This is a genomic window from Bradyrhizobium sp. AZCC 2230 (assembly GCF_036924495.1).
GTDB classification, from domain to species: domain Bacteria; phylum Pseudomonadota; class Alphaproteobacteria; order Rhizobiales; family Xanthobacteraceae; genus Bradyrhizobium; species Bradyrhizobium rifense.
The window spans coordinates 918,790-1,824,733 of the sequence record NZ_JAZHRS010000001.1 but is presented as its reverse complement, the minus strand read 5'-3'; the positions used below and the strand labels follow the sequence as shown (position 1 = coordinate 1,824,733).

At 63.6% G+C, this 905,944-nt stretch carries 872 protein-coding genes, 10 tRNA genes and 17 pseudogenes (1 of these 899 cut by a window edge); 488 read left to right on the top strand and 411 right to left on the bottom strand.

The window, feature by feature from the left end:
- The 3 genes in view from V1280_RS08825 to V1280_RS08815 are tightly spaced (at most 12 nt apart) and all read left to right on the top strand, a layout consistent with a single transcriptional unit that may run on beyond the window.
- A protein-coding gene (locus V1280_RS08825; protein ID WP_334521837.1) for an LPD38 domain-containing protein crosses the window boundary here: on the top strand, window positions 1-4,023 show its 3' portion. 3,165 nt of this gene lie to the left of the window's left edge; only the last 4,023 of its 7,188 coding nucleotides appear in the window; its start codon lies off the left edge, out of view; the stop codon is at window positions 4,021-4,023.
- A complete protein-coding gene (locus tag V1280_RS08820; RefSeq protein WP_334521834.1) occupies window positions 4,023-4,550 on the top strand; it encodes a hypothetical protein in 528 nt (175 codons plus the stop codon). The genes V1280_RS08825 and V1280_RS08820 overlap by 1 nt, the downstream gene beginning before the upstream one ends.
- A 12-nt stretch (window positions 4,551-4,562) precedes the next feature.
- The gene (locus tag V1280_RS08815; RefSeq protein WP_334521831.1) at window positions 4,563-5,105 is read left to right on the top strand and encodes a hypothetical protein; all 543 of its coding nucleotides are present in this window, start codon (window positions 4,563-4,565) and stop codon (window positions 5,103-5,105) included.
- A gap of 1,056 nt (window positions 5,106-6,161) precedes the next feature.
- Here V1280_RS08815 and V1280_RS08810 read toward each other — a convergent pair.
- The 13 genes and pseudogenes from V1280_RS08810 to V1280_RS08755 form a co-directional block, all read right to left on the bottom strand.
- A complete protein-coding gene (locus V1280_RS08810) occupies window positions 6,162-6,452 on the bottom strand; it encodes a hypothetical protein (protein ID WP_334521828.1) in 291 nt (96 codons plus the stop codon).
- 68 nt (window positions 6,453-6,520) lie between these two features.
- Window positions 6,521-7,366 (bottom strand): hypothetical protein, encoded by an 846-nt coding sequence (locus tag V1280_RS08805; protein ID WP_334521825.1) that lies wholly within the window; start codon window positions 7,364-7,366, stop codon window positions 6,521-6,523.
- 9 nt (window positions 7,367-7,375) lie between these two features.
- On the bottom strand, window positions 7,376-8,002 hold the full coding sequence (locus V1280_RS08800; protein WP_334521822.1) for a hypothetical protein: 627 nt from the start codon (window positions 8,000-8,002) through the stop codon (window positions 7,376-7,378).
- Between the two features lie 120 nt (window positions 8,003-8,122).
- Window positions 8,123-8,227: pseudogene (locus tag V1280_RS46735) on the bottom strand (PEPxxWA-CTERM sorting domain-containing protein); the annotation flags it as partial.
- A 284-nt stretch (window positions 8,228-8,511) separates the two neighbouring features.
- On the bottom strand, window positions 8,512-9,540 hold the full coding sequence (locus V1280_RS08795) for an acyltransferase family protein (RefSeq protein ID WP_334521819.1): 1,029 nt from the start codon (window positions 9,538-9,540) through the stop codon (window positions 8,512-8,514).
- Window positions 9,541-10,389: 849 nt separating this feature from the next.
- Window positions 10,390-10,584, bottom strand: a complete 195-nt coding sequence (locus tag V1280_RS08790; protein WP_334521816.1) for a hypothetical protein — start codon at window positions 10,582-10,584, stop codon at window positions 10,390-10,392.
- Between the two features lie 406 nt (window positions 10,585-10,990).
- A pseudogene (locus V1280_RS46730) lies at window positions 10,991-11,107 on the bottom strand (PEPxxWA-CTERM sorting domain-containing protein); the annotation flags it as partial.
- Between the two features lie 1,418 nt (window positions 11,108-12,525).
- The gene (ligD, locus tag V1280_RS08780; RefSeq protein ID WP_334521810.1) at window positions 12,526-13,446 is read right to left on the bottom strand and encodes a non-homologous end-joining DNA ligase; all 921 of its coding nucleotides are present in this window, start codon (window positions 13,444-13,446) and stop codon (window positions 12,526-12,528) included.
- Window positions 13,447-13,449: 3 nt separating this feature from the next.
- The gene (locus V1280_RS08775; protein WP_334521807.1) at window positions 13,450-13,803 is read right to left on the bottom strand and encodes a hypothetical protein; all 354 of its coding nucleotides are present in this window, start codon (window positions 13,801-13,803) and stop codon (window positions 13,450-13,452) included.
- A 69-nt stretch (window positions 13,804-13,872) separates the two neighbouring features.
- Window positions 13,873-14,070, bottom strand: coding sequence for a hypothetical protein (locus V1280_RS08770; RefSeq protein WP_334521804.1), 198 nt, complete (start codon window positions 14,068-14,070; stop codon window positions 13,873-13,875).
- Window positions 14,071-14,359: 289 nt separating this feature from the next.
- Window positions 14,360-14,632, bottom strand: a complete 273-nt coding sequence (locus tag V1280_RS08765) for a hypothetical protein (RefSeq protein ID WP_334521801.1) — start codon at window positions 14,630-14,632, stop codon at window positions 14,360-14,362.
- A 2-nt stretch (window positions 14,633-14,634) separates the two neighbouring features.
- The gene (locus V1280_RS08760; RefSeq protein WP_334521798.1) at window positions 14,635-15,132 is read right to left on the bottom strand and encodes a hypothetical protein; all 498 of its coding nucleotides are present in this window, start codon (window positions 15,130-15,132) and stop codon (window positions 14,635-14,637) included.
- 295 nt (window positions 15,133-15,427) lie between these two features.
- The gene (locus tag V1280_RS08755) at window positions 15,428-15,574 is read right to left on the bottom strand and encodes a hypothetical protein (protein WP_334521795.1); all 147 of its coding nucleotides are present in this window, start codon (window positions 15,572-15,574) and stop codon (window positions 15,428-15,430) included.
- Window positions 15,575-16,143: 569 nt separating this feature from the next.
- Between V1280_RS08755 and V1280_RS08750 the strand changes: the two genes are divergently transcribed.
- Window positions 16,144-17,121, top strand: a complete 978-nt coding sequence (locus tag V1280_RS08750; RefSeq protein ID WP_334521792.1) for an SDH family Clp fold serine proteinase — start codon at window positions 16,144-16,146, stop codon at window positions 17,119-17,121.
- A gap of 270 nt (window positions 17,122-17,391) precedes the next feature.
- Here V1280_RS08750 and V1280_RS08745 read toward each other — a convergent pair whose 3' ends face one another.
- Window positions 17,392-17,952, bottom strand: a complete 561-nt coding sequence (locus V1280_RS08745) for a hypothetical protein (RefSeq protein WP_334521790.1) — start codon at window positions 17,950-17,952, stop codon at window positions 17,392-17,394.
- Window positions 17,953-18,993: 1,041 nt separating this feature from the next.
- The gene (locus V1280_RS08740) at window positions 18,994-19,614 is read right to left on the bottom strand and encodes a TetR/AcrR family transcriptional regulator (RefSeq protein WP_334521787.1); all 621 of its coding nucleotides are present in this window, start codon (window positions 19,612-19,614) and stop codon (window positions 18,994-18,996) included.
- A 121-nt stretch (window positions 19,615-19,735) separates the two neighbouring features.
- Between V1280_RS08740 and V1280_RS08735 the strand changes: the two genes are divergently transcribed.
- Complete coding sequence (locus V1280_RS08735; protein ID WP_334521785.1) at window positions 19,736-20,707, top strand: alpha/beta fold hydrolase; 972 nt, start codon at window positions 19,736-19,738, stop codon at window positions 20,705-20,707.
- 107 nt (window positions 20,708-20,814) lie between these two features.
- On the opposite strand, the gene V1280_RS08730 is transcribed toward V1280_RS08735, so the two are convergent.
- Window positions 20,815-21,054, bottom strand: a complete 240-nt coding sequence (locus V1280_RS08730) for a hypothetical protein (protein ID WP_027529950.1) — start codon at window positions 21,052-21,054, stop codon at window positions 20,815-20,817.
- A 327-nt stretch (window positions 21,055-21,381) separates the two neighbouring features.
- Here V1280_RS08730 and V1280_RS08725 point away from each other — a divergent pair, with 327 nt between their 5' ends.
- The 3 genes from V1280_RS08725 to V1280_RS08715 all read left to right on the top strand — a co-directional run bounded on the left by V1280_RS08725 (window position 21,382) and on the right by V1280_RS08715 (window position 24,807).
- Window positions 21,382-22,290 (top strand): dihydrodipicolinate synthase family protein, encoded by a 909-nt coding sequence (locus V1280_RS08725; RefSeq protein WP_334521781.1) that lies wholly within the window; start codon window positions 21,382-21,384, stop codon window positions 22,288-22,290.
- 144 nt (window positions 22,291-22,434) lie between these two features.
- Complete coding sequence (locus V1280_RS08720) at window positions 22,435-23,406, top strand: SDR family NAD(P)-dependent oxidoreductase (RefSeq protein ID WP_334521779.1); 972 nt, start codon at window positions 22,435-22,437, stop codon at window positions 23,404-23,406.
- Between the two features lie 285 nt (window positions 23,407-23,691).
- Window positions 23,692-24,807, top strand: a complete 1,116-nt coding sequence (locus V1280_RS08715) for an alpha/beta hydrolase family protein (protein WP_334521776.1) — start codon at window positions 23,692-23,694, stop codon at window positions 24,805-24,807.
- A gap of 32 nt (window positions 24,808-24,839) precedes the next feature.
- Here the strand turns inward: V1280_RS08715 and V1280_RS08710 are convergent, their stop codons facing one another.
- Window positions 24,840-25,346, bottom strand: coding sequence for a MarR family winged helix-turn-helix transcriptional regulator (locus V1280_RS08710; RefSeq protein WP_334521773.1), 507 nt, complete (start codon window positions 25,344-25,346; stop codon window positions 24,840-24,842).
- A gap of 408 nt (window positions 25,347-25,754) precedes the next feature.
- Between V1280_RS08710 and V1280_RS08705 the strand changes: the two genes are divergently transcribed.
- Window positions 25,755-27,299: a porin gene (locus V1280_RS08705; RefSeq protein ID WP_334521770.1), complete on the top strand. Its 1,545-nt coding sequence runs from the start codon at window positions 25,755-25,757 to the stop codon at window positions 27,297-27,299.
- A 283-nt stretch (window positions 27,300-27,582) separates the two neighbouring features.
- On the opposite strand, the gene V1280_RS08700 is transcribed toward V1280_RS08705, so the two are convergent.
- From V1280_RS08700 to V1280_RS08690, 3 genes are all read right to left on the bottom strand, one after another.
- Window positions 27,583-28,071 carry a GcrA family cell cycle regulator gene (locus tag V1280_RS08700; RefSeq protein WP_334521767.1) on the bottom strand — a complete coding sequence of 163 codons (489 nt, stop codon included), beginning with the start codon at window positions 28,069-28,071 and terminating at the stop codon, window positions 27,583-27,585.
- 72 nt (window positions 28,072-28,143) lie between these two features.
- Entirely contained in the window at window positions 28,144-28,341 is a 198-nt protein-coding gene (locus V1280_RS08695; protein WP_007603456.1) for a hypothetical protein, read from the bottom strand.
- Between the two features lie 201 nt (window positions 28,342-28,542).
- Window positions 28,543-29,484, bottom strand: a complete 942-nt coding sequence (locus V1280_RS08690; protein WP_334521764.1) for an acetamidase/formamidase family protein — start codon at window positions 29,482-29,484, stop codon at window positions 28,543-28,545.
- A gap of 186 nt (window positions 29,485-29,670) precedes the next feature.
- On the opposite strand from V1280_RS08690, the gene V1280_RS08685 reads away from it, so the two are divergent.
- The 4 genes from V1280_RS08685 to V1280_RS08670 all read left to right on the top strand — a co-directional run bounded on the left by V1280_RS08685 (window position 29,671) and on the right by V1280_RS08670 (window position 33,687).
- Window positions 29,671-30,438, top strand: coding sequence for a YdcF family protein (locus V1280_RS08685; protein ID WP_334521762.1), 768 nt, complete (start codon window positions 29,671-29,673; stop codon window positions 30,436-30,438).
- A gap of 73 nt (window positions 30,439-30,511) precedes the next feature.
- Window positions 30,512-31,294, top strand: a complete 783-nt coding sequence (locus V1280_RS08680) for a DUF169 domain-containing protein (protein ID WP_334521760.1) — start codon at window positions 30,512-30,514, stop codon at window positions 31,292-31,294.
- A 9-nt stretch (window positions 31,295-31,303) separates the two neighbouring features.
- Entirely contained in the window at window positions 31,304-32,482 is a 1,179-nt protein-coding gene (locus tag V1280_RS08675; protein WP_334521758.1) for a saccharopine dehydrogenase family protein, read from the top strand.
- Between the two features lie 29 nt (window positions 32,483-32,511).
- A complete protein-coding gene (locus tag V1280_RS08670; protein WP_334521755.1) occupies window positions 32,512-33,687 on the top strand; it encodes a saccharopine dehydrogenase family protein in 1,176 nt (391 codons plus the stop codon).
- A 111-nt stretch (window positions 33,688-33,798) separates the two neighbouring features.
- On the opposite strand, the gene V1280_RS08665 is transcribed toward V1280_RS08670, so the two are convergent.
- The gene (locus V1280_RS08665) at window positions 33,799-34,995 is read right to left on the bottom strand and encodes an FAD-dependent monooxygenase (protein ID WP_334521752.1); all 1,197 of its coding nucleotides are present in this window, start codon (window positions 34,993-34,995) and stop codon (window positions 33,799-33,801) included.
- Window positions 34,996-35,142: 147 nt separating this feature from the next.
- Here V1280_RS08665 and V1280_RS08660 point away from each other — a divergent pair, with 147 nt between their 5' ends.
- Window positions 35,143-35,619, top strand: coding sequence for a MarR family transcriptional regulator (locus V1280_RS08660; RefSeq protein WP_334521749.1), 477 nt, complete (start codon window positions 35,143-35,145; stop codon window positions 35,617-35,619).
- Here V1280_RS08660 and V1280_RS08655 read toward each other — a convergent pair.
- The 3 genes from V1280_RS08655 to V1280_RS08645 form a co-directional block, all read right to left on the bottom strand.
- Complete coding sequence (locus V1280_RS08655; RefSeq protein ID WP_334521746.1) at window positions 35,588-36,844, bottom strand: O-antigen ligase family protein; 1,257 nt, start codon at window positions 36,842-36,844, stop codon at window positions 35,588-35,590. The genes V1280_RS08660 and V1280_RS08655 overlap by 32 nt on opposite strands.
- Window positions 36,845-36,993: 149 nt before the next feature.
- Window positions 36,994-38,541: an undecaprenyl-phosphate glucose phosphotransferase gene (locus V1280_RS08650; protein ID WP_334521743.1), complete on the bottom strand. Its 1,548-nt coding sequence runs from the start codon at window positions 38,539-38,541 to the stop codon at window positions 36,994-36,996.
- A gap of 119 nt (window positions 38,542-38,660) precedes the next feature.
- Complete coding sequence (locus V1280_RS08645; protein WP_334521740.1) at window positions 38,661-39,794, bottom strand: glycosyltransferase family 4 protein; 1,134 nt, start codon at window positions 39,792-39,794, stop codon at window positions 38,661-38,663.
- Between the two features lie 202 nt (window positions 39,795-39,996).
- Here V1280_RS08645 and V1280_RS08640 point away from each other — a divergent pair, with 202 nt between their 5' ends.
- Both V1280_RS08640 and V1280_RS08635 read left to right on the top strand, forming a co-directional pair.
- Window positions 39,997-42,237 (top strand): GumC family protein, encoded by a 2,241-nt coding sequence (locus V1280_RS08640; RefSeq protein WP_334521737.1) that lies wholly within the window; start codon window positions 39,997-39,999, stop codon window positions 42,235-42,237.
- A 57-nt stretch (window positions 42,238-42,294) separates the two neighbouring features.
- Complete coding sequence (locus tag V1280_RS08635; RefSeq protein ID WP_334521734.1) at window positions 42,295-43,536, top strand: IS110 family transposase; 1,242 nt, start codon at window positions 42,295-42,297, stop codon at window positions 43,534-43,536.
- A 273-nt stretch (window positions 43,537-43,809) separates the two neighbouring features.
- Here the strand turns inward: V1280_RS08635 and V1280_RS08630 are convergent, their stop codons facing one another.
- The gene (locus tag V1280_RS08630; protein WP_334521731.1) at window positions 43,810-44,991 is read right to left on the bottom strand and encodes a GNAT family N-acetyltransferase; all 1,182 of its coding nucleotides are present in this window, start codon (window positions 44,989-44,991) and stop codon (window positions 43,810-43,812) included.
- A gap of 129 nt (window positions 44,992-45,120) precedes the next feature.
- On the opposite strand from V1280_RS08630, the gene V1280_RS08625 reads away from it, so the two are divergent.
- Window positions 45,121-46,164: a polysaccharide deacetylase family protein gene (locus tag V1280_RS08625; protein ID WP_334521728.1), complete on the top strand. Its 1,044-nt coding sequence runs from the start codon at window positions 45,121-45,123 to the stop codon at window positions 46,162-46,164.
- Here V1280_RS08625 and V1280_RS08620 read toward each other — a convergent pair.
- The gene (locus V1280_RS08620; RefSeq protein ID WP_334521725.1) at window positions 46,154-46,375 is read right to left on the bottom strand and encodes a DUF2842 domain-containing protein; all 222 of its coding nucleotides are present in this window, start codon (window positions 46,373-46,375) and stop codon (window positions 46,154-46,156) included. The two genes, V1280_RS08625 and V1280_RS08620, sit on opposite strands and share 11 nt — an antisense overlap.
- 96 nt (window positions 46,376-46,471) lie before the next feature.
- Between V1280_RS08620 and V1280_RS08615 the strand changes: the two genes are divergently transcribed.
- A complete protein-coding gene (locus V1280_RS08615; RefSeq protein ID WP_334521722.1) occupies window positions 46,472-47,554 on the top strand; it encodes a COX15/CtaA family protein in 1,083 nt (360 codons plus the stop codon).
- Here V1280_RS08615 and V1280_RS08610 read toward each other — a convergent pair whose 3' ends face one another.
- The 4 genes from V1280_RS08610 to V1280_RS08595 all read right to left on the bottom strand — a co-directional run bounded on the left by V1280_RS08610 (window position 47,555) and on the right by V1280_RS08595 (window position 50,857).
- A complete protein-coding gene (locus tag V1280_RS08610) occupies window positions 47,555-47,899 on the bottom strand; it encodes a hypothetical protein (RefSeq protein WP_334521720.1) in 345 nt (114 codons plus the stop codon).
- Window positions 47,900-48,020: 121 nt separating this feature from the next.
- The gene (locus V1280_RS08605; RefSeq protein ID WP_334521717.1) at window positions 48,021-49,301 is read right to left on the bottom strand and encodes an O-acetylhomoserine aminocarboxypropyltransferase; all 1,281 of its coding nucleotides are present in this window, start codon (window positions 49,299-49,301) and stop codon (window positions 48,021-48,023) included.
- Between the two features lie 127 nt (window positions 49,302-49,428).
- Complete coding sequence (locus V1280_RS08600) at window positions 49,429-50,013, bottom strand: CoA-binding protein (protein WP_334521714.1); 585 nt, start codon at window positions 50,011-50,013, stop codon at window positions 49,429-49,431.
- A 19-nt stretch (window positions 50,014-50,032) separates the two neighbouring features.
- Window positions 50,033-50,857: an enoyl-CoA hydratase gene (locus tag V1280_RS08595; RefSeq protein WP_334521711.1), complete on the bottom strand. Its 825-nt coding sequence runs from the start codon at window positions 50,855-50,857 to the stop codon at window positions 50,033-50,035.
- An 86-nt stretch (window positions 50,858-50,943) separates the two neighbouring features.
- Between V1280_RS08595 and V1280_RS08590 the strand changes: the two genes are divergently transcribed.
- From V1280_RS08590 to V1280_RS08565, 6 genes are all read left to right on the top strand, one after another.
- Complete coding sequence (locus tag V1280_RS08590) at window positions 50,944-51,372, top strand: PaaI family thioesterase (protein WP_148773769.1); 429 nt, start codon at window positions 50,944-50,946, stop codon at window positions 51,370-51,372.
- Window positions 51,373-51,530: 158 nt separating this feature from the next.
- Window positions 51,531-51,995, top strand: a complete 465-nt coding sequence (rplM, locus tag V1280_RS08585) for a 50S ribosomal protein L13 (RefSeq protein ID WP_008137961.1) — start codon at window positions 51,531-51,533, stop codon at window positions 51,993-51,995.
- Between the two features lie 2 nt (window positions 51,996-51,997).
- Window positions 51,998-52,477: a 30S ribosomal protein S9 gene (gene rpsI / locus V1280_RS08580; protein ID WP_007611021.1), complete on the top strand. Its 480-nt coding sequence runs from the start codon at window positions 51,998-52,000 to the stop codon at window positions 52,475-52,477.
- Window positions 52,478-52,706: 229 nt separating this feature from the next.
- Window positions 52,707-53,939 carry a GGDEF domain-containing protein gene (locus tag V1280_RS08575; protein WP_334521701.1) on the top strand — a complete coding sequence of 411 codons (1,233 nt, stop codon included), beginning with the start codon at window positions 52,707-52,709 and terminating at the stop codon, window positions 53,937-53,939.
- A 57-nt stretch (window positions 53,940-53,996) separates the two neighbouring features.
- Window positions 53,997-54,233: a hypothetical protein gene (locus tag V1280_RS08570; protein WP_334521698.1), complete on the top strand. Its 237-nt coding sequence runs from the start codon at window positions 53,997-53,999 to the stop codon at window positions 54,231-54,233.
- 98 nt (window positions 54,234-54,331) lie between these two features.
- Window positions 54,332-54,628, top strand: a complete 297-nt coding sequence (locus tag V1280_RS08565; protein WP_091893338.1) for an antibiotic biosynthesis monooxygenase family protein — start codon at window positions 54,332-54,334, stop codon at window positions 54,626-54,628.
- A 6-nt stretch (window positions 54,629-54,634) separates the two neighbouring features.
- On the opposite strand, the gene V1280_RS08560 is transcribed toward V1280_RS08565, so the two are convergent.
- A complete protein-coding gene (locus V1280_RS08560) occupies window positions 54,635-55,759 on the bottom strand; it encodes an AI-2E family transporter (RefSeq protein WP_334521692.1) in 1,125 nt (374 codons plus the stop codon).
- 247 nt (window positions 55,760-56,006) lie between these two features.
- Between V1280_RS08560 and V1280_RS08555 the strand changes: the two genes are divergently transcribed.
- The 4 genes from V1280_RS08555 (at window position 56,007) to V1280_RS08540 (ending at window position 59,953) form a co-directional block, all read left to right on the top strand.
- Window positions 56,007-56,780 carry a gamma-glutamyl-gamma-aminobutyrate hydrolase family protein gene (locus V1280_RS08555; protein ID WP_334521689.1) on the top strand — a complete coding sequence of 258 codons (774 nt, stop codon included), beginning with the start codon at window positions 56,007-56,009 and terminating at the stop codon, window positions 56,778-56,780.
- A gap of 102 nt (window positions 56,781-56,882) precedes the next feature.
- Window positions 56,883-57,494, top strand: coding sequence for a hypothetical protein (locus V1280_RS08550; protein WP_334521686.1), 612 nt, complete (start codon window positions 56,883-56,885; stop codon window positions 57,492-57,494).
- Between the two features lie 318 nt (window positions 57,495-57,812).
- Window positions 57,813-59,195: an NfeD family protein gene (locus tag V1280_RS08545; RefSeq protein WP_334521683.1), complete on the top strand. Its 1,383-nt coding sequence runs from the start codon at window positions 57,813-57,815 to the stop codon at window positions 59,193-59,195.
- Window positions 59,192-59,953 (top strand): slipin family protein, encoded by a 762-nt coding sequence (locus tag V1280_RS08540; protein WP_334538242.1) that lies wholly within the window; start codon window positions 59,192-59,194, stop codon window positions 59,951-59,953. Before V1280_RS08545 ends, V1280_RS08540 begins: the two co-directional genes overlap by 4 nt.
- A gap of 76 nt (window positions 59,954-60,029) precedes the next feature.
- Here V1280_RS08540 and glnA read toward each other — a convergent pair whose 3' ends face one another.
- On the bottom strand, window positions 60,030-61,439 hold the full coding sequence (glnA, locus tag V1280_RS08535) for a type I glutamate--ammonia ligase (RefSeq protein ID WP_334521680.1): 1,410 nt from the start codon (window positions 61,437-61,439) through the stop codon (window positions 60,030-60,032).
- A gap of 150 nt (window positions 61,440-61,589) precedes the next feature.
- Window positions 61,590-61,928, bottom strand: coding sequence for a P-II family nitrogen regulator (locus V1280_RS08530; RefSeq protein WP_007603495.1), 339 nt, complete (start codon window positions 61,926-61,928; stop codon window positions 61,590-61,592).
- A 380-nt stretch (window positions 61,929-62,308) separates the two neighbouring features.
- Here V1280_RS08530 and V1280_RS08525 point away from each other — a divergent pair, with 380 nt between their 5' ends.
- Window positions 62,309-63,808 carry an NAD(P)H-hydrate dehydratase gene (locus V1280_RS08525; protein WP_334521677.1) on the top strand — a complete coding sequence of 500 codons (1,500 nt, stop codon included), beginning with the start codon at window positions 62,309-62,311 and terminating at the stop codon, window positions 63,806-63,808.
- Window positions 63,808-64,245: a GNAT family N-acetyltransferase gene (locus V1280_RS08520; protein WP_334521674.1), complete on the top strand. Its 438-nt coding sequence runs from the start codon at window positions 63,808-63,810 to the stop codon at window positions 64,243-64,245. Before V1280_RS08525 ends, V1280_RS08520 begins: the two co-directional genes overlap by 1 nt.
- A 1-nt stretch (window position 64,246) precedes the next feature.
- Here V1280_RS08520 and V1280_RS08515 read toward each other — a convergent pair whose 3' ends face one another.
- A complete protein-coding gene (locus V1280_RS08515) occupies window positions 64,247-65,563 on the bottom strand; it encodes a multicopper oxidase family protein (protein WP_334538241.1) in 1,317 nt (438 codons plus the stop codon).
- A gap of 154 nt (window positions 65,564-65,717) precedes the next feature.
- On the opposite strand from V1280_RS08515, the gene V1280_RS08510 reads away from it, so the two are divergent.
- From V1280_RS08510 to V1280_RS08480, 7 genes are all read left to right on the top strand, one after another.
- A tRNA-Leu gene (locus V1280_RS08510) sits at window positions 65,718-65,802 on the top strand.
- A 178-nt stretch (window positions 65,803-65,980) separates the two neighbouring features.
- Complete coding sequence (gene tig, locus V1280_RS08505; protein ID WP_334521671.1) at window positions 65,981-67,339, top strand: trigger factor; 1,359 nt, start codon at window positions 65,981-65,983, stop codon at window positions 67,337-67,339.
- Between the two features lie 297 nt (window positions 67,340-67,636).
- Entirely contained in the window at window positions 67,637-68,269 is a 633-nt protein-coding gene (locus tag V1280_RS08500) for an ATP-dependent Clp protease proteolytic subunit (protein ID WP_200515574.1), read from the top strand.
- 464 nt (window positions 68,270-68,733) lie between these two features.
- Window positions 68,734-70,005, top strand: coding sequence for an ATP-dependent Clp protease ATP-binding subunit ClpX (gene clpX / locus V1280_RS08495; RefSeq protein WP_148773755.1), 1,272 nt, complete (start codon window positions 68,734-68,736; stop codon window positions 70,003-70,005).
- A gap of 325 nt (window positions 70,006-70,330) precedes the next feature.
- Complete coding sequence (lon, locus tag V1280_RS08490) at window positions 70,331-72,754, top strand: endopeptidase La (protein WP_334521660.1); 2,424 nt, start codon at window positions 70,331-70,333, stop codon at window positions 72,752-72,754.
- Between the two features lie 69 nt (window positions 72,755-72,823).
- On the top strand, window positions 72,824-73,228 hold the full coding sequence (locus V1280_RS08485; protein ID WP_334521657.1) for a GFA family protein: 405 nt from the start codon (window positions 72,824-72,826) through the stop codon (window positions 73,226-73,228).
- A gap of 64 nt (window positions 73,229-73,292) precedes the next feature.
- Window positions 73,293-73,369, top strand: a tRNA-Val gene (locus V1280_RS08480).
- Between the two features lie 349 nt (window positions 73,370-73,718).
- On the opposite strand, the gene V1280_RS08475 is transcribed toward V1280_RS08480, so the two are convergent.
- Window positions 73,719-74,081, bottom strand: a complete 363-nt coding sequence (locus tag V1280_RS08475; protein WP_334521655.1) for a hypothetical protein — start codon at window positions 74,079-74,081, stop codon at window positions 73,719-73,721.
- 213 nt (window positions 74,082-74,294) lie between these two features.
- Between V1280_RS08475 and V1280_RS08470 the strand changes: the two genes are divergently transcribed.
- Window positions 74,295-75,155: a class I SAM-dependent methyltransferase gene (locus V1280_RS08470; RefSeq protein WP_334521652.1), complete on the top strand. Its 861-nt coding sequence runs from the start codon at window positions 74,295-74,297 to the stop codon at window positions 75,153-75,155.
- Window positions 75,156-75,165: 10 nt separating this feature from the next.
- Here V1280_RS08470 and V1280_RS08465 read toward each other — a convergent pair whose 3' ends face one another.
- From V1280_RS08465 to V1280_RS08445, 5 genes are read right to left on the bottom strand one after another with little or no spacing between them, the layout of a single operon-like run.
- Window positions 75,166-76,149, bottom strand: a complete 984-nt coding sequence (locus V1280_RS08465; protein WP_334521649.1) for a cation diffusion facilitator family transporter — start codon at window positions 76,147-76,149, stop codon at window positions 75,166-75,168.
- Between the two features lie 2 nt (window positions 76,150-76,151).
- Window positions 76,152-79,364 carry an efflux RND transporter permease subunit gene (locus tag V1280_RS08460; RefSeq protein WP_334521646.1) on the bottom strand — a complete coding sequence of 1,071 codons (3,213 nt, stop codon included), beginning with the start codon at window positions 79,362-79,364 and terminating at the stop codon, window positions 76,152-76,154.
- Window positions 79,357-80,334, bottom strand: a complete 978-nt coding sequence (gene ihpB / locus V1280_RS08455; RefSeq protein WP_334521643.1) for a divalent metal ion exporter adaptor subunit IhpB — start codon at window positions 80,332-80,334, stop codon at window positions 79,357-79,359. Before ihpB ends, V1280_RS08460 begins: the two co-directional genes overlap by 8 nt.
- Window positions 80,331-81,605: a divalent metal ion exporter subunit IhpA gene (gene ihpA, locus V1280_RS08450; RefSeq protein ID WP_334521640.1), complete on the bottom strand. Its 1,275-nt coding sequence runs from the start codon at window positions 81,603-81,605 to the stop codon at window positions 80,331-80,333. Before ihpA ends, ihpB begins: the two co-directional genes overlap by 4 nt.
- 51 nt (window positions 81,606-81,656) lie before the next feature.
- Window positions 81,657-81,971 (bottom strand): hypothetical protein, encoded by a 315-nt coding sequence (locus tag V1280_RS08445; RefSeq protein ID WP_334521637.1) that lies wholly within the window; start codon window positions 81,969-81,971, stop codon window positions 81,657-81,659.
- Window positions 81,972-82,395: 424 nt separating this feature from the next.
- Between V1280_RS08445 and V1280_RS08440 the strand changes: the two genes are divergently transcribed.
- Window positions 82,396-83,286 (top strand): hypothetical protein, encoded by an 891-nt coding sequence (locus tag V1280_RS08440; protein ID WP_334521634.1) that lies wholly within the window; start codon window positions 82,396-82,398, stop codon window positions 83,284-83,286.
- A 40-nt stretch (window positions 83,287-83,326) separates the two neighbouring features.
- Here the strand turns inward: V1280_RS08440 and V1280_RS08435 are convergent, their stop codons facing one another.
- The 7 genes from V1280_RS08435 to V1280_RS08405 form a co-directional block, all read right to left on the bottom strand.
- A complete protein-coding gene (locus V1280_RS08435) occupies window positions 83,327-86,485 on the bottom strand; it encodes an efflux RND transporter permease subunit (protein WP_334521631.1) in 3,159 nt (1,052 codons plus the stop codon).
- Entirely contained in the window at window positions 86,482-87,903 is a 1,422-nt protein-coding gene (locus tag V1280_RS08430) for an efflux RND transporter periplasmic adaptor subunit (protein ID WP_334521628.1), read from the bottom strand. Before V1280_RS08430 ends, V1280_RS08435 begins: the two co-directional genes overlap by 4 nt.
- Window positions 87,900-88,298 carry a FixH family protein gene (locus tag V1280_RS08425; RefSeq protein ID WP_334521626.1) on the bottom strand — a complete coding sequence of 133 codons (399 nt, stop codon included), beginning with the start codon at window positions 88,296-88,298 and terminating at the stop codon, window positions 87,900-87,902. The genes V1280_RS08430 and V1280_RS08425 overlap by 4 nt, the downstream gene beginning before the upstream one ends.
- Window positions 88,299-88,427: 129 nt before the next feature.
- Window positions 88,428-88,787: a hypothetical protein gene (locus V1280_RS08420; RefSeq protein WP_334521623.1), complete on the bottom strand. Its 360-nt coding sequence runs from the start codon at window positions 88,785-88,787 to the stop codon at window positions 88,428-88,430.
- 98 nt (window positions 88,788-88,885) lie between these two features.
- Window positions 88,886-89,134, bottom strand: a complete 249-nt coding sequence (locus V1280_RS08415) for a hypothetical protein (protein WP_334521621.1) — start codon at window positions 89,132-89,134, stop codon at window positions 88,886-88,888.
- Between the two features lie 107 nt (window positions 89,135-89,241).
- A complete protein-coding gene (locus V1280_RS08410; protein WP_334521619.1) occupies window positions 89,242-89,883 on the bottom strand; it encodes a DUF1109 domain-containing protein in 642 nt (213 codons plus the stop codon).
- Window positions 89,880-90,437, bottom strand: a complete 558-nt coding sequence (locus V1280_RS08405; RefSeq protein ID WP_334521616.1) for a sigma-70 family RNA polymerase sigma factor — start codon at window positions 90,435-90,437, stop codon at window positions 89,880-89,882. The genes V1280_RS08410 and V1280_RS08405 overlap by 4 nt, the downstream gene beginning before the upstream one ends.
- A 121-nt stretch (window positions 90,438-90,558) precedes the next feature.
- Between V1280_RS08405 and V1280_RS08400 the strand changes: the two genes are divergently transcribed.
- The gene (locus V1280_RS08400; protein WP_334521613.1) at window positions 90,559-91,182 is read left to right on the top strand and encodes a class I SAM-dependent methyltransferase; all 624 of its coding nucleotides are present in this window, start codon (window positions 90,559-90,561) and stop codon (window positions 91,180-91,182) included.
- A gap of 96 nt (window positions 91,183-91,278) precedes the next feature.
- On the opposite strand, the gene V1280_RS08395 is transcribed toward V1280_RS08400, so the two are convergent.
- The 3 genes from V1280_RS08395 to V1280_RS08385 all read right to left on the bottom strand — a co-directional run bounded on the left by V1280_RS08395 (window position 91,279) and on the right by V1280_RS08385 (window position 93,217).
- A complete protein-coding gene (locus V1280_RS08395; protein WP_334521610.1) occupies window positions 91,279-91,479 on the bottom strand; it encodes a GDCCVxC domain-containing (seleno)protein in 201 nt (66 codons plus the stop codon).
- 74 nt (window positions 91,480-91,553) lie between these two features.
- Window positions 91,554-92,801: a peptidase T gene (gene pepT, locus V1280_RS08390; RefSeq protein WP_334521607.1), complete on the bottom strand. Its 1,248-nt coding sequence runs from the start codon at window positions 92,799-92,801 to the stop codon at window positions 91,554-91,556.
- Window positions 92,802-92,902: 101 nt separating this feature from the next.
- Window positions 92,903-93,217, bottom strand: a complete 315-nt coding sequence (locus tag V1280_RS08385; protein WP_334521604.1) for an HU family DNA-binding protein — start codon at window positions 93,215-93,217, stop codon at window positions 92,903-92,905.
- A gap of 348 nt (window positions 93,218-93,565) precedes the next feature.
- Here V1280_RS08385 and V1280_RS08380 point away from each other — a divergent pair, with 348 nt between their 5' ends.
- The 10 genes from V1280_RS08380 (at window position 93,566) to V1280_RS08335 (ending at window position 102,864) form a co-directional block, all read left to right on the top strand.
- Complete coding sequence (locus V1280_RS08380) at window positions 93,566-94,912, top strand: hypothetical protein (RefSeq protein ID WP_334521601.1); 1,347 nt, start codon at window positions 93,566-93,568, stop codon at window positions 94,910-94,912.
- Window positions 94,913-95,691: 779 nt separating this feature from the next.
- Window positions 95,692-95,823 carry a hypothetical protein gene (locus V1280_RS08375; RefSeq protein ID WP_334521598.1) on the top strand — a complete coding sequence of 44 codons (132 nt, stop codon included), beginning with the start codon at window positions 95,692-95,694 and terminating at the stop codon, window positions 95,821-95,823.
- A gap of 816 nt (window positions 95,824-96,639) precedes the next feature.
- Window positions 96,640-97,284, top strand: a complete 645-nt coding sequence (locus tag V1280_RS08370) for a hypothetical protein (protein ID WP_334521596.1) — start codon at window positions 96,640-96,642, stop codon at window positions 97,282-97,284.
- On the top strand, window positions 97,284-98,534 hold the full coding sequence (locus V1280_RS08365; RefSeq protein WP_334521593.1) for an AAA family ATPase: 1,251 nt from the start codon (window positions 97,284-97,286) through the stop codon (window positions 98,532-98,534). The genes V1280_RS08370 and V1280_RS08365 overlap by 1 nt, the downstream gene beginning before the upstream one ends.
- A 461-nt stretch (window positions 98,535-98,995) precedes the next feature.
- The gene (locus V1280_RS08360; RefSeq protein ID WP_334521590.1) at window positions 98,996-99,985 is read left to right on the top strand and encodes a hypothetical protein; all 990 of its coding nucleotides are present in this window, start codon (window positions 98,996-98,998) and stop codon (window positions 99,983-99,985) included.
- A gap of 193 nt (window positions 99,986-100,178) precedes the next feature.
- The gene (locus V1280_RS08355; protein WP_334521588.1) at window positions 100,179-100,631 is read left to right on the top strand and encodes a hypothetical protein; all 453 of its coding nucleotides are present in this window, start codon (window positions 100,179-100,181) and stop codon (window positions 100,629-100,631) included.
- Window positions 100,628-101,212, top strand: coding sequence for a hypothetical protein (locus V1280_RS08350; RefSeq protein WP_334521585.1), 585 nt, complete (start codon window positions 100,628-100,630; stop codon window positions 101,210-101,212). The genes V1280_RS08355 and V1280_RS08350 overlap by 4 nt, the downstream gene beginning before the upstream one ends.
- Window positions 101,209-101,973 carry an HK97 family phage prohead protease gene (locus V1280_RS08345; protein WP_334521582.1) on the top strand — a complete coding sequence of 255 codons (765 nt, stop codon included), beginning with the start codon at window positions 101,209-101,211 and terminating at the stop codon, window positions 101,971-101,973. Before V1280_RS08350 ends, V1280_RS08345 begins: the two co-directional genes overlap by 4 nt.
- 204 nt (window positions 101,974-102,177) lie before the next feature.
- Entirely contained in the window at window positions 102,178-102,540 is a 363-nt protein-coding gene (locus V1280_RS08340) for a hypothetical protein (protein WP_334521579.1), read from the top strand.
- Window positions 102,541-102,567: 27 nt separating this feature from the next.
- Window positions 102,568-102,864: a hypothetical protein gene (locus tag V1280_RS08335; protein WP_334521576.1), complete on the top strand. Its 297-nt coding sequence runs from the start codon at window positions 102,568-102,570 to the stop codon at window positions 102,862-102,864.
- Window positions 102,865-102,880: 16 nt separating this feature from the next.
- Here V1280_RS08335 and V1280_RS46725 read toward each other — a convergent pair whose 3' ends face one another.
- The gene (locus V1280_RS46725) at window positions 102,881-103,087 is read right to left on the bottom strand and encodes a P27 family phage terminase small subunit (protein ID WP_442895221.1); all 207 of its coding nucleotides are present in this window, start codon (window positions 103,085-103,087) and stop codon (window positions 102,881-102,883) included.
- 108 nt (window positions 103,088-103,195) lie between these two features.
- Here V1280_RS46725 and V1280_RS08330 point away from each other — a divergent pair, with 108 nt between their 5' ends.
- Both V1280_RS08330 and V1280_RS08325 read left to right on the top strand, forming a co-directional pair.
- Window positions 103,196-103,750 carry a hypothetical protein gene (locus tag V1280_RS08330; protein WP_334521573.1) on the top strand — a complete coding sequence of 185 codons (555 nt, stop codon included), beginning with the start codon at window positions 103,196-103,198 and terminating at the stop codon, window positions 103,748-103,750.
- Between the two features lie 280 nt (window positions 103,751-104,030).
- Window positions 104,031-105,470 carry a DUF1254 domain-containing protein gene (locus V1280_RS08325; RefSeq protein WP_334521570.1) on the top strand — a complete coding sequence of 480 codons (1,440 nt, stop codon included), beginning with the start codon at window positions 104,031-104,033 and terminating at the stop codon, window positions 105,468-105,470.
- 122 nt (window positions 105,471-105,592) lie between these two features.
- Here the strand turns inward: V1280_RS08325 and V1280_RS46720 are convergent.
- Window positions 105,593-105,772: pseudogene (locus V1280_RS46720) on the bottom strand (HNH endonuclease); the annotation flags it as partial.
- Between the two features lie 170 nt (window positions 105,773-105,942).
- On the opposite strand from V1280_RS46720, the gene V1280_RS08320 reads away from it, so the two are divergent.
- The 3 genes from V1280_RS08320 (at window position 105,943) to V1280_RS08310 (ending at window position 107,640) form a co-directional block, all read left to right on the top strand.
- Complete coding sequence (locus tag V1280_RS08320) at window positions 105,943-106,593, top strand: hypothetical protein (RefSeq protein WP_334521568.1); 651 nt, start codon at window positions 105,943-105,945, stop codon at window positions 106,591-106,593.
- Window positions 106,594-106,715: 122 nt separating this feature from the next.
- Window positions 106,716-106,853: a hypothetical protein gene (locus tag V1280_RS08315; protein WP_334521566.1), complete on the top strand. Its 138-nt coding sequence runs from the start codon at window positions 106,716-106,718 to the stop codon at window positions 106,851-106,853.
- A gap of 166 nt (window positions 106,854-107,019) precedes the next feature.
- Window positions 107,020-107,640, top strand: coding sequence for a hypothetical protein (locus V1280_RS08310; protein WP_334521563.1), 621 nt, complete (start codon window positions 107,020-107,022; stop codon window positions 107,638-107,640).
- A gap of 52 nt (window positions 107,641-107,692) precedes the next feature.
- Here the strand turns inward: V1280_RS08310 and V1280_RS08305 are convergent, their stop codons facing one another.
- Together V1280_RS08305 and V1280_RS08300 are read right to left on the bottom strand one after the other, a co-directional pair.
- Window positions 107,693-108,019, bottom strand: a complete 327-nt coding sequence (locus tag V1280_RS08305) for a hypothetical protein (RefSeq protein WP_334521560.1) — start codon at window positions 108,017-108,019, stop codon at window positions 107,693-107,695.
- A 55-nt stretch (window positions 108,020-108,074) separates the two neighbouring features.
- A complete protein-coding gene (locus V1280_RS08300) occupies window positions 108,075-108,287 on the bottom strand; it encodes a hypothetical protein (protein WP_334521557.1) in 213 nt (70 codons plus the stop codon).
- A 121-nt stretch (window positions 108,288-108,408) separates the two neighbouring features.
- On the opposite strand from V1280_RS08300, the gene V1280_RS08295 reads away from it, so the two are divergent.
- From V1280_RS08295 to V1280_RS08275, 5 genes are all read left to right on the top strand, one after another.
- Window positions 108,409-109,221, top strand: coding sequence for a DUF5131 family protein (locus V1280_RS08295; RefSeq protein ID WP_334521555.1), 813 nt, complete (start codon window positions 108,409-108,411; stop codon window positions 109,219-109,221).
- A 118-nt stretch (window positions 109,222-109,339) separates the two neighbouring features.
- Window positions 109,340-110,878 carry an IS21 family transposase gene (gene istA, locus V1280_RS08290; RefSeq protein ID WP_334538124.1) on the top strand — a complete coding sequence of 513 codons (1,539 nt, stop codon included), beginning with the start codon at window positions 109,340-109,342 and terminating at the stop codon, window positions 110,876-110,878.
- Window positions 110,879-110,889: 11 nt separating this feature from the next.
- Window positions 110,890-111,633, top strand: coding sequence for an IS21-like element helper ATPase IstB (istB, locus tag V1280_RS08285; RefSeq protein ID WP_334518610.1), 744 nt, complete (start codon window positions 110,890-110,892; stop codon window positions 111,631-111,633).
- Window positions 111,634-111,962: 329 nt separating this feature from the next.
- Window positions 111,963-112,610 (top strand): three-Cys-motif partner protein TcmP, encoded by a 648-nt coding sequence (tcmP, locus tag V1280_RS08280; RefSeq protein WP_334521553.1) that lies wholly within the window; start codon window positions 111,963-111,965, stop codon window positions 112,608-112,610.
- A 510-nt stretch (window positions 112,611-113,120) separates the two neighbouring features.
- Window positions 113,121-113,297: a hypothetical protein gene (locus tag V1280_RS08275; protein ID WP_334521551.1), complete on the top strand. Its 177-nt coding sequence runs from the start codon at window positions 113,121-113,123 to the stop codon at window positions 113,295-113,297.
- A 78-nt stretch (window positions 113,298-113,375) separates the two neighbouring features.
- On the opposite strand, the gene V1280_RS08270 is transcribed toward V1280_RS08275, so the two are convergent.
- Complete coding sequence (locus V1280_RS08270; RefSeq protein WP_334521549.1) at window positions 113,376-113,645, bottom strand: helix-turn-helix domain-containing protein; 270 nt, start codon at window positions 113,643-113,645, stop codon at window positions 113,376-113,378.
- Between the two features lie 78 nt (window positions 113,646-113,723).
- On the opposite strand from V1280_RS08270, the gene V1280_RS08265 reads away from it, so the two are divergent.
- Window positions 113,724-114,023 (top strand): hypothetical protein, encoded by a 300-nt coding sequence (locus tag V1280_RS08265; RefSeq protein ID WP_334521546.1) that lies wholly within the window; start codon window positions 113,724-113,726, stop codon window positions 114,021-114,023.
- Window positions 114,010-115,203, top strand: a complete 1,194-nt coding sequence (locus V1280_RS08260; protein ID WP_334521543.1) for a hypothetical protein — start codon at window positions 114,010-114,012, stop codon at window positions 115,201-115,203. Before V1280_RS08265 ends, V1280_RS08260 begins: the two co-directional genes overlap by 14 nt.
- Before the next feature lie 38 nt (window positions 115,204-115,241).
- Here V1280_RS08260 and V1280_RS08255 read toward each other — a convergent pair.
- Window positions 115,242-115,318 (bottom strand) — tRNA-Asp (locus V1280_RS08255).
- A 584-nt stretch (window positions 115,319-115,902) separates the two neighbouring features.
- Window positions 115,903-116,106, bottom strand: coding sequence for a hypothetical protein (locus V1280_RS08250; protein ID WP_334521541.1), 204 nt, complete (start codon window positions 116,104-116,106; stop codon window positions 115,903-115,905).
- 223 nt (window positions 116,107-116,329) lie between these two features.
- On the opposite strand from V1280_RS08250, the gene V1280_RS08245 reads away from it, so the two are divergent.
- Window positions 116,330-117,238: an alpha/beta fold hydrolase gene (locus V1280_RS08245; RefSeq protein ID WP_334521538.1), complete on the top strand. Its 909-nt coding sequence runs from the start codon at window positions 116,330-116,332 to the stop codon at window positions 117,236-117,238.
- Window positions 117,239-117,244: 6 nt separating this feature from the next.
- Here the strand turns inward: V1280_RS08245 and V1280_RS08240 are convergent.
- Both V1280_RS08240 and V1280_RS08235 read right to left on the bottom strand, forming a co-directional pair.
- Window positions 117,245-118,539, bottom strand: a pseudogene (locus V1280_RS08240) (spinster family MFS transporter).
- A 62-nt stretch (window positions 118,540-118,601) separates the two neighbouring features.
- Window positions 118,602-119,792 carry an aromatic ring-hydroxylating dioxygenase subunit alpha gene (locus tag V1280_RS08235; RefSeq protein ID WP_334521535.1) on the bottom strand — a complete coding sequence of 397 codons (1,191 nt, stop codon included), beginning with the start codon at window positions 119,790-119,792 and terminating at the stop codon, window positions 118,602-118,604.
- Between the two features lie 190 nt (window positions 119,793-119,982).
- Between V1280_RS08235 and V1280_RS08230 the strand changes: the two genes are divergently transcribed.
- The 31 genes from V1280_RS08230 (at window position 119,983) to V1280_RS08080 (ending at window position 151,426) form a co-directional block, all read left to right on the top strand.
- Entirely contained in the window at window positions 119,983-120,498 is a 516-nt protein-coding gene (locus tag V1280_RS08230) for a MarR family winged helix-turn-helix transcriptional regulator (protein WP_334521532.1), read from the top strand.
- Window positions 120,499-120,685: 187 nt separating this feature from the next.
- Window positions 120,686-122,947 carry a TonB-dependent siderophore receptor gene (locus V1280_RS08225; RefSeq protein WP_334521529.1) on the top strand — a complete coding sequence of 754 codons (2,262 nt, stop codon included), beginning with the start codon at window positions 120,686-120,688 and terminating at the stop codon, window positions 122,945-122,947.
- 34 nt (window positions 122,948-122,981) lie between these two features.
- Window positions 122,982-124,118: a PepSY-associated TM helix domain-containing protein gene (locus V1280_RS08220; protein ID WP_334521526.1), complete on the top strand. Its 1,137-nt coding sequence runs from the start codon at window positions 122,982-122,984 to the stop codon at window positions 124,116-124,118.
- A 53-nt stretch (window positions 124,119-124,171) separates the two neighbouring features.
- Window positions 124,172-124,348, top strand: a complete 177-nt coding sequence (locus V1280_RS08215; RefSeq protein ID WP_334521523.1) for a hypothetical protein — start codon at window positions 124,172-124,174, stop codon at window positions 124,346-124,348.
- A 248-nt stretch (window positions 124,349-124,596) separates the two neighbouring features.
- Window positions 124,597-124,962, top strand: a complete 366-nt coding sequence (locus V1280_RS08210) for an NADH-quinone oxidoreductase subunit A (protein ID WP_027529890.1) — start codon at window positions 124,597-124,599, stop codon at window positions 124,960-124,962.
- The gene (locus tag V1280_RS08205) at window positions 124,959-125,540 is read left to right on the top strand and encodes a NuoB/complex I 20 kDa subunit family protein (RefSeq protein ID WP_283053265.1); all 582 of its coding nucleotides are present in this window, start codon (window positions 124,959-124,961) and stop codon (window positions 125,538-125,540) included. Before V1280_RS08210 ends, V1280_RS08205 begins: the two co-directional genes overlap by 4 nt.
- An 11-nt stretch (window positions 125,541-125,551) precedes the next feature.
- The gene (locus tag V1280_RS08200; protein ID WP_148773706.1) at window positions 125,552-126,163 is read left to right on the top strand and encodes an NADH-quinone oxidoreductase subunit C; all 612 of its coding nucleotides are present in this window, start codon (window positions 125,552-125,554) and stop codon (window positions 126,161-126,163) included.
- A gap of 2 nt (window positions 126,164-126,165) precedes the next feature.
- Window positions 126,166-127,362 carry an NADH-quinone oxidoreductase subunit D gene (locus V1280_RS08195; RefSeq protein ID WP_334521517.1) on the top strand — a complete coding sequence of 399 codons (1,197 nt, stop codon included), beginning with the start codon at window positions 126,166-126,168 and terminating at the stop codon, window positions 127,360-127,362.
- Between the two features lie 310 nt (window positions 127,363-127,672).
- Window positions 127,673-128,635 (top strand): FkbM family methyltransferase, encoded by a 963-nt coding sequence (locus V1280_RS08190; protein WP_334521514.1) that lies wholly within the window; start codon window positions 127,673-127,675, stop codon window positions 128,633-128,635.
- Window positions 128,636-128,646: 11 nt separating this feature from the next.
- Complete coding sequence (nuoE, locus tag V1280_RS08185) at window positions 128,647-129,258, top strand: NADH-quinone oxidoreductase subunit NuoE (protein ID WP_027529885.1); 612 nt, start codon at window positions 128,647-128,649, stop codon at window positions 129,256-129,258.
- Window positions 129,258-129,461 carry a hypothetical protein gene (locus V1280_RS08180; protein WP_148773703.1) on the top strand — a complete coding sequence of 68 codons (204 nt, stop codon included), beginning with the start codon at window positions 129,258-129,260 and terminating at the stop codon, window positions 129,459-129,461. The genes nuoE and V1280_RS08180 overlap by 1 nt, the downstream gene beginning before the upstream one ends.
- A 15-nt stretch (window positions 129,462-129,476) precedes the next feature.
- Complete coding sequence (gene nuoF, locus V1280_RS08175; protein WP_148773702.1) at window positions 129,477-130,802, top strand: NADH-quinone oxidoreductase subunit NuoF; 1,326 nt, start codon at window positions 129,477-129,479, stop codon at window positions 130,800-130,802.
- A gap of 5 nt (window positions 130,803-130,807) precedes the next feature.
- The gene (gene nuoG / locus V1280_RS08170) at window positions 130,808-132,883 is read left to right on the top strand and encodes an NADH-quinone oxidoreductase subunit NuoG (RefSeq protein ID WP_334521497.1); all 2,076 of its coding nucleotides are present in this window, start codon (window positions 130,808-130,810) and stop codon (window positions 132,881-132,883) included.
- 4 nt (window positions 132,884-132,887) lie between these two features.
- A complete protein-coding gene (nuoH, locus tag V1280_RS08165; RefSeq protein ID WP_148773700.1) occupies window positions 132,888-133,955 on the top strand; it encodes an NADH-quinone oxidoreductase subunit NuoH in 1,068 nt (355 codons plus the stop codon).
- A 14-nt stretch (window positions 133,956-133,969) separates the two neighbouring features.
- Window positions 133,970-134,458, top strand: coding sequence for an NADH-quinone oxidoreductase subunit NuoI (gene nuoI / locus V1280_RS08160; protein WP_027529879.1), 489 nt, complete (start codon window positions 133,970-133,972; stop codon window positions 134,456-134,458).
- A gap of 9 nt (window positions 134,459-134,467) precedes the next feature.
- A complete protein-coding gene (locus V1280_RS08155; RefSeq protein ID WP_334521492.1) occupies window positions 134,468-135,106 on the top strand; it encodes an NADH-quinone oxidoreductase subunit J in 639 nt (212 codons plus the stop codon).
- Window positions 135,103-135,411, top strand: a complete 309-nt coding sequence (gene nuoK, locus V1280_RS08150) for an NADH-quinone oxidoreductase subunit NuoK (protein ID WP_074122220.1) — start codon at window positions 135,103-135,105, stop codon at window positions 135,409-135,411. Before V1280_RS08155 ends, nuoK begins: the two co-directional genes overlap by 4 nt.
- 63 nt (window positions 135,412-135,474) lie before the next feature.
- Window positions 135,475-137,553 (top strand): NADH-quinone oxidoreductase subunit L, encoded by a 2,079-nt coding sequence (gene nuoL / locus V1280_RS08145; protein WP_334521484.1) that lies wholly within the window; start codon window positions 135,475-135,477, stop codon window positions 137,551-137,553.
- Entirely contained in the window at window positions 137,554-139,062 is a 1,509-nt protein-coding gene (locus V1280_RS08140) for an NADH-quinone oxidoreductase subunit M (protein ID WP_334521481.1), read from the top strand.
- 22 nt (window positions 139,063-139,084) lie between these two features.
- The gene (gene nuoN, locus V1280_RS08135) at window positions 139,085-140,521 is read left to right on the top strand and encodes an NADH-quinone oxidoreductase subunit NuoN (RefSeq protein ID WP_334521479.1); all 1,437 of its coding nucleotides are present in this window, start codon (window positions 139,085-139,087) and stop codon (window positions 140,519-140,521) included.
- Between the two features lies 1 nt (window position 140,522).
- Entirely contained in the window at window positions 140,523-141,329 is an 807-nt protein-coding gene (locus tag V1280_RS08130) for a biotin--[acetyl-CoA-carboxylase] ligase (protein ID WP_334521475.1), read from the top strand.
- Entirely contained in the window at window positions 141,329-142,999 is a 1,671-nt protein-coding gene (locus V1280_RS08125; protein WP_334521472.1) for a ribonuclease J, read from the top strand. The genes V1280_RS08130 and V1280_RS08125 overlap by 1 nt, the downstream gene beginning before the upstream one ends.
- A gap of 11 nt (window positions 143,000-143,010) precedes the next feature.
- Window positions 143,011-143,415, top strand: a complete 405-nt coding sequence (gene mce, locus V1280_RS08120) for a methylmalonyl-CoA epimerase (RefSeq protein ID WP_334521470.1) — start codon at window positions 143,011-143,013, stop codon at window positions 143,413-143,415.
- A gap of 8 nt (window positions 143,416-143,423) precedes the next feature.
- Window positions 143,424-143,699 carry a DUF1467 family protein gene (locus V1280_RS08115; protein WP_148773692.1) on the top strand — a complete coding sequence of 92 codons (276 nt, stop codon included), beginning with the start codon at window positions 143,424-143,426 and terminating at the stop codon, window positions 143,697-143,699.
- Between the two features lie 215 nt (window positions 143,700-143,914).
- Window positions 143,915-144,262 (top strand): hypothetical protein, encoded by a 348-nt coding sequence (locus V1280_RS08110; RefSeq protein WP_334521465.1) that lies wholly within the window; start codon window positions 143,915-143,917, stop codon window positions 144,260-144,262.
- Between the two features lie 33 nt (window positions 144,263-144,295).
- The gene (mtnK, locus tag V1280_RS08105) at window positions 144,296-145,585 is read left to right on the top strand and encodes an S-methyl-5-thioribose kinase (protein WP_334521462.1); all 1,290 of its coding nucleotides are present in this window, start codon (window positions 144,296-144,298) and stop codon (window positions 145,583-145,585) included.
- A 428-nt stretch (window positions 145,586-146,013) separates the two neighbouring features.
- Window positions 146,014-147,603: an ABC transporter substrate-binding protein gene (locus tag V1280_RS08100; RefSeq protein ID WP_334521460.1), complete on the top strand. Its 1,590-nt coding sequence runs from the start codon at window positions 146,014-146,016 to the stop codon at window positions 147,601-147,603.
- A gap of 59 nt (window positions 147,604-147,662) precedes the next feature.
- Window positions 147,663-148,586: an ABC transporter permease gene (locus V1280_RS08095; RefSeq protein WP_334538235.1), complete on the top strand. Its 924-nt coding sequence runs from the start codon at window positions 147,663-147,665 to the stop codon at window positions 148,584-148,586.
- Window positions 148,583-149,404: an ABC transporter permease gene (locus V1280_RS08090; protein WP_334521457.1), complete on the top strand. Its 822-nt coding sequence runs from the start codon at window positions 148,583-148,585 to the stop codon at window positions 149,402-149,404. The genes V1280_RS08095 and V1280_RS08090 overlap by 4 nt, the downstream gene beginning before the upstream one ends.
- Complete coding sequence (locus V1280_RS08085; RefSeq protein ID WP_334521454.1) at window positions 149,401-150,381, top strand: ABC transporter ATP-binding protein; 981 nt, start codon at window positions 149,401-149,403, stop codon at window positions 150,379-150,381. The genes V1280_RS08090 and V1280_RS08085 overlap by 4 nt, the downstream gene beginning before the upstream one ends.
- The gene (locus tag V1280_RS08080) at window positions 150,374-151,426 is read left to right on the top strand and encodes an ABC transporter ATP-binding protein (protein ID WP_334521451.1); all 1,053 of its coding nucleotides are present in this window, start codon (window positions 150,374-150,376) and stop codon (window positions 151,424-151,426) included. Before V1280_RS08085 ends, V1280_RS08080 begins: the two co-directional genes overlap by 8 nt.
- Window positions 151,427-151,548: 122 nt before the next feature.
- Here the strand turns inward: V1280_RS08080 and V1280_RS08075 are convergent, their stop codons facing one another.
- Window positions 151,549-151,878, bottom strand: a complete 330-nt coding sequence (locus V1280_RS08075; RefSeq protein ID WP_334521448.1) for a hypothetical protein — start codon at window positions 151,876-151,878, stop codon at window positions 151,549-151,551.
- 813 nt (window positions 151,879-152,691) lie between these two features.
- Here V1280_RS08075 and V1280_RS08070 point away from each other — a divergent pair.
- The 4 genes from V1280_RS08070 (at window position 152,692) to V1280_RS08055 (ending at window position 154,056) form a co-directional block, all read left to right on the top strand.
- On the top strand, window positions 152,692-152,907 hold the full coding sequence (locus V1280_RS08070; RefSeq protein ID WP_148773683.1) for a dodecin family protein: 216 nt from the start codon (window positions 152,692-152,694) through the stop codon (window positions 152,905-152,907).
- A gap of 171 nt (window positions 152,908-153,078) precedes the next feature.
- Window positions 153,079-153,396: a hypothetical protein gene (locus tag V1280_RS08065; protein WP_334521443.1), complete on the top strand. Its 318-nt coding sequence runs from the start codon at window positions 153,079-153,081 to the stop codon at window positions 153,394-153,396.
- A gap of 144 nt (window positions 153,397-153,540) precedes the next feature.
- Entirely contained in the window at window positions 153,541-153,720 is a 180-nt protein-coding gene (locus V1280_RS08060; RefSeq protein ID WP_334521440.1) for a hypothetical protein, read from the top strand.
- Window positions 153,721-153,750: 30 nt separating this feature from the next.
- Window positions 153,751-154,056, top strand: a complete 306-nt coding sequence (locus tag V1280_RS08055) for a GcrA family cell cycle regulator (RefSeq protein ID WP_334521437.1) — start codon at window positions 153,751-153,753, stop codon at window positions 154,054-154,056.
- Window positions 154,057-154,279: 223 nt separating this feature from the next.
- On the opposite strand, the gene V1280_RS08050 is transcribed toward V1280_RS08055, so the two are convergent.
- Window positions 154,280-155,143, bottom strand: a complete 864-nt coding sequence (locus V1280_RS08050; RefSeq protein ID WP_334521434.1) for a substrate-binding domain-containing protein — start codon at window positions 155,141-155,143, stop codon at window positions 154,280-154,282.
- Window positions 155,144-155,168: 25 nt separating this feature from the next.
- Window positions 155,169-158,441: an adenylate/guanylate cyclase domain-containing protein gene (locus V1280_RS08045; protein ID WP_334521431.1), complete on the bottom strand. Its 3,273-nt coding sequence runs from the start codon at window positions 158,439-158,441 to the stop codon at window positions 155,169-155,171.
- Between the two features lie 287 nt (window positions 158,442-158,728).
- Here V1280_RS08045 and V1280_RS08040 point away from each other — a divergent pair, with 287 nt between their 5' ends.
- The 3 genes from V1280_RS08040 to V1280_RS08030 all read left to right on the top strand — a co-directional run bounded on the left by V1280_RS08040 (window position 158,729) and on the right by V1280_RS08030 (window position 160,612).
- Window positions 158,729-159,538, top strand: coding sequence for an AraC family transcriptional regulator (locus V1280_RS08040; RefSeq protein ID WP_334521428.1), 810 nt, complete (start codon window positions 158,729-158,731; stop codon window positions 159,536-159,538).
- A 93-nt stretch (window positions 159,539-159,631) separates the two neighbouring features.
- Complete coding sequence (locus V1280_RS08035; RefSeq protein WP_334521425.1) at window positions 159,632-160,039, top strand: ester cyclase; 408 nt, start codon at window positions 159,632-159,634, stop codon at window positions 160,037-160,039.
- 36 nt (window positions 160,040-160,075) lie between these two features.
- Window positions 160,076-160,612 carry a cupin domain-containing protein gene (locus tag V1280_RS08030; RefSeq protein ID WP_334521422.1) on the top strand — a complete coding sequence of 179 codons (537 nt, stop codon included), beginning with the start codon at window positions 160,076-160,078 and terminating at the stop codon, window positions 160,610-160,612.
- A gap of 129 nt (window positions 160,613-160,741) precedes the next feature.
- Here the strand turns inward: V1280_RS08030 and V1280_RS08025 are convergent, their stop codons facing one another.
- From V1280_RS08025 to V1280_RS08010, 4 genes are all read right to left on the bottom strand, one after another.
- Entirely contained in the window at window positions 160,742-161,770 is a 1,029-nt protein-coding gene (locus V1280_RS08025; RefSeq protein ID WP_334521419.1) for an ABC transporter permease, read from the bottom strand.
- A 12-nt stretch (window positions 161,771-161,782) separates the two neighbouring features.
- Window positions 161,783-163,285 (bottom strand): sugar ABC transporter ATP-binding protein, encoded by a 1,503-nt coding sequence (locus tag V1280_RS08020; RefSeq protein WP_334521416.1) that lies wholly within the window; start codon window positions 163,283-163,285, stop codon window positions 161,783-161,785.
- A 23-nt stretch (window positions 163,286-163,308) separates the two neighbouring features.
- A complete protein-coding gene (locus V1280_RS08015; RefSeq protein WP_334521413.1) occupies window positions 163,309-164,331 on the bottom strand; it encodes a sugar ABC transporter substrate-binding protein in 1,023 nt (340 codons plus the stop codon).
- A gap of 140 nt (window positions 164,332-164,471) precedes the next feature.
- The gene (locus V1280_RS08010) at window positions 164,472-164,876 is read right to left on the bottom strand and encodes a globin (RefSeq protein WP_334521410.1); all 405 of its coding nucleotides are present in this window, start codon (window positions 164,874-164,876) and stop codon (window positions 164,472-164,474) included.
- 482 nt (window positions 164,877-165,358) lie between these two features.
- On the opposite strand from V1280_RS08010, the gene V1280_RS08005 reads away from it, so the two are divergent.
- From V1280_RS08005 to V1280_RS07935, 15 genes are all read left to right on the top strand, one after another.
- Entirely contained in the window at window positions 165,359-165,730 is a 372-nt protein-coding gene (locus V1280_RS08005) for a DUF2946 domain-containing protein (RefSeq protein ID WP_334521407.1), read from the top strand.
- Between the two features lie 54 nt (window positions 165,731-165,784).
- Window positions 165,785-166,786, top strand: a complete 1,002-nt coding sequence (locus tag V1280_RS08000; RefSeq protein ID WP_334521404.1) for a hypothetical protein — start codon at window positions 165,785-165,787, stop codon at window positions 166,784-166,786.
- A gap of 3 nt (window positions 166,787-166,789) precedes the next feature.
- A complete protein-coding gene (locus V1280_RS07995) occupies window positions 166,790-167,146 on the top strand; it encodes a copper resistance CopC family protein (protein WP_334521401.1) in 357 nt (118 codons plus the stop codon).
- Window positions 167,115-168,086, top strand: a complete 972-nt coding sequence (gene copD / locus V1280_RS07990) for a copper homeostasis membrane protein CopD (protein ID WP_334521398.1) — start codon at window positions 167,115-167,117, stop codon at window positions 168,084-168,086. Before V1280_RS07995 ends, copD begins: the two co-directional genes overlap by 32 nt.
- Before the next feature lie 174 nt (window positions 168,087-168,260).
- A complete protein-coding gene (locus tag V1280_RS07985) occupies window positions 168,261-168,644 on the top strand; it encodes a DUF2946 family protein (protein WP_334521395.1) in 384 nt (127 codons plus the stop codon).
- 93 nt (window positions 168,645-168,737) lie between these two features.
- Complete coding sequence (locus tag V1280_RS07980; RefSeq protein ID WP_334521392.1) at window positions 168,738-171,137, top strand: TonB-dependent receptor family protein; 2,400 nt, start codon at window positions 168,738-168,740, stop codon at window positions 171,135-171,137.
- 26 nt (window positions 171,138-171,163) lie between these two features.
- A complete protein-coding gene (locus V1280_RS07975; protein ID WP_334538233.1) occupies window positions 171,164-172,375 on the top strand; it encodes a sialidase family protein in 1,212 nt (403 codons plus the stop codon).
- Window positions 172,372-172,869 (top strand): TlpA family protein disulfide reductase, encoded by a 498-nt coding sequence (locus V1280_RS07970; RefSeq protein ID WP_334521389.1) that lies wholly within the window; start codon window positions 172,372-172,374, stop codon window positions 172,867-172,869. The genes V1280_RS07975 and V1280_RS07970 overlap by 4 nt, the downstream gene beginning before the upstream one ends.
- 29 nt (window positions 172,870-172,898) lie before the next feature.
- A complete protein-coding gene (locus V1280_RS07965; protein WP_334521386.1) occupies window positions 172,899-173,423 on the top strand; it encodes a copper chaperone PCu(A)C in 525 nt (174 codons plus the stop codon).
- On the top strand, window positions 173,420-173,857 hold the full coding sequence (locus V1280_RS07960) for a hypothetical protein (RefSeq protein ID WP_334521380.1): 438 nt from the start codon (window positions 173,420-173,422) through the stop codon (window positions 173,855-173,857). The genes V1280_RS07965 and V1280_RS07960 overlap by 4 nt, the downstream gene beginning before the upstream one ends.
- Before the next feature lie 20 nt (window positions 173,858-173,877).
- Entirely contained in the window at window positions 173,878-174,396 is a 519-nt protein-coding gene (locus V1280_RS07955; protein ID WP_334521377.1) for a YcnI family protein, read from the top strand.
- A complete protein-coding gene (locus V1280_RS07950) occupies window positions 174,396-175,958 on the top strand; it encodes a copper resistance CopC/CopD family protein (protein WP_334521375.1) in 1,563 nt (520 codons plus the stop codon). Before V1280_RS07955 ends, V1280_RS07950 begins: the two co-directional genes overlap by 1 nt.
- 147 nt (window positions 175,959-176,105) lie before the next feature.
- Complete coding sequence (proS, locus tag V1280_RS07945) at window positions 176,106-177,425, top strand: proline--tRNA ligase (protein ID WP_334521372.1); 1,320 nt, start codon at window positions 176,106-176,108, stop codon at window positions 177,423-177,425.
- 72 nt (window positions 177,426-177,497) lie between these two features.
- Window positions 177,498-178,778 carry a lipoprotein-releasing ABC transporter permease subunit gene (locus V1280_RS07940; RefSeq protein ID WP_334521369.1) on the top strand — a complete coding sequence of 427 codons (1,281 nt, stop codon included), beginning with the start codon at window positions 177,498-177,500 and terminating at the stop codon, window positions 178,776-178,778.
- Window positions 178,779-178,785: 7 nt separating this feature from the next.
- On the top strand, window positions 178,786-179,490 hold the full coding sequence (locus tag V1280_RS07935) for an ABC transporter ATP-binding protein (RefSeq protein WP_148773668.1): 705 nt from the start codon (window positions 178,786-178,788) through the stop codon (window positions 179,488-179,490).
- Window positions 179,491-179,617: 127 nt separating this feature from the next.
- Here V1280_RS07935 and V1280_RS07930 read toward each other — a convergent pair whose 3' ends face one another.
- On the bottom strand, window positions 179,618-180,697 hold the full coding sequence (locus tag V1280_RS07930; protein WP_334521360.1) for a zinc-binding alcohol dehydrogenase family protein: 1,080 nt from the start codon (window positions 180,695-180,697) through the stop codon (window positions 179,618-179,620).
- A gap of 108 nt (window positions 180,698-180,805) precedes the next feature.
- On the opposite strand from V1280_RS07930, the gene V1280_RS07925 reads away from it, so the two are divergent.
- Window positions 180,806-181,579 carry a helix-turn-helix transcriptional regulator gene (locus V1280_RS07925; RefSeq protein ID WP_334538231.1) on the top strand — a complete coding sequence of 258 codons (774 nt, stop codon included), beginning with the start codon at window positions 180,806-180,808 and terminating at the stop codon, window positions 181,577-181,579.
- Between the two features lie 53 nt (window positions 181,580-181,632).
- Here the strand turns inward: V1280_RS07925 and V1280_RS07920 are convergent, their stop codons facing one another.
- A complete protein-coding gene (locus V1280_RS07920; RefSeq protein WP_334521357.1) occupies window positions 181,633-182,115 on the bottom strand; it encodes a 2'-5' RNA ligase family protein in 483 nt (160 codons plus the stop codon).
- Between the two features lie 231 nt (window positions 182,116-182,346).
- On the opposite strand from V1280_RS07920, the gene V1280_RS07915 reads away from it, so the two are divergent.
- The 4 genes from V1280_RS07915 (at window position 182,347) to V1280_RS07900 (ending at window position 187,309) form a co-directional block, all read left to right on the top strand.
- Entirely contained in the window at window positions 182,347-183,513 is a 1,167-nt protein-coding gene (locus tag V1280_RS07915) for a serine hydrolase domain-containing protein (RefSeq protein WP_334521355.1), read from the top strand.
- 80 nt (window positions 183,514-183,593) lie between these two features.
- On the top strand, window positions 183,594-184,652 hold the full coding sequence (locus V1280_RS07910; RefSeq protein WP_334521353.1) for a LacI family DNA-binding transcriptional regulator: 1,059 nt from the start codon (window positions 183,594-183,596) through the stop codon (window positions 184,650-184,652).
- Window positions 184,653-184,862: 210 nt separating this feature from the next.
- Complete coding sequence (locus V1280_RS07905; protein ID WP_334521350.1) at window positions 184,863-186,260, top strand: ABC transporter substrate-binding protein; 1,398 nt, start codon at window positions 184,863-184,865, stop codon at window positions 186,258-186,260.
- A 116-nt stretch (window positions 186,261-186,376) separates the two neighbouring features.
- Window positions 186,377-187,309, top strand: coding sequence for a dihydrodipicolinate synthase family protein (locus V1280_RS07900; RefSeq protein WP_334521348.1), 933 nt, complete (start codon window positions 186,377-186,379; stop codon window positions 187,307-187,309).
- Between the two features lie 19 nt (window positions 187,310-187,328).
- Here the strand turns inward: V1280_RS07900 and V1280_RS07895 are convergent, their stop codons facing one another.
- A complete protein-coding gene (locus tag V1280_RS07895) occupies window positions 187,329-188,564 on the bottom strand; it encodes a hypothetical protein (RefSeq protein ID WP_334521345.1) in 1,236 nt (411 codons plus the stop codon).
- Window positions 188,565-188,687: 123 nt separating this feature from the next.
- Window positions 188,688-188,972: a DUF3551 domain-containing protein gene (locus V1280_RS07890; RefSeq protein WP_334521342.1), complete on the bottom strand. Its 285-nt coding sequence runs from the start codon at window positions 188,970-188,972 to the stop codon at window positions 188,688-188,690.
- A gap of 256 nt (window positions 188,973-189,228) precedes the next feature.
- Here V1280_RS07890 and V1280_RS07885 point away from each other — a divergent pair, with 256 nt between their 5' ends.
- The 19 genes from V1280_RS07885 to lpxB all read left to right on the top strand — a co-directional run bounded on the left by V1280_RS07885 (window position 189,229) and on the right by lpxB (window position 213,466).
- On the top strand, window positions 189,229-189,948 hold the full coding sequence (locus tag V1280_RS07885) for an outer membrane protein (RefSeq protein ID WP_334521339.1): 720 nt from the start codon (window positions 189,229-189,231) through the stop codon (window positions 189,946-189,948).
- 462 nt (window positions 189,949-190,410) lie between these two features.
- The gene (gene dnaE, locus V1280_RS07880) at window positions 190,411-193,914 is read left to right on the top strand and encodes a DNA polymerase III subunit alpha (RefSeq protein WP_334538229.1); all 3,504 of its coding nucleotides are present in this window, start codon (window positions 190,411-190,413) and stop codon (window positions 193,912-193,914) included.
- Between the two features lie 142 nt (window positions 193,915-194,056).
- A complete protein-coding gene (locus tag V1280_RS07875) occupies window positions 194,057-194,548 on the top strand; it encodes a hypothetical protein (protein ID WP_334521336.1) in 492 nt (163 codons plus the stop codon).
- 125 nt (window positions 194,549-194,673) lie between these two features.
- Window positions 194,674-195,414, top strand: coding sequence for a carbonic anhydrase (locus V1280_RS07870; protein ID WP_334521333.1), 741 nt, complete (start codon window positions 194,674-194,676; stop codon window positions 195,412-195,414).
- 191 nt (window positions 195,415-195,605) lie between these two features.
- The gene (locus V1280_RS07865) at window positions 195,606-198,140 is read left to right on the top strand and encodes a caspase family protein (protein WP_334521330.1); all 2,535 of its coding nucleotides are present in this window, start codon (window positions 195,606-195,608) and stop codon (window positions 198,138-198,140) included.
- 310 nt (window positions 198,141-198,450) lie between these two features.
- Complete coding sequence (locus tag V1280_RS07860) at window positions 198,451-199,443, top strand: 30S ribosomal protein S2 (RefSeq protein ID WP_334521328.1); 993 nt, start codon at window positions 198,451-198,453, stop codon at window positions 199,441-199,443.
- A gap of 136 nt (window positions 199,444-199,579) precedes the next feature.
- On the top strand, window positions 199,580-200,503 hold the full coding sequence (gene tsf, locus V1280_RS07855; RefSeq protein WP_334521326.1) for a translation elongation factor Ts: 924 nt from the start codon (window positions 199,580-199,582) through the stop codon (window positions 200,501-200,503).
- Between the two features lie 60 nt (window positions 200,504-200,563).
- Window positions 200,564-201,280, top strand: coding sequence for a UMP kinase (gene pyrH, locus V1280_RS07850; protein ID WP_334521324.1), 717 nt, complete (start codon window positions 200,564-200,566; stop codon window positions 201,278-201,280).
- 66 nt (window positions 201,281-201,346) lie between these two features.
- The gene (gene frr, locus V1280_RS07845; protein ID WP_148775494.1) at window positions 201,347-201,910 is read left to right on the top strand and encodes a ribosome recycling factor; all 564 of its coding nucleotides are present in this window, start codon (window positions 201,347-201,349) and stop codon (window positions 201,908-201,910) included.
- Between the two features lie 130 nt (window positions 201,911-202,040).
- Complete coding sequence (locus V1280_RS07840; RefSeq protein WP_334521319.1) at window positions 202,041-202,799, top strand: isoprenyl transferase; 759 nt, start codon at window positions 202,041-202,043, stop codon at window positions 202,797-202,799.
- Window positions 202,796-203,638, top strand: a complete 843-nt coding sequence (locus V1280_RS07835; protein WP_334521316.1) for a phosphatidate cytidylyltransferase — start codon at window positions 202,796-202,798, stop codon at window positions 203,636-203,638. The genes V1280_RS07840 and V1280_RS07835 overlap by 4 nt, the downstream gene beginning before the upstream one ends.
- Window positions 203,639-203,642: 4 nt before the next feature.
- Window positions 203,643-204,866: a 1-deoxy-D-xylulose-5-phosphate reductoisomerase gene (gene dxr, locus V1280_RS07830; protein WP_334521313.1), complete on the top strand. Its 1,224-nt coding sequence runs from the start codon at window positions 203,643-203,645 to the stop codon at window positions 204,864-204,866.
- A gap of 44 nt (window positions 204,867-204,910) precedes the next feature.
- Entirely contained in the window at window positions 204,911-206,062 is a 1,152-nt protein-coding gene (rseP, locus tag V1280_RS07825; protein ID WP_334521310.1) for an RIP metalloprotease RseP, read from the top strand.
- A gap of 175 nt (window positions 206,063-206,237) precedes the next feature.
- Window positions 206,238-208,775 (top strand): outer membrane protein assembly factor BamA, encoded by a 2,538-nt coding sequence (gene bamA / locus V1280_RS07820; protein ID WP_334521307.1) that lies wholly within the window; start codon window positions 206,238-206,240, stop codon window positions 208,773-208,775.
- A 139-nt stretch (window positions 208,776-208,914) separates the two neighbouring features.
- Window positions 208,915-209,982 carry a UDP-3-O-(3-hydroxymyristoyl)glucosamine N-acyltransferase gene (lpxD, locus tag V1280_RS07815; RefSeq protein ID WP_334521304.1) on the top strand — a complete coding sequence of 356 codons (1,068 nt, stop codon included), beginning with the start codon at window positions 208,915-208,917 and terminating at the stop codon, window positions 209,980-209,982.
- Window positions 209,979-210,440, top strand: coding sequence for a 3-hydroxyacyl-ACP dehydratase FabZ (fabZ, locus tag V1280_RS07810; RefSeq protein ID WP_334521301.1), 462 nt, complete (start codon window positions 209,979-209,981; stop codon window positions 210,438-210,440). Before lpxD ends, fabZ begins: the two co-directional genes overlap by 4 nt.
- A 182-nt stretch (window positions 210,441-210,622) precedes the next feature.
- Complete coding sequence (gene lpxA, locus V1280_RS07805; RefSeq protein ID WP_334521299.1) at window positions 210,623-211,414, top strand: acyl-ACP--UDP-N-acetylglucosamine O-acyltransferase; 792 nt, start codon at window positions 210,623-210,625, stop codon at window positions 211,412-211,414.
- 19 nt (window positions 211,415-211,433) lie between these two features.
- Window positions 211,434-212,291, top strand: coding sequence for an LpxI family protein (locus tag V1280_RS07800; protein ID WP_334521297.1), 858 nt, complete (start codon window positions 211,434-211,436; stop codon window positions 212,289-212,291).
- Window positions 212,288-213,466 (top strand): lipid-A-disaccharide synthase, encoded by a 1,179-nt coding sequence (lpxB, locus tag V1280_RS07795; RefSeq protein WP_334521295.1) that lies wholly within the window; start codon window positions 212,288-212,290, stop codon window positions 213,464-213,466. Before V1280_RS07800 ends, lpxB begins: the two co-directional genes overlap by 4 nt.
- Before the next feature lie 16 nt (window positions 213,467-213,482).
- Here lpxB and V1280_RS07790 read toward each other — a convergent pair whose 3' ends face one another.
- The 5 genes from V1280_RS07790 to V1280_RS07770 all read right to left on the bottom strand — a co-directional run bounded on the left by V1280_RS07790 (window position 213,483) and on the right by V1280_RS07770 (window position 216,256).
- Window positions 213,483-214,256: a GntR family transcriptional regulator gene (locus tag V1280_RS07790; protein ID WP_334521292.1), complete on the bottom strand. Its 774-nt coding sequence runs from the start codon at window positions 214,254-214,256 to the stop codon at window positions 213,483-213,485.
- Window positions 214,257-214,418: 162 nt separating this feature from the next.
- Entirely contained in the window at window positions 214,419-214,763 is a 345-nt protein-coding gene (locus V1280_RS07785; protein ID WP_334521289.1) for a 2Fe-2S iron-sulfur cluster binding domain-containing protein, read from the bottom strand.
- A gap of 38 nt (window positions 214,764-214,801) precedes the next feature.
- Entirely contained in the window at window positions 214,802-215,098 is a 297-nt protein-coding gene (locus V1280_RS07780) for a ferredoxin (RefSeq protein ID WP_334521286.1), read from the bottom strand.
- A 44-nt stretch (window positions 215,099-215,142) separates the two neighbouring features.
- Window positions 215,143-215,475 carry a 2Fe-2S iron-sulfur cluster-binding protein gene (locus V1280_RS07775; RefSeq protein WP_334521283.1) on the bottom strand — a complete coding sequence of 111 codons (333 nt, stop codon included), beginning with the start codon at window positions 215,473-215,475 and terminating at the stop codon, window positions 215,143-215,145.
- A gap of 10 nt (window positions 215,476-215,485) precedes the next feature.
- A complete protein-coding gene (locus V1280_RS07770) occupies window positions 215,486-216,256 on the bottom strand; it encodes a TenA family transcriptional regulator (protein WP_334521280.1) in 771 nt (256 codons plus the stop codon).
- Window positions 216,257-216,534: 278 nt separating this feature from the next.
- Here V1280_RS07770 and V1280_RS07765 point away from each other — a divergent pair, with 278 nt between their 5' ends.
- From V1280_RS07765 to V1280_RS07755, 3 genes are read left to right on the top strand one after another with little or no spacing between them, the layout of a single operon-like run.
- The gene (locus tag V1280_RS07765; protein ID WP_334521277.1) at window positions 216,535-218,082 is read left to right on the top strand and encodes a hypothetical protein; all 1,548 of its coding nucleotides are present in this window, start codon (window positions 216,535-216,537) and stop codon (window positions 218,080-218,082) included.
- A 16-nt stretch (window positions 218,083-218,098) separates the two neighbouring features.
- Window positions 218,099-219,595, top strand: coding sequence for an aldehyde dehydrogenase family protein (locus V1280_RS07760; protein WP_334521275.1), 1,497 nt, complete (start codon window positions 218,099-218,101; stop codon window positions 219,593-219,595).
- A gap of 53 nt (window positions 219,596-219,648) precedes the next feature.
- The gene (locus tag V1280_RS07755) at window positions 219,649-220,122 is read left to right on the top strand and encodes a GlcG/HbpS family heme-binding protein (protein WP_334521272.1); all 474 of its coding nucleotides are present in this window, start codon (window positions 219,649-219,651) and stop codon (window positions 220,120-220,122) included.
- Between the two features lie 58 nt (window positions 220,123-220,180).
- On the opposite strand, the gene V1280_RS07750 is transcribed toward V1280_RS07755, so the two are convergent.
- From V1280_RS07750 to gltX, 8 genes are all read right to left on the bottom strand, one after another.
- On the bottom strand, window positions 220,181-220,948 hold the full coding sequence (locus V1280_RS07750; RefSeq protein WP_334521269.1) for an SDR family NAD(P)-dependent oxidoreductase: 768 nt from the start codon (window positions 220,946-220,948) through the stop codon (window positions 220,181-220,183).
- The gene (locus tag V1280_RS07745) at window positions 220,945-222,060 is read right to left on the bottom strand and encodes an ABC transporter ATP-binding protein (RefSeq protein ID WP_334521266.1); all 1,116 of its coding nucleotides are present in this window, start codon (window positions 222,058-222,060) and stop codon (window positions 220,945-220,947) included. The genes V1280_RS07750 and V1280_RS07745 overlap by 4 nt, the downstream gene beginning before the upstream one ends.
- Window positions 222,061-222,070: 10 nt before the next feature.
- Window positions 222,071-222,928 (bottom strand): carbohydrate ABC transporter permease, encoded by an 858-nt coding sequence (locus V1280_RS07740; protein ID WP_334521263.1) that lies wholly within the window; start codon window positions 222,926-222,928, stop codon window positions 222,071-222,073.
- Window positions 222,921-223,841, bottom strand: coding sequence for a carbohydrate ABC transporter permease (locus V1280_RS07735; protein WP_334521260.1), 921 nt, complete (start codon window positions 223,839-223,841; stop codon window positions 222,921-222,923). The genes V1280_RS07740 and V1280_RS07735 overlap by 8 nt, the downstream gene beginning before the upstream one ends.
- Window positions 223,838-225,124: an ABC transporter substrate-binding protein gene (locus V1280_RS07730; RefSeq protein ID WP_334521257.1), complete on the bottom strand. Its 1,287-nt coding sequence runs from the start codon at window positions 225,122-225,124 to the stop codon at window positions 223,838-223,840. The genes V1280_RS07735 and V1280_RS07730 overlap by 4 nt, the downstream gene beginning before the upstream one ends.
- Window positions 225,125-225,219: 95 nt before the next feature.
- Window positions 225,220-226,398 carry an ROK family transcriptional regulator gene (locus V1280_RS07725; RefSeq protein WP_334538227.1) on the bottom strand — a complete coding sequence of 393 codons (1,179 nt, stop codon included), beginning with the start codon at window positions 226,396-226,398 and terminating at the stop codon, window positions 225,220-225,222.
- Window positions 226,399-226,670: 272 nt separating this feature from the next.
- Window positions 226,671-227,975 carry a citrate synthase gene (gene gltA / locus V1280_RS07720; protein WP_148775510.1) on the bottom strand — a complete coding sequence of 435 codons (1,305 nt, stop codon included), beginning with the start codon at window positions 227,973-227,975 and terminating at the stop codon, window positions 226,671-226,673.
- Between the two features lie 145 nt (window positions 227,976-228,120).
- Entirely contained in the window at window positions 228,121-229,548 is a 1,428-nt protein-coding gene (gltX, locus tag V1280_RS07715; RefSeq protein ID WP_334521251.1) for a glutamate--tRNA ligase, read from the bottom strand.
- Window positions 229,549-229,703: 155 nt separating this feature from the next.
- On the opposite strand from gltX, the gene V1280_RS07710 reads away from it, so the two are divergent.
- From V1280_RS07710 to V1280_RS07695, 4 genes are all read left to right on the top strand, one after another.
- A complete protein-coding gene (locus tag V1280_RS07710) occupies window positions 229,704-231,380 on the top strand; it encodes a glutamine--tRNA ligase/YqeY domain fusion protein (protein ID WP_334521248.1) in 1,677 nt (558 codons plus the stop codon).
- Between the two features lie 14 nt (window positions 231,381-231,394).
- Complete coding sequence (locus V1280_RS07705; RefSeq protein ID WP_334521246.1) at window positions 231,395-231,781, top strand: YybH family protein; 387 nt, start codon at window positions 231,395-231,397, stop codon at window positions 231,779-231,781.
- An 84-nt stretch (window positions 231,782-231,865) separates the two neighbouring features.
- A complete protein-coding gene (locus V1280_RS07700) occupies window positions 231,866-232,099 on the top strand; it encodes a DUF2171 domain-containing protein (protein ID WP_074120095.1) in 234 nt (77 codons plus the stop codon).
- 107 nt (window positions 232,100-232,206) lie between these two features.
- Entirely contained in the window at window positions 232,207-233,202 is a 996-nt protein-coding gene (locus V1280_RS07695) for an IS1595 family transposase (protein WP_334521242.1), read from the top strand.
- A 344-nt stretch (window positions 233,203-233,546) separates the two neighbouring features.
- Here the strand turns inward: V1280_RS07695 and V1280_RS07690 are convergent, their stop codons facing one another.
- Both V1280_RS07690 and V1280_RS07685 read right to left on the bottom strand, forming a co-directional pair.
- On the bottom strand, window positions 233,547-233,810 hold the full coding sequence (locus V1280_RS07690; protein ID WP_334521240.1) for a hypothetical protein: 264 nt from the start codon (window positions 233,808-233,810) through the stop codon (window positions 233,547-233,549).
- 30 nt (window positions 233,811-233,840) lie between these two features.
- Window positions 233,841-234,017 carry a hypothetical protein gene (locus V1280_RS07685; RefSeq protein ID WP_334521238.1) on the bottom strand — a complete coding sequence of 59 codons (177 nt, stop codon included), beginning with the start codon at window positions 234,015-234,017 and terminating at the stop codon, window positions 233,841-233,843.
- Here V1280_RS07685 and V1280_RS07680 point away from each other — a divergent pair.
- Together V1280_RS07680 and V1280_RS07675 are read left to right on the top strand one after the other, a co-directional pair.
- On the top strand, window positions 234,016-234,723 hold the full coding sequence (locus V1280_RS07680; protein ID WP_334521236.1) for a hypothetical protein: 708 nt from the start codon (window positions 234,016-234,018) through the stop codon (window positions 234,721-234,723). The genes V1280_RS07685 and V1280_RS07680 overlap by 2 nt on opposite strands.
- A gap of 156 nt (window positions 234,724-234,879) precedes the next feature.
- Window positions 234,880-237,162, top strand: a complete 2,283-nt coding sequence (locus V1280_RS07675; RefSeq protein ID WP_334521234.1) for a ComEC/Rec2 family competence protein — start codon at window positions 234,880-234,882, stop codon at window positions 237,160-237,162.
- Window positions 237,163-237,172: 10 nt separating this feature from the next.
- Here V1280_RS07675 and V1280_RS07670 read toward each other — a convergent pair whose 3' ends face one another.
- The 7 genes from V1280_RS07670 to V1280_RS07640 all read right to left on the bottom strand — a co-directional run bounded on the left by V1280_RS07670 (window position 237,173) and on the right by V1280_RS07640 (window position 242,607).
- The gene (locus V1280_RS07670; RefSeq protein WP_334521232.1) at window positions 237,173-237,607 is read right to left on the bottom strand and encodes a hypothetical protein; all 435 of its coding nucleotides are present in this window, start codon (window positions 237,605-237,607) and stop codon (window positions 237,173-237,175) included.
- A 195-nt stretch (window positions 237,608-237,802) separates the two neighbouring features.
- Entirely contained in the window at window positions 237,803-238,009 is a 207-nt protein-coding gene (locus tag V1280_RS07665) for a hypothetical protein (protein WP_334521229.1), read from the bottom strand.
- A 167-nt stretch (window positions 238,010-238,176) separates the two neighbouring features.
- The gene (lexA, locus tag V1280_RS07660; protein ID WP_200493788.1) at window positions 238,177-238,878 is read right to left on the bottom strand and encodes a transcriptional repressor LexA; all 702 of its coding nucleotides are present in this window, start codon (window positions 238,876-238,878) and stop codon (window positions 238,177-238,179) included.
- A 176-nt stretch (window positions 238,879-239,054) separates the two neighbouring features.
- Entirely contained in the window at window positions 239,055-240,266 is a 1,212-nt protein-coding gene (locus V1280_RS07655) for a molybdopterin molybdotransferase MoeA (protein ID WP_334521225.1), read from the bottom strand.
- 236 nt (window positions 240,267-240,502) lie between these two features.
- On the bottom strand, window positions 240,503-240,685 hold the full coding sequence (locus V1280_RS07650) for a hypothetical protein (protein ID WP_334521222.1): 183 nt from the start codon (window positions 240,683-240,685) through the stop codon (window positions 240,503-240,505).
- A 159-nt stretch (window positions 240,686-240,844) separates the two neighbouring features.
- Window positions 240,845-241,471, bottom strand: coding sequence for an HAD family hydrolase (locus V1280_RS07645; protein WP_334521219.1), 627 nt, complete (start codon window positions 241,469-241,471; stop codon window positions 240,845-240,847).
- Between the two features lie 8 nt (window positions 241,472-241,479).
- The gene (locus V1280_RS07640) at window positions 241,480-242,607 is read right to left on the bottom strand and encodes an alpha-hydroxy acid oxidase (protein WP_334521217.1); all 1,128 of its coding nucleotides are present in this window, start codon (window positions 242,605-242,607) and stop codon (window positions 241,480-241,482) included.
- A 289-nt stretch (window positions 242,608-242,896) separates the two neighbouring features.
- Here V1280_RS07640 and V1280_RS07635 point away from each other — a divergent pair, with 289 nt between their 5' ends.
- Entirely contained in the window at window positions 242,897-244,234 is a 1,338-nt protein-coding gene (locus V1280_RS07635) for a S41 family peptidase (RefSeq protein ID WP_334521214.1), read from the top strand.
- Between the two features lie 254 nt (window positions 244,235-244,488).
- On the opposite strand, the gene V1280_RS07630 is transcribed toward V1280_RS07635, so the two are convergent.
- The gene (locus tag V1280_RS07630) at window positions 244,489-246,666 is read right to left on the bottom strand and encodes a hypothetical protein (protein ID WP_334521211.1); all 2,178 of its coding nucleotides are present in this window, start codon (window positions 246,664-246,666) and stop codon (window positions 244,489-244,491) included.
- 42 nt (window positions 246,667-246,708) lie between these two features.
- Window positions 246,709-249,429 (bottom strand): bifunctional diguanylate cyclase/phosphodiesterase, encoded by a 2,721-nt coding sequence (locus V1280_RS07625; protein ID WP_334521208.1) that lies wholly within the window; start codon window positions 249,427-249,429, stop codon window positions 246,709-246,711.
- Window positions 249,430-249,748: 319 nt separating this feature from the next.
- Here V1280_RS07625 and V1280_RS07620 point away from each other — a divergent pair, with 319 nt between their 5' ends.
- Window positions 249,749-249,913, top strand: coding sequence for a Flp family type IVb pilin (locus V1280_RS07620; RefSeq protein ID WP_334521206.1), 165 nt, complete (start codon window positions 249,749-249,751; stop codon window positions 249,911-249,913).
- Between the two features lie 8 nt (window positions 249,914-249,921).
- Here V1280_RS07620 and moaC read toward each other — a convergent pair whose 3' ends face one another.
- From moaC to V1280_RS07600, 4 genes are read right to left on the bottom strand one after another with little or no spacing between them, the layout of a single operon-like run.
- Complete coding sequence (moaC, locus tag V1280_RS07615; protein WP_334521204.1) at window positions 249,922-250,449, bottom strand: cyclic pyranopterin monophosphate synthase MoaC; 528 nt, start codon at window positions 250,447-250,449, stop codon at window positions 249,922-249,924.
- 1 nt (window position 250,450) lies between these two features.
- Complete coding sequence (gene trpC, locus V1280_RS07610) at window positions 250,451-251,272, bottom strand: indole-3-glycerol phosphate synthase TrpC (protein WP_334521201.1); 822 nt, start codon at window positions 251,270-251,272, stop codon at window positions 250,451-250,453.
- 7 nt (window positions 251,273-251,279) lie between these two features.
- Window positions 251,280-252,293: an anthranilate phosphoribosyltransferase gene (gene trpD, locus V1280_RS07605; protein ID WP_334521198.1), complete on the bottom strand. Its 1,014-nt coding sequence runs from the start codon at window positions 252,291-252,293 to the stop codon at window positions 251,280-251,282.
- Between the two features lie 14 nt (window positions 252,294-252,307).
- Entirely contained in the window at window positions 252,308-254,206 is a 1,899-nt protein-coding gene (locus tag V1280_RS07600) for a SurA N-terminal domain-containing protein (RefSeq protein ID WP_334521195.1), read from the bottom strand.
- Window positions 254,207-254,430: 224 nt separating this feature from the next.
- Here V1280_RS07600 and tpiA point away from each other — a divergent pair, with 224 nt between their 5' ends.
- From tpiA to V1280_RS07585, 3 genes are all read left to right on the top strand, one after another.
- Complete coding sequence (gene tpiA, locus V1280_RS07595) at window positions 254,431-255,189, top strand: triose-phosphate isomerase (RefSeq protein WP_334521192.1); 759 nt, start codon at window positions 254,431-254,433, stop codon at window positions 255,187-255,189.
- A 143-nt stretch (window positions 255,190-255,332) separates the two neighbouring features.
- Window positions 255,333-255,722 carry a preprotein translocase subunit SecG gene (gene secG / locus V1280_RS07590; RefSeq protein WP_334521189.1) on the top strand — a complete coding sequence of 130 codons (390 nt, stop codon included), beginning with the start codon at window positions 255,333-255,335 and terminating at the stop codon, window positions 255,720-255,722.
- A gap of 166 nt (window positions 255,723-255,888) precedes the next feature.
- A complete protein-coding gene (locus V1280_RS07585; protein WP_334521186.1) occupies window positions 255,889-257,520 on the top strand; it encodes a CTP synthase in 1,632 nt (543 codons plus the stop codon).
- 41 nt (window positions 257,521-257,561) lie between these two features.
- Here the strand turns inward: V1280_RS07585 and V1280_RS07580 are convergent, their stop codons facing one another.
- Window positions 257,562-259,220 carry a hypothetical protein gene (locus V1280_RS07580; protein WP_334521183.1) on the bottom strand — a complete coding sequence of 553 codons (1,659 nt, stop codon included), beginning with the start codon at window positions 259,218-259,220 and terminating at the stop codon, window positions 257,562-257,564.
- 269 nt (window positions 259,221-259,489) lie between these two features.
- Here V1280_RS07580 and V1280_RS07575 point away from each other — a divergent pair, with 269 nt between their 5' ends.
- From V1280_RS07575 to V1280_RS07555, 5 genes are all read left to right on the top strand, one after another.
- Window positions 259,490-259,816 (top strand): NIPSNAP family protein, encoded by a 327-nt coding sequence (locus V1280_RS07575; protein ID WP_334521180.1) that lies wholly within the window; start codon window positions 259,490-259,492, stop codon window positions 259,814-259,816.
- A gap of 126 nt (window positions 259,817-259,942) precedes the next feature.
- Window positions 259,943-260,794, top strand: coding sequence for a 3-deoxy-8-phosphooctulonate synthase (kdsA, locus tag V1280_RS07570; RefSeq protein ID WP_334521178.1), 852 nt, complete (start codon window positions 259,943-259,945; stop codon window positions 260,792-260,794).
- A complete protein-coding gene (locus V1280_RS07565) occupies window positions 260,794-262,005 on the top strand; it encodes an MFS transporter (RefSeq protein ID WP_334521176.1) in 1,212 nt (403 codons plus the stop codon). The genes kdsA and V1280_RS07565 overlap by 1 nt, the downstream gene beginning before the upstream one ends.
- 144 nt (window positions 262,006-262,149) lie before the next feature.
- A complete protein-coding gene (locus tag V1280_RS07560; protein ID WP_334521173.1) occupies window positions 262,150-264,243 on the top strand; it encodes a methyl-accepting chemotaxis protein in 2,094 nt (697 codons plus the stop codon).
- A gap of 143 nt (window positions 264,244-264,386) precedes the next feature.
- On the top strand, window positions 264,387-264,839 hold the full coding sequence (locus V1280_RS07555) for a universal stress protein (protein WP_334521170.1): 453 nt from the start codon (window positions 264,387-264,389) through the stop codon (window positions 264,837-264,839).
- Window positions 264,840-264,866: 27 nt separating this feature from the next.
- Here V1280_RS07555 and modA read toward each other — a convergent pair whose 3' ends face one another.
- Genes modA through V1280_RS07540 form a run of 3 tightly spaced genes read right to left on the bottom strand, consistent with a single transcriptional unit; the run spans window position 264,867 to window position 267,135 of the window.
- The gene (gene modA, locus V1280_RS07550) at window positions 264,867-265,664 is read right to left on the bottom strand and encodes a molybdate ABC transporter substrate-binding protein (RefSeq protein ID WP_334521167.1); all 798 of its coding nucleotides are present in this window, start codon (window positions 265,662-265,664) and stop codon (window positions 264,867-264,869) included.
- Between the two features lie 16 nt (window positions 265,665-265,680).
- Window positions 265,681-266,133, bottom strand: coding sequence for a preQ(1) synthase (queF, locus tag V1280_RS07545; RefSeq protein WP_334521164.1), 453 nt, complete (start codon window positions 266,131-266,133; stop codon window positions 265,681-265,683).
- A gap of 30 nt (window positions 266,134-266,163) precedes the next feature.
- Window positions 266,164-267,135, bottom strand: coding sequence for a Vgb family protein (locus V1280_RS07540; protein WP_334521161.1), 972 nt, complete (start codon window positions 267,133-267,135; stop codon window positions 266,164-266,166).
- Window positions 267,136-267,311: 176 nt separating this feature from the next.
- Here V1280_RS07540 and eno point away from each other — a divergent pair, with 176 nt between their 5' ends.
- The 14 genes from eno to V1280_RS07470 all read left to right on the top strand — a co-directional run bounded on the left by eno (window position 267,312) and on the right by V1280_RS07470 (window position 282,565).
- A complete protein-coding gene (eno, locus tag V1280_RS07535) occupies window positions 267,312-268,595 on the top strand; it encodes a phosphopyruvate hydratase (protein WP_334521158.1) in 1,284 nt (427 codons plus the stop codon).
- Window positions 268,596-268,629: 34 nt separating this feature from the next.
- Window positions 268,630-269,769: a zinc-binding dehydrogenase gene (locus V1280_RS07530; protein WP_334521156.1), complete on the top strand. Its 1,140-nt coding sequence runs from the start codon at window positions 268,630-268,632 to the stop codon at window positions 269,767-269,769.
- Window positions 269,770-269,879: 110 nt separating this feature from the next.
- Window positions 269,880-270,878 (top strand): MBL fold metallo-hydrolase, encoded by a 999-nt coding sequence (locus tag V1280_RS07525; protein ID WP_334521153.1) that lies wholly within the window; start codon window positions 269,880-269,882, stop codon window positions 270,876-270,878.
- A 370-nt stretch (window positions 270,879-271,248) separates the two neighbouring features.
- Window positions 271,249-271,800 (top strand): NADPH-dependent FMN reductase, encoded by a 552-nt coding sequence (locus V1280_RS07520; protein WP_334521150.1) that lies wholly within the window; start codon window positions 271,249-271,251, stop codon window positions 271,798-271,800.
- A 107-nt stretch (window positions 271,801-271,907) separates the two neighbouring features.
- Window positions 271,908-272,225, top strand: coding sequence for an FtsB family cell division protein (locus tag V1280_RS07515; RefSeq protein WP_027529774.1), 318 nt, complete (start codon window positions 271,908-271,910; stop codon window positions 272,223-272,225).
- A 94-nt stretch (window positions 272,226-272,319) separates the two neighbouring features.
- Complete coding sequence (locus V1280_RS07510) at window positions 272,320-273,696, top strand: glycerophosphodiester phosphodiesterase family protein (RefSeq protein ID WP_334521145.1); 1,377 nt, start codon at window positions 272,320-272,322, stop codon at window positions 273,694-273,696.
- A 255-nt stretch (window positions 273,697-273,951) separates the two neighbouring features.
- Entirely contained in the window at window positions 273,952-274,974 is a 1,023-nt protein-coding gene (gene pdhA / locus V1280_RS07505; protein WP_334521142.1) for a pyruvate dehydrogenase (acetyl-transferring) E1 component subunit alpha, read from the top strand.
- Between the two features lie 29 nt (window positions 274,975-275,003).
- Window positions 275,004-276,386 (top strand): pyruvate dehydrogenase complex E1 component subunit beta, encoded by a 1,383-nt coding sequence (locus tag V1280_RS07500; protein ID WP_334521139.1) that lies wholly within the window; start codon window positions 275,004-275,006, stop codon window positions 276,384-276,386.
- 3 nt (window positions 276,387-276,389) lie between these two features.
- Window positions 276,390-276,692 carry a DUF5076 domain-containing protein gene (locus V1280_RS07495; protein WP_148778189.1) on the top strand — a complete coding sequence of 101 codons (303 nt, stop codon included), beginning with the start codon at window positions 276,390-276,392 and terminating at the stop codon, window positions 276,690-276,692.
- 2 nt (window positions 276,693-276,694) lie between these two features.
- Window positions 276,695-277,147 (top strand): nucleoside deaminase, encoded by a 453-nt coding sequence (locus V1280_RS07490; RefSeq protein WP_334521134.1) that lies wholly within the window; start codon window positions 276,695-276,697, stop codon window positions 277,145-277,147.
- Between the two features lie 62 nt (window positions 277,148-277,209).
- The gene (locus V1280_RS07485) at window positions 277,210-278,568 is read left to right on the top strand and encodes a pyruvate dehydrogenase complex dihydrolipoamide acetyltransferase (protein ID WP_334521131.1); all 1,359 of its coding nucleotides are present in this window, start codon (window positions 277,210-277,212) and stop codon (window positions 278,566-278,568) included.
- A gap of 131 nt (window positions 278,569-278,699) precedes the next feature.
- Window positions 278,700-280,121 (top strand): dihydrolipoyl dehydrogenase, encoded by a 1,422-nt coding sequence (lpdA, locus tag V1280_RS07480; RefSeq protein ID WP_334521128.1) that lies wholly within the window; start codon window positions 278,700-278,702, stop codon window positions 280,119-280,121.
- Window positions 280,122-280,264: 143 nt separating this feature from the next.
- Window positions 280,265-281,506 (top strand): threonine synthase, encoded by a 1,242-nt coding sequence (locus V1280_RS07475; protein WP_334521125.1) that lies wholly within the window; start codon window positions 280,265-280,267, stop codon window positions 281,504-281,506.
- Between the two features lie 87 nt (window positions 281,507-281,593).
- Window positions 281,594-282,565 (top strand): tripartite tricarboxylate transporter substrate binding protein BugD, encoded by a 972-nt coding sequence (locus tag V1280_RS07470; RefSeq protein WP_334521122.1) that lies wholly within the window; start codon window positions 281,594-281,596, stop codon window positions 282,563-282,565.
- A 50-nt stretch (window positions 282,566-282,615) separates the two neighbouring features.
- On the opposite strand, the gene V1280_RS07465 is transcribed toward V1280_RS07470, so the two are convergent.
- The 5 genes from V1280_RS07465 to V1280_RS07445 all read right to left on the bottom strand — a co-directional run bounded on the left by V1280_RS07465 (window position 282,616) and on the right by V1280_RS07445 (window position 288,947).
- Window positions 282,616-283,002, bottom strand: coding sequence for a response regulator transcription factor (locus V1280_RS07465; RefSeq protein WP_334538225.1), 387 nt, complete (start codon window positions 283,000-283,002; stop codon window positions 282,616-282,618).
- A 371-nt stretch (window positions 283,003-283,373) separates the two neighbouring features.
- Window positions 283,374-284,117: an IS21-like element helper ATPase IstB gene (istB, locus tag V1280_RS07460; RefSeq protein WP_334518610.1), complete on the bottom strand. Its 744-nt coding sequence runs from the start codon at window positions 284,115-284,117 to the stop codon at window positions 283,374-283,376.
- An 11-nt stretch (window positions 284,118-284,128) separates the two neighbouring features.
- Window positions 284,129-285,667, bottom strand: coding sequence for an IS21 family transposase (istA, locus tag V1280_RS07455; RefSeq protein WP_334538124.1), 1,539 nt, complete (start codon window positions 285,665-285,667; stop codon window positions 284,129-284,131).
- Between the two features lie 197 nt (window positions 285,668-285,864).
- The gene (locus V1280_RS07450; RefSeq protein ID WP_334521119.1) at window positions 285,865-286,518 is read right to left on the bottom strand and encodes a response regulator transcription factor; all 654 of its coding nucleotides are present in this window, start codon (window positions 286,516-286,518) and stop codon (window positions 285,865-285,867) included.
- Window positions 286,515-288,947 carry a PAS domain S-box protein gene (locus V1280_RS07445; RefSeq protein WP_334521116.1) on the bottom strand — a complete coding sequence of 811 codons (2,433 nt, stop codon included), beginning with the start codon at window positions 288,945-288,947 and terminating at the stop codon, window positions 286,515-286,517. The genes V1280_RS07450 and V1280_RS07445 overlap by 4 nt, the downstream gene beginning before the upstream one ends.
- Window positions 288,948-289,643: 696 nt before the next feature.
- Between V1280_RS07445 and V1280_RS07440 the strand changes: the two genes are divergently transcribed.
- The 3 genes from V1280_RS07440 to V1280_RS07430 are packed head-to-tail and all read left to right on the top strand — an operon-like array spanning window position 289,644 to window position 290,573.
- On the top strand, window positions 289,644-290,039 hold the full coding sequence (locus tag V1280_RS07440; protein ID WP_334521113.1) for a hypothetical protein: 396 nt from the start codon (window positions 289,644-289,646) through the stop codon (window positions 290,037-290,039).
- Window positions 290,036-290,248 (top strand): hypothetical protein, encoded by a 213-nt coding sequence (locus V1280_RS07435; protein ID WP_334521110.1) that lies wholly within the window; start codon window positions 290,036-290,038, stop codon window positions 290,246-290,248. The genes V1280_RS07440 and V1280_RS07435 overlap by 4 nt, the downstream gene beginning before the upstream one ends.
- Before the next feature lie 13 nt (window positions 290,249-290,261).
- Entirely contained in the window at window positions 290,262-290,573 is a 312-nt protein-coding gene (locus V1280_RS07430; RefSeq protein ID WP_334521107.1) for a hypothetical protein, read from the top strand.
- 83 nt (window positions 290,574-290,656) lie between these two features.
- Here V1280_RS07430 and V1280_RS07425 read toward each other — a convergent pair whose 3' ends face one another.
- Window positions 290,657-292,834 carry a lytic transglycosylase domain-containing protein gene (locus tag V1280_RS07425; protein WP_334521104.1) on the bottom strand — a complete coding sequence of 726 codons (2,178 nt, stop codon included), beginning with the start codon at window positions 292,832-292,834 and terminating at the stop codon, window positions 290,657-290,659.
- A 325-nt stretch (window positions 292,835-293,159) separates the two neighbouring features.
- Between V1280_RS07425 and V1280_RS07420 the strand changes: the two genes are divergently transcribed.
- The 10 genes from V1280_RS07420 (at window position 293,160) to V1280_RS07375 (ending at window position 299,126) form a co-directional block, all read left to right on the top strand.
- Window positions 293,160-294,896, top strand: a complete 1,737-nt coding sequence (locus V1280_RS07420) for an adenylate/guanylate cyclase domain-containing protein (RefSeq protein ID WP_334521101.1) — start codon at window positions 293,160-293,162, stop codon at window positions 294,894-294,896.
- 103 nt (window positions 294,897-294,999) lie between these two features.
- Window positions 295,000-295,176 (top strand): hypothetical protein, encoded by a 177-nt coding sequence (locus tag V1280_RS07415; protein ID WP_187435144.1) that lies wholly within the window; start codon window positions 295,000-295,002, stop codon window positions 295,174-295,176.
- A gap of 215 nt (window positions 295,177-295,391) precedes the next feature.
- Window positions 295,392-295,604 carry a hypothetical protein gene (locus V1280_RS07410; protein WP_334521090.1) on the top strand — a complete coding sequence of 71 codons (213 nt, stop codon included), beginning with the start codon at window positions 295,392-295,394 and terminating at the stop codon, window positions 295,602-295,604.
- A gap of 96 nt (window positions 295,605-295,700) precedes the next feature.
- Window positions 295,701-296,549, top strand: coding sequence for a fumarylacetoacetate hydrolase family protein (locus V1280_RS07405; protein WP_334521087.1), 849 nt, complete (start codon window positions 295,701-295,703; stop codon window positions 296,547-296,549).
- A complete protein-coding gene (locus V1280_RS07400; RefSeq protein ID WP_334521084.1) occupies window positions 296,549-297,103 on the top strand; it encodes a cytochrome b in 555 nt (184 codons plus the stop codon). The genes V1280_RS07405 and V1280_RS07400 overlap by 1 nt, the downstream gene beginning before the upstream one ends.
- Window positions 297,104-297,189: 86 nt before the next feature.
- Window positions 297,190-297,447, top strand: a complete 258-nt coding sequence (locus V1280_RS07395; protein WP_334521081.1) for a hypothetical protein — start codon at window positions 297,190-297,192, stop codon at window positions 297,445-297,447.
- A gap of 76 nt (window positions 297,448-297,523) precedes the next feature.
- Window positions 297,524-297,745 carry a hypothetical protein gene (locus tag V1280_RS07390; protein WP_334521078.1) on the top strand — a complete coding sequence of 74 codons (222 nt, stop codon included), beginning with the start codon at window positions 297,524-297,526 and terminating at the stop codon, window positions 297,743-297,745.
- Window positions 297,746-297,820: 75 nt separating this feature from the next.
- A complete protein-coding gene (locus V1280_RS07385; protein ID WP_334521075.1) occupies window positions 297,821-298,111 on the top strand; it encodes a hypothetical protein in 291 nt (96 codons plus the stop codon).
- A gap of 3 nt (window positions 298,112-298,114) precedes the next feature.
- Window positions 298,115-298,324, top strand: coding sequence for a CbtB domain-containing protein (locus V1280_RS07380; protein ID WP_334521072.1), 210 nt, complete (start codon window positions 298,115-298,117; stop codon window positions 298,322-298,324).
- Window positions 298,325-298,334: 10 nt separating this feature from the next.
- Window positions 298,335-299,126 (top strand): CbtA family protein, encoded by a 792-nt coding sequence (locus V1280_RS07375; RefSeq protein WP_334521069.1) that lies wholly within the window; start codon window positions 298,335-298,337, stop codon window positions 299,124-299,126.
- Window positions 299,127-299,190: 64 nt separating this feature from the next.
- Here the strand turns inward: V1280_RS07375 and V1280_RS07370 are convergent, their stop codons facing one another.
- Window positions 299,191-300,258 carry a nickel/cobalt efflux transporter gene (locus tag V1280_RS07370; RefSeq protein ID WP_334521066.1) on the bottom strand — a complete coding sequence of 356 codons (1,068 nt, stop codon included), beginning with the start codon at window positions 300,256-300,258 and terminating at the stop codon, window positions 299,191-299,193.
- A 5-nt stretch (window positions 300,259-300,263) separates the two neighbouring features.
- Window positions 300,264-300,542, bottom strand: coding sequence for a metal/formaldehyde-sensitive transcriptional repressor (locus tag V1280_RS07365; RefSeq protein ID WP_258766793.1), 279 nt, complete (start codon window positions 300,540-300,542; stop codon window positions 300,264-300,266).
- A gap of 431 nt (window positions 300,543-300,973) precedes the next feature.
- Between V1280_RS07365 and ilvD (V1280_RS07360) the strand changes: the two genes are divergently transcribed.
- Window positions 300,974-302,698, top strand: coding sequence for a dihydroxy-acid dehydratase (gene ilvD, locus V1280_RS07360; protein ID WP_334521061.1), 1,725 nt, complete (start codon window positions 300,974-300,976; stop codon window positions 302,696-302,698).
- Window positions 302,685-303,509, top strand: a complete 825-nt coding sequence (locus V1280_RS07355; RefSeq protein ID WP_334521058.1) for a tetratricopeptide repeat protein — start codon at window positions 302,685-302,687, stop codon at window positions 303,507-303,509. Before ilvD (V1280_RS07360) ends, V1280_RS07355 begins: the two co-directional genes overlap by 14 nt.
- A gap of 13 nt (window positions 303,510-303,522) precedes the next feature.
- Here V1280_RS07355 and xth read toward each other — a convergent pair whose 3' ends face one another.
- Window positions 303,523-304,320 carry an exodeoxyribonuclease III gene (gene xth / locus V1280_RS07350; RefSeq protein WP_334521056.1) on the bottom strand — a complete coding sequence of 266 codons (798 nt, stop codon included), beginning with the start codon at window positions 304,318-304,320 and terminating at the stop codon, window positions 303,523-303,525.
- Between the two features lie 134 nt (window positions 304,321-304,454).
- Here xth and V1280_RS07345 point away from each other — a divergent pair.
- Window positions 304,455-306,786: pseudogene (locus tag V1280_RS07345) on the top strand (ATP-binding protein).
- A gap of 6 nt (window positions 306,787-306,792) precedes the next feature.
- Here V1280_RS07345 and erpA read toward each other — a convergent pair.
- Entirely contained in the window at window positions 306,793-307,122 is a 330-nt protein-coding gene (gene erpA / locus V1280_RS07340; RefSeq protein ID WP_148777955.1) for an iron-sulfur cluster insertion protein ErpA, read from the bottom strand.
- Between the two features lie 110 nt (window positions 307,123-307,232).
- On the opposite strand from erpA, the gene V1280_RS07335 reads away from it, so the two are divergent.
- The 11 genes and pseudogenes from V1280_RS07335 (at window position 307,233) to V1280_RS07285 (ending at window position 317,853) form a co-directional block, all read left to right on the top strand.
- Complete coding sequence (locus tag V1280_RS07335; protein ID WP_334521049.1) at window positions 307,233-308,441, top strand: deoxyguanosinetriphosphate triphosphohydrolase; 1,209 nt, start codon at window positions 307,233-307,235, stop codon at window positions 308,439-308,441.
- A 9-nt stretch (window positions 308,442-308,450) separates the two neighbouring features.
- Window positions 308,451-310,242: pseudogene (argS, locus tag V1280_RS07330) on the top strand (arginine--tRNA ligase).
- 143 nt (window positions 310,243-310,385) lie between these two features.
- Window positions 310,386-311,945, top strand: a complete 1,560-nt coding sequence (locus V1280_RS07325) for an SPOR domain-containing protein (RefSeq protein ID WP_334538223.1) — start codon at window positions 310,386-310,388, stop codon at window positions 311,943-311,945.
- Between the two features lie 45 nt (window positions 311,946-311,990).
- Window positions 311,991-312,434, top strand: a complete 444-nt coding sequence (locus V1280_RS07320) for a glycoside hydrolase family 3 N-terminal domain-containing protein (protein ID WP_334521047.1) — start codon at window positions 311,991-311,993, stop codon at window positions 312,432-312,434.
- Entirely contained in the window at window positions 312,431-313,270 is an 840-nt protein-coding gene (locus tag V1280_RS07315) for a segregation and condensation protein A (RefSeq protein WP_148777951.1), read from the top strand. The genes V1280_RS07320 and V1280_RS07315 overlap by 4 nt, the downstream gene beginning before the upstream one ends.
- A 21-nt stretch (window positions 313,271-313,291) precedes the next feature.
- A complete protein-coding gene (gene scpB / locus V1280_RS07310; RefSeq protein ID WP_334521043.1) occupies window positions 313,292-314,041 on the top strand; it encodes an SMC-Scp complex subunit ScpB in 750 nt (249 codons plus the stop codon).
- Between the two features lie 170 nt (window positions 314,042-314,211).
- Entirely contained in the window at window positions 314,212-314,448 is a 237-nt protein-coding gene (locus tag V1280_RS07305) for a twin-arginine translocase TatA/TatE family subunit (RefSeq protein ID WP_092028685.1), read from the top strand.
- Between the two features lie 88 nt (window positions 314,449-314,536).
- Window positions 314,537-315,061, top strand: a complete 525-nt coding sequence (tatB, locus tag V1280_RS07300; protein ID WP_334521034.1) for a Sec-independent protein translocase protein TatB — start codon at window positions 314,537-314,539, stop codon at window positions 315,059-315,061.
- Window positions 315,058-315,870, top strand: a complete 813-nt coding sequence (gene tatC / locus V1280_RS07295; protein ID WP_334521031.1) for a twin-arginine translocase subunit TatC — start codon at window positions 315,058-315,060, stop codon at window positions 315,868-315,870. The genes tatB and tatC overlap by 4 nt, the downstream gene beginning before the upstream one ends.
- Window positions 315,871-316,063: 193 nt before the next feature.
- The gene (serS, locus tag V1280_RS07290) at window positions 316,064-317,395 is read left to right on the top strand and encodes a serine--tRNA ligase (protein WP_334521029.1); all 1,332 of its coding nucleotides are present in this window, start codon (window positions 316,064-316,066) and stop codon (window positions 317,393-317,395) included.
- A 95-nt stretch (window positions 317,396-317,490) separates the two neighbouring features.
- On the top strand, window positions 317,491-317,853 hold the full coding sequence (locus tag V1280_RS07285) for a hypothetical protein (RefSeq protein WP_334521026.1): 363 nt from the start codon (window positions 317,491-317,493) through the stop codon (window positions 317,851-317,853).
- On the opposite strand, the gene V1280_RS07280 is transcribed toward V1280_RS07285, so the two are convergent.
- Complete coding sequence (locus V1280_RS07280; RefSeq protein ID WP_334521023.1) at window positions 317,850-318,608, bottom strand: hypothetical protein; 759 nt, start codon at window positions 318,606-318,608, stop codon at window positions 317,850-317,852. The genes V1280_RS07285 and V1280_RS07280 overlap by 4 nt on opposite strands.
- A gap of 182 nt (window positions 318,609-318,790) precedes the next feature.
- On the opposite strand from V1280_RS07280, the gene surE reads away from it, so the two are divergent.
- Window positions 318,791-319,558 (top strand): 5'/3'-nucleotidase SurE, encoded by a 768-nt coding sequence (gene surE / locus V1280_RS07275; RefSeq protein WP_334521020.1) that lies wholly within the window; start codon window positions 318,791-318,793, stop codon window positions 319,556-319,558.
- 20 nt (window positions 319,559-319,578) lie between these two features.
- Here surE and V1280_RS07270 read toward each other — a convergent pair whose 3' ends face one another.
- The gene (locus V1280_RS07270) at window positions 319,579-319,950 is read right to left on the bottom strand and encodes a response regulator (RefSeq protein WP_148777943.1); all 372 of its coding nucleotides are present in this window, start codon (window positions 319,948-319,950) and stop codon (window positions 319,579-319,581) included.
- A gap of 241 nt (window positions 319,951-320,191) precedes the next feature.
- Between V1280_RS07270 and V1280_RS07265 the strand changes: the two genes are divergently transcribed.
- Window positions 320,192-320,842, top strand: a complete 651-nt coding sequence (locus V1280_RS07265) for a protein-L-isoaspartate(D-aspartate) O-methyltransferase (protein ID WP_334521017.1) — start codon at window positions 320,192-320,194, stop codon at window positions 320,840-320,842.
- A gap of 109 nt (window positions 320,843-320,951) precedes the next feature.
- Window positions 320,952-322,349 (top strand): LysM peptidoglycan-binding domain-containing M23 family metallopeptidase, encoded by a 1,398-nt coding sequence (locus V1280_RS07260; protein ID WP_334521014.1) that lies wholly within the window; start codon window positions 320,952-320,954, stop codon window positions 322,347-322,349.
- A 174-nt stretch (window positions 322,350-322,523) separates the two neighbouring features.
- Here the strand turns inward: V1280_RS07260 and V1280_RS07255 are convergent, their stop codons facing one another.
- Window positions 322,524-323,528: an ATP-binding protein gene (locus V1280_RS07255; RefSeq protein ID WP_334521011.1), complete on the bottom strand. Its 1,005-nt coding sequence runs from the start codon at window positions 323,526-323,528 to the stop codon at window positions 322,524-322,526.
- A 180-nt stretch (window positions 323,529-323,708) separates the two neighbouring features.
- Between V1280_RS07255 and yajC the strand changes: the two genes are divergently transcribed.
- The 6 genes from yajC to V1280_RS07225 all read left to right on the top strand — a co-directional run bounded on the left by yajC (window position 323,709) and on the right by V1280_RS07225 (window position 329,362).
- Complete coding sequence (gene yajC / locus V1280_RS07250; RefSeq protein ID WP_148753779.1) at window positions 323,709-324,077, top strand: preprotein translocase subunit YajC; 369 nt, start codon at window positions 323,709-323,711, stop codon at window positions 324,075-324,077.
- Between the two features lie 62 nt (window positions 324,078-324,139).
- Entirely contained in the window at window positions 324,140-325,738 is a 1,599-nt protein-coding gene (gene secD / locus V1280_RS07245) for a protein translocase subunit SecD (protein ID WP_334521005.1), read from the top strand.
- A gap of 10 nt (window positions 325,739-325,748) precedes the next feature.
- A complete protein-coding gene (gene secF / locus V1280_RS07240; protein WP_334521002.1) occupies window positions 325,749-326,768 on the top strand; it encodes a protein translocase subunit SecF in 1,020 nt (339 codons plus the stop codon).
- A 60-nt stretch (window positions 326,769-326,828) separates the two neighbouring features.
- Entirely contained in the window at window positions 326,829-327,212 is a 384-nt protein-coding gene (locus tag V1280_RS07235; protein ID WP_148777937.1) for an Mth938-like domain-containing protein, read from the top strand.
- Window positions 327,209-328,072, top strand: a complete 864-nt coding sequence (locus V1280_RS07230) for a phytoene/squalene synthase family protein (RefSeq protein ID WP_334520996.1) — start codon at window positions 327,209-327,211, stop codon at window positions 328,070-328,072. Before V1280_RS07235 ends, V1280_RS07230 begins: the two co-directional genes overlap by 4 nt.
- A 45-nt stretch (window positions 328,073-328,117) precedes the next feature.
- Window positions 328,118-329,362, top strand: coding sequence for a threonine ammonia-lyase (locus V1280_RS07225; protein WP_334520993.1), 1,245 nt, complete (start codon window positions 328,118-328,120; stop codon window positions 329,360-329,362).
- 6 nt (window positions 329,363-329,368) lie between these two features.
- Here the strand turns inward: V1280_RS07225 and V1280_RS07220 are convergent, their stop codons facing one another.
- From V1280_RS07220 to V1280_RS07200, 5 genes are all read right to left on the bottom strand, one after another.
- Window positions 329,369-330,547, bottom strand: coding sequence for an aminotransferase class V-fold PLP-dependent enzyme (locus V1280_RS07220; RefSeq protein WP_334520990.1), 1,179 nt, complete (start codon window positions 330,545-330,547; stop codon window positions 329,369-329,371).
- Between the two features lie 90 nt (window positions 330,548-330,637).
- Complete coding sequence (locus V1280_RS07215; protein ID WP_334520987.1) at window positions 330,638-331,195, bottom strand: CAP domain-containing protein; 558 nt, start codon at window positions 331,193-331,195, stop codon at window positions 330,638-330,640.
- Window positions 331,196-331,290: 95 nt separating this feature from the next.
- Window positions 331,291-332,385 carry an AMP-binding enzyme gene (locus V1280_RS07210; RefSeq protein ID WP_334520985.1) on the bottom strand — a complete coding sequence of 365 codons (1,095 nt, stop codon included), beginning with the start codon at window positions 332,383-332,385 and terminating at the stop codon, window positions 331,291-331,293.
- A gap of 7 nt (window positions 332,386-332,392) precedes the next feature.
- Entirely contained in the window at window positions 332,393-333,820 is a 1,428-nt protein-coding gene (gene trmFO, locus V1280_RS07205) for a methylenetetrahydrofolate--tRNA-(uracil(54)-C(5))-methyltransferase (FADH(2)-oxidizing) TrmFO (RefSeq protein WP_334520982.1), read from the bottom strand.
- Window positions 333,821-333,946: 126 nt separating this feature from the next.
- Complete coding sequence (locus V1280_RS07200; RefSeq protein ID WP_007590701.1) at window positions 333,947-334,099, bottom strand: DUF1127 domain-containing protein; 153 nt, start codon at window positions 334,097-334,099, stop codon at window positions 333,947-333,949.
- Window positions 334,100-334,722: 623 nt separating this feature from the next.
- Between V1280_RS07200 and V1280_RS07195 the strand changes: the two genes are divergently transcribed.
- Window positions 334,723-335,049 (top strand): hypothetical protein, encoded by a 327-nt coding sequence (locus V1280_RS07195; protein ID WP_334520980.1) that lies wholly within the window; start codon window positions 334,723-334,725, stop codon window positions 335,047-335,049.
- A 78-nt stretch (window positions 335,050-335,127) separates the two neighbouring features.
- Here the strand turns inward: V1280_RS07195 and V1280_RS07190 are convergent, their stop codons facing one another.
- A complete protein-coding gene (locus tag V1280_RS07190) occupies window positions 335,128-335,952 on the bottom strand; it encodes a lytic murein transglycosylase (protein WP_334520977.1) in 825 nt (274 codons plus the stop codon).
- Window positions 335,953-336,129: 177 nt separating this feature from the next.
- Window positions 336,130-337,032: a DUF2189 domain-containing protein gene (locus V1280_RS07185; protein WP_334538221.1), complete on the bottom strand. Its 903-nt coding sequence runs from the start codon at window positions 337,030-337,032 to the stop codon at window positions 336,130-336,132.
- A 338-nt stretch (window positions 337,033-337,370) separates the two neighbouring features.
- On the opposite strand from V1280_RS07185, the gene V1280_RS07180 reads away from it, so the two are divergent.
- Window positions 337,371-337,781, top strand: coding sequence for a DUF3597 domain-containing protein (locus tag V1280_RS07180; RefSeq protein WP_334520974.1), 411 nt, complete (start codon window positions 337,371-337,373; stop codon window positions 337,779-337,781).
- A 66-nt stretch (window positions 337,782-337,847) separates the two neighbouring features.
- Here the strand turns inward: V1280_RS07180 and V1280_RS07175 are convergent, their stop codons facing one another.
- Window positions 337,848-338,123, bottom strand: a complete 276-nt coding sequence (locus V1280_RS07175; protein WP_334520971.1) for a GNAT family N-acetyltransferase — start codon at window positions 338,121-338,123, stop codon at window positions 337,848-337,850.
- 250 nt (window positions 338,124-338,373) lie between these two features.
- Between V1280_RS07175 and V1280_RS07170 the strand changes: the two genes are divergently transcribed.
- Complete coding sequence (locus V1280_RS07170; protein ID WP_334520969.1) at window positions 338,374-338,772, top strand: SPW repeat protein; 399 nt, start codon at window positions 338,374-338,376, stop codon at window positions 338,770-338,772.
- A gap of 49 nt (window positions 338,773-338,821) precedes the next feature.
- Here V1280_RS07170 and V1280_RS07165 read toward each other — a convergent pair whose 3' ends face one another.
- From V1280_RS07165 to V1280_RS07155, 3 genes and pseudogenes are all read right to left on the bottom strand, one after another.
- Window positions 338,822-339,097, bottom strand: coding sequence for a GNAT family N-acetyltransferase (locus tag V1280_RS07165; protein WP_334520966.1), 276 nt, complete (start codon window positions 339,095-339,097; stop codon window positions 338,822-338,824).
- A gap of 11 nt (window positions 339,098-339,108) precedes the next feature.
- Window positions 339,109-339,279: pseudogene (locus V1280_RS07160) on the bottom strand (DUF3828 domain-containing protein); the annotation flags it as partial.
- A 35-nt stretch (window positions 339,280-339,314) separates the two neighbouring features.
- A complete protein-coding gene (locus V1280_RS07155; RefSeq protein ID WP_334520963.1) occupies window positions 339,315-339,629 on the bottom strand; it encodes a hypothetical protein in 315 nt (104 codons plus the stop codon).
- A gap of 178 nt (window positions 339,630-339,807) precedes the next feature.
- Here V1280_RS07155 and V1280_RS07150 point away from each other — a divergent pair, with 178 nt between their 5' ends.
- From V1280_RS07150 to V1280_RS07135, 4 genes and pseudogenes are all read left to right on the top strand, one after another.
- Entirely contained in the window at window positions 339,808-341,415 is a 1,608-nt protein-coding gene (locus V1280_RS07150; protein WP_334520960.1) for an acyl-CoA synthetase, read from the top strand.
- 9 nt (window positions 341,416-341,424) lie between these two features.
- Window positions 341,425-342,285 (top strand): PCC domain-containing protein, encoded by an 861-nt coding sequence (locus tag V1280_RS07145; protein ID WP_334520957.1) that lies wholly within the window; start codon window positions 341,425-341,427, stop codon window positions 342,283-342,285.
- A gap of 91 nt (window positions 342,286-342,376) precedes the next feature.
- Window positions 342,377-343,145: pseudogene (locus V1280_RS07140) on the top strand (AAA family ATPase).
- A gap of 31 nt (window positions 343,146-343,176) precedes the next feature.
- Entirely contained in the window at window positions 343,177-343,464 is a 288-nt protein-coding gene (locus V1280_RS07135; RefSeq protein WP_028136268.1) for a HigA family addiction module antitoxin, read from the top strand.
- Window positions 343,465-343,487: 23 nt separating this feature from the next.
- Here V1280_RS07135 and V1280_RS07130 read toward each other — a convergent pair whose 3' ends face one another.
- The 3 genes from V1280_RS07130 to V1280_RS07120 form a co-directional block, all read right to left on the bottom strand.
- Window positions 343,488-345,557 carry a DUF1217 domain-containing protein gene (locus tag V1280_RS07130; RefSeq protein ID WP_334520952.1) on the bottom strand — a complete coding sequence of 690 codons (2,070 nt, stop codon included), beginning with the start codon at window positions 345,555-345,557 and terminating at the stop codon, window positions 343,488-343,490.
- Between the two features lie 927 nt (window positions 345,558-346,484).
- A complete protein-coding gene (locus tag V1280_RS07125) occupies window positions 346,485-347,411 on the bottom strand; it encodes a nucleoside hydrolase (protein ID WP_334520949.1) in 927 nt (308 codons plus the stop codon).
- A 30-nt stretch (window positions 347,412-347,441) separates the two neighbouring features.
- Entirely contained in the window at window positions 347,442-348,083 is a 642-nt protein-coding gene (locus V1280_RS07120; RefSeq protein ID WP_334520946.1) for an HAD-IA family hydrolase, read from the bottom strand.
- A gap of 78 nt (window positions 348,084-348,161) precedes the next feature.
- Here V1280_RS07120 and V1280_RS07115 point away from each other — a divergent pair, with 78 nt between their 5' ends.
- Both V1280_RS07115 and V1280_RS07110 read left to right on the top strand, forming a co-directional pair.
- Window positions 348,162-348,389 carry a DUF433 domain-containing protein gene (locus V1280_RS07115; RefSeq protein WP_334520943.1) on the top strand — a complete coding sequence of 76 codons (228 nt, stop codon included), beginning with the start codon at window positions 348,162-348,164 and terminating at the stop codon, window positions 348,387-348,389.
- A 1-nt stretch (window position 348,390) separates the two neighbouring features.
- Window positions 348,391-348,726 carry a DUF5615 family PIN-like protein gene (locus V1280_RS07110; protein ID WP_334520940.1) on the top strand — a complete coding sequence of 112 codons (336 nt, stop codon included), beginning with the start codon at window positions 348,391-348,393 and terminating at the stop codon, window positions 348,724-348,726.
- Window positions 348,727-348,732: 6 nt separating this feature from the next.
- On the opposite strand, the gene V1280_RS07105 is transcribed toward V1280_RS07110, so the two are convergent.
- The 4 genes from V1280_RS07105 to V1280_RS07090 all read right to left on the bottom strand — a co-directional run bounded on the left by V1280_RS07105 (window position 348,733) and on the right by V1280_RS07090 (window position 354,013).
- Window positions 348,733-349,056, bottom strand: coding sequence for a hypothetical protein (locus V1280_RS07105; RefSeq protein ID WP_334520938.1), 324 nt, complete (start codon window positions 349,054-349,056; stop codon window positions 348,733-348,735).
- Between the two features lie 50 nt (window positions 349,057-349,106).
- Window positions 349,107-352,088 (bottom strand): excinuclease ABC subunit UvrA, encoded by a 2,982-nt coding sequence (gene uvrA / locus V1280_RS07100; RefSeq protein ID WP_334520936.1) that lies wholly within the window; start codon window positions 352,086-352,088, stop codon window positions 349,107-349,109.
- Between the two features lie 264 nt (window positions 352,089-352,352).
- Entirely contained in the window at window positions 352,353-353,108 is a 756-nt protein-coding gene (locus V1280_RS07095) for an outer membrane protein (protein WP_334520934.1), read from the bottom strand.
- Between the two features lie 158 nt (window positions 353,109-353,266).
- Window positions 353,267-354,013: an outer membrane protein gene (locus tag V1280_RS07090; RefSeq protein WP_334520932.1), complete on the bottom strand. Its 747-nt coding sequence runs from the start codon at window positions 354,011-354,013 to the stop codon at window positions 353,267-353,269.
- A gap of 516 nt (window positions 354,014-354,529) precedes the next feature.
- Here V1280_RS07090 and V1280_RS07085 point away from each other — a divergent pair.
- On the top strand, window positions 354,530-355,027 hold the full coding sequence (locus tag V1280_RS07085; protein WP_334520930.1) for a single-stranded DNA-binding protein: 498 nt from the start codon (window positions 354,530-354,532) through the stop codon (window positions 355,025-355,027).
- 3 nt (window positions 355,028-355,030) lie between these two features.
- On the opposite strand, the gene V1280_RS07080 is transcribed toward V1280_RS07085, so the two are convergent.
- Entirely contained in the window at window positions 355,031-355,390 is a 360-nt protein-coding gene (locus tag V1280_RS07080) for a low molecular weight protein tyrosine phosphatase family protein (RefSeq protein WP_334520927.1), read from the bottom strand.
- Window positions 355,391-355,689: 299 nt separating this feature from the next.
- Here V1280_RS07080 and V1280_RS07075 point away from each other — a divergent pair, with 299 nt between their 5' ends.
- Both V1280_RS07075 and gyrA read left to right on the top strand, forming a co-directional pair.
- Window positions 355,690-356,088: a DUF2306 domain-containing protein gene (locus V1280_RS07075; RefSeq protein WP_334520924.1), complete on the top strand. Its 399-nt coding sequence runs from the start codon at window positions 355,690-355,692 to the stop codon at window positions 356,086-356,088.
- Between the two features lie 168 nt (window positions 356,089-356,256).
- The gene (gene gyrA, locus V1280_RS07070; RefSeq protein WP_334520921.1) at window positions 356,257-359,004 is read left to right on the top strand and encodes a DNA gyrase subunit A; all 2,748 of its coding nucleotides are present in this window, start codon (window positions 356,257-356,259) and stop codon (window positions 359,002-359,004) included.
- Window positions 359,005-359,063: 59 nt separating this feature from the next.
- On the opposite strand, the gene V1280_RS07065 is transcribed toward gyrA, so the two are convergent.
- Window positions 359,064-360,917 carry a potassium transporter Kup gene (locus tag V1280_RS07065; protein WP_334538219.1) on the bottom strand — a complete coding sequence of 618 codons (1,854 nt, stop codon included), beginning with the start codon at window positions 360,915-360,917 and terminating at the stop codon, window positions 359,064-359,066.
- A gap of 189 nt (window positions 360,918-361,106) precedes the next feature.
- Window positions 361,107-361,364: a hypothetical protein gene (locus V1280_RS07060; protein WP_334520918.1), complete on the bottom strand. Its 258-nt coding sequence runs from the start codon at window positions 361,362-361,364 to the stop codon at window positions 361,107-361,109.
- A gap of 260 nt (window positions 361,365-361,624) precedes the next feature.
- Between V1280_RS07060 and coaD the strand changes: the two genes are divergently transcribed.
- From coaD to V1280_RS07025, 7 genes are read left to right on the top strand one after another with little or no spacing between them, the layout of a single operon-like run.
- Window positions 361,625-362,122, top strand: coding sequence for a pantetheine-phosphate adenylyltransferase (gene coaD, locus V1280_RS07055; RefSeq protein ID WP_334520915.1), 498 nt, complete (start codon window positions 361,625-361,627; stop codon window positions 362,120-362,122).
- Between the two features lie 37 nt (window positions 362,123-362,159).
- Entirely contained in the window at window positions 362,160-362,735 is a 576-nt protein-coding gene (locus V1280_RS07050) for a peptidylprolyl isomerase (RefSeq protein ID WP_148777904.1), read from the top strand.
- Window positions 362,736-362,743: 8 nt separating this feature from the next.
- The gene (locus V1280_RS07045; protein ID WP_334538217.1) at window positions 362,744-363,154 is read left to right on the top strand and encodes a hypothetical protein; all 411 of its coding nucleotides are present in this window, start codon (window positions 362,744-362,746) and stop codon (window positions 363,152-363,154) included.
- Window positions 363,151-363,615, top strand: a complete 465-nt coding sequence (locus V1280_RS07040; protein WP_148777902.1) for a peptidylprolyl isomerase — start codon at window positions 363,151-363,153, stop codon at window positions 363,613-363,615. Before V1280_RS07045 ends, V1280_RS07040 begins: the two co-directional genes overlap by 4 nt.
- 51 nt (window positions 363,616-363,666) lie before the next feature.
- Entirely contained in the window at window positions 363,667-364,740 is a 1,074-nt protein-coding gene (gene queA, locus V1280_RS07035) for a tRNA preQ1(34) S-adenosylmethionine ribosyltransferase-isomerase QueA (protein ID WP_334520910.1), read from the top strand.
- A gap of 55 nt (window positions 364,741-364,795) precedes the next feature.
- Window positions 364,796-365,038, top strand: a complete 243-nt coding sequence (locus V1280_RS07030) for a type II toxin-antitoxin system VapB family antitoxin (protein WP_334520907.1) — start codon at window positions 364,796-364,798, stop codon at window positions 365,036-365,038.
- Entirely contained in the window at window positions 365,038-365,433 is a 396-nt protein-coding gene (locus V1280_RS07025; protein WP_334520904.1) for a type II toxin-antitoxin system VapC family toxin, read from the top strand. The genes V1280_RS07030 and V1280_RS07025 overlap by 1 nt, the downstream gene beginning before the upstream one ends.
- Before the next feature lie 123 nt (window positions 365,434-365,556).
- Here the strand turns inward: V1280_RS07025 and V1280_RS07020 are convergent, their stop codons facing one another.
- The 4 genes from V1280_RS07020 to V1280_RS07005 form a co-directional block, all read right to left on the bottom strand.
- Window positions 365,557-366,585, bottom strand: a complete 1,029-nt coding sequence (locus V1280_RS07020; protein WP_334538215.1) for an aspartate-semialdehyde dehydrogenase — start codon at window positions 366,583-366,585, stop codon at window positions 365,557-365,559.
- Between the two features lie 214 nt (window positions 366,586-366,799).
- The gene (locus tag V1280_RS07015; RefSeq protein WP_334520901.1) at window positions 366,800-367,405 is read right to left on the bottom strand and encodes a PepSY domain-containing protein; all 606 of its coding nucleotides are present in this window, start codon (window positions 367,403-367,405) and stop codon (window positions 366,800-366,802) included.
- Window positions 367,406-367,658: 253 nt separating this feature from the next.
- Complete coding sequence (locus V1280_RS07010) at window positions 367,659-368,405, bottom strand: TetR/AcrR family transcriptional regulator (RefSeq protein WP_334538213.1); 747 nt, start codon at window positions 368,403-368,405, stop codon at window positions 367,659-367,661.
- Window positions 368,406-368,553: 148 nt separating this feature from the next.
- Entirely contained in the window at window positions 368,554-369,708 is a 1,155-nt protein-coding gene (locus tag V1280_RS07005; RefSeq protein WP_334520898.1) for a patatin-like phospholipase family protein, read from the bottom strand.
- Between the two features lie 229 nt (window positions 369,709-369,937).
- On the opposite strand from V1280_RS07005, the gene tgt reads away from it, so the two are divergent.
- Window positions 369,938-371,086: a tRNA guanosine(34) transglycosylase Tgt gene (tgt, locus tag V1280_RS07000; RefSeq protein ID WP_334520895.1), complete on the top strand. Its 1,149-nt coding sequence runs from the start codon at window positions 369,938-369,940 to the stop codon at window positions 371,084-371,086.
- A gap of 60 nt (window positions 371,087-371,146) precedes the next feature.
- On the opposite strand, the gene V1280_RS06995 is transcribed toward tgt, so the two are convergent.
- Complete coding sequence (locus V1280_RS06995; RefSeq protein WP_148777896.1) at window positions 371,147-371,365, bottom strand: hypothetical protein; 219 nt, start codon at window positions 371,363-371,365, stop codon at window positions 371,147-371,149.
- A gap of 236 nt (window positions 371,366-371,601) precedes the next feature.
- On the opposite strand from V1280_RS06995, the gene cysK reads away from it, so the two are divergent.
- Window positions 371,602-372,579, top strand: coding sequence for a cysteine synthase A (gene cysK, locus V1280_RS06990; protein ID WP_334520890.1), 978 nt, complete (start codon window positions 371,602-371,604; stop codon window positions 372,577-372,579).
- Between the two features lie 3 nt (window positions 372,580-372,582).
- Entirely contained in the window at window positions 372,583-372,822 is a 240-nt protein-coding gene (locus V1280_RS06985; RefSeq protein WP_334520887.1) for a BrnA antitoxin family protein, read from the top strand.
- 46 nt (window positions 372,823-372,868) lie between these two features.
- Here V1280_RS06985 and V1280_RS06980 read toward each other — a convergent pair whose 3' ends face one another.
- From V1280_RS06980 to solA, 5 genes are all read right to left on the bottom strand, one after another.
- Window positions 372,869-373,621 carry an amino acid ABC transporter ATP-binding protein gene (locus V1280_RS06980; RefSeq protein WP_334520884.1) on the bottom strand — a complete coding sequence of 251 codons (753 nt, stop codon included), beginning with the start codon at window positions 373,619-373,621 and terminating at the stop codon, window positions 372,869-372,871.
- Between the two features lie 11 nt (window positions 373,622-373,632).
- Window positions 373,633-374,475, bottom strand: a complete 843-nt coding sequence (locus tag V1280_RS06975; RefSeq protein WP_334520881.1) for an amino acid ABC transporter permease — start codon at window positions 374,473-374,475, stop codon at window positions 373,633-373,635.
- On the bottom strand, window positions 374,472-375,215 hold the full coding sequence (locus tag V1280_RS06970; protein WP_334520878.1) for an amino acid ABC transporter permease: 744 nt from the start codon (window positions 375,213-375,215) through the stop codon (window positions 374,472-374,474). Before V1280_RS06970 ends, V1280_RS06975 begins: the two co-directional genes overlap by 4 nt.
- Before the next feature lie 95 nt (window positions 375,216-375,310).
- Window positions 375,311-376,123: a transporter substrate-binding domain-containing protein gene (locus tag V1280_RS06965; RefSeq protein WP_334520875.1), complete on the bottom strand. Its 813-nt coding sequence runs from the start codon at window positions 376,121-376,123 to the stop codon at window positions 375,311-375,313.
- A gap of 76 nt (window positions 376,124-376,199) precedes the next feature.
- Entirely contained in the window at window positions 376,200-377,369 is a 1,170-nt protein-coding gene (solA, locus tag V1280_RS06960) for an N-methyl-L-tryptophan oxidase (RefSeq protein WP_334520871.1), read from the bottom strand.
- Window positions 377,370-377,493: 124 nt separating this feature from the next.
- Here solA and V1280_RS06955 point away from each other — a divergent pair, with 124 nt between their 5' ends.
- Window positions 377,494-378,453, top strand: coding sequence for a LysR family transcriptional regulator (locus tag V1280_RS06955; protein ID WP_334520868.1), 960 nt, complete (start codon window positions 377,494-377,496; stop codon window positions 378,451-378,453).
- Between the two features lie 54 nt (window positions 378,454-378,507).
- Here the strand turns inward: V1280_RS06955 and V1280_RS06950 are convergent, their stop codons facing one another.
- Window positions 378,508-379,944 (bottom strand): caspase family protein, encoded by a 1,437-nt coding sequence (locus tag V1280_RS06950; protein ID WP_334520865.1) that lies wholly within the window; start codon window positions 379,942-379,944, stop codon window positions 378,508-378,510.
- A 212-nt stretch (window positions 379,945-380,156) separates the two neighbouring features.
- Window positions 380,157-381,032 (bottom strand): DMT family transporter, encoded by an 876-nt coding sequence (locus V1280_RS06945; protein ID WP_334520862.1) that lies wholly within the window; start codon window positions 381,030-381,032, stop codon window positions 380,157-380,159.
- Window positions 381,033-381,182: 150 nt separating this feature from the next.
- Here V1280_RS06945 and V1280_RS06940 point away from each other — a divergent pair, with 150 nt between their 5' ends.
- A complete protein-coding gene (locus V1280_RS06940; protein ID WP_334520859.1) occupies window positions 381,183-381,581 on the top strand; it encodes a RidA family protein in 399 nt (132 codons plus the stop codon).
- Between the two features lie 53 nt (window positions 381,582-381,634).
- Here the strand turns inward: V1280_RS06940 and V1280_RS06935 are convergent, their stop codons facing one another.
- The 3 genes from V1280_RS06935 to V1280_RS06925 form a co-directional block, all read right to left on the bottom strand.
- Entirely contained in the window at window positions 381,635-382,180 is a 546-nt protein-coding gene (locus V1280_RS06935) for a hypothetical protein (RefSeq protein ID WP_334520856.1), read from the bottom strand.
- Complete coding sequence (locus V1280_RS06930) at window positions 382,125-382,475, bottom strand: hypothetical protein (protein ID WP_334520854.1); 351 nt, start codon at window positions 382,473-382,475, stop codon at window positions 382,125-382,127. Before V1280_RS06930 ends, V1280_RS06935 begins: the two co-directional genes overlap by 56 nt.
- Window positions 382,476-382,657: 182 nt before the next feature.
- On the bottom strand, window positions 382,658-383,245 hold the full coding sequence (locus V1280_RS06925) for a formyltransferase family protein (RefSeq protein WP_334520852.1): 588 nt from the start codon (window positions 383,243-383,245) through the stop codon (window positions 382,658-382,660).
- Window positions 383,246-383,532: 287 nt separating this feature from the next.
- Between V1280_RS06925 and V1280_RS06920 the strand changes: the two genes are divergently transcribed.
- Both V1280_RS06920 and V1280_RS06915 read left to right on the top strand, forming a co-directional pair.
- Entirely contained in the window at window positions 383,533-383,721 is a 189-nt protein-coding gene (locus tag V1280_RS06920; RefSeq protein ID WP_334520849.1) for a hypothetical protein, read from the top strand.
- A 337-nt stretch (window positions 383,722-384,058) separates the two neighbouring features.
- Window positions 384,059-384,295, top strand: a complete 237-nt coding sequence (locus tag V1280_RS06915; protein WP_334520847.1) for a hypothetical protein — start codon at window positions 384,059-384,061, stop codon at window positions 384,293-384,295.
- A gap of 6 nt (window positions 384,296-384,301) precedes the next feature.
- Here V1280_RS06915 and V1280_RS06910 read toward each other — a convergent pair whose 3' ends face one another.
- The 5 genes from V1280_RS06910 to V1280_RS06890 all read right to left on the bottom strand — a co-directional run bounded on the left by V1280_RS06910 (window position 384,302) and on the right by V1280_RS06890 (window position 389,263).
- Entirely contained in the window at window positions 384,302-384,604 is a 303-nt protein-coding gene (locus V1280_RS06910) for a hypothetical protein (RefSeq protein WP_334520844.1), read from the bottom strand.
- 92 nt (window positions 384,605-384,696) lie between these two features.
- A complete protein-coding gene (locus V1280_RS06905; protein WP_334520841.1) occupies window positions 384,697-386,748 on the bottom strand; it encodes an acetoacetate--CoA ligase in 2,052 nt (683 codons plus the stop codon).
- Between the two features lie 486 nt (window positions 386,749-387,234).
- Entirely contained in the window at window positions 387,235-388,146 is a 912-nt protein-coding gene (locus V1280_RS06900; protein WP_334520838.1) for a DUF1259 domain-containing protein, read from the bottom strand.
- Between the two features lie 15 nt (window positions 388,147-388,161).
- On the bottom strand, window positions 388,162-388,398 hold the full coding sequence (locus V1280_RS06895; protein ID WP_334520835.1) for a hypothetical protein: 237 nt from the start codon (window positions 388,396-388,398) through the stop codon (window positions 388,162-388,164).
- Window positions 388,399-388,447: 49 nt separating this feature from the next.
- Window positions 388,448-389,263, bottom strand: a complete 816-nt coding sequence (locus V1280_RS06890; protein WP_334538211.1) for a sulfurtransferase/chromate resistance protein — start codon at window positions 389,261-389,263, stop codon at window positions 388,448-388,450.
- Window positions 389,264-389,676: 413 nt separating this feature from the next.
- Here V1280_RS06890 and V1280_RS06885 point away from each other — a divergent pair, with 413 nt between their 5' ends.
- From V1280_RS06885 to V1280_RS06870, 4 genes are all read left to right on the top strand, one after another.
- Window positions 389,677-389,937 (top strand): DUF1127 domain-containing protein, encoded by a 261-nt coding sequence (locus tag V1280_RS06885; protein WP_334520832.1) that lies wholly within the window; start codon window positions 389,677-389,679, stop codon window positions 389,935-389,937.
- Between the two features lie 206 nt (window positions 389,938-390,143).
- Entirely contained in the window at window positions 390,144-390,374 is a 231-nt protein-coding gene (locus tag V1280_RS06880) for a hypothetical protein (protein ID WP_334520829.1), read from the top strand.
- A 33-nt stretch (window positions 390,375-390,407) separates the two neighbouring features.
- Window positions 390,408-391,448 (top strand): Cj0069 family protein, encoded by a 1,041-nt coding sequence (locus V1280_RS06875; protein WP_334520826.1) that lies wholly within the window; start codon window positions 390,408-390,410, stop codon window positions 391,446-391,448.
- Between the two features lie 261 nt (window positions 391,449-391,709).
- Window positions 391,710-392,489, top strand: coding sequence for a DJ-1/PfpI family protein (locus V1280_RS06870; protein WP_334520823.1), 780 nt, complete (start codon window positions 391,710-391,712; stop codon window positions 392,487-392,489).
- A 270-nt stretch (window positions 392,490-392,759) separates the two neighbouring features.
- Here V1280_RS06870 and V1280_RS06865 read toward each other — a convergent pair whose 3' ends face one another.
- The 4 genes from V1280_RS06865 to V1280_RS06850 form a co-directional block, all read right to left on the bottom strand.
- Window positions 392,760-393,578, bottom strand: a complete 819-nt coding sequence (locus V1280_RS06865; RefSeq protein ID WP_334520820.1) for an enoyl-CoA hydratase/isomerase family protein — start codon at window positions 393,576-393,578, stop codon at window positions 392,760-392,762.
- 28 nt (window positions 393,579-393,606) lie between these two features.
- The gene (locus tag V1280_RS06860; RefSeq protein ID WP_334520817.1) at window positions 393,607-394,584 is read right to left on the bottom strand and encodes an ABC transporter substrate-binding protein; all 978 of its coding nucleotides are present in this window, start codon (window positions 394,582-394,584) and stop codon (window positions 393,607-393,609) included.
- Window positions 394,585-394,678: 94 nt separating this feature from the next.
- On the bottom strand, window positions 394,679-395,338 hold the full coding sequence (locus V1280_RS06855; RefSeq protein ID WP_334520814.1) for an isochorismatase family cysteine hydrolase: 660 nt from the start codon (window positions 395,336-395,338) through the stop codon (window positions 394,679-394,681).
- Between the two features lie 30 nt (window positions 395,339-395,368).
- Complete coding sequence (locus tag V1280_RS06850; protein ID WP_334520811.1) at window positions 395,369-395,896, bottom strand: hypothetical protein; 528 nt, start codon at window positions 395,894-395,896, stop codon at window positions 395,369-395,371.
- Window positions 395,897-396,260: 364 nt separating this feature from the next.
- Between V1280_RS06850 and V1280_RS06845 the strand changes: the two genes are divergently transcribed.
- On the top strand, window positions 396,261-399,260 hold the full coding sequence (locus V1280_RS06845) for an ATP-binding protein (protein WP_334520808.1): 3,000 nt from the start codon (window positions 396,261-396,263) through the stop codon (window positions 399,258-399,260).
- Window positions 399,261-399,439: 179 nt separating this feature from the next.
- Here V1280_RS06845 and V1280_RS06840 read toward each other — a convergent pair whose 3' ends face one another.
- Entirely contained in the window at window positions 399,440-399,667 is a 228-nt protein-coding gene (locus V1280_RS06840) for a hypothetical protein (RefSeq protein WP_334520805.1), read from the bottom strand.
- A gap of 262 nt (window positions 399,668-399,929) precedes the next feature.
- On the opposite strand from V1280_RS06840, the gene V1280_RS06835 reads away from it, so the two are divergent.
- Together V1280_RS06835 and V1280_RS06830 are read left to right on the top strand one after the other, a co-directional pair.
- Window positions 399,930-401,045, top strand: coding sequence for an AI-2E family transporter (locus tag V1280_RS06835; protein WP_442895113.1), 1,116 nt, complete (start codon window positions 399,930-399,932; stop codon window positions 401,043-401,045).
- A 155-nt stretch (window positions 401,046-401,200) separates the two neighbouring features.
- Complete coding sequence (locus tag V1280_RS06830) at window positions 401,201-401,593, top strand: NUDIX hydrolase (RefSeq protein WP_334520799.1); 393 nt, start codon at window positions 401,201-401,203, stop codon at window positions 401,591-401,593.
- A gap of 466 nt (window positions 401,594-402,059) precedes the next feature.
- On the opposite strand, the gene V1280_RS06825 is transcribed toward V1280_RS06830, so the two are convergent.
- From V1280_RS06825 to V1280_RS06775, 11 genes are all read right to left on the bottom strand, one after another.
- A complete protein-coding gene (locus V1280_RS06825; protein WP_334520797.1) occupies window positions 402,060-402,347 on the bottom strand; it encodes a YciI family protein in 288 nt (95 codons plus the stop codon).
- 70 nt (window positions 402,348-402,417) lie between these two features.
- Entirely contained in the window at window positions 402,418-403,392 is a 975-nt protein-coding gene (locus tag V1280_RS06820) for a sugar ABC transporter substrate-binding protein (protein WP_334520794.1), read from the bottom strand.
- A 47-nt stretch (window positions 403,393-403,439) separates the two neighbouring features.
- A complete protein-coding gene (locus V1280_RS06815; protein ID WP_334520791.1) occupies window positions 403,440-404,414 on the bottom strand; it encodes an ABC transporter permease in 975 nt (324 codons plus the stop codon).
- The gene (locus V1280_RS06810) at window positions 404,411-405,361 is read right to left on the bottom strand and encodes an ABC transporter permease (protein WP_334520788.1); all 951 of its coding nucleotides are present in this window, start codon (window positions 405,359-405,361) and stop codon (window positions 404,411-404,413) included. Before V1280_RS06810 ends, V1280_RS06815 begins: the two co-directional genes overlap by 4 nt.
- Complete coding sequence (locus V1280_RS06805) at window positions 405,354-406,880, bottom strand: sugar ABC transporter ATP-binding protein (protein ID WP_334520785.1); 1,527 nt, start codon at window positions 406,878-406,880, stop codon at window positions 405,354-405,356. The genes V1280_RS06810 and V1280_RS06805 overlap by 8 nt, the downstream gene beginning before the upstream one ends.
- Window positions 406,877-408,268 carry an FAD-linked oxidase C-terminal domain-containing protein gene (locus V1280_RS06800; protein WP_334520782.1) on the bottom strand — a complete coding sequence of 464 codons (1,392 nt, stop codon included), beginning with the start codon at window positions 408,266-408,268 and terminating at the stop codon, window positions 406,877-406,879. Before V1280_RS06800 ends, V1280_RS06805 begins: the two co-directional genes overlap by 4 nt.
- A 63-nt stretch (window positions 408,269-408,331) precedes the next feature.
- Complete coding sequence (locus tag V1280_RS06795; protein WP_334520779.1) at window positions 408,332-409,216, bottom strand: intradiol ring-cleavage dioxygenase; 885 nt, start codon at window positions 409,214-409,216, stop codon at window positions 408,332-408,334.
- A 15-nt stretch (window positions 409,217-409,231) separates the two neighbouring features.
- Entirely contained in the window at window positions 409,232-410,134 is a 903-nt protein-coding gene (locus V1280_RS06790) for an NAD(P)-dependent oxidoreductase (RefSeq protein ID WP_334520776.1), read from the bottom strand.
- Between the two features lie 21 nt (window positions 410,135-410,155).
- Window positions 410,156-411,517, bottom strand: coding sequence for an amidohydrolase family protein (locus tag V1280_RS06785; protein WP_334520773.1), 1,362 nt, complete (start codon window positions 411,515-411,517; stop codon window positions 410,156-410,158).
- Window positions 411,518-411,522: 5 nt separating this feature from the next.
- The gene (locus V1280_RS06780; RefSeq protein WP_334520770.1) at window positions 411,523-412,602 is read right to left on the bottom strand and encodes a maleylacetate reductase; all 1,080 of its coding nucleotides are present in this window, start codon (window positions 412,600-412,602) and stop codon (window positions 411,523-411,525) included.
- A complete protein-coding gene (locus tag V1280_RS06775; RefSeq protein ID WP_334520767.1) occupies window positions 412,599-412,922 on the bottom strand; it encodes a Dabb family protein in 324 nt (107 codons plus the stop codon). The genes V1280_RS06780 and V1280_RS06775 overlap by 4 nt, the downstream gene beginning before the upstream one ends.
- A 106-nt stretch (window positions 412,923-413,028) precedes the next feature.
- On the opposite strand from V1280_RS06775, the pseudogene V1280_RS06770 reads away from it, so the two are divergent.
- A pseudogene (locus V1280_RS06770) lies at window positions 413,029-413,948 on the top strand (LysR substrate-binding domain-containing protein).
- 467 nt (window positions 413,949-414,415) lie between these two features.
- Here V1280_RS06770 and V1280_RS06765 read toward each other — a convergent pair.
- The 3 genes from V1280_RS06765 to V1280_RS06755 form a co-directional block, all read right to left on the bottom strand.
- Window positions 414,416-414,679 carry a hypothetical protein gene (locus V1280_RS06765; protein WP_442895112.1) on the bottom strand — a complete coding sequence of 88 codons (264 nt, stop codon included), beginning with the start codon at window positions 414,677-414,679 and terminating at the stop codon, window positions 414,416-414,418.
- A gap of 144 nt (window positions 414,680-414,823) precedes the next feature.
- Window positions 414,824-415,066, bottom strand: coding sequence for a hypothetical protein (locus V1280_RS06760; RefSeq protein WP_334520764.1), 243 nt, complete (start codon window positions 415,064-415,066; stop codon window positions 414,824-414,826).
- A gap of 292 nt (window positions 415,067-415,358) precedes the next feature.
- Window positions 415,359-415,529 carry a hypothetical protein gene (locus tag V1280_RS06755; RefSeq protein WP_187436856.1) on the bottom strand — a complete coding sequence of 57 codons (171 nt, stop codon included), beginning with the start codon at window positions 415,527-415,529 and terminating at the stop codon, window positions 415,359-415,361.
- 277 nt (window positions 415,530-415,806) lie between these two features.
- Between V1280_RS06755 and V1280_RS06750 the strand changes: the two genes are divergently transcribed.
- Entirely contained in the window at window positions 415,807-416,481 is a 675-nt protein-coding gene (locus V1280_RS06750) for a hypothetical protein (protein WP_334520758.1), read from the top strand.
- A gap of 788 nt (window positions 416,482-417,269) precedes the next feature.
- On the opposite strand, the gene V1280_RS06745 is transcribed toward V1280_RS06750, so the two are convergent.
- On the bottom strand, window positions 417,270-417,530 hold the full coding sequence (locus V1280_RS06745) for a hypothetical protein (protein ID WP_334520755.1): 261 nt from the start codon (window positions 417,528-417,530) through the stop codon (window positions 417,270-417,272).
- A gap of 1,314 nt (window positions 417,531-418,844) precedes the next feature.
- Here V1280_RS06745 and V1280_RS06740 point away from each other — a divergent pair.
- Complete coding sequence (locus V1280_RS06740) at window positions 418,845-419,048, top strand: hypothetical protein (RefSeq protein WP_334520753.1); 204 nt, start codon at window positions 418,845-418,847, stop codon at window positions 419,046-419,048.
- Window positions 419,049-419,130: 82 nt separating this feature from the next.
- Here the strand turns inward: V1280_RS06740 and V1280_RS06735 are convergent, their stop codons facing one another.
- Both V1280_RS06735 and V1280_RS06730 read right to left on the bottom strand, forming a co-directional pair.
- Window positions 419,131-419,403 (bottom strand): hypothetical protein, encoded by a 273-nt coding sequence (locus tag V1280_RS06735; protein WP_334520751.1) that lies wholly within the window; start codon window positions 419,401-419,403, stop codon window positions 419,131-419,133.
- An 11-nt stretch (window positions 419,404-419,414) separates the two neighbouring features.
- The gene (locus tag V1280_RS06730; protein ID WP_442895111.1) at window positions 419,415-419,561 is read right to left on the bottom strand and encodes a hypothetical protein; all 147 of its coding nucleotides are present in this window, start codon (window positions 419,559-419,561) and stop codon (window positions 419,415-419,417) included.
- Between the two features lie 601 nt (window positions 419,562-420,162).
- Here V1280_RS06730 and ltrA point away from each other — a divergent pair.
- The 19 genes and pseudogenes from ltrA to V1280_RS06635 all read left to right on the top strand — a co-directional run bounded on the left by ltrA (window position 420,163) and on the right by V1280_RS06635 (window position 433,771).
- The gene (ltrA, locus tag V1280_RS06725; protein WP_334538206.1) at window positions 420,163-421,485 is read left to right on the top strand and encodes a group II intron reverse transcriptase/maturase; all 1,323 of its coding nucleotides are present in this window, start codon (window positions 420,163-420,165) and stop codon (window positions 421,483-421,485) included.
- Window positions 421,486-422,016: 531 nt separating this feature from the next.
- Window positions 422,017-422,274 carry a hypothetical protein gene (locus tag V1280_RS06720; protein ID WP_334520748.1) on the top strand — a complete coding sequence of 86 codons (258 nt, stop codon included), beginning with the start codon at window positions 422,017-422,019 and terminating at the stop codon, window positions 422,272-422,274.
- Between the two features lie 592 nt (window positions 422,275-422,866).
- On the top strand, window positions 422,867-424,231 hold the full coding sequence (locus tag V1280_RS06715) for a tyrosine-type recombinase/integrase (RefSeq protein ID WP_334520745.1): 1,365 nt from the start codon (window positions 422,867-422,869) through the stop codon (window positions 424,229-424,231).
- Window positions 424,228-424,788: a hypothetical protein gene (locus V1280_RS06710; RefSeq protein ID WP_334520742.1), complete on the top strand. Its 561-nt coding sequence runs from the start codon at window positions 424,228-424,230 to the stop codon at window positions 424,786-424,788. Before V1280_RS06715 ends, V1280_RS06710 begins: the two co-directional genes overlap by 4 nt.
- 121 nt (window positions 424,789-424,909) lie before the next feature.
- Window positions 424,910-425,137, top strand: a complete 228-nt coding sequence (locus V1280_RS06705; RefSeq protein WP_334520739.1) for a helix-turn-helix transcriptional regulator — start codon at window positions 424,910-424,912, stop codon at window positions 425,135-425,137.
- Between the two features lie 127 nt (window positions 425,138-425,264).
- Window positions 425,265-425,561 carry a hypothetical protein gene (locus V1280_RS06700; protein ID WP_334520736.1) on the top strand — a complete coding sequence of 99 codons (297 nt, stop codon included), beginning with the start codon at window positions 425,265-425,267 and terminating at the stop codon, window positions 425,559-425,561.
- The gene (locus tag V1280_RS06695; RefSeq protein ID WP_334520733.1) at window positions 425,558-425,842 is read left to right on the top strand and encodes a PC4/YdbC family ssDNA-binding protein; all 285 of its coding nucleotides are present in this window, start codon (window positions 425,558-425,560) and stop codon (window positions 425,840-425,842) included. The genes V1280_RS06700 and V1280_RS06695 overlap by 4 nt, the downstream gene beginning before the upstream one ends.
- Window positions 425,839-426,189 (top strand): hypothetical protein, encoded by a 351-nt coding sequence (locus tag V1280_RS06690; RefSeq protein ID WP_334520730.1) that lies wholly within the window; start codon window positions 425,839-425,841, stop codon window positions 426,187-426,189. The genes V1280_RS06695 and V1280_RS06690 overlap by 4 nt, the downstream gene beginning before the upstream one ends.
- Window positions 426,183-427,481 carry an AAA family ATPase gene (locus V1280_RS06685; protein ID WP_334520727.1) on the top strand — a complete coding sequence of 433 codons (1,299 nt, stop codon included), beginning with the start codon at window positions 426,183-426,185 and terminating at the stop codon, window positions 427,479-427,481. Before V1280_RS06690 ends, V1280_RS06685 begins: the two co-directional genes overlap by 7 nt.
- A gap of 874 nt (window positions 427,482-428,355) precedes the next feature.
- A complete protein-coding gene (locus V1280_RS06680) occupies window positions 428,356-428,748 on the top strand; it encodes a hypothetical protein (RefSeq protein WP_334520724.1) in 393 nt (130 codons plus the stop codon).
- A complete protein-coding gene (locus V1280_RS06675; RefSeq protein ID WP_334520721.1) occupies window positions 428,724-428,888 on the top strand; it encodes a hypothetical protein in 165 nt (54 codons plus the stop codon). Before V1280_RS06680 ends, V1280_RS06675 begins: the two co-directional genes overlap by 25 nt.
- 1 nt (window position 428,889) lies before the next feature.
- Window positions 428,890-429,468, top strand: coding sequence for a hypothetical protein (locus V1280_RS06670; RefSeq protein ID WP_334520718.1), 579 nt, complete (start codon window positions 428,890-428,892; stop codon window positions 429,466-429,468).
- Window positions 429,465-429,671, top strand: a complete 207-nt coding sequence (locus tag V1280_RS06665) for a hypothetical protein (protein WP_334520715.1) — start codon at window positions 429,465-429,467, stop codon at window positions 429,669-429,671. The genes V1280_RS06670 and V1280_RS06665 overlap by 4 nt, the downstream gene beginning before the upstream one ends.
- A 302-nt stretch (window positions 429,672-429,973) precedes the next feature.
- Complete coding sequence (locus V1280_RS06660) at window positions 429,974-430,552, top strand: hypothetical protein (RefSeq protein ID WP_334520713.1); 579 nt, start codon at window positions 429,974-429,976, stop codon at window positions 430,550-430,552.
- Complete coding sequence (locus tag V1280_RS06655) at window positions 430,549-430,905, top strand: hypothetical protein (protein WP_334520711.1); 357 nt, start codon at window positions 430,549-430,551, stop codon at window positions 430,903-430,905. The genes V1280_RS06660 and V1280_RS06655 overlap by 4 nt, the downstream gene beginning before the upstream one ends.
- Before the next feature lie 38 nt (window positions 430,906-430,943).
- Window positions 430,944-431,366 (top strand): IS66-like element accessory protein TnpA, encoded by a 423-nt coding sequence (gene tnpA, locus V1280_RS06650; RefSeq protein ID WP_334518652.1) that lies wholly within the window; start codon window positions 430,944-430,946, stop codon window positions 431,364-431,366.
- Window positions 431,363-431,716: an IS66 family insertion sequence element accessory protein TnpB gene (tnpB, locus tag V1280_RS06645; RefSeq protein ID WP_027545641.1), complete on the top strand. Its 354-nt coding sequence runs from the start codon at window positions 431,363-431,365 to the stop codon at window positions 431,714-431,716. The genes tnpA and tnpB overlap by 4 nt, the downstream gene beginning before the upstream one ends.
- A gap of 69 nt (window positions 431,717-431,785) precedes the next feature.
- Window positions 431,786-433,376, top strand: a pseudogene (gene tnpC / locus V1280_RS06640) (IS66 family transposase).
- Between the two features lie 227 nt (window positions 433,377-433,603).
- The gene (locus V1280_RS06635) at window positions 433,604-433,771 is read left to right on the top strand and encodes a hypothetical protein (protein ID WP_334520708.1); all 168 of its coding nucleotides are present in this window, start codon (window positions 433,604-433,606) and stop codon (window positions 433,769-433,771) included.
- A 1,099-nt stretch (window positions 433,772-434,870) separates the two neighbouring features.
- Here the strand turns inward: V1280_RS06635 and V1280_RS06630 are convergent.
- From V1280_RS06630 to V1280_RS06620, 3 genes are read right to left on the bottom strand one after another with little or no spacing between them, the layout of a single operon-like run.
- Window positions 434,871-435,134, bottom strand: coding sequence for a hypothetical protein (locus V1280_RS06630; protein WP_334520705.1), 264 nt, complete (start codon window positions 435,132-435,134; stop codon window positions 434,871-434,873).
- A gap of 30 nt (window positions 435,135-435,164) precedes the next feature.
- Window positions 435,165-436,385, bottom strand: coding sequence for a hypothetical protein (locus V1280_RS06625; protein WP_334520702.1), 1,221 nt, complete (start codon window positions 436,383-436,385; stop codon window positions 435,165-435,167).
- A 21-nt stretch (window positions 436,386-436,406) separates the two neighbouring features.
- On the bottom strand, window positions 436,407-436,535 hold the full coding sequence (locus tag V1280_RS06620; protein ID WP_334520699.1) for a hypothetical protein: 129 nt from the start codon (window positions 436,533-436,535) through the stop codon (window positions 436,407-436,409).
- A 158-nt stretch (window positions 436,536-436,693) separates the two neighbouring features.
- On the opposite strand from V1280_RS06620, the gene V1280_RS06615 reads away from it, so the two are divergent.
- The gene (locus tag V1280_RS06615; RefSeq protein WP_334520695.1) at window positions 436,694-437,524 is read left to right on the top strand and encodes a hypothetical protein; all 831 of its coding nucleotides are present in this window, start codon (window positions 436,694-436,696) and stop codon (window positions 437,522-437,524) included.
- The gene (locus tag V1280_RS06610; RefSeq protein ID WP_334520692.1) at window positions 437,521-437,736 is read left to right on the top strand and encodes a hypothetical protein; all 216 of its coding nucleotides are present in this window, start codon (window positions 437,521-437,523) and stop codon (window positions 437,734-437,736) included. The genes V1280_RS06615 and V1280_RS06610 overlap by 4 nt, the downstream gene beginning before the upstream one ends.
- A gap of 370 nt (window positions 437,737-438,106) precedes the next feature.
- On the opposite strand, the gene V1280_RS06605 is transcribed toward V1280_RS06610, so the two are convergent.
- Together V1280_RS06605 and V1280_RS06600 are read right to left on the bottom strand one after the other, a co-directional pair.
- On the bottom strand, window positions 438,107-438,400 hold the full coding sequence (locus tag V1280_RS06605; protein WP_334520689.1) for a hypothetical protein: 294 nt from the start codon (window positions 438,398-438,400) through the stop codon (window positions 438,107-438,109).
- Window positions 438,397-438,576, bottom strand: coding sequence for a hypothetical protein (locus V1280_RS06600; protein ID WP_334520686.1), 180 nt, complete (start codon window positions 438,574-438,576; stop codon window positions 438,397-438,399). Before V1280_RS06600 ends, V1280_RS06605 begins: the two co-directional genes overlap by 4 nt.
- Window positions 438,577-439,195: 619 nt before the next feature.
- Here V1280_RS06600 and V1280_RS06595 point away from each other — a divergent pair.
- From V1280_RS06595 to V1280_RS06585, 3 genes are all read left to right on the top strand, one after another.
- Window positions 439,196-439,390, top strand: a complete 195-nt coding sequence (locus V1280_RS06595) for a hypothetical protein (RefSeq protein WP_334520683.1) — start codon at window positions 439,196-439,198, stop codon at window positions 439,388-439,390.
- Between the two features lie 69 nt (window positions 439,391-439,459).
- On the top strand, window positions 439,460-439,639 hold the full coding sequence (locus tag V1280_RS06590) for a hypothetical protein (RefSeq protein WP_334520680.1): 180 nt from the start codon (window positions 439,460-439,462) through the stop codon (window positions 439,637-439,639).
- 11 nt (window positions 439,640-439,650) lie between these two features.
- Window positions 439,651-440,055: a hypothetical protein gene (locus V1280_RS06585; protein WP_334520677.1), complete on the top strand. Its 405-nt coding sequence runs from the start codon at window positions 439,651-439,653 to the stop codon at window positions 440,053-440,055.
- Between the two features lie 248 nt (window positions 440,056-440,303).
- On the opposite strand, the gene V1280_RS06580 is transcribed toward V1280_RS06585, so the two are convergent.
- On the bottom strand, window positions 440,304-440,552 hold the full coding sequence (locus V1280_RS06580) for a hypothetical protein (protein ID WP_334520674.1): 249 nt from the start codon (window positions 440,550-440,552) through the stop codon (window positions 440,304-440,306).
- A 77-nt stretch (window positions 440,553-440,629) separates the two neighbouring features.
- Here V1280_RS06580 and V1280_RS06575 point away from each other — a divergent pair, with 77 nt between their 5' ends.
- Window positions 440,630-440,830: a hypothetical protein gene (locus V1280_RS06575; protein WP_334520671.1), complete on the top strand. Its 201-nt coding sequence runs from the start codon at window positions 440,630-440,632 to the stop codon at window positions 440,828-440,830.
- A gap of 96 nt (window positions 440,831-440,926) precedes the next feature.
- On the opposite strand, the gene V1280_RS06570 is transcribed toward V1280_RS06575, so the two are convergent.
- The 3 genes from V1280_RS06570 to V1280_RS06560 all read right to left on the bottom strand — a co-directional run bounded on the left by V1280_RS06570 (window position 440,927) and on the right by V1280_RS06560 (window position 444,744).
- Window positions 440,927-441,002, bottom strand: a tRNA-Lys gene (locus V1280_RS06570).
- A 271-nt stretch (window positions 441,003-441,273) separates the two neighbouring features.
- Complete coding sequence (locus V1280_RS06565) at window positions 441,274-443,934, bottom strand: glycosyltransferase (RefSeq protein ID WP_334520669.1); 2,661 nt, start codon at window positions 443,932-443,934, stop codon at window positions 441,274-441,276.
- A 222-nt stretch (window positions 443,935-444,156) separates the two neighbouring features.
- Entirely contained in the window at window positions 444,157-444,744 is a 588-nt protein-coding gene (locus V1280_RS06560; protein ID WP_334520667.1) for a beta-1-3, beta-1-6-glucan biosynthesis protein, read from the bottom strand.
- A 329-nt stretch (window positions 444,745-445,073) separates the two neighbouring features.
- Here V1280_RS06560 and V1280_RS06555 point away from each other — a divergent pair, with 329 nt between their 5' ends.
- On the top strand, window positions 445,074-446,633 hold the full coding sequence (locus V1280_RS06555) for a glycoside hydrolase family 17 protein (RefSeq protein ID WP_334520664.1): 1,560 nt from the start codon (window positions 445,074-445,076) through the stop codon (window positions 446,631-446,633).
- On the opposite strand, the gene V1280_RS06550 is transcribed toward V1280_RS06555, so the two are convergent.
- Together V1280_RS06550 and V1280_RS06545 are read right to left on the bottom strand one after the other, a co-directional pair.
- The gene (locus V1280_RS06550; RefSeq protein WP_334520662.1) at window positions 446,593-446,973 is read right to left on the bottom strand and encodes a hypothetical protein; all 381 of its coding nucleotides are present in this window, start codon (window positions 446,971-446,973) and stop codon (window positions 446,593-446,595) included. The two genes, V1280_RS06555 and V1280_RS06550, sit on opposite strands and share 41 nt — an antisense overlap.
- Window positions 446,974-447,367: 394 nt before the next feature.
- Window positions 447,368-448,807, bottom strand: a complete 1,440-nt coding sequence (locus V1280_RS06545) for a hypothetical protein (protein ID WP_334520660.1) — start codon at window positions 448,805-448,807, stop codon at window positions 447,368-447,370.
- Between the two features lie 180 nt (window positions 448,808-448,987).
- On the opposite strand from V1280_RS06545, the gene glmU reads away from it, so the two are divergent.
- On the top strand, window positions 448,988-450,343 hold the full coding sequence (glmU, locus tag V1280_RS06540; RefSeq protein WP_334520658.1) for a bifunctional UDP-N-acetylglucosamine diphosphorylase/glucosamine-1-phosphate N-acetyltransferase GlmU: 1,356 nt from the start codon (window positions 448,988-448,990) through the stop codon (window positions 450,341-450,343).
- Window positions 450,344-450,390: 47 nt separating this feature from the next.
- Complete coding sequence (locus V1280_RS06535; RefSeq protein ID WP_334520656.1) at window positions 450,391-450,573, top strand: hypothetical protein; 183 nt, start codon at window positions 450,391-450,393, stop codon at window positions 450,571-450,573.
- An 8-nt stretch (window positions 450,574-450,581) separates the two neighbouring features.
- Here the strand turns inward: V1280_RS06535 and V1280_RS06530 are convergent, their stop codons facing one another.
- A complete protein-coding gene (locus V1280_RS06530; protein WP_334520653.1) occupies window positions 450,582-450,812 on the bottom strand; it encodes a hypothetical protein in 231 nt (76 codons plus the stop codon).
- A gap of 219 nt (window positions 450,813-451,031) precedes the next feature.
- Between V1280_RS06530 and glmS the strand changes: the two genes are divergently transcribed.
- The 5 genes from glmS (at window position 451,032) to panE (ending at window position 456,245) form a co-directional block, all read left to right on the top strand.
- Window positions 451,032-452,858 (top strand): glutamine--fructose-6-phosphate transaminase (isomerizing), encoded by a 1,827-nt coding sequence (gene glmS, locus V1280_RS06525; protein WP_334520650.1) that lies wholly within the window; start codon window positions 451,032-451,034, stop codon window positions 452,856-452,858.
- A 79-nt stretch (window positions 452,859-452,937) separates the two neighbouring features.
- Entirely contained in the window at window positions 452,938-453,708 is a 771-nt protein-coding gene (locus tag V1280_RS06520) for a DUF502 domain-containing protein (RefSeq protein WP_148772624.1), read from the top strand.
- A 108-nt stretch (window positions 453,709-453,816) separates the two neighbouring features.
- Window positions 453,817-454,686: a DUF1932 domain-containing protein gene (locus V1280_RS06515; RefSeq protein ID WP_442895110.1), complete on the top strand. Its 870-nt coding sequence runs from the start codon at window positions 453,817-453,819 to the stop codon at window positions 454,684-454,686.
- Window positions 454,687-454,907: 221 nt separating this feature from the next.
- Window positions 454,908-455,177, top strand: a complete 270-nt coding sequence (locus V1280_RS06510) for a hypothetical protein (protein ID WP_334538204.1) — start codon at window positions 454,908-454,910, stop codon at window positions 455,175-455,177.
- A gap of 138 nt (window positions 455,178-455,315) precedes the next feature.
- Window positions 455,316-456,245, top strand: coding sequence for a 2-dehydropantoate 2-reductase (gene panE, locus V1280_RS06505; RefSeq protein ID WP_334520643.1), 930 nt, complete (start codon window positions 455,316-455,318; stop codon window positions 456,243-456,245).
- Here the strand turns inward: panE and recG are convergent.
- A complete protein-coding gene (gene recG, locus V1280_RS06500) occupies window positions 456,242-458,350 on the bottom strand; it encodes an ATP-dependent DNA helicase RecG (protein ID WP_334520640.1) in 2,109 nt (702 codons plus the stop codon). The two genes, panE and recG, sit on opposite strands and share 4 nt — an antisense overlap.
- A gap of 185 nt (window positions 458,351-458,535) precedes the next feature.
- Here recG and V1280_RS06495 point away from each other — a divergent pair, with 185 nt between their 5' ends.
- Together V1280_RS06495 and mfd are read left to right on the top strand one after the other, a co-directional pair.
- The gene (locus V1280_RS06495) at window positions 458,536-458,826 is read left to right on the top strand and encodes an FAD assembly factor SdhE (protein WP_334520637.1); all 291 of its coding nucleotides are present in this window, start codon (window positions 458,536-458,538) and stop codon (window positions 458,824-458,826) included.
- Window positions 458,823-462,341 (top strand): transcription-repair coupling factor, encoded by a 3,519-nt coding sequence (gene mfd, locus V1280_RS06490; protein WP_334520634.1) that lies wholly within the window; start codon window positions 458,823-458,825, stop codon window positions 462,339-462,341. Before V1280_RS06495 ends, mfd begins: the two co-directional genes overlap by 4 nt.
- 115 nt (window positions 462,342-462,456) lie before the next feature.
- On the opposite strand, the gene V1280_RS06485 is transcribed toward mfd, so the two are convergent.
- From V1280_RS06485 to V1280_RS06475, 3 genes are all read right to left on the bottom strand, one after another.
- Window positions 462,457-463,680, bottom strand: coding sequence for a GGDEF domain-containing protein (locus V1280_RS06485; RefSeq protein WP_334520631.1), 1,224 nt, complete (start codon window positions 463,678-463,680; stop codon window positions 462,457-462,459).
- A gap of 84 nt (window positions 463,681-463,764) precedes the next feature.
- Window positions 463,765-465,267: a class I adenylate-forming enzyme family protein gene (locus tag V1280_RS06480; protein WP_334520628.1), complete on the bottom strand. Its 1,503-nt coding sequence runs from the start codon at window positions 465,265-465,267 to the stop codon at window positions 463,765-463,767.
- A 4-nt stretch (window positions 465,268-465,271) separates the two neighbouring features.
- A complete protein-coding gene (locus tag V1280_RS06475) occupies window positions 465,272-467,119 on the bottom strand; it encodes an extracellular solute-binding protein (protein ID WP_334520619.1) in 1,848 nt (615 codons plus the stop codon).
- Between the two features lie 258 nt (window positions 467,120-467,377).
- On the opposite strand from V1280_RS06475, the gene V1280_RS06470 reads away from it, so the two are divergent.
- A complete protein-coding gene (locus tag V1280_RS06470; RefSeq protein ID WP_334520616.1) occupies window positions 467,378-468,214 on the top strand; it encodes an invasion associated locus B family protein in 837 nt (278 codons plus the stop codon).
- 80 nt (window positions 468,215-468,294) lie between these two features.
- Here the strand turns inward: V1280_RS06470 and hspQ are convergent, their stop codons facing one another.
- Window positions 468,295-468,627 (bottom strand): heat shock protein HspQ, encoded by a 333-nt coding sequence (gene hspQ / locus V1280_RS06465; protein ID WP_018317973.1) that lies wholly within the window; start codon window positions 468,625-468,627, stop codon window positions 468,295-468,297.
- 106 nt (window positions 468,628-468,733) lie between these two features.
- On the opposite strand from hspQ, the gene V1280_RS06460 reads away from it, so the two are divergent.
- Window positions 468,734-469,687: an AEC family transporter gene (locus V1280_RS06460; RefSeq protein ID WP_334520597.1), complete on the top strand. Its 954-nt coding sequence runs from the start codon at window positions 468,734-468,736 to the stop codon at window positions 469,685-469,687.
- Between the two features lie 3 nt (window positions 469,688-469,690).
- On the opposite strand, the gene V1280_RS06455 is transcribed toward V1280_RS06460, so the two are convergent.
- Complete coding sequence (locus V1280_RS06455; RefSeq protein WP_334520595.1) at window positions 469,691-470,875, bottom strand: UbiH/UbiF family hydroxylase; 1,185 nt, start codon at window positions 470,873-470,875, stop codon at window positions 469,691-469,693.
- Between the two features lie 128 nt (window positions 470,876-471,003).
- Here V1280_RS06455 and pcsA point away from each other — a divergent pair, with 128 nt between their 5' ends.
- The 3 genes from pcsA (at window position 471,004) to V1280_RS06440 (ending at window position 473,511) form a co-directional block, all read left to right on the top strand.
- Window positions 471,004-471,729, top strand: coding sequence for a phosphatidylcholine synthase (pcsA, locus tag V1280_RS06450; RefSeq protein WP_334520593.1), 726 nt, complete (start codon window positions 471,004-471,006; stop codon window positions 471,727-471,729).
- Complete coding sequence (locus tag V1280_RS06445; protein WP_334520591.1) at window positions 471,726-472,460, top strand: TerC family protein; 735 nt, start codon at window positions 471,726-471,728, stop codon at window positions 472,458-472,460. The genes pcsA and V1280_RS06445 overlap by 4 nt, the downstream gene beginning before the upstream one ends.
- A gap of 76 nt (window positions 472,461-472,536) precedes the next feature.
- A complete protein-coding gene (locus V1280_RS06440; RefSeq protein ID WP_334520589.1) occupies window positions 472,537-473,511 on the top strand; it encodes a quinone oxidoreductase family protein in 975 nt (324 codons plus the stop codon).
- A gap of 150 nt (window positions 473,512-473,661) precedes the next feature.
- Here V1280_RS06440 and V1280_RS06435 read toward each other — a convergent pair whose 3' ends face one another.
- Window positions 473,662-474,858: an acetylornithine transaminase gene (locus V1280_RS06435; protein ID WP_334520586.1), complete on the bottom strand. Its 1,197-nt coding sequence runs from the start codon at window positions 474,856-474,858 to the stop codon at window positions 473,662-473,664.
- A 233-nt stretch (window positions 474,859-475,091) separates the two neighbouring features.
- On the bottom strand, window positions 475,092-476,243 hold the full coding sequence (locus V1280_RS06430; RefSeq protein ID WP_334520583.1) for a tetratricopeptide repeat protein: 1,152 nt from the start codon (window positions 476,241-476,243) through the stop codon (window positions 475,092-475,094).
- Window positions 476,244-476,368: 125 nt separating this feature from the next.
- Between V1280_RS06430 and V1280_RS06425 the strand changes: the two genes are divergently transcribed.
- The 3 genes from V1280_RS06425 (at window position 476,369) to V1280_RS06415 (ending at window position 478,255) form a co-directional block, all read left to right on the top strand.
- Window positions 476,369-477,316 (top strand): hypothetical protein, encoded by a 948-nt coding sequence (locus V1280_RS06425; RefSeq protein ID WP_334520580.1) that lies wholly within the window; start codon window positions 476,369-476,371, stop codon window positions 477,314-477,316.
- A gap of 158 nt (window positions 477,317-477,474) precedes the next feature.
- Entirely contained in the window at window positions 477,475-477,906 is a 432-nt protein-coding gene (locus tag V1280_RS06420; RefSeq protein ID WP_334520577.1) for a MerR family transcriptional regulator, read from the top strand.
- Window positions 477,839-478,255, top strand: coding sequence for a carboxymuconolactone decarboxylase family protein (locus V1280_RS06415; RefSeq protein ID WP_334520574.1), 417 nt, complete (start codon window positions 477,839-477,841; stop codon window positions 478,253-478,255). Before V1280_RS06420 ends, V1280_RS06415 begins: the two co-directional genes overlap by 68 nt.
- Window positions 478,256-478,394: 139 nt before the next feature.
- Here the strand turns inward: V1280_RS06415 and rimO are convergent, their stop codons facing one another.
- Window positions 478,395-479,720: a 30S ribosomal protein S12 methylthiotransferase RimO gene (gene rimO / locus V1280_RS06410; protein WP_334520571.1), complete on the bottom strand. Its 1,326-nt coding sequence runs from the start codon at window positions 479,718-479,720 to the stop codon at window positions 478,395-478,397.
- Window positions 479,721-479,832: 112 nt separating this feature from the next.
- On the opposite strand from rimO, the gene V1280_RS06405 reads away from it, so the two are divergent.
- From V1280_RS06405 to V1280_RS06380, 6 genes are all read left to right on the top strand, one after another.
- Window positions 479,833-480,423 carry an ANTAR domain-containing response regulator gene (locus V1280_RS06405; protein WP_334520568.1) on the top strand — a complete coding sequence of 197 codons (591 nt, stop codon included), beginning with the start codon at window positions 479,833-479,835 and terminating at the stop codon, window positions 480,421-480,423.
- Window positions 480,420-481,583 carry a CmpA/NrtA family ABC transporter substrate-binding protein gene (locus V1280_RS06400; protein WP_334520565.1) on the top strand — a complete coding sequence of 388 codons (1,164 nt, stop codon included), beginning with the start codon at window positions 480,420-480,422 and terminating at the stop codon, window positions 481,581-481,583. The genes V1280_RS06405 and V1280_RS06400 overlap by 4 nt, the downstream gene beginning before the upstream one ends.
- Window positions 481,584-481,933: 350 nt before the next feature.
- A complete protein-coding gene (locus V1280_RS06395) occupies window positions 481,934-482,770 on the top strand; it encodes a formate/nitrite transporter family protein (protein ID WP_334520563.1) in 837 nt (278 codons plus the stop codon).
- Between the two features lie 2 nt (window positions 482,771-482,772).
- A complete protein-coding gene (locus V1280_RS06390) occupies window positions 482,773-484,563 on the top strand; it encodes a NirA family protein (RefSeq protein WP_334520560.1) in 1,791 nt (596 codons plus the stop codon).
- Window positions 484,560-486,173, top strand: coding sequence for a sulfite reductase subunit alpha (locus V1280_RS06385; protein ID WP_334520558.1), 1,614 nt, complete (start codon window positions 484,560-484,562; stop codon window positions 486,171-486,173). The genes V1280_RS06390 and V1280_RS06385 overlap by 4 nt, the downstream gene beginning before the upstream one ends.
- Before the next feature lie 295 nt (window positions 486,174-486,468).
- Complete coding sequence (locus tag V1280_RS06380) at window positions 486,469-486,630, top strand: hypothetical protein (RefSeq protein ID WP_334538634.1); 162 nt, start codon at window positions 486,469-486,471, stop codon at window positions 486,628-486,630.
- Between the two features lie 126 nt (window positions 486,631-486,756).
- Here the strand turns inward: V1280_RS06380 and V1280_RS06375 are convergent, their stop codons facing one another.
- From V1280_RS06375 to pxpB, 3 genes are read right to left on the bottom strand one after another with little or no spacing between them, the layout of a single operon-like run.
- Window positions 486,757-487,527 (bottom strand): LamB/YcsF family protein, encoded by a 771-nt coding sequence (locus V1280_RS06375; RefSeq protein WP_334520555.1) that lies wholly within the window; start codon window positions 487,525-487,527, stop codon window positions 486,757-486,759.
- 28 nt (window positions 487,528-487,555) lie between these two features.
- Window positions 487,556-488,593 carry a biotin-dependent carboxyltransferase family protein gene (locus V1280_RS06370; protein WP_334520552.1) on the bottom strand — a complete coding sequence of 346 codons (1,038 nt, stop codon included), beginning with the start codon at window positions 488,591-488,593 and terminating at the stop codon, window positions 487,556-487,558.
- Window positions 488,590-489,321 (bottom strand): 5-oxoprolinase subunit PxpB, encoded by a 732-nt coding sequence (gene pxpB, locus V1280_RS06365; RefSeq protein ID WP_334520549.1) that lies wholly within the window; start codon window positions 489,319-489,321, stop codon window positions 488,590-488,592. Before pxpB ends, V1280_RS06370 begins: the two co-directional genes overlap by 4 nt.
- Before the next feature lie 258 nt (window positions 489,322-489,579).
- Here pxpB and V1280_RS06360 point away from each other — a divergent pair, with 258 nt between their 5' ends.
- Together V1280_RS06360 and V1280_RS06355 are read left to right on the top strand one after the other, a co-directional pair.
- Window positions 489,580-490,278, top strand: coding sequence for a ribonuclease activity regulator RraA (locus V1280_RS06360; protein ID WP_148772666.1), 699 nt, complete (start codon window positions 489,580-489,582; stop codon window positions 490,276-490,278).
- Window positions 490,279-490,296: 18 nt separating this feature from the next.
- Window positions 490,297-490,701, top strand: coding sequence for a (R)-mandelonitrile lyase (locus tag V1280_RS06355; RefSeq protein ID WP_334520544.1), 405 nt, complete (start codon window positions 490,297-490,299; stop codon window positions 490,699-490,701).
- 58 nt (window positions 490,702-490,759) lie between these two features.
- Here the strand turns inward: V1280_RS06355 and V1280_RS06350 are convergent, their stop codons facing one another.
- The 3 genes from V1280_RS06350 to V1280_RS06340 all read right to left on the bottom strand — a co-directional run bounded on the left by V1280_RS06350 (window position 490,760) and on the right by V1280_RS06340 (window position 493,199).
- Complete coding sequence (locus tag V1280_RS06350; protein ID WP_334520541.1) at window positions 490,760-491,116, bottom strand: hypothetical protein; 357 nt, start codon at window positions 491,114-491,116, stop codon at window positions 490,760-490,762.
- Between the two features lie 182 nt (window positions 491,117-491,298).
- Window positions 491,299-492,186: a DUF2147 domain-containing protein gene (locus tag V1280_RS06345; protein ID WP_334520538.1), complete on the bottom strand. Its 888-nt coding sequence runs from the start codon at window positions 492,184-492,186 to the stop codon at window positions 491,299-491,301.
- A 230-nt stretch (window positions 492,187-492,416) separates the two neighbouring features.
- A complete protein-coding gene (locus V1280_RS06340; protein ID WP_334520534.1) occupies window positions 492,417-493,199 on the bottom strand; it encodes a transporter substrate-binding domain-containing protein in 783 nt (260 codons plus the stop codon).
- Between the two features lie 113 nt (window positions 493,200-493,312).
- Here V1280_RS06340 and V1280_RS06335 point away from each other — a divergent pair, with 113 nt between their 5' ends.
- Window positions 493,313-493,810 carry a DUF1993 domain-containing protein gene (locus V1280_RS06335; RefSeq protein ID WP_334538203.1) on the top strand — a complete coding sequence of 166 codons (498 nt, stop codon included), beginning with the start codon at window positions 493,313-493,315 and terminating at the stop codon, window positions 493,808-493,810.
- Between the two features lie 166 nt (window positions 493,811-493,976).
- Here the strand turns inward: V1280_RS06335 and V1280_RS06330 are convergent, their stop codons facing one another.
- The 6 genes from V1280_RS06330 to V1280_RS06305 all read right to left on the bottom strand — a co-directional run bounded on the left by V1280_RS06330 (window position 493,977) and on the right by V1280_RS06305 (window position 500,220).
- Entirely contained in the window at window positions 493,977-494,480 is a 504-nt protein-coding gene (locus V1280_RS06330; protein WP_334520531.1) for a hypothetical protein, read from the bottom strand.
- A 260-nt stretch (window positions 494,481-494,740) separates the two neighbouring features.
- The gene (locus V1280_RS06325) at window positions 494,741-495,730 is read right to left on the bottom strand and encodes a hydroxyacid dehydrogenase (RefSeq protein WP_334520528.1); all 990 of its coding nucleotides are present in this window, start codon (window positions 495,728-495,730) and stop codon (window positions 494,741-494,743) included.
- 34 nt (window positions 495,731-495,764) lie between these two features.
- On the bottom strand, window positions 495,765-496,865 hold the full coding sequence (locus V1280_RS06320; protein ID WP_334520525.1) for an ABC transporter ATP-binding protein: 1,101 nt from the start codon (window positions 496,863-496,865) through the stop codon (window positions 495,765-495,767).
- A 20-nt stretch (window positions 496,866-496,885) separates the two neighbouring features.
- Window positions 496,886-497,797, bottom strand: a complete 912-nt coding sequence (locus V1280_RS06315; RefSeq protein WP_334520522.1) for a carbohydrate ABC transporter permease — start codon at window positions 497,795-497,797, stop codon at window positions 496,886-496,888.
- A complete protein-coding gene (locus V1280_RS06310; RefSeq protein ID WP_334520519.1) occupies window positions 497,797-498,735 on the bottom strand; it encodes a carbohydrate ABC transporter permease in 939 nt (312 codons plus the stop codon). The genes V1280_RS06315 and V1280_RS06310 overlap by 1 nt, the downstream gene beginning before the upstream one ends.
- A gap of 141 nt (window positions 498,736-498,876) precedes the next feature.
- Complete coding sequence (locus V1280_RS06305) at window positions 498,877-500,220, bottom strand: ABC transporter substrate-binding protein (RefSeq protein ID WP_334520517.1); 1,344 nt, start codon at window positions 500,218-500,220, stop codon at window positions 498,877-498,879.
- 498 nt (window positions 500,221-500,718) lie between these two features.
- On the opposite strand from V1280_RS06305, the gene V1280_RS06300 reads away from it, so the two are divergent.
- Together V1280_RS06300 and V1280_RS06295 are read left to right on the top strand one after the other, a co-directional pair.
- Window positions 500,719-501,549: a Spy/CpxP family protein refolding chaperone gene (locus V1280_RS06300; protein WP_334538202.1), complete on the top strand. Its 831-nt coding sequence runs from the start codon at window positions 500,719-500,721 to the stop codon at window positions 501,547-501,549.
- Between the two features lie 110 nt (window positions 501,550-501,659).
- Window positions 501,660-502,037, top strand: a complete 378-nt coding sequence (locus V1280_RS06295) for a response regulator (RefSeq protein WP_148772676.1) — start codon at window positions 501,660-501,662, stop codon at window positions 502,035-502,037.
- 130 nt (window positions 502,038-502,167) lie between these two features.
- Here V1280_RS06295 and V1280_RS06290 read toward each other — a convergent pair whose 3' ends face one another.
- From V1280_RS06290 to glk, 3 genes are all read right to left on the bottom strand, one after another.
- The gene (locus V1280_RS06290; RefSeq protein WP_334520512.1) at window positions 502,168-502,323 is read right to left on the bottom strand and encodes a hypothetical protein; all 156 of its coding nucleotides are present in this window, start codon (window positions 502,321-502,323) and stop codon (window positions 502,168-502,170) included.
- A 146-nt stretch (window positions 502,324-502,469) separates the two neighbouring features.
- Window positions 502,470-502,673, bottom strand: coding sequence for a hypothetical protein (locus V1280_RS06285; protein WP_334520509.1), 204 nt, complete (start codon window positions 502,671-502,673; stop codon window positions 502,470-502,472).
- A gap of 145 nt (window positions 502,674-502,818) precedes the next feature.
- On the bottom strand, window positions 502,819-503,787 hold the full coding sequence (gene glk / locus V1280_RS06280; RefSeq protein WP_334520506.1) for a glucokinase: 969 nt from the start codon (window positions 503,785-503,787) through the stop codon (window positions 502,819-502,821).
- 271 nt (window positions 503,788-504,058) lie between these two features.
- Between glk and pncA the strand changes: the two genes are divergently transcribed.
- The 9 genes from pncA to V1280_RS06235 all read left to right on the top strand — a co-directional run bounded on the left by pncA (window position 504,059) and on the right by V1280_RS06235 (window position 514,695).
- Window positions 504,059-504,697, top strand: a complete 639-nt coding sequence (pncA, locus tag V1280_RS06275) for a bifunctional nicotinamidase/pyrazinamidase (protein WP_334520503.1) — start codon at window positions 504,059-504,061, stop codon at window positions 504,695-504,697.
- A 16-nt stretch (window positions 504,698-504,713) separates the two neighbouring features.
- Complete coding sequence (locus V1280_RS06270; RefSeq protein ID WP_334538200.1) at window positions 504,714-505,826, top strand: alpha/beta fold hydrolase; 1,113 nt, start codon at window positions 504,714-504,716, stop codon at window positions 505,824-505,826.
- A gap of 142 nt (window positions 505,827-505,968) precedes the next feature.
- Window positions 505,969-508,002, top strand: a complete 2,034-nt coding sequence (locus tag V1280_RS06265; protein ID WP_334520500.1) for an NAD(+) synthase — start codon at window positions 505,969-505,971, stop codon at window positions 508,000-508,002.
- Between the two features lie 448 nt (window positions 508,003-508,450).
- A complete protein-coding gene (locus tag V1280_RS06260; RefSeq protein ID WP_334520496.1) occupies window positions 508,451-509,266 on the top strand; it encodes a sugar phosphate isomerase/epimerase family protein in 816 nt (271 codons plus the stop codon).
- Between the two features lie 29 nt (window positions 509,267-509,295).
- Window positions 509,296-510,933, top strand: a complete 1,638-nt coding sequence (locus V1280_RS06255) for an ABC transporter substrate-binding protein (protein WP_334520493.1) — start codon at window positions 509,296-509,298, stop codon at window positions 510,931-510,933.
- Between the two features lie 3 nt (window positions 510,934-510,936).
- Window positions 510,937-511,920: an ABC transporter ATP-binding protein gene (locus V1280_RS06250; RefSeq protein WP_334520491.1), complete on the top strand. Its 984-nt coding sequence runs from the start codon at window positions 510,937-510,939 to the stop codon at window positions 511,918-511,920.
- Window positions 511,917-512,909, top strand: coding sequence for an ABC transporter ATP-binding protein (locus V1280_RS06245; protein WP_334520488.1), 993 nt, complete (start codon window positions 511,917-511,919; stop codon window positions 512,907-512,909). Before V1280_RS06250 ends, V1280_RS06245 begins: the two co-directional genes overlap by 4 nt.
- Window positions 512,909-513,838: an ABC transporter permease gene (locus V1280_RS06240; protein ID WP_334520484.1), complete on the top strand. Its 930-nt coding sequence runs from the start codon at window positions 512,909-512,911 to the stop codon at window positions 513,836-513,838. The genes V1280_RS06245 and V1280_RS06240 overlap by 1 nt, the downstream gene beginning before the upstream one ends.
- A complete protein-coding gene (locus V1280_RS06235; protein ID WP_334520480.1) occupies window positions 513,835-514,695 on the top strand; it encodes an ABC transporter permease in 861 nt (286 codons plus the stop codon). The genes V1280_RS06240 and V1280_RS06235 overlap by 4 nt, the downstream gene beginning before the upstream one ends.
- A gap of 339 nt (window positions 514,696-515,034) precedes the next feature.
- On the opposite strand, the gene V1280_RS06230 is transcribed toward V1280_RS06235, so the two are convergent.
- A complete protein-coding gene (locus tag V1280_RS06230) occupies window positions 515,035-516,084 on the bottom strand; it encodes an IS110 family transposase (RefSeq protein ID WP_334520477.1) in 1,050 nt (349 codons plus the stop codon).
- 314 nt (window positions 516,085-516,398) lie between these two features.
- Between V1280_RS06230 and ilvD (V1280_RS06225) the strand changes: the two genes are divergently transcribed.
- From ilvD (V1280_RS06225) to V1280_RS06205, 5 genes are all read left to right on the top strand, one after another.
- Window positions 516,399-518,249 carry a dihydroxy-acid dehydratase gene (gene ilvD / locus V1280_RS06225; protein ID WP_334520474.1) on the top strand — a complete coding sequence of 617 codons (1,851 nt, stop codon included), beginning with the start codon at window positions 516,399-516,401 and terminating at the stop codon, window positions 518,247-518,249.
- A 237-nt stretch (window positions 518,250-518,486) separates the two neighbouring features.
- Complete coding sequence (locus tag V1280_RS06220; RefSeq protein WP_334538198.1) at window positions 518,487-518,813, top strand: hypothetical protein; 327 nt, start codon at window positions 518,487-518,489, stop codon at window positions 518,811-518,813.
- A gap of 311 nt (window positions 518,814-519,124) precedes the next feature.
- Window positions 519,125-519,214: transfer RNA gene (locus V1280_RS06215), tRNA-Ser, on the top strand.
- 192 nt (window positions 519,215-519,406) lie between these two features.
- Complete coding sequence (locus tag V1280_RS06210; RefSeq protein WP_334520471.1) at window positions 519,407-520,489, top strand: AI-2E family transporter; 1,083 nt, start codon at window positions 519,407-519,409, stop codon at window positions 520,487-520,489.
- Between the two features lie 22 nt (window positions 520,490-520,511).
- A complete protein-coding gene (locus V1280_RS06205; RefSeq protein WP_334520468.1) occupies window positions 520,512-520,985 on the top strand; it encodes a potassium channel family protein in 474 nt (157 codons plus the stop codon).
- Here the strand turns inward: V1280_RS06205 and V1280_RS06200 are convergent.
- Window positions 520,982-521,146 (bottom strand): hypothetical protein, encoded by a 165-nt coding sequence (locus tag V1280_RS06200; RefSeq protein ID WP_334520465.1) that lies wholly within the window; start codon window positions 521,144-521,146, stop codon window positions 520,982-520,984. The genes V1280_RS06205 and V1280_RS06200 overlap by 4 nt on opposite strands.
- Entirely contained in the window at window positions 521,143-521,826 is a 684-nt protein-coding gene (locus V1280_RS06195; protein ID WP_334520462.1) for a helix-turn-helix domain-containing protein, read from the bottom strand. Before V1280_RS06195 ends, V1280_RS06200 begins: the two co-directional genes overlap by 4 nt.
- A 302-nt stretch (window positions 521,827-522,128) precedes the next feature.
- On the opposite strand from V1280_RS06195, the gene V1280_RS06190 reads away from it, so the two are divergent.
- Window positions 522,129-522,752 carry a response regulator transcription factor gene (locus V1280_RS06190; protein ID WP_334520459.1) on the top strand — a complete coding sequence of 208 codons (624 nt, stop codon included), beginning with the start codon at window positions 522,129-522,131 and terminating at the stop codon, window positions 522,750-522,752.
- A 44-nt stretch (window positions 522,753-522,796) separates the two neighbouring features.
- Here V1280_RS06190 and V1280_RS06185 read toward each other — a convergent pair whose 3' ends face one another.
- Both V1280_RS06185 and V1280_RS06180 read right to left on the bottom strand, forming a co-directional pair.
- Window positions 522,797-523,369, bottom strand: a complete 573-nt coding sequence (locus V1280_RS06185) for an invasion associated locus B family protein (RefSeq protein WP_334520456.1) — start codon at window positions 523,367-523,369, stop codon at window positions 522,797-522,799.
- 23 nt (window positions 523,370-523,392) lie between these two features.
- Complete coding sequence (locus V1280_RS06180; protein WP_334520453.1) at window positions 523,393-524,274, bottom strand: dienelactone hydrolase family protein; 882 nt, start codon at window positions 524,272-524,274, stop codon at window positions 523,393-523,395.
- 119 nt (window positions 524,275-524,393) lie between these two features.
- Here V1280_RS06180 and V1280_RS06175 point away from each other — a divergent pair, with 119 nt between their 5' ends.
- From V1280_RS06175 to V1280_RS06165, 3 genes are all read left to right on the top strand, one after another.
- Window positions 524,394-524,555, top strand: coding sequence for a hypothetical protein (locus V1280_RS06175; RefSeq protein WP_334520450.1), 162 nt, complete (start codon window positions 524,394-524,396; stop codon window positions 524,553-524,555).
- The gene (locus tag V1280_RS06170) at window positions 524,552-526,243 is read left to right on the top strand and encodes a SulP family inorganic anion transporter (RefSeq protein ID WP_334520447.1); all 1,692 of its coding nucleotides are present in this window, start codon (window positions 524,552-524,554) and stop codon (window positions 526,241-526,243) included. The genes V1280_RS06175 and V1280_RS06170 overlap by 4 nt, the downstream gene beginning before the upstream one ends.
- Before the next feature lie 75 nt (window positions 526,244-526,318).
- Complete coding sequence (locus tag V1280_RS06165) at window positions 526,319-529,072, top strand: decarboxylase (protein ID WP_334520444.1); 2,754 nt, start codon at window positions 526,319-526,321, stop codon at window positions 529,070-529,072.
- A 1-nt stretch (window position 529,073) separates the two neighbouring features.
- Here the strand turns inward: V1280_RS06165 and aspT (V1280_RS06160) are convergent, their stop codons facing one another.
- Both aspT (V1280_RS06160) and aspT (V1280_RS06155) read right to left on the bottom strand, forming a co-directional pair.
- Window positions 529,074-530,765, bottom strand: coding sequence for an aspartate-alanine antiporter (gene aspT, locus V1280_RS06160; RefSeq protein ID WP_334520441.1), 1,692 nt, complete (start codon window positions 530,763-530,765; stop codon window positions 529,074-529,076).
- 14 nt (window positions 530,766-530,779) lie between these two features.
- Window positions 530,780-532,468 carry an aspartate-alanine antiporter gene (gene aspT / locus V1280_RS06155; protein WP_442895109.1) on the bottom strand — a complete coding sequence of 563 codons (1,689 nt, stop codon included), beginning with the start codon at window positions 532,466-532,468 and terminating at the stop codon, window positions 530,780-530,782.
- Window positions 532,469-532,776: 308 nt separating this feature from the next.
- Here aspT (V1280_RS06155) and aspD point away from each other — a divergent pair, with 308 nt between their 5' ends.
- Both aspD and V1280_RS06145 read left to right on the top strand, forming a co-directional pair.
- Window positions 532,777-534,396 (top strand): aspartate 4-decarboxylase, encoded by a 1,620-nt coding sequence (gene aspD / locus V1280_RS06150; protein WP_334520435.1) that lies wholly within the window; start codon window positions 532,777-532,779, stop codon window positions 534,394-534,396.
- 59 nt (window positions 534,397-534,455) lie between these two features.
- The gene (locus tag V1280_RS06145) at window positions 534,456-534,890 is read left to right on the top strand and encodes a hypothetical protein (RefSeq protein WP_148778086.1); all 435 of its coding nucleotides are present in this window, start codon (window positions 534,456-534,458) and stop codon (window positions 534,888-534,890) included.
- A 56-nt stretch (window positions 534,891-534,946) separates the two neighbouring features.
- Here the strand turns inward: V1280_RS06145 and ppk2 are convergent.
- Together ppk2 and V1280_RS06135 are read right to left on the bottom strand one after the other, a co-directional pair.
- A pseudogene (ppk2, locus tag V1280_RS06140) lies at window positions 534,947-535,748 on the bottom strand (polyphosphate kinase 2).
- Window positions 535,749-535,765: 17 nt separating this feature from the next.
- Complete coding sequence (locus V1280_RS06135) at window positions 535,766-536,221, bottom strand: hypothetical protein (RefSeq protein WP_334520426.1); 456 nt, start codon at window positions 536,219-536,221, stop codon at window positions 535,766-535,768.
- Window positions 536,222-536,384: 163 nt separating this feature from the next.
- On the opposite strand from V1280_RS06135, the gene V1280_RS06130 reads away from it, so the two are divergent.
- From V1280_RS06130 to V1280_RS06095, 8 genes are all read left to right on the top strand, one after another.
- Window positions 536,385-536,798 (top strand): hypothetical protein, encoded by a 414-nt coding sequence (locus V1280_RS06130; protein ID WP_334538196.1) that lies wholly within the window; start codon window positions 536,385-536,387, stop codon window positions 536,796-536,798.
- Window positions 536,791-538,023 (top strand): HlyD family secretion protein, encoded by a 1,233-nt coding sequence (locus V1280_RS06125; protein WP_334520425.1) that lies wholly within the window; start codon window positions 536,791-536,793, stop codon window positions 538,021-538,023. Before V1280_RS06130 ends, V1280_RS06125 begins: the two co-directional genes overlap by 8 nt.
- Window positions 538,024-538,049: 26 nt before the next feature.
- Window positions 538,050-538,466: a hypothetical protein gene (locus V1280_RS06120; RefSeq protein ID WP_334520423.1), complete on the top strand. Its 417-nt coding sequence runs from the start codon at window positions 538,050-538,052 to the stop codon at window positions 538,464-538,466.
- A gap of 122 nt (window positions 538,467-538,588) precedes the next feature.
- Complete coding sequence (locus V1280_RS06115; protein WP_442895108.1) at window positions 538,589-540,466, top strand: sensor histidine kinase; 1,878 nt, start codon at window positions 538,589-538,591, stop codon at window positions 540,464-540,466.
- A gap of 135 nt (window positions 540,467-540,601) precedes the next feature.
- The gene (locus V1280_RS06110; protein WP_334520417.1) at window positions 540,602-542,278 is read left to right on the top strand and encodes a DUF3300 domain-containing protein; all 1,677 of its coding nucleotides are present in this window, start codon (window positions 540,602-540,604) and stop codon (window positions 542,276-542,278) included.
- 11 nt (window positions 542,279-542,289) lie between these two features.
- Entirely contained in the window at window positions 542,290-543,207 is a 918-nt protein-coding gene (locus V1280_RS06105) for a DUF2950 domain-containing protein (protein WP_334538194.1), read from the top strand.
- Window positions 543,191-543,649, top strand: a complete 459-nt coding sequence (locus V1280_RS06100) for a hypothetical protein (RefSeq protein ID WP_334520414.1) — start codon at window positions 543,191-543,193, stop codon at window positions 543,647-543,649. The genes V1280_RS06105 and V1280_RS06100 overlap by 17 nt, the downstream gene beginning before the upstream one ends.
- A gap of 152 nt (window positions 543,650-543,801) precedes the next feature.
- Window positions 543,802-544,545, top strand: coding sequence for a DUF7168 domain-containing protein (locus V1280_RS06095; protein WP_334520411.1), 744 nt, complete (start codon window positions 543,802-543,804; stop codon window positions 544,543-544,545).
- 1,459 nt (window positions 544,546-546,004) lie between these two features.
- On the opposite strand, the gene V1280_RS06090 is transcribed toward V1280_RS06095, so the two are convergent.
- The 3 genes from V1280_RS06090 to V1280_RS06080 form a co-directional block, all read right to left on the bottom strand.
- Window positions 546,005-546,316: a hypothetical protein gene (locus tag V1280_RS06090; protein WP_334520408.1), complete on the bottom strand. Its 312-nt coding sequence runs from the start codon at window positions 546,314-546,316 to the stop codon at window positions 546,005-546,007.
- 194 nt (window positions 546,317-546,510) lie between these two features.
- Window positions 546,511-546,768, bottom strand: a complete 258-nt coding sequence (locus V1280_RS06085; protein WP_334520405.1) for a DUF3551 domain-containing protein — start codon at window positions 546,766-546,768, stop codon at window positions 546,511-546,513.
- Between the two features lie 379 nt (window positions 546,769-547,147).
- The gene (locus V1280_RS06080; RefSeq protein ID WP_334538192.1) at window positions 547,148-548,584 is read right to left on the bottom strand and encodes an NAD-dependent succinate-semialdehyde dehydrogenase; all 1,437 of its coding nucleotides are present in this window, start codon (window positions 548,582-548,584) and stop codon (window positions 547,148-547,150) included.
- Window positions 548,585-549,146: 562 nt separating this feature from the next.
- Between V1280_RS06080 and V1280_RS06075 the strand changes: the two genes are divergently transcribed.
- Both V1280_RS06075 and V1280_RS06070 read left to right on the top strand, forming a co-directional pair.
- Window positions 549,147-549,338 carry a hypothetical protein gene (locus V1280_RS06075; protein ID WP_334538190.1) on the top strand — a complete coding sequence of 64 codons (192 nt, stop codon included), beginning with the start codon at window positions 549,147-549,149 and terminating at the stop codon, window positions 549,336-549,338.
- A gap of 2 nt (window positions 549,339-549,340) precedes the next feature.
- Window positions 549,341-549,673: a DUF1476 domain-containing protein gene (locus V1280_RS06070; protein WP_334520402.1), complete on the top strand. Its 333-nt coding sequence runs from the start codon at window positions 549,341-549,343 to the stop codon at window positions 549,671-549,673.
- Window positions 549,674-549,687: 14 nt separating this feature from the next.
- Here V1280_RS06070 and V1280_RS06065 read toward each other — a convergent pair whose 3' ends face one another.
- Window positions 549,688-550,263: a TIGR00645 family protein gene (locus tag V1280_RS06065; RefSeq protein WP_334520399.1), complete on the bottom strand. Its 576-nt coding sequence runs from the start codon at window positions 550,261-550,263 to the stop codon at window positions 549,688-549,690.
- Window positions 550,264-550,368: 105 nt separating this feature from the next.
- Here V1280_RS06065 and V1280_RS06060 point away from each other — a divergent pair, with 105 nt between their 5' ends.
- Window positions 550,369-550,656: a hypothetical protein gene (locus V1280_RS06060; protein WP_334520397.1), complete on the top strand. Its 288-nt coding sequence runs from the start codon at window positions 550,369-550,371 to the stop codon at window positions 550,654-550,656.
- Between the two features lie 16 nt (window positions 550,657-550,672).
- Here the strand turns inward: V1280_RS06060 and V1280_RS06055 are convergent, their stop codons facing one another.
- Window positions 550,673-550,801: a hypothetical protein gene (locus tag V1280_RS06055; RefSeq protein WP_334520394.1), complete on the bottom strand. Its 129-nt coding sequence runs from the start codon at window positions 550,799-550,801 to the stop codon at window positions 550,673-550,675.
- 815 nt (window positions 550,802-551,616) lie between these two features.
- Here V1280_RS06055 and V1280_RS06050 point away from each other — a divergent pair.
- Window positions 551,617-552,543 carry a septal ring lytic transglycosylase RlpA family protein gene (locus V1280_RS06050; RefSeq protein ID WP_442895107.1) on the top strand — a complete coding sequence of 309 codons (927 nt, stop codon included), beginning with the start codon at window positions 551,617-551,619 and terminating at the stop codon, window positions 552,541-552,543.
- A gap of 10 nt (window positions 552,544-552,553) precedes the next feature.
- Here V1280_RS06050 and V1280_RS06045 read toward each other — a convergent pair whose 3' ends face one another.
- Complete coding sequence (locus V1280_RS06045; protein WP_334520388.1) at window positions 552,554-553,510, bottom strand: alpha/beta fold hydrolase; 957 nt, start codon at window positions 553,508-553,510, stop codon at window positions 552,554-552,556.
- Window positions 553,511-553,662: 152 nt separating this feature from the next.
- Between V1280_RS06045 and V1280_RS06040 the strand changes: the two genes are divergently transcribed.
- Genes V1280_RS06040 through V1280_RS06015 form a run of 6 tightly spaced genes read left to right on the top strand, consistent with a single transcriptional unit; the run spans window position 553,663 to window position 560,258 of the window.
- Window positions 553,663-554,925: a D-alanyl-D-alanine carboxypeptidase family protein gene (locus V1280_RS06040; RefSeq protein ID WP_334520385.1), complete on the top strand. Its 1,263-nt coding sequence runs from the start codon at window positions 553,663-553,665 to the stop codon at window positions 554,923-554,925.
- A 2-nt stretch (window positions 554,926-554,927) separates the two neighbouring features.
- A complete protein-coding gene (gene tmk, locus V1280_RS06035) occupies window positions 554,928-555,614 on the top strand; it encodes a dTMP kinase (RefSeq protein WP_334520382.1) in 687 nt (228 codons plus the stop codon).
- On the top strand, window positions 555,611-556,657 hold the full coding sequence (locus tag V1280_RS06030) for a DNA polymerase III subunit delta' (protein WP_334520379.1): 1,047 nt from the start codon (window positions 555,611-555,613) through the stop codon (window positions 556,655-556,657). The genes tmk and V1280_RS06030 overlap by 4 nt, the downstream gene beginning before the upstream one ends.
- 42 nt (window positions 556,658-556,699) lie before the next feature.
- A complete protein-coding gene (gene metG / locus V1280_RS06025) occupies window positions 556,700-558,658 on the top strand; it encodes a methionine--tRNA ligase (protein WP_334520376.1) in 1,959 nt (652 codons plus the stop codon).
- 12 nt (window positions 558,659-558,670) lie between these two features.
- A complete protein-coding gene (locus V1280_RS06020; RefSeq protein ID WP_334520373.1) occupies window positions 558,671-559,447 on the top strand; it encodes a TatD family hydrolase in 777 nt (258 codons plus the stop codon).
- Window positions 559,448-559,460: 13 nt separating this feature from the next.
- Window positions 559,461-560,258 carry an MBL fold metallo-hydrolase gene (locus tag V1280_RS06015; RefSeq protein ID WP_334520370.1) on the top strand — a complete coding sequence of 266 codons (798 nt, stop codon included), beginning with the start codon at window positions 559,461-559,463 and terminating at the stop codon, window positions 560,256-560,258.
- A gap of 3 nt (window positions 560,259-560,261) precedes the next feature.
- Here V1280_RS06015 and V1280_RS06010 read toward each other — a convergent pair whose 3' ends face one another.
- The 4 genes from V1280_RS06010 to V1280_RS05995 form a co-directional block, all read right to left on the bottom strand.
- Window positions 560,262-561,713, bottom strand: coding sequence for an autotransporter outer membrane beta-barrel domain-containing protein (locus V1280_RS06010; protein WP_334520367.1), 1,452 nt, complete (start codon window positions 561,711-561,713; stop codon window positions 560,262-560,264).
- Window positions 561,714-561,943: 230 nt separating this feature from the next.
- Window positions 561,944-563,593: an acyl-CoA synthetase gene (locus V1280_RS06005; protein WP_334520364.1), complete on the bottom strand. Its 1,650-nt coding sequence runs from the start codon at window positions 563,591-563,593 to the stop codon at window positions 561,944-561,946.
- Window positions 563,594-563,617: 24 nt separating this feature from the next.
- Window positions 563,618-565,501, bottom strand: a complete 1,884-nt coding sequence (locus V1280_RS06000) for a TRAP transporter large permease (protein WP_334520361.1) — start codon at window positions 565,499-565,501, stop codon at window positions 563,618-563,620.
- A 27-nt stretch (window positions 565,502-565,528) separates the two neighbouring features.
- Window positions 565,529-566,548 (bottom strand): TRAP transporter substrate-binding protein, encoded by a 1,020-nt coding sequence (locus V1280_RS05995; protein WP_334520358.1) that lies wholly within the window; start codon window positions 566,546-566,548, stop codon window positions 565,529-565,531.
- 616 nt (window positions 566,549-567,164) lie between these two features.
- Between V1280_RS05995 and V1280_RS05990 the strand changes: the two genes are divergently transcribed.
- Window positions 567,165-570,257: a Dyp-type peroxidase gene (locus V1280_RS05990; RefSeq protein ID WP_334520355.1), complete on the top strand. Its 3,093-nt coding sequence runs from the start codon at window positions 567,165-567,167 to the stop codon at window positions 570,255-570,257.
- 115 nt (window positions 570,258-570,372) lie between these two features.
- The gene (locus V1280_RS05985; protein WP_334520353.1) at window positions 570,373-571,941 is read left to right on the top strand and encodes a hypothetical protein; all 1,569 of its coding nucleotides are present in this window, start codon (window positions 570,373-570,375) and stop codon (window positions 571,939-571,941) included.
- A 12-nt stretch (window positions 571,942-571,953) separates the two neighbouring features.
- Here V1280_RS05985 and V1280_RS05980 read toward each other — a convergent pair whose 3' ends face one another.
- A complete protein-coding gene (locus V1280_RS05980; RefSeq protein ID WP_334520351.1) occupies window positions 571,954-575,037 on the bottom strand; it encodes an ATP-binding protein in 3,084 nt (1,027 codons plus the stop codon).
- Window positions 575,038-575,240: 203 nt separating this feature from the next.
- Window positions 575,241-576,899 (bottom strand): carboxylesterase/lipase family protein, encoded by a 1,659-nt coding sequence (locus tag V1280_RS05975; protein WP_334520348.1) that lies wholly within the window; start codon window positions 576,897-576,899, stop codon window positions 575,241-575,243.
- A 292-nt stretch (window positions 576,900-577,191) separates the two neighbouring features.
- Between V1280_RS05975 and V1280_RS05970 the strand changes: the two genes are divergently transcribed.
- On the top strand, window positions 577,192-578,385 hold the full coding sequence (locus tag V1280_RS05970; protein ID WP_334520345.1) for a M24 family metallopeptidase: 1,194 nt from the start codon (window positions 577,192-577,194) through the stop codon (window positions 578,383-578,385).
- A gap of 162 nt (window positions 578,386-578,547) precedes the next feature.
- The gene (locus V1280_RS05965) at window positions 578,548-579,729 is read left to right on the top strand and encodes a calcium-binding protein (protein ID WP_334520342.1); all 1,182 of its coding nucleotides are present in this window, start codon (window positions 578,548-578,550) and stop codon (window positions 579,727-579,729) included.
- A gap of 51 nt (window positions 579,730-579,780) precedes the next feature.
- Here V1280_RS05965 and V1280_RS05960 read toward each other — a convergent pair whose 3' ends face one another.
- Window positions 579,781-580,596: a hypothetical protein gene (locus V1280_RS05960; protein WP_334520339.1), complete on the bottom strand. Its 816-nt coding sequence runs from the start codon at window positions 580,594-580,596 to the stop codon at window positions 579,781-579,783.
- A gap of 248 nt (window positions 580,597-580,844) precedes the next feature.
- On the opposite strand from V1280_RS05960, the gene V1280_RS05955 reads away from it, so the two are divergent.
- Window positions 580,845-581,369, top strand: a complete 525-nt coding sequence (locus tag V1280_RS05955) for a helix-turn-helix domain-containing protein (RefSeq protein ID WP_334538188.1) — start codon at window positions 580,845-580,847, stop codon at window positions 581,367-581,369.
- 33 nt (window positions 581,370-581,402) lie between these two features.
- Here the strand turns inward: V1280_RS05955 and V1280_RS05950 are convergent, their stop codons facing one another.
- The 4 genes from V1280_RS05950 to V1280_RS05935 all read right to left on the bottom strand — a co-directional run bounded on the left by V1280_RS05950 (window position 581,403) and on the right by V1280_RS05935 (window position 585,823).
- Window positions 581,403-582,068, bottom strand: a complete 666-nt coding sequence (locus V1280_RS05950; RefSeq protein ID WP_334520336.1) for a methionine ABC transporter permease — start codon at window positions 582,066-582,068, stop codon at window positions 581,403-581,405.
- A complete protein-coding gene (locus tag V1280_RS05945; RefSeq protein ID WP_334520333.1) occupies window positions 582,058-583,188 on the bottom strand; it encodes a methionine ABC transporter ATP-binding protein in 1,131 nt (376 codons plus the stop codon). Before V1280_RS05945 ends, V1280_RS05950 begins: the two co-directional genes overlap by 11 nt.
- 244 nt (window positions 583,189-583,432) lie before the next feature.
- Entirely contained in the window at window positions 583,433-584,908 is a 1,476-nt protein-coding gene (locus V1280_RS05940) for a DASS family sodium-coupled anion symporter (protein WP_334520330.1), read from the bottom strand.
- Window positions 584,909-585,016: 108 nt separating this feature from the next.
- On the bottom strand, window positions 585,017-585,823 hold the full coding sequence (locus V1280_RS05935; protein ID WP_334520328.1) for an enoyl-CoA hydratase/isomerase family protein: 807 nt from the start codon (window positions 585,821-585,823) through the stop codon (window positions 585,017-585,019).
- 122 nt (window positions 585,824-585,945) lie between these two features.
- Between V1280_RS05935 and nthA the strand changes: the two genes are divergently transcribed.
- Genes nthA through V1280_RS05920 form a run of 3 tightly spaced genes read left to right on the top strand, consistent with a single transcriptional unit; the run spans window position 585,946 to window position 587,611 of the window.
- A complete protein-coding gene (nthA, locus tag V1280_RS05930; RefSeq protein WP_334520325.1) occupies window positions 585,946-586,578 on the top strand; it encodes a nitrile hydratase subunit alpha in 633 nt (210 codons plus the stop codon).
- A complete protein-coding gene (gene nthB, locus V1280_RS05925) occupies window positions 586,575-587,234 on the top strand; it encodes a nitrile hydratase subunit beta (RefSeq protein ID WP_334520322.1) in 660 nt (219 codons plus the stop codon). The genes nthA and nthB overlap by 4 nt, the downstream gene beginning before the upstream one ends.
- Window positions 587,234-587,611, top strand: a complete 378-nt coding sequence (locus V1280_RS05920) for a nitrile hydratase accessory protein (RefSeq protein WP_334520318.1) — start codon at window positions 587,234-587,236, stop codon at window positions 587,609-587,611. Before nthB ends, V1280_RS05920 begins: the two co-directional genes overlap by 1 nt.
- Before the next feature lie 169 nt (window positions 587,612-587,780).
- On the opposite strand, the gene queC is transcribed toward V1280_RS05920, so the two are convergent.
- On the bottom strand, window positions 587,781-588,494 hold the full coding sequence (queC, locus tag V1280_RS05915; protein ID WP_334520315.1) for a 7-cyano-7-deazaguanine synthase QueC: 714 nt from the start codon (window positions 588,492-588,494) through the stop codon (window positions 587,781-587,783).
- A 126-nt stretch (window positions 588,495-588,620) separates the two neighbouring features.
- Here queC and mazG point away from each other — a divergent pair, with 126 nt between their 5' ends.
- The gene (gene mazG / locus V1280_RS05910) at window positions 588,621-589,439 is read left to right on the top strand and encodes a nucleoside triphosphate pyrophosphohydrolase (RefSeq protein WP_334520312.1); all 819 of its coding nucleotides are present in this window, start codon (window positions 588,621-588,623) and stop codon (window positions 589,437-589,439) included.
- Between the two features lie 15 nt (window positions 589,440-589,454).
- On the top strand, window positions 589,455-589,922 hold the full coding sequence (locus tag V1280_RS05905; RefSeq protein ID WP_334520310.1) for a GNAT family N-acetyltransferase: 468 nt from the start codon (window positions 589,455-589,457) through the stop codon (window positions 589,920-589,922).
- An 88-nt stretch (window positions 589,923-590,010) separates the two neighbouring features.
- Here the strand turns inward: V1280_RS05905 and hflX are convergent, their stop codons facing one another.
- The 4 genes from hflX to V1280_RS05885 all read right to left on the bottom strand — a co-directional run bounded on the left by hflX (window position 590,011) and on the right by V1280_RS05885 (window position 595,709).
- The gene (hflX, locus tag V1280_RS05900; protein ID WP_334520307.1) at window positions 590,011-591,393 is read right to left on the bottom strand and encodes a GTPase HflX; all 1,383 of its coding nucleotides are present in this window, start codon (window positions 591,391-591,393) and stop codon (window positions 590,011-590,013) included.
- A gap of 11 nt (window positions 591,394-591,404) precedes the next feature.
- Entirely contained in the window at window positions 591,405-591,653 is a 249-nt protein-coding gene (hfq, locus tag V1280_RS05895) for an RNA chaperone Hfq (RefSeq protein WP_007591126.1), read from the bottom strand.
- 247 nt (window positions 591,654-591,900) lie between these two features.
- Window positions 591,901-593,271 (bottom strand): nitrogen assimilation response regulator NtrX, encoded by a 1,371-nt coding sequence (gene ntrX / locus V1280_RS05890; protein WP_334520304.1) that lies wholly within the window; start codon window positions 593,269-593,271, stop codon window positions 591,901-591,903.
- Window positions 593,272-593,288: 17 nt separating this feature from the next.
- Window positions 593,289-595,709: a sensor histidine kinase NtrY-like gene (locus V1280_RS05885; RefSeq protein ID WP_334520301.1), complete on the bottom strand. Its 2,421-nt coding sequence runs from the start codon at window positions 595,707-595,709 to the stop codon at window positions 593,289-593,291.
- A 184-nt stretch (window positions 595,710-595,893) separates the two neighbouring features.
- On the opposite strand from V1280_RS05885, the gene V1280_RS05880 reads away from it, so the two are divergent.
- The 3 genes from V1280_RS05880 (at window position 595,894) to V1280_RS05870 (ending at window position 597,503) form a co-directional block, all read left to right on the top strand.
- Window positions 595,894-596,040, top strand: coding sequence for a hypothetical protein (locus tag V1280_RS05880; protein ID WP_334520298.1), 147 nt, complete (start codon window positions 595,894-595,896; stop codon window positions 596,038-596,040).
- Between the two features lie 456 nt (window positions 596,041-596,496).
- Window positions 596,497-596,931, top strand: coding sequence for a hypothetical protein (locus tag V1280_RS05875; RefSeq protein WP_334520296.1), 435 nt, complete (start codon window positions 596,497-596,499; stop codon window positions 596,929-596,931).
- Window positions 596,932-597,191: 260 nt separating this feature from the next.
- The gene (locus V1280_RS05870; RefSeq protein ID WP_334520293.1) at window positions 597,192-597,503 is read left to right on the top strand and encodes a hypothetical protein; all 312 of its coding nucleotides are present in this window, start codon (window positions 597,192-597,194) and stop codon (window positions 597,501-597,503) included.
- 142 nt (window positions 597,504-597,645) lie between these two features.
- Here V1280_RS05870 and ntrC read toward each other — a convergent pair whose 3' ends face one another.
- Genes ntrC through dusB form a run of 3 tightly spaced genes read right to left on the bottom strand, consistent with a single transcriptional unit; the run spans window position 597,646 to window position 601,271 of the window.
- Entirely contained in the window at window positions 597,646-599,088 is a 1,443-nt protein-coding gene (gene ntrC / locus V1280_RS05865) for a nitrogen regulation protein NR(I) (protein ID WP_148770703.1), read from the bottom strand.
- Window positions 599,089-599,097: 9 nt separating this feature from the next.
- Window positions 599,098-600,273, bottom strand: coding sequence for a two-component system sensor histidine kinase NtrB (locus V1280_RS05860; protein ID WP_334520287.1), 1,176 nt, complete (start codon window positions 600,271-600,273; stop codon window positions 599,098-599,100).
- A complete protein-coding gene (gene dusB, locus V1280_RS05855) occupies window positions 600,270-601,271 on the bottom strand; it encodes a tRNA dihydrouridine synthase DusB (RefSeq protein ID WP_334520284.1) in 1,002 nt (333 codons plus the stop codon). Before dusB ends, V1280_RS05860 begins: the two co-directional genes overlap by 4 nt.
- A 281-nt stretch (window positions 601,272-601,552) precedes the next feature.
- Here dusB and V1280_RS05850 point away from each other — a divergent pair, with 281 nt between their 5' ends.
- The 3 genes and pseudogenes from V1280_RS05850 to V1280_RS05840 form a co-directional block, all read left to right on the top strand.
- A complete protein-coding gene (locus tag V1280_RS05850) occupies window positions 601,553-602,749 on the top strand; it encodes a bifunctional 2-C-methyl-D-erythritol 4-phosphate cytidylyltransferase/2-C-methyl-D-erythritol 2,4-cyclodiphosphate synthase (RefSeq protein ID WP_334520280.1) in 1,197 nt (398 codons plus the stop codon).
- Between the two features lie 3 nt (window positions 602,750-602,752).
- On the top strand, window positions 602,753-603,364 hold the full coding sequence (locus V1280_RS05845; protein WP_334520277.1) for a CinA family protein: 612 nt from the start codon (window positions 602,753-602,755) through the stop codon (window positions 603,362-603,364).
- A 405-nt stretch (window positions 603,365-603,769) separates the two neighbouring features.
- Window positions 603,770-604,023, top strand: a pseudogene (locus tag V1280_RS05840) (c-type cytochrome); the annotation flags it as partial.
- On the opposite strand, the gene V1280_RS05835 reads toward V1280_RS05840, so the two are convergent.
- Both V1280_RS05835 and lipA read right to left on the bottom strand, forming a co-directional pair.
- On the bottom strand, window positions 604,024-604,494 hold the full coding sequence (locus V1280_RS05835; RefSeq protein WP_334520274.1) for a type II toxin-antitoxin system RatA family toxin: 471 nt from the start codon (window positions 604,492-604,494) through the stop codon (window positions 604,024-604,026).
- A 6-nt stretch (window positions 604,495-604,500) separates the two neighbouring features.
- On the bottom strand, window positions 604,501-605,457 hold the full coding sequence (gene lipA, locus V1280_RS05830) for a lipoyl synthase (protein WP_334520271.1): 957 nt from the start codon (window positions 605,455-605,457) through the stop codon (window positions 604,501-604,503).
- Window positions 605,458-605,586: 129 nt separating this feature from the next.
- On the opposite strand from lipA, the gene V1280_RS05825 reads away from it, so the two are divergent.
- Window positions 605,587-606,189, top strand: a complete 603-nt coding sequence (locus tag V1280_RS05825) for a DNA-3-methyladenine glycosylase (RefSeq protein ID WP_334520268.1) — start codon at window positions 605,587-605,589, stop codon at window positions 606,187-606,189.
- Window positions 606,190-606,287: 98 nt separating this feature from the next.
- Here the strand turns inward: V1280_RS05825 and V1280_RS05820 are convergent, their stop codons facing one another.
- The 16 genes from V1280_RS05820 to V1280_RS05745 form a co-directional block, all read right to left on the bottom strand.
- On the bottom strand, window positions 606,288-609,164 hold the full coding sequence (locus tag V1280_RS05820; RefSeq protein ID WP_334520265.1) for a valine--tRNA ligase: 2,877 nt from the start codon (window positions 609,162-609,164) through the stop codon (window positions 606,288-606,290).
- Window positions 609,165-609,292: 128 nt separating this feature from the next.
- The gene (locus V1280_RS05815) at window positions 609,293-610,075 is read right to left on the bottom strand and encodes a PopZ family protein (protein WP_334520262.1); all 783 of its coding nucleotides are present in this window, start codon (window positions 610,073-610,075) and stop codon (window positions 609,293-609,295) included.
- 302 nt (window positions 610,076-610,377) lie between these two features.
- Window positions 610,378-611,763, bottom strand: a complete 1,386-nt coding sequence (locus tag V1280_RS05810) for a TolC family outer membrane protein (protein ID WP_334520259.1) — start codon at window positions 611,761-611,763, stop codon at window positions 610,378-610,380.
- Window positions 611,764-611,968: 205 nt separating this feature from the next.
- Window positions 611,969-612,631 (bottom strand): protein-L-isoaspartate O-methyltransferase family protein, encoded by a 663-nt coding sequence (locus V1280_RS05805; RefSeq protein ID WP_334520256.1) that lies wholly within the window; start codon window positions 612,629-612,631, stop codon window positions 611,969-611,971.
- A gap of 136 nt (window positions 612,632-612,767) precedes the next feature.
- Window positions 612,768-612,947: a hypothetical protein gene (locus V1280_RS05800; protein ID WP_148752283.1), complete on the bottom strand. Its 180-nt coding sequence runs from the start codon at window positions 612,945-612,947 to the stop codon at window positions 612,768-612,770.
- Between the two features lie 212 nt (window positions 612,948-613,159).
- Window positions 613,160-613,234 (bottom strand) — tRNA-Asn (locus V1280_RS05795).
- A gap of 148 nt (window positions 613,235-613,382) precedes the next feature.
- The gene (locus V1280_RS05790) at window positions 613,383-613,754 is read right to left on the bottom strand and encodes a hypothetical protein (protein ID WP_334520251.1); all 372 of its coding nucleotides are present in this window, start codon (window positions 613,752-613,754) and stop codon (window positions 613,383-613,385) included.
- Between the two features lie 213 nt (window positions 613,755-613,967).
- On the bottom strand, window positions 613,968-615,671 hold the full coding sequence (locus tag V1280_RS05785; protein ID WP_334520248.1) for a flotillin family protein: 1,704 nt from the start codon (window positions 615,669-615,671) through the stop codon (window positions 613,968-613,970).
- A 22-nt stretch (window positions 615,672-615,693) separates the two neighbouring features.
- Window positions 615,694-616,353: an OB-fold-containig protein gene (locus V1280_RS05780; protein WP_334520245.1), complete on the bottom strand. Its 660-nt coding sequence runs from the start codon at window positions 616,351-616,353 to the stop codon at window positions 615,694-615,696.
- A gap of 10 nt (window positions 616,354-616,363) precedes the next feature.
- Window positions 616,364-617,527, bottom strand: a complete 1,164-nt coding sequence (locus tag V1280_RS05775; protein ID WP_334520242.1) for a PspA/IM30 family protein — start codon at window positions 617,525-617,527, stop codon at window positions 616,364-616,366.
- A 971-nt stretch (window positions 617,528-618,498) separates the two neighbouring features.
- Window positions 618,499-618,882 carry a RidA family protein gene (locus V1280_RS05770; protein ID WP_334520239.1) on the bottom strand — a complete coding sequence of 128 codons (384 nt, stop codon included), beginning with the start codon at window positions 618,880-618,882 and terminating at the stop codon, window positions 618,499-618,501.
- Window positions 618,883-618,897: 15 nt separating this feature from the next.
- Entirely contained in the window at window positions 618,898-621,231 is a 2,334-nt protein-coding gene (locus V1280_RS05765; protein ID WP_334520236.1) for an acetamidase/formamidase family protein, read from the bottom strand.
- Window positions 621,232-621,365: 134 nt separating this feature from the next.
- Window positions 621,366-622,607, bottom strand: a complete 1,242-nt coding sequence (locus V1280_RS05760) for an acetamidase/formamidase family protein (RefSeq protein WP_334520233.1) — start codon at window positions 622,605-622,607, stop codon at window positions 621,366-621,368.
- 58 nt (window positions 622,608-622,665) lie between these two features.
- Complete coding sequence (locus V1280_RS05755) at window positions 622,666-624,288, bottom strand: amino acid ABC transporter permease/ATP-binding protein (RefSeq protein ID WP_334520230.1); 1,623 nt, start codon at window positions 624,286-624,288, stop codon at window positions 622,666-622,668.
- Window positions 624,288-625,169, bottom strand: a complete 882-nt coding sequence (locus tag V1280_RS05750) for an ABC transporter substrate-binding protein (protein ID WP_334538185.1) — start codon at window positions 625,167-625,169, stop codon at window positions 624,288-624,290. Before V1280_RS05750 ends, V1280_RS05755 begins: the two co-directional genes overlap by 1 nt.
- A 446-nt stretch (window positions 625,170-625,615) precedes the next feature.
- Window positions 625,616-625,879: a hypothetical protein gene (locus V1280_RS05745; RefSeq protein WP_283043958.1), complete on the bottom strand. Its 264-nt coding sequence runs from the start codon at window positions 625,877-625,879 to the stop codon at window positions 625,616-625,618.
- Window positions 625,880-626,137: 258 nt separating this feature from the next.
- On the opposite strand from V1280_RS05745, the gene V1280_RS05740 reads away from it, so the two are divergent.
- Complete coding sequence (locus V1280_RS05740; protein WP_334520221.1) at window positions 626,138-626,344, top strand: hypothetical protein; 207 nt, start codon at window positions 626,138-626,140, stop codon at window positions 626,342-626,344.
- A 43-nt stretch (window positions 626,345-626,387) separates the two neighbouring features.
- On the opposite strand, the gene V1280_RS05735 is transcribed toward V1280_RS05740, so the two are convergent.
- The 8 genes from V1280_RS05735 to V1280_RS05705 all read right to left on the bottom strand — a co-directional run bounded on the left by V1280_RS05735 (window position 626,388) and on the right by V1280_RS05705 (window position 637,296).
- Entirely contained in the window at window positions 626,388-626,534 is a 147-nt protein-coding gene (locus V1280_RS05735) for a hypothetical protein (RefSeq protein WP_187436614.1), read from the bottom strand.
- Window positions 626,535-626,725: 191 nt separating this feature from the next.
- A tRNA-Cys gene (locus V1280_RS05730) sits at window positions 626,726-626,799 on the bottom strand.
- A gap of 57 nt (window positions 626,800-626,856) precedes the next feature.
- Complete coding sequence (locus V1280_RS46715) at window positions 626,857-626,937, bottom strand: imidazolonepropionase-like domain-containing protein (RefSeq protein WP_442895220.1); 81 nt, start codon at window positions 626,935-626,937, stop codon at window positions 626,857-626,859.
- Between the two features lie 419 nt (window positions 626,938-627,356).
- The gene (locus tag V1280_RS05725; RefSeq protein ID WP_334520216.1) at window positions 627,357-628,097 is read right to left on the bottom strand and encodes a tRNA-uridine aminocarboxypropyltransferase; all 741 of its coding nucleotides are present in this window, start codon (window positions 628,095-628,097) and stop codon (window positions 627,357-627,359) included.
- Window positions 628,098-628,134: 37 nt separating this feature from the next.
- Window positions 628,135-631,242 carry an efflux RND transporter permease subunit gene (locus V1280_RS05720; protein WP_334520213.1) on the bottom strand — a complete coding sequence of 1,036 codons (3,108 nt, stop codon included), beginning with the start codon at window positions 631,240-631,242 and terminating at the stop codon, window positions 628,135-628,137.
- Window positions 631,242-634,394 carry an efflux RND transporter permease subunit gene (locus V1280_RS05715; RefSeq protein ID WP_334520210.1) on the bottom strand — a complete coding sequence of 1,051 codons (3,153 nt, stop codon included), beginning with the start codon at window positions 634,392-634,394 and terminating at the stop codon, window positions 631,242-631,244. The genes V1280_RS05720 and V1280_RS05715 overlap by 1 nt, the downstream gene beginning before the upstream one ends.
- A gap of 36 nt (window positions 634,395-634,430) precedes the next feature.
- The gene (locus V1280_RS05710; RefSeq protein WP_334520207.1) at window positions 634,431-635,831 is read right to left on the bottom strand and encodes an efflux RND transporter periplasmic adaptor subunit; all 1,401 of its coding nucleotides are present in this window, start codon (window positions 635,829-635,831) and stop codon (window positions 634,431-634,433) included.
- Entirely contained in the window at window positions 635,821-637,296 is a 1,476-nt protein-coding gene (locus V1280_RS05705) for an efflux transporter outer membrane subunit (protein ID WP_334520204.1), read from the bottom strand. Before V1280_RS05705 ends, V1280_RS05710 begins: the two co-directional genes overlap by 11 nt.
- Window positions 637,297-637,693: 397 nt before the next feature.
- Between V1280_RS05705 and V1280_RS05700 the strand changes: the two genes are divergently transcribed.
- From V1280_RS05700 to V1280_RS05685, 4 genes are all read left to right on the top strand, one after another.
- Entirely contained in the window at window positions 637,694-639,007 is a 1,314-nt protein-coding gene (locus tag V1280_RS05700; RefSeq protein WP_334520202.1) for an NAD(P)/FAD-dependent oxidoreductase, read from the top strand.
- A 4-nt stretch (window positions 639,008-639,011) separates the two neighbouring features.
- Window positions 639,012-639,848 carry a DUF1365 domain-containing protein gene (locus V1280_RS05695; protein WP_334520200.1) on the top strand — a complete coding sequence of 279 codons (837 nt, stop codon included), beginning with the start codon at window positions 639,012-639,014 and terminating at the stop codon, window positions 639,846-639,848.
- A gap of 93 nt (window positions 639,849-639,941) precedes the next feature.
- On the top strand, window positions 639,942-641,171 hold the full coding sequence (locus tag V1280_RS05690; protein WP_334520197.1) for a cyclopropane-fatty-acyl-phospholipid synthase family protein: 1,230 nt from the start codon (window positions 639,942-639,944) through the stop codon (window positions 641,169-641,171).
- 99 nt (window positions 641,172-641,270) lie between these two features.
- Complete coding sequence (locus V1280_RS05685; protein WP_334520194.1) at window positions 641,271-642,305, top strand: cysteine synthase A; 1,035 nt, start codon at window positions 641,271-641,273, stop codon at window positions 642,303-642,305.
- Window positions 642,306-642,330: 25 nt separating this feature from the next.
- Here V1280_RS05685 and V1280_RS05680 read toward each other — a convergent pair whose 3' ends face one another.
- The 5 genes from V1280_RS05680 to V1280_RS05660 form a co-directional block, all read right to left on the bottom strand.
- A complete protein-coding gene (locus tag V1280_RS05680; protein WP_334520191.1) occupies window positions 642,331-642,864 on the bottom strand; it encodes a hypothetical protein in 534 nt (177 codons plus the stop codon).
- 269 nt (window positions 642,865-643,133) lie between these two features.
- Entirely contained in the window at window positions 643,134-643,874 is a 741-nt protein-coding gene (locus tag V1280_RS05675; protein ID WP_334520189.1) for an amino acid ABC transporter ATP-binding protein, read from the bottom strand.
- A gap of 11 nt (window positions 643,875-643,885) precedes the next feature.
- Complete coding sequence (locus V1280_RS05670) at window positions 643,886-645,406, bottom strand: amino acid ABC transporter permease (RefSeq protein WP_334520187.1); 1,521 nt, start codon at window positions 645,404-645,406, stop codon at window positions 643,886-643,888.
- Entirely contained in the window at window positions 645,403-646,608 is a 1,206-nt protein-coding gene (locus tag V1280_RS05665; protein WP_334520182.1) for an amino acid ABC transporter permease, read from the bottom strand. Before V1280_RS05665 ends, V1280_RS05670 begins: the two co-directional genes overlap by 4 nt.
- A gap of 23 nt (window positions 646,609-646,631) precedes the next feature.
- Window positions 646,632-647,648 (bottom strand): amino acid ABC transporter substrate-binding protein, encoded by a 1,017-nt coding sequence (locus V1280_RS05660; protein WP_334520179.1) that lies wholly within the window; start codon window positions 647,646-647,648, stop codon window positions 646,632-646,634.
- A 370-nt stretch (window positions 647,649-648,018) separates the two neighbouring features.
- Here V1280_RS05660 and metC point away from each other — a divergent pair, with 370 nt between their 5' ends.
- Both metC and V1280_RS05650 read left to right on the top strand, forming a co-directional pair.
- A complete protein-coding gene (gene metC / locus V1280_RS05655) occupies window positions 648,019-649,203 on the top strand; it encodes a cystathionine beta-lyase (protein WP_334520176.1) in 1,185 nt (394 codons plus the stop codon).
- Window positions 649,204-649,336: 133 nt separating this feature from the next.
- Complete coding sequence (locus tag V1280_RS05650; RefSeq protein ID WP_334520173.1) at window positions 649,337-651,025, top strand: Na/Pi cotransporter family protein; 1,689 nt, start codon at window positions 649,337-649,339, stop codon at window positions 651,023-651,025.
- Between the two features lie 3 nt (window positions 651,026-651,028).
- Here the strand turns inward: V1280_RS05650 and V1280_RS05645 are convergent, their stop codons facing one another.
- From V1280_RS05645 to V1280_RS05610, 8 genes are all read right to left on the bottom strand, one after another.
- Window positions 651,029-651,886, bottom strand: a complete 858-nt coding sequence (locus tag V1280_RS05645; protein WP_334520170.1) for a DMT family transporter — start codon at window positions 651,884-651,886, stop codon at window positions 651,029-651,031.
- Window positions 651,887-651,958: 72 nt separating this feature from the next.
- A complete protein-coding gene (locus V1280_RS05640) occupies window positions 651,959-652,495 on the bottom strand; it encodes a TetR/AcrR family transcriptional regulator (protein WP_334520167.1) in 537 nt (178 codons plus the stop codon).
- A 172-nt stretch (window positions 652,496-652,667) separates the two neighbouring features.
- Window positions 652,668-653,006 carry a lipid-A-disaccharide synthase N-terminal domain-containing protein gene (locus V1280_RS05635; RefSeq protein WP_334520164.1) on the bottom strand — a complete coding sequence of 113 codons (339 nt, stop codon included), beginning with the start codon at window positions 653,004-653,006 and terminating at the stop codon, window positions 652,668-652,670.
- Window positions 653,003-653,737: a glycosyltransferase family 2 protein gene (locus V1280_RS05630; protein WP_334520161.1), complete on the bottom strand. Its 735-nt coding sequence runs from the start codon at window positions 653,735-653,737 to the stop codon at window positions 653,003-653,005. Before V1280_RS05630 ends, V1280_RS05635 begins: the two co-directional genes overlap by 4 nt.
- Before the next feature lie 66 nt (window positions 653,738-653,803).
- Window positions 653,804-654,649: a phosphatase PAP2 family protein gene (locus V1280_RS05625; protein ID WP_334520158.1), complete on the bottom strand. Its 846-nt coding sequence runs from the start codon at window positions 654,647-654,649 to the stop codon at window positions 653,804-653,806.
- Window position 654,650: 1 nt separating this feature from the next.
- Window positions 654,651-656,393, bottom strand: a complete 1,743-nt coding sequence (locus tag V1280_RS05620) for an ArnT family glycosyltransferase (protein ID WP_334520155.1) — start codon at window positions 656,391-656,393, stop codon at window positions 654,651-654,653.
- 50 nt (window positions 656,394-656,443) lie between these two features.
- Window positions 656,444-658,576 (bottom strand): penicillin-binding protein 1C, encoded by a 2,133-nt coding sequence (pbpC, locus tag V1280_RS05615; RefSeq protein WP_334520153.1) that lies wholly within the window; start codon window positions 658,574-658,576, stop codon window positions 656,444-656,446.
- Between the two features lie 8 nt (window positions 658,577-658,584).
- On the bottom strand, window positions 658,585-663,789 hold the full coding sequence (locus V1280_RS05610) for an alpha-2-macroglobulin family protein (RefSeq protein WP_334520151.1): 5,205 nt from the start codon (window positions 663,787-663,789) through the stop codon (window positions 658,585-658,587).
- Between the two features lie 402 nt (window positions 663,790-664,191).
- Here V1280_RS05610 and V1280_RS05605 point away from each other — a divergent pair.
- The 3 genes from V1280_RS05605 to V1280_RS05595 all read left to right on the top strand — a co-directional run bounded on the left by V1280_RS05605 (window position 664,192) and on the right by V1280_RS05595 (window position 665,623).
- Window positions 664,192-664,268 (top strand) — tRNA-Arg (locus V1280_RS05605).
- A 172-nt stretch (window positions 664,269-664,440) separates the two neighbouring features.
- Window positions 664,441-664,674, top strand: a complete 234-nt coding sequence (locus V1280_RS05600) for a hypothetical protein (RefSeq protein WP_334520149.1) — start codon at window positions 664,441-664,443, stop codon at window positions 664,672-664,674.
- Between the two features lie 772 nt (window positions 664,675-665,446).
- Complete coding sequence (locus V1280_RS05595; protein ID WP_187436630.1) at window positions 665,447-665,623, top strand: hypothetical protein; 177 nt, start codon at window positions 665,447-665,449, stop codon at window positions 665,621-665,623.
- Between the two features lie 307 nt (window positions 665,624-665,930).
- Here the strand turns inward: V1280_RS05595 and V1280_RS05590 are convergent, their stop codons facing one another.
- From V1280_RS05590 to V1280_RS05580, 3 genes are all read right to left on the bottom strand, one after another.
- A complete protein-coding gene (locus V1280_RS05590; RefSeq protein WP_334520143.1) occupies window positions 665,931-666,761 on the bottom strand; it encodes a hypothetical protein in 831 nt (276 codons plus the stop codon).
- 186 nt (window positions 666,762-666,947) lie between these two features.
- The gene (locus tag V1280_RS05585) at window positions 666,948-667,175 is read right to left on the bottom strand and encodes a hypothetical protein (RefSeq protein ID WP_334520141.1); all 228 of its coding nucleotides are present in this window, start codon (window positions 667,173-667,175) and stop codon (window positions 666,948-666,950) included.
- Window positions 667,176-667,264: 89 nt separating this feature from the next.
- A complete protein-coding gene (locus tag V1280_RS05580) occupies window positions 667,265-667,501 on the bottom strand; it encodes a hypothetical protein (RefSeq protein ID WP_334520138.1) in 237 nt (78 codons plus the stop codon).
- Between the two features lie 262 nt (window positions 667,502-667,763).
- Here V1280_RS05580 and V1280_RS05575 point away from each other — a divergent pair, with 262 nt between their 5' ends.
- The gene (locus tag V1280_RS05575) at window positions 667,764-668,111 is read left to right on the top strand and encodes a DUF6481 family protein (protein ID WP_334538183.1); all 348 of its coding nucleotides are present in this window, start codon (window positions 667,764-667,766) and stop codon (window positions 668,109-668,111) included.
- Window positions 668,112-668,232: 121 nt separating this feature from the next.
- On the opposite strand, the gene V1280_RS05570 is transcribed toward V1280_RS05575, so the two are convergent.
- Complete coding sequence (locus V1280_RS05570; RefSeq protein ID WP_045007240.1) at window positions 668,233-668,475, bottom strand: pentapeptide MXKDX repeat protein; 243 nt, start codon at window positions 668,473-668,475, stop codon at window positions 668,233-668,235.
- A 344-nt stretch (window positions 668,476-668,819) separates the two neighbouring features.
- On the opposite strand from V1280_RS05570, the gene V1280_RS05565 reads away from it, so the two are divergent.
- Genes V1280_RS05565 through V1280_RS05555 form a run of 3 tightly spaced genes read left to right on the top strand, consistent with a single transcriptional unit; the run spans window position 668,820 to window position 671,748 of the window.
- Entirely contained in the window at window positions 668,820-669,842 is a 1,023-nt protein-coding gene (locus V1280_RS05565; RefSeq protein WP_334520129.1) for a TRAP transporter substrate-binding protein, read from the top strand.
- Window positions 669,839-670,393, top strand: a complete 555-nt coding sequence (locus tag V1280_RS05560) for a TRAP transporter small permease (protein ID WP_334520125.1) — start codon at window positions 669,839-669,841, stop codon at window positions 670,391-670,393. Before V1280_RS05565 ends, V1280_RS05560 begins: the two co-directional genes overlap by 4 nt.
- Window positions 670,390-671,748 (top strand): TRAP transporter large permease, encoded by a 1,359-nt coding sequence (locus V1280_RS05555; protein ID WP_334520122.1) that lies wholly within the window; start codon window positions 670,390-670,392, stop codon window positions 671,746-671,748. The genes V1280_RS05560 and V1280_RS05555 overlap by 4 nt, the downstream gene beginning before the upstream one ends.
- Window positions 671,749-671,862: 114 nt before the next feature.
- Here V1280_RS05555 and V1280_RS05550 read toward each other — a convergent pair whose 3' ends face one another.
- Genes V1280_RS05550 through V1280_RS05535 form a run of 4 tightly spaced genes read right to left on the bottom strand, consistent with a single transcriptional unit; the run spans window position 671,863 to window position 677,567 of the window.
- Window positions 671,863-672,774, bottom strand: a complete 912-nt coding sequence (locus V1280_RS05550; RefSeq protein WP_334520119.1) for a hydroxymethylglutaryl-CoA lyase — start codon at window positions 672,772-672,774, stop codon at window positions 671,863-671,865.
- 1 nt (window position 672,775) lies between these two features.
- Window positions 672,776-674,791: an acetyl/propionyl/methylcrotonyl-CoA carboxylase subunit alpha gene (locus tag V1280_RS05545; protein ID WP_334520117.1), complete on the bottom strand. Its 2,016-nt coding sequence runs from the start codon at window positions 674,789-674,791 to the stop codon at window positions 672,776-672,778.
- Between the two features lie 4 nt (window positions 674,792-674,795).
- Window positions 674,796-676,400: a carboxyl transferase domain-containing protein gene (locus V1280_RS05540; RefSeq protein ID WP_334520114.1), complete on the bottom strand. Its 1,605-nt coding sequence runs from the start codon at window positions 676,398-676,400 to the stop codon at window positions 674,796-674,798.
- Between the two features lie 39 nt (window positions 676,401-676,439).
- Window positions 676,440-677,567 (bottom strand): isovaleryl-CoA dehydrogenase, encoded by a 1,128-nt coding sequence (locus tag V1280_RS05535; RefSeq protein WP_442895219.1) that lies wholly within the window; start codon window positions 677,565-677,567, stop codon window positions 676,440-676,442.
- A gap of 159 nt (window positions 677,568-677,726) precedes the next feature.
- Here V1280_RS05535 and V1280_RS05530 point away from each other — a divergent pair, with 159 nt between their 5' ends.
- Complete coding sequence (locus V1280_RS05530; RefSeq protein WP_334520108.1) at window positions 677,727-678,755, top strand: AraC family transcriptional regulator; 1,029 nt, start codon at window positions 677,727-677,729, stop codon at window positions 678,753-678,755.
- 17 nt (window positions 678,756-678,772) lie between these two features.
- On the opposite strand, the gene V1280_RS05525 is transcribed toward V1280_RS05530, so the two are convergent.
- Together V1280_RS05525 and V1280_RS05520 are read right to left on the bottom strand one after the other, a co-directional pair.
- Entirely contained in the window at window positions 678,773-679,273 is a 501-nt protein-coding gene (locus tag V1280_RS05525; RefSeq protein WP_334520105.1) for an Lrp/AsnC family transcriptional regulator, read from the bottom strand.
- A 95-nt stretch (window positions 679,274-679,368) separates the two neighbouring features.
- On the bottom strand, window positions 679,369-679,674 hold the full coding sequence (locus V1280_RS05520; RefSeq protein WP_194462258.1) for an ETC complex I subunit: 306 nt from the start codon (window positions 679,672-679,674) through the stop codon (window positions 679,369-679,371).
- 269 nt (window positions 679,675-679,943) lie between these two features.
- Between V1280_RS05520 and V1280_RS05515 the strand changes: the two genes are divergently transcribed.
- Window positions 679,944-681,122 (top strand): OpgC domain-containing protein, encoded by a 1,179-nt coding sequence (locus tag V1280_RS05515; RefSeq protein ID WP_334520098.1) that lies wholly within the window; start codon window positions 679,944-679,946, stop codon window positions 681,120-681,122.
- 34 nt (window positions 681,123-681,156) lie between these two features.
- On the opposite strand, the gene V1280_RS05510 is transcribed toward V1280_RS05515, so the two are convergent.
- On the bottom strand, window positions 681,157-681,351 hold the full coding sequence (locus V1280_RS05510; RefSeq protein ID WP_334520096.1) for a hypothetical protein: 195 nt from the start codon (window positions 681,349-681,351) through the stop codon (window positions 681,157-681,159).
- A 311-nt stretch (window positions 681,352-681,662) separates the two neighbouring features.
- On the opposite strand from V1280_RS05510, the gene V1280_RS05505 reads away from it, so the two are divergent.
- Window positions 681,663-681,821: a hypothetical protein gene (locus V1280_RS05505; protein WP_334520094.1), complete on the top strand. Its 159-nt coding sequence runs from the start codon at window positions 681,663-681,665 to the stop codon at window positions 681,819-681,821.
- Between the two features lie 258 nt (window positions 681,822-682,079).
- Here V1280_RS05505 and V1280_RS05500 read toward each other — a convergent pair whose 3' ends face one another.
- The gene (locus tag V1280_RS05500; RefSeq protein WP_334520091.1) at window positions 682,080-682,244 is read right to left on the bottom strand and encodes a hypothetical protein; all 165 of its coding nucleotides are present in this window, start codon (window positions 682,242-682,244) and stop codon (window positions 682,080-682,082) included.
- Between V1280_RS05500 and V1280_RS05495 the strand changes: the two genes are divergently transcribed.
- A complete protein-coding gene (locus V1280_RS05495; RefSeq protein ID WP_334520088.1) occupies window positions 682,225-682,518 on the top strand; it encodes a hypothetical protein in 294 nt (97 codons plus the stop codon). The two genes, V1280_RS05500 and V1280_RS05495, sit on opposite strands and share 20 nt — an antisense overlap.
- A 143-nt stretch (window positions 682,519-682,661) precedes the next feature.
- Here V1280_RS05495 and V1280_RS05490 read toward each other — a convergent pair whose 3' ends face one another.
- Entirely contained in the window at window positions 682,662-683,405 is a 744-nt protein-coding gene (locus V1280_RS05490) for an outer membrane protein (protein ID WP_334520085.1), read from the bottom strand.
- Window positions 683,406-683,673: 268 nt separating this feature from the next.
- Between V1280_RS05490 and V1280_RS05485 the strand changes: the two genes are divergently transcribed.
- Window positions 683,674-683,895, top strand: coding sequence for an RNA-binding protein (locus V1280_RS05485; protein WP_334520083.1), 222 nt, complete (start codon window positions 683,674-683,676; stop codon window positions 683,893-683,895).
- A gap of 42 nt (window positions 683,896-683,937) precedes the next feature.
- Here the strand turns inward: V1280_RS05485 and V1280_RS05480 are convergent, their stop codons facing one another.
- The gene (locus V1280_RS05480; RefSeq protein ID WP_334520081.1) at window positions 683,938-684,648 is read right to left on the bottom strand and encodes an outer membrane protein; all 711 of its coding nucleotides are present in this window, start codon (window positions 684,646-684,648) and stop codon (window positions 683,938-683,940) included.
- A gap of 437 nt (window positions 684,649-685,085) precedes the next feature.
- Between V1280_RS05480 and V1280_RS05475 the strand changes: the two genes are divergently transcribed.
- Window positions 685,086-685,673: an Abi-alpha family protein gene (locus V1280_RS05475; RefSeq protein ID WP_334520079.1), complete on the top strand. Its 588-nt coding sequence runs from the start codon at window positions 685,086-685,088 to the stop codon at window positions 685,671-685,673.
- A gap of 114 nt (window positions 685,674-685,787) precedes the next feature.
- Here the strand turns inward: V1280_RS05475 and V1280_RS05470 are convergent.
- The 4 genes from V1280_RS05470 to V1280_RS05455 all read right to left on the bottom strand — a co-directional run bounded on the left by V1280_RS05470 (window position 685,788) and on the right by V1280_RS05455 (window position 688,173).
- A tRNA-Pro gene (locus V1280_RS05470) sits at window positions 685,788-685,864 on the bottom strand.
- A 93-nt stretch (window positions 685,865-685,957) separates the two neighbouring features.
- On the bottom strand, window positions 685,958-686,443 hold the full coding sequence (locus V1280_RS05465; protein ID WP_334520076.1) for a DUF192 domain-containing protein: 486 nt from the start codon (window positions 686,441-686,443) through the stop codon (window positions 685,958-685,960).
- A gap of 131 nt (window positions 686,444-686,574) precedes the next feature.
- Entirely contained in the window at window positions 686,575-687,207 is a 633-nt protein-coding gene (locus tag V1280_RS05460) for a cold-shock protein (RefSeq protein ID WP_254131339.1), read from the bottom strand.
- 204 nt (window positions 687,208-687,411) lie between these two features.
- The gene (locus V1280_RS05455) at window positions 687,412-688,173 is read right to left on the bottom strand and encodes an SIR2 family NAD-dependent protein deacylase (protein WP_334520071.1); all 762 of its coding nucleotides are present in this window, start codon (window positions 688,171-688,173) and stop codon (window positions 687,412-687,414) included.
- 280 nt (window positions 688,174-688,453) lie between these two features.
- Here V1280_RS05455 and V1280_RS05450 point away from each other — a divergent pair, with 280 nt between their 5' ends.
- Window positions 688,454-688,618, top strand: a complete 165-nt coding sequence (locus V1280_RS05450) for a hypothetical protein (RefSeq protein ID WP_164988584.1) — start codon at window positions 688,454-688,456, stop codon at window positions 688,616-688,618.
- A gap of 71 nt (window positions 688,619-688,689) precedes the next feature.
- On the opposite strand, the gene V1280_RS05445 is transcribed toward V1280_RS05450, so the two are convergent.
- The gene (locus V1280_RS05445) at window positions 688,690-688,965 is read right to left on the bottom strand and encodes a hypothetical protein (protein WP_334520062.1); all 276 of its coding nucleotides are present in this window, start codon (window positions 688,963-688,965) and stop codon (window positions 688,690-688,692) included.
- Window positions 688,966-689,363: 398 nt separating this feature from the next.
- Here V1280_RS05445 and V1280_RS05440 point away from each other — a divergent pair, with 398 nt between their 5' ends.
- Complete coding sequence (locus V1280_RS05440; RefSeq protein ID WP_334520059.1) at window positions 689,364-689,489, top strand: hypothetical protein; 126 nt, start codon at window positions 689,364-689,366, stop codon at window positions 689,487-689,489.
- Window positions 689,490-689,503: 14 nt separating this feature from the next.
- Here the strand turns inward: V1280_RS05440 and V1280_RS05435 are convergent, their stop codons facing one another.
- The 3 genes from V1280_RS05435 to V1280_RS05425 form a co-directional block, all read right to left on the bottom strand.
- Complete coding sequence (locus tag V1280_RS05435) at window positions 689,504-689,707, bottom strand: hypothetical protein (protein WP_334520056.1); 204 nt, start codon at window positions 689,705-689,707, stop codon at window positions 689,504-689,506.
- A gap of 133 nt (window positions 689,708-689,840) precedes the next feature.
- Window positions 689,841-690,191: a GrlR family regulatory protein gene (locus V1280_RS05430; protein WP_334520053.1), complete on the bottom strand. Its 351-nt coding sequence runs from the start codon at window positions 690,189-690,191 to the stop codon at window positions 689,841-689,843.
- Window positions 690,192-690,412: 221 nt separating this feature from the next.
- Window positions 690,413-690,565, bottom strand: a complete 153-nt coding sequence (locus V1280_RS05425) for a hypothetical protein (protein ID WP_334520050.1) — start codon at window positions 690,563-690,565, stop codon at window positions 690,413-690,415.
- Window positions 690,566-690,801: 236 nt separating this feature from the next.
- Between V1280_RS05425 and V1280_RS05420 the strand changes: the two genes are divergently transcribed.
- The gene (locus V1280_RS05420) at window positions 690,802-690,963 is read left to right on the top strand and encodes a hypothetical protein (protein WP_334520047.1); all 162 of its coding nucleotides are present in this window, start codon (window positions 690,802-690,804) and stop codon (window positions 690,961-690,963) included.
- An 84-nt stretch (window positions 690,964-691,047) separates the two neighbouring features.
- On the opposite strand, the gene V1280_RS05415 is transcribed toward V1280_RS05420, so the two are convergent.
- Both V1280_RS05415 and V1280_RS05410 read right to left on the bottom strand, forming a co-directional pair.
- A complete protein-coding gene (locus V1280_RS05415; protein ID WP_027531020.1) occupies window positions 691,048-691,344 on the bottom strand; it encodes an HU family DNA-binding protein in 297 nt (98 codons plus the stop codon).
- Between the two features lie 273 nt (window positions 691,345-691,617).
- Window positions 691,618-691,791, bottom strand: a pseudogene (locus V1280_RS05410) (helix-turn-helix domain-containing protein); the annotation flags it as partial.
- A gap of 79 nt (window positions 691,792-691,870) precedes the next feature.
- Between V1280_RS05410 and V1280_RS05405 the strand changes: the two are divergent.
- Complete coding sequence (locus tag V1280_RS05405) at window positions 691,871-692,056, top strand: hypothetical protein (protein ID WP_148770626.1); 186 nt, start codon at window positions 691,871-691,873, stop codon at window positions 692,054-692,056.
- A 149-nt stretch (window positions 692,057-692,205) separates the two neighbouring features.
- Window positions 692,206-692,514 (top strand): hypothetical protein, encoded by a 309-nt coding sequence (locus V1280_RS05400; RefSeq protein ID WP_334520033.1) that lies wholly within the window; start codon window positions 692,206-692,208, stop codon window positions 692,512-692,514.
- A gap of 339 nt (window positions 692,515-692,853) precedes the next feature.
- Here V1280_RS05400 and V1280_RS05395 read toward each other — a convergent pair whose 3' ends face one another.
- The gene (locus tag V1280_RS05395) at window positions 692,854-693,018 is read right to left on the bottom strand and encodes a hypothetical protein (RefSeq protein ID WP_334520030.1); all 165 of its coding nucleotides are present in this window, start codon (window positions 693,016-693,018) and stop codon (window positions 692,854-692,856) included.
- A 6-nt stretch (window positions 693,019-693,024) separates the two neighbouring features.
- Window positions 693,025-693,309, bottom strand: coding sequence for a hypothetical protein (locus V1280_RS05390; protein WP_334520028.1), 285 nt, complete (start codon window positions 693,307-693,309; stop codon window positions 693,025-693,027).
- 426 nt (window positions 693,310-693,735) lie between these two features.
- Here V1280_RS05390 and V1280_RS05385 point away from each other — a divergent pair, with 426 nt between their 5' ends.
- Window positions 693,736-693,873, top strand: coding sequence for a hypothetical protein (locus tag V1280_RS05385; protein ID WP_334520025.1), 138 nt, complete (start codon window positions 693,736-693,738; stop codon window positions 693,871-693,873).
- A gap of 78 nt (window positions 693,874-693,951) precedes the next feature.
- On the opposite strand, the gene V1280_RS05380 is transcribed toward V1280_RS05385, so the two are convergent.
- Window positions 693,952-694,362, bottom strand: a complete 411-nt coding sequence (locus V1280_RS05380; RefSeq protein WP_334520022.1) for a hypothetical protein — start codon at window positions 694,360-694,362, stop codon at window positions 693,952-693,954.
- Window positions 694,363-694,745: 383 nt separating this feature from the next.
- The gene (locus V1280_RS05375) at window positions 694,746-695,753 is read right to left on the bottom strand and encodes an MBL fold metallo-hydrolase (protein WP_334520019.1); all 1,008 of its coding nucleotides are present in this window, start codon (window positions 695,751-695,753) and stop codon (window positions 694,746-694,748) included.
- Between the two features lie 528 nt (window positions 695,754-696,281).
- Here V1280_RS05375 and V1280_RS05370 point away from each other — a divergent pair.
- From V1280_RS05370 to V1280_RS05360, 3 genes are all read left to right on the top strand, one after another.
- Window positions 696,282-696,578, top strand: a complete 297-nt coding sequence (locus tag V1280_RS05370; protein WP_334520017.1) for a PilZ domain-containing protein — start codon at window positions 696,282-696,284, stop codon at window positions 696,576-696,578.
- A gap of 227 nt (window positions 696,579-696,805) precedes the next feature.
- A complete protein-coding gene (locus tag V1280_RS05365) occupies window positions 696,806-697,207 on the top strand; it encodes a helix-turn-helix domain-containing protein (protein ID WP_334520015.1) in 402 nt (133 codons plus the stop codon).
- Window positions 697,204-697,857, top strand: a complete 654-nt coding sequence (locus V1280_RS05360) for an IS3 family transposase (RefSeq protein ID WP_334520013.1) — start codon at window positions 697,204-697,206, stop codon at window positions 697,855-697,857. The genes V1280_RS05365 and V1280_RS05360 overlap by 4 nt, the downstream gene beginning before the upstream one ends.
- 321 nt (window positions 697,858-698,178) lie before the next feature.
- Here the strand turns inward: V1280_RS05360 and V1280_RS05355 are convergent, their stop codons facing one another.
- Window positions 698,179-698,607 carry a hydrogenase gene (locus V1280_RS05355; RefSeq protein ID WP_334520011.1) on the bottom strand — a complete coding sequence of 143 codons (429 nt, stop codon included), beginning with the start codon at window positions 698,605-698,607 and terminating at the stop codon, window positions 698,179-698,181.
- Window positions 698,608-698,816: 209 nt separating this feature from the next.
- Here V1280_RS05355 and V1280_RS05350 point away from each other — a divergent pair, with 209 nt between their 5' ends.
- Window positions 698,817-699,269, top strand: coding sequence for a VOC family protein (locus V1280_RS05350; RefSeq protein ID WP_148778631.1), 453 nt, complete (start codon window positions 698,817-698,819; stop codon window positions 699,267-699,269).
- Window positions 699,270-699,561: 292 nt separating this feature from the next.
- The gene (locus V1280_RS05345; protein ID WP_334520007.1) at window positions 699,562-700,200 is read left to right on the top strand and encodes a glutathione S-transferase family protein; all 639 of its coding nucleotides are present in this window, start codon (window positions 699,562-699,564) and stop codon (window positions 700,198-700,200) included.
- A gap of 116 nt (window positions 700,201-700,316) precedes the next feature.
- Here V1280_RS05345 and V1280_RS05340 read toward each other — a convergent pair whose 3' ends face one another.
- From V1280_RS05340 to V1280_RS05330, 3 genes are read right to left on the bottom strand one after another with little or no spacing between them, the layout of a single operon-like run.
- Window positions 700,317-700,484, bottom strand: coding sequence for a hypothetical protein (locus V1280_RS05340; RefSeq protein ID WP_334520005.1), 168 nt, complete (start codon window positions 700,482-700,484; stop codon window positions 700,317-700,319).
- Window positions 700,485-700,491: 7 nt separating this feature from the next.
- Window positions 700,492-700,737, bottom strand: coding sequence for a porin (locus V1280_RS05335; RefSeq protein ID WP_334520002.1), 246 nt, complete (start codon window positions 700,735-700,737; stop codon window positions 700,492-700,494).
- Window positions 700,738-700,783: 46 nt separating this feature from the next.
- Entirely contained in the window at window positions 700,784-701,038 is a 255-nt protein-coding gene (locus tag V1280_RS05330; protein ID WP_334519999.1) for a PilZ domain-containing protein, read from the bottom strand.
- 228 nt (window positions 701,039-701,266) lie between these two features.
- Between V1280_RS05330 and V1280_RS05325 the strand changes: the two genes are divergently transcribed.
- Window positions 701,267-701,341: transfer RNA gene (locus V1280_RS05325), tRNA-Glu, on the top strand.
- Between the two features lie 15 nt (window positions 701,342-701,356).
- On the opposite strand, the gene V1280_RS05320 is transcribed toward V1280_RS05325, so the two are convergent.
- Window positions 701,357-702,505 (bottom strand): hypothetical protein, encoded by a 1,149-nt coding sequence (locus V1280_RS05320; protein WP_334519996.1) that lies wholly within the window; start codon window positions 702,503-702,505, stop codon window positions 701,357-701,359.
- Here V1280_RS05320 and V1280_RS05315 point away from each other — a divergent pair.
- The gene (locus V1280_RS05315) at window positions 702,465-702,923 is read left to right on the top strand and encodes a hypothetical protein (RefSeq protein WP_334519993.1); all 459 of its coding nucleotides are present in this window, start codon (window positions 702,465-702,467) and stop codon (window positions 702,921-702,923) included. The two genes, V1280_RS05320 and V1280_RS05315, sit on opposite strands and share 41 nt — an antisense overlap.
- A gap of 104 nt (window positions 702,924-703,027) precedes the next feature.
- On the opposite strand, the gene V1280_RS05310 is transcribed toward V1280_RS05315, so the two are convergent.
- The gene (locus tag V1280_RS05310; protein WP_334538181.1) at window positions 703,028-704,473 is read right to left on the bottom strand and encodes a glycosyltransferase; all 1,446 of its coding nucleotides are present in this window, start codon (window positions 704,471-704,473) and stop codon (window positions 703,028-703,030) included.
- A 191-nt stretch (window positions 704,474-704,664) separates the two neighbouring features.
- A complete protein-coding gene (locus V1280_RS05305) occupies window positions 704,665-705,681 on the bottom strand; it encodes an acyltransferase family protein (protein ID WP_334519990.1) in 1,017 nt (338 codons plus the stop codon).
- A gap of 397 nt (window positions 705,682-706,078) precedes the next feature.
- Here V1280_RS05305 and V1280_RS05300 point away from each other — a divergent pair, with 397 nt between their 5' ends.
- The 7 genes from V1280_RS05300 to V1280_RS05270 all read left to right on the top strand — a co-directional run bounded on the left by V1280_RS05300 (window position 706,079) and on the right by V1280_RS05270 (window position 711,812).
- A complete protein-coding gene (locus tag V1280_RS05300; RefSeq protein ID WP_334519987.1) occupies window positions 706,079-706,543 on the top strand; it encodes a hypothetical protein in 465 nt (154 codons plus the stop codon).
- Between the two features lie 207 nt (window positions 706,544-706,750).
- Window positions 706,751-706,957, top strand: coding sequence for a hypothetical protein (locus V1280_RS05295; RefSeq protein WP_148778603.1), 207 nt, complete (start codon window positions 706,751-706,753; stop codon window positions 706,955-706,957).
- A gap of 210 nt (window positions 706,958-707,167) precedes the next feature.
- A complete protein-coding gene (locus V1280_RS05290) occupies window positions 707,168-707,794 on the top strand; it encodes a PilZ domain-containing protein (protein WP_334519982.1) in 627 nt (208 codons plus the stop codon).
- Window positions 707,795-707,924: 130 nt separating this feature from the next.
- Entirely contained in the window at window positions 707,925-708,182 is a 258-nt protein-coding gene (locus tag V1280_RS05285) for a hypothetical protein (RefSeq protein ID WP_334519979.1), read from the top strand.
- 622 nt (window positions 708,183-708,804) lie between these two features.
- Window positions 708,805-709,845 (top strand): PrsW family glutamic-type intramembrane protease, encoded by a 1,041-nt coding sequence (locus tag V1280_RS05280; RefSeq protein WP_334519977.1) that lies wholly within the window; start codon window positions 708,805-708,807, stop codon window positions 709,843-709,845.
- A gap of 69 nt (window positions 709,846-709,914) precedes the next feature.
- Window positions 709,915-710,493 (top strand): HdeD family acid-resistance protein, encoded by a 579-nt coding sequence (locus V1280_RS05275; protein ID WP_334519974.1) that lies wholly within the window; start codon window positions 709,915-709,917, stop codon window positions 710,491-710,493.
- A gap of 233 nt (window positions 710,494-710,726) precedes the next feature.
- Window positions 710,727-711,812, top strand: coding sequence for a 3-deoxy-7-phosphoheptulonate synthase (locus V1280_RS05270; protein ID WP_334519971.1), 1,086 nt, complete (start codon window positions 710,727-710,729; stop codon window positions 711,810-711,812).
- Window positions 711,813-711,875: 63 nt separating this feature from the next.
- On the opposite strand, the gene V1280_RS05265 is transcribed toward V1280_RS05270, so the two are convergent.
- The 3 genes from V1280_RS05265 to epmA are packed head-to-tail and all read right to left on the bottom strand — an operon-like array spanning window position 711,876 to window position 714,326.
- The gene (locus V1280_RS05265; protein ID WP_334519968.1) at window positions 711,876-712,130 is read right to left on the bottom strand and encodes a hypothetical protein; all 255 of its coding nucleotides are present in this window, start codon (window positions 712,128-712,130) and stop codon (window positions 711,876-711,878) included.
- A gap of 40 nt (window positions 712,131-712,170) precedes the next feature.
- On the bottom strand, window positions 712,171-713,265 hold the full coding sequence (locus tag V1280_RS05260) for a lysine-2,3-aminomutase-like protein (protein WP_334519965.1): 1,095 nt from the start codon (window positions 713,263-713,265) through the stop codon (window positions 712,171-712,173).
- Window positions 713,262-714,326 (bottom strand): EF-P lysine aminoacylase EpmA, encoded by a 1,065-nt coding sequence (epmA, locus tag V1280_RS05255; RefSeq protein WP_148778595.1) that lies wholly within the window; start codon window positions 714,324-714,326, stop codon window positions 713,262-713,264. The genes V1280_RS05260 and epmA overlap by 4 nt, the downstream gene beginning before the upstream one ends.
- Before the next feature lie 162 nt (window positions 714,327-714,488).
- On the opposite strand from epmA, the gene efp reads away from it, so the two are divergent.
- The 3 genes from efp to V1280_RS05240 all read left to right on the top strand — a co-directional run bounded on the left by efp (window position 714,489) and on the right by V1280_RS05240 (window position 717,776).
- Window positions 714,489-715,055, top strand: coding sequence for an elongation factor P (efp, locus tag V1280_RS05250; RefSeq protein ID WP_148753881.1), 567 nt, complete (start codon window positions 714,489-714,491; stop codon window positions 715,053-715,055).
- A 24-nt stretch (window positions 715,056-715,079) separates the two neighbouring features.
- Window positions 715,080-716,699 carry a M23 family peptidase gene (locus V1280_RS05245; protein WP_334519956.1) on the top strand — a complete coding sequence of 540 codons (1,620 nt, stop codon included), beginning with the start codon at window positions 715,080-715,082 and terminating at the stop codon, window positions 716,697-716,699.
- A 168-nt stretch (window positions 716,700-716,867) separates the two neighbouring features.
- On the top strand, window positions 716,868-717,776 hold the full coding sequence (locus V1280_RS05240) for an amino acid ABC transporter substrate-binding protein (RefSeq protein WP_334519954.1): 909 nt from the start codon (window positions 716,868-716,870) through the stop codon (window positions 717,774-717,776).
- Between the two features lie 52 nt (window positions 717,777-717,828).
- On the opposite strand, the gene V1280_RS05235 is transcribed toward V1280_RS05240, so the two are convergent.
- Both V1280_RS05235 and V1280_RS05230 read right to left on the bottom strand, forming a co-directional pair.
- On the bottom strand, window positions 717,829-718,332 hold the full coding sequence (locus V1280_RS05235; RefSeq protein WP_334519951.1) for a cupin domain-containing protein: 504 nt from the start codon (window positions 718,330-718,332) through the stop codon (window positions 717,829-717,831).
- A gap of 21 nt (window positions 718,333-718,353) precedes the next feature.
- Complete coding sequence (locus V1280_RS05230) at window positions 718,354-718,833, bottom strand: carboxymuconolactone decarboxylase family protein (RefSeq protein ID WP_334519948.1); 480 nt, start codon at window positions 718,831-718,833, stop codon at window positions 718,354-718,356.
- A gap of 57 nt (window positions 718,834-718,890) precedes the next feature.
- Here V1280_RS05230 and V1280_RS05225 point away from each other — a divergent pair, with 57 nt between their 5' ends.
- Complete coding sequence (locus V1280_RS05225; RefSeq protein WP_442895106.1) at window positions 718,891-719,415, top strand: MarR family winged helix-turn-helix transcriptional regulator; 525 nt, start codon at window positions 718,891-718,893, stop codon at window positions 719,413-719,415.
- On the opposite strand, the gene V1280_RS05220 is transcribed toward V1280_RS05225, so the two are convergent.
- The 3 genes from V1280_RS05220 to V1280_RS05210 form a co-directional block, all read right to left on the bottom strand.
- The gene (locus V1280_RS05220) at window positions 719,412-719,585 is read right to left on the bottom strand and encodes a hypothetical protein (protein ID WP_334519945.1); all 174 of its coding nucleotides are present in this window, start codon (window positions 719,583-719,585) and stop codon (window positions 719,412-719,414) included. The genes V1280_RS05225 and V1280_RS05220 overlap by 4 nt on opposite strands.
- A gap of 75 nt (window positions 719,586-719,660) precedes the next feature.
- Entirely contained in the window at window positions 719,661-719,912 is a 252-nt protein-coding gene (locus V1280_RS05215) for a hypothetical protein (protein WP_334519943.1), read from the bottom strand.
- Window positions 719,913-719,969: 57 nt separating this feature from the next.
- On the bottom strand, window positions 719,970-720,230 hold the full coding sequence (locus V1280_RS05210) for a hypothetical protein (protein ID WP_334519941.1): 261 nt from the start codon (window positions 720,228-720,230) through the stop codon (window positions 719,970-719,972).
- 135 nt (window positions 720,231-720,365) lie between these two features.
- On the opposite strand from V1280_RS05210, the gene V1280_RS05205 reads away from it, so the two are divergent.
- Window positions 720,366-721,595, top strand: a complete 1,230-nt coding sequence (locus V1280_RS05205) for a lytic murein transglycosylase (RefSeq protein WP_334519938.1) — start codon at window positions 720,366-720,368, stop codon at window positions 721,593-721,595.
- Between the two features lie 6 nt (window positions 721,596-721,601).
- Here the strand turns inward: V1280_RS05205 and V1280_RS05200 are convergent, their stop codons facing one another.
- The 3 genes from V1280_RS05200 to recJ form a co-directional block, all read right to left on the bottom strand.
- Window positions 721,602-722,393 (bottom strand): aldolase, encoded by a 792-nt coding sequence (locus tag V1280_RS05200; protein WP_334519935.1) that lies wholly within the window; start codon window positions 722,391-722,393, stop codon window positions 721,602-721,604.
- 96 nt (window positions 722,394-722,489) lie between these two features.
- Entirely contained in the window at window positions 722,490-723,299 is an 810-nt protein-coding gene (locus V1280_RS05195; RefSeq protein WP_334519932.1) for an SDR family NAD(P)-dependent oxidoreductase, read from the bottom strand.
- 48 nt (window positions 723,300-723,347) lie between these two features.
- A complete protein-coding gene (gene recJ / locus V1280_RS05190; RefSeq protein ID WP_334519929.1) occupies window positions 723,348-725,189 on the bottom strand; it encodes a single-stranded-DNA-specific exonuclease RecJ in 1,842 nt (613 codons plus the stop codon).
- A 285-nt stretch (window positions 725,190-725,474) separates the two neighbouring features.
- Here recJ and V1280_RS05185 point away from each other — a divergent pair, with 285 nt between their 5' ends.
- Entirely contained in the window at window positions 725,475-726,554 is a 1,080-nt protein-coding gene (locus V1280_RS05185) for a methyl-accepting chemotaxis protein (protein WP_334519926.1), read from the top strand.
- A gap of 196 nt (window positions 726,555-726,750) precedes the next feature.
- Here the strand turns inward: V1280_RS05185 and V1280_RS05180 are convergent, their stop codons facing one another.
- Complete coding sequence (locus V1280_RS05180) at window positions 726,751-727,737, bottom strand: helix-turn-helix domain-containing protein (RefSeq protein WP_334519922.1); 987 nt, start codon at window positions 727,735-727,737, stop codon at window positions 726,751-726,753.
- Between the two features lie 505 nt (window positions 727,738-728,242).
- On the opposite strand from V1280_RS05180, the gene V1280_RS05175 reads away from it, so the two are divergent.
- The 3 genes from V1280_RS05175 to V1280_RS05165 are packed head-to-tail and all read left to right on the top strand — an operon-like array spanning window position 728,243 to window position 732,391.
- Window positions 728,243-729,256 (top strand): formylglycine-generating enzyme family protein, encoded by a 1,014-nt coding sequence (locus tag V1280_RS05175; RefSeq protein ID WP_334519919.1) that lies wholly within the window; start codon window positions 728,243-728,245, stop codon window positions 729,254-729,256.
- A gap of 31 nt (window positions 729,257-729,287) precedes the next feature.
- Window positions 729,288-731,390: an adenylate/guanylate cyclase domain-containing protein gene (locus tag V1280_RS05170; protein WP_334519916.1), complete on the top strand. Its 2,103-nt coding sequence runs from the start codon at window positions 729,288-729,290 to the stop codon at window positions 731,388-731,390.
- Entirely contained in the window at window positions 731,387-732,391 is a 1,005-nt protein-coding gene (locus V1280_RS05165; RefSeq protein WP_334519913.1) for an ABC transporter substrate-binding protein, read from the top strand. The genes V1280_RS05170 and V1280_RS05165 overlap by 4 nt, the downstream gene beginning before the upstream one ends.
- Before the next feature lie 9 nt (window positions 732,392-732,400).
- Here V1280_RS05165 and V1280_RS05160 read toward each other — a convergent pair whose 3' ends face one another.
- A complete protein-coding gene (locus tag V1280_RS05160; RefSeq protein WP_334519911.1) occupies window positions 732,401-733,297 on the bottom strand; it encodes an NmrA family NAD(P)-binding protein in 897 nt (298 codons plus the stop codon).
- Between the two features lie 81 nt (window positions 733,298-733,378).
- Here V1280_RS05160 and V1280_RS05155 point away from each other — a divergent pair, with 81 nt between their 5' ends.
- Together V1280_RS05155 and V1280_RS05150 are read left to right on the top strand one after the other, a co-directional pair.
- Window positions 733,379-734,308, top strand: coding sequence for a LysR family transcriptional regulator (locus tag V1280_RS05155; RefSeq protein ID WP_334519909.1), 930 nt, complete (start codon window positions 733,379-733,381; stop codon window positions 734,306-734,308).
- A 233-nt stretch (window positions 734,309-734,541) separates the two neighbouring features.
- Window positions 734,542-735,285: an SDR family oxidoreductase gene (locus tag V1280_RS05150; protein ID WP_334519907.1), complete on the top strand. Its 744-nt coding sequence runs from the start codon at window positions 734,542-734,544 to the stop codon at window positions 735,283-735,285.
- A gap of 36 nt (window positions 735,286-735,321) precedes the next feature.
- Here the strand turns inward: V1280_RS05150 and V1280_RS05145 are convergent, their stop codons facing one another.
- The 7 genes from V1280_RS05145 to V1280_RS05115 form a co-directional block, all read right to left on the bottom strand.
- Entirely contained in the window at window positions 735,322-736,299 is a 978-nt protein-coding gene (locus V1280_RS05145; protein ID WP_334519904.1) for a L,D-transpeptidase family protein, read from the bottom strand.
- 122 nt (window positions 736,300-736,421) lie between these two features.
- Window positions 736,422-737,426, bottom strand: coding sequence for a 4-hydroxythreonine-4-phosphate dehydrogenase PdxA (locus V1280_RS05140; RefSeq protein ID WP_334519901.1), 1,005 nt, complete (start codon window positions 737,424-737,426; stop codon window positions 736,422-736,424).
- Window positions 737,423-738,961 carry a tripartite tricarboxylate transporter permease gene (locus tag V1280_RS05135; RefSeq protein ID WP_334519898.1) on the bottom strand — a complete coding sequence of 513 codons (1,539 nt, stop codon included), beginning with the start codon at window positions 738,959-738,961 and terminating at the stop codon, window positions 737,423-737,425. Before V1280_RS05135 ends, V1280_RS05140 begins: the two co-directional genes overlap by 4 nt.
- A gap of 12 nt (window positions 738,962-738,973) precedes the next feature.
- A complete protein-coding gene (locus tag V1280_RS05130; RefSeq protein WP_334519895.1) occupies window positions 738,974-739,456 on the bottom strand; it encodes a tripartite tricarboxylate transporter TctB family protein in 483 nt (160 codons plus the stop codon).
- A 220-nt stretch (window positions 739,457-739,676) separates the two neighbouring features.
- Window positions 739,677-740,669 carry a Bug family tripartite tricarboxylate transporter substrate binding protein gene (locus V1280_RS05125; RefSeq protein WP_334519892.1) on the bottom strand — a complete coding sequence of 331 codons (993 nt, stop codon included), beginning with the start codon at window positions 740,667-740,669 and terminating at the stop codon, window positions 739,677-739,679.
- 55 nt (window positions 740,670-740,724) lie between these two features.
- On the bottom strand, window positions 740,725-741,984 hold the full coding sequence (locus tag V1280_RS05120; RefSeq protein ID WP_334519889.1) for a CaiB/BaiF CoA transferase family protein: 1,260 nt from the start codon (window positions 741,982-741,984) through the stop codon (window positions 740,725-740,727).
- 11 nt (window positions 741,985-741,995) lie between these two features.
- Window positions 741,996-742,790, bottom strand: a complete 795-nt coding sequence (locus V1280_RS05115; RefSeq protein ID WP_334519886.1) for an enoyl-CoA hydratase/isomerase family protein — start codon at window positions 742,788-742,790, stop codon at window positions 741,996-741,998.
- A 116-nt stretch (window positions 742,791-742,906) separates the two neighbouring features.
- Between V1280_RS05115 and V1280_RS05110 the strand changes: the two genes are divergently transcribed.
- Entirely contained in the window at window positions 742,907-743,572 is a 666-nt protein-coding gene (locus V1280_RS05110) for a GntR family transcriptional regulator (RefSeq protein WP_334519883.1), read from the top strand.
- Between the two features lie 142 nt (window positions 743,573-743,714).
- On the top strand, window positions 743,715-746,183 hold the full coding sequence (locus tag V1280_RS05105) for a hypothetical protein (protein ID WP_334519880.1): 2,469 nt from the start codon (window positions 743,715-743,717) through the stop codon (window positions 746,181-746,183).
- A gap of 6 nt (window positions 746,184-746,189) precedes the next feature.
- On the opposite strand, the gene V1280_RS05100 is transcribed toward V1280_RS05105, so the two are convergent.
- The 4 genes and pseudogenes from V1280_RS05100 to V1280_RS05085 all read right to left on the bottom strand — a co-directional run bounded on the left by V1280_RS05100 (window position 746,190) and on the right by V1280_RS05085 (window position 750,283).
- Window positions 746,190-747,140: a phosphatase PAP2 family protein gene (locus tag V1280_RS05100; protein ID WP_334519877.1), complete on the bottom strand. Its 951-nt coding sequence runs from the start codon at window positions 747,138-747,140 to the stop codon at window positions 746,190-746,192.
- Between the two features lie 64 nt (window positions 747,141-747,204).
- Window positions 747,205-748,386: a tetratricopeptide repeat protein gene (locus V1280_RS05095; protein WP_334519874.1), complete on the bottom strand. Its 1,182-nt coding sequence runs from the start codon at window positions 748,384-748,386 to the stop codon at window positions 747,205-747,207.
- Window positions 748,387-748,539: 153 nt separating this feature from the next.
- A pseudogene (locus tag V1280_RS46710) lies at window positions 748,540-748,884 on the bottom strand (adenylate/guanylate cyclase domain-containing protein); the annotation flags it as partial.
- Between the two features lie 472 nt (window positions 748,885-749,356).
- Complete coding sequence (locus V1280_RS05085) at window positions 749,357-750,283, bottom strand: LysR family transcriptional regulator (RefSeq protein ID WP_334519868.1); 927 nt, start codon at window positions 750,281-750,283, stop codon at window positions 749,357-749,359.
- Between the two features lie 95 nt (window positions 750,284-750,378).
- Between V1280_RS05085 and V1280_RS05080 the strand changes: the two genes are divergently transcribed.
- Window positions 750,379-751,254: an ABC transporter substrate-binding protein gene (locus tag V1280_RS05080; RefSeq protein ID WP_334519866.1), complete on the top strand. Its 876-nt coding sequence runs from the start codon at window positions 750,379-750,381 to the stop codon at window positions 751,252-751,254.
- A gap of 141 nt (window positions 751,255-751,395) precedes the next feature.
- Here the strand turns inward: V1280_RS05080 and V1280_RS05075 are convergent, their stop codons facing one another.
- The 4 genes from V1280_RS05075 to V1280_RS05060 form a co-directional block, all read right to left on the bottom strand.
- The gene (locus V1280_RS05075; protein ID WP_334519863.1) at window positions 751,396-753,087 is read right to left on the bottom strand and encodes a hypothetical protein; all 1,692 of its coding nucleotides are present in this window, start codon (window positions 753,085-753,087) and stop codon (window positions 751,396-751,398) included.
- A gap of 230 nt (window positions 753,088-753,317) precedes the next feature.
- Window positions 753,318-754,076, bottom strand: a complete 759-nt coding sequence (locus V1280_RS05070; protein ID WP_334519860.1) for a sulfite exporter TauE/SafE family protein — start codon at window positions 754,074-754,076, stop codon at window positions 753,318-753,320.
- Between the two features lie 343 nt (window positions 754,077-754,419).
- Window positions 754,420-754,893 (bottom strand): hypothetical protein, encoded by a 474-nt coding sequence (locus tag V1280_RS05065; RefSeq protein ID WP_334519857.1) that lies wholly within the window; start codon window positions 754,891-754,893, stop codon window positions 754,420-754,422.
- 12 nt (window positions 754,894-754,905) lie between these two features.
- A complete protein-coding gene (locus tag V1280_RS05060) occupies window positions 754,906-755,226 on the bottom strand; it encodes a hypothetical protein (RefSeq protein WP_334519854.1) in 321 nt (106 codons plus the stop codon).
- Window positions 755,227-755,328: 102 nt separating this feature from the next.
- Between V1280_RS05060 and V1280_RS05055 the strand changes: the two genes are divergently transcribed.
- Window positions 755,329-756,261 (top strand): LysR family transcriptional regulator, encoded by a 933-nt coding sequence (locus V1280_RS05055; RefSeq protein ID WP_334519851.1) that lies wholly within the window; start codon window positions 755,329-755,331, stop codon window positions 756,259-756,261.
- Window positions 756,262-756,273: 12 nt separating this feature from the next.
- Here the strand turns inward: V1280_RS05055 and V1280_RS05050 are convergent, their stop codons facing one another.
- The 5 genes from V1280_RS05050 to V1280_RS05030 all read right to left on the bottom strand — a co-directional run bounded on the left by V1280_RS05050 (window position 756,274) and on the right by V1280_RS05030 (window position 761,318).
- A complete protein-coding gene (locus V1280_RS05050; protein ID WP_334519848.1) occupies window positions 756,274-756,993 on the bottom strand; it encodes a haloacid dehalogenase type II in 720 nt (239 codons plus the stop codon).
- A 137-nt stretch (window positions 756,994-757,130) separates the two neighbouring features.
- Window positions 757,131-758,132, bottom strand: coding sequence for a class II fructose-bisphosphatase (gene glpX, locus V1280_RS05045; RefSeq protein ID WP_334519845.1), 1,002 nt, complete (start codon window positions 758,130-758,132; stop codon window positions 757,131-757,133).
- Between the two features lie 85 nt (window positions 758,133-758,217).
- Entirely contained in the window at window positions 758,218-759,534 is a 1,317-nt protein-coding gene (locus V1280_RS05040) for a homoserine dehydrogenase (protein ID WP_334519842.1), read from the bottom strand.
- 28 nt (window positions 759,535-759,562) lie between these two features.
- On the bottom strand, window positions 759,563-760,783 hold the full coding sequence (locus V1280_RS05035) for an LL-diaminopimelate aminotransferase (RefSeq protein ID WP_334519839.1): 1,221 nt from the start codon (window positions 760,781-760,783) through the stop codon (window positions 759,563-759,565).
- 259 nt (window positions 760,784-761,042) lie between these two features.
- Window positions 761,043-761,318 carry a hypothetical protein gene (locus tag V1280_RS05030; protein WP_334519836.1) on the bottom strand — a complete coding sequence of 92 codons (276 nt, stop codon included), beginning with the start codon at window positions 761,316-761,318 and terminating at the stop codon, window positions 761,043-761,045.
- Between the two features lie 253 nt (window positions 761,319-761,571).
- Between V1280_RS05030 and V1280_RS05025 the strand changes: the two genes are divergently transcribed.
- From V1280_RS05025 to V1280_RS05015, 3 genes are read left to right on the top strand one after another with little or no spacing between them, the layout of a single operon-like run.
- Window positions 761,572-763,392 (top strand): PHA/PHB synthase family protein, encoded by a 1,821-nt coding sequence (locus V1280_RS05025; protein WP_334519833.1) that lies wholly within the window; start codon window positions 761,572-761,574, stop codon window positions 763,390-763,392.
- Window positions 763,393-763,448: 56 nt separating this feature from the next.
- The gene (locus V1280_RS05020; RefSeq protein WP_334519830.1) at window positions 763,449-763,847 is read left to right on the top strand and encodes an MAPEG family protein; all 399 of its coding nucleotides are present in this window, start codon (window positions 763,449-763,451) and stop codon (window positions 763,845-763,847) included.
- A gap of 24 nt (window positions 763,848-763,871) precedes the next feature.
- The gene (locus tag V1280_RS05015) at window positions 763,872-764,222 is read left to right on the top strand and encodes a hypothetical protein (protein WP_334519826.1); all 351 of its coding nucleotides are present in this window, start codon (window positions 763,872-763,874) and stop codon (window positions 764,220-764,222) included.
- A gap of 7 nt (window positions 764,223-764,229) precedes the next feature.
- Here V1280_RS05015 and V1280_RS05010 read toward each other — a convergent pair whose 3' ends face one another.
- Window positions 764,230-764,823 carry a class I SAM-dependent DNA methyltransferase gene (locus V1280_RS05010; RefSeq protein WP_334519823.1) on the bottom strand — a complete coding sequence of 198 codons (594 nt, stop codon included), beginning with the start codon at window positions 764,821-764,823 and terminating at the stop codon, window positions 764,230-764,232.
- Between the two features lie 184 nt (window positions 764,824-765,007).
- On the opposite strand from V1280_RS05010, the gene V1280_RS05005 reads away from it, so the two are divergent.
- Complete coding sequence (locus tag V1280_RS05005) at window positions 765,008-765,784, top strand: outer membrane protein (protein ID WP_334519820.1); 777 nt, start codon at window positions 765,008-765,010, stop codon at window positions 765,782-765,784.
- Between the two features lie 79 nt (window positions 765,785-765,863).
- Here the strand turns inward: V1280_RS05005 and argC are convergent, their stop codons facing one another.
- From argC to V1280_RS04990, 3 genes are all read right to left on the bottom strand, one after another.
- Entirely contained in the window at window positions 765,864-766,847 is a 984-nt protein-coding gene (argC, locus tag V1280_RS05000) for an N-acetyl-gamma-glutamyl-phosphate reductase (RefSeq protein WP_334519817.1), read from the bottom strand.
- Complete coding sequence (locus V1280_RS04995) at window positions 766,844-767,524, bottom strand: FMN-binding negative transcriptional regulator (protein ID WP_334519814.1); 681 nt, start codon at window positions 767,522-767,524, stop codon at window positions 766,844-766,846. Before V1280_RS04995 ends, argC begins: the two co-directional genes overlap by 4 nt.
- Before the next feature lie 225 nt (window positions 767,525-767,749).
- Window positions 767,750-768,280: a DedA family protein gene (locus V1280_RS04990; RefSeq protein ID WP_334519811.1), complete on the bottom strand. Its 531-nt coding sequence runs from the start codon at window positions 768,278-768,280 to the stop codon at window positions 767,750-767,752.
- A gap of 273 nt (window positions 768,281-768,553) precedes the next feature.
- Here V1280_RS04990 and parE point away from each other — a divergent pair, with 273 nt between their 5' ends.
- The 4 genes from parE to V1280_RS04970 all read left to right on the top strand — a co-directional run bounded on the left by parE (window position 768,554) and on the right by V1280_RS04970 (window position 773,118).
- Window positions 768,554-770,602 (top strand): DNA topoisomerase IV subunit B, encoded by a 2,049-nt coding sequence (parE, locus tag V1280_RS04985; protein WP_334519809.1) that lies wholly within the window; start codon window positions 768,554-768,556, stop codon window positions 770,600-770,602.
- 430 nt (window positions 770,603-771,032) lie between these two features.
- Window positions 771,033-771,818 carry an outer membrane protein gene (locus tag V1280_RS04980; RefSeq protein WP_187437141.1) on the top strand — a complete coding sequence of 262 codons (786 nt, stop codon included), beginning with the start codon at window positions 771,033-771,035 and terminating at the stop codon, window positions 771,816-771,818.
- 322 nt (window positions 771,819-772,140) lie between these two features.
- Window positions 772,141-772,326 (top strand): hypothetical protein, encoded by a 186-nt coding sequence (locus V1280_RS04975; RefSeq protein ID WP_007591540.1) that lies wholly within the window; start codon window positions 772,141-772,143, stop codon window positions 772,324-772,326.
- A 21-nt stretch (window positions 772,327-772,347) separates the two neighbouring features.
- The gene (locus tag V1280_RS04970; RefSeq protein ID WP_334519799.1) at window positions 772,348-773,118 is read left to right on the top strand and encodes an SDR family NAD(P)-dependent oxidoreductase; all 771 of its coding nucleotides are present in this window, start codon (window positions 772,348-772,350) and stop codon (window positions 773,116-773,118) included.
- A 111-nt stretch (window positions 773,119-773,229) separates the two neighbouring features.
- On the opposite strand, the gene V1280_RS04965 is transcribed toward V1280_RS04970, so the two are convergent.
- On the bottom strand, window positions 773,230-774,000 hold the full coding sequence (locus V1280_RS04965) for an outer membrane protein (protein ID WP_334519797.1): 771 nt from the start codon (window positions 773,998-774,000) through the stop codon (window positions 773,230-773,232).
- A gap of 179 nt (window positions 774,001-774,179) precedes the next feature.
- Window positions 774,180-775,439 (bottom strand): FAD-dependent oxidoreductase, encoded by a 1,260-nt coding sequence (locus tag V1280_RS04960; RefSeq protein ID WP_334519795.1) that lies wholly within the window; start codon window positions 775,437-775,439, stop codon window positions 774,180-774,182.
- 121 nt (window positions 775,440-775,560) lie between these two features.
- Here V1280_RS04960 and V1280_RS04955 point away from each other — a divergent pair, with 121 nt between their 5' ends.
- Entirely contained in the window at window positions 775,561-775,845 is a 285-nt protein-coding gene (locus tag V1280_RS04955) for a hypothetical protein (RefSeq protein WP_334519793.1), read from the top strand.
- Between the two features lie 30 nt (window positions 775,846-775,875).
- Here V1280_RS04955 and V1280_RS04950 read toward each other — a convergent pair whose 3' ends face one another.
- A complete protein-coding gene (locus V1280_RS04950; protein WP_334519790.1) occupies window positions 775,876-777,399 on the bottom strand; it encodes a caspase family protein in 1,524 nt (507 codons plus the stop codon).
- A gap of 191 nt (window positions 777,400-777,590) precedes the next feature.
- Between V1280_RS04950 and V1280_RS04945 the strand changes: the two genes are divergently transcribed.
- The 5 genes from V1280_RS04945 (at window position 777,591) to fabA (V1280_RS04925) (ending at window position 782,876) form a co-directional block, all read left to right on the top strand.
- Window positions 777,591-778,553 carry a helix-turn-helix transcriptional regulator gene (locus V1280_RS04945; RefSeq protein WP_334519786.1) on the top strand — a complete coding sequence of 321 codons (963 nt, stop codon included), beginning with the start codon at window positions 777,591-777,593 and terminating at the stop codon, window positions 778,551-778,553.
- Between the two features lie 281 nt (window positions 778,554-778,834).
- Window positions 778,835-780,379: a DEAD/DEAH box helicase gene (locus V1280_RS04940; protein ID WP_334519783.1), complete on the top strand. Its 1,545-nt coding sequence runs from the start codon at window positions 778,835-778,837 to the stop codon at window positions 780,377-780,379.
- 128 nt (window positions 780,380-780,507) lie between these two features.
- The gene (locus V1280_RS04935; RefSeq protein WP_334519780.1) at window positions 780,508-781,578 is read left to right on the top strand and encodes a GGDEF domain-containing protein; all 1,071 of its coding nucleotides are present in this window, start codon (window positions 780,508-780,510) and stop codon (window positions 781,576-781,578) included.
- Between the two features lie 117 nt (window positions 781,579-781,695).
- Window positions 781,696-782,226 carry a bifunctional 3-hydroxydecanoyl-ACP dehydratase/trans-2-decenoyl-ACP isomerase gene (gene fabA / locus V1280_RS04930; protein ID WP_148775013.1) on the top strand — a complete coding sequence of 177 codons (531 nt, stop codon included), beginning with the start codon at window positions 781,696-781,698 and terminating at the stop codon, window positions 782,224-782,226.
- A gap of 119 nt (window positions 782,227-782,345) precedes the next feature.
- Window positions 782,346-782,876, top strand: coding sequence for a bifunctional 3-hydroxydecanoyl-ACP dehydratase/trans-2-decenoyl-ACP isomerase (fabA, locus tag V1280_RS04925; RefSeq protein ID WP_334519774.1), 531 nt, complete (start codon window positions 782,346-782,348; stop codon window positions 782,874-782,876).
- 74 nt (window positions 782,877-782,950) lie between these two features.
- Here the strand turns inward: fabA (V1280_RS04925) and V1280_RS04920 are convergent.
- From V1280_RS04920 to V1280_RS04880, 9 genes and pseudogenes are all read right to left on the bottom strand, one after another.
- A pseudogene (locus V1280_RS04920) lies at window positions 782,951-783,380 on the bottom strand (TfoX/Sxy family protein); the annotation flags it as partial.
- Window positions 783,381-783,454: 74 nt separating this feature from the next.
- On the bottom strand, window positions 783,455-783,865 hold the full coding sequence (locus tag V1280_RS04915) for a HesB/IscA family protein (RefSeq protein WP_334519767.1): 411 nt from the start codon (window positions 783,863-783,865) through the stop codon (window positions 783,455-783,457).
- 65 nt (window positions 783,866-783,930) lie between these two features.
- Entirely contained in the window at window positions 783,931-784,302 is a 372-nt protein-coding gene (locus tag V1280_RS04910; RefSeq protein WP_071914314.1) for an SUF system Fe-S cluster assembly protein, read from the bottom strand.
- Window positions 784,299-785,546 (bottom strand): cysteine desulfurase, encoded by a 1,248-nt coding sequence (locus V1280_RS04905; protein ID WP_334519756.1) that lies wholly within the window; start codon window positions 785,544-785,546, stop codon window positions 784,299-784,301. The genes V1280_RS04910 and V1280_RS04905 overlap by 4 nt, the downstream gene beginning before the upstream one ends.
- Entirely contained in the window at window positions 785,543-786,847 is a 1,305-nt protein-coding gene (gene sufD, locus V1280_RS04900; RefSeq protein ID WP_334519753.1) for a Fe-S cluster assembly protein SufD, read from the bottom strand. The genes V1280_RS04905 and sufD overlap by 4 nt, the downstream gene beginning before the upstream one ends.
- Before the next feature lie 11 nt (window positions 786,848-786,858).
- Window positions 786,859-787,611, bottom strand: a complete 753-nt coding sequence (gene sufC, locus V1280_RS04895) for a Fe-S cluster assembly ATPase SufC (protein WP_334519750.1) — start codon at window positions 787,609-787,611, stop codon at window positions 786,859-786,861.
- A 62-nt stretch (window positions 787,612-787,673) separates the two neighbouring features.
- Window positions 787,674-789,170: a Fe-S cluster assembly protein SufB gene (gene sufB / locus V1280_RS04890; RefSeq protein WP_334519747.1), complete on the bottom strand. Its 1,497-nt coding sequence runs from the start codon at window positions 789,168-789,170 to the stop codon at window positions 787,674-787,676.
- A 113-nt stretch (window positions 789,171-789,283) separates the two neighbouring features.
- Complete coding sequence (locus V1280_RS04885) at window positions 789,284-790,423, bottom strand: cysteine desulfurase family protein (RefSeq protein ID WP_334519744.1); 1,140 nt, start codon at window positions 790,421-790,423, stop codon at window positions 789,284-789,286.
- Between the two features lie 51 nt (window positions 790,424-790,474).
- Window positions 790,475-791,683 (bottom strand): acyltransferase family protein, encoded by a 1,209-nt coding sequence (locus tag V1280_RS04880; protein WP_334519741.1) that lies wholly within the window; start codon window positions 791,681-791,683, stop codon window positions 790,475-790,477.
- Window positions 791,684-791,742: 59 nt separating this feature from the next.
- On the opposite strand from V1280_RS04880, the gene V1280_RS04875 reads away from it, so the two are divergent.
- The 5 genes from V1280_RS04875 (at window position 791,743) to V1280_RS04855 (ending at window position 794,542) form a co-directional block, all read left to right on the top strand.
- Window positions 791,743-792,474, top strand: a complete 732-nt coding sequence (locus V1280_RS04875; RefSeq protein ID WP_334538632.1) for a hypothetical protein — start codon at window positions 791,743-791,745, stop codon at window positions 792,472-792,474.
- Window positions 792,363-792,692, top strand: coding sequence for a LytTR family DNA-binding domain-containing protein (locus V1280_RS04870; RefSeq protein ID WP_334538178.1), 330 nt, complete (start codon window positions 792,363-792,365; stop codon window positions 792,690-792,692). Before V1280_RS04875 ends, V1280_RS04870 begins: the two co-directional genes overlap by 112 nt.
- A gap of 352 nt (window positions 792,693-793,044) precedes the next feature.
- Window positions 793,045-793,692, top strand: a complete 648-nt coding sequence (locus tag V1280_RS04865; RefSeq protein ID WP_007591562.1) for an alpha/beta hydrolase — start codon at window positions 793,045-793,047, stop codon at window positions 793,690-793,692.
- 7 nt (window positions 793,693-793,699) lie between these two features.
- Entirely contained in the window at window positions 793,700-794,212 is a 513-nt protein-coding gene (locus V1280_RS04860; RefSeq protein ID WP_334519731.1) for a DUF1697 domain-containing protein, read from the top strand.
- A 39-nt stretch (window positions 794,213-794,251) separates the two neighbouring features.
- Window positions 794,252-794,542, top strand: coding sequence for a DUF1330 domain-containing protein (locus V1280_RS04855; RefSeq protein ID WP_334519729.1), 291 nt, complete (start codon window positions 794,252-794,254; stop codon window positions 794,540-794,542).
- A gap of 14 nt (window positions 794,543-794,556) precedes the next feature.
- On the opposite strand, the gene V1280_RS04850 is transcribed toward V1280_RS04855, so the two are convergent.
- The 3 genes from V1280_RS04850 to V1280_RS04840 all read right to left on the bottom strand — a co-directional run bounded on the left by V1280_RS04850 (window position 794,557) and on the right by V1280_RS04840 (window position 796,776).
- Window positions 794,557-794,880 (bottom strand): DMT family transporter, encoded by a 324-nt coding sequence (locus V1280_RS04850; protein WP_334519726.1) that lies wholly within the window; start codon window positions 794,878-794,880, stop codon window positions 794,557-794,559.
- Window positions 794,881-794,883: 3 nt separating this feature from the next.
- Window positions 794,884-795,561 carry a glutathione S-transferase family protein gene (locus tag V1280_RS04845; protein ID WP_334519723.1) on the bottom strand — a complete coding sequence of 226 codons (678 nt, stop codon included), beginning with the start codon at window positions 795,559-795,561 and terminating at the stop codon, window positions 794,884-794,886.
- A 111-nt stretch (window positions 795,562-795,672) separates the two neighbouring features.
- Window positions 795,673-796,776, bottom strand: a complete 1,104-nt coding sequence (locus V1280_RS04840) for an anhydro-N-acetylmuramic acid kinase (protein ID WP_334519720.1) — start codon at window positions 796,774-796,776, stop codon at window positions 795,673-795,675.
- A 166-nt stretch (window positions 796,777-796,942) separates the two neighbouring features.
- On the opposite strand from V1280_RS04840, the gene tyrS reads away from it, so the two are divergent.
- The 4 genes from tyrS to V1280_RS04820 all read left to right on the top strand — a co-directional run bounded on the left by tyrS (window position 796,943) and on the right by V1280_RS04820 (window position 802,206).
- Entirely contained in the window at window positions 796,943-798,196 is a 1,254-nt protein-coding gene (gene tyrS / locus V1280_RS04835) for a tyrosine--tRNA ligase (protein ID WP_334519717.1), read from the top strand.
- A gap of 56 nt (window positions 798,197-798,252) precedes the next feature.
- Window positions 798,253-799,497 (top strand): MFS transporter, encoded by a 1,245-nt coding sequence (locus V1280_RS04830; RefSeq protein WP_334519714.1) that lies wholly within the window; start codon window positions 798,253-798,255, stop codon window positions 799,495-799,497.
- A gap of 220 nt (window positions 799,498-799,717) precedes the next feature.
- Complete coding sequence (locus V1280_RS04825; protein ID WP_334519711.1) at window positions 799,718-800,155, top strand: DoxX family protein; 438 nt, start codon at window positions 799,718-799,720, stop codon at window positions 800,153-800,155.
- Window positions 800,156-800,511: 356 nt separating this feature from the next.
- Window positions 800,512-802,206 carry a methyl-accepting chemotaxis protein gene (locus V1280_RS04820; protein WP_334519708.1) on the top strand — a complete coding sequence of 565 codons (1,695 nt, stop codon included), beginning with the start codon at window positions 800,512-800,514 and terminating at the stop codon, window positions 802,204-802,206.
- Window positions 802,207-802,316: 110 nt separating this feature from the next.
- Here the strand turns inward: V1280_RS04820 and V1280_RS04815 are convergent, their stop codons facing one another.
- The gene (locus V1280_RS04815; RefSeq protein ID WP_334538176.1) at window positions 802,317-806,114 is read right to left on the bottom strand and encodes a YhdP family protein; all 3,798 of its coding nucleotides are present in this window, start codon (window positions 806,112-806,114) and stop codon (window positions 802,317-802,319) included.
- 204 nt (window positions 806,115-806,318) lie between these two features.
- On the opposite strand from V1280_RS04815, the gene V1280_RS04810 reads away from it, so the two are divergent.
- Both V1280_RS04810 and V1280_RS04805 read left to right on the top strand, forming a co-directional pair.
- On the top strand, window positions 806,319-807,083 hold the full coding sequence (locus tag V1280_RS04810; protein ID WP_334519705.1) for a peroxiredoxin: 765 nt from the start codon (window positions 806,319-806,321) through the stop codon (window positions 807,081-807,083).
- 111 nt (window positions 807,084-807,194) lie between these two features.
- The gene (locus V1280_RS04805) at window positions 807,195-808,556 is read left to right on the top strand and encodes a M23 family metallopeptidase (RefSeq protein WP_334519702.1); all 1,362 of its coding nucleotides are present in this window, start codon (window positions 807,195-807,197) and stop codon (window positions 808,554-808,556) included.
- 39 nt (window positions 808,557-808,595) lie between these two features.
- Here V1280_RS04805 and V1280_RS04800 read toward each other — a convergent pair whose 3' ends face one another.
- Window positions 808,596-809,237, bottom strand: coding sequence for a TetR/AcrR family transcriptional regulator (locus tag V1280_RS04800; RefSeq protein WP_334519699.1), 642 nt, complete (start codon window positions 809,235-809,237; stop codon window positions 808,596-808,598).
- A 217-nt stretch (window positions 809,238-809,454) separates the two neighbouring features.
- Between V1280_RS04800 and V1280_RS04795 the strand changes: the two genes are divergently transcribed.
- Genes V1280_RS04795 through V1280_RS04785 form a run of 3 tightly spaced genes read left to right on the top strand, consistent with a single transcriptional unit; the run spans window position 809,455 to window position 815,285 of the window.
- Window positions 809,455-811,017 (top strand): efflux transporter outer membrane subunit, encoded by a 1,563-nt coding sequence (locus V1280_RS04795; protein WP_334519696.1) that lies wholly within the window; start codon window positions 809,455-809,457, stop codon window positions 811,015-811,017.
- Between the two features lie 17 nt (window positions 811,018-811,034).
- Window positions 811,035-812,159, top strand: a complete 1,125-nt coding sequence (locus tag V1280_RS04790; protein WP_334519694.1) for an efflux RND transporter periplasmic adaptor subunit — start codon at window positions 811,035-811,037, stop codon at window positions 812,157-812,159.
- A gap of 12 nt (window positions 812,160-812,171) precedes the next feature.
- On the top strand, window positions 812,172-815,285 hold the full coding sequence (locus V1280_RS04785; RefSeq protein ID WP_334519691.1) for an efflux RND transporter permease subunit: 3,114 nt from the start codon (window positions 812,172-812,174) through the stop codon (window positions 815,283-815,285).
- A gap of 54 nt (window positions 815,286-815,339) precedes the next feature.
- Here the strand turns inward: V1280_RS04785 and V1280_RS04780 are convergent, their stop codons facing one another.
- Window positions 815,340-816,530, bottom strand: coding sequence for a DUF5666 domain-containing protein (locus V1280_RS04780; protein ID WP_334519688.1), 1,191 nt, complete (start codon window positions 816,528-816,530; stop codon window positions 815,340-815,342).
- Window positions 816,530-817,417, bottom strand: coding sequence for a DUF6502 family protein (locus V1280_RS04775; RefSeq protein ID WP_334519686.1), 888 nt, complete (start codon window positions 817,415-817,417; stop codon window positions 816,530-816,532). Before V1280_RS04775 ends, V1280_RS04780 begins: the two co-directional genes overlap by 1 nt.
- A 125-nt stretch (window positions 817,418-817,542) precedes the next feature.
- Here V1280_RS04775 and V1280_RS04770 point away from each other — a divergent pair, with 125 nt between their 5' ends.
- Genes V1280_RS04770 through V1280_RS04750 form a run of 5 tightly spaced genes read left to right on the top strand, consistent with a single transcriptional unit; the run spans window position 817,543 to window position 823,025 of the window.
- Window positions 817,543-817,707, top strand: a complete 165-nt coding sequence (locus V1280_RS04770; RefSeq protein WP_334519683.1) for a hypothetical protein — start codon at window positions 817,543-817,545, stop codon at window positions 817,705-817,707.
- Window positions 817,708-817,714: 7 nt separating this feature from the next.
- Window positions 817,715-819,643 (top strand): glycosyltransferase, encoded by a 1,929-nt coding sequence (locus tag V1280_RS04765; protein WP_334519680.1) that lies wholly within the window; start codon window positions 817,715-817,717, stop codon window positions 819,641-819,643.
- Window positions 819,644-819,646: 3 nt separating this feature from the next.
- Window positions 819,647-820,387: an ABC transporter ATP-binding protein gene (locus tag V1280_RS04760; protein WP_334519677.1), complete on the top strand. Its 741-nt coding sequence runs from the start codon at window positions 819,647-819,649 to the stop codon at window positions 820,385-820,387.
- Window positions 820,384-821,769, top strand: a complete 1,386-nt coding sequence (locus V1280_RS04755; RefSeq protein ID WP_334519674.1) for a glycosyltransferase family 4 protein — start codon at window positions 820,384-820,386, stop codon at window positions 821,767-821,769. Before V1280_RS04760 ends, V1280_RS04755 begins: the two co-directional genes overlap by 4 nt.
- Window positions 821,766-823,025 (top strand): O-antigen ligase family protein, encoded by a 1,260-nt coding sequence (locus tag V1280_RS04750; protein WP_334519670.1) that lies wholly within the window; start codon window positions 821,766-821,768, stop codon window positions 823,023-823,025. The genes V1280_RS04755 and V1280_RS04750 overlap by 4 nt, the downstream gene beginning before the upstream one ends.
- Here the strand turns inward: V1280_RS04750 and V1280_RS04745 are convergent, their stop codons facing one another.
- On the bottom strand, window positions 823,026-824,273 hold the full coding sequence (locus V1280_RS04745) for an ABC transporter substrate-binding protein (protein WP_334519667.1): 1,248 nt from the start codon (window positions 824,271-824,273) through the stop codon (window positions 823,026-823,028).
- A gap of 326 nt (window positions 824,274-824,599) precedes the next feature.
- Here V1280_RS04745 and V1280_RS04740 point away from each other — a divergent pair, with 326 nt between their 5' ends.
- Window positions 824,600-825,007, top strand: coding sequence for a hypothetical protein (locus V1280_RS04740; protein ID WP_334519665.1), 408 nt, complete (start codon window positions 824,600-824,602; stop codon window positions 825,005-825,007).
- Window positions 825,008-825,026: 19 nt separating this feature from the next.
- On the opposite strand, the gene V1280_RS04735 is transcribed toward V1280_RS04740, so the two are convergent.
- The 5 genes from V1280_RS04735 to V1280_RS04715 all read right to left on the bottom strand — a co-directional run bounded on the left by V1280_RS04735 (window position 825,027) and on the right by V1280_RS04715 (window position 832,099).
- Window positions 825,027-825,932 (bottom strand): DMT family transporter, encoded by a 906-nt coding sequence (locus V1280_RS04735; RefSeq protein ID WP_334519662.1) that lies wholly within the window; start codon window positions 825,930-825,932, stop codon window positions 825,027-825,029.
- 14 nt (window positions 825,933-825,946) lie between these two features.
- Window positions 825,947-826,828, bottom strand: coding sequence for an NAD(P)-dependent oxidoreductase (locus tag V1280_RS04730; RefSeq protein WP_334519659.1), 882 nt, complete (start codon window positions 826,826-826,828; stop codon window positions 825,947-825,949).
- Window positions 826,829-826,830: 2 nt separating this feature from the next.
- Window positions 826,831-827,962 (bottom strand): peptide chain release factor 2 gene (gene prfB / locus V1280_RS04725; protein WP_334519656.1). Its coding sequence is split into 2 segments (ribosomal slippage): window positions 826,831-827,892 and window positions 827,894-827,962, totalling 1,131 coding nucleotides; the frame shifts between segments, so codons are not numbered across the junction.
- 108 nt (window positions 827,963-828,070) lie between these two features.
- Window positions 828,071-830,581, bottom strand: coding sequence for a penicillin-binding protein 1A (locus V1280_RS04720; protein WP_334519653.1), 2,511 nt, complete (start codon window positions 830,579-830,581; stop codon window positions 828,071-828,073).
- A 219-nt stretch (window positions 830,582-830,800) separates the two neighbouring features.
- Window positions 830,801-832,099, bottom strand: coding sequence for an N-acetylmuramoyl-L-alanine amidase (locus V1280_RS04715; protein ID WP_334519650.1), 1,299 nt, complete (start codon window positions 832,097-832,099; stop codon window positions 830,801-830,803).
- A 705-nt stretch (window positions 832,100-832,804) separates the two neighbouring features.
- Here V1280_RS04715 and V1280_RS04710 point away from each other — a divergent pair.
- Window positions 832,805-835,898, top strand: a pseudogene (locus V1280_RS04710) (Rne/Rng family ribonuclease).
- A 66-nt stretch (window positions 835,899-835,964) separates the two neighbouring features.
- Here V1280_RS04710 and V1280_RS04705 read toward each other — a convergent pair.
- Window positions 835,965-836,648 carry a helix-turn-helix domain-containing protein gene (locus V1280_RS04705; protein WP_334519647.1) on the bottom strand — a complete coding sequence of 228 codons (684 nt, stop codon included), beginning with the start codon at window positions 836,646-836,648 and terminating at the stop codon, window positions 835,965-835,967.
- A 209-nt stretch (window positions 836,649-836,857) separates the two neighbouring features.
- On the opposite strand from V1280_RS04705, the gene V1280_RS04700 reads away from it, so the two are divergent.
- Genes V1280_RS04700 through V1280_RS04690 form a run of 3 tightly spaced genes read left to right on the top strand, consistent with a single transcriptional unit; the run spans window position 836,858 to window position 840,868 of the window.
- Window positions 836,858-838,354, top strand: coding sequence for an amidase (locus V1280_RS04700; RefSeq protein ID WP_334519644.1), 1,497 nt, complete (start codon window positions 836,858-836,860; stop codon window positions 838,352-838,354).
- A gap of 50 nt (window positions 838,355-838,404) precedes the next feature.
- On the top strand, window positions 838,405-839,619 hold the full coding sequence (locus tag V1280_RS04695) for an MFS transporter (protein WP_334519642.1): 1,215 nt from the start codon (window positions 838,405-838,407) through the stop codon (window positions 839,617-839,619).
- 16 nt (window positions 839,620-839,635) lie between these two features.
- Window positions 839,636-840,868, top strand: a complete 1,233-nt coding sequence (locus tag V1280_RS04690; RefSeq protein WP_334519640.1) for an NAD(P)/FAD-dependent oxidoreductase — start codon at window positions 839,636-839,638, stop codon at window positions 840,866-840,868.
- Here V1280_RS04690 and V1280_RS04685 read toward each other — a convergent pair.
- Both V1280_RS04685 and V1280_RS04680 read right to left on the bottom strand, forming a co-directional pair.
- The gene (locus V1280_RS04685; RefSeq protein ID WP_334519637.1) at window positions 840,865-842,949 is read right to left on the bottom strand and encodes a tetratricopeptide repeat protein; all 2,085 of its coding nucleotides are present in this window, start codon (window positions 842,947-842,949) and stop codon (window positions 840,865-840,867) included. The genes V1280_RS04690 and V1280_RS04685 overlap by 4 nt on opposite strands.
- A 61-nt stretch (window positions 842,950-843,010) precedes the next feature.
- On the bottom strand, window positions 843,011-843,844 hold the full coding sequence (locus V1280_RS04680; RefSeq protein WP_334519634.1) for a helix-turn-helix transcriptional regulator: 834 nt from the start codon (window positions 843,842-843,844) through the stop codon (window positions 843,011-843,013).
- A gap of 91 nt (window positions 843,845-843,935) precedes the next feature.
- On the opposite strand from V1280_RS04680, the gene V1280_RS04675 reads away from it, so the two are divergent.
- Window positions 843,936-844,814 (top strand): SDR family oxidoreductase, encoded by an 879-nt coding sequence (locus V1280_RS04675; protein ID WP_334519631.1) that lies wholly within the window; start codon window positions 843,936-843,938, stop codon window positions 844,812-844,814.
- A gap of 33 nt (window positions 844,815-844,847) precedes the next feature.
- Here V1280_RS04675 and V1280_RS04670 read toward each other — a convergent pair whose 3' ends face one another.
- From V1280_RS04670 to V1280_RS04660, 3 genes are all read right to left on the bottom strand, one after another.
- A complete protein-coding gene (locus tag V1280_RS04670; RefSeq protein WP_334519628.1) occupies window positions 844,848-846,185 on the bottom strand; it encodes a dicarboxylate/amino acid:cation symporter in 1,338 nt (445 codons plus the stop codon).
- Window positions 846,186-846,269: 84 nt separating this feature from the next.
- Entirely contained in the window at window positions 846,270-846,827 is a 558-nt protein-coding gene (locus V1280_RS04665) for a biotin transporter BioY (RefSeq protein ID WP_334538174.1), read from the bottom strand.
- Between the two features lie 90 nt (window positions 846,828-846,917).
- Entirely contained in the window at window positions 846,918-848,105 is a 1,188-nt protein-coding gene (locus V1280_RS04660; protein WP_334519625.1) for a pyridoxal phosphate-dependent aminotransferase, read from the bottom strand.
- A gap of 179 nt (window positions 848,106-848,284) precedes the next feature.
- On the opposite strand from V1280_RS04660, the gene V1280_RS04655 reads away from it, so the two are divergent.
- From V1280_RS04655 to aat, 10 genes are all read left to right on the top strand, one after another.
- Window positions 848,285-849,688 carry a M48 family metalloprotease gene (locus V1280_RS04655; RefSeq protein ID WP_334519623.1) on the top strand — a complete coding sequence of 468 codons (1,404 nt, stop codon included), beginning with the start codon at window positions 848,285-848,287 and terminating at the stop codon, window positions 849,686-849,688.
- Between the two features lie 94 nt (window positions 849,689-849,782).
- A complete protein-coding gene (locus V1280_RS04650) occupies window positions 849,783-850,550 on the top strand; it encodes a DsbA family protein (RefSeq protein ID WP_148770425.1) in 768 nt (255 codons plus the stop codon).
- Window positions 850,551-850,763: 213 nt separating this feature from the next.
- Complete coding sequence (locus V1280_RS04645) at window positions 850,764-851,588, top strand: DUF1236 domain-containing protein (RefSeq protein ID WP_334519617.1); 825 nt, start codon at window positions 850,764-850,766, stop codon at window positions 851,586-851,588.
- 247 nt (window positions 851,589-851,835) lie between these two features.
- On the top strand, window positions 851,836-852,303 hold the full coding sequence (aroQ, locus tag V1280_RS04640) for a type II 3-dehydroquinate dehydratase (protein ID WP_212427781.1): 468 nt from the start codon (window positions 851,836-851,838) through the stop codon (window positions 852,301-852,303).
- Window positions 852,304-852,340: 37 nt separating this feature from the next.
- Complete coding sequence (gene accB / locus V1280_RS04635) at window positions 852,341-852,832, top strand: acetyl-CoA carboxylase biotin carboxyl carrier protein (RefSeq protein WP_334519614.1); 492 nt, start codon at window positions 852,341-852,343, stop codon at window positions 852,830-852,832.
- Between the two features lie 81 nt (window positions 852,833-852,913).
- Window positions 852,914-854,272: an acetyl-CoA carboxylase biotin carboxylase subunit gene (gene accC, locus V1280_RS04630; RefSeq protein ID WP_334519611.1), complete on the top strand. Its 1,359-nt coding sequence runs from the start codon at window positions 852,914-852,916 to the stop codon at window positions 854,270-854,272.
- Between the two features lie 105 nt (window positions 854,273-854,377).
- On the top strand, window positions 854,378-855,895 hold the full coding sequence (locus tag V1280_RS04625; RefSeq protein ID WP_334519608.1) for a sensor histidine kinase: 1,518 nt from the start codon (window positions 854,378-854,380) through the stop codon (window positions 855,893-855,895).
- Entirely contained in the window at window positions 855,892-856,332 is a 441-nt protein-coding gene (locus tag V1280_RS04620; RefSeq protein WP_334519605.1) for a response regulator, read from the top strand. Before V1280_RS04625 ends, V1280_RS04620 begins: the two co-directional genes overlap by 4 nt.
- Window positions 856,329-857,444, top strand: coding sequence for a sensor histidine kinase (locus tag V1280_RS04615; RefSeq protein WP_334519602.1), 1,116 nt, complete (start codon window positions 856,329-856,331; stop codon window positions 857,442-857,444). The genes V1280_RS04620 and V1280_RS04615 overlap by 4 nt, the downstream gene beginning before the upstream one ends.
- A gap of 60 nt (window positions 857,445-857,504) precedes the next feature.
- Window positions 857,505-858,185 carry a leucyl/phenylalanyl-tRNA--protein transferase gene (aat, locus tag V1280_RS04610; protein ID WP_334519599.1) on the top strand — a complete coding sequence of 227 codons (681 nt, stop codon included), beginning with the start codon at window positions 857,505-857,507 and terminating at the stop codon, window positions 858,183-858,185.
- Between the two features lie 7 nt (window positions 858,186-858,192).
- Here aat and V1280_RS04605 read toward each other — a convergent pair whose 3' ends face one another.
- A complete protein-coding gene (locus V1280_RS04605) occupies window positions 858,193-859,197 on the bottom strand; it encodes a DUF2155 domain-containing protein (RefSeq protein WP_334519596.1) in 1,005 nt (334 codons plus the stop codon).
- Between the two features lie 293 nt (window positions 859,198-859,490).
- Between V1280_RS04605 and V1280_RS04600 the strand changes: the two genes are divergently transcribed.
- From V1280_RS04600 to V1280_RS04560, 9 genes are all read left to right on the top strand, one after another.
- Window positions 859,491-860,834, top strand: a complete 1,344-nt coding sequence (locus tag V1280_RS04600) for a tyrosine-type recombinase/integrase (protein WP_334519593.1) — start codon at window positions 859,491-859,493, stop codon at window positions 860,832-860,834.
- Window positions 860,835-861,008: 174 nt separating this feature from the next.
- On the top strand, window positions 861,009-861,254 hold the full coding sequence (locus V1280_RS04595) for a helix-turn-helix transcriptional regulator (protein WP_334519591.1): 246 nt from the start codon (window positions 861,009-861,011) through the stop codon (window positions 861,252-861,254).
- A gap of 135 nt (window positions 861,255-861,389) precedes the next feature.
- Complete coding sequence (locus tag V1280_RS04590; protein WP_334519589.1) at window positions 861,390-863,804, top strand: phage NrS-1 polymerase family protein; 2,415 nt, start codon at window positions 861,390-861,392, stop codon at window positions 863,802-863,804.
- Between the two features lie 243 nt (window positions 863,805-864,047).
- Window positions 864,048-864,497, top strand: a complete 450-nt coding sequence (locus V1280_RS04585; RefSeq protein WP_334519586.1) for a hypothetical protein — start codon at window positions 864,048-864,050, stop codon at window positions 864,495-864,497.
- Entirely contained in the window at window positions 864,497-864,838 is a 342-nt protein-coding gene (locus V1280_RS04580; protein WP_334519583.1) for a hypothetical protein, read from the top strand. The genes V1280_RS04585 and V1280_RS04580 overlap by 1 nt, the downstream gene beginning before the upstream one ends.
- Window positions 864,835-865,341, top strand: a complete 507-nt coding sequence (locus V1280_RS04575) for a hypothetical protein (RefSeq protein WP_334519580.1) — start codon at window positions 864,835-864,837, stop codon at window positions 865,339-865,341. The genes V1280_RS04580 and V1280_RS04575 overlap by 4 nt, the downstream gene beginning before the upstream one ends.
- Before the next feature lie 58 nt (window positions 865,342-865,399).
- Entirely contained in the window at window positions 865,400-865,558 is a 159-nt protein-coding gene (locus tag V1280_RS04570; protein ID WP_334519577.1) for a hypothetical protein, read from the top strand.
- A 321-nt stretch (window positions 865,559-865,879) separates the two neighbouring features.
- A complete protein-coding gene (locus V1280_RS04565; RefSeq protein ID WP_334519574.1) occupies window positions 865,880-866,854 on the top strand; it encodes a hypothetical protein in 975 nt (324 codons plus the stop codon).
- Between the two features lie 206 nt (window positions 866,855-867,060).
- A complete protein-coding gene (locus V1280_RS04560) occupies window positions 867,061-867,885 on the top strand; it encodes a papain-like cysteine protease family protein (protein ID WP_334519571.1) in 825 nt (274 codons plus the stop codon).
- A gap of 428 nt (window positions 867,886-868,313) precedes the next feature.
- On the opposite strand, the gene V1280_RS04550 is transcribed toward V1280_RS04560, so the two are convergent.
- Window positions 868,314-869,315, bottom strand: coding sequence for a S1 family peptidase (locus V1280_RS04550; RefSeq protein ID WP_334519568.1), 1,002 nt, complete (start codon window positions 869,313-869,315; stop codon window positions 868,314-868,316).
- A 44-nt stretch (window positions 869,316-869,359) separates the two neighbouring features.
- Window positions 869,360-870,199, bottom strand: coding sequence for a DUF3800 domain-containing protein (locus V1280_RS04545; RefSeq protein WP_334519565.1), 840 nt, complete (start codon window positions 870,197-870,199; stop codon window positions 869,360-869,362).
- Between the two features lie 340 nt (window positions 870,200-870,539).
- Between V1280_RS04545 and V1280_RS04540 the strand changes: the two genes are divergently transcribed.
- The 4 genes from V1280_RS04540 to V1280_RS04525 all read left to right on the top strand — a co-directional run bounded on the left by V1280_RS04540 (window position 870,540) and on the right by V1280_RS04525 (window position 873,285).
- On the top strand, window positions 870,540-871,487 hold the full coding sequence (locus V1280_RS04540) for an alpha/beta hydrolase (RefSeq protein WP_334519562.1): 948 nt from the start codon (window positions 870,540-870,542) through the stop codon (window positions 871,485-871,487).
- An 88-nt stretch (window positions 871,488-871,575) separates the two neighbouring features.
- The gene (locus V1280_RS04535; protein ID WP_334519560.1) at window positions 871,576-871,833 is read left to right on the top strand and encodes a type II toxin-antitoxin system Phd/YefM family antitoxin; all 258 of its coding nucleotides are present in this window, start codon (window positions 871,576-871,578) and stop codon (window positions 871,831-871,833) included.
- Window positions 871,833-872,243, top strand: a complete 411-nt coding sequence (locus V1280_RS04530; protein ID WP_334519558.1) for a type II toxin-antitoxin system VapC family toxin — start codon at window positions 871,833-871,835, stop codon at window positions 872,241-872,243. Before V1280_RS04535 ends, V1280_RS04530 begins: the two co-directional genes overlap by 1 nt.
- A 40-nt stretch (window positions 872,244-872,283) precedes the next feature.
- Window positions 872,284-873,285 carry a Na+-dependent transporter gene (locus V1280_RS04525; RefSeq protein WP_334519556.1) on the top strand — a complete coding sequence of 334 codons (1,002 nt, stop codon included), beginning with the start codon at window positions 872,284-872,286 and terminating at the stop codon, window positions 873,283-873,285.
- Here V1280_RS04525 and V1280_RS04520 read toward each other — a convergent pair.
- Entirely contained in the window at window positions 873,282-874,220 is a 939-nt protein-coding gene (locus V1280_RS04520) for a GlxA family transcriptional regulator (RefSeq protein ID WP_334519553.1), read from the bottom strand. The genes V1280_RS04525 and V1280_RS04520 overlap by 4 nt on opposite strands.
- A 91-nt stretch (window positions 874,221-874,311) precedes the next feature.
- Between V1280_RS04520 and V1280_RS04515 the strand changes: the two genes are divergently transcribed.
- Window positions 874,312-874,998, top strand: a complete 687-nt coding sequence (locus tag V1280_RS04515; RefSeq protein ID WP_334519550.1) for a DJ-1/PfpI family protein — start codon at window positions 874,312-874,314, stop codon at window positions 874,996-874,998.
- A 334-nt stretch (window positions 874,999-875,332) separates the two neighbouring features.
- Here V1280_RS04515 and V1280_RS04510 read toward each other — a convergent pair whose 3' ends face one another.
- On the bottom strand, window positions 875,333-875,743 hold the full coding sequence (locus tag V1280_RS04510; RefSeq protein WP_334519547.1) for an NADH:ubiquinone oxidoreductase subunit NDUFA12: 411 nt from the start codon (window positions 875,741-875,743) through the stop codon (window positions 875,333-875,335).
- A gap of 246 nt (window positions 875,744-875,989) precedes the next feature.
- On the opposite strand from V1280_RS04510, the gene V1280_RS04505 reads away from it, so the two are divergent.
- The 4 genes from V1280_RS04505 (at window position 875,990) to V1280_RS04490 (ending at window position 880,324) form a co-directional block, all read left to right on the top strand.
- Window positions 875,990-876,619 (top strand): BA14K family protein, encoded by a 630-nt coding sequence (locus tag V1280_RS04505; protein WP_334519544.1) that lies wholly within the window; start codon window positions 875,990-875,992, stop codon window positions 876,617-876,619.
- Between the two features lie 578 nt (window positions 876,620-877,197).
- Entirely contained in the window at window positions 877,198-877,611 is a 414-nt protein-coding gene (locus V1280_RS04500) for a response regulator (RefSeq protein WP_027530880.1), read from the top strand.
- Window positions 877,608-879,866 carry a CHASE3 domain-containing protein gene (locus tag V1280_RS04495; RefSeq protein WP_334519538.1) on the top strand — a complete coding sequence of 753 codons (2,259 nt, stop codon included), beginning with the start codon at window positions 877,608-877,610 and terminating at the stop codon, window positions 879,864-879,866. Before V1280_RS04500 ends, V1280_RS04495 begins: the two co-directional genes overlap by 4 nt.
- A gap of 23 nt (window positions 879,867-879,889) precedes the next feature.
- A complete protein-coding gene (locus tag V1280_RS04490) occupies window positions 879,890-880,324 on the top strand; it encodes a hypothetical protein (RefSeq protein ID WP_334519535.1) in 435 nt (144 codons plus the stop codon).
- Between the two features lie 173 nt (window positions 880,325-880,497).
- Here V1280_RS04490 and V1280_RS04485 read toward each other — a convergent pair whose 3' ends face one another.
- Genes V1280_RS04485 through V1280_RS04470 form a run of 4 tightly spaced genes read right to left on the bottom strand, consistent with a single transcriptional unit; the run spans window position 880,498 to window position 885,545 of the window.
- Entirely contained in the window at window positions 880,498-882,498 is a 2,001-nt protein-coding gene (locus V1280_RS04485) for a 3-hydroxybutyrate oligomer hydrolase family protein (RefSeq protein ID WP_334519532.1), read from the bottom strand.
- A 3-nt stretch (window positions 882,499-882,501) separates the two neighbouring features.
- Complete coding sequence (locus V1280_RS04480; RefSeq protein ID WP_334519529.1) at window positions 882,502-882,831, bottom strand: AtuA-related protein; 330 nt, start codon at window positions 882,829-882,831, stop codon at window positions 882,502-882,504.
- Between the two features lie 57 nt (window positions 882,832-882,888).
- Window positions 882,889-884,223 (bottom strand): acyclic terpene utilization AtuA family protein, encoded by a 1,335-nt coding sequence (locus tag V1280_RS04475; RefSeq protein ID WP_334519525.1) that lies wholly within the window; start codon window positions 884,221-884,223, stop codon window positions 882,889-882,891.
- Between the two features lie 11 nt (window positions 884,224-884,234).
- Window positions 884,235-885,545, bottom strand: coding sequence for a CitMHS family transporter (locus V1280_RS04470; RefSeq protein WP_334519522.1), 1,311 nt, complete (start codon window positions 885,543-885,545; stop codon window positions 884,235-884,237).
- Window positions 885,546-885,671: 126 nt separating this feature from the next.
- Between V1280_RS04470 and V1280_RS04465 the strand changes: the two genes are divergently transcribed.
- Window positions 885,672-886,571: a LysR family transcriptional regulator gene (locus V1280_RS04465; protein WP_334519519.1), complete on the top strand. Its 900-nt coding sequence runs from the start codon at window positions 885,672-885,674 to the stop codon at window positions 886,569-886,571.
- A 45-nt stretch (window positions 886,572-886,616) separates the two neighbouring features.
- On the opposite strand, the gene V1280_RS04460 is transcribed toward V1280_RS04465, so the two are convergent.
- Window positions 886,617-887,513, bottom strand: coding sequence for a DMT family transporter (locus V1280_RS04460; RefSeq protein WP_334519516.1), 897 nt, complete (start codon window positions 887,511-887,513; stop codon window positions 886,617-886,619).
- 765 nt (window positions 887,514-888,278) lie between these two features.
- Between V1280_RS04460 and V1280_RS04455 the strand changes: the two genes are divergently transcribed.
- The 3 genes and pseudogenes from V1280_RS04455 to V1280_RS04445 all read left to right on the top strand — a co-directional run bounded on the left by V1280_RS04455 (window position 888,279) and on the right by V1280_RS04445 (window position 892,551).
- A complete protein-coding gene (locus tag V1280_RS04455) occupies window positions 888,279-892,046 on the top strand; it encodes a vitamin B12-dependent ribonucleotide reductase (protein WP_334519513.1) in 3,768 nt (1,255 codons plus the stop codon).
- A gap of 30 nt (window positions 892,047-892,076) precedes the next feature.
- Window positions 892,077-892,322 (top strand): annotated as a pseudogene (locus V1280_RS04450) (DUF4160 domain-containing protein).
- On the top strand, window positions 892,303-892,551 hold the full coding sequence (locus tag V1280_RS04445; protein WP_334519510.1) for a DUF2442 domain-containing protein: 249 nt from the start codon (window positions 892,303-892,305) through the stop codon (window positions 892,549-892,551). Before V1280_RS04450 ends, V1280_RS04445 begins: the two are co-directional and overlap by 20 nt.
- A gap of 165 nt (window positions 892,552-892,716) precedes the next feature.
- Here V1280_RS04445 and V1280_RS04440 read toward each other — a convergent pair whose 3' ends face one another.
- Window positions 892,717-893,010, bottom strand: coding sequence for a hypothetical protein (locus V1280_RS04440; protein ID WP_334519507.1), 294 nt, complete (start codon window positions 893,008-893,010; stop codon window positions 892,717-892,719).
- Window positions 893,011-893,276: 266 nt separating this feature from the next.
- A complete protein-coding gene (locus V1280_RS04435) occupies window positions 893,277-893,783 on the bottom strand; it encodes a hypothetical protein (protein ID WP_334519504.1) in 507 nt (168 codons plus the stop codon).
- Window positions 893,784-894,138: 355 nt separating this feature from the next.
- On the opposite strand from V1280_RS04435, the gene V1280_RS04430 reads away from it, so the two are divergent.
- Together V1280_RS04430 and V1280_RS04425 are read left to right on the top strand one after the other, a co-directional pair.
- Window positions 894,139-894,651 (top strand): ParB N-terminal domain-containing protein, encoded by a 513-nt coding sequence (locus tag V1280_RS04430; protein WP_334519502.1) that lies wholly within the window; start codon window positions 894,139-894,141, stop codon window positions 894,649-894,651.
- A gap of 153 nt (window positions 894,652-894,804) precedes the next feature.
- Entirely contained in the window at window positions 894,805-895,761 is a 957-nt protein-coding gene (locus V1280_RS04425; RefSeq protein WP_334519500.1) for a hypothetical protein, read from the top strand.
- A gap of 634 nt (window positions 895,762-896,395) precedes the next feature.
- On the opposite strand, the gene V1280_RS04420 is transcribed toward V1280_RS04425, so the two are convergent.
- Window positions 896,396-896,635: a hypothetical protein gene (locus V1280_RS04420; protein WP_334538631.1), complete on the bottom strand. Its 240-nt coding sequence runs from the start codon at window positions 896,633-896,635 to the stop codon at window positions 896,396-896,398.
- Here V1280_RS04420 and V1280_RS04415 point away from each other — a divergent pair.
- The gene (locus tag V1280_RS04415; protein WP_334519497.1) at window positions 896,541-897,338 is read left to right on the top strand and encodes a lytic transglycosylase domain-containing protein; all 798 of its coding nucleotides are present in this window, start codon (window positions 896,541-896,543) and stop codon (window positions 897,336-897,338) included. The genes V1280_RS04420 and V1280_RS04415 overlap by 95 nt on opposite strands.
- Window positions 897,339-897,345: 7 nt before the next feature.
- Here the strand turns inward: V1280_RS04415 and V1280_RS04410 are convergent, their stop codons facing one another.
- From V1280_RS04410 to V1280_RS04395, 4 genes are all read right to left on the bottom strand, one after another.
- Window positions 897,346-897,855, bottom strand: coding sequence for a GDSL-type esterase/lipase family protein (locus V1280_RS04410; protein ID WP_334519494.1), 510 nt, complete (start codon window positions 897,853-897,855; stop codon window positions 897,346-897,348).
- Window positions 897,856-898,174: 319 nt separating this feature from the next.
- On the bottom strand, window positions 898,175-899,185 hold the full coding sequence (locus V1280_RS04405) for an acyl-CoA desaturase (protein ID WP_334519491.1): 1,011 nt from the start codon (window positions 899,183-899,185) through the stop codon (window positions 898,175-898,177).
- Between the two features lie 243 nt (window positions 899,186-899,428).
- Window positions 899,429-899,710, bottom strand: a complete 282-nt coding sequence (locus V1280_RS04400) for a hypothetical protein (protein WP_334519488.1) — start codon at window positions 899,708-899,710, stop codon at window positions 899,429-899,431.
- Window positions 899,711-899,922: 212 nt separating this feature from the next.
- On the bottom strand, window positions 899,923-900,735 hold the full coding sequence (locus tag V1280_RS04395) for an FkbM family methyltransferase (protein ID WP_334519485.1): 813 nt from the start codon (window positions 900,733-900,735) through the stop codon (window positions 899,923-899,925).
- A 206-nt stretch (window positions 900,736-900,941) separates the two neighbouring features.
- Here V1280_RS04395 and V1280_RS04390 point away from each other — a divergent pair, with 206 nt between their 5' ends.
- From V1280_RS04390 to V1280_RS04380, 3 genes are all read left to right on the top strand, one after another.
- Window positions 900,942-901,778, top strand: a complete 837-nt coding sequence (locus V1280_RS04390; protein ID WP_334519482.1) for a PhzF family phenazine biosynthesis protein — start codon at window positions 900,942-900,944, stop codon at window positions 901,776-901,778.
- Window positions 901,779-901,899: 121 nt separating this feature from the next.
- Entirely contained in the window at window positions 901,900-902,073 is a 174-nt protein-coding gene (locus V1280_RS04385; RefSeq protein WP_018644642.1) for a hypothetical protein, read from the top strand.
- A 44-nt stretch (window positions 902,074-902,117) separates the two neighbouring features.
- A complete protein-coding gene (locus V1280_RS04380) occupies window positions 902,118-902,468 on the top strand; it encodes a zinc ribbon domain-containing protein YjdM (RefSeq protein ID WP_334519479.1) in 351 nt (116 codons plus the stop codon).
- 77 nt (window positions 902,469-902,545) lie between these two features.
- Here the strand turns inward: V1280_RS04380 and V1280_RS04375 are convergent, their stop codons facing one another.
- Window positions 902,546-902,944, bottom strand: a complete 399-nt coding sequence (locus V1280_RS04375) for a VOC family protein (RefSeq protein WP_334519476.1) — start codon at window positions 902,942-902,944, stop codon at window positions 902,546-902,548.
- A gap of 209 nt (window positions 902,945-903,153) precedes the next feature.
- Between V1280_RS04375 and V1280_RS04370 the strand changes: the two genes are divergently transcribed.
- The gene (locus V1280_RS04370) at window positions 903,154-903,426 is read left to right on the top strand and encodes a hypothetical protein (RefSeq protein ID WP_334519473.1); all 273 of its coding nucleotides are present in this window, start codon (window positions 903,154-903,156) and stop codon (window positions 903,424-903,426) included.
- A 350-nt stretch (window positions 903,427-903,776) separates the two neighbouring features.
- The gene (locus tag V1280_RS04365; protein ID WP_334519470.1) at window positions 903,777-904,070 is read left to right on the top strand and encodes a hypothetical protein; all 294 of its coding nucleotides are present in this window, start codon (window positions 903,777-903,779) and stop codon (window positions 904,068-904,070) included.
- A 12-nt stretch (window positions 904,071-904,082) separates the two neighbouring features.
- Here the strand turns inward: V1280_RS04365 and V1280_RS04360 are convergent, their stop codons facing one another.
- The 3 genes from V1280_RS04360 to V1280_RS04350 all read right to left on the bottom strand — a co-directional run bounded on the left by V1280_RS04360 (window position 904,083) and on the right by V1280_RS04350 (window position 905,897).
- Window positions 904,083-905,003 carry a DMT family transporter gene (locus V1280_RS04360; protein WP_334519467.1) on the bottom strand — a complete coding sequence of 307 codons (921 nt, stop codon included), beginning with the start codon at window positions 905,001-905,003 and terminating at the stop codon, window positions 904,083-904,085.
- 172 nt (window positions 905,004-905,175) lie between these two features.
- The gene (locus V1280_RS04355) at window positions 905,176-905,322 is read right to left on the bottom strand and encodes a hypothetical protein (protein WP_334519464.1); all 147 of its coding nucleotides are present in this window, start codon (window positions 905,320-905,322) and stop codon (window positions 905,176-905,178) included.
- 326 nt (window positions 905,323-905,648) lie between these two features.
- The gene (locus tag V1280_RS04350) at window positions 905,649-905,897 is read right to left on the bottom strand and encodes a hypothetical protein (RefSeq protein ID WP_334519462.1); all 249 of its coding nucleotides are present in this window, start codon (window positions 905,895-905,897) and stop codon (window positions 905,649-905,651) included.
- Window positions 905,898-905,944: the final 47 nt, after the last annotated feature.

Below are 905,944 nucleotides of genomic sequence, written 5' to 3'. Positions count from 1 at the left end.
ACCAGCAGCTCTGGTTATCGCGCGCACAGCACGGCGCGTGGCAGACGCATACAACGACAAGACGCTGCGATCAGCGGCCGAGGCACTGGAGCGACGCTCCCTGGAAGCAATCAAGGAGCGCCAGGCCGAGCTGCCGGCGGCCTAACCCAGCCCGGGGGCGCGGCCAGCGAGGGTGCAGCAGCTCTTCGTCTGGCCTCCGATAACAGGCAAATATCGCGAGCATCAGACGTCGGGCTCGCCGCACTCAGCAGCCGCCAAGGCGGTGGTCGGTTGCCGATGGAGAAGGCGAGGCCGACCGAAGGTGTCCCAGGTGATAGCGATGCCGGGACCGCCGTGGCGACGGTCCCCGAGCCGCCGCCGTCCGCGCAGCGACAATTGGCGGTCCAGAGCCTGCAGCAACAGGCGATGGATCTGGCCAAGCGCCTGGACTTCCCTCTCCGCGAGGGGAGGGTAAGGCCTCGATCGGCGCTGGGCGTCTTCATGCCTGGCACGGGTGTCGTCCGCGTCCGGGAAGTGCCGGACTTTGAGGTGGTGGCACACGAAGCGGGGCACGCCATCGAATACAAGGTCGGGCAGGATCTGACCGATCTGACGGAGCGGTTCGCTACCGAGCTGCGGCCGATGGTGACGAACCCGGCGGCCTATGACCCGTCGGTGCATGTGAAGGAAGGTTTTGCCGAGTTTGTCCGCCGCTACATCGGCAACCCGGCCTGGGCCGAGCAGAACGCGCCGCAGTTCACCAATGCCTTCCGCGATTTCATGCGGAAGAAGGCTCCCGACCTGTTGGCAACGCTCGATCGGGCCGGAGAGGCGTACCGGGCCTATCTCGACGCGCCCTCGGTCAACGCGATCGGCTCGGTCGTGCGGAGCGTCGACGAAGAGCCGCATGGCCTGATCGCGAAGGGCATCGCGGCCGTGCGGGAGGACGGCCTGCCCGTCGTCATCAAGTCGGTGCTCCAGAACGCCTATCGCGCGATCCTCGATGAGCGGGCGCCTGTCGCCACGGCGGTCCGCGACCTGGCCAGAGCGATCAGCGAGCAAACCGGTAAGCCAATCGATCTCAAGGCTGCGGACAATCCCGAGATCCTGATGCGCCTTGCGGGGCGGTCGCAGCAGGCTGCGGTTGGGGACATGATGGAAGGTATCCGTCCCTATCATGCCACGGTGCCCGAGGGGCCATCGCTCTCGGCCGCGCTCGAAACGGCCACAGGCGGCCGGAATTCCGGCGGCTGGGGCAAGTGGGATCCCGTCAAGAAAGAGCAGTTCAGCACGTACCTGGTCGCGCGCCGCGCCGAGGTGTTGTGGCGCAAATTCAAGGATGGGCGGCTCCTGAACCCGCCGGCGGCCTTTTCGGTTGGCGATGCCGCAACAGCGATGGCCGATCTCGAGGCGGCCAATCCCACCTTCCGGCAGGCCTCGGACATGGTGCACGCTTACACCCGCGAGCTGCTGCGCAAGGCCTATGACGGCGGCCTGATCCCGGCCGAGCTCTACGGCAAACTTGGGACCGAAGAGTTCTACGTTCCGTTCATGCGAGATATGTCGGACAAGCCATTGGCTTCCTCGGGCTTCGAGTCCTCGAGCGAGGGGCCCGGCATGACGCAGGTGGTCAAGCGGATGACGGGTTCCTCGCGCGACATCAAGGATCCGATCGAAAGCATCATGATGCAGACGTTCCTGGTGAACCGGACGCTGCAGCACAATGACGTCATCCGCTCATTTGTGCGCCTGGCCGATCAGGCCAAGCTCGCCGGCGGCAAATATGTCGAACGCGTGCCCGCTCAGGAAGCCCGGCAATACACGTTCGACCTTGCCGACGCCGTCGAGCGGCTGGCGAAAAAGCACGGGGTCGACGCCGACGACACGGCCTTCATCACAGGTGCTTTGACGGACGTCTTCGGGGAGGACCCCATCATCGGCTCTTTCTTCAAGATGGAGCCGACGGGCAAGCGTGGCGAGCCGATCGTTTTCTACAAAGAGGGCGGCGAGCTGCGCGCCGCGCGCTTCATGTCTGAGGCCGAGGGCCTGCCGCTCTATGAGCTGGTGACGGCGCTGCCGGCGAAGATGACGGACCTGTTTTCCGAGGTGATCGCCGCCTCGTCTTCGCTGGTGCGCACGGGAATTGTGACAAACCCGACGTTTGCACTGTCGAACTATATCCGCGACCAGTTTGCCACGGCGCTGCTGCGCAGCGACTACGTTCCGATCCTGAGCGGCATGAAGGGCGTCTATGGCGAGTTCACGCAGAGCGAGGCGGCGCGGCTGTACGGGGTCGGCGGTGGTGTTTCGCCCGGTTCCTCGATCACGCCCGTCGAGCGCGCGATTGAGGCGGACGTCAACGCGCTGGCCAAGAAGGGCTATCTCGTCAACCGTGTGACCTCGTTCAAGGGCGCAATGGAGCTAGCGTCTTTCACAGAAGCTGGCACCCGCAATTCTGTGTTCGGCAAGGTTTTCGAAGCCAAGAAGCTGCAGGGCATGTCGGACTACGAAGCCATGGTCGAGGCCGCTTTCCAGGCGACGGACCTCCTCGACTTCTCCCGCCACGGCTCGCGCACGGAGGCGGTCCGGCGCTACGTGCCGTTCATCAACGCGCACCTGCAGGGTCTCGACAAGGCTTACAGGACGATGGTCCAACCGGTGCTGGATCGCCTGCGTGGCGACCAGGTGCTTGCAACGGACAAGCCCGCATTCCGGAACGCCATGGCGTCGTGGGGCAAGGTCTTTGGCGCTGGCGCGGTGCTCGGCGCCGGCTGGGCCGCGCTCAATGCCGGCAGCGAGGCGTACCGAGATGCCAGCCCCCAGCTGAAGGGAACGCATCTGGTGATCCCAGTGGGCGGCAAGGTGTTACTGGTACCGAAGCCCTTCGAGCTCAGCCTGGGCTTCACGGCTGGCGAATATGCCTATCAGCGGTTTGCCCAGGATGATCCCCGCGCGGCCGCCCAGTTCGTGCAGGCGGCCTGGGACGTTCTGGCACCGCCGAATCCTCTCACCGACATTCCGATCATCAGGACGCCGATCGAGCTGGCGACGGGGAAGAGCCTCTTTACGGGCCGGGATATCGTCCCGGACACGATTGCGCGCCGGACCCCGGCCGAACAATACACGGACCGCACCAGCGCGCTCGCCAAATACATCGGCCGCACGATCGGGGTTTCGCCAATCAAGGTCGACTACGCCGTCGGAGCTGCATTCGGTACGTGGGGGCGGGATGCCATGGCACTGTCGCAAGGCGTCGACCAAGACGCGCCGGCGGCTAACTGGGATGATGCGGTCTTCTTCCGGCGCTTCATCAAGGACCCGACCCGGACATCTGACGTGACCACGAAGTTTTGGGATCTGATGGGCCAGAGCAATGGCAAATTCAATCAGGACGTCGCCAGTTACGACAACCTGGTGAAGACCTTTAACGACGCCAATGCGCAGCAATTTCTTTCGAGGTTGCCGTCGAGCGAGAAGGCCTTCGTCACACTGAAGTCGGCCGCGAATGAAGACGGCAAGCCGGCCTTTAACGCGGACCAAAAGCGCCTGCATCCCTTGGTGAGAGCTGCCGACGCAGTCGCGCTCCTCAACAGCATGCGGCGCGACCTGGTTGGCAACACGTTCAATACGTTCGAGTCGGGTCAACCTCTCAAGATAGCCCCGACCGCGCGCCGCGACCTGATCGACAACATCCGCGAGCTCGCGCAGCTCGAGATGCGAAACGCCTTCGTCATCATGAAGGAGCCGGGCTACGCCGGGCGGCCGATGATCAGCACCGAGACGGCGATGGAGAAGATCCGCGCACTGTCCCCGCTTGTCGCTGATGAGATCGCGGCACGGTATGCCACAGCCAAGATCTACACCACTGACGCGGTCGCCGCGGCGTACCCCGACCTTCAACAGGCTTTGGTCAGGGATGGATCAGAGGCTGACCTGGGGGCGCTAGCGTTCGACGCCAAGGCCGACGGTTACGAATTTGGCGGGGAGCGCGTACGGAGGCCGCAGAAGCGGCGCCTCCAGATCGTGCCTGCGGGAGGGCGTTGATGACTCGGCTGCGGAATCGTCGACATGAACTGTTCGCCCAGGCGATCGCCGAAGGGAAGTCGCGCGGGGATGCCATGGCTGCTGCCGGCTATCCCTGGCATCGGGGAAATCAGAACCGGCTGGCTCAATCGCCTGACGTGATCGCACGGGTGGAGGAGTTGAGGAAGGCCAGCGATCACATCGTCGACCTGCGGAAGCTCGATCGGGGACGGATCCTGATCGAGCTGGCGCGCATCGCGTGTGCCGATCCTCCGCTGCGAGCCGCTATAGCCACGAATGGTCCCGATGCTCTTCTGGCTGCTCAGCCGGTCCTCCTCGTCGACATTCGGCTGGAAGGCGTGTTGGCCAAGCACATCGAGATGAGGCTGCTCGATGACCGCGGCGCGCTCAGTGCGCTGCTCCAATACGACGGCGAGCACGAGAGCCCTTCAAACTTGGACCTGAGTCAGTCAATTCCCGCCGATTTCGCGGCGCTCGAGCGGGTCTTGCGTGCCGTGCTGCGCAATCGTGAACGACCCGCCGAATAGGAGATCGAACAGATGCAGAGAGACGCAATCGTCCCGGATTCCCATCGCTCGGCCGAGAGGCTGAGATCACAAGCTGGTCGTGACATCGCTCGGATCAATGAATTGAGCCCGCGATACGATGCCGCCCGCATGAGGATCCTGCAGCTGAACCCGGCGGAAGTCGTGCCGGAGTTTGGCCCAATGCCCGCAGAGAACGACCTTGTTGGCCTTATGCTGCTGGCGGACAGCGAGCCGTTCATTGCAGAGCTCGAGGCCCGCGCCGAGGCATTGGAGCAACAGCGCCTCGATAAAATGCCGGAGACGCAAAAGCTGCGCACTGAAGTGAACGAACTCAGGGGACTATTGCATGCCGCGATCGCGCGCATCTCAATACTCGAGGGGCGTTCACCAGGTCATGTCGGGACGACCCAGCCGAATTCCGCGAATCCGCGACCGGCCGCGCCGCCAATCCTAGCGCCGTCTGGAGGTGCGCCGGGTTTGGGCGGGGTCAGTGGCGCATTCGGCCAGCCATCTTCAGCCGGGGGCGGGGTCCGCCGGCTGGGTCCAAGGGGGTAGGGGGAGTTGCACGTGAAACGTCAGCCGCGCAGCGAAGCGTCGAAGGCTCGAGCGAGTGCTAGGGCAAACGCGTACTGGGCCGATCCAGCTGTAAGGACGGCGCACGGCGAAAAAACGCGAGCCCGGATGGAGGATCCTGAGGTCCGGGCCACAATCAGCGAACGGACGCGGGCCGCGCGCGGGTCGGATCCTGCATGGCGCCAGCGGGTGAGTGATCTAACAAAGGCCGGGATGGCGGATCCGGCTGTTCGTAAGCTGATTAGCGATCGGACAAAGGCCGGGATGGCGGCGCGCGCGACGGAAGAGCGAGCTGAGTTGGCCATGCTGATAGATGCCTGGAAGGCTTCCTCGGCTGCAGTCCGACGCAGGTTCCTTGCGAAATTGGCTGACGCAACCAGCATCGAGTCCGATCCGCCGTGAAACAGTTCTTCTTCACCTGTGAGTTTCGGTAAGGCGTGATTATCGAAAGCTAAAGATCAACCCCGCGCGGCTACGCGGATCAAGCGCGACTCTTCTTGGAGTCGTATCTATGTCTCATGCAGCTTCCCTACTTTCTCAAATCCATGGCGTCCGGCGATCTCTGATCCCCCTTAGCCGCGTCGGGTCTTTCCGGGCCGGGCGCCATGGAGACCTTATGCGTGGACTTCTCTCGTTGTTTCTCGTCGCTTGGTGTGCTCTTACTCCCGCGAGAGTGTGGGCCGGGTCTATGACGCTGCTGGGGGTGGGGAAGGCGGGGGCTGCGGCTCCGCCAAACTTGGCCTATATCGGCGCGACGACAGGCAGCACCGCGAGTAATATAGCCTCCGTCTCCGGAGTAAACATCGGAACGGCATCATTCGATAGGCTAGTCGTCGTTGTCTTCACGGGTATTGGCTTCAACTCTGTGACGGCATCGTGCAGCATTGCGGGTGCTGCGACCACGCTTGTCGTGCAATCGCCTGGGTTCAACGGTTCTCAGACGACGATCTGTTCAGCCACTGTAACGTCAGGAACGACTGGTAATATTTCGATCACTTATGGCTTTGTAGCTGACGGCGTCACCATCGCGTTCGACGTTTACACGATCAAGTCGCTCACGTCGATGACCGCCGCGGGGACTGGAGGAGCTTCAGGCTCGGCCAGTACGCTAACGACGGGATCAGTTTCAATATCCGGTGCGGCAGTGGCGATCATTGGCTCGGCCCAGCGAGGAAGCAACTCAACCACTGATGTCGTAAGCGGAACATCCGGTTCGTTCGTACAAGACCACCCAAACTTCGTCATCAGCGGTTTTTCGCGAAACACTGTGGCCAGTGCGACGGCCCTAGCAGGTTCATCGGGGACATTTACAGCGACATGGAATGGCACGGAGGCATCCTCCATTGCGGCTGCGGCGTGGCGGTGAGCCGGCGGCATCCGGCGCACTCGGCGATGAACTACGAGGGCGCATTGATCGTGATCCAGTCGTCGTCTTCTGCTGTCCCCCGAGGAACGGTTCCGTCGTTGGACCAACGATCAAATCTGATCATAGCGCCACCCGTTGGAGTTACTCCCCTCTGCAGCCAACGCAACGTCCGCTGCTCCTGCTCTAGTACTTCAAACTGACCGACGATTGTTCGGACGGCTTCGTCAGGGGCGTAACCATCCATAATCTTTGGGTCACCACCCATCTTGGGGTCGAGCGTCGAGTGATGATAGGTCAGACTTGCGAGGAGGGAGCTCAACCTAAGAAATGACCAGACCATTGTAAGGCGAGCATTTTGAAGATCGTAGCTGCGCGCATTGAACCGGTGGATTCCTAAACCGAGAACCGCTTCGTTCGGAACATCAAGCGTCATGTCGGGTGGGCCGACGAACAAAGCGTAGTAGAGGGTATAAAGCGTCGGATCATAGCCTCCGAGATCGACGACATTCTCGGCGGGAGACTTCGAGATGTACCGCAACTGCTCGAGGTTTGCGCACCGACGAACGTACAGTAGCGCGTAACGTTCGCCGCTCTTCAAAGCCTTGGTCAGGTGTCGCCACTCGAGTTTCTTACCTGAGACTAACACCGTCGTGGAGTGGATGGTATTGATGCCTATTTCGCTCCGAACGCTCGGATGAATAGTGTATTTCTGAGAGAAGATGCGGTCGGCTGTGTCGATCGACCAAGCGGGCCGTAAGCCATAATCGGCTTTGGGACGGACAATGACTGTGCCGTCTCGCTTTTGAACTACCGACAAAAGTGTTCGTGGAGCCCCTGCGACGTCGATTGTGAAGCGCAAATATGTTTTCTTTGCCATGAGAGCACCTCAGCGCCGGTCGGGCACCCCGGCGCAGCTGCGCAAGCGGCAAGCCATAAAGCCAACGCAACAAAAACCAATGAGCATCATCGCCCAAGTAGACGACTCGGGAATGGCGCCAATGTTACTGGGTGCCAAATACTGCGAGGGCGTTGTCCAAGCCAGTTCTATAAATCCTGTTGGCGATGTGAACAGAAGGGGCATCATAACTGGTGGCACCAAATAAGCATTACATGCTGGGTCTCCCGAGAAGCAGGTGCCGCTCCAAGGCTGATCTAGGGCAAGATACGAAGAATAGTTATAAGAAACCGCGAGGTTTCCGGGATAGAGAGCAAGCGTATATCCAAATGCATCAAACATTGGATTATACCGGACGGAACGAGCGTCACCAAATGCGAATGGAACAAGTGCGAGCGAACCGAAATTGAAAGTGTCGCCGGGCTGCGCGACAAAAGAATAAGCTGTGTTTAACCCGCCGGCACAAATGGCAGCCGAGCAAGCACTGGTGCTCGCAAGCCCGTTAGGTCCGTGAGTTACTCCTGTCGGCAACTCCCCAAAGATGTCGACATTGTAGGTAGTCGCCAATGAAGGCGAGCCAAACATAGCTAGCAAAAGCAGCACGGCAATAAGACGCATACTCAATACCCCCGACCGAAAGCGTCATTCTCCCCTCGCGCACCGGTTGAGTCAATCTGCGACGCAAACAAAAAGACCGCCCAAAGGCGGGTCTTCCTGCAGCTCTTATGGGGCTGGCTATCAGGCCGCGGTGAGCGCTGATAGTTGGTTGCGGCGCCGGTAGGCCAAGAAGCCGACGCCAGCGAAGCCGAGGATCATCATTGCCCAGGTCGGCGGTTCAGGCACCGTTAGCGCTCTGCGCGATAACGAGCCCCGACAGGACGAAGAAGATTTCGACGCCGACCCATCCGTCAAGCAGGAACGGGTTTTCTTGTTCGGGCCTCTTTCGACGCCAGGCACCGCCCAGAACGCGGTTCTGAAGTGGAAGAGCAAAACAATCGAGGCCGCAAAAAATCTGACGAGATCGAGTCCGGCAATGCGGACGGGGTGCGTATGGGATTCCCCACGCTACCCCACGTTGCCCCCTCCCGCCTAGCCCGTAAAGAGGGTTGATCGGCCGGCCCGCAACTTCAGTAGCCTCGTGTTTTCAAAACAAAAACGAACGGAACGTGTTTCCGCGAAGCATAACCGAGTGCCAGTGGAATACAGATCCCAGCAATGAGGCCCATCGCCAGATGAATCGACGGCTCTTTGATGCCGATGTGAAGCAGCAAAACTCGAGCAGCTGCAGAAACGATGCTGTGTGCCAGATAGATCTCCAGTGCGTAACGGCCCAAAAATGCAAGAGGGCGGCTAAATTCTTGCGGAAGGATCTGAACCAATGCGACTGAGAAGCAGATGCCGGCCAAGGCCGCGAGCGGCTGACAGTCTGTGCCGAATGAGACGAGCGACGTAGTGAGCGCCACGACGAGGAAGATTGGGGATTCAAAAAGACTGTCATTCTCGGCCGAAAACCGAGTCATTAAGGCGCCGATGGCAAAATAGAGTAACTCGAAGATCGCGACGTTAAGGATCAGCCAGTGCGTCGAGATTGGGAATAGCCAGACGATGACCGACAAGCACGTGATCGTCGTGGTCGAAAGGCCCAGCCTCCTTGCGAGAGCAAAGGCCACGAAAATCAAGAACAAGGCGTATAGAAACCAATACTGCTCCACTGGAGCGTAGATGATCTGGAAAATATCAGAAAGTTCTCTGGGGGTGTGGGGGATCGAGCCGAGGCAGGATTTCAGGGCTATAGTCAGGATTGACCAAACGAAGTACGGGTAAACGATCGTGGCAAACTTTCCTTGGAGGAAGGTTTCTAGCTGGCTCCATCTATCGAGGGACTTGGGAACAAAAAGCCCGGCCAAGAAGAAAAAGAGGGGCATGTGAAAGGAATAAATCCAGCGATCGGCCAACCGCAGAGCTCCCGCGTCGCTGACGATCTCCGCATGCATGAGTCCCCGCAGCTCGTGGCTCAGAACAACCAGGATGATGCCGAAGCCCTTGGCTGCATCCACCCATTCGATGCGCATTTTGCCAACAAAAGGTTGGGCAGGTTTGCCCGGCGCGTCCGCGTCGGAGCAAACACCGGCGGATGAATGCCTGGAGAGTGTCAAAAGCCCCCCGAGAAATGAAATAGTTAAAGGTCGATCAGAGTGGTTGCCCGGGCGTCCGTCAAGGCGGACGAGAGTTAAAAGTTTGAGCATCGACTGCGAATTAAATGGTCGTCAGGCGGTGTAGTCCTCTCGTTTTAAGGCACCGTGGCGCTCACTCAGCGCACCGCAAACAAAGAAGCCGCCTGAACCGGTCTTCCCGCCACAGCAAGGCAATTGGCGGCGAGGCCAGGAAGCCGACGCCAGAGAAACCAAGCAGTATCATAGCCCAGGCACGGCTGAGGCACTGGCTCCATCGAAGGGGGTTCAAACCCCACTGTTGTGACTTCGGCGAAAACGGAGGTCAGCATAAAGTCACCCGGACGGCTTGAAGTGACGCTCCCCGGCCAGATGAGTCAATACGGCCACAGCCAAGGATAGATAGAGCATTGACATCTGCGCTGTCGCTCCCTCAGGGCCGTCCCTTCACTCCCTTCAAGGGATCCAAACCTGCGACCGCTAGGAACGTTTTCTCGCTGGCCGGCCTATCCGGCAGATATCCCGTCCGGAGGTCCAGATGCCGCGCTTTACCGTTTGCCTGATGTGCCTGATGGCCGTGTCTGCTCCAGCGCTGGCACAGGTCGATCTGCGTCAACCCAACGGACCCGTCGACCTCCGTGTTGACGGGCGCCCCAACAAGCGCGTGGGTTTACCACCCAGCGCGGCGGATAGGGGCAATGGTACCCGTCAGAATCCGGTTTACGAAAGCGATTGTGCCGAGGTCGCTCAACTGAACCCGAGCGCTCGACAAGGTTATCAGTCCCGCGTACGCCGGGCTTGCGGCGAAGAATGACGAACGAGAGATGATCCCGCTCAAACCTGTGCCGGCCATTCGATCGGCTTGCAGAACAGGCCGCGCCGGTCGATTTCTTCTCTGAGCCGTTCGGCTCGCTCCCGCGCCGGTTCGCCAACCAGGCGAACGCCTGACGTCGCATCGGCAAGCACCTGATCGCGGATGCTCTCGTAAATCTGGACAATGAAGTGGTCAGAGAGCTTTTCGAACGGCATCCGTGCTCCAGTCCCCAAAAGGGGTGGGCCGCCAGACTTGTTGGCGGCCCGTACCGGACAATTGAAATCATGGTCTTGGGGTTTTGGCTTGGGGAAAGACCAGCCCCCGTCCGGCGCTGTCATAAATACCGTCGCAGCAAAGAACCTCAAGTCGATGTTCGGATTAACCTCACTTCTCAAGGTTAAGCGGGTGAGGCTTTGGGAGTCAGATTTAGCCGCTCGCTTTGGCAAGAAACCGCTGGGTCGCGATAACGTCCGATTATCGAGATCTTGAAGCGCTTCGGAGCGAAGCAGGCACCTTGTCAAAACCAACACCTGGCTGAGCGGCAAAGGCAAAGATGTCGAACAGCAGTGGGCAAAAAAAGCCGCCCTTCGGCGGCTCCTAATTGTAGAACGACCTCAGGGGTCAGGCGATCATTCGAGCTGATTTTGATTTCCGGCGATAGGTCATGAAACCAACGCCGGCGAATCCGAGCATCAGCATCGCCCATGTGCTCGGTTCGGGAACCGCGGTGATCGCAGTCATCGTGCCGGTGAACGGACCATCTGCGGTGAAAGTCACTTGGGTGACGAATGCGGTCGAATTGTTGGGATCAAGACTCAAGCTTGGATCAATTCCCAATACCTCAAACTTGCTGACACCGCCCGACGCAAAGGTGAACAAGGTGTTTGCGATGAGATCTTGCGCGAACACGAACGTGGAGCCGTTCCAGATATACAGCCCGTAAGGATGGGACATTCCGAGGTCCGGCAGCTTAACCGACGCGAAGTTCGGATTCCCGTCGCCAATCGAGAAAATGTATCCGAGAGCGACCGCCGGATCCAGGTTCACGGATTGACCATGGCTCACGTCGATGTGGAAGCTGTAGACCGTTTGCCCCACAGAGTTGAACGACGAGACAGGCACCTGCACAGGACCACTGAATTGTGAAACTGCGTTGGGATGAAAATCGAAGAAGCTTTGGGAGCTGGCGCCGGTCGTCGCATTGTTGGAAATCCGGTAATCATCCCGGATCAGAACACCGTAGTGACCGTTTGGATTCAAATTCGCCGAGGACGGAATCGTGAAGCTGGTTTGATTCGACGCAAGGTCAGCTCTGAAGATGGTCTGCTTGTTGTTGTCGAGATCAACGATAAAGATCTTGGTGTTCTGATTGTAGCCACTCGGAGGGTTGAACGTTGGCGCGTTCCACGAAAGTGTCGGGGTCGTGGTCGCGTTGGACGTGCCGCTGATCGCTATTCCCGTGATGAACGGAGGCACTCCGATCGTCGGGTCGATTGCAGCGGTGTTGACCTGGACCGTGTTCGTGTAGCCCGGATTACTGACCGAGAGATGCCAAGACCCGAGAAGGTTCGAGTTAAAGCCGATCCTGACATCGAACAAATTGGGGTCGGGAATGGAGTTGTTGTAGGGGACGTTGACCGTGACGGTCTGTCCTCCGACGACCTGCGTTGCGGTCACAGTCGTTCCGTTTCCAAAGGCCAGATTGGCATCAGACCCCGACGGGTGAAATCGTCCTCCGAACTCCAGGAATTGAGACGCAACGGGCTGACCGAATGCGACGTTGCTGGAGTTGTATCCGATGAAATTAAACGTGCCAGGGAAACCGGGGGTGCCGGTGTTCTGCACGATGGTATTGGCATGAGCGATTGCGGGCGCTAAAATTAATGTCGCAATGCAAGCTAAACGATGCATAGGTCATCTCCCCAGAAAAACCAATTAAATCGACGCGATATTATTTTTCAAAGATGCGCCATGATGCGACACTCTGTCAATTGGTGTTTCAGATTGTTTCCAGCGAGCCGATTAGCTCAAAGCAACGAATGGTTTAGAAGCGACGTTGGCAATTTTTCGTTGTCGATGTGAGAAAGCGCGCCTTCGGTAATGCCTAATTATCGAGGGTCAGGGGCACGACATGTCGGCTTCTTCCGGCGCGGTTGTCACAGGTCGTGCCGGAGGCCTTTGAAAAAGGGGTGACGTACCTTGCCCTCCGCCGATTTGGCGCGGTACTCGATTTCGGCCAGCAGCTTCGGCTCGACCCAGATGCCTTTATGCGCGATCCGCCTGGCGTAGGGTTGCGTCTTGCGGACGAGCGGCTCGAGGCGTCGCTGCAGCTCGGCGGCCGAAGTCTTGTCGAACCCGTGGTCAACCTTGCCGGCATAGACCAGGTCGGCGCCCTTGCGGCGGCCCAGATACATGCCATCCCACTTGCCCTCATCGAGTGCGAAGCCGGCGATGGTCAGCGTCTCGCGTTGCGCGCACGTCTTCTTGACCCAGTTGTTGCTGCGTCCGACCGGATAGACGCTGTCGCGCACTTTGGAAACGACGCCCTCGAGGCCGACCTTGCAGGCATGCGTAAATAGCTCCGGACCGTCGATTTCAAAGCTCTCGCTGAATTGCACGTCGGTCCCGGCAATGATCTTCTTCAATTCCGCTTTGCGCTGGATCAGAGGCAATTTTCGGATGTCCCTGCCGTTGAGGTAGAGCAGGTCGAAGGCGACCAGGACGATCTTCGTCGAGGTGCCCTTCAGCTCATTCTGCAACACGGAGAAGTCGGTGGTGCCATCGGCGGCCGGCACCACGATTTCGCCGTCGATGATGGCCGAGCTCGCCTTGATGTGCCAGGCGTCTTCGGCGACCTTCTTGAATCGGCGGGTCCAGTCGTGACCGCGTCGCGTGTACACCTTGACGGCTTCGTTGGCGAGATGAACCTGGACGCGGTAGCCGTCGAACTTGATCTCGTGGATCCACCGCTCGCCGGCCGGCACGCGGTCGATCGACGTCGCCAGTGCCGGCGCGATGAAACCGGGTAGCGGCGCCTTAACGCCGAGAGCCTCCGGCTTTTTCCGCTGGAAGGCCATCGCTCAGACCAGGCGCAGGCTGAACTGCCGCGTGTCTTGCGCGGCGTAGCGGTCAACGAATTCCTGCAAATGCGAGGGGACGTCGCTTAGTTGCAGATTGCAGCGATGCTGGATTTCGCGGGCGACATCCTCGGAAACGTCTTCGGACCAGCGCTCTGAGGTGTTGAAGGCCACGACCCTCACCGGGTCCTTATACTCGCCTGACATCAGGTCGGTGATGACGGTTTCGAGGTCGGTGGTTTCGGCGTCGGCTTCGCGCCAGACGGCGCCGTTGCGGCCAAGATCGTCCGTCACCAGGTAGACCGTCTGATCGTCGCCGCCGGGCACGATCGAGGGCGTCCAGCTGCGTCCTGGCATGCTCAAAACTCCCCGCTTACCGACGCCAGAAAGATAGGTGCGGAAGCGCAGAATTGCGAATCTGGGACTTCAGTGCCGCCAGCCGTCCTTGTCGACCTCGACCTTGAAGCCATGTGGCATCCGGGGCGTCTCGCCCTCGGCGGGGCTGTTGCAGGCCGGGCAGGGCGCGCCGGCGCCGCCGCATGTGCAGGCGCGGGGGCCATCCCACGGGCGATCGAGATGGTTCTCGCAGACCCAGCCGATGTCGTCACAGATTTCGCACTTCATCGTCGATCCCTCGGCGGAGAGAGACGGCCCCGGCCGAGGCCGGGGGGCGATAGACCGGGGCCGCTCCGCCCAGCTTGGTCGACGGTACTGGGCATCCGATCAAGCTGCCTGCTTCGACGCTGGTTCCAACTGATTGACGCAACCGTAGATTCGTGGACTTCCGCCGGCAAGGATCTAAGCTGACGCCATATTTTTGCGTTTCGGAGGGGAAGCCGATGCGCCTTGCATTGCCGTACCTGGGAATTGGTCTGTGTGCGTCGCTGGCGGCCTGGATGTCCGTGATGCTGCTTTACTGACGCGGGAATAGCCCAGCGCCTGCCGGCAGCAGCCGCACATAGGTGCCGCTCTCGTGCAGCTCGAGCCAGCCGTGCTCGATCGCGTACCCAATGCCGGCACCGAACTCCGGGCCGCTCGCGTTGCATCCGGCCTTCGAGAGGAACGGGCCGTTGATCTTCTCGATGTGGATGCGGTCGTTGACGGCCTGTACGCCAGCGGCGAGCTCGAGGAGCTTGCGCGCGGCGGCTTCGGGATCTGCGTAGGGGCGGGCTTCGGCGTGCTTCATGCTCAGGATGCTTTCTTCGTGCGCCGTGAGGGTGCGGCGGGCTGTGGATCGGGAGTGGGGCGCAAGCCGATCAAGTCCGGCCGGCGCTTCTTCCCGAGGGTGCGCTGGCAGACGCCGCAATACAGAAAGCTGCGCATCAGCGCGACCTGCCGATCGCGCGGCTGCACGACCAGAGCGAGGTCAATGATCTCGGTGTGTTTGCAGTGTTCGCAGCGCACCTCGAGCAATGAGAACCCGCCGGCGATCGCGGCCGCGATCGTGGGCGAGGCGTGGTCCAGCTCGCCGACAAACAACGCCGTGTTCCAAGCTAAGCAGTCGAGGGCGTAAGCCTTAGCGCGCGCGGCGTCAGCGGCTGCATGTGCCGTCGCGGCCTCCTCGAGCAGATGCGCGAAGCTGACTTCCGCCTTGTGGATTTCTCGGGCGAAGTATTTTCGGTCGCCACCCGACATCGGTGGCGGCTTGATGATGCGGGCCGCTGACATGGCGGAGATAAAGCGCAAGTAGGAGGCGCCGTCGAATCCGCCAGATTTTGTAGGCGCACACCGCGGAGAGCCCCTAGCGCCGGTAGCAGTCGATAAGCTGCCGGCGAATCCAAAAGGCAAACGCGAGCCATGCGTCCAGGGGAGAACGATCGATAATCCCCAATTATCGAGTGTCAGGAAACGAAAAGCGCGCTTCGATTGCGCGCCATAAATGTATGCCGTCGGGGGCCTTTGTAGACGAGGCCGCCGACCGAGGCGGCCGCGCTTGTTCACGGCTTCGATGTAACGCTGCTCGTCGGCATTGGTAGCGCGATCAACTGAGGCGGCCTAAGTTCATCTTGCGCCGCAGCTTCTCGATAAGCTCTCGCTGCTCCTTAATGTTCTCGCCGACAACCTCTCGCAGTTCTTCCGTGCGCTGCTCGTCAGTGGGTTTCTCGGGCGGTGGAGTTTCCTTACTCATCGTCTCGATCCATCGGGCGTTGGCTCGATAAGGATTGATTCACCTCAACGATCTGAGTTCCTTTTTCAAATCAGGGCACTGCAAACTAGGTCACTGTGATCGGAAACGGGCCTGACGGCTGGTGCTGTCCTAATACGGACAGTACCCTGACGGCTCGTAAGAACGAAATGTGACCCACCAGAACGAACGTTCCTGAAAGTGGGTCACTGAGGCTGAATTTATCGAAGTAATTCAGTGGGACTTTTTGCTGGTGGAGGTTCGAGCCAAGACTCGAACCTGATCCAGGAGCGAAGCGAACAAAGCCCGGTCAAAAGTGTCAGGGCGCCGGCCTTCCTGACATTTCTGTCGGGAAAGGTCCGCGTCGGTTTAATATAAGTGATTGATTTAATGACATTAAATGGCGCGAGAGACGGGGCTCGAACCCGCGACCTCCCGCGTGACGGGCCGGCGCCTGCACGCGGCACTCCATGCGAGAACGCCGCAACGGTTTGGTAGCTGATCGGACTTCGCGCCATGGTTGCGCTGATCTCCGGCGCGGTGTTACAGGTCCGCCTTGGGGAGGAGCGTTGATGGCAAAATCACCGACAAGACCGCCGGAGGCACCATCTGAGGGTCCAAAACCTCCGGATTCTGTTCCGGAGACATCAGGCACGGCGACGGGGCCGTCCGATGGAGCAGCGGCTCCAGAGCTAACATGGTCACAGGCGCTTCGTGCCGACAACCTTGAGGCCTTTAAGAAGGGCATCGCTAAGGAGCTGAATGCTATCATTTCAAGGCACAAGCACCTCGATGGTCATGAGGTGCTCTTCCTGTTCGACGACGATTCAATAACGAATTACCACTCGGACCGGCTTTACGCCGCCGCGAGGCAATGCAAATCCAACGGCAAAGATATTCTTTTGGTCATTGATAGCCCAGGCGGCTCCATTGAACCAGCTTATCTTATCAGTAAGACGCTGAAGCGACTGACCGCGAAAAAATTCATCGCGGCCGTGCCAAGGCGGGCTAAGTCGGCGGCAACTCTCATATGTTTGGGGGCCGACGAGATACACATGGGGATGATAAGCCAACTCGGGCCCATCGATCCTCAGATATCAGGGCTGCCGGCGCTGGCGCTCGGAAACGCCCTAAGACATATCGCTGATCTCGCCGAAGCTTTCCCCCGGTCTTCAAGAGTCCTGTCCGCCTATTTGATTGACCAAGCTCCTATGGGAAAGCTCGGCTACTATGAGCGTGTGAGCGAGAGTGCTGTTCAGTACGCGGAACGTTTGCTCCGAGACCGAAGCTTGCCGAACAAGAATCCGTCGGAAGTGGCGAGTCATCTTGTACACCACTACAAAGATCACGGATTCGTAATAGACAGCGAGGAAGCCACAGGACTTTTGGGCGCCGATCTTGTCAAGGAACAGACACCTGAGTACGTGGCTGCCGACGAGATCTACAGCTTTGTCAGCCGTGCGCAGCTGGTGGCGCGCTACATGAACAATAAGGAATTCTGGATCATAGGGCGGCCGGATGAGGTCGGTTGGCGTAATCTGGAGAAGTAGTCCGTTGCGTGGATCATCGCCGCGCGGTCATGCCGTCTTTTGGCAGAAGGACAACGGTTTACAATCAGAGCCAAAAAGCGTGTTCATTCAGTGGGGGCTAAACAGGGTAGTTTCCAAAATAACATAGATAGATCAGAAATCTGCCCGCGCCTGGGAGACTAGGGGTCGGAGGTTCAAATCCTCTCGCTCCGACCATTTTCTCAAAAGAATCAAATTCGCTCTTGGGCGGGCGGTTTGCAGCCCGCCGCCCGTTTGCACATAGTTTGCAATTTACGTTCGCGAGCTGTTCCGCACTGATGACCTTGCGCTGTCCATATTCGTCAGGTGCTTTGGAATTCCAGACTGGTTGGCGACCAGACGCCATTTTCTGCGGAATTCGGCTGTTGACCACGGGAATGCGGTTTGTTCGTTCAGAATGATCGGTCCCCCGGAAGGAAGATGCGCGCGAGTGATTTCCTCCACCAAGACCTCCGAATAGATCGCTAGCTCTTCCATGACCATCGGTGCGTTCTTGAGTTCGAATTGAAGATCACCTGCGCGTCGGCTGCCTGATAGCCGCAGAACGAGTGCATCATCCAACGCTGACCAGCGAAGGCCACTTACCCACTTTTCCTCTCTGCCCTCTCGTGTGTGGGTAACGTCAGATGGCTCGGATTCGCTCATTGGCACCCATTCGCCAACTACTGCTTTTTGATTGAGGTGAAGATCGAACTGAAAGGCTTGGGCGAGAGCTATGGAATCCCAACCAAACTCGCGAGCTTTGCTTCTGATCAGTTTCGCCTGTTCGGCCGAGAGTGTTTTTCGTCGTGATGCCGGCCTCGCGAATCTCATTTCGGCTAGCCCATCGACTAGCCGACGACATTCCTTGTCTTCGAGGATCGTCGCCCCGAATCGCAATACCACCCGCAACCGACTTATCAGAGAATGTGCCGCAGCTACTTTTCCTTGCCCTGACCAAAGGTCATGCCATCTAACCAGATCGCGAATTCGAACTCCGCGAAGCGATCGGTGTCCATGTTCTCGCGAGATCCGCTCCAGCAACCTCTGGTGCTTCACACGGACCCCATAGCTCAGTTTCTGAAAGGGAGATTGAGCGTCTTTCCGAAACATATCGATCAGTTGGCCTACCGTGTCCGGCATTGGATGTTCAACCTCTGATGTAAGTTATAAGGACAGCGATAATGACGATGGTAGCGATAATTCCTAATACTCCTTCGGCGCGAATTTGGGTTCCGAGAAACCGAATGTCGAGTCGCTGGGGGTGGCGCATTGCATTTTCCTTTGTGGTGAAAGCGATGCGTCGATTGATCTTGTTTACTTGCTCGCGGACAACTGTCTTGAACAGACGAAGTTGATTTGCGAATGCTTTCAATGAATTAACAAAGAGTGGCAGGGATGCGCGCTCTATGGCGAAGAGCGCTGAACCCTCTTACGTTTCGAGGCTATATGCATAACCCGTTGAAACCATCGCCGATTCTTCGCGCAAGCTAGCCTCCGTCAGTCAACTAGTTAACAGTTGGAGCGCTGATGCACGGACGCATTGAGCAAAATCAGTGACTTAAGGGGATGCGCGCTCTCTATCGCAGAGTGTGCATGTGTGCGCACGGTAGCGCCCGACGACGGGTCTTGTCTCGGTGATCCTCTAGCTTCTGGATTGCGTTTGCCTCTAGGACGCCACTCCGCGCCAAATAGGAGTCAATGACGCGCTGAGCTTTGTCGACCGGCCCGGGTCAATGCCTCGGCAATCTCCGGAGCAGTGGCGCCAACCGACGTTTTCAATCCGAAGTTTGACAGGGCTTAGCAGACGGCCGCGCCCATCCGATCTGGTGATGCGATCGATGAGCGCTCGACGGATGACGACGAGCGCTCCTTCTACCTCAAAAACCCCACCACCATCCTTGTCGTCTCGTCCACCAGCGTCCGCACCATCTTGTCCGACAGCATCTCGGCCTGGTTCAGCACCGTGTTGTGCGCGACCGCCTCGATCGTGCTGACGCAGATGAAGGTTGCGACATCGAGGTCGATCTTGCGCATTTCCTTGCGGTGGCTCTCGAAATAGGCGCGGACGAGGCTGTGGATCTCGCGGTTGAAGGCTTCGACGTCGAGCTTTCCGGCGCGGGGGATCTGCTCGGCGAGGACGCGATGCAGTTCGGGGTTGATGCGGTGCGCGTCGATCGCGACGGTGACGAGGCGGCGCACGGCATTCTCGATCGGCATGTCCATGACTTCGGTCAGCGTCGTGCGGACGATACCCATGATCTCCTCGTTGTGACGCTCGATCACGGCGGCGACGAGCGCCTCCTTGCTCGGAAAATATTGATAGAGCGAGCCGACGCTGACGCCGGCGATTTCGGCGATCCGGTTGGTGCTCGTCTTCTCAAAACCTTCGCGAACCAGAATGCGAGCAGTTGCCTCGACCAGCGCGTCGACGGTGGCGCGGGATCGCTCCTGCAGGGCATTTTTCCGGGGTTTTGTCGGTGGTTTGCGCGCCATGATCCAGCATTTCGAATGCGAGTAGGAAAAGCGAGTGAATGCTCGCATTATAGGCAGGGTCGGCAGCCGATGGATAGAACCAAGTTGGTGCCGGCCGGGCGCAGCAAATGAGGGAAGGAGCATGAGCGTTGCGAAGATGCTGTCGATCGGGCGGGTGTGCGAATGCCCTTTCGCGTGGGCCAAGCCTTCAAACGATCCCGCGCCGAGCTTGCAGAGCCGCCTCTTCAATCTGCTGCTCGGGCTGCTTCCCTACAAGCAGCAGCTCGCTTCGGCCGAGGCCGTGCAGGCGCATGTACAGAAGCTTGCGTTAGAGCCGGTCTCGTTTGAGCCTCCGAATCTAGGCCGCGGCGTCGAGGCGACGTTGACGAAGATGGGCGGATGGCCGGTCTATTACACGGCGCCGTCATCGGGGCACGAAGGCTGCAATCACGTGATGTTCCTGCATGGCGGCGGCTACATCAACGAGATCGTGCCGGCGCATTGGCGCTTTGTCGGCCAGATGACGCGCAAGGCGGGCGTGGTCTGCGTCGTGCCGATCTATCCGCTGGCGCCGCGCGCGACTGCGAAGGACGTCGTGCCGAAGACGGCCGAGCTGTTGCGGATGCTGCTGGAGGATGCGGGCTCCGCAAAGGTCACGTTGGTCGGTAACTCAGCAGGCGCGGGCCTGGCGCTCGCCGCATGCCAATGGCTGCGTGACCGCGGGCATCGGCAGCCGAGCCGGCTGATCCTGATCTCCCCCGCGGCCGATGCCTCGGTGAGCCGTCCGGAGCAGGTCGAGATCGCGGCGCGCGATCCGATTCAGGATATTCCGGGGATCATTGAGGTGGGGCGGCTCTATGCCGGCGAGCTCGATGTCGGCCATCCCCTGGTCAGCCCGCTGAACGGTGCCTTTCGTTCGCTGGCGCCGATGACGATCTTCTCGGGCACGCGCGATCTGCTCTACCCCGATAGCGTCGATCTTGCCGCGCGGGCGAGGGCGGCCGGCGTGCCGGTCGAACTGCATCTGCTCCGTGACCAGCCGCACAATTATGCGCTGATGCCGACGCCGGAAGGGCGGCAGGCGCGTGCGAACATTCTGCGTGCGGTGGCTTGAGGGGAGAGCGTCATGCGGCGCGCCGCCGCATTGGGGCTGGCGCTGCAATCTCGCGCGGGGGATGGCGGCCCCGGGCGTTTCCTCGGTATCAGTAGTTTTGCGGGGCCTTAGGCGTGGCCCTTGATCTCGTAGTGACCCGGCACGCATTTGTAGCGGTCGAGGCGCCAATTGGCGTGATAGATCGGGTGCTCGCCCATCCATTTTGCAAGCGGGGCCTGCGCGCCGACTGCACACGCCATCATCGACATATCGGGCGTCATGTTGCTGTCGGTCACGATTTCCTCGACGCAGCTGCCTGAGGCGGCAGCGCCAAGCCGGCAGAGCACGGCAACGACGGTTATGAACATTCCAGTCACCTCATCGGTAGTTTCGACCACGAGGAGGATGCAAGCCCGGTGCCACAGCCTGTGTCGTAAACGACACGCCGGCCAAGGCGACTCGCCCCAGCGTTCCCCATTTGATGATTCGGATTGTAAAAAAATTGCCCTTAAACCGAAGCCGGACAAATACGGGGAACCCACAGGGAAAAGGCGCAGGAATGACCGATTGTGGGGGCAGCGCCGCGCGATCCGCCCTTCACAAGGCCGGCGCAGCCGATAGGCTCGGCAGCCGTGCGGATCATCGTCAAAAGAGCGGGGCCGCCACAGGGGCCAAAGGAAACGGGAGGGCAGACCATGAAGGTGCGACCGACCGGCGTGATCCCGCCGATGACGACGCCGTTCCGGAAGGACGGCGAGATCGACGCCAAGCTGGTGGCGCCGCAGGTCGACTGGATGATCGGCGCCGGCGCGCATGGCGTTGCGGCCGGCGGCTCGACCGGCGAGGGCCATACGCTCGATCACGAGGAATATCGCGACCTGATGGAAGCGACGGTGGATGCGGTGAAGGGACGCATTCCCGTGATCGCCGGCATCATTGTGGACTCCACGCGCGATGCGATCCGCCGCGGCAAGCTGGTGCGCGACATGAATGTCGCCGCACTCCAGGTCACGCCGGTGCACTACCTGTTCAAGCCTGATGACGAGGCAATGGTGGCGCATTTTCGCGCCATGGCGGATGAGACCGGCATGCCCATCATCATCTACAACGTCGTGCCCTGGTCGTATCTGTCGCCGGCGTTGCTGACGCGGATCATGACCGAGGTGCCGCTGGTCGTCGGTGTCAAGCAGAGCGCGGGCGACCTCAAGCTGTTCGCAGACCTGATGATGATGGCACCGGACAAGCTGATCTACAGCGCAGTGGATGCGCTGATGTATCCGTCCTACACGTTGGGGGCGCACGGCTCGATCGCCGCGATCCTGACCGCGGCGCCGCACGCCTCCGTCGCGTTGTGGGACGCGGTGAAGGCAGGCGATCATCCGCGTGCGCTCGACCTGCACAAGAAGCTGCTGACGCTGTGGAACGCCGTCATCGCTGATAATCTGCCGGCCTGCACCCGCTACGCGCAGACCCTCCAGGGCCTGCCCAGAACCTATCCGCGTGCGCCGATGCCGGAGGCCTCGCCCGCACAGCAGGCCGCGACCCGCAAGGCGCTGGAGGCCCTCGACGCGTTGAAGGGCGTGCGCGTCGAGGCGGCCGAATAGTCCGCACCCCGAAATAAGTGTTGAAGACAGCAGCGCCGATCCGCTTTTACCTGCGGATGCGGTGCTGCTACATTTTGCGCGCGTCGCATGCGCGGCGCGCCAACGACGAAGAAACATGCCGATCAAGGGAGGGACCGAAGTCCCATGAAGGAATTTGCTGGAAAGATCGCAATCATCACCGGGGGTGGCACGGGAATGGGGCGCGAGCTCGCCCGGCAGCTTGTTGCCGAGGGCTGCAACGTCGCGATGTGCGACGTCTCGGAAGCCGCGATGGCGGAGACCAAGCGGCTCTGCGAGGTCGAGAAGCTGCCGCAGGGCCTGCGCGTCACGACCCATGTCGCCGACGTGTCGATCGAGGATCATCTCAAGCGCTTTCGCGACGAGCTCGCCGAGCAGCAAAAGACGGACAAGATCCATCTGCTGTTCAACAACGCCGGTATCGGCGGTGGCGGCAGCCTGTTCACCAACACGCGCGAGCAGTGGGAGCGCACCTTCAACATCTGCTGGGGCGGCGTCTATCTCGGTGTCCGCACCTTCCTGCCGATGCTGGTCAAGGCGGACGAAGCCCACATCATCAACACCGCCAGCGTCAACGGCTTCTGGGCCTCGATCGGCATGGGCCAGGCGCACACCGCCTACAGTTCGGCGAAGTTCGCGGTGAAGGGGTTTAGCGAGGCGCTGATCAACGACCTGCGCTTGCACGCGCCGCACGTCAAATGTTCGGTGGTGATGCCCGGCCATATCGGCACCTCGATCGTCTCCAACTCACGCAAGGTGCAGAGCGGCGACGGGTCGGAGCGCCTCAACGCCGAGGAGGTCGAGCTGACCCGCAAGCGCATGGTTGCGGCCGGCGTGCCAGATGCTGACAAAAAGTCGGACGAGGAGATCCAGGCGGCGTTCGCCGAACGCGCCCGCACCTTCCTCGAGGATGCGCCGACGACGGCGGCGCAGGCCGCCAGGATCATCCTCGACGGCGTGAAGGCGGAGCGCTGGCGCATCCTGGTCGGCGAGGATGCCAAGCTGCTCGACGAACGCGTGCGCGCGGCGCCCGAGCAGGCCTATGACCGCGCATTCTACGAGAGTTTCTCCCAGGAAGTCGGCTGGCGGCTTGGCTGACTCTGTTTGGCTGACACCGCCGACGAGCGCGCGCATGTAGGTATGACAAGCATCATCGCAAGAGGTGCGCAGGTAATTTATTCAGGTCATTTTACTCAGGTAGTTTATCTGCCTCACGCGCGCGTTCGTGCCCTTATGACGATACGGAATGTCACGCATGCGGCGTGTGACAAGCGTTCAAGCGATGGTGATCTCGAACGGGTCTCATTCGGCGCGCCGCAGCTTGGTTAGCGAACTGAAATAGTTTAATGAATCAGGGTAGCGCCACGATAAAGCGTAGCTCCGATGATACCCGCATGCCTCTCCGACGACTTCATCCTCTGCCCGGAGAGAGAGGATATCTCCGCTGAATTCACGCGGCTGCTGACGGCGGCACAGGAGGGCGGCGCCACCATCGCCGAATGCCTGATGATCGCGCGGCAGCTGAAGCGCGATGACGAGCAGTCCTGGCATCGCGAGTGGAAGAAGCTGGCACAGGCCAATCGGCATCGTGCCGAGGCCGCATTTGCGGAAGGCCATATGGCAACGGCGCAGCGCAATTGGCTGCGCGCGATGAATTACTACGGTGCGGCCGCGATGCCACTCGATCCTGCCGACGAGCGCCGCTGGGTCGCGGTGCTCGCGATGCAGGAATGCGCCCGGCGTTTCCTCACGGCGCGCGGGCCGGCCGGCGAAGTCGTGACGATCCCGTGGGTCGAGGGACATTCGTTGCAGGGCTACTTCCTGCCTGCGCCTGCGGCGAACGGTCGCGCCCCGACGGTGATCTGCATCGGTGAGCCCGGCCACCGCAAGGAAGAGTTCCTGTTCAAGCTCGCACCGCATGCGCGCGAGCGTGGCTTATCGATGCTCGCGCTGGACCTGCTCGGCGACCAGCGCGACGATTACGCCGACATGCTCATGCACCGCCGGGATCTCGAAAGCTCGGTCGGCTGCGCGATGGACTATCTGGAGCAGCGCGCGGACGTCGATTTCGATCGCGTTGCAATCGTGGCGGACGGGTGGGGCTCTTCGTTCGTGGCGCGTGCGGTGTTGCAGGAGCCGCGTCTCGCCGCGGCCGTCTGCGACGGCGGCCTCTGGGACCTGCACGAGCGGTCGTTCTTTGCCAGCCGTTTTGCGATGAGCGACCTCAGCGTCGTCCCGGTGCCGCATGCGCCGCTGATGGCCTCCGGCGCCGAATGTCCGGTGTTGATCACCCTCGGCGAGGACGGCTGGCTCAAGGCTGACCGGGCGCGTCAGATCCTGCAAAAATCCCAGCTCGGCAGCTCGGATATCGTGCTGAAAGTGTTCACCGCGGCGGAGACCGGCGCTGCACAGGCTCATGCCGACAATCCGAGTCTTGCCAACGAATACATCTTCGACTGGCTCGAATCGCGACTCGGTGCCGTCGGCAATCGGATCTGAGCGCGGCCGCTTGGCTCAAAAACGGATGCGTCTCAGAAGTCGAGGGAGATCCTGACGCAGGCCTTTTCCAGTCGGGTCTTCAGCGTCGCGAGCTTGGTGGTGAATTCGGTCAGCTCGTTTTCATCGAACTCCTGGAAGACGAATTCGCGAATCGTCTTGTACTGCTCGTTGAGGCTCGCGATGTGCTTCTGGGTCTTGTCGACCAGCGATAGCCGCACCACGCGGGCGTCGGTCGGTGAGGGGCGGCGGCGCAGCAGGCCCTTCTTCTCCAGCAGCTTGGACTGGGTGGTGACGAAGGACGGGTCGACATGAAGCAGCTTGGAGACCACGTTGACGGGGACGCCGTCGTCCTTGTCGAGGTCGGAAATCGCCATCAGGATCAGCCATTGCGGTCCGCTGATGCCGAGCGTCCTGGCCCAGAACTGACGCAGCTCCTCCAGATGCATGTTGATCGACGATATCTCCCAGGTGAATCGCCTGATGAGATCCAGATTACCGATGGAGCGGAGGCGCGCTCCTTCTTTCCTCGTCGCTGACACAGCGTCACTCCCGCAAGCTGATTTCTTTCCGGCCGGTGTTCGCGGCGGCGATACTCCACGCAAGTCTGCCCTGACGCAAGTGCAGAGCAGGGTAATTGTGTCACGCAAATTACAAATATGATCCGATCAGCCTTTCAGCTCAGGTCAGGTGTTGCGCCACGGACACAGAGTTAGCGAAACCACAAAGCTTATCTAATAAACTATTTTGATTAAGGGAACGGCGCAGGCATATTGATCCATGACGGTGGGGGGTTCTCGATCGTCCCGTTGCAGGTGGTCCGCCCACGTCCCTCGCGCCGAATGCGGGTGTGTCCGAAAGCGCGAAGCGGCCGAGCGGATTTGAAGAGACGGGGATCTGGGGGGCCTCACGGTCCGGTCTCCGCTAAATGAACAACTTGGAGGTTTTAAATGAAAATGGTGAAGAGCCTTTTGCTCGGCACTGCGGCGGGTCTGATCGCCGTCGGTGGAGCTCAGGCGGCTGATCTTCCGCTCAAGGCCAAAGCGGTCGAATACGTGAAGGTCTGCTCGCTGTACGGCGCGGGTTTCTACTACATCCCGGGCACCGACACCTGCGTCAAGCTGGGTGGTTACCTGCGCGCCGACGCAATTCTCGGCGGCGCCGGCGACTATGGTTTCAACCAGAGCTCGAGCAGTGTGAACGGTGGGTCGAACAATCGTTTGACCAACTACTATTACAGCCGCGCCCGTTTCGACCTCAACGTCGACACCCGCACGGCGACCGAGTATGGCGTCGTTCGCACCTACGCCGACATGGTTTTCACCTATGATACGTCCAACGTCACCGGCAGCAGCCCGTCGACGATCTCGCCCAGTGCGCCCGCGCTCGGCCTCTACCATGCGTTCATCCAGTTCGCTGGGTTCACCATGGGCCGCACGGTCTCCATCTTCGATGCTCCGTGGCAGAGCTATCCGTCTGGCGGTCCCGATACCATTCCGGGCGGCTCCAACCACGTCAACGGTGTGAACCAGTTCGCCTATACCGCTGACTTCGGCCAGGGCATCACCGGTTCGCTGGCGTTGGAAGAGGAAACGACGGCGTCGAACGGCCAGTCGAACCTGTGGAACGTCACCGGTTTCACGGCTTCCAGCGCTGTGAACGGCGCCGGTGCCATCGTGACGACCTCGGCTGCCGCAAACGCTGCCGCTGCCCTCATCCAGGGCAACTACGGCGTCAACGATTGGGGTGGCACGCGCGTCCCCGATATCATTGGTCAGGTCCGTGTCGACCAGGCTTGGGGTCTGGCCCAGATCTCGGTTGCCGCGAAGGATCTGCATCCTGGCTACTACGGCACGACGGAACCGACCGGTCATCCGTCGGACAAGTGGGGCTGGGCTGTGCAGGGCTCGTTGTCGATCAAGAACATCCCGACTGGTGCGGGCGACGTTGTCAACTTGCAGGCCGTCTACACGGACGGTGCAACGCGCTACAACTTCCAGAGCCTGTTCCCGCAGAGCTTCTTCATGTTCGGTGGCAGCAGCACGGCGTACCAGAGCATCGGCTTTGCCGGTCTTGCTGACGGCGTCTTCGGTGCCGGCGGCAGCATCGACACCGTCAAGACCTGGGGTATCCGTGGTGGCTATACTCACAACTGGACCCCGAACTGGGCGAGCGCCGTGTACGGCGGTTATGCCCAGCTGAAGTACGGTACCACGGGCAAGGCCCTGATCTGCGCCAACTTCGCTTCGATCGCGGTGGCCGGTTCGACCTGTAACCCGGACTTCAACTTCGGCGTCGTCGGTGTCAACACGGTCTGGACTCCGGTCAAGAACCTGGCGTTCACGGCCGACCTGAGCTGGTCGCGTCTGGACCAGAAGTACTCCGGCGCCATCACTGCCCCGGCCATTTCGACTGCCGCCAAGCCGAGCGCCGTGTACGAGCTGAAGGACCAGAACTCGGTGACCATGATGCTGCGCGCTCAGCGCAACTTCTGATCATCGATCGCAAATCGGTCAGAGAACCCCGGCGGGAAACCGCCGGGGCTTTTTTCCGGCGCGATGGGGATTTCGAAAAACCGAACTCCCCTGCACGGACGGCGAAGACGAGCTATGCGAATAGATCGCAGCCAAACTTATTTACTTACCTGAGTTGCTCAGCTATATAGCTGTCAGCCGGTTTCAAAAGATCACGGCTCTTAGCTTCACGCTAAGCCTCCAGAAACCTCCGGTAATGCCCTACCGGAGGTTTTTCGTTGTGGAGCTCAAGGGACGGCGCGCTTCAGCCGCGCATGACGCGCGCACGCGAGTTCGGCTTGTAGGCGAGGCGGCTGTGGCCGGCGCAATAGGGCTGGCCGTCATGCGCGGCGTTGCCGCAGAAGCAGAAATCCTCGGCACCGGGTGTCGAGATCGGCCAGCGGCAGCGGTTTTCGCCGAGCTCCATCAGCGAGCAGCGGTTGGCCTCGTCGATCGGCCCGGTCGCGACAGGCGCGTCCGCTTCGCCGTAGATTGTCGCGAGCATTTCGAATTGCAGCCGGGGCACCGCTCTTTGCGCGCGCGGCGCGCCAGTCCTGTCGTGATTCCTGTCTTGGAGCCTGCGCTCGTCGAGCGAGCGGCCGCGTGTGAGATTCAATCGGGACAGCTTGCCGATCACGGCGTTGCGGCTGACGCCGATGTCGGCGGCGATCTCGCGGCAGGACAGACCGGCCTCGAAATGTTGCTTCAGAAGTTCAATTCGTTCGTTGGTCCAGGTTGGTGAGAGAACAGGCATTGTAACGGTCCCAGGTTGCGACAATCGACCAACCGTCGCTCGAGATCCGTCCGCTTCACGTCCGGCATGCGCTCACGTCCTGCCATTGTCGCGAATCGACAAAAGCCCGTCCTTGATGGCGAGACGGATGCCTTCCTCGATCAAGGTACGTGCGACGCCGGGAACGCTGGTGCCGTGGGTGCCCTGTCTCACCAACTTCTCCAGGTAGGTGATGGTCGAGAGCGCCAAGGTTACGGGAATGCGGTCAGTCTCGGCTTTTTCGGTGGCCATGGCCCGAACGCTAGCCTCTTACTCAGGTACATAAAAGTAACGATTAAGACTCTATTTAGGTTCGGGGGCAGAAGTCAAATGCAAGCTGAGCCCATCGCTCAGCCTGTTGGAATCGTGGAGGAAATCAGGCGTGACTCAGTGCGCCGCCCGGAATGTCCGGGCGGTAGGGACGCGTGGAGCGGTCAGGAGGTGCCGGCGAGATCAGCCGTGCACGATCGCCTTTTCGATCATGCAATGGATGCCCTTGGAGCCGTTGACGGTCTGGGTCACCCGCAGATCGGCCGCGAGACTGCACAGGGTATAGGCGTCCTCGCGCGACAGGTTTCGCGTCTCGCCGAGCAGGACGATCATGTCGCGCAGTGCCCGCACCGCGCATTGGTCGAGGTCGGGGTCCATCGCCATGGTCATGTAGTGGGTCGGCGTTTCCGCGCGCGGATAGTCGAACCGCAAATCCTTGCGCAGCGTCAGCCGGAAGCGGCCCTGCAACGCCGTCTCGATCGCGGTGACGCAGACCTCGCCGTCGCCCTGCACGCCATGACCGTCGCCGCAGGAGAACATCGCGCCCGGGACGAACACCGGCAGATACAACGTCGCGCCGGCGCCGAGCTCCTTGTTGTCGAGATTGCCGCCCATGGCGCGCGGCACGAGCGAGGAGATGCGGCCCCAGGCCGGCGGCGGCGAAACGCCCATCACACCAAAGAACGGTTTGAGCGGCAGGTCGAGGCCCCACGGCATCCGGCCGACCATCCGCGACCGGTCCAGCGGGATGTTGAGGATCCGCGTCTCGTGGAAATCGTCGGGCAAGGTGCCGGACAGCGGCTTGATCATGTTCCAGCCCCAGTCCTGGCGGAGCTGGACGTCGAGGATTTCGACTGCGAGCACATCGCCGGGCTCGGCGCCTTCGACCGCGATCGGGCCGGTCAGGATGTGGCCGGGGAGCATGCGCTCGTTCCTGGCGTGAACCTCGTATATCTCCGGCGGAATGTGAAACTTGCTGCGGTCGGGCAGCATGTCCGGGCCGCCGCTGATGGTGTCGACGGTCACCTCATCGCCGCTGGCGACGGTGAGGACCGGCTTGAGCGCGGCTTCGAAGAACCCCCAATGGCAGGTTTCGGGACTTGAATGCAGGTGATGATGGGTCATTTGCCGCGTCCAATCGGTTTCATCAGAACTTGTCATGAGATCCTGTTATGCCCGGGCTTGACCCGGCAATCGATCCTCTCCCAAGAAGATTTCTGAAGATGGGTGGGCGGGTCAAGCCCGCGCACCCCGATTATTTCAGCGAGGTTTCTCCTGTTTTTCTTTCTTTCCAAGACGTTTGGCGCCGCAGTGGTGCCGATCAATCTTCTGGTCGAGCTCGGGATCGTCTCGGTCGTGCTGATGGCAACGCGCTTTGCCGGGCTCGGCCGGAAACTGGCCGCGACCACGCTGGTCCTGCTCGCGCTCGCCGCCTTTTCGCCGCTCGGCAATCTGCTGCTCTATCCGCTGGAGTCGCGCTTTCCCGCATGGGATCCGTCGCGCGGTGCGCCCGACGGCATCATCGTGCTGGGCGGCTCGGTCGATACCGATCTGTCGGCAGCACATCACACGCCGGTGGTCTCGCACGCGGCCGATCGCTTGCTTGCGCCCGCCGAGCTTGCGCGCCGCTATCCGAGTGCGCGTATCGTCTTCACGGGCGGCTCTGCGAACCTGCTCGCACCGGGCGCCAGGGAAGCCGACTATTCTGCACCCATCCTGGAAAATACCGGCGTACCCAGGGAACGTCTGATCCTGGAGCGGGAGTCGCGCAACACATACGAGAATGCGATCTTCACGAAGCCTTTGGTGGCACCGAAGCCGGGCGAGCGCTGGCTGCTGGTGACCTCGGCCTATCACATGCCGCGTTCGATCGGCATTTTCCGCAAGGCTGGATTTGACGTCGAAGCCTATCCCGTGGACTGGCGGATGGGCGGACGTGACGATCTGTTCTCTTTCACCAATTTCGGCGCGGACGGTCTCGGCCGAACCGACACGGCTGTGCGCGAATGGATCGGCCTCGTGACCTACCGCCTCATGGGCAGGACGGGCGAGTTGCTTCCCGGGCCGGCCAAGGACTAGAACTGGCCAAGGACTAGAACAGGCCCGAGAGGCCCAACAAGAGGCGTCGGAAACGGCGCGCCGGGAGGATGCCATGCAGCAGCCAGCCGCTGACACGATTGATCTTGCCGGCCTCGTGGCCGATCTCAACAGCCTGTTGCGGCTGAAGACCACGGTGATCGGCATGAAGCTGTTCGCGCATGCCGCGGACATGGAGGCGATCCCGAAAATCCGGCGGCCGAATGCGGTCCACACCACCGACCAGATCGTCAGCATGGCCTCGCGCTTGGGGTGGACCGTCGGCATCACCGGCGACGATCTCGTAGGCCACCAGTGCCGCGCGGTGATCGGGCTCAGTCCGCAGGACGAGAAATGGCTTGCCGGCGAAAACTATGTCGGCGTCTGGCACGGCACCGCGGAGGATGCGCGCAAGCGCCAGGAGGCGCTGGACGTGGTTCCGTTCGGGCAATATCAGGCGCTCGCGGTCAGTCCGCTTGCGAGCGGGCGGCTCGATCCGCCCGACATCTGCCTCGTCTACGCAACGCCCGGCCAGATGATCATCCTGATCAACGGGCTGCAATATACCGGCTACAAGAAGTTCGAATGGGGCGTGGTCGGCGAGACCGCTTGCGCGGATTCCTGGGGGCGGGCGCTCAAAAGCGGTGAGCCCAGCCTGTCCTTGCCATGCTATGCCGAACGGCGCTATGGCGGCGTGCCCGACGAGGAGATGCTGATGGCCTTGAAGCCTGCGCATCTCGCCAAGGCGATCGAGGGCATGAAGGCGCTGGCCAGGAACGGCCTGCGCTATCCGATTCCGCCCTACGGGATTCAAAGCGACGTCCGTGCCGGCATGGGCGTGAGTTACGCGAAGAAGTAAAGGCCAGTCATGAGCTCTGCGAAATTCGACATCGTCGTCTACGGCGCGACCGGTTTCACCGGTCAGCTCGTCGCTGAATATCTGACTCAGCATTACAAGAGCGACAAGACACTCAAATGGGCGATGGCGGGCCGCAGCCTCGGCAAGCTGAAATCGGTGCGCGATGCGATCGGCGCGCCGGGCAATACGCCGCTGATTGTCGCGGATGCATCGGACGCTGCCTCGCTGAAGGCGATGGCAGAGCAGACGATGTCGGTGATCACGACGGTCGGTCCGTATCAGCTCTACGGCGAGGAATTGTTAGCTGCCTGCGTTGCCACCGGCACGGATTATTTCGATCTCTGCGGCGAGCCGATCTGGATGCGGCAGATGATCGACAAATACGAGGCGGCTGCGAAGGAAAGCGGCGCGCGCATCGTATTCTCCTGCGGCTTCGACTCCGTGCCGTTCGAGCTCGGTGCGTTCTTCGTGCAGGAAGAGGCCAAGCGTGTGTTCGGCGCTCCGGCCTCCCGCGTGAAGGGCCGTGTGCGCGACATGCGCGGCACGCTCTCGGGCGGCACTGCGGCGAGTGCGAAGGCGACCTTCGATGCCGTTGCCAAGGACATCAGCCTCATTGCGATCCTGAACGATCCGTTCGCGCTGACGCCGGGCTTCACCGGACCGAAGCAGCCGAAGGGCAACAGGTCGCTGCTCGAGGAGGATCTGCAATCCTGGGCCGCACCCTTCATGATGGCGCTGATCAACACCCGCAACGTCCATCGCTCCAACATGCTGATGGGCTTTCCCTACGGCCAGGACTTCGTCTACGACGAGATGGTTTTGACCGGTCCCGGCGAGAAGGGCGAGGCCAACGCCAAGCGCGTGATGGCGGCCAACGCCGAGAAGACCGGCCCGAACGCGCCGAAGCCCGGCGAGGGGCCGTCGAAGGAAGAGCGCGAGAACGGGCTCTTCAATCTGCTCTATGTCGCGACCGCGCCAGATGGCCGCATGGTTCGCGCCGGTGTCACCGGCGACCGCGATCCCGGCTACGGCTCGACCTCGAAGATGATCTCCGAATGCGCCATCTGCATGCTGCGAGACGTGACCGACGTCTCAGCCGGCTTCTGGACCCCGGGCGCAGCGATGCAGCACAAGCTGATCAAGCGGCTGCAAGACAATGCAGGGCTGACGTTCGCTGTGGAAGCATAAGGGCTGCGACGCCCAAGGAAGCGTGATCCGTGTCCGCGAAGTTCGACATCGTCATCTATGGCGCAACAGGATACACCGGCCAGCTCGTCGCCGAGTATCTCGCCGCGCACTACGTCGGAGACGGAGCGCCGACATGGGCGATGGCCGGGCGCAGCAGAGACAAGCTCGAATCCGTTCGCGATGCGATCGGCGCACCTAAGGACACGCCGCTCATCGTGGCGGATGCAGCCGATCCTGCGTCGTTGCGGGCGATGGTCGATCAGGCGAAGCTGGTTGTTACCACAGTTGGTCCATATCAGCTTTACGGGGCCGATCTGCTTGCCGCCTGTGTCGCGTCGGGTACCGACTATATGGATCTCTGCGGCGAGCCGATCTGGCTGAAGCAGATGATCGACAGGCATGAGGCGGCGGCCAAGGCGAGCGGCGCACGCATCATGTTCTCCTGCGGCTTCGATTCCATCCCGTTCGAGCTTGGTGCCTTCTTCGTTCAGGAGGAAGCCAGGCGCGTATTCGGCGCGCCGGCGCCGCGCGTAAAAGGGCGCATCCGCGACCTCAGCTGGAATTTCTCCGGTGGCACCTCGGCCAGCGCAAGGGTCACGTTCGAAGCGGTTGCGCAGGATCTCAGCCTGGTCTCGATCCTCAAGAACCCCTTCGCATTCACGCCCGGCTTCGAAGGACCAAAACAGCCGCGCGGCAACAAGCCTGTTTTCGAGGAGGATTTGCAATCCTGGTCCGCCCCGTTCGCGATGGCGATCCTCAACACGCGCAACGTCCACCGCTCCAACATGCTGATGGGATTCCCCTATGGCAGGGATTTCATCTACGACGAGATGGTGCTGACGGGGGCTGGGGACGAAGGGCAGGCCAATGCCAAGCTGGTCATGGCCGCCAACAGCGAAAAGACCGGTCCTGAAGCGCTCAAGCCCGGAGAGGGGCCCTCGAAGGAGGAGCGCGAGAACGGATATTACGACCTGCTCTACATTGCCATTGCGCCCGATGGCCGTCAGGTCCGCGCGGCAGTGAAAGGCGATCTCGATCCGGGCTATGCGTCAACGGCGAAGATGATCTCCGAATGCGCGATGTGCCTGCTGCGCGACACGCCTGATGTTCCGGCCGGGCTCTGGACGCCGGGTGCAGCGATGCAGCACAAGTTGATCAGGCGGCTGGTCGATCATGCCGGGCTGACGTTCGCGGTGGAAGGCTAGGTCAGGTCTCGTAGGGTGGGCAAAGGCGCGAAGCGCCGTGCCCACCACCTCTCTGCAATCGCCACAATGGTGGGCACGCTCCGCTTTGCCCACCCTACGGCACCGTGCTTGTTACGCTGCCCGCGCATCATACGCGTACATGAAATCCATGCTCTTCGAGCCCAGCGGCAGCAGCCACTTCATCATCTGATTGCGGATGAAGGCGCCGGTGGCGCTGAATTCGCGCTTGCTGTTGCCGTTGCGCCGCGCCATCGCGACGATCTTCTCGGCGCGTGGACGCCGCTCGGTCTCGAAGGCCTGGAAGGTGGCGGTTAGCTCCTGGCCCTCCTGCATCAGACGGGCGAGCCGCATCGCATCTTCCAGCGCGAGCGAGGCACCCTGGCCGGCATGGGGGCTGGTTGCATGCGCGGCATCGCCGATCAGCAGCGAGCGCTTGCGCGACCAGGTCGGCAAGGTCGAGACGTCGAGCGTGTCGGTGACCACGATGTTTTCGGCCGCCTCGATGATGGCAGGGATCGGATCATGCCAGCCGTGATGGAAGCCGCGCAGATGCTGCTTCAGCGTCTGCTGGTCCAGCGCGCGGAACATCGCGGCATCCATGCCGCGGGCCGGTTGCGTGCTCCACCACATCACGCCGTCCTTCGGGTCCGGGCTGCAATAGCCGTAGCCGAAGAAGCCGCTCTGCCCGAACGTGGTCTCGACATGTCGGGCGATCGGCCGGTCGTCGAAGACCGCGTGAGGCACGAAACCGCCGAACCCGATCAGGCCTGTATTGAAGGGCGTTGGTCCGTCCGGCACCACCTGGCGCCGCGCGATCGAATGCACACCGTCCGCGCCGATCAGGAAATCGCCCTCGGCGGTGGTGCCGTCGGCGAAATAGGCGATGATCGGCTGGTCGCCGCGATCCTCGATCTTGATCAGGCGCTTGTCGAAATAGAGCGAGACACAGGCGCACCACGCCTTGTCGATCAGCATCTCGTTCAGCGTGGCGCGGCAGACATTGACCGCGGGCTGGCCGAAGCGCCGCGCCATGTCGCGGTTGATCGAGCCGAGCCTTCGGCCTTCCTGCGAATAGAAGTCGAAGGACTCCGCGATCGAGCCGCGGCTGATGAGTTCCGCCGCAAGTCCGATCTCGTCCATCACATGCATGCCGTTCGGTGCGATCTGGAGGCCGCCGCCGATGCCCTTGGAGTAGGGCCAGGCTTCGTAGATCGCGGATTCGATGCCGGCGCGGCGCAGCAGGATCGCGGCAACGGGCCCGGCGATGCCGGCGCCGATGATCAGGGCCTTGCGGGGACGATGGGACATGGCTTGCTCCTGACGTTTCCGTGGTGCTAGGAGGAATTACGGTCACTAATTCTCTTAGTGACTAAGATATATATCGACTAAGATATGAGGTGAGCCTTGTCAAGGACGAAGGCACGCACGGCGTTGCTGGGAGAATTGGAAGACGCGATGCGGCGATCGTCCGCGCAGGGCGTGCTCTATGGGCAAACCGTTGCGAATGTGGCCGGAATTGCCAATTCCGACCTCGAATGCATGGACATCCTCTATCTCGAGGGACGCGTGACCGCGGGCCGGCTTGCCGAGGTGACGGGTCTGACAACCGGCGCGATCACCGGCGTGGTCGACCGGCTCGAGAAGGCTGGCCTCGTGCGCCGCGAGCGGGACGAGGCCGATCGCCGCAAGGTCTACATCGCCGTCGTGCCGGAAGCGGCCATGAAGATCGGCCAGCTCTACGTTCCGATGCAGCAGGCCATGGAGAAGGTCTTCAACACTTATTCCGACGAAGAATTACGCCTGCTGTTGCGCTTCGCCACGGAGGGCTACAAGGGCGTGCTCGCGGCGACTGCTGCGCTGAAGGGTCTGCTCGACACGCCGCCAGAGAAACGGCCCGCGCTCAAGCTGAAGAAGCATCCTCGCCAGACCTGATCTTGTAGGCCTGTGCGGCCGCAATCATGCCCCACATCGTGCCCAGCATCATCCAGAAGTGCCGCCAGTGGTCGGTGTCGATCACGAAACTTTCGCCGACGGTGCCGACGAAGGCTGCGAACACCGCGAGATAAGCGCGCTGCCAGGGCACCCGGACGAAGATGTGGCGGAAGCCTGTGATGACGGTGGTGAAGACCAGCGCGGGATAGCATACGCCGGAGAGCCAGCCGCCGGACATGAAGGCGTTCAGATAGGAATTGTGGGTGTCTTCGGGGAAGAAGCGGTGGAACTGCAAGGGGCCGATGCCGAACGGCAGGTCGAGCGCCATCTCCGCACCTAAGATGTGCCGGCCGAACCGGCCGAAGCGGCCTTCGTCATAGCTCTGGTCGAAGCTCGCGCGCTGCTTGAACATCTCGGCGATGGAATCGAACGACAGCAGCACCGCGATCAGCGCGAGGCCCAGCACCATTGCGACGATGGCCATGATGATGATGCGCGAGCGCTGCGCATTGGTGCGGCTGGTCAGCACCATCAGCGCCAGCATGAAGGCCGAGGTCAGCACCAGTCCGCCCCAGGCGGCGCGGGAGAAGGCGAGCAGGATCGCCAGCGACATGATGCCGAAGGCGATGACGTTGCGGAACGCCTTGGCGAATCTGTCGGAGACGACGCTCTGGAGCGCAAACAGCGCCGGCAGGATCAGGAAGGCGCCGAGCACGTTCGGGTCCTTGAACGTGCCGCGTGCACGCTCGTAGAGCGTCAGGAGATCGTGGCCGCCTGGAACGAGGTTGAAATAGCCCGCGATCGCCGAGAGCGAGGCGATCATCGCGCCGACCACGAGGCCACGGCGCAGCATGTCGAGCCGCGCCGCCGTGTCTTCGGAGGTGACCATGGCGAAGAACATCACGGTCACCGCCATGTACCAGGAGGTCGCGATCCAGCTTGCGACCTCGGACTGGTCGAGCAGCGGGATCGCGCTGATGGTGTAGCCGACATTGAGCAGGACCAGGGCCAGCACCAGCGGCATCAACACGAGCTTGAGCCGCAGGCCGGTGGCGAAGAAAGCGACGGTGGCGAGCAGCGTCGCGATCTCATAGGGGCTCGGCTCGATGAAGACGATCGCGCCGGACGCGCCGACCAGCCACACCAGCGCGCGCTGGAGGGCCAGCACGCCGGGCGCAGCCGGTGCGGCTATTTTCATTCCACCGGCTGTCGCCGCATACGCCATCACGCGCTCATACTACTCGCACACAACTTCCGCCGTCATGCCCCGGCTTGACCGGGGCATCCAGTACTCCGTGCCGTTCGTGGCAGCCTTTACTGCCGGCGATTACTGGATCGCCCGGTCAAGCCGGGCGATGACAGCGAGGCACAAACTCAATACGCGTTCTCGTTCTTGGTCAGCAGCGAGAGCGGCGTCTTCAGGAGAATGACGAGGTCGAACAGCACCGACCAGTTCTCGATGTAATAGAGGTCGAACTCGACGCGCTTCTGGATCTTCTCTTCGTTGTCGATCTCGCCGCGCCAACCGTTGATCTGGGCCCAGCCGGTGATGCCGGGCTTGACGCGGTGGCGGGCGAAATAGCCGTCGACGGCCTCGTCGAACAGGCGGCTCTGGAGCTTGCCCTGCACGGCATGCGGGCGCGGGCCGACCAGGGAGAGATTGCCCGAGAACACCACGTTGAACAGCTGCGGCAGCTCGTCGAGGCTGGTCTTGCGAATGAAGCGGCCGACACGGGTGACGCGCGGATCGTCTTTGGTCACGACCTTTGATGCCGTCGGGTCGGCCTGGTGGTGATACATCGAGCGGAATTTGTAGACGTCGATACGCTCATTGTTGAAGCCGAACCGCTTCTGGCGGAACAGGACGGGGCCGGGGCTGTCGAGCCTCACCGCCAGCGCCACCAGCGCCATCACGGGAAGTGCTGCGAGCAGCGCGAGGCTGCCGACGACGCGGTCGAACAGCCATTTCATCACCAGATCCCAGTCCGTGATCGGCGCTTCGAACACGTCGAGCGTCGGCACCTCGCCGAGATAGGAATAGGAGCGGGGGCGGAAGCGCAGCTTGTTGGTGTGTGCGGAGAGACGAATGTCGACCGGCAGCACCCAGAGCTTCTTCAGCATTTCAAGGATGCGCGTCTCCGCCGAGATCGGCAGCGCGAACAGCACCAGATCGACCCGGGTGCGGCGGGCGAATTCGACGATGTCGTCGACCTTGCCGAGCTTGCGTGCGCCGGCGCAGGTGTCGAGTGCGCGGCTGTCGTTGCGGTCGTCGAACACGCCGAGCACGTGGATGTCGGAATCCTCCTGCGCCTTCAGCGCCTCGACCAGCTGCTCGCCGTTGCTGTCGGAGCCGACGATGATGGTGCGGCGATCGAGCCGGCCCTGGCGCGCCCAGCTGCGCACCAGCGAGCGCAGGATGAGGCGCTCGGCAACCAGCGCAGCGAGGCCGAGGAAGTAGAAGGCGGCAAGCCACAGCCGCGAGATCTCGCTGCCGAACTTGGCGAAAAAGGAGATGCCGATGAACAGCAGGAAGACGAACGACCAGGACGAGATCATCCGCGTCATCTGCCTGAGCTGGCCGCGGAACAGCTGCACCTGGTAGATGTCGGCAGCCTGGAAGCAGACCACGGCAGCAACCGCGACGCCGACGATCTCTGCGGGATAGACCCAACTGAAGCCGACGATCGGCATGACGTAGCCGACATACACGGCGATGCCGACCACGCTCAGCAGCACGAAATCGATGGCGCGCGCAAACCCGGTGATCACGATCGGCGAATAGGCGCGGGCGACCTTCTGGTTGACGACGTCGAGGGCGGCCGGCGTCAGGCGGCGCCGTCGCTCGACAAAAGGTTGGTCAGCCGGCTTGGCCGCGGCGCTGGTCGCGGCATCGAGCATCGAGCGTGCGTTGAGCGGTTCCACGGGCGTCCACGTCCATTCCAAAGACCCGCAGGCGCGGCTTTGCGTCTCCGGGCGAGCATCCCCTGGCACTTCGATTATCGGACAAATCGGAAGATTCTCTAAAGCGGCCTTAAGGATGGTTAATGATTGGCAAATGCGTCGCGGTAACCCGCGAGCACGCCATCGACCATCGCCTGCTGGGAGAAATACGCTGAGATCCGCGCGCGCAGGGAGGTCGCGCGTTCCGCGGTCGCTTGCGGATTGTCGAGCGCGGCCGCGATCGCCTCGGCCATGGCTTCGGCGTTGCTCGCCGCGAACAGGGCCGGGCTCTCGGGTCCAAAGATCTCGGGGATGCCGCCGACGCGCGCCGCGATCATGGGGATGCCGGCCGCGCCCCCCTCGATCACGACATAGGGCATGGAATCGCCGCGCGAGGGAACCACCAGCAGCCGTCCCTTGGAAAAGCCGTAGCGCGCCTTGACGTGGCCGATGAAGCGGATCGCGTCCGTCAGGCCGAGTCTCTCGACCTGCGCCTTCAGCGTCGCCATCTCCTCGCCGTCGCCACCGAGCGTCAGCGTGACCTTCTTGCCGCTCTCACGTAGCCGGGCCACTGCGTCGACCAGGAGGTCGGCGCCCTTGATGTGCCGGAACTCGCCGACATAGGCGAGGTCGGTGGCGTCATCGGCGATGACGACGGGCTCGAACTCCTCCGGCGTCACGCCGTTGAAAACGCAATGCACCACGCCCTTGGGCGTGCCTACGATGCGCTGGTAGGTGTCGCGTGCAAAGGCACTCTCGAACAGGAACAGATCCGTCGCATCTATCAGCGTGCGCTCGAGCCGCGCATAAAACTCGCCCTTCAGGGTGTTGAGGGGATAGTGCAGTGAGCCACCGTGTGGGGTGTAGATGCGGATGGTGTCGTCCGCGCGGCGCCGCATGCGCACGAACGCGCCGGCCTTGGCACCGTGGCCGTGCATCACGTCGGGCTTGAGCGTGGCGATCAGGCGGCGCATGCGCAGCCACACCAGGAAATCCTCCGGCGAGGGTTCGCGGCGGATCGCCAGCCGATGCACGCCGAGCTTCAGCCGCGGCGCAAGCTCGGCCAACGCCTTGTCCGCGCGCTCGCCGCCGGTGAGGCTGTCGGCGAGAATCCCGACATGATGGCCGCGATCGACCTGGCCGTTGGCGAGGTCGAGGATGTGACGAATGATGCCGCCGACGGGCGCGCGTACGGCGTGCAGGATGCGAAGCGACTGGTCGGGAGAGGGGGGCATGATCAAAACCAGCGCTCGACGGCGAATGCCGAACAAAGTTCTCGAAATATCGAGATGGATTAAGGGGCCTCGTGGTTAACAAACGGTGACGGGCGCGCGTGTCCTGCTCTCGGGACGTCGCGATTAACCCAGCGGCAACCTTAATGGAGTGTAATCGGCGCCATCGAGGTGCACGAGTGGCGTTGCCCTGCGGGAGTGTTCGATGCGTTTAGCGTTCTGGCGTGCCGGCAAGGACAAGGCCGTCATCGAGCGAGCCGTCTCGAAGGCCAAGCACGAAGCCAAGCCCGAGACCAAGTCCAGAGTCGAAGCCAGGCCCGGGCCGGCTGTTGCGCAGCCAGCGCCAGCCGAATCCGGTGACATCAATCTGCATGCGCTGGGCGGCGCGCTCGCGCGCAAGCGCGGCTGGATCATCGTGCCGACGGTGCTGGCACTGGTCGCATCCGTCGCCGTCGTCAATCTCATCACGCCGCGCTACAAGTCCGAATCGCGCATCCTGATCGACGGTCGCGAGAACGTCTTCCTGCGGCCGAGCAGCGACCGCAGCACCGAGGAGCGGCAGGCGCTCGACCCCGAGGCCGTCACCAGCCAGGTGCAACTCGTGCTGTCGCGCGACCTCGCGCGCGAGATCATCAAGAAGAACAATCTCGCGGAGCGCCCCGAATTCGATCCGGTTCTGCAAGGCGTGTCGCCGCTGAAATCGCTGGCGGCGATGGTCGGCATCGGCCGCGATCCGTTCTCGATGACGCCGGAAGAGCGCGTGCTCGATGCCTATTACGATCGCCTGCAGGCCTACGCCGTCGATAAGTCGCGCGTGATCGTGGTCGAATTCCAGTCGCAGGATCCCGATCTCGCCGTGCGCGTCGCCAATTCGATCGCCGACGGTTATCTCGTGCTGCAGCAGAATGCGCGCCAGGAGCAGGCGCGCAACGCCAGCCAGTGGCTCTCGGGAGAGATCGAAAACCTGCGCAAGAAGGTCTCCGACGCCGAGGCCAAGGTTGAGGACTTCCGTTCCAAATCGTCGCTGTTTGTCGGCACCAACAACACCACGCTGTCGAACCAGCAGATGGGCGAGGTCAACACCCAGCTCAACAACGCGCGCTCGATGAAGGCGGATGCGGAATCCAGGGCGCGGCTGATCAAGGAGATGCTCCAGAGCGGCAAGCCGATCGAGGCGTCCGAGGTCGTGAATTCCGAATTGATGCGGCGCTTGTCCGAGCAGCGGGTGACGCTGCGGGCGCAGCTCGCTGAGCAGTCGTCCACGCTGCTCGGCAATCATCCGCGCATCAAGGAATTGAAGGCGCAACTTGGTGACCTCGACGGTCAGATTCGTGACGAGGCGGCCAAGATCTCGCGCTCGCTCGAAAGCGACGCGCGGATCGCCGGCGGCCGGGTCGACGGCCTGACCGCGAGCCTCGAGCAGCTCAAGAAGCAGGCGACCTCGACCAACGGTCAGGATGTCCAGTTGCGTGCGCTCGAGCGCGAGGCCAAGGCGCAGCGTGACCTGCTCGAGACCTATCTCGGGAAGTACCGCGAGGCCAGCACCCGCGAGAGCATCGATTCCGCGCCGGCGGAAGGCCGCATCATCTCGCGTGCCATCGTTTCCAACACGCCGGCCTATCCGAAGAAGCTGCCGATCGTGCTGATCGCGACGCTTGCGACGCTGCTGCTCTCGTCCGGCCTCGTCGTCACCGGTGAGCTGCTGCGCCAGACCGCGCCGCGCGCCATTGCCTCGCTCGTGCCAGCGGCGGCGGCTCGCCATGAGCCGATCGTCGATCCTGTGGTTGAGCAGGAGGCTGCACCGCTGCAGCCAACGCTGACGTCCGACGCTGACGTCAACGAATTCGTCGAGATCGGACAACTGGCCGAAAGCTTGCGCTCTGCGGGCTCGGCCGCGAAGAAGGTCACCGTGCTCGGCACCGCATCGGGCGATGCCATCACGCTGTCGACGCTGACGCTCGCGCGGCACCTCGCCCGCGACGCGCGCGTCGTCGTGGTCGATCTCGCCGCGTCCTCGCCGACGATTGCCGCGGTGTCTGTCGATCCGACGGCGCCCGGTCTTGCCGAATTGATGCAGGGGCAGGCCTCGTTTGCCCAGGTCATCACGCGCGACAAGCTCTCGCGGCTGCACCTGGTGATGGCCGGCCGTCCCGGCTTCGACCGCAGCCTGCTGCAGTCGCCGCGGGTGACGCTCGCGATCGACGCCTTGCTGCGCGCCTACGATCACGTGCTCGTGGACGCCGGCAGTGCCGAAGACTTGCCTGCGGAGCTGCTGACGACGAATGCCCGCGCCGTCGTGGTGCCGGATCCGTCGATGGATGCGGATGCACGCGTGCTGATGTGCGAGCAGCTCAAGGCCGTCGGCTTCAACGAAGTGACAATGCTGAGCCGGCCGGTGCAGCCGTCCGATGCTGGCGAGACGCCACCACGGGTCGTGGCGGCGTAGGCCTCTTACCCTCTCCGCGAGTTCGGAATCGTAGGGTGGGCAAAGGCGCGTAGCGCCGTGCCCACCACAGTTCGCGATAGCCACACATGGTGGGCACGCTTCGCTTTGCCCACCCTTGTATTAGCGCGCCGGATTATAATGACCTCGTTCCGTGAGGAATGGCCCAGCCCGGGTGGCCACCCGAGCTGGGCCGCCGATCGATCGGATCGATGCCCATCCGAAGCCTTGAGGGCTGCGTTTCGTAGCAAGATCGCGGTCGGCACTTCATCGGGACCCGCATGGTTGAACGAACTTCAGGTTCGCATTCACAAGGGAGGGTCGAGGAAGATGGCCAAGCGTATCACGATCTGTGCCGGGATCGATACCGGCAAACACAAGCTCGACGTGGCGCTCGATGGCAGCTCGGAGCAGCTGCAGGTCAAGAACACGGCGGAAGGCCACCAGGAGTTGGTGGAGTGGCTGAAGCGCCACAAGGTCAAGCGGGTTGGGATCGAGGCGAGCGGTGGTTATGAGCAGGCGGCGGTCGCCGAACTGCGACGCAAGCGGTTTGTCGTCGTCCTCTTTCAGCCGGCCCAGGTCCGTGCTTATGCCACGTTCCTCCTGCAGTGGGCCAAGAACGACAAGATCGATGCAGCCTTGATTGCGGCCTGCACCGCCGCCGTCAAGAAGATCCACTCTGCTCCGGATCCTCGGCTGCAGCCCTTTGCCGAGCATCTGACGATGATCGACCAGATCCAGGAGGACATCGCCAAGCTGAAGAACCGGCTGGAGAGTTGCCGCAACGAGCGTATCCAGAAGCTGTGGAAGGAGCAGATTGCTCTCTTGGCCAAGCACAAACGAGCCGAGTTCAAGGCTCTGGTGGCAGCGATCCGCAAGCATCGCGATCTCGCCGCACGGCTCGATCTGATCTACAGCGTCGCCGGCAGCGGTCTGCCGACCGCAGTCGCCATCCTGGTCAGGATGCCCGAGATCGGCCAAATCACGCGTGAACAAGCCGCAGCCCTCGCCGGGCTTGCCCCTTACGATGATGACAGCGGCGACCGCGTCGGCGCCCGTCACATCGACGGCGGCCGCGAACGTTTGCGCCGGGCGCTCTATACTGCCGCACTGCCCGCATCGTTCCGCTGGAACCCGCAACTCATGGCCCTGTACAGCCGCCTGATTGCCGCCGGCAAGGGTCACAAGCGCGCGCTCGTCGCCTGTGCCAGGAAGTTGCTCGTCATCATCAACGCCGTCGTCGCCCGCGGAACGCCGTGGCTTGCTGAACCGTCAAAAGCTGCGGGCTTGCCCGCCACTTGAGCCCGTTTCTTTGTTCGGCCGAAGCACCGTTTCTTCGTCCCGACCTGCCGCCGCAAAGACGCCACGCGCAGCGGCCGTCAAGGCTGGCCGTCGCTCCGGCCCCACCTCATCGCCGCTGCCGCCAGGCCACGCCTTGACGGCTGCAAGCACGGCGTCATGCTCGCGGCAATCGGACGTCGCTTTAATGGTTGCTACGGCATTTGAGTTCGAGGATCGATGCCGCTCATCTCCCGCAAGAGGAGAGGGGAACTGCATCTCGCCAGTGGGAGGATTTTACCCGAACGCCCGCCGCAGCTTCTGCGCCAGCTCGAACAGCATCTGGTTCTGCTTGACCAGGCGCTTGCCGTGGTTGAGTGAGGACATCGCCATCGCCGCGAGCTTGCCGCGCGCGGTCAGGGGCACGAAGCTGTCAAAAATGTCCTCGTCATCCTTGCAGAACATGCGCTTGTACTCGTCCGTGCCAATGCCGAGGTCGAGCGAGCGGTAGCCGCGCTCGGCGTAGCGGTCGATGATGTAGCGCATCAGGATCAGGCCCGGGCTGTAGCGGGCGTGCTCCGACATCGTGTAGGTGTTGAACATCGTCGAGAAGCGCTGGCCGTCGGCAACGCCGGCGAAGATCGCGATCACCTCTTCGTCGCATTCGAGCGCATGAATGTCGATGACACGGCCTTCGCCGCGCGGCGCGAGGCAGGCGCTGCGGATGAATTGCTCGACACCCGGTTCGGCGAAGACGTTCGGCAGTTTCTGCTCCGCCATCCGTACCGGCTTGACGCGGAAGAACCAGTCGAGCAGGCGGGTGACGTCCGCGTCCGTCGTGGCAAGGTGGTAGCGATAGCCGGCGAGCGCCTGGAGTTTCTTCTCCTTGCTCTTCAGCCGGCGGCGGAAAGAGTTGCTGATCCGGGATGCGGGCGGGCCACCCGGCTCCATCGTCAGCAGCGGGCAGCCATTGATCGCGCTCTGCTGCGGCAGCAGCGCAAATGGATTCTGCTGGTCATGCCAGCGCTTCGGCTGCTGCGTCAGCGCGAGAACGTCGACCTGGTCATGCAAGGGCGCGAACAGCATGTCGAGATCGGTCGTAACGGCCTGTGCCGCGAACCCGGCGTTCCACAGCCCCATGTTGAAGGTCGTGTGCTTGCCGCCCATGAAGCAGGCCGTGCGCACACCGTGGCCCTGGCGCAGCGCGAGCGGAAGCAGTGCGAGCGGTATCTGTTCGGCGTCGCGGGCGATCACGACGAAGGGACGGGCGCCTTCGCGTTCCCCGACCGATCGCGCCCACGAGCCCAGAAGATCGAACCGCTGATAGGGCGTGAAGAGATGACCGGGCTCCTCGAGGGCGCGCCAGGCCGCCTCAGCCTTGGCAATATCGCTGATGAGGTCGACATGCGCGATACGGCTCGCTTTCGACCGCGCTGGCGATTCTGCCGTCCGGCTTTGCATCGCCGCAGCCATGGTCATCCGCGAAACCTGTCGAGAAAACGAAAAATACGTATTTCGGCCTGTGGCCGACCTTTGCAAATAAATGTCAACAAAGGGTAATGACAATGGCTGAGGGAACAGGCCGCCGGCGAACGCGAAGGTGGGGAATTGGCATCCGACGACAGATGGCTGGAGCGGTTGCGGCTCGAACTGGCCTGGTTCACCGGCCAGCCGCTGCTGCGCAGCCGTGGCGCAGGCGCAATCCTGCGCTTCGAGCGCGTGCGACCGCGGCGGAGCGGCGCGTTCCAGCCGCTGCGCCAAAACGAGATCACTCCGCAATTTCTCGATCGCGCCATTCGCGCGCTGAAGCGCTGGAATTATGATTTTCTCGGCATGGACGAGGTCTGTCGGCGCGCGGTGACGCTGCCGGAGAAGCGGCGCTTCGTAGCGCTTACCTTCGACGGTGCGCCTAAGGACTTCATCAATTTCGCCTATCCGGTGCTGGCGCGCCACGCCGTGCCGTTCACGATCTACGTTCCCACCGCCTTTCCCGATGGCGTCGGCGAAACCTGGTGGCTCGGGCTCGAGCGGGTGATCGCGCGCGAGAGCCGCATCAATCTGATGATGGGTGACAAGGAGCAGCGCTTCACCGTCATTGATAATGCCGGGAAGCAGGCGCTGTTTTCGCATCTCGAGAATTGGCTGCGCTCGCTGGCGCCGGTAGATTTGTCGGCGGCGATCGCCGATCTCTGCACGCGCTACCGGATCGATCTCGCTGCACTCTCGCGTGAGGCGTCGATGGATTGGGAGGATCTGGCCAGGCTAGCTGCCGATCCGAGTGTCACGATCGGCAGTGCGACCGTGAACTATCCCGTTCTCGCCAACATGAAGGATGCGGCCGCACTGCGCGAGATGACGATGGGCAAGGCGGTGGCGGAAGCGTCCTTCCGCCGCGAGATCCGGCATCTGGCGTTTCCGTTCGGCGACCGCGCCTCGTTTCGGCGCAGTCACGTCGTGATGGCGGAGGAGGCCGGCTTTGCCAGCGCGGTATCGACGATCCCGGGCATTGTGGACGCAGAAGGCCGCACCAATCTGCGTACGCTGCCGCGGATTTCCTGGGACGGACGGGTGCGATCGTTGCGCATGATGCGCGTGCTGGTGTCGGGCGTTGCCTTTGCGCCGGTGAAACCGACGGGCAGCGTTACGAGCTAGATTTCGCGCGATCGGGGCGCTGCATCCAGCTCACGAGCGGCATGGCCGGCAGCACCCAGCCCATGCCGACCACCACGTAATAGATCGCCTGCCGCCAGCCGGACTCGGCGATCCACGGCATCTGCGCCGCCGCCATGCCGAGCAGGGCCCAGACGGTGGCCAGCACGAGGAGCAGGATGGCGCCGAGGAACTTGCGGGTGCGGATCGTCATGGCGGACTATTGCGGCTTTCGCGTAACTTGAACTGCGGGAGCGGGGGACTATAAGGGGCACGCAGTCCGGTTCAAGCTTTGGTTTTAACCCCTGAAATGACAACGAATTCCGCCCCGACCAACCCGCATCGCGCCGTGCGCTGGTGGCTGATCTCCGTGGCCGCCCTGATCGCGCTGATGGTGCTGGTCGGCGGCGCGACGCGGCTGACGGAATCCGGCCTGTCGATCGTCGAGTGGAAGCCCGTCACCGGCAGCGTTCCGCCGCTGTCGGAGGCGCAATGGACCGCCGCGTTCGAGGCCTACAAGAATATCCCGCAATATCGCGAGCTCAACGCCGGGATGTCGCTGTCGGAGTTCAAGCAGATTTTCTGGTGGGAATGGAGCCACCGGCTGCTCGGTCGCTTTATCGGGGTTGCCTATCTGCTGCCGTTCCTGTTCTTCCTGTGGCGCGGCGGCCTGTCGGTTGAGTTGAAGCGGCGGCTGTGGCTGCTGTTCGCCCTCGGTGGCCTGCAGGGTGCGGTCGGCTGGTGGATGGTGGCATCGGGGCTGTCCGAGCGGGTCGAGGTGTCGCAATATCGGCTGGCGACGCATCTGGTGCTCGCGCTGCTGATCTTCGCCGGTATCGTCTGGACGGTGCGGCGGCTCGCCGATCGGCCGCAGCTTGCGGTCCCTGCGCGGCAGCGGTTCACGAGCGCGGTGCTGGTGATCGTGACCTTCATCCAGATCTATTTCGGTGCGCTGGTCGCGGGCCTGCGCGCCGGACGCGCCTACAACACCTGGCCGCAGATCGACGGCGCCTTCATTCCGTCTGCAGAACGGCTGTGGTTCGAGACGCCCTGGTGGCGCAACATGTTCGACAATGTGCTGACGGTGCAGTTCGAGCACCGCATGACGGCTTATCTGCTGTTCACATTGGCGGCGCTGCATGCGTTCGATGCGGTGCGTTCACGCGCAGGCTCGGCGGCGCGCGGCGCGCTCTGGCTGCTGGCGGCCGTGAGCGTGCAAGCCGTGCTCGGCATCCTCACGCTGCTCAACCAGGTGCCGATCGATCTTGCGCTGTCGCACCAGGCGGTTGCGATCGTGGTACTCACGCTTGCGGTGATGCAGACGGAACGGCTGGCGTCACGGCAATCGGCTGAGATGCAGCCGCGCGTGGTTCCGGCGGGGCAGCCCGGCTGATCAGCAATAGCCGTAGATGCCGCACGAGTAGGGCAGGCGCCAGAAATAATCGACCTGCTTCCCGCCGTAATACGCGCCCTGGTAGTCGTAGTCCCAGGGGCGACCGTAATAGCCCGGCAGCGTATGCGAGCCCGGCAGCAACGGCGTGCCCGGCAGATTGCGGATGTAGCTGCCGACGCCGTAGGCCGGCGAGATCAGCGCATCCGGATCGGTCTCGACATAGACCTTTGGCGGTTCCTGCGGCGAAGCAGCGGCCCGCCGCTTCGGATTGGCCGGCATATCGGCGGCAACAGCGGCTGAAACCGTGAGCATCACTGCCAGGGCAGGCACCATCCAGCGCAGCATCGTCGGCTCCGAATCAAAGGGGCGATCCAAGGACGATGTATGCGGCAGATATGGTTAATGACTGTTAACTGCCGCGCGTTTCCGGGGCGCGCTTTCGCGCACCCCGGAATGACTCAGAAAACTAGGCCGCCAGCGCCTGCTCCAGGTCGGCGATCAAATCTTCCTTGTCCTCGATGCCGACCGAGAGCCGGACCACGTCGGGGCCGGCGCCGGACTTGATCTTGGCGGCGTCGTCGAGCTGGCTGTGCGTGGTCGAGGCCGGGTGGATGACCAGTGAGCGGGTATCTCCGACATTGGCCAGATGCGAGAACAGCTGCAACTTCGACACCAAATTGACGCCGGCGTCGTAGCCGCCCTTCAGGCTGAAGGTGAACACGGCACCCGCGCCCTTCGGCGCGTATTTGCGCGCGAGCTGGTTGTACTTGTCGCTAGCGAGGCCAGCATAGTTCACCGCGGACACCGCGGAGTGGCCGGCGAGGAATTCGGCGACCGCCTTGGCGTTATCGCAGTGCTTCTGCATGCGCAGCGGCAGCGTCTCGATGCCGGTAAGGATCATGAAGGCATTGAACGGCGACAGCGCAGGCCCAAGGTCGCGCAGGCCCAGCACGCGGCAGGCGATGGCGAAGGCGAAATTGCCAAACGTCTCCTGGAGACGGATGCCGTGATATTCCGGCCGCGGCTCCGACAGCATCGGATATTTGCCGCCGGTCGACCAATCGAAGGTGCCGGCATCGACGATGATGCCGCCGAGCGAATTGCCGTGGCCGCCGAGAAACTTTGTCAGCGAGTGCACGACGATATCGGCGCCGTGGTCGATCGGCCGGATGAGATAGGGCGAGGCCAGCGTGTTGTCGACGATCAAGGGCACGCCGGCCTTGCGCGCCACCGTCGAGATCGCCTCGATGTCGGTGATGCTGCCGGCGGGATTGGCGATGGACTCGATGAAGATCGCCTTCGTGCGCGGCGTCACCGCGCGCTCGAAGCTCGCGACGTCATCGGGATCGGCCCACACGACGTTCCAGCCAAAACTCTTGAACGCATGCGCGAACTGGTTGATCGAGCCGCCATAGAGCTTTCGCGCGGCGATGAATTCGTCGCCGGGTTGCATCAGCTGCTGCAACACCACGACCTGCGCGGCATGGCCCGAGGCCACTGCAAGCGCGGCGGTGCCGCCTTCGAGTGCGGCCACGCGCTCTTCCAGCACCGCGTTGGTCGGATTTCCGATGCGGGTATAGATGTTGCCGAACGCCTGCAGGCCGAACAGCGAGGCGGCATGGTCGGCATCGTTGAAGACGAACGAGGTGGTCTGATAAATCGGAGTCGCGCGCGCACCGGTGGTGGGATCGGGCTGTGCACCGGCATGCACGGCGAGGGTCGAAAATCCCGGAAGGCGATCGCTCATTGGGGGCGTCCTGTTCTTGTGGTCTGAAATCGCGCGGCATGCTGAGCGGCGTCGCGGCTGCCGTCAAGCTGCCGCTTCACAGTTGGCGCTACGCATTGTCACGTTCGCGCAATGGAGATTTATTGCGTCAGCTTTGTTCGGTCTTGTTCTTTGCAGCGCGATCAGAGGCCGCGGTCTCGCCGCCGCCGACACTCACCCGATTGAGGGATAGGCGCATGCCCTGCGTCGGTGCAGGCGGGCGCTTGGAACTGAGCGTGCGCGAATTGACGCCCATCCAGGAGATCTCCGACGACAGCCGGCCATATTCGATCTTGGGGCAGCGATTCATCACGACCTTGATACCCGCGGCTTCGGCTTTTTCCGCCGCCGCATCGTCACGCGCGCCAAGCTGCATCCAGATCACTTTCGGCAGCGGATCGAGCGTGAGGGCCTCGTCGACGACAGGCATGATGTGGCTGGAGTTACGAAAGATGTCGATCATGTCGACGGGACGTCCGATATCGCGGAGCGAGGCGACGAAGGGCTTTCCGAGCAGATCCTTGCCGACATGACCGGGATTGACCGGGATCATGTCGTAGCCACGCTGCGCCAGGTATTTGAACGCGAAATAGCTCGGCCGCACATTGACCGGCGAGGCGCCGACCATCGCGATCGACTTCACGCTGTTGAGGATGCTGCGGATGTAATTGTCGGGATAGGCGTCGTGGTTCATTGCTCGTCTTTTCTCGTTGTCACTCATCCCGCCATGTCGGCGCGCGTTTCTCGATGAAGGCGCCGATGCCTTCCTCGGCGTCGCGGGCCATCATGTTCTCGGTCATGACCTCTGCCGCATAGCGATAGGCGTCCGCAAGGCTCATCTCGGCCTGACGGTAGAACGCCTCCTTGCCGAGCTTGACGGTGTAGGCCGATTTCAGCGCGACCTGTTGTGCAAGCGCGATCGCGGCGTCGCGCTCGGTACCGGCGGCGACCACGCGATTGACGAGGCCGATCTCGCGAGCGCGCGCAGCCGGGACCGGCTCGCCGGTGAGCAGCATCTCCATCGCCTGCTTGCGCGGCACGTTGCGCGACAGCGCCACCATCGGCGTCGAGCAGAACAGGCCGATGTCGACGCCGGGTGTGGCGAAGCTCGCCGCTTCCGATGCGATCGCAAGATCGCAGCTTGCCACGAGCTGGCAGCCGGCCGCGGTCGCGATGCCCTGGACGGACGCGACCACCGGCTTCGGCAGGTGCACGATCGCCTGCATCATCGCGCTGCAGGCGTTCATGAGTTCGGCGAAATAGGCGCGGCCGCGATCCGGATCGCTGCGTCGCGCGGTCAGCTCCTTCATGTCGTGACCGGCGGAGAAGGCGGGACCGTTGGCGGCGATCACGACGCCGCGGACGGACTTGTTGTCGCGGATCTCATCGAGTTTGGCGTGCAGGCCGGCGATCATCGCTTCCGACAGGCTGTTGCGCGCGGCCGGTCGGTTCAGTGTCAGCACCGCGATGGGGCCGACCATTTCGCGCAGCAGAATAGGCGGTTGCGGGGAGGGGGCGCGGGCGGCCTGGGTGGACATCAAGGCGTTTCCGGTTGGATTATTGCAATTGGATGATGCAGATAACCTAATGTAACAGGTCACGTGAAGCGAGGGTGGGGAACAACATGGCGGCAGCGAAAATGAGCGTGGCGGAGGTCGAGCAGTTTCTCCGTGACGAGTTTCCCCAGGCGTTCGGCGGCGACGACATCACGATCGAGAGCGCGGACGGCCAGACCTGCCTTTTGCGCCAGCGCTTCAGCGAACGGATGCTGCGGCCGGGCGGAACCGTATCCGGCCCGACGCTGATGGCGCTGGCCGATTTCGCCATGTACGTGGTGCTGCTGTCGGCCATCGGGCCGATCGGGCTCGCGGTGACCACCAATCTCAACATCAATTTCCTGCGCAAGGGCCAGCCGGGGCAGGACGTGCTGGCGGAGGCGCGCTTGCTCAAGCTCGGCAAACGCCTCGCGGTCGGCGAGGTGAAGCTGCTGTCGGGGACCTCGCCCGATCCGATCGCCCATGTCACATCGACCTATTCCATTCCAAATGTTTGAGCTTTTTGCGGGTAATATAGCACCATAATTTTAAGGTGTTGATTTTGTTTATATAATTTACGTTGCCGGGCATTGACCGTTGCGCGTCTCTTCTCTAGAAACCCGCGCAGTCCGGTGCGGTGTTCGCGCCGCTATTCCCCGTCCACGGAAACTCTGACATGAAAACCTTTTCGGCAAAGCCGGCCGAGGTGACGAAGAAGTGGGTGCTGATCGACGCCAAGGGTCTGGTCGTCGGCCGTCTCGCCACCATCGTCGCCATGCGTCTGCGCGGCAAGCACCTCCCGACCTACACCCCGCACGTTGATTGCGGCGACAACGTCATCATCATCAACGCCCAGCATGCGGTCCTCACCGGCCGCAAGCGCGAGCAGAAGACCTACTACAAGCACACCGGCTATGTCGGCCACGTCAAGGAGCGCACCGCGCGCCAGATCCTTGAAGGCAAGCATCCCGAGCGCGTGCTCGAGAAGGCCGTCGAGCGCATGATCCCGCGTGGTCCGCTCGGTCGCGTCCAGATGGGCAACCTCCGCGTCTATGGTGGTGCTGATCATCCGCACGAGGCCCAGACGCCCGAGAAGATCGACATCGCCAAGTTGAACCGCAAGAACACGAGGGCCGCATAATCATGGCCGAATCCATTCAGTCGCTCGACCAGCTCTCGCAGCTCAAGACCGCGGCGGCGCCCGATGCGCCCAAGCACGAGAAGAAGGTCGACAAGTTCAACCGCGCCTACGCCACCGGCAAGCGCAAGGACGCGGTCGCCCGCGTCTGGATCAAGCCGGGTGCCGGCAAGGTCACGGTCAACTCGCGCGAGGTCGAGGTCTATTTCGCCCGTCCGGTGCTGCGCATGATGATCGAGCAGCCGTTCTCCGTGGCCGCGCGTTCCGGCCAATACGACGTGATCTGCACGGTTGCCGGCGGCGGTCTGTCCGGTCAGGCCGGTGCGGTGCGTCATGGCATCTCCAAGGCGCTCACCTACTTCGAGCCCGAGCTGCGTACTGTCCTCAAGAAGGGCGGCTTCCTCACCCGCGACTCCCGCGTGGTCGAGCGTAAGAAGTACGGCAAGGCCAAGGCCCGCCGGTCCTTCCAGTTCTCGAAGCGTTAATTGCTTCGGTCACATTCGCCGCGAAAGCGGCCTCAATGAAATGCAAAAGGGCGCTGATTTCAGCGCCCTTTTTGCTGTTCGTTTGTACGCAAATTGAAGACGAGTTTCCCGAAAACTTGGGCTCCCGTGAAAACCTGAATGGAACTCGCGGGACATAGCGTCGCATCTGGAAGGGCGCGCAAATCGGATGTGCCGATCGCGTAACTGCTATGTTCAAGAGGGGGCCGACATGATGTCGCTCGATAGCATCACGCTCTATTTGGTCGCCACGATGGTCGCCGCACTGCTCGGCGCCATGATGGTGTTTTTCGGCAGACAGGAGAACAGCCCCGCGCTGAAATGGTGGGGCACCGCCTATCTGCTCGGTGCAGCCTCCGTCGCGCTGTGGACGGCGACCGGCGACAAGCTCGGCCCGCACCTCTATCTCGCGCTCAATGCGGTGGGCTTCGTCGCCTGCGGCATGGTGTGGAATGCGGCGCGCGTCTTCCACGGCCGCAAGCCGAACTGGCCCGGTCTCGTGCTCGGTGCTCTCGCCTGGATCGCGACGGCGACACTGCTCGATCCCGCAGCATCGATGCTGCGCATGATCATCGGCGCCGGCATCGTCTCGGTCTATGCGGCGCTGACCGCGAGCGAGCTCTGGGTCGAGCGGCGCAAGAGCCTGCAACGTCGCTGGCCGGCCTTCGTGGTGCCGGTGATGCACGGCTGCGTGCTGATGCTGCCGATCCTGCTCGGCGGCTTCCTGCGCCCGAACGATGTCGGCTTCTCGCACAGCGTCTGGGTCACAGTGTTCGCGGTCGAGCTCGTGCTCTATGCCGTTGGCACCGTGTTCGTGATCTTCATGCTGGTGTCCGAGCGCACGGTGACTGCGCACCGCACTGCCGCGTCGACCGATCCGCTGACCGGCATGCTCAACCGCCGCGGTTTCTCGGAAGCCTGCACGCGCATGATCGAGCGGGAGGCCAAGGGCGGCCGCCCGGTCACGGTGATGATCTTCGACATCGACCATTTCAAGTCGATCAACGACCGCTTCGGCCACCCCGCCGGCGACGAGATGCTAAAGCTGTTCTCGACCGTGGTCGTCAACAATCTGCGCCTCTCGGACCTGTCGGGCCGCATCGGCGGCGAGGAGTTCGCCGCACTGCTGCCCTGCGCGCTGGAGGAGGGTGTGCTGGTCGCCGAGCGCGTGCGCGAGGCGTTCGAGACCTCCGGCGTCGTGGTCGACGAAGGCCCGGTCGACACCACCGTCAGCATCGGTGTGGCCGGCGGCCCCGCCGGCACCGAGCTCGAGGTGCTGCTGGCCTCGGCCGACACCGCGCTCTACCAGGCCAAGCGCGGCGGCCGTAACCGTGTCGAGGCTGCGGAGGAGCTGCCGTTGTCGCTGGAGAACTGGCGCCGCCAGAGCGCCGCGCGGATCGGTGTCCCCAAGGCAGAGTCCAAGATACAGCCGGCCACGGCCTGAGAAGAAAGGGCCTTGCGGTAAGCCCCTGTTTACCATTCGGTTCCTACCATTGCGGTCATGGAATCGATCCATCGACAGAACCCGCAGGCTGCCCTGATGTCGCTCGAAGCTGCTGCGGCCTCGGCACGCGGCGGTTTCGCCTGTCTGTTCTCGACCGCGGACGAATACGAGACCGCGTTGATTGCGGAGCGCCGCGCCCAGGGGCGGTACGCGCAGAGCCGCAGCTATTGGCCGATCGCGCTGTTTCTCGGTTGCGCGCTCGTCGTTACAGGCAGCGTGCTGCTGTTCGCCTGAGAGCGCCGCATTTTCGACCGGGCAGGGCGCCGTTTCGGCGCCTTTTTCTTTGCTCCCGGCTGCGGTAGATACGGCCACCAACAAAAGGGTGGAAACCGATGATCACCGAGATCGCGCAAATCGACGTCAAGCCGGGCAGCGAGAAGGATTTTGAGGCCGCCGTCGCCAAGGCCAAGGCCGCCTTCGGCCGCTCCAAGGGCTTTCACGGGTTTGAGCTGCACAAATCGATCGAGAAGCCGCAGCGCTATCGCCTGATGGTGAAATGGGCGACGCTGGAGAGCCACACCGTCGATTTCCGCGGCTCCGAGAATTTCACGGAATGGCGCGGGCTCGTCGGCCAGTATTTTGCCTCGCCCCCGGAGGTCGAGCATACCGAGACCGTGCTGACGACCTGAGCTGGCTCACGCCGCCTCTGCCAGAGGCGGCGCCTCATACGTCTTGAAATGGTCGATCACGACCTTGGCGATGGCGACCACTGGCAGCGCCAGCGCCAGGCCCCAGATTCCGAACACGACGCCGAGCAGGATCTGGAACGCGAACAGCGTGGCCGGCGGGATGTCCAGCGCCTGGCGCTGGAGGATCGGCGTCAGCACATAGCTCTCCATCGCATGCACGCCGAGGAACAGGATCAGTGCCGATAGCGCCGGGATCCAGCCCGAGGCGAGGCTCGCCAGCACCACGACGACGCCGGCGATGATCGCGCCGACTGTCGGGATGAAGGCGAGCAGTCCGGCCTGGATTCCGAGGATGAACGAGCCGGGGATGCCGATGATGGCAAGCCCGATCCAGGTTACCGCGCCGACGGCTAGCATGACGATCATCTGCGCGATCAGCCAGCGCTCCAGCGTCTCGCCGATGCGGTCGATGATAAGGGTCGCGCGGATGCGGTGCCTGGCCGGTGCGAGGAACAGCAGGCCATCATGATAGACGGCGGGCTGCGCAGCGAAGGCCAGCCCCAGGAACAGCACAATGAAGACATTGCCGACGGCGCTGATCGCGCCGAACAGCAGCTTGAACGTCTGGCTCACGATCGCCCCACCACTTGAGGCGATCGCGCCGGCGTTCGGCAATGGGGCGTGCGGGGCAGGCGTCGAGGCCGTGTCGCTGGCGGAAGAGGCGGGCGCGGCGCTGCCGAGATCAAAGAAGCTGGTGTCGATGCCACGGTTGTCGAGGAAGGATTTGACGTGCGCAATCTGCGATTTGATGGTGTTGCTGAGCAGTGACGCCTGCTCGGCGATGGTCGCGCCGCCGAGATAGGCGACGCCGGCGAGCAGCGCCGCAAGCACGATGCAGACGATCGCAAGCCGCACGGCATGCGGCAGGTGCACACGGCGGCCAAGCGCATTGGTCAGCGCGTTGAGGCCGACGCCGAGCAGCATCCCGGCGAAGATCAGAAGCAGGCTGGCGGCAAAGTACCAGGTGAAGACCAGCATTGCCGTGAACAGCACGACCCCGATGCCGCCGACGGTAATGGCCCAGGCCAGATCGGACCGGGCTTTGGGCTGTTCATCTCTGGGGATGGTCACATCACGTCCTTTTCGGAGGGGGGAAGCACTCTTTCGTGAAATCGCGCCCGGGATCAAGCCGAGGCCGTGCGCCGGATTGAAGCGCCCGTGGCCGGCCGGAGCCAACGCCGCGGACGCGCCGGGGTGCCCCAGGGGGGCGCATTTGCGCAAAAATAGCATTGCCGTCCCGCGAACCCTTCTGTTGAATTTGTTCCATCCGAGGGGCATGTTTGGAGAATCTTCTTCGGCGGGGAGGTCTGAACGGGAAATGAGAAAGCCGGTCGTCGGCGTGATCGGGAACGCCCATCGCGTCGAAAATCGATTTCAGGTCCAGATGGTCGGCGAGCGTAATTTGCGCGCCGTGGCCGAGGTCTCCGGCGGCTTGCCGGTGATGTTCGCGGGCTCACCCGACATCACCGACATCGCCGCGCTGCTCGATGCCGTCGACGGCATCGTGCTCACCGGGGCCCGAGCCAACGTGCATCCGACCCGCTTCAACGTCGACCCCTGCGAGAAGCACGAGCCCTACGACATCCACCGCGACGAGGTCGCACTTGCGCTCTCGGTTGCGTGCGTCGCGCGCGGCATCCCGCTGTTCGGCATCTGCCGGGGCTTGCAGGAGATGAACGTCGCCTTTGGCGGCTCGCTGCACCCCGAGATCCGCGAGATCCCCGGCCGCATGAACCACCGCATGCCCAGGCTCGAGAATGGCGAGATCCATCCCGATCCGACCGTGGTGTTCGCCGACCGTCATGACGTCGACCTCACGCCGGGCGGTGCCTTCGCGAGGCTCCTCGGCTGCGAGAAGATCCGGGTCAATTCGCTGCACGGACAGGGCATCCTGGAGCCCGGCAAGCGCGTGCTGATCGAAGGCGTCGCCGAGGACGGCACCATCGAGGCGATCCAGATCGCGGAAGCGCCGACCTTTGCGCTTGGTGTGCAATGGCACGCCGAATACGACCCGCAGCGCAATCCGATCAACCGCAAGCTGTTCGAGGCTTTCGGCGAAGCGATGGTCGCGAAGCAGAGGGCGGCGGCGTAGCGGCGGGTCTTTGGGCCGGATCGACATTGCCCGCGCAGCGGAGCCGAACGTGCGGCTCCGTCCTATTTCTCCTTTGAATATTCAAGCTGGAATTGCATTCCGATGATTTGCAGATTGACCGTTGCGGTCTCCGTCTTGTTCGCATCCCCCGCCATCGCTCAAACCGCTGCGCCGACCGAGGGCCCGATTACCTGCGCTTCGCCGGTCGCGCCCGGCGACACCGCCAAGAGCCTGATGCAGCGCTACGGCAAGGAGGCCGTGATGCAGGAACTGTCGGGCGCGGAAGGTGAAACCTACAAGGGGCTCGTGTTGTTTCCGAAGGCGAACGACCAGCGGCTCGAGATTGCCTTCAGGGAAGACAAATCGAAGCATGTCTCTGGCCTGGCAATGCGCGACAGTGCCAAGACGAGCAAATGGAACGTCAGTGGCATCACGATCGGATCAAGCCTTGCCGACGTGCAGAGGGCGAACGGCAAGCCATTTGTGGTCAGCGGCTTCGAATGGGACTACGGCGGCTTCGTCACCGACTGGAAGGGCGGCGCGCTCAGCGGGCCGATGCAGGGCGGCTGCACCGTGACGATCCGCTTCGACAGGAAGTCCGCCGCGCCGAAATCGCTTTTGGGCGACGGCGTGACGGTCGCCTCCGACAACGCGGCTCTGGTGAGGTGGGCGCCGGTGGTGACGGAGATCGGGGTGAATTTTCCAGACAAGTGAGTTGAGACGTGGGACTGCTACGAACTGCGCTCGCAACATCTCGGACCGAATAAACCAATCAGCAAGAATTGGTGCGCGCCGATTTTCGCGATTCCGATTCGTTCTTTGAGAACGAAGTGGAGTCAGATGCAGAACGAAAATTGATGGCTTTCCGTCCCACGATTTCCCCCAAACGAAAAGGCGCTCCTCTCGGAGCGCCTTTTGCTTGTCCGCTGCTCGCCCCTTCCATTGCATTGCACAACCGCAACTCAGGACGACAAGCCTCCGCATTGAGGTTTGGAAGACGAACACCATATCTGTGGCAAGGGAGCCCTTGCCGTGCAGACCATGAAGGCGGCCCTCTTTGCGGCGATCGGCATCGTCGCTTTTCTTTCCTCTCTCCGTCCCGGCTTAGCGGAGGAGAGCGGCCGTCTTGCACTCACTGTCACGATCGATGGCGCCATTGGCCCGGCATCGGCGAGTTACGTGAAGGAGGCTCTGGTCAAGGCAGGCGAACGACGCGCCGAGATCGTGATTCTCCGAATGAATACGCCTGGCGGCCTCAACTCCAGCATGCGCGAGATCATCGCGGATGTGCTCGGCTCGTCCGTTCCTGTCGTCGGCTACGTCGCGCCGGCAGGCGCCCATGCGGCGAGCGCCGGGACGTATATCCTCTATGCGGCCCATATCGCGGCGATGGCACCAGGCACCAATATCGGTGCCGCGACGCCGGTGCAGATTGGCGGACCGCTCCCGGGTCTCCCGAGCGGCACACCCGACAAGGACAGCAAGGACAAGAAGGACGAGCCGAAAGACGCGATGACGGCGAAGGTGACGAACGATGCCGTCGCCTTTATCCGCAGCCTCGCCGAACTGCGCGGCCACAATGCCGATTGGGCCGAGAAGGCGGTCCGCGAAGCGGCCACCCTGTCCGCCAATGGCGCGTTGCAGGCGCACGCCATCGACCTCGTCGCGCGCGATCCCGCCGATTTGCTCAGGCAAATCGATGGTCGCGTCGTCGAGCTCGCGGGCGGCACGACGCAACGCCTGGCAACGCAGAACGCGGTCATCGAAGCCGTCGACCCCGGGTGGATTTCCCGATTCCTGGCGGTCATCACCGATCCCAACGTCGCGTTCATCCTCCTGATGGTCGGAATCTACGGCCTGATCTTCGAGTTCATGTCCCCCGGTGCCGTTGCGCCGGGCGTGGTCGGGACGATCTGCCTGCTGCTCGGCCTCTACGCCCTCAATATGCTGCCGATCAATTATGCCGGCCTCGGCCTGATGCTGGTCGGCATCGCGCTCCTCGCCATCGAGGCATTCAATCCGACCGTCGTGATCGGCCTTGGAGGCGTCGTCGCCTTTGTGCTGGGCGCCATCATGCTGGTCAGGGTCGAATCGCCCGGCTACCGGCTGTCGTGGTCGGTCATCGCCATCGTCGCAGCGATGTTCGCAGGTTTCGTCCTGGTCGTGCTCGGCGCGCTTCGGCGCGCCGGCCGCGGTCCGCCACGGGTCGGCGCGCAAGCGATGCGAGGCCTGACCGCCGAGGTCCTCGACTGGAAAGAGACCGAAGGGCACGTCTTTACGCATGGCGAACGCTGGCAAGCGCGCGGCGCCGACATCTTCAAGCCCGGCGAGAGGGTCGAGGTCGCCAATATCGTCGACTTGACGCTGGTGGTTCGGCGTCCAAGCGCTGTGAGCGGCGAGGAAGGTCAACTCTGATGATTGAATATTCGATGTATGCAGTGCTTGCGCTGATCGTCATCCTGTTTCTCGCCCAGGCCGTTCGCATCCTCAGGGAATACGAGCGCGGCGTCATCTTCACACTTGGTCGCTTCACCGGCGTGAAGGGGCCGGGCCTCATCCTCCTCATTCCGGTGGTGCAGCAGCTCGTCAAGGTCGATCTTAGGGTGATGGTGCAGGTCGTGCCGCCCCAGGACGTGATTTCGCGCGACAACGTCTCGGTCAAGGTCAATGCCGTTCTCTACTTCCGCATCGTCGATCCCGAGCGCGCCATCATCAAGGTCGGCGATTATATGGCCGCGACCAGTCAGCTCGCACAGACCACGCTACGCTCGGTGCTTGGCAAGCACGAGCTCGACGAGATGCTCGCCGAACGCGACAGGTTGAACGCCGACATCCAGGAGATCCTCGACAAGCAGACTGATGTCTGGGGCATCAAGGTCACCGGGATCGAGATCAAGGACGTCGATCTCAACGAAACCATGGTGCGCGCGATCGCCAAACAAGCGGAGGCGGAACGGTTGCGGAGGGCAAAGGTGATCAACGCGATGGGCGAACAGCAGGCCGCCGAAAAGCTGGTCGAGGCCGGCCGGATTCTCGCGCAGGAGCCGCAAGCGATGCAGCTGCGTTACTTCGCGGCTCTGCACGACATCGCCGGCGAACGGTCGTCGACCGTCGTGTTTCCGCTGCCAATCGGCCTGCTCGATCATTTGATGCCGCGGCGCGAGACCCCGTAGTCGGAAGGTCTTGCGCGCTCAAAAACGAAAAGGCGCCCCTCGCGGAGCGCCTTTTGTCTTGTCCTGTTCGAGCCGATCAGCCCGAATAGTACATGTCGAACTCGACCGGGTGCGGGGTCATTTCGAAGCGGGCGACTTCGGTCATCTTCAGCTCGATGTAAGCATCGATGAAGTCGTCGTCGAACACACCGCCGGCCTTGAGGAAGCCGCGGTCCTTGTCGAGGTTTTCGAGCGCCTCGCGGAGCGAACCGCAGACGGTGGGGATCTGCTTCAGCTCTTCCTTCGGAAGGTCGTAGAGGTCCTTGTCCATCGCCGGACCCGGATCGATCTTGTTCTTGATGCCGTCGAGGCCGGCCATCAGCATCGCGGCGAAGCCGAGATAGGGATTGGCGAGCGGATCGGGGAAACGCACCTCGACGCGCTTGGCCTTTGGCGAAGCGGTGTAGGGGATACGGCAGGAGGCCGAGCGGTTGCGCGCGGAGTAGGCGAGCAGCACGGGGGCCTCATAGCCCGGGACCAGACGCTTGTAGGAGTTGGTCGACGGGTTGGTGAAGGCGTTGATCGCCTTGGCGTGCTTGATGATGCCGCCGATGTAGTGGAGGCAGGTCTCCGACAGGTCGGCGTACTTGTTGCCGGCGAACACCGGCTTGCCGTCCTTCCAGATCGACTGGTGCACGTGCATGCCCGAGCCGTTGTCGCCAAAGACCGGCTTCGGCATGAAGGTGGCGGTCTTGCCGTAGATGTGGGCGACCTGGTGGATGCAGTATTTGTAGATCTGCAAATGGTCGGCCATCAGCGTCAGCGTGTCGAACTTCATGCCGAGCTCGTGCTGGGCCGAAGCGACCTCGTGATGGTGCTTCTCGACCTTGACGCCCATCTTGGCCATGGCGCCGAGCATCTCCGAGCGCATGTCCTGCACGGAGTCCTGCGGGGGAACGGGGAAGTAGCCGCTCTTGGTGCGGATGCGGTGGCCGAGATTGCCGCCCTCATATTCCGTGTCGGTGTTGGTCGGCAGCTCCGAGGAATCGAGGCGGAAGCCGGTGTTGTAGGGGCCGCTTGAGAAGCGGACGTCGTCGAACACGAAGAACTCGGCTTCGGGGCCGACGAACACGCTGTCGCCCACGCCCATCGACTTCACCATGGCTTCCGCCTTCTTGGCGATGCCGCGGGGGTCGCGGTTGTAAGGCTCGCCCGTGGTCGGCTCGAGCACGTCGCAGGTGATGACCATGGTGGTTTCGGCGAAGAACGGGTCGATCGTCGCGGTCACCGGATCGGGCATCAGGCACATGTCGGACTCGTTGATCGCCTTCCAGCCGGCGATCGAGGAGCCGTCGAACATCGTCCCTTCGGCGAAGATATCGTCGTCGATCATGCTGACGTCGAACGTCACATGCTGCCACTTGCCGCGCGGATCGGTGAAGCGCAGGTCGACGTACTTAACGTCGTTGTCCTTGATCGATTTCAGGACGTCTTTGGCGGTCTTCATGCATACCCCTTTTGGCTCTGCGGGACGGTTTCCAGATGAGCAGATTCGTTCTCGCTTTCGGCGAGTTAGCGCAACCGCACAAACGAAATCAGGCCGCCGAAGCAGCCTTTTTTCTTTCAGAGTGTCGCAGGATTCGGGATAGCACCCGGCTCAGATAGCGTCCAGCCCGGATTCGCCGGTTCGGATGCGGATCGCCTCTTCGATATTGGAGACAAAAATCTTGCCGTCGCCGATGCGCCCGGTTTGCGCAGCCCGGCGGATCGCATCGATCGCACGCTCGACCAAATCGTCGCCGATCACGATCTCGATCTTCACCTTGGGCAGGAAGTCGACGATGTATTCTGCGCCGCGGTAGAGCTCGGCGTGACCTTTCTGGCGGCCAAAACCCTTGGCCTCGGTCACGGTGATGCCCTGGAGGCCGACTTCCTGAAGCGCTTCCTTCACCTCGTCGAGCTTGAACGGCTTGATGATGGCTTCGATTTTCTTCACTGCGCGCCTCCCGGCCTTATCGAACAAATAGCAACGTCTTCGTCAGGATGCGCTTTATCTCACGCACGATCTTGTCTTCGCTATGCCGGGACCTGACCAGCCCGGCAACAACGGCCGGCCACACCCAGATAATGCCAGTAAGCACGACGAACCGAAGCGGCTTCCTCGAAAGCAGGGTCTATGCCAAGTTGCAAATGCCCTGATTATTGGAGCGTTATCAGCCTTTTGACGAGCATCTCTGATAGGTGGAGCCGACCGGCTCAAAATACCTCAGACTACGAAATAGGCAAACGGTTCAATATCTGAGCAGATCGTTGTTCTGTTGGCTGGATCGGCACGGAACGTGCCTGTTGAAAAGGCGTTTGGACCAGGGAAGTGGCATGGAAGTTCTAACCACCGCCGAAATGCAGCGGGCTGATCAACTCAGCATCACGGCCGGCACGCCCGGCTTCAAGCTGATGCTGAGCGCCGGCCAGGCGGTCGCGGACGCCGCCAATGCATTGGTGGAGGTGGGGCCGATCCTGATCGTGGCCGGCCCCGGCAACAACGGCGGTGACGGTTTTGTTGCAGCCGCCGAGCTCGCCGCGCAAGGCCGCGAGGTCTCGATCATCCTGATGTGCGAGCGCGATCAGCTTCAGGGCGACGCAGCTTCCGCCGCGCGCGGCTGGAAGCAGCCGGTGCTGCCGTTCAATCCGCAGGCGATCGGAAAGCCGGCGCTGATCATCGATGCGCTGTTCGGTGCGGGCTTGAGCCGTCCCGTCGACGGCGAGGCGCGGGCGATGATCGAGGCGATCAACGCCAATGGCGCGCCGGTGCTGGCGGTCGACCTGCCGAGCGGCATCAACGGCACCAGCGCGGCGGTGCTGGGCGTCGCGGTGAATGCCATCGAGACCGTCACCTTCTTCCGCAAGAAGCCCGCGCATCTCCTGCTGCCGGGTCGCATGCATTGCGGCAACGTGCGCGTCGCCGATATCGGCATCGACGCACAGGTGCTCGACGAGATCGCGCCGCAGACTTTCGAAAACGATCCGGATGTCTGGCGCGCAGCCTTTCCGGTGCCGCGCATCGACGGCCATAAATACGCGCGTGGCCACGTGCTGGCGGTCTCCGGCGATGTGGCCGCGACCGGTGCTGCGCGGCTCGCCGCCCGCGGCGCCTTGCGCGCCGGTGCTGGCCTCGTGACGCTTGCGACCCCGCGCGATGCGCTCGCGATCAATGCAAGCGCGCTGACCGCCGTGATGGTTCGCGCCGTCGACACCGTGGTCGAATTCGCTGAGCTGCTCGGCGACAAGCGTTACAACACCTGCATGATCGGTCCCGGCGCCGGCGTCGGTGAGCGGACCTGCGATATGGTTCACACCGCGATCTCGACGCAGCGCCATGTCGTGCTCGACGCGGATGCGCTGACGAGCTTTGCCGCCAATCCCGAGCGGCTGTTTGAATCGATCAAGTCTTCGCTCGAAGCCCAGGTGGTGCTGACGCCGCACGAGGGCGAGTTTCCGCGGCTGTTCTCCGACCTCAGCAACAAGACTCCGGGTCGCTCGAAGCTTGAGCGCGTGCGCGCCGCTGCCGAGCGCTCCGGTGCCGTCGTGCTGTTGAAGGGCCCTGACACCACGATCGCCGCGCCTGATGGCCGTGCCACCATCGCCGCCAACGCGCCGCCATGGCTCGCCACCGCCGGCGCCGGCGACGTGCTCGCCGGCATCATCGCCGGTCTCTTGGCGCAGGGCGTGCCCGCGTTCGAAGCCGCCAGCATCGGCGTCTGGATGCACGGCGAGGCGGCAAGCGAAGCAGGGCCGGGGCTGATTGCCGAAGATCTCACCGAGACGCTGCCGGCCGTGCACCGGCGGATCTATAGCGCGCTCGGGGTCGAGTACTGATGATCCGGCCGCTCGCGCTCACGGACATGGGCGCGGCGGCGCAGGTCCATCGGGCTACGTTCGACCAGGCGATGCCGTGGCTCATCGGGCTGCACACGCCGGACGAGGATCGCTGGTTCTACCGCGAGCGTGTCTTTCCGACCTGCCGCGTCTGGGGACATTTTGACGGCGATGGGCTGAGCGGGATCATCGCTTTCCGTGACGGCTGGATCGAACAGCTCTACGTGCGTCCCGCCGCGCAGGGCCGCGGCATCGGCACGGAACTGCTGAATGTCGCCAAAGGTGCCAGCGAGCGGCTCGAGATCTGGACTTTCCAACGCAACGCAGCGGCCCGCCGCTTCTATGAAGCGCGCGGGTTCGCGCTGGCCGAGCAGACTGATGGAATGCGGAACGAGGAGAAGGAGCCAGATGCGCGCTACGTCTGGACGCGCGCATAGTTCACTCCACCGCATACCACCGCACCAGCCGCGGCGCGGCCCACTCGGTCACGACGGATTCGATCAGCCATCGTCCCGGTGAGGTCGCGGCAAAGGCGATGCGCTCGGTCTTGCCGGGCTCGAGGGCGAGCGTGTCGAGCCAATAGGGCTTCCAGCCGTCGTCGAGCCGGTCGAGCAGGCGGAAATGGTGGCCGTGCAGGTGGAAGACGGCGGTCGCAGGGGCGGGGTTCCTGACCGCCAGCACGACGGTCCGGCCGGCCTTGGCGCGGAAGGCAGGGACCGAGGCGGTGGAGAAATTGGCCGTCCGGGTCCAGCCCGCGTCGGCGGCGCCGAGCGCGACATCGAACCGCAGGGCACCTTTCAGGTCGAGTTTTTCGGGAAGGTCGTTCGAAGGCAGCGGCTGTAGCGCTGGCAGCGGCGCGCGCCGCTCCAGTTTGCCGGAGATCGCGAGGCGCCCGATCGGGCGCGCCTCGTTGCCGTCATGGAGCACGAATGCGGCCGAGGTGGCTGCATCCACAAAAGCGTCGGCGCGGGCGCCGGGGGCCAGCACCAGGGCGCCGTTGCGGGCCGGGAACGGCTCTGCCGGCTGACCGTCCAGCGCCATCACCTGGACCTCGTGGCCTTCCAATTTGATAGCCAGAACAGAGCGTTGCGAGCCGTTGATGAAGCGCAGCCGCAGCCGCTCGCCGGCGGAGGCTGAGAGTTCGAATGAAGGCCGGCCGTTCAGGGTGTAGAGCGGGGTCGTGTCCTTGGGGTCGCGGCCCGGCGGCAGCGCGGTGCCGTCCTGCCGCACGCGCCATTCCTCGATCAGCAGAATCTCATCGCGGTCGCTGGTGACGGGGCTCGCCTCCGCGGCGATGACCGGGAGCGGGCGGGCCGGCTGATTCAGGCGGTCCTCAAAGAGACGGAAGTTGGCAAGTAAGGTTCCCGCGTTTGGTATTGAAATAATTGATGTTTCGGTCGAGCCCGGCGCGGTGGGCGCCCGTCCCGCCAGCGGGTCCGGCACGGCTATGCCATCGAGGCCGTACCAGACTGGCGCAACCGGCACAGGCAGGTCGTTCCGAAAGACCATCTCGCAGCGGTCCCCGCGCTTGAAACGCACATTCCCAATATGGCTTGCGGCGGCCAGCTCCCAGATCGGTGTAGCCGGCTGACCCGGCCTCAGGGCCAGCGTAGCTGGCCTTGCCTGAAGGAGGACCTGGGCGGTCGGAAGCGGACCCGCGCCGCCGGTTATCAGCCCGGCGCCCGAGGCCCCCAGGGAGGCGCCAACTCCGGCCAAAAGCTCGCGTCTGCTCAGGTCAAAAATCCGCGGTTTCATAAGCGCGATCCGGACCACGCCGCGCTGGATAAGTCCAGCCATCGTGCCTACTTGGAGGGTGCCTCCATCAGGCCATTTTTTTGCTGCGAACACACGGGCACATGCTATAAGCCCGCCGCCCGCGGCATCGCGGCCGGTCTTGATGCAAATTTACGCGGGCGTGGCGGAACTGGTAGACGCGCTGGATTTAGGTTCCAGTGACGAAAGTTGTGGGGGTTCGAGTCCCTCCGCCCGCACCAAGCGCTTTCAGCGTTTGCACGGATTACTGAGGGGCCTCGCTCCGCGCGGATGTTTTCCGCCTGGAGCCGGGCTCGATGAACCACCGGCGTTGAGGCGTTTGCCTCGCGCCGGATCGATTAATGACAGCGTCCCGACGCGCGAGCGTGCCGGGACCGAACGAGAAGAAGATTGGACGCCATGCAGGTCACAGAAACCCTCTCGGAAGGCTTGAAGCACGAGTTCAAGATCAGCGTTCCCGCGTCTGATCTCGACGCCAAGGCTGGCGCCAAGCTCGTCGACCTCAAGGACAAGGTCCGTCTCAACGGCTTTCGTCCCGGCAAGGTGCCGGTCGGTCACCTGAAGAAGGTCTATGGCCGCTCCGTGATGGCCGAGACGATCGACCAGACCATCCGCGACACCAACACCCAGCTCTTCACCGAGCGCGGCTTCAAGCTCGCGACCGAGCCGAAGATCACCATGCCGACCGAGCAGGCCGAGGTCGAGGAACTGCTCTCGGGCAAGTCCGACCTGACCTACACGGTCGCGATCGAAGTGGTGCCTGCCATCGCGCTCGCCGACTTCAAGACCTTCCAGGTCGAGAAGCCCGTCGCCGACGTGTCCGATTCGGACATTGACGAAGCGATCAAGCGCATTGCCGACACCAACCGCGGCTATGCCGCCAAGGCCGAGGGCGCGAAGGCTGAATCCGGCGACCGCGTCACCATCAGCTTCAAGGGCACCATCAACGGCGAAGCCTTCGAGGGCGGCGCTGGTGAGGGCATCCAGGTCGTGATCGGCTCCAACACCTTCATCCCGGGCTTCGAGGAGCAGCTCATCGGCATCGGTGCGAACGAGACGCGCACGCTGAAGGTGGCGTTCCCCAAGAACTACATGAGCGAGAAGCTCGCCGGCCAGCCGGCCGAGTTCGAGACCACCGCGACGCTGATCGAGGCGCCGCAGGATCTCGTGATCGACGACGAGTTCGCCAAGACGCTCGGTCTGGAATCGCTGGACAAGCTCAAGGAAGCCGCGCGCGAGCGGCTGGTTGCCGAATACGCCAATGCAACGCGCCAGCGCGTCAAGCGCGCGCTGCTCGACCGTCTCGACGAGGCGCATCGCTTCGAGGCGCCGTCCTCGCTCGTCGACGAGGAGTTCAATCTGATGTGGAACTCGGTCAAGGCCGAGATGGATTCGGCCGGCAAGACCTTTGCCGACGAGGACACCACTGAGGACAAGGCAAAGGAAGAGTACCACAAGATCGCCGACCGCCGCGTGCGTCTCGGTCTCGTGCTCTCCGAGATCGGCGAGAAGAACAAGATCACCGTCACCGACGACGAGGTCGGCCGTGCCGTGATCGAGCGCGCCCGCTCGATGCCGGGCCGCGAGAAGGAAGTCTGGGACTATTACCGCAGCAACGCCCAGGCGCTGGCCCAGCTTCGTGCACCGATCTACGAGGACAAGGTCGTCGACTTCATCCTCGAACTCGCCAACGTGACCGAGAAGAAGGTCTCGCGCGAGGATTTGTACAAGGACGACGAGGAAAAGACTGCAGCCTGAAGGCTTTGAGCGATCCTTCTCAAGCAAGTCTTCTGTTAAGGATGATCAGCGAACAGGCCCAGCTAGCCAGATGGCCGGCTGGGCCTTTTTGCGAGAATCAGCTTCAAGTGCCCGGTGGATTAAGCCTTAATTCGTTCCGCACTTGTCTGGCGTGAATTGGGCTATATCTGTCGGTGCACCCTGTACCCAAGCGTTCTGGTTGCAAGCGTTCTTCTTCTACCAACTTCCTGCATCACGGGACGTGTCCATCGGCCTTCAGGCGAAAGTGGCGACGTCCTCCGAAAACCTAGGTGACTCATGCGCGATCCGGTTGAAACCTACATGAACCTCGTGCCTATGGTGGTCGAGCAGACCAACCGTGGCGAGCGCGCCTACGACATTTTCTCGCGCTTGCTGAAAGAGCGCATCATCTTCCTGACCGGGCCGGTCGAGGACGGCATGTCGACGCTGGTCGTCGCGCAGTTGTTGTTCCTTGAGGCGGAAAATCCGAAGAAGGAAATCTCGATGTACATCAACTCGCCGGGCGGCGTGGTGACGTCGGGCCTCGCGATCTACGACACCATGCAGTTCATCCGCCCGCCGGTCTCGACGCTGTGCACCGGGCAGGCGGCCTCGATGGGCTCGCTGCTGCTCGCCGCCGGCGAGAAGGACATGCGCTTCTCGCTGCCGAACGCGCGCATCATGGTGCATCAGCCCTCCGGCGGCTTCCAGGGCCAGGCCACCGACATCATGCTGCATGCCCAGGAGATCCTGAACCTGAAGAAGCGGCTCAACGAGATCTACGTGAAGCACACCGGCCAGACCTACAAGTCGATCGAGGACGCGCTGGAGCGCGACAAGTTCCTGACCGCCAACGACGCCAAGGAATTTGGCCTTGTCGACAGGGTGATCGACAAGCGCGCCGAGGAACCGGCGGCGAAGCCCCAGTAACGCGCTGGGGCCGTAACGTCGATCCCCGGAATTCCTCTAGGGGATTCCGTGGGGTTCGCGAGGGCGACGTTCACGTTAACGACGCACTTCGCGAGGGCGCAAAAGACGCGGTTTTGCGCCCTGCGACAGGCAGAAAGTTCCGCTTTCGTGCTTGTTTTTCGTGGTAATCCAGCAACGCTTGGGTGATTTCGGTCACTTCGCCCGTGCCAAGACGTGAAATCACGGTATTGTCACGGGTAGCCAGCGCCCCCCCGATTAGCGAATTCTTGATAGTCGGGTGACAGCATGGTTGGCTACGACTGATCGGCTATGATCGCGGAGAATCGAGTGACCGTGATTCGCACGGTATGTAACGCGTAGGGTCTTTTTTGGTACGGAATTTGCTCTATTTGAGTCCCTTACCCGCGAACGTTTCGGGATGGGACGATCGAGCGGACGGGATCGAACCGCGGACGGAGACATGAATGAGTAAGGTCGGCACGAGCGACTCCAAGAACACGCTATATTGCTCGTTCTGCGGCAAGAGCCAGCACGAAGTCCGCAAACTGATCGCGGGTCCCACGGTCTTCATTTGCGACGAGTGCGTCGAGCTCTGCATGGACATCATCCGCGAGGAGAACAAGTCCTCGCTGGTCAAGTCGCGCGACGGGATTCCGACGCCGAAGGAAATCTGCAAGGTCCTGGACGATTACGTCATCGGCCAGAGCCATGCGAAGAAGGTCCTGTCGGTCGCGGTGCACAATCACTACAAGCGCCTCAACCACCAGACCAAGCACAACGACGTCGAGCTTGCGAAGTCGAACATCCTGCTGATCGGTCCGACCGGTTCGGGCAAGACGCTGCTCGCGCAGACGCTCGCCCGGATTCTGGACGTGCCGTTCACGATGGCGGATGCGACGACGCTGACCGAGGCCGGCTATGTCGGTGAGGACGTCGAGAACATCATCCTGAAGCTGCTCCAGGCCGCCGACTACAATGTCGAGCGTGCCCAGCGCGGCATCGTCTACATCGACGAAATCGACAAGATCAGCCGCAAGTCCGACAATCCCTCGATCACGCGCGACGTGTCGGGTGAGGGCGTGCAGCAGGCGCTGCTGAAGATCATGGAAGGCACGGTGGCTTCGGTCCCGCCGCAGGGCGGCCGCAAGCATCCCCAGCAGGAATTCCTGCAGGTGGATACCACCAACATCCTGTTCATCTGCGGCGGTGCGTTCGCCGGCCTCGAGAAGATCATCTCGGCGCGGGGACGGTCGACCTCGATCGGTTTCGCCGCCCAGGTGATGGCGCCGGAAGACCGCCGCACCGGCGAGATCTTCCGTCACGTCGAGCCTGAGGATCTCCTGAAGTACGGCCTCATCCCCGAGTTCGTCGGCCGTCTGCCGGTCGTGGCGACGCTGGAGGATCTGGACGAGGTTTCGCTGAAGAAGATTCTCACCGAGCCGAAGAACGCGCTGGTGAAACAGTACCAGCGCCTGTTCGAGATGGAGAACATCGAGCTGACCTTCGCCGACGAAGCGCTTGGCGCGGTTGCCCGCAAGGCGATCGAGCGCAAGACCGGCGCGCGTGGTCTGCGTTCGATCCTCGAAGCGATCCTGCTCGAGACCATGTTCGACCTGCCGGGCCTGGAAGGTGTGGAAGAAGTCGTGATTTCCCGCGAAGTCGTGGAAGGAACGGCGCGTCCGCTCTACATCTACGCCGATCGGTCCGATCGTGCCGTCGAGAACGCCAGCGCCTGATTTTGCGGCGCTGGAACGCTCCAAACGTCATTCATAGTAGCGGCTGCGGACATGTACTCCGCAGCCGGATTTGCGTCGCTTACCTCAGTGCGTAAGCGCCTGATGGCGCGTGTTTTTCAATGACTTGACACCCCCCGGGTCGATAGCCACCTAATGTCGGCGGCGAGCGAGAATTCTGTTCAAGATTCGCCTCAGTTCCGATCCGGCAAGCCCGGTCCAACCTTCGAATGGTAGGCTGGTTTTGTGGATCACCTCGGCACCTTGTGGCGGTTGCGCATGAGAGCGGCGGACTGCGTGCGAGGGGGCAAAGCAAAAGGAAAAGGCCATGACTAATCCAAAACCCCGGCCAACCATCGTCCATGGCGAGACGCACGCTTATCCCGTGTTGCCGCTGCGCGATATCGTCGTCTTCCCGCACATGATCGTTCCGCTCTTCGTCGGTCGCGAGAAGTCGATCCGCGCGCTCGAAGAGGTGATGAAGAACGACGCGCTGATCATGCTCGCGACGCAGAAGAACGCGTCCGACGATGATCCGGCGCCCGATGCCATTTACGAGACCGGTACGCTTGCAAGCGTGCTGCAGCTCTTGAAGCTTCCCGATGGCACCGTGAAGGTGCTGGTCGAAGGGCTCGAGCGTGCGCGCGTGCAGAAATACACCGATCGCGCCGACTATTATGAAGCCACCGCAATTGCGCTCGCCGACACCGATGCGAAGTCGGTCGAGGCCGAAGCTCTCTCGCGCTCGGTCGTGTCCGACTTCGAGAGCTACGTGAAGCTCAACAAGAAGATCTCGGCCGAGGTCGTCGGCGTCGTGCAGGCGATCACCGATTTCGCCAAGCTCGCCGACACCGTTGCCTCGCATCTCGCGGTCAAGATCGCGGATCGGCAAGGAATCCTGGAGACGCTGTCCGTCACCACGCGCCTGGAGAAGGTGCTGGGCCTGATGGAGAGCGAGATTTCGGTGCTGCAGGTCGAGAAGCGCATCCGCTCGCGCGTCAAGCGCCAGATGGAGAAGACCCAGCGCGAGTATTATCTCAACGAGCAGATGAAGGCGATCCAGAAGGAACTCGGCGACGACGACGGTCGCGACGAGCTCGCCGATCTCGAAGAGAAGATCTCCAAGACCAAGCTCTCCAAGGAAGCGCGCGAGAAGGCGCAGCATGAGTTGAAGAAGCTGCGCCAGATGTCGCCGATGTCCGCGGAAGCGACCGTGGTGCGCAACTATCTGGATTGGCTGCTGTCGATCCCGTGGAACAAGAAGTCCAAGGTGAAGAAGGATCTGGAAGCCGCGCAGGCGGTTCTGGATGCGGATCACTACGGGCTGGAGAAGGTCAAGGACCGCATCGTCGAGTATCTCGCGGTGCAGTCGCGCGCCAACAAGCTGACCGGACCGATCCTGTGCCTCGTCGGGCCTCCCGGCGTCGGCAAGACCTCGCTCGGCAAGTCGATCGCGAAGGCGACGGGCCGCGAGTTCGTGCGCGTCTCGCTCGGCGGCGTGCGTGACGAGGCCGAGATCCGCGGTCACCGCCGCACCTATATCGGTTCGATGCCCGGCAAGATCATCCAGTCGATGCGGAAGGCGAAGTCGTCCAATCCGCTGTTCCTGCTGGACGAGATCGACAAGATGGGCGCCGATTTCCGCGGCGATCCGTCCTCGGCCTTGCTCGAGGTTCTCGACCCCGAGCAGAACGGGACGTTTGCCGACCACTATCTGGAGGTCGATTACGATCTGTCGAACGTCATGTTCATCACGACCGCGAATACGCTCAATATTCCCGGACCGCTGATGGACCGCATGGAGATCATCCGGATCGCGGGCTACACCGAGAACGAGAAGGTCGAGATCGCGCGCAAGCATCTGATCCCGACCGCGGTGTCCAAGCACGGCCTGGACTCCAAGGAGTTCTCGATCGACGACGAGGCTCTGCTGCTTCTGATCCGCCGCTACACCCGCGAAGCGGGCGTGCGTAATCTGGAGCGTGAGCTCTCCACACTCGCCCGCAAGGCGGTGAAGGAGCTGATGATCTCCAAGAAGAAGTCGGTCAAGGTCACCGAGAAGACTCTGGAAGAGTTGCTCGGTGTGCCGAAGTACCGCTTCGGCGAGATCGAGAGCGAGCCGCAGGTCGGTATCGTCACGGGCCTGGCCTGGACCGATGTCGGCGGCGAGCTGCTGACGATCGAAGGCGTCATGATGCCCGGCAAGGGCAAGATGACGGTCACGGGGAATCTGCGCGACGTGATGAAGGAGTCGATCTCGGCGGCGGCGTCCTACGTCCGATCGCGCGCGATCGTCTACGGCATCGAGCCGCCGCTGTTCGACCGGCGCGACATCCACGTGCACGTGCCGGAAGGCGCGACGCCGAAGGACGGTCCGTCGGCAGGCGTGGCGATGGCCACCGCGATCATCTCGGTCATGACCGGCATTCCGGTCCGCCACGATGTCGCGATGACCGGCGAGATCACGCTGCGCGGCCGCGTGCTGCCGATCGGCGGCCTCAAGGAGAAGCTGCTGGCTGCTGCCCGCGGCGGCATCAAGACGGTGCTGATCCCCGAGGACAACGCCAAGGATCTCACGGAGATTTCCGATGCGATCAAGGGCGGCATGGAGATCATCCCGGTCTCGCGCCTCGACGACGTCGTCGCCAAGGCGCTGGTCAGGAAGCCGGTGCCGATCGTCTGGGAAGAGGACACCAAGGTGACGGTGAAGCCGGACGGCGACGAAGCCGCCGGCGGCCTGACCGCTCACTGAGATCGCAATTCGAAAAGATGATAAAACGGCGCCTTCGGGCGCCGTTTTTGTCTTGGGGAAGGGGATGCAATGCAGGTCGACGGTCAATGCCATTGCGGGCAGATCACCTTCGAAGCCGAGATCGATCCTGAGACGGTCTCGGTCTGCCACTGTCGCGACTGCCAGACCCTGACGGGATCGCCGTTCCGGGTGACCGCGATCTGCACCGCGGCCGACGTCAAGCTCACCGGCGGCACGCCAAAGGTCTACGGCAAGCGCGGCGACAACGGCCGGATGCGCTTTCAGCACTTCTGCGCCGACTGCGGTTCCCCGCTGTTCACCAGCGGCGAGGGCGACCAGGCCGACGATTGGGGCATCCGCTGGGGCAGTATCCGCCAGCGCGACAAATTGCGCCCGGTCAGGCAGATCTGGTGCCAGTCAGCCGCGGTGTGGATCGACGCGGTGCCGTTGCTGCCGGGCAGGCCCGGGGATTGAGGGCCCGGGGATCGGCGTTACGTACTTGCCCGTACGGGGCGGGTAGGGATAAAGAAGCGCCTTGGGGCGGTTAGCTCAGCTGGTTAGAGCATCTCGTTTACACCGAGAGGGTCCGCGGTTCGAATCCGTGACCGCCCACCAGCGCATTGTCCAACGGAGCCTTGAGGCTCGGTTGCAGACTTTGATCAGCGATCCATTGTCGCGACACGGCGTAGTAGACGACGGCCACCTCGGCCTCGCCGCCGGAGTGGCGTAGCGGCCTGCGCATCACGGCGGCATTGAGGTCGGGCTTTCGGTCTCGGCTTTTTCGCCGAGTGGGCTTCTATGCCCTGGCAGGAGCAGGGCGCGTGCGCCCCACGACTTGTCCCCTACCCACGACTTGGCCCCTATTTGTGGCCGGGCAGGGATTTCTCCAATGTGATGTTGCCAGACCCGACGAACGTGCTCGCCGCCGCTGCGCAGCGCTTCGACGTGGAACTCCCGCCTGGTGTCAGGCTGACTTGGTGAACATCGTCAGGACACCGTCGGCGATGTTGATCGCGACGACTTGTGACGAGTTCAAGCCCTTGGCCTTGAGTAAGGACGCTGCCTGCGGCGTGGCGTCGATAGACTTCCGAAGCGACTGGATGTCTTGATCACTTGTCTGCGCCACGATTTCATCGACTTTTGCTCGCACCGCCGGCTGCAATTCCTTGACATCGACAACCTGTATGCTCCGTATCACTGTTTTGGACTGATCGGACGAGGACTCTGCGCCGGGTTGCGAAGGTGCTCCCTGTGCCTGTACGAAAGCCGGCGTTCCGAGGGAGAGAGCTGCAACGATGACGGATGCTGTGAAGCTGCGCATGGTCATGCCTTTCCAGTTTGAGGAATGGGGAAAGATATCGACCAAATCTGGTTAGCATCTGATTCTGATGTGGCCGTTCGATGAAACCAATGCGGCGCACGCGCGGCGCCGGCTCTGGTGATGTTCCGTCAACGCCGATCTTGCCCTGAAGTCGACGCGATGAACGAGACAGGATGCAGCCACAATGACGGTTCGTCTTGACAATGCCGGAGAGGAATAATGGGCAGCGCCACGGGTCACGAACTCAACGCCGACCAGATCGCCTATTGGAATGGTCCCAGCGGCCAGCGCTGGGCCGACCGCCATGCGGCGCAGGAGAGCCTGCTCGGGCCCATTGCCGACGTGCTGATCGACCGCGCCAGGCCCAGGCCGGGCGAGCGCGTTCTCGATGTCGGCTGCGGCTCGGGGGCGACGACCTTTGCATTCGCGAAAGCTGTGGCGCCAAACGGCTTTGCGCTCGGCCTCGACGTCTCCGAACCCATGCTGTCGCAGGCGCGTGCGTTTGCACCAAAGGGACTGCCGCTCGATTTCGTGCTGGCGGATGCGACGGTGCATCCGTTCGAGCCGGCGAGCTTCGATCTGCTCGCCTCGCGCTTCGGCGTGATGTTCTTTTCCGATCCCGTTGCGTCCTTCACCAACCTCCGCCGCGCGCTGAAGCCGTCCGGGCGGCTGGCGTTTGCCTGCTGGCGCGAGCCGAAGGAAAATCCGTGGATGATGGCGCCGCTGATGGCGGTCTATAAACACGTTCCAAAAATGCCGGCGGTCGGACCGGAGGAGCCGGGGCCGTTCGCCTTCGCCTCGGAGGAGCGCGTGACGCGTATCCTGAAGGGTGCAGGTTTTGTGGACGTGGCGATGGAGCCGCATAATCTGCCCATGGACATCGCCATCGGCGGCGGGCTCGATGCCGCCGTCGACGGCTCGCTCCAGATCGGCCCCGCCAGCCGCGCGCTGCAGGGCCATCCGCCGGAGACATACACTGCGGCCAAGGCCTCGATCCGCGAAATGCTCGCGCCGCTTGTCAAAGGGCAGTCGGTGGCGCTGCCGGGCGCGATCTGGATCGTGACGGCGAAGGCGTCGTAGGCGCAGCCCCTCACACCACATCATCCGGCGCCAGCGCGCAGCCGTTGTCCGGATGGGTCTCGACCTGAAGCGTGGTGTGGCCGATGCGGAAGGATGTCCTCAGCAACTGCGCGGTTTCCATCAGGAACGCGTCGGCGGTGCCTGCGGGCATCACGAGGTGGCAGGTCAGCGCAGTCTCGGTTGTCGAGATCGGCCAGACGTGAAGATCGTGGATCGCTGATACGCCGGGGCGTGCGAGCAGGAAGGCCTTGATCGCGACGAGGTCGGTGCCCTTGGGCGCTGCCGCCATCGACATGTCGATGGAGCCGCGGAGCAGGCTGGTCGTGCCCCAGAGGATGCTGGCGCAGATGACGAGGCTGGTGAGGGGATCGAGCCAGAGCCAGCCGGTCCAGATGATCAGCGCCGCCGAAACGACGACGCCGAGCGAGACCGCGGCGTCGGCGGCCATGTGCAAGTACGCGCCTTCGATGTTGATGTCGTCCTTGCGGCCGCTTGCGAACAGCATGGCGGTAAAGCCGTTGATGAGGATGCCGATGCCGGCGACCACCATCACGGTGACGCCTGCGACCGGCTCCGGATCGCGCAGCCGAAGGATCGCCTCCCAGCCGATCGCGCCGGTTGCGATCAGCAGGAACACAGCATTGGCGAGCGCAGCCAGAATCGTGGAGGCGCGAAAGCCATAGGTGAAGCGGCCGCTCGGCGCGCGCCGCGCCGCGATCGAGGCGCCCCAGGCCACGACCAGGCCGAGCACGTCGGAAAGATTATGGCCGGCATCGGCGAGCAGCGCAGTGGAATTGGCGAGATAGCCGTAAACCGCCTCGGCCACGACCAGCGCGGTGTTGAGCGCAATGCCGATCGCGAACGCCTTGCCGAAATTGGCGGGCGCATGGACATGCGCGTGACCGTGCGAATGGCCGTGGCTGTGGTCATGACCATGATCATGCACGTGGCCGTGATCATCGTGGTGATGACCGTGATGGTCGTGACTGCCCAAACCTAGCGCTCCCCGGAAATCGCCAAATCAGGCGTCATTGTAGGCGTTTCGCCCGCGCCGTCACGCCGGAACAGCAAATAGAGTGCCGGCAGCACCAGCAATGTCAGGACCGTTGAGGAGATGATACCGCCGATCACGACGGTGGCCAGCGGCCGTTGCACTTCGGCGCCGGCGCCGGTGGCGAGCGCCATCGGCACAAAACCGAGGGAAGCGACCAGCGCGGTCATCAGCACCGGGCGGAGCCGCGTCAGCGCGCCCTCGCGCACGGCCTCCGTGATAGGGCGTCCCTCGCTGCGCAGACGCTCGATGAAGGCGATGATGACGAGGCCGTTGAGTACGGCCACGCCCGACAGCGCGATGAAGCCGACGCCGGCGCTGATCGACAGCGGAATGCCGCGCAACAAGAGCGCCGCGACCCCGCCAGTCAGCGCCAGCGGCACGCCGGAGAACACCAGCGCCGCATCCGCCGCCGATCCCATGCTCATGAACAGCAGCAGGAACACCAGCGCGAGCGCCACCGGCACGACGATCGTCAGCCGTTTGCTGGCGGAGACCAGCTGCTCGAACTGGCCGCCCCAGCCGATCCAATAGCCCGGTGGCAGTTTCACTTTCTCGGCGACGGCGGCTTCGGCCTCCGTGATGAAGGAGCCGAGGTCGCGCGTGCGGACATTGGCGGTGACGACGATGCGCCGCTTGCCGTTCTCGCGGCCGATCTGGTTCGGGCCGGGCGTCGCATCGACGGTGGCGACCGACGACAGCGGCACATAGCGCATCTGGGCGAGGGGAGAGGCGGGCAACGCCGTCCGGATCGGCGCGCTCGCGTCCTCACTCGGTGGCAGCGGGATCGGAATGGCCCTGATCGCATCGAGATTGCCGCGAAGGCGTTCCGGCAGACGCACGACGATCTCGAAACGCCGATCGCCCTCGAACAGCTTGCCGGCAGACTTGCCGCCGACCGCGATCTCCACGATGCCCTGCACCTCACTGATGCTGAGCCCGTAGCGGGCCAGCGCCTGCCGGTCGAGCCGGACGGTGAGGATCGGCAGGCCCGAGACCTGCTCGATCTTGACGTCGCTGGCGCCGCGGATGCCGCGGATCGCGGCCTCGACCTGTTTCGCGGCGCCCTGCAGGATGTCGAGGTCGTCACCAAACACCTTAATGCCGACGTCGCTGCGCACGCCGGAGATCAGCTCGTTGACACGGAGCTGGACCGGCTGGGAGATTTCATAGGCGCTGCCGGGAATGTCGTCGGCGGCCCTGTCGATGGCCTCGATCACCTCCGATTTCGGCTTGGCCGGGTCCGGCCATTCGGCGCGCGGCTTGAGCATGATGTAGCCATCGGTCTGCGCTGGCGACATCGGATCGGTGGCGACCTCCGCGGTGCCGATGCGCGTGAAGAACTCCTTCACCTCCGGAATCTGCGTGATGCGCTTTTCCAACGCCTTCTGCAGGTCCAGCGATTGCGTGAGACTGGTGCCGGGAATCCGGATCGAGGCCAGCGCGACATCGCCTTCGTCCAGGCTCGGGATGAACTCGCCACCCATGCGTGAGGCGGCGACGCCGCTGGCGATGACGATGATCGCGGCCATGATGGCAACTGCGCCCCGATTGTCGATCGCAAGGCGGAGCAGGGGGAGATAGGCGCGCTTCGCCATCCGCATGAACAGGTTTTCGTGTTCGGACACCTTGCCGGTCACGAAGATCGCGACCGCCGCCGGCACGAAGGTGATGGAGAACAGCGCGGCGGCGCCGAGCGCCATCAGCACGGTCAGCGCCATCGGCGTGAACATCTTGCCCTCGACGCCCGTCAGGGTCAGCACGGGCAAATAGACCACGGCGATGATCAGCGTTCCGAACAGGCTCGGCTTGATGACCTCGCTCGACCCGCGCAGGATTGTGCGCAGTCGTTCCGACGTGGTGAGCAGCCCGCCTTTCTCACGCTGGGCTCCCGCGAGCATGCGCAGGCAATTCTCGACGATGATCACGGCGCCATCGACGATGATGCCGAAGTCGATCGCGCCCAGGCTCATCAAAGTGGCACTGACCCTGGTCTCGACCATGCCGGTGACCGTCATGGCCATGGAGAGCGGAATGACGCAGGCCACCACGAGCGCGGCGCGGATGTTGCCGAGGATCAGGAACAGTACGGCCACCACCAGCGCCGCGCCTTCGAGCAGGTTGTTCTCGACCGTGCGGATGGTGGCCTCGACCAGATGGGTGCGGTCATAGACGGTTCGTGTGACGACGCCCTCGGGCAGCGATTTGGCGATGTCGGCGAGACGGGCTGCGACGCCGGTCGCCACTGCGCGGCTGTTCTCGCCGATCAGCAGCATGGCGGTGCCGAGCACGGTCTCCTCGCCGTCGCGCGTTGCCGCGCCCGTGCGCAGGTCGCGCCCCTCCGTGACGTCTGCGACATCCCTGATCCTGACCGGATTGCCGCCGCGTGAGCCGATGACGATGTCCCGGATTTCGCTGATATTGCCGACCTGGCCCGGCGAGCGGACCAGATATTGCTCGCCGTTGCGCTCGATATAGCCGGCGCCGACATTGGCGTTGTTGGCCGCGAGCGCCGTCATGACGTCGCGGAAGCCGAGGCGGTAGGCCATCAGCTTGCCGGGGTCCGGCAGCACGTGGAATTGCCGCTCGAAGCCGCCGATGGTGTTGACCTCGATCACCCCCGGCACATTGCGAAGCTGCGGCCGGATGATCCAGTCCTGCACGGTGCGCAAATCCGTCAGCGAGTAGTCGTGGCCGCCTTGCGTCTTCGCGCCGGCCTTCGCTTCGACGGTGTACATGAAGATTTCGCCGAGCCCGGTCGAGACCGGGCCCATCGCGACCTCGACACCTGCCGGAAGCTGGTCCTTCACCTGCTGGATGCGTTCGCCCACGAGCTGGCGGGCAAAGTAGATGTCGGTGCCGTCCTTGAAGACGACCGTTACCTGGCTCAGGCCGTAGCGCGACAGCGAGCGGCTGTAATCGAGCCTGGGCAGGCCGCCCATCGCAGTCTCGACCGGGAAGGTGATGCGCTGCTCGGTCTCCAGCGGCGAATAGCCGGGCGCGCGCGTGTTGATCTGGACCTGGACGTTGGTGATATCTGGCACGGCGTCGATCGGAAGCCGCTGGAAATTCCAGGCTCCGAAGGCCGTGGCGCCGAGCGCGAGGAGGAGGACCAGCCAGCGCTGTTGCAGCGAGATGGCGATGAGGCGCTCAATCATGCTCGGCCTCGCCCTTGCCCATCTCGGCCTTCACGACAAAACTGTTTTCGGCGACGTAGTGTTCGCCGGCTGTGAGGCCCGCCTTGATCTCGATGAATTGCGGATCGGAATCCCCAAGCTCCACCGGGCGCGCCTCGATCTTGTCGCGGTCCTCGCGGACGAACACGATGGTCCTGTTGTCCAATGTCTGGATCGCGCTGCGGCGCACGGCGACTGCGACGTTGCGGGCGGCGAGGATCAGCCGCGCGGTGACGAATAGGCCAGGTCGCAAGCGCCCGTCGAGATTCGCCAGCACTACGCGCGCGAGCGCGGTCTGGGTCTCGCTCGAGCCGATCGGCGCGATGTAGGAGATCGTGCCCTTGATCTCGCCGCGGCCGTCGTCGGGATCGATCAGCACTTGGTCGCTGAGGCGAACACGCTTGAGATCCTGCCGGTAGATCGAGAGATCGACCCAGATCATCGAGAGGTCGGCGACGACAAAGGCCGGCTTTTGCTCGGAGGCGTATTCACCGAGCGAGATCTGCCGTTCGATGACAGTGCCGGCGATCGGCGCCTTCAGCTCATAGACGGTGAGGCTCTGATTGCTCTCTATGCTGGCGAGGAGATCGTCCTTGCCGACCTTGTCGCCGATGCGCTTCTGGATCGATTTTACCACACCCGGAAAGCGCGGCGTCACTTGCACGACGGTTTCCTGGTTGGCACGCAAAACGCCGTTGAAGGCGAGCGTATCGTTCAGCGTGACACTCTCGGCCTCGGCCAGCGTCACGCCGGCCGCGGCAAGCTTGACGTCGGAGATGCGGATGCGGTCGGCGCCATGCTCGTCCTGCTCGACATGATCGTTCGGCTTCTCCGGCTTCTTTTCCGTGGCATGCTCCGCCGGCACAACCTTGGCCGGCGCCAGCAGGGAATAGCCGTAGGCGCCGAGCGCGGCGGCAAGGATGGCGACGAGAACGGTGGAAGATGTCTTCATCGTGCGCTCTCCCGGGCTAGCGCAAACGGATTGCCGACGAGGCCTTCGATGGTCGCAACGCCTGCGTGGAAGTTCTGCAGCGCCTCCTGCTCGCGCAGGCGCGCCTGGGCGACGCTGGCCTGGGCGTCGAGCACTTCGAGCAGGGTGAAGCGGCCCTGGCCGTAGCCCTGCGAGATCGCGTCTGCCGCTTCCGTGGCCTTGGGGATGGCGGTCTCGCGCAGCACCGCGAGCTCGCGCAGCGAGCCCTGCAGCGAGTCGTAAGCGCGGCCGGCGACCACGATCAACGTGTTGCGGTTGGCCTCGCGCTCGGCCTTGGTCTTGGCGAGGATTTCCTGCGCCGAGAGGATGTTGCCCTGGTTCTGGTCGAACACGGGGATCGGCACCGAGACGGTGAGGCGGACCGCGTCGTCATTGGTCTCGTTGAAATGGCGCCAGCCGGCGGCGATCCGCACATCGGGATAAGGCCGGAGCCGCGCCATCAACAGCTCGGCGTTTCGCTGTGCATACACCGCGGTCCAGCGCACCAGCTGCGGATTGGCATCGATGGCGGCGACGACGGATTGGAAGGTCGGCGGTTTGCCCATGGTGTCGAGACGTCCCGAGACCTCGCCGAATTTCGCGGCGCCATCGCCCATCAGCACCGCAAGCTCGCGCCGGGCGCTTGCCAGCGTCGCCTTGAAGCGCTCGCGGTCGGCCTTCACCAGGGCGGAGGCGACCTCGGCGCGGCCGGTCTCGGCCGGCGAGGAGGCGCCGGCCTCGACGCGGCGGCGCAACAGCGGCGTCAGTCTGTCGATCGCTGCAATCTGCTCATCCATGATCTGGATGCGCAGCTGCACGCCGAGCACGCTGAGGAAGGCGATCGCCGTCTCCGACAGCACCTCCAGCCTGATCGCCTTGCGCTGGATCGCTGCGACCTCGATGCCGGCGGCGCCCGCGGCAATTCGGGCCTCGCGCTTGCCGAACAGCTCGAAGGTCTGGCTGATCTGCAGCGTGGTCTCGGCCGACTTGGTGCCGCGATAGATGCCCGACCCCAGCGAATTGTCCTGCTCATAGGACAGTTCCGGATTGAGCAGCGCGCCGGCCTGGATACGCTGGCCCGTGGCGATGCCGACATCGCGCTCCGCCGCCGTCAGGCGCGGGCTTGCGGCCAGCGCGCGCGAGAGTGCGGCGCGCATCGTCAGGGTCTGGGCGTAGGCGTGCTGCGTCAGCCAGGGGCTGACGAAAATCGCCATCGCGCACGACAGGCGCGCGGCAGTCTGTCTGCAAGACATGAAAGTGACCTGTGAACAAAAGCATCGTGGGCGCACACGGCGCCCGGCTGATCAGTTCAGGTCAGATGTTTGGGGGGGCCGGGAGTCGGTATCGGGCGCAATGCCGGTCAGCGCAGGTGCGCGCTGCACGACCGGTGCGGCAACGATGTCGGTCGCAGTTTCGGACTGCAGCGGCTGTGCAACGGCGACGGAGAAGCAGCCGTGGCAGTGATGACCACCGATGGCCTTGTGATCGCTGTGACCGGCCGCGCCGTCGTCGAGGATCGAGGCGATCTCCGAACCGCCTGCGGGGCTGGTGACGTCGATGTCGTGCGCGCCGTGGACCACGCCCGAGAGCAGGTACATCACCGCAACGAGCACAGCCATCAGCCCGCGCCAGTTGCGCAAGGAGTAAAAGCTGTGGGGGCGGCGGATCGTGGTCACTGCGGCACTCAGGTTCCTGATCCGCCTCGGGTAGCATGGCGACAGGAACAGTGTCGACCCGCAACATTGTTACGTGTGGGGAACTCGATGTCGCACGGGCAAAAACGAAAAGGCCCCAGCCCGGGCTGACCGGCTGAGGCCTTTTGTGCTCACAATCTCATCCTTTGGGACTTGCGGAGACAATCCATATCCCACCGGTTCGTTCCGCAACCCGTGCAAAAATTAGGAACGTTCGCCAGCCCCCCTCATTAGCGCCCCGGAGCATTTGAGGAGGATGGGACTATGGACGGACTGATCTATCTTATCGGCCTGATCGTCGTGGTCATGGCGATCTTGTCGTTCTTCGGCCTGCGCTGAGAGAGCTGTCATGGCGATGGAAACACTCGTGCGGGAAGACGTAATGGAAGGCGGCTTCATAGCCGCCGAGGAACGGCAGAGCATCCAGTGGAGCTCCGTCATCGCTGGCGCTTTTGCGTCGGGCGCGATGTCGTTCATTCTGGTCAGCTTTGGCGTCGCCATCGGGCTTGGTGTCAGCTCGGCCTCGCCGACCTGGCGCGATGCATCGTCCGCGCTGGCGCTGCTGTCGGGGCTCTATCTGATCATCCAGGCGATTGTCAGTTTTGGCTTCGGCGGCTACATTGCCGGCCGGACGGCACGTCCGGCGCCTGCGCTGGCAACGATCGAGGATGACGGCGAGCGACGTGACGGGCTTCACGGGCTGACGTCCTGGGCGTTGGCTGTGCTGATTGGTGCGGCGCTGCTGGCGATCATCGGTGCGGCGGCGATCGAGCGCTCGCCGATGCGCAGCTCGAGCGGCAACGCGACCTCCGCCGAGCCGTTGCTCAGCTACGAACTGGATAAGCTGTTTCGTGCGCCGCGGCGGCCTCCCGCCGACATGCGGGAAGCCCGTGCGGAAGCGGGACGCATCCTGATGACGTCATCGAGCCATGGCGGCGTCGTGCTCGACGATCGCAACTATCTCGTGCAGCAGGTCACTGCCTTCACGGGGCTTACGGCTGCCGATTCCGAGCGGCGGGTCGATGCGTCGATTGCCGACGCGCATACGGCGATCAACCGCGCCCGGCGCAATTCGGTGATCGTGGCCTTCTCGATTGCGGCGGCGGCCCTGATCGGTGCCGCCGTAGCCTGGGCTGCAGCCGTTGCTGGCGGCCGGCATCGCGATGGCGAGCCGCTGCCGAACTGGATGGCAAGCTCCAACCGTTTCCATCGCGGCCGGCGCGCGATGCCGGTGCCGTAGCGGGTTGACGGCACAAGGCCAATTCGCGGGGACTGCGAGCTCATTCCGCAGCCCCCGGAACTTGCCTTGGCACGATAGCATTCCCGGTTACCCCCGGCGCAAACCCCTTCACGAGCCCGAAGATCGCGGGGATCACGATCAGCGTCAGCAGCGTCGAGGAGATCATGCCGCCGATCATGGGGACGGCGATACGCTGCATGATCTCAGACCCCGTTCCGCTGCTCCACATGATCGGCAGCAGGCCGGCCATGATCGCAACCACCGTCATCATCTTCGGACGGACGCGTTCGACGGCGCCTTCCATGATGGCGGCGTCGAGATCGTCGCGGTTGAGATCGCGGCCGGTGCGTGCGCTGCTCGCCCTGGCTTCAGCGAGAGCCTGGTTGAGATAGATCAGCATCACCACGCCGGTCTCTGCCGCGACACCAGCGAGCGCGATGAAGCCGACGGCCACCGCGACCGACAGGTTGAAGCCGAGCCACCACATCAGCCACAGCCCGCCGACGAGAGCGAAGGGCAGGGACAGCATCACGATCATGGTCTCCGTGACCGAGCGGAAGTTGAGGTAGAGCAGCAGGAAAATGATCAGCAGCGTCACCGGCACCACGATCTTCAGCCGTGCGGTCGCACGCTCCAGATATTCGTACTGTCCGCTCCAGACCACATAGTAGCCCGGTGGGAACTGAATGCTTGCCTGCACCGCGCGTTGCGCGTCCGCAACGTAGCCCCCGAGATCGCGGTCGCGGATGTCGACATAGATGTAGGTGGCGAGCTGCCCGTTCTCGGTCCGGATCGAGGTTGGCCCGCGCGCCGGCGTCACGCTTGCGACCTCGCCGAGGGGGACGGCGCCTCCACCCGGCATCGGTACCAGGATGTCGCTGGTGATCGCCTTGGGATTGTCGCGGAGGTCGCGGGGATAACGCATGTTGACGGTGAAGCGCTGCCGGCCTTCCACGGTCGTGGTCACGGTCTGGCCGCCGAGCGCGGTCGCGATCGTGTCCTGCACATCCTGGATCATGATGCCGTAGCGTGACAGCGCCTCGCGGTCCGGCGTGATCTCGAGGTAGTAGCCGCCGAGGCCTCGCTCGGCATAGGCCGAGGAAGTACCCGGCACGGCCTTCAGGACTTGCTCGACCTGCTTTGCAAGCTTGTCGATCCCGGCGAGATCGGTGCCCATGACCTTGACGCCAACGGGTGTGCGGATGCCGGTCGAAAGCATGTCGATGCGCGCCTTGATCGGCATGGTCCAGGCATTGGAAACGCCGGGAAACTGGAGCGCCTTGTCCATCTCGGCGATCAGGCTGTCGACCGTCACGCCCGCGCGCCACTCTTCCTTCGGCTTGAGATTGACGATGGTCTCGAACATCTCCGACGGCGCCGGGTCGGTTGCGGTCGCCGCACGGCCGGCCTTGCCATAGACCGAAGCGACCTCGGGGAACGAGCGGATGATGCGGTCCTGGGTCTGCATCAGCTCGGCCGCCTTGGTCACGGAAATGCCAGGCAACGTCGTCGGCATATAGAGCAGGGTGCCTTCGTTGAGGTTGGGCATGAACTCGGAGCCGAGCTGACGCGCGGGCCAGATCGAGACGGCGAGCACGCCGAGCGCGAGCAGGATCACCATGATCCTGGCCCGCAGCACCGCAGCGATGACCGGGCGGTAGATCCAGATCAGGACGCGGTTGATCGGATTCTTGTGCTCCGGAATGATCCTGCCGCGCACGAAGATCACCATCAGCGCTGGGACCAGCGTGATCGACAGCAGCGCCGCTGCAGCCATCGCAAACGTCTTGGTGAAGGCGAGCGGGCTGAACAGCCGGCCCTCCTGCGATTCCAGCGTGAAGATCGGCATGAACGACACCGTGATGATCAGCAGGCTGAAGAACAACGCCGGGCCGACTTCGGCTGCGGCCTCGATCAGGATCGTCACCCGCGAACGGCCGGGCTCGGCGCGCTCGAGATGCTTGTGCGCGTTCTCGATCATGACGATCGCAGCGTCGATCATGGCGCCGATCGCGATCGCGATGCCGCCGAGGCTCATGATGTTGGAGCCGATCCCGAGCAGCTTCATCGCCCCGAAAGCCATCAGCACGCCGACAGGAAGCATCAGGATGGCGACGAGCGCGCTGCGGACATGCAGCAGGAACACGATGCAGACCAGCGCCACCACGATGCTCTCCTCGAACAGCGTGTGCCGGAGCGTGTCGATCGCCGCGTAGATCAGGTTCGAGCGGTCGTAGACCGGAACGATCTCGACCGATTTGGGCAGGCTGGTCGCGATCTCCCTGAACCGCTTCTTGACGTTCTCGATCACGTCGAGCGCGTTCATGCCGAAGCGCTGGAGCACGATTCCGCTTGCCACTTCGCCTTCGCCATTGAGTTCGGTGATGCCGCGTCGCTCGTCCGGCCCGAGCTCGACGCGGGCGACGTCGCGCAGCTTGACCGGCGTGCCGTTGTCGGCCTTCAGCACGATATTGCCGAGGTCGTCGATGTTCCTGAGATAGCCCTTGCCGCGGATGACATATTCGAACTCGGACAGCTCGACGGTGCGGCCGCCGACATCGGCATTGCTGGCCCGGATGGCGTCGCGCATCTTCGCCATGGTGATGCCGAGATCGCGCATGCGCTGCGGATCGAGGATGACGTTGTACTGCCTGACGAAGCCGCCGACGCCGGCGACCTCGGCCACGCCTTCCGCCTTGGCGAGCGCGAATTTCAGGTTCCAGTCCTGGATCGTCCGCGTCTCCGCGAGGTTCAGCTCCCTGGACATCACCGCATATTGGTAGACCCAGCCGACGCCGGTGGCGTCCGGGCCAATCGTGGGCGTGACCCCGGCGGGCAACCGCGCGGCGGCGCCATTGAGGAATTCGAGCACGCGCGAGCGGGCCCAGTACATGTCGGTGCCGTCCTCGAAGATGACGTAGACGAAGGAGACGCCGAAGAAGGAGAAGCCGCGCACGACTTTCGACTTCGGCACCGTCAGCATCGCGGTGGTGAGGGGATAGGTGACTTGGTCTTCGATCACCTGGGGCGCCTGTCCCTGATACTCGGTGTAGACGATGACCTGGGTGTCGGAGAGATCCGGAATGGCGTCCAGCGGCAAGTGCAGCAACGCGTAGAGCCCGGCTGCGGCGGCAAAGCCGGTGCCGAACAGCACCAGCAGCAGGTTGCGCGCCGACCATGCGATGATGCGCGCGATCATGGCTTGACTCCCATCGCCTTGTCGCCGGAGGATTCGGCAAAGCCCTTCAGGGCGGCCTTCAGATTGCTTTCGGCATCGATCAGGAAATTGGCGGCGGTGACGACCGCTTCGCCCTCGGCCAGCCCCTCCCGTATCTCGACATAACCGCCGCCGCGCCTGCCGAGCTTGACCTCGCGCGGTTCGAAACGGCCCTGGCCCTTGTCGATGAGGACGGCCTGCCGGCTGCCGGTGTCGAGCACTGCGCTCTCGGTCACCGCGACGACCGACGCCGGATTGCCGGTATCGATCTCGGCATCGACATACATGTCGGGAAGCAGCGCAGAGTCGGCGTTGGCGAGCTCGATCCGCACGCGAGCGGTGCGCGTTTCCTTGTTCAGCTGGGGATAGATGACACTGATCCGGCCTTCAAACTCCCGGCCGGGATAGCTGCGTGCTCGCACTTTCACGGGCCGGCCGACGGCGATGCTGCCAAGGTCGCGCTCGGCAACGTCGACGGTGGCCCACACCAGCGCGATGTCGGCGATGCGAAACAGCACGTCGCCGGGCTGGGCACGCATGCCCTCGATCGCATTGCGCTGGAGCACGATTCCGTCGCGCGGGGATGACCATTGGATGGTGACCGGCGCCGTGTGGCTTTTCTCCATCTCGGCAATGACGGGCTCGGGAACGTCGAGATTGATCAGGCGCTGCCGCGAACCGCGACCATAGGGTTCGATGCTGGCCGTCGTCTTCGAGGTGATGGTCGCGAGATATTCGGCTGCCGCAGACGCTACCGCGGAGCTGTAGATCTCCATCAGCGGCTGGCCCTTGGTCACGCGGCTGCCGGTGGTGACGTCTGCGACCTTCTGCACAAAGCTTTCAGCTCGCATCGCGACGACCGAGACGCGGCGCTCGTCGAGCTGGATCGTGCCGGGCGCGCGGACCAGTGTGTGGATGCGGCGCAGCTCGGCCGACTCGGATTTGACGCCAGTGCGCTGGATCTTGCCCGGCGAAAGTTTCACCGAGCCGTCGTCACTGTCGTCGCCCTCGTAGACCGGGATGTAATCCATCCCCATCGAGTCCTTCTTCGGCGCGGGCGAGGTGTCGGGCAGCCCCATCGGGTTGCGATAATATTTGATCCTGCGATCACCCTTGTGCTCGACCGCCGCCATCTCCGCGGGCTGGTCGGGCCCGTCGAAGCTTATGTCCGCGCCTGCAGGTACGGCACGATAGTCGCGGCCATCCTCGGTCTTCTTCGGGGTCAGCGAATAGAATGGCTTGCCGTCCGGCTCCTGATAATAGAGCGGGGCGGGCGTATCCGCTGCCCTCGCCACGGATACGATGGCGCGATCCGTCGGATGTGGATATCCGGCGAACAGCCCGGCGCCTGCCGCTGCGAGGATCGCAGCAGCAGCGCCGATAAGGCGGTTGCGGGTCATTTCTCGGCCGTGACGACGAGCTTGTTCTCGACCGTGCCGGTCTCGCCCTGCACCTTGGCGCCGAGCGAGAGTTGCCAGCGGCCGGCCATGCCGAAGGTCGCCTTGAACCGATAGGTCCCGGGCTCGGTGCCCGGCATCGCAGTGACCTTGGTGGCCATCTCCTGCATGCCGTCGGGGGTCATGTCGAGCCGGGTCGCAAAGATCACCGCGCCGGGCACCGCCTTGCCGGTGGTCTTGTCGACCAGGCGGACGGTGACGATGCGGTCTGCGCCGGCCGTGACGGTCGGTTGAACGAGCTGGAACTCGTAGTTCTTGATTTCGGCGCGAGCGGCACCCGCGAACGCGATGGCGATCAGCGCGGCCATGACGGCGCGCGCAACGTTGGACGTCTTCATGATTTCAATTCCTCGATGGGTCTGATGGCACCGTCACGACCGCGCGCAACAGAGAGACGCGCAGCAAGACGGCAGGCAGCAATGCACGCCGGTTCCGACGCGCATCTTCGTCAGGCGCGTGAGCGCCGGTCAGACCAGGGTTCGAGGGGGATAGTCGGGAGGAGGGCGGGTGAGCCCGTCAGCAATGATATCATCGAGCGGCCGGAGCAGCTCAAGTGCAAGCGGGCTGCGCGTTGCCATCGCAATCGCGGGTCCAGTCTGCAAGACCTTCAACATGCAGATCGCAATGAGAGGGCAGTCCTGGCATTGCTTGCTTTTCTGCTGATCGGGGCAGCACGGCATGTCGGCTGACATGTCCTGCATATCCGACATCTGCATGTCGCCCGCCATCGGATATCCCGCTGCCGCCGGTACCACCAGCGGCGCAACCATCAGTCCCGCGGTCACGAAGACCGCGAGCAGGAGGTTGAGGATGCGACGAGCAATCATGGCGAGACATTCTCACATGGTGGCAATGCTGGAAAGTCCCCCGGTTCACAACTAGGCGAGCAGGGCTTTCCGGTGGTTAACCCTCTTAGTGGGACTTCTTAATGAGACTTGGGGCCACCCTGATAGCGCCATCCGGACGCGTCGACGGTCGGCGACATCGCGGGCTGCGCAGAGGGGGCGCGGTCGTAGGCGAAGGCTGAGGCCGGCCCCTGCTGCGACGCATTGGATTGTGTGCCCTGCCTGGCCTCATTCGGCCAGTAGCTCCGGTCGGAAATGGTCGATCCCGCCTGGGCGCTGGCGGACAGTGCGGCAAGAACGGCGATTGTGAGAAGGCTCTTCGTCAACATAGTCCCGGCTCCATCATTTTTCCGAAACGCATCCATTGCGCTTCTAATGAGGAGTTCGGAGCCGGCCTCTCGGCGGTTACAGGTTCACGCTGACGTGAGCCGGGCCTTCACCATCGCAACAGCCGCGGTCCCAACATCGCGCCTGCGAGGGTGCAGAGCACGATCGTGCCGCCATACCAGAGCGCGACAAAGGGCAGCGAGTCGTCGGTGCAGTGAAGCGCATAGCCCATCGCGCTCATCCCACCGGCAACGAGTCCGCTAAAGGCGCCAGCACGGACCAGATTGGTCGGGGCCGCCTGCCGCACGGCCCAGATAACGACGGCAAACGGGACGATCGCGATGATCGGAATCGAGATGAGGCATTCCAGCCATTGGTCGCCCATCACCATCATGTCCCAGTGTGAGCTCGGCGCCTGCCCAAGGCTGACGGCAGCAAGCAGCAGGATCGCCACAAATGGCAGCGCGGCGAGACCTTGGGATATGCGCTGCTCCCCTCCAGGACGCGCAAGCCGCGCCAAATAGACCGCCGCCGCACCTACCGTGCCGATCGCGAACACGAGCTTCAGGAAGAGAAAAATGACGGCGCGCGGCGTGGCCAGGTCCACTCGGAGGCCAAGTGCAACAAGCGTCATGCCGATCGCGACAGCTATTCCCGTCGCGAGCGCAATGCCTAAGCTGCGGTTGACCAGCCGCCGATTGACCGGCTCGACGTTCACACTGAGTGCAGTAATCAGCTCGTCCGTCTTCATGTTTGCGCCCTCTGTGCGATCAAAGCCGCCAAGGCCTTCAATCCCCGATGAATATTGACCTTCACGCCGGATTCCGAAGTCCGGCATCGCCGTGCCGCTTCAGCTACGCTCAATCCATCGAGCTTCACGGCCTCGATTGCGCATTGCATCCTCTCCGGAAGAAGCTTCAGCAACCGCCTGAGATCAAAGCTGCTCTCGGCGCTGAGGTGATCGTCATTCGCCGTGACTTCGTTGGCTTCGTCGATCGGCACGTCGGCAACCGATGCCCGGTTTCGTCGCAGGAAATCGATCAGCTTGTAGCGCGCGATCGCGTGCACCCAGGGGGTGAACGGCTCGTTGGGGTCGTAGGTGTGGCGCTGGATGTGGATCGCCAGCACCGCCTCCTGAACCAGATCTTCGGCTTCCGTCGGACCTCGGCCGATCCTCGCAAGCTTGCCCTTGTAATAGGCGCGCAAATGCCGGCTCAGTCGCTCAAGCAGCACGCGGTGTGCCGCCGCGTCGCCATCCTGGCTGGCGAGCATGAGTGCCTTGAGTTCGGTTTCCGTGGTCGTCATGCCCGCCATCTATCAGCAAGTTCGCCCACACAGCCGTTTTGGTTACAGCTCATCGGAAAAAATGCTAGTTACCGGACTGCAATTGGCCTTTCGTTCGCGCGGGAGCCCCGGGGGATAAGCTGTGACCAATTCGAGCCGTCGAGCGCATTGGGAAAACGTATATGAGACCAAGGGCGAGCGCGAGGTCAGCTGGTTTCAGGAAACCCCGGCTCCCTCGCTCGACCTCATCGCTCTCATGGGTGCCACGAAGTCCTCCGCGATCGTGGATATTGGTGGAGGTGCATCGCGGCTGGTCGACGCCCTGCTGGCGATGGGATATCAGGACGTCACGGTGCTCGATCTGTCGACCGCGGCGCTCACGGCGGCGCGCGAGCGACTTGGTCGCGGTGTCGATCGGGTGAAATGGATTGTTGCAGACGTCACCGCGTGGTGTCCGGCGACGAGGTACGATGTCTGGCACGACCGGGCGGCTTTCCATTTTCTCAACGCGCCTGAGGATCAGGCGGCTTACACCGAACGGCTTCGGCAAGGACTGAAGGTCGGTGGATACGCCATCATCGGGACGTTCGCGCTCGACGGACCCGAAAAGTGCAGCGGCTTGCCGGTGACGCGACATAGCGCCGAGACGATCGGCGTGTTGCTTGGTTCCGCGTTCACACTGAAGGACACCCGCCGACACCAGCACAAGACGCCGTGGGAGTCGGTCCAGAACTTTCAGTTCAGTACCTTCCTCAGACTCGAATAGTCGGCGCGAAGGCGTCGCGTGACATCGTCCAGGCCTGTCGAACATCGTGGCCGGCGCGCTCCAGTTGGAGCACGCGCTGGCCTTGTTCCCTGCGATCTACGAGCAGCAATCGCCGGCCTGGATCGGTGGACAGGGCACTGATCCGAACGAGCAGAATACGCAGCAATCCCCTGCCTTCGGTTTCAGTCGCTTGCCGCAGCCCTTGCAGTCATAAAGGAACTGGCAGGCATCCGTCGGCATGACCTCGTGCATTCGATGGCCGCATTCCGGACAGGTGAGCGTCGATTCCAACTGCATTCGTGATGAACTCCAAGTCGTCCCAGCCGATGACTTCATTCCTCGTCGCCCTCGGACGAGCCCGCCGGCAATGCTTACGCCTTCTCCTCCCAGATCATGGCGAGGTGGACGATCGTCTGCACCGCCTTCTCCATGTCCTGCCGGCTCACCCATTCCAGCCGCGAATGAAAGGCGTGCTCGCCGGCAAAGATGTTGGGGCAGGGCAGGCCCATGAAGGAGAGGCGCGAGCCGTCGGTGCCGCCGCGGATCGCGGTGCGCATCGGGCGCAAGCCGGCGCGGCGGATCGCCTCGATGGCGTATTCGAGGATGTGCGGGTGACGGTCGATCACCTGCTTCATGTTGCGGTACTGCTCCCGCACCTCGAACTTGTAGGTCGAGCGCGGATAATCCTTCATCACGTCCCTGACGATGTCCTCGAGCAGGACCTCCTTGTCCTTCAATCCTTCCTCGGTGAAGTCGCGCACGATGAAGGCGAGGGTTGCCTGTTCCAGCGCGCCTTCGATGCCGACCGGATGCAGAAAACCCTGCTTGCCGGACGTGGTTTCAGGTGAGCAGCCTTCCTTGGGCAGCCGCTCGACGATGGCGGCTGCGATCTTGATCGCGTGCTCCATCTTGCCCTTGGCATAGCCGGGATGGGCGCTGACGCCGGTGATGGTGATGGTGGCGCCGTCGGCCGAGAACGTTTCGTCCTCGACAGAGCCCGCGCTTTCGCCGTCCATGGTGTAGCCGAAATCGGCACCCAATTTCTTGATGTCGACATTGTCGACGCCGCGGCCGATCTCTTCGTCCGGCGTGAACAGGATCTTGATGGTGCCGTGCTTCACATCCGGATTGTTGATGAAGAAATACGCGGCATCCATGATCTCGGCGACACCGGCCTTGTTGTCAGCCCCGAGCAGCGTGGTGCCGTCGGTGGTGATGATGTCGTTGCCGATCTGGTTCTTCAGCGCGGGGTGCTCGGCGAAGCGGATCACCTGGGTCGTATCGCCCGGCAAGGTGATGTCGCCGCCGCGATAGTTCTCCACCATCTGCGGCTTGACGTCCTTGCCGCTGACGTCGGGCGAGGTGTCCATGTGCGAGCAGAAGCAGATCACCGGCACCTTCTTGTCGGTGTTGGCCGGGATCGTGCCGTAGACGTAGCCGTAATCGTCGAGATGGGCATCGGTGATACCGATGGCCTTCAGCTCGGTGACGAGGACGCGGCCGAGATCCTTCTGCTTCTCGGTCGATGGCGAAGCCGGGGAATTCGGATCGGACTGGGTGTCGATGGTGACGTAGCGCAGGAAGCGCTCGGTCACGGTATGCGCGAAGGTCAGGGACATGTCTGGTCAAACCGCCGGGTCAGGAGTAGCAGCCGGTATACCAGAAAAGCGGGCCGCGTTGCGGCCGGACCGACGCGGATCAGGCTTAACGAAAAATAGCGTCAGATCGCCTCTTTCAGTTCCTTGACCGGGCGGAACGCGACCTTCTTGCTGGCCTTGATGTGGATCGCCTCGCCGGTGGCGGGATTGCGGCCGGTGCGGGCGGCGCGCTTGCGGACTTGGAGGATGCCCAATCCGACGATGCGGACGCGGTCGCCCTTCTTCAGGTGCCTGGTGATCAGCTCGACCATGTCGGTCAGGACGGCCTCGGCGTGCCTCTTCGACAGGTCCTGGCTGTCCGCGATATCGGCCGCGAGGTGCTTGAGCGTGATCGTGGCTGGAGCAGCTGCCTTCTTCGCCGAATCCTTCTTTGCCATGTCTGGCCTCCTCGGGTGTCGCGCGGAAGCCTGCCGGGCTCCCAAACTGCCAAGTTGCGCAGGCCTAGACGATTCGGGATGGGACTGACTATGCCGGCCAGCAGGACTGGGGTTTTTGCCTGATTTCTCAAGCAAATCCGCGCGTGCCTGCCGACCCCGGACGAGCGCAAGGCGCGGGAGAACCGTCTTCCCGTAGCTAATCGGGGATTGCATGCGTGCGGCGGTTGATGCTCAACTGCCGACGTGAACCCGAATGCGGCCGATAGCACGGCAGCAGGGGCGGCGGGGGCCGTTCGGATCGCAATTGATTTCGCCCAAGGCCGCGTTTGCGCGGTGTTGCTCGGCGCTATGGCTTTTGCTGCGGTCTATTTCCTCGTCTACCCTGTCTGGCGATCGCAATTCCTGGTGGAAATCTGGTTCACCGAGGGATGGAACGCCTATTTCCAGGACGCGGCTGGCGCCGGTCGAGCGCTCTATCCCCCGTCCGATGCGCTGATCGTCAACAATTACCCGCCATTGTCCTTCTATGCGGTTGGCGGCCTCGGCAGGATGCTTGGCGCGGACAATCTGTTCATTGGTCGTGCGCTCTCGCTGACCGCGGTCATCGCGATCGCCGTCGAGATATTCGCCTGCGTCGGGCTTCTATCGGGAGGACTGGCGGGAGGCCTGTTGGGGGCCTGCTGGTACGTCGCGATCACGTCCCACAACTTCACCGCCTATGCGGGTGCGAACGATCCCCAACTCGCGGGCGAGGCAATCATGGGCCTCGGATTGGTCTTGTTCCTGTCGCGCCAGCAGTCCGGCCGCTCAGTGCTCGGTCCTTTGCTCTTGATGGTGTTGGCCGGTTTCTGGAAGCACAACATGATCGCCATCCCGCTGGCGGCGATCGCGTGGCTTTTCATCAGGCGCGGCCGCTCTGCTTTCCCTGACGTCGCGGTCAGCGCGGCCGCCGCGGCCGCAGGCCCGGCGCTCTGCGGGCTTCTGTTCGGTCTCGACTTCTTCAGAAACATCTTCGCCAGCAGGCACTATGGCCTCTCGCACTTGCTTTCGAACGTAGGTCATCTCCAATGGTCAGCTCCGGCGCTCCTCTCCTGGCTGACATGGGTTCTGTTCTCGAGAAGCCAGGCTGCAAAATTTACGGCCTTGCACGTACCCATCGGCCTCGGAGCGTGCTTGTTGCAATGGCTCGGCGACAAAATCTATGGCAATGCCGAATTCGATCTCATCATCGCGCTTGCCATTGGCGTGGGCGTCGCCTTCGAAGAGATCAAGACCTCGCCGTTCGTTCGCCTGATCGGCGAGACCGGCACACGCGCCGCGCTGGTCTCGTTGTTGCTCCTCCGCTTCGTTGCCACCGATCGTCAGGAACCGCTTCTTGTGATGTTCGCCCGGGAATTCGAGCATCAGTTCCTGCTCAGCGAGCTCGCGGTCAAACGCGAAGCTGAAACTGTCTCTCAGACCAGCGGCGATGTCGCCTGTACGGTGAAGGTCGTCTGCCGGGAGGCCGGCAAGCCGTTCGTCGACGACGACTTCAAAATCGAGCAGATGTTGGCGACGAAGCAAATATCGCCTGATGGGTTACATCGGCTGCTTTCCGATCGAGGTATCCAGACGTTCGTGAACAGTCTTGCGACATCGGCCACCGTGAACACGTCGCTGAGCCACGCATGGTCGCGCGGCACGCTCGGACGATGAAACGCAAAAGAGGTCCACCGGCCCGGTAATGGGCTCGGTGAGGCTCAAATCTAGTCTGCCAGGGCTCCAAAAGGCCCCGTCGACCCGCGGCGCTGCGGAACGAACAGGGCCGAAAAGCCAGAGGTCATACCCCGGACACGCCGTGTCAGGTTCCGCTAAGGCGTCTCTCTAAGGGATTGATATTCCGCCATAAAATGGCGCGAGAGACGGGGCTCGAACCCGCGACCTCCGGCGTGACAGGCCGGCGCTTAGCAAAGGTGAACCAATGCAAGTTTCAACTTTTCCAAGCACCTAACGAGCGGCAAAACGGCCCCAAGTTGAAACACGTTTGGCATCTCGGAGACAGGCGTGGACCGGGCTGGGATGGGTGGAGCGGTCGCCGGGTGTTCTAGTTTTCATAGGGTGCTGGCCTGTTTCCAACCTTAGTGGCCCAGTTTCAACATAGGAACCGAACGTCGCCGATGCCGTTACCGACACGTTTTTAAACTCCTCAAGGAGAGTGAGCCATGTCGGAGCGCCGCCGAGTGAAGCAAACCCGCTCCCTCGAAGAACGGCTTGCCGAAGAAGCTAGACGCCTTCGCGAAGAAGCCGAACTGCTACCCCATGGGCCTGTCCGCGATGCCGCCCTTCGCAGGGCCCGCCAAGCCGAGACTGGCTCGCACATGAACGAGTGGCTGACATCCCGCGGGCTAAGGTCGCCCGAGTAGGTGCCCGCAAATGGAACTGGTTTCGTTGAGGCGAATCAATCCTTACCCCGTCAATGCCGGATGGATTGAGACATGAGCAAGCAAGCTCCGCCATCAGAGAAACCCGCCGACGAGCAGCGTACGGAAGAACTGCGCGAGGTCGTCGAGGCGGATATCAAGGAACAGCGCGAGCTTATCGAGAAGCTGCGGCGCAAGATGAACTAAGGCCGCCAGAATATAGGTGTATGCTGGGCGACGGAGTTAATCTGCGCTCGATGCGTCGACTTTCTAGCTGATGCTTAAGCCAGTCTTCAAAAACTATGCTCCACATCGCATGCGAGAGCAGCCAAAGGCCCAAGCATCCGCCGATCAACACCAAAGGATAATTATCAGATTTTCGAACCACGCCTGTCACCCCCTAGCGCAGTATACAAATGCTGGAGTGATTGGATAGGCGTACTGCTCTGATTCTAAGCGGTGATTTACGTATCCGGCCCGCAACGCCCCGGCATTCTAGGGCGCTGCATCACTGCCGCAATTGCGCGGCGCAATCAGCATCACGTGATGCTCAATCGTAACTATTCAACAAGAACACCGCACGCTCACGGCGGCCATTTGACGTGAGCAACCCAAGCCGGAATTATCCGGCATTCAAAAGTAGAAAATGATTAGCAGCAACAAGCAGAATTGCATTGATAGCCTTAGCGGTAGTCTCACACGGACAGCGAATTGGAGACGATCGCTTCAGCAAAAATATCCAACCGATTTCATCAGAAATGGGCGAGCCGCAGAGGCTCTTCGTCGGTTGGCGAGCGAAACAAGCACACTCAGCGACATTGCTTGGTCGGAGCTAGAGCCGTTTTATAACTGGTCATCACCGACGTGGAGCGAGGCCGTATCAGCAGCAGCTAGAAAAGTGGGCTTCCATAACGTCAATACCTTCCCGGCATTTACAGAAACTCTAGTCGGCATTTTGTCCGAACAGAATCCATCCAACTAACTTAAAAATGCTTTGAGGAGAGTATTAGTGAAAGACGTTTTATGGAATCGATTGCTGACTTTGACGACACGCTGCCCTTGCCCGACGAAGTCGAGCAAGAATTCTCCGACAGGGCCGGTGATGGTTTGACTGCCGCCACATGGCTTGCAGACCATGGGATAGACACCGCTCCCCAACACATTGCCCTCATTCAGTATGGCACGGTTTGGAATCCTGGCACCGGACGGTATCAGTTCGTGATTTACGGGCCCGACCACGTTGGGCCAAAACATCCCCCGGAACTCGCTATTCCGATCGTGGAAGACGGCAAGCTTATTGATTTGCTCGTTATCAGCGACGAAATGTCCTTCGATCGCGTCACGTGCCGTGCTCCGTGGCTGGGCCGTGAAAATCTCGCAGCGCCATTGGTGAGGCTTCACGCCCATCCGATGGATTGGTTAGAGGCAGGATGCACAGGCGTTTGTCATATCGAACCGATCAGCCGCAAGGCACTCAAGGAACTGCACAGCGCCGAGACTATTGAATGCGACGATATCTACACCGCGCTCGAAGCATGGTCCTGGGCCTTCGGTGGTGAAGATGAGGAACTGTCGCGCTTCGAAATCGACGACTCGCCTTTCGCAGTACGCTGTTACTTCGAAGATGAAGTCACGCGACGTACGGCGTACCTCGCGAGGGATTTGTGATGAAGCACAATCTAAAGGACGTTTTCAACGAGGGCACGGACTTCGTTGAAAAGACGGCTGCTAGTATTGTTGCCGAAGCTGAACGGATCAAGGCTGCCAACGACAACAAGCCAAAGACACTTCAGTTGCCTGATCAAGTGAAAGCCGATCTGAGGCCACGTTTCGACGTGACTTGGTTCGACGATGTAAACGAGTCGGTGACGAAGGAAGACATTGTTAAGGGGTTCCTCGGCGTCGGCGAGTTCTCTCTGTTCGTCGCCAAGCCGGGCACCGCTAAAAGCGTTCTGCTTTGTGACATCGGCTGCCACATTGCTGCGGGACGGGAGTGGCACGGACGCAACGTGAAGCAGGGACTAGTCGTCTTCTTCGCTGCCGAGCGTAAAGGTCTAACTGAGAGGCGGGTTGCGGCGTGGCGGAAGAAGCATGGCCTTGGTGGAATCCCGTTTGTCGTGGTTGGCGGCAAGCTGGACCTTACCGGTGGACTGCTAGACGCAAAGATGCTTGCGGCGACGATCAAGACGCTGGAAACGAAATGCGAGCATAAATGCAATCTAATCATCGTTGACACGGTGACGCGGACGTTCGGCGGCGGCGATCAAAACGCTTCCAAAGATATGCAGCGCTTTATCCAGTCGGTCGATGAGCTGAGCCGGGCCACCGGGGCGCACGTTGCCGCTATCCACCATTCCGGCTGGGAGGGCGACAGGGGAAAGGGTGCCATCGACTTGGACGGCGCGATTGACGTGTCGTTCGGCGTCTCGGTGAATGGCTCGGGACCGTCCAAAGTCTTCACATTGCTTTGCACGGGTGCGAACGACGGAGAGGAAGGGCCGGTGACATCGTTCCGGCTGGACTCGGTCGAACTAGGCACGAATGCGGACGGCGACGTGACCACCGCACCCGTCGTCGTCCAGGCAGATGCGGCGCCGTCCAAAACTGATGGGTCAAACCTGAAAGGAAACGCTGCCAAGGCCCTGCAGTCTCTCAAGGCGGCTGTAGAGGCGGATGGCGAAAGCCCGCCAGCGGGCTCGCCCGGCTTTCCAGAAGGCGTTCTGGCCGTGACCCGGGACGCTTGGCGCAATCGCTTCTTGGCAGATGCGTGGGCTAAAGAGCCGAAGGCCGCCGAAGACACGCTCAGCAAGCGATTTAGACGGGCCGTCGTTGAGCTTAATGAGAGCGAGGCGGTCGGTTCGTCCGGCCAATGGTTCTGGCTGGACAGCCGGACATCGGCGGACATGTCCGGACATTGAGTTTTTTTGTCCGGGACCATCTTACCGGACATGTCCGGACAGGTATCTATTACCTGTCCGGATGTCCGGTGGTTTTGGTGGATTTTGAAAGTGGAAACACCCTACGTTTTCGATGGCAGATCGGCTACAAGCAGCGAATTGCAGATGATGGCTTGGGACACCATACGACCGTCGCGGTAGTGGGTCGCTGGTCGCGAAGTGAAAAGCTTGAACGGGGTCGATTTTCGTACCCTTTTGCAGTACAAGACTGAGGCAATTGATTTCGTCGGTGCGGATGAGGCAGCCCCAGAAAGTGCGACCGGCCTAGAATTTTGCTGCGGATTCGGCTACACGTATCGACATTGATTGACTGATTTTCGCCGCCATTAGCGGCCCCGGGGACACCAGCAAGCTAACCGATCGGACAGCGCCTCGCTTGGGCGAGGGCTTTGCCACGTATTGAAGGAGGCAGAACGCACGCGTTGGCGGGCGACGACCTATTTTTGAGTTTTTATGGCCCGACATGCCGGAAAGGCAGCGGGATTTTGTCATTGGAAGAATTGGAAAAGATGAGAACGATTACCGAAGAAGTCGGCTCTGCCCGGATTAAAATTTCGGTGCCAGCCGATGTAGAAGAGCATAGGGGCATGGAATATCGCAGCCCCGTTCCGGCGAAATCAAATCCGTTACGAAAAGCCCCAATCAGCTACAACCCGGATCGCCCCCTTCCAAGCGGCAGTTTGGTCAACGTCGTAGACAATGGGCGATGCCCAAAGCCTGCGAACGACAACAGGAATGCCCGATATCATTTGCAAGAAATGGCCCAACGCGGCGAGCTAGGGAAGAATGAACCAGAAAATCGGCGTCACTGGTTCGATGCGGAACGGTTGAAACGACATATCGCCATTTCTAATGGTGAGCCGCTGAACGATTCTGCCGCGAACGATTGGCGCGAACTGGCCCAAGAATACATCGGTGAGGAAATCGGATCGTTTACCGGTGATATCGGTCTGCACCTAAGCGACGACGTTGAATTCGAAGACACTAACGTGCCGGGTGAGTGCGCAGTCGTGGACAATGCCGAAGGAGAATGTGACCAAATCGGTTTACTGTATGCTCGACAGGTGGTCGCGCTCGCAGAACGAGTCCTTGGAGATGACTTCGTGGTGTTAAAATCAGTCATTGTGGACAACTGGACTGCACGCGCGGTCGGCGAAGATGAGCTATTTATGGACCGCGCAAGTGCGAGCGCCTGCGGGAAGGGAATGATTCGCTCCGCGCTGCGTAACCTATCCCGATTTTATGCGAACCTCGATCGCTTAGAGCTCAGTGATCAGCGACCTCTCGATGTTTGGCCTCTAATTGGAACGCTGCAGAGTCAATCTCGCGTCGCTCGTCCTGGCCCATTCCGTTGGCAAGGGAACTCGTATTGGAATCAGGCCCGCGGCCCGGTAATCAAGGTGGCGGCCTAGTCTATGATGCTCTTTGGCGGTGTCGACACCACCCATGGGTGACACTGTACAATAAGAATAGAGGTTGCGTTTTGGACCTTACCTCTTCCTCCTTTTCTAAGTGACCAACTTTCACGCAGCCCGTGCCACCCGCGGGCTGCTTCTTTTTCGTCCCTCAAGACCTTCCTCTGAGGTTCAACCATTAGGACAACCCATGCCCGCACGCGGCAACTACAAGAGCGCTGCCGCCGTAGCGGCAATCGGAATCCCCAAGGAGACATTCAATCGCTGGCTGGACCGCAAAGTCATCGGCCTCGCGCCAGAGGACATCCCGGGCGACGGTAGAGGCAAACCACGCCGCTTCAGTCAGCGCACCATCGTGAAGCTGGCCATTGCTCACAAAATCTCCTTACTCGGCGTCCCTGCCAACATCGCCGTTGCCCTGGCTTCCAAGTTCACGGACGTGCCCCAGTATGGCCGGCCGATCGGCGGATGTTTCCCAGTCGGGCGTACCGTACTTCTAGTTACGCCTGACGGCGCCGGAACCATTCGCAATATCCAACCAGACGGTGATCTTGATTCACTGTTCAAAGCCGAGGCGGCTGTTGTGGTCGACATTGGCGCTATCATTTCAAATTTGCATCTGAGGCTCGCTACATTCCAATGAAAATTCCCCTTTTGAATGAGGTAAATCCTCATCGCGCCGAACTAGAAGCCAAACGAATTAGTTTGCACGCCCAGAAGACAGCCAAGGTTGCCGAGGCTGCGGCCGTTCGCGTCCGGCTCCAAGAGGCGCCAAGCGCAGGAAACGCAGCCGAAAACAAAGTGCGCGCGATTTTGGGCGAAACGCTTCTTCCGGACACCGCGCCTGATATGCAGCGTCTCGAAACACTGCTTGTAGAACTGAACACGTTGAACACAGCGCTTGGAAAGCTAGATGGCCAGATCGCGACGGAGAAATCCGTCGCTTCGCGGCTGGTCTGCGAGCAGGTGAGACCCGAATTGACCCGCCTCGGAAAGAAGTTCGCGCAGGCGTTTGTTGATCTCCACACTGCGCAGCACGAGTATCATTCGTTCCTCGAAAAGATTCAGGACACCGGTGCTGGTATCGGCTCGCTACCGTATGTATTCATCAGTGGTCTAGGTTCAGCGCGAGATTGCTCAGGAACGTTCGTATACGGTATCAAGGATTTCATCGAGGCCGGCTATTTGGCGCAGTCTGACATGCCGAAGGTGCTGACGCAGTGACGATCAAGATTGATTCAGCGGACCTTCGCCTACTTGAACGAAGTGAGGCACGTGCTTTCCGCGTTGAAAGGGGCGGCGCCTTCAACGCAATTTTTGATGTCACAGAAGATCAAGCGTTAGACGGACAGGCAGTCAAGTTCGATACTCCGTTCAAATACAAAGGCGATTGGATCGCGTTGAGAGCGGGATGCTTTGGCGATACGGCCGGCAAACGCGTCGGGGTATGGATCGATCATGAAGGAGCGTTGGAAGTCGCGAGTACCGACGATGCCCTTGAGGTTATGATCGACGACGATGGTGTCCAGTTTCGTTTAGACCTTGGAAGCTGCAAGCTTGGTCCAGTTGTCGCGAGGCTGTGCCAGTCGGATAACCGCTCTTCGATGTCGGTCGGTTCCGATATTCTGGAAGAGCACAAGGAGACGATTGCTGGCGAAAGAGTCCGCGTTGTGACTCGTGCCAAGCTAAAGGAAATCTCCCTTTGCAAGGAAGGCGCGGCCGGCGAGAATGCTTATGCGTTTGTGGTCGACAAAACAGTTACGCCGAAGCCTGTGGCCGGAACGCGGTCAGCAACCATGAAGGCGGCGCAGATTCTGCATCGAGTGTCGCGGACGGTGCGTAGACTGAAGGCCCAGGCTGTTGAGACTTACGGCGATGCAAAGCCGGCGAAGCGTCGACCAATGACGGTCTCCGAAAGCAATAGGTTGCAGAGCGAGCAAAACGAACGGCTAATCGCAAGGACGCGCGCCATGCACTTCTTCTAATGTAGCGTCGTTGTGCATGGTTGGTTGGTCCGGCGTTCGGGCATTCGTCGGACCAACCCCGTTGTTCGATGGGGTAGGGGCGGGTCGACTTTCCAGAAATCGACGGGAGGCCAGCACCGACATGGGTCTTCACGCGCACTCCCGCAATTCAAACTTTTTCAAAATCAAGGATTACAATCAATGCCACGAGCACGAACACCGCTCATGAAGGCGGAGGCCACCGGCCGAACCGCTCATGACCCGAAGCGGTACAAGCTGAGACGCGAACCGGTGGTCACGCAACCTCTTGGCTCGCCACCGAAGTGGATGAAGGGGAAGGGCCAGATTGAAGCATGGAATACGTTCGCGAGGGATTTGCCATGGCTCAACCGGAGTCACCGCGCATTCGTTTCGATCGCCGCAGAAATGCAGGGCCGCATTATCGTTGGCGAAGAACTTCCAGTTTCTGGCTACAATCTCCTGCGGATTTGCCTTGGGCAACTCGGCGCTACACCGACCGATTCAAGCAAGGTGTCTATGCCGGACGATGAAGCGTCAAGCAAAGACCCTTCTTCAAAATATTTTTAGCACACACTTATAGGACTATCCCCTCAAATGGGCATCTCGATTAAAACAACTCCCGTTGCAGTTTCAGCAGCCACGCCGACGCCATTGGTAGGCGCAAACAACGATCGAAAACATCTTTGCGTCATCGTGAATGGCGTGAATCCGGCGACCATCAAATTCGGCTCCGCACCGACCAGCGCTACCGACGGCATCAGCCTGGACGGCGCGAGCGCGTCGGGCGGTCAAGGAGGTTCGATCTGGTATGGCGAACTCGACGCGCCCACCGATCCGGTATTCGCTTGGTCGACACTGGGCACCACCGTGAACGTAGCGCAGGGGACTTAGCGTTGGTGACCCAGCCCTATACAGTTTCGGGTCCTCGTTTTGACTCGCCGGTTGGGCTGACATAGGTCAGGCCCTGCTTTTGAATTGCCGCTTCGCACTCACGGATGCGCGCCACTGCAAGGCAATAGGACTCGACGGTCGACAATTCGTGAGATGCGAGGCTGCAAAGCCTTGACGAGCACCGGTGCAACCGCGCCCATTCCTTCTTGGCTAACTTTGGCAGCCACGTAGGCGCAGGTGGGGCCGTATCTAGGGCGCCCGGCAGCGCGTGTATTTACGGCTTTCGGCCTTTCATGTTATTCCATATCTCAGTGTGTTAATGGACTGACCAATGGCAGGCTACTCTTACAAGGCACAGCCATATCTCGATGCAATCGCTTCGGGCGTGTTCGCATCCCAGTCCGTCAGGGACTGGCTGCTTGTGGGTACACCAAGGGCAAACGACTTTGCTGGGTCTAGTGTCCTGGTTGACGAACAGCGAGCGGTGAGGTGGAGAACGAAGCCAACTAAACAACCGTTCTGGGCCAATTATTGGTGCGGAAAAGATCGGAAATGCCTCTGTCGACCGGAAGGCAGCACAGCGCTGGAATCGGATGCGATCTTCTTTTTACGGAATGGGGAGAACCAGGTTCTCGCCTTACACGTGGAATTTAAGCATCCCGACGAACCTTTCAGCTTCGGTCAGCCTGAAGCGTATCCAATGCGTGCGGCGTGTTTTGTCAAAACACATGGGCAGCGCGTCACAATGAATCCGCACCACTATTGGGCGACCGCGATCTTCTGCGGGCCGGAGGTATTTGGAGATTCCAAACTGAAACACTTTCAGCGCATCATCGGACACGATGAAGCTAGGCGCATGCTGCCTGACTATCCAGCGCTGGCCTGAAATCCCCAATTCGATCAAATACCGAAACTGAGACCCATGCGGTCAGGCGGCCCTATGTCGAAAGTTTACGTGGCACCCGGGGGTGTCCGCTTTGCATCCGCTCAGAGACATCGGCGGACTCTCGCGTATGGTCCGCAGAGGGCCAACAACGGACCTCCGGGCATGCTTAGGTTGTCCGATTCTGCATTGTCAACCATCGCGGCAGGTGCGAAACTCCTCAAACCGATCTGTGAGCAGCGCATGCGCGCTTGAACACTAAGAACTGGAAGGACTGCGGAAAATGTTTACTAAGCGCGATCTTCTTCGTTCGGCCGCCTTGGCTGCCATCACTGCATCGACGGCGAAGTCTGTCCCCGCGTACTCACAGACCAGCGCCGACCGCCCAGGTTTCTTCAAGGCAAAAGATATTGCCGAGGCAGGGTTCATCTACGGCCTGCCTATCGTGATGAACTATGCCGTCATGCATGAATATGCGATCGATCGGAGTTCTGGGCAGTTCAAGGCTCCGTTCAATCAGATCAAGAACGAACCTAACGTCTTCACCTACAAAGATACGGCAATCGTCACGCCAAATAGCGACACGCCCTATTCCTTCGTGTGGATGGATTTGCGGGCGGAGCCGGTGGTGCTCTCGGTGCCGGCGATCGATCCGAAACGCTACTACTCGGTCATGCTCTGCGACGGCAATACCTACAATTACGGATATATCGGCACCCGTGCCACAGGGAGCGAAGCCGGCGACTACATGGTGGTCGGGCCCGACTGGAAGGGCGACACCCCGGCGGGCATCAAGCAGGTGTTTCGTTCGAGCACACAGTTTTCCGTCGCAGGCTATCGCACCCAGCTTTTTGGCGCGGATGATCTCGACAACGTCAAGAAGGTGCAGGCTGGCTACAAGGTGCAGATGCTATCGGCCTATCTGAAGCGGCCGCCCCCGGCCGCGCCAACCATTGACTTCCCCAAGATCGATAAGGAACTCGTGAAGACCAACTTCTTCGATTATCTCGACTTCGCGCTGCAATTCGCGCCGGCGCAGGGCAATGAGAAGGAGATACGCGCTAAGCTGGCACTCATCGGCGTTGGGCCTGACAAGACCTTCAGCTTTAAGGACCTCCCTCTGGAGCAGAAACTCGAGATCGGCCTCGGTATGAAGGAAGGCCAGCGGAAAGTCGACGAGGCCGTCGCCAATGTCGGCAAGGCGATCAATGGCTGGCGGGTTAGCGGTCTTCCAGGCGATAGCGCCCACTACAATGGCGACTGGTTGAAGCGTGCCGTCGCCGCTCAGGCCGGCATTTATGGTAATGACCCGGCGGAAGCGACCTATCCGTTCACGCGCGTTGACAGCGATGGTCAGACGCTCGACGGCAGCAAGAATAGTTACACTCTGACATTCGCACCGGGGCAGCAGCCACCGGTGAACGCGTTCTGGTCGCTGACAATGTATGACGGCAAGTCCCAGCTCCTGATCGAAAATCCGATCAACCGCTATTTGATCAATTCGCCAATGCTACCCAACATGACAAAAAATGCGGACGGATCACTAACGCTCTACATCCAGAACAAGTCGCCCGGTGCTGACAAGGAAGCAAATTGGTTGCCGGCGCCGAACGACACGATCTATCTTGTCATGCGGCTCTACTGGCCGAAGATCGAAGCACCGTCGATCTTGCCGCCAGGCGAAGGGACATGGCAGCCGCCCGGCATAAAGCGGGTCGCATAGAGCGACACAGAGAGCGGGCACGAGCACCGCGCTCGAGAATCTCTGTGCGCCGGCTTGAAGGCATGCAATGTCGCCTCAGGGTCAATTGCGTCGGTTTGCCCGGCGAGGCGACGACTTCCGGTCTAACCGGATAAGCGGACCTGCTCAGACCGGACGCGATGCCCGAACCCTCCGTCCAGCCTTGTTGTCTTCCGTGAATGGCAAGGATGACACAGCCAGTGCAGATTGCCAGCGTCATCTGTCCCGCCTGCCTTGCGAGCCACGATATGGTCAAGGTGGTAGCCAGCCTTCCAAGGCCGCCCGCAGCCCGTACAAGCGGTGTGAGGGTGAGAGGCCCTTAGAGCCTGCCAGTCCGTGCCGTAGCCCCTAGCGCTCGCACTGGGTCGTGCTACCTGCCTTCGCTGCTGGCATGCGCATAGTGTGCCTAAGTCTCACGCGGTAGCCGCATGGGCAGACGCGGGTGTGCTTGGTCATGTTGATGATTATCGCCGTTGGGGGCATAGTCTCGAAGATGACAGACGCGATGCTAGGATTCGGCCAAGCCGATCAATTAGAGACGCAACTAGGACTCACCCCATCGGTGGGCCACAAGGTTGCGGCGATCGTCACATTCGCAGGCAGTATAGAGTATTATTTGGAGCGCGCCTTGTGGAAACTCCGTGGCGTCGATCCGAATGGGATTAAGCCCGACACCGACGCAAAAATGATCTCTGAACTGATTGCCATGCTAGAACGATTTGCGGCCGACATGGCAATTGGAGATGAGCGGACGCTACTGGAAGGGTGGAGTGCCGCCGCGCGATCTGGTTTTGTTATTCGGCACAATATCGTTCACGGCGTTATTGTCAGGCCGGGGACGACAATCGGCTACGCCCGAAATCCAAGATGGCGAGGTGAAGTTCGTAAGCGTGAGTTTGGCTCCTTCTGGGCGGACGAATATACGCTCGATCTGGTTAGAGAAGCGATGGCCGTTCTACTCCGTTTGATCGTTCAGCTATCGCTCGATACTTCTTCGTTGAAAGACATTGCGAGGCCAACATTTTTGAGAGCGCTAAAAACGGCCCGTTCGGTGCTCGGCGAATTTGCTAGTGAGGATTACAATCCGAGCTTTGAGAAATACTAGCGCAGCTTATCAGCCGTATTGGTCGGCTTGTGGGGATGACACATAGGCCAGTGATGATGAATGGAGGGCATCGGCTTGCATCCAAACAGCCTGTCGACACGTTCGATTGCGCTGACAAGTGGATGCCGGCATTGCTCATAGAGGATACACAGCAGGGACGGCAGATGGGGGCGGCCATAGAAAGCCTGCGCAATGTGGTGGCTGAAGTGAATGGCTATGTGCCGAAGCTTGCACAGCCTTTCAAGGAGATCAGCGGGTGAGGGCCACGCGTGTGGGACGACCGAGGGCGCGGCCTACGCACCGAAAGGCGCCTGTTGAACGTGGACAACACCGAACAAACGCAAGGCAGACGCGAGAGCTTTAGGCTAAAGTTGATCGAGCGGGATGGGTGTGTTTTGCCCGCTCGTTCGACAGGGAGGCAATCGGGTGGAGAGCGAAAGCGCAAAGGTCGAACATCTGCACCACCTCGATGTCCCGCCGGGGCATCTTCACGCCATTGGCGCCATTTCGGTCAACTTCAATCTCCTAGAATCGTCTTTCTATTTTCTTATCGAGCTATTCGCTCCTAGTTCAGCAGTTGACTATTTTTTCTGGGAACTAAGTAATTTGGAGCGACTGCAGATGTTGAAGCACTTTTCCCAGAGTAATGCCGACGAGGAGATTGCTGAACGAGTAGAAGCCGCCTCAAAATATTTCCGGTCCTGCTTCGAAAATCGAAATTTGCTTATGCATTCACGATTGGGCGGGATTAGTTCGTCAGAACTACTGTCGCTAGCAACTATGAAGAGGCGAGGAGAATTACTGTTCGATTTGCCTCTCGTCACCCTGCAGCGGGTCGCGGATGAAATTTGGATTGGGGTCGAGTTCGTCGCTAGGTTGACTGACTATATTGAGCAGAGCCGACAAGCGCTGAGCGCTTTGATTGAACAAGCACCGGGCGCCGGCCCGAGGCTCGCCCAGGTGGCGCGCTCGTTACCGCCTATTCCGGCTGCGCCATTACGGCTCGATCCAACGCAGAAGGTTCTCAAGGTTGGGGTGGAGATATGAGCCATATCGGATTTTAAGGTTCGCAAGCTTTCGTTCTTGACGTTTCGGCGCACTAAAGCCTTGGCACGACATCACATGGCAAGTGAGAGAAACCACAAGCGATCGAAGCATAGAAGCGGTGAACGCCGTCCCTGAGCCGATAAGCGTATGGGGCATCGCCGTCTTCAATCTCAATGGGCGGAATGCTGTGGTCTTCTCTGATGCCTACCAGCACTCGCAACATACGATCGCGACGGAATCCGTTTTCGTCGAGCGCGAAGCCCGGATTTCGCCGCGGCGGCTCGATAGCAGTGAGTTCGACAAGAATGTGATCCTGTTCACAACGATACGCCTCTTGTCCCTCGGGCGGCACATAGAAGCTGACACCAGCCTCCTTCATCCAAGACGCTGGTACAACGTGGGGATAGACTTCGCTAATTGCTCACTCCTAAAAGTCAATCGTACCAATCCTTCCGATCGCGCGGCAGCACCCGACCGCGTGCGTAGCCGGGAGAAGCAAGCTCCTCTAAGCGCCGTTCAAGGAATTCGTTCGCGACAATCAGCGCCTTGACTGCTTCCCGCGCATCCCCGCCGCAAGCCTGTATGGCCTGATCGGCCGCGGCTTCGGTCTGCTCAGTCTTGGGAATGGCCCATACCGCCTTTGACACACCAAGGCTCCAAACTAGACTTTGTACAATGTTCTCATTATGTTCTCACTTAGTCAAGGCGAAAGCTCTCTGAGCCTTAACGAGTTGTTGGTATCAGTTCTCAAAAAGCAGGAAGTTCGGCATGGCTGAAACAGCGATCGAGTGGACGGACGCGACTTGGAATCCAGTCGCGGGCTGCACTGTTCTCACTGCCGGTTGTACTAATTGCTACGCAATGCGTATGGCGGCGAGGCTCGAAGCAATGGGCATCCCGAAGTACAAGGGTTTGACGCGCAAGAGCGGCGGGCGAAGCGTTTGGACGGGAAAAATCCGGCTGGATGTCGACGCTCTCGCAATTCCCAAGTCATGGGCCAAGCCGCGAAAAGTGTTCGTGAACTCAATGTCCGACCTTTTTCACGAGGGCGTACCGGAAGACTTCATTGCCAGAGTCTGGAAGGTGATGGAGAGCACGCCTAGGCATACTTATCAGATCCTCACAAAGCGTCCGGAACGAATGGCTGATGTTCTTTCTGGCGCCGGCTTCAGCGTGTTACCGAACGTGTGGCTCGGGACCAGCGTTGAAGACAGCCGCGTCCTTTGGCGGCTTGACCATCTGAGGCGAGTACCTGCCGCAGTTAGGTTTGTATCACTAGAGCCTTTAATCGGCTCCGTTGCGCAGGCAAATCTCTCGGAAATTCATTGGGCGATCGTTGGAGGTGAAAGCGGTCCGCGCGCTCGTGAATTGAAATTGGAATGGGTCGAGGAAGTTCAGAGGTTGTGCGAGAGAACACAGACGGCTTTCTTCTTTAAACAGTGGGGCGGCGTCCGGCCCAAGTCTGGTGGCCGAATGTTACGAGGCAGAGAGTGGAGTGCTGATTCCGCTCGATGTCGCCCACCTTTCCGGAATGATCTCGCCCACCGTTCCGATTTGATGTCGCCCACCATTCCGAGATGATCTCGCCCACCATTCCGGGATGATGTCGCCCGGGGTGACGAGGCCTCTTCTGGCTCCGATACGGTCCCGCCTTTCGGCTTTGCGAAGGGGGACCTGGATGCCGACGGAGAGGCTTGCGATGCGCCACGTGCGCGAAGTGATCAGATTGAAGTCGGCTGGGATGCCGACCCGCGAGATTGCGCGGCGGTTGGGGACGGCGCCTTCGACGGTGCGGTTGACGATCCGCCGGTTCGAGGCGGCGGGGCTGACCTGGCCGTTGCCAGACGACGTCACCGACACGGTGCTGGAGGCCCGGCTGTTCGCCAGCGCCGGAGCCGGTCCGGGCACCCGGCGGGGCCATCGGCGGCAGGCCGAGCCGGACTGGGCGGCGGTGCATCGCGAGCTCAAGCGCAAGCACGTGACGCTGTCGATTGTGTGGGAGGAGTACATCGCGGGCGAACCCGGCGGGTATCGCTATTCGCGGTTCTGCGAGCTCTACCGGGCCTGGGAAGGCCGGCTGTCGGTGACGATGCGCCAGTCGCATGCGGCCGGCGACAAGCTGTTCGTCGACTATGCCGGCGACGGCGTGCCGGTGGTGATCGACCGGTTCACCGGCGAACGGCGCACCGCGCAGATCTTCGTCGCAGTGCTCGGCGCATCGAGCTTCACCTACGCGCAGGCGACCTGGACGCAGGGCCTCGCCGACTGGATCAGCGGGCACGTCGGCGCCTTCGAGGCGATCGGCGGCGTGCCGGCACTGCTGGTGCCGGACAACACCAAGGTCGCGGTGATCAAGGCCTGCCTCTACGATCCGCAGATCAACCGCAGCTACGCCGATATGGCGGCGCATTACGGCACCGCCATTCTGCCGGCGAGGCCGCGACGGCCACGGGACAAGGCCAAGGTCGAGCAGGCGGTCCTCATGGTCGAGCGCTGGCTGCTCGGACGGCTGCGCCACCGGATCTTCCACAGCCTCGCCGAGGTCAACGCGGCGATCGCCGAGTTAATGACCCGGCTCAACGAGGAGCGGCCGATCCGGCGGCTCGGCGTCACTCGCCGCAAGCTGCTGGAGGAGATCGACCGGCCGGCACTCCAGGCCTTGCCGGAGAGCCCTTACGTGTTCGCTGAGTGGCGGATCTGCCGGGTCAGCATCGATTATCACGTCGAGATCGAGGCGCATTATTACAGCGTTCCGCATCGCTTCGTCCGCGCCGAGGTCGAGGTGCGCTTCACGGCCCGCACCGTCGAGATATTCCACAAGGGTGAGCGGATCGCCGCGCATCAGCGCATGAGCGGCAACCACAAGCACACGACCGTGCCGGAGCACATGGCATCCAGTCATCGGCGCTACGCCGGCTGGACCATCGAGCGCATCCGCAAGGACGCAGCCTCGATCGGGCCGGCGACCGCGGCGCTGTGCGACCTGATCCTCGACGAGCGCGCGCATCCGGAACAGGGCTTCCGCGCCTGTCTCGGCATCATCCGGCTCGCCCGATCCTACGGGCACGAGCGGCTCGATGCCGCCGCCATGCGGGCGATCGATATCGGCGCGCGCACCTACGGCTCGGTCAAATCGATCCTCGCCAACAATCTCGATCGGCGTCCTTCACCCAAGCGCTCCGCGGACGACGCGCCGATCCTTCATCCCAACATCCGCGGGCCGCGCTACTACAATTAGGAGATCTCATCTTGCTTACCCATCCGACCCTCGATCAGCTCCACGCGCTCGGCCTTCACGGCATGGCCAAGGCCTTCGCCGACATCGAAGCCGGCGGCGACGCCGCAAGCCTCGGCCACGCCGAATGGCTCGCGCTCCTGCTCGAACGCGAAGCGTCATTGCGACGCGACAAGCGGCTGTCGAAGCGGCTGCAATACGCCAAGCTGCGCCAGGAGGCCTGCGTCGAAGACATCGACTACCGCACTCCACGCGGCCTCGACCGCAGCCTGCTGACGATGCTGGTCGAAGGCCGCTGGATCGATGACCACGCCAACCTGCTGATCTGCGGGCCCTCCGGCGTCGGCAAAAGCTGGCTCGCCTCAGCGCTCGGCAACAAGGCCTGCCGCGACAATCGCTCCGTGCTCTATCAGCGCGTCCCGCGACTGTTCAGCGATCTGGCCTTGGCGCGCGGTGACGGCCGCCACCCCCGCCTGCTGCGCGCGCTCGGCCGCGTCGATCTCCTCATCCTCGACGACTGGGGCCTCGAGCCGCTCGACGCCGCGGCCCGCCACGACCTCCTGGAGATCCTCGAGGACCGCTACGGCCACCGCTCCACCATCGTCACCAGCCAGCTTCCCGTCGATCAATGGCACGCGCTGATCGGCGACCCCACCTACGCCGACGCCGTTCTCGACCGCCTGGTCCATAACGCCCACCGGATCGATCTCAATGGCGAGAGCCTGCGGCGAACCCGTAAGCCCGGCCGAAAGGCCTGAGCCCGTGGCCCTGTGGACATGCCGCTGCGCTTGGACAACGCGAAGGGCGTTGCCCACATGCCCACAGCAGGAGCAGCAAAAAACAAGTCCTTCGAGCCGCGATTCAAGATTGACCACGCGGCTTCGCCGATGCCAGAAACCAGACAGCCAGAACGCCTCGCGCCCCGGGCGACATCAAATCGGAATGGTGGGCGAGATCATCTCGGAATCCTGGGCGAGATCAAATCGGTACACCCGGGCGAGATCATCGGAATCCGCAAGTGGAGTCAGTATCCCGCTGTCTCGCCTTCCCACGGGCAAGCTAGCGCGTAATAAACTGGCACCGATGGATGGAAACCGATCCTTACTTTAAACGAGAGCAAACGGCCACAAAGCACTTCATCCTGAGGCGCTATCTCCAAACGCTGGTGTACAAGCTATTTTTAGGCGGACACCGGGAAATCAGCTACATTGATGGCTTCTCGGGGCCTTGGGAGACGCAGACGGAGGACTTCTCTGATAGCTCCTTTATGATTGCGATAGACGTTCTAAAAACGGCCCACTACGATCTCAAGGCACAAGGAAAGCCAAGAACGACAAGGTGCTTCTTTGTAGAGAAGGACCGGAGGGCGTACGAGTTGCTTACGGAAGCCGTCAGTAAGCATCACTCGCCGCAGGATTCGTTCTATGTGGCCACTTTCAATGGTAGGTTCGAAGACGCAACGTCTGAGATCGTCAAATTTATTGGGAATTCGTTCGCGCTTGTGTTCATCGATCCAACAGGATGGACAGGTTATTCGTATGATGCCATCCGGCCGGTACTAAGGCATGCGCCAAACGAGGTTCTGATTAATTTCATGTACGACTTCGTCAATCGGGCGGCTGCTATGTCCGATCCGAAGACCATTGAGTCGTTAGACCCCATTCTAGGCGGGCCCGGGTGGAAGGGTCGCTTGAAAGGCGATGTACCGCTCGGACAAGAGATCGAGAGAATCTGATTTTGCCTGTCCTGGAAGCGTTTCTCGTAAGAGAAACAAACGTGAAAAATATCTGCGTCGAACTTGCGGCTGAGGGCGTGATAGACAACACTTGGAAGGTTGCCGGAAAGAAGAAGCCGTTTGACGGCAGCGAAATACGTCTTCGGAAAAGCTAATCCGACACGCTCGAAATTGAGGCGGGGGCGAAGCGCCGGCTGGCCGATGAATACGACGGGGCACAGGAGCGCGGCGAGGTAAGATCAAACGGCGGAAATCGCACTGCTCCACTATCGAACAGTGACGACATTGGGCTAACCAGCAAACAAATCCACGAAGCCCGTACGGTTCGCAACGCGGAGAGCAGATTGTCGCGACAATCGGTACACCTGCTGTAGCTATTTTAGCTACAAAGTTGCTAGCGGTTGTGTAGCTATTTCAGCTACACCTTAGGTGTTGACAGCTACAATCTTAAAATGCGGTGCTGTTTCGCAGGCGAGTCATACGACCTGCCTGCGAAGGAGCATCATCACCATGAAAGACATCATCACCGCGCAGTTGGCTGCGAACGAGGTCTTGTTGGCCAGCCTGATCGAAGTGGGAAGAATCGACGAAGCCACCGCGGCCCGGCACAAGAGCGATGGTCACAAGCTCGCTGCCGCTGGAATAGTGCTGGAGTTGAGAGTGGACGATCTGGCCTCGCCTCAGTAGCGGAATCTATATCGAGCGAAGCGCCGTCCCGGCATTAACGGGGCGGCTTTTCAGTTTCTGTCAAGCTGGTCCACAGCTTCACCGCTTTCGTTTGATTCCTGTTGGCACATAAGGCTTCGATGGCCACTTTCGAAACTCGACGCCACGTTCTGTGAAATTGATTCCGGCCGCGGCAAGCTCATTCATCAGAACCGACAGGGTCGCTTCGTGTGGCTCGTGCTTGCAAGCTTCTAGGTCCGCAATCGTCGCACGCCGCACGTTGATGCCTTCGGCGAGATAGGCTTGTGACCAGCCGAGTAGGGCGCGGGCGGCTCTGATCTGGGCTGCTAGGAGCGAGAAATCTTTCATACTGGTCCAAAAAGCGCGATCGGGCTTGACATCGTACAAAATGTACGGTACATAGGCAAGTCAATTTGGGGATCTTCATTGCAGCACGCGAACGATAATTTCAAAGCTAATTCCATCCGCTTTTCAGTCGCCCCGCGACTCGTTCCTGCACAGAAGGCCGCGCGGCGGCTGCACCTGAATGAATCGGACTTCCAAGTCAAACTGTCAGCCTTGCGGCGCATCGGCTTTCCTGCCGCCTGCCCGGTGACGGGCCACTACGATCTGGAGGCCATTGACGCTTGGCTGGATCGACGCGCCGGTTTGGGTGCCGCATCTGGTTCGGCCGTTGATGCAAGCGACGTATTCGAGGAGCGGATGGCGAGTCTTGGGAAACATTAAGTTCAAGCACTACGTACTGCGCAAAGGGAAGCACGCTTACTGGCTTCCCACCATGAAGATGCGTGCCATGGGCTTTCAGATCGTGTCCTGCGGGCACGACGGGCCATCTGCTTGGGCTATCGCCACAGAATGGGAGGAGCGCTACCAGCGCGCCCGCAAAGGTCTAGAGAAGGCACCGTCCCGCCTCTATCCCACCGGAAGCGTTGGCGATGGGTTCGAGAGATTCCGCCGCAGCCATGAATGGCAGGCGAAGCCGCCACGGACTCGTGAAGATTGGGACCGCGGCTGGAAGTACATTGGCCCTGTTTTTGGCGATGTCGATCCAAAAACCGTCACCTTCGAAATGCTTGATCGGTGGTATGGGCGCCTCAAGGTCACGAAGGGCGATGGCGAGGCCGGACGCGCGCTGAAAATCTGGCGGGCACTCTACAACATCCTAGCCGGTCTTAAGCTTTGCACGCCCGACGCGGACCCTTCACAGGTCATCCGCAAGACTGGCGTGCCCGGCCGTACCGAAACTTGGCGCGAGGGCGAGGTTGTTCGCCTCGTCAAGGAAGGCTGGCGAGCCGGCTATCGAGGGCTGGCCTGTATCATCGCCATTGCGTGGGATACAGGCTTTGCCCCGGTCGACGTTCGCACCCTTACACCGGCTCAGGCGGTGACGAGCGGCACCGACATGGCGTTTACCAGCGATCGGGCTAAGACTGGCGAGTCGGCGATAGGTACGCTCACAGCCCGCTCACAGCGGCTTGTCGAGGCATACGTTGCCGGGCTCGACTATGATCTGCACGACGACGCGCCAGTGTTTCGCACCAAGGGCTTCAAGCCTACGGGCAAGGGCGGTCGTCCTCGCCTACCGGTTCCGTACACCAAGGACTCGCTGATCGACGATTTCGCGGACCTGCGCCGGGCAGTCTTTGGCGGGGGCGAGATGCGGCGGCTGATGGATATGCGCCGGACCGGTGCGGTCGAGGCAAATGCCGGAGGTGCGTCCGTCGAGGCAATTGCCGCCAAGATGGCAAACAGCATCGACCAGAACCGGAAGTTGCAGAAGACTTATATGCCGGTGAACATTGCGGCGGTTCGAGCTGCAGACGAGGCGCGCAGAATCGGTAGGAGGCTGCTCGGTTCGGAACAGAACAAGCTCAGGAAGTTGAAACTCGGCGGTTTGAAAAGTTGAAACTCACGCGGCGACTTGCTGCTAAGCCATTGAAATAATGGCGCGAGAGACGGGGCTCGAACCCGCGACCTCCGGCGTGACAGGCCGGCGCTCTAACCAACTGAGCTACTCCCGCGTGACGCGTATGTGTCCGCGCGGAACGAGGGGGGACTTAAAGGGGGGACATGGTGAAGTCAAGGACGTTGCGTTCAAGGGGCGCAAACGCCTGTTGGCGCGGAACGGGACCGTATCGCTACGGCCCGGACGGCTGCCTCCGGGCTGCGAATCAATCCATGGTGTTACAAGCTCCACAGGCATTTTCCGCGGACAATTTGGCTTGACCGTCGGCTCTCGCGCCTTCCAGAACGCAAGGCTCCAGAACAAATTCAAGAAGGAGACCGATGCCGTGCTGGCGGCGGCCCACCAGGCCTACGCCAACGGGCGGCTCGCTGACGTCGAGACGCTGTGCCGGCGGATCCTGGAAGCGCTGGCCGCCTTGAGGCAGGAGCTGCCGGCCCGGATCGCAGCCTCGCGGCGGGCAACGGCGCGACCTACACGCGCCACGTGGAAGCGGCCTACCGCCAGTTCTGGCGGGAGTATTGCGCGGCACAGGCCAGGTGATTCAACAGTTTGGCCTGAACTCTTCAGATATTATTGGCCAAAAGCAAAAGGCCGCCCCAAGGCGGCCATTGCATGTCAAACCGGACCTTTTTCCCGCAATTAGCGGACCGTCGAGGTCCCCGAGCTGGTGATCGCCACCGGCTTGCCGGCCTTGATCACGTGGGTGGACTGGGCGGTCTGGCTGTAATCGGCATTGGTGCGGGCTGCGATCCCGAAGCCGGCCACTGCGATGCCGGCCACCAGCGCCACCACCACGATCTTCAGGTGGGTACCCCGATCTGCAGAGTGAATTGAGTGGTTCATCGAAGCCTCCCGACGGGCTTTGGCGCCGTCTGTAGGCTGATGTCTTAAGGAGCATCTGTTTCCGGATCGTTTCGCGGGTTCCGTAAAATGGTTTCATCAGGCTATTTCAGGGGCCTCGCGTGGTTTTACCTGCCGCGTAATCGCGGGGGCGAATTCCCTTCGCCATGATCGTTTGCATCGGCCGGGACCGATGGGCCGAGCGATCCGGCAAGGGAGAAACACCATGAACCGTCGAACAATCCTCGAAGCCACGTTGCTTGGAACCGCCCTTGCGGCGGCATCGGGTGGGAGCGCGCCAGTGACCGCAGCCCAGCAGACTGCGCGATCCCCCTATGTGACCGCGAAGGACGGCACAAAACTGTTCGTGCAGGATTGGGGCAGCGGGCAGCCGGTGGTGCTGCTGTCGGCCTGGACCTTCGACGCCAGCAGCTGGGGCAGCCAGATTGCAGCCCTCGACGCAAAAGGCTTCCGCTGTGTTGCGCCCGACAGGCGCGGGCATGGCCGGTCCGAGATGCCGTCGTCGGGCTACGATTTGGACACGCTGACCGACGACGTCGCCGCCGTCATCGAGGCGCGCGACCTGCGCGACGTCACGCTGGTGGGCTTCTCGATGGGGACCGCTGAGGCGGTGAACTATCTCGGCCGATACGGATCGGAACGGATCGCAAGGCTGGTGCTGGTCGCGCCGACGACGCCGTTCCTGGTCAAGACCGAGGACAATCCGGATGCGGTTCCGAAGGCGATGATCGAGGTCGACAACGCCGCCGTCGCACGCGACTTCGCGAAATGGATCGCGGCGAACGAAGCGCCGTTCTTCATGCCCGACACGCCCGAGATCACGCGGACCTGGATCCGCGAGATGATGCTGAGCGTGCCGCTGCCGGTGGCGCTGGCGTGCCGCAAGACCATCGCGTTCGCCGATCTGCGCGCGGCTGCCGCCAGGATCGATCGCCCGACGCTGATCCTCCACGGCGACAAGGATGCCAGCGCGCCGCTGCCATTGACGGGCGCCAAGACGGCAAAGCTGATCAAGGGCAGCAAGCTGATCGTCTACGAGGGCGCGCCGCATCCGCTGCCGCTGACGCACAGCGAGCGCCTGATGGCGGACATGCTCGCCTTCATGAGCGCGTGAGCGCGCTCAGTTTGCCCGCTTGATGTCGGCGCGGATGGTCCGCGCCGCCCAGACGAACAGCAGGGCGCCGAGCGTGGTCGTGACCGCTGCCGAGAGCAGGGAATAGCGCACGGCGTCGGCGCCGTAGCTGCCCTTCAGCGCGTCGTTTTGACCACGCCGACCGCGAGCGGGCCGACGCCCTGGCCGAAGCAGGTTGCGGTGAGCGCGATCAGCGCGGAGGCGAGCGCGCGCATGCTGGGCTTCGCCACCGTCTGCGCGATCGCAAAGATCGGCCCGAGATGGAAGCCGACCAGGAACGAGGTCAGCGCCAGCATCGCGACCATCATCGCAAAATCCTGCGTCAGCATGCACAGCGCAAAGACGGGGCCGGCGAGGCCTGAGGTGATCGCCGGCGCCCACAGCTTCCAGCGGTCGTCGCGGCGGCTCACTTGCGCCACCACGAAGCCGCCGAGCAGGGTGCCGGCCATGCCGGCGAGCCCCTTGAAGGTGCCGGCATAGGTGCCGATCTCGGCGCTCGACAGATGGTGCACGCGCGCCAGGAACGGCGGGATCCAGGCCGCCGTCGCATAGTTGGTGTACGTCGTGAGGCAGAAGCCGATCAGCACGATGATGAAGCTCTGCTGCGACGCCAGGAAGCGCAGCGTCGGCCCGAGCGGCTCGGGCACGAAGTTTTCCTGCATTGCGCCGCGCTTCGGTTCCGAGATCGTCAGCCACAGGATCAGCGCCAGCAGGATGCCCGGCACGCCCGCGACATAGAAGGCCATCCGCCAGCCATAGTGCTGGTTGACATAGCCGCCGACGAAATAGCCGAGGAAGACGCCGAGATACGTGCCGATGGCGTAGATGCCGAGCGCGCGCGGGCGCTCGTTCTTGGCAAAGAGATCGGCGACGATCGACTGCGAGGCGGGTGAGCCGGCGGATTCGCCGATGCCGACGCCGATCCTGGCAAAGGCCAGCGCGGTGACGCTCGAGGCCATGCCGCACAGCGCCGTCATCGCGCTCCAGAACGCAAACGCCAGCGCCACGATGTTGCGGCGGTTGAGCCGGTCGGCGACGCGCGCGATGGGAATGCCGAGCAGGGAGTAGAACAGCGCGAAGCCGAAGCCCGCGAGCAGGCCCATCATGGTGTCGCTGAGCGAAAACTCCTTCTTGATCGGCTCGATCAGGACGTTGAAGATCGTGCGGTCGAGGAAGTTCAGCGCATAGATGATGGTGAGCAGGCCCAGCACGTAATAGCGCCGCGCCGACGGCGTTGCCGCGGCGGGCGTCTGAACTGACACCTGTGATGTCACATCGACCATCGCATCCCCCCAATTTGTCTTTGTTATCTTTATGGGTCCAGCTCTTAATGGAGCTGGTCGCTTCACGAGTCGCGTATGTAGTTCCCGGCTTCGAACTCGACCGGCGCAGCGCTTGCGTCAAATGAGACACCGATTGGGTCGTTGCCCGCCTCCATCGCTTCCAGTTGCTCGCCCAGCATGCGCCGGATCAACAGGATGCCGCGGTCGCTCTGGCCGAAATGCTCCTCGGAGTGCACCGTCACCGGGCCCTGGCCGACCTGGGCCTCGTAATCGCCGGGGAATTGCTGGTGCTCTTGCTCGGTCATGTCCCACCAGAATTTTCCGTTGAACTTCGAGCGCATGCGGCCGATGTCGCCGGAATTCTTGACGCGGCCGGCGACGTAGATGCGGAACGAGGTGTCATCGATCGGCAGCGTCCAGCCGATCGACTCCACCCGGGCAAACTGCGCCACGCGCGGGTTCGGAACGACGCGCAGAGTGGGGAGGGCGGCTTCGGTGACGCGGTAAAACACACGGCCGTCGTCCTGCTTGCGGATCGAGCGCACGGCGATGCCGCGCGGTGTCTTGTCGAACTTCACCTCCGGCATCGAAGCCATCATGTTGGTGAATTGTGGCCCTGAGAACGAGCCGTGCAGCACCGGCACGTGGTAGGGATCGACCACGTTCTCGAAATGCTGCAGCCAGTTGCAGGGGATGACCGCAGGACCGCCGCCGCCGATCGAGGAATCGTCGGCCTCGACGAACTCACCGTCGTCCATGTTTTCGAGGCACTCGTAGCGCGGCAGCACCGGGCGTTTCTCGGCCGGGCCCATATAGGCAAAGATCAACCCGTAGCGCTCCTCGACCGGATACCAGGGCTGGCGCACCTTGTCCTTGAACTGGCCGCCGTCGGGCTCGCAGGGCTGCTCCAGGCAATGGCCTTCGGTATCGAACTTCCAGCCGTGATAGCAGCAGCGGATGCCGTCCTCTTCGACCTTGCCATAATAGAGCGTGGTGCCGCGGTGGCAGCAGCGGGCGTGGAGGAGGCCGACGCGACCGTTCCTGTCGCGAAACAGGATGAGGTCCTCGCCGAGCGCGCGCACCTTCTTCGGCGTGTCGGTGGCGTCGCTGATCAGCCCGACCGGATGCCAGTAGCGGCGGAGCAATTCGCCCATCGGCGTGCCGCGCACGACCGAGGTGAGCTCGGTGCGCGTATGCGCCGGCTTCATCGCATAGGCCGTGCCGAGATCGCGATCCCGCTGGGTGATCGTCATGCCTGTTCCTCCCGCCGCTGGCCTTGATGGCCGGGTCGCCTTGTGTTGACTCAGTGAAAGATAATTAGATGACAATGTCAACGATCTTCCTGAATGCCTCTTAATTGCATTTGGATCAGGTTGGGGAGGTTGCGCTACCAAGACACTGCCAGCACTTGGCACCTCCTGGCTTTCTTGGCAGATGTGGACCATGAGCCAGACATCGAGCACGGACGGGCGCCAATCGTCCGATACGGACGACAATCACTCGCCGGCGCCGATCACCGTGATGCTGTCGTCACGGCTGATGGTGCTGGCCAACCTGCTCAAGCGCGGTGCCATCCTGCGCTACAAGCGCCTCGCTGGATTGTCGTCGGTCGAGTTCGGTCTGGTCGCCTCGCTGGGCCGGCGGCCGCCGATGAGCGTGGCCCGGCTCGCCGAAGCCGTCGGTCAGGACAAGGGCCAGATCAGCCGAGCGCTGGCCGAGCTGGTCTCGCGCAAGCTGATCGCGAAGTCCGCGAATCCGAAAGACAGCCGCGAGGTGCTGGTGTCGCTGACGCCTGCGGGTCTCACCGCACATGATGCAATCGTCGAAGGCGCGCAGGAACGCAACCGGATGCTGCTCGAGCAATTGAGCAACGACGAGTTGGAGACGTTGCTCGCGCAGATCGATCGTCTCACCGCGACAGCGGAAGCGATGCTCGAAGCCGAGAAGGTTTCGCGCTGATCGCGCAGCAATCTCCGGAAATATTCGAGTGCTTCTAAGAGCTTCTCTAAGAGATGTTCTAAGAGCCTTTCAATTAGGGGAACCGCGCTCTCTCACATAAGCGTCGCCTGAAACGCATGCCGTTGGGGGAACAACGGCATGACGCATCAGACACACATGTTGGGGTGGCGCGTTGAAGAGTCTTGGAATGCTGCGGTCGGCCGTGTTGGCGACCGCGTCGGCTTGGGTTTTGTTACCGCAAACATCGCTCGCACAATCGTCGGTACAAAATGGCGCGCAGAGCCTGCCGCCGGTGAATGTGGCTGCACCGGAGCAGCGCCGCCGCGCCGCCGTCCGCGCACCACGCCGGACGCAGGGCCCGGTGCAGACGGCCAACAGCCGGAAACCGCAGCCGCAGCGCAACGTCGGAATTGTCGAGACGCCGCGCGGCCCGGTGCAGGGCTACGTCGCCAGGCGCAGCTCGTCCGGCACCAAGACCAACACGCCGATCATGGAGACGCCGCAGGCGATGTCGGTGATCGGTGCCGAGCAGATCCGCGACCAGAAGCCGAACAAGCTCGACGAAGTCCTGCGCTACACCGCCGGCGTGCGCGCCGGCACCTTCGGTGCCGACACCCGCAACGACTGGTGGCTGATCCGCGGCTTCAAGTCCGACGACGTCGGGCTGTTCCTCGACGGCATGCAGCTGTTCTACACGTCCTATGCAAGCTGGAAGCTGCAGCCGTCGAACATGGAGCGCGTCGAGGTGCTGCGTGGTCCGTCGGCCGTGCTCTATGGCGGATCGAGCCCGAGCGGCATCGTCAACGTCATCAGCAAGATGCCGCCGACCGAGCCGGTCCGTTACATCGAGACCGGCGTCAACAATTTCGGCAACGCCTATGTCGGCTTCGATGTCGGTGGTCCCGTCGCGACGCAGCCCCAGGACGGCAAACAGGATGGCAAGCTGTTCTACCGCGTCGTCGGGCAGGTCCAGAACGGCGGCACGCAGGTCAACTTCACGCCCGACAACAATTACTTCATCGCGCCGTCCTTCACCTGGAAGCCGGATGCCGACACCACCTTCACGGTGCTGGCCTCGGCCTCGAAGCAGGACACCCGCGGCATCAACTTCCTGCCCTATCAGGGCACGGTGACCAACGCGCCGTTCGGCAAGATCCCGACCAGCTTCTTCGCCGGCGATCCCAACGTCGACAAGTTCACGCGTGAGCAGGAGATGCTCGGCTACCAGTTCGAGCGCAATCTCACCGACGACCTCACGTTCCGGCAGAACGCGCGGTTCGCGCATATCGACCTGACCTATCGCGGCTTCATCGGCAATGGCTGGGACAATATCAACACGGCTACCATGGGCCGCTACAATTGGTATGCGAAGAACACCGCCAACCAGGCCAATCTCGACAACCAGCTCGAATACCGCTTCAACACCGGTCCGGTGAAGCACACGATGCTGTTCGGGGTCGATCTGAAGGGCTATCAGATCGACGATTACCAGGCGTTCAACTTCGGCACGGTACCGTCGATCAACGTCTTCAATCCCGCCTATGGTCTCGACATTCCGCTCACGGGCGCGCCGTTCCGCAACTTCCAGATCACGCAGAAGCAGGCCGGCACCTACGTCCAGGACCAGATGAAGCTCGGCAACTTCACGTTGGTCTTGAGCGGTCGCAATGATTGGGTCGAGACGTCACAGGTCGCGCGTGACACCGGCGCAAATATTGCGCAACGCGACGACAGCAGGTTCAGCGGGCGGGTCGGGCTGATCTACAATTTCGACTACGGCATCGCGCCCTATATTTCCTATGCCACGAGCTACAATCCGATCATCGGCCTCAACGCGCAGAACCAGCTGTTCCTGCCGGAGACCGGCAAGCAGGCCGAGATCGGCGTCAAGGTCGCGCCCAAGGGATTTGACGGCTATTTCACCGCTTCGGTGTTCGACCTGAAGCGCCAGAACGTAGCGACCACCGATCCGTCGAATGTGCTGCTGCAGAACCAGACCGGGGAGGTGACCTCGCGCGGCATCGAGCTCGAAGCGGTGGCCAACGCCACCAAGGAGCTGAAGCTGATCGCCGCGTTCACCGCTTATCATCTCTTCACCAGCAAGGATCTCGATCAGTCCCTCGTCGGCAAGACCCCGACCAATACGCCCGAGATGCTGATCTCTGGCTGGGCGGACTACACCTTCAAGGACGGGCCGCTCGAGGGATTTGGGTTCGGCGGCGGCGTGCGTTATGTCGGCTCGTCCTGGGCCGACACCGCCAACACGCTCGAAGTTCCCGCGGTGGTGCTCGGCGATCTCGCGGTCCACTACGAATGGCAGAACTGGCGCACGGCCATCAACGTGATCAATCTGACCGACAAGATCTACGTCGCAAGCTGCGCCTCGGCCTCGTCCTGCTTCTACGGCGATCGTCGCCGCGTCACCGCCAGCGTCTCCTACAAATGGTGAGGCAAATGGTAAGGCTCGGCGAGGGGAGGGTTTTGTGAAGGCGCGCACGGTCAGGATCTGGTCCGTAGTCCACACCTGGACCAGCCTGATCTCGACCTTGTTCCTGCTCTTGCTCTGCCTGACCGGCCTGCCGCTGATCTTCCATCACGAGATCGATGAGCTCCTGGGCTACGCCCCCCAGCCCGAAGCTCATGCGAGCGCGGCGCGCGCGACGCCCCAAGTCGTCGCCGACGCCGCGCTCGCCGCCGATCCCGGCCGGATCCTGCAATATGTGTCCTGGGACAAGGACGAGCCTGGGCTGGTGATGGCCTTCACCAACAGCGCCCCTGACGGTGCGTCCGACAATGCGACCGTGCGTGCCTTCGACGCCGGTTCAGCCAAGCTGCTCGGGCCGGTCGGCGTCGGGCCGATGCTGATCGTGCTCAAGCTGCACATCGACATGTTCGCGGGCCAGGCCGGAAAGCTGTTCCTCGGCGCGATGGGGCTGCTGTTCACTGTGGCGATCGTCTCCGGCGTGGTGCTGTATTGGCCGTTCACCCGCCGCCTGCGCTTTGCCACCATCCGTGACAGTGCCGCGCGCCGCGTCCGCTGGCTCGACTGGCACAATCTGATCGGCGTGGTGACGGTAGCCTGGGCGCTGGTGGTGGGCTTGACCGGCGTCGTCAACACCTGGGCCGAGCTGATGCTCAACCAGTGGAAGGCGACCGAGCTCGCCAGCATGGTCGCGCCCTATGCCGGCAAGCCACCGCCGATGCATCTCGCCTCGCTCGACGATGTCGTCGCGGGCGCCATGCAGGCTGCGCCCGGCATGGAGGTCGCCTTCATCGCCTTCCCGGGCACGCCGTTCACGTCCTCGCACCATTTCGCCGCCTTCATGCGCGGCGACACGGCGCTGACGGCGCGGCTGCTGAAGCCCGTACTGCTCGACGGCGAAACCGGGGAGGTGGCCGATGCCCGCGCGCTGCCGCTCTATCTCCAGGCGCTGCTGATCTCGCAGCCGCTGCATTTCGGCGATTATGGCGGGATGCCGCTGAAAGTGATCTGGGCCGCGCTCGACGGGCTCACCATCGTTGTGATCGGCAGCGGCCTCTATCTCTGGGTGGCGCGGCGGCGCAAGCGCGCGCCTGCCAAAGCCGACGCATTCGCCAGACGAGCCCCGGTCCCGTCGTGATGCATGGCTCCTCTGACCGTGCGCGCCTGTGGATACGTGTCTTTGCTGCACCTATGCTACTCGCCGCGGCGACAATCATCGGTCTGCTGGCGGCGTTGCTGTGGGGAACGGTCGGCCAGTATGTCGCCTGGGTGACAGTCGGGGCGCCGGTTGCGGTCGTTGCTTGGGTTTGGGTGCGCCGCCGCAGCAAAAAAACCGGGCCGTTTTCGCTGATGAACCACGGCAAATAGCCGGCGCGGCCCGTGCGCCGCAATCTCAGACCTGCTACCATGCAAAACTATGGCCGCCCTTGTCGGGTTCGGCGATCTGCTCCATACCAGCCGCGGGGTGATTCCGGGATTTCCACCGGTCTGGGAGCAGCAAAGGGCCTGAAAAGAGCGTGTCTTGCGCCCATTGGTGCACTGCGCTAAGGCTCAGAATAATTCCAAATCGGACGAATCCGTGGCTGTCCCGAGGCTGCGGGAAAAGAGGCTCGTCAATGAGCGGCATTCTACAGAACTATCTTCCACTCGTCGTCTTCATAGGGGTCGCGGCCCTCATCGGCCTAGTGCTGTTGATCGCCCCCTTCATCGTGGCGTTCCAGCAGCCGGACCCGGAAAAGCTCTCGGCGTATGAGTGCGGCTTCAACGCCTTCGACGACGCCCGCATGAAGTTCGACGTCCGCTTCTATCTGGTCGCCATCCTCTTCATCATCTTCGACCTCGAAGTGGCGTTCCTGTTTCCCTGGGCAGTAGCGTTCGGCAAGCTTGGCGCGACCGGCTTCTGGTCCATGCTGGTGTTCCTCGCCGTGCTGACAGTCGGCTTCGCCTATGAATGGAAGAAAGGGGCACTCGAATGGGATTGAACCCTGTGCCGTCCGCCGGCCCGGCGATCGCGCCGGCTCCCAAGGGCATTCTGGATCCGTCGACCGGCAGGCCGGTCGGGGCCAATGATCCGTTCTTCCTCGAGGTCAACCACGAGCTGTCTGATAAGGGCTTCTTCGTGGCCGCAACCGACGATCTCATCACCTGGGCCCGTACCGGCTCGCTGATGTGGATGACCTTCGGTCTCGCCTGCTGCGCGGTCGAGATGATGCAGGTCTCGATGCCGCGTTACGACGTCGAGCGCTTCGGCTTCGCGCCGCGTGCCTCGCCGCGCCAGTCCGACGTGATGATCGTCGCGGGCACGCTGACCAACAAGATGGCGCCCGCGCTGCGCAAGGTCTACGACCAGATGCCCGAGCCGCGCTACGTCATCTCGATGGGCTCCTGCGCCAACGGCGGCGGCTATTATCACTATTCCTACTCGGTCGTGCGCGGCTGCGACCGCATCGTGCCGATCGACATCTACGTGCCGGGCTGCCCGCCCACGGCGGAAGCGCTGCTCTACGGCGTGCTGCTGCTGCAGAAGAAGATCCGCCGCACTGGCACCATCGAACGCTAAGGTTTTACGTCATGGACGACGCCAAGCTCGACGCCCTGGGGCAGACGATCGTGAGCGCGCTTCCGGGCGCCGCCATCGGTCATTCGGTGGCCTTCAACCAGCTCACGGTTGATGTCGAGGCCAGCAAGATCGTCGAGGTGGTCAAGTACCTCCGCGACGATCCGAACTGCCGCTTCATCAACTTCACCGACATTACGGCTGCGGACTATCCCGCGCGCGAGAAGCGTTTCGACGTCATCTATCACTTCCTGTCACCGACTCTGAACGCCCGGATCCGGCTCAAGGCCCAGGCCGACGAGACCACGCAGGTGCCGTCGCTGATCGAGGTGTTCCCCGGCGCCGACTGGTTCGAGCGCGAGGCCTACGACCTCTACGGCGTGTTCTTCGTCGGCCATCCCGACATGCGCCGGCTCCTCACCGACTACGGTTTCGAGGGCCATCCGCTGCGCAAGGACTTTCCGACCACCGGTTTCCTCGAAGTCCGCTACGACGACCAGGAGAAGCGCGTGGTGTACGAGCCGGTCCGGCTCAACCAGGAATTCCGCAAGTTCGATTTCCTCTCGCCGTGGGAAGGGGCCGACTATCCGCTTCCCGGTGACGAGAAGGCAGGACCGAAGGCCTGATCATGAACGAGCAACCTGAACAGCTTCGCAACTTTACGATCAACTTTGGACCGCAACATCCGGCCGCGCACGGCGTGCTGCGTCTGGTGCTGGAGCTTGACGGCGAAATCGTCGCCCGCGTCGATCCCCATATCGGCCTGCTTCACCGCGGCACCGAGAAGCTGATCGAGCAGAAGACCTATCTGCAGGCGATCCCGTATTTCGACCGGCTCGACTACGTCGCGCCGATGAACCAGGAGCACGCCTTCTGCCTCGCGGCCGAAAAGCTGCTCGGCATCGAGGTGCCGCGCCGCGGCCAGCTGATCCGCGTGCTCTATTGCGAGATCGGCCGCATTCTCTCTCACCTTCTCAACGTCACCACGCAGGCGATGGACGTCGGCGCGCTGACCCCGCCGCTGTGGGGTTTTGAAGAGCGCGAGAAGCTGATGGTGTTTTACGAGCGCGCCTCGGGCAGCCGTATGCACGCAGCCTTCTTCCGTGTCGGCGGCGTGCATCAGGACCTGCCGCAGAAGCTGGTCGACGACATCGAGGCCTGGTGCGATCCGTTCCTGAAAGTGGTCGAGGATCTCGACCGCCTGCTCACCGCCAACCGCATCTTCAAGCAGCGCAATGTCGATATCGGCGTGGTGCCGCTGAAGGAAGCCTGGGAGTGGGGTTTTTCGGGCGTGATGGTGCGCGGCTCGGGCGCGGCCTGGGACCTGCGCAAGTCGCAGCCCTATGAGTGCTACGCCGAGATGGATTTCGACATTCCGATCGGCAAGAACGGCGACTGTTACGACCGCTATCTGATCCGCATGGAAGAGATGCGCCAGTCCGTGCGCATCATGAAGCAGTGCATCCAGAAGCTGAATGCAGCCGAAGGGAAGGGCCCCGTCGTCGTCGAAGACAACAAGGTCGCGCCGCCGCGCCGTGGCGAGATGAAGCGCTCGATGGAAGCGCTGATCCACCACTTCAAGCTCTACACCGAAGGCGTTCATGTGCCGGCCGGCGAAGTCTACACCGCGGTCGAGGCGCCCAAGGGCGAGTTCGGCGTCTATCTGATCTCCGACGGCACCAACAAGCCCTACAAGTGCAAGATCCGCGCGCCGGGCTTTGCCCATCTCCAGGCGATGGACCACATCTGCCGTGGCCATCTGCTCGCCGACGTCTCGGCCATTCTCGGTTCGCTCGACATCGTGTTCGGAGAGGTCGATCGGTGAGAGCTGTGGCACCCATCGCGATACTCGCAGGGGCGGGTTGTTGGGTTGGAAGCGCGCAGGCGCAGCTTCCGTCCGCCTTCTCGTCAGCGTGCCCGGGACGAACAACCGCCGCGAAGTGGTGCCCTGATCAGTTGTCCAAGGAAGGCTGGAAACTGAAATACCAAAGCGTAAGTCCGCGCGACATGATGGATGCGTATTGGCGTTACGAAGTGTGGATTCGCGACCGAGGAGCAGTTCTTTGCGAACTCAGCGGAGGCCGTGGTGTCGGTGAGACGAATTATTGTCGGGAACTAAGTGAGGTCGATCGGTGATGGCGCAGGCGCCAATCCAGTTTGACCGTACCTCGGGGGCCCTTGAAGGGGCCAACCTGTGGGAGCGGACGGCTGCCTTGGCGCTGGTGACGGGATCGAAGATCTCCTCGCATTTCTCGCATATGGGCTACATCGCCTGCGCGAATTTGCTGCGGAAGACGCTGCCCGAGCGCAACATCGCGATCAAGCTCAACCCGGACGCCGTGTTCGAGTTTCCTTACGGCGACGGCTACTGGAGCAAGCTGCTCAATCGTTCCTATTGCTACGAGGACGAGCTGGAGCTGTTGTTCTCGGACTCCATCGACGTCGACTACACGCTGCTCGATTGCGGCGCCAATTACGGCTACTGGTCGGTGCTGGTGTCGAGCAAGCCGTTCGGCTCGCACAAGTCGATCGCGATCGAGCCGTCGGGCCAGAACTATCCGAAGCTCGCGAACAACGCCCGCATCAACGGCAATCGCTTCGAGACCATCAAATGCGCGATCGGCGCTTCGCGCGGCACCGCGCGGCTGTCAGGCACCAAGCACGAGGCCTTCAGCATCGCCGGCGCTCCGTCGGACGGCGGCGAGGACGTGCCTGTTCTCGCGCTGGATAACCTCATCGACGACGGCAAGGTCGCAGGCACTGGCAAATATCTGATCAAGCTCGACGTCGAGGGCGTCGAGATCGAGGCGATCAAGGGCGGTGCCCGGCTGCTCCAGACCGACAGCGTCATCATGTGCGAGGAGCACGGCAGCGATCGCACGCACGCGGTGTCGCGCTACATCCTCGAACAGACCCCGATGAAGCTGATCGTGCTCGATCCGCGCACCAACCGGCTGGAGACCGTGACCGAGCTGTCGATTCTCGATCGCATCAAGGTCTCGACCCACGTCGGCTACAACGTTTTCGGCACCGCAAGCGCATTCTGGCAGGACAGGATCAATGCCCTGAATGCGAAAACCGTGCGCCGCATGCAGTGAGAGATTAAGACATGTCCGTTCGCCGATTAGCACCGAAGGAAGTCCAGCCCGCGAGCTTTGCGTTCACGGACGAGAACCTTGCCTTCGCCAAGCAGCAGATCGCGAAATATCCGGCCGGCCGGCAAGCGTCCGCGGTGATCGCCATCCTCTGGCGCGTCCAGGAGCAGCACGAGGGCTGGGTCTCGGAAGCCGCGATCCGCGCCGTCGCCGACCTGCTCGACATGCCCTATATCCGCGTCCTCGAAGTCGCGACCTTCTACACGATGTTCCAGCTCGCTCCCGTCGGCAAGAAGGCCCACGTCCAGGTCTGCGGCACCACGCCGTGCCGTCTGCGCGGCGCCGAAGACCTGATCCATGTCTGCGAGAGCCGCATCCATCACGATCCCTTCCATCTCTCCAAGGATGGCAATTTCAGCTGGGAAGAGGTCGAGTGCCTCGGTGCCTGCGTAAACGCGCCGATGGTGCTGATCGGCAAGGATACCTATGAGGACCTGACCAAGGAGACCTTTGGCAAGGTGCTCGACGGCTTTGCCTCGGGCAATCCGCCGAAGCCCGGTCCGCAGAACGGCCGCCAGTTCTCCGCGCCGGCGGGCGGGCCGACCACGCTGAAGGAGACCTCCTGATGGGTCTTCCGTCTCAGGCGAACCGTGGGAGCGAAGCCGTGAATAAATGGGGCTTCGTTGCCATGCATGCCGCGCTCGCGGCCGCCTTCATGTTCCTGCTGCAGCGCTTCGTGATGAACGCGACGCAGGAAACCAGTCTGCTCTGGGCGCTGGCCTTCGCCGTCTGCGCCGCCGGGCTTGCCTACAAGCAAGCCAATCGTTGATCGGAAAGCACTGACATGCTCGAGGACAAGGACCGCATCTTCAAGAACCTCTACGGCCTCCATGATTGGGGCCTCGAGGGCGCGCGGCGCCGCGGCGCCTGGGATGGTACCAAGACCATCATCGACAAGGGCCGCGACTGGATCATCAACGAGATGAAGGCGTCGGGCCTGCGCGGCCGTGGCGGCGCCGGCTTCCCGACCGGTCTGAAATGGTCGTTCATGCCGAAGGAGTCCACCGACGGCCGTCCGAGCTATCTCGTCGTCAACGCCGACGAATCCGAGCCCGGAACCTGCAAGGATCGCGAGATCATGCGGCACGATCCGCATCTCCTGATCGAGGGCTGCCTGATCGCGAGCTGCGCGATGAACGCGCATGCCTGCTACATCTATGTCCGCGGCGAGTTCATCCGCGAGCGCGAGCATCTCCAGGCCGCGATCGACCAGGCCTATGAGGCCAAGCTGGTCGGCAAGGACAACGTCAACGGCTGGCCGTTCGACATCTACGTCGCGCACGGCGCCGGCGCCTATATCTGCGGTGAAGAGACTGCGCTGCTCGAAAGCCTCGAAGGCAAGAAGGGCCAGCCGCGGCTGAAGCCGCCGTTCCCGGCCAATGTCGGCCTGTTCGGCTGCCCGACCACCGTCAACAACGTCGAGTCCATTGCCGTTGCGCCGGACATCCTGCGCCGCGGTGCGGCCTGGTTCGCCGGCATCGGCCGTCCGAACAATGTCGGCACCAAGCTGTTCTGCATCTCCGGTCATGTCGAACGGCCCTGCAACGTCGAAGAAGCCATGGGCATTCCGTTCCGTGAGCTGATCGAGAAGCATTGCGGCGGCATCCGCGGCGGCTGGGACAACCTCAAGGCCGTGATCCCCGGCGGCTCCTCGGTGCGCATGGTGCCGGCCGAGCAGATCATCGACACGCCGATGGATTTCGACAGCTTGAGCAAGCTGCGCTCGGGTCTCGGCACCGCGGCCGTGATCGTGATGGACAAGTCGACCGACCTGATCCGTTCGATCGCCCGCATCTCCTATTTCTACAAGCATGAGAGCTGCGGCCAGTGCACGCCGTGCCGCGAGGGCACCGGATGGATGTGGCGCGTCTTGACCCGCATGGCCGATGGTCGCGCCCACAAGCGCGAAATCGACATGCTGCTAGAGGTGACAAAACAGGTCGAAGGCCACACCATCTGCGCGCTCGGCGACGCAGCTGCCTGGCCGATCCAGGGCCTGATCGCGCATTTCCGTCATGAGATCGAAGCGCGCATCGACCAATATTCGCACAAGGCCGACATCGACGATGCCGGTGTCCGCGATCCCGTGAACATGGTCGCGGCGGAGTAAGAGACATGACCAAGCTCATCATCGACGGTAAAGAGATCGATGTTCCGGCCGAATACACGCTGCTTCAGGCGTGCGAGGCGGCCGGCGCCGAGATTCCGCGCTTCTGCTATCACGAGCGGCTGTCGATCGCCGGCAATTGCCGGATGTGCCTCGTTGAAGTGAAGGGCGGCCCGAAGCCGGTTGCGAGCTGCGCCTGGGGCGTGCGCGACTGCCGTCCGGGCCCGAAGGGCGAACCGCCGGAAATCTCCACGCGTTCGCCGATGGTGAAGAAGGCACGCGAAGGCGTGATGGAGTTCCTTCTGATCAACCATCCGCTCGACTGCCCGATCTGCGATCAGGGCGGCGAGTGCGATCTGCAGGACCAGGCGATGGGCTATGGTGTCGACACCAGCCGCTTCGCCGAGAACAAGCGCGCGGTCGAGGACAAATATCTCGGCGCGCTGGTCAAGACCTCGATGAACCGCTGCATCCAGTGCACGCGCTGCGTCCGCTTCTCGGCGGAAGTCGCCGGCGCCCCCGAGATGGGCGCGACGGGGCGCGGCGAGGACATGGAGATCACGACCTATCTGCAGCACGCGCTGACGTCCGAATTGCAGGGCAATCTCGTCGACATCTGCCCGGTCGGCGCGCTGACCTCGAAGCCCTATGCCTTCGCGGCGCGTCCGTGGGAGCTCGGCAAGACCCAGTCGATCGACGTCATGGACGGCGTGGGATCTGCGATCCGCGTCGACACCCGCGGCCGTGAGGTGATGCGCGTGCTGCCGCGCATCAACGAGGCCGTGAACGAGGAGTGGATCTCCGACAAGACCCGCCACATCGTCGACGGCCTGCGGACCCAGCGCCTCGACCGGCCCTATATCCGCGAAGCCGGCAAACTCCGTGCGGCGAGCTGGCCCGAAGCCTTCGCTGCGATTGCTTCCAAGGCGGCGCGTACCGACGGCAAGCGCATCGGCGCGATCTCGGGCGACCTCTCCGGCGTCGAAGAGATGTTCGCGGTGAAGGATCTCTTGGCCAAATTCGGCTCGGCCAATCTGGCGGTGCAGGGCGGCGACGCCTTCGATCCCGCGCTCGGCCGTAGTTCCTACATCTTCAACCCGACGCTCGCAGGCGTCGAGCAGGCGGATGCGCTGCTCATCGTCGGCGCCAATCCGCGCAAGGAAGCGGCCGTGTTCAACGCCCGCATCCGCAAGCGCTGGCGCGCCGGCGGCCTGAAGGTCGGCGTGATCGGCGCCAAGGCCGATCTCACCTACGACTATGACCATCTCGGCGCGGGCACCGAGACGCTCGGCGAGCTCGCGGCCGGCAAGCACTCCTTCATGGATGTGCTGAAGAACGCCAAGAACCCGATCATCCTGGTCGGCGCGGGCGCAGCCTCGCGTCACGACGGCGCCGCCATCCTCGCCGCCGCCGCCAAGCTCGCGCTCGACGTCGGCGCGGTGAAGGACGGCTGGAACGGCTTTGGCGTGCTGCACGAGACCGCTTCGCGCGTCGGTGCGCTGGATATCGGCTTCGTTGCCGGTCAGGGCGGGCTGAACGCGGCGCAGATGACGACCTTCGGCACGCTCGACCTGCTGTTCCTGCTCGGCGCCGACGAGGTCAAGGCGCCGGACGGCACCTTTGTCGTGTACATCGGCACCCATGGCGACCGCGGCGCGCATCGCGCCGATGTGATCCTGCCGGCGGCTGCCTACACCGAGAAGTCCGCGATCTACGTCAACACCGAAGGCCGCGTGCAGATGACCGGCCGCGCCGCGTTCCCGCCGGGCGAGGCCCGCGAGGACTGGGCGATCGTCCGTGCGCTCTCGGAAGCGCTCGGCAAGAAGCTCGGCTACGACTCGCTCGCCGCGCTGCGCCAGGCGCTCTTCAAGGCCGTGCCGCATCTGATCCGTCTCGACCAGATCGAGGCAGGTAGCGCCGACCAGATCAAGAAGCTGGCGGGGAAGGGCGGCTCGCCCGAGAAGGCGCCGTTCAAGGCGGCGATCGAGGACTTCTATTTGACCAACCCAATCGCGCGTGCGTCCGCCGTGATGGCGGAATGCTCGCGGCTTGCCTCCGGGCAGATGCTGACCGCAGCGGAGTGAGCCGATGGAATTTTTCGCAAGCGCATTCTGGACGGGCTTTCTCTGGCCGCTGATCATCATGATCGCGGAAAGCGTGCTGGTGCTCGTCGTCCTCCTGGTCGCGATCGCCTACATCCTGCTCGCCGACCGCAAGATCTGGGCGGCGGTGCAGATCCGCCGCGGTCCGAACGTGGTCGGGCCCTGGGGCCTGTTCCAGTCCTTTGCCGACCTGCTGAAGTTCGTGCTGAAGGAGCCGATCATTCCGGCAGGCGCCAACAAGGGCGTGTTTCTCCTCGCTCCCTTGGTTTCCTGTGTGCTCGCGCTCGCGGCCTGGGCGGTGATCCCGACCAATCTCGGCTGGGTCATCTCCGACATCAATGTCGGCGTCCTCTTCATCTTCGCGATCTCGTCGCTGTCGATCTACGGCATCATCATGGCCGGCTGGTCGTCGAACTCGAAGTACCCGTTCCTGGCTGCGCTGCGCTCGGCGGCGCAGATGGTATCCTATGAAGTCTCGATCGGCTTCGTCATCATCACGGTGCTGCTCTGCGCCGGCACGCTGAACCTCTCGGCCGTGGTCGAAGCCCAGCATGTCCGCGGCCTCGCCAGCCTGATCGGGCTGCCGCAGCTCACCGTCCTGAACTGGTACGTCTGGCCGCTGTTCCCGATGTTCGTGGTGTTCTACGTCTCGGCGCTGGCGGAAACCAACCGTCCGCCCTTCGACCTCGTCGAAGCCGAATCCGAACTCGTCGCCGGCTTCATGGTCGAATACGGCTCGACGCCGTATCTCTTGTTCATGCTCGGCGAGTATGTCGCGATCGTCACGATGTGCGCGCTGGCGACGATCCTGTTCCTCGGAGGCTGGCTGCCGCCGGTGGACCTGCCGCCCTTCAACTGGGTGCCGGGGATCATCTGGTTCTCGCTCAAAGTGTTCTTCATGTTCTTCCTGTTCGCGATGGCAAAGGCGATCGTGCCGCGCTACCGCTACGACCAACTGATGCGTCTCGGCTGGAAGGTGTTCCTGCCGCTGTCGCTGGCGATGGTGGTCGTGGTGGCCGGCGTGCTCCAGTTCGCCGGCATCGCGCCGAAGTGAGGGCTGTCATGGGTATCAACATCAACGCCACTGCACGCTCGCTTCTGCTGTCGGAATTCGTCTCGGCGTTCTTCCTCGCCATGCGCTATTTCTTCCAGCCGAAGCCGACGCTGAACTATCCGTTCGAGAAGGGCCCGATCTCGCCGCGCTTCCGCGGGGAGCATGCGCTGCGCCGCTACCCGAACGGCGAAGAGCGCTGCATCGCCTGCAAGCTGTGCGAAGCGATCTGCCCGGCGCAGGCCATCACCATTGAGGCCGGCCCGCGCCGCAACGACGGCACCCGCCGCACCGTGCGCTACGACATCGACATGGTGAAGTGCATCTATTGCGGCCTCTGCCAGGAGGCCTGCCCGGTCGACGCCATCGTCGAAGGTCCGAACTTCGAGTTCGCGACCGAGACCCGCGAGGAACTGTTCTATGACAAGGCCAAGCTGCTCGCCAATGGCGACCGCTGGGAACGCGAGATCGCGAAGGCGATCGAGCTCGATGCGCCTTACCGGTGAGATGAGAGCATGATCCTTCCCGCGCTGTTCTTCTATCTCTTCGCCGGCGTCTGCGTCGCCTCGGCGGTGATGGTGATTGTCTCGCGCAATCCCGTTCACTCCGTGCTGTACCTGATCCTCGCCTTCGTCAACGCCTCCGGCCTGTTCGTGCTGCTGGGCGCCGAATTCCTCGCGATGATCCTGATCGTCGTCTATGTCGGCGCGGTCGCGGTGCTGTTCCTGTTCGTGATCATGATGCTCGATGTCGACTTCACCGAGCTGCGCGAGGGCTTCATCGAATACTTGCCGGTCGGTCTCGTGATCGGCGGCATCTTCCTGTTCGAGCTGCTGCTCACCGTCGGCTTCTGGGTCATCAATCCGACCGTGAGCAAGACCATCACGGCGCCGATTCCGACCAACGTCTCGAACACCGAGGCGCTCGGCCTCGTGCTCTATACGAAGTATGTCCACTACTTCCAGCTCGCGGGCATGGTGCTGCTGGTCGCCATGATCGGCGCCATCGTGCTGACGCTGCGCCACAAGGCGAATGTGAAGCGGCAGGACATCAACGTTCAGAACGCGCGCACGCCCGAGATGGCGATGGCAATGCGCAAGGTGGCGCCGGGGCAGGGGCTGCAGGACAGCGACGCGGCGGAGTGGGTGAAATGACGATCGGGATCGGGCACTATCTGGCGGTCGGCGCGATCCTGTTCACGCTCGGGATCCTCGGCATCTTCCTGAACCGCAAGAACATCATCGTCATCCTGATGTCGATCGAGCTGATCCTGCTCTCGGTCAACATCAACCTGGTGGCATTCTCGACTTTCCTCGGCGACATCGTCGGTCAGGTCTTCGCGCTGCTGGTCTTGACCGTTGCTGCCGCCGAAGCCGCGATCGGTCTTGCCATCCTGGTGGTCTATTTCCGCAACCGCGGTTCGATCGCGGTTGAGGACGTCAATCTGATGAAGGGCTAACGCATGATCCGGAAAAGTGGGTACCGGTTTTCCGGCCAGATCATGCGGAAAGAGAAATAAGTCATGGTTCAGGCAATTGTTTTCCTGCCGCTGCTGGGCGCCATTCTTGCTGGCCTGATCTCGCTGTTCGGTGCGCATGCGCGCAACCCCTCAGGCTACACGGTCGAGCATCACGACGATCACGGCCACGGCGACGCGCATGCGTCGGCGGCTCATGACGACCATGGTCACGACGATCATGCTCACGATGACCACGGCCACGGACCGGTCGAGCCGGCTGCGGCGGGCTCGCGCGGCGCCGAGCTGATCACCACGGCGTTCCTGTTCGTGGCGGCGGCGCTGTCCTGGATGACGCTGGTCGATGTCGGCTTCAATGGCCATGACGCCCGGTATCAGCTTCTGCCCTGGATCTTCTCCGGCGAGCTCGAAGTCTGGTGGACGCTGCGCGTCGACACGCTCACCGCGGTGATGCTCGTGGTGGTGACGACCGTGTCCTCGCTCGTGCACCTCTATTCCATCGGCTACATGGACGAGGATCCGTACCGGCCGCGCTTCTTCGGCTATCTCTCGCTGTTCACCTTCGCCATGCTGATGCTGGTGACTGCTGATAACCTCGTGCAGCTGTTCTTCGGCTGGGAAGGCGTGGGTCTGGCGAGCTATCTGCTGATCGGCTTCTGGTACCAGAAGCCGTCGGCGAACGCCGCCGCCATCAAGGCCTTCGTGGTCAACCGCGTCGGCGATTTCGGCTTTGCGCTCGGCATCTTCGCGATCTTCTACCTGACCAGTTCGACCGATTTCGAGACCATCTTCCACGCAGCTCCCGGCCTCTCCGGCAAGACCATCGACTTCCTCGGCTGGCACGCCGATGCGCTGACGCTGACCTGCCTGCTGCTGTTCATGGGCGCGATGGGCAAATCGGCGCAGTTCCTGCTGCACACCTGGTTGCCGGACGCGATGGAAGGCCCGACCCCGGTCTCGGCGCTGATCCACGCCGCGACCATGGTGACCGCCGGCGTGTTCATGGTGGCGCGCCTGTCGCCGCTGTTCGAGCTCGCCCCGAACGCGCAGGCCGTCGTGATGTTCTTCGGCGCCACCACGGCGTTCTTCGCCGCCACCATCGGCCTCGTCCAGAACGACATCAAGCGCATCGTCGCCTACTCGACCTGTTCGCAGCTCGGCTACATGTTCGTGGCGATGGGGGCGGGGGCCTATTCGGTCGGCATGTACCATCTGTTCACCCACGCCTTCTTCAAGGCGCTGTTGTTCTTGGGCTCCGGCTCGGTGATCTATGCGATGCATCACGAGCAGGACATCCGCATGATGGGCGGGCTGTGGCGCAAGATTCCCATGACCTATGGCCTGATGTTCATCGGGACGCTGGCCCTGACCGGATTCCCGCTAACCGCCGGCTTTTTCTCGAAGGACGCCATCATCGAATCCGCCTATGCCTCGCACAACCCTTTAGCGACTTACGCTTACATTCTGACGGTCGTGGCCGCCGGTTTGACTTCATTCTATTCATGGAGGTTGATGTTCAAGACGTTCCACGGCGAGCCGCATGACGCGGAGCACTACGAAGCGGCGCACGAAAGCCCCTGGTGGATGCGGAGCGCGATTATTGTCCTCGCTGTCGGCTGCTTCTTTGCTGGCTATCCGTTCTACGGGCTGTTTGTTGGCAGTGGTGTGGAGGAGTTCTTCCGCGAGTCGGTGAAGATGAACCCTCACATTCTTGAGGACATGGAGCAGATGCCATGGTTGCTCGGTCAACTGCCGTCGGTGATGATGGTTCTGGGCTTCGTCGTCTCCTACATCTTCTACATCCGCCGGCCCTACATCCCCGTTCGGCTCGCCCAAGAGCAGCCGATGCTCTACAAGTTCCTGCTCAACAAATGGTACTTCGACGAGCTCTACGATTTCATTTTCGTCCGTCCGGCGAAGTGGATCGGCTACCAGCTCTGGAAGAAGGGCGACGGCTTCATCATCGACGGCTTCGGTCCCGACGGGATCTCGGCCCGCGTGCTGGATGTCACCCGCAACGTCGTGAAGATCCAGACCGGCTATCTCTATCACTACGCCTTCGCCATGCTGATCGGTGCCGCCGGCCTGATCACCTGGTTCATGTTCGGCTTTGGAGGCCAGTAAATGACTACCTGGCCCATCCTATCGGTCACGACGTTCCTGCCGCTGGTCGGCGCGCTGATCGTTTACCTGAGCCGCGGCGATGACGAGGCGGCCAAGCGCAATTCGCGCTGGATCGCACTCTGGACCACGCTGATCACCTTCGCGGTGTCGGTGCTCCTGGTCATGCGCTTCGACCCGTCGAATGCCGACTTCCAGTTCGTCGAGAAGGCGAACTGGCTTGCGACCGGCATCACCTACCACATGGGCGTGGACGGCATTTCGCTGCCGCTGGTGATCCTCACCACCGCGATCATGCCGTTCTGCATCATCGCGAGCTGGAAGGCGATCACCAACCGCGTCCGCGAATACATGATGGCGTTCCTGATCCTGGAAACGCTGATGGTCGGCACCTTCTCGGCGCTCGATCTCGTGCTGTTCTATCTGTTCTTCGAAGGCGGCCTGATCCCGATGTTCCTGATCATCGGCGTCTGGGGTGGTCCGCGCCGGGTCTACGCGTCGTTCAAGTTCTTCCTCTACACGCTGCTCGGCTCGGTTCTGATGCTGCTCGCCATCATGGCGCTGTACTGGAACGGCGGCACCACCGACATCCCGACCCTGATGCACACCGCCGTGCCGCGGTCGTTGCAGACCTGGGCGTGGCTGGCCTTCTTTGCCTCGTTTGCGGTGAAGATGCCGATGTGGCCGGTGCACACCTGGCTGCCTGACGCGCACGTCGAGGCGCCGACGGCAGGCTCCGTGGTGCTCGCCGCGATCCTGCTGAAGATGGGCGGCTACGGCTTCCTGCGCTTCTCGCTGCCGATGTTCCCGCTGGCCTCGCATGATTTCGCGCCGCTGATCTTCACCATGTCCGCGATTGCCATCATCTACACCTCGCTGGTGGCGCTGATGCAGGAGGACATGAAGAAGCTGATTGCGTACTCGTCTGTCGCGCATATGGGCTTCGTCACGATGGGCATCTTCGCCGGCACCATGCAGGGTGTCGCCGGCGGCGTGTTCCAGATGATCTCGCACGGCATCGTCTCCGGCGCGCTGTTCCTCTGCGTCGGCGTCGTCTACGACCGCATGCACACCCGCGAGATCGCGGCCTATGGCGGCCTCGTCAACCGGATGCCCCTCTACGCGCTGACCTTCATGATCTTCACCATGGCCAATGTCGGTCTGCCCGGCACCTCCGGTTTCGTCGGCGAGTTCATGACGCTGCTCGGCACCTTCAAGGTCTCGGTCTCGACCGCGTTCTTCGCCACCTTCGGCGTGATCCTGTCGGCCTGCTACGCGCTGTGGCTCTACCGCAAGGTCGTGTTCGGGGCGCTGGTCAAGCCGTCGCTGGCGAGCATGAAGGATCTCACTCTGCGTGAGTGCGTGACGCTGTTCCCGCTGATCGCGCTGACGATCCTGTTCGGCGTCTATCCGAAGCCGGTGCTCGACATGTCGGCCGCCTCGGTGCAGCAACTCGTCAACAATTACAACACCGCTGTGACGGCCGTGAAGGCCGCCGCACTGCTCCAGTGATTGGGCAGGTCAGGATATCGCCATGAGCTTTACGACTGCAGGTTATCAACTGGCGCCGGTGCTGCCCGAGCTCGTGCTCGCGATCGGTGCCATGGCGCTTCTGATGCTCGGCGCCTATCGCGGGCAGGGGACTACCGGCACGGTCACGACGCTCGCGGTGCTGCTGCTGATCGTGGTCGGCGTGCTCGAATACACGCTGCCGGCAGGCAAGCAGGTGACTTTCGGCGGCAGCTTCATCGTCGACGACTTCGCCCGCTTCATGAAGATCCTGGCCCTGATCGGCTCGGCGGTGACGCTGGTGCTGTCGACCGAATTCCTGTCCGACCCGTCGCGCCGCATCTTCGAATACGCGATCCTGGTGCTGCTCTCGACGCTCGGCATGATGGTGCTGATCTCGGCCGGTGATTTGATCTCGCTCTATCTCGGCCTCGAATTGATGTCGCTCGCGCTCTACGTCGTGGCGGCCTCGAACCGCGACAACGCCAAGTCGACCGAAGCCGGCCTGAAGTACTTCGTGCTGGGCGCGCTGTCCTCGGGCATGCTGCTCTATGGCGCCTCGCTGATCTATGGCTTCACCGGCACGGTCAGCTTCGCCGGGATCGCAACGGCTGCGACATCAGCGAATGTCGGCCTCGTCTTTGGCCTGGTCTTCCTGCTCGCCGGCCTTTGCTTCAAGGTCTCGGCTGTGCCGTTCCACATGTGGACGCCGGACGTGTACGAGGGCGCTCCGACCCCGGTCACCGCTTTCTTCGCCTCCGCGCCGAAGGTGGCCGCGCTCGCCGTGTTCACCCGCGTCACGCTGACCGCATTCCCGGGCATTGTCTCGCAGTGGCAGCAGATCCTGGTGTTCGTCGCGATCGCCTCGATGGTGCTGGGTTCGTTCGCCGCGATCGGCCAGAGCAACATCAAGCGCCTGATGGCCTATTCCTCGATCGGCCATATGGGCTTTGCGCTGGTTGGCCTTGCCTCCGGCACCGTCGAGGGCGCGCAGGGCGTGCTGATGTACATCGTGATCTATGTCGCGATGACGCTCGGCTCGTTCTCGATCATCCTCTCGATGAAGCGAAACGGCCAGGCCGTTGAGCAGATCAGGGATTTCGCCGGTCTCTCGCGCACCAATCCGCTGCTCGCCTTCATGTTCGCGATGCTGCTGTTCTCGCTCGCCGGCATTCCGCCGCTCGCCGGCTTCTTCGCCAAATGGTACGTCTTCGTCGCAGCCATCAAGGCGAATTTGTTCACGCTGGCCGTGATCGGCGTGCTCTCCAGCGTCGTGGGCGCCTACTACTATCTCACCATCGTCAAGACGATGTATTTCGACGAGCCGGCAGGCCAGGTCGATCCGGTGCGCGTCGAGGTGAAGACGGTGATGGCGGTCTTTGGCCTGTTCAACATCCTGTTCGCATTGTTCGCGGGTCCGGTGGTGAGCGTCGCCTCCGCCGCCGCCAAGTCGCTGTTCTAGGATGGGGTTCGCGCTCGGTCCTCGTGCCATCGCGGCGGGCTACAAGCTCGCTGCTTCTGAGCAGACCGGCTCGACCAATACCGACGCGATCGAAAGTGCGCGCGCCGGCGAGCGCGGCCCGATCTGGTTCGTGACAGCGGAGCAGACCGCCGGCCGCGGCCGTCGCCAGCGTGCCTGGGTCTCGCCCCGCGGTAATCTCGCGGCCAGCGTCCTCGAAGTCCTGGACATCGCACCCGCGGTGGCCGCCACCATCGGTTTTGCCGCAGGGCTGGCCGAGGAAGCCGCGCTCGAGAAAGTCAGTCTCGAGGCCGCGCTGCGGCTCGGCCCCGACCGGCCCCGATACACCCTGAAATGGCCGAATGACGTCCTTGCCAACGGCAAGAAGCTGGTCGGCATTGGCCTGGAGGCCGAAGCCGTCGGCGATCGCCTCGCCATCGTCGCTGGCATCGGCACCAACATCGTGGCGGCGCCCGAGGGCACGCCGACACCGGCGGTGTCGCTTGTAGCGCTCGGCGTCCAGATCAGCGCCGAGGAGCTGTTCTCCGAACTGACGGACGCCTGGGTCGAATTCCGCGGCATCTGGGACAATGGCCGCGGTTTTGCCGAGATCCGAAAACTCTGGCTGGAGCGCGCCGCCCGCCTTGGCGAGCCGATCGCGATCCACACGGGAACCAAGGTGCTGGAAGGCATTTTTGACACGATCGACGACACTGGCTGCCTGATCGTCCGCACCGCGGAGGGCCGTCGCGTGCCGATCGCCGCGGGCGAGGTGTTCTTTGGCCCGGTCCGGTCGGTGGGAGCTGCGTGATGGCGAGACCCGACGAACTGGTATTTGCACCGCTCGGCGGCGTCGGCGAGATCGGCATGAACCTGTCGATCTACGGCCTCGGCAACCGGCAGCAGCGGTCCTGGCTGGCGGTCGATCTCGGCGTCTCCTTCGGCGACGAGGAGCATCTGCCCGGCATCGACTTGATCATGCCCGACATCAGCTTCCTGGAGAAGGAACGCAAGAACCTGATGGGCCTGGTGCTGACCCACGCCCATGAGGATCATTTCGGTGCCATCATCGATCTCTGGCCCCGGCTGAAATGCCCGATCTACGCGACGCAGTTCAGCGCGGCGCTGTTCGAGGCCAAATGCGCTGCGGAGCGCAATGCGCCGAAGATCCCGGTCACCATCGTCCCGTCGGGCGGCCGCATCGATGTCGGCCCGTTCAACGTGGAGTTCATCCCGGTCGCGCATTCGATTCCGGAAGCGCATGCGCTGGCGATCCATACCGAGGCCGGCACGGTGCTGCACACTGGCGACTGGAAGATTGATCCGACTCCGACCTTGGGACGCCCGACCGACGAGAAGCGGCTGCGCGAGCTCGGCGAGGAGGGCGTGATTGCGCTGATCGGCGATTCCACCAACGCCGTGCGCGACGGCCGCTCGCCTTCGGAAGCCGAGGTTGCCCGGACCATCATTGATCTGGTGAAAGCCGCCAAGGGCCGCGTCGCGGTGACGACCTTCGCCTCCAACGTCGCCCGCATCAAGGCTGTTGCTGATGCCGCGAAGGCCGCCGACCGCGAGGTCGTCGTGGTCGGCCGCGCCATGGAGCGCGTAGTGCAGGTCGCGCGCGAGACCGGCTATCTCGACGGCGTGCAGAATTTCCGTTCGCCTGAGGTCTACGGCCATCTGCCGCAGGACAAGGTGCTGGCGCTCTGCACCGGCAGCCAGGGCGAGTCTCGCGCCGCATTGGCGCGCATCGCCAATGACGACCATCCCGAGATCACGCTCAACCGCGGCGACTGCGTGATCTTCTCCTCGCGCACCATTCCCGGAAACGAGAAGGCCGTCGGCTCGATCATCAACAATCTGGTGCTGCAGGGCGTCGAGGTGCTCACCGACCGCGACCATCTGGTTCATGTCTCCGGCCATCCCCGCCGCGACGAGCTGCGCGACATGATCTCCTGGGTGAAGCCGCAGCTCCTGATCCCCGTCCACGGCGAAGCGCTGCACCTGAACGAGCACGCCAAGCTCGCGCGTGCCGCCGGCGTGCCGCGGGTCCTGGTCATTCGCAACGGCGACCTCGTCAAGCTCGGCCCCGGCGATCCCGGCATCATCGGCGAGATCCCGTCGGGCCGGCTCTACAAGGACGGCACCATTCTGGAGGATTCAAAGTCCCGCGCCGTGGTCGAGCGCCGCCGCATGGCGTTCTCCGGCTGCGCCTTCGTCGCCATCGCCATGACCGCGCAGGGCGAGCTTGTCGACGAGCCCGAGGTCGATCTGGTCGGCATCCCCGAGAAGAACCGGGCGGGTGAGCCGCTTGACGACATCGTTTTCGACGCCGTGATGTCCACGATCGAGGGCCTGCCCAAGGCGCGCCGCAGGGATCCGGATGCGCTGGCGGAATCGGTGCGACGGGCCGTCCGGGCCGTCATCAACGAACATTGGGGCAAAAAGCCCCCCTGTCTGGTACACGTCCTGACAGTCTAAGGGAGACGAACATGCTCGGTCGGCTCAACCACGTGGCGATCGCCACAAAGGACGCCATCAAGGCCGCCAGGATTTACGGCGCGGCCTTCGGGGCGCAGATTTCGGAGGCCGTCGCGCTGCCCGAGCATGGCGTCACCACCGTGTTCGCGACGCTTCCCAATACCAAGATCGAGTTCATCGAGCCGCTCGGCGAGACCTCGCCGATCGCAAAGTTTCTCGAGCGCAATGCCGACGGCGGCATCCACCACATCTGCTACGAGGTCGTCGACATCATCGCCTCGCGCGACACCCTGGTGAAGGAAGGCGCGCGGGTGCTTGGTGACGGCGTGCCGAAGATCGGCGCCCACGGCAAGCCGGTGCTGTTCCTGCACCCGAAGGACTTTTCCGGCGCGCTGGTCGAAATCGAGCAGGCATAAGCCGCACCATGGCCGTCCAGATCTCAACCGCACTCGCGATCTACTTCGTCATCTGGTGGATCGCGCTGTTTCTGACGCTGCCGTTCGGCGTGCGCAGCCAGCACGAGGATGGCGTCGGCGCGCCCGGCACCGACCCCGGCGCCCCGGTCCTGACCGGCATGAAGCGCAAGCTGATCTGGACCACGATCATCTCGGCGATCATCTATGGCCTCGGCATGGCGGCCTATCAGGCCGGCTATCTCTCGATCGAGCGGCTGTCGAAATTGATGGGAATGCCGTTTTAGTTTCACCTCTCCCCGGAGGGGAGAGGTCGGATTGCGCAGCAATCCGGGTGAGGGGCCGCAGCGTACGGTGAGGCTGTAACCCCTCACCCGGATCGCATCTTTCGATGCGATCCGACCTCTCCCTTCGGGAGAGGTGTGACACCTCCTCGACAGACCTTGCCTAGTCGCATCACTCGCTTAGAATTCTGTACTTATTTGCGTTGTTGGGGGAACGAATGACTTTTCAGAGGATCGTCGTCGCGCTTCTGGTGCTGATCGTCGCCGGGATCAGTGCGATCGGCTATTTTGAGTGGAAGATGGCCGTGCAGGTACGAACGCTGAAGGCGTTCGTCGAGGGCTACGTCTTCAACGAGGCTGTCGCGGCCTGCGAGCAGGCCAAGAGCTCGACGCCGTTCAAATGGAACGGCGGCAAGAGCACCTCGGTGATCGGGCTGAACTCTGTCAAGCTGGACAAATACACCGTCAGCGCCAGCTACACGCTGGTGGCGGACAGCATCTATTGCGATTACGATCCGATCAAAAGAAAGGCCGAGATCGGCTCGAGCTTCCTGGAGCGCGAGTAACGATCCGGCTATCAAGCATGGGATGGGATCGTCATGACCGGGAGCCGGACGGGGGACTATCGGATTTTGCAGGAAGCGGCCTTGCGGGACTATCTCGCAGGCCTGCCTGACATCGCAGCACTGCTCGGCGGCGCGCCGGCGGCCTGGGTGATCACCGAGGTCGGTGACGGCAATCTCAACCTCGTCTTCATCGTGAAGGGTGCGCGCGGCGGCATCGCCGTGAAGCAGGCGCTGCCTTACGTCCGCCTCGTCGGCGAGAGCTGGCCGCTGCCGCTGTCGCGGGCCCATTACGAATATCTCGCGCTGACCCGGCAGGCCCAGCTCGCGCCCGGCCTCGTGCCGGCTCTGCTGCACCACAACGAGACGCTGGCGCTCACGGTGATGGAGCTGCTCGAGCCCCATATCATCATGCGCAAGGGGCTGGTCGCCGGCACGCGCTATCCGCGCTTCGTCGACGAGATCACGACCTTCATGGCGCGGACGCTGTTCTTCACCTCAGACCTCGCGCTCACAGCCGCGGAGAAGAAGGAGGCCATCGCGGCCTTCGCCGGCAACCATGCGCTGTGCAAGATCACCGAGGATCTGATCTTCACCGATCCCTATCGCATCGCCGAGCAGAACCGCTGGACCGCGCCCTATCTCGACGGCCTGGCTGCGGCCTTGCGCGACGACATGGAGCTGCATGTCGCGATCTCCCGGCTGAAGCTGAAATTCATGGCGAGCCCGGAAGCGCTGCTGCACGGCGATCTCCACACCGGCTCGATCATGATGGCCGAGAGCGAGACGCGGGTGATCGATCCCGAATTCGCGTTCTACGGCCCGATGGGGTTTGACGTCGGCGCGGTGCTCGCCAATCTGCTGATGGCCTTTTTCGCCTCCGCCGGCCACGAGCGCGCGCCGGGCGAGCGGCAGGCCTTTGAGAGCTGGGTGCTGGAAACGGTCGACCAGGTCTGGAACGAGTTCGCGCGAAAATTCCTCGAGCTCTGGCGGTCGGACGCCGGCGGCGACGCCTATCCGGTCTCGCTGTTCGCCGGGGAGAAGGGCGCCGCGCGGCTGGAGCTCGAGCGGCAGGCCTATATGCAGCGTCTCTTCACCGACACCGTCGGTTTTGCCGCCGCCAAGACCATCCGCCGCATCTTCGGCCTCGCCCACAACATCGACTTCGAGCTGATCGAGGACCCGAAGAGGCGCGCCATCAGCGAAGCCCGCGCCGTGCGGCTGGCGCGGGGGATGATGGTGGAGGCGGTGGCGTTTCGGACGATCGCCGACGTCACCGGCGCCGCGAGGAAACTGCGGGACTGGCAGCCGGAATTGTCAGGCTAGCGGAGCGCGCCTTCGCGCTCCGTCATTGCGAGGAGCTCTTGCGACGAAGCAATCCAGACTGTCTCCGCGGCGGCAGTCTGGATTGCTTCGCTTCGCTAGGAAGAAAGTGGGTGAGCCAAAGCTCTGAACCCGTCAAGGATTCTCACCCATTTTCATTCCAAGGCGGGTCGGCGCCTTGAACGCCGGTCCCAACTCGCAATGACGAGGAGAGGCCGTCAATACAGCCGTATCGGCGGCGCAGCGCCGTCGGGCCCGATCAGGCTCGACCACCCCACCGTCATTCTCCGTCCGCGCAAGAGCCTGCGGAGACCGCCAGGACGCCTCGCCGGGAGGCCTCCGGAACCCGTGGCCATCAAAACGATGCTTGCATTCGACGGGCTCCGAATGATCAAATCCCTGATCGGAATACCTGCGTTGTTGGGGGACACATGATGTTCAGGATGTTGGCGATCGTTGCGGGCCTGGGACTGGCGCTCGCCGCCCCGGCAGAGGCTCAGACACCGCGCAAGGGCGGAACCATCCGCATGACCGCGCCCTATGGCTCGAGTTTCACCAGCCTGGACATTCACACCACCCAGCGCGCCCAGGACGAGATCTACGCCAAGGGCCTGCATCGCTCGCTCTACATCTGGGATTCCGCGGAAGGCAAGCCGATCCCGGAATTGGCCAAGGAGGCCGTCGTTTCGGGCGGCGGTCTCGTCTACACCTTCAAGCTCCGCGACGACGCGTACTTCCACAACGGCCGCAAGATGACGGCTGACGACCTCATCTGGTCCTACAACCGCATCATGGACGGCACCAAGGCCTATCCCGGCGCGCGCTATGTCCGGATCATCGAGGGCGCGGCCGCGGTCGAGAAAGGCCAGGCCAAGGAGATTTCCGGCCTGAAGAAGATCGACGACTTCACCGTCGAGATGAAGCTGACCGAAAAGGTCGATCCGGCCTTCTACCTCTTCACCGCGCTGACCTCGATCTATCCCGCCGACGAGGCCGTCAAGGACAGCTTCATCCAGCATCCGATCGGGCTTGGACCGTTCAAGTTCGTCGAGCACGTGCCGGGATCGCGCATTGTCATGGAGCGCTGGGAGAAGTTCTACAAGCCCGGCAAGCCCTACGCCGACAAGGTGATCGTGTCGATCATGGGCGAAGCCGCGGCGCGCGATGTCGCCTTCCGCAACAAGGAGATCGACACCTCCGTGCTCGGGCCGGCGCAATACGTCGCCTATCAGGCCGATCCCAATCTCAAGGGCACCATCGCCGAGGTCGCCGAGGTCTTCACGCGTTACATGGGGATGAATCCCGCGTTCAAGCCGTTCGCCGACAAGCGTGTCCGGCAGGCGATCAACTATGCGATCGACACCGATTTGATCATCAGTAAGCTGGTCAAGGGCAAGGCCTATCGCGCCACCAGCTGGCTGCCGCTGACCTCGCCGGCCTACGACAAGGCGATGAAGCCTTACCCCTTCGATCCCGCCAAGGCCAAGCAACTGCTCGCTGACGCCGGCTACGCCTCCGGCTTCGAGTTCGAATGGACCACCAGCCAGAATGAAAGCTGGGGTCTGCCGATCGTCGCGGCCGTGATCCCCATGCTGGACAAGGTCGGCATCAAGGCCAAGGTCAAGCAGGTCGAGACCGCGGTGCTGTCGGAGGTGGTGCGCACCGGCGACTACCAGGCCTTCGTCTATTCCCAGCAGAGCGGACCGGATCCACAGGCGGCGCTGAAATGCTTCCACTCGTCGACGCCGCAATCGGCCTGCAACTACATGAATTTCAAGAACGCCGAGTTCGACAAGATTCTCGACGAGGCGGGTCAGTCCGACGATTCCGCAAAGCGCACCCAGCTGCTGCAGAAGGCCAATGCGCTGCTGTATGAGGAGGCGCCGGTCTGGTTCTTCAATTACAACAAGGCGGTCATGGCGGTGCAGCCGTGGCTCCACGGCGTTCAGCTGAACGCGACCGAGCTGACCCACCAGAACGTCGAGGACCTCTGGGTCGACGAGACCTCGCCCGCGAAGTGATACGCGTTCTCGTGCTCCCTCCATCGCAGTGAACGATGGGGGGAGGGAAGAAAGTGCCGATGCTCTCCTTCCTGATCCGTCGTCTCCTGCAAACCATTCCGACCGTGCTCGCTGTCGTGGCTCTGGTCTTCGTGCTGTTCAGCGTCGTTCCCGGCAGCATCGTCTCGTCCATGAGCGACGACGCCGATCCCCAGGTCGAGCTGCGCCTGAAGAAGCAGCTCGGCCTCGACGATCCCGTCTATGTGCGCTTCGGCGCCTATATCGCCAAGCTCGCCACCGGTGATTTCGGCACGTCGTTCCGGACCCGCGAGCCTGTCACGACCATGATTGCCAAGCGGGCCTGGCCGACGCTGCAGCTGATCTTCACCGCCATGGCATTTTCGGTTCTGCTCGGCGTGCCGCTCGGCTTCATCGCCGCCTTGCGGCCGGGCGGTCTCGTCGACACGCTCGCGATGGTCGTGGCGGTGTCGGGCCTTTCCATTGCCAAATTCTGGCTCGGCCTGGTGCTGATGTATGCGTTTGCGTTGAAGCTCGGCTGGCTGCCGAGCTTCGGCTACGGCGATGGCGGCCTGAAATATCTGGTCTTGCCGGCCGTGACGCTGGGCGTCTCGCCGATGGCGCTGTTTGCGCGGACGACGCGCGCGGCCGTCCTCGAGATCATGACAGCCGATTTCGTCCGCACCGCGCGCTCCAAGGGCATGAGCGAGACCCGGGTGGTGAAGTGGCATGTGATGCGCAATGCGCTCGTCATCATTCTCACCACCGTTGGCCTGCAGTTCGGCGGGCTGATGGGGCAGGCGGTCGTTGTCGAGAAGCTGTTTTCCTGGCCGGGCATCGGCTCGCTGCTCGTGGACAGCGTCCTGCAGCGCGACCTTCCGGCCGTCCAGGGCTCCATTCTCGTGGTGGTGCTGGCCTTTCTCGCGATCAATCTGCTGATCGACCTGCTCTACGGCGTGATCGATCCCAGGATCAGATACGCATGAAGCTCCGCGCCAATCTCATCATCGGCGGCGCCTTGTTCGCCCTCGCGATCCTGGTCGGCCTGCTCGCGCCCTGGCTGGCGCACACCGATCCTGTTCTGGATGCCAATCTGCTGAACGCGGAGGAGCCGCCGGGCTGGACCTGGTGGTTCGGCACCGACGACCAGGGCCGCGACATCTATTCCCGCGTCGTCTACGGCGCGCGCGTCTCGCTGACGGTCGGCATCGTCTCGCAGCTCATCAACAGCGTCATTGGCGTAGCGCTGGGCCTGAGCGCCGGCTATTGGGGCGGCTGGTGGGACGATGTCGTCAACGCCCTGACCAATGTCATGCTCGCGATCCCCTCGCTGATCTTTGCGCTGGCCATCATGGCGGTGCTGGGACCGGGCCTGACCAGTCTGCTGATCGCGCTGGGGCTGACCAACTGGTCCTTCACCTGCCGGATCGCGCGCGCCTCGGCGCTGTCGCTCAGGAGTCAGGGCTATGTGCAGGCCGCGACCGTGCTCGGCTATGGCGATCTGCGCATCATGATCACGCAGCTGCTGCCGAACATGCTGGGGCCGATCGTCGTCATCGGCACGCTCGGCATGGGCAGCGCGGTCCTGTCGGAGGCCGCATTGTCGTTCCTCGGCCTCGGCGTCCGTCCGCCGTTTCCGAGCTGGGGCAGCATGCTGTCGGATGCCCGCGACCAGATCACGACGGCGCCGTGGCTCTCGGTGTTTCCGGGCCTCGCCATCTTCCTGACGGTGCTTGGCCTCAATCTGCTCGGCGACGGCCTGCGCGACATTCTCGATCCCCAATCGCGGAGCCGGCGGGCATGACCGGCGCGCCGCTAATCGAGGTCGAGGATCTCAGAATCGATCTCGACGATGGATCGCGGCACGTTGCGGCGGCCGAGGGCATTTCATTCCGCATCGATCGTGGCGAGACTTTTGGACTTGTCGGCGAATCCGGCTGCGGCAAGAGCATCACCGCGCTCGCTCTGATCGGCCTGCTGCGGCAGCCGCTGTCGATCGGCGGCGGAGTCATCCGCTTCGACGGGCGGGAGATCCAGCACCTTTCTGCAGCGGCCCAGCGGGATCTGCGCGGCAATCGCATCGCCATGATCTTCCAGGAGCCGATGACTGCGCTCAACCCGGTCTCGCCGGTGGGACGGCAGATCGCCGAGATGTTCGTGCTGCACAAGGGCAAGAGCTGGCGGGAGGCCAACCAGCTCGCGGTCGAGGCACTGGCGAGCGTCCGCGTCCCCGCGCCCGAGCGGCGCGTCAACGACTATCCGCACCAGCTCTCGGGCGGCATGCGCCAGCGTGTGATGATCGCCATTGCGCTCGCCTGCGGTCCGGATCTCCTGATCGCAGACGAGCCGACCACCGCACTCGACGTGACCGTGCAGGCTGAAATCATCGAGCTGATGCGCAATCTGTGCGCCGAACGCGGCACGGCGATCCTGATGATCAGCCACGATCTCGGCCTGGTCGCCAATGTCTGCCGCCGCGTCGCCGTCATGTATGCCGGCCGCATCGTCGAGGAGCGCGGCTCCGCCGATATTTTCCGCACCCCCTCGCATCCCTACACCCAGGGCCTGGTCGACTCGCTGCCGCGTCTCGGCAGCCGTGCTGCGCTGGGCCGCGCGCGGCTGAAGGAGATCGCGGGCGTCGTGCCGGCGATCACGAACTTCCCGGACGGCTGCCGGTTCAATCCGCGCTGTACGCAGGCGACCGACATTTGCAGGACCGTCGCGCCGACCGCGGATTTTCTGGAGGCCGGCGGTCTGGTGAGGTGCCATCACCATGCATGAGCCCAAGGACAGGTCGGGTGAGGGCAGGGTGGACGAGGATCTCATTCTCAGCGTCGAGGATCTCGCGGTTCATTTTCCGCTGGGCGGCGGCCTGTTCGGCCGCGGCCAGCGGGTGCTTCGCGCTGTCGATGGCGTTGATCTCAAGCTGAAGCGCGGCGAATGCCTCGGCCTTGTCGGCGAGTCCGGCTCCGGCAAGTCGACGGTCGCCCTATCGATCCTGGGCCTGCTGACTCCGACGCGTGGCCGCATCGTGCTGGACGGGCAGGTCGTGACGAACAGGCAATCCGGCGACCGGAAGTCACTGGCCCGCACTGTCCAGATCGTGTTCCAGGATCCCTACGCTTCGCTCAACCCGCGCCAGACGGTTCGCCGCACGCTGGAAGATCCCCTGCGTGTGCACGGCGTGACCACAAAGAGCGAGATCGAGGACCGCGTCGCGACCATGCTGCGGCATGTCGGCCTGCGGCCCGAACAGGCCGACCGCTACCCGCATGAATTCTCCGGCGGCCAGCGCCAGCGCATCGGCATTGCCCGCGCCCTGATCCTCAATCCCAAGATCGTCATCTGCGACGAACCCGTCTCGGCGCTCGACGTCTCGATCCGCGCCCAGATCATCAATCTGCTGCTGGAATTGAAGGACACGCTCGGTCTCTCCTACATCATGATCAGCCACGACCTCGGCGTGGTCGAGCACATGAGCGACCGGGTCGCCGTGATGTATCTCGGCCGCATCGTCGAGAACGGCGACTGGCGCGAAATCTTCGAACGCCCGGCGCATCCCTACACGCAGGCCCTGATCGCTGCCATCCCCGATCCCCTACACCATGCGCCGCTGGCGACCACAGGGGGCGATCTGCCCAATCCGCTCAATCCGCCGAATGGATGCGCGTTCAGCCCGCGATGCCGGTATGCGGAGGACGTCTGCCGGAGGGAGCCGGGGCCGGTGCTGGAAACGCGTGCCGACGGACATGCGGTGCGATGCTGGCGAGCGGATGAGATTGCGGGGCAGACGGCGTTGGTGTCGGCCAAAGGCGAACATTTTTAGGAAGGCGGATGCGGCGATCGAAAAGGAAAAGTTGGTGAGCTATGTCCGCTGCGTGGCCATTGTCGGATGTCAAGGCCAAGCCGCGCGGTACGTCAGCTAAGGGGCCAGTTCCAGACGTCACATCACTTCTTCTTTTCCTGGTCGGCGACATCGCGCCCCATCGAGAAGAACTCCTCTTCATGTGTAGCAATGGCCTGATCAACAGTGGCGAACCATCGACTGCGTTCCATCGGCTCGACTTCGATAAAAAGCTCGACAAATTGGCGATCGAACTCAAGGCGGGCGTTGACCGTCACTGGCAAGGCATAAAAGTCAGCGCTTTGGACGCAAAAAAGATGCGAGGCAACGTCCTCAAAGCATCTGAAGTGAACAGCTCTTTCGGCGTCAATTCGCTTCCAGATAGAGAGCTCTCGATACATCCGCATCCACTGACCAAGGTAATGGTCGCGCAATAGGCTTTCCAACAACCGACTTGGCGAATGACATCCATCGGGCGTTTATCGCCTGCGTTGGGTCATCATCCCGAGCGTGGCTTCGCTTTCTTTGCTACCGATGCTGGCCGCCTGATGTGCCTTTATCTGACATTAACCGAGAAGCTAACGTCAGCTGTGGGCCCGTGGGCGATCAAAATTGGGGGCTTCAGAAAAGGGAACGACGGGACGACACGTAAGCTCCCAATGGGTGTTATCGCCGACGTTCTCGTACATCCAATCGATTTCGACACTCTTGGTAAGCCGATCAATCCGGCCAGAGATGGTCGGCCTCCCATTCGCGTACTGGCTGCTGAACCCGACAAGCAAAGGGGTGGCCTTCGTGATCGATACAACGTTATCAAGGAACGACACTGTTTGACTGCCCGCGCTCACAATGATGCGGAGATTGGTGACGGGTCCAATTTCAACTCTGCTCCGGATGTAGCCACCAACTTACTTGTTCCGTTGCAAGCCAAAGTGACCGTCGAGCCTTGCTGCTGCGCATCTACGGACTGCGTCAAGGCAAGCCAAAGAACCGCACACATTAACCTCATCGACGACAGACCCTCGTTGCTGTGTCAGATGTCATCTTCATCGGCTGAGCTGCCGAGACCGCCAGCGCAAAGTCGGCTTCGGGGCCAAAAGCCGACACCCACGCCAAATGCAGTTTGTCCCTTATCGGGCCCCGGGCGACGTCCGAGACCGTATCGCGTCGTATCAGCGCCGATATCCTGATGCTAGATTGCACAACGGCAGGGAGCACCCCTGCTTCATACCGAACCGGAGGACGACATGCCTGATAGCGTCTACAAGGTCATTGAACTGATCGGCACCAGCAGCGACTCATGGGAGAAGGCGGCCGCTAATGCGGTCGGGCAAGCTGCAAAATCTCTCCGAGATCTTCGCATTGCAGAAGTCGTCAAACTCGATATGCAACTGGATGCGAAGGGAAACGTAGAGGCCTATCGCGCCAAGCTCAACGTTTCGTTCAAGTTCGACGGTTCCTGAGCCCCAGCACCTCGCCCCACTTACGGGGGCGAGGTTGGCTCACCCGAGATAGGCGCGTCGCGCGGCCCGTCGATTGGCGTTTGTGATCCATCCTGGAAGTAGCGCCCTGGTCCAGCTGGGACCCGATATGATTTGATGCGTGGGATGGGAACTGTAACGCGTGGTGACCTCATGTACATCGTCCTTCGCAAGTACACCAAGGTTCGTTCGGTTGCGGACGCTGCTCGCCGCGCAAAGAGCGGCATCGGTCAGATCCTGAGGCAATCGCACGGATTCAGATCTTACTACGTGCTGGATGGGGGCGACGGCGTTGGTGTCGCTGTGATGATATTCGAGGACCGCGAAAGCGCCAATGCGGCGAACGCTAAGATACTGGAGTTTGTTCAAGCAAGTCTGCTTGACCTCGATCTTGGAGATCCCGAAATCACTGCCGGCGACGTTTTAGTGGATATAGGACCTGATGCGTCCTCGGGCATAAAGTGTTCGTAAACGCCGCCAGTTGTGTGGGGTGCCGCCCCTTGCCGCTGCTGTTGATCTGATCGCCGTCACGTTGGAGCGATCGCGCTCTGGACATCCGGATGTCGTCCATCAGGAATATTCGACTGCGCATGCTTTTCGAGGAGTACCAACAACATGAAGCAACACGACTTCGAAGCATTTTTCGTCACAGCGATCGTCCGGACGCCGTTCGTGGCTATGGGCGCCGTGATGCCGCCCCGAGATCCCGAGGAAGACGAGGAGGACGAAGAGGACGACGAAGAGGAGGATGACGCCGACGAACCCGCAGTCGTACGCGAGCCGGACGAAGACTAGACTAGCCGGTGTCTGGCAGTCAGCGCTATAATGTCTGCCATGGACTGGGGTGCGAAAGACGTAGCGCTGCTTAAAAGGCTCTGGGCCGCAGGACAGAGCGCGGCGCAGATTGCGCGGCGTCTCGGATGTAGCCGTAACGCGGTCTGCGGCATGCTAACCCGTTCGGGCCTGAAGCGTGGCCACAAGCCGCCAACAGCAAGACCCAAGATAAGGCCGCACCCGAAGCTAAGGCCGGCGTTGTCAGCCGCCTCCACACGTCCAGTAGCAAAGAAGGTGTCGCGGAGCACAGCAGAGAGGCAGCAGCCTAAGGAATTCAGCAGCTTTACGCCATTCTAGCCGAGGCAGTCAGGAACACCGGCTAGGGGCTCACCACGAAGGTCGTTACGCTCCAGGTCCGTGCCTAGTCCAGATCGAGCGGGTTCGGCTGTAGTGAACATTTCCCAAGCCTTGGTCTGCTTCGGGTTACTTGCAGACATCGCAGGAGCAAGTGCCAAGATCCGCTAAGGGGCCAGTAGCAGGCGCCAACCACACGGTTCAGCGTGGAGCTGGCGAACCAACTTCAACGCGGCGACAATGGCTTCAATCCAGCCTTCGTGATGACGGCTGCGGCATCAGCAGCAGACAGGAATTTTAGGAGTTCGATCCCGACATCGGGATGTTGCGAATTTTTAGGCAGCGCCCCGACAAACAGAGTGGGAGGTTGCACCTCGGACGGCACCGTGCCCACGAAATCGATGCCGGGGACATGAATCAGTTCGGGGACTTGCTGAAAGCCGATGTCCGCCTCCCCACGGGCGACGACTGCCGCCACGGGCTCGCCTGAAGGGGGGCCTCGCACCTTGCGCGTCCGGCCGGCGAGTTGGTCGGCGACGCCGAGCTTCTTGAAGCCGATTGTTGAAAGATAGGTGCCGCTCGAGCTGTCCGAATAGGCAATGGACTTGGCCGCGAGCAACGTGCTGCGCATCGCATCCATTGTGCTGATGTCCGGCTTGGGTTGACCCGCTCGAACCACCATGCCGATGAATGATTCCGCAAGTGGCACCCGGCTGTTGGGTCGGGTCAGATCGCGCTGGTCCAGGAGATCGACGCCGACGCCGTCCATGATCACCACGTCGGCTTCCTCGCCACGAGCAAGGCGCGTCGGAATTGCTTCCGGGGAATCGCCAATCGACGGACCGCGCGTGGTAATGAGCTTGTGGCCGGTTGATGTCTCGAATGCTGGACCCAGCTCGCTGTAGACGCCGAAGAAACCGGCCGAGATCATCACCCTGACATCGGCTGCAGTAGCGCCGGCTGCCCAAACAAGGGTGACAAGGACAGCAAACAGGCAAGCGACATGTCGCGGCATGATGGCGCCCCAAGACACGCGATCGGTGTCATGGTGCCATCCTGCTTCTGTTTTGCCCGACGTGTCAAACCGCATTGGCTTCGGCTGTTGGCAGGCGCCCCTAGGATGATGGGGGCGTCCGCGGCGCTGAAAGTTTGGTCAGGCTTTCGGCCGCGCCCAACTCGAATGATTTGGCCATCTGCTGTTTCGCAACAGCGAGTGACCGCTCGAAATGAGCCCGCGCCTGCTCCACATCAGGCGGATCGAACGCCAGCGCCACCTCTCCGGCGATGCGGCAGGCTTCCGCCTCCTGCCAGCGTTCGCCACTTTCGCGGATGCTTAGCAACGCCTCTTCACACCAGCGCTGCGCATCGTCAAGCCGTCCGATCCGGGCGTAGGCCGCGCCCAAAGTGCTGAGATACCACGGCGCATAGGCCGTCGCGCCGGTGGATCGCATGGCCGTCATCCCGGCCTCGATCATGTCGGCGGCAGCGCGGTCCTGCCCCTCGAGGGCGAGCACGCGGCCGCGCAACAGCGTCCCATAAGCGTTCCAGAAGCGCGATCCTTTTTCGTCCGCGAGCTGCATGAGCTCGCGGGCAAGCTCCGCCGCCGAGTCCAGCTTGCCTGTGTAGATCAGCGTGAGTGACACATGGGCGAGCGCATACATCAGCGTGGCGGCGTGACCGAACTCGCGTGCCTCGCCGATCGCACGCTCCACATCGGCTGTCGCGGCGTCGGCGCGGCCCAGCGCCCACTGCGCAAAGGCGCGCCACGCCAATGCAGAGACGAGAACATCATGGCCAAACCGCATCGCCAGCGGGCGGTGCTCGGGGTGATGATACAGCGCCACGGCGCGGTCGAGCTCGGCGGAGCCGGCGGCCAGATCCCCGGCGAGCACAAGGGAAATTCCCATCAGGAGATGCCCGATCATGACGGGTGTTGTTGCCTGCCGTTGCCCGGCGAGGGTTTGAAATTGGGCGGCCAGCTCCCGCGTCACATCGGCCTGGAACGACATGCGGCTCGCGACCCAGAGGCCGTAGAGCACCGAAAACAGCAGAAGAGGATCGTCCGTCGTATCCCCGAGTTTCTCCGCATGCTCGATGAACGCGCGCGCCTGATCGAAGGCCGCCCTTGTCTCGGGCGCGGCATGGCCTTTGGTGTGGATGAGGGCGTTGGCGAGCTCGATCTGCAACGTGATCCGCTCACGCCGCAGCAATGCGGTCTCGGGCGATTTGGCGATCAGGTTGAGGGCGCGCGCGAGCTGTTCTGCCGCTTCGACTAGCGCCGATCGGGACAACGAGCGCCTTCCGGCCTTGCTCCACAGGCTTGCTGCCTTTTCGAGTTGGCCGGCTTCGGTGTAATGCCGCGCCAGCACTTCCGGCTGACTGTCGGCGATGTCGACGAAATCGATTTCAATGGTCTCGGCGAGTGCAGCGTGGAGCGCGCGACGCTTCTCGCGCAGGAGCGTGCCATAGGCAGCTTCCTGGATCAGCACATGATTGAAGACATAGTGCGCATCCTGTGGCTCGCCTTGTGGTTCGCTCTGGCGAAACAGCAACCCCGCACCGACGAGACGGTCGAGCGCACGGCTCAGCTCAGGCTCCGTCAGTGGCACGATGGCGGCGAGCAGCGCATGGCTGAATTCGCGACCGATCGTGGCCGCGATCTGCGCAACCTCCTTGGCAGGACCAAGCCGGTCCAACCGCGCCATCAGGGATGCGTGAAGGGTGGCCGGCACCGAACTCGCAGCCGCAGGGATCGCTCCAACCAGTCGCGTTTCGGTGCCTGCTTCCAGCACGGCCCTGGTCATCTCTTGGATAAACAAGGGTATTCCGTCGGCGCGATCGATGATCTCCTTACGTATGTCCGCCGGAAGGGGGTGCTCTCCGATCACCTCATCGAGCAGAGCTTCGGTCTCCTGCGCGCCAAGCCGCGCGATCGTCATCGCATTGACATGAAACCGGGCAGCCCACGGTGGCGCAAATTCGGTGCGGAACGTCGCAACCAGCAGCACGGGAAGCGCGGTAATCGCCTCGATGAGTTGGCCAAGCAGTTCGAGGCTGGTCGGATCGACCCAATGCAGATCCTCGAAGATCATGAGAACGGGACCGGAGCGCGCCTGGCTCTGGATATCCAGCACGATCGCCTCAAACATGCGTTGGCGGCGCTGCGCCGGCGTCAGGCCATCGGTGGGATAGCGACCGTCATTGGCGAGCTGGACCATGTCGGCAAGCGCTGCCCTGTGTGAGACAGGCGTCGATGAGCGGCCAAGCACCGTGTCGAGTTTGTCCAGGCGTGTCTTCTGGTCATCTTCGCGCGTAAAATTCGCGCGCCGCTCGATCTGCTTGATGATCGGATGAAGCGCCGAATGGGTGTGCTGCGGGGAGCAGTAGTAGCGGAGCTGCGTCGGCGCATCCGCGGCGACCTGCTCCAGAATGGCGGCCACCAGGCGCGATTTACCGATGCCCGCTTCGCCGGCAATGAGGACGACTTGCCCGTCGTTCGTTCGCGCCCTGGACCAGCTCTGCGTCAGCACCGCGCATTCGCGCTCGCGTCCGACGAGGGCGCCCAATCCGCGACGATGCAGGGCGTCGAAGCGGCCATCGACGGCGTTCATGCCCTCGACTGCCCAGGCCTCAACCGGTCCTGCGAGGCCCTTCAGGTGTTGTGCCCCAAGACTCGTCAGCAGGAAGAGATCGCCGACCAGCCGTCGCGTTGCGTCCGCGATCACCACCATTCCAGGCCCGGCAACGGCCTGCAGACGGGCCGCCAGATTTGGCGTTTCGCCGACGACACCGCGCTCCTGCGCCTCTCCGGAGCCGACGATGTCTCCGACAACGACCAGTCCCGTTGCGATCCCGATACGCACCTCCAGCCGGCCAGGGGCCGCCGTATCGAGCTTTCCGACCGCAGCAATGATCCCAAGTGCCGCCTGCACGGCGTGCTCGGCATCGTGCTCATGGGCCCGCGGATATCCGAAATACACCAGCACGCCATCGCCCATATATTTTGCGACGAAGCCGCCGTTCTGTTCGACGACCGCTGCGCAGGTCCGGTGGTATGCACCGATGATCTTCCGCAGATCCTCCGGATCGAGCTGCGTCGACAGGGCCGTCGAGCCGACGAGATCGCAGAACATGACCGTCAACTGGCGCCGTTCGGCGACGTCGGGGGCCGCGTCCGCCGCCGCGGCGGAGGATGCGGTGTTGTCGGAGGCGTGCAACTCACGGATCGCGCGCAAAATCTTCTTGCGATCGCCGAGGACGATTCCCAGCTCCCGGAGGTCCTGATCGTTCAGATCTCCCAGGACGGAGATATCGATGCGATTTTCGAGAAACCGCTGGGCATAGGCAGACATGCCCAGCTGCTCGAGCCACTCTTCGATTTGCTGCATTCAATCCTCGACCCCGATGCAATCTGGCGCGGGGCTGTGGCGGGATCAACCGGGAACCTTCAGGAAACAGCATCCGCTTGCTCGATTTCCCACATTCACCCCCACCTGTTCACGAATCGGCCCGCTTCGCGAAGCGGATTGTCGACGGAGCCAATGCGGGTGACCTGCTCCCGTTTTGCCCGAGCGCGGGGTTCGCCTCAGCCCGGCTCGCGGCCCCGTAGGCGCGATGGGCTTATTGTCGCCTGGCTCAGCGCGACTTATGCTTCTGCCATTGAGGACCGCCCTTGATGGATATCAAACGCGCGTTACCCCACCTCCAACTTCGAGACGTCGTGCGCTCGTTCGAGGAGAGACGCGTGGAGCTGGGGAGCGCGGTGTTGACCTGGCCCGTCCCCGCACGGCCGCATCAAATCCTGGATATCCATCTGGGTGAGCCATATCAGGTTCGCATCGACGGTGGGAAGGCAAGCGCAATACCGGATATGAATCTGGTCGGACCGCAGACCTACCGTCGCGCCCACGTTTGTCTGTCAGGCTCGGTCCACGTTTTCAACATTCTGTTCCAACCGAGCGGCTTGAACCGATTGGTTGGAATCAACATGATGTCGCTGGTCAATCAGGATCCCGCAGCCTCGGATGTTCTCGGCAAATCCGCCGAGGCGCTTCGCGACGCCGTGCACAAGGCATCGGACTTCGGTCTGCGCGTCGCCGCCGCCGAGCGTTGGATCGAGACGATGCTGGAGAGGCGGAGCCCGGACGGCCCGATCGGCCTCGCGTCCCGCCGCATGATCGCCGTTCGCGGCGGTGCACGGATAGACGACCTCGTCGCAACGTCGGGGCTCAGCACCAGTCAGTTCCAGCGTCGTTTTGCGACTGAGGTCGGAATGACCCCCAAACTGTTTGCACGAACGATCCGGTTCGACAGGGCGCTGGCCGCTCGGCGCGACGCCCCGAGGAGGCCCTGGACCGACATCATTCACGAGCTCGGCTATTTCGACCAGGCCCACTTCATCCGCGAATGCCACGCTTTCGCCGGCTTGCCGCCGAGCAGCCTCGTCGGTGACTGGGACAACATTTTTTTCCCCTCGAATGACTAGAATATACAAGCGCTTTCGCCAGCTGTTCTGCGAGGTTTGCCCGGCCGGGAGACCACGGCGGCAATCAGAATGACGCGGTGCGGAGCGACGGGCATGTCGACGAATCTGGAACGTTTCAGGGCGATCGTCGAGCGCGGCTTTTCCCGGGGAGACCTGACCGTCGCGGACGAAGTCTGCTCCGAAACGCTGATCGAACACGAGTATCTGTCGAAGGCCGATGTCCCCGGTCCGCAAATCCTGAAGGCTCAGATCGAGGATGCGAGGCATAGCATCAAGGACCTGCAGCTGACGATCGAGGCGATCGTGGAGAGCGGCGATACGGTGTGGGCGCGCAGCAAGGCGACAGGCATCGATCCGCGCTCGGGAAAGCCAGTCACGATCGATGTCATGGACATCTGTCGATTTGCCGATGGAAAACTCGTCGAACACTGGGGCGTGCCAGACCGGTTTGCGCTTCTTCACCAGATCGGAGCGCTGCCGCCTCCGGCCAAACGAATGTAACGCCGGGCAGACGACCGCGGTTGGAGGAGGGGCATCATGGCAACGCCCAGGATACTCGGCCCGCATGAGGGCCATCTTGCAATTCTCGGGGGCACAAGCGCCCGGCTTATGATCGAAGGGGACGAGGCCGGCAAGCGGTTCGCTCTTGTTGAACATCCGATGCAGCCGCGAGCCCTGGCCGCGCCCATGCACCGGCATCACCGCGAAGACGAGTACAGCTTTGTCCTCGAGGGCAGCATCGGGGCACTGCTCGGAGACGCCGTCGTGATCGGTCATCCGGGAGACCTGATCTTCAAGCCGCGCCAACAATGGCACACGTTTTGGAACGCCGGGGACACGCCCGCCCGGATACTGGAAATCATAACGCCGGCTGGCTTCGAGAGCTATTTCCGCGAGCTGGGAGCAGAATTGACCGGCGGCCCGCCTGATCCGCAGCGGCTCGCTGCGCTCTGCGCGCACTACGGGCTCGACATGGACATGAGCAGCGTTCCCAGCCTGATCCAACGCTTCGGGGTTCGTTTCCCGGGAGGACCGTCGCCAAGGCCGCATCCTAAGGGCGCGCCGCCATGGTGACATTCTGCCCCTGTTTTGCCCGACGTGTCAGACTGAATTTCGGAAATATCGCATATCGCTCCGCGCCAAATTCCCCAATGACTTGTACTGTGCATGGGGTTGTTTTCGCGGTTTTGTTTTGCGGGCTGTCTAGTCCGCCGCTTTTTCTCGTAGCCGCTGCGCATAGACGTTGATGATCAGCGCCATCAGCAGGATCACGCCGCGGATCAGGATCTTCAGGAAGCTGTCGATGTTGACGTGGTCGAGGCCGTTGTTGAGAACACCGAGCACGAACAGCCCGACGATGGTGTTGCCGATGCCGCCGCGACCGCCGAACAGGCTGGTGCCGCCGACGACGACGGCGGCGATGGAGTCGAGCAGATACGTGTCGAACTCGTTCTGCTGCGCGCTGCCGAAATGGGCGACGCCGAGCATGCCGCCGATGCCGGAGCACACCGCCGAGATCACCATGACGGCGCCGAGGATGAGCTTGACGTTGAGGCCGGAATATTCGGCCGCCTCGCGGTTGCCGCCGACCATGTAGATGTAGCGGCCGAAGCGCGTGTAGGTCAGCACCAGGTGGCCGCCGAACAGCATGATGGCGGCGACGATCACGATCCAGGGGATGCCGCCGATCGAGCCGGAGCCGAGCGTCGTGATCAGGCTCGGGACCTTGTAGGCGATCTGGCCGCGCACCAAGAGCGCCGAGATGCCGGCCGCGATCTGCATCATGGCCAAGGTCATGATGAAGGAGGGGATGCCGATCACGGTCAGCCCCAGCGCGTTGACGAGGCCGAGCGCCGCGCAGAGCAGGAGCGCCAGCAGGATCGCGGCTGCGCCGGCGAGGGGGATGTTCGGAATGTTGACGTAGGATTCCTGCAGCGTGAAGTAGGCGACCGCAATGCCGGTGACGTTGGCGATGCCGGCGATCGACAGATCGATCTCCGCGCACAGGATCACGAAGGTGAGGCCGACGGCGATGATGCCGGTCACCGACACCTGCGTCAGGATGTTGCCGAGATTGTCGATCGTCGCGAAGGAGGGGCTCGCAAGAGCGAAGAAGCCGGACAGGAAGATCAGCGTCAGGAACGGCGCGATGTTGCGCATCTGCGAGCGCAGGAAGGGCGCAAGGCCCTTTGCGCGCTGGCCCGCCGCGGGTGCCGTCTCACTGCTCACCATTGTGCTTCTCCGTCACGCCGCTTCCAGCAGGCGGTCCTTGCTGACCGGCTCGTTCTTGAATTCCCGCACCACAGCGCCGCGCTTGAGCACGAGGATGCGGTCGGCCAGCGACAGCACCGTTTCCGGCTCGGTCGACAGCACGATGATCGCGAGCCCCTTGGCGCGGAGGTTGCGGACGATGTTGATGACGTCGTTCTTGGCGCCGACATCCATGCCGCGGGTCGGCTCGCACAGCACGAGGAGCTTCGGCGGATAAGAGAGCCACTTTGCGAGTGCGACCTTCTGCTGGTTGCCGCCGGAGAGCATGCCGAGGTCGAGGCCGACCACCGGCGGCCGGATCTGCAGCTGCTCGACCTGGCGCTGCGCGATGTCGCGCTCCTGCGCCGGCTTGAGCAGCAGCGACGAGATGCGGTCCAGGATGCTGATCGAGATGTTCTTGTAGACCGGCTCCTGATGGAACAGCATGGCGCGCCGGCTTTCCGGCACCAGCGCCACGCCGGCGCGCCGCGCCGCCGCCGTGCTGGCAAATGTCTTTGGCTTGCCGTCGACGGTAAGCCGGCCGGCGTCCGGCTTCAGCTTGCCGAACAGGATGCGCGACAACTCCTGCTGGCCGCAGCCCATGAAGCCGTAGATGCCGAGCACTTCGCCGGCGCGGGCCTCGAAGGAGACGTCTTGCAGGCTGCGCGCCAGCGACAGCTGGTCGACTTTCAGCACGACCGAACTGTCGCCCGGCTTGGGCAGCATCAGATCGTCGCTGTAGCTATGCTCGAGCGCTTCACCGCCGCGACCGATCATGGCCTCGATCAGCGCGCCCTTGCTGGTCGCGGCGCTCGCAGTCTCCGCGACCTTCCGCCCGTTGCGGAACACGGTGACCGTATCGGACACGCGAAGGATGTCCTCGATGAAATGCGAGATGAAGACGATCGCCGTGCCTTGCTCCCGCAGCCGCCGCAGCGTCGTGAACAGCCGCTCGACCTCCGGCGGGGAGAGGGCGGAGGTCGGCTCGTCCAGGATGACGATCCGGGCGCCCGAGAACAGCACGCGGGCGATCTCGATCAGCTGCTGCAGGCCGATCGGCAGGTCGCCGAGCCGCGACATCGGATCGACGTCGATGCCGAAACGAGACAGCTGCTCACCGGCTTCCCGCGCCATGCGCCGCCATTGCACGAGGCCGAGCCGGTTGGTCGGCTGGTTGCCGAGAAAGACGTTCTCCGCGACGGTGAGGTCGGGCGCGACGGAGAGCTCCTGATGCACCATGGCGATGCCGGCCGCGTGCGCATCGCGCGCCGAGCGGAAGTGGGTCTCCTGGCCGTCGATCAGGAAGCGGCCGGAGAACTCGGTGTGCACGCCGGCGATGATCTTCATCAGCGTGCTTTTTCCCGCGCCGTTTTCGCCGACGAGACCGTGGATCTCGCCGGGAAGCAGCGCGAAGTCGACACCACGAAGCGCTTCGACGCCGCCGAAGCTCTTCGTGATGCCCTGGAGTTCCAGGATGGGCTGTTGACCCTCAGGCATGCAAGATCAGATCTTGGAGGACTTCAGATCAGGAAGTGATCCTGCATCCACTGCATGCCGGCGGCATTGGCCTTGGTCACGACCGGGCCGTCGGTGACGACGTTCTTGGGGATGCCCTGGCCGCTCTTCTCGCCACCTGCGACGGCCGCGACACCTGCGATGATCGCGCCGCCATGGATGCGGCAGGACGGATTGCGGACGGTCGCGAACATACGGCCCTCGCTCACAGCCTGGATCGCCGGCGGCATCGCGTCCACACCACCGATCAGGATGTTGGTACGGTTATGCGCCTTCATGATGTTGGCGGCCGCAAGCGCCATGTCGTCATTGTGGAAGAATGCCGCGTCGATCTGCGGGTATTTGGTCAGATAGGTTTCCCAGAGCCGCGCGGTCTTGGAGACGTCCCAATCGGCCGGCTGGGTGTCGAGCACCTCGATGCCGGGGAATTGCTTAACGACGTTGTTGAAGCCCTTGGCGCGGCCTTGCGCGCCTGTATGTCCGAGCGCGCCTTGGGTCATGATGATCTTGCCCTTGCCGCCCATGGCGTTGCACAGCGCCTGGGTCACCGAGGCGCCCATGAACTCGTTGTCGGGGGCGAGGAAGGAATGGACGTTGATCTGGTCGAGCGGCGCAATCAGCGTGTCCATGTCGATGACAGGCGTGCCGGCGTCGATCATCTTCTGCACGGGCTGGGTGAGGGTACCGATGCCGAAGGCCTGGATCGCGACAAAGTCCCATTTCTGCGAGGCCATGTTGTCGATCGCCGCGCGCTGCTTGACGGCGTCGAGCTGGCCATCGAACCAGGTGACCTCGACGTTGAACAGCTTGCCCCAGAATTCCGCGGCTTGCTTGCCCTGTGCGCACCAGGTCGCCTGGAGGCCTGCGTTGGAGAATGCCGCCTTCAGCGGCTTCTCGGATCGTCCGACTTCGGCTGCAAGTGCTGGATTTATGGCCATGCTGCCGAGGATGGCAGTTGCGGCGCCGGCGGTTGCTGCCGCCTGAAGAAGATCGCGCCTCGTCGTCGAGAAATCTTTCGTCCCGGACATCGCTCGCTCCCATATATTTTATCGTCGGCGCGGCATTGGTTGCGCTACCGATCTCGGAAAGTGTCTCACAAGAGTTGATGCCACTCAATGTGCAATCAACGTCGGGATCGTCGTGGCCCGTGTTGGTGCAGCGCAAAGCGCTACGCTGCGATGCCAGCGAAGGCCTCGATCTCGACGAGCAACTGGTCCCATGCCTGCGCCATTTCGGCTGACCATTCATCGCCGAGCAGATCGCGCAGCGCATCCCTGATGGTGGCGAAGAAGGCGATGAACAGTTCGCGCGGCGTGCCATAGGCGTCGTGCGAGACGACTTCACAGGCGATCATCCGGAAATGGCCACGGCGCTCGCCGGCAAAGTCGAGGATCGCCTCGATGGTCAGCGCAAGCATCGATCCCATCACGATCTCGCTGCCTTGCGAACGGAACATCGCCCGCGTTTCGGGATGCCGGTTGAACAGCCGTTGATCGACCAGGGGCGTGAGATCCGAGCAGCGCGAGGCCGCAAGCTCAAAGCTTTGCTCGATCGGATTGGGAGAAGCACTCATCGGCACATCAGCCGCGAAAGACAAAAAAAAGAGCGGGGCCCTAGCCCCGCTCAAAAATTGTGTCGACCCTATTATCCCCGATTCTAAGATTTGATCTTGATTGGCGGGGCGACGCTGCGTTTTGCGCGCCAGGGGCTCCTCCCGAGACTTGGACCACCAGACTTTGACCTCGCGGCTAGCCTGAGCAAGAGGGATGCTAGATCAACTTTTCTCACTTGTCATCATTTTCGGCAACGATTGTTCAAAATTCGAGCAGTTGACGAAATGATCGGGTTATTGACCCCATAAGTATATGACAAACATAAGAATTCTGTGGACGGGCGGGTCGGCGCGACTGCCTCAATTGCCGGACGCGGCCTCTGGATGGGACCCTCCGGGCACATTTTTCGAGAAATTTGTGCGACCACAATAAGGCCAGCGAAGTGACCTCGACTCGGAGCGGGCGTGGTGTTTAGTTAGTAGGCGAACGAATGGTTCGGCGGATGCGCGCTCGGCTGCAAAAATTCTTACCGGTTGTCCTGCTCGCCTTGGCGATGCAGGTGCTGGCGCCGATTGCCGCCTGCTGGGCGGCCGGGCAGGCCGTTGCCGATCCGCTCCAGACTGCTTTCATCTGCCACAGTGCGAACGAGCAGGGCGGGGCAGACCAGACCGGTGCGCCGAAAGCACACGCCGGCAGTTGTTCGATTTGTTGCCTGGCGCAGGCAAGTGCGTCGGTTGATTCGCTGCCACAGGCGATCTTCGCGGTGCCATTCCGTGCCGCTGAGCAGGTGGCGTGGCACCCCGCAGCCGATCGCCTCGCGGTGTTCCGCGGCGGCTCCAACGCGCAGGCGCGCGCACCACCGCAGGCGACGTGAGCTTCGCGGCCAAACCGGCCGCTGAACCGGCACGTCAATCTGCGGAGACCTTTCATGTCGATCTCTCACATGCGTGCGGGCCTTTGGGGCACCGCGATTGCGCTTATTCCTCTTTCTGGCGGCTTAGCCCACGAAATCGTTGGTAACCGCTTCTTCCCGGCAACGCTCGGCATCGATGATCCAGGCGTCAACGACGAGCTGTCGCTTCCCACGGTCGACAGTTTCAAGACGGGCGACATTCCTCCTGTCCGTCAACGCGACGTATCGGGTGAGTTCTCCAAGCGCATCACCGAGGATTTCGCGGTGTCGTTTGGCACGACTTACACCTTCCTTGGGCCGATCGATCGGACGGTTCCCGGAGCCAATGGATTCCAGAATCTGGACACAACATTCAAATACCGCGTGTTCAAAAACCCCGAGCATGAGTTCGTGATGTCGGTGGGCTTGAGCGTGGAATGGGGCGGTACAGGCGCAAAGAGCGTCGGTGCGGACCCGTTCAATACCTACACGCCGACGATCTATTTCGGCAAAGGCCTTGGCGATCTTCCGGATACCTTCTCGTGGTTGCGGCCGGTGGCGATCACGGGCCAGGTCGGCTACGCGATCCCGGGCAGGAATTTTACGACCAGTTTCGGGATTGATCCGGATACGGGCGAGCTGACTGCGGACACCGAATTCCATGCGCGCGTGCTGAATTGGGGCGGCACCATTCAATATAGCATGCCCTATTTGAAATCCTCGGTTGTTGATCTCGGGCTCCCGGAGTTCATCAATCATTTGATCCCGCTCGTCGAAGCCAACCTGCAGACGCCGGTGGCGAACACGCTCACCTCGGGCACGGCGACGACGGGGACGATCAATCCTGGTGTCATCTGGGTTGGCAACACGTTTCAGGTCGCCGTCGAGGCGCTGATTCCGATCAACCGGCAGAGCGGCACCAACGTCGGCTTTATCGCTCAATTGCATTTGTATCTGGACGACATCGACCCGCGCGGGATCGGCAAGCCGATCTTCGGGGGAGCCGTCCAGCCCGCAAGCCCCTTTGCAAGGAATTGATCCATGCTGCGCTTGATTTCGGGTCTGATGCTGCTGCTCCTGGCTTCCCTGTCGGCCAGCGATGCATGTGCCCACGCTTTTCTCGACCATGCCGAACCGCGTGTTGGCAACAAAGTCGGAAATCCTCCGCGTGAGGTGACACTCTGGTTCACGCAAAAGCTGGAGGCCGCGTTCAGTTCGATCACGGTGACAGGCCCGTCGGGGCAACGCGTCGATGCCGGCAAGGCGCGCATCAGCGGCGACCAGATGTCGGTCTCGCTGAAAGGCGGCGGCACCGGCACCTACCACGTGAACTGGCGCGTCTTGTCGGTGGATACGCATACCACCGATGGGAGCTTCACGTTCCAGGTCGGTCCTTAGGGCGTTGCCACCGATGGATTGGTCCGCAATTGGGGCGCCCTTGGTTGCGACGCGTGCTGTTCATTTCGCCGCAACAGCGATCACGGCTGGAAACATGCTTTTTCGGACTGTGATCGCCGAGCCCGTTTTGCATCCCGGAGCGAGCTTGGGAGCCGTGTTTCGCACCCATGCGCGACGGGTATCGTCCTTCGCTCTCGCCATTGCCGTGATCACCGGCGCGATCTGGCTGTTGCTTGAGTCCGCTTCAATGAGTGGATTGCCACTGCACGACGCGTTGACTGCGGATGTGCTGTCGACGGTCATCAACGAAACCCAGTTCGGCGAAGTGATGATCGTCCGGGCAGGCTTTGCAATCTGCGTCGCAGCCTGTCTGGTCCTTGACCGCACGGCGATCGCTCAATGGTTTGGATTGATGGCATCATTCGCCTTTGCGGCAAGCCTTGCGTGGACGGGGCATGCCGGCGCGACGGTCGGCGCAATGGGTTATCTGCACCTCGCGGCGGATGCGCTCCATCTGATCGCCGCCGCGGCATGGCTCGGCGGTCTTGCGCCGCTGGTTCTGCTGTTGACCGCGGCCTACCGGAACGGCGCTATACTGCTCGCCACCGATGCGGTACGGCGGTTCTCGACGCTGGGCATCATCAGCGTGACCGTACTCATGCTCTCGGGTTTGATCAACACCACCATCCTGGTCGGCTCCTTTCGCGCGCTGATCGTCACCAGTTATGGACAGCTGTTGCTGCTCAAGCTCGCTCTGTTTGCGGTCATGCTGGCGCTCGCAACGATCAACCGGCTATTGTTGGCGCCCCGGCTCGCTCGGTCCGGCGGGTTGCGATGGCTCGCGCGCAACAGCTCCATCGAGCTGGCCCTTGGTCTTGCCATCTTCGCCATTGTCGGTCTGCTGGGAACGCTGCATCCCGCCATCCACCTCGTGATGTGAAGCAACGGAAAGAAGAGCGTCGCAATGCAGAACACGGGGACCGCGCCGGACCGACCCATGGGCGGCTCGGCCTGCAAGGGCCAGCCTCTTTCGAGCGGCTTGTTCAATCGCAATCTCGACCAAGATGCGATGTCGACTCTCCTCCCACTTGGTGTTTAGTTAGTAGACGAACGAATGGTTCGACGGATGCGCGTACGGCTGCAAAAATTCCTACCCATCGTCCTGCTCGCTTTGGTGATGCAGGTGCTGGCGCCGATTGCCACCTGCTGGGCGGCCGGCCAGGCCATCGCCGATCCGCTTGGCACCGTCATCTGCTACAGTGTCAGCGAGCAAGGTGCTCCGAGCGACCAAAATGGTTCGGCGACCGCGCATGCCGGTGCCTGCGCGCTGTGTTGCCTTGCGCAGGCGAACGCGTCCTTCGATTCGCCGTCGCACGCGACGCTCTCCGTTCCCGTCCGCCACGCCGAACGCGTGGTGTGGCACGATGCGGATGCGTCCGCTCCCGCTGCCCATAAGGGCTCAAGCGCCCAGGCGCGGGGACCTCCCCACTTTTCCTGACCTCGCGACGAATCGAACCGTTGGTGCGGCGACGCTACGCCAACGGCTTGCTCATTGAACCGGCCGACGAGCCGGACGTCAGGAATCCAAGAAATGTCACGCATTCGTATGCTCAGCGGCGCGAGCCTTCCCGTGCTTTGCGGAGTGCTGTCCTCGATCAGCTCCAACGCGCACGCGCAGGCTGCCCCGCAAACGCTTCCCGCGGTGTCGGTTGAGGCACCTCAGGCGGTCCGACCCAAGCCTGCAATTCGCCATTCGAGGCCTCGCTCCGCCTCGGCGGCCCGCTCGACGCGACAACCGGCCGCCGGCTCGACCGCGGACGCCTCGGCCCAGAACAGAACGGTGACTGCCAGTGCTGCGCGAGATGGCCTCAATCAGGCGCCGGCCGGGCAGACCGCTACGACAATCGATCGCAGCCAGTTTAACAATCGGCCCGCGTTTTCGGTCAGTGACGTCCTGCGGGACAGTCCGGGCATTTCGATCAAACAGGGGAACGGCCCGCGCGATTTCGGCATCTCGATTCGTGGCTCGAACGCCCGGAACGGTTTCGGCATCCGCAATCTCGTGATCTTCGACGACGGCTTCCCGGTGACGCAGCCCGATGGCCTATCGCGCAGCGACCTGATCGATCCCCATGCTTATGGTGCGATCGACGTCGTCCGCGGTCCTTCGTCGTCGCTTTACGGGAACTACGCGACCGGTGGTGCGCTCAATTTTCGGACACGGCCGGGCGGGACAATCGATGGCGTCGAGTACGGCGTCGACGGTGGCAGCTATGGTTACCTCAACAACTACCTAGCCGCCGGCAAGAAGGTCGGGAATTTCGAGGGCTCGCTGTTCGCAAGCGACACGCGGGGCGACGGTTATATCGGCAATAGCTGGTTCAATACGCAGACCGTCAACTTCTTAGGGACTTTGAAGGCGACGCCCGACGATCGCTTTACGGTTAAGATCATTAACAACGACCTGAGCGCGCGGTTACCCATTCGCTCGTCACTGAACCAATATTATCAGAATCCCTTCCAGCAGGGATGTGCCACCGGCGCCACGGCGGCTGCGGGCTGCGGCACGGTGACGTTGTTCAACAATGGCTTCAACACGGCGGCGGGAACCGACAAGGAGACGGCGGTACAGGCAGGGCTCGGTCGCAACGATCGCCGGACGATTGTCGGAGGACGGTGGGAGCACGACTTCGACAACACGACGACGTGGCGAAACCAGTTCACCTTCGACGACAGGAACATCAGCCAGCCAACGGGGTCGACCAGCGCGATCGGTGACTTTCCGTCGTACAACTACATGAGCGATCTCACCAAGCGCGGCGAGATTCTCGGGTTGGAGTCGACGGCCTTCTTTGGTGCCTTCTACAACACCCTCACGGCCTCCAGCGATACACGGAACGTCATGCCGGGCGGCAACGCCACGCTGGGCGCGTTATCGAGCAATCTCTACAGCGAGACGACCAATTACGGCGTTCGCGCGAGGGAAGAGCTCAAGCTCACGTCTTCCTTGATGGCAGTCGCTGGTGTTGGGTGGGAGACCACTATCCTGAAGGGGAAAAACACGGCGTATACCTACACCGGCGCTGCTGGCACGGCGACGACGGCGATCACGACTGCAGACCGCCAGCTTCAGAACACCGCTCCAGAACTGGCGCTTCTATACAATCTGAACGACCAATGGCTATTGCGCGGCCGGGTCGCAACCGGGTACGGCACTCCGCAGGTTTCTAATCTCTTCGTTCTCCAGACCGGGTTTTCGGGCAACAACACCCAGCTCAATACCCAGAAGAACCTTGGTTACGATCTGGGCTTCGATTGGACGCCGAACAAGATGGTCAAACTCAGCGCGACTGGCTTCTATGAGTTCTTTCGCAACGAGATCGTCAACCAGGCAACTCCGGTTGCCGGTGTAACCTATTCATTCAATGCTCCGCGCTCGGAGCATCGTGGTGTGGAGCTTGCGGCTGACTGGAAGTTCTATCCCGGCTGGCGGTTCATGGCCGCGTACACCTATCTCGACGAGGTTTATACCGAATATGTTGAGAACATCACCAACGGTGCCGTCTTCAGCTTCAACCGTGCTGGCAACAAGATACCGGGCGTCTCACCCAATGAACTGACGGCCCGGGTAGGGTATGACGAATTTGCCGGACCACTCGCAGGCCTTGGGGGCTTCGTTGAGCTCCAGTGGAAGGATTCCTTCTACATGGATAACGCGAATCTCCTGAAGGCCCCTAGCTACGAGCTGGTCAACGTGAACGTCCACTACAAGACCGATCTTCTCTCCGACTACTTCCGGTCCTTGAACCTGTTTCTGGAAGTCAGAAACGTGTTCGATCGAACCTATGTTGCCTCTGCGAACAATATCTCGAACTCCGTCACGGCAGCCGGCGTTCAAAATCCTGCGAGCGTGCTCGCAAACACGACGGGATCGATCTACGCGGGCTCGCCGCGTGCATTCGTTGCGGGTATGAAGGTGGCATTCAAATGATCCGGACTTTTGAAGGGACTGGGATCATGATCCGAAGTGGCTTACTGGGCGTCCTTGCTCTCGCATTTTTGCAAAGCGCGGCGCACGGACAGATGCACGGGCAGCATGGGTCCGAAGCAGCTTGTGATGAGCCTGCACTACGCTGCGCGACCAAGGTGACGCCCGCCTTTGGCTCCGACGGAACTCTGTGGCTCGCCTGGATGGCGGGTGGTCAAGTGTCTGTTTCGAGTTCGCCGGACGCGGGACGCAGCTTTTCAGCTCCGACTCAAGTCACGACGCAACGGCTGAATCTTGATTGGGGACCGGACGCCCGGCCGAAGATCGTGATCGATCGTAAAGGCGGAATCGATGTCGCTTTCTCGATATTCAGAGATGAGGCGTTCAACGGGCAGGTGCTCTACACGCGTTCGAGCGACGGCGGGAAGAGTTTTGCGGAACTGAAGCCCATTACCGCAAACAACGAGAGCCAACGCTTTGAGGCGCTGGCGCTCGATCAGGATGGTATGATCTTTGCGGCCTGGCTCGATAAGCGGAATCGTGTCCCCGCCAAACAGGCCGGTCAGAAGTACGACGGGGCGGGCCTCTTCTTTGCGTCCTCACGCGATGGAGGAGCGACCTACGCCGAGGCCAATCTCGCGCACGATAACACTTGCGAATGTTGTCGGCTGGGGCTGGCTTTTGCGGCGCCGGGACGACCGGTCGTGATCTTTAGAAATATTTTTGAGGGCGGCGTGCGTGATCACGCGGTGATGACGTTTACAGACATCTCGACGCCGGGTGAGGTTCATCGGGTCAGCAAGGACGATTGGCAGATCAATGCCTGCCCGCATCACGGGCCGAGCCTGACGATTGCGCCCAGCGGGAGCTATCACGTTGCCTGGTACACGAATGGGAAGGCACGGAAGGGCTTGTTCTACGCGCATTCGCGCGATGAAGGCCGAACCTTCTCTGAGCCAATGGCGCTGGGCCGGGCGGATCGCAATCCGACTCGTCCCTTTGTGCTTGCGGGCCCGGCGCGAACGGTGATGGTCTGGAAGGAGTTCGACGGCGAAAAGACCACGGTTGAGCAGACGACGTCCCGCGATGATGGCGAGACGTGGTCACCGCCTAAGGCGATATCGAGCACGACTGACACGTCGGACCATCCCTTACTCGTTTCCAATGACCGCCATATCTATCTGTCATGGATGACGAAGGCGGATGGTTATCGCCTGACACCGATCGAGGATCAGCCATGAAGCGTCGACTTGCCGCCATTCTCGGTTTGGGCATTCTGATCGCTTCGGCATCTGCGCTCGGAGCACCCCCGGTTCTCAAGCCATTCGAGCGGGGGAGCTGGCAGCACGTCCTGAAGGATCATGCGGGGCGTCCCACGCTCGTCCATTTTTGGGGCGTGACCTGTGGCCCTTGCAAGGTCGAGCTGCCGCTGCTCGGGCAGTTCGCGAAAGAACATCCGGAGATCGACGTGGTAACGATCAGCGCCGACCTCGTGCCGAATTTGCCAGCGGCGACGCAATCCATGCTGGACAAAGCCGGGCTTTCGTCGACAGAGAATTTCATCTTCAGCGACGGCTTTGTCGAACGCCTGAGATTCGAGATCGACCCTGCTTGGCAGGGAGACATTCCCAGGACGATTTTGATCGCTCGCGATGGGACTATCACAACGATCGAAGGTTCGGCCGAAGTCGCCGATCTCGAGAAATGGTCCGCCCAGCAACTCTCCACGAACTAGTGCCTAATCTGCAAAACAGGATTCCCGATATGAAGACCATGATGAACGATTTGCTGGGCGCGGTATTCGCTCTCGCTCTGTTCGCCGCACCGGCACTTGCTGACGACGTCAGGGCCGGCGACCTCGTCATCAGCCAGGCCTGGAGCCGTGCCACGCCGGGTGGCGCCAAGGTCGCCGGCGGCTTCCTGACCATCGAGAACAAGGGCACGGCGCCCGACAAGCTCGTGGCTGTTTCAGCTGATATCGCCGGCAAGACCGAAATCCACGAGATGAAAACGGATAACGGCGTGATGACGATGCGGCCGCTCGACAGCGGGCTGGTGATTGATCCCGGCAAGACGGTGAAGCTGGCTCCCGGTGGCTATCACTTGATGCTTCAAGAGTTGAAAGGCCCGTTCAAGCAAGGTGACAAAGTACCGGTGACGCTTCAGTTCGAGAAGGCCGGAAAGGTCGCGATTTCGCTCGACGTGCAGAGCGTCGGTGCCCAGGCGCCCGCCGATGGCGGCCACATGATGATGAAGAAAATGCCGGATCATTCGGGAATGAAGATGTGACGAGGCCGATCAAGTTTCCCATGGTCTTGCATCGAACTTTTAAAAGTATCGGACTCGTGGCGGCTGTGCTGCTGTCGATCGCGGCCGCACCATTGGTGGCGGCGACCGACGACGACAGCTTCTTCACGCATCTGCACACCGAGAAGGCGATGGCCAACGTTACGGTCTCGCCGGGCCGTGCCGGCCCGGTCGAAATCACCATCCAACTGGAAACGACGGACGAGATGCCGCTCACGGCGAAAGCCGTATCGGTGTCGTTGGCAGACGTGCAGACCGGCAGGAAGCTCGCGCCGGTCGAGGCCTCGCGAGAGGGCGATGATGGCTGGCGTGTGAACGTAGCGCAGTTGACGCCGGGGCGCTGGATGTTGGGCCTTGGTATTTCGATTTCCGATACGGATCACGTCAACGTGGAATCGCCGATCCTGATCAAATGACCATGCGGAGGAGATCGAGCATGTCGAAGACACCCTGGCTGATCCTGATGGCTGCGCTCGCCGCATCGCCTGCGGCGGCGCACGTCTATCTGGAAGGCAAGCAGGCCACGGTCGGTGCGTCCTACAAGGCCGTCTTCGCCGTGCCGCACGGCTGCTCCGGCTCGCCGACGGTCAAGATCCGCGTGCAGATTCCCGAAGGCGTCATCGCGGTGAAACCGATGCCGAAGGCCGGCTGGAACGTCGATGTCGTCGAGGGGCAATACGCCAGCGCCTACGACTATCACGGCAACAAGCTGACCTCGGGCGTGAAGGAAGTGGTATGGTCCGGCGGCAAGCTGCCGGACCACAATTACGACGAGTTCGTCGTCAGCAGCTTCCTCACCGACGGCCTGAAGCCCAACACCACGCTGTATTTCCCGGTGGTGCAGGAGTGCGAGAAGGGTGTCAGCCGCTGGATCGAAATTCCAGCGGAGGGGGCAGCTCATTCCCATGAGGACAAGTCGCCGGCGCCCGGCGTGAAGCTGCAGCCCAAGCCCTAATGCGTCTTCTCGCTGCGCTCGCGATGCTGCTCGTCGTCGCCGGCACTTCGTCCGGAGCGTGGGCGCATGCGGCGCTGATCTCGGTCGAGCCGGCGAGCGGCAGCATTCTTGCGAGCGCGCCGAAGGCGGTGGAATTGCGTTTCAACGAGGCGGTGACCCCCGGCGCGATCCAACTGATTGACGGCGCGGGCAGGGCGCGTGACGATGCGCGTGTCACGACATCCGGCGAAAGCATTTCCGTTGCGATACCGCCGGACCTGCCGCCGGGCACCGCGGTCGTGAGCTACCGGGTGATCTCGCAGGACGGCCATCCCGTCGCGGGATCGGTGATCTTTTCGATCGGCGCGCCGACGGCCACGCAACCTCCGGCCAATGCGGACGGCCGATTGAACGCGCTGATTTGGCTGTCGCGGATCGGTCTCTATCTCGGGCTGTTTGTCGGTGTCGGCGGTGTATTCTTTGCCCGCTGGATTTCGTGGTCGATGGCGGGCATGAGCGTGCCGCGCGCAGCGCTGCTTGTCGGTCTCCCAAGCGCCGTTGTGTCGCTGGGCGTGTTGGGTCTCGATCTCCTTGGCCTGCCGCCGGCAGCACTCGTGACGGCGGCTCCCTGGACCATCGCATTCGCGACCAGCGCTGGCCCCGCGTTGCTCGTCGCCATTGCGGCGATGCTGCTCGCGCTGATGGCGCTGGGGCGGGCGTGGTATGCGCGTGTGCTCGCCGCCATCGCGTTCGCCGGCGTTGGGCTCTCGCTCGCCATGACCGGGCATGCCGCAACGGCGTCGCCAGAGATGTTGACGCGGCCGGCGATCTTTCTCCATGGCCTCGCTGTCGCGTTCTGGGTCGGCGCGCTGGCGCCGCTTGCAGCGTTGCTGTCGAAGCCGACATCGGCAGTGCTGCCGCTTTTGAACCGCTTTTCGCGTATCGCCATGCCGGTGGTCGCCGCGCTGGCGCTGACCGGGCTCACGCTTGCGGTCATCCAGCTCGAAAAGCCGTCGGCGCTGGTCGAGACCAGCTACGGCCTCATTCTCTCGGCCAAGCTGGCGCTGGTCTTGTCCCTGCTGGCGCTCGCCGGGCTCAATCGCTACCGGCTGACGCCGGCGCTGGCGAGGGATCAGAGGGGCGCGCCTGCACTCAGGCGTTCGATCCTGCTCGAGTGCGGGGCTGCGCTCGGCATCTTCGCCGTCGTCGCCGGCTGGCGCTTCACGCCGCCGCCGCGGACCATCGTCCCTGAGACGCCGCTGGCAATCCACATTCACACCGACAAGGCGATGTTCCAGGTGCTGGTGTCCCCCGGCAAGGCCGGCGTGGACGATTTCGTGCTTCAGCTCATGACCGGCGAGGCGACGCCACTGAAGGCCAAGGAGGCGACGCTGACGCTCAGCCTGCCGGAGCGCGGGATCGAGCCGATGGAGCGCAACGCCGAGCTCGGGCCCGACGGCTATTGGCACGTCCGCAAGGTCGAGCTGCCCTTCGCCGGCCGCTGGCATGTGCGGATCGATGCGCTGGTGACCGATTTCGAGAAAATCACCCTCGAGGACGAGCTCGAGGTCGCGCCGCCGTAAGGTTTGGCCGGTTCAAGTTGAACCTCAAGGCAACGGAAAAATGACAGGAATTCCGCCGCGTTAGCGGCTTTTCCTCATTCCCGGCCTTGTGTTTTAGCTCCCAATCCGGTTTCACTGCGGGCCATCACTGATTCCCAGAGTATTGCCATGCGGTTGTCGCGGTTCTTTCTGCCCATTCTGAAGGAAAATCCGAAAGAGGCGGAGATCGTCTCGCATCGGCTGATGCTGCGCGCCGGTATGATCCGGCAGGAGGCGGCCGGCATCTATGCCTGGCTGCCGCTGGGCTTCCGGGTGCTGAAGAAGATCGAGCAGATCGTGCGCGAGGAGCAGGACCGCTCCGGTGCGCTGGAACTGTTGATGCCGACGCTCCAGCTCGCCGACCTCTGGCGCGAGAGCGGCCGCTACGACGCCTACGGCCCGGAGATGCTGCGCATCGCGGACCGCCACAAGCGCGAGCTCTTGTACGGGCCTACCAACGAGGAAATGATCACGGAGATTTTTCGCGCCTATGTGAAGTCCTACAAGAACCTGCCGCTGAATCTCTATCATATCCAATGGAAATTCCGCGACGAGCAGCGTCCGCGCTTCGGCGTGATGCGCGGCCGCGAGTTCCTGATGAAGGATGCCTATTCCTTCGACCTCAACGAGGCGGCGGCGCGTATCTCCTACAACAAGATGTTCGTCGCCTATTTGCGTACCTTTGCGCGGATGGGGCTGAAGGCGATCCCGATGCGTGCCGAGACCGGCCCGATCGGCGGCGATCTCAGCCACGAATTCATCGTGCTCGCGGAGACCGGCGAATCCGGCGTGTTCATCAACCGCGACGTGCTGGACCTGCCGGTGCCGGGCGAGGACGTCGACTACGAGGGCGACCTGACCCCGATCATCAAGCAGTGGACCTCGGTCTATGCCGCGACGGAGGACGTCCATGATCCCGCGCGGTTCGAGCAGGAAGTGCCCGAAGACAAGCGCGTGAACACCCGTGGTATCGAGGTCGGTCAAATCTTCTATTTCGGCACGAAGTACTCCGAGCCGATGAAGGCGATGGTGGCGGGTCCCGACGGCGTCGACGTGCCGATCCATGGCGGCTCCTACGGCGTCGGTGTCTCGCGCCTGCTTGGTGCGATCATCGAGGCCTGCCACGACGATGCCGGCATCAAGTGGCCGGAGGCAGTGGCGCCGTTCCGCGTGTCGATCCTCAATCTGAAGCAGGGCGATGCCGCCGTCGATGCGGCCTGCGAGAAGCTTTATGCCGAGCTCCAGGCCAAGGGTGTCGACGTGCTCTACGACGACACCGACCAGCGCGCCGGTGCCAAATTCGCCGCCGCCGACCTGATCGGCATCCCCTGGCAGATCATGATCGGGCCGAAGGGGCTTGCCGAGGGCAAGATCGAGATCAAGAAGCGCAGTGACGGCTCCCGCGAGACCATGTCGCCAGCGGACGCGGTCGCCCGCCTGGTCGGCTGAATAGTGTTCATCGCGCGATAATGGGCCGGCAATCCGGCCACAATTGACCCCGAATCATGGGATTATCAAGCGATGGATGAAACCATGACCGAGACCGTGCAGACCGCGCCTTTCGCGCCCTTCGAGTGGATGCTGTCGGCGCGCTATTTGCGGGCGCGCCGCAAGGAGGGATTCATCTCGGTCATCGCCGGGTTCTCCTTCCTCGGCATCATGCTCGGCGTCGCGACGCTGATCATCGTGATGGCCGTGATGAACGGCTTCCGGAAAGAGTTGCTCGACAAGATCCTGGGGCTGAACGGCCACATCCTGGTCCAGCCGCTGGAATCGCCGCTGACCGACTGGAAGGACGTCGCCGAGCGCATCAGCCAGGTCCAGGGTATCCGGCTCGCTGCCCCCGTGGTCGACGGCCAGGCGCTGGCGTCCTCGCCCTGGAACGCTTCGGGCGTGCTGGTGCGCGGCATCCGCTCCGACGACCTCAACAACCTCACTTCGATTGCCAAGAACATCAAGCAGGGCTCGCTCGAGGGCTTTGACGACGGGCAAGGCGTCGCGATCGGCCGGCGGCTCGCCGACCAGCTGTCGCTGCATGCCGGCGACAGCGTGACCTTGGTGGCGCCGAAGGGCGCGGTGACGCCGATGGGCACCACGCCGCGGATCAAGCCGTACAAGATCGTTGCCGTGTTCGAGATCGGCATGTCCGAGTACGACCTCGGCTTCGTCTTCATGCCGCTCGCCGAAGCGCAGGCCTATTTCAACCGCAGCAGCGACGTCACCTCGATCGAGGTGTTCACCACCAATCCCGACAAGATCGACTCCTTCCGCAAAGCGGTGACGGAGGCGGCGGGCCGCCCGGTGTTCCTGGTCGACTGGCGACAGCGCAACTCGACCTTCTTCAACGCGCTCCAGGTCGAGCGCAACGTGATGTTCCTGATCCTGACCATGATCGTGCTGGTCGCGGCGCTGAACATCGTCTCCGGCCTGATCATGCTGGTGAAGGACAAGGGCAGCGACATTGCGATCCTGCGCACGATGGGCGCCTCGCAAGGCTCGATCATGCGGATCTTCCTGATCACGGGCGCGTCCATCGGTGTGGTCGGCACGCTGGTCGGTTTCTTCGTCGGGCTCGTGATCTGCCTCAACATCGAATCCATCCGGCAATTCCTGTCCTGGCTGACCAGCACCGAGCTGTTCTCGCCGGAACTCTACTTCCTGTCGAAGCTGCCCGCCGAGATCGACGTCGGCGAGACCACGGCCGTCGTCATCATGGCGCTGACGCTGTCGTTCCTGGCGACGCTCTACCCGTCGTGGCGCGCCGCGCGCCTCGATCCGGTCGAAGCGCTGCGGTACGAGTGAGGGGCTGATGGAGCAGCAGCAGGGGGCGGAAGATGTACCGGTCATCTATCTCCACGAGATAAAACGGCAGTACCTTCAGGGCGAGGCGGCGCTGACGATCCTGGACAACGCCAAGCTCGCGCTGTGGGCAGGACAATCCGTGGCGCTGGTCGCGCCGTCGGGCTCGGGCAAGTCGACGCTGCTGCACATCGCCGGCCTGCTCGAGGCGCCCGATTCCGGCGAGGTCTATGTCAATGGCGCGCCGACCTCGCAACTGCCCGACATCGAGCGCACCCAGCTGCGCCGCACCGATATCGGCTTCGTCTACCAGTCGCACCGGCTGCTGCCGGAGTTCTCGGCGCTGGAGAACGTGATGATGCCGCAGATGATCCGCGGCCTGAAGAAGTCCGAGAGCGTCAAGCGCGCCAAGGAGATCCTCGGCTATCTCGGCCTCGGCGACCGCATCACCCATCGGCCTGCCGAGCTGTCGGGCGGCGAGCAGCAGCGCGTCGCGATCGCGCGTGCGGTGGCCAATGCGCCCCGTGTGCTGTTCGCGGACGAGCCGACCGGCAATCTCGATCCGCACACCGCCGACCACGTGTTCCAGGCCCTGATGCAGCTGGTCAAGGCGACCAAGGTCTCGATGCTGATCGCGACCCACAACATGGAGCTCGCCGGCCGGATGGACCGGCGCGTCTCGCTGTCCAACGGCCAGGTCATCGAGCTCGAATAAAAACGCGAAAACAACCCCATGCACAGTAGACGGCCGCTTCCGTCCACGATCGGGGTGACGCCTCCCAGGCCTCTGATCAATCAGGCAAACCCGCCGCGATTGCGCATCGCCGCGGCGGGCAGGCCGATTACGGCCGGATCACCGTCAATTTGAACGGTCCGCCATTGGCTGCGGCATGGGCGACGGCCTCGTTGACGTGGTCGAGGTCGAAATCCGTCGTCACATATTCGTCGAGCCGCAGCAGCCCGGCGCGCACCAACCCGATCAGACGCGTTGCCGCATCCGGCGGATACATCCAGACGCCGTGGATGGAGATGCAGTTGCGCATGAGCCAGGGGTAGGGCAGTTCGAGGCCGGGACCGCCGGCCATGCCGACGCCGCCCATCAGCACGACGCGGCCGTAAGCGCGCACCGTCATGACCGCCGCGCGCACCACATTCGGGCTCACCGAAGGCGGCATGATGTCGAACACGCAGTCGATCGGGCCACCTGCAGCGCGCTTCATCGCCTCGCGGTCGTCGTCCTCGTTGCCGGTGAGTCTGACCGGCTTCACCCGCGCGCCGAAGCGGCGGACGAGGTCGGCCAGGATTTTCTCGTTGCGGCCCGGCGTCACCACGCAGGCTGCGCCCATCGCCAGCGCGACGGAGACGGCCGCGCTGCCGAAATTGCCGGTGGCCCCGCTCACCAGCACGGTCTCGCCTGCTTGCAGGTTTGCGGCGAGAAAGCCGCCATAGGGCACCAGCGCCGTCCCGAGCGCGCACCATTGCGAGGCTTCTTCCGTCGTGATCGCGCCAAGGCGCTTCACATTCTCCGTCGGCACGCGCATCTGCTCGGCATACGAGCCGTGGCGAAAATGCTGCTGCAGGCGCATGCCGCCGGGACCGGCAGCCGTGAGCCCCTGCAGGGCGATATCGGGTGCGACGACGTCGTCGCGCGAGCGCACCGTCGGGTCGCAGAACACCCAGTCGCCGACGCCGAGCTTGGTCGCGTCCGGGCCGATCGCGCGCACCCGGCCGATGCCGCCAGGGCCGGGGATGATCGGCAAATCCAGCGCGTAATTGCGCTCGCCGCTGAAAACCTCGTTCATGTAGGACAGGACGCGCGTGGCGACGACATCGACGATGACCTCGCCGGTGCCGAGCACCGGATCCGGGGCAGTCTCGACCACCAGCGGTGATCCCAGGGATTTGAGTACGGCAGCTTTCATGATGTTCACCTCAGAGACGGGTGACACCCATATGCAGCGCTCTTGCAGGGACAAGAAGGCCTGGTATTATCCTAGTATTACCAGACCCTCCATCCACGGGAGCATGCCATCGCTGATCCACGCCGCGTCGAATTCGGCGATTTCCTCCGCTCCCGCCGCGAAAAGCTGTCGCCGAAGACGGTCGGCCTTCCCGCAGGGCAAAGGCGGCGCACCGCGGGGCTCCGCCGCGAGGAGGTCGCCCAGCTCGCCGGCATCGGCGTCGACTGGTACATCCGCCTCGAGCAGGGCCGCACCGTCAGCCCGTCGGTCACGACCGTCGATGCGCTGGCGCGTGCGCTGCGCCTCAGCAAGACCGAACATGCGCATCTGAAGGATTTGGCGCGCGACGGCGCGAGGGGTGCTTTTGCGCGCGAGGTCGTGCCGCCGCCCATTCTGCGCCTGGTCGAGAGCCTGCCGCATCCGGCCTACATCACCGGGCGCCGCTGGGACGTGCTGGCCTGGAACGAAGCCGCCGAGGAGATTTTTGCGTTCGGCCGGTTGCCGGAGGAGGATCGCAACACGCTGCTGCTGATGATGACGAACAAGCGCACGCGAAAATCCTACGGCGCGGGCTGGGCTGACGTGGCCAAGCGCATGGTCGCGATGTTTCGCGCCACCCACGACGTCTGGGCCGGCGATCCCGCCTTCGCGGAATTGCTGACGCGGTTGCGCCAAGGCAGTCCCGAATTCGTCAAATGGTGGGGCGCGCATGAGGTGCACGGCACCTTGTCGGGCCGCAAGACCATGACCCATCCGACCAAGGGCGTGCTGCATTTCGAGCACACGAGCTTTCAGGCCAATGACGATCCCGCGCTGAAGCTCGTGATTTATACGCCAGTGTGAGGGCTATCGCGGGTGTCGACTGAGCGCGAAGAAAGAGTAGCGAAGGAGCTCGATCAAGAGCGCGATCCCGACGAAGGGCAGCTCAAGCTCTGCAGCACTTCAACAGGACGGAATCTCACCAAATCGACCCGGTCGAGAAGGCCAGTGATTGGCTCCCAGTTTGCCAAGAGCGTCGTGAGAGCCGGGCCCGGGTGAGGCAACGCACCCGACAACGTCACGTGAGGCACCCAAGCTCCCGGTCGGTAATGCGCATCTACCTCGAGACCGGGAAGTGCAATTTGAATGGCCTGATGCCGGGCAAGCAACTCGGCCGTCACAACGGGCACTGCCCACAGAACGGTGCCGTCGCCTGGAAAAGCACCTAATGCGCTCAAGCGAACAGGAAGGGCCTCCCAATTTCGGCACGTATCTTCAATCGCGGTGCGCAGCCTGTCGAGCGGTGCTTCGTTCGGGTAAATCGCCAGGGTGATATGCGGAGCGTAGCCAAGCTGGTAGCGATCGGCGTCGATTCCGTCTGTTGCAAGCTGATGCCACATCGCTTCGATAGGGACAGAGCCGATGGGATCTAAGCGAAGTGTAATAGCGAATGGCATAGGCGCGATAGTAACAGCGCTTACGCGCACAGCAACTCACTCAGCGCTCGCCGCACGCGCCGAGCGAGACGATCATTGCGGCTGAGGTCAAATTAATGCTACAAACCGTAGCATCCATCTGAGAATGGCTCGAAACGGCGCAGCGATCGAAAACAAGGTCAACGAGGGGGCCGGATGAGACGTCGGCAATTCATTTCGCTGCTCGGCGGGGCAGCCTTGACGCCGATCGCCACGACGCCCGCTTTCACTGACTCACAGGCCAATTGTGCCGTTCCGGCGAAGCGTGACGACGGCTGGTCCGTTTCGTCTGCCAACGCAGACAACGACGTCGACCAGGCCGCGCTGTGCAGGATGGCCGATCGGCTCGAAAGCTCGGGCGCCAACATTCACGCCGTGCTGGTCGCTCGCCACGGTCGATTGGCGTTCGAGCGGTACTTCAGGGGATCCGATGAGGTCCCCAGTCGCTTTTTCGGCGTTCGGGTCACGGACGTCAGCTTTGATGCCAATACACTGCATAATCTGAAGTCGTGCTCAAAGAGCGTCGCGTCGCTCGTGGTCGGGATCGCGATCGACCAGGGCCTCATTCGAAGCATCGACGAGCCGGTCTTCAGCTTCTTCCCCGAATTGTCCGACCTGCGGTCCCCGGACACGGATCGCATCCTGCTCTCACATGTGCTCACGATGTCGATGGGCCTGAAATGGGTGGAGGCGACCCCGGCGACGGGAGACGACAACGACGAGGTGCGCATGCATATGGCGCCGGATGCCTCTCGTTACGTCCTCGGCCTTCCCGTGACCGCACCGGCCGGGCAGGAGTTCTTCTACAACACCGGCGCGCTTGCGCTGCTCTCGGCGATCGTCCGCAAGGCCACCGTCCGTCCGCTCGATGAATTTGCACGCACAGCTCTGTTCGATCCGCTCGGTATCACCGAATTCCAGTGGAACAGGTTCAAAGGAGACAGCGATGCCGGCGGCGGATTGCGTCTGCGGCCGCGCGACATGGCGAAAATCGGCCAACTCGTTCTCGCGGGCGGTCGCTGGAACGATCGGCAAATCGTTTCCAAAGCATGGATCGAGGCGTCGACCACCATGAAGCTTAGGGCGACCGATGGTCAGTCTTATGGATATTTGTGGTGGCTGCGGAGCACCCAGCTCAATGGGCGTGTCGTCCAATCGATTGCCGCGCAGGGCCGAGGTGGCCAGTCGATCCGCATCGTCCCGGAGCTCGATCTCGTCGTCGCGGTGACCGCGGGATACTATCAAGACTATAGCCCTGAAGCTTTCAAATTGCAGTACGGCGTGTTCAGGGAGGTCTTGCAGGCGATCTCGCCTCCGGTGTAAGGCCCCGTGAACCGCTTTGCGAAACGGCAAAGTTTCGGAGTAGGTTCGTTGTCGACGGCGTCACCGGGTGGGCTTGGACTGTGACTGGCACGAAACGAACGCGCGAGGGAAGCGGCCGGGTCAGGCTCGAGGCGGTTGCCAATGCTGCGAATGTATCGACCGCCACCGTGTCGCGGGTGTTCAACGAGCCGGACAAGGTGTCCGAGGCGATCCGCGAGCGCGTGAAGGAGGCTGCGCGCGCGCTCAACTGGATTCCGAATGCCGCGGGCAGGGCGCTGGCATCCAGCCGAACGCATATTGCGGGCGCGATCATTCCGACGCTGGACAACGAAATCTTCGCGCACCAGATCGGCGGTATGCAGGCCGTGTTCAGCAATGCCGGCTTCACGTTGTTTCTGGGCTGCTCCAATTACGATCCGCTCGAAGGCTTGAGGCAGGCGGAGGCCATGCTCGCGCGGGGCGTGGAGGCGATTGCGCTCGTCGGTGAGAACCATCCGGCGGAGCTTTTTGCGGCCTTGAAGGCGCGCGATATTCCCTATGTCGTCACATACTCCTACAGCAAGCTGTCCGAACATCCCTGTATCGGGTTCGACAATCGCGCCGCCTTCACCCGGATTACGGATCATCTGCTCTCGCTCGGACACCGGCGCTTTGCCGGCATCTTCCAGCCGGTCGCGAACAATGATCGTGTCGCCGCGCGGCTTGCCGGCGTGAGGGACGCGCTGGCGGCTGCGGATCTGGAGATGGCGGACGAGAATTTGCTGGTCGGTCCCTCCACGCTGGAATTCGGCGCCGAGAGTTTTTCGCACCTGATGACGCGGGAAGGAGAGGCGCGACCGACGGCCATCGTTTGCGGCAACGACAACATCGCGCTCGGCGCATTGATGGCGGCCAACGCCCTTGGCCTGAAGGCGCCAACAGACTTCTCGATCACCGGGTTCGACGATCTCGCGATTTCGTCGCGCTTTGCACCAGGCCTGACCACCATGAAGGTCGACAACCAGTCGATCGGCACATTGGCCGCCAATCAACTCCTCGCCGTCGTCGCGGGCCGCCAGGCTGGCCCGCAGTCCGAAGAGGTCGTCCCTGTACTGCAGATCAGGGACAGCTCTGGCAGGTGGCCCCAGGATCGCGCGTGATATTCGGCCGGGGAAGGGCCTCACCTGTTTGGCTGGCGAGATAGCTGATCTGCGCTCAGCGGAATTCACGTCATCTCATTGAAATACAAAAGAAATCGGTGTTTCCGTCGCAATTGACACCATGTATGTAAGCGCTTACAAAACTCGCGGCTCATCGCCATAAACGTAGCGAGCGTTTCGCAGGGAAGCGCCAGGGGAGGACATGCGGGAATGCGGGTCGGTCTGTCGAAAACATTGAACGGCTGCGCGGTCGCAGCCACGCTTCTGCTGAGCTCCTTCGCGGCATCGCCGGCGGCACACGCCGAGGAAAAGCTCGTGGTCTGGTGGAACAAGGGTTTCTATTCGGCCGAAGAAGACGCGCTGCTCCAGGTGATCCACAAATTCGAAGCCAAGACCGGCGTGAAGGTCGAGCTGTCGCAATACGCGACGCAAGACATCATTCCGAAAACCGTCGCCGCACTCGATTCCGGTACGGTGCCTGATGTCGCCTACGCCGACACCTTCAACTTCCAGAGCGTTGGCAAATGGGCCGCGGAAGGCAAGCTCGAGGATCTCGGCTCCGTGCTGACGCCGCTCAAGGACCAGTTCGACAAGACCGCGCTCGATACGGTCTTGCTTCAGAACGAGCAGACCCGGTCCAAGAGCTACTACGCCTTCCCGGTCAAGCAGGCGACGCTGCATCTGCACTACTGGAAAGACATGCTCGAGGAGGGCGGTCTCAAGGAGAGTGACATCCCGAAGGACTGGAAAGGCTTCTGGTCATTCTGGTGCGACAAGGCACAGCCGGCCGTTCGCAAGGCGAGCGGCAAGCGCGTCTATGGCATCGGCCTGCCGATGGGCGTGGACAGCAGCGACAGCCTGATCGGCTTTCTGACCTTCGCCGAGGCCTACAATGTCGTGATGGTCGACGACAGCGGCAAACTGCTGCTCGACGATCCCAAGGTGAAGGCCGGGCTCGTTGCCGCGCTGAAGGATTACACCGATATCTACAAGAAGGGCTGCGTTCCGTCCTCCGCGACGAGCTGGAAGGACGCCGACAACAACGTCGCCTTCCACAACAAGACGACGGTGATGACCTTCAACCCGACCATCTCGATTCCCGGCAAGTGGCTGGATGACTCGACCAACCAGACCCTGACCGCCGAGCAGCGGGACGAAGCCAAGAAGAATTACGAGGAGCGCATCCGGACACTGCCCTGGCCGAGCAAGCCGGACGGTTCGCCGATGCGCACCCGCGCGTCTGTCGTCGTCGGCGTGGTCTTCCAGCAGGCGAAGAACAAGGCGCGGGCCAAGGAGTTCGTGCAGTTTCTGCTGCAGGACGAAAACCTCCAGCCCTACGTCGAAGGCGCGCTGGGCCGCTGGTTCCCGGTGAAGACCGCCGCCGTGAAGTCGGCGTTCTGGAACGGCGACGAGCATCGCAAGATCCTGCGCGACCAGTTCGCAGCCGGCGTCGGTGGCTACGAGATGACGCGGAACTACAAGTTCACCACGGTCAACAACGAGAACGTCTGGGCGAAAGCCACGATCCGTGTGGTGCTCGACAAGGTGCCGCCGGAGCAGGCCGTCGACGAGATGATCGACCGCATCAAGAAGATCGTCAGCGACTAACGACAGGCGTCCGCAGCAGCCCGTGTTGCTGCTGCGGACGCCGACTTGCCTTTGATCTATATTCCCGAACCGGCAGCGAGGCCGCTGCCTCATTCGCCACTGTCTGGAGCTTGCTTGTGACCATCGCGCTGAAGGGCATCATTCCCGTGATGCTGACGCCATTCACCGAGGCGAAGACGATCGACTATTCCGGCCTCGAGAGGCTGATCGAGTGGTATATCGCCAATGGTGCTGATGCATTGTTCGCGGTCGCTCAGTCCAGCGAGATGCAGTTCCTGACGCTTGACGAACGTGTCGAACTGGCGCGGTTTGTCGCCAGGACGGCGGCCGGCCGGCTTCCCGTCATCGCATCCGGCCATATCAGCGAATCCAGGGAAGACCAGCTGACCGAGCTGACGTCGATCGCGAAGACGGGCGTCGATGGATTGGTGCTGGTGACGAACCGTCTTGCTTCGCTCGATCTCGCAGGGACGAATTTCACCGACAATGTGACCTGGCTGCTCGACAGGCTGCCCAGGGACATGACCCTCGGTCTCTATGAATGCCCGGCGCCATTCCGCCGGCTTCTCTCCGACGATGAGCTGGCCTTCTGCGCAGACAGCGGCCGTTTCGCGATTCTCAAGGACGTCTCGTGTGATCTTCCGACTGTGCAGCGCCGCGTCAAGCTGACGAGCGGCTCGCCGCTGCGGATCGTCAACGCCAATGCCGCGATCGCCTTCGACGCGATGAAGTCGGGGGCTCCCGGATTCACCGGTGTGTTCACGAATTTCCACCCCGACCTCTACAAATGGCTGCTGACGCAGCACCAGAGGCACCCGTCGCTGGCGAATGAGCTGTCGGTCTATCTCGCGCTTGCCGCGATGGCGGAGCCGATGGGTTATCCAAAACTGGCCAAGCTCTATCATCAGCGGCTCGGCACGTTTTCCTGTATCGAGAGTCGGGCGGTCGATTTCGACATTCGCGAGCGCTTCTGGGCGCTCGATGCGCTGATCGACAAGATCGTCGAGGGACAGCAGTCGTTCCGCGCGAAGATCGCTGCGGCAGGCTGAGGGTGACGCGCCTGCGGCCCTAGGTGCCGCGACCTGGCAGAGGAACCGATGGCCAGGGACTTTTCGGGGCGGCCGTCGTCGGCGGGCACGCTGTCTCGAGCTGCCTCCACGCCGACGGCAGGCCCGTGGCGTCGATGTCGAATTTTGTCGTGTCTGCCGTTTCGTCCGGCTTCCGCGTGATCTCCCGGACATGCAGGGAGCGGGACGCCATGATCGCTCTGAACTTGCCGAAATCGAGCGAGCCGCTCCACATTTCGTATTTGCCGGCCCGTACCGATAATCCTCCGGCTTCCTCGGTGGGGGCGGCGTCCGCCGACATCATGATTGTGCGTTTGCCGACCGCAGCCTCGTCAATCTCGGCCGCGAACATCAGCGGCACGCGATTCTTGTTGTCGCAATACAGACGCCATTCCATCGTTCGGAACGATGGGCCATTTTCGTTCTTCAGCATTGCGAACTTGCTGACGTAGGGCGTCGTTCCTTTCTCGAGCCGCCACATCGTCTCGGCAAGGGAACGCGTGTCGATGCCGAACCTGTCGAGCTCGGTGCGCGTCAGCACGTGCAGGTTTTCAAACTTCACGGTGTGGATCAGGTCGTCAAGCGCGCGGCTGATCCCCATCGCCGCGATATACGCGGTGCGGTCGCGGTCGGCGGCTGCCGTGCGCCGCTGCCTGAATTCTGCGAGCAACGCGGCAGGCGGATGGCCGTGAATCGCGAAGACGAGCCTGGAGTTATGGACCGCAAGCGCCGCGTCGGGTGCCACCTCGCGCGACGTCGCGCCGAGAAACAGGTAGCCGCAGGCCGAGTTGCACATCGCATGGTAGGTGGTGAGCTCGGCCTCGATCTCGCCGTCTGCGTTCTTCGTCTTCAGGCATGCGGCGTCCACCTGCGTGCCTGCGGCACACGCGGTTACAATGGTCTGGCCGACCCGCGCGACCGCCTTGCGGCTGCGCAACAGCCGCCCGATCACATAGGACTGCTCCACATTGCCGCCGGGCGAATGAAGATAGATCGGGCGCTGCGTGTCCTTGACGCCGGCGAGGAAGCGGCGGACGCGCGATGCCGCGTCATTATCGACCTGGCCCTCGATCGCGATCCAGCGGTCGCAGCCCGGCCCGCATGCGTCGGGGGCCCCTTTGGCAAGGTAGATCGTCAGCCTGGATGCAAATCCTGCTTTCTCGGCCTCCGTCTGTTCTGCACGCAACGCGCCGGGGATCGAGAGCGTGGTCACGAGAAGCAGGATACGGGCAAGCATGGAATGAGCAGACCGGGCAGGGAAGGACACGCGTCAACGTTACAGGATGATGGAACCAGCTACAATTTTCAGTGGCATTCCCGCGTGCCAGAGGCTGGGTCCGCCGCGAGTGGCATTGATCCCTCAATCGACGCGCCGCGAGCGGCGAGGGGCCACCGGTTTCTTCGGCGCGAAGTACGGATTGTCGACGCAGCTTGTGGAGCGGGTGACGGCGAGAGATCTGCACTGTTCCAGCGAGGCGTAGCGGCAATCGTAATAGCTGCTGCGGCCGTAGATCTGCGCGCAGACCGGATAGTCGGGATCATAGGTTTGCGCGCGCACAGGCGCGCTCGCGCCGGACATGAACGCGATTGTGGCGATCGCGCCTGAGAATGTGGCGGCAATGCGGAGAGAAATCGATGCGCGCATTCTTCGATTTTCCGGTCACAGGATTGTGCGCGCGACGTCGTTACGCGCGTTCGCAACGCATGTTGTTCCGATGACATTGGAACTGCTGAAGTCTCTCGTTTCAAAGGGTTTCCGCGCACGCGTCGCTAAACTTTCGTTAATGTAGCGCGGCCCTTTGGCGTGAACTGTTGCGTCGAGGTTACAGCAATTCCGTCGACGGCTGTTATGACGTCGCCATGGCCCGGGGGCCTAACGACGAAACTGGAACGGGATTCAAATGAACAAGAATTTGTTGCTTGCTGCTGTGAGCCTCGTCGCGATCAGCGCGACTGCACCGGCGCTGGCTGCTGACCTCGCCGCGCGGCCTTACACCAAGGCGCCCGCGATGATCGCCACCGTCTATGACTGGAGCGGCTTCTACATCGGCATCAACGGCGGCGGCGCTTCCGCTCACACGACCTGGAATCAGACCGCTCCGCTGGTTGGCGGCGAAGGTTCCCACAACGCCACGGGCGGCACAGTCGGTGGTCAGGTCGGCTACCGCTGGCAGTCGGCACAGTGGGTGTTCGGCGTGGAAGGCCAGGGCAACTGGGCTGACTTCTCCGGCGACAACCTCAGCGCGCTGACCGGCTTCACCGACCGCTCGAAGATCGATTCGTTCGGTCTGCTCACCGGTCAGGTCGGCTACGCCTGGAACAACGTTCTGCTCTACGTGAAGGGCGGTGCGGCTGTGGTCGGCACCAAGAACGAGCTCCGCCTTGCCGGTGCGACCGTTGCTTCGAACAACGACACCCGTTGGGGCGGCACCGTCGGTGCGGGCCTCGAGTTCGGCTTCGCTCCGAACTGGTCGGTTGGCGTCGAGTACAACCACATCTTCCTGTCGGGCAAGGATGTCACCTTCACCGGCTTCCAGACCGACCACATCAAGCAGGACGTCGATATGGGTCTCGTCCGCCTGAACTACAAGTTCGGCGGCCCGATCCTCGCGAAGTACTGAGACTGATCGCTTCGCTAGAAGCGATTGTCGAAAGCCCCGGCCTTGCGCCGGGGCTTTTTTATGGTGTGAATTCAGCGAGTTAACCATTTCATTTTGAAGCGGCCGAGTTTGCTTGACTCCCGAGAACGAAATGAGAACAATGTTCTTCATACGTTCTAGTGATGGAGCAAGTCATGTTCAGGATTTTCGTGGAAGAAGCCGCTGCACTGACGTCGATCGCGCTGTTCGTCGGGATGATCGCGATCTGGGCCCAGGTCATACCGCAGCTCTAGCCGGCCGGGCCCCTTGCTGGACCTCTTGCTAGCCCCTTGCGGAAAAGCGGGATGAGGCGGCTGATCGGCGGCTGCGGCGTGGACTCTGGCGCGGCGACACCCCACCATTGTGAGGCGAGTCGGCCGGGCGATGCAGGGGATGCTGCCGGTGATCGCTCCAACGCATCTCACAAGAGGCCTTCACGCGACCATGCCGAGCGCCGGATTTGTCCACCTTCACGTTCACTCGGCCTATTCGCTGCTCAAGGGCTCGATCAAGATCGCCAAGCTCGCCGAGCTTGCGAAGAAGGATCACCAGCCGGCCTTGGCGCTGACCGACACCGACAACCTGTTCGGTGCGCTGGAATTCTCCGACAAGATGGCGGGTTCCGGGATCCAGCCGATCGTCGGCTGCGAGCTCGCGATCGATTTCGGCGACCAGGACCCCAATGCGCGCAACGCGCTGCCGCCTTCGCGCGTGGTGCTGCTGGCAGCCCAGGAGCGTGGCTATCGCAGCCTGATGCGGCTGAATTCGCGCGCCTTCCTCGAATCGCCCGACAGCCACGCGCCGTTCATCAAGTTCGACTGGTTCATTGGTGAGACCGAGGGCCTGATCGCGCTGACCGGCGGTCCGGACGGGCCGATCTCGCTCGCGCTCGCATTGGGGCAGGCCGAGATTGCGGCCGCGCGCTGCGAGCGTCTCGCCGGGCTGTTCGGCGACCGCCTCTATGTCGAATTGCAGCGCCACAACATCGACAAGGAACGGCGCGTCGAGAGCGGGCTGATCGACATCGCCTATGCCAAAGGCCTGCCGCTGGTTGCGACCAACGAGCCGTATTTCGCATCGACCGACGATTACGAGGCCCATGACGCGCTGCTCTGCATCGCCGGCGGCCGGCTGATCGCGGAGACCGAGCGTGAGCAGCTCACGCCCGATCACCGCTTCAAGACCCGCGCCGAGATGGCGGTGCTGTTTGCCGACATTCCGGAAGCGCTCGCGTCCACAGTGGAGATCGCCGAGCGCTGCTCGTTCCGCCCGATGACGCGCAAGCCGATCCTGCCGTTCTTCACCGTCGGTGCCGCCGCAAGCTCCGATGCCGCCGCGGTCGAGTCGGCCGAGCTGAAACGGCAGGCGGAGGAGGGGCTCGCCAATCGGCTGCGCGTGCACGGCCTGTCGCAGGGCACGACGGACGAAGACTACGCCAAGCGGCTGGCGTTCGAGCTCGACGTCATCATGCGCATGAAATACGCGGGCTACTTCCTGATCGTGTCCGACTTCATCAAATGGGCCAAAGGTCAGGGCATTCCGGTCGGACCGGGCCGCGGCTCCGGCGCAGGCTCGCTGGTGGCGTGGGCGCTGACCATCACCGACCTCGACCCGATCAAGTTCGGCCTGCTGTTCGAGCGCTTCCTCAATCCCGAGCGCGTCTCGATGCCGGATTTCGACATCGACTTCTGCCAGGACCGCCGCGGCGAGGTGATCAAATACGTGCAGGAGCGCTACGGCCGCGATCAGGTCGCGCAGATCATCACCTTCGGTACGCTGCAGGCGCGCGGCGTGCTGCGCGACGTCGGCCGCGTGCTGCAGATGCCCTACGGCCAGGTCGACAAGCTCACCAAGCTGGTGCCGCAGAATCCGGCCGCACCGGTGACGCTGGCGGCTGCGATCGAGAGCGAGCCGAAACTCCAGGCGTTCCGCGACGAAGACCCGGTGGTGGCGCGCGCCTTCGACATCGCCCAGCGCCTCGAAGGTCTGACGCGGCACGCCTCGACGCATGCCGCCGGCATCGTGATCGGCGATCGCCCCTTGAGCGAACTCGTGCCGATGTACCGCGATCCGAAGTCGGACATGCCGGTGACCCAGTTCAACATGAAATGGGTCGAGCCGGCCGGCCTCGTCAAATTCGACTTCCTCGGCCTCAAGACGCTGACCGTGCTCGACGTCGCCTGCAAGCTGCTCAAGCCGCGCGACATCCATGTCGATCTCGCGACGTTGCCGATCGACGATGCCGAGAGCTATCAGATGCTGGCGCGCGGCGAGGTGGTCGGCGTGTTCCAGGTTGAAAGCCAGGGCATGCGGCGGGCGCTGGTCGACATGCGCCCGGACCGTTTCGAGGACATCATCGCACTGGTCGCGCTGTATCGCCCGGGCCCGATGGCGAACATCCCGACCTATTGCTCGCGCAAGCACGGCGACGAGGAGCCGGAATATCTCCATCCCGTGCTCGAGCCGATCCTGAAGGAAACCTTCGGCGTCATCATCTACCAGGAACAGGTGATGCAGATCGCGCAGGTGATGTCGGGCTATTCGCTCGGCGACGCCGACCTGCTGCGCCGCGCCATGGGCAAGAAGATCCGCGCCGAGATGGACAAGCAGCGCGACATCTTCGTCGCGGGTGCGGTGAAGAACGGCGTGCCGAAGGGGCAGGCCGAGACCATCTTCGAGCTCTTGGCGAAATTCGCCGACTACGGCTTCAACAAGAGCCACGCGGCGGCCTATGCGCTGGTGTCCTACCACACCGCCTACATGAAGGCGCATTATCCGGTGGAGTTCATCGCAGCGTCGATGACGCTCGATCTCAACAACACGGACAAGCTCTCCGAATTCCGCTCCGAGGCGCAGCGCCTCGGCATCAAGCTCGAGCCGCCGAACATCAACCGGTCCGGCGCGACCTTCGAGGTCGGCGACAAGGTCATCTACTACGCGCTGGCGGCGCTCAAGGGCGTCGGCATCCAGGCGATCGATCAGATCATCGAGGAGCGGACCAGGCGCGGCCTGTTCACCTCGCTCGCCGACTTCGCCGCGCGCGTCAATCCGCGTGCGATCAACAAGCGCATCATCGAAAGTCTGGCCGCCGCCGGCGCGTTCGACACGCTGGAGCCGAACAGGGCGCGGGTCTTCGCCGGCGCGGACTCGATCCTGGCCGCCTGCCAGCGCGCGCATCAGGCCGAGACCATCGGCCAGAACGACATGTTCGGCATGTCGGCGGACGCGCCGACCATCATGCTGCCGCAGATCGAGCCGTGGCTGCCGGCCGAACGGCTGCGCCGCGAATATGACGCGATCGGCTTCTTCCTGTCGGGCCATCCGCTCGACGATTACGCCACCGTCTTGAAGCGGCTGCGGGTGCAGAGCTGGGCGGAATTTTCGCGCGCGGTGAAGACAGGTGCGACCGCCGGCAAGGTCGCGGCCACCGTGGTGTCGCGCATGGAGCGGCGCACCAAGACCGGCAACAAGATGGGCATCATGGGCCTGTCTGATCCGACCGGCCATTTCGAGGCCGTGCTGTTCTCCGAAGGCCTTGCGCAATATCGCGACGTGCTGGAGCCGGGCGCCGCGGTGCTGCTCCAGCTCGGCGCCGAATTGCAGGGCGAGGATGTCCGCGCCCGCGTGCTGCATGCCGAGCCGCTGGATGACGCCGCCGCCAAGACGCAGAAGGGCCTGCGCATCTTCGTGCGTGATACCAAGCCGCTGGACTCGATCGCCAAGCGCCTGGCCGGACCGGAGGCCGCAGGCGCGAACGGCGCCGCGCCAAAGATCGGCAGCCCCGGCATCGCACCGCGCGGTAACGGCGACGGCGAGGTTTCGCTGGTGATGATGCTCGACCTCGAGACCGAGGTCGAGATGAAGCTGCCCGGCCGCTTCAAGGTCTCGCCGCAGATCGCCGGCGCCATCAAGGCGGTGGCCGGCGTGGTGGATGTGCAGCAGATCTAGTGGCACGCATGATGTTGCGGCTGATTGCATATTTTGCGGCAGTAGCTGTGCCGGACCTGTTGCAACCTGCCGCTGATTCCGGCTAGCCTGCTTCCGGGGAAAATTCGGGGGCGTGATGTTACTGCGTGGGCTGGTGTTGCTCATGGCTGCCGCGTTGCTGTGCGGCTGTGAGACGGCAAGAAGTGGGCTCGACTATTCGGAGACGGTGCGCAAGATCGGGCCGCCCAAGGCCGGGCAGGCGCGCGTCGTCGTGTTTCGCGAGAAGGGTTACGGCGGCATTGGCGATCCGGACTGGGTGTTTTCCCTGGACGGCACGCCGATCAAAGGCCTGAAGACCGGAACATATGTCTATGCCGATCGTCCGGCGGGCCAACACCAATTCGTGGCGGAGGAGGCGGCCCTCGGCGTCACACGCGTGGATTTCTCCGCTCAATCCGGCCAGACCGTGTTCTTCGTGACGCGCATGAGCGCGCGCAAGAGCGCCGTGATCGCAAACGCGAGCACGGGCGTGCTGGGTTGGGGCCTCACGCTGGCTATGACCTCCGGCTACAAGAATCAGGGGCCGCTGGATTTCCTGCCGCTGGACGAACAGGCGGCAAGGACGACCATCGCGGAGCTTAAGCTGGCGGAGTAGGCCAGCCGCGCCGGATGGTTGGCGCCTGCGGATCGACCTTGTAGTCTCGTCACATCATTGCGGGTATGATCGTTGCAATGCGGCGCGTCTGCGAGGACGCGTTCGTTGCGCCGGGAGGGAACGTGATGTGTGACAGGTGCTCTGAATCTGTACATGACAGAATCGCGCCGTCGCGACGATCCGCGCTGCTGCTGACTGCTGCCGCGCTTGGCACCGCCTTGAGCGGCCGGGCCTTCGCCAAGGACAACAAGCCGCCACCCAAACCGCAGAACGTGCTGTCGCCGGATGCGGCGTTGAAGCGGCTGATGGAGGGCAATGTGCGCTATGTCGATGGCGTGTCGCGGCGCCACGATTTCAAGCATGAGCGCGAGGCGCTGGCCGGCGGGCAGAATCCGTTCGCGGCGGTGCTGAGCTGCGCCGACTCGCGCATCGCGCCGGAATACGCCTTCGACACCGGCCGCGGCGATCTCTTTGTCTGCCGCGTCGCCGGCAATTTTGCCGGCACCGAGACCATCGCCAGCCTGGAATATGCGGTTGCCGTGCTCAATACGCCGCTGATCCTCGTGCTCGGCCATGACGCTTGCGGCGCGGTCGATGCGACGCTGAAGGCGCTCAAGGACAACACATCGCCGCCGGGCCACATTCCCTCGCTGGTCGATGCGATCGCGCCGGCCGCGAAAGCTGCGATGCAGCAGGGCGGGGAGGTGCTCGACAAGGCAATCCGGCAGAACGTGATCGACAATGTCGGCAAGCTGAAGTCGGCCGCGCCGATCCTCAATGCAGCCGTGGAACAGGGCAAGCTGAAGATCACCGGCGGCATCTACCGGCTCACCACGGGAACCGTCGATCTGATCGCGCAAGGCTGAAACTCAGGGCTGAAGCTCGAGGCTGAGGTTCATGCAAAAGGGCTGAGGCTTACGCGGAGCTTACGCAAGACATTGGGCTTGGCTGGTGCCATGCCGCCGCCTCAATCCGAGCCTTTCGTTCAACTGCCGTTCAGCCGGCCGCGCGCCTCATGCGGGTTGGCACCTCAACAACAATAACGGGCGAGCAAGCCATGCGCGGGACACACAAGGTCTTCATCTGCCTCCTTCTGCCGATCCTCTTCGTTGCGGGCGCGCTTGGCCCGGTGCGCGCGCAGCAGGCGGAAAAGCGCATCGCGCTCGTGGTCGGCAACGGCGCCTATTCGAAGTCGCCGCTGGCAACCACCGCGAACGATGCCGGTTTGATCGCGCAGACGCTGCAGGCGGCGGGCTTCGACGTGGTCGGCGCGCGCGATCTCGACGGCGACACGCTGCGCAAGAGTCTTCGCGACTTCATCCAGAAGGCGCAGGCCTCAGGCCCCGGCACCGTCGCGATGATCTATCTGGCCGGCTATGGCGTGCAGCTGGCCGGCGAGAACTATTTCATCCCGGTCGATTCCAACATCGCCCGCGATACCGACATTCCGACCGAAGCACTGCGCGTCAGCGACTATGCCCGCCAGCTCGCCGCGATCCCGCTCAAGGCCAACATCGTCGTGCTCGACGCGGCGCGCGCGCAGCCCTTCATCGAGGGCGGCCAGCAGCCGATCGCGAGCGGCCTGGCGCTGGTCGAGCCCGATCCGAACATGCTGATCGCCTTCAACGCCGCGCCCGGCACGGTGGCGCCGGAAGAGCCGGGGCCGTACGGCGTCTATGCGCAATCCCTCGCCGAGATGATCCGCACCGGCGGCTTGTCGCTGCCGGAGGTGTTCGACCGCGTTCGCTTGCGCGTCAACGAGGCCTCGAAGGGCGCGCAGGTACCGTGGGACGACCAGAAGGTCAGCGCGCAATTCGCCTTCTTCGAGCGCGCCCCCGACGCGCCGCCGCCGCAGGCCGCGCCCGACCAGGTCGCCGCGATCCGCGACAAGCCGATCCGCGATCTCGGCGTGCAGGACGCCTATGCGGCCGCGCTCGAGCGCGACACGCTGCCGGCCTATGAGGAATTTCTCGCCGCCTATCCCGGCGATCCTATGGCCAAGCGCGTGATGGCGATCGTGGCGGCGCGCCGCGAGGCGATCACATGGCGGCGGTCCTATCGCGCCGATACGCCGGATGCCTATTGGTCGTATCTGCGCCGCTATCCGCGCGGGCCGCATGCGGGTGACGCGCGTCGGCGCCTGGCGATCCTGACCGCGCCGCTGGAGCCGCCGCCGACCTTCGCGATGATGGACTATGACGTGCCGCCGCCGCCGCCGGCCGAGGTGGTCTATGTCGACCGTCCCGTGCTGTATTTCAGCGATCCGGATTTCGGCTTCGCGCCGCCACCGCCGCCGCCGGTCTATTTCTGCCCGCCGCCGCCGCCGGACTTCGTGGTGCTGGCGCCGCCGCTTGCGGTCGTCGGACTGTTCGTGCTGCCGCAGCCGATGTTCGTGCCGATCCCGGCGTTCTACAGTCCGCCGGTCTATGTCGCGCCGCCGCCGAACAACATCATCTTCAACAACATCCATAACACCACGGTCATCAACACCGTGATCAATCAGCAGCAGCCGGTAACAGCGGCGGGTGATCCAGCCATTACCGCGACTGTGGCAGCATCCGGAAAGCCTGTCGGGGCAACGACGGCTGTGCCGCCGACCGTGGTTCAAAAGGCCGCCTTGATTCGGGACAACAAGGCTCCGGTCCCCAAGACGGTTTCAGTCGATCCGACAACGAAGGCCGGCGCGGCAGCCTTGAAGACTCGGAGCCAAGTCACGACGCCGACCGGCAATGCTGCTGCGGGAAGTCCCGCGGGCGCGCCCGGAACCGGCAATGCCACGACGAAGGGAGCCCCCGGGGCCCCGGTCACCGGCAACGCAACCGCACCCACGGCCGGAGGCAAGGCCAATCCGGCGACGGCTACCGCGCCGAGCACGGCGGATACGAAGGCCGGTCCGCCGGCCGGCCACTCCTTGCCCGTGCCCGGCCAGACCGCGCCCGAGACAAAGGGCGCGTCGCAGACTGGAACGGCGGCCACAGGCACGTCTTCATCGGCGACGAACCCCGTCGGCGGCTCCGGCGCAACCGCCAAACCTGGTAGCAACTCGCAGCCTGCCAACGCCAAACTCACGCCGCAGACGACGCCGTCAAATGCGCCGCCTACCGGAGGAGCGCGTCCGAACGTCCAGGAGCATGCTAACACGGTCAACCCTGCCAATACGGCCAATTCGCCCGTAAAGCCCGGCGAGACCAAGCTGACCCAGCCATCGCCGCCTGCGCAGTCGCGCGCCAACGTGCAGCCGGTCGAGAAGCCTCCTCTGCGCGAGAAGCTGGCGCCGGCGCAGGCCAAGCTGACCGCGCCGCCGCCGGTCCCCCATGTTGCTCCGCCGGCGCCACGGTCCCAGGCCGTCGCGAGGCCAACGCCGCCGCCTCCGCCGCGAGTATCGGCGCCTCCGCCAAGGATGGCCGCGCCTCCGCCGCCGCGCCCGCCGGTTGCAGCCGCTCGGCCCGCGCCGCCGCCCCCCGCGGCCCGGCCGGCACCGCCGCCACCGCCCCGGATGGCGGTAGCACCGCCGCCGCGTCCGGCCCCGCCGCCGCCGCGCCCCGCGGCTCCGGCCCCGAAAAAATGCCCGCCCAACCAGCCAAAGTGCTAGAGCGATTCCCGTTCCGACGGGATCGGAACGGGGCTCTAGCTTCTTGTTTTGACGCGTTTTCTTGATGCGAACCGGTATCCACTTCGCTTGAAAACGCTCTGGAGGGCAGGGCGGAATTGACGGATTGGGCCTTTCGCGGGCGGTAAAAGCCCTGAAAGGCCTTATTTCCTTGCTTCTGGCCGAAATGGCGCTATATAGCGCCGCATCTCACACGGAAGCATGGCTCACAAGGCCGTCCGGTGGCAGCCGGGGCGACAACGCTCCGACTTGCTCACACGCTTCCGGAGGAACCAACCGGAGAACTAGAACGATGGCACTACCCGATTTCACTATGCGTCAGCTGCTCGAAGCTGGCGTGCACTTTGGTCACCAGTCTCACCGCTGGAATCCGAAAATGGCGCCGTTCATTTTCGGCGCTCGTAACAACATCCACATCGTCGACCTCGCCCAGACCGTGCCGTTGCTGCACAACGCCTTGCAGGCGGTCAGCGACACCGTCGCCAAGGGCGGCCGCATCCTGTTCGTCGGCACCAAGCGCCAGGCGCAGGACGGCGTCGCGGACGCGGCCAAGCGCTGCGCGCAGTATTTCGTCAATTCGCGCTGGCTCGGCGGCACGCTGACCAACTGGAAGACGATCTCCGGCTCGATCAAGCGCCTGCGTCATCTCGACGACGTGCTGGCCGGCGGCGATGCCAGCTCCTACACCAAGAAGGAGCGCCTGACGCTTCAGCGCGAGCGCGACAAGCTCGATCGCTCGCTCGGCGGCATCAAGGACATGGGCGGTCTGCCCGACCTGATCTTCGTGATCGACACCAACAAGGAAGACATCGCGATCCAGGAAGCCCAGCGGCTCAACATCCCGGTCGCTGCGATCGTCGACACCAATTCGGACCCGAAGGGCATCACCTATGTGGTGCCGGGCAATGACGACGCGGGCCGCGCCATCGCGCTCTATTGCGATCTGATCGCACGTGCGGCGATCGACGGCATCTCGCGCGCTCAGGGTGATTCGGGCATCGACATCGGTGCGTCGGCCCGGCCGGTCGCTGAAGAGCTTCCGGCGGCGACGAGCGGGTTCCAGGGCCTTGCCGGTCCGCGCGGCACCGCCGACGACCTCAAGAAGCTCCCGGGCGTGTCGGGTGCGATCGAGAAGAAGTTCAACGACCTCGGCATCTTCCACTTCTGGCAGCTCGCCGAGCTCGACCACGACACCGCGCACAAGATCGGCGAAGAAGTCGGTCTGCCGAGCCGGGCGGATGCCTGGGTGGCCAAGGCCAAGGCGCTGACCGCGGAAGCGGAATAGTCAAAAAGAGCGATCGGTTGGCCGGATAGGATCCGGCCGCCATTTCATTCAGTTGACGCGAATTCCTGAGATGGACCGCGGCGGGGCAATTGGAGCCGCGCCGCGGCGAACCGGCAGGCAAGAAGGATTTTCAACGATGGCAACGATCACTGCTGCGATGGTCAAGGATCTGCGCGAGTCCACCGGCGCAGGCATGATGGACTGCAAGGCCGCGCTGACCGAGAACGACGGCAACATGGAAGCGGCCCAGGACTGGCTGCGCAAGAAGGGCCTGTCCAAGGCCGCCAAGAAGTCGGGCCGTGTTGCGGCCGAAGGCCTGATCGGCGCGCTCACCAAGGGCACCAAGGGCGTCGTGGTCGAGGTCAACTCCGAGACCGACTTCGTCGCGCGTAACGGCCAGTTCCAGGGCCTGGTCAAGATGGTCGCCCAGGTCGCTTTCGACGCCGGCGCTGACGTCGAGAAGATCAAGGCCGCCAAGGTCGGTGACGTCACGGTGGAAGCCGCGATCAACGACGCGATCGCCACCATCGGCGAGAACATGACGCTGCGTCGTGCCGCTTCGCTCGAAGTGAGCCAGGGCGTGGTGTCGAGCTACGTCCACGGTGCGGTCGTCGACGGCGCCGGCAAAATGGGCGTGATCGTGGCGCTGGAATCGCCCGGCAAGGCCGACGAGCTCGCCGCCCTCGGCCGCCAGATCGCGATGCATGTCGCCGCCACCAACCCGCTCGCGCTGGAGCCGTCCGGTCTCGATCCGGCCGTCGTCAAGCGCGAGAAGGACGTGCTCGCCGACAAATATCGCCAGCAGGGCAAGCCGGAGAACGTGATCGAGAAGATCGTCGAGTCCGGTCTGAAGACCTACTACAAGGAAGTCTGCCTGCTCGAGCAGGCCTTCATCCACGACACCGGCAAGTCGGTGGCGCAGGCGGTGAAGGAAGCCGAAGGCAAGGTCGGCGGCGCCGTGAAGATCGCGGGCTTCGTGCGCTATGCTCTCGGTGAGGGAATCGAGAAGCAGGAATCGGACTTCGCGGCTGAGGTCGCGGCGGCCAGCGGCAAGAAGTAAGCGCCGGAACGTTCCTTCCGGCGTGCCGCCGGAAGCGGCGCCCGGACAAGGAAAATGCTCATGACTGATCCGGTCTATCGTCGCGTCGTGATCAAGCTGTCCGGCGAATACCTCGCGGGACAGCAAGGCTTTGGCATCGATCAAGCGACAATGGACCGGGTTGCGGACGATCTGATCGCAGCCCGTCAGCTTGGCACCGAGGTTGCGGTCGTGATCGGCGGCGGCAATATCTTTCGCGGTGTCGAAGTGTCCTCCCGCGGCGTGTCGCGCCCGACCGGCGATACCATGGGCATGCTTGCCACCATGATGAACTGCCTTGCCCTCGAAGCGACGATCGAGCGCAAGGGCACGCCGGCGAGGGCGCTCTCGGCGTTCGTCATGCCCGAGGTTTCCGAGCTGTTCACCCGTGCGGCGGCGCACAAATATCTCGCCGAGGGCCGGATCCTGTTGCTTGGCGGTGGAACCGGCAATCCGTTCTTCACCACCGACACGACGGCGGTGCTGCGCGCCGCCGAGATCGGCGCCCAGGCGGTGCTGAAGGCGACCAATGTCGACGGCGTCTACTCGGCCGATCCGAAGAAGGACCCGTCCGCCACGCGATTCGACCGGCTGACGCATTCGCAGGCCATCGAGGGCGGCTACAAGGTGATGGATGCGACCGCCTTCGCACTTGCCCGCGAGACGTCGCTGCCTATCATCGTGTTTTCGATCGCGGAGCCCGGTTCGATCGGCGCGATTCTACGCGGCGCCGGCCACGGGACGATCGTCGCCGGCTGACGGCTCATCTGGCGCGCCCCGAGGGAGGGCGCGGTGAGGTCGCCGGGATATTGAAGGAGAAACGTGATGGCCACGGGTAATTTCGATCTCAACGAAGTCAAGCGCCGCATGCAAGGTGCGGTCCAGTCGCTCAAGCATGAGCTTGGCGGCCTGCGTACGGGCCGCGCGTCGGCTTCGATGCTCGATCCGGTGCAGGTCGAGGCTTATGGCAGTCACATGCCACTCAATCAGCTCGCCACCGTCAGCGTGCCGGAGCCGCGCATGATCTCGGTGCAGGTCTGGGACAAGTCGATGGTGAAGCCGGTCGAGAAGGCGATCGTCGATTCCAATCTCGGCCTGTCGCCGGCGACCGAAGGCCAGGTGCTGCGCCTGCGCATTCCCGAGCTGAACGAGGAGCGCCGCAAGGAGCTGGTCAAGGTCGCGCACAAATACGCCGAAGCCGCCAAGGTGGCGGCGCGCCACGTCCGTCGCGACGGTCTCGATGTCCTGAAGAAGCTCGAGAAGAATCACGAGATGTCGGAGGACGATCAGAAGCGTCACGCCGACGAGGTGCAGAAGGTGACCGACGGGATCATCACCGAGATCGACCAGCTGCTGGCCGCCAAGGAAAAAGAAATCCTCACCGTCTAAGGCGCGATGAGCGATCATCATCGCGCTTTGGGGTATTGTTCGCGCATGATTTCCGCGCAAACGCGTTCCGCGTTTGTCGCGAGGGAACACCGCTTCGCATTCTTCCGGATCATGCTTTAAGGCCGCCTCCATGTCCAACGCCGCCGCGCCCGCAACGGAAGGACCAGACCGGTCCGACGCGCCCGCGCATGTCGCCATCATCATGGATGGCAACGGGCGTTGGGCGGCCGCGCGCGGTCTGCCGCGCGCGGAGGGGCATCGCCGCGGCGTCGAGGCGCTGCGCCGCGTGGTGCGTGCCTCGCACGAGCTCGGCATCCGCTATCTCACCATCTTCTCGTTCTCTTCGGAGAATTGGTCGCGCCCGGCGAGTGAGATCGGCGATCTCTTCGGTCTGCTCAAGCGCTTCATCCGCAACGATCTCGCGAGCCTGCATCGCGACGGCGTCAAGGTTCGCATCATCGGCGAGCGCGACGGGCTCGAGGGCGACATCTGCGCGCTGCTAAACGAGGCCGAGGAATTGACGCGCGACAACACGCGACTCACGCTTGTCGTCGCCTTCAACTACGGCTCGCGGCAGGAAATCGCCAAAGCGGCGCAAAAGCTCGCGCGCGAAGTCGCAGACGGCAGGCGCGATCCTGCCTCGATCGACGCCGATGCTCTCGGCGCCCATCTCGACGCGCCCGACATTCCCGATCCCGATCTCATCATCCGCACCAGCGGCGAGCAGCGCCTGTCCAATTTCCTGATGTGGCAGGCCGCCTATAGCGAGCTGGTGTTCGTGCCGGTGCACTGGCCCGATTTCGACAAGGCGGCGCTCGAAGGCGCGATCGCCGAATTCGCCAGGCGCGAGCGCCGTTTCGGCGGCCTGGTCGCGAAAACCGCCTCGTGAGCGAACCCGACGCCGACGTAGCGGGCGCGAAGCCCGCCCCGAGCAATTTCCTGATGCGAGTCCTCGCAGCGCTGGTATTGGCGCCGCTGACCATTGCGGTCGCTTACGCCGGTGGCTGGCTGTGGGCGCTGCTCGTCACCCTGGTGTCGATCGGGCTGTTCGCGGAATGGCTGATGGTGGTGGGGGCGGGGTCGGCTGCGCTGACCGGGGCAGGGACGATCGTCATCGCCATGATGGGGGCCTGCGTTGCCTTCGGCGCACTGAAGACCGCTGTCATCACCGGCTTCATCGGCGGTGCGATCGGGACGCTGATCGCGCGGGGCAAGTTCGTCTGGGCCGCGACCGGATTCGCCTATGCAGCCGCGGCGCTGCTCGCCTCGATCCTGGTGCGGAAGGATCTCGCGCACGGCTTCGCCGCGCTGATGTTCGTGCTGCTCGTGGTGTGGGCGACCGATATCGGCGGCTATTTCGCCGGCCGCGGCATCGGCGGACCGAAGCTGTGGCCGCGCGTCAGCCCGAAGAAGACCTGGGCCGGCGCGTTCGGCGGTTTCGCCGCGAGCCTTGTGGTTGCCGCCGGGTTTGCCGCATTCGGCATCGGAAAAGCGGTTCCGCTGCTGCTCGTCAGCGCCATCCTCTCGGTGGTCTCGCAGGCGGGCGATCTGTTCGAATCCGCGGTGAAAAGACGCTTCGGCGTCAAGGATTCCAGTCACTTAATTCCCGGCCATGGCGGACTTCTGGACCGCCTGGACGGCTTTGTCGCCGCCATCCTGGTGGCATGGATTATCGGCTTCCTCCGCCACGGTGTGCATAGCGCCGGAAGCGGTCTTATGGTTTGGTGAGGATATGAGCGCAGTCCCTTTGCGTAACGACAAGCCGGCTGCGGCCGCCATCCGCAGCGTCACGGTGCTCGGTGCCACCGGCTCGATCGGCGACAGCACGATGGATCTGCTGCGCGCCTCGCCCGAGCGCTATCGCGTCGAGGCTCTGACTGCGAACAGCAATGTCGCAGCGCTGGCGAAGCTTGCGAAGGAATTTTCCGCGCGCTTCGTCGCGATCGCAGACGCCTCCAAGCTCGCCGAGCTCAAGTCCGCACTTGCGGGCACGAGCACCGAATGCGGTGCCGGCGAAAGCGCGGTGATCGAGGCGGGCGCGCGTCCGGCCGATTGGGTGATGGCGGCGGTGAGCGGTGCGGCCGGACTGAAGCCGGCCTTGGCTGCGGTCGATCGCGGCGCGCATGTCGCGCTCGCCAACAAGGAATGCCTGGTTTGCGCCGGCGATTTCTTCATGCAGCGCGCGGCGAAAGCGGGCGCCTGTATCTTGCCGGCCGATTCCGAGCACAATGCGCTGTTCCAGGCGCTGGCGTCGGGCAATCGCGACGAGCTGGTTCGCGTCATCATCACCGCCTCGGGCGGTCCGTTCCGCACCTGGAAGCCGGCCGACATCGAGCGGGCGACCCTCGAGCAGGCCCTGAAGCATCCGAACTGGAGCATGGGCCAGAAGATCACGATCGATTCCGCCTCGATGATGAACAAGGGGCTCGAGGTGATCGAGGCGTCCTATCTGTTCGCGCTGAAGCCCGATGAGATCGACGTGCTGGTGCATCCGCAGTCGATCATTCACGGCATGGTCGAATTCTCGGACCGCTCGGTCATGGCCCAGCTCGGCTCGCCGGACATGCGCACGCCGATCGCCCATTGCCTCGGCTGGCCCGACCGCATCAAGGGACCGGCGGCCAGGCTCGATCTGGCCAAGATCGGCCAGCTGACCTTCGAGGCGCCGGATTTCGAGCGGTTCCCCGGGCTTCGCCTGGCGTTCGATTCGCTCCGGCACGGCAAGGGGGCAACCACCGTCTACAACGCCGCCAACGAGGTCGCGGTCGCGGCCTTCATCGCCGGCAAGATCCGGTTCGGCGCCATTGCCCGGCTGGTCGAGGCGACGCTGGAGGACTGGGTCCGGGGCGGGAACCAAGGCCCCATGACCTCAGCGGATGATGCAATATCCGTTGACCATGTTTCGCGAAATAAAGCTGCCGCCCTATTGCCTCAAATTGCCTTAAAGGCATCCTAGGTAGTTCGGGGCCAGGGCCTAGCGGCGCTGGGTGAGGGAATTCGATGATCGACTTTTTCGTCCATAGTTTCAATACGTTGAGCCATGGGCTCCTCGGTTACGCGGTTCCTTTCCTGTTCGTCCTGACCATCGTCGTGTTCTTCCACGAGCTCGGCCATTTCCTGGTCGCGCGCTGGGCCGGCGTTCGTGTCTTGACCTTCTCGCTCGGTTTCGGACCTGAGCTGGTTGGTTTCAACGACCGCCACGGCACCCGCTGGAAAATCTCGGCGATCCCGCTCGGCGGCTACGTCAAGTTCTTCGGCGACGAGAGCGAAGCTTCGACCCCGTCGGCTGAAACGCTCGCGGCCATGACGGCCGAGGAGCGCGCCGGCAGCTTCCACCACAAGAAGGTCGGCCCGCGCGCCGCCATCGTCGCGGCCGGTCCGATTGCCAATTTCATCCTCGGCGCCCTGATTTTCGCAGGCATGGCCCTGTATTACGGCAAGCCGAGCACGATCGCGCGCGTGGACGGCGTCGTCGCCGACGGCGCTGCGGCCACCGCCGGCTTCAAGATCGGCGACGTCGTCGTGCAGATCGACGGCAAGCCGATCGAGAGCTTTGCCGACATGCAGCGCATCGTCGCGACGAGCGCCGGTTCGGCACTGGCTTTCCAGGTGAAGCGGGATGGCGCGATCGTGTCGCTGACCGCGACGCCGGCGCTGCTCGAGCGCAAGGATCCGTTCGGCAACAGCCACCACGTCGGCGTACTCGGCGTCGAGCACAAGTCCCAGGCCGGTGAGGCCTCGACCGCGCCGGTCGGTGTCGGCGAGGCGCTCAAGATCGGGGTCGAGCAGGTCTGGTTCATCATCACCAGCACCTTCAAGTTCCTGGGCTCCCTGTTCATCGGCCAGGGCAATCCGAATGAGGTCAGCGGCGTCCTCGGCATCGCCAAGATGTCGGGGCAGGCGGCCAGCGCCGGGTTCCAGTTTGTGATCAATCTGTGCGCCGTGCTGTCGGTCTCGATCGGGCTTCTGAACCTGTTCCCGATCCCGCTGCTCGACGGCGGTCACCTTATGTTCTACGCGGCCGAGGTCGTCCGTGGCCGTCCGCTGTCCGAGCGGACCCAGGAGATGGGGTTCCGAATCGGGCTCGGTCTGGTGCTGATGCTGATGGTGTTCGCGACCTACAACGACATCCTTCGGATGGCGGCTTCCTGATAGGGACTTTTTTGTGGCGTTGCTGTTGAGCAACGTCTTGGAATGAAATTGAAATTGCGGCGCGCTCGGCCGTTTGCGGCGTCGGTTAAATTAGCTACAAGCGGCTTGAACTTGGGGAATCTCCCAGGCCGGCCTTGGGGTTGGGTCTGGTACGTGGATAAGGGCGCGTTGCGCAATGAAGTTTGGACTGCGACTCCGGGGGGGCTTGCTCGCAACCCTGATCATGTTCGGCGCGCCGGTGTTTGCCCCGGTTGGGGCTGTTTTTGTATCTTCGTCGGCGCACGCTCAGACCGTGCAGTCGATTTCCGTCGAAGGGAATCGCCGCGTCGAGGTGGAGACGATCCGCTCCTATTTCAAGGCCGGCCCCGGTGGTCGCCTCGATCAGGGCGCCATCGATGACGGCCTCAAGGCGCTCATCGAAACCGGCCTGTTCCAGGACGTGAAGATCAACCGCGGCCCCGGCGGCCAGATCGTCGTCTCCGTGGTGGAAAACGCGGTGATCGGGCGCGTTGCGTTCGAGGGTAACAAGAAGATCAAGGACGAGCAGCTCACCGCCGAAGTCCAGTCCAAGGCCCGCGGCACGTTCTCCCGCGCCATGGTCCAGTCGGACACGCTGCGAATCGCCGAAATCTATCGCCGCTCCGGCCGCTATGACGTGACCGTCACCCCGGAGATCATCGAGCAGCCGAACAACCGCGTCGATCTCATCTTCACGGTCAACGAAGGCGCCAAGACCTCGGTCAAATCGATCGAGTTCATCGGCAACAATGCGTACTCGTCCTACCGCCTCAGGGACGTCATCAAGACGCACGAATCGAATCTGCTGAGCTTCCTCAGCAGCGGGGACGTCTACGATCCGGACCGCGTCGAAGCCGACCGCGACCTGATTCGCCGCTTCTACCTGAAGAACGGCTTTGCCGACGTTCAGGTCGTCGCCGCGCTCACCGAATACGATCCGGAGAAGAAGGGCTTCAACGTCACCTTCAAGATCGAGGAAGGCCAGCAGTACCGCGTCGGCAGCCTCGATTTCCGCACCAGCATCCCGAACTTCGACGCGAGCTCGCTGCGCAGCTTCTCGCGCGTCAATGTCGGCTCGCTCTACAACGTCGAATCGGTCGAGAAGTCGGTCGAGGAGATGCAGATCGAGGCCTCGCGCCGCGGCTATGCCTTCGCGGTGGTGCGTCCGGGCGGCGATCGCAATTTCGATGCGCATACCGTCTCCGTCGTGTTCAACATCGACGAAGGTCCGCGCACCTATATCGAGCGCATCAATATCCGCGGCAACACGCGTACCCGTGATTACGTGATCCGTCGCGAGTTCGACCTCTCCGAGGGCGATGCCTACAACCGTGCGCTGGTCGATCGCGCCGAGCGCCGCCTGAAGAACCTCGACTACTTCAAGAGCGTGAAGATCACGACGGAGCCGGGCTCTTCCAGCGACCGCGTGGTCCTGATCGTCGATCTCGAAGAAAAGTCGACCGGCGACTTCTCGGTCTCCGGTGGTTACTCCACGACCGACGGTGCGCTGGCCGAAGTCTCGGTCTCCGAGCGTAACCTGCTCGGCCGCGGCCTGTTCGCCAAGGCGTCGGTTACCTACGGCCAGTACGCCCGCGGCTATTCGCTGTCGTTCGTCGAGCCCTATCTGCTCGATTACCGCGTCGCGCTGGGCCTGGATTTCTATCAGCGCACCCAGCTGTCCAACAACTACATCTCCTACGGGACCAAGACGCTGGGCTTCAGCCCGCGCCTCGGCTTCTCCCTGCGTGAGGATCTAACGCTCCAGCTGCGCTACTCGGTCTACCAGCAGGAAATCACGCTGCCGTCCTACCTGGCGAACTGTAACAACGTCGTTGGTTCGTCGGCGTTCAATCCAAGCCCGGCCTTTACCAACGCAACAACAGGGGTCGACCCGAGCTTGTCCGGCAATTTCGGTTGTTACAGCGACGGCGAAGCCTCCCTGCCGGTCCGTAAGGAGCTCGCGAATGGCAAGACGCTGACATCGGCGCTCGGCTACACGCTGACCTACAACACGCTCGACAACAACAAGAACCCGACCGACGGCCTGCTCATCGACTTCAGGCAGGACTTCGCCGGCGTCGGCGGCGACGTCTCCTACCTGAAGACCGTGGCCGACGCGAAGTACTACCAATCGCTGGTGTCGGACCTTGTCGGCCTCGTCCATCTCCAGGGCGGTATCCTGAACAAGATCGGCAGCACCGATCTGCGCATGCTGGATCATTTCCAGATGGGTCCGAACCTCGTCCGCGGCTTTGCGCCGAACGGCATCGGTCCACGCGATTTGAATCCCTTTGGTACGCAGGACGCGCTCGGCGGCACCAAATATTGGGGCGCTTCGCTGGAATTGCAGATGCCGTTCTGGTTCCTGCCTAAGGAAGTGGGTCTGAAGGGCGCTGTCTACGCCGACGCCGGCGGTCTCTTCGACTATCAGGGCCCGACGACGTGGTCGGTGACCAACGAAATGACCACGACCAAGAACTCGAACTGTACGCCATCGACCGTCAACCCGGCCACGGCTGGAACTTGTACCGGCCTGGTGTATGACAATGGCAATGTGGTCCGCTCGTCGGTCGGTGTCGGTCTGATCTGGGCCTCGCCGTTCGGTCCGCTGCGCTTCGACTACGCAGTGCCGCTCACCAAGGGCAAGAATGACCGCACGCAGGAATTCCGGTTCGGCGGCGGCACCTCGTTCTAATTCGATCAGCGGGGCATGATCCGGCCCCCTTGGGAATTCCTCCTGGGGCCGGTCGCCAAAAAGATCGTGATAAATCCATGAGATAAGGCATGATGCGGCCTTGCCGCTTCATGCCGAAGCCGGACCGCAACGGGGTGGAATGGCGCAGCCGACCTTCTTCAAAAAACCGCCGGCCTCAACGCTGGCCGACATCGCCGCGTTGACCAAGGCGCAACTGGTCGACCCTGTCAGGGGCGATCAAGTCATCACGGGTCTTGCTTCGCTGGACGAAGCCGGCCCGATGCATCTGACGTTCTTCGACAACCTCAAATACGCCGATGAGCTCAAGGCGACCAGGGCCGGCGCCTGTCTGGTAAGCTCGCGCTTCGAGGCCCAGGTGCCCGCGCATGTGGCCGTGCTGCGGGCGGCGCAGCCGTTCCGCGCCTTCGTCGGGATCGCCCGGGAATGGCATGGCGATGCGCTGCGTCCACAGTCCTGGTTCGGCAATGACGGCATTGCGCCATCGGCCATCATCGACCCATCGGCGCGGTTGGAGGACGACGTCATCGTCGAGCCGCTGACCGTCATCGGTCCGGATGTCGAGATCGGCAGCGGCACCGTGATCGGCGCCGGCGTGGTTCTTGGTCCGGGCGTCAAGATCGGGCGGGACTGCAATGTCGGCGCACGCACAGCCATCCAGTGCGCACTGATCGGCAACAACGTGCTGATCCACCCCGGCTGCTCGATCGGCCAGGACGGCTACGGCTTCATCTTCTTCGGCCCCGAGGGCCATCTGAAGGTGCCCCAGACCGGCCGTGTGCTGATCCAGAACAATGTGGAAGTCGGCGCCGGCACCACCATCGATCGCGGTTCCCTGCGGGACACCGTGATCGGCGAGGGCACCAAAATCGACAATCAGGTCCAGATCGGCCACAATGTGACGATCGGCCGGAACTGCCTGCTGGCGGCCCAGATCGGGCTCGCGGGCAGCCTGACGATCGGCGACAACGTGGCGCTGGGAGCAAAGGTTGGCATCAACAATCACCTCAAGATCGGTGACGGGGCCCAGGTCACCGCGATGAGCGGGGTCAAGGACGACATCCCGCCGAACGGTCGCTGGGGCGGGTTCTTTGCCAAGCCGACCAAACAATGGTTCAAGGAAATTATCGCGGTGGAGCGCCTGGTACGCGACAGCAAGGCCGATCCGAAGGACGAGGGACGGGAATGACGGCGGAATCACCTGTGAAATTCGAGCTGGTGGATATCAATGCGATCCTCCAGACGCTGCCGCACCGCTTTCCGATGCTCCTGATCGACCGTGTGATCAACATCCGGGCCGATTACAGCGGCATCGGCATCAAGAACGTCACCTTCAACGAGCCGGCCTTCCAGGGCCATTTTCCCGAACGTCCGGTCTATCCGGGCGTGATGATGATCGAGGCGATGGCGCAGACCGCCGGCGTGATCGGCATCAAGTCGGTCGAGGGCACGGAGAAGCCGCGGGCGGTCTATTTCCTTACCATCGACAAGTGCAAGTTCCGCAAGCCCGTGCTGCCCGGCGATACCATCGAGTATCACATGCGCTCGGTCGGCCGCCGCAAGACCATGTGGTGGTTTCACGGCGACGCAAAGGTCAATGGCACGGTCGTCGCCGAAGCCGATGTCGGGGCGATGCTGACGGACTGAGGGAAATTGGCGAATGGTGAGTGGGGAGTAGCGAATAGGCTATTCGTCCTTTCCATTCGCAACTCCCTATTCGCCATGCGCATCTGAAACACGCCGAGATCATACGTCACTGGACAGATCGGGCGCAGTCGCGCTAACCACCGGAAAGCCGAGCAAGTTCAACACATAGTCAGACCTTCTTGATGAGTAAGATCGACCCCACCGCACGGGTGGAAGACGGCGCCGTAATCGGCGAGGGCACCGAGATCGGGCCCTTTTGCATCATTGGCCGCAACGCCCGGATCGGGGCCAATTGCAAGCTGATCGGACAGGTCACAATCATCGGCCATACCTCGGTCGGGGACAATTGCGTGATCTCGCCGTTCGCGGTGCTCGGCGGCGCGCCGCAGGACCTCAGCTACAAGGGCGAGCCGACCACGCTCGACATCGGTTCCGGCAACACCATCCGCGAAGGCGCGACGATGAACGTCGGCACCGTCAAGGGCGGCGGCAAGACGCGCGTCGGCAACGACGGCTACTTCATGAATAACAGCCATGTCGGCCATGACTGCATGGTCGGCAACAACGCGATCTTCGCGACCTCGGCGACGCTCGGCGGCCATTGCGAGATCGGCGACGCCGTCTATATCGGCGGGCTGTCCGCGGTGCACCAGTTCACGCGCATCGGCTCCTATGTGATGGTCGGCGGCCTCTCCGGCGTGCGCGACGACATCATCCCGTACGGGCTCGCCAACGGCCAATATGCGGTGCTGGAGAGCCTCAATCTCATCGGCATGAAGCGGCGCAAGTTCACCAAACAGCGCCTCGCAACCGTGCGTGCGTTCTACCAAAAACTCTTCCATGGCTCCGGCACCTTCGCCGAGCGGCTGGAGGCGGTGCGGCCCCTCGAGAGCGAAGATCCGACGATTGCCGAAATCCTCGGCTTCATCGGCAAGGGCAAGCGTGCGCTCTGTCTTCCCGCCATCGAGAAGTGACGCCGGGATGGCCGCGGACATGACATCGGCGGCTCCAGGGATTTCATCACCGGTCGGCGTGGTCGCGGGCGGCGGCGCGATGCCGTTCGCAGTTGCCGAGTCGCTCGCCGCGCGCGGCATTACGCCGGTGCTGTTTCCGCTGCGCGGCGCGTGCGATCCAGTGCAGGTGGAGAAATTCCGCCACCGCTGGATCTCGGTCGGTCAGCTCGGCCGCGCCATGCGGCTGTTCCGCGAGGAAGGCTGCCGTGACCTGATCTTCATCGGCACGCTGGTGCGGCCCTCGCTCACGGAGATTCGGTTCGACGTCACGACGTTGCGGCTGCTCGGTAACGTCATCCGCGCCTTCCGCGGTGGTGACGATCATCTGCTGTCCAGTGTCGGGCGCATTCTCGAGCAAGGCGGCTTTCGCATGGTCGGCATCAAGGATGTCGCGCCCGACCTGCTGATGCCCGCGGGCTGCATCACCCGCGCCTGGCCGGCCGACAATGCCAAGGGCGACATCGAACGCGGGCGCGCGGTGCTCACCGCACTCGGGCCGTTCGACATCGGTCAGGCCGCCGTGGTGATCGACGGCCATGTGGTGGCGGTCGAGGACATCGAGGGCACTGATGCGCTGCTGGCGCGCGTGGCGCGGCTGCGCGAGGAGGGCCGTATCCGTGCTGCGACGGGGCGTGGCGTGCTGGTGAAGGCGCCGAAGACCGGCCAGGATTTGCGTTTCGATCTGCCGACGATCGGCGCGCGCACGATCGAGGGCGTCGCCAAGGCCGGCCTTGCCGGTGTCGCCGTCATCGCCGGCAACACCATTGCCGCCGAGCCGCAGGCGATGATCGGGCTCGCCGACGCCAAATATCTCTTCGTCGTCGGTCTGCCCGTGTGATGCAGACCCGCGATCCCAAACGGAGGATATTCCTGATCGCGACGGAGGAGTCCGGCGACCGGCTCGGCTCGGCGCTGATGAAGGTGCTGCGCCAGCGCCTCGGCGACGGCGTGCAGTTCGAGGGCGTCGGCGGCCGCACCATGGCGCGCGAGGGGCTCGAGACGCTGTTTCCGATCGAGGAGCTGTCGATCGTCGGCTTTGCCGCGGTGGTGCAGCAACTGCCGAAGATCCTGCGGCTGATTCGCGAGACCGCTGACGCCGTGACCGAGTCCGTGCCCGACGCGCTCATCATCATCGACAGTCCCGATTTCACCCATCGCGTGGCGCGCCGCGTCCGCGCGAAGAATCCGGCGATCCCCGTCGTCGACTACGTCTCGCCCTCGGTCTGGGCCTGGCGGCCGGGCCGCGCGCGCGCGATGCTCGGCTATGTCGATCACGTGCTGGGTCTGCTGCCTTTCGAGCCGGAGGAGTACCGCAAGCTGAAGGGGCCGCCATGCAGCTATGTCGGCCATCCCCTGATCGAGCAATTGCCGTCGCTGCGCCCGAACCTTGACGAGCAAAAGCGGCGCGACAGCGAGCCGCCGGTGCTGCTGGTGCTGCCGGGCAGCCGCCGCAGCGAGATCCGGCATCATCTCGGCCTGTTCGGCGCCGCGCTCGGACGATTGCAGGCCGAGGGCCGTGCGTTCGAATTGATGCTGCCGACCATGCCGCATCTCGAAGCGACCGTCCGCGCGGGCGTGGCGACCTGGCCGGTCCAGCCGCAGATCGTGGTCGGTGAAACCGAGAGGCGCGCCGCATTCCGGATCGCGCGCGCGGCGCTGGCAAAATCCGGCACGGTGACGCTGGAGCTGGCGCTCTCAGGCATTCCGATGGTGACCGCCTATCGCGTCGGCGCGATGGAGGCCTTCATCCTGCGCCGCGCGATCCAGGTCTCTTCGGTGATCCTCGCCAATCTCGTGATCGGCAAGGACGTGATCCCCGAATTTCTGCAGGAGGACTGCACGCCGGAGAAGCTCGCGGCCGCACTGTCCGAGGTGCTGACGGAGACGCCGATGCGCAAGCAACAGGTCGAGGCTTTTGCCCAGCTCGACACCATCATGTCCACCGGCAACAAATCACCGAGCGTGCTCGCCGCCGACATCGTGCTCGCGACGATGCGGAAGGGGCGGCGTTAGGCCTTTCGTTTTTTGGCTACTTCTTCGTGCGACCGCTGGCGGCGCGGCGGGGCTTCGGCTTTGCGGTCGCCGTGTCCGGTCGCGCGGGCATTGCGTCCAGCGACGGACCTTCCTCGGGAATGTGAAGGGTCGCGAGAAAATCGGCGCCGGCGCGCATCACGTGCTCTGCGGCAAGCGTGGCAGCGGCGCGCTCATCGCCTGCGATGATGGCGCGCAAGATGCCGGCATGCTCGTCCCAGGTTCGCGCCTGGCGTTCCGGATCGGTCGGCGCGAACAACATCGCGGTTCTCTCGCGCAGCCGCTTGAGCAGATCGGAGAGGACGCGATTCCGTCCGGCCGCGGAGAGTTCATTGTGGAATTGCTGATTGAGGCCCGATAGGAGCTCAAAGCGCCTGGCTGCAACCGCCTCCGTTCCCTTGTTCAGCACGGCTGCGATCCGCGCCAAAATATCCTGTTCGCGGCGACGCGCGGCCAGCCGTGCGTTCTGTCCCTCCAGCAGCGCGCGAACCTCGATCGTCTCGCGCGCCTCCTCGTCGGTCATGGCAAGCACCGATGCGCCGCGCCGTGCGGTAACTTCGACCAGGCCCTCGGTGGTGAGCACGCGGATTGCTTCCCGCACCGGATTGCGGGAGACGCCGAGTTCCTCCGCGAGGCGCCCTTCGACCAGCCGCTCACCGGGCTTGAGGCGTCGGCTCAGGATGGCCTGGCGCAGTTCTTCGATGACCCTGTCGTGGAGGGAGAGGTAGTCGTCGCCGAGACGTCGCTTCGAGTTTCCCAGCCTGCCCGCCATGAGATGACCTTCTCAACCGCACCGGTTTGATATTTCCGAACCGCGCGGAGAGATTCCATCCGCCAACGACCGAGCGGAATGACCAGCGGGGACGGCACAAACGTACTTAGACTGCCCATTGCACAGCGGCAAGCCGTAGTCGCCGGCAGGCCGCCCACCAGATCAATCGAACGAATCGGGCGCAGGGTTCGTAGAGACCGGGCGAGCCCCTGCGGCCGTCGGTTTTGGCATCCAGGACACGCTGACGTCGCCGGTGAGAAACGTCTGGCATGCCATCCGGTAGCCGGCGGCAAATTGCTCGTCGGTGAGGTGCTTGCGTTCCTTCGGCTTGATCGCGTCGGTGTTCTCCAAACCCTTCTCGATGAGGCATTTGCACGTCCCGCAAAGCCCTCCGCCGCATTTGAAGGGGATGCCGCCCTGTTCACGCAAGGAAATGCGCAACAGGTTGCTGTCGACGGGAGCCGTGACGGACTTCCCATTGTTGGTCACGAAGATGACCTCGATCATGCCGGTCTTCGCGGCCGGTGGATGTGTGCTGTCGGTCGTCACGACTTGCGCAGCTTCGTGTCCATGTGGCCGAACGTGGTGAGGTGTTCGAGCTCGCGATAGGCGAGCTCGGGCGTTGCGAATTTCTCGAGGAATTTCGATGGCACCTGATTCACGATCGGCGGCGACCACGCCTCGTCGATCACCTTGATCTTGGTGTCCTTCAGCAGCTCCGCGATCACGAAAGTTGCCTTCTTGGTGCCGTAGAACAGATAGTCGTAGGAGGCGAGGGGTCGCAGCCCGTCGATGATTTCGGTCCGGAACAGTCCGTCCTTGCTGGTCAGGATCACATACATCGTTCACTTCCCCTCGTGCTTGGCGAGACCTGGTGCAAAAGACATCAACCGACCTTGCCGGCCGTGACCACGTCGGCGAGCGGTGTTGCCTCCTGCGACAGCTCGACGTCGTGGGTGAGCCAGAGCTGGCAGGCTAGCCGGTACCCCGCCCCGATTCTCGCGCCTAGCCGCTTCTTTTCCTTCCAGTTCGGCTCGGGCAGGTGCTCGGCGCCCTTGATGATCAGCGCCGCACACTTCCCGCATTTGCCCATGCCGCAGCCGTAGAGGAAGTTCGGATGGGGAAATTGCCGGATGCCCGCCCTCACGACGAGATTGGTGTTTTCCTTGATCTCGCCGTGAAAGGTCTGGCCGTTCCTGTGAAAGACGACGTTGGGCATGCCAGCTGGCTCAGGCTTGCAGCAACGCGCGCTCGTCGGCCGGAACCTTGGCTTCGCTCGTGTCGAGCTCGGCCAGCGGAATGTCCTTGGCGACATAGTCGTGATACAGCGCGGTGGTGTAGAGCAGGCGCATCTGCGCGCCGATTTCACAGATCTTCAGGCAGCGCTGCTGCAGCTCGACCGTGTTGGCGTGCTCGAGCACGATCTGGTAGCCGCGCTCGCCGTGGATTTCGTCCGACACGATGTGAAGGTCGAAGAACTCGACTTCCTCGTCGGTGAATTTATACTTCTCGCGCAAGGTCGGCGTCTGCTTGCGGTAGATCGACGGCACCTGCGATTCCAGGCCGACCACGAGGCCCGCCACGGCCACGATCGGGTCCTCGCGCATGGCCACGGCGTAGCACCAGCTTTGCAAGCCCCGCGTCGTCGCCGTCATGCTGTCGGGATTCTTGACGCGTTCCGCATTCGTGCCGCAGGCTTCGGCAAAGCGGATCAGCAGATCGGTATGGCGGTCGCCGCCGATCTCTTCCTCGTACATGTTGGCAAGCAGGAAATCCTTGGCTTCCTGATACTGCTCCGGCATGCGCGCGTAGATGTAGCCGAGATAGTCCGCGAACGGGCCGACATAGTGGTAGTGGTTCTCGGCCCACGACGCGAGATGCGCCCGGCTCAGCTTGCCGCTCGCCCATGCGATGCTGAAGGGAGCCTTGTTGGCGCTCTTGCCCTTGATTGCATTCTCGAGGGCCGTGCGGAATTCCACATGGTTCATCAGCTTTTGCATCGTTGCGCTCCTCTGTCGCCGGTGGGTCGGTTTGGTTGCGGCTGCCGGACCTATGCAATAAAAGTATACAGTATACAGTTTTGGTTGACGGTCAACGCGCCTGGCTGTGGGAAAGTCTCGTCTGGCTGCGTCGTTTCGTAATTTATCCAATAAAATCAATATGTTGCATTTACAAAAGTTTTGATCCACAGGCGTCCCCTGCGAGATAGTTCGCACTTAGTTGTTGCAATTCTAGAATACAGTATACAAAATTGGCGCAGCTTGGGGAGCGCATCGCAATGACAATGCCGCATGTTCCGATCGTCGCCGCGCACTGGGTCTACCTGTTTGGTGTGACCCTCATCGTCCTGACCATGATCTGGCGCGCCAACGTGGTGGTGCCGTCGGTCCTTGCAACGTTCCTGGTCGCGCTGGCCTGGACGCACAGTCCGATTGCTGCACTCGGAAGCATCTTCAATGCCAGCTTCACGGCCGCGAAGGAGCTGTTCAACATCTTCCTGGTGATCGCGCTGATGACCGCGCTGCTCAACGCGCTGAAGGTGTTGCGCTCCGACATCCGGATGGTGGAGCCGTTTCGCGCGGTGATGAAGGACGGGCACACGGCCTATTTCGTCCTGGCCGGCATTACCTACGTCATCTCGCTCTTCTTCTGGCCGACGCCGGCGGTGCCACTGGTCTCGGCGGTGCTGCTGCCTGCGGCGATCGCGGCAGGGCTGCCACCGCTCGGCGGTGCGCTGGCGATCGCGATTGCCGGCCAGGGTATGGCACTGTCGTCGGATTACGTTATTGGCGTCGCGCCGGGCATCAGCGCCAAGGCCGCGGGTGTCGCGGTGAGTGCTGCGACAGTCGCGGACCGCGCGCTGGTGCTGTCGCTGATCACCGGCGGCGTCGCACTCGTCCTGGGCTATTTCGCGATCCGCAAGCTCGTCACCAAGCCGGATGACAGGTTGCTCGAACGCTGGCAGGCGCAGTCGAGCAACGGCGAGCTCGCGCATATCGCGCAGGGGGGCACCTTCGACAAGGTCGAGATCGCCCGAGGCACCGCCGGCGACCAGAAGCCGCTCGCAAGTCAGGCGCAGATCGACAAGGCGCTTGCGGCGATTCCCGAGCCTCGCGAAAAATGGTCGAATATCTTCGCAGTGGTGACGCCGCTCGCCTTCCTGGGCGTCATCGTCGTGATGGTGCTCTCAAAGCTCGGGATCGGCCATGATCTCAAAGGCGGTGATGCTGCGGCACTGGTCGGCGGCGTCGCCGCCGTGCTGATGATCTTGGCCTCGTTCGTCACGGACCCCTTTCGCAAATTCCTCGATACCAGTGCCGATCACGTCACCGAGGGCTTCATCTTCGCATTCAAGGCCATGGGATCCGTGCTGCCGATCGCCGGTTTCTTCTTCCTGGGCGCAGAGCAGGGATTGTCGGCTCCCATCCTTGGCGTGCCCGCGGCCCAGGCGCCCAATCTTCTGTTCGAACTGGTTCAGGCCGCGCAGCACTGGATTCCGGCGAACCAGGTCTTTGTCTCGTTCGGCGTGCTGATCGCGGGCATGATCACCGGCATCGACGGATCGGGTTTTGCCGGTCTGCCGCTGACCGGATCGCTGTCAGGCGCGTTGGCACCGACTGTCGGGCTTGATCCCGCGACACTCGCGGCCGTCGGACAGATGGGCGCGGTCTGGACGGGCGGGGGCACCCTGGTTGCGTGGTCGTCCCTGATCGCGGTCGCCGGGTTCGCGCGCGTGCCGGTCTTCCAGATCGTGCAGACGGTGATGGTGCCGGTGCTGGCGGGGCTTGTGACCTCGACCATCTGCGCGGTCCTGATCTGGCATTGAAAGAGGTTCAGCTATCATGAGCAATCCTGCAACGACACTCGCCCGCGGTTCAGAGGCAAGCCAGCCGCAGATCGAGGAATTCCGTGACCTCATCAACGGCGAGCAGTTGCGGAGCGTTGCGAAGCCGTTCGACAACATCAATCCCGCCGACACCTCCGACATTGTCGGCCGCTTCCAGGCCTCGACGGCCGCGGAGGCGAAGCTCGCGGTCAGCGCGGCCGCGGCTGCATTCGAGCGCTGGAAAAAAACTTCGGTCTCAGCGCGCGCAGCCATTCTCAATCGTGCGGCCGATCGTCTCGACGCGCAGGCTGACCAGATCGCCCGCGAGATGACACGCGAAATGGGCAAGGCGCTCAATCTCGCCAAAGACGAGGTCCTACGCTCGGCACAGACGTTGCGGTTCTATGCCGTCGAGGGGCAGTCGCTGGTCGGCGAAGTCTTCCCGAATGACGACCCCGACATGACGGTCTACACGCTGCGCGAACCGCTCGGCGTCGTCTCGGTCATCACGCCCTGGAATTTTCCCATCTCGATCCCGGCCCGCAAGATCGCGCCGGCGCTCATCACCGGCAATACGGTGATCTTCAAGCCGTCCTCGGATGCGCCGCTGAGCGGCTATCGTCTTGCCGAGGCGCTGGTGGCGGCCGGGCTGCCCAAGGGCGTGCTGAACTTCATCACCGGCATGGCGGGCGAGGTCGGTCCTGCCATCACCACGGCGCCGGAGATCCGTGCCATTTCCTTTACCGGATCGACGACCGCGGGCGAGCAGATTTGTCGCGCGGTCAGCTTCACGACGCGGACGCAGATGGAACTCGGCGGCAAGAATCCGCTGATCGTGATGGACGATGCCGATCTCGAAAAGGCGGTCGACCTGACTGTGAAGGGTGGCTTCTCGCTCGCCGGCCAGGCCTGCACCGGCACCAGCCGCGTCCTCGTCATGAAGCGGGTGCGTGCGGAGTTCACGGAGCGGCTGGTTGCCAAGGTCCGCGCCTTGAAGATCGGTAACGGTCTCACTCCCGGAATGGACCTCGGGCCGCTCGCCACCGCGAGGCAACTCGATTCGGTGTTGCGCTATATCGCGATCGGAAAGCAGGAAGCGACGCTCCTCTGCGGTGGCGAGAGGCTCACGGGTGCTGGCTATGATGGCGGTTACTACGTCGCACCGGCGATCTTTGCCGATGTCACGCAGCAGATGACGATCGCGCGCGAGGAAATCTTCGGCCCCGTCATCGCGATCATCGAGGTCGAATCCTATGCGGACGCCATCGCCAAGGCCAACGACACCGAATACGGATTGTCGGCCGCGATCGTGACGCGCAATCCGCGCGTCATGCACGATTTCGCCAATGACATTCAGTCGGGAACCGTCAAGATCAACCGCACCACGACCGGCAATCTGATCAACGCACCGTTCGGAGGCCTGAAGCGGTCGAGCACATCGACGTTCCGCGAGTCGGGCCGCGTCGGGCTCGAATTCTATACGCAGATCAAGACCGTGTATCGCGGATGCTGAAAATCCACGCGGTGGCGCGTGTGCGGAGCCGCAGCTGACGGAAAAGGGATGAGATGAGGAAATCGATCAAGCTCGAACTCGCGGAAGCCATGCACATGGCGGCCGCGGCTTTGAAAAAGGCTGCGGACATCGGTGTGCTTGAGACGGTTTGCATCGTGGACGATGGCGGCTACCCGATCGTGCTCGAACGGATGGACGGCGCGCGCGTGACCGGCCCGCAGATCGCCTGGAACAAGGCCTTCACGGCGGCCGGCCACAAGCGTTCGACGCACCTGTTTAACCAGACGCCGAATGGACCCGCGCTTCCCGGCAACGAAGCGTTCGGAATCCAGTGGAGCTTTGAAGGCAAATTCGCCGTGTTCGTCGGCGGCTTTCCGATCGTGGTCGACGACGAGGTGGTCGGCGGTGTGGGCCTGAGCGGCGGCAATGGTGAGCAAGACACCCATTGCGGCGTCGCTGCGTTGCAGGCCCTCCAGGATATTCTGGTCGGCCACCGCGTGCTGGTCGCAGCCGACATCAAGAAATGAGCGCGGAGGCAGGCAGGGAGATCGCTGCCCGGCCAATATGCCCACGAGGACGAGCGAGCTAGGCGAGCCCGCCGTCGACCCGGAAACACTGGCATGTGATGCGCTGGCTTGCGTCGGAGGCGAGGTAGAGCGCCATGTCCGCGATATCGTCGGGCGTCACTGCATCGGGAATGGCCTGGCGCGTGCGCAGCTCGGTGATGGCCTGCTCATTGGGAAACCACAGCCGACGCTGCCGCTCGGTGATCACCATGCCCGGCGCAATCGCGTTGACGCGGATGCGATCGGCGCCGTACCGGCGGCCGAGTGAGTTGGTGAAGCCGACGATCGCCGCCTTGGCCGCGGCGTAGACCGGCAGTGCCGGTGCGCCGCGCATCCAGGCCACCGACGACATGTTGATGATCGAGCCGCCGCCGCGCGCCTGCATCTGCGGCACCACGGCCTGCGCGGCAAAGAAGACGTGCTTGAGATTGACGCCGATCATCCAGTCGAATTCGGCCGGCGTCACGTCTGATAGCACCTGGCGCTGGTCATTGGCGGCGTTGTTGACGAGGACCGCGGCATCGCCCAGCGATCCCTGCACCTTTGCCAGTGCGGCGCGCAAGGCCTCGATGTCGAGGAGGTCACAGGGCACGAACAGCGGCGCGCTGCTGGACGTTTTCGCCACCTCGTGCGCCAGCGCTTCGCCCGCCTGCGTATCGATGTCGAGGAAGGCGACACGAGCGCCCTGGGCGGCGAAAGCGCGCACGAAGGCGGCGCCTATGCCGCTGGCGCCCCCGGTGATCAGCACCACGCGGTCCGCGAGGTGGGCATAGCTCGTCTTGGTCATGCGATCAGTCGCTCCGTCTCAGGGTCGAACAGGCAAATGCGGCGGGTATCGAGGGCGAAGGAGGCGGTCCCGCCCGGCGTCGGGCGGATGTCCGGCGAGATGCGTGCCTGCGCGGGCTCGCCGCCAAGCCGCAGCAGGACAATGGTCTCCGCGCCGGTGGGCTCGACCAGCTCGACAGGCGCGGTGACGATGACCGGCGCGCCTGTGGCGCCAGAGAACACGCGGTCGCCCTCGGCGATGCATTCCGGCCGGATTCCAAGCACCACCTCGCGGCCGACATAGGACGCAGCTGCGTCGTAGTCCTGGAGGCGGAGACGAACCTCGTCCGGCCGGCCTGCGCCGATCACCGCCACAGGCCCGCCGGCGTCGGCCTCGAGCCGTGCCGGCATCGTGTTCATCGGCGGCGAGCCCATGAAGCGGGCCACGAACAGATTGGCCGGATAGCGATACACCGTGTCGGGGTCGGCGAATTGCTGCACCACGCCGCGATGCATCACGGCGATGCGGGTCGCCATCGTCATCGCCTCGATCTGATCGTGGGTGACATAGATGATGGTGGCGCCGATGCGCTGGTGCAGCCGCTTGATCTCCATCCGCATCTCGACCCGCAGCTTGGCGTCGAGATTGGAGAGCGGCTCGTCGAACAGGAAGAGCAAGGGATCGCGCACCAGCGCGCGCCCCATCGCCACGCGCTGGCGCTGGCCGCCCGACAGTTGCGACGGCTTGCGGCCGAGCAGGGGCTCGATCTGGAGCAGCCTGGCCACGTTCGCCAGCGCCTTCTCCTGCTCCGCCTTGGCGACGTGGCGGCATTCCATGCCGAAGGTGATGTTCTGGCGCACCGTCATCGATGGGTAGAGCGCGTAGGACTGGAACACCATGGCGATGTCGCGGTCCTTCGGTGGGACGTCGTTGACGACGCGTCCCCCGATCTCGATGGTGCCGTCGCTGGCCCGATCGAGCCCGGCCACGATGTTGAGCAGCGTGGATTTGCCGCAGCCGGACGGCCCGACCAGCACGGTGAATTCACCGCTCTCGATGTCGAGGTCGATGCCCTTCAGCACCTCCAGATTGGCGTAGCGCTTCGACAGGGCGCGAATGCTCAGTGCTGCCATGACACATCCATCATTTGACGGCCCCGGCAGTGAGGCCGCGTACGAAATACCTGCCGCCGAAGAGATAGATCAGCAGAGTGGGGAGCGCCGCGATGATCACCGCAGCGCTCTGCACGCCATGCTGCGGGATATCTGCGACCGCGGCAGACAGCGCAATGAGCGCGGCCGTCACGGGCTGCTGCTGGCCGGTCGTGAATGTCACGCCATAGAGGAACTCGTTCCAGATATGCGTGAACTGCCAGATCACGGTGACGATCAGGATGGGAGCCGAGAGCGGCAGGATGATGCGCCAGAAAATACGGAAGAACCCTGCGCCATCGATGCGCGCCGCTCTGATCAGTTCATGCGGAATGGCGATATAGTAATTCCGGCAGAACAGCACGGTGAAGGAGAGGCCCTGGATCGTGTGAATCAGCACGAGGCCCCATAGCGTGTTGATGAGCCCGATGTCCCGCAACACGATGGTCCAGGGCAGCAGGCGCATCTGCTGGGGCAGGAAGAGGCCGAGGGTGACGATGCCGTAGATCCAGTCGTCGCCGCGAAAACGCCAGAGCGACACGGCGTAACCGGCGACGGCACCGAGCAGGGTGGAGAAAATCGTGGCAGGGATCGTGACGAGCGCGGAGTTCAGCATGTAGGGCCGGATGCCGGCGCAGGTCTCGGCGATGCAGAAACCGCTCCAGGCCAGGGCGTAGTTGCCCCAGGCCAAATGTTGCGGCCAGCCGATCATCGAACCCTGCGCGATCTCCTCATTGGTCCGGAGCGAGTTCAGCACGACGACGACCAGCGGCGCGAGATAAGCGGCCGCGAACAATGTCACGACGAGATAGATCAGAATGCGGCTCGGGGCGAAGCTGCGGTCACGCATGGGTGGCCTGCCGTCGCTGGACATAGCGCCACGCCGCATAGGGCAGCAGCACCGCGAGCAGAATGAGCAGCATCAGCACTGCCGCCGCCGCTCCGCGGCCGAGCTGGCTGCGCTGGAACATCAAATCGTAGACGACGAGGGCCGGGAGCTGGGTCGCGATGCCTGGCCCGCCATTGGTGAGCGCGCGGACGAGATCGAAGGCCGAAATCGCGAACTGCAGCTGGACCACGACGACGGTGATGGTGATCGGCCAAAGCGTCGGCAGAATGACGCGCAAATAGGTTCGGATCGGTCCAGCGCCGTCGATCTGTGCGGCCCTGATGATGTCGGTGTCGACGGAGCGAAGGCCGGCCAGCAACAGCGCCATGGCGAAGCCCGAGGATTGCCAGATCGCAGCGATGACGATGGTCCAGATCGCCATGTCGCGGTTGACCAGCCAGTCGAAGTGGAAGGAGCTCCAGCCGAGGTCATGGACGAGCTTCTCGATCCCGATGCCGGGATTGAGAAGCCAGCTCCAGACCGTGCCGGTGACGACGAACGACACCGCCAGGGGGTACAGGAAGATGGTGCGCAGCACGTTCTCGCCGCGAATGCGCTGATCGAGCAGGATCGCGAGCGCGAGACCGGTGATCAAACTCAACAGCACGAAGGCGATGCCGAACAGCAGCAGATTGTCGAAGGCGATTTGCCAGTTCCGCGACGCCAGGACCGAATTGTAGTTGCGCAAACCCACCCAGCCCGAGACCGGAATAAGGGTGGATGGCGTGAACGAAATCCAGATTGTCCAGATCGAAAACGAAATGAGGTGCGCTGCGGACAACAGCAGCGGCACCCAGATCATCAGATATTCGGGCAGCCGGCGCACCATCTCGGATGTCGCCGGCCGCGCTGCTGTCGAGACGGCGTTGGTCAACGTGATCCCTCGACGGCCTCGGCGAGGCGGGTGACCGCCTCCTCCGGCTTGATCGTCTTGTTCTTCGCATACTCCGTGAACACGTCGATCATCGCAGCGGTCAGGCCGTTCTCCTGCGCCATGTTGTGCGCGAGGCTCAGAACGGCCTGATTGCTGGCGACAGCGTCCTTGAGTGCGGCTGCGGTTCGCCGTTGACCATCCGACCAGCCTTCACCGGACAGATCGACATCGGTACGCACGGGGATCGATCCCGTGATCTGCGAGTACATGGTCTGGATCGCCGGATCCATGACGAGCTGGGCCATCAACGCCTGACCGGCCTGCAGATCGGGCTCCTTGCGCTGCCAGAAGATGAAGGCATCGGCATTCAGCAGGAACACCGGCTTGCCATTGTCGCTGGGGCCCGGCGCGATGACGAAGTCGTCGAGCTTGAAACCGGCGTTCTTCAACACGCCCTGCGCCCAACCGCCCATGATCAACATGCCCATGTCGCCATCGACGAAGCGCTTCAAATTGATGGCATAGGGTTGGGCGCCGACATTGGGATCCATCCAGTTGGTGATCTTGCGCATCTGTACGAAGGCAGCCTTCATCTCGGGACCCTCCAGGGCCTTCTTGTCGAGATTCATGGCGGCCGCGCGATACGCGGTGGGACTGATGCCGGCGAGCGAGGCCTCGAATTTTTGCCCATCGTCGGCGCGGGTGCCACCGTTGGCGACGGGAAAGGTGACCCCGGCGGCCTTCATCTTCTCGGCGAGATCGTTGAAGTCAGCCCAGGTCACGGGGGGCTTGTCGGCCTTGGCCTTGTCCATCGCGCGTTTGGAGAGAAACAGCATGTTGGTGCTGTAGATCTGCAACGGCAGGGCAATCCACTTGCCGCCTGGCTTGTGCAGTTTTGCAAGGTCCGGCGCGACGACCTTTTCGTAGCCGGCGGCAGCGACAACGGCGTCGAGATCGACGGTCGGGGCAATCTTCGACCAGGCCGCAATCTCGGGGCCCTTGAGCTGCGAGCAGGCCGGCGGATCGCCGGCGATGATCTGGGCGCGCAGCTTGTTCATCATCTCGGTGGTGAAGCCGGGGACGGGCGAGTGCTGCCAGACGCCACCCTTCTCCTCGAATTTCTTGCCAAGCGCGGTGATCGCAGCTCCATCGCTGCCTGCGGACCATTGCGAGATCGCGGTCAGGCGCGGTTTGACCGCACCTTGCGCGCGGGCAAAGGCCGGCAGCGCGAGCGCGGCGGCAGATCCAGCGAGCAGACGGCGCCTTGTTGTCGTGATCGGCATGGCAAGTTCCTCCCGGGTTGATGTTCTTTGCGCTGTTTTGCGCTGTTCTTGACGCTTTTCTTGGCGTGTGCGAGCCGCACGCGGCTTAAGTCATGTCAGGCGGCCTCCGTCGATGCGGCCGGCATGCCGCCGCCTCTCGCCAGGCAGAGCGCGGCGAAGGCAAGTGCGGCCTGCGGATCGTTGCCCACCGAGGGCGGCACGAAGGCGAGCGACACCTGCGCCAGTTTCCGGCCGCCCAGCAGGCAGGAGTCGATCCCGTCGATGACGGCCTTGCGATCGTCTTCAGTGAGCAGCGATGGCCAGCCGCTGACGACAACGCCGCGGCATGGCTTGACGTTCAATGTGTTGCCGATGGCGAGGCCAAGCCTGAACAGGCGCTGCCGCAGTTCCTGGCGCACCCGCGATGTGAGGGTGATCGTGGTCACCCATTCACTGCCGAGCCGGACCAATTCCGCTTCGGTGACGCGCAGAAGCTCGGCCAGCGCGGGCTGCGACGTATAGGCTTCGACGCAGCCGTGATGTCCGCAGCGGCAGCGCGGACCGTCAGCGCTGAACACCATGTGGCCCAGTTCCACCGGGTCGAGTGCGTCGTCCTCGATCGGATCATCCATCCAGGCGCCCGCGACGCCCTGGCCGACGAAGACGAACAGATGCGCATCGCTGAACGGATAGTTTTCCGTGCGGCAACGGTGAAAGGTGGCGTGCGCCACCACCGAATTGGTGAAGGTGACCGGCACGCCCGCGAACAATTCGCCGAACATGTCGCCGATACGACCGACGTCGCAGGGAATGATCGGGTTGCCGAACTCGCTCAGCCGCCCGAGGCCGGGAACGGTCACGCCGACCTGCGCGAGCCTGATGCGCCGCCGGTGCGTCCAGTCGCGCAGCAAGGCCAGCGCTTCGCCAAATACCCGGCCGACGGAGTCGACGGTCGGCTTCTTCGGCAGCGGCACCCGCTCGGTGTAATGCAGCTCGCCCGACAGACCGCCAACGCCGACGCCGAGCCACTGGCCGGTCAGCTCGAGGCCCGCAAGCGCCACCGTGCGGTTGAGCGACACCAGGCCCGTCGGACCACCGACATAAGGGGCAGGGCGCCGCACTTCCTCGATCAGGCCTTCGGCCTTCAGGTCGAACAGGATGCGCGACAGGCTCGCCTCAGAGAGGCGCACGGCTTTTGCCAGAGGCGGCCGGAACGAGCCGCCGGACTGGAGCAGGTGGGTCAAAATGGCAGCGCGCGTCTGCCGCCGACTTCTCGGCTGCTCCGGCATTTCCATCCCTGTCGTCATTCTTACTTAGTGTAAGAATTTGCGCGCGGAGTGTTTCAACTGTCAAGCGCCCGCAGTCACGATGCGCCGACTTGTTGTTGTGCGTGGCAGCAAAGAGGCGCGGTCGGTCTCGTAGGTGGGCAAAGCGAAGCGTGCCCACGATTTGTGTCTTAGTATCGAAGAGGTGGTAGGCACGCTGCGCTTTGCCCACCCTACGGCATCTGCAAAAAAACGGCGCCATCGTAAGATGGCGCCGTTTCGAAAGCCGTAATGGCTATGACTTACTTGCGATCCTTGATCGCGACGTAGTCGCGCTTGGTGACGCCGGTGTAGAGCTGGCGCGGACGGCCGATCTTCTGCTGCGGGTCCTCGATCATCTCGCTCCACTGGCTGATCCAGCCGACGGTGCGGGCGACCGCGAACAGCACGGTGAACATCGAAACCGGGAAGCCCATCGCCTTCAGCGTGATGCCCGAATAGAAGTCGACGTTCGGGTACAGCTTGCGGTCGATGAAGTACTGGTCGCTGAGCGCGATCTTCTCGAGCTCGAGCGCCACCTTCAGCATCGGATCGTCGCCATGGCCGGTCTCCTTGAGCACGGCGTGACACATCTTCTGCATGATCTTGGCGCGCGGATCGTAGTTCTTGTAGACGCGGTGACCGAAGCCCATCAGGCGGACTTCCGAGTTCTTGTCCTTCACCTTGGCGATGAACTCGGGGATCTTGTCCACGGTGCCGATCTCGGCAAGCATCGCGAGCGCGGCTTCGTTGGCGCCGCCATGCGCCGGGCCCCAGAGGCAGGCGATGCCGGCGGCGATGCAGGCGAACGGGTTGGCGCCCGAGGAGCCGGCGATACGCACCGTCGAGGTCGAGGCGTTCTGCTCGTGGTCGGCGTGCAGGATGAAGATCTTGTCCAGCGCGTCAGCGAGCACCGGGTTGATCTTGTACTCCTCGCACGGCACGGCGAAGCACATGTGGAGGAAGTTCTCGGCGAACGACAGCGAGTTCTTCGGATACACGAAGGGCTGGCCGACCGTGTACTTGTAGGCCATCGCGGCAAGCGTCGGGATCTTCGCGATCATGCGCATGGAAGCGATCATGCGCTGCTTCGGATCGTTGATGTCGGTGGAGTCGTGATAGAACGCGGCGAGCGCGCCGACGGAGGCCACCATCACCGCCATCGGATGGGCGTCGCGGCGGAAGCCCTGGAAGAAGCGGGCCATCTGCTCGTGCACCATCGTGTGATGGATGACGCGGTCGTCGAAATCCTTCTTCTGCGCGGCGGTTGGCAGCTCCCCGAACAGCAGGAGATAGCAGGTCTCGAGGAAGTCGCCATTCTCGGCGAGCTGCTCGATCGGGTAGCCGCGGTATTCCAGCACGCCCGCGTCACCGTCGATATAGGTGATCTTGGACTGGCAGCTCGCGGTCGAGGTGAAGCCGGGATCGTAAGTGAACAGGCCGGACTGGCCGTACAGCTTGCCGATATCGATGACATCAGGTCCGACGCTGCCGCTGTGAATCGGAAGATCGTAGTTCTTGTTTCCGACCGTCAGCGTGGCGGTCTTGTTGCTTGATTTTGCGTCCATCAGAGGTCCCCGATGTAAGGTGAAACGGGCCGGACCCGGAAGGCCCCGATGACATGGTGGGGCAGGCCGGATATTCCAGAAGGTACGGCCAAGATGGGTATATTATTGCTGTGTGCGCTGCAAGATGGCGCCGCGCATGCTCGACTTACGTCGGAGCCTGGTCCTTGAGCCGGCCCAGACTTTCCTGGCGTCCCAGCACGTCCAAAACCTCAAATATACCAGGCGACGTGGTGCGGCCGGTCAGCGCGACCCGTAAGGGTTGGGCGACCGCGCCGAGCTTGAGACTATTTTCCTCGGCAAAGGCGCGCAGCGCGGCTTCCGTGGTAGCGCCGCTCCAGCTCTCGACATTCTCCAGCGCGGATTGCAGCTGGCCGATCAGCTTGCGGTTCTCGGGCGTCACTAGGGCCGCCGCCTTGGGATCAAGCTGCAGCGGGCGGTCGGCGAAGATGAAATAGGCGCTGTCGATCAGCTCGATCAGCGTCTTGGCGCGCTCCTTCAGGGCCGGCATGGCCTTGAGCAGCTGGGCGCGCGTGGTGTCGTTCAACTTGGCCTTGATCTCGTCGCGGGCGGGCACGACGTGGTCGAGCACGTCCTCGAACATCTTCACGAGTGATTGATCGTCGGCGTGGCGGATGTAATGGCCGTTGAGGTTCTCCAGCTTGGCGAAGTCGAAGCGGGCGGCGGCGCGGCCGACATTGGCGAGGTCGAAGGCTGCGATCATCTCTTCGGTCGAGAAGATCTCCTGGTCGCCATGGCTCCAGCCGAGGCGGACGAGGTAGTTGCGGAGCGCGGCCGGGAGGTAACCCATGGCGCGGTAGGCGTCGACGCCGAGCGCGCCATGGCGCTTGGACAGTTTTGAGCCGTCCGGGCCGTGGATCAGGGGGATGTGGGACATGCTCGGCAGCGCCCAGCCCATCGCGTCGTAGATCTGCTTCTGGCGGGCGGCGTTGATCAGATGGTCGTCGCCGCGGATGACGTGGGTGACGCCCATGTCGTTGTCGTCCACGACCACCGCGAGCATGTAGGTCGGGTTGCCATCGCCGCGCAGCAGGACGAGGTCGTCGAGGTTCTCGTTCTGCCAGACCACGCGGCCCTGGACCTGGTCCTCGATCACGGTCTCGCCGGTCTGCGGCGCGCGCAGGCGGATGGTCGGCTTGACGTCGGACGGGGCGGTCGCGGGATCGCGGTCGCGCCATAGGCCGTCATAGAGCCGGGTGCGGCCCTCCGCCCGCGCCTTCTCGCGCATGGCGGTGAGCTCCTCGGCGGTGGCGTAGCAGCGGTAGGCCTTGCCGTCGGCAAGCAACTGCTCGGCGACCTCGCGGTGACGGGCGGCGCGGCTGAACTGGTAGATGACGTCGCCATCCCAGCTGAGCTCCAGCCATTTCAGCCCGTCCAGAATCGCGCCGATCGCCGCCTCGGTGGAGCGCTCGCGGTCGGTGTCCTCGATCCGGAGCAGCATCTTGCCGCCGTGCTTCTTCGCATAGAGCCAGTTGAACAGCGCCGTGCGGGCGCCCCCGATGTGGAGGAAGCCGGTCGGGGAGGGAGCAAAGCGTGTGACGACGGGATCGGTCATTCTTGGCAGGGCCTATGCATTGGAGGCGGTGGTATATAACAGGACCGGAGCATAACTAAAGCCCGGCAGCGGACCGCTAAGGCCTTGCTTAATCCCTTGGCTCAGCCAAGCAAATTTGGCAGAAGGGCCGCTGATTTCCCTACAGGATTTTCGTAATGACAGAACCGGTGGCGACTGAGGTTGGGCGCGATTTCATTCGTGACATCATCCAGGCCGACCTCGATCAGGCCAAATACAAGGAGATCGTGACCCGGTTCCCGCCGGAGCCGAACGGCTATCTCCATATCGGCCACGCCAAGTCGATCGCGCTCAATTTCGGCATCGCCCAGGAGTTTCCGGGCCGCTGCCATCTGCGCTTCGACGACACCAATCCGGTCAAGGAAGAGCAGGAATATATCGATTCCATCCAGGCCGACGTGCATTGGCTCGGCTACGACTGGGGCAAGAACCTGTTCTTCGCCTCGGACTATTTCGACCGCCTGTACGAATGGGCGGAGAAGCTGATCCGTGACGGGCTCGCCTATGTCGACGACCAGTCTCAGGAAGAGATCCGTCTTGCGCGCGGCACGCTGACCGAGCCCGGCAAGAACTCGCCGTTCCGCGACCGCAGCGTGGAGGAGAATCTCGACCTGTTCCGCCGCATGAAGGCCGGCGAATTCCCGAACGGCACGCGCGTGCTGCGGGCCAAGATCGACATGTCTTCGGGCAACATCAATCTCCGTGATCCCGTGCTGTATCGGATCCTGCATGCGCACCATCCGCGCACCGGGACCAAGTGGAGCATCTATCCGAGCTACGATTATGCCCATGGCCAGTCGGACGCCATTGAAGGCATCACGCACTCGATCTGCACGCTGGAGTTCGAGGACCATCGGCCGCTTTATGACTGGTTCATCGAGAAGCTGCCGGTGCCGTCCAAGCCGCACCAGTACGAAATGGCGCGGCTCAATTTGACCTACACGCTGCTGTCCAAGCGCGTGCTGACCCAGCTCGTCCGCGACGGCCATGTCGCCGGCTGGGACGATCCGCGCATGCCGACCATGGCGGGGATGCGCCGCCGCGGCGTGCCGCCGGCCGCCTTGCGCGAATTCGTCAAACGCATCGGCGTTGCCAAGGCCAACAGCGTGGTCGATGTCGGCATGCTCGAGTTCTGCATCCGCGAGGAGCTGAACCGCACATCGCAGCGGCGCATGGGCGTGCTGCGGCCGCTCAAGGTCGTGATCGAGAACTATCCGGAAGGCGAGAGCGAGGAGCTCGAGGCGATCAACCACCCGGACGATCCGTCGGCGGGTACGCGGAAAATCACGTTCGGCCGCGAGCTCTATATCGAGCAGGACGACTTCATGGAGAACCCGCCGAAAAAGTTCTTCCGCCTGTCGCCCGGCAACGAAGTGCGGCTGCGCTACGCCTATTTCGTCAAGTGCACCGGCGTGATCAAGAACGACGCCGGCGAGGTGGTGGAGCTGCGCTGCACCTACGACCCCGCGACCAAGGGCGGCAACGCGCCCGATGGCCGCAAGGTCAAGGCGACCATGCACTGGCTGCCGGCGGCAAATTCGGTGCCTGCGGAGATCCGCATCTACAACCAGCTATTCGCCAACCCGAGCCCGGATGCGTCGAACTTTGCTGCCGATCTCAATCCGCAGTCGCTGGAGATTTTGGCCGACGCGCGGATCGAAGCGTCGGTCGCCGAGAGCAATTCGACCGAGCCGATGCAGTTCGAGCGCCAGGGCTATTTCGTGCGCGACGAGGACTCGACGCCCGGCAAGCCGGTGTTTTCAAGGACGATCGGCCTGCGCGACACGTTCGCGAAGGAAGTGGCCAAGGGCTGACAGGGGCAGGGCACATGAGCAACGAAGCCGACACCATCGTTTCTGCCATCATCGCGAAATGGTGCGCCGGCTTCGCAACGCTGGATGCTGCCGCGCTATCGTCGCTCTATGCGAAAAACGCGTTCTTCCTTGGCTCCAATCCAAAACTCTATCAGGGCAGGGACGGCATCGCCGATTACGTCAACGGTCTGCCGCGATGGCGCAAGCCGAGCGCGGCGTTTTCCGAGGTGAACGCGGCGCAAGCAAGCCCGGACCTGATCAACATGGCCGCGATCGTGTCGTTCGACCTTGCCGGTGAGCGGCCGGAGTTCTCGCTCAAGATGAGCTGGGTCATCCTGCGCGAGGACGGCGACTGGAAGATCGTCAACCATCATGCCTCGTCACGCGCGCCGTTGATCTGACGGGGCACACGGCATCGTCATTCCGGCGAAGCAACGAATGCGCTCCCTACGCGTTGTGTGGGTTCCCAATTGAGGATCCCCCCCATGCAGAACATCGCAGAGCACATGGAAGTCATCGGCGCCGATGGCGTCCACATCGGCACCGTCGACAAGGTCGAGGGCAACCGCATCAAGCTGACCAAGAAGGACAGCGGCGAGGGCAGCCACAGGGGTCACCATCACTTCATCGACAAGGGCCTCGTCGCCGGTGTCGAGGGCAACAAGGTCCGGCTGTCGGCCAAGGCGGATGTCGCCGTGACGATGGAAGAGGAAAAGTAGGGTTGCGGCCCTTCGTTCCTGATCTGTACCGCTTTTCTGCAGGCGATTATATACTTGACACCACAAGGCACGAAATGTAGAAACGGGCATCAACTCGGAACCCCGCGATGCCCGCAGCCAAGCCGCCCATCAAGAACGCCAGCTTCAACGCTCCCCATTTCCAGAGCGTCGAGGCTGCACGGACCTATCTTGAAGCCCTCCGCTGGGGCACTGAGCGCGTTTGCCCGCACTGCGGCACCGTGAACGGTTCCTTTGCTACCAAGAAGCCCGGCGTCTATCGCTGCGGCTCCAAGGGCTGCCGTAAGGACTTCTCCGTCACCACCAAGAGCGTGATGGAAAGCAGCCATATCAAGCTCAACGTCTGGCTTCAGGCGTTTTACCTGATGTCGTCCAGCAAGAAGGGCGTCAGCTCGCATCAGCTCCACCGGGCTTTGGGCATCACGTACAAGTCGGCTTGGTTCTTGTCGCACCGCATCCGCGAGGCAATGCGCGCTGGCGGCTTGCTGCCCCCGATGGGTTCGGGCGGCGCCGTCGTCGAAGCGGACGAAACCTATTTCGGTCGCCTCGAAGGCCAGCCCGTTCGCCGTGGTGGCGCTTCACACAAGAACACTGTTGTTACTCTGGTCGAACGCGGCGGCTCTGCCCGCAGCTTCCACGTCGACGGCAACCGTGCGGGCGATCTCCTGCCCATCATTCGCGCCAATCTGAGCCGCGAAGCGCGTTTGATGACCGACGAACACAGCGGTTACAAAGTCGTCGTTGAGATTGAAGGTCTCAGCGGCCACGATACCGTCAACCACAGCAAAGATCAGTACGCCCGTTACCGCAACACGGTGACGGACAAGCTGCGCGACGACGGCAAGCCCGTGGTCGAAACCACCACGATCAGCACCAACACGGTCGAAGGCTACTATTCGATCTTCAAGCGCGGCATGAAGGGCATCTATCAGCACTGCTCAGAGAAGCACTTGCACCGCTACCTTGCCGAATTCGACTTCCGTTATAGCAACCGCGTCGCGCTCGGCATCGAGGACGGAGAACGTGCAGACCTTGCCGTCAAGGGCGCGGCCGGCAAGCGTCTGACGTATCGACAAGCTCACTAAGCGAGATTTTAAGCGGCAGGCCCGGCGCTTCCTGCGCTGGAAAGAGCGATCTAAAAAGATTCCTCGAAAGCCACGACATGCAAAGAACTAGCGAGCTCTAAGCGCGCAACATATGCAAGCTGTACAGCAGCTCTTTGGTTCGATTGAAAATCACACCCAGAGCACCCGACCGTTGAAGGTACCTCGACGCGACTCCACATGCAGCTCCGCCCAAGAAACTGATGAAGAACTGCGGCCTTTCCCATGCTGTCACGCCCAATAGGGCAAGCAGCCCGCCGGCGAGCATGAACAAGCCGTAAACAAGGAAAAGGCGCTTAAGGTGTCGAGGTGTCAGATACATCGCGCTAGTCATCTTTCCGCTCCTTAAAGACGGATATAGCCTCTAACGTTCCAAGCACAACAAAAGCGACCAAAATAGCCAAGTCCATGCCGTCGAAGATGAACCTAAGAGGTATAGTATCGAATAATTTAGGGTCTCCGAGCTGCAAAAGAATATATTGAACTATCTCGATGGCGCCGATCAAAACGCAAGCCACAATTGCGTGCGCCGCAATAAACGAACCCCACCGCCAAGCGGTCTCAAAAGCAAAATACCACCGATAAGCCACGTCTTGCCCTCCCCCGGAGGGCAATTTAGCCTATTTATTCGCCTCGCGCGACTCTTTACGAGCTTTCGCGGTATGGTTGCTCTTCTTTGGCTTCACCTTCGGCTTGTCCTTCAACGGCTCATGAGGCGTCTTGAGCGCGCTACGTAGCGCAGCCTCGAAGCGCTCTTGGGCTTCTTTTTCGCTGTATTGATCGGGTTGTTTGCTCATGACAGATAAAATTCCATCTTCGATTACCGCCTTAGCCAAGGCATTTGGCATCGAACAAGAACCTTGGTCATGGACGCGAATGTATAACCCAGGTCTTGCCGACCACATGCACGCCTTGGGCGTTACCGCTGCCAATTATAACCGCTTGGAAAGTGAGTTGCGCCTGTTACTTGACGTTTTCATGGGCGACCAAATGACAGGCGCCGAAGCAGGCTCTTATCTATTCGAGCGACTAAGTAACGCTGAGAGAATGGACCTTCTTAAGCATCTGTACATCTCCCAAGTCGGTGGTACGGACCTTTCCGACAGACTTGATTGGTTCGTTTCCGGATACGGAATATGTGCAGAAAATCGAAACATCCTAATGCACTCCGAGCCTCACGGGGCGACCTACAATGCGCTTCAATTGGTCTCTGCTCTCCAACTACGTAAAGCTTCAAAAAAGAACCCGGGGGTTCACAACTTCATTTCCCTTGAACTGCATGAATTGAGGCAAATTGCCGATGATATCGACCGCTTTGCCTCATACGGGTTCGATCTCGCGTTATGGCGGATCGCAAGCCGAAGCGGCGGAACAATCAAGCTCGCAAATCGGGAGATTTCACCCTCATTGCCCGATAAACCTCCAGCACCAATTCATCTGACGCTCGGACCTCTGAAAGCCGCCGAAGACAATCAACCCCCGCCCGAATCATCGCAGGGGTGATTTCGATTGCGGGCGCGCCAGCGGGCAGCGCCGAAGCACCGTCCGCAGGGTGATTTCTAGGATTAGTATCCTGTGGTGTCAAGTATATAATCCCCTTTCTGCAGGCTGCACGTTCCGGTAGCCTCCGAGCCTGTCGCGTATCGCAGAGTGCAGAGGATGGCGGAGCTTGGCCGGCCGCAGCGTGTCTCGCAGGGTATCGCCGGCACTTGGCCGACGGGCGGGACCGCGTCGGCCGGCGGCTTTGCGCCGGCGGGCTTTGGCGTTTGGCCCGCGATCGTCGGGCGGCTTCGCGAATGGGCCAAGGCCGAAGCAGGTGCCGGGCGACTGTTTCCCTGGGTGCCCATCGCCTACAGCTGCGGCATCGCACTCTACTTCGCCGCCGATCATGAGCCGGTGCTGTGGGTCGTTGCCACGACGGCGGCGGCGCTGGTGCTCGGCGCGGTGTTGTTGCGGCGAAGCCGGTGGTTTGCGCCGGCGATCATGATCGCGGCGGTCGCGGCCGGCTTTGCCGTGGCGACTTGGAAGACGGCGCGCATCGCGCACACTGTGCTCGCAAAGCCGCTTTATTCGGTGTCGCTGTCGGGCTTCGTCGAGACCCGCGACATCCGCGAACGCACCGACCGTTTCGTGTTGCGCGTCACCGCGATGGACGCACAGCGCAGCGACGTGAAGCTGGAGCGCGTTCGCCTCTCGGTTCACAAGGGGACGGCGCCCGATGTCGGCAGCTTCGTGCAGTTGAAGGCGCGGCTGATGCCGCCGCTCGCGCCATTGCGGCCGGGCAGCTACGATTTTTCCCGCGACATGTTCTTCCAGGGCATCGGCGCGTCCGGCTTCGCGATGGGTGCAATCACCGTGGCCGCGCCGCCCGAGACCGGCGGCATCAGGCTGCGCTATGCGGCGGTCATGCAGGGTCTGCGCGACGCGATCGACGCGCGCATCCGCGCCACGCTCGACGGCGACAACCGCGCGATCGCGACTGCGCTTTTGACCGGCCGCCGCGATGCGATCACCACGCCCGTCAACGACGCGATGTTCATCTCCGGCCTCGGCCACGTTCTGTCGATCTCCGGCTACCACATGGCCGTCGTCGCCGGCGTGGTCTTCTTCGCGGTTCGCGCGCTGCTGGCGCTGATCCCCGGGCTGGCGGTCGGCTTCGCCATCAAGAAATGGTCGGCCGCCGCGGCGCTGGTCGCGTCCGCGTTCTATCTGCTGCTCTCGGGCGCGGAGGTTGCGACCCAACGATCGTTCTTCATGACCGCCGTGGTGCTGATCGCTGTCATGGTCGATCGCCGCGCGATCACGTTCCGCACGCTGGCGGTGGCGGCGCTCATCGTGCTCGCGGTCGCGCCGGAGGCGCTGGTGCATCCGAGCTTCCAGATGTCATTCGCCGCGACGCTCGGGCTCGTCGCGCTGGTGCAGATCGGCATGCCGAACCTGTTTGCCTCGCCCGATCATTCGACGACCGCGCGCATCGCGCTGTGGGGCGGCCGCGAGATCGCGATGCTGTTCATGGCCTCGATGATCGCGGGGCTTGCGACCACGCCCTATGCCGCCTTCCATTTCCACCGCGTGACGCCCTACGGCGTGCTCGCCAATCTCGGCGCGATGCCGGTGGTGTCGGCGCTGGTGATGCCGGCCGGACTGCTGGGATTGCTCGCAGCGCCATTCGGGCTCGATGGTGTGTTCTGGTGGCTGATGGGAATCGGCATCGACTGGATGATCGCGGTCACACGCTGGGTGGCGGCACTGCCTGGCGCAGTCGGCCGTCTCCCGGCATTTGGTATGGCGCCACTCATCGCTGCGAGCGTCGGCCTGATCCTGATGGGCCTGCTGCGCACGCCGCTGCGCTGGTCGGGCGCGTTCGTGCTCGTGGCGGCGACCGTCTGGGGCCTGTCGGTGCGGCAACCCGACATCCTCATCGCCGGCGATGGGCAGAACGTCGCGGTGCGGGGCAGGGATGGGCAGCTGCATCTGATGCGGACCAACAAGGACAATTTCCTGCTCAAGGAGTGGTTAGCTGCGGACGCCGACCCGCGCGATGCCACCAGCGCCTCGCTCAGTGACGGCGTGTCGTGCGACGAGACCGGCTGCGTGACGCCACTCGCCGACGGCCGGATGATCGCGCAGGCACTGCGCATCGATGCGCTGGCCGACGATTGCAGCCGCGCGGCACTGGTCGTGACGGCAAGGCCCGCGCCGTCGGATTGTGGTGCGATGGTGGTCGATCGCCCGCGTCTCGCGCGCCAGGGCGCGCTGGCGCTGACGCAGCGCGGCGACGGTTTTGCGATTGACGCGGTGAAGGCGAGGGGCGCAAACCGCCCCTGGTCGCCGGCGGCGGCCGGCGAGGGAGATTTCGAACAGACCCTCATGCCGCGGTCGGCAGCTCCGCGCGTCCGGGACGCAACACCGTCGGAGGCCGATCTTCAGGCCGAGGATTGAGATCGACAGCTCAGCCGATCGGCAGGCGGGTGATGGTCGGCGGCCTGTCGGCGGTGATCTGTGGCGTGTGCTCGCGCTCGCCGAGCGGCTGGGTCACGGGCAGTTGCAGCACGGTTGCGCGCTGGCCTTCGACGAGCTGCGTTACCAGCACGTACTTGCCGTCGGGGAATTCGATCGCGTCGTGATGGCGATCGGGAATGTGCGGATCGACCTTGCCGAACTTGCCGACGCGCGAGTTGACGGTGCGGGTCCAGATCCAGCGATTGTCGTAGCGGACGTTGTCGGCGAAGGCGAGCTCCGTTCCCGGAAGCAGACAGACCGCGACCGACATGTCGGCTTCGGAGGCGAAGCCGCGCGTCGAGGTGCCGCGGAACGTTGTCGTGACGATCGTCTCGCCGACTTCTGCGGGACGCGTCGCGACGGCATGCAGGCTGTAGTCACACATCGGGTGCTCCTCAATCAGGATAGCGACCCACGCCTCTGTCTCGGAGGCGCAGGCCCCTATCAGAGTGGAAGCCCGCGATCTTATGCTTGTTTGTGGGCAAATCTGCGGCTCGCATCCGCAGAGCGCGATCACATTATCTTTTTCAAACGCACGAGGAACAAAGCCTGCTCCCGTGCATTTGGCGAGCGTGCTGCGTTAGCGGCCTGCGGGTGCCGACCAGCCGGAATATTGCCAGGCCGGTTGTGATGGCTGCGTGATGGCGTTGCGGGCATTGCGGAATTGTTCGCTCGTCGTCGCCTGCGGTGCCTTGCGGGCGTGGTGCTGCGACTGTGCGGCGAAGGCCTGCGACGCTGATATTGCGATCAGCGCCATCGTGACGGTGCTCAAAATGATCTTGCGCATGGTTATATCCTCGGTCTCTCAAGGGCCTGCGAAGCGATGCGTGCTTCGTCGCGGCGTGCCGAGGATGTAGCGCTGGAGAGGGGGCCGGATAATCTGTGCAAAACCAGAAAGACTATCCAGCCGGAGCGGACAATCGTCCGCTCCAATCGTTGATGGCGCGCGAGCGCTCAGTACTTGCGGTAGAGCCCGATCAGCTTGCCCTGAATCTTGACCCGGTTGGGCGGCAGGATGCGCACTTCATAGGCCGCATTGGCCGGCTCGAGCGCGATCGAAGCGCCGCGGCGGCGGAAACGCTTGAGTGTCGCTTCCTCGTCGTCGATCAGGGCGACCACGATGTCCCCGGTGTCGGCGCTCTCGTTGCGCTGGATCAGCGCCATGTCGCCGTCGAGAATGCCGGCTTCCACCATGGAGTCGCCGCGCACTTCGAGCGCGTAGTGCTCGCCCGAGCCGAGCATGTCGGGCGGGACGCTGATGGTGTGGCTGCGGGTCTGCAACGCCTCGATCGGCGTGCCGGCCGCGATCCGGCCCATGACGGGCACCGCGACGGGACGCTCGCCGTCGTCGGCGGGCGGGCTGGAGGTCGTGCGCACCTTGCCGAGATTGCCCTCGATGACGCTCGGCGTGAAGCCGCGGCGGCTGCCGGCGGCGGCCTGCAGCTCAGGCAGCTTGATCACCTCGATGGCGCGGGCGCGGTTGGGCAGGCGGCGGATGAAGCCGCGCTCCTCGAGCGCAGTGATCAGGCGATGGATGCCCGATTTCGAGCGCAGATCGAGCGCGTCCTTCATCTCGTCGAAGGAGGGCGGCACACCGCTTTCCTTCAGGCGCTCGCTGATGAACCGCAGGAGCTCGTATTGTTTGCGCGTTAACATCTCGACCAAAATCCCCCGGTTGATGTCGTTCGATTCCGAGACGCTGAATTCAGCAATAAGCCGCTACACGCTCGAAACAAATCATGAACGGACACTATATGTTCGATACATGTTCCGCAACTGCTTAATTTACCGTGAACGCGGCAAAGTTCGCGGAACGGTTGCGAACGATGCGCTCAAACGGGCAGTCGCAGCACCTCGCAAGCAGCGCCGGCTTCGGCCTTCGGCGCGAACGGTGCGCGCACGAGAAGTGCCTGTGCCGCAGCGAGATTCGTAAGCAGCGAGGAGTCCTGGTGATTGACGGGAAGCGCGATCAGCGTGCCGTCATCACGCACATCGAGGCGCGCGCGCAGATAGTCCTCGCGCTGGTCATTGGCGCCGACGTCGCGGCCGAGCACGGCGCGCTCGCGGCGGTGGTGAACCACGGAACGGCCCGACAGCGCGCGAATCAGCGGCACCATGAACAGGAAGCCGCAAACGTAGGATGACACGGGATTGCCGGGCAGGCCGATCACGCGCATCGCGCCGAGCTGCCCGTTCATCATCGGCTTGCCCGGCCGCATCGCGATCTTCCAGAACGCCATCGAGGTGCCTTCGTCCCGAAGCGCCTGCTGCACCAGATCGTGGTCGCCGACCGAGGCACCGCCGGTCGTGATCAGGATGTCGGCGCCGGATTCGCGCGCGCGGCGGATGCCGGCGGTGGTGGCGGCAAGCGTGTCGGCGGCAACCCCGAGGTCGATGGTGTCAGCGCCCTCGCTGCGGGCGAGCGCATGCAGGGCGTAGCCGTTGGAATAGACGATCTGGCCATGGCCGGGCGTGCTGCCCGGCATCACCAGCTCGTCGCCGGTGGCGAGAATCGCGACCTTTGGACGGCGGCGGACGCCAAGCTGCGGGTGGTTCATGCCGGCGGCGAGCGCGAGGTCGCGTTCGGTCAGCCGGGCGCCCTTGCGCAGGAGCACGTCACCCTCAGAGAAGTCGATGCCGGCCGGGCGGATGTGCCGCCCGGCGACGGCGGCCTCCCTGATCGTGATGCGCTTGCCATCGGCGACGGTGTCCTCCTGGATCACGACCGCATCGGCGCCGTCGGGAACGACGCCACCAGTAAAGATCCGGACGGCTTCGCCGGCGCCGACGGTTCCTGCAAACGGCCGGCCTGCAGCGACCTCGCCAATGACGTTGAGCTGCGCGTCGACCTTGGCCGCATCGGCCGCGCGGACGGCATAGCCATCCATCGCCGACATCGCCTGCGGAGGCTGCGTCCGCCGCGCGGCGACGTCGCGCGCGAGCACGCGATGGAAGGCCGCGTCGAGTGCGATCGTCTCTTCAGGCAGTGGCTCCGCGCCGGCAAGCACCGCGGCGAGCGCGTCAGAAACCGGCATCAAGGCCACGAGTGAAAACTCCAGCTACGCCCGTTCGGGCAAATCAGCGGCGAGAGTTTTAGCCGAGTGCAGGCGCAGAGGCAAAACGGCGGTCGCACAGGATGATTTATCCTGCGTCATCCGCGCGGCGATCGAGTGTGAGCGTCAAGCCAGCCGCGGCATGATCCGGAAGGCGAGATGGAGCGGCACGAGATCGCCATGGCAAGTACTGGGATGACGAGAACTGCGCCCAGTTAGGTCGCCGGTTACTTTGCCGGACTGACATCAGGCGCTTGGGGGCCCTGATCCCTGTCGGGCATCGGATCGGCCTGGGCCTTCAGGTCGGCGGCCTTGCTCATCAGCTTGGCTGAAAGCTCGGAATTTGAGGTGGTGGTGGCGAATTTGACCAGCAGGGAGGCCTGCTTGGTAAGGTAGGTTTTGCCCAACACGATGATACGTCCGTTCGTAGAATACCCAACGGACTCTAGAGTCCGGAAGCGGGCATTCCGTTCCCGGAACTCTGTACAAAAATGCACAAAGTGCGTTGGTTCGTCAGTTCCGAATGAAATAGGTCCGGAATTCGCCGATTCGGCGGGGTGAGGAGGCGGTCAGATCCCCAGCACCTTCAGTGCATTGCCGACGTCGCGGGGCGAAGTGACATGCACCGCCGTCAGCCCGCGGGCGCGGGCGCCCTGGATATTCTCGGCGAGGTCATCGAAGAACACGATCCGGTTGGCCGGCACGCCCATCGCGGCGACGACGTGGTCGAAGGCTTCCGCATCCGGTTTGCGCAGGCCGATGCTGGAGGAGAGATACAGCTCGCGGAAATGGCCGAGCAGATCGGCATACTCTTTCGAGAAATGGTCGACATGGGGGCGGTTGGTGTTGGAGAAGGCATAGAGCGGCATCTGCTTCGCCGCGCGCGGCAGCAATTCCGCGATGTCGGGCATCTCGCCTGCGAAGATCGCGTTCCATCCCTCCAGGAACTGCGCATCCGAAATGCCGATGCCGAGCGATGAGCGCAGCGACTGGAAATAGTCCTCGTCGCTGATCTTGCCGACCTCATGCAGCCGGTAAGCCTCGCTGTTACGCTCATAGCGCGTCACGATGGCTTCGGGCTTGAGGCCTGCATGTCCCGCCCAGCAGGCGATCGCCTTGGAGAAATCGATGTCGAGCACGACGCGCCCGAGATCGAACAGAAGCGCGTCCGCGCTGCCGGGAGAGAGCGATGTCATTCTATCCTTCAGTATCGGTAGGGTTCATGGTCGAACAGCGGGAATGCGCTGAACACACTCGGCGCATTGGTTGCGGTGGCCTGGTGCAGGCAGGATTTGTTGACCTCGGCAAACGAGGTGGCGCCGAGGAGGCCGAGGCAGCGCAGCACCTCGTCCTCGAGCAGTTCCAGCATCCGCGTCACGCCGGCCTCGCCGTTAGCCGCCAGGGCCCAGCATTGCAGCCGGCCGATGCCGACGAGGTCGGCGCCCGCAGCGATCGCCTTGACGATGTCGGTGCCGCGGCAGATGCCGCCATCCACCATGATCTTGGCGCGGCCCTTCACCGCGTCGACGATCTCGGGCAGCACATGCATGGCGCCGCGGCCGTGATCGAGCTGGCGGCCGCCGTGATTGGAGACGTAGATCCACTCGACGCCGTGATCGACCGCGATCTGTGCGTCCTCGGCGGTGGCGATGCCCTTGAGGATCAGCGGTATCCTGAACTTGTCCTTGACCATCTTCACGGTCCGCCACTCCAGCCCCTTCTGGTAGTCGCCGCCAGTGGCGCGCAGGCGGCTTTCGCGAACGTAGCGCTTGGCGATGTCACGCTCACGACGGCTGTAATGGGCGGTGTCGACGGTCAGGCAGAAGGCGGCATAGTTGGCCTTCTCGGCGCGGCTGACGATTTCGGCGACGAACGCGTCATCGCCGCGGACATAGAGCTGGTACATGCGCAGCGCATCGGGGGCGGCCTCGGCAGTCTTCTCCAGACCGGGCTCGGAGACCGAGCTCAACATATGCGACGCGCCGAAGGTACCGGCCGCGCGCGCAACGCTGGCGGCGCCGTGCGGGTCGAAGATTTCCAGCGCACCGACGGGGGCGAGCACCACGGGCAGGCGCATCTTGCGGCCAAACTGCTCAACCGAGCCGGAGACCTTGCGCACGTCGCGCAGCACACGCGGGCGGAAAGCGATCTCGTCCAGGGCCATGCGGTTGCGGCGCATCGTGGTCTCGGTCTCGGCGGCGCCGACGATGTAGTCCCAGGCGTTCTGGTTGAGGTTGGAACGTGCCTTCCGGATGAATTCGTGCAGGTTCTGGAACGGCTCGTTGCTGGCGCCGAGTTCGACGTTCCGTTCCGGCCGGAGTGCTTCGTTCATTGTTATCCTCCCGAGAATTTGAAGCCTTATGTCATCGGGTATCTCGTCCGGCCCTCCAAAACCATCCTAAAATAGCATAGCTGCGAAGCGTGGCTCGGCCGATCGATTCCCGCCTGGCGGGTGATGGTTTCGGAACGTTGCCAAAAGTTTAGGCCAGGGCGAAGGGATTTTTGCGGTATACCCGCGGGCGTGGCGGCCCGGCCTTGAAGAAACCTGAATGGTATTGTGAGAACCGGGCTGGATCGCCATTTGCGAGGCGTCCCGTCCCAAGCGAAAAGGCCACCATTCCATGCGGAAAACCCTGCTGTTCCCCCTCGGCGCGCTCACCGGAGTGTGCCTGACCCTCCTCGTATCCGGTCCGCAGGGCGGACTGTGGGCGGCACGGGCGGCAGCGGGCGCGGATGATGCCTATTCCCAGCTCAATCTGTTCGGGGAAGTCTTCGAGCGGGTGAAGGGGAGCTATGTCGAGAAGCCCGACAATTCCAAGCTGATCGAAGGCGCGATCACGGGCATGGTGACCTCGCTCGATCCGCATTCCCGCTACATGAACGACAAGGCCTGGACCGAGATGCAGGAGACCACCTCCGGCGAATTCGGCGGGCTCGGCATCGAGGTCACGATGGAGGAGGGCCTGGTCAAGGTCGTCTCGCCCATCGACGACACGCCGGCGGCCAAGGCCGGCCTCATGTCCGGCGACCTCGTCAGCAAGATCGATGGCGAGAACGTGCAGGGCATGACGCTCGAGCAGGCCGTCAACAAGATGAAGGGGCCGGTCGACACCAAGACCAAGCTCACCATCATGCGCAAGGGCGCCGATGCGCCGATGGATGTCGCGATCACGCGCGAGATCATCCATGTCCGTCCCGTCCGCTTCCATGTCGAGAACGGCGACATCGGCTATATCCGCGTCACCTCGTTCAACGAACAGACCACCGACGGCCTGAAGAAGGCGATCGCCTCGATCTCCAAGGACATCCCGCAGGAAAAGCTGGTCGGCTACGTGATGGACCTGCGCAACAATCCGGGTGGATTGCTCGACCAGGCCGTGTCGGTGTCGAGCGCGTTCCTGCAGCGCGGCGAGGTCGTCTCGACGCGCGGCCGCAATCCGGAAGAAACCCAGCGCTTCACTGCGCATGGCGGCGACCTCACCAAGGGCAAGCCGCTCGTCGTCCTGATCAACGGCGGCTCGGCCTCGGCGTCCGAAATCGTCGGCGGTGCGCTGCACGATCACAAGCGTGCGACGATCATCGGCACCCGTTCGTTCGGCAAGGGCTCGGTGCAGACCATCATTCCGCTCGGCGCCGGCAACGGCGCGCTGGCGCTGACCACCGCGCGCTACTACACGCCGTCGGGCCGTTCGATCCAGGCCCAGGGCATCGCGCCCGATATCGAGATCCTCCAGGACGTGCCGGCCGAGCTGAAGGGCCGCGTCGACACCATCGCGGAGTCCCAGATGCGCGGCCATTTGCAGGCCGCCGACGGCACCGAGCAGACCGGATCGCAGTCCTATGTCCCGCCGGAAGAGAAGGACGACAAGGCGCTGCACGCGGCCTACGACTTCCTGCACGGTGTCACCGTGAACGCGGCAGCCGCGAAGCCGGCGCCGAAGACGACGGTGCCGAACTAACCACTATCGGTTCTTGCGACCTCCAGACATCGCCCGGGAGTGGACGGCCACTCCCGGGCGAATTTGTGCGGCGACGATTCTCGTTGTCGAGAGGATTGCGTTGTCGCATCGGGTTCGCCCGCTACCTTGAGGTGGCATCGCGACAAAAGCCGTCCGCGATGGCCGAGCTGCGCGATTCCGCTTCGTCGCGAAAAACGGGACTTTCCATTCCAGTGCGCGCCTAGCTAGTGGATAAAATCTGGCGCGTTACGGCGTCACCTCTGTTGGGACCGTCGTTTCAGTTCTGCGAAGAGGCGCTCCTCCCAAGGCGTCAGGCTCCCACCAATTTGCTCGAAAAGGTCGTCGTAGGTTCGCCAACCATGGGTGGTCTGGCGACCGTCCACGGCTGCGGCGGCCCTGGCGAGCGAAGCTGCAAACGTTCCCGCGGCCGACGACACCATGCGGTCGCGCACGTCGAGCATGCGCGTGGCAAATTCCGTCGGCGAATAAACGCGCTCCGCGGCGGCGGCCAATTTCATGTCTCTCCAAAAGGGGATGAAGTCGTCCCCCAGATTGCCGCGCATCTGGACGATGGCCGAAAGCGAGAGATCAAAACTCTCGTCGCGCCAGCCATGCGTCTCGATGAAATGCGGCTCGGTGACGCTTCGGAAATATCCTTCGTGGCTGTCATCGACATACATGAGATATTCCGCCAGATGCGGCCACGCACCGGCCTCTATAGCTCCAAGCGCCTTGGCAGCCGGGCCGAAAGCCTGGCATCCGTCTTCCAACTCCAGACTCCAGACAGTCCACATATCCGGGTCAGCGCAGCATTTTTTCAGTAACCTGGTCAACGCTGGGGCCACGGCGGGCCCGAGAGTTTCGACGTGGTCGAAAAACTTGACTTCATCGAGCTTCGATCCAGCGGCTTCGATGCGCAACTGAAAGACGCTGTCCCTGTTCGTGAACCACCTCAGTCCCCGATCCAGCGCCGTGGTCATCGCGTCAATCGCGACAATGCAGTCGTCAAGCTGCAAAGACGGGATGCTGACGCGTAACGCGGTCGAGGCCTTGACGATTTTCGTCACCTCGGCCTGAGCCTTGCGCTGGCGCTTTTCGTAGGCTGCATCTGTCGGCAACGGCGTTGCGGGCGGCGCTGCGCGCGACACAAAGGGATCGTCCGAAGGCGAGCCGTCGACGACATATCTTGCATAGCCGTGATCGAGTTCGACCACGGCTTCGCCAATTCGGCTGGGCCTGGCGACGAAGGAAACGACCTTTCCTTTGAGGATGACGGGCGGCGACAATGTCCCATCTAGTCCGACACAGGTCCAGGACTCCAGATCCTTCCACCAAAATGCTGTTTCATCGTCTTGCCAGACGAGCGGCGCCTTGCCGAACTGCCAGGGAAGTTCGGAAAATTCCCAATGCGCCTTGGCGATGGCTTGCAGCTCGGGGTTTGTCGTCCATTTGTCGGCAGTCTCGATCGGGCAGGACATGGGGTCCGCGCGAGGCTCAGCGCATAGACGAGCGATCTCATCGAGATTGCGGCGCTTGGCGGCGCAATAGTCGGAAAGAATCTTGACGTCACCCTTGATGCCGGACCAGCCAAGCATGAGGTCTCGCTGATAGGCGTATGGCTCTCCCGACCAGAGCTGCACTGAGCGCCCGTAGCGGCGCTTCTTGCCATCGAAATCGGCCGGCGCTGGATGGCTTTCCGGCAGATCGCGCACGGGCAGGCGCGCCAGATTTTCTCGAAGGACATGGCGTCCGGATCGGCTGATGGTCAGGCTTTCGTGGCCGGCGCGCGGAAACGGGCTAAATGCGATTTCGGCTGTCAGAGGCTGGATTTCGATAAATCCTGGAGCCCAGGCGTTTTCGCGATCGGGGTCGGGACCGTACGAAAATATCTTGAGCCATCCGCCCGGACACCGCGCGATGTTCCGAAAATTGTATCCGAAAGTTCCGGTTCGGAAACGATTGATCGGCCTCGCCGTGGCGATGTCGATGACGATGATTTCCCTCGGCCATCTGTCCTCGCTATCCGGAGAGGCACGGTTGACGAGCGCGATCAGATGCTTGCTGTCGTAATCGCCGAGGATTCTGCTTTCTCTGGTCAAGGCCAGCCCCTCGACTTCTCGGATCGACTTTCGCGGAAAGTCGAGAATGTAGAGGTGGAGCAGCCGATGTTCCTGCTGTCGATCCGAACCGAGCGCCCAGCCGAAGTCGGGGGCGTGCTCGATCGCGCGCCCGCCAATGCTGCGCCCCAAGGGCGAAACGAGCCAATCGCTCTTGTCGGGATAGCCAGTGACCAGAAAGCCGCAATTGTGATGTTCGTAGAAGTTCCGCGTTGGAGGCGTCGTCTTCGAGACGCGCCATTGCCCGATTTTTTCAATCTTGTAAGTCATGGTCGAATTCATGGTTTTTGACATTGGCCGCACGCGTAAAATCATCGCCGCCGTCAGGCGCGGGCACCAAGTGTTGGATCCAATCCACTAGCCCGCCTCGCGGCGGCGGGCTTCGTTGCCGTCGCGCTGGGCGAGGCGGCTGCGATGCAGCGCGAACAGCTCCATGACCTTGTCGGCCGGCTTCGCGGCGCTGAACAGGTAGCCCTGCATCTCGGAGCAGCCGAGCGCACGCAGCAGCCGCTGCTGTTCCTCGGTCTCGACGCCTTCGGCCGTGGTCGCCATGCGGCGGGCGCTGGCGAGATTGACCACAGCCTGCACGATGCTGGCAGAGCCGTCGGGACCAGCGATATCGTTGACGAAGCAGCGGTCGATCTTGATCTTGTCGAACGGGAAGCGGTGCAGATAGCTCAGCGAGGAGTAGCCGGTTCCGAAATCGTCGAGCGCGATGCGGACGCCGATGGCGCGAAGCTGGTGCAGGATCGCAAGCGCGGTCTCGTCGTCGCGGATCAGCACGGCCTCGGTGATCTCGAGCTCGAGCCGGCTCGCCGGCAGATTGGAGGTGGCCAGCGCCGCCATGATCTTCAGCGCCAGCGTGCCGCTCTTGAACTGCACCGGCGAGACGTTGACGGCGAGGCGGATGTCGTCGGGCCAGGTAGCGGCGTCGCGGCAGGCCGTCGCCAGCACCCATTCGCCGATTTCGCTGATCAGCCCGGTATCCTCGGCGATCGGGATGAACTCGGCCGGTGAAACCATGCCGCGCTCGGGGTGACGCCAGCGCACCAGCGCCTCGCAGCCGGTGATGCGGTCGTCCTTGAGGCTGAGACAGGGCTGGTAGTAGACCTCGAGGCCGCCATGAGCGATGGCGTGGCGAAGATCGATCTCCAGCTGGCGCCGCTCGCGCACCTTGGCGTCCATCTCCGGCTCGAAGAAGCGGTAGGTGCGGCGCCCCGCGGCCTTGGCGGCGTACATTGCCATGTCCGCATTCTTCAGGATCTGGTCCAGCGCGGTGCCGTGTCCCGGCGCAAGCGCAATGCCGATGCTGGCGTCGGTGGTGAGATGGTGGCCCATGCAGTCGAACGGCGTGCGGATCGCCGCGAAGACCCGCGCGACGAGCTCATTGACCTGGTCCTGCGAGGTCACTGCGCTCTGCACGATCGCGAACTCGTCGCCGCCGAGCCGCGCCACGAAGTCGGTGGGGCCGGCGCAGCCGCGGAGGCTCTCCGCCACCGACTTCAACAGTTCGTCGCCGACGAGATGGCCGAGAGCGTCGTTGACGCCTTTGAATTCGTCGATGTCGATGTAGTGCACCGCGAGCTCTTCGCCGTCGACGTTGGCGAGGAGCTCTCCGCGCAGATGTTCGTGGAACATGGCGCGGTTCGGCAGGTCGGTCAGCGCGTCGTAGTGCGCGAGATGGGTGATGCGCTCTTCGATGCGGCGACGTTCGGTGATATCCTCATGGGTGGCGACCCAGCCGCCGTCGCCGAGCGGCTCGTTGACGATCTGGATCGAGCGGCCGTCGCCGGTGTCGACGACCATGGAGTTGCGCACGTGGATGTCGCGCAGCACGCGCGCGACATATTGGTCGACGTCGCCCGGGAACGAACCCGTGGCCTTGCGGTGCAGGATGATGTCGCGGAAGCTGTAGCCGGGCTTCACGATCTCGGCCGACAAGCCGTACATCTCGATGTAGCGCTGGTTGCAGACCACGAGCTTTTGCGAGGCGTCGAACAGCAGCAGGCCCTGGGTCATGTTGTTGACGGCGCGGTCGAGGCGCTGCTTCTCCAGCGTCAGCCGCTCCCGGGACATGCGATGCTGCTCCAGGAGCTTGCGCACGATCGCGATCAGTACGCCGGCAATCGCGAGCGCAGAGGCGCCGGCGACCGAAATCAGGATGCCGATCTGCTCGCGCCAGTCGGCAAGCGCCGCCGCGCGCGTGGTCGTCGCCATCATCAGGATCGGGAAGTGGGGCAGGGCGCGCGCCGAGACCAGCCGGTCCTCACCGTCGACCGGGCTCACGAAGCGTCCGGCGAAATGATCGAGTGCGAAGATCTTTTGCCGCTCGAACGAGCCGTTCCTGAAATTGTGTCCCATCATCTCGCTGGAATGCGGGAAGCGGGCAAGCAAGGTGCCGTCCCGATGCAGCATCGAGATCGTCGCGCCTTCGCCGAGCACGACGGACCCGAAGAACTTCTCGAAATTGGCCGGCTCGATGCCGCGTCCGACAACACCCATGAATTCGCCGTGCGGTCCCATGATCTTGCGAACGATCAGGATGGTCCATGCGCCGGAGATGCGGCTATACACCGGTTCGATCAGCACGTCGGGTGCCTGCGGATCGTATCGGAAAGAGCGGAAATAGGCGCGATCGGCAACGTTGACCTTCGGGGCCGGCCATGTCGTCGAGGAGTTGATCACATTGCCGTCGGCGTCGATGATGTTGAGGCCGCCCATGTAGGGCAGCGCCTCGATCTTCGAACGCAGCATCTGGTGCACGTCCTGGCCGGCGAGGCGCTTGCGATAGTCCTCCGCGGTCGTGATTCCGGTCGCGCGCACATGGCCGACGAAATCCCTCTGGATGACCGCGAAATCCTGCAATTGCTGATCGAAATGATGGGCGAGCAGCAGCACGGTGTTTTCCAGCTCACGGCCGGAGTTGCGCAGCGCGCGCTCGCGGAAATTCTGCGCCATCAGCACTGCGCCGATGGCGATCGCAGCGATCAGGAGTGTGCCGCCCACCACCAGCCAGCGGATCGGCCCGCTGCGGACAAACGCCTGGTCAAGGAGGCGACTGCCGTATCTCGTCATCATGTCGTCGTTGCCGTACACACGTCAGGGTCAATTCACGCCCCCCGTAACATCCGTCGGTTTACGAGATCGATGTGGAAGCGGCGTTAGGAAGCGCGGTTAACGCGACATAAACCGCAACACACAAATGCAATCGATGCGCATGACGAGCAGCGTGCAGGATTTGCCTGCGACGATCGAGATGCCGGTCAGTTCTTGCCGGTCGCGGCGACGTCAACCCGCGCTTAACCATCTAACGTGTTGACGGTCCTCAGTGCCGCACTGGCGCGCGATTTGCAAACCGGACTGATGAACCGCGCAACGACGCAGAGAAAACACGATCATGAAAGAGGCTTTGCAGAATTTATGGGCCGACGAATCCGGCGCGACCGCGATCGAATACGGCCTGATCGCCGCGGGCATCGCGCTCGCCATCATCACCGTCGTCAACGGCATGGGCAGCAAGCTCAGCGCAAAATTCGGCTCGATCAGCTCGTCGCTGAAGTAGCAGCGTGGTCAGGCGCGGTAGTGGCCCGACTTGCCGCCGAGCTTCTCGATGAGCTGGATGCCCTCGATGCGGACGCCGCGCTCCACGGCCTTGATCATGTCGTAGATGGTGAGGCAGGCGACCGATACCGCCGTCAGCGCTTCCATCTCGACGCCTGTAGGGCCGGTCACCTTGACGCTGGCACGCACCACGCATCCCGGCAGCTTGGCGTCGGGCTCGATGTCGACCGTGACTTTCGACAGCGCGAGCGGATGACAAAGCGGGATCAGCTCGGAGGTGCGTTTCGCCGCCATGATGCCGGCAATGCGCGCGGTGCCGAGCACGTCGCCTTTCTTGGCATTGCCGGAGACGATCAGGTCGAGTGTCGCCTTTTCCATGACGACGCGACCTTCGGCGACGGCGAGCCGCTCCGTTGCGGCCTTGTCCGAGACGTCGACCATCCGCGCCTCGCCGGAGGCGCTGATATGGGTGAGGGCGGGGCTCGCCTGGTTCGACGGCTTGGTCTTCGGCCCGGCCTTGGACGGCTTGCGCGCCATATCAGCGCGTGCCCGCGGCGCGGGCCTTGGTCTCGCGCGCGAGCAGCGTCCGCGTCGCCGCGGTGACGTCGGCCTGCCGCATCAGGCTCTCGCCGACCAGGAAGGTCGACATGCCCACGCGCTCGAGCCGGGCGAGATCGGCCTGCGTGAAGATGCCGCTCTCGCCGACCATCAGCCGTCCGTCGGGAATCAGCGGTGCCAGCGTCTCGCTGGTCGCAAGCGTGGTCTCGAAGGTGCGTAAGTTGCGGTTGTTGACGCCGATCATCGGCGATCGCAGTTTCAGCGCGCGGTCGAGTTCGGCGCGATCGTGGATCTCGATCAGCACGTCCATTCCATAGGCAATTGCTGTGTCTTCGAGGTCCTTGGCTGTGGCGTCATCGAGCGCGGCCATGATGATGAGGATGCAGTCGGCGCCGTGGGCACGCGCCTCCACCACCTGATAGGTGTCGAACAAAAAATCCTTGCGCAGCACCGGCAGCGAGGTCACCCCACGCGCCGCCACCATGAAGTCGAGATGGCCCTGGAACGAGGGCGTGTCGGTCAGCACCGACAGGCAAGCCGCGCCGCCGGCCTCGTAGGCCTTGGCGAGCACGGGCGGATCGAAATCGGCGCGGATCAGCCCCTTGGACGGTGAGGCCTTCTTCACCTCGGCGATCAGCGCATACTCGCCATCGGCGTGCTTGGCCCTGATCGCGCGCACAAAGCCGCGGGGTGCGCCTTGCGCCTTGGCCTTTGCCTCCACTGCCGCGAGCGGCTGCGCGCGCTTGGCCGCCGCAATCTCCTCGCGCTTGTAGGCTTCGATCTTGGTCAGGATATCAGACATGACAGGCTCAGCTGTTCGAGACAGCGATCAGATGCTTCAGCCGTGCGCTCGCCGCGCCGCTGTCGAGTGATTTCGCACCGATCGCGACGCCCTCCTTGAGGTCCCTGGCGCGGCCGGCGACGATGAGCGCGGCGGCGGCGTTCATCAGCGCGACATCGCGATAGGCACTCGGCTTGCCGTCGAGCACGCTTTGCAGCGCGATCGCATTGGCGTCGGCATCGCCGCCCTTGAGTGCACCGGGCTCGCAGCGCGGCAGACCGGCGTCCTCGGGCGTCACCTCGAAATTCCGGATCTCGCCATTGTGGAGCGCGGAGACGAAGGTCGGGCCGGTGAGGGTGATCTCGTCCAGTCCGTCGGAGCCGTGCACCACCCAGGCGGATTCGGAGCCGAGATTCTTCAGCACCTGCGCCAGCGGCTGCACCCATTGCCGCGAGAACACGCCGACCATCTGCCGCTTCACGCCGGCCGGATTGGACAGCGGTCCGAGCAGATTGAAGATCGTACGGGTCGCAAGCTCGACCCGGGTCGGACCGACGTTTTTCATCGCGGGATGATGGGCCGGCGCGAACATGAAGCCGATGCCGCATTCGCGCACGCAGCGCCCGACCTGCTCGGGCTTGAGGTCGATCTTCACGCCGAGCGAGGCCAGCACGTCGGCGGCGCCCGAGCGCGAGGACAGCGCGCGGTTGCCATGCTTGGCGACCGGCAGGCCGGTGCCCGAGACGATGAACGACGCGCAGGTCGAGACGTTGACCGAGCCGGAGCCGTCGCCGCCGGTGCCGACGATGTCGACGGCGTCCGCAGGCGCGTCAACCGTGAGCATCTTCGAGCGCATCGCCGTGACCGCGCCGGTGATCTCTTCCACGGTCTCGCCGCGCACGCGCAGCGCCATCAGCAGGCCGCCCATCTGCGAGGGCGTGGCCTCGCCGGACATTACGGCGTCGAAGGCGGAAGCGGCCTCGTCACGCGACAGGCTGGCGCCGGTCGCCACTTTTCCAATGATCGATTTCAGGTCGTCCATCGCGTGCTTTCAACTCACTGGTTCGCGCCGGTCACCTGCGCGAAGGCGGCCTGATTAATGCTGGTCCCGATGTCGGTTTGAAGCTTATTGACGTAGGAGGCAACCTGCTCGTCGGTCAGCGACCGGTCGATGCCGTCCTTCAGCTTCTTGACGGCGTCGGAGGCGGTGTCGGCCGCGGGATCGACGATGTCGGTGACGCGGTAGACGATGACTTCGCTGCCGCCGGTCACGGGCGCCTGTCCGACGCCGTCCTTGGCGGTCCGGAAAGCGGCCGCGACGATGTTTGCGGGCACGCCGGCCGGCTGATCATCGCGCTTGAAGCCGCTGGCGGTCTCGACCTTGGCGTTGATCGCAGCCGCCTCGTCGGCGAGCTTGCCGCCCTGTTCGAGCTTCTGCACCATCTCGGTCGCCTTCGCCTTCAGCTTGGTGGCGATCTGGTCCTGGCGCCAGCGGGCCTCGACCTGGTCGCGAACCTCGTCGAGGTTGCGGTCGCGCGACGGCGTGATGGCGAGCACGTCGTACCAGACATAGCCTCCCTTGAACGAGATCGGGTCGTTGTCGACGCCGACGTCGCTGTTGAAGGCCTGCGACACCACATCGAGGCCCTGCGGAATGTTGGCGACGGTCTGCCCGCTCGGCGCGCGGCCGGAGCGGTCGACGGCATCGATGGTCACGGCGGTGAGCCCGAGCTTCTGCGCGGCATCGGCGACGCTGGTGCCGGCACCCCGCTCGTCTTCCATCTTGTCGCGGAGCTCGGCGACCTTGACGCGCGCACGCTCGGTCGCGATCTGGCGCTTCACGTCGCCGGCAAATTTGGCGTAGTCGGCCTCGGCGCCCGGCTCGATCTTGTCGACCTTGACGATCGAGACGCCGAGACGGCCCTGGATCGGCTGGCTGATCTCGCCTGCGGGAAGCGCGAAGGCGGCATCGCCGACGACGGGTTCGAGTGCGGACTTCGCCACGAGCCCGAGATCGACGTCGGTGGCGCTCAGTCCGCGCTCCTTGCCGAGGTCCTCGAAGGAGAGCCCGCCGGCGAGGCGCTCGCGCGCGGCCTGCGCGTCGGCAGCATTCGGGAATACGATCTGGTGGATCTGGCGCTTCTCCGGCGTGGAGAGCTGGTCCTTGCGCTGATCGAACAGCTTCTTCGCGTCGTCATCGGAGACGTCGCTCCATTTGGCGATCTCCTCAGGCGAGATCACGGCGAAGACGATCTTGCGATATTCGGGCGCGCGGAACTGGACTTTGTGATCCTCGAAATAGGCGGCGAGCGCCTCGGGCGAGGGCGCCTCGATGGTGCCTGCCTGTGCCGTGTCGAGCCTGACGAACTCGATCGCGCGCTGCTCGTTCTGGAAGCGCGTCGCGACGTCGAGCATGGCTTTCGGCGGCTCGAGGCCGGCGCCGATCGTGCCGGTGATCTGCCGGCGCAGCGCCACCTTGCGCTGCTCGGCGACGTAGCGCTGCTCGGTGTAGCCGAAATTCCGGATCAGGCTCTGGAAGCGGTTCGCATCGAATTTGCCGTCGACGCCCTTGAAGTTCGGATCGTTCATGATGAGCTCGCGGATCTGGTCGTCGGACTGACCGAGCCCGAGCCGGCGAGCGTTTTCATCGAGGGCTGCTTCCGCGATCGTCTGCTGCAGCACTTGGCGATCAAGGCCGAACGCGCGCGCCTGTTCCGGCGTCAGCGGGCGGCCGAACTGGCGGCCGATCTGCTGGAGGCGGTCGGTGTAGATCTGACGGAACTCGTTCAGCGAAATCTCGGTGTGGCCGACCTTGGCCACCGTGGACTGCCCGAAGCCGCGGAAGATGTCGGCAATACCCCAAACGCCGAAGCTGATGATCAACACGCCCATCACGACGGCCATGATGGTCTTGCCGACCCAGTTTGATGAGGCCTTGCGCATTCCTCGAAGCATTTGGTCCAACTTGTCTTGATAAGGAGGGGAACGGGAGCGCGTCTTAATGCAGATTCCGCAGAAGCGCGTCACCAAATTGATATGCCATCATAAAGTGGCGGCTTTCCCCCCGCAACCTCAGGTCAGGCCGCCCTTCGAAACTGCGGTTAAAAGCCCCTGGTCTCTGGAACTGTAGCGGCTCCTCTGCTAGCGCATGCACAAACCTCATTTTGCTGGAAAATGACATGACCGACGCCATCCGACCGCTGATCGCCGGCAACTGGAAAATGAACGGCCTCAAGGCCGCGGCCGCCGAATTCGACGCCATGCTCAATGGCGCGGCAGAGGTGGCCGGCAAGGCCGATCTGTTGGTCTGCCCGCCGGCAACCCTGATTGCGGCTTTTTCCGACAAGGCGCGCGGCAAAGCGGTCGGCGTGGGCGCACAGGATTGCCATCCCAAGGTATCAGGCGCCCATACCGGCGATATCGCGGCCGAAATGCTGGCGGACGCGGGTGCAACCGCCATCATCGTCGGCCATTCCGAGCGCCGCGCCGATCATGGCGAGGGCGATGCGCTGATCCGGCAGAAGGCGGAAGCTGCTTGGCGGGCAGGAGCGGTCGCGATCGTCTGCATCGGCGAGACGCAGGCCCAGCGCGATGCCGGCCAGACCCTGGACATCGTCCGGGGCCAGCTCAACGGCTCGCTCCCGGAGGGCTCCACAGCCGCCAATCTGGTCGTGGCCTATGAGCCGGTCTGGGCGATCGGCACGGGCCTGACCCCTACGGCCAAGGATGTCGAGCAGATTCATGGCTTTATCCGGGAACTCCTGACCTCCCGGTTCAAGGCGGATGGGACGGCGATGCGGATTCTTTATGGCGGCTCGGTCAAGCCGTCGAACGCGGCCGAACTGATGGCAGTGAAGAACGTCAACGGCGCGCTGGTCGGCGGCGCCAGCCTGAAAGCGGCCGATTTCATTGCGATCGCCCAAGGCTGTCCTAACTAGAGGCTGCCCCTAGCTAACCGAGGACTACGATCGGGGGTGGCAATGCCGTTTCCGATCGTGTAACACCGCGCAACTTCAGGAAAACCCGCGAAGCGCGATCGGCTGCCGGTACCGGCGCTGTCGGCTTGTGACGGAAGGATACTATGCAGACTGTTGTCATCGTCATCCACCTCATGATCGTTGCCGTCATGATCGGTGCCGTGCTGCTCCAGAAGTCGGAAGGCGGCGGCCTCGGCATGGGCGGCGGCGCGGGCTTCATGTCGAGCCGCGGCACCGCGAATCTGTTGTCGCGCACCACCGCGATCCTGGCTGCCGGCTTCTTCCTGACCAGCCTGTTCCTGTCCTGGTACGCCGGCTACAATCGTGCGCCGTCCTCGATCATTGGCGCACCGGCGTCGCAGACCCAGCCGGCCGGCGGTGGGCCGATCACCCCGCCGACCTCGGGCGGCATTCTGGATACGCTGAAGAAGGCGGACGAGCAGCAGCAGGCCCCGGTGGCGCCGAGCGGCCCGCAGGTGCCTCGCTCGCAATAAAGCAGGGGGGCCATGCAGGGCGGAGGCTACCTTCCTGCATCAACAATCCCCATCAAGGCTCTGTCACCACTCTTAGTTTTGGCTCACCCACAGGCCCGCAGATTTTTTGGGGCGGAATACGAATCGCTTTGGCGAATCGGATTCGAGGGATTAGAGGTTAGGTCCCATGGCGCGGTACATCTTCATCACCGGCGGCGTGGTTTCTTCGCTCGGCAAGGGTTTGGCTTCAGCGGCACTCGGTGCCCTGCTGCAGGCCCGGGGCTACAAGGTCCGCCTCCGCAAGCTCGATCCTTATCTCAACCTCGATCCCGGAACGATGTCGCCGTATCAGCACGGCGAAGTGTTCGTGACCGATGACGGCGCGGAGACTGATCTCGATCTCGGTCACTACGAGCGCTTCACCGGGCGGCCTGCGACGAAGCAGGACAACATCACGACGGGGCGCATCTACCAGGACATCATCTCGAAGGAACGCCGCGGCGATTATCTCGGCGCGACCATCCAGGTGGTGCCGCACGTCACCAACGCGATCAAGGAATTCGTCCTCTCCGGCAACGACGATTACGACTTCGTGCTGGTCGAGATCGGCGGCACCGTCGGCGACATCGAGGGCCTGCCGTTCTTCGAGGCGATCCGTCAGCTCAAGAACGAGCTGCCGCGCGATCACGCCATCTACATTCACCTCACGCTGCTGCCGTACATCCCGAGCGCGGGAGAGCTGAAGACGAAGCCGACGCAGCACTCGGTGAAGGAGCTGCGTTCGATCGGCATCCAGCCGGACATCCTGCTCTGCCGCACCGATCGCGAGATTCCAAAGGAAGAGAGGCGCAAGCTCGGCCTGTTCTGTAACGTGCGCGAGAGCGCCGTGATCGAGGCGCGCGACGCCGACAGCATCTATGCCGTGCCCGAAGCCTATCACGCCGCAGGTCTCGACGACGAAGTGCTCGCCGCCTTCGGCATCGAAGCGCGCATCCCGCCGGTGCTCAAGAGCTGGCACCAGATCAACGAGCGCATCCGTAATCCCGAGGGCGACGTCACCATCGCCATCGTCGGCAAATACACCGGCATGAAGGATGCGTATAAGTCGCTGATCGAGGCGCTCTCGCATGGCGGCATCGCCAACAAGGTGAAGGTCAATCTCGACTGGATCGAGAGCGAGATCTTCGAGAAGGAAGATCCGGCGCCGTTCCTCGAGCACGTCAACGGCATCCTGGTGCCGGGCGGCTTCGGCCAGCGCGGCGCGGAAGGCAAGATCCGCGCGGCGCAGTTCGCGCGCGAGCGCGACGTGCCGTATTTCGGCATCTGCTTCGGCATGCAGATGGCTGTCATCGAGGCCGCGCGCAACCTCGTCGGCATCGAGGGAGCCAACTCCACCGAGTTCGGTCCGACCAAGGAACCCTTGGTTGGCTTGATGACGGAATGGCTGCGCGGTAACGAGCTTGAGAAGCGCAACCAGGCTGGTGATCTCGGCGGCACGATGCGGCTCGGCGCTTATCCCGCTGCACTCAATCGCGGCAGCCGCGTCTCGCAGGTCTATGGCGGCGCGACCGAGATTTCGGAACGCCACCGCCATCGCTACGAGGTCAACACTGCCTACAAGGACCGCCTCGAGCAGCACGGCCTGAAATTCTCCGGCCTCTCGCCCGACGGCGTGTTGCCGGAGATCGTCGAGTACGAGGATCACCCCTGGTTTATCGGCGTCCAGTTCCACCCCGAGCTGAAGTCGCGGCCGTTCGAGCCGCACCCGCTATTCGCCTCGTTCATCCAGGCGGCGATGGTGCAGAGCCGGTTGGTGTAATCGGCTCAGCCGTCCTTGATGATCCTGACTCGCGCGGCCGGCTACGCGGCTGCGATGTCCAGCCTGCGACAGAAACAGGATGCCTTGATCGGTACCTCCGCGCGCGCTTGGGCAAGATCAAGCCGCTGCTTGATCAACGGCATCTCGGTATTGTCGCCACGCCGCACGAGGCATTCGTGCAATCCGTGAAGCGACCACAGATTGTCGGGGTGCTGACAGGCCCGGCTTAGCTTTCCGTCGAGGCCGAGATCGGAACGGTACACGGCCTCCGCTTCCTCGATCCGTCCCCGCTCCAGAAGCAGCGCGCCGAGTGCGTGGCGCGGTGGCTGCATCCACCCCCAAGGCTCGTCATAGGGCAAGGCATCGCTGAGCGCGATCGATCTGCGCAGCTCTGCGAACGCAATGTCGTGGTTGCCCTTCCGGTATTCCAGTTCGCCATTCAGCATGGCTTCGGCCACGCCGAGCAGGTTGACGACCTTGTTGTTGTGCACGAGCCGGCTCTCCGGCACGCGCGTCTTCGCCTGCGCGAACAGCGCTTTTTCAGTTTCGGCGTCCGCAACGCGGCCAAGCGCCGAGTAAGCCACCGCCTTGGCATAATGCATCATGGCGGTCACTGAGCAGTATAGCTCGCGATCCTCCGGCAGCCTCTGTGCAATGATGTCGTGCCATTTGCCGAAGCGCACGAGAACGTGCTGCTTCATCGTCAGGTATCCTTCGAGGAAGTCCGCCATGGGAGGCGATTGAACGCGCAGGACCGGTTCGGGAACGGTCGCAATGAGTTCCTCGGCTGCCGCGATGGCGGGGGCATATTGGCCCAGGAACATCGCGCCGTAGATCGCGAAGTGAAAGTTGTGAATGACGTAGACTAGGTAGACACCTGGATCGTCCGAATAGGCGAGGAACCTTCGGTCGGTCGCCAGCGCTTTCCGATTGTAGAGCAGGACGTCATTGTACTGCCCGCACAGCACATCGAGATGTGTCGGCATGTGGATCAGATGTCCGCTGTCGGGCATGATCGCGCGCAGCCGGTCGCCGGCCCGCATCGCCCGTTGCGGGAAGGGCGACATCTCCATGAGGTGGACGTAGAGATGCAGCAGCCCGGGGTGATCCCAAGCAGCCGGCAGCATGTCGAAAGCCTGTTCGAGAACCGCCCGGCATTCCTCGGTGCCGGCTCCCTTGGTGGGATTTCCAGAGACCAGGTCCCACATCAGCCACGGCGTCTCGTTCATGATCGCTTCGGCAAAGATGGCACGGACCTCGAGGTCATCGGAATATGTCCCGAAGACCCGGCGCATCTCGTGCGTAAAAGCCTTGTCCCACGGCGCCATGTCCTCGAGCGCCTCACGTCGAGGATACCGCGCAGCCAAGGCATGGATCAGCGCGTGCTCGACCGGGCTTGCGTTGCCCGCATGCGCGAGAGCATTCTGCGTCGCGTCGTATGATGCCGAGAGCGCGAGTTGACGGCCGTGCGGATCATAGCGAACCCAGGGCAGGTTGTAGTTGGGGCCCGCGGCGTACCCGATGCCCCAGTGCGCCATCGCACAATTGCTGTCGTAATGGAGCGCTTTATGAAAACACTTGATTGCTTCGCCGTGGTTGAATCCGAACACCCAATTGAGTCCCCGGTCGAACCAGAGCTGTGCATCGGGCGACGACGTGGTGATTTTGCGGCTGTACGGTCCGAGATCAAAATAGGTCATCGCTTCCACCTCCTTTGATCGCTTCGGCCGCGTCGCCGATTGCATCTGGGTGTTCGTAGCGGCTGACGCGCAAAAACCAAGCTTCGACATTATCAAGAACAGCGGCCGAGCGCTATTGAGCCCGCGCTTGATCTTGCAGTCATCGCGCGTTTAGCGCTCATCTCCGGGGAGCCATGCGCGAAACGCCGCGGGGGCGGTCGGGCAGGGCTCAAGACAGCATCAAGGCCGATTGTTATAACCTCCGCACCTGTTCAGGGAGGAAAACAACGATGATCTACGAGATGCGCGTCTATCGCTGCCTGCCCGGCCGCCTGCCGGCGCTGTTGAAGCGGTTCGAGACCGCGACGCTGAAGCTGTGGGAGAAGCACGGCATCAAGCAGGCCGGCTTCTTCACGACGCTGATCGGTGAATCCAACCAGGAGCTGACCTATTTCCTGGCCTGGGAGTCGCTTGCCGATCGCGAGGCGAAGTGGGGGAAGTTCATGACCGACCCGGATTGGATGAAAGCACGCGCCGAGAGCGAAGCGGACGGCCAGATCGTCGGCAACATCGTCAGCCAGCTCCTGACCCCGACCGCCTTCTCATCGGTGAAATAGCGCCTGTCCGGCATGGGTTGCGACGGGGACCTCTCGCGCAACCCTGATATTCTGATAGCCCGGGCCGAATGGGGTTGATCGGCCCCTCATCACCGCTATGGTCGCGGCGAAACGAGGGAATTGGCCTTGAGCTCTTCATCATCCGCGGCCCCGGTCGTCAGCGTCGGCACGGTCAAGTTTGGCAACGATCTGCCGATCTCGATCATTGCAGGACCCTGCCAGCTCGAAAGCCGTCAGCATGCGCTGGAGGTCGCCTCCGCGCTGAAGGAGATCGCCGCGCGGCTGAAGATCGGCCTCGTCTACAAGACCTCCTTCGACAAGGCCAACCGCACCAGCGCCTCGGCGGAACGCGGCCTCGGCTTGGCGCAGTCGCTGCCGATCTTCGCCGAGATCCGGTCCTCGCTCGGTCTGCCTGTGCTGACCGACGTGCACGATGCCGCGCAATGCGCCGACGTCGCGCAGGCCGTCGACGTTCTGCAGATCCCGGCCTTCCTGTGCCGGCAGACCGATCTGCTGTTGGCCGCGGCCGCAACCGGAAAGGTCGTCAACGTCAAGAAGGGACAATTCCTTGCGCCCTGGGACATGACGAATGTCGTGAGCAAGATCACCGGCGCCAACAATCCCAACGTGCTCGTCACCGAGCGCGGCGCCTCCTTCGGCTACAACACGCTGGTCTCCGACATGCGCGCGCTGCCGATCATGGCCCGCACGATCGGCGCGCCCGTGATCTTCGACGCGACCCATTCGGTGCAGCAGCCAGGCGGGAAGGGTGCGTCCTCCGGGGGCGAACGCGAATTCGTGCCAGTGCTGGCGCGCGCGGCCGTCGCCGTCGGCGTCGCCGGTGTCTTTATCGAGACTCACCCCGATCCGGATCGCGCGCCTTCCGACGGCCCCAACATGGTGCCGTTGCGCGAGTTCGAAGGGCTCATTCGCACGCTGATGGCCTTTGACGCGGTAGCCAAGGGCCAAGCGCGCTGATGCACGAGCCCGTGGCCAGGCCGTCGTCCGACCAGAGGTTTCCGCCTGCGATCAACATCATCGCGCTCGCGAGCTTCTCGGCGGCGTTGTCGACGCGCGCGCTCGATCCCGTCCTGCCGCATGTCGCCGAGGAGTTTTCGATCAGCATCACGACGGCGGCGAGCATCGCGGCCGGCTATGCCCTGATCTACGCGCTGATCCAGCCGATCGTCGGCGCGGCGGCCGATTTGTTCGGCAAGGCGCGGCTGATGACGTTGTGCCTGGCGCTGCTCGGCGTCGCCTGCATTCTGGGCGCGCTCTCGACCTCCTTCTCGGGCCTGTTCGCGAGCCGGATGCTCGCGGGCATCGCCTCGGGTGGCGTGTTCCCGGTTGCGCTCGGCCTCACTGCCGACCTCGTCGCGCCGGCGAAGCGACAGGTGGCGATCGGACGCACGCTGGCGGGTTCGATGACCGGCAATCTGCTCGGCGCGACCGCCTCGGGCATCATCGGCGATCTCGTCGGCTGGCGCGGCGTGCTCGTGATCATCGGTGCGCTCGGGCTGATCGCGGCCGTCGCGGTCGCGGCGGGCTTTCGCGGCGCCGCCCTGACAGCGCCACCGAAGAGCGATCTGAAGACCCTGCGGCAGGGCTATCGCACCATCCTCGCCAATCCCAACGCGCGCTATTGCTATTCTGCCGTGTTCGTCGAGGGCTGCTGCGTGTTCGGCCTGTTTCCCTTCATCGCCGCCTTGCTGTTCGACCTCGGCGAGACCTCGCTGTCGATCGCGGGCATCGTGATCGCGGGGTTCGCGGTCGGCGGGCTGTTCTACACGTTCACGGTCTCGCGCTTCCTACCGCGACTGGGCGTCAAGGGCATGATGATCGCAGGCGCGAGCCTCGTCGCGCTCCAGCTCGCTGCGCTTTCCGCTGGCCCCGGCTGGAAGGTCCAATTCGCCATCATGCTGCTGATGGGCTGGGGCTTCTACATGATCCATGGCTGCCTGCAGGTATTCGCCAGCGAGCTGTCGGTCGAGGCGCGGGCGACGGCGATGTCGCTGCACTCGTTCTTTTTCTTCATGGGCCAGACCGTCGGTCCGCTCGCCTACGGGGTCGGGCTAGCGCACACCGGCAAGGCGCCGACCCTGGTCGCGAGTGCCGTGCTGATGGTGCTGCTGGGCCTTGCCTGCGCCGCGCTGCTCAAGCCGCGGGCACCGTCCGACGCGCGTACCTGAGGTCAGTATTTCGCTACCGATCCCCGTATTTTCCCGTGGGGTGGCGGTAGCCCAAATCCATTCAGTCTTAAGCCAAATCTCACTGTTCGCTCCGTAGAGTGCCGCCCAAACCGCTAGCCGGCGGCAACATCTATGGATCAGTCGATGCAAAAGCAGCGCTCGGTCGCCCGCATTCTCGGGGCGGTGGTTGGGTCTCTCGGTCTCATCCTCGTCGTCATCTGCGCCTACGCGCTGAAGCTGGCGGTGACGCGCTATTCGGACAGCAACCGCATCGTCTCGCTCACGATTGCGAGCCGCGACCTGACCAACACGCTGGTGATCTTTCGCCTGGAGCGCGGTGACACGCTGAGCTATCTGGCCTCCGCCGCGCCCGCGCCCGACAGCGTCATGAGCAGCCTCGCCGAGCAGCGCGCCACCGTGCAGAAGAATTACGCGCAGGCCTTGCAGAGCCTCGCCTCGGTCGATGCGCCCGGTCTCAACGAGAAGCTCGACAAGCTCCGCGGTATCTGGGCGCAGCTCGAGGAGCTGCGGCCGCGCGCGATCACTGCGTTGAAGCAGGAGAAGGGCGCGCGTGAAGCGAGCCTGCAGCCGAGCTGGGCCAAGATCAGCGACGGCTTCATGGATGCGATCGGCGACGTCACCGCCCATGTCGACAACGCGATGACGCTGATCGACTCCGTGGTCGATCGCCTCCTGATCGCCAAGCAGGCCGCCTGGCAGGCCCGCGCCAATGCCGGCCAGACCATTCTCGTCCAGTTCTCCTCGATCCTGGCCAACAAGACCTGGACCGCGGCCGACGGCGTCACCTTCGCCGATCTGCGCGGCCGCATCCAGCAGTCCTGGCTGGCGGTGCGCGACCTCAGCCCGAACGTGGCCTCGCCCGAGCTGTTGCAGGCGATCCGGACTGCCGAGCCGGAAATCTCCGGCGCGCTCAGCGACGAACGCAATGCGATTGCGACCAAGCTGCTCGCCGGTGAGCCCGCCGGCGTTGCCGGCATCGACTATCGCGATCGTCAGCTGGTTGGCGCCAACAACGTTGTCATCGTCACGCAGACCGCGCTCGCCAACATGATTTCTCGGGCCGAGGAGGGCGCCTCGCGCGCCCGCTTCAGCCTGATCCTGTTCGGTCTCCTGATGCCGGCCTCGCTGGCGCTGATGATCGGCGGCCTGATGCTGATGCGCAACCGCGTGATCCGTCCGCTGACCGCGATCACCGGCGTGATGACGCGCTTTGCCGGCCATGATTTCGCCAGCGACGTGCCGGGCCTCGACCGCAACGATGAGATCGGCCGCATGGCGTCGGCCTTGCAGGTGTTCAAGGGCGCCATGATCAACGCCGAGCGTCTCTCGGGCGATCAGGCGGCCGAGCGCGCCGACAAGGAGAAGCGCGCGAGCGAGCTCACGGGTCTCGTGCGCCAGTTCGAAAGCCGGATCGGCCAGATGGTGCAGACATTGTCGAGCGCGTCAGGCGAGCTGGAGACGACGGCGCGCTCGATGTCGGGCACGGCGGCGGAAGCCCAGGCCCAGGCCGGCTCGGCCTCGACGCTGGCCGACCAGGTCGGCGGTGGCGTGCAGACGGTCGCAGCTGCGGCCGAGGAGCTCAATGCCTCGATCCGCGAGATCAACCGCCAGGTCGAGCAGGCGAGCCGCGCCACCGAGCATGCGGTCGTCACCGTCAAGGAGACCGACAGCACCATGCGTGCGCTCGCCGACGGCGCCGACCGCATCGGCGAGGTCATTGGTCTCATCACCTCGATCGCGGGCCAGACCAATCTGCTGGCGCTCAACGCGACGATCGAGGCTGCGCGCGCCGGCGAGTCCGGACGCGGCTTTGCAGTCGTGGCGAGTGAGGTGAAGAACCTCGCCGCGCAGACTGCGAAGGCCACGGAGGAAATCAGCACCCAGATCACGGAGATCCAGGGCGCGACGCAGAAGGCAGTCTCCGCCATCGACGGCATCGTCAAGACCATCGAGGAAGTATCCAGCATCAACCGCGTCATCGCCGCCGCGATCGAAGAGCAGAACAAGGCGACTGCCGAGATCGCCAACACCGTGCAGCACACGGCCGAAGCGACCTCGACCGTGACCCGCAACATCGCAACCGTCTCGTCGGCGGCCAACGAGACCGGCCGCGCAGCCTCCGGCGTGCTGAAGGCGGCTGCAGACCTGTCGAGCCAGTCGTCATCGCTCACGGGCGAGGTGGACAGCTTCATCAGCAGGGTGCGTGAAGTGGCGTAAGCAGCGGAGCGGAAGCGCGGTTCGTAAGCCTGCTACGACGGGCCAAGATATCGAGATTGAAATAAAAGCGGATAGACCGGAGGCCGGGATCGGACCATATTCGGCGGCATCACTTGCGGGGCAGTCAGCAAGGGAGCCACCGAATGTACGCCAATATCCTCTTGAGCACCGATGGTTCGGACGTCGCAAGAAAAGGCGTTGAGCATGGGATTGCTCTGGCGAAAGCCTTGAATGCCAAAGCGACCATCGTCACCGTGACTGAACCGCAGCCGATCGATTATGGCGGCGGACACGATTCAGGATGGATTCCTTCGAAGGAAGAGATCGATCATTTTGACGCAGCCTGCAAGCAACACGCGGGCAAAGTGCTGGATCAAGCTCGGTCCATGGCAGAGCGGATCGGGCTGTCGGTAGAACTCCTACACGTCCCGAATGCGCACCCAGCCACCGCGATTGTCGAAACCGCAAAGTCCAGAGGCTGCGACTTGATCGTCATGGCCTCACACGGCCGGCGCGGCCTCAGAAAACTGTTTCTGGGAAGTCAGACATCCGAAGTTCTCGTCAACGGAAGCGTTCCGGTCTTGGTCGTGCCGTAGTCGCTGCCACTTCGGTCGGCTGGGGCGCTATTTCGCTCCGTCAGCCGAGATCGGCTCCATGCCGCTGGCGATGATCGCGTCGCGCGCCGCGGGGGAGGCGAGGAATTTGATCAGCGCCCGGCCGGCCTCTTGTTCTTTCGAGACGGTGGCGATCCCGGCCGAGAAGATCGTGATCTGCTGAATTTCTTTCGGCAGGGCGCCTACGATGTCGATGCCCTTTACGGGCTTCAGTTCGCTGATCTGCTGGAAGCCGAGCTCGGCCTCGCCATGCGCGACGATCTCGCCGACCGGAGTTGCCGGGATCTTTCGCGCCTTGTCCTTCATGGCCTCAGTGATGCCGAGCTTGTCGAACATCTCGGTCGAGACGTAGACGCCGCTGGCGCTGTCGGAATAGGCGATCGTCTTCGCAGCCAGGAGCGCCTGCTTGACCGCGTCGACCGAACTGATGTCCGGCTTCGGCGCGCCCGACTTCACGGCGACCCCGATCGGCGACCGAGTCAGGTCGACCTGGCTGCCGGCCACGACCTTGCCCTTGTTGACGAGATCAGTGAGCGCGTAGCCCACCATGATCAGCACGTCCGCCGGTTCGCCGCGCTCGAGCCGGACCGGAATCGCATTGGTGGTGGTGCCCATCGACGGCCCGTAGGCGGTCAGCACCTTGTTGCCGGTGGCTTTCTCGAATTCCGGCACGAGCGCCTGATAAGCAGCCGTCAATCCGCCCGAGATCATCACGCGGACTTCGGCAGCGTGGGACGGGCCAGCCAGCCACAGGACGCCGAGAAGGCCCAAAGCAACGCCACGGAATTTCGCGGATATCGATGTCATCGTCATTGGTCTCCAACTAGCCCCGGCCGCGATAGGGCGCGACGCCTTGCTCGGGCACCCACAGGCCTTTCGGCACTCGGCCGGTCTGCCAGAACACGTCGATCGGGATGCCGCCGCGCGGGTACCAATAGCCGCCGATACGAAGCCATTTCGGCTTGATCTCGGAAGCAATGCGCTTGCCGATCATCACGGTGCAGTCCTCGTGGAAGGCGCCGTGATTGCGGAAGCTCGCGATGTAGAGTTTGAGCGACTTCGACTCCAGCAGCCACTGGCCGGGTGCGTAGTCGATCATCAGATGGGCGAAATCCGGCTGGCCCGTCACCGGGCAGATCGAGGTGAATTCCGGCACGGTGAAGCGCACCAGATAGTCCGTGCCCTTCTGCGGATTGGGCACACGATCGAGCTGGGCTTCTTCCGGTGTGTGCGGCCATTCGACCGCACGGCCGAGTTGGAGTGGTTTCTTCGCCATCGTGCTTCGCGTCCTTTTGGGGACGCTTCTTTAGGCGATCGTCTGGATCATGACCACCCTGTCGTTGCCGGACTCGCAGCCCCAGAGCTCGCCCGGCCGGCCGTCGAGCTGGCGGACATTGGCGTTGGCGCGGTCGCTCGGGAAGCTGATGAATTTCTCCGTGGCGGGGTCGAATCGCACGATCGCGTTGGCCGAGAAATCGGTCAACCAGACCTTGTCCTTGTTGTCGACGTAGACTGCGTAGGTGCGGGGACGGTCGCCCGGCAGCTTCCAGGTCCTCCAGGAGCCATCAGCGGGGTCGTGCACCGACACATGCCCGCTGTTCCACTCGCTGACCCAGATTCGGCTCTTGGAGTCCGACCAGACCCGCCGTGCGCCCTGATTGGGCGTCGGTGGCTCGACGACGGTCGCGTTGCCGGTCGCAAGATCGATCTTCGCGATATAGCTGCCGGCGAGCGAGGCATACCAGAGGTCGCCCTTGGGCGTTACGGTGAGGCCGTAGGGGCCGACGCCCTTCGGCGCCTTGAACAACGTCAAATCGCCGGATTGCGGTGTCAGCCGGCCGTAATAGCCGGACTGCCCGGTGAACCAGTAGGTGCCGGCTTTGTCGAACACGCCGGTGTTGAGATTGGCGTATGCGAACTTTTCCGGCAGGCGCAACAGGGTGACCTTGAGATCGCCAGGGTCGACCCGTGCAATCGCGTTCTGGCCGCCTTCTGTGATCCAGGGCGCGCCGTCCGGTCCGATCGTCACGCCATGGGGGGCCGCGCCCTGGCCGAGGCTGACTGTCTTGAAGGTGCCATCCTTCGGGTCGAGTCTGCCGAGCATGCCCTTGCCCTGTGCGGTGAACCAGACCGTGCCGTCGGGCGCAGGCGCGAGGTCGTGCAGGCCGATGCCGGGGCTGACGGGGAAAAATTTTGTCCGGAACGGGCCTTCTTGCGCAAAACTTGGGCGGGTCAAGAGAAGGGCGGCGCTCGAGACAAGAAACTGACGACGATTCATGGCGTTACCCCGACTGTTTCAGATTGAGGTTGGACGCGCGGATCAGATGCCGTCAAGCTTAGTCCGAGGCACTTCGCGCGTCAGTCGAAGCACACCGTCCAAGCGTTCACATTTGCTTGCGCTCCGTGTAAGACCCGCGGCGAACCGATCAGCTCCAACGAACGGAAGTGCACATCATGACCGCCATCATCGACATCATCGGACGCGAAATCCTCGACAGCCGCGGCAATCCCACCGTCGAGGTCGACGTCGTGCTGGAAGATGGCGCGCTCGGCCGCGCCGCGGTGCCGTCCGGCGCCTCCACCGGCGCCCATGAGGCGGTCGAACTGCGCGACGGCGACAAGGCCCGCTATCTCGGCAAGGGCGTCACCAAGGCAGTCGGCGCCGTCAATGGCGAGATCTTCGAGGCCCTGAGCGGCCTCGATGTCGAGCAGCAGGCCCAGATCGACCAGATCATGATCGACCTTGACGGTACGCCGAACAAGAGCCGGCTCGGCGCCAACGCCATTCTCGGCGTCTCGCTCGCCTGCGCCAAGGCAGCCGCCAACTCGCTCGACATGCCGCTTTACCGTTACGTCGGCGGCACCTCGGCGCGGCTGTTGCCGGTGCCGATGATGAACATCATCAATGGCGGCGTGCATGCAGACAATCCGATCGACTTCCAGGAGTTCATGATCCTGCCGGTGGGCGCGTCCTCCTTCGCCGAGGGCCTGCGCTACGGCGCGGAAGTGTTCCACACGCTGAAGTCGGAGCTGAAGAAGGCCGGCCACAACACCAATGTCGGCGACGAGGGCGGCTTCGCCCCGAACCTGCCGTCGGCGGATGCCGCGCTGGAGTTCGTCATGAACGCGATCGGCAAGGCCGGCTACAAGGCGGACACCGACATCGTGATCGGCCTCGACTGCGCCTCGACCGAGTTCTTCAAGGACGGCAAATACGTCTATGAGGGCGAGGGCAAGACCCGCTCGATCTCCGAACAGGCGAAGTATCTTGCCGACCTGGTCGGCCGCTATCCGATCGTCACCATCGAGGACGGCATGTCGGAAGACGACATGGACGGCTGGAAGGAGATCACCGACCTCATCGGCAATAAGTGCCAGCTCGTCGGCGACGACCTCTTCGTCACCAACGTCAAGCGCCTCGCCGAAGGCATCAAGGCCGGCCGCGCCAACTCGATCCTGATCAAGGTCAACCAGATCGGCACGCTGACCGAGACGCTCGCTGCCGTCGAGATGGCGCACAAGGCCGGCTACACTTCGGTGATGTCGCACCGCTCGGGCGAGACCGAGGATTCCACCATCGCCGACCTCGCGGTCGCCACCAATTGCGGTCAGATCAAGACCGGCTCCCTTGCACGTTCCGATCGCACCGCCAAATACAACCAGCTCCTCCGCATCGAGCAGCAGCTCGGCAAGCAGGCGCTCTACGGCGGCAAGGCGGCAATCAAGGCGCTGGCATAAGCCAGCGCTTGAACAAGGACAGGGGAGGATCGACATGAGCGACGGCAAGACCGGACTGCAACTGCGTTCGCTGATCAAGACGAGCGGTGAGCTCGAGATCCTGCTTCTGGATGTGCCGACCCCCGAGCCCGCGGATGACGAGGTCGTCGTCCGCATCGAGGCGGCGCCGATCAACCCGTCCGACCTCGGCCTGCTCGTCGGCGCTGCCGACATGAGCACGGCCAAGGCGTCCGGTACGAAGGAGGCGCCAATCATCACCGCGAAGGTGCCTGACGGTGCGATGCGCGCCATGGGCGCGCGGCTCGACCAATCCCTGCCGGTCGGCAATGAGGGCGCCGGAATCGTCATCAAGACCGGCTCGTCGGATGCTGCGAAGGCGCTGATGGGCAAGACGGTCGCGATGATCGGCGGCGCCATGTACGCGCAGTACCGGACCCTGAAGGCGCGAGACTGCCAGCCGCTGCCCGAAGGCACGACGGCGGCTGAGGGCGCGTCCTGGTTCGTCAATCCGCTCACAGCACTCGGCATGACCGAGACGATGCGGCGCGAAGGCCACAAGGCGCTGGTGCACACCGCTGCCGCCTCCAATCTCGGCCAGATGCTGAACAAGATCTGCATCAAGGACGGCATCGGGCTCGTCAACATCGTGCGCAGCAAGGAGCAGGCGGAGATCCTGAAGAAGATCGGCGCCAAGCACGTCGTCGATTCCAGCGTGCCTGATTTCCTCGACGATCTCACCAATGCGCTGGTCGAGACCGGCGCCACCATCGCCTTCGATGCCATCGGTGGTGGCAAGCTCGCCGGCGACATTCTCAACTGCATGGAAATCGCGATTAACAAGACCGCGAAGGAATACAGCCGTTACGGCTCCAGCGTGCACAAGCAGGTCTACGTCTACGGCGGGCTCGATATCCGCCCGATCGAACTGCCGCGTGGCTTCGGCATGGCATGGGGTGTCGGCGGATGGCTCCTGACTCCGTTCCTGCAGAAGATCGGGCCTGCCGATATCGGACGTCTGCGCCAGCGCGTCGTGAGTGAATTGAAGACCACCTTTGCCAGCCACTACACCAAGGTGGTGTCGCTGCAGGAGGCGCTCGATCCCGCCAACATCGCGGTGTACGCCAAACGTGCCACCGGCGAAAAATTCCTCATCGATCCGAATAAATCTTCGTGATCTGCGGCGGCAGCTCAACCAAAAGAGATCTTGCCTTCTGAGCGAAGCGGGAGATTATTCCGCCGCGTTGAAAGCGGAAAAGCCGCACGCGCTCAGAAGGGGACATCTCCATGACCGATCTCAATCGCCGTCACCTGTTTGCAGGCGCCGCTGCAGTCGGCGCGGCCGCCGTCACTGGACTGCGACCAATCGCAACCAATGCCGCGGTGCCGCAAGCCGGCGCGCAGGCGCCGGGCTTCTACCGCTACAAGGTCGGCAGCTTCGAGTGCACCTCGATCAATGACGGTGCGCGCAGCTTCCCGATGCCGGACAAGTTCGTCGTCAACATTCCGAAGGACGAGGCGCTCGCCGCCGCCGACGCCGCCTACATGCCGAAGGGCATGGTCACCGTCCCGTTCAATCCGCAGCTGATCAACACCGGCTCCAAGCTCGTGCTGATCGACACCGGCAACGGCGTCGCCAATCTGGAGCCCAGCAAGGGCGCGGTCGGCCGCACCCTGCAAAACCTGCAGGCCGCCGGCGTCGACCCGAAGAGCATCGACATCGTGCTGCTGTCGCATCTGCATCCGGACCATACCAACGGCATCCGTCTGGCCGACGGCTCGCTCGCCTTCCCGAACGCCGAGATCATGGTGCCGGTGAAGGACTGGGAGTTCTGGACGAGCGAGGACAACGCCGCCAAGGCGCAGTCCAGCGAGATGATGAAGAACTACTTCGCCAACGTGAAGAAGACTTTTGCCGGCCTCGAATCCAAGGTGACGAAGTACGAGTGGGGCAAGGAGGCCGCGCCCGGCATCACCTCGATCGCGACGCCAGGCCACACGCCCGGTCACACCTCGTTCGCGGTCGCCTCGGGCGACAAGAAGGTGCTGATCCAGTCCGACGTCACCAACATTCCGGAGCTGTTCCTGCGCAACCCGGATTGGCACGTGGCCTTCGACACCGATGGCCCGCTCGCGCAGGAGACGCGCCACAAATTCTACGACATGGCGGCAGCCGAGAAGGCGACCGTGGTTGGCTTCCACTTCACCTTCCCATCGGTCGGCCATGTCGAGAAGGACGGCGCCAAGTATCGATTGATCCCGTCGGCATGGAATCCGACGATCTGACCGGATCACAAACTGACGCTGAAGATCGGGCCGCCGCTTGGCGGCCCGATTGTTTTGGGCCGGCGGTTGCGCCCGCCCAAACAAAAATGCCCAAAACAACCCCATGCACCGTAGAGATCGCTTGGGATTTTTGATTTCGGCGATACCGAATAAGAGTTGCTCCCTCGGGCAAAACAGGGGTATGGTGGCATAGTGGGCCGGCGCGGCTAGCGGCTTTGCCGTAGCCCAGATTGCGCTGCACCCTGTCGCGGCTCCTTTCGAGAAACTTAGCGTTTCCAAACCAGACCGGTTCATGCACTTGCATCCATCAGTCCAGATGGCTTAAGTGCCGCCCGGCACTTCCTCCCAAGGTTTCACCCAAGGACAATCCATGGCCTACAACATCGTCGTGATCGCCGGCAGCCTGCGCAAGGACAGCTTCTCGCTGAAGATCGCCAACGCGCTCGCGAAACTCGCGCCGGCCTCCCTCAAGCTCGAGGTCGTCACGCTCGCGGGCATCTCGTTCTTCAACCAGGATCTCGAGGGCGCGCCGCCCGCTGACTGGCTGGCCTTCCGCGAGAAGCTGCAGAAGTCCGACGGCGTCATCTTCGTCACCCCCGAATACAACCGCGCCATCCCGGGCGTGCTCAAGAACGCCATTGACGTCGCCTCGCGGCCCTATGGCAAGAGCTCGTTCAACGGCAAGCCGGTCGGCATCGTCTCCAACTCGCCGGGCCCGCTCGGTGGCGTCAGCGCCGCCAAGACGCTGCAGAACATCCTGCCGGGCATCACCGGCCCGATCATGCAGCAGCCCGAGATCTACCTGAACGCCGTCGGCGATGCCTTTGATGCCGAGGGCAATCTGGCCAAGGAGTCGCTCAAGCCCGTGCTTCAGGCCTATATCGACGCCTTCGCAGCGCACGTTGCCAAGCATCACGGCTGAGGCGACTCGAACCTCCGTCATGCCCGGGACAAGCCCGGGCATGACGATCGGTGGCGCGGGCAGGGGAGATTAGCACTCCCTTAACCAAGCTGGCCCATCTTGCCAAAATGGTCTCTCGCGCCCGCCTCAAATCGATCCTGACCGGTCTCGCCCTCTATGCGATGGCGGCCGCCATCGTCGGCTATTTCGGCGTCAACGCCTATACCGGCAAGTATGGCCTCAACGCCCGTCAGGAACTCGACCAGGAGATCATCGCGCTGACCAGCGAGCTGGCGCAACTCAAGCGCGAGCGCGCCCGGAGCGAGCAGCGCGTGTCGCTTCTGCGCACCGAGAAGATCGACCCCGACATGCTGGATGAGCGGGCCCGGTTCCAGCTCGACTATGTCAATCCGCACGATCTCGTTCGGATGATCCCGCAAAACTGAATCCTCCGCCTCCCACCGTCATCTGCCTGTCAGAGTCTTGAGACAAGACGGCAAGCCCGGCATCGATGCGATGCCGTGAAGATGGAGGCTTGCCATGACGAACAATCGTTCCCGACGAACCGTGCGTATTGGAGCGATGCTGTTCGGCGCAGCATTCCTGCCGCTGTCGATGGCGTGTGCGCAGACGGTCGCGCCGGCCGGTGCCAAGAATTTTCTGACCGTCGACGGAAAGGCGCCGCTGATCCTCGGACATCGCGGCGTGCCGGGACTGGTGCCCGAAGAGACCGAGGCCTCGTATGATCTCGCCGCGGCGCTCGGGACCGACGCGCTCGAAGAGGATCTGCACCTCACCAAGGATTGCGTGCTGGTTGCGCGTCACAACCCCTGGCTCGCGGACAACACCAACGTGGCCGAGGTGGCGAAGACCAATGCGGCGGTCGCGGCCCGCAAGCGCACGGTGCCCGGCGTGCGCGTCAAGGCGCCGGCTGCCGCTGGAACGCCCGCAGACTACCTCGTCGATCTCACCGATCCGGCCGATCCCAAATCGGTGCTGAAGTCATTGATCGTCGACGGTGAAGATCACACCAACGACTGGTCGATCACCGATTTCACCATGGCCGAGCTGAAGGAGTGGATCGGCGGCACCACCTACGATGCAGCCAACGAGCGGCCGAAGGTGTTCAACGGCAAATTCCCGGTCATCAGCTTCCAGGACATCCTCGATATCGCCAAGGCGAAGAGCAAGGAGACGGGGCGCTCCATCCTGGTCTATCCGGAAACCAAGAACCCGACCTGGAACAATGCCCAGGCCATCGCCAACGGCTGCGGCGCGCCCGGCAGTCATCCGCTCGAGGACGCCCTGATCAAGATCATCAAGGACAACGGCCTCAACACCAAGGGCGCGCCGATCCTGGTCCAGAGCTTCGAGCCCGGCAGCCTGAAATATATGCGCAGCCATGGCCTCGAGACGCGGCAGGTCCAGCTCGTCGACGGCAACGGCATTGACCTCAGGAACGGCAAGGTCCTGCTCAACAACATCACCAATTCCCGTCCGTTCGACTGGACGGTGGCCGGTGATGCGCGCCTGTACGATGCGATGCTGACGCCCGTGGGCCTGGCCGAGATCAAGACCTATGCCGACGGCATCGGTCCGTGGAAGGCCTATATCGTTCCGCTCAAGATCGCGGCGTGGAAGGATACCAATGCCGACGGCACGCCCTACAAGGGCTCGACGCCGGAGGCATCGACCCAGGAGGCAACCAGCCTGATCGCCGACGCGCACAAGCTCGGCCTGTTTGTCCACGTCTTCACGTTCCGGAATGAAAAGAAATATCTCGCGGCCGACTATCACGCCGATCCGGCCCAGGAATATCTCAAATTCTTCCGTCTCGGTGTCGATGGGGTCTTCACCGACTTCACGCACACCGGCGTTGCCGCCCGCGCGGCGTATCTGCGCGAGCTCGGCTGGTAAGTCCCGCGATACGAATCGGACACGCATCGGGGGCGTAGCGCCCCGAGATATGCGTGTCCGATGTCAGTGCCTCGTCTGCGTGCAGAGCTGTCGTTGGCGTCGAGCTAATGTTGCCTGATCAGCGCCCAAGGTTTTGCAAAGTTTCGGCCACGTTGCAGTGCGGCATAATGAAAGTCGTGCCATGCCGCTGCGGTGCTTTCACACGCGATTGAGTTAGGTTAGAGAGGACCTAGATTTCTCTGACCCGGAATTCCCATGGCCGCACCCAAGAAAGCCGCCGCAGGCGCTGTACAGGACAAGACCAACGGCGGCTCGCCCCCGGAATTCACCAAGGAGCAGGAGCTGAAGGCGCTCCGCGACATGCTCCTGATCCGGCGGTTCGAGGAAAAGGCCGGCCAGCTCTACGGCATGGGCGCGATCGGCGGCTTCTGCCATCTCTATATCGGCCAGGAGGCCGTGGTGGTCGGCATGCAGATGGCCCTGAAAGAGGGCGATCAGGTCATCACCGGCTATCGCGATCACGGTCACATGCTTGCCACCGGCATGGAAGCCAACGGCGTCATGGCCGAGCTCACGGGCCGCCGCGGCGGCTATTCCAAGGGCAAGGGCGGCTCCATGCACATGTTCAGCAAGGAGAAGCACTTCTACGGCGGCCACGGCATCGTCGGCGCTCAGGTCTCGCTCGGCACCGGTCTCGCCTTCGCCAACAATTATCGCAGCAATGGCAACGTCAGCGTCACCTATTTCGGCGACGGCGCGGCCAACCAGGGCCAGGTCTATGAGAGCTTCAACATGGCGGAGCTCTGGAAGCTGCCGGTGATCTACGTCATCGAAAACAACCGCTACGCCATGGGCACCGCGGTCTCGCGCGCTTCGGCGCAGCAGGATTTCTCCAAGCGCGGTGCTTCGTTCAACATCCCCGGCCTGCAGGTCGACGGTATGGATGTCCGTGCCGTGAAGGCTGCCGGTGATGAAGCCGCCGCCTGGTGCCGCTCCGGCAAAGGCCCGATGATCCTGGAGATGCAGACCTACCGCTATCGCGGCCACTCGATGTCCGACCCCGCAAAATACCGCACGCGCGAGGAGGTCGAGAAGGTCCGCCACGACCAGGACCCGATCGAGCAGGTGCGCAACCGGCTGCTTGCCGCCAAGGTGAGCGAGGCCGACCTCAAGGCGATCGACGCCGAGGTGCGCGATATCGTCAACGCCTCCGCCGACTTTGCCCAGCACGATCCCGAGCCGGATGCCGCCGAGCTCTGGACCGACGTTTACCGCTAAGCGCGCGCAAGCTTTCTTTTGGAGTCGATATGCCAATTCAAGTGCTGATGCCCGCGTTGTCGCCCACGATGGAAAAGGGCAACCTCGCCAAATGGCTGAAAAAAGAGGGCGAGACGATCAAGTCCGGCGACGTGATCGCCGAGATCGAGACCGACAAGGCCACCATGGAGGTCGAAGCGACCGATGAGGGCACGCTCGGCAAAATCCTGATCGCCGAGGGTACCGCCGACGTTCCCGTCAACACGCCGATCGCGACCATCCTCGCCGATGGCGAGAGCGCCGCCGATCTCGCGAAAGCACCTGCGCCGGCAAAGCCGGTTGCGGAGGCTGCTCCGCCCGCCGCCGCCAAGGCGGAAGCGCCCGCGCCGAAGGCCGCGCCTGCGCCGCAGGCTGTCGCCGAGCCGGATCCCGAAGTGCCTGCCGGCACCGAGATGATCACCCAGACCATCCGCGAAGCGCTTCGCGACGCCATGGCCGAAGAGATGCGCCGCGACGCCGACGTCTTCGTGATGGGCGAGGAGGTCGCCGAATATCAGGGCGCCTACAAGGTCACCCAGGGCCTGCTTCAGGAGTTCGGCGCCAAGCGCGTGATCGACACCCCGATCACCGAGCACGGCTTTGCCGGCGTCGGCGTCGGCGCCGCGATGACCGGATTAAAGCCAATCGTCGAGTTCATGACCTTCAACTTCGCCATGCAGGCGATCGACCAGATCATCAACTCCGCGGCCAAGACGCTCTATATGTCCGGCGGCCAGATGGGCTGCTCGATCGTGTTCCGCGGTCCGAACGGCGCGGCCTCGCGCGTTGCCGCCCAACACAGCCAGGACTACGCGTCCTGGTATTCGAACGTTCCGGGCCTCAAGGTCGTCGCGCCGTTTTCGGCCGCCGACTACAAGGGCCTGCTCAAGGCTGCGATCCGCGATCCCAATCCGGTGATCTTCCTTGAGAACGAGATGCTGTACGGCCACACCGGCGAGGTGCCGAAGCTCGATGACTTCGTGATCCCGATCGGCAAGGCACGGATCGTGCGTTCGGGCAGCCACGTCAGCATCATCTCCTGGTCGAACGGCATGTCCTATGCGCTGAAGGCTGCCGACGAGCTCGCCAAGGACGGCATCGAGGCCGAAGTGATCGATCTGCGAACGCTGAAGCCGATGGACACCGAGACCATCATCAACTCGGTCAAGAAGACCGGCCGTGCCGTCACGGTGGAAGAGGGCTGGGCCCAGAGCGGCGTCGGCGCCGAGATCGCTACGCGCATCATGGAAAACGCGTTCGACTATCTGGATGCGCCGGTCGCGCGTGTCACCGGCAAGGACGTGCCGATGCCCTATGCCGCGAACCTCGAGAAGCTCGCGCTGCCGACGGTGGCCGAAGTGGTCGAGGCCGCCAAAGCCGTCTGCTACAGGTAGGCCATGGTCGGTCCGAAGGAGCAGCCGCTGCCGCCCGACGTCCTCGCCCGCGATGATGCGGTCGAAATCCTGCGCGTGTTCGTGCTGGATGGCGGGCTGTCGATGGCGTTCCAGCGCGCCTTCGAGGAGCCCGACATGTGGGGCCTGCTGCTTGTCGATCTCGCCCGCCACGCCGCACGCGCCTATGCGCGTGAGAGCGAGTACACCGAGGAGGACGCCATGAACCGGATCCTCGAGATGTTTCAGGCCGAGATCGAGCGGCCGACGGATACCGGCACGACGACACCGCGCGGGAAGGGACACTGATCGTGGCGATTGAATCCTATCATTTCGATTTCATGCTGGAAGCGATCCGCGAGGCCGAGGCCTCGATCGCCCAAGGCGGCCTGCCGATCGGCGCCGTCCTGACGCGCGACAACAAGATCATCGCCCGCGGTCACAACAATCGCGTGCAGGAGAACAATCCGATTCTTCATGGCGAGACGAGCTGCCTGCGCGAAGCCGGCGCGATCTCGTTCCATGACACCGTCATGTACACCACGCTGTCGCCATGCTCGATGTGTGCCGGCGCGCTCGCTTTGTTCAAGGTTCAGCTGGTGGTGATCGGGGAATCCGTCACCTTCCCGGGCTCTAAGGATATTCTCGACAAGTTCGGAATTCCCTGGATCGACCTTGCCGACGACCGCTCCATCACCATGATGAAGAATTGGCGTTCCATCCCCGCCAATGAGCGCCTGTGGCAGGGCGACATCGGCAACTAAACCTGGTCTGCTCGTCTTCGATTTTGGAGGCGGCATTTTGCAAAGTTCTTCTTGAGGTCAGCATGCCCATCAACATCCTGATGCCCGCTCTCTCGCCGACGATGGAGAAGGGCAACCTCGCCAAGTGGCTGAAGAAGGAAGGCGACAAGGTCAAATCCGGCGATGTCATCGCCGAGATCGAGACCGACAAGGCCACGATGGAGGTCGAGGCCATCGACGAGGGCACGATTGCCAAGATCCTGGTGCCCGAGGGCACGCAGGACGTGCCGGTCAACGACGTGATCGCGGTGCTCGCCGGCGAAGGCGAGGACGTGAAGGCCGCGGGCGCCGCCAAGCCCAGCGCTTCGGCCGCGCCGCCCAAGGCCGCTGAAGCTTCCGCTGCTGCGCCGGCCGCCGCTCCTGCGCCTGCCGCGCCCAAGGCTGCGCCGCCGCCTGCGGCCGCTGCTCCGGCACCGCAGGCTGCCGCACCCGCTGCGCAGAGCAACGGTCATGCTGGCCGCGTGTTCTCATCGCCGCTGGCGCGCCGTCTCGCCAAGGAAGCCGGCATCGATGTCGGCATGGTCACCGGCACCGGCCCGCACGGCCGCGTCGTTGCGCGCGATGTCGAGCAGGCCAAGTCCGGCAAGGGACTCAAGGCACCCGCCGCGGCGCCGTCCGCCGCGCCCTCGGTCGCGCCGACCATGTCGGACAAGCAGATCCTGTCGCTGTTCGAGCCCGGCTCCTACGAGGTCGTCCCGCATGACGGCATGCGCCGGACGATCGCGCAGCGCCTGACCGCCTCGATCCAGAACGTCCCGCACTTCTACCTCACCATCGACTGCGATATCGGCAAACTCCTTGCCGCGCGCGAGGAGATCAATGCGGCCGCGCCGAAGGACAAGGAGAAGAAGCCGCTCTACAAGATCTCGGTCAACGACTTCGTCATCAAGGCGATGGCGGTCGCGCTGCAGAAGATCCCGAACTGCAACGTCAGCTGGACCGAGTCCGGCATGGTCAAGCACCACCACTCCGACGTCGGCGTTGCCGTTGCGATGCCCGGCGGCCTGATCACGCCGATCATCCGCAAGGCCGAGACCAAGACGCTGTCGACCATCTCCAACGAGATGAAGGACTTTGCCGCCCGCGCCCGCTCACGCAAGCTGAAGCCGGAAGAGTACCAGGGCGGCACCACCGCCGTCTCCAACCTCGGCATGTTCGGCATCAGCCACTTCACCGCCGTGATCAACCCGCCGCATGCGACCATCCTCGCGGTCGGCACCAGCGAGGAGCGCCCCGTCGTGCGCGGCGGCAAGATCGAGATCGCGAACATAATGAGCGTGACGCTCTCGTGCGATCACCGCGCCATCGACGGCGCGCTCGGCGCCGAACTGATCGGCGCATTCAAGCAACTGATCGAAAACCCCGTCATGATGATGGTGTGAGCCGCAGACGGTGAATACGTAGGGTGGGCAAAGGCGCGGAGCGCCGTGCCCACCTTATTTCTTAGCGTTGGAAGGCGGTGGGCACGCTTCGCTTTGCCCACCCTACAAAGTTCAGTTGAATGGGAGCCGCAATGGCCGACACATCCTTCGACGTCATCATCATCGGCTCCGGTCCCGGCGGCTACGTCACCGCGATCCGCGCTGCGCAGCTCGGCCTCAAGACCGCGATCGTCGAGAAATCCTATCTCGGCGGCATCTGCCTGAACTGGGGCTGCATCCCGACCAAGGCGCTGCTGCGCTCGGCCGAGATCTATCACTACATGCAGCACGCCAAGGATTACGGCCTGTCGGCCGATAACGTCTCGTTCGATCCGAAGGCGGTGGTGCAGCGCTCGCGTGGCGTCTCCAAGCGGCTCAACGACGGCGTCGGCTTCCTGATGAAGAAGAACAAGGTCAGCGTGATCTGGGGCGCCGCCGCGATCGACGCGCCCGGCAAGGTCACCGTGAAGAAGTCCGACGTCGAGGGCCCGAAGGGTTCGCTGGGCGAGGGGAGCTACCAGGCCAAGCACATCATCGTCGCGACCGGCGCGCGGCCGCGTGTGCTGCCCGGGCTCGAGCCCGACAAGAAGCTGATCTGGACCTATTTCGAGGCGATGGTGCCGGAGCGGATGCCGAAATCGCTGCTGGTGGTCGGCTCCGGCGCGATCGGCATCGAGTTCGCGTCGTTCTTCCACACCATGGGCTCTGACGTCACCGTCGTCGAAGTGCTGCCGCAGATCCTCCCCGTCGAAGACGCGGAGATTGCCGGTCTCGCGCGAAAACGCCTGGAGAAGCAGGGCATCAAGATCATGTCCTCGACCAAGGTGACAAAACTGGAGAAGAAGGCCGACAGCGTCGTCGCCACCATCGACGACGGCAAGGGCAAGCCTGTGACGACCGAGTTCGAGCGCGTGATCTCGGCCGTCGGCGTCGTCGGCAACATCGAAAATCTCGGGCTGGAAAAGCTCGGCGTCAAAACCGATCGCGGCTGCATCGTCATCGACGGCTACGGCAAGACCAACATCCCCGGCATCTACGCCATCGGCGACGTCGCGGGCCCCCCGATGCTGGCGCACAAGGCCGAGCATGAGGGCGTGATCTGCGTCGAGGCCATCAAAGGCCTGCATCCGCATCCCATGGACAAGAATCTGATCCCAGGCTGCACATATTGTCAGCCGCAAGTTGCCTCGGTCGGTCTCACCGAAGCCAAGGCCAAGGAGAACGGCCGCGAGATCCGCGTCGGCCGCTTCCCCTTCGTCGGCAACGGCAAGGCGATCGCGCTTGGCGAGGATCAGGGCCTGGTCAAGGTGATCTTCGACAAGAAGACCGGCCAGCTGCTCGGTGCCCACATGGTCGGCGCGGAGGTCACCGAGCTGATCCAGGGTTACGTCGTCGCCATGAATCTGGAGACCACGGAAGAAGAGCTGATGCACACGGTGTTCCCGCATCCGACCCTGTCGGAGATGATGAAGGAAGCCGTGCTGGATGCGTATGGGCGGGTGTTGAATATTTGACGGGCGCCATCGCCGCCCACCGCCGTCATTGCGAGCGAAGCGAAGCAATCCAGGCTGCCTCTGCGGGAAGATTCTGGATTGCTTCGCTGCGCTCGCAATGACGAGCCGAGAGAGCCGTTTGGAAATAAGAAGGAAATCACCCCATGCACGACAACGACAACCTGACCATCGAACGGCCCACCTTCGTCACCCATCTCGAATGCGCGATGGAGGGCGATCATTACGCGGCCGATGAGGTTCACAATCTCTCCAAGGCCGGCAAGCCGCTGCTGGTGCGCTACGATCTCGCCGGCGTGAAGAAGGCGCTGACCAAGGACGCGCTTAGCCAACGCCCCGCCGACATGTGGCGCTACCGCGAGCTGCTGCCGGTGCGCAAATGCAAGGACATCGTCTCGCTCGGCGAAGTCACCACGCCGCTGATCCGGCTGCCCAAGCTCGGCAAGAAGCTCGGCGGCGGCGAGATCATCGTGAAGGACGAGGGACGCCTGCCGACCGGTTCGTTCAAGGCGCGCGGCCTCGTGATGGCGGTGTCGATGGGCAAGGCGCTCGGGGTCACACACATGGCGATGCCGACCAACGGCAATGCTGGCGCGGCACTCGCGGCCTACGCGACCTCCTGCGGCATCAAGACCACGATCTTCTGCCCGGCCGATACGCCGGAGGTGAACGTCAGCGAGATCGAGCTGCAGGGCGCGACCGTCTACCGCGTCAACGGCTATATCGACGATTGCGGCAAGATCGTCGGCGAGGGCAAGGCCAAGGTCGGCTGGTTCGACACCTCGACCTTGAAGGAGCCGTACCGTATCGAAGGCAAGAAGACGATGGGCCTCGAGCTCGCCGAGCAGCTCGGCTGGGACGTGCCCGACGTGATCTTCTATCCGACCGGCGGCGGCACCGGCCTGATCGGCATGTGGAAGGCCTTTGACGAGCTGGAGAAGATCGGCTTCATCGGAAGCAAGCGCCCGCGCATGGTTGCGGTGCAGGCCTCCGGCTGCGCGCCGATGGTGCGCGCCTATGAGGCCGGCACCGAACACGCTACGCGCTGGGAGGACGCCCACACCATCGCATCCGGCATCCGCGTGCCGCAGGCGATCGGCGACTTTTTGATTTTGCGCGCGGTGCGGCAGAGCAAGGGTTTTGCCATTGCGGTCGACGACGACAAGATCTCGGCAGCGCTCAACGAAGTGGCGCGCGAGGAGGGGCTGTTGCTGTGCCCCGAGGGCGCCGCGACCTATGCCGCCTACAAGGAGAGCCTCGCCGACGGCCGCGTCTCGAAGAGTGACCGCGTCATGCTGTTCAACTGCGCCACCGGCCTGAAATACCCGCTGCCGCCGATCACCCGCACGCTGGATCGCCACAAGCCGATCGACTACACGCAGTTCTAGCGCGTCATTTGGTCTCTTCACGAACGATCCCACTTCCCGTACGCGGGAAGTGGGCAAGAGCAAAAATACATCGTCGGGGAGAACACCATGAAGAAGACCGTCTGGGCCGGACTGATCGGACTTCTCGCTCTCGCAGGCATCGCACGCGCCGACGATTATCCGTCGCACCCCATCACCATCATCGTTCCCTTCGCAGCCGGGGGCCCGTCGGATGCGATGGCGCGCGTGCTCGCCGAGCGGATGCGGGTTTCGCTCGGCCAACCGTTTGTGATCGAGAACGTCACTGGTGCCGGCGGCTCGATCGGTGTTGGCCGTGCCGTGCACTCGCCGCCGGACGGCTACACCATCTCCTTTGGCCATCTCGGCACCCACGTCGCCAACGGCGCCGTCTACAAGCTCAACTACGATCTCGTCGCCGATCTCGAGCCGGTGGTGCTGCTGCCGAGCAATCCGATGATCGTGGTCAGCAAGAACGCGGTGCCCGCGACCTCGCTGAAGGAGCTGCTGGCCTGGCTCAAGTCGCGGCCATCGCCGCCAACCGCCGGCACCGCCGGTGCCGGGTCCGGCAGCCACATCGCCGGCGTCTATTTCGAGAGCGTCTCCGGCATCAAGCTGCAATACGTGCCGTATCGCGGCACCGCGCCCGCGCTGAACGATCTGATCGCCGGCCAGATCGACGTCATCGTCGACCAGACCTCGAACTCCATCAACCAGGTCCGCGCCGGCATCATCCGCGCCTACGCCATCACCGACGACAAGCGTCTCGCTTCGGCGCCCGACATCCCGACGGCGGATGAAGCGGGCCTGAAAGGCTTCAACATGACGCTGTGGTCGGGCCTGTGGGTGCCGAAGGGCACACCGAAGGAGATCGTCACCAAGCTCAATGCGGCCGCCGTGGAAGCGCTGAACGATCCCGGCGTGAAGAAGCAGCTCGAAAGCCAGGGCCTGGAGATGACGCCGCAGGATCAGCTTGCCCCTGAGGCGCTCGGCGCGCGGCAGAAAGCCGAGATCGCCAAATGGTGGCCGATCATCAAGGCGGCAAACATCACGGTGGAGTGACGCAACGCTTAAGTCTTCCGCGTGCGGGTGGCCGCCAGGGCGCGGCCACATCACATCGCGGATTTTCCGGGCGCCGACAGCGCCGTCTCCAGGCATTGAAGCAGGGTCGGCGTGGAAAACGGTTTGGCGAGAAAGCAGACCGCGCCGGCCTTCAGCGCGCGTGCGCGCACGGCCTCATCGGGAAAAGCCGTCATGAAGATGAACGGTGTGAGGTGCCCGAGGCCGCGCATATTCATCATCAGATCGACGCCGCTCATGACCGCCATCTGCACATCGGCGATCACGCAGGAGGTCGTATCGAGTTCGCCGGATTGGAGAAATTCGTGAGCGGAGCCAAAGGTGTAGACCGTGTATCCGCGCGACGTCAGGAGGTTGTTCGTCGCAAGGCGAACGGACGGATCATCATCAATGACGGAAATAATTGAAGACGCTGACAATATGATCGCTCCTGATTGGGGAGCCACCGGCCGCGGCACGGCCGCCCACCGGAAAATGGGCCCCCGGAGCGAGATTGGAAAGCATACTTAGGTTTGCAGGTTTCCCCGTGTGTGCGGATTCCGATGATCTCGCCCGGGTGTACCGATTTGATCTCGCCCAGGATTCCGAGATGATCTCGCCCACCATTCCGATTTGATGTCGCCCGGGGCGCGAGGCGTTCTGGCTGTCTGGTTTCTGGCATCGGCGAAGCCGCGTGGTCAATCTTGAATCGCGGCTCGAAGGACTTGTTTTTTGCTGCTCCTGCTGTGGGCATGTGGGCAACGCCCTTCGCGTTGTCCAAGCGCAGCGGCATGTCCACAGGGCCACGGGCTCAGGCCTTTCGGCCGGGCTTACGGGTTCGCCGCAGGCTCTCGCCATTGAGATCGATCCGGTGGGCGTTATGGACCAGGCGGTCGAGAACGGCGTCGGCGTAGGTGGGGTCGCCGATCAGCGCGTGCCATTGATCGACGGGAAGCTGGCTGGTGACGATGGTGGAGCGGTGGCCGTAGCGGTCCTCGAGGATCTCCAGGAGGTCGTGGCGGGCCGCGGCGTCGAGCGGCTCGAGGCCCCAGTCGTCGAGGATGAGGAGATCGACGCGGCCGAGCGCGCGCAGCAGGCGGGGGTGGCGGCCGTCACCGCGCGCCAAGGCCAGATCGCTGAACAGTCGCGGGACGCGCTGATAGAGCACGGAGCGATTGTCGCGGCAGGCCTTGTTGCCGAGCGCTGAGGCGAGCCAGCTTTTGCCGACGCCGGAGGGCCCGCAGATCAGCAGGTTGGCGTGGTCATCGATCCAGCGGCCTTCGACCAGCATCGTCAGCAGGCTGCGGTCGAGGCCGCGTGGAGTGCGGTAGTCGATGTCTTCGACGCAGGCCTCCTGGCGCAGCTTGGCGTATTGCAGCCGCTTCGACAGCCGCTTGTCGCGTCGCAATGACGCTTCGCGTTCGAGCAGGAGCGCGAGCCATTCGGCGTGGCCGAGGCTTGCGGCGTCGCCGCCGGCTTCGATGTCGGCGAAGGCCTTGGCCATGCCGTGAAGGCCGAGCGCGTGGAGCTGATCGAGGGTCGGATGGGTAAGCAAGATGAGATCTCCTAATTGTAGTAGCGCGGCCCGCGGATGTTGGGATGAAGGATCGGCGCGTCGTCCGCGGAGCGCTTGGGTGAAGGACGCCGATCGAGATTGTTGGCGAGGATCGATTTGACCGAGCCGTAGGTGCGCGCGCCGATATCGATCGCCCGCATGGCGGCGGCATCGAGCCGCTCGTGCCCGTAGGATCGGGCGAGCCGGATGATGCCGAGACAGGCGCGGAAGCCCTGTTCCGGATGCGCGCGCTCGTCGAGGATCAGGTCGCACAGCGCCGCGGTCGCCGGCCCGATCGAGGCTGCGTCCTTGCGGATGCGCTCGATGGTCCAGCCGGCGTAGCGCCGATGACTGGATGCCATGTGCTCCGGCACGGTCGTGTGCTTGTGGTTGCCGCTCATGCGCTGATGCGCGGCGATCCGCTCACCCTTGTGGAATATCTCGACGGTGCGGGCCGTGAAGCGCACCTCGACCTCGGCGCGGACGAAGCGATGCGGAACGCTGTAATAATGCGCCTCGATCTCGACGTGATAATCGATGCTGACCCGGCAGATCCGCCACTCAGCGAACACGTAAGGGCTCTCCGGCAAGGCCTGGAGTGCCGGCCGGTCGATCTCCTCCAGCAGCTTGCGGCGAGTGACGCCGAGCCGCCGGATCGGCCGCTCCTCGTTGAGCCGGGTCATTAACTCGGCGATCGCCGCGTTGACCTCGGCGAGGCTGTGGAAGATCCGGTGGCGCAGCCGTCCGAGCAGCCAGCGCTCGACCATGAGGACCGCCTGCTCGACCTTGGCCTTGTCCCGTGGCCGTCGCGGCCTCGCCGGCAGAATGGCGGTGCCGTAATGCGCCGCCATATCGGCGTAGCTGCGGTTGATCTGCGGATCGTAGAGGCAGGCCTTGATCACCGCGACCTTGGTGTTGTCCGGCACCAGCAGTGCCGGCACGCCGCCGATCGCCTCGAAGGCGCCGACGTGCCCGCTGATCCAGTCGGCGAGGCCCTGCGTCCAGGTCGCCTGCGCGTAGGTGAAGCTCGATGCGCCGAGCACTGCGACGAAGATCTGCGCGGTGCGCCGTTCGCCGGTGAACCGGTCGATCACCACCGGCACGCCGTCGCCGGCATAGTCGACGAACAGCTTGTCGCCGGCCGCATGCGACTGGCGCATCGTCACCGACAGCCGGCCTTCCCAGGCCCGGTAGAGCTCGCAGAACCGCGAATAGCGATACCCGCCGGGTTCGCCCGCGATGTACTCCTCCCACACAATCGACAGCGTCACGTGCTTGCGCTTGAGCTCGCGATGCACCGCCGCCCAGTCCGGCTCGGCCTGCCGCCGATGGCCCCGCCGGGTGCCCGGACCGGCTCCGGCGCTGGCGAACAGCCGGGCCTCCAGCACCGTGTCGGTGACGTCGTCTGGCAACGGCCAGGTCAGCCCCGCCGCCTCGAACCGGCGGATCGTCAACCGCACCGTCGAAGGCGCCGTCCCCAACCGCCGCGCAATCTCGCGGGTCGGCATCCCAGCCGACTTCAATCTGATCACTTCGCGCACGTGGCGCATCGCAAGCCTCTCCGTCGGCATCCAGGTCCCCCTTCGCAAAGCCGAAAGGCGGGACCGTATCGGAGCCAGAAGAGGCCTCGTCACCCCGGGCGACATCATCCCGGAATGGTGGGCGAGATCATCTCGGAATGGTGGGCGACATCAAATCGGAACGGTGGGCGAGATCATTCCGGAAAGGTGGGCGACATCGAGCGGAATCAGCACCGTGTGCGTGGGATTCCGAGCGCGTCGGTCATTCTGACGAGATCGGCCAATGACTTGGCGCCCATTTTCCGCATGATCTGCCCGCGATAGATCTTGACGGTGATCTCGGCCAATCCAAGCTCGGCGGCGACCTGCTTGTTCATCAGGCCGGACGCGACCAGGCTGAGGACGTCGCGCTGGCGCGTGCTCAGGCTCTCGAAGCGAGATCGCACGCCTGAGACCGACTTCTCGGCGTCGCGCCGTTTGCGGTCCCGTTCGAGCGCAGCCTGCACCGCATCCAGCATGTCCTGGTCGCGTACCGGCTTGGTCAGAAAATCGACGGCGCCGCTCTTCATGGCCCTGACGGTCATGGGAATATCGCCATGACCGGTGATGAAGATGATGGGCGTATGAATGTTGGCCTTGGCGAGGTCGGCCTGAAGGTCGAAGCCGCTCGAGCCCGGCAGGCGAATGTCGAGCACAAGGCAACTGGGGACCGCCGGCGGCTTGGCGTCCATGATCTCCGCCGCTGAGCCGAAGGCTTCGACCTTGAGACCAACCGATTGAAAGAGATTGGTGAGCGCGCGACGCATCGACGGATCGTCATCGACGATCCGAACGATCGGTTCATCGGCATTCGCCTGCGCTTGCTTGGCCTGATCAGTCACGACGCGTCCTTGTACGGCAAGGGCAGGGCGATCTGGAATGTTGCTCCGCTCCCTTCATTGGGGAAGGCCGAAAGCCGTCCTGCGTGAGCCTCGATGATTGATCGGCAGATCGAGAGGCCCATGCCCAGGCCGCCCGATTTCGTGGTGAAGAAGGGCGTGAAGATCCGATCCGTCACGTCCTTGCCGAGGCCGACGCCGCGATCCGTCACGGTGAGGAGCAGGCGGCGATCGCCGTCGTCGTCCGCATGGCTGGAGCGGATCGCCAGCTCACGCGGGCGATCGATATTGGCCTGCATGGCCTCGATTCCGTTCATCAGCAGATTGATCAGGACCTGCTGGAGCTGGATCCGGTCGCCGCAAATCCTGGGCAGGTCGGACGCCAACTCCATTCGCACCGATACGGCATTGGTGGCGAGCTCGCGCCGAACGAGCGCCACGGCCTCCCTGACGACTTGGTTGAGGTCGAGCGGAATCACCTCGATCTCGGTCTTCTTCGCCAGCGCCCTGATCCGGCGGATCACCTCGCTGGCCCGGTTGGCGTCCTCGACGATCCATTCCGCGGAACGGCGTGCAGCCGTCAGATCGGCAGGCTCGCGGCCCAGCCAGCCGATGCAGGCGTCCGCATTGGAGATCACGGCGGCAAGAGGCTGGGTGATTTCATGGGCAATCGAGGCGGTGAGTTCGCCGAGCATCGTCACGCGCGTGACATGAGTGAGCTCGGCCTGCGCCTTGCGCAGCGCCTCTTCGGCCTGTTCGGCACGGATCGCCGCCGTCACGTCGCTGCTGACGCCGCGATAGCCGAGAAAACTGCCACTTGCATCATGGAACGGCTTGCCGCTGGTGCGCACATAGATTGGATGTCCGTTGAGATCTCTGCTGCGGTAGACCAAATCGCGGAACGGAAGATGGGCATCGAGCGCCAGGCGATGCTGCTCCCACTTCTCGGGCTCGAGCTCGGCATCGGGCGGAATGTCCCAACGCGTCAGGCCGATCAGACCCGTCGGCGCAGCGGTGGACGTATCGGCATGTTCCGATATATGCGTGATGCGGTGATCCGGCCCGGTCTCCCAGAACCAGTCCGATGCGGTTTCGGCATAGTCGCGGAATCGCTGCTCGGATGTCTTGAGCTCGTCGAATGCCCTTTGCAGCGCCTCCTTGGCGGCGAACTGCTCGGTGACGTCGACATGCGTACCGATGATTTCCATCACCTCGCCGTCGCTGCAGATAACGGGATGCCCCTCGGTGTGGACGCGTCTGATCGAGCCGTCCGGACGCGCAATCCGAAAGTCGATCTGGAAAGGCTCTCGCTGCCGGACGGCCTGACGTTCCATCTCGACAATCCGTCGAAAGTCTTCAGGCAGGATGCGCTGCTGGAAATCCCGTGCCGGCAGGTCGATCTGGTCCGGTTCAAATCCGAACAGGCGGTAAAGCTCGGCCGATCTGTAGGCGAACTCCTGACGACGCACGTCCCAAGCCCAGCTGCTCGTATGGCTGAGGCGCTGGGCTTCGGCCAAATAGGCCTCGCTGCGACGCAGCCTCTCTTCCGCCTCCTTTGCAACGGTGACATCGGTGATGGCCCCGACAAATTCGATGCGTCCGGAAGCGTGTCGCACCGCGCGCGCCACGGAATGGAGATATTTGACCGATCCATCCGGCATCAGCAGGCGATATTCGTGGTCGAGATTTTCCTCTTCGATGGAAGCCCGATCAAGGGTCCTTCTGACCCTGTCGCGATCTTCCGGATGGATGCGCTGAAAGACGAAGTTAAGGGTCGGCTTCGTCGCCGGGTCACATTGGAAGATGCGAAAGGTCTCCCTTGACCAGACGGCCTCGCCCGTCGCGAGGCAAAGGCCGAAGCTGCCGGTGTGGCTCAGTTCCTGCGCGTGGGCGAGGTAGGCCTCGCTTTGCCGCAGCGCGTCCTCCGCCTCCTTGCGCTGGGTGATGTTCTCGCAGGCGACCAGCACCATGGGCGTACCGTCGCCGCGCAACATGGCCTTGGCGTTTTCACGGACCCAGAGGACCGAGCCATCCTTCCGGATCTTGCGAATCTCCCAGGTGTGCGGCTGGTCCACTGTCTCCAGGCACAACGCGATGCAGCGGCGGACGGAGGCGTGGTCTTCCTCGAAGAAGACGTTCAGCACGGATTGGCCGATCAGTTCGGGCGTCGCATAGCCCAGTTGTGCGGCGCCAAACGTATTCACGTTGAGCACCGTTCCGGCCGGGTCGACCATGAAGTACATGACCGGATTGTGCTCGAACACCTCGCGCCATTGCTTCACTACTTCGCGCAGATCGATGTCTTGCCGCGAGCCTTCTCCGAGCGCAGGCTTGTCCTTCGCGCCGTTGCCGAATGATCGAAGCGCCGCAAGGCCGCCGAGCAGGAATTGTGCGGCCGAATTCCCAAATTTCGCGATCTGGCCAGACATCATCGCAGCCGTCCCGGCGCGCTGGAGGCAATGCGAGTAGAGCACTTTGACACAACAGGGGCAATTCCCTCCGGCCAAAGTCGGACTCTGCGCAAACTCGCGGTCGCCGTGCAGCTTGCGCACCTTGCGCCGTCTCGTTGCGCAGGTCCGGAAAACTACGGGACAAACCTAGGTATAGCTCGCGCATCCCTAGATCTAGCGCGCATTTACCTCCGTACAATTGAGCGATCCGCTGCACGCGGCCTAGGGTAAGTCCAATCGAGAGGAGTCGATTGCGGAGCACAAATTGCCGGGAGGCTCGGTGTGTTGCACCCAACGAGCCGAGTTCTGCCTCCGCCACTCTGACCTGCCGGATGAATTGGCAGGTCGCGATTGAGAAGCCGCATTTTCCGTGACGAGCGTGGTGACCGTGCCTCGGTGCACGAGGACCCACGAGACGCCAAGAGGAGAGGATGATGTGCGATAGGCCCGAACACTCCGAGCGCCGTCCTGACGCAAACGGCTGTGCTGTCTGTGCCGGGAGGTTTGGCTTGATCCGATACTATTCCTGGCGAACGCCGCTCTGCTCGAAGAAATGTCTCGACCATTTCAGAGCGCGCCGTGAGCGCGACCGTCGCTGGCTGTTCCGATTTCAGACGGCGTGAGCACCAGCAGCAGGGACCGCTTCACCAGGAAATTTTCGAACGAGGAGGCTGCGAGTTGAACCGTGTTGGCAAGCTCCTCCTGGCGATCGCGCTGCCGCTTCCCCTGCTGACGGGCGTGAAGGCCGAGGAGGCTGGACAGGATGCTGCACATCGTCACCATCCGCCTCAGGACGAGCTTCTGCACGAGAAGTTTTATTCGAGCTGGCACATGCCCGACAATCCGGTGCTGAGCTGCTGCAACAGCGCGGATTGCTACCCGACCGAGATCCGCTACGTCGACGGCAAGATTTACGCGCGGCGCCGGGAGGACGGGAAATACATCCTGATCCCGGTCCAGAAAGTCGAGCGAAACAGGGACAATCCCGACGGCCGCAACCATCTGTGCGCGCCGCCGCCATCCGCTTCCCTGGTCGATACTGTCTATTGCTTCGCGCTGGGAGGTGCCACGTGAGGTTCATATTGGTGAACGGCAGGACCCCTTTCCGCAAGACGTTCTGCCTGTGGTGTTGCGAGGAGATCAGCGGCGGCTATTTGCGCGACGTTCGAACGCTGCTGCCCTACTGCGACCACGAGTGCTACGCGCTTCATCACGAAGCGTTGGTGCCGATCGGGGAGCGTGTGCGTGCGGCGTCATTGAGGCGAACCGGTCGAGGCGGCTAGAGAGGACACGACGTTGAGATTCATGCTCGTCAATCAGGAAACACCTCGCCTCGGCGCTGCCTGTAGCGCCTGCGCCCGGCCGCTGGGCGCGAGTTACCTCCGGCACGCATCCCTGCAAGCGCGGTACTGCGACTATGACTGCTACCGGCAGCAGACGACCATGGGGATATTCCGGCTCTACGGCAGTTCGCTCGAGACGATCACGGTGCTCTCGGCGATTTCGGCCTGGAGCTTGATGATGCAGATGAGCGCACACTCGCGCTCGCTGACCGAGGCCTATCTGCGCGCATACGACCTTCTGACCACGGAAGGAGGTGACGGCTAACCCCACGATGCCGACCGCGCAGAGCCGTCGGCCGCAGTCACCCGTCCAGCCTCGCGCCGCGTTCCAGCCCCGGCGGTGCGGGCCTAGGGCGAGGGGGCTGCGGCCGATGCCGTCGGAGCCGCACTCACGTCTTGTGCCGTGACACGCTGGATGTCCTTGCCGGCCACCACGCCGCCGCCCTCGAAGCGGGCGCGGTACACCAGCACGTTCTCCATCACCCGCTGGACGTAGTTGCGCGTCTCCGACAGCGGGATGCGCTCGACCCAGTCGACCGGATCGATCTTGGGGTCTCTGGGGTCTCCGTGCGCCTGCACCCATTCGCGCACCCGGCCACGGCCGGCATTGTAGCCGGCGAAGGTCATGATCTGGCTGCCGCGATATTCCGACAGCAGCGCGCTGAGCTCGGCCGCGCCCATCTGGGTGTTGTAGACGGGATCGGAGACCATTCTGTCCCAGTCATAGGTCAGGCCGAAGCGTTTTGCGGTGTCGCGGCCGGCCTCTGGCGTCACCTGCATCAGGCCGACGGCGTTCGCGGCCGACTTGTCGCGCTGGTCGAACGAACTCTCGGTGCGCGCCACGGAATAGATAACGCTGGTCTCAATCGCGGGCGCGACCTGCTTGTGCTCGGGAATGCCGATGGTCGGGAAGGCGTAATGGTCGAGTGCCAGCCCTCGTGCCAGCGCCGACTTGCCGACCTCCAGCATGACGCGTGCGTCGTTGCGCCGGCCTGCGAGCTCGCCGAGTGCTTCGAGCGCCGCGACGTCGGTGCTCTCCTTGGCGAAATCCTCGGCGTAGTAATACACCATGTCGCGCTCGCCGATGCCGTACAGCATGTCGGCGGCGCGCACGCGTTCGTCCGCGGCGGGCGTGTCGGCGGAGGCCAGTACGGGCGAGGGCGCGCGCAGCTCGATTCCCTCGAGGCCGAGCCGTGCTCGGGCGAGCTGGCCGTAATAGGCGGTCGGATAGCTCGCGGCGGCCTTGTAGCTCATCCGTGCATCGGCTGTGGCTCCCATGGCTTCGGCCGCGCGCCCGCGCCAGTAATGAGCGCGCGATAGCGCGAACGGATTGGGCGAGCCCTCGTCAACGGAGGCGAAGTGCATCAGCGCCGTCCTGGGATCGTCGAGATAGCGCAGCGCGATCCAGCCGCACATGAAGTGATAGTCGACGCGATAGACCTCCATCGCCGGCACCGCGGCCGCGCGCACCACGTCGTAGGCGGTCTTGAATTTGCCCTGGTCGAGCAGCTTTCGCGCGAGCAGGCGGCGCTCGCGCCACCAGGCGTCCGTATCCTGCGCCGCCATGGTGTCGGGTGCCGCAGCGAGGATCACCTCGGCGGCATCGTCGATGCGGTCCTTCTGGAGATGCCATTGGACGCGGCAGAGGACATGGCCGAGGTCGCGGCGCGCATCGGACGACACGTCGTCGAGATAATCCTTGGCCTTGTTCTCCTTGCCGTTGACCGCGGCGCAGGCCTTGACGATCGCGAGCGAGTCTTCGCCGAGCCGCTTGGCCGCACGCCTTGCCCCGGCGTAGTCCTTGGCGCCGAGGCGCTTGTCCATGCGGGCGCGATGATCCTCAGCGGTCAGGAGATCGCGGAAGGCCTCATAGGAATCCGCCTCGCTGCGCTCGGACAATTCGTCCGAGCGCCAGGCCTCGCGCACCAGACGCGCGGCCCTGTCGCTGTCGCCTTCGGCGAGCAGCACGCGGGCGAGCGCGAAATTGCCCTTGGCGCTGGTCGGCCGGTCCATCGTGAAGGCGTGCACGGTGGCCGCGTCGCTCTTCTCCTGCCACAGCCGCGCCTCTGCGCGCCGGCGCAGCTGCGCGGCGCTCGGCCAATCCGGATTGGCGGCGAGGAAGGCGGCGTAGCGCTCGAAATTCGCCGTGCTCTCGGAATGGCGCAGCATGAACCAGTCGGCGAGCTTTTGTCCGGCGGGATCGGCAATGCGGTCGCGGGCCGCGCTCGCATCATCGGTCTTGCCCTTGCGCGCGAGGTCGATCGCGTCCTTCAGTGCGGCGAGGTCGCCGGTCAGCGGCGGCGGCGCGAGCTTGTCCGCGGGCTCGTCGTCCTGCTTCTTCGATCTGCGCTTGGCCTCGGCGTGTTTGCCGTGTTTGCCGGCCGCAGCATGCCGCTGCTTGCCCGCTTTCGCTTCATGCGTCTTCTTCGGCGCTGATGATTTGCTTTTCGCTGCCAGCTCCGTCGGAACGAGCGCCAGTGCGGCCATGGCAACGACACACGCGAGCGAGCGTAGGCACTGGTTCATTCCGTGGTCCCCCTGCGAAACCAGTACAAACCAAAATCCGCGATCGTATGCGGTTCGAGAATCAGATCGAGTTCAAGAACGGTGACACAGCATCGTTTCGCATTCCTCACGCTGTCGCAACAATGCGGCAAAATACGGATGGAGCACGGGAACTTCTGCAACGGGGGATAGAGCAAGGCCTTTTAACCTTTGTTAACGAAGGGGCCTCGCGCGACGGTCGCAGGCGGCTCTTGGCGTCACGAAGGCCCGATTGCGCGTGTTCCCGGGCCAAAATCCGGTGTATTGAGTTCCCCCGGACCTTCTTTCAGCCCTTTGCCCGCACCTCATGCCGCTTTTCAACCAGTCGATCCGGCGCAAGATCGTCGGCATCGCCCTCGGATTGATCGTCCTGATGCTGGTCACCTCGATCCTGTCGATGGTGATGTCGAGTCAGGTCGGTGTCCTCCTGGACGAGCTGACGGATCGCTACATCCCGGCCTATGGCGATCTGGCGCGCGCCAATATCCGCTCGCTGGAGCGATCGGTCGCGCTGCGGCGGATGGTTATGATGAAGATGCAGGAAGCCCCGGACGAGGAGGCCTATGCGGCGCGCCTTCACGAGTTCGAGGAGGCTGACCGGAAGATCGAGGAAGAGACCTCGGCCGCGCGCAAGCTGATCAATGCGATCATCGAGGATACCAGAACGCCGTCGGACAATGCCACGCTGGCGCGGATCGACACCCGCATCGAGACCGCCGTCTCCGAGCTGCGCCTCGGCATGAAGGAGGATCACGCAAAGCTCCTCAAGCAGATCGATGCCAAGCAGATGCCGGAGGCGCGCGGTACGCTTGAGCATCTCGACGCCCTGCGCGATCAGTTCAACCAGAGGATCGATGCGATCCGCGCCGACATGCTCAAGCAGGTTTTTGCGAGCACGTCGACGGTGATCGGCCACCAGCGGCAGGCGATCATCATCTCCGGCATCGTGACGCTGCTTGCGGCCATCGTCGGATTTGCCTTTGCGCTGCTGGTGTCCAGCGGCATCACCCGCCCGGTGCGGCTGCTGCTCGCCGGCACCCGTGAAGTCGAGGCCGGCCGCTTCGACAAGACCATCACGGTCTCGACCCAGGACGAGATCGGCGAGCTCGCCGCCGCCTTCAACCGCATGATCGAGCAACTGCGCCACAACGAGCGCATCCGTGAAACGTTCGGCCGCTATATCGATCCCAAGGTGGTGCAGGGGCTGATCGACCGGCCGGAGATCGCCATCGACGGCCAGCGCCGGGTGATGACCATCATGTTCTCTGACATGAGCGGCTTCACCTCGATGAGCGAGGGCATGACCCCGCGCGGCCTCGTCAAGGTGATGAACCACTATTTCACGGTGATGTCCGCTCCGATCCGGAACAACCGGGGCGTGATCGACAAATATATCGGCGATGCCATCATGTCCTATTGGGGCCCGCCGTTCGTCGAGGACGACGAGCAGACGCTGCTCGCGGGCCTGTCCGCCATCGACATGACCGACCAGGTGCCCGCACTGCAGAAGCAGTTGCCGGATCTGCTCGGCATTCGCGCCATGCCGGTGCCGTGCGATCTGCGCATCGGCATCGCCACCGGTGAGGTCCTGACCGGCAGCATCGGCTCCGAGCTGATGATGAGCTTTACGGTGATGGGCGACGCGGTGAACCTCGCCTCGCGGCTGGAGGCGGTGAACAAGGTCTATGGCACCCGCATCCTGATCTCGGAGGCGACCGCCGAGGCGATCGGATCGCGGCTCGAATTGCGCGAGATCGATCGTCTCGCGGTGGTCGGCCAGAGCGTGCCGCAGCCGGTATTCGAAGTGATGGGACGGGCGGGCGCGCTTCTCCCGTCGCTGGAGAGCCTGCGCGCGCACTATGCGGAAGGCCTTGCCGCCTATCGCGCGTGCCGCTTCGGCGACGCACGCGGCGCGTTCAACGCGGCGCTGGAGAGCGCCCCCGGCGACGGCCCGTCGCGTACGATGCTCGCCCGCATCGCGCAGTTCGAGACCAATCCACCGGCAGCCGATTGGGACGGTGCGTGGCGGATGGACAGCAAATAGCCTTCCGCGCGAATAATTGTTTCTACCCCATAACGATGTTCGCCGTGACCTAATGTCCGGGCTTAGGTTAGCTGTCCTTGAGGCGTTTGATGGGGATACGCCGATGACAGAACTTGAGGACAGGCTGGAGCGGTTTGAAACGCTCACCGCCGAATGCGAGCTGATTGCCAAGCTCGCCACCGACAGCAAAAAGCGCGAGTTCTACCTGAAGCTCGGGGAGCAGTACCGTCAGCTTGCGGTGGACATGCGCCAGGCGATCGCGACCAAGGCGGCGGCCTGAAATGGCCTGAGGGGTTCCAGTTGGAGCGGGGGCACGACGCGGCATCCCTGCGTTTGCCGGACCGGACGCGATCGCAATCCGTTCTTAACGATTGAGACGCATCCTCAAGCGGAAGCGGGGAGTGGCGCGGTGCGTTTCCCTGCGATGGGAATGCCTGGGGCAAGGTTGCGATGCGACATTGTCCCGAACGTTGGTCGTTCGATGGTTGACATCCCATGCGTTTGTTTGCGGTCGTCTTGTTTGCGCTTCTGACGGCAGCCTGCAACCAGGAGCAGGACGTCACCGGCTCGACCCCGCTCTGCGCGCTGCGGAACTACAGCTCCTACAATCCCCGCGACATGAACCAGTGCGTTGCCGCCTGCAAGTCGTGCGACCACGGCAATACCGTCACCTGCACCACCTCCTGCACGCTCAAGGGCGCGCATTGAGGCGGCCTGCAAGGATCGCAACCGCGCCATCTCCTGCCGCCATCGTCCCGTCGTTTCGGACCTGCTAAGGCTGGTTCCAGGGTCAGGGGACACCACATGAAATTCGCAAGCTTCAAGATCGACAACGCCGCCTCATGGGGCCTGGTGGAGGGCGACAGCGTGGCCGATCTCGGCCCAGTTCTCGGGGATCGCTACCCCGACCTGAAATCGGCGATCGCAGCAGGCGCCCTGGCCGAGGCGGCCAAGTCCGCCGCAGGCGCCAAGCGCCATCCGCTGTCGAAGATCGCTTTCCTGCCGGTGATCCCGAACCCGGACAAGATCCTCTGCATCGGGTTGAACTACGAGAACCATCGCAAGGAGACCGGCCGCACGGAGGTCGAGAATCCCACGGTGTTCGGCCGCTTCGCCAACAGCCAGACTGGCCATCTCACTGACATCATCCGCCCAAGAGTCTCGACCCAGCTCGACTTCGAGGGCGAGCTCGCCGTCGTGATCGGAAAGCCCGGCCGTTACATTTCGCGCGGCGAGGCCTGGGGGCATATCGCCGGCTATGCCTGCTACAACGAGGGCAGCGTGCGCGACTATCAGCGCCACACCCACCAGTTCACGCCGGGCAAGAATTTTCCCTCAACCGGCGGCTTCGGCCCGTATCTGGTCACGCCCGACGAGGTCGGCGATGTCGGCCAGCTGCGTTTGCAGACCCGGCTCAACGGCGAGGTGGTGCAGGACACCACCATCGACCAGATGATCTTCGATATCCCGCGGCAGATCGAATATTGTTCGCAGTTTACCCGGCTCGAGCCCGGCGATGTCATCGCGACCGGCACGCCGGGCGGCGTCGGCTCCAGGCGCACGCCGCCGATCTGGATGAAGGCAGGCGATGTCGTCGAGGTCGAGATCGACAAGGTCGGCTGCCTGCGCAACGGGATTGCCGACGAAGCCTGATGTCCTCTCACGAGACGACGGCCTATGCGCCGCTGCTGCGCAGGATTCACTGGGCGACAGCGGCGCTCTTCATCATCGCCATGCTGATCGGCTTCTATTGCGGTCTTCAGCCGCCGGGGACTTCGCCGCGCCGCGAGCTGCTGGAGGTGCACAAATCGCTCGGCATGACGCTTCTGTTCCTGTCGGTACTGCGGCTGATGGTGCGCGCAGCGACCAAGGTGCCGCCTGAGCCGTCGTCATTCGGCGCACTGGTGCGGTTCGCGGCGCGGCTCAATCACGTCGCACTCTACCTCATCCTGTTCGCGATGCCGCTCACCGGCTATGCGTTCTCCTCGGCGGGCGGCTATTCGCTAAAGTACTTCTGGACGTTCAGCTGGCCACGTTTGCTGACAGACAGTCCGCAGATCGCCCATGCCGGCGAGGTCGCGCACGACACGCTGGCCTATGTCGTCTACGCCGTCGTGGCCCTGCACATCGCGGCGACCTTCTGGCATGTGCTGGTGATGCGCGATGGAACGCTGGCACGGATGTGGCCGCGAACAGGGAACCGATAGAGGCCCATTGCTGACGGTGCTCCGCCACCGGAACGATTTCCATCAGATAATCATTGAAGAGACGGGCAGGAACGGAGTCCTACGGAATGGGCATGCTCGATCCCGGCCGGTTTCTGGTGTCGTGCTCGCATTGCGAGGCTTGGCCGATGGCGGCCAATGTCAAACGTGCGAGCTGGTCGGCGCAGCCGCACGAGGTCCGCTTCGTCTGCCCGCGCTGCCGCCGCGAGGAGACCGCGATCGTCTCGGCGTCGGGGCAGCTGCTGCCGATCAAGCGCGTCGACATTCCCCCGCAGGAGGTGGCGGCGGCGTGGGCTCAGGCGCAGCGCCCGCGCGGGCGGACATAGGCACCGTTGCACGTTTGGAACCCTGCCGATTCCCGGGCGTTCTGTGCCGAGGCGATAACGCATCGAGGCTGGGCGCATGATCAGCGAGCATTTCGATACCCGCACACGGATCAACATGAAGCTGGCGCTCGACCGGGTCTGCCGCAATCGCGCCGTTGGCGAGGATCACGGCTTCCGCAGGTCGGTTGCCGAAAACATCATCCGCTGCGCGCTGACGGGGCGCACCGGCCTTGGCCAGCTCGTCGACGCCGGCGAGCGGGCCACGATTACGACGCGAGCGGCGCGGGAGCCGGGCTGATTGCGCGCTGGCGGAATTCGTCGATGGCTGTGGTAGGGTCGGTGCCGGGAGATTACCGACGGGGCGCGCGACAGCTTGAGCAACGAGGTCCATTGGCGCGACGACATCGCCTCGCTGGTGTTTCCCGTCACCGGCCATGGCGCGATCTGCGCCGTGCACCGGGGCGCCTTCCGGACCTTGCTCGGCACCGAGCCCACGCCGGACGCCTGCCTCGGCTATTTCCGGCGCTTTGAGGCCGCCTTCCGGGCCGCCGCCGGTGCCAAGATCGCCCGCAAGAGCATTTTGCCGGGGACGAGCCTGCATCTTACCAGTCGCGACGTCGCCCGGAAGCTGCTAGAAGACGCGCAAATCGCCAATGGAGAATAGACCATGAGCCCGTCTCAGCTCACGACCGCCCAGCTCGCGAACGCGCAAGTCACGCTTCCGGTCGCCGCCGGGCAGGTGGGACGGCTGTCGCAGGCTCTGATGGCCATGGTGCTCGGCGTGTTCGTCATCGGCATGGTCGGCTTCTCCCACATCGACGTCGTCCACAACGCGGCCCACGACGTACGCCACTCCAACGCGTTCCCCTGCCACTAACCGGGGTGGCATGAGCACTTTTCGCTCGATCGTCTTCGCGTCGGTCATTTCCGGTTTCATCGTCGGTCTCATCGTCACTGTCGTCCAGCAGTTCGGCACTGTCCCCCTGATCCTGAAGGCGGAAGTCTTCGAGAAGGCGGCAGAGACGCACCAGCATGACGCTCAGGCCACCGCGCAGCCGGCGGCAGCCGGGCATGACCACGCCGCCCACGATCACGTTGACCACGACCATGACCATGGCGCCGGCGACCACGACCATGGCACCGGAGCCTGGGAGCCGCGCGACGGTTTTGAGCGCAACGCCTATACCGCGGCCGCCAACGTCCTGACCGCGATCGGATTCGCGCTGCTTCTGGCCGGCTTCTTCGCCGTGCGCAGCGGCGCCATCGGCGCGAGCGTCTCCTGGCACGAAGGCCTGCTGTGGGGGCTGGCGGGCTTTGCCGTCTTCACGCTTGCGCCCGGCCTCGGCCTGCCGCCGGAGCTGCCCGGCGTGCCTGCCGCGCCGCTTTTGTCGCGCCAGATCTGGTGGCTGGCCGCTGTGCTGGCCACGGCCGGCGGGCTCGCTCTGATCGCCTTCGGCCGCTCGGTGCCGGCGGCGATCGCCGGCGTGATCCTGCTGACCCTGCCGCACCTGATCGGCGCGCCGGAGCTCGCCAACATCGAGACCAACGTGCCGTCGTCACTGACGCATCAGTTCGTCACGGCGGTGACGGTGACGAGCCTGGTGTTCTGGACCTTGCTCGGTGGTCTGACCAGCGCGGTGTTTGCGCGTTTCGATCGCGGCGCGGAGTTACGCGCTTAGGCCTGACGCGATCAAACTTGCCAAGGGCCGACTGCCGAAGCAGCGATCGCGGCTCAGTTGCACGTCACGACATGATGTCGTGCAAACCCGTCCACCCCGTGTAGAGGCCGACGAGGACGATCAGGGCCGCCGAGACGTAGGGCGCGCGGTGGGCGTAGCGGCTGAAGCCGCCCCAGTGTCGTTCGACGTGCCGCAGGCTGAGCGCGGCGAGAACGCCGGCCGACACCATCGTGATCGCGAGCCCGATGCCGAAGGACAGCACCAGGACAAATCCGAGGCTGAACTGTTTGAGCTGAATGCAAAGCAGCAACACCGTGATCGCGGCGGGGCAGGGGATCAGTCCGCCGGTGAAGCCGAACAGCACGATCTGCGCCGTCGTCACGGTGCGCCCCGCAAAGCGCCTGCGGATGTCGGCGGCATGGGCGCGCGCGTGCGCGTCGTCCTCGTCGCCGAGATCCATGTGATCGTGATGATGTTCCTCAAACAGAAGCTCGGTGGAGTCGCCGGCGAGCGCGACGCGCGCCTTGAATGCATGCGGTTCGGGAATCTCATCGGTGCTTTCGAGGTATCCGTCCCGGGTGGCGAACGCGAAGGTCTGCTCCGAACCGTCCTCTCGGATCGTGGTCACCTGGATGTCGCCGGCGGCGGGCAGCGCGCCGTTCTCACTGCGGATCCGCCAGCGCGGCAGTACACCGTCCTCAAAGACCTCCAGCAAGAGTGGCCGGCCGGCCAGCGCGATGGATTGCGGCTCGTCGTGGTGATGATGGTCGTGCTCGTGCCCATCGTTTTGCTCCCGCCAGGTGCGCCAGACCATCCAGCCGGCGATGCCGATGATGATGACGGCAGACGCCATTTGCAGATAGGCCTCGCTGCGTTCGCCGGACAATTCCTGGCCGAAATACAACCCCGCGAGCGCGATCGCCCAGACGATCGCGGTATGGGAGATGGTCGCCGACAGGCCGAGCAGCACGGCCTGGAGCACGGTGCCCCTCACGGCGATAATGAACGCAGCCATCATGGTCTTGGAATGGCCGGGCTCGAGACCATGCAGGGCGCCGAGCAGGATGGCGCTGGGCACGAACAGCCATGCGTGCGCGCTGCTCTGTTGGAGCAGGTGAGACAGGTCGGTCATTTCGTTCACTTCAAATAGGTTCGGACGACGTCGATGAGGTCGGCGGCGCCCTTGGCCTTCTCCGGATCCTTTTCGTACGCGGGATCCACGACATGATGGCGGATGTGGTCTTCCAACAGCTCGGTGGTGAGACCGCTGATCGCGCCTTTCACCGACGCCACCAGCATCAACACATCGGCGCAGCCGATCTCCGACTCCAGCGCGCGTTCAACGGCTTCGAGCTGGCCCTTGATACGTCGGACCCGGCCGATGAGCTTCGACTTGTGCTTGATCGTGTGTGACATGTCGGTAAGATAGGGGGGTACCCTATATGAGTCAATCGGCGTTGCCAGCAAGGGAGATATTGAAGGCGACTCAGTCGCTGTCCAATCGCCATCGCCCCAGAGTTGGGGCGCACCTCGCGTGCTCAAAAAGCTCCAGTTGTGGATGACCCATCCGGCGAGGGTAACACTGTAGGCTTTTCCGTGTCCTCCGGGCCACTTTTGTGCTCTTCAGGCAACATTCCCGTGCGATTTGACCGTTATCGCAGTCCGTTCGCATCGGCGCCGCTTTTTGGCCACACCCGAACATGAATAAAATCACTCTAATGTTTTCAGGGGCTGGGCTGGTCCCTTGCAGGCGGCAGGAAATCCCAAGGTCGATTCAAATCTTGGGTCTGATGTTCCGGGTCTGACAAGGGTTAGCCAAGGAAACTGGACCAAGGAAACTGGTCGCGATGGACGCCAAGACCAACATCAAGCAGAGGCTGCCGAGCCGTCATGTGACGGAAGGCCCTGCACGCGCGCCCCACCGGTCCTACTTCTACGCCATGGGTCTGACCACCGAGCAGATCCACCAGCCCTTCGTCGGCGTCGCCTCGTGCTGGAACGAGGCCGCCCCCTGCAACATCTCCCTGATGCGCCAGGCGCAGGCGGTGAAGAAGGGCGTGGCGTCCGCCGGCGGCACGCCGCGCGAATTCTGCACCATCACCGTCACCGACGGCATCGCCATGGGCCATGACGGCATGCGCTCCTCGCTGCCGTCGCGCGAATGCATCGCCGATTCCGTCGAGTTGACCGTGCGCGGCCACGCCTATGACGCGCTGGTGGGGCTTGCCGGCTGCGACAAGTCGCTGCCGGGCATGATGATGGCGATGGTTCGCCTCAACGTGCCCTCGATCTTCATCTACGGCGGCTCGATCCTGCCCGGCAATTTCCGCGGGCAGCAGGTCACCGTGCAGGACATGTTCGAGGCCGTCGGCAAGCACTCGGTTGGTGCCATGTCGGACGAGGACCTCGACGAGATCGAGCGTGTGGCGTGTCCCTCGGCGGGCGCCTGCGGCGCGCAGTTCACCGCCAACACCATGGCGACCGTCTCCGAGGCGATCGGCCTGGCGTTGCCTTACTCGGCCGGTGCTCCTGCACCGTATGAAATCCGCGACGCCTTCTGCATGACCGCGGGCGAGAAGGTGATGGAGCTGATCGCGTCCAATCTCCGGCCGCGCGACATCGTCACCCGGAAGGCGCTGGAGAATGCGGCCGCCGTGGTTGCCGCCTCGGGTGGCTCGACCAATGCTGCACTGCACCTGCCGGCGATCGCGCACGAGGCCGGAATCAAGTTCGATCTGTTCGACGTCGCCGAAATCTTCAAAAAGACACCATATGTCGCGGATTTGAAGCCGGGTGGCCGTTATGTCGCCAAAGACATGTTTGAAGTAGGTGGCATACCGCTTCTGATGAAGACGCTGCTCGACAACGGATTTCTCCACGGTGACTGCATTACCGTCACCGGTCGAACGATCGCCGAAAACCTCAAGAGCGTGAAGTGGAATCCGCACCAGGACGTGGTGCACCCGGCAGATAAACCCATCACCGTCACGGGCGGTGTGGTCGGTCTGAAGGGCAATTTGGCGCCAGAAGGTGCGATCGTGAAAGTCGCGGGAATGTCCAACCTCAAGTTTACCGGTCCGGCCAGGTGCTTCGACCGCGAGGAGGATGCGTTCGAGGCGGTCCAGAAGCGCACCTACAAGGAAGGCGAAGTCATCGTGATCCGCTACGAGGGCCCCAAGGGTGGCCCCGGCATGCGGGAGATGCTCCAGACCACCGCTGCGCTGACCGGCCAGGGCATGGGCGGCAAGATCGCGCTCATCACCGACGGACGCTTCTCCGGCGCCACCCGTGGCTTCTGCATCGGCCATGTCGGGCCTGAAGCAGCCATCGGCGGCCCGATCGGGCTGCTCGAGGACGGCGACATCATCGAGATCGACGCCGATAACGGGACCCTTAACGTAAAATTGAGCGACGCCGAACTCGCCCAGCGCAAAACCAAATGGAGCGCTCGCGCGACTAACCACACGACGGGCGCGCTCTGGAAATATGCCCAACAGGTTGGACCAGCGGTCGGGGGGGCAGTGACCCATCCGGGCGGCGCGCACGAGAAGCAGTGCTATGCGGACATCTAGGCGTACCATTGTTGCGTTTGTGTTGGGGGCTACCGCGCTGGCCGCGCCGGCGCTCGCCTTCGACGGCGCGCCGGTCAACCAGAAGGATGCGACCATCCCGGTCGTGACCACTCTGCCCGGTGCTGCAGGCGCGGTGCGCAAATCGGCGCCGCCGGTCGCTTCCCAGGAAACCTCGCTCAGCGCTCTGCAATATGCCGCCGAGGGCGGTCACCCGATCGCGCAGTGGAAGCTCGGCCGCATGTACGCCAATGGCGACGGCGTGGCCCAGGACGATGTGCGCGCGTTCGATTATTTCACCCGGATCGCGAATGCGCATGCCGAGGACAGCCCGTCGGCGCCGCAGGCGCAGGTCGTGGCCAATGCCTTCGTCGCGCTCGGCCGTTACTATCTGAGCGGCATCCCGAACTCCAAGATCAAGGCCGATCCGGACCGGGCGCGGGAGATGTTCTCCTATGCCGCCTCCTATTTCGGCAATGCGGATGCCCAGTACGATCTCGCCCGGCTCTATCTGAAGACGCCGGACGCTTCGCGCGAGGATTTCCGCTACGGCGCGCGCTGGCTCGGCCTCGCCGCCCAGAAGGGCCAGCACGAGGCCCAGGCGCTGCTCGGGCAGATGCTGTTCAACGGCGACCGCCTGCCGCGGCAGGCCGCGCGCGGCCTGATGTGGCTGACGCTCGCGCGTGACAGCGCCGGCACCGACGAGACCTGGATCAAGGAAAACTACAACCGCGCCTTCGCCAAGGCGTCGGATGACGACCGCGCCATGTGCCTGCAAATGCTGGAACAGTGGGTGCAGGGCCGCCGCGAGTAATCCGGCGAGGCGGCTACGCCGCCTCCAGATCCAGATCAGCCCACACCGGCACGTGGTCCGACGGCTTCTCCCAGGCCCGCACATAGCTGTCGATGCCGACATTGGCGAGCTTATCGCTGGCCTGCGGCGACAGCAGCAGATGGTCGATGCGCAGGCCCTGGTTCTTCTGCCAGGCCCCAGCCTGGTAGTCCCAGAAGGTGTACAGCCCGGGCTCGTCGGTGACCGCCCGCAAGGCATCGGTCAGGCCGAGGCCGAGCAGGGATTGGAAGCTCTCGCGCGTCTCGGGCTTGAACAGGGCGTCCTCGGTCCAGGCGGCGGGATTGTGGACGTCGCGGGTATGCGGAATGACGTTGAAGTCGCCTGCGAGGATCAGCGGCTCCTCGGTCTTAAGGCGCTCCTTCGAATACTCAAGAAGCCGCGACATCCATTTGAGCTTGTAGGGGTATTTCTCGGTGCCGACCGGGTTTCCGTTGGGCAGATAGAGGCAGGCGATGCGCAGCACGCCGCGCTTGAGCGTCACCACGCCCTCGAGGAAGCGGGCGTGCGCATCCTCGTCGTCGCCGGCAAGCCCTGACTTGGTCTCGTCGAACTTGAGCTTGGAGAGCAGCGCCACGCCGTTGAACGTCTTCTGCCCGTGGGTCACCACGTTATAGCCGAGCGCCTCGATCTCCAGCCGCGGGAAGGCCTCGTCGACGCATTTGATCTCCTGCAGGCAGACGACGTCCGGCTGGCACTCCCTGAGCCAGGTCAGCAGGAGGTCGATCCGCTGCCGGACCGAATTCACGTTCCAGGTGGCAACTCTGATGGGCATGTCGACGGGCTCCGGGCAGGGGTGATGGTTAGAACAAAATGCAAACGTGCCCGTCAAGGACGGCGCAAAATCTCCCACAAAATTAACCCGGCTTAAGCCGGCCCTGGGCCATTGATACCGAAAAGGTTTTTCGAATGGGATGGCCGGACAAATCCATGACGCCAAGCGAGCCGCGCGACGGCCTGATCGGCGCGTTCCTGTACTGGCTCGGCGGCTTCGAGATCGAGGACGGCCTCACTGCCGATCTCAGCGAGCGCGAGCTGCGCCGCATCCGCGCCAAGCAGATCGACGCGGTGACGCGGGCCATCCCGGTGACGATGTCCGTCACCATGCTCAACGTGGCCTTCGTGCTGATCCTGTTCTGGGGCCGGGGCTGGAACGATTTCCTCGCGATCTGGGGCATGACGCTTGCCGCCACCGCCTCGCTCGCCGTTCGTGCGTGGCGGCGCGCGCAGCAGAATCCGCCGCAGGAAGCGTCACGCCGCGCGACGCGGCAGATGATGCGTCAGGCATTCTTCCTCGCCGCGATCTGGGGCACGCTGCCGCTCGCGCTGTTCAGCCGGGTCGGGCCGACCAGCCAGCTGATCCTGGCCTGCCTGATGGTCGGCATGATGTCCGGCGGCGCCTTCACACTCTCGACCTTCCCGCGCGCGGGCCTCGTCTATCTCGCGACCATGACAATCGCCTGCGCCGGCGCGATGCTGTTGTGCGGTGCTGCTCCGTATGCCCTGACGGCGGTGTTCCTGCTGCTGTTCGCGTTCTTCATGGCGCGCAACATCGTCTCGCAGGGCAACCTGTTCCTCGGCAATCTCAAGGCCCAGCTCGAGCTCGAACGCCAGACCGAGATCATCTCGTTGCTGCTGAAGGATTTTCAGGAGAACGCCAGCGATTGGCTGTGGCAGACCGATGCCGAAGGGCACCTCACCGATGTGCCGCAACGCTTCGCCGACGTCGCGCAATTGCCGCTTCCGCTGCTGAAAGGATCGTTGTTCGCCGACGTGCTCGACATGCTGTGCCCCGACGACAAGGCGGCGGCCTACAACGTCGTCGGCCTGATGGAGCACGCCGAGCCGCTGCACGAGATGAACCTCAAGGTCGTTGCGGGCGGCGAGGCGCGGCTGTGGTCGCTGACCGCAAAGCCAGCCTATGACCGCGACGGGCAATTTTTGGGCTATCGCGGCTTCGGCCGCGACGTCACCGAGCGCTGGCGTGCCGAAAAGGCCGAGGCCGAGAGCCGCGCGAAGTCGGATTTTCTGGCCGTGATGAGCCACGAGATCCGCACGCCCATGAACGGTGTGCTCGGACTTGCCAGCATGCTGCTCGAAACAAAACTCGATTCGGAGCAGCGTGAGGCCGTCACCACGATCCGCGAATCCGGTGACAATCTCCAGCGCATCCTCAACGACATCCTCGATCTGTCCAAGCTCGAGGCCGGGCGCTTCGCGTTCGAGGCGATCGACTTTGCGCCGCAGACGCTGGTCGAGACGGTCGCGACCGTGGTGCGCGCAAGCGCCAAGAGCAAAGGGCTCGCGGTCAAGGTCGAGCTCGATCCGAATTTGCCGCCGACGCTGCGTGGCGACGTCGCGCGCATCCGCCAGGTGTTGCTCAATCTCGCCTCCAATGCGGTGAAGTTCACCGACCAGGGCGAGGTGACGATCAAGGCCATCTGCCAGGCGCGCCGCGATCTGCTCGCGACCGTCGAATGGACCGTGACGGACAGCGGCATCGGCATCGCGCCCGAGAAGCTCGGGCAGCTGTTCTCGGATTTCGCCCAGGCCGATGCCTCGATCAGCCGCCGCTTCGGCGGCACTGGCCTCGGTCTTGCGATTTCCCGGCGCATCATCGAGCAGATGGGCGGCACCATCGGCGTCACCTCGACGCCGGGTGAGGGCTCCACCTTCCGCTTCACGCTGGTGCTGCCGTGGAGCCAGGCGCAGACGTCCAATCAGGACGCGGGCCGCGATGAAGCCGACGATCTCGCGGCTCGCATCGCAAGCCTCGACCGGCCGCTGAAGGTGCTGGTCGCCGAGGACGACGCCGTCAACCGCATGGTCGTGAGCAAGATGCTCGGTGCCTTCGAGGTCGAGCTGCGGGTCGTCGCCGACGGCGTCGAGGCCGTCGCGGCCGTCGCCGAAGGCGATTACGACGTCGTGCTGATGGACGTACGCATGCCTGAGATGGATGGCCTTGCCGCGACCCGGGCGATCCGCGCGGAAGGCGGGCGCTTCGAGACCCTGCCGATCATCGCATTGACCGCCAACGCCTTCCCCGAAGACGTCAAGATCTGCCGCGAAGCCGGCATGTCGGACTTTCTGGCGAAGCCGCTACGGAAGCCCGCGCTGGCCGCGGCCCTGCTGCGCGGGCTGGACGGTCATGTGATGGCAGACGACGCGCCGCTCCAGCCGGATCTGATGCCGGTCGAGGCGGAGTGGACGGGACGAGGAAAGGCAGATGACGGGAGCTTGAGGCCCGTCAGATCGAGAAGCTGGTCCCGCAGCCGCAGGACGCGGTCGCATTGGGATTGTTGACGCGGAACGAGGCGCCGATCAGATCGTCGACGAAATCCACCTGTGAGCCCGCCAGAAACGGCTGCGAGGCGGAATCGACCAGCACCACCGCGTTCGCTTGCTCAATCACGAGATCGTCGTCGGTGCGGTCGCGGTCGATGTCGAACTTATATTGGAAGCCGGAGCAGCCACCGCCTTCGACGGAGATGCGCAGCATCGCGCCTGTGCCTTCGCCCTTGAGGATCTCCCCAATCCGGCGTGCGGCGCGGTCACTGATGGTCACGTCAGTCGTCATGGCTCGTCTCCGATAGGCCCGCAGTCATACCCAATTCATTTGGTATCCCGCGTCCGGCATAGTTAAGTGCAAGGATACGCAGAATCAAATGGATAGGGACTAAATTCGTCGTGTCCGTCGGAATGGCTGCCCCTCACGCGCCCTATGCCTGCGACCCCGATCGCAGCCGCGGCCGGCTGGTCGCCGAGCCCCCGAGCCGCACCCGGAGCCCGTTCCGGCGCGATTGCGACCGGGTGATCCATTCGACCGCGTTCCGCCGCCTGAAGTACAAGACCCAGGTGTTTGTGTTCCACGAGGGCGATCATTACCGCACACGGCTGACCCATTCGCTGGAGGTCGCGCAGATTGCCCGCGCGCTGGCGCGCCAGCTTGGGCTGGATGAGGACCTCACGGAAACCCTGGCGCTGGCCCATGATCTCGGCCATCCGCCCTTCGGCCATGCCGGCGAGCGGGCGCTGGATGCCTGCCTGAAGGATTTTGGCGGATTCGACCACAATGCCCAGGCGCTCCGCGTCGTCGGCTCGCTGGAGCACCGCTATCCCGAGTTCGACGGGCTGAACCTGACCTGGGAGTCGCTGGAGGGCATCGTCAAGCACAACGGCCCGCTGACCGACCGCAGCGGTGCGCCCGTCGGGCGCTATCGCGAGCACGGCATTCCCGTCGGCATCGCCAATTATATCAAGACCTACGATCTCGAACTCTGGAGCTTCGCTTCGCTGGAAGCGCAGGTCGCCGCGATTGCCGATGATATCGCCTACGACGCCCATGATATCGACGACGGTCTGCGCGCCGGCCTGTTCCATCTCGATGATCTCAAGGTGATGCCGCTCACCGCGGAGATCATCGCCGAGACCTCGGCGCATTATCCCGATCTCGAAGACGTCAGGCGCGGGGCTGAGCTGGTGCGCGAGCTGATCTCGCATCTGATCGGCGCGGTGTTCGCGGAGGCGCAGAAGAATATCGCCGCCGTCAGCCCGCAATCGGCCCAGGAGGTGCGCCAGCAGAGCCGGGCGCTGATCGCGTTCCCCGCCGCGGTCGCCGAGGAAGAGGCCGCCATCAAGCGCTTCCTCTACCAGCATATGTATCGCCACAAGCGAGTGATGCGGGTAATGGCGGAGGCGGAACAAATCCTGTTCGACTTGTTCGCAAAGTACCTGACATCGCCGGCCGACCTGCCGCCGGAATGGCTGGTCGGGGCGGAGGCGGACGACGAGGGCGACCGGGCCCGCCGGATCGGCAATTTCATTGCCGGAATGACTGACCGTTTCGCCCTGACCGAGCACCAGCGGCTCTTTGACTCGACCCCGGATTTGCGTTAGGCGGCGCCCATGCCCGACACATCCTCAGCACCGCATTTGTTCGCCGACGTGCTCGCACGCGTGCACGCCGTCTGCCGCGCGCTCGCGGCGGAAGCCAACTGGCCCGAGGGCATCGATTTCACGCGCGTGGTGGTCGAGCCGCCGCGCGATGCCTCCCATGGCGACATGGCGACCAACGCCGCCATGGTGCTTGCGAAAGAGGCAAAGGCAAAGCCCCGTGACCTCGCCGAGCAGATCGCCGAGCGGCTCCGCGCCGATGCGCTGATCGCCAAGGTCGATGTCGCCGGTCCCGGCTTCATCAATCTGACGCTGATACCCGCCGCCTGGGCGGAGGCACTGCGGACGGTGCTGCGCGAGGGCGCCGATTACGGCCGCGTTCGTGGCGGCTCCAAGGTCAATGTCGAATACGTCTCGGCCAATCCGACCGGTCCGATGCATGTCGGCCATTGCCGCGGCGCCGTGTTCGGCGATGCGCTGTCGAGCCTGCTCGAGTTCGGCGGCCACGATGTCACCCGCGAATATTACATCAACGACGCCGGCGCGCAGGTCGATGTGCTCGGGCGTTCCGCGTTCCTGAGGTATCGCGAGGCGCTCGGTGAGGATATCGGTGCGATTCCGGAAGGCTTCTATCCGGGCGACTACCTTAAACCGGTCGGGCAGGCGCTCGCGAAAGAGCACGGCGACAAGCTTCTCGTGATGAGCGAAGCCGAGTGGCTGCCGATGGTACGTGCCAAGGCCATTGCGATGATGATGGACGAGATCCGAAACGATCTTGCCGCCCCTCAACATCCGCCACGACGTGTTTTTCTCGGAGCGCTCGCTGATCGAGACCGGCAACAACAAGGTTGCCGAGACCATCGATTTCCTGAAGGCCAAGGGCGACATCTACGAAGGCCGGCTGCCGCCGCCGAAGGGCGCGCCGGTCGAGGACTGGGAAGATCGCGAGCAATTGCTGTTCAAGGCGACCGCCTACGGCGACGACGTCGATCGTCCGTTGATCAAGTCGGACAATTCCTACACCTACTTCGCCTCCGACATCGCCTACCACAAGAACAAGTTCGACCGTGGTTTTGCGGAGATGATCGACGTCTGGGGCGCCGATCATGGCGGCTACATCAAGCGCATGCAGGCGGCGGTCAAGGCGACGACCTCCGGCAAGGGCGCGCTCGACGTCAAGATCGTCCAGCTCGTCAAGCTGCTGCGCAATGGCGAGCCGGTGAAAATGGGTAAGCGAGCCGGTAACTTCGTTACCCTTCGTGAAGTGGTGGATGAAGTCGGCCAGGACGCCGTCCGCTTCATGATGCTCTACCGCAAGAACGACGCGGTGCTAGATTTCGACCTCGCCAAGGTCATCGAACAGTCGCGCGACAACCCCGTGTTCTACGTCCAGTACGGCCACGCCCGCGGCCACTCGATCTTCCGCAACGCGCGGGCGGAGGTGTTCCCGGAACTCGCCGAGGATGCCGGCAAGCGGATTGCCTGGCTCAGTGAGTCGGCCGTGGAGCGGCTGTCGGATCCTGTCGAGCTCGACCTTCTCAAGCGCCTCGCAATTTATCCGAGGATGCTGGAAGCTGCCGCTGCGGCACATGAGCCGCACCGAATTGCGTTCTATCTCTATGACTTAGCGAGCGAATTTCACGCACTTTGGACGAAGGGGCGCGATTTGCCCTATTTACGCTTCATTATCAATAATGATGCAGATCTAACAAAGGCGCGGCTGGCCATGGTCCAGGGCGTCGTCTCTGTCCTGGCATCGGGCCTCGCCATCCTCGGCGTCCATGCTCCGGACGAGATGCGGTAGTTTGGGGCGAACTACTTAAGGGGAATAATATTGGGGGTACCGGCAGAAGCCGGATCGCTTAGACTTGGTTGAAAGCCTTGTGGGTCGAAAGCCGCGCCTTGGTCGAGGGGCGCGCGGCTTTCCCGAAGGGACGCATCATCACGATGGCCGATCGATATCAGAACAGACCGTTTCCTTCCGATGACTTTGGTCGCGGTGGCGATCAGCATGGGAAGGCGGAGACCGATCCCCTGGCCGAACTCGCCCGCCTGATCGGACAGACCGATCCGTTCGCAGCGCAGGGCCGCCCAGGTGCGCGGCCGGCAGCAGCGCCAGCTCAGACTCATCAGGACGACGATTATTCGCAGGACGACTATCAGCAGGACTATTCCGAGCAGGCCGCGGCGCCTCAGCCGGGGCCGCCGTCATGGATGCGGCGCGCCAACGTGCAGCCGCAGCCGGCGCCCGAGCCCGATTATCCCGTCGCCGTGAATCCCGTGCATCCGTTGCATCGCTATTCAGCCCAGCCGGCTGCGCCGGAGCCTGAGGTTCATCAGCCGCAGGCCTATCAGGATCGCGCCTACCAGGATCAGGCTTACCAGCACCAAGCCCACCATCAGGAGCAAGCCCAGGAGCAAGCCTACGAGGCGCCGTACGAGCAGCCCGATCCGGCGCGCTACGATGATGCGCTTTATGGGCGGCTCGAGTCGGGCGAGCAGGATTTTCAGCGTGAGCCGGCCTATCCGGACGACCCCTACGCGTTCCAGAGCGACTATCCCGAGGCCGATCTCGACGAGCCGAGGAAATCGCGCGGCGGCATGATGACGGTCGCCGCGATCCTCGCGCTGGCAGTGGTCGGAACCGGTGCGGCCTTCGCCTACAAGACCTATGTCGGATCGCCCCGCAGCGGCGAGCCGCCGATCATCAAGGCCGACAACACGCCGACCAAGATCGTGCCGGCGCCGTCGGACTCCTCGGCCAAGGTACCCGATCGCATGGCGAGCGGCGACGGCAGCGAGAAGATCGTGCCGCGCGAGGAGGCGCCAGTCGACGTCAATGCCAAGGCGGCCGGTCCGCGCGTGGTGTTTCCGCCGCTGAACCAGAATGCGAACCCGCCGCCGGTTGCGAGCGTGTCGCCGTCCAACATTCCGCCATCGAATGCCGGTCCGGTCCCGAGCAACGGGACGATGCCGAACAGTGCGCCACGCTCGATCAAGACCGTGGCTGTGAAAGGTGACCAGACCGATAGCGCCGTGCCGCAGGGCGCCGCACCGCCAGCAGCCAAGCCGGCCACGCCGCCGAAGCCGGTCGCTGCGCCGGCCGCGCCGCGTACGCCGCCGACCTCGGCCAATGCCAGCGCCAACCAGCCGCTCTCGCTGGCACCGCAGGCCGCGCCGGCCGAACCGCCGCAGCGTATGGCCGCGACCAATCCGACCCAAATTGCACCCGCGCCGAGCGGTGGAGGTGGCGGCTTCGTCGTGCAGGTTTCCTCGCAGCAGAGCGAGGACAGCGCCGCCGCGTCCTACCGGGTGCTGCAGAGCAAATATGGCAGCGTCCTCGGCGGCCGCTCCCCGGTCATCAAGCGCGTCGACCTGACCGACAAGGGCAAGGGCATCGTCTACCGCGCGTTCGCCGGACCGTATGGCTCGGCCGACGAGGCGGTGCAGGCCTGCAACAATCTGAAGTCGGCTGGCCTGCCGTCCTGCTTCGTCCAGAGGAATTAGCGGCCGTTTCCTTGACCCCCTCCCGGGGCAGGGTTAATCGGCCCCATGAGCACGCGGGCCTTCAATACCGGCGTATCCGGAACGGAACTGACCGCCGCCGAGCGGGCGTTTGGCCGTCGCGGATGCCCATGGGACTTCATTCCCTTCAGGCGTAGCATCGAAATTTCGACGCAAGTCACGGTGCCGCTTCAGGAATTGACGGTCGCGGGGATGACTGCGGCCAATCTCGGTGGTCTCAGCATTCCCGTGGATGGCGCGGCCGACCCCGCCCATCCGGTGACGACTTCTGCGACAATGATCGCTCAGGTGATTCGCAGCGTAGTTGGGTTCCAGGGTTTGTTAATGAGTGATGACGTGCCGATGAACACGCTGGCGGGAGGCATCGCCGAGCGAATTCGCGTCATGTTCGCGGCCGGCTGCGACACGACGCTTCACAGCAATGACAATGCGGAACTGGACGCATTGACCGCAACCACGGCACCCGCATGAGCGCAGAAATCCTATCGTTTGAAACCGGGCGGCCCGCGGAGCTGGCCGAGGGCGAGCCGGCGTTGGTGGTCGACGTCGAAGGCTATGAGGGCCCGCTCGATCTCCTGCTCGCGCTGGCGCGGCAGCAGAAAGTCGATCTCGCCAAGATCTCGATCCTGGCGCTGGCCGACCAGTACCTTCACTTCATCGAAGCCGCGCGAAAAATCCGGCTCGAGCTTGCGGCCGACTATCTCGTGATGGCCGCCTGGCTTGCCTTCCTGAAGTCGCGCCTGCTGCTGCCGGAGCCGCCGAGTGCGGAAGGCCCGAGCGCCGAGGAAATGGCAACCGCGCTCGCCAACCGTCTGCGCCGCCTGGAGGCCATTCGCGAAGCCGCCAACCGGCTGATGAACCGGCAGCAATTGCTGCGCGACATTTTTCCGCGCGGTGAGCCCGAGCAGATCGCCGAGATCCGCCATCCGAAATACACCGCGACATTGTACGACCTGCTCACCGCCTATGCCTCGCAGCGCCAGTCGCGCGTGCTGGCGAGCGTGCATCTGGCCAAGCGCACGGTGTGGTCGCTCGCCGAGGCGCGCGCCACGCTGGAGCGGCTGGTCGGCAGCATCAGCGAACAGGACGACTGGGGCGTGCTCGACGATTTCCTGGTCCGTCACGTCGCTGATCCGACGCAGCGCGCGACGGTGTTCGCCTCGAGCTTCGCCGCCGCGCTCGAGCTGGTGCGTGAAGGTCAGCTCGAGCTGAATCAGAAAGAAGCGTTTGCGCCCATCTATTTCCGGAAGGGGCGTCCTAAACCGGTTCCGGACGCAGCTCCTGCGCCCGATGCGCCGGTCGCTTAAGTGCAAGAAGGAGAAGCTGCCATGGCTTTGGCGGAAGTTCGCGTAGAAGAGGTCGAGCCGATGGAGAACGAGCCCCAGGCACGTCCGGAAGAACTGCGGCTGCTGGAAGCGCTGCTGTTTGCTTCGAATGAACCGCTGGATACGGCGACGCTGGCCAAGCGCATGCCCGAGGGCGTCGACGTCAAGGCTGCGCTTGAGCAGCTCCAGGCCGACTACGCTTTGCGCGGCGTGAATCTCGTGCGGGTCGCCAACAAATGGACGTTCCGCACCGCCGGCGATCTTGCCTGGCTGATGACGCGTGAGAGCACCGAGACCCGGCGCCTGTCGCGTGCCGCGATCGAGGTGCTGGCGATCATCGCCTATCACCAGCCGGTGACGCGTGCCGAGATCGAGGAAATCCGCGGCGTCGTCACCTCCAAGGGCACGCTCGACGTGCTGCTGGAGACCGGCTGGATCAAGCCGCGTGGCCGCCGCAAGACGCCCGGCCGCCCGCTGACCTTCGGAACCACCGAGGACTTCCTGTCGCAGTTCACGCTGGAACAGCTCGGCGACCTGCCGGGTCTGGAGGAGCTGAAGGGTACGGGGCTGCTGGATTCGCGGCTGCCGACCGGCTTCAGCGTGCCGACGCCGTCGGATGATCCGCAGCTGCGCGAGGACGAGGACCCCCTGGAACCGGGCGAGGACCTCGATCTGGCCCTGGCGCCTGCGGTCGAGCCCGAGACGCCGCCGGAAGGCGGTAATGAGGGCGGCGAAGGCGGGAACGAGGAGTGATCCTCCGGCCTCTCTGTGGGCCGCCTGCGACCAGTTAACACTAGGCAAGATTACGTAGCGCCAACAGCGAATTGGCGCTGCGTTGGTCCTTGTTTTTGAGGCCTGCGAAGCCTAGGTTTCGGTGAAGATCGGCCGGGGGTCCCGGCGATGCGCGTTTGGAGGGTTGCAGGATGGGTTCACTTAGCATTTGGCACTGGATCTTGGTGATCGCAGTGGTCCTGCTGCTGTTCGGCCGTGGCAAGATTTCGGATCTGATGGGCGACGTGGCGCAGGGCATCAAGGCCTTCAAGAAGGGCATGCAGGACGACGACAAGGTCGCTGACAAGCCGGCCGAGCCGTCCAAGTCCATCGAGCACAATGCGGCGCCGACCGCGGCGCGATCCGACGTCGGCAGCAAGGCCGTCTGAGCCAGGAGCACGCGAGACGCGGGAAACGGACCCGATCCTGCGCGTGAGGGATTGGGCCGATCGTGGCTTCGCGTGAACGGAAGACGTCATGTTCGACATCGGGTGGAGTGAGCTGGTTCTGATCGGGGTCGTGGCCCTGGTCGCCATTGGCCCGAAAGAGCTGCCGGGCGTGCTGCGCATGGTCGGCCAGTGGATGGGCAAGGCCCGCAAGATGGCCGCCGAATTCCAGGGCCAGTTCCAGGAAGCCATGCGCGAGGCCGAGATGGCCGACCTCAAGAAGAGCTTTGACGAGGTCAAGGAAGCCGCCTCCGGCTTCACCGGCGGCGGTCTGATGACCTCGCTGCAGAAGGACGTCAGTGACGCGCTGCGCGTCGACGCGCTCGACAAGCCGGCCGAGACGTCGACCACGACAACTGCTCTCGAACCGCCGGCGACTTCAAGTGAAGCGCCGGCGACTCCGACGACACCGGAAGCCCCGACGCCTGAGACCTTTGTGGAAGCCGAGGCGCATACGGCCGTGAACGAGCCGCTCGCCGTCACCCGTGAGGTCGAGCAGACACCGGTCGCGCAGGACACCGCGCCCGAGGCGATCAAGGACGCCAAAGCGTCATGAGCGACGCCGAGATCGAGGCCAGTAAGGCCCCCTTGATGGACCATCTGATCGAGCTGCGCTCGCGGCTGATCAAGGCGTTGCTCGGTTTCGGCGTGGCCTTCATCTTCTGCTTCTTCTTCGCCAAGCAGATCTACAACGTGCTGGTCTGGCCGTTCGTGTGGGTCGCGGGCGCCGACAACTCGAAATTCATCTACACGGCGCTGCTGGAATATTTCATCACCCAGCTCAAGCTCGCGCTGTTCGGTGCCGGCTTCATCTCGTTCCCGATCGTCGCGACGCAAATCTACAAGTTCGTCGCGCCCGGCCTCTACAAGCACGAGAAGCAGGCCTTCCTGCCGTATCTGGTCGCGACCCCGTTTTTCTTCGTGCTGGGCGCAGCGCTGGTCTATTTCGTTGTGCTGCCGATGCTGGTGCGCTTCTCGCTCGGCATGCAGCAGGCCGGCAGCGACGAGACCGCGCAGATCCAGCTTCTGCCCAAGGTCGGCGAATATCTGTCGCTGATGATGTCGCTAATCTTCGCCTTCGGCATTGCTTTCCAGCTTCCGGTGATCCTGACCCTGCTCGGGCGGATCGGCATCATCACGTCAAAGATGCTGCGCGAGAAGCGCCGCTATTTCATCGTCGTCGCCTTCATCATTGCGGCCGTGTTGACGCCGCCTGACGTGCTCAGCCAGTGCTCGCTCGCAATTCCGCTGCTTTTGCTCTACGAGGGTTCGATCATCTCGGTCTCGATGGTCGAGAAGAAGGCAGCCGCCTCGAAGGCGACCACCGGCACCGACGTGTCGACGCCGGCGAATCCGGCCGAGTAGGGCGCCGCGTCCTCGGTGTCATTCCCCGCGAAAGCGGGAATCCAGCAGGCCGCGGCCCCTCGGAGAATCACCCCTGTCTCTGGAATACTGGATCGCCCGCTTTCGCGAGCGACGACGCCTGTGGTAGTGGGAAGCGCTGTGCACTCCGCCAACACGCGCGTTGGCCATTGCACGCTGATTCAGGACCACCGCCATGCACGACATCAAATCGATCCGCGACAATCCGCAAGCCTTCGACGCCGGTCTCGCCCGGCGGGGCCTGAAGCCGTTGTCGGCGTCGCTGCTCGCGATCGACGAGCGTCGGCGGGCATCGATCCTGGCTTCCGAGCAGGCACAGGCGCGGCGCAACGCTGCGTCCAAGGAAATCGGCGACGCCAAGAAGGCCAAGGACGCGGCGCGCGCGACCAAGCTGATGGCGGAAGTCGCCGAGCTCAAGACCACGATGCCGGAACTCGAGGCCGCGGCGAAGGCTGCAGACGATGAGCTGACCAAGGAGCTGTCCGCAATCCCGAACATTCCGTTCGATGAAGTGCCGGATGGCGTCGATGAGCACGGCAACGTCCAGCACCACGTGTTCGGTGCCAGGCGCAACTACGGTTTTGCGCCGAAGCTGCATGACGATCTCGGCACCGCGCTCGGCTACATGGACTTCGAGGCGGCGGCAAAACTCTCCGGTGCGCGCTTCGTCGTGCTGAAGAAGGGGCTGGCGCGCCTCGAGCGCGCGATCGGGCAGTTCATGCTCGACCTGCACACCAACGAGCACGGCTACACCGAGATCAACCCGCCGCTCCTGGTGCGCAACGAGGTGATGTTCGGCACCGGACAATTGCCGAAGTTCGAGGACGACCAGTTCTGGGCGATCAAGGGCGAGCTGCTCGCGTCCCCCGATCATGAGCGGCTGAAGACCGAGCGCCTCGGCCTGATCCCGACGGCGGAAGTCTCGCTGACAAATCTCGCGCGCGAATCCATTCTCGACGAGAAGCAGCTGCCCATGCGGCTGACCGCGCTGACGCCGTGCTTCCGCGCCGAGGCGGGCGCTGCTGGGCGCGACACGCGCGGCATGATCCGCCAACATCAGTTCACCAAGGTCGAGCTGGTCTCGATCACGACGCCCGAGACCAGCAAGGACGAGCTGGAGCGGATGCTGTCCTGCGCCGAGCAGGTGCTGCGGAAGCTCGACCTGCATTATCGCGTCATGACGCTCTGTGCAGGGGATATGGGTTTCTCGTCGCAAAAAACCTACGACATCGAAGTGTGGATGCCCGGGCAGGGCGAGGGCGGCATGTTCCGCGAGATCTCGAGCTGCTCGGTCTGCGGCGATTTCCAGGCGCGGCGCATGGATGCGCGCTCGCGCGGGCCCGACGGCAAGCCGCGCTTCGTGCACACGCTGAACGGTTCCGGCACGGCGGTCGGCCGCGCGCTGATCGCTGTGATGGAGACCTATCAGCAGGAGGACGGCTCGATTGCCGTTCCGAGCGTGCTTCAGCCCTATATGGGTGGGTTGAAGGTGGTCGCGCGCGAGTAAATCTCGTCGTCTGTCTGAAACGCAGAAACGTTTGGTTGCGAAGATCGGGCGGCCGGGTATCCTGCCGGCCATTCGTCAACGCGAACAGATCGTCCATGGCCTTGCACAGCGACATCTTCTGGGTCGGCCGACAATGGGCGGTGACGGGTGCCGGTATCCAGGCCGTCGACCAGCGCTTGCGTGGCGTGCTGGACATCGACATCGCGCGGCTCTGGGACGACACGCATGTGCAAAGCCGGCGCGCCAAGCCGGGCGTCAATATCGAGGATTTTGACAACGCGGTGACGGTCGCGCGTGAGCGCTTTCCGGAGACGCCGGCGTCGGCCCCGTTCGTTGCGCAACTGAAGGCGCTCGGTGTGATTGAGCCCCCCGTCGTCAGCCCAGTCGTGCCGGCGATGCAACTGCATGCGGAGGGCAAGCTCGCGCGCTTCCTGCCGCAATGGCGCGTCCGCCGTTAATAATGCATCGGGCCTGGATAGTTAGGCGTGATCGGGAAATAGGTGTTCGTGTCCGTTGCGTGTGAGCGGTGCCGCGTTGGCACGCAGCCACGGCGCGTTGCGACCAAGCCATGTCCACAGTCACGCGGCCGCTGCTCTGATGACAATTTCGGCGAGGCGTCGATATCCGGCTTCACCGCGGCCGTGACGCAAGGGCCATCGCGCGGACAGCGTTTTGGCACGCATTTGCCGCGTGCGAATTCGAGATCGTAGATCTGTCCGGACATTGTGACCTGGCCATTGCACAGGCACGCGCCGGCGACCGTCATCTGACCACCAAGGCAATTGTCCGCATTGGCGCGCACGCAGGTGCCGCCCGGATCCGTGCCCGCCGCCATCAACTGGAATCCGGCCGGGCAGGTGCATTGCCCATCGCTCGCGGTGCCGCCGATGCAAGTGATGGTGATCAGCGCGCGCGGCGGGACGGAGGGCGGTGCGACGTCGGTAATGCAGGCGCCACCCTCGACATGGGAGTTGGGCGGGCAGACGAGCGGCGGAGGCGTCGCGCTGGTCTCGGCCGGGGCGGGAGGCGGGCTCGGCTCTGGCGCTGCAGGGACTGGCGCGGGCGCAACGGGGACCGACTTGGCGGCGCAGACGCCGTTGCGGAACTCCTGCCAGGGAGAGCAGCGGTCCGCAGGTCCCGAATCCTGTGCCCATCCGGCGCCCGCCACGCAGAGGCCGAGACCGAGGGCGATTGCGGCTGCAAAGCGGGTCATTCCGTGCCCAGTCGCCTGAAAATGCGCGAGAAAATTAGGATGCGGCGTTGCGGCGCCGCAATGAGCCAGATCACAGAGGAGACCTGCATTGTATCGGCCGAATTCCCGCCTTCGGCCGGTTTGCCTGATCCGCCATAGCCGGATAAGACGGCCTGACCCCAGCTCAGGAATCGACCACCGGCATGCGCATTCTCTGCACCAATGACGACGGCATCCACGCTCCCGGCCTCAAGGTCGTGGAGGAGATCGCACGCGCGCTGTCCGACGACGTCTGGGTGGTGGCGCCCGAGCTCGATCAGTCCGGCGTGTCGCATTCGCTGTCGCTGAACGATCCGCTGCGCCTGCGCGAAGTCGGGCCGCGGCACTTCGCGGTGCGGGGCACGCCGACCGACTGCGTCATCATGGGCGCACGCCATATCCTGGGCACCAAGCCACCCGATCTCGTGCTTTCCGGCGTCAACAAGGGCCGCAACGTTGCCGAGGACGTCGTCTATTCCGGCACCATCGCCGGCGCGCTCGAAGGCACCATCTTAGGCATCCCGTCATTCGCGCTGTCGCAGGAGTTCAGCGTCGAGACACGCGAGCGGCCGCTGTGGGACACCGCGCGCAAATTCGGCCCTGACATCCTGCGCAAGGTGATCAAGGCCGGCATCCCGAAAGACACCGTCATCAACGTCAACTTCCCGTCCTGCGCGCCGGAAGAGGTGCTCGGCATTCGCGTCACGCGGCAGGGCAAGCGCAATCTCGGTTTCCTCCGGATCGACGAGCGCAGGGACGGCCGCAACAATCCCTATTTCTGGATCGGCTTCGAACGTGCCGCAATGATGGACACGCCGGCCGAAGGCACCGATCTCGCGGCGCTGCGCGAGCGCTATGTCTCGGTCACGCCGCTGCGGCTCGATCGCACCAATGAAGCGTTTTCAGAAGAGCTGAGCGCCACGCTAAAGTAAGGACGATTTGGAAGTCGCGGCTAGCCGCCGCGAAGCGCGGCTTCGATGGTCTTGCCGAGCGCGTCGAGCTGAAACGGCTTCTGCAGCGCCGGCCGGTCGCGATATTGCTCGGGCAGGCCGGACGAGCCGTAGCCGGTGGCAAAGATGAACGGGCAGCCCTTTTCCCTGATGAGATCGGCAACCGGCGAGATGACCTTGCCGTTGACGTTGACGTCGAGGATGGCGATGTCGAACTCGGTGGCCTGGACCAGCCGCAGGGCCTCGTTGATATCGCCCGCTTCAGCCGCGACCTTGTAGCCGAGCTCCTCCAACATATCCGCGACCATCATTCTGATCATGACCTCGTCTTCGACGAGGAATACAGAGCGGCCCGAAAGCCCGGTCGCGGTCATTGTCGTTGAGTCCTTGCCCATCTCCGGAAAACGTTCGCAGATAACACGAATCGACGCAATGCGCGTTTCGGCCAGCGGATGCCCGAAAATGGCGTTTGCTGTTGGTCCGCTGCAAGCCGATCTATGGTCAAATACCGCAGCAAAACGCTATCATAGGTTCCTGAGCAGGAACAGGATTCTTGCCCGGGCCCGAGCGACGCGTGCGACGATCCGGCCCTCTGACGAGACGATATAAGCAGCGATGACCTCCAATCACCCCCCGCCGGAAAAGATGATGTTTCAGCTCACGCTGAGGCGTCGCGGCATCAGCGATCAGACCATACTGCGGACCATGGAAGAGGTGCCGCGCGATCTCTTCGTCGAGGCCTCCGATCGCGACGCCGCCTACCGTGACAGCGCGCTGCCGATCGCCTGCGGACAGACCATCAGCCAACCCTTTGTCGTCGCCTACATGACCGAGCAGCTTCAGCTCCAGAAGAGCCACCGCGTGCTCGAGATCGGCGCCGGCTCCGGCTATCAGGCCGCCGTGCTGTCGCGGCTGACGCGCGAGGTGCTGACGGTCGAGCGCTACCGCAAGCTTGCGGACGCCGCGCGCGCCAGGCTTGAAAAGCTCGACTATCACAATGTTGAGGTGATGCTCGGCGACGGGCTCAATCTGCCACCCAACATCGGCCCGTTCGACCGCATCATCGTCACCGCCGCGGTGGAGCAAATTCCGGAGAACCTGGTCGAACGGCTCGAGGTCGGCGGCATCCTGATCGCGCCGGTCGGCCCGCATCAGGGCGTGCAGACACTGACCCGCCTGAGCCGGACCCAGGCCGGGATCGAACGCAGGGAACTCGTCGAAGTCCGCTTCGTGCCGGCACTGCCCGGCGTGGCGCGGGAGCTGTAGAAATCCGGATTAGCTGTGCGGCCAATGTCTTATTGGGAGGGTTAAGCCGTTATTTACTCGGCGCGTGTTTACTTAAAAGACCAGTTTTGTTGCGTACGAGTGAGTAACCATGTCTGTAGTCGCCGAGTTGCTTTACTCGCGCCGCGTACCGCAGGTCGCGGTGCTGGCGCTGATCTCTCTCAGCTTTGCAGGGTGCAGTGCCGACACCCAGTCGCGGCTGTCCCAGTCGAACTTCTCCAATCCCTTCTCCTCTGAGCAGACCGGTTCGGTCCAGCAGGCCCCGCCGCCGCAGCGTGAGCTGCCGCAATATGCGCGGCCGCAGACCCAGCCCGGCTATTATCAGTCCCAGGCCTTGCCGCCGCCGGCGGTCGCTGCGCCGCAATCCTATCCGGTTGCGTCGGGTGGGGGCGTCTCCGGAGGCGGTCGCGGGCTCGGCTCCTACACACCGCCGGCTCAGCCGCGTCTTGAAGCGACCGGCACCGTGCCGCCGCGCTCGGTCGCTGCCGCCCAGCCGGTCGGCGGGACCAAGATCATCGTCGGCACCAGCGACACGCTCGACGTGCTCGCCAAGCGCTATCATGTGAGCCCGCAGGCGATCATGGCCGCCAACGGCTACAAGGGACCGCGCGCGCTCTCGCCCGGCCAGCAGCTGGTCATCCCGCATGCGGGTGCTACGGCCGCTGCTCCCGCGCCGGTCATGACTCCGGTTGCTGCTGCTCCGGCGATGGCGCCGAAGCCGGTGGCTGCCGTTGCCGCGCCGTCCAGCCTCCATTTCGTCAATCACGGCGACACGCTCGCCAGCATCGCGCGCAAGAACCATATCTCCGCGGCCGAGCTCGCCCGCGCCAATGGTCTCGAACCGTCGGCCAAGCTCAAGCTCGGCACCAAGCTGACCGTGCCGGGTGCCAAGACCGCAGCGGTTGCCGCGCCGCTTGCTCCGGCGCCTGTCGCTGCGGCCCCCGTGGCGGCTGCACTGCAGCCGGTCGCGGCAGCTCCCGCTCCGACCACCAAGATGGCCGCTGTTGCCCAGCCGACGCAGAGCGCGCGCCTGGCTCAGGCCACCACCAATATCGAAGAGAAGCCCGCCGAGACGACGCCGGCGAAAGCGGCCGAGACCACCAGCTCGCTGCCGACCTTCCGCTGGCCGGTGCGCGGCAAGGTGATCACGAGCTACGGCGCCAAGACCAACGGCAAGTCCAATGACGGCATCAACGTCGCGGTGCCCGAGGGTACGCCGGTCAAGGCGGCTGAAGACGGCGTCGTCGCCTATTCTGGCAACGAGCTGAAAGGTTACGGCAATCTGGTCCTGGTTCGGCACTCCAACGGCTACGTCACCGCATATGCCCATGCGAGTGAGCTGTTGGTGAAGCGCGGCGATCCTATCAAGCGCGGTCAGGTCATTGCCAAGTCGGGTCAATCCGGCGAGGTGGCGTCGCCGCAGCTCCACTTCGAGATCCGCAAGGGATCGAGCCCGGTTGATCCGCTTCAGTTTTTGAACGGGGCGTGAGGTTCGCATCCCTGTGGAGCAGGGGCGCGCCATCACCACATGCAAGCTGTCATCGCCCGCGAAAGCGGGCGATCCAGTATTCCAGAGACAGTTGTTATTGAGCCGATAGGTCGCGGCGTACTGGATTCCCGCTTTCGCGGGGAATGACAGTTGAGCTCGGAGCGATAGCTAGCCTTACTGCGCCGTCAGCTTCACGCCGAGCCGACCCGCCAACTCCTGCACGAACTGCCAGGCGACACGGCCCGAGCGCGAGCCGCGCGTCGTCGACCATTCCAGTGCTTCGCGTTCCAGCGCCTCGTCGTCGAGCTCGATGCTGAAATGGCTGCAATAGCCGCGCACCATGGCGAGATATTCGTCCTGGCTGCAGCGGTGGAAGCCGAGCCACAGGCCGAAGCGATCCGACAGCGAGACCTTTTCCTCGACGGCTTCGCCGGGATTGATCGCGGTCGAACGCTCGTTCTCGATCATCTCGCGCGCGAGCAGATGGCGGCGGTTGGAGGTGGCGTAGAGAATGACGTTCTCGGGCCGGCCCTCGATGCCGCCTTCGAGCACGGCCTTGAGCGACTTGTAGGACGCATCATTGCCGTCGAAGGAGAGGTCGTCGCAGAACACGATGAAGCGGAAGGACGAGGCACGCAGTTGCTCCATCAGCGCGGGCAGGCTCTCGATGTCCTCGCGATGGATCTCGATCAGCTTCAGCTTGTCGGCGGGTTTGCGATCGGCGTTGATGCTGGCGTGGGCGGCTTTCACGAGCGAGGACTTGCCCATGCCGCGCGCGCCCCAGAGCAGGGCGTTGTTGGCGGGCAGGCCGTTGGCGAACCGCTCGGTGTTCTCCATCAGGATGTCGCGCATCCGGTCGACGCCCCTGAGCAGGAACAACTCGACGCGGCTGACCCGCGGCACCGCAGCAAGGCGGCCGTCGGGGTGCCAGACATAGGCGTCCGCCTGTTTGAACGATTCGCGCTCGACGGCCGGCTTGCCCTGGGCGGCGAGGTGCGCCGCAATGGTCTCCAGCGCGCGGACGATGCGCTCCTGGGAAAGGTCCTGGGAGACCTTTGAGGCTGCCTTGGGAGCCGCGTTTGAGACCGCCTTGGGGCGTTTTGCCGCGACCTGGACGGGCTTAATGACAGGGGTACGGGGGCCTTTGCCGGCCGGGCTTTTGCTTGGTTTTTTGGGCATGTCCGAAGTTCCTGAGAATGCAGCCTTTATCGGGCCTGACGGCCCGCCGCAAGGTGGCCAAATCGACGGTCTGGCAGCGTTGCAATTGGGGCAATGGCCGCTATAGTCCGCGCGAATTTGACCGAACCGGTCGCCGTAAGGGCCTGACCGGCTTCCCCTGTTTCCACGAGGACCGTCCGAATGTTCATTACCCCTGCGTATGCCCAGGCCGCGGGTGCCGGTGACACCAACAGCATGTTGATGTCGCTGCTGCCGTTCGCCCTGATCTTCGTGATCATGTACTTCCTGATTCTGCGCCCGCAGCAGAAGAAGGTGAAGGACCACGCCGAGCTCGTGAAGAACATTCGCCGTGGCGACACCGTCGTGACCTCGGGCGGCCTGGTCGGCAAGGTTACCAAGGTCGTCGATGACGACCAGATCGAGTTCGAGATTTCCGACGGCGTTCGCGTGCGCCAGATGCGGTCGATGATCTCCGGCGTGCGCGCCAAGGGCGAGCCGGCCAAGGACAGCGCGAAGGAAAGCGCCAAGGACGACGCCGCGGCGAAGTAAGCGCGTCCGCGAGTCTTTTAATAAGTTTTCCTGCAAATCTCCTGATCTGACAGGTCCAGTCGATGTTGTATTTCACGCGGTGGAGGGCGCTCGGGATTATCCTGACGGCGCTGATCGTGTGCCTCTGCGCGGTCCCGAACTTCTTCCCCGAAGCGCAGGTCAAGACCTGGCCCGCCTGGGCGCAGCGTCGGCTCGTGCTCGGCCTCGACCTTCAGGGCGGCTCCTATCTGCTGCTTGAGGTCGATGCGAACTACGTCAAGAAGGAAAAGCTCGACCAGGTTCGCGACGATGTCCGCCGCTCGCTGCGTGAAGCCAAGATCGGCTATACCGGCCTCGTGACGCGCGGCGACACCGTCGAAGTCCGGGTCAAGGACACCGATCTCCAGCCCGCGCTGACCAAGCTGCGTGACCTCTCGCAACCGATCGGCGGCCTGCTCGGGTCGAGCAGCCAGCGCGACCTCGACATATCCGATGCCGGCGGCGGATTGATCCGCCTGGCACTGTCCCAGCCTGCCATGGTCGAGCGCATGCGCAAGACCATCGAGCAGTCGATCCAGATCGTCGAACGGCGCGTCAACGAGCTCGGCACCGTCGAGCCGGTGATCCAGCGCCAGGGCAACGACCGTATCCTGGTGCAGGTCCCCGGCCTTCAGGATCCGACGCATCTGAAAGAGCTGCTCGGCAAGACCGCGAAGATGGAATTCCGGATGGTCGACACCTCGGTGCCGCCGGATCAGGCGCAGCGGGGCGGGCTGCCGCCGGATTCCGAGCTGCTGATGAGCCAGAGCTCGCCGAAGGTGCCTTATGTCGTGAAGAAGCAGGTGCTGGTCTCGGGCGCCGAGCTCAACGATGCGCAGACCGGGTTTGACCAGCGTACCAACGAGCCAATCGTCTCGTTCCGCTTCAATTCCACCGGGGCCCGCAAATTCTCGCAGGCCACGCAGGAGAACGTCGGGCTGCCGTTTGCGATCGTGCTCGACAATGAGGTGATCTCGGCACCGGTGATCCGTGAGCCCATCACGGGCGGGCAGGGACAGATCTCGGGCAATTTCACGGTCCAGTCCGCCAACGATCTCGCGATCCTGATGCGTGCCGGCGCGCTGCCGGCGCCGCTCACGGTGGTCGAGGAGCGCACCGTCGGTCCGGGCCTTGGCCAGGACTCGATCGAGAAGGGCGAGCTTGCGGCCTATGTCGGCTCGATCATGGTCATCGTGTTCATGCTGCTGACCTACCGGCTGTTCGGCGTGTTCGCCAACATCGCGGTGGCCATCAACGTCGCCATGATCTTCGGCCTGTTGTCACTGCTCAACGCCACGCTGACGCTGCCCGGCATTGCCGGCATCGTGCTCACCGTCGGCATCGCGGTCGATAGCAACGTGCTGATCTACGAGCGCATCCGCGAAGAGCTGCGCAGCGGCCGCAACGCGATCTCGGCGATCGACGCCGGGTTCAAGCGCGCGCTCGCGACCATCCTCGATTCCAACATCACCACCTTCATTGCCGCCGCGGTGCTGTTCTATATCGGTACCGGTCCGGTGCGCGGCTTCGCCGTGACGCTCGGTATCGGCATCATCACCACGGTGTTCACCGCCTTCACGCTGACCCGGCTGATCGTGGCCGGGTGGGTGCGGTGGAAGCGGCCGCAGAGCGTGCCGATCTAGGAGCCTGACCGTGACTCACATTGTTCTCATCGGGCTCGGCGTCCTCATTGCTGTCCTCACCGTGGTCTCGGTGTTCGGCCTGCTGCCGTCGCTGCGCATCGTCCCTGACGATACGCATTTCGACTTCACGCGCTTCCGTCGCATCAGCTTCCCGATCTCGGCAGCGCTGTCGATCGTCGCCATCACGCTGTTCTTCACCCACGGCCTGAATTTCGGCATCGACTTCCGCGGCGGCACGCTGCTGGAGGTGCGGGCCAAGTCCGGCACCGCCGACATCGCGGCGATGCGCACGACACTGGATGGCCTGCGCATGGGCGAAGTCCAGATCCAGCAAATCGGCGGTCCCGCGGACGTCCTGATCCGTGTCGCGGAGCAGCCGGGCGGCGACGCCGCGCAGCAGGAAGCCGTGCAGAAGGTCCGCACGGCGCTCGGCGATTCCTTCGAGTATCGCCGCGTCGAAGTGGTCGGCCCGCGCGTCTCCGGCGAGTTGCTGGCCTTCGGCATGCTCGGCTTGATGCTCGCGATCGTTGCGATCCTGGTCTATCTCTGGTTCCGGTTCGAATGGCAGTTCGCGCTCGGCGCCATGATCGCCAACGTGCACGACATCGTGCTGACCATCGGCTTCATGTCGATCAGCCAGGTCGATTTCGACCTCACTAGCATCGCGGCGCTTCTGACCATTTTGGGCTATTCGCTGAACGACACTGTCGTCATCTATGACCGCATCCGTGAAATGCTGCGGCGCTACAAGAAGATGCCGATGCCGCAGCTGCTGAACGAGTCCATCAACTCGACGCTGTCGCGCTCGATCATCACCCACTTCACCGTGACCCTGGCGTTGCTGGCGCTGCTGCTGTTCGGCGGTCATGCCATCCACAGCTTCACGGCCGTGATGATGTTCGGCGTCGTGCTGGTCGGCACCTACACCTCGATCTTCATCGCAGCGCCGATCCTGATCTATCTCGGCGTCGGCGAGCATCGCGAAGATGCGAAAGAAGAGGCTCCGCCGGCGAAGAAAAGCAAGGCGTGATCCGAACCGCAGGCCCTCGCATGAGTTTGCGAGGGCAATAAGCTCATTCGGACGAAGCTCATGGCCGGCGATCCCAACGCTCCCCATTTCCCGCGCTCGGCGCCGATCGAGGCCTATGGCAAGGGCGGCTTCGCCTTCGCCGGCATGTCGCATAGGGGCTCGCTGCTGTGCCTGCCTGACGCGATCTGGGCCTGGGACGTGACCGATCCGACCAGGATCGACCGCTATTCGCTGGATCGGGTGTTTGCGGCCGCCAACAGCATCGACACGCTTCTGGTCGGGACCGGAACCGGCGTCTGGCTGCCGCCGCCGGAGCTTCGCCAGGCGCTGAAGGCGGTGAGGGTGGTGTTGGACACCATGCAGACCGGCCCCGCCGTGCGCACCTACAACATCATGATCGGCGAACGGCGCCGCGTCGCGGCCGCGCTGATTGCCGTGCCATGAGCAGCGCTGCGACGCCGCCTGACACCGTGACATTCTGCGCCGACCTCGTGCGCAGCCATGACTTTCCGCGCTATGTCGCGACGCTGTTCGTGCCCGCTGCCGAGCGTCGTGCGCTGCTGGCGCTCTACGCTTTCAACGTCGAGATCGTTCGCGTCCGCGACCAGGTGAGCCAGCCCTTGCCCGGCGAAATCCGCTTTCAATGGTGGACCGATCTGTTCTCGGGCCTCGTTCACGGCAGCGCCGAGGGCAATCCGGTGGCGGCCGAGCTGTTGCGCGCGATCCGCGATTTTGACCTGCCGGTCGAGCCCTTGTCGCTGCTCGTCGACGAGCATCAGTTCGATCTCTACAACGATCCGATGCCGACCATGACGGCGCTTGAAGGCTATCTCGCGGCGACCTCTTCAGCCTTGTTCGCGCTCGCGGCGCGGATCATGGGCGAAGCTTCGGAAGCGAGCGAGCACCTCGCGCGGCACGCCGGGCTGGCGCAGGGCATCGCGCAGGTGATCGCGAACCTGCCGCGGGACTCGGCCCATCGACAATTGTTCCTGCCGCAGCAATTCCTGACTGGCCATGGCTGTGGCATCGAGGATGTGTTCGCCGGCAAGCAGACGCCCCATCTGAATGCCGTACTGGACCAGCTCATGGGCGAAGCCCGGCAACATCTGGCGACGGCCTCGTCGCTGCTGGCTCAGGTGGCGCCGCCGGCGCGGGCTGCATTCCTGCCGCTGAGCCAGGCGCGGGCCGATCTCGATCGCCTGTCGCGGTCCGGGCGTAATCCCTTCGCGCCGCAGCCGGTGTCGCGGTTACGCACGCTGTGGACGCTGTGGCGGGCTTCACGATCCCGGGAATTTACCAAATAGCGGTTGGCTTATCGCCCGAGGCGGCCGAATGCTCTATGCTGTCCCATGGCTGAATTGTCCCAAACCGCAGTCCCCGATCTGAGCGGCCTTCCGGTCGCACCGGGCGACATTCAAGCCGCTGCCGAGACCATCCGCGGCGCCGTCGTCGAGACGCCCTGCAGCTACAGCCGGACGCTGAGCAACATTTACGGCTGCGAGCTCTGGCTCAAATTCGAGAACCTCCAGTTCACCTCTTCGTTCAAGGAGCGTGGCGCGCTGAATCGGCTCACGGCGCTGACGCCGGAGGAGCGCGCGCGCGGCGTTGTCGCCATGTCGGCGGGCAACCACGCGCAGGGAGTGGCCTATCACGCCAAGCGGCTCGGCATTCCCGCCACGATCGTCATGCCGGTGGGCACGCCGATGGTGAAGGTCGAGAACACCAGACATCATGGCGCCGAGGTGGTTGTCACCGGCGCGACGTTGGAGGAGGCGGCCGCGTACGCGCGAAGCCACGGCGAGGCCCGCGGCATGATCTTCGTTCATCCTTACGACGATCCGCTGGTCATTGCGGGGCAGGGCACGGTCGGGCTGGAGATGCTCAAGGTGGTGCCGGAGCTCGACACGCTGGTCGTCCCGATCGGCGGCGGCGGCCTGATCAGCGGCATCGCCATTGCGGCGAAATCGATCAAGCCGTCGCTGCGAATCCTGGGCGTCGAGGCCTGGCTCTATCCCTCGATGTATAATGCCGTCCATGGCGGCACTCTGCCGGCGCGCGGCGACACGCTCGCCGAAGGCATCGCGGTCAAATCGCCAGGCAAGATCACAACTGAAATCGTGCGCAGCCTCGTCGACGACATCGCGCTCGTCAACGAAGCCGAGCTCGAGCGCGCAGTCGCAACCCTGATCTCGATCGAGAAGACGGTCGTCGAGGGCGCCGGCGCCGCCGGCCTCGCCGCGATCATGTCCGATCCCTCGCGCTTCGCCGGCCAGAAAGTCGGGCTGGTCCTGAGCGGCGGCAACATTGACACCAGGCTGATCGCCTCGGTGCTGACGCGCGAGCTGGCGCGTGAGGGACGGCTGACGCAGCTCTCGCTCGATATTCCGGACAGACCGGGTCAGTTGGCCGCGGTCGCCGCGCTGCTGGCCGAAGCCGGCGCCAACATCATCGAGGTCTCGCACCAGCGGACCTTCTCGGACCTGCCGGCCAAGGCGACGCTGCTGCAACTGGTCATCGAGACCCGCGACAGCGCGCATCTCGACGAGGTCATGGCCAAGCTCGGCGCATCCGGACTGAGCGCGCGCTGCACCTGAGCGGCGCTATCGCGGCGCCAGACCCGCGAGGTGGGCGATCAGCCGATCGATCTCGGCTTCCGTATTGTAGTAATGCGGAGACGCCCGCACGACGACCGGCAGCGCGCGGACTTCGGCGTCGATGCGGGTGCTCGACGGATCCGAGGCGCCGATCGTGATGCCGGCCGCGGCGGCGCTGCGGACGATAGCGTCCGCCTCATGCCCCTCCATCGTGAAGCTGACGATTGCGCCCGGTGCACGGCCGAGGTCGCGAATGGTAATGCCGCTGACAGCGCCGAGGCCATTGCGGAGACGGTCCGCCAGCAGCCGGCAGCGTTGCTCGATCGGGCCGAGGCCGATTGCCAGGGCGTAATCGACGGCGGCGCCGAGCCCGAGCCGGGCCGCGTAATTGTTCTCCCAGGTCTCGAACCGGCGGGCATCATCGCGGAGCTCATAATGGTCCCGCGAGACCCAGGGCGCCGCAAAGTGGTCGATTATCGGCGGCTCGAGCTGTTGCAGCAGTGGCCTGCGGACGTAGAGAAAGCCGGTACCGCGCGGCCCGCGCAGGAATTTGCGCCCCGTGCCCGACAGCATGTCGCAACCGATCGCTTCGACGTCGACCTGCATCTGGCCAACCGCCTGGCAGGCATCGAGCAGATAGGGAATGCCGCGTGCGCGCGCGATCCTGCCGATGGCTGCGGCGGGATTGACGAGCCCGCCATTGGTCGGAACCCAGGTGATGGCGATCAGCTTCACCCGGTCATCGATCATGCGTTCGAGCGCCTCGATGTCGAGCTCGCCGGTGGCATCGCTCGGCACGACATCGATGACCGCGCCTGTGCGCCTGGCGACCTGCAGGAATGCGACATAGTTGGCGGCGTATTCCGCCTCGGCGGTCAGGATCCGGTCGCCGGCGCGAAACGGCAGGGCATAGAACGCCATCTGCCAGGCAACGGTCGCGTTCTCCATGAGCGCGATCTCGTCGGGCGCGGCATTCAGCAGGCGCGCCACCGAGCCGTAGACTGCATCAAGCCGCTCGGACTCGCGGTCGGCGGCGGTATAGCCTCCGATCTCGCTCTCCAGATCGATATGCTGCTTCATCGCCGTGACGACGCCCGTCGGCATGAGCGCCGCGCCGGCATTGTGGAGATAGGCGAGCCGAGAGGCGGCCGGTGTGTCGGCGCGGATTTGGTTGATGTCGATCAAGTGTACCTCCGCGTCCCGTAATGCTTGCGTATGAATTAGACATGCCGAGGAACGCGAGCAAGATCGCGACGAACAAAGCCTTGCCTAATCTTAGATGCAGAGGCCGAGCAGCTTGATATGGCAGTTGCTGGATTTGGGCTTGCCGGCGGGCGTGACCTCGCGTTTCACGGCCACCAGCGGCTCGCTGTCCTTCTTGCCCTTGCCCTTCTTCGGCTCGTAGTCGCCGGCGATCACCATGGCCCAATAGGTGCGCTTGCCGCTGGCGGTCTTCGCGCTGGCAATGCCGACGCGGGAGGCGTTGTGCAGCAACAGGTTCTTGCGGTGCCCGGAGGAGTCGATCCACTGGCCGAGCGTCTTCTCGAAATTGTCGTAGCCATAGGCAATGTTCTCGGCGGCGCGGCCCGCGCCCGATGGCGCGACGCGCTTGTTGAACGGGCCGAGGGCGTCGTGGCTGAGATCGTCCTTCGCCGCCATTGCGCGGGCCTGGTCCATGGCGATGCGGTCGAGGGTCGTGTCGCGTACGACGCGGGCCTCACCATGTTTCAGCCGGAAGCCGGAGATCTGTTCGGAAGGGGATTCCGCGGCCATCACGGGCGCCGCCACCAGCAGCATGAGACCTGCGATCAGCAGGGCTGCGCGGCGCCTCATGGTCCCCCAGCGATTCATCGTTTCCCAAGTCAGTGTGACCCCCCGGCTTCTCCACCGGCATTGTGGACGCTTCAAGGCGCGGCGCCCCCCGTGATCTAACTGGTGGGCAGGTCCGCCTCGAAATTGAAGCGGTCGCGCAGGTTCTTGCGCTGCTCAAGGATGTCCTTGAGGAAGGCGCGGTCCTGGTCATTCTTCATCATCGGCTCGATCAGGTCGAGCTGGTTCATGGCGACCAGTTGCAGGATTTCGGTGCGCGGCTTGCCGCTGCTGTCGCGCGGCAGCGCGTGCACGATTTGGATGTGTTCCGGCGGCTTCGGACCCTTGGCGGCAGTGAGCTCGTTGCGGAGCTGGCCTTCGAGCGCGGCTTGATCGGCCTCCACGAACGCATAGAGCCCAACGCCGGAACGGCGGTCGGCAAAGGCGACGATGGCGGTGTCGCGCACGGCGGGGTTCTTGCGGATCAGCTCGGCGATCACCGGCGCGTCGTTGACAAGACGGCGGCCACCGCCCTCGCGGTCGGTGAAGTTGAACAGGCCGCGGGTGATCGCGCGGTAGACCTTCTTGCCGGTGGCAAGCCACAGGCTCGCGGCGAAGGATTTTTTCGCGAGAATCTTTCGCTCGCGCGGCGTCAGCGCCTCGGGCGCGTAGGAGCGCTTGTGCTTGAGCAGATGACGGAGGTCTTCATAGGCGAGGACGCGATAGAGCCGGCCCCGGCGGTTGAAGCAGGCCGCGAGCTGGAAGTCCGTCACATAGGCGCGCCCATCGCGGCCGACCAGCCAGTTCTGTTCCTTGGCGAGATCGTTGTGGCAGATGCCGGCGCGGCGCAGCCTTCGCAGCGCCGCCTTGGCCGAGCGGAAATAGGCGAGATCGCCATGGGGTTTTGCCAGATGCAGCGCGACGCCGTCGACGAAGCCGCGCGCAAGAGCGCGGCGGCCGGCCCAGAGCAATTCAGGGCCGACATTGAGTCCTTTGGCAAGCACCAGCGCGTGCTTCTCGCGCGCGAACAGATGACGCGCCAGCAGGAACGACCACCATGGCACTTCATCGAGCCGTCGCAGCACCGCGTCGACCTCGCCACTGTCAGCGCGGAAGCGGCCGCGCTCGACGGTCGAGAACACGTCGCGCTTGAGCAGCACGCCCTCGGTCCAGCGCGCCGAGAGCACCGCGGCGTCGTCTTTCGGGAGATTCATCGAAAACTCACGCGGCTGCGGCAATGCGCAAATGATCGGCGATCCAGCGATCGAGATCGGCGAGCGCCAATGCGCTCATCGCCTGCTTCTTGGCCACCGTCTTCTCGTTGCCGCGCAGCCGCGTGCCATCGGGCTTCTTCGTCGGCGCGGTGGCGAGCGGTGGGAACAGGCCGAAATTGATGTTCATCGGCTGGAACGATCGCGTGCCCGGCTCGATGGTCTCGATATGGCCGCCGGTGATATGGCCGAGCAGGGATCCGAGCGCCGTCGTACCCGGCGGGCTCGCAAGCGTCTCGCCGCGGGCATCAGCTGCCGCGTAGAGACCGGCGATCAGGCCGACGCTTGCGGACTCGACGTAGCCCTCGCAGCCCGTCATCTGGCCTGCAAAACGCAGCCGCGGCTGTGCGCGCAGGCGCAACTGGCTGTCGAGCAGCTTTGGCGAATTGAGGAAGGTGTTGCGATGCAGGCCGCCGAGGCGGGCGAATTCGGCTTTTTCCAGCCCGGGAATGGTGCGGAAGATGCGCTGCTGCTCGCCGTATTTCAGCTTCGTCTGGAAACCGACGATGTTGTAGAGCGTGCCCAGCTTGTTGTCCTGGCGCAGCTGCACGATCGCGTAGGCCTTCGTCGTGGGATCGTGCGGATTGGTGAGACCGACCGGCTTCATCGGGCCGTGGCGCAAGGTCTCGGGGCCACGTTCCGCCATCACCTCGATCGGCAGGCAGCCGTCGAAATAGGGCGTGTTGGTCTCCCATTCCTTGAACTCGGTCTTCTCGCCTGAGATCAGCGCGGCAACAAAGCCATCATACTGCTCCTTCGTCATCGGGCAGTTGATGTAGTCGGCGCCGGTACCGCCGGGGCCGACCTTGTCATAACGCGACTGGAACCAGGCCACCGACATGTCAATGGATTCGCGATGCACGATCGGTGCGATCGCATCGAAGAAGGCGAGCGCGTTCTCGTCGGTCAGCTCGCGGATGGCGTCAGCCAGCGGCGCGGAGGTGAGGGGACCGGTCGCAACGATGACGTTGCTCCACTCGGCCGGCGGCAGGCCTTTGATCTCGCCGCGGGCGATCTCGATCAGGGGATGGTCGTTCAGCGCCTTGGTGACGGCGGCCGAGAAGCCGTCGCGATCGACCGCGAGGGCGCCGCCTGCAGGCACCTGGTTGGCGTCGGCTGCACGCATGATCAGCGAATCGAGCCGTCGCATCTCGGCGTGCAGCAGGCCGACTGCGTTGTTGGCGGCGTCATCCGAGCGGAACGAGTTGGAGCAGACGAGCTCGGCGAGCCCGTCGGTGCGGTGCGCCTCGGTCATGCGATCGGGCCGCATCTCGTGCAGCACCACGGGCACGCCAGCTTTCGCCGCCTGCCAGGCGGCTTCGGAGCCGGCAAGGCCAGCGCCTATGACGTGCACAATATTGGATAGGGGTCCTGTCATGGGGCGGACAGGTAGCGCTTTTCGGCGGCCAGTGGAATCGCAGAGATCGAGTTTTCTGCCGCTGAAAACGACAGCGCCCGCACGAGGCGGGCGTTATCGGTCCGTCCGGTGAAGGGCTGAACGATATCAGCCCTGATACTGACCGGCGGCAACGCGCGGGATGTCCGAGCGATCGAGGCCGATGTCGGCCAGTTCGCGGTCGCTGAGCTGGGACAGCTCGGCAACGTTGCGCTGATAGTCCCGGAAAGCCTGGATCATGCGGATGAGCGAGAGCAGCATTGGTAGTCTCCTGTAGTTCGATTCAGCCCTTGCCCGGGCGTCATCGTTGAAATGAATATAGGTGAGAGTGGTGCAGTGCGAAAGTTCCGATGTTGCGATGCAGCTAAGCGAAGAACGCATGGCATCGGTAAGAGACGATTAACCTGTCGGCACTCCCGCCCATCTGCTAGGCGGAAATCCTCGCATGGTGCAATAAACGTCCGTGAAATCACGGGTTTATAGCAAATCCTGCGGTTCCGATGCTGATGGAAATAAGTTGCGTTTCCATGACCCGCAAGGCGATATGCCAGCTTGTAAGCCCAAGTCTCGCATGCGCGAATCGCATGAACGGAGATTCATAGAAATGAAGATTTATTCAAAGTATCGTTGAGAGCCCTGCCGATCTTCGGAGAGGCTCCGCGACGATTCTCTGGTCCTCGGCGGGGGCGGATCTGCGTCTCGCCGATCGGTTGAGGCTGTCCGCCTCCCTCGTTGACGCAGTGCACACACGCTGTGCGTGCGGTCCGGATTACAAAGTTGTAATGAAAATCAGAAATTTCGCATGCGGCTCTGCGCAGCGCGCAACATCACGCAATTCTCGCGGGGAATTTATTGCGGCAAGTTGCCGCGTCGGCAGCAAAGTCATGTTGCAGATTCCGGCAATGTCGCTGGGTCTGTCCCAAGAACAAGAGAAGGAAAGTAACATCATGACGAAGTTACTCGGGGTTATTGCAATTGCCGCCGTCGCATTCGCCGTCGCGCCGGCCCAGGCCGCCAAGCACAGCACGGGCGGTTGCAGCGGGGCCAATCTGGAGAAGACGGAGACCGCGATCGAGGGCATGCCCGACGGCGACACCAAGTTCGTCGCTGAGAAGGAGATCACCGCTGCGCAGGACGCGCTGCTCAATGGCAAAATGGGTGTGTGCGGCGCGCACCTGAACAAGGCGATGCAAGCCACCATGGGCAAATAACGGGTAGGTAAACGCAACCCAAGAGAGGGCCGGTCGCAAGGCGATCGGCCCTACGCGTTTTGTGTCTGGGCGTGTGCTTTAAGGGGCGTGGGCGAGCTGGGTGGCAAAATAGGCCACCGTCTTGGAATAGACCTCGCTCTTGTTCCATTGCTGGAGCACCGCGAAGTTCGGGCTGCCCGGCTGCCAATCCTTGCCCTTCTGCCAGCCATAGCCCGCTAGATAGTTCGCGGTGGAGGCCAGCACGTCGGGGGCGTTGTGCAAGAGGTCACGCTTGCCGTTGCCGTCGAAATCGACGGCGTATTTCATCCAGGATGATGGCATGAACTGGGTCTGGCCGAGCTCGCCGGCCCAGGCGCCTTTCATGTCGGCGGGCGCGAGATCGCCGCGCTGGACGATGCGTAGCGCATCCAGCAATTCGCCGCGAAACTGCTCGGCGCGCCGGCAATCATAGGCCAGCGTCGCCAGCGAGCGGATCGTCGCGAACTTGCCGGTGTTGACGCCGAAATCGGTCTCGAGACCCCAGATCGCGACCAGCACCTCGCCGGGCACGCCGTAGGTCTGCTCGATGCGCGACAGCACCGAGCCGTATTGCTTCATCATGTTGGAGCCGCGCGTCATCCGCGGCGGCACCATGCGACCGGAAAACTCTTCGAAGGTCTGGGTGAAGACCTTTTGCGATTTGTCACGGTTCAGCACGCTTTGGTCCAGCGTAACGCCGGCAAGCCCGGCGGCGATCGCCTGTTGCGAAATGCCCTTGGCCGCGGCCTCGGTTTTGAAGTCGGTGAGCCAGGCGTCGAAATTGCCTGAACCGCAGGCGACCGCGGCCGGAGTAGGCTCGGCGGACACGATTGACGCTGAAAGGGCGAGGGCTGCGAGAGCGAGACGAGAAATCGTCAGGGTCATTCGAGTAAATTGATTCCGTGAAGTGGCATGACCGGCGGCGGCAATCTCGGTTGTAACCGCGGCCAAAGCAAGGCCTATGACAGTAGCCGACCCCGCCCGGGGCCGCCGGGGCGGGATCGGTTGTCACAAGACCGTCAGGCGCGAGATCGTTAGGCGCAAGATCGTTAGACGTCCGTCCTATTCCCGATTCCGCCACGGGAAGAGATTGGCGGGGAAATCGGCTGCCGGCTTGCGCGGACGCTGCGGCGGAGGCGGCACTGGCCGGGCACCGGGTTCGGAGACGATGACCTTGCGGTAGAGATGCCAGGTGGCGTGGCCGAGCAGGGGGATGACGACGGCGAGCCCGAGGAACGCGGGGACCGTTCCGAGCGCCAGCAGCACCGCCACGATCAGGCCCCAGGCCGCCATCGGCACCGGGTTTTTGGCGACGACGCGCAGCGAGGTGACCATCGCGTCCAGAGCGCCGGCATGGCGGTCGAGCATCAACGGAAATGAGACGGCGCTGATGCAGAGCGCGGCGAGCGCAAACAGGAAGCCCGTGCCGCAGCCGATCACGATCAGCCACCAGCCCTGCGATGTCGTCAGCACACGCGTCACGAAATCCGAGATTCCGGTCACGCCTTCATAGCCGAACGCCGCCACATAGATTGCCTGTGCGGTCGCGACCCAGGTTACGAACAGCGCGAGCAGCAGCGTGCCGAGGCCGAGCATGGCGCCGAAGGAAGGCGAGCGCAGCACGTCCATGGCATCCCAGGCGCTGGCCTCTTCATAGCGTTCGCGACGGCTCGAGAGCTCATAGAGGCCGAGTGCTGCGAACGGGCCGATCAGGGCGAAGCCTGCGGCCAGCGGAAATAGCAGCGGTATCACTGAATAGCCCATTGCGACGCGCGCGATCACCAGGCCGAGCACCGGATAGATCACGCAGAGGATGATGGCGTGGCTCGGAACCGCCTTGAAATCTTCCCAGCCGCGCTTGAGCGCGTCGTGCAGGTCGGACAGTTGGATGGTTCGGATCACCGGCCCAGCCGCATCCGCGGGCTGGGCCGCCGTGGGGACATTGCCCTGGTAGAGTGTGGCCATGGTCGTCGCTTGCTCCCTTGCCATGCAACCGAATCCGGCGCCGGCAAACGGCGCGAGCGGCCGCTTTTTCTGAGTTTCGCGATTCCAACCGGACGCGAATTCCGGATGGCATCGCGAGCTGAACCAAAAGCGTACGCCTCTTTCCGAGTCCTGTCCCTCACGCTTGGGTGAGATTCGTTGCCGCAGTGCAACCTCGATGATGTCATTCGGTCGTCATTTCGCCGCAGATAAGCTCATGCTGTTTGTGCTCCGCGGAACTTCGCGGGCGCAACGACGTAACTTCGTCTATAAGTGCCCACTCAGGGCCTTCCAACGGGATCCTTTTCGGGGAGCAGGACATGAGCATTTTCGGGAAAATCATGGGCGCAATTTTCGGAAGCCATCCCGCTTCCGCTGCGCCCGCCGGCGGCGCACCCGCGGCCAGCGCGCCTGCAGGGACCGCATCGCCGTCGTCGGCGCCCGGCGCAGCACCCTCCGCCGCGCCCGCAGCCACCGTGGACGTTGCGGCCATCGTCGACAAGCTGGTGGCTGCCCAGAAGGAGAAGCTGGAATGGCGCACCTCGATCGTCGACCTCATGAAGGCGCTGGACATCGATTCGAGCCTTGCTGCACGCAAGGATCTCGCCAAGGAGCTCGGCTACACCGGTGACACGAACGACTCCGCCAGCATGAACGTCTGGCTGCACAAGCAGGTGATGTCCAAGCTCGCCGCCAATGGCGGCAAGCTGCCGCCGGAAATCAAGCACTGACCGACGCGCATCGGTCGACGCCAAGCAACTAAAAGAGGGCCCGCGATCTCGTGGGCCCTTTTGCGTTCAGGCGACGAGATCCGCATCCTCCGGGTGCTTGTCGAGATAATCGACGACGAAACCGCAGCCCGCGATCACCTTCCTGCCGTCGCGCCGGATCAGGTCGAGCGCGCCCTTGATCAGCTTGGAGGCAATGCCGCGACCCCGCAGCGCACGCGGCGTCTCGGTGTGGGTGATGATGACAGCCGACGGCGTCAGCCGGTAATTTGCGAAGGCGATTTCGCTTTTGACATCGAGCTCGAAGCGGCTCCTGTCCTTGTTGTCGCGTACCGGTGCCTCCATGCCTGATCCTTCCGAAGCGATGCTTATTCCCTGATCTAGGCGCCTGAACCCTGCCTTGCCAAGACGCGACCAGGGGAGGTTGCCGCAGGGGAGGTATCTGCAAAAATGTTGGTCCGTCTTGCAATCTTGCACCGGTTCCCCACGTCTTGTTGCAGGACATACGCCCGAATGCGGCCGGCAGGATTGCTAGACATTCGGAGTGTCATGATCGCCAGCCGCCGACGTGTGCCTCTTTTTGTAGGAGGGTACGATGTCGGACTTTGGTTTCTTGAATACTCATCGAACATGGGAAGACTGGTGTGGGATGCTGCTCGGCGCGCTGATTGTCGCGTCGCCGTGGTTTCCCATCCAGGATCGCTCGGGCATCGTCGGACACGAGATGATGGTCGTGAACGCGGTCGCGGTCGGCCTCGTCATATTTGGCCTTAACCAGCTCGAATATGTCGCCTTGCAGCGCTGGCAGGAGGTGGCGACGATCCTGGTTGGGCTGTGGCTCATCGTCTCGCCCTTGGTGCTCGGCTATTCCGGCGAAGGTTTTCTCCGAATCTACCATACCAGCCTCGGCGCGGTGGCGGTGATCCTCGGCGTGCTCCAGCTGTGGCAGGACTGGGATCTGAGTGACCAGGATATGCTGAAGCATGGGCAATAGGCCCTGGATTTCGGCAGGCCCGCCGCGCGATCGGCGGGCCTGAGCTCGCTCATCTCTTCACCAGATCCGCATAGTCCGGGTGCTTCTCGATCCACGCCTTCACGAACGGGCATTCCGGGATCAGCCTCAAACCGGCCGCGCGGACCTGGTCGAGCGCGCCTTGCACCAGCTTTGAGCCGACGCCCTTGCCGCCGAGCTCTTTCGGCACGTCGGTATGCTCGAAGGTGATGACATCGCCGTCGAGCTTGTAATGCTCGGTCGCGAGGTGGCCCTCCGCCTCGAGCTCGTAACGGCGATGGGCCTCGTTGTTGATCACGTCGCTCATGATGTCTCCGGTCAGCTCTTCAGTGCGTCCGTCAGCATCTTTCGGATCGACCAGGCCTCGCCGTCGGAGGAGCCCTTGATGTCGTCGATCTTCCAGCTGTTGGCCTCGCGCACGAAGTCGTAACGCACGATCTGGTCGGCGGGTTTGCGGTCGTTGCGGTGGCCGGTGATGGTCACCGCAACGCGGTATCTCAGTAGACCGAAGAACGCGCGGTTGTTCAATCGGCCGCCTTGGCGAGGCGCGAATCTTCCGGCTGAGGTTTTGTGGGGAGGCAGCCCTGGCAGATGACGAGCGAACGATTGACCTTGGCGTCCTGCTCGGCCTCGATGCCGTCGCTCTCGAGCCGGGCAGCAGTGCGCGTTGCGCGTGAGGGCCCGGGAGTGGAACGCGGTTGATTGGGGTCCTGGCCCGCGCCATCCCAGGCATAGCGCGCGGGTTTGAAGGCAGGATCCGAGGCCAAGTGCGCTTGCGGAGCGACAGCACAGCCGGCAAGTGCCAACGTGAGCAGGAGAACGACGGGCGCTTTGACCATGATGCAGCACTCTGTACGCAGATACTGAGCGAGGTTGCCCCCATCATGTTTAAAATTCCTTGAACGGGCGCATGGATGACGCCCCGTTGGCGGCCTTGCGAGGCCACCGGCGATGGCGATAAATGGGCTCCAATGAGCGGGCGGCTTGCGTGCCGTCTGCCGTTGAAGAGGAAGCCCGATGCAGTCGCTCCGCATGTCCCGCCGCGTGATGAATCTTGCCTACATGCTGACCCAGAATGCGCGGCGGCATGGATCGCGTCCTGGATTCGTCTGGGGTGACAAATCCTGGACCTGGCGCGAGATCGACGCGCAGGTTTCCGCACTGGCCGCGGCGCTTGCTGCGCGCGGCATCGCCAAGGGCGACCGCATCCTGGTCCATTCGAAGAATGGCGACGAGATGTTTGTCTCGATGTTTGCGGCGTTCCGGCTCGGCGCGGTCTGGGTGCCCACCAATTTCCGCCTGATGCCAGACGAGGTCGCCTACCTCGCGCAGGCCTCCGGTGCGAGCGCGTTTTTGTGCCATGTCGATTTTCCCGAGCACGCGGCGGCCGTGAACGGCGGCGCGCTGGAATTCACCTGGAGCATCGGCGGCAAGGCATCGTTCGGCGAGCGCTCGGTGGCCGACGCCATTGCTTCGCAGGCAGGCCAAGTGGTCGAGAACGTTGCCGTCGAGCACGACGATCCCTGCTGGTTCTTCTTCACCTCCGGCACCACGGGCCGCTCCAAGGCCGCGGTGCTGACCCACGGCCAGATGGGTTTTGTCGTCACCAACCATCTCGCCGATCTCACCCCAGGCGTCACGGAAGCCGATGCATCGCTGGTGGTGGCGCCGCTGTCGCACGGCGCCGGCGTACATCAGCTGGTACAGACCGCGCGCGGCGTCTGCACCGTGCTGCTGTCGACCGAGAAGTTCGACATCGACGAGGCGTTCCGCCTGATTGCGACGCATCGTGTCGGCAATCTCTTCACGGTGCCGACGATCCTCAAGATGATGGTCGAGCATCCCGCTGCCGACAAATACGATCATTCCTCGCTGCGCCACGTGATCTACGCCGGCGCGCCGATGTATCGCGAGGACCAAAAGGCCGCGCTGAAGAAGCTCGGCAAGGTCATCGTGCAATATTTTGGCCTCGGCGAGGTCACCGGGAACATCACTGTGCTGCCGGCGGCGCTGCACGATCCCGAGGACGGGCCGCATGCAAAGATCGGCACCTGCGGTTTCGAGCGGACCGGCATGCAGGTCTCGATCCAGGACGACGAGGGGCGCGAGCTCAAGGCGAACCAGAGCGGCGAGATCTGCGTGATCGGGCCTGCGGTGCTCGCGGGTTACTACGATAATCCTGAAGCCAACGCGAAGGCCTTCCGCAACGGCTGGTTTCGCACCGGCGATCTCGGCCACATGGACGAGGAGGGGTTCGTCTACATCACCGGGCGTGCCTCCGACATGTACATCTCCGGCGGCTCCAACATCTATCCGCGCGAGATCGAGGAGAAGATCCTGACGCATCCTTGCATCGGCGAGGTCGCAGTGCTCGGCGTGCCCGATGCGACCTGGGGCGAGGTCGGCGTTGCCGTCTGCGTTGCGCGCGACGGCGAGAAGGCTGTGAGCGAAGCGGAGATGGCGGCGTTCCTGTTGCCGAAAGTGCCGCGCTACAAGATGCCGAAGCGGTTTTTCTTCTGGGAGGCGCTGCCGAAATCCGGCTATGGCAAGGTGCCGAAACGCATGGTGCGCGACGAGCTCGAGGCGCGCGGGCTGCTCGATCTCGACAAGACCAAGGCGAGCTGAGCGCGGGGCATGCGGAGCATCAAGCAGCCGGGCGCGCCGGTCACTGAACGTATCCAATGGGTAGAGGCGAGGGGGCACCCCTTTTCGTTCACGCTTCCGGCAGGCCTGCCGCTGCTCGAAGCCGCACGCCGCGGTTTTGCCGCGGAAGGGTTTGCGGGTGGCGTGCTGAATTTCAGCCAGGGCGCGCTCGGGCCGTTCGGCTATGTGATGCCGGCGCTGTCGAAGACCGGCGAGAACGCGGCGTTCTACAGCGACACGTATCGGCCCACAGGCGTAACGCGCACCAGGCTCGGCAGCATGACGCTGGGTATGCGCGACGGCGCGCCGTTCTTTCACTGCCACGGGCTGTGGATTGAGGCGGATGGCAAGGCGAGCGGCGGCCACATGCTGCCGGACGAGACCGTTGTCGCTGAGCCGTTCCAGGTCCAGGCTTTCGGCATCGATGGCGCGATGTTCACGGCGGAGCCCGATCCCGAGACCAATTTCAAGCTGTTCGGGCCGGTCGTCTCCGCGAGCACCGGTGCGCGTACGACCAGCCGCGCATTCGCGCTGCGGCTGCGGCCCAACCAGGATTTTGCCTCCTGCCTCGAAGCCTTTTGCCGGGCACATGGCATTGCGCGTGCAAAAATCCACGGTGGTGTCGGCTCGACCATCGGTGCGCGCTTCACCCATGGCGGCGTGACCGAGCCGTTTGCCACGGAGCTGGCGATCACCGCCGGGACGACTGCGCCGGGTGCGTCCGGCGCGCTCGAAGCCGCGCTCGACGTCGCCCTGATCGACTACACCGGCGGCATCGCCGAGGGCCGTCTGGCCCGCGGCGACAATCCCGTGCTGATGACCATGGAGCTGGTGCTGGAGGTCTTGGGCTAACCCCAGTGCCCCCCGGGGCGGGGGCAAGATACTTCTTTGCAATCATCGTGTTCCTGTTATGTTCCAATCGAACGAGGCGCGGAGGTTGGCAATGGCGTGGAAGGGCAATCGGACGATCAACCTTCCCGCGCCGTATCTGAAGCGGGTCTGGCTCGATCCGTCGCGAGTGAAGGATCGCGAGGCTTATCCGTTTTGCCTGCCCATCTTTCCGGATGATTTCGAACTCAACTTCGAGGCCCCCATCACGATCATCGTGGGAGAGAACGGCACCGGGAAGTCGACGATCCTGGAGGGCATCGCAGCGCTGGCCCGGCTGCGACGATGCCGGTGGAGGCAAGGGATACATGCCGGTCGATCACTCCGAGGCGCGCGAGAAGATGGGCGGCCAGCTCTCCAAGGCGCTGCGCGCAAGCTGGCTGCCGAAGATCACCAACGGCTGGTTCTTTCGCGCCGAGAGCTTTTTCTCGGTCGCGCGATATCTGGACAAGGCCGCGCGGGATGCTGGCCAGGTCGGCCCCGATTTCCTGTCGCACTCCCACGGCGAGGGCTTCCTGCGCTTTTTCGAAGAACGCTGCCAACGCCAGGGCATTTTTATCTTCGACGAGCCGGAATCTGCGCTGTCGCCGGCGCGTCAGATCGAGTTTTTGAAACTGCTGCGGCGCATGGAAGATTCCCGCATCTGCCAGGTGATCATGGCGACTCACACCCCGCTGCTGATGGCCTATCCAAATGCGCAACTGCTGCGGCTCGGCAAATACGGCCTCGAGCCGACGACAGTGGAGCAGACCGATCATTACCGGGTGATGCGGGAATTCTGCGCCGATCCGCACGGTTTCGTCGAGGCGACGCTGGCGGAATGAATCTACCATCCATTCACAAGGGCTGACATCCATGGCTCCACTCGTTCATCCCGGACGGCTGCTCAAGCGCGAATTGGTTGCGCGCGGGCTCAGCGCAAACAGGCTTTCGCTCGACATTGGCGTTCCCTCGGGGCGGATCACCGATATTTTGAATGGACGCCGAGGTATCTCGGCGGACACGGCGGTACGGCTTGGTCGCTATTTCGGCAATAGCCCTCAATTCTGGCTGGACTTGCAAGGGCAGTACGACATTGGTGTCGTCGAACGGGAGAAGGGCGCGGAAATCGCTCGACGGGTCAGGCCCGCCGACGCGGCTTGATGGGGGTTCGGGCGAAGACTTCATCACCACGGGCTGGCGCGCATTTTCGCCATGGCCAGATATGTCGATTCACTGAAGCCTGATGTCCCCGAGTTCGATCCCTGAAAGAGGTCGAGCACGGGCGAGTAAGTCTGACTGGCGTTCCTCGCGTCATACATGGCCGAGAAACGGCCCAACAGCTTTGTAACTTTGGTGGGATCTCCGAGATCTTTGATATTGAGGTATTTCGCCACGATCTTGGCCTGCTGATCGATCTGCATCGAAGCCATCTGATCGGGCAAATCGAAGGTGGTTCGAAACACCTCCGAAAGAGCCTTGTCGGCAAGGATGTCATAAGCGGACGTGATGTGCCCCGCCATGCGCTGAAAATACAGCGCCAGGCGCACGCCGGGATTCGTATCGCCCTGCTGCTGTTCCAGGCTTTGCTCGAGAAAGTTCTTTTGCGTTGCCAGAAATTGATCGCGCTTTTGCGGGCCCACCATCGGAAGACGCGCGACGTTGCCCTTGCTGTCAAAATTGAACGACGCCGCGATCTCGGCAAAGCGCGGGTCGCTCTCCGTGTTTGCGAAGCTCTTGCGATCGTTCAGATCGGAGGCGAAGATCTTCTTAAGATATGCGGTGGTCACTTTCGCAGGGTCCAACCCCTTGGCGACAAGAATGAAGTCGACCATCTTCCTGTTCGCAAGCAGGTCGGAAACGCTGTCGATGTTGCCGATCGACTGTTGATAGTCCGTCGCGTCTTTCTGAGCCTGAGCCTTGATTTTCGCCTGGTCTTGCGTGCTTGCAGACTTCAATTTCGCAATGACGTAGTCCTTGGCGATATCGAGGATCTCGGCCGAATCCTGAGCCGCCAGGGGCGTCGTCAGGTTGCCTTTGGCGTCAAAGTTGAACGCGCGTGCGAGCTTGACGTATCGATCGTCCTTGAGCGTATAGACGTAGCTCTTGGGGTCGTTGAGGTCGCTTTCGAGAACAGCCTTCACGGTGGACTGTGAGACCTGTGTGGGATCGAGGCCGACGGCTGACAGCGCGAAATTATACGCGCCTGGTGTGGACACGAGCGTCTGGAGTGAGTTCACATTGGGGATGAATTTTCTGAATTGTGCGATGACCAGAGCTTCCTGCAACGGGCTTGCCGCCGAATAGACCGCTGACTTGCTGTCGTCGAAGCTCTTGTTGGTGCTTGCGAGGTTTGCTGCGGTCTGCGCAGGTGTACCCGCTGGAAGCGATCCGTCGGCCGAAAACTCGAACGCGCCGGCCAGATCCATGAAGTGGCCGGTGGTCGCGATGGCGTCGTTGGTGCTGGATATGCTGCTCACGGCTGTCTGCAGGCGATATTTTTCGACCAGTATCTGCACATTCAACTGATTGACGTCGGCACCGGGCCGCGACAGTTGCGTCGTATAGTCGGCAATCTTCGAGCTGGCGTCGGTGGCATCCGATTTGGCTTGGGCAAGCTGGGCGTTCAGGCCATTCAGCTGGGACGAGAAAGTAGTGTTGACGTAGCTGTTCGGATCGGACGAATCGCTGGACAAGACTTGCTTGATGGTGTCACGCGGCCACTTGCTTTGATCGATCCCGAATGCCGAGGCGACATAGTTGCGAAGACGATCGTCGTTGAGAAGCTGGTCGGCGCTGGTCACGCTGCCGATCGTTGCATTGTAGTAAGTCGTGTCGGCGGCAACGGCATCGACGTTGCTCTTCATGGCTGCCGTGTACAGCCCGATGATGTCGTCGGTCTGGCTATCCGATTGCGCGACCTTCGTCTCACCGCCACCGAAGGAAAATGCCGCGGCAAAATCGCGGTAACGCTTGTCGATCAGCGTGTTGGCAAAGCTCTTGGAGTCCGAGAGATCGCTCTGCAGCACTTTCTTCATGAAAGCCTTGGCGTAGGCCATGTCCTCCAGGCCATAGGCTTTCGTGACGTAGTGATACAGACGATAGTCCTTCATCAGATCGTCGACGGAGTGCACCTTGCCGATGTTGGCTTTGTAATAGGCGGCGTCGCGCGATACGTCCGATTGCTGCGCCACCCGCGTCAGGGTCTGTGCGAGATTGCGCGTGACGTAGCTGAAGCCAAAATAGGTGGACACCATGGGGAATTCCTGACGGCGCGGCGGGTCCTGGACGTCCGTCAATCATTGCCGGGTCGCAAGGCAGGGGCTGGCCTCATGCCAGCAGACAGAAACATTGTTACAATTCATTGCTGCGATTCTGAACGGCAACCTCAGGTATGATTTTGCGTCCAAGTGCCGCATTGCATGGATCGTTCCCGCAAGCCTCCCGCAAGCAAGACGTGAATAAGCTTCGTCGTGCCATTGGCGTCTGCAATCGCGGACACGCTTTCACGCCCTCGCGGCACATCGTGCCCGAGCTTTGCGGCGGTTGCCGCCCTCGAAAGTGCCGAGGGCGCAGGGAAGGCCGGGTGCCGGCTGGCACCCGCGGTCCACTGTGCGATGGTTGCGCTACGAGAAGCTGCACAGCGGCATACAGGTGAAGCCAAACATCCGGCCTTCCCTGCGCAGTGGGTTGACGGCTTATGTCGCGCTCTCCCCGGGGAGCGATGCACTATTGCCCCCGTCGCCTCACGGATGGCTGATGCGGAGACCCGGTCGGGCCAAACGCATCACCGCAAGACTTGGCGCACAGACCCCGGGCGTCAGGACCACACGATTTTGCCGTACGCAGATCACACCGGTCGTGTGCGCGACGCTTTTGCTCACGGTTGCCCGCCCTGCAAAACCCCTCGCGCCGATGTGACCCACGTCCACCACGTCCCATCCCGCGTGTCGTGACGATCGCGATAGCGCCCCTCGGCCGGGTTGGGATGGCCGGAATATGATGCATTTCCGAATTCGCGTAAAGCGAATTGTTTTGCTTGGAGAGCCTTGACCGCGATCTAGCGTGTTTTGCCTGTCGGGTAACGCAAGAGATTGTGGTGGGTGGTGGGGCGGACTAGCGCGGCGTAATCCACCGCCCTTCTCCCCGGGACAAATTGGCGGATTACGCTGCGCTGATCCGCCCTACGGTGCTTTCGACGGGGCGAAGTCCCGCAACTTCATGAAAAAATCCTTCAGGATCGCGTTGCGATCCACATAGGTCACGTAGCGGATCGGATGCCGCCTTCGGTCGACGCTCCATGTCATCTGTTCGGTGAGAACCGGGGCCGGGATGATCACGCTGGGGGCCCACATGGGATTGAGCAGCCAGCCGACCGGCGCCATGTCCCAGATCTCCTTGGCCCAGCCCATATGGTCCGGCGAATACTCCTTGAACCGCATCGCGAGGAACGCGCCGATACTGCCATGCGGTTCGACGTAGCGCTCGATCTCCGGCACCGTCGCGTGCAGGCGCGAGGTGACGCCCCGGCAGGGCACGAGAACGAGCGGCACGCCGCTGTCGAGCAGCACCTGCGCGCCGCCGACATCCTGCTTGAGGTTGAACTCGATGGTGTCAGGCCATTCCAGTGCGTGGCCGCCAAGCCAGACCACCACGATCCGGTCGATGATATCGGGGGCCCTGAGCAGCGCCGAGGCGACATTGCTGATGGCGCCGATGGCGATGACGTAGAGCGGGTTGTCAGGCGAGCCCGCGCGCGCCCGGGCGACGAGGTCGTCCACGGCGGGGGCTGGCTGCGCCATCTTGGCCGAACCGACATAGTCGGTGACACCGCGATGAACCAGGCCATCCGGCGCGATGTTCAACCGCTCCAGCAGGCGCAGGATTTCCTGATAGCTCAGCTCCATGCCGTGCCCGGGATTGTCCGCGCGGGTATTGAAGAACGGCGCGGCGTAGATCGCCTCGACGTCGAAGCGTTCCGGCGACAGCAGCATCTGCACCAGCGCGAACTGGTCGTCGACCTCGTTGTAAGTGTCGGTGTCGAGCACGACGCGCAACCGGCCGTCCGGCGGGGTGAGGAGCTTGAGGCGGGCTGCATCCGTGAGTGTCATGACCGTCTCCTGAGGGCGGACGATTGCGGATCAGGCCTTTGCCGGCGTTCGGCAAACCGCATCCGAGATCTCATCCATCTGCGCGAACATGTAATCGGGTGCAAGCGCCTGCAACGCGGCCGGCGCAGCGTAGCCCCAGCTGACCGCGCCGCAGGCAATCCCCACCGCACGCGCCGCCTCGATGTCGCGGACCTCGTCGCCGATCGAAATGACCTCCGGCGGGGCGACGCCGGCGCGCCGGATCACGCGGCGGAATTTCGCGGGCTTGCCGAACACCGAAGCCGCGCAGTCGAAATGCGAGAAGAGTGATGCGACGTCGCCAAGCTTGGCCTTGGCATTGACCTCGCTGTCCGACGTCACCAGCGCGAGCTGCACGCCGCTCTCGGCCAGCGTTCGCAGCGTCACTTCGGCGCCGGCAAACAGCGAAATCTCCGCCGCCGCATCGCCCTTCAGCCGCCGCGCATACCGCGCGATCGCCGGGAGCTTCCACACGGGCACCTCGAGCCGTGCGAGGATCTCGCGCGTCGAAGCATGCCGCAGTCCCTCGACATCCTCATCCCTGACACGCCGAAAGCCGAAGCGGTCGGCGACGTCGTTGATGGTGCGCAGGAACCAGGGGAAGCTGTCGACGAGCGTGCCGTCGAGGTCGAAGATGGCGAGGGAGTAGGGCATGGAGGCGGGCGGACACCGTGAGCGACACGCTGACAGACGCAGTCGGAGATGCTATATTGATCACTTCAGAGGTGGCAGATGTCGGAGCTACTGGCAAGGATTACGGTCGACCCGCAGCGTATGCATGGACGCCCGTGCATTCGCGACCTGCGCATCACGGTTGCTGACGTCCTTGGACTGCTGTCCGCGGGACAGTCGCGGGAAAGCATTCTCGAGGATTATCCGTACCTGGAGCAGGCTGACATCGACGCGGTGCTTGCCTACGCAGCCCGCCAAGTCGATCATCCGATCATAGCGGCGAAATAGCTTGCTTTATCTGATCGATGCTCAGCTTCCACCTGTACTTGCGGAGGCCATGCGTCATGCTGGATATGATGCGGCTCATGTCGCCGAATTCGGGATGGCGAATGCGACCGACGGGGCGATCTGGAGCGAAGCTATTGCTCGATCGGCCGTTCTCGTAACCAAGGACCGCGATTTCTCCCTCCTTCGTGCCGCGAAACGGCAGGGACCGGCCGTACTTTGGGTCCGGGTCGGCAATATCGACAATCGGACACTGATCCATCAATTTCTGGGCGCCATGCCACAAATTGCTGAAGCGGTCGCGCAGGGCGAGGCGGTTATTGAATTCGTCGGCAGCTAGTGGGACTCAGCGCAACTTGCGCACGTGAACATTGACGTCGATATCGATGTTCTTGACACAAGTTTGAGTGGTTCGATGCGACCCGCCCTCATGCCAGCGGCCATCGCGCGGGCGCGCGTCGCCGACATTCGCCAGCTTCAGACATCGCCATTGCGGCAGAGGCCCGCTGCTCTCGCCAGCGAACTGCCAAGCCAGCACAGTCTCTTCACCGTTCTTATCAGTACCGATGACATGCGGGCACAGCTCCCGGTAGCGACCCTCGTAGACGCAGGTCACCTGTTGTTCGGCGAGAATGGCTTTCCGAAAGAGCGCATAGCTCCGGCTCGGCATAGAGATCACTCCAAGCTGGCTGGATCCCCGATCGCTCAAGCCGACGAAAATTACTCCGCCGCCTCGCTCGTCCTCCCGCGCTTCGGCTTCCTCGCCTTCTTCAGCACCGGCTCCAGAAACTTCCCCGTATAGCTCCGCTGCGCTTTGACGATGTCCTCCGGCGGGCCCCAGGCGACGATCTCGCCACCGCCGTCGCCGCCCTCGGGGCCGAGGTCGATGACCCAGTCTGCCGTCTTGATGACCTCGAGATTGTGCTCGATCACCACGACCGTGTTGCCCTGCGCGACCAGCTCGTGCAGCACCTCCAGCAGCTTCTTGACGTCGTGGAAGTGCAGGCCGGTGGTCGGCTCGTCCAGGATGTAGAGCGTGCGGCCGGTGGCGCGTTTTGACAATTCCTTGGCCAGCTTGACGCGCTGGGCTTCGCCGCCCGACAGCGTCGTCGCCTGCTGGCCGACATGGATGTAGTCGAGGCCGACGCGGTGCAGGGTCTGGAAGGTCTCGCGCACGCGCGGCACCGCCTTGAAGAAGTCAGCGGCTTCCTCGACGGTCATGTCGAGCACGTCGGCGATGCTCTTGCCCTTGAACAGGACCTCCAGCGTTTCGCGGTTGTAGCGCTTGCCCTTGCAGACGTCGCAGGTGACGTAGACGTCGGGCAGGAAGTGCATCTCGATCTTGATGACGCCGTCACCCTGGCAGGCCTCGCAGCGGCCGCCCTTGACGTTGAAGGAGAAGCGGCCGGGCTCGTAGCCGCGCGCCTTGGCTTCGGGCAGGCCCGCAAACCATTCGCGGATCGGCGTGAAGGCGCCGGTATAGGTCGCCGGATTCGAGCGCGGGGTGCGGCCGATCGGCGACTGGTCGATGTCGATGATCTTGTCGATATGCTCGAGGCCCTCGATGCGATCATGCGGCGCGGCGCCTTCGCTCGCATTGTTCAGCTTGCGGGCGATCGCCTTGTAGAGCGTGTCGATCAAGAGCGTTGACTTGCCGCCACCGGACACGCCGGTGACGGCCGTGAACAGGCCGAGCGGAATTTCCGCGGTGACGTTCTTCAGGTTATTGCCGCGCGCGTTCACCACCTTGATGGTGCGGCGATGGTTCGGCGGACGCCGCTCCGGCACCTCGACCTCGAGCTCGCCGGTGAGATATTTGCCGGTGAGTGATTTCGGGTTGCGCATGATCTCGGCAGGCGTGCCTTCGGCGATGATGTTGCCGCCATGCATGCCGGCGCCCGGACCGATATCGAGCACGTGGTCGGCAAGCAGGATCGCGTCCTCGTCATGCTCGACCACGATCACGGTGTTGCCGAGGTCGCGCAGCCGCTTCAGCGTGTCGAGCAGGCGCGCGTTGTCGCGCTGGTGCAGACCGATCGAAGGCTCGTCGAGCACGTAGAGCACGCCGGTCAGGCCCGAGCCGATCTGCGAGGCCAGGCGGATGCGCTGGCTCTCGCCGCCGGACAGCGTGCCAGACGAGCGGGAGAGGGTGAGATAGTTGAGGCCGACGTCGAGCAGGAAGGTGAGGCGCTCGCGGATCTCCTTGAGGATGCGGCCTGCAATCTCGTTCTGCTGCGCGTTGAGCACCTCTGGCACGGTCTCGAACCACGCGCCGGCATTCTTGACCGACAGCTCCGAGATCTCGCCGATATGCTTAGCTCCGATCTTGACGCAGAGCGCCTCGGGCTTGAGCCGGAAGCCATTGCAGGCGCCGCAGGGCACGTCGTGGAAATACTTCGCCAGTTCTTCGCGGGCCCACTCGCTCTCGGTTTCGCGGTAGCGGCGGTTGATGTTGGTGATGACGCCTTCGAACGGCTTCTTGGTGTCGTAGGAGCGGACGCCGTCCTCGTAGGAGAACTTGATCTCGTCCTCGCCGGAGCCATGGAGGATCGCGTTCTGCGTCTTCTTCGGCAGATCCTTCCACTTGGTGGTCAGCGTAAACTTGTAGTGCTTGCCGAGCGCGGTCAGCGTCTGCGTGTAATAGGGCGACGACGATTTGGCCCAGGGCGCGATCGCGCCCTTGCCGATCGCGAGCTCCTTGTCGGGGATCACGAGATCCTCGTCGACATGCTGCTCGACGCCGAGGCCGCCGCAGGCCGGGCAGGCGCCGTAGGGATTGTTGAACGAGAAGAGGCGCGGCTCGATCTCGGGAATGGTGAAGCCGGAGACGGGGCAAGCGAACTTTTCCGAGAACAGGATGCGCTCGGGCCCGCTCTTGTCGTGGATCTTTGCGGTCTTCTTTTTCTCTTCGGCAGGCGCAGCAGCAGCAGCCGGTGCATCGGCATACTCGACCACGGCGAGACCTTCGGCGAGCTTCAGCGCTGTCTCAAAACTTTCGGCGAGGCGCTGGCCGATGTCGGCGCGCACCACGATGCGGTCGACGACGACGTCGATGTCATGCGGGAATTTCTTGTCGAGCGTCGGTGCCTCCGCAAGCTCGTAGAAGGTGCCGTCGATCTTGACGCGCTGAAAGCCCTTCTTGAGCCATTCGGCGAGCTCCTTGCGATACTCGCCCTTGCGGCCGCGCACGACCGGGGCGAGCAGATAGAGGCGGGTGCCTTCGGGCAGCGCCAGCACGCGGTCGACCATCTGCGAGACAGTCTGGCTCTCGATCGGAAGGCCCGTGGCCGGCGAATAGGGCACGCCGACGCGCGCCCAGAGCAGGCGCATGTAGTCGTAGATCTCAGTGACCGTGCCGACGGTCGAGCGCGGATTCTTCGACGTCGTCTTCTGCTCGATCGAGATTGCCGGCGACAGGCCGTCGATCTGGTCGACGTCCGGCTTCTGCATCATCTCCAGGAACTGGCGGGCATAGGCCGAGAGCGACTCGACATAGCGGCGCTGGCCTTCGGCGTAGATGGTGTCGAAGGCGAGCGAGGATTTGCCGGAGCCCGAGAGGCCGGTGAACACCACAAGCTTGTCGCGGGGAATTTCGACGTCGATGTTCTTGAGGTTGTGCTCGCGCGCGCCACGGATCGTGATTGCGTGCAGGTGTGACCCCGCATTCTGCTGTTGGCGCTTCGCCTTGATCACTTCATCCATCCGAGTTGCCCTCAAGGAATCCCAAAGGTACGCGATCGCGCCGACGTAAAAGGCGCGCTTCGCCCGGAACCGGGATCGGCGCCGATGGGGTTGTCAGCGAACGTAGGAAGAACGAGGACGGATTTCCAGTGGGACCTTGCGAATCGTCAACGGATTGTTGGCGCGCTGGCGGCACTTGGCAGCAGAGCTTGGCATTGCGACGAACGGAACAGCAAAATGCCGGCGTGAGGCCGGCCTTCGATGGCGCTGAATTCGCGGGCTCGCTCAGTATTTGGCGACGACCGGGCCGCCCCAGCGGTAGTTGACGCGGAGCAGCCCGATATCGACGTCCTGACCGATCCGCTCGGTGCGTCCGGGCGGAACGAGGATGCTGCTGGCGAGATCGCCGCCGTGATGGCCGAGGAACAGATGGTCGTACTCGCCGCCGACCGACCAGTTCTCCGCAAAGGCGTATTCCACGCCGAAGCCTGCGCTGTAGCCCCAGCGAGTCTGGCTGAGCGTGTTGGACACGACGCCGACGCCGGGAATGAACTCGTCGTATTTGTCATGAGCGACGGCAGCACCGGCCTTGCCGTAGAACAGCAGGCTGTTCACGGTGTAGCCGAGCTGGCCGGTGAACAGACCAAAGCTGTCGATCCTGGTCCGGTTGTTCAGCGGCGCTAGCACCAGGCTGACATTGTTGCCCTTGAAGTCGGCCCAGTTGCCCTGGCCTTCCACGCCAAGAACCCAGTGCGCCTTCTGCCAGCGATAGCCGAGCTGGGCACCGACCGTGCCGCCGCTGGCGTTGTGGCAGCCTTCGCCGACGGCTGGATTGATCGCAACGCCGCCGGCGGCGACAACGCTCCAGCAGGCATGGCCGAGCCCGCCGCCGCCATTGAGGCCGCCATAGACGCCGGTCCATTCGAGGGCGGGTACAGGCGCCACCGGCGCCTTGGAATAGAGCGGGAGATCCGCGGCAACGGCCGGTGCAAGTGGACCGAATGCGAACAGGCTGATCGCAGCCACTGCCCAGATCTTCATATCACGTCCCCGACTCGCCGAACCAATGCGCGGGCGCTACGCGCGCGCCCTGTGATTCCTTGACGGTTCAGCACACCGGGCCGCGAAAACAAAAAGGCCGGCGCGAGGCCGGCCTTTCGTAACGCAATGGCGTTGGAGACGAAGCTCAGTACTTGAACTCAGTACTTGGCGACGATCGGGCCGCCGAAGGTGTAGTTCAGGCGGACGGTGGCCATATCCACGTCCTGCTTGATGCTGTCAGCGCGGAAGGGCAAGCCAAACGCGGTGAAGCTGTCGGTGTGCTTGCCCATGAACAGGTGGTTATATTCGACGCCGACCGACCAGTTCGGAGCGAAGCCGAACTCGATGCCGGTGCCGACGGCGCCGCCCCAACGCGTGTCGGTCGCGGTGCCGAATGTGACACCAGCCAGAGTGCCGCTGAACTTGTTGTGGGTGACGGCCGCGCCGCCCTTCACGTACCAGAGCACGTTGTTCCAGGCATAACCCACTTGGCCGGTGAAGAGGCCGAGCGCGTCGATCTTGGTATTGTTCACCAGCGGGAAGAAAGCGGCGGGCGAGCTGGTGTTCGAGCCCTTCAGGTCAGCCCAATCACCCTGGGCTTCGACGCCGAACACCCAGTTGGTGGATTGCCAGCGATAGCCGATCTGGCCGCCGACGAGGGCGCCGGTCGCATTATGGCAACCCTCGCTCGTCGTGGGGACGGCGGCGCCGGCGACACTGGTCGTATCCCAGCAATTGTGGCTCGAGCCGCCACCGGCGTTGCCGCCGATGTAGAAGCCGGTCCAGTTGTAGACCGAAGCCACAGCCACCGGAGCCTTGGTGTAGGGGCGAGCCGCCAGATCGGCAGCCGAAGCGGCGCCAGTGAGGGCGAGCAGAGAGGCCGAAGCCAACAAGATCTTTTTCATATTCAACAAATCCCAGTCCCAGTTTCTGTTTTCGACTTCCGTGCGTCGGAAGCAGCATCGGACGTTCCGGTCCAACTCACGTCATGCCTACACCACTGAAGCTGCAAGTTGTGTCTCTCAAAAGTCACAACGGACACAAAATGTAATAATGGCTGGCCCACAGTTTCCATCGGGAACCCGCAACAAAACGGCCGGCACGAGGCCGGTCTCAGATATCGAATGAAATCAGGAGGATATCAGTACCTTGCGACGACGGAACGGCTGGTAGGCGGGGGCCTGAAAAGGCTCCCGTCGACGGGACGCGGGAGTGACACGGAGACACCCCGAGGGCTCCGTTTTCAGGGGCGATTTTGATGGGAACAAATCTGGAACAAACCTCGGATCGATGCTATATATGGGGATAACCGAGGCTGCGGCGGGCCGATCGGTGCTCGTAAGCGTATAGGGTCGGCCCAACAGGCGACAGCGCGGGCGCGCCTTTTCGAAATTCAGTGGCATTTGGAGTGGAGAGCGGCGATGGCGGGAAGCGTCAACAAGGTCATTCTGGTCGGAAACCTCGGCAAGGATCCGGAAATCCGCCGCACCCAGGACGGGCGGCCGATCGCGAATCTGAGCATCGCCACCTCGGAGACCTGGCGCGACAAGAACAGCGGCGAGCGCAAGGAAAAGACCGAGTGGCATCGCGTCGTGATCTTCAATGAAGGTCTCTGCAAGGTCGCCGAGCAGTACCTGAAGAAGGGCGCCAAGGTTTACATCGAGGGCGCGCTGCAGACCCGCAAATGGACCGACCAGGCGGGCGTTGAGAAGTACTCCACCGAGGTCGTGCTTCAGGGCTTCAACTCGACGCTGACGATGCTCGATGGCCGCAGTGGTGGCGGAGGCGGCAGCTTCGGCGACGAGCCGGGCGGCGATTTCGGCTCGTCCGGTCCGGTCAGCAGCGCGCCGCGCCGTCCCGTGGCCGCCGGCGGCGGTGGTGGCCGCAACAACGACATGGACGACGATATCCCGTTCTGAACCTCAGCCTTCGACGCGGCTGGGACGAGTCGGCGCGGGGCGGGACAGGAAGCGGCCCGCGCGGCTTTCGAGCATCCGGACCAGGACCGGATCCATGAATTCATAGTCGTCCGGAATCTCGAGGCAGATGACCCGCTTGCCATTCAGGCTGGCGCGGAATTTCCGGTTCAGTTTGTTCCGGTGGGCCTTTTCCATCACGAAGGTGATGTCGGCCCATTCGACCTGCTCGGTCGACAACAGCACGTCCGCGTCGTTCGAGACGCCGGCCGAGTCGGTCTCGATGCCGGGCCAGGTCGAAAAGACGTGTTCGGCGGTCGGGCTGCGCAGGCGATTGACGCTGCAGACGAAGAGGACGTTGGTCACTTTGACCGCTCCAGCAGGAGGGACCGGAATAGTCCGAGCCACCTCGGTCTAGATACACACCTTTTTGGTAGCGGGCGGAATCATCGGCGTCCCCGTCATGTTGGAGAGGGCCGCTCTTCTCATCAGCGTTGCCGGCTCGCGTGAGGCGGCAGGATTTCCTGCCAATTGGCCGGCTGGTTTGGCTTTTTGGAGCTCGCCTCATGTGCTGCCTCAAGCCTTTGACGGGCTGCGATGTGAATGGTATTAACTTCATGTTAATCATATTCACATGGTCGGTTCCTGCCCGGAGGACGCGCCACATGAACCTCGCGCCTCTGCTTGATGCTGCCCCGGCGATCCCGCTGCACGCCTTCGCGGCGATGGCGGCCTTCGTGCTTGGCATCGTCCAATTCGCTGCGCCAAAGGGCACGCTGCCCCATCGGACGGTCGGCTGGATCTGGGTGGCGCTCATGGCCGTGGTGGCCGCGTCGTCGTTCTGGATCCACCAGATCCGCATGGTTGGGCCGTTCAGCCTGATCCACCTCCTGTCGATCTTCACGCTGGTGATGCTGCCGCTCGCGGTGTGGCGGGCGCATACCCATCGGGTCGCCGATCACCGGCGCATCATGGTCATGACGTTCATCGGCGCGCTGGTCGTGGCGGGCCTGTTCACGCTGGTGCCCGGGCGCATCATGCACCAGGTGTTTTTCGGGACATAATTGGCGGTTCCGGGTGGCTTGTTCCGGTGCCGCTGACGACGGTGGCGAGAAGCGCGTAAGTCTCTGGAAAAACAAACGGAAAAACCGCTTCCCAACGGCTTGCAAGGGTGGTTATCAGGGCCTCGATGCGCTATATGATTCCCAGATAAAAACTCACCGGATTCCCCCTTGGCTGACGACGACAACAAGAAGACCGGCGACGAGCCGGAGCGCTCGGATATTCGTCCCGTCTCCATCTTCGAGGAGATGAAGAAGTCCTACCTCGATTACGCCATGAGCGTGATCGTGGCGCGTGCGTTGCCTGATGCCCGCGACGGGTTGAAGCCGGTGCATCGCCGCATCCTGTACTCGATGCACGAGCAGGGGCACACGCCCGACAAGAAGTACGTCAAGTCAGCCCGCGTGGTCGGCGACGTCATCGGTAAGTATCATCCGCACGGCGACCAGTCGATTTACGACGCGATGGTCCGCATGGCGCAGGACTTCTCGATGCGCGTGCCGCTGATCGACGGTCAGGGCAATTTCGGCTCGGTCGATGGCGATCCGCCGGCCGCTTATCGTTACACCGAAGCGCGACTGACCAAGTCGGCGCTGGCCCTGCTGGCCGATATCGACAAGGACACCGTCGACTTCCAGCCGAACTACGACAACAACGAGACCGAGCCGTCGGTTCTTCCGGCCAAGTTTCCGAACCTGCTGGTCAACGGCGCTGGCGGCATCGCCGTCGGCATGGCGACCAACATTCCGCCGCACAATCTCGGCGAGGTCATCGATGCCTGCGTCGCGTTGATCGACAATCCCGCGCTGACCATTGATGAGCTCATCAACATCGTGCCGGGACCGGATTTTCCGACCGGCGGCGTCATTCTCGGACGCGCGGGCATCCGCGCCGCCTATCACCTCGGCCGCGGCTCGATCGTCATGCGCGGCAAGGTCGCGATCGAGACCATCCGCAAGGAGCGCGAGGCGATCATCATCACCGAGATTCCCTACCAGGTGAACAAGGCGACGATGGTCGAGCGCATCGCCGAGCTGGTCAAGGAAAAGAAGATCGAGGGCATCGGCGACCTGCGCGATGAATCGGACCGCGACGGCTACCGCGTCGTCATCGAATTGAAGCGCGACGCCGTGCCGGATGTGGTGCTGAATCAGCTCTACAGATTCACACCGCTGCAGACGAGCTTCGGCGTCAACATGGTGGCGCTCGACAGCGGCCGTCCGCGGATCATGCATCTGAAGGACCTGCTGGCCATCTTCGTCGACTTCCGTGAGCGGGTCGTTACGCGCCGGACCAAGTACCTGCTCGCCAAGGCGCGCGATCGCGCACATATTTTGGTCGGTCTGGCGATCGCGGTCGCCAATATCGACGAGATGATCCGCGTCATCCGGACCTCGCCTGACCCGACCACCGCGCGCGACACCCTGATGTCGCGTGACTGGCCGGCCCGGGACGTCGAGGACATGCTGACGCTGATCGACGATCCGCGCCATCGCATCAGCGAGGACGGCACGATCAGGCTGTCGATGGAACAAGCGAGGGCCATTCTCGACCTGCGCCTTCAACGCCTCACCGCACTCGGCCGTGACGAAATCCGTGACGAGCTCGACAAGCTCGCCGGCGAGATCGCCGATTATCTCGACATCCTGCGCTCGCGCGAGCGCGTGCTGGGCATCATCAAGACCGAGCTCGCCGAGGTGAAGGCCGAGTTCGCAACGCCGCGCCGCACCGTGATCATCGAGCAGGAAGGCGAGGTCGAGGACGAGGACCTGATCCAGCGCGAGGACATGGTCGTGACCGTGTCTCACGCCGGTTACGTCAAGCGCGTGCCGCTGTCGGCCTATCGCGCCCAGCGCCGCGGCGGCAAGGGCCGGGCCGGCATGCAGACCCGCGACGAGGATTTTGTCAGCCGCCTGTTCGTGGCCTCCACGCATACGCCGGTGCTGTTTTTCTCGTCACGTGGCCAGGTCTACAAGGAGAAGGTCTGGCGGCTGCCGATGGCCGCGCCCAACGCGCGCGGCAAGGCGCTTATCAACATCCTGCCGCTGGAGCAGGGCGAGCGCATCACCACCATCATGCCGTTGCCCGAGGATGAATCGACCTGGGGCAATCTCGACGTGATGTTCGCGACCACTGGCGGCAACGTCCGGCGCAACAAGCTGTCCGACTTCGTCGATGTCCGCCGCTCCGGCATCATCGCGATGAAGCTCGACGAGAATGAAGCGATCGTCGACGTGCAGATCTGCACCGAGCGCGACGACGTGCTGCTGACCGGCGCCGGCGGCCAGTGTATCCGCTTCCCCGTCACCGACGTGCGCGTGTTCACCGGGCGCACCTCGATGGGCGTGCGCGGCATTGCGCTTGGCGAGGGCGACAAGGTGATTTCGCTGGCGATCCTGCGCCATGTCGAGACCAGTTCGGACGAGCGCTCGGCCTATCTGAAGATGCGCCGTGCGGTCGCCGGCGAGGCTGCGGCCGAGGAGCCGGCAGTGGATGCCGAGGCCGAGGAGACCTCCGGCAGCTTCCAGCTCCCGCAGGAGCGCTATGCCGAGATGTCGGCCGCCGAGCAGGTCGTGCTGACTGTCTCCGTCAACGGCTTTGGCAAGCGGACCTCGTCCTACGAGTACCGCACCACGGGCCGCGGCGGCAAAGGCATCGTCGCCATGAGCGTCAACAACCGCAACGGCAACCTCGTGGCGTCCTTCCCCGTGGAGGATGCTGATCAAATCATGCTGGTCACCGACAAGGGCCAGCTGATCCGCTGCCCGGTCGAAGGCATTCGCATCGCCGGCCGCTCGACCCAAGGCGTGATCGTGTTCGATACCGCCGAGGACGAGCACGTCGTCTCGGTCGAGCACATCACGGAAGAGGCCGAGAGCGGCAACGGGGCGAATGGGGAGCCGGCGAATGGCGAATAGGGAGTAGCGAATAGGGGTTTGCTGCTCTATTCGCTATTCGCCACTTGCTATTCGCTAGGTCAAATCTCCAGCTCGGTCCCGAACTCCACCACCTGCTTGGTCGGCACGCCGAAGAACGCCGCCGAGCGTTCGGCGTTGCGCTGGAGGAAGGCGAACAGGCCTTCGCGCCAGACCCACATGCCGGGGATGTCCTCGCTCGGGATGATGGTCTCGCGGCCGACATAATAGGTGATGTCGGAGAGATCGATGCCGGGCAGCTTGCCCTGGCGGCAGGCAAGCGTCAGTCCGTCATAGATAGTCGGGTTCTGCATGAAGCCGTAATGCAGGATCACACGGGTGATGCCGGGAATGATCTCGATGATTTCAGTACGGTCCTGATCGGCGATGTGAGGCAGTTCCTCGATCAGCACGGTGACGAGGATGATGCGCTCATGCAGGACGTGGTTGTGCTTGACGAATTGCGTCAGCGCCAGCGGCACGCCGTTCGGCGCCGAGGCCAGGAACACGGCGGTGCCGGGGAGACGGGCGTTGCATTTGTTGACCGCGGTCTCGATCAGGTCCTCCTCGGGCTGGCGCAGCTTCGCGCGCGCGGCCTCGACCAGCTTCACGCCGCTGCGCCAGGTCAGCATCAGGAAGGCGACGAAGGCGGCGAGCAGCAGCGGAAACCAGCCGCCCTCGAACAGCTTGATCGAGTTGGCCGCGAAGAAGATCACGTCGATCACGAAGAAGAAGCCGTTTACGGCCACCACGAGCCAGGGCGAATAGCCCCACTGGATCGCAACCAGGGCTGCCAGCAGCGTGGTGATTGCCATCAGCAGCGAGACCGCGATACCGTAGGCGCCGGCCAGCGCGTCAGATGTGCCGAAGCTGACCACTGCGCCGAGGGTTGCGGCGGCGAGCAGCCAGTTCACCAGTGGCACGTAGATCTGGCCGATCGCGTCGCTGGTGGTGTGGCGGATTTGCATGCGCGGCAGGAAGCCGAGCTGGATCGATTGCTGGGTCAGCGAGAACACGCCGGAGATGATCGCCTGTGAGGCGATCACGGTCGCCACGGCCGAGAACGCGACCAGTCCGTAATGCAGGACGTCCGGGCAGAGCTGGAAGAACGGGTTCTCGATCATGCCGGGATCGGTGATCAGGAGCGCGGCCTGGCCGAAATAATTCAGCACCAGCGCCGGCAGGCAGATCGCGAACCACGCGAGCCGGATCGGCAGGCGCCCGAAATGTCCCATGTCGGCGTACATGGCTTCACCGCCGGTCACGGCGAGGAAGGCCGCGCCGAGGATCGCGAAGGAGACGTGGAAATCCTGGTGGATCAGGAAGTCGAAGGCATAGAGCGGGCTAAGTGCCGCCAGCACCGCCGGCGCCTTGATGATGCCGTGGATGCCGAGCGCGGCCAGCACGAAGAACCAGGCCAGCATCACCGGTCCGAAGATGCGGCCGATGAAGCCGGTGCCCTGCCTCTGCATCATGAACAGGCCGACCAGGATGACGATGGTTATGGGCACCACCGCCGGCGCTAGCGAGGGCGCGTCGACCTTGAGGCCCTCGATGGCTGACAGCACCGAGATTGCCGGCGTGATCGCACCGTCGCCGTAGAGCAGCGCAGCGCCGATCAGGCCGACCACCAGGAGATGCGCGCGCCAGGTGCCTGGCTGGGCGTGACGTGCATGCAGCAGCGCCAGCAGCGCGACGATGCCGCCTTCGCCGCGGTTGTCCGCGCGCAGGATCAGCAGCGCATATTTCAGCGAGATGATCAGCAGCAGCGCCCACAGGATCAGCGAGGCAACGCCCAGGACAGCCTCGGGAGTCACTGTGCCGCCATGCGCAGCCGCCTTGGCGGCTTCCTTCAGGGCGTAGAGGGGGCTGGTGCCGATATCGCCATAGACCACCCCGAGGGCGCCCATAGTCATGGCAAGCGGCAGCGGATCGGGATGATGGCCGGAAGCGACTGCGGGCGTACTGGACAAATGCGACCCCTCAATGGGATCGCGCCCGTCGGGCCATTCCGAGGGGCGCGAGCGTCACACAGTCTGCGACGGGACGCCGCAAATATCCATGGTGTTTATCGCGAGGTTTATGACGCCAAACTGACAGACCGCCTACGGGGTCCGGTCTGCCGTCACCAGGCGCGCGACGCGAACGTCGGCCTTGGTGCCGGCGCGGCGCAGGCAGGACGCCTCGAAATTCGGCCAGGCCCGCTCCGAGCACTCCCTGCCGATGGTCTTGATGTCGAGCCGGTCGCTCTTGGCAAGCGGCTGCGGCACGCTGGCTTCAACGGTGGGAGCAAAGCCGGGCAGGAGGGTGAGGGCGGCAGCAACGCACGCAGCAACAGCGATCGCTGAAAGAGCCTTGATCATTTGACGGTCCCCTGTGATGCGGCCGCTACGCCCAGTATGCGGCCCGTCATTCGTTGGGTGGATTAGTAACCATGGCCAGTTTCCGGACGTCTTCGCCGACGCCGGAAATGGTTTCGTTCACGCCCCGTTTTGTTTCGTGGACGCCCCGAGGACGAAACAATCCGGGGCCGTCCGACAGCAACTGACGGAAAAGCCGGCAGGAAACGGACAAGGAACCAGTCCGGCTTGCCGGGCCGGGCCGGGCGCGGTAGGACGTGGCCATGCCGCGCATTGCCTTTTACCCGGGTTCCTTCGACCCCATCACCAACGGCCATCTGGACGTGGTCCGGCATGCCGTCCCCCTGTGCGACCGGCTGGTTGTCGCGATTGGGGTCCATCCTGGGAAGAAGCCGCTGTTCTCGACCGAGGAGCGGCTGAAAATGCTCGACGACGTCTGCGGGCCGATTGCTGCCCAGGCCGGTTGTACGCTGGAGGCCACCACCTTTGACGACCTCTCCGTGACCGCCGCCCGCAAGCACGCCGCGACCATTATGATTCGGGGCTTACGCGACGGCACCGATCTCGACTACGAAATGCGGCTCGCCGGCATGAACGAGGCCATGGCGCCGGAGGTGCACACGGTGTTCCTGCCGGCATCCCCCATGGTCCGCCCGATCACTGCCACACTGGTGCGACAGATCGCGGCTATGGGTGGCGACGTCTCGACCTTCGTGCCGCCGCTCGTCGCATCCCTGCTCAAGGCCAAATTCGCCGGATAACGGCGCGCTTTTTCATCTCACCTGATCCGGAGTTTCCATGATCCGTCGTCTCGCAATTCTTGCCACGATGTTCGTCGCGCTGATTGGCGCCGTCCCGGCAATGGCGCAGCAGCTGCCGGCCAATCTCGACAAGGCCAATGCGCTCGTCATCGATACCACCAAGGGCCGCATCGTCATCAAGCTGAGGGCCGACCTTGCGCCGCAGCACGCCGAGCGCCTCAAGCAGCTCGCGCGCGAGGGCTTCTACAACAACGTGCCGTTCCACCGCGTGATGGACGGCTTCATGGCGCAGACCGGCGACGGCCAGAACGGCAACGGCACCGGCGGCTCGAAATATCCGAACCTGAAGCAGGAATTCTCCAAGGTTCACTTCGCCCGCGGCATCGTCGGCATGGCCCGGCGCGGCGACAGCGTCGATACCGCCAACTCGCAGTTCTTCATCATGTTCGCCGACGGCGGCAGCCTCGATAACCAGTACACCGTGGTTGGCGAGGTCGTGCAGGGCATGGACGTGGTCGACAAGCTGAAGAAGGCGCCGGCCGGATCGCCCGGCGGCACCGTCACCGATCCCGACAAGATGGTGAAGGTGCAGGTCGCCTCCGATATCAAGTAGCCGAGATGATGGCGCGCCGCGGCGACAGGCTCCTGTTCGCTGCAGCAGTGCTGCTGTTCGGCATCAGCAGTGCGGCCGCAGAGGACGCACCGGTCAACACCATCCAGGACATCTTCCAGCACCTGCGGACCTGCTGGAAGCCGCCGCCGCCGGCCAAGGCTCGCCCTATCGACATCACCGTCGTCGTGAGCTTTAACCGGGCCGGAAACATTCTTGGCCATCCGAGGATTACCTATGAATCCGCGGAGGCCTCCGACAGCGACCGGCTGCAATACCGGATCGCGGTGATGGAGGCGTTGCAACGCTGCACGCCGGTGCCATTTACCGATGCAATGGCCGGCGCCGCCGCGGGACGTCCATTCGCGATCCAGTTCCGTAACCGCAAAACTTCACCCCCAACGCAAGAGAGACGAGCATGAGCGTCACCGAAAACACATTGATCCTCGAGACCACGCAGGGCCCCGTTACCATCGAGATGCGGCCCGACCTGGCGCCCGGCCATGTCGCGCGCATCAAGGAGCTGGTCCGCGAAGGCTTCTACGACGGCATCGTGTTCCATCGCGTGATCGACGGCTTCATGGCGCAGACTGGCTGCCCGCACGGCACCGGCACCGGCGGCTCGGGCCAGAAGCTGAAAGCCGAGTTCAACAAGGAGCCGCACGTGCGTGGCGTGACCTCGATGGCGCGTGCGGCGAGCCCCGACTCCGCCGACAGCCAGTTCTTCATCGTCTTCGACGATGCCCGCTTCCTCGACAACCAGTACACGGTGTGGGGCAAGGTCACCGAGGGCATGGAGAACGTCGACAAGATCAAGCGCGGCGAGCCGGTGCAGAACCCGGACAAGATCGTCAAGGCGCGGATGGCGGCTGACAAGGAGTAAGCTCCTCATTCCAGGAGCGCGCATTGGCGCGCTCCTGGTGGTAAGCCACGAATGCGCACCGACCTCTTCGATTTCGACCTGCCGCCCGAGCGCATCGCGTTGCGCCCCGCGCACCCGCGCGACTCCGCCAAGCTGCTGGTCGTGGAGAACGGCGCGTTGCGCGACCAGATCATCTCCGACCTGCCGCACTGGCTGAAGGACGGCGACCAGCTCGTCGTCAACGACACCAAGGTGATTTCGGCGCAACTCAAAGGCCGCCGCATCGGCCGCGAGACCGAACCGAAGATCGAGGCGACCTTGATCAAGCGTCTCGACGGCTCGCGCTGGCAGGCGCTGGTGAAGCCGGCGAAGAAGCTTGTCGCCGGCGACCGCATCCGCTTCGGCAATGAAGGCAAGGTCTGCCTGCTCGGCCATCTCGATGCCGAAGTCGAGGCCAAGGGTGGGGAGGGCGAGGTGACGCTGTCATTCTCGTTCCACGGCCCGGCGCTCGACCAGGCCATCGCCGATCTCGGCAGCCCGCCGCTGCCGCCCTACATCGCTTCGAAACGGACGCCCGACGATCAGGATCTCGCCGACTACCAGACCATGTTCGCGGCCAATGAAGGCGCGGTCGCCGCGCCCACCGCGGGCCTGCATTTTACGCCGGCGCTGGAGCAGGCGCTCGGCGCGCGCGGCGTCGGCATCAATCGCGTCACGCTGCATGTCGGGGCAGGGACCTTCCTGCCGGTCAAGGTCGACGACACCGACGGTCACAAGATGCATGCCGAGTGGGGCGCGATCTCGTCCGAGACCGCGGACCGGCTCAACGCCGCGCGAAAGAATGGCGGCCGCATTATCGCCGTCGGCACCACGTCATTGCGGCTGCTGGAAAGCGCCGCCAGCGAGGACGGCATCATCCAGCCGTTCACGGCCGAGACCTCGATCTTCATCACGCCCGGCTATCGCTTCCGCGCCATCGATATTTTAATGACGAATTTCCATTTGCCGAAGTCGACGCTCTTCATGCTGGTGTCGGCTTTCGCGGGCCTGGATCCGATGAAGCAGGCCTATGCGCACGCGATTGCGAATGGGTACCGGTTCTATTCGTATGGGGATGCGTGCTTGCTGTTTCGGGCGAGGGAGTGACCTCCACGCACCATTGTGCTATATTCGCGCGTCATTTGCGTAGATCGAGTGGCTGATGAACATCCGTTCCGCGAAAGTCGATGAGCTTGCCCAGCGTCTCGCCCGCCTGACGGGAGAAGATATTGAGACGGCGCTCGAGCGTGCCATTGAGGAGCGTTTGTCGCGGGTGGTCTCGCCGGCCGCCGATAGAAGGGCCGCCCTGACGTCGTTCTTCGAACGAACAGCGACCTTGCCCGTTCTGGATTCCCGATCCGCCGACGAAATCCTTGGCTATGACCGTTTCGGGCTGCCATCCTGATGGTGCTGGATACGTCTGCGATCGTCGCGACCGTCACCAATGAGCCGGATGGGCAGCGCTATCGGACGGCCATGCTGGACGCTGACAGCCTGTCGATGTCAGCGGTGGCCGTCTTGGAAACCAAGATCGTTCTCTCTGCTCGCTTCGGTGCTGCGGCTGTCGAATTTTTCGACGAGTTGCTGAAGACGGCCGGGATCGCTGTCGTTCCATTCGACGCTGACATGGCAAAAGGCGCCTTCGAGGCGTTTCAGCGCTTCGGCAAAGGCGGGGGCCATCCAGCGCAGCTGAACATCGTAGATTGTACAGTCTACGCTCTGGCGAAAGCACGTTCGCAACCGCTCCTCTTCAAAGGAGCCGATTTTGCCAAGACTGACGTCGCGGCCGCGTTGACCTGATTGCGCGGCCAGTGCCGTGGGCAAAGCGAAGCGTGCCCACCCTCCTTCTTGAATGCGCGGTAAGAGTGGTGGGCACGGCGCTTGCGCGCCTTTGCCCACCCTACGGCACCTCCCGTTACGCCATCACCCGCGCGGCAAGAGCTCTGCGATCTGCACCGCGTTGAGCGCCGCGCCCTTGAGCAACTGATCGGCCGCCACGAACATCGAGATCGAATGCCCTGAGGGATCGCTGAGATCCTTGCGGATGCGGCCGACCAGGACGTCGTCCTGGCCCGAGGCGTCGATCGGCATCGGGAAGTAGTTCTTCACGCGGTCGTCAACGACCTTCACGCCCGGGGCCTGCGCCATGATGGCGCGAACCTGGTCCTCGGTGATGGGCTTCTCGCATTCGAAGGTGATGGCCTCGCAATGGGCGCGCAGCACCGGGACGCGAACGCACGTCACGCCGATGGCGATCTTCTCATCCTCAAAAATCTTGCGGGTTTCCTTGATGACCTTGGTCTCTTCGTCGTTGTAGCCGGTCTCGGGATCGACGGCGGTGTTGTGGTTGAAGAGATTGAAGGCGTAGGGATGCGGCATCACCTTGGGCGTGTAGACCTGCCCGTTGAGATTGGCGCGGGTGGACTCGACGAGCTCGTCCATCGCAGCGGCGCCGGCGCCAGAGGCAGCCTGATAGGTCGAGATGATGACGCGCTTGATGCGGTTCTTCTGATGGATCGGCCACAGCGGCACCAGTGCGGTGATCGCGGCGCAGTTCGGGTTGGCAATGATGCCCTTGTGGTCGCGGATGCGGCTGCCGTTGACCTCGGGGATCACCAGCGGCACGTTCGGGTCCATCCGGAAGGCGGAGGAGTTGTCGACGACGACGGCGCCGGCCTTGACCGCGATTGGCGCGAACTTCTTCGAGATGCCGCTGCCGGCCGAGAACAGCGCGATGTCGACGCCCTCGAAGGCGCGCTCGGTCAGCTCCTCGATGACGATGGTCTGGCCGCGGAACGACACCGTCTTGCCGGCGGAGCGGGCGCTGGCGAGCGCCTTGAGCTTACTGATGCGAAAGCCGCGCTTGTCCATGGTGGCGATGAATTCGGCGCCCACCGCACCGGTGACGCCGACAATCGCGACGACGGGATCGTTACTCACATTCTCCTCCATTGAATTGCAGACAACAAAAAAGCCCCGGACCATCATGGGCGGGGCTTCGGCAGAGCTGATTGCGTTCTAGTCGACGACTACAAGCGCATGCCTCCCCGGGCCCCGAAGGCCGTGGTGGTTTTGGTCATGCGTTTGGTGGTCGTGAACATGGTGGCGACTTATGCGGGAGAGTCTTGCCCCCGTCAATGGCTTTTGGGCGGGATTGTGGCCCGCGTTACTTGCCCCGTGCGCCCGGCGGCTCGAGGATGACCTCCTTGAGGTCGTCGCCGCTGATGACCACGATTGCGAAATTGAGCCGGCCACCTTCGCGCACCAGTCCGCCGCTGATGGCCTTGCCGGATGCCGCCTGCTCGGCGACGCGGACCGCATCCGCCAGGCGGTGCTTGATGATCCCGAGCGCTGCGAGGTTGCTGCGATCGTCGCGGTCCAACTCGGCCAGGGGGAGGGCAGCTTCACCGCCCATCAGCTCGCCGGTTGCGGCGTTGATGGTGTGCCGCCAGATCCGGTCGTTGTGCAGGGTTTTGACCCGGTACACCGGTACGCCCGAGCCGCCGTCGAAGCTGACATCCGCGGTTGTGGCGCCGGCATGACGAGCTTCCGCAATCGCCATGGCCTGGCCGATCGAGATCGACGAGTTGCGGAAGCGTTCGATCTCGCGGCTGACCGCCTGGCGGTCCGCCGCGGCGTCCCCATCTGTCTCACCAGGGAGGGCTGTGGGTGTGCTGTCCGCCGAGACGATCGCGCGGGCCGGCGCTGCGACGAGCAGCCCCGACAGGGCAATCGCCAGCAACGGCCAGGTGCGTCGTCGTGCTGCCTTCATGTTCGGAACCCTCGCCCGGCGAGTGTGCCGGATAATCGTAAAGAAGTCGCGGCCGACCACGGGCAATGGCCGGCCGCTGATTGTCGCAACGGGCTGTACCCGCGGCGGCGATCAAAGCGGTTCGGACCTCTTTTGGGGCTGGTGAAAAAAGTGGCCCGCACCGCTCAATAACAAAACCATACCGTATCGTTTTATTTTGGTCAACGAAGAGGCCATCGTCCGCAGAGGACAAATCGCCGGTCTCACGGAAATGTCAGCGGGAGGGGCGACGCCGTTGGGCGGCTTTTGGGGCGCTCTGGACGCGGTCTGCAGGACCAATCGCGCCGGCCAGGAACAGCTTGATCGCCGCGCGCGTCCGCTTCTCGGCGGCCTTGAGCTCCATCGGCGTGCCGAACGTCGCCATGCGGTGGGTGTGGCCGACGACGACGTCGAGGAACACCTCGGCCGCGATCGTGGTGTCGTCGACATCGAGCGCGCCTTGCGCCACCAGATGGTCGAAGAAGCGCGCGGTGGTGGCGACGGCCTTGAGCCAGCCTTCTTCCTTGCCGAGCTTGGCGATGTCAGGGAAGTTGATGGCCTGTGACGTCATCATGCGGCTGAACGCCATGGCGTCGGGCCCGGTGGTGAAATTGAGCATTTCGCGCCCGATCTCCACCAGTCGCCGCTCGACCGAAATGTCGGACGAGCTGCCGAGCTGCGTCTCGGCCGCGGCCGACAGCGGCGCAAGCCAGCGCGCAATCTCGCGCCTCAGCACCGCCGTGAACAGCCCGCGCTTGTCTCCGTAACGGGAATAGACGGTCGGCTTGCTGACACGGGCTGCTTCCGCCACCGCGTCGAGCGAGGTCGCATCAAATCCGCGATCGAGGAACAGGCGGGTGGCAACCTCGATCAGCCGCTGGTCGCGCTCGATCGCAGCGCTCTTGGTCGGCCGGCCGCCGCGCGATTTCGAGGCCTCGCGGCGTGGTGCAGCCGTTCTTGTCTTGGTCGCAGCCAATCCCATGCCCAATGATATGCCCAATGATTCCTGCGCGGTCGTGCCAATGTGCATTGCTGTATAACGCGCAGCAACCGGGGCGTCATCGCGAATCTGGCCGAATTGGCCGTATCGTCAACGGTCTCGTGACGCGCCCCGTTCCACGACGCGGACGTCACGGCATCCGCGAGGTCCAGGCCTGGCCGCCTGCCGCCTTCTCGTATCCGTACTGGTAGAGTGCCCGCATATAGCCGGTATCGAAGCCTTCGGACGGCGGCGCCGGATAATCGCGCTCGATGTAGGACAGATGGAAGCCGAAATGGTTGCGCTGGGCGAAATCATAGGTCGAGAAGATGATCGAGCGCGTCTGCGATTGCGTGATCGAGGACAGGCTGCGTGAGGCGACGTCGATCGTGCTGTTGGCGACGAGCTCGAAATTGCGTTCGATCTTTTTGTTGACGAGGATGTAGATGTCCATCTTCGCGTTGCCCGGCAGGCGACCCTGGAACAGCAGGGCCTCCGGCAAGGTCAGCACGGGCGCCGTCACGCCGCCATCGACATGCATCTCCTGAAACCTGCGGCCCTGGCCTTCGGCCTCGATCAGGATCGGCGGAAACACCAGGGGAATGCTGGCGGACGCCGCCATCACGTCGCGAAATAGTTTTAGCGCCTCGGGCGTGCCGACTGCGGCGATCTTGCCCATGTCCCAGATCGCGGTGCGCTGGGTGTCAAGGTCGGTGGTGACCACCAGCAGCCGTCGGCCCTTGGCGTTCTCGCGGGCGACCTGTGCCATGATCTCCGGTCCGACATAACGCGCCACCAGCTCGCGCAGCCGCGTATTGCCGAACAGGCCGGAGCCGAACAGCACGCGTATGATGCTGGGATCGTTCAGCAGGCTTTCGGCGATGCCGCTGGTGTAGAGCTCTCGAAGCGTGTCGTCATATTGCGATCCGAGGAAGGCAAAGGGCGCGATCAGGCCGCCGGTGCTTACGCCCGAAACGACGGAGAATGTCGGGCGGTTGCGCGCCGCGGTCCAGCCGTTCAGCACGCCGACGCCGTAGGCGCCATCGGCGCCGCCGCCGGACAGCGCCAGATAGTTCCTGCTTCCAGTCGTCTTGTCCTGCTCGAAGCTGAACTTCGTGATGGGCTCGTCGGCGTAGCGCCGCAGGCCGTCGATATCGAGCACGCGTGAAGCGGTCGCATCGGCCGCCGTATAGGGCGTGCGGGGGAGCGAGGTGCAGGCGGCGAGCGCCAGGCTGCACGCGAGTCCCAGCGACCTGATCAGGCGGGCGCCTGTCCGCTTAGTCCGGCCATCGGGAAGGGCGGACATCTCAGTCGAACAATGGGGGAGGGGCATCGGTCGGTGGCTGACGATCACGCATCTACGGCCGTCGGCAGTTTGCCACGGCATCTCGTCCAGCCCCCACTACGAAACTATACTGTATCGTTTTATTGATCAAGCGTGACCGGTATCACGTCCGCGTCAGCGGTGTCCCAGTCTGGGGCATCGCGGTCCGGGCGGGTTGATCGACATGTCCCGACACGCAATAAGCACCGCCATGAGTCTTGCTGATACCGGTCTACCCAATCATTTCGAGCTGCTCGCCACCGATGGCGCCGCGCGCACCGGCCGCCTGACCACGCCCCATGGCGTGGTGCGGACCCCGGCCTTCATGCCGGTCGGCACCGCCGGCGCCATGAAGGGCATGCACTGGCGCGAGGTGCGCGATGCCGGCGCCGACATCGTGCTCGGCAATACCTATCACCTGATGCTGCGTCCCGGCGCGGAGCGTATCAACGTCCTCGGCGGCCTGCAGAGATTTACTGGCTGGAACGGGCCGATGCTGACGGATTCCGGCGGCTTCCAGGTGATGTCGCTGTCGGATCTGCGGAAGATCAGCGAGCACGCCGTCACCTTCCGCTCGCATATCGACGGCGCCAAGATCGAACTTTCGCCGGAGCGCTCGATCGAGGTGCAGCGCCTGCTCGGCTCCGACATCGCAATGCAGATGGACGAATGCGTGCGGCTGCCGGCGGAGCGCGACGACATCGAACGCGCGATGCTTCTGTCGCTGCGCTGGGCCGAGCGAAGCAAGCGGGCCTTCGAGAGCGCGCCCGACGGCTACATGCTGTTCGGCATCGTGCAGGGCGGCGACATCCCTCAGCTGCGCCATGCCAGCGCGCAGGGCCTCGTCGAGATCGGCTTCCATGGCTATGCGATCGGCGGCCTTGCCGTTGGCGAGCCGCAGGCGGTGATGCTGGCGATGATCGACGAGACCGCGCCGGCGCTGCCGACCGACCGGCCGCGCTATCTGATGGGTGTCGGCACGCCCGACGACATTCTCGAGGCGGTGAAGCGCGGCATCGACATGTTCGATTGCGTGATGCCGACCCGCAATGGCCGCCACGGCGTCGCCTTCACGCGCTTCGGCCAGGTCAATCTGCGCAACGCGCGCCACGCCGACGATCCGCGTCCACTCGACGAAGAGAGCTCATGGCCGTCTGCGCGCAATTACGCGCGCGCCTACCTGCACCATCTCGTCAAGGCCGGCGAGACGCTGGGGGCGATGCTGCTGTCTGAAATCAATATCGCCTACTACCAGTTCCTGATGCAGGGCATCAGGGACGCGATCGCACAGGGAACGTTCGACGAGTTCTATCGGCGTACGCGCGAGGATTGGGCGAGGGGCGACATCGCCCCGCGCTAGAGCATGATCCGGAAAAGTGTGAAGCGGTTTTCCGACAAGATCATGCTCAAACAATAACGCTCAATTACACACCAGCCGCTGTTTGACAGCATGCTTGGTGACGAAGCCGTAGCCGCAGGTGTCGCAGGTCCAGAGATAGCTGATCACGTGGTCCGAGACGTAGGCGGAAGCTTCAGCGGCGATCATGGAATCGGCGCACACGGGACAGGTAGGCAACTCGCTGCAACGCGGATCGCGCTTCGGCACTACGGTCGACAACACTTCAGCGACTGCTGACATCGTGGTGACCTCCCTGCTTTAGACCCCTGCTTTGAGACCTAGGTCTAACATAAGCAGAATCAGTTGACGAGGTCGCAACACAAATGCGTTGGTTTTCTGATAATTAAAGCTCACGCGATTTTGCGATGCAGCGTACTTAACGTGTGCAGCATTGTCGCTTGCGTGTCGTCGCAAGCTGTCCGTAACTGCGGAAGAGCTGCGATAGAGGCACAAACTGTCGTCACAGGGAGTTCATCATGGACGCATCGTCCAACACGGGTGCAGCGCACCAACCCGGCCGCGGCCGGATCTACTCTTCGATCGTCGAGGCTTTTGGCGACACGCCGATCGTCCGCCTGCGCCGGTTGCCGGGCATGCACGGCGTCAATGCGACCATTCTGGCAAAGCTTGAATATTTCAATCCGGCCGCGAGCGTGAAGGACCGCATCGGCGCGGCCATGATCATCGCCATGGAGAAGGCCGGCATCATCAAGCCCGACACGGTGCTGATCGAGCCGACCTCCGGCAATACCGGCATCGCGCTCGCGTTCGTCGCCGCCTCGCGCGGCTATCGGCTGAAGCTGGTGATGCCGGAATCCATGTCGATCGAACGGCGCAAGATGCTCGCCTTTCTCGGTGCCGAGCTGGTGCTGACGCCGGCCGCCCAAGGCATGAAAGGCGCGATCGCCGCGGCGGAAGAACTTCTGAAGACGACGCCGAACTCGGTGATGCCGCAGCAGTTCAAGAACCTCGCCAATCCCGAGGTGCATCGCCGCACCACCGCGGAGGAGATCTGGAACGACACCGCTGGTAACATCGACTTCTTCGTCGCCGGCGTCGGCACCGGCGGCACCATCACCGGTGTCGGTCAGGTCCTGAAGCCGCGCAAGGCGTCGCTGCGCGTGGTTGCGGTCGAGCCCGAGGAGAGCCCGGTGCTGTCAGGCGGCCAGCACACGCCGCACAAGATCCAGGGCATCGGCGCGGGCTTCGTGCCCGACATTCTCGACCGCTCCGTGATCGACGAGATCGTGAAGATCAACTCGACCACGGCGATCGAGATCTCGCGGGCACTGGCGCGGCATGAGGGCATTCCGGGCGGCATCTCCTCAGGCGCCGCCATTGCGGCTGCGCTTCAGATCGGCAAGCGGCCGGAAGCTGCGGGAAAAACCATTCTGGCTATAGTGCCGTCCTTCTCCGAGCGGTATCTTTCGACGGCTCTGTTTGAAGGAATCTGAGAGATGGCGGATCAACCGAGACGGCCGCGCACGCTGGGCGATGCGCGGTCGGAGGCCGAGGCAGCGTTCAAGAAGGTGACCGCCAAGGTCGCCGTGGCGCCGCCGAAGCCGAACGTCGCGCCGGGGATCAAGGAGCAGGTCACCCTGCGCATTGATCAGGACGTGCTGGAGTTCTTCCAGCAGGGGGGCCCCGGCTGGCAGGACCGCATCAACGAGGCGCTGCGCAAGGCGGCAGGGAAGTAGCGCCAGCGCCAGATCGGGGCGTCCAAAAACCGGCTCACCTGCGAATTCAGAGGACCTGCGACAGGAACCGCTGGGTTCGCTCGTCCTTGGCCGCCGTGAACAATGTCTCCGGAGGGCCGTGCTCGACGATCACGCCGCGATCGGTGAAGTAGACGTGGTCGGCGACTTCGCGCGCGAAGTTCATTTCGTGGGTGACGAGGATGCAGGTCATCCCATCCTCGGCCAGCTCCCGGATGGTGACCAGGACCTCCTTGACCGTTTCCGGATCGAGGGCTGCGGTCACTTCGTCGAACAGCATGATGTCCGGTCGCATCGCCAGTGAGCGGGCGATCGCCACGCGCTGCTGTTGTCCGCCGGAGAGCTCGCCGGGATAGCTGTCCTCCTTCCCAGCGAGCCGCACCTTGGCGAGCAGCGCCCGGGCGCGCGTTTCGACCTCGGCTCGATCCTGGCGGAGAACATGGATCGGCGCCATCATCACGTTCTGCAGCGCAGTCTTGTGCGGAAAGAGATTGTACTGCTGAAATACCATCCCGACCTTGCGGCGAAGCGCCAGCTTGTCGAGCCTGGGATCGGTGACCTCGATGCCTTCGATTTGAATGCTGCCGGACGAGATCGGCTGAAGTGCATTGATGCAGCGGATCAGTGTGGACTTCCCCGATCCCGACGGGCCGATGATGCAGATCACCTCACCCTTCTTGACCGAGAGGCTGATGCCTTTCAGGACTTCGAGAGCGCCAAAGGACTTTCTGACGTCGACGCATTGAACGATGGGCTGATCCGGAGTCCAGCTCGTGGCCATGCTCTTCTCCCTCAGCGCACGCGGAACCGACGCTCGAGCCGAGCGGTCCAGAGGTTGATCGGATAACAATAGAGAAAGAAGCACAGCAGCGCGAAGCCGTAGAGCGGCGCGAACAGTTCCGGCCTGCCGCCCTCGGCAGCGTGCACCTGCGCCGTCAGCGTCAGCATCTCCGAAACACCGACGATCGATGCGAGGACCGTCGACATTGCGACCAGCGAATAGACATTCATCCAGGGCGGCAGCATTCGCTTGATACATTGCGGCAGCATGATCAGCCACATGGTCTGGCGTCGCGTGAATGAGAGCGATTCCGCAGCCTCCCATTGTGTCGACGGAATCGAGCGAACGGCACCACGCACGACCTCGGCGACGTTTGCCATGACGGGCAAGGCGAAGCCGACTGTGGCCTTGATCCAGTCCGGCAAGGGGATGGTTGTCTTGAACATGATGACCTGGAAAGGCACCAGAAACATCACGAAGAACAGCAACACCAGCCAGGGCGCGTTGCGGAAGAATTGCGTGATGAGCCAGCTGATAGCGGAGAGGGGCCGGAACTCCGACAACAAGGCCAGGCCCAGGCCAAGGCCGGCGACGGTCCCCAGCAGCATGGCCAGCAGCGAGATCAGGATGTTGAAGGCGAAGCCCCGCAACAGGAGCGGCGACCATTTCAGGATGACCTGCAGCGGCGACAGCATCGGCGGTCCGCTCTGGGCCCACGCAGTGGATGCAGCCATGATGGCGCAGAAACAGAGGATCGCGGCGGACAGTGGACTGATCCGAACGGAGATCCGGGTCGGCGCGAGACGGTATGGCAGAAGGACGGCAAGCCTGTGCCCGGGCTCGGCTTTGCTCATCGCGCATATCCGGGAATGCGCATCGCCCGCTCCCAGCGATGCATCAGCCAGACGAGAATGCCGACAAGGATGCCGTAGGTCGCAAGCAGGACCATCATCATCTCGAAGACGTTCTGCGATTCCGACCAGATCTGCTTGACCGCGTACAGTGTTTCGGGAACGGCGATCGCGTAGGCCAGTGTGGTCGTCTTGAGCAGGTTGACGAGGTTGTTGTTCAGCGCTGGAAGGCAGACGCGAATCGCCAGCGGGAAGACGATATGGATGTACGCCTTGAAACGCGTGTATCCGAGCGCCTCCGCGGCCTCCAATGTCGTTCTCGGCACCGCTTCGATGCCGGAGCGGAAGATTTCGACATTGAAAGCGGCCGCAAACAGTGACAGCGAGATGATCGCCCACTGGACGTTGTTCAGCAGGGGAACACGCATGCCCGCCGTCTCGACGGCCGGGAGCATGGTGCCGAGGCCGAAATAGAAGAAGAAAAGCTGGACCAGCGGCGGGGTGTTGCGGAACACCACGACGAACGCATTGACGCAGAGCCGCAACAGCCGGGATGGACTGCCCTGGGTCAAGGCGCCGAGAGCGCCGATGATAAGGCTCAGCAGAATGGTCGTGACGCTCAAAAGCAGCGTCATCTTGAGCCCGGAGAAATAGCGGTCCCAGTCGTAGGCGTCGTAGAAGACCGTAAAATTCAGCCCTGTCGTCTCATAGAGCCGCTGAAACCAGTTGCCGATTGCTTGCATGTTGCGCGACACCGAGCTGTTGAGGCGATGCCTCGTAGTGCATGGGCTCGACCTGTTCGGAGCGCCAGACTGATCCGGCGCTCCGCTTCATCTGTCTATTTGTCCTTGTATTGCGCATGCATCGAAACCGAATACTCGGTCGGAGCAATGCCCCATTTCTTTTCCGCGTCCACGATGAAGCCGGTCTTCATCCAGTCCTTCGTCGTGTCTTCGAGCAGCTTCTGAAGACTGGTGTTCTCGAGCGCGACGGCGATCATCCATGGCGAAGGCAGCACACCCTTCAGGGGCAGATCGTAATCCGCCTTCCACTCGTCCTCGATCAGTTTGCCTTGCAGAAAGGTCTGATCGTAGACATAGCCGATGCAGTTGCCCTGCTTCATGGCGAACAGAGGCTTCTCCGAGCCGTCGAACGCAACAATTTCAGGGCCGTAGGATTTGGCGATATCCTTGTTGTACCAGGCCCCCGACGTTGCACACACGGGTTTCCCCTTGAGGTCGGCCCAATCCTTGATGCCGGCCTTCTTGTTGAGAAGTATGTTCACGTAGTCCGAGTAATAAAGCGGTTCGATGGCTTGAACGACGCGGCGGCGTTCCGGCCTGTCCGACATGGTCGCGATCAGCAGATCAATCTTTCCCTGCTGAAGAAACTCGATTCTGTTCGAGGCCGCGACAGGGACGAGCTCGAGTTTGACGCCGAGGCGCTTGGCAATGTCGGCGGCAAGATCCGGTTCAATGCCGACGATAGTCCCCGCGGGATCGCGATATCCGAACGGCTTGTAGTCGGCCTTGACGCCGACGTTCAGCGTGCCGCGCTGCTTGATGGCATCGACGCCATCAGCGGCCTGCGCGCTGCCAAGCATCAGCAGCGCCGCCGCGCCTGTCATCATGGAACGGACCAAATTTCTCATCGGATGACACCTCCAGGATTGCAATCACGACACGCGTCGCACGTAGTTTTTCGCGTTACAAAGTTCGTGCCATGCCTCACGAAAATCGGGACACGGAGAAAGGAGTGGGGTCGATTGAGCTTCGGCCGTTGGCCACCATGCCGGCCACGAGATTTCCAATGCCCGCGGAGTGCTTGAAGCCATGCCCTGAGCACGCGGAGACAACATGGACCCTGTCTTGCTCGGGATGCCGGTCGATGATGAAGCCGCGATCGGGAGTTACCGTGTAGAGACAGGCGGCCGCATGCGCGACACGGGGCGTAGCGCCGGCGAGCCGCCCTTTGACGTGCTTGCTGTACATCTTGGCGGACTCGGCCGGATCGACGGTGCGATCGATGGTGTCGGCTGTCGTACTGGTCTCATACTGCTCGGTCGCGACCTTGAGGCGACGATCGCCGGGCAGGGGCGGGAAGCCATAGAGATAGTCGACATCCGTCGCGCCATGCATCCAGATGAACACAGGGGCGTTGGCGCGATACGCGCTGGTATCCTCGAGTTCGTACCAATGGAGCACCTGACGCTTCACCGTGAGCAGACGATCGAAGGGTGCGCCGAGCAGGTGGGCATTCCAGGCGCCGGCCGTCACGACCACCTGGGCCGCCTCGAATGTGCCTGAGGACGTTTCCGCCCGAACCACGGAGCCAGTCTGTGCGAGCGAGAGAACCTCGACCCCCGTGCGGATCACCGCTCCGAGTTGCTCCGCGCGCGTCAATTGCGCCTTGATGCAGCGCTCCGGAAAAACGTATCCTCCGCCGGGCTCGTAATAGGCCTTCTCGTTACCCTCGAGGTTCAAGAACTGCGGGAAGCGATGAGCCACTTCTTGCCCGTCAATCACCTCATGAGCGATGCCGAAGTCACGGGCAGCCCTGATCGAACGTGCGACGAAATCCGGCTTGCCGTGGTGCGATGTCTCGCCAACACCGGGTGCCATCACGACGAGGCCACACGGGTTTAGGAGCTGGTCGGATGCCTCGGCTTCGAGCTCGCGCCAGATCCGGTGCGAATCCAGCACGAGAGGTACGTAATCGCGGCCTTCGCCGACGGCCTGCCGGGTAATGCGGGTTTCGCCGTGGCTGGATCCCATCATGTGGGGAGGGGCAAAACGATCGAGGCCGACCGCCTTGAGCCCTCGCTTGGCCAGTTGATAGAGCGTCGCGCTGCCCATAGCACCGAGGCCGATTACCAGAATATCCGCTCGCTCGTGCATAAGTTGAAGCTGCTCAATTATTAGGATGATGCGGAGCTTGCCCTCTTGATCAGCTCATCGACAAGGATAATTCTTATAATTAAGGGAATTTGCATACTTACATGACTTTTGCTTAAGTTATGACATGGCGTCACCCATTCCAGACCTGCGCAGCTTGCAGATTGTCGCTGCGGTTGCGGACTCCGGCAGCATGCTCGAAGCGTCCCGCCAATTCGGGATGACGCAATCCGCGGTATCGCAGGCGGTGCGGCGTGCCGAAGCCTCGGTCGGCGTCGCATTTTTTAATCGTACGCGCAGGCCGCTCACGCCGACCCGGGCGGGGCGCATCCTCGCAAGCCGCGTTCTCGATCTGAACCGCGACTTTGATGCGCTTCTCAGCGCGCTCCGGGTCGCGGCGGAACAGTCCGAACGGGTCGATCTGAGACTCGGCCTCGTCGACTCCTATGCTGCCACGGTCGGCGCGCACCTCGTTAAAGAGCTCATGACGGGCGAGATCGCACTGAGTCTGTCCGCATGGTCGGGCCTCGCTCACTCGCATGCTGAGGCGCTGATGAGTCGCAAGATCGACGCCGCGATCACATGCGATGCGATGGATGACCTGTATGATGTCGAGCGCTTCCCATTCTATCGCGAGCCAAATCTGCTGGTAGTGCCGCGCGGCATGGAGGCCGAATTTTCCGGCCTTGATCTGCGGGAGATCCTCGCTCGACATCGCCTGGTCCGGTACAGCGAGCGTTCCTATGCGGGGGCTCAGGTCGAGCGTCATCTGAGCCGCATGGGTATTCGCCCGCCGCGGGCCTTTGAGTTTGACACCTCGGACAGCCTGGTCGCCATGGTCGCTACCGGGATGGGTGTGGCGATCACGACTCCGCTGTGTTTGTTGCAGGGGCTCGCTCACGCAGCTCAGGTCAGCGCTCTCCCTCTGCCGGGCCCTGGATTTTTTCGAGAGCTGCTTCTGGTGACCCGCCGTGGAGATCTCTCGTCTCTGGCGCCGCGCATCGCAGAGATGGCTCGGTCGAGCATTACGACCCAGGCCATGCCGCGCATCCGGACGCTTGTGCCCTGGTTCACCCAAAACTATTAGCAACGAAAAAGCCCGGCGCGAGCCGGGCTTTTGTGTTTGCGATCTGGTCTCGTCTTAGCGGCGGAACATGCCGCCCATCATGCCGCCGACCACGCCGCCCATGAAGGCCGCGCCGGCATCGCCGCCGCCGCGGTGGCCACCACCGCCACCACCGCCACCACCGCCGCTGCTCGCGGGCGCAGCGCGCCGGGCCGGCTTCGCGCTGTCATCGCTTGCGGTCGTGGTCGAGGCGACGATCTCTGCGAGCAGGGCCTTGTGCTGGAGTTTGTTGAGGAAGCCCGTCGACGGATAACCGCGGGCCGCCTGCCAGCGCTTGAGCACGATCCGGGTCTCGTCATTGAACGCGCCGGTCACCTTGGTGTCGAAGCCGAGGCCGTTGAGGCGGCGCTGCACGTCGCGGCGCTGACCCTTGTCGAGGCCGATCTGGTCCTCGGTGAGCTGGCTGGCGTCGTCGGTGAAGGTCGCGGGATCGACGCCGGCATTGAGGTTGCGGGTCGTGGTCGACGGACCGTTCTGGATCGTGGCGAGCCGCGCCAGCGCCAGCGCCTTGAACTGGCCGTTCGGATAGGCGGAGAGGTAGGCGTTGAGCTCTTCCGGCTTGTTGGTTTCCTTCACGGAGCGCCAGTATTCGAGCTCGACGCCGTCGGAGCTGCCGCTGGCCGCAGCCACCGGCGTAGTGCTCGAGGCGGTCGGTGCCGCGTTGGCGACCTGCTGGGTCTGCTGCACCGGGTTGAGATAGACGGCGCCGATCAAATTGGTGTGGCCCCAGGGCAGCTGGCCCTTGTGGGTCTCTTCATTGACCTGGGCGCGCACCGACGTCATCGCCTGCTGGATCTCGACACCGGGCTTGGTGATGTTGTCGATCAGCGCGCGGGTGAACGGGCTGTTGTTGCCCTCCTGGCCATCGAGCGCGGTCTGGCCCGGGCCGGTCGCGAACGCGATCAGCGTGCCTTCGCCGGACTTCATTTCGGCGAGGCCGCTCTGTACGTTGACGCTTCGGGTCGCCGAGTTCGATTTGATCTTGGCGGCGAAGGGATTGTCGCGGCAGGCGTCGAGGAAGACCAGCTTGACCTTTGCATCGCCCATGGTCTGGTCGAGCGTCAGGTCGATGTTGATAGCGGCCCCGAGCTTGACGTCCATCTCCGACTTGATGTCGGCATCGACGGGCAGGAGATAGTTGCTGCCGCCGACGGCGATGCCGTGACCGGCATAATAGAACACCGCGACGTCGGAGCCCTGCGCCTTGCGGCCGAAGTCGAGCAGCTTCTCGGTCATCTGGTCACGCGTGAGGTTGGATCCCTCGATCACTTCGAAACCGACATTGCGTAGCGTCGATGCCATCGCCTTGGCGTCGATCGGCGGGTTCGGCAATTGCGCGACGTTCTTGTAGGCGCCGTTGCCGACGACGAAGGCGACGCGGCGATCGGCCTTGGCGGCGCTGACCGACAGCGCCATGCACATCAGCGAAACGATGATGGTGAGAGTGCGCATCTGAAATCCCCAACAGAATCGAATGACAGGCAGCAACAAATCGGTGTCGAATTTACACGAAAGCGCCCGGCTTCGCGCTAGCAAAAACGACAGTACACCCAACTCACCCAACCCGTTGCTCTGCGACCGAGTGTGCACGATGGAAGTGCTCTCCAACGTGATCCAAATCACGCTCGACCACTCTGATTTGTCGCCTCAGGCCGTGCGCCGGTTCACTGCACGCGGGCCGGAATCGCCGCGGCCGGCTTTAGATTCAGGAGGTTGCCGAACAGGATCAGGGCCGCACCGAGCACGGTCCAGGCGTCCAGCCGCTCGGAATAGAGCAGCCAGCCGGCCGTGGCGGTCAGTGGGACCCGCAAGAAGTCCATGGGAACCACCACGGTCGCGTCCGCGTAGCGCATCGCGCTGGCGAGGCAGTAATGCGCGAAAGTGCCGCAGATCGAGATGACGGCCACCCAACCCCAGACATAGGTGGGTGGCCAGGCCCAGACGTACAGCGCCGGCAGGAAGCCCGCGACCGACTGCACGACCAGCATCCAGAACAGGATGGCCAGCGCGCTCTCGGTACGGGTGAGTGACTTGACCAATGCCATGGATACGCCGAAGCCGATGGCGGCGCCGAGTGCGATCAATTGGCCCTGATTGATCTCGCCGGTCGCGGGCCGCACGATGACGATCACGCCGACGAGGCCGAGCACGATCGCGGCGATCTTCCATGATGTCATGCGCTCGGACAGGAAGCTGGCGGCGAGGATCGCGGTCCAGATCGGCATCGTGAACTCGATCGCCACCACATGGCCGATCGGAATCAACGTCAGCGCAAAGAACCAGCCGAGTTGCGAGACGTAGTGGATCAGGTTGCGGGCGACGTGCTGGGGCAGGCGCGCGGTCCTGAGCGTTCCGTAGCCGCCGGCGCGCCGGATCATCGGATAGAGCATGCAGAGGCCGAGCAGCGATCGTACCAGCATCACCTGGAAGACGTTCATCTCGCGCACGGCCTCGCGCCCCGCGACCGCCATGACCAGTGTCAGCGACAGCCAGCCGGCCATCCAGAATGCAGCCATCGTTTTGGACGGTGTCGTGCTCATCGGGCAGGGTGCGGGAGAATTGATCCTGAGGGGAGGGCCGGTATCGGCGACATCACCGCGGTTTGCAACGGCCAAATCTGCGGGTGCAGCGTTGCAGGACGGCGTGCTAAGGCTTCGGCGATCAACAAGAAAATCGGGAGATCTCCGCTCATGCGCATCCTGCAGCCGGCCGAATGGAAGAAACCGCGCGGCTTCTCACATGGCGTGGTGGCGGAGGGGCCGGGCCAATGGGTCGTGCTGGCCGGGCAGACCGGCGGCGACGAGGCAGGCAATTACGAGCCCGACATGGCCGCCCAGGTCGCGACCGCGCTGAAGCGGATCATCAAGCTTCTCGCGGAGGCCGGCGCCGGCCCCGAGCACATCGTCCGCCTGACCTGGTATCTGACCAGCCGCAGCGAATATGAGGTCGCCCGCGTTGGCATCGGTGCGGCCTGGAAGGAGACGCTCGGGCGCAATTTCCCGCCTTCCACGCTGCTCTATATCGGTGGCCTCGTCGACGATCGCGCCAAGGTCGAGATCGAGGTCACGGCGTTCGTGCCGGGCGCATAAAAAAAATCGATCCGGCGCGGGCGCCGGATCGACTGTCGTGTCACCGCTATGTCTTACTTCGACAACGAGATGTTGGCGCCGCGGAACTGGCTGTCCGCGCGCATCGTCACGTTCTGCTTATTGCCAGACGTCCGCAGCGAGATGTTGGCATTGAAACCGGCGGTCGAGGCGACCAGCTCGTAGCTTCCGCCGGCGCCGCGGCCCTGCAGCGAGCCGCTGATATTGCGGCTGGCCTCGCTCCAGCTGCCGGTGATGGCGCTGCCTTCGGCTCTGACGTTGGCGCCGAGGTTGAACTTGTAGGCATCGCTGGCGCAGGTCAGCGACATTTCCATGGTGGGACCGATCGGCGCATACTTGGCCCGGCAGCGGATGCGCTCGGTTGAGCCGTCATCCAGGGTGACGGTGCCGCCGCCGCTCCAGCTTCCCGCCAGTGGCGCGAAGGGGCCGGACTGAGCCTTGCTCTCCGAGCTGGCAACAGCTGTCACAAACAAAACGGCGGCCGCCATGAGCAGCCGCCGGTTGAGGAGGTTAGTCCCGAATAGCTTATTGGCGCGATGCTTCCCACCGCCCGCTGCACGGTATACCTGCAGATGCTCCATTCCACTTCCCCGATCCGGCGTTGCCGCTGAGTTGACCGTTGGCATATGCACCATTGATCGAAACTTTCACAAGTCCCCCACTGCCGATGGTGCCGGAAACGTTAGCGCCGGGTGCGGTGATCTTGCCGTCGGCAACCGTCAGCATGGAGCTTGCGGTCGGCTCGCAGGTGCCGGTCTTGGTCACGATGGTGACCTGCCAGTTGCCGTCATAGGGGGTCTGCGCGACCGCCGGGGCAGCGAGAGTGGCAATAATAACTGAAGCGGCACAGAACGCCGCGATGCGGTCAAAACGCATGAATTCCGTCCTTGAATATGTCTGATATGTTGTCGTTATTCAGACGAAATGTGACGGAAATTTGGTGCGACGCAAAGTCGAAAATTGTTCCTGTGGAAACAATGGTTTATTTGCGTTTCCGGTTTCAGTTTTCGAAGCAGAATCAATGCGGCTTCACGTTAATCGTTAACGCGAGCAGCGACTCACGACAGACTTGGTGCCGAGGTCGCGAACTGCTCGTCCTGAGCTTTCGACGGCAAGGCCTTGTGGACCTTGGCGTAATCGATCACGTCGGCCAGCAGCTTGAGGCCGAGCGGGGCCAGCGCACGCTCCCAGAGTTCGCGGGCGGTCTCGCCGTCCTTGACGAAGCACCAGTCCTGGGCGGCGATGGCGCCGGCGTCCATGCGATCAGCGAGGTGATAGATCGTGCCGCCGGCGATCGGATCGCCTTCCTTGATGGTCCATTCCACCGCAGCCTTGCCGCGATGGCGCGGCAGCAGCGAGGGGTGATAGCCGATCCCGCCGAGCTTGCTCGCTGCCAGCGCGTCCTTGCCGATCCGGGCGTGGCTGTGGGCGGTGATGATCAGGTCGGTGTCAGGGGCGATCTCGGAGGCCACCACCAGCTTGGGATTGGCCTGCACAGCTACCTCGATGCCGGCGGCCTTGGCAGTCGCGGCCAGGCGGTCATCGGCGTCGGCCACCACGACCCGCACGACCCCGACGCCGTGCTCGCGGAGCATGTTCAGGGTGGTCACGCCGAAATGGCGGGAGCCGACGAGGGTAATGCGCATGGGTGTCTGATCCGTCTCGCAGCTGCGTCATCCCCCGATAACACGTCAGGCCGTCCTGTCACCACCCGCGCGGCGTTTGCGGCGGTTATCAACAATGCGCAAGGTGCGCAGGGAGCGAGGAACGCGGCGATTGCGTTGCCGGCCGTTCCGGTGCTTCCATGGGCGCATTGCGACCTGCCCGGAGCGAGCGCATGCGGTGCGCGTGGTTTGTCCCTCTTGCTGTCCTGATTGCGGTCGCTCCGGCCCATGCCGGCGGACCTTACCCGGCAGTTCCGCCCGAGAACGGGGTGGCTCCCGTCATCGGCCCGACCTGGGATGCCTATCGCTGCGCGGAAGGCACGATCTACAATTTCTACCACGGCGCCTATTACGGCGAGGAGCCGCCGGCGCTCTACCGCGGCTATGCCTACAGGCCGTATTACCGCTACAGCGCCTATCGCAGGCTGCCGAGAAAGTATTTTTGCGTGACCGACTAGCGTTGCCGCGGGGCACCACCTGCGGCAAATCGTCGATGCGACGGTTCCTGTGTTTCATTTCGAACAGACGGAATCCGCCTCGCCGTTAGAATTTCACCCTACCGGGGCTGGCGACATTTGATTCCGAATCCGTTTTCGAACCCGGCTTTGGCCGCTGGCCTACTTGCCAGCGGCTTTTTCATGCCGCGTGTCGTGAAATCATCGAACGGTAACACGTTCTCAACCTCGCTGTCGTATCGACGAATCCGTCGCGGATTTGTATTGCGTACCGCGACACCAAAAATGCCCCGACGGCGCGGGTGCGCGCGCCGCGGGCATTTTTGCCGGGACCCATTTCATGCCGAACGCCATTGAGCAGATCGTGGACGCCTACGTGCGGCTGAAGAACCGCCGTGGCCTCGACGAGCTGATGATGCACAGGCAGCGGCTTGCGGTCGATCTGAAGAGCAGGTCAGGCAGCTACGATTACAGCCTGCCGATCGGCAAGATCGAAGAGGAGATCGCGATCATCGAGGCCGGACTGGCCAGGCTCGCGGTGGATGCGCCCGAGCTTGGCCCGACGCGGTTCCGCTGACGCTGCTCAGTCGCGCCGGCCGCCGTCGATCACGGTGAACAGCGGCCGCGCCGGGGTCGGCTCCTCCAGCAATTCCTCCACCAGCGCGGTTGCCGCATCGACATATTTGCGCGTCGGCTTGTCGAGCTCGCGTTTGGCCTCGTCGTCGAGCGCGACCTTGGCGGCCTCGACCAGCTTGCGCATCCGCGCGGCGTGGTCGTCGCCCGCCGTCAGCGTCGCGCGCGCCAGCGAGCGCAGCACGAACAGCTCGCCTTCGAGGCGGAGCAGGCGGTCGTTGAGCCTGGAGAGGACGGCGTTGAGGTCGGCCATGTCTGCTGTTCGTTGCGGTAGATCCTGCCTGATCTAGCGGCGATCGGTGAACGGAGTGCAAACGGGATCGGCGCAATTGGGGCGATCTTCCATCAGGCCGCCGTGCGCGCCAGATAGTCGCGCGCGAAGGCGAGATACCAGTCGAGGCAGGCGGGATTGGCCATCGCTTCCTTGTTGATGACCTTCTCCACGGGCTGGCCGAGCAACAGCTTCTTGATCGGCAACTCCTGCTTCTTGCCCGACAGGGTGCGCGGGATCTCGGCGACGGCAAAAATCTCATTCGGCAGGAATCTACGGGAGAGACCGGCCTCGATCGCCTTGTTGATCTTGGCCTGCATCGCGGCGTCGAAGGCGACGCCATCGCGCAACACCACGAACAGCGGCATGTAGCTGTCGCGGCCGAGATATTCGAGGTCGACGACGAGGCTGTCGAGCACCTCCGGCAGCGCCTCGATCGCGGAATAGAGCTCGCTCGTGCCCATGCGCAGGCCGTGCCGGTTGATGGTGGCATCGCTGCGGCCGTAGATCACGCAGGAGCCGTCCGGATTGACCTTGAGCCAGTCGCCGTGGCGCCACACCGGCCCGCGGCCACTGCCGTCGAAATCATCCGGATAGGTTTCGAAATAGCTGGCGAGATAGCGCGCGTTGTCCTTGTCGTTCCAGAAATAGAGCGGCATCGACGGCATCGGCTCGGTGCAGACGAGCTCGCCGACCTCGTCGATCACGGCGCGGCCCTGTTCGCTGAAGGCTTCCACGGCGGCGCCTAACAGCCGGCACTGCATCGCGCCCGGCGTCTGCGGCAATTCGCGATTTCCCCCGATGAAAGCGCCGGCGAAATCGGTGCCGCCCGAAATGTTCGCCCACCAGATATCGGCCTGCGCTTGGCTGCCGTTGGTTTTCGACAAGCCAGCGAAGCGCTGGTTGAACCAGGTTTGCGTGTCGGCGCTGAGCGGCGAGCCGGTCGAGCCGAGGCAGCGCAGCCGCGACAGATCGCCGGCGGCCGTGAGATCGATCTCGGCCTTGGCGCAATTGGCGAAGAACGCCGCACCCGCGCCGAAGAAGGTCGACTTCGATTGCGCCACGAAGCGCCACGACGTGGTCCAGTCCGGCTTGTCCTTGGTGCCGCCCGGGCTGCCGTCGAAGATGCAGCAGGTGGTGCCGCTGAGCAGGCCGCCCACTTGCGAATTCCACATGATCCAGCCGGTCGAAGAGTACCAGTGATAACGCTCGCCGAACGAGTTCTCGTGGTAGGAGCAGCCGAGATCGTTGTGCAGGCCGAGCAGCGCCAGCACCACGATGACGATGCCGCCATGGCCGTGCACGATCGGTTTTGGCAGGCCGGTGGTGCCGCTGGAATAGACGATCCAGAGCGGATGATCGAACGGCAGCCATATCGGCTCGAACGCATCGATCGCGGTGCCCGTCCTTGCGGTGATGTCGGAGAGCAGGGCGTCCGGTGCGGCAGCCGCGGCGGCGTCGCTGTGCAGGATGACATGTGCGAGGCTCGGCAGTGATCGCCGCAGTTCGGCGACGACGTCCTTGCGATCATGCCTGCGCCCGGCATAGGTGACGGCGTCGCAGGCGATCAGCACCTTAGGCTCGATCTGCTTGAAGCGGTCGGCGATCACGGCGGGCGCGGCCATGTCGGGCGCGCAGACGCTCCAGACTGCGCCGATGCTGGCGCTGGCGAGAAACGCGACGATGGTTTCGGCGATATTGGGCAGATAGGCCGCGATGCGGTCGCCCGGCTTGATGTCCTTGTCCTTCAGATGCAGCGCCAGCGCGGCCACCTTGCGCTTGAGCTCCGGCCAGCTGGTCTCGTGAAGCTCGCCGTCCTCGCCGCCGCTGACGATCGCGGGCAGGCCGGCGGCATGCGCAGCGTCGACATGCCGGAACACCTGCCGCGCATAGTTCACCTGCGCGCCGGGAAACCACACCGCGCCGGGCATCTTGCGCTCGGTGATGACGGCCGTAAACGGCGTCGGCGATTGCAGATCGTAATAGTCCCAGATGCTGCGCCAGAAGCCGTCGAGATCGCGCACCGACCATTGTCGCATCTCCTCGTAATTCGCGAAGGTGAGGCCGCGCTGCGCGGCGAGCCAATTACGGTAGAGGGCGATCTGCGGGACGAAGGGAGCGGTCATTTTGTATCGGCTTCAAATTGCGGGGAAGGGGAATTTATGTCGAAAACAACCCCATGCACAGTAGCGGGGACATTGAAAGCATTCGCCATTTTTCAGTTGCTGCCAGGCAGGTCCTTTTCGGACTTGTCCGACGCGTACAGCCCACCGATATGGTGACCGTGCGTCGCTCAGTCATCCGGATTTGACACGTCGGGCAAAACACTGGCAGAGTGGCAATATCGGAAATTCGTAAGACCCGCGCGGAGAAATCCGCCGCGGGTTTTTTTCATGTTGGAGCAGTTGCCATGATCAATGGAACGCTATTGTCCCTCGCAACGAGCAACGCTGGTTCGCCGGTGAAATCCGGATTGGATTTGGAGCACTGGCCGCGCTGGATGCGCGAAGCGCTTGCAACTCAACCCGACGCGACAGCACCGGCCAAGCCGGAAACTGCGGCTCCGGCAGAACGCGTCGATCCCTCAAGCATACGAAAGCTGACACGTCGGCTCAACTCTTCGTGCTGGCGGTCTTGTCGAGCGCCGCACGTAAGCCCTCGGCCAGCTTCACGACGTCGTCGTTCGCCCAGAAGTGCATGAAGAAGAGCCGCGGCTGCTCGTCCAGCATGTGGCTATGGAGTGCCGTGACCTCGATACCGTGCGCCCGCAAGGCAAGAATGACCGGGTTCACCTCATCGCCGGTCAGCACGAAATCGCCCGTAATCGCTGCCTTTCCTCCTCCGGTCGGTTGGAAATTGATGCCGATCGCGACGCCCATCGGACCAACCGGAGTCAACGGCATACCCTCTTGCATGATCGGGTCGCGGCGCTTCACGTTGAACTGGTAGACGCCGCCATTGGACTGCCCCTTGATCCCGATGATCTGGTCTAGCCTGGCGGTATCGAGGTCGATAGCCGGTGGTGGGCCGGCCGGCGCTGCGACAGTCAGCGGCGTCTTGCCTTCGGCGAGCGCATCGTGGATCGCCGAGGCCAGCCTGACCGGGTCTCCGTGCCCGGCGACATGCATGTAGAAGGTCGCCGGACTTGCCCGCAGCAGGTGATTGTGCACGGCGGTGATTTCGAGACCGTTCGCGATCATCTTCGCCATCACGGGATTGATCTCGGTTTCCAGCAGCACAAGGTCGCCCATGACCATGACACCGCCGTGCGCGGGCTTGAACGCGACCCAGCCGCCCAGCGCCAGCGCCGGCTTGATCGTCACTCCGTCCAGAGTCACCGCGAGGTCCGTGCGCGGAAAGCCGTAGCGGTGAACGTCGTCCGAGATGGCGGGCTTGCGGCCGAGCGCATCGTCGACCTTCTGCCAGTCGACGTTCTGCGCACGGGCCGCCGCCGTGAACGGTCCCGAAGTCGCCGACAGGATGCACGCGCCGATGCCGATCACGGCCAGGATTGCTGTTCTCATCGCGAATCTCCTTCCTCAGTTTTTTTGTTCTTTGATCTGGCCGCCGCTGTCGACGACGAGCCGCACTTCCCTGCCGTTCTTCACCGCCTTCGCGGTGGTGCCTTCAGCGGTCGACTTGACGTCGCTGACTTGCGAGTATCCGGCCGCCTGGATCTTGGCGACGAGCTCTTCCTGGGTCAGAGCGCGGGCGGGTGAGAGTCCCGCCGCGAGCGTCACGACGAGCACTGCCCGATGGATCGATGATGTTCGCATCTGCGGTCTCCTGGTTGTCCCTGCCCCAGAAGTCGTCCTGTCCTTGGCTTCACCGCACCTTGTTGGTGGGCCAGTTGTGCGTCTCCTTGGTCGCGTCGCGGCACCATCTGTAGAACGCGTCGTAGACGAGCAGGCCTGCATTCAACTGTTCGAGGTCGTCGTCGAACATGCGCGACAGACCGAGCGAAGCGGCGAGCAGGCCCGGTGCTTCCGGCGACAGATCGAGACGCCCCGTGTCGGCGGCGCGGACCATAGTCGCCAGCCGCTCCAGCGCAGGCGTCGACAGGCCGAATTCCTTGACCATCACGTCGAAGGTGCAGAGTTCGCCCCGATGGCTCCAGAACACATTCTCAATATCGAAGGGCGTGGCGCTGAAGCGCTCCGCTACCGCTTCGACCTCCGACGCCGTGACAAAGAGGAACTGGGCGGTAGGGTCGACGAAGCGGCGGATCAGCCACGGACACGCAATCCGGTCGATCTTCGGTCGCGAGCGTGTGACCCAGACGGTACGCCTGCGTCCATCGCGCTTGGGAATCTTGTCGACCCGCACGGTCGGAAGCTGCGCTTCCTTCCAGGCGAGATGACCGCCTTCAAGACTCTCGGCGGCGACGTTGCTGCATCGGAGCCACGCCCCGATGCCTTCGCTAAGCTTCAGACCCTTTTGGCAAACCACGACGACGGATTGGCCGGTCACGCGGGAGGCCCAATCCTGCACGTCGACGTGTGAGCGGCGAACCGCACCGGGGATGAAGCGTGGATCGGCCGCAAAATCCTCATCAATGCGAACATCGATGAGCGTCGGCGCATTCGCCGTGCCAATCAGGCGGGATAATTTTTCAGAGGAGATCGAGGTATACGATGACATGCTGCGCCCTTGGTGATCAGGACGCGATTCTTGGGCATGTCGCCTCGCGGGGAGACCGCAAATCCCCGTGGGCGCAATAAAAACCCTGAAGGGTGCACTGTCAACCAGCCTCTGTTCGATGTCGACGGGCCGAGCGAGAGTGACAAAAGATCCAAGGACTTCGAAAGGTACGCAACACTTCGGCAGGTTTCTCAAGTTGCTATCGGCACGATCGCCAGGCTTGGCGTCGGTCCATTGATCGCCGGGCTACGGACCAGCCTCGAACTCTTTGGAAAGATCGACCGTGCCCGAAGCTCGACCACTCTCGCTTGTGGACCAATCGCGCGTATGATAGAAACGAGCTTCGGGCCTTTGACAACCGCCTGAAGAGCTCTCGAGCCAAGCGTTGTTTCGCTCCATTACGGAGGTGAAACATGACTTGCAGCAGCGCCGCCCGCGGTCCGACCAATACATGCCACGCAGTTGTACCCGCCGTTCCGAATCCTAGATGGTTTTGGAAATTCGTGCTGGCGCCGTTAGTCGGAATGGTCCTGTGGTTCGAACGACGCCGCCAATACGGTGAGCTTCTCGAATTAGACGACCGGTTGCTCGGCGACCTTGGCCTGTCGAGGACGGTCGTGGAAGAGGTACGACGGTCCTCCCTGTATTTGGACGCTTGGCGCGATAGCCGATGAATGTGCATGATTCGCACTCGCTCAGCGGCTGCGGCTGTCGTCGTGCGGCGGTCTCACAATCTCCGCGGATCGGCCATCGCTCCAGACCCCCGGCAAAGGTCGAAGGGCACCCTATCCGAAAACAATGGGTCGTGCCGGCAGCTGTCGGCGCGTGCCTCCATGCGAGCATAGCAGCGACCGCCCTTGCTGAAACAGGATCAACGCCCATGATTGCCATCGATCGCATGAACCTCGGATCGCCGCCGACAGGTTTCTTCTTCGCACGGACCGGTCAGGGCCCGGATGGAGCATGGACAGTCGTGTCGGACCCGACGGCCCCGTCGGGACGTGCGATCGAGCAGACCAGCACCGGCGGTGTCGGCCTGTGGACCAAGGCCGACAGCGTCACCCGGTTCGATCAGATTTCGATCAAGACAATACCGACGACCGGCAATTAAAGGCACTACCTCCAGATAGCGATGGATCTGCAAATGGGCACCGAACAACACTCTCCTCGTTCCAAGGTCGCTATCCTCTCGCGAGGAGATGCCGCCGCGCGTCGAGACACGACTATCAAGAACAGCCGCTTCGTCGACGTTTTCGAAGCGCTTGCCGCCGTCGGCATTGAAGCGCGCCGGGCGATCTACGACGAATGCTTCGCCGACGCGGTCCGCGAACAACTGCTCGCAGTGGACGGCGTGCTCGTCTGGGTCAACCCGATTCAAGACGGCCGAAACCGCGCCGGTCTCGATGCCCTGCTGCGTGACGTTGCCGCGCAGGGCGTGTGGGTCAGCGCCCATCCGGACGTCATCCTCAAGATGGGCACTAAAGAAGTCCTCTATCGAACCCGTTCGATGGGCTGGGGATCAGACACGGCGCTGTATCAAACCGCCGAGGCGATGCACGCTGAGCTGCCTGACCGGCTCACCTCCGGCCCGCGCGTGATCAAGCGCAACCGAGGTAACGGCGGCCAAGGCGTCTGGAAGGTCGAGAAGCTGTCGACTTCCCCCAAGATAAGGGTGCTCGACGCGACCAAGGATGCGTCCGAGGAACTGACGCTGGATGATTTTCTCCGTCGCTGCGCGGAGTATTTCGAAAACGGCAGCGTCATCGACCAGCCGTTCCAGCCTCGCCTGAGCGAGGGCGTGGTCCGCTGCTACATGGCAGGCGATCGCTGTGCGGGCTTCGGCCACCATAAAGTCAAAGCCCTGATCGAGTCACCGGCCGCCCGTTCTGAGGCTGGGCCACGGCTCTACACGTCCAACGCAGACCCGCGCTTCCAACGGCTGCGCCGGCTGATGGAGGACGAGTGGACGCCACAGCTAACCTCGTTGCTGGATATCGCGCGAGATGACCTGCCCGTGATCTGGGATGCCGATTTCATGCTCGGCCCTGTCCAGGCCGACGGGAGCGACAGCTACGTGCTCGGCGAAATCAACGTCAGCTCGGTCCATCCCTACCCGGGCGAGGCGCCGGCGGAGATCGCCAAGCGGGTTGCCGATCGGCTTCAATTGCAGGGAAGGGGAGTCTAACGGCGGGCAAAACACTGGCAAACTGGCATCATCGAAAAATTCGTAACACCCGCGCGGAGAAGTCCGCCGCGGGTTTTTTCATGCCGGTGGAGGAATGCCATGATCAAGGAACAATTGTCGCCTGCCGAGTCGTCAGGTCCGCTGGAAGGCGAAAGGATTGAACGAGACGTGTACCCGAAATATCGTGACGGCTGAGGCTTGGTCACGACATGATGCAGATCAACACAAACAGGCGCGAGCGAGCAAACCTCCGGAGGCACCATGAACCGTCGTGATTTTGGTATCGCACTTGGCGCGCTACCGCTTTTATCGTCGATCGTTGGAGCAGTATCGCCAGCCGAAGCGGCGGAGGTAGCAAAGCCCAAGATCGGCATGCTGATCTATCCCGGTATGATCTTGCAGGATCTGGTTGGGCCGCAAACCGTCTTTTCGATCCTTCAGGCCGACGTCAGGCTGGTTTGGAAAGATAAGAGCCCGGTCGCGACCGATGTCGGCATCGCGCTGCCCGCGACCGATACATTTGACACTTGTCCCGCGGAGCTGGATGTCCTGTTCGTCCCGGGTGGCCTCGGGGGATCCATTGCCTGTATGAAGGACGAGGACGTCATCGGATTCCTCGCGTCGCGTGGTCCTCGCGCGCGGTACGTGACAAGCGTTTGTACCGGATCATTGGTCCTGGCCGCTGCCGGCTTGCTCCGAGGATATCAGGCAACGTCACATTGGTATGTGCGCGACCTGCTGCCGCTGATGGGCGCTACTCTCAGGGCAGAGCGGGTCGTCGAGGACCGCAATCGGCTCACTGCTGGAGGCGTTACCTCCGGGATCGACTTTGGACTGACACTTGCGGCCCGGCTCTCTAACGAGGACACGGCCAAGCGGATACAGCTGTTGATCGAATACGATCCAAAGCCGCCTTTCGACGCTGGCAGCCCGGAGAGTGCTGGTCCGGCGCTGACCCGCGAGATACTCCAACGCCGCGCACCTCTCATTGAGGCGGCTCGAAAAGAGGCCGAGATGGCCAAAGAGAGATTGGGAATTTAGTCTCAAACTCAACGACCGCCGAGCTGAGCATCGTGCCACCCTGACCAGGTCAAATGACGATCAAACAAATCGGTATCGCGACATCATCGAAAAATTCGTAACACCGGCGCGGAGAAATCCGCCGCGGGGTCGCGCTGGATGCATGAAGCGTTTCCAATTCAGCCCGAGGCTACAGTACAGTTGCATTCTGAGCGACTCCTCGCCGACACAGGCGCGATAATCTCGATATCTGGAGCGCTCGGGGTATTGGCGATGCTCTGGTTGTGTCCCTCAAGATGATTCCGCCACCGCGTGTCCGAGTTGCAGTTCGGTATCGGACCGGGTTTGAAGCCCGCGCATGATCAGCGATGCCCCGCGCGCCCGTGTACTCGGTTGGGCTGCAGATTCGAAGAATGCCGCCAGCGCATGTTGAAACACGGCATCGGGCGGGAGCGTGACTTCGTTCATGAGAGCCTTGGCACCAGCCAGAGCGTGCTTTTCGAATGAGGCCAGACGGCGCGCAAAACCATCGACGAATGCCTCAATCTCCTCGTCGGGTAAGGCGCGGTTGACATAGCCGTACTGCTCGGCGCGGTCTGCGGAAAAATCGTCCGCCCCGAGAATGACTTCCAGGCCGCGGCCTCGCCCCATTAGCCCGGCGAGCCGGGCCATGGGATTCCCGCCGGGGACCGCCCCTATGCCGACTTCGAATTGCCCGAGAATTGCCCGCTCGCGACTGGCAAAGCGCATGTCACAGGCGAGAACAAACTCGCTCCCCGCTCCGCGTGCGCGACCGCGAATTTCGGCGATGGAGGCGACCGGCGCGCGTGACAATCGCACGAGCACGTCGATCCACGGGTGCATCCCGGTTGGCCCCGGTGGCATCGCGGCAACCTTCGCCTTGTCGGCAAGGACATCCCAATGTGCCAGGAAGAAATCCGGATCTGCGCTGCGGAAAACAACCACCTTTATGTTCGAATCCGTTTCCATTGCAGAGAGTAAATCCTGCAGCTCGCCGATCGTGTCCGGATCGATCAAGTTGATGGGCGGATTGCTGAAGGTCGCGATCCACAGGCCCGCGGACGGTCTTTCGAGGGTGATTTGGGGCATGGCAAACTCCGGCTGTTGTGAGGAAGACCTACGAGATGACGTCGTCGGCGCGAGCAAGGAGGCCTCCGGGAATTTCGATTCCAGTAGCGGCGGCCGTGCTGAGGTTAATGACAAATTCGAAGGTTGTCGGTTGGACGACGGGAAGTTCGGATGGTGGAGTGCCCCTGAGGATCGCACCAGCATAGAGACCAATCTGACGGTATCCATCGGGCGAGCAGATCCCATAGCTCATCAGACCGCCCTGGGCGGGATAGTCCCGGAACTGATAGATCGCCGGAATTCTTCGCTGTTTTTCATACGTAATAATGCGCTGCCGCCGGGTGTCGAAGAACGGCGCCGAGCAGACCAGTAGCGCGTCCGCGCGGGCAGTTCTCAGCCGGTCGAACGCCTCTATGAGTTCGTCGTCAGTGCTGGCATGGACGATCGCCGCAGAGCGGCGGATCTCGCGCGCGGCCTGGGTGACTTCCTCGATCTGCATCGGCGCCTGTTCGAAATTGCCATCGATGAGGACACCGATCCGCTTGGCGCGTGGCGCGATCTCGTGCAACAGCGACAGGCGCTTTGCCTCCAACTCCGTGGCGAGAAAGGTTACGCCGGTCATGTTGCCGCCAGGTCGGTTCAGGCTGCTCACGAGGCCGCTCTTTATTGGATCGCCTCCGACCGAAAAGACGATTGGGATGCCGGCTGATGCAGCCTTCGCCGCCATCGCGGAGGGTTCGCCTCCGGCAGCAATGAGCACGGTTAGGTTCTGTTTGACGATGTCAGCCGCCAATGCGGGAAGCTTCTCGTAGTCACCGTCGGCCCAGCGATAGTCGATCTCGACATTCAGGCCATCGGTATAGCCGGCTTCGGCCAATCCCTTGCAAAACCCGGCAAGGGTGCGGCCGGAGTCGTTGCGCGAGCGGCTGCTCAGAAAGCCGATGATGGGCTTGCGGCATGCCTCCCTCGAACATGGGGGCCAAACCGCGACTGAGGCCAGGACCTTCAGAAAATCTCGACGCTTCATGATCAGAACTCCCTGGCTCCCTTTGCTCTAGACGAGGATGTCTTGGCGAAGTCCGCTGCACGGGACCGGCGCCCGGAGGCGCCGATCCGATCCATCAATCGGCCAACTCGTCAGCTGTCGCTGCGAAAATGCTGTCCGAGATGGCCCTAACGACCTCGGTGGTCGTCACGATCGCGCTGGCGTAGTTCGGCATGTTGATCTCCAGCGCGGCGTGCATCATCTCCTCGGAGTAATCGGCGACGGCGTCCCTGACGACCGTGACGTCGTAGCCAAGCTCGGCGGCAAAACGGACGGTCGCCTCGATGCAGGTGTGCGCGATCATCCCGATGACGATTAGGCGCTGGATGCCGTGCCGCTTGAGCTGGAGATCGAGATCGGTGTTGGCAAAACCGCTCGAGCACCAGTGTTCGCTGGCGACGATCTCACCGGGCTCCGGCACGAACTCGGCGCGGAACTCGCCGCCCCAGGTGCCGAACTCGAAGGTTCGGCTGTTCCACGCTTTGCGTTGGATGGGGGCGACGTACTTCCAGGACTCATAGTCGCCGGCGCGATAGCGGTGATGCATCGCATAGAACACCCGGAGCTCTGCGATCCGCGCAGCATGCAGCACCTGCTGCATGTGCGGAACGCAATCGTTCGCTTCGGCCACCGCCTTGATCCGGGGCCAGATTTTGCCGCCCTCCGAGATGAAGTCGTTGTAGGGATCGACCACCAGGAGGGCGGTGTCGTTCTTGTCGTACGAAAGATGTGTCATGTGACTCTCCGTTGCGACGGTGCCGTCGTGTCAGTTGTTCCTGAGCGCGGCACGCTCGATGCTGGCCGCGAACTCCGGCGTTTCGCTCTGATTGTGTGCGATCGAGGCGGGTTGGCGCTGCGCGCGGAACAGGTCGAACGGAATGCCCTGCTTGCCGATGAACGCCATGAATTCGTCGGTGGCGTGCGAGCGGACGCGGTTGGTGAACTCGCACTTGCCCGGCTCGATCTCCTTGACGCTCAACTCCCAGGTCACGTGAATGGTGGTGCGCCCGGTCGGCGTGAACACGTCGGAGGTCGAATCGAGGATCAGATGGCCCTTTTCGCCGAGGGTCTCGACGTAGTGCTGCACCATCAGGCTACCGCCGATGGTTTCGACGTTGATCGACATCCGCTTGCCGTCCGGCGCCGTCGTGAAGCCCGCGGCGATGTGCGCCGGCGAACAGCCCTGATAGTCGCGTTCGGACAGGTTGAAGCACCATGTCGGAATGTCGATCCGGTCGATCGGCGCGTTGATGATGGCGGTGAAGCTGGAATCGACGATCTGGTTGCTGGTCATGGCTCGGTCTCCTTGTTGCGTTGTGCGCCGTTGCTGTCTGCGAGACGTCGCGGCCACGTGTTGTGATCCGCGTGACGCTGTCGCAGATCGATCGGCCGTTCGTCCTGCACATACCTTGGTGCGGACGATCGAAATTTGCTCGTTATCGATTGTTATGGATCGTTAGCCGGCGCGGCGCCGCGCGAGACCAGCAAATAGCGGACCGACCAGGCCTCATTTGCGGCCGGAAGGCCAAGCGTTAGGGCGCTGCGAGTTTTTGTTAGGAGCAGTGGTCTTCGTCGGATGTTGCAGTCCGCCTGTCCCGACCAAACGGCGCTGATGCGGCCCTTGGTGATTTCACAAGTTATTGGCTTTCAAGGCGAAAGTGTTCGGCAACCTGGCTCGCCTGGGAGCAGGCGTTCATGTCGGCTATGGCGCCGCAGCACTACTTTTTGCTCTCGGGATCGGATATCACGATCCCCAAGACGCCAATCTTTTCGTAATCGCCCGAATCTCTGCGGCACATCAAGAACAGCGCCAATCAATGTCGACAGTGCAGAACACGGAGATCGTGTCGTTCGGTCCTTTCCGTCTCAATCTGACCGAGCGCGTGCTGACCAGGAACAGCGAGCAGGTCGAACTCGGGGGACGGGCCTACGATCTCTTGGTGGCGCTGCTATCGCGCCCCAACGAGCTGATCAGCAAGGCCGAACTGCTACGGCAGGTATGGCCGGGTCTCGTGGTCGAAGAGGGCGCCTTGCGCTTTCACATCACCAACCTTCGCAAGGCGCTCGGTGAGGGCAGTGAAGGCAATCGCTACATCGTGACCTCGTCCGGGCGCGGCTATACTTTCGTGGCGCAAATCGCTCGTTCATCCGGTCAAGCGCCACCCGCGAGTGATGCAACTTCTTTTCAGCAGGCCAATTTGCCGGTGCGTCTGCCGATGATCGATCGCGAGGTCGAGATCGAGGAGATACCGGCGCGGCTGATGGCAACACGCTTCGTGACCATCGTAGGCGCCGGCGGCGTCGGCAAGACGACGCTTGCGATCGCGGTTGGGCACCGTCTGATGAGGAGCTTTGATGGTGCACTATTGTTCGTCGATCTCAGCATGGTCAGCGATCCAACCCTGGTGGGAACGGTGGTGGCATCGCTGCTCGGCCTGTCGGTGCAATCCAGCGACGCGACACCCAACATTGCCGCTTACCTGAGAGACAAGCGGATACTTCTGATTCTCGACACCTGCGAACATCTGGTCGCGCCCGTCGCTGCGTTCGCATCGTCTGTGTTCGCGGCCGCACCCAACGTCTATATTCTGGCGACGAGTCGCGAAGCGCTGCAAACCGATGGAGAGAACGTCTACCGGCTGGACACGCTGGCCTGTCCGCCCGACGGCACGGAGCTGACGGCCGAAATCGTCCGGACATTTCCGGCAGTCCAACTCTTCGTCGAGCGTGCCCGCGCGAGTGGCGCGCAGCTGGATTTCAGCGATGACGAGGCACCCGTTGTCGCCAGCATGTGCCGCAGGCTTGACGGCGTGGCGCTGGCCATCGAGCTCGCGGCCCGCCGCGTCGAGAGCTACGGGGTGCATGGAACGGCCGAATTGCTCGACCAGCGGCTTGCGCTCTCCTGGCTCGGGTCGAGGAGCGCCCCGCCCCGGCAGAGGACGCTGCACGCGACGCTGGACTGGAGTTTTGGTCTTCTCTCCGATATCGAGCGGATCGTTCTCCGCAGGCTCGCTGTCTTCGTCGGACACTTCACGCTCGACGCGGTCACCGCCGTATGCGGACGGGACGTCGGCCAAAGTGACGTCCTCGGCGCGATTGACAGCCTCATCGCGAAGTCGATGATCGCGACCCGCCCGGTCGGGATCGTGATGAGCTATCGGCTCCTCGATACCACGCGCGCGTATGCCCGCGACATTCGGATCGCCGACGACGAAGCCCGGGACCTTGCCGTCCGGCACGCGGCCTACTACCGGGATTGGCTGGAGCAGCGCGGACGCGACTGGGCCATCTTCTCGACGGGGGCGGAGCGGGCCTCGCATTTCGGCAGCATGAACAATGTGCGCGCCGCGCTCGATTGGTGTTTCGGCGAGGACGGAGACATCAAGCTCGGCATTCAGCTTGCCGCCGCAGCCGTCGATGTCTTCCTGGCGATGTCCTTGCTGGCCGAGTGTCACCGCTGGTCCCAACGCGGCTTGATCGCGCTCGATGCTGCTGCTTTCGGAAGCTCCGATGAAATGCGTCTCCAGGCGGGCCTCGGGGTCTCTTCGTCGCAGATGTACGGGGAGAGCGACGCCGTCAATGACGCACTCAACAGGAGCCTCGCCATTGCGGAGGCTAGGGGAGATACGGCTTACCAGGCTGGATTGCTCAACATGCAATACATCTTCCACGGGCGTAGTGCGCATTTTAGGATATTGCTCGACTACGCTAGGCGTTGCCACGCCCTGGCCGAGAGATCCGGAGATCTCGCGATCAAGGCGCTCGCCCACTCCGAACTCGGCATGGCGTTGCAGTTTTCGGGCGATTTCGCGGGCTCGCGCCGTGAACTCGAATCCCTGATGGGAATTCTGTCGCATGCCCGGCAAGGCTCGGTTCTGTTGGGCTACGATCCGCATTATCGGTCGATCATGGCGCTGGCCCGGACGCTCTGGCTGCACGGTTATCCGGATCAGGCGGCGGATCACGCAAGGGAGGCGGTCAAGGCTTCCGAAGCCACAGGACATTCCGCGGCGCTTGCTCTGGTGCTTGCCGGGGCTGGCACGGTCTTTCTCTGGCGCGGTGACCTCGATGACGCCCAGCACTACGTCGATCGCTCCTATTCGCTCGCCGAAGCAAACTCCATGGGCCCGCTGATGGCAATCGGACGGTGCCGCAAGGCCGAACTAAAAATCCGCCGAGGAAATTTGCAGCAGGGCGTCGATGATTTGCGGACAGGCCTGAAGCCCATCCACGCCGCACGCCACGAGTTGCTCACCACCGAGTTTAATATGGAACTCGCGCTTGGCTTGCTTTCACTGGGACAGCCGAACGAGGGCGTTGCTCTCGTCAACGCGACGATCGAGCGGGTCAACGCGAGTGGTGAGTTCTTTCAGATGCCCGAGCTGATACGCTTGAAGGGCAAGCTGCTTGGCGCGCTTTCCGCATCGCGCTGCGAAGAGGTAAAAGCCTGCTTTCAGCAATCGCTTGACTTGGCCCGCGAACAGCAGGCTGGTTCTTGGGCGTTGAGGACTGCCACCGATCTCGCTGAGCTGATGGCTAGTACGGGAGATCGGATAGGCGCCAGAGCATTGCTCCAGCGATCATACGGCCGCTTCACGGAAGGCTTCGAAACGGCCGACCTGAAAGTTGCGGCAGATTTGCTCAGGACCCTGGTTTGATGTCCGGAGTTGGCGCCATCGCGAGATACTGAGCTGCCGCACGAACTTGGTCGTTATGGGAGCAAAGCGGACTTAGTCACCAGCCACACGATGCCGCCGGGTTGTACGTACATGGCGCAGTTCTGGCCGCGCAAATCCCGTGGCGATCAGGCTCGGCCAAATTTGCCAGCCGCGCGAGCCTACCACCCCACTCCCGCCCAGCGCCGGCCGAACACCGGCGGCTTGGTCTTCACGGCCGACCAGCCGAAGAAATGATGCTTCCCCGACCAGGAGTGCACCACGCCGCTGCAGATGTTGCATTTGAAGCTACCGGCGTGCGGCTCGGCGTGCTCTTCCCTTGTCGCGGTGTAGTTCATGCTGCAACCGGGGCAGGTGAATTCTTCGATCGTCCAGAGACTGTTGGCCATTGCACCGCAATTCTGTTTGGGACCTCGAGGCCTAGCGTAAGTGCGGGCCTTTGCATCGGCGTAAATCGGCCGGCTGAAATCCGGTTAATCGTCGTTAGCCAAACCGGGCTCCGGCCGCGGATATTGCAGGATGTTCCCGGTGTGCCGGGGGTTCGCCCGGGGGCGGGGCGCGGGTTCCGTCGTCTTGACGCCCGGCTCTTGGCTGGCAATAACCCTAGCCCGCGCAAGTGCCGGAACCCGCGTTGATGTCGCAAGGAAAGCCGTGCCTGTGAAAAGTCTGCGTCAGCTCCTGACGGGCGAGGACGTCATCCAGCTCGTAATCCGCCTCGGCCTGTTGGCGCTGCTGATCCTGTGGACGCTCTACATCATCCGGCCGTTCATCCCGATCCTGGCCTGGAGCGGCGTGCTCGCGGTCGCGTTCTATCCGGCCTTCAGCTGGGTCTCCAAGGTCCTCGGCGGCCGGCCCAAGACCGCGGCTGCGATCCTTACCCTGATCACGCTCGGCATCGTCCTCGGCCCGGCCACATGGCTCGGCGTGAGTGCCGTGGACGGGGGCAGGGAGCTGGCGCATGAGCTCGGCACCGGCGACCTCGCGCTCCAGTCGGCGCCGGAGGCGATCAAATCTTGGCCGGTGATTGGCCCGACGCTGTTCGACCTGTGGGACCAGGCCTACAACAACATCCGCGCGGTGCTGCGCGAGGTCGCGCCCTATCTGCAGCCGCTGGCGGGACCGCTGTTGTCGCTCGCAGGCGATGCCAGTCTCGGCACGCTCCAGTTCCTGGTCTCGGTGTTCGTGGCCGGCTTCCTGTTTCCGCACGGGCCGCGGCTGGTTGCGGCCGGGCGCGGTTTCCTGTCGCGCATCGTGCCGGAGCAGGGCGAGCATTTTCTCGAGCTCGGCGGCGCCACCATTCGCGCCGTGGCGCAAGGCGTGATCGGCGTCGCCATCGTGCAGGCGCTGCTTGCCGGCATCGGCTTCAAGCTCGCAGCCGTGCCGAGCGCGGGCCTGCTCGCCTTCATCGTCCTGCTCCTTTCGATCGTGCAAATCGGCGCCTTCCTGGTGCTGCTGCCTGTCATCATCTGGATATGGACCGCCAAGGACGTCACCACGGCGCTGGTGTTCACCGTGTTTTTCGTCCTTGTCGGCTTCCTCGACACCATGCTGAAGCCGCTCGTGATGGGGCGCGGGCTCAACACGCCGACCATCGTGATCTTCGTCGGCGTGATCGGCGGCACGCTCGCCCACGGCATCGTCGGCCTGTTCATCGGGCCGATCATCCTGTCGGTGGCGTGGGAGATGGCGGCGGCGTGGATCCGGACCGAGGACCGGGCCGCGGCTGCGAAGCCGACTGCGATCCCGCCAGCCGACGAGGTTCGCTAGCGGGGCAGCCCGGTGGGTTGCCGGGACGTTTGCCGGACCTCGCAGGCGTGTGGACAACGATCGGAGCCGACGGTATCCGGGGCGGTCGCCAACTTGTCTAATGAAATAGACAAGTTACCATGGCGCGATTCTATTTTCAGTTGACGACAGTTGTAATGGCGAAGTCTTCCAAGCTGGTGGCCGCCAGGCGCGGCAAGGTTCTGTTGGTCAGGCGACGGTCGGACGGCCTGTGGATGTTCCCTGGCGGCCGAAAGCGCGCGCGCGAGTCCGACAAGGACTGCCTGCGCCGCGAGATCAAGGAGGAATTGCCCAAGCTGAAGCTCGGCCGGATCAGCCTCTGGAAGGAAGTGACGGCCAAGAACAAGCGCTCCGGGCGCAAGATGAGCGATGCGATCTTCATCGCCAAGAACGCCAAGGGGCGCCTGGCGATCGGCGACAAGAAGGAGCTCGACCGCGCCGCCTGGCAGAAGCCGCGCGGGATTCGTCTGACCGCCACCTCGCGCTACATCCGCGATCGCCTGTTTCCGAGGAAGTCGCGGCGGAGCTAGCCGCGCGATGGGATGAGCCTCGACCAGCGCCCCGACGGAGGTGCGTTCCCTCCCCCCTTGTGGGGCCCTTGTGGGGGAGGGTTAGGGAGAGGGGTGGTCCAGGAAACGGTGCCAGTTGTCGATGATGCAGCGAGCGCGAGCGCGACGGAAAGAATCCCCGTGTGGCACCCCCCTCCCTGTCCCTGCCCCACAAGGGGGGAGGGAACGGAGAGAGCGCTGCCGTGGGGCAAACTCGATTCAATCTAAGGCCATTCCGCTTTAGCCGCGCAGGGTGTGACAAATCGTCCGATCATTCCTCGCGACATGTGTGAACCAGTTCACAAACTGCCGCCGAGAGGGCTGCTATAGAGACGTCATTGCTTTACCAAATCCATTTTCTTTGAAACACCCCGGTGCCACACGCACCGGGGTTTTTTGCGTTTGCGGGCGTACCGGATTGCTCAGCCTTGTCCGTCAGTCTTATCTCTCAGCCCTGTCGCCGCAGAAACCCGGTGATCGTGACCTTCTCCCAGATGCCGGCCGCTGCGAACGGATCGGCGTGATTGAAGGCCTCGACCTCGGCGCGGCCGGGCGCCTCGATCAGGAACAGGCTGCCGATCATGGTGGCGCCGTCGTCGGCGACCAGCGGTCCCGACATCACGATCTTGATGCCGAAGCGCGAGGTGTCGCCGAGGAAGGCCTTGTGGGCGTCGTAATTGGCAAGCCGCGTCGGCAGTGCGCCGGTGCGGTCGATGGCATGGATGGCAAACAGCATGATGTCTCCAGTCTTCTTGGGGACGGCTGTGTCGCCAGCCGTCCCATGATGTGATCGGAACCAGGCGCGACTACTTCGCGCCGAGCTTGCCGGCCTCTTCGTAGGTCGGGCAGGTGCGCTGCTCGAGCGGCTGGTCGAAGGGCTGGTAATTGTCCTTGGTGATGACCGTCGGCTTCAGCACGATCTCGGCGATCACAGGCTCGCCGCGCAACGAGCGGATCGCCATCATGGTACCGAGACAGCCCTGGAAAAAGCCGTTGTAATCTCCGCTCGCGAGCAGCTTGCCGGACTTGATGGCGTCGATCGCCTCCTTGGTGCCGTTGATGCCGATCACCTGGGCCTTGCGGTTAGCACCATCGAGTGCCTCGATGGCGCCGACCGCCATGGCGTCGTTGGCGGCGAGCACGCCGTCGATCTGCGCATTCGACTGCATCAGGTTTTCCATCACCTGGAGCGCCTGGAGCCGCTGGTAGTTGCCGGGCTGCGAGGCCAGCAGCTTGGCGCCCGAACTTTCCTTCAGTGCGTCGTTGAAGCCGCGGACGCGATCGACATTGGTCAGCGAGCCCTTGACGCCTTCGATGATGACGATGTTGCCCTTGCCGCCGAGCGTCTTGAGCAGGAAGCGCGCGGTCTCGAGCCCAAGGCTGTAATCGTCGGCGCCGACGAAGGAGAGGAATTTGCCGCCGGCGGAGCGGTCGGTGATGTTGACGACGGGGATTTTGGCGTCGTTGATCTTCTCGACGCCAGGCACCATCGCCTTGTAGTCGACCGGCGTGAACACGATCGCGCTCGGCTTCTTCACCACGACGTCCTCGATCTGGCTGAGCTGTTCGGGGATCGAGTCCGGCTTGGTCGGAATGTACTGCAGCGTCTTGGCGTTCAGGGTCTTGGCCATGTTGTCGGCGCCGACCCGCACCGTCTGGAAGAACGGGTTGGTCTGGTTCTTGGTGAACACGGCAATGGTCTCGCCGTCGGCGCGCGCCTGCGTCGTGAACGCGGCCGCCATCACGAGCGGCAGTGCGAGATAGCCCAGTCTCTGTTTCATGTTCGTCTCCATCCCCATTTTGCTTTGTTGGCTTGCCTAGAAACTCGTTACGTCCGGCGGCGGGTCTTCATGTCGAGCCAGACCGCGAGAATGACGATGATGCCGGTGACCAGCGGCTGCCAATTGGCGCTGACTGACAACAGGTTCATGCCGTTCAGCACCAAGGTCAGGATCAGCGCGCCGATGAAGGTGCCGAACACAGTGCCGACGCCGCCGAACAGCGATGTGCCGCCGATCAGCACGGCCGCGATCGCGGGCAAGGTCAGGCTTTCGCCGATGTCGGCCTCCGCGGAGTTGAGCCGGGACAGGAAGATGATCGAGGCGAGCCCGGCCATGGTGCCGGAGACGGCGTAGACCAGCAGAAGGCGCCGCGTAACGGGAATGCCGGAGAGGCGGGCGGCGACCGGATTGGCGCCGATCGCATAGATTTCCTGGCCCCAGATGGTGCGCTGGGCAAACACGGTTCCGATCCCGAGGAACACCAGCAGCAGGTAGACCGGGATCGGCAGCCCGAACAGATAGCCGCTGCCGATCTGGCGGAAGCCGGCCGGAAAGCCGTGCAGCGTCTCGCCCGCCATGTACCAGTAAGTCAGTCCGTTCAGCACCCAGAGCATGCCGTAGGTGGCGATGAAGGAGGGGATGCGCAGCGCCGTCACCATGATGCCGTTGAGGAGGCCAACGATGCCGCCGCAGGCAAGCCCGGTCAGGATGCCGAGAACAGGCGATCCCGTGGTGTGGATCACCGTCCCGGCGACGCAAGCCGACAGCGCGACATTGGCGCCGACCGAGAGATCGAGTCCTGCGGTGAGCACCACCAGCGTCAGGCCCGAGGCGATGAAGAAGGTGAGGCTCGCCTGGCGCAGCACGTTGAGGATGTTGCCGAGGCTGAGGAAGGAATCGTTCAGCACCGCCAGCACGGCGCAGATCAGGAACACGGCGAGCAGCCGATAGAACAGCTGGATCGCGTCCTGGGACAGGAACGAACGTGGCGGCGACAGGGCCTCCTTGGTGATATCGCTCATGTCCGGCTCCGCAGGCCGTCGAGGAACAGCGCGACGATGACGAGGACGCCGACGCTTGCGACCTGCACCGAAGAGGGCAGCGAGATCAGGTTCAGGCCGTTGCGCAGCACGCCGACGGCGATGACGCCAAGGAGGGTGCCGAGCAACCAGCCATTGCCGCGCTCGAACGAGGTGCCGCCGACCGCGACTGCCGCGATCGCATCGAATTCGAGCCCGAGGCCCGCGGTCGGATGGCCCGAATTCATCCGGGCGGTCATCAAGAGGCCTGCGATGCCGGCCATGGTGCCGCCGATCGCGTAGACCGCGATCAGGAGCTTGTTGGGCGAGAGGCCGGCGTAGCGGAGCGCCTCGCGATTGCCGCCGAGTGCGAACACATAGCTGCCGAAGCGGGTGTGATAGAGCAGGCCGTGAAAGGCGGCGTAAGTCAAAAGCGCGATCACGATCGGCACGGGAATGCCGAGCAAGGTTGCGGAGTAGATGTCGCGGACGCTGTGGGGAATGCCGACCACGCTCTGGCCGTCGGAGACGATCAGCGACAGGCCCTGCGCCATGCCGAGGGTACCGAGCGTGGCGACGAAGGGCGGAATGCCCAGGATCGCGACCAGCCAGCCATTGACGATGCCGAAGGCCGCGCCGACCAGCACGCCGGCACCGAGGCCGAGCAGCATCGACTGAGTTGCGAGCGAGACGATGGCGACGCAGAGCGAGGTCAGCGTCAGCACCGCGCCCATCGAGAGGTCGAGCCCCTCGGTCATGATGATCAGCGTCATCGGCAGCGCCAGCATGGTCAGGATGGTCGACTGCACCAGCACGTTGGAGAGATTGGCCGGCGTGAGGAAGCCGGGTGCGATCGCGCCGAACAGCACGATCAAAGCGCCGAGCACGATGGCGACGCCGGGAATGCGCTGCAGCGGATTGGGTTGAGATACGACCGCGGCCTCACGCATGATGCATCCCCAATCGCACGATGTTCTCCTCAGTCAGCTCGTTGCGTGCCAGATGCCCGGCGACGCGGCCCTCGCGCATCACATAGGCGCGGTCGCAGACATGGCAGATCTCGACCTGCTCGGACGAGATCATCAGGGCGGCTGCGCCTTCGGCGACCAGCCGGTCGATCAGCGCAAAGATCTCGGACTTGGCGCCGACATCGATGCCACGCGTCGGCTCGTCGAAGATGAAGAGCTTTGCGCCGGCCGCCAGCCATTTGCCGATCACGACCTTCTGCTGGTTGCCGCCGGACAAGAGGCCAACGGTCTGGCGCGCGCTTGGCGTGGCGATACGCAGCTGCCGGATCAGGCCGTCGGCGGTGCGCCGGCCGCTGCGCGGATCGAACAGCCCGCTCGGGAACAGCTTTCGCAAGGCCGAGACCACGAGATTATCGCCGACCGAACGCAGCAGCGCGAGCCCCTCGCTCTTGCGGCTCTCCGGGATCAGCGCGATGCCGCGGCGGGCGGCGATATCAGGCTCGCCGGAGATCGGCTTGCCGTCGAACACGATCTCACCCGAGGTGACCTGATCGGCGCCGAAGATCGCGCGCGCGACCTCGCTGCGGCCGGATCCGACCAGGCCGCAGAGGCCGACGATCTCGCCGCGGCGCACCTCGATGTTGATGTCGGAGATTCCGCTCGGCGAGGTCAGTCCCTTGACCTGAAGCAGCAGCTCGCCGGGCTTGTCGGCAAAATTGCGCGGATAAGTCATGTCGACGGTGCGGCCGACCATCATGCGGACCAGCTGGTCGGGCGTGACGTCGGCCGGGCGCACGCCGTCGATGCGGCGGCCGTCGCGCAGCACCGTGATGCGATCGCCGAGCGAAAACACTTCGGCCATGCGGTGTGAGATATAGACGATGGAGACCCCGTCAGCCTTCAGCCGCGCGATCAGCGCGAACAGGAGCTCGGTCTCACGGTCGGACAGCGCGGCGGTCGGTTCGTCCATCACCAGGATGCGCGCATTCTGGCTGATGGCTTTGGCGATCTCGACCATCTGCTGCTGGGCGACGCCGAGCGTGTTGACCACGACGGACGGGTCGATGTCGAAGCCGATCGTGTCGAGCAGGCGCTTGGCATCGGCCAGGATCTTGCGGCGGTCGATGGTGCCGGGAATGCGGCCCTTCGGCTCGCGGCCGAGGAAGATGTTCTGGGCGATGTCGAGATAGGGGACGAGCGAGAACTCCTGGAAGATCACGGCAATGCCGAGTTTTTGCGCGTCCGCGGTGGACGCAATCGTGACCTTCTCGCCTTTGTAGAAGAATTCTCCGGCATCGGCCTGGTAAGCGCCGCAAAGAACCTTCATCAGGCTCGACTTGCCAGCGCCGTTCTCGCCGAGCAGCATGTGGACTTCGCCGGCGTAGAGCGCAAAGGACACGTCGTCCAGCGCCTTGACGCCGGGAAATGTCTTGCTGATGCCGCGCAGCTCGAGCAGTGGCGTTGCGGCAGTCTCGCCAGGAACGATCACGGGCGCGTTCATGGTTGTGCTCCCGCGAAGATCTTGCCGGGGTTCATTAGCCCCTCGGGATCGAGCGCGGTCTTGATCGATCGCATCACGTCGACTGCGTCGCCGAGCTCGTCGGTGAGGTAGCCGATCTTGCCGAGTCCGATGCCATGCTCGCCGGTGCAGGTGCCGTCCATGGCGATGGCGCGGGCGACCATGCGGGCCTGCAGCGCCTTGGCGCCGTCGATCTCCTCGGGCTTTTTGGGATCGACCAGGATCAGCATGTGGAAATTGCCGTCGCCGACATGGCCGACAATGGGCGCGGTGAAGCCGTGTTGGTCGGCGTCCTGGCGGGTGTCGGTCAGGCATTCGGCGAGCCGCGAGATCGGCACGCAGACATCGGTGATGACGGCGCGCGCGCCGGGCCGCAAGCCCGGGCCGGCATAGAGCGTGTTGTCACGGGCGTGCCAGAGCCGGCTGCGGTCCTCCGGCGCCCTGGCCCATTCAAAGCCGCGGCCGCCGTGTTCGGCGGCGATGGCCTGCGCCAGCTCGGCCTGTTCGGCCACGGCGCTCTCCGAGCCGTGGAATTCGAAGAACAGCGTTGGCGCCTCGCGATAGCCGAGCTTTGCGTAGGCATTGATGCCGCGCATCATGACGTCGTCGAGCAGCTCGACGCGGGCGACCGGAATGGCGGCCTGGATGATGCCGATCGCGGTATCGACCGCGTTATGCAGGGTGTCGAAGCTGCACACCGCCGCCGAGATCGCCTGGGGCAGCGGATGCAGTTTCAGCGTGACCTCGGTGATGACGCCAAGCGTGCCTTCGGCGCCGACGAACAGCCGCGTTAGATCATAGCCCGCCGCTGATTTGCGGGCCCGGCGGGCCGTGCGGATCACGCGACCGTCGGCGAGCACCACTTCCAGCGCCATGACGTTGTCCTTCATGGTGCCGTAGCGCACCGCCATGGTGCCCGATGCTCGCGTCGAAGTCATGCCGCCGATCGAGGCATCCGCGCCGGGATCGATCGGGAAGAACAATCCGGTGCTGCGCAGCTCCGCATTGAGCTGCTTGCGGGTGATGCCGGGCTGGACCACGACATTCATGTCGCTGTCGTGGACCGTCAGCACCTTGTTCATCCGTGCGAAGTCGATGCAGACGCCACCTTCGACCGAGGATGCGTTGCCCTCGAGCGAGGTGCCTGCGCCGAACGGCACGATCGGCATATCAGCGCCGGCACAGAGCTTGACGATCTCGACGACTTCCGCAGTCGTCTCGGGATAGACGACGATGTCCGGGGGCAGGGCGCGATAATAGGATTCGCTCTGGCCATGCTGGTCGAGCACGCCGCGCGCGATGGTCGCGCGCGGACCGATCACGCTCTCGAGGCGTTCAGCCAAAGCGGCACTGTTGACCCGCGGTCCCATCGTCTCTCCCTGTTATCCGTCCTTGTCGCGGACTGTTGTCAGTCCGTCGATTCGACGTTCGGCTTATGCCGCCTGCGCGTTGCTTGCGGCCTGCTTCAGGCCGAAATCATAGTTGAGATGGAAGTAAGCGCTGTCCACCATGCGACCATCCGGCGCACGGCCGGCCGGGCGGCGCTCGAAGTCGTGGATCAGGCTGTCCTTGACGCCGAACACGACGTCAGAGTCGAGATATTTGTCGCCGGCCACGAACACATGCGTCACGAGCTGCTCGAAGCCGGGCGCCGAGATCATGAAATGCACATGCGCCGGGCGCCAGGGATGACGCCCCTGCGCCTCCAGCATGTCGCCGACCGGGCCGTCATGCGGGACCGGATAGGCGGCTGGCTTGATCGACCAGAAATGGAAGCGGCCGTTGGCGTCGGTGTGGAAGCGGGCGCGCATCGCGAGATCACCGATCTCGTCGAGCTGCTGCACGTCGTAATAGCCGTCATTGTCGGAATGCCAGACGTCGACCACGGCGCCCACGAGGGGCCGCCCGTCGACGGTCGAGACCGAGCCGGTGACGATCATGGGATCGCCTTCCATGGCGCCGGAGATATCGTCGCCGTTCTGCTTCTCCGGTGCGGCCTGGACGAAGAACGGACCCAACACGGTGGTCTCGGTCGCGCCTTCGGGCACCGGATGGTTGATGGCATCGACCAGCATGGAGACGCCGAGCGTATCCGACAGCAGGATGAACTCCTGGCGCTTGTCGTCGCACATGTGGCCGGTGCGGGTCAGGAAATCGATGCCGTATTCCCATTCCTTCTGGGTCGGCCGGATCTCGCGCACGAAGGCGTGGAGGTGCCGCACCAGGGATTCGCTGACCTGCTTGATGCGGGGATCGCTTGCGCCGGCGATGCGCTCGAGCACGGCATCGGTGATGTTGGTCTCGCTGAAATTACGCACATTCGCCTCCGTCGATCAGAGTTTGGGCTCGTCAAGGCCCGACAAGCGTTCGAGATGCTTCACGGTCGCGATGAAGTCGGTCTCGCCGTTGCCTTGCGCGACCAGCGCGCCGTAGGTCTCGCGCACCTGTGCTGCGAGCTGCAGCGGCACGCCGACGGCATGGCCGGCGCCGAGGATGAGGTCGAGATCCTTGGCCATCTGCTTGCAGGAGAAGCTCGACACGAAGTCACGGGTGCGCAGCGGCGCGGTCTTGTATTTCACCATCGGAGAGGCGACGGCACTCTCGTCCAGCACCTTCAGAATGTCCTGCCAGCCGATGCCGCCCTTGCGCGCCAGCGCCAGGCTCTCGGCCATCATTGCGGCCGAGACCGCGATCATGAGATTGACCGCGAGTTTTGCGTAGCGTGCTTCCTCGCTCGCGCCGAGATAGGTCTGGGCGCGGGTAAAACTCGCAAACAGCGGTTTTGCGTTTTCGAAGGTGTCCTTCGGTCCCGAGACGAAACAGCTCAGCGCGCCTGTGTGCACGATGCTGGCATTGCCGGAGACCGGCGCACGCAGATAGGCGATCCCGCGGGCCTGTGCGGCGGCATCGACTTCGGCGGAGGCCTCGGCGCTGACCGTGCTGGTCTCGATCAGCACCGCCTTCGGCGCCATTGCGCCGATCAGCCCGGTCGGGCCGAGCAACACCGCGCGCAAGGCGGCGTCGTCGGGGAGCGATGTGATGACCACAGGCCGGCCGTTGACGGCTTCAGTGGGCGAGCCCGCGGCAGCAATGCCGTGCTCGCGCGCCTCGCTGAGCCGTGCCGCGCTCTGGTCGAATGCCATGACGCTGTAGCCGGCCTTGGCGACGAGTAGCGACATCGGCAGGCCCATCTTGCCGATGCCGATGAAGGCGACCTGTTTGCTTGTGTCAGTCATTGTTGTTGTCCGTCGGCCGCATCACGCGGCGTGCCCTTGTCGTTCGATATCCCGTACCAGCCTCTGGCCGGAGCGTTCGAGCAGTTCTTTCTTCTGCGCGAGACCGTCGACCAGCAACTGTCCGTTCCGCTTCTTCCAGCGGCCTCCGATCATGACCGCCTCGATATTGGCGAGGCTCGTCTGCATCACCACGGTGGCGACGGGGTCGTGGACCGGAAACAGATTGAGATCGTCGGCATTGATGATCACGAGATCGGCGAGTTTCCCCGGCGTCAACGAGCCGATCTGGTTCTCGCGGCCGAGCATGCGGGCGCCTTCGGTGGTGATCCAGGCCAGCGCCTCGCGCGCCGGGATCGTGGTCGTCGCAGGGATCGTGCCCTCGCTCTTGCGCGACTCTGCATTGTCGAGGGCGCGCTGCATCGACAGCGCGACGCGGGTGGCGGAGAAGAGATCGCCGGCCAGCACGGATTCCAGGTCGATGCCGACGGTGGGTCGGACGCCGCGCTTGAGCAGCCGTCCAGTGATCGGAAAGCCATGGCCCTGGATCATCTCGTTCTCCGGCGTTACCGAGAAGGTGACGCCGAGATCGATCAGCCTTTGCAGGAGATCATCGGGCAAATCGTTGCCGTGGACGATGTTGACGTGGTGGCCGACGAGGCCGGCCTCGATCAGCTTCTCCCAGCCGCCTTGCGTTTTCGCGGGACCACCGCCCTGATGCATCGAGGCGATCAGGCCGAGCTCCCGCGCCAGCCGAAAGTCATGCACGGATACGTCGAGCGTCGAATAATGCGGGCCGAGGATGGCAAGCCCAAGCGTGACCAGGCCGTCGCGGTCGGCGAGGGGGCCGGCGAGCAACCGCTCGACCTCGCGGCGGGGATGCGGCACTTCCGAGAAATGCGGCTCGCCCGGCTTCGGCTCAGGCTTCGGCGAGCCGTGGAAGAAGGCGGCGCGGATGCCGCTCTCGATCAGGCCGCGCACGGCCGCGTCGGTATGGGCCGGCGTCGGGTTGTTGTGGCACCAGTCGACCAGCGTGGTGGCGCCGCAATTGATCTGGTTCAGCGCGCCGACGAGGGTCGCGATATAGATGTCGTCGGGGGCGAACAAGGTCGCGAGCCCGGCATGCATGCGACGGAAATATTCGAGCAGCGTCCAGTTCGCAGCATATCCGCGCAACGCCGTCTGCCAGGTGTGCATATGCGCGTTGATGAGCCCGGGGATGACGATGCGGCCGCGGCCATCGACGATCTCGGCATCAGCCGCGTCGATGCCGGGACGCACCTCGGCGATCCGCCCATTCTCCACCAGCACGTCGCCGGCACGGAGATCGCCGATCGAAGCGTCCATGCTGATGATCGTTGCTGACTGGATGAGGGTGCGCCGCATCTCGCTCACGCCGCCGCTTTGGTTGCGACCGGCGGCTCGCCGGCCCAGGCGCGCGCGATCAGGTCGCGGATGGCGCCCCGTTCGAGCGGACGCGGATTCCAGTAGGCATTGGTGACGGCGAGGTCAGCCGCCTTGTCGATGCCGCTCTCGGGCATGCCGATGTCGCGCAGCGCGACCTTGGCGCCCAATCGCTCGGCAAGATCATAGAGACCCTGCGCTGCATCTGCCGCATCGATCGCACTCGCAATCCGCGTCATCGCCTCGGGCACCGCAGGTGCGTTATAGGCCAGCGCATGCGGCAGCACGATCGTATGCGTCTCGGCATGCGGGAGATCAAACGTGCCGCCGAGCGTGTGGCAGAGCTTGTGATGCAGCGCCATGCCGACGGTGCCGAGGCACACGCCGCACAGCCAGGCGCCATAGAGCGCATCGCTGCGGGCCGCGCGATCGTCGGGCATGGCGGCAATTGCGGGCAGGGCGCGTGCGAGCGCGCGGATGCCTTCCTCCGCCATCAGCGAGGTCACGGGATTGGTGTCGCGCGCATAGAGCGCCTCCACCGCATGCGCGATGGCATTGATGCCGGAGGTCACGGTGAGGCCGACCGGCAGCGTCAGCGTCAGGTCGACGTCGTAGATCACGGTCTCCGGCAGCACGGCGGTGTCGCGCACCGTGGTCTTCAGTCCGTTTTCGGTCTGGCCGAGGATCGGGGTCATTTCCGAGCCGGCATAGGTGGTGGGAATGCAGAGCTGGTTGACGCCGGTGCGCAAGGCGAGCGCCTTGCCCAAGCCGGTTGTCGACCCGCCGCCGAGCGCGACCACGCAGTCGGCATCGCACGCCTTCATCGCCGCGATCGCGCGCTCGGTCACCTCAATGGGCGTGTGCATGGTGGCGCCCGCGAAGATGCCCGCATAGAGCGGGCCTAAAGCCGCGCCGAGCTTGGCGCCCTGCGCTTCCTGCTGCGGGGTCGTCAGCACCAGCGCGCGCTTGCCGCCGAGACGCTCGATCTCGGCCTTGGCCGAAGCAAGCGTTCCGCTGCCGAACACGACGCGGCAGGGCAGATTTTCAAGGGTGAACGAACCGATCATGCGCCGGTCTCTTTGATGGGATAATCGACCTGGAAGCGCCCGATCCGCAAGTCGCCGAGCTCCTCGCGCACCCGCAGATGTTCCGGGTGGGTGGCGTAGGCCTTTAAGGCGCTGCTGTCGGTAAACTCGGAGACGAGGACAACGTCACAGGCGTAATCGACATCGCTGATGTCAGCGCCGACCTCGATATGGGTGAGGCCGTCGATCCGGCCCTTGAGGCCCTCGAACAGGGTTTTGACCTTGGATCTGGCCGCCGACCGCTCCGCAGGCGTCTCCCCGCGCAGCCGCCACATCACGATGTGCTTGATCGGACCCGACATTTCCCAGATTTCCTCGCCTGCATCTTGCTTGTTGGGCCTATCTTGCCTTGCAGAAATCGGAAATAAAGGCCAAAATTCGTAAGTCTCTTTTCCGATATATGCAAAAATGGACCGGCTTCTCCAGCTTGAGGTTTTCGCCAGGACGGCCGAGCTCGGCAGCCTCTCCAAGGCCGCCGACACCTTGCGGATGTCAAACGCCGCGGCGAGCCGGCATCTCAGCGCGCTGGAGGAGCGGCTCGCGGTCCGGCTGATCGAGCGCAACACGCGACGGCAATGGCTGACCGAAGCAGGCCAAGAGCTGCTGCAGCGCTGCAGCACGCTCTTGAACGAGCTTGCGGAGGCCCAGGATGCCGTCAGCGATCGCGCGCTGTCGCCCAAGGGCATGCTGCGCGTCACGAGCTCGCTGTCCTTTGCGATGATCTACATGGCGCCGATGCTACCGGCGTTTCGAAAACTCTATCCGAAGCTCGACGTTCAGATCATCGCCGCCAACCGTTATCCTGACTTCATCGAAGCCGGCATCGATGTTGCGATCCGCACGCGGGAGCAGGAGCCGGATTCCAACATCATCATCCGCCGCATCGGACAGATGCGTCGCGTGCTGGCGGCCGCACCGTCCTATCTCGCAACGCACGGCACCCCTGCGCATCCGCCGATCTCGCGCGCCATGACATGCTGGTCTACAACCTCGCCAACGATCCCTATTCGCTGCGACTGAGCCAGGGCAGCATGACGCAGACCGTCCGCATCGCCCCGACACTCGACAGCAATGATGGCCAGATCATCTGCGGCGCCGCGCGCGCAGGGCTCGGCATCCTGATCCAGCCGCTTTACATCGTGCAGAGCGACATCGCGGCCGGCAAGCTCGTGCCGGTCCTGACCGACTGGGAATTGCCGCTGCTGACGATGAACGTGGCCTACCAGAACCGCGTCCGGCTACCGGCGAAGATCAGGGTGTTTTCGGACTTTCTGGTCGACCACATCCGCGCGCATTCCGACGCCGGGATCTGGATCGAGGCGACGTAAACGGCCGCCCGCGCGTTACTCGGATCGTTCCTGCACCCGTGTCCGTCCGATGGACGATCGCGACCGGGGAGCCGCACGCGGTTCCGGCGGAGCCGAACGCCTGATTGCCGCGGCCTCGTGCTGTTCCTTACGGGCCTTCCGCGCGTTTCGCATCGCGCGCTTGATGAAAGGATGCTGCGAGTCCTCGGCGAAGAACAACACGACCTCGCAACCGGGACATTGCCTGGAATAGCCGTCCTGCAACCGTCCCGCGCGATCGCGAAACATCGTCTTGCAGCGCGTGCACTGGACCTGGACGAAGCTCATGCGCTGACGATCAATAATAATGATTGGAAATCGGCAGTCACGGTGAGCCGAATATCTGAAGAAAGCCTGAAGGCCGGTTGCGACTTTCAAGTACGTCTTGCACGCAGGTCTTGCACGCAGGTCTTGCACGCACGTCTTGCAGCGCAACCGGCCGCAACCCGCTATTGTTTCGCGGCCATCGTGTCCAGGCAGTGATTGAGATAGTCGGTCCGATCGCGCGGCAGCACCTTCGCCAGATCCGCCTTCAGGGCGCATTCGCGCTGACGGATCTGCTCGGCGCGGCGCTTTTCGGCCGCTTCGCGGTATTCGGGAGCAACCTTGCTGGGATCGACCAGGCCCTGAGACCGGGCAGGCGCCGTGGCAAGCAGCGCGATGGCTGCGGCAATAATGACCTGTTTCAAATGAGCCTCCGCAAAAAGGCTCATCCTAGCGCCTGGTTTCGGAAGGCTCAATGGCGAGAGCGATGGGGCAAGTGCGATGGGGCCGATCAATAGCCCAGCCAGACCGCCCCAGGTCGCTGCCGACCGGCCGTCAGATTTGACGACATCAATTTGGCCGAGAGAAGTCGGTCACTTCGGGGCGTGGTCGATCTTGTGCCCCAGATGCCCGGTGTCGTGATCGCGACGCAGCTGGCTCAGCGACGTCTCGTTCAACTGATGCAAGACCTCGCTGAGTGTTGTCGCATCCGGATAGCCGGCCGCAAAACCCCTGCCGTAGATCTTGCGCAACGTGCCAACCAGCGTGTTGCCGTGCTTCTTGCCGATCGCGCCATCCTTGTCCCGATGGCGACCATCCAGGCCCGGTTCCTTCATGTGTCTCTCCCGTGCGGCGTCTGCGCGCCTCGCCGAAGGGTGCGCTCAAATGAGTTGGTTGGCAACGACGGGGCTCTTGCGAGCTGAGGGGTGCACGCGGCAAGGCAATGGCGTTGCTCTCGCGCGCGCAGCAACGATCGACGCGGCGGAGGGCCGAAACGGGTCAGAGGAAGTTGCTGAGGCTGACGGTGGGAAAGCCTATCGCGTTACCAATTGATATGTCGAAAGAGCCCCGCGCTCCCAGGCGCCGGGGTCTCATGATCAATTGCGACGCCGAAGGCGCGCGGGGCGGCTAGGCTGCCTGCTCCTCAAACGAGGTGTAGACCCGGCCTTGGGGATCGACGATCTGGACGTCGCGGCATCCGTCCGCGATCAGCTCCCTGGCCTTCTTGAGGGCGGCGGCGAGTGACTCCCGCTTCAGGTTGACGACGCCTGCCGTGTCGAAACCGGTGATTTCAAACATGCCGCTCCTCCCGTTTGGCCGAATCCTACACCTTTCCACCCGGTTGTCTTCCGGCTTTTTCGGCAAAGCGGGTGGAACAGGACTAACGTTTCCACCGCAATTCCATCACATAGCCCGTAATCGGCCGGGATGTCCGGACATGCCTGGGGGCGACGTCGCTAACGTGGAATTAATCCAAAAAGCCCACAATTTTAGGCAGTTGTAAGTGAGTGCTGCGTAAGGGAGGCGTCGCGATGACGTTCCGGCGACGGCCTCCTTTTGCTCGCTCATGAGGTCAATGCGCATGACCACGACATCGGAAACGCTGGGCTTTGTCGAACATCTCGACGCCGCAGCCCTCGCAGCCGCAGCATTCGAACCGGAAGCTGAACACGAAGCCCTGGAGGCTCCGGCACCGGGCAAACGGTCGAGCCGGAAATCGGTCGTGGCACTGGCGGTGTGTGCCCTGGCGATCAATGGTGCGGCGGCGATCTATACATTGCCGTTTGATCTTCCGTCGCCGAACATCAGCAGCCTGGCCGCGCTGCTTCCGCGCCAGGAAGAGCCCGCCGCAAAACCGGATCCGATTATCGCCGCCCTGATGGACATCCAGTCGGCCCAGCAGCAACAGGCTGCCTCGCTGCAGGAGATCAATTCCTCCTTGCAGCAAAGTGCGGCTCTGCGGCAGCAGGATTCAACGACCCTCCTGTCTCTCCGACAGAGCATCACGGACGAACGGGGCGACGTGAGGAAGATCTCGCCCCAGCTTTCCACGCTGATCGCGAAGATCGACGCGCTGCAAAATACAATGACGTCGGACGTCACGTCCTCCATTCGAAGAGCGCATGCGCGTTATGGACTGTCCCCGGCGATGCGCAAACGGATGGATCGGCAGTCGAAAACCATCGGGCCCGTTTCGGTTGGAGGAGCCCCGCTGACTGCGCCGGCGACAGTTGCAGCGCCGGAGAGCTGAAGGCGCGTCGGGCAGAGCGCTTGGGACTATGTCCGCGCCAACGTCGTCTGATGGTTCACGCTGACGGGTGCTTTGTATCCCGACTTGGAGTTAGGGAAGGTCGTGCACCGCAATTCTTATCGGAAGCTTGGCGTTCACAACGGCGTCCAGCTTTTGCGGGTGCTATTGGCCGCACACACGTGAAGCGCCGTCGTCGAGTACACAGAGAGCGCGACTGGCAGCGGCTGATGTCGCACCGTCGGCGGTTGAGGCGGTGACAGCAAAAGGCCCGCCGGTCACACTGGCGGGCCTAGCACTCCTGGCACTCTGGTCCGCAATTGGATCGGCCACCGGGAGCATTTGGGGCTGGAAAGCGAGCCGTGCCATGTTCGGCCGTTAATGACAATGGGTGGAACAGTGGTCTCCGGTAGTTGTACGGATTCCTTATTCGGAACGGGGTGTTCTACTGTAAGAACACCGGCAAGATTTGAGTACTGATAAATTTCTAGTTGCCCGGGATGGCCGCAGTGGGGGCTGGAACCACCCTGCGGCCTTTCCCGTTTGAAGACAATCATTGATCCCTCTTGAGCTTGCGCCGGCCCGGCTCTTTGCCCTTGGGGTTGAGCTCCGGGACGTAGTGCCGATTCAGCGCCCGTATAACGCCTCGCCCGTGAGTTGCTCGACGCAATCATCGATCGCGCTCCGCAGCGTCGGCGCCGTGAGCACGGCGGTTGAAGATAAGGTAGCGGGGCAGCCGGTCGAGCTCAGCAAAGAAAACATACTCAAGCTGCGCATTACGAATCTGACGCTCAGTGCCTCGCCGCTCTCTCAAGGAATTCCAGCATGGAGGGCGCCACGTCCTCGAATTCGACGAAGCGACGGCGCAGCTCATCCGCGATATCCGCGGTCACATCGCGCGACCATCCCTCGGTCGTGTTGAAGGCGACGATGCGAGCTGGACGAATGTAATGGCCCTCGATCAGGTGCCGCAGCAGAGTCGCACGATTGCTGTCCTCTTCTGCCGTTTCGGACCAGGCCCGCCCCAAACGACCGCCGAAGTCCTCAAGCACAATGTAGACATCGCGGTCGGCCGCACTCTGCGGTACGATGGATGGTGAGTTAGCCATGAGAACGCGCTTGATTGGAGTTCTCTTCAGGACCGAACCTGATCTCAAACGATCGAAAAGGCCACGGCTAAAAAGGGGTAGGCAGTAACGGGCACAGCATCATCCCGCTGAATTGAGCGATCGTGAAGCCACCAGCACTTGGGGATGATCGACGGCCGAACCACATGTCTGGCTGGCAGCGCTCGATTGGAAACAGCGATGATGCGGTCCGTTTTGGCCCTGGGCCTATTGCTTGCTCTGAGTGCTGCGGGGAATGCCGCCACGGTGCATCGCTCAACACCACCACCATTGCGCACGCGCCAGCATGTATTCGTTCCCCCCACTCAACTCATTGCTCCCGGTCAAGGCGTGGCGACCCCCGGCTTCGCCGTCCCGGGTTGGAGCGACGAGGCCACCCGGCGATGGATGGACAACAACAATGCCTGCTCAAGCTGTGGCGGATAGCCCGCCACGTCGCAGCCTCTTGACGGCGGTATAGGCGCGGCTCGCGCCGGGACCACTCAATACTCGGCGTCCACGTCGCGCGTGATGTGGCGAAACCAGACGACGAACAAGCCGAGCAGGGGATTACGGTGCACTCAATAGGAGGTGGTCCATCTACACGCCTTGTTTAGTGCGCTGTAATTCCGACGGTTGAAGCGGTGAGATCAGAGGCCCGCCGGTTCACGCTGGCGGGCCCTCTTATGCAAGGCAAGCGACGATGGCGAGAACTACGTCGGTGCCGAGCTCGCCCGAGTAAATCGAAAAGAGAAGTCCGGTACCAAGCACAACTGCAATGACTTTGAGCGTGATCATTTTGAAATCCCCTCGCTAAGCGAGACAAAGCTGGACCCGGACCGTTTCGGGACTGCTTCGGGCGAGGCGCTAAATGGTTTCGTTCACCGAGGCGTTATCCGGAGGCTGCCTGGGTACGACAGAATGGGCGGCAGCAGAGGCGCGCTGGGCCGCTAATTCTCCTCTGCGGCGGTCGGACACGAAAGCGACCCCGCCCAGCGGATAGCTCGGCAGGGCCGCCTGCTTCCCCGGGGCCGGGGCTGGAACGGTACGAGCCAGCCCGGTTGGCCAGTTCAGTTATGCCGGTGCAATGGAAAAGATGACTGCCCAAAGGGGGCACTCCGTTGGGAACCGACCTGCTTCACAAAGTCGAGAGCTCCGAAAGTGTCATCGATTCGTGGCATAGATCGTGCCAGTTAGTGTCCGTCCGGGATTTTGCTAGTTCCTCCCGGGACTTGGAACTTTTATTCGAAGGAAATTTCCATGCCATCCTCTGTTGAACAGATCGTTTCCGCCTACGTTCGGTTGAAGAATAGGCCTGCGTTGGAAGACATGCGCGTGCACCGGCGCCAGTTACTAGCTGATGTTCAAAGCAGGACGGGTGTCGATCCAAGGCAATCGGTTCGGGCTCTGCAGGAAGACGTCAACCTGATCGAAGCAGGGCTGAGGCAGATTGGACAGGATTGATCGGCGGCAACGGCTGCGACTGTCTTTCACTCGCTCGGATCCAGCGCTCGAACGCGGCCGCTAAGAAACATAGCCCGCCGGTTCACGCTGGCGGGCCTGGAAGCTTCATGCCGACTCCTTGAAGAAGCACCGCAATGCCCGTCACAGCGGCCGCATAGGCGCTCCAACGGGATTGGTTAGCGGTCGTGCCGACGAGGTCTACCTTGCGGCCGTTCCTGAGGAAAACCATTCGATCGGCACGAGGCCGTGTCTGGTCATCAACATAGTTGTTCATCCACGGGGACGCTGAGATGAACCACAGGATAGCGGCGCTTCCCGCAGAAATTACCGAGGCCCAGGTGAGCAAATCTTTCATGTCGCTCGCTTTCATTTGATACGTGTGTATTTCGTTATCGGCTGGTTGCGGTGCTCAATCTCGGGATTTGCCTTTCCGCGGTTCAACGCCCGCATGGCGCCGATCCGCGCCAGCATCGTCGGGCCGCCGCGCTCAGCGACCAGGATCAGCGCCTGCATCGCAGCTTGCCATTCCGGCGCGGCGTGTTCCCTCTTCAGATTACGAGATTACGGTGCACTCAATAGGGAAGGTGGTCCATCTACACGCCTTGTTTAGTGCACTGTCACTGTGTGCGCCCTGTAGGCGCGTGTCTCTAGTGGAGGAGGATTCCACCCGGATAGTTGTCGATTGGTCTGGTAGCTGACGAGCGACTTGGTTGGGCGACTGGCTGGGTCGGAGCCTCGTGACAAAGGTCGCCTTGGGCGGCTGAGCGATCCAGCGGGCCGTAACGTGAGTGAAGCCTGAGCAGGCCTCGAAAGGCAAGACGCGGATGCCGACCCGCCACGGTGATGGGGAAGGCCGCACGAGCAGGGAAGCAATCGATGAGCGCACCTGTTCGATCCGCCGGGGTATTGGGCACGGCACGTTGGGAGAGAGACACGGGTCATCAGGGGAGACCCGCGGCGGACGAGGATCGTGCCTCAACGCCATCGCAGGATGGCGGTCTGCGCGGGAGTCGGAGAGGGGCGTCGTACCGTCGAGGCCGGGTAATGCCGGCGGAGGGAAGGTCCCTTGCTTCAGACGTGCTTTTCGAAGAAGGAAAGGAAACGGTGATTGGCGATGAGCCTCGAAACGCCGGATAGGATCAGGACCCTTCAGAGAAAGCTTTATTGCAAGGCGAAGGCGGAGCCTGCCTTCCGCTTCTATCTGCTCTACGACAAGGTATGTCGGCCGGACATTCTGGCCCATGCCTGGGAGCTTGCTCGTCGCAATGACGGGGCACCCGGGGTGGACGGGGTGAGCTTTGCGGACATTGAACGGTCCGGGGTGGATGAGTGGTTGGCAGCGTTGCGCGAGGACCTTGCCTCGATGACGTACCGGCCCGCGCCGGTGCGGCGGGTGATGATCCCGAAACCTGGAGGTGGCGAACGCCCGTTGGGGATTCCCACGATCCGCGATCGGGTGGCGCAGACCGCCGCCAAGCTTGTGCTGGAACCAATCTTCGAGGCGGATCTGGAAGATAGTGCTTATGGGTACAGGCCCCAACGCAGCGCACGCGATGCCATCGGAAAGACCCACCGGCTGATCCGGCAGGGCTTCACCGATGTGGTCGACGCTGATCTGTCGCGATACTTCGACACGATCCCGCACGGAGAGCTTCTCCAATGCGTGGCGCGCCGCGTCTCGGACCGGCACGTGCTGCGGCTGATCAAGCTGTGGCTACGTGTTCCGGCCGAGGAAAGGGACGGCAACGGAAGACGGCGCATGATCGGTGGCAAGAGCAACAAGCAAGGCACACCACAAGGCGGTGTGATCAGCCCGTTGCTGGCCAACCTCTACATGAATCGTTTCTTGAAGCTGTGGCGGTTGAGGCGGTGTGACGAAGCATTCCGCGCCCATCTGATCAACTACGCCGACGACTTCGTCATCCTCAGCCGCGGACACGCGCACGAGGCCTTGGCTTGGACGGCGGCGGTGATGACGAGGATCGGGCTGAGCATCAACGAGGAGAAGACCTCGGTGAAGGACGCTCGCACGGAAGGCTTTGACTTCCTTGGCTATACGTTTGGGCCGAAATACAGCGGTTCGAACGGCCAGAAGTACCTCGGGGCAAGTCCATCCAGAAAGAGCTTGAAGCGGATCAAGACCAAGATCGGCGATCTGCTGGTGCCGGGCAACAAGGGCACGTGGCCACAAGTCCAGCGTCAACTGAACGGCCTGCTGGCCGGATGGTCGGCCTACTTCAGCTACGGGACTCTTGCCCCGGCCTATCGGGCGGTCGATCGCCACGTCTACACCCGCGTCAGGCGCTTCCTCGCCAAGCGGCACAAGGTGGGCGGACGCGGTACGCGCAGTTTCTCCATGAATGTGATCTTCGGAGAACGCGGCGTGCACCGCCTCATCCGCATTCCACCTCGCGCCGCCGCCGTGAGCCTACAGTGAAGTCTGTCGGAAAGCCGGATGCGGGAAATCCGCAAGTCCGGTTTGATGAGCGGGGAAGGGAGACGGGGCGTTGCCGAATGGCCCAAGCTACCGCGCCCTTCCTCGACTCTACAATTCCCCGTAAGCGCGACCGGCAGCGGTTGATGACGCACCGCCGGCGGTTGAAGCGATAAAGTAGGAACGCACGGGAAATGCCGTGCGTTAAAGCTGTACTCCGAATCCCGACCCGTTCGGAAGCAGCACAGATTGACGGCTTGGGCACTCGCCTGGGCCGTCTTTTTTATCGAATGAACTGAGAGTGCCATGGCCATTGGTTCACGCTGGCGGGCCTCCATGCAACCCCGATAGGCAGCCGCGCCGGCGCGCTCTCGAAGTGTTGCCTGGATCGTGACGTTTCTAAAGCGAAGTTTAGCAGAGTTCGCGAACTGCGATCCTATGTCGGTAGTGCGAAGCAAGACTCATCGCGCACTGCGTAAGATTGCTGGCTTGACCGGTCGAAGCGTAGAGGCGCCATCAAAAAGGAGAAAGACGATGCGTTTGATGACCATCACAAGGCTGTTCGCAGCCTCTGTTTTACTATTGGGCGGAACGCCGGCATTCGCGGCACGGGCGATGCATCACGATACCCACGAGGTCTGCGGCGCGCAGAATGCCATGTTCTGTGGTCAACCCCGATTTAGGGTTGAGATTCCGGGCCTGGCCAGTGGTCCGGAAACCGCAGTCGGCAATTCGCAGGCCAAGGCGAACGCGGCCAGCAAGACCTGGCCTGGTGACATGGTTCTAGACTGACGCTCACGGCTCCCTCTCCACAAACCACAAGAGCTTGTCGCGCTCACGGGCATTGAGGTCAGCGCGGCGCTTTCGTCAAATCGGCCCCTCATCGTCGCGGGTCACGTGCCTTACGCCCAGGACGAACAGGCCAAGCAGCAGCACCACCACGCCGATGAATATCCAAAGCAGCATTTCCACCCCCAGCGCCAACGCGGGCCGGGACTATTCGGCAGGAGAGCGGCTATGAGAATCCGCGATCGGCTCCGGCGGGACCGTTACCCCTGAGTCAAATTGACTCACCCCTCGCAGGGCGGTAACGCATTTGCAGACACGGTGCAGACACAAGGCTTTTTCGATCAGTTCGTAGTTTGCCGTAAGTGATTGATTTTGTTGGTGAGCGCGCTGGGGCTCGAACCCAGGACCCCGTGATTAAAAGTCAAAATCGGGGAGGCGACCTAACCCATTGATCGAGAGTCGCTTTACCGTGTGGGCGGCGAAAACCTCTGTAATCCCCCAGTATTTCGCTGTGACCCCGTGATTTTCGTTGTAGTCTGCTGCATCTCACATATGCTCCGACGTGCCCACACAATGCCCACACGGCGGAGCGGACATGCAGCAGATCAGCGAAAAAATAGTTGAAGCCCTGCCGGTCCCGGGCAAGGGCAACAAGGTGCATTTCTTCAGCGGCGCGAGCTTGCAGGGGAAGAAGGCGCCGGCTGGCTTTGGCGTGCGCGTTACCGCGGGCGGGACCAAATCGTTCGTGCTTTTCCACAGGGTCGACGGCCGCAAATTCCTGGAGACGCTGGGGCGCTGGGACGAGAACGAGCAGGGCGGGACGCTGACCGTCCGTGACGCGATCGTCAAGGCCGACAAGCTCGCAAAGGACATCAAGAACGGCCGGCGGGAGGATCCTCGACCGGAGCGCACCCGCCGGCTGGAGGACGGTGATAGCCCCGAGGGGCTGAAGATCGGCGGCGCCTTCGATCCCGATGCTGACGAGGCCGATCGAGAGCAAAAGCATCCCGGCTTGCTCGACCTGTTCGTCGACCGCTACTGCCGCAAGGAAGCGCAGCTGAAGAGCGCGGACCAATATGCCAGCACCTTTCGACGCCTCGTCGCTCCCGACGTCGGGGACTTACCCGTGTTTGGCGAGGGACGGCTGCGGCGCTCGCATGTCGTCGACATGCTGGACGAGATCGAAGACGAGAACGGGCCCGTCATGGCCGACCGAACGCTGGCCTACCTGCGCAAGGCATTTAATTGGTTTGCCGCGCGCAACGAAGATTTCACCAACCCAATCGTGAAAGGCATCCGGACCGTCGGCAGCAATGCGCGGGAGCGCATTCTGGCCGATGACGAACTGCGGGACCTATGGACGGCACTCGACGCCGTCGAGGACGTGCCGGCCTGCTATCCGCGGTTTGTGAAGTCGCTGCTTCTGACGACCACCCGTCGCACCGAAGCCGCCCTGATGCACTCAAGCGAGCTTGATGGCGAGGACTGGACGATTCCAGCTGATCGCTACAAGACCGGCATTGACCACGTCATTCCGCTTAGCGCGGCCGCGCAGGAACTGATCGGTGAGAAGCCGAAGGGTGCGAACGGCAATTCCTGGTTCATCTTCACCACCACCGCCGGCGCCAAAGGCTTCGCCGGCTTTAGTAAGGCCAAGCGGGAGCTCGACAAGGCGATCGCGAAGGTCCGCGCCGATGCCGGTCGCGAGCCTATGCCGCATTGGGTGCTGCACGATCTCCGAAGGACAGGGCGGTCGCTGATGTCCCGCGCTGGCGTTCCGGCGGACCATGCCGAACGGTGCCTGGGACACGTGATCGGCGGCGTCCGCGGTGTCTACGATCGCTACGCATACCTTGAGGAAAAGCGCGCCGTATTCGATAAGCTGGCAACGCTCGTTGAGAGGATTCTAAACCCGGCCGCGAATGTTGAAGAACTCGCAGCGCGACGGGTGCAGGCATGAGCGACGAGACAATCGACGGCATTCGCGAGTTTAGATGGCCGTTCCGCAATCCGCTCGACCTCGTCGCGGAATTGTACTGCGCATGCAAATGGCAGATCGGCGACGAAGAGGCAGCGACTTTTGCAACAAACTATCTATTCGAAGAATTGCGCTTGCGGCTCGGCCAGGAGGAAGCAAAGCGGATATTTTTGAAGACCGCGAGCGTCGAGACCAAATTTGCCGACGATCACGACGATAGGATGCTGCTTACTCGATTGTATCTCATGCGCGATCGGCGCACCGGAAAGCGCGGGCCGATCTTTGACGCGCTGGCAAGGGCGATTGCTCAGGAAAACGAAGCGTTCAACAAATCACCGGATCGAGACGGAAGGCCCGCGAAGCCGACAAATCAGCCATCGATAAGAAAGCAACTTAAGCGCCTCGACGACAGAGACGGCGCCGCCTTCCGCGCCGAAATGGGCATTCCGTCCCCAGCATCGCCGAAGAAAAAAATCGCCAAAAAGCAAGCTGGTCGACGAGCTGCGGCCGCGCCTAAACCACAGAGGCCGCAGCGTTAAATCTCAACCCGGACATTTCCCGCCAGAATGTCCAGGACACTCGCCGAAGATTTGTACAGGTCCAATCTGCCAAACAATTGCCCATTCTCGCGAACGTCCAACGAGACGAAGCGAGAGGCACATGGCAACCACCGATATTGCAGCGAACTACATTCCTCGCAAGCAGCTTGCGAAGGAGTTGGGCACGCGATTGCGCGGCCGGCCCTATAGCGAATTCACCCTGATCGCATGGGAAAAGGACGGCAAGGGTCCGCCCGTTACGCGCATCGGCCGTGACGTGGTGTATCGCGCGGCCAGCGTCGAGAAGTGGCTGCAATCCCAGGAGCGCGCGGCTGACAAAGCCGCCTGAACGGACTGGAGCCGGCTGTGTCCGCAGCCGGCTCCCTTAGCCATGTCCGAGAATCTGCCGAAACCTTCGACCAAAAGGGCCCAGCGCCGTGCCGATAGCAGACCTTCCCGCACCCAGCAATGTACCAGTGCGCCAGCGCTTGCCAGACCGGCGGCATGCCGAAACGCTTTCGTTCGAGCACAGCGGCGCCGACTTCACCATGACCGCCGGACGCTATCCGGATGGCCGCCTCGGCGAAATCTTCATCAACGCTGGTCACGCAAACAGCATGCTCGACGCGCTCGCATCGGATGCGGCGATTGCAATCTCGTTTGCCTTGCAACACGGCGCCGACCTCGACGCGCTCAAGCTTGCCATGAAGCGCAACAGCCGCGGCGAACCTTCCTCACCTATCGGAGCCGCGCTCGACCAGGTGACGCCATGACGAGCCGCCCCAAGCTCGCCGAGCCGGTCGAGATCGCCAAGTTTTGGAAGAACCGCGGCCGCAACGAATCCTTGCATGTGTCGCTGAGCGAGTATGAGGGCCACCCCCTCGTCAACGTTCGCATCTACTCGACGGGAAGCGACGGCATCGACCGGCCGACGCCGAAAGGCGTAGCGATGGGCATCCGCAAGCTGCCGGAGCTCGCCCGCGCGATCGTAAAAGCCGAGGCCGAGGCCCGCCGGCTGGGATTGCTCGACGACGCCAGCGAGGCGGCCGAATGAATGCCCCCTGGACGATGTCGAGCGAGGCCCTGCTGCATGGCGCTATGCCGGTTGATATGGACTTGACCGAGGCGTTCGAAATCGAGATTGCGCTACGCACCGCCGAGATGGTGCGGGCCTGGGAGTTGTCTGACCCTCGGGATAGTTGGCGCCACACGGGCGCGCCGCGACCAGTGGCAAGGCCCTTGGTCAAGCAGCGCGCGCCGTACGCACCGGCACCGTCGACCGTCGCCGCCTTCCTGTACGTGGCCGCGCTCGACGACGTGGCACGTCTCAAAACGTGGCTGGACGACCACCGCCGAGACGCGCCGATATTGCTCGAGCCTTTGGAATCCAAGCTATGCTGACACGGGCGCAATATGCCGACCTCAGGCGGGGCTTCGTTCCGGACGACGAGCCGCCGGTCGACGACAGGCCGATGGCGACCGAATATCCCGAAAGCGCGGATGGCGAGCCGATCATTGAGCCCGACATTGAGCCGCAGGCGCCGGCGAGCGCGACGACGCTCAACGAATGGGACGCCGGGGATTTCATCGACATGCCCCCGCCGCGGGAATGGCTGCTCGGCAATCAGTTTTGCCGTCGCTTCCTGTCCGGACTGCTCGCACCAGGCGCGACCGGAAAGACCGCGGTGCGCACGCTGCAATATCTGGCACTCGCCACGGCGAGGCCGCTGACCGGCCAGCACGTGTTCAAGCGCGGCCGCGTGCTGCTGCTCAGCCTGGAGGACGACGACACCGAGCTCCAGCGGCGCATTGCCGCCGCGCGCATTCACCACGGCATCGAGCCCGACGACCTCAAGGGCTGGCTGTTCTGTGCCACGCCCAAAGGCATCAAGCTTGCCGATCTCAAGGACGGCGCCAGGGTGGCCGGCCCGCTGGAAGCCATGTTGCGCCACGTCATCAAGACCCGGAAAATCGACCTGTTGGGGCTGGATCCATTCGTCAAGCTGCACGCGCTGGAGGAGAACGACAACGGCGCGATGGATTTTGTCTGCGACCTGCTCGTCAAGCTGGCGATCGAGTTCAACATCGCGGTCGACGTCCCGCACCACACCAAGAAGGGCCTTCAGACCGCCGGGGACGCCGATGCAGGTCGGGGCGCCAGTTCGGCAAGGGACGCCGGCCGCCTTATGTACACGCTCACCCGCATGTCCGACGCCGAGGGCGAGACGTTCGGCATCCCCGCCGAGGAGCGCCGCCTGTACGTCCGCCTGGACAGCAGCAAGGTCAACATCGCCCCGCCATCGGGCGAGGCGACGTGGTTCAAGCTGATCGGCGTTCGGCTCGACAACGGCACCCCGGATTATCCACAGGGCGACGAGGTGCAGACGGTCATCCCGTGGCATCCGCCCAAGACGTGGGACGGCATCACCGCCGCCCAGCTCAACGCCGCGCTCGACGACATCGAGGCCGGCTTCCCGAACGGCCAGCGCTATTCCGACGCCTCCGCGGCGGCCGATCGCGCCGCATGGCAGGCCGTGCAGCGCCATTGCCCAGGCCGCACCGAGCCGCAGTGTCGCGACATCGTCCGAACGTGGGTCAAGAACGGCGTGCTGATCCATGAGGACTACGACGATCCTGTCACCCGCAAGGCCCGCAAAGGCCTCCGTGTTTGCACGGGAAAGCGCCCGTCATGAGCCGCGCCATTGCCCCCAAATCAATGGCGCACCAATGGCGCACAAAAATCTGCGCCGTTGTTGAATTTTCCCTAGGGCAGGGCATGGCGCAAAATCGCGCGCCATTGCCCCTGTACGCCGTGGCGCACCAATGGCGCAAACCCAGCCTCGCGCGTATCCCACCAAACCCGCTATGCGCCACCAGCGCTCTGCCTTCGGCGACGCTTGTCGGCGCACCGCTGGACAGATCGTCAAGCCTCGACCTCGACCAGCCCGACCACATCACGCCACGACCGAACGTATGGACGGAAGCGCGAGAAGCCGGGAGAGACCTCGTCACGCTCGCAAGCATGTTGATATTCAATGCCGTGGCTCGACCGATCCGGCCGAGAAGGGTCGCCAGCCTCGCAGCGCGGCCCGTGGATTCGTTTGCAGTGCTCGACCGCGCCGAGACAGCGGCCGCCGCCCGAACGCATCAGCGAGTCCCGCAGCGAGTCTGCCGGACGTGCTCGACCAGGCAGCCGGCAACGGCCAGCGCCCACACAGCGCCCACACGACGCAGCATGGCAGGCCCAAAGGCCGCATTTGCAGGCCTTTCGAGGCGAAGGCCCCATGATAGAAAATCACGGGGAAGGGGTTTTCGCGCGCGTAATGCTTCAACACCTTTCACTCTGGTAGATACAGGAAGATCGCACGAGGTCAGGCCGGCGAGACCGCTGACGAAACGGTTGAAGCTGCCGAAGCTGCCAGATCCCCCCGCGAAAAGACCCCGCCGGTGGGCGCCGGGGGGCAAGAAGCCGAGCCGGTGTGATATTCGAGGTATCTTCCCAATTTCGCGGCGGCTTTTCCCCCAACTCTTTGCAGCACTTTGCAGCAACACCGGGGGGCATCCCTGATGCAGCCGGTTGTCGTGGAGACCGAGGCCGAGCTGCGCGCGCTGATCCGGGAGCGGATTGCGGAGCTGGGGACGACGTACGGGGCTGTTGAGGCCTACGCGGGCTTGCCGGACTCGTACGTCGCGGCGTTGATGGCGCCGACGAGGATCCGGCGGTTTGGCAATCGATCGTTGCCGTTGTTGCTCCAGGCGTTGGCGCTTGGGATTGCGAAGGTCGAATTCGTCGAGGACCGGGCGAGGGCGGCGAAGGTGCGCAAGCGGCTGGCGCCGAGCCGGCGGAAGGCGGCAGCGCGAAGCCGTCCCCATCAGCACATTGCAGCGCCATGCAAACAGGACGATCTTTTCCGCAGCAACACTGAGGAGCCATCATGGCGAAGACCGACAAGCGACTGATTGGCGCTCGCGTCGATGAGAAATTTGCCGAGCGCGTCTTGGCGGCGGCCGAGCGTGACGAGCGCACCGTTTCGAGTTTCGTGCGCGCGGCGCTGGCCGCGGCGATCAAGCCGAAGCAGCAGCAGGAAAAGGCAGCCTGACATGCCCGACAATTCCGGAACCGGCGGCGCGACGCTCGGCGAGATGCTTCACAGCGGCGACCATGCGGCAGCCGCGGCCGCAGCGGCGGCTATCTCGCAACCGGCTGCTGCCCGGGTTGCTCCTGTCATCCCGTCGGAGGCGAGCGCGGCAGCGGCGCGCTTGAACGAGCTGAAGTCGACGCCCGAATGGCGCGACCAACTGCTCGACGGCTCGCCGAGCCATCTCAAGGAAATGCGCGACCTGCAGGCGGTCATCAGCCGGGGTGCCAATCCCGAGGTCGACAAGGCCATCGCGGGCGTGCTCGACGCGGCCCCGTTCCAGACCACCAAGCGCATGACCATGATCGGCACCGCGGAGCATCTGCGCGCATCCGGCATCGGCGACACTGGCGTCATCCGCCAGGTGCTCGCGGGCGAGCCCGTGACACCGGAGGAGCATGCCACGGCGACCGAAACCAAGGCCCGGCTGATGAACGATCAGGACTTCGTCAAGCGCTACACCGCCGGCGATGGCGAGGCGAAGCGGCAAATGACGTTGCTGAATATCGTGATCTCGAGCCCGAAGAAGTCCGCAGCATGATGCCAATCGCGGGACAGTTATCACCGGCAGGCAGCGCGGCATTCAGCGGCTACGGCGGCAGCGCGCTGCAGGATCAGGCGCGCGACGAGACCGAGGAAACAAGGCGCAAACGACAGGCGGCCAGGGATGCTGGGTTGAGCCCGGCCGGTCAGGCGCTCGCGATCGACTATGGCGCAATGAGCGTGCCAGGCGCAGCGCAGTAATTCAGCAAGCCCGCGTCCCAGTCCCCGCAAGGTACGGCCGGTTCGGGTGAGTACGGCCCCCGCAAGGGACAAGCCGGGTAAGCAGACAGGCCCCGCAAGGACACGCCTGACCACCTCAACTCCGGTCCCCGCTCACGCGGAAACGACCACGCGCAAGGCGTACCAGTCCCCGCAAGGGCAAGACTGGAACATCGGGGCCCCGCAAGGACAAGCCCAGGGACGGCATCAGGCGACAAGCGGAAAATTCCCGCTTTCGTCAACGGGAAAACTCAACCCGGTTTTGATTTTGGAGGCGATCGAACGTGACTGGAGCGGCAAACAAGCGTCACCGCGCCCCGCGTCGAGCAATCGAGCCGCTGGAGGCGATCGATGCGAAGGACGGACCGGCGATGAAAGCGCTGCCGTCGGATCGCCATCGCGCTTTCGTGCGCGCGCTCTACACGGTGCGCCCAGGCCACGGCGCCAAGGTGAAGGCCGCGACACTTGCCGGCTTCGGCACAACGGAGTCGAGCCCGCAATCCATGGCAACGATCGCGAGCCGCCTTGCGCACGACGAGCGCGTGCTTGCTGCGATCGAGGAGGAGGACAAGAAATACATTCGCAGTAGCGCGCCGCGTGCGCTGAGCGCGTTGGGACGCCTGATCGAAGATCCCCGCCACAAGGACCACGCGCGCGGAATCGCGATGGTGCTCGACCGCACCGCGCCCGCCGAGACGCAACACACCGTCAAGGTGCAGCACGACGCTTCGCCGCAGCTTGTGGCAACGGCTGCTGTGTTGAAGCGGATCGCAGAACTTGCCACCCAGGCCGGCCTCGACGTCGACAAGATGCCCCCGCTGATCGATGCCAAGCCCATCGCGAAGTCGGAGCGCGCGGCATGATGGCGGCAACGGAGATTTATCACAAAGGCCGCACGCACGCGGAGCACTGCGCCTGGTTGGAAGCATTGACCGGCGACGAATACCGCATTGTGCATATGCCGATCGGCCACCAGTTCAGCATCGCGCTTGTGTCGGTGTTCAAACACGCATTGCTGACCCTGGAAATGACCGCCGGCCAGCGCATGAAATTTCTGGATGGTATCGCGAGCGTCATCGATGGATCGGTGACGGCCGAAGCCGTCGCGGCGATCGCGCCGGCCGACCCGGTCGGTTTGAAGATGATGCAGGAAATTACGAGATTGCCGGTTGAACGTAAGCGCTTAGCCGGAACCCTTGCTTCGGGATCGGGATAGCTGTGCGAAGAAGCCTCCGGCTTGGACGGAGGTTTGGGATGGGATTGGACAGCAAAAAGGACGTCCATTTGGACGGCTCATCGGCGGGGGCGGTGAGCCGGCTGGAGGTTCTTGAAGGGCCATCGGGGCGCCGCGTGCGTTCGGAAGCTGAGAGAGCCCGGATCGTCGCCGAGAGTCTGCTACCCGGCGCCCAGGTGTCCGAGGTGGCGCGCAAGCACGGAGCGACGCGCTGGCAGATTTACGATTGGCGACGACGCTTTCGACAGCGAGGCATGTTGGCGCCGTGCGAGGTATCGCAGTCGACATTCGCACCGCTGGTCGTGGAAAGCGCGTTGAAGGAGCGTCACGTTCCGGCGATCAAGCTTGAGATCTCGATCGGTGATGTCGTGCTGCGGACGGACACAGCCATAGATGGCGAGCAGCTGTCCCGGGTGATCCGCGCAGTGCGAGCGTCACGATGATCGCGGCCGGTGCCGATCTGAAGATTTACATCGCGACGCGGCCGATCGACTTCCGCTGTGGCCACGATGGGCTTGCGGCGAAGGTGCAGGAGATGCTTCGTCTCGACCCGTTCAGCGGCGCAGCCTTCGTGTTCCGATCGAAACGAGCGGACCGGATCAAGATTTTGGTCTGGGATCGAACGGGCCTGGTGTTAGTGCACAAGCGTCTCGAAGGTTGCAGGTTCGTTTGGCCAACGATTGCAGACGGCGTGATGCGCATATCGCCGGCGATGTTCGCAGCCCTGTTCGAGGGGCTGGATTGGAGGTTGGTCCGCCCGGAAGAAGCGCGACGTCCCCAGGCGGCTGGATAGCTGCGGCAGAATGACTCGGCAGCTATTTTGAATGTGGCACGTGCGGCGGCGATGTGCTCGAAATAGCGCATGAGCATCGCGGCGCTGCGCGACGAAAATGAACAACTCAAAGCGCTTTTGGCGCAAACGCAGGCGGCGTTGAGCGAGCATCAGGGGGCGCTGGCGGCGTCGGAGGAAGCGCGGCGTCGGCTGGAGGTCATCCTCGGCGAATTGCGACGCGAGAAGTTCGGCGCGAAGTCCGAGAAGCTGCGGCCAGATCAGTATCACTTACCGCTGGAAGACGTAGAGATCGCGCAAGGCATCCTGGACGCCGCGCAGGAGAGAGCCGAGGCTGTGATCAAGGGCCGATCGCGGAGCGTGCCGGATCAAGGTTCTCATCGCAATCGCGGCTGCTTGCCTGCCCATTTGCCGCGGGTGGAACGGATCATCGAGCCTGCGAGCACGCTCTGTCCGTGCGGTTGCGGCGCCATGACGAAGATCGGCGAGGACGTCAGCAAACGCCTCGACGTGATCCCGGCGCAATGGCGGGTGTTGGTCACGCGCCGCCCGAAATACATCTGTCGCCGCTGCTCGGGCCCTGTCGTGCAGGCGCACGCACCGGAGCACGTCGTGCCCAGCGGGCTGCCGACCGAAGCGGCCATTGCGCACGTGATCGTCTCCAAGTTTGGCGACCATACGCCGTTTTACCGTCAGGCCGAGATCTATGCGCGCCAGGGGATCCGGCTTGATCGGGCAACACTGGGCAACTGGTCCGGCCGCGCCTGCTTCCATCTTCAGCCCATCGCGGACCACATGCGCCGCCGCCTGGCCATGGCGGATCGTCTGTTCATGGACGAAACCACGGCGCCGGTGCTCGATCCCGGGCGAGGCCAAACGAAGAAGGGCTACTTCTGGGCGATCGTCTCCGACGACCGCGGCCACAGCGGCCCAAGTCCGCCGATCGTGCTGTTCCGATATGCCCCCGGTCGCAGCGGTGCCTTCGCGGAGCAGTTCCTGGACGGCTTTGGCGGGACGCTTCCTGCAATGCGATGCCTATGACGGTTATGACCGGCTGACCGAAGTCGCTCGACCGCAAGGGCCATGGACGCTCGTGCATTGCTGGAGCCATTTGCGCCGGCGCTTCGTTAAATTGGCCCGTAACAGCAAATCGCCGATCGCCGAGGCCGCCGTTCGGCACATCGCGCAGCTTTACGCCATTGAAGCCATGGTACGCGGTGCATCGCCGGACACGCGGCTGGCCGCCCGCAAGGAGCATTCGTCGCCCCTCATCGCTGCTTTAAAGCCGTGGTTTGAGAAACAGCTTTCTATGATCTCCAGCGGTTCGACGCTCGCCGAGGACATCCGCTACGCGCTCAATCACTGGCAAGGGCTGACCCGCTTCCTCGAAGACGGGCGCCTCGAGCTCGACACGAACCCTGTCGAGAACGCCATCCGGCCAGTCTGCCTGACCAGAAAAAATGCGCTCTTCGCGGGCCATGAAATTGGGGCTGAAAATTGGGCCTTGCTGGCGTCGATCGTTGCCACCTGCAAGCTCAACGACGTCAACCCGGCTGCCTACATCGCCGAAACACTCGAGGCGATCATCGACGGCCATCCCCATAGCAGAATCGAAGACCTCATGCCGTGGCGATTCCGCAAAACGTCAAGCCTGCCTCAATAGGGTCCCGGCTGAGCGCTTACGGTTGAACGGCAGGTTTGCGCATTCAAAGACGCCGATGTTTTTCGCCTGATGGCGCAGCTCAATCCATCCCTGCTGAACGCACTGAAGCGCTGCCGGTGGGGCGCTTACGACCACAAACAAATGGGGGATTTAGGATGATTATTCAGCACCCAAACGCCGCTCACCAAGCAACATGCATCGCCGCGGAGGGCGCCCGGCAGCAGGGCGTGGCGGCAGCAATTGCTGCCGGTGGTGGAAGCTCTACCGTCGCGGCAGCGGTCCGCACCGCAGAGATCGCCTTCTATCGTACCGTCATTGCTAGCGCAGTCGCCAATGGCCAGCAAAGCGCACAGTTCGGCCAGGCGCTGCGCGACCTTGGCACCGGCGGCGCATGAGAGCCTCAACACTATTGGCGTTAAGCCATCGCGCCAATACCTCGCCACGGCATTGCCCGGGCGGCTCTGAGTTGATTTCAAATTTCCGACAAGGTGTCAGGCGGAATGGCTTGGTCCCGACGTTTAGCCTCAACGGGATCGGGAAGCGTTGTTTCGATCGTAGGCGTCCAACTGTACCGCGGTCGAGTTTTAACAGCGCATTGCGGGCAGCGATCACGGTGAACATCACCTATCGGGCGAGCTAGGAAACGTCGAAACGTCGTCCGATCAGAGAGACAAGTGCTATTCAAGCGAAGTGCTGAAATCCGGGCGAAATGTGAATCTTGACGGCATGAACCTGATGTTTTGTGCGAGGGCCATTCTGGGATCTCGCGAAGGCTATTATCTGGGGCTTGACTTGTGGGGAGTTTCCCTTTTCGTCCCCGCAGATTATTTAAGGGGTGCGCCATATTCCCAGTGCGGAGGCGTAGTCTTTTCGTTCCACCAATATGGTCCCGTTTCCGCAGTCGCGATGCCCCCGAGAATGCGCCTGTTGTATTGGACAATAACCGTCACGCGCGCTTGCCTGATGGTGTCAGTCACTTCAGTCCCGTTAATGCTAATCGCCCCACGAAGGGGGCACGTGTACGGCGCAGATGACTGGGGTGCGATTGCATTCATCCCCTTCGCGCTAAAGGAGTTGTCCCTGAATGTGTTGGCACCAGGAAGCACGCCATCTACTTTGCACTTCAGCCGCAACCCCGTCAGCGAGAAGAAGACACTTTTATTTTCTACCCTGAAAGGAACGTCAAATGCTGCGCCGAAAGACGGCGGGCCAGCCGAAACAGATGGCTCAGTCGGCCACGGAGGGCCGCCCCATATTTGGTACACGGACGCCCCAAAACTCAATCCACCAAGTATCAACGAGCCAAAAATCCATTTGGCCACTCGAAACCAGCGCGGATATTCTCTTGGCAATTGTTCTGACTTCGGGAGGGCTTGTTGCCGTGCTTCTTGTACTGCTTTCCGTTCTGCGGCCTTTCTAGCTAGATATGCTTGGCTTCTCTTTCTCAATGAGAACGCCTCCGTTTTCTGCGGCATCACGTTCGCTGGTGTCGCCCTACGAATCTTGGTCGCGCACGATTTCGGCGGTTGCATCTTTGATCCCGGCAATAACACCACCGACCTCGCGCGCTGCTTCACGCAAAAAGGGAACCACGGGTTTGCCGCTGATGATTTCCACGTCGCCGAACAAAACACTCCAGCGCAGTTGAACTTGATAGTCGACAATGGAGCCGCGACCAATTCGGAAATATTCTACCTCGTTCGTCGTCGGATCCCATTTGCTATCACGGTGCGGCCCGATGCGGTTAGTAGAGTTCACGCAGGAAAATCCCCATTGTCGCGGACAGTCTTACTTTTTTGCGGCTTCGGCTCGCGCATCGAAAACCTCAATAATGGCGTCATGCCTAAACGTCCGCTTTGCCGCTTCCATGTAGTAAAAGCTAAATGGCATCGCGGGCGGACAGGCATCCGCCCCCAGCTTCTTGATGCAAGTGGCCTGCGCCTGCGCCGTCATGCTGGCGACCTGCGGGTCCTTTCCAGCCAACTCAGCTGCCTGGCTCCATTTCTCGGCGCATTTGTCGAACGCCGCGTCGGCCACCTTTTCTGCGGGTTCTGAGGTCGCTAGTGCGTACTGTCTCAACGCAGCTTTGCTACATCGGACGGCATCAGAGATGATGTTGTCATCCGCCGCTGCGGGACCGCCGGTCAGCGCGGCGCCCAGCACCACGATTGCCAGATTGCGCATGGTCATTTCCCTGCCCAGAGGCATCCAACCGCAACCAAAGGGCGAGCGCAATGGCATTATGGTTTGCTTTGACCTCGAATTTTGTCCGATTCTGCTTCGATCCCTGACACAATTCCGTTTGCCATTCCTACCATTTGATCCAGAACATGCGCCACTGAGCGATCTTTTGACGATGGGAGCGTCAGCGAACACAACGTGCGGAACTATTTCAATCTTGTGGTTGAAGCCGCCGGAGATCGTTGTGACATAGAACACAAACTCCTTCCTCTCGGCATCGAAGCGCGGTGGCATCGCCGCCTCCACGATATCGCCAAAGCCGCCAAAGTCCATTTCGGAAATTTCCACGCCGACTCTATAAGTCTTCGTGTGCTTGCCAGGATTGGAAATTGCTGACAGCGCGTAAAGCAGATCGTTGCCGCCGGGAAATCCCCCGAGAGCTTTCAAAGACGGGTGAAGCTGGGAAGGGATATTCATCGCGCTTCCCTTTCCTTTGAACATATCCTCGAAGGATTGCTTAGATTTAGCGATCGGGAAGTAGATCCTCTCCTTCTCTTTTGCTCCCAAAAGGATCGAGGCCTGCCACGTTGCCTGATCAAGCGCGCTTCGAAGAGAAGTCACGATTTGAGTGGCCTTCGTGCTAAGTGTTTCGGGTACGTCGGTAACTTTTACCCCAACGACCTTGAAACCCGGGCGTCGGTCCAAATCTTCAAACGGCGTGTAGGTATTGCTCTTAGAGAGCGTCACCCTCTCTCGGCGATTGAAGTCGTGCAGATCTTCCCGTGCTTGGGCGAGCCACAGCTTTGGGCTCGTAAAATGTCCAGCCACTTGCCGATCGCCTCCGCCATTTCAGCCCTGGATCTTCGCCTTCAGCCCGATCTCGACCAGGCGGCGGATCGCTTCGGAGCGGATCGTATCATTGGCTTCGCCCCAGGCGTCGACCTCGGCGATCAACGGCGCCGGCATGCGAACTACCACCTGTGGATCCTTCCCCGTGGCAGGTCGGCCTCTCCGCTTTTTGGGCATTACCTTTATTGACTTCTTCATATTTTAGGCATTACCCTAAAATCGAGCCGAGCGGAAGCTGACACTTCCGGACTCGGCTCTAACCCCAACCACGAAGGGCACTTATCAACATGATCGAGGCTGATCCGCGTGTTAGCACGCCACCCTTAAACTCGTCTGCAAGCAACATCATCGACCTGTCCGCGCGCAGAGCGTCCCGCCCTGCCGTCCTGCCGCCTGAGAACGTCGCCGACGTCCAGGCGCTGCCGTACAGCGTCACGCGCCGGATCATCCACTCCCGGAAGCCACGGCGCTCCAAGAACGGCACACCGGAGGAGCGCGCCGCGAAGGCGCAGGCACCGGCCGTTGTGGCATCTTACAGCGGAGTGCCGTTGAGGATGCCGGCCCAAGGTGGGGATGACGTCTACATCCGCATCGCCGAGCACCGCGAAGCGGCGGCCATCTTTGATCGCTGCGTCGACGCCGAGAATGATGCCGAGGGCAAGGTCACCCGCGAAGAGTTCGCTCGGTTGCACCGAGCCACCGCGCGGGCGTGTGATGAAATGATGTTCGCCGCGCGTTGCTTGATACTCTCGGTTCCCACGACGAGGACCGGGCTCGCGCGGTGGACGACATACCTTCGCAAGCTCCTGATCGACTGGGACGGCTGCACCTACGGCAGCCCTTATCTGCCAGAAAAGATCAACGGCAAGCCGTGGATCGACAGGTTTCTTTTGGCTTTGACGATGCGGCTTCGGAAGATGGGCGACGAGTTTCCGACCGAGAAGCGTAAGCGGAGCCGAAAAGACGCGCCGACCTTCGATCAGTTCGTCGGCCACCTGCGAGGATTCCTCAATCATCACGTGCTTGAGGAGGGCAAGACGATCGATCAGGCGCTCGACCTGTTGAGGGGCGGCACGCTTGCCGGCCTCGAGGCTCGCAACCGGAGGCCGCAGCAATGAGCAATATCGTCGACGACCATCTGGTGCCACTAAGGTTTATGGCAGAATTTGCTGCGGGGCTCGTCTGCGAAGACATGGACGCCCATGGCGCGCAGGAGGGCTACTTTCACATCCAGCGGCGCGAAGGGGACCAACTTGTCTTTTGCTGCGTCGACATTCTCCGGCGCGTCGAGGAGCTGATTAATAGCCTATCTCAGCGGGATGCCGCATGAAGCGCCGCCCCAGACTGCACAGGAAGCACGACCGGCAGCGATTGATGACGCACCGCAGACGGTTGAGGCGGTGACAGCAAAAGGCCCGCCGGTCACCTGGCGGGCCTAGCACTCCCTGCGCTCTAATCCGCAATTGGATCGGCAGCCGGGAGCATCGGGGGCTGGAAAGAGAGCCCTGCCATGTTGGCTATTTGGCCACAATACGTAGGAAAACGGATTCCGGTAGTTATACCGACTCCATTTTCGGAATGGGGTGTTCTACTGTGAGAACACCGGCGCGATTTAAGTACTCATCAATTTGCAAGGTTATCCGGGATGGCCGCAGTGGGGGCTGGAACCACCCTGCGGCCTTTCCCCATTTTGAAGACGGTCATTGATCCCGCTTCAGCTTGCGCCGGCCCCAATGCGGCTCTTTGCCCTTCGGGTTGAACTCCGGGACGTGGTGTCGGTTCAACGCCCGCATGATGCCGATCCGGGCGAGCATCGTCGGTCCGCCGCGCTCGGCGACCAGGATCAGCGCTTGCATCGCTGCTTGCCACTCCGACGCGGCGTGCTCCTTCTTCGGCAGCGCGGCAATGTACTCGCCTGCATCGCGCAGCGTCACCAGCTCGCGGCCGTCGACCACGATCGGCTCCTCGAACGGCCGCCCCCAGCCACCAGTCATCCCTTGCTCAAACCCTCCGCAATCGCACGCTCGACCTCGGCGGCGAGCACGCTTAGGTGATCCGCCAGCCGGGTGAACAGATCTCGCTTCTTTGGATCGGTCGCCAGATCTCGGATCAGCGCGCACTCGGCTGCATCCGTGCGGAGCTTTTCCAAGTGAGCCTGCATGTCTTTCATCGCAGCAACTCCGTTCCCGCGAATGGAACCCTATCGCCAATGTGCGGAAGCGAACAGTGCTGATTGCCGCTTTCTCCTAGGCTCTGGACTCTTGGACCTTGCCCAAGGTCCAAGCACCTCCAGCGGCCCCGGCCTCTACCACCTCAAAAGCCCCCCGGCCGGGGCCGTCGTTGGCGACCAACCTGATCTTCAGCGGGATCATCAAGAAGCTGACCTCGAGTGCCTCTGTGCTAGCAACTTCGCGTGGCGCTTCGATCGTGCGGAACGTCGCGGCACAGGCCGCAGGATCTGTCTCAAGCAGCGCCTGCGGCTTACTTTTGTTAGGCACCTTCCTTTCGCGGCCGCATTGGTCCCGATGAGCGAAGCTGATTTTGCAAGATACGTTCAGCAAGCCCAGGTCTGCCTAGATGAGGCTGGGAGGGCCACGCGCGAGGTCGATAAGGAAGCTTGGCTGAAGCTCGGAGAAGAGTGGATGGAGATGGCGCGCAAGGCTCGAAGACAGAAGCCTTCCGAGCACTGAGGCTCCCCGGACTGAATCCCGGTCTCAAGGTTCACTTCCAGGAACTGAATATTTCTGAGGCCGTTACGGAGTGATCATTAACGGCTGAGGGAGTGCGCAATGCGCCGCAGAGTGAAACAGACCAGGTCGCTTGACGAACGAATTGCCGAGCAGGCCGCCAAGCTCAAGGCCATGGCGGATCAATTGCCGGCCGGGGTGGAACGTGAGAGCTTGCTCAAGCGAGCCAGGATCGTCGAGACCGGCGGGCATTTAAGCGACTGGTTGCGCTCGCCCGACTTGCCGGCACCAAAGTGAGTGGGCCGATTTTGACTTTTCAGGGGATCAGCGTTGGGTATAATTCGTTCCGATTGTGGAAAGGTCGCCATGGATTACCGGGCTTATATCATCGACGACGAAGGGCATATCATTGGTGTGCACGAGCTAAATTGCGCCGGTGAGGACGAGGCCAAACAGCAGGCCGCCAAGTTGCTGGACGGCCACGACTTAGAAGTCTGGCACCGGGACCGCCGGATAGCCGTCCTCAAGCGCCACACGCGACATTAGGGCCGCCTCGGTTGGCGGCTCTCTTTCACGCCAATGATCGCAAGCCGCTGGTTGCCCCGCTCGAAGTCTGGCCGGATATCGGCGCCGCGGCTGCCACAGCTCTGGCAGATGAACCGCGGTTCGAGATCCGAAAGCCTCAAATCGTCCGACCATCCATCCGCATTCAGAGCGATGTGGTGGCCGCAATGGCAATAGACCAGCACGCCGCGCAGTCCCATCTGTCGCATCTCGCCGAAGGTGATCTTGAGCTGCCGGCCGTCGGCGTGCGTAGGCGTGTGGCGCTTGTGGCGGGGCATGCCGCCATCGAAGCGGTGCGCCGGCCAGAGTCAAATTGTCGATTAGTGGTGGCTCAGAACGCTCGCGAGCTACTGCGCGTCGTGGGTGTGGAAAAGCACGCGTCCGACAGCGTCCTTTGATCCATCTCAATGCTCAGCGGTGGTGCTCGGCGAGCCTTTGGCCATGAGCCCATCGGACGAGCCAGGCACGCATAGAGAGGAGGAGGCGCCAGAGCCCAAGCCTTCACGCGTGGAGGAGGCTCGACGCATCATCGAGGAATATGCGGACGACCTCCGCGAGATCATCAGGAAGCTGCGGCGCAAGCTGAGTTGAATTCGCGTAAGAACCGCCGGTTATGCTGGCGGCTTATCGCCGACGAAGGCGGCCCTTACTCTTCCGCCAGCTTCTTTTCGATATAGGCGTTCACAGTTTCAGCAAAGGAACGTTGGACTCCAACAACGGCGTCGCGCTGGGCCAGCACGTCTTGCTGGATGAGACGCAAGCCGCTCTTGCGGGCCCCCGACGGCGTGACATCCAGGTATTCGTTGACGGCCCTTTCGGCCAACGGAATGACGCTAGGGTCTCCCTTGGCGATCAGCCGTCGCAACAATCCCTGGCAGGTGTCCAAATGCGGCATGGCCGGACTATGCCAGATTCGAAACTGGGCCACTGCGAATTTCGACCCAGGCCACCAGGGGGCGGGAGCACGGCTCAATGGATCTCGTCGATGCCTCGCGTCAGCACGGCCAGCACGAGCAGGGCGACGATCGCGAGAGCGATCCCGCATCCGATCCAGATGAGCATGTTGCCGTCCCCCAGCCGGCCGATCCGGCGGCGGGGACTATTCGGCAGAAGCTCTGCGGCGTGAAATCCTCGATCGACTCCGGCGGGAGCGTTACCCCTGAGTCAAATTGACTCACCCCGCCCAGGCCGGCAACCGATTTGCCAACACAGTGCCCACACGAGGCTTTTCAGTCGGTTCGGTAGTTTGCCGTAAGTGATTGATTTTGTTGGTGAGCGCGCTGGGGCTCGAACCCAGGACCCCGTGATTAAAAGTCACGTGCTCTACCGGCTGAGCTACGCGCTCCCATGGCCGCTGATGGCTTTACGATCGATCGCCATCGTCTTCGGTCATTTGGAAAAGCATGTCTTGCCGCCGCGTTTGGCTGAAGCGCTGCGGGGAAAACCGGCTGTTTCCGGATCATGCTTTCGGCCCGCGCTGTGTAGGGGGATGAGGCGCTGAGGTCAATAGCGCGCGCGGCGGCCGAAGATCGCGCCAGAGGCGGGGATTCGTCCGACGTTTCCGCCGCTTAGCCCGGGATTTTCAACCTGATTGGCGGCCACCACCCACGCCGAGATCAGTTCGCCTCCTGCCGCACCTCGCTCGGCACCGGCTGCGCGTTGCCCGGCGCCGGCAGGGCGACGGGGCGCAGGCCGATCAGCTCGGCAGTGCGGATCGCGCTGTCGCGCCAGAACTGGAACGAGTTGATGCGGCTGAGCTCGAGGATGGCGATCGCGACCGCGGCCAGGAACGGCAGGCTCTGCAGCACCAGGACGCCGGCGAAGATGTAGATCTCGGTGATCTGCCTAAAGCTGTTGGAGGCGATCAGCACGCCGCAGCCGATCAGGAGCAGGGCGCCGATCACGGCCTCCCAGAACGCCTGGAACTCGATCGACATCCTGGACAGGCCGCCCTTGGAGGTGCGCGCGAACGCGATGTGCTCGGTGATCAGCCCTTGCGCGACCGCGCGCGACACCGTCCATTGCACGCTCATCGCGGCGATCATGGCGCCCAGCATCTGGCCGGGTTTGATCGCGACGCGCGCGCGGTACATCGACAGGAAGTGCGCGAGCGAGACGATGAAGGCGCCGATGATCGGCAGCGTCAAAATCTTGTCGGGGATGGCGATGTCGGCGAACGCCACGATCGGCACCCAGACGAGGTTGAGCAGCGCCACGACCACGCCGAGACTTTCGGCCCCCAGCCAGTTCAGCCAGCCGAGACCGTATTCGCGCTTCTGGTCCGGCGTCAGCCGGCTCCGGCCCGGCAGGAACTGCCGCCAGTGCTTCTTCACGATCTGGAGGCCGCCATAGGCCCAGCGGTGACGCTGCTTCTTGAAGGCTTCGTAGGTGTCGGGGAGCAGGCCCTGGCCATAGCGGTAGCGGGTGTAGTGGGTGGTCCAGCCGAGCTCCTGGATCGCAAGCCCGAGGTCCGAGTCCTCGCAGATCGTGTCGCTCGACCAGCCGCCGGCCATGTCCATCGCGGCGCGGCGGATCAGGCACATCGTGCCGTGCACGATGACGGCGTTGAGCTCGTTGCGCTGGACCATGCCGATGTCGAAGAAGCCGGCATATTCGCCGTTCATGATGTAGTGCATGATTGACAGATCGCCGTCGCGATGCTCCTGCGGCGCCTGCACCAGGCCGACGCGCGGGTCGGCGAAGGCCGGCACGAGGTCCTTCAGCCAGTCGGGCTCGACGACATAGTCGGCATCGAGAATGCCGATGATCTCGGCATCGACGGCGGTGCGGTCCATGGCGATGCGCAACGCGCCGGCCTTGAAACCCTGCACCTTCTCGGCGTTGATGAACTTGAAGCGTTCACCGAGCGCGCGGCAGTGATCCTGGATCGGCTGCCAGAAGGCGGGATCGGGCGTGTTGTTGATGATGACCACGCATTCGTAGTTCGGATAGTCGAGCCGCGACAGCGCATCGAGCGTCTGCTTCAGCATCTCGACCGGCTCGAAATACGCAGGGATGTGGATCGAGACCTTCGGATAGTAATTCTCCGGCACGTTCTCGATCGGCTTGCCCTTGGCGAGCAGCCGCTGCGGCGGCCGGCCGAAGGCGACGGCCGCGATCTCGTCGATGCGGGCCATCGCGATCAGGACGAGAGGAACAAGGAGAATCATGCCGAGCGTCAGCGCGAAGGCCGAGCCGAACAGGAAATAGTGCCCGTTCCAGAACGCGAACACGGTCGCGGCCCAGGCGCCGACGCCGTTGGCGGTGGCCGACAGCAGGAACGCCTGCCTGGCGGTCGGCTGCTCCAGCCGCAGGATCGGCAGCGACAACAGGATGCCGACCAGCAGCGCGATCGTCATCAGCTTCCAATAATCGGGATTCTGGACCGGGCCGGTCCAGGCGAATTTCGGCTCGCGGCTGGCGTTGAGGATGCCCCAGTACGGACCGACGCCGCCTTCGAAGTATTTCCAAGGCTGATCGATGGCCTCGACGATATTGTAATCCATGTCCATGGCGTTGGCGCGGCTGACGAAATTGCGCAGCGTCAGCGCTTGCTGGAACGGACCCGGATCGGCGTTGCGCAGATTGTAGCCCGCGCTCGGCCAGCCGAACTCCGCGATCATGATGCGCTTGCCGGAGAACAGTTTGCGCAGGAGATTGTAGCGGTCTACGGCCTGATCGACCGCTTGGTCCGAGCGGAAATTCTCCCAATACGGTAGCACGTGGGCGGCGATGAAATCGACGCTAGAGGCAAGGTCCGGATTGTCGCGCCAGATGTTCCAGATCTCGCCGGTGGTGACGGGCACGCGGACCGCGCTCTTGACCTTCTTTATCTTGTCGATGAGATCCTCGACCTTCTGATCGGCGGTGAAGATCGCCTCGTTGCCGACCACGACGCCGATGACGTTGCTGTTCTTGCGGGCAAGCTCGATGGCGGCTTTGATCTCCCGCCCGTTGCGCTCCTCGTCCTTATTGATCCACGCGCCGACTGTGACCTTGAGGCCGAACTCGGCCGCGATTGGCGGCACCAATTCGTTACCTTCTGACGCGCCGTAAGAGCGGATGGCACGCGTGATGGTGGAGAGCTTTTTCATGTCGGCGCGAATCTTGTCGGGATCGACGTTGTTGTCGACGACATGGCCGGGTTCGAACGGGGTGTAGGAGAGGCTTGGCAGCAGGCCGTTGAAATCCGGCGCGGGCTCCTTGTCGCGCAGGACTCCCCAGAGGCCGGCGTGGAGCACGGACACGAGCAACAGAACGGCGGCGACAACGCGCATCGCGGCTAAACCAAAAGGGGCTGAGGGGGCAGGGAAGCGGATCCGACCCCGAGATCCGACCAAGTCCGCGGCAAAGGGAGCATACCTCTGCCGCGCGGTTTCTCAACTGTCATGGCCTCATGTCCTTATCAGGGCATGGCCTTGTCCGGTCCGGTCAACGCGCGGCAGTGCCTTCAGTTGCTATCGCCGATCGTTCCTGAACGGAGCCTGAAACGATCGCGACTATTTCTGGGGCGCGGGCGACGGGCTTGCCGCAGGTGCGGGGCTCGCGGCCGGCTGCGGGGCCTGCGAGTTGCCGGTGGTCGGCGCTGCAGGCTGCGAGGCTGCGGCCGCCGCCTGCTGCGGCTGGGAGGCCGGGTTGATCCAGCAAGCGTGCACGCGGCTGTCCAGGGTCTCGGCGATCTTGGGATCGATCTGGGCGCCGAAGCGGGTCAGGCAGCGGAACGCCGCCTGGATGTGGCCGCCGGGGCAGCCGAAGCGGTCATAGAGGTCGAGATGGCGGAACGCGGTATCGAGGTCATCCCGCCACATCAGCCGCACCACGCGCCGGCCGAGCCAGACGCATTCGGGGTTGCCGGCCGGGCCGTTGATGACCTGGGCGGCTTCGGCGAATTCGTCGGTGCGGCGCTGGTTCTGGGCTGCGTCCTTGGCGGCGTCGGCGGGCTGGCTGGCGGCCTTGCCCTGGTCGGGGGCGCCGCTCTGGGCGGAGGCGCCACCGAGGCTGGCCAGCAGGACAAGGGAGGAGACGGCCAAAATGGCGGCGAACTGCCGCAGGACCGCATTTCGTAACTCGAACACCCGTCGCCGCATGAATTCCCCAATATCTCAGCCGTCCGCCCGCGCGGGAAGACCTCGCAGACGCCGACGTGATGGCGTCCAAATGGGTCTCCAATGCGGCGGAAAAGTCCCGCAAAATCCAATGACCTGTAATTGGATTTTTGTCCAGCAAAGTCACGATCCTAAGGCCCGGTCGAACGGCCGCAGCCCAATTCGCCGGGGAGAGCGAGCGCCTTGCCGGCGTCACCCCCTTGGCAGACGGCGTGCGAGCAGGTAATCGACGGACCCTCGCGGAGGACGGAACTATTTCACTTCGTACGCCACTGGCGCTCCTGCTCGTCTCCCTCTGTGCGATTGCTGCCGTGTGGTGGTGGCTTGCCACGCCGATCACGCTCGCGCGCGCCCCCATCGATCCCAATGACAAGGTTCAATGCGTATCCTACGCGCCGTTCCGCGGCGACCAGACGCCGCTGAACGAATGGACCCATATCGAGGCCGACCAGCTCGAGCAGGATTTGCGCCAGCTCAAAGAGATCACCGACTGCGTCCGCACCTATTCGATCGAGAACGGGCTCGACCAGGTGCCCGCGGTCGCGACCAGGATCGGCGGGCTGAAGGTGATCCAGGGCATCTGGCTCGGCAGCAATCGCGCCAAGAATTTTGCGCAAGTGGCGACCGCCGTCCGCCTCACCAAGGAATTTCCCGACACCATCTCCGCGCTCGTCGTCGGCAACGAGGTGTTGCTGCGCGGAGAGATGACGACGTCGGACCTCACCGCGATCATTCGTTCGGTGAAGGCGCAGGTCACCGTGCCCGTGACCTATGCCGACGTCTGGGAATACTGGCTGAAGAACCGCGAGGTCTATGACGCCGTCGACTTCGTCACGATTCATATCCTGCCTTATTGGGAGGATGTCCCGGTGAAGGCGAAGTTCGCAGCGTCCCATGTCGAGGCGATCCGCGAGCGCATGGCGGTGGCGTTCCCGGAGAAGGAGATCCTGATCGGCGAGACCGGCTGGCCGAGCGAAGGCCGCATGCGCGAGGGTGCGCTGCCGTCACGCACCAACCAGGCGCGCGTGGTCTCGGAAATCCTGGGGCTCGCGAAGGCCCTGAAGTTTCGCGTCAACCTGATCGAGGCCTACGACCAGCCGTGGAAACGGCGGCTCGAAGGCACCGTCGGCGGCTATTGGGGCCTGTTCGATTCGGTACGGCGGCAGCTGAAATACCCGCCGGGCGAGCCGATCAGCAATTTCCCGTTCTGGAAATGGTACATGGGCGCCGGCATGGTCCTCAGCGTGCTGGTGTTCGCGGTGGCCGGCATCACGCTGCGCCGCCGGCCCTGGACGCCGCGCTTCTCGGCCTGGCTCGGCGTCGGCATCTCCGCGACATCGGCGGGCATCCTGCTCGGGATCGCGGCCGACAAGATGTTTTACGAGAGCTACGGCTGGGGCGGCTGGCTGCAATGGGGCCTGCTGCTGCTCGCCGGCATCCTGTCGCCGATCTTCTGCGCGCAGGCGCTCGTGATCGGCCGCAATCTGCCGAGCTTCCTCGACCTGCTCGGTCCGCGCGAGGCACGGAAATGGTCGAAGCTCTCGGCCGTGCTCGGCCTCACCCTGGCGGTGACGGCGGTGATCGCGGCCGAGACCGCGCTCGGCTTCGTGTTCGACCCGCGCTACCGCGACTTCCCCTATGCCTCGCTGACGATGGCGGTGGTGCCGTTCGCGCTGTTGATGCTGAACCGCCCGCAGATCGGCGTGCGCCCGATCGCGGAAGCGTTGTTCGCAGGGCTGCTGGCGCTGTCGGCGGTCTACGTGATCCTGAACGAAGGCCGCGACAACTGGCAGGCGATGTGGACCTGCGCGATCTATCTCCTGTTCGCGCTCACGCTGTGGCGGGCGCGGGCCGAGCAAAGCCAAGGATGAGCAGGCCGATCGCCAGGCCCGACAGCACGATGTTGTAGAGCACGATGCCGAGGCCGGCTGCGACCACGCCGAGCGTGAGCAGCACGATCGACGGCCGCATCAGGTTCAGCGTCGCGATCACCAGCGCGACGATGCCGAACACCGAATTCTTGAACAGCGATGTCGATACCGCGCGCGCCTTGCAGATCATGGTCTGCAAGCCGGCATCGCATGCGAGCGCCACCTGCGAGAACTCGATCGCGAGATAGCGCACATAGAGCGCCCAGCCGACGGTGACGAAACCGACGACGATGAGAAACTGCACCTGATAGGGCGTGAGGCGAAACGGCTTTTTTGTCATGCGGGCAATATGGTCGGGATGGCGAGAGGGAGCAACAGGGGCGAGGCATTTTTACACCGGGGGCCGTTGCGCGGACCGTTGCACTCATTTGCGGCAACGCCAACGTCTCAGAACCGTAGCCCTACGGATTTGCGAGGGTTCCAACGTCGCCTAACATCCGACTTGAAGCGTGGACGTGATCGCAGATCCAATCAGGAGCAGATCACGTCGTTCAAGAACGCGACTGCGAGGATGCGAGCGAGGTTGGCAATGGTTGAAGCGTTGCAGGTCAATTTTGCGCTTTGGGGCATGATCATTTGCGCGGCCATCAAGATCAGCCAGTTGGCGGCCATTCTTTGAGCGGCGCAGCCTCAGCCGAGAGGCTCCGGCGGTTCAATCGGAAGCCCTGACAGTCCTACCGTCTGAAGAACGACGATATCGTCGAGCTCGCCGACGCCGTCTCCGGCTTGGCGGCGGCCGCAGCCGGCTGCGGCGCGGGGGCGGGTGCGGGCTCCTCACGCTTTGACGAGCGCTTGGAGGAGTAGCTGCGGCGGTGCTTGTCCGGCTTGGCGGCGGGCGCGGGCGCCGGGGCGGTCTCGGCTTGCGGCACCGAGTCCTGGCTCTTTTCCTGGCTCTTCTCCGAGCTCTTGTCCTGGTTCTTGTCTGAACCCTTGTCCTGGTTTTTATCCTGGTTCTTGTCCGAGCCGCCGCGCATCGACAGGCGCTGGCCGTCGAACACGGTCGTCTCGCAGTGGCGGTCGTTCTCGGCAAGGCCTGCGCAGAGCTTTGCGGCGGCGGCGGCGTTGATCAGGGGGCCGGCACCAAGACGCAGCTGCATCCCGAGGCCGTTATTGCCTTCCTTGATCATGATGATCGGCCGAAGTGCTGCGACCTCCGGATTGGACTTGCTCAGGCCGCGCCAGAGCGCGCGCAGGCCGTCGACCGAATTCGCACTGCCGAGATCGATGGCAAAGCGCGTCTGCTGGACTGCGATTGCGGGAGACTCGGCTTCGGTTGCCTCGGGCGGCTTGGTTGGAGCCGCGGCGATTTCGGTGGGAGCGGGCGCCGCCTCGGGTTTCTTCTCTGAGGTGTCCGGCTGAATCAGTTTCGAGGCCGCCTGATCAGGCGGCGCCATGATCGACTTCGACGGCACCAGCGGAAGGATCGGCAGTGCCGACGTCGTCAGCGGCGACTGCGGGACGAGCGAAGCGGCGGCCGCACTCTGCGGCGGCGGGCCCGGCTGATCCTTCGCAGCCTCTTTCGAACTGTCCTTTGAAGTTTCCTTGGACGCTTCCTTCGATGTTTCCTTCGATGTTTCCTTGGGCTCCTTGCCGGCACCTGCGCGCGGCTTGTCGACCAGCGAGGCCGCGGTCGAGGCGACCGGTGCGACATCCGGGGCCGGGGGCTGCGCGGCGGCGACGGGCGTGTCCTGCGGCTTCGACGCAGGAGCCGGCGGCGATGGCGTATTCTGCTTGGCGATGGCGCCGGTGACGGAATCAAGCCCCTGCTCGAGCACCGTGACGCGCGAATAGAGCCGGTCGCGATCGGTGTTCAGAGTGTCGATGGCGGAGGCGAGGCGACGGGCCTCGAGCTGGCTTTCCTTGGTCAGCACCTGGAGACGATCGGACTGGCGGGCGATATCGGCGGAGGCCACCTGGTCGCGCCGCCAGCCGAGCTGGGCCTGGTTGGCCAACACGGCAATCACGACGGCGCCGACGGCGGTCGCGCCCCACGAGCCCAGCCGCCACATCATACGGCGATCGAACGTGCCTTCCTCGGCCAAAAGTCCGGAGAACAGCCCGCCGGTCTCCTTGTCGCCGAAGGCGTCCGCCAGTGGGTCGGAATCCTTTGCCATGAACGTATAGTGCCCAGCCCTGTCTGGCTTCCCCGAATCAATCAGGGAACATTAACAGGAAAACCCACTCGCACTTGAATTCCGGGCGTTTGCGGGGGTAGCAAGGCGACAAGCTCAGGCGACACCGGCTTGTCGCCCGTGGATGTGATGATTGATTCGGCCGTACTGGACAGGATTGCGATGACAGCTCGCTCAAGCCTCACGATCGTGCTCGCCGCCGGCGAAGGCACGCGCATGCGATCCAGCCTGCCGAAAGTGCTGCATCCCGTAGCTTCCCAGACGCTGCTCGCCCATGTGCTCGGTGCCGCACCGCGTGGAACCGGCACTGCGCTTGCGGTCGTGATCGGTCCCGATCACCAGGCAGTCGCGGACGAGGCGAAGCGTATCCGCTCCGACGCGCTCATCTTCGTGCAGGCCGAGCGGCTCGGCACCGCACATGCGGTGCTGGCGGCGCGGGAGGCGATTGCGCGCGGCGTGGACGACGTCCTGATCGCCTTCGGCGATACGCCGCTGATCTCGGCCGAGACGTTTGCGCGGCTCCGTGCGCCGCTCGCGAAAGGCGCTGCGATTGCCGCGCTCGGTTTTCGCGCGGCCGACCCGACCGGCTATGGCCGCTTCATCGTCGAGGGCGCCCGCCTGGTCGCGATCCGCGAGCATGCCGACGCCAACGCGGACGAGCGCAAGATCGATCTGTGCAATGCCGGCGTGATGGCGATCGACGGCCGCCGCGCGCTCGCGATCCTGGACAAAATAGGCAATGCGAATTCCAAGGGCGAGTATTACCTGACCGATGCGGTCGGCGTCGCCCGCGACAATGGATGGGAGTCCGTGGTGATCGAAACCAGCGAGGACGAAGTGCGCGGCATCAACACCAAGGCTCAGCTTGCGGAAGCAGAGGGCGTGATGCAGGCACGGCTGCGCAAGGCGGCGATGGAGGCCGGCGTCACGCTGATCGCCCCCGAAACCGTCTATCTCGCCGCCGACACATTGTTCGGCAAGGACGTCACCATCGAGCCGTTCGTGGTGATAGGACCTGGCGTGTCGATCGCCGACGGCACCGTGATCCATTCCTTCTCGCATCTCGTCGAGACCAAGCTCGGCAAGAACGTCTCGATCGGTCCCTATGCGCGGCTGCGTCCCGGCACCTCGCTCGGCGATGGCGCGCGGATCGGCAATTTCGTGGAGACCAAGGCCGCGACGCTGGAGGCCGGCGTCAAGGTCAACCATCTCTCCTATATTGGCGACGCCACCATCGGCGCCAATTCCAACATCGGCGCCGGCACCATCACCTGCAACTACGATGGCTTCAAGAAGCACAAGACGGTGATCGGGCAGGGCGCCTTCGTTGGCACCAACTCCTCGCTGGTGGCACCCGTGAAGATCGGCAACGGCGCCTATATCGGCTCGGGCTCGGTGATCACACGCGACGTGCCTGATGATGCGATGGCGCTGGAGCGCAGCCCGCAGACCATCCGCGAAGGTGGTGCTGCGCGCTACCGCGAGATGAAGACCAAGGGCAAGATGCCCGAGAAATGAGCGGTCGGGTGCCAGGCGCTTTTCCGTGTCGCTAGGGCTGCGTGCTCATGGAAGACTTCCAGGTATTCGATTTCTTCGTCGAGCACGTCATCACGCCGCCGGGACGATGGGTGCTACAGCAACTCGGCGTGCGGCGCCCGCACGAACACGAACTCGCATCGCTGTTCACCGGACTGGCGTTTTGGGGGCTCACCGGCTTCCTTGTGTTTGCAGTGGTGATGGGGTGGTGAGGCCTCCGCTAGTCGTCGTCGGCGACTTCCGAGAACATCGCTCGCCTCAAGCGCCAGCCGCGCGGCCTGGCGCGCTTTGCCGGTTCGCCGGCGGCCTGCGTGACGAGGACGGGCTTGCTTTCCTTGCCACGCTCCATGGCGCGGTGGGGCGGCGGCCAATGCGCGAGGTGCGTGCCGGTGGTCTCGCTGGCGAGCAGATATGTCGGTGGCAGACCTTTGCGGTCGGACGTGGCTTTCATGGCCTTCATCTCCGGTGCGGGAATCGTTGGCCAAACTTGTTGACAACGAGTTAATTCGCGCTGTTAAAGCCGGCTCCATCGACATAGGCGAAGCTTGACGTCGCCAAGTGCTGTCGCAATCCGTCATAATTATTGAGTATCTGGTTCCTTAGGAACTTCGCTAAAAACCGAGCGCGTCGTTTAGGCGATTTTTCGACGATTTGGGGGATATTGATCCGCATGTGCGGGATTGTCGGCATTCTCGGGCGCGAGCCGGTTGCAGAGCAATTGGTGGATTCGCTCAAACGTCTTGAATATCGCGGCTACGATTCCGCGGGTGTCGCCACGCTTGAAGGCAAGCATCTCGAGCGCCGCCGCGCCGAGGGCAAGCTGAAGAATCTGGAGAAGCGGCTGGAAGCCGAGCCCTTGAAGGGCACGACCGGCATCGGCCACACCCGCTGGGCCACGCACGGCAAGCCAACCGTCAACAACGCCCATCCGCACGCGACCGAACGCGTTGCCGTCGTCCATAACGGCATCATCGAGAATTTCCGCGAGCTGCGCGAGGAGCTCGAAAAGAAGGGCACGGTGTTTCACACCGAGACCGACACCGAGATCGTGCTGCACCTCGTCGACGATCTGCTGACGCGCGGCAACAAGCCGGTGGAAGCGGTCAAGCTGACGCTGGCGCGCTTGCGCGGCGCCTTCGCGCTCGGCTTCATCTTCGCCGGCGACGACGACCTCATGATCGGCGCCCGCAACGGCCCGCCACTGGCGATCGGCTATGGCGACGGCGAGATGTATCTTGGCTCGGACGCGATCGCGCTCGGCCCGTTCACCGACACGATCAGCTATCTCGAGGACGGCGACTGGGTGGTGCTGACCCATAAGAGTGCTGCGATTTTCGACAAGGACGGCCACGCCGTCCAGCGCGACAAGATCAAGCACGCCGCCTCGACCTCGCTGGTCGACAAGGCCAATTACCGCCACTTCATGGCGAAGGAGATCCACGAGCAGCCGGAAGTGGTCGGCCACACGCTGGCGCGCTATGTCGACATGGCGACCGAGCGCGTCTCGCTGCCGGTCAAGCTGCCGTTCGACTTCAAGGATATCCAGCGCATCAATATCACGGCCTGCGGCACCGCAAGCTATGCCGGCATCGTCGCAAAATACTGGTTCGAGCGTTTTGCGCGCGTGCCGGTCGAGGTCGATGTCGCCTCCGAATTCCGCTACCGGGAAGCGCCGCTGCGCAAGGGCGATCTCGCCATCTTCATCTCGCAATCGGGCGAGACCGCCGACACCCTGGCTGCGCTGCGCTACGCCAAGGCCGAGGGCGCGCACACCATTGCCGTCGTCAACGTGCCGACCTCGACCATCGCGCGCGAAAGCGAGACGGTGCTGCAGACACTGGCCGGCCCCGAAATCGGCGTCGCCTCGACCAAGGCCTTCACCTGCCAGCTGATGGTGCTCGCGAACCTCGCCATTGCGGCCGGCAAGGCCCGCGGCGAATTGTCCGACGAGGACGAGACCAAGCTTGTGCACGGCCTGGTCGAGATTCCGCGCCTGATGTCGGATGCGCTCACCACCGAGCTGCAGATCGAGAAGCTCGCGCACAGGATCGCAAAATCCCGCGATGTGCTCTATCTCGGCCGCGGCACCAGCTACCCGCTGGCGCTGGAAGGCGCGCTGAAGCTGAAGGAGATCTCCTACATCCACGCCGAGGGCTATGCCGCCGGCGAGCTCAAGCACGGCCCGATCGCGCTGATCGACGAGACCATGCCGGTCGTCGTGATCGCGCCCTACGACCGCGTGTTCGAGAAGACCGTCTCCAACATGCAGGAGGTCGCCGCCCGCGGCGGCAACATCATCCTGATGACCGACGCCAAGGGTGCGGCGGAGGCGACGGTGGAGTCGCTCGTCACCATCGTCATGCCCGACATGGCCGCGGCCTTTACGCCGATGGTCTATGCCGTCCCTGTGCAGCTGCTCGCCTACCATACGGCGGTGGTGATGGGCACCGACGTCGACCAGCCGCGAAATCTCGCGAAATCCGTGACGGTGGAATAGGCAGAAGGGACCAGGCCGCGCTCTTCCAAAACCTGCTAGAAGCCCCTAGCTTGGACGAAGCGACCGACCTGGAACCAGAATGACCCCCCGCGACGACGCGCCTGCGCCTCTCGATCCCACCCCGGAACCGCACACCGGCCTGATGGGCCGTTTTCGTAATTATTTCCTGACCGGCCTCATTGTCACGGGGCCGATCGCGATCACCTTCTATCTGGTTTGGTGGTTCGTCACCTGGGTCGATGGCGTGGTGCGGCCGTTCATCCCGCTGGCCTATCGGCCCGAAACCTACATGCCGTACGTCATTCCCGGCTGGGGACTGATCGTCGCATTCTTCACGCTGACGCTGGTCGGCTTCCTTGCGGCGAACCTGATCGGCCGGACGCTGGTCGATGTCGGCGAGACCTTCCTCGGCCGGATCCCGGCGGTGCGTGCGATCTATCGCGGCCTCAAGCAGGTGTTCGAGACGCTGTTCTCGGGCAAGGGCTCGAGCTTCCGCAAAGTCGGCCTTGTGGAGTTTCCATCGCCCGGCATGTGGTCGATCGTGCTGATCTCGCAGTCGCCGAACGAGGACGTTGCGCGCAGCCTGCCGGGGCAGGAAGAACATGTCTCGGTGTTTCTGCCGTGCTCGCCGAACCCGACCACCGGATTCTTCTTTTACGTTCCCAAGAGCAAGATCATCGAAGTCGACATGAGCACCGAGGACGCGGCGACGGTGATCATGTCGGCCGGTGTGGTGCAGCCGGGTTCGGCGCCGGATCCAAAAAAGGCAGCCGCGCTCGCCGGCATGGCGAACGCCGCGCGCATTGCCAACGCTTCGACGCTCCGGCCCGAGCCTGCGAAGGCGGAGTAGGGCTATTCCGCGGCGGGATGGCCGCGGATCACGCGGGCGTTCGCATCCTCTGCTAATGTTCCGGTCGAACTGAGCGCCAACGCTCGGAATTCGAACTGGAGTGCCCCGATGTCCAAGTCGACGTCCAAAACCATCGCGATCCTCGCGCCCGGTGCCATGGGCAGCGCGGTGGCCCGCCGCCTGAGCGAAAACGGCGCGCGCGTGCTGACGTCCTTGAAGGGGCGAAGCGAGGCGACGCTGAAACGGGCCGCGGATGCGGGCATGGTCGGCGCCGAGGACGAGGCGATCGCGGACGCCGACATCATCCTCTCGATCGTGCCGCCCGGCGAGGCGGTGGCGCTGGCCGAGCGGCTCGCCGCATTGATTGTGAAGCGTAACAAGAAGCCGGTCGTGGTCGACTGCAACGCCGTCAATGTCGACACGGTGAGGCGGATCGAGGAGATCATCGGCTCGGCGCAGGCGCCGTTCGTCGACGGCGGCATCATCGGCTTCCCGCCGCAGCCGGGCGGCAAGAGCCCGGCGTTCTACATGTCGGGCGAACATGCCAGGGATGTCGCGGTGCTGAAGGAATTCGGGCTCGACATGCGCATCGTCGAAGGCCCGGTGGGTGCGGCCTCTGCGCTCAAGATGTCCTACGCCGGCATCGTCAAGGGTCTCGCCGGGATCGGCTCGGCCATGGTGGTCGCGGCGACGAAGGCGGGGGCTGCGGACGCGCTGCGCGACGAGCTCGCGCTCAGCCAGCCCGCGATCCTAGCGCGGCTCGAGGTCGCGCTGCCCGACATGATCCCGAAGGCCTATCGCTGGGTCGCGGAGATGCAGGAGATTTCCGGCTTCCTCGGGCCGGATCATCCGGCAAGCCAGATCTACCAGGGTTTTGCCAGATGGTTCGAGCATCTGGCCGGGGACGCCAAGGGCGAGGCGGTCGATGCGTCGCTATTGAAGGCGTTTGCCGCCAATATCGGGACGAAAAAGGCGTGATTGGCAGGCATTTCACGGTCAGAACGTCAGTTCGGCTGACCCGTAGCGTGGGCTTTGGGATCGCGAACGCGTGAGCTGACTTCGCGGCGTCCCGCGTGACGAAGCATGGCCGGCGCTCATGAAGCCGTTTGCGCGAGCGGCGAAGCCCATTTGCGCCGGTCTCGAAGATGTCGGGAAATCCGCCACGGCTAATGTTGGCCCCATCGACAACGGGGTTGATCATGTCTCATTCATTTCGCCAGATCAGTTTTGCCATCGCCTTTGCCGCGTCCGCTTTGACCTTGCCCAATGCTGCACACGCCTACAGTGCGGAAGCACAACAGATGTGCACCAGCGACGCCCTCCGTCTTTGCAGCTCGGAGATCCCGAACATCCCGCGCATCACCGCGTGCATGATGCAGCATAAATCCGAGCTCAGCCCGGAATGCCGCGCAGTCATGGACCGTGACGCTGCGCCGCAGCCGACAAAGACGGGTCCGGATCTGGAGTGAGCGCGCTCTGCGCTGTAGCGCCAGACCTCCCGCATCAAACTCCCATCGAATTGCCCCCGCGCCAGGCTGGAAGCTGAATCCGCTTGCCGTTGCAATGCGGTGATGGCTGAATATCGCCAACGTGACACGGGAGTTGGAATGAGAGTGCTGGTGATCGGCGCGGGAGCGCTCGGAGGCTATTACGGAGCTTGCCTGGTCCGAGCGGGCGCCGACGTGACATTTTTGGTGCGGTCCGCGCGGGCGGAGCAATTGCGGCGGGATGGGTTGAGGGTCACGAGCCCGCACGGCGACTTCGCCGTGCAGCCGAAGATCGTCCTGGCGAACGAGCTCAAGGAGCCGTTCGACGTCGTGCTTGTTGGCGTGAAGGCCTATTCGCTCGACGACGCGATGAGCCAGTTTGCCCCGGCCGTCGGCGCGAGCACGATGATCTTGCCGATCCTGAACGGGTTGAAACATATCGACGCGCTGACTGCGCGGTTCGGCGCCGGGCACGTCCTCGGTGGCCTGGCGAATGTCAGCGCCGGGCTCGATGCGGACGGTCGCGTCGTTCAATTCATGGCCAACCAGACCATCGTCTTCGGCGAGACCAAGGGGGCGTTGAGCGAGCGTGTGCTGGCTCTGGAGAAGCTGCTCCGGGTCCCCGGTATCGACGTGCGCGCCAGCGACACGATCATGCAGGACATGTGGGAAAAGTTCGTCCAGCTCAGCACGCTCGCCGGGATCACCTGCCTGATGCGCGCAAGCATCGGCGACATCCTGACCGTGCCGAACGGTGAGGCGTCGATCTTCCGCCTGTTCGCCGAGCACTGCGCCGTCGCAACAGCGTCCGGTTTCGAGCCGCGGGCGCCGTTCATCGAGTTCGACCGAAAACTATTCACGACCCAGAACTCGCCGTTGAAGGCGTCGATGCTGCGGGACATCGAACGTGGTTCGGTGACCGAGGCGGAACACATCCTTGGCGACATGGCCAATCGGGGCCGTGCGCTCGGCATCGAAACCCCTATGCTGGATATCGCCCGGGCGCATGTGGCCGCCTACGAGGTTGGACGACGAAGGGCCGCGAGCTAACCCGCCCCGATCAGCGGGATCGCCTCGTCCCGCTCGTAGAGATACAGCAGGCAGCGCAGCGCTTCGCCGCGCTCGCCTTTCAGCTTCGGATCGTCCTTCATGATGCGCAGCGCCTCGTCTCTAGCCTGCGTGATGAGCTGGCCGTGCACCTCCGGGCGCGCGATGCGGTAGCCGGGCAGGCCGCTCTGGCGGACGCCGAGCACATCGCCTTCGCCGCGCAGCTTCAGATCCTCCTCGGCGATGCGAAACCCGTCGGTGGTCTCGCGGATCACTTTCAGCCGCGCCTTCGACATTTCGCCGAGCGGTTCGCTGTAGAGCAGAATGCATGTCGAAGCCTCCGAGCCGCGCCCGATACGGCCGCGCAGCTGATGCAGCTGGGCGAGGCCGAAGCGTTCGGCATTCTCGATCACCATGATGGTGGCCGCCGGCACGTCGACGCCGACCTCGACCACGGTGGTTGCGACCAGAAGCCCGATCTCGTGGGCAGCGAACTGGCCCATCACGCGATCCTTCTCGGTGCCCTTCATCTGGCCGTGGACGAGGCCGACGCGGTCGCCAAAGCGCTTCTGCAGGCTCTCGAAGCGCTTGGTCGCGTTGGTGAGATGCTCGGTGCCTTCAGCCTCGGATTCCTCGACCAGCGGGCAGATCCAGTACACCAGCTTGCCGGACTCGAGCGCGCGGCCGACGCCGTCCATGACCTCACTGAGCCTACTCATGGCGACGGCGCGGGTGTCGATCGGCTGGCGACCGGCGGGCTTTTCGCGCAACTCAGAGATGTCCATGTCGCCGAAATAGGTCAGCACCAGCGTGCGCGGAATCGGCGTGGCGCTCAGCACCAGCACGTCGACGGCTTCGCCCTTCGAGGTCAGCGCCAGCCGCTCGCGCACGCCAAAGCGGTGCTGCTCGTCGACGATGGCCAGCGCCAGATCGTGGAAGATCACGTCGTCCTGGATCAGCGCATGGGTGCCGACAAGGAGATCGATCTCGCCCGCGGCGAGCTCTGTGATGATCTCGCGCCGCTCCTTGCCTTTTTCACGGCCGGTGAGGATCGCAACTCGTAGGCCCGCGCGCTCGGCGAGCGGGGCGATGGTCTTGATGTGCTGGCGCGCCAAAATTTCGGTCGGCGCCATCAGGGCGGCCTGCTTGCCGACCTCGGCGACCGCAGCGGCCGCCAGCAGCGCGACCACGGTCTTGCCGGAGCCGACGTCGCCCTGGAGCAAACGCAGCATGCGCACGGGCTGTTGCAGATCGTTCGCGATCGCCGCGGCCGCGTCGCGTTGGGAGGACGTCAGCGCATAGGGCAGGGCGTCGATGATCTTGTGGCGCAAATGGCCGTCGCCGGCATTGCGCACGCCGGCCGGGCGGCGCAGCTGCGCGCGGATCAAAGCGAGCGCGAGCTGGCCGGCGAGCAGCTCGTCAAAGGCGAGGCGCGACCAGAACGGCTGGTCCGGCAGAATGTCCGTGAGCTCGACCGGCTGGTGCACGCGATTGAGCGCTTCCGCGATCGGCGGGAAATTGCAGCGGCGCAGCACCTCCGGACTGATCCATTCCGGCAGGGCCGGGAGCTTCTGCAGCGCCTGCGCGACCGCGCGGCGGAGCGAGCCGAGCGCGAGGCCCTCGGTGAGGGGATAGACGGGGTCGATGCCCGAAAGCTTCGAGATCGCCTCCTCGTCGAGCACGCGGTCGGGATGCACGATCTGCGGGATGCCGTCATACATCTGCAGCGTGCCGGAGACGAAGCGCTTCTCGCCCATCGGCAGCAGCTTTTCGACGTAGCCGGGCTTGGCGCGGAAGAAAGTCAGCACGACGTCGCCGGTGTCGTCGCTGGCATAGACCAGATACGGCGCGCGTGCATTGCGTGGCGGGGGCGGGCGGTGGCGGTCGACGGTGACCTCCAGCGTCACCATGGTTCCCACACCAGCGTCGCGGATTTTCGGCCGCGCCCGGCGGTCGATGACCTGGCTCGGCAGATGCAGCAGCAGATCGACCAGCCGCGGCGTTTCGTTGCGGCTGAGCAGATATTGCAGCAGCTTGTCCTGCTTCGGACCGACGCCGGACAGGCTGGTCACGGGAGCAAACAGCGGATTGAGCAGGCTGGGGCGCATTGATGCGAATCTAGGATCGTTTCGGCTCGTCATGCCCGGCTTTATGCCGGGCATCCACGGCTTTTTTCGTAGTCCTTCGCAGGCACCGGGCCATGCCAAATCGAGGGCTGACACGGCAGGCTCGAGTAGCTATATCACCCCGGCCCGGCACGTCCGGGCTTTCTGCGTTTGACTGGATTTGAGACATGACGGGAACGACACGATCGAGCAACGGCCTGGACGACCGCCGCAAGCGGTTGCTGTTCCGCTGCTGGCACCGCGGCACGCGCGAGATGGACCTGATCCTCGGCCGCTTCGCCGATGCCGAGATCGCCAATCTCTCCGACGGCGAACTGACTGAGCTCGAGACCCTGCTCGAAGAGTCCGATCCCGATCTCTATGCCGCCATCACCGGTGACAAGGTGCTGCCACCTGATGTCACCGGTACGCTGTTTGCCCGCATCAGGGCCTATCCGATCGCGGACCGCGACGTATGAAACCCGGAATGAAATCTCCGGCCGAGCTGCTCACGCCCGGCCGCGCACTGACGCTTGCCAATGTCGCCGAGGGCGCCGAGGGCCTCGTCGTCTCCGATCTCGCCCGCGCCATCGCGGCGCGGCCGAAAAAGCCGGCCGTCAGCCTTGCCGTGGTCTGCCGCGACGGCGCCCGCATGCAGCAGCTCGAGCGCGCGCTGCAATTCTTCGCCCCCGATCTGCCGGTGCTGACCTTTCCGGCCTGGGATTGCCAGCCCTATGACCGCGTCTCGCCGCATGGCGGCGTTCTGGCGCAACGTTTGACCACGCTGGCGCGGCTTGCGCCGCTGACCGGCAGCGACAAGCCGCTGATCGTGCTGACCACGGTGAACGCAATCGTGCAGCGTGTGCCCGCGCGCGAGCTGGTCGCGGCGCAGGCGCTGTCGGTCGCGCCGGGCAATGTCGTGCCGATGGACACCATCATCGCCTGGCTCGAGCACAACGGCTACAACCGCTCCTCGACCGTCCGCGAGCCCGGCGAATATGCCGTGCGCGGCGGCATCCTCGATCTGTTTCCGGCCGGCCTCGAGCAGCCGGTCCGGTTCGACTTCTTCGGCGACAGCCTGGAATCGATCCGCACCTTCGACGCCGAGACCCAGCGCACGCTGCTCGACATGCGCGCGCTCGATCTGGTGCCGATCTCGGAATTCCAGCTCGTCACCGACACCATCCGCCGCTTCCGCATGGGCTACGTCGCCGAGTTCGGCGCACCCGAGCGCGACGATGCGCTGTACGAGGCCGTCAGCGAAGGCCGCCGCCATCCCGGCATGGAGCACTGGCTGCCACTGTTCCAGGACCGGATGGACACGCTGTTCGACTATTTGCAAGGGGCAGCCGTCGCGATCGAGCCGCAGGCCGAGGACGCCGTTCGCGAGCGCTTCAAGCAGATCCAGGACTATTACGAGGCCCGCCGCGATGCGATGGAGCATCCCGCCGGCGGCGCCATCTACAAGCCGCTGCCGCCTGACAGGCTCTATCTGACCGAGAGCGAGTGGGGCAAACGCCTCGGCGACATCCCGTTGGCGCGGCTGACGCAGTTCTCCGTACCGGCCGACGGCGTGAGCGTTGTCGATGCCGGCGCCCGCAAGGGCCGCGACTTCGCGCCGGAGCGTAACGACAGCACGGTCAACGTGTTCGAGTCCGTCGTCGCGCATGTCATGGGCCTGCAGGCGAACCGCAAGAAAGTCGTGATCGCGCTCTGGAGCGAAGGCTCGCGCGACCGCATGACCTCGATGCTGCGCGACCACAAGCTGACCCACACCACCAGCGTCAACGCCTGGCGGACGGTGCAGGCCACGCCGCGCAACGAGACGATGCTCGCCGTGCTCGGCCTGGAGGCCGGTTTCGAGACCGACGAGATCGCGCTGATCAGCGAGCAGGACATTCTCGGCGACCGCCTGGTGCGCCCGCGCAAGGCGAGCCGCAAGCTCGACAATTTCATCTCGGAGATCACGAGCCTCACCGCGGGTGACATCGTCGTCCACGCCGATCACGGCATCGGCCGCTTTGTCGGCCTCCAGACGCTAGACGTCGCCGGCGCGCCGCATGACTGCCTTGAGCTGCATTATGCCGCCGACGCAAAACTGTTCCTGCCGGTCGAGAACATCGAGCTGCTGTCGCGCTACGGCTCCGACCAGACCACGGTCGAGCTCGATCGTCTCGGCGGCTCCGGCTGGCAGACCCGCAAGGCCAAACTCAAGAACCGCATCCGCGAGATCGCCGGCGAGCTGATCAAGATCGCCGCCGCGCGCCATTTGCACGAGGCGCCCAAGCTGCCGGTGCAACAAGGCATCTATGACGAGTTCTGCGCACGCTTCCCCTATGACGAGACCGAGGACCAGCTCGGTGCTATCGAGTCGACCCTGAAAGACCTCGAACTCGGCCGTCCGATGGATCGGCTGATCTGCGGCGACGTCGGCTTCGGCAAGACCGAGGTCGCGCTGCGTGCGGCCTTTGCCGTGGCGCTCGAAGGCAAGCAGGTTGCGGTCGTGGTACCGACCACGCTGCTGGCGCGCCAGCATCACAGGACCTTCGCCGAGCGTTTCAAGGGCTTTCCCGTGAACGTGGCGCAGGCCTCGCGCCTGGTGCCGACCAAAGAGCTCAATTTGGTCAAGATGGGGATCGCCGACGGCTCCGTCGATATCGTCGTCGGCACTCACGCGTTGCTCGGCAAGGCCATCAAGTTCCGCGATTTGGGCCTCGTCATCGTCGACGAGGAACAGCACTTTGGCGTCACCCACAAGGAGCGGCTGAAGGCGCTGCGCTCCGAGGTGCATGTGCTGACGCTGTCGGCGACGCCGATCCCGCGCACGCTGCAATTGGCGCTGACCGGCGTCCGCGAGCTCTCGATCATTGCCTCGCCTCCGGTCGACCGTCTCGCGGTCCGCACCTTCGTCGCCCCGCATGATCCCTTGATGATCCGCGAGGCGCTGCTGCGCGAGCGTTATCGCGGCGGTCAGGCGTTCTACGTGGTGCCGCGCATCGACGACCTCGCCGAGGTCAAGGATTTCCTCGACAAGAACGTGCCGGAGATGAAAGTCGCGGTCGCGCACGGCCAGATGCCGCCCGCCGTGATCGAGGACATCATGACCGCGTTCTACGACGGCAAGTTCGACATTCTGTTGTCCACGACGATCGTCGAGTCCGGCCTCGACATTCCCAACGCCAACACGTTGATCGTGCACCGCGCCGACATGTTCGGCCTCGCTCAGCTCTACCAGCTTCGCGGCCGCGTCGGCCGTTCCAAGCTGCGGGCCTACGCGCTGTTCACGCTGCCGGCGCAGCAGAAGATCACGACACAGGCCGAGCGCCGGCTCACCGTGCTGCAATCGCTGGAGACGCTGGGCGCCGGCTTCCAGCTCGCCTCGCACGACCTCGACATCCGCGGCGCCGGCAATCTGCTCGGCGAGGAGCAGTCCGGCCACATCAAGGAGGTCGGCTTCGAGCTCTACCAGTCGATGCTGGAGGAGGCGATCGTCAACCTCAAGGCCGGTGTGTCCGAGCCCGCCGCCGACCGCTGGTCGCCGACCATCACCATCGGCATGCCCGTGCTGATCCCGGAGGATTATGTCGGCGATCTCTCGGTGCGGCTGTCGCTGTACCGGCGCCTCGCCGATCTCGACAGCGAGGAGGAGATCGAGAACTTTGGCGCCGAGATGCGCGACCGCTTCGGCGTGCTGCCGGACGAGGTGCGCTACCTCTTCAAGGTGGCCGCGATCAAGGCGTTCTGCCGCCAGGCCAATGTCGGGAAGATCGATGCCGGCCCGAAGGGTGCCGTCATCACCTTCCGCGACAATTCCTTCGCCGATCCCGACCGCCTGGTGTCGTTCATTCGCAGCTACGGCCAGGCCGCCAAGGTCCGCCCCGACATGAAGGTCGTGTTCCTGCAGGACTGGGAGACGCCGGAAGAGCGCCTCGCCGGCACGACGGAGATCATGCGGCAGCTGGCGCAGCTCGCGCAGAAAAAGAAGGCGGCGTAGGCGAGGTGTGAGATGCCGTAGGGTGGGCAAAGCGAAGCGTGCCCACCACCTGTTGCAATCATGGAAAGATGGTGGGCACGGCGCTATCGCGCCTTCGCCCACCCTACGAGCGCCGTTACGACGCTGCCCTCGACGCGTCCGCGGACAGCCGCCCCAATAGCGACCTAGCCGTATCCGACGGCGACAGCGAATCCACGCTGACGACGGGATCGCTGCGCATCTCGTGCTTGCCATTCGACGTATGCTTCATCACCGCCGACAAACGCCGCGCGATCATATGCGCCGTGCGAAAATCGGTCTCGGCGAACACCACGATCACCGAGCCGTCCTTCTGCGCGGCGCCAAAATCCATCTGCCGCATCAGGCGGCTCAGAATGCGCGCGGCATCGAGCTGCGCGCGGGGATTGCCGGGATCGAAGGCGAAGCGCGCCACCGACAGGCCGCCGCCGCGGGCAAGCGTCTGCTCGACGGCCTTGGAAAAATCGCGGGCGAAGGCTTCGACCGTCAACAGGCCGCTGCGCGGATCGAGCAAGCCGCCGGCATCGATCGAGCGCAGCGTGCGGCTCAGTTGCGCTTCCATCGCGTGCTGGCGGATCAGTGGCAGCGCATTGGCCGCGACCGTCGTGGGCTCGCCGACGATCAGCTCGAGATTGGGCAGGTCGTAGCTCTGGGTGAGCTGGTGCGCGGTGACGACCACGGGCAGGTTGCGGAAGCGCGTATCCTCCGCAAGCACCGTGAGGAAAGCATCGGTGACGCGCGGGGTGAAACCGTCCGAGAGCACGACGCCGTCGATGTCGCGGGTGTTGAGATGCTTTGCCGCGGCCTCGATCGAGAGCGCGCCGACCACGCCCGTGCGCTCGCCGAGTGCGACGGAGAGGGCGGGATAAGCCGCGCCGCGGCCGATCAAGAGGACGATGGCGTCGCGCACCGGATCTGCCTCCGGCAGCGCCACCTTCGTCTCCGGCAGCCGGCGCAGCACGGTGGCGTGCAGCGTGCGGATGCGGATCGCGGCGCGCAAGCGCGCGATCAGGCGTTCGGCGGCGTTGCCGCGCGTGGCGAAGGGCAGGGCGTTGTGGGGCAGCGAAGCTTGCGCATCCAGCGCGACCAGCGGGAGATAAAGCGGCTGATCGGCGATCTTCCTGGCGAGCAAGGCCATATACGGCTCGTGCCCGCCGGACATCGCGGCGAGGACCGCGGCCGGCTGAACCTGTTCGACGGCGCGCGTCGCACTCGCCCAATCGCTGTCGACGACGGGAAAGAGACGGGCCTCGTCCAGCGCCGCAATGAAGGCGGGGCGCTCGGCATTGGACACAAACAGGATCGGGCCCGCCTGGGACATGAGATACTCTGATCACGCAATCGATGCTGCGCAATCTAGTCCCGGGGCCTTAATGCAGCGTCAATGTTCCCGGCGAAACTGCGCTCAAACCGGCCCCGAGCGGTCGCGAAAAGCCTCGACCATCAGAGGGTTAAGGCCAAGCTCGCTGAGTGCCTCGCGGGCGCGGGTATTGTCCTGGGCCCGGCCGGCCAGCCGATGGCCCGAGAGGCGGTCGGGCAGGGCCGTCAGCAGCGCGCCCTGGCCGAGCCGGCGCGCCCATTCCTGGAGGTCGTTGGAAAGGAAGCGATAGCCGCCGACCGCCATGATGCCGGAGGGCGGCGCGGTGATGCAGATCGCGCCATTGGCACGGTCGATCCGCGCGGCATAGCCGGTGTCGACGTAGTCGCGCGGCGGCTGCGCGGTCAGCGTCTCGCCGACCGGCTGGGGCGGCGCGTAGGCCGCGATCGGCACCATCGGTCCGCGAAGGCCGAGCGTGCCCTTCGGGGTCAGCAGAATATCGCCTGCGATCGAGGAGCCGGATTGCTCGCGCGGGGCGCCATGCGGTCCCGGCATCACCGCCACCGGCATGCCGTTCTCGCCGCGTCGTGCGCCGAACAGCCCAGCCTCGCCGAACAGATAGACGTCCGTGAGTGGCGCATGCGGCGCGATCCAGGCTTCGCTTGCGGCCACCTGCTCCGGCGCGCGCCAGAGCCCGATGACGTTGCGCAAGGTCGGCATCCGCGCCGCGAGGCCGGAATCGCCAAGCCGCAGCGCGAGCTGGGCCGGCGCAATCAGCACATCGCATGCGTGCTCGTTGATCTGCTGCTCCAGCACCTCGCTCTCGAAGGGATGATGCAGCGCCAGCGTGCCGCCGCAAAGCAGCCACACCGCGAGCGAGGAGGCGAGGCCCGCGAACGACATCGGCGTGAACGCCGACATCACGGTCGCGCCCTGCTGGATGTCGGCTTCCAGCGACATCGCAAGCCCGCCCGCGATCAGGCTGAAATGCGGCCGCGGCACCGGGCGAAAACCCTCGGCCGTGACATCGAAGGAGATCATCGCCGCCTTGCGGCCGTCCTGAATCACCGCGCGCGTGGTGCCGGGCGGGCGCGTGAGCACATCGTCGAGCGAGGCCATGCCCTCGGGCAGATCGCCACCGAAGCCGAAGACGTGGCGGATCGAAAAGGCCTCGGCGGCTGCACGCATTGCGAGGTCGGCATAGCTGACGCCGTCGACCTTGCTCATGGTGACGATGGCGCGCGCCGCGGTGCGGTTGAGCGCGGCCGCCAGCTCTGCCTGCCGCCACAGCAGCGGCAGCACGGCGACCACGAGGCCGGCGCGATGGGCGGCGAGCACCGTCAGCACGAATTCGACGGTGGAAGGCAACTGAATTGCGATCACCGAATTGGCCGGCAGGCCCGATTCGACGAAATGCGCCGACAGCGCCTCGATGGCGGTGTCGGCTTCGGCGTAGGTCAGCCGCCGCGGCTGGTGTCCGGTGATGCGGGATTTGTTGAGGGGATCGAGCAAAGCGGGCGCGTGCGGTTGCCGCATCAGCGTCCGCTGGAACAGCGTGTCGAGCGTCGGTGATACGGCTGGCTGGTTCACGGCGTCACTTCGCTGGACTGGCTTGAGGCTCACCCTTCGACCACCAGGTCTCCGGCAGATAGCCGGACAACGCAGTGGTCGATGGTCGTTCTATCCGATTCCAGCGCGCGATCCATTGCTCGGATACGTTAAACAGGGGGATTGTGTAGAAGCCCGCGATCAAAGCACGGTCGAGCGCCCGTACCGCCGGGACAAAATCCGTATGATCACGGGCCTCCAAAAGCGCTTTGATCATTGCGTCGACGGCGGGATCCCTGGCGCCCATGTAGTTGCGGGTGCCCGGATTGTCGGCGGCCGCACTTCCCCAATAGAAATACTGCTCGTTGCCGGGCGACAGCGACTGGTCCCAGCGATTCTGGATCATGTCGAACTCGTAAGATAGCCGGCGCTGGTCGAACTGCACGGGATCGACCGATCGCACGCTCGGCGCGATGCCGGCACGCTTGAGGTCGCGCTGGAAGGCGAGCGCGATGCGCTCCTGGTCGCGGGTCGTCACCAGCATCTCGAAGGTGAAGGGGGCCTTGGTCGCGCGGTTGCGCAGCACGGTGCCGTCGAGATCGTAACCGGCGTCGGACAGCAGTTTTAGCGCCGCGCGCAGCGTCGTGCGGTCGCGCCCCGAGCCGTCGGTGACGGGAAGCCGGTAGCTGCCATCCATGATGTCCGGCGGGATCTGTGCGGCGAAAGGCTTTAGGAGCTCGCGCTCGCGCGCATCCGCGGGCCGGGCATAGGCCGACAGGTCGGAGCCTGCAAAATAGCCGGCGACGCGCGAATAGAGCGAGAAGAAATAGTTGCGATTGACCAGCTCGAAATCGAACAGCAGCGTCAGCGCCTGGCGCACGCGGATGTCGGCGAAGATCGGACGGCGGGTGTTGAACACCAGGAATTCCGACGGCTGCGGCACGCCGGGCTTGATGGTGTCGCGGATCACGTCGCCGCTTCTGGCGGCCGGAAAATCGTAGCCGTCGTGCCAGCGCAACGGCTCGTTCTCGACGCGGAAATCATAGAGGCCGCGCTTGAAGGCTTCGAACTGGCCGTTTGCCTCGCGAAAATAGTCGAGCCGGATCTCGTCGAAATTGAAGAGCCCACGATTGATCGGGAGATCGCGGCCCCAATAATCGGGATTGCGCGAGAGCGTCACGCTGGCGCCGGGTTTGACCGCCGTGACGCGATACGGGCCCGAGGCAATGGGCCCGGTCAGCGTCGTCTCCTCGAAGGTCGCGACATCGACGGCGTGCTTCGGCAGGATCGGCATCAGGCCGAGGATCAGCGGCAGCTCGCGGTCGTTGGCGCCGGTGAGGTCGAAGCGGATTGTGAGGGGATCGGGCGCATCGGCCTTGACGACCTTGGCGTAAAATTGCCGGAGGTTGGGACGGCCGTGGTCGCGCAGGAGCTGCCAGGAGAACAGCACGTCCTCGGCAGTGACCTGCTTGCCGTCGGAGAAGCGCGCGCGGGGATCGAGACGGAACGTGACATGGCTTCGCTCGTCGTCGGTCTCGACGGATCTGGCGAGCAGGCCGTACAGCGTGAACGGTTCGTCCTGGCCGCGCGCCAGCAGGCTTTCCACGACGTAGTTCCGGATCGGCTGCACGGCCAGTCCCTTGACGATGAAGGGGTTGAGGCTGTCGAACGTGCCGAGGAGGCCCCAGGTCAACCGGCCGCCCTTGGGGGCATCAGGGTTCGCATAGGGCATGTGGGTGAAATCGGCCGGCAACGCCGGCTTGCCGTGCATGGCGATCGCATGGGCCTCGTCGGCCTGCGCGCCGCCGAACGTCGACAGCCCGATCGTGAGGACCAGAGCGAAGCTGCAGAGTCGGACACTTGGGCCCTCGAGCAGGCGCTGGAACATGAACATTCGGACACGTTGATTCGAGGGCCGGGGGGCTTGAATCCTATCACAGGGATTTCACTGAGCGCCTGCCCGGAAGCAGCCAAAGACGCTTGTCGGCATTGATCTTTCCGTCGACCGCGTTAAGAAGGCACGCAATCGCGCACGAGCGCCGAGCCCGTCACTTATCCGCCTCAATTGACGGGGAGAGAGCCGCGCCCAGGCGGCTTGGTTCGGTGCTTCGGAGCGGTTCGGGCACTTCCCGTTCAGAAAGGGTTTTCTGCAATGAATTTCCGTTATTTGGCCGCGTCCGTCCGGCCGCGCGGGCGAGTTCTCGCCCTGTTGACGGCGACGGCATTGGTCCTCCCGTTTGCCGCCGAGGCTCAGACTGCCGCGCCGGCCCCCGGCGCGCCCGCGCCGAAGGCAGCCCCGAAAGCCGCTCCCAAGGCTGCCCCCAAGGCGCCGGCACCGGCCGCCCAGGCACCCGCCCAGCCGGCTCCCGCTCAGGGCGCTCCGGCGCAGCAGGGTGCTCCGGCGGCGCAGGGCGCGGCCCAGCCCGCCGATCAGCAGATCCAGCTGATCTACGCCCCCTGGACCAAGTTCTGCCTCAAGGGCCAGGACGCCAACGCCAAGCAGGTCTGCTTCACCGGCAAGGACGGCCGCATCGAATCGGGCCAGCCCGTCATCGCGGCCGTGATCATCGAGCCGGAAGGCGAGCCCAAGAAGATTCTGCGCGTGACGCTGCCGCTCGGCATGCAGCTCGTGCACGGCACCCGCGTCATCGTCGACAACAACCCGCCGCTGCAGAGCCCGTATGTGATCTGCTTCCAGAACGGCTGTATGTCGGACTACGAGGCAACGCCCGAGCTCCTCGCCAACATGAAGAAGGGCCAGAACCTCGTGGTGCAGGCGATCAACGCCAACGGCGCGCCGCTGACCCTGCCGCTGCCGCTCACGGGCGAATTCCAGAAGGCCTATGACGGTCCGCCGACCGATCCGAAGGTGTTCGAGGAAACCCAGAAGAAGCTCCAGGAGGAGCTTCAGAAGAAGGCCGACGAGCAGCGCAAGAAGCTCGAGCAAAACGGTGGTGCGCCCGGCGCAGCTCCGGCTGGTCAGAAGTAATCGGGCTCAGATCCCGGACATGAAAAAGGCGCTCGGTTCGAGCGCCTTTTTTGCTGGCCGCTTGATGGCGGCAAAAAACTTCAGTTCAGCGAGGGATTGCGCGGGCGGTAGCCGCCATCCTTGTTCTTGATGAAGATCTCGGCGACCTGGGAATGCCGGATCGGCTCGCCGGACTCGTCGGGCAGCAGGTTCTGCTCGGACACGTAGGCGACGTACTCGGACTCCGCGTTCTCCGCGAGCAGGTGGTAGAACGGCTGATCCTTGTGAGGCCGCACCTCCTCCGGGATCGACAGCCACCACTCCTCGGTGTTGTTGAACTCCGGATCGATGTCGAAAATCACCCCCCGGAACGAGAAGATCCGGTGGCGAACGACCTGACCGATCTGAAATTTGGCGGTCCGCGCTTTAATCATTCCCCGTCGATAGACCAGGATTGTGGCCGATGCTAGTGCCCTCAGTTGCAATTAACGTCTGCTTGGGGGGCAGATAGCCCCCAGGTCTTCAGAAAACACTTCATCAATGGTCGATATCCTCAATCTGGCACTACCTTATTTCGGCTTGATCTTCGTCGGATTCGCGTGTGGCAAGGCCAAGTCGCTACCGGAATCGGGCCTCGCCTGGATGAATTTCTTCCTGCTCTACGTGTCGCTGCCGGCGCTGCTGTTTGCGATCATGTCGAAGACGCCGTTCTCGGAATTGAACAACCCGCCGTTCCTGGTCGCGACCACGCTGTCGACGATTGCCGCGTTCACGCTAGCGCTGGTCGTCGGCAAGGTGCTCGGTGGCCTGACGCTGCGTGAGGCGACACTCGCGGGCCTCTCCGGCGGCTACGGCAATATCGGCTACATGGGGCCGGGGCTGGCGCTGGCCGTGCTCGGGCCGAAAGCATCGGCGCCGACCGCGCTGATTTTCTGCTGCGACAGCATCTTCCTGTTCACCATCGTGCCGCTGTTGATCGAGCTCTCCGACCGCGACCATCCCTCGATCGTGCATGCCTTCGGCGTCGTGCTGAAGCAGATCGTGCTCAACCCGCTGATTATGTCGGCCTGTTTTGGCGCAGCCGTCGCAGCGCTCCATATCGAGCTGCCGGTGGCGCTCGACCGCACTATTACCTTCCTCCAGAACGCAGCCGCTCCGACTGCGTTGTTCGTGCTCGGCGTCACCGTGGCGCTGCGGCCGTTCGACCGTGTGCCCTGGGAAGTGCCGGGCGTGATCGCAGTCAAACTCCTGATCCATCCGCTCGCAGCGTTCGGCCTGATGCTGGCGTTCGGTCCGTTCGCACAGCCCTGGGCCGCGACCGCGATCCTGATGGCCTCGCTGCCGCCGGCGCTGAATGTGTTCGTGATCGCCCGGCAGAACGACGCCTGGATCGAATCCGCCTCCGTCGCCGTGCTGCTCGGAACGTTTGCATCCGTGGTCACACTGACTAGCGTGATGTGGCTGCTCCAGACCGGCCGGCTGGCGTTTCCGTAGACGCTATTTGCGCCAGGTCGGCGTCAGGCCTTCGCGCATGGCAAAGCGCCTGAGCGGGCCGATGGCGCCGAGCAGGTGCATGCCGACGGCGCGGACCGGCTGCAGCGGCAGGAAGTCGTTGAGCAGCGAGCGATTGGCGATGTCGATCGCAAAGGTCCGGCTCAAAATGTCCGGACGTCGCGCCCGGTCGTAGCGCTTGAGCACCTCGTCGGCGCCGGGATCCTGGCCAGATGCGATGGCCTCGCCGGCAAGTCGGGCAATATCGGCAGCGTCCCGCAGACCGAGATTGAGGCCTTGGGCACCGATCGGGGGAACCACATGGGCGGCTTCGCCGACTAGAGCGATGCGGTCGCGCGCAAAGGACTGCGGGCGTTCGATCGCCAGCGGGAACAGGCTGCGGCCGGGCTCGACCGTCATGCGGCCGAGAATGGAATGCGATTGCTTCTCGATCGCAACGGAGAGCTCTTCGTCGCTCAAGCCGCGAAGTCGCTCGGCCTCCGCGGGCGCCGAGACCCAGACGATGCTGGAGCGGTTGCCGGGCAGTGGCACGAACACGCAAGGCCCGTGCGGCGTGTGGAACTCGGTCGAGACGTTGCGATGCGGGCGGCCATGCCCGACGTTGAAGGTTAACGCGGTCTGCGTCAGGTCGCGCCGCGTCACCGCAATGCCGGCGGCCTCCCGGCACAGCGAGTGGCGGCCGTCGGCGCCGACCACGAGCCGCGCGGTCAGGAATTGTCCGGACGCCGTGCGGATTGCGACGTCATCGGCTTCGATGACGACGTTCTCGGCCTCGTCGTCGAAACGGACGAGGTTGGGCAGCTCGGCCGCGCGCGCTTCCAGCGCCAGCATCAGCGAGCGGTTGTCGATGTTGTAACCGAAGGCGTCGAGGGCGATCTCATGACAGGAGAACCGGACCTCGGGGCTGCGGAACAGCCGCCCGGTGTCGTCGACGAGGCGCATCACCTCGAGCGCTGCCGCCTTGTCCTTGCAGCGCGGCCAGACGTCGAGGTTTTCCAGGAGCTCGACGGAGGCACCCAGCAGCGCGGTGGTGCGATTGTCGGCATAGGGCAGGCGCCGCGCCACCAGCGCGGTCCGCGCGCCGGCCTGCGCCAGTGCAATTGCTGCCGCAAGGCCTGCCGGTCCGCCGCCGATAACGCTGACGTCAAAGGGTGTGGATGCGTCTGTCATGGAACGACATTTGACACGGCCTGCGGCAAATACAAGCCCACCAATTTTGCCTGATTTTATGACGAATTGCGCGGCGCAATGCCGCGACGGCGGATGTGCAAACCGGTCCCGTTCTGATAGCAGAAGCCATGGACAGCCAAGAGGATTCCCTCAAGCCGAGGCCCGCGATCCGGGCCGCGGCGTTTTCGGTGCACATCTTCACCGCCTTCGGCGCGGCGATCGCGCTATTGGCGATGCTGGAGGCGGTGCGCGAGCACTGGGCGGCGATGTTCGGCTGGCTGGGCGTCGCCCTGATCATCGACGCGGTCGACGGGCCGATCGCGCGCCGGCTCAAGGTCAAGGATGTGCAACCGAACTGGTCGGGCGACGTGCTCGACCTCGTCGTCGACTTCGTCACCTATGTCTTCGTGCCGGCCTATGCGATCGTGGCGAGCGGCCTGTTGCTGCCGGTGGCGGCGCCCTTGCTCGGCATCGCCATCATCGTCACCAGCGCATTATATTTCGCCGATCTGCGCATGAAGGCGGATGACAATCATTTCCGCGGCTTTCCGGCGCTGTGGAACGCGGCGGCGTTCTATCTGTTCCTGCTGCACTGGCCGCCGCTGTCGTCGACGCTGCTGGTCGCGGCGCTGGTGGTGCTGACCTTCGTGCCGTTCCACGTCCTGCATCCGGTTCGCGTCGTGCGGCTGCGCTGGCTGACGATGTCGCTGATCGCCATCGGGGCGGTGCTCGCGCTCTACGCGCTCGAGATGGATTTCCGGGTCGGCACCGGCGTGACAATTGCGCTCTGCGCGATCGCGCTCTGGATTGCGTTCAGCGACGCGTTGATCCGCCTCGCCAGGTCCTTCGCATGATGCATTTGTTGACCAGCCCCGAGGCGTGGGCCGCGCTGCTGACCTTGACCTCGCTCGAGATCGTGCTCGGCATCGACAACGTCATCTTCCTGTCGGTGATCGTTTCGCGCATCCCCGAGCCGCAGGCCCATCGCGCGCGCCAGATCGGGCTGGCGCTGGCGCTGGTATTCCGCATCATCCTGCTCAGCGTGCTGGTCTGGCTGATCGGCCTGACCGCGCCGGTGTTCTCGTTCAGGGGATACGACTTCTCGTGGCGCGACCTGATCCTGATCGGCGGCGGCCTGTTCCTGATCGCGAAGGCGACGCACGAGATCCATGCCGAGGTCGAGGCCGACGACGGCGAGGGGAAGAAGGACTCCGGCGGCAACGCCTTCTTCTGGGTGATCGTCCAGATCATCGTCATCGACATCGTGTTCTCGCTCGACTCGATCATCACCGCGATCGGCATGGCGCAGGACCTCGAGATCATGATCGCGGCCGTCGTGATCGCCTGCCTGATCATGTACATTTCGTCGGGGCCGGTGGCGCGATTCGTGGCAGAACATCCGACCACCAAGATGCTGGCGCTGGCGTTCCTGGTGCTGATCGGCGTCGCCCTGGTCGCGGACGGATTCAAATTCCACATCCCGCGCGGCTATATCTACTTCGCGATTGTGTTCTCGGCGGCGGTGGAGTTCTTCAACGTGCTGGCGAAGAGCAACCGCAAGAAGGCCAGCAAGCCGTCGGTTTAGCCGCTCCAATTTGGGTCGAGTTGACAAGGCGGGCGCTATGTCTTTCGCTGGGTCTGGAGAATGAGGAGGTCATGTGATGACCAAAGCCGTCCGTGTGCACAAGGTCGGAGGCCCCGAAGCGCTGGTCTATGAGAGCGTCGACGTCCCGGCGCCGGGCCCTGGCGAGGTGCGCATCCGCCAGCATGCGGTCGGCCTGAACTTCATCGACGTCTATTACCGTACCGGCCTCTACAAGGCGCCGGGCCTGCCCTTCATTGCCGGCAACGAGGCCTCGGGCGAGGTCTTGTCCGTCGGGCCGGGCGTGACGAATTTCCATCCCGGCGACCGCGTCGCCTACTACCACAATCTCGGCGCGTATACGAGCGAGCGCAACATCCCCTGGGAGAAGCTGGTCAAGCTGCCCGACCATATCACCCACGAGCAGGGCGCCGTGCTGATGCTCAAGGGGCTGACCGTCTGGTACCTCCTGCACAAGACCTTCAAGGTCGAGCCGCATCATCGCGTGCTGATCCATGCCGCGGCCGGCGGGATCGGTCTCCTGGCCTGCCAATGGGCGAGGGCGCTGGGGGCCCACGTCATCGGCACGGTGGGCTCGCGCGAGAAGGCCGAACTTGCCGAGGCCAATGGCTGCGACCACGTCATCCTCTACAACGAGGAGGACTTCGTCGCGCGCGTCAAACAAATCAGCCGCAACGAGGGCTGTGACGTCGTCTATGACGGCGTCGGCAAGGCGACCTTCCCGGGCTCGCTGTCCTGCCTGAAGCCGCGCGGCATGTTCGTTTCTTTCGGCAACGCCTCAGGTCCCGTGCCGCCGTTCTCCATCGCCGAGCTGAACAATCACGGCTCGCTGTTTGCGACGCGGCCGAAGCTCAACGACTACGTCGGCACGCGCAAGGAACTGCTCGAAGGCGCCGACACGCTGTTTTCCGCCGTCATCAACGGCAAGCTGCACGTGCCGATCAACCACGCCTACGCGCTGAAGGACGCCGCCAAGGCCCATATCGACCTCGAAAGCCGCAACACGACCGGCGCGTCGATTTTGAAGCCGTAGGTCTCGTGTCCCCGACGCGCTGCAGCGCTCTTGCGCTGCTGCGCAGAGCCGGGACCCAGATGCGGCACCAGGTGCGGAGAGATGGGCCCCGGCTCTGCAGCGCACCGCCGAAGGAGCGCTGCGCTGCGTCCGGGGCACGAGACAGGCCCATTACGCAACCCTCCGTGCCGCGCCCGCTTTCGTCAATATCCCGTCGAGACAATCGATCATCTCGGCGATCTCTGCCTTGGTGACGTTCAGCGCCGGCATGAAGCGCAGCGTGTCGAGCTGTGGTGCGTTGAGCAGCACGCCGGCCTCGAACGCTTGGGCGACGATGCCGGGCGCGATCGGCAGCTTGAGGTCGAGCGCGAGCAGCAGTCCGCGTCCCCGCACGCCGCCGAGGCCGTGCCGCGCCGAGACTTTTTGCAGCTCGCTATCGAGCAGCAGCCCGGTCTCGCCCACCTGCTTCAGGAACGCCGGCTTGCTGACCTCGGCGAGCACCGCAAGGCCGGCCGCGCACATGAGCGGATTGCCGTTGAACGTGCCGCCCTGGTCGCCGTGCTCGAAGCAGGAGGCGCGTTCGGTCGCAAGCAGCGCGGCGAGGGGCACGCCGCCGCCGATGCCCTTGCCGAGCGTCATGATGTCGGGCCCAATGCCGGTGTGCTCATAGTGGAAGAGCTTTCCGGTCCGGCCCATGCCGGTCTGGATCTCGTCGAAAATGAGCAACAGGCCGTTAGCCTCGGTCAGCGCGCGCAGCTCTTGCAAGAACTTGTCGGTCGCCGGCCACACGCCGGACTCGCCCTGGATCGGCTCGAGCATCACCGCAACGGTGTTGCTGCTGATCAGCTTCTCGACCGAGGCGATGTCGTTGAGTTTTGCCTTCTTGAAGCCGGCGACCTTCGGCTCGAACAGCGGCTCGAACGCCTTCTTGCCCGAGGCCGACATCGTCGCCAGCGTCCTGCCGTGGAAGCCGCCTTCGAACGTGATGATCTCGAACGCGCCGCTCTTGTGCAGGCTGCCATATTTGCGCGCGAGCTTGATCGCGCCCTCATTGGCCTCTGCGCCCGAATTGGCGAAGAACACCTGGTCGAACGCGCTGTTCTCGACCAGCGCCTGCGCGAGCTTGAGGCTCGGCTCGTTGTAGAAGGCCGGGCTCGGCGTCAGCAGCCGCCTGGCCTGCGATGCCAACGCATCCGCAATCGCCGGCGGGGAGTGGCCGAGGCAGTTCACGGCCCAGCCCTGCACGAAATCGAGATAGCGCTTGCGGCTGTCGTCCCAGAGGTATGAGCCGGCGCCACGGACGAACACGGCCTTGGGCCGTGCGGTGATGTCCATCAGCGCGTCATACGGATGGGTGGCGGTGGTCATGTCGAACTCCTTTGGGGGGCGGGTGAAAAGGACGCGAAAAGCGAGAAGGCCGCACTTTGCGGGTGCGGCCTTCTCGAAAACTGTGCTGAATTTACTGGTTCAGCGGCGTCGTCGGACATGGCGCAACCCATCATCATCGCGGGAGCGACGACGCATGGCTTGGCGCAGATGGGTCCGGGAATTGATCATGGGGCGGTCCCTACAGCCGAAGGGCAGGGCTTGTCAAGCGCGACCTACTGAACGCCGTAAGGCGCGAACATATCGGCGATACCGGCATTGATCGCCTTCGCCGCCGCGATGTCGCGTTCCGCGCCGTCGGCATCCCCCTTTTTTCGCTTCGCAAGCCCGCGGCCATAGAGCGAGCTGTCGAGCGTAGGCTTTGCGCTCAGCACCGCGTCGTAATCGGCGATCGCGGCGTCGAGATTGCCGAGCTTGAGGTAGGTGAGGGCGCGGCTGTCGAGCGCATAGGGATCGTTCGGGCGCATCTTGAGCGCCTGCTCGCAATCGGCGAGCGCCTCCTGCAATTGGCCAAGGATCGCGTGCGTCATGCAGCGCGCGTTAAATACGCCTGAATATTTCGGGTTGGCCTTGATCGAGCGATCATAGTCCTCGAGTGCGCGGGCATAGTCGTGGTCGTCGAAATACATGTCGGCGCGCGCATAGGTGTCGCGGTCGTTGTTCGGGTTGAGCGCGATCGACTTGCCGAAATCGGCCAGCGCGCGGGGCCGGTCGCCCTTGTCGCGGAAGATGCGCGCGCGATTGCCATAGGCCGGGCCATAATTGGGATCGAGCCTGATCGACATGTCGAGATCGGCGAGCGCGCGCTCGGCCTCGTGGTGTTCGCGATAGGCCGTGCCGCGATTGAAATAAGCCAGCGCAAATTTCGGGTTGAGCTTGATGGCCCGATCGTAGTCCGCCATCGCGCGCTCGTAGTCGTTCCTGGCGATGCGGGAGTTTCCGCGGTTGTTGTAGTAGCGCGCATCGTCGGGCTCGAGCTGGATCGCGCGGGTGTAGTCGGCGATGGCGTGATCGCGGTCACCGAGATCGTCATAGGCGATGCCGCGATTGTACCAGGCGATAACGTCGTTCGGATCGAGATCGAGGGCGCGGTTGAGATCGGCGACAGCCCGCTCGGAATCACCCTTGCGCCGATGGACTTCGCCGCGATTGGCAAGCGCGGCCGCATTCGACGGGTTGGCCTTCAGCACGAGTGTGCATCCATCCATGCGCTGGTCGTCGCTGACTTTGTCGTCATTGGCGAAGCACCATTGGCGTGCCCGGGCAGGCGAGAGGGATTGCGCCGCGGCCGGGAACGTGAGCAAAGTCAATGCTGCGGCGATCGCGCACAGGCAGGTCCGGATATCGATCTTGTGATTGCATGTCATTTGATTGCTGCTCAGAAACCAACAAGCCTCTAGCGCGTTTGTGATCTCGGAACGCGAATTGGTTCGAACCTGACGCAAGTCGGGACAGACCAACAGGCACGGGACCAACCAGACAGTTTTCAGCCTTGTCCGAAACCCCTTATCCGATCGACCTCGACAGCATTCGCGGCGCGTTTCCGCCGGGCATCGAGGCGCCGCCTTTGCTGCTGGATTTTGCCGGCTGGCTGAACGGGCGCGCCTGGGGCAGCGTCGGCTGTTTCTCGCTGCAAGGCCAGTTCTCCGACCAGGCCCCGATCTTCGACGGCAGTCCCTTACGCGACCGCTTCGCGCTGTTCATGCGCCTGCCGGATGGCTCGGCCGTCGGCGGCTGGTACGGCGCCGGCCTCGACCGCGACGATCCCCCGATCGTGGGATTGGGCTCGGAGGGCGATTACGAACTGCTCGCGCCGTCCCTCGACGCGCTGCTCGCGAAACTGACGGCGCAGCAATTCGACAAGGCCTGGCACGATCTGCGGCCGCACCACGAGGTCGAGCCCCAGACCGTCGAGCTTGCGCAATGGCTCGCCCGACGGCCGACCGGCGAGCCGGTGCCGTCCGAGGATGGCGTGTTCGAGCTGCCCGACTTCCGTGGCTTCGTCGAGAAGTGGAGCCGGGACCGCGAGGAATACTGGGCCAATCACCGCCTGATGGCCGAGCTCGGCTGGCGGCTCGCCGCGCATCTGCCCAAGGGCAAGAACGCCTGGGACAAGACGCACTTCGAGATCGCGATCGTCGGCAAGCAATACGAGGCGCGCGTCCTGTCGCGCGGACCGCAGCCGTTCGAGGAGGCCGCCTCGATCGAATCCCTGCTGCGCGACCTCCGCGACGAGATGCGCCGCGCCCAGCCCGAGCTCGGGCTCTGGTACGCGATGAAATTCGGCCTCTATGCCGACGGCCGCGTCATGCCGAACTTCGAATACGATGTGCGCCCGACCATCGATGGCGGGCCGGCGCAATTGTCCGAAGCTCAAGCTGATCTCGCCCGCGCCCCGCGTCCGGAGCGCTGGGTGCCGAAATGGCTGGCGGCATCCTGAAACTCGGAATCCCGCGATGCTGCCGCCCAGTCGGCGCGCCGAAATCTTCTGGTGTCGTGCCATCTTGACCTCGCGAGAACGGCACCTTCGATCCCCCCTTGACTTAGAGCGCGCTCGAAGGGGTATCTGTACGTGCGTCAGTACGAGAACGGGCACACATGAAGATCGGCGACCTCGCAAAACGAACTGGCTTGTCGACCCACACGTTGCGTTATTATGAGCGCATCGGGCTGCTGCCATACGCAGACCGGGATCGTTCCGGCCAGCGTGACTTTGACGCATCGATCCTCACATGGATTGCATTCCTCGATCGGCTCAAGACCACGGGAATGCCGATCCGGGACATGTTGCGTTATGCGGCGCTTCGTGATGAAGGCGAAGCCACCGGGCCAGCCCGGCGGCAGATGCTGGAAATCCACCGGGAACAGGTTCGCACGCAGATTGCCGAACTCCAGGAATGCCTGCTCGTCCTTGATACCAAGATCGCCGGCTATGCCGGCGACGAACAGAGGATGAAGGAAAATGACGCACGCCCAAACACAAGCCGAAAGCCGCTTCGATCGCGGCCAGCGGGCCCTGTCGCGCATTGACGGCAGAGCCGGCGAAAAGGTCGTCGCCTCACTCGCGGACATCGCTCCGGATTTCGCACGATACGTGATCGAGTTTCCCTTCGGCGACATTTACAGCCGCCCGGACCTCGGCCTGCGCGATCGAGAGATCGCGACGATCGCCGCGCTGACGGCGCTCGGAAATGCCGCGCCTCAGCTCAAAGTGCATATCGAGGCGGGTCTGAACGTCGGGCTGTCTCGCGACGAGATCGTGGAGATCATCATGCAGATGGCCGTCTATGCGGGCTTCCCCGCGGCGGTGAACGGGCTGTTCGCAGCCAAAGACGTGTTTTCCGCGCATGACGGACGGCAGGCGGGAGAAGCGACATGACGAACTTCTCGCCCTATTCTGGCGACTATGTCGAGCGCGTCGCACCAGACGGCATCCGCACGCGCGTCGCCTAGGATCTTGCCACGCCGACCGGTATCGCCTTCAGCCGCAGCCGAAATGGCGGGCGGCGTCGTGAACCTCAAAATCCCGCGACGCTGCCGTGCAGATCATACTGATCCGCGCGCTCGATCTTTGCGGTGACGATCTCGCCGACGCGCAACGGCCGACGGCTCGTCAGATAGACCGCGCCGTCGATCTCCGGCGCATCGGCCTTGGAGCGGCCCTTGGCGACCGTCGGGCCGACCTCGTCGATGATGATCTGCTGGCGCGTGCCGACCTTGCGCTTCAGCCTGCGTGCCGAGATCTTCTGCTGCCGCGCCATCAGCGCGTTGTAGCGCTCCTGCTTGATCTCGGCGGGCACAGCACCTTCGATCGCGTTCGACGTCGCACCCGCAACCGGCTCGTATTTGAAGCAGCCGAGACGATCGATCTCGGCTTCATCGAGCCAGTCGAGCAGATAGGCGAAGTCGGCATCGGTCTCGCCGGGGAAGCCGACGATGAAGGTCGAGCGCAGCGCGAGATCGGGGCATTCCTCGCGCCAGCGCTTGATGCGCGCCAGCGTCTTGTCCTGCGCGGCCGGGCGCTTCATCGCCTTCAGCACGTCGGGGCTTGCATGCTGGAACGGGATGTCGAGATAGGGCAGCACCTTGCCCGCGTTCATCAGCGCGATGACCTCGTCGACATGCGGGTAGGGGTAGACATATTGCAGCCGGACCCAGGCGCCGAGTTCGCCGAGCTCGCGGGCGAGGTCGAGGAATTTGGCGCGGACCTGGCGATCCTTCCACGGGCTCTCGGCATATTTGAGATCGACGCCGTAGGCCGAAGTGTCCTGCGAGATCACCAGCAGTTCCTTCACCCCAGCATCGACCAGTCGCTCGGCTTCGCGCAGCACGTCATTGGCCGGGCGCGAGACGAGATCGCCGCGCAGCTTCGGGATGATGCAGAAGGTGCAGCGGTTGTTGCAGCCCTCGGAGATTTTCAGATAGGCGTAGTGGCGCGGCGTCAGCTTGATGCCCTGCGGCGGCACCAGATCGAGATGCGGATTGTGGGCCGGCGGCAGCGCGCGGTGCACGGCATCCAGCACGCTCTCATATTGCTGCGGGCCGGAGATGGAGAGAACGCCGGGATAGGCCTCTTCGATCTGCTCGGGCTCGGCGCCCATGCAGCCGGTCACGATGACCTTGCCGTTCTCTGCCATGGCCTCGCCGATCGCCGAGAGCGATTCCTGCTTGGCGCTGTCGAGGAAGCCACAGGTGTTAACGATGACGATGTCGGCCCCGTCATGCTTGCGGGCGAGCTCATAGCCCTCGGCGCGCAGGCGCGTGATGATGCGCTCGGAATCCACCAATGCCTTGGGACACCCGAGTGACACGAAGCTGACCTTGGGCGCAGCCGTCTGATCCATATCCAAATCTGCCTGATTGACGGGCTTGAGCTAGTCCCAATTGTCCATAATTACAACCCTTTGCATGGGCGTCCGGCATGCTATGGATGAATCGCCGGGTTGCGGGTGAGCTATGAGCGCCGAACAGTCGCCTAAAATCGTGATTGTCGACGAGAGCCCGATCCGGGCCGCGATCCTCGAAGAGGGGTTGCGCGAGGCCGGTTTCACGCAGATCGTCCATATCCGCGAGATGCAGAGCCTGCTCGCCCGTATTTATTCGGTGGACCCCGACATCATCCTGATCGATCTCGAAAACCCCAGCCGCGACGTGCTGGAGGCGATGTTCCAGGTCAGCCGCGCCGTGCGGCGGCCGATTGCGATGTTCGTCGACCAGAGCGATTCATCCTCGATCCAGGCCTCCGTGGAGGCAGGGGTGTCCGCCTACATCGTCGACGGGCTGAAGAAGGAGCGCATCAAGCCGATCCTCGATCTCTGCGTGTCGCGCTTCAACGCCTTCGCCAAACTCCAGGAGGAGCTGGAGCGCACCAAGTCGCAGCTCGAGGACCGCAAGATCATCGAGAAGGCCAAGGGCATCCTGATGAAGGTCAAGGGCCTCACCGAGGATGAGGCCTATGTGCTGCTGCGCTCCACCGCCATGCGCGAGAAAAAGAAAATCGGCGAGATCGCGCAATCGATCATCACCGCGTCGGAGATGCTGAAATGACCCCGCCCCTCCGCATCGGATTCATCCCGCTGGTCGATGCCGCCGCCCTGATCGTCGCCGTCGACAAGGGCTTTGCCGCGGCCGAAGGGCTCGAGGTCGAGCTGGTGCGCGAGGTGTCTTGGTCCAACGTGCGCGACAAGCTGAACATCGGCCTGTTCGACGCCGCGCATCTGCTCGCGCCCGTGGCGATCGCGTCGTCGCTCGGGCTCGGTCACGTCAAGGTGCCGATCGCAGCACCCTTCAATCTCGGCATCAACGGCAATGCGATCACGGTGTCGCCCGCGCTCCACGCTGCGCTGATGGAGGAAATCGACGGCGACCGTTTCGATCCGCTTGCGACCGCAAAGGCGTTGGCGAAGGTGGTGGCCAAGCGGCGCAAGGTGGGCGCCGATCCGCTGACCTTCGGCATGACCTTTCCGTTCTCGACCCACAATTACCAATTGCGGTTCTGGATGGCGGCGGCCGGCGTCGATCCGGACGAGGACGTGCGTCTCGTCGTGCTGCCGCCGCCCTATATGGTCGACAGCCTCGCCAACGGCCATGTCGACGCGTTCTGTGTCGGCGCGCCCTGGAATTCGGTCGCGGTCGATCTCGGCATCGGCCACATCCTGCATTTCGTCTCCGACATTCTGGAGCGCGCGGCAGAGAAGGTACTGGCTGTGCGCCAGGTCTGGGCCGACAAGCATCCGGATGTCGTCGCGTCGCTGGTGCGTGCGGCGGTGAAGGCGGCCGAGTTCATCGAGCAGCCGGAAAATCTGGCTGAAGCGGCGCAGCTCCTCGCGCGGCCCGAGCGGATCGGTGTGGATGCCGAGGTCATTCAGCGAACCCTGACGGGACGCCTCAAGATATCGCCGGACGGCACGTTCCGCGAAAGCGGCCGCTACCTCCTGGTCGGGCGCGAAGGAGCAGGGCGTCCGGATCCAGTCCAGGCCGCCTGGCTCTACGCGCAGATGGTGCGCTGGGGACAGACGGCGCTCAGCGGTGAGGCGCTCAAGACGGCCATGGCCGTATTCCAGCCGGACCTCTACGACGCTGCGCTGGGGCGGGCCGGCGACGGCCATGCCAGCCCCCCGTTCGGCGCCTTCGCTGGCCCCACATTCGACCCCCGGGATGTCGCCGGTTATCTCGCGTCATTTGCGGTCGGGCGACGGGTTCCATAGGCCTGCTCAAAGCTTAGTCACATTGATTCGAAGCTTATTCTTTGGGCCATTGCTGCCCGAAGTAGCATGAACCATGATCCATTTCATGCGCCGCACACAAATCTAAATCACTGATTCTACGTGAGTTTGCAGTTCACGCTGCGTTGGCACACTCCTTGAATACGGAGGACGCAGCCGCCCGGCGTGGGCGCCGGCGGCTCCAAGTCCATGGTGGATTTCCGCAGCAACGAAGCTGATCGGATCGTTCCGGGTTCCGGCTGGGCGCTTATGCGCCTCCAACCGGCTCCCAGCGATCAACGTCCGTTCAACCCGTTGACGCCGCCTTTCGCGCGGCAAGCTGGAGCTTCGATATGGATTACGCGAAACCCTCCGACGTTGTGACCTCGATGGTCGATGTCAGCCTGAAGAAGCTGGCGCTCGCCCCGCGCGACATCATGATCCGCGGCGCGATGTCCGGCGCGCTGCTCGGCGCCGCCACCACGCTCGCCTTCAGTGGCGCTCTCACCACCGGCCAGCCGCTCGTCGGCGCGCTGATCTTCCCCGTCAGCCTCGTGATGATCGTTCTGCTCGGCCTCGAACTTGTGACCGGCAGCTTCGCCATCGTTCCGCTCGCGCGCCTCGAAGGCAAGGCGAGCTGGAACGCGGTGATCGCCAACTGGTCCTGGGTCTCCGTTGCCAATCTGCTCGGCAGCCTCGCCTTCGGTGTGCTGATCGCGATCTCGCTCACCAACATGGGCAAGGTCGAAGTCGCCGGCGTCGCCGCCCGCATCGTTGCGGTGGCCGAAGCCAAGACCATCGGCAATGCCGCGATCGGCACCGCCGGCATGGTCTCGGTGTTCGTCAAGGCGGTCCTCTGCAACTGGCTGGTCTGCCTCGGCGTCGTGATGGCGATGACCTCGACCTCCACGGTCGGCAAGATCGCGGCGACCTGGTTGCCGATCTTCCTGTTCTTCGCGCTCGGCTTCGAGCACGCCGTCGTCAACATGTTCGTCATCCCGACCGGCATGCTGCTCGGCGCCAAGGTCTCACTCACCGACTGGTGGATCTGGAATCAGATTCCCGTGACGCTCGGCAATCTCGTCGGCGGATTCGTCTTCACCGGTCTCGCGCTCTACGCAACCTACAAGCCGCAGACGGGCGCTACGGGCCAGGTCGTGATGCCGGCAACCGCTGAGCAGGTGCGCTGATCATGAAAATGGACTCCACTCCCGCCGCCGATTTCTCCGACGAGCAGAAGCGTTACCTCGAAGGTTTCATGTCCGGCATGCAGGTCGGTCGTGTCGGGCGCGCTTTCGCAGCCGGCGGCGCACCTGCCGGCAATGCCGAGCCGATCGGGCCTGACGCGGCGCATATCAAGGCGCAGGACAAGCTCACGGCCGCGGGCAAGAAGCTCGCCGACCAGGAGAAGTTCAAGCGCGAGCTGCATCCGTTCGATGCCTATGATCGCCTGAAGGACCAGGCGCGCAACAACGCCAATCCGACGCCGGCGGACAATTTCCGCTGGCGCTATTACGGCATCTTCTGGGTCGCGCCGGCGCAGACCTCCTACATGGCGCGCCTGCGCATCCCCAACGGCATTTTGAAGCACTGGCAGATGTCGGGCTTGGCCGACATCGCCGAAAGCTGTGGCGGCGGCTACACCCATGTCACCACCCGCGCCAACTTCCAGATCCGCGAGATCGAACCGAAAAACGCAGTGGCGCTGATCGAGGGCGTCCAGGACATCGGCCTGTGCTCGCGTGGCTCGGGTGCGGACAATATCCGCAACGTCACGGGCACGCCGACAGCGGGCATCGATCCGCAGGAGCTGCTGGACACGCGCCCCTATGCGCGCGAATGGCACTACCACATCCTCAACGACCGCTCGCTGTTTGGCCTTCCGCGCAAGTTCAATGTCGCCTTCGACGGCGCCGGCAAGATCGCCGCGCTGGAGGAGACCAACGACATCGCCTTCACCGCGGTCGAGGTGAAGGACGGCTTTGGCGTCGAGCCCGGTGTCCGGTTCAAGCTCGGCCTTGGCGGCATCACCGGCCACAAGGATTTTGCGAAGTATTCGGGCATCGTCGTTCGTCCTGAAGAGGCGACCGCCGTTGCCGATGCCATCGTGCGCGTCTTCATCGAGCACGGCGATCGCACCAATCGCAACAAGGCGCGGCTGAAATACGTGCTGGATAATATGGGCCACGACGGCTTCCTCAAGCTTGTTGAGGAACTGCTCAAGAAGCCGTTCACGCGCGTGCCGGCCGAGGCGCTGCTGCCGCGCCCTTTGTCCGACCGTATGGCCCATATCGGCGTGCACAGGCAGAAGCAGGCCGGGCTCAACTGGGTCGGTGTGGCGCTGCCGGTCGGTAAGCTCACTTGCGAGCAGATGCGTGGGCTCGCGAAGATCGCGCAGGATCTCGGCGACGGCGATATCCGCCTGACGGTCTGGCAGAATCTGCTGGTCTCGGGCGTGCGCGACGAGAACGTTGCGCTCGTCACCGCCGCGGTCGAGAAGCTTGGCCTCGCCACTGAAGTCTCGAACGTCCGCGCCGGCCTGATCGCCTGCACCGGCAATGCCGGCTGCAAGTTCGCGGCCTCCGACACCAAGCGCCATGCCGCCGCGATCGGCGACTGGTGCGACGAGCGCGTCAGTCTCGACACGCCGCTCAACATCCACCTGACCGGCTGCCATCACTCCTGCGCGCAGCACTACATCTCCGACATCGGCCTGATCGCGGCCAAGGTGCCGGGTGCAACGGAGGATGACCAGGTCGAGGGCTATCACCTCTTCACCGGCGGCGGCTTCGGTCCCGATGCCGATATCGGGCAGGAGGTGTTCCACGATGTGAAGGCCGAGGACGTGCCGAAGACCGTCGAGGGGCTTTTGAAGGCCTATCTCGCCAATCGCGCCTCGTCCGAAGAGACGTTCCTGACCTTCTCCCGTCGCCATGACGGTGAAGCCCTGCGCAAACTCGCCGAAGCGGAAGTAGCAGCATGACCCAGATGTCCATGCCTCCCAAGATCGAGATCATTCCGGCCAATGCCCCGTTCAGCGAAAGCCAGCGGCTGTGGCTGAACGGGTTTCTCGTCGGCATGCTCGGCCTCGACGGCTCGACGGCGCTGTCGCCGATCGAGAACGGCGCCATGCTGGCGCCGCAGGGCGACGGCGATGACGGCGAGGCACCCTGGCACGATCCGGCGATGGCGATTGGCGACCGCATGAAGCTCGCGGAGGGGCGTCCGCTCCGCCGCCGCATGATGGCGGCGATGGCGCAGCAGGATTGCGGCCAGTGCGGCTACAATTGCGCCGACTATTCGGACTCGATCGCCAACAAGAGCGAGGCCCGCCTCAACCTCTGCGCCCCCGGCGGCAAGGAGACGGCGCGGATGCTCAAGCAGCTGTTCGAGGAGGTCGACAAGGCACCGGCCGCGAAGCCTGCGGCAGGGGCGGCCGCGCCGACGAGTGCACCGGCTGCGCCGGAGGTGAAGGCCGAGCTCGGCCGCGCCCGCGAAAATCCGGCTGACGCAACCTTCCTGTCGCGGCGCCTGCTCAACAAGGGCGCTTCGGAGAAGGAGACCTATCACGTCGAGTTCGATCTCTCCGAGAGCAAGCTCGATTACGTCGTGGGCGACAGCTTTGGCGTGTTCGCGCGCAACGAACTCGGCCTCGTCGACCAGATCATCGCGCTGCTCGGGGCATCCCACACCACCAAGGTCAACGGCAAGACCTTGCGCGAGGCGCTGGTCGAGGACATTTCTCTTTCGCCTGCGCCCGATAAGCTGTTCGAGCTGCTCTCCTTCATCACCGGCGGCGCGCAGCGCGAGAAGGCCAGGGCGCTGGCGCAGGGCGAGGATCCCGATGGCGATGCGGCAACTCTCGACGTGATGGCCGCGCTGCAGAAGTTTTCGGGCACGCGGCCGCATCCGGAAGCCTTCGTCGAGGCGCTGGAGCCGCTGCAGCCGCGGCTCTACTCGATCTCCTCGTCGCACAATGCGACGCCGGGAAAGTTGTCGCTGACGGTCGATTCCGTGCGTTACGTGATCGGCAAGCGCAAGCGCCTCGGTGTCGCCTCGACCTTCCTCGGCGAGCGTATCAACGAGGGCGACAAGCTCAAGGTCTATGTGCAGAAGGCGCATGGTTTCGGTCTGCCGGAGGATCCAAAGATTCCGGTCATCATGATCGGCCCCGGCACCGGCATTGCGCCGTTCCGCGCCTTCCTGCTCGACCGCAAGGCGACCGGCGCGCAAGGCAAGAACTGGCTGTTCTTCGGCCATCAGCGCAGCGATTGCGACTTCTTCTATCGGGACGAGCTCAACGCGATGAAGACCTCGGGCCTTCTGACGCGCCTGTCGCTCGCCTGGTCGCGCGACGGCGAGAAGAAGTTTTACGTGCAGGACCGCATGCGCGAGCTCGGCCGCGAGGTCTGGACGTGGCTCGCCGAGGGCGCCCATCTCTACATCTGCGGCGATGCCAAGCGCATGGCCAAGGACGTCGAGCGTGCGCTGGTCGACGTCGTCGCCCAGTTCGGCGCCCGCTCGACCGACGAGGCCGTCAGTTTCGTCGCCGACCTCAAGAAGAAGGGCCGCTTCCAGGCTGACGTCTACTAAGTCGCGGCGGAATCTCCATGAATCGCCGGCGCCGCGCAGGGCGCCGGCGGTCGCGTTCTACTGTGCATGGGGTTGTTTTCGTGATTTGAGCTGGGTGGGCGTTGACTCGCTGTCATCCCAGCGTCATCCGGCCGGTTCCATCTGGCGTGAATCTTAACGAATAAGATTCTCGGAACTCGGGTGTGAAAAGAATTTGCGCCTGCGATGGGCGGTTTCCAGAGAAGGCTCATCGCTATTTCCGCGGCCGTCTTGCCCGCCACCCCGGTCGATCCCTCATAATCCCGCAAATGGGGCGTTGGAGATCGACCATGCGCGAACTATCGGCGGAAGCCAGGTTGCACTTCTACGCGCGCTCGCGCGTCGGACCGCGGCGAATGCCCATCACATCGGGCTGTACAGCGCCTTCGCCGTCATCGCAGCGATCGTGTTCGGCACGCTGTCGGTGCACCCGTTCTAACGAGATTCACCGCTCTTGTAGGGTGGGCAAAGGCGCGCTCTTAGGGCGCCGTGCCCACCATCTTTCAATGATGAGAGAATTCGTGGGCACGCTTCGCTTTGCCCACCCTACGGCACCTGTCGTGCCTCACGCACCGCGCTTGAATGGCGCGACCTCGATGCCCGCATCCTTCAGGGACTGACGCAAGGTGCGTGCGATCTCGACGGCGCCATGCGTATCGCCATGGATGCACACCGTGTCCGTGCGCATCTTGATGACCTTGCCGGTCACCGACACCACCGCGCCGTCCTGCACCATGCGCACCACGCGATCGGCGATCGCCTTGGCATCGTGCAGCACCGCGCCGGGCTTCTTGCGCGAGACCAGATTGCCGTCGTCCTCATAGGCGCGGTCGGCGAACACCTCGTGCACCATCGGCAGGTTGGCCTCTTCGCCGGCCCTCACCAGCTTCGAGTTGGCGAGCACCACAAAGATCAGGCTGGGGTCGACCGCCCTAATGCCGGCGGCGATGGCCTTTGCTGTCATGTCGTCCTCGCAGGCGACGTTGGAGAGCGCGCCATGCGCCTTCACATGCGTCACCTTGTGGCCGGCTGCAGTCGCGATCGCCTGCAGCGCGCCGATCTGGTAGGCGACGAGGTTTTCGATCTCGGATGATTTCAGCCCGGCGATCGGGTGCCGGCCGAAACCATGCAGGTCGCGATAGCCGGGATGCGCGCCGACCGAGACGCCGCGCGCTTTCGCCAGCTCGACCGTCCGGCGCATGATGTCGGGGTCGCCGGCATGGAAGCCGCAGGCGACGTTGACCGAGCTTGCGAGGTCAATCATGGCGGCGTCGTTGCCCATCTCCCACGCGCCAAAACCTTCGCCGAGGTCGCAATTGAGATCGATCGTCTTCATGGTTGCACTCCGCCTTTGGTCTTGTTGTTTACGGCTCGGCCGTCACCTGCCAGGTCCCGGCATCCATCGCGCTCACCGCATAGCCCGCGACGTTGGCATCGCTCAGCGCCTCGATGTTGAGCTCGACCGTGTCGGAGGAACGCAGGCGATCGGACAGGGTGCGGATCAGCTGTTGAAATTTGCGCGCCTCGTCCTGCGCCTCGGCCATGGTGACGGCCTTGAAGCGGAACGCCGTGCCAGCCGAGGTCTGGGCGAGGCGGCCGACATCGGCCGTGATCACGGTTGCGATCTTGGGATAGCCGCCGGAGGTGCCGCGATCCATCATCAGCGCGATCGGCGCGCCGTTGCCGGGCACCTGGATGCTGCCGTTGACGGTGCCGTCGGAGACGATGTTGTGGCCGTGCAGATGCTTGATGGCGGGGCCCTCGAGCCGGTAGCCCATGCGGTCGGAGGTTGCCGAGATCTTCCACTCGCTGTCGAGGAACAGCGCCTTGTTGGCGTCGTCGAACTCGTCGTCCTGTGGTCCCAGAACGACACGGATCGGACCGCTCACCGGCTTCGGCAATTCAATGCGCAGTTCCGGCGCGCCGCTCGCGGCATCGACCGCGAATTCGTCGCCGGCCTGCAGCGGGCGCGGGTAGGGGCTGCCGAGACCGGCGCGCGCATTCACCGCGAGGCTGCCGAACACCAGCTCGCCCTTGATGGCGCCTTCGATCGCGAGGTAGGTGAACGCGCCGCCGCGGGCAAAGCCCAGCGTCAGCGTTTCGCCGTCCTTCAGCGTCACCGACGTCTCCATCGCCACTGGCTTGCCGGTCACATCGGCATTGCGCGGCGCGCCCGCGATGGCGACGCGCACGGCACCATCTTTAGCCGTGAACGTCGCGCCGAACGGGCCGATCTCGACCACGGCTGCGAATGGCTCGTTGCCGACCAGCGTGTTCGCCGCTGCCAGCGCCAGCCGGTCCATCGCGCCGCTGACCGTCAGGCCGTAGCGCTGCGCGCCGTAGCGTCCGCCGTCCTGGACGGAGCTTGCGGGCCCGATGCTGGCGACGATGAGCCGGCTCATGCGTCTACCCGTTCGGCGATGATCTCGCCGGCTTCCGCGGCGCGATCCTGCTCCTCGAATGTCTTGTGGTCGATGGCAAAAAACGTCACGCGATCACCGGGTTCGGTGAGGAAGGTCGGATTCCGGTGGAGCTGATAGGTCCGCACTGGCGTGCGGCCGAGCAGGTGCCAGCCGCTGGGCGCGGCCAGGCACTGGATTCCGGCCTGGATGCCGCCGATCGAGATCGTGCCGGCGGGCGTGAACAATCTCGGCGACTGTCGGCGCGACATGTGCAGCGATTTGTCGAGGCCGCTCAGATACGACCAGCCCGGCGTGAAGCCGATCATGGCGACGCGGTAGTCGCCGCCGGCGTGACGGGCGACGATGTCGTCGGGCGTGGTGTTCAGGGCTTTGGCGACATCCTCGAGGTCGATGCCGTGCTCGCCGCCATAGGCGACAGGGATGCGCCAGCGCCGCGCTTTTGTCGTGGGCGGCAGTGGCTGGCTGGCGATCGCGAGCAGCTTTTCGCCAAGCGCGTCAAAGCCGATCGTGCCGGGATCGTAATGCACCAGCAGCGAGCGGTAGGTCGGGATGGTCTCGGAGATGCCCTCGATGGGCGCGGCTGCAAGCGCCTTGTCGAGCGCGAGCACGCGCTCGTTGGCGGCGTCGTCGATGGTGCGGCTGAACTCGACCGTGACGGCGCTGTCGCCACTGGGCAGAAGGCGGGGCGGGGGAAGCGTCGCGGCCATGAGCTATCAAAGAGCTGTCGAAATCGGGCTTCTGGAGAAACGCGGGCTCGTCCTTGAGTTCCGCGTTGACCTGCTTCGCGTAAATGCACCCGCAAGTCCAATAAATTAATGCAGGGGGTGCCGATAAAGCCTTGTTATCGCGTCGCATAACAGCCCGGCTGGGCCGCGTTCTTGTCAGGGCTTTGGGCCTTGACGGGAAGCGCCCGGCTCGCAAGATGCGCGCGTTCTTTCCCGCCCATCCGGAGCTCGTCTGTTTCCATGTCGCTGTCCCCCGAAGCCCGCAAGACCCTCGCCGGCATCACCACTGCCACCATCACCACGGTCCTTCTGAAGAAGGGCCTGCGCAATGTGTGGATGCGCGGCGCGCGTCCGCTGCGCCCGGGCCTGCCGCGTCTGGTGGGCCCGGCCTTCACGCTGCGCTTCGTGCCGGCGCGCGAGGATCTGGCGACGCCGGAATCCTGGTCGTCGCCGATCTCGACCCGCACCGCGATCGAGGCGATGCCGGAAGGCTGCATCGCCGTGGTCGATGCCATGGGCATTACTGATGCCGGCATCTTCGGCGACATCCTCTGTGCGCGCATGATGAAGCGCGGCGTCACCGCGCTCGTCACCGACGGCGTGGTGCGTGACGTCGAGGGGGTGCTCGGCACCAATCTTCCGGTGTGGTGCGACGGCTATGCCGCGCCGCCGTCGGTCGCGGGCCTCACTTTTGTCGGCTGGGGCGAGCCGATCGGCTGCGGCGGCGTCGCCGTTTTCCCGAACGACATCGTGGTCGCCGACCAGGACGGCTGCGTGCTGATCCCGCAGGCGATGCTCGAGCACGTGCTCAATGAAGGCGTCGAACAGGAGCGGATGGAAGCCTGGATCGTCAACGAGGTGAACAACGGCGCGGCGTTGCCGGGCCTCTATCCCATGAACGCCGAGACCAAGGCGCGCTACGCCGCCAGCAAGAAGTAACAGGAAACGAGGACCCCCATGGACATCACGCTCGCAGGCACGCGGCCGACCCGCCGCGCGCCCAAGGAACATTTCACCGGCACCGTGCTGCAGGACCCCATCAACATGGCGCCCGCGCCGGCGCGGCTGAACGTCTCGCGCGTCTCGTTCGAGCCGGGTGCCCGCACCAACTGGCACCATCATCCACTCGGGCAGACGCTCTACGTGATCTCAGGCGTCGGCCGGGTCCAGACCAAGGGCGGCGCGGTCAAGGAAATCCGTCCCGGCGACACCGTCTGGATTCCGCCGGGTGAAGTGCACTGGCACGGCGCCTCGCCGGGCAACAGCATGTGCCACATCGCCATGCAGGAAGCGCTCGACGGCGTGTTCTCGACCTGGCTCGAGCCGGTGACGGACGCGGAATACGGCGCGCCGCTCGGCTAGCTCCGTTCTCTGACAAGACGCATCGCCATCGGGCGATGCGTCACCCATCCTTCTGGGACTACATCCGCTCCGCCGTCCACGTGCCCGAGCACAGGGCGCCGCGCCAGGTGCCGGAGCCTGAGGTGCCGCTGAGCCGGCCGAAGCCGACGGCGTGCTTGATCCCCGTGCTCAGGCTGACGTTGATGGCGCCGGCATCCGCGACGCGGCCCGACGCCGTCACCGCAGCGCTGCTCGAAGCGATCTGACCGTTGCTGATGCCGATCGCGACGGTCGCGCCGTTGCCGCAGGTGTCGCTCGATGACGAGATGCGGACATTCCACGCACCGTCGAAAGTCGAGCCCGCGGCATTCGCCTGCGCGAGCGGGACGACGATGGCGATCATGGTGGCGAAGAGTGCTTTGCGAAATCCGTTCATGACACGCCCCTTGGGGTTGACCATGCGGGGATCATGTCACGGGCGCGGAACCGGCGATGTGAGGGCTGTCACGCGCGCCAGGCTCTCTGTGAGGTGACGCACATCGCAGCGACACTGCAGGCAAAAGCAAAGGGGCCCGGATCACGGGCCCCTTGTCTCTCCAAAAAATAGCGGCTGCGAACCTAGTTCACACGCGTCCAGGTCTGGCCGCCGCAGAACATGCCGCCGAAGGCGCAGCCCTGCACGCGCAGGCGGTCGCCGCCCTTCAGCGAGATCGTCGAATCGTAGGTCGAACCTGTGTTGGGATCGAGGATGCGGCCGGACCATTTCTGCTCCTTGCCGGGCTTCATGTTGATCAGGACCTGCTCGCCGTTCTGGTTCGATTTGCTGTCGACCGAATAGCCGCAGAGGTTATTGCCGCACTGCTCGATGCGGACCTTGCCTTCCTTCTCCTCGGTGAGCCAGACGCCGAGCGGTGAATTGAGATCGCGCGCGGGCGCTGCCGCCGCAACCGGCGGTGCGACGGCGGCGGACTGAACGGGGGCGGGAGCAGGCGCCGGAGCAGCCGGCGCGGGCGGCGCCGGAGGCGCGGCTGCGACGGCCGGAGCGGGCTGCGGAGGCGGTGCGGGCGGTGCTGCGGCCACCGTCGGGGCAGCGCTCGGCGCCGGTTGAGGCGGCGGCACCATCGCGTCGTCGGTCGGCGCGTTGTTTGCGGTGGCAGCCGGAGGTGGCGGCGCGGCGGGAGGCGGCGCTGCGGCTGCGCGGGCAGGTGCCGCAGGAACTTGTTCCGCTGCGGGCGGCGCTGCGATTGGAGCAGGTGCCGGAGCCGGGGCGGCCGGTGTTTGCGGATCGACCTTGGCCTGCTGCGGCGCCTGCTGGTCCGGCTTCGTGTCGTTCTTCTTGGCCTTCTTGGCCTTGCCCTGACCGGTGTTGTCGTAGACGCCGGGAATCTGCACCGTGCCGCGATCCGGATCGATGCGGATGGTGCGCCCGCCATATTCGAAGGTGTACTGCGCCTGCGCAGCGGTGCTCGCCAAAAGGAATGCGGCCGTAGCCAACAGCTTCCTCATTTCCATCTCCCGAACAGGTGGTCCCCGCACCGACGCTTACGCCCCGGTTCGGTCGCGAAAAGTGATCTAGATCACTGTTTCTCGGTATGAGTCGCCTTTTGGCGGTTCCGGGTTCAATAGACCCGGAGCCAGCCCAAAGTTTGACCGGGGCAAGCGACAACGGGACGCGGGACTCTCGTTTTGACGCGTTTTCTTTACGCGAACCGGTACCCACTTCGCTGGAAAACGCTCTAATCGAACCAGGCGGCGTAGATCTTCTTGTAGCTGCCGTCCTCCATGGAGATGTGCAGCCACTGGTCTACGAATGCCTTCAGCGCCATGTCGCGCTGGAGCCAGTAGGCCTTCTCCGAGAAGTCGAACGGTTTTTCGGGATGCACCGCGCAGAGCACGCCGGAGTGCTGCTTCTGCTGATAGCGGGTTTCGGAGGCGTCCGTCATCATCAGGTCGGCGTTGCCCTTGGCGATCTCGTCGAAGATCGCGGTATTGTCGGGGAAGACGGTGATGTCGGCGTCCTTGACGTTGGCGCGCGCGAAACGCTCATTGGTCCCGCCGGGATTGACGATGACGCGGGTGCCCTTCTTGTCGATGTCGGAAATGCTCTGATACTTGCCGACATCGGCGCAGCGCGCGATCGGCGTCTTGCCCTCGCGCATGATCGGCATCGTGAAGTAGCCCTTCTTCTGGCGGTCGAGCGTGACCGAGACACCGCCCATGGCGATGTCGAACTGGTCCGCCTCGAAATCCTTCATCAGCTTCGGCCACGCCGTGGCTACGTATTCGACCTTGACGCCGAGCGCCTTGCCCAGCGCCTCCGCCATGTCGACGTCAAAACCGGAGAACTGCTGCGTGGCCTTGTCCAGATAGGTGAAGGGCTTGTAGTCGCCGGTCATGCCGACGCGCAGAGTGCCGCGCTTGATGATCTCGTCGAGGCGCGAGGGCGCTGGCTGCTGCGCGTGCGCCGAAAGGTTTGCCAGCAACATCACGGCCAAAGCCGCCAAAATACGAACGATCATCTCTTTTCCACCCATGCCCAAGCTGTCATTGTGCAGTTCTTGAACGTGGATTTAGACCAGATGCCAGTTTCTGGCGAGACGCAATTGAAGGGAATCTTGAAGTGACGATCTCGATGTACGAGGCCTCGGTCAGCCTGTTCGTGCCTTATTTGCGCAATCTGTCCGTGCTGCTCGACAAGGGCGTTGCCTATGCCGAGACCCGCAAGTTCAATCCGGCGGTCCTGCTCGGCATGCGCATGGCGCCGAACATGTACGATCTGGCGCAGCAGATCGGCGAGGCCTGCCGCCACGCCACCGTCGCCCCGGCCTTGCTGGCGCAATGCGAGCCGGTCGCGCTGCCGCCGCTGGAGCACGACATGGCCGGGCTTCAGGCGCGGATCGCCACCTCAATCGAATTTATTGAAAGCCTGCCGCGCGCCGAGATCGACGCGGCCGCGGAGCTGAAGGTCTTCTTCAAGCTTAAAAATGGGACCGAGCTGCCCTTTACCGGGCGGACGCTGCTGCTCACCAACAGCGTCCCGCAATTCTTCTTCCACGTCACGACCGCGTACGATTTGTTGCGGCACGCGGGCGTCGAGCTCGTGAAGAAGGACTTTTTGGGAAGGAAGTAGAGCTTGGTGCTTACCTCTCCCCAACGGGGAGAGGTCGGATTGCGCAGCAATCCGGGTGAGGGGCCGCAACGCGGTGTGAGACCTTAACCCCTCACCCGGATCGCATCTTCGATGCGCTCCGACCTCTCCCTTCGGGAGAGGTGTACAGAGATCGGGTCACGAGTAATTACGCTTCGCCCTTGCGCTCGTAATCAGCGAGCGAGCTGCGGCCGGCGATCTCGCTGCGCAGCAGCTCGAAGCGCCGGTGTGCCTCGTTCTCGTGTTCGTCGACGAAATGCACGGCGCCCTCGCTCGTCATCGGGCCGCTGACCACGGGGGCGGATTGCTCGCCGATGGTCTCGTGCACGTAATACTGGCCGTCGTCGCCGCGATGGACCGTCCATTTCAGACGGATCGCGACCATCGGCCCGGGACCGACCTTGCTGTAGCCGTCGGCGTCGGTGTGGTCCGGCACCAGCGGCTGCTCCTCGACCACCGGATGCTCGTCGGAGGCGTGATGCTCGTCGGAGGTGTGATGCTCGTCGGAGGTGTGATGCTCGTCTGCGACCGCATAATCATCGGCGGCCACCGTTTCCGTCTCGGTGTCGCGGACGACGAGAAGGGGCTCGGGGTGCTCGAAAATGCTGGCGATGGTCGCCAGCGCTTGGTCGGTCGGATCGATCTCTGACAAGGGTGCATCCTCCAGCTCGACGCGGCCGGCAAAGTCTGTCCCACTGCCGCCGCGGCCGGATACATTACGCGGGTTTGATTAAGGCTGAGTTGGGGCCCGATCTGCACCAAAATGGGACGCATTCTGGCCGTCCGAAGGCGGCCCGACGAAGCATGATCCGGAAAAGTGGGCAGCGGTTTTCCGAAAAGATCATGCTCAAACAATAAGCTAAAGTGCGATGATGATTCATCGCGCTTTAGCCACCCGCCTTCGGATTGTCCTCAGCCCAGCACGTCCTGATTGATGATGTTCTGCCGGATCGGATCGCCGTCCAGCACACTCAGGATGTTGCGCGCGGTCTGCTCGCTCATGCGGCTCACCGCCTCGACGGTGACGCCGGCCACGTGCGGGGCCATGATCACATTGGGCAGCGCGAACAGCGCATTGCTAACCGGCGGCGGCTCGACCTCAAAGACGTCGATCCCGGCGCCGGCGAGCTTTCCGGAAGTCAGCGCGTCGTACAGCGCGGCCTCCTTCACGATGCCGCCGCGCGCGGTGTTGATGAGATAGGACTTCGGCTTCATCCGGCCGATCCGCGCCGCGTCGAACAGGCCGATGGTTTCGGGCGTCTTCGGGCAGTGGATGGTGACGAAGTCCGCATTGGGCAGCGCGGCGTCGAGATCCGCGACCGGCTCGCAGCCGGCGGCCTTGATGTCGGCGGCAGGCTTGTAGGGATCGTAGACCTGCACCTTCATTTCCATCGCCTGGCAGCGCTTGGCGGTGCGGGTGCCGATGCGGCCGAAGCCGATGATCAGCACGGTCTTGCCGTAGAGATCGAACGGCAGCATGCCGAGCCGGTTGGCCCATTGGCCATCCCTGACGCAGGCGTGCATTTCATTCGCGCGTTTTGCCAGGGTCAGCATCATGAAAAGGGCCTGCTCGGCGACGGACGGTGAGTTCGCGCTGCCCGCGACCATCAGCGGCACCTTGCGGCGGGAGAGGGCGGGCACGTCCACGGCGTCGTAGCCGACGCCGATGCGGGTCACCACCTTCATGTCCTTGGAGGCCTCGAGCTCGGTCTCGCCGAAAGCGGTGGCACCGAGTGCCACACCGTGAACCGGCGCATGGCTCTTCAGCAGGGCCTCAAAGTCCTTGGCGGAGATCAGGTTCGGAAACTCGACGAGCTCGATATCGTCCCGCTGGGTGAGGAGGGCGCGTGCCCCTTGCGACAAAGTTTGTGTAACGAAAATCTTCTTCTTGTTGGTCGTCATCGCTCCCCGCCTGCTAGCGTTTCTTGAGTCCGCGTCACAGCACGACGCCGGTCTCCTCGTTTAGCAGGTGCATGTTGTTGAGGTCCATCGCCAAACGCATGGGAGCCCCGTCCTTGGCGCCGGCATTGGGATTGACGCGGCCGCAGACCGGCGTGCCGTCGAGCCCGAAATAAACCAGCGTCTCCATCCCCATCGGCTCGGTGACGTCGAGCACGGTGTCGAAGGTTTCGACGCCGGGATCCAGATGGGCATTCGATTCCGTGAGGTGTTCAGGGCGGACGCCGAGCAGCAGCTTGTCGGTGCGCGGCAGCGCGTTGTAGCGGCCGGCCCTGGCAGGGGGCAGCGGGAACGAGATGCGGTCGGTCAAGCGGATGTTGAGCTTGCCGCCTGAATCCTCCAGCCGGCACGGAATGAAATTCATTGCGGGCGAGCCGATGAAGCCTGCGACAAAGCGTGTCGCCGGCTTGTGGTAGAGCTCGTTCGGCGTGCCGATCTGCTCGATCCGTCCCTTGTTCATGACCACCACGCGGTCGGCCAGCGTCATCGCCTCGACCTGGTCGTGGGTGACGTAGACGGTCGTGGTGCGCACCTTCTGGTGCACCTTCTTGATCTCGATCCGCATCTGCACGCGCAGCTTGGCGTCGAGATTGGACAGCGGCTCGTCGAACAGGAAGACCTTTGGATTGCGCACGATGGCGCGCCCCATGGCGACGCGCTGGCGCTGGCCGCCGGAGAGCTGTTTCGGCTTGCGGTCGATCAGATCGGTGATGTCCAGGAGACGGGCTGCTTCTGTTACCCGCGCCTTGATCTCGGCTTTGGGATAATGCTTCAGCCGCAGCCCGAACGACATGTTCTCGGCGACCGTCATGTGCGGGTAGAGCGCGTAGTTCTGGAACACCATGGCGATGTCGCGGTCCTTCGGCGGCACGTCGTTGACGACGTCGCCGCCGATCATGATGTCGCCGTCGCTGATGTCCTCGAGGCCTGCGATCATGCGCAGCGTGGTCGACTTGCCGCAACCGGAAGGACCGACCAGCACGATGAACTCATGGTCGGCGATATCGAGGTCGATGCCGCGCACGGCTTCGACATCATCGTAACGCTTGACGACCTTCCGCAATGCAACGTCAGCCATGAAACCTCAACCTTTCGACATCAACCCTTTGTCGCGCCGGCGGTCAGGCCGGCGATGTAGTAGTCCATCAGGAAGGCGTAGATGATCAGCGGCGGGGCTGCGCCGAGCAGCGCGCCGGTCATGATCTGACCCCAGTTGAAGACGTCGCCCTTGATCAGCGTGGTGGTGATGCCGACCGGCAGCACCAGCTGGTCGATCGACGTCGTGAACACCAGGGGATAGAGGAACTGGGCCCAGGACACCGTGAAGGCAAAGATGGTCGCTGCGATCAGCCCGGGCAGCGCCACCGGAATGAAGATTCGCAGCAGGGTCTGGAGCCAGGAGGCGCCGTCGATGATCGCGGCCTCATCAAGCTCCTTCGGGATCGAGGCGAAGTAGCCGATCATGATCCAGGTGCAGAACGGCACGGTCAGCGTCGGATAGATGAACACCAGCACATACCAGCGGTTCAGCAGCGTGATGCCGGTGAAGTCCTGGATCACCGCCAGCATCTTGAACAGCGGAATGAACAGCAGGCTGTCCGGGATCAAATAGGTGAGAAACACGCCGGTCGCGAGCGTTGCCGACCCCCAGAACTTCATCCGCGCCAGGGCGAACGCCGCGGGAATGCTGATCAGCATGGTGACGATCACGACCACGATCGAGATGACCGACGAATTCCAGAGGAAGCGCAGGAACTGGTTCGAGGTCAGAAGCTCGACGTAGTTGGACAGTGTTGGATGAAAGACCCACCACGGATTGGTCGCCGCCGAAATCTCCGCGCTGCTCTTGAGCGAGGTGATCAGCATGTAGACCGGCGGCGTCAGGAAGAAGATCGCAAACAGCACCAGGAAGAAATAGGACCAGCGCAGCGCCCAGATGCGGTCCCGGCTCATGCTGCCGAGTTTGACCTTGCGGGAAGGGCCAGCCTTGTCGATCGCGAGCGTGCTCATCAGGCTTCGTTCCCACGTTTATTGACATCGCGCAGGATGAAGACCGCTGCGACGGCGAGGATCGGCACCATGAACAGCGTGACGCAGGCGCCGAGCGGAATGTCGCTGCTCTGGATGCCGACCTGGAACGCCCAGGTCGCGAACAGATGCGTCGTGTCCAGCGGACCGCCGGAGGTCAAGATGCGCACGATGTCGAAATTGGCGAAGGTGACGATCAGCGAGAACAGCGTGGTGATGGCGATGATGTTGCGCATCATCGGCAAGGTGATGTGCCAGATCTTCTGCCACCAATTGGCACCGTCGATCGACGCCGCCTCATAGAGCTGGTCCGGCACCGATTTCAGCGCGGCCAGATACATGATCAGGAAGAACGGCGCGCCATACCAGACATTGACGAGGATGACGGAGAAGCGTGCCCAGAAGGTGTCACCAAGCCAGGGGATCGGACCGACGCCGAAGAAGGAGAGCGTGTAGTTGAAGGCGCTGTAGGAGGGATCGAACAGCCAGAGCCACGCCAGCGTGCTCATCGCCGGCGGGATCACCCAGGGCACCAGCAGCATGCCGCGCCATTTGCGTTGTTTCTTGCCGGGAATGTTGTGGACGAAATGCGCGACGATGAAGCCGATCAGCGCCTTGAAGATCACGGCGGTGATCGCGAAGATGCAGGACTGCTTCACCACCATCCAGAACGTCTCGCGCTTGAACAGGAAGGTGAAATTGCCGAAGCCGACGAACTTCGTCATCGCCTTGTTCAGCGTCGCAAGGTAAACCGAGTAGAAGGCGGGGTAGAGCACGAGCAGCACGATCAGCAGGATCAGCGGCAGCGTCAGGACGAACGCCACCGTCGATTTACGCCCCAGCGCATTGCGCAGGCTCGCCCGTTTGCGCGTGCCGGTGGAGCGGGCGACGCGACCTTGCTCAATGAGGATATCGGCCATGTCAGCTTCCTCAAGTCAGCTTCTTTGGGTCGGCTTCCTTGCAGACTTAAGCCGGCCGCACGGGTCGGCTTGCCGGTCATGCGGATCGGATGACGGGCGGGTGGTTCACGCGCGAGGCGTGAACCGCCATGCCCCCCGGGTTCAGCTCCGCATGAAGCCTTCGCACTCGCCCTCGGCCCAGGCGAGCGCCTGTTCCATCTTCTCGCCCTGCGCATAACGCAGCGCCAACTTGGTCAGCGTCGCCTGATTATAGATTTGCTCTGCAATCTTTGGCGGCGCCGGCGCGGCCGCAATCGACAATGTCTGATGATTGTAGGGGTTCGGATAGTGATAGAGCGTGCCTTTCGGAGGCCCTTCCTCGGCCCAGGTCTTCAGCGTCGTCATGCTTGCGTACGCCGGCAGATCGTACCCGCCGCTCACCTGAACGAACTTTTCGATCGACGACGGCTGCGACAGGTGGCTAAGCAGGCTCTTGGCCGCTTCCTTGTTCTTGGAGAATTTCCAGATGCTCCAGAAGAACGGCTGGAAAGGCGCAAAACGGCCCTTCGGTCCGGCCGGGAAGCCGTGCGTCCAGCATTGCTCCGCGACCTGCGGCGCATCGCGCTTGGCGACCGCCCAAGCGCTCGGCGGGTTCATGATCAGCGCGCCCTTGCCGGAAATCAGCCATTTGTTGTTCGAGGCGTCGTCCCAGGAGGGTGCGTCCGGCGGCAACACCGCGATCAGCTTCTTGTAGAACTCGAGCGCCTGCCGTACCTCGTCGGTCTTGACGGTGATGTCGCCCTTGGCGTTGACGAGCTCGGCACCGAAGGACTGGAAGATCGCGCCCGCGGTGTCGATGTTGTCCGGGGTCGTGCCGAGGCCGATGCCGAAGGCGAAGCCGCCCTTTTGGCAGGCTTCGGCCGCCTTGAGGAACGTATCCATCGTCCAGTTGTCGGCCTTGGGCGGTGAACCAGCCGGATACATTTCCTGGACATCGATGTTCGCGTATTTCTTCATCAGATCGATACGCGAGCAGGGCCCCTTTATCTGACTGCCAGCGGTCGCCGGCACAGCGAGCCATTTGCCGCCGGACTGGCCGAGATACTTGACTGTGCCGTTCACCTCGCCGTTCTGCTTGATGACCGGCTCCATGACGTCATTGACCGGTTCAAGCAAGTTGTCATAGGCGTGCGGCTGCCAGCCGATTTGAGACGACAGGATATCGTGCCCGGACTTTGCCTGCGCCTCGGCTGCCATCGTCAAAAGGAGTTTGTTGCCCTGGCTGGTGATGTAGTCGATGGAAACCTCTACCTTCTCCTTGGCAGCCCATTCATTGATCAGGTCTGTGGAGGCAGCGTTGGCGCCGGGTACCCAGTGGTCCCACAGGCCGATCGAGAGTTGGCCGGCGGCGTAAGCGCCTCGGACATAGGGCGCCGCGATCAGCGCCGTGGAGGACATTGCAGTGGCAGCTACAAATTGACGTCGCGTCAGTGTCTTGCGTGACATCTCGTTTCCTCGCCTTGGTGTGTTTTATTGTTCTGTCGTTTCCTCTGACTTTCCTGAGTTTGTTTTTGATTTTGTTGTTGGACGTTTCTTGATTGGCGTCGTCATCCCTGCGGCAAATCGCGCGGGGACGCGGCAAATTGGTAGCGCGATCAGATCATGATTGATTGCGTCTGTCGAGAAAGCCGAATGCCTCGCTCTCTAGAACTAACGTTGTGGTCGGAAAGTCCGCGGCGTGCGCCGAACATGAGCGAGGGCTGCTCTTATTGCGACGCACACTTCGGCGTGCGACGGCTTGAGACGATCCGTGCGCAATTACGCCGCAGTTCCGAATAAGCCTGCATAACCGCTTCGCGCCCAAGACCTTTCAAGCCAACACCCTCTCAAAGGGGGACAGCGATGCTCTGCGCCTAGACCTCGGTGTCGCGAAAACGGTAGAGTTGCAACCGGCAGGAGGCCTGCCGTTCCCTAGAAGGCAAGCAGATCGACATGAAGACCCAAATGATCCCCCCGACGCCGCCTGCGCGGCTTGGCCTGCGACGTTGGCTCGCGCTCGGCTCCGTGCTGACAGTGCTGATTGGCGCGGCCGCGGCTGCGAATGCACAAGGTTTGGTCAAGGGCGTTCAGGACGGCGCGGCGGCCGGTAACAAGGCGGCGGGTCCCGTCGGTGGCGTTCTCGGCGGTGCCATCGGCGGCGTGGTCGGCGTCTTCACCGGCGTGCTGGGCGTCAACAACAATAATGGCCAGGCGCCGGCTGCCAAGGATGCGAGCAAGGATGCCAGCAAGGACGCATCCAAGGATGCGAAGGACTCCAAGCAGCCGGGCGGCGCCAAGGACAAGGATGCCAAGGACAATACGAAGGGCGCCAAGGACAATGCCAAGGGCGGCAAGGGTGCCAAGGCGACCAAGGAAGCCAAGAACACGCCCCAGGACAACAAGGACGTCACCGTCCTGACCCAGCCCGGCGCGCCGCAGCTGACCGCGGACCAGATCGTCTCCAACAGCGATTCCTATATCGAGCGCATCAAGACCGAGCTGAACCTGACCCCCGATCAGGAGAAGCACTGGTTCGGCTTCTCCAGCGCCATGCACTATCTCGGGCATAATGGCGCCGAGCGGCTCAACCTGCGCATGGAGCGCGCCAAGCGCGATCCGCCGGACGACATCATCGAGCAGATGCGCAACGAGTCGCAGTTCCTGATCGACCGCGCCGCCGATCAGCGCAATGTCGCCGATGCCGCCGAACCGTTGTTCTCGAGCCTCGATGACAAGCAGAAGCAGGTGTTCATCGAGGAAATGGTTCGGCTCAGCCATGAGCGCGGCCTGGATTGATCAAGCTTGAGTTGGATTGCATGCATTCGTGGAATTTGAAGGCCACGAATTCGTGAATCCTTCTCGCAAATCGGGTATGCTTATCTCCGCAAGATGGCTGCGGGGTTGATATGGCGGACGGACTCTCCGTTTTCCTGGTCGAAGACGAGGCGTTGATCCGGATGATGATGGCTGACATGGTGGAGGAGCTTGGCCACCATGTCGTCGCAGAAGCGGACAATGTGCGCGATGCGAGCGCTTTTGCGATGACCGCGCAGTACGATTTCGCGATCCTCGACATCAATCTGATGGGCGTTTACGTCGATCCGGTCGCCGATTTGATCGAGCGCCGCGGCAAGCCGTTTTTGTTTGCGACGGGCTATGGGCCGGAATTGCTGCCGTCGTTGCTCCGGCGCCGGCCGATTTTGCGCAAGCCGATTGCGCTCGACCAGCTCAAGATCATGATCGACTCGCTGTTTCCGGATGCGCCGGCCAAGGCATCGTACTGATCCAGGGCGCCACACTGACATTGTCAACGATCGAGAGGCGGTCAACGAAGACTTGGTCAACGAAGATTTGGTCGACGAAGATGGCCGCCCGACAGGGGCGGCCATTTGGGACGGAAGGTCCGTCAGTGTCTCACATCAGGCCGGCGCTGAGGTCAACGCCGTGCGCCATCAGGCTGAACGAGGCGATGAACCCCAAGCCGCAGAAGATGATAATGGCTTTAAAAGAATAATCGGTCGACCGGGTCTGGATGGCAGCCGGCATTTCGGCGAACGAAATCATGCTCATGTTCATTCCCCCCTTGTTGATCCTGAAATTGCATCAGGTGAGGGAACTCTTAGAGCAAAGAGTTTGACATAGGCTTGCGAGAGATCCTTAACGGAATCGCAATCGATCGCAGACTCGCCGCCGGGCGACAGGAGGTCCTGCAAGGCTTAGTTGCGGCCGGCCTTCAGCACCGTGGAGATCGTGTGGGCAGTCATGGCGGCGCGGTCTGAGGCGCGCTGTGCCGCCAACCGGTCCCGGGCCTTCTCCTCGATCAACAGCTCGATCAGCGCCATGCGCTTGTTGTCATCGTCTGCCTCGGTCAGCAGCCGGTGATAGCGGTGATAGTCGAAGCCCACATCCTGCTTACGCATGTCACGCCCCCGTACCTACGCCACACACAGGCGCGAATTGTTTCCCATCGGAAACAATGGGGCAAGCACGATCCTGCGTGGAACCGCGCGTGCGCTGCAATCAGCTGTGAATTGCTTAACGGGGAGGTGCGAGGGCGGGCGCGCTTCAATCCAGATTGTGGTCGGCGAACGTCTTAAGGCCGACGAAGCTCGCATCGGGCTTGACGACGAGGCGCGTTGGGATGTTGCGCAAATAGTCCTGGAAGCGCCCCTTGGCTTCGAAACGCGCGCGGAACGCTGAAGCCGAAAGGAACTCCGGAAAGCGCGGCACGATTCCGCCGGCAATGTAGACGCCGCCTCTGGAGCCGAAGGTCACCGCGAGATTGCCGGCGACCGAGCCGAGGATCTCGCAAAACATCTCCAGCGTCGCGCGGCTGAGCTCGCAAGTCCCGTCCAGCGCCGCCCTGGTGATCGCTGCCGCATCGCGTTGCGGCACCTGGGCTCGGTCGACCTCGGCCATCGCTTCATAGAGGGATTGCAGCCCGGAGCCGGACAGGGCGCCGCGCTCGATGGAGACATGGCCAAAGCGCCGGCGCATGGCGGCGATCACACGCTCCTCGCGCTCGTTCTCCGCCGGGAGCGTCGCGTGACCGGCCTCCGTGACGACGGCGAGCCGGGAGCCGTGACGCTCGACCAGGCAGGAGACGCCGAAACCCGTCCCGGGGCCGACCACCAGCAGCGGCTCCCCGGACATGCCGTCCTGGCCGCCGAGCGGAATCAGGTCCGCCGGCTGCAAGGCCGGCAGGGACCAGGCCACCACCTCGAAATCGTTGAGCACGTGGACGCTGTCGAAGCCGAGCGCCGGCTGGAGCTCGTTGCCGTCGATCACCCAGGGGCTGTTGGTCATGACGCAGCGATTGTTGGTGACCGGACCGGCGACGGCGAGGACGGCCCTGGCCGGCTTCTCGCTGTCGGCCCGCCGCAGCACGTCGACGATGGCTTCGCGGACCGTCGGATGGTCAGCGACTTTCACATAGTCGATCGCGCCGATCTGCTCGCCATTGCTCAGCGCGAAGCGCGCATTGGTGCCGCCGATATCGGCGAGAAGAATGTTGCCTGTCTTGCCGATACTCATGACCATTTGGCTGCCGTAGCCTTGCAGGCTTCGGGAACCCTTTTCCTCCACTCCTTCGCCGCGATCCGCATGCCGCGGATATCAGAGATTCCGCCCTCAGGTACAGCTAGTCAACACGGACGGGGCCAAAGCGTTGCATCCAGGTGGGGATCAGCGTGGGGATCGGCCGGCCGTTTGCGCGACATCGTTGCAGGGTGTCGGAGGTTGCGAAGCAGCGCGGGAAGATCGACATTGACGACAGCACTGGCGCCGATTGCGCCGGATGGACAACATGGGGCCTGCGATGAAGATATCCGACCGCGACGTGCTGCTGGTGATCGACGTGCAGAACGACTTCTGCACGGGCGGGGCGCTCGCCGTTCCCGGCGGAGAGAAGGTCGTCCCCGTCATCAACCGGATCGCCCAAAAATTCGCCAATGTGGTGCTGACGCAGGACTGGCATCCGGGCGACCACGTCTCCTTTGCGCCGAACCATGCTGGCAAGCAGCCGTTCCAGACCATCCAGCTCGACTACGGCACCCAGGTGCTCTGGCCCACGCATTGCGTCCAGGGCACGGCCGGCGCCGAATTCCATCGGGAGCTCGAGGTCACACGCGCGAACCTTGTGGTCCGCAAGGGTTTCCGCCGCGGGATCGATTCCTATTCGGCGTTGTTCGAGAATGACCACAAGACGCCGACCGGTTTGCTTGGCTATCTGCGCGAGCGCGAGCTGAAGACGGTTTTCGTCGCCGGCCTGGCGCTCGATTTCTGCGTCCGCTTTTCCGCGGAGGATGCGCGCAAGGCCGGGTTCGAAATTGCCGTGATCGAGGATGCCTGCCGCGGCATCGACCTCGACGGCTCGGTCGCGGCGGCCCATCAAAGTTTTGAGGAGCTCGGCATTTCCGTCGTCAGCCTGGAGGCGTTTTTGTGAGGATCATGCGGTGATGGTGGCTGGGAAGAGCGGTCAACAGCCCGGCGAAGCAGGCCGCGGTCGCGACGACCCCATGCTGTGGCCGTTTGCGGCGGCCCGGCTCGCCATGGACGCCTGCTTCTGGTGGCTGGAGCGCGGCCCGGCGGAGCAGGGAGAGGGCGACCTTCCCTGGACCACGCCCGGCACCGCGGTGGAGCTCGCCACCATGCGGCTGCGCGATTGTTCGCGGACGCGATCCGGTCAGCCGGCGCTGGTCTGCGCGCCCTATGCGCTGCACCGGGCCTTGATCGCGGATTTCGCACCCGGCCATAGCGTGGTGCAGTCGCTGCAACAGGGCGGCATCGATCGGATCTATCTCACCGACTGGCGCTCGGCCACGCCTGACATGCGCTATCTCTCGATCGACAGCTATCTCGGCGATCTCAACGTTGCCGTCGACGAGATCGGCGCACCGGTCGACCTGGTCGGGCTGTGCCAGGGCGGCTGGCTCTCGCTGCTCTATGCGGCGCGGTTTCCGGCCAAGGTGCGGCGGCTGGTGCTAGCAGGTGCGCCGGTCGACCTCTCGGTCGAGTCCAGGCTGTCGCAACTCGCCCGCAACGCGCCTGAGATCGTCTACGACCAGCTCGTCGCGCGTGGCGGCGGCAATGTCAGCGGCGAGGAGATGCTGCATGTCTGGTCGAAGCGGCCTGACCGCGACGACATCGCGGTCGCGTTGCAGAAAGGCCTTTCGGACGAGGAGGGCGCGGCCCTGCTCGCGCGTTTCGAGCGCTGGAACACCGAGACGCTGAACCTGCCGGGCACCTACTATCTCCAGATCGTCAACTGGATCTTTCGAGAGAACCGGATCGCCGACGGCAATTTCACGGCCCTCGGCCGCGCGATCAACCTGAAGGACGTCAAGTCGCCCATCTTCCTGCTGGCCGGGCTCGACGACGATGTCGTGCCGGCGACACAGGCGCTTGCGACCGCCGGGCTTGTCGGCACGCCGCCGGCTTTCGTTGCAGCAAGCTCCGAGCCCAGCAATCATCTCGGCCTGTTCATGGGCGCGCGGACACATGCCCATGTCTGGCCCCGGATCGCGGAATGGCTGCGCAGCGACCTCTCCAGCGTGTTGGCACGCAGCGCCTGACGGCACCTAAAGCCAAGGCCTGCGAAGCTGCAAATCCGTTATGCATGACGGCGGATGGCCTGCACGGGGGCCTATCGATGGGTTAAATAGAGGCGAGAGCTGGCTGCGGCCGGTCCGACAAGATTTAAGGGTCCTTTGCTCGATGAGCTTCCACTCGATCTACGCCCACGGGTTTGCGCGCGTTGCGGCCTGCGTCACCGCCTCCCATGTGGCCGATCCCGCGGCCAATGCGAAGGCGGTCATGGCGGCGGCGAAAAATTGTGACGCGCAATCGGTCGCGGTGGCCGTGTTTCCCGAGCTGTGCCTGTCCGGCTATGCGATCGAGGATCTCGTCAAGCAGGATCCGCTGCTCGACGCGGTTGAGCGCGGGCTGGCCGCCGTTGTCGAGGCCTCCGCGGCACTGATGACCGTGCTGATCGTCGGCGCGCCGCTGCGATTCGGCAATCGCATCTACAATTGCGCCGTCGTTATTCACCGCGGGAATGTTCTGGGCGTCGTGCCCAAGAGCTATCTGCCGACCTATCGCGAATTCTACGAGGGCCGCCATTTCGCCTCCGGCGCCGGCATCGCCGGCGAGGCGATCGCGATCGGCAAGCTCCGCGCGCCATTCGGGACCGACCTGCTGTTTGCCGCCGAGGACGTGCTTGGCCTCACCATCGGCGTCGAGATCTGCGAGGACATGTGGATCCCGGTGACGCCGGCGTCCGAACTCGCGCTGGCCGGAGCGAGCGTGCTGATCAATCTGTCGGGGAGCCCGATCACGATCGGCCGGGCGCGCTCGCGCGCGCTGTTGTGCCAGTCGACCTCCGCCCGCTGCCTGGCGGCCTATGTCTATTCCGCCGCGGGGGCAGGCGAATCCACCACTGATCTCGCCTGGGACGGCCAGACCTCGATCTACGAGAACGGCGTGCTGCTGGCCGAGGGCGAGCGGTTCCGGCAGGACGGCCAGATTACGCTCGCCGACGTCGATCTCGACCTGCTCAGGCAGGAGCGCGCCCTGATGGGCACGTTCGACGACAATCGCCGGCAGCGCGAGGGCAGCTTCCGCAAGGTGACATTCGCCGTGACCCCGCCGGCCACCGACATCGGCTTCCTGCGCAAGATCGAGCGCTTCCCGTTCGTGCCGAGCGACGAAAGCCTGCTCGAGCAGGATTGCTACGAGGCCTACAACATCCAGGTCGCAGGCCTGGTGCAGCGCATGCGCGCGACCGGCACCAAGCGCGTCGTGATCGGTGTATCAGGCGGTCTCGATTCCACCCATGCGCTGATCGTTGCCGCCAAGGCGGTCGATCTCCTGGGTCTGCCGCGCGAGAATATTTTGGCCTACACGATGCCGGGCTTTGCCACAGGCAGCGAGAGCAAGACCAATGCGCTGGCGCTGATGAAGGCGTTGCAGACCAATTGGCAGGAACTCGACATCCGCACCACGGCCACGCAGATGCTGAAAGACATCGGCCATCCCTTCGGCAAGGGCGAGAAGGTCTACGATGTCACCTTCGAGAACGTGCAGGCGGGCCTGCGCACCGACTATCTGTTCCGGCTCGCCAACCACCACGGCGGCATCGTCATCGGCACCGGCGATCTCTCGGAGCTCGCGCTCGGCTGGTGCACCTACGGCGTCGGCGACCAGATGGCGCATTATAATGTCAACGCCGGCGTGCCGAAGACGTTGATCCAGCATCTGATCCGCTGGGTGATCGCCTCGAAACAATTCAGCGGCGACGTGAACGGGACTCTCACCTCGATCCTGTCGGCCGAAATCTCGCCGGAACTGGTTCCGGTCAAGCCGGGCGAGAAGCCGCAGAGCACGGAGGCCTCCGTCGGGCCCTACGAGCTGCAGGATTTCAACCTGTTCTACACGCTGCGCTTCGGCCTGCGGCCGTCCAAGATCGCCTTCATGGCGTTCCAGGCCTGGAAGGACGTCGCCGAGGGCGAATGGCCGCCCGCATTCCCGGCTGACAAGCGCCGCGCCTATGATCTTCCGGAAATTCGGCGCTGGCTTGAGGTGTTCCTGCGCCGCTTCTTCGCGTTCAGCCAGTTCAAGCGCTCTGCGATGCCGAACGGACCGAAGGTCTCGGCCGGCGGCTCGCTGTCGCCGCGCGGCGACTGGCGTGCGCCGTCGGATTCGAGTGCTGCGGCCTGGCTTGAGGATCTCGAGCGGAACGTGCCGAAATAAGCGAAGAGGGCAGCCCAAAATGACTTCGCGCCGCGCGGCTCATGTAGCCGGCGGCGCGAAGTTGCATTCGATTTAGAAAGCACGAGGTCCGGAGTGCCTAGGAGTCCGGACCTCGTAACCTTGCCCCAGCCTTTGATCCCCCCGCCCCAGATGGTCCCCCAACCCCGTGGTGCGCGATCAGAGGGTGATGCCCTTGGAAGGCCGCCGATCGATGTCCCGCGATGTACGCGAGATCGGATTAGGACTCCATTCCGGATCACTACGGACTTAATCGTGCTTGATTTCGCGCACGCATGCATGCGTCTGCGCGCGGTGCGCTCGCCGTTGCCCGAATTCGATGCAGTCGAGCGGCAGGATGTCCACATCTGCCGAATCCGCATTTCACCGGCGTGTCATTGAACTGGTCTAGCGCTGCCTTGGTCATCGTTGACGGCCAAGGGAGAAAGTTATGTCGAAGCCGGTGTTGGGCGCCGCACTGTCCATCAAATCGATCCCCGCCCACCGTGACTGGCTTCTGGAACGACAACGCGATCTCGAAGTCCAGGACTTCTTCCGCGCCGATCTGCTCGACGGCGACTGGCGCAGCGCTGCCACCGACATCAAGCAGATGCTCTCAGGCCATACCGGTCGCCTCGGCATCCACGGCCCGTTCTGGGGCTTCAAGATCGACAGCCATGATCCGATGATCCGCCAGGCCGTGACCAAACGCCTGCTGCAGGGCCTTGATGCCGCTGAATTCCTCGGCGCGACCCAGATGGTGATGCATTCGCCGTTCACGACCTGGGACCACAACAATCTCGATCTCTATCCGGACAGCCGCGCCAACATCGTCGAGCGTGTCAAGGCGACGCTGGCCGAGGTGATCGCGCGCGCCGAGACCATCGGCTGCGAGATCGTCATCGAGAACATCGAGGACAAGGACCCGCGCGACCGCGTGCGCCTCGCCAAGGCGCTCGAAAGCAGCAAGATCCGCGTCTCCCTCGACACCGGCCACGCCAACTACGCCCACGTCTCCACCGGCGCGCCGCCGGTCGACTATTACGTCGAAATCGCCGGTGACATGTTGACGCATGTGCACCTCCAGGACACCGACGGCTTTGCTGATCGCCATTGGGCGCCGGGCGAAGGCAACATTCCCTGGGTCGCCGTGTTCCGCGCGCTGGGCCGGCTGACCTCGAAACCGCGGCTGATCCTCGAGCTCCGCAACCACGACGACGTCCGCAAGGGCGCCGCGCATCTCGCCGCGCTCGGTCTCGCCGAATAACCAGATCACAGAGGGCAGGGGTCATCGTCATGCGCAAGCTCACCCGTCGCACCATCCTGAAATCCGGCGGCGTTGCCGCCGGCACGCTGTTGCTGCCGCGCTTTGCGATTGCGCAGGCCGACAACCGTCCGTCGGTGACGATCGCCGTGCAGAAGGTGACGAACGCCAACGTGCTCGACGTGCTGCGCGAGCAGTCCAATGTCGGCGAGCGGGTGTTCTTCTCCTCGATCTGGGAAGGGCTGATCTCGAAGAATTTCCGCGGCAATCTCGAGGCGGTGCCAGGCCTTGCCACCGAATGGCGCCGCATCGACGACCAGACCGTCGAGGTGAAGCTGCGCCAGGGCGTGAAATTCCACAATGGCGACGAACTGACCGCCGAAGACGTCGTCTTCACCTTCAGCCGCGAGCGCATGTTCGGCGAGACCGAAGCCAAGAGCCGCTCCACCATCCAGGCTTTCGAAAAGATCCCGATGCCGAAGCCCGGCAAGGAATTGCCGCCGGACGTGCCCGCGGTCGCGCGCCGCATCTGGCCCGATCTCGTCCGCGTCGACGCCGTCGACAAGTACACGGTGCGCTTCTACAACGCGACGCCGGACGTCACCATCGAGGGCCGGCTGTCGCGCTATGGCTCGGATATCGCCAATCGCCGCGCCTGGGATGAATCCGCAAGCTATCTCGACTGGGCGCGCAAGCCGGTCACCACCGGTCCCTACAAGGTCGTCGAGCTCAAGCCCGACATCTCGCTGACGCTGGAAGCGCACGACGAATATTGGGGCGGCCGGCCGCCGCTCAAGCGGATCCGCTTCCTGGAAGTGCCGGAGGTCGCGAGCCGCATCAACGGGCTCTTGTCCGGCGAATACCAGTTTGCCTGCGACATCCCGCCGGACCAGATCGCCGGGATCGAGAAGAATGCGGCGTTCGAAGTGCAGGGCGGCACCATTCTCAATCACCGCCTGACCGTGTTCGACAAGAACCACGCCCAGCTCGCCAATCCGCTGGTGCGGCGTGCCTTCACCCACGCGATCGACCGCCAGGCCATCGTCGACAGCCTGTGGGCCGGCCGTACCCGCGTGCCGAAGGGCCTGCAGTGGGAATTTTACGGCGACATGTTCAACGCCGACTGGAACGTGCCGGCTTACGATCCCAAGCTCGCGCAGGATCTTTTGAAGCAGGCCAACTACAAGGGCGATCCGATCCCCTATCGCCTGCTCAACAACTACTACACCAACCAGGTCGCGACCGCGCAGGTGCTGGTCGAGATGTGGAAATCGGTCGGCCTCAACGTCGAGATCGAGACCAAGGAAAACTGGTCGCAGATCATGGAACGTGCGCCGACCCGCGCCGTGCGCGACTGGTCGAACTCCGCGGCCTTCAACGATCCGGTGTCGTCGATCGTTGCCCAGCACGGTCCGAACGGCCAACAGCAGCAGATCGGCGAATGGACCAACCTCGAGCTGAACAAGCTCTCGGAGTTCCTGGAGACCTCGACCGACCGCGCCGCGCGCAAGAACGCGTTCCACCGCATGCTGGAGATCGCCGAGCGCGAGGACCCCGCCTATACAGTGCTGCACCAGAACGCGACCTTCACGGCCAAGCCGAAGTCGATCAAATGGAAGGCCTCGCCCGCTTTCGCGATGGATTTCCGCGCCGGCAATTTCGAGGCTTAATCCATGACGCCGCTGGTCAGCATTGAAGGCCTCAGCGTCGCCTTCAACGGCGTGCCGGTGCTGCGCGGCGTCGATCTCGCACTGAGCAAGGGCGAGGCCCTGGGCCTCGTCGGCGAGTCCGGGTCCGGCAAGTCGGTGACCTGGCTTGCCGCGCTGGGCTTGCTGCCCCGGCATGCGAACATCTCGGGCTCTGTCCGTCTCGACGGGCGCGAGATCCTTGGCGCGCGGGCCTCCGAGCTCGACCAGGTGCGGGGCGGGCGGGTTGCCATGATCTTCCAGGATCCGGCAAGCGCGCTCAATCCGGTGCTGACCATCCGCAAGCAGCTCTGCGAGGCGCTGGCCCTGCATCGCGATCTCTCGGGCGAGGCCGTGAAGGCCGAAGCACTGCGGCTGCTCAACCTCGTCGGCATTCCCGACGCGGCGCGGCGGCTCGCCGCCTATCCGCATGAATTCTCCGGCGGCCAGGTCCAGCGCATCATGATCGCGATGGCGCTCGCCGGAAATCCCGATCTGCTGATCGCAGACGAGCCGACCACCGCGCTCGATGCCACCATCCAGGCGCAGATTCTGGAGCTGCTCTCCACCGTCCGCCGCGAGATGGGCATGGCGATGGTTCTGATCAGCCACGATCTCGGCGTCGTCGCGGAGAACTGCGACCGCGTCGCGGTGATGTATGCCGGCCGCATCGTCGAGCAGGCGCCCGCCAATCAGATCTTCGCCGATCCCGTGCACCCCTATGCGCAAGGACTGATCGGCGCGCTGCCGCCGCTTGATGGGCCGCGCCGCCGTCTCTCCGCCATTCCCGGCACGGTGCCCGATCCCGCGCACATGCCTGATGGATGCGCGTTCGCGCCACGCTGTGCGCTGGCGGCCGAGCCCTGCCGCCTCGCCGTGCCGACCCTCGCGCCGATCGCAATCGATCGCACTGTGGCCTGCTTCCGCGCCGAGGCTTCGCGCCGCGCGCTGCTCGGGATCGCGGCCGAATGAGCGCGCCGCTCGTCGAGGTGTCCTCGGTCTCGCGCAGTTATTCGATGCGGTCCGGAATGTTCGGCCGCAGCACGGCCGTGCACGCCGTCGACGGCGTGTCGCTGAGCATTCCCAAGGGCGAAACGCTCGGCCTTGTCGGCGAGTCCGGCTCGGGCAAGTCCACGACGGGGCGCGTCGTGCTCGGCCTCGAGCCGCCGGATCGTGGCGAGGTCTGCTTCGGCGGCAAGCCGATGGCCGCGCCCGGGACAAAGGCGTGGCGTGCACAGCGCGCCCGGATGCAGATGATCTTTCAGGACCCGCTGGGCGCGCTGGACCGGCGTTTGCCGGTGGCGACGCAGATCCGCGAGCCCCTCGACATTCACGGTCTCGGCACACCGGCCGAGCGCGAGGATCGCGTCCGCGAGTTGCTGCGCGCCGTCGAGCTCACGCCCGCGCATGGCGCGTGCTATCCGGGCGCGCTGTCCGGCGGTCAGCGCCAGCGCATCGTGCTGGCACGGGCGCTGGCGACAAAGCCCGATTTCCTCGTCTGCGACGAGCCTGTCAGCGCGCTCGACGTCTCGATCCAGGCCCAGGTGGTGAATTTGCTCGCCGATCTCCAGGCGCAGCTTGGGCTGACGCTGCTGTTCATCAGCCACGATCTGCGGGTCGTCAGGCAGATCAGCAATGTCGTCGCGGTGATGTATCTCGGTCGCATCGTCGAGATCGGCAGCGCCGACGATCTCTTTGCGCGCCCCGAGCATCCCTACACGCAGGCGCTGGTCTCGGCTTCGCCCGCACCCGGCCGCCGCAGCGCCGGCCGCATCGTGCTGGCGGGCGATCCGCCGAACCCGGCGGCTCGCCCCAAAGGCTGCGCGTTCCATCCGCGCTGCCCGCGCGCCATTGCGCGCTGTGTGAGCGAGGTGCCGACGCTCTCCGCTGTCGGCGGCGACCGTCAGGTGGCCTGCCATCTCGTGACGGGGCCGCAAGTCCAAACGCGGGACGCGGCGTGATGGGGCGCTATTTCGCCATTCGGATCGGACGCGCGGCGCTCACGATCGTGCTCGTCGTCACCTTCGCCTTCGTGGTGCTGCGGCTATCAGGCGATCCCGCGCTGATGATTTTGGGACCGGAAGCGCCGCCGGAAGTGCTCGCCGCCTTCCGCAAGGCGTGGGGCCTCGATGACCCCATCTTGTTTCAATATCTCGATTACTTCGGTGCTATTGCCAAAGGCGAGCTCGGCCGCTCCATGCGTGACGGACGACCGGCGATCCAGCTCGTGCTGGAGCGGATCCCGGCGACGCTGGCGCTGACGCTGCCGGCCTTCTTCTTCAAGGTCGCACTCGGGATCCCCGCCGGCATCTACGCTGCGCTGCATCGCGGCTCAGCAATCGACCGCGCCGTGATGATGACGGCGGTCGCGGGATTCACCGTGCCGAGTTTTGTGCTCGCGCTGCTGCTGGTGCTGGTCTTTGCCGTCCAGCTTGGCTGGCTGCCGTCGGGCGGGCAGGACAGCTGGCGCCACGCCATCCTGCCGATCGTGACGCTCAGCCTCGGCGGCGCGGCGGTGCTGGCGCGCTTCACCCGTAGCGCGATGCTCGAGGTGCTCGGCCAGCCCTATATCCGCACGGCGTCGGCGAAAGGCGTGCCCTGGCATCGCGTTGTGATCTCGCACGCGCTGCCGAACGCGGCGATCCCGACGGTGACGATCCTGGGCTTCATGGTGGGCTCATTGATTGCGGGCGCGGTCGTGGTCGAAAGCGTGTTCTCGTGGCCAGGGGTAGGGCGCCTGCTCGTCGTTGCGGTCGCCAACCGAGATCTCGCCGTCGTGCAGTGCATCCTGCTGCTGGTCGCGCTGACCATGGTCACGTCAAACCTGATCGTCGACTTCCTCTATGGCTTCCTCGACCCGCGCTTGCGCGCGAAAGGGGCTCATGCATGACCGATGCGACGCTGAAGGATACGGCTACGCGCCGCCGCATCAGCCTGCCGGCGATCCCGGTCTCCGTCGCACTTGCGGTCAGCTGGATCATCGCCATGCTGGTGATCGCCGCGCTCGCCGAGAAGATCGCGCCCTATGGCTACACCCAATTCGATCTGCGCAATCGCCTGGCTGCGCCCGGCAATGTCGCGCACTGGCTCGGCACCGACGAGCTTGGCCGCGACGTGCTGTCGCGGCTGCTCGTGTCCATCCGCATCTCGCTCCTGATTGCCTTCGGCGCGACCGCGATCTCGGCGGTCGTCGGCACCACGCTCGGCTTCCTCGCCGCGCATTTCCGCGGGGCCGTCGAGCAGTTCGTGCTGATGCTGACCGATTTCCAGGCCAGCATGCCGTTCCTGATCATGGCGCTCGCGGTACTCGCCTTCTTCGGCAATTCGCTGCCGCTGCTGATCGGCCTGATGGGCCTGTTCGGCTGGGAGCGCTATGCCCGCATCGCCCGCGGCCTTGCCATCTCCGCCAATGCGCAGGGCTACGCCGCCGCCGTCCGCCAACTCGGCGCCACGCCGGCGCGGATCTACCTGCAGCACATCCTGCCCAACATCGCCTCAACCCTGATCGTCTCGACCACGCTGGTGTTTCCCGAGGTGATCCTGATGGAGTCAGGCCTGTCCTTCCTCGGCCTCGGCGTGCAGCCGCCGATGACCAGCCTCGGCAACATGGTCGGCTATGGCCGCGAGTACCTGACCCGGGCGCCCTGGATCATGCTGGCACCGGCCACAACGATCGTGGTGACCACGCTGGCGGTCTCCGTGATCGGCGACTGGCTGCGCGACCGGCTCGATCCGACCCTGCAGTAGTAGGGACATCAGGTCTCGTGTCCCGGACGCGCTGCAGCGCTCTCGCGCTGCTGCGCAGAGCCGGGACCCATATGTGGACGGCCCCCGTGGCACAAGAGCTTTGTGATGTTTGATCGGATCGCTTGCATCCATATGTCCGGCCTATTGATGCGGCTTGTCGGAGGACCGCTGGCCAAGATGGTTTTCGCGACACGAGTTCCAATCAACCACGCGACCTTGTTCGGCCAATGGGTCCCACGGATTTACTCGCATCTCGAACGATCGATCGCACCATCTCCTCTGCTCTTGCAGCTCCGGTTCGGCCGGTGGGCTAACCCGCCGGCCGGCCGAATCTCTCGATCACACGGCGGCGGCCGTTTGGGCCTCGGTTCGCGCCTCACGCCGCGCGCTGTCGTAGTGTTCTCCCGTCGTCATCAGCTTCCAGGCGATGCGGGCCATCTTGTTGGCTAGCGCCACCGCCGCCAGCTTCGGTGTCTTGCGCTTCAAAAGCTCGATCAGCCAGCTCGGCCCACGAGCTTTCGATTTGGCTATCTTGACCACCGAGGTTGCTCCAACCACCAGCAGCTGACGCAAGGTCTCATCGCCTGCACGGGTTATCTTGCCGAGCCTGGTCTTTCCCGCGGTGGAATGGTCCTTTGGGGTCAGGCCGAGCCAGGCGGCAAACAGCCGCCCCGAGCGGAAGGCATGTGGATCGGGCGCCTTCATCACCAGCGCTGCGGCGGTGACCGGACCAATCCCCGGGATCTGCGCCAGGCGCCGGCTCATGGCATCGGCACGGTGCCAGGAGAGAAGCTTAGCCTCGATGGCCTTCAGCTCGCCCTGCACCTGCTCATATTGGCGGGCAAGCATTGCAAACAGCTCCCGGGCCAGCGCCGGCACGCCTTTGTCCTGCCCGATCGCTGTCAGGAACGCGGCGAGCTTGTCCAGCCCCTTGGCCGCGATCAGACCGAACTCCGCCGCATGCCCGCGGATCATGTTGGAGAGTTGCGTGCGACGTGCGACCAATTGCTCTCGGACGCCCAGCAGCATCAGCGCGGCCTGCTGCTCGGCCGTCTTCACCGGCACATACCGCATCCGCGGCCGGCTTGCGGCCTCGCACAGCCCGTCCGCATCGCGCCCGTCGTTCTTGTTGCGCGGTATATAGGGCTTCACCAGCTGCGGTGCGATCAGCTTGACCGTGTGTCCCAGCTTGCCAAGCTCTCGCGCCAGGTGATGAGCCGCCCCGCAGGCCTCGATCACCACCACCGTCGGCGGCAGCTTGGCAAAGAAATCCAGCATCGCCTTGCGGCTAAGCCGCTTGCGCAACACGACCTGCTCAGACGCATCAACGCCATGCAGCTGAAAAATATACTTCGACGTATCCATCCCAATGCGGATAATCTGGTTCACGGACGGCTCCTGTGAATGAGTTTCTGACAACCTCATTCTGGCACACTGATGCCGTAGGGGGCCGTCCACACCATCAGCCGCCGTGAGTTCTGGGCCCCGGTTCTGCAGCGCACCGTTTCACGCTGCGCTGCGCCCGGGGAAAGCCGCGAGAGCCCGCGCAGGGAGCAGGGGAGGCCTGCGATTGGCCGATCCGGCCCCGTTCGGCCCAAGTTCCCGTTGCGCCAACCCACCCCGTGCGCTATCCGGCCACAAAGGCCTGAGGCGGCTCCATATTTTTCCCGCCCGGCCGGTCAAACCCGAGGACGGAAACCGCCATGCCAGCCTATCGCTCCCGCACCACCACCCACGGCCGTAACATGGCGGGCGCCCGCGGCCTCTGGCGCGCGACGGGCATGAAGGATGCGGATTTCGGCAAGCCGATCATCGCGGTCGTCAATTCCTTCACCCAGTTCGTGCCCGGCCACGTCCACCTCAAGGACCTCGGCCAGCTCGTCGCCCGCGAGATCGAGCAGGCCGGCGGCGTGGCAAAAGAGTTCAACACCATCGCGGTCGACGACGGCATCGCCATGGGCCATGACGGCATGCTCTACAGCCTGCCGTCGCGCGAGCTGATCGCCGACAGCGTCGAATACATGGTCAACGCGCATTGCGCAGATGGCATGGTCTGCATCTCCAATTGCGACAAGATCACGCCCGGCATGCTGATGGCAGCACTTCGGCTCAACATTCCCGCCGTGTTCGTCTCGGGCGGCCCGATGGAGGCCGGCAAGGTCAAGCTGCAGGGCAAGACCAAGGCCGTCGATCTCATCGACGCCATGGTCGCAGCCGCCGACTCCAAGGTCAGCGACGAGGACGTCAAGGTGATCGAGCGCTCGGCGTGCCCGACCTGCGGCTCGTGCTCGGGCATGTTCACGGCCAATTCGATGAACTGCCTGACCGAGGCGCTTGGCCTCGCGCTGCCCGGCAACGGCACCGTGGTTGCCACCCATGCCGACCGCAAGCGGCTGTTCGTCGAGGCCGGCCACACCATCGTCGATCTCGTGCGTCGCTATTACGAGCAGGACGACGCCTCCGTGTTGCCGCGCAACGTCGCCAACTTCAAGGCGTTCGAGAACGCGATGACGCTCGATATCGCGATGGGCGGCTCGACCAACACCGTGCTGCATCTGTTGGCCGCCGCCCATGAAGGGCAGGTCGAATTCACCATGCAGGACATCGACCGCCTCTCGCGCCGCGTGCCCGTGCTCTGCAAGGTCGCACCATCGGTCGCCGACGTGCATGTCGAGGACGTGCACCGTGCCGGCGGCATCATGGGCATTCTGGGCGAGCTCGACCGCGCCGGCCTGATCGACACCTCGGTCTCGACCGTGCATGCGCCGACTATGAACGACGCGCTGGAGCGCTGGGACATCAAGCGCTCCAAGAGCGAAGCGGTCCGGACATTCTTCCGCGCCTCGCCCGGCGGCATCCCCACACAAGTCGCCTTCAGCCAGGAGCGCCGCTACGACGAGCTCGATGCCGACCGCGAGAAGGGCGTCGTGCGTAACCTCGAGCACGCCTTCAGCAAGGACGGCGGTCTCGCCGTGCTCTACGGCAACCTCGCGCAGGACGGGTGCATCGTGAAGACCGCCGGCGTCGATGCCTCGATCCTGAAATTCGAAGGCCCCGCGCGCGTGTTCGAGAGCCAGGACGCGGCCGTCGAAGGCATTCTGGGCGGCAAGGTCACGGCCGGCGAGATCGTGGTCATCATCTACGAAGGCCCGCGCGGCGGCCCCGGCATGCAGGAGATGCTGTATCCGACGAGCTATCTGAAATCGATGGGTCTTGGAAAGGCCTGCGCGCTCGTCACCGATGGACGCTTCTCCGGCGGCTCGTCGGGTCTGTCGATCGGCCATCTCTCGCCGGAAGCCGCCGAGGGCGGCAACATCGGTCTGGTGCGCACCGGCGATCGTATCGCCATCGACATTCCGAACCGCAGCATCAACCTCGAAATCTCCGATGAGGAACTCGCCAGCCGCCGTGCCGCGGAAGAGGCGAAGGGCGATGCCGCCTGGCAGCCCGCCGCACGCAAGCGCAACGTCTCGACCGCGCTGCAGGCTTACGCAGCGCTCACCACCAGCGCCGCGCGCGGCGCCGTGCGTGAAGTGAAGCGGCGCACGAAGTAAGCGCGTCCAGCTGAGATGCGATCGCAAACGTGGCGGTCGCGCATGGTCAACAAGTTCTGAACGGCCGGTGAAAACCGGCCGTTCGCATTAAGGATGCCCCGACGAACTTCGGCACGGCAAGGTTTTGCGGCGTATACTGCCATCGACCTTCGCAAATCCATTTTGGGCAACTGGGGCACCACCATAATGTCTCGTACTCTCGCTGTCGTTTTCTCCGCGGCCGTCGCTGCTATCGCCATGACGACCGCGGCCTCCGCCGGCTGCTACAATTGCTACGCACCGCCGCAGCCGTGCCAGACCTGCTATCAGCAGCAATACGTCGCGCCGCAGTATCGCACCGTCGACGAGACCGTGATGGTGTCGCCCGGTGCGACCGTCGCGCATCGCACGCCGGCGCAGTACCGCACCGTGATGGTTCCGCAGACCGTGATGGTGGCGCCGCCGAGCGTCCAGTACGAGCGCATCCCGCCGCAATACGCCACCCGCCAGCGCACCGAGATGGTCTCGCCGGGCTATTCCTATTACGCGCCGGTGGCGCCGAGCTGCGGGAATTGCGGCTACTGAGCCAACGCAACAACAACCATCGCAACACACAGACTTCGCGCGGTGCCCCCCAAAAGGGCGCCGCGTTTTCATTTGCGGGCGAAGCCAAACGAGGCCCGGACATGGAGGCTACTCCAACCGGGCCTCGCGACCGGCGACACCCTGGGTGGCATCGCCAGTCCCGACCGAAGCTAGAGGACCAAACTGACGCCCGTCTGACAGGTCCCATGCCCCGACGAAGCGGCCAGACGCCGACAGCCGGCCAACTTCGCGTTGCCTTGCGCGGCCGACTACGTTAAGCGACAGCCATTCCGGACTTGCATTCCGGGCTTGGAAGGGTGGCCGAGTGGTTTAAGGCACCGGTCTTGAAAACCGGCGTGCCCGCAAGGGTACCGTGGGTTCGAATCCCACCCCTTCCGCCAAATGCTTCAATAAATACAATATCATACAGCTGGATCGGCTCCAGCCGTGCCGGGCGGTCAGGCCTGGTTTTCCGCCGCGCCGGTTCGTCGGGCGCGGAATTCCCCGGCGTCCCGCTTGATCTGGGTCAAGTCTGCTGCGTGACGCCGGCCTCTCTTCGAGAGGGCATCGTTCATGCAGACAAAGGCGAGACCTTGAAGACCCTTCGCCAGCTTCTCTCCGCCGAAGAGGTGGTCCAGCTCCTGATACGGCTCGGATTGCTCGGGCTGTTGATCGTGTGGGCCTTCCTGATCATCCGGCCCTTCGTGCCGATCCTGACCTGGAGCGCGGTGCTTGCGGTGGCGTTCTATCCGGCCTTCAGTTGGCTCGCCAAGCGTCTCGGAGGGCGCCCGCGGGCCGCCGCGGCCATTCTCACCCTGATCACGCTCGGCATTGTCATCGGTCCGGCGACATGGCTCGGATTGAGCGCAGTGGAAGGCATCAGGGACCTCGCGAGCCAGATCGGCAGCGGTGATCTCGCGCTCCAGGCCGCGCCCGAGCAGATCAAGAGCTGGCCGCTGATCGGTCCTCAGCTCTACGATCTCTGGAATCTGGCCTACACCAATATTCGCGCCCTGCTGCGCGAGGTGGCGCCGTATCTGAAGCCGTTTGCTGGCGTGATGCTGTCCTTTGCCGGCAGCGCCGGCGTCGGCACCCTCCAGTTCCTGCTGTCGGTCGTCGTCGCCGGATTCCTGTTTCTGTACGGGCCGCAACTCGTTGCTGCGGTTCGTGGCTTCCTGTTTCGCATCGTGCCGGAGCAGAGCGAGCATTTTGTCGGACTGGCGGGTGCGACCATTCGGGCGGTATCGCAGGGCGTGATCGGCGTCGCGATCATCCAGGCGCTGTTGGCCGGCATCGGGCTGAAGCTCGCCGGCATTCCGAGCGCAGGCTTGCTTGCCATCATCGTCCTGTTGCTGTCGATCGTGCAGATCGGCGCGGCCATCGTCTTCATTCCCGTGCTCATCTGGATCTGGATGGACAAGGACGTGCTCACGGCGCTGGTTCTGACGATCTTCCTCGGCGTCGTCGGTGTTCTCGACAACATCCTGAAACCTCTGGTGATGGGACGTGGCCTGACCACGCCGACGCTCGTGATCCTGATCGGGGTGATCGGCGGCACGCTCGCACATGGGATCATCGGCCTCTTCATCGGGCCGATCATTCTATCGGTCGCCTGGGAATTGGCGGCCGCCTGGATCCGTGTCGACCAGGATGCGCGAGGCAGCCGCCCGACATAGGAAAGAAAGCTGGTCGAGTCTCATGCTGCTGCAGTTTCTCGTTGGCACACTGGTCAGCGCGATCACCATCGGCATCCACGCGCTGGTGACCATCGTCGCTGTCTCGATTGCTCGCACGGCTGGTCTGCGGCCAACCGGGCGGCCGCGGCTGCACCTGATGGGCGTGATGATCGCGACGGCTGCGGTGCTGCAGATCGCGCATACGCTCGAGGTCCTGGTGTGGGCAGGGGCGTATGGCGTTGTTCAGGCCGCAGCCTCCGACAGCGGTCTGCTCTATTTCGCCTTCGTCAATTACACCACGCTCGGCTACGGCGATATCACGCCGGTGCGGGAATGGCGGCTCATCGGCCCGCTGACTGCGATGAACGGCGTCCTGTTGTTCGGCTGGTCGGCCGCGATCCTGTTTGAGGTCCTGCGCAAGACACTCGATCACCTCGGAATGACCGAGGCGTCCAATGATCCTGAGCGGACAGACGTTCGACGGAGACTGGTTTAGCCCAGGAACAGGATCATGGCCGTGAGCGCCACCGGCAGCGCCCCGAACGCAATGACCGCGACCTTGAATGCAACCTCGTTCGACATGAGTTGACGGTAACACCGGATCGGGCCGATGTGATGTGCAATTTGTGCCACGCCGACGATGGCCGGCCGGCTCAAGACGTCAGGTCGAGGCTCGCGAGCTGGTGCCGATCCAGGAGTACGATCTGGCGCTGGGTATTGCCGATGAAGCCGAGAATGCCGAGCTCATGCAGCCGCGACAGGGCGCGGGAGACGGTCTCCAGCGTCAGTCCCAGATAATCGGCGATATCGCGCCGGGACATCGGCAGCGCGATTACGCCGGCCGCCGTCAACCTCTTGTCCATCTCGAGCAGGAAGGCCGCGACCCGTTCCAGCGAGGTCTTGCGGCCGAGCAGCAGCATGTGGTCTTCCGCATGCTGGAGATTGTTCGTGGTCATGCTGAGCAGGTTCTTGGCGACCATTGCATCGCTCTCGGCCACGATCTCGAGGCTTTGCCGCTTGACGAGGCGCACATAGGTATCGACGATTGCCTCCGCGGTGAAGCGGTGCTCGCCACCGTTCTCGAGCCCGAAGATGTCGCCGGTCAGATGAAACGCACCGATCTGCCTGCGGCCGTCCGACAGCAGCTTGTAGCTTCGCACTGCACCAGACTTGACCTGATAGACATATTCGGCGGGCTCTTTCTCGCCGTAGATTTCGCTGCCTTTCTTGTAGGAAAATTCGCTTAAATTGACGAGCGGATTTGAATCGCTGGTCATGCCGAGATCACGGAGGGAATTGGGGCGTAGTGCGGAATCTGTCGTGATGCGAACGAACATGGCCAACTCCTCAGCTCATCGCCGAATTGGTCTGTCAGACGACTCATGGCGGGGAAAGCGCCGCGCTGTCCCGCTCCCGCTGAGGTTGATTTAGAACCAAGGTCGTCTTTCAATCCATTGTCCCAAGGTTCATTGTACCAAGGGACAGAGCATGGGTTTGCTGCACGAATTGAGAAGCGCTCGATCCGAGCGGGACATGCTTCCCGTTGCGATGCACATCATTTGCTTGTCGAATGATTGGACAGTGGCGCTGCCTCGCTTTGAGAGCGTTGATATTCGTCCCACTTGGCGAAAGGTGGAAAATGCTTGGCCTTGTCCATGTGGTCGACGACGACGCTTCGTTTCGTACCGCGATCGAACGCCGGCTGAAGCTCGCTGGCTACGAGGTGGCGACCTACGCTTCGTCGCAGGACCTGCTGGATGCGGCGCCGGACAGCGCGCAACCGGGATGCATCCTGCTTGACGTTCAGATGCCGGGGCTGAGCGGTCCGGAGTTGCAAAGTCATCTGATCGCGTCCGGCTCCACGCTGCCGATCATATTCCTGACCGGCCACGCCGACACGCCGACCACGGTGCAGGCCATCAAGGCAGGAGCGGAGGATTTCCTGACCAAGCCGGTCGCTTCGGAGCTGCTGCTCGATGCGATTGCGCGCGCGGTGGCGCGGCAGGACGCCGCGCGCGGCCAGCGCGGCAGGCTCGATACGTTCCGCGCTTGCCTGGCAGCGCTGACCCTGCGCGAACGGCAGGTGTTCGATCTCATCGTGCGCGGCAAGATCAACAAGCAGATCGCCCATCAGCTCGGGACGACCGAGCGCACCATAAAAGCGCATCGGCACCAGGTCATGGAGAAGATGCAGGTTCATTCGCTCGCGGAGCTCGTCTCGATCGCGGAACGGCTTGGAATGCTCGATCCGAACAACCTTTAACTGCCGCGCGCTATGGCGCCTTGGCCAAGGGACCCACGGGCGGCTCATTCATCGACATACTGTTCCAGCGTCTTGGCTGGCGCGCCTTTGTGAGCCGACGCAAACTGGGCCAGCGGTATCGATGTCGTCAGCGCGAGCAGGTTGGAGTCGACGGTCTCGAGTGTCAGCGTCTTTCCTGACTCCATCTGCTTGACGATCGCCGCCGGTGCGGCATCGGCGGCGATGCAGGCATTGGTCAGGCACCAGCTATAGGGGACGCGGACGGGGCTGCCCTGGTCGACGGTCAGTTTGGTCGGCTGTTGCAGATACATGCCGACCGGCACGAAAAGCTGCAGCCGCGCCGTCGGAGCGCCTTCGCGCTCGATCAGGTCCACGCGCACAGCCATCTGACCTGTCGGAAATTTTCCCGTGATCGAGGTCCGGCACAGCATCGGCGCGCCACCCGCCTTAAAGCAGAGCTTTTGCCAGTCGCCATAGGTGATGTCCTTGGTCTCACGCTGGCCACGTGTCGCGACTTCGGCCGGCCTATCGGATTGCGCGGCGAGACCAGGCAATGGCGCGGTCGCGGCGATGGCGGCGACGGTGAGGGCTGCGAGATAGTCGCGGACGCTGGGCATGGTCGCGTCTCCGGAGCCGGGCTCTATTTTTGCGCATCGAGAAATTTTCCCACGAGCGGCGACCAGATCGGGATCGCGTCCGGGGAGCCGATGAAGAAGTGGCCCTCGCCGCCGAACGGCGGCATCAAATGGTACTCGGCCTTGCCGCCCGCGGCCGTGAAGGCCGCATGCATGCGCTTCGACAAATCGGGACCGAAGAACGTGTCGTTCTCGATGTAGATCCACAGCATCGGCACCCGCGAGGTACGGCCGAAATCCGCAGTCGCCTGGACCAGCCTATCAGGCGCGCAATTGCTGTTGGGCTTGCCGCCGACGCGGCCGCCGCGGCCGGCGGCGAAGGTGATGATGGCCTTCACTTGCGGCGGGTTCACGCTCGACAGCGCAATGGACGCCCAGCCGCCGGCGGATTGGCCGACCACGATCACGTCCTTCGGAATGATGCGCTTCTCGGCGGCCAGATAGTCGATGATCCAGAGATCCACTTGGGCGATCGCGAGGCCGGCATCGTGGAAGTTGGGATTGGTGCATTTGCCCACCTTGGAGAAGAACGGGCCATAGATGCCACGTTCGGGGATGTCGATGGCGGCCGCGCCATAGCCGCTGCCGACCGGCGCCACCACGAGATTGCCGCGCTTGGCAAACCATTTGGCAGCGTCGCGGAACTCGACCAGCGGAAAGAAGCTGCGGTCGTTCGCGTTGAGCGAGACCCCGTGATTCATGATCACCAGCGGGAAAGGGCCGTCGCCGACCGGGCGGACCAGATAGGCGAATGTCGGCAGCGGCAGCGGAAGGGCCCAGATCTCCTCCTGGATGCGGACCTCATCTTCGGCGCGGGCTGGAGCGGTGAAGGCGGCGATCAGGAGCAGGGCGCCTGCCAAAAGCCGGACCATTGTGTTGAGAGGCATCCCCACGGCGATCTCCCTCGGAATCTTGAACGCCGTCGCCACGATGATCGGCGAGCGCGTGAAAGTGGTCGCAACTCCGCCGATAGCTTTCCCGCGATTTGATTGGCGGCGAGGGGGGATTGCTTGATCCAGATCAAGCTCCGGCACGGACGCGGCAACGTCTATCAACTGATGAAGAGCGTGCGACAGCCAATATTGCCGACATGAGTACTCTGGACGTGATTGCGCTGCCGGTCGTCCTGTTGCGCTGCGAAGCGATGCCGCGCGAGGTGGTCGAATGAATTCGCCACCCGAACCGAACTGGACACGCTTCTTTCCACCGGCCGGTTGGCTCGCCGCCTATCGGCGCGAGTGGTTGCCATCCGACGCCGTCGCCGGCGTCACGCTCGCCGCCTACGCCATTCCCGTCTCGCTCGCCTACGCAGCGCTCGCCGGCCTGCAGCCGCAGATCGGCGTCTATGGCTACATGCTCGGCGGCATTGGCTATGCCTTGCTCGGGGCGTCGCGGCAGCTGGCGATCGGCCCGACGTCGGCGATCTCGTTGATGATTGCCGCAACCGTCGGCGCGCTCGCCGGGGGCGATGCTGTGAAATATGCGCAGATTGCAAGTCTCGCGGCGTTCGGTGTCGCGGTGCTGTGCTTCATCGCCTGGCTGTTCAAGCTCAGCGTGCTCGTCCGCCTCGTCAGCGACAGCATTCTGGTTGGCTTCAAGGCCGGCGCGGGGCTCACCATCATCATGAGCCAGCTGCCGAGCCTGTTCGGCGTCGCCGGCGGCGGCCACAATTTCTTCGATCGCGCCATCAAGCTGATCGGGCAGCTCGGCCATCTCGATCCGCTCGTTCTGGCGATCGGCGCGGTCGCGCTGCTGTTACTGCTGAGCGGCGAACGGCTTCTTCCGGGCAAGCCGATCGGCATCACCATCGTGGCGCTGGCGATCGTGGTGGCGACGGTGTTCGGCTTTCCGGGCCTCGGTGTGCCCGTTACCGGGAAGATACCGGAAGGGCTGCCGGCGCTGGGGATGCCGACCTTTGGCCTGTTGGAGTTCGACGAGCTGTTTCCGCTCGCGGCTGGCTGCGTGCTACTGGCCTACATCGAAGGCGTCTCGGCGGCCCGCAGCTTTGCCGCCAAGCACGGCTATCCCCTCGACGTCCGACAGGAGTTTCTGGGGCTGGGCGCTGCGAACCTTGCCGTCGCCTTCGGCCATGGCTATCCCGTCGCAGGAGGCCTGTCGCAATCGGCGGTCAACGACAACGCCCGTGCGCGAACACCATTAGCTCTGGTCATCTGCTCCGTGACGCTCGGGCTCTGCCTGCTGTTCTTCACCGGGCTGCTCACCAATCTGCCCAAGGCGGTGCTCGCGGCCATCGTGTTTGCTGCCGTCTACAGACTGGTCGATGTCCGCGCGCTCATGCGGATGTGGCAGGTCAGCCGGATCGACTTCTATGCGGCGTCGATCGCCCTGATTTCCGTGCTGCTGCTCGGCATCCTCCAGGGCGTCCTGCTGGCGTCGATCGCGTCGATTGTCCTGCTGCTGGCGCGGGCATCGCGGCCGAACGTCGCATTCCTTGGCCGTTTGCCCGGCAGCGGGCGCTATTCCGACAGTGCGCGGCATGCGGACGTCGAGCCGCTGGTCGGAATCATCGCGTTCCGCCCAGAGGCTTCGCTGCTCTACATCAATGCCGAGACGATTTTGGACGCGGTCCTGACTGCGCTCAGGCGTTCGCCGGGCATTCACCTGGTCGCCTGCGACCTCTCGGCGTCGCCTTATATCGATCTGGCAGGCGCGCGCATGCTGCACGACCTCCATGACGAGCTCGCGTCACGCCGGGTGAGCCTCTGCATCGTCGGCGCGCATGCACAACTCCGCGACCTCCTGCGCGCCGAGGGGCTCGGGGAGAAGACCGACAGCAACCAATGGCTTCGCTCGCTCGATAGCGTTCTCGGTGACCGGAATGCAGACAACCGTTGACTTGGATCAATGGAGCGACCGGCGCCGAAAGCACGATCCCGCATCACCTTCGCCCCAAACGATCGGGAGAGACGCATGGCCAAGGACACAAAGCCCGCGCAGAAGCGCATCGACCAGTTCTTTTCCGGTCCCGGCGCGCGGGCGGACGACTGGCGCGACCTGGTCGAGGCCGCAAAAAGTTGGGCCCGCGCTGGCGATCGCGCGGCCTATGACGCGGCGCTGGCCAGCCTGTCGGTGACGGAAGAATTCCACGGCTATCCCGGCCTGCAATTGATGGCGGCCTTGCGCGAAGCGGCCTCGGCCGGTGATGCAGCCGCGTCGCTGTCGCTTGCGACCCGGATCACCCAGGCTTTGGCGACGCGATCCTTCCGCCAGCATGCCGGCGACTGGAGCGCGAAGGACGATGGCGATGGCGATACGCCCGAACTGGTGTCGCCCACCTTCGGTGCGCATAAGGCCCGCCGGCCCTATTTCGAGACCTTGATCGTCACCGGGGTGTCACCCAGCCAATGGCCGGCGCTCGCGGCCGAATGGCGCAAGCTGCGCCGTCCGGAGGATGGCTTCATCTACGAGCCCGTCATCGTCGGCAGTCTCGAGGACGCCTTCTGCGCAACCATGCTCAATCCCAATCTCGGGGCCGTCGTCATCAACGAGGGCTTTGGCCTGCGCTCGCGGCACGAGGCGCCGGTCCTCCGTTCGATGACGGCCACGGCCGGCCTCAAGGACGAGTCCGACGCCTCCGCGCTGCGGCTCGCGCAGATCATCAAGCGGGTCAGGCCCGAGCTCGATCTCTACATGATCTCGAACCGCGATGTCGAAGAGTTGGCCGGCAATCCCGAGGCCAATGTCGTTCGCCGCATCTTCTATTCGGTCGAAGAGCTGCTGGAGCTGCATCTGTCGATCCTCGAGGGCATCCAGGATCGCTACGACACGCCGTTCTTCGACAATCTCAAGAAATACGCACAGCGCCCGATCGGGACGTTCCACGCGCTGCCGATCGCCCGGGGCAAGTCGATCTTCAAGTCCGACTGGATCCGCGACATGGGCGAGTTCTACGGCCCGAACCTGTTCCTGGCCGAGAGCAGCGCCACCACCGGCGGCCTCGACAGCATGCTGGAGCCAACCGGCAACATCAAGAAGGCGCAGGAGAAGGCGGCGAGGGCGCTCGGTGCCGATCGCGTCTTCTTCGTCACCAACGGCACCTCGACCTCGAACAAGATGGCGGTGCAGGCGCTGCTCGCGCCGGGTGACATCGCAATCGTCGATCGCAACTGCCACAAGTCGCACCATTACGGCATGGTGCTCGCCGGCGCTCAGCCGCTCTATGTCGAAGCGTTCCCGATGACGGAATACTCGATGTACGGCGCGGTGCCGCTGAGGACGATCAAGCAGGCGCTGTTGGGCGCCAAGGCCGACGGACGGCTCGACCGCGTCAAGCTGCTCGACCTCACCAACTGCACCTTTGACGGCCACATCTACAACACCCGCCGGGTGATGGAGGAATGCCTCGCCATCAAGCCGGACCTGATCTTCCTGTGGGACGAGGCCTGGTTCGGCTTCGCGCGCTTCTCGCCGTTCCTGCGCCGCCGCACAGGCCTCGGCGCCGCCAACGAGATCGAGGCGTGGATGCACGATCCGAAGTCGGTCGCGGCCTACGAGAAGCAGCAAACCGAGCTCGGCAAAAATCCGACGGACGAGGTGCTGCTCAAGACCAGGCTGATTCCCGATCCGCGCCAGATCCGCCTGCGGGTCTACCAGACCAATTCGACCCACAAGTCGATGTCGGCGATCCGTCAGGGCTCGATGCTGTCGGTCAAGGACGTCGAATTCCACACGGTCGAGCAGCAGTTCAAGGAGGCAGTATTCACGCACGCCTCCACCAGCCCGAACCAGCAGCTCATCGCCAGCCTCGATATCTCGCGGCGGCAGATGGAGCTGGAGGGCTATGGCCTCGTCGCCAATGCCATCGAGATCGCGTTTGCGATCCGCCACGCGGTCAACAACAATCCGCTGCTCTCGAAATACTTCCATGTCCTCGGCGCCGACGCCATGGTGCCGGCACAGTACCGCCAGAGCGGCTTCACCGATTATCTCGCGGCCGGCGTGAACTGGTCCAATACGCTCAAGAGCCTGGACGACGATGAGTTCTGTCTCGACCCGACCCGCATGACCCTGGTGTGCGGCACGGCCGGGTTCGACGGCACCCAGTTCAAGGGCATTCTGGCCAACGAGTACAACATCCAGGTCAACAAGACCTCGCGCAATTCGGTCCTGGTCCAGTCCAACATCAACAACACCCGCAGCGACGTCGCGCATCTCGTCCGCGTCCTCGCCGAGATCGCAGGTGAGGTCGATCGTGGGCTGGCGCAAGGCGGCGCCAATGCGCGCCAGACCTTTGAGGCGCGGGTCAAGAGCCTGATGAAGGACGTACCCGACTTGCCGAACTTCTCGCGCTTCCACCCGAGCTTCCGTGGCGATGCCGGCACCAAGACCAATGAAGGCGACATTCGCAGCGGCTTTTATGCCGCCTATGACGCGGCGGGATGCGAGCACCTTCGCCTCAACGATCCCGAGATCGACCGCCGCCTCAAAGCAGGCCCCGAGCTTGTCTCGGCCAATTTCGTGATTCCGTATCCGCCGGGCTTCCCGATCATGGTGCCGGGTCAGGTCATCACCCAGGAAACCATCGACTTCATGCGCAAGCTCGATGTGAAGGAGATCCATGGCTACGACGCCAAGGAGGGCCTGAAGCTCGTGCGCACGGAGGCCCTGGCGAAGCTCGGTCGGCCGAAGCCCGGTGCGCAGCCGAAGCTCAAGGCCGCGTCCTAGGTCAGGCGAAGACGGCCACCATGATGGAGCCCCAGGTCGTCAACAGGATGTTGGCGACCGGGTAGGCCGGCGTATAGCCCAGAACCGGGACAGCGCTGCCGGCGCGTTCCTGGAGCGCGGCCATCGCGGCCGTGACCGTCTGCGATCCAGTCAATCCGCCAAGCAGGAGGATCGGGTTCATGCGCAACACGAAATGGCCAAAGCAAAATCCGACGATCTGCGGCAGCAGCGTGACGGCCATGCCTCCCAGCAGCAGGCCGATGCCGGCTTCCCGCAGGGCCGACAGGAAGATCGGCCCCGCATGGATGCCGGTCAGCCCGACGAAAGCTGCGAGCCCGAGCGAGGTCATCAGGCTGATGGCGCCGTCGGGAATTTGTCCGAACAGCGGGTAACGCGTGCGGAGAGACCCGACCAGGAGTCCGGCCAGCAATGTGCCAACGCTCGTACTGAGCGAGATAGTGACGCCTCCGACGGAGAAACTCAGGAGAACGCCGAAGAGGCCGCCAAAGAAGATCGCAAGGCCCATCACGATGAAATCGATGCTGGTGCTCGGCGCAACGATGGCACCGATGCTCTTGGCGGCGGTCTGCACGATCGGCTCGGGCCCGACGATCCGCAGCAGATCGCCGCGTTGCAAGGCGATGCCGGCTGCCACGGGAATCTCCTGACCGCCCCGGCTTAGCGAACGCAGATAGACGGCGCGAGCCCAGCTCTCTCGCGAGGCGGCTTCCAGCGTCATGCCCGCGAGCTTCGGATTGATCAGCATGACATCGACGGAGATCAGGGGAATGTCGAGCAGCTCCATGTCCTCGACTTCCTCGGCGCGAGGGCCGATCCACTCGACGACGAGCTGTCGCGGAGCGGACAGCGCGACGAGATCGCTGGCCGCCAGAACCGTTCCGGGATCCGCTTCGAGAAGGCGTTCTCCTCGACGGATACGATGGATGAACAGCCGATGCTCGGGAATGCGGGCTTCCGCGGCGGCGACAGTCACCCCGACGAGGGGAGAGTGCTCCTCCAGCCGATAGGCGCGCAGCTCGAATTTGCGCCAAGCGGATGCCAGGCCCGGTTTGGAGCGGGTGACGCCCAATGCCTGCTCGAGCTTGAGCGCCTCCGCTCGCAGATCGATTTTCAGGAGAGCGGGTGCAATCTGAGTGACGAAGAGGATGACGCCCGCATAGCCGAAGATATAGGTGACCGCGTCCGCCACCGCGACGTGCGAGACGAAAAGTCCACGTTGCGCATCGGGGATGGCCAATCCGTTGATCGCGTCGGTCGCCGTCCCCATGGCCGCGCTCTGGCTCAGTGCGCCTGACATGAGGCCCGCGGCGAAGCCGGGATCGAGCCGCAACACCTTCGCAACGGCAATGGCCGTTGCGAGACCCGTCAAGCACACAACGACCGCGAGCAGCATCGGCTTCAGCCCGTCGCGCTTCATCGTTTGCACGAATTGCGGTCCGACCAGATAGCCGACGCCGAACAGGAACAGCAGGAAGAGAAAGGACTTGGTCATGCCGGAGACGGGCACATGCGCGAAATCGCCGACCGCCAATCCGGCGAACAGAGCGCCGGTGACCGGGCCCAGACTAAACGTTCCGATCCTGAAGCTCCCGATCCAGTAGCCCGCGGCGATCACAAGGAACAGCGCGAGCTCGGGATAACGAACGAGAAACTGCTCCAGCCAGGCCAACATCGCGGCCGGCCTGGCTAAGTCATCAGCATGACAAGGACCATTCCCCAGATTGTCAGCAGCGTGTTTCCGACCGCGTATGTCACGGTATATCCCAGCCCCGGAATCTGACTCTTGGCGCGATCATTGACCATGCCGAGCGAGGCAGTGGTGGTCCGTGCGCCGGAACAGCATCCGAGCAAGATGGCGTCATGGAAACGGAACACGTACTTGCCGACATACATTGCGAGGATCAGCGGCACGGTGGTCACCACGATGCCCCAGAGGAACAGGCCAATGCCAAGCGCCTTCAGGCCGGCAACGAAGCCGGGTCCCGACGAGATGCCGACGATGGCAATGAAAACGTTCAGGCCGACGGAGTTCATGAACCAAACGGTAGGCGAGGGAATCCGGCCAAAGGTCGGCCGCACGGAACGCAGCCAGCCGAAGAACAGGCCTGAGATCAACGCTCCGCCCGAGGTGGACAACGTGAGCGGCACGCTGCCAATCTTGTAGACGATCGCGCCGACCAGCGCGCCGATGGCAATGGCGGCACCGATAAAGGCAACGTCGGCAGTATCGGTTGCTCGATCCGGCCGGCCAAGCATCTTTGTGGCCGCCGCGACATCGGGCGTGCGTCCAACGATGGTGACGATGTCGCCCCGGTTCAGCTTGGTGTTGGGAAGAATGGGGATCTCAACCGCAATCGCGCCCCTCGTGATCTTGCGCAGGAATATGCCGCGCGATGCCGGGCTCTTCGCTAGCTCCTCCAGGGTCTTGCCGTCGACGTCCTTGCTGGTCACGTAGACCTCGAGACCTTCGATGGGCATGGCGAGCAGCTCGCGATCGTCGACTTCCTCCGCCTGTTCACCGATCAATTGGACAAGCACGTCGCGCCGGCCCGCCACGGCCACGACATCACCCGCATGAATCACGGCATCCGCGATGGCATCGATGATCTTCCCGTCCTGTCGCAGCCGCAGAATGAACACCCGCTGATCGGGAACCAGCGCCTCGGCTTCCTGCACTGTCCTCCCGACCGCCGGGCCGCGTTCGCGAACGCGGAATGCACGGACCTCGAACTGGTGCCACGCGGTGCCGGGACCACCGAACTGCTTCTTGCCGCCGTACTCCTCCTCATATCGCTTGCACGCCGCTTCCAGATCGATGCCGAGCAGGGCCGGGCCAATCAGAGCAAGGACGATGGCGGATCCGACGGTGCCGAAGATGTAGGTGACCGCGTAAGCGACCGGCATCCCGTCGAGCAGCTTCTTCGCTTCCTCCGCAGGCAGGCCGAGCCGGTTGATGGCGTCGGTCGCAAGGCCCATGGAGGCCGAGATGGTCTGCGAGCCGGCATAGAGCCCCACGGCAGATCCAACGTCGTAGCCGGCGGCCTTGGCGCCGAGATAGGCGGCTGCGAGGCAGAACACGCACACGACGGCAGCGAAGATCGCCTGGGGAATACCGTCCTGCGCGATGCCGCGGACGAATTGCGGTCCGACGCCGTAGCCGATGGCGAACAGGAACATCAGGAAGAAGAACGGCTTGAGCGGACCTGAGATGGTGATCCCGATCTGGCCGATGATAACGGCGGCGATCAGCGTCGCCGTCACCGCGCCAAGGCCGAGGCCCTTGTAGGTGAAGGAGCCAAAGTAATAGCCCAGAGCCAGCGAGAGGAAGATCGCGATTTCCGGGTAGCTCTTGAGTGTCTGGAAGAACCAATTCATCACGTCCCCCGTTCATGCTGTGCCGAAGCGCTGAAGAGCCGGCGAAGAGCTCAAATCGAGTCAGCCAACAACACGGGACGGCTCGTCTGCTGATGTTGATCTATGTCAACCGTATGCGCCGACTTGGGACCCGATGTCGTCGCGGTCGCATCATTCGCTGCGTTGCAACGCCTCGGCGTCGTCCGCGAGGTCGAACCGTTGAGATAGATCAAGGGTCGTCGTCGGCCACCGACCATCCTGCGATGGTCGCGCAGGCGATGAAGCCTGTCCGCCCCGCCTTAGCAGGTTGCACAGCTCGGGAGTTTCACATGGCCGACCTCTTAACTCTGAAGAAATTCGAGGCATTGAGCCCGTTCGAGATCAAGGACGAACTGATCAATTTGGCGAAGGCCAACTCGAAGCGGACCCAGAGCGCGTTCCTGAACGCCGGCCGGGGCAACCCGAACTGGGTCGCGACCACGCCGCGTGAAGGCTTCTTCCTGCTGGGACAGTTCGCCATCAGCGAAAGCAAGCGGGTGATGGAGCACCCGGCCGGGATCGGGGGCATGCCCCAGGCAAAAGGCATCGCCGGACGGTTTGAGGGCTGGCTTGCGAAACACGCTGATATGCCCGGTGCGAGCTTCCTGACCGAGATGCTGCCCTATGCGGTCAAGACGTTCGGTTTCGAACCCGACGCCTTCGTCCATGAACTCGTCGATTCGATCATCGGTGACAATTATCCCGTGCCGGACCGCATGCTGGTGCACAACGAGAAGATCGTGCACGAATATCTGATGTGGGCGGTCTGCGGTGCACCGCGGCCGTCGGGCAAGTTTGACATCTATGCCGTCGAAGGCGGCACCGCGGCGATGTGCTACCTCTTCAAGTCGCTCAAGGCCAACCGCCTGTTGCTTCCCGGGGATACCATCGCGCTGGGAACGCCGATCTTCACGCCCTACATCGAGATGACGCATCTGGAGGACTACGACCTCAAGGTCGTCCAGATCAAGGCGCCGCAGGAGAACAAGTTCCAGTTCACCGACGATGAAATCGCCAAGCTTGAGGATCCGAAGATCAAAGCGTTCTTCATCGTCAATCCCGCCAATCCTAGCGGGATGGGGGTGAGCGCGGAAACGATTGGCAAGCTGAGCAAGCTGGTCAAGACCAAGCGTCCCGACCTCATGCTCCTGACCGATGACGTCTATGGCACCTTCGTGCACGGCTTCCGATCGCTGCTCGGCGAGCTGCCGCACAATACGATCGGCGTGTATTCCTATTCAAAGTATTTCGGTTGCACCGGCTGGCGGCTCGGCGCGATTGCCATTCACGAGGACAACATCTTCGACAAGATGATCGCCAAACTGCCCGATGCCGCCGTGAAGGCCCTCGACAAGCGCTATGGGCCGCTGACGCTGGAGCCACGCAAGCTGAAGATGATCGACCGCATCGTCGCCGATAGCCGGGACGTCGCGCTCAATCACACGGCAGGCCTGTCACTGCCGCAGCAAGTCATGATGAGCCTGTTCTCCCTTTCGGAAATGCTCGATGAAAAGAAGGCCTATCAGGCCGCCTGCATGGAGATCGTCAACAAGCGGCTGTGGTCGCTGCTCGACGGCCTTGGCCTCGCCGACAAGCTTACTCCGAACCCGAATTACGATGCCTATTACGGCCTGATCGATTTTGAATTCTGGGCGCGGAAGAACATTGGCGACAAGGCCGTTGATCACCTGAAAAAGAATGTTCATCCGCTCGATCTCGCGTTTCGGCTTGCCGAAGCCCACGGCATTGTGTTGCTGAATGGCGGTGGTTTCGACGCACCCGAATGGTCGCTGCGGGTGTCGCTGGCAAATCTCCCCGACGACGTCTACGACGACATCGGGCGAGGCGTGCGCGCCATCGCGCGAGGTTATCGGGACGCCTACGAGGCGACCAAAGGCGGCACGAAGTAACGGAGAGCTCCGGTCAATCTGGAGCGCTTCGCCATCATCATCAAAGGGGGAATAGAACGATGAAACAGACCGCCATCTACGCTGCCCTGGTCACCTCGCTCGTAACGGTCGCCGGTTTCAGCACGCCCTCGCGCGCCGACACCGGCCAGGTCGCTGTCGTCTTCACCAAGGGCGGCTTCATCGTTGGCGTCGGCGGCGGGGAGGGGGTCCTCGTGCTCCACGGCAAGAAGTATCCGTTCACCGTCTCGGGCATGAGCGTCGGTTTCACGATCGGAGCCTCCACCACCAAGTTCGTCGGCCGCGCTCTCAATTTGAGGGGGCCGGCATCGATCGAGGGCTCCTATGCGGCGGGCGGAGCAGGTGGGGCCGTTGCGGCGGGCGCAGGTGCCGTGCAGTTGCAGAACGGCAACGGCGTCATTCTCCAACTCAGCGGCCCAAAGATTGGCGCGGAAGTGTCGGCCGCAGTGGGTGGCGTCACGATCCGCCTCAAATAGGCGAGGGAACAGAGGCCAGAGCAAACGGGCTGCGTCGCCGCAGCCCGTTTCGCATTTCAGTATCGCTCTTCGACGAACTTCAATCCGCGCAGACTCGCTTGGTCGTTATAGCGTCCCTTGTGGGAGCGCGGCGGCAGTGTGACTTTCTCCCGTTTGACCTTCTTGTAAGGGATTGTCCTCAGGATGTGCGAGATCACGTTGAGTCGAGCCCGCCGCTTGTCGTCGGAGCGGATCAGCCGCCAAGGCGCATGCTTGGTGTCGGTCGCCTCGAACATCATGTCGCGCGCGCGGGAGTAATCGTACCAGCGCCCGAACGACTCGGTGTCCATCGGGCTCAGCTTCCACTGCCGCAGCGGATCCTCGATGCGGGCCTTGAAGCGAAGCTCCTGCTCCTCCATCCCGACCTCGAGCCACAGCTTGATCAGGACGATGCCGGCGTCCACGGCGAATTTCTCGACCAGCGGACACAATTCGAGGAAGCGCTTGTGCTCGACCGGCGAGCAGAAGCCCATGACATATTCGACGCCGGCGCGGTTGTACCAGCTGCGGTCGAAGATCACGATCTCGCCGCCGGCCGGGAATTGCTCGATATAGCGCTGCAGGAACAGTTGGGATTTTTGCCGGTCGGACGGCGCGGGCAGGGCGCAGACCCGGAATACGCGCGGGCTGACCTTTTCCGTCAAGGCCTTGATGGTCCCGCCCTTGCCGGCGGCGTCGCGCCCTTCGAAGATGATGATCACCTTCAGTTTCTGGGCCTTCACCCATTCCTGGAGATGACACAGCTCGACCTGGAGCTTTTCAAGCTCCTTCTCATAGGCCTTGCGCTTCATTTTCTCCCGCGGGCTCGTCCTTGGCCATGCCTGTCCTTTCGCTGTTTAATCGTCGTCCCATGAAATGGTCACGCCGATATCGCCGGGAATGCCGCCAGGGAAATCGATGACCTGGTAGGCGATGCGATAGCCGCGCGGCTTCAAATAGTCGGTCCAGAGCTGGAAGATCTCCTTGGGGATTCCGGTCAGCGTATTTTCCCAGCCTTTTTCCATCTGGTTGATGGCGCGCCCCTTGTCGGTGCAGAGCGTGTTGGGGAAACGATAGACCAGCACCTCGGTCAGGCCGTTGCGCACGGCACGCTGGATAATCGTCGCGGCGAGCTTGATCTTCTCTTCCTCGCTCTTGCCGGAGGGCTTGCTCAGGCGTTCGATCAGCGCGCGCTTCTCGGCCTCGGCGGCCGTCGCGAGCCGGACGTATTCTTCAGCCTTCTCGGCTTCCTTGAGCGCGGCTTCCTTCCGGATCTGGGTGGCGTTGGGAATGAGATCATCGAGGCCGGGCATGGCAGCGGCTCCCTGTGATTATCCAATCAGCATTCTCGAAACGCTATGTCCGGCAGGGGGCATTCCCTTGACTCAGATCAAGCAAACCGGAAGGCGACTGAACACAGTGCCCCAGGAGCACGTTGGACCGGGAGAGAGACAATTGAACGACCAGCTACATCCGATGGCGCCGCACCATCTGCCGTTCTATCTCGCGCCGGGGAACGGAACCGATACCCTGATGGTGGTGATGGGGCTATTCCTGATCGGCACCGTGCTCTGGATCGGTACGCTCTATTGGAAACTGCACAGCCTGCCGGAGCGCATGGCGCACAAGTCGCAGAAGCTCCAATTCGAGTTCGTCGCCGTGCTCGGCCTGATCTCACTATTTACGCACATGCACATCTTCTGGATCGCCGGCCTGCTGCTGGCGCTGATCGACATCCCCGATTTTGGAACGCCGCTGCGCAGCATTGCCGGTTCGGTCGAGAAAATTGCCGATGCGACACCCGGTGAGCAGAGCGAGGTTGTCGCGCCCGGCTCCCCGCCGGCCGAACAGATCGGACCAGCCAAGGAAAAGGAGCGCAGCCATGTTTGAGCTCATGTTCTGCTCGCTTCTGACGATCCTGCCCGACTATCTCTATCGCCGCTATGCCCAGAGCAAGCGTTTCGGCAAGGAGATCACGTTCTTTTCGATCTGGTACGAGCTGCGATGGGGCATCACGGGCTGCCTGATGCTCACGGTGTCGCTGATCACGATGATCTTCTATTTCCATCCGACGACAGATTCAGCGACGCTCTATTTTCGCACGGTGCCGATCTTGCCTGAAGGTTCGGGGCGGGTCGCGGAGGTCAATGTCGGCTACAGCGAGGCGGTGAAGAAGGGCGATGTGCTGTTCAAGCTGGATAGTTCGAAGCAGCGCGCGGCGCTGGAAACAGCCAAGCGCAAGGTCGCTGAGGTCGATGCGTCCCTGACGACCGCGGAATCCGAAGTGGTAAAGGCCGACGCGCAGATCGAAGAAGCGAAGGCCAACTTTCAGCAGGCCAAGGACGAATTGGACGTCAAGAGTGACCTGCAGCGCCGCAATCCCGGCATCGTGCCGCAGCGCGACATTGAAAAGCTGCAGGTCCTTGTCGGTCAGCGGCAGGCCGGGGTCGACGCGGCCACGGCCTCCAGGCAGTCGGCAGCATTGCGCATTTCGACGCTCCTGCCGGCCGAGAAGGCCAGTGTCGAAGCGACGCTCGCGGAGGCGCAGGTTGATCTGGACAAGACTGTCGTTCGCGCCGGCGTCGACGGGCGCGTGGAGCAGTTCCTGGTCCGCGTCGGTGACGTGGTCAATCAGTTGATGCGGCCGGCGGGCGTGCTTGTTCCGGAGGGCGCCGGCCGGCAAGGTTTGCAAGCTGGCTTTGGCCAGATCGAGGCGCAGGTAATGAAGGTCGGCATGGTGGCGGAAGCGACCTGCATGTCGAAACCGTGGGTCATCATTCCAATGGTCGTGACCAATGTGCAGGATTACATCGCAGCCGGCCAGTTTCGAAGCGGTGAGCAACTCATCGAGGCGCAGAACGTCGCGCGACCCGGCACGATCCTGGCATTCCTGGAGCCGCTCTACAAAGGCGGCCTTGAAGGTGTGACGCCCGGGAGCAGCTGCATCGTCAACGCCTACACAAGTAACCACGAGGAAATCTCGGCGAAGGAGACCAGCACCGGCCGGGCCATCGCCTTGCACGTCGTCGACGGCGTCGGACTCGTGCACGCCTTGCTGCTGCGCATCCAGGCGCTGCTGCTGCCGATCAAGACGCTGGTGCTGAGCGGGCACTGACAAGTGCAACAACAGGATTGAAATATATGTCAAGTTCTCGAAAGCTCGCCGCTCTGGCTGCGCCTCTGATCGGCCTGTTCGTCGCAACGGCTGGCGACTCCGTTGCCGTCGAGCTGAACGGCGCATGGGCCACCAGCGCCGATCAATGCGACAAGGTGTTCACGCGGGAGGACGGGAAGCTCACCTTCACCGATATGTCCGACGTCTATGGCGGCGGCTTCATCATCGATGGCAATCAATTGATCGGCAAGTTCGCACGGTGCAAGGTCAAGGCGCGAAAGGACAACGGTCCGAACGTCAACCTTGTCGCGTCCTGCGCGACCGACATCATGCTGTCGAGCGTTCAGTTCAGCTTGAAGGAGCTGGACGCCGACAGCATTGCCCGGCTGTTCCCGGGCATGGAGGACATGGAAATCCGCTATCATCGCTGTTCCCCGAAATAGTCGCGCGTCACTGCGGCCATTTGCCTTCCCGGGGCTGTCGAAATGACGCCGTTCCCGCTAGGATTGCGGCCAGGGCGGCCGGAGAATGCCGTCAGAGGAGGCGGATGAGCTGGCGAAGATGTATGGCGTCAGGCCGTTCGCGGCCGGTCGTGGCCGCGTGGTTTGGCCTCGGGCTGTTGCTTGCTGCCTGCATCCTCCCGGGCGCCGCTGGTGCGGTCGAGCGCAGCGCGCGCGGCGAGCTCAAGCGCGTGCTGATCCTGCATTCCTTCGGCCGCGAGTTCCGGCCCTGGAGCGAATACGCGCGGAGCATCAAGGCCGGGCTCGAGCAGCAATCGCCATGGCCGCTCGATATCCAGGAGCACGCGCTGCTCACGGCGCGTTTCAACAATCCCGGGCCGGAAGCGCCCTTCGTCGAGTATCTGCATTCGCTCTACCAGGGAGCGCCGCCCGACATCGTATTGAGCATTGGCGCACCAGCCGCCCGGTTCGCGCAGCGATACCGCGGAGAGCTCTTTCCCGACACGCCGATGGTGTTGGCCGTCGTCGAGGAGCGGCTGGTGAATCGCGTCGACCTCACCGACAACGATGTCGTCGTGTCGGTTCGCAATGATTTCATGGTCGTGTTCGACAACATCCTCCGCGTCTTGCCGGAGACCAAGACCGTCGCCATGGTGATCGGTGCGTCGCCGCTCGAGCAATTCTGGATCGACGAGGTGAAGCGCGAGCTGAAGCCGCTGGGGAATCGCGTCGACCTCGTTTGGTATGCTGACCTGCCTTTCGAGGAGATCCTCAAGCGAGCAGCCGAACTTCCGCCACATACGGTGTTGTTCTGGGGTCTGATGACGGTTGATGCCGCCGGAATTATCTATGAAAGCGACATCGCCTTGCGTAGCCTGCACGCGGTCGCCAACGCCCCGATTTTTTCCTACCAGGACCCCTTCTTCGGCGGCAGCACCGTCGGTGGCCCAATGCAGCTGACGGCCGAGACGAGTCGGAAGACCGTCGATGCGGCGGTGCGCATCCTCGGGGGCGAGAAACCGACTGCGATCAAATACGAGCCGATCGAATTCGGGGCACCGAAATACGATTGGCGCGAACTGCAACGCTGGGGTATCAGCGAACGCAAGCTGCCTGCGAACAGCGAAATCCTGTTCCGCGAGCCAACTGTCTGGGAGCGCAATCGCTGGCAGATATTGCTGATCGCCGCGATTATTCTGGTGCAGACCGGCCTGATCAGCGGATTGCTGCACGAACGCCAGCGTCGCCGGGCCGCCGAGGTCGAAGCGCGACAGCGCTTTGCCGAACTCGCCCACGCCAATCGCTACGCGGCCGTCGGCGAGTTGACAACATCGATCGCCCACGAACTGAACCAACCGCTCGGCGCCATCCTGACCAACACCGAGACCGCAGAGCTCATGCTCAATGCGTCTTCGCCTGATATTGACGAGGTCCGGCAGATTCTCGCCGACATCAGGCGCGACGATCACCGGGCATCAGAGGTCATTCGCAGGCTGCGGAGTGTCTTGAAGAAGAGGCCGTTTGAGATCGAGGAAGTCGAGCTCAACGACACTGTGCGAGAAGCGATCGGCCTCGTGAGAGCCGTCGCCGACGGGCGATCCATCATGCTGACCTATGTGCCGGCCTTTGCGTATTTGCACGTCAAGGGTGATCCGGTGCAACTCCAGCAGGTCGTGCTCAACGTGATCATCAACGCGATGGACGCGGTTTCCGATGCCGACACGAAGAAGCGCGAGGTGAGCGTATCGACCTTGCGCGCCGGCAACCAGGCCGAGATCAAGGTGGCCGACACCGGTCCCGGGATCGCGGCCGGTGATCTCGCGAACGTCTTCAATCCGTTCTTCACGACCAAGCCGCAGGGCATGGGGATGGGGCTTGCGATCGCCAAGACCATCGTGGAGGCGCATCACGGCACGATCGCCGCGGAGAACCAGCCATCCGGCGGCGCGCTTTTTACGATCAGGCTTCCGATCGTCAGGTAGCGGCCGACAATAGCGCGCGACCGTGCCGCTCTCGCGCCGCAGCAATCCGGCGAAGCCGCCTTTCGTTGATCTCGATCAACAAACGCCGGCGCATCGGTCCGATCCTCGCGGACGGAATGTCCAAGGGAGGGCGCGATGTTTCGCTGCGGCAAGACCCTGATTGCGCTTGCGCTGATGGTTGGTGTCCCCGCCGCTGCGATGGCGCAGGCCACCACGCCGGCCGCTCCGAGCACGCAGGCGCAGCCCGCAAGCCCGCCGGCACCGGCCGCAGAGCTGCTGAAGCCGGAGCAGCTCGAAGCCCTGGTCGCGCCGATCGCGCTTTATCCCGATGAGCTCCTCGCCAATGTGCTGGCGGCCTCGACCTATCCACTCGAAGTGGTGCAGGCCGACCGCTTCTTGAAGGAGCGCAAGGGCCTGAAGGGCGATGCGCTGAAGACCGAGGTCGACAAGCAGGGCTGGGACGACAGCATCAAGGCGCTGGCCAGCACCGCCGATGTCCTGACCATGATGAGCGACAAGCTCGAATGGACCCAGAAGCTCGGCGACGCCTTTCTCGCCCAGCAGCCCGACGTGATGGATGCGATCCAGCGCCTGCGCAACAAGGCCTATGACAACAAGAAGCTCGTCACCACGAAACAGCAGAAGGTCAGTGTCCAGACCCAGGAAGGCAAGCAGGCGATCGTGATCCAGCAGGCCGATCCCTCCACGATGTACGTGCCCTATTACGATCCGGCGACGGTCTACGGCACCTGGCCCTATGCGGAATATCCGCCGTATGATTGGGGCTATCCGTCCTATATCGGCGCGGGTGTGGTCGCGGCCGGCATCGCCTTCGGCACCGCCTGGGCGATCGGTCGCTGGGGCAATTACTGGGGCGGCGGCTGCAACTGGGGCAACCGCAACGTCTACGTCAATCATCGCACCACCAACATCGGCAACGGCTGGCAGCACAATCCGGCGCATCGCGGCGGCGTGCGCTACAACAACACCAACGTTCAGCAGCGCTTCGGCAACAACAATGTTCGAGCAGGCGCATCCGACCGGATGGATTTCCGCGGCCGCGACGGCAACCAGGTGCTGCGTCCCAATCAGGGTGGTCCGGGAGACCGTGCAGGCGATCGCGCTGGCGACCGTGCTGGTGATCGTAGCGGTCCAGGCGATCGGGCCGGAGATCGCGCGGGCAATCGCGGGGATCGTCCAGGTGCTGGCGATCGCGCAGGTGCCGGTGATCGTGCCAAGGGCGGCGGCGATCGCGCCAAGGCTGGCAACAAGAGCGGCGGCGACCGTGCAAAGGCTGCGAACCGCGGCGGCGGCGGTGCTACTGCCAACCGTGGCGGTGGCGGCAATCGCGGCGGCGCGATGAACGTGTCCTCCGGCCGGTCCGCGGCCGCAGCATCGGCGCGTGGACGCGCCAGCATGGCGAGCATGCCGCGCGGTGGCGGCGGCGGACCAAGCATGGCCGGTCGTGGCGGCGGTGGCGCAATGGCGGCGCGAGGGGGTGGCGGCTTTGGAGGTGGCGGAGGTCGTGGAGGCGGCGGTGGCCGGCGCTCCGACATCGCGCTAAAGCACGACATCGTCCTGCTCGGCCATCTCGGTAACGGTCTCGGCTATTATCGCTTCAGCTACATCGGCAGCGACAAGGCCTATGTCGGCGTCATGGCGCAGGAGGTCGAGCAGGTGAGGCCCGACGCGGTGACCCGCGGCAGCGACGGATATCTGCGTGTTGATTACGACAAGCTCGGGCTGACATTCCGAACCTATCGCGACTGGGTCGCCGGCGGCGCGAAGATCCCTGCTGAGGTGATGCCATGACTGCTCTGAAAATGACTGCTCCGAAATCGCTCCGCCGCGCGATCCTGCCCGGCATGCTGGCGCTCGCGTTGCTCGGCTCGCCGGCACTTGCGCAGGAATCCTACAAGTCGCCGGAGGACGCCGCCGCCGCGCTCGCCGCCGCGGTCAAGAGTGGCCCGAAAGACATCCTCAAAGTGCTCGGCAGGGCCGCCGAGGACATCGTCTCCTCCGGCGACGAGGTCGCCGACAACGACATCCGCGCGCGCTTCTCGTCCATGTACGACGCCAGGCACGGCATCAAGGCGGAAGGCAACAAGACCGCGACGTTGCTGCTGGGACCGGACGATTTCCCATTCCCGATTCCGCTGCTCAACACCAAAACCGGTTGGGCGTTCGACACCGACGAGGGACGGATCGAGGTGCTTCGCCGCCGCATCGGCCGCAACGAGCTCGACGCGATCCAGACCGCGCTCGCCTATGTCGATGCGCAGAACGAATATGCCGACAAGGACCGCGGCGAGGGCGCCGGTGTCTATGCCCAGCGCATCGTCTCGTCACCCGGCAAGAAGGACGGCCTGTTCTGGCGCGATGACAGCGATCCGAGCCCGCTCGGCGCGCTGGCGGCCGAAGCGTCGAAGGAGGGCTATCGCGCAGGCGATGTCGGGCCCGCGCCCTATCACGGCTACTACTTCCACATCCTCAAGGGGCAGGGCCGCGATGCGCCGGGCGGCGCGCTCGACTATGTCGTCAAGGGCAAGATGGTCGGCGGCTTTGGCCTGATTGCCTGGCCTGCCGAATACGGCAACTCCGGCGTGATGACCTTCCTCGTCAATCACGCCGGCACCGTCTACCAGAAAGATCTCGGCAAGCGCACCGAGTCCATCGCCGAGCGCACCACGCTGTTCGATCCTGACGAGACCTGGAAGAAGGTCGATGCGGCAAAACCCTGAACGGCGTGCGCGCACCTTTCGCCTGATTGCTGTCCTCTCGCTGGCACTCGGGCTCGCGTTGCCGGCAACGCCATCCTTTGCGCAAGCCGCCGGCCAGGTCCACGTCAAGATCGTCAAGGCTGGCCTTCTCGTCGGCGGCGGCGTCGGCAGCGGAACGCTGGTCTATCGTGGCAAGACCTACCCGTTCAGGATCACCGGCCTGAGTTTTGGCATCACGGCCGGCGCCACGGTCGGCCGTCTCGATGGCTGGGCCTCCGACATTCGCGAGGTCGGCGATTTCGCCGGCACCTACAGCTCGGTCGGCGGCGGTTTTGCGCTGCTCGGCGGCGTCAACGGCGTCCACCTCCGCAACGAGAAGGGCGTCACCATCGTGCTGCAGGGGCCGAAAGCAGGGCTCGAGCTCGCGGCCAATATCAGCCAGGTCTCGATCTCGCTGAGATGAGCGACGCGACACGCGCCGTGGGGTGGCACGGGGGTTGGGTTTCCAAATTCGGGAGTTTAGTTGTAAGAACAGCCCCCTTTGGTTGACACCCCTTCCGCCAATCTATGATCCGACCGGGGCATGTCGGTCAGGCTTTCCCGGGCAGGTGATCGGTGAATCAGACGTTCAATCCGGCCACGCTCGACAAGCTGAAGCTCCGCATTCAGGCATTGCGCGCCAAAACCATCGCCAATGGCTGTACCGAGGACGAGGCGTTGTCTGCCGCCGCCAAGGTCGCCGAACTGCTGGATCGCCACGATTTGTCGCTCTCCGATATCGAGCTGCGCGCGTCGCCGTGCGAACGGAGGGTCTACGAGACCCATCGCAAGAAGCGAATTCCCCTGGACGACTGCATCGGCGCGATCGCTCATTTCTGCGATTGTCGGGTCTGGCGCGAGAAGAACGCGGCCGGCGAGAGCAGTTATGTGTTCTTCGGTCTCGGCGCGGATGTCGAGGTCGCGCATTATCTGGCCGAATTGATCGACGGCGCCGTGCGCGCCGAGCTTGGCCGCTTCAAGACCTCGGTCGACTACAGCAGGTTCCGTCACCAGCAGCGGCATCTGGCCAATGCCTCCTTCGCGCTCGGGATGGTGGCGTCGATCGCGGGCAGGCTGGTGGCGATCAAGGCCAGTCGCGATCAGGTCAACGAAGGCACCGGCCGCGGGCTGGTGGTTCTCAAGACCTCGGTGGTCGATGCGGAATTCGATAAGCTCGACCTCAAGCTCCGGACCCAGCGCAGCGGCGGCCGGATGGTGTCGATGACGGCCTATGAAGCCGGCGGCGCCGCCGGAGCGTCGCTGGCGATCAATCCCGGCCTTGGCGGGTCGCAGTCAGGGACCACTCCCAAGGGAAGCTGAATCTATCGGGAGGGGCGCGGCTTCAGCCGGAGCTGAGAGCATGGGCGATGTCATTCCGGCTGCCCTCTGTCATCAATGCTGCCCATGCTAATAAAGTGCAGCGTCACCGTAATTCTCGAGCAACGAAAGATCGAGGCCTTGATCGATCTGCTCCTGGCGGAGCGCAGCCAATGAAGCGCCGGCGCCGAATTCACAGGAAGCGCGACCGGCAGCGGCTGATGACGCACCGCCGGCGGTTGTGCCGCTAATCCCTAAAAGATACGCCGCCGGGCTCGAAATGCATTGTCCCGGCGGCGCCCTGTCTCAAACTGGGTCCTACAATCCCAGTCACCTTGATATCAGCAACACCCGTGCCACAGAGATGTGACAGGCCGCCGTTCACCGGGTTCCTTCGCTAACTTCTTCGATGTGAGCAAAATTGACCATGTGTGCGGTACCTTTCCGGCATCACCGCGCGGCCCTTGGCTTTCATCGGTGATGAGAACGCCATCAGCGCTCCCGCCTCCTAGATGGAGCAGCGCCATGCAGCGACACCGCTTCAAACAAGCCATCTCACTTGAAGAACGCCTTGCCGAAGAAGTGAGGCGCCTCCGTGAAGAAGCAGAATTGCTCCCTCGTGGACCTGTACGCGAGGCCGCCCTCCGCAGGCTGCGGCAAGCCGAAACCGGCTCGCGCATAAGCGAGTGGCTGAGATCGCCCGGCTTGCGGCCGCCGGAATAATTTTTCCCCGGACTGACCCCGTCCTGCGTTCCTTCGTATCTGTGTTACGTTGTGGACGCAGGGACCGAGTCGATGGCCGATGAAGAGCAACAGGTGGGGGCCCCACAGGCGCAAGACGTCGGGCCCCGCTGCCCATCATGCGCCGCGCCCGCCCGCCGCCTCACTTCGATTCTCGACGTGAAGAACAACAGATCGATCCAAATATTCCGGTGCGATAGCTGCCGTAAGGAAGTGTGGGAAGATTGAGCCGCTGGCGGCCTCTTGCGTGATGGGCAGCGGACAGGCCGACGCTTTACGATAGCGGCTACACTTCTCTCAAAAGGCAAAAAACCCAGCTCAGTCGGGGTCAGGGCGAGTTGGGGCTAGCGAGCCCTTGGGAAACTTGGAAATACGACCAACGTTCCTATTCCCAGCGAAAGGTTATCGAGCCCGCCGGTTCAAACTGGCGGCTCGCGTCATTCGTCGAATGGGAATAGACGATCGTCTTCAGGCAAAACGCTGATAGCAAAATAGGTCAACGCCAGCGAGCCCAGAACAAGAAGAATTATCGCGGCGAGCCCGTACCACAAGGTGTCAACCGCCTTTTTTCGACGCGTTTCCGGGGCGCACCATCTTTGTGTGCCAGCTCCTTCGACGAGCAGGATGAATGCGCGGCGCGCGCCCCGCAAGCGCGAGGATGGAGTACCCCATGAGATAGCCATCGAGGTCCGTGACGACAGCGGCCCGCTTGCTTCAAGGATCAAGCTGGCGGCCCGATCACGTCGTACTCGAAGGCCACGCCCTCGGGATCGTTCTCCTCGAACCAGATTTCCGCGGCTTCGACCGAGGCAAAGACCTTGATGTGATCGACGTCGCCGACCTGCTTGGCGGCGTTCACGTCGACGAAGACGGTCATTGATCCCACTTCAGCTTGCGCCCCCGAGCGCGGCTCTTTGCCCTTCGGGTTGAACTCCGGGACGAAGTGTCGGTTCGCCGCATCATCGAGGAATATGCGAACGACCCGCGCGATATCATCAGGAAGCTCCGCCGACACTTCAATTGACTCGCGCATCTTGACGGACAGCTCACAGCCGCAGTTTCATCGGCCCCCGTGGGGCGGCATCAGCACGACATCGACGAGCGCTAGGCTGACGCTCGTCTCGAAGTCAGACCGGCCCGTCTCCGCCGCGGGTGAGGTACCTTACGGCGAGCACAAGCAGGGCGAAGGTGGCGCAGATGGCTGCTCCAGAGAGGAGGAGGGCGTCGCTAATATCCGCGTCGTTCCTGCAATTTCTTAGTCCCGGGCTGGGACTGCTGCTGCTTGAACCTCACACGCGGATTGATGTCACACGTCGTGTCCCACCGGCCGGATGCCGAAGCCATGCATTGCTCTCGGGTCTCGTACATGCACTCGCCGGGCCAGCCGAGATCGTCGCCAACGACACACCAGGGATAATCGCGCTCTGCGTGCGCGGCAGGTAGAGATCCCACAAGGATCAACAGGGCCAGGACTGTGGTGCGCATCTCGAGTCTCCAGGTATCACGCCCTCAAAGAGAGCTTTGAGGCGCCGAGGCCAATGGCTGTTCTGGGCCTTGGTTCCTGCGGAGCCCATAGCTCACCCGACCAGCCAGGGCGCGTCAAATCACACCCGCGCTGTTGCGGCTCATCCGAGGGCCAAGCTAACACGGACAGGTCGGAATATTCGCGTCATGCCGGTGTTTTGCTCGACCCGTCAATTGCCTCTAGAGGTCGGGGAGCCTGGACGCATAAGTCAGCCACCGGTCTTGAAAAGCGGCGTGCCCGCGCGCGAATTCCGCCGCCTTAAAGCGGTGACGAAGAAAAAGGGGGCGCCGCTTGCGACGCCCCCTTCGTAGATCGTCTCGCTGGAGACGGAGCCGAAACTCAAACGCCGGTCTGCGAAATGAATTTCGTGCTCAGATAGGCTTCCAGCCCTTCGGTACCGCCTTCCGAGCCATATCCGGAATCCCGAACGCCACCGAACGGCGTCTCGGTCAGGGCCAACGCGAAGCTGTTGATCGACATCATGCCGGCGTCGACCGCCGCTCCGATCGCGGCCGCCGTCTTGGCTGATCTTGTGAACGAATAGGACGCAAGACCGAAGGGCAGGCGATTGGCTTCCTCGACCGCCTCGTCGAACTTGGCAAAGGACGAGATCAAGGCAAGCGGAGCGAACGGCTCATCATTCATTGCGCGCGCCGATTTGGGAACGTTGGTGACGACCGTCGGCTCGAAGAAATAACCCTTGTTCCCGACGCGATTGCCGCCGGCCTGCACCTTGCCGCCCTTGCTGACGGCGTCCTGAACCATGTCTTCAATCGCGGCAACGCGGCGATCGTTCGCAAGCGCGCCCATCTTCGAGTCCGGCTCGAGGCCGTTACCGACCTTGATGGATTTCGCCCCGTCAACGAAGTGCTGGACGAACTTGTCGTAAACGGCCTCCTGCACCAGGAACCTGGTCGGCGAGATACAGACCTGGCCGGCATTGCGGTACTTTGCCGCCACCATGATCTTCGCCGCCGACTCGACATCGGCGTCATCGAATACGATGACCGGCGCGTGGCCGCCGAGCTCCATCGTGACGCGCTTCATATGCAAGCCCGCCATCGCCGCCAGATCCTTGCCGACCTTGGTCGAACCGGTGAAAGAGATCTTGCGGATGACCGGGTGAGGGATGAGGTATTCGGAAATTTCCGAAGGGATGCCGTAGACCAGGTTGACCACGCCATCGGGCAGCCCGGCATCGACAAAGGCCCGGATCAATTCGGCAGGTGATGCCGGCGTTTCCTCCGGCGCCTTGACGATCATCGAGCAGCCCGCGGCCAACGCCGCGCTGAGCTTCTTGACCACCTGATTGATCGGGAAATTCCAGGGCGTGAACGCTGCGACCGGGCCGACAGGCTCCTTGATCACCAATTGATAGACGCCGGGGCTGCGTGCCGGGATGAGACGCCCATAGGCCCTGCGTCCTTCTTCAGCGAACCAGTCGATGATGTCGGCCGCGTTCATCGTTTCAAGCCTGGCTTCGGCCAGAACCTTTCCCTGCTCCATCGTCATGATGGCCGCGATCTTGTCGGCCCGCTCGCGGATCAGGTCGGCGGCCTTGCGCATCACTTTGGAGCGGTCGAGCGGCGATACGTTGCGCCACAACCGGAATCCCTTTTCGGCCGACGCCAGCGCTTCGTCGAGGTCGGACCGGTCGGCGTGCGGGACCGTCCCGACCGGCTCCTCGGTCGCAGGATTGATCACCTTGAGTGTGCGGCCGGTCGTGGCCGGGCGCCATTTGCCGTCGATATGCAGTTGAACCGAGGGGTAGCTCATCATTCCTCCCATTTCGTGATCAACTGCGGATGGCAGTGGATCGCGGATAAACCTGGCTTCGCCATGATTGGTCTGTGGGGGTGCTTATCGCGCATTCCCGCAAGCTTTTGAACCGTCTCTTCGAGTGGTGGTCTCCGGTCAGCCTTGCAGATTTGGATGGGATATTCTCCCGGCCTGCCGGGAGAATGGTGTCGGCTTCGTTTTCGAGCTCGTGCTGACCACGGATGATCTCGCTGCCATGACGGCTGCGGCGCTCGCTGGAAGTACCGCGGGACCGCGCTATACCGATGCGGGGATGGCGCGGGTGAATCTCTGATGCAGAATGCCCGATGGCCGGTCGTCTACACAGGATCTCTGGCAGCGGCCTGTTCGAGAATTTCGGAATAATAGCAATATGCTCCTGTTTTGCCCGACGCGTCAACTGGCTTCTGGCGGGGATGCGCGAGGAGGGTGCGTAAGATCTTGATCCGACACGTGCGGGCTACTGTGCATGGGGTTGTTTTCGATGTTTTGGCGTGGCGGGCTTGGGGGAACCTTTCCCTCACTGCCGCGTTATCTCGCCATGACAGAAGATACTTCCTTCCGACGCAAACCCTTGACCCCCGAACAGCGCCAGGCCCGCGATGCGACACGCCGGGTCGAGGCCGAGAAGGCCATGCGCGACCATGAGGCCGCTCAGAAGGCGTTTTATGAGAATCGGGAGCGGCTGAGGGCCGAGCGGCTGGCCCGTGAGGCTGCCGCAGCCAAAGTCTGACCATGACCACGTTCGACAAGCGCGAGCAGGGCTTCGAGGCCAAATTCGCCCACGACGAGGAGCTCATGTTCAAGGCCGCGGCCCGGTCCAACAAGCTGCTCGGACTGTGGGCCGCGGGCCAGCTCGGACTCGGCGGCGATGCCGCGACCGCTTACGCGACGGCGCTGGTCACGGACAATCTGGCCAACCAGACGATGGACGAGACCCTGAGCAAGGTGTCGGGCGATCTCGCGGCAAAGGGGATTTCGCGCGAGCAGGTTGCGCAGAAGCTGCAGGAATGCCTGCACCAGGCGCTGGCGCAGCTCGCAGCCGCAGCGAGCAAAGCTGGCGATTGATCTCGATCAGCATGTCACTCGGCCTGCTTGCGCGCGCTGGCGTCGCTGAACTTGTCGACGAAGACGATCCCGATCGCCGAGACCACGAATGTGATGTGGATCAGCACCTGCCACATCACGCCGTTCTCGGTGAAGGTGGCGCGGCTCGAGCCGAGATTGCCGGCCTCGATGAAGGTGCGCAGCAGCGCGATCGAGGAGATGCCGATGATCGCCATCGCGAGCTTGATCTTGAGCACGCTGGCGTTGACGTGGCCGAGCCATTCCGGCTCGTCGGGATGGCCCTGGAGGTCGAGCCGCGACACGAAGGTCTCGTAGCCGCCGACGATCACCATCACCAGCAGGTTGGAGATCATCACGACGTCGATCAGCGCCAGCACGCTCATCATGATCTCCTGCTCGGTGAAGTCGAGCGCGTGCGAGGTGAGGTGCCAGAGCTCTTTCAGGAACAGCACGATGTAGACGCATTGCGCCACGATCAGCCCGAGATAGAGCGGCAGCTGCAGCCAGCGCGAACCGAAGATGATCATCGGCAACAGGCCGAGCCGCGGCGAGGGCGGGCGGGGTCCGGTGGTCTCAGGTTGTACCGACATTCAACGTCCACCCATCTGGATGATCTCACTATCCTGTAACCCGGCCAGATGGCTGGCGGAAGACGTGGCCGTGCTATCGTGCGGCCTGGATCAGGAGGCTGGCGGATGTCTCGCAGCTTTGGCTGGGCGCTCGGGAAGATGGTGATCGCGGCCGCAACGATGCTGGACGCCGGCACGGCCGAGGTATCGGCGACACCGCTGACGCCATTCCGCTACGAGGCGCAGGCCCAGCGTCATTGCCCCGGCGACAAGGTGGTGTGGCTGGATTTCAGGAAGGGCGTCTACTACCGCAAGGGCCAGAAGCTCTATGGCCAGGGATTTGATGGCAGCTTCGTCTGCCTGACTGAAGCGCGCGGCAGCCTCTATCGCAGATCGCCGCTGGGCTTGCGCTGAGCGGCGCGCGCGTGAGCTAGCTCTGGTTGGGCAGCTTCACCGGGACGTGCGTGGAGGTGCTGATGACCCGGGGGCTTCCGTCGGGATAGGTCCGGCCGCCGCGGATCAGCGATTCCAGGACCAGGAAGAATTTCTCGGCTAGCATGTGCGTCACCCTCGTTGGTGATGGCCTCGTGAAAATGAGTCGAGGCGCCGACGCGAAAATTCAATCAACTAAACGGGAGCGGGGCAATCCCGGATCAATACGCATGCTGCGTCGCAGTGGCGCAGCGGTCTGAAAACTCGAAAATGCTGATTGAGGATTAGCCGAAGGCCAGGGCGACGAGGCTCGAGCAGAGCAGGACCAGACCGCCTGCGGTCAGCGCCAGAAAGCCGTCGGATACGAGGTCATGTTTGCGCATGAGACACCCTGTGCTCTCGTCTTCGATGCTCGATCGGATCGATTAAAATGATCCGAACGTGCCGTCGTGAAGAGGTGATGCAATGTCGCCCGCGCGAGTGCCGTCAGGCCCTCGAGCGGTAGCCTTCAAACGCATGGGCCAGAAAGATCCCTGCGCTTACCAAACCCATCAGTGCCGAAACCGTCTCGATCATCGTTAAATTCCAATCCCGCCCCTGCAGCTGAGAAAACGCGGGCGGCCTTGCACAGTCAAAAGAATTCCGGTGAAGCCGGCGACAATGGGGGTGGAGTGAGCTTTTGGCGCAACAGCTTGTGCAGGACTGGCACAAAGCAGGCGATGCCGAAGCCCCCGCGCTCCGTAGATCAACGGAGAATGCCAAACGTCCTGTTTACCATCCCAGCGCGAACGCTGTGGGCTCCCCATTTCCGCCGTGTTCGGGTTGCGTTATCGTGACCGCCTCTGAGACGGCGGTGGGCCGCCTCGGAGCTCGTGGCCCGGAAGGCACTCCCCGTAGGCAAGCGGGTTAGGTCAGCCCCCGGCGAAATGGTATTTGGGGCGAATGGGGATCCGACGGTCAGATTCGATGGTGCGGGCCGCGCGGTGCGTTGCGGCGGTCGCCACCTGCCTCGCGCTCGCCAATTGCGCCTCGTCCAACAAGTTCGCCAGCCGGGTCGATCCCAAATATGGCGTGTCCTCGAGCCCGCGAGTCGTGGCCTGGGGCGATCCCGTCCCCAAGGGCGGCGGCACCTATCGCATCGGCAAGCCCTATGTGGTCGCAGGCCGGACCTACGTGCCGGAGGAGGACGTCAACTACCGCGCCGAGGGCATGGCGTCCTGGTACGGCGACGATTTCCATGGCCGTCAGACCGCCAATGGCGAAGTGTTCGACATGGGCTCGCTGACGGCGGCGCATCCGACGCTGCCGATGCCGTGCTATGCACGGGTCACTAACCTGTCGAACGGCATGTCGCTGATCGTCCGCGTCAATGACCGCGGCCCCTATCACGGCAACCGCCTCATCGACGTCTCGAACAAGGCAGCTGAACTGCTTGAATTCAAAGGCAATGGCGTCGCCAGGGTTCGCGTCGAATATGTCGGCCGGGCGCCGCTCGAAGGCTCCGACGACCGCCAACTGATGGCGACCTTGCGCACCGGCGTTCCGGCGCCGTCGCCCTCGATGGTCCGGGTCGCCTCGGCCCGGCCGTTCGTGCCGGAGCTGTCGTCGAGCCGCGGCGCCATCCGTGGCGAAGTCCCGATGCCGGAGGGCCGGCCCTATAGCCTCGGCAACACCTCGGTCGACGTCGCCTCGCTCAACGCGACCTCGGAAATGTCGGCCTCGAGCCGCAGCCGGGGCCGGGCGCTCCAGAATGCTCGCCAGGTGTCCTATGACGAGGACGGCCGCTATGCCGCCGAGAGCGGTCCTGCGGCTTCCGATGGCGGCGCAGCCGAAGCCCGCAGCATCCTGACCGGCCGCGGCCTGTACTGACCGCGGTGCATTAGCGCGGAGCCGCCTCACGCAGGAACTTGATCAGCGCGGCGTTGACCTCGTCCGGCCGCTCCTGCTGCACCCAATGGCCGGCGCCATCGATGATCAGCTTTCGCGTCAGATTGGGCAGCACCCGTTCCAGCTCGTTGACGCGCTTGGCGCCGATCAAGCCGGTGATGACGGCGTCCTGCGCGCCGGCGATGAAGAGGGAGGGCTGGTGGATCTGCGCGTCCTGCCAGGGCGCGGTCAGCTCCCAATTGCGATCGAGATTGCGATACCAGTTCAGCCCGCCACGGAATCCCGACTTGCGGAAAGCTTCGGTGAAATAAGCGAGATCGTCCTCGCTCAGCCATTCCGGCAGCGGCTCCTCAGGCGTCGCATGGCCAAGAAAGCCGTTGCCCTCCTGCACGAACATCGCGGCGTTCGGATCGGCGAGTCCGCGGCCGCCGAGCACGACGCGCATGGTGCGGGCGACGTCATGCTCGAACTCGGCCTCCGCGACGCCGGGCGCCTGAAAGTACTGCCAGTAGAAATTGGTGATGCCGCCCTGGCGTAACAGCTCGAGCGGCTTGCCGCGTCCGCGGAACGGCGGCGGCACGCTCAGGCCCGCAACGGCCGTGAAGATGTCGGGGCGGAACAGCGCCGCATGCCAGGCGACCGGCGCGCCCCAGTCGTGGCCGACCACCATCGCCTTGGTCGCGCCGAGCGCCTTCACCAGGCCGACGACGTCGCCAACGAGATCGAAGATCGAATAGGCGGTCACGTCAGGCGGCGCCGCACTCTGGCCGTAGCCGCGCATGTCGGGGGCCACGACGTGAAAGCCGGCGGCCGCGAGCTCCGGGATCTGGTGCCGCCAGGAATAGGATAGCTCCGGCCAGCCATGGCACAGCACCACCAGCGGCCCCTGGCCGGCCTCGCGGACGAAGAGGTCGATCCCGTTGGCCTTGATCACGCGGGTGGTGGACATCGCTTTTCCGCCTTGTTTCAGAGGTTTGGTCGAGAAACATGAGGTGCCACGATAGGGGGGCGGCGAGAATCGTGCAATCTCGGCGGCAGCACCGATCCTCGTGTTGTTCGCACCGATTCCAACTGTTAGAACGCCGCTCTCAGGGCTTCGCCATGGCATTTCGTCTCAACTCGCTCCGTCATACCGGATTCACGGCCGGAGCACTGGCGCGCGGGTTGGTCGCGGTGACTATTGCGGTGAGCCTCAGCTGGGGCGGGGTGCTCTACGCCGCCAACCAGAGCGTCCAGGGCGCCAAGAAGACCGAGGATGCCGGCTTCGACGGCGATGCCCCCACCGCGATCCTGATCGAGGCCTCCAGCGGCAGCGTGCTGTTCGAGAAGAACGCCGACGAGCTGCGCGCGCCCTCCAGCATGATGAAGCTCGTGACCGCGGAAATCGTGTTCAACGCAATCAAGAAGGGTGACGTCAAGCTGACCGACGAATACCGGATCAGCGAGAACGCCTGGCGCAAGGGCGGCGCGCCCTCCGGCGGCTCGACCATGTTTGCGGCCATCAACAGCAAGGTTTCGGTCGACGACCTCCTGCACGGCGCGATCATCCAGAGCGGCAACGACGCCTGCATCGCGCTTGCCGAAGGCATCGCCGGCAACGAGCGGATCTTTGCATCCGACTTCATGACCAAGCGCGCCCGCGAGCTCGGCATGACCAAATCGACCTTCGCCAATTCCAACGGCTTGCCCGACCCCGGCAACAAGATGACGGTGCGAGAGCTCGGCGTGCTCGCACGTCACATCATCCTGGACTTCCCCGAATTCTACAAACTGTTCGGCGAGAAGGAGTTCACCTGGAACAAGATCCGCCAGCCCAACCGCAATCCGCTGCTCAATTCGATGGAGGGCGCCGACGGCCTGAAGACAGGTTACACCAAGGAAGGCGGCTACGGCATGGTCGGTTCGGCCGTGCAGAACGGCACGCGTCTGATCGTTGTCGTCAACGGGCTCGAGGACATCGAGGACCGCGCCACCGAAGCCAAGAAGATGCTGGAATGGGGCTTTCGCAATTTCGAGACCCGCACGCTGATCGCGGCCGACCAGCCCGTCGGCTATGCCAAGGTGTTTGGCGGCGAGAGCCGCTCGGTAAAGCTCGTTGCGAAAGAGCCGGTGAAGGTGATGGTGCACAAGAGCGGCGGCGACAAGCTGATCGCGCGCGTGGTCTATAACGGCCCGGTGCGCGCACCGGTCCAGGCCGGCCAGCAGGTCGGCGTGGTCAAGGTCTGGCGCAGCGGCAATATCGCGGTGGAGACGCCGGTTTATGCGGCCGAAGCGATCGGCACTGGCTCAACGGTACGGCGCGCGATCGATGGCGCCAGCGAGCTCGTGATCGGCATGTTCCGCGCAGGCGCCGAGAAGCTCTGATCATGAGTGAGAGCACGGAACAGCGGCCGTCCGGACGCGGACGTTTCATCACCTTTGAAGGCGGTGAGGGGACCGGCAAGTCGACCCAGATGAAGAAGCTCGCCGACCGCCTCGGTGCGGCGAGGCTCCGGACCCTCGTCACGCGTGAGCCCGGTGGCTCGCCGGGCGCCGAGATCATGCGCCATCTGGTCCTGTCGGGCATGGGCAAGCTGCTCGGCCCCGACGCCGAGACGCTGCTGTTTGCGGCCGCGCGCGACGACCATGTCCGCACCGTGATCGAGCCTGCGCTCAAGCAGGGCATTTGGGTCCTCTGCGACCGCTTCGCCGATTCGACGCGGGCGTATCAGGGCAGCCTTGGCAGCGTGCCCGCCGGTTTGATCAACGCCATGCAGCGGGTCACGATCGGCGATCTCAAGCCGGACCTCACTATCATCCTCGATCTGCCGGTCGAGATTGGCTTGGCACGCGCGGCGGCGCGGCGCGGCAGCGGCACGCCTGACAGGTTCGAGGGCGAGAAGCTCGCCTTCCATCAGGGCCTGCGCGAGGCCTATCGCAAGATCGCGGCGGACGAGCCTGCGCGCTGCGTGCTCATCGATGCCAATTCCGATCCTGACACGGTTGCCGGACGCGTCTGGACTGCGCTGCGCGACCGTCTCCTGCCGACGCCGGCCTCGGTGGTCTCAGTATGAGCCCGCGTCAGGTCGAGCGTGAATCCGCCATTCCGCATCCGCGCGAGACGAGCCTTCTGTTCGGCCATCGCGAGGCCGAGACCGCGCTGCTCTCCGCCTACCGCAGCGGGCGGATCCCGCACGCCTGGCTGATCGGCGGGCCGCAAGGCATCGGCAAGGCGACGCTGGCCTATCGCATGGCGCGGTTCGTGCTCGCCCATGGCCAGCCGCTGTCGTCCGCCGTGCAAGGCGCCGAGGACCTCGCGATCGATCCTGATAACGCCGTGGCGCGGCAGGTGGCGGCAAGCTCGCATGGCGGCTTGCTGACGCTGGAGCGCACCGCCAACGACCGTGGCGTGATGCGGACGGTCATCACCGTCGATGAGACCCGCGAGACCATCTCATTCTTCGGCTCGACCGCGGCCGCCGAAGGCTGGCGCGTCTGCATCGTCGACACCGTCGACGAGCTTAATCCCAATGCGGCGAACGCGCTGCTGAAGATCCTCGAGGAACCGCCGCAGCAATCGCTGTTCCTTCTGGTCAGCCACGCGCCGGCGCGCGTGCTCGCCACGATCCAGTCGCGTTGCCGCAAGCTGCGCTTGCGGTCGCTCACGACTGATGAGGTGATTGCCGCAGCCGCCACGGCCGCCGACCTCGCTCCGACCGATCTGGCGTTGCGCGAGGCCGCAGAGGCCTCCGAAGGCAGCGTCGCACGGGCACTGACTCTGCTCGGCGGCGATGCGCTCAAACTCCAGCAGCGCACGGCGGCGCTGCTGGCACGTCTGCCGCAAGTCGATCCGCGCGAATTGCACACGCTCGGCGAATCGCTTGGCACCAGCGACCGCGTCGCGCTTGCGGCCTTCATCGACGGCATCGATCGCTGGATCGCGGAGAGCCTCCATTCCGACGAGGCCAATGCCAACCAGAACCTGCCGCGCCTTGCGCGCCTAGCTGAGGTATGGGAAAAGATCGTCCGCGCCGCGCGCGACACCGAAACCTACAATCTGGAGCGAAAGCCCTTGGTTTTCTCGGTGTTCGGCTGGCTGGCGGACGCAACGCGCTAGGCGCAGTTTCCAAATTTCGAGAAGCCGGTAAAGGAATTCGTCGTGGCAACGCGAGCTAAGAAAACCGCCAAGGGCAAGAGCAGCAAGAAGAAGGCTGCCAAGAAAGCCGCGAAGAAGGCCGTGAAGGTGCTCGCGCGCAAGGCTGCCAAGAAGGTCAAGAAGACCAGGAAGGCAGCCGCCAAGAAAGGCGTGAAGAAGAGCGCTGCGAAGAAGCAGGTCGCCAAGAAGGCCTCCAAGAAAGCGGCTGCCAAAAAGCCAGTCCAAGTTTCCGCTAAAAAGGCTCCGGCGAAGAAGGCGGCCAAGAAGGCGAGGGTGACCGCGCCCGCCGTGATCGCCGCGCCGACTCCGGCCGCCACGCCGTCGAAGGCCGTGAAGCCCAAGGTCCCAAAACCCAAGGCGCCGCCTGCGCCGAAGTCAGTGGTCGCCCCGAAGCCGGCAGCGCTCGTAGCAGCGCCCGCGCGCGACAACGTGTTCTACATCTCGACCGCCATCGCCTATCCCAACGGTAGCCCACATATCGGCCACGCCTATGAGGCGATCTCGGCCGACGTGCTGGCGCGCTTCGCGCGGCTCGACGGCAAGGACGTGTTCTTCCTGACCGGCACCGACGAGCACGGCCAGAAGATGGTCCAGACCGCGCAGAGCGAGGGCTTGACCCCGTCGGCACTGGCCACCCGCAACGCCAATCGCTTCAGGGAGATGGACCAGCGCCTGAACGTGTCGTTCGACCGCTTCATCCGCACCACCGAAGAGCAGCACCATCGCTCCAGCCAGGAGATCTGGCGGCGTATGGAAGCGAACGGCGACATCTACCCCGACACCTATGCCGGCTGGTACTCGGTGCGTGACGAAGCCTATTACGCCGAGGACGAGACACGCCTGAACGACGACGGTGTGCGCCTCGGCCCGCAGGGCACGCCGGTCGAATGGGTCGAGGAGAAGAGCTATTTCTTCCGGCTCTCGGCCTATCAGGACAAGCTTCTGAAGCTCTACGAAGACCATCCTGAATTCATCGGCCCGGACTCGCGCAAGAACGAGGTGGTGAGCTTCGTACGAGGCGGCCTGCGCGATCTCTCGATCTCGCGCACCACCTTCGACTGGGGCGTGAAGGTGCCCAGCGACGAAGATCACGTGATGTATGTCTGGGTCGACGCGCTCACCAACTACATCACCGGCGTCGGCTTCCCCGACGAGAGCGACACGAACTGGCGCTACTGGCCGGCCGACGTGCATATCATCGGCAAGGACATCATCCGCTTCCACGCGGTCTACTGGCCCGCATTCCTGATGTCAGCCGGCATTGCGCTGCCGAAGCGGGTCTATGCCCACGGCTTCCTGTTCAACAGGGGCGAGAAGATGTCGAAGTCGGTCGGCAACGTCGTCGATCCCTTCAATCTTGCCGACCAGTATGGCGTCGACCAGATGCGTTATTTCTTCCTGCGCGAGGTCTCGTACGGCCAGGACGGCAACTACAACCACGAGGCCATCGTCGCGCGCATCAATGCCGATCTCGCCAACGACCTCGGCAACCTCGCGCAGCGCTCGCTGTCGATGATCGCCAAACAGCTCGGCGGCGTGCTGCCCGAGCCCGGCGCGTTCAGCGACAACGACAAGGCGATTTTGGCGATGGCCGACGGCATGATCGCCGCGTCGCGGGAAGCCATGGCGACGCAGCAGATCCATCACTGGCTCAACGCCGTGTGGGCCGTGGTTGCGGAGGCCAACCGCTATTTCGCGGGCGAGGCGCCGTGGGCGCTGGCCAAGACCGATCCTGCGCGACAGAAGACGGTGCTGTACGTCTCCGCCGAGGTCGTGCGCCAGATCGCGATCCTGGCTCAGCCGGCGATGCCGACCGCATCAGGCCTGCTGCTCGACAGCCTCGGCATCCCCGCGGGCGAGCGCGATTTTGCGGCGCTCGGCGGCGACAAGCGGATTGCTGCTGGTTCGACGCTGCCAGCGCCGACGCCGGCGTTTCCGCGCTACATCGAGCCGGCGGCCTGAGGCGTTCGAACGATGCTGGTCGACAGTCACTGCCATCTGGATTTTCCAGACTTTGCGGAGGATCTCGACGGGATCGTGTCGCGTGCCCGCGCGGCCGGGATCGGCCGCATGGTCACGATCTCGACGCGGGTGCGAAAGCTCGATCAGATTCTCGCCATCGCCGGGCGTTACGACGACGTCTATTGTTCGGTCGGCACTCATCCGCACAATGCGGATGAGGAAGACGGCATTTCGCCGGACGAGCTGATCGCGCTGACGCAGCATCCGAAGGTGGTCGCGCTCGGCGAAGCCGGGCTCGACTATTTCTACGATGACGGTTCGCCGGAGGCGCAGGCGAGGGGCTTTCGTGCCCACATTGCGGCGGCTCGCGCCACCGGCCTGCCGCTGGTGATCCACACTCGTGAGGCGGACGAGGATTGCGCGCGCATCCTGGAAGAGGAGGCGGCACGCGGATCGTTTCGTGCCGTGCTGCATTGCTACACCGGCGGGCGCGAGCTGGCGCTGAAGGCGGTGTCGCTCGGGCTCTATATCGGCTTCACGGGCATCCTGACCTTCAAGAAGTCGGACAGCTTGCGCGCGCTCGCGGCCGAACTGCCGCCTGACCGTATTCTGGTTGAAACAGATTCGCCCTACCTTGCGCCGGGCAAGTTCCGGGGCAAGCGCAACGAGCCGGCCTATGTGGTCGAGGTCGCCAAGGTGCTCGCCGAGACGCGCGGCGTGTCGCTCGAAGAGATCTCAAGCCAGACCAGCGAAAACTTCTTCCGCCTGTTCTCCAAGGTGAAAGCTTGAGGTTCTGAGCCGCATGACGCTGACGCTGACGATCCTGGGCTCCGGCTCCTCCGCCGGCGTGCCGCGCCCGGCCCTTGGCTGGGGCGCCTGCGACCCCACTAACCCTAAGAACCGCCGCCGCCGTTGCTCGCTGCTGGTCGAAAAGACCTCCAACCACGGCACCACGCGTATCGTGATCGACACGTCGCCGGACCTGCGCGAGCAGTTGATCTCGACCCATGTCGACCACATCGACGCGGTATTCCTGACACACGAGCATGCCGACCAGACCCACGGCATGGACGATCTGCGCTCGGTCGTGATCCACATGCGCAAGCGCATTCCGATCTATTTCAACCAGTCGACCGCCAAGGACATCATGGCGCGGTTCTCTTATTGCTTCATCTCGCCGGAGGGTAGCGACTATCCGCCGATCCTCAACCGGCATTCGATCGAGGCGGGCGGGAGCCAGATCATCAGCGGCAAGGGCGGTGACGTGACGATGACCGCCTTCTTGGTCCAGCACGGCAACATTCCCGCGCTCGGCTATCGCATCGGCAACGCGGCCTACACGCCCGACCTCAACGACATCCCGCCCGAGAGTTTTGGCGCCCTGGAAAACCTCGACCTCTGGATCGTCGACGGCCTGCGCTACACCCCCCATGTCAGCCATTTCAGCATCAACGACGCGCTGTCCTGGATCGAGCGCTTCAAGCCGAAGCGTGCCGTCATCACCAACATGACGGCCGACGTCGATTACGAGGTGATCCGTCAGAAGCTGCCCGCGGGCGTGGTGCCGGCCTACGACGGCTTGCGGCTGGAGACGAACTAACCTTTACCAGGCGTAGCGGACCACGGCCTTGCCGGTATAGGCGCGCACCAGGCTCGAAACCTCGCTGTCGAAATTCGCGCTCGCCGACCAGCCGCTCATGCCGCGCAGCTCGAGGGCTACGCCAGTCAGTGCCGAGTTCGGCGCAAGCGCCGTGGTTCCGATCACAAAGCCCTGGCTGGATCCTTGGCCGGATCCCTGGCCGGAGATCGCCTGAAACACCGCAGGCATCGACTGGGTCGCGCTGAAATTATGGGCCCAGGCCAGGCGTCCTCGCAGATCGAACAGGCCGCCAGCGAGCACGAAGGACGTGCTCGTGCGCAGGCCGAGCTCGCTGCGGCTGTCGGTGAAGCTGTTGGTGCTGCTGGAGGGCGTCGCGGACGGATCGGCTGCGTAAGCCGGCTGGCTTGCGCTGGCAGCGAGCCGGAACATGGTGACCTGCCCGGCGGCATAAGGCGTGATGCCGAGCCATGGCGTTGCAATCCGGTAGCCGCTTTCGATACGGCCGGAATAGGCGTTGGCGTTGATGGCCGGGGAGAGCTGGTCGCTGCCGGCCGGCGTCACCTGATGATCGCTGGTGATGGCCTGCCAGCCATAGGCCATCGCGGTCGCGACATAGGCCACGCCGATGGAGTGCCTGACGAAGGTGCCGGCCTGGAACAGGTCGGAGCGGCCGCTGGAAAAATTGTTGGCAAAGCCGGTGCCGCCGCCGGCAAGCGCAAAGCCCATCCGCGTCTGCGGTGAGAGCGAATAGTCGGCGCCGACAGCGGTGGCGAAGCTGCGGGCCGACGAGCCGTTGCCATCGGTCGCGGTCTGCGAGCCGCCGAAGCCTGCCGCCCAGATGCTCCAGTGCGGCGCCGCGAGCGACGGCTTGCCGTAGATTGCCGCATAGGCTTCGCGCCCGATGCCGCCATGCGTGCGGTCGTTGCCGAGATCGGCGTAGGCCGAGAGCTCCGAGTCGAACTCGGGCCGCCCGATGCTGCGTCCGTCGATGGCTGGATCCAGCAGGGTCTGCGTGAATTGCGTCATCGCCAGGAACGTAGCTTGCGCCGGCTCGGTCTGCGACGAAGCAGCGGAGCCGCCGCCAAACGCCTGCCGCATGCCGAACCTGCCTGCGCCGGCGAGACCCGGCGGCTCGGCGTTCCAGCCATAGTTCGGCTGCATCCCCGGGCTGCCACCATTTCCATTGCCGTAGGGCACGCCGCCAAAACCCGAGGCTTGCGGCGGGGGACCAAACATCGGGCCACCCATGCCGCCAAAATTATTGCCACCAAAATTATTGCCGCCGCCGAAATTGCCGAAGCCGCCGCCCGGCGCATTCGGACCGGGATAGCCGAAATTCTCCGAGCCTGCGAAAGCGCCGTACTCACGCATGACCTGCGCGTCCGCCGCGCGCGGCAGCAGCAATCCGGCCGTCAATAGCAGCAGCGCCAGACGCGCACGCACGTCTGTGCTCACGACACCAACCGCATGAAGCGCCCCAACCGCGCCGGTCGCCGGCCGCGCTGCCTGCGCGGCGAATCAGGAGGAAACAGCGAATCCGACGGGAGAGAAACGTAAATGCGTCTCTAACGTTTTCCAATCTTTTCCTGTGATGTCTCGATGTCGTCGAACATTCACAATCGTTTCGGGACGACGCGCGATCGTTGCGGCCCGTGTTTCTACGTGTGTCTGAAACCGGAACGCACTCAGGCTGTAATCGCCTTGGCCGAGCCGACCTCGTTGCGCAGCAGGAATTTCTGGATCTTGCCCGTGGACGTCTTCGGGATCGGCCCGAACACGACGGCTTTCGGAGTCTTGAAGCCGCTCATATGCGTGCGGCAGAAGGCGATGATGTCGGCCTCGCTGGCGCTCGCGCCGTCCTTGAGCTCGACGAAGGCACAGGGCACTTCGCCCCATTTCGGATCGGGTTTTGCGACGACGGCAGCGAACAGCACGGCCGGGTGCTTGTAGAGGATGTCCTCGACCTCCACGGACGAAATGTTCTCGCCGCCGGAGATGATGATGTCCTTGGAGCGATCCTTGATGGTGACGTAGCCGTGCTCGTCGAGCACGCCGAGGTCGCCGGTGTGAAACCAGCCGCCCTCGAAGGCTTCCTTTGTCGCCTTCTCGTTCTTGAGGTAGCCCTTCATCACGATGTTGCCGCGAAACATGACCTCGCCGATGGTCTCGCCGTCGCGCGGCACCTCCTGCATGGTCTGCGGATTGATGACCGTGACGCCTTCCTCGAGCGGGTAGGGCACGCCCTGCCGCCGCTTCATGCGGGCCCGCTCGGGCGCCGGAAGCTCGTCCCAGCCTGGCTGCTCGGCGCAGACGGAGGCGGGGCCGTAGACTTCGGTCAGGCCATAGACGTGCGTGAGCTTGATGCCGATGTTTTCGGCGCCTTCGAGCACGGCGACCGGCGGCGCAGCGCCGGCGATGAGGCCGACGACGCGACGGGCCGCGTTGTTCTTCGGAGCATCCGGTGCGTTGATCAGCGTGTTGTAGACGATCGGCGCGCCGCACATGTGGGTGACGCCGTGCTGCCTGATCAGTTCGAAGATTTTGGTCGGCTCGACCTTGCGCAGGCAGACATTGATGCCGGCGGCTGCAGCAAGGGTCCAGGGGAAGCACCAGCCGTTGCAATGGAACATCGGCAGCGTCCAGAGATAGACCGGATGCTGGCCGAGTTGGCCTGCAAGGATGTTGCTGACGGCGTTGAGATAGGCGCCGCGATGATGCGTGACGACGCCCTTGGGATTGCCCGTCGTGCCCGACGTGTAGCTCAGCGCAATCGCGTCCCACTCATCCTTCGGTGGGATCGCCGCAAAATTCGGATCGCCTTGCGCGACGGCCGCTTCATATTCGATCTCGCCGATGCGCTTGCCGCCTTTGAAGGCGGCATCGTCGACGTCGATCACGAACGGCTTTGGCCCGCTCATCTGCGCCAGCGCATCGGTGATCACGCCGGAAAATTCGGGATCGACCAGAATGATTTTGGCGCCGCCATGGTCGAGCTGAAACGCAATGGAGGACGCATCGAGGCGGATGTTGAGCGCGTTGAGCACGCCGCCCGTCATGGGCACCGCGAAGTGCGCCTCGTTCATCGCCGGAATGTTGGGCAGCATCGCTGCGACAGTATCGCCGACGCCGACGCCCTTGCCGGCGAGCCAGGACGCAAAGCGCTTGCAGCGCTCATGCATCTCGGCCCACGAGAAGCGGCGGCCCTCATAGACCGTGCTGACGTGATCCGGATACACCGCGGCGCTGCGCGCGAGGAAGCTCAGCGGCGACAGCGGCACGTAGTTGGCGGGTGTCTTGTCGAGGCCGATATTGTACTGGTTCTGCCGATCACTCATCGACACCCTCCTTGACGCCGCGCGTTACAGGAATCCGATCGAGATCCAGGGGAAGACCGCGACGATGATCAATCCCACCAGCAGCGCCAGCAGATAACCCCAGATCGGCCTGATGCCCTCGGCCGGATCGACGCGTCCGATGGCGCAGGCGGCATAATAGCCGACGCCGAACGGCGGGGCGAATAACCCGATACCCATCGCCAGGATGATGATCATGGCGTAGTGCACCTCGTGCACGCCGACGAGCCGCGCGATCGGAAACATCAGCGGTCCGAACAGCACGATGGCGGGAATGCCTTCCAGCACGCTGCCGAGGACCACGAAGGCCAGGATCGAGACGGCAATGAAGGTGGCGGAGCCGCCGGGCAGGCCGGTCATGGACGCCGCCAGCGCGCGCGAGAAGCCGGATTGGGTCAGGCCCCAGGCCATGCCGGTCGCCGTGCCAATGATCAGCAGGATGGCGCCGGACAGGCACGCGGTCTCGATCAGCATCGGCAGCAGCCGCCGCCAGTCGAACTGGCGGTAGATCAGGAGTCCGATCACCAGCGCATAGACGATGCCGATGGTCGAGACTTCAGTGGCCGTCGCGATGCCTTCGACCACGGCGTAGCGGATCACAAAGGGCAGGGCCAGGGCAGGGATGGACACCACGAACGCGCGCGCAATCTCGCCCGACGTTGCACGTGTGACGTGGCTCAGATCCTCGCCGCGGTAACGCCACCACACCAGGCCCGACAGCGTCAGCGCCAGCACCACGCCCGGCAACAGGCCGCCGGTGAACAGCGCCGAGATCGACACGCCCGTCACCGAGCCGATGGTGATCAGCACCAGGCTCGGCGGAATGGTTTCGGTCTGGGCGCCGGTGGCCGCGAGCAGGGCGACGAGATCGCCCGGCTTGGCGCCGCGCTGCTTCATTTCCGGAAACAGCACGGGCGCGACCGCGGCCATGTCGGCCGCCTTGGCGCCGGAGATGCCGGAGACCAGGTACATCGCACCGACCAGCACATAGTGCAGACCGCCGCGGACATGGCCGAGCAGGCTCGACAGAAACGCCACCATGGCCCGCGCCATACCGGTCATCTCGATCAGGAGCCCCAGAAACACAAACAGCGGCACGGAGAGCAGAATGAGATGGCTCATACCCTCGTCCATTCGCCCGACCAGCACCATCAGCGGCGTCCGCGTGGTCAGCGCCAGATAACCGAAGATCGCAAGCCCAAAGGCAAACGCAATCGGCACGGCTGCGAACACGCAGAAGCCGACCACGCCGACGAAGAAGATGATGAGATTGATATTGCCGAGCGGCTTGAGCAGCGGCTGCGCGAACCAGAACAGCGCGATCAGGACGACGACCGTGGCGGCCGCCGCGAGCAAGCTCTTGACGTCGCCGACGCGGAGCAGCCGCAACAGCGCAAACAGCACCATCAGGCAGATGCCCACGGGCAATGCCGCTGCGCGCCAAGTATTTGAAATCTGCAGCGCCGGCGTGGTGATGAAACTCTCTTCGTAGGCGTATTCATAGGCCGGACGGACGATCAGCAGCAGGAACGCCAGCGCAGCGCAGGTCGCGACCACGTCGAGATAGGCCCAGAGCCTCGGACCGGCGCTCGCGACCAGCGCCGTCATGCGCATGTGCTCGCTGCGGCGGAACGCGACCGCCGAGCCCAGCATCGCCAGCCAAAGGAACAGCATCGAGGCCAGCTCGTCCGACCACACCAGCGGCGCATGCAGCACGTAGCGCGAGACCACGCCGGCAAACAGGATCACGATTTCGGCGACGACCAGGATCGCCGCCGGGATCTCGACCAGCCATGTCAATGCATGCTCGATGGAGCCGAGCACAGGCCGGCGGCGAGGGGGTGTTGCCACCTCGCCGGCCACGGCTGGCGTCATGTCGACATGAGCCATGGCAGGGCCCCTATTGCTTCTGACGCGTTACGACAGCTTGCCGACGGACTTTTCGAGCAGATCCCAGGCCTTGTCGCCGTACTTGCCCTTCCACTCATTGTAGAAGCCGGCGGCGCGCAGCTTGTCGCGGAACGGCCCGACCTCGGGCTGGTTGAACGTGAGGCCTTTGCCCGCCAGCTCCTGCCTGACGGTGATATTGAGCTTCTCGGTGTCCTCGCGCTCCTTGACGGCGGCCGCGTTGACGTTCTTGGCGACGATGGTCTTGATGTCGTCCGGCAGCGCCGCCCAGGCGCGGCGGTTCATCAGGAACCAGAAGCCGTCCCACATGTGGTTGGTCAGCGAGCAGTACTTCTGGACCTCGTAGAGCTTCGCCGTCGAGATCAGCGCCAGCGGGTTCTCCTGGCCCTCGACGATCTTGGTCTGCAGCGCCGAATAGACCTCGGCGAAATTGATCGAGGCGGGCGATGCATCGAACGCCTTGAACATCGAGGTCCACAACGGCGACACCGGCACGCGGATCTTGAAGCCCTTGAGGTCGTCCGGGCCGTTGATCGGCTTGGTCGACGACGTGGTCTGGCGGAAGCCGTTGTCCCAGATCTTGTCCATGACCTCGAGGCCAGCCTTGTTGATCTCGCCGCGCACATAGGCGCCGAGATCGCCGTCCATGGCCTTCCAGACCGTGGGGTAATCCGGGAACGCGAAGCCGATGCCGTTAATCGAGGCCGCCGGCACCAGGGTGGCCAGGATCAGGCCGGACAGCGTGAAGAACTCGATGCCGCCGGAGCGCACCTGGCTCAGCATGTCGGTGTCGGAGCCGAGCTGGCTGTTCGGGAAGATCTGGAGGTCGAACCGGCCGTTGGTCTCGGTCTTGATGGCGGCCGCCATCTCACGGGCGCGCGCCACGAAGGGATGGGACTCAGGCAGGTTGTTGGCGAACTTGTAGGAGAACTCGGCGGCCTGGGCACGGGCCACATAGGGCACGCTGACGCCGCCAAAGACGGCGGTCGCGGCGGAGGCCTTGAGAAGCGTGCGGCGGGAAAAACTCATGGGTCTGCTTCCTCGGAAGTTTGTTCTTGTTGTGAGACGCAAACCTATACGGACGTCCGGTCAGCAGTCATCTGCGATCTCGCGAAGCTCGCTTATTGCAGCCGGACAAGGTCGCGGCAATATCGGCTTTCGGCAGATGGGCCGGATTCAAAAAGTTGAAAACAACCCCATGCACAGTAGCCGTCAAGAGCTGAGGCGACGGATCGATGGGCCCGGACCGGAAACCGCTGGAAGCGAAGGTGCGATAGCAGGAGTTTCGCCTAAATTACTGATCCAATTAGATATAAATATATTCCATAATATACCTTATGCGAATTATGGATAATGGTGCGCTGCGTCCAATTAGATTTGCGGCGGCCTTCCCTGAGGCACCGGAAGACCTGTCGGAACGACGACCTTTCGGAATGACGGCCGCAAGGCCCTGCTACGACGGGAACGAAAGAGCGTCCTCGCAGCGTTCCTGTGCCCCCGAAGAAAGTTTCGGAATTGTGGGCCAGTTCATAGAAGCAAGGGCGCGAGACCAGCAGAGTGGCTGTCGATAAAAACACGCAAGAGTTGCAGGTTGATCTTGGACGCGGCGAAGGTTCGGCCGCCTGCCAACGGGGGAGACTGAGACATGCGTCGGGATTTGACGATCAAGACCGGCAGCATGGCCGGGACGTCGGATTTCAGGGTCCTTGCTCCGATCAAAAAGGGGTTCGTGCCGTCGCTGGACGCGACCACCTACAAGACGCGCGTCAAATACGTTCTGCGGGCACTGAATGGCGGACGCGCCAGCGCGTATGAATACGAGCTCGCGCGCGTGTTGTCCGACTCCGTGGACCGCGTGGGGCGCATCCACTCCGTTGGCATCGCCGTGCTCGAGCCGGAGGACGATTCCCCTGACGCCGTGGACTATGTGCTGCTGACAGCCACGTTCGATGGCTCGTGGGAGGCCTATGTCCGCGTCATCTGGCAGAAGGCCGCGCGCCTGCTCGACCTCATCTTCTGCAACACCGACGGGTATGTGCTCGGTTACGAGAACACGTACGAAAACTGGGGCATCTGGCTGAAGAGCCGGCAGAGTGAAGCTTACTTCCTCTACACCACGCCAGACCTGACCGTGGATGACACCCGCTTCTTGCGGATGGAAGAGCGGGTTTATCGGCGAGCCTCGGGAGCCGATGCTGATCGGATCGTCACGGAGATCAAAATTCCTTCGCCGGAAGAGATCGCGCGACGGTCCATATTCCCGGTGGACGGCCTGATCGGGGTCGATCCCACCAACGCAGGCTTCAGCAAGCCCCTCACCCTCGAAGCCGCCGGCCGGCCCCCCTTCCGTCAGGGCGTACGCGCGCTCGCCGGGCTCTATCATCTGGCCGACTTCTACCCGCCGGGGACGCATGACGGGGTGATCCTGCATCGTGCGGCGCATGAGCTGCTGCCGGAATTCGTGGCCATGCTCAACGACGGTAACAGCTACGCGGAAGGCATCGGCCGCGCGCGCCTGCGCTTTGACGAGGCGATGACCTGGCTGATGACGCCGCCTGATGTCGCGGAGCCGCGGCGCGACCTGCCATTTACTCCGCCGAGTGAACAGAAGTTGCAGGATCCCGGCAATGTACAAGGCGGGATTGTGAAGCCCTACCCGGATTCGGACCATGGTGGCCTGCTGTTGTTGCAGTTTGCGACGCCGGCTGCGCTCGCTGCGTTCTTGAACGTTCTGAAGGTGACAACCGAAGCCGACGTTCTGAGCGACGGCGGGCAGATTGTCACCAACATCGCCTTCACGGTCGAAGGCCTGCGTCACGCCGGACTGTCGGATGACGAGGTGCGCAGCCTGCCGGAGGAATTCGTGCAGGGCATGGAACGGCGCGCCGGCCTGCTGGGCGACGTCCGCTGGAATCATCCTGGGCGATGGCGCTTGCCGGCGAGCAACTGGGCTCTCGGGGTCAATGCGCCGGACTTGCGTGCAGACGACCCTACACCACGCATCGACCTGGGCGCCGTCCACGCCATGCTTCAGCTGCGCCACTTGTCCACGGCGACGCCGATGGCGGAGACGAGAGCAGCGTTGCTGGCCGAGATGAAGCGTCTGGTCGATGTGGATCCCGGCGTAAGGCCACTCTCGATCCAGTGGATGCAGCGGCAGCGAGATGCGTCCGGTTCCGTGCAGGACCATTTCGGTTTCAAGGACGGCACGTCCAACCCGGTGCTCAACAAGAGCGATGCCGGCACGCGCTATTCCAATCAGGTGCACCTCGGCGAGATTCTGTGCGGCTATCCGAACGTGGCCGACAAGACCGCTCCCTTGGGTGACACCAACAATCGCGCTCATGCGCTGCTTCGCGACGGCAGTTTCCTGGCGCTGCGCAAACTGCGGCAGGATATCGAGGAGCTGGAGGAGGTCCTCCTTCGCAGCACGCGGCAGGCGACGGACGCGGCGGCTGCGGGCAACCCCGCCCCGACCCTGACGCGCGAGATGCTTCTGGCCAAGATGATGGGGCGCTGGCCCACCGGCCACCCCAAGGAAGGCCAGCCACTCAGCCCCACCCCACCCCCCGCTCCGGCGTACAACGACTTCAACTATGATTACGACGCGAAGGCCCAGCTGTGCCCGTTCCACGCGCATATACGACGCGCCAATCCGCGGGTGCGATTGACACGGGCCGATGGCGGCGCCCGGCCGCCCCGCATCGTCCGACGCGGCATGTCCTACGGTGCGCCCGTCAAGCGCAGCGACGCGCAGGCTGCCAAGGATGGCCTGCAACAGGAGCGCGGTCTCGTCTTCATGGCTTACAACGCCAGCCTCGGCGAGCAGTTCGAGGTGGTGCAGAGCTGGCTCGCCGGCGGCAACAGCTCGGGCGCCTATTCCGGGGAAAGCGATCCCTTCCTCGGCCTCGCCGAGCCAGGCCGGCTCCGGCATTTCCGTTTCGAGCACGAAGGCCAGACCGTTCGCATGGCACTCGACGGTTCGGACCGGCTCCACGACGAACCGCGCCCGTTCGTTCGTCTCGAATGGGGAGCGTATTTCTTTGCGCCGTCGAAGAAGGCACTGACAAGCTTGCAGCAATGGGCCGCGAGCCAGGGGCGCAAGCCGCTGGTGCCGTGGAGCGTGGACGACGGCGAGAAAGAGATTGCACGGCTGCGTGAGATCGAGCGGCTTCAGGGCGAAGCCGCCGCGATGGCAGGGTGGAAGACGGCGATCGAAGATCCGGATTCGGCCGCGAATTTCATCAATGCGTCGATATGGGCTGCGATTCGCGAGCGCCACGGTGGCGTGCTACGCACACCTTTCGGGGTGCTGGTGGCCGACCGGGACATGGTCACACAAGTGCTCGCTGATCCCTACCGCCATTTGACGATCACCGGCTACCTCCCCCGCATGCAAGTGTCGTTCGGCATTCTCTATCTCGGCCGCGATGCCGGACAGGAAGACCAGGCCTACGAGCAGGAATCCGCCGTCTGCAATGCCGCCATCATGGCTCTCGACCAGCCAGCCGCATTCGCGCTCGCGCGAGCGACCACGCAGAAAGTCCTGCAAACTCTGGTGGACCTATCGATCGGTTTTGCCCAAGCCGACGGCGAAGCGAGCTGGGAGTTGACGGTCGACGTGCGCGAGCTGCTGGAGCCGCTGCTGGCCGTGTTCTGTGAAGAGTGGTTCGGACTGAACGAGAACGAAGGTTACTTCCACCGAGCGGGGCTATCGCTGGGACTGGAAGCCCGATGAACCGCCGAACTATCCCGGCCATTTCCTCTCACCCTCGCGCTACATCTTCCAACCGCATCCCAATCAGGAGGTGGAGGCGATTGGCGCCGCGCATGGCTCGGCGGTACGGACCGCCATGACCGGCTTCCTCAACCGCTTCAAGACAACGATCACCGCCCCTGTCACAAGGGCCGTGCTCAATTCTCAACGGGCGCAGGGCGATATCCCATTTGTAGCGCGCACCGTTGCCGGCGCCATGATGGGCTTCATTCCAACCGTCGAAGGAAATTTGCGCAGGATGTTGAATGAATGGCTGCGCGAAGAGACCTTGTGGTCGTTACGCGCACGCTATGCCGGCACAGTTGCAAAAGATTACGCCGAGGCTCTCAAATTGTTGGGAGACGAGTTCATCCCGGCGATGCAGCTTCGTGCAGTGCCCGAATTGATCTGGCGGACGGCTGTCGCATCATTCGCGCTGGGAACGGGCCAGCACGCGGTCGATGTCAGGCCAGGAGACATCATCGTTGCGGGCGCGGTCTCTGCCACCCAGCAAAACCTCGTCGAAGGCCGTGGAGACATCGGGGACGTCTATCACGCCTTCGGCGGGAACCGCAGGGTCGCGGGCCACCCCACGCATGCGTGTCCCGGAGCGCATCCGGCTCTGGCCGTGATGCTGGGTTTCTTCAGCGGGCTGGTGGAGTCGACGCTGCCGTTGCGTGCGGGTCCGGCTCCGCTGACGTTGAGTTTGAACGGAAGGCTACCGGGAAACCCCGGTTCGCCCCTCACCCTCGCCCTGGAGACCGGAATGCTGACCGCCAATGATTTTCGTTCATTCAATTTGCGTTCGCCGTCTATTGCCCTACCCCTCGATCCCCATGAATTTCAAATCCAGGACGCCAAAAAGCTCCAGAAAGTGGCCACGGCGCAACTCGTGACACTCGGCGATTCATGGCTGTTCAAATTCCCGTTCGGCATTCGGCCAAGCCTCGTCTCCTCCCTCGAGAAACTCGGCTATGTTGCAGGTGACAGCCAGCGCTTCGGCACGTATGGCGCGCGGCTGGAGGATATGGCCGGCCCCGACATCCTGGATGCGCTCAGAAACTGCTTCCAAAACCCCGATCCCTCCGTACCGGCACCGCAGGCGATGCTGATCGGCGGCGGCGGAAACGACGTGGTCGCCGGCTACACGACGCCTTCGAGCACGCCGCTCTACAAGATGCTACTTCAGGCACCGCCCGCCGCCACCGATCCGCTGATCGAGAGTGAGGTTCACGCATTTATCGACGTCAAGATCGCGAACTTCTACCGGACCATCCTCGATTGCGTCGTCACCGAACTGAACACCAAGATTCCGATCCTGATCCATGACTACGATCATTCGATTCCCGACGGCCGCAAGGATCCGGCGGCAGGCCCGTGGCTGTTGCCGATCTTCGAGGCGCGCGGGATCACCGATCCGGCGGTGGCGCGAGACGTGACGCGACGTCTGATCGACAGGGTCGGCGCGATGGTCGCAACGGTCGCAGCCAGCTATCCGGGCCACGTATTCGCCGTCAAAACCGCGGGCACGCTGGAAGCGGATCCTCGCTTTCCAGGGAATTACAAACTGCTATGGGCCAATGAATTCCATCCGACCGAGGATGGCTACGACCTGCTCGCCAAGGTGGTTGCCGCGAAGCTCAAGAACGATTTCAACATTGGCTGACGGGTCCGTCAGCTACTGTCGTCGAATTGCCTGCTCCGCGTGCCAATGCATCCCAAGCGCGTGCAGTTTCTCGGCGGCTTCCGCTGCGGTCTGGCGGGCCGCTTCGTCTTGCCCTTGCAGCGCGAGAAGCTCAGCGCGCGTGGCCAGATTCAGAGCGGCATCGCGCAGCGAGCTGCGCCAGCCTGCCGAGCTTTCGGCCCGCAGCAACCAGCGCTGGCTTCGTCCAAAGTTTCGGCGCCGGGCCGCAAGTTTCGCAAGCGAGCGGCATGCCATCGCCTCCCCTAGCCGCTCACCCTCGCGCGCGCGGCCGAGGACATGGGCGGCGAACCGCCTTGCCGTATCGACATCGCCTTCGGCCGCGGCCGCCTCGACCAGCCAGCTATATTGAACGGACGTGTAGAAGTGGAAGTTGCGCCGCTCCATCCATTGCGCGGCGTTTCGCAACTGCTGCAAGCCGTCGGCATCGCCGGCCGCCGACCAGCGGGCAAATCCGGACGCTGCGCGGCAAGCCGCCAGCATCAGAAGGCTGCGCGTGTTCTCGGCGGCGCGCGCGCCCTCCACGGCCAGTTCCTCCGCTTCCTGCCAGCGGCCTTGCCAGACCAGCGCGACCGAAATCCAGTTGCGTACTGAATTGACGACCGGATGGGTCGAACCATCGACCAGAGCCATCGCTTCGCTGAAACATTCGTGCGCGCGGTCGAAATCGCCGCGATCCGCCAGGATGCCGCCCTTGCACGACAGCGCGTAGGCCGCGCCGAAGGAAATGGCGCCGTGCCGCCGGCTTCGTTGCTGCTTGGTCGAGATTGCAGCGTCGATCAGGGCTATGGCTTCATCGTATTGGCAGCTTGCGGCGAGTATCTGGCCGAGCGTAGCTTCCATGTGGGCGATCAGGCGGGGCTCACCGAGCTTGCGTGCCAAATCCAGAGCTGTCCGCGTGTGCGTTGCACCCTCGCGAAAGCGGCCGAAGCCGTAGCACATGTAGCCGAGCCACTCATATGCGCTGACCATAGCAGCGGTGTCGCCGCACGAGGTCGCGATCGCCACCGCTCGCTCGAACACCGTGGTGTCGTCGGTCAGCGACAACGGGTCGAAGATGTTGACCATGCCGAGTTTGTTCGCCAGCAGGCACCAGCGCAGGGACTGCTCGCGCGAGCGATCCGGCACCCGGTCCAGCGCTTCCAAGGCGACCTGATACTGAGACCGGGCAAGGTCCAGCGCGAATGCTGCCATGGCCTTATCGCCGGCGCGTTCGGCATAATGGGCTGCGTTTTCCCAATGGCCCGCACCTCGCGAATGGTAGGCCAGGGCTTCCAGCGTGTCTTCACGATCGGCCTGCTCGGACAGCGCCAGCAAATTGGCTTCGACGCGCTTGTGCAAGGTCTGACGCTCGTGCAAGCCAATGGTGTCGAAGACAGCGTCGCGCGTAATTCCGTGCTTGAAGCGAAGGACATCGCCGACAGGATCGGCGTAGAGGAAATCGGCATCCGCCAGAGCCCGTACCGTGGTCGGGTCGGGTTCGTTGCCGCAGGCCGCAATCAGCAACCCCTTCGGCACCGTGTTGCCGATGACTGCCGCGGCGCGGACTACGCTGATCTGGTTCGGCGGAAGGCGCGCCAAGCGGGAGGCGACCAGCGTTGCGATCCATCCGCCTTGCTTGCTACGCATTTCGAACGACGCGGGATCATTGGCCGCGATGGAATGGCACAGCTCTTCGATGAAGAGCGGTACGCCGCCGGCATAGGCGTGAACGCGGGCCACCCCGAAGGGATCGGCTTGTGGTACCCAGCGTCGTACGGCTATTTCGGTTTCCGGTCCCTCGAACGGCTGCAGCAGCATGTGCGGTGCGCCCGAAATCCACTCGAGTCCGTCGTCGCGCGGCCGGGCGGCGAGGATAAAGCGCGGTCCATTGGGCAACTGCAGGAGTTTCTCCAGCAACTGCCGGCTCGCGTCGTCCGACCATTGCCAGTCGTCGATCACCATCACCAGCGCGCCCTGCGCGGACAAGACCGCAAAGAACCCCAGCAGATCACCGACGACACCATCGACCGTTATCCGGCCGCCGCGCGCATCGGCGCCGGTCGAGGCGAGTCCGATGATTGCTTCTGCGCTTGGACCGAGCTGGGCGAGCCATGGCTGCAGGGCGTCACGGGCTGCATCGTCGGCCTCGGCGATGGATGCGTCCGGTCGTATTCCCAAATAGGCGCGCAGCATCTGCAGAAACGGTTGCAGCACCTCTGCATCGACATAGCTCTCGCAACTGCCCCGCAGCAACTTGAAATGATCGGTGTCACAGTGGTGCAGCACTTCTTCCAGAAGCCGTGTCTTGCCGAGCCCGGGACCGCCGACGACGATCGCGCAACGTTGCGAGGACGGCTGTGGCTGATCGAGAAAGTCCGTCAGAAAGTGGAAGATCTCGCTGCGCCCAACGAAGGGCGTCAAGCCGCGCCGGGACGTTGCGTCAAACCGTCGGGTCACCATGCTTCGCCGCAGCACCGCGCACGCCTGCGGCATCCCCGGTCCCGCATCCGTCACCTGAACCGGGGCGCCGAGTTCGAAGAAATTCGCATGCGGCCCAAGGGCATCGACGCTGGCGAGGATCTGGCCCGGGGCAGCCCGACTCGACAGATGCGCCGCCGTGTTCACGACATCGCCGATCAGGTCATACCGGCCGGACTCGATATCCCCTTCCGTCAAGAGCAAGGTCCCGGCGTGGATACCTGAATGCATGCGAAGCGGCATCAGGGCCGGCGACACGCCGTCGTGGCGCAACAACCCGACCCACCGGTGAATATCGATCGCGGCTTCGGCGGCACGACGACCATCATCCTCGCCCGCCCGCGGATAGCCGAACACGGCGAGGACACCGTCTCCCTGGGTTCTGATGACGCGACCGCCATGCTTGGTTACCGCGCGATGCCAGATATCCCGCATCTGGCCCAGCAGCTCGGAAAGATGCTCCGACTCGATATCCCGGCCAAGGGCGGTGGACCCTACGAGGTCAGAGAAAAGCACCGTCAATCGATGACGTTCGCCCTTCAGTTCGCGGGTCTGCGTACTCATCGTCGCTGTTGAGGCCAGCTCGGTGCCGAACAGCAATCACGGTCCCTAGCTGGCGCCAGACCGGATGCCGCAAGGCATCATACACATCCGTAGAATCCCGGCTACCCTCCCGCAAGTACAAGGTGAACGTCGCCGGCGCGGTTACCTCGAAACCAGTCTAACCCATTCAAAAGCCGCAGCCATTTCCGTGATGATAGCAGCCGACCAAATCGTCAGCGCGTAGCCCGATCTCGCCCCGTCTACTCACTCACGCCGTAGAACGTCATCTGGTAATCGTGGAACAGCGCGTTGCGACGCTCCGCGGTCGTGCCGAGATATGGCGAGGCGCTGGTCGCGCCGGTAGAAGTCTCGTTGAATGACATGTAGGTGCCGTTGTTGGAGCGGCTTGCCTTGGGCCAGGCTGGCAAGCCCTCGCCGTTGGGATCGCCCGTCCTAACGAAATTGGCCCACATCGAGGAGGCCTGCTCGGCCAGCTCGAAATCTGAGGGCGCCCACTGGCGTTGACCGGGCTCGTTGCGAAGCGAGTTGAAGGTGTACCAGAGGTCCGATGAGTGCCACGCGCCGTAGAATTCGCGATCGCGTCCGGGCGTCGGATGATTGAAGTAGAAGACGTAGACCTTGCTGGCGGGGTTTCTGGCCGTGAGCAGCGAGCCCGCGATCCGGTTTTGCTCGAGCAGAAGGTCGGCCTGGGCCTTGAGGTGCTGACGGTAGGCGTCGAGCGGAGTTGAAGCTGGATAGAGCTTCTCGAATGAATATTTGGCGTAGAGCTCCTCGCCGAGCAGCTTTTTCCAGTAGGCGTGGAAGGCCGCGATGTCCATGACCTTTTCCGGTGCTCCGTCCAGCGCCGTCCGCTCGTCGGCGACCGTGCCGACGATGACGTCAACGCCGTTGAGGGCGCCCTCCTTCGTGAGGTCGACCGAGTCCGTGGTCAGGACGTGACCGTCGATGACCGCGTACATGTTGCTGGTCACGGCATACATGGCGTCGATCCTGGTTGGATCCTTGTAGAATTCTTCGGCCGGCAGCTTCCTGAGATCGTCGAGGCTCTTGCCGGGGAATGACTTTTCGAAGACCGGACCGGCTGCGGCCGTCTTGTCCGCTAGCGTCACGTAGTTCGGCTTGCCCGGCTGCGCCATCACGGTCGGGCTCGAGTGCATGATCGCGCGCTGGAACAGGCCCTTGGCGAGCGGCGTGGACAGAACGCTTCTGACATTGCGCGATCCCGCCGATTGCCCGGCGATGGTGACCTTGCCCGGATCACCGCCGAAAGCGCCGATGTTCTTGTGCACCCATTTCAGCGCCTCCACGGCGTCGAGGATCGCAAAGTTTCCGGCGCCCTCCTCCTTCATTCCGGGCAAGGCGAGAAAGCCCATGATGTTCAGCCGATAGGCCGCCGAGACCACGATGATGCCCTTGGCGGCGAGCCTGGCCGCGTTGAACTCGATCTCGGAATTGTTGCCGTGCCGGTTGCCGCCACCGTGGTAGTACACCATCACCGGGAGCGCGGTGCCGGTGGGCTTCGCGGGAGCCCAGACGTTCAGATAGAGGCAGTCTTCGCTGTCTTTGGGATCCTTCGCCGGGTCCCAATAATATTCATTGAAGTAGAACGTCCCCGGCGGATTGGCGCTGGCGAGCTGGGTGCACCGGTTCGGCCATGCACTGCTGTCCTTGACATCAGACCAGGGCACCACGGGCTGCGGTGCCCTCCAGCGATTGTCGCCCACCGGTGGTGCAGCGAACGGAACCGCCTTGTAGACGGACACCCCGGCAACGTCGGACGCAACACCGCGGATCTGCCCGCCCTCCACGGCGATGGCGGCATCTGGCGTCTGGGCAATGGCGGGCGAAACGGTCAGGCCTGCCAAAGCGACAACGGAAAGCATCCTGCTGAGCCTCATGGTTTCCTCCGCGCGGCCATCGGTCGTTGCCGATGGCTCTCTTGTTGATTTGCGGACTACATTGGACGAGTGCAGGCCCGAGCACTAATGCCGTATCGGAATGGTTTGAGAACAAAACGGCATGTTGCACCGGATGGCCGGGTGAGCGTCGGCAAGCTCACTCCTAGGTGAAGAAGGAGCCTGGACCGACGCCAGGGCTATCCAGAACCCCGTTCCCGGCTCACAATCCGTGTCCAGGAACGCCGGACAACGGACGCAGCCACTCAAGCCGCGCCACCTTTGGGAGTTCGTCATGCAGGAGAACATCGCTCGCACCAGCAGCTCGCACGCCATTCCATTCGATGCCGCCAAGCTCGATCGCCTGATGGAGGCCGCAGGCCTCGATGTTCTGATCGCGACGTCCAAGCACAATGTGCAGTACCTGCTCGGCGCGGAGCGCGCGATCTTCTTCGACTACATGGATGCCATGGGCATCAGCCGCTATCTGCCGGTCCTGGTCTATCCCAAGGGTGGGCCGGAGAAAGCCGCCTATATCGGCCACAGGCTGGAAACCCACCAGCGCGCGGTGGCGCCGCCTTGGGTGCAGCAGGTTCGGACCGAGTCCAACGGCTCGGTCGACGCCGTGATGCGCGCCGTCGCAACGTTGAAGGATGCCGGCGTGCCGATGAAGCGGATCGGCGTCGAGATGGCGTTCCTGCCGATGGACGCAGGGAAGGCGCTGGCCGAGGCCCTGCCCGGCGCCGAGCTCAAGGACGCGCTACTGGTGCTGGAGCGGCTGCGCGCGGTGAAGTCGGCGGAGGAACTGGCCAAGCTCAAGACAGCCTCGGAGCTCGTGATCGCATCGATGCTGGAGGTGATCTCGCAGCATGGCCCGGGCACCACCAAGCAGCAATTGTCGGATGCATTGCGTGTCGCGGAAGCCAACCGCGGGCTGACGTTTGAGTATTGCCTGCTCGCTTGCGGCAGCAGCCACAACCGGGCGCCATCGTCGCAGCGCTGGGAGCAAGGCGACGTGCTGTCGCTCGATTCCGGCGGCAATTATCACGGCTATATCGGCGACCTCGCGCGGATGGCCGTGCTCGGCGAGCCGGATACCGAACTGAAGGATTATCTCGCCGAGATCGAAGCGGTCCAGCGCGCCGCCTTCGCCGCGGTCAGGCCGGGCGCCATGGGCGGCGACATCTATGTCGCGGCCGAACGGCAGCTCGCCCAGATCAGCCAGCGCGGCTGCACGGAGTTTTTGGCCCACGGCATGGGCCTCGTCAGCCACGAGGCCCCTCGCCTGACTGCCACGGGTCCGGTTCCCTATGATGATGTCGATGCAAGGCTGCCGCTTGAACCCGGCCTGGTGGTCTCGATCGAGACCACGATGAAGCATCCCAAGCGCGGCTTCATCAAGCTTGAAGACACCGTCGTGGTGACGCCGGCGGGCCACGAGATCTTTGGCGAGGGTGGCCGTGGCTGGAATTTGGGTCTCAGCGCGTAGCCCTGCGGCTTCATCTCGTGCGCCGCAATGACGTCCAGTTCTCGGCAAATCTCCGTCATCAACCCTTGGTAGCCTTCACCATCGCCGCACGGTCGCCGTGTTTCGCGAGCGATATCTTTTTTCCGACCGCCGGCTTCCGCGAACGAATTCGGAGTTGCTGTCATGCGCCATTTGCCTGATGACACGATCACGCTCACGATTGGGGACCAGCAGTTCGAAACGCTGTTCGGAGATCCCGACTTCCCGACCAATGCCCGCGGCGGCAACGATACCATCACGGTGAGCATAGGCACCCAGACCTTTCTTAATCTCGTCGGCGACGGCGCGACGCTGGACGGTCATTCCCACGGCGGCAACGACACGCTCGCGGTTAGCCTGGCAGGCTTCGAGGACACCGTCATCGTCGACGGCGATGCGCAATCGATGCTTGACCACGCCAAGGGTGGCAATGACACGCTCTATGCCAGCAGCAAGAACTCTGTCTTCACGAGCTTTTCGCTTTATGGAGACACCGAAGGCGTTATGTCGGATCACGCAAAGGGAGGCAACGACACTATCGTCGGGGTATTCGGGGGCAGATCGTCCAACACTCTGGTCGGCGATGGCGCCACCATGACGGGACACACCCATGGCGGCAACGACACGCTGCTCGCCTTCGAGGCTAACCAGGACGGCTCCGCGGGAATTTACGGCGATGCCATCACCATGACCGATCATGCGCACGGCGGCAATGACGTCCTCACCTTCATCGTGGGAAGCGAGGCCGAGAACGGAGGCGCCACGCTGTATGGGGACGCAGGTTTTCTGGAAGGCGATGCTCGCGGCGGCAATGACGTTCTCACGGCTTCTTTCGGCGTGAGCGATCCCAACGGTTCGCAGTCCGTTACGCTGATCGGCGACGCCGATACCATGTCAGGCAATGCGCGCGGCGGTAACGATGTCCTCATTGGCGGGTCGCACAACGACACCCTGGTCGGCGACGCCCTGCATTACGCTCCTTCCGCGCCCGGCTCGATCAAGGGCGGCAACGATATCCTGAACGGCGGGGCCGGGAATGATCAGCTTTGGGGCGGGCCGAACAACGATAAGTTCGTCTTCGACAAGGGCTCCGGCCAGGATGTGATCCATGATTTCGATCAAGGCAACCGCGCTGTCGGCAGCACGGCGCCAGAGCACGATGTGATCAATTTGCATGATTATGGCTTCGCGAGCTGGAAGGCGCTCTCGAGCCTGATCAGCGATGACAGCTCGGGAAATGCCGTGATCCATCTGACGGCCAACGACACGATTACGTTAGCCGGCGTCCACACGGCAGACCCCCATGCGAGGGATTTCACGATCTGAGCGCGCCGCAATTGCTTTGATGACTGTTTCTGCATGGCGCGCGCTTCGGCCTTACCGCAGCGGCAGCATGTCCAACTGGCTATGCGCTTTCTTCACCGCCGCCGTGAACCAACTCTGGCCCGGCGCCTCCTTGGCGAAGCATTTTGTGTAGGCATCCATCGCCTGGTCTTCTCTCGCCATGGAGTCCTCCGGGACCTTCCTGGCCATCATCTGCTTCCAGACCTTCTCGCAGGCCGGGATCTCGGCCGTCTTGATGGCATCGGTTGCGGCAAGGAAGAACACCTTCTCGCCCTGGATTGCGACCACGTCGATCTCATGCGGCGGGCCCTTCAAATCGCCATTGCCGCGGACGCCGAGCACGGCCACGGCGACGCTCGCAGGTGCGGGTTTTGTGATCGGCAGCTCCGCATATTTGGCGAAGGCTGAGTCCTGGATCGCCTGATAGTAGAAGCGGTCCGACCTGAACGCCGCATCGATCTCCTGCGGCATGCCGTCCTTGCTGTGTTCGCGCAGCCAGTGCTTGAGCAGCGCGGTCGTGGTCACCACGGCCTGCTGCTTGTCGCCCTCCGTGGCGAAGCCGAGCCCGTCGAGATGGCCAAAGCCGCTGTCGCCCTTGAACAGCGTGTCGGCGTTCGACTTGCCGTCGGCCTGGAGCCTCTTGATCGTGACGGGACCGACCAGGCCGCGCAGGATACCGGTCAGTTCGTTGAGCGCTGCACCGTGCTGCTTGAAGGTCTCGTCGCTCTCTTTGGCTTTGGAGAATTTGGCGATGTAGCGGTCGCGCAGGTCCAGATAGTGCTGCTCCGGGGACGCCGCATGTGCTGATGTGGCGAAGGCGAGCAGGCAGAGCAAGGCGAGCGATCTCATTGCGATGTCCGGAAAGCTGGAGGCGATCTCCAGTCTTGGTGGCGTTGCCGGGCCGGAAGGTTCATCCCCGGCGGCGCGCCCTGCCGGTTCGAGAACCAATCCTTCACCATGGCTTGCGGGTTCGATTGAGCGCAGGGAACCCGAGAGGTAAAATCGGCTGCAGATTTTCAGCAGGTGCTGGGCATCCGGGGGCGACGTCCATGAGCGAATTGCGCGCGGCGACCAGATAATCCACGGCGAGAACCGGGATCATCGAGTTCGACGGCGCCAGGGGCACCGTGAGCATCCCCTGCACCATCGCCGATGTCTCCGGCACCGGCGCACGGCTGAAGCTCGACTGGTCGCTGTCGTTTCCGAAAGAGGCGACGCTGGTCTTTGCCGACGGCCTGCGAAAGACCTGCCGTGTGGCCTGGCAGAAGCGCCGGCTGCTCGGCGTCGCGTTCGCAAATGGCGTCGCGAGCGCGGATGAGCAAGCCCTCATGATGACCGAGGAAGAGCAGGCCCTGCACCGGCAGCATATTGGCGCCCAGGTCAAAGGCGCGCGCGAGGCGCGTGGCTATACCGAGGCGCAGATTGCGAACCTGGTCGGCGTCTCGCCCGAGTTCGTCTCACGCGCCGAGAACGGCGAGATCAGCATCCCGCTCCACCAGCTCACCCACATGGCCGATCTGCTGCTGGTCGATCTCGACAGTCTCGTTGCAGGCCCGGCGTCGGTTGACTTGCCCCCGGCTGAGCCGCATGCGAATGACGCCGCAGAGGCCCTCCTCCGCTAGCTCTTGTGGCGGTACGAGCCGCCGCCGGCATGGTCAGCGGTGCCGCAGGCGGCGGTTGACCCGGCGCGCCAGATAATCGCCCGCGCTCTGGACCAGCTGCACCAGCGCGATCAGCACGACCACGACGGCCAGCATCATCTCCGGCATGAAGCGCTGATAGCCGTAACGGATGCCGAGATCGCCGAGACCACCGCCACCGACGGCGCCGACCATGGCGGAGTACCCGAGCAGGCTGACCACCGCGAGCGTCAGCGCCAGCAGCAAACCCGGCAGCGCCTCGGGGATCAGCACCTTGAACACGATCTGGATCGGCGAGGCCCCGAACGAGGACGCGGTCTCGATCAGGCCGCCATCGACCTCGCGGACCGCGGCCTCGACCAGGCGCGCGATGAACGGCGTGGACGCAATCACCAGCGGCACGATCGCCGCGGTCGAGCCGATCGAGGTGCCGGCAATCAGCCGCGTGAACGGGATGATGGCGACGACCAGGATGATGAACGGCGTCGAGCGCGTCGCATTGACGACGATGCCGAGCACCCGATTGACGGCTGGCGCCGCGAACAGCTCGCCCTTGCGGCTGGTGGCGAGGAAGACGCCGAGCGGCAGGCCGAAGGCGGTGCCGAGCAGCGCCGCGATGCCGACCATGTACAGGCTTTCGCCGGTGGCCTGGACGATCAGGTTGATGAGTTCAGGCGACATAGCCGAGACGCTCCGCCGGGAATTGATATTGAGACAGCCAGGCCAGCGTGCGCGTCGCCGCGCCATCAAGTATTTCTTGGCCGCAAGAAATACTTAGAGGAATGCCGAGCACCAGCGAGCCGACGTGCTGGCCGCCGATCTCGTCGATGCGCGCCGACAGCAGCGAAACGTCAAGGCCGAGTTCGCGGGCGAGCCGTGCGATCAGCGTGTCTCCCGCCCCTGCCCCGCGCACCTGGACGCGGATCACGGCGTGGCTGCCCGGCTCCTGCACGATCCGGCTGGCCAGCGAAACCGGCAGGCTGTCGCCGGTCACCTCGGCCAGGAACGACTGGGTGATCGGATGCTTCGGATGGGTGAAGATATCAGCGACGTGGCCGCTCTCGACGACGTGTCCGGCGTCGAGCACGACGACTTCCTTGGCGAGCTGCCGCACCACGGACATTTCATGGGTGATCAGCACGATGGTCACCCCGAGCTCGCGGTTGATGTTCGCAAGCAGATCGAGGATGGCGCGCGTGGTCTGCGGATCGAGCGCCGAGGTCGCCTCGTCCGACAGCAGCACGCTCGGCCGCGTTGCCAGTGCGCGCGCAATGCCGACGCGCTGCTTCTGGCCGCCGGAGAGCTCTGAGGGGTAACGGTCGTGCTTGTCGGCGATGCCGACGAGGTCGAGCAACTCGGCCACGCGGGCCTTGATGTCGGCCTTGGACCAGCCGGCGATTTCCAGCGGCAGCGCGATGTTGTCGGCGGCGGTGCGCGACGACAGCAGGTTGAAGTGCTGGAAGATCATGCCGATCGCGCGTTGCGCCAGCCGCAACTCGCGGCCCGTGAGCGCCGAGATGTCCTTGTTGTCGACGACGACACGGCCCGTGGTGGGCTTCTCCAGCCCGTTGATGAGCCGCACGAGGCTCGACTTGCCGGCGCCGGAGCGGCCGATCACGCCGGTGATGGACCCGCGCGCGATCGCGAAATCGATGCCTTGCAGCGCGTCGACGCCGGGCTTGCCGCGATAGGCCGGATAGGTCTTCGAGATGTTCTCGAAACGAACCATCGCCTCCGGTTCAGCCGCGGCGTCAGGGATCTCGACCGGCTCTCCGATCACCAGCGATGGGTGCGCATTCATGGAAGCGGCTTTCATGCACGATGTTTAGCTCGCCCGCCCGAAAGGCGCACGAGAACCAGGTCGCTATCCAAGCGACGGGGATGGAGCAATGCAGGCACCCAATGGCGACGCTGCACTGCAGCACACCATCGCGCGATCCAGTCTTTCTTGCAATTTCAGATATTTGCAGGCGATTGGGCGAAGTTTTCCCAATCCCCCGCCTTGGAAGAAGATTCGTCTGCCGGGGATCAGTTTGCGGCGGGACTCACCGAACCATGGCGAGCCAGGGCATCACAATCACCAGTAGCCCCGCGAAATAGAGCACGCCGAAGATCAACCCAAAACCCCAGAACTGGCCCTTGCCGATATAGCCGCTGCCGTAATACATCGGCGCCGGCCCCGTGGCGTAAGGCGAGATCACGCCCATCAGGCCGAGCGAATACATGCAGAGCGCGGCGAGCGTCGGGACCGGCAGATCGGGAATGCCGGAACCGACCGCGAGCACGACGGGCAGCACGGCCGCCGCATGCGAGGTGATGCTCGAGAAGAAATAGTGGATCCAGAAGAACAGCGCGACCAGCAGGATCATCGCGGTCGATGGCGAAAGCCCCGAGAGCGGTTTTGCGAACTCGTTCGCGAGCCATTTGATGAAGCCGATCTCGTTCAGTCCCGAAGCCAGCGTCAGGAGCGAGGTGAAATAGAAGAACACCTCCCAAGCGCCCTTCTCGCGGACGATATCGGCAAACTCGATCACGCCGGTGACCAGCATCAGCGAGATCACGATGAAGACGACGGTCGTGGCATTGACGAAGTTCGAACCAAGCACGGGCACGTAGATGTCCGGGCTCGAGCCGGCGATCCACAGGAACATCGCGAGGATGATCAGCGCCAGCATGATCCACTCGTTGCGCGACATCGGGCCCATCTCCGCGAGCTCCTTCGCGGCCCACTCGGAGATCTCCGGGCTGTGCTTCACCTCCGGCCGGCAGATCGCGTAGCTGAGCAGCGGAACAAGGATCATCAGGAGAATGCCGAGCGGCGCGAAGCCGATGAACCACTGGCCCCAGCTCACATCGACACCGACCGTCTTCTTGGCGATCGCGAGAGCCGCCGCGTTCGGCGCCAGTGCGGTGAAGAACAGCGAGCTCGTGATCGCAGTCGCTGCGAACGCGGTCCACATCACATAGGTGCCGATCTTGCCGGCGGTCGGCCCGGGCTCCGAGCCGTAGATGCGCGGAATGTTGCTGATGATGGGATAGACGATGCCGCCGCTGCGCGCGGTGTTGGACGGCGTCGCGGGTGCAAGCAGGAAGTCCGACATCGCCACCGCATAGCCGAGGCCGAGCGTGTTGGTGCCGAGCCGCCGCACCAGCACCAGCGCGATGCGCCGGCCAAGCTGGCTCTTGCGGTAGCCGATCGAGAACACGAAGGCGCCGACGATCAGCCACACCGTGCTCTCGGCAAAGCCCGCCAGCATCCAGCGCAGCGATTTGTTGGGATCGGGATCGATATAGCCGCCGACGCCGGCGACCGTCAGCCCGATCAGGCCGACCGCGCCGACCGGCATCGATTCCAGGATCAGCCCGGTGATGACGGCCGCGAACACGGCAAAATAGTGCCACTGATTGACGTTGAGACCCGCCGGCACCGGCAAGAGATAGATCGCCAGCCACACCACCAGCGGCGCAACAAGTTTCCAGCGAAAGCCTTTCGCCTCGGGTGCCTGTGAACTGGCGGTCATGCGCCCTCCCCCCTCAATCGTCTTGGTATCGTGCAGCCCGTTGGCCGGGCCGTTTTGTCCCCACGCGGCGTATACGGATTGTCCGCGGCGTGATCAATGGCCTGGAGTCTACCGTCCCTTGAACCGCGGCTTGCGGCGGCCGAGGAACGCCTCGACGCCCTCCTTGTGGTCCTCGCTGAGGCTCGCCAGCGCGAACTGGTCGACATCCATGTGGCTGGCGAGATCGTCCAGCGCATGCGCGAGCCGGTTGACGGTCAGCTTGGTCATGGCGACCGAGAGCGGCGGCTGCGCCGCCACCTTGCGCGCCAGATCCATGGCGGCGTCGAAGGCATAGCCGGGGTCGACGACCTGCTCGACCAGGCCCCATTGATAGGCCTCGTCAGCGGAGATGCGCTCATCGGCCAGGATCACCGCCTGCTTGGTTCGGGCCGGCCCGATCAGATGCAGCATGCGCGGGATGCTCTGCCAGCTCATGTTCATGCCGAGCCCGATCTCGGGCACGCGCAGATGTGCGTCGCTGCCCATGACTCGGAAGTCGAGCGCGACCGCCAGCGCCACGCCGCCGCCGACGCAAAAGCCTTCGATCGCCGCGATCGTGATCTGCTCCATCTCCTGCCAGGCACGCGTCAGGTGCGGCCCGAGCTTGAGATGCCGTCGCAGCGCGCCGAGATCCATCTCCTTGCGCGAGCGTCCTTCGGCGTCCTTCAGATCGAAGCCGGCGCTGAACGCGCCCGAATTCCCCGTCAGCACCACGACGGACGTCGCCGCATCATCCTCGAAACTGCGTGCGGCAGCGGTGAGCTGGCGCAGCGCCTCCGGCGACAACGCATTGATGCCGTCGTGACGGTCGAACCGCACCACCGCGATCCGCCCCTCGGGACCGAGGCCTTTCTCGATCTTGACGAAGTCTTTCATGGAGCGTCTCCGGGGCCGATTTTCGCCTGATCGTAGCGCACAAACGGCGTCACGAATACGTGGCTGGATTGCGCTGCAACGAGCCCTCGACAGGCAGGGAAGGATTCGCATAGTCTTTCGCCATGAGCCACGATCACGACCATCATCATCACGACCACGATCATTCGGAATTATCGGAGACCGAGCTGCGCGTGCGCGCGCTCGAGACGATTCTGACCGAAAAAGGCTATGTCGAGCCGGCCGCGCTCGACGCCATCATCCAGGCCTACGAGACCAAGATCGGTCCGCATAACGGCGCGCGCGTCGTCGCCAAGGCCTGGACCGATCCGGCGTTCAAGCAGGCGCTGCTGGAGGACGGCAGCAAGGCCATCGGCACGCTCGGCCATGTCAGCCGCGTCGGCGACCATCTCGTCGTGGTCGAGAATACGCCGCAGCGGCACAACATGGTCGTGTGCACGCTGTGCTCCTGCTACCCCTGGGAAATGCTCGGGCTGCCGCCGGTCTGGTACAAGGCCTCGCCCTATCGCTCGCGCGCGGTGAAAGACCCGCGTGGCGTGCTCGCCGATTTCGACGTGACGCTGCCGAAGGACATGGAAATCCGGGTCTGGGATTCCACCGCAGAGACGCGCTTCCTGGTGCTGCCGATGCGCCCCGCAGGCACGGAAGGCTGGAGCGAGGAGCAACTCGCCAACCTCGTGACGCGCGACTCGATGATCGGTACCGGCTTTCCCAAGACGCCCGGAGCGCCGTCGTGAACGGCGTGCACGACATGGGCGGCATGGACGGCTTTGGCAAGGTCGAGCCCGAGCCCAACGAGCCGGTGTTCCACGAGGAGTGGGAAGGCCGCGTGCTGGCCATGGTGCGTGCGATGGGTGCGGCCGGCGCCTTCAACATCGACACCTCGCGCTTCTATCGCGAGACGCTGCCGCCGCATGTCTACCTCTCCAGCTCCTACTACAAAAAGTGGTTCCTCGGTCTCGAGGAGATGCTGATCGAGAAGGGCTACCTCACCCGCGAGGAAGTTGCCGCCGGCCGCGCGATGCAAGCCCCGAAGGCGCTCAAGCATGGCAAGTTGGAGCTCGATGGTGTCGAGCGCTCGATGGTGCGCGGCAAGTTCGCCCGCCCTGCACCAGCGTCGGCCAGGTTCAACATCGGCGACCGCGTCCGCGCCAGGAACATCCATCCAACGACGCACACCCGGCTGCCGCGCTATGTGCGCGGCCATGTCGGCGTGGTCGAGCTGAACCACGGCTGCCACGTGTTTCCGGACTCGGCGGCGATGGAGCTCGGCGAAAATCCGCAATGGCTCTACACCGTCGTGTTCGAAGGCCGCGACCTCTGGGGCGCGGACGGTGATCCGACCCTGAAGGTCTCGATCGACGCGTTCGAGCCTTATCTGGACCCGGCGTGATGAGCAGCAGCGCTGCCGCCGCAGCGACGGCGGCCATTCCAAGCATTCCGCGCGATGACGACGGCCCAGTGTTCCGCGCGCCCTGGGAAGCGCATGCCTTTGCGATGGCGCTGACGCTGCATGACCGCGGCGTGTTCACCTGGCCGGAATGGGCCGCAGCCTTGGCCGAGGAGATCAAGCGCGCGCAGGCCGCCGGCGACCCTGATACGGGCGAAACCTACTATCTGCACTGGCTCGCCACGCTGGAGGGCCTCGTCGCAAGCAAGGGCGTCGCGTCGATCGACACGCTGCATCGATATCGCGACGCCTGGGACCACGCCGCGGATCGGACGCCGCATGGCAAGCCGATCGAGCTGCTGGACGAGGATTTTCGGTAGCGTCGGAAGAGGCACGCTACCGCCGACATAACGGTGTCATTCCCCGCGAAAGCGGGGAATCCAGTACGCCGCGGCCTCCCCGTATCTCACAAGCGCCTCTGGAATACTGGATCGCCCGCTTTCGCGGGCGATGACGGCGGAGATAATGGTGACGACGGAGAGAGTTGCGCTACCGCCCCGCCACAAACTCCCGCCACCCCTTCGCCCGCAAACTGCACGCCGGGCACTCGCCGCAGCCATAGCCCCAATCATGCTGCGCGCCGCGTTCGCCGAGATAGCAGGTGTGCGACTGCTCGCGGATGAGATCGACGAGCCCATCGCCGCCGAGATCCTGCGCCAGCTTCCACGTCGCGGCCTTGTCGATCCACATCAGCGGCGTATGCAGCTCGAAGGCGCGCGCCATGCCAAGCGAGAGCGCTGACTGCATCGCGCGAATGGTGTCGTCGCGGCAATCGGGATAACCGGAATAGTCGGTCTCGCACATGCCGCCGACGATGTGCGTGATGCCGCGCCGGTAGGCCAGCGCCGCGGCAAAGGTCAGGAACACCAGGTTACGGCCGGGCACAAAGGTGTTCGGCAGGCCGTCGGCGCCCATCGCGATCGCGACGTCGCGCGTCAGCGCTGTCTCTGAGACAGCGGCCAGCGTCGGGATCGACAGCGTATGGCTCTCGCCGAGCTTTGCCGCCCAATCGGCACGCAAGCCCTTGATGCCCTCGACCAGCCGGTCACGGCAATCGAGCTCGACGGCGTGGCGTTGCCCGTATTCGAACCCGAGCGTTTCCACGTGCGCAAAGCGGCTCAGCGCCCAGGCGAGGCAGGTGGTGGAATCCTGGCCGCCGGAGAACAGCACCAGCGCGGTTTGTGATGAAAATGCGTCACTCATGGCCCGGGCTTTAGCACTGCGGAAGCGGCCCGCCAATCGGTGGAAATCGGCCTGTTCCGCATGCCGCCGCTGGGAACGGCGGCCCGCTTTTGGCATAAGGCTTTGGACCCAGGAGACTGCCCCGCAATGACCCCTTCCCGCGACATTTCCCGCCTGATCGAGATCATGGCTGCGCTGCGCACGCCAGTGACCGGCTGCCCCTGGGACCTCGAGCAGAATTTCGCGACCATCGCGCCCTACACGATCGAGGAAGCTCATGAGGTGGTCGACGCCATCGACCGCGGCGATCTCGACGATCTCCGCGAGGAGCTCGGCGACCTCCTGCTGCAGGTGGTGTTCCACGCCCAGATGGCCTCGGAGCAGAACGCGTTTGCGTTCGGCGATGTCGTCGAGGCCATCACGCGAAAGATGATCCGGCGTCATCCCCATGTCTTCGCCGACAAGAACGGCAATCTCGCCTCCTCCCACGTCAAGGAAGTCTGGGACCGCATCAAGGCCGAGGAGAAAGCCGAGCGCGCCGCGCGCCGGCCGCCGGAGGCAACGCCGCGGCACAAATCGCTGCTGTCGGGCGTCAAGGCCGGCCAGCCCGCGCTGACCCGCGCCATGGAGCTCCAGCGCAAGGCCTCCACCGTCGGCTTCGACTGGAACGACCCGCGCGCGGTGCTGCAAAAGATCCGCGAGGAAGCCGACGAGATCGAGGCCGCGCTGGATCGCAACGACAAGCAGGAGATCGCGGAAGAAACCGGCGACCTGATGTTCGCCGTCGTCAACCTCGCCCGCCATGTCGATGCGGATCCGGAAGCCGCGCTGCGCGCGACCAACGCGAAGTTCGAACGGCGCTTTGCGTTCATCGAACGGGCGCTGGAGGCGCAGGGGCGCACCCCGGAGCAGGCATCGCTGGCGGAGATGGACGCGCTGTGGAATGCGGCGAAGACAGCTACCTGAATAAGAGGGCGTGCAGTGGAAATCAGGCAGGACGATCCGAAGGCGGCACATGTCGCCGACTTGTTGGCGCATCATCTGGAAGAGCTCCGCAGCGTCATGGGCGAACACGCGCAGGCGCTCGACGCGAGCGGTCTTTCGGCTGCGTCCGTGACGTTCTGGACCGCCTGGCAGGATGGTGTGCTGGCTGGCTTCGGTGCCCTGAAGCAGCTTGATGAGACACATGGCGAGTTGAAGTCGATGCGCGCCGCGCCGACTGCACGACGGACCGGAGCCGGGCGCACGATTTTGAACCACATCATTGCCGAGGGCCGCAAGCGCGGATATGCGCGCCTCAGCCTGGAGACCGGCACAGCGCCGCTCCACGAGCCGGCCGTCGCGCTGTATCGCAGCGCCGGCTTCGTCTCTTGTGCGCCGTTCGCCGACTACCAGGCGAGCCCGCACAACCAGTTCATGAGCCTCGAACTGTCGAGGCTTGGCATGTAGCCCGGATGGAGCGCAGCGTAATCCGGGACCAATCCATCCGGACGCGAGAATCCCGGATTTCGCTGCGCTCCATCCGGGCTACGAAGGCTCACGCCGACAAACGCGGCACGGCGTCGAACCTGTTCACCACGATATCCCGCTTGGTCTCGTCCACTCGCACGGTCATGTCGAAGCGGCCGTCGTGCAGCTCTTTCGCGAGCACCTCGGAATTGCGGTGCAGCCACGAGATGCCGGCGCCGTCGGCGGCGTCGATGGAGAGGTCGAGCGTGGTGCGCGTGGCAGCCAGGCGTTCCTCGATCGTGGCGAGCAGTGCATCGATCCCCTCGCCTGACACGGCGGAGACCAGCATGGCCGGATGATCCTCCGGCCTGCGCGCTGCGATGTTCAAAAGCTCTTCGCGCTGTTCGGCATCGTAGCGGTCGATCTTGTTCCAGACCTCGATGATGCGGCCGCTGTCATCAGGGTTGATACCGAGCTGGCGCAGCACCGCGTCGACGTCGCTCTGCTGGGCCTCCGCATCCTCATGCGAGATGTCGCGCACATGCAGGATGACGTCGGCCTCCAGCACCTCCTCCAGCGTGGCGCGGAAGGCGGCGACGAGCTGCGTCGGCAGATTGGAGATGAAGCCGACGGTGTCCGACAGCATCGCCTTGCCGCCATGCGGCAAAGTGAGCGCGCGCAAGGTCGGATCGAGCGTGGCAAACAGCATGTCGGCGGCCTGCACGTCGGCGCGGGTCAGGCGGTTGAACAGCGTCGACTTGCCGGCATTGGTGTAGCCGACCAGCGCGACGACGCGATACGGCACCCGCTGGCGGCCGGCGCGGTGCAGCCGCCGCGTCGCCTGGACCTTCTTCAGCTCGCCCTCCAGCTTGGAGATGCGCTCCTGGATCAGGCGGCGGTCGGCCTCGATCTGCGTCTCACCGGGACCGCCCATGAAGCCGAAACCGCCGCGCTGGCGTTCGAGATGGGTCCACGATCGCACCAGGCGCGAGCGCTGGTAATTGAGATGCGCGAGCTCGACCTGGAGCGAGCCTTCCTTGGTCTTGGCGCGGCGGCCGAAGATTTCGAGAATGAGCCCGGTGCGGTCGAGCACCTTGGCATGCAGCTCCTTCTCGAGATTGCGCTGCTGGATCGGCGCCAGCGCGCAATCCATCACCACGAGTTCGGCGTCGAGGCTCTTGGCCAGTGCGGCGATCTCCTCGACCTTGCCTTTGCCGATATAGGTCGCGGGCCGGATCTGGCTGATCGGCGTGATGATGGCGTCCGCAATGACGAGATCGATCGCGCGCGCGAGGCCGGCGGCTTCGTCGAGCCGGGCTTCTGCGTTGCGTTGGATATGACTCTCCGATTGCGCGTCGGCACCGCCTGCGCGCACTCGCAAATAGGGGCCGATGACAAGCACCCGCCCCGTTTGCTTAGCCCCAGCCGACCGCGGACGGTCGGCCTCCCCGTCGAAATTCCGGGGTTCCAATCAGATCACTCTCAAGCCGGCTGATCCTCGCCGCCTTCGAACAGCTGGATCGGAGCGCCCGGCATGATGGTCGAGATCGCATGCTTGTAGACGAGCTGCGAATGACCGTCGCGCCGAAGCAGCAAACAGAAATTGTCGAACCAGGTCACGATGCCCTGGAGCTTCACTCCGTTGACCAGAAAGATCGTCAGTGGCGTTTTGGTTTTGCGAACGTGATTGAGGAAGGTGTCCTGTAGGTTTTGTGCGCGGTCTGCCGCCATTGTTTTTTTCTCGCTTTGAGTTTCTTTTTATTGCGCCGGTCGTGACCCTGTTTTCAAAATTGAGGCCTTCTCCCGGTTGCTGTCCCTCATGAGATCCCCCTCGTAGGAACAGCTGCTCGATTAGAGGACAGGTCGGCTTATTAGGCAAGCCGCTTGACGCGGCAGGGCCCGTCCGTCTTCTCCGAAAAACTACGGAAATAGATGATTTTTCTCGCTTATCCCTCAACTCCGGCCGCGACGTCGGGCGTCAGCCGACGCCGAGCGCCTTCAACTTCCGGTGCAGCGCCGAACGTTCCATGCCAACAAACTCGGCCGTGCGAGAAATATTTCCTGAAAAACGGCTGATCTGGGCAATCAAATAGTCGCGCTCGAACACTTCGCGGGCCTCGCGCAGCGGCAGACCCATGATGTGCTCGCCATTGTTGCTGGTCGGCATCGCCGGCACCATCGAGCCGACATCCTGCGGTAGCATGTCGGCGGTGATGATTACTTCCGGGCCGCCGCCGGCCAGAATCATGACTCTCTCAACGTTGTTGCGGAGCTGGCGCACATTGCCCGGCCAGACATGCGATTGCAGCACCGCCATCGCGTCCTGGCCGATCTGCCGCCTGGGCAGGCCGCTGCCGGCCGAGATCTGCTCCATGAAATAGTCGATCAGCTCCGGAATGTCCTCGCGACGCTCCGAGAGCGCAGGCACGCGGATCGGCACCACCGAAAGCCGATGATAGAGGTCCTCGCGGAAGTGGCCGGCCGCGATCTCCTCTTCGAGGTTGCGCGCGGTCGAGGAGATGATGCGGACATCGACCTGTACTCTGGCGGTGCCGCCGACGCGCTGGAACGACTGCTCGACCAGCACGCGCAGGATCTTGTTCTGGGTCTCGCGCGGCATGTCCGCGATCTCGTCGATGAACAGCGTGCCGCCATGGGCTTCCTCGAGCGCGCCCGGCTTGCGCGCGTGCTCGCCGTTGGACTGCTCGATGCCGAACAGCTCGTGCTCCATACGCTCCGGCGTGATCGCGGCGGCATTGATGACGACGAAGGGACCGTCGGCGCGGCCCGAGGCCGTGTGCAGCGTGCGCGCGGTCAACTCCTTGCCGGCCCCGGCAGGGCCGACGATCAGGATGCGACTGTTGGCCTTCGCCGCGCGCTCGATGGTCTGGCGCAGCTGGTTCATGCTCGGCGAGCGGCCGACCAGCGAGCTTGCGCTCGGCGCGAGCTGTTTCAGCTCCTTCACCTCGCGCTTGAGCCGCGAGTTTTCCAGCGCACGGTTGGCGACCAGGATGAGGCGATCGGCCTTGAACGGCTTCTCGATGAAATCATAGGCGCCGCGCTTGATCGCGGCGACCGCGGTCTCGATGTTGCCGTGGCCGGAGATCATCACGACCGGCAGATCGGCATTGTCCTTCTTGACCTGCTCCAGGAGCTGCAAGCCGTCGAGCTTGGAGCCCTGCAGCCAGATGTCGAGGAATACGAGGTGCGGCCGGCGATTGGCGATTTCGGTCAGCGCCGAGTCGCTGTCGCGCGCCGTTCGCGTGACAAAACCCTCGTCCTCGAGGATGCCCGCAACGAGATCCCGAATATCGGCCTCATCATCGACAATCAGAATTTCACTTGCCATGGGTCGCGCCTGTCTTGTCAGATGCCTGTTGAGGCTTCGATTTTCGTTGAATCATTGGTCTTTTCAGCGGGCTCTTTGGTTTCGCCCGCCGGCTGTTTTGTTTCCTGCGTCGTGACGGAATCCCTAGCCGTTGCCTTGATATCCGCCGCGGCTGCGTCCTTCACCGGTGCTTTGGCTGCCGGCGCCTGCTCGGCTCCCTCGGCCTTCTTGGCCTCGCCGGAGATCGCAAAGCGCATCCGCATCCAGGCGCCGCGCTGGCCTTCGCGGAAGTCGGAGGCGTCCTTCAGCTCGATGCGACCGCCATGGTCTTCCAGCACGCGGCCGACGATGGCAAGGCCAAGGCCGGTGCCCTTGGCGCGCGTCGTCACATAGGGCTCGAGCAGCCGCGAGCGCGCGACCTTGGGCAGGCCGATGCCGTTGTCGATCACGTCGATCAGCACGTCCTCGCCCTCGCGCGACACCACGACGTCGATGCGGCCCTTGCCACCGTCCTTGCCAAGCTCCTCCGGCGGAACCTGCTCGATCGCCTCGGTGGCGTTCTTGACGATGTTGGTAACCGCTTGCGAGATCAGCCGCCGGTCGAACTGGGCGCGCAGCGGATCGTCCCTGAACTCGGCCTCGATGTCGATCTCGGGATGGGCGACCTTCATCAGGAACACCGCCTGCCGCACGGTGTCGGCGACGTCCTCGCCTTCCATCACGGGCTTCGGCATCCGCGCAAAGCGCGAGAACTCGTCGACCATGCGCCTGATGTCGTCGACCTGGCGCACGATGGTGTCGGTGCACTGCTCGAAGATCTGCTTGTCCTTGGCCTCGGTGATGTCCTTGCCGAACTTGCGACGGATGCGCTCGGCGGAGAGCTGGATCGGCGTCAGCGGGTTCTTGATCTCGTGGGCGATGCGGCGCGCGACATCGCCCCAGGCCGAGGTGCGCTGCGCCGACACCAGCTCGGTGATGTCGTCGAGCGTGATGATGTAGCTGTCGTGCGGCTGGTTCTTCTCGGCACTGACGCGCACTGAAAGATTTCGCTCGGTGCCGTCGCGCGTGATCGTGATCTGGCCCTGCACCAGGCGTTGGGTCCCTTCCCGCGACGTCTTCATCATCTCGTCGAGCTCGGGCAGCACATCGGAGAGCGGATGCCCGAGCGTCTCGGCCTCGGAATGCCCGATCAGCTTCTCGGCGGAGCGGTTGAGGATGCCGACGCTGCCCGAGCTGTCGACGCCGATGATACCGGCGCTCGCAGAGGACAGCACGGCCTCGATGAAGCGGCGGCGGCTGTCGATGAGGTCGCTGGCGTTGACGAGCTCGTCGCGCTGGCTGCGCAATTCCTGCGTCATCTTGTTGAAGGTCTCGCCGAGTTGGGCGAGATCGCCTTCGGACTGATGCACGGGCACCTTCACATGGAGGTCGCCGGTCGAGACGGTGTGGGCCGCGTTCATCAGCCGCCGGATCGGCGCCACCAGCGAGTTGGCGAAGTTGAGGCCGATCAGCACCGAGGCCATCAGGATGGTCAGCGCGATCACCGCAAACATCAGCGCAAACGCGACCTGGATGCCGAGCCTGCGCGACTCGATCTGGGCGTATTCGGCGACGCTGATCTCGGTCTGCTTGAGCTGACTGACGACCTTCGGATCGAGGGGACGGGCGACGTACAGGAACGTATCGCTGAAGGCGCGCAGGCGGATCACCGCCGCGACGAAGCTCGCATCCGGCAGCACCGCGATCTCGGGCTCATTCTCGTTGACGTTGCTGAGAAAGTCCGGCGCCGGCGGCGAATAGGCCAGCCGCATGCCGGTGTCGGCGGACTCCAGGATATTGGTATTCTTGTCGATGATCATCGCGCCCGGCAGGTTGCGGGAGCCGGCGCTGGCGGTCAGCAGCTCGCGGAACGACCGGCGATCCTGGTCGTAGAGCGGCCTTGCATGGGCGATGTCATTGGCCATGCCGATGATGTCGCCGCGGATCAATTGCGCATGGTCCTGCATATAGGCCCGCGCGATATCCAGCGAGTTCTGGATGACTTCCTTGGTCGGCCCCGAGAACAGCCGGTCCAGACCGCGTTCGAGGGTGACGTTGGCGACGACGGAAACAAGCACCGCCGGCAGCACCGCGACGATCGAGAACAGGCTGACGATCTGGACATGCAGGCGCGCCGCCGCCCTGCCCCGCCGCCGCGCCAGGATCAGCTGCCAGAGCTCGCGCACGATGATGCCGACCAGCAGCAGGATCGTGCCCGCATTGATCAGGTAGAACGAACGGACCACTTCGGGAGTCGGATCGATCCTGGTGAGGCCGGTCAGGACCAGGAAGGTCAGCAGGCCCGACAACAGCGCCAGCGCCACCGCAAACGGCACCAGCCAGCGCCGCACCGACCAACGCCGGGGCTCTTCCGCTGGGGCCGTGTCAAAGGATGCGGCCGAGGTATCTGCGCTGGTCATTCCGGCAATGGGGTGCTGAAAAGGGGTCCGCGATGGGCGGGTACTGATGTATTCGTACCACATTGTTGCCGAATTGCGACAATTCCGCGGCGTCTTCTCCGCGGCGGACGGGCGCATCCACAGGGCATGGCCACGAAGGCGCCGGCCCCCGGAACGGATTCCTACCATTCCGGCTTGACCCGGCATGGACAGGATATTTCTCGCGATAATGTTGTCGGCGGTGCTGCTGCTGATCGTGGCTTCAGACCTGCTGGTCAATGGCCCGAGCAGACAGGACCAGACGGCGCAGATGGCCAACATCCGGCCGGTCGCAGCGCGCCTGATCAGATAGGTGCGACGCTGCGCTCTGCGGCCGAATGACGAATTCGAACGTTCCCGCGGAACATTTCAGCCCGGTTCGCGCTTCAGTTCACCGCGCGGACCACACAGGCCAGCGCGATCCGGACAGGCTCAGCTCACCTTTGGTAGGGGGAGCTGAGCCACTGCCTGTTTGCGAGCGGGATCGGCGTTCAAATTGCGCGCCGCCGTCTTATTGTCCCGGGATGTTCAGAGACCCGCGCTATTCGAATCGGTGCGTTGCTGTTCTAATGCCCCCGCACGGTAATGATTCGTTCCAAAACTCGGAGTCAGACTTCTTGCGGCTAATTTTCCCCAGGTAGGTTTAGTACGTTCGAAGGAATGAGTTGCTATTCGTGGTGTGTTGTGGACTAATCTCCACAACCCCTAGGACGTCGCCGTTTTGAGTTGGACTCCGGCGAACTGAAATGCTTAATTCCGGGCCATGGTAATGGCCCACGTCGAATCACCTCCAGCCAATGCCGAGGACGCTCGCGTCGAACAGACCGTGGCGCTCGTCGAGACGCTCATTGCGTCCCTTCCGCCGGAGGAGGTCGAACGCGCTATCCGCTCCCTCATCGCCAAGTATAAAATCGGTGCGACCACCCGTTCTGGTAAGTTGCTCGGCACCATTATCAATTTTCTGCCGAGGAAAGAGCGGTGGTCGCTCACCGAGATCAAGGAGCAGATCGACAAGGAAGGCGTCGAGGCTGAGCAGAAACAAATCTTCAACGCGATGCAATATCTAAAAAAAACGGGGCGAGTTCGTCGCATCGGCTACGGGCAGTACCTAGTCGATGGGGTCCTGTTCCGGACGCTTGACGAGCACGGTCTTCCGACCGCTCGCCATGAGGATCCGTACAGGACTGATTTGAGTAATGAATAAAGGCGATCGGAATGACCCGATCGCCTTTGAAGTTTGAGCGTGTCTGCGGAGGCCCTGAGAAAGCAACCCGCGGCACGGAACCAAAACCGATAGGAGGCGGCAAGGACCGGGAAACCTATGGCTTTAGCTGTTTGACTTTCTAAGACCTGGTTGGTTCACGCCGCGTTAGCGGCGCGGACCAAACGGGCACTTCCTAGTACCACAATCAACTCACTCCACAAGCGAAGCAGAATGCTGCTTGCGCATAGGAGACACTTGCGATGAGCATCTCCGCTCAACAGGTGGTTAATCCCACCGTCGTGGACCCGAACTCGGTCGATGAGACCTTTGTGAATGGTCCAATCAACCTGAACATCATGGGATCAACGGCAACGCTGACTTTCACGTCAGTAAGACCCGATGTGAAAAAGATGTTCAACGGGAACGGGCAGGATCTTTCGGCGATCGTTGTTTTGCGTCTGACGATGCCGACGGAACATCTCCTGCAGCTCCGCCAGCTACTATCCCAAGCGATGCCGGCTCTCCCGGAATTGCAAGGGATGGTGACCACTGGCTCGACGCTGAAACAATGAGGCCAGCCTGCCAATAGCAGGTCGAATTCATTCGTCTCCTCCCAAGAGGCCCGGCTCCTGAGCCGGGCTTTTCTTCAATGTTGTTGAGGAAACTCTATCCGAGTCCACGGACTTAGGCCAGCGCCTGCCGCGAATCGCGGTGTCAGCCCCCGCTCCGATACACCTGGATATCGAGATCCCGGATCTTCTTCCGCAGCGTGTTGCGGTTGAGGCCGAGCAGATCGGCGGCGCGGATCTGGTTGCCGCGGGTGGCGGCGAGCGCGGCCGTGAGCAGCGGCACCTCGATCTCCTTGAGGATGCGGTGATAGAGGCCCGGCGGCGGCACGCCGTTCGGGAAGCCCTGGAAGTGCGATGAGAGATAGGCCTCGACCGCGCCGCCGAGATTGTCGACGCCCTGCTGGACCGCAGCGCCCGGACTGACCGAGGGCGGCGCGAGCTCGCCGTCGATGACGGAGCCCGTGATCACGTCCTGCGGATAGAGCGCGGCGAGACGCCGGGCGAGGTTTTCAAGCTCGCGCACGTTGCCGGGCCAGCGATGCTGCTTCAGCCGTTCGAGTGCCAGCGAATCGAGCTTCTTCGGCGGCAGGCCGTCCTTCTCGGCCAGCGCGAAGAAGTGACGGATGAGATCGGGAAGATCCTCGATGCGTTCCCGCAAGGGAGGCAGCCGCAGCGGGACGACGTTGAGGCGGAAGAACAAGTCTTCCCGGAACAGCCCCTGCTGGATCAGCACGCGCAGATCCTTGTTGGAGGCTGCGACGATGCGCACGTCGGTCTTGATCGGGGTGCGACCGCCGACAGTGGTGTATTCGCCCTGCTGCAGCACGCGCAGCAGGCGGGTCTGCGCCTCCATCGGCATGTCGCCGATTTCGTCGAGGAACAGCGTGCCGCCCTCGGCCTGCTCGAACCGGCCGGACGCTCGGGTGTTGGCACCCGTGAAGGCACCACGCTCATGACCGAACAGCTCGGATTCGATGAGGTCGCGCGGGATCGCCGCCATGTTGACCGCAACGAACGGGCCGTTGCGGCGCTTGCCGTAATCGTGCAGCGCGCGCGCCACCAGTTCCTTGCCGGTGCCGGACTCGCCCGTGATCATCACGGTGAGGTCGGTCTGCATCAGTCGCGCGAGCACGCGGTAGATTTCCTGCATCGCCGGCGAGCGGCCGACCAGCGGGATCGCCTCCATCTCAGAGTCGTCGTCCGGCGTCGCGATCCGCTCCTTGGGCTCCGCGAGTGCGCGGCCGACGATGGCGATCAGCTCCTTCAGGTCGAAGGGTTTTGGCAGATATTCATAGGCGCCGCGCTCGGAGGCCCGGATCGCCGTCATGAAAGTGTTTTGCGCGCTCATGACGATGACCGGCAAATTCGGCCGCATCTTCTTGATCCGCGGCAACAGGTCGAAGGCGTTTTCGTCCGGCATCACCACGTCGGTGATGACGAGATCGCCCTCCCCCTGGCTGACCCAGCGCCATAGCGTCGCGGCATTGCCGGTCAGCCTGACTTCATACCCGGCCCGGGAAAGTGCCTGGTTGAGAACCGTGCGGATGGCGGTGTCGTCATCAGCTACGAGAATGCTACCTGCGGGCATTGTTAATCCTCATTTTGCCCCCTGAGATGCAGACGACGACTTCCCGGCAGAGCCGTCGCGACTGCTGTGATCGGCATGTTTCACCGATGTGGAATACATCGGCATCAGCACGCGGAAGGTGGTCTTGCGCGGCTGAGACTCGCATTCGATGATGCCCCCGTGATCGCCGACGATCTTGGCGACCAGTGCCAGACCGAGGCCCGAGCCGGTCTGCTTGGTGGTCACGAAGGGATCGAACAGATTGGGCAGAAGATCGTCCGGCACGCCTGGTCCATTGTCCCTCACGCAGAATTCGAGCGGCAGGGATACCCGGGATTTTTGACCGGGGACTGACAGGCGCACGCCGGGCCGGAATGCGGTGGTGAGCTGGATCTCGCCGTCGGGGACGTCGATCAGCGCTTCGGCGGCATTCTTCACCAGATTGAGGAACACCTGGATCAACTGATCCTGGTTGGCAAGCACCGGCGGCAGCGACGGATCGTAGTCCTCGATGAAGCGGATGTTGCGGGCAAAGCCCGACTGCGCCAGCCGCTTCACGTGGTCGAGCACCGAATGGATGTTGACGGGGCCGCGCACCACCGGCCGCTCGTCGCCGAACACCTCCATGCGGTCGACCAGCGTCACGATGCGGTCGGCCTCGTCGCAGATCAGCCGCGTCAGCATGCGGTCTTCGGAGGACGCCTGCTGCTCCAGAAGCTGTGCTGCGCCACGGATGCCCGAAAGTGGATTCTTGATCTCATGCGCGAGCATCGCTGCTAGCGCTATCACCGAGCGCGCAGCGCTGCGATGGGTCAGCTGCCGGTCCATCTTGTCGGCGATGGAGCGCTCCTGGAGCATCACCACGATATGGCCCGGCCGCTCGGTGAGTGGCGCGACATGCAGATCGACCTGGCGGTCGCCGCCCATGCGCGGCGTGCCGAGATCGACCTTGTATTCGTTGACCGGCGAATTCGACGAGCGCACCTGGTCGATCAGCGCCAGCAAGGGGCTGCCGAACGGCACCAGCTCTTTCAGCGCCTGCCGCTTCAAGAACTGCGTCGAGATATCGAAGAACGCCTCGGTCGCGATATTGGCGGCGACGATCTTGCCGTCCGGCCCGATCATCAGCACGGGATTGGGCAAGGCGTCCAGGATCGCGTCGCTCTCGGACAGAAGCGGCCGGCGATGGTCAGCGGCTGAGCTCATGCAGCGGCGCTCCATGCGAAATCGTCGAAGGCATCCTGCAGGGACTGGTGGACGAGGCCCGGATCTTCGGACGTGAGAATCTTCTGGCGCCAGGCCTTCAGCGTCTCGACCGGCGCGCCGCTCGCATCGGCCGCGACATCGAGCGCCCAGCCGAGATGTTTTCGCGCATGCTTCAGGCCCACGCGCAGACCATAGAGCGCACAGACGCCCTCATAGAGCGTGCGGACATAATGCAGCTGCGTTGCGAGCGACGGTGTGGCTTCCGTCGCCCCGCCATTCAGGCGCCGGCCGATCTCGCCGGGCAGCCAGGGCTGGCCCTGCGCGCCGCGGCCGATCATCACGGCGTCGGCGCCGGAGGCCTGAAGCGCCGCGAGCGCCTTCTCGTAAGTCGTGATGTCGCCATTGACGACGAGCGGAATCGAGATGGCTTCGCGCACCGCACGGATCGCGTCCCAATCGGCCTCGCCCTTGTAGAACTGGCAGCGGGTGCGGCCATGCACGGTGACGAGCTTGATGCCGGCGGCTTCCGCGCGACGCGCGAGCTCCGGCGCGTTGCGGGTACGGTCGTCCCAGCCGAGCCGCATCTTCAGCGTCACCGGCACCTTCACGGCGGCAATCGTCGCCTCGATCAGGCTGACGGCGTGATCGAGATCGCGCATCAGAGCCGAGCCGGACTGGCCGCCGGTGACGTGGCGGGCCGGACAGCCCATGTTGATGTCGATGATGTCTGCGCCTTCGGCCTCGGCGATCCGGGCACCCTCCGCCATCCAATGCGCCTCGCAGCCGGCGAGCTGGACCACATGCGGTCCGACCCCGGTCGCTTCGCAGCGCAACAGCGACATGCGGTGACCGTTGGCGAGCTCATCGCTGGCCGTCATTTCGGAGACGACCAGACCCGCCCCGAGTTCGGCGGCGAGCCGGCGAACGGGTGAGTCCGTCACTCCCGACATCGGTGCCAGGAAGACCGGGGTAGCGATTTCAATATCGCCTATTTTCAACGGCTTAGAGCCTGATCTTGCCGAGCCGGTCACAGGGGTCTCGTTGAGTGGACAGGGCCTCATCGCGCCTGCCATGGCCTATCTTGCGCACAATTCTTGTGCAGTCAAGCGTCATGCCTACAGTTTAGACAGTTCTGCAAATCTTTCAAGTGCAGTGCAGCAAAATGCTGAATCCCACAATCCGGGGAAACCCCCTTTTTTTGCGGGCCTGCCGTGCTAGAGGCATGCCGGCAATCACCCCACGCCCGACGCATTCCCTAACAGCTGAATATTTGAGTCCTATGGCGAAATCACAGCGCACCGCAGTTGTTCTTGTCGCGGCCGGTCGTGGCCTGCGCGCAGGCGCGGGCGGGCCGAAGCAATATCGCGAGATCGGCGGCGTGCCCGTGATCTACCGCGCCATGGAAGCCTTCAGCACCCATTCCGAATTGTTCGCGGTGCAGCCGGTGGTGAACCCTGACGACAGCGCCATGTTCACGGCAGCGGTCGCAGGCCTGAAGCACGAGGCGCCGACCAATGGCGGCGCGACGCGCCAGGCCTCGGTGCTCGCCGGTCTCGAAGCGCTCGTCCGGCACAAGCCCGACATCGTCCTGATCCACGATGCCGCGCGTCCCTTCGTCTCGGCCGGCGTGATCTCGCGTGCGATCGAAGCGGCAAGCCGCACCGGTGCGGCGATCCCCGTCGTCCCCGTCACCGACACCATCAAGGTGACGAGCGCGGACGGCAATGTCGAGGACACGCCGGATCGGGCTTCCTTGCGAATCGCGCAGACGCCGCAATCCTTTCGTTTCGATGTCATCCTCGAAGCGCATCGTCGCGCGGCAAAGGACGGACGAAGCGATTTCACCGATGATGCAGCGATCGCCGAATGGGCGGGATTGACGGTTGCGACCTTTGAAGGCGATGTTGCCAACATGAAGCTCACCACCCCAGAAGATTTCGTGCGCGAGGAAGCGCGCCTGGCCAGCCTGCTCGGCGACATCAGGACCGGCACGGGCTACGACGTGCACGCTTTCGGCGAGGGCGACCACCTCATGCTTTGTGGCGTGCGCGTGCCGCACACGAAAGGCTTCCTGGCCCATTCCGACGGCGATGTCGGCCTCCATGCGCTGGTCGACGCCATCCTCGGCGCGCTCGCCGACGGCGACATCGGCTCGCACTTCCCGCCAACCGACGCCAAGTGGAAGGGCGCTTCCTCCGACCAGTTCTTGAAATACGCCATCGAGCGCGTCACGGGGCGCGGCGGCCGCATCGCCAATCTCGAGGTCACGATGATCTGCGAGCGGCCGAAGATCGGACCCTTGCGCGACACCATGCGCGCGCGCATCGCCGACATCTCCGGCGTCGACATCTCCCGCGTCGCCGTGAAGGCGACGACCAGCGAGCGACTCGGCTTCACCGGCCGCGAGGAAGGCATCGCGGCCACTGCGAGCGCCACCATCCGCCTTCCGTTTAACGAGAAGACTTGGAGTGTCTAGGCCATGGCCGGCAGCGACGCACGCGCCCTCTCCCGCTCGCTGCTCGATCTGTGCCGGATGCGCAAGCTGACGATCGCGACTGCCGAGTCCTGCACCGGCGGCCTCGTCGCCGGCGCCTTGACCGACATCCCCGGCTCCTCTGACGTCATCGATCGCGGCTTCGTCACCTATTCCAACGACGCCAAGCGCGCGATGCTCGGGGTCGAGGCCGGCACGCTCACCAATTTCGGCGCGGTCAGCAAGGAAACCGCGACCGCGATGGCGATCGGCGCGCTGGAGCGTGCCGGCGTCGATCTCGCGGTTGCCATCACCGGCATTGCCGGCCCCGGCGGCGCCACCCCGGGCAAGCCAGTCGGCCTCGTGCATTTTGCCGCTGCCGCACGCGACGGCCGCATTATCCATCGCGAGCAGCGCTTTGGTGCGATCGGCCGCACCGCCGTGCGCCAGCGCTCAGTGGTCGAGGCGCTGCGCATGCTAATGGAGCTCGCCCGCGGCCCGCAAGCCGCGGCCAAGCCGCGCCGCGCCGCCGCGGCAACGAGGCTGCGTCCGCGCGTCACTCGAACGCCGCGACGCCACGCTGCGAAGCGACGGCCGCCGCGGTCGCCGCGCGGTTGAGGTCCCCGTAGCCCGGATGGAGCGAAGCGCAATCCGGGCGCCCCGTCCTCGACAGGAATTCGACATTCAAGGCAGGTTTGATCCTTGCGAGGTTCGCTCGATCCGGGGGACGACAGGAAGCTTTTGCTCGATCGCCTTCGCAAGCACAGTTCCTGTGGTCCGACCGAGCTCCTTCGCGATCAACGTGATTGGCTTGGTCCCTGCAAGCTTCCTGAGCCGATTGAGGTCATCGTCGCTCCACGACTGCTTCCAGCGCGCCATGTCTCTGGTCCCGCTACACAAGCCCTGCGCCCGACTCGGACTGTAGTTGCCTCCGTCGCGAAATGCAGCCAGTGCAGATGTGCCGTTCACGGCAAGGGGTGTTCCGTCACTCCTCCGCGTTTTGGCACAAACTGCACTTGTCAACCGGTGCGCGGCATCGCGCCCTGCGGCGCTTGTCATGGCAGCTTCGACAACAAGACCGGCAGCCCCTGGCTGGAGGGACAATCCGAGGCCTATATGAAGGCGCGCAGCTCCAGGCGTTTGCCTCAGGCGAGCGGCGCAATGACATCAGCCAGCAGATGCGCAACATCGCCCGCGCCATGACGCCGCAGGAAATCGAGGCCGCCGCGGCCTATTACGCCTCGCAGCCGCCGGATGTGGTGAAGGCGGTGGATTGATCAGGTCGACGCCAGCTTCGGACGGCCGTAAATCGCATCGGCGCGCTTCTCGAACGCGATGGAGAAGCGCGCGAACGCTGCGTCGAACATCGAGCCCATCAGCATCGCCAGCATGCGGCTCTTGAACTCATAGGTGAGGAAGAAACCGACATCGCAGACGTCATCGCCTTTCGGCTCGAACGTCCATCGGTTTTCGAGATTACTGAACGGACCTTGCAGATATTCGACCTGGATTTTCAGATTGGCGCGATCGAGCGTCACGCGGCTTGTGAAGGATTCCTTGACCAGCTTGAACGACACCGTCATGTCGGCGACGAGCACCTCCGTCCCATCGGGTTTTGCCATGCGCTGACGGATCTTCAACGCGCTGCATAACGGCACGAATTCCGGGTAGCGCTCGACATCGGCCACCAGATCAAACATCTTGGGTGCGCTGTGATGGACACGGCGCTTACTCGAAAATTTGGGCATAGCGATTCAGCGGGCGGTCGCGGCCCGCGCGGCCTTCAGTCTCGCAAAATCCTCGCCGGCATGATGCGACGAACGGGTGAGCGGGCTCGCCGACACCATCAGGAAGCCCTTGGTGTAGGCGACTTTCTCGTAAGAACTGAACTCGTCCGGCGGCACGTAACGCATCACGGCGTGATGCTTGCGGGTCGGCTGGAGATATTGCCCGATGGTCAGGAAGTCGACGTCCGCCGAGCGCAAATCGTCCATCACCTGCTGCACCTCGTGGCGCTCCTCGCCGAGGCCGACCATGATGCCGGACTTGGTGAAGATGGTGGGATCGAGCTCCTTGACCCGCTGCAGCAGCCGGATCGAGTGGAAGTAGCGCGCGCCCGGCCGCACCGTGAGATAACGCGACGGCACGGTCTCGAGATTGTGGTTGAAGACGTCGGGCCGCGCCGCGACGACGACATCGAGCGCGCCTTCCTTGCGCAGGAAATCGGGCGTCAGGATCTCGATCGTGGTCGAGGGGCATGCAGCGCGGATCGCGCGGATGGTCTCTGCAAAATGCTCGGCGCCGCCGTCGGCGAGATCGTCGCGGTCGACCGAGGTGATGACGACGTGGGCGAGGCCCAGCTTGGCGACGGCCTCGGCGACATTCTGCGGCTCGGCCGCATCCAGCGCATTGGGCATGCCGGTCTTGACGTTGCAGAAGGCGCAGGCCCGGGTGCAGGTGTCACCCATGATCATGAAGGTCGCGTGCTTCTTGTCCCAGCACTCGCCGATATTCGGGCAGCCCGCCTCCTCGCACACCGTGTGCAGGCCATTGGCGCGCACGATGTTGCGGGTGTCGGCATAGCCGCGGGTGTTGGGGGCGCGCACGCGGATCCAGTCCGGCTTCGGTGGCGAAGCGGAATCGGGGCGGTTCACCTTTTCGGGGTGGCGCGGGCGCAGCGGGTTCGTGATGGTATCGACAATAACGACCATGATCTGTCCGGTCTGTTCAGGTCCTACCTAGTCGGTCTGGTTGCCTGCCGCAACCCGGCTCGCGCCTCTTCAGGGAACATGGCAGATATGGGCAATATCCTGCTCTGTTCTCAGCGATTCTCACCTCGAATGGCTCCAACCTCGAACACTTCCACACCGCGGCTTGGCAAAGCGCTGAAGCGTGCCTTTTTTGCGCGCAGCGTGCGCGAGGTCGCGCCCGATCTGATCGGGGCGACCATGCTGGTCAACGGCGTCGGCGGAATCATTGTCGAGGTCGAGGCCTATCATCATACCGAGCCGGCGGCGCACTCCCACAACGGCCCGACGCCGCGGAACCAGATCATGTTTGGCCCGCCCGGCTATGTCTATGTCTACCGCTCCTACGGCATCCACTGGTGCATCAACTTCGTCTGCGAGGAGGAAGGCTCGGCTGCAGCCGTCCTGATCCGCGCGCTGGAGCCGACGCATGGCTTGGCCGCGATGCGCCGGCGCCGCCATGCTGTCGATGTGCATGCGCTGTGCTCGGGCCCGGGCAAGCTGACGGAAGCGCTCGGCATCACCATCGCGCACAACACCCTGCCGCTGGACCGGCCGCCGTTCGCGCTGCATGCGCGGACCGAGGATGTCGAAGTCGCGACCGGCATCCGGATCGGCATCACCAAGGCCGTCGAGCTGCCCTGGCGCTATGGCGTCAAGGACTCGAAATTCCTCAGCAAGCCGTTTCCGAAGTAGGGACAGAGCCCGTTCCGATGGAAGCGGAACGGGCTCTGGATTCTTGTTCTGACGCGTTTTCTTGACGCGAACCGGGATCCACTTCGCTCGAAAACGCTTTAGGACGCCTGCTTCAGCCGCTCCTGCGCCTCGAGCAGCTTGGCCTTGCGGGCCAGCGCCGCCTCGCGCTTTTCGCGCTCCTCCTCGACAACCTCTTCGGCCGCGTTGGCGACGAATTTCTCGTTCGCGAGCTTGGACTCCGCGCGCTTGATGTCGGCGTCGGCTTTCGCGATCTCCTTGTCGAGACGCGTGCGCTCGGCCGCAACATCGATCACACCCTTCAGCGGCAGCGCAGCCACCTCGCCGCGGACGAGGAGCTGAACTGCACCATCGGGCGCGCGGTCGGCGAAGGAGATGTCAGAGAGCCGCGCCATGCGCTTGATGACATCGGTCCAGCGCGGTGCGCGTTCCCTGGTCTCGGCCGAGGCACCCGCGAGCACGAGCGCCGTCAGCGTCGCGGGCGGGATGTTCATCTCGGCGCGCACCGAACGGATCTGCGTGACCAGATCGATCACCCAGCCGATCTCGGCTTCCGCCTTGGGATCGGTGAAATCGGCATGGTCGAAGATCGGCATGACGAAGGCAGGCGAGATCAGCGGATCGGTCGGCCCCGCCGCAGCCGCAAGCATCGCAAGCTGCTCCGGCGTCGGACCGGACGGCTTCAGCGGCCATGGCGCCAGCGCGAGCAGGCCGTCGCGCTTGGCCGTCACCTCCCACAGCTCTTCGGTGATGAAGGGCATGAAGGGATGCAGCAGCTTCAGGATCTCGTCGCGCGCCCAGGCGACCATGGCGCGGGTTTCGTCCTTGGCCGGGTTGTCCGGGCCGAGCAGCAGGGGCTTGGCGAGCTCGACAGACCAGTCGCAATAGACGTTCCAGACGAAGCGGTAGATTGCGCCGGCGGCATCGTTGAAGCGATAGGCCTCGATGGCCTCGGTCACCTCGCGCGTGGTGTGCGCGCTCTCATGCGCGATCCAGCGGTTCAGCGTCTCCTTGGCCTTCGCCGGCTCGAAACCCTCGGGCACGGCGCAATGGTTCATCTCCGCGAAGCGGGACGCGTTCCAGAGCTTGGTTGCGAAATTGCGGTAGCCCTCGACGCGGCTGGTGGCGAGCTTGATGTCGCGGCCCTGCGCCGCCATCGCCGCCAGCGTGAAGCGCAGCGCGTCCGCACCGTATTCGTCGATCAGGTTGAGCGGATCGATGACGTTGCCCTTCGACTTCGACATCTTGGCGCCCTTCTCGTCGCGGACGAGGGCGTGGATGTAGATGGTCGAGAACGGCACCTCCTTCATGAAGTGCAGGCCCATCATCATCATCCGGGCGACCCAGAAGAAGATGATGTCAAAGCCCGTCACCAGCGCGTTGGTCGGGTAATAGCGCTTCACCTCGGGCGCGTCTTCCGGCCAGCCGAGCGTCGAGAACGGCCACAGCGCCGAGGAGAACCAGGTGTCGAGCACGTCCTCGTCGCGGGTGATGAAGCCTTCGCGCTTGTTGCGGTCGAGCGCCATCTCGCGGCCCTGCTCGACCGTGATGACTTCCTGCTCGACATAGTAGCCGAGCGCGTGGCTGACGGCCTCTTCCTCGGTCTCGGCGACGAACACCTTGCCGTCGGGACCGTACCAGGCCGGGATCTGATGGCCCCACCAGAGCTGACGCGAGATGCACCAGGGCTGGATGTTCTCCATCCACTCGAAATAGGTCTTTTCCCAGTTCTTCGGCACGAACGATGTCTCGCCCGAACGCACCGCCGCCATCGCGGGTTTTGCGAGTGTCTTGGCGTCCACGTACCACTGATCGGTCAGATACGGCTCGATCACGCTGTTCGAGCGGTCGCCATGCGGCACCATGTGGGTGTGCGGCTCGATGCGCTCGACGAAGCCGAACGATTCCAGCCGCTCGACGATGCGCTTGCGCGCCGCAAAGCGGTCAACCTTGTTGAACTCCTCGGCGAATTGCGAGGCGCCTTCCGGCAAGCCTTTCAGATAATCCTCGTTGTCGAGGAGATCGAGGCAGCCTTCCTTATCGAGCACGCTGATGCGACGCAGGCCGTGGCGATTGCCGACCTCGAAATCGTTGAAATCGTGCGCCGGCGTCACCTTCACGGCGCCCGAGCCCTTTTCCGGATCGGAATAGTCGTCGGCGACGATCTTGATCTTGCGGCCGACCAGCGGCAGGATGACGTTCTTGCCGACCAGCTTCTGGTAGCGCTCATCCTCCGGATGCACGGCCACGCCGGTATCGCCGAGCATGGTCTCCGGGCGCGTCGTGGCGACCACGATGAAGGTCGTGGGATCCTCAGGATTGAACGTTTTGCCCTCGATCGGATAGCGCAGATACCAGAGGTGGCCCTTCACCTCGGTCTGCTGCACTTCGAGATCGGAGATCGCGGTCAAGAGCTTGGTGTCCCAGTTCACCAGCCGCTTGTCCTTGTAGATCAGGCCGTCGCGGTGCAATTCGACGAACACCTTGATGACGGCCTTGGACAGGCCCTCGTCCATGGTGAAGCGTTCGCGCGACCAGTCGCAGGAAGCGCCGAGGCGCTTGAGCTGGTTGATGATGGTGTCGCCGCTCTCGGCCTTCCACTGCCAGACCTGCTCCAGAAATTTCTCGCGGCCCATCTCGCGGCGGCCGGGCTGCTGGCGCTCCATCAGCTGCCGCTCGACCACCATCTGGGTGGCGATACCGGCATGGTCGGTACCGGGCTGCCACAGCACGTCGCGGCCCCGCATGCGCTCAAAGCGGCACAGGATGTCCTGGAGCGTGTTGTTGAGGGCGTGGCCCATGTGCAGCGAGCCCGTCACGTTCGGCGGCGGGATCACGATGGTAAAGGGCACGGCGTCGCGTCGGTCGGGCCGGCCGGCCTTGAAGGCGAGGCTGTCCTCCCACACGACGGACATGCGGGCTTCGATATCGGCGGGCTGGTAGTTTTTCTCGATCATGGGGCGCTAGAAAGCCGCGTGCGGGGTTCAAGTCAACGGAAAGCTCAGCGGCAAAAGGGCTTTCCGGCCCGACCGGCAGGTCAAGTACGACACGGGAGCAGGGCTTTATCGGGGCCGCCCGGCCTGCCTTAACGGCCGCCGCGCGAGACCCGCTCGATTTCGGCCTTCACGATGCGTTCGACGAGGCCCGGTAGATTGTCGTCGAGCCAGGATTTCAGCATCGGCCGCAGCATCTCTTTGACCAGATCCTCCAGCGTCCGCGCATTGCTGCTGAGCACCGTGTGGGCCAGCGAGTTGAAGGCGGATTCGACCGCCGAGACAGTCGACTGGGCCAGGATCGGCTGCTGCGGCGGCAACGGCGGCGCGTCAAAGTCCACCGGCGCATAGGACGGCGCGGGTGTCGGACGAGGCGGCGGCGCCTCGGCGAATTCGAGATCGTCGCGCGGCTCGACCCTTCGGAAGCTCGGCGGCGGCGGCGCGGGCGTCGGCTCCGGGTCCATCGCCATCTCGTCGGTCAATTCGAGCACGTCGGGTTCAGGTTCGGGCTCAGGCTCGGGTTCCGGAGCACGGATCTCGGGCGCAGCCGTGGCCGTATCGAGCCCCGCCAGCAGTGCGTCGATGTCGTCCTGGTTGTTGGGGCCGGCATCCGCCGCAGGCGCGGGTGGTGGTGGCGGCGCGGGCTTCGCGGCCGGAGGTGGCGCAGGCTTTTCAGCGGCAGGTTTTGCAGGCGCGACCTTGGATGGTGGAATGTCGGCCATCGCCTGGGGCTTTGGTGCGGGCGCGGCGGGCGCCGGAGCGGGCCTGGCAGCCTCTGCCGGCGGCGGCTTGGCCTCGTCGTCGGCAATGATGCGCCGGATCGAGGCCAGAATCTCCTCCATGGAGGGTTCTGTGACCTTTGCAGGCTGCGTCATCTCCGACTCCACATCATCAACGCCCTCGCATGCGTTGTTTTACACCAAGCACGACAGGATTGGCCGGTTCCGGATGTGTGCCCCGACATTTTCGTCACGGCAGCCAGACTTGTCCCCAGATCACGGCTCAACGTGAGGCGGCGCGCCCCTGCCCCGTCACTCAAGCATTACGCATGCAACATTGGATGCGGGCGAATCGACCCGCAGCTTCTTGGCAAGGCTATGTCAGGGATTTTGATGATTGCAAGCAAAGCACCGGTCGGACTCGTCTGTTTGCGAGACCGACCGGAGAACTACGGCAATCAGCGTCCGTCAGGCGTACGCACGCCGACCCAGCTGTCGCGGACCTGCTGGTAGTGCACGCTCGGATCGTAGACGGTGGTGTTGAGGCTGAGCACCTGAGGTGCAAGGCGGCCAACCGCGCTGAGCACCGAATAGGACGCCACCACGCGGTCGTGCTGCGCCGTGACGAGCGCGACGCGCGCATTCACCAGCGCCTGCTGCGCGTTGAGTACGTCGAGCGTGGTGCGCTGGCCGGCCTTGGCTTCCTCGCGCACACCGTTCAGCGCGATCTCGGAGGCCGTGACCTGGGCCTGCGCGGACTGCACCTGCGCCTTGCCGGCTTCCAATTGGCCCCAGGCCTGCACGACGTTGGCGCGAGTCTGGTCGCGCGTATTTTCAAGATTCAGGCGCTGCTGCGCCAGGTTCTCTTTCGATTGGCGAATCAGCGAATATTCTGCGCCGCCCTGAAAGATCGGCACGGTGACTGTCGCGAGAGCCGACGCCGTATTCGTTCGGAAAACCTGGAGGCTCTGCTGGTAACCGGTGCTGACGCCGGCCTGGACCGTGACCGTGGGCAGTAACGCGCCTTCGGCTATCTTGACCTGGAGATAGTTGACGTCGATGCCGTACATCGCAGCCGTGACGTTGGGATTCTCCACCAGGCTGAGATTAACGGCAGTGGCTAACGTCGTGGGCAGGAAACGATCGACCGGCGAACCCGGAGCGAGGTTCGTCGGCTCGTTCCCGATGATTCGGCGGAAGTTCGCGCGCGTCGTCGTGAGATTCGATTCGGCCGTGAGTGCCTGCGTCTTACCGGCAGCCAACTGAGCTTCGGATTGCGCAACGTCGGTGCGCGTCACTTCGCCCACATTGAACCGATCACGGGTCTGCTTGAGAGTCTGTTCGAGCACGCGGACGTTGCTGCGCTGGACTTCGAGGGTAGCCGCATCCCGCAGAAAATCCATGTAGGTCGTTGCTGCACTGAGCAGCACCGACTGATCCAGAGCGCGCAGCGCCTCACGCTGGCCGGACACCTGAGCTTCCGCGTTGCGCGTCCTGTTGGCCGTGATGTTGCCGTTATAGAGCGTCTGGTTGACGGTCAGACTGGCGCTGTTGGACTGGGGGACGCCATAGATCGACGTGGACTTCTGCGCCGCCTGGATATCCTGATATTGGTACCCGGTGCCCAGGGTCACATTGACCTTGGGACGATATCCCGACAAGGCCTGCGGCACGTTCTCGTCGGTCGAGCGCACCTGGGCGCGCTGTGCGTTGAGCTGCGGATTGTTCTGATAGGCGCGCACCAGCGCAGCCTCGATCGTATCCGCCAATGCAGGCGTCGGCCCGGCAAGCGCCGTCAGGAGGACCGAAACCGCTGCTCCGGTGAAGAACTTCACCCCATGCATCCCTTAAATTCCGTTCATTCTCACGTCAGGCTCGTGCCCGCGAGCCTGGGTACCGTATCCGAGTGGAGTCGTTGCCCCGCCGCAACATAGGACGCGGACGAGCGCGACGGAACTACCCTTCGGTAGTTCCCAGCGGAAACTCTTCACGTGCAGCATCCCGGCCACACTTCTGATTCAGAACGGGATTTTAACGGGGTTTGGGCCGTCAGAAGACGAAGGCGGCGGCCCGTTCCAGCCCAGGAAGCACCGGGGCGGCGGCATCGAACAGGGGCCGATAGCCGAATTCGCCGTGGGTACGGGTCACGATCATGGCCCGCGACGGCCGGGATTCGGCCGAGACCCCCACCAGCCGTCCGCCTTCCCTGAGCTGGCCGAACAGTCCGTCCGGCGTCACTTCGGTCGCGCCGTTGAGGATGATCACGTCATAGGGCGCGGCAGCCGGATCGCCCTCGGCACAGGCGGCAGCCTTGCAGGTGACGTTGCTGAGCCCGATTGCGGCGAAGGCGTCCTTGGCTTTCGCCGCCAGAGCCGGATCGCTCTCTGTTGCCGTGACCTGGCGCGCAAGCTTCGCGGTCAGCGCGGCGAGGTAGCCGGTGGCGCAGCCGACGACCAGTACGTTGTCACCTTCGCCGATCTCGGCGGCCTGGAGCAGCTTGCCGATCAGCTGCGGCTTGATCAGGAAGCGCTTGGCGCCGCCCTCGCTCACATCGAGATCGAGGTCGAGATAGGCCAGCGCCTGCCGGCTCGCCGGCACGAAGGCCTCGCGGGGAACCGTGAGCATGGCATCGAGAATGCGGCGATCGGTGACGTCATTGGTGCGCACCTGGCCATCGACCATTTTTAGGCGCGCGGTCGAAAAACCGGACATTTGCGGACCCTGCAAGGCGGACGATGCCGCGAACGAAACTTGGCGGCATATTTGGAGCAGGCACCGCGAAAACGCAACACGTCCGTTGGCCGGTGAACCAACGGCTACGCAACGCGGGTATCGGAGGCGAGATGGCCTATTCGATCGCCACCGCAAGCCGGCCGATCAGGGCCGCCACTTCGTCCAGCCGCGCCGAATCGGGAGTCTCGACCGCGCGGGCGAGACAAGCCAGGCATTCATCGTCGCTCAGCTCGGGAATATCGGCCGGCAGAATCGAGGGGGCCAGGTGGGCGCGGTCGATCTGGATGTCGGGCATGGGAATCAGCTCCGTAAGAGTCCGGCCCTATGAAGCTCGATTTGAATTAAGTCGATTTGGTGCCGTCTGCACGGCGGCTGTGCCGCGGCCACACACATCCACTTGAACGCGATTCTGTCGGGCTCAAGCGTAACGATGCTGAGAAACCGAGCGAGCAACATCGAGCGTCGCATCAGCGAACACAAGCAAGCGATTGAAAATGCAGCGGAATTTGGCTCCCCGGGCTGGATTCGAACCAGCGACCATCCGATTAACAGTCGGATGCTCTACCGCTGAGCTACCGAGGAAAAGGCGAACCAGTCGTTCGCGCGCGGCTGCGTATAACAAAGCCGGTTGCGCTTGCAAAGGACGAATTCGCCATCCTTGGCAAAGCATCGAGGAAGGGCCATTTTGAAGTTTCTTGCCGGCCCCTCCTCCTGACCACCCGGACCGATATTACTCGGCGATGAAGGACGTGGTCTTGGTGCCGGGGTCGTAGCGCAGCCGAAGCGCGGTCATCTTGCAGAGGTTGACGTTCTTCCAGAGAACGGACTCGTCATAGTTCTGCCAGTCGACGCGGATGTTCCAGACGCAGCCCTCGTCGTCCTCCTCGAACTCGACATAGGTCGAGGCCTGGTTCTGCAAAACCTTGTCCAGCTCGTTGTCCCATTCGTCCAGGCCATCATCCGGTGCGTTGAAGCCCAGGAATTTGATGGCATAGCCGGTCTCGTTCACGACGGTGACGTTGCGGGCATCGGCCGCGAACGACGATGGAGCAGCCACGATCGCAAGTCCGATCGCGATCAGTCCAGACAGAAAAAACTTCATGTGAAATTCTCCGGATCGAAACAGGCTCCGGCGCCTGACGTCGATCGGCGCAGGCGCCGCGGCAACCAATGGCGTTGCCTTGAAGGGTTCGTCCGGAGCGTGATCGAGAGGTTCGACACGCCCTCGATCCGCGCTCCGGCTCGTTGCGCGACGCGAGACGCGCAACGAGCCAGTTCATATCGATTCGAATTCTCCGCAGCAATGAACCGGCATTCATAGATCGGCGGTGTTTGTTTTTTCCGGTGCAGGTACGGCCGGCGGCGTTACCGCGGCACCATTGGTCTTGCCGGTAACAGCGCCAACCAGCGTCTTCACGGGATCGTCGCCTGGCGCAAACCCGCTCTGGCGCAGGATCTCGTCGATCATCGGACGCAGCGCGTGCACCTTGAGAAGCTCGCCGGCGAGCCCTTCGCCGAAGCCGACATTGCCACCACCGACGCCATTGCCGCCGAACGCGCCGCCGGCGTGCAGGATGCGAACGTCCTTCAGGTTTCCGATCGGCCTGACCATCTCGGCCAGCGCCGACGGCATCGTCTCGATCCGCTTCTTGGCGAGCTCGAAGTCGATCACGTTGGCGCCGAGCTTGTTCTGCGCCTCGTTCTTGAGCGTGATGATTGCGGCTTCGGCCTCACCGATGTTGCGGACGCCGACCGCCTTGATCTTGTTGGACTCGGCTTCCGCGGTGGCCAGCGTCTTGACCGCTTCGGCGCGGTCGAGCGACGCCTTCTTCTCGGCTTCTGCCGCGACGATCAGCTCGGTCGATTTGCGCTCGGCCTCGGTGCGCGCTGCGAGCACCTGGGTGAGACGGGAACGATCAGCGACCTCGACGGCGCGCGCGGTCACGACCTTTTCCTCCGCGGAGACGGCGAGCGCTTCAGCGGTCTTGGCCTCGGCGACGGCTTCCGAGGTCTGCTTGCTCTTGGATGCGATCTGGATCTCGTTCTCCTGGGTCGCGATCTGGATTTCGCGCTGCGCATCAGTCTTGCGCTTGTTGATGGCGAGGTCCGACTCGATGACCGCGGTTTCCTTGACCTGCTTGGCTCCGGCCTCCTTCTCCGCGACCGCACGGTCGGTATCGATGCGGGCGTTCTCTTCGGTCAGGCGCGCGGTTTGCGTCGCGGTTGCGACTTCGGCGCGGGTGCTGGCGGTCTTGTTGGCGATGTCGCGCTCCTGCGACAGCTCGGCCTCCTTCTTGGTCCGCTCGATCGTCAGGGTCTGCTGGCGCGCCTCGAGATCCTTTTGCGCGATCGCCACTTCGTTGTCGCGCACGATCGAGTTGCGGTCGCGCCGGCGCGTCTCGGTGACGGTTTTCAGCTGGGTCAGGCCTTCGGCGTCGAAAAAGTTTTCCGGATTGAAGAATTTTACATCCGTCTGGTCGAGCTTGGTAAGTGACACCGATTCCAGCTCGAGGCCGTTCGATTTCACGTCGGACTCGACGGTCGCCTGCACGTGCTTGACGAAATCGCTGCGCTTTTCCTGCAGCTCCAGAATGGACATGGTCGCCGCGACCGACCGCAGGCCGTCGACGAATTTGGCCTCGACCTGGTTACGCAGGGCTTCGGCGTCATTCGTCAGCGCGCCCAGCGTCTGGCTCGCCAGCGCAATGCTCTCATCGTCGGGACGGACACGTACGTAGAACTCGGCGACGATATCGACGCGCAGGCGATCCTTGGTGATCAGGGATTCCCGCTCCTTGCGTTCGACGGTGAGCCGCAGCGTCTTCAGATTGACGCTGGCGTAAGAGTGGAAGATCGGCAGGATCATGGCGCCGCCGTCGAGCACCACCTTCTTGCCGCCGAGGCCGGTGCGCACGAAGGCCTCGTCGCGTGTGGCGCGCTTGTAGAGAATGGTGAAGATAATGCCCAAGACGACGATCAGCGCGACGCCGATCATGGCCGGGACTGCAATGTCGAACATGACTTTCTCCAAAAGTGACTGGCTAGCTGCTTAGACTGGACTTGGACGGCTTGAGTTCATCGTCGGCCTTGACCGCCACGAAGCGGGTGTCGACGCGGTCGACCAGGAGGACCAGGGTTCCCTGCGGCAGCGGCGATGACGTGGGAGCTGCCACCGCCGAGACAAAATGCCTGTTGCCGTGGACGTCGGCGACGCTGACGCGGCCGGGCGGTCCCTGGTCGAGCGGACCGACGACGACCTCCCCCACGCGGCCGACGAGATCGCCGAGGCCGATCGCGTAGCTCTCATCCTTGGGGATGACCCGCGCGATCCCGCTGCTGGCGGCGCGGACCAGCGGGACCGACACGACGACCGCCGCGAGCGAAGCGATCAAGGCCGGCAAGGGACCGGCCACCATCCGCGCGACGTCCTGGATCAGGAAGCCGGTAATCGAGAAGGCGCCGAGCGCCAGCAGCAAGAAGATCAGCAGCGGCACGCCGCCGACATTGATCCAGGAGATGGCGTTGATCACACCATTATCGCTGGGATGGCTGAAATCGATGCTGGTGCCGAGCATCTCGCTGAGCGAGGCACCGACCAGCATCGTGACCACTTCGAGCGCGCCGACGATGAGGATCATGGCCGCCGCGATCGCGAACGGCCTGACCTCGGGCGACATGACGTGTTCGAGCAATGCGCTCATGACACGAACCTCAGGAGCGCGACTTCAACCGCGCCAGCCTCGCTGCAATCTCCTTGTCGCGATGCAACGTGCTGAGCTCGTCGATGTCGCTTGAAAACGTGATCGCTGCCGGCACGCCGGTAGCCCGCGCCACCGCCCTGCCCGCGCGCAGCGCCTTCGCCGCGGCCGAGCCACCGCCGGGCTTCCGGGGTGACGTTGAGGCCTGGTGGCTTGCGGCAGCCTCGCTCTTTTCGAGATCAGCGCGGCGTTGTTCGGCATCTTGCAATGCCGACAGCACGGCGCGCAGTGAGGTGACGCACTGTTCGATCTTCTCGTTGTTCTCGTCGATGGCGCGGGAGAGCACCTCAAATTGGGCCTCCAGATCCATCTGCCGTGCGATGCCGGCGCGCGCGAGATCGTCGCGGCTGTCAGCGACCGCACCTTCGATCTTGGCGGCGAGATCGGTCATCTCGCGTTCGATCTCGGTGCGACGGGCGTTGAGGCGATACTCCTCGGCGCGCGCGGCCGCGAGCGCATCGCGCGCTTCGCTCTCTGCGCGCTCGATCTCGCGGATGGCCTGTCCGACCACCCCAAGCTTGTTCTTGCCTTCCGCCTGCTCGATCGCGTCATAGGCAATGCCGGCAATCAGACGTCCGACCCGGGACAGGAAATTTTCGGGAGCGGCAGCGATGGTATCCATAGCGTTCTCCTCCTCTGGCAGACTGTTCGGCGTGACGCCGTAGTGAACCTCGAAACCGTCGTTGGTGCGGATCAGGTGCGCGGGCACGCTCTGCCACCAGCCCTCCGCATAGCCGGCGTAGTCGAAGGGCACGCTGAAACGCCCCTGCACGGTCGAAATCGAAATGGTGGCCGGGCCCTTGATCTTGGCGAGCTTGTCGTCGAGCGGCAGGCGGCGGCCTTGCGCCGCGCGATAATCGGCACGGTCGCGCAGGCCCAGCGTCACCAGCCGCGACGGCAGCGCGGTTTCCTTGCGGATGGGGTCATAGGCATGGGCATGCAGCAGGACGACGTTGGAGCCCACATTATGGGTCCGCGCGACCTCGTCGAGGATCTCCATCATGCGGTCATAAGCCCTGAACGTCGCCTCAATCGCGGCTTTGGCGGCCGGGTCAGGGGCTAGCCTGTAACGCAGCGCCGATGGCGCATGTCGGGGCGACGGGCTCATGGAAAGCACTAAAGCACCATTTTGGTGCTTTACAAGGGGGAAGCTCGATCACGTTCCACTGATCCTGATGCACTCTGGAGGTTAGTCGCTGTCGCCCGGGGCCGCGTTCAAGGCGGACCATCACCTCTAGATCACCGCGGATCAAGACTTCTTGCACGCGCGGGTTGCAATTTTAGGTAAAGGCCGCGCGGACCTCGAACACGAGACCACGGTGTGACGCGCAGCTCTCTCCACGTCATTGCGAGGAGCTCTTGCGACGAAGCAATCCAGAGTCCCACCATGGCAAGAATCTGGATTGCTTCGCTTCGCTCGCAATGACGAGCAAGGAGCATTTGCGCGCTCTGACAACGCGCATCTCAACTCGCAGACACAGCTCCGCATCCTCGCGGCTTGCTTCGCCCGAGCTTTGCATCCTTACGTCACCCTCCATTGTCAGAGGGCGCAGGGAAGACCGGGCGCCGGCTGGGCACCCGCGGTCCACTGTGCGATGATTGCGCTACAAGAGGCTGCACAGCGGCATACAGGTGTAGCCAAACATCCGGCCTTCCCTGCGCAGTGGGTTTACGGCTTATACCGAGCTCTCCCCGGGGAGCGATGCACTATTGCCCCCGTCGCCTTGCAGCTGGCTGATGTGCTCACCCGGTCGGGCAACGCACATCACCGCAAGACTTGACGCACAGACCCCGGGCGTCAGGACGACACGGTTTTACCGTACGCCAACCGCACCGGTCGTGCGCGCGCTGACTATCGCTCACGGTTGCGCGCCCTGCGATGCTCTTCGCGCCGATGCAGTCGGCGTCCACCACGGCTCATCCCACGTTCGTGACGATCGCGATACGCCCCTCTGACCGGGATGAGGTGGAGGACATCTACTGCAAATCAGAATTTCGGCAAAGAAGAATATTTTTTGCAAGCGCGGATTGACCCTGCGGTTGGGTGTTTTGCCCGCGGGCAGCGCAAGAGGTTGTGGATGCGGAGCGTCACGGCCGCCGGCACACCAGGTCGATCTCGATCAATGCATCATAAGCGAGCCCGGTAACCCCGACACAGGTGCGGGCCGGAAGGCGTCCGAGCGCAAAGTACGTGCGATAGGTTTCGTTCATCGCCGCATAATCGTCCTTGAAGCGCGTCAGATAAATCCGCGCCATCACGACGTGCTCGAGGTCGAGCTCGAGACCGGCGAGAACCACTTTCAGGTTTTCCATCACCGCGCGGGTCTGCGCGACGATCCCATCCGGCAGCACGCCGGGCGTCTCAGGCGTGTCCGGCATCTGACCGGTGACGAACACAAAACCGTCGGTCTCGACGGCGTGGCTGAAGGGCGCGACCGGCTTCGGTCCGCCGCTGATCATGTGGAATTTCACTTGGGCTATCCTTGTTTAAGGCGCGTCCTGAAACAGACGCTTGCTGATGATGGCGTGCACGCCCCAATTGCCGTCGACGACCTGGGTTACGCCGAAATCGACCGCCGCCGACATCAGCGCGATCGCTTCATCTTCGCTAAGGCCTTTCACATTCATCAGGAAGCGCCGCATTTTCCGGAATGCGTCCTTCATCGCGAGGTCGAGCGAGGATTTTGCGTAGACCTCGCTCTGGCCTTGCGCGCCGAACTCGGCGAGATAATTGGGATGGCTGAAGCCGGTCAGCACCCAATCGGTCTCGGTCTCGATCAGGGGATAGGAGAGATCGGCAAACGGTTGGCCAGCCAGATCGGCCTTCTTGTGCAGGATCACCTCGAACGTGCCGGTCATCGAGCATTCGATCGCCGTACCACTCAACTCGCCGTCGCCTTGCGCGGCATGGGGATCACCGACCGAGAGCAGCGCGCCAGGCACGGAGACGGGAAGATAGACCGTCGCCCCCTTCCCGAGCCGCCAATTGTCGAGATTGCCGCCGAAATAGGACGGCGGCACGGAATCGATAAAATCCACCTCGCGCGGCGCCACCGCGATCACGCCAAAATGCGGCCGCAAGGGAATGCGGATGCCGTCGAGCACGTCGTGGCGGCGCTTCACCGTGCCGGGCAGCACCGGAATTCCGGGATAGTCGTAGGTTGCGTGCACGACACCGAACGGATCGGTCTGCGGCTCCCAGCGGTAGGAATAGAGCGCGCGGGCGTGCGGCGCGGCCGCGTCGTCGAAGATCTCGTAGATCGTCACCGCCTCGCGCGGCTTGGGTCCTGAGAGGAACTCGTCGTAATGGTAGCCCCACCAGGCCGCGACCGAAGAGCCGAAGACGCGGCCGGCGTGTTTCGGATGTCGGCTCGCGCGCGGCACGATGTCGAGGATGCGCACCTCCAGCACATCGCCGGGTTGGGCATCCTTCACGGCCACCGGCCCTGTGCAGATGTGTACGCCGAAACCCTCGCCGGCACCGCGGCCGAACACGCTGGCGTCCATCGGTCCCGCGCCGCGGCGATCCACGTTCTTCCCGGTCTTGGTCCAGCCGAACACGCTTTCGGCGGCGGCATCGCCGGCGATCATCCGTTCAGGATCGTCGGAGGCATGCTGCGTCAGTGTCTCGATGGTGATGGTGTCGCCCGAGGTGATCTCGAGCTGCGGCGAGAGCGAGCGACTGAAATAGCCCCAGTGGACGCGGCTTGCTTCGATCGGAAGATGATGGTGCTTGCGCCCGGCCGTTCTTGGCTCATCCGAGTCAGCCTGGAAAACATTGCTACGCGCCTCCGCTCCCACTTGATGCGCGCGGAGCTGCGCCAGCGCATCCTGCGGCCAGCCGCGTTGACCGGCAGCGCCATGTTGCAAGGTTGCCCGCTCGGCCTCCTGCTGGCGGAACTCGCGCGGCGGGAGGCCGAAGCGATGCCGGAAGGCACGGCTGAAATGCGCGGAATCGCCAAAGCCATAGGCGTAGGCAATTTCGGAGATCGAGCGATGCGCTTCCGCCGGGTTCGACAGGTCGGCCCAGGCGCGCTGGAGACGTCGCTCGCGGACGTAATGGGTGAAGTTGTCGCCGACCGTCTCGAACAGCTTTTGCAAATAGCGCTCAGAAATCCCCTCAGCCTGTGCGACCCGCGCCGGGACCAGATCGGGATCGTCGAGGCGGCGCTCGATGGTCTGGCAGATCCGGTGCAACAGCGCGGCCTGCGTCGCGCTCGATCCAGCGTCGGATGTCGAGGAGGCCTGCTGATGCGCGAGCGTCAGGAGGAGATCGACCAGTGCCTGCGAAACCGCATTCCATTCGACATCGCTCAAAGTATCGAGCGTGCGGGCGGTCGCGTCCAGCAGGCGCGCGAAGACGTCGGCAAATCCGCCCGGCGGAACGACGCGGGGCTCGCGGAGTCGCGGCTTGCCCGAGAGGCGCCCATGCAGCGCCTCCGAAGTCACAGCCAGCACGATGGCGCGCATATCGCGCTGGAACACGATGCTCCAATCGCCGCCGCGCGGCAGCAGCACGAGATGGCCGACGGGAACAATGCGATGGCCGCCGGCGCTTTTCAGCACCATGCCGTCCTCAACCGGCATCAAGGCGATCGGCAGATCCTCGTTCGCCTGCGATAGAGGGGCAATGCTTTGCGCTCCCGCGGCCATGCGCGTCAGTGCGACGCCGGCGGCATGACGATGCGAAGCCGTCGCGTGTCCGTCATAGAAAGAATGACTGCCCGCCGGTTGCAGGCCGACCGCGGCCAGCACGTCCCGCCAGGCTTCGGGGCGGTCGTCTTGCGCGTAGGACTCGCTCGTGAACGGGCGGAAACTCATCGGATCGACCCAGATTGCAGTGGATCGAAGCAACCTCTGTGCCAGACGCACGCGATCATCCGTCACAGCGACGGGCCGCAAATGATCTCCGCTCTTCACCTGTTCATCTCAAAAACGAAATGTCCCTCAACGCATTAGTCGCACCGGAAGATGTTCTTGCGGATTGTGCCGTGGACGCCCCAATTGGCGTCGACCACCTGGGTGACGCCGAAATCAGCCCCGACCGACAGCAGAGAGATCGCCTCGTCCTCGCTGAGGCCGTGCACCGTCATCAGGAACCGGCGTAGTTTTCTGAACGCATCGCGCATCGCACGGTCGAGACTCGAGTGATTGGCAATCTCGGTTTGCGCGTCGGCGCCGAGGCTTGCGAGATAATTCGGATAGGTGAAGCCGTAGAACGACCAGGCGTGATCAGTCTCCAGCATCGGATGGTCGAGGCCTTCGAGATTGGTGCCGGCGAGGTCGGCCTTCTTGTGCAGGATGAACTCGAAGTCTCCGGTCAGCGAGGTCTCGATCGCAGTGCCGCCGAGCTCGCTGTCGCCCTGGGCTGCATGGGGATCGCCGACCGAGAAATAAGCGCCTGGAACCGCGACCGGATAGAACATCCGCGCGCCCTTGCCGATCCGCCAGTCGTCGATATTGCCGCCCGTGTAGCTCGGCGGGATCGAGCTGACGAAATCGGCCTCCGACGGCGCGAGACCCATGGTCCCGAAATGCAGCCGCGCCGGCACCTTCACGCTTGCGAGGATGTTCTCGCGCTTCCTGATGGTGGCGTGATCGACGCGAACCCCGGGATAATCGATGGTCGGATGCACGATGCCGTCAGGATCGGTCTGCGGCGTCCAGACGTAGTTGTAGACGGCCTTCGCGTAAGGCTCGCCTGAGGTGTCGAGCTCGAAGATGGTCACGACCTCGCGCGGCTTCGGCTCCTCGATCAAATCGTGATAGTGAAAGCCCCAATTGGCTGCGACGTTGGAGCCGAAACAGCGCCCGGCGTGACAGGCGCTGCAGCTCGGCCGCGGCCGGACGTCGAGGATGCGCACCTCAAGAATGTCGCCGGGCTCGGCGCCTTCGATCGCAACAGGGCCGGTGAGGAGATGCACGCCGATCCCCTCGCCTGCGCCGCGGATGAACGGGCCTTCGACCGGACCGGAGCCGCGCCGCGCCACCGCCTTGTGCTCGCGCGTCCACTGGAACACGCTCTCGGCGCCGGGATCGCCCGCGATCATGCGTTCGTAATCGTCATTGGCATGATGGGTGAGCGTTTCGATGGTGGCGCGATCTCCCGAACGCAGCGTCAAGGCAGGCGCGACGGCCTTGGAGAAATAGCCCCAGTGAACGGTTTTGGGCGAAACCGGCAGCGTGAAATGCTTCATGACTTTAACTCTTCTGACTTGGCCTCTTCGGAGGTCTTGAACCTTGTGGAAGCGACGTTCATCGCACCGCCTCCGGAGTCTTGTCGGCTTCCATCACGCTAAGGAAGCGCGCGGTCAGCGGGTTGCGGGGATTGGAGAGCACCTCGTGCGCTGGCCCTTCCTCGATGATCGCGCCGCCGCTTAAGAAAGCGACGCGGTCGGCGACCTCGTCGGCGAAGCGGATCTGGTGGGTCGAGATGATCATGGTGAGACCGTCGTCGATGGCGAGACGGCGGATCACCTCCAGCACCTCGTTGACGAGCTCGGGGTCGAGCGCCGAGGTCGGCTCGTCCAGCAGCAGCACGCTCGGGTTCGGCGCCAGCGCACGCGCAATGGCGACGCGCTGCTGCTGGCCGCCCGAGAGATGCCGCGGCAGCGCGTCGGCGCGATGAGAGAGACCGACGCGGTCGAGCAGTTCGGTGGCGCGGCGATTGGCATCGATCCGGGTCATGCCATGGACCCAGCGCAACGGACCGGCGACGTTTTCCTTCGCCGACAGGTGCGCAAACAGGTTGAACTGCTGGAACACCATGCCGACGCCGACGGTCGCCCGCTCGTTGGCGATGGCCCGCGGCGACAGTAGCCTGCCGTCGTCGTCGAAACCGAGGCGGCGGCCGCCGACGCGCACGGTGCCTCCGTCCCAGCTTTCGAGATGGTTGATGCAGCGGAGCAGCGTGCTCTTGCCGGAGCCGCTAGGCCCGAGCAGCGCCACCACCTCACCCACGCGCACCGTGAGATCGAGGCCGCCAAGCACTTTCTGCGCGCCGTAGCTCTTGGTGAGGTCCTTGGTCTCTACCGCGATGTTGTTGCGCGCGATCGTCGCCGCACGCCGGGTACGCTCTTCACCCGTCAGCGCCAACGGCGGCGTGTCGGCAGGCTCGGCCTGCACGGGCTCAGGATCGGCGACAGTCGCCTCGGTGAGTTCGAGCTTGGTCGTGAGATCGACACGACGCCACGGCAGGTAATCGGCGAGCTTGCGCTGGCGGTCCTTGGTGCGATCGAGATCGAGCAGCCATTCGACGAAAAGCTGGATGACGCTGATGGCGAAGGTCAGCACGAGGTACAGCAAGCCCGAGGCGAAGAAGATCGAGAAGAAGTCGAAGGTCGAGGATGCGAGCTGGGTCGAACGCAGTGTCAGCTCCTGCACCGCGACGACGGAGGCAAGCGAGGAGTTTTTCAGCGCACTCACGGCTTCGTTGCCGAAGGCGGGGATCATGGTGCGGATGGCCTGCGGCGCGATCACCCGCCACATCAGAATCCGGGGCGTCATGCCGAGCGCCTGGCCGGCCGTCACCTGCCCGCGATCGACGCCGAGTACGCCGGCGCGCAACATCTCGGCGATGAACGGCGCCTCGTTGCAGGCGAGCGCGAGGCCGGCGGCCAGCACCGCCGGCAGCTTGATGCCGATATGGGGCAGCGCGTCGTAGGCAAACACCATCTGCAGGATCAGCGGCGTGCCGCGGAAGATCACGGTGTAAGCCCTGGCGATCGCCGCCAGGGGCCAGAAGCGGGAGAGCTGCATGCCGGCGAGGATCAACCCGAGGATCAATCCGCCGCCGAGCCCGAGGGCAGTCACCTCGAGGGTGAGCTCGATGCCCTCGAGCAGATACGGCATGCTCAGATAGTGAAGGAAGAGCGACATCAGTCGGCAGTCAGAATGTCCGGCTCCTTGAAATTACCCACATCGAGCTCATGCTTCTTCAGGAGCTCCATGTGCGTGCCGGCCTTCTGTACCTCGATCAGCGCGGCGAGCACGGCGTCGCGGAATTTCGGCTTGTCCTTGGGAACGGCGATGCCGACCGAATACGGGATCGTCACCGCGATCGCCTTCTCCAGCTTGTCCGGATAGGCCTTCACCGCACTGTCGACGGTGTTGACGTCGTTGACATAGGTATCGGCGCGGCCGGCGAGGATCGCCTGGATGCAGTTGGCGTTGTTGTCATAGAGCTGGATGGTCGGCTCGGCCTTGCCGGCCTTCTTGCATTCCGGGATCAGCGCCTGGATCAGGGGCACCTCGACATAGCCGGTGTTCTCGGCCGCCGCCGCGCCGCACATCGAGATGTTGATGCCGTTGATGCCCTTCGGGTTGCCCTTGGCCACAAGCACCCCGTCGAACACCTTCGAGTAGGTGATGAAGTCGGCCGCCTTGGCGCGTTCCTTGGTGGCGTAGATGTCGGAGATCACGATGTCGGCCTGGCCGGCGGCGAGCGTGGTCAGGAGCGCCGCGAACGTCACCGGCTTGTAGGTGAGCTTGAAGCCGAGGCATTCGCCGATGGCTTCGCCGAGATCGATGTCGAAGCCGATATATTTGTTGGGGTCTTTCGGATCGATCGTCTCATAGCCCGGCGTGTGCGGGTTGATGGCATTGACGAGCGTCTTGCCCTTCCAGTCCGGATATTTCTCCTGGAGCGCGGCGCAGGCGGCGGGCGCGGCGGCCTGCGCGCTCAGCGGTGCGGCTGCGACCAAGCCGACAGCGATGGTCGCGCCGAGCGCGACCTTGCGCCATGGCAGCGCGCGCGACATCCCCCGCGTCTGGGGCAATACCCGTCTTTCCATCTCCAGCTCCTTCCAATTGCCATGGCATTGGCCATGTTCCAGATCTCGGGAGCGAGCCTAGGTGGGGAGCGAACCGAAAAGCTTGTCCGCGGGCGTACAAAAAATTGGATGAACGGGGCCTGCGATTTGGGCAGGCGGCTGCACAAAAACTGTTCGCACGAAGCACCGCCGATGCGGGATTCCGAATTCGGGAGAACCAAATGATACCGGATCAAGCCGCAATCTGCGCGGTCGGGGAATCATTTGGAGGCGACTTGACGGAGATATGCCCCTCGAAAGACACGTCTGCTTTCAGCATCCGCAGCACGTCACGGCTATCCACAGCCTGTCCGCAGCATATCCACAGCCCGACTATGCCGGATTCGCGAGCCCGCGCGGGCCACTTGCTGCGCACAAATCCACAGACCGGTATGTCAGCCGCCAGCCTGGTCGAAGACGGTGCGGCAAGCCTCGCTCAAGCTCGAGCGGTTACGGCGCAAGCACGCTGTGATCGCCCGGACGTTCGGGATTTCGCCGGCGCAGAGCCGGTAGACGTCGGGGGTGCAGGCCCGGCGTTGTTCCGGCGTGCCCTGCTGCGCACTCGCGGCGGTGGCAAACAGCGTCAGGAACAGCCCGACCGTCGAGGCGCGACGCGCCCGGCTCCTCACACCCGCAAACCGCAAGAACCGCGCCTTCATGACCAGTCTCCTGTCTGCCCTGCTCGTCCGGTCCGCGCTGGCCGGTGTGTGCAAAGAGGTAGGAGGAATAAATCGCGCCGGATGTGATCTCTTTCACACTGGCCGCCGCCTGGAGACCCCTAAGGTTCCATCGGGGATTTTCAGGAATCGCTAACCAAACGGATCCCGATCGCCCGATCGTTAAAATGCGAACGATCGAGTCAATCGGGAAACAAACCGGCTTTGCGACAGTGCGCCATCCGCGTTCCGGAGGGTGTGATGAGCGAAGCCGAATTCAACGTGATGCTGGAAGCCGTCCGCGACGCCATGATCAATGAAGATTTCGCGCCCGCGCCGGAGGAGGAATTCGTGCCCCGCTCGTGGAGCTTTCACGCGACGCCCACGAAAAATTTAGCGGCCGCGAATGACAATGAGGGTGCCTGGCCCCTCGTGCCCTTTCCGGACGGCTGGTACGCCGCCTGCTGAGACCTTTTAGCCCGACATAATTGCGGGCCCCGGGGGCTCGCGATCAACTCTTGACGCTGTCCTCGTCGTCCTGCCGCGCCCGGTCGGGTGCGGCAGGCGGGAAGATGCTGTCATAGATCGCGCGCGCCTCGGCAATGAGGCGGGCCCGCTCCAGCTCGGACTTCGGGATAAATCGGACGATCTCGCCCACGTGTGCTCCAGCGCTCGATGGTTGGGACTGCATGCCTTCGCAGATGCGAAGTCTATGCCATCGGGCCTGAATCGCAGGTTTCCAACAAGCCCCGGGCAAACCCGGTGGGCGCGGGCCAGCCGGCTCCGTCCGCGTGAGCCGCGAAACGCGCGCCAAATCCCAATTTATGCTGGAAGATCAGAAGGTTGTGATGGAGGCCACGTCGGGACTCGAACCCGAGTAAACGGTTTTGCAGACCGGCGCGTAACCACTCCGCCACGTGGCCCCAACGAGGGCGGAGCAATATAGGGGATCATCAGTTTAGGCAACCCCGACCGGGCAGTTACGCCTTCGCAGCCCCGAGGTATCGAGCGAGAATCTCCTCGGTCGTGCCGACTGCGGTGATGCGCCCTTCCTGGAGCAGGATCGCCCGGTTGCAACGGCGCCGGCACTGCCTTGATGAGATGGCCGGAGGCCACGAAGATGTTGGAGCCCTCCTGGAGCGTCGTGGCGATGAGCGTCCAGAGGATCAGGCCGACCGCGAAAGGCGGCAGAAAGCCTGCGATATCCTGCTTGAACAGCGCGGCGTAGACCGTCCCGACGCTGACGATCGTCGCCGCTAGCGTCAGCGTGATCCAGAGTGGACCGATCACGGTGCGCCGATAGCGCAGCGAGATGTCCATCAGGGCGAGCGTGCCCCAACGATCGAACTGCACCGCCTGGGCCAGGATCTCCTTCGCTGCGCTCAGAATTCGGCTGCCCCTTCTGCTCCGGCCCGGTCGGACGGTCTGTATCTGCCCGCTCCCGGCGGGCAATCAACCGTACGGACGAGATCGGCTCACATCAGGACCGTTTGCCGCGGCGGAAATCGCGTCGCCGCCCTTTCGGCGCCGGCTTTGGTGCCAGTTCCGGCATCTCGGCCTGAACCTCGCGGTAGCGCGTCAACAGCCGTTCAAAGCTCGCGTTGAGCGTCTCGGCGATGTCGGGGCGCCGCTCGAGACCGGCCAGCAGCGTTGCGGCTGCCTCGATGGTCGACAGTCCGTCCTTGCGAGGCTCCTTGCGCAGCCGCCCGTAGCGCGACGGCTGCGCCGGATTGAGGATCACACGCTGGCATTTCAGCATCCAGGGATTGCGCCACCACAGCGCCTTGGCCTGGCTCCAGGTGCCATCGAGCAGCACCACGCCTTCGAGTTTGCCGAGGATGGCGCGCTGGTTGTCCGCGACCTCGCCCTTGCGGTCGAGCGCGACGATCTCGCCCTCCACGTCGAGGTCGGCGGCGCGGGCCGAGCCGAGATAGAGCACGGCCCAGTGCGAGGCGTTCTCGATCGGATGCCCGAGCGCCTTGGACAGGCTCGGCCAGGACAAGCCAACCCGCACGGTCGCATCGGCAAAATGCCTGGCCAGCAGCCGCGCCGTGCCGAGCGCCCTGTCCTGCTCCTGCGGATGCTGGAGGATCAGGAGCCCGAGGCCGTTCTCGATCGGCGTGACACTGTCGCAGATGCAGAGCGGCATCGGCTTCTGACAGTGCGGACATTCGGGAATAGACTCCGGCGCTGCGGCCGTAATTTCAGCTGGGTTCGACATGATCGCCGCTATACGCTTGAAGCGGCGCTGCAACAACCTATTCCGCCGGCGCCGCCAGTGGCTGCGGCTCGGACCGCCGGCGCAGGCGGTCGATCAAGAGGTAAATCACGGGTGTCGTGTACAGCGTCAGGATCTGCGAGACGAACAGGCCGCCGATGATGGTGATGCCGAGCGGGCGCCGCAGCTCCGTGCCGGGACCGGTCGCGACGACCAGTGGAATGCCGGCAAACAGCGCCGCCATGGTCGTCATCAGGATCGGACGGAAGCGCGCCTGGCAGGCCTCGAAGATCGCCTCTGCTGACGACAGGCCGCGCTGGCGCTCGGCATCGAGCGCGAAGTCGACCATCATGATGCCGTTCTTCTTGACGATGCCGATCAGGAGGATGATGCCGACAAAGGCGATCACCGTCAGGGGCGTGTTGGTGACCTGGAGCGCGAGCAACGCGCCGAGGCCTGCCGAGGGCAGCGTCGAGATGATCGTGAGCGGATGCGCGAGGCTCTCATAGAGCACGCCGAGCACGATATACATCGCCACCAGCGCGCCGAGGATCAAGAGCGGTTGACGCCCGCTGGTCTTGGCGAAATCGCCGGCATTGCCGTCAAAGCTGCCGCGGATGCCCTCGGGCATGTGCAGCTCGTCGACCGCGCGCTGGATGTTTTGGGTTGCCGCCTGGAGCGGCACGTCGGGCAGCAGATTGAACGACACCGTGGTCGAGGGCACCGACTGCGAATGATAGACCGCAAGCGCAGCGAGCCCGCGCGTCGCATGCACCACGGTGGAGAGCGGCACCTGCACGTCGTTGGCGCCGGCGACGTAGATGCGCTCGAGATTGGACGGATCGACCTGGAATTTTGGATCGATCTCCAGCACGGTCATGTACTGATTGCGCTGGGTGTAGATGATCGCGATCTGGCGCTGCGAGAAGGCGTTGTTCAGGGCGTTGTCGATATCCTGGACTTTGACGCCGAGCGCTGCAGCCTTCTGGCGGTCGATATTCAGTGTCAGCTGAAGGCCGCCGGGATCGCGGTCGCTGGAAATGTCGGTGATCCCTTCGACCGTCTCCATGCGCTTGGCGACGATCGGCGCCCATTTCTGGAGCAGGTCGAGATCGGTCGAGGCGAGCGTGTACTGGTAGTCGGAATCGCTCTGCCGGCCGCCGGCGCGAACATCCTGCGCGGCGAACATGAAGAGGCGGATCCCGGGCACGGGGAACAGCGCCTTCCGCAACCGGTCGATCACGACCTGGGTCGAAACGTGATCGCGCTCCTCCGGCGGCTTCAGGCTGATGAACATCGTGCCGCGGTTCGAGGTCGCAGCCCCCGGGCCCCCGCCTCCGCTGCCGACGGTCGAGCCAATGCCGGCCACAGCCGGATCCTGCATCACGATGTCGGCGAGGCGCTGCTGCAGCGTCAGCATCGACTGGAACGAGATGTCGGCGGATGCGCGCGTCGCGCCGATCACAAAGCCGGAATCGTCCGTCGGGAAATAGCCCTTGGGCACCTTGATGTAGAGCATCACCGTCAGGCCGATGGTGGCGAAGAACACCAGCAGCGTCAGCAGCGGGAACTCAAGCACGGCACGCAGGGTGCGGGTGTAGAACGAGACGATCCGCGACAGCGAGCCTTCGATCAGGCGGTCGAACAGCGTGGCGGAGCCCGACGTGGTCTGCCGGATATATTGCGCGCAGATCATCGGCGTGACCGTGAGCGACACCAGGGTCGACACCACGATCGCGAAGGTCAGCGTCAGCGAGAATTCGCGCAAGAGGCGGCCGACGATGCCGTCCATGAAGATCAGCGGCGTGAACGCCGCGATCAGTGACAGGCTGATCGAGACCACGGTGAAGCCAATCTGCTTGGCGCCCTCCAGCGCCGCTTCCATCGGCCGCATGCCATGCTCGAGATTGCGGAACATGTTCTCGATCATGACGATGGCATCGTCGACCACGAAACCGACCGAGATCGCCAGCGCCATCAGCGACAGATTGTCGATCGAGAAGCCCGCGACCCACATCCCGGCGCAGGTGCCGGCCAGCGCCAGTGGCACCGAGATGCCTGCGGCGATCGTCGGCGTCACCCGCCGCAGGAACACGAACACCACGACCATCACCAGCACGGCGGTTGCGAGCAGCGTCCACTGCATGTCCATCACGCTGGCGCGGATCGTGCTGGTGCGGTCGACCAGCGTGGAGACGTCGACGCCAGCCGGGATCCATTGCTTCAGCTCGGGGATCAGCGCCTTCACCCGGTCGACGGTGTCGATCACGTTGGCATCGCCCTGCTTGGTGATCTGGATCAGCACCGCCGGCTGCTTGTTGAACCAGGCGATCGAGCGCGCGTTGCGGACGCCGTCCTCGATATCGGCGACGTCGGAGAGCCGCACGAAATTGCCGTTCGTGCTCTTGATGACGATGTCGCGAAACTCCTTGGCCGTGCGCATCTGCCTGTTCAGCGACAGCGTCTCGCTCTGGCGCTCGCCGTTGAAGATACCGACCGGGCCGAGCGGGTTGGCGTTGATGATGGCGGTCCGGACATCGTCGGTCGCGATCCCCGCATTCGACAGAGCCACCGGGTTGAGCTGGATCCGCACCGCCGGCTGGTCGGCGCCCGACACTGTCACGTCGCCCACGCCCGGCACCTGCGAGATGCGCTGCGCCAGCACGGTATCGGCAACATCGTAGATGGCGCTGGCGGACAGCGTCTTGGAGGTCAGCGCCAGCACGAAGACGGGCGCGCCGGCGGTGTTGGCCTTGCGGAAGCGCGGCAACGCCGGCAAGTCGCTGGGCAGATCGACCAGCGCGGCGTTGATGGCGGCCTGCACGTCACGCGCCGCCTTGTCGATGTTGCGGCCGATGTCGAACTGGAGCTGGATGTTCGCCGTGCCGAGAGAGCTCGTCGACGTGATCTGGTTGATGCCCGCGATTTCACCGAGCCGCCGTTCGAGCGGCGCGGCCACGGTTGCGGCCATCACGGAAGGGTCGGCGCCGGGACGGCTCGCCGAGACGAAGATGGCGGGGAAGTCGACATTCGGGACTGAGGCGACCGGCAGGAACTCGTAGGCGACGCCCCCCAGCAAGAACAGCCCGATCGACAGCAGCGTGGTTGCTACGGGGCGGCGGATGAAGGGCTCCGAGATCGATGCCATCACTGCATCCCCTCGGTCGCGCCGGCCGCCGGCGGCGCGTCAGGCTCCGGCGGCGGCAACGCCTGCTCGAGGCGACGGTTGATGCGGTCGAGCGCGAGGTAGATCACCGGCGTGGTGTAGAGCGTCAGCAGCTGGCTCAACAGCAGGCCGCCGATGATGGAGATGCCGAGCGGAAAGCGCAGCTCGGCGCCGGTGCCGCTCTCGATCGCCAGCGGCAGGGCGCCAAACAGCGCGGCCAGCGTCGTCATCATGATCGGGCGGAAGCGCAACAGGCACGCCTGCACGATCGCCTCATGGGCCGGCATGCCCTGCCCGCGCTCGGCCTCCAGCGCGAAGTCGATCATCATGATCGCGTTCTTCTTGACGATGCCCATCAACAGAATGATGCCGATCAGGCCGATGACCGAGAGGTCCTGGCCGCACAGGATCAGTGCCAGGATGGCGCCGACGCCGGCCGATGGCAGCGTCGAGAGAATCGTGATCGGGTGGATGTAGCTCTCGTAGAGCACGCCCAGCACGATGTAGATCGTGATCACGGCGGCGAGCAGCAGCCAGGGCTGGCCGGCGAGCGCCTTGGCGAATTCGGCGGCGTCGCCGGCATAAACACCGACGATGCTGTTCGGCATCTCGACCCGGGTCTCGATCGCCTTCACCGCATCGACGGCGTCGCCGAGTGCTGCGCCCGGCGCGAGGTTGAAGCTGAGCGAGATCGCAGGGAATTGCGCCTGGTGCGAGATCGCGAGCGGCGCCGTGGTGCGTTTCAGCGTCGCCACCGCGTCGAGCGGGACCTGCGCGTTGGGCGCGCCGACGACGGAGCTGCTGGCGCCGCCCGGCAGATAGAGCTTTGACAGGATCGAGGGATCGCGCTGGTACATCGGCAGCGCCTCGAGCACCACGCGGTACTGGTTGGCCTGGCCGTAGATGGTCGAGATCTGCCTCTGGGCAAACGCGTCGTTCAGCGTGTCGGTGATGGCTTGCAGGCTGACGCCGAGCTGGCCGGCGCGGGTGCGGTCGACATCAAGCTGCGCGCGCAGGCCGCCTTCCTGCGCCTCCGAGGAGACGTCGCGGAACATGGGATCGCGCCGCATCTCGTCGACAAGCTTCTTTGCCCATTCCGACACCAGCGTCGCATCGGTGCCGGTGAGCGTGTACTGGTATTGCGAGCGGCTCGACTGGGTCGAGATCTGCACATCCTGCACTGGTTGGAAGTAGACGGTCATGCCGGGGATGCCGGAGACCTTCTCCTTCAGCCGGGCAATGACCACGCTGACATCGTCGCGCCGCTCGCCGCGCGGCGTCAAGCTCATGACGAGGCGGCCGACATTGGTGGTCGGATTGACCGAGCCCGCGCCGATCACCGAGACCACGCCGGTCACGTCAGGATCGGCCTTGATGGCGTCGGCGACTTCGGCCTGCCGCTTCTGCATCTCGCCGAACGACACGTCGGGACCTGCTTCCGTCACCGCCGTGATCGATGCGGTGTCCTGCAGCGGCAGAAAACCCTTTGGCGCGACGACATAGAGCACCAGCGTCGCGATCAGCGTGGCAAACGTCACGACCAGCGTGGTGCGCTGGTGCCGCAACACAACAAGCAGCGTGCGGTGATAGAATTCGACGGTGCGATCGATGAAGCGGCTGACAGCGGCGAGCCCCGGCACCGCGAATTCCTCATGGGCGTGCTTGAGCAGCCGCGAGCACATCATCGGCGTCAGCGTCAGCGAGACCACCGCTGATGTCACGACCGCGATCGTCAAGGTCAGCGCGAATTCGCGGAACATGCGGCCGACCAGGCCCGACATGAACAGCAGCGGGATGAACACCGCAATCAGCGACACCGTCAGCGAGATCACCGTGAAGCCGATTTCGCTCGCGCCCTTGAGCGAAGCGGTCATCGCGCTGTCGCCATTTTCCATGTGGCGGACGATGTTCTCGATCATGACGATGGCGTCGTCGACGACGAATCCGGTACCGATCGTGAGCGCCATCAGCGACAGATTATCGAGGCTGAAGCCGGCAAAATACATGATGCCGAAGCTGGTGATCAGCGACAGCGGCAGCGCCACGCCCGCAATCAGCGTGGCGCGCAGCGAGCGCAGGAACAAGAGCACCACCAGCGTCACCAGCACGACGCTGAGGATCAGCGTGAACTGCACGTCGTGGACGGAAGCGCGGATGGTGACGGTGCGGTCGGAGACGATGGTCAGGTGCACGCCGGCCGGGATCGCGCGCTGGACCTTCGGGATCTCGGCGCGGATCTGGCTGACGACGTCGATGACGTTGGCGCCGGGCTGGCGCTGGATGTCGATGATAACGGCGGGCGTGCCCTGGTACCAGCCGCCGGTGCGGTCGTTCTCGAGCCCGTCGACGATCTGGGCGACATCACCGATCGTGACCGGTGAGCCGTTGCGATAGGCGATGATGATCGGCCTGTAGGCGTCGGCGGCGGCGATCTGGTCGTTGGCCGCGATGATGTAGGATTGCTGCGCGCCGTCGAGCGAGCCCTTGGGTCCGGAGACGTTGGCGTTCGCGATCGCGTTGCGCAGATCCTCCATGGCGATGCCATAGGCCGCCAGCCGCGCCAGATCCGCCTGGATGCGCACGGCCGGCTTCAGCCCGCCGAGCACGGAGACACGACCGACGCCGGAAATCTGGCTGAGCCGCTGCGCCAGCAGCGTGTCGGCGATATCGCTCATGGCCCGGAGCGAGATCGTGTCCGAGCGCAGCGCCAGCGTCATCACCGGCGCGTCTGCCGGGTTCACCTTGGCGTAGGTCGGCGGATAAGGCAGCGTCTTTGGCAGCACGCCTGCGGCGGCGTTGATCGCGGCCTGCACGTCCTGCGTCGCGCCGTCGATGTCGCGGTTGAGGTCGAACTGCAGCGAGATCTGACTGACGCCGAACGAGCTCGTCGAGTTCATCGCCGTCAGCGACGGGATCTGGCCGAGCTGCCGCTCCAGCGGCGCGGTGATCAGCGAGGCGATCACGTCGGGGCTCGCGCCGGGCAGCTGCGTCGACACCTGCACGGTCGGGAAATCGACCTGCGGCAGCGCCGAGACCGGCAGCGCGAAATAGCCGAGCGCGCCGCCGATCAGCAGCGCTATGCCGAGCAGCGAGGTCGCGATCGGCCGGCGGATGAAGGGTTCAGAGACACCCATGAGATGCGCCTGCCGCTCAGGCGGCTGTTGTCGGGGTCATGGCTGCTTGGCTCCAGGTCCCGATGGTTGAGCCCCCGGCCCCGGCGCCGGGCCGGTCTGGCCCTTCTGGTCGCCCTCGCTGTTGCTCCGCTTGGCGCGGTGCTCGCCGTCCTTGCCTTGTCCGTCCTTGGCCTGACCATCCTTCTTCTGGCCATCCGGCGCGCGTGTGCGCTTGCGCGGGGCGAGGTCGGCCGATGGCGTCTGCTCGTCGCGGCCGATGACGACCTTGGAACCATCGGACAGATTGGCGAAGCCTGTTGTCACGACCCGGTCGTTCGGCGACAGGCCGCTCGCAATGACCGCGTCACGCTCGTTCTGCTGCGTCACCGTCACCGGCTTGGCCGAGACGATGTCGCCCTCGCCGATGACATAGCTGAACGTCCCGATCGGTCCACGCTGCACCGCCGATGTCGGCACCACCAGCGCCTGCGACAAGGTCTCGACCTTGAGGCGGACGTTGACGAACTGGCCGGGCCAGAGCTGGTAATTGGCGTTGGGGAATTCGGCCTTGAGCTTAAGCGTGCCGGTGGTCTGGTCGACCTGGTTGTCGATGCCGGTGAGCTTGCCGGTGTCGATCACGGTAACGCCGTCATTGCCGAACACGTCGACCGCAAGCGACCCCTTTGCCGCCGCCGCATTGACCCGCATGATCTGCTGCTGCGGCAGGCTGAACCACACCGCGATCGGCTGCAATTGCGTGATGACGACGAGGCCGGTGGTGTCGGCAGCGTGGATGATGTTGCCCTGGTCGACCTGACGCAGGCCGGCGCGGCCCGACAGCGGCGCCACGATCTTGGTGTAGCTCAGGGTTGCCGCGGCATTGTCGATTGAAGCCTGGTCGGCCTTGACCAGCGCCTCGGTCTGCGCGACCGCCGCGCGCTGGGTATCGGCCTGCTGCTTCGAGCCGGCATTGGAGGCCGCAAGCTGCTCGTAGCGCGTCAAATCGATGCGCTGGTTGGCGAGCTGGGCTTCGTCCTGGGCCTTCTTGGCGACGGCCTGGTCATAGGTCGCCTGATAGAGCGCCGGATCGATCTCGCCGAGTACATCGCCCTTCTTGACGTCCTGGCCTTCGGTGAACTTCACCGCGATCAGCTTGCCGTCGACCTGCGAGCGCACGGTGACCGTGTTGAGCGCACGGATCGCGCCGACGCCGTCGAGATAGACCGGCACGTCCTGAACCTTGGGCGTTGCCGCCAGCACCGGTACCGGCAGATCGGGGCGCTGCTGGCCGCGACCGCCGCCGGCCTGTTGCGGCTGCTGATGCATCACGGTCCAGCCGTAGTAGCCGAGGCCGCCGAGGATCGCGAGCGTGATCAGGGTCATGACGAAGCCGCGGCCGCGCGACTTTTTCGTCGTCCCCGCTTTCGCGTCCTGCTTCGTGTCCGGCTTAAAGAGCATTGACCGGTTTCTCCATTCGCGGCTCCCAGCCGCCGCCAAGCGCCTGATACAGGCTGACAATGGCTAGAAGGCGTGCGAGTTGCGCCTGTGACAGCGTGTCTTCGGCCTGGAACAGCGTCAGCTGGGTGTTGAGCACGGTCACGATATCGGCCGTGCCGGCGCGCAGCTGCTGCTCGGCGAGGTCGAAGGCGCGCCGCGAGGCGTTGACGACATCGCGCTGCAATTGCAGCTTGATCGTGGTCTGCTTGATCGAGAACAGCGCATTGTCGACGTCGGTAAAGGCCTGGACGATGGTCTTGCGGTAGGTCTGGAGCAACTCCTCCTGCCGCGCCTTGGCGTATTCGAAATTGCCGAGGATCTTGCCGCCGTCGAAGATCGGCTGGGTCGCGCTGCCGACCAGCTGGAAGAACGCCGCGTGCGGCTGGAACAGCGAGACCAGCGCCGAACTCTGATAGCCGCCATTGCCGGTGAGCTGGATGGTCGGGAAGAATTGCGCACGCGCATTGCCGATATTGGCCGTCGCCGAGGCAAGCTGCGCCTCCTGCCGGCGGATGTCCGGCCGCTGCGTCAGGAGCTCCGACGGCAGGCCGGGCGTGACGCGCGGGATCGCGATCCGGTCCAGCGAGCCGCCCGCGAGGCGCACGCTCTCCGGGGGCCGCGACACCAGCACCGCCAGCGCATTGGCGTTCTGGTCGAGCGTCTGGCGCAGCGGCGGCACCAGCGCCTTCTGGTTGGCCAGCACGCTCTCCTGCTGGGCGACGTCGAGATCGGTCCCGGTGCCGGCCTTGCGGCGCTCCCGGATGGCATCGAGGATGCGCTGGGCGCTGGCGATATTGTGCTGGGCGGTGCGCAGGCGATCCTGCGAGGACAGCACCTGGAAATAGGCATTCGCGACGGCTGCAAGCGTCGTCAGGGCGACGGTGTCGCGGTCGAAGCGGTTGGCGTTGGCGGTCTCCTCCGCCGTTTGCAGCGCGTCGCGGTTCTGGCCCCAGAAATCGAGCTGGTAGCTGGCGCTGAGCGACGAGGAGTAATTGACGACTTCACGGCCGCCATTGGTCAGGCCGGAAGCGCTCGAGCCGGATGTGCGTGAATACGTCTCCGATCCGCTTCCCGACAGGCTCGGCAACAGCGCCGCGCCCGCCTGGCGCGCCTGCGCGTCGGCCTCCACGATCCGCGAGACCGCGGCAGCGATGTCGAGATTGACGGTCTGCGCCTCTTCCATCAGTTGCGTCAGCTCCGACGAGCGAAAGCCGCGCCACCAATCCAGCGTCGGCGGCGCATCCGCCTTGCCGGCGTATTTGTATTGCGTGGGGACATCGAGCGCGGGATCGGGAAGGTCCTGGGTCAGCACGCAGGCGCCCGAGCCCGACGCCAGGCACACCACGGCGACCGCCCGCAGCGTTCGGGACGCAGACCCAAGGAATTGCCGCTTGGCGACGGCCGGAGCCCGCTGTGTCACATCCACCCCCTGCCCGGCAGATCACGCCGCCACCGCTCGGCCGGATTAGCCGATTCGCGGGCGGACGGCCGGAGGCCTTTCTGTAACTCGTTCACAGCGTGATGCTTTCTGCGGAGCCTGAATTTCATCCTAGCGGGGCGCGGAACTGCGGGACAGTCCCGCACTTGCGAAAAGCACACCCGACCGCACCCGGATATGGGCAACGAAAATACAAAAAACCACTGTCTCGCAGCGGCTTTTTGATTTGTCGCGCTATTCCGAAGCGCGTTCAAGCTTACCAAGATTTCATGTGATATTGCGGCCACACTGGCCGCGAGACCAGCGAAGGCCGCCTTTGCTCCACTGAAACCTGCGCCGCAACGCACCGTAGCTTGTTTCACACGAGGCAGGGGCACTTTCACACATGCGCATCGCGGTCATCGGAACGGGCATTGCCGGCAACGCGGCGGCCTGGACGCTTTCGCAGCGCTATCCGGTGACGGTTTATGACCGCGAGCTGCGCCCCGGGGGCCACAGCCACACCGTCACCATCGACTATCAGGGCACGGCGGTCGCGGTCGACGTCGGCTTCATCGTCTACAACGAGCTCAACTATCCCGACCTGACCGCAATGTTCGCCCATCTCGGCGTCGAGACGGTCACGAGCTGCATGAGCTTTGCCGTCTCAGCCGATCGTGGCCGTTTCGAATGGCGCGGCGGCGGCAATGACTGGCGGGAGACGGCGGCCGGCCTGTTTGCGCAAGCTGGCAACCTGCTCTCCCCGACCTACCTGCGGATGCTCGCGGAGATCCCAAAATTCGGCAGGCAAAGCGTCGACGATTTGCGCAACGGCCACCTGAGCGGACTGACGCTCGGCGACTATCTCCAGCAACGGCACTTCTCCAAACGGCTGCTGACCGACTATCTCGCACCGATGGGCGCAGCGATCTGGTCGGCCCCCGCAAACGAGATGCTCGACTTTCCGGCCGAGAATTTTGTCACTTTTTTCGGCAACCATCGCCTGCTGCACTACGACCGGCCGGTCTGGCGCACGGTCAAAGGCGGCAGCCAGCGCTATGTCGAGCGGCTCCAGGCCGCCTTCAAGGACAGCATCCGGCTCGGCTGCGCCGTCACGTCGGTCGAGCGGAGCACTCATGGCGTCGTCGTCCATGACAGCCACGGCGGGCGCGAGACATTCGACCATGTGGTGATCGCCGCCCACAGCGACCAGGCGCTCGCGATGCTGTCCGACGCAGACCCACGCGAGCGCGAGATCCTCAGCGAGATCGGCTATTCCCCGAACAAGATCTATCTGCATCGCGACGTCAGGCTGATGCCGAAGCGGCGGCACGCCTGGGCGTCGTGGAATTTCCTGCGCTGGCAGCGCGAGGGAGATGCGATGAACGACGTCGCTGTGACCTACTGGATGAACAACCTCCAGGGCATCGATCCCAGCAAGCCGCTGTTCGTCAGCCTCAACCCGCCGTTCGAGCCTGCGCCGGAGCTCACCTTCGGCCAATATCTCTGCGAGCATCCGCAGTACAATGCGGCCGCCTTCGCCGCACAGAAGCGGCTTGGCGAGATCCAGGGGCAGCGGCACATTTGGTTCTGCGGTGCCTGGACCGGCTATGGCTTTCACGAGGATGGCCTGCGCTCGGGCCTTGGCGTCGCCGAGGCGCTCGGGGCGACCGCGCCATGGCGCACGGCACCAGTCGAGCTCGCGGAGGCCGCGGAGTAGCGCGATGGAGACGAGAGCCCTTCCCGCGACCGATGCCGCCTCGCTCTATTTCGGGGACGTCATGCATGCGCGCCTGAAGCCGATGGGCCATCGCTTCAGCTACCGCGTCATGAGTCTTCTGATTGATCTCGGCCGGCTCGGTGAAGCCGACCGGCAGACGGCGCTGTTCGGCGTCAACCGCGCCGCGCTCTACAGTTTTCACGAGAAGGACCACGGCCCGCGCGACGGCTCCTCGCTGCGCGCCTATGCGGAGCGCTGCGCCGCCGCGCACGGCATCGACCTTAATGGCGGCCGGGTCGCACTGCTCTGCTATCCCCGCCTGCTCGGCTACGGCTTCAGTCCGCTCTCGGTCTATTTCTGCTATCGCGCCGGCGGCGAGCTGGCGCTGGTGATCTACGAGGTGCGCAACACTTTTGGTGAGATTCATCCGTACGTCCTGCCGGTACAGCCGGGCGAATGGAGTGAGGCCGGCCTGCGGCGGCAGCAGGAAAAGCTGTTCTACGTCTCGCCCTTCATGCCGATGGCGATGCGCTACCATTTTCGCGTATTGCCGCCGTCCGACACGGTCAAGCTGCGCATTCTGGAGACCCACCGCGACGGCCCGCTGCTCGCGGCGACCTTCAGCGGCCGCCGCCGCGCCCTGACCTCGCGCGCCCTGCTGCGATCGTTCGTCGCGCTGCCGTTCGTGAGCCTCAAGGTGATGGCGGCGATCCATTGGGAAGCGCTGCGGCTCTGGTTGAAGGGGGCACGGATGGTGCCGCGACCGGATACCGCAGAGCAGCGTAACGGCGAAACCACCTTGGCGGCCGGCAAATCCCACACTTATATTGTCAGTCGCTGACCGCATGCAGGGCGCGCTCGGGTCTGGCGAAGGGAAAGTTGGGCGCGGCCAGTTCGCGGTCGGACATTATCCGTTCAATTGATGGATTTTCCGATGTCGAATGCCATCTCGGTGACGCCAGAGAATGTGGACACAACGCTCGCCGATCTGCCACGCATCGTTCGCCTGGCGCTGAGCTTCGGGTCGCGACTGCGGCGCGGCACGCTCGACGTCACTCTGCCCGACGGCCGCGTGATCCGGCTTGGCGGTCACGAGCCGGGTCCGAGTGCAGCGATGCGCCTGCACAATTACAGCGTCGCCTCGCGCATGATCAACAGCGGCGACATCGGCGTTGCGGAGGCCTATCTCGCCGGCGATTGGGACACGCCGGACCTGACCCAGTTTCTCTACCTGTTCTGCGTCAACCACGATTTGATCCAGGCCATGCTGCGTGACAAGCCGCTGATGCGGTTCGTCCAGATGGTGCAGCACTGGTTCAACCGCAACACCCGCAGTCAGGCCCGGCGCAACATCCACGCCCATTACGACATCGGCAATGCGTTCTACTCGGCCTGGCTCGATCCGAGCATGACCTATTCATCCGCGCTGTTCGAAGAATCGACCACCGACCTCACGGCCGCGCAGACCAACAAATATCGCCGCCTCGCCGAAGCGCTCGACCTGAGGCCGGGCCAGAAGCTGCTCGAGATCGGCTGCGGCTGGGGCGGCTTCGCCGAATTCGCCGCCAAGACTTTTGATGCACGCGTCGTCGGCCTCACCATCTCGACCGAGCAGCGCGACTTCGCGCGCAAGCGCATTCACGAGGCGGGCCTCGCCGAGAAGGTCGATATCCGTCTGCAGGATTATCGCGACGAGCGGGATCGCTACGACCGGATCGCTTCGATCGAGATGATCGAGGCGGTCGGCGAGCAGTTCTGGCCGCGCTATTTCGCCCAGCTGCGCGACCGGCTGCTGCCGGACGGACTGGCCGGCATCCAGGCCATCACAATCCAGGACCGGCTTTTCCAGGGCTACCGGCGCGAGGTCGACTTCATCCAGCGCTACGTGTTTCCTGGAGGCATGCTGCCCTCGCCTGCGGTGCTGAAGTCGCTCGGGGACAAATTCGGCGTCCCGGTTATTCGCGAGCGCATCTTCGGGCAAGATTATGCCAAGACGCTCGCCACCTGGCGAAATAATTTTCGCGCGGCTTGGCCGGGGCTCGTGCCGCTGGGCTTTGACGACCGGTTCCGGCGGCTGTGGGAGTACTACCTCGCCTATTGCGAAGCCGGATTCCTCTCCGGCAATATCGACGTCCGGCAGGTCATCTTCGCAAAGCAGCAATAAAGAGTTTGCGCCCTCGCCTTGCAAGGGGTCGCTTGTAAGGCCGGCGACCCTACTTTAGGGTCTCGATGACTTCACGCATCCAGCCGGTAATTGCCTGACATGACCTTCAAAAACGACGTTGTCGAAGCCATCGGCAACACCCCGCTCATCAAGCTCAAGCGCGCCTCCGAACTGACCGGCTGCACCATTCTCGGTAAGGCCGAGTTCATGAATCCCGGCCAGTCCGTCAAGGATCGCGCCGGCAAATGGATGATCGAGGAGGCCGAGAAGCGCGGCGAGCTGAAGCCGGGCGGCCTCGTGGTGGAGGCGACCGCCGGCAACACCGGCATTGGGCTTGCGGTGGTCGCGAGCGCGCGCGGCTATCGCACGCTGATCGTGATCCCGGAGACGCAGAGCCAGGAGAAGAAGGACTTTCTGAAGCTGTGTGGCGCGGAGCTCCTGGAATCGCCGGCATTGCCCTATTCCAATCCGAACAACTACCAACATGTCGGCCGCCGTCTTGCCGACGAGCTGCGCAAGACCGAGCCGAATGGCGTGCTGTTCGCCGACCAGTGGAATAACCTCGACAATGCCAAGGCGCATTACGACTCGACTGGCCCCGAGATCTGGGAGCAGACTGGCGGCAAGGTCGACGGCTTCGTCTGCTCGGTCGGCAGCGGCGGCACGCTCGCCGGCATCAGCCGCTATCTGAAAGAGAAGAACAAGGACATCCGGATCGCCTGCGCCGACCCGCATGGCGCCGGAATGTTTGAATATTTCAGGACCGGCGAAGCCAAGGCAACGCCCGGCGATTCCATCACGGAAGGCATCGGGCTCGGCCGGAAAACCGCGATCGTCGAGAGCGCCAAGGTCGATGACGCCTTTCTCATTCCCGATGCCGAAGCTGTCACGGTGATCTACGAGCTGCTCCAGCACGAAGGCCTGTGCCTCGGCGGGTCGACCGGCATCAATATCGTCGGCGCGATGCGGCTCGCCAAGCAGCTCGGGCCCGGCAAGACCATCGTCACCATTCTCTGCGATTCCGGCAGCCGCTATCAGTCAAAGCTGTTCAACGCCGACTTCATGCGCGCCAAGAACCTGCCGGTGCCGGAATGGCTGGAGAAGCGCAGCAACATCAAGCTGCCGTTCGTCTAGCTCCGGGCTCTCGGCTCCAGGTCGTTCAGCTCCAGGTCGGACGCGCGCCTTGCGATACGCGCGCAAGGCGCTGGTCCGATGTCGACGGCTTGCTGGCTGCGCGCGCGGGCGGTTCGAAGGGATTGGTGTAAACGCCCTCGTCGACGGCGCTCGGCCAGAAGGTGAGCGCCAGCAGCAGAGCGAGATTGACCAGCCCGCCGACCATCGTGCCCTGATGCTCCCCGCCGATCGCCCAGGCCGGAAACCGGCCCGCCGCCACTTGGTCGACGATCATGAGCGCGATCCAGGCCGGGATCACGCAGACCGGATCCCAGCCGATGTCGCGGATGCGCATCGATTGCAGCGTGAAGGTCGCAAGCCCGAAGAACACCATCGCAGCGATGATGGCCCAGTTTCGGGTGAGGTCTTCGGGACGGACCATGCTCGGTGATGTCGTGCGCAGCACAGCCATCGCGATCCCAAAACAGATCGCGGTCATCACGATCGTCAGCGCGATCGAGGCCAGGAAGAAATGCAGGCGCCCGAGACGGGCATTGAGGCCGAACACGAAGCCGAGCATTTGACACACCCCCATTTATCGCCAGATGCGCAGAAAGAGCTTTCGGACGCGTGAAGCGCCGGGGTGTCGCTCGCGTCATAGTTGTTGGCTGGCGTCGGAATTGCGTAAAATTTTACGGGTTCACCGGTGCAAGGGTGGGCAAAGGCGCCCTTGCGCCGTGCCCACCATCTCGCCGCGCAGACAGAAATGGTGGGCACGCTGCGCTTTGCCCACCGCTACGGCACCGCCTACGGGGTCATCTCAGCACAATAGTCGCACCAGAACTGCCGTCACCGCAGGATCTGGCTCAAGAACAGTTTTGTGCGGGCATGCTGCGGGGTGGCGAAGAATTCGCTCGGCGTGTTGGCCTCGATGATCTGGCCGGCGTCCATGAACACCACACGGTTGGCGACTTCCTTGGCAAAGCCCATCTCGTGAGTGACGACCAGCATGGTCATGCCCTCCTCGGCCAAGTCGACCATGGTGTCGAGGACCTCCTTGACCATCTCGGGGTCGAGCGCCGAGGTCGGCTCGTCGAACAGCATCACCTTCGGATTCATGGTCAGCGCGCGCGCGATCGCGACGCGCTGCTGCTGGCCGCCGGACATCTGGCCGGGAAACTTGTTGGCCTGGTGCGGGATCTTGACCCGCTCCAGGAATTTCATCGCGGTCGCCTCGGCATCCCTCTTGGGGATGTTGCGCACCCAGATCGGCGCCAGCGTGCAATTGTCCAGCACGGTCAGATGCGGGAACAGATTAAAACTCTGGAACACCATGCCGACCTCGCGGCGCACCGCATCGACATGCTTGAGGTTGGGCCCGAGCTCGATGCCGTCGACGACGATCTCGCCCTCCTGGAACTCCTCGAGCGCATTGATGCAGCGGATCAGCGTCGATTTGCCAGACCCCGAGGGCCCGCAGATCACGATGCGCTCACCCTTGTTGACCTCGAGGTCGATGTCGCGCAGCACGTGAAACTCGCCGTACCATTTGTTGAGGCCGGAAATGTTGACGATTGGATCAGCGGACATGGTGGCCTCGATCAGTTGCGGCGGTGGGCGTTGAGGCGGTGCTCGACGAAGAGCGAATAGCGCGACATTCCAAAGCAGAAAATGAAGTAGATGATACCGATGAACGCAAATCCGGTGAAGGCGGTCGACGGCGTGGTCCAGACCGGATCGGCGAATGAGGCCCGCAGCGAGCCGAGAAGGTCGAATAGCGCCACGATCGAGACCAGCGAAGTGTCCTTGAACAGCGAAATGAAGCTGTTGACGATGGCAGGAATGACGTGCCGCAACGCCTGGGGCAATACGATCAGCGAGGTGGTCTTCCACCAGGACAGACCGAGCGCTGAGGCCGCTTCGCCTTGCCCGCGCGGCACCGCCGCCAGACCACCACGCAGGTTCTCGGCCTGATAGGCGCCGGTGAAGAGGGAAACGCCGATCAGCGCGCGCACCAGGCCGTCGACGGTGAAGTTGCCCGGCAGGAACAGGGGCAGCATGTAAGTCGCGAAAAACAGCACCGTGATCAGCGGCACCCCGCGCCAGAACTCGATATAGGTGATCGAGAAGATCCGGATCAGGGGAATGGTCGAACGCCGGCCGAGCGCCAGCGCAACGCCGATCGGCAATGACGCCACGATGCCGGTGATCGCGATGACCAACGTCACCAGAAGACCGCCCCACAGCCGCGTATCGACGATCGGCAAGCCGCCGTGATCGAGATCCATCAGCTTGATCACCGCCGCAATTCCGGCGAAGGTGGCGAGGCTGGCGATCAGTGGCCGCGAACCGGCGCGGGCGCCGCCGCCGAGCATGAACAGGATCGCCGATACGATCACCGCAGTGATCAGGAAGTCGAGCCAGAGCCCCTGTCCTGCCGCTTGCATCTGATCGCGCAGCCAAATGAGTGGAAAGATCACCCAGTGCAGCAACGTGCCGACCAGCGCGATGGCGCCGCCGATCGCCCAAAGCAGCGGCCCGGCGGCCGAAGCCTTGCTCAGACCGACCAGAACCTCACCGACTCCACTGATGCTGTCGGCGAACAATTGCAGGAGGCCCGCGACCCAGCTCACGCCGAAGCCGGTGATGCCGCCGCCATGCAGCAGGAAGAATGCGACCGCGGGAAAGGCGAAGAAGAATAGCCCGGCATTCGACCCCTTGGCCGGCAGCCGCGGAATGAGCAGCGGCAAGAGCAGCGCTGCGCCCAGCGCGAAGGTCAGGTTGACCCGCCAGCGTTCGGCCTCGGGATAGAAGCCGTAGAAAAGCTGCGTGGACTTGGCCTGGATAAAGGGCCAGCAGGCGCCGACCGGATGGCCGGCATTCTCGGCGAGGCAGGCCGTGCGATCCTTGCCGCTCCAAACTGCATCGACCAGCAGGAACTTGATGGTGGGAATAAGGGTGTACCAGATCAGCAACAGGCCGAGGATCGTCAGCAGGATATTGGTCGGCGAGTTCAAGAGGCGCGTACGCACGAAGCCGAGAAAGCCGGTGGTCTTGACCGGCGCCGGGCGCTCGGCGACCAGATCCTCACGAACGAAGGATGACGCGGTGATGTCGGTCATGCGCCGAGGCTCCGGTTCAGGCGCCAGCCGTAGATGCTCATGACGGCGCTGGTGAAGAGCGAGATCAGGAGGTAGACACCCATCGTCGTGGCGATGATCTCGATTGCCTGGCCCGTCTGGCTCAGCGACGTGCCGGCCCATACCGACACGAGATCAGGATAGCCGATGGCCACGGCGAGTGAGGAATTCTTGGTCAGGTTGAGGTACTGGTTGGTCAGCGGCGGCACGATCACGCGCATCGCCTGTGGCACCACGATCAGCCGCAACGCGGTGCCGCGGCTGAGACCCAGCGAAGATCCCGCCTCCATCTGTCCCTTGTGAACGGACTGGATGCCGGCGCGCACGATCTCGGCGATGAAGGCCGCCGTATAGGTCGACAATCCCACCGTCAGTGCGACGAGTTCCGGAATGATCCGCGCGCCGCCGGCGAAATTGAACCCCTTCAGCTGCGGAAATTCGAACGAGAAAGGCAGACCGAACACAAGCATCGTGACGAGCGGCAATCCGACGAGCAATGTCAGCACGTACGGCCATATCCGGATCACGCGGCCTTGAGCAAACAGCGCCCGTCGCGCGTAGCCGCGCAACACCAGCGACGCGACGAGACCAAGCGCCAGCATGGCAAGGAATGGAACAAGGCCGGGCTGAGCCAGCGGTGACGGCACGATCACGCCGCGATTGTTGAGGAAGAAGGCGCCGAGGATCGAAACGCTCTGCCGCGGATTGGGCAGCGCCGCGAGCACCGCCAGGTACCAGAACAGGATCTGGAACAGCAGCGGCAGGTTGCGGATGGCCTCGACATAGAGACCGCCGACGCGCGACACCAGCCAGTTGGGCGACAAACGGCAGAGCGCGACGACGAAACCGATCACGGTGGCAAAGAAGATACCGACCACCGAGACCAGCAGCGTGTTCAGGACGCCGACCACAAAGACGCGGAAGTAGGTATCGGACCCCGAATAGGGAATCAGGGTCTGATTGACGTCGAAGCTGGCGCTGTTTTGCAGGAACCCGAAGCCCGCGGCGATGTGCTGGGTTTCCAGGTTGGTACGGGCGTTCGATATGATCTCATAGGCAATCCAGGCCAGGATCGCGCCAAAGAAAAGCTGGACGGCGACGCCGTTCCAGCCTGCCTTGCCACCGAGCGCGCGCCTCAGCTTCAGCGCGATCTGCGGTGGCGGTTTCCGGGCCTCGACGCCCATCGGCGCAGCCTGCGGCTTGCCGGTCAGCGGATGGGCGGCGCGTATTGCAGGCCGCCCTTGGTCCAGAGACTGTTGATGCCGCGTTCGATCTTAAGCGGCGAGCCGGCGCCAACATTGCGATCGAACGATTCTCCGTAATTGCCGACCGCCTTCACGATCCGGATCACCCAGTCCTTGGTGAGGCCAAGCTGTTCGCCGAGATTGCCGTCAGTGCCAAGCACCCGCTTCAGCTCCGGCTTGTCGGATTTCGCCATCTCGTCGACGTTCTTCTGGGTGATGCCGAGCTCTTCGGCCGTGACCATCGCAAACAGCGTCCATTTCACCACGTCGAACCACTGATCGTCGCCGTGGCGCACCATCGGACCCAGCGGCTCCTTCGAAATGATCTCGGGCAGCACGACGTGATCGGCGGGATTCGTCAGTTTCAGGCGGCTGGCATAAAGTCCGGATGAATCGTCGGTGAAGACGTCGCAGCGCCCCGATTCGTAGGCCTTGACCGCTTCGTCGATCGTGCCGAACGCGATCACCTCATACTTCATGTTATTGGCTTTGAAGTAATCAGCAAGGTTCAGCTCGGTGGTGGTGCCGGTCTGCACGCAGACCGAGGCGCTGTTCAGTTCCAGCGCGGAGTTCACCTTGAGCGACTTCTTCACCATGAAGCCTTGCCCGTCATAATAGGTGACGCCGGTGAAGTTGGCGCCAAGCGACGTGTCGCGCGAGACCGTCCATGTGGTGTTGCGCGACAGCACGTCGATCTCGCCGGATTGGAGCGCCGTGAAGCGGTCCTTGGCTGACAGCGGCACGAACTTGACCTTGGTCGGATCGTTCAAGACCACCGCCGCAATGGCGCGGCAGACGTCGACGTCGAGCCCGGTCCAGTTGCCCTTGTCGTCGGGCGAGGAGAAGCCCGGCAGGCCCTGGCTGACGCCGCAGGACAGCGTGCCCCGGTCCTTGATGGTCTTGAGCGTTTGCGCATCGGCGGCCTGGGCAGAGAGGCCGGCGGCGAGAGCAAGAGAGAGAGCCAGGGTTACGCGTTTCATGGGCTTCAAGCCTTTCAAAGTCATCTCAAGGTCGGGAACGGTGTCTCTGCCAGGGTTTAGCCTTGCAAGAGTCATGCTGGAAAACCTTGCCGAACACTCGCCGATGCTGGGAGGCCATACCTTAATCCTCGCCGCAGGCGCCCGCCGTTATGGCTGTGGCGCAAGGTCCGGTCAGACGATGGATCGAAGGTCGCGGCAGGCCCCTCAACATGCGGCGACTGAATAGCACCTGCGCATCACAGAACGACTGGCGAGCCGGGTCAAGGGGTTGACGGGACTCTTCTGTGTTCTGTTATTAACGTCAGTGGCCTCCAGGCCGCCCGACCGCGCGATCCGCGCCCGGCGGAAACGCTTTTTTGAAAGCAGACGCATGGATTCCTCGCACCCCGCACAGCAGCACGCCGAAACCCGGCTGGTCACCTCCGGCCGCGACACCAAGGCGCAGAAGGGGTTCGTCAATCCGCCGGTGTTCCACGGCTCGACCGTGCTCTATCCCACCGCCGAGGACCTGCACGCCCATCGCGGCGAGTTCACCTATGGCCGCCACGGCAGCCCGACCACCCGGGCGTTCCAGGATACGCTGATGGCGCTGGAGGGGCCGCAATGTGCCGGCGTCGGCATCGTGCCGTCGGGGCTGTCGGCGATCTCGACCACCCTGCTCGCGGTCTTGAAGACCGGCGACCACATCCTGGTCTGCGACAATGTCTATCGTCCCACGCGCAATTTCTGCAACGGCATGCTGGCCCGCCTTGGCATCGAGACCAGCTATTTCGATCCGCTGATCGGGGCCGGCATCGAGAAGCTGTTCAAGCCCAACACCCGTGCGGTGCTGGTCGAGGCGCCGGGTTCGCAATCGTTCGAGATGCCTGATATCCGCGCCATCGCCGAGGTCACGCATGCGCGCGACGCGCTCGTGATCGACGACAACACCTGGGCGACGCCGCTCTATCACCGCTCACTCGAGCAGGGCGTCGACATCAGCATGCAGGCCGCCACCAAATATATCGGCGGCCATTCCGACATCATGTTCGGCACCATCTCGGCCAACGCCAAGGCCTGGCCGCAGATTACCGAAGGCATCCGCCTGCTCGGCGTCTGCGCCGGCCCCGACGACGTCTTTCTCGCGCTGCGCGGCCTGCGCACACTGTCAGTGCGGCTCGCGCAACATCATCGCTCCGGCCTCGACATGGCGCGCTGGCTTGCGGGCCGGCCCGAGGTCGCGCGCGTCCTGCATCCGGGGCTCGAGACCGATCCGGGCCATGCCATCTGGAAGCGCGACTTCACCGGCGCCTCAGGCCTGTTCAGCGTCGTGCTGAAGCCGGCTCCGCAGAAGGCCGTCGACACCATGCTCAACACGCTCAAGCTGTTCGGGATGGGCTTTTCCTGGGGCGGCTTCGAGAGCCTCGCGATTCCCTTCGACTGCAACGATTATCGCACGGCGACGAAATGGGCGCCCGGCGGCCCGACACTGCGACTTCATATCGGGCTCGAGAGCACCGACGACCTCAAGGCCGATTTCGATCGCGGCTTCGCTGCCCTCAAAGCGGCAGTGTGAGCCTGCTCAGAAGGCATTTCGCCTTGGGAACGAGCAAGGACCGCAGGCGTTAACGACGACGCGCCAACAAAGGGTTTAATCCGCTGGCGTTTGGCGCTAGCCTATCCCTTCGACTCTCATCCGGACACGGAGCATGGGAACGTTGGTTCTGCTCGATCTGATGGGCGGCGTGGCGCTGTTGCTGTGGGGCCTGCACATGGTCCAAAGCGGCATCCTGCGCGCCTTTGGCCCCGACCTGCGACGCCTGCTCGGCAAGGCCCTCGGCAACCGCTTCAGCGCGTTTGGAGCCGGCCTCGGCCTCACGGCACTGCTTCAGAGCAGCACGGCGACCGCGCTGCTGACCAGCTCCTTTGCTGCCGAGGGCCTGCTCAGCCTCGTCGCCGCGCTCGCCATCATGCTTGGGGCCAATGTCGGCACGACGCTGATCGTCCAGGCATTGTCGTTCAACATCGCAGCCGTTGCGCCGGTGCTGTTCGTGCTCGGCCTCGTCGCCTTCCGCTCCGGCCCGCGCTCGCGGATCAAGGACATCGGCCGTCTCTGCATCGGCCTCGGATTGATGCTGCTGTCGCTGCATATTCTGCTCGACACGCTGGCGCCCGCGGAGAACGCCCCGGGTGTCCGTGTCGTGATGTCGGCGATAACTGGCGATCCGGTCCTGTGCATCATCGTCGCTGCACTCCTTACCTGGGCCGTGCATTCGAGCGTCGCCAGCGTGCTGCTGATCATGTCGCTGGCCTATTCGCAGTTCATCACGCCCGATGCCGCGCTGGCGCTGGTGCTGGGAGCCAATCTCGGCAGCGCCATCAATCCTGTGTTTGAAGGCGCGAAGCGCGACGATCCCGCGAGCTATCGCCTGCCGGTCGGCAATCTCATCAATCGTGTCGTCGGCATTGCGCTGGTGCTACCGTTCCTGGGCACGATCGCGGGCCACATGCACGCCTGGCAGCCTGATCTCGCCAAGATGATTGCGGCGTTCCACATCGCCTTCAACGTCGGCACGGCCGTCATCTTCATCGGCCTGCTCGACACCATGTCGCGCCTGCTGACTCGGCTCCTGCCCGATCGTGTGCAGGAAACCGACCCGGCCCGTCCGCGCTATCTCGACGAGACCGCGCTGGAGAGCCCCTCGCTCGCGCTTGCGGACGCGGCCCGCGAGACGCTGCGCATGGGCGATCTCGTTGAAACCATGCTGCGCAAGGTGATGGCCGCGATGATGACCGGCGACCGTTCGCTGGTCGATCAGGTCTCGAAGACGGACAATGTCGTCGACAGTCTCGACGAGGCCATCAAGCTCTACGTCACGAAGCTGACCCGCGGCAGCCTCGACGAGAGCGAGGGCCGGCGCGCGATGGAGATCATCTCCTTCGCCATCAACCTCGAGCATATCGGCGACATCATCGACAAGAATCTGAGCGAGCTTGCGACCAAGAAGATCAAGCGCCGCTTCCAGTTCTCGGCCGAAGGCGCCGAGGAGCTCGCCGCCTTCCACAAGCGCACGATGGACTCGCTGCGGATTGCCTTCGGCGTGTTCATGTCGGGCGATGCCAACGAGGCTCGCAAGCTGCTGGTGGAAAAGACCGCACTGAAGAACACCGAGCTCGCCGCCGTCGAACGCCATCTCGACCGCCTGCGCGAGGGCCGCCCCGAGACCATTGAGACCACGTCGCTGCATCTGGACGTGCTGCGCGATCTGCGCCGCATCCACTCGCATATCTGCTCGGTCGCCTATCCCGTGCTGGACGCGGCAGGCCAGCCCTATCGCCGGACCGAGACAGAGACAGCCGCCCTGCCCGCCTCGGGTGCCACGGCGCTGCCGCGCTAGGGGCTAAGACGCGACGCGCGGTTTGACTTGCGTGATGGCGACGCCGGAGATCGCAAGCAGTCCGCCGACGATCAGCTTTGGCGTCATGCGCTCGCCGAGGAACAACACGCTCGACATCAGTGCGAACACCGGAAGCAGCAGGCCGAAGGGCGCGACGCGGCCCATCGAGCAGCGCCCGATCAGCCAGAACCACAGGCTGAACCCGACGATACCGCCGATGAAGATCGTGTAGGCGAGCGCCAGCCAGCCGCGTCCATCGGCCGTGACAAGGCTCGCCATCTGTCCATATTCGAGCAGCAGCGACATCACCATGACCTGCGGCACCGTCAGCAGCGATGACCAGCCCATCAGCATCAGCGGATCGAACGGGCCGTAGCGTTTTGTGAGAACGTTGGACACGGCGAAGGCGAACGCGGCCCCGACCACGAGCAGCAGCGGCAGTGCGCTTCCCGAAAGGCCGGGCCCGGCTGCGAGCACGACCACGCCGGCGAAGGCCAGCACCACGCCGGCCGACGTGACGAGAGACGGCCTCTCCGCGAGCGACGGCCAGGCCAACAGGACGGTGAAGGGTGTGGCGAGCTGATACGCGACGGCCGATATGCTGCCGGAGCCGAGCCCGAGGCCGACATAGAACAGCCCGAAGTTCAGTCCGCCGAGAAAGAGCGAAATCGCCGCGATCGGACCGAGCTGTTGACGCGTGGGTTTCGCGACGAACGGAACCAGCAGCAGCGCGATCACCAGGAAGCGCAGTGCGAGGAAAAACAGCGGCGGAAACTCGCTCACGCCGACCTTGATCGCGACGAACTGATAGCCCCAAAGCAACGGGACCGCGACCGCGCAGATGATCTGAATAGCAGACATGGCGTAGATCCTTTCAGGACCATTCAGTCCAGATATTGACGCGCCAATGGACGAAGGCGCCCATGGGATTGCTCACCTGATGAAGCGATCGAGCAGCGCGTCGGCGGTGGCTTGTGACGTGGCTCGCGCCGGCGCCGTCTTGCCGGTCACGCGCAGGCCTTCGACGAAACAGACGAGGATTCGCGCGGCACTGGCGGGCTCGACACCATCGGCCAGTTGGCCTGCCGCTTTCGCGCGGGAGAGTGCGTCCGCCACCCTGCCCTCCATCGCTCTGAAGAAGCCCGCGACGCGACGGCCAATTTCGGCATCCTGGCCCCCCAGTTCCATGGCGGTGGCCACCAGCAGACAGCCGCGCCGGCCGCTGCTCCCGCTGGTACGCTCGACGTAACCGGCTAGATAGGTCCGCAGACCGTCAATCGGATCCTTGCGCGGGTCGAATTCGAACTCCATCCGCGCCAGGGCATCGGCAATGTAGCGATCGAGCGCGCGGAGGAAGAGCGAATGCTTGTCGCCAAAGGCCGCGTAAAGGCTACCGCGCGAGAGTTTTGTTGCCCGCAGCAGGTCCGGCAGCGCCGTGCCGTGATAGCCACGCGACCAGAACACATCCATGGCGCGCCCGACCGCGGCCTCGACATCGAAACCTCGGGGCCGCCCACGCGGCAATTGCACTGAGGATTGGTGTCGCATCGACTGATATATGAACCGATCGATCTTGAAATAGCAAGAGCCGTTTTGGATCGTTTTCCAACAGGTTTTGGGAGGTTTGCGGCTTGGTCCTGGATCAGCGGTCCTGCGTCCTAGACGTTCGGCCGCGGTTCTTGATGATCAGCATGATGTTGCGGACATAGATGATGGTCGCCAGCGCCTGCCCGAGGATGATGACCGGCTCGCGCTTGACGACGCCGTAGACCAGCGTCATCAACCCGCCGCCCATCGAGCAGAACCAGAACGCCATCGGCACCACGCTGTTGCCGGCGCGTTCGCTCGCGATCCACTGCACCAGGAAGCGCGCGGTGAAGAACAGTTGCGCGACCAGGCCGAAGGCGAGCCAGAAATCGAACTTGGCGACGAAGACGTCGTAGAGATAGTTGCTCAGGGCCTGACCGAATTGAATGATCATGCTTTTACCTCAGTCACTTCTGGCGTCGGCTTCTTGCGGCGGATCAGCCACCACACGCCGGCGAGATCCAAGATCCCGATCCACAGCCGGTCGAAGAAGCCGTAATTGGACACGCCGGAATGGCGCGGCCGGTCGATCACGTCGACATAGGCGATGTCAAAACCTTCGCGGCGGACCAATGCCGGCAGGAAACGATGCAGCCCGTCGAAATAGGGCATCGTCAGGAAGACCTCGCGCCGGAATGCCTTCAGCCCGCAACCGGTGTCGCGCGTGCCGTCCTTCAGGATGCCATTGCGGACGCCGTTTGCGACGCGCGACTGGAGTTTCTTGAAACCGGTGTCCTTGCGCCCGACCCGCTGGCCCGCGGCAAGCCCGACATTGGCGCCCTTCTCGACCGCCGCGATCAGGTCCGGCAGGAAGGCTGGATTGTTCTGGCCGTCGCCATCGAGCGTCGCCACGATCGTGCCGCGGGCCGCGCGCACACCGCTGCGCACCGCCGCCGACTGGCCGCCCGATTTGGCATGACGCAGCTGCCGCAGATTGTCCCGCTGCGTCATCATCGCTGCGAGCCGCTCGCCGGTCGCATCGGTCGAGCCGTCGTTGACATAGATGATCTCATAGGCCCAGCGGCCATCGAGCGCGGCCGTGATCTCGTCGATCAAAGGCGCAATGTTGTCGGCTTCGTTGCGCACGGGGACGACGATGGAAACCGAAGGCTGGGACGGCGACAAATCGAAGCTCGTGGTTGGAATTGGCCCGCGACCTGGGGAACCGGCAGCCCCGGGAAGCAGCCGCTTTTATGGGGCAGATGCCCCGCGGGCAACCCTTTTAAGGCGCCCGGGAAGCGGTCCCGGAAGCGGCACGATGGTGCCGTCGGCCCGGATGGCAAAAGCGAGCCGGCGCGCCGCAAACCAGTAGCGGACGGCCATGGCGCCGACCATGCCGACCAGCGCACCGGCCGTGACGTCACTCGGGTGGTGCGCCAGCAGCACCAGACGCGTCAGCACGATCACGATTGCGTAAGTGAACATGAACACGCGCAGGCGCGGCCAGAGCGCCGAAACTGCAAATGCAAGAGCAAACGCCGTCACCGCATGCCCCGACGGCAGGCTGGCATATGCCCCCGTGCCCTCGAACGGAATGAAGTTGAACGGATCGGCGTTGCCGCCGACGAATGGACGTCCGCGGCCAATGAGATATTTCAGGATATCGGTGACGAACGTCGACAGGGCAACGGACAGAAACAGATATTGCAGCCTTGTGCCGAAGCCGAGCAGCAGCGCGCGGCGTGTGCCGTGCAGGCCTGCCGCAACAAGCGCCACGACGATGAGCGCAACACCCAGCACCGAGAGCACATTCTCGTCCTTGCCGAAATCGGTGAGGATGCGGATCGGCCAGAGCGCCGGCGTGCCGCGCGCGGGCATCAGCTGGATCTCGGTCCCATCGAACGCGACCATGAGCACAATAACTAGAGCGGCGCCCGCCGCGCTGAGCCACAGCGAATGCCGCGCCAGCTTTCGCGCAGCCGCGGCGCGGCGCGAATGCGAGGGCGTGCGCACGAGCTGCGCCAGCGCATGTCCGGAGACCGCGAGCAACTGCGCGAGATAGCCCGCGCGCGGCGCGATGTTGGTCGAGGCCGACATCTTACTCAGTGCCTTCCGAGCGGAAGATCGAGATCGAGATCGCGCGTCCTTGCGAGAAATTATAGCCGTCGATGCGCGTGCCGACCTTGTAGCGCAGTCCGATCGCCTCGGCACGCTGCACGAAGCTGCGCTCTGACTTCTGCTCGATCAGCGCAAACCGGCAGCTTCCCTGCCTGAGGAAATCGGCGGCTCCCGATCCGTCGGTCAGCAGCGTCTGGGTACCCGTCAGGAAGACGAGGCTCGGCTCGTGATAGCCGGCCGACGCCGCCTTCGGCCCGACGCAGGTCACGTTGCGCAGCGCGCGCGCGACCTCGATGCTCGGAAACAGCGGCGTCAGCGACGGCAGCACGATGCCGTAGACCACGACCGCCAGCATCAGCGCCGCGACCAGCGCGTTGAGGACCGAGCGCTCGGCGCGGTTGTTGTCGTAGAGCCACCAGGCGAACAGGCCGAAGATCAGCGAGGCCGCGATGAACGGCCAGGCCACGAAGGCCGGCTGCCGCGTCAGCATGACGGCGCCGACGACCGCGATGATCGAGCCGCCCGCGGGGATCGCGAACCACCAGGCCGAGCCGCGCGCCAGCCAGGAGCGCGACAGCACATTCCGCTCCAGCGCGCCCGCGGTGAGGATCGCAATCGCGGGATAGAGCGGCAGCACGTAATGCGGCAGCTTGGTCAGCACCGCCTCGAACACGATCCAGGACGGGATCAGCCAGGCCAGCAGGAACTGAGCGCCGGGCTCGCGACGCGCCCGCCACACCGCAGGCGCCGCCATCGCCGCGAGCGGCGCGCCCGGCCAGAAGGTGATCCAGAACAGCGCCAGGTAAAGACCGGGCGGCGCGCCATGGGATTCCTGCGCACCGATCTTGCTCAGCATGTCGCCGCCGACGGAGTCGGCGAAGAAGGCATCGCCCGCGCGCCAGAAGATCGCGACGAACCAGGGCAGCACCAGCACCAGCATCCACATCAGGCCCCAGACCGGGCGCAGCTTCCACAGCCAGGAGGAATCGCGATCCTGGATCGCGAGCGCGACGATCGTCAGACCTGCGAACATCAGGATCAGCGGGCCCTTGATCAGGATGCCGACGGCGAGCGCGGTCCAGAAGATCGCAGGCCAGCTCCAGGGCGGATGGGTTTCGTCCTCGGCGCGCTGCCAGGACAGATAGGCGCGTGCCATCGCGCCCATCGCCGCGACCACGCAGAACAGCAGCATCGCGTCGGTCTTGGCGAGCCGCGCCTCGACGCCGAGCAGCACGGAGGAGCACATCAGAAGCCCGGCAAGGACTGCGGCGCGCCGCGTGACGAAGCCAAGCGCCGCCCAATAGGTCATGAGCACGGCGCCGATCGCTCCCAGCAGCGACGGCAGCCGGTAGACCCAGATCCGGAGTTCAGCCTTCGGCAGCTTCAGTGCAGTCGCGACTTCGACGGCCGCGGATTGCAACCAATAGATGCCGACCGGTTTCTTGTAGCGCACGTCCTCCTGGAAGCGGATGTCGACATAGTCGCCGCTCTCGACCATCTGCTTGGTGGCCTGGGCAAACCGCGCCTCGTCGCGATCGACCGGCGGAATCGTGAAGAAACCGGGCAGGAACAGCAGCAGCGCGCACAGCGCGAGGAAGGCCACGGCGCGGGCGTGGCTGGCGGTCACGAAGTCGAGCATCAGCACGAGCCGGCTGCCCGGATTCACGGGCGTTTTCGGCTCTCGGGGCGCTCCAAAACGAAGCGTTGGGTAGGTCTCGGCCATTGGTTCCGCTTACGCTGAAACCGCCATCGCCACAACCGCTTAAGGCAAGGTCATTGAATTCGAATGACAACTGTGTCCGCGGCGCCAGTGGCGTCGATCACGGTCAGCCGTGCAAAGCCCGGGCCGGGCGGATCAATCAGCCGTTGGCGCCGCCCGTCGATCTCGCCGAGCGCGGTACCGTTGACCATGACAGTCATCGGCAACACCCCGCCGGCGATCTTGACGGGCATGGCGGCAGCCTCAGCCCCGGAGGAGCGATCCACGTCGATCCGGGAGCCATTGAGCGGGAACTGGATGTGGAGCGCCTGCTCGCCCCCGGTCCGGATGAGTTCCCCCATGGGGTGGAACCGCTTCAGCGGCAACGGCAACTTCGCGTTGCTGGCAACCAAGGTTCCCTTGGGTGGCTTCGGCAATGGGGTCAGGGTCTTGCCGGTCCGCGCGAAGGCATCGAACAGGATCGGCGCCGCGGCGATGCGGCCAATCAGGCCGGGAACGGGGGCGCCATCCGGCCGGCCGACCCAGACGCCGACGGTCATGCGGCCATCGAAGCCGACCGACCAGGCGTCGCGATAACCGTAGGAGGTGCCGGTCTTGAAGGCGATGCGGTTGTGGGCGGCGTTCTCCGGCGGCGGGGTGCCGAGCAGGACATTGCCGACCTGCCAGGCCGCGACGGGGTCCAGCAGCCGCAGCGGCTCGCGATCGTCCTTGGCCGTCATGATCTCGCGCAGCGGCTTGGTGGTGCCGAGCCGGGCGAAGCCGGCATAGAGTTGGGCGAGGTCCTGCAGCGTCACGCCGACGCCGCCGAGCCCCATGGCGAGTCCCGGTGCCTCGTCCTTGGGCAGAATGAGGTTGCCTCCCGCCTGCCGCAGCCGCGATGCCAGCCGGCTCGAGCCGACGCGGTCGAGCAGCACGATCGCCGGCACGTTCAGCGAAAGCTGCAGCGCCTTCTTCACCGGCACTGTGCCCTGGAACGTCATGTCAAAATTTTCCGGCGCGTAGGAGCCAAAGCGGACCGGCCGGTCGTCGATCAGGCTGTCGGGATGGACAAAACCGTCCTCAAAGGCGAGCCCATAGATGAACGGTTTCAGCGTCGAGCCCGGCGAGCGGATGGCGCGAGTCATGTCGACCTGCCCTGCCCGGCTCTCGTCGAAATAATCGGCCGAGCCGACACGCGCGAGCACATCGCCGCTCTCATTGTCGACCACGATGATGCCGACCGAGATATTTGGTCCGAGCGCAATCGCGCGGTCGCGCGCCAGCGGCTCCAGTACCTTCTGGAGACTGGAATCCAGCGTCAGCTTGATGACCGGCGTATCCTTCACCGTTGCCAGCGCGCTATCGGACGCGTGCGGCGCCAGGATCGGCATCGGCTTGCGCAGCTTCGGCACCGGCACGGCCTTGGCCTGCTTCGCATCGTCGATGCTGACCACATGCTCCTGCACCATGCGGTCGAGCACGCGATCGCGGGCGATGCGCGCGGCCTCCGGATAGCGATCGAGCCTGCGCGTCTCCGGCGATTGCGGCAGCGCGACCAAGAGCGCTGCTTCCGCCAGCGACAGCCGCTTCGGCTCCTTGCCGAGATAGGCAATCGCGGCGGCACGGATGCCTTCGAGATTGCCGCCATAGGGCGCGAGCGCGAGGTAGAGGTTGAGGATCTCGTCCTTGCTCAGCGTCCGCTCCAGCTCGATCGCGCGCACGATCTGCTGCAGTTTTGCGTAGAGCGAGCGCTGCTGCCGCGGCTCCATCAGGCGGGCGAGCTGCATCGAGATGGTCGAGCCGCCGGACACGATGTGCCCGCGCGTCGAGAGCTGCACCGCGGCGCGGCCCAGCGCCAGCGGATCAATGCCGTCATGTGTGTAGAAGCGCTGGTCCTCGTAGGCGAACAGCAGCTTGAGATAAGTCGAATCGACGTTGACCTTGGCATCGACCGGAAGCCGCCAGCGCCCATCGGCCATGGCGTAGGCGCGCAGCAGTTTGCCGTTGCGATCGATGATGGTAGTGGAGACACGGCGCGCCTCATCGAGCGGCAGCGGGCCGAGGGAGTAGACCCAGCCGACGAAGCCGATGATGGCAAGGATGAACGCGAGCGCGGCGACAGAGAGGAGACGATGTCCCCTGCCCCGTCCTCCATCATGGCCGGGCTTGACCCGGCCATCCACGCCGCTGCTCAGCACATCGCTCATCTCGCTACTCACTTCGCCGCCCGCACCTCGACGGATCCCGTTCCCGTGCGGCCGTAGCGCGAGGGATTGTACATGTCCTCGACATAGGCCTGCGGCAGCACGTATTTGCCGGGCGAAACCACGCGCACGACATAGGCGACGGTGAAGACCGCCTTGGAATCCGAGGCACGGTCGACCGCAGCGGTCAAGCGGTCGTCACGGAACTCGGTGTCCTCCGGCTCCTGGCCGTCCTCGATCCAGTCCAGCGTGCCGCTGTCGCCCGACGACACCAGTTTTGGATTGTCGATCTCCAGGCCCGCCGGCAGATAATCGGACACCATGATGTGGCCGTACTCAGGCTTGGCCTCGGTGATCTTCAACACCACGGCGAAGCGATCGTTCTGCTTGACCTTGCTGATGTCGGCCGGCTTGCCGTCGAGCGTGAAGTAATTGCGCTCGATCTTGAAGCCGTTCGATGCAGCCGGCTCCGGCGTCACCGGCGAGCCCGACACCGAGATCACCGCCTGCACCGGCGCGTCGCCCGTGTTGGTGATCTTCAATGGCTTGCCGCTCAGCGTATCCGCCTTGTAGCTGCGGTAGAGCGCGGTCTTGACGCTCTGACCGTCGACCTCGATCGAGAGGTTTTCCTTGGCCAGCGCACGCGCCGCCAACACCAGCCACGCATTCTCCTGCGTCGAGGTGTAGGGCGTGAGCCCGCGCGCGGTCTCGACCCGCAAGACCGCCTGCGTCAGCGTCGCCTTCGGCGCGTTGCCTTCGCTCGCGAGCGAGACGAGAGCAGCAGCATCGCGCAGCTGCGAGCCGTAGTCGGTGCGGCCGAATTCCAGCACCGGCTTTGGCGCGAGGCTGTCGAGGGCTGCGCCATAGACCCGCTCCGCACGGTTGCGGTCTCCGACCAGAGCCAACGCCGCCGCGAGCTGCGACTTCGCAATCGGGGTTGCGAGGTTGTTCAGCTTGGTGTCGGCGAGATAACGGAGATCGCCGATCGGAGCAGCGCCATTGCGGGCGAGCACGTAGAGGCCGTAGGCGAGATCGCGCCCGCCATCCTTCTCCGGCTCATTGCCGTTGACGACGGAGTTGCGGATACGATCCAGCGCGTTCTTGAACAGCACGTCCGGCACCACAAAACCCTTTTCACGGGCGCGGGTGAGGAAGTCCGTCACATAGGCATCGAGCCAGGCATCGTCGCCGCCCGCCGACCACAGGCCGAACGAGCCGTTCGAGCCCTGGCGCGCCAGGAGCCGCTCGATGGCGTCGCGGATGCGCTGGTCGACCTCGGTGTCCATGGCGAGATGTGCGCCGGCCGCGAGGTCGTTGACGTAGAGCAGCGGCATGGCGCGGCTCGTGATCTGCTCCGAGCAGCCATAGGGATAGCGGTCGAGCGCCTTGAGGATCGTCGCCGCATCGAGCGCGGTCGACAGGCTCGCCGAGACCGAGACGCTGCCGGTGCCCAGCACAAGGTCGGAGAACATGTCCGAGGTCAGCGTCAGGCTCTCACCCTTCGCCAGCGTCCGGATCGAACGCCGTGCCAGCACCTGCGTTGCCGCCTTGACGTCGAGCGCATAGTGTCGCGCGAGCGCAAGGCCGTTCGGGCCCTTGATGTCGACGTCGAGCGTCGCCGGCCCCGCCGCGGTCGCGTCGATCGCCAGCGAGAACGAATTGCGCTGCTTGGCGGCGAGCTTCACGGTGGTGGCGGGATTGCCGGTCATCTTAACGGGTCCGCCGGTCTTGACGTCGATGACATAGTCGCCGGCCTGTCCCTCGACATTGTCGATCTCGAGATTGACCGTGCCGTGGTCGCCGTTGAGCAGGAAGCGCGGCAGGGTCGTAGTCAGCACCACGGGATCGCGGATCACGACGTCGGTGTTGGCGCGGCCGAGCTTGGTCGCGGTCCATGCCACCGCCATCACGCGCGCGGTGCCGGCGAACTCCGGAATATCGAAGCTGACTTCCGCGCTGCCGTCGGCACCGACGGTGACGATGCCAGAATAGAGCGCGAGCGGCTTCTGCGCAGGCGGCGAGCCCTGGAGCTCGGCTGCGCCGGCGTCACCGCCGGATTTGATCTGGCCGCGCGTCCCTGACATGCCGTCGATCAGCTGCCCATAGAGATCGCGGATCTCCGCGCTCAGGCGGCGCTGGCCGAGATAATAATCATCCGGCGCCGGCGGCTTGTAATTGGTGAGGTTGAGAATGCCGACATCGACTGCAGCGATCACGACCTTGGCGTCCTCACCCGGATTGAGCCCGTCGAGCTTGACCGGGATCTTCAGCATCGCATTCGGCCGGATCAGCGCCGGCGGCGTCAGCTTCACTTGCAGCGTCCGCGTCTGCTTGTCGATGCCGAACCATTTCAGGCCGATGGCGCGGCCCGGCATGCGCTGGGCTGCCGCATCGAGCGGACGGCGCAGCGTCGCCACCACATAAGCGCCGGTGCCCCAGTCCTTGCCGACCGGGAGTTTTACCTGCGCGGTGCCTTCCTTGACGTCGATGGTCTGCGTCGTCAGCAGCCGGTCGCCGAGCACGTTGACGGTGAGCTTGCCGGCGGAACGGACATTGACCGACACGGTCATGCTATCGCCTGACGCGTATTGCGGCTTGTCGATCGAGGTCTCCAGCAGGTCCGGCGTATCGGCGCTGCCGTCGGAATACCAGCCGACGTCGAACTGCACCGAAGTCACCGGGCCGTCGGCATCGTTCGACTTCACGTCGAGCCGGTAGCGGCCGGGCTGTGGCGCCAGTGAAATACGGGACGGCTTGTCGGCAGCGATCACGACGTCACCGTCAGAAACGCGCGAGGTCGACTTGACCGGCTCGTACTCCCAGTAATTGTTCTGGCGATACCACTGATAGCGCGACTCCATCTTCAGGAGCTCGTAGCGCAGGCCGTCGCGCGGCAAGGTCTTGCCCTCGGGCGAGACGAACACGATGTCGAACTCGGCCTTGTCGCCCTCCGCGACGTTCTTGTCGCCGAATAGCGGCTTGATGCCGATCAGGGCGGTCGCGGGCGCCACCGGCAGCACGAGCTTGCGCTCGACCGCGCGGCCGCCGGTCTCGACCATGCGCACGAAGATCTGCGCTTCCTGCGGACGGGTTGAGGCCGGCTGCTTCTCCAGTGTCACCGGGAAGGTCGCAACGCCATTGGCGTCGGCTTCCGGCAGATTCTCCAGCGGGGTACGCTCATTCGAGGTGGTCTGCTCGTCATCGACGCCGAACTGGTAGCCGGCAAAGCCCGGGCGTTCGCTCGCAGGCGCGATCAGCATGTCGCCTTCGAGCTGGAGGCCCGAGGCCGGCGCGCCATAGAGGAAATGACCGTCTGCCTTGAGCTCCACAGGAGCGTTAGCTTTGATCAGCTTGTCCTTGGCCGACAAGTCGAATTCGATCCGGTCGGGGACGTAATCCTCGACCATGAAAGTGGTCTCGCCGACCGACGCCCCCTTCGGATCGGTGAAGGCGCGCACCCGCCAGGTACCGGTCGGTACGGCCGAGTTGAGCGGTACGGCAAGCGAGCGACCGCCGGCACCCTGGTCGGACAGCACGGCACGGCGGAATTCGACGCCATCGGGGCGCTCGATCACCAAGGTCAATGGACCACCGGTGACGGCATTGCCCTGCCCGTCACGCAAGAGTGCGGTCAGATAGACGGTCTCGCTGGAGCGGTAGACGCCACGCTCGGCATAGACAAAGGCGTCGGCGCCTGATGGCACCGCGCGACCCGCGACGCCGCGGTCGGACAGATCAAAGGCCGAGGTCTTGAGGCTGAGGAAGGCATAATCGGCCTTCTCGCCGGTGACAGTCAGCATAGCCGGTGACAGACCGCCCTCGCCGCGCGCCAGCCCCGCTTCGAACAGCACGTGGCCCGACTCGTCGGTCTTGCGCGTCGCCAAAATCTCGTTGTTGCGGGCGACCAGCCGCACCTCGGCCTTGCCGACCGGATCGGTCGAGGCCAGCGAATTGACGAAGACATGGATGCCGTCATTGCCTGAATAGGCCGTGACGCCGAGATCCGAGACGATGAACCATTGGGTTGCAAGCTGGGAGTCGCCGTCGGAGCCCGGTCCCTTGGCGGCGGCCGTCATCACATAGACGCCGGGCTGGAGTTCGCCCAGCGCCTGATCGACTGGAAACGCGGTGATGACGTCCTGGTTCAGAGTCATCGCGGTGGCGAGCTCGCCGGACCAGACCTTCACACCGCGCTGGTCGCCGAGATCGCTGAGCTGGTATTTCGACAGCGTCTTCTGGAAGTCACTGTCGACCACCGTGTTGATCAGATTGCGATCGCCGATCCGGAACACGTCGACGGTAACCGCGGGCGTGTTGACGCTGACCACGGGGATGCCGCGCTGGCCGGTCTTCGGCAGCACATAGGCGCGGCTGGTAAAGCGCACGAACGGCTTGCGGTCGCGCACATAGATGTTGAACTCGGCCGATTTCGGCAGGCCTTCCTTCACGGTCGACGGCAGGCCCGCGCGCAAATTGATGTTGTAGCGCTCGCCGTGCTTGAGCCCATCGACGCAGAGCTGCTTGCCTTCGGCCGACAGCGCCGGCTTGTCCTGGCCCGCGAGCGCGAGGAACGGCGCAAAGTCGGTGCGCTTGGCGAGCTCTTCCGAGAACTGGAAGCAGGCACGCGGGCTCGCCGAATCCGAATCCACGGTATAGTCGAGCAGCCGAAAACCGTGCTCGTCGCGCAGCTTCTCGTAACTGCCGCGAACGTCGGCAATCTCGCGCATATCGAGCGACAGCCGCAACGCGTCCAGCGCCGGCCGCCACAGTTTTCGTTCGGAGAGCGACTTGCCGAGCACGGCGAGCGCGTCCGCCTCCTCGCCCGGATTGCCGGCGCGCTGGTAGGCGATGTAGGCAGCGGTCGAGGCGCGCTCCAGCAGGAAGGTCTGCTCGCTCGAGCTCTTCGGCGTGATCTGGAAGATGACTTTTGCGAGCCGCAGCCAGTTGCCGGCGTCATCGGGCGTGACGGCGGCGATCTGGCCGAGCACCGAGAGCCCGGTGCGGTAATCGTTGCGCTTGAAGGCGGCATCGGCGTCGGTGCGCAGGGTCGCCCCGGTCTTGGCGACCGGCCCGGCCTCGCTCTTGATCTGCGCCTCCAGCTTGATGGCGGAATCAGCGAGATCGTCGCGCTTGAACGCCTTGTCCGCGGCGAGCGCGGTGCTCAGGCCAAGCGCCAGCGTGGCGCAGAGTGTGACGGCGCGAACCAGACCGATCATGAAGGGACTCCCGGAAATCGCGGACGAACGCCGCGGCGGCGCTAAACTGCGCGGAAAGGGTGACAGACTCAAGGCGATGGAACCCAAGGTGCAAAACGTCGCATTCGCCATGGCAAGGCACGCCCAGAGGAGACCGATCGCGCTATCGCCGCGCACGCCGTCCTGAGGCGCAGCAATATCCGATCCGTCGTCCGGCGGCCGTATCCCGGAAGCTGGTCAGCGCCCCCGGCGATGTGATCCATCGTCCAGTACGCTGCCGCTCAACCCGGCACCCTGACACTCCGCCGTTCCGCTTTGTCGCGGCTGGAGGGAAAACGGTTCGGTTCAGGCTTGGCGAAAGGCCAGATTTTTCATATTGGCATGATATATGACAGCCGGCCCCCAAACCGGGGTGGCCCAGACGGTCCCATAGCTCAACTGGATAGAGTAGCGGATTTCTACTCCGCGGGTTGCAGGTTCGAGTCCTGCTGGGATCGCCAGCCTCAGTCTTGTCGACGTGCCCCGGCGTTCATCATTAACGCGCCCCCATCCCCTCATTGCAAATCTGTCGTCTTTCACGAACGCGTGGGTAACCTTGCTCCGGTCTTTGAACCGGACGCGTGCCCCCTATCTATCCGCGGCGGGCGACGTGCGCCCGAATAGGGACTGTCGATGCCGCGAGCCGAATTGAAGAGAATGTGGATCGCCGGCGCGGTGGCGATCATCGCGATATCGTTTCTCGCGCTCGACGCAATCGTGGACGTCAACTCCAGCGTGATCACAAAGCGGATCGAGATGGCGCAGGCGTCGATTGCGGATGCCGCCATGAGCCAGCATCAGCTTGCCTCCGCGGTTCAGGCCTGGGCGCGTCGAGGCCACCAGAAGCAGCCGTCGGCGGTCGAGTGATTCCAACTTTGGCCTGAACTTGGGCCCTGAACGGTCCAGCATTCCGTTTGTTCACGGTCCGACTCCGCTCCGTTCCCAAAGCACGAATCGCGACCACAATACGCAGCATTGCGCATGTCTTAACGGCGCGTTTCGCAAATCAAAACCAACACGCATCGATCGTGTCGTTCGACAACATGCGAACGAGATTGCGACCGGGACGTTGAATGCGACGAAACAGAGTGGTGCCGACCTGCTAGCCCCGGTCGGCTTTGAAGGGCCCCGTGCTTGTCCCCCCGAGCACGGGGCTTTCTCATGACGGGTGCCAAGACCCGAACCGGGCGAACTTGTCTGTCAGACGAAAATCAGTCCCTTCGCTCGTCGTCGCGCCGATCGCGGGCGAGCTGATGCCAGGCCAGAGCCAGCTCGATCAGTCGTTGCCGGTCGGGGCCTTCTGACGCCGCGGCGCGCTTCATCGCCGCCTCGGCTTCAAGCTGTGGGTCGTACTTGGTACACATGCGGCCAAGTTTAACCGGCAGATATGGACAAGTGCGTGGCAAATTCGTCCGTATGATTGCGGAGGACGAAAGTCGCAACGGCGTGCACGATTCCGCACGATATTACCGCGATGAATTTGACGTTCGACCGGACCCCGCGCGATCTCGATTTCGCCGCGTACACAAACCGGTGAGGCCGGCTTTCATTCTGGTGATCTGTGAATTGCATCACAGCCGATTTCCGGCGCGTTCGCTAGACAGTGCCTCACGCGCCGCAAGAACGCGACACAGGAAGGATGGCTGTTCTGCTCATGACACGAAAGGCCGAAGCCGCAGCACGGGCTCACGCATCATCGCGCAAGACCGACCTGTTCGGTCTCTCCCTTCTCGCCGCCATCGTCCTGGTGATGACAGCCTGGATCGGCGGCCTGGTCTGGGCCGCGATGGCGTTCCTGACCTGGCTCGTCTCCTGAGCGCAACGCGATCGCACGCGTTAGAACAGGTAGTGCACCAGTTGCACCGCCTTGATCCCTCCGCAAACGATCATGGCCCATAGCGCCAAGCTGATCTGGATCGCATCCAGCATGTTCCTATCCCCGCGACTCACGTCTCCGTTTTTCTTTGATCAAGGCGCGTTGCGGCAGGGAGCGCCAGAGAAAAGTTGAGACAGTTGTTGTGCGTCGCCGCAACGTCGTTAGACCTCGTCTCCACACAGGAGCAAACGCAAGTGAGGCGGGCACCGGGCCCGCCTCATTCATGTTGGATTGCGCTTTGAGAAGTTCAGTAGCAGGCGCGCGGATCGGCCTGCACATACTGGCCGCTCGGATAGCGGTAATAGCAAACGCCCTCGGCGACATAGTAGCCTGGGCGCGAGGCAGCCGTCGCACCGGCGATCGCACCGGTGGCGCCACCGATCACAGCTCCAGCCGCCGCACCCGAAGCGCGCCCGGAAATCAGGCCGCCGAGCACGCCGCCGACGATGGCACCGCCCAGCGCGCTCGCGCCGGGGTCGGGGGCCGGTGGTGGTGGAGGCGGCGGTTCATAGGCGAGCGGCGGACCCGGCGGCGCATAGGCCACCGGCACGTCGTCGACAAAGTCTTCGGAAATGTAGGCGGGCGGGCCGTCCATCCGCTGCGGATAATAGTACCAGACGCCGCCGACATCCCACCACCAGCCGGGGCGGCCGTTGTGGACCTCGTGGCGCCAGCGTCCGCCGTCCCAGGCAAGATTGCCGCGATAGCCGTGTCCGCCCCAGTCGCGCGCCGGTGCGGGACCGCGTGCCATATAGCGACCGGCTCCCGGCGGCGGGCCACCGGCATTGCGCGGTCCGGGGCCATGCGGTCCGGGACCTGCTCCTGCAGCTCCTCCAGGACCTGGGCCCGGAGCCACGTGGGCCTGGCCGCCAGGCTGAGGACCGGGGTGTACGGCCTGCTGCGGCGAAGGACCCTTGCGCATGTTCTGACCGGCCGGGGGTAGGGTACCTGCGCCCTGCCCTGGCGGCTGGCCGATGCCCTTCGGCGGCGCTGCCTCCTGCGCCTGCGCGGACAATGCCAGCAACGACATGGCCGAAACCATGGGAATGATGATCTTCATGCGGCTGGACGCACTCATGCGTGCTTACCCCCTCAACTTTCGCAATTGCCGTAGTCCACGCGCGATAGACGATTCGGGTCGCGCCTGGGTGATGCCGACAGATATGACTGACCCGCCAAACTGGCCCGGCCAGCCGGCTATGTCCCGTTACAAATCTTTAAGATCACGGCAATTTTTCGTTCGGACGCGGCCGGCGAGACCGGTCTAGCGCGCCGGCTCGATCACGTTGCAATTGCTCCGCCCCGACATCAGGCAGTCCTGCAGCTTGCTGGCGGCTGTGAGGTCACGGGCGAGCCACAGCCCGACACCGAGGATGACAGCGGCAATGATCAGCCCAGCGATCGCCCCGCGGCGGCTGTCGCCGGATTGGGGTTTTGGCGACGAGTTGGGCTTCTTCCCGGTGGGGTCGGGCTTGGACTCAGGCTTGGACATGGCTCGTCGGATTTGGGGACCTTGTCGTTCGGTGAGGCCCTTTATCACCTCTGCGACGTCGCGTCACATCCCGCTCAGCGCCTCGCCGCTCAGCCCCTGGTCGGTCTCAGCGCCTCCTTGGGCGAGGTCTCGACCGCCGGGGTCGCCTGCTGCGCGCGCGGCGCGCAGCTCGTCAGGATGAACGCGGTCTGGGTGCATTCCCATGCGGCCCCCAGAACGGTGCTCTCGATGGGTTGCGGGCGGCCGGCCAACAGCACCGCGCCTACGACCACCGCTGCCGCGACTGTGATTGCAAGGGCTTTCAGGCTCAGCCGGAAATAGATCATGCCCGTGCTCCGTCTCGTATGGGGCGGACGCTAGGCGCCGCCGCAAGGTGCCCCTTATGAGGGACATCACAATTCGGCAGTTTTTCCGGGCTACGAAGGATCGACTGGATAAGTGATTTTCGTTGACCTGATCGGCTGCGATTATGGGTGGCGTTGCGGCGCGCGTGGTTGTACACGCATCTGCGTCGCGTGGTGCCTGCTATGCCCAGCCGACGTACCAACAGTCACCGATGTAGGATTGAAAGCGAGGAAGGCAAGGCCCGTGAGTGGATTTAGGGAACCCGGGTTTTCAGACCGGCAAAAGGCGGCGCAGGAAGCGCGCAAAAATCTTTTGAACAAGTTCAAGTCGCAGCCCGGGCCGGATGATCCCGCTGTCTTGGCGAAGCGTGCCGAGCGCGAGGCGCTCGCAGCCAAGCGCGCAGAGGCAAAGGCCACGCGCGAGGCTGAAAAGGCCGAGCAGAAGCGTCGCGAGGAAGAGGCCACAGCACTGGAAGCTGCCCGGATCGCCCGCGAAGCGGAAGAAGCGGCAGCAAAGGCGGCCGAACTCGAGGCCGAGCAAAAGGCCAAGCGTGACGCCCGTTACGCCGCCCGCAAAGCCAAGCGGAAGTAACGTTCGCCAGTCACGTTCAATTGAATTTGAACTGAGACATCACTTTGGGGCGGTCCGCGCGACCGCCCTCGAATTTTTGCGGGCGTCTGCCCTTCGCAGACGCCGCGACGACGGCGGAAGATCAGTTCTTCTTCATCATGCCGTCGTCTTTCTTCATGCCATCCTTCGACATCGTGTCCTTCTTCATGCCGTCGTCCTTGGACATGGTGTCCTTCTTCATGCCGTCCTTGGACATCGTGTCCTTTTTCATCATGCCGTCGTCCTTGCCCATCTTGTCCTGGGCGAAAGCGGCCGGCGACAGCGCCAGGCCAAGCGAGAGAGCGGCAGCCGAGACGCCGAGCACGATGCGGGTACGAATGGTCATGAGAAATAATCCCTTCGAGATGGTGTTTGTCAGCGACTTGTGCCGCTACACAATCTCGACGGATCGACGCGCATGCTTGTTACGCGACGTTGCGAATTTTTCTCATGCCGTCTGGCGGCCCCGCGAGATCGTCACCTGAGGCACGGCGTTAACGATGGGAACCGTGAGGCCCGGCGTGTGCAGCGCAGCAAGGCTAAGGCTTGCCGCGGCATTCGGTCTCGAACTATCAGATGAGAGAAGTTCGGGTACAAGACCGGCTAGGATGGGCCTTCGCGCCGGTCTCATGACCCCGCCCAGATCACGTCAAACAAGAACCGTCCAAAGAACCGCCAAGGGGATTCTCCATGTTCACGCGTCGAAATCTGCTTGCGACCGCCGTCGCCGCACCCGCCATTCTCCGCTTCGGCATTGGCACCGCGCATGCCGCGACCACGCTGAAGATCTCGCATCAATTCCCCGGCGGCACCATCGACAAGGGCGATTTCCGCGACCGGCTCTGCCGCATGTTCGCCGCCGAAGTCACCAAGCGCAGCAACGGCGACATCGCGGCCGAGATCTATCCGAACTCCTCGCTGATCAAGACCAACGCGCAATTCTCCGCGATGCGCAAAGGCGCGCTCGACATCTCGCTGTATCCGATGCCGTATGCCGGCGGCGAATTGCCCGAGACCAATATCGGCCTGATGCCCGGTCTCGTCACCACCTACGACCAGGGCATGCGCTGGAAGAAGGAGCCGGTCGGCAGGGCGCTGACCGACTTCCTCGCCGACAAGGGCATCATTCTTCTGAGCTGGGTCTGGCAGGCCGGCGGCGTCGCCAGCCGCTCCAAGGCGATAGTGTCGCCCGAAGATGCCAAGGGCATGAAGGTGCGCGGCGGCTCGCGCGAGATGGACATGGTGTTGCAAACCGCCGGCGCCTCGGTGCTGTCGGTGCCCTCGAACGAACTCTACGCGGCGATGCAGACCGGCGCCTGCGATGCCGGCATCACCTCCTCCACCAGCCTGATCTCGTTCCGGCTCGAAGAGGTCGCGAAATCGCTGACCTCGGGCGCGGGCGCGTCCTACTGGTTCATGCTCGAGCCGCTGATGATGTCGAAGGCGATCTTCGACAAGCTGCCGAAGAACCAGCAGGACATCCTGCTCACCGTCGGCGAAGAGCTCGAAGCCTTCGGCCGCAAGGGCGCGCAGGATGACGACGTCGAGGTCGCCAAGGTCTACGAGAAGGCCGGCGCAAAGGTCTCGGTGCTCGATGCCGCGACGGTCGGCAAGTGGCGCGACATCGCCCGCGACACCGCGTGGAAAGACTACGGCGCCAAGACCGCGACCGCGGCCAGCCTGCTCAAGCTCGCCTCCGACGTCGCTGCATGAGCCACGGTCCGCTGAGGGATCGTGACGACACGGCGAATGTTGCCGCAAGGACCGGCCTTGCGGCAGCACTCGATCGCGGCCTCGCCATCCTCAATCGCATCATCGTCGTGTTCGCGGCACTGGCGCTGGTCGCAGCCTGCGCCATCCTGAGTTATAGCGTGCTGAGCCGCGCGCTGTTCAAGGCCGCCAATTACTGGCAGGACGAGGCCGCCGTGTTCCTGCTGGTCGGCGCCACCTTCATGACGGCGGCCTATGTGCAGCAGAACCGCGGCCACATCGGCATCGAGGCCTTCGTTGGCCTGCTGTCGCCGCTCGCGAACAGGATCCGGCTCTGGATCGTCGATGCCGTGACGTTCCTGTTCTGCACCTTCTTCGCCTGGAAGTCATGGACGCTGGCCCATGAGGCTTACGTCGACGGTCAGGTCTCGAACTCGATGTGGTCGCCGCCGCTCGCGATTCCCTATTCATTGATGGCGCTTGGCATGAGCCTGCTTTGCGTCCAGATCCTCGTGCAGCTGGCGCTGCCGTTCGCGGGAGCCAAGCGTCCATGAGCGTTTTCGGTATCGGTATCGCTTACGGGGTCGCGACGCTGCTCGTGATGTTTTCGGGCATGCCCATTGCTTTTGCCCTTGGCGCCGTCGCGGTCGTGTTCATGGGCATCTACATGCCCGCGGCATCGCTCGATACCGTGACGCAGAATGTCTACGAGGAGATGGCCTCGATCACGCTGCTGTCGATCCCGCTCTTCATCCTGAAGGGCGCGGCGATCGGAAAATCGCGCGCCGGCCAGGATCTCTATTCTGCGCTGCACGCCTGGCTGCATCGCGTGCCCGGCGGCCTTGGCGTTGCCAACGTCTTCGCCTGCGCGCTGTTTGCAGCGATGGCGGGCTCCTCACCCGCGACCTGCTCGGCGATCGGCTCGGCCGGCATCCCCGAGATGCGCAAGCGCGGCTATTCCGGCGGCTTCGCCGCCGGCATCATCGCCGCCGGCGGCACGCTCGGCATCCTGTTGCCGCCCTCGATCACCATGATCCTCTTTGCCGTCGCGGCCGAGAAATCGCTAGGACGGCTGTTTCTCGCCGGAATCGGCCCCGGCCTGCTGTTGGTCTCGCTGTTCGGCGGCTATGCCGTGATCCGTTTCCGCCAGGAATATGCGGCGGCCGAGGCGGCCTACAAGAACGGCGGCCCGGAAGCTGCGATTCTCGCCCGCGACGAATATACGCTCGCCGAGCGCTTCAGCGTGCTGCCGCGGGTGCTCCCCTTCGTCCTGCTGCTCACCGGCGTCATGGCCGCGCTCTATGGCGGCTATGCCACGCCGTCGGAAACGGCCGGCCTCGGCGGCCTGCTGGCGCTGGCGCTGATCGCCGCGATCTACGGCGTCTGGCGCCCCGAAGATCTCGGCCCGATCATGAAGTCGACAATCCGGGAATCGACTATGCTGATGATGATCATCGGCATGTCGCTGCTCTATTCCTATGTGATGAGCTATCTCCACATCTCGCAATCGGCGGCAGAATCCGTCGTCGCGATGCACCTGCCGCGCTGGGGGCTGCTGTTTGCGATCCTCGTCATGGTGGTCGTGCTCGGCTTCTTCCTGCCGCCGGTCTCGATTATTCTGATGACCGCGCCGATCATCCTGCCGCCGCTGCGTGCGGCCAATTTCGACATCATCTGGTTCGGCGTGGTCATGACCATCGTGATGGAGATGGGTCTGATCCATCCACCCGTCGGCCTCAACATCTTCGTCATCCGCAACGTCGCGCCGGACATTTCGCTGAGCGAAGTGATCTGGGGCACGCTGCCCTTCGTGCTGCTGATGATGGGCGCCGTGCTGCTGCTGTGCCTCGTGCCGGAGATCTCGACCTGGCTGCCGGATCTGGTGATGGGGCCGGACGGGAGCAGGTAGCGGCAGGCACAGCTGCCGTAGGGTGGGCAAAGCGCAGCGTGCCCACCATTTGTGAATGCGATCGCGGACTGATGGTGGGCACGGCGCTGCGCGCCTTTGCCCACCCTACGAGACCTACGAACTGGCCCGCTTCTTCTTCGCATTCAGCGCTGTCGCGACGCGGCTCACCGGCGATTTGCCTAGTACTCCGCTCATCGCATTCGTCGCCGCCAGCAGCTTCTCCATATCCACCCCCGTCCTGATCCCCATGCCCTCCAGCATGTAGACGACATCCTCGGTCGCAACGTTGCCCGTGGCGCCAGGCGCGTAGGGGCAACCGCCGAGGCCGCCCGCGGCGGCATCGATGACGCGGACGCCCTCCTCCAGGCCGGCATAGAGATTGGCCAGCGCCTGGCCATAGGTATCGTGAAAATGCATCGCGAGGTTTGCTGCGGGAATATTGGCAGCCACCGCGCGCAGCATCTCCTTGGCCTTTTCAGGCGTGCCGACGCCGATGGTGTCGCCGAGCGAGATTTCGTAGCAGCCGAGCTCCCACAGCTTGCCCGCGAGATCGGCAACCGCCTTCGGCTTGATCCCGCCGTCGAAGGGACAGCCGAGCACGCAGGAGATATAGCCGCGCACCTTCACGCCATCGGCCCTGGCGCGCGCCAGCACCGGCTTGAAGCGCTCGATGGACTCCGCGACCGTGCAGTTGATGTTGGCGCGCGAAAAGCCCTCGGAGGCCGCCGCAAACACGGAGACTACCTTTGCGCCGGCAGCGCGCGCGGCGTCATAGCCCTTCTCGTTCGGCACCAGCACGTGGAATTCGGCGCCGGTCACGTGCGCAACGCCGCGCAGCACGGCATCCGAGCTTGCCATTTGCGGGATCGCCTTCGGCGAGACAAAGGCGCCGACTTCGACGGTGGTGAGACCGGCGGCGACCAGCGCCTCGACGAAGGCGATGCGGACTTCGACGCTGACGGGCGTCTTCTCGTTCTGGAGGCCATCGCGCGGCCCCATCTCGATGATGCGGACGGGATCGCTCATGTCACTCCCCGGAAGCCTCGACCACGGCGAGCTCGACGCCTTCCTGGACGATATCGCCGACCTTGCATTTGATCGACTTCAGCACGCCGGCATAGGGCGCGCGCAGCGTCTGCTCCATTTTCATGACCTCCAGTGTCAGGATCGGCGCGCCCTTCTCGAGCTTCGCCCCCTCCTCGGCCAGCACGGCAACGACCGTGCCCGGCAACGGGGCTGCGATCTTGTCCGCGCCGGCCTGCTCCTCGGTCTCGCCGCCGAACGGATCGACCCAATGCAGGTCGAAGCGGCCGTTGCGCGTGCGCAGGTACAGCTCGTGGCCGTCGATCACGGCCGCGACGGAGGATTTCACACCGTCGAGCGTCAGATCGAAGCCGCCATCCTTCCGCGCAACCGTGAACGCCAGCTCGCGCTCGCCGATCACCAGCGTTGACGGTCCGCTTCCGTAATTCAACGTCACTTTCAGCTCAGGCCCGTGGCCGACGCGGAAGGCAAAGCTGCGCTGGCGACGGCCGACGGGCATCCAGCCAAAGGTCTGCCAAGGAGAATTCAAAGGCGAATACGCCTCCCCTTGCGCGGCCTGCCGCTCGTCATTGACGATTGCGGCGACTGCAGCACACAGCTCCAACTCACCGGGCGCCGGCGCCCCCGAGGTCAGGGCTGCCAGCTCGCGCTCGATGAAGCCGGTGTCGATCGCATTCGCCCGCACCTTCGGGTGCGTGATCAGCGCCGACAGGAACGGAATGTTGGTGACGATGCCACGGACGTCCGAATCTTCCAGCCCACGGTTGAGCCGGTCGATCGCGACATCGCGCGTCGGCGCCCAGGCGATCATTTTGGCAAGCATGGCGTCATAGTACGGCGAGACCGTATCGCCCTCGCGATAGCCAGCGTCGATGCGCAAGCCTCCGGTCTCTGCGGGCAAGCGCCAGGTCGAGATCTTGCCGACCGAGGGCATGAAGTTCCTGGTCGGATTTTCCGCGTAAACGCGGGCCTCGACGGCGTGGCCGTTGAGCTTGATCTCGTCCTGCTTGAGCGGGAGTGCCTCGCCGAAGGCGACGCGCAATTGCCACTCCACGAGGTCAATCCCCGTAATCAGCTCGGTCACGGGGTGCTCGACCTGGAGACGCGTGTTCATCTCGATGAAGAAGACGTCCTTGCCGTCGGAGACGAACTCGATGGTGCCGGCGCCGACATAGTTCACCGCGCCCGCCGCCTTGCGGGCAGCCGCGCAAACGGTCTCGCGCTGGGCGGCATTGAGGGTCGGCGACGGCGCCTCCTCGATCACCTTCTGGTGCCGGCGCTGCAAGGTGCATTCGCGTTCGAACAGCGACAGCAGATTGCCGTGGCTGTCGCCGATGATCTGCACCTCGATATGCCTGGGATTGTCGACATATTTTTCGATCAGCATGCGATCGTCGCCGAACGCCGCCTTGGCCTCGCGCTTGGCGCTGACGATCGCCGGCGCAAGCTCGGCCGCCGAGCGGACGATGCGCATGCCGCGGCCGCCGCCGCCGGCCGAGGCCTTTACCAGGATGGGGAAGCCGATCTTGTCCGCGGCCTTCGACAGCGTCGCATCGTCCTGGGCTTCGCCGTGATAGCCGGGCACCAGCGGCACGCCCGCCTTCTCCATCAGCGCCTTCGAGCCGGACTTCGAACCCATCGCGGTCATCATCTCGGCGGTCGGGCCGACAAAGACGAGGCCGGCATCGAGGCAGGCCTGTGCGAATTCGGCGTTCTCGGACAGGAAGCCGTAGCCGGGATGGACGGCCTCTGCCCCGGTCTTGCGCGCGGCCTCGATCAGCCGCTCGACATTGAGATAGCTGTCGCGGGCCCGTGCGGGCCCGAGCAGCACGGCCTCGTCGGCGAGCGCGACATGCATCGCGCCGCGGTCGGCCTCGGAATAGACCGCAACCGTGCGCAAGCCCATGGCGCGCGCAGTGCGGATGACGCGGCAGGCGATCTCGCCGCGGTTGGCGATCAGGAGCGTGCGAAAACGGCGGTAGAGCTTTGAGCGGTCCATCGCATCACATCCTGAACAGGCCGAATTTCGTAGGTTCAATCGGCGCATTCGACGCCGCCGAGAGGCCGAGGCCGAGCACCAGCCGCGTGTCGGCCGGGTCGATCACGCCGTCGTCCCAAAGACGCGCGGTCGCGTAATATGGATGCCCCTGGCTCTCATATTGCGCGCGGATCGGCTCGCGGAATTTGTCTTCCGCTTCCTTCGACCAGCTATCGCCCTTGGCCTCGATGTTGTCGCGCCGGACCTGGCTCAGCACCATCGAGGCCTGCTCGCCGCCCATCACCGAGATGCGCGCATTCGGCCACATCCAGAGGAAGCGCGGCGCGTAGGCACGGCCGCACATGCCGTAATTGCCGGCGCCGTAGGAGCCGCCGATGACGACGGTGAATTTCGGCACCGAGGCGGTCGCCACAGCCGTCACGAGTTTCGCGCCATCGCGCGCGATGCCGCCGGCCTCATATTTCTTGCCGACCATGAAGCCGGTGATGTTCTGCAGGAACACCAGCGGAATGCCGCGCTGGCAGCACAGCTCGATGAAATGAGCGCCCTTCAACGAACTCTCGCTGAAGAGAATGCCGTTGTTGGCGATGATGCCAACGGGATAGCCCCAGATGTGCGCGAAGCCGCACACCAGCGTCGTACCGTAAAGTTTCTTGAACTCGTCGAATTCGGACCCATCAACCACGCGCGCGATGATGTCGCGTACGTCGAACGGCTTGCGGCCGTCGACCGGCACCACGCCGTAGATCTCCTCCGCCGCGAACAGCGGATCGCGCGGCGGATGCATGTTGAGGTTAGGCCGCGCTGATGGCTTCAGCGTGCCGACGATGCGCCGAGCGATGCCGATCGCGTGCGCATCGTTCTGAGCGTAGTGATCGGTCACGCCGGACTGCCGCGAATGCACATCGGCGCCGCCGAGTTCTTCCGCAGTCACGACCTCGCCAGTCGCGGCCTTCACCAGCGGCGGGCCGCCGAGGAAGATGGTGCCTTGATTGCGCACGATGATGCTCTCGTCCGACATCGCCGGCACATAGGCGCCGCCGGCGGTGCAGGAACCCATCACGATCGCGATCTGCGGGATGCCAGCTGAGGACATCTGCGCCTGGTTGTAGAAGATGCGGCCGAAATGCCGTTCGTCCGGAAAGATCTCGTCCTGCAGCGGCAGGAAGGCGCCGCCGGAATCGACCATGTAGACGCAGGGCAGATTGTTCTGCCGCGCGATGTCCTGCGCCCGCAGATGCTTCTTCACGGTCATCGGATAATAGGTGCCGCCCTTGATGGTGGCATCGTTGGCGACGATCACGCATTCGCGGCCCGAGATGCGTCCGACGCCGGTGACGATGCTCGCCGAATGCACGTCGCCGCCATAGAGGCCGTGGGCCGCGAGCGGCGACAGCTCCAGAAACGAGGTCCCGGGATCGACCAGAAGATCGACGCGCTCGCGCGCCAGCATCTTGCCGCGCGACGTGTGGCGATCGCGCGACGCCTCGCCGCCGCCGCCGGCAACCTGGCTGAGCTTTTCGCGCAAATCGGCGACGAGGGCGCGCATGGCGTCGGAGTTGCGCGCAAAATCGGATGAAGACGGATCGATGCTGGAATGGAGCGGCATGTGGTCCCGCGTTTCCTATGACGTGGTTGCGTGGAGGGTTTAAGCGGTTTCCGCCATCAGCTCACGGCCGATCAGCATGCGGCGCACTTCGGACGTGCCCGCGCCGATCTCGTACAGCTTGGCGTCGCGCCAGAGCCGGCCGACCGGAAACTCGGATGTGTAGCCGACGCCGCCCAGCGCCTGGATCGCCTCGCCCGCCATCCACGTCGCCTTCTCCGCGGAATAGAGGATCGCGGCGGCTGCGTCCTTGCGCAGGGTGCGCGCGTGATTGGCACGGTCGCAGGCCTTTCCGACGGCGTAAACATAGGCGCGCGTGGCCTGCCAGGTCGAATACATGTCGGCGAGCTTGCCCTGCATCAGCTGGAAGTCGCCGATCGGCTGGCCGAACTGTTTTCGCTCGTGCATGTAGGGCACCACCGCGTCCATGCAGGCCGCCATGATCCCGAGCGGGCCGCCGGAGAGCACCGCACGCTCATAGTCGAGGCCTGACATCAGCACCTTGACGCCCTCGCCCACGCCGGCGAGCACGTTCTCCTCAGGCACCTCGCAGTCGTCGAAGAACAGCGGATAGGTGTTGGAGCCGCGCATGCCGAGCTTGTCGAGATGCTGACCGTGGGTGAAACCCTTGAAGCCTTTCTCGATCAGGAAGGCGGTCATGCCGCGCGGGCCGGCGTCGGGATCGGTCTTGGCGTAGACGACGAGTACGTCGGCATCGCCGCCGCTGGTGATCCACATCTTAGAGCCGTTGAGGACGTAGCGGTCGCCGCGCTTGTCGGCTCGCAGCTTCATCGAGACCACGTCCGATCCGGCACCGGACTCGGACATCGCGAGCGCGCCGACATGCTCGCCCGAGATCAACTTCGGCAGATAGCGCTGCCGCTGCGCGTCGTTGCCGTTGCGGCGGATCTGGTTGACGCAGAGGTTGGAGTGCGCGCCGTAGGACAGCCCCACTGCGGCCGAGCCGCGCGAAATCTCTTCCATGGCGACGATATGGGCCAGATAGCCCATGTTGGAGCCGCCATATTGCTCCGGCGCCGTCATGCCGAGCAGGCCGAGGTCGCCAAAACGCTTCCAGAGATCGGCCGGGAACAGATTTGCTTTTTCGACCTCGGCGGCGCGCGGGGCGACCTCTGCTTCCACAAAGGCGCGCACGGTGTCGCGCAGCATGCCGATGTCTTCGCCCAGATCGAAGTCGATGCTCGGGATGTTCAAGGCGATTCCTCCAAAATTCTTATCGGCCCGAACCTACCCTCGCCCGGGCGCCGTGGCGGTCGAAAAGGTTGCATTTTCCGCCAAGTTTGGCGAGGATTTTCCAAAGGACTCCCGATGCCCTTCCAGGCCGCGACTGCGACGCCCCGCCGCGCCATGACCCCCGCCGCCTTCGTCCGCGGCGTGGTCGCGGCCTATGCCCGCTATGGGCGGGATCCGACCGAGGCCCTGAGCAAGGGGCAGGTCCTGTCCGACCTCGTCGGATCGACCGACGGGCGGGTCACCGCGGCGCAATTCGAGGCGCTGGCGGGCCACGCCATGCGCGAGCTCGACGACGAGGCGCTCGGCTGGTTCTCGCGAAGACTTCCTTTCGGCACTTACGGCATGCTGTGCCGTGCCTCGATCACCGCGCCCAATCTCGAGGTCGCGCTAAAACGCTGGTGCCGGCATCACCGCCTGCTCACCGAAGACGTGCTGTTCGAGCTCGCGGTCAGCGGCGAGACTGCGACCATTTCCCTTCGCGAGCAGCGCGATCTCGGACCCTTGCGCGAATTCTGCCTCGTCACCCTGCTCCGCTATGTGCTCGGCTTCTCCTGCTGGGCGGTGGATTCCGCGATCGCGCTACGTGCGGCGGAGTTTCCCTATTCCGAGCCCGGACACGTCTCGGTCTATCCGACCATCTTCTGCAAGCAATTCCGCTTCGACGCAGACGGTGCCCGCATCGTCTTCGACAAGCATTATCTCTCGCTGCCGCTGACCCGCAGCGCCGCCGACCTCGACAGCATGCTCAAGGGTGCGCTGCGGCTGACCGTGCTGCCCTATCGCCGTGATCGCTTGCTGGTCGAGCGTGTCCGGCGCCTGCTGCGCGAGGCTCGCGGACGCATTCTGGGGGCGGAGGACGTCGCAAGCGAGCTCGCGCTCTCCACCCGCACCATGCACCGCCGCCTGCGGGAGGAAGCCACCTCACTGCGCGATCTCAAGGAAGAAACAAAACTCGAGCTTGCCAAGCAGGAGCTGATGCGCGGCCGCACCCCGATCAAGCGGATCGCGGAGATCGCCGGCTTCCGCAACGAAAAGAGTTTTTCACGGGCTTTTCGCAGCTGGACCGGCGCCTCGCCGCGCGAGTTTCGCGGCAGGTATCGCTGAAGGGCATAGTCGCCGTCCTATCCTGCCGGCACCGCAGCCGCGATCTCCTGCACCGGCAGCGGCAGCGGCACGTCCTTCGCGACGCCCAGCACCGGAAAGCTGCGTACGTTCTTCACGTTCGGCATGGCGGCAAAATGCAGCAGTTGCCGGCGCATGCTCTCGACGCTCGGCGCGACGCATTTGAGGAGATAGTCCGTGTCGCCCGAAATGCGCCAGCACTGCTGGATGCGCGGGATCGCAGCGATCGATCCCTCGAACGCCTCCAGCACCGGCTGGGCCTGGCTGCCGAGCTGGATCGAGACGAACGAGACCACCTCATAGCCGAGCAATCGCTCGTCGATGACGGCACGCACCGCGCGGATCACGCCGCGGCTGAACAGCGATTTGAGCCGCCGCAGGCAGTTCGGCGCAGACACGCCGACGCGCAGCGCCAGCTCGTTATTGCGAACCCGCCCGTCCTGCTGCAGCTCGGATAAGATCTTCAGATCGACGCCGTCGAGCTGGTCACGCCCGGCCATCCCCCACCTCGTCATGGTCCCCTCACGCGGACCAGCGAAGCATGCGGCGGAATGGGTGCCAAGGGGCTACCAGCGGGGACGGACGACGTTAAGCCTCAGTGCGTCCAGGGCTCGCCGCGACGGAAGGAGAAATTGTCGGCGTAGGCGACCTGGCGGTGCAGCGATTCCTTGGGCTCGATCACCTGGTAGGCGATGCCCTTGCGCTCGCAATAGGCGATCGCCTCGTCCTTGGTGTGGAAGCGCAGCGTGATCTGCTGCTTCATGTCGCCGGACGAGGTCCAGCCCATCAGCGGCTCGACCGCACGCGGCTGCTCCGGCTCGTAATCGAGCTGCCATTCCTTGGTCTTGGACCGGCCGGATTGCATCGCGTTCTTGGCGGGCTTGAAAATGCGTGCGGTCATTGGCGGTCCGGCCTCTTGGTCTTTTCGTTCGATTTTAATGCGTCACGGTAGCGATTGGTGGAAACCGCGGGCATAGTATAGAGACACCTTTCGGGAACTGATCGGTGATTCCGGGCCCCCGGTCCCTCACCGACGGGTATAGTCATTATGGTGCACTGTGACAATTGCGTACCCGCCGTCCGCCCGGGAATCCCGCCCGGCGGCCAAATCTTGCCAACATCTGCCTCGCCGACATCAGCGTATCCGTCCCCTTCGAGAGCTCCCGTCGCATGGCCTTCCTGAATATCAACGCCACGCTCCCCGAGAAGGGCCGCGACCTCAGGCTCGACCTGTTTCGCGGCATCGCCAACTGGGCGATCTTCCTCGACCACATCCCCGACAACGTCGTGAACTGGATCACGACCCGCAATTACGGCTTTTCCGACGCCGCCGACCTGTTCGTCTTCATCTCCGGCTATACGGCCTCGTTCGTCTATGCCCGCATGATGCTGGAGCGCGGCTTCATCGTCGGCGCCACCCGCCTCACCAAGCGGGTCTGGCAGCTCTATGTCGCCCACATCATCCTGTTCGTGATCTACATCGCCTCGATCAGCTATCTGGCGCTGCGCTTCGGCGATTCCGAGATGATCAACGAGTTCAACGTCGCCGGCCTCGTCGACAACGCCACCGAGACGCTGCGCCAGGGCCTGTTCCTGCGCTTCAAGCCGCTCAATCTCGACGTGCTGCCGCTCTACATCGTGCTGATGGGCCTGTTTCCGCCGGTGCTGTGGTTCATGCTGCGCAAGCCCGACCTGACGATGGTGCTCTCCATCATCCTGTGGCTGACCGCGCGTCATTTCAGCCTGAACCTGAACGCCTATCCGGCCGGCCAGTGGTATTTCAACCCGTATTGCTGGCAGGTGCTGTTCGTGTTCGGCGCCTGGTGCGCGATGGGCGGCGCGCGCCGCTCGGGCAAGCTGATCAACTCGCCGATCACGATATGGTTCTGCTTCGCTTATCTGGCGTTCGCGCTGGTCATGACCATGGCCGGCCGCTTCCCGACCCTCGGCGGCATGTTCCCGGAATGGCTGTTCTCGACGTTCAATCCGAACGACAAGACCAATCTCGCGCCCTACCGCTTCCTCCACTTCGTCGTGATCGTGATCCTGGTGATCCGCTTCGTGCCCAAGGAGTGGCCGGGCCTGGAGTGGAAGATCTTCGATCCGATAATCGTCTGCGGTCAGCAATCGCTTGCCGTGTTCTGCGTCGGCGTGTTCCTGTCCTTCGTCGGCCATTTCGAGCTGTCGATGAGCTCGGGCTCGCTGTTCGCGCAGCTGTTCGTCTCCATCGCGGGCATCGCGATCATGACGACGGTCGCCTATTACATCTCGTGGTCGAAGCGGCAGGACAAGCCGCTGAAGCCGCCGCCGGCGAAGCCCGCGGCAGCCCCGGCAGCCAAGGCTGCTTGAAAAAGGCCGCCTGAGACGCGCGGCGGCGGAAGCCTCAGGCCACCGCCTCGCCGTCGTATTCGGTGAACTTCTTGTAGATCCAGTCACGCCCGTCGTGACGGCGCCAGACCTTGCCGTAGACGAGCTGCCCGTTGATTGAGCGGCGCGGCACGATCACGGTCCAGAGGTGCCAGATCTCGGTCCAGTTCGACCGTTGGCGAAGTGTTTTGGAGGTGAGATCGAAAGTCATGGCGGACAACTCGCGCGAAACGAAACGCCGCGACGAATGTGATCTCGTGTGAGCCGCTGATGGCGGCGGCGTCGCGTGCCGGGACCGGTTTGATACCAGTCGTCAAAACCGCCGCAACGACGGCTCGTGCTTAACCTAACCGATCAACCTTACTTGCCGAGGTACCACCACCTTGCCGGTTGAAACGCCTGCCTATCTTTTTTAAGATGCATGCGCGATTTGAGAATGAGTGCGCCGTTTCCGAAGCGCTCGCCTGGATGATTTCAAGCTCGGACTGAATTTTTCAAACGACTGACTGCAGGTCGATGATCATGAATTTGCAATTTGCGCATTTGCATCTGGCGATGGTTTCATCGCCAGCGACACCCGTTGCCACGCCGCCCCACGACAGATCGACGAGGGCTGCGAACGACAATTATCCGGTCTGGCCGCTGATCCCGTTTCCGGCCGGCTGGTACGCCTCCGGCTGAACCCTCAAAAGCGCAACGCCGCGCAAGCGGAATATCATCGCTTGGCGGCGTCCGTTTAGACATTGGGCGCTGAAATCCCCAACACTGTTATGTCGGTAGCGCGGGCCAAAGGTTCGATGAAGCTTTGGTAATTCTGCGTTCGCTAACCTGTTTTAACTCCAGAAAAAATCGCGCAGAGATGGCGGCCTGCGAACAACGAACGCCAAGCGTTCGGCGTCGTGTTTGACCGTGCCTTTGCCCCCCGCGGTCGATCGCGGCTCAGACCCCGCTGCTCGCAGCCGAGGCGCTGTTGGCGCTGGAGCTCAGCGCGCCCTGCGAATTGTAGGTCTGTCCCGGCTGGTTGCCCTGGCTGGCCTGCGAGCTGGCTGGGGTTGTTTCCACCTCGGTCGTGCCGTCGGAATAGGTGATCGTCGTCGTCGTCATCCCGTTCACGGTGGTCGAGACCTCGCTGACGACCGTCTTGGAGGAGCCGCCGCTGCCGCCCGATCCGGAGCTTCCGCCCGCCGATTGCGCGGACGATGTCGCTGACGTCGACGAGGCCGCTGCTGTCGACGACGTCGCAGACGTCGATGATGTTGCCGACGTCGACGAAGCCGCCGACGACGAATTCGCTGATGTTGACGGCGTTGCCGTCACCGCCGCGGAAGATGAAGCAATCGCACTGATCGACATGAGAACCTCGCCTGAAGGAAGCTGAGTGCGGCGCCGCTTGAGCGCCTGCTCTCCCCTTCAACGCGGCGGGCGCCAAATTCAGGCGTCAGGACCGCGACGAAATTTCAGTGCGAGGAAACAGGAACTGATGGTCGGGGCGGCCGCCGTTCAAACCGCCGCCCCGCGCACTTAGTACTTGGCGATCAGCGGGCCGCCGAAGCGATAGTTCAGGCGCACCAGGCCCATGTCGACGTCCTGGCGAACATGAATGGTGCTCGCAGCGCCAGCCGGGACTGCCGCCAGCGTGGTGTCCTTGCTATCCAGGAAGACGTGGTCGTATTCGACGCCCACCGACCAGTTCGGCGCAAAGCCAAACTCGAGGCCAGCACCGACTGTGCCACCCCAGCGCGTCTCCTTGCCGGTATCGGCCACGGCACCCGCGAAGAACACATCGTATTTGTCGCTCACAACCGCAGCGCCGCCCTTAACGTAGGCAAGGACGTTGTTCCAGGCATAGCCAACCTGGCCAGTGATCAGCCCGAACGCATCGATCCGGGTCCGGATGCTTCCGCCACCGAAGGGATTACCACCGACCGGCGTGATGTTCCTGCCGGAGAAGTCGGCCCAGTTGCCCTGCCCTTCGAGACCGAAGACCCAATTGGCTGATTGCCAGCGAAAGCCGACCTGGCCGCCGGCGGTGCCGCCGGTGGAATTGTGACACCCCTGGGGGATGGAGCCGCCGGGGAACACGAGGTCCCAGCAGGTGTGAGCGGAGCCGCCGCCGCCGTTGATGCCGATGTAGAAGCCGCTCCAGTCGTACATCGCCGCGATCATCGGCGGCGCCTTGGTGTAAGGACGCGCGGCGAGATCGGCGGAAAACGCGCTGCTGGCACTCATCGCCAGAATGGCGATCGCGAGTGGCAATTTCTTCATTGAGTGAATTCCCCCAAGGACTGGCTGCGCAACAGTTACCACTCTTTCCAGATTCGAGGTGTTACCCGGGAGGCACACTCGCAAAGGGTGTGCGTGCCCCGTGCGCATCGAATGGGTACGCGCCCATCGACATGGATTCCGGCCGGGCGGCAGCAACCAATTGTGTTGCAACGAGTTGCAGGTTTTCCCGACCGTCCGAAGCGGACACAAGCGCGCGTCGGCATGAGCGCGGGATGGTCTCACGTCCCCGTGAGATGGAGGGCGCCCGGTGAATTATCGCGAGCGCGAAGAGACCAACGAACAGCAGGCCGTCGGCCAAGGGGATTCTGTGAGCCAAGTTGATACGACCGAAAAACTGTCCGAGGCGGAAGAGCCCCGGACGTCGCTGTTTCCGCTGTGCGGGCTTGGGATCGCGGCGATCGCGATGGTGGGCTGGATCTGCGCGCTGGGCTGGCTGGCCTGGCGGCTCGCCGACTGGCTGCTGTCCTGACGCCCGAGCTGGCCGGCTTTGACATGCCGGCCGCTTCCGATCTCAGTAGTGGTAGTTCACGCCGATCGTCGCGGCATGGATCGTGTCTTTGAGATGGGCCACGGTGATGCCTTCGACCGGGCTGATCAGCTGTATCGGGCCCTTCGTGCCGAAGTCGTGGTAATTGTATTCGACATTGGCCGACCAGCTTGACGCAAACGCCCATTCCACGCCCGCACCCAATGTCCAGCCGGTCCGCATGACGGACGCGCTTGGATCGACCGCAAAACCGGTGGCCGGACTGACATAGGCATCATCGATCTTCTCGTGCGTCCAGGCGACGCCGCCTCGCCCGTAGAACAGCCAGCCTGAGCCATAGGCGTAGCCGAACCGTGCGGTGACCGAGGCGAGAAAATCGTTCTTGAGGCCGAACTGCGACGGCACCACGAGGTTGCCGAGCGCAGGAAATCTGACATTGCTGCCGTGTTGGCTCGAAAGGCTCGACCATGCCGCCCGGCCTTCGGCGCCGACCACCCAGTTCGATGCGAATTGGTGGTCGCAGCCAGCCTGTCCGCCGCCGATAAAGCCGGCCGCGCCGAAATCAACCGTCGTGCGATCTTCGCTTGCACCGCCGCCGAGATGACCTCCGATGTAGCAGCCGGTCCAGTTGAAGGTGAGCGGCGCCAGCGGAGGCGCCTGCAGCATATAATCAGCCGCAGATGCGGTCGTCGCAGCCAGAACGAGAAGCGCCGCGACCCAGAGAGTTTTGAACATGTCCGAACAGTCCCCATTGCCCGCGCCGAGGTAAACCACGCGAGGCTGACGCGGAGGTTGTGTCGTGGACGAGTTGTCGCGGAAATGCTCTGCCGGCTGAGCAACGCCGCGCGGCTTGAGGAGGACTTCCGATTGACCGACCTTGCACGCTCATGCGCTCTTCGAATCGAATCAGGCTCGGTCGAAAAACAGCTAGCAGATTGATTGAGTGCGTTGTCACCATAATGGCGATTTGATCCGCACCGTGCGGATGTCGCTGTGAAAAATTGCCAAATGAAGCGCCGGCGGAGATTGCACAGACAACGCTATGGACACTCCGCCGGCAGCTTGGTCGGTAGCCATCAACAACGCTTGCTCTAAGGCGGGCGCAAGCCCAAGTGTCTTCGGGGTTAGCGAAAACCGATTGATATCGTAAGCATTTTGGAACAGTGTCATCTATGGACAATCGACACGGATTAAGCCGCAATATCCCCGCTGATGTGAAGAGAACGGTGCGTCAGCGCGACGGCTTCGGCTGCGTGGTGTGCGGTAAAGCCATCTACGACTATGAGCACTTCGATCCTGAATTTGCGGACGCTACCCAACATGACCCCGCGGGCATCGTTTTGCTTTGCATTTCTTGTCACGGCAAGAAAACTCGTGGATTTTTGTCCAAGCAGACGATCGCCGCTGCACGACAAAGCCCCAACAGGACAGAGCTGAAGGACATCTGGCGACGACTTCTCGCGAATGCCTTCGACCCGGTTCGATCAAAGTGGATAAGGGCTTCCTTTATCGAGATTGCGAAGAAACTTGACCCGCTAGATGCGCTGGTGCTGGAAAAGCTGCAAGATGGGGCTGATGGACAGTTAAAACCGAGCTCACGAGATTATGTCAGCACGGCGCTTGGGGTGCCGAGCGTCGAGGTAATGTTGTCATTCGAAAACTTAAAGGCACTCGGTTTGATTTGGCATCAGCCACACGAAGTCCACCACCCGATGCTGACAGACAAGGGCCGGGTATTTTTGGCTGCTGCGCAGGCATAAGCGGCACCGGCTCAATGAACTGCGTCTGTGTTGCCCTGAACTTCCCATGACATTCCCAAGTCAGATTTCTGGGAAGATTGCGGTCACAATATCAGCTTAAGTCATTGAAAATACTGGTCGGGGCAGCTGGATTCGAACCAACGACCTGCAGTACCCAAAACTGCCGCGCTACCAGGCTGCGCTATACCCCGAATGTCCGGCGAGCCCCGTCGATACACGCTTCGTCAAGCGCCAGCAAGCGTCCCAAACCGCCGAAACTGCGCCCGGTAGCTCAATTTGTGGACCTATTTGCTGCCGAACAGCGGGTGGCCGACGCGGTCGCCGGGACGGATGCCGTATTTCTGCGCGGTTCCCGCCACCACCTCGAGGACGGCCCGGGCGGGACCTCCCGACGAAATGATTTTGGTCGAGAGCGGCTCGGTATTCTCGGCGATGCGCAGGATGCGCCCGTCGGCGCGAATGAAGATCATGTCGAGCGAGACATAGGTGTTCTTCATCCACATCGAGACTTCCTGCTCGGGATTGAAGTCGAATAACATGCCTTTGCCGTCGGCCAATTCCTTGCGGTACATCAGCCCGGTCTGCTTCTCCTCGTCCGTGGTCGCGATCTCCACCGAGAACACCTGCACGCCGTTCTTGGTGACGATCTCGAGCGGCTGGAAGCTGGCGGCGCGAACGGACCCGCTCGCGACGGCAAAGCCGACGACGACAAGGATGGCGGCAAGCCAGCCCCTGGCAAGGGACCAGACAATGTTTCGATCAAGCTTCATGGGATGGCACTCGGGACGGGCGCTGAGGCGTGGGACTGCGACAATCCATACGCGGCGATCATGACAAAAGCCAGAAGCGCGCGACCCCGCGGCCGCGCGCTTCTGCTCACGAATACGAAAATGGGAAGCCGCTAGTGCGACTGGAGGCCCGGCGATCCGGTCTCGGGATGGATCTCGGCGGCCATCATGCCTTTGGAGCCGGGCCCAAAGCGGACCAGCACATACTGGCCCGGCCGCAGCTCGGTCATGCCGAAGCGGCGCAGCGTCTCCATGTGCACGAAGATGTCGGGGGTGCCCTCGCCGCAGGTCAGGAAGCCGAAGCCGCGCAGCCGGTTGAACCATTTGACCTGGGCCCGCTCGAGCCCGCTGGTCGCGGTCACCGTGACGTGGGTACGCGGCGGCAGCATCTGCGCGGGATGGATCGCGGTCGACTCGTCCATCGAGACGACGCGGAAGGCCTGATAGCCCTTGGCGCGCTGGATGCACTCGACGACGATCCGGGCGCCCTCGTACGCGGTCTGGAAGCCGTCGCGCCTAAGCACGGTAACGTGCAGGAGCACGTCGGGCCATCCATTGTCGGGAACGATGAAGCCGTAGCCCTTTGAGGCGTCGAACCATTTGATGACGCCATGAACCTCGACGAGATTGGCGCTGCCCTCACCTAACCCGGTGAAGGGACTGAGCGCGCTGTCGCGACCGGCGCCGTGCTCGCCCGGCGCGGGAACTCCCAGCTTCTTGGACTCAAATCCGTCCGACGACCCCATAACCCCGGACCCCACACATGCCATGCAACCCGCCTCAATGGCGGCGTCGAATCACGCGTCTTTAGAGAACCTTCAGAGAATCTTCTCAATCGACGCGAATCTTTCGAATCAAAAGATAACACTCCCGGTTGCGACGCATAGATAAAAAAAGCGATTCGCCGGAACCTATGAACAGCTTGCACAGGCGCGAATCAAATTGATGCCTCAATTCCCGACAAAGGGCCCGAGTGCTTCGCCGATGTCGTGACGGATGACGAGGTCGGCGATGTCGTCCTGCTCGGTCGGCTCGCGATTGATGATCACCAAACGTGCACCGGCGTTCTTCGCCATCATCGGAAAGCCCGCCGCCGGCCACACCACCAGCGAGGAACCGATCGCGATGAAGAGATCGCAGGCCTGCGACAGCTCGGTTGCGCGTTGCATTTCATCCTCGGGCATCGCCTGACCGAACGAGATCGTTGCGGTTTTGACCGGCTCGTCGCATGCGGTGCAGTTTGGAGCGGCGCCGTCCCGATCGAAGCGCCGCTTCACCCAGTCGAGCTGGTAGGCCTGCCCACATCCGATGCAGCGCGCGTAAGTAGTATTTCCGTGAAGTTCAATCACGCGATCGGCGGCGAAGCCCGAGGCCTGGTGCAGATTGTCGATGTTCTGGGTGATGACTGCGGGAATCTTGCCGGCGCGATGCAGCGAGGCGAGCGCGCGATGGCCGCGTCCGGGTTTCGCTGCGGCGAACACCTCCTCCATCGCAAAGCGCCGGCGCCAGGATTCATCGCGCGCTTCCTGGCTGGCGACGAACTCGTCGAACTGGATCGGACGGTTGCGGGTCCAAAGTCCACCCGGTGAGCGGAAGTCGGGGATGCCGCATTCGGTCGAGATGCCGGCGCCGGTGAACGGCACGAGGATCTCAGCGCTTGCGATCATGTCGCCGAGCCGTTCAACACCGCTCTGAAGGTCCGATGCAATCACTCGTCGCCTCCTGATCTGCCGTCGCGCCAGCTGCAACATCTGCAAGCGACAAGATTGTTGACGCTGTTATCCACCGCCGCGCAAGAACCGCGCAAGTCGGGCGCGGCGATGGGCGGCAATTTTTTCCGACCTTCGCATATCACAATCCTGCAATGCCTCCTCCCCATTGACGCCCCAATCAGAAGCGCCAATGCATGTGTTGACGCGACTCAACGTGATTGCGGCGGCAGTGCTTGAGTTCAGAAGTGGACACATACTCAAGTGAGTGGGGAGATTTGACATGACCGAAGACGAACAACGCAAGATCCGCGAACGCGAAGAGATCGCCGCCCGTGTCGCCGCATTCCGTGCCACGCAGGAAAAATTCAAGCGCGAGCGCGACGAGTATTTCGTCTCGACGCTCGAGAACGCCCGCAAGGTGGAGCGGCCCTCGCTCTGGCCGTAAGATATCGCGCAAGCCCTGCGCCCACGAAAAAAGCCCGGAGCATCGCCCCGGGCTTTTCGATTCGTCAGCCGTTACCAGTGACGATAGTAGTGGCGATGGCGGTAGTACGGCCCGTCACCGTAATAGGCGTACGGACCGGGGCTGTAATAGGCCGGGCCGCCATAATAGCCGTAGCCCGGACCGTAATAGCCATACGGATGGGACGCTGCGATGGCGCCTGCGGTAATCGCACCGGCGGCCAGACCGAACGCCAGACCCGGGCCGATGCCGCGCGCCTGCGCAGGTGCTGCGACCGCGGTCGCGCCGACGGCTGCGACGATAGCAAGGACTGCGAGTGTCTTCTTCATGATCTCCTCCTTCGCATCTCGCAGAGACAACGTCCCCGGCGCGCGATGGTTCGCCGTTCATGGAACCGCGCAACGCGAAAAAAAATCTTGTCGCAAACGGAACGATATCGCGAGGAGCGGATTGGACATGCAAGTGCGGGAGCCTCCGCCATCCGGGCCGAGGTAACAGCACGAAGACCCCGTCAGCATCTCCGCGGTGCTGGCGGGGTTTTCAGTTTCGGAAGGCAAAAATGGCAGCAGAACTCAAGCGCTACCAACGGGGCCGGCGGCTCGATGCGACCTCGCCACTCTGAGCGGCGTTTCTTCTTCAAGTCTCGTTGCAGCAAGACTTCTGGCAAGCCGGGAACAAGAGCGCCCCACACACGTTGAGGTGGTGTTCCCGCAAGACGAGGCTCGTCATGCCTGCCTGGCTCGAAGTGTTGCTCAACCTGTCCGGCTATGCCGGCTTCGTGGCGCTTGCGACAAGCGGCGCCGCATGCCGGCAGGACTCCGCCGACGATGAGGTCTATGGCGGCAAGCGCTAGTTCGCCTGCGGAGTCTAATGTGCCTGCGGCGGCTGGCCTGCAGTTCGCACCAGCCGGTCGGCCTTGATCGCGACGCGGGTGTCTTCGTCCTGCGGCCGCAGCGAAAAACTGATCACCACGAAAGCGAGACAGAACAGCGTGCCCACGATGGCGACGCGGCGATAGGTCTGGCGGTCGCCCTGATAAAATGACGGTTCTAAAAACGGGGTCTTTGGCAAAAATCGGTTTTCTTGTTGTCTTTGCCCGACACCTATCCCAACGCACGGCAAGCGCAACGCGATTGGGCTTTTAACCTAACCGAATAGGGTTATCGCGATCGCTGCAAGCTTCCGTTCGGAATTTGCAGCCGCCTTAGGCCTCCGCCAGCCACTTCAGCGACGCGCGAAAGCCGAGGCTGCGATGGCCGGCAACCAGCACGGTGCCGAACACCTCGGCCCCCTCCTCGCTGAACGTTCCCGAAAAACCGCTGGTCGCCTCAGCGCCGGCGAAAAGCGGCCTGACAAGCGGATCGGCGAACGGCGAATGCTGGTTGGTGGCGAGTTCGCCCTTCCAGGTGCCGTTGCCGACTGTGTAGGAGCCGCGGGACCAGAAGTAAGGTCCGCCGCCGAGCAGCACCCCATCGCGCAAGATCAACACGCCGCTGTCGCGGCCCTTCACGCCGTCGAGCATGTGGATATGGATGGAGTAGAGCCCGTTCTTCATCGATGCGACCGCCGTGGCCTGCTACGATAGCGCGGCGCGTGGGAAGCGTCGAGACATCGAACTGCAGCTGGTCGCCGTCCAGCGACCGGCTTTGTTCGGGCTTCGACTCCATTTCGTTCCCAAAGAACGAATCGGAGTCGAGAAAACCTGTGCGAAACGATTCCTAACGATCGATGAAACGAAGCACCGTCAGAGACGACGATGATCGCGCGACAAGACGCTCAAGCCGCGCGCCTCGCATGGCCCTTCTCCGCGCTTCCCTTCTCCGAAAAGCATTCCAGGATCTGGATGCGGAGTTCTTCTGCGGCCGGGCCCTCGACCTTCCTGAGCTGGTTCCAGAGCCGGATCACTTCACGTTGTTTCTCGACGGTCATGAGACACCTCCAAAGCGGGTGACTCACTAGAACAAAATGAGAACAAAAAGTCCAGTCCCTGCGCGAAATTTCCTGTGATGTCGCGTTGAACCTTATCGGGGCGTCGACGACCCATGGAGGCTGGGGATTTCAGCGCCCGGTCACATGGCAGCGCCGCCTGACGATCATATTCCGTCACCGCGGCGCTGTTGCTTTTTGGATTTTCAACCTTAAGTTAGGGCGATCTTGAGTTTGAGATGGCTGACGGCCAGGCGCTGAAATCCCAACGCCGTCAGCAAGAGAGCCCCGTGCGCAAGCGCGGGGTTTTTCTTTTTGGAGATCGGGCGATGATTTTGCGGGGATCGCCGCGCACGATCTTGTCTCTGCGCGATGAACTTTTTCAGCGCTGGCGCGTCTAATAAATGAAGCTTCCCCCAGGCTTCACCCCCATCAGAAAACCCCGCTTCCCCCAGGCGGGGTTTTCCCCTTTTTGTCGACCGGGATCAGACCGAGTCCTTGGCCACCTTCAGCGGCGAGGCTTTGACCGACTTGCTCGCCGGCTTCGCGGCAAACTGCATCGGCTCCTTGGTGAAGGGATTGACGCCCATGCGGGCTTCGGTCGCAGGCTTGTTGACCACCGACATCTTCACGAAACCGGGAATGACGAACTCACCGGACTCGTTGAGCTCCTTGTAGCCGACGGTCGCCATGTATTCGATGACCGACTTCACGTCGTTCTTCGCAAGCTGCGTGCCTTCCGCAATTGCATCGATCAATTGGGTCTTGGTCATCTTTGCCATGTCTGGACTTCCTCTGAATTGGGTGCGCGCGAACGGCGATGGTGCTTTGTCCGGGAAGCGGTAAAACCACGCGGGCCGCGCGTCTGTTCATGCCTGTCGGCCACGAAGCAGCCGGGCTTAGAACCCATTGAGGCCGAAAACGCAAGCAGCAGTTCGAACTCGGTTCCGCAATGTTTCCGGCAGATACTGGCGGCTGCAGCGACGATAAATCGAATTCCGCAGCATCCCTAGAGAGTTCGCCAAGCTTGCGGGTGCATCCTCGCCGGCCCACGACTAGGTCTCCCGAGACACACTGCTCAGATATTTGGCCGGCGACTTTCCAAGTGCCTTCCTGAACATCGTGATGAACGCCGTGACTGATTCATAGCCGAGATCGGCCGACACCTGCTGCACGCTCGCGCCCGTAGCAAGCTCCCTGATCGCGACGATCAGGTGCAGCTGCTGACGCCGCGCTGGCGCGAGGTGGATTAGCGCGATGCCCACAATCAATGGTTCTCTTTTCGGAGCAATTCCTGCATAATGCTGCATGGCAAAAACAAAAGTGACCTTCAGAGCCGTCCGGATTGCAGACGGCGAGTGGAAAATACTGGCGGATTATCCCGACCACGAACAGCGCGAAATCTCAGGCTTCACCAGCAAGGCGGATGCCGACGACTGGATGAACGGGGATCGCAAGATCGCGTGGCTCCGCTCCCAAGGCTATGCGAAATAAGGCTATGCGAAATAAGGCTACGCCAAGTGACTTAGCGGTCGCTTCGTCACCTCGTCGTGAAACTTGTGACTCGACAGACATTGTTCAGACTCTGGTAACCCAACGCATCCACTCTCCATTCAGTATCGTTGCGTTGGAGTACCCCCACAGTGCTGGATTTTGACGAGCTGCGTGAACTCGCAGCCGATGTTCGCGTGTTTATCGATGTCGCCGAAGACAAGGCCGAGGCACTCAGGGCCGTCATCGGCGCCTACGACGTGGTGCTGGCGATCTTCCCGTCCGGAGACGGCATGGGCCTGCACGTCATCAAGGGCAAAGAGATCCTCGACAAGATATCGAAATCACGGACGCACGCGATCTACAGCCACACGGCGATCGCGGTTCCCGATCTCGAGCATGCCGAAGTGCTGAAGCTGCTGACAACGCCGGCGCCAGTGGCGCAACGGATCGCAGCGTAGCTGCAGGCGGCGCGGGAAGGCCCAGGAAGGTCGTGACCTCCGCAACGAAGGCCGCGTCGAAGACGGCAAGCCGCCGAAGACGACGAAGCCCGGCACCGGTCACTAGAGTTTCGCGAAACATACGAAAGCCGCCGATGGCGATGCCATGGGTGGCTTTTCGCGTTTGTTAGCGCGGCGGCACGCTCGGCCTTCCCACCACGGGGTCGAGCACTTCCGCCGAAACGGATTGTCATTGCGAGGAGCCCTTGCGACGAAGCAATCCAGACTGTCTCCGTGGAAACAGACTGGATTGCTTCGCTGCGCTCGCAATGACAGCGGAGAGGCAAACCGCGTCCGCGTTCAATGCGCCCACACAGCAGCAGCGAAGCCGATCCCGATAAGGCCGAGGCCGATGACAACGGGCGCGAACTCGGCGGCGTCTTCCACGCCGCACAATTTGGCGATGACGGTCCCGACGACACTCAGGACGATGTCGAACACCAGGCTGAACAAGGCGTCAAGCATGGCCGCTCATCCTATCTTGCCTTCTGCTTTGCCCTGGCGGACGTCATGCACGACATCGCCGATGGTGCTGCCCACGACGACCGCTGCGACAACAGGCCAGCCGGCAGAGGCCAGCAGGATGGCACCGTAGCGCATGCCCTCGTCCGGATGCTCCAGCCTATCGACGGCGGCGAAGAACAGCACCGCGATCAGGCAGCCGACGACATATCGTTTGAACCAGTTCACGGCGAAAGACCTCGTTTTCAGGCATTCGTCGCGACACGCCTGACCCCGGTTCATCAGGCCGGCCATGGCTGCCTCTCGCCGGCAGACCAATCGCATATGAGTTGCACGAGGCAGCGGCATCGGCACTGGTGCTCCCTCTCCCGCTTGCGGGGGAGGGTTGGGGTGGGGGTGTCTCCACGTCGGGATTGTCGGGGATTGCGGAGGCTGTCCCTGCGTTGCGAGAGCCCTCACCCGCCGCGCGCGGGACGATGCTTCGCATCGCCCCGGGGCGCGCCACAGTCGAAGCTTCGCTTCGACGTTCTTAAGAGACGGCCGCCAAAGGCGGCCTATGCTCTCCCGCAAGCGGGAGAGGCGGAGCAAGCCCGCACAATCTTCGTAAAGCCCACATGCGATCGCCCTGCTCGCCGGCGGGACACGGATGAGGAGATCTGTTACGACTTCTCGACCGAACTCCACCGCAACAAGCGCGTCTCTGACGCGACCTATGCACGGATGAAAGATCGCTTCGGCGAGCGCGGCGTCGTCGATCTCACGGCGGTCAACGGCTACTACGTCATGATCGCCATGGTGATCAACGCCACCCACATCCAGGTGACGGACGGGTCGAAGCTGTCGAGATTTCCGGATTGACGTGCGGAATTGTGGCGACAGCCCTGCACTGTCACCGCAACTCCGCGGATCAACCGACCGACGACGACGCGAGGCGGCTCAGCCTTGAGCGGTCGGCGTCTTGGTCAGGATATAGACCGGAAAGCTTCCGGAGTTGGGCGACGAAATGAAGCTCGTCATCGCGCAGTCGGCGGGAAACGGGCTCGGGTTGCCGTTCTGCTGCGAGCTGTCGGGGTTGTAGTATCCGAAGAACGCATAGGTGTCGTTGTTCACGATCCGATTCCATTCGACGTAGATCTGGTATTTCGCCTGCGTCCCGAGATCCGTCAGGTAAACCCAATCCCAATTGTCATGCATGTTGCCGGGCGTGTTGAAGTAGGCGACGATCTTGCCTCCCAGCGGCGGGATGTCGGTATTGATCGCCACATGGCTGAGATCACTGCCTCGCGAGCCGGTGACGACCAGGGTGTTGTTGGTTTGATTGAGCACAATGAGGGGTAGGCTTGCCACGTTGATCTCCCTGGCAGCATTTGTTTCTGATTGTTCGCGACGCGCGATGGCGCCCTGCCCAATTGCAAAACACGGCGAAATGATACGGTCGTCCCGGCCCCATCGGTGCCGTGACGTCCGCAGTGCATTCAGCAACGATTTGCATGCAGGGGTTCAACGTAGCGTCATTGTGTGGCAGTTGTATGATATTTGGCTTACACGTCGAACGCTAGGACCATCTCCATGGCAATTGCGTTGACAGTAGCGCATGGTCGCCGTCCCGGAGAACGTGCGTGACCGCCCGCTGCCGCGCTGGGTGACGTGGTGGGAATAACCGGGAATAACAATGCGGGCACGACCGGCCCTGCCCGCATCATGACCGCGACGCCGCGAGCCAGTGCGGCCTAGATGCTGGTGCTCCACGGCACCAGAATTTCGCGATAACCATTCGCGGTCCGCTCGACATGAGCAAGGGCCGGGAATGGGTAATGAAACCCCTGAACCAGCATCTTCTCCGCCACCAGCATATCGTAAATTTTGCGACGGGTGGCTTCGGCCATGGCCGGGTCCTGATCGATCGCGGCATGCCAGCTTGGATTTTCGACAAACAGCACCGGGATATGGGCGACGTCGCCCTGAACGAACACGCTCTTGCCGCCGGAGGCGAGAACGAACGAGGTATGGCCGATGGAGTGCCCCGGTGTTGCAACGGCAGTGAGCCCAGGCACGATTTCGTTGCCCGGCACGACCTCCTTGCCGGCCTCGAATGGCGTCACCTTGCCGCCGAGCGCTGCGATGATCCGCCTGGTGTTCTTGAACAGCCCTTCGATCCGCCCCTTCGGAGCACGGCTCATCTCGCCGTCGTCCATCCAGAACTTGAGTTCGGCGGCCGGCACGAAAATCTCGGCGTTCGGAAACGCCGGCTTGTTGTCCGCGGTCAGCAGGCCATCCACATGATCGACGTGGAAATGGGAGATGACGACGGCATCGATATCCCTGCGATCGAGGCCCGCAGCCTTCAAATTGGCCGCGAACTGGCCCGCGGTTCCCTTCGTGCGCTCGACCGCGGCATCGCCAAGACCGGTGTCGATCAGGATCAGCTTGGAGCCCGTGTTGACGACGATCGGCGTGAACGGGACAGTCAACCCATCCGTGCTGCGAAACGCCGCTGTGAGAGCGGCCTTGACCTGATCGGTGCTGGCATTGGTCACGAAGCCTTCAACCGGAAACCTGAGCGCGCCATCCGAAATGACGCTGACCTCGAAGTCGCCTACCTGGTACCGATAGAAGCCCGGAGCCTGCTGTCCGGCGAGCGGGGCAGCAGCGCGGGATGACCCGGCAAATGGCAAATCCGTTGCAGCAGCCAGTGCCGCGCCACCAGCCAATAATCCACGACGAGATACGACGGTCATGATGTCTCCGGCATTTGCGAGGGCCAGGGGGAACTACCGGATAGTGTAGATGAGCCTCTTCGACTTGCAACGGTGCATCGGCGAACCTTCACGAGCTAGGGCGCGTACTAAATCTTCGTCGATGTCCGGTTCGCACCGACACCGACCGCCTTTGTGCAACCGCAGCAAATGTAGCGATGGGCCGTATCTGACATCGCACCAGCACTCCAGCGTTCATTTTGCGGGCAACGTCAGCTGGTGCCGGCCTCGGTCAGTCCTATAGTCTGATCGGATTGAGTGGTCATAGCGGTCCTTCTCTGTGTTGCGGGTAAGCTCGGGCATCAGACGTGCGAATTAACTACAAACTCAGATCAGTTTTAATTGGACAACAACACTGCTTGTTAGTGTGAGGTCACGCGACTCAACATGCGGGTATTGCCGTTTTCCAGGCTGCCGGCGGGGCCGGGAAACTAATTTCGTAAACGCGGATCGCTATCGCTGCGGTTCGTTTCCATTGGAAGTTACCTTTCCATTTTGGAGTATCTCGCCATGATCGAACGTCGTGCAATGGAGCGCATGCCGATCAACCGGGCGGCGCGGCTGTCATTCGGTGAAATTCGTGGGACACATCCGTGTATGGTGCGCGATATCAACGCCCTGGGAGCATGCATCTCCACGCCCTACTACGTGTTTGCGAACGAATTTGCGCTGTCGTTCGACGGCCATTCTGCAATCTTCATCTGCCGCGTCGTGTGGAGAAAGGGAACGCTTTGCGGCGTGTCCTTCCTTCTGCGTCGTCGCTCGCCGAAATTGGCGGATGCCTTTGCTCGACCGTTGGCGGGATAAGCGCCGCGCTCAATGACCCCGAGGTTCTTTCGGCCCCGAGCGCGGCGCTTCCGGGTGGAGGCCGGGCATCCCGCTCTGCCCTTTGCGACCTTCCCGAACAGAAATCTGCGAATTGCGGAGACAGTGCATTTAATACCGAATGGTAGAATGAATGAGTTGAGTGCACTGGACTGCACCCCTGAAGTGAGACACGATAATTACAGTGACAGGCATTTCGAGGATGACCTGTGGCAGGACGAGGAAAGAAGCGTCAGTTTCCGACGGCGTACAAATTGAAGGCGATCAAGCGGGTTGAGCGGGGCGAAGGCGTCCTCCCTGTGGCCCGCGAGCTTGGGATCTCCCGCAAGATTCTCCACGACTGGATCAAGGCCTGGAGCGCCGATGGCCCGGATGGTCTGAACCGGAAGCCGGGACCTAAGCCCGGCCCCCGCAAGCTCAAGCCGTTGGCGACATACGACGACAAGCGCTCCGCCCTCGCGCGCGCGAATGCCCGCATTGCCGAGCTCGAACGGCTGGTGGGCCGCCAGCAGATGGACCTCGATTTTTTTCGGCAAGCCTTGCGCGCATTGGAGCGGCCGGCAGCGCAAGGCAAGCCCGTATCCGCATCATCGAAGTCATCCAAGCCATGACATCGGAGACAACCGATGCTCACGCCGACGTGCACCGCCTTTGCCATCTGGCGGGCCTGCCGCGCGCAACCTATTACCGGCATCTCAACAGGCGCAGTCGTGAGACCGCCGAGTGCGAGCTGCGCGACCAGCTCCAGCGCATTTGCCTTAAGCATCCCTTCTACGGCTACCGACGCGTGGCGGCTACTCTGCGGCGCCAAGGCATGATCGTAAATGCCAAGAAAGTCCTGAGGCTTATGCGCGAAGACAATCTTCTCGCGCAGCGCAAGGCGCCGTTCCTGAAGCCACCTGCGGCGCGGCCAACGGCCGTTCTCGTTGTCCCCAATCTGGTGCGCGGCCTGGTGCCGTCGGGCCCCGATCAAATCTGGGTCGCCGACATCACCTATGTGCATCTCGCCAGGACCTTCGCCTATCTCGCCGTCATTCTTGACGCGTTCTCGCGCAAGGCTGTTGGCTGGGCCTTTGAGGACACGCTCGATGCCTCACTTGCCATCGCCGCACTGGAGAAAGCCATCGTGGCTCGGGGACCGGCCCCCGGCAGCCTGATCCATCACTCCGATCGTGGCGTGCAGTACGCCTCCATCGCCTATCGCCAGCGGCTTGCCGATCGCGACATCACCATCAGCATGAGCAGACTGGGAAATCCCTGAAATTATTAGCAGCGTTCCCACTGAACCTCTCCCAAGAATAGCCAGCACCCCAGGGTTGATGATATCATACCCTGCCATCGAACGGAATTGCGTGACGGTGTACTAAGTTCATGCGCCATCGTCAGCTTCCTGAAGCTGCGGCTTCGACCCATGCTTGGCGCTGCCCTGCTGACTCTGCGGGAATTACGCTGACAGTGCATTAAACTCACTCGCCACGGCCGGCTTCTGCGGCTTCGATTAATACTCAGCGGAAGCAGCAATATGGTGCGCCGCCACCGTAATTTCCGTAATTCCGTATTGACTCGCTCCCCGCTCGTCGCCTCACTCCGCCTTTGCGGTGCTCCGCAACCCGAGCATGAGCAACACGACGGCCAGGACGATGGCCAAGCCGATGAAAACGAATCCGCCGGTGATCATTGCCTCCTTCCAGGGCGCCGCTTCATGCCCCGCCGCCGTGATTGGCGAGAGCGCGGCGGTCCCAAGCACGGCGGCCGACGTCGCTACGAACCAATTGCCGTACGTCCCGATGAGCAGCGCCCAATAGGCCAATGCCTTCATTCGTGCCGATAGTCTGACCTCGTTCCAGATGGCGCCGACTGCCAACAAGAACGTGCCGTTCATCACGCCCTCCAAATGAGCGGCCAACGCCATCCTCACATTGGTGAAATGCTGCTCGACCAGCCCCGTCAGCAATCCGATCAGAAACAAGGCTGCGCCATGCCAGAGGAGCCTTCGCTTCTCATCCACCATAAGCTCGCCCTCCAGTCGCGGACGTTGAATTACCGCACTCTATTTCAAGACGCAGCAAACGGCACCCCAACTGAATCACTGCGCCGATGCGGCTGATCCGTCGGAGCGGATTTCCCCTCCGCCCCCTGCCCCTCCTCCCATTTTCCTGCTATCTCCTCCCCCGCCATCCCGGCCCAAGCAAAACCCCATCCGCCTAGGGAGCAACAACCATGCGATATCTCCACACCATGCTGCGCGTGCGCAATCTCGATGTCGCGCTGAAGTTTTATCAGGATGCGCTGGGGCTGAAGGAGGTGCGGCGGATCGAGAACGACAAGGGGCGTTTTACGCTAGTGTTCCTGTGCTCGGCCGACGACCTCGACGCGCTGAAGGATCAGCCCAAGACGCGCGGCGCGCCGCTGGTCGAGCTCACCTGGAATTGGGACGAGGAGAAGTATGGCGAGGACCGCTTCTTCGGCCATCTCGCCTATGAGGTCGACGACATCTACGCCACCTGCGCGCAGCTGCAGAAGGCCGGCGTCACCATCAACCGGCCGCCGCGCGACGGCAACATGGCCTTCGTGCGCTCGCCCGATCTTCACTCGATCGAGATCCTGCAGAAGGGCGAGCCGAAGGCACCGGCCGAGCCGTGGGCGTCGATGCCGAATATCGGCCACTGGTAAGGCTCCCGCCACAGGAACAAAGCCCTCGCCCGCCGCGTTCACTCCCCGACAATGCGATTGGAGGAGGAAACCATGGGACGTGGATTATTGTTGTGGATGCTGGGCGTGCCTATTCCGGTGATCATTCTGCTGTGGCTGTTCTTCGGCCACTGATTGCCTGATCGACCCTGCAATGAAAGCTCCGCCGTCGGCGGAGCTTTTTGCATAAGGGGCTCACGGCAATGCGCATCGCTCCCATCCGCGAATTCCGCTATCACCCGCGCGATATCAAGAAACGCTGCGGGAGGACTTCATGCCGGACCAAAAGCTGACGATCTGGGGCCGCGCCAATTCGGTCAACGTGCAGAAGGTGCTGTGGTGCCTGACCGAGCTCGCTTTGCCCTACGAGCGCATCGACGCCGGCATGGCGTTCGGCAAGACCCGCGAGGCCGACTATCTCGCGATGAACCCCAATGCGCGCGTCCCGACGCTGGTCGAGGGCGATTATGCGTTGTGGGAATCCAATTCGATCATGCGCTATCTCTGCATGGCGCATGGGCGCGGCACGCCGATCTATCCGGAGGCGCCAAAGCTGCGCGCCGGCGTCGACCGCTGGCTCGACTGGACGCTGTCGATGGTGCAGCCGGTCGACCGCCCGGTGTTCTGGGGCATCGTGCGCACGCCGCCCGCCGAGCGCGACATGGTCAGGCTTCAGCAGCATGCCGATGCGGCCGCCGAGGTCTGGGCCATCGCCGACCACCATCTGGCCTCGCGGACCTTCATGGAGGGCGACCAGTTCACGCTCGCCGATATCGCTGTTGGCGCCTATGCGCGGCGCTGGCTCGGCGTCGAGGGGATCACCCGCCCGGTGCAGCCGCACCTCGCGCGGTGGCTCGCCGAGCTCGGCGAGCGGCCCGGATTTGCCCAGCACGTGGCCCCGCCGATGTCGTGACCGCTGACGCGGCTTAAGCTGTGGTGAGCGCGCGCGGAATCGTTGTTTGCGCGCAAACCGCGCGTACCTCGGTTCTACTGTGCATGGGGTTGTTTTCGCGTTTTTGGTGGGGCGCCCTAGTGCCAGCCGCGCTCGACCAGCACGACGACAACGATCAGCACCAGCGTGACCACCGCCGTGGCGAGCCTTGCGGTCCAGGACAGCCCGCGTCCGACCCACCACAGCAGCGCGCAATACATCAGCGCGGGGACGAGGAGATCGAGCCGCAACAGGTCCGGCGACATCCGCCCCTCAGCGCCCGACCGTGCCGTCGACCCTGACCGCGCCGCCGATCTTCACGCAGGTCCCGGTCGCCTCAACCCAAGTGAAGCCGCGGCCATAGGCGGTGCAGCCATTGGCCCTGGCAGACCCGGCGGTGCCCTTCAGCGGCAAGGCCTTGCCCGACTGCGGCTGCTCGCTCGGCGGCAGGCGCAAGGTCTCGGCCCCGGCTGCGGAGGTCGTCGCGAGAGAGATCAGGACGAGGATGGTGAGGCGCATCGACGCCTTGTAGCCCGGACCCGGGCCAGGCGCTATCCGGTGGCGGTCAGAGGAACTTGATGCCGGCCGACTTGCCGCGGCGCCAGACCACCTGGCAGCTCCGCCCGGTCCGGGCATCGCGGGCAAACGCCATCCGGATCACGCCCGGCAGCTGGCTCGCATCCTCGTCCATCGTGATCTTGGCGCCGGAGGACGAGATGTCCTGGACCAGGCAATGCCGCGCCGCGAATCCGCCGTCGAGCGTGATCCAGGCGCGCCGCGACAGCAGCTTGCGGGCTGCGCGCTTCTTGGGCTGTGGCATTGGCGAAAAATCTCTCCCGTATCAGCGCTAGCCCAGGCAACCCTAAGAAACCGTTGAAATCGTCCCCCGAATGATACCGGAGCCGGCTATCCACCGGTTCCAAAAGAGCGTTCCGGAACGGCTTGCCCACCGGCCCAAAGGCCACTATACGTTCGCCCGCTGCAAGCCGCCGGGCCCGACTCGGACGGCCAGCGGGCCTGTCGCGAATGCGGCCCGGCCTTTGCGTTTGCTCCCTTCGTCTATCGGTTAGGACGCCACCCTTTCACGGTGGAGAGAGCGGTTCGATTCCGCTAGGGAGCGCCACACAGCCCCCATCCCTCACCGTTCGCGCAGGAAGCTGCCCTGCACCTTCGCGCAGGCGAGCCCGACGGTATAGACGTGGATCCCCTCGATCACGCAATGGTCCGGATGGAGCGCCAGCAGTCCGATCGACGTGTCCTCGTTCAGCTCCCATGGTGAGCGGACGATGATGCAGGGATAGTCCGCCCTGAGCTTCGCGTAGCTGGTGGGGCGAAAATTGTTCTTCAGGACGTGCGTGTAGGTGTTGTGGTCCAGCAGGGCGACCGTGAAGGCGCGCTCATAGGCAACGGAAAACCTCTCCCGCATCGCCTGGTCGCCCCAGAGCTGCAAGGTCATGTCCCAGCCGTGGTTCATGTCGTTCTCCGGCGCGCCCACGAACATGCCGGAGACGTTGGCGCAGGCGGGACCGGCCGCGACCACGGCCTGCGAGAGCCTCGCCCCGATCGCATTCGCGCGCGAGATTTGCAGCGCGACAGCGCGGGCGTCGATCAGCGTCACGGTAGCCGTCACGGCACATAGACCGCCCGCCAGCAGGCTCAGCGCAGCCGCCGGGATCGCCGGGACCAGACGTCTGATCTGCACCACGACCAGGACGAGGACACCGCCCGTCAGGGCCCACGATGCCATCATGTAATGCAGCGCGAAATGCTTCGACGTCGCCACGAGGTACGCCGCAAAGACCACGACGGCGGCACTGAGCGTGAGGCTGACCGGATCGCGCCAGTCCCGCGTCTTGATGCACCAGGCGAGCGCCGCAGCGGCGGCTGCGATGTAGGTGCCCGCCGCGAGCGGCACGGCCGCGATGATCTCGCGCATGTTCGACCAGAACGTCGCGAAGTCGATGAATCCGGTCTCGCCCTCGCCGTAATGGCCCTTGTGGGTCGCGATCTGCACCAGCCATCCGAACCCGCGCGTGATCGTTCCCGGATTGAAGATCAGGCTGAAGCCAACGAAGCCGATCGCCCCGGTGATCAAGGCGGCGACGAACGCCCGCCGGTTTCCGAGCAGGCACACGGCGAACAGCGCCTGCGGCAGATAGAGATATTTGGTCGCGAACCCGAGCGCGAAAATCAATCCTGACACGACACCGAGGCTTGTCGACGGCGGACGCTCGTCGAGCGCAGCCTTGAGCACGATCGCCATGCCGAACAGGGCGATCGCGACCATCAGGCTTTCCGGAAGCGAGCACCGTCTGAAAGTGAAACGCGTCGGGATGAACGAACGCGCCCGCCTGAAACAGCATCGCGGCAATGGCGCTGCGCGTTGTCCGGCCGACGATGAGCCCGCCCGCCAGCAACGCACCCGAGAGCACCAGCGCTTCGCACGTCCGCGCCGCGCATGTGATCGCATCGTAGTGCTTGAGCCCGAACGCGACGATATCATCGGGCCGGGCGACCAGGGCCCAGCCCCTGATGACCAGCTCGACGAGCAGCGTCGTCGTCGTTCCCGGATGATCGAACTTCAGCGAGCCGTATCCGGCCGCCGCCACCAGCCCGTTCATGGTGTAGGCCGATTCCGGATCGACCTGGACGCCCCAGACCGCCTGCCAGGCCGAATAGAGCAACGTCGCCGCCAGATACAATGACGGCACGACGAGGATCAGCGATGTTCTGACCCTCCCGCTCGCGCGCGTGTCAGGAAAACCGCAATCGCCTGACATCATCGTCATCGAACCGTGGCTTCCACGGCCTAGATCGCCTTGATCTTGAGAAAGGCGAAAGCCACCATCTTCAGCAGCATCCAGCCATGGCGAAACCTCGAGATCTGGGTCTCGCCATAGGTGCGCGCGGCGTAGCGGATCGGAAGGTCCACCGATTTCAGATTGAGCTTCGATGCGCCGAAGATCAGGTCGAAATCGCCGAACGGATCGAAATCGCCGAAATAGGCCTTGCCGGCTTTCAGGCGCTGATAGTCGCTGCGGCGCAGAACCTTGGTGCCGCACAGCGTATCCGTATAGCGCTGATTGAGCAGCCAGGAGAACAGATAGGAAAAGATCTTGTTGGCGATCAGGTTGAGGAAGCGCATCGCGCCCTCGTCCATCGGATAGACCAGACGCGAGCCGTTGACGAACTCGCCCTTGCCCGACAGCAGCGCCTCGACGAATTTCGGAATCTGCTCCGGCGGCATGGTCAGGTCGGCATCCAGAATGATCAGCACGTCACCGCGCGCCGCGTCGAACGCTGTGAAGACGGCGTCGGCCTTGCCCTTGCCCGGCTGGCGCATCACCTTGATGTCCCTGGCAGGATACGCCTGCTTGACCCGCTCCATCTCCTCGAAGGTGCCGTCCTGGCTGTGGCCTTCGATGAAGATGATCTCGATGTCACTGCAGAAGTCGGGCATCCGCAGGACGGCCGGCTCGATATTGCCGCGCTCGTTGCGCGCCGGGACCACGACGGTGGCCGAGCAAAACTCCTCCCTCGCCCTGCGGCTCGAGCGCGCGACCATATAGTGCCGCAGCGCCATTTGGCGGATCCCCGGCAGCACGCTGACGAAACGATTGAGGAAGCGCCCGAGCCCGAACATCCGGACCGGCGAGAGCACGCGTTGCTCGGACTTCACCGGATCGAAATCCGCAAGCCTCGCCAGGCTGCGCAAGTCGGACGGCGACAGCACGTTCTGATCCGGCTGCGGCATCCGCAGGCCGACGAGTTCGGCGAATTTCAGCACGGGGTACCAGAGATGCGAGAAGTAACCGATCACCAGCCGCGTATCCCGCGTGCACAGCGGATGCAGCTGGGCGATGAACTTCTGACAATCCTCCAGCGAACCGATCGTATCGAGCACGAGGATATAGTCGAACGGACCTTGCAGCGCTTCCAGCGTCGCAGGGTCTTCAGCATCGCCTTCGACGAAATTGAGATCGGGGTGGCGCTGGCGCGCGATTCCGATTTGCTTGCGGCAGAAATCTATTCCGACGCCATGTGATGGCGCGAGGCTCGCGAGCGTGTCGCCGACGCCGCATCCGATCTCGAGGACGCGACTTCCCGCCGGGATCAAGAACTGGAGATAGCGTTCATCCTCCTCGTGAAAGAAGCTGTTCTTCTCGCGCCAGGCCACGCGGTCCGTGGCGACCCGGTCGGCGTGATCGAGGATGCCTGCTTTTCGCGGAGACAGGCAGCCAGACATGACGGTCATGTCCATGACAAGACACAGGCCTCGTCGGGCCCGCTCGAACAAAAATCTATCGCGGCATTACTCACCGCGGCGCGACGCACCGCAGACACAAAAATACACATAAAAACAGTCCCCCCGAACCTGCTGCTACTCAAGCGCAACTGCAGCGGGACTTCAACAGGAACGTCATCCGGCGGGCCAGAAATTCGTCTTCAGGTCGTCGTAAAAACCTCACGGCGCCGGCCGTGCCATTTTCGGCTTATCGCGATAAACGGCTCTTCGATGAAGCGCCAGGATATCCACGCCATCGGCGTGGTCAACAGCACGCCGATGACGATGCTCAATAGGATCGACAGCAAGGGCCAGCCATCGATGGCACTGATGCGGACCGCGACACTCAAGCCGACCATGTGGAAGAGATAGAAGCTGTACGATATCCGTCCGTAGAAGCCGATCACCGGCTGATCCAGCCAACGAAGGCCACGCTCCCCCAGGCCGCCAAACGCGATCAGCGCAACCAGCAATCCGGATGAACAGGCTTCGAGCAGGATGATCGGCGCGGTTTGCTTTTGCAGACCGCAATAGAGGAACACGACACCGGCCACGACAGCCGCCGCCATCTGCTGACCGCCGATACCTTCCACGAGGCGGTGTCCCGAGAAGTGCAGCGCCACGCCAAGCACAAAAGCGTACAAAGGCGCGAGGTTCGTGTAGCCGCCAAGCAGGTGCACATATGGACCGATGAACGACAGCCCGAACAACACCGCGATCGCCGCGATCAGGACGCGCAAGCCAAACCGCCGGCCGCCCAGGAAAGCCAGAATGATGACCGGTGTTGCGAAGCACTCCACCGTCATCGACCACATCGGCCCATTGATGTCGTGCCGGATCATCAGGGCGTTCAACATCACGTTGAAGGGCGCAAAATCGGGCTCGAAGCCCAGATGGAACCCGAATGCCTCGTGCAGCGCGGCCAGCAGCAATACGACCGCAATCGCGGCTGGAAACAGCCGGAGAATCCTGTGGCGCACGAACACCGCGATGTCGTCGTTCCGGGCCAGCGAGCGCGACAGCACGAAGCCGCTCAGCACGAAGAAGAGCACCACCGGCGCCATGCCTGTGACATAGGTGTCGGTGAAGCGTCCGAACGCGTGGTAGCCGACGACAGAGACCGCAGCCAGGCCGCGCAGCGACTCAAGTCTAGGCAGGAATTCGAGTTTTTGAACCACGGTCGTCCTGACATCCGAAGTCTGGATTTCGGACGGCTTCTTGATCCTGCAGCATCCGCATTTCGCACTTAGGCACAACACGGCACGTCATGGCAATCTATTGAAATAAGTCCGTTCAAAGGCCGACCTTGATCGCTCGGGAAACCGAGCCGCGGGACGATCTGACGGCAGAATCCGCCATCCCGGCATGAACCTCCCTGGTCCTCACCTCCGACCAATGTTCGAAGAAAACCGCCTCGCCCGTCGCGATGGCGTCACGTCTTGAAGGACCGGGTTCGGCCCCATGGAGCAACGCAAATCCACTGCTGACGGCCAGTCCGGCGCCCCGCCGGCTGCGACCACGCCCCCTGCCTGGATGCAGCGCACGGCACTATATTCGCCGGACCGACGCGCCAAAATGCTGGAGCACATGGCGCGCGCCAGATCGGTGCCGCAGCGCCAAGCCGCGAAGACAACGGAGCCGCCGCGCATGAGCGGCTGGGAAATTCTTCGCGACGCCTATGGCTACGCCGTCCTGTCAGCCATCATCGCGTTCTTTTTGCAATCGCGCGTGCCGTTTTACCTCGGGGCGTTCATCTTCCTGACCGACGGCGAGCGCATCGAAAGCGCGCTTGCAACGATCGGGATCCGGTTCGAGCCGGGAGCGATCGGGCTGGAGATCGTCAAGGGCTTCGTCTCCCTGTTCGGATGGTTCGCGCTGCTCGTGTCGTTGCGGGACTTCGTCCCCGGCTGGCTCGCGGCATGGATGGCCTCCGGCCGAACCGTCCTGGTCTCTCATGGCCGGCATTGCCCTTGCATTCGTCATCGTCGAAGCGCTCGCGACACGCGCGATGCGGCGCGCATTGCCATGGCTCGGATTTGAGATCAGGTGGGACAGCCTGACCTGGAAGGTCATCAAGCTCGCCCTGGCCATTGGTGCGCTGGCTTTGCTTGCGCTGCACGGCCCTGCCTGAACGCCGCCGTTCGGTCGGGCGAAGAAACCCCGCGTCAGGTCTCCGTAAGCCGGTCGAGCTAGTTTCAAAGCGCCCGATTCACAGACCCAGCAGGTGGCGTTGCCACGCGGTGAGACATGAGCTCCCTGGAGCAGGCGAAGCTGCGACAGATCGCGATCGTGTCGCGCGCGCTGGCACGACAGGACGGCATCGACTATCGGCAAACCTCGAGGGACGAGCGGCACCAGTACCGGCGCGAGGCGATCATCACGCTGCTCGGCAACTGGACCCTCGATGACATCCGCCTCGCCGACGGCATCATCGCCAAGTGCAGGAACGGCTGACCGGAACGGCTGAAGCGGCCGCGGCCGCAATGACGTGGTTGCGAATGCGCGCGGACAACAACCGGGACGTTTTGCCGCTTAACCCGTCACATTACCGACCCGCTCGTTTACCGGAAATTTACCCCTGCTCCTGAGTGCCGGTATCATTTGCTTAGAATTTGATCGCTACCGTGGAATTACGGAAACAATCAGAAACACGATCTGGCACCCATGTCCGTCGCAGAGTTCCTCAGGCAGCGTGCAGTGGAAGTGAACGTGAGCGGCAGCTATTCGCTGCATCGCTGGTACGATTGCGATGGCAAGCTGCGAAACTTCGCCTGCCGCACCAAGCGCGTCTCGCCCTTTCGCATGATCGTGGACGTGCCGGTCGTCGGCAAGATCGGCGAGCGGGTAACCTCCTACTTCCAGGATTTCGGCGAATTCCAGTGCACCATCAGCGCGACGCTGAAATCGGGCTTCCTGATGGAGCTCGACATGACACGGGCCCGCCGTGCCTGGATGTCGGAAAAGCTGACCTGGCTCGAAAAGAAGCAGAAGGACGACAGCATCCAGGAACTGCGCCGTGACGCGCGCTTCGTTCCGCAGGCCTCGCACACATTCCTGACGGTTGCCGACGGCAGCACCCATCCCTGCTTCATCATCGACGTCTCCACGGCCGGCGTCGCGATCTCCTGCGAATACGACCCGCCGATCGGGACCCCGCTTGCGGTTGGCGCCTGCGTTGGACGCGTCATCCGCAAGTTCGACAATGGCTTTGCGGTGAAGTTCACCGACAAGCAGCAGCGTGACGATCTCGTCCGCCTGGTCGTGCGCCAGGCCGTGCCACAGCCGGCCTGAAGCCGGCCAAACCAATCCGTATGGCTGCCCTATCGCGGCCCCAATGCGGGATCAGTTTTTGAGGGTCCGTGCCGCGTGCCGGGCTTCATTTGCGGACTTTCTATTTGCAGACTTGCGATCGGGGGACCGAATGGCAGTCGACAAGATCACGGTTGATAAGATCACCTGGGACAGAGTTGGCCGGGTCACCGAGCCCGGGCGTTACATGTACACGTTCGGCTGGCTCACGATTACGGCCGGCGATCTCGATATCTGGAAGCAGTATCCGCAAGCTGCGTTCACGCTGCTCGCCCACCATTCCGAACCCGACGAGGCCGTCGGCGAGGAATTCCACCTTGGGGCCTTCGACATCTCGCCCGACGCTCCACCGCCCTTCACCACCCATTGAGGGCGGCAAGCGCAGGTCGCGGCCATCTTTTGGGAGCCCGCGATTCGAACCGGAGCAAGCAGTGCTCGGTGTGAGACGCCGTTGCAGCGGCGCGCAGGCCTTGTCGGGAGCGCATGGCATGCGCGTTGCTTAATCAGCGCCATGATCCATATCCCTCCGGCCGACCAGGCCTTCCTGCTGCTGCTCATCGTCTCCTGCCTTGGCACGTGCCTCATACGCGCCATCTGGGAGCTCGAGCAGGTGCGAGCCCGCCGGATGACATCTCTGCCCCGCGGACGCACAACCAAGCGCAATTAGACGGTTCAGCTGGCCGCGCGTTGTCCGAGCGAGGCTCATCCCGGCTCTGGACTCGCCGCCTGCGCGCGTGCATCGTAAATCGAAGAAACCTGCACATTGCCTTGATCTGACTTATCAATCGCGATTCCCTGACAGGCGCGCAGCCGTTACAATCGACGACAAGGTGGTTCTGTCATGCGATTGATTGCGCTCGTATTCTGCACTTTGCGGCCCTGATGAACGCCAGCTGTCGCGCTTGTTAAGCAACGGGACAGCAAGCGCATGACAGATGGTCGCATCGGGAACACGTAGATAAGCGGACCAAGGGAACCTATTTTCGGCGCCGATGTATCTGATTGAAGCGTTACCCACCGTCATCGGAACGGCCGCCATCGCCCCGGCGCTGCTGATGCTGTGGCTTGTCATTGCCGCCGAGGAACGCCCCGGGCCGCCGGCCCAGGTCTGGACAGCGTTCCTGCTTGGCGCAGCCAGCATCTCGCTGCTGGGTCTCGCCCGGGCCCCCTTTGCCAAGATGGTCGCGGCGCCCGACAATCCCTGGGCGGCGCTCGCCATGCATTCGATCTTCGGCGTCGCGCTGCCCGAGGAGGCGGTGAAGGTGATCGCCATCGTGCTGATCTCCTCGACCAAGCGGCGGACCTTCGCCAACCCCATGGACACCGTGGTCTATGGCGCCGCCGTCGGCCTCGGCTTCGCGGCTTACGAGAACCTCGCCTATCTGGTGCAGCATGCCGAGATGTGGAGGTCGCTGGCGGCCTTGCGCAGCGTTCTCACCGTGCCGTTCCACGGCGCGCTCGGCATCATCGCAGGCGCCTATCTGACGATCGCACGCGCCGGCACGGCGCTGGGCGCAAACCGCCATCATCGCGACTGGGCCCGTCTCTCCAGCCGGCTGCTGATTTTCGCAGGCCCGCTCGCACTGCACTCGGCGTTCGACTTCCCACTGCTCACGCTCCAGCGCATGCCGGATCTCGATCCGACAATCCGGATGTGGCTGGGCGGCGCAAGCCTGCTGATCGGCTTCAGCTCGATCGCCTTCGCCATGCGCCTGGTGCGGCGTGTGGCGCGCCACCACGCGCCCCGCACCGATATCGCGCGGGAGCGGCTCAGCCAGCTGCGCCGGATGTGGGCGCTGTGGCTTGCCGGCGGCGGCGTCGGCTTCCTCGGCCTCGCCTTCGTGCTGACCTCGATCCACCACTGGCTCATCAACCCCGAGCGCAACCTGACGCTGGCCCTGATCCCGATCGGCTTCGTCTCGATCCTGCTCGGCCTTGCGCTGCTGGTCGTCACGACCGCGATCTACGTTCTCGGCCGCAACCGCATCCGCACCGGCGGCGAGGGGTTTTCGTCAGCGCACGGCGGCGGTTGATCCGCGGGATGGCAAGCGTGGAGTGTGCGTACTAGATTGAGCGCACATGTTTCGATCCGGAGCCTGCCGATGACATCGCCCGAGGAATTTTCACGGCTGCAATCCGCGATGAGCCAGGCGGTGAAGGCGCATTGGAAGGCCTTTCTGTTCGAAGGCATTTTGCTTGCCATTTTGGGCATCGCCGCGCTGGTCCTGCCGCCGCTCGCCAGCCTTGCCATCACGATCTTTCTCGGCTGGATGTTCCTGGTCAGCGGCATCGGCGGATTGATCGTGACCTATTGGGCGCGCGCCACGCCGGGCTTCTGGTGGTCGCTGATCTCGGCGGCGCTGGCCGTGCTCGCCGGCATGCTGCTGTTGGCCCGCCCGATGCAAGCCGTGCTGACGCTGACCATCGTGCTCGGCGCCTACTTCCTCGCCGAGGGCGTCACCACCATCATGTATGCCCTGGAGCACCGCCGCGAGCTGAGCGGCCGCTGGTCGTGGCTCCTGATCTCGGGCCTTGTCGACATCGCAATCTCGTTCATGGTGATCACGGGACTGCCGAGTTCGGCGGAATGGGCCATCGGCGTGCTGGTCGGCATCAACCTGTTGTTCGGCGGCGCCACCCTGATCGGCATGGCGTTGGCGGCACGCAAAAGCAACAGTTGAGGCGCCTCGAAGCCGCTCGCGCCGATTGGGGGTGACAACCCGCCAACGGCGCGCTATATGACCGGCCATGATCACCGTCGCCACCAGCTTCTATTGGTACTTTAGCTACGACAGCTCGCTGGCGGCAGGAGGATCGCGCTCAATCTGAAATATTGAAGCAAACGTCCGAACAGCCGCCAGACCTGGCGGCTTTTTTATTGGCCGGCAGGTTCTCAACATGACAGGAGCCCGCCGTGCTGAGCACGACCGACGATCTTCGTATCCGCGAATTGAAAGAGCTGAGCACGCCTGAGGACGTGATGCGGGAGGTTCCGCGCACCCTCACGGCCACCCGTGTGGTGATGGCGTCGCGCAACGCAATCCATGCCATCCTCAACGGCCAGGACGACCGGCTTCTGGTCGTCGTCGGGCCCTGCTCGGTGCATGATCCCAAAGCCGCGCTCGAATATGCCGAGCGCCTCGCCTCCTTGCGCGAAGGGCTCTCCGACCAGCTCGAGATCGTGATGCGGGTCTATTTCGAGAAGCCGCGCACCACGGTCGGCTGGAAGGGCCTGATCAACGACCCGGATCTGGACGGCAGCTTCGACATCAACAAGGGCCTGCGGCTCGCACGCAACGTGCTCTCGGCCATCAACAATCTGGGCCTGCCCGCCGGCGCAGAATTTCTGGACATGACGACGCCGCAATACATCGCCGACCTCGTGTCCTGGGCTGCGATCGGCGCGCGCACGACCGAGAGCCAGATCCATCGCGAGCTGGCCTCGGGGCTGTCCTGCCCGGTCGGGTTCAAGAACGGTACCGACGGCAATGTGCGCATCGCTGCCGACGCGGTGAAGTCGGCCTCGCATCCGCATCATTTCATGGCGGTGACGAAGCTCGGCCGTTCGGCGATCGCCTCGACAGCGGGCAACGAGGATTGCCACATCATCCTGCGCGGCGGAGCCAAGCCGAACTACGATGCCGCAAGCGTCGCGTCGGCCTGCAACGATCTGGCGAAATCCGGCGTCGCGCCGCTGGTGATGGTGGATGCGAGCCACGCCAACTCGAGCAAGAAGCCGGAAAACCAGCCGCTGGTTACGGCCGATATCGCCGGCCAGATCTCGGGCGGCGAGAACCGCATCATGGGCGTGATGATCGAGAGCAATCTCGTCGCCGGCCGCCAGGACGTGGTGCCGGGCAAGCCGCTGACTTACGGCCAAAGCATCACCGACGGGTGCATCGATTGGGCAACGACGGCAACCGCCCTTGGGCAGCTCGCCGATGCCGTCGAAATCCGGCGCAACGCCGCGCGCGCTGGACTGCACGAGCGCTCCGCTTAAGCGGGGCAACAGGTGGGCGGGGCGATGCGGTTCGCGTCCTGCCCACCGCGCAGCAGTTGCGGCCTAGCAGCCGCGGCAGATGCTCTTGATCTTCTTGTCGAGCTGAGCGTCTTCCTTGTTCACGGGATTGTTCGGATCGCTCAAATTCTTCTCGTTCGGCACGTCGCCGGCGCGCGGCTGGCGATGGCCAATGGGTGCCTGCGGCAACGTTCCCGACGTGGCGCCGCCTGACGTCGATGATCCCTTGGTCCCGGTCTGCGCAATCGCCGCGCCGCCGAGCAAGACCACGAGCGATGCTGCCACTATGATCTTCTTCATATCCGTTCCTCCATTCCTCAAATCGGCGTTTTCTGGCCGCTCACGTCTCGGGCGGATAGAGATGAACATCGCCGCAATAGTCGACGATACGATAGCGCGTTTCCGGGGCTGCATCACGTGCATCGGCTGCGGTATTTTGCTCCGCCAACACATAATTCGGCCCGACCGGCGACTTGCCGGCACCGCCTGGTATGTCGATGACGTAGTCAGGCTGACACAGCCCTGACACCCGCCCCCGCAATTGCCGCATCAACTCCTGCCCCTGCGCCAGCGTCGTGCGCAGATGCGCCGTACCCGGCGCGAGATCGCCGTGATGCAGGTAATAGGGCTTGATACGGCATTCGACGAACGCTCGCATCAAATCCGACAGGGCGGTGATGTTGTCATTGACGCCACGCAACAACACGGACTGGCTCACCATGGGAATCCCGGCATCGACCAGCCGCGCGCAGGCGGCGCGGGCCGGTCCCGCCAGCTCGCGCGCATGGTTGGCATGCAGTGCCACCCATGTGGTCGCGCCCTCGACCTTCAGCGCCGCGACCATGTCGTCGCTGATCCGTGCGGGGTCGGCCACGGGCACGCGGGTATGAAGGCGGATGATCCTGACGTGATCGATGCCGGCGAGATCGGCCATGATCTCGCTCAGCCGGCGCGGCGACAGCATCAGGGGATCGCCGCCGGTCAGGATCACCTCCCATATCTCGCTATGCGCGCGGATGTAATCGATCGCGGCGCGATAGGCGCTGTCCGAGAGCGAGTTCTCCCTGCCTGGTCCGACCATCTCGCGGCGGAAGCAGAAGCGGCAATAGACCGCGCAGACGTGAACGAGCTTGAACAACACGCGATCGGGATAACGATGCACGATGCCTGATACCGGCGAATGCGGGTGGTCGCCGATCGGATCGGCGCTCTCGCCCGGTTGCATCTCGAGCTCGGCGGCGGTCGGAACGAACTGCCGCGCGATCGGGTCATCGGGATCCGATTTGTCGATCAGCTCGACCAGCGCCGGCGTGATCGCCACCGCATAGCGCGCGGCGACGCGTTCGAGCGCCGGCAGCGCCGTCGCAGGCGCGAGGTCGGCGGCCACGAGTTCGGCTGGCTCGCGCAATGTCCGTGCAAGATTGGTCTTCGTCATTTTTCACTTAACGTTTCATTTGCAGGCGGTGTCCACACCACCTGATCAATTCGTGTTGCGCCGCTCGCCAGCATCACCAGCCGGTCGAAGCCGAGTGCGACACCGCTCGCCTCCGGCATTTGGGCGACCGCGGCCAAAAAGTCTTCGTCCAGCGGATAGGCCTCGCCGTAACGGCGTTGCTTCTCCGCCATGGACTCCGTGAAGCGCTTGCGTTGTTCCTCGGCGTCGGTGAGTTCGCCAAAGCCGTTGGCGAGCTCGACGCCGCAGGCATAGACCTCGAACCGTTCCGCGGTTCTGGGATCGTCCGCCTTGACCCGCGCCAATGCCGCCTCTGGAGATGGGTATTCGAACAGAATGGTCAAACGCCCCTGCCCCAGATGCGGCTCGACATGCTCGACCAGGACCTTGCTGAAGATGTCCGACCAGGTGTCGTCCTCGGCAACGCGGACCTTGCCGGCCGCCGCCTGGGCGAGCGCGGCACGGTTACCCTCGTTGCCCGAGATTGTCGACAGCAGGTCGATGCCGGCGAAGCGCTCGAAGGCGCCCGCGACGGTCAGCAGCTCCGGCTCGGCGAAGGGGTCGGCGGTCCGGCCCCGGAACGCGAAGGTCCCGATTCCGGTCGCCTGCGCGGCGCGGGCGATAACCACCACGGTGTCGGCCATGATGGCATCATAGGGGGCGCCCGCGCGGTACCATTCCAGCATGGTGAATTCGGGCAGATGCAGGTCGCCGCGCTCGCGGTCGCGGAACACCCGGGCGAACTCGAAAATCCGCTCTTCGCCGGCCGCCAGCAGCTTCTTGCAGGCGAATTCTGGCGAGGTTCGCAGGTAACGGCTGGCCCGGCTGCCATCGGGCCGGATGAGCTCGGTTCGGGGGGCGTGCAGATGGGTCTCATTGCCCGGGGAGACCTGGAGGACCGAGGTTTCGACCTCGACAAAGCCCTGCTCGGCGAAAAAGCCCCGCAGAGCCCCGGTAATGGCCCCCCTCGCCTGAAGGAACGGCCGCCGGTCGAGGTGCCGCCCGGGTGTCCAGAACGGCGAAATCGGCTTGTCCCCAGCCATCAACCGACCGCCCCCTGAGCCAGCAAAATGCTGGCATTCAACGACAAAATGCGTATGTTGCGGCCCGAAACGGGCGCCGAGGTCTGATTTGAGGCCCCAAGTCCCCCATCGATTTGACCACGTCCTGGCCTGAGCCGGGCCAAGCAAGCAGGAAATATAGCTTTGAGAGTCATCGCCAGTTCTATTCGCAAAGGCAACGTGATCGAGCAAGACGGCAAGCTCTATGTCGTCGTGACCGCCGAGAACATCCATCCCGGCAAGGGCACTCCGGTCAGCCAGATCGAAATGCGCCGAATCTCGGACGGGGTAAAGATCTCCGAGCGCTACAAAACCACCGATCAGGTCGAAAAGGCCACGATCGAAGAGCGTAACTTCACCTACCTCTATGAAGATGGTGACGGCTACCACTTCATGAACCCGGAAACCTATGATCAGGTCCAGGTGTCCAAGGACGTGATCGGCGACGCGGCCGCCTATCTCCAGGAGAGCATGACGGTCAAGCTGTCGACGCACGACGTCAACGTGGTGTCGATCGCGTTGCCGCAGCGCGTGACGCTGGAAGTGGTCGAGACCGAGCCCGTGACCAAGGGCCAGACCGCCTCGTCCTCCTACAAGCCGGCTGTGCTCTCCAACGGCCTGCGCACCACCGTGCCGCCGCACATCGCCGTCGGCACCCGCATCGTGGTGATGACCGAAGACGGCTCGTACTCCGAGCGCGCCAAGGACTAGGCAAGGGATCGAGGATCGGAACAGGTGCCGCCGGGGGGCGAGACATTGGGTAGGAAGGCTTTCCGCTTCGTCTCGCTTTTTCTGGCGTCGCTTTCGCTCCCCTTCGCAACGCCGCTTGCTGCGGACGAATTCCGCAGCCCCTCACTCACAGCCCTGCGCGTCGATTGGCGCGCAGCGCTCGACCAGTTCCGCACAGAGATCAATAACCGCCCGCAGGTCGCCGGCGATTTCATCTTCGTGCCGCGCCGTTCGGTGCCGCGCTTCGATCCGCGCGCAATGCCGGCGCTGGTGCAGCTCAACGCGGTCTCCTCGCAATTCTTCACCGGCATTGCCCGCAGCCCCGTTCCCGTGCTGCTGCCGTTCGATGCCGCCGCCTATCTCGAGGCGCAACGCAGCGGCGCACAGGCTCCGCTGGCGCTGCCGCGCTACCAGGCCGATTTCAGTCCCGCTGACATGTTCGACGCCGGACCTGCCGGCTACAGCGCAAGTTTCTCGTTAGAGCCCGGCGCCGGCGACGGCATGCCGTCGCGCACCTTCGCAAAGCCGGTCGAGATTCAGATCACCGGATCGGCGCTCGTCTACGACATCGCCGATCCCGCCGGCGGCAAGGGCGAGCCGGTGAAGCCGCTGGCGGCAATCTACCCGGACCTGCGCAAATTCATCCGCGAAGGCTATGTGCGCTACGCCTTCACGCGCTTCGGCGCCGCCTATGTGGTGTCGATCCAGTGCCTGGACAGCGTCGCGAAGCCGCGGCGGCTCGCCTGCAGGGAGGCCTACCCCGTTGCCGAGCGCTTCCTGAAGGCGCTGCACGTCGCCGGCGGCCAGCGCACGCGGCCGCTGATGGACGTCGCCTCTGATCTGATCGATCGCTCGACCGCACGTTCGACGGATTTCAGCTACCGGCCGAGCGGCGACATCATACCGAACACCGGCTATCGCAAGCAGGGCGGCCATCCCGACCCGATGGCCTATGCGCAGATCCGCTTTCCGCTCGACAAGGCGCCCGCCTTCGTGCATTCGCAGTCCTACGCCAAGCGCGACAATGAGCGTCCGACCGCCTATCCCTGGCGCGACAATTTCTGCGAGTCCCGCAGCTTCGAGGTCTGGCAATGCGGCGGCGGCTACGGCCATCAGGGCGAGGACATCCGCGCCGCCGACTGCCCACAGCCCGGTGACGGCCGCGAACCCTGTGATCCCAAGCAGCGCGGCGTCGTTGCCGTGCGCGACGCCGTGGTGATCCGTGCATCAAAGGACCAGGCCGCGACGCTCGAGGTCAACAGCCGCACCGAGCACATCCGCTTCCGCTATATGCACATGAACCCGCAGGCGTTGAACGCCGACGGCGTGCTCAATGGCCGCATCGTCATCGAAGGCGAGAAGATCGGCGTGATCTCGAATTACCTTGATCATCCCGCGGGCACGTCGATGCACCTGCATTTCGACGTCCAGGTGTTCACCCGCGACGGTTGGATCTGGGTCAGCCCCTACGTCACGCTGGTGTCGGCGTATGAACGCCTGATCCGCACCCGAGGCCGCGAGGCCGGCCCTGAGATCGCAAGCAGCCCGCAGCCGGTCGCGCATGCGCTGCCCGAGGATGTGGTCAAACCCGATCAGCGCGAGGGATCGAGCAGCGAAGAGAACTGAGGCCGCTCACGCCGCCAATGGCGTTCGCCCAAGTGTGTTGATGACACGCCAATGACAGTGCACCTGGGTTGGCCGGACCGAAATCCGGACTCGCCCCGCATGACCTGACCATCTCTGGCCCCAGACTTGCTTGGCTCCCCGCTGCTAAACAGAATAAAGGGGAAGTTCATGCGCTATCTCACCACGGCGGCCATACTCGCCGTCGCATTTGCCGTACCGGTTCATGCGGAGGAATTGAGCGGCACGCTGAAGAAGATCAAGGACACCGGCGCGATCACCCTCGGGATACGCGACAGTGCCGTGCCCTTCAGCTTCATCGACGACAAGCAGAAGATCGTCGGCTATGCCGTCGACATCTGCATGAAGATCGTCGATGAGATCAAAGCCGAGCTCAAGCTGGACAAGCTCGAGGTCGTTGAAAACATCGTCACATCGTCCACCCGTATTCCGCTGATGGCGAACGGGACCATCGACCTCGAATGCGGCTCGACAACGAACAATGCCGACCGCCAGAAGCAGGTGTGGTTCACCAACACGCATTTCCTCACGGCGAGCCGGTTCGTGTCCAAGAAGGCGCTGAAGCTCGACCAGGTCGATGACCTCAAGGGCAAGGCTGTCGTCTCGGTCGCGGGCACGACCAACATCACCCAGCTCAACAAGGCCAACGCGGCCAGGTCGCTCGGGATCACCGTGATGAATGCCAAGGACGTCCCCGAAGCGTTCCTGATGGTCGAGACCGACCGCGCACAAGCCTTCGTCATGGACGACATCCAGCTTGCGGCGATGATCGCCTCGTCAAAGGATCCGTCGCTCTACGCCATCAGCAATGGCGCATTCTCGGATCCGGAGCCCTATGGCATCATGCTGCGCAAGGACGACACGCCCTTCAAGGCAGTGGTCGATCGTGCCACTGCAAAGCTCTACAAGAGCCCCGACATCGAGAAGATTTACGACAGATGGTTCATGGAGCCGGTGCCACCGCGGGGCCTCAACTTCCACGTCCCGATGCCGGCCTCGCTGAAGAAATCGTTCGAGAACCCGTCGGACAATCCCGATCCTGCTTCCTACGGAGGATGAGGACGATTTGAGGCATAGCCCGGATGGAGCGTAGCTCGATCCGGGCCGCAACTCACTCCAGATACGTCGTCAGTTGCGCGCCTTCATCCGCCACGAACACAGCGATCAGTTCGGCCGGCTCCGTGGTGCTGGCATTGGCAGAGACCAGATGCGTCGCGCCCGGCGGTTCGAAGAAGGACTGGCCGACACCGAACGTCTCGACCGGACCGCCCCCGAGCTGGGAGCGGATGTCGCCCTTGGTGATGTAGGCCGTCACCGAGCCTGCATGCCGATGCGGTCGTGAAAACCCGCCAGGACCGTAGAACACGCGCACGATGGTGACGCGCTTGCCCGGTACGTTGGGCAATGCGTAGGAGCCGATCGGTTCGACCTTGTCGAGCGGCGAGCTTTCCGCGGCGGTGGCGCAGAGCGGTGCGAGTGCGCCTGATACGGTGTCTATCGTCGCCGGCAGCACCTTGCCGATCGCAATCGCGCAGACGAGCCCGCCGACGACGGCCAGCGCCATCGAGCGCAATGGCACAGGGCGCGGCATGGTGGCCAAATTCATTGCAGTCATGACAACCTCCCTTCGTTGCAATCAGGATGCCGCGGCATTCGCCGCAACCGGCCGCTTCGCCGGCGTCCAGCGATAGGCCGCACCAAACCGGTTCCAGACGTTGATCGAGGCGATTGCCGACGTCAGGTACATCAGCTCGGTCTCGGAGAATTCACGCTGCGCCTCTGCATAGACCTCGTCGCCGCAGCCGTCGGGAAGCAGGGTCAATGCCTCGGCCCAGGCTAGTGCCGCACGCTCCCGCGCCGAGAAGATCGGCGCCTCGCGCCAGACCGCGACCAGATGGAGCTTGTCCGCGGGCAGGCCGAGCCGCTCCGAGAGAAGGATATGATGCTGCACGCAGAAGGCGCAGCCGTTGATCTGGGAGGCACGCAGCTTGACGAGCTCGAGAAGCTGCTTGTCGAGGCCGGCCTTGGCCGCAACCTGGCCCAGTGCAAGCACAAGATCATAGCCGTCCGGCGCAATCTTCTTGAAATCCTCGTACTCGCTGCGGGCGTGTGACATCGCCGCTCACCTCGTGTTATTGTAAGACTGCTTATATCTTATAAGAGCTCTTATATTATGCGCAAGTCGGCCAGCATCACGAAATCGAAACCGGAGCAGAGGGTATCCAGGCAGGAGGCTACGGTGCGCGTGCCGGCCCCCGGCGAAGGCAAGCGCGGCGAGCAAGGCTATCTCGGCTATCTCTTGCGTCAGGCCCACGCCGCGGTGCGGCTGAAGATGGAACGCACGCTGGCTGATCTCGGGGTGACCTCGCCGCAATTCGCCGTGCTGACCATGCTGAATGCCTATCCCGGACTATCAGGCGCCGACGTCGCCCGCCTCACCTTCCTGACGCCGCAGACCGTCGGCGTCATCATCCGCAACCTCGATCGCGACGGCGCGATCCTGATGACGCCGCATCCCGTTCACGGCCGCATCCAGCAATGGACGCTGACGCCGCGCGGCGCGACGCTGCTCAAGGCTTGCCGGGATCGCGTGCTCGAACTGGAGAAGCGCCTGGTGACAGGGCTCGACGGCAAGGCTGAAGTCACTGTCCGCCGTTGGCTTGCGGGCATCGCAGCCGATCTGCAGGATGAGGCCTAGTCGCCTCCTCCGTCGCCGCCGTCACCATCTCCGAAATCGCCGAAGCCGAAGTCGCCGTCACCCTGAATGCCGCGACCGAAATTTTCTGCGATGATCATCATAACCACGACCAACAGCCCCGCGCCGAAGGGCCAGGGATTGGCTCGGATGATGTCGAACAGCTCCCGCATGTGCGCATGATGCGCAGATGGAAGCGAACCGACCGTAAAAGGACAGACTTAAAGTTTGGGATTTGGGAGGCTGGCCTATCCGCCCTTCAACACTTTCTTAACCTCGCCATCCGGCCAGGTCTCGCTCGCGGCGATCACGCGCACGCGGCATCCGTCGGCGGCATTCACCAGCACATGCGAACTCACCCGGTCGCCGCTCGGCTCCAGGCGCAGATCGGTTTCGGGCTTCCAGCTCAACGTAGTTGCGAGATCGCCGGGGAAAATCTGCCATTGCGATCCGTCATCGAGTTCGACGACGTGGCTTTCCGCATGCGCGCGTATCTTCATTCCACCCCGAATTCTCTGGGAAGGCGGGCCCTGGCGATCAGCCGGGGCCCTATTCCGTCAGTCGTTGTCGTGATGAATCACGGTCTTGCTGCGGTTGCCGAACTCATCTTCCTTCTTGATCACAGTGGTGCGGTCAGCAGGTTCACGCTCCTTGATCACCGTGGTGCGGTCACGATCGCGGTCCCGCTCGCGATACTCGTGGGACTGTCCAACAGTCACACCGGCGCCGACCGGGCCGACAGGAACGCCGACTTCATCTGCGAACGCGGGGGCCGCAATGGCCGTGACCATGGCAGCGGCAAACAGATACTTCCTCATCTCATCCTCCTCCAATGTGTGCGGAGGGAATGCGGGAGTGCGACACTTTGTTCCTGGGAACGTGACGTCTGAAGCCTGTTCCTCCTGTTCCAGGAACCTGCTCACAGCAGCCTTGTTTCCCGCTACAATGCATCCATGAAACAAGCTGATTCCTCGGCCCATCACAGCCGCCGCGCGCTCCTCCAATCCACGCTTGGCGCAGCCGCTCTGCTCGCAGTCCCGACAGGCGTCTTCGCGTCGCCGCCCGGCTTCGACGAATGGCGCGAGGGTTTTCGCGCGCGTGCTATGGCCAAGGGCATTTCGGCTGCGACCTGGCAGCGCGCGATGGCGCGGGTCGAGCCCGACATGAGCGTGTTCAAGCAGATGCGCAACCAGCCGGAATTCCACGAGCAGGTCTGGCAATACATCAACCGCCGCGTCTCCGACTGGCGCATCATCAACGGCAAGATCGCGCTGAAGAACAACGAGGCGCTGCTGACGCGCATCGAGCGCGATTTCGGCGTCGAGCGCGGCACGCTGTTGGCGCTGTGGGGCGTGGAGTCCGCCTACGGCGATCCGCTGGTGCAGCAGAACCACATGACGCCGGTGTTTCCCTCGCTCGCCGCACTCGCCTGGAACGAGCCGCGCCGCAAGGCCTATTGGGAGACCGAGCTGATCAATGCGCTCCGCATCGTCGACAAGGGCTGGAGCACGCCGGAGGAGATGCAGGGATCCTGGGCCGGCGCCATGGGGCATTCGCAATGGATGCCGGAGGTCTGGCTCAATGTCGGTATCGACTATGACGGCGACGGCAAGGTCTCGCCGTTCGGCAAGCCGGATGACGCGCTGGGCTCGACTGCAAAATATCTCGTCAATCGCGGCAAATGGCATCGCGGCGAGCATTGGGGCTATGAGGTCCGCGCGTCCGGCGAGATGAGCGGCGGCCGCACCTATGCGGCATGGCAGGCGGCGGGCGTCACTCGCGCGGATGGCCAGGCATTTCCGCAACCGACTGCATCCGCGCAGATGTGGACGCCGGTTGCGGGCGGACCGACGTTCCTGCTCGGACCGAATTTCAACGCGGTGAAGAGCTACAACCCCTCGATGAATTACGCGCTGGCTATCTGCCATCTCGGCGACCGCTGCCTGGGCGCGCCGCCGTTCATCCAACCCTTCCCCGGCTCCGAGCGCGTGCTGACGCTCGCCGAGGTGCAGGAGATGCAGACGCGGCTGACCAAGGCCGGCTTTGATACCGGCGGCACCGACGGCCGCGTCGGCAATGACACGATGAAGGCGATCAAGGATTTTCAGCAGCGCGCCGGGATCACACCCGCCGATGGATATGGCGGGCTGAAGGTGCTGGCGAAGCTGCGGCAGGGGTCGTAGACCGCCTCAGTGCCGGTACTGCGGCTCTTCCGCATCGAGCTGGCGGCGGATCGCGGCGAGATGGAGCCGCGCGGATTCGGAATCGCCTTCGCGCATCTGCCTGTAGGTTTCGGCTGCGATCGCGGGATCGACCGGCAGCACCTTCCGTCCCGTCGACATCGCCAGCACCTGCACCTCGGCGGCGCGTTCGAGGTAATAGAGATCGTCCCAGGCTTCCGCAATCGTCGGCGCCAGAACCATCACACCGTGATGCTTCATGAAGACGATGTCGGCATCGCCCACGGCCGACGCAATGCGCGCCCCTTCGCGGTCGTCGAGCGCGAGGCCGTTGTAATCGCGGTCAACCGCCGTGCGGCCGTAGAATTTCAGCGCGGTTTGCCCGGCCCAGATCAAGGGATCGCCCTCGGTCATCGACAGCGCAGTCGCATAGGGCATGTGGGTGTGGAAGGCGACCTTGGCGCGCGGCAGGCGCTTGTGCATCTCGGCATGGATGTAGAACGCTGTCACCTCGGGCTCGCCTTCGCCATCGAGGACGTGGCCGTGGAAGTCGCAGATCAGGAGTTTTGAAGCGGTCAGCTCGCGAAAGGCGTAGCCGTAGGGGTTGACCAGGAAGAGATCGTCATGGCCGGGCACCACGGCCGAGAAGTGGTTGCAGATGCCCTCCTCGAAACCATTGCGCGCTGCCATCCGGAAGCAGGCGGCGAGATCCTCGCGCGCCGTGCGGATCGCATCGGTCGCGAGGTCCGGCCGGTTCGAGCGGACGTCCGAGGGTGAGGAGGCGTGAAGGCTGTGCGCCATGGCGAAGGAGACCTCTTTCGGGCAGGAGACGGCAGCGTTTTACAGGGCGGACGCCTGCGCGTCAGCCCCTGCGGCCGCCACCCTGCCCTGCGCGTCTCATGCCCGCCGCGGCACCCCGCCGGCATTCATGCCGCCATCGATCACGAGCTCGCTGCCGGTGACGTAACGCGAGGCATCCGAGGCCAGATACAGCACGCCGGAGGCGATCTCCGCAGCCTGTCCGGCGCGGCCAAGCGGGGTTGCGACCTTGGCGCGCTCGTCCGGATCGATCGGCGCATTCTGGCCTGCGCCAGTCGCCCCGGTCGGGATCTTGCCCCAGATCGGCGTGTCGATGATGCCGGGATGCACGGAGTTGACGCGGATGCCGTCGGAGGCGGCCGCACACTCCATCGCGATCGATTTGGCGAACAGCCGCACGCCGCCCTTGGTTGCCGAATAGGCCGACAGCCCAGGGGCGCCGCGCAGGCCAGCGAGCGAGGACATCATGACGATCGAGCCACCGCCATGCTTGCGCATCAGCGGCAGGCAATGCTTGACCGAGAGAAACACGCTGTCGAGATTGATCGCGTTCTGCTTGCGCCAGTCAGAGAGCGTCATGTCGGTGATCGAGGGCACGGCAATGCCGATGCCGGCGTTGGAGACCATGATATCGAGCCGGCCATAACGCTTCGCGATCTCGGCAACAATCTCGATCCAGCGCTCCTCGCTGGTGACGTCCTGCTCCAGAAAGATCGCCTTGCCGCCGGCTCTTGTCACTCGCTTGGCGAGCTCGGGGCCGCGCAGCTCGTCGATGTCTGTCGCAATGACGGTGGCGCCCTCGCGCGCGAACAGCTCGACGATGGCTTCACCAATACCGGATGCGCCACCTGTCACCAGCGCAACCTTGCCCTCAATCTGCCCTGCCATGTTCACTCCCTTTCTTTTTTGTTGTTTGAAGTTTGTTGTCAGTGGCCGCTACCTGATCACAGATGGCCCCTGGTCCGGTAGTGCGACGTCGATGACGCGAAACTGCACGCGTTCGACACCCTGATAGCGATCGACCGACAGGGACCCGGCGACATTCAGTTGCTGGCCACGATTGGCGAGAAGCGCGTTGCCAAGCTTTTGCCCGACCGAACGGAACGCGATGCCGTTGACGATGGCACCGTCCCCCGACTTGAAGCGCAGCCTCAAATGCGCCTGTCCCACCTCGTCGGCAAACACGAGCTGATGCGCCGGCAGCGCCAGCACGGCTTCCGGATTGCCGCTGCCGAAGGGACCTGCGCGATTGAGCGTGGCCGCAAGCTCCGTCGTCACCGCGCGCGCCGAGATCGCGCCGTCGATATAGAGCTCGTTGACATGGCGCGCCTCGGCGACGTCCTGCGCCAGCGCGTTCTCCAGATAGGCGCGGAATTCGGCCAGCTTCTCTTTCCGCAGCGTGACGCCCGCGGCCATCGCGTGGCCGCCGCCCTTGAGCAGAATGCCGTCGGTGACCGCCTGCCGCACCGCCTTGCCGAGATCGACGCCGGCGATTGAGCGGCCCGAGCCGGTGCCGATGCCGCCGGGCTCGAGCGCAATCGCAAACGCGGGCCGCGAGAACTTCTCTTTCAGCCGCGAGGCGACCAGGCCGACCACGCCGGGATGCCAGCCTTCGGACGCGGTGACGATGACGCCGAGCTTGTCTTCCAGCCCTATCGAGGCGAGCGCCTCGGCTTCGGCCTGCGCCTCCGCGGCCTGCTCGATGATACGGCGCTCGCTGTTGAGACGGTCAAGCTCGGCCGCGATCCGCGCGGCCTCGACGCTGTCGCCCTCGAGCAAAAGCCGAACGCCGAGATCGGCACGGCCGATACGGCCGCCGGCATTGACGCGCGGGCCCAGCATGAAGCCGAGATGCCAGGCCTCCGGCGGACCATTGAGCCGCGCCACGTCCATCAGCGCGGTGTGGCCGACATGGTCGCGCCGCCGCATCGCGATCAGCCCTTTGGCGACGAAGGCTCGGTTCAGGCCGACCAGCGGCGCGACATCCGCGACGGTGCCGAGCGCGACGTGATGCAACATGCCGAGCAGATCGGGCTCGGGCATCTCAGCGTTCCAGAAGCCGCGCTGGCGCAGTTCGCGATTGACCGCGACCAGGGTCACCAGCACAAGGCCGACGGCGGCGAGATGGCCGAGGCCGGAGAGATCGTCGAGCCGGTTCGGATTGACCAGGGCGTCGACCTCCGGCAGCTCCGTACCGGCCTGGTGATGGTCGATCACGACCACCGACATGCCGAGGCGCTTCGCCTCGGCCAGCGGCTCGATGCTGGTGGTGCCGCAATCGACAGTGACGAGCAGCGTGGCGCCCTTGGCGGCCAGGGCGCGAACGGCTTCGACGTTGGGGCCGTAGCCTTCAAAGATGCGGTCGGGAATGTGGATCAGCGGATCGAGCCCGCAATGGCGCAGATGCCAGGCGAGCAGTGCCGCCGAGGTCGCGCCGTCGACGTCGTAGTCGCCGAAGATCGCGACGGTTTCGCCCTTCATGGCTGCATCGGCGATGCGCTTCGACGCGGCTTCCATCTCCGTCACGGTGAACGGGTCGGGCATAAGCTTGCGGATGGTCGGATCGAGGAAGTCGGGCACCGCGTCGATGTCGACGCCGCGCCCCGCGAGCACCCGCGCCAGCAGTTCCGGCAGCTGGTGACGCTGCACGATGGCGAGCGCCGTGGCGGCCCCGCGCGCGTCCAGCCGGTTGCGCCAGAGCTTGTCGGTAAGCGAACGCGCCACGCCCAGGAAGGCCTGGGGCATTTCGACGGGCAAGGCGGTGGCGGGCGGCGTCATGACAAGAGGCTGACTGTTGGAACTGAGGTCCCGGACAAATACGGACGTCCGGCGCTGGGCTGAAAGCGATTGGCTGGCAAACCCTCGGGATTTGCAACGGCCTGGGCGCACAAAGCGGTGGACGGCTGCCTAACTGGCGGGAGTGACTATCATTTGGGCATTCCGCCGAACAGCAAATTAAGCAGGCGTTAGGTTGAATCCTAGAAAAAGACTCGTATTCGATCTGTGATTTGATTGTTCCGGGTTCGTTGCAGATCAGGCCTCATTGCCAAGGGAAGTTACCCGATGTCTGCTGCGCTGGGTCTGAAAACCAAGCCGACCACCACCGAGCCCGACGACGACGACGATTCCGACATCTCCGCGCTGATCAACCGCCTGACTGCGGAGGTCAACCAGATCGCGGTCGACAAGACCAAGTCGATCCAGCAGATCACCAACCAGATGAAGATGCTGGCGCTGAACGCGCTGATCGAGAGCTCGCGAGCCGGCGCGCAGGGCGCGGGCTTCGCCGTGGTGGCGCAGGAGGTGCGCGGCGTCGGCCAGCAGGTCGAGACCATCGCGCGCGAGCTCGAGACGCAGCTGACCAAACGCACCGGCGATCTCGTCGCCTCGATCGACCGCATGAGCCAGCGGTCGCGCGGCGAGCGCATGATGGATCTGTCGCTCAACGCGGTCGAGCTGATCGACCGCAACCTCTATGAGCGCACCTGCGACGTGCGCTGGTGGGCGACCGATTCCGCCATGGTCGATTGCGCGGCCTCGCCTGCGCCTGCCGCGGTCACCTACGCCTCGCAGCGCCTCGGCGTCATCCTCGGCGCCTATACCGTCTATCTCGACCTCTGGCTCTGCGACCTCGACGGCAACGTCATCGCCAACGGCCGCGCGGATCGTTTTCGCGTGGTCGGCCAGAACGTCGCCCACACAAAGTGGTTTCGCGAGGCGAAGACCCTGCGCTCCGGTGACGACTATGTCGCCGGCGACATCGAGAACCAGCCGCTGCTCGGCAACGCCCAGGTCGCAACCTACTGCGCCAGCGTCCGCGCCGGCGGCCAGGCCAACGGCGCGCCGGTCGGCGTGCTCGCCATCCATTTCGACTGGGAGCCGCAGGCGCGCGCCATCGTGCAGGGCGTGCGCGTCGGCGACGCCGACAAGGCCCGCGTGCTGCTGGTCGACTCGCATTTTCGCGTCATCGCTGCCTCCGACGGCCAGGGCATTTTGAGCGAGCGGATCTCGCTGTCGCTCAACGGCCAGCGCTCCGGCTTCTACCAGGACCGCTCCGGCACGATGATCGCCTTCCATGCGACGCCGGGTTACGAGACCTATCGCGGGCTCGGCTGGTACGGCGTGATCGTCTGCGCGGCGTGAGTCCGGAGCAGTCCAACCCAAACCTTGAAAACAACCCCATGCACAGTAGCGGGAGGGTTGTTTTCATGGCGGTTTTTGTTTTCGATCCGGCGGGCGACAGCAAGCCTGAAATTTTTCGCGGAACGCAGTTTGACACGTCGGGCAAAACACCGGCATTCTGCGATGATGGCATTGTTCGCGGGCGAGGCTCAGAGCGTCAGGCTCTGGCGATGCCCTCGCCGACCGTCTGCAATGGTGAGATTCCGAGCGTCTGCGACGGACGCTCTCCGAACATCGCAAGGTAGTATTGCGAGAACCGGCCGAGCTCGTAGAACCCCTGCTGCATGGCGACGGCTGCCACGGTGGTCGAGCCGGGCGCGCTGTCGCGCAGGATGGAATGAACCGCACAGAGCCGTTTGTGCCGGAGGAAGCTGACCGGGCCGAGGCTGAACACTTCCTGAAAGGCACGGTGCAAGGTCCGCCGCGATACGCCGAGCGCCGCGCAGATCTCCGACACATGCACCGGGCGCGTGCCGGTCTCGTCGAGATAATCCTCGACCCTGCGGATCAGCCGTCGCGCCGAAGGCAGCCAGCCTTCGTCGTCGGGCGGCAACGATGACATGACATTGGCCGCCATGCATTCGACGATCGATCGCCTCCAGAAATCGGAGGTCGACGGCGTCAGGCTGCCCTTGCGGGCGCGCAGATGCGACATGATCCGAACGAGACGGCGTGTTGCGATCGCGCCGGTTTCGAGATCCGCGCGGAAATGACCGCGGCTGCGCCAGGTGTCGGGGTCGCTCAGCCTCGCCTCGCCGCCGAACAGGGACGCGACCTCGGCAAGATCGAAGCGCATGGCGGCATAAGCGGAGGCGCCGTGGAAAACGCCGTCGTGCTCGAGCAACGGCGGTATCACGAGCACGTCGTTGAGCTGCATGTCGAACGACCAGTGCGCGACACGATCTTCGGCTGCGAGCAGCATCCCGATGATCAGCTTGTCGTCGCTGGAAACGCGCTGTGTGCGCATGCCGACGTTGAAGGCGCCGATGCTGAGCGAAAAATCGTCGATACCGATATGCGACAACGTTCCGCGCAGCCGCCCGCGGCCGAGCTGCATCACATCGACATGCGAACCATGAACGGCCTGATGAAGTCCTTCGAAACCGTCCAGCTTGCGCGAATCAACCAGAAGGAATTGCCCCATGGCTGTACCCTGTTACTGAAGGGCGACAATTCTGGGGCAATCAGCAACAAAATACCACCACAACGCGAAGTGGGTGCGACAATCCGTCTTCGCGTTTTGAGACAAACGCTATCGAAATCAGGCACGCAAAACTCTCTGCATTGCGCTGTAGTCTCAAGTATTTTTCGAGATCGGTCGTCAAGTCTCACCCATCCCTCCTGTGTACTGGCACAAACTGCACATCACAGCAGGCCAATCTTCCGATACCGTTTTCAACCTTAGCGTTATCGATCGGAAGCGCTCTGCGGATGGCAGAGCGCACGCGGCAAGTATTTGCCGGGTGCTCGAAAGCGTGCGCGCGATGGGAAAGAGATGTTGACGCAATGAGGCGTCGTCCTCTCCTCAAAGCGCCAAAAAAGAGGGGACCAGACAATGCGTTCAATGTACCGGGCAATGTGCCGTCGTCGACCTCTGCCAAAGTCTTCGCCGTAGCGTCAGGTGGACTACGTGTATCGGGGTTTCCACCATGCTGCGCGCGGATCTGGATCACTGCGAGTGGTTGCCGGATGATGTGAAGACCGGCGAGATGGTCTTCATTCCCGGCGGCACTTTTCGCATGGGATCCGACCATCATTATCCCGAGGAGGCGCCGAGCCATCGCGTCACCGTCGACGGCTTCTGGATTGATCGCACGCCGGTCACCAACCGGCAGTTCAAGCAATTCGGCAACGCGACCGGCCATGTCACTGAGGCGCAGATCGTTCCTGATCCCAGGGATTATCCCGGCGCACTGAAAGAAATGCTCTATGCGGGATCGCTGGTGTTCTCGCCCCTGCCACGCATCACCGATCTCACCGACTGGAGCCAGTGGTGGTCCTTCCTGCGCGGCGCCAACTGGCGGCACCCCTACGGCCCCGGAAGCAATATCAAAGGCCTCGACGACCATCCGGTCGTGCACGTCTCCTATAGCGATGCGACAGCCTACGCGCACTGGGCCGGCAAGGATCTGCCGACCGAGGCTGAATGGGAGTTCGCCGCGCGTGGCGGCCTCGAGGCCGAAGAGTTCGCCTGGGGCGATGCACTGATGCCGGGCGGCAAGCACATGGCCAATATCTGGCAGGGAAACTTCCCCGTCCAGAATCTCGGCGAGGATGGGTATGAGCGTACCTCGCCGGTCATGGCCTTCCCGCCGAACGGCTACGGCCTCTATGACATGATCGGCAATGTCTGGGAGTGGACCTCGGACTGGTGGTCGGCCCGGCATGCGGCCGACGCTGCGAAACCCTGCTGCATCCCGCACAATCCGCGCGGCGGCCGCGAGGACGCAAGCTTTGATCCATGTCAACCCAACATCCGTATCCCGCGCAAAGTCTTGAAGGGTGGCTCGCATCTCTGCGCACCCAATTATTGCCGTCGCTACCGTCCTGCGGCGCGGCACGCCGAGCCGGTCGATACCTCGACCAGCCATGTCGGCTTCCGCTGCGTGATGCGGACGCCTCTCGTCGTTCACCGCGAACAAGAAGGATCTGCTGCAACATAAGAAATATTGACGGAGGCACAGCGCAGCTCCGATGACGGGAGAAAGGACCAGCAAGCAGTTTCGCATCGGCTTCCAGACATCGATCATCACGGTGTTCGTGGCCGTGGTGCTGCTTGTCGGCCTGACCCTGGTCTATCTCAGTTTCGAGCGGGTGACCTCGATCACGCGGACTGCGGCCTCCGGCTTCATCGAGAAGGTGGCGCAACTGGGCGCGGACCATGTCGACGAGCAGTTCAAGAACGTCCGCGACAATCTCGACATTCTCTCCGGCATCCCGTCGATCCAGGAAGCCGACATCGCCGACAATTCGCGGCTGTACAGCCTGATGGCGGCGATGCTGCGCAACAACCCGCAGCTGTTCAATCTCTATGTCGGCTATGAGGACGGCTCGTTCATCGAGATGGACGTGATCGACCGCGCCAAGCCGGCGTTCCGGGTGGGCCTGAAGGTCGAACAGGATGCAGCGTTCCGGCTGGTCGTGATCTCGCGCACGGGAGGAGCCACGCCGGTCACGCAATATCTGTCGGAGAACCTGATCCAGGTGGCCGAGGTCCCCGGCCCCACCGGCTATGACCCGCGGCAGCGGCCCTGGTATGTCGAGGCGTTCAAGAACGACAAGACACTGCTGACGGGGCCTTACGTGTTCTACGCCACCGGCGAGCCCGGCTACACGCTGCGAACGCCGCTGAAGGAAGGACGCCGCGGCGTCGTCGCCGGCGACGTGCTGCTGAACCGGTTCGAGGACATGCTGACCGAGCAGCGGCTCGGCCAATCGGGGCTGGCCTTCCTGTTCAACGATGCCGAGCGCATCGTCGGCCATCCCGAGATGACCCGGCTGATGGCGGAGATTCCGGAGCGGCAGGACGACCTGCCTCAGATCGGCGCGCTCAAGCTGCCCGCGCTGACCCCGATCATCCGTTCCTGGCGCGAAGGCGCTCCGGCGCAGCAATTCTTCGACGATGCCGCGGGCCGGACCTATGTCGCGGCGGTCCACCGGCTCGATACCACGGGCTCGGCCAATGTCCGGCTCGCGCTGGTCGCCCCTCTCGACGAATTCTATGCCCGGATCATCAGCGAGCGCCGCACGCTGTTCGCGCTGGCGCTGGCCTTCGTCGGCGCGACGCTGCCGTTCGCGTTCTGGCTGGGCTCGCGGATGGCGGAGCCACTGCGCAAGCTGGTCGAGGAGACCGACGCGATCCAGCGCTTCGACATCGCGGAGCGGCCGCGCATCCATTCCGCCATCGCCGAGATCGAGGAGCTCGGCCGCTCGGTCTTCACCATGCGCAGCGTGGTCAGCAGCTTTGCCAGCTTCATTCCGCGCCCGATCGTGCGGCAGCTGATCGAGACAGGCTCCTCGCTCCGTCTGGGCGGCTCAAGGCGTGAGGTCACGGTGCTCTTCACTGATGTCGCCGACTTCACGGCCAAGACGGAGCTGGCCGATCCGTCGCAGGTGATGATCTTCACCTCGCGCTATTTTGCGGCGCTCTCGGACGAGATCATGCGGCACCGGGGCACGGTCGACAAATATATCGGCGATGCCGTGATGGCGCTCTGGAACGCGCCGGCGGATGATCCCGATCATACCGTCAACGCCTGCCGCGCCATTCTCGCCTGCCTTGCGGCGAACGAGGCCCTCAACAAAGAGTTTCGGCGCGAGGGCTGGCCGCCTTACGAGACGCGTTACGGCCTGCATGTCGGCGACGCCGTGATCGGCAATGTCGGCTCGAGCGACCGGATGAACTACACCGCGCTCGGCGCCACCGTGAACCTGGCCTCGCGGCTGGAAGGCCTCAACAAGAACTACGGCACCCGCGTGCTGGTCAGCGCCGCGGTCCGTGCGCGCGTCGGCCATGCGTTCCTGTTCCGCAGTGTCGACAGCATCACGCCAAAGGGATTTGCCGAACCGATCGTGGTCAGCGAGCTCCGCGGCGAGCTGGCGCAGGCCGGCGAGGCCGAGATCATCATGTGCCAGCGCTGGGACGAGGTCTTTGCGGCGATCGTGCAGGATGCCGCGGCCGACACCACGCTGGTCCGGCTCTCCGGCTTCCTGCACGACTATCCCAAGGACGGCATCGCGCAGTTTCACGCCCAGCGTTTTCGTGGCGCGGCCGGGAATGCGGGAGCAGCGGCATGAACGCCCGCACTGTCAGTCGCCGGCGAATGCTGCGCCACGGCGCGGCGCTGGCCGCTGTCTCGGTGCTCGGCTTGCCCGCTCTCGCGCAGGCCCGCACCAAGGTCCGGCTCGGCTATCTCCATGTGGTCGCCGTGGACGGGCACATCTGGACCGGGCTCGATCGCGGCTCGTTCGACCGCGAGGGCATCGATTTCGAACTGCACGCGTTCAACACCGGCCCGGAAGTGTTCGAGGCAATGATGCGGGGCGAACTCGACGTCGCATCGAGCGGCGGCGTGATCTCCAACTATCTGGCGCTCGGACGTGGTCGCGGCTTTCTCATCAACGACATCGAGGTCGCGACCGCGCAGCTCTGGGTCCGGCCGTCGCTCGGGGTCAACAAGCTGGCCGACCTCAGGGGCAAGCGGATCGCGACGACCATGAAGACGACCGCGCACATCTTTCTCGGCCGCGCGCTGCGCGCCAACAACATCGCTCCATCCGAGGTGGAGATCGTCAACGCCAGCATGCCCGATGCCGTCAAGGCGTTCATCGCCGGCGAGGTGCCGGCCGTCGCGCTCTGGGTGCCATTCAATGTCGCGGTCCGCGAGGCGCTGCCCGACGCCGTGAAGCTGGTGGATGCGTCCGCCTTCTATCCGCAATCCGCCGTGCTCGGCGGCTGGGCCGCGCGGCTGGATTATTATGCCGGGAACAGGGACGTGCTGAGCCGGATCATCCGTGGCTGGATCGATGCGAACGACCATATGGTGCGCAACCCCGCTTCTTCCGCGGAGGCGCTGCAGGCTCACTACACGCCGTCGCGCCCCGCCGACATCACGGAAGCCTTCAAGGCGCAAAAACTCTACACCGCGCGCGAATGGCGGCGGCTCTATGCTGACGGCACCGTGGTGAAGTGGCTGCAGCAGGTCAGCGACTTCTTCATGACGGATGCCGGCGTCACCGGCGCGCTGCACGCGTCGGACTATTTTGATACGCAGCTCTATCTGGCCGCGGTTGGATAGAGGCGCGGTCTAGAGGAGTCCGGCCACCACTGCATCGACGTCGATGCGTCCCTTGATCGACGTCGCGCCGCGATCCCTGAACTCGATCCATCCCTCGTTGAAGCCGTCCAGCATGCTGATGCGCGGCAGCGGGTTTTTCATGCCCTGTGAACGAAACAGCGCCTCCCAGCCATCGCGAGCGACAATTTCGACTCGAACCGGCTTGCCGAGCGCGCGGCCGAACGCGGCAGCAAGATCGTTCGGCGAGACCCGGCGGGGTCCTTCCAGTTCGACGATCCGCGTGCCGCGATGGCTCTCCTGGATAAGCTCGCCTGCGACGCGGCCCACGTCCCGTGTGGCAATCATCGGAAAAGGCTTGTCCACCGGTTGCAGGAAGCTGTAGATCACGCCGGCATCCCTGGCGGACGGGACGTCCCAGAGCGCGTTTTCGATGAACCAGCCGGGGCGCAGGATGGTCAGGGGCATCCCAAGCGCCTTGAGGGCGTCTTCCATCAACGTCCGCTGCGATAGCAGATTGTCTCGCGTGGCGTCGGCGCCGATCGTCGACAGGCAGAGCACACGCTCCAGCGCCGCGGCCTTCAGCGCGCTGACCACGCTGTCGATGACACGCCGGGCTTCGGGATAGCCGGGCTCAGGATCGAAGTCCGACGGCGGCAGGATGAAGGCAGCGGTCGCGCCGGTGATGGCCTTTGTCAGCGCCGCGGCGTCCTCCATCCCGGCCAACGCCAGCTCGCAGCCCAGCCTGGCCCAGGCCTCGCCCTTGTTCGCATCCCGGACCACCGCCCTCACCGGGGCGCCCTGCGCGAGAAGGGTTTTGGCGAGTTCGCCGCCGACTTTTCCGGTGATGCCAGTAATTGCGTACATGATGGCGCTTTCATTCGTTTTGTCATCGGGCAATGCCCGCATGCATTCGATAGCCCCGAAGCGAAGATTGCTGTGAGTGCCATTATGTCATAGGATTGGTGATCTCCACGCAACGGTGGTCCCATGACCTTTGACGGCCGCATCATCTCCAATGTCGGCGTGCTCGCCGCGATCGTCGAAGGCGGCAGTTTTGCCCGCGCGGCGGACGCCCTCGGCCTGTCGCGCTCCGGCGTCAGCCGCGCCGTATCGCGGCTGGAAGCGCGCGTCGGCGTGCAACTGCTCGATCGGACCACGCGGGTCGTGTCCCTGACCGACGAGGGCCGGCGCTTCTATACGGGCGTGGCCCCGCTTCTGACCGGGATTGATGAGGTCGTGTCGTCGACCTCGAAATCCGCCGTGTCCGTGCGCGGCCGATTGCGGGTGAATGTCGACGCCTTCTTCTCCAGCCTGCTGCTCGCGCCGCATCTCAGCGAATTTCTGACACGCCACCCCGACCTGAAGCTCGACATCGTCGCGCGGGATCAGCTGGGGGATCTCATTGGCGACGGCTTCGACGTCGCCGTGCGCTTTGGCGCACCGCCCGATTCATCGCTGGTTGCCAGAAAACTCCTGGAGACGCGTACCATCACCGTGGCGTCTCGCGGCTATCTCAAGCGTTACGGCAAGCCGGAGCATCCCCGCGATCTCGCACACCACGCCTGCATCCAGGTGCGGGACTCGCTGACGGGCCAGCCGATCGACGCGTGGGTGTTCAGACAGGGCAACAAGCGAGAGCGGATCGCTATCTCCGGCAGCCTCATGGTGGCCGAATTCGGCACCATGCTGGGCGCCTGCGCGGGCGGTGTCGGGATCGCCTGCGTGAAGGCGATCGGCGTGCAACGCCTGCTGGAGCAAGGCACACTCGTCGAGCTCTTGCCGGATTGGAGCGGCGACAGCTTTCCTCTCTATGCGCTCACCGCGTCCCGCCAGTTTCCCGCCGCCAAGGTGCGGGTGTTCGTCGACTTCATCCACGACCGGCTGAACGGACGGTCCACAACAGCAGACCGCAAATAGCGACGTTCATCCGCCTACGATCGTTCGTGCGAGCCAAAGGGAATAGTCTCTTATACCGAATTTTTTCGGAACGCACGTCTCTGCGCGTTTCCGGCAAGTTTAGCCCGTGACAGGCAAGAGCATGCCCACCAAACTCTGTTAAGATGCATGTCGCATCACGTTCGCCAACGTGAGAGCGTGGGAATCCGCTGGATTTGGTCAACTCACGTTCCCTAATGTTGAGGAGACACGCCATGAAGGTCGTCGTGATCGGCGGAACCGGGCTGATCGGATCCAAGCTCGTTGCGAAGCTCAATCAGCAGGGCCACGAGGTCATCGCGGCCTCGCCGAAGTCCGGCGTGAACGCCGTGACAGGGGAAGGCCTCACCACAGTGCTGGCCGGCGCGGATGTCGTCGTCGACGTCGCCAATTCACCATCCTGGGAGCCTGCCGCCGTACTTGAATTCTTCGAGCGTTCGAGCAAGAACCTCGTCGCTGCCGAGGCCAAAGCTGGCGTCAAACATCATGTCGCGCTGTCGATCGTGGGGACCGACCGCTCGCCGGACATCGCCTATTTCCGTGCCAAGCTCGCGCAGGAGACTGTCGTCAAGGCGTCTTCGATCCCCTACTCGATCGTTCGCGCCACGCAGTTTTTTGAATTCCTCGGCGCCATCGGCGAAGCGGGCGCGTCTGACGGCAAGATCGTCGTTCCGTCTGCGCTGTTTCAGCCGCTCGCGTCCAACGATGTCGCCGATTGCCTCGCGGAGGTCGCAACCGGTCGACCGCTCAACGGCACGATCGATCTCGCTGGCCCCGAGAAGGCGCCGTTCAACGAATTCGTCGCGCGGCGCCTGAAGGCGGCCGGCGACGGCCGCCCGGTGGTGGGAGACCGAAAGGCGCAGTATTACGGCGCCGCTATTGACGACACTTCGCTGATCCCGCTCGGCGAGGCGCGGCTTGGAAAAACGACGCTCGCAACCTGGCTTGCGAGCGTCTGAGGATCTGCCTTCCCGCCTTCGCGGCGGGCGCTGGCGTCACACCCCGCCATCCACGAACGCGACCGGCGTCCCCTTGGCGACGCGGGCTGCGACGCGTTCGGCGTCCCAATTGGTCAGACGCACGCAACCATGCGATTGTCCCTTGGAGATATTTTGCGGCGACGGCGTGCCGTGGATGCCGTAGCCGTCGGCGGACAGGTTGATCCACATCGTGCCGACTGGATTGTTCGGGCCGGGCCTGATCTTGAAGGGTTTTCGGGAATGGACGCCCTTGAAGTGATAGGCGGGATTGTAGCGATAGGTCGGATTGGGATCGATCTCGGTGACCTTCAGCGTGCCAGAAGGTGACGGCTTCTCCTCGCTTCCGACGGTTGCCGGATAGAAGCCCACCAGTGCATTCGACTTGTCGAACAGTTTTACGGTTTGGCGCTTCTTGTCGATCTCAACCCTGTCGGCCTTTGCAGGCGCGTCCTGCCCGCCGGTATCGGCCACGATGATCGTCTCCCCGGCACGGTCGAAGTGGCGGCCGGGATTGAGCGCCGCCAGCAGTTGCTCGCTGATGTGAAACTTCTCGGCCAGCGCTTCGCGCGGACTGGTGTAGCCGAGCTTCGGAATGTCCTTCATGTCCTCCATCTTCGACGGGAGCTTGTGTAGGAACGGGCCTGCGATGTCCTTGTCGGTGATCGTGTAGGTCGCGGTCGGCGACCGGTCGTCTGCCTGGAGTGCCTTCCAGACGTCATCCGTCAATTCATCCGAGCCCGGCAATTGCCGCGCTTCCGCATAGGCGCGCAATGCCTTCCTGGCATTCTCGCCGAATTTGCCATCGATCTCGCCCGGCGAGAAATGCGCCCTGTCGAGCAGGACCTGCAGGCGTACGCCCGCCGGGGTCGGCTTCTCGTTCGACAGGGTCTTCCTGGAAGGCTCGGCGGAACCTATCGCGGCCGCGTCCATCCCGGCGGCGAACGCGGGTGCGGCCGCCACGGCGAGGAGCGCGGCAGCGAAAGCAATCCTCATTGCCGCGCGTCGCGGCCCCTTCGTGATCATGGTCCAGCTCCGACGTGGAGACATTCGTCGGATTGGCAACTCGATTGATCGCGGAAGTTTCCAGTTTTTCCTGACGAGCGCCCCGGCCCGGATCAGCCGCCCCGCCGCCCCGCCATCTCCGCCGCCAGCAGCACCGCGGCGCGGCTCGCGCCGGTCGATGCGACGCCCTGCCCGGCGATGTCGTAGGCGGTGCCGTGGGCGGGCGTGCAGATCGGAAACGGGAAGCCGCCGAGCAGGGTGACGCCACGATCGAACCCCATCAGCTTCATCGCGATCTGGCCCTGGTCGTGATACATCGTCAGCACCGCATCGAAGGCGCCGGCCTTGGCGCGCAGGAACACGGTGTCGGCGGGAAACGGGCCCTCCACCGCGATGCCCTCGCGCTGGCCAGCTTCCACCACCGGCGCGATGACATCGATCTCCTCGCGGCCGAAATTGCCGCCGTCGCCGGCGTGCGGGTTGAGGCCTGCGACTGCGATCCGCGGCCGCGCAAAGCCGGCATTGCGCATGCAGGCATCGGTGAGTTTCAGCGCTCGCTGGATGCGTTCGGCGGAGAGCTTTGCCGCGACGTCCTTCAGCGGAATGTGCGAGGTGACCCGCGCGTTCCAGAGCTCGCCCAGCACGTTGAATTCGCTCGCCGGCGTCTTGAGACCGGCGACCTCCGCAGAGAACGCGATCTCGTCGTCATAGTCGGCGCGGGCGTAGCGCATCGCCTGCTTGTTGAACGGCGTGAAGCAGACGGCGTCGACGCGACCGTCGCGGGCGAGCTCGATCGCGTGGCGGTAGTTGGCCAGCGCGAACTTGCCGCCGGCAAGGGTCGCGGTTTTCGGCTGGACATCTCTGGGATCGAGATGACCGAGATCGACGAACAGCGCATCGCCTTTCGCTGCGTGAAAGTCGGCGCTGGTCTCCACCGTCGTCAACTGCGGCGCGACGCCGGCGACGCGTGCGCCTTCGTCGAAGATACGGCGGTCGCCGATCACCACGAGACGAGCACGGGCACCAACGTCGTCCAACGCCACAAGCTTCGCGGTCAGCTCCGGGCTGATGCCGGCGGGGTCTCCCATCGCGAGCGCAATGAGCGGCTTTGCGGTCATATGATCACCTTTTCCTGGGCCGTGGTCTCAGTGGTGGGGGACGCGGGCTTGCGAACGAGCCGCGCCAGCTGCAACACGAGCGGAAGCAGCAACAGCGCGACGCCGCCCACCACCAGGCACGTCACCAGCTTGTTGGCAAAGAAGATCCCGAGCGATCCCTTGGACATCAGCATCGATTGCCGGAACGCATCCTCGGCCTTGTCGCCGATGACGATGGCGAGCACCAGCGGCGCCAGCGGATAGAACAGTTTCTTGAAGAGATAGCCGACAATGCCGAAGCCGAGCATCATGACCACGTCGAGATAGGAGTTCGACACCGAATAGGCGCCGACGACGCAGATGATCACGATCAGCGGCGCGATGATCACGAAGGGAATTCGCATCAGGGCGGCAAAGACCGGCACGGTGAGCAGCACGAGCACAACCGCGACGATGTTGCCGACATACATCGAGGCGATCAGGCCCCAGACAAAGTCCTTCTGGTCGACGAACAGCATCGGCCCGGGATTGAGGCCCCAGATCATCAGCCCGCCCATCATCACGGCCGCGGTCGCCGAGCCGGGAATGCCGAGCGACAGCATCGGCAACAGCGCGCTGGTGCCGGCGGCATGATCGGCGGTCTCAGGCGAGATGATGCCTTCGACCTCGCCCGTGCCGAAATAGCGGCCGCGGCGCGAGAAGCGGCGGGCGATGCCGTAGCTCATGAAGGACGCCGCGGTCGGGCCGCCCGGGGTGATGCCCATCCAGCAGCCGATCGCCGCGCTCCGCAGCAGCGCAACGCCATGCCGCGGCAGGCGTCCGACCGCGCGGAACACCTCGCGCCAGTCGATCTTCGAGGAGACGGCGCGGGCATGAAACTCCTCTTCGACCGCGACCAGCAGCTCCCCGATGCCAAACAGGCCCATCACCGCGACGACGAAGTTCACGCCCTTGACCAGCTCGTCGATGCCCATGGTGAGGCGCACGCTGCCGGAGACAGTGTCGATGCCGATGGCGGCGATGGCAAAGCCGATCGCGAGCGCCACCACGGTCTTGATCGGCGCCGCGCCGCCCATGCCGACGAAGCTCGCGAAAGCCAGGAAATAGACCGCAAAGTATTCCGCCGGTCCGAAGGCGAGCGCGACCTGCGCCACCCATGACGCCAGGAAGGTGATCAGGATGACGCCGATGAGCGCACCAAACGCCGCCGAGCCGAAGGCGGTGGCGAGCGCCGTGGTCGGCCGCCCGTCCCGCGCCATCGGATAGCCGTCGAAGGTGGTCGCGACCGAAGACGGCTCGCCCGGGATGTTGAACAGGATCGAGGTTACGGATCCCCCGAACAGCGCGCCCCAATACATGCTGGAGAGCAGGATGATCGCCGATACCGGCTGCATGCCGAAGGTCAGCGGCAGCAGCAGCGACACCCCGTTCGGCGCACCCAGCCCTGGCAGCACGCCGACGAGAATGCCGAGCAGAACGCCCACGGCCATCAAGACCAGATGCGGCACGGTGACCGCGATGGTGAAACCGTGGAGGAGTTCCTGGAGATTATCCATCGCCCGCTCCCCCTAGAATCCGAGCACGGCGGCGAGCGCGCCGTGTGGCAGGCTGACCTGGAACAGGCGCTCAAACACGGCGTAGAGCGCGAGCGCGGTCGCGGCCGCCGTCACCGCCGAACGCACCACGGATTGATGACGGGGGATCGCGAGCACCGCGAAGACGTAAGCTGCCGACGCCAGATACATCCCGAGCAGCGGGATGGCAGCAACGAAGATCGCGGCCGGCACGAACAGGCCCGCCAACCGCCGCAGCTCAATTGACGTGATCGCGATGGGCACGCTGGCCAGCGAAACGGCCGGCACGATGCCGCGCGCCAAATTGTAGAGGCTGCCAGCGACGATGATGATGCCGGTCAGAAACGGAAATGTGCCGGAATCCACCCCCGCGCTCGACCAGCCGATGCCGTTGTCCAGACTCTGGACCACCACCGCAACACCAAAACTACCGGTGAGGATGGCGGTTGCAAGTTCAAGGGCGCGTCGCGAGATCATGGGCGGCTCCGGTCAGACCACATGCGGTTATGGCCGACACCTTTCCCCAACACTCGGTGTCGTCCCGGCGAAAGCCGGGACCCATAACCCCAGGGAGAAGTTTGACGAAGACTAGGCGTTGAGTTCACAACTGTACGACGACCGACATTCATCGAGAGATCACGCGGTATGGATCCCGGCTTTCGCCGGGATGACGGAGGAATTTGAGGCGAACGCCGCCTCACTTGACCAGCCAGCCCTGCTCGCTTGCAACCTGCCTGAGGTGCTCGAGATCCTCCTTGATGAATTTGTCGAAGTCCGCACCGGTGAGGAAGGTGTCGATCTGCGAGCTCTTGTCGATGTAGTCCTTCCACTCCGGTGTCGCCTGCACCTTCTTCATGAGATCGACATAGTAGGCGGCCTGCTCCGGCGTGACCTTGCCGGGCAGCCAGACCGTGCGCGGCTGCTCATATTGCTTGATGTCGAGGCCCTGTTCGGCACAGGTCGGCACGTCGCCCCAGCCTTCGCTTGCCGTGACCTTGGCGCCTTGTGGCAGTCGCTTCGGACTGAAGACACACAGCGGGCGTTGCGTGCCGCCGCGCCATTGCCCAATGCTTTCGCTGGGATTGTTGACGTGAGAGTCGAGGTGTCCGCCGGCGAGCTGCACGGCCGTTTCGGCACCGCTCTTGAAGGGGATGTAGGTCAGCTTCACATGGCCGGCCTTCTCGATCATGCGCGTCAGGACCTCGTCGGTGTCCTTTGACTGCGCGCCGCCCATCTTGAAGTCTCCCGTTGCGGCCGCCTTCAGGTAGTCGCCCGCCGTCTTGTAGGGCGCGTCCTGCTTGACCCAGAGCAGGAATTCATCCTGCGCCATCGCCGCGATCGGGGTCAGATCGGTGTAGTTGAAGGCGACCTTGGAGACGAGCGGCTGCTGCCAGGCATTCGAGGTGCCGAAGATCACCTTGTAGGGATCGCCGGCAGAGGCCTTGCCGTAGACATAGCCTTCCGCACCGCTGCCGCCGGCCTTGTTGACGACGACGATCGGCTGGTCCGTCAGCTTGTACTTGGTGATGATGTTCTGCACCGCGCGGGCGATGTTGTCGGTGCCGCCGCCGGGGCCAGCGGTCGCCACGAACTCGATCGGCTTTTGCGGCTGCCAGGCAGCACACGCCGGCGCGCTGCCTGAGACAACGGCCGCACTGACGGACAACAAAAATAGCGACGTCCCACGCATGATTTCCTCCAACTGATTTTTTCTGTTTTGTTTGATCAGTCGTCTCGACGTCCGTTCAGGCGACGCGTTCCCTGCGCTCCCTGGATGCCGATACGATTGCGCCTTCTTGCTCGAGCGCTTCGATTTGCTTGTCGTCGAACCCGTGCTCGGCCAGCACCTCGCGCGTATGCTCGCCATAGACGGGCGCGCCGGACAGGACCTTGCCCGGCGTTTCCGAGAACTTGACCGGCAACCCGATCGTCTTGACCGGACCGAGCGTGGAATGCTCGACCTCGACGACCATCTCGCGCGCCAGCGTCTGCGGATCGCTGAGCGCCTCCAGCATGTCGTGCACGGGGCCGCAGGGCACGCCCTTTTCGTCGAGCGCTACGAGCCAATGCGCACGCGTCCGGGTGCGGAAGCGCGCGCTGAGGACGGCTTCGAGCTCCTTCAAATTCGCCATGCGGTCGGCGCCGTTGACGAAGCGCGGATCGGCCGCGAGCTCGCTCGCGCCGAGCGCGTCCAGCATCAGCAGCCAATGCTTCTTGTTGGCACCGCCGACCACGAGCCAGCCGTCCGACGCCTCAAAGGCCTGGTACGGTGCGTTCAGCGGATGCGCCGATCCCATCGCGCGCGGCGCCGTGCCGGCGGCGAGCGCGATGGTCGATTGCCAATAGGTCTGCACCAGCGCCGCCTCGTAGAGCGAGGTCTCGACCCACTGCCCCTCGCCGGTCTTGAGACGGTGGGTATAGGCAGCGAGGATTCCCATGCTCGCGAGCAGGCCGGCGGTGATGTCGGAGAGCGGCGGGCCGCATTTCACCGGCGGGCCATCGGGGCGTTCGCCAGTAAAGCTCATGATGCCGCTCATGGCCTGCGCGACCAGGTCGAAGCCGCGACGGTGCTTGTAGGGACCGGTGCGGCCAAATCCCGACAGCGAGCAGTAAATCAGCGCCGGAAATTTTCCGTGCAACGCTTCATAGCCAAACCCAAGGCGCTCCATCGCGCCCGGCGCAAAATTCTCGACCAGCACGTCGGCGTCCTTGATCAGCCGCCGCAGCACCTCCTTGCCCCCGTCGGTCTTCAGATCCAGCACGATGCCGCGTTTGTTGCGGTTCATCATCAGGAACGAGGCCGCCTCGTCGCCGATCTTGGGCGGCACCGAATGACGGGTGTCGTCGCCGTTCGGCGATTTCTCGATCTTGATGACGTCAGCGCCCATGTCGGCGAGCATCAGGGTGCAGGTCGGCCCCGCCATGACATGGGTGAGATCGATGACCTTGAGGCCGGCCAGCGGGCCTGCGCGGCGTGAGCCAGATTGCGATCGATCGCTTTGCATCAGGGGGCGTCCTATTGACCGCGCCACTGCGGGGCGCGCTTGTTGAGGAAAGCATCGAGCCCTTCGCGAAAATCCTGGCTCGTGTAGCACATCAGGATGAGGTCTTCGCCCTCGTCCCGCGTTAGCCTCTTTTGCAGGCGGGCCACCGCCTGCTTGGTCGCGTTCAGCGTCAGCGGCGCATGGCTGGCAACAAGGCGCGCGACCTCGTCGGCACGCCTGTCGAGTGCTGCGAGATCGTCGACGACCTCGCCGAGCAGCCCGACCTGGGCTGCCTCCGCCGCATCGACCAGACGTGCCGTGAAGATCAAATCCTTGACCCGTGCAGCCCCGATCAGCGCCGTGAGACGGCTGACATTGGACATCGACAGGCAATTGCCGAGCGTGCGGGCGATCGGAAAGCCGATTTTTGTGCTGCGTGTGCCGATACGCAGATCGCACGCTGCGGCAATGCCCGCCCCGCCGCCGGTGCAAAAGCCGTTGATCGCAGCGATGGTCGGCACCCGGCATTGCTCGAGCGTGGTCAGCACACGGTCGATGCGGTTCTCGTAGTCGATGGAGTCCTGCGGCGTTTTGAATTCGCGGAACTGATTGATGTCGGTGCCCGAGGCGAAGGCCTTGTCGCCGGCCCCGCGCAGCACCAGCACCTTGATGGAGCGATCGCCATTGGCCTGCTCGCAAATGGCGGCGAGCCGCTCGTACATGGCGAAGGTGAAGGCGTTGCGCGCCTGCGGGCGGTTGAAGGTGATCTGCCCGATGCCGTCTCTGCATTCAAAAACGAGGTCGTCCGCCGCTACGGCCTGGTCCATTTCCTCGATCCTTCCTGTTTTTTGCATTTTTGAATGCAAAATTTGGAATTTACAAGATATAACTACATGACTTTCGTCTATTGGATCATTTTTGCATTCAAAAATAGAGATAGCCCATGCTGCATGAGGAGGTCGTCGGCCGCATCCGCGACATTCTGCTCGACGGCGAGATCCCGCCGGGCGCGCGGATCCCCGAGCGCGAACTATGCAAGCGGCTCGACATCTCGCGCACGCCGCTGCGCGAAGCGCTCAAGGTGCTCGCCGCCGAGGGCCTCGTGCAACTCCTGCCCCATCGCGGCTCGCGCGCAGCAAAACTGACCGACAAGGACATGCGCGATCTCTTCGAGGTCTGCCAGGGCCTCGAAGCATTGGCCGGCGAGCTCGCCTGCGAGCGCATCACCGATCGTGAGATCGCAGAGATCGCGGCTGCGCACGTCGCGATGGTGCAGCATTATCGCGAGGGCGATCTGATCCAGTACTATCGTGGCAACCGCACCATCCACGAGGGGATCGTCAATGCGGCCGGCAATCCCGTGCTGACCGGGCTCTATGCATCGGTGACCGCGCGCATCCGCCGCGCCCGCTACGTCACGCCGATGACGCCGCAGCGCTGGGCGTTCGCCGTCAGCGAGCACGAAGCGATCCTCAACGCGCTCCAGCGCCGCGACGGCGCCGGCCTCTCCCACATTTTGCGCGCGCATCTGCGGCACAAGCGGGAAGAGGTTTTGCAGGCCGGGTTTGCGGAGACGGACGGCAGCGAGTTCACGCTGAAAATCGCGTGAGACTTGTCACGCGGCCGCCCGCCCCCCGGGCGGCCCCTTCCCGGCAGCCTTCTCCGCGACAAGCAGGACGCTTGCCCCGCGCAACCACCGGGAGCATGATCAGGCCAGTCGTGCCGAAGATCGAGACCCCGTGAGGTGAGCTATGATCCTTCCGCAAGAACCAGATCTTTTGATTGAGAAGGATGCGCGCGGGAACGTTCGCGAGCTGCGCCATTTGCAGACGCCGGCGAAGGACGAGTCTGGCCACTCCGCCAAGCAGGCCGCCCTCGCCTATCTGCAGGATGCTGGTGTGCGTCTCCATCTGTTGCCTATCAACGATGACGACTGGCAGCACTTGGAACGCACCATCAACGAGGACGGCCCCACGAGAGCCGGTGGTTTCAGATTTCGATGGGTGGCCCCTCGCGAACTGAAACGGAATTCGACCATCGAGACCTCGATCGTCTGGGTCCAGCAGACGGCTCCACTGGAATCCTCCGATTTTGTCCCCGATGTCCTGGGCGGCAGCATACGGCTGGTGGTCCATCACCACGGCGCGATCCCACTGATCACCAGCGCGCGATCGACGACGATCGAGAACGCACAATTGTCGATCGCTCCTGAGTTCATCGAGCGAACATTTCGCCGCCGGGTCCTGGAACCGGCATGGGCAGACTTCCTTCCTCGCGATCTGACCGAGAGCCTTCTGGCTCCCTTGCTTGGCCTTTCCGACGACAAGGCCGGCATCGGAGACGCGCGGCTTGTCGCCTATCGCCTGCGCAAGCGCAGCGCCGTCTATGACGGCACGTTGGGCATCGCAGTCAGTACAACTGCATTCCTGTCCGTGGCAGGCGAGGAGATCGCGCATCGGGTTCTGCTCGATCCTTTCGAGAACGAACTCTTGCGCAAGGCGCCAATCGCGTCGGCATGCGCCGGATACGCCTTTCTCAGCGATCCCGACAGCAAGACCGGAAATTTCGAGCTGCGTCCCGATAGCGGAGCCGACTTGCTCGATCCCGAGCGCGATCCGGTCGCACTGCTCGACCTTGATCACGCCCCGGGCGGCCGCCGCAAGCTCTCCGGTCCGCGCGTTCAAGTGCTGACGCCGGCGGCGCTGGGTGCCGACTACGATCCACCTGTGCAGCGACCGCCTTTCGCGTTCTCGGCGCGCACCAACGCGTTCGCTGCGGTCAGCGCCTATTGTCATTGCGATTCCATGATGCTGCTGGTCGAGCAGTTCGGGTTCACGAACGCCGACTACTTCGCCAAGATCAGGCGGCCTTTGATCGTCGAGCACAGGGCCAAGATGCTGGCGGGCTCCGGCGCGCGCGACGGCCGCGGCATCAATGCCTATGTGACACCGTTCCGCGCCGATCCGGTCGGGCCGCCCTGGGACGCCCGGATGCTGTTCGGGCTCGCCGATTTCGCCGACACCTGGAGAAATCCGCTCGGACTCGTCGCCGATGTGCGATTCGTCTGGCACGAATTCTGCCACGTGATGATCCTTGCCGCGACGGGATCGACGGAATTCGATTTCGCCCATAGCGCCGGCGATGCGCTTGCGGCGATCATGGACGATCCATCGTCCAGGCTGGCCAAGCTCGACCACGATGCATGTCGCGGCGTGACCTTCCCCTTCATTCAACTGCCGCTCCGGCGTCATGATCGCAAGGTCGAGGACGGCTGGGGATGGAACGGAACGCTCTATGAGCGCCCCAATCCCACCTACGGGTTGCGCGATCCGGCCGGATACAATGCGGAGCAGATCCTCTCGAGCACCCTGTTCCGTCTCTATTGCGCGCTGGGCGGAGATGCTCGCCGCACCAACGCGGCGGGCGTTGTCGAGCCGGACGTCGAACGCCGCCGGGCTGCGGCCTATTATTGCGCGTACCTCATCGTGAGCGCGATCGGCTCGCTCGGCTGCGTCCAGACAGAACCGACCAGCGAAGCAAGCCAATTCGCCACGGCGCTCATGGAGGCCGACGTCGGCACCTCAGAAGTCGACGACGACGGAACGCCCCGGCTCGGTGGAATGGTGCACAAGGTGGTGCGCTGGGCGTTCGAACAGCAGGGCCTGTACCAGATCGCATCGAACAGCCCACGCAACGAACCGGGACTCCCGCCGGCGGTCGATATCTATATCGACGACAGCCGCGCCGGGAGCTACGACTACAGCAACAGCGGCTGGCACGCTCTGCCGGGGGCGGTGTGGGTCCGCCCCAATCCCGATGCCGGCACCGCGGACGCACAACCGACGCCCGAGCATATCAACTATGTCTATGTCATTCTGCGCAATCGGGGCGATGATGCGGCGATAGACGCATCGGTGGATGTTTTCGCGGCCACCGGTCCTGCCGCCGATATCTGGGAGCCTGCAGCGAACTATTGGCAGAAGCTGCCGGGGAACAACGCGCCACACACCGTCCCAAGCGGGCAATCCTACACGTTCGGCCCGTTCGAGTGGACTCCACAAGTCGGCAGGAATGCGCTGCTGGTCCGCACCACCGTCAAGGGCGACCGCAGCAACATCGACGACGACTCCCCGCTGCGCTGCGCCACCGGCCCGACACCGGTGGAAGATCTCGTCCGCAGCGACAACAACCTTGGTTATCGCGAATGGCAGCTTCCGTAGCCGTGGCTACGGCGGGGGGAAGTTCGGGAACGGCTCATTCGTAAGTTGCGCGACGGTATTTGGCGCGACCGATGCGGCCCACTCCGTCACCACAGCATCGAACAGATGACCGGTCTCGGGACATAGGGTCCGATCCTTGATCAGGTCCACGCAAGCACGGGCTATGACTTTGCCGGCGGCGCTGTCGCTCGGATAGTGCACGCCCGCGCGCTCGCGGTTGAATGCGACCCGGCAGGCAAGCCATTCGAGCTGATCGTTCCAATGCGGCAGCACCTCGGCCAGGAGGTACGACATCAACCAGCTCTGGAGCGAATGGCCGCTTGGGAACGAGGCATGGGCTGGCGGGCCGAACGCCGGCAGGAGACCGGGACATATGAACGAGGGCCGCGGCCGCTTGTACTTCTTCTTATAGTAGACCGCGACGACCTGACCGATGCGTACGGCAAGGTTCATGAGCACCAGCGTGTAATAGTGAGCGCGGTTGTTGACCCCCAGCATGCTCACCCAGTAGCCGGGCGCATTGTCGTGCTGAAAGATGATCTCGCCCATATACCGCTCGCGGTCGATCTGCATCAGCTGCTGGAGGTGATGAAGCTCGGCATTGATGAATGTCGTCTGGTTTGCGCGGCCCTGCTCCCAGCCCAGCAGATCGGCGGCGAGATTGACCTGTTTCCAGCGGGGGCTGCAGTTCTCCATGAACTCGGTGAGGAAGAGCAAGCAGAGCACGTCGGGATCCCAGGGTCCGATCCTGCCCTGCCAATCCCCCGATGGCAGTGTCTGCGGCGGGAAGCTTGGTGCGCAGTTCGGTCCGAGGTCGTACTGCAGGGTCAGGGGGCGGAGGCCAAGCTCGGGCGGCGTGGCTCCGAAGGCCATCCCCATTCCCATGCCCATACCCATTCCCATCCCCATACCCATTCCCATCCCCATGCCCATGCCCATTCCCATGCCCATTCCCATGTCATCCTCCAGAGTTTGTTTGCGGGAACTTGTTTCTTGACGGCTAGTGGACGTCGCGGCGCAATTAGCGAGGCAGCCCAGCTTCAATCAATCGTTCGGCAAGCAGAGCGAGACGCTCCGGCTGCTTGATCGGGTACCAGCTGCAATATTTTTCGACCGAGAATGACGGATCGATCCGCATATGAGCGGCGCCCACCTCGCGTGCCCGCTCGAGCGAACCGGCGGCGACAAGGCTTGCCGCAAGCAGTCGCAAATTGGCGACAAATCGAGGAGCCCCCGCCATGACCTTCGTGCCCCAATGCACGGCCTCATCGAAGGTCTCGTTGGTGTAGTGCGCGTTGGTGAGCGCCGATTGATAGAAATAGGCGTACGGATCGAGCGGTGACAACGATATCCCGTACGATGCGCGCGCCACCGCACGAGGCCCGTCACCAAGATAGCAGTATGTCGACGCGCTCAAGGACCAGGCGATTGCGGAATTCGGCGTTCCGCCGATCGCGCGGTCAAAGGCATCGATGGCGCGGTCATACGCGGCGAAGAGAAAGGAATTGATATGGCCGAAGATGGCCAGCGCCATGGGGTCCGACGGCTCGAATTCGAGCGCGCGCGATGCAAGCCTGAGAGCTTCGCGGGAGTCGGCCTTGAAGTCGGTCGTATGCCCTTCGCCGATGTGCAGGATGTACCACTTTGCCATCAGCGCGTAGGCCACCGCATAATGGGGGTCATGATCGAGCGCACGCTCGAACAAGGTTCGTGCCACCTGCATGTCGTCATAACCAAGACGATAGAGGCGGTACATGCCCTGCAGGACCAGGTCGTAGGCGTTCATGCTCTGCGGAATCTTGCGTTCGGCATGCTTCAGTTCGGAGATGTGGATGTGCGGCAGGAGTGCATATGCGATGTTTGTCGCGATTTTCTCCTGCACGTCGAACAACTGGCTGATCGACGCATCATATTGGTTGGTCCACAGCATGGACTTCGTATCGACATCGATCAACTGCACCCGCATCCGCAACAACTCGCCACTGCGCGTGAGCGTCCCCGTGACGAGATAACGCACGCCCAGGTGATGGCAAACGCTGGCCGCGTCGATGGTGGGGTCGGTGAAACCGATCGTTGACGTGCTGGACACGACGAACAGCTCGCGGATTCCCGCCAATGACGCCACGATGTCGTGGACGATCCCCTGCGCAAGATAGGCATCCGCCGCGTCGAGACCGAGCATCTGCAACGGCAGGACCGCCACGGATGGCTTCAATGCATGGGCCACCGAGATTGCCGGAGGCCGCAGCTCGTGATGCGCGATCTTGAATGCCCGGATGCGCCTCTCGATATTCTTGAGCGTCAGAAACCCAAGCTCGGCGGCCTGATAGCGCAGATGATCCTTCACCTGATCGTGGATGGCTCCCGAAATCACGATCCCGCCCGGTCCCGCGAATTCCTGAAGCCGGGCCGCAATATTGATGCCGTCCCCGTAGATATCGTCGCGCTCGGCGATGATGTCGCCGACATTGGCCGACATCCGCAGCTGTAGCGGGTTGCCTCCGTCCGATGACGATTTCTCCAAATGGAGCTGCGTGCCGAGCGCGAAGCTGATCGCGTCGAGCGGGCTCTTGAATTCCAGGAGCAGCCCGTCGCCGGTGCTTTTGATCACCTCGCCGCCGTTCGAGGCGACGCGCGGCTCGATCACGTCCGTTCGCATCGACATCCATCGTCGATGCGTGCCTTCCTCATCGCCTCCCATCAACCGGGAATATCCGACGACATCGATGAAGACAGCGGCAGCAGTACGCCTTTTCGGCCGGCTCTGATCCGTGCCGTTGTCCGGGGACCTGTTGTCGACACTGATCATCATGACAGGCGCAACAACTGCTGGGCGGCCACAGTCATTGTGGCGCCGAGAGATTGTAGCAGACAGGGGCTGCCGGGCAAATGTAAGGCCTGCGCACCGACTGCGCAGAAATCCCGGTCACACCGATTGATCTGCACAATTAAAGCGTGCGTATCTACAAACCTCGTTCAAAAAAGGGAATGGAGACACAGGGCGCTTTTCCAAAATGCGAAGGTGCGCCCATCGGAATACCGAGAGCCGTCGCAGACCGGTACCCCGCGACCTCAAGACGCACCGCCTGGAAGACGGGAATTGCTACCCTGGCAGCCAGGCGATGCCAGCCCTTGGGATGATCGAGATCGGCGTCGGTGAGGCCTTGATCGCGCTAGGCGCGATTGCCGAACAGATCGAGCGTGATCGACCGCAGCCAGCGGTGAGCGGGATCGCGATGGTAGCGCTCATGCCAATATTGCGCGATCTCGATCCGCGGCAATGCCACCGGCGCCTTGAACACGGTCATTCCGAGCGGCTCGGCGACAATCGCGGCCAGATTGGCGGGCAAGGTTGCGACCCCATCGGTTTGCGAGGCCACGATCGCGCCCGCGATGAAGCTCGGCACTTGCAACAGGATATTCGTGCGCGCGATCACACGCGTCAGCACGCGCTGCGTCTCGAGATGAGCCGCATGGCCGGTCTCGGACGCTGTGATCAGGATATGCTTCTCATCGAGAAATCCCCGGCGCGTGCGCGCCGCGGCCGGCCTTGGATGGCCTCGTCTCACGACGCTGGCGTAGCCGTCCGAATAAAGGCGCTGGGAGCGAAGATGCCCCGCCGCGCGCGGCAAGGCGCCGAGCGCGAGGTCCGCCTCTCCCGATTCGAGCTTGAGGGCGAAGTGCCGGGAGTCGAGCGGAATCGCGCGCACCTGAACGCGCGGTGCGAGGTCGGACAGGCGCGCGACCAAAGGCGGCAGGAACCGCACCATGCCGACATCGGTCAACAGCAGACTGAAGGTCTTCTCGGATTTCCGGGGATCGAACGGCAGCCGCTCCTGCCACAACCGGTCCGCCATTTCGAGCAAGGCGCGGATCTGAGCCGCCATCTCGACCGCACGCGCCGTCGGCTGCACGCCGCTGCCGCGCCGCACGAACAGGGGATCGCCGAAGCGCAGCCGCAAGCGCGCCAGCAGCTTGCTGATTGCCGGCTGCGTGGTCTCGAGGCTCACGGCCGCGCGCGTGATGCTGCCCTCGCGGATCAGCGCATCGAGCACGCGCAGATCGCGAAAGTCGATCCCGGAAGATTCCATTTTCGACATGTGAAACATTCCCTGATGGCCATGGATCGAGCTTCGCCCTTTGCTACACTGCAGTCAATCGAACGGCCGAACGGCCACGCGATACGGAGGACGCCATGACCAAATTCGTGATCGAGTCTCACTTTCGCCTGCAGGAATGGGTGGCCGAGGAGAAGGGCTACTTCCGCGACGAAGGGCTCGACTACGAGTTTCGCGAGCTGATCCGCTCGACCGAGGGCCAGCATCACAACAAGGTCAATGAGGGCGCCTTCCAGAGCATCGAGAAGGGCCGCAAGGCCGACGTCAGCTGCGCGTGCCACTGGACCGTCAACGTCGCCGCCTCGAACGGCCACGCCAAGCTCTATGCCGATGTCTATTCGGTCGCGCCTTCGGGCATCTTCGTTCCAGCGGATTCGAAAATCCGCACACCGGCCGATCTCGCCGGCGTGCCGATCTCGGTCGGCTTCCAGTCAGGCAGTCATTATTCGGCGATCCAGGCGCTCGAGCCGTATCTGGCGCCCGGCCAGATCAACCTGACCTTCGAGGACGGCATGCTGTTCCGCCGGATGGAGCTGCTGTTCGACGGCAAGAGCGAGGCGGCCTCGCTGTTCAACGGCCCCTATTATTTCGCCGAGCAGCTTGGCTACCGCAAGATCATTGACACCACGTTCATGGTCGCGTCCATGATCAATGGCGATCCGGCGCCCGAGGACATCAAGCGCTACTTCCGGGCGCTGAAGAAAGCCCAGCGCGACATCAACCTGCGTCCGGAGCTTTTCACGCGCTACTACAAGAACGAATTTCCGGATCGTTTCCACGCGGCCATGGACACCAGGCGCTGGGGGCCCGGCGAGCGGATCGTGTTCGAGCCTTATTCGCGCGAGATCTACGAGCAGTCGTTCGACTGGATCGAGAAGCACGGCATCTTCGAGGCCGGCACGATGGGCGACGGCGCCTACGACAAGGCGACGGTCGCATTCGGGAGAATTTGAGCGGCGGGCGAGGATGTGCGCTCGCCCGGGCTCGCTGGCAGCGCGCTTCGCCGCGGCAGCTGCGGTGAAGGCCCCTCACCGCCCCTTTGCCTGACAGACGGTCACGCTTGTCGTTTCATGCCGTCTTCACAATTGCCCCGATCAGCGGCAATCGTCGTCGTCGCGATCGCACGGGCGGCCGCCGTCATGGTCGTCCGCATCACGACCAAGTCCGGTCTCCGGCGTGAACGAAACGCCCCGGAGCGCTTCGGCGAAGCGCGCGGTGCGCACCGTGGTGAACGTCTCGCCCGCTGGCAGCGCAGTCGCGGCAAGCTTGTCCTTGATCACGACAAGCCTGTTCGGATCAGCGCCCTGGTCGCCGCCGCCACTCACAGTGGAGGTGATCGCCCAGATCGATGCCGTGCCGTCGGAATTGACGCGTCCGATGATGTTACGCAGTCCGTCGGTTGCGGGCGACCACGGCAGGCCGGTCGCAGCATTGTTGCCGGTCGGGTAGTCCCGCACGGTGTAGGGGATGCCGAGACCAAGTCCAGCCTGCAGCGTGTAGCTCAGCTTCCAGGTCTTGGCCGTGTCGTCGAACACCCATTTCTGCAAGCCCGCTCCGGTCTGGGCTGCAGCGGCGGTGTAGGTGTTGGTCGCGGCGCTGAAAGTATTGGTGCCGTCGCCCTCGTCAGCCACATAGAGCGTCTTGGCATCAGCGAACCAAACGCCGAACGGGAACGAGGTCGCTGTCTTGGCGAGATTGGTCGGGAACCCCTTGAGCACGCACATGTTGTAGGGCGTGACGCCGAGCGTCTGAAGCTTCGAGGCATCATAGTAGATCGGCGTCGTCGGCAGCTTTGCCGATGCGCTGGGCAGACCGACGCCATTGGGGCATGCCAGCGGCTTGCCATTGGCGTCGAAGCCCGAGGTGTCGATGAAGTACACCGTGTTGATGCCGTTGCCGCCGCTGCCTTTCGTCACATAGATCACGTCGTTGAACACGGTCAGGCCGCGGAAGTTGGTGTCCTTGCCAATCTTGTCCGCTTTCAGGCTCAACTGGGTGACATTGAAACTGCCGACCGGCGTCGGCAGGCCCGGATCAGGTTGATCGACGAGCGGAGCCTTCGCGGCTGTCATAATCTGCGCGCCGGCACCGATGATTACGCCATTCGGTTGAGGATTGCTGCCGTTGCCGGCATTGCCTGTGGCATAGAACACGTTGGCGCCAGGCCGGTCGTTCAGAACGGCGGCGCGCCCGTTGTTGCCGCTATAGGCGTTGGTCTTGGTGAAGCGGAAACGGCCATGCTCGTCGACCGTCGCGATCACGCGCGAGAACGCCGATGTCACCGGGTTGGTCGAATCGACGACGTCCGGCGTATTGGAGTTGGATACGTCGACCGCGTCGATCGGAGCGAGGTAGCCCATAAACGATACGCTGTGGCGATCGATCGAGAGGTTCAGCCCGATTTCGGATTTCGACGGGAAACTCGTCACCATCTGGTCCCTGTTCGAGGTGACGCCGTGCTGACCGCTGTTCGGCACTTCCAGCGACTGGACGCGATGGCCGTTCAGCCGCAGTTCGTCGAGCACGATCTTGGCCGTGATGCCAAAAGAGCTGTCGACCAGATCGTTGCTGAACACCATCGGATAGATGCCATCCGTGGTCGCCGCGGCGCAATTGGGCGCCACGCAGTTCGGCGGCAATTGGGTGACGCCAGCCGTGATGTTTGAAGCCTTGTTGTCATAGACCGCCTTGCTCAAGAGCAAATGGCCCGGGCGAAAATGAAAATCGTCCTGATCGGCCCGCGCCGGCATGCTGGCTAGCGCGGTCGACGCGAGCAAGGCAGACACAAACACAGTCCGCGGAAGCCCCACGAACGCGCGCAATCCTTTGGCAGCCATTGACGTTTTCCCAGTTTTATGATTTTCGCAAGACGGACAGCGCGGCCAAATCGCCGCTCGTTGTGCACGCAGTCTGCGAGCGGACTGTTACAGGAATGCGAATGAGATGCGACGCGTCTCAGCTTCCGCTCACGGCACTTGAGCAGCCGTTGTGGGCGACGAGCATCGCACGTCTCGCTTCACGCAAGATAGCCGGACACGCCGTCCCACAAGAGCTTCATCGCCGTCACGACCAGCAAGCCGTAGCAGGCCCGATAGATCTGCTGCTGGTCGAGCCTGCCGTGCAGTCGCCAACCGAGCCACACGCCCGAGGGAATGGCGAGCAGGCACACCGCCATCACGATCCAGACGTTGCCGGCCGGCCGCACCAGCAGCAGCCACGGCACCGCCTTGGTGGCGTTGCCGACGGTGAAGAACAGACTTGTTGTCCCTGCGTAGACTTCCTTGCTGAGGCCAAGCGGCAGCAGATACATCGCCAGCGGCGGTCCGCCGGAATGCGCGACCATGGTGGTGACACCCGAGGCGAGCCCGGCCGCGACCGCCTTCGGCGTCGAACGCGGACGAATGGTGACCTTCGGATCGCTCACGAACCACAGGCCGACGAAGACCAGCGTGACGACCGCCATCACGATCGCAACCGCACGGTGGTCGAGCACGCGAAACAGGAGATAGCCGAGGCCGATGCCGACCACGAGCCCGGGCAACAGCAGCAGGAGGTCGGGCTTCGACCAGGTCGAGGGCTTCCAGTAGCGTAGCGCGAACAGGTCCATCGCGATGAACAGCGGCGCGAGCAGCCCGCCGGCCGTCACCGGGTCCATCACGAACGACAGCAGCGGAATCCCGACGATGGAGAACCCGCCGCCGAACGCGCCCTTCATGAAGCAGATCAGGACCACGCCGGCGAAGGCAATGAGGATAGTCGAGACCGTCAACTCCATTTGCGCGTCTCCAATTCCGTCATGCGTGAGTCCGGCGCTCTCGTCCGGCTGGTGCGCTCAGTCCGCCCGCGAGCCTGGATGCGAACTGTCCTTGCTCTCAAAAAAAGCGCGGGGCAGCGCTGAGGGCACTCCAAAGGTCAATCCAAGGAACGCCAGAAACAGATCGAAATAACTGAGGTGCATTGTCGTTGCTCCACTTTCACCGAGCACGTCCGGTGCAATTTACTCATTAACTCGACAATGATCCGATAAATTGATCGGTACAATCCAAATATTGTACTCGGTGCAATTTAGATTGCCTCGCTTATCGGTTGGCTCATCGCGAAAACTCGCAATCCCTGGACTATGCGGCGGCCCGGCCGGGACCCTTTGCGATCCCGTGCCGGAGCTCGATCGCCTTGACGGAGTTTTCGAATGCCGTCTTGAGCACGCTTCGACCGATCGTCCCGAGCACGAGGCCGAGGATCCATCCCTTGAGGTTCTTGCCCTCGCGCACGACGACGACATCGATATCGGTCATGCCATCGATGCGGCGACGGAAGGTGTAGGTGTGGCCCGAGGCGCCGCCCCAGACGTTGGAATCAGTCGTGGTCAGGACAACGCGGTTGGGGTTGGACCAGTCGTAATGCAGTCGCTCCCAAATGCCGCGCGATCCCTCCGTCACATCGGCGTCGGTGAGACCGAGATGATGCAGCTCGAGATCCTCGTCGGCGCTATTGCCGAACAATTTCTGACGGCCCGGACCGAAGTCGATCAGCCGGGCAATGTACTGCGATGGCGTCAGGGTGGTGGTTCGATGAAGGCGGATCGTGGACATCTGGGGCTCCATTCAGTTCGTGGCCGCATTCGCATTGCGGATGAGCAGGCTGTCCCCAGTTCGGCTGACTTCCAATGCCCGGGTCGGTGTCGAGAGAACGACGCGTTGACCGGGCGTCAGCACCGACACGAAGCGGACCGGCGTTCCGGTCTCGCCCTGCGCGAGCGTCGTGACGACACGGAATCCGTCGGGCTGGACCGTGTAATAGGTGACGCCGGACAGATCGCCGAGCCGGACGCTTCGCCCTTCGATCGGCTTCAGATCGCTGGCGTGGGCAGCACCCAGTGATGCGACGGTGAAAGCGGCTGCGAGAAGTGTGTTGCGGATCGACATCGGACCCTCCGTTGGCTTGGGCGGCGGGCGGGACGCCCGTCTGCTCCCTTGCCGCAGGACATGGGCCGGCTAAGATCATCGATCAAACAGATGGGGTCGATAATGGGTATCGATGCTGTCAATCTCAGCCGTATCGACCTGAATTTGCTCGTACATCTCGGGGCGCTTCTGACCGAGCGAAGCGTGACACGGGCGGCGGCCCGCGTCGGCATCGGTCAATCGGCGATGAGCCATAACCTCGCGCGCCTGCGGGAACTGTTCTCCGACGAGTTGTTGACCAGGGGGCCTGCCGGCATGCGCCTCACGCCGCGCGCGGCGATCTTGTTCGAGCCGGTGCAGGCCATGCTGGCGCAGGTCGAAGCACTGGTGTCACGCGAGCGGGCGTTCGATCCGGCAACGGCGGTGCGAACTTTCAGGTTCGGATTGCCGGATAGCATGGAGATCCTGTTCATGCCGTCGCTGCTCGCGCGCATGCGCGAGATCGCGCCTGGCATTCACCTCCGGCTCTACAATTTCGATGCGTCGCGACTGCTCGAGGATCTCGATTCCGATGAGATGGACATCGCCATCGGCTACGATGCCTTCCAGCAAGGACAAGTCCACCACAAGCGCCGCAAGCTGTTCACCGAGAGCTATCTCTGCATGTTCAATGCCGAGAAGACCGGGATCACGGCCCCGATCTCGCTTGAAGACTATGTGCGGATCCCGCACGTGCTGACCAGCCTCAGGCCCGGGCGCAGCGTCCGCGGCATCGTCGATGAAGCATTGGACAAGCTTGGGCTGACCCGCTCGATTGCCCTCACCACGCCACGCTTCCTGACGGTCCCGTCTTTGGTGGCGCGCGCACCCGTGATCGTCACCATTCAGTCGCGCCTGGCGCGCCGCTTCGCCGCCGAGCTCGGACTCAGCCTCAGCCCCCTCCCCGTGGAGCTGCGTGATGTCACGGTCTCATTACTGTGGCGCGCGTCCTACGATCACGATCCGGCCCACGCATGGCTGCGCGAACAGGTGGCACAGCTTGCCGCCGAGCTGTGAGCTCTTGCGCCCCTAGCAGCCGAGCTGATCGGCGACGCCGCCGAAATCCTTCGCCACGATGTCCCATTGGCCCGTGGCTTCGAAATCGATCTTTTGCAGCGGACCGTATTCGGTCGGCCGTGCGACGAACGCGGTCTTCAAGCCGTAGCCTTGCGCCGCCTTAAGGTCGTAATTGTGGGCTGCGACCATCATCACCTCTTCCGGCTTGAGGCAGAGCAGCTTTGCCGCGCCGAGATAGGTCTCGGGATCGGGCTTGTAATGCTCGAACAGCTCGGCCGACATGATGAGGTCCCACGGCAGACCCGCAAACTTCGCCATGTTGGTCAGCAGCGCGACATTGCCGTTCGACAGCGGCGAGATCACGAATTTCGTCTTGAGCCGCGTCAGGCCGGCGACGCTGTCGGGCCAGGGATGCAGGCGGTGCCAGCCCCTGGTGAGATGATCGAGATCGGCCTCGGTGAGGCCTTTGATGGCGAACTGCTCGACCAGCTTCTCCAGCGAGCGGCGATGCAGATCGTCGAGCATGACATAGCCGCGCTCGGGATGCTTGCGCACGTCGTCCATCGAGGCCGAGTACACGGCGCGCCAGCCGTCGACCAGAGCGGTCCAGTCGGTGCTGATGCCGCGGCCCTTCCCCCACCACATGAAATCGGTGATCAGGCTGGTGCGCCAGTCGACGATGGTGCCGAACACGTCGAAGACGAGAGCTTTGACGGCGGAGAGATCGGACATGTGCGCTTCCCTGTATTCTTATTGTTGTCATTCCGGGGCGATGCGCAGCATCGAACCCGGAATCCATTTCACGTCAGACTTTGCCGCCCGATGGATTCCGGGTTCGCGCTACGCGCGCCCCGGAATGACGGAGCGTTCTAGTCGAGGTGGAACTTCGCGAGCTCGCGATGCTCGGCCTTGATGTAGCGCACGGTGCCGGTGACGGAGCGCATCACCACGGTCTCGGTCTCGATCACGCCGTCCTTGCGGAATTTTACGCCCGAGAGCAGTGAACCGGTCGTGACACCGGTGGCGGCGAACAGGCAGTCGCCGCGCGCCATGTCCTCGATGCCGTAGATCATCTTGGGATCGTTGACGCCCATCTTGGCGGCGCGCTCGCGCTTCTCGTCGGAATCGAGGATCAGGCGGCACTGCATCTGGCCGCCGATACAGCGCAACGCCACCGCGGCGAGCACGCCTTCCGGCGCGCCGCCGGTGCCGAGATACATGTCGACGCCGGTGTTATCGGGATCGGCGCAGTGAATCACGCCGGCGACGTCACCGTCGGTGATCAGGCGTACGGCAGCACCAGTCGACCGCACGCTCTCGATGATGCTGGCATGGCGCGGACGGTCGAGCACGAGAACGGTGATGCCATCTGCCTTGACGCCCTTGGCCTTGGCGAGGCGGTGGACGTTTTCGGCCGGGGTCGCGTCGAGCTCGACGACGCCCTTGGCGTAGCCGGGGCCGACCGCGAGCTTCTGCATGTAGACGTCGGGGGCGTGCAGCAGCGTGCCGCCGTCGGCCATCGCCATGGTGGCGATCGAGCCCGGCATGTTCTTGGCGCACAGCGTGGTGCCTTCGAGCGGATCGACTGCGATGTCGACCTCCGGGCCAGCGTTCATGCCAACCTTCTCGCCGATGAAGAGCATCGGCGCCTCGTCGCGCTCGCCCTCGCCGATCACGATGGTGCCCTGGATCGGCAGCTTGTTGAGCTCGCGGCGCATGGCATCGACGGCGGCCTGATCCGCGGCCTTCTCCTGCCCGTGCCCGCGCAGCCGCGCCGACGAGACCGCCGCCCGCTCCGTCACGCGCACGATCTCCAGCGTGAGAATGCGCTCGAGCAACGCTTGCGGCGGCACTGAAATATGGGTCGACATCGGCTAACTCCTTCGGAACAGTTTTGGACAGGACTCCCTGCCCGCATCAACTCGTAACGCCCACGGTTCGTTCGAACGAACCGTCTCAGTTCTTCTCGATCCTGATGACCTGCGGCCGTCCGCTGATCACCTTGTCCTTCTGCACGGCGGCGAGCGCGCGGCGCACCGCGTCCTCATGCGTGGCATAGGTGATCAGGATGACGGGCACGGGCACCGCCTTGCCGTCGGCCGGAGCAGCGCCGCCATTGGGATGACGCTGCACGATCGACTCGATCGAAATCTTCTGCTCCGCGAGCCGGGTCGCGATCGCAGCCGCGGTACCCGGGAAATCGCGCGCCAGGAGGCGGATGTAATAGCCGCCCTCGTGCCGCTCCATCGGAGCCTTCTTGGTGTCGCGCAGTTGCGCGATCGGACGGCCGAACGGATTGGCGCGGATGCCGCGCGCGACGTCGGCGATATCGGCAACGACCGCGGATGCGGTCGCAGCACCGCCTGCGCCGGGGCCGACCAGCGTGATCGGCGGAATGCCCTCGCCATCGATCGTGACCGCATTGGTGACACCCATCACCTGTGCGATCGAAGAGGTTTTTGGAACCATGGTCGGATGCACGCGCTGCTCGATGCCCTTGGCGGTGCGAACGGCAACGCCGAGCAGCTTGAGCCGGTAACCGAGATCGTCAGCGGCGCGCAGATCTTCCGGCGCGATGGAGGAGATACCTTCGACATACACCGCGCTTTGAGCAACTTTCGTGCCGAAAGCGAGGCTGGCGAGAATGGCGAGCTTTTGCGCGGTGTCGTGGCCGTCGACGTCGAAGGACGGATTGGCCTCGGCATAGCCCAGCCGCTGCGCATCCTTGAGGCACTCGGCAAACGACAGGCCCTCCTGCTCCATCCGGGTCAGGATGTAATTGCAGGTGCCGTTGAGGATGCCGTAGACGCGATTGATGCCGGTTCCCGCAAGACCTTCACGTAACGTCTTGATGACAGGGATCGCGGCGCCGACCGCTGCCTCGAAATTCAGCGCACCGCCATGCTTTTCGGCGGCTTTTGCCAGTTTGATCCCGTGCTTGGCGAGGAGTGCCTTGTTCGCTGTGACAACGGACTTGCCGGCATTGAGTGCGGCCTCGACCGCGGCGAGCGCGGGATCGCCGGCGCCGCCCACCAGCTCGACAAAACAGTCGATGCCGGGATGCGTGGCGAGCGCCATCGGATCCTTCGCCCATTCGACGCCGCGCAGATCGATGCTGCGCTTCTTGGCCTTCGAGCGCGCGGTGACGGCGACGACGCGGATGCCGCGGCCGCTGCGGCCCGCGAGCACGCGCGCCTGCGTTTCAATCAAACGGACAACTTCGGCGCCCACGGTGCCGAGCCCCGCTATGCCCACTTTCAGGGGTGCAACCATGATGCTTTAGTGAACCTGCAGAAGAGAATTAGCGCCGATTGGCGAGCGGAACGACGTTGTGCAACGTTTCGATGCCGCTTTCAAGGAAGCGGCGCACGCCGCGCGCGGCCTGCCTGATCCGTTGCTCGTTTTCCACCATGGCGATGCGGACATATCCTTCACCATGCTCGCCGAAGCCGACGCCGGGCGAGACCGCGACGCCGGATTTCTCCACCATCAGGGTCGCGAACTGCATGCTGCCGACGCTGCGGAACGCTTCCGGCAGCGGCACCCAGGCGAACATCGAGGCTTCCGGCGGCGGAATCTCCCAGCCGGCGCGGCCGAATGATTCCACCAGCGCGTCGCGGCGCTTGCGATAGGTGTCGCGCATCTCCTTGATGCAGTCGTCAGGGCCGTTCAGCGCCGCGGTCGCAGCGACCTGCACCGGCGTGAAGGCACCGTAGTCGAGATAGGATTTGACGCGGGCGAGTGCTGCGATCACGCGGTCATTGCCGACCGCAAAGCCCATGCGCCAGCCGGCCATCGAATAGGTCTTCGACATCGAGGTGAACTCGACGGTGACGTCGATGGCGCCGGGCACCTGCAGCACCGAGGGCGGCGGGTTGTTCTCGTCGAAATAGACCTCGGCATAAGCGAGATCGGACAGGATCAGGATCTCGTGCTTCTTCGCGAAGGCGACGAGATCCTTGTAGAAGTCGAGGCTCGCGACATAGGCGGTCGGGTTCGAGGGATAGCAGACCACGAGCGCGAGCGGCTTGGGGATCGAATGCACGATCGCCCGCTCCACCGCCTCGAAGAATTCCGGCGTCGGCTCCGACGGCACCGAACGGATCACGCCGCCCGCCATCAGGAAGCCGAAGGCGTGAATCGGGTAGCTTGGGTTCGGACAGAGGACGACATCGCCCGGCGCGGTGATCGCCTGCGCCACGTTGGCGAAACCCTCCTTCGAGCCGAGCGTCGCCACGACCTGGGTATCGGGATTGAGCTTCACGCCGAAGCGGCGCTCGTAATAGGCGGCCTGGGCGCGGCGCAGGCCGGGGATGCCGCGGGAGGCCGAGTAGCGGTCGGTGCGCGGCTTGCCCAGGGTCTCCTTGAGCTTCTCCAGCACGTGCGGCGGGGCCGGCAGATCCGGGTTGCCCATGCCGAGATCGATGATGTCGGCGCCGGCATTCCGCGCGGCCGCCTTGGCCCGGTTGACCTGCTCGAACACGTAAGGCGGAAGGCGGCGGATGCGGTAAAAATCGTCCATGGCTCTCTGGGCTCCGGGCAACCGGTCAGGACAGAATCGATGGGCTGTGACCATCCTTCGATGAGATCTCGCCCTGCGCACAAAATTCGCTTAAACTCAAATACTTGAAGCGAATTTCGGCGACAAGGGCTGAACTCCCTCGCCCTGACTCTCGGCTGAATTGAAGTCTTTTTAGCACGGAGTGGCGGGGGCGCCAGCGATTACCTTGCGCCCCGCGATGGCCGTCCCGTGACCAATTGGAGGTCCTTGCCTGGCATTCTTATTTCGCGTCCTTGGCGGCGACGGCCTGGCGGTCGCGGGCGGCCGCGAGCTCGGCCTCGATCTTGGCGCGCTGGTCGGGAGGGATGACCGCCTGATCACGATCCGGCGGCAGATCGTGCACCGGCAGATAGGCACCGGGCTCCCTCGGATGCGCCGGCGTGTCGGCAGCGGACATGTCCGCGAGCTGGCTCGAGCAGCCGCCAAGCGCAAACGCCGCCATCAGCAGCGCGCAGCCGGCAAGCCGCGACTTTTGCAGGTCCCACAACGCAAACACCTGGGAATTCCCCTACTCGTCCCATGCGAGGCTGTCGGGAGCTTAACCCGACAACCTGCCCAAGCTCAAACCATTGCTGCCCACAAATGGTACGAGCGAGAAATCTTCCAAGGCCCACCCCCGGAGAGGTGCACTGCGATTGTGACAAAAGCAAGAAGCCTTGTCGCAGTGCAGCACATCTTCGCGCGTGTTTAACGCGAAACCCGCGAGCTTCGCGGTGACGAATACGGAATGAATCGTTAGTGTCGTCTTCATGAGTACCGCCACGACCGACACGCCCAAATCCGGGACAAAATCTGAAACGAAGTTCGATGCGGAAGCCTTCGCGATGAATGTCGCGCGGGCGATGGAGAGCGGCGGCAAGGCGCTCGCCGCGTATCTGAAGCCGCGAGAGTCCGGCGAGGTGCAGGACCGTCCGCCGGCCGAGCTCACCGAAGTCGTCAAGACCTTCACGTCGGTTGCCGAATACTGGCTGTCGGACCAGTCACGTGCGTCCGACCTCCAGACCAAGCTCGCCAAGGACTATCTCGATCTCTGGGGCGCGGCGGCACGGCGGATGGCCGGCCAGGAGGTTGAGCCCGCGATCGCGCCCTCGCCGCGCGACAAGCGCTTTGCCGATCCGGAATGGAAGTCGAACCAGTTTTTCGATTTCATGATGCAGCTCTATCTGCTCACGACCAAATGGGCGCAGGAGCTGGTGCATGATGCCGAGGGGCTCGATCCGCAGACCCGGCGCAAGGCCGAGTTCTACATGCAGCAGGTCACCAACGCGGTCTCGCCGTCGAACTTCGTGCTGACCAATCCCGAAGTGCTGCGCGAAACGGTTGCAAGCAGCGGCGAGAACCTCGCGCGCGGCCTGACGATGCTGGCGGAGGATATCGCCGCCGGCAAGGGCATGCTGAAGATCCGCCAGTCCAATCCCGACAACCTCGTCGTCGGCGTCAACATGGCGACGACGCCGGGCAAGGTGATCTACCAGAACGAGATGATGCAGCTGATCCAGTATTCTCCGACGACGGAGAAGGTGCTGCGCACGCCGCTGCTGATCATCCCGCCCTGGATCAACAAGTTCTACATCCTCGATCTCAAGCCGGAGAAATCCTACATCAAGTGGTGCGTCGATCAGGGCATCACGGTGTTCGTGATCTCATGGGTCAATCCCGACAAGAAGCTCGGTGCCAAGAGCTGGGAAGACTACATGAAGGAAGGCCCGCTCGCGGCGATGGACGTGATCGAGAAGATCACCGGCGAGATGAAGGTCCACACCGCCGGCTATTGCGTCGGCGGCACCATGCTCGCGACGACGCTGTCCTGGCTCGCCGAGAAGCGGCGCCAGCGCGTCACCTCGGCGACGTTCTTTGCCGCCCAGGTCGACTTCACCCATGCCGGCGATCTCCTCGTTTTTGTCGACGAGGAGCAGATCGCGTCGCTCGAGCAGGACATGAAGGCGTCCGGCGTGCTCGAAGGCTCCAAGATGGCGATGGCCTTCAACATGCTGCGTTCGAACGACCTGATCTGGTCCTACGTGGTCAGCAACTATCTCAAGGGCCAGCAGCCGAGCGCATTCGACCTGCTGCACTGGAATTCCGACGCGACGCGGATGACCCAGGCGAACCATTCCTATTATTTGCGCAACTGCTATCTGGAGAACCGGTTGTCGACCGGCAGCATGGTGCTCGACAACACCCTGCTCGACCTCTCCAAGGTCATGGTGCCCGTCTACAACCTCGCCACGCGCGAGGACCACATCGCGCCGGCGGAATCGGTGCTGTACGGCTCGCAGTTCTTCGGCGGGCCCGTGAAATACGTGTTGTCCGGCTCCGGCCACATCGCCGGCGTCGTCAATCCGCCGGCCTCGAACAAGTATCAGTACTGGACCAACGACAACATCAAGGACGTCAACGTCGCCCAGTGGATGAAGGGCGCGGTGGAGCACAAGGGCTCGTGGTGGCCTGACTGGCGCGAATGGCTGGGCGGGCTCGATCCGGAGGAAGTGCCTGCGCGCAGCGTCGGAAGCGAAGCGCTGCCGCCGATCGAGGACGCTCCCGGCAGCTATGTCAGAGTTCGCGCATAGCGGAATCTGCTGCGCTTGTATAAGCTCACGACATCGATTTTGGAGGGGACCGGGTTATGACGCGTGAATTGTTCTGGCTGACGTGCACGGTGATCCTGACCGGGATCCTCTGGATTCCCTACACCATCAACCGCTGTCAGATTCGAGGGCTCGGTGGCGCGATGGCCAATCCCTCGCGTGCTGACAAGCCGCAATCGGAGTGGGCGAACCGTCTGATGTTCGCGCATGACAATGCGGTCGAGAACCTCGTGCTGTTCGCCCCGCTGGTGCTGATCCTGAACGCGATCGACTATTCCTCGAAATGGACGGTGCTCGCCTGCGTGGTCTATTTCTGGTCGCGCGTCGCGCATCTGATCGTCTATGCGCTCGGCGTCCCGGTGTTCCGCACGCTGGCCTTCACAGTCGGCTTCCTCGCGCAGGCAGTGCTGGCGCTGGCGATCTTCAAGGTGTTCTGAGGCAACCGAAGCGAGGGACTCCCGATGCGGACCCTATTGCCTGTCGTCGCGATAATCGCCCTCGCCGGATTTGGCGGCGAGGCGCGCGCGCAAGTACAATGCCCTGAATTGACCCGCCTCCGCAGCGAGGCCGTCGATGCCTCAAAGCCGATGACACGCGCCCTGGTGTCGGGACGTTGCAACGCCTATATCCGCGCCTCGCTCGCCTGGAGCGACTTGATCGCTTACGCAAGTGATCACCAGGAGATGTGCGACATTTCCGGCCCTGCGTTGAGCGCGTGGGAGAAATCGCAGCGCGAGGCTGTGGTAGCTCGCGACAACGTCTGCGCCGGCCGCCCCGTTCGGCCGTTTCCGCCGGACGTCATTCGGCCGTGAGTGAAAGTCAGCCGGCCGACTTGCGGACGACGAGATTGAGCATATTGGCCGGCGTCTCATCAAAGCTCTGGATCACAGACGTCTCCGACGACAGCGTGATCCACAGACCCGCGCTGGCGTATGTCGCTTCCAGCCATTCGGGCGATGCGTAGTTGTAGTAGCGCCCGAGACTGTCCCGGCCGTCGCCCTCGCCCATCTTGTAGCTGGCGTAGAACACGCCTGACGGCTTGAGCGCGCGATGAACCCGCTTCAGGATTCCGGCGAGTTCCTCGCGCGGGACGTGCAGCAGACAGGCGCTGGCCCAGATACCGTCATAGGCCTGTTGCGCGTCGAGTTGGTCGAACCGCATCGCCTCGACGGGATGACCGAGCCGCTGCGACGCGATCTCCGCCATCTCCGGCGAGCCGTCGGTCGCGCGCAGCGAAAAGCCTTCCGCCAGCATCACGGCTGCATGATTGCCGGCGCCGCAACCGAGTTCCAGGATCGCGCCACTGGGCGGCAGCAAAGCGAGAAAGCCCTTGAGCCGCGTGGACGGTGCCTTCGCCCAATCCGCGTAGGACTGAGCGTTCTGCCGATAGAATTGCAGGGTGGTCTCATCCACGGCGTCACTCGCTCCGGAAGGTCTACCACGCCTCCCTACTCTGCCAGCCGCCCACCATCAACCACAGCTGTTGCCGAAAGATAACACTGCGACAAAAACAAACCGCCGAGACAGATTGCCAGTACAGGTTGTCACCCATCCACAGCCATATTCACGCATCGCAATTGATTGATTCGGAACAGACATGAATTGGAAGATGATTTTCGCGCTCGGCGCGGTTTCGCTCACCGCCGTCGCGACGCAAGCCAACGCTGCCGATCTCGCCGCCCGCCCCTACACCAAGGCGCCGCCGATGATCGCCGCGGTCTACAATTGGAGCGGATTCTACATCGGCGCCAACGGCGGCTATGGCACGTCGCGCGATTGCTGGAACCAGACCGCTGGTTTCGCCCCCGGCGTCAACGAAGGCTGCCACGATGCGACGGGCGCCGTCGCCGGCGGCCAGATCGGCTATCGCTGGCAGAGCAGCGCCTTCGTGTTCGGCCTCGAGGCGCAGGGCGACTGGGCGGACCTCTCGGGCCGCAATACCAGCACTGTGTTCGGCGTCGCGAACCGCACCCACATCGATGCCTTCGGGCTGTTCACCGGCCAGGTCGGCTACGCCTGGAACAATGCGCTGCTCTATGTGAAGGGCGGCGCCGCGGTCACCAGCAATCAATACCGCGGCATCGGTACGGGCGGCTTGGCCGGGGCCGAGTTCGATCGCGCTAACGACACCCGCTGGGGCGGTACGGTCGGCGTCGGCTTCGAATACGGCTTTGCCCAGAACTGGTCGGTCGGCCTCGAATACGACCACCTGTTCATGGGTCGGCACGACGTCACGCTCACGGCCAATGGTGTGCTGGCGCCGGCGGTGCCTGCCGGTGCGTTCTCGCGCACTGATAGCATCCGTCAGGACGTCGACCTGATCACGGCGCGCATCAACTACCGCTTCGGCGGTCCGGTCATTGCGAAGTACTGAGAAGCAAAGAAGAAAGGGCCCCGGCTCTGCAGCGCATCACTGAAGAAGTGCTGCGCTGCGTCCGGGGCACGAGAAGGCCCTACTCCTCCGGCAATCCCAACATCAGCCGCATGTTCTGCACGGCTGCGCCCGAGGCGCCCTTGCCGAGATTGTCCAGCCGCGCGACCAGCACCGCCTGATGGTACTTGTCGCTGGCGAAGACGTAGAGCTCGAGCATATTGGTCTCGTTGAGAGCCTCCGGCTCGATCCGGCCGCCCTTGGACGCTTCATTCTGCAGCGGCATCGCCGAGACGTATTTTGAACCCGCGTAACGCTTGGCGAGCGCCGCCTGCAAATCCGCGCCGCTCGGCTTGCCCGGCAGCGTGTCGAGCTGGAGCGGGATCGAGACCAGCATGCCCTGCCGGTAATTCCCGACCGAGGGAATGAAGATCGGCCGCCGCGTCAGGTTCGAATAGAGCTGCAGCTCCGGCAGATGCTTGTGCTCGAAGCCGAGGCCATAGAGCTCGAACGACGGCGCGCTGCCGTCTTCGAAGCTCGCGATCATCGACTTGCCGCCGCCGGAATAGCCGCTTACCGCGTTGACGCTGATGGGAAAGTCAGGCGGCAACAGGCCGGCATCGACGATCGGCCGCAGCAGCGCAATGCCGCCGGTCGGATAGCAGCCGGGATTGGAGACCTTCTTCGCGGCCTTGATCTTGCCGGCCTGGTCCGGTGCCAGCTCCGCAAAACCGTAGGCCCAGTCGGGTGCGACCCGGTAGGCGGTCGAGGCGTCCAGCACCTTCGGGCCCGAAGTGCCCATGCCGTCGATCAGCGCGACCGTCTCCCTGGCAGCATCATCAGGCAGGCAGAGGATGACGAGATCCACTTCCTCCATCAGCGCCTTCTTGGCCGCGGGATCCTTGCGTATGTCGTCGGCGATGGTCTTCACCACGACGTCGCTCTGCAGCTTGAGCCGCTCATTGATGCCGAGGCCGGTCGTGCCTGAGCCGCCATCGACGAAGACGGTGGCGGGCTTCTTGGCGGCACCCGACTTCGGGGCGTTCTGGGTATCAACGAGGCTCATGATACGCTCCTTTCGAGCTTGTTCGTGTCGTGTTCGAAAACTTGATCTACGAAGACTTGCGGCCTGGCCTGCCGCATCAACTGTGAAATCTGCTTCGCGTCGGCATCGCCCTCGCCGAGCGCAGTCGCGATCGCCGCATGGTCGGCGTCGGACTTGTGCTGGTTGAGCTTGAAGCTGCCTTCGACCTCTTCAACCGTCATGACCAGACCCACGATCGCCTTCTTCAACGTATCGAACCGGCCCGCCGTCATCTTGCCCGAAGTCCACGGCGTCTTCGGCAACAGCCAGCTCTCGAACTTGTCGCTGAGCGTGTCGATCTGCACCGCCAGCTCGTGGTCCGACAACAGCCGCACCGGGCCGCTCAGATGCACCGACTGGTAGAGCCAGGTCGGCACTTGGTCCGGCGAGACGTACCAGTCGGGCGATACATAGGCATCTGGGCCGTTGATCGCGAGCAGCCAGGACGTCGCGCCGTCCGCAAGCTTTACCAGCGGATTGTGACGGGCGACATGAAAGGCCGCCTGCGGCGTGCCGTCGGCGGCGTAGGTCAAATAGAACGGCAGCGGCGACGCGACCGGCTTATGGCCGTCGAAGGCGCACATGGTCCCGAAACCGCGGTCGCCTGCGAATTTCAGGCTCGCGGCGCGGTCCGGCTTGAAAAAGGGTGGCGTGTACATCGTGGTCTCCTGATGGGCCTCTTTGGGGGCCGCCGGATCAGATCGCGCTGACAGGAGAAAGAATGCCGCGGATCGGGTCCAGCGGCAAAGACGATGATCTCAAACGCGATCGACCGCCCAAACCGCTAAAGAGCGGCGGCGGCAACGGGCGAACAGGATGGTCGCGGCGTTGATCATGGCGCGCGGCTATAAGGCCAGATGCGGTTCCCGTCAAGGTTCTCGGCGTCAGATGACGCGCCAGAGCCATTCCATGATCTTTGCGATCACATCGCCGAACAGCAGCAGCGCCGCCGACCAGACCAGCGCGGAGACGAAATTGGCGGCCTGAAAGCTCCCGTACGGCATTTCGAAAATGCCCGCCGCGAGCGGCACGGAGGCGCGCAAGGGGCCGAAGAAGCGGCCGATGAAGATGCTGGGCACGCCCCAGCTCCGCACGAAGGCCTCGCCCTTGGGCAGGAGTTCCGGATAGCGCGAGAGCGGCCACATCTGCGCGACCTGCTCCTTGTAGCGGTAGCCGAACCAGTAGGAGACCCAGTCGCCGAGGGCAGCACCAATCGCTCCGGCAATCCAGATCGGATAGAAGCTGATGCCGCTCGCCCCGATCAGCGCGCCGATGGCGACCAGCGCGCCCCAGGCCGGGATCAACAGCGAGATGAAGGCCAGCGATTCCCCGAACGCCAACAGGAACACGATCGGAGCAGCCCAGGCCTGGTGAAGGCGCACGAAATCGGCCAGCGCGTGCGCGTACTGCTCCATTCCAGAATAGCCTTCCCGCCCCGCCTCGAGGTCCTGCCAGATGGAAAAGACTGGTAAGCCAAGGACTTGTGTGACATCAAGTCACAAAACCCGGCTCGGGTGGACCGGGGCGTCAAATTGCCGGCACTTGGTTAGCTTGCGGCGTAAATTCGCCGGGATTAGCTACCACCCCACGGCGCCCGGGCTGCCTGCGGTAACCTTTCGAGGCCAGAAGTGGCATAGTCAGGCCAACCGATTCGCCGCCTTCGCGGCCCTCAAAACGCATCAAGATATATGTCCAAGCAATTGAAAACAAAAAGCAAAGACGATTTGTTCGACGGCAGCGAGCCGAAGGGGCGCACCGCCGCCGCGAAGGCACCCCCGCGCGGAACTGGCGGGGAAGCCGACTACACCGCAGCCGACATCGAGGTGCTCGAAGGCCTGGAACCGGTGCGGCGTCGGCCCGGCATGTATATCGGCGGCACCGACGAGAAGGCGCTGCATCACCTCTTCGCCGAAGTCATCGACAACTCGATGGACGAGGCGCTGGCCGGGCACGCGACCTTCATCGGCGTCGAGCTTTCCGCCGATGGCTTCCTCACCGTCACCGACAACGGCCGCGGCATCCCGATCGATCCGCATCCGAAGTTCCCGAAGAAGTCGGCGCTCGAAGTCATCATGTGCACGCTGCATTCGGGCGGCAAGTTCGACTCGAAAGTCTACGAGACCTCGGGCGGTCTGCACGGCGTCGGCATCTCCGTGGTGAACGCACTCTCCTCGCGGCTCGAGGTCGAAGTCGCGCGCAGCCAGAAACTCTACCGCATGACATTCGAGCGCGGGCACCCGAAGGGCAAGCTCGAGGATCTCGGCAAGATCAACAACCGCCGCGGCACGCGCGTGCGTTTCAAGCCCGACACCGACATCTTCGGCGCCAAGGCCGCGTTCAAGCCGCAGCGCCTGTTCAAGATGACGCGCTCGAAGGCCTATCTGTTCGGCGGTGTCGAGATCCGCTGGAACTGCGCGCCCGAGCTGCTCAAGGGCGTCGAGGATGTTCCGCCGGAAGCGACCTTCCACTTCCCCGGCGGCCTGAAGGACTATCTGGCGGCGGCGATCCACGCCGACACGCTGGTGCATCCCGACATCTTCTCCGGCAAATCGGGCCGCAACGGCGCGCATGGCGCCTGCGAATGGGCCGTGGCCTGGACCGCGGATGCCGACGGCTTCCTCTCCTCCTACACCAACACCGTGCCGACGCCCGACGGCGGAACGCACGAATCCGGCCTGCGCAGCGCGCTGTTGCGCGGCCTGAAAGATCACGCCGAGCGCGTCGGCCAGGGCAAGCGCGCCTCGTCCATCACCTCGGAAGACGTGATGGTGGGTGCCGCCGTGATGCTGTCAGTGTTCGTGCGCGAGCCTGAATTCCAGGGCCAGACCAAGGATCGTCTCGCCACCGCAGAGGCGCAGCGCATCGTCGAACAGGCGATGAAGGATCCGTTCGACCATTGGCTGTCGGGCAATCCGAACATGGCCAACCGGCTGCTCGACTTCGTGATCGACCGCGCCGAGGAGCGGCTGCGCCGTCGCCAGGAAAAGGAAACCGCGCGGAAAACCGCAGGCAAGAAGCTGCGCCTGCCCGGCAAGCTCGCCGATTGCAGCGATGCGGGTTTGGACGGCTCAGAACTCTTCATCGTCGAGGGTGACTCGGCCGGCGGCAGCGCCAAGCAGGCGCGCGATCGCAAGACCCAGGCCGTGCTGCCGCTGCGCGGCAAGATCCTCAACGTCGCCTCCGCCGGCAAGGACAAGCTGACGGCGAACACCCAACTCGCCGACCTGGTGCAGGCGATCGGCTGCGGCATGCTCGCGCAGTATCGTGAAGAGGATTTGCGCTATCAGCGCATCATCATCATGACCGATGCCGACGTCGACGGCGCCCACATCGCATCGCTCCTGATCACGTTCTTCTACCGGCAGATGCCGCGGCTGATCGACGAGGGACATCTCTTCCTCGCCGTGCCGCCGCTCTACAAGCTGACGCATGGATCCAAGTCGATCTACGCACGCGACGATGCGCACAAGGAAGCGCTGATCAAAAGCGAGTTCAACGCCAACGCCAAGGTCGAGGTGAACCGCTTCAAAGGCCTCGGCGAGATGATGCCCGCGCAGCTCAAGGAGACCACCATGGATCCGGCCAAGCGGACCATGCTGAAAGTCGTCCTGCTCGCCGACGATCGCGACACCACGGCGGATTCGGTGGAGCGCCTGATGGGCACCAAGGCCGAAGCGCGCTTCGCTTTCATCTCCGACAAGGCAGAGTTCGCGAGCGAAGAGCTGCTCGACGTCTAATGCGGCGATTCCCGTTGAAAAGCCCCGGCTCGAGCCCGGGGCTTTTTCATTTGCGGAAACGGTGCAGCCCTTTGCTGATGGTTGATCCACAGGAATCCGCATCCTCGAACGCGACTCGGCCAGCGACTCACAGCGGCCCGGCAGCAAGCCCAAGGGCTGAGGCAGGTTTGCCTCCATTTCGGACAAGGGCCAATTCCTAACGAAAACCTGCCCTGGTCGAGTATCCCCAGGCCCGGCACAAGGCATTGAAATTGCGTTATTTTTTTTGATCCTGGTGACGACACTCCAAAACCCGGCCGGCGGGCGTTTTCCGGCGACTGTGCCTGCCCTGCAACAGCTTTTCGGCGAGAACCGTCTATAGTTCGGGCATCAGATCACACGGACTTCAGTGCGCTCGCGCCTGCTACGGACCAAGGTTGGGGATTTTATCATGAAGAAGATTGTACTCGCACTGACCGCGGTTGCGGCCATGACCGGTTCGGCTTCGGCGGCTGACCTTGCGGCCCGTCCCTACGTCAAGGCCCCGGTGGTTGCTCCGGTTGCCAGCTGGACCGGCTTCTACATCTTCGGCGGTGGCGGCGGCGGTCTCTCGAACTCCGACCAGTCCATCCAGTCGACCGTCGGCGCGGTTCCGCTGACCATCACCCAGCGTCAGGGTGGTTCGGGCTGGTTCGGCACCGTCGGTCTCGGCTACGACTGGCAGTTCAGCGGCACCTGGGTCGCCGGCGTGTTCGCTGACGGTCAGTTCGGCAGCATCCGCTCCACCGTGCAGGATCCGCTCCTCGGCTACACCGGCAATCAGAAGCTGGAAGACTCCTGGGCCGCTGGCGTGCGCCTCGGCTGGCTGGTCGCTCCGAACGTTCTCTCCTATGTCAACGGCGGTTACTCTGGCGCCCACTTCGGCAGCACCGGCTTCACGACCCTGGCTGGCGGTCCGACTGGCGTGCACCTCAGCGGCTACAACCGCAACGGCTTCTTCGTCGGCGGCGGTGTCGAGAACAGCCTGAACTTCTTCGGCATCTCCTCGCCCGGCTGGTTCATGAAGACCGAATATCGCTCGGCCTTCTACAACGCCAAGACCCGGGATGAGCTCTCCGACGTCACCAACCTGCCGACCGGCGTCAACAGCATCCGCGCCAACAGCTGGAACCAGACGATCTCGACCTCGCTGGTCTATCGCTTCAACTGGACCGGCCCGGTCGTCGCCAAGTACTGAGCTGAAAAGCACTGATCTGAGCTGAACTTCTCTTCAGACGTTAAAGCCCCGGCATCGCCGGGGCTTTCTCGTTTAGCCGCAACACCCGACGGTCGCCGCCTCCGGCCATCCGCATCAGGGATCGGAACATTGCGCGCCTCGCGATACGCAGTCGCCGGGCCTGACGACCTTGCGCGCGGACACGTGTCCTCCCCGCGGCCTTGCGTCCGCAGCCATTGTATCTGAACCGAAGCTACGGCTACTCTTGTGGGAAGTTTTCGTGACCGGCGGAGATCGGTGATGCCGGCGGTCGCGACAGAATCAGACCAACAGGGAGGAATGCATGCGCAGATTTCTGCTTGTCGCAGGCCTGTTTGCCCTCGCTGTCGGGCTGCTCTGGATCGGACAGGGCACGGGCACCGTCGCCTGGCCCCGATCGAGCTTCATGGTCAACCAGCTGCAATGGGCCGGCTATGGCGCCGCCATGGCGGGCTTCGGGCTGGTGCTGATCTGGCAAAGCAACCAATAGAAGAAACCAGGAAGTGAAAGCATGACATCCAACCGGTTCGATCTCCGCGGCAAGGTCGCGATCGTCACAGGAGGCAATGGCGGCATTGGACTCGGCCTCGCCCACGGGCTTGCCGACGCCGGCGCCGATATTGCCGTGGTCGGACGCAACGAAACCAAGTCAGCCGCTGCCGTCGCCGATCTCAAAGCGCGCGGCGTGAAGGCGATTGCCGTCACCACCGACGTGACCGACAAGGCGGCGATCGCCGCGATGGTCGAGCGTGTCGTCAAGGAGCTCGGCCGCATCGACATCCTCATCAACAACGCCGGGATGAGCATCCGCAAGCCGCCGCACGAGCTCGAGCTCGACGAGTGGAATACGGTGATCAATACCAACCTCACCAGCGCCTTTCTGTGCTCCAAGCTCGCCTATCCGGCGCTAAAGGCGTCGGGCAACGGCAAGGTGATCAACATCGGCTCGATGATGTCGATCTTCGGCGCGAGCTTTGCGACCGCCTATGCGGCGAGCAAGGGCGGCATCGTGCAGTACACGCGCGCCTGCGCCAATGCCTGGGCGCCCGACAACATCCAGGTCAATGCCATCCTGCCGGGCTGGATCGACACCGATCTCACCCGCGGGGCGCGGCAACAGGTGTCGGGCCTGCACGAGCGCGTGCTGGCGCGCACGCCTGCGGGGCGGTGGGGCGACATCGACGACTTCGCCGGCATCGCCGTGTTCCTCGCCTCGCCCGCCTCGAACTTCGTCACGGGCACCGCGATCCCCGTCGACGGCGGCTTCTCGGTGATGGCGTAAGCCAACTCTCGTCGCACACAAAAAGAAGCCCCGGCTTTCGCCGGGGCTTTGAATTTTTGGCAGTGATCGTTTCTTGTCTTCCTAATCGTTCGTTGCGTCGAACTTCGTTGCTCAGTAGCGGGCGATGACCGGGGCGTCGAACTTGTAGCTGGCGCGGACGACGGCCCACTGGATGTCACGCGGCTTGGCATCGAACGTGTAATTGCCCGAGGTGCCGCCGAGCTGATAGGTCTGGCTGCCGAAGGCCGCGTAATTGTACTCGAGGCCGACGATCCAGTTGCGGGTGATGCCGTATTCCCAACCGGCGCCCACGGTCCAACCATTGGCCCAGTGAGTCTGACCGCCGTTGCCCGTCGCCGGGCCGACCGTGTCGGTTACCGACAGGCGATTGTTGACGCCGGCATAGCCGCCCTTGATGTAGAACAGGTTATTCTGAACAGCGAAGCCGGCGCGACCGACGACGGTCGCAAGCACGTTCGCACGCCAGGTGAACACGTCGTCGCCCGCGCCGAACGCGGCGTTCACGACGGTGCCCTTGTTGTTGAGGCCGGAGATCGTGCCTTCCATGCCGAACACGTAGTTGTTGGCCTGCCAGTTATAGCCGATCTGGGCGCCGCCCATGATGCCGGTACCACGCTGACGATAGCCCTGGCCCGGCGTCAGATCGCCGAACGGCGCGCCGGTGCCATTGTTGATGAACTGCTCGTTGGTCCAGGCGCCGCCGATGTGGCCGCCGACATAGAAGCCGGTCCAGTTGAACAGGGGCTCCATATAAGCGGGTGCCTTCGTGTAGGGACGCGCGGCGAGATCGGCGGCGGAAGCAGCGCCGGTCGAAACCAGAGCGGTCGTGCAGGCGAAGGCAGCAATCAATTTGTTACGCATGGTACACCCCGTGTCCTTTGATGGGCGCACGCTCACACGCAGTTCTTACTCAAATTTGAATCAAGAGAGTTAAGACGCCGGATTGGCAAATTGCGGTCTTTGAATCCGCGTGCGCTGTTGCACGAACGCAACGCAAGGCGCGCAATTTAACGCGGCATTATCCCTACCAAATCCCTGCATTACGACGCTGGCGCAGTCTTCGAATGCACATGCTCGGGCCGCACACCAAGCGCAAGGAATCGCGCCGGAATTCCCTGAAGCCATGGCAGTGCGGAGATCAAGCGCAGCAGCAGCGGCACCTTGAGCGGGCGATTGCCGCCCTGCAGCGCGCCGCTGATGATGTGGTTCTGCACGATCACCTGCATCCCCTGGGTCATCTTCACCGGGAACTCGCGGCGGCGCCGCACGGCGTCGAGCTCATCATCCGATGGACAGCCGCGCGCCAGCCTGTCCGCGAGCAGGTTTGCTGTCGCGACCGCATCCTGCACGGCCAGATTGACGCCGACGCCGCCGATCGGCGACATCGCATGCGCGGCGTCGCCGATGCAGAGCAATCCGGGCCGCGTCCAGCGGCTCAGGCGATTGATCGCGACCGTCAGCAATTTAACGTCGTCAAAGCTCTTCACGTCGGCAATCCCCTGCCTGAGGACAGGCGCCATGCGCACGACGTCGTCGAGCAGTGCCTGCAATCCCCTCGCCTTCACCGCATCATACTGTCCCTTGGCGATGACATAGGCGCATTGCCAGTAATCGCCGCGGTCGAACGTCACCATCATCTTGCCGGGCTCGATCCGCGCGAAGAGGTTTTCGGTCTCGTCCGGCTTGCGGCCGGCGCGGAACCAGAGCACGTCCATCGGCGCGCCGATCTCCTCGACGCCAAGGCCTGCGCGTTCGCGCACCGTCGAGTGCCGGCCGTCACAGGCGATGGTGAGATCCGCCTCGATGTCGAGGATACCGTCGGGCGTCCTGGCGCGCACGCCGGCGATAGTGTCGTCGCGGCGGATCAGGTCGACGGCCTCGGTGTTCATCAGCACCTCGAGCGAGGCGAAGCGTCGGCCCGCCTCGCGCAGGAAATTGAGAAAATCCCACTGCGGCATGAAAGCGATGAACGGGTACTTCGTATTCAACCGGCCGAGGTCAGCGATCCGCACCTTGGTGCCGCCGAACAGACCGTCCATCGTCTGCAAGCGCTGATGCGGCAGCTTGAGGAAGCCGTCGATCAGGCCGAGCTCGTCCATCACCTGGAGCGTCGAGGGATGCACGGTGTCGCCGCGAAAATCGCGAAAGAAATCGGCGTGCTTCTCCAGCACCACGACATCGATGCCGGCACGTCCCAGCAGATAGCCGAGCATCATGCCCGCCGGCCCGCCGCCCACGATGCAACACCGGACTCTCACGGAGTGACGCACGGTGTGCCGAGGCGTATCTGTTTCAACCATCAGATCCTCGCTTGCGACTTTAGTCCGCTGTGCGGTGCAACAAGCCCGAATTGGTTTGCCGCGAGAGCGAATGGTCCGTAGCGTTGCTGACGAGTTCGATTGATTTAAGGATGATCTTGTTGTGCGCACCTTCCTCATAGTGCTTGGCATCTGGTTGTTGATCAACGTGCTTTTTGTCGTGCTCATGCTTCCGGCGCGCAAACCGCGTAGGCTGGAGTCGCGGGCAACGGGTGCGCTTGCACCGGTGCGGATCAATCAGAACGGTTATCCGTTTGAGGAGCAGGAGAGGCTCCTGCTAAGCCACGTCATCATCTCGATCGCCATGGGAACTTTCTTCTCGCTGGCGCCGCCCTTGATCGAGGCCATCGACTCCGCCGAGCGCTTCTTCAGGAAGCGTCGGGCCTAGCGGACCAGTGCCCGCCCTCCTCGATACAGCTCAATTGTTGCTGCGGTTCGCGGTACGAAAGCTCTTGACCTCCGAGACGCTACCGTCGCGATAGGTCAACTCGACCGACATGAGCTGCGTTGTTGGTGGAAGCTTCTGGTAGAGCAGCATGCCGGCGGAGATTGCGGAGGGGTCCTTGAGATCGCAGGGTGGCAGCTTCAGCACCTGGTTGGGCACGGCACTATCGATGCCGATACGCACCTCGCGGATCGCGCAGCGGTACGACACCAGATGCGTGTAGTAGACCAGCAGCCCGTTGAACTGGCGGAACGACAACCAGCTCGTGGCGGTCATGTCGAGGATCTTGCGCTGATCGCGAACCAGCGCCGCTTCGGGATCGAACTTGATCGGGAACGGACCCTGCATGTCGCCGGAGGCGTCGACATAGCGGACCTCGATGGTGCCGGCCTGCGCATCCGGGGGCAGCTCGATCGACGGGTTCGGCATCCGCTTGCGCGTGCGCGGATCCAGCGTGTCCATGAAGCCGGTCTCGCGGAAATCGCCGTTGCCGGCCATGCGCCAGGACACACCGAGGGTGGGATCGGCGAAAGAGAACGTCACGCTCCAGCCGCCATTGTGGCGCGAGAAGCTCGCGATCGGCGCGTTGGTGGTCTCCTCCTTCGGCACGCGCGGCACCGAGACCGGCGGCAGCGCCGCGAGCTTCTGCGGCGGCGGATCGGCCGGCCGCGCTGCGGCCGCCGCCGCATCCTTCGCGGCACCGCTGAGGAAGACGTCGTCGACCATCTGGTCGAAATAGACGGGCACCTGCTTGTGCTTGACGGTGTCGGCCATCTCGCTGACCAGGCGGCGCGTGCGCTGTGCGACCTGCACGAGGTTCTCGCCGGGCTGCAGCAGCTCCTTGGCGAAGGTACGCGTGAACACCGAATTGGGATTGGCGTCGTCGTTGGAAAGGCGATCGAGCGCGGTCTGCCGCGGGCCTGCCGAGAACACTGAGAACACGCCTTCGGGCAGTTGCGTCATCGGCGCAAGCCCACCACCACCAGCGACTGCGCGCGTGCCTGAACGTTCGAACGGATTGTTGCGGCAGGCGTCGAACACCAGGATCGAGGTCCGCGCCATCTTGTTCTGGAGCCGCTCGACGACACGGTCGGCGAGAATGGAAGCGTCGCGCACCAGCTCTTCCTGGCCTTCGGTCGCCGCCGGCACGTCGGTCGGCAAGAGATAGTTCTGGCCCGCGATCTCGAAACCGTGGCCGGCGTAAAAGAAGAACACGGTGTCGCCGGGCTCGATCGCCCGGTCGAAGGCGAGCAGCGTCTCGGAGAATTGCTGACGGTTCTGGTTTTCAGCGACCATCACGGTGAAGCCGAGCTGCTTCAGCGTATCGCCCATGGTGCGAGCGTCGTTGACGGCCTTCAGGAGCTTTGGAACGTTCTTGTAGTCGTTGTTGCCGACGACGAGTGCGACACGCTTTTCGGCATGCGCGGCACTCGCGAAGCCGCCGAGGCTCACGGCCAGTCCAAGTGCTGCCAAAATCCTGAAAACCCGACGCGTCATCGCGATATTCCCGTTGCAGAACGGCTCCCCGTTGGCTCCATGCGGAACCTTACGCCGTTGATGTGATAGTCGATCCAGCCGTAGCCGGGGTTCAACCGGTCCGTCCCTGCGGTTCCATGATCTGGCCTATGGCAGATTCCCGTGGAATCTGCTTTTTCTTGGGCGGAATTCCGTTCGAGACGAGGGCTGCCGTGTATCGCTGGTGCACTGACGAGGTCGAGCCTCACGATCGCTTCGATTTTTGGCGCGAGGTGCGCGCCAAGGGGCTGTTCGGGGTCACCGCTGAACTCGAGCACGAGCAGCGCGCAGGCTTCTACGGGGAATTCTCACTAAGCCAGGTCGGCAATGGCGCCCTCGTGGAGCTGAAGGCCTCGTCCTATGCGGTCGAGCGCAGCCAGGCCGACATCGGCTACGCGCCGGGTGACAGCATCTGCGTCTACCAGCAGCTCGGCGGCGGCGGCTGGTTCGGCGGCATGCGCTCGAGCGATTTCGCGATTGCCAATGGCGCCTTTGCCACCAGCCACACCGACCTGCCCTACCGCACGAGGCCGCTGGGCGATGCCGGTTTCCACCTGCGGATCCTGAAGATCCCCGTCAGCGGCCTCGCGACAGAGGACAAGCGCACGCGCGAGCTCGCGCCCAAGGTTTTCAACGATCCCGCTCTCGCGCCTCTGCTTGATGCCTGCTTTGCCGACCTCGGCGAGGCGGCCGCGAATGATGGTTCCCCCGACTCCGTCCCGCTGGTGCAGGCGCTCGGGCATCTGGCGCTGATCGAGCGCGGCATCGTCCGGCCGGGCAGCCGGCGCGGACAGGCCGCGCTCCGGACCGCCCGCCTCTCGCTGGCGCGGCGCCTGATCGCGCACCATCTGCAAGACCCCGATCTGGCACCGGCGCGGATGGCCGACCTGCTCGGCGTCTCCGTGCGCCATTTGCACATGCTGTTCGAGGTCGCCGACCGCAGCTTCTCCCAGACCGTGACGGAAGAGCGGCTGAAGAGAAGCCGCCGCTTGATGCGCGAAGCGCCGGAGCGGCTGATCGCCGACATCGCCAGCGCCTGCGGCTTCGAGAGCCTGGCGACCTATTACCGGGTCTTCAACGCCGCCTACGGCATGGCGCCTGGCGATTTCCGGGCGCAGGCCGCAGGGGCGCGTTAACCCTCGGGCTGGCCGCCGCGGCGAAAAGCCGAGCCACGCCCTGTATTTGGGCAAAAACGTGAGGGTTTTTAGGGCCTTCCCGCGCCTGCTCCATTGACTTTGGCCGATTCCGCCCTATGTTCCGGGTCGACGCGGCTCGGTATCGAAGAGCGATTCCTGAGCTTGGCGCTTTGTTCGCGTGAGTCAGCACCCCCAGCTTCTTTGAGAGCGCGCCGTTTCGGGGTGGAACGCGACAGCCTTATTACCCTCGATTCCGAACGGCGGTTTCGACCAGAGGCTCAATGTCCTTTTCCAATCTCGGACTATCCGAAAAAGTCCTCGCCGCAGTGGCGGCCACCGGTTACACCACCCCTACCCCCATTCAGGAACAGGCGATCCCCCACGTCCTCGCACGCAAGGATGTGCTCGGCATCGCCCAGACCGGCACCGGCAAGACCGCGGCCTTCGTGCTGCCGATGCTCACCATTCTCGAAAAGGGTCGCGCCCGGGCACGCATGCCGCGCACGCTGATCCTGGAGCCGACCCGCGAGCTCGCGGCGCAGGTGAAGGAAAACTTCGACCGCTACGGCGCCGGACAGAAACTCAACGTCGCCCTGCTGATCGGCGGCGTCTCCTTCGGCGACCAGGATGCCAAGCTGACCCGCGGCGTCGACGTGCTGATCGCCACCCCGGGCCGGCTGCTCGACCATACCGAGCGCGGCGGCCTGCTGCTCACCGGCGTCGAGTTGCTCGTCATCGACGAAGCCGACCGCATGCTGGACATGGGCTTCATCCCCGACATCGAGCGCATCTGCAAGCTGGTCCCCTTCACGCGGCAGACCCTGTTCTTCACCGCGACCATGCCGCCGGAAATCCGGCGCATCACCGAGACCTTCCTGCACAATCCGCAGAAGGTCGAAGTCTCCAAACCCGCCACCACGGCCGTCACTGTCACGCAGTGTCAGGTCCCGGCCGGGCGCGAGGCGCATGAAAAGCGCGAATTGCTGCGCCGCCTGCTGCGCGAGGCCAAGGATCTTCAGAACGCGATCATCTTCTGCAATCGCAAGCGCGAGGTCGCCGTCGTTCACAAATCGCTGCAAAAGCACGGTTTCAGCGTCGGCGCCCTGCATGGCGACATGGACCAGTCGGCCCGCACGGCGGCACTCGAACAGTTCCGCAAGGGTGAGCTGCCGCTGCTGGTTGCCTCCGATGTGGCCGCCCGCGGCCTCGACATTCCCGAGGTCAGCCACGTCTTCAATTTCGACGTCCCCCACCATCCCGACGACTACGTCCACCGCGTCGGCCGCACCGGCCGCGCCGGCCGCAGCGGCATGGCCATCTCGCTCGTCACGCCGCTCGACCAGAAGTCGATGGTGGCGATCGAGAAGCTGATCGGCCAGAGCATTCCTCGCGCCGAGGGCGATTACGAAGTGCAGGCTGGTTCGGGTGAGCAGAGCGACCGTCCGCGCGAATCGCGCGGCCGCGATCGCGAAGGTTCCCGCGGCGGACGCGGCAAGCCGCAGCGCGGTCGCGACCGTGAGCGCAGCCACGAGCCGCGCGAGGCGCGACACTCCTCGGAGGCAGCGCCTTCGTCGGATGCAAGACCTGCTGCCGAAGCACGGCCCGCGCGCGAAGCGAGGCCTGCACGTGAGGCAAGGCCTCCGCGCGAAGCCAGGCCATCCTCCGAGCCGCGTCATGGCGCGCGCCAGCAGGCCAACACTGCGCATGTGCCGTCAATCGGCCGTCCCGAGCCGCGCCGCCAGCGCGAGGCCGATACCGAGCCCGGCGATCACTCGCATCTCCCGGCCTTCCTGCTCCGACCGGTCCGCTCCCCCGCCGGAGCCTGATACCACGATACACGCGCAAGTTGAACGGTCGACCGTTTACCGACCGTTCATGATCATCCGTTAGCCTACGAACATAATTTAAGCATTGCTGCGGTCGCTAGCGCACCGACCGCTGTGGGGTATGTTCTGTGGTCAAGGTTCTCGATGAACATGAACGCACGATGGCGTTCGCCGAGGTGGCACTCGGTCAGATCCGGTCGCTGAAGCAAACCGCAATTCCCCGCAATTACGAGATCTGGTACGTCTACGCGACCGGCTACAACGCGCCGCTCAACAAGATCATCAACGAGACGCTGGCACGCAACGGCAAGCTGACCGAGGCCGATCTCGAGCAGATCTACGACACCTATCTCTCCCACATCAAAACGACCGACCGCATCGACAAGGTCGGTGCGCGCGTCATCGGCGAGATCGACGACGTCGTAGATGTGTTGAGCGACGCTCTCGGGATGACCAGCTCTTACGATGCGAGCCTGTCGGGCGCGGCCAAAGAGCTGTCAATGGCCAAGAAGGCCGACCAACTCCAATCGATCATCGCATCTCTGCTCCGTTCGACAAGCGACATGCGTGAGAGCAACAAGACGCTTGAAGATCGGCTCATCCTGGCAAAGAGCGAGATCAGCAATCTCCAGCAGAGCCTGGAAGCGATCCGCGCCGAGAGCCTGACCGATCCGCTGACGGGTCTCGGCAACCGCAAATATTTCGACCGCATGATCGGCATGGCCGTGCAGAGCGCACTCGCGAGCGGCGAGCCGCTGTCGCTCCTGCTGTTCGACATCGACCATTTCAAATCGTTCAACGATTCCTATGGCCATCTCACCGGCGACCAGGTGCTCCGGCTGGTCGGCCTGTCCCTGAAGCAGACCATCAAGGGCCAGGACATTACCGCGCGCTATGGCGGCGAGGAGTTCGCAGTCGTGCTGCCCAACACCGCGCTGCGCCAGGCTCTCACCGTCGCCGACCATATTCGCCGCGCCGTGATGGCGAAGGAATTGAAGAAGAAGTCGACCGGCGAGATCCTCGGCCGCGTCACCATCTCCGTTGGAGTCTCCATGCTGAAGCAGGGTGACGACACCGACGCGCTGATCGATCGTGCGGACGCCTGCCTCTACGCGGCCAAGCGCAACGGCCGCAATCGCGTGATCTGCGAAGTCGATCCCGAATACGCGGTCGAGACGCACAACCGGGTGGTGGCCTAGCCGCCAGTCGCGGCCGCGACATCTCCCCTTCATGCAGCCGTAATAGGTCTGAGGGACACGTCGAGCACGTGACGCGCAATCGACGCTCGACCGGTCGCGATCGAAAGGCCCAGCGTCTTGCCCCATCCGCACGACTTTCACACGCCGCAATCCTCCTACAGCGGGATCGACCTGCTCAGGGCCAGCGACGGCGGCTTCTTCGGCCCGGGCAACGCGCAATTGCCAGCGCCGCCCTTGTTGCTGATGGATCGCATTCCCGAGATCAGCCTGGACCGCGGCGCGTTCGGCAAGGGCCACATCGTGTCCGAGCTGGACGTGACGGCCAGCCTCTGGTTCTTCGAATGTCACCTTCCCGACGATCCCGTGATGCCGGGAAGCCTCAGCCTCGACGCGCTGTGGCAGATGGTCGGCTATTGGCTGGCGTGGTCTGGCTCGCCGGGGACGATCCGGGCGCTGGGTGTCGGCGCCGTCAAGTTCAGGGGGCAGATCACACCGGACATCAAACGCGTGCGCTACGAGGTTGCGATGCGCCAGGTGAAGCGCGGCAGGCTGGCCCTCGGCGTCGCTGATGGACGCGTGCTCGCCGATGAGACCTGCGTCTATGTTGTGCGGGATCTGCGTGTCGGCCTCACCACGTCGGCAGCCTGACATCGCCGCGGCAGGATCTGTCCGCCCGTGCGCTTGACATTGTTCCCGGACGGACGACATCTGAGGCTGTGTCGTCGGCCCCATGCACCCGAGCGTGCGCCCACGGAGGTTCTGTCGTCTTGCCAAACCCGCATGATTTTCACAGGCCACAACCGTCCTACACCAGGGACGAACTGCTGAGATCGAGCGAAGGCGGCTATTTCGGCCCAGGCAATGCGCAATTGCCGGCGCCGCCGATGCTGATGATGGACCGCATCACCGAGATCAGCCTGGACGGCGGCCCGTTCGGCAAGGGCCATATCGTCGGCGAGCTCGACATCGTGCCGGACCACTGGTTCTTCGATTGTCACTATCGCGGTGACGCGATGATGCCGGGAAGTCTCGGCCTGGATGCGATGTGGCAGATGGTCGGCTACTGGCTCGGCTGGTCGGGCTCACCGGGCAAGGGCCGCGCCATCGGCGTCGGTGAGGTCGAGGTCACGGGCGCCATCACGCCGGAGACGCGATCGGTGCGCTACGAGGTCGCCATGCGCATGGTCCGCCGCGGCAAGCTGGTGCTCGGAATAGCCGATGGCCGCGTGCTTGCCGACGGCACCTGCGTGTTCGTGGCAAAGGATATGCGGGTTGGCCTGACCAAGGCCGCGGACTGATCCTCAGGTCCTGTAGGGTGGGCAAAGGCGCGACGCGCCGTGCTCACCACTATCTCGGTCGCGAGAAGATGGTGGGCACGCTCCGCTTTGCCCACCCTACCGCACCGTTCTCTTGGTTGCTGTCTTGGCCGGCCGCTTCTTGGCAACTGCCTTCGTCGCCGTAGCTTTCTTCTTCGGCTGCTTCTTCACCTTGGCGCGCTGCGCGGCGGCGAGCGCTGCCCTCGCCCATTGCGCCAGCTCCTCGGAATCGTCGAACAGGCGCGCCGGCAGCTCCCAGTAGGAGTTGACCAGCACGGTTTTGGCGCGGGTCGAATACTGGAACGGTTTTGAACCTTCCGCTTCAAAGTCCGGAATGGTCACCTCGTCGGCCCGGAAGAACAGGCCGGCGCGCAGGGCGAGCGCGAAATTGATGCCGTCGGCGGAGATGCCGTAGCCGGAGAACATCTTGCGGATGGCAACGGGGCCGAAATCGGCGAACAGGTCGATCAGGAATTCGCGGTCCATGGCCCAACTCTCTCCCCGGCGTCGTCCCCGCGAAAAGCCGGGACGACAAAGGAGTGTTTGGCGCGAGCCCGTGCTTACCCGTCGATCTTGGCCGGGCGCAGCTCGACCGACTCGCCGCAGCCGCAGGCGGAGATCTGGTTGGGATTGTTGAAGACGAACTGGGCTTGCATCTTGTCGGCCTTGTAATCCATCTCGGTGCCGAGCAGGAACAGCACGGCCTTGGGGTCGACCAGGATCTTGACGCCCTTGTCCTCGACGACCTCGTCGGTCGGGCGGATATCATGAGCGTATTCGACCGTGTAGGACTGGCCGGCGCAGCCGCCGTTCTTGACGCCGACCCGCAGGCCGACGATCTCGGAGTCCGCGCGGCTCGTCAGTTCGCTGATGCGCTGGGCTGCGGCATCCGTGAGCCGCATCACCTGCGGACGCGGCCGCCGGGGCTTCGGAGTGGATGCTGGTGTTGAGCCGGACGAAATCTGTGTCATGTCAGTGATGTGGTCCGTTGCTGAGCGAATTCAATGCCCGAGGATTCAAAGCAGAGTGTTACGCGTCACCACATATTGAGGACGAGGCGGGCCTCGTCGCTCATGCGTTCCGGCGTCCAGGCCGGCTCCCAGATCACCTTGACGTCGACCACGCCGACGCCGGGAACGCTGGCGACCGCGTTCTCGACCATGGTCGGCAGCTCGCCGGCGGCCGGGCAGTTCGGCGTCGTCAGCGTCATCTGCACGTCAACGGAGCGATCGTCCTTGATCTCGACCTTGTAGATCAGGCCAAGCTCGTAGATGTCGGCTGGGATTTCCGGATCGAACACTGTCTTGAGGCCTGCAATGATCTCGGTGGTGAGACGCTCGGTCTCCTCCGGCGGCAGCGCCGAATGAGTCTCCATCGGATTGGCTTTGATTTCGGCCGTGTCACTCATGCGAACAAATCCCGCGCCTTCAGCAGCGCCTGTGCCAGATGATCGACTTCTTCCCGCGTATTATACATGCCGAACGACGCCCGGCATGTGGCGGTCACGTTGAACCGCTCTAAAAGCGGCATCACGCAATGGGTGCCGGCGCGGACCGCGATGCCCTGACGGTCGATCACGGTGGCGACGTCATGGGCGTGCGCGCCCTTGAGCTCGAAGGAGATCACCGGGCCCTTGCCCCGCGCCGTGCCGATCAGCCGCAGCGAATTGATCTCGCGCAACTTCTCCTGGGCGTAGGTGACGAGATCGTGCTCGTGGGCGGCGATGCGCTCCTTGCCGATCGAATTGACGTAGTCGATGGCCGCGCCAAGGCCGACCGCCTCGACGATCGCGGGCGTGCCGGCCTCGAATTTGTGCGGGGGATCGCCGTAGGTGACGATGTCGCGCGAGACCTCGCGGATCATCTCGCCGCCGCCATTATAGGGGCGCATCGCGACGAGATGGTCGTACTTGGCCCAGAGCACGCCGATGCCGGTCGGCCCGTACACCTTGTGTCCGGTGAAGACGTAGAAGTCGCAGCCGATATCCTGAACGTCGACCGGCATATGCACGGCGCCCTGGCTGCCGTCGACCAGCACGGGAATGCCGCGGGCATGGGCGATCTTCACAACGTCCTTGACCGGCACGATGGTGCCGAGCGCATTCGACATCTGCGTGATGGCGACCAGCTTGGTCTTCGACGTCAGCAGCTTCTCGAACTCGTCGATGAGGAAATTGCCCTCATCGTCGACGGGCGCCCACTTGATCACGGCACCCTGTCGCTCCCGGAGGAAATGCCATGGCACGATGTTGGAGTGGTGCTCCATGATCGAGATGACGATCTCGTCGCCCTCTTTGATGTTCGGCCCGCCCCAGGACGAGGCGACGAGATTGATCGCCTCCGTCGCATTGCGGGTGAAGATCACTTCCTCAGTACGCGCAGCATTGATGAACTGCGCGGCCTTGGTGCGGCCGCCCTCATAGGCTTCGGTCGCGGCGTTGGCGAGGTAATGCAGGCCGCGATGCACGTTGGCGTATTCGGACTGATAGGCCTGCGTCATGCGATCGAGCACAGCGCTCGGCTTCTGCGCGGAGGCCGCGTTGTCGAGATAGACCAGCGGCTTGCCGTAGATCTGCATCGCGAGCGCCGGAAAATCCTGGCGCACGCGCGCAACGTCATAGGCACCGTTCTTGACTGCGGGATGCGTGCTCATGACCGGCGCTCCAGCCAGCGCTCGGCAATGCCGATCACATGCTCACGCAGATTATCATCAGCGATCTGTTCGATCGCTTCGCCCACAAAAGCCTGGATCAGCAGCGCCTGGGCCTGCTTCTCGGGCAGGCCGCGCGCCTTCAGATAGAACAGCAGGCTGTCGTCCAGTGCACCCGCGGTAGCGCCGTGGCCGCAGGAGACGTCATCGGCGAAGATCTCGAGCTCGGGCTTGTTGTCGGCCTCGGCTTCGTCCGAGAGCAGCAGCGCCCGGGTCATCATCTTGCCGTCGGTCTTCTGCGCGTCGGGACGGACGATGATGCGGCCCTGGAACACCGAGTGCGCACGGTCGTCGATCACCGCACGGAACACTTCGCGGCTGACGCAGTTCGGCACAGCGTGATCGACCACCAGCGTGGTGTCGCCATGCTCGGTCTTCTGCAGCAGGTTGACGCCGTTGGCCGAGAGCTCGCTGCCCTCGCCCGCCAGCGTGATGAAGCCTTGCAGCCGGCTGACGGCAGCACCGGTGGTCATGTTGAAGAAATTGAGTTTGACGTTGGCGCCGACCGTCACGAAATGCGAGGTCACGTTCAGCGCGTCAGGCGCATCGTCCATCAGGCGGATATGCGCGACATCGGCATCGTCGCCGACCGTGATGAGCACGGCGTCGCTGACCTGGTAGGCCTTGGCGCCGGCCGCAACGAAACTCTCCACGATGGTGGCGCGAGCGCCCTTTCCGATCGCGAGCTGCGAACGGGTGAAGTGAGATGCGGAAGCTGCGGTCGCGATGTGGATGATCTGGATCGGTGCGGACAGCTGGACGCCGTCGGCAATCGACAGCACCACGCCATCGGTCGCCATCGCTGCGTTGAGCGCGATCACCGCGTCGGTGGACGCGGTCTTCAGCAGGCCGGCGTCCTTCTCCAGCGTCTCCCGCAACGTCTTGAAGCCCGCCTCGGCGGCGAGCGTCTTGATGTCGGAGAGCTCGGCCGCGAACACGCCGTCGACCAGCGCCAGCTTGTGGGCGCCGGCGATCGCATGCGCCTTCACGGCGTCCGCGGCACGCTTCAGAGCAGCCGCATCGGGCGCGGCTGCCAACGGCAGCACCTCGCCGACCAGCGCGCGCAGGTCAGTGTACTTCCATTCCTCGATCCGGCGGTGCGGCAGGCCGAGACGCTCATAGGTCTCGAACGCCTCGCGGCGCGCTGCGATCACAGTCGGCGAACCCGGCAAGCGGCCTTCGGCGCTGGTGAAGAGATCGCTCACCGCGCGGCCCTTTCCGGTCTTTGCCACAGCAACGTTCATCACAAAATTCCTTACGCGGCGTCCTCGAACTGGGCGTAACCGGACGCTTCCAGCTCCAACGCCAGCTCCTTGCCGCCGCTCTTCACGACACGGCCCTTCGACATCACGTGCACCACGTCGGGCACGATGTAGTTGAGCAGCCGCTGATAGTGGGTGATCACGACCATCGCGCGCTTGGGCGAGCGCAGCGCGTTGACGCCGTCGGCCGCGATGCGCAGCGCGTCGATGTCGAGGCCGGAATCCATCTCGTCGAGGATGCACAGGCTCGGCTCGAACAGCGCCATCTGGAGCACCTCGTTACGCTTCTTCTCGCCGCCGGAGAAGCCGACATTGACGCCGCGCTTGAGCATGTCCTGCGGAATGTTCAGCGACTTCGAGACCTCGCGGACCTTCCTCAGGAAGTCCGGGGTCGAATATTCGCTCTCGCCGCGCGCCTTGCGCTGTGCGTTCAGCGCAGTGCGCAGGAATGTCATGGTGGCGACGCCGGGAATTTCGACCGGGTACTGGAACGCCAGGAACACGCCTTTGGCGGCGCGCTCGTCCGGCGACATTTCCAGGAGGTCTTCGCCCTTGAACAGAATCTGGCCGCCGGTCACCTCATAGCCGGGCTTGCCGGCGATGACATGCGAGAGCGTCGATTTGCCGGAGCCGTTCGGCCCCATGATCGCGTGCACCTGGCCTTCGTTCACGGTCAGCGTCAGCCCATGGAGGATCTCACGCTCCTCGACACGAACCTGGAGGTCTTTCACTTCAAGCAAAGCCATCTTGGTATCCAGTTTATTCAATTGATGTTGGAGCGCGAGTTGCGCACCGCGAGGGCCGGCAATTAGCCAACTGACCCTTCAAGCGAGATCGAGATCAGCTTCTGCGCTTCGACCGCGAACTCCATCGGGAGCTGCTGAAGCACGTCCTTGACGAAACCGTTGACGACGAGGCCGACAGCCTCTTCCTGGCTAAGGCCGCGCTGGACGCAGTAGAACAGCACGTCCTCGGAGATTTTTGAGGTCGTCGCCTCGTGCTCGAAGGTCGCCGATGAGTTCTTGGCTTCGATGTACGGCACGGTGTGCGCGCCGCACTTGTCGCCGATGAGCAAGGAATCGCAGGCGGTGAAGTTGCGCGCACCGGTCGCTTTACGGTGCGCGGTAACGAGGCCGCGATAGGTGTTCTGCGACTTGCCGGCGGCGATGCCCTTCGAGATGATCCGGCTCGACGTGTTCTTGCCGAGATGGATCATCTTGGTGCCCGAGTCGACCTGCTGGAAGCCGTTCGAGATCGCGATCGAGTAGAACTCGCCGCTGGAATTATCGCCGCGCAAGATGCAGCTCGGATACTTCCAGGTGATGGCGGAGCCGGTCTCGACCTGGGTCCAGGAAATCTTGGAGCGGTCGCCGCGGCAATCGCCACGCTTGGTGACGAAATTGTAGATGCCGCCCTTGCCTTCCGAATTGCCGGGATACCAGTTCTGCACCGTCGAATATTTGATCTCGGCGTCGTCATGCGCGACGAGTTCGACCACGGCGGCATGCAGCTGATTCTCGTCACGCTGCGGCGCGGTGCAGCCTTCGAGATAGCTGACGTAAGAGCCCTTGTCGGCGATGATCAGCGTGCGCTCGAACTGGCCGGTGTTGCGCTCGTTGATGCGGAAATAGGTCGACAGCTCCATCGGGCAGCGCACGCCCGGCGGCACGTAGACGAACGAGCCGTCGGAGAACACCGCCGAATTCAGCGTCGCGTAGAAATTGTCGGAGGTTGGAACCACCGAGCCGAGATATTTCTGCACCAGCTCGGGATGCTCGCGGATGGCTTCCGAGATCGGCATGAAGATCACGCCGGCCTTCTTCAGCTCCGCCTTGAATGTGGTCGCAACGGAGACCGAATCGAACACAGCGTCGACCGCGATCTTGCGACGCGCGGGATCTTGCTCGCCGGGCTTGGGCTCGACGCCTTCGAGCATCGCGACTTCCCGCAAGGGAATGCCGAGCTTCTCGTAGGTCTTGAGAATCTCCGGATCGATCTCGTCGAGCGAGGTGACCGTCTTCTTCGGCTTCGGCGCTGCGTAGTAATAGAGGTCCTGGAAGTCGATCTTGGGATAGTCGACGCGCGCCCAGGTCGGCTCGGTCATGGTCAGCCAGCGCCGATAGGCTTCGAGCCGCCACTGGAGCATCCAGGCGGGCTCGTTCTTCTTCTCGGAGATGAACCTGACGGTATCTTCGGACAGCCCCTTGGGGGCTTTGTCGGACTCGATCTGGGTCTCAAACCCATAACGATACTGGTCGACGTCGATGCGCTTGACGCGCTCGACCGTCTCTTGGACGGCTGGCATTCTATCCTCCGCTCGCGGTTTCAAGGACCGCGGTGGATCAAACTCTGACGAGTATTACGATGTTTATTGGCGGAAAGCACGGGCTTAGAACCGTTCAAGCCGTGTTTCGTCGCTTAGCCTCTAAGTAGGGTATTACCGAGCTTTCGCCAAGCCTCTAACGCCCTGTTGATGTCATCCGGTTCCGTGGACCAGCCCAGACTGAGGCGCACCGCTCCCTGGGCCACGGTGGCATCGTACCCCATCGCCGAGAGCACGTGGGACAGCTGGACCTTACCCGAGGAACAGGCCGAACCGGAGGATACGGCGATGCCCTCAAGGTCGAAGCCGATCACGGCAGTCTCGGCCTTGAGCCCGGGCGCGGTGAATAGAACGGTATTCGGCAACCTCTTCGCGTCCTCCCCGAAGATGGTCGCCCCCGCAATGCTCCGAAGACCATTTCCCAAGTAATCTCTGAGGCTTGTCATCCGCTCCGCATCCTCCGGCAGAGCCTGAAGGGCGGCTTTCACCGCCGCACCGAAGCCGGCGATCCCGGCGACATTCTCGGTTCCCGCCCGCCGGCCGAGCTCCTGTCCGCCACCCCTCAGCACCGGTTCCAACCCGGCAAGCCCCTCCGCCACGACCAGCGCGCCGACGCCTTTGGGGCCGCCGATCTTGTGCCCAGAAAAGGTCGCAAGGTCCGCACCTACCGTATTAATATTGAACGCAATTTTGCCGAGCGCCTGGATCGCGTCGACATGCAGGAGGCCGCCGGCCTCGTGAACGAGCCCTGCCGCCTCCGCGACCGGCTGGAGCGCGCCGGTCTCGTTGTTGGCCGCCATGATCGAAACCAGCGCCGGCGGGCCGTCGGCGAGCAGCGCCCGGAGATGATCGAGGTCGACGACGCCGGAGCGCGTGACACGGATCTGGCCGATGTCACCGGCCGGGAATCGGCCGCCCGCCAGCACCGAGGCATGCTCGACCGCGGAAACCAGGAGGCGCCGCACCGGCTCGCCCGATCGGCCGCGCAAGCCGGGCGACAGCGCCAGCGCATTGGCCTCGGTTCCGGCAGAGGTGAAAACCACGTTCCGCGGCAGCGCGCCGACGGCTGCCGCAAGTGCGCCACGTGCGTCCTCGACCAGTCGCCGCGCCTCCCGTCCCTCGGCATGGACCGAGGACGGATTGCCGATCAGCTCGTAGGCGGCCAGCATCGCTGCGCGCGCCTCGGCGCGCAGCGGCGTGGTCGCATTCCAGTCGAGATAGACGCGGCTCGGCATGGCGCCCTCTTAGCACTTTTTCCTCTCGCGCCAATCGGCAGCCGCCGCACATCAGGCCGGCTGTTGCTGCGCAATCCCGCTGACGGAACTGGGCTCCATCCGCAGTCCGAACAGCGGCCGCAGCCAGGCGATCCGACGCGCGATCTCGTAGGTGACGAGACATGTGAGCGCAGTGCCTGATATCACGATGGCGGCTTCGCTCCCCGCAGATAGCCCGCTGCCCTGCAATGCGTGCGCGATCATGATGATCGCGGTCTGATGCACGATGAAATAGGGAAAGATCGCATCGGTCAGATAGCGCCGCACGGGCCCATCGGCCGTCAAATGACGTCGCGCAAAGCCGAGCACCGCCGCCATCGCCAGCCATTGGTAGCAGCCATAGACCGAGCCGGCGAACCATCTCGGCACGGACGACCGCGGAAGCAAGCCGGCATAAACGAGCACGAAGGCGGCGAAGAAAGCGGCTGCAAGCGTCAGCGCCGTCCACCGTTGCCGCTCGAGGTCGCGCCAGATGCCGCCCTCGCGTGCAAGCAGGAAGCCGATCAGGAACGCAGTCGCATAGTCCGCGTGGTCATACCAATCGCCGAACAGCGCATGCGTCGACGGGAAGATCGGCGAGAGAAACAGCCGCCAGGCGGCAAACAGCAGGCATGGCAGCACGAGGAGCCATGGCCCGGCGAGCACGGCCGTCACCCTCTCACCAATCCAGTCGGCAGCCGTCGGCCACACGTACAGCACGCCGGCCAGGGCCATGGTGTAGACCCAGAGATAGAGCACGAACCAGAGATGGTTCCAGGTCGGCTGCACGATGCAGGGGTTCGGGCAGAACTGCGCGCTGAACGCCAGATAGTGGTGGAGATAGTAATCGGCGAAACCTTGAAGATAAGAGGCTTGGGGATAACCGAGGCCTTCGACGATCTGGAGATAGGACTGCGGCGGCACGATCACGAGCATGCCGAAGATCAGCGGGATCAAGAGCCGCACCGACCGTGCGCGGGCGAAGGCGGCGAGCCGAACCTTTCCCAGCATGAAGCGGCTGGCGACCCCGGAGACGAGGAACAGCAGCGACAGCCGCCAGGGATTGATCACCAGCATCACCGGCTCGAGCCAGGTCAGCCGGTGCTCGCTCTTGATGTGAAATCCCCAGGACACGTAGAGCATGCCGACGTGGTAGAAGATCAAGAACCCGAAGGCTAAAATCCGCACCCAATCCAGATCGATGCGTCGTTCCGAAGTCGAAATTTGTTGCGGTGTTGACATGGTTCTCTGCTCCTTGACGGCAAGACAAACGACGGCACGGCAAACGCGGTTTTCAGGCCATGGCTGAGGGCCAAAATGCCCCCGAAACGGAGCGCGTCGAGACGGTTTGGGATCAGGACCGGGCGCGAGGGGACGAGGCGTCGCCCTCCGGGACGAGCGGTTGGCCCGGCGGGATCGATGGCGACTGGACGATGTTTGCTGCGATCGCAGCCGTCGCGTTCGCCATCGGCATCGTCAATGCGCTCTCCGGCGCACAAGACGCCGCCTGGCGTGGCGACAGCTATGACATTGGCCGGCGACTGTTCTGGGAGCTGTCGAGCATCATCGTCATCCTGCTGCTGGTGCCGATCCTGGCGCTGGCCGTCCGGCGCATCCGTCAGGCACGGGGCCTTGCGGCACGGATCGGAATCGCTGCGACCGGCCTGCTCGGCTTCTCGGCCCTCCACATCATCGGCATGGTGGGTTTGCGGAAACTCCTGCTTTGGCTCGCGGGAGGCGCCTACGACTTCCACTTCTCGCTGGCGACGGTCCTGTACGAGTTCCGCAAGGATACCGTCACCGCTCTGCTGCTGGGAGCAACGCTCTGGCTGATCGAAAGCCGGCGCGAGCTGCGGAAGGTCGCGCGTGCGGCGATGTCCAACCCGGCTGCTCCGCAGGAGCAACCATCCCCCGATCTGATCTGGCTCCGGACGGCGGCAGCCGCATCCGTGTCGCGCCGCGTGACATCCTCTGGGTCGCCTCCGCCGGCAACTATATTGAATACATCCTCGCCAACGGCACCCAGCACCTGATCCGCGGCACGTTGGCCGCGACCGAAAGCGAGCTCGCCCGCTTCGCCATCGTGCGCGTGCACCGGACAAGACTGGCCAATCTCGACCGGGTAAACGGCGTGGACTTCAAGCCGTCTGGGGATTTCGAGCTCACATTCGACAATGGGCAAACACTTGGGGGCAGTCGCCGCTACCGGCCCGCGGTCGCCTCACTCGGAGGGCGCACCGCGCCTGTGTGAATCGCTCGTCGGATCGCCCGGGCGGTCGATAAACGGTCGTGATTCCAATCAGTTGCCGCCCGAGATGTGAGCCTGCCCATGACCCCGCTCCGCTCCGCCACCATGGGCATGACATCGCGATGACCAGCTAAGTTCTTGAGCACATTGGCAGATGTCGAAGATGCTTGCTTTTAGCCCCGCAGCCTATGTTAGAACGCGGCCGTCAAGTCACCGCGCGCCATTTGCGCATCACCGCAAGGCGCACGCCTTCTCGCCCTTCCATTCGCGCTCTCGCCGGCGTCGCTGCCGATGAGGCCACAATCGGTTGATTGCGGAGAACCGTCTCTCCAGGACATCAATCAAGAGATCATCCATGCCTGAAGTTATTTTCACTGGCCCCGCCGGCCGTCTCGAAGGCCGCTATCACCCGGCCAAGCAGAAGAACGCGCCGATCGCGATGGTCCTGCATCCGCATCCGCAGTTTCACGGCACGATGAATCATCAGATCATCTACCAGTGCTACTACGCCTTCGCGCATCGCGGCTTCTCGGTGCTGCGCTTCAACTTCCGCGGCGTCGGCCGCAGCCAGGGCTCGTTCGACCACGGCACCGGCGAATTGTCGGATGCGGCGGCGGCGCTCGACTGGGCGCAGACCATCAATCCCGAAGCGCGCGCCTGCTGGGTCGCCGGCTTCTCCTTCGGCGCCTGGATCGGCATGCAGCTTCTGATGCGCCGCCCCGAGGTCGAGGGTTTTATTTCGATCGCGCCGCCGGCGAACCTTTACGACTTCTCGTTCCTTGCGCCCTGCCCGTCCTCGGGCCTGATCGTGCATGGCGAGAAGGATGCCGTAGTGCCGCCGAAGGACGTCAACACGCTGGTCGAGAAGCTGAAGACGCAGAAGGGCATCGTGATCGACCAGCAGGTCATCCCCGGCGCCAACCACTTCTTCGACGCCAAGCTCGAGCCGCTGATGGAAACCATCACGGCCTATCTCGACATGCGCCTCGCCAACGTGCGCTGAGATTGACATGACCGCGTTCGTAGCCCTGCTGCGCGCGGTCAATGTCGGAGGCACCGGCAAGCTGCCGATGAGCGAGCTCAAAGCGATGTGCGAAGAGCTCGGTTTCGGTGCCGTGCGCACCTATATTGCGAGCGGCAACGTCGTCTTCACGAGCCGCAAGTCGGAAGCTGCAATCAAGACCGCCCTCGAAAAGCGCCTGCACGCCTACGCCGGCGCGCCGGTTGGTGTGCTCGTGCGCAGCGCTGCCGAGATGGCACAAGTCTCGGCCGACAATCCTTTTCCAAAGGCTGCGCCCAACCGCACCGTCGCGATCTTCCTCGACAAGGCGCCACCTGAAGACGCACTTACCGGCATCCGCGGCCAGAACAACGAAGAGCTCCGCCTCGGCCGCCGCGAGATTTACGTGCACTATGGCGACGGCATGGGGACGTCGAAGCTCGTCATCCCCGCCGCCAAGACCGGTACCGCGCGCAATATGAATACCGTCGCGACCCTGGCGAAGATGGCCGCGGAACTCTAGCTGACCGAAGACGACATCGCACTGTTGGGGAGACAAGCATTGAAGGCTTATCTGGTGCTCGACCTCTCGGTGGACGACTTTGCCGGCTTCAAGACATACATCGCTGAAATTCCCGGCTTCATCGCCAGGCACTCTGGGCGCTACATCGTCCGCGGCGTGGAGCCGACCACGATCGAGGGTGATTGGGCGCCCGAGCGCCTCGTCATCATTGAATTTCCGGAGCGCGAGAAGGCCCGAGCTTTCCTGGACGATCCCGACATCCAGGACCTCTTCGAGCTGCGCCACGCCACGACGACGAGCAAGCTGCTGCTCGCCGACGGCTGCACCTGATCGCTGTGCGCCGCCTAGGCCAGCTTGAGCGCGGCGATCCCCATCAAGACGAGGGCGATGCCCGCAAGCTTCATCGCGCTCAAGGTCTCGCCGAACAGCACGACGCCCATGACGAAGGTGCCGGCAGCCCCAATGCCGGTCCACACCGAATAGGCGACGCCAACCTCGAGCACTTTCAGAGCGCGTCCAAGCAGGACAACGAAGGCGGCGAGCAGCACCAGCGAAACCATGCTCCAACCGATGCGCGTGTAGCCCTCCGCGTACTTCATCGAGATCGCCCAGCCGACATCGAGTGCGCCGGCGATCACCAGCATCAGCCAGGCCAGAGATTGCGACATAGCTCAGGCCGCGAGCTTCAAGAGATGCGCGTCGTGGCGCACCAGGAAGGCGCGCAGCAACTGCGGATAGTCTGCGCCGACCGCCGTGCGCACGCTCGGACGTTTTGCGAGCTCGCTCCGCCACGCGCGCACCTTCGGCACATCGCTGAAGATGCCGTGCTCGGTCAGCTCATCGAACAGATCGAAATAGCGGAAGACCGGCGCGAACACCGCATCGACCAGGCTGAACGCGTCTCCGGCGAAGAACGGGCCCGCGCCAAGCGCGGCTTCGACGCGCGCAAACTTTGTCACCAGCGCCTGGCGCTTGCTTTCGAACGTTGCGGGATCGGTCGTGGTCTCCAGGCCCCAGAGATCACCGAGGATCGCCGAGCCGAACTCCATCCAGGCACGGTGTTCGGCTCGCTTCAATGCATCGGTCGGATGCAGCTTCGCGCCGGCTTGCGTCTCCTCGATGTACTCGCAGATCACATTGCTCTCGAACAGCGCGACCTCGCCCTTGTCGGTTGTCACCACCAGCACCGGCACCTTGCCGAGCGGCGACAGTTTTAAGAACCAGTCGGGCTTGTTGGCGAGATCGATATCGACCCGCTCGAACGGCACGCCTTTCTCCTTGAGCGCGATCACGGCGCGCTGCACGTAGGGGCAAAGCTTGTGGCTGATCAATTTCAGTGAAGTGGTCATGGCCATGATCCCGGCGGTTCGGTGCAACTGCATCCAAGATAGATGCAATTGCATGTACCCGTCAAGATCAATGCATCTGCATCAACCCACCGTGACCTCAGGCAGTCGCCTTTAGGGTCTGGCGATCACCCCGCCCGTCATCGGCATCGGCACGCCTGTCGTGGTGGGATAGGACAGCGGCAGGCCCTTTAGCCCGCGCGCGGCGAGGAAGCCGAAGGCCTGCGCCTCGATCGCGTCGGAGGCCCAGCCGAGAGCCTCGGCGGCCTCGACGGTGGCCGTGCCGACCCCCTCCCGCAGCATGCGCAGCATGGTGAGATTGCGGGCGCCGCCGCCGCAGACGACCCAGCTGCGCGGCCGCCGCGGCAGCAACGGAATGATGCGCGCGATCGCAGCCGCAGTGAAAGCGGTGAGCGTCGCTGCGCCATCAGCCGGCGGCACGTCGCCGAGCTTGAGCGCGGCAAAGTCGTTGCGGTCCAGCGATTTCGGCGGCGGGCTTGCGAAGAACGGCAGCTCCAGCGCCCGCGCGATCCAGGCCTCGTCAGCCTTGCCGAGCGCTGCGAACTTGCCTTCCGTATCGAAGGCCTGGTTCATGGTGCGGTACATGAAATCGTCGAGCAGCGCGTTGCCGGGCCCGGTGTCGCAGGCGATCAGCGTGTCGTTGCCGTCGATATAGGTGATGTTGGAGACGCCGCCGATATTGACCACGACGATCGGCCCCTCGCGCGCCAGCGAATTGGCGAGTGCCCGATGGTAGACCGGCACGAACGGCGCGCCCTGCCCGCCAGCCTCGACGTCGGCGGCGCGGAAATCGTGCATCACGGGGATATGGATGGCCTTGGCCAGCGCCGGCGCATCGCCGATCTGCACCGTCAGCCGCCGCTCGGGCCGGTGCAGCACGGTCTGGCCGTGGAAGCCGACGATATCGATGTCCTCCGGCTTCATCCGGTTCTGGGCGATGAAGGCGGCAACCGCCTCGGCATGCGCCAGCGTCACCGCGCGCTCGGCCTCGGCCAGGATCCCCGGCCGGGCATCGCGTCGCGGCAGGTGCACGGCCTCGGACAGCGCCTGGCGCAGCAGATTGCGCTCGGCCGGGCTATAGGGCCGGTAACCGGACGGTCCGAACGCTTTCACCTGTTTTCCGTCGGTTTCGATCAGCGCGACGTCCACCCCGTCCAGCGAGGTGCCGCTCATCACACCGAGTGCCGTCAACATCATGGGATCAGCGTCCTCAAAACACCCCCTCCGGCATGCCGATCTTGTGCCAGAGGGACACATCTTATAATGCCACAGCGCCAAGTGGCGGGCAGCAATCGAGTTCCCAGAGAAGACCCTTAAATTGCTCCCAAAACAGTAAACCAAGAATTGTCAGGCATGCCGACAGATGACTGTATTTAAATCGGATTTCCTCAACACCCTGCAGGAACGTGGTTTCATCCACCAGTGCTCCGATTTCGAGGGGCTGGACGCGCTCGCCGCCAAGGGCGAGGCGATCGCCTATGTCGGCTACGATTGCACCGCTCCCTCGCTGCACATCGGCAACTATTTGACCATGATGCTGCTGCACTGGTTTCAGCAGTCCGGCAACAAGCCGATCACGCTGATGGGCGGCGGCACCACCATGGTCGGCGACCCCTCCGGCAAGGACGAGACGCGCGCGATCCGCACCGTCGCCGAGATCGAGGCCAATAAGGCTTCGATCCGCGGCGTGTTCGCAAAGGTGCTGCGCTATGGCGACGGCAAGAGCGACGCCATCATGCTCGACAATGCCGAGTGGCTGACCAAGCTCAACTGGATCGAGATGCTGCGCGACGTCGGCCGGCATTTCTCGGTCAACCGCATGCTGTCGATGGACTCCGTGCGCCTGCGCCTCGAGCGCGAGCAGGAGATGAGCTTCATCGAATTCAACTACATGATCTGCCAGGCCTACGACTTCGTCGAATTGGCCAAGCGGACCGGCTGCCATTTGCAGATGGGCGGCTCCGACCAGTGGGGCAACATCATCATGGGCGTCGATCTCGGCCGGCGCATGGGCACGCATCAGCTGTTCGCGCTCACCACGCCGCTGCTGACGACCGCATCGGGCGCCAAGATGGGCAAGACCGCGCAAGGCGCGGTGTGGCTCAACGCCGACCAGTTCTCGCCCTATGATTTCTGGCAGTACTGGCGCAACACCGAGGACGCCGACGTCGGCAAATTCCTGAAACTGTTCACGACACTGCCGATGAGCGAGATCAGGAAGCTCGAAGCGCTCGGCGGCTCGGAGATCAACGAGGCCAAGAAGGTGCTCGCCACCGAAGCGACCGCGCTGCTGCATGGTCGCGACGCAGCGAACGAAGCGGCCGAGACCGCACGCCGCACCTTTGAGGAAGGCGCGCTCGCCGAAAGCCTGCCGACGGTGGAAATTCCGCGCGGCGAGCTGGAGGCCGGCATCGGCGTGCTCAATGCCTTCGTCAAGGCGGCGCTCGTCGCCTCTAATGGCGAGGCACGGCGCCAGATCAAGGGCGGCGGCCTGCGCGTCAATGACGAGGCCGTCACCGACGAGAAGATGGCGCTGTCAGCGGCCGATCTGACGCCGGAAGGCGTGATCAAGCTGTCCTTCGGCAAGAAGAAGCACGTCCTCATCAAGCCTGCATAGGCGTATGAGCTTTTGATGCTTGTCAGGGCGCGCCGAAGCGCGCTCCCTGACGGGCAATGGACCAGAACACGCCCAGGGAAACGGCTGCGACGCAGCAAGGCGCGGTGCGCACTGCGCTCGTCGTGCTCGCACTGTGCTTCACGCTCGCTGTGCTCGGGCGGGGCTTAAGCGAAAGCTTCACCGTCTTCCTCAAGCCCATCTCCGAAAATTTCGGTTGGGACCGCGCGCAGGTGGTCTCGATCTATTCGCTGACCTGGCTCATCAGCGGACTGACTGCGCCGCTGGTTGGCCGCCTGTTCGACCATTCCGGACCGCGCATCGTCTATGCGCTCGGCCTGTTGCTGCTCGGTTCGGCCTTCCTGATCGCAGGCCATGCGCAGGCGCTCTGGCAATTCCAGCTTTCGATCGGATTGTGCGTCGGCATCGGCGTTGCCTTCATCGGCAACGTGCCGAACTCGATCCTGCTCGGCCGCTGGTTCGGGCCAAAGCTGCCGACCGCGATGGCGGTGGTGTACTCTGCGATGGGCGGCGGCGTGCTGGCGCTGCTGCCGGCCTCGCAGCTGCTGATCGATCATCTCGGCTGGCGCGAAACCTACCAGCTGTTCGGCGTCGCCACACTAGGCCTGCTGGTGCCGCTGATGCTGCTGCCGTGGCGGCTGTTCGCGACGGGCTCGCCGCATGTCGCCAAGAAGACCGATCCTGATTTCGTCGACCACGGCTGGACGCTCGTCAGCGCGATGCGTCACCACGCTTTCTGGGCGCTGTTCTCGACCTTCTTCTTCACCGCGGTCGGCATGTACTGCATCGCCGCGCAGATCGTCGCCTATCTGATCGACGCCGGCTTTCCGCCGCTGCAGGCTGCGACCGCCTGGGGCTTTTCGGGCGTCGTGCTGGTGTTCGGCATGATCGGCGTCTCCGCACTCGACGGGCTGATCGGGCGCCGGCCCTCGGTGCTGCTGAGCTACGCGGTCTCGATCCTCGGAATCTTCCTGCTCTGGCTGCTTCAGTATTATCCTGACGTCATCCTGCTCACCGGCTTCGTCGTCTGCTTCGGCAGCATGATGGGCTCACGCGGGCCGCTGATCACGGCAACCGCGATGAAGATCTTCAGGGGCAAGCGGGTCGGCACCATCTTCGGCACGATCTCGATCGGCAGCGGGCTCGGCTCGGCCTTCGGCTCCTGGAGCGGCGGCCTGATCCATGACGCCACCCATGGCTACAACGCGTTGCTCGTCTTCGCACTTGCAAACGTGATCCTCGGAATGATCCCGTTCCTGATCGTGCCCGCCTTGCGGCGCTAGGTTTCCCGGAGGTAACCTGCGCTCATTGGTGTCACCGGGGAATTACGGACGGACGCGGCGCGAATGTGCGTAAAAAATGGGGATGGCACGTGGCTCAAATCACGGCCTGCGGTGTTTTGTCCGACATGACAAAAATGTCAGCGCAAATTGGCCTGGCGCAGCTTGCAGGGCGGAACCGAATGCGGTCCTAGTCGCAACATTGGATGGAGGGCACAAACCAATGAACTTTCCCTATCTCACTCGCTTTCAGCCGGTTCTCTTGAGCCTGTTTCGCTTCATCACCGGACTGCTGCTGTTCCAGTACGGTGTCGCCAAGCTGTTCAAGTTCCCGGTGCTCCCCTACTTCGCCGACATCCCGCCGCTGATCTATGTGGCCGGCACGCTCGAGCTGGTGCTCGGCGCGACGCTGATGCTCGGCCTGTTCACGCGGCTGACGGCGTTCATCCTGGCGGGTGAAATGGCCTTCGCCTACTTCATGGGCCACGTGATGAAGACCGGCACGCCGGTGCTGCTGCCCCTGCTCAACGGCGGCACCGCCGCGATCCTGTTCTGCTTCGCCTGCCTCTACATCTCGGCAGCGGGCGGCGGCTCGGTCAGCGTCGATGCGCTGATGGGCAAGGAGAGCGACGCGCCGGGCGGCGCCTTCGCGCGGCGCTGACGCGCGCTCAACCGACCCACAGACCGGCACTGGCGTTTCGCCGGTGCCGGCTCAGCGCGAGCCCAGCACGTTCCAGATGAGAACGAGGGCCGCCACGAGCAGCACGGACATGATGATGCGATGAACGAATCGGTTCATTGCCCGTCCAGCCAGGCTCGATCACCACCAAAGTCCGAGATCGTTCTCCTCCCGCAAGAATACGGGCGCACGGCATCGCATCGCGATTTGCCTGCACGATTGCGCATAAGGCTGCGACGAGTCGCGGACGCGGCAGGCCGCAGCATGCCTGTCTTCATGATTGGTAAGAAGTTCATGTTACGGATGATGACAATAACAACCATTTCGTAGGGGCTGTGATGACGCTGCTGAGCCACCTGAAGATCCGCACCAAGCTTGCCAGCATGGTCTGCCTCGCAGCTCTGACCGTCACGGCCATCATCGCGGTATCGACCGTCCTCAGCAAGAGCCGCATGATGGACGACCGGGTCCAGCAGATGAAGGCCGCGGTCGATCTGCTCCACGGCCTCGCGCAGACTTTCCAGGACGACGCCGCCGCCGGCAAGTTGACGGTGGACGACGCCAAGCTGCAGTTTCGCCAGCGTGCCCGCACCATGAAGTTTGGCGGCGGCCAGGGCTATCCTGTCGTCTACAATTCCGACACGTCGATCCTGGTCAACGGCGCCAATCCACAGCTCGAAGGCAAGATTACAGGCGCCACGGATTCCAATGGCGTCCTGATTGCCGATGCCCAGCTCAATGCCGCCAGGCAGGCGCCGCAGGGCGGCGTCACATCCTATCTCTACCCTCGCCCCGGCCAGACCGAGCCCGTCCGCAAGACCGTGTTCGTCCGCCAGTTCACGCCCTGGAACGCGACGATCAGCTACGGCCTCTATGTCGACGATATCGACGCCGACGTACGCGCGCTCACGCTCGAGCTCGCCGCGATTGGCGCCGGCCTGATGCTGCTGATGGCGACGCTGTCCTGGCTGATCGCCCGCGACGTGCTCGGCGCGCTCGACCGTCAGAAGACCCGCATGCAGGACATCGCGGACGGCGCGATCGACAAGCCGGTCGAGGAGACCGATCGCGGCGACGAGATCGGTCGTATGGCGGAAACGCTCGACGTGTTGCGGCAGACCGCCTTGACGGCGCGCACGCTGGAAGCCGAACAGGTCGCGGCCAAGGCCCGTGGCGAGCAGGAAAAGCGCGACGCCTTGATCTCCCTCGCCGATCGCTTCGATGCCTCGGTCGGTCAGCTCGTGGGTCTGATGGCCTCAGGCTCCGGCGAGCTGGAAACCACGGCCAAGTCGATGTCGTCGACCGCCGAGGGCACCAACCGCCGCGCCGCCGTGGTCGGCTCGGCTGCGACCGAAGCCAGCCAGCGCGTCCAGACGGTGGCGGCCGCCGCCGAAGAGCTCTCCTCCTCCATCACCGAAATCAGCCGCCAGGTCGCGCAATCGGCCGAAGTCACCGGCCGCGCGGTCGAGAGCGCGCGCCACACCGACACCATCGTGCGCGCACTGTCGGACGGCGCCCAGCAGATCGAGCACGTTGCTGAGCTGATCTCCAGCATCGCCGCGCAGACCAATCTGCTCGCGCTCAACGCGACCATCGAGGCCGCGCGCGCCGGTGAGGCCGGCCGCGGCTTCGCCGTCGTCGCCTCCGAGGTGAAATCGCTGGCGAGCCAGACCGCCGAAGCCACCCGCGAGATCGGCGACAAGATCGCCCAGATCCAGGGCGCGACCAAGGAAGCCGTCGACGCCATCGGCGGCATCACCGCCACCATCGAGGAGGTCAGCCGCATTGCCACCTCGATCGGCGCTGCGATCGAGCAGCAAGGCGCGGCCACCGCCGAGATCGCCCGCAGCGTCTCGCAGACCGCCGAGGCCACCAAGGAAGTCACCACCAACATCGGCGGCGTCAGCTCCGCGGCCAACGAGACCGGCAACGCCGCCGGCATGGTGCTCGCGGCCGCGTCGAACCTCTCCAGGCAGGCCGAGCAGCTCTCGGGCGAAGTCGGCACGTTCCTGGCGGGCGTGCGCGCGGCGTAAGCTGCGCGTCTCGTTGCATAAGCATTCACAAGAGGTCGTCATGGCCGGGACAAGCCCGGCCATGACGCTGTGGAGACTTCAGGGGCCGCCCCGATAGAACGGACTCGGCGCTAACGGCGTGCCAGGCTGCAACCGCTCGACAACGGCCTTGCCGTTGCCGTCGGGCTGTCGCCGGACTGCGCCGACGGAAGCTCGTCGATCGGCGAGTTCTGCTTGCCGGTGTTGAACTCGAAGATCTTGCGGAACAGGCCCGGCGCCATCGCCGAGATCGGATTGACGCGCATCAACGGCGCCGCCGGCGTACCGACAACCTCGTAGGTTACGCCGATCAATCCCTCTTTGTCGCCGTTACCGAGGAAGAGGCCGAACAACGGAATCTGGCCGAAGATGTTGTTCACGCCGTACATCGGCACGAAGGTACCGCTCATGCAGACCTGGTTGCCGGGAAAGTCGACCGAGCCTTCGATGGTGGCGCCGATCATCGGTCCCTTGACCACGCCGTCGCGGATCGTGAGCGCGCCGTTCTGCCGCGTGAACTCCGCGCGCAACGCCGTGAAGGTCACGCCGTTCTGCGTGCCGTTAGGGGCGCCCGCCGCAACGCGATCAAGCTGATCCATTCCCTTGACCGCGAAGTCGCGCACGTTGATCAGGCCTTCCCTCGTCGTAGGCTCCGACGTCGGCGGCTCCATTGCCACCACCATCTGGCCACCGAAGACCTTGTTGGTCGTGTCGGTGAACTTCAGCAGCGATCCGGCATCATTGGTCTGGAGATAGATCACCTCGCGGCTGCCCTGCGCGCGCCCACCGCGCAGATCGGCCGCCACCGGGGTGTTTTGGCCGATCCTGCCGCTGAGCGAGAACGCCTTGATGGCCCCGCTGCGCTTCGACATCTTGGCATCGACGCTGCGCATCGTCTCGCCATTGAATCCGGCGACCGTGCCGAGCTTCACGTCGATGTCGAAATCGACGTTTTTCAGCTTGCTCTTGCTGTCATCCTTGGAATTGCCTGAGATCGCCGACTTCAGGAAGCCGCGGCCGTCGAACACGTCGCCGCGCATGGTGCCCCGGACCACGCCGTCCTGACCGCGCTCCACCTTCAGCGACGTCTTGTCGCCGTCGGAAGGTGAGTAGACCGGGAAGTTCGCATTCATCAGGTCGCCGTTCGGGTCGACTTCCAGCGAGCCCCTGATCGAGGCGCCGCCGCCGTCGATGACGATGTCCTCGAGCCGCGTCGATTGTGCCGTCGGCACCACCTTGAAGGTCGCCTTGCCCGCCTTGCCCGGCAGCTTGACCCAACCGGGAAGGATGTTGTCGAGCTTGACCGAGGTCAGGTCGGCCTCGATGCCAAGCTTCGTCGTCTGGTCGGGGCCGCCGGCAATCTTGCCCGACACCTTGATCGGCACCGTTCCGCTGACGGCGGGACTGAGGTCGAAGCCAAGACGGGCACGGCTGGCGTCGTCCAGCGTCGTCTGCAGCTTGACGTCCGCGTCGCCATCGGTCGCCTTGCGGTAGTCGAGCGAGGCCGCCTGTCCATTGATCTTGACGTCGCCCTTGACCTGGTAGCCCTGGTTGTTGGCGACGATCTTGAGATTGTTGGCCTCGAGCTTCTGGTTCATCACCAGCTTGTCGGCGGCAAAGCCGTTGAGGTCGGCGGTGACGGCGTAGACGGTGTCCGCCTTGGTCAATCCACCCGTCACCGGCAGGCCGAGCTGGATGTTCGCCGTGAACGTGCCCTTGCTGGTGTTGGGATCGACGACGGTCGACGACAGATCGCTCAACCGGTCATTGGACAGCATTTCGGCCGCCGCCGGCACCGGACCATCGACACGGAAGCGGGTCCGCGAAGGCGAGGGCTTCGGCGCCATGTCCGGCACCTCGAAGGTGAAGTCGGAGATCGTGATCTTGCGGCCCGCGGGCGTATCGGCAATGCCCTGGGCGATATTCACGGTGGCGGTGCGTCCGGTGACGTGCGCCTTCAGATCGGCGTCGTGCACCACCGGCATGCCGTCAACCGGACGAACCGCGACGCCGCTTGCCACGATGTTGACCGACAGACCGTCATCGGGAATCGGCGGTCCCTTGCGCGGAAGGTTCCGCGTCGGCGAGTTGATGCCGACCTCGATGCGCTGGAGCGTGCCACGCTCGATCCGCTCGATCACCCATTGGCGCAATTCGGGCACCACCAGCGTCGGCCACATCCGCTTCAGCGCGGAGGCCGACATCGGCGTCCCCGCAAAGCCCAGCGTCAGGCGCGGCTCGCCGGAATAGTCGATCGCACCAGTGCCGGCGACGCCGATCTCGCCGTTGGAGATGTCGGCCTGCGTCAGCACCATGCGCTTGTGATCGGTGTCGAAGCGGAATCCGATCGCGATACGGTTGAAAACGAGCGGCGGCTCGTTGTCGATGCCGCCGAGCAGGATCGAGCCGCCGCTGAAGCCGAGCTGCCAGTCATTGGTGGTGCCGTTGGGCGGCTCGATATGGGCGAGCAGCGTCAGGCGATTGGCGCCGGAGAGGATCTTGAACGGTGCGACCAGCACCCGCCGCCCCGCGTCCCACTCGACGTTGATCTCGGCCGAGTCGATCGCCATCGGATAATCCGGCGTATCGGTGTCGATGATGTTGCCCGCGCCGATCGTGACCTTGCCGCGGAAGAACGTCGGCACGCCGTCGCGGCCGAGCTCGCCCTTGAGCTCGCCGGTCAGAGGCAGATCGGCCGTATAGGTGAGGTCCTTGACGCGCAGCGCGAGCAGGATGTTGGCGGTCGACACCTTGTCGGCGCGGATATCGATCGAGCGTACGCCATTCTCGCTCGGTCCGATCGTGGCGCGCAGCGACCACGGGCGAGTGCCCTCTTCGCCGAAACTGAGCGCGATGCCGCCGTGGGTCGGCCGGCGCAGGCTGAGCGTGATGTTCTCAAACGTCCATTTGCTGCCGCGCTGCTGATCGTCGACGATCAGATTGCCGTTCTTGAGACCGATCTCGTTGAGGTTCTGGCCGTCGAGGCCGGTCAAGCTCAGGCTGTCGAGCCAGTCGAGGCCCTGAAGAATTCCACTCTGCGCGGCGGGCTGAGCTGTGGCCTGGGACGCGTCCGGAGTTGCTGGCCCTATCCCGAAAGGTGGCGGCGGGACGCCGTTACGCGGGAATGTCGGCGGCAGGCCCGCTTCTCTCCTGGACGCGACGCCGGTTGCGAGCGGCTTCGCCGTGTCGCCGGCGGACACCGTGACGGTCCCGTCAGGTGCGATCCGGATCGCGAGCTCGGCATCGACCAGGTTGAGGCTTTCGGCGCGCAGATGCCCTGTGAGAAGCGCTGCCCCCGACAGCCTTACCTCGGCCTTCGGCGCGCTGGCGACGATGGCCTTGTCATGATCGCGGACGATGATGTCGCGGATGCGCACCGCAATCCGGATTCGCCCGGCGCGCTCGATCTGGGTGCCGCCGACCTCCACGGTGTTGCCGTGGCCGATATTGTCCTCGATGGCCGCGGCGAGCCAGGGCGTCGCCATGTCGAGGTTGATAGGACCGGCGCCGAGCCGCCACCACAGCGCGCCAAAACAGCCGACGAAGATGACGATCAATGCGCCGAAGACGACGGCCGTCCGGCGCACCCAGCGGCCGCTCGGCAGCACCCGGCGAAACAAGGAGAAACCGTCACCGACCGGGATGCGCGAACTGGAACGCGACAGCAGGCGGCGTGCGCGATGCCCCGCCTCCTCTTCCTGGTCTTGATCCCAGTCGGCTTCGTGCCATTCCGGCTGCTCGTGATGGCCGCCGTGCCGATCGAAGTCCCGATTGTGATCCTGGGGCGACTTATTCCTAGCCATTGCCTCTCGATACAGGCGCCCGTCGTAGGATTGAGCGCCGCCGGGACCGCAGCCGTCGACGGGAATCGACGCTCCCCGCCCCGGCATTGCCGCCATACCTCGAATGTTCCTGCTGTTCGTCATTTCGCCCCGGGAGCGCGTTCAACGAGCAGTGGGGTGGTGCGTGGAATTCCTTGTAACCATACTCCGTCGCCGCCAAAATTGCCCAGCCGAGGGCGCGAATCCGGCACACCGGACGAGAGCTGCAATACCGCTTTGGTTGACCCGCCGAAAGCGACGAAAGGAAGGCGTATGTCCAAGAAATCCCGAAAGAAATCGTCCAAAACGCCCTCCGGCAGTCCGACCGCTAAAAAGATGCCTCAGAAAACACGGGCATCGACTCAAACAATTGGCGCGAAAACACAGCCGGCATCGGCAAGCAAATCAGGCAAAGCAGGCGCCGAGCCAACATCGCATAAGGCCGCATCGAAACGGTTAAAATCTTCTGAAAAGGCCTCTAAACCAGCAGGTGCGGCGGCCGCCGTTTCGGCAAAGTCGTTGTCAGCCAAGTCCTTGTCGTCGAAGTCCTTGTCGTCGAAGTCCTTGTCATCGAAGTCCTTGGCCGAGGGCCAGAAGGCGCCGGCCTTCCGCCTGCCCCGCGACGGCGGCAACATCGTCACCCTGTCGGACTATGCCGGCCAGAAGCTTGTCCTGTTCTTCTATCCCCGCGCCGACACGCCGGGCTGCACCCGCGAGGCGATCGACTTCACCCGGCTCAAGGACGCCTTTGCCGCTGCCGGCACCGCCGTGCTCGGCATTTCGGCCGATCCGTTAAAGGCCCAGGAGAAGTTCCGCGACAAGCACAGCCTCGGCATCCCCCTCGTCTCGGATGAGCAGCATGAGATGCTGGAGGCGTATGGCGCCTGGGGCGAAAAATCCATGTATGGCAAGAGCTTCCTCGGGATTCTTCGCACCACGGTGCTGATCGGGCCTGACGGCCAAGTGGCCAGGATCTGGCGCAACGTCCGGGTCGATGGCCATGCCGACGATGTGCTGCTAGCCGCAAGAAGTCTTTAACCAGCCCGTTAAAATCGAGCGCTCCCGTTTCCGGAAAATTAACCATGACAGGCCCAGATTGCCGCGGCAATTAGGCCGCAAGGAACCGTTCCGACCGGCGCGGGAGTGCCGATGTCGAAAAGTTCTGCCCAATATTCGCAGTACCCCCAGCATCATTCCCACGACCACGGACGGGCCTTCCATCGCCGTCCTGCTGCGGCAGCTGTTGCGATTCCCCTGCCCGACGCCGATGACGCCTACACCATCGTGCATCACGGCAAGCAGGTCCGCCTCGGGCCTGTCGTGTTCTGGATCGTGGTCGGCACCGTCGTCCTGCTCGGCCTGTGGTCGGCAGCGACCGGGACCTATTTCGCTTTCCGCGACGACGTCCTGACCCGGCTGATCGCGCGTCAGGCCGAGATGCAATACGCTTATGAGGACCGCATCGCCGAGCTGCGCGCCAAGGTCGACCGCACCACCAGCCGGCAATTGCTCGACCAGGAGCAGTTCGACCAGAAGCTCGACCAGATCATGAAGCGCCAGACGGCGCTGGAGTCACGGGCGACAGCGCTGGGCGCCATGCCCGATGTCACCGGATCGATTCCGCGCTCGACGCCGCAGCGTGGCGACGCGAACCAGACGACGACGCAAGGCACACCCAAACCGTCGCCGATCAGCGATACCGTGATCTTCGTGGCGCCGCCCGACCGGGAAGCCCGGCTCGAATCGCGCGCGCCGGCCGTGATCGCCCCGCCGGTCAATCAATTCGCCAAGAACCAGGGCTTTGACAATGTCCTGGTTCGCCTGACGACATCGCTCGATCAGGTCGAGCGCCGCCAGGTTGCGGCGCTCAGCGCCGTCGAGGAGGGCATGGATTCGCGAATGCGGCGTATGCGCGGTGTGGTCAGCGACCTCGGCCTGAACATGGCCAGTCTCGAGGCCGCCGTGCCGCGCGCAGCGATGGGCGGCCCGTTCGTGCCGGTGAAGCTCACCGCCAATGCAAGCCCGTTCGAGAAGCAGCTCTATCGCATCAACATCACCCGCACCGACATGGACCGGCTCAACCGCACGCTGGCGCAGGTGCCCTATCGCAAGCCTGTCGTCGGCGAGGTCGAATTCACCTCCGGCTTCGGCGTGCGCAGCGATCCCTTCCTCGGCCGGCCCGCGATGCATACCGGCCTCGATTTCCGTGCCGCGACCGGCGATCCCGCGCGCGTCACCGCCAACGGCAAGGTGGTCTCGGCCGGCTGGTCCGGTGGTTATGGCCGCATGGTCGAGGTCGATCACGGCAACGGGCTGTCGACCCGCTACGGCCACCTCTCCGAGATCAACGTCAAGGTCGGCGAAATCGTGAAGATCGGCCAGGTCATCGGCCTCGTCGGCTCGACGGGACGTTCGACCGGCCCGCATCTGCACTACGAAACCCGCATCGATGGCGAAGCCGTCGACCCGCAGAAGTTCTTGCGCGCCGGCGTGCGGCTCAGCGCGGGCTAGAACTGGCCCCTGCTTCACTAAGCATGCGTGGCGCTTGCTTCAGACACGAGGCTGACATGCTTTCAGGAAGAATTTGAGTCCTGCCTCGATCTCTTGTTCGACCATCCCTTCCGTGGTGAGATCGCTGAGGCCCAGCACAATCAGCAGCGGTAGTTCGCCGCGGACCAGGCTCAGAAACTGTTTGGCGGCTTCCATCGAGTCGTCAAATTCCAGGAGCTTCGCGGCTCTGGCCTCTTCGAGGAATTGAGATAGACGCCGAATCGTCGCCTCGGGCCCGCTTTCATAGAAGAGCCGGGCGAGTACGGGAAACCGGCCGCTCTCGTTGGCGATGATGCGCACGAAGGCGACGTCTTTTCGATGAATGAAGGCGTTGAGGTATTGCTTGGCAAACTCCCGCAGGGCCTCCGACAATCCGGCCGACAGTTTGGGCAGCGGCAGGTCGCGTTGCAGGCTGTCGCACTCCGCCACGATCAGTGAGGCGAACAAGGCCTCCTTGCTCGGAAAATATGCGTAGAGCGTGGCCTTCGACACGCCGGCGGCTTTGGCGATGGCCTCCATACTGGTCGAGGAGAAGCCCTGGTCGAGAAATAACTGTCGCGACGCGCGGGTGACGATGTCCATCTTGCGGCCCGCCGGTACGCTCGACTGCTCAGGAGCGGCAGCGGCGATGGTCTCGATCAATGTCGGCTCTCCGTCGGCTCGCGAATCGGTGTCATCCGTTATCGACGCGCACAATGACCGCGCATCACCAACTTGAAAGAACAAAGAGGTGGACCTGGTTTGGTGCCGCCGCCAAGCTTTCTCTCGACCAGAAACAAAACTACACAGTTCAGTACTGTTGACAAGGCTCGGCCGCCCGGTCAAGTACTGAACCGTTCAGTTTTTTGGCGAGCGCCTGATGTCGGTCAGAACACTCCTTCGTATAGGTGGCTTGATACCTCTGATTCAGGCCACGATTTCTTTGGGAGGCTGCGCGGTCGGCCCGGATTTCGAAGCGCCGGCTGTGCCGGCAGTGGACGGTTACGCGGCGGGCGGATTGCCGGCCACCAAGGCCGCGGGTGGCCCTGGCGGTGCGACGCAGCGGTTCGTGAGCGGCGCAGACGTGCCGGCGGTCTGGTGGCAGGTGTTTCGCTCACGACAGATCCAAGCCTTTGTGCGGGAAGCAATCGACAACCATCCGGACCTCATCGCCGCGCAGGCAGCGCTGCGCCAGGCTCGGGAAGTTGCGGCGGCCGACACCAGCGCGCTCTTGCCGTCGATCACCGGAGACGCCAGCGTGACGCGCAATCAGGTGTCGTCGGCACAGTCCGGCCTCACAGGGCCGGCATCCCTGTATACGCTCTACAACACGTCGGTCCCGGTTTCATTCACACCGGACATCTTCGGCGGCAAGGCGCGTGGAATCGAGGCTGATCTTGCCAATGCCGACTACCAGCGCTTCCAACTCGAGGCGACCTACCTCTCATTGACGGCGAACGTCGTGACGGTCGCGATCAGCGATGCGTCCTACGAGGCACAGATCCGCGTTACCGAGGAACAGATCGACGGTCAGCGTCAGCTGGTTGCGCTGCTCGAACAGCAGTTCGCGCTCGGCGCCGTCTCCAACAGCGACGTGCTGACACAGAAGGCGCAGCTGGCGCAGACGGTCGCCACCCTGCCGCCACTCCAGAAGTCACGCGCGCAAAATCGCAACCAGCTGATGGCTTATCTCGGTCGGCTGCCGAGCCAGGACAAGAGCGAGGCGGTGCCGCTGGCAAACCTGCGTCTGCCGCGCGACCTGCCGGTCAGCGTGCCTTCGCTGCTGGTACGGCAGCGCCCGGACATCCGTGCCGCCGAAAGCCAAGTGCATCAGGCCAGCGCGAATGTTGGTGTCGCAACGGCCAACATGCTGCCGAACGTGACTCTGTCGGCCTCGGGCGGCAGCTCGGCGTTGGCGTTGTCGGCGCTCTACGGGCCGCAGACCACGGCCTGGAGCGTGGCCGCCAGCGTTACGGGGCCGATCTTCGATGCGGGCTCTCTATTCCACACCAAGGAGTCCAAGGTCGCGGCCCTGGAGCAGAGCAGTGCGAAATATCGCTCGACCGTGATCACCGCGTTCCAGAACGTCGCTGACTCGCTGCGCGCGATTCAATCGGACTCAGCGCTGCTGAAGGCCCAGGTCGAAGCGGAGAAAACCGCAGCCGAAAGCCTGAAGATGTCCCAGGCCCAGTTCAAGGCCGGCTCCACCACGTTCATCTCCGTCATCAACGCCGAACAGACGCTGCTGACCGCCCGGCTCAACCGCGTGAAGGCGCAGGCCTCGCGCTACGCCGACACCGTGGCGCTTTACCAGGCCCTCGGCGGCGGCTGGTGGAATCGCGTTGATGAATCGCCCGCCGCCGAGGTGAGGCCCGCGGGCGTCGCCGCGATCTTCGCGCCCGCAGGAGCCCTGCCGGTGCAGCCGGCCCCGCCAGCCAACTAACGCGAAAGACCGACGCCATGTTAAAGCGCATGTTGATCATGCTGTGTGCCATCGGAGCGGTGTTTGCCGCCCTCGCCTGGTTCGTCAATTTCCGCGCCGGCATGATCAGCCAGGTCATGGCCTCGCTCGCTGATCCGCCGCAGACGGTATCGACGACCGCGGCGCAGGTCAGCGACTGGCAATCCTCGTTGACCGCAATCGGCACGTTCCGCGCCGTGAACGGCGCAGATCTCTCGCTGCAACAGGCCGGCATCGTGGACGGCATTCATTTCGAGTCCGGCAAGGATATTGCCGCCGGTGACACGTTGCTCGATCTGCGCATGGAGGACGACGTCGCCAAGCTGCAGTCGCTGCAGGCCACCGCCGACGGCTTTGGCATCACGTTGCGGCGTGACCAGGGCCAGCTCAAGATCAATGCGGTCAGCCAGGCCACGGTCGACAGTGACGTCGTGAATGAGCGCAACGCGTTGGCCCTGGTCGCCCAGCAGCGTGCGCTGGTGGAACAAAAGACATTGCGGGCGCCGTTTGCCGGCCGCCTTGGCGTACGTCAAGTCGATGTCGGCCAATATCTGACCGCAGGCACCACCATCGTCACGCTACAGGCTCTCGACCGCCTCTTCGTCGATTTCACGCTGCCGCAGCAGGCGATCGATCAGGTCAAGGTCGGACAGACCGTGGTGGCGCGCGTCGACGCCTTTCCGGACCTCAGCTTCAAGGGCGTGGTGCAGGCATTCAACTCAAAGGTCGATCAAACTAGTCGCAACATTCAGGTCCGCGCACTTTTTGACAACTCGGACCGCAAGCTTCTCCCCGGCATGTTCGCGCGGATCGACGTGCGTGTCGGCCCGCCCACGAGCTACCTCACGCTGCCGCAGACCGCGATCGTCTACAACACGTATGGAGAATCGGTGTTCCTCGCAGTCAAGAGCGACGCACCGGGCAAGCAGGGATTGGTCGCCCGCCAGACCTTCGTCAAGACGGGCGCCACCCGCGGCGACCAAGTGGCTGTGGTCTCGGGTCTCGATCGCGGCGCGACCGTCGTCACAGCGGGTCAGGTCAAGCTGCGCAACGGCACTCTGCTGAAGCTCGACAACTCCGTCCCGGTGACCAACGACCCCAATCCCGCACCCGTCGATCAGTAAGGGGGGACGTCAATGTCTTTCACCGACATCTTCATTCGTCGGCCGGTGCTTGCGATGGTCGTCAGCCTGATGATCCTGGTGCTGGGCCTGAAGTCGATGACTTCACTGCCGATCCTGCAATATCCACGCACACAGAATGCGATCGTCACCGTAACGACAACCTACTACGGTGCGGATCCGACGATCGTCGCCGGCTTCATCACCACGCCGCTTGAAAATGCGATCGCCCAGGCCAATGGCATCGACTACATGACGTCGACCAGCCTGTCCGGCACCTCGACCATCACCGTCAACCTGCGGCTGAACTTCGATTCCGGCAAGGCGCTGACCGAGATCAACACCAAGGTAAACTCGGTGCTCAATCAGCTTCCGAGCGGCGTCCAGCAGCCGGTGCTGACGGTCAAGGTCGGCCAGACCATCGACGCCATGTATCTGGGTTTCAGCAGTGACGTGCTGGCGCCGAACCAGATCACGGACTATCTGATCCGCGTGGTTCAGCCCAAACTCCAAGCCGTGCCTGGTGTGCAGACCGCGGAATTGCTTGGCAACAAGACGTTCGCCCTACGCGCCTGGCTCGATCCGATCAAACTTGCAGCGTATGGCCTGACCGCGACGGATGTGTCGACTGCGCTGTCCAGCAACGACTATATTGCCGGGCTTGGCACCACCAAAGGCCAGATGGTGCAGGTCAACCTGACGGCCGCGACCAATCTGAAGTCGTTGCAGGAGTTTCGCGATCTTGTCGTCAAGCAGGCGGGCACCTCCAACGTCAAGTTGTCGGATGTCGCGAACGTCACGCTGGGGTCCGAGGATTACGATTCGTCGGTCGGATTCAACGGCAAGCGCGCGGTCTATATCGGCATCCAGGTTGCGCCAAATGCCAACCTGCTCGACGTCGTCAAGGGCGTTCGCGCCGTCTATCCCGACATCAAGGCCCAGCAGCCGGAGGGCTTGAACTCAGAGATCATCTACGATTCCACGGAGTTCGTGAACAGCTCGATCAACGAGGTCATCCATACCTTGGTCGAAGCGCTCCTGATCGTCACCGTAGTTGTGTTCTTGTTTCTCGGCTCATGGCGTTCGGTGCTGATCCCCGTGATCGCCATCCCGCTGTCGCTGGTCGGCACCTTCACCATGCTGCTGGCGCTCGGCTTCTCGATCAACCTCCTGACGCTGCTGGCGCTGGTGCTGGCGATCGGTCTCGTGGTCGACGACGCCATCATCGTCGTCGAGAACGTCAACCGCCATCTGGCCGAGGGCACCAAGCCGTTGCAGGCGGCAATCGTCGCCGCGCGGGAGCTATCGGGGCCGATTTTGGCCATGACGGTCGTGCTGATCGCTGTCTACGTTCCGATCGGCTTCCAGGGCGGCTTGACGGGTGCGCTCTTCACCGAATTCGCCTTTACGCTCGCAGGCGCAGTCGCAGTCTCGGCCGTCATCGCGTTGACCCTGACGCCGATGTGCTGCGCCTTCATTCTCAAGCCGCCGAACACCGGAAAGCCGACGCTCGAAGATCGCGTCGTCGGTTTCATCGATGCCCGGATGGAGGCCCTGCAATATCGATACCGGCGGTTGCTCGAAGGCAGCCTGAACACGATTCCGGTCACGGTCGTTTTTGCAGCCCTGATCCTGAGCAGCATCTACTGGCTCTACACGAATTCCAAGAACGAGCTGGCGCCAGAGGAGGATCAGGGTGCGATCCTGATGCAATCGACGCTGGCACCGAACGCTACACTTCAGCAGAAGCTGCAGTATTCTGCCGAAGTCTACCGGCGCATCTCGGCTCATCCCGAGACCGCAGCGGTGTTCCAGCTCGATCTCGTCGGAAGCTCGATCGCAGGCTGGGTACTCAAGCCCTGGGACAAGCGCGACAAGACGGCGGCGGAACTACAGCCGGTGCTTCAGCAGGAGATGGCAGGGATTGCCGGGGCCAAGATCGTGGCGTTCCAGCTGCCGCCCCTGCCCGGGGCGAGCGGCCTTCCGGTCCAGTTCGTGATCCAGACCACGGACCCGTTCGAGCGCCTCGACGGCATAGCGAAAGCCTTCACCGCGGAGGCTCTGAAAAGCGGCAAGTTCATCTTCCTCGACAATGACCTGAAGGTCGACCAGCCGCAAACCTCAGTCGTGATCGATCGCGAAAAGACGGCACAGCTCGGGCTGAAGCTCAGCGACGTCGGCGGTGCGCTCGCCAACATGCTGGGCGGCGGCTACGTGAACTATTTCGGCCTGGACGGCCGCTCCTACAAGGTCATTCCTCAGGTCGAACAGCGCCAGCGACTGAATGCCGACCAGGTGCTGGACTACTATATCAAGACTGCCGACGGCACGTCCGTTCCGCTATCGACGGTGGCGTCGCTGAAAACGACCACGGTTCCGCAATCGCTGAACCATTTTCAGCAGGTCAATGCCGCCACCATCTCGGGCGTGGCCATGCCCGGCGTGATCACCGGCGAAGCGCTCGCGACGCTGAAGCAGATCGCGGACCGCACGTTGCCCAAGGGCTACACCATCGATTACGGCGGGCAGTCGCGGCAATTCATCCAGGAATCATCAGGTTTCGCGACGACTTTTGGTTTCGCCCTGATCATCATCTTTCTGGCACTATCGGCCCAGTTCGAAAGTTTCCGTGATCCCCTCATCATCCTGGTCTCGGTGCCGATGTCGATCGCCGGCGCGCTGATTTTCATCATGCTGGGCATCAAGGGCGCCAGTCTCAACATCTATACCGAGGTCGGACTCGTCACGCTGATGGGACTGATCAGCAAGCACGGCATTCTCATCGTCGAGTTCGCGAACGAGCTGCAGCATGCCGGCCGCCCCAAGCGTGACGCGGTCATCGAAGCGACTTCGATCCGGCTGCGCCCGATTCTGATGACGACGGCGGCCATGGTGATCGGCGTGATGCCGCTGATCATCGCCTCCGGTGCCGGCGCGGCCTCGCGCTTCAACATGGGACTGGTCATCGCCTCGGGACTTTCGATCGGAACGCTGTTCACCCTGTTCGTGGTGCCGGCCTTCTATGTGCTGCTTGCCGCTGATCATTCCGCAGCGGCGGCAGCTGAGGACACGGCGATCGTCGATGCTGCCGGTCCGCCATCGGGCGGCGAGCCGCGCGCGGCTCATTGACGGAGGCGGATGACAATCCACCGGTCACCACGCCATGCGGCCGATCCGGCCTCCCTAGCGCCGGCCGCCGCCCATCCCGCCTCCGGGACCGCCGAAGCCGCCACCACCCATTCCGCCTCCGGGGCCCATAGGTCCGCCGGGCGAGCCGAGACCGCCCGGACCTGACGGGCCGCCTGGTCCGGTCGGCGCGGAGCCGGGATTTGCACCGGGGCTCGATCCCGGCGCAGGCGCGCCGGCCGGACCGGGCTGGCTGCCGCTCGGACCGGCCGCGCCGCGATCCGGATGCATGATCGAACCGCCGGGTGACCGGCCGGGATTGCCGCCGCCAGGCTGAGGCGCGGCCGGCCCCGGGCCGATCGCTTGCGTCGACTCGACCTGCAAGCCGCGCGAGCGATCGAACACGCCATTGACCACCATGCGCGCTTCGCCCGCCGCCGGCCCGAAGCGCGAGCTGTCACGGGCCACCAAGCCGGAGCCGAGTTGCAGGCTGGAGCCTGCACGCTGCACATAGGCCTCAATCGAGAGCCGGTTCGCGCCGACGAGATCCGAGAAATCGTCGATGCGCGTGCGCGCGGCCTGCATCGCGCCCTGGCTCGCGCTGCCCTCGATCTGGACGCGCTGGCCGACCAGCAAGGGATCGACGCCGCTCAGCTTCAACCCGCCAATATGCAGCCCGTCGGGTCGGCGCTCGACCAGACCCGTGACGCGTTCGGTTGCGTCCTTCCGGGGCTCGACCAGGCTTGCAACGATCACGCCGTCGGTCCGGCGCAGGCCGTAGACGGCGACCTGCGTGCCGGCGCGGAGCTTGCGCTCCTTGCTGCCAGCGACGATCTTCTGACCCAGCACAGTCAGCTCATTGCCCTTGACCTGCTCGATCGGCCCGGAGACCTCGCTCGCGATCGCGATGTTGCGGGTGACGAGCGTGCCGTCGGCTTGCCGCGTCGCGACCACGCGGGCGAGCTGGCCAATGCGCAGTGCCTTCGGGCTCGCCGCCTCGCCGTCGATACGCACCGGCACGTCGCTCGCATAGGTCACGCGCTCGCCATTGACGTAGATGCTGCCGAAACGCTGGATCACGCCGACGATGCCGGTGCCGCCGATGCCATGATCGTCACCGCGCGTGATTCCGGTGCCGCCGATGCCCTGGTCGGTGCCGCGCTTGACCTGCGCGCGCGCGATCGCCGTTCCGGCGAGCCAGAATCCGGTCAGCAGCAGACGGCGGGAGATCAGCGGCGGCCGGCTCATCAGGAGCTGCCCTCCCTGCCGCTGTCTTTCCCGGTCTCGTTGCCGTCGCCCTCCTCATCGGCATCTTCGGAATAGATGTAGATGCCGAAATTCCAGCGCGCGTCGCCGCCCTTGTCCTTGGCAAGCGCGCGATTGGCCTCGCGGTTGGCGGTCTTTAGCGCATCCATCGCGAGCTCGCGCGAGCGCGCCTCGAGGCGCTTCGCAAGCTTCGGCGAGATGTTGTTGTAATGCACCGCGCGTTCGAGGAAGCGCGGCGCCGGCCCCGACACGTTCTCGGCGGCGGCCGCGATATGGTCGTGCAGATTGCGGCCGAGATAGTGCCATTTGCTGTCGTCCGCGCCGCTCGGGACGAAAGCCGCCTCCACCAGCTCGATCTCGTCGGCCGCGTTGATGGTGACGAGCTGGCGGTCGACCCATTCATCGAGCACCGCGCGCGGTCGCACGTCCTTGGTGACGGAGGCGACGAGCTGCTCGAATGACGGCGCATCGCCCTCGGCCGTGCGCGGCAATGCCAGCGGCTCGCCGCTCGCATCGGTGAATTCAGGCGCGGCGAGCCAGCGCGCGATCACCGCGCTCGACAACGACACGGTGGTTGGCGTCTCGTGCACGGGTGCGCCTGCGCCGCGCAGCCGGGCCACCTCCTTGCGGTGGATGCCGGTGAGCAGGCTGACGCGGCTGTCGGTCTGCTCTTTGCCCTCGAGCGCGAAATCATGCTCGGCGACGTTGACGAAGAGCTCGCGGAGCAGCTGCGCCAGGGCCGGAAAGGTCATGCCGCTGCGGATACAGAGCCGCACGAGCGGGCGCAGCAGGCGCGCCAGCGGCGCGTGCAGCTTTGCGGCGGCGTTCGGCTCTGGAGCCGCCGCTTTGGGCCCGGACTTGGCATTCATGTCTAAATTGTAGCCATCTGCGGCGTGGGACACAATCCCACTTTTTCCCACTTCACGATTGACGTGGTAAATTTTCCCACATATACGGGACAGCACTGAGGGCGCGATTTGAAGGGACATCGACCATGGCCGACCGCTTGGCCCGTATTTCCAGTGCACCGCGTGCCGTTCCAATGCTCGACCACAGCCGTCACGACACCATCGCGCCGATGCTGCCGGCGCTGTTGCGCGGCGTGATCTTCATCTCGGTGCTATCAGCACCGTTCGTCGCAGCACTGCTCGCAGGCTGACACCACCATGCATCACACCAGCTCTCCCCCGCGCCGTCCGTCGGTGTTGCACATCTTCAAGATCTACTATCCCGACCTGTTTGGCGGCACGCTCACGGTGATCCGTGACATCTGCGCCAGCCTGAAGGACGCCTTCGCCTCCTCGGTGCTGACCTGTTCGCAATCGGCCGACCGGCGCGAGATCATCGTCAACGACGTGCCGGTTGAGCGTGTCCGCTCGTTCGGCAATGTGATGTCGCTGCCGGCCGCGCCCGCCTATCCTTGGCGGCTGTGGCAGAAGATCGCCGAGCACGATCTGCTGGCGCTGCATGCGCCCTTCCCGCTCGCCGACCTCGTCTTCGCCCTCGGCTTCGGCCGCAACCGGCCGCTGGTGGTGCACTGGCACGCCGACATCGTCACCCATGCGGGCTTGCGCTGTTTCATCGAGCCCCTGATGCGGCGGACGCTGCGCCGCGCCAAGGCGATCATCGTCTCCGACCGCGTTCTGGTCGACGAGACGCCGCTGCTGCGGGAATTCGAAGACAAATGCCATGTCGTGCCGTTCGGCATCGACACCAGTGCCTATGACTGGCCGAAGATCGAGCCGCACCACGTCAACGATCGCGGCCGCCTCGTGCTCGCTTGCGGCCGGCTCGTGCCCTACAAGGGCTACGACGTGCTGATCCGCGCCGCCGTCAACCGCAAGTTCGAGGTCTGGATCATCGGCGAAGGCGCCGAGCGGCCCCGGCTCGAGCAGCTGATCGGCGAGCTTGGCCTCGGCGACCGCGTTCGCCTGCTCGGCTCCGTCAACGATTGCGAGCGCATCAAGCTGATGTGCCTGGCCGACGTATTCGTATTGCCATCCGTCACCAATGCCGAGACCTTCGGCCTCTCCCAGCTCGAGGCCATGGCCGCCGGCCGCCCCGTGGTGAACACCGCGCTCGACACGGCAGTGCCGCGTGTCGCCCGTCACGGCATGGAGGCGATCACCGTCCCGCCGGGCGACGCCGAGAAGCTCGGTGAAGCCATCGACGCCCTGATCCGCGATCCCGAGCGCCGCCGCCGCATGGGGCTTTCGGCCCGGACCCGCGCCGTGAGCCGCTATTCCGCCATCGCCTTCAGGGAAGGCATGGAATCCGTCTACCGCGCCGCCATCACCGCGCCCTCAAATCAGGCCGCGCCCGTCGCCGAGGCGCCGCAACCAACGGGCTGGCTCGACAGCCTCCGGATCGCCGCAGCGCTGGCCTGGTCCGACATGCGCCACCGCTATGTGCGCTCGTTGCTCGGTCCGTTCTGGATGTCGCTCCAGATGGCGATCGTGGTCGCGGTGCTCGGCTCGGTGATCGGCCAGATGTCGAATGCCGACATGATGTCGCGCCTTCCCATGCTGGCGCTGTCGATGACGGCCTGGACTTTCCTCAACAGCGTCGTGCTCGATGCGACCACGGCGCTGCAGAACTCCGCGAGCCTGATCCGCGACCGGGCGCTGCCGCCGGTGATCTTCCTTCTGCAATGCACGTTCCGCCAGGGGCTGTTCGCGCTGCATAATGCCTGCGTCCCGCTCCTGCTCTGGCTGCTGCTGACGCCGCACGATCTCTCCGGCGCGCTCGCAGCGCTCCCGGGCCTCTCGCTGTTCGTGATCTGCACCTTCGGCCTGAGCCTCGTCCTCGGCGCGCTGGCGACGCGGTATCGCGACCTCAAGCCGATGATCGAATCGACGCTGATGCTCGCCTTCCTCGCCTCGCCCGTGATCTGGTCTTCGGACATCATCAATCACCGCTCGACCGTGATGCGGCTCAACCCGCTGACCCATCTGTTCGCGGTGTGGCGCGAGCCGCTTGTAGGCGGCCATGTCGATGCGGCCAGCATCATCTATGTCCTGGTCGCGCTGGCGCTGCTGCTCTGTGCGAGCGTGCTGACGCTGGTCCATTTGCGCAAAGCCGCGTTCTGGATCTGACCGATGGCCGCGATCAGCCTGCGCAACGTCTGCCTCGATTATCCCCTCTACGGCGCCTACGACTTCTCGCTGAAGCGGCGGCTGCTCGGCCACCTCATCCGCGAGAAGGGCGAGATGCGGATCATCCGCGCCGTCGACAACGTCACCATCGAGGCCGAGGCCGGCGCGCGCATCGGGCTAGCCGGCCCCAACGGCTCCGGCAAGTCGACATTGCTGCGGCTGATCGCAGGGGTCTATCCGCCGAGCAGTGGCCGCGTCGCGATCAAGGGCAATGTCGTGCCCCTGCTCGGCCTCAATGCCGGCGTGAACCTTGACTTCATCGCCGAGGACAACATCGCCCTGTTGCTGCGGATCAGCGGCCGCAAGCCGACCCGCGCCGTGATCGACGAGATCTGGGCGTTCACCGAGCTCGAAGAGCGCATGCAGCGGCTGCCGTTGCGGATGTTCTCCTCGGGCATGCTGATGCGCGTCCTGTTCGCGACCGCGACCGCCTTTCCGGCCGACATCCTCCTGCTCGACGAATGGCTGAGCGTGGTCGACGAGCACTTTGCCGAGAAGGCCGAGCGGCGACTGCAGAACCTGGTTTCGCAGGCCGCGATCGTCATCATCGCCTCGCACGACCAGCCGCTGCTGCGCCGCACCTGCACCAGCATCATCAATCTCGACCACGGCCGCATCGCCTCGACCATCTCGGTCGAACCGCCGTCGCCCCTGTCTTTCGAGCTCCGCGAGAAACGCGCATGAAGCAGAATATCCTTGTCGTCTCCGAGGCGCTCGGCGAGCCCAACCACAAGCGCGGCATCTTCCATTTCACCCGTGAATTGATGCGCTCGCTGGCCGCCGAGGGCCATGAGCTCACGCTGCTGGTCGAGACCACGCGGCGTTACCGCAAGCTGCGCCGGCGCGAGCGACGCACAAAGCTGTTTCCGACGCAGTCGCGCAACATCGAGCTGCTCGCCCTCTATCGTTTCCTCGACGAGATCAATATGGCCGAGCCGCTGGCGCGCAACGGCCTGCGGCGTACGCTCGACTGGCTGCGCCACAAGGCCACCATGTCGGTATCGTTGGACTATACTCTCTGCTTCCTGCGTGCGATCGGCCTGCGCGGCCTTGGCGCGCGTTTGATCGAGAACAAGACCGCGGCTCTCGAATACATTCCGCCGGACCTGCGTCATCTCGAACTGTTCCGTGATTTCCAGCTCGAGCCCGGATTCTACAGCTATCAGGACTCCTCGGCCTTTCTGTTGCTGCCGCCGCCGCGGATCGACGCGCGCGACTACGACGTCATCGTCATCGACACGCCGACACGGGTCTCGGTGAAGCGCAGGCCGGATGCCAAGGTGATCTGCGTCGTGCACGATCTGCTGCCGCTCACCGATCTCAAGCTCAGCGACGTCGCAACGCGGCTGTTCCTGTCGCGGCTGCTCACCAGCCTGCGTCAGGCCGACGAGCTCGCCTTCGTTTCAAACTATAGCATGATGCGGTTCAGGGAACTGTTGCCGCAATTTGCGCACCTGCCGGCGCGGGTCGTGTATCCCCGCACCCGGTTCGACGCCCCGGATGTCCTGCACCTCCCAGCCCCTGCGGGGCGTCCGGGGCGGCCGAGCTTTGTCGTCATCGTGTCGAACGAGCCACGCAAGAACGTCGCGACCGTCATTCGCGCGTTCCGCAACATCCCCCAGGCCGATCTGGTGGTGATTGGCCTGGCCGGCCAGATCAGCAAGATGCGCAATCTTCCGCCAAACATTCGTTTCGCCGGCTATGTCGACGAGCACGAGAAGGCCGCTTTGATCGCGGACGCGCATGGCCTGATCATGCCGAGTTTCGCCGAAGGTTTTGGCGTGCCGATCATCGAGGCGCTGGCTGCGAACACGCCGGTGCTGTGCTCAGACATCGCCGTGTTCCGCGAGGTCGCGGGCGAGCTCGCCGATTATTTCGATCCGTTCGCGACCGAGTCGATCGTGGCCTCCGTCACCCGCGTGCTGGCGCGGCAGGAGGAATGCCGCGGCCGAATCCGGGCGCGCCGCTCCGAGCTTGCCGAGCGCTTCGGCTACCAGACCCAGGCCCGTGATTTCCTCGGGCAGTATTTGGCCCCGGAACGCGTGGTCGCGGCACAATTGGCATGACCGCCGCATCGGTGGCGTGCACGGGTCCAGCCGTTCCTCGAACCACGCAAGGCTCGGCTGCATGGATCCGGGCGGCCGATGTGGTCGCCGCATTGATCGCGGCGTCGCTGCCGTGGTCAACCACGGCGCCTTCAATCTTCGTCGGGCTGTGGCTGCTCGCGGTGACGCCCACCATCGACTGGCGGGACTATGCACGCAGGCTGACGCAGCCTGCCTACGGCCTGCCCTTCATCATCCTGCTGCTCGCACTTCTGGGGATGCTGTGGTCGGACGGCGCCTGGGCCGACCGGCTGCACGCGCTCAAGCCGGTCGCAAAGCTCGTGCTGATTCCGCCGCTGCTCTATCATTTCAGCCGATCGGAGCGTGGCTTCCAGGTTTGCGCCGCCTTTCTCGCCTCCTGTGCGCTGCTTGCGATGTTCTCCTGGATGGTGCTGCTCGATCCTGCCTTGAAGCTGACCGCAACTGCGTCTGCCGGCGTTCCCGTCAAGAACTATATCGACCAGAGCCAGGAGTTCACGTTGTGCGCCTTCGCGCTCGCGCTGCCGGCGCTGAACTTCTGGCGCGGTGGAAGCATGATCGCAACGGCCGCGTGCGCGGCGCTGATCCTGCTGTTTTTGACCAACATGGTGTTCGTCGCCTCGGCCCGCACGGCGCTGCTCTGCATCGCAGTCCTGCTGGTGTTGTTCGCCTGGCGGCATCTGAGCCGGCGCGCAGCGCTGTGGCTGCTCACAGGCGCCGTGGCCGCAAGCGCGCTGGCCTGGGCAGCGTCGCCCTATCTGCGCCAGCGCATCGCCGACATCGCCGTGGAATATCAGCACGGGCGCGAGGACATCAGCCACGCCTCGACCGCGCAGCGCCTGACCTATTGGCGCAAATCGGCCGCCGCCTTTGCCGAGGCGCCGCTGTTCGGCCACGGCACCGGGTCGATCAAGCGGCAGTTCGAGCGCACCGCCTCGAACGAGAGCAGCCTCGACGCCGAGATCGTCAGTAATCCGCACAACCAGACCCTGCACGTCGCGGTGCAATGGGGCTTGTTGGGCGTCGTCCTGCTCTACGCCCTGTGGATCGCCCATCTGCGCCTGTTCACGGGCGAAGGTCTTGCCACGTGGATCGGCCTTGTCGTCGTCGTGCAGAACATCGCGAGTTCGGCTCTCAACTCGCATCTCGCCGATTTCCACGAGGGCTGGATCTACGTGCTCGGCGTCGGCGTTGCCGGCGGCATGGTCCTGAAGGCCAAAGCCGCCACCCGGCCCTGACTACTGACCGCGTTCGTGGCCGACCTCGCCGGTGATGACATCGCCGAACATCTCCCACGCCTGCCCGTTGAAGCGCATCAGCTGCATCTGCTCGATCGGGAAGTAATCGTCGGCCGAGGTGTTGACCATGATGCCGGGCAGCATCAGGTCGGTGTGGAAATTCTTCAGGTTTGCTGCCTGCTTCATGACGTTGTCGCGCGTGAGATTGTCGCCGCACTGCTTCAGGACCTGCACCATCGCCTCGGCCTGCACGTATCCGTAGACGTTGTTGGCATTGGTCTTGTCGCCGTCAGGATAGTACCTGTCCATGAACTCGCGCCATTTCACGACCGCGGGATCCTTGTCCCAGGTCGGATCCGTCGGTTCCTTCAGATAGATGGTCGAGATGATGTCCTTGGCATAGTCAAGGCCGGCAGGCTTCATGACCGAAGCGACCGAGGTCGCGGTGTTGGCCAGGAAGAACTTTGGCTTCCAGCCGAGCTCGCCGACCTTCCGGATCGCCTGCGCCGAGCCCTTCGGCGCGGCCCATGAGAAGAAGATGTCGGCACCGGAATCATGCAGGGCGACGATCTGCGAGTCGATCGAGGGATCGCTGACCTCGTAGGATTTGTCTGCGATGATCATGCTGGCTTTGTCGCCGAGCCCGTCCTTCAGGCCCTTGAACTGGTCCTTGCCGGCGTCGTCATTCTGCCAGAACACCGCGATCTTGCCGTTCGGGAAATTGTCGCGGATGTATTTTGCGTAGATCCGTCCCTCGCTCTGGTAGTTGGGCTGAAAGCCCATGGTCCACGGAAAGTTCTTGGGGTCGCCGAACTTGGTGCCGCCGGAGGCAACGAACAGCTGAGGCACCTTCTTGGCGTTCATGTATTTCATGATCGCTGAATTCGAGGGCGTGCCGAGCGCCTGGAAGATCAGCAGCACCTCATCGCTCTCGACCAGCTTGCGCGCCTGCTCGATCGCCTTCGGTGGCGAATAGGCGTCGTCATAGCTGATGAAGTTGATCTTGCGGCCGTTGATGCCGCCTTGGTCGTTGATCATCCTGAAGAACGCGGCCTCGGTCTTGCCGATCACGCCATAGGACGACGCCGGTCCGCTATAGGGCATGATGTTGCCGATCTTGATTTCGGTGTCGCTGGCGCCGGGATCATATTTTTTCTGCACCGAGGTCTGTGCCATGGCCGGTGTCGTGACGAGCACTCCGGCAGCAAGCATCGCGAGGGCAGCAAGGCTGTTGCGACGACCCGGCATTGGTCTCTCCCCTATATTTTGTTGTCTTGTTTTGAGGAGAGTGTCGCAAGGCGGCCGGCGACTGGCAAGCGGCAGGATTTTCCGCGGAGTGAAACGTCGCAGCCGGAGCTTACCGGACGCGCTGCAGCATTCCCATCGATCACGATCAACCCGACATCGCCACCCGATCTCCGACAGATTATGTGGACCCTTTCGGCCGAGACCGAGCGTTACTGACAGCCTCAGCGAGAACCCACGAGAGTCCTTAGATTCGAACAGGACGACTTCTCGTTTCTGCCGCAATCTTGGCGTGTTGTTCCACCGCCGGAACGCGAAAGGACAACAAGATGAAGTTGACTCTGACAGGCGGCCCAATAGGCGCATGCCTGATGTTCGGGTGCTTTTTGCTGATCACCCCGATGGCTCACGGAGCGCCACAAACATGCTCGGTCGAGAAGCTCCAGGGCCGCTACATATTTGCTGGCCAGGGCACAAACCATCACTACGGCGCGTTTGACTTCGACGGGGCAGGAAAGTTTTCAGGCAAACAGACCTCGCTGCGTCATGCGATCGTTCAACGCGAAGCCCTGAATGGTACGTACACGATTGATCAGGACTGCACGGGAACGATAACCCTCGAAGGTCAACCCGGTGGCACGGCACATTGGGACGTCTTCTTGACCGATGACGGAAAGAAGGGTCGCATGATCCGGACGGATTCCGGTGTGGCGAGCGTTCGCACCTTCGAGCAGTAGCGCAGCTCAAATCCGCGGCTCATCCTGGCGGTAGGGCCGCGTTTTTGCTTGGGAGCGCCGACGATTGGACGGCGCCCTTTGCGATATCAGCGATCACCGCCCCGATCACCAGCGCCCCGCCAATCAGCGCATGCACGGCAGGCACTTCGCCAAATCCCACCCAGATCCAGAACGCCATCAGCGGCGTCTCCAGCGTTGCGATCAGCGAGGCCTGCCCTGACGGCAGCAGGCGCGAGCCGAGCATGTAGAAGGTCAGGCCGAGCGCGACCTGGAGGCAGCCGAACATCGCGAGGATCGCAAGGCTGTGGCCGCCGACATGGGCGATGTCGTGAGCGAACGGCAGGCTGACCAGACTGCCGATGAAGTTCGACAGTGCTGCCGCCGCGACCATCGAGGTCTCCCTGTGGCGCCGAACGACGACCGTCATGGCCGAGATGGCGAGCACCATCAGGCAGCTCAGCGCCACGCCGCCGATATCGGCGCCGGCTCTGATGCCACCGACGGTGATGGCGACGCCGGCAAACGCGACGAGGCTCGCCATCAGGGTGCGCCATGCCGCGGCTTCGCCAAGCCACAGCCATGCCAGCGCCGCCGCCACGAACGGCTGGGTCGCGATCAGCACCGCGACATTCATGACGTTGGTCATCTGAAGCGCGGGGATGAACGAGATCATGCCCACCGCCGACAACGACGCCACCAGCAAGCCGCCGCGTCCCGGCACCACCAATTGCCGCAACGCGCCCGGCCCCTGCGTCAGGACGAGAAGCACCGAGATCAGGCTGCCGCCGAACAGGCCGCGCCAGAACAGGATGGTCCAGGGATCAAACGGCAGCAGTCGCGTGAAGAACGGCGCCGTGCTCCAGGCAATCGCCGCCGCTGCAACGAGGGCAATGCCGAGACCGCGTTCCGATCGAGGCTGCCCCATGTCGAATTGTCCGTTTAAGACGGCTTCTTCGGCCGCGACACCAGCTCGATCATCTTGCCTTCGTCATCGTCGGGCATCGCGGCCTTGGCCTGCGCGTAGGACTCGACCGCCGCACGCGAGACCAGCGGCTTGTCGGCCAGCAGGCTCTCGGCGAGTTTTACGGCATAGGCGGCATCCTTGTGCCGGAGCGCGGCCGTGAACGTCGCGCCGCTGAAATCGCGGGCGACCATGCGCTTGGAATGGCGCTGCACCTGCGGGCTCGCGGCGACGCCGGCCTGGATCGAGTCCAGCACCAGCTTCATATCGAGCCCGGCCTGCTCGGCGATCGCGAGGCCCTCGGCGAGGCCTGCGATCTGGATCGCGCCCAGGAGATTGTTGATGAGCTTGTAGACCGTGCCGGATCCGACCGCGCCGAAATGGCGGATGGTCGAGCCGATCGGTTCGAGGAACGGTCGCGCCCGCTCCAGGTCGGCCGCATCGGCGCCGGCGAGCAGCGTCAGCTTTCCGGCCGCGGCCGCGTCCGGCAATCCCGTCACGGGGCAATCGATATAGATCAGCCCGCGCGCATTGAGCTCACGGCCCATCTCGCGCGCATGGTCATAGGAAACGGTGGAGCACTCGATGGCGATGGTGCCGGCCTTCGCCGTCTTGGCCGCGCCGTTCGGTCCGAGCCAGACCGCGCGCGAGGCTTCGTCGTCGGCGACCATGGTCACGACCGCGTCGGCGTCGATCGCGGCATCCTCCGGCGAGGTCGCCCATTGCGCGCCGCGCGCGATCAGGTCTTCGGCTTTCGCCTTGCTGCGATTCCACAGCGTCACCGTGAAGCCGGCATCGAGATAGCGGCCGGCCATGCCGTGGCCCATCCGTCCAAGCCCGATGAAGGCAATTCGGGTCATGGCTAGTCCACGTCCTCGATGTCAGCGCCAGTGGTGCCGAAGGCGCGCTGCGCCAAGGTCGCGGCCATGAAATCGTCGAGCTCGCCGTTGAGTACGCCCGACGTGTCGGAGGTCTGCACACCGGTGCGCAAATCCTTCACCATCTGATAGGGCTGCAGCACGTAGGAGCGGATCTGGTGGCCCCAGCCGATATCGGTCTTGGCGGCCTGGTCGGCGGCGGCCTTCTCCTCGCGCCTCTTCAGCTCCATCTGATAGAGCCGCGCACGGAGCATGTCCCACGCTTGCGCCCGGTTCTTGTGCTGGGAGCGGCCGGCCTGGCAGACCACCGCGACGCCGGTCGGAATATGCGTCAGGCGCACCGCGGATTCGGTCTTGTTGACGTGCTGGCCGCCGGCGCCGCCCGAGCGCATGGTGTCGGTGCGGACGTCGGATTCCTTGATGTCGATCTTGATGCTGTCGTCGATGACGGGAAACACCTGCACGCTGGAGAACGAGGTATGCCGGCGCGCGTTGGAATCGAACGGCGAGATGCGCACCAGCCGGTGCACGCCGGCCTCGGTCTTCAGCCAGCCATAGGCATTGTGGCCGGAGACCTGGATGGTCGCGGACTTGATGCCGGCCTCCTCGCCCTCGGACTCTTCGAGGAATTCGACCTTGAAGCCGTGCGTCTCGGCCCAGCGCGTGTACATGCGCAACAGCATCTGCGCCCAGTCCTGGCTCTCGGTGCCGCCGGCCCCGGCATGCACCTCGAGATAGGAATCGAAACCGTCGGCTTCGCCCGACAGCAGCGCCTCGAGCTCGCGCCGCGCCACTTCCTTCTTGAGCGCTTTCAATGCGGCTTCAGCCTCGGCGACAACGCCCGTATCGCCCTCGGCCTCGCCGAGCTCGATCATGCCGATGTCGTCTTCGAGCTGCTGCTCGACCTTGCCGATGCCCGAGAGCGAGTCCTCCAGCGAGGTGCGCTCCTGCATCAGTTTCTGGGCTTTCTGAGGATCGTTCCAGAGGTTGGGATCTTCCGCGAGCTTGTTCAGCTCAGCGAGGCGCGCCGTCGATTTATCGACGTCAAAGATGCCTCCTCAGCAGCCCGACTGACTGCTTGATCTCTTCTACCAACCGTTCGATTTCGGCGCGCATGTCGTTCTCTGGTCTCGCGGAAACCATCCGCGTGCAATTGAAATCGGGATGTAGCGGCGGCGGCTGCAAAGCGCAACCGCCCGCCTCGTCCAACGCCGGCGTTATACGCTAGTACAGCCCGCCGGTGGCCGGCCGCATGAAGAAGCCTGAATCCGGCTGTTGCTGCGGCGCTCCCGGCACGCCGCCGCGCCCGTCGGCGTCGGCGACGCCAATGACGGAGTAATTATCCGGTGGCGCCGTACCCGGCTTGAAGGCTTCCAAAATGGTTCCACCGCTCTCGCCGGGGCCGGCGCGCATGCCGGTCTTGGAGACGACGCGGATCAGCTTGATGCCGGCCGGTACCTTGAACGGAACCGCGGGCTTGTCGGCGAGCGCGAGCTTGAGGAAATCGCGCGCGATGGGCGCGGCCAGATGGCCGCCGGTCGCGGCGTTGCCTTTGCCGAGCGGACGCGGCTTGTCGTAGCCCATGTAGATGGCCACCGCGACGTCAGGCGAGAAGCCGACGAACCAGGCGTCCTTGGCCTCGTTGGTGGTGCCGGTCTTGCCGGCGATCGGCTTGCCGACTTCCCTCACGACGGTTGCGGTACCGGCCTGGACCACGCCTTCCAACAGCTCGGTGATCTGATAGGCGGTCATGGAGTCCAGCACCTGCTCGCGGCGGTCGATCAGCTGCGGCTCGTTCTGGTTCTTCCAGCCGCCGGGCGCGTCGCAGCCGCGGCATTCGCGCTGGTCGTGCTTGAAGATGGTGTGGCCGTAGCGGTCCTGGATACGGTCGATCAAGGTCGGCTTCACGCGGCGGCCGCCGTTGGCGAGCATCGAATAGGCCGTAACCATGCGCATCGCCGTGGTTTCGCCGGCGCCGAGTGCGTAGGAGAGATAGTTCGGCAATTCGTCATAGACGCCGAAACGGCGGGCATATTCGCCGATCAGGGGCATGCCGATGTCCTGCGCGAGGCGCACCGTCACCGTGTTGAGCGATTGCCGCAGCGCGTTTCGCAGCGTGACCGGTCCCTGATATTTGTTCGCCGAGAAGTTTTCAGGCCGCCACACGCCGGCGCCCTGGCCCTGATCGATTTCGATCGGCGCGTCGAGCACGACGGTCGACGGCGTGTAGCCGTTGTCGAGCGCGGCCGAATAGACGATCGGCTTGAACGACGAACCCGGCTGCCGATAGGCCTGCGTGGCGCGGTTGAACTGGCTCTGGTCGAACGAGAAGCCGCCGACCATCGCGAGCACGCGGCCGGTCCAGGGATCCATCACCACCATCGCGCCCGACACTTCGGGGATCTGGCGCAGACGGTACTGGCCTTCGACCGGTTGTCCTTCCTTGCTGTAGAGCGGATCGGCATAGATCACGTCGCCGGGCTGAAGCACCTGCGACACACCCGTGGCAGCCCTGCCCTTCGCTGCTCCTGAAGCCGCCTTCGCCCATTTGACGCCATCGAGCGTGATCAGGCCGGTCTCGCGCTGCTTGCTGATTGCGCCGCCGAGCTCGCGGTTCGGCTGGAAGCCGATGCGCGCCGACTGGTCGCTGGTCTCCAGCACCACCGCCATGCGCCACGGCGAGATGTCGGAGAGCGACTTGATCTCGGCGAGCTTCACGCCCCAATCGCCCGAAATATCGAGCTTGCTCATGGCACCGCGATAGCCCTGCTGCTCGTCATAGTTCACGAGGCCGGCGACCATGGTCTTGCGCGCCATGACCTGGATCTTCGGATCGAGCGTGGTGCGCACCGACAGGCCGCCCTCATACAGCTTCTTCTCGCCATAGCGCTCGAAGATGTCGCGGCGGACTTCCTCGGCGAAATATTCACCGGCGAAGGTGTGGGCACCGTTGGAACGGTTGGTGACGGCCAGCGGCTCCTTGCGCGCCTTCTCGGCGTCGGCCTGCTTGATCCAGCCGTTTTCCTGGAGACGGTCGATCACGTAGTTGCGGCGCTCGATGGCGCGGTCGCGGTTACGCACCGGATGCAGCGTCGCCGGCATCTTCGGCAGCGCCGCGAGGTAGGACGCTTCCGCAACGGTGAGCTCGTTCACCGACTTGTCGAAATAGACCAGCGAAGCGGCCGCGATGCCGTAGGCGCCGAGGCCGAGATAGATTTCGTTGAGATACAGCTCGAGGATCTTGTCCTTCGAATAGGTCTTCTCGATGCGCATCGCGAGCAAGGCTTCCTTGATCTTGCGCGCGAACGAGACCTCGTTGGTCAGAAGGAAGTTCTTGGCGACCTGCTGGGTGATCGTCGAGGCACCCTGCGGACGGCGGTTGGAGCCGTAGTTCTGCAGATAGACCACGCCGGCGCGGGCCATGCCGGTGTAGTCGATGCCGCCATGCTCGTAGAAATTCTTGTCTTCGGCGGCGAGGAACGCGTTGATCACGAGCTTCGGCACCGCCTGGATCGGCAAATAGAGCCGCCGCTCCTTGGCGTATTCGCCGAGCAGCGAACCGTCGACCGCGTGCACGCGGGTCATCACCGGCGGCTCGTAATCCTGAAGCTGAGAGTAGTCGGGCAAGTCCTTGGAGAAATGCCAGATCAGGCCTGCCACGGCACCGACACCGACAAGGAACACCACCGTTCCCGCAGCGAACAGGAAGCCCATGAACCGCACAAGCAAGCGCATTATGTGTTTATCCGTTTAATCCCTGGATCAGCCCAAAGTGCCCCAAACGGGCACCGTCCTCACGTCGCGAATTCACCGGCTTACTCAATACTATCAACGCCGGACCGAAAGACGCTTGCCGAACGGGATTCTCGTCGATTCCGGAACCCCCTGCGTCGTTTTTATAAAGCGTCCGCTGTGGCCAAACTAGGGCTTAACAACGGAACCGGCATTCCCTTCTTAATTCCCGGCCCCTGCCGTCGCCATCCGCTTGGCCAGGAACGTGTCGATCGCCTGGGCCATCGAGCCGACGGCCTTGGACCGCCAGCCCTCGGAGACGAGGTGTTCGAGGTCACCCTTGTTGGAGACGTAGCCGATCTCGACCAGCACCGAGGGCACGTCGGGCGCCTTCAGCACCCGGAAACCTGCCGACTTCAGGGGATGCTTGTGCATCCGCACGGTCGACTTCATTTCGCCCATCAGCAAATGGGCAAAACGGTTTGAAAAGGTGCGGGTTTCCCGCTGCGTGAGGTCGATCAGGATATCAGCGACGTCGGTCGGCTCTTCCGCGAGATTGAAGCCGGCAATCGCGTCCGCACGGTTTTCGGCATCGGCCAGGCGCTGGGCCTCGGCGTCGGAGGCCTTGTCCGAGAGCGTGTAGATGGTGGCGCCCTGCGCATCGCCCTCGGCCTTCGGTAGCGCGTCGGCGTGGATCGAAACGAACAGCGCGGCGTTCAGATTGCGGGCAATTTTGGACCGGTCATTGAGCGGAATGAAGGTATCGTCGTCCCGCGTCATCACCACCCGGTATTTGCCGGCCTTTTCCAGCCGATCGCGCAGTGCCAGGCCAAAGGCGAGCACCAGGTTCTTCTCGCTCTCGCCGCTCGACTGGGTACCGTTGTCGATGCCGCCATGGCCGGGATCGATCACGACGACCGGACGGCCATCGGCCGGCGCCCCCGGCTTCTGCGGCGCCGCTTCGGGCGCGGCAGGAATCGTTGCCGGCGGCGCGGCGGCAACCGACGGCCGCAGCTCGGGGCGATTCTCCGGGGCGGGCGTCTGCACGAAAGCCGCGCGGTCGACCTCCTCCAGCTCGAGCACCAGCCGGGCCGGCTGGCCGTTGGCCGCCTCGAGCACATAGGAATTGGTGATCTTGGCGGGCCCGGTCAGGTCGAACACGATTCGGGAGCCGCCGGGCATCACGAGCCCGTAGCGGAAGGCCTTGACCAGCCCTCGCCCGGCCCCGGTGCCCGGGCTCAGCTGAAAATTCACCTGGGGAACGTCGACCACGACCCGGTAGGGATCGGCGAGCGTCGTGGCGCGGAAGCTGACGGTCTGGTCGAGGTCGAGAATGAACCGGGTCTGCTTGCCGTCGCCGGCCAGGCGCGCCGCGGTGGCAACTGGAAAATTCGCCGTTGCAACAGAGGGTTGCGATGGGCTTTCGGCTGCGCTCAGACGCGAGGAATCGGCACACGGCAATGCCGCGGCGCAGAGCAGCGCAACCCCCAGCAAAACCCGTTGATTTGTGCGGCTCGCCACCGAATCCGTGCCTCCGAGCAGCCCTCTTTAACGCAATAGAACCACAGGGTTAATCGATCCTTAATGACGGAAACGCGAAACTCTTCGACTGTGACCGGCGTGCGACGCTCCCTTGCACGGTTGGCCCATTCCTCGTATGTACGGATTGCTGACGGCCAATAATTTCCGGTTGTGTCGCATTCAGCCTCCCGGTGCAGCGCCGGAACGCCCAAGGTTTGGGAATTCCAGCGTTTTTCTGTTCCCCTCTAAGACCAGCGCGGTGCGCGGCAGCGAGGTGGAACAGGGCAAGCCCCGGCGGCGGACGGTTTCCGGTTACCACACTGTTTCCGGGACAGTTTTGACAGCGACGCGGCCAGTTGCCCGGTCCCTTAATCCCAAGGGGGCGGTTCGTGATCCCAAGGCGAGCGCGCACGCGCCATGCCTGGCCAGCAGCAACTGATTAGGGGCGGCCCCGCCGCCCAATGTTTCATACGGGCCGACGCTTGATGCGCCAGACTGTGCCGACGAATTCTGAAGGACCTTTCGCGACGCTGCGGAGTGACACTCCCGCGCGCCGCTTCGGTCCTCCGGCTTCCGATTCGGCGAGGCGCGAGAGACGGCGTTTCGGCCTTCCCCTCACCCCCGAATCAGGTGGACCGTCGCGTCACCCGGCAGCGCAACTCGCGCCCACGGTCAATCGCGCCCGCCGCCGCCAAGAGTTAAGACATGCCCAACAAGATGTTGATCGATGCCACCCACCCGGAAGAGACCCGGGTCGTCGTGGTCCGCGGCAATCGCGTCGAAGAGTTTGACTTCGAGACCGCGCAACGCAAGCAACTGCGCGGGAATATCTACCTCGCCAAGGTCACAAGGGTCGAACCCTCGCTCCAGGCCGCTTTCGTTGAATATGGCGGCAACCGCCACGGCTTCCTCGCCTTCAGTGAAATCCATCCCGACTACTACCAGATCCCGGTCGCGGACCGGCAGGCACTGATCGAGGCCGAAGAACAGGCCCATCGCGAAGCCGAGGAAGAGAGCGAGAACCGCTCCCACGGCCGCCGCCGCTCGCGCCACCGCAATGCCCGCCGCCGCGGCGGTCAAGGCGAACGCGTCCGCAGCGACATCGTCGAGGGTCTCGGCGCCGATCCGGCCGGCCAGCCGGTCGAGGGCCAGGCCCTGCCGGAGCACGCCGACGGCACTGCGCATGAGGGCGAGCACCTGCACGCCGATGCCGAGCATCACGGCGAGCACGAAGCTCACGACAACGATCATCATGACCATGATCACGGGCATGACGATCATGAGCACGATGATCACCACCATGCCCATGATGATGAGCACCATCACGCTCATGATCATGACGAGCATGGCCATCACGACGAGCACGATCATCACGACCACGATCATGCCGACGAGACGCCCGCGCCTGTCGCAGCGATCGGCGCCGAGACCGTTGCCGAACCGCAGGAGGCCGTCCCCTTCGAAGCGCACGGCGAGGCTTTTGCCGAAGCAGTGACCTTCGTCACCGAGCCGGCCGATGCCGTCTACGCCGCCGGTGAGAGCACCGAAGCTCCGCATCATGACGCGGAAGCCAGGGCCGACGAAGACGACGAGGATGATGAAGACGGCGAGGAAGCCGAAGAGGAGCACGTCGAATCCGTCGGCGGTGACGACGTTCTCGAGGAAGTGCCGGAGCGCACCTTCCGCCCGCGCCGTCAGTACAAGATCCAGGAAGTCATCAAGCGCCGCCAGGTCATGCTGGTGCAGGTGGTCAAGGAAGAGCGCGGCAACAAGGGCGCGGCGCTGACGACCTACCTCTCGCTCGCCGGCCGCTATGCCGTGTTGATGCCGAACACCGCCCGTGGCGGCGGCATCAGCCGCAAGATTACCTCGGCCCAGGACCGTTCGCGCCTGAAGGAAGTGGTGCAGGATCTCGACGTGCCCGAGGGCATGGGCATCATCCTGCGCACCGCGGGTGCTGCCCGCACCAAGCCCGAGATCAAGCGCGACTTCGAGTACCTGATCCGGATGTGGGAGACGGTGCGCGATTTGACGCTGAAGTCGCAGGCGCCGACGCTGGTCTACGAGGAAGGCTCGCTGATCAAGCGCTCGCTGCGCGACCTCTACAACAAGGAGATCGACGAGATCTCGGTCGCCGGTGACTCCGGCTACCGCGAAGCGCGCGACTTCATGAAGATGCTGATGCCCGCCAATGTCAGCGCGGTGAGGCAGTATCGCGACGGCCAGCCGCTATTCTCGCGCATGGGCGTCGAGAGCCAGCTCGACGCGATGTTCTCGCCGACCGTCCAGCTGCGCTCCGGCGGTTACATCGTGATCAACCAGACCGAGGCGCTGGTCTCGATCGACGTCAACTCCGGACGATCGACGCGCGAGCACCATATCGAGGACACCGCGCTCAAGACCAATCTGGAAGCGGCCGAAGAGGTCGCCCGCCAGCTCCGCCTGCGCGACCTCGCCGGCCTGATCGTCATCGACTTCATCGACATGGACGAAAAGCGCAACAACCGTGCTGTCGAGCGCAAGCTGTCCGACTGCCTGCGGCAGGATCGCGCGCGCATCCAGGTCGGACGCATCTCGCATTTCGGGCTGCTCGAGATGTCGCGCCAGCGCATCCGCGCCAGCGTGCTGGAATCCTCGACCGATCCTTGCCCGCATTGCGGCGGCACCGGCCATGTCCGCTCGGTGTCCTCGGTGGCGCTGCAGCTGCTGCGCGGCCTCGAAGAGATCCTGATGAAGGGCGCGACCCACAACCTCGTGGTCCGCACCCGCACCGACGTCGCGCTCTATGTGCTGAACCACAAGCGCGGCCATCTGCGCGATCTCGAAAACGGCTTCAAGGTCTCGCTGTCGGTCATTGCCGACCCCAGCGTCTCAGGACCGCAGGCCTATGTCATCGACCGCGGCGAGCAGGTGCATACGCTCGAAGCCGCCAAGGCGCTGCTGGTGGCGCAGGCGGCCGCAAGCCCGCCGCCGCTGGTCGAAGAAGCCTTTGACGACGAGGAATTCGATCCGGAGCTGGAATCCGAAGTCGAGACCGAGGAGACCGAAGGTCTCACCGAGGAGCACGCCGCGGGCGAAGCTGCGCCAGATCAGGACGGCCAGCGTGGCCGCAAGCGCCGCCGCCGCCGGGCGTGGCCGCGGTGGTCCGCGCGACGGCGAGGCGCGCGAGGATGGCGCTCCCGCTTCTGCTGAAGGGGCCGTAACGGTCGCAGGCGAAGGTGAAGAGGACGCCGAGGCCGAGCAGGACGGCGAGGAAGGCGAGGAGCAGGCCGCCCGTGGCGAGCAGCAGGGCAGCGGCGACCGCCGTCGCCGGCGTGGACGCAGGGGTGGACGTCGTCGGCGCGGTAACGGCGAGGAAGGTCTCGCCGGGTCCATCGGCGACGAACTCACTGGCAATCCGCCGTCGGAAGCAACCGAAGCGGTCGCTGATTTCGATAGCTCCGGCAGCGAGACAGCGCCGTCGATTGCGCATTCGGACCACATCGCGCCGGTCGAAACGTCTCAGCCCGAGTTTCAGTTGCAGGCACCGGTCGAAACGCCGGTGCAGCCCGCGCCTGCTGCCGCTGTTGCCGAGGAAGAGCCTGCATCCGACGACAAGGCGGCGCGACGCCGCTCCACCGTCCGGGAGAAGGTGAGCTTCCTGTCAAGCAGCGCAAGCGAGCCCGCAACCCCGGTTGCGGCAGCGCCGGAACCGGTTGCTCCGCCCGCGCCTGAGCCTGCGCCGGAAGCGGCAGGCGAGACGTCGACCGCACCGCGTCGCGCCGGCTGGTGGTCGCGCCGTTTCGGTGGCGGCGAATAAAGTCCGACATCCAATGCGAAACGCCCGGCCAAGCCGGGCGTTTCCATTTCACGCCTCGCCTGAGCGTTACGGCAGCGGTTCGTCGTCGCCGAGCGGCGCCACCTCGCGCGAAGCGATCTGGCGAAGCTGGTCGTAGAGATCAGGCGCCTCCTCGCTGGTGCAGAGACAGACGCCCATGGCGGACGGTGCCTCGCCGGCGTTGAGGTAGGCGTGGCCCATGGTGCTGTCGAGATAGATGCCGTCGCCCTCGCCAAGGATCTCCGGCGCGTAGAACTCGGTGTGAACAGCGACGCGTCCGCTCGTCACCAGAAAATACTCTTCGCCGGCATGGCGCAGCAGCGGACCGAATTCGTCCAGCGAGCGCGCGCGGACCTCGGCCACGATCGGCACCATGCGTTTGCCGATCAGGTCGGTGCATTGATAGGTGTAGGTGTAGAACTTCGTATTGATCAGCTGCCCCTGCCCGGCCCGGCTGATGCTCCGCCGCGCGGTGACCGGCCGGCCCTGCACAGGCGCTGCGACCGCCGGATTGAACAGCTCCGCGATCTCCATCTTCAAGCCGGAGGTGAGCTGGAGCAGCTTGTCGTAGGTCAGCGACATCAGGCCGTTCTCGACCTTCGACAGGGTCGACAGCGCCATCCCCGTCCGCTCCGCTACCTGCTTGAGCGTCAGGCCGCGCGCCTGGCGCGCAGCCTTGAGACACTGGCCGAGCTGGGAGTTGGCACCTTCGGGCGTCGTGATCTCGCTCATGCAGCAACTCTAGCACGCCTCCGGGAAAAAATATTGACCGATCGGTCTAATCTTTTCGGCGTGATCCGCCACGAAATACCTCTCCAGGCTGCCTCCTGGGCATGAAGGCTAGGATTTGTGCATGAAATGCCCGGATTTGACGAATATTGGTGCGCCAAACGCACTTTCCGATATGCTAAATCGTTTTCATAATTTGAAAGGGCTTGGCGTTGTCTGAACTTTGCGACACGAGTGCCGTCGAGCTGCGCCGCCTGCTGGCCGCACGGGCGATCTCGCCCGTCGAGCTGCTCGACGCCTGCCTGTCCCGCATCGCCACCACCAATGCCGCCGTCAATGCGGTCGTGACGCTCGACGAGCCTGGTGCACGTGCCGCCGCGAAGAAGGCTGAGGCCGGCATCCTGCGCGGCGAGGATCACGGTACGCTGCACGGGCTTCCCGTCCTGATCAAGGATACGCAAGACACCGCCGGGATGCGCTCGACCTACGGCAGTCCCCTGTTGCGCGACAATGTCCCGGCTGCCGACCAGGGTTCGGTCGCGCGGCTGCGGGCGGCGGGCGCCATCATCTTCGGCAAGACCAACACGCCGGAATGGGCGGCGGGCGGCAACACCCGCAATCCTGTCTTCGGTGCGACCGGCAATCCCTTCGATCCCTTGCGCTCGGCGGCTGGCTCCTCCGGCGGATCGGCGGTCGCGCTCGCCTGCGGCATGGCACCGCTCGCCTCGGGCTCCGACACCGGCGGATCGCTGCGCAATCCCGCGGGCTATGCCGGCATCGTCGGCATGCGTCCCTCCTATGGCCTGGTGGCGAGCGAAAAGCGCGCCTTCGGCTGGTCCAACCTGTCGACCGACGGACCGATGGCCCGCAACGTCGCCGATACCGCGCTGATGCTGTCGGTGATGGCGAGTGACGATGCCCGCGATCCGCTCGCCTACACGCTTCCCGGCGAGCCCCTGCGCGGGCGCGCCGAGCGCTGGTCCGCGCCGCGCCCCGCAGAGCTTGGCAAACTGCGCCTCGCCTTCACCGAGGATTTCGGCTTTGCGCCGACCGAGCAGGCCATCCGCCGCGTGTTCCGCGATCGCGTGAACAGGCTTGCGCCGCTGTTCGCCGAAAGCCGCGAGGCGACGCCGGACTGCACCGGCGCAGACGATGCCTTCGCCGTGCTGCGCGCCAGCCTGTTCCTGGCGATGCACGGCAAGAATTACAAAGAGCGGCCCGAGATGCTCGGCCCCAATGTCCGCGCCAATGTCGAGGAAGGCCTGAGCTACACGCTTGGAGATCACGGGCGTGCCGCGACGACGCAGACGCGGATCTATCGCGCCTATCAAAGCTTCTTCGAAACCTGCGACGTGCTGATCAGCCCGACGATCACGCTCAGTCCGCGGCCGTGGTCGGAACTCTATCCCGCCGAGATCGACGACGCGCCGACGAAATCCTATTTCCACTGGCTCGCGCTCGCCTATGCAGTCACGCTTCCCGGCCATCCCGCGATCAGCATTCCGCTCGGCGTCGACGAAGCCGGCCTGCCCTTCGGGCTGCAGATCGTCGGCCCGCGCGGCGGCGATGCCATCGTGCTCGCAATTGCCGCAAGCCTGGAGGCTGCATTTGCGGGCGATGCCCAATTGTGCCGGCCGGTGCCTGACCTGGCGCGACTGGCGGCGGCGCCGCCCCTGTCGTCCGCGCCCGGCTTCCTCACCTGGGAATAGATCAAGCAAGCAGGCATGACCGCCGGGTCGCCGGCAAAGCGGAGATCTGCATGGCCGAATTGTCGAATCGCAAGACCGGCATCGTCGCATTCGTCCTGCTCTATGTCGCCTACTGCATCTCCTATGTCGACCGCGCGGCGATCTCGCTGGCACTGGCGCAGATCGGCAAGGACTTCAATCTCCAGGCCGCCGACCTCGGCATCGTCATCAGCGCGTTCTTCTTGGGCTACGCCGCGATGCAGGTGCCGGGCGGATGGCTCTCCGACCGCTTCGGCTCGAAATATGTGGTGATCGTCACCATCGTGATGTGGTCGATTTTCACGGCCTTCACCAGCCTGGCCTGGTCGCTGACCTCGCTGATCGCGATCCGCTTCATCTTCGGCATCGCCGAGGGCGGATTTCCGCCGGCGAGCATCCGCGCCATAGCGGAGCTGTTCAAGAAGGACAGCCGGCCAAAAATGTCGGCGCTGCTGCTGTCGTCGAACTATGCCGGCAGCATGATCGCGCCGCTGATCATGGCGCCGCTGATCCTCTGGCTGGGCTGGCGTCATGCCTTCAATACCATCGGCATCGCCGGCGTCCTCTTCGCGGTGATTTATTTCGTCTTCGTTCCGCATCTCGCTCGTATCGGAATGGGGGCCGTGACGGCGAAGCCCCGCGCGCCGATGCGCGAGCTCATGAAGAATCCGCTGCTGTGGCAGCTGATGGTCGTGTGGTTCGGCCTGAGCTGCGTCAACAAGGGCCTGGATTCCTGGATGCCGCTCTATCTGCTCCAGCAACGCGGGCTCGATCTCAAGACCGTCGGCGTGGTGGCACCGATCCCGTTCGTGATGGCGACATTCGCAACCGCAATCGGCGGCTGGGTCATGACCACGTTCTTTGCCGAGCGCGAGAAATATCTCCTGATCGGCAGCTCTGCGTTGACCGGCATCTTCCTCTACGCCATGTACAAGGCGGAGACGATCACGGTGCTGATCGTCTATCAGTCGCTGGTCTACTTCTTCAAATCCTTCGTGCTGGCCGCGGTGATTGCGCTCCCGACCAAACTCCTCCGTGACGATCAGATCGGGTCGGGTGTCGGCATGGTCAATCTCGGCGGCCAAAGCGCAGGTTTTGTCGCACCGGCGGCGATAGGCTTCATCGTGACCGGGACCGGATCGTTCGATGCCGCCTTCGGGTTCCTGGTCGCAATGACCGCGTTGTCCGTCGTCGCCGCCGCCACCATCAACACGGCGCAGCCCAGGCTTGTGCCGAAGCCGGCCTGACAGGAGAATTCTGCCGATGCAAAGCGCAATCATTCTCGGCGGCGGCATGGTGGGCGTCGGTGCCGCCTTGCATCTGAGGCAACGTGGCTGGACCGTCACGCTGGTCGACCGCAAGGAGCCCGGCCGCGAGACCAGCTACGGCAATGCCGGGATGATCCAGGCGGAGGCGGTGCGGCCCTATCCGATGCCGCGCGATCTCGCCTCGCTCGTGAAGATCGCGACCGGCCGCACCAACGACGTGCGCTACAGCTTGTCCTCGCTGCATCGCCACGTCGAGCCCCTGCTCCGCTATTGGTGGCACTCGGCGCCGAAGCGGCATCGCGAAGCGATCGCCGCCTGGGCCCAGCTGATCGCCTATGCGACGCCCGAGCACGACATCCTCATCCGTGAGGCCCATGCCGACAATCTGATCCGCCGCGCCGGCTATCGCGCGCTGTTTCGCGATGCTGCCGCGCTCGACCATTCGATCAAGGCCGCGGAGGAAGACCGCCGCGAGTTCGGCGTGAATTTTCGCGTGCTCTCGGGCAGCGAGCTGACCAAGGCCGAGCCGATCCTGCGCGACGATCTCCCCGGCGCAATCCATTGGCTCGACACCTGGACCGTGTCCGATCCCGGCGCTTTGGTCACCGCCTATGCCAACCTGTTCGAGCGTCTCGGCGGCACCATCGTGCTCGGCGATGCGCAGTCGCTGCAGCAGACCTCGACCGGATGGTCGGTCAACACCGACAATGGCCGCATCGATGCCGCCAACGCCGTCGTGACGCTGGGGCCCTGGTCGCCGGATCTCCTGCACAAGTTCGGCTACCGGATTCCGCTGGTGCGCAAGCGCGGCTACCACATGCATTACAGCGGCGGCGCCTCGCTCGATCTGCCTCTGGTCGACAAGGGCCAAGGCTATGCGATGGGCCCGATGGCCAAGGGCATCCGCATCACCACCGGCGCGGAGCTGACGGGGCCGGATGCACTGGCAACGCCGGTGCAGCTCGCCAGTGCCGAAGCTTCCGCGCGCGAGCTGATCGATCTTGGCGCGCGCGCCGAGCCGGAGCCGTGGTTCGGCACCCGTCCCTGCACACCCGACATGGTGCCCGTGCTCGGGCGCGCCCCGCGCCACCCCGGCCTCTGGATGAATTTCGGCCACGGTCACCAGGGCTTTACGCTCGGCCCCGCCACCGGACGCCTGCTCGCGGAGATGATGAACGGCGAGACGCCGTCAATCGATCCGACGCCATACCGGCCGGAGCGGTTCTAGCTCTCCGCCTTCGCGGCCAGCACTGAGAGCGCGGCCGTCAGACGCATCAGCGGGTCATCCCATTCGCGGGGGCGGCGCTGACGGAACAGCCGCATGGTCGGATACCACGGGCTGTCCTCGCGATCGCGCAGCCAGCGCCAGTCGAGCGCGTAGGGCGTGAGCATCCACACCGGACGTCCCAGCGCGCCGGCCAGATGCGCAACCGACGTGTCGACGGCGATGACGAGATCGAGCGCGGCCACGGCCGCCGCCGTGTCGGCGAAATCGCCGAGCGCAGGCGCGAGATCGATGATGTCGCCGCCGAGCGCCGCCAGCACCGCAGCGTCTTCCGCGCGCGGCTCCTTTTGCAGGCTGTAGAGCTGCACGCCCGGCATCACCAGCCGCGGCAGGACCGCCTCGGCCGACAGCGAGCGCTGCCAGTCGCCCTTGTGCTTGGGATTGCCGGCCCAGACCACGCCGACCTTCAGCCGCGTCTCGCGACCAAGCACGGCTTGCCAGCGCGACAGCTTCTCGGTGTCGGGATGCAGATACGGAACGTCCGCAGGCAGATTGTCGAGCGTCGTGCCAAATATACGTGGCAGGCTCATCAGCGGCACCTGCAGATCAAACGGCGGCAGCGCCTCGCCGCGGGGAATCACGGCGACATCGGGCAATTGCCGCAGCAGCGCGGCGAGCGCGGGCTGCACCTGAAGGAGGACCTTGCCGCCTTTCCCTGTCACCATCGGCAGATAGCGCACGAAATGCAGGGCATCGCCGAGGCCGTATTCGGCGAACACCAGCAAGGTGCGCCCCGCAAGCGGCTCGCCCTGCCATTCCGGCTCACTGAAAGTCGGATCGCCGTCCGACAGTGTCTTGCACTTGCGGCGCCACCGATAGGCTTCGAAACCCTCGGTGAAATGGCCGTTCATCAGCAGGAAATGCGCGTGGTTGTATTGCGCGAGCGGCTGCTCCGGATCAAGCGCAACCGCACGTGCCGAGACCGCGAGCGCCTCGTCGATCTCGCCGGCGTTGCGCAGCGCGACCGCGAGATTGGCGTGGCCCTTGGCATAGGACGGATCGGTCGCAACCGCGCAGCGATGCGCGGCGACCGCATCAATGACGCGCTGCTGCTTCTCGAAGATGATGCCGAGATTCGTATAGGCCGGCGCGTGATCGGACTTGAGCCGCAGCGCGTGCTCGCAGGCCGCAACGGCGTCGTCGAGTTCGCCGAGATCGGAGAGGCAGGCCCCGAGATTGGTGGCGACCATATGATCTGCGGGATCGCGCGCGAATGTTTGCCGGTAGATATCGGCGGCCTCCTGCAAATGGCGGGCTTCATGCAGGACGAGACCAAGCAGGCGCAGCGCCGCAACATTGTCGGGCGCCAGGTCGACGGCGCGACGATACTGGACGATGGCCTCTTCGAGCAATCCTTGCCGACAGAGCGCCGCGCCGAGATTGCAGATCAAGCCGACATCGTTGGGATCGAGCTGGAGCGCGCGGCGATAGGCGGCCACGGCATCGCCCAACCTGTTCTGGTCCGCAAGCACGTTGCCGAGATTGATCCAGGCGCCGCGAAAGGCGGGCTCGCGCGCGATCACGGCGCGATAGGAATCCTCCGCCTCGATCAGCCGTCCCTGCCCGGCGAGCGCGAGGGCGAGGTTGAAGCAGGCGCGCGTCAGATGCGCATCGAGCGCGATCGCACGGCGATAGGCGGTCTCGGCCTCGCCGAAGCGCGACAGCTCGCCGAGCGCCACGCCGAGCTTGTTGTGCAGGCCGGCGTCATCGGGCCGCCCGCGCAGCGCGCGCTGGAATGCGGCCACGGCGCCTGCGTGCTCGCCTTTCACCGCAAGCGCATCGCCGAGCGTGACCAGCGCCGGCGCGTGATCGGGATCGATAGTGAAGACCCGGTTGAGCAGCGCGGCGCCGTCGGCGGCACGGTCGGTGACGAAGGCCGCAACGGCGGCCAGATGCAGCGCCGGCACATGGTCCGGCTCCACATTCAAGGCTTCGGTGCAGAGCGCCTCCGCCTGATCCGGCCGACCGGCCGAAAAATGCTCCGCCGCTTCAAGCACAATCTGACCAACAGCTGCATTGTCCACGATACCGCCCGCCCCTTCGACATCAGAGATGCCGGTTAAACGCGCGGGGCCGCGAATTCCGTCAGTCGATATGCGTGACGAGAACTTTTCTGATGCGCTCGGCGTCCGCCGGCGTCGCCGGGTTGTAGACGACCATGCCGAGATCGGGCCGGCCGTCGACCGAGAAGGCCGAATATTCGAACGCGACCGGGCCGAGCACGGGATGGCGCAGATGCTTGACGCCCTCGCCATAGTTGCGGACGTCGTTGTCGGACCACAGCTTCGCGAATTCGGGACTGAGCCGGCACATCTCGTCGACGAAGTCGGCGACATGCGAGACGGCACCGGCCCGCGCGGCATCCGCCCGGAACGCCGCGACCACGAAGCGGGCCACGCTGTGCCAATCATATTGCGCGGCCCGGATGTTGGGCTCGCTGAAGATCAGCCGCAAGATGTTGCGCCGTTCGGGCGGGAGTTTTGAATAGTCGGTCAGCACGAGCGTGGCCGCGCGATTCCAGGCAACGACGTCCCAGATCGCGGTCCTGATGATGGCGGGGCTGGTCTCCAGCGCATCGAGCACGCGCTGAAGCCGCGGCGAGACGCCCTCACTCGCGTGGTAGCGGACTTCGGGCGGACGGCCGAGCCCGATCAGGAACAGATGCTCGCGCTCGACGTCGGTGAGCATCAGCGCGCCGGAAATCCGGTCGAGCACATCGGCTGACGGCGCGCCGCCGCGACCCTGCTCCAGCCAGGTGTACCAGGTCGGGCTGATATTGGCCCGTTGCGCCACCTCCTCGCGCCGCAGCCCCCGCGTGCGCCTACGGCTGCCGCCAAAGCCGAACGCGGCCGCGTCGAGCCGGGTACGGCGGTCCTTCAGATAGGTCCCGAGCAGGTTCTCGCTGGAGGTCTCGCTCATCCTGTTAGCTATTATACCCTGATAATGTCACTACTTTACCCGGATAATCCTAGCGCAGATGCTGCCCTCCACCAACCCTGGAGAACTGCTCATGCGTGTATTCGTCACAGGCGCCACCGGCTTCGTCGGCTCCGCCGTCGTTGCCGACCTGATCGCCGCCGGCCACAGCGTCACCGGCCTCGCCCGCTCCGATGCGGGTGCCGCATCGCTCGCCGCGATGGGGGCGAAGGTCCACCGCGGCTTGCTGGAGGACCACGCCTCCCTGCGCAGCGGCGCGGCCGGCTGCGACGGCGTGCTGCACCTCGGCTTCAACCACGACTTCTCGAAATTTCTCGACAATTGCGAGCTCGACCGCCGCGCCATCCTCGCGCTCGGCGAGGAGCTCAAGGGCTCCGACCGCCCGCTCATCGTCACCTCGGGCGTGGCGCTGCTGGCGCCCGGACGGCTCGCGACAGAAGATGACGAGTCGGCACACGGCTTCCCACGCGTTTCGGAATCGACCGCGCTGTCGCTGGACGGCGTCCGCGCCGCCGTGGTTCGGCTGCCACCGACGACTCATGGTGAGGGCGACCACGGCTTTGTGCCGATCCTGATCAACCTCGCGCGCGAGAAAGGCGTGGCGGCCTATATCGGCGACGGCAGCAATCGTTGGCCCGCCGGACACCGCTTCGATGCGGCGCGCGTGTACAGGCTCGCGCTCGAGCAAGGCGCAACCGCCCCGCGCTATCATGCGATCGCCGAGGAAGGCATCCCGTTCAAGGTGATTGCCGAGGTGATCGGCAAAAGGCTTGGCGTGCCCGTGGTCTCGAAATCGCAGGACGAAGCGGCCGACCATTTCGGCTGGTTCGCGCGATTTGCAGCCGTCGACGTCCCATCATCGAGCGCGAAGACGCGCGCCTTGCTCGGCTGGGCGCCAAAAGAAAAAGGGCTGATCGAGGATCTCGACCAGCCCTACTATTTCAAGGCCTGACGGCGCATTACGCCGCCAGATGCAGCTTGCAGATCAGTCCGTCGTCACCGCGGTCTCGAGGTCGGTCGGATCGATCTGCCGGCTCAGCCGTGCATTGAGCTTGTCGCGGTCGAGCTCGCCCTCCCACCAGGCGACGATCACGCAGGCGACGCCGTTGCCGCAGAGGTTGGTCAGCGCGCGGCACTCGCTCATGAACTTGTCGATGCCGAGCACGATCGCCATGCCCGGCACGAGCCGCGGATCGACCACGGCGAGCGTCGCGGCCAGCGTGATGAAGCCTGCACCGGTGATGCCGGAGGCGCCCTTCGAGGTCAGCATCGCCACCACCAGGATGGTGAGCTGCTGGCCGAAGGTGAGATCGAAGCCGAGCGCCTGCGCGATGAACAGGGTCGCCAGCGTCATGTAGATGTTGGTGGTGCCGTCGAGGTTGAACGAATATCCCGTGGGCACCACGAGGCCGACCACCGATTTCGAGCAGCCGAGCCGTTCCAGCTTCTCCATCAGGGACGGCAGCGCGCTTTCCGACGACGAGGTGCCGAGCACGATCAGCAGCTCGTCCTTGATGTAGGCCAGGAACTTGAAGATCGAGAAACCGGCAAGGCGCGCGATGGTGCCGAGCACGACGAAGACGAACAGCGCGGCGGTCAGGTAGAACGTCGCGATCAGGCCCATCAGATTGAGGATCGCGCCGGTGCCGAACTTGCCGATGGTGTAGGCCATCGCGCCGAACGCGCCGAGCGGTGCGGCGCGCATCACGATCGAGATGACGCCGAACACCGCATGCGCGGCATCGTCGATGAAGCTGCGGATCACGTGGCCGCGCTCGCCGAGGCCCATGATGGCGAAGCCGAACAGCACCGAGAACAGCAGCACCTGCAGGATCTCGCCTTGCGCGAAGGCGCCGACCACGGTGTCGGGAATGATGTGCAGGATGAAGTCGACCGACTTCTGCGCTTCCGCCTGCTTGGCAAAGTTGGCAACGGCATTCGCATTGGCCGCTGCACTGCCGAAGCCCGCGCCCGGCTTGACGACGTTGCCGATGACGAGGCCGATGACCAGCGCGAAGGTGGAGACGATCTCGAAATAGACCAGCGCCTTGACGCCGATGCGTCCGACCTTCTTGGCATCCTGGATGTGGGCGATGCCGGAGACCACGGTGCAGAAGATGATCGGCGCGATCACCATCTTGATCAGCTTGATGAAGCCGTCGCCGAGCGCCTTGATCCAGTCGTTGGTGGCAACCGTCGGCCACAGCCAGCCGACGATGGCGCCGAGGACAATGGCGATCAGCACCTGGACGTAGAGAATTTTATACCACGGCTTGGCCGCGCTCGGTGCGGCCGGCGCGCCGGTCATTGTTGTCGTTGTCATTGTTTCCTCCCCCCTTAAAATTTAGAGCCAGCCAAGATCAACTTGGCCGGCTCTGTCAATTGGAACCATTGCGTATGGTGAGTTCTAGACGCGGCGGTCGACGATCCGGCGCACCGCCGGCATCAGCGCAGCACCCAACGCGTTCTTGACCACCGAGGCCGCAATGAACGGCGCGACGCCGACCAGCCAGGCCTTATCCGCGCCAAGGCCGATGCCGTAGGCCAGCCAGCCGAAACCGGCGATGAAAATGACGACGTGGCCGATCGCCATTGCCGCAAACAGCGCCACGACGTTGCGATCCCAGCCGCGTTCGGCGAACCAGCCGATGACGAAGGCGGCCAGCACGAAGCCGTAGAGATAACCGGCGGTCGGGCCGACCAGCGGTGCAATTCCACCGACCGGACCGGCGAACACCGGCAGCCCCATCGCACCCTCGGCGAGGTAGGCGACCATGGTTGCGCTACCAAGGCGCCAGCCATAGGCCGCACCGATCATCAGCACCACCAGGGTCTGCAACGTCATGGGCACGTAAGGCAGCGGCAGGTTCACCTTGGCCGACAGCGCCATCAGCGCGGAGCCGAGCGCCACAAGGACTGCGGCGCGCAAGGCGCCGACGGTCTCACCCGGTCGGGTCGGCCACATCACTGCGGCAAGAGGAGAATGCGATGTGGCGGCGGACTGGACGGTTCGGTCAGACAAGATGCACTCCGGAAGGCTGTTCGAAACTGGCGGCTATTTAAGCCAGTGAGCGATCCGGTCAACTGCCTCGCGCATCTCCGCTGCCGATCGGGCATAGGAGAAACGGATGAACGAGCGGCCGTGGATCGGATCGAAATCGACGCCCGGCGTTGCGGCAACGTGGGCCTTCTCCAGCATCTGCTTGGCGAAGTCGAAACTGTCGGAGGTGAAGTCCGAGACGTCGGCATAGAGATAGAACGCGCCGTCCGCCGGCAGGAACTTGCTGAGGCCCGCCTTGGGCAATCCCTCGATCAGGATGCGCCGGTTTTCCTGATAGCCGTGCTTGATCTCCTCCATCTCGGCCGCGCCGTCGAAGGCGGCTTCGGCCGCGATTTGTGACAACGACGGCACCGAGATCGAGAGGTTCTGCTGCAGCCGTTCGATCGGCCGCACCAGGATCTCGGGCACGACCATCCAGCCGACCCGCCAGCCCGTCATGCAAAAATACTTCGAGAACGAGTTGATCACGAGTGCGTGCGGCGACAGCTCTGCCGCCGTCACCGCCGGAAACGCATAGTCGAGCCCGTGATAGATCTCGTCGGAGATGAAGCGGATGCCCGCATCTTCCGACGCCGCGATCAGCCCGGTGAGCGCCTCCCGGGACATCATCGTTCCCGTCGGATTGGCGGGGCTGCCCACCAGCACGCCCTTCAGCGGCGCCTTGCGATGAGCAGCGAGCAGCGCCTCGCCGGTCAGCGCATGACGCGTGTCGTTGGTGGTCTCGATCAGCACCGGCTCACAACCGAGCGCAGTGAGGATGTGACGGTACGGCGGATAGCCCGGCACTGTCACCGCGACGCGATCGCCAGGCTCGAACATCGACAGGAAGGCCAGAATGAACCCGCCGGAGGAGCCCGTGGTCACCACGATTCGCTCCGGGCTGACGGTGCAGCCATAGGCATCGCGATAGTGCCGCGCGATGCGCTCGCGCAAGGACGGGATACCGAGCGCCGAGGTGTAGTCGATCCGCCCCGCTTCGAGCGCGGCCTGCGCCGCCGCGATCGCGGTCTTCGGCGCGCCGGCCGCGGGCTGGCCGACCTCCATGTGAATGACATGGCCGCCGGCCGCCTCGATCCGGGCTGCCGCGGCCATCACGTCCATCACCATGAACGGGGGAACATCACTGCGGCGGGAGGGCTCGAGCCACTGCCCCACCCGGTTCCTCAATGTCGCATCGTGCATCGATTTCTGCTATTTCGCTGGCGGACCGGTCCGTTCGGTCCGGAAAAACAGGGCACTTGCGCCCCAGACTAGCCGCATTATACGGCTCATAAGGGCATATCGCGTATCCGGTCCGCCGCCAATCGCCAAAACCAATCACAAAAACTGCATTACCAAGCCCGTTTGACCCAGACCGTTTGATGTTGCTCCAGATCGCATTGCGCAAGAAGGCTTCCGCCCTCACCGCCCTCGTCACGGCGGCTGCGATCGCGCTGCTGCCGGTCCCGGCGACGCAGGCGCAGGAAGTCCGAGGGCCGCCGGTCCTGCGCGACACCGAAACCGAGCAGCTGTTGCGCGAATATACGCGCCCGATCCTGCGCACCGCCGGTCTGGAGAAGCAGAACATCCAGATGGTGATCATCAACGACAACTCGTTCAACGCGTTCGTCGCCGATGGCCGCCGCATCTTCGTCAATTACGGCGCGATCCTGCAGTCGGAGACGCCGAACCAGCTGATCGGCGTGCTCGCACACGAGACCGGGCATCTGGCCGGCGGCCATCTGTCCAAGATGCGCGAGCAGCTCGCCAATGCCCAGACCCAGATGATCATCGCCATGCTGCTCGGCGCCGGCGCGCTTGTCGCGGGTGCGAGCCGTGGCTCCAGCAGTGGCAATAACGGGCTCGCCAATGCCGGCGCGGCTGCGATCGCCGGACCGCAGGAGATGATCCGCCGCTCGCTGTTGTCCTACCAGCGCCAGCAGGAAGAGAACGCCGACCGCGCCGGTGTGAAATTCCTGACCGCGACCCAGCAATCGCCGAAGGGCATGTACGAGACCTTCAAGCGCTTCACCAGCGAGAGCCTGTTCGCGGCGCGCGGCGCCGATCCCTATCTGCAGTCGCACCCGATGCCCGCCGAGCGCGTCGCGGCGCTCCAGGAATTCGCCAGCACCAGCCCTTATTGGGACAAGAAGGACGATCCCGCGCTCCAGCTCCGCCACGACATGGTGCGCGCCAAAATCTCCGCCTTCATGGAGCGGCCCGAAACGGTGTACCGCCGCTATCCCCTGACCAATGACAGCATGCCGGCGCGCTATGCCCGCGCCATCAGCACCTATCTGCACGGCGATTTGCGCAGCGCGCTGACCCAGATCGACGCGTTGATCGCGGTGCAGCCGAACAACCCGTACTTCTACGAGGTCCGCGGCCAGGCCCTGCTGGAGAGCGGCAAGCCGGCCGACGCGATCGCCCCCCTGCGCAAGGCCGTCGCACTGTCGAACAATGCGCCCCTCATCGAGATGTTACTTGGGCAGGCTCTGGTTGGAACCGATAATAAGGCCTACACGGACGACGCCGTTCGGATTCTCCGTGCCGCAGTGGCACGGGAGCCCGAAGCCCCCCTCGGCTACATGCAGCTCGCGATGGCCTATGGCCGAAAGGGAGACTATGCCGAGGCGGATCTCGCCTCCGCCCAGGCCGCCTACCTGCGCGGCGACAACAAGACCGCTCGCGAGCTCGCCACGCGCGCGAAAACCCGTTTCGCCGTCGGCACGCCCGGATGGGTCAAGGCCGACGACATCGTGGCGTCGAAACCGCCACGCAACTAGCCCGATCACGACATCCGCCACTTTGACGTCACGACACTCCGATTAAGTCCGCCGGGACGTTTTTTCGAAACCTGCTCTGGATAAGGATTTGCCAATGCCTTCGCTGCGCCTGCTTGCTCCCGCGCTGTTTGCGCTCGCCATCTTCGGCGCAACGGGACCGGCTTCGGCCGACAGCTTCTCGGATGCCCAGCGCACCGACATCGAGGCGATCATCAAGAACTACCTCGTCAGCCATCCCGAGGTGCTCGAGGAAGCCATGACCGAGCTCAGCAAGCGCCAGGCTGATGCCGAAACCAAGAAGCACGAGGCCAGCATCTCGCAGAACTCGGATGCGATCTTCAACTCGCCGCGCCAGGTCGTGCTCGGCAACAAGGACGGCGACGTCACCTTCGTGGAGTTCTTCGATTACAATTGCGGCTACTGCAAGCGCGCGATGAGCGACATGCTCGACCTGATGAAGGCCGATCCCAAGCTGAAGGTCGTGCTCAAGGAGTTTCCGGTGCTGAGCCAGGGCTCGGTCGAGGCCGCGCAGGTCGCGGTCGCCGTGCGCATGCAGGATCCCTCCGGCAAGAAATATCTCGACTTCCACCAGAAGCTGCTCGGCGGTCGCGGTGCGGCCGACAAGGCCCGCGCGCTGCAGGCGGCCAAGGAAGCCGGCCTAGACACCGCGAAGATCGAGAAGGACATCGCGAGCCCCGAGGTGCGCGCCACCATCGAGGAGAACTTCAAGCTCGCCGAAGCGATGGGCATGAACGGCACGCCGAGCTACGTGATCGGCAAGCAGATCGTGGTCGGCGCCGTCGGCCTCGACGGTCTCAAGGAAAAGATCGGCGTTGCCCGCTGCGGCAAAGCGACCTGCTGAACGGCACTCCACACCGCTGCTACACATGCGACGAGGCCGGCTGAAAAGCCGGCCTTTTGCTTTTGCGCCCAACCTTGGCGCAATCCTGCAAACTCATTCATCTGGCGTTCAACAAACAAATCCCGCGGAACAGCAGATGTTCCGGAACAAGTGACACCTCCTCCCGTTGTCGGCGCGGGCAATGACGCAAAAGAAACACGTGAGGAGAATTCAATGTCGAACCGCTTTATGATCTCGGTGGCCGCAATCGCACTGATCGCCGGCACCGGTCTGGCGAACGCACAAGGCACGATGAAGAACGACAACAGCGGCGCCGGCGCGCAGCCGACGCAGCAGCAGCCGACGCAGCATGCGCAGCCTTCGGGCGCTGCGGCTGAGCATGGCGGCGCCATGACCAAGGAGAAGGGCACAGTCGGCCAGGCCGGCGGCGCCATGAAGCCGGGCGAAGAGAAGTCGCCCAGCGCGATGGAGAAATCCGGCGCGGCGGAGAAGTCCGGCGGCATGGAAAAGTCTGGCGCGATGAACAAGAACGCGGCTGACGAGAAGGCCGGCGCGGCCAAGGGAGAGGCCAAGGGTGAGCGCGCCCAGAGTGCGCAGGACAAGGGCGCCCAGGACAAGTCGAAGAGCATGAGCTCTGACTCGACCACGAAGTCCGACAGCAAGGACATGAAGGCCGAGGACAACAAGGCCGGCGCCGCCAAGAGCAACAATGCCGAGAACCGTCCGGGTGCGACCGACAGCAAGTCGCAGACCACGACCGGCAACGCCGCGACCTCGGCAACCGCCGCTCCGCCGCCGGAGAAGCGGACCCAGATCTCAACGGCGATCAAGTCCGAGAAGATCGAGGAGACGACCAACGTCAACTTCAACATTTCGGTCGGCACGGCCGTCCCGGCGAACGTCCGTTTCCACCCGCTCCCGGCCCGGATCGTCGAAATCTACCCGGAATGGCGCGGTTATGACGTGATCTTCGTGCACGGCCAGTACATCATCGTCCGTCCGCAGACGCGCGAGATCGTCTACATCATCGAAGGCTAAGCCCATTCGCTGATACCCAAATGAGCCCTTGCCGAGCGATCGGCAGGGGCTTTTGGCCGATTGGACGGCCTCCCCCGCGGGTCCTGCCCGCTTTGGACTGGTTAACAAGCAATTTCCGTAGTTTCCGCACAGGTTTTTGCGAACTGGATGAGGCGCCTGAAGCGGTCCCGGAGGCCCTTCAAGGCTTCCCCTAGGTCACTTTGTTACCTATAACCCCCGCCACGCCGAAACACGCGCCGGGACACGAATGGCCGAACCAGCAACCGACACGATCCTCGTTCTCAACGGGCCGAACCTCAACATGTTGGGGACGCGCGAGCCCGAGAAGTATGGCCACGCGACGCTGGCCGACGTCGAGGCGCTGTGCCGGGAGACGGCCGCGACCTTCGGCCTCAAGGCTGACTGCCGGCAGTCCAACCGCGAAGGCGAGCTGATCGACTTCATCCACGAGGCGCACGCTCGCAAGATGAAGGGCATCATCATCAATGCCGGCGGTTATTCCCACACCTCGATCGCGCTGCACGACGCGCTGCTCGCGGTGCAGATCCCGACGGTCGAAGTGCACGTGACCAACATCCACGCCCGCGAGAGTTTCCGCCACCATTCCTATACCGCGCGTGCGGCCTTCGCCTCGCTCTGCGGCTTCGGCATCGAGGGCTACCGCCTCGCCATCCAGGGCCTTGCCGCCAAGGTCGGCATCAAGCCCAAAGCCTGACGCTCCCTCCTCACACAGAACATTCGGATCAAAGAACATGGCGCGCCAGCCAGACGACAAAGCAGCCGCAAAATTTTCCAGCGAGGATTCCGCACTCGTCCGCGAGCTCGCTCTGCTGCTCGATGAGACCAGCCTCACCGAGATCGAGATCGAGCGCGCCGGCCTGCGGCTGCGCGTCGCCCGCAACATCAGCGTCGCCGCGACCATGCCCGTTCCGGTCGCGCATGCAGCGCCCGCGCTTGTCGCTGCGCCTGCCGCCGCACCCGCTGCTGCCGCGGCCGACATGTCGAAGCATCCGGGCGCCGTGACCTCGCCGATGGTCGGCACCGCCTATTGGGCGCCGGAGCCCGGCGCCAAGCCGTTCGTCGAAGTCGGCTCGAAAGTCTCGGTCGGCCAGACGCTCTTGATCATCGAAGCGATGAAAACCATGAACCAGATCCCCTCGACGCGCGCCGGTACGGTGACCCAGATCCTCGTCGAGGACGGCCAGCCGGTCGAGTTCGGCGAACCGCTGGTTATTATTGAGTGAGGGAGTGGCGAATAGCGAGTAGCGAATAGTTACTCTTCCCTATTCGCCATTCGCTATTCCCCATTCGCCCCCTGAGGCACAATGTTCGACAAGATCCTTATAGCCAATCGCGGCGAGATCGCCCTTCGCATCCTGCGGGCCTGCAAGGAGCTCGGGATCGCGACCGTCGCCGTGCACTCAACCGCCGACGCCGACGCCATGCATGTGCGCCTGTCGGACGAGAGCGTCTGCATCGGACCGCCGCCGTCCAAGGACAGCTATCTCAACGTGCCCGCGCTGCTCGCGGCCTGCGAGATCACCGGCGCCGACGCCGTGCATCCCGGCTACGGCTTCCTGTCGGAGAACGCGCGCTTCGCCGAGATCCTCGGCGAGCACAATCTGCAATTCATCGGCCCCAAGGCCGAGCACATCCGCCTGATGGGCGACAAGATCGAGGCCAAAAAGACCGCCAAGAAGCTCGGCATCCCCGTGGTGCCCGGCTCGGACGGTGCGGTCGGTCCCAGCGACGATGCGATGGCGATCGCCAGGAAGATCGGCTTTCCCGTGCTGGTGAAGGCGGCTGCCGGCGGCGGTGGCCGCGGCATGAAGGTCGCGCAGACCGAGGCGGATCTCCAGGTGGCGCTGTCGACGGCGGCGAACGAGGCGAAGTCCGCCTTCGGCGACGCCTCCGTCTATCTGGAAAAATACCTCCAGAAGCCGCGCCACATCGAGATCCAGATTCTCGGCGACGGCCGCGGTGGCGCGATCCATCTCGGCGAACGCGACTGCTCGCTGCAGCGCCGCCACCAGAAGGTCTGGGAGGAAGGTCCCTCGCCCGTGCTGGCCGCGGCTGCGCGCGCCAAGATCGGCGAGACCTGCGCGAAGGCAATGCGCGAGATGAAATATCTCGGCGTCGGCACCATCGAATTCCTGTTCGAGGACGGCGAGTTCTACTTCATCGAGATGAACACGCGCATCCAGGTCGAGCATCCCGTCACCGAAAGCATCACCGACATCGATCTCGTGCTCGAGCAGATCCGCATCGCCGCAGGCGGCGAGCTGCCGGCCAAGCAGAGCGAGATCCAGATCATCGGCCATGCGATCGAGTGCCGCATCAACGCCGAGAACCCGCAGACCTTCCGCCCCTCGCCGGGCCGCATCACCCAATATCACCCGCCGGGCGGGCTCGGCGTCCGCATCGATTCCGCGGTCTATCAGGGCTACACCATCCCGCCCTATTACGATTCCCTCGTCGGCAAGCTGATCGTCCACGGCAAGACCCGCGCCGAATGCCTGATGCGCTTGCGCCGGGCGCTGGACGAGATGGTGGTGGAAGGCATCGAAACCACGCTGCCGCTGTTCCGCGACCTGGTGCGCCAACCCGCCATCATCGACGGCGACTACCACATCCACTGGCTGGAGCAGTACCTCGCGGGCAAGACGGAACCGGCCGGGAAATAAAGCTCCGCCTGTGGAACCCTTTGGCCCCAATCGCATTATGGACGGTTGGGGACAGTTCCAAGGGGGCATTTTGAACTCCGCTACACGTAACGAGGCGAGACCGTCGTGACGGCTGGGGAACAGCGGCGGCGCGCATTTTGGCAGATCCTGCTGTTCGCGGCAGGACTCCTGGTGCTGACTGTGATCAGCGCCGGCTCCGTCTATCTCGTCAACGCGGCTAGAGACGACAGCAAATGGGTGCTTCACACCATCGAGGTGGAGAACCAGATCAATGCTCTGCTGCTCGAAGTCCGGCGCGCCGAGAGCGCCCTGCGCGGCTATCTCCTGACGCTGGGACCGGAATTCCAGGGGGATCACGAGAAAGCCGTTGCCGCCATCATTCCTGCGCTTGACCGGGTCACGCGTCTCATTGGCGACAATCCCGCGCAGCGCGACAGCATCGAGAAGCTCAGCGCGGCGATCGAGACCCGCCTCGGTCAATTCGCGCGCGAGCTCGACCTCATCAGGCAGGGCCAGCCAGCCCAAGCCACTGCGCTCGCTCGCGAGGCGGCTGACGGCGACACTACCGCCACGATCGGCAGCGTCGCAGCCGCAATGATCGCCGAGGAAGAGCGACTGTTCCGCCTCCGTTCGGCGAATGCCGACCGCAGCCAGACGCTCGCTGCGTCGATGACCGGCATCGGCTCGGGTCTCGTCGTGCTGCTGGCCCTGATCTCGGTCTGGCTGGTGCGGCGCTCTGCCCGCGCCCGTGACGACGCCGAGACACGCCTGCGCGACTCCAATCTCAACCTGGAGGCCACCGTCGACGACCGCACGGCAGACCTGCGCGAAGCCAACGACGAGATCCAGCGCTTTGCCTATATCGTCAGCCATGACCTGCGCTCGCCGCTGGTCAACATCATGGGCTTTACCAGCGAGCTCGAGGAATTGGGCAAGGACATCTTTCGGCGGATCGGAGGGCTCACGGGTGTGCCGGCAGGCGGCCCGCCCGTCGATATCGCCGACATTCCGCTCGACGGCCCCGACAAGCAGATGTCGGCGGATTTTTCCGAAGCGCTCGGCTTCATCAAATCCTCGATCGCCCGGATGGATCGGCTGATCTCGGCGATCCTCAACCTTACCCGCGAGGGCCGGCGCGAGTTCCAGCCGGAAAGGATCGATACGCGCGACTTTATCGAGGCCATCGTCTCGTCGTCGGCGCACCAGGCGGCCGAGGCCCAGGCCGAGATCCACATCGAACCGCTGCCGAATATCGTCAGCGACCGCCTTGCGCTGGAGCAGATCTTCTCCAATTTGATCGATAACGCGATCAAGTATCTGAAGAACGGGGTCCCCGGCGAGATCAGAATTCGCGGGCGCACCAAGCTCGGCTACGCTATCTTCGAAATCAGCGACAATGGCCGCGGTATCGACGCTAGGGATCATCAGCGGATTTTCGACCTGTTCCGCCGGGCGGGAACCCAGGACAAGCCCGGTCAGGGCATCGGTCTTGCCCATGTACGTGCACTTGTGCGCCGCCTCGGCGGCACGATGTCGGTATCGTCGGAACTGAACGCGGGCAGCACGTTCACGATCACGCTGCCCATCACCTGGAATAAGAGCAACCGGAACGCCGACAAATGACATTGCCCGTCACCATCATCATGATCGAAGACGACGAGGGCCACGCCCGGCTGATCGAGCGCAATATCCGTCGCTCCGGGGTCAACAACGAGATCGTGTCGTTCGCCAACGGCACCGAGGCGATGAAGCATCTGTTCGGCGCCGACGGCACCGGGCTGAACCAGAAGGGCAACGCGCTCCTGATCCTGCTCGACCTCAACCTGCCCGACATGAGCGGGATCGATATCCTGAGGCAGATCAAGGAAAACAAGTATCTCAAGGCTTCGCCCGTGGTGGTGCTGACCACGACCGACGACAGCCAGGAGATCAAGCGCTGCTACGAGCTCGGCTGCAACGTCTACATCACCAAACCCGTCAACTACGAGAATTTCGCCAATGCCATCCGGCAGCTCGGCCTGTTCTTCTCGGTCATCCAGGTCCCGCCCGCCGCCTCATGACCCAGCACACGCCAACACTGCTTTACATCGATGACGACGGCGCGCTGGCGCGCCTGGTCGATCGCGGCCTGACGCGCCGCGGCTACAAGGTCATTCATGCCGCGAGCGGCGAGGAAGGCCTCGAGCGCATCCGCAATGCGAGTAGCCAAGACAGTACCGATGGCGGTATCGACGTCGTGGCGCTCGATCAGTACATGCCGGGTCTCGATGGACTCGAGACACTCGAGCGGATCATGGCGATCCCGGACGCCCCGCCGGTGGTGTTCGTCACGGCTTCGCAGGATTCCAGCATCGCCGTCACCGCGCTGAAGGCAGGTGCGGCCGATTATCTGGTCAAGGACGTCAAGGGCGACTTCATTCCGCTCCTGCACGTCGCGGCCGAAGGCGCGCTGCGCCAGGCCGAGCTGCAACGCGCGCGCGAGGAAGCCGAGGCCGAGATCCATGCCTCGCGCGACCGCTACGCAGCACTTGCCGCCGAGCGCGAGCTGTTGCTGCGCGAGGTCAATCACCGCGTCGGCAATTCACTCCAGATCATCGCCTCGCTGTTGCATCTGCAGGCGAGCTCCGCCGCGCAGGACGAGGTCAAGGCCGCGCTGACCAACGCGATGGGCCGCGTCGCCGCGGTCGCCCAGGTGCACCGCCGTCTCTACACCTCGCAGGACCTGAAGAGCGTCGTGCTCAACCAGTATCTGGACTCCCTGCTCGAGGATCTCCGCCGCTCCGCCGAAGGCAACCGGATGTCGCGCCTGACGGTGAAGGCCGAGGCGATCGAGATCGACCCGGACCGCGCGGTCGCCGTCGGCATCATCGTCAACGAGCTGGTGATGAACGCGGTGAAATACGCCTATCCGGATGGTGCCGGGCCCATCCATGTCGAGCTCACTTCGCGGGGCGACGATCTCCTGCTGTCGATCACCGACGACGGTGTCGGCGACGCCGTGAAGGCCGATCCGCGCTCCACCGGCATGGGCCAGCGCATCGTCGCGGCGATGGCTACCAAGCTCGATGCCACCGTCGAGCGCGATCCCGAGCATTCCGGAACGCGCATCATCCTGCGGTTCCAGCGCACGCCGGCGGCCACCGGCAAGGCGAACACCGCCGCGGCGGGCTGATCCGCATCCGGAATTACCCCCCATCGCACGCCCAGCGCGATCCTGCTATGATCGGGTGCTATGACTTCGCGCGACTCCGCCTCGTCTGAAATCACGCCGGCCGTGCTGCTGCGCGCCTATGCCTGCGGCATCTTTCCGATGGCCGAGAGCGCCGACGACCCGACCCTGTTCTGGGTCGAGCCGGAAATGCGCGGTGTGATCCCGCTCGAGGGTTTTCGCGTCTCTTCGCGGCTCGCACGCACCGTGCGCTCGGATGCGTTTCGCGTCACCGTCAACACCGCGTTCAAGGCGACCATTGCCGGCTGCGCCGCGCCGCAGCTAGGGCGCGAGGACACCTGGATCAACAAGCGCATCCGCGACCTCTATGGCGGACTGTACGAGCTCGGCCATTGCCACAGCGTCGAGGCCTGGCAGGGCGACGACCTCGTCGGCGGTCTCTACGGCGTGAGCCTGGGGCGCGCCTTCTTCGGCGAGAGCATGTTTCACACCGCGCGCGACGCCTCGAAGGTCGCGCTGGTGCATCTGGTGGCGCGGCTGATTCATGGCGGCTTCGAGCTGCTCGACACGCAATATGTCACCGAACATCTCAAGAGCTTTGGCGCGGCCGAGATCTCGCGGCGGCGCTACACGGGCTTGCTCGACAAGGCGCTCGCCGGTGAGCCCGGCGATTTCCTGCGACTGTCTGCGGGTGACGCGATCCCGGGCACACGCGCGCTCGAGATCATCGCCTCGCGGCAATAAATCAGGTTTACCGGCTACCGAACCCGGGGATACCGAACAGACCCGGCCGCTGCTCCGGCGGAGGCGGCGCCGGCTGCTGCTGGATCGGCGGCAGAGGCTGCGGCGGACGCTGCTGCACGGCCTGCTTGGGCGCGGCCTTCTTCTGCGCCGGAGGCGGCGGTGGTGGCGCAGCCGGCTTGGTATCGGGTGCTGCGGTCGCAATCGTCTGCTGCGGCTCTTTGCAGTCGGTGAGCCAGATGTCGTAGATCGGGTGCTCGACGCCGTGCAGGCCGGGGCTCGCGGCATACATCCAGCCGGAGAAGATCCGCTTCACCTCGCCCTGCAAGGTGATCTCGTCGACCTCGACGAAGGCGTCAGTGTTGGTGGCTTCCGTTGCGGGCCGCGTATAGCAGGCGTCGGTCTTCACCCGCAGCGCGCCGAACTGCACGGTCTCGCCGATATCCTCGTCGAAATTGATGATGCGACCGGTGATCTTGTCGAGGCCGGAGAAGGTCGCCTTCTTGTTCACGATCTTCTGGGCCGGCGGCTCGGTGACGACCTCGTCGCCCGGCTGGAGGCTCGCAGGCGCCTGCGGCACGGCGCCCTGCTGGGGTCCGCCCTTCTGCGGCTGGCGCTGGCCAGGAGCTCCCGGAACAGCTGCGCCCGGCTGAGCAGGCGCGCCTGGCGGTGCGACAGCGACGGCCGGCGGCTGGTTCTGCGGCGCGATGGTGGTGCCCGGCGGCGGCGCCAACGGCTGGGTCTCGACCGGCCCGGGCATGACGTTGCCCTGGCGGCTCTGCGGCGGCATCGGGCGCGACGGCAGCACCCGACCCTGCGGCGGCAGCTCCGGCACCTCTTCGTCGTCGTCGGGGGTCGGCTGCGGCTGTCCGCCACGGGGTATGGTCCCCGGCGGCCGCAGCGGCGGCGGATCGGAGAAGATCGTGCCGATCTGCGCCTGCGCGGGCGTCGCCACCGTCAAAGCGGTAGCGGCCAAAAGAGCCGCAAGACCTGTCAGGGTAATGGTTCGAAACATAATCTCGCGAGGCTTCAACAGCGAATCGGCTTATTCGACATTCTACAGGGGATACCGCCGCTCGCAGGCCATCCGGTTAACACGGCGAATACGGCAGGGAAAGGGCGGCCGTAGCTTGGGGGCGTCACGCGACGTCACTAGCGATCACGAGCGTACCTAACTCTTTGAGCTTGTTTTATTATCCCCAAGTTTAGACGATCATGAGCAATCATGAAGAAACAGGCGTAGAGAGCAGTGGTGAACTCGGAAAGGTGAATGTCTAGCGTGGCGATTAACCAGCGAGGTCGCCAGCAGTGCACGCACCAAATCCCCATAGACCCCAGCCAGCAAGCCCCAAAAAAGGTCTCACCCTCAAAACCATTCAAACCCTTGTCCAGGCCGCTCAGCCGGGCATGTGGGCGCACGAACGCGGGCTATGCCTTGCGGTCGCCAAAAGCGGCTCAGCCTTCTGGGCGCTCCGCTATTCCACGGCAGACGGTCGGCGGCGGCTAATGACCTTGCAGCCGTACCAGCCGATCGATGCAGCCGGACTGAAGGCCCTCGAATGGCAGGCTGCGGAACTCCGCAAGCTGATCAAGGCAGGCCGCGACCCCTTGGCCGAACGAGACGCGGACGCCGCCGCGACCGCTACGGCGGCCACGACGATCAACCGAATAGCCGTCGATACTTTCGAGGCAGTCGCGCGTGACTACATCGCCCAACACAAGGATGGTTGGAAAAATGCCAAACACCTTCAGCAGTGGGAGAACACGCTCGAAGCCTATGCATATCCGATCATCGGCAAACTGCTGCCGCACGAGATCACGACCGACGACGTATTGAAGGTCTTACGACAAGATCACGAGCGCGCGGAAAGGAAAGGCACGCTTTGGACAGGCGCACGTGAAACAGCATCGCGTCTCCGTATGAGAATCGAAACCGTGATCGGCGCTGCAAAAGCGAAAGGAATAACTAACACCGACAAGCGCGAAATTTGGATCAACCATCACAACCCGGCGCAATGGAAGGATCATCTTGAACATTGGCTGAACGGCAAGCAATCGAGAGGACATTTCAACGCCATGGACTGGAAAGACGCCCCCGCATTCATGATCGAATTGCGCGAAAAACCTGACTACAGCGCAAAGGCATTGATGCTGACAATTCTATGCGCGACGCGCACGAACGAAACGCTAAACTCCCAACGGACCGAATTCGATCTAGACAATGCGATCTGGATCATCCCTGCGGAACGTATGAAAGCGGGCGTAGAACACCGCGTCCCTTTGTCGGATGCCGCTGTTCAGCTACTGCGGTCGCTGCCAACGATCGATGAGAACCCCTATGTATTTCCCGGTATGAAGCGCGGTAAGCCGCTCGGCCACATGAGCATGTTGGAATTGCTATGCGGAATGCGCGAAGGCTTCACAGTACACGGCTTTAGATCAACGTTCCAAGACTGGGCGGAAGACACAACTATGCATCCGGACGTGATCACCGATATGGCACTCGCGCACACAATCAAGAACAAGACCAAGCGGGCCTATCGCCGAGGTAATGCATTCGACCGTCGTCGCGATTTAATGCAACAATGGTGCGACTATCTCCTAACGGACGCACCAACTTACAAAGCGAAATGGGAAAAGCTGATCGCCTGAAAGCCGATTGTGCATAATCCCCGGAAGAAGCCCGTTCGCGGGCTTTTTCTTTTTGACGCATCGTGAGCGAATATGAGAGTGCTTAGTTAGTCGCGTAGTCGGATGACAGCGGCGTAAGGGTCGGATGGCCTGAGTTGCGGTAGAGACGCAGCGCGCGCGGGTGGATGCCCTGCAATGCCCATCAATTCAAAGCAGGACCCCGCCCATATGTCTCAGGACAGCACGACCATTCTGACCACCGATCAGGTTTGCCAGCGCCTCACGATCTCCGCGCCAACGCTACGCCGCTACGCCAAAGCAGGCCACGGCTTCCCACCCAAGATTCCACTAGGTCCGCGTCGTGTTGGCTATCTCGCCAGCGACATTGAGAACTATATCGCGAACCGGCGCAAAGCGGCCCTCGCCACAGCGGACGGTTAGTCGTTCCGGTTAGTGGCGGCAATTTTGTGAACGCTCTCAAAGCACAAGGCGGAACGCTCATCCGCCGCACAGAGAGGCAGGCCCTGCCAGTGGCACCCGGCAGGGCCTCTAATCAACGTCTTTTAGGAAAGTCCGATGACTATATACGCTCATGTCGCGCGGCTCAACCGCTGCGCGCCGCTACACCGTATTGCCCTGCGCGCTTTCGATAGCGGGACGCCATCCCCTCACCTCGCCGATCCTCTCGCGGGACCGAAAGCCCTTCCGCAATGGGTGCTGTGGCGACTTGAACAATACGACGGGGAACCGAAACCGCGCAAAGTCCCCTACGATCCGAAGACGCTTAAACATGCCGACACAACCAATCCGACCACATGGGCGAGTTTCGAAACCGCAACGACGATTGCAACGATCAATCCGGAATTCCGGATCGGCTTTGTTTTCACCTTGAATGATCCATACATCTTCGTTGATCTTGATGCGTGCCGCGATCCGGACACCGGCGCGTATGACGATGAAGCGACACATATCTTCACGCGCCTCTTTCCGGGCGTAGCAGCGGAGATTAGCCAATCAGGAACAGGCTTACACCTGATCATGAGAGGGGACAAAACTCAATTCGGCAATCGTCGCAACAAATGGGACGGCCGATTTGAATTTTATCAGAACAACCGCTTTGTTGCTATTGCGGGCACCAATTGGGTTGGCAACGCCGACTTAGAGCAGACGGCATCGCTGCAAACATTCCTTCCGATCCGCAAACACGATCGCAACAATCAAGAAATCGAGACGATCCGCGATCCACGATGGTCCGGGCCGGAAGACGATCAGCAACTATTGGCCCGCATGCTTGCATCTGATGACAAGATGTCATCGGAGCGAATTGCCGAGTTAAACGACGCAATCATGCGTGATCCGCGCAACTTTGTCGCGAAAGCCCAATTCGACATCTTAAGCCGCCGCGTTCCGTTCGCTGCGCTATGGAACGGTGATGCAACGGCATTGAACCAATTCTATCCGTCGCCGGCCGGAAAGTCATTCGACCACAGCGCAGCGGATTTAGCGCTGATGAACAAGTTGGCGTTCTGGACCGGCAGAGATCATGTGCGAATGATCCGGCTTTTCAGCATGTCGGCATTGGGCAAACGCGAGAAATGGTGCAATCGCGCATACTATCGCAACAGAACAGCTAGTAGCAGCAACCAGTCATGCCGTGATGTTTATCGAGGCACCAATCAAGAGCGACGCGACAAACAGCGCGAAGAAAACGAGCGCATCGGCGAACAGCTTGAATTCGATATCACTACAAAGCTGATCACGCTGGATGAAATGATCAATGATTTCTTTTTCGTCAGTGGCGTTGGTGCGTCGGGCGGTGTCGCGAACGCAAAGACCTTGAACGTTCAATCTGTTGCGGTTGCCCGCAATGAATACGCTCCGTCAAAACATCCGGTCGAGTACACCGATAAGCGGACAGGTGAAACGAAAACGAAACTCGTTCCGGCATTTGAGCAATGGCTACCGCACGAGAAGCGAAAGCGCGTCGATAGCGTCACATGGAAGCCGGAAGGCGGCCCGATTTGCGACGTTCCGGAAAAGGTTGGTCTGAGCGGGTTCAATACGTGGCGCGGATTGATCAAGCCGACATGGCACGATCATTTCATCAACGATAATCAACTGCGCGAACGATGGCTGACCAGATGGCGCGACCACCTCGCCTATCTTGTGCCGATCGAAACCGAACGCGATCTGTTTGAGCGCTGGCTTGCGCACATTTTGCAGCATCCCGGCGAGAAAGTCGAAACCGCATGGTGCTTCGTCGCCAACATGACCGGCATCGGTCGTAACTGGCTTGGTGGTGTTCTTTCGCGAGTGGTGCGCGGCTACGTGCTAAACAACGCGATTTTGGACGTTGTTCTAAACGGGAAGTTCAACGGTCGAATGTCACGCAAACTGTTGATGATCGTTGACGAAGCCAAAGCGGGAATGCGCGGCCCGAACACATGGGCGCTGTCCGAGAAACTAAAGACGATGGTCAATCCTGACTTTCGCGAGATCAACGAAAAACACGGATTGGAATGGGTTGAACACAACGCGATGCGCTGGCTTGTGTTCTCGAATAACTGGGACGCCCTCCCCATCGAACGTGACGACCGGCGATGGAACATCGTCGAAAATCCGACGAAACCGCAATCAACGGCGTACTACATAGAAATCTATGACCTTGTCCGGCGGAACGAATTCATCGCGGCGGTATGGGCGCATTTATCCACCAGGTCGCTTGACGGCTTTAACGTGGGCGATCGATCGATAAACAATGCCGCGCGCGAAAGGATGCTCAACAGCGTTTCAACCGATCTCGAACCCGCGCAATTTGGTGTTGACGAAGCGGCTGTGCTTGCCGACGCGCAAACGGGCCTCGATAACCTCAAAGCCCGTTCACGCTATTTCGCCAATGGCTCGCAACTCCTGCGCGATATCATCACCGCTGTAAGCGTGGCCTGCAACGTGAACACCGACGACGCTTTTGCACTTCTGACAGGCAACTAATCGCGCCATGCGAAAGCTAGGACCAACACTGCCATCGTCCGTAACGCTACGGACGGGGCAGTACATTGGAGCCGAAGAATTGCGCCAAGCTCTGGCGGTGCGTTCACGCGCGGTACTCTGGCATTGGTCAGAACGTTACGGCTTTCCAAAAGCAACGATGCAGCATGGCCGCACCACCCTAACTGACCGCGCGGCGGTTGCCGCGTGGCTCCATAAATTCAATGTGCCGATCCGGTGGATTTGATGATGACCGCACCGCCTACCGACGATCCGCCGACGCCAAATCCCGCTATTTCTAGCGAGGTCGTTCGTGGTGAAGGTGGCCGATTTGTAACGACCTCAGGGCGCAAGCCGGGTTCAAAAAACCGGCTGTCGTCCTCGATGCTCGCAAGCATCAAAGAAATGGGGCCGGACGCAGTCAACAAATTACGCGATGCGCTCAAAGACAAAGACAGCGCGTCGCACTGGAAGGCGTTGGAATTGATCCTGCGTTACTGCCTGCCGCCAGCCCGTACGGTTGAGTTGGATAACGCAGAGCCCGCAACGGTCATGCAAGCGTTTATCGAAGGCGAGTTGACCGCCGACGAAACCAAGGCAATCGCGACAGCGATGGAGAAACTAAAGAACGTCACGGACATCAATGAAATGCGCGCACGCCTAACAGAACTCGAAACGATGCTAGCGCGACACTGATGCCGATTACGGAGCGGGACCGGAACAGACTTGCGGCGATCATCGCGCAGATAAAGCCGCCGAATAGCCTTGCCGCTCGCCTCGATACGGTAAGTGATGAGCAACGCGCTTATTACGCCAGATGGGAAGTACGTTACGAACAATGGGTCCAAGGGTGCAAAGCGAAACATGATGACGAAATCGGAATTGAAGCGCGCCCATACGCCCGCATGCTTGAAGGGTATGGGCCGCCAACGATGCGCCGCGACGTGGGAACCGCACTTTTCGGCGCAACGCCCAAGATACTATTGACCGACACTGAAACCGACGCGGCCCGCAAATGGATAGATCAACTACAATGACCAATGAGGCGAACACGGCAATGCGCGACCACTGCATTGCACAAGGCATAGTTGATGACTCACCGTTCCGCGATGTGCGCATCTATAAAGTATTTCATCCGCACCCGATGATTTACTCGTTCAATGGCGACGGGCTGATGCATTTTGCGAGTGCGACAGAATACGATCGCAGGAACGGCGAGTATGCGTCCAATAAGAATGCCACAATCAGAAAATGCGAAGCGCTCTATCTGGACAAATATCAGCGCGAGCCAGCGCGCGAGGTGCAGTTTTTCGCGGATGTCACGACGCCCGATCTTTCGATTAGCTGCGAAACATTCCTACGGATCGTACATCAGCACATATTGACCACGCCGGATCACTCGTTTGAAACGCCGAAAAACCTGCACTTGTTCTTCGAAAAGCAAACCAATTCTATGAACGACGCCGAGCGCCTGTTTGATGATTACGTTGATCAACTGGCAACGCGGTTTCCGGACAAGTGCAGCAATCGGCGCAAATAGATCGGCTAGTCGGACGGGCCGCGCTTCATCGTCCGAACCACAGAAGGATGACACCCCCATGGCGAAAATGACTAACGAACAGCACCGCGAAGCTGGACAGTCGCATCTGGAATATATGCGCGAACTGCTGGCGAAGCACGGCGATAGCGCGACCCTCAGTCTTCACGCTGATCACATGCGGTCATTGCTGGCTGCCGCGTCTCACGACAAACGTTAATCGAAATGCCCCCAGCAAGGGTTAGTCGCTTCTCCGTTGCTGGGTTCATGGGCAGGCCCCGGACGCCTTGTCGGATGTACACAAGGCGTCCGGGGAATGTCTCGGTGGATTGGCGGACGCGCCCTCCTCCCGAAGCATTGTCATGGCTTACGAATTTAGCACCCTCACCACACTGACTAACCATCGGGGCGATGTAGCTTCGCTGGCACCTCGCCGCACAACGAAAAAACAGCCATGTACTCTACGCCTTATCCTTACATTCAAACATGGGACTACTATAATATGCCACCTGAATGGGCATTGAAGCGGGACGGGCTAAGAATGGGAGAAGTAGCCAAGGCGGACGCCGTCAAGGTCGAGGAAATAAAGCGTCGCCAGACGATGCTGTTCGAGGCGTTTGGCCACGAAGGCGTTTACGGCGGCAAGTATTTCGCGCCGGTTGTCGATAAAGAACAAGAGATCGGAGCGGTATTCAACAGCACCTATCATGGCTCTCGTATCCTGACGGACTGTTTTCTGGATTTTTTTGGCCAGACGCTGTTGGAGCAAATCAAGCTGAATAACGAGAACGGTTGGCCGCAGGCGGAGGCGAATTACGCGACGTGCGTGCTGATGTATCTAACTATTTTTCGGAGCGTGCGCGCTTCGGATGTTTGCGCCAGCAACGCCTACCCGTTGCAGGGCTATATCATTCAGCGCAGCATCAAAGATCAGACGTTCATCCTCTGTGCCGCTGCGAACAATATGGCAGATTTCGCGACTCTGTTCGGGTGGAAGGGTTTGCCGGATGATAAGCCTTGGACGGACGAGGACAATAAGACGGCGATCAAGAACCGGCGAACGATTGAGAATCAAGTCCGTGAAAAGATCATCGGATCAAAATCCGGCCTAAAAGACGAGACAGTCAAACTTCTGGTCAAGGTGGACGGGATGTTCAATACGGAGGCTCACAGGGGCCTTTTTACGCTGTTTGGCGAATCTCATAAGCTGCTCCTGGAGCACAAGCTGGATGTGAGCTTGGTATCCGGCCCGAATAAGAACAGCGACCTCATGTTTGTGAACCGCGCGACGGAAACGAACTGGATGATCCACCGGCTCGTCCCGTTCATGCGCCGCAAAGACACACCGAAAAACGAGACGTGGGACAAGAATTGGAAGTTACTCGATGATCATTTCCGCTGGATGGTCGAGGGATTGGGCGCGATCGGCAAAGAAATTGCGCCTGCCTATCTCGAAATGATCGATGCCAAGTTCAGATTTGACCCGAGTACGTACTACGCTGAGCCCACGGGTTGAGCCAACTGCCGCGTCGTGCCGGGAATACGCTAAAGCGGCCCCATGCTCCGCTAGTTCGATTGAAACCATACGTGGAATAGCACCGCTCACCAAAGCGATTGACCGTCTGTCGTGTCGATACCGCGCCGCAGCGATGGCGGTGGCGAGCCGTTGGCACGCTTGCTCTAACTGCATATGGTGCGCATTGAAAAAGTGAGAGGTCGATCATGCCCTTGCCGCGGCCCGTGCCTTTTGTAAGCCAAGCCTATGATCCCACAGGTTGCTGGTGGGCATGTGCACGCATGCTGCGCTTATACTACGGAGGCGGATATGCCACTCCGCAGCAGTTGCCGGAACTTGAGAACGAGGACGGCACTCATCAACGACTGGGAGGGGACGCGTATAACAAATTTATGAGAAACGAGGGTTTAAGCTTTCTTCACAAGGACGTTCCGACGTCCACAGCGAACGATATCGACCTAGCGCTGACCGCGCTCGGGCCAATCATGGTCAGCTGGGGCGGAGGTCTACACGTATCGCTGGTCGTTGGCGTCCTCGGGCTAGACTTGTACCACCATGATCCCGCCGTTGGACCCTATCAAACCATGCCGGTGAACAGGTTCAATATTTATCGCACCGGTGGAGGCGGCGTCGTGGGTGGAATGCTGGTGCGCGACCCGCAGCTCAACCAGTGGGCTCGATACCAGAAAGAAGTCGTTCTCGCATCAGACGGAGTGACAAAAAAAGATGGATGGCCGACGGGCTGGTGGCGCGTGTGGGACGGCAGCACATGGTACTATTACCTCGGCAACGGCAATATCGCGATGTCGAGTAAGACGGCGCCGTCCTCGCCCGGCCCCCCGGCCAAGCCACACAACACCGGCAGGTGGGTTTTCACTGATCCGAGTACGCTCACGATCACTTGGAGGCAGGCCGCCGGCACTACGAAGCCCTGCGTGGAAACGTTCTGGAACGCGTCGCGCGACTGCGAGCGGATGAACGCGAACTCGAACCTGTACTCACCGCTTGCGGCGACACGGTTCGGGAAGTGAGGCGGTGTTCGAACAAAAAAAGCAACGCCTTCGTGGCTTGCCCTCGATCGACCCAGCACGCTAACACGGTGAGAAAGCTGGCGCGTCGGCCTCGCCCATTTCGCCCCCGACCGGGCCAAGACAGCGGGAAATCCAATGCTCTCGGTGCAAGACACCCCGAAGCGTCGATCTCGCTGCGCTGCCGCATGTGCCGACCACTTTCGTCCATGATCTCGCCGAACGGCTTCGCTGCCAAAAATGTAGAGCGGCTGGTACGCGCCCGGCAGCGACGCTGTTGCAACCTGGCAGAGGCCAGCGCAACCATCCGGACAGGCGAAGCGGAAACATCATCCGCCGCGTTCGCTGTGCAAGCGATTGAAATAATTTGCGGTGGCTGTTGCGAAAAACTTTCGCTCACCAAATAGCTAGCCAAAGCCCATAGCGACCGATCACGGCTGAGCGCGCATCTTATATCCCTCTGGCGGTTTGTAACCGAGGCGCACCATTTCGGGTTCAAAGTCGAGGATGCAATAGCTTGGGACGCAAGCGCCGAGATTATGAGGGATATTGGAGTACACTTTGGTTGTAAGTTGTGTAGGAGCCGGGATAACCCGGAGTTCTCCTTCGGTGGATGTTTCGAAAACGCCCCAAACAACTCCTAACAAGCCGACGCGATATCCAAGTTGCGGTTGACCATCCTCATTGATCCAAGCGCCAACGTTGTACAAAAAGACAGGCGAGCCGCTGGACCCGTGATAGATGGCGGCGTCAATCATGAATTGCTTTTTGCCGTTGAATTTCATGTAAACCGGAGTGGCGGTTACACCACGTCGGAAAATCGGGATGTTGTTCGCCGTATCGGAAATCCCATCCGGAAATCCAACAATCAAAACATCCTCTAGAGGTTGAAACTTTCTTAGATCGGCGCTTGATGCAATTAAGGCTTCATCTGCGCCTACCGCGTAGATCGGCTTCGATTCGCTTTGATATTTGTTTATTAGTTCGGAGACGAGGATCACCGCCAAATCAATTTCTGGGTCCGGATGTAGAATGATCCTTGGGTCAGACAAGACATCGATAGTTACATCAACGACTTTTCCAAAATCGGGTTCGTTCGCAGGCGTTCTGCGCGTCCATTTCATCGCGATCTTTGTCATTCCGGCGACAACGTGACGGTTGGTCACTATACCCGTGACGCCTTGATCGCCGTTCCTGAAGAAGTTGAAGAAGAATCCCGTACCGCTGTATTCGCGCCCCTGAGCGTCCTTTGTTCTGAGCAGAACTGCCGTGTGTTCGAGTTGTTGAGCGGCTGAAAGCTGTTTCGGTTTGGGTGCTTCAGCGGCTGGCGGTGCCGGAGGTGTGGGCGGATTGTCGTCGCTACGGGCGAATTTCGGCAAAAGTCCAGCGGACGCACTACCGATGATGATCGATCGCCTCGAAATCATTGTCATTGCGTCGCCCCTGCGAATGATTGCCGTACGTTCAACGAGCAGAGCTAGCCAATTCGACGTACCTTCGTTCGAGAGGCGTCAGCACCAGCTTGATCGTCTTCTTCGTCGGTCACTAACTCAACTTCGCTTACATGAACTCTGTAGACGAACCCTTTAACAGGCTTAAACGAGCGCTGGATGTAAGGCTTTATTGCACCGTAGCATTCATCAACATCAGTTTTTCCCATCAGTTTTCGCTTGATGATAAACGCGCAGTGATCTGCGATCTGTAGCAACAATGATTCATCCTTCTGTGCGAAATGCACAGCATCGATGATATTCGGCGCTTTAAATGCGCTTTCAGTTTCGAGCGTCGGATCGGTGTAGCCCTCATGCACGTTGCGAAGTGTTTTTTTGAGCACGGGAGTATCTTCCGCAATTAGCATTGCGTTTTCGGCAGGTGCGTTGCGCTCCATCCAAAACTGGACGCACTGAATCGCGTTGATGAATGCGTGGGTGTGAATGAAATTGTGCGCGCTTTTTGTGGGGATGCCGGGGCTCACCCTTTCGAGTTCCTGTTGTGTTTTGATGCGATCCAGTTCGCCCACGACGATAGGCAAGTCGAATAGGCGCGGGACTTGGGCGAGCTGAGTTAGAACTCTCATTCTTTCCTTGCGCGTCCAACGTGCTCGGTCGAACGGTCCGTTGCCGTGAAAGATATCTTTGGCGTGGAAAACAAATCGGTACAGGTCGTCGTCGGGGAACAGGGCAAGTGCCATCTCCCGAAAGTACGCTTCCAATTCCTTCCACTGCCGGTCAGGGTCCACAATGACCCCGGCCACGACTAGGACAGGCTCTTGTGCGGGATTTGATACACCCGCTTCGTCCAAATAGACCAACCGCATGATTGCCCTGCCCTTGAGGGAGGCCCCCGAGCGCCTCGCCCAGTGGGCAGGCTGCAACGCGACTCAGCTACCCCCCGGGTTTATCACGGGTGCGGGTTCCGCGCCGTTCCCGAGAAATGGTTAGTCACAACTGGTAAGTTGAAAGCCCTAGCGATTGAAATTATTGGTCTTTTACTCTTGACGGGCGGAAAGGGCGGCATCCCTGCCCTGCCCGGCGCCGGCTGGCCATCCCGGTCCACCGATGGGATAATCCGGAGGCTCCTCCCCGGGGCCGAGGCGGGCTTTGCCCCCCGAGAACGACGCCTAACCATAACCAAAAACCCCGGAGGTCGCTCCCCCCATGCCCGTCGTGCTCGATCCCAATGCTACCGCCGTCTACAAGGCTTTTCAGGAGGCCGGCCGTCCCGCCTACGAGACGCTGACAGCGACTGAGGCGCGCGCCTATTACGCTCAAGCCCGCTTTGCGACCAACCCCGAGCCGCCGGAACTTGCGCGCGTTGGATCGCTGTCGATCCCGGCGCAGCACGGGACGATCCCCGCGCGCATCTATGTGCCGAAAGAGCCGCGCCTCAAGGACGGGCTGGCGCCCGCGCTGGTGTTCTTCCATGGCGGCGGCTGGGTGATCGGCGATCTCGACAGCCACGACGTGGTCTGCCGGCAACTCGCTGATGCCGGCGCCCTGATCGTGATCGCGGTCGATTACCGCCTCGCGCCCGAGCACAAATTTCCTGCCGCCATCGACGATGCGATCGCGGCGACCAAATGGATCGCCGCGCATGCGCGCGAGCTCGGCATCGACGCATCGCGCCTCTCGATCGGCGGCGACAGCGCAGGCGGTAACCTCACCGCCGTCGTCGCCCTCGCCGCGCGCGACGGCAACGGCCCGAAACTCACCGGCCAGGTGCTGATCTATCCCGCCGTTGATTTCGCCATGACGCATGGCTCGCACAGCGAGCCCGAGACCAGCGTACTGCTGACGCATTCGGTAATCCGCTGGTTCCGCGATCATTACCTCAACGGTGCCGGCGACATCCACGACTGGCGCGCCTCGCCCGCGCGCGCCGAAAGCCTTGCCGGCCTGCCGCCAGCCTACGTGCTCACGGCCGGCGCCGATCCCTTGCGCGACGAGGGCGACGAATACGCCGCGCGCCTGAAACAGGCCGGCGTGCCCGTCACATACAAACACTTCCCGGGACAATTCCACGGCTTCCTCACCATGGGCAAATTGCTGCAACAGGCCAATGTCGCAGTGAGCGAGATCGGCGCATGGCTGAAAGATCTGGGCTGAGAACGCCGCGAGCGGTTGGCCTCCTCCTTGACGAGGGCCACCAGGGAGCGCATATTCTAGCCAGAATTTCTGGCTAGAAAGATTTAGCATGTCCAAGCGAGTCTGGTCGGTGCAGGACGCAAAAAACCGCTTCAGCGAGGTGGTTAATGCGGCGCAACGCGCGCCGCAGACAGTAACGCGGCATGGCAAACCGGCTGTGGTCATCTTGAATGCCGCAGAGTTCGAACGCCTGCAGGAACTGCAACGCGCTCGGGCGCCCTCTCTTACCGATCTGCTTCTCGAAATGCCGCAAGACGACGAGGAATTTCCACGCGCGCGCGTTGCGGATCGTGACGTCGGCCTCTGATGTTTCTACTCGACACCGTCACGTTGTCCGAACTGCGTCGGACCAGACGCAACCCGTCGGTGGTAGCCTGGATGGAGCGGCAGAGGACGGCTGATCTTTTCCTCAGCGTCGTCAGCATCGGCGAAATCGAGCGCGGAATCGCACGTCAACGCGTGGCGGATTCTAGCTTTGCAGATGCGCTCACCGCCTGGCTGGATCGCGTTCTCGCACTCTACGGCACACAGGTCTTGCCATTTGATCTCCAGACCGCGCGTCGCTGGGGGATTCTCAGTGCCGCGCTCGGCAATGACAGCGCCAACCTCATGATCGCCGCCACGGCCCTCGAACACGGGCTTACAGTCGTGACGCGCAATGTGTCGGACTTTGAGCCCGCGGGAGTCCGCGTCGTAAATCCATTTGAAGGCAAGTAGCCAGCCTCGCCCTCGAGTTGCTATTCCGGACGCTCCAAAAATGCACCCTGCTCTTCTATGCGCGCTTCCGCTGCGCGGCCTGACTTGGCTTGGCAGCCAGGGTACGCGCGCTGTGGCCGCCGTCGTGTTCATCGCCGCCGCCGTGCCGCCGCTCGGCGCGCTGCTGCGGCCCTACGTGACCGAGGCGATCCTTGTTCTGCTCTGCATCTCCTTCATGCGGGTGGATCTGGCGGCGCTGTACGGACATCTGCGCCGGCCGGCGCTGGTGGCGACGACCACCGCCTGGACCACGATCGGCGTGCCGCTGATCGTCGGACTGATCGCGCACGCGACCGGGCTCACCGACCGTGCGCCCGGCTTAGCTCTCGCGCTGATGCTCCAGAGCATGGCCTCGCCGATGATGGCCGCACCGGCGCTGGCCGCGCTGATGGGCCTCGATGCGACGCTGGTGCTGGTCACGATGGTGGCCGCAACCGCGATCGTGCCCTTTACGGCGTCGCTGTTCACCAGCCTGTTTCTCGGCGGCATGCTGAGTATCTCGCCGCTCACGCTCGGCCTGAAACTGCTCGGCATCCTCGCGATATCGCTGTTCGCCGCGACCACGATCCGCTGGATTTTCGGCGCGGATGCGATCCTGCGCCACAAGCAGCCGATCGACGGCTTCAACATCGTCATCCTCTTCATCTTCGCATCCGCGATCATGGGCGACGTCGCGCACGACTTCATCGCCGATCCCCTGTTCACGATCGGCATCGCGGCTCTCGCCTTTGCGGTCTATTTCACGCTGCTCGCGGTCACGACGCTGCTCTTCCGCCGCATCGGCTATGAGCGCGCGCTGGCGCTCGGGCTGATGGTGTCACAACGCAATCTCGGCCTGATGCTGGCCGCGACCGCCGGCGCGCTGCCGGCCACGACCTGGCTCTATTTCGCGATGACGCAGTTTCCGATCCATCTTGCGCCGTACATTCTGACGCCGATCGCGCGGCGATTGACGGCGCGGGCGGATACGACCGCAGCAGCGGCCGCAAAGAGCTCCACCTAACCCGCCCGCGCCGCGCGCCGCAGCGCCTGTGGCGGCTGGCCAAAAGCCCGGATGAAGGCGCGCCGCATGCGCTCGGGATCGCCGAAGCCGGTCGCTTCTGCCACGAGCTCGATCGCTTCGCGCGAGGACTGCACGCGCTCGCGGGCGACTTCGATCCGTAACCGCTCGATCGCCTTCGACGGCGTCGTACCGGTCTCGGCGGCAAAGGCGCGGGCGAAATGCCGCGCGCTCATCCCGGCGCGATCGGCGAGGTTTTCCACCGTCAGCGGCGCGTCGAGATTTTCCCGCGCCCAGGACAGCAGCGCACCGAAGCGGCCGTTCGGGGTCTTCAATTCCAAGAGCGATGAGAACTGCGACTGGCCGCCGCTGCGGCGATGGTAGAGCACGAGCTGGCGCGCGGTCGCCTGCGCGATCTCCTCGCCATGGTCCTCGGTGACCATCGCCAGCGCGAGGTCGATCCCGGCGCTGATGCCCGCCGACGTCCAGACATTGCCATCGCGCGTGAAAATCTGGTCCGGCTCGAACTTCACCTGCGGATACCGCGCGACGAAATCGCGCGTGCGGCCCCAATGCGTGGTGGCGCGGCGGCCGTCGAGCAGGCCGGCCTCCGCCAGCACATAGGCGCCCGAGCAGACGCTGGCGACCCGCACGCCGCGCTTGGCCAGCCGCTGCACGAAGGCGAGCGTGGCCGCACAGCGCGCCGCCGCTGAGACGCCTGCACCGCCCGCCACGACCAGCGTCGTGATCGCGTTCGCCGATTTGAAATCGCGCGCCATCATCTCGACGCCGGAGGACGAACGCACCGCGCCTGCGGTCACCGCCAGCACCCGCAGCGCCAGCGGCTTGCCGCTGGCGCGTGCCGCGATCTCGAACACCGAGATCGGGCCGGCCGCATCGAGCAACTGGAAATCCGGGAAGATCAGGATGCCGATCATGGTCATGTCCGAAAGTGAGGGAATTACGCCATTTTGGACAGGAGGGCATCATGCCAGTTTGCGCCCGTCAAGCTCTTCCTTGGAGGTTTTCATGTCGGCACCGCTCCAGATCGGTCTTTTGGTGTTCCCGCGCGTCACCCAGCTCGATTTTACCGGGCCGTTGCAGGTGTTTGCCAACGTCCCCGGCGCGAAGCTGCATCTGATCTGGAAACGGATCGAGCCGGTGCCGAGCGATTCCGTGCTGACGCTGACGCCGACCACGACATTCGCCGATTGTCCGCAGCTCGACGTGATCTGCGTGCCCGGCGGCGGCGGCACCGACGACCTGCTCAATGACGACGAGGTGCTCGACTTCCTGCGCCGGCAGGCCGAGGGCGCAAAGTACGTGACATCGGTTTGCACGGGATCGCTGGCGCTCGGCGCCGCCGGCCTGTTGAAGGGCTATCGGGCCGCGACCCATTGGAGTGCGATGGAGATGCTCAGCCAGTTCGGTGCGACACCGACCAAGACGCGCGTCTGCGTCGACCGCAACCGCGTCACCGGTGGCGGCGTCACCGCGGGGATCGATTTCGCGCTGACGCTGGTCTCGATCCTGTGCAACCGCACGACGGCGGAAGCGATCCAGCTTCAGCTGGAATACAATCCGGCGCCGCCGTTCAATTCAGGCTCGCCCGACACCGCATCCGCAGACGTGCTCGCCTTGCTCAGAGAGCGCGGCGCGCCACGGCAGGCCCGCCGCCTCGAAGCAGTCGCGCGTGCGTCGGCGCGCATGATGTAACGCGCCTCACAACAGAAAAAGGCCGCCCGGTTTCCCGAGCGGCCTTTCCTGTCTCACGGCGGCTGCACATTCTCATCGGGCGATTTCGGAGCTTCCAGACCGGGGGCCTATCTCCCGATCGAGTCCTGGTCGGCGGCCGCTGCATTTCGGGACAGTCGCGAACTGTTGCCCGAACCGAACGCGATGGTCTCCCATCTCCGTAAGATGCGTTCATTGAGCCGCATCGCTCGCGCAGGCGCAACGGCCCGACAGCCGGCATCCCCGCTGTTCCCGTTGTCCACAGCGGAGTTAGGCGGATGCGTGTGCATCCACCATGAAGGGGAAATGTGTCGGCCTAGCCAGGCGTCCAGGGCTGGTAGTCGCCGGTCGCCTTGGGACGCTTGCTGCCGCTGGCGAGCGTCGAGCCAGCCGGACGGTAGGCCTTGGCCGTGCCTGTCGGATTCGGCTGGTGCGGCTTCTGCCATTCGCGCGGCTGATAGTTCTCCTCGGTCGGCGGCACGTCGACGACGTGATGCATCCAGCCATGCCAGCCCGTCGGGATGCGGCTGGCTTCCGCATAGCCGTTATAGATCACCCAGCGCCGCTCGAAGCCGAGCGTCGGATCGATCTTGCCGCCGGCCGTGCGGTAGTAGCGGTTGCCCTGCTCGTCCTCACCGACCAGCTCCCCGAACCGGCGGGTCCAGAGTTGGGTGCCAAAGGTCTGGCCGTTCCACCAGGTGAAGAGCTTCAGGAAGAATTGTTTCATGCGGCAAGGGCCCTGCTTCGTGGGTCCTGATGCCATCCGGACGGCCAAATGTCCAGTTCGCCCGGTGCGGCCGTGCCCCACGCCAAGCGCGGTGCCTCGGCCTGGGCTCGGCCGCAAAGCGAGCACGGTCCGTTCATGCCCGGTACAGCGACCGCGTGGAAATCTGCCTCTTCACGCGCACACCGGCGTGAACCCAGGAACAACGGCCCTTTCGGTGGGTTTGCTCTCTGGAAAAGGAGTTTGATCATGAGAAGCCTGAAAGTTTTGAGCGCTGCCGCAGCGCTGGCGCTGGTCCTTCCGATGGCGACCCCGAGCTTTGCCCAGGGCCACGGCGGTGGTGGCGGCGGTGGTGGCGGCCATATCGGTGGCGGCGGCGGCGCTCATTTCGGTGGTGGCGGCGGTGGAGCTCATTTTGGAGGAGGCGGCGGTGGCGGCGGTGCCCGTATGGGCGGCGGCGGCTTTGCTGCTGGCCCCCGGATCGGTGGTGGCGGTGGCAATTTCGCGGCTGCGCGCCCGAGCGCCGGGCCCGCCTTCAACGGCGGTGGCCGCAACTTTGCTGCAGCCGGCGGCCAATGGAATGGCGGCGGAGGCAACTGGCACGGCGGCGGCTGGCATCGTCACGGCGGCTTCTGGCCCGGCGTCGCGGCCGGCGCGGCGATCGGCGCGCTGGGCTCGTCCTACGCGTATTACGGCGACGGCCCGTATTACGGCGATGGCTATTACGACAACAGCTACTATGACGACGGCGCGACCGTCGCCGTGGTTCCCGACGATGGTGGTGACGCGTCAGCCTATTGCGCCCAGCGCTTCAGGTCGTACGACCCGGCGTCGGGTACCTATCTCGGCAACGACGGTATGCGGCATCCCTGCCCGTAACACGGTCTGAAGAACATGATCTATGAGCGGCGCCGACCAACGGCGCCGCTCATTTAGGTTGGCCGCCTCTCGGCGAGTTTCCGGTTTCGGACACGGATTGAGCGACCATCAGGGTGCGGTCGTGAAGCCAGAAGCCGGCGAACAGGACGGCGAGAACGATCGCATAGACCGCGCATGAGCGGCGAGCCCATCGTCGATACGTCTTGCGATCCTCCGCGCTCAGGTCTTGCACGTCTTGTCGCGAACGCAGCCCATGAAGCGCGAGTCGGGTCATCGCAGAACCTCCGCAGATCAGGTTCTGCAGTAGTTCGACCCGCATGCACGCGTCATCATCCCGTCGGGTGACGTACGCCCCCTGCCCCCAGAACGCTTCAACCAAGCAGCAGCTTTCATGGATCGCGCGGATTTGTCTCAACCTGTCATTGAAATCCGACGAAATTCACTTGCCACGCGGAACCCGCAGAGGCGCTATGCATTGCGGCGTGCATACCTATATAGGTCCAATCCAAAATTGACCCGGCGCACGATTCGCCTATATCACCAATCGCTGTGGGGACTTCGATGTACTAGGAAGGGTCATGCCGCGTATTCTCGTGGTCGATGACGATCCGATGGTCGGCGCGACCATCGAGGTCCTCCTCCTGCGCCAGGGCTTCGACGTCACGCTCACCGACGGCGGCGAAACGGGGTTGGCTGCGCTGGAAGCGCAGACGTTTGATGTCATGCTGGTCGATATCTTCATGCCGCATATGCGCGGCTTCGAATCCATCCGCATCTTTCACGAGCGTGCGCCGGCGATCCCGTTGATCGCCATGTCGGGCTACGCTTTCGCCTCATCCGCCTCGCCCTCCCCGGACTTCCTCCGCATGGCGCTGGAGCTCGGCGCATCGCGCTGCCTGCGCAAGCCGTTCACGCCCGAGACGCTGTTGACCACCATCCGGGAATGCCTCGGCGAGAGCGCGCCGCCGAAGGACCAGAAAGAGGCCCCTTGATCCCCTCGCAGCGCGTCATTCTCGGTGCTGGACTAGCCATCCTCCTGCTCATCACCGCCGCTTCGATCGGGCTCGACGTCAAGTCGCGGTCAGACGCGGCCTGGGTCAACCACGCCGTCGAGGTGCTGAAGAAGATCTCGGACATCAACCTGCTGGTTCGCCGCGCGGAAAGCGCGCTACGCGGCTATGAGATCTACCGCACGGCAGGCTTCATCGACGAATTCCAGGCTGCCCGCAGCCGGATCGCACCGGCGCTCGGCGACCTCAAGCTTGCCATCCGCGACAATGCTGACCAGGTGACGCTGATGGAGGCTACGGAGCCTCTCATCCTTCGGCGCATCGAGGTCGCAGCCGAATCGCTTCGGCTGCGCATCAATGGCGACAACGAGGGCTCCAACGCGCTGAGAGACCGCGGCGAGGGACGCGGCCTGATGGAAACGCTCACGGGACATCTGGATCGGCTGGCCGCGGGCGAAGAGAAGCTGCGCGCCACCCGCGAAGCGGCCTCGCGCCGGACCGGAATCGTGCTGCTCGGCATCGACGTCATTGGCGCGCTGGTGATCCTGCTGCTGGTCGGCATGCTCTTGCGCGAGAGCCAGCGCACCCAGGTCGCGCTCAAGAGCACGCTGCTGGAAACCACGGCGGAGAAGCAACAACTCGAAGCCGCCGTTGCCGAACGCACCGAGCACCTCGTTACCGCGCATGACGAGCTGCGCCTGTCGATCAACGTGCTCCAGAGCACGTTCCACAGCATGGCGGAGGCGGTGCTGGTGATCGACAGCGAGGGCAACGTCCTTCTGTCCAATCCGGCCGCGGAGCGGATGCTGCTGCACCGCGCCGGCATGAATCTGCGCAATCTGCGGGCGATATCCGACGTCTTTCACGGCGACGGCCTCACGCCGCTCAAGCCAACCGAGCTGCCTTCCGCGCGCGTGCTGCGCGGCGAGCAGTTCGAAGATCTGGAGATGATCGTCCGCCCGCACAGCGGCGATTCCGCGCGCCATCTCATGATCAGCGGCCGGCCGATGCTGGATGCGCAGGGCACGATCTCCGGTGCCGTGCTGGTCTATCACGACGCGACCTCGTCGCGCGAGACCGAGCGGCAACTGCAGCAGTCGCAGAAACTCGATGCCATCGGCAAGCTGACCGGTGGCGTCGCGCACGACTTCAACAACATGCTGACCGTGATCTCGGGCAATACCGAAACGCTGGTGGCGGGCCTGAAAGGTCAGCCGGAGCTGCAGCGCACGGCGCGCCTGATCGACGACGCCGCCGAGCGTTGCGCCGAGCTGATCCAGCACCTTCTCTCGTTCGCGCGCAAGCAGCCGCTGCAGCCGCGCGACGTCGAGATCAACGCCGCCATCACCGACATCGCAAAGCTCCTGCGCCCCACCCTCGGCGAGCAGATCCAGATCGAAACCGTGCTCCAGCAGGGACCGATGACCTCGCACATCGATCCGTCGCGGCTCACCAATGCGGTGCTCAACATGGCGATCAACGCCCGCGACGCCATGCCGAACGGCGGCAAGCTCCTGCTCGAGACCCACCGCATCGTTCTGGACGAGGCTTACGCGCAGGCCAATGCCGACGTCAGGCCCGGCCCCTATGTGATGCTCGCCGTCAGCGACACCGGCACCGGCATGCCGCAGAGCGTGCAGGACAAGGCGTTCGAGCCGTTCTTCACCACCAAGGAGGTCGGCAAGGGCTCCGGTCTCGGCCTCTCGATGGTCTACGGCTTCGTCAAGCAATCCGGCGGCCACATCAAGATCTACAGCGAGCAAGGCCATGGCACCACGATCAAGCTCTATCTGCCGCCGGGCGAAGGCACGACGGAAGCCGCGACCTCGATCGCACAACAAGCCGAAGGCGGCGCCGAGACCATCTTTGTCGTCGAAGACGACACGATGGTGCGCAATTTCGTCACCGCCCAGCTCCAGAGCCTCGGCTACAAGACGGTCGCCGCCGCGGACAGCCGTGCCGCGCTGCAATTGATCGAGGCCGGCCAGGCCTTCGACCTGCTTTTCACCGACGTCGTCATCCCCGGCGGCATGAGCGGCCGCGAGCTCGCCGAAGAGATCGCCAAGCGCCGGCCGGGAGTCAAAGTGCTCTACACCTCCGGCTACACCGACAACGCCATCGTTCACCACGGCAAGCTCGACGACGGCGTGATGCTGCTGACAAAGCCGTACCGCCGCAACCAGCTCGCCGAGATGATCCGGAAGGCGCTGAACGGCGGGGGAATGGCGGCGGGCTAGCGCGTCGCGAGCAGGAGGCGAGCTTGAGGAAGGCTGCTGCTTATCTGAGGCGGAACAAGGTCATCATTTGTCCGGTCTCGGACACCACGGACGGCGTTGGCGTGATTTGCGCACCTGTCTTCGACCTTGAAGCGAGCGATGTGTCGGGCGTGGGAGCTGCTGTACTGGAAGCTTTGCAGCTTTCGAGAGAAGGGATTCCTCACCCTGCTCCGGCGGACTGGAGCAAGCTGTTCAAGCCTGTCCTCAAGGCCGCGGGAGTTGGATCGTGGAAGACATTCGTCCGGTCAACAAAAGATGTAATCGTTAGATTTGAGACGAACCGTATCGTCTACATTCCGACCAGGAATCTTGGCTCGCGGAATGGCTTCGTTCCGCTCCCGGAAAAGGAGCGATCGAGCGCTCCGATGGCTGCAGAAGTTGGACCGGCGCTGCTGGCTGCGTTCGGTGATGCTGAATAGTGATCCAGTCCGCGGATCTCCTAGTGCGTCGCCAGCAGCACCGCGGCAAGCTGGACGACGGCGTGAATGCTGCTGACAAAGCCCTACCGCCGCAATCAGCTCGCCGAGATGATCAGGAAGGCGTTGGGTGGCGGCGGGATGGCGGCGCCTTAAACAGGGGTGCCCGCGCGGACTCAATCCGGCACGAGAACCCGGCCATGATCGACGAGGATCCTGTCGCCCTCGGACGGGGCAGCCGATATTGACGGCACGTTCACGGATTGAAGCATGGGAGCCTTCCCAGGCTCGCCTCCGCGTGGCGTTGTCCGAACGACCTGGCTCGGAGGCAACGGCGTCTTTCGGGTCAAGTGGGCCCACATCAGGTCGAGGGCCCGCAGATGATAGAGGACGAGCGGAACCATTCTCGTGTCGAAGCCTGGCAGATCGGTCCCGAAATGCTCCGCATTCGTGACCTCGATATAGCGCAGCTTCGCACTTTCGCCGTCAACGATATTGTTCAAGCCCAGATACGGGCGCGACGAGAAGCTGACGGGAACACGGTCGTCATTGCGGCCATGCACGATAATCGTCGGCAATCCGTGCAATTGACCTGATGCCAAGAATTCGTCGATACCGGTCTTCACGCGCTGCGATCCGGGGGAATTTCCGGTCACGAGTTCACGAATACAGACGGCTCCATCCAGATTGAAATCCTGCCGCCCCGTGCTGGGCGATACCGAAAGCCAGCTGCGCCGTGCCCCCGTCGGATCGTTGTCGTTGACCACATCGATGGTTCCGGCCGGAGCACCTCCCGGCGCAACGGAGAAGATCGCCGCAGCCAGATCGGGAGGAACCGCAACCGGCCGTCCATCCGCATCCGTTGCAGCGTAGCTGTAACCGCAAACACGGTCGCGGACGTCGAAGCGACCGTGATCGTTGACGTACTTGGTTGCGGTTGCGTCCGGCGCGACGAAATACCCGAATGCGTGACCGACGTCGGTCTCTTCGTCCCAACCGTAAGCATGCATGCGATCGAGTGCCTCGCGCGCCTGGGCGTCCAGGGTCGCAGACGTCAGCAAGCCCTTGTCGTGAAGGGACTGGCATCGGTTCGCCGCGAATGGCACACGGTCCCGCAACGGAATATCGGTCACCGCGAGCACCGCGCATGGCTGATAGAGGTTCCCGAAGCTGAAATAATCGAGCAGGCTGCGACCTGTGCCTCGCCGCTCGACAGTCCCGCGCTTCACGACCACCCTGTCGTCGGGCTTGAGCTGGACTTGCGGCTCGCGCGCGACGACACCGTCAAACAGGTGCGCGGCGTCCTTTTCTGCGCCGTAGAGGACGGCCCCGCCGCCGTTCGAGCTTCCCGTTGCAATAACGATCGTATTTTCACGGGTGAAGCCCGGGTCCCGCTTCGCCAACTCGACAAATGCGAATTGCACCGACCGGAGCAGATCGGTGCCCCAATCCTTCTCGGGGTTCTGCTTGGAATGTGCAGCCTTGAACGCAACGCGATGAGGCCATACAGCGAGGAACGAGGTGCGCGCCGCTTCGTCAAGATCGGCGCGGAAGTGCGCTTTCGATCCCGCCGCTTGTGCCGGCACTTGTGGGCCGTCGATCAGATTGACCGTATCGTTCTCGAGAAGATGGAAGCCGTTGCCATGTCCTTTATCGTTGTAGACGACGGCGCAACGATGACGCAGCCCCCAATAGCCGAAATCGACGATGTCGCGAAACAGGCTCGCTGAGCCCGCGACCGGAATTGCGATGAGGCATCGCCTCTCCGTCGAGAGGTCTGACGGAATCTGCAAGAGCATCGCGACGTTCTGACTGCCGCCCCCATCGTCCGCATAGGCAAGAACTTCGTCGCCGGCAATCCTGCCCTCATCGTCGAATGATCGACCCGTCTCCTGATCGACATGGGGGCCGAACAGCCGGCCATAACCCTGCCCTTTGCTCGCGCGGTAGAATACCGAAGCGCGGCGCAGTTCTTGTGCTGTTGGATGCAGGGGATCCGCGAAACGCGGAGCAGCCCCGGTCATTGCCTCGGCACCCATTCCCGCGGTGACAAGGTCGTCTGACGTGCCGTCATAATGTGTTACTTTTTCTTCGTGCAGCCAAGCCGGAAGCTCGCCCGCGCGAGCCATTCCGATCGACATCAGGGCGAGAGAAACGGCGCAGAAGGTTTTCATCATGGCCTACTCGTTCGAACCGGAACGGAGGTCATCGGGAACGTCCATGTTCAGCAGCGCCGAACTGAGCGACTTTCCATGCGCATCGATGGCCAGGGATCGCGTCACGCCGCCGCCAAGCGCCTCGGTCATGACGAAGTTCAGGGCCCCGATGCCGGGCAATTCATATCGCGTCACCTCGCCATTGACGATGCCATCGAACAATTGCTTGACCCGATCGGTTGTCACGTACGTGCAGAGCAATTCGTAATCGTTCGGGTCGTACGCGATCAGGGAGACGTTTGACGTATTGCCCTTGTCTCCTGTGCGCGAGTGCGCGATGTCCCGTAGTTTCATGGAGTCATTCTCCCCTGTGGCAGGCGTGCCGCGTTCCCAGGCATCTTCTGCTTGGGCTCACGCTTCGAAGTATTGGACGGCCGTCCTCACGTCAGCTTCTGGAATCAAAGTGGATGCCATAGCGACGACCTCGCGGGCCGACTTCCAGGCTCCGCCCCCTCCGGCCGGACCATTGGTGTAGAGGGTCTCCACCTCCTCACCGATGCGTCTGGCTTCGGCCAGCGTTTCGGTGCGTCCAATCACACGAACCCGCACTTCATAGGGCTGACGTCCCAGCGATAGATTTTCGCCGTGGAGCGCGTTCGATCCGATGAGATCGCTCCTTAGCTCGCTCGTCTCCACGCCTGAGAGCGCAAGCCGTTCCCGAACGATCTCGATCGCCAGCCGTCCACGCTCAAGGGCGCCCGGTCCGGCATAGGAAATCTGGCCTTCGCCAACATAGCTGTCGATGTAGCCGACCGAGACTTTCAGCTCGCCGGTCTTCGGCGTGCCGCTCGCGCCGATGACGTGGACACGATCCTCGCCAATTTCTTCCACCTGGACACGGGAGAAGTCAGCGACCACGTCCGGTTGGAAATAGCGGGCGGGATCGTGAATCTCATAGAGCAATTGCTCCTTGACCGTCGCGGCCGTGACCCGCCCCCCGGAACCCGCCACCTTGGTGACGATCAAATCCCCGTCTTCCCGAACTTCGCCAATCGGAAAGCCGAGACGGGCCAGGTCTTTGACGTCCTTGTATCCGGGATCGGCAAAATATCCGCCGGTGACCTGACCCGCGCACTCCAGGAGATGGCCGACCAGAATGCCTCTTCCCAGCAATGGCCAGTCGTCCATCGCCCAGTCGAACTCGTGGATCAACGGACCGAGGAAAAGCGAGGGATCGGCGGCGCGCCCGGTGATGACGACATCAGCCCCATCGCGCAGGGCTTGAGCGATCGAAGCGCCGCCGAGATAGGCGTTGGCGGAAGCTATTCGATTGCCGAGACCGTCGACGGTACAACCGATGTCGAGGTGGCGATCGGAGTTTTTCAAATCGCCGAGGACATCATCGCCGGTGACGGCAGCGATTTTGAGTCCACGAAGTCCCAACTGCTGCGCAATCGCCGTCGTCGCCCGCGCGGCGGATACCGGATTGGCGGCTCCCATATTCGTGACGATGCGGACACCGTTCGCGCGACAGGCCGGCAGCACAGCCTTCATCCGCGCTTCCAGCAACGGATCGAACCCGGCGTTCGGATCCTTCAGCCTGGCGGCCTGCGCAAGCGCGATCGTGCGCTCGGCAAGACATTCGAACACCAAATAGTCGAGCTTGCCTTTCTCCGCGAGCTCGACGGCCGGTTCGATCCGGTCACCCGAATATCCGGCGCCTGCCCCTAGTCTGATCGTGCGCATTCGTCACCTCGCTACAGCGGGAAAATGCCGAGACAAACGCAAGCTATAGTCATCACCACCGAGGCCGCAAAGAGGAACGGTATCGTGAACCTCTGATGATCGGCCAGATCGATGCCAGTCAAGCCGACGACGAGAAACGTCGCAGGCGTCAATGGGCTCACGGGAAAACCGGTGGTCATCTGTCCCAGCAAGGCGGCTTGCGCGAGCTGAACTTTGGGAACGCCAAGCTGTCCCCCAACTTCGGCCAGGACCGGAAGAACGCCGAAATAGAACGAGTCCGGATCGAACAATAGGCTGAGCGGCATTGCAACGATACCAAGCGCGATCGGCATGAATTTCGCCGCGCCCGGCGGCACGAATCCGACGGCATCCTGCGCCATCGCCTTCAACATCCCCGACCCCTGCATGATGCCGGTGAACACGCCCGCCGCGAGCAGGATCGAGGCCATCAATAGTGCGGCCCTCGCGTGCGCGTCCACGCGCTGCCGTTGATCGTCGACATTGGGATAGTTGATGAGCAGCGCCAGACAAGTGCCGATCATGAACACGATGGCAGGCGTCAGCCTGTCGCCCAGAGCGACCATCGTCCCGAGCACGATCACAGTCAGAACGATGTTGATCCAGAAGTTCCGCGGCCGCCGCAGCTTGAGCTCGGCTTCGCTCAGGGTTCGCCGAGCCTCCACATCGACCGGAGCCCCGGCTTCCAGGCCGAGCCGTTTCTCTTCCCTGCGACCCAGCCAATAGGAGACAGCAAAGATGAAGACGATACTGGCCAGCTGAACCGGCACCAGCGGGTTGAATATCTCCGGAATCGGCAGCTTGAGCGAAGCGGCGGCCCGTATCATGGGGCCGGTCCAGGGCAGGAAATTCACACCGGCAGCCAGGGACGCCGCGCAGGCGAGAATGCGCCGATCGATGCCGAGCCGATCGTACAAGGGAAGCATCGCCGGAATCGTGATGAGAAAGGTGACAGCGCCCGATCCGTCGAGGTGGATGAGCAGAGCCAATAGGGTTGTGCCCATGACGATCCGCGTAGGCCGTGTACCGACGGTGCGCAGGATTCGGTCGATGATCGGGTCCAGCATGCCCGCATCCGTCACCACGCCGAAGAAGAGGATCGCGAACACGAACATGCCGACGACGGGCGCGAGGCTCTGGAGGCCGCTGACGATGAACTTGCTCGTATCCCAGCCGAAACCGCCGATCAGACAGGCGATCAGCGGTATGAGAATGAGGGCGATCAGCGGCGACATCCGCTTCGTCATGATGACCAGAAGCAGCACCGCAATGGTGGCAACGCCAAGCAACGCCAGATTGTGCATTTCCCCGCCTGATTGTTCTTTTCGGGGATCTCTCCCGAACACTTGCCGCAAATTGAACGCGGCGCGTGCCATTAGGCAATTGAAATGATTCAATGGCAGCGATAGAGAAACTCTATGGATATAAACGTGAGGCAACTCCGCTCCTTCGTCGTGGTCGCGAAGTTGGGCAGCTTCACCCAGGCGGCGTCGGCGCTGCATGTGTCGCAGCCGACCCTTTCGGTCCAGATCCGGCGGCTGGAGGAATCGCTCGGGCTTCGGCTGTTCGATCGCAACCCGCGTTCGGTCGCGTTGACCCGCATGGGACGTGAGCTGCTGCCCGCGCTCGAACGGACCTTGCAGGATCTCGAATCCCTTCTCAGCGATGCCCGGGATGTCGCGAGCGAGCGACGAGGCGTCGTCCGCTTGGCGGCCCTGCCGTCCTTCGCTGCCGGAATACTCCCCGACGTGATCGGCGGATTCCGGGGGCAGAATCCCGGTGCTTCCTTCGCATTGAAGGACGTCATTGCCAGTCGCGTGCTGGCGCTTATTCGCTCGGAAGAGGTGGACCTCGGTCTGACGGGCGGCGACGTGTCGTTCCCCGATATCGAGACCCTCTTCACGGCGCGCGACGAGATGAGCGTGGTCTACCCCGAATCTCATCCGATCGGAGCTCAGCGTCGCATCACGGCGCGCGTGCTGGCCAAGTATCCGCTGGTCATGATGGACCAGGGCACCAGCGTGAGGGCAGTCACCGATCTCGCCTTCAACCGCGCTGGGCTGCTGCCGGCGACGGCGTCGGAAGCCACCTATATGATGACGGCGATCGGCATGGTGCGCGCCGGCATCGGCCTCACCATCCTGCCGACGTCAGCGCGGGAAATCTTTGCCGAACCTTCGCTGCGAAGCCGCAGGATCAGCGACACCAACTTCGCGCGGCCCGTCGCGCTGATCAAGAAGGCGCATCGAACACTTCCGCCACTCAGTCGATTGTTCGCGGAGTTCCTGCAAGCCAACAGGCGCGGCCTTTTCGCGGCAAGCCGACCTTGACGCCATGGCGGGAATGCGATGCGGGCCGAGCGCTCGATCGGCGCCCTAGCGCGTCGCCAGCAGCACCGCGGCAAGCGTGAAGACCAGCCCGGCGATCTGCCCTGCCCCGAGCGGCTCTCCCAGCGCGAGCGCCGACGCCACCACGCCGATCACCGGCACCGCCATGGTCCCGATCGCGGCGACGGAGGCCGGGAGGCGGGCCAAGGCCGCGAACCAGCTGACATAGGCGATGCAGAACTGCACCACGGTCGAATAGATTAGCAGCCACCAGCCGATTGGCGTCACCTTGTCCAGATGCGAGGTCTCGATCAGGAGGCCTATGATCGAGATCGGCAGGCAGCCGATCCCGATCTGCCAGGCGGCAGCCGTGATCGGCGGCAGGTGGATCGGGTACTTTTTCGAAAATACCGTGCCGACGGCAAAGCCGATCGCCCCGCACAGCGCCATGATGATGCCGGGCAGCTTCTCGGCGCTGGCGGCGATGCCGTTGCCGCCCATGATCGAGGCGAGACTGGCAAAGGCCATCACCAGCCCGAGCGTGCGCAGCACCGTCGGCCGCTCCCCCAGCACGGGCCAGGCGATCAGCGAGGCCCAGACCGGCATGGTGTAGGCGATCAGCGCCGCCTCGCTCGCCGGCAGCCACAGCAGCGCCAGCCCCATCAGCACCATCCAGCCGGTGACGTTGAGCATGGCGGCGGTCGCCAGCCGCGGCCAGATCGCGCCCGCGACCTTCAGGCTGTCGCCGCGGACCAGGGCGAGTGCGGCCAGCAGCACGGCGCCGAGCACGCCGGTCACCCCGCGCAGGGTCAAAGGCGGCAGCTCACCGAGCAGGAACTTTGTCACCGGCCAATTGAAGCCCCAGCCGATCGAGGTGATCGCGAGGAACATCAGGCCGGCCGGGGCGATGCGTGGCCGCAGCACCGGTCGAGTCGAATCAAGCATGTGGGCAGTCCGGCAAAATCGAGCTCAGCTTGGCCCGAATTCGGCGCTCAGACCACCACCCCGGCGGGCATGCCTGCCCTCTCCTTCCGTACCATTACGTGAGTCCCGCTGGCGCAACCCTGCACCTCAAAAATATACCAGCCCTGTGAACAGCGGGATGAAGGGTCCGTATGGTCACGGGATGCAAATTTTTTCGGTTGGGAATCCCTGAGGACTCACTGATACTTGGTTCAACAACAGGTGAGGGCTTGCCCCCTGTTATCCCCCGCAATCCACCATATTTAGTATTTGATTCAGGAACTCGCACTAGTTCTTGACGGGCGCAACGGAGAGTCCTAGCTTTCGGTCCGTTCGGCGCGAGTGAGTTTGCGTCCCGCCGGCACTCCCCCAAAGGGTCCGCAGAACTGCACTCCGCCAGGCCAGACGAAGGCAGCGGGATGAGGGCTTGTCTGTGCCCTCGGTGAGCGGACTCTTGGGCGCCAGAACGGGCCGGCAACAGGCTCGGATGGCAATTGGTTGAAGTGGCGTGTGGGGCGTTGAACGCATGTCGGGCTCATCCCCTTGGGGGCGGATGGATCTGGACATGCCGGCCGGTGATCGATGCGCGCATCGAGGAATCGCGTCGGGAGAAACTGGGCCGGATCCACCGGCTGAACTGCGGTGCCTTTGGGCCATCAGGCCTGGGAGGAGTCGCGTGAGAACAATCGTTACCCGGCGCGTCCCCAACGAGGGGCGGTTCGGGCAAAATAAGGACGGGGCAAGACCATGCGGATTGAGCGGCGCCACACCACTTCGGGACAGTCACCTTACGCCGGGATCGATTTCCGGCTGACCACGTCGGAGATCAGGAATCCCGACGGCTCGGTCGTGTTTAAAATGGACGGCGTCGAGGTCCCGACCGAATGGTCGCAGGTCGCCTCCGACGTGCTCGCCCAGAAATATTTCCGCAAAGCCGGCGTCGCTGCGCGCCTGAAGAAGGTCGAGGAAGAATCCGTCCCCTCCTTCCTGTGGCGCTCCGTGCCCGATACCGAGGCGCTGAGCCTCCTGCCCGAGAAAGAGCGCTATGTCAGCGAGCTCAGCGCAAAACAGGTGTTCGACCGCCTCGCCGGCTGCTGGACCTATTGGGGCTGGAAGGGCAAGTATTTCTCCTCCGACGAGGACGCCCAGACCTTCTATGACGAGCTCCGCTACATGCTCGCCATGCAGATGGTCGCGCCGAACTCGCCGCAATGGTTCAACACCGGCCTGCACTGGGCCTATGGCATCGACGGCCCCGGCCAGGGCCATTATTACGTCGACCCCTTCACCGGCAAGCTGACCAAGTCCAAGTCGGCCTACGAGCATCCGCAGCCGCACGCCTGCTTCATCCAGGGCGTCGGTGACGACCTCGTCAACGAGGGCGGCATCATGGACCTCTGGGTCCGCGAAGCCCGCCTGTTCAAATACGGCTCCGGCACCGGCTCCAACTTCTCGCGCCTGCGCGGCGAAGGCGAAAAGCTCTCCGGCGGCGGCCGCTCGTCCGGCCTGATGAGCTTCCTCAAGATCGGCGACCGCGCCGCCGGCGCGATCAAGTCGGGCGGCACCACGCGCCGCGCGGCCAAGATGGTCGTCGTCGACGTCGATCACCCCGATATCGAGACCTATATCGACTGGAAGGTGAAGGAGGAGCAAAAGGTCGCCGCTCTGGTCACCGGATCGAAGATCAACCAGAAGCACCTCAAGCTGGTGCTGAAGGCCTGCGTGAACTGCGAAGGCTCGGGCGACGATTGCTTCGACCCCGAGAAGAACCCAGCGCTCCGCCGCGAGATCAAGCTCGCGCGCCGCAGCCTCGTGCCTGACAATTACATCAAGCGCGTCATCCAATTTGCCAAGCAGGGCTACAAGGACATCCAGTTCGACGTCTATGACACCGACTGGGATTCGGAAGCCTACCTCACGGTTTCGGGGCAGAACTCCAACAACTCGGTCTCGCTCAAGGACGACTTCCTCCGCGCTGTCGAAACCGACGGTGACTGGAACCTGAACGCCCGCACCTCCAGGAAGGTGACGAAGACGCTGAAGGCGCGCGACCTCTGGGAGAAAATCGGTTACGCCGCCTGGGCGTCGGCCGACCCCGGCCTGCACTTCAACACCACCATGAACGACTGGCACACCTGCAAGTCGTCCGGCGACATCCGCGCGTCCAACCCGTGCTCGGAATACATGTTCCTGGACGACACGGCGTGCAACCTCGCCTCGGCGAACCTGCTGACCTTCTACAACACCACGACGAAGCAATTCGACGTCGCCGGCTACGAGCACCTCTGCCAGCTCTGGACCATCGTGCTCGAAATCTCCGTGATGATGGCGCAGTTCCCGTCGCGCGCGATCGCAGAACTCTCCTACGAGTTCCGCACGCTCGGCCTCGGCTACGCCAACATCGGCGGCCTCTTGATGACCATGGGCCTGTCGTATGACAGCAAGGAAGGCCGTGCGCTCTGCGGCGCGCTGACCGCCGTGATGACCGGCATCACCTACAAGACCTCCGCTGAAATGGCTGCTGAACTCGGCACCTTCCCGGGCTACAAGAAGAACGCCCAGCACATGCTGCGCGTCATCCGCAACCACCGCCGCGCCGCCCACGGCCAGTCCAACGGCTACGAGGCGCTCAGCGTCAACCCGGTGCCGCTCGACCTCGTCTCCTGCCCGCAGGCTGATATCGTCAGCCACGCGCAGGCAGCCTGGGATGCGGCGCTCGAGCTCGGCGAGAAGCACGGCTATCGCAACGCCCAGACCACGGTGATCGCGCCCACCGGCACGATCGGCCTGGTGATGGATTGCGACACCACCGGCATCGAGCCCGACTTCGCGCTGGTGAAGTTCAAGAAGCTCGCCGGCGGCGGCTACTTCAAGATCATCAACCGCGCGGTCCCCGCAGCGCTGCGCGCGCTCGGCTATCGCGAAGCTGATATCGCGGAGATCGAAGCCTACGCCGTCGGCCACGGCTCGCTGTCCAACGCCCCCGGCATCAACGCCTCCACGCTGAAGGCCAAGGGCTTTACGGATGAAGCGATCGCCAAGGTCGAAAAGGCCCTGCCGACCGCCTTCGACATCAAGTTCGCCTTCAACAAATGGACCTTTGGCGAGGATTTTATCCGCGACCAGCTCGGCATCGGTGCCGAGGCGATCGCAGCCCCCGGCTTCGACCTGCTCCAGGCCGTCGGCTTCACCAAGCGCGAGATCGAGGCGGCCAACATCCACATCTGCGGCGCGATGACTGTCGAAGGTGCTCCGCATCTGAAGGCGGAACATTACTCCGTGTTCGATTGCGCCAACCCCTGCGGCAAGATCGGAAAACGCTATCTGTCGGTCCAGAGCCACATCCACATGATGGCGGCCGCCCAGCCGTTCATCTCGGGTGCGATCTCCAAGACCATCAACATGCCGAACGACGCCACTGTCGAGGACTGCAAGTCCGCCTACATGCTGTCGTGGAAACTGGCATTGAAAGCCAACGCGCTCTATCGCGACGGCTCCAAGCTCAGCCAGCCGCTCAACTCGCAGCTCATCAGCGATGACGAGGACGAGGACGATGCGGTCGAGAGCCTCTACGAGAAGCCGATGGCGGCGCGTGCCGCCCAGGTCTCGGAAAAGATCGTCGAGAAGCTGGTCGAGCGCATCATCGTGATGCGCGAGCGCGAGAAGATGCCGGATCGCCGCAAGGGCTACACCCAGAAGGCGGTCGTCGGCGGCCACAAGGTGTACTTGCGCACCGGCGAATATGACGACGGCCGTCTCGGCGAGATCTTCATCGACATGCACAAGGAAGGCGCCGCACTCCGCTCCTTCATCAACAATTTTGCGATCGCGGTCTCTCTCGGTCTGCAATACGGCGTGCCGCTCGACGAATATGTCGACGCCTTCACCTTCACCCGCTTCGAGCCGGCGGGCCCCGTGCAGGGCAACGACAGCATCAAGTACGCGACCTCGATCCTCGACTACGTCTTCCGCGAGCTCGCGGTGAGCTACATGTCGCGCTTCGATCTCGCCCATGTCGACCCGACCGAGTCGAATTTCGACGCGCTCGGCAAAGGCGTGGAAGAAGGCAAGGAGCCGAACGAGACCCACCAGGCGACCAAGCTGGTCTCGCGCGGCCTCACCCGCTCCCGCACCGACAATCTGGTGGTGATGCGCGGCGGCTCGGCCGCGGTCGTCTCGGGCAACGACAGTGCCCCGACCGGCGGCAGCAAGGTCACCTCGCTCGCCTCCCACGGCGCCACCGCCCGCGGCGCCGGCGATGTCCTGGAAGGCGCGGTCGCGCTGAAGCAGGAAGTGAGCCACGACCTCTCGCCCACGGAGAAGCTGGAAGCCCTCCAGTGGAGCAAGTCCGGCAGCGCCGCGCAGGCGGCTCCCAGCAAGGCCGAGCGCCGCGCCGAAGCCAAGGCCAAGGGCTACGAGGGCGAGATGTGCTCGGAGTGCGGCAACTTCACGCTGGTGCGGAATGGCACCTGCATGAAGTGCGATACTTGCGGCAGCACGACGGGGTGTAGCTGATACGGACACGCAAGCCGCCCGGAGGCATTGATGCCAGTTGCATTGCGCCAGGGCGGCTTGCGCTACTACTTCTTCTCAAACGAAGGCCAGCCACCCGAGCCGCCGCATGTCCACGTCAGAGGCGGCGGCCGGGACGCCAAGATTTAGCTTGAGCCTGCCATATCAATAGCCGACAGTTATGGCTTCAATCCGCGGGAACTTTCGAATATCCTGCGCGCGGTGGAAGACAACCGCGATCTTCTTCTCAAGGCTTGGCATGACCATTTCGGCAACTAGCGTTCGCTTCGACGAACACACGATGTGGGTCGAACTGTCCGATGGACGGACTCTTGGTGTCCCGCTCGCGTGGTTTCCGCGCCTGCTGCATGCAACGCCGGACGAACGCAATCAGGTCGAGCTCAGCCGCGTCGGCCTGCACTGGGAAGCGCTGGACGAGGATATCTCGATCGCCGGCCTGCTCGCAGGACGTGGCGACGTAACGCGATCCAGGGAACACGCCGCCTAGGCGACCGATCCGCCCCGCCCCCGAGCCCGCGATAATTTCTCCTTCGCACGCGCGTTGTGTTGGATAGTCAATTAGGTGACAGTGCACTTAATTGGCCTAATCGGCCTAATCGATGTGGATTGAATGCACCGCCACCATAATCGCTTGGACTTCAGTACCTGGACCTCAGTACCCTGACTTTGTGCTCGAGCCGGTGGTTGACTTCGTGCTTGCACCGGTGGTTTGACCTGGAGCGTAATTCGACGCGCCGGGGCCGGCCCTCTTCGAAGCCTTCGGGTTGTGCATCGCGTGATGCATCTTGTGTCCGGGAGCGTAGCTGGAAGCGCCCGGCTCGCCTTTCTTAGAGCCCGTCTGCTGCATCTCGTGACCTGGGGTGTTGCTCGATACGCCCTGAGCAAACACGGCAGGTGCTGTAGCCATGAGAACAGCAGCGGAGAGCGCAATGATCTTTGTTTTCATGATGTCCTCCTCGCAGTAAGCCCCTCAATGCAACGAAATGAACCCAACGCCCGTTCCTCTGAACGAATGTTCATATTCACAATTGCGGGTGATTACGGTGGTGATTACGGTTGACAGTGCACTTAACTTGCCGGTGATGCTGACCGATCCATTGAGTGCACTGTCACCGTAATGCACCGTAATGCGAAGGCGGAAGCGATACCCATCAACTCCTGTTGACGAAGGTAATGGGTTTCGCAACCATCCTGCGGACTACCGCTCCCGCATCACGGCATCTCGGCCATCGACACCTTGGCCGCGATTCCGCTCAGCTCGCGCACTGGCGCCGCAATCTCCTCATTCGGGGACTCGCCGACCGAGATTTCCGTCATTCTGCGTTTGACCTCTTCGCATGTCTTGCGGACGTCTTCCGTGAAGAGCGCGCATTCTTCGATGCGCTTGAATATCTTGCGTCCCTCTTCACGATAGCCCGCGGCCGTTTCGCGCATGAAGGCAATCGCATCATGGACCTGGGCAGTCAGCACCTCGCATTTTTGCGCGGCGTCGATCAACTCGGTGCCCATGGCCTCGATCTCTCTTGCAGCGGATTCATAGTCGCGAATGACCGCCTCTGCACTGAGCGCGCCGACGCGCGTGACGCCCTCGGTGTGCTCGACGTAATTAGGCAGAGCAATTGAAGCGATCGAGCTTCCCTGGCGGATCGATGAAATGTCCGCCTCGAGTTGAACCAGGTTCACTCCTTCGCGTCTGCGCAATTGTTCGGCACTTGCCATGATCGACCCTCCCAATATGCAGCCCGCACCCCAAACGGCACTCAGTGTATGACGTGGATAAGTGGCATTACTAACCCAATCTGTCATTGACAGCCTCAACGTTGCCATTTTTCCTGCTTGCCACCGCGACACGCGGGGATGATGGGTGTCATAAGCGTTCAACCACCCGTAATTGCGGTTCGCGAAGATGATGGAATTGCGGTGACAGCCCGTAGGATGGGTAGAGCACTTGCGAAACCATCATTCCACGACGGACATTGATGGGTTTCGCTTCGCTCTACACCCATCCTACGAGCTAAACTCCCAACCCCGCCGGCATGGGTTCCGACGGGCCCGGTAGAAGCGGAGTCGAGTTATGCCCAAACCGGAAAGCTTCCCGATCGAGAAGATCTTCGTTCCCACGAAGCAGAAGAAAGCCATCAAGCCCGAGATCGTCGGGGAGATCGCGGAAAGTATGCTGGACATCGGACAACAGGCCCCCATTTCCGTTCGGCTCGACGGAGACCGCCTCGTTCTGGTCGAGGGACTGCATCGGCTCGAAGCCTGCAAGGCGCTCGGCGAGACGACCATTCTCGGTGTCCTGGTCCCGGCCGAGCTTGCTCAACCCAAGCCGCTGCTGTCCGACGAACCCCGAGTCGAGGCTGAGCGCATCAAGATGGCGCGATTGAAACAGTTGCGCCTCGAGAAGGAAGCCGAGGCATCGACGGCTGCCTTGAGGAGCGTCAACGCAACGGAAGCGCCGCGCACCCGTCCGACCAAAGGCGTCCGCGACAATCCCAAGGCATCACCGGGCCGGACTGCGAAATCGACACCGAAAACATTGTCGGACTGGATCACGCAGCAAAAGGGCAGCGGCGGCCGCTATTAATTGCCGGCTCCAAATTACGGTGAACAGTGCCGGAGCCTCGATCCGCCCCCGAGGCCGCCACAATTTCTCCTCCGCACGCGCGTTGTGTTGGACAATGGTGAGGCCTATCCTTCCTGCGATCGGACTGCCGCACTCCCATTAACGCCCGACTGGATGGAGCGTGCATCGGTGCCTGAAGCGGACGACCCCAAACCTGATACCCAAAAGCCTGATGCCCCCGAGCCGGAGGAGCGCGCCGATGGCGGGCTGGCGCGGGCCTATGACCAGATCAAGAGCGCAGAGCAAGACCTTGCGCGGCTGGACCGGCTGGTTTCCGGAATGGAACGTGGCGGCGAAAGCCCGCGGGTCTCGCAGGCAAGTGCCGGCGCGAAGGCGGTTGAAACTCCCAGGGACAAGGCGCTGCCGCCTGATGGCAAGGTTCGCGCTCAAGGCCTGAAGGGAGATCGGCCCATGCTGCGTGCTTTGGTTATCCTCGTGCTGGCGATCGGCATTCTCGGTGCCGCCTTCGCTTCGCAATATCGCGACGAAGCCAGGTCGATCGTGGCGCGATGGGCTCCGCCGGCCGCGACTGCGTCCCCGCAAGCATCCACGGCCGAAACTCCCGCGCGACCGCCGGCTCTGCAACTGGCTGCTGCGGATCAGCCAACTCCGGCTCCCGCGCTGCCGGTCGCCAAGGAAGCGGAAAGCGCACCAAGACCTGCCGCCACAGCGCCTGACCAGTCGTCGCCCGATCTCGCGCAATCGCTCAAGACCATCACAGGCGAGCTTGCGAGCATCAACGGAAAGCTCGAGCAACTGAAGAGCCGCAACGAGCAGGCGCTGCGCGAGCAGGCCGACACCATTCAACAGCTCAAGGCGGCGCAGGAGAAGGATGCGGCGGACAATGCGCGCCTCGCCGCACAGGTCCAGGCGCTGCAAACACAGCTGACGGCTTCATCCACATCTGCGCCCGCGAAACCCGCCGTGCGGAGCGTGATGAACAACGACACGGCTGCGCCTGCACGGCCGCACGTGCAAGCGGCCGCACCCCGGCGGCCCAGGCCGCCGCCGCGAGGACCCTGGATGCCCCCGCCCTACATGGCGGATCCTTACGGCGATCCGGATTGGTAGTGCCGTAGGGCGGATGATTGTGCACGGCGGCGAGAACGCCGCGCAGCCCGGATGTCGCTCACGCTCCACCCGGACTACTCGCTCTTCACCGCTCATCGTTCGCCACCGCATTTCGACGCGCTTGTCTTCCAGCTTCTCGTGCAGCTTGCCTTGCAGCTTGCCTTGCCGCCCTCTTCGCAACCCAGCGCGCGCGAAACTGTGCCGCGGCACGAAAGGTCCGCGGTGCGACGACCTGAAATGCCAATGAGGCGATTCCAGCGACCACCCCTTTGACGACGTCGAAAGCGAAATCGGGTCCGAAATACTCCCACATGACCCTGCTCCTTCTCGCGAAGGCGCCGCCGGATTGGAGTGGGCAGATTGCGAACATGAGAAAGGCCCCGTCCTCACCGGCGGGGCCTCAAGAAAACTCCTGCGCGCCTTGTTCAGCGCACGCGAAATCTCTCGGTACACCCGCTCATGGTGGACTCGATGAACCAGCTGCAAAGCATGGCCGTGCGATGAAAAACGCCCATAACGATCACCCAGGAGTCGCGAAATGCGAAAGGCGCCGGGTGCGCAATGCGAAGCGTGCGCACGAGGGGCCATTTGGCGGCAGATAAACAGACAGGACGGCCGCCGTCTGTGGGCCAATTCACAATTGCGGTATGACTTTTTTTTGGGCGCTGTGCGATTCAGCCCTGCCGCTGCGCCAACCAGAACCCACACAGTCCGCCAGAATGTCCGCTTCCATGAATTGTTGGTCGTCAGCATCGTTCTCGCAGCTCTGATCGTTGACCATGCCCGGAATAAGCCAAAACCTCCTCCCTCGCCTGCGCAGCGTCATGCGGCGCGCCCGGTGGGCACGAAAGAATTTCTCGCGCGCACCACGCATGGTTCGGATCGCGAGTGGCACGGCGATCCTGCTTGCCGCCCTCGCCCTCTTGAACATCACCTATCACGTCATCCGCAAACCCACCGAACTGTTCGTCTTCGTCGGCAACTCCCTCGACAAGGAGCCGGCCGAGACCTGGCGGCGATACGGGGCGCTGTTCCGGACCTATTCTACCGCAACGATCACGCCCGAATTGCTGGCTGCACTGGCGCAGGTCGAGAGTTCAGGCAATCCGGTGGCGCGGACTTATTGGCGCTGGCGATGGAGTTTTAACCCGCTCGCCATCTATCGGCCCGCCTCCTCTGCCGTCGGCCTCTACCAGATGACCGATCCAGCCCTCAGCGAGGCCGCGCGGTTCTGTATCCGCGGCAACGCGGTCACGGATAGCGGCTGCGGTTCTACCTTCCTCTACACCCGCGCGATCCGGAGCCACGCCATCGAACTGGCCTCGGTGTATCTCGATCGACAGGTGGCCGATGTTCTCGCCCGCGCCGGCGATGTGAAGGCCACCGCACAGCAAAAGCAGGATCTAGCCGCCTTCATCCATCTCTGCGGCGGAGGTCCCGCCACCGCCTATGCGCGGCGACATTTTCAGATGATCGCCACCGAGCGCTGCGGCGATCACCTCGTCGCAAACTATGTCTCGCGGGTCAACGCGATGAAGCGGCAGTTTCAGCGCCTTGCGGCGGATGACGACAATTAACGGGGTGTTACCTCGCCACGCCGACCACCGCCGCCGCCATCTTCCTGTTGCCCTCGACGCTGAGATGACGCCCGTCGGGACCGACGCTGCCCGGCTGCCGCCAGACCGACATGTAGGTTCCCCAGACGTCGACGACCCGGATGCCCCGCGCCTTCAACTGGCTCTTGATCGCCGCGATGTTCTGCATGGCCTGGACCGGGCTCATATTGTGCCTGACGTCATTGGCCGGATTGTCGCAGAGAAGAACGAGCTTCGTCCCTGCCGGGACGGCGGTCGGCGTACGTGCAAGTGTCGCATCGGTGGTCTCGCCCCACACGCCGGCATTGGCGACATGAACCTGAGACCCCTTGGCGCGCAGCAATCCCTCCAGCAGGGCCGGCCACATCTCGGATTCGGAGACGTTGCCGTGGACCGCGCTGTGGCCGAGCGCCACGATCTGCGCGGACGCGGGATGGACCGAGGCAACGACGACGGCTGCAACGGCAAGGAAGAAAATTCGGAAAATCGAACAATTCATGGCGCCCTCCAAATATTTTCAAAATCGCTTACGCGGAGCTGAATGAATGCCCCGTCGGGATTAGCAACCAAAGTTGGCTATTCCGCCTGCGTTTGGCAACTCTGCATTCCGGAGAGCCGCAGTCCGTAGGATGGGTAGAGCTCTTGCGAAACCCATCATTCCGCGACGGCTGTTGATGGGTTTCGCTTCGCTCTACCCATCCTACAAACTAGATCTTGGAGAGCGTAGCCCGGATGGAGCGCAGCGAAATCCGGGGCCGATAGTCCTTGTGGCAACATCCCGGATTGCGCTGCGCTCCATCCGGGCTACGGGCGTCCGATCACACCGTCGCTTCCGTATCCGGCACAGAACTCTTCCCGCCGTCCGCGCCGCGCTGCCGGCTTCCGGCCGCAAAAATATCGGTCACCAGCCCAAGCTTCCCAAGCCCCAAAATGATCAGGCCGTTGATGTCGATCTCGTACCAGGCGTGCGAGAGATAAGCGTCGCGCGGAAACCGGTGATGGTTGTTGTGCAGCCCCTCGCCGAAGGTGAGGATCGTGGTCACCAGCTCGTTGGTGGTGCCGTCGTTGAGCTCATAGCGACGGTAGCCCCAGCGACCGTCGCTATGGCAGACCGAGTTGACCAGCGAGGTGGCCATGGTCATGAGGTAGCTGCGCAACAGGCCGGAGAACAGCACGCAGCCGATCATCGTGTGCACGCCGCCAAAGGCATAGCCGATGACAGCAGGAATGATCAGCGCCGACAGCGCGTACCAGTACCAGCGCGTCCTGGTGAAGAACATGGCGATCGGGTCGGCCAGAATGTCCCTGGCGTAATATTCGGAATCGGTGGTCGCCTGGTCCCACACCCAGCCGCCCTGCGCGTGCCCCATCCCCTTGGCGAAACCTTCGATGCGGTTGCCGAAGCCGTCATAATAGGGGCTGTGGACGTCACCGGGCTTGTCGGAGTGAAGATGGTGCCGCCGGTGGTTGCTCACCCATTTCAGGATCGAGCCCTGCACCGCCATCGTGGCAACCGCAGCGAGGATCGTCCGCATCACCAGACCGCAGCGGTAGCTGCGGTGGACGAAGTAGCGATGCATGAAGCCGATGCCCATCGTGGTCAGCATGAACATGCCGGCGAAGACCGAAACCTCCACCCGTCCGATGCCTTGCCAGAAGGCCCAGATCAGCGCGCCGATCGAGCCCAAAATCATCATGGCGAACGAGATGTAGGAATCGCGAAATTTTGCGTCGACCACCGGGCCGTCGACCAGCACGCCGGGCGGCATTTTCGGCGGCAGTTCCCGGTCGGCACCCTGCTCCGGAACCACGCCATCGATTGCAGTCATGTCAACAGGCCCATCGAATGGAAAACCAGCGCTTCTGCAACGCAGGGTACAGACGGGCGTTATTTTGAGCAACCCGTGGACAACGCGGGGGTTAACGCGATGAAGCGGCAATCTCAGTGCCGTAGGGTGGGCAAAGCGAAAGCGTGCCCACCATATCCGTCGCAATCATGGAGAGATCGTGGGCACGGCGCGTTGCGCCTTTGCCCACCCTACGAGACCGTTCGCGCGATGTCCGTCGGTGGCCTACCACCAATACGGCCACCGCCATCCCTCGTAACGAACATATGACGGCACGATCGGCGGGCCGTAGGGATCGACGCGGTCGTCCTCGGGGCGATAGCGATAGCGTGGGACAACATTGTAGTCCCACGGCGTTGGCCTCAGCACCGGCGCCGTGACGATGAGCCTCTCTTGTGGCGCGCGAACGACGACGGCTTTCCGCGTCCTGGCTTCAGCACCTGGCATCCCGAGGCTGCACAACACCACGGCCGTTCCGAGCGCACACGCGACAGTCTTGATCTTCATGCGTTGGTCTCCTTGCCCGCCAAGAGTGCAAAAGGACGCCAAGCAAGGCAAGCGAATTCGCTTGCGGCTTGTGACATGATATCTACATCTTCGCCACGAAGCCGTAGGGTGGGCAAAGGCGCACTTGCGCCGTGCCCACCATCTCTCTGCGTCACAAAAAAGTGCGTGGGCACGCTTTCGCTTTGCCCACCTTACGAGACCTTCGCTTTCGCTTAAGCCGCGTGAGTCTGCGGGCCGGCGTTGATATCCTTCAGGCTCGGATCGCTTCCGTGGACAGCGAGAATGTTGATGCCGAGACCCATCAGCTGGTAGCCGTTGTCGACGAGCCATTGCTCGAGCTGCCGGAGATCCGTCTTGATCTTTTCGATCAGCAGGATCGGGCGGTATGCCTTGATGGTCTCCCGAGCGCCGCTGAGCGCCTGCATCTCCATGCCCTCGATATCGATCTTGATGAAATCGACCCGCGGCAGATTGAGCTCGTCCAGCGTCATCTTCCGGACCAGAACGGTGTTGTCGCTGTAGTTGATCTCTTGGCCGATGAATTCGTTGTTCGGACGCTGCTGCAATTCCAGGCTGCCGAAGCTGGATGGCGTAAAATAGTCCGGATTTGGAATTTGCAGCGTGCCTGACTCGGAGGACACGGCCGCATGCACCGCCAGCGCATTGAAGCAGTTGTTGATGGCGATGTTGCCGGCCAGCGCATAGTAGATCCGCTCCTGCGCCTCGATCGCGATCACCGAGCCCCAGCCCGTCATCGCCGAGGCCCATTCGATGGTGTGCACGCCGATATTGGCGCCGCAGTCGATCGCGATCACGCCGTCACCATGGCGCTTCCGCCGCAAGGCCAGCAGTTCGAGCGCGATCTTGACTTCGCCGGGATCGAATGCGGCGGCCTCGAGGATCTGATGCCCAACGCCATAGCCGCGGTCCGGGGCGACCATGCGATAGTCAAAGCGATTGACGATCATCGTTCCGTGGCTGGACGAGGCCATGACAAAGGCCAGCTTTTGCCCCGCGATCGGCATTGCAGAATCTCCTCCTGCCCAGAGTGAGATGCCTCTATCCCAACGCCAGCTTATGCGGGGCTTGCCCTGCTACCGTAGGATGGGTAGAGCCCTTGCGAAACCCATCATTCCAAGACAGCTATTGATGGGTTTCGCTTTGCTCTACCCATCCTACGCAGCGGGCCTGGCGCTCGCACCGGCGGCTTGCCGGCCAACAGGATCACCTCATGACCACCCTCCTCCGTATCGCCGCCTTCTCGGACGGCAACACGGGCGGCAATCCCGCCGGCGTCTGGATCGGCGATGCCTTGCCGGATGCAGCCGCGATGCAGGCAATCGCGGCCGAGGTCGGCTTTTCGGAGACGGCCTTTGCCGCCCCCGAGGGTGAAGCCTGGCGCGTGCGTTATTTTTCGCCGGCGATGGAGGTGCCGTTCTGCGGCCACGCCACCATCGCGCTCGGCGCGGCGCTCGCGCATCGCTTCGGTGATCGCAGCTTTGGGCTGCATCTGAACGATGCCGTCATTTCCGTCTCGGGCAAACGCGACGGCACCACCATCGCAGCCGCGCTGCAGTCGCCGCCGACGCGCAGCGCGCCGCTCGATGCGTCGCTGCAGGATGCGTTGCTGGATCTGTTCGGCTACGCCAGCGGCGATCTCGACCCAAAACTGTGGCCTGCAAGAATTCACGGCGGCGCCGATCATGCCCTGCTGGCGTTGCGATCGCGCGAGGCGCTGGCGCGCATGAGTTATGAGTTCGAGCGGGGCCGCGCGCTGATGGAGCAAGCGGGCCTGGTCACCATCGCGCTGGTGAGCGTGGAGACGCCGCGGCTGTTTCATGTGCGCAATGCCTTTGCCGCCGGCGGCGTGGTCGAGGATCCCGCGACCGGTGCCGCCGCCGCCGCATTCGCAGGTTACTTGCGCGACATCGGCTGGCCGCATGGCGGCGCCATCGACATCGTCCAGGGCGAAGACATGGGCGCCCGCTCGCTGATCCGCGCCGAGATCGGCGAGGCCAAGGGCAGCTCGATCCGGGTCTCGGGCACGGCGCGGTTCATGGACGGCTGATTTAAAACCGACTAGCGATATGAGCGTAGGTCGGCGCGCGCGGAGGACAATTGATCTGCGTCAAGTCGCCTGCGCGATGCTCATAGGAAGAAATGCAGCGCAATCTCCGGAAAGGATCACCATGAACGGCAATCGGTATTATGGCGTCCGCGTCGAGGGCGCGAAATACGGCGTGGGCTTCGGCTCGGCGCTCGCCATCGCGATCTCCTACACCAACAACCACTCGATTCTGTGGGCGATCATCCACGGGATCCTGGGTTGGCTCTACGTGATTTTCGTCGCGTTGTTTCGCTGACGCCCCGCCACTGTCCCTACCTAGCTCCGAGATCGAGACCCATCATGACCGACGCCACCAAATGCCCCAGCTGCCAGTCGGAGCACGCCTATCAGGATCGCGGCCTCTGGATCTGCCCGGAATGCGCCCATGAATGGAGCGTCGTGGGCGATGCAGCCGCGCAAGCCCCGCAGGAGGCCGGCGTGCGCGATGCCCATGGCAATGTGCTCACTGACGGCGACAGCGTCATCGTGATGAAGGACCTCAAGGTCAAGGGCTCCTCGTCGGTCGTCAAGGGCGGCACCAAGATCCGCAATATCCGTCTCCAGGACGCGACCGACCGCCACAACATCGCCTGCAAGATCGACGGCATCGGCGCCATGAACCTGAAGTCGGAGTTCGTGAAGAAGGCATAAGTGGCCGGATGGATGCGGCTCGACGGGATGACGCCCGTGCCGATCTGCGCAACCTCCCACCGTTTTCGCGATTTCGCTTATGGGAGCAACGCGTCGTACCCCTCCGCGCTGAACGCCAAGAGACAAAACCCGTGCCCGAACGGATCGGCCAGCATCGCGATCCGACCATAGGGCGCATCGCGCGCGGGTGCCTCCAGGATCGCGCCGGCAGCAAGCGCGCGCGCCACCGCGGCATCGACATCGTCGACGACGACGTCGAGATGCAGCGGCGTCCAGTGCCTGATGTAGCGGCGGCGGTCGCTACCTGCGCCCAGCGTGCCGGCCTGCTTGGTCAGCAGATACACCGGCGCCGGCCAGCCCAGGAGCTCGACGAAGTCGCTGTCGAAGCGGCGGCCAACCGTGAGCCCGAACGCGGCGATGTAGAAGGTCGTGGCGGCTTCGACATCGGGGACGTCGATGTTGAGCAGGACAGTCATGGCGTCGTCGGCTCCGTGGTGGCGCGGGTCGGCCCCAACTACCACTTCGGCGGCCCCCTCGTCGCGAAATCCCTGAACGGCGGATCGTAGCACTGGCTCCTGGCCCCCGTTCGCGACCGCGGGATTCGGTGCTATGCTCCGGCGGAGCGGCCGGCCGTCTCGCGTCAAAAACGTGTGCGAGGTTCAAGGCTCGGCTGACGCAGGAGCGCATGATGAAGCATCTTCCACGCCTTTTGCTGGCCTTCACGGCCCCTGCGCTGCTGCTGGGCGCGGTCGGCGCCGCCAACGCCGACGGCCTCTGCGGCCCCGGTTGCCACCCGACAATGACAGGCGCCTGCGTGGTCGATGGCTGGGGCACCGGCGCGCGTGTCTGGAACGAATGCCCGGCCACCGCGCGTCCACGCCCGCCCTGCGGCGGATCGGACTACGTCTGGAGCCCGCGCAAGCAGGCCTGCTTCCCGAAGGCGAAAGACTGGACCTAAAGCGAGCGCAGCCCGGATGGAGCGCAGCGCAATCCGGGCTACAGGCTGCCATCCATCGCGCCTGCCGATCCTGCCATCATGCGCCTGTTTTGCCCGACGGGTCAAATGTTATTCGGTTTCGACGAATCGATAAATTCCGTAGCAATTTCTACTGTGCATGGGGTTGTTTTCGCGATTTTGTCGGGCCCAGGGCACGCAGCCCGGCTCAAGGGATCGCGGCTGGTCCAGGTCGGAGATTAGCGTCGGAGACTAGAACTTCGTCGCGCGAGCGACCTTGTGAGGCGCTTCATAAGCGCTGCACCTCCCCTGTGGTAACTTGCCGCATACTTTACAATCATAGGGAGGTCGTCATGCATTTCCGTCAGTTCATCCTGGCCGCGTCGCTCATCGTGGCCCCCGCGTCCCTGGCGTTGATCGGCACCACGCCGGCGAACGCCTTCCAGAGCTGTCGGTGTACCGACATCGTTTTCCCGAGCGGGGCCTGCTCGAGATACGGCAGCTGCACCACGCTCGAGATGGTCGTCCCTGGTAGCGAGCCCAAGCCGATCCGCAGCCTGAAGGCATGCCCGGCGAAATCGCAGCTGCTGGTCTGCGATTTCAACAGCTGCACCGTCACCTGCAGCCCGCAGGCCAAGAGCGGTTAGTCGCGGCGCGCTCTACCTCTGCCGCTGCGCGAGGTAGAATCCGCACAGCACCGTGACGAGGCCGGCGGCCTGCAGCGCCGTCGGCGGCTCGCCAAGCAGCAGCCATCCGGTGAGCAGCGTCAGCGCCGGCACGCAGGCCGGAAACACGGCCGCGCGGGCGACACCGAGGCGCTGCACCGAGACTGCAAAGAGATAGAGCGCGGCAGGGCCCGCAAGCACGCCCTGCGCCAGCGCCTGGATCGCGTTCTCGGTGATGCCGATCGCGGCGACGTGGGCGAGACCGACGGTCGCGATATAGATCGGCAATAGCAGCAGCGACAGCACGTTGATGACGAGCGCGGCCGACACCGCCGAGACGCGCCAGTAGCGCAGCAGCGCGCCAAAGCCTGCGAACATCAAGCCGGTCAGCACGAAGATCAGATCGCCCTGCACGCCGTCGATGCCGATATGGCCGATCGATTCCGCGCCGATCACGCCGAGCCCGCCGACGATCACAATCGCACCGGTCAATCGCGAAGCGGAGATCCGCTCCTTCAGGAACAGAGCGGCGAGCAACAGGCCGCCGAGCGTCGCACACGAAGGCTGGATCACGCTGCCATGGCCGAGCGGCACGAACAGGAATCCGGTGTAGGAGATCAGCGACATCACGGGGCCGCCGAGCACCATCAGCGCAAGGCCCCTCGCCCAGCCGATGCCGCAGAGATCGGAGACGCCGGCCCGCCACACCAGCGGCAGGAAGGCGATGCCCGACCAGACGTAGCGGTGCACCAGCAGATCGACCGGCGTGAAGCCGACTTTCAGCCCGTGCCGCGTGCCGGCAAAGCCGAGCGCCCAGAACAGCGCAGCCGACAGCCCGCAAACGACGCCGAGAAGCGCCTGCGTCGCATCGTTCGTTTGAGTGAGAGCGTCAGCGCCGCTCGTCCGCTGATCCATGGGCCAAGGCTTATGTCAGTGCGCACATCGGCTCAACCCACGCGGTTGCAGGGCTGGCACGCGGCGCGCCTTGTAGACCTCAGCGCCGATTGCGGCTCGCCGCAATCGGACTCGGTCATCCCAGCAGCACTTCCCCGCACAAGCGTGCGCGCAGTGCGGAGGGTGTCATCGCTCAGAAGAAGCCGGGGCTGAGATCGAGCCCATAGGTCAGGCCCAGCACGAACACGAACAGCGCGGCGGCTGCGAACATTGCAGCATGCCGGACGATGAACTCGCGCGGCGAATTGGCGACAACAACGGCTTTTTGCGCAACAGGCATGACGGACTCCATTATGAAAAACGATTCTTGGCCGCCAATATGCGGCGCCCGCATCAAGCGCCGCGATCTGCAAAACAAGTATTAAGGAGATCACACTCGTTTTGAACGCCGGTACACAAGTCGCGCGTTGCGAGGAATTTTTCTGAAGGGATTCTCGGTCTGCGCATCAACACGCGACATGAGATGGAACACACCCGCGATGTGAGCGATCACTTCGTCGCGACGGACATGACGGCCGCGGACAAAAAGAAATGGCCGGGACAAGCCCGGCCATGATGTCGTGAAGGTCTTGGCACCGGGCTCCCAGGCCCGGTGCAATGTCGGTCTTAGCGGGCGGAGCCCACGGTCGCAGTCTTCAGCTTGCGCGGCGTCAGCACGGCGGCCTGGAGCGCCGTTACGCTGGTGGCGGGCGCCGTCACCTGCTGCTCGACATGGGCGGCGCCGAGCACGCGAACCTGCACGGGCGAGGCCGGAATGCCGTTGGCCTCATAGGCCGGCAGTTCGGCGGCGAAGGTGGCAGTCGTGCCCACAAGAGCGAGGACAGCGGCTGCGATCGACAAAGTCTTGTTGTTCATGGTGATGCTCCAAAGAGTAGTTCGGAGCCCATGTAAGTCAGATTTGC

Excerpts from the sequence above, each read along its gene's own strand:
- V1280_RS06245 (WP_334520488.1), top strand. The coding sequence starts at position 511,917 with ATGAGCGCGCCGCTCGTCGAGGTGTCCTCGGTCTCGCGCAGTTATTCG.
- glnA (WP_334521680.1), bottom strand. The coding sequence starts at position 61,439 with ATGAAGACCGCCAAAGACGTCCTGAAATCGATCAAGGACAACGACGTT.
- V1280_RS05170 (WP_334519916.1), top strand. The coding sequence starts at position 729,288 with ATGACGGGAGAAAGGACCAGCAAGCAGTTTCGCATCGGCTTCCAGACA.
- V1280_RS08325 (WP_334521570.1), top strand. The coding sequence starts at position 104,031 with ATGTTTACTAAGCGCGATCTTCTTCGTTCGGCCGCCTTGGCTGCCATC.
- V1280_RS05200 (WP_334519935.1), bottom strand. The coding sequence starts at position 722,393 with ATGGCGCACAGCCTTCACGCCTCCTCACCCTCGGACGTCCGCTCGAAC.
- V1280_RS05340 (WP_334520005.1), bottom strand. The coding sequence starts at position 700,484 with ATGTCGCCGGACCTGTTGCGGCTCGATCTCCTCGTCCCCGCGCTGATG.
- ligD (WP_334521810.1), bottom strand. The coding sequence starts at position 13,446 with ATGGCCTTCCAGCGGAAAAAGCCGGAGGCTCTCGGCGTTAAGGCGCCG.
- V1280_RS07565 (WP_334521176.1), top strand. The coding sequence starts at position 260,794 with ATGCACGAGCCCGTGGCCAGGCCGTCGTCCGACCAGAGGTTTCCGCCT.
- V1280_RS04775 (WP_334519686.1), bottom strand. The coding sequence starts at position 817,417 with ATGAATGCCAAGTCCGGGCCCAAAGCGGCGGCTCCAGAGCCGAACGCC.
- V1280_RS07320 (WP_334521047.1), top strand. The coding sequence starts at position 311,991 with ATGAGCACGCGGGCCTTCAATACCGGCGTATCCGGAACGGAACTGACC.
- metC (WP_334520176.1), top strand. The coding sequence starts at position 648,019 with ATGGATTCCTCGCACCCCGCACAGCAGCACGCCGAAACCCGGCTGGTC.
- V1280_RS04680 (WP_334519634.1), bottom strand. The coding sequence starts at position 843,844 with ATGAGCGAGACCTCCAGCGAGAACCTGCTCGGGACCTATCTGAAGGAC.
- V1280_RS04420 (WP_334538631.1), bottom strand. The coding sequence starts at position 896,635 with ATGCGTGGTGCGCGCGAGAAATTCTTTCGTGCCCACCGGGCGCGCCGC.
- V1280_RS06610 (WP_334520692.1), top strand. The coding sequence starts at position 437,521 with ATGAGCAATATCGTCGACGACCATCTGGTGCCACTAAGGTTTATGGCA.
- sufB (WP_334519747.1), bottom strand. The coding sequence starts at position 789,170 with ATGCCAGCCGTCCAAGAGACGGTCGAGCGCGTCAAGCGCATCGACGTC.
- aspT (WP_442895109.1), bottom strand. The coding sequence starts at position 532,468 with ATGAATTGGTTCTTCCAGACACTCAAGAGCTACCCGGAAATCGCGATC.
- V1280_RS06205 (WP_334520468.1), top strand. The coding sequence starts at position 520,512 with ATGCTGCTGCAGTTTCTCGTTGGCACACTGGTCAGCGCGATCACCATC.
- V1280_RS06310 (WP_334520519.1), bottom strand. The coding sequence starts at position 498,735 with ATGGCCGATATCCTCATTGAGCAAGGTCGCGTCGCCCGCTCCACCGGC.
- gltA (WP_148775510.1), bottom strand. The coding sequence starts at position 227,975 with ATGGACGCAAAATCAAGCAACAAGACCGCCACGCTGACGGTCGGAAAC.
- V1280_RS05540 (WP_334520114.1), bottom strand. The coding sequence starts at position 676,400 with ATGCCGCTCCATTCCAGCATCGATCCGTCTTCATCCGATTTTGCGCGC.
- V1280_RS06235 (WP_334520480.1), top strand. The coding sequence starts at position 513,835 with ATGACCGATGCGACGCTGAAGGATACGGCTACGCGCCGCCGCATCAGC.
- V1280_RS07560 (WP_334521173.1), top strand. The coding sequence starts at position 262,150 with ATGCAAAAGCAGCGCTCGGTCGCCCGCATTCTCGGGGCGGTGGTTGGG.
- V1280_RS04595 (WP_334519591.1), top strand. The coding sequence starts at position 861,009 with ATGCCCATCAATTCAAAGCAGGACCCCGCCCATATGTCTCAGGACAGC.
- V1280_RS07555 (WP_334521170.1), top strand. The coding sequence starts at position 264,387 with ATGTACGCCAATATCCTCTTGAGCACCGATGGTTCGGACGTCGCAAGA.
- V1280_RS08100 (WP_334521460.1), top strand. The coding sequence starts at position 146,014 with ATGATGTTCAGGATGTTGGCGATCGTTGCGGGCCTGGGACTGGCGCTC.
- V1280_RS08000 (WP_334521404.1), top strand. The coding sequence starts at position 165,785 with ATGTCGATCTCTCACATGCGTGCGGGCCTTTGGGGCACCGCGATTGCG.
- V1280_RS08575 (WP_334521701.1), top strand. The coding sequence starts at position 52,707 with ATGATGTCGCTCGATAGCATCACGCTCTATTTGGTCGCCACGATGGTC.
- V1280_RS07675 (WP_334521234.1), top strand. The coding sequence starts at position 234,880 with ATGGCGGAGCTTGGCCGGCCGCAGCGTGTCTCGCAGGGTATCGCCGGC.
- V1280_RS07040 (WP_148777902.1), top strand. The coding sequence starts at position 363,151 with ATGAGCGTCACCGAAAACACATTGATCCTCGAGACCACGCAGGGCCCC.
- V1280_RS05940 (WP_334520330.1), bottom strand. The coding sequence starts at position 584,908 with ATGACCGCCAGTTCACAGGCACCCGAGGCGAAAGGCTTTCGCTGGAAA.
- recG (WP_334520640.1), bottom strand. The coding sequence starts at position 458,350 with ATGCGCCCCAGCCTGCTCAATCCGCTGTTTGCTCCCGTGACCAGCCTG.
- V1280_RS07015 (WP_334520901.1), bottom strand. The coding sequence starts at position 367,405 with ATGAAGGCAGCACGACGACGCACCTGGCCGTTGCTGGCGATTGCCCTG.
- V1280_RS06880 (WP_334520829.1), top strand. The coding sequence starts at position 390,144 with ATGATTGCCATCGATCGCATGAACCTCGGATCGCCGCCGACAGGTTTC.
- V1280_RS06595 (WP_334520683.1), top strand. The coding sequence starts at position 439,196 with ATGCGCCGCAGAGTGAAACAGACCAGGTCGCTTGACGAACGAATTGCC.
- V1280_RS04975 (WP_007591540.1), top strand. The coding sequence starts at position 772,141 with ATGCGCAGATTTCTGCTTGTCGCAGGCCTGTTTGCCCTCGCTGTCGGG.
- V1280_RS05320 (WP_334519996.1), bottom strand. The coding sequence starts at position 702,505 with ATGGTCGCGATCGCCCTGTTCGGCATGGCGATCGTGCTCAAGGCTGCG.
- V1280_RS05105 (WP_334519880.1), top strand. The coding sequence starts at position 743,715 with ATGATCCTTCCGCAAGAACCAGATCTTTTGATTGAGAAGGATGCGCGC.
- V1280_RS06460 (WP_334520597.1), top strand. The coding sequence starts at position 468,734 with ATGGTCGATATCCTCAATCTGGCACTACCTTATTTCGGCTTGATCTTC.
- V1280_RS04355 (WP_334519464.1), bottom strand. The coding sequence starts at position 905,322 with ATGCCTGTTGCGCAAAAAGCCGTTGTTGTCGCCAATTCGCCGCGCGAG.
- trpD (WP_334521198.1), bottom strand. The coding sequence starts at position 252,293 with ATGGACGACCTGAAATCGATCATTGGAAAAGTGGCGACCGGCGCCAGC.
- V1280_RS08410 (WP_334521619.1), bottom strand. The coding sequence starts at position 89,883 with ATGAAGACGGACGAGCTGATTACTGCACTCAGTGTGAACGTCGAGCCG.
- V1280_RS04550 (WP_334519568.1), bottom strand. The coding sequence starts at position 869,315 with ATGACAATGATTTCGAGGCGATCGATCATCATCGGTAGTGCGTCCGCT.
- V1280_RS04665 (WP_334538174.1), bottom strand. The coding sequence starts at position 846,827 with ATGTGGCCGACCCGACCGGGTGAGACCGTCGGCGCCTTGCGCGCCGCA.
- V1280_RS08800 (WP_334521822.1), bottom strand. The coding sequence starts at position 8,002 with ATGCGTCTTATTGCCGTGCTGCTTTTGCTAGCTATGTTTGGCTCGCCT.
- V1280_RS06135 (WP_334520426.1), bottom strand. The coding sequence starts at position 536,221 with ATGCCCGGCCTCGATGATCTCATTCCCAACGCCACCCAGATCCGGAAG.
- V1280_RS05820 (WP_334520265.1), bottom strand. The coding sequence starts at position 609,164 with ATGATCGAGAAAAACTACCAGCCCGCCGATATCGAAGCCCGCATGTCC.
- V1280_RS07485 (WP_334521131.1), top strand. The coding sequence starts at position 277,210 with ATGCCCATCAACATCCTGATGCCCGCTCTCTCGCCGACGATGGAGAAG.
- V1280_RS04415 (WP_334519497.1), top strand. The coding sequence starts at position 896,541 with ATGCCCGGAATAAGCCAAAACCTCCTCCCTCGCCTGCGCAGCGTCATG.
- V1280_RS08555 (WP_334521689.1), top strand. The coding sequence starts at position 56,007 with ATGAGAAAGCCGGTCGTCGGCGTGATCGGGAACGCCCATCGCGTCGAA.
- gltX (WP_334521251.1), bottom strand. The coding sequence starts at position 229,548 with ATGACCGATCCCGTCGTCACACGCTTTGCTCCCTCCCCGACCGGCTTC.
- V1280_RS07665 (WP_334521229.1), bottom strand. The coding sequence starts at position 238,009 with ATGCGCAAGATCATTTTGAGCACCGTCACGATGGCGCTGATCGCAATA.
- V1280_RS06315 (WP_334520522.1), bottom strand. The coding sequence starts at position 497,797 with ATGAGCACGCTCGCGATCGACAAGGCTGGCCCTTCCCGCAAGGTCAAA.
- V1280_RS08745 (WP_334521790.1), bottom strand. The coding sequence starts at position 17,952 with ATGAGATTCGCGAGGCCGGCATCACGACGAAAAACACTCTCGGCCGAA.
- V1280_RS08695 (WP_007603456.1), bottom strand. The coding sequence starts at position 28,341 with ATGGCCACCGAAAAAGCCGAGACTGACCGCATTCCCGTAACCTTGGCG.
- V1280_RS06005 (WP_334520364.1), bottom strand. The coding sequence starts at position 563,593 with ATGAGTGATCGGCAGAACCAGTACAATATCGGCCTCGACAAGACACCC.
- recJ (WP_334519929.1), bottom strand. The coding sequence starts at position 725,189 with ATGACGCCGCCCGCCACCGCCTTGCCCGTCGAAATGCCCCAGGCCTTC.
- V1280_RS05500 (WP_334520091.1), bottom strand. The coding sequence starts at position 682,244 with ATGACGACGACGACGATCACCTATTCCGACGGCACGACCGAGGTGGAA.
- V1280_RS06825 (WP_334520797.1), bottom strand. The coding sequence starts at position 402,347 with ATGCTGTTTGCCATCCATGCCATCGACCGCACCGGCGCACTGCCGACG.
- aspD (WP_334520435.1), top strand. The coding sequence starts at position 532,777 with ATGGCCGACCTCTTAACTCTGAAGAAATTCGAGGCATTGAGCCCGTTC.
- V1280_RS05180 (WP_334519922.1), bottom strand. The coding sequence starts at position 727,737 with ATGGGGCAATTCCTTCTGGTTGATTCGCGCAAGCTGGACGGTTTCGAA.
- V1280_RS05885 (WP_334520301.1), bottom strand. The coding sequence starts at position 595,709 with ATGACCAGCGCAGATACCTCGGCCGCATCCTTTGACACGGCCCCAGCG.
- V1280_RS05290 (WP_334519982.1), top strand. The coding sequence starts at position 707,168 with ATGTCCGTCGCAGAGTTCCTCAGGCAGCGTGCAGTGGAAGTGAACGTG.
- V1280_RS08195 (WP_334521517.1), top strand. The coding sequence starts at position 126,166 with ATGAACGAGCAACCTGAACAGCTTCGCAACTTTACGATCAACTTTGGA.
- V1280_RS05085 (WP_334519868.1), bottom strand. The coding sequence starts at position 750,283 with ATGTCGAAAATGGAATCTTCCGGGATCGACTTTCGCGATCTGCGCGTG.
- V1280_RS08055 (WP_334521437.1), top strand. The coding sequence starts at position 153,751 with ATGTCTGCCATGGACTGGGGTGCGAAAGACGTAGCGCTGCTTAAAAGG.
- V1280_RS04770 (WP_334519683.1), top strand. The coding sequence starts at position 817,543 with ATGGCCGACCGCTTGGCCCGTATTTCCAGTGCACCGCGTGCCGTTCCA.
- V1280_RS06105 (WP_334538194.1), top strand. The coding sequence starts at position 542,290 with ATGACTGCTCCGAAATCGCTCCGCCGCGCGATCCTGCCCGGCATGCTG.
- V1280_RS04820 (WP_334519708.1), top strand. The coding sequence starts at position 800,512 with ATGACGCTGCTGAGCCACCTGAAGATCCGCACCAAGCTTGCCAGCATG.
- scpB (WP_334521043.1), top strand. The coding sequence starts at position 313,292 with ATGGCTTTGGCGGAAGTTCGCGTAGAAGAGGTCGAGCCGATGGAGAAC.
- V1280_RS05580 (WP_334520138.1), bottom strand. The coding sequence starts at position 667,501 with ATGATCTATTTCCGGCTGAGCCTGAAAGCCCTTGCAATCACAGTCGCG.
- V1280_RS07495 (WP_148778189.1), top strand. The coding sequence starts at position 276,390 with ATGGTCGGTCCGAAGGAGCAGCCGCTGCCGCCCGACGTCCTCGCCCGC.
- V1280_RS04535 (WP_334519560.1), top strand. The coding sequence starts at position 871,576 with ATGTCCAAGCGAGTCTGGTCGGTGCAGGACGCAAAAAACCGCTTCAGC.
- V1280_RS06100 (WP_334520414.1), top strand. The coding sequence starts at position 543,191 with ATGCGGCAAAACCCTGAACGGCGTGCGCGCACCTTTCGCCTGATTGCT.
- V1280_RS08030 (WP_334521422.1), top strand. The coding sequence starts at position 160,076 with ATGGCAACGCCCAGGATACTCGGCCCGCATGAGGGCCATCTTGCAATT.
- V1280_RS07305 (WP_092028685.1), top strand. The coding sequence starts at position 314,212 with ATGGGTTCACTTAGCATTTGGCACTGGATCTTGGTGATCGCAGTGGTC.
- V1280_RS08215 (WP_334521523.1), top strand. The coding sequence starts at position 124,172 with ATGCTACTCGCCGCGGCGACAATCATCGGTCTGCTGGCGGCGTTGCTG.
- V1280_RS08820 (WP_334521834.1), top strand. The coding sequence starts at position 4,023 with ATGACTCGGCTGCGGAATCGTCGACATGAACTGTTCGCCCAGGCGATC.
- V1280_RS04395 (WP_334519485.1), bottom strand. The coding sequence starts at position 900,735 with ATGCCGATCGCGGGGCAAAAGCTGGCCTTTGTCATGGCCTCGTCCAGC.
- V1280_RS07365 (WP_258766793.1), bottom strand. The coding sequence starts at position 300,542 with ATGTCACACACGATCAAGCACAAGTCGAAGCTCATCGGCCGGGTCCGA.
- V1280_RS04730 (WP_334519659.1), bottom strand. The coding sequence starts at position 826,828 with ATGACCCGAATTGCCTTCATCGGGCTTGGACGGATGGGCCACGGCATG.
- V1280_RS08515 (WP_334538241.1), bottom strand. The coding sequence starts at position 65,563 with ATGAAACCGCGGATTTTTGACCTGAGCAGACGCGAGCTTTTGGCCGGA.
- V1280_RS06955 (WP_334520868.1), top strand. The coding sequence starts at position 377,494 with ATGGCGTCACCCATTCCAGACCTGCGCAGCTTGCAGATTGTCGCTGCG.
- V1280_RS05725 (WP_334520216.1), bottom strand. The coding sequence starts at position 628,097 with ATGTCGAACCCAGCTGAAATTACGGCCGCAGCGCCGGAGTCTATTCCC.
- V1280_RS07540 (WP_334521161.1), bottom strand. The coding sequence starts at position 267,135 with ATGAATCGTCGTCAGTTTCTTGTCTCGAGCGCCGCCCTTCTCTTGACC.
- V1280_RS08815 (WP_334521831.1), top strand. The coding sequence starts at position 4,563 with ATGCAGAGAGACGCAATCGTCCCGGATTCCCATCGCTCGGCCGAGAGG.
- V1280_RS08570 (WP_334521698.1), top strand. The coding sequence starts at position 53,997 with ATGGAATCGATCCATCGACAGAACCCGCAGGCTGCCCTGATGTCGCTC.
- V1280_RS08590 (WP_148773769.1), top strand. The coding sequence starts at position 50,944 with ATGGCGGCAGCGAAAATGAGCGTGGCGGAGGTCGAGCAGTTTCTCCGT.
- V1280_RS05160 (WP_334519911.1), bottom strand. The coding sequence starts at position 733,297 with ATGCGGGCATTGCCCGATGACAAAACGAATGAAAGCGCCATCATGTAC.
- secD (WP_334521005.1), top strand. The coding sequence starts at position 324,140 with ATGTTGTATTTCACGCGGTGGAGGGCGCTCGGGATTATCCTGACGGCG.
- V1280_RS06350 (WP_334520541.1), bottom strand. The coding sequence starts at position 491,116 with ATGAACGGATTTCGCAAAGCACTCTTCGCCACCATGATCGCCATCGTC.
- V1280_RS08380 (WP_334521601.1), top strand. The coding sequence starts at position 93,566 with ATGGCTTTTGCTGCGGTCTATTTCCTCGTCTACCCTGTCTGGCGATCG.
- V1280_RS05860 (WP_334520287.1), bottom strand. The coding sequence starts at position 600,273 with ATGAGCTCAGCCGCTGACCATCGCCGGCCGCTTCTGTCCGAGAGCGAC.
- V1280_RS05475 (WP_334520079.1), top strand. The coding sequence starts at position 685,086 with ATGGACAATCGACACGGATTAAGCCGCAATATCCCCGCTGATGTGAAG.
- V1280_RS06875 (WP_334520826.1), top strand. The coding sequence starts at position 390,408 with ATGGGCACCGAACAACACTCTCCTCGTTCCAAGGTCGCTATCCTCTCG.
- V1280_RS08005 (WP_334521407.1), top strand. The coding sequence starts at position 165,359 with ATGCGCGCTCGGCTGCAAAAATTCTTACCGGTTGTCCTGCTCGCCTTG.
- V1280_RS06320 (WP_334520525.1), bottom strand. The coding sequence starts at position 496,865 with ATGGCTGACGTTGCATTGCGGAAGGTCGTCAAGCGTTACGATGATGTC.
- V1280_RS07760 (WP_334521275.1), top strand. The coding sequence starts at position 218,099 with ATGAGCAATCCTGCAACGACACTCGCCCGCGGTTCAGAGGCAAGCCAG.
- V1280_RS04435 (WP_334519504.1), bottom strand. The coding sequence starts at position 893,783 with ATGGCAAGTGCCGAACAATTGCGCAGACGCGAAGGAGTGAACCTGGTT.
- V1280_RS06130 (WP_334538196.1), top strand. The coding sequence starts at position 536,385 with ATGGCGCCGCACCATCTGCCGTTCTATCTCGCGCCGGGGAACGGAACC.
- V1280_RS04520 (WP_334519553.1), bottom strand. The coding sequence starts at position 874,220 with ATGATCGGCATCCTGATCTTCCCGGATTTCCAGTTGCTCGATGCGGCC.
- V1280_RS08690 (WP_334521764.1), bottom strand. The coding sequence starts at position 29,484 with ATGACCCATCATCACCTGCATTCAAGTCCCGAAACCTGCCATTGGGGG.
- V1280_RS07270 (WP_148777943.1), bottom strand. The coding sequence starts at position 319,950 with ATGACCGCGACCGGGCTTTCGGGCCGCTCTGTATTCCTCGTCGAAGAC.
- V1280_RS06240 (WP_334520484.1), top strand. The coding sequence starts at position 512,909 with ATGGGGCGCTATTTCGCCATTCGGATCGGACGCGCGGCGCTCACGATC.
- tatB (WP_334521034.1), top strand. The coding sequence starts at position 314,537 with ATGTTCGACATCGGGTGGAGTGAGCTGGTTCTGATCGGGGTCGTGGCC.
- pxpB (WP_334520549.1), bottom strand. The coding sequence starts at position 489,321 with ATGGCCGCGACGCTTCCCCCGCCCCGCCTTCTGCCCAGTGGCGACAGC.
- V1280_RS06370 (WP_334520552.1), bottom strand. The coding sequence starts at position 488,593 with ATGAGCCGGCTCATCGTCGCCAGCATCGGGCCCGCAAGCTCCGTCCAG.
- V1280_RS04480 (WP_334519529.1), bottom strand. The coding sequence starts at position 882,831 with ATGAAACTACGGGACATCGCGCACTCGCGCACAGGAGACAAGGGCAAT.
- V1280_RS04840 (WP_334519720.1), bottom strand. The coding sequence starts at position 796,776 with ATGATGTTGACGGCACTCGGTGTGATGAGCGGCACCTCGCTGGACGGG.
- V1280_RS05595 (WP_187436630.1), top strand. The coding sequence starts at position 665,447 with ATGGCTGTTCTGCTCATGACACGAAAGGCCGAAGCCGCAGCACGGGCT.
- V1280_RS06510 (WP_334538204.1), top strand. The coding sequence starts at position 454,908 with ATGTCTCATTCATTTCGCCAGATCAGTTTTGCCATCGCCTTTGCCGCG.
- V1280_RS07585 (WP_334521186.1), top strand. The coding sequence starts at position 255,889 with ATGGCGCGGTACATCTTCATCACCGGCGGCGTGGTTTCTTCGCTCGGC.
- V1280_RS05360 (WP_334520013.1), top strand. The coding sequence starts at position 697,204 with ATGACATCGGAGACAACCGATGCTCACGCCGACGTGCACCGCCTTTGC.
- V1280_RS05050 (WP_334519848.1), bottom strand. The coding sequence starts at position 756,993 with ATGTCCGATCTCTCCGCCGTCAAAGCTCTCGTCTTCGACGTGTTCGGC.
- V1280_RS06515 (WP_442895110.1), top strand. The coding sequence starts at position 453,817 with ATGTCCAAGTCGACGTCCAAAACCATCGCGATCCTCGCGCCCGGTGCC.
- V1280_RS06395 (WP_334520563.1), top strand. The coding sequence starts at position 481,934 with ATGGATTACGCGAAACCCTCCGACGTTGTGACCTCGATGGTCGATGTC.
- V1280_RS04875 (WP_334538632.1), top strand. The coding sequence starts at position 791,743 with ATGGCTGAGGGCCAAAATGCCCCCGAAACGGAGCGCGTCGAGACGGTT.
- V1280_RS06545 (WP_334520660.1), bottom strand. The coding sequence starts at position 448,807 with ATGGCAAAGGATTCCGACCCACTGGCGGACGCCTTCGGCGACAAGGAG.
- V1280_RS08550 (WP_334521686.1), top strand. The coding sequence starts at position 56,883 with ATGATTTGCAGATTGACCGTTGCGGTCTCCGTCTTGTTCGCATCCCCC.
- pepT (WP_334521607.1), bottom strand. The coding sequence starts at position 92,801 with ATGTCCCTGACCTTCGCGCATACCGTGACCGAGCGCTTCCTGCGCTAC.
- V1280_RS04735 (WP_334519662.1), bottom strand. The coding sequence starts at position 825,932 with ATGGGGCAGCCTCGATCGGAACGCGGTCTCGGCATTGCCCTCGTTGCA.
- V1280_RS04475 (WP_334519525.1), bottom strand. The coding sequence starts at position 884,223 with ATGCGCACGATCAGACTAGGGGCAGGCGCCGGATATTCGGGTGACCGG.
- V1280_RS05070 (WP_334519860.1), bottom strand. The coding sequence starts at position 754,076 with ATGGAGTTGACGGTCTCGACTATCCTCATTGCCTTCGCCGGCGTGGTC.
- V1280_RS07870 (WP_334521333.1), top strand. The coding sequence starts at position 194,674 with ATGTGTGACAGGTGCTCTGAATCTGTACATGACAGAATCGCGCCGTCG.
- V1280_RS07115 (WP_334520943.1), top strand. The coding sequence starts at position 348,162 with ATGTCGGAGCTACTGGCAAGGATTACGGTCGACCCGCAGCGTATGCAT.
- V1280_RS04560 (WP_334519571.1), top strand. The coding sequence starts at position 867,061 with ATGCCCTTGCCGCGGCCCGTGCCTTTTGTAAGCCAAGCCTATGATCCC.
- V1280_RS05275 (WP_334519974.1), top strand. The coding sequence starts at position 709,915 with ATGACATCGCCCGAGGAATTTTCACGGCTGCAATCCGCGATGAGCCAG.
- V1280_RS05625 (WP_334520158.1), bottom strand. The coding sequence starts at position 654,649 with ATGTCGGCCTCGACCAACATCGCGCCGCGCGCGGGCTATCTCGCGCAG.
- V1280_RS07730 (WP_334521257.1), bottom strand. The coding sequence starts at position 225,124 with ATGCCGATCACGACAACAAGGCGCCGTCTGCTCGCTGGATCTGCCGCC.
- V1280_RS05430 (WP_334520053.1), bottom strand. The coding sequence starts at position 690,191 with ATGAAGAACGGGCTCTACTCCATCCATATCCACATGCTCGACGGCGTG.
- V1280_RS05450 (WP_164988584.1), top strand. The coding sequence starts at position 688,454 with ATGACCGAAGACGAACAACGCAAGATCCGCGAACGCGAAGAGATCGCC.
- V1280_RS04470 (WP_334519522.1), bottom strand. The coding sequence starts at position 885,545 with ATGCACAATCTGGCGTTGCTTGGCGTTGCCACCATTGCGGTGCTGCTT.
- tnpA (WP_334518652.1), top strand. The coding sequence starts at position 430,944 with ATGGGATTGGACAGCAAAAAGGACGTCCATTTGGACGGCTCATCGGCG.
- V1280_RS07180 (WP_334520974.1), top strand. The coding sequence starts at position 337,371 with ATGAGCATTTTCGGGAAAATCATGGGCGCAATTTTCGGAAGCCATCCC.
- V1280_RS04690 (WP_334519640.1), top strand. The coding sequence starts at position 839,636 with ATGCAAAGCGCAATCATTCTCGGCGGCGGCATGGTGGGCGTCGGTGCC.
- V1280_RS06945 (WP_334520862.1), bottom strand. The coding sequence starts at position 381,032 with ATGAGCACGACACCGTCCAAAACGATGGCTGCATTCTGGATGGCCGGC.
- V1280_RS07060 (WP_334520918.1), bottom strand. The coding sequence starts at position 361,364 with ATGATCAAGGCTCTTTCAGCGATCGCTGTTGCTGCGTGCGTTGCTGCC.
- queF (WP_334521164.1), bottom strand. The coding sequence starts at position 266,133 with ATGGCGAAGAAACCACTCCAACTCGGCCGTGCGGTCGAATGGCCGCAC.
- V1280_RS06305 (WP_334520517.1), bottom strand. The coding sequence starts at position 500,220 with ATGTCACGCAAGACACTGACGCGACGTCAATTTGTAGCTGCCACTGCA.
- V1280_RS05460 (WP_254131339.1), bottom strand. The coding sequence starts at position 687,207 with ATGGGGTCGTCGGACGGATTTGAGTCCAAGAAGCTGGGAGTTCCCGCG.
- V1280_RS08365 (WP_334521593.1), top strand. The coding sequence starts at position 97,284 with ATGAAGCACAATCTAAAGGACGTTTTCAACGAGGGCACGGACTTCGTT.
- V1280_RS07135 (WP_028136268.1), top strand. The coding sequence starts at position 343,177 with ATGGCTCCACTCGTTCATCCCGGACGGCTGCTCAAGCGCGAATTGGTT.
- V1280_RS08630 (WP_334521731.1), bottom strand. The coding sequence starts at position 44,991 with ATGACCATGGCTGCGGCGATGCAAAGCCGGACGGCAGAATCGCCAGCG.
- V1280_RS07005 (WP_334520898.1), bottom strand. The coding sequence starts at position 369,708 with ATGTCCGCCCTTCCCGATGGCCGGACTAAGCGGACAGGCGCCCGCCTG.
- tmk (WP_334520382.1), top strand. The coding sequence starts at position 554,928 with ATGAGTGAGAGCACGGAACAGCGGCCGTCCGGACGCGGACGTTTCATC.
- V1280_RS08415 (WP_334521621.1), bottom strand. The coding sequence starts at position 89,134 with ATGTTGACGAAGAGCCTTCTCACAATCGCCGTTCTTGCCGCACTGTCC.
- V1280_RS06045 (WP_334520388.1), bottom strand. The coding sequence starts at position 553,510 with ATGTCCACCACCCGCGTGATCAAGGCCAACGGGATCGACCTCTTCGTC.
- rplM (WP_008137961.1), top strand. The coding sequence starts at position 51,531 with ATGAAAACCTTTTCGGCAAAGCCGGCCGAGGTGACGAAGAAGTGGGTG.
- V1280_RS05020 (WP_334519830.1), top strand. The coding sequence starts at position 763,449 with ATGACGCGTGAATTGTTCTGGCTGACGTGCACGGTGATCCTGACCGGG.
- V1280_RS04530 (WP_334519558.1), top strand. The coding sequence starts at position 871,833 with ATGTTTCTACTCGACACCGTCACGTTGTCCGAACTGCGTCGGACCAGA.
- V1280_RS07105 (WP_334520938.1), bottom strand. The coding sequence starts at position 349,056 with ATGCCGAGCCGGAGCTATGCGCTCTTTCGGAAAGCCATTCTCGCCGAA.
- V1280_RS06325 (WP_334520528.1), bottom strand. The coding sequence starts at position 495,730 with ATGACGACCAACAAGAAGAAGATTTTCGTTACACAAACTTTGTCGCAA.
- V1280_RS04650 (WP_148770425.1), top strand. The coding sequence starts at position 849,783 with ATGCCTTCGCTGCGCCTGCTTGCTCCCGCGCTGTTTGCGCTCGCCATC.
- V1280_RS05755 (WP_334520230.1), bottom strand. The coding sequence starts at position 624,288 with ATGTCGCTCTTCCTTCACTATCTGAGCATGCCGTATCTGCTCGAGGGC.
- V1280_RS05635 (WP_334520164.1), bottom strand. The coding sequence starts at position 653,006 with ATGATCATTCAATTCGGTCAGGCCCTGAGCAACTATCTCTACGACGTC.
- V1280_RS07790 (WP_334521292.1), bottom strand. The coding sequence starts at position 214,256 with ATGGCGGGCAGGCTGGGAAACTCGAAGCGACGTCTCGGCGACGACTAC.
- V1280_RS08460 (WP_334521646.1), bottom strand. The coding sequence starts at position 79,364 with ATGATTGAGCGCCTCATCGCCATCTCGCTGCAACAGCGCTGGCTGGTC.
- lpdA (WP_334521128.1), top strand. The coding sequence starts at position 278,700 with ATGGCCGACACATCCTTCGACGTCATCATCATCGGCTCCGGTCCCGGC.
- V1280_RS05135 (WP_334519898.1), bottom strand. The coding sequence starts at position 738,961 with ATGGATAATCTCCAGGAACTCCTCCACGGTTTCACCATCGCGGTCACC.
- V1280_RS04410 (WP_334519494.1), bottom strand. The coding sequence starts at position 897,855 with ATGAATTGTTCGATTTTCCGAATTTTCTTCCTTGCCGTTGCAGCCGTC.
- sufD (WP_334519753.1), bottom strand. The coding sequence starts at position 786,847 with ATGAACGTTGCTGTGGCAAAGACCGGAAAGGGCCGCGCGGTGAGCGAT.
- V1280_RS06790 (WP_334520776.1), bottom strand. The coding sequence starts at position 410,134 with ATGACTGACACAAGCAAACAGGTCGCCTTCATCGGCATCGGCAAGATG.
- V1280_RS04605 (WP_334519596.1), bottom strand. The coding sequence starts at position 859,197 with ATGTTTCGAACCATTACCCTGACAGGTCTTGCGGCTCTTTTGGCCGCT.
- V1280_RS06605 (WP_334520689.1), bottom strand. The coding sequence starts at position 438,400 with ATGACTGGTGGCTGGGGGCGGCCGTTCGAGGAGCCGATCGTGGTCGAC.
- V1280_RS06055 (WP_334520394.1), bottom strand. The coding sequence starts at position 550,801 with ATGCTAGCCGAGAAATTCTTCCTGGTCCTGGAATCGCTGATCCGCGGC.
- V1280_RS05720 (WP_334520213.1), bottom strand. The coding sequence starts at position 631,242 with ATGGCATCGATCTCGGAGCCCTTCATCCGCCGCCCCGTAGCAACCACG.
- V1280_RS06565 (WP_334520669.1), bottom strand. The coding sequence starts at position 443,934 with ATGCGCGTTGTCGCCGCCGTTCTGTTGCTCGTGTCCGTGCTCCACGCC.
- V1280_RS04405 (WP_334519491.1), bottom strand. The coding sequence starts at position 899,185 with ATGACTGCAATCGATGGCGTGGTTCCGGAGCAGGGTGCCGACCGGGAA.
- V1280_RS08210 (WP_027529890.1), top strand. The coding sequence starts at position 124,597 with ATGAGCGGCATTCTACAGAACTATCTTCCACTCGTCGTCTTCATAGGG.
- V1280_RS07185 (WP_334538221.1), bottom strand. The coding sequence starts at position 337,032 with ATGGCCACACTCTACCAGGGCAATGTCCCCACGGCGGCCCAGCCCGCG.
- V1280_RS06670 (WP_334520718.1), top strand. The coding sequence starts at position 428,890 with ATGCCCGACAATTCCGGAACCGGCGGCGCGACGCTCGGCGAGATGCTT.
- V1280_RS05480 (WP_334520081.1), bottom strand. The coding sequence starts at position 684,648 with ATGTTCAAAACTCTCTGGGTCGCGGCGCTTCTCGTTCTGGCTGCGACG.
- uvrA (WP_334520936.1), bottom strand. The coding sequence starts at position 352,088 with ATGGATGAAGTGATCAAGGCGAAGCGCCAACAGCAGAATGCGGGGTCA.
- V1280_RS05465 (WP_334520076.1), bottom strand. The coding sequence starts at position 686,443 with ATGAAGCTTGATCGAAACATTGTCTGGTCCCTTGCCAGGGGCTGGCTT.
- V1280_RS08010 (WP_334521410.1), bottom strand. The coding sequence starts at position 164,876 with ATGAGTGCTTCTCCCAATCCGATCGAGCAAAGCTTTGAGCTTGCGGCC.
- V1280_RS07700 (WP_074120095.1), top strand. The coding sequence starts at position 231,866 with ATGCAGAACATCGCAGAGCACATGGAAGTCATCGGCGCCGATGGCGTC.
- V1280_RS05055 (WP_334519851.1), top strand. The coding sequence starts at position 755,329 with ATGGGTATCGATGCTGTCAATCTCAGCCGTATCGACCTGAATTTGCTC.
- V1280_RS05395 (WP_334520030.1), bottom strand. The coding sequence starts at position 693,018 with ATGCTTGACGCCTTGTTCAGCCTGGTGTTCGACATCGTCCTGAGTGTC.
- V1280_RS07415 (WP_187435144.1), top strand. The coding sequence starts at position 295,000 with ATGACAGAACTTGAGGACAGGCTGGAGCGGTTTGAAACGCTCACCGCC.
- V1280_RS07895 (WP_334521345.1), bottom strand. The coding sequence starts at position 188,564 with ATGCTTGCCCGTATCCTGCTTCTCGTGACCACGCTCTCGATCCCCGGC.
- V1280_RS05415 (WP_027531020.1), bottom strand. The coding sequence starts at position 691,344 with ATGGCAAAGATGACCAAGACCCAATTGATCGATGCAATTGCGGAAGGC.
- V1280_RS07020 (WP_334538215.1), bottom strand. The coding sequence starts at position 366,585 with ATGGAGGAGAATGTGAGTAACGATCCCGTCGTCGCGATTGTCGGCGTC.
- V1280_RS07695 (WP_334521242.1), top strand. The coding sequence starts at position 232,207 with ATGCCCGCAGCCAAGCCGCCCATCAAGAACGCCAGCTTCAACGCTCCC.
- V1280_RS08700 (WP_334521767.1), bottom strand. The coding sequence starts at position 28,071 with ATGCCTGTTCTCTCACCAACCTGGACCAACGAACGAATTGAACTTCTG.
- nthA (WP_334520325.1), top strand. The coding sequence starts at position 585,946 with ATGAGCCACGATCACGACCATCATCATCACGACCACGATCATTCGGAA.
- V1280_RS04590 (WP_334519589.1), top strand. The coding sequence starts at position 861,390 with ATGACTATATACGCTCATGTCGCGCGGCTCAACCGCTGCGCGCCGCTA.
- V1280_RS08565 (WP_091893338.1), top strand. The coding sequence starts at position 54,332 with ATGATCACCGAGATCGCGCAAATCGACGTCAAGCCGGGCAGCGAGAAG.
- queC (WP_334520315.1), bottom strand. The coding sequence starts at position 588,494 with ATGAGTGACGCATTTTCATCACAAACCGCGCTGGTGCTGTTCTCCGGC.
- parE (WP_334519809.1), top strand. The coding sequence starts at position 768,554 with ATGTCCAAGCAATTGAAAACAAAAAGCAAAGACGATTTGTTCGACGGC.
- V1280_RS07875 (WP_334521336.1), top strand. The coding sequence starts at position 194,057 with ATGGCTGCCGCGTTGCTGTGCGGCTGTGAGACGGCAAGAAGTGGGCTC.
- frr (WP_148775494.1), top strand. The coding sequence starts at position 201,347 with ATGGCCACGGGTAATTTCGATCTCAACGAAGTCAAGCGCCGCATGCAA.
- V1280_RS05550 (WP_334520119.1), bottom strand. The coding sequence starts at position 672,774 with ATGAGCGATCCCGTCCGCATCATCGAGATGGGGCCGCGCGATGGCCTC.
- V1280_RS07740 (WP_334521263.1), bottom strand. The coding sequence starts at position 222,928 with ATGCGTGACCGCAGCTTCGCCCCGAGCCGCATTCTGATCTATCTCGTC.
- V1280_RS05510 (WP_334520096.1), bottom strand. The coding sequence starts at position 681,351 with ATGACTTTCGATCTCACCTCCAAAACACTTCGCCAACGGTCGAACTGG.
- V1280_RS05155 (WP_334519909.1), top strand. The coding sequence starts at position 733,379 with ATGACCTTTGACGGCCGCATCATCTCCAATGTCGGCGTGCTCGCCGCG.
- V1280_RS08370 (WP_334521596.1), top strand. The coding sequence starts at position 96,640 with ATGGAATCGATTGCTGACTTTGACGACACGCTGCCCTTGCCCGACGAA.
- V1280_RS04995 (WP_334519814.1), bottom strand. The coding sequence starts at position 767,524 with ATGTACACGCCACCCTTTTTCAAGCCGGACCGCGCCGCGAGCCTGAAA.
- pncA (WP_334520503.1), top strand. The coding sequence starts at position 504,059 with ATGGGGCCTGCGATGAAGATATCCGACCGCGACGTGCTGCTGGTGATC.
- V1280_RS05220 (WP_334519945.1), bottom strand. The coding sequence starts at position 719,585 with ATGCGGGAGCTGTTCGACATCATCCGAGCCAATCCCTGGCCCTTCGGC.
- V1280_RS07210 (WP_334520985.1), bottom strand. The coding sequence starts at position 332,385 with ATGAATCTCCCGAAAGACGACGCCGCGGTGCTCTCGGCGCGCTGGACC.
- V1280_RS07770 (WP_334521280.1), bottom strand. The coding sequence starts at position 216,256 with ATGCAAAAGCTGATGAACCATGTGGAATTCCGCACGGCCCTCGAGAAT.
- V1280_RS06295 (WP_148772676.1), top strand. The coding sequence starts at position 501,660 with ATGGCGGACGGACTCTCCGTTTTCCTGGTCGAAGACGAGGCGTTGATC.
- V1280_RS07940 (WP_334521369.1), top strand. The coding sequence starts at position 177,498 with ATGGATGAAACCATGACCGAGACCGTGCAGACCGCGCCTTTCGCGCCC.
- V1280_RS05815 (WP_334520262.1), bottom strand. The coding sequence starts at position 610,075 with ATGACGCAGCCTGCAAAGGTCACAGAACCCTCCATGGAGGAGATTCTG.
- V1280_RS06940 (WP_334520859.1), top strand. The coding sequence starts at position 381,183 with ATGCGCATCCTGCAGCCGGCCGAATGGAAGAAACCGCGCGGCTTCTCA.
- V1280_RS07750 (WP_334521269.1), bottom strand. The coding sequence starts at position 220,948 with ATGACCAAGACGAGCTATGCCCACCTCGCGGACCGCGTGGTGCTGATC.
- V1280_RS05235 (WP_334519951.1), bottom strand. The coding sequence starts at position 718,332 with ATGACTGCAATGAATTTGGCCACCATGCCGCGCCCTGTGCCATTGCGC.
- mazG (WP_334520312.1), top strand. The coding sequence starts at position 588,621 with ATGACCCCTTCCCGCGACATTTCCCGCCTGATCGAGATCATGGCTGCG.
- V1280_RS05440 (WP_334520059.1), top strand. The coding sequence starts at position 689,364 with ATGCCTGCCTGGCTCGAAGTGTTGCTCAACCTGTCCGGCTATGCCGGC.
- V1280_RS05140 (WP_334519901.1), bottom strand. The coding sequence starts at position 737,426 with ATGACCGCAAAGCCGCTCATTGCGCTCGCGATGGGAGACCCCGCCGGC.
- V1280_RS05970 (WP_334520345.1), top strand. The coding sequence starts at position 577,192 with ATGCAGGAGAACATCGCTCGCACCAGCAGCTCGCACGCCATTCCATTC.
- V1280_RS05295 (WP_148778603.1), top strand. The coding sequence starts at position 706,751 with ATGAGCTCCCTGGAGCAGGCGAAGCTGCGACAGATCGCGATCGTGTCG.
- V1280_RS08315 (WP_334521566.1), top strand. The coding sequence starts at position 106,716 with ATGCCGGCATTGCTCATAGAGGATACACAGCAGGGACGGCAGATGGGG.
- V1280_RS05780 (WP_334520245.1), bottom strand. The coding sequence starts at position 616,353 with ATGAGCGCATTGCTCGAACACGTCATGTCGCCCGAGGTCAGGCCGTTC.
- V1280_RS07975 (WP_334538233.1), top strand. The coding sequence starts at position 171,164 with ATGATCCGAAGTGGCTTACTGGGCGTCCTTGCTCTCGCATTTTTGCAA.
- V1280_RS07155 (WP_334520963.1), bottom strand. The coding sequence starts at position 339,629 with ATGGTCAAAGCGCCCGTCGTTCTCCTGCTCACGTTGGCACTTGCCGGC.
- V1280_RS04430 (WP_334519502.1), top strand. The coding sequence starts at position 894,139 with ATGCCCAAACCGGAAAGCTTCCCGATCGAGAAGATCTTCGTTCCCACG.
- V1280_RS08340 (WP_334521579.1), top strand. The coding sequence starts at position 102,178 with ATGAAGGCGGAGGCCACCGGCCGAACCGCTCATGACCCGAAGCGGTAC.
- tcmP (WP_334521553.1), top strand. The coding sequence starts at position 111,963 with ATGGAAACCGATCCTTACTTTAAACGAGAGCAAACGGCCACAAAGCAC.
- V1280_RS06485 (WP_334520631.1), bottom strand. The coding sequence starts at position 463,680 with ATGTCCCAGGCGGGCCCGATCCTGTTTGTGTCCAATGCCGAGCGCCCC.
- V1280_RS07860 (WP_334521328.1), top strand. The coding sequence starts at position 198,451 with ATGGCACTACCCGATTTCACTATGCGTCAGCTGCTCGAAGCTGGCGTG.
- V1280_RS04905 (WP_334519756.1), bottom strand. The coding sequence starts at position 785,546 with ATGAGCACGCATCCCGCAGTCAAGAACGGTGCCTATGACGTTGCGCGC.
- lipA (WP_334520271.1), bottom strand. The coding sequence starts at position 605,457 with ATGGTCGTTATTGTCGATACCATCACGAACCCGCTGCGCCCGCGCCAC.
- V1280_RS06060 (WP_334520397.1), top strand. The coding sequence starts at position 550,369 with ATGTCTCGCAGCTTTGGCTGGGCGCTCGGGAAGATGGTGATCGCGGCC.
- V1280_RS05850 (WP_334520280.1), top strand. The coding sequence starts at position 601,553 with ATGGCGAAATCACAGCGCACCGCAGTTGTTCTTGTCGCGGCCGGTCGT.
- V1280_RS07930 (WP_334521360.1), bottom strand. The coding sequence starts at position 180,697 with ATGAAAGCTGCCGTACTCAAATCCCTGGGATCACCGCTGGTGGTCGAG.
- istA (WP_334538124.1), bottom strand. The coding sequence starts at position 285,667 with ATGCGCCACGTGCGCGAAGTGATCAGATTGAAGTCGGCTGGGATGCCG.
- V1280_RS04425 (WP_334519500.1), top strand. The coding sequence starts at position 894,805 with ATGGAGCGTGCATCGGTGCCTGAAGCGGACGACCCCAAACCTGATACC.
- V1280_RS05825 (WP_334520268.1), top strand. The coding sequence starts at position 605,587 with ATGGCTCCAACCTCGAACACTTCCACACCGCGGCTTGGCAAAGCGCTG.
- V1280_RS06860 (WP_334520817.1), bottom strand. The coding sequence starts at position 394,584 with ATGAAGCGTCGAGATTTTCTGAAGGTCCTGGCCTCAGTCGCGGTTTGG.
- V1280_RS07620 (WP_334521206.1), top strand. The coding sequence starts at position 249,749 with ATGAAAGAGGCTTTGCAGAATTTATGGGCCGACGAATCCGGCGCGACC.
- V1280_RS07380 (WP_334521072.1), top strand. The coding sequence starts at position 298,115 with ATGAGCCCGTCTCAGCTCACGACCGCCCAGCTCGCGAACGCGCAAGTC.
- V1280_RS08225 (WP_334521529.1), top strand. The coding sequence starts at position 120,686 with ATGCTGCGGTCGGCCGTGTTGGCGACCGCGTCGGCTTGGGTTTTGTTA.
- V1280_RS05745 (WP_283043958.1), bottom strand. The coding sequence starts at position 625,879 with ATGAAGGCGCGGTTCTTGCGGTTTGCGGGTGTGAGGAGCCGGGCGCGT.
- V1280_RS08275 (WP_334521551.1), top strand. The coding sequence starts at position 113,121 with ATGAAAGACATCATCACCGCGCAGTTGGCTGCGAACGAGGTCTTGTTG.
- V1280_RS06400 (WP_334520565.1), top strand. The coding sequence starts at position 480,420 with ATGACCCCGCCCCTCCGCATCGGATTCATCCCGCTGGTCGATGCCGCC.
- V1280_RS05350 (WP_148778631.1), top strand. The coding sequence starts at position 698,817 with ATGCGATATCTCCACACCATGCTGCGCGTGCGCAATCTCGATGTCGCG.
- V1280_RS05205 (WP_334519938.1), top strand. The coding sequence starts at position 720,366 with ATGAAACAAGCTGATTCCTCGGCCCATCACAGCCGCCGCGCGCTCCTC.
- V1280_RS07150 (WP_334520960.1), top strand. The coding sequence starts at position 339,808 with ATGCAGTCGCTCCGCATGTCCCGCCGCGTGATGAATCTTGCCTACATG.
- V1280_RS07640 (WP_334521217.1), bottom strand. The coding sequence starts at position 242,607 with ATGAACGAAGCACTCCGGCCGGAACGGAACGTCGAACTCGGCGCCAGC.
- V1280_RS07840 (WP_334521319.1), top strand. The coding sequence starts at position 202,041 with ATGTCCAACGCCGCCGCGCCCGCAACGGAAGGACCAGACCGGTCCGAC.
- V1280_RS05310 (WP_334538181.1), bottom strand. The coding sequence starts at position 704,473 with ATGACCGTCATGTCTGGCTGCCTGTCTCCGCGAAAAGCAGGCATCCTC.
- V1280_RS08435 (WP_334521631.1), bottom strand. The coding sequence starts at position 86,485 with ATGATCGCGCGCATCATCGCATGGTCGGCGCGCAACCTGCTGCTGGTG.
- V1280_RS04375 (WP_334519476.1), bottom strand. The coding sequence starts at position 902,944 with ATGACTGTCCTGCTCAACATCGACGTCCCCGATGTCGAAGCCGCCACG.
- rimO (WP_334520571.1), bottom strand. The coding sequence starts at position 479,720 with ATGGATCAGACGGCTGCGCCCAAGGTCAGCTTCGTGTCACTCGGGTGT.
- V1280_RS05560 (WP_334520125.1), top strand. The coding sequence starts at position 669,839 with ATGAGCCACGGTCCGCTGAGGGATCGTGACGACACGGCGAATGTTGCC.
- V1280_RS07685 (WP_334521238.1), bottom strand. The coding sequence starts at position 234,017 with ATGAGCAAACAACCCGATCAATACAGCGAAAAAGAAGCCCAAGAGCGC.
- tpiA (WP_334521192.1), top strand. The coding sequence starts at position 254,431 with ATGACCGACGCCATCCGACCGCTGATCGCCGGCAACTGGAAAATGAAC.
- V1280_RS06300 (WP_334538202.1), top strand. The coding sequence starts at position 500,719 with ATGATCCCCCCGACGCCGCCTGCGCGGCTTGGCCTGCGACGTTGGCTC.
- V1280_RS05700 (WP_334520202.1), top strand. The coding sequence starts at position 637,694 with ATGCGCATCGCGGTCATCGGAACGGGCATTGCCGGCAACGCGGCGGCC.
- V1280_RS07635 (WP_334521214.1), top strand. The coding sequence starts at position 242,897 with ATGCGGAAAACCCTGCTGTTCCCCCTCGGCGCGCTCACCGGAGTGTGC.
- V1280_RS06000 (WP_334520361.1), bottom strand. The coding sequence starts at position 565,501 with ATGGCTCATGTCGACATGACGCCAGCCGTGGCCGGCGAGGTGGCAACA.
- V1280_RS05390 (WP_334520028.1), bottom strand. The coding sequence starts at position 693,309 with ATGGCCGGCCTGATGAACCGGGGTCAGGCGTGTCGCGACGAATGCCTG.
- V1280_RS07255 (WP_334521011.1), bottom strand. The coding sequence starts at position 323,528 with ATGCCCAAAAAACCAAGCAAAAGCCCGGCCGGCAAAGGCCCCCGTACC.
- V1280_RS06020 (WP_334520373.1), top strand. The coding sequence starts at position 558,671 with ATGCTGGTCGACAGTCACTGCCATCTGGATTTTCCAGACTTTGCGGAG.
- V1280_RS05640 (WP_334520167.1), bottom strand. The coding sequence starts at position 652,495 with ATGGATGTGTTCTGGTCGCGTGGCTATCACGGCACGGCGCTGCCGGAC.
- V1280_RS06260 (WP_334520496.1), top strand. The coding sequence starts at position 508,451 with ATGTCGAAGCCGGTGTTGGGCGCCGCACTGTCCATCAAATCGATCCCC.
- V1280_RS04795 (WP_334519696.1), top strand. The coding sequence starts at position 809,455 with ATGTCGGTCAGAACACTCCTTCGTATAGGTGGCTTGATACCTCTGATT.
- V1280_RS06910 (WP_334520844.1), bottom strand. The coding sequence starts at position 384,604 with ATGGCCGACCTCAACGCCGTCCTCTCCAGGCTCAACGACCGCCTGCTC.
- ihpB (WP_334521643.1), bottom strand. The coding sequence starts at position 80,334 with ATGAAGACATCTTCCACCGTTCTCGTCGCCATCCTTGCCGCCGCGCTC.
- V1280_RS08615 (WP_334521722.1), top strand. The coding sequence starts at position 46,472 with ATGACAACGAATTCCGCCCCGACCAACCCGCATCGCGCCGTGCGCTGG.
- queA (WP_334520910.1), top strand. The coding sequence starts at position 363,667 with ATGCGCACCGACCTCTTCGATTTCGACCTGCCGCCCGAGCGCATCGCG.
- V1280_RS06185 (WP_334520456.1), bottom strand. The coding sequence starts at position 523,369 with ATGCCCAGCGTCCGCGACTATCTCGCAGCCCTCACCGTCGCCGCCATC.
- V1280_RS06975 (WP_334520881.1), bottom strand. The coding sequence starts at position 374,475 with ATGAGCAAAGCCGAGCCCGGGCACAGGCTTGCCGTCCTTCTGCCATAC.
- V1280_RS05035 (WP_334519839.1), bottom strand. The coding sequence starts at position 760,783 with ATGGACGATTTTTACCGCATCCGCCGCCTTCCGCCTTACGTGTTCGAG.
- V1280_RS07645 (WP_334521219.1), bottom strand. The coding sequence starts at position 241,471 with ATGACATCGCTCTCTCCCGGCAGCGCGGACGCGCTTCTGTTCGATCTC.
- V1280_RS05375 (WP_334520019.1), bottom strand. The coding sequence starts at position 695,753 with ATGACCGTCGTATCTCGTCGTGGATTATTGGCTGGTGGCGCGGCACTG.
- V1280_RS05680 (WP_334520191.1), bottom strand. The coding sequence starts at position 642,864 with ATGCTCGGCTTCGTGTTCGGCCTCAATGCCCGTCTCGGGCGCCTGCAT.
- argC (WP_334519817.1), bottom strand. The coding sequence starts at position 766,847 with ATGAGCCTCGTTGATACCCAGAACGCCCCGAAGTCGGGTGCCGCCAAG.
- V1280_RS07980 (WP_334521392.1), top strand. The coding sequence starts at position 168,738 with ATGTCACGCATTCGTATGCTCAGCGGCGCGAGCCTTCCCGTGCTTTGC.
- V1280_RS06070 (WP_334520402.1), top strand. The coding sequence starts at position 549,341 with ATGACCACGTTCGACAAGCGCGAGCAGGGCTTCGAGGCCAAATTCGCC.
- V1280_RS05985 (WP_334520353.1), top strand. The coding sequence starts at position 570,373 with ATGACCGGCTTCCTCAACCGCTTCAAGACAACGATCACCGCCCCTGTC.
- V1280_RS07890 (WP_334521342.1), bottom strand. The coding sequence starts at position 188,972 with ATGCGCGCATCGATTTCTCTCCGCATTGCCGCCACATTCTCAGGCGCG.
- V1280_RS07165 (WP_334520966.1), bottom strand. The coding sequence starts at position 339,097 with ATGAGCGACGTGATCAACAACGAGGCCCATCGCCGTTACGAGCTCGAG.
- V1280_RS06455 (WP_334520595.1), bottom strand. The coding sequence starts at position 470,875 with ATGACAGACGCATCCACACCCTTTGACGTCAGCGTTATCGGCGGCGGA.
- V1280_RS05685 (WP_334520194.1), top strand. The coding sequence starts at position 641,271 with ATGACCTTCAAAAACGACGTTGTCGAAGCCATCGGCAACACCCCGCTC.
- V1280_RS05015 (WP_334519826.1), top strand. The coding sequence starts at position 763,872 with ATGCGGACCCTATTGCCTGTCGTCGCGATAATCGCCCTCGCCGGATTT.
- V1280_RS08025 (WP_334521419.1), bottom strand. The coding sequence starts at position 161,770 with ATGGTGAGCAGTGAGACGGCACCCGCGGCGGGCCAGCGCGCAAAGGGC.
- pcsA (WP_334520593.1), top strand. The coding sequence starts at position 471,004 with ATGGACAGCCAAGAGGATTCCCTCAAGCCGAGGCCCGCGATCCGGGCC.
- V1280_RS07190 (WP_334520977.1), bottom strand. The coding sequence starts at position 335,952 with ATGACCCTGACGATTTCTCGTCTCGCTCTCGCAGCCCTCGCCCTTTCA.
- V1280_RS04720 (WP_334519653.1), bottom strand. The coding sequence starts at position 830,581 with ATGCGCTTGCTTGTGCGGTTCATGGGCTTCCTGTTCGCTGCGGGAACG.
- V1280_RS06190 (WP_334520459.1), top strand. The coding sequence starts at position 522,129 with ATGCTTGGCCTTGTCCATGTGGTCGACGACGACGCTTCGTTTCGTACC.
- V1280_RS04350 (WP_334519462.1), bottom strand. The coding sequence starts at position 905,897 with ATGAACAACAAGACTTTGTCGATCGCAGCCGCTGTCCTCGCTCTTGTG.
- V1280_RS06420 (WP_334520577.1), top strand. The coding sequence starts at position 477,475 with ATGAAGATCGGCGACCTCGCAAAACGAACTGGCTTGTCGACCCACACG.
- V1280_RS06870 (WP_334520823.1), top strand. The coding sequence starts at position 391,710 with ATGAACCGTCGTGATTTTGGTATCGCACTTGGCGCGCTACCGCTTTTA.
- V1280_RS05260 (WP_334519965.1), bottom strand. The coding sequence starts at position 713,265 with ATGACGAAGACCAATCTTGCACGGACATTGCGCGAGCCAGCCGAACTC.
- V1280_RS05600 (WP_334520149.1), top strand. The coding sequence starts at position 664,441 with ATGCCGCGAGCCGAATTGAAGAGAATGTGGATCGCCGGCGCGGTGGCG.
- V1280_RS05665 (WP_334520182.1), bottom strand. The coding sequence starts at position 646,608 with ATGGGCGTCGAGGCCCGGAAACCGCCACCGCAGATCGCGCTGAAGCTG.
- V1280_RS07520 (WP_334521150.1), top strand. The coding sequence starts at position 271,249 with ATGGCCTACAACATCGTCGTGATCGCCGGCAGCCTGCGCAAGGACAGC.
- V1280_RS04850 (WP_334519726.1), bottom strand. The coding sequence starts at position 794,880 with ATGTCGCAATCTCTGGCCTGGCTGATGCTGGTGATCGCCGGCGCACTC.
- V1280_RS06775 (WP_334520767.1), bottom strand. The coding sequence starts at position 412,922 with ATGTCGGGTCCGATCAAGCACATCGTGATGTGGCGGCTGCGCGGGGAG.
- V1280_RS06680 (WP_334520724.1), top strand. The coding sequence starts at position 428,356 with ATGCAGCCGGTTGTCGTGGAGACCGAGGCCGAGCTGCGCGCGCTGATC.
- hfq (WP_007591126.1), bottom strand. The coding sequence starts at position 591,653 with ATGGCGGCAGACCGCGCACAAAACCTACAGGACACCTTCCTCAATCAC.
- V1280_RS06080 (WP_334538192.1), bottom strand. The coding sequence starts at position 548,584 with ATGAGCTACCCCTCGGTTCAACTGCATATCGACGGCAAATGGCGCCCG.
- V1280_RS06015 (WP_334520370.1), top strand. The coding sequence starts at position 559,461 with ATGACGCTGACGCTGACGATCCTGGGCTCCGGCTCCTCCGCCGGCGTG.
- xth (WP_334521056.1), bottom strand. The coding sequence starts at position 304,320 with ATGCCCATCAGAGTTGCCACCTGGAACGTGAATTCGGTCCGGCAGCGG.
- V1280_RS05355 (WP_334520011.1), bottom strand. The coding sequence starts at position 698,607 with ATGGTGGATGAGAAGCGAAGGCTCCTCTGGCATGGCGCAGCCTTGTTT.
- V1280_RS06440 (WP_334520589.1), top strand. The coding sequence starts at position 472,537 with ATGACCAAAGCCGTCCGTGTGCACAAGGTCGGAGGCCCCGAAGCGCTG.
- V1280_RS08770 (WP_334521804.1), bottom strand. The coding sequence starts at position 14,070 with ATGAAGTGCGAAATCTGTGACGACATCGGCTGGGTCTGCGAGAACCAT.
- V1280_RS05490 (WP_334520085.1), bottom strand. The coding sequence starts at position 683,405 with ATGAAGAAATTGCCACTCGCGATCGCCATTCTGGCGATGAGTGCCAGC.
- V1280_RS07235 (WP_148777937.1), top strand. The coding sequence starts at position 326,829 with ATGGCCGGCGATCCCAACGCTCCCCATTTCCCGCGCTCGGCGCCGATC.
- coaD (WP_334520915.1), top strand. The coding sequence starts at position 361,625 with ATGCCGCGCATTGCCTTTTACCCGGGTTCCTTCGACCCCATCACCAAC.
- V1280_RS08155 (WP_334521492.1), top strand. The coding sequence starts at position 134,468 with ATGATCCTTCCCGCGCTGTTCTTCTATCTCTTCGCCGGCGTCTGCGTC.
- V1280_RS06375 (WP_334520555.1), bottom strand. The coding sequence starts at position 487,527 with ATGAAGACGATCGATCTCAATTGCGACCTCGGCGAAGGTTTTGGCGCG.
- tig (WP_334521671.1), top strand. The coding sequence starts at position 65,981 with ATGCAGGTCACAGAAACCCTCTCGGAAGGCTTGAAGCACGAGTTCAAG.
- V1280_RS06730 (WP_442895111.1), bottom strand. The coding sequence starts at position 419,561 with ATGCAGGCGCTGATCCTGGTCGCTGAGCGCGGCGGCCCGACGATGCTG.
- V1280_RS08070 (WP_148773683.1), top strand. The coding sequence starts at position 152,692 with ATGCCTGATAGCGTCTACAAGGTCATTGAACTGATCGGCACCAGCAGC.
- V1280_RS05445 (WP_334520062.1), bottom strand. The coding sequence starts at position 688,965 with ATGAAGAAGACACTCGCAGTCCTTGCTATCGTCGCAGCCGTCGGCGCG.
- V1280_RS08350 (WP_334521585.1), top strand. The coding sequence starts at position 100,628 with ATGAAAATTCCCCTTTTGAATGAGGTAAATCCTCATCGCGCCGAACTA.
- V1280_RS06125 (WP_334520425.1), top strand. The coding sequence starts at position 536,791 with ATGTTTGAGCTCATGTTCTGCTCGCTTCTGACGATCCTGCCCGACTAT.
- V1280_RS08660 (WP_334521749.1), top strand. The coding sequence starts at position 35,143 with ATGCGGCGATCGTCCGCGCAGGGCGTGCTCTATGGGCAAACCGTTGCG.
- V1280_RS06925 (WP_334520852.1), bottom strand. The coding sequence starts at position 383,245 with ATGCGCATTACCCTCGTCGGCTCCCGCCATTTCGGCGTGACCACCCTG.
- V1280_RS04785 (WP_334519691.1), top strand. The coding sequence starts at position 812,172 with ATGTCTTTCACCGACATCTTCATTCGTCGGCCGGTGCTTGCGATGGTC.
- V1280_RS08245 (WP_334521538.1), top strand. The coding sequence starts at position 116,330 with ATGAACCGTCGAACAATCCTCGAAGCCACGTTGCTTGGAACCGCCCTT.
- V1280_RS04860 (WP_334519731.1), top strand. The coding sequence starts at position 793,700 with ATGACCGCGTTCGTAGCCCTGCTGCGCGCGGTCAATGTCGGAGGCACC.
- V1280_RS08765 (WP_334521801.1), bottom strand. The coding sequence starts at position 14,632 with ATGAAGCACGCCGAAGCCCGCCCCTACGCAGATCCCGAAGCCGCCGCG.
- V1280_RS06470 (WP_334520616.1), top strand. The coding sequence starts at position 467,378 with ATGAATTTCCGTTATTTGGCCGCGTCCGTCCGGCCGCGCGGGCGAGTT.
- dnaE (WP_334538229.1), top strand. The coding sequence starts at position 190,411 with ATGCCGAGCGCCGGATTTGTCCACCTTCACGTTCACTCGGCCTATTCG.
- V1280_RS07755 (WP_334521272.1), top strand. The coding sequence starts at position 219,649 with ATGAGGAAATCGATCAAGCTCGAACTCGCGGAAGCCATGCACATGGCG.
- V1280_RS05120 (WP_334519889.1), bottom strand. The coding sequence starts at position 741,984 with ATGCAAAGCGATCGATCGCAATCTGGCTCACGCCGCGCAGGCCCGCTG.
- V1280_RS08110 (WP_334521465.1), top strand. The coding sequence starts at position 143,915 with ATGACTTTTCAGAGGATCGTCGTCGCGCTTCTGGTGCTGATCGTCGCC.
- panE (WP_334520643.1), top strand. The coding sequence starts at position 455,316 with ATGAGAGTGCTGGTGATCGGCGCGGGAGCGCTCGGAGGCTATTACGGA.
- surE (WP_334521020.1), top strand. The coding sequence starts at position 318,791 with ATGCGCATTCTCTGCACCAATGACGACGGCATCCACGCTCCCGGCCTC.
- V1280_RS04615 (WP_334519602.1), top strand. The coding sequence starts at position 856,329 with ATGACCCAGCACACGCCAACACTGCTTTACATCGATGACGACGGCGCG.
- V1280_RS05520 (WP_194462258.1), bottom strand. The coding sequence starts at position 679,674 with ATGACCGCACGCATTTTCAAGCCCGCCAAGAACGCGATGCAATCCGGC.
- V1280_RS07470 (WP_334521122.1), top strand. The coding sequence starts at position 281,594 with ATGAAGAAGACCGTCTGGGCCGGACTGATCGGACTTCTCGCTCTCGCA.
- V1280_RS04545 (WP_334519565.1), bottom strand. The coding sequence starts at position 870,199 with ATGCGGTTGGTCTATTTGGACGAAGCGGGTGTATCAAATCCCGCACAA.
- V1280_RS04780 (WP_334519688.1), bottom strand. The coding sequence starts at position 816,530 with ATGAGCCGGCCGCCGCTGATCTCCCGCCGTCTGCTGCTGACCGGATTC.
- V1280_RS07085 (WP_334520930.1), top strand. The coding sequence starts at position 354,530 with ATGGCGGGAAGCGTCAACAAGGTCATTCTGGTCGGAAACCTCGGCAAG.
- lpxA (WP_334521299.1), top strand. The coding sequence starts at position 210,623 with ATGAGTAAGATCGACCCCACCGCACGGGTGGAAGACGGCGCCGTAATC.
- V1280_RS06935 (WP_334520856.1), bottom strand. The coding sequence starts at position 382,180 with ATGGAGCATCTGCAGGTATACCGTGCAGCGGGCGGTGGGAAGCATCGC.
- V1280_RS05125 (WP_334519892.1), bottom strand. The coding sequence starts at position 740,669 with ATGCGTGGGACGTCGCTATTTTTGTTGTCCGTCAGTGCGGCCGTTGTC.
- V1280_RS05805 (WP_334520256.1), bottom strand. The coding sequence starts at position 612,631 with ATGTCCGGTTTTTCGACCGCGCGCCTAAAAATGGTCGATGGCCAGGTG.
- V1280_RS08230 (WP_334521532.1), top strand. The coding sequence starts at position 119,983 with ATGAGCCAGACATCGAGCACGGACGGGCGCCAATCGTCCGATACGGAC.
- V1280_RS06085 (WP_334520405.1), bottom strand. The coding sequence starts at position 546,768 with ATGCGCACCACAGTCCTGGCCCTGTTGATCCTTGTGGGATCTCTACCT.
- V1280_RS06110 (WP_334520417.1), top strand. The coding sequence starts at position 540,602 with ATGTTTCGCTGCGGCAAGACCCTGATTGCGCTTGCGCTGATGGTTGGT.
- V1280_RS06265 (WP_334520500.1), top strand. The coding sequence starts at position 505,969 with ATGAGCTTCCACTCGATCTACGCCCACGGGTTTGCGCGCGTTGCGGCC.
- accB (WP_334519614.1), top strand. The coding sequence starts at position 852,341 with ATGGCGCGCCAGCCAGACGACAAAGCAGCCGCAAAATTTTCCAGCGAG.
- V1280_RS05670 (WP_334520187.1), bottom strand. The coding sequence starts at position 645,406 with ATGACCGACATCACCGCGTCATCCTTCGTTCGTGAGGATCTGGTCGCC.
- tyrS (WP_334519717.1), top strand. The coding sequence starts at position 796,943 with ATGACTGTATTTAAATCGGATTTCCTCAACACCCTGCAGGAACGTGGT.
- V1280_RS04360 (WP_334519467.1), bottom strand. The coding sequence starts at position 905,003 with ATGGATCAGCGGACGAGCGGCGCTGACGCTCTCACTCAAACGAACGAT.
- glmU (WP_334520658.1), top strand. The coding sequence starts at position 448,988 with ATGACAGCTCGCTCAAGCCTCACGATCGTGCTCGCCGCCGGCGAAGGC.
- V1280_RS05240 (WP_334519954.1), top strand. The coding sequence starts at position 716,868 with ATGCGCTATCTCACCACGGCGGCCATACTCGCCGTCGCATTTGCCGTA.
- V1280_RS08440 (WP_334521634.1), top strand. The coding sequence starts at position 82,396 with ATGGCGATGGAAACACTCGTGCGGGAAGACGTAATGGAAGGCGGCTTC.
- V1280_RS06335 (WP_334538203.1), top strand. The coding sequence starts at position 493,313 with ATGTACGAGGCCTCGGTCAGCCTGTTCGTGCCTTATTTGCGCAATCTG.
- V1280_RS05690 (WP_334520197.1), top strand. The coding sequence starts at position 639,942 with ATGTCGAATGCCATCTCGGTGACGCCAGAGAATGTGGACACAACGCTC.
- V1280_RS08735 (WP_334521785.1), top strand. The coding sequence starts at position 19,736 with ATGAGCGTTGCGAAGATGCTGTCGATCGGGCGGGTGTGCGAATGCCCT.
- V1280_RS05870 (WP_334520293.1), top strand. The coding sequence starts at position 597,192 with ATGAGCATCTCCGCTCAACAGGTGGTTAATCCCACCGTCGTGGACCCG.
- V1280_RS06980 (WP_334520884.1), bottom strand. The coding sequence starts at position 373,621 with ATGGCCACGAGCTGGACTCCGGATCAGCCCATCGTTCAATGCGTCGAC.
- V1280_RS05810 (WP_334520259.1), bottom strand. The coding sequence starts at position 611,763 with ATGCATGGGGTGAAGTTCTTCACCGGAGCAGCGGTTTCGGTCCTCCTG.
- V1280_RS06405 (WP_334520568.1), top strand. The coding sequence starts at position 479,833 with ATGAGCGCCGAACAGTCGCCTAAAATCGTGATTGTCGACGAGAGCCCG.
- V1280_RS08405 (WP_334521616.1), bottom strand. The coding sequence starts at position 90,437 with ATGACGACCACGGAAACCGAACTCAAGGCACTCATGCTCGCCAGCCAG.
- V1280_RS06520 (WP_148772624.1), top strand. The coding sequence starts at position 452,938 with ATGACCCCCCGCGACGACGCGCCTGCGCCTCTCGATCCCACCCCGGAA.
- V1280_RS06735 (WP_334520751.1), bottom strand. The coding sequence starts at position 419,403 with ATGAAAGATTTGCTCACCTGGGCCTCGGTAATTTCTGCGGGAAGCGCC.
- V1280_RS06030 (WP_334520379.1), top strand. The coding sequence starts at position 555,611 with ATGAGCCCGCGTCAGGTCGAGCGTGAATCCGCCATTCCGCATCCGCGC.
- V1280_RS07030 (WP_334520907.1), top strand. The coding sequence starts at position 364,796 with ATGAACATCCGTTCCGCGAAAGTCGATGAGCTTGCCCAGCGTCTCGCC.
- V1280_RS04705 (WP_334519647.1), bottom strand. The coding sequence starts at position 836,648 with ATGAGCGAGATCACGACGCCCGAAGGTGCCAACTCCCAGCTCGGCCAG.
- V1280_RS07445 (WP_334521116.1), bottom strand. The coding sequence starts at position 288,947 with ATGATGTCTGGCCAGATCGCGAAATTTGGGAATTCGGCCGCACAATTC.
- V1280_RS07260 (WP_334521014.1), top strand. The coding sequence starts at position 320,952 with ATGTCTGTAGTCGCCGAGTTGCTTTACTCGCGCCGCGTACCGCAGGTC.
- V1280_RS06820 (WP_334520794.1), bottom strand. The coding sequence starts at position 403,392 with ATGAAACAGAGACTGGGCTATCTCGCACTGCCGCTCGTGATGGCGGCC.
- V1280_RS07130 (WP_334520952.1), bottom strand. The coding sequence starts at position 345,557 with ATGGTGTCCACCTATTTTGGCTTCAGCTACGTCACGCGCAATCTCGCA.
- lpxD (WP_334521304.1), top strand. The coding sequence starts at position 208,915 with ATGGCGCAGCCGACCTTCTTCAAAAAACCGCCGGCCTCAACGCTGGCC.
- V1280_RS05505 (WP_334520094.1), top strand. The coding sequence starts at position 681,663 with ATGAATTTGCAATTTGCGCATTTGCATCTGGCGATGGTTTCATCGCCA.
- V1280_RS04830 (WP_334519714.1), top strand. The coding sequence starts at position 798,253 with ATGGACCAGAACACGCCCAGGGAAACGGCTGCGACGCAGCAAGGCGCG.
- yajC (WP_148753779.1), top strand. The coding sequence starts at position 323,709 with ATGTTCATTACCCCTGCGTATGCCCAGGCCGCGGGTGCCGGTGACACC.
- V1280_RS07525 (WP_334521153.1), top strand. The coding sequence starts at position 269,880 with ATGACCGATCTCAATCGCCGTCACCTGTTTGCAGGCGCCGCTGCAGTC.
- V1280_RS08305 (WP_334521560.1), bottom strand. The coding sequence starts at position 108,019 with ATGAAGGAGGCTGGTGTCAGCTTCTATGTGCCGCCCGAGGGACAAGAG.
- V1280_RS08235 (WP_334521535.1), bottom strand. The coding sequence starts at position 119,792 with ATGACGATCACCCAGCGGGATCGCGATCTCGGCACGGCCTATGCGATG.
- epmA (WP_148778595.1), bottom strand. The coding sequence starts at position 714,326 with ATGGCTGGGGACAAGCCGATTTCGCCGTTCTGGACACCCGGGCGGCAC.
- V1280_RS05535 (WP_442895219.1), bottom strand. The coding sequence starts at position 677,567 with ATGCTGCGCGACACCGTGCGCGCCTTTGTGGAAGCAGAGGTCGCCCCG.
- V1280_RS08475 (WP_334521655.1), bottom strand. The coding sequence starts at position 74,081 with ATGACCATGCGCAGCTTCACAGCATCCGTCATCGTTGCAGCTCTCTCC.
- V1280_RS05945 (WP_334520333.1), bottom strand. The coding sequence starts at position 583,188 with ATGAATGCGCACCCATCGCTGGTGATCGGAGAGCCGGTCGAGATCCCT.
- fabZ (WP_334521301.1), top strand. The coding sequence starts at position 209,979 with ATGACGGCGGAATCACCTGTGAAATTCGAGCTGGTGGATATCAATGCG.
- V1280_RS08680 (WP_334521760.1), top strand. The coding sequence starts at position 30,512 with ATGCAGCAGCCAGCCGCTGACACGATTGATCTTGCCGGCCTCGTGGCC.
- V1280_RS04670 (WP_334519628.1), bottom strand. The coding sequence starts at position 846,185 with ATGACAACGACAACAATGACCGGCGCGCCGGCCGCACCGAGCGCGGCC.
- V1280_RS07710 (WP_334521248.1), top strand. The coding sequence starts at position 229,704 with ATGACAGAACCGGTGGCGACTGAGGTTGGGCGCGATTTCATTCGTGAC.
- rseP (WP_334521310.1), top strand. The coding sequence starts at position 204,911 with ATGATCGACTTTTTCGTCCATAGTTTCAATACGTTGAGCCATGGGCTC.
- ilvD (WP_334521061.1), top strand. The coding sequence starts at position 300,974 with ATGGACGCCAAGACCAACATCAAGCAGAGGCTGCCGAGCCGTCATGTG.
- V1280_RS05950 (WP_334520336.1), bottom strand. The coding sequence starts at position 582,068 with ATGTCGCCTGAACTCATCAACCTGATCGTCCAGGCCACCGGCGAAAGC.
- V1280_RS05710 (WP_334520207.1), bottom strand. The coding sequence starts at position 635,831 with ATGCTCTTTAAGCCGGACACGAAGCAGGACGCGAAAGCGGGGACGACG.
- V1280_RS04575 (WP_334519580.1), top strand. The coding sequence starts at position 864,835 with ATGACCAATGAGGCGAACACGGCAATGCGCGACCACTGCATTGCACAA.
- V1280_RS06890 (WP_334538211.1), bottom strand. The coding sequence starts at position 389,263 with ATGTCATCGTATACCTCGATCTCCTCTGAAAAATTATCCCGCCTGATT.
- nuoL (WP_334521484.1), top strand. The coding sequence starts at position 135,475 with ATGGTTCAGGCAATTGTTTTCCTGCCGCTGCTGGGCGCCATTCTTGCT.
- V1280_RS07410 (WP_334521090.1), top strand. The coding sequence starts at position 295,392 with ATGCGTTTGTTTGCGGTCGTCTTGTTTGCGCTTCTGACGGCAGCCTGC.
- V1280_RS08675 (WP_334521758.1), top strand. The coding sequence starts at position 31,304 with ATGAGCTCTGCGAAATTCGACATCGTCGTCTACGGCGCGACCGGTTTC.
- V1280_RS08140 (WP_334521481.1), top strand. The coding sequence starts at position 137,554 with ATGACTACCTGGCCCATCCTATCGGTCACGACGTTCCTGCCGCTGGTC.
- V1280_RS06255 (WP_334520493.1), top strand. The coding sequence starts at position 509,296 with ATGCGCAAGCTCACCCGTCGCACCATCCTGAAATCCGGCGGCGTTGCC.
- V1280_RS07725 (WP_334538227.1), bottom strand. The coding sequence starts at position 226,398 with ATGGAAATGCCGGAGCAGCCGAGAAGTCGGCGGCAGACGCGCGCTGCC.
- V1280_RS05110 (WP_334519883.1), top strand. The coding sequence starts at position 742,907 with ATGCTGCATGAGGAGGTCGTCGGCCGCATCCGCGACATTCTGCTCGAC.
- V1280_RS07705 (WP_334521246.1), top strand. The coding sequence starts at position 231,395 with ATGAGCAACGAAGCCGACACCATCGTTTCTGCCATCATCGCGAAATGG.
- V1280_RS04695 (WP_334519642.1), top strand. The coding sequence starts at position 838,405 with ATGGCCGAATTGTCGAATCGCAAGACCGGCATCGTCGCATTCGTCCTG.
- tnpB (WP_027545641.1), top strand. The coding sequence starts at position 431,363 with ATGATCGCGGCCGGTGCCGATCTGAAGATTTACATCGCGACGCGGCCG.
- V1280_RS07090 (WP_334520932.1), bottom strand. The coding sequence starts at position 354,013 with ATGAAAAAGATCTTGTTGGCTTCGGCCTCTCTGCTCGCCCTCACTGGC.
- V1280_RS05995 (WP_334520358.1), bottom strand. The coding sequence starts at position 566,548 with ATGAGTTTTTCCCGCCGCACGCTTCTCAAGGCCTCCGCCGCGACCGCC.
- V1280_RS06430 (WP_334520583.1), bottom strand. The coding sequence starts at position 476,243 with ATGACATGCAATCACAAGATCGATATCCGGACCTGCCTGTGCGCGATC.
- V1280_RS04660 (WP_334519625.1), bottom strand. The coding sequence starts at position 848,105 with ATGCACGATGCGACATTGAGGAACCGGGTGGGGCAGTGGCTCGAGCCC.
- V1280_RS04750 (WP_334519670.1), top strand. The coding sequence starts at position 821,766 with ATGACCGCCGCATCGGTGGCGTGCACGGGTCCAGCCGTTCCTCGAACC.
- V1280_RS04365 (WP_334519470.1), top strand. The coding sequence starts at position 903,777 with ATGCATTTCCGTCAGTTCATCCTGGCCGCGTCGCTCATCGTGGCCCCC.
- V1280_RS05175 (WP_334519919.1), top strand. The coding sequence starts at position 728,243 with ATGCTGCGCGCGGATCTGGATCACTGCGAGTGGTTGCCGGATGATGTG.
- V1280_RS04570 (WP_334519577.1), top strand. The coding sequence starts at position 865,400 with ATGGCGAAAATGACTAACGAACAGCACCGCGAAGCTGGACAGTCGCAT.
- V1280_RS06810 (WP_334520788.1), bottom strand. The coding sequence starts at position 405,361 with ATGCGTGAGGCCGCGGTCGTATCTCAACCCAATCCGCTGCAGCGCATT.
- V1280_RS08320 (WP_334521568.1), top strand. The coding sequence starts at position 105,943 with ATGTTGATGATTATCGCCGTTGGGGGCATAGTCTCGAAGATGACAGAC.
- V1280_RS04580 (WP_334519583.1), top strand. The coding sequence starts at position 864,497 with ATGCCGATTACGGAGCGGGACCGGAACAGACTTGCGGCGATCATCGCG.
- V1280_RS08395 (WP_334521610.1), bottom strand. The coding sequence starts at position 91,479 with ATGCAGTTGGAATCGACGCTCACCTGTCCGGAATGCGGCCATCGAATG.
- V1280_RS07045 (WP_334538217.1), top strand. The coding sequence starts at position 362,744 with ATGGCGCGCCGCGGCGACAGGCTCCTGTTCGCTGCAGCAGTGCTGCTG.
- V1280_RS08500 (WP_200515574.1), top strand. The coding sequence starts at position 67,637 with ATGCGCGATCCGGTTGAAACCTACATGAACCTCGTGCCTATGGTGGTC.
- clpX (WP_148773755.1), top strand. The coding sequence starts at position 68,734 with ATGAGTAAGGTCGGCACGAGCGACTCCAAGAACACGCTATATTGCTCG.
- V1280_RS06435 (WP_334520586.1), bottom strand. The coding sequence starts at position 474,858 with ATGACCACCGCCACCCATCCGTATGACGCGCTGATGGACATCACCGCA.
- V1280_RS08015 (WP_334521413.1), bottom strand. The coding sequence starts at position 164,331 with ATGTCCGGGACGAAAGATTTCTCGACGACGAGGCGCGATCTTCTTCAG.
- V1280_RS04540 (WP_334519562.1), top strand. The coding sequence starts at position 870,540 with ATGCCCGTCGTGCTCGATCCCAATGCTACCGCCGTCTACAAGGCTTTT.
- V1280_RS04440 (WP_334519507.1), bottom strand. The coding sequence starts at position 893,010 with ATGAAAACAAAGATCATTGCGCTCTCCGCTGCTGTTCTCATGGCTACA.
- V1280_RS08065 (WP_334521443.1), top strand. The coding sequence starts at position 153,079 with ATGTACATCGTCCTTCGCAAGTACACCAAGGTTCGTTCGGTTGCGGAC.
- cysK (WP_334520890.1), top strand. The coding sequence starts at position 371,602 with ATGGACGCATCGTCCAACACGGGTGCAGCGCACCAACCCGGCCGCGGC.
- V1280_RS08655 (WP_334521746.1), bottom strand. The coding sequence starts at position 36,844 with ATGGCGTATGCGGCGACAGCCGGTGGAATGAAAATAGCCGCACCGGCT.
- V1280_RS07125 (WP_334520949.1), bottom strand. The coding sequence starts at position 347,411 with ATGACACTCACGGATGCAGCCCGCCTCAAGCTCCTCACCCCGCCGGAC.
- V1280_RS05555 (WP_334520122.1), top strand. The coding sequence starts at position 670,390 with ATGAGCGTTTTCGGTATCGGTATCGCTTACGGGGTCGCGACGCTGCTC.
- V1280_RS06090 (WP_334520408.1), bottom strand. The coding sequence starts at position 546,316 with ATGCGCGAGTCAATTGAAGTGTCGGCGGAGCTTCCTGATGATATCGCG.
- V1280_RS07530 (WP_334521156.1), top strand. The coding sequence starts at position 268,630 with ATGAGCGACGGCAAGACCGGACTGCAACTGCGTTCGCTGATCAAGACG.
- V1280_RS07170 (WP_334520969.1), top strand. The coding sequence starts at position 338,374 with ATGTCGGACTTTGGTTTCTTGAATACTCATCGAACATGGGAAGACTGG.
- V1280_RS08090 (WP_334521457.1), top strand. The coding sequence starts at position 148,583 with ATGAAGCTCCGCGCCAATCTCATCATCGGCGGCGCCTTGTTCGCCCTC.
- V1280_RS07370 (WP_334521066.1), bottom strand. The coding sequence starts at position 300,258 with ATGACCGACCTGTCTCACCTGCTCCAACAGAGCAGCGCGCACGCATGG.
- V1280_RS05280 (WP_334519977.1), top strand. The coding sequence starts at position 708,805 with ATGTATCTGATTGAAGCGTTACCCACCGTCATCGGAACGGCCGCCATC.
- V1280_RS08485 (WP_334521657.1), top strand. The coding sequence starts at position 72,824 with ATGCAGGTCGACGGTCAATGCCATTGCGGGCAGATCACCTTCGAAGCC.
- V1280_RS06950 (WP_334520865.1), bottom strand. The coding sequence starts at position 379,944 with ATGCGCACTCTCACCATCATCGTTTCGCTGATGTGCATGGCGCTGTCG.
- V1280_RS05040 (WP_334519842.1), bottom strand. The coding sequence starts at position 759,534 with ATGGTTGCACCCCTGAAAGTGGGCATAGCGGGGCTCGGCACCGTGGGC.
- ntrC (WP_148770703.1), bottom strand. The coding sequence starts at position 599,088 with ATGCCCGCAGGTAGCATTCTCGTAGCTGATGACGACACCGCCATCCGC.
- V1280_RS05650 (WP_334520173.1), top strand. The coding sequence starts at position 649,337 with ATGGGAACGTTGGTTCTGCTCGATCTGATGGGCGGCGTGGCGCTGTTG.
- V1280_RS06195 (WP_334520462.1), bottom strand. The coding sequence starts at position 521,826 with ATGTTCGTTCGCATCACGACAGATTCCGCACTACGCCCCAATTCCCTC.
- V1280_RS06285 (WP_334520509.1), bottom strand. The coding sequence starts at position 502,673 with ATGCGTAAGCAGGATGTGGGCTTCGACTATCACCGCTATCACCGGCTG.
- V1280_RS07580 (WP_334521183.1), bottom strand. The coding sequence starts at position 259,220 with ATGACCTATTTTGATCTCGGACCGTACAGCCGCAAAATCACCACGTCG.
- V1280_RS04845 (WP_334519723.1), bottom strand. The coding sequence starts at position 795,561 with ATGACCACTTCACTGAAATTGATCAGCCACAAGCTTTGCCCCTACGTG.
- V1280_RS06930 (WP_334520854.1), bottom strand. The coding sequence starts at position 382,475 with ATGCGTTTTGACCGCATCGCGGCGTTCTGTGCCGCTTCAGTTATTATT.
- aroQ (WP_212427781.1), top strand. The coding sequence starts at position 851,836 with ATGGCCGAACCAGCAACCGACACGATCCTCGTTCTCAACGGGCCGAAC.
- V1280_RS07025 (WP_334520904.1), top strand. The coding sequence starts at position 365,038 with ATGGTGCTGGATACGTCTGCGATCGTCGCGACCGTCACCAATGAGCCG.
- V1280_RS05880 (WP_334520298.1), top strand. The coding sequence starts at position 595,894 with ATGGACAGGATATTTCTCGCGATAATGTTGTCGGCGGTGCTGCTGCTG.
- V1280_RS06600 (WP_334520686.1), bottom strand. The coding sequence starts at position 438,576 with ATGAAAGACATGCAGGCTCACTTGGAAAAGCTCCGCACGGATGCAGCC.
- V1280_RS05005 (WP_334519820.1), top strand. The coding sequence starts at position 765,008 with ATGAATTGGAAGATGATTTTCGCGCTCGGCGCGGTTTCGCTCACCGCC.
- V1280_RS05845 (WP_334520277.1), top strand. The coding sequence starts at position 602,753 with ATGGCCGGCAGCGACGCACGCGCCCTCTCCCGCTCGCTGCTCGATCTG.
- V1280_RS08355 (WP_334521588.1), top strand. The coding sequence starts at position 100,179 with ATGCCCGCACGCGGCAACTACAAGAGCGCTGCCGCCGTAGCGGCAATC.
- V1280_RS05760 (WP_334520233.1), bottom strand. The coding sequence starts at position 622,607 with ATGAAGCATTTCACGCTGCCGGTTTCGCCCAAAACCGTTCACTGGGGC.
- V1280_RS06765 (WP_442895112.1), bottom strand. The coding sequence starts at position 414,679 with ATGAGCCTTTTTGCGGAGGCTCATTTGAAACAGGTCATTATTGCCGCA.
- V1280_RS05195 (WP_334519932.1), bottom strand. The coding sequence starts at position 723,299 with ATGGCAGGGCAGATTGAGGGCAAGGTTGCGCTGGTGACAGGTGGCGCA.
- aat (WP_334519599.1), top strand. The coding sequence starts at position 857,505 with ATGACTTCGCGCGACTCCGCCTCGTCTGAAATCACGCCGGCCGTGCTG.
- sufC (WP_334519750.1), bottom strand. The coding sequence starts at position 787,611 with ATGGCTTTGCTTGAAGTGAAAGACCTCCAGGTTCGTGTCGAGGAGCGT.
- V1280_RS07865 (WP_334521330.1), top strand. The coding sequence starts at position 195,606 with ATGCGCGGGACACACAAGGTCTTCATCTGCCTCCTTCTGCCGATCCTC.
- V1280_RS07955 (WP_334521377.1), top strand. The coding sequence starts at position 173,878 with ATGTCGAAGACACCCTGGCTGATCCTGATGGCTGCGCTCGCCGCATCG.
- V1280_RS04400 (WP_334519488.1), bottom strand. The coding sequence starts at position 899,710 with ATGAAGATCAAGACTGTCGCGTGTGCGCTCGGAACGGCCGTGGTGTTG.
- mtnK (WP_334521462.1), top strand. The coding sequence starts at position 144,296 with ATGACCGGGAGCCGGACGGGGGACTATCGGATTTTGCAGGAAGCGGCC.
- V1280_RS07950 (WP_334521375.1), top strand. The coding sequence starts at position 174,396 with ATGCGTCTTCTCGCTGCGCTCGCGATGCTGCTCGTCGTCGCCGGCACT.
- V1280_RS07780 (WP_334521286.1), bottom strand. The coding sequence starts at position 215,098 with ATGTATGTGATCCTGACCAGCAAGGACGGACTGTTCCGGACCGAAATC.
- V1280_RS06170 (WP_334520447.1), top strand. The coding sequence starts at position 524,552 with ATGAATTCGCCACCCGAACCGAACTGGACACGCTTCTTTCCACCGGCC.
- V1280_RS06290 (WP_334520512.1), bottom strand. The coding sequence starts at position 502,323 with ATGAGCATGATTTCGTTCGCCGAAATGCCGGCTGCCATCCAGACCCGG.
- V1280_RS04755 (WP_334519674.1), top strand. The coding sequence starts at position 820,384 with ATGAAGCAGAATATCCTTGTCGTCTCCGAGGCGCTCGGCGAGCCCAAC.
- lexA (WP_200493788.1), bottom strand. The coding sequence starts at position 238,878 with ATGTTAACGCGCAAACAATACGAGCTCCTGCGGTTCATCAGCGAGCGC.
- tgt (WP_334520895.1), top strand. The coding sequence starts at position 369,938 with ATGAGTCTTGCTGATACCGGTCTACCCAATCATTTCGAGCTGCTCGCC.
- serS (WP_334521029.1), top strand. The coding sequence starts at position 316,064 with ATGCACGACATCAAATCGATCCGCGACAATCCGCAAGCCTTCGACGCC.
- V1280_RS07920 (WP_334521357.1), bottom strand. The coding sequence starts at position 182,115 with ATGTGGCATCAGCTTGCAACAGACGGAATCGACGCCGATCGCTACCAG.
- glk (WP_334520506.1), bottom strand. The coding sequence starts at position 503,787 with ATGAGTATCGGCAAGACAGGCAACATTCTTCTCGCCGATATCGGCGGC.
- V1280_RS04805 (WP_334519702.1), top strand. The coding sequence starts at position 807,195 with ATGTCGAAAAGTTCTGCCCAATATTCGCAGTACCCCCAGCATCATTCC.
- V1280_RS06760 (WP_334520764.1), bottom strand. The coding sequence starts at position 415,066 with ATGAAGGAACCGGGCCTGGATGGTCGCCATCGGGACAAGGATGGCGCG.
- V1280_RS05130 (WP_334519895.1), bottom strand. The coding sequence starts at position 739,456 with ATGATCTCGCGACGCGCCCTTGAACTTGCAACCGCCATCCTCACCGGT.
- V1280_RS06665 (WP_334520715.1), top strand. The coding sequence starts at position 429,465 with ATGATGCCAATCGCGGGACAGTTATCACCGGCAGGCAGCGCGGCATTC.
- V1280_RS05225 (WP_442895106.1), top strand. The coding sequence starts at position 718,891 with ATGCGCAAGTCGGCCAGCATCACGAAATCGAAACCGGAGCAGAGGGTA.
- V1280_RS07915 (WP_334521355.1), top strand. The coding sequence starts at position 182,347 with ATGAGACGTCGGCAATTCATTTCGCTGCTCGGCGGGGCAGCCTTGACG.
- V1280_RS04745 (WP_334519667.1), bottom strand. The coding sequence starts at position 824,273 with ATGCCGGGTCGTCGCAACAGCCTTGCTGCCCTCGCGATGCTTGCTGCC.
- V1280_RS08720 (WP_334521779.1), top strand. The coding sequence starts at position 22,435 with ATGAAGGAATTTGCTGGAAAGATCGCAATCATCACCGGGGGTGGCACG.
- V1280_RS08125 (WP_334521472.1), top strand. The coding sequence starts at position 141,329 with ATGGCGAGACCCGACGAACTGGTATTTGCACCGCTCGGCGGCGTCGGC.
- V1280_RS06050 (WP_442895107.1), top strand. The coding sequence starts at position 551,617 with ATGGGGATCCGACGGTCAGATTCGATGGTGCGGGCCGCGCGGTGCGTT.
- V1280_RS08250 (WP_334521541.1), bottom strand. The coding sequence starts at position 116,106 with ATGAACCACTCAATTCACTCTGCAGATCGGGGTACCCACCTGAAGATC.
- V1280_RS06900 (WP_334520838.1), bottom strand. The coding sequence starts at position 388,146 with ATGAGAACAGCAATCCTGGCCGTGATCGGCATCGGCGCGTGCATCCTG.
- V1280_RS04965 (WP_334519797.1), bottom strand. The coding sequence starts at position 774,000 with ATGCGTAACAAATTGATTGCTGCCTTCGCCTGCACGACCGCTCTGGTT.
- V1280_RS04385 (WP_018644642.1), top strand. The coding sequence starts at position 901,900 with ATGAACGGCAATCGGTATTATGGCGTCCGCGTCGAGGGCGCGAAATAC.
- V1280_RS05590 (WP_334520143.1), bottom strand. The coding sequence starts at position 666,761 with ATGAGTGCGTCCAGCCGCATGAAGATCATCATTCCCATGGTTTCGGCC.
- V1280_RS07935 (WP_148773668.1), top strand. The coding sequence starts at position 178,786 with ATGGAGCAGCAGCAGGGGGCGGAAGATGTACCGGTCATCTATCTCCAC.
- V1280_RS04990 (WP_334519811.1), bottom strand. The coding sequence starts at position 768,280 with ATGGAGCAGTACGCGCACGCGCTGGCCGATTTCGTGCGCCTTCACCAG.
- V1280_RS04585 (WP_334519586.1), top strand. The coding sequence starts at position 864,048 with ATGATGACCGCACCGCCTACCGACGATCCGCCGACGCCAAATCCCGCT.
- pyrH (WP_334521324.1), top strand. The coding sequence starts at position 200,564 with ATGACTGATCCGGTCTATCGTCGCGTCGTGATCAAGCTGTCCGGCGAA.
- V1280_RS08620 (WP_334521725.1), bottom strand. The coding sequence starts at position 46,375 with ATGACGATCCGCACCCGCAAGTTCCTCGGCGCCATCCTGCTCCTCGTG.
- V1280_RS07065 (WP_334538219.1), bottom strand. The coding sequence starts at position 360,917 with ATGACTATGGGCGCCCTCGGGGTGGTCTATGGCGATATCGGCACCAGC.
- V1280_RS04510 (WP_334519547.1), bottom strand. The coding sequence starts at position 875,743 with ATGAAACAATTCTTCCTGAAGCTCTTCACCTGGTGGAACGGCCAGACC.
- V1280_RS06740 (WP_334520753.1), top strand. The coding sequence starts at position 418,845 with ATGCCATCCTCTGTTGAACAGATCGTTTCCGCCTACGTTCGGTTGAAG.
- V1280_RS06710 (WP_334520742.1), top strand. The coding sequence starts at position 424,228 with ATGAGCGACGAGACAATCGACGGCATTCGCGAGTTTAGATGGCCGTTC.
- V1280_RS04515 (WP_334519550.1), top strand. The coding sequence starts at position 874,312 with ATGTCGGCACCGCTCCAGATCGGTCTTTTGGTGTTCCCGCGCGTCACC.
- V1280_RS07475 (WP_334521125.1), top strand. The coding sequence starts at position 280,265 with ATGCACGACAACGACAACCTGACCATCGAACGGCCCACCTTCGTCACC.
- ntrX (WP_334520304.1), bottom strand. The coding sequence starts at position 593,271 with ATGGCAAGTGAAATTCTGATTGTCGATGATGAGGCCGATATTCGGGAT.
- V1280_RS08045 (WP_334521431.1), bottom strand. The coding sequence starts at position 158,441 with ATGCAGCAAATCGAAGAGTGGCTCGAGCAGCTGGGCATGTCTGCCTAT.
- copD (WP_334521398.1), top strand. The coding sequence starts at position 167,115 with ATGGGAGCTTCACGTTCCAGGTCGGTCCTTAGGGCGTTGCCACCGATG.
- V1280_RS04460 (WP_334519516.1), bottom strand. The coding sequence starts at position 887,513 with ATGCTTGATTCGACTCGACCGGTGCTGCGGCCACGCATCGCCCCGGCC.
- V1280_RS08730 (WP_027529950.1), bottom strand. The coding sequence starts at position 21,054 with ATGTTCATAACCGTCGTTGCCGTGCTCTGCCGGCTTGGCGCTGCCGCC.
- V1280_RS05370 (WP_334520017.1), top strand. The coding sequence starts at position 696,282 with ATGATCGAACGTCGTGCAATGGAGCGCATGCCGATCAACCGGGCGGCG.
- V1280_RS04950 (WP_334519790.1), bottom strand. The coding sequence starts at position 777,399 with ATGACGCGTCGGGTTTTCAGGATTTTGGCAGCACTTGGACTGGCCGTG.
- modA (WP_334521167.1), bottom strand. The coding sequence starts at position 265,664 with ATGACATCGATATCCGCGAAATTCCGTGGCGTTGCTTTGGGCCTTCTC.
- V1280_RS05785 (WP_334520248.1), bottom strand. The coding sequence starts at position 615,671 with ATGTTCGACATTGCAGTCCCGGCCATGATCGGCGTCGCGCTGATCGTC.
- V1280_RS04885 (WP_334519744.1), bottom strand. The coding sequence starts at position 790,423 with ATGCCGAGCCGCGTCTATCTCGACTGGAATGCGACCACGCCGCTGCGC.
- V1280_RS06145 (WP_148778086.1), top strand. The coding sequence starts at position 534,456 with ATGAAACAGACCGCCATCTACGCTGCCCTGGTCACCTCGCTCGTAACG.
- V1280_RS05335 (WP_334520002.1), bottom strand. The coding sequence starts at position 700,737 with ATGCGCCTCACCATCCTCGTCCTGATCTCTCTCGCGACGACCTCCGCA.
- V1280_RS08600 (WP_334521714.1), bottom strand. The coding sequence starts at position 50,013 with ATGAACCACGACGCCTATCCCGACAATTACATCCGCAGCATCCTCAAC.
- V1280_RS05420 (WP_334520047.1), top strand. The coding sequence starts at position 690,802 with ATGGCTGACGGCCAGGCGCTGAAATCCCAACGCCGTCAGCAAGAGAGC.
- V1280_RS07215 (WP_334520987.1), bottom strand. The coding sequence starts at position 331,195 with ATGAGGCGCCGCGCAGCCCTGCTGATCGCAGGTCTCATGCTGCTGGTG.
- hspQ (WP_018317973.1), bottom strand. The coding sequence starts at position 468,627 with ATGATTAAAGCGCGGACCGCCAAATTTCAGATCGGTCAGGTCGTTCGC.
- V1280_RS06590 (WP_334520680.1), top strand. The coding sequence starts at position 439,460 with ATGGATTACCGGGCTTATATCATCGACGACGAAGGGCATATCATTGGT.
- mfd (WP_334520634.1), top strand. The coding sequence starts at position 458,823 with ATGAAACCCGGAATGAAATCTCCGGCCGAGCTGCTCACGCCCGGCCGC.
- V1280_RS05300 (WP_334519987.1), top strand. The coding sequence starts at position 706,079 with ATGCTGGAGCACATGGCGCGCGCCAGATCGGTGCCGCAGCGCCAAGCC.
- V1280_RS05765 (WP_334520236.1), bottom strand. The coding sequence starts at position 621,231 with ATGAGTTTCCGCCCGTTCACGAGCGAGTCCTACGCGCAAGACGACCGC.
- V1280_RS08035 (WP_334521425.1), top strand. The coding sequence starts at position 159,632 with ATGTCGACGAATCTGGAACGTTTCAGGGCGATCGTCGAGCGCGGCTTT.
- V1280_RS07325 (WP_334538223.1), top strand. The coding sequence starts at position 310,386 with ATGGCCGATCGATATCAGAACAGACCGTTTCCTTCCGATGACTTTGGT.
- V1280_RS06530 (WP_334520653.1), bottom strand. The coding sequence starts at position 450,812 with ATGAAAGCCACGTCCGACCGCAAAGGTCTGCCACCGACATATCTGCTC.
- V1280_RS08270 (WP_334521549.1), bottom strand. The coding sequence starts at position 113,645 with ATGAAAGATTTCTCGCTCCTAGCAGCCCAGATCAGAGCCGCCCGCGCC.
- V1280_RS06065 (WP_334520399.1), bottom strand. The coding sequence starts at position 550,263 with ATGTCGGTACAACCTGAGACCACCGGACCCCGCCCGCCCTCGCCGCGG.
- V1280_RS04390 (WP_334519482.1), top strand. The coding sequence starts at position 900,942 with ATGACCACCCTCCTCCGTATCGCCGCCTTCTCGGACGGCAACACGGGC.
- V1280_RS07970 (WP_334521389.1), top strand. The coding sequence starts at position 172,372 with ATGAAGCGTCGACTTGCCGCCATTCTCGGTTTGGGCATTCTGATCGCT.
- V1280_RS07630 (WP_334521211.1), bottom strand. The coding sequence starts at position 246,666 with ATGATTTTACGCGTGCGGCCAATGTCAAAAACCATGAATTCGACCATG.
- V1280_RS08115 (WP_148773692.1), top strand. The coding sequence starts at position 143,424 with ATGGCCGTCCAGATCTCAACCGCACTCGCGATCTACTTCGTCATCTGG.
- rpsI (WP_007611021.1), top strand. The coding sequence starts at position 51,998 with ATGGCCGAATCCATTCAGTCGCTCGACCAGCTCTCGCAGCTCAAGACC.
- V1280_RS04765 (WP_334519680.1), top strand. The coding sequence starts at position 817,715 with ATGCATCACACCAGCTCTCCCCCGCGCCGTCCGTCGGTGTTGCACATC.
- V1280_RS06830 (WP_334520799.1), top strand. The coding sequence starts at position 401,201 with ATGGCGAAGTCTTCCAAGCTGGTGGCCGCCAGGCGCGGCAAGGTTCTG.
- V1280_RS07785 (WP_334521289.1), bottom strand. The coding sequence starts at position 214,763 with ATGATCGAGGTCATCTTCGTGACCAACAATGGGAAGTCCGTCACGGCT.
- V1280_RS08610 (WP_334521720.1), bottom strand. The coding sequence starts at position 47,899 with ATGCTGCGCTGGATGGTGCCTGCCCTGGCAGTGATGCTCACGGTTTCA.
- V1280_RS08715 (WP_334521776.1), top strand. The coding sequence starts at position 23,692 with ATGATACCCGCATGCCTCTCCGACGACTTCATCCTCTGCCCGGAGAGA.
- V1280_RS06755 (WP_187436856.1), bottom strand. The coding sequence starts at position 415,529 with ATGTTTGAAATCACCGGTTTCGACACGGCAGGCGTCGTCAACCTGAAG.
- V1280_RS06220 (WP_334538198.1), top strand. The coding sequence starts at position 518,487 with ATGACGACCGCGGCCTCCGCCGGCTGCTACAATTGCTACGCACCGCCG.
- V1280_RS08740 (WP_334521787.1), bottom strand. The coding sequence starts at position 19,614 with ATGGCGCGCAAACCACCGACAAAACCCCGGAAAAATGCCCTGCAGGAG.
- V1280_RS04370 (WP_334519473.1), top strand. The coding sequence starts at position 903,154 with ATGATGAAGCATCTTCCACGCCTTTTGCTGGCCTTCACGGCCCCTGCG.
- V1280_RS08040 (WP_334521428.1), top strand. The coding sequence starts at position 158,729 with ATGGATATCAAACGCGCGTTACCCCACCTCCAACTTCGAGACGTCGTG.
- V1280_RS08525 (WP_334521677.1), top strand. The coding sequence starts at position 62,309 with ATGGAAGTTCTAACCACCGCCGAAATGCAGCGGGCTGATCAACTCAGC.
- V1280_RS05920 (WP_334520318.1), top strand. The coding sequence starts at position 587,234 with ATGAGCAGCAGCGCTGCCGCCGCAGCGACGGCGGCCATTCCAAGCATT.
- glpX (WP_334519845.1), bottom strand. The coding sequence starts at position 758,132 with ATGTCGACCCATATTTCAGTGCCGCCGCAAGCGTTGCTCGAGCGCATT.
- nuoE (WP_027529885.1), top strand. The coding sequence starts at position 128,647 with ATGTCCGTTCGCCGATTAGCACCGAAGGAAGTCCAGCCCGCGAGCTTT.
- V1280_RS05990 (WP_334520355.1), top strand. The coding sequence starts at position 567,165 with ATGCGTCGGGATTTGACGATCAAGACCGGCAGCATGGCCGGGACGTCG.
- V1280_RS06250 (WP_334520491.1), top strand. The coding sequence starts at position 510,937 with ATGACGCCGCTGGTCAGCATTGAAGGCCTCAGCGTCGCCTTCAACGGC.
- V1280_RS04505 (WP_334519544.1), top strand. The coding sequence starts at position 875,990 with ATGAGAAGCCTGAAAGTTTTGAGCGCTGCCGCAGCGCTGGCGCTGGTC.
- V1280_RS07885 (WP_334521339.1), top strand. The coding sequence starts at position 189,229 with ATGAACAAGAATTTGTTGCTTGCTGCTGTGAGCCTCGTCGCGATCAGC.
- V1280_RS07200 (WP_007590701.1), bottom strand. The coding sequence starts at position 334,099 with ATGCTGCTCTCGCTCATCCGCATGATCCAGGCTTTCCGGGACTATCAG.
- nuoF (WP_148773702.1), top strand. The coding sequence starts at position 129,477 with ATGCTCGAGGACAAGGACCGCATCTTCAAGAACCTCTACGGCCTCCAT.
- V1280_RS07145 (WP_334520957.1), top strand. The coding sequence starts at position 341,425 with ATGCGGAGCATCAAGCAGCCGGGCGCGCCGGTCACTGAACGTATCCAA.
- V1280_RS06805 (WP_334520785.1), bottom strand. The coding sequence starts at position 406,880 with ATGAACGCGCCCGTGATCGTTCCTGGCGAGACTGCCGCAACGCCACTG.
- pdhA (WP_334521142.1), top strand. The coding sequence starts at position 273,952 with ATGGCCGCACCCAAGAAAGCCGCCGCAGGCGCTGTACAGGACAAGACC.
- V1280_RS05215 (WP_334519943.1), bottom strand. The coding sequence starts at position 719,912 with ATGAAGATACGCGCGCATGCGGAAAGCCACGTCGTCGAACTCGATGAC.
- eno (WP_334521158.1), top strand. The coding sequence starts at position 267,312 with ATGACCGCCATCATCGACATCATCGGACGCGAAATCCTCGACAGCCGC.
- V1280_RS04675 (WP_334519631.1), top strand. The coding sequence starts at position 843,936 with ATGCGTGTATTCGTCACAGGCGCCACCGGCTTCGTCGGCTCCGCCGTC.
- V1280_RS08430 (WP_334521628.1), bottom strand. The coding sequence starts at position 87,903 with ATGACCCGCAACCGCCTTATCGGCGCTGCTGCTGCGATCCTCGCAGCG.
- ihpA (WP_334521640.1), bottom strand. The coding sequence starts at position 81,605 with ATGTCTTGCAGACAGACTGCCGCGCGCCTGTCGTGCGCGATGGCGATT.
- V1280_RS06390 (WP_334520560.1), top strand. The coding sequence starts at position 482,773 with ATGAAAATGGACTCCACTCCCGCCGCCGATTTCTCCGACGAGCAGAAG.
- V1280_RS04960 (WP_334519795.1), bottom strand. The coding sequence starts at position 775,439 with ATGGTTGAAACAGATACGCCTCGGCACACCGTGCGTCACTCCGTGAGA.
- V1280_RS08595 (WP_334521711.1), bottom strand. The coding sequence starts at position 50,857 with ATGTCCACCCAGGCCGCCCGCGCCCCCTCCCCGCAACCGCCTATTCTG.
- V1280_RS08805 (WP_334521825.1), bottom strand. The coding sequence starts at position 7,366 with ATGGCAAAGAAAACATATTTGCGCTTCACAATCGACGTCGCAGGGGCT.
- V1280_RS07765 (WP_334521277.1), top strand. The coding sequence starts at position 216,535 with ATGACAATGCCGCATGTTCCGATCGTCGCCGCGCACTGGGTCTACCTG.
- V1280_RS08425 (WP_334521626.1), bottom strand. The coding sequence starts at position 88,298 with ATGAAGACGTCCAACGTTGCGCGCGCCGTCATGGCCGCGCTGATCGCC.
- tatC (WP_334521031.1), top strand. The coding sequence starts at position 315,058 with ATGAGCGACGCCGAGATCGAGGCCAGTAAGGCCCCCTTGATGGACCAT.
- V1280_RS04815 (WP_334538176.1), bottom strand. The coding sequence starts at position 806,114 with ATGCCGGGGCGGGGAGCGTCGATTCCCGTCGACGGCTGCGGTCCCGGC.
- V1280_RS06800 (WP_334520782.1), bottom strand. The coding sequence starts at position 408,268 with ATGGGACCGCGGGTCAACAGTGCCGCTTTGGCTGAACGCCTCGAGAGC.
- V1280_RS06580 (WP_334520674.1), bottom strand. The coding sequence starts at position 440,552 with ATGCCGCATTTGGACACCTGCCAGGGATTGTTGCGACGGCTGATCGCC.
- V1280_RS06675 (WP_334520721.1), top strand. The coding sequence starts at position 428,724 with ATGGCGAAGACCGACAAGCGACTGATTGGCGCTCGCGTCGATGAGAAA.
- V1280_RS05675 (WP_334520189.1), bottom strand. The coding sequence starts at position 643,874 with ATGTCCGCTGATCCAATCGTCAACATTTCCGGCCTCAACAAATGGTAC.
- bamA (WP_334521307.1), top strand. The coding sequence starts at position 206,238 with ATGAAGTTTGGACTGCGACTCCGGGGGGGCTTGCTCGCAACCCTGATC.
- V1280_RS06180 (WP_334520453.1), bottom strand. The coding sequence starts at position 524,274 with ATGCCTCTCAACACAATGGTCCGGCTTTTGGCAGGCGCCCTGCTCCTG.
- V1280_RS08050 (WP_334521434.1), bottom strand. The coding sequence starts at position 155,143 with ATGCGGTTTGACACGTCGGGCAAAACAGAAGCAGGATGGCACCATGAC.
- secG (WP_334521189.1), top strand. The coding sequence starts at position 255,333 with ATGCAGACTGTTGTCATCGTCATCCACCTCATGATCGTTGCCGTCATG.
- V1280_RS07010 (WP_334538213.1), bottom strand. The coding sequence starts at position 368,405 with ATGGGATTGGCTGCGACCAAGACAAGAACGGCTGCACCACGCCGCGAG.
- V1280_RS04485 (WP_334519532.1), bottom strand. The coding sequence starts at position 882,498 with ATGATGAAAACCTTCTGCGCCGTTTCTCTCGCCCTGATGTCGATCGGA.
- V1280_RS05565 (WP_334520129.1), top strand. The coding sequence starts at position 668,820 with ATGTTCACGCGTCGAAATCTGCTTGCGACCGCCGTCGCCGCACCCGCC.
- V1280_RS08520 (WP_334521674.1), top strand. The coding sequence starts at position 63,808 with ATGATCCGGCCGCTCGCGCTCACGGACATGGGCGCGGCGGCGCAGGTC.
- V1280_RS08295 (WP_334521555.1), top strand. The coding sequence starts at position 108,409 with ATGGCTGAAACAGCGATCGAGTGGACGGACGCGACTTGGAATCCAGTC.
- V1280_RS07510 (WP_334521145.1), top strand. The coding sequence starts at position 272,320 with ATGACGAACAATCGTTCCCGACGAACCGTGCGTATTGGAGCGATGCTG.
- aspT (WP_334520441.1), bottom strand. The coding sequence starts at position 530,765 with ATGTTGGCCTGGCTGGAGCAGTTTCTCGTTCGTTATCCCGAGCTCGCG.
- V1280_RS07355 (WP_334521058.1), top strand. The coding sequence starts at position 302,685 with ATGCGGACATCTAGGCGTACCATTGTTGCGTTTGTGTTGGGGGCTACC.
- V1280_RS06655 (WP_334520711.1), top strand. The coding sequence starts at position 430,549 with ATGATGGCGGCAACGGAGATTTATCACAAAGGCCGCACGCACGCGGAG.
- V1280_RS08725 (WP_334521781.1), top strand. The coding sequence starts at position 21,382 with ATGAAGGTGCGACCGACCGGCGTGATCCCGCCGATGACGACGCCGTTC.
- V1280_RS07400 (WP_334521084.1), top strand. The coding sequence starts at position 296,549 with ATGTCCTCTCACGAGACGACGGCCTATGCGCCGCTGCTGCGCAGGATT.
- V1280_RS07775 (WP_334521283.1), bottom strand. The coding sequence starts at position 215,475 with ATGCCCAACGTCGTCTTTCACAGGAACGGCCAGACCTTTCACGGCGAG.
- V1280_RS06855 (WP_334520814.1), bottom strand. The coding sequence starts at position 395,338 with ATGACACATCTTTCGTACGACAAGAACGACACCGCCCTCCTGGTGGTC.
- V1280_RS07225 (WP_334520993.1), top strand. The coding sequence starts at position 328,118 with ATGGCTGAATTGTCCCAAACCGCAGTCCCCGATCTGAGCGGCCTTCCG.
- V1280_RS07965 (WP_334521386.1), top strand. The coding sequence starts at position 172,899 with ATGAAGACCATGATGAACGATTTGCTGGGCGCGGTATTCGCTCTCGCT.
- V1280_RS06985 (WP_334520887.1), top strand. The coding sequence starts at position 372,583 with ATGGCGGATCAACCGAGACGGCCGCGCACGCTGGGCGATGCGCGGTCG.
- V1280_RS05645 (WP_334520170.1), bottom strand. The coding sequence starts at position 651,886 with ATGTCTGCTATTCAGATCATCTGCGCGGTCGCGGTCCCGTTGCTTTGG.
- V1280_RS07425 (WP_334521104.1), bottom strand. The coding sequence starts at position 292,834 with ATGAACCAGTGCCTACGCTCGCTCGCGTGTGTCGTTGCCATGGCCGCA.
- V1280_RS06785 (WP_334520773.1), bottom strand. The coding sequence starts at position 411,517 with ATGCGGCGCACCCTCATCCAGTCAGCAACGATCATCAGCATGGACGCT.
- V1280_RS06415 (WP_334520574.1), top strand. The coding sequence starts at position 477,839 with ATGACGCACGCCCAAACACAAGCCGAAAGCCGCTTCGATCGCGGCCAG.
- V1280_RS04740 (WP_334519665.1), top strand. The coding sequence starts at position 824,600 with ATGAAGTTGACTCTGACAGGCGGCCCAATAGGCGCATGCCTGATGTTC.
- V1280_RS07175 (WP_334520971.1), bottom strand. The coding sequence starts at position 338,123 with ATGGAGGCACCGGTACGCGACAACAAGGACAGGAGCCGCTTCGAGCTC.
- V1280_RS08605 (WP_334521717.1), bottom strand. The coding sequence starts at position 49,301 with ATGAGCGATCGCCTTCCGGGATTTTCGACCCTCGCCGTGCATGCCGGT.
- V1280_RS08775 (WP_334521807.1), bottom strand. The coding sequence starts at position 13,803 with ATGCCAGGACGCAGCTGGACGCCCTCGATCGTGCCCGGCGGCGACGAT.
- V1280_RS06475 (WP_334520619.1), bottom strand. The coding sequence starts at position 467,119 with ATGTTCATGTTCCAGCGCCTGCTCGAGGGCCCAAGTGTCCGACTCTGC.
- V1280_RS08330 (WP_334521573.1), top strand. The coding sequence starts at position 103,196 with ATGGCAGGCTACTCTTACAAGGCACAGCCATATCTCGATGCAATCGCT.
- V1280_RS05080 (WP_334519866.1), top strand. The coding sequence starts at position 750,379 with ATGACCAAATTCGTGATCGAGTCTCACTTTCGCCTGCAGGAATGGGTG.
- V1280_RS05965 (WP_334520342.1), top strand. The coding sequence starts at position 578,548 with ATGCGCCATTTGCCTGATGACACGATCACGCTCACGATTGGGGACCAG.
- V1280_RS05695 (WP_334520200.1), top strand. The coding sequence starts at position 639,012 with ATGGAGACGAGAGCCCTTCCCGCGACCGATGCCGCCTCGCTCTATTTC.
- solA (WP_334520871.1), bottom strand. The coding sequence starts at position 377,369 with ATGCACGAGCGAGCGGATATTCTGGTAATCGGCCTCGGTGCTATGGGC.
- V1280_RS05525 (WP_334520105.1), bottom strand. The coding sequence starts at position 679,273 with ATGGCCGGGCGTGACCAGCTCGACGGCGTCGATCTGAAGATCTTATCC.
- V1280_RS05330 (WP_334519999.1), bottom strand. The coding sequence starts at position 701,038 with ATGCCACAGCCCAAGAAGCGCGCAGCCCGCAAGCTGCTGTCGCGGCGC.
- proS (WP_334521372.1), top strand. The coding sequence starts at position 176,106 with ATGCGGTTGTCGCGGTTCTTTCTGCCCATTCTGAAGGAAAATCCGAAA.
- nuoH (WP_148773700.1), top strand. The coding sequence starts at position 132,888 with ATGGAATTTTTCGCAAGCGCATTCTGGACGGGCTTTCTCTGGCCGCTG.
- V1280_RS08385 (WP_334521604.1), bottom strand. The coding sequence starts at position 93,217 with ATGGCAAAGAAGGATTCGGCGAAGAAGGCAGCTGCTCCAGCCACGATC.
- V1280_RS04970 (WP_334519799.1), top strand. The coding sequence starts at position 772,348 with ATGACATCCAACCGGTTCGATCTCCGCGGCAAGGTCGCGATCGTCACA.
- V1280_RS05025 (WP_334519833.1), top strand. The coding sequence starts at position 761,572 with ATGAGTACCGCCACGACCGACACGCCCAAATCCGGGACAAAATCTGAA.
- V1280_RS04455 (WP_334519513.1), top strand. The coding sequence starts at position 888,279 with ATGCGGATTGAGCGGCGCCACACCACTTCGGGACAGTCACCTTACGCC.
- V1280_RS05425 (WP_334520050.1), bottom strand. The coding sequence starts at position 690,565 with ATGACCGTCGAGAAACAACGTGAAGTGATCCGGCTCTGGAACCAGCTC.
- V1280_RS05385 (WP_334520025.1), top strand. The coding sequence starts at position 693,736 with ATGAAAGATCGCTTCGGCGAGCGCGGCGTCGTCGATCTCACGGCGGTC.
- V1280_RS06615 (WP_334520695.1), top strand. The coding sequence starts at position 436,694 with ATGATCGAGGCTGATCCGCGTGTTAGCACGCCACCCTTAAACTCGTCT.
- V1280_RS06720 (WP_334520748.1), top strand. The coding sequence starts at position 422,017 with ATGCGTTTGATGACCATCACAAGGCTGTTCGCAGCCTCTGTTTTACTA.
- V1280_RS06115 (WP_442895108.1), top strand. The coding sequence starts at position 538,589 with ATGGCGTCAGGCCGTTCGCGGCCGGTCGTGGCCGCGTGGTTTGGCCTC.
- V1280_RS05265 (WP_334519968.1), bottom strand. The coding sequence starts at position 712,130 with ATGAAGAAGATCATAGTGGCAGCATCGCTCGTGGTCTTGCTCGGCGGC.
- V1280_RS07680 (WP_334521236.1), top strand. The coding sequence starts at position 234,016 with ATGACAGATAAAATTCCATCTTCGATTACCGCCTTAGCCAAGGCATTT.
- V1280_RS06340 (WP_334520534.1), bottom strand. The coding sequence starts at position 493,199 with ATGATCGTTCGTATTTTGGCGGCTTTGGCCGTGATGTTGCTGGCAAAC.
- V1280_RS07075 (WP_334520924.1), top strand. The coding sequence starts at position 355,690 with ATGAACCTCGCGCCTCTGCTTGATGCTGCCCCGGCGATCCCGCTGCAC.
- V1280_RS05750 (WP_334538185.1), bottom strand. The coding sequence starts at position 625,169 with ATGTCGCGCGCGCTGCCATGGCGCAAGGTCGCGCTCGGCGCGACCATC.
- V1280_RS06715 (WP_334520745.1), top strand. The coding sequence starts at position 422,867 with ATGCAGCAGATCAGCGAAAAAATAGTTGAAGCCCTGCCGGTCCCGGGC.
- V1280_RS06685 (WP_334520727.1), top strand. The coding sequence starts at position 426,183 with ATGCTGACACGGGCGCAATATGCCGACCTCAGGCGGGGCTTCGTTCCG.
- V1280_RS06895 (WP_334520835.1), bottom strand. The coding sequence starts at position 388,398 with ATGCGAACATCATCGATCCATCGGGCAGTGCTCGTCGTGACGCTCGCG.
- V1280_RS08060 (WP_334521440.1), top strand. The coding sequence starts at position 153,541 with ATGAAGCAACACGACTTCGAAGCATTTTTCGTCACAGCGATCGTCCGG.
- V1280_RS08375 (WP_334521598.1), top strand. The coding sequence starts at position 95,692 with ATGAGCAAGCAAGCTCCGCCATCAGAGAAACCCGCCGACGAGCAGCGT.
- V1280_RS05800 (WP_148752283.1), bottom strand. The coding sequence starts at position 612,947 with ATGCCCGACATCCAGATCGACCGCGCCCACCTGGCCCCCTCGATTCTG.
- V1280_RS08190 (WP_334521514.1), top strand. The coding sequence starts at position 127,673 with ATGGCGCAGGCGCCAATCCAGTTTGACCGTACCTCGGGGGCCCTTGAA.
- pbpC (WP_334520153.1), bottom strand. The coding sequence starts at position 658,576 with ATGAGCGATGTGCTGAGCAGCGGCGTGGATGGCCGGGTCAAGCCCGGC.
- V1280_RS05835 (WP_334520274.1), bottom strand. The coding sequence starts at position 604,494 with ATGCCCAAATTTTCGAGTAAGCGCCGTGTCCATCACAGCGCACCCAAG.
- V1280_RS05610 (WP_334520151.1), bottom strand. The coding sequence starts at position 663,789 with ATGATCGGTCTGGTTCGCGCCGTCACACTCTGCGCCACGCTGGCGCTT.
- V1280_RS04380 (WP_334519479.1), top strand. The coding sequence starts at position 902,118 with ATGACCGACGCCACCAAATGCCCCAGCTGCCAGTCGGAGCACGCCTAT.
- V1280_RS07280 (WP_334521023.1), bottom strand. The coding sequence starts at position 318,608 with ATGACCCGCTTTGCAGCCGCAATCGCCCTCGGTCTCGGCCTCTGCGTG.
- V1280_RS07745 (WP_334521266.1), bottom strand. The coding sequence starts at position 222,060 with ATGGCAGCACTGAGCATTCGCGCCCTGTCGAAGCGCTACGCCAATCTG.
- dxr (WP_334521313.1), top strand. The coding sequence starts at position 203,643 with ATGAGCGCAGTCCCTTTGCGTAACGACAAGCCGGCTGCGGCCGCCATC.
- V1280_RS06040 (WP_334520385.1), top strand. The coding sequence starts at position 553,663 with ATGGCATTTCGTCTCAACTCGCTCCGTCATACCGGATTCACGGCCGGA.
- V1280_RS05660 (WP_334520179.1), bottom strand. The coding sequence starts at position 647,648 with ATGAAACGCGTAACCCTGGCTCTCTCTCTTGCTCTCGCCGCCGGCCTC.
- V1280_RS06885 (WP_334520832.1), top strand. The coding sequence starts at position 389,677 with ATGACTTGCAGCAGCGCCGCCCGCGGTCCGACCAATACATGCCACGCA.
- nuoN (WP_334521479.1), top strand. The coding sequence starts at position 139,085 with ATGAGCTTTACGACTGCAGGTTATCAACTGGCGCCGGTGCTGCCCGAG.
- V1280_RS07420 (WP_334521101.1), top strand. The coding sequence starts at position 293,160 with ATGCCGCTTTTCAACCAGTCGATCCGGCGCAAGATCGTCGGCATCGCC.
- mce (WP_334521470.1), top strand. The coding sequence starts at position 143,011 with ATGCTCGGTCGGCTCAACCACGTGGCGATCGCCACAAAGGACGCCATC.
- V1280_RS04810 (WP_334519705.1), top strand. The coding sequence starts at position 806,319 with ATGTCCAAGAAATCCCGAAAGAAATCGTCCAAAACGCCCTCCGGCAGT.
- V1280_RS07095 (WP_334520934.1), bottom strand. The coding sequence starts at position 353,108 with ATGAAGATCTGGGCAGTGGCTGCGATCAGCCTGTTCGCATTCGGTCCA.
- V1280_RS07315 (WP_148777951.1), top strand. The coding sequence starts at position 312,431 with ATGAGCGCAGAAATCCTATCGTTTGAAACCGGGCGGCCCGCGGAGCTG.
- V1280_RS06445 (WP_334520591.1), top strand. The coding sequence starts at position 471,726 with ATGATGCATTTGTTGACCAGCCCCGAGGCGTGGGCCGCGCTGCTGACC.
- V1280_RS05960 (WP_334520339.1), bottom strand. The coding sequence starts at position 580,596 with ATGAGATCGCTCGCCTTGCTCTGCCTGCTCGCCTTCGCCACATCAGCA.
- V1280_RS04620 (WP_334519605.1), top strand. The coding sequence starts at position 855,892 with ATGACATTGCCCGTCACCATCATCATGATCGAAGACGACGAGGGCCAC.
- tsf (WP_334521326.1), top strand. The coding sequence starts at position 199,580 with ATGGCAACGATCACTGCTGCGATGGTCAAGGATCTGCGCGAGTCCACC.
- accC (WP_334519611.1), top strand. The coding sequence starts at position 852,914 with ATGTTCGACAAGATCCTTATAGCCAATCGCGGCGAGATCGCCCTTCGC.
- V1280_RS08750 (WP_334521792.1), top strand. The coding sequence starts at position 16,144 with ATGGCAAAATCACCGACAAGACCGCCGGAGGCACCATCTGAGGGTCCA.
- V1280_RS06915 (WP_334520847.1), top strand. The coding sequence starts at position 384,059 with ATGCCGAACGCCATTGAGCAGATCGTGGACGCCTACGTGCGGCTGAAG.
- V1280_RS08020 (WP_334521416.1), bottom strand. The coding sequence starts at position 163,285 with ATGCCTGAGGGTCAACAGCCCATCCTGGAACTCCAGGGCATCACGAAG.
- V1280_RS07395 (WP_334521081.1), top strand. The coding sequence starts at position 297,190 with ATGGGCATGCTCGATCCCGGCCGGTTTCTGGTGTCGTGCTCGCATTGC.
- ilvD (WP_334520474.1), top strand. The coding sequence starts at position 516,399 with ATGCCAGCCTATCGCTCCCGCACCACCACCCACGGCCGTAACATGGCG.
- V1280_RS04910 (WP_071914314.1), bottom strand. The coding sequence starts at position 784,302 with ATGAGTGACACGGCCGAAATCAAAGCCAATCCGATGGAGACTCATTCG.
- V1280_RS06345 (WP_334520538.1), bottom strand. The coding sequence starts at position 492,186 with ATGAGGAAGCTGTTGGCTACGGCCGCATTCCTTTTGGCGAGCACCGCT.
- V1280_RS08180 (WP_148773703.1), top strand. The coding sequence starts at position 129,258 with ATGGGTCTTCCGTCTCAGGCGAACCGTGGGAGCGAAGCCGTGAATAAA.
- V1280_RS06120 (WP_334520423.1), top strand. The coding sequence starts at position 538,050 with ATGTCAAGTTCTCGAAAGCTCGCCGCTCTGGCTGCGCCTCTGATCGGC.
- V1280_RS04525 (WP_334519556.1), top strand. The coding sequence starts at position 872,284 with ATGCACCCTGCTCTTCTATGCGCGCTTCCGCTGCGCGGCCTGACTTGG.
- V1280_RS06865 (WP_334520820.1), bottom strand. The coding sequence starts at position 393,578 with ATGCCCCAAATCACCCTCGAAAGACCGTCCGCGGGCCTGTGGATCGCG.
- V1280_RS06750 (WP_334520758.1), top strand. The coding sequence starts at position 415,807 with ATGCGCATGACCACGACATCGGAAACGCTGGGCTTTGTCGAACATCTC.
- V1280_RS04865 (WP_007591562.1), top strand. The coding sequence starts at position 793,045 with ATGCCTGAAGTTATTTTCACTGGCCCCGCCGGCCGTCTCGAAGGCCGC.
- V1280_RS06165 (WP_334520444.1), top strand. The coding sequence starts at position 526,319 with ATGGCCAAGGACACAAAGCCCGCGCAGAAGCGCATCGACCAGTTCTTT.
- V1280_RS05210 (WP_334519941.1), bottom strand. The coding sequence starts at position 720,230 with ATGAGGAAGTATCTGTTTGCCGCTGCCATGGTCACGGCCATTGCGGCC.
- V1280_RS08200 (WP_148773706.1), top strand. The coding sequence starts at position 125,552 with ATGGACGACGCCAAGCTCGACGCCCTGGGGCAGACGATCGTGAGCGCG.
- V1280_RS05975 (WP_334520348.1), bottom strand. The coding sequence starts at position 576,899 with ATGAGGCTCAGCAGGATGCTTTCCGTTGTCGCTTTGGCAGGCCTGACC.
- istA (WP_334538124.1), top strand. The coding sequence starts at position 109,340 with ATGCGCCACGTGCGCGAAGTGATCAGATTGAAGTCGGCTGGGATGCCG.
- V1280_RS07985 (WP_334521395.1), top strand. The coding sequence starts at position 168,261 with ATGGTTCGACGGATGCGCGTACGGCTGCAAAAATTCCTACCCATCGTC.
- V1280_RS07390 (WP_334521078.1), top strand. The coding sequence starts at position 297,524 with ATGATCAGCGAGCATTTCGATACCCGCACACGGATCAACATGAAGCTG.
- V1280_RS06840 (WP_334520805.1), bottom strand. The coding sequence starts at position 399,667 with ATGGCCAACAGTCTCTGGACGATCGAAGAATTCACCTGCCCCGGTTGC.
- V1280_RS05515 (WP_334520098.1), top strand. The coding sequence starts at position 679,944 with ATGGCCTTCCTGAATATCAACGCCACGCTCCCCGAGAAGGGCCGCGAC.
- V1280_RS06360 (WP_148772666.1), top strand. The coding sequence starts at position 489,580 with ATGTCGCTGTCCCCCGAAGCCCGCAAGACCCTCGCCGGCATCACCACT.
- lon (WP_334521660.1), top strand. The coding sequence starts at position 70,331 with ATGACTAATCCAAAACCCCGGCCAACCATCGTCCATGGCGAGACGCAC.
- V1280_RS08665 (WP_334521752.1), bottom strand. The coding sequence starts at position 34,995 with ATGTCCCATCGTCCCCGCAAGGCCCTGATCATCGGCGCCGGCATCGCC.
- V1280_RS08645 (WP_334521740.1), bottom strand. The coding sequence starts at position 39,794 with ATGCCCCCCTCTCCCGACCAGTCGCTTCGCATCCTGCACGCCGTACGC.
- glmS (WP_334520650.1), top strand. The coding sequence starts at position 451,032 with ATGTGCGGGATTGTCGGCATTCTCGGGCGCGAGCCGGTTGCAGAGCAA.
- moaC (WP_334521204.1), bottom strand. The coding sequence starts at position 250,449 with ATGGCGCGCAAGCCGTCCAAGGCCGGGCCGAAGACCAAGCCGTCGAAC.
- V1280_RS05875 (WP_334520296.1), top strand. The coding sequence starts at position 596,497 with ATGGCCCACGTCGAATCACCTCCAGCCAATGCCGAGGACGCTCGCGTC.
- V1280_RS06495 (WP_334520637.1), top strand. The coding sequence starts at position 458,536 with ATGACGGGAACGACACGATCGAGCAACGGCCTGGACGACCGCCGCAAG.
- V1280_RS05230 (WP_334519948.1), bottom strand. The coding sequence starts at position 718,833 with ATGTCACACGCCCGCAGCGAGTACGAGGATTTCAAGAAGATTGCGCCG.
- V1280_RS08130 (WP_334521475.1), top strand. The coding sequence starts at position 140,523 with ATGGGGTTCGCGCTCGGTCCTCGTGCCATCGCGGCGGGCTACAAGCTC.
- V1280_RS07905 (WP_334521350.1), top strand. The coding sequence starts at position 184,863 with ATGCGGGTCGGTCTGTCGAAAACATTGAACGGCTGCGCGGTCGCAGCC.
- V1280_RS05185 (WP_334519926.1), top strand. The coding sequence starts at position 725,475 with ATGTCTGCTGCGCTGGGTCTGAAAACCAAGCCGACCACCACCGAGCCC.
- V1280_RS05620 (WP_334520155.1), bottom strand. The coding sequence starts at position 656,393 with ATGGCCGAGACCTACCCAACGCTTCGTTTTGGAGCGCCCCGAGAGCCG.
- V1280_RS07195 (WP_334520980.1), top strand. The coding sequence starts at position 334,723 with ATGTTGCAGATTCCGGCAATGTCGCTGGGTCTGTCCCAAGAACAAGAG.
- V1280_RS05345 (WP_334520007.1), top strand. The coding sequence starts at position 699,562 with ATGCCGGACCAAAAGCTGACGATCTGGGGCCGCGCCAATTCGGTCAAC.
- V1280_RS08095 (WP_334538235.1), top strand. The coding sequence starts at position 147,663 with ATGCTCTCCTTCCTGATCCGTCGTCTCCTGCAAACCATTCCGACCGTG.
- V1280_RS07575 (WP_334521180.1), top strand. The coding sequence starts at position 259,490 with ATGATCTACGAGATGCGCGTCTATCGCTGCCTGCCCGGCCGCCTGCCG.
- V1280_RS05285 (WP_334519979.1), top strand. The coding sequence starts at position 707,925 with ATGGCAGTCGACAAGATCACGGTTGATAAGATCACCTGGGACAGAGTT.
- V1280_RS07050 (WP_148777904.1), top strand. The coding sequence starts at position 362,160 with ATGATCCGTCGTCTCGCAATTCTTGCCACGATGTTCGTCGCGCTGATT.
- V1280_RS04980 (WP_187437141.1), top strand. The coding sequence starts at position 771,033 with ATGAAGAAGATTGTACTCGCACTGACCGCGGTTGCGGCCATGACCGGT.
- V1280_RS04445 (WP_334519510.1), top strand. The coding sequence starts at position 892,303 with ATGACCATTTCGGCAACTAGCGTTCGCTTCGACGAACACACGATGTGG.
- V1280_RS08705 (WP_334521770.1), top strand. The coding sequence starts at position 25,755 with ATGAAAATGGTGAAGAGCCTTTTGCTCGGCACTGCGGCGGGTCTGATC.
- V1280_RS05570 (WP_045007240.1), bottom strand. The coding sequence starts at position 668,475 with ATGACCATTCGTACCCGCATCGTGCTCGGCGTCTCGGCTGCCGCTCTC.
- V1280_RS06695 (WP_334520733.1), top strand. The coding sequence starts at position 425,558 with ATGACGAGCCGCCCCAAGCTCGCCGAGCCGGTCGAGATCGCCAAGTTT.
- V1280_RS07500 (WP_334521139.1), top strand. The coding sequence starts at position 275,004 with ATGCCAATTCAAGTGCTGATGCCCGCGTTGTCGCCCACGATGGAAAAG.
- V1280_RS05060 (WP_334519854.1), bottom strand. The coding sequence starts at position 755,226 with ATGTCGATCCGCAACACACTTCTCGCAGCCGCTTTCACCGTCGCATCA.
- V1280_RS04880 (WP_334519741.1), bottom strand. The coding sequence starts at position 791,683 with ATGTCAACACCGCAACAAATTTCGACTTCGGAACGACGCATCGATCTG.
- V1280_RS05715 (WP_334520210.1), bottom strand. The coding sequence starts at position 634,394 with ATGGGTGTCTCTGAACCCTTCATCCGCCGGCCGATCGCGACCTCGCTG.
- erpA (WP_148777955.1), bottom strand. The coding sequence starts at position 307,122 with ATGACGACTGACGTGACCATCAGTGACCGCGCCGCACGCCGGATTGGG.
- V1280_RS04915 (WP_334519767.1), bottom strand. The coding sequence starts at position 783,865 with ATGACACAGATTTCGTCCGGCTCAACACCAGCATCCACTCCGAAGCCC.
- V1280_RS08445 (WP_334521637.1), bottom strand. The coding sequence starts at position 81,971 with ATGGCTGTGCTCGTTGCGGTGATGTACCTGCTCTCGGGCGTGGTCCAC.
- V1280_RS08755 (WP_334521795.1), bottom strand. The coding sequence starts at position 15,574 with ATGAGTAAGGAAACTCCACCGCCCGAGAAACCCACTGACGAGCAGCGC.
- V1280_RS05545 (WP_334520117.1), bottom strand. The coding sequence starts at position 674,791 with ATGGACCGCTCAAAGCTCTACCGCCGTTTTCGCACGCTCCTGATCGCC.
- V1280_RS04940 (WP_334519783.1), top strand. The coding sequence starts at position 778,835 with ATGTCCTTTTCCAATCTCGGACTATCCGAAAAAGTCCTCGCCGCAGTG.
- V1280_RS07120 (WP_334520946.1), bottom strand. The coding sequence starts at position 348,083 with ATGCCCTACTCCCTCGCCATCTTCGACCTCGACGGCACGCTCGTCGAC.
- V1280_RS06690 (WP_334520730.1), top strand. The coding sequence starts at position 425,839 with ATGAATGCCCCCTGGACGATGTCGAGCGAGGCCCTGCTGCATGGCGCT.
- nuoG (WP_334521497.1), top strand. The coding sequence starts at position 130,808 with ATGACCAAGCTCATCATCGACGGTAAAGAGATCGATGTTCCGGCCGAA.
- V1280_RS08335 (WP_334521576.1), top strand. The coding sequence starts at position 102,568 with ATGGGCATCTCGATTAAAACAACTCCCGTTGCAGTTTCAGCAGCCACG.
- V1280_RS05115 (WP_334519886.1), bottom strand. The coding sequence starts at position 742,790 with ATGGACCAGGCCGTAGCGGCGGACGACCTCGTTTTTGAATGCAGAGAC.
- V1280_RS07800 (WP_334521297.1), top strand. The coding sequence starts at position 211,434 with ATGACATCGGCGGCTCCAGGGATTTCATCACCGGTCGGCGTGGTCGCG.
- V1280_RS05150 (WP_334519907.1), top strand. The coding sequence starts at position 734,542 with ATGAAGGTCGTCGTGATCGGCGGAACCGGGCTGATCGGATCCAAGCTC.
- V1280_RS06535 (WP_334520656.1), top strand. The coding sequence starts at position 450,391 with ATGGAAGACTTCCAGGTATTCGATTTCTTCGTCGAGCACGTCATCACG.
- V1280_RS06905 (WP_334520841.1), bottom strand. The coding sequence starts at position 386,748 with ATGACCGCTCCCTTCGTCCCGCAGATCGCCCTCTACCGTAATTGGCTC.
- V1280_RS04500 (WP_027530880.1), top strand. The coding sequence starts at position 877,198 with ATGCCGCGTATTCTCGTGGTCGATGACGATCCGATGGTCGGCGCGACC.
- V1280_RS08420 (WP_334521623.1), bottom strand. The coding sequence starts at position 88,787 with ATGATTGCTCGTCGCATCCTCAACCTCCTGCTCGCGGTCTTCGTGACC.
- V1280_RS05790 (WP_334520251.1), bottom strand. The coding sequence starts at position 613,754 with ATGAAGTTTTTTCTGTCTGGACTGATCGCGATCGGACTTGCGATCGTG.
- V1280_RS07285 (WP_334521026.1), top strand. The coding sequence starts at position 317,491 with ATGGCCTTGCACAGCGACATCTTCTGGGTCGGCCGACAATGGGCGGTG.
- V1280_RS06780 (WP_334520770.1), bottom strand. The coding sequence starts at position 412,602 with ATGATCGGTTCGTTCACCCTTGAAAATCTGCCCTGCCGCGTCGTGTTC.
- V1280_RS07375 (WP_334521069.1), top strand. The coding sequence starts at position 298,335 with ATGAGCACTTTTCGCTCGATCGTCTTCGCGTCGGTCATTTCCGGTTTC.
- V1280_RS05935 (WP_334520328.1), bottom strand. The coding sequence starts at position 585,823 with ATGAAAGACTTCGTCAAGATCGAGAAAGGCCTCGGTCCCGAGGGGCGG.
- V1280_RS04790 (WP_334519694.1), top strand. The coding sequence starts at position 811,035 with ATGTTAAAGCGCATGTTGATCATGCTGTGTGCCATCGGAGCGGTGTTT.
- V1280_RS05065 (WP_334519857.1), bottom strand. The coding sequence starts at position 754,893 with ATGTCCACGATCCGCCTTCATCGAACCACCACCCTGACGCCATCGCAG.
- V1280_RS07995 (WP_334521401.1), top strand. The coding sequence starts at position 166,790 with ATGCTGCGCTTGATTTCGGGTCTGATGCTGCTGCTCCTGGCTTCCCTG.
- V1280_RS06815 (WP_334520791.1), bottom strand. The coding sequence starts at position 404,414 with ATGAGCGATATCACCAAGGAGGCCCTGTCGCCGCCACGTTCGTTCCTG.
- V1280_RS07515 (WP_027529774.1), top strand. The coding sequence starts at position 271,908 with ATGGTCTCTCGCGCCCGCCTCAAATCGATCCTGACCGGTCTCGCCCTC.
- V1280_RS07230 (WP_334520996.1), top strand. The coding sequence starts at position 327,209 with ATGAGCAGCGCTGCGACGCCGCCTGACACCGTGACATTCTGCGCCGAC.
- V1280_RS06970 (WP_334520878.1), bottom strand. The coding sequence starts at position 375,215 with ATGCAAGCAATCGGCAACTGGTTTCAGCGGCTCTATGAGACGACAGGG.
- V1280_RS05165 (WP_334519913.1), top strand. The coding sequence starts at position 731,387 with ATGAACGCCCGCACTGTCAGTCGCCGGCGAATGCTGCGCCACGGCGCG.
- V1280_RS07600 (WP_334521195.1), bottom strand. The coding sequence starts at position 254,206 with ATGCTTCGAGGAATGCGCAAGGCCTCATCAAACTGGGTCGGCAAGACC.
- V1280_RS08080 (WP_334521451.1), top strand. The coding sequence starts at position 150,374 with ATGCATGAGCCCAAGGACAGGTCGGGTGAGGGCAGGGTGGACGAGGAT.
- V1280_RS06995 (WP_148777896.1), bottom strand. The coding sequence starts at position 371,365 with ATGTCAGCAGTCGCTGAAGTGTTGTCGACCGTAGTGCCGAAGCGCGAT.
- ltrA (WP_334538206.1), top strand. The coding sequence starts at position 420,163 with ATGAGCCTCGAAACGCCGGATAGGATCAGGACCCTTCAGAGAAAGCTT.
- V1280_RS06075 (WP_334538190.1), top strand. The coding sequence starts at position 549,147 with ATGACAGAAGATACTTCCTTCCGACGCAAACCCTTGACCCCCGAACAG.
- V1280_RS04565 (WP_334519574.1), top strand. The coding sequence starts at position 865,880 with ATGGGAGAAGTAGCCAAGGCGGACGCCGTCAAGGTCGAGGAAATAAAG.
- V1280_RS07405 (WP_334521087.1), top strand. The coding sequence starts at position 295,701 with ATGAAATTCGCAAGCTTCAAGATCGACAACGCCGCCTCATGGGGCCTG.
- V1280_RS06965 (WP_334520875.1), bottom strand. The coding sequence starts at position 376,123 with ATGAGAAATTTGGTCCGTTCCATGATGACAGGCGCGGCGGCGCTGCTG.
- V1280_RS05530 (WP_334520108.1), top strand. The coding sequence starts at position 677,727 with ATGCCCTTCCAGGCCGCGACTGCGACGCCCCGCCGCGCCATGACCCCC.
- V1280_RS08640 (WP_334521737.1), top strand. The coding sequence starts at position 39,997 with ATGCGTTTAGCGTTCTGGCGTGCCGGCAAGGACAAGGCCGTCATCGAG.
- V1280_RS06550 (WP_334520662.1), bottom strand. The coding sequence starts at position 446,973 with ATGACAAAAAAGCCGTTTCGCCTCACGCCCTATCAGGTGCAGTTTCTC.
- V1280_RS06355 (WP_334520544.1), top strand. The coding sequence starts at position 490,297 with ATGGACATCACGCTCGCAGGCACGCGGCCGACCCGCCGCGCGCCCAAG.
- nuoK (WP_074122220.1), top strand. The coding sequence starts at position 135,103 with ATGACGATCGGGATCGGGCACTATCTGGCGGTCGGCGCGATCCTGTTC.
- V1280_RS07670 (WP_334521232.1), bottom strand. The coding sequence starts at position 237,607 with ATGTGTGACTACAGCCTGCATGCCGTCGCGACGCGTCCCGCAGAAGTC.
- V1280_RS05740 (WP_334520221.1), top strand. The coding sequence starts at position 626,138 with ATGAGCGAAGCCGAATTCAACGTGATGCTGGAAGCCGTCCGCGACGCC.
- V1280_RS05100 (WP_334519877.1), bottom strand. The coding sequence starts at position 747,140 with ATGGGAATGGGCATGGGAATGGGCATGGGCATGGGGATGGGAATGGGT.
- V1280_RS05145 (WP_334519904.1), bottom strand. The coding sequence starts at position 736,299 with ATGAGGATTGCTTTCGCTGCCGCGCTCCTCGCCGTGGCGGCCGCACCC.
- trpC (WP_334521201.1), bottom strand. The coding sequence starts at position 251,272 with ATGTCTGATATCCTGACCAAGATCGAAGCCTACAAGCGCGAGGAGATT.
- V1280_RS08470 (WP_334521652.1), top strand. The coding sequence starts at position 74,295 with ATGGGCAGCGCCACGGGTCACGAACTCAACGCCGACCAGATCGCCTAT.
- V1280_RS06575 (WP_334520671.1), top strand. The coding sequence starts at position 440,630 with ATGGATCTCGTCGATGCCTCGCGTCAGCACGGCCAGCACGAGCAGGGC.
- V1280_RS05405 (WP_148770626.1), top strand. The coding sequence starts at position 691,871 with ATGGCAAAAACAAAAGTGACCTTCAGAGCCGTCCGGATTGCAGACGGC.
- V1280_RS04645 (WP_334519617.1), top strand. The coding sequence starts at position 850,764 with ATGTCGAACCGCTTTATGATCTCGGTGGCCGCAATCGCACTGATCGCC.
- V1280_RS04760 (WP_334519677.1), top strand. The coding sequence starts at position 819,647 with ATGGCCGCGATCAGCCTGCGCAACGTCTGCCTCGATTATCCCCTCTAC.
- V1280_RS08790 (WP_334521816.1), bottom strand. The coding sequence starts at position 10,584 with ATGCCGTTCGAAAAGCTCTCTGACCACTTCATTGTCCAGATTTACGAG.
- V1280_RS06560 (WP_334520667.1), bottom strand. The coding sequence starts at position 444,744 with ATGCGGCGACGGGTGTTCGAGTTACGAAATGCGGTCCTGCGGCAGTTC.
- V1280_RS04655 (WP_334519623.1), top strand. The coding sequence starts at position 848,285 with ATGTTGCTCCAGATCGCATTGCGCAAGAAGGCTTCCGCCCTCACCGCC.
- V1280_RS05585 (WP_334520141.1), bottom strand. The coding sequence starts at position 667,175 with ATGTCCAAGCCTGAGTCCAAGCCCGACCCCACCGGGAAGAAGCCCAAC.
- V1280_RS07625 (WP_334521208.1), bottom strand. The coding sequence starts at position 249,429 with ATGATGACGAGATACGGCAGTCGCCTCCTTGACCAGGCGTTTGTCCGC.
- V1280_RS06705 (WP_334520739.1), top strand. The coding sequence starts at position 424,910 with ATGGCAACCACCGATATTGCAGCGAACTACATTCCTCGCAAGCAGCTT.
- V1280_RS06850 (WP_334520811.1), bottom strand. The coding sequence starts at position 395,896 with ATGACCAGCAACCAGATCGTCGATTCCAGCTTCACCGCCATCATCAAC.
- V1280_RS04825 (WP_334519711.1), top strand. The coding sequence starts at position 799,718 with ATGAACTTTCCCTATCTCACTCGCTTTCAGCCGGTTCTCTTGAGCCTG.
- V1280_RS08085 (WP_334521454.1), top strand. The coding sequence starts at position 149,401 with ATGACCGGCGCGCCGCTAATCGAGGTCGAGGATCTCAGAATCGATCTC.
- V1280_RS07265 (WP_334521017.1), top strand. The coding sequence starts at position 320,192 with ATGACCTCCAATCACCCCCCGCCGGAAAAGATGATGTTTCAGCTCACG.
- V1280_RS06385 (WP_334520558.1), top strand. The coding sequence starts at position 484,560 with ATGACCCAGATGTCCATGCCTCCCAAGATCGAGATCATTCCGGCCAAT.
- trmFO (WP_334520982.1), bottom strand. The coding sequence starts at position 333,820 with ATGACAGGACCCCTATCCAATATTGTGCACGTCATAGGCGCTGGCCTT.